General features: G+C 43.6%; 800 protein-coding genes, 17 tRNA genes, 3 rRNA genes, 3 pseudogenes and 1 other annotated feature. Of the genes and pseudogenes, 435 read left to right on the top strand and 388 right to left on the bottom strand.

Annotated elements, in window-relative coordinates; translation table 11 throughout:
* The first annotated feature begins 14 nt into the window (after positions 1 to 14).
* The gene (locus ACXAFM_RS04115) at positions 15 to 464 is read left to right on the top strand and encodes a DUF3010 family protein (RefSeq protein WP_474827163.1); all 450 of its coding nucleotides are present in this window, start codon (positions 15 to 17) and stop codon (positions 462 to 464) included.
* A gap of 124 nt (positions 465 to 588) precedes the next feature.
* Here the strand turns inward: ACXAFM_RS04115 and ACXAFM_RS04110 are convergent, their stop codons facing one another.
* The 4 genes from ACXAFM_RS04110 to ACXAFM_RS04095 form a co-directional block, all read right to left on the bottom strand.
* Positions 589 to 1,137: a hypothetical protein gene (locus tag ACXAFM_RS04110; protein WP_474827161.1), complete on the bottom strand. Its 549-nt coding sequence runs from the start codon at positions 1,135 to 1,137 to the stop codon at positions 589 to 591.
* 222 nt (positions 1,138 to 1,359) lie between these two features.
* Positions 1,360 to 4,566 (bottom strand): tetratricopeptide repeat-containing hybrid sensor histidine kinase/response regulator, encoded by a 3,207-nt coding sequence (locus ACXAFM_RS04105; protein WP_474833495.1) that lies wholly within the window; start codon positions 4,564 to 4,566, stop codon positions 1,360 to 1,362.
* A gap of 17 nt (positions 4,567 to 4,583) precedes the next feature.
* Positions 4,584 to 4,787: a hypothetical protein gene (locus tag ACXAFM_RS04100; RefSeq protein WP_179984203.1), complete on the bottom strand. Its 204-nt coding sequence runs from the start codon at positions 4,785 to 4,787 to the stop codon at positions 4,584 to 4,586.
* Between the two features lie 14 nt (positions 4,788 to 4,801).
* Positions 4,802 to 5,629 (bottom strand): SAM-dependent methyltransferase, encoded by an 828-nt coding sequence (locus ACXAFM_RS04095; protein WP_474833493.1) that lies wholly within the window; start codon positions 5,627 to 5,629, stop codon positions 4,802 to 4,804.
* A 175-nt stretch (positions 5,630 to 5,804) separates the two neighbouring features.
* Between ACXAFM_RS04095 and ACXAFM_RS04090 the strand changes: the two genes are divergently transcribed.
* Entirely contained in the window at positions 5,805 to 6,245 is a 441-nt protein-coding gene (locus tag ACXAFM_RS04090) for an SRPBCC family protein (protein WP_474833490.1), read from the top strand.
* 170 nt (positions 6,246 to 6,415) lie between these two features.
* On the opposite strand, the gene ACXAFM_RS04085 is transcribed toward ACXAFM_RS04090, so the two are convergent.
* The 3 genes from ACXAFM_RS04085 to ACXAFM_RS04075 form a co-directional block, all read right to left on the bottom strand.
* The gene (locus ACXAFM_RS04085) at positions 6,416 to 8,440 is read right to left on the bottom strand and encodes a RecQ family ATP-dependent DNA helicase (RefSeq protein WP_474833486.1); all 2,025 of its coding nucleotides are present in this window, start codon (positions 8,438 to 8,440) and stop codon (positions 6,416 to 6,418) included.
* Between the two features lie 140 nt (positions 8,441 to 8,580).
* Positions 8,581 to 9,306, bottom strand: coding sequence for a transposase (locus ACXAFM_RS04080; RefSeq protein ID WP_474833484.1), 726 nt, complete (start codon positions 9,304 to 9,306; stop codon positions 8,581 to 8,583).
* Positions 9,307 to 9,467: 161 nt separating this feature from the next.
* Positions 9,468 to 10,061 (bottom strand): hypothetical protein, encoded by a 594-nt coding sequence (locus tag ACXAFM_RS04075; RefSeq protein ID WP_474833480.1) that lies wholly within the window; start codon positions 10,059 to 10,061, stop codon positions 9,468 to 9,470.
* 356 nt (positions 10,062 to 10,417) lie between these two features.
* Between ACXAFM_RS04075 and ACXAFM_RS04070 the strand changes: the two genes are divergently transcribed.
* The 3 genes from ACXAFM_RS04070 (at position 10,418) to ACXAFM_RS04060 (ending at position 13,617) form a co-directional block, all read left to right on the top strand.
* Positions 10,418 to 11,539, top strand: coding sequence for a zinc-binding dehydrogenase (locus tag ACXAFM_RS04070; RefSeq protein ID WP_474833478.1), 1,122 nt, complete (start codon positions 10,418 to 10,420; stop codon positions 11,537 to 11,539).
* Between the two features lie 226 nt (positions 11,540 to 11,765).
* Positions 11,766 to 12,587, top strand: a complete 822-nt coding sequence (nei, locus tag ACXAFM_RS04065; RefSeq protein WP_474833475.1) for an endonuclease VIII — start codon at positions 11,766 to 11,768, stop codon at positions 12,585 to 12,587.
* A gap of 97 nt (positions 12,588 to 12,684) precedes the next feature.
* Positions 12,685 to 13,617: a bifunctional helix-turn-helix transcriptional regulator/GNAT family N-acetyltransferase gene (locus tag ACXAFM_RS04060; RefSeq protein ID WP_474833471.1), complete on the top strand. Its 933-nt coding sequence runs from the start codon at positions 12,685 to 12,687 to the stop codon at positions 13,615 to 13,617.
* A gap of 50 nt (positions 13,618 to 13,667) precedes the next feature.
* Here ACXAFM_RS04060 and ACXAFM_RS04055 read toward each other — a convergent pair whose 3' ends face one another.
* The 3 genes from ACXAFM_RS04055 to ACXAFM_RS04045 form a co-directional block, all read right to left on the bottom strand.
* Positions 13,668 to 14,840, bottom strand: a complete 1,173-nt coding sequence (locus ACXAFM_RS04055) for a sugar efflux transporter (protein WP_474827142.1) — start codon at positions 14,838 to 14,840, stop codon at positions 13,668 to 13,670.
* A 189-nt stretch (positions 14,841 to 15,029) separates the two neighbouring features.
* A complete protein-coding gene (locus ACXAFM_RS04050) occupies positions 15,030 to 15,704 on the bottom strand; it encodes a nitroreductase family protein (RefSeq protein ID WP_474827140.1) in 675 nt (224 codons plus the stop codon).
* A 192-nt stretch (positions 15,705 to 15,896) separates the two neighbouring features.
* Entirely contained in the window at positions 15,897 to 16,265 is a 369-nt protein-coding gene (locus tag ACXAFM_RS04045) for a hypothetical protein (protein ID WP_474827138.1), read from the bottom strand.
* A 329-nt stretch (positions 16,266 to 16,594) separates the two neighbouring features.
* Here ACXAFM_RS04045 and ACXAFM_RS04040 point away from each other — a divergent pair, with 329 nt between their 5' ends.
* Positions 16,595 to 17,053: a retropepsin-like aspartic protease family protein gene (locus ACXAFM_RS04040; RefSeq protein WP_474827136.1), complete on the top strand. Its 459-nt coding sequence runs from the start codon at positions 16,595 to 16,597 to the stop codon at positions 17,051 to 17,053.
* A gap of 86 nt (positions 17,054 to 17,139) precedes the next feature.
* On the opposite strand, the gene ACXAFM_RS04035 is transcribed toward ACXAFM_RS04040, so the two are convergent.
* The 4 genes from ACXAFM_RS04035 to ACXAFM_RS04020 form a co-directional block, all read right to left on the bottom strand.
* A complete protein-coding gene (locus ACXAFM_RS04035; RefSeq protein WP_474827134.1) occupies positions 17,140 to 17,550 on the bottom strand; it encodes a hypothetical protein in 411 nt (136 codons plus the stop codon).
* A 264-nt stretch (positions 17,551 to 17,814) separates the two neighbouring features.
* Entirely contained in the window at positions 17,815 to 18,123 is a 309-nt protein-coding gene (locus ACXAFM_RS04030) for a hypothetical protein (protein ID WP_474827133.1), read from the bottom strand.
* Positions 18,123 to 18,671 (bottom strand): YaeQ family protein, encoded by a 549-nt coding sequence (locus tag ACXAFM_RS04025; protein WP_474827131.1) that lies wholly within the window; start codon positions 18,669 to 18,671, stop codon positions 18,123 to 18,125. The genes ACXAFM_RS04030 and ACXAFM_RS04025 overlap by 1 nt, the downstream gene beginning before the upstream one ends.
* A 349-nt stretch (positions 18,672 to 19,020) precedes the next feature.
* A complete protein-coding gene (locus tag ACXAFM_RS04020; protein WP_474827129.1) occupies positions 19,021 to 19,917 on the bottom strand; it encodes a hypothetical protein in 897 nt (298 codons plus the stop codon).
* Positions 19,918 to 20,206: 289 nt separating this feature from the next.
* Here ACXAFM_RS04020 and add point away from each other — a divergent pair, with 289 nt between their 5' ends.
* Positions 20,207 to 21,208, top strand: a complete 1,002-nt coding sequence (add, locus tag ACXAFM_RS04015) for an adenosine deaminase (protein ID WP_474833468.1) — start codon at positions 20,207 to 20,209, stop codon at positions 21,206 to 21,208.
* 25 nt (positions 21,209 to 21,233) lie between these two features.
* Here add and ACXAFM_RS04010 read toward each other — a convergent pair whose 3' ends face one another.
* From ACXAFM_RS04010 to ACXAFM_RS03995, 4 genes are all read right to left on the bottom strand, one after another.
* Positions 21,234 to 21,797, bottom strand: coding sequence for a class GN sortase (locus tag ACXAFM_RS04010; RefSeq protein ID WP_474833465.1), 564 nt, complete (start codon positions 21,795 to 21,797; stop codon positions 21,234 to 21,236).
* On the bottom strand, positions 21,790 to 24,150 hold the full coding sequence (locus ACXAFM_RS04005; protein ID WP_474833463.1) for a marine proteobacterial sortase target protein: 2,361 nt from the start codon (positions 24,148 to 24,150) through the stop codon (positions 21,790 to 21,792). Before ACXAFM_RS04005 ends, ACXAFM_RS04010 begins: the two co-directional genes overlap by 8 nt.
* A gap of 638 nt (positions 24,151 to 24,788) precedes the next feature.
* Entirely contained in the window at positions 24,789 to 25,022 is a 234-nt protein-coding gene (locus ACXAFM_RS04000) for a hypothetical protein (RefSeq protein ID WP_474827121.1), read from the bottom strand.
* 176 nt (positions 25,023 to 25,198) lie between these two features.
* A complete protein-coding gene (locus ACXAFM_RS03995; protein WP_474827119.1) occupies positions 25,199 to 26,152 on the bottom strand; it encodes a YihY/virulence factor BrkB family protein in 954 nt (317 codons plus the stop codon).
* Positions 26,153 to 26,459: 307 nt separating this feature from the next.
* Here ACXAFM_RS03995 and ACXAFM_RS03990 point away from each other — a divergent pair, with 307 nt between their 5' ends.
* The 3 genes from ACXAFM_RS03990 to ACXAFM_RS03980 all read left to right on the top strand — a co-directional run bounded on the left by ACXAFM_RS03990 (position 26,460) and on the right by ACXAFM_RS03980 (position 28,956).
* Positions 26,460 to 27,011, top strand: a complete 552-nt coding sequence (locus ACXAFM_RS03990) for a type 1 glutamine amidotransferase domain-containing protein (RefSeq protein ID WP_474827117.1) — start codon at positions 26,460 to 26,462, stop codon at positions 27,009 to 27,011.
* Between the two features lie 92 nt (positions 27,012 to 27,103).
* On the top strand, positions 27,104 to 27,796 hold the full coding sequence (locus tag ACXAFM_RS03985) for an SDR family oxidoreductase (protein ID WP_474827116.1): 693 nt from the start codon (positions 27,104 to 27,106) through the stop codon (positions 27,794 to 27,796).
* A gap of 272 nt (positions 27,797 to 28,068) precedes the next feature.
* Positions 28,069 to 28,956 (top strand): SDR family NAD(P)-dependent oxidoreductase, encoded by an 888-nt coding sequence (locus ACXAFM_RS03980; RefSeq protein WP_474827114.1) that lies wholly within the window; start codon positions 28,069 to 28,071, stop codon positions 28,954 to 28,956.
* Between the two features lie 67 nt (positions 28,957 to 29,023).
* Here ACXAFM_RS03980 and ACXAFM_RS03975 read toward each other — a convergent pair whose 3' ends face one another.
* Genes ACXAFM_RS03975 through ACXAFM_RS03960 form a run of 4 tightly spaced genes read right to left on the bottom strand, consistent with a single transcriptional unit; the run spans position 29,024 to position 33,892 of the window.
* A complete protein-coding gene (locus ACXAFM_RS03975; RefSeq protein ID WP_474827112.1) occupies positions 29,024 to 30,439 on the bottom strand; it encodes an ABC transporter ATP-binding protein in 1,416 nt (471 codons plus the stop codon).
* On the bottom strand, positions 30,436 to 31,302 hold the full coding sequence (locus ACXAFM_RS03970) for an ABC transporter permease (protein WP_474827110.1): 867 nt from the start codon (positions 31,300 to 31,302) through the stop codon (positions 30,436 to 30,438). Before ACXAFM_RS03970 ends, ACXAFM_RS03975 begins: the two co-directional genes overlap by 4 nt.
* Positions 31,299 to 32,282, bottom strand: a complete 984-nt coding sequence (locus ACXAFM_RS03965; protein ID WP_474827108.1) for an ABC transporter permease — start codon at positions 32,280 to 32,282, stop codon at positions 31,299 to 31,301. Before ACXAFM_RS03965 ends, ACXAFM_RS03970 begins: the two co-directional genes overlap by 4 nt.
* Before the next feature lie 2 nt (positions 32,283 to 32,284).
* Positions 32,285 to 33,892, bottom strand: a complete 1,608-nt coding sequence (locus ACXAFM_RS03960; protein WP_474827106.1) for an ABC transporter substrate-binding protein — start codon at positions 33,890 to 33,892, stop codon at positions 32,285 to 32,287.
* Between the two features lie 373 nt (positions 33,893 to 34,265).
* Here ACXAFM_RS03960 and ACXAFM_RS03955 point away from each other — a divergent pair, with 373 nt between their 5' ends.
* The gene (locus tag ACXAFM_RS03955; protein ID WP_474827104.1) at positions 34,266 to 37,520 is read left to right on the top strand and encodes a WD40/YVTN/BNR-like repeat-containing protein; all 3,255 of its coding nucleotides are present in this window, start codon (positions 34,266 to 34,268) and stop codon (positions 37,518 to 37,520) included.
* 185 nt (positions 37,521 to 37,705) lie between these two features.
* The gene (locus ACXAFM_RS03950) at positions 37,706 to 39,778 is read left to right on the top strand and encodes a TonB-dependent receptor (protein ID WP_474833460.1); all 2,073 of its coding nucleotides are present in this window, start codon (positions 37,706 to 37,708) and stop codon (positions 39,776 to 39,778) included.
* On the opposite strand, the gene ACXAFM_RS03945 is transcribed toward ACXAFM_RS03950, so the two are convergent.
* Entirely contained in the window at positions 39,773 to 40,330 is a 558-nt protein-coding gene (locus ACXAFM_RS03945) for a PepSY domain-containing protein (protein ID WP_474827101.1), read from the bottom strand. The two genes, ACXAFM_RS03950 and ACXAFM_RS03945, sit on opposite strands and share 6 nt — an antisense overlap.
* A gap of 113 nt (positions 40,331 to 40,443) precedes the next feature.
* Positions 40,444 to 41,592, bottom strand: coding sequence for a hypothetical protein (locus ACXAFM_RS03940; protein WP_474827099.1), 1,149 nt, complete (start codon positions 41,590 to 41,592; stop codon positions 40,444 to 40,446).
* 4 nt (positions 41,593 to 41,596) lie between these two features.
* Between ACXAFM_RS03940 and ACXAFM_RS03935 the strand changes: the two genes are divergently transcribed.
* The 6 genes from ACXAFM_RS03935 (at position 41,597) to gloA (ending at position 48,531) form a co-directional block, all read left to right on the top strand.
* The gene (locus ACXAFM_RS03935; protein WP_474833458.1) at positions 41,597 to 43,048 is read left to right on the top strand and encodes a radical SAM protein; all 1,452 of its coding nucleotides are present in this window, start codon (positions 41,597 to 41,599) and stop codon (positions 43,046 to 43,048) included.
* A gap of 10 nt (positions 43,049 to 43,058) precedes the next feature.
* Positions 43,059 to 44,843, top strand: coding sequence for a DUF1223 domain-containing protein (locus ACXAFM_RS03930; protein WP_474827095.1), 1,785 nt, complete (start codon positions 43,059 to 43,061; stop codon positions 44,841 to 44,843).
* Between the two features lie 204 nt (positions 44,844 to 45,047).
* Positions 45,048 to 45,977, top strand: coding sequence for a dienelactone hydrolase family protein (locus tag ACXAFM_RS03925; protein WP_474827093.1), 930 nt, complete (start codon positions 45,048 to 45,050; stop codon positions 45,975 to 45,977).
* A 206-nt stretch (positions 45,978 to 46,183) separates the two neighbouring features.
* The gene (locus tag ACXAFM_RS03920; RefSeq protein ID WP_474827091.1) at positions 46,184 to 46,915 is read left to right on the top strand and encodes a YehS family protein; all 732 of its coding nucleotides are present in this window, start codon (positions 46,184 to 46,186) and stop codon (positions 46,913 to 46,915) included.
* Between the two features lie 93 nt (positions 46,916 to 47,008).
* Entirely contained in the window at positions 47,009 to 47,953 is a 945-nt protein-coding gene (locus ACXAFM_RS03915) for an alpha/beta hydrolase fold domain-containing protein (protein WP_474827089.1), read from the top strand.
* Positions 47,954 to 47,982: 29 nt separating this feature from the next.
* The gene (gene gloA, locus ACXAFM_RS03910; RefSeq protein ID WP_474827087.1) at positions 47,983 to 48,531 is read left to right on the top strand and encodes a lactoylglutathione lyase; all 549 of its coding nucleotides are present in this window, start codon (positions 47,983 to 47,985) and stop codon (positions 48,529 to 48,531) included.
* A 112-nt stretch (positions 48,532 to 48,643) separates the two neighbouring features.
* Here gloA and ACXAFM_RS03905 read toward each other — a convergent pair whose 3' ends face one another.
* The 7 genes from ACXAFM_RS03905 to ACXAFM_RS03875 all read right to left on the bottom strand — a co-directional run bounded on the left by ACXAFM_RS03905 (position 48,644) and on the right by ACXAFM_RS03875 (position 59,375).
* Positions 48,644 to 52,180, bottom strand: a complete 3,537-nt coding sequence (locus ACXAFM_RS03905; protein ID WP_474833455.1) for a DUF748 domain-containing protein — start codon at positions 52,178 to 52,180, stop codon at positions 48,644 to 48,646.
* 131 nt (positions 52,181 to 52,311) lie between these two features.
* Positions 52,312 to 52,902, bottom strand: coding sequence for a DUF2780 domain-containing protein (locus ACXAFM_RS03900; RefSeq protein WP_474827083.1), 591 nt, complete (start codon positions 52,900 to 52,902; stop codon positions 52,312 to 52,314).
* Positions 52,903 to 53,237: 335 nt separating this feature from the next.
* Entirely contained in the window at positions 53,238 to 54,479 is a 1,242-nt protein-coding gene (locus tag ACXAFM_RS03895) for a M56 family metallopeptidase (protein ID WP_474827081.1), read from the bottom strand.
* Positions 54,472 to 54,864, bottom strand: a complete 393-nt coding sequence (locus tag ACXAFM_RS03890; RefSeq protein ID WP_474827079.1) for a BlaI/MecI/CopY family transcriptional regulator — start codon at positions 54,862 to 54,864, stop codon at positions 54,472 to 54,474. Before ACXAFM_RS03890 ends, ACXAFM_RS03895 begins: the two co-directional genes overlap by 8 nt.
* A gap of 251 nt (positions 54,865 to 55,115) precedes the next feature.
* Positions 55,116 to 57,101: a class I adenylate cyclase gene (locus ACXAFM_RS03885; protein WP_474833452.1), complete on the bottom strand. Its 1,986-nt coding sequence runs from the start codon at positions 57,099 to 57,101 to the stop codon at positions 55,116 to 55,118.
* A 186-nt stretch (positions 57,102 to 57,287) separates the two neighbouring features.
* Complete coding sequence (locus ACXAFM_RS03880) at positions 57,288 to 58,649, bottom strand: sensor histidine kinase (RefSeq protein WP_474833449.1); 1,362 nt, start codon at positions 58,647 to 58,649, stop codon at positions 57,288 to 57,290.
* Positions 58,650 to 58,661: 12 nt separating this feature from the next.
* Entirely contained in the window at positions 58,662 to 59,375 is a 714-nt protein-coding gene (locus tag ACXAFM_RS03875; RefSeq protein ID WP_474827074.1) for a response regulator, read from the bottom strand.
* Between the two features lie 167 nt (positions 59,376 to 59,542).
* Between ACXAFM_RS03875 and ACXAFM_RS03870 the strand changes: the two genes are divergently transcribed.
* A complete protein-coding gene (locus ACXAFM_RS03870) occupies positions 59,543 to 59,992 on the top strand; it encodes a Spy/CpxP family protein refolding chaperone (protein ID WP_474827072.1) in 450 nt (149 codons plus the stop codon).
* 119 nt (positions 59,993 to 60,111) lie between these two features.
* Here the strand turns inward: ACXAFM_RS03870 and ACXAFM_RS03865 are convergent, their stop codons facing one another.
* Positions 60,112 to 60,708: a DUF4136 domain-containing protein gene (locus tag ACXAFM_RS03865; protein ID WP_474827070.1), complete on the bottom strand. Its 597-nt coding sequence runs from the start codon at positions 60,706 to 60,708 to the stop codon at positions 60,112 to 60,114.
* A gap of 331 nt (positions 60,709 to 61,039) precedes the next feature.
* Between ACXAFM_RS03865 and ACXAFM_RS03860 the strand changes: the two genes are divergently transcribed.
* Both ACXAFM_RS03860 and ACXAFM_RS03855 read left to right on the top strand, forming a co-directional pair.
* The gene (locus ACXAFM_RS03860; RefSeq protein ID WP_474827068.1) at positions 61,040 to 62,092 is read left to right on the top strand and encodes an L-dopachrome tautomerase-related protein; all 1,053 of its coding nucleotides are present in this window, start codon (positions 61,040 to 61,042) and stop codon (positions 62,090 to 62,092) included.
* A gap of 28 nt (positions 62,093 to 62,120) precedes the next feature.
* The gene (locus tag ACXAFM_RS03855; RefSeq protein ID WP_474827066.1) at positions 62,121 to 62,672 is read left to right on the top strand and encodes a DsrE family protein; all 552 of its coding nucleotides are present in this window, start codon (positions 62,121 to 62,123) and stop codon (positions 62,670 to 62,672) included.
* 897 nt (positions 62,673 to 63,569) lie between these two features.
* On the opposite strand, the gene ACXAFM_RS03850 is transcribed toward ACXAFM_RS03855, so the two are convergent.
* The 4 genes from ACXAFM_RS03850 to ACXAFM_RS03835 form a co-directional block, all read right to left on the bottom strand.
* The gene (locus ACXAFM_RS03850) at positions 63,570 to 64,193 is read right to left on the bottom strand and encodes a hypothetical protein (RefSeq protein WP_474827065.1); all 624 of its coding nucleotides are present in this window, start codon (positions 64,191 to 64,193) and stop codon (positions 63,570 to 63,572) included.
* 232 nt (positions 64,194 to 64,425) lie between these two features.
* On the bottom strand, positions 64,426 to 64,593 hold the full coding sequence (locus ACXAFM_RS03845) for a type II toxin-antitoxin system RelE/ParE family toxin (protein WP_474830502.1): 168 nt from the start codon (positions 64,591 to 64,593) through the stop codon (positions 64,426 to 64,428).
* Positions 64,594 to 64,718: 125 nt separating this feature from the next.
* Positions 64,719 to 64,904 carry a ribbon-helix-helix domain-containing protein gene (locus tag ACXAFM_RS03840; protein ID WP_474830500.1) on the bottom strand — a complete coding sequence of 62 codons (186 nt, stop codon included), beginning with the start codon at positions 64,902 to 64,904 and terminating at the stop codon, positions 64,719 to 64,721.
* A 321-nt stretch (positions 64,905 to 65,225) separates the two neighbouring features.
* On the bottom strand, positions 65,226 to 66,902 hold the full coding sequence (locus ACXAFM_RS03835; protein ID WP_474827063.1) for an acyl-CoA dehydrogenase family protein: 1,677 nt from the start codon (positions 66,900 to 66,902) through the stop codon (positions 65,226 to 65,228).
* Positions 66,903 to 67,128: 226 nt separating this feature from the next.
* On the opposite strand from ACXAFM_RS03835, the gene ACXAFM_RS03830 reads away from it, so the two are divergent.
* The 3 genes from ACXAFM_RS03830 to ACXAFM_RS03820 all read left to right on the top strand — a co-directional run bounded on the left by ACXAFM_RS03830 (position 67,129) and on the right by ACXAFM_RS03820 (position 69,878).
* The gene (locus ACXAFM_RS03830) at positions 67,129 to 67,929 is read left to right on the top strand and encodes a PaaX family transcriptional regulator (protein WP_474833446.1); all 801 of its coding nucleotides are present in this window, start codon (positions 67,129 to 67,131) and stop codon (positions 67,927 to 67,929) included.
* Positions 67,930 to 67,977: 48 nt separating this feature from the next.
* Positions 67,978 to 69,090, top strand: coding sequence for a hypothetical protein (locus ACXAFM_RS03825; RefSeq protein WP_474827059.1), 1,113 nt, complete (start codon positions 67,978 to 67,980; stop codon positions 69,088 to 69,090).
* Between the two features lie 320 nt (positions 69,091 to 69,410).
* The gene (locus tag ACXAFM_RS03820; RefSeq protein WP_474827057.1) at positions 69,411 to 69,878 is read left to right on the top strand and encodes a DUF3718 domain-containing protein; all 468 of its coding nucleotides are present in this window, start codon (positions 69,411 to 69,413) and stop codon (positions 69,876 to 69,878) included.
* Between the two features lie 205 nt (positions 69,879 to 70,083).
* Here ACXAFM_RS03820 and ACXAFM_RS03815 read toward each other — a convergent pair whose 3' ends face one another.
* Positions 70,084 to 71,415, bottom strand: coding sequence for a M24 family metallopeptidase (locus ACXAFM_RS03815; protein WP_474833443.1), 1,332 nt, complete (start codon positions 71,413 to 71,415; stop codon positions 70,084 to 70,086).
* 96 nt (positions 71,416 to 71,511) lie between these two features.
* On the opposite strand from ACXAFM_RS03815, the gene ACXAFM_RS03810 reads away from it, so the two are divergent.
* Complete coding sequence (locus ACXAFM_RS03810; protein WP_474827054.1) at positions 71,512 to 72,225, top strand: substrate-binding periplasmic protein; 714 nt, start codon at positions 71,512 to 71,514, stop codon at positions 72,223 to 72,225.
* Between the two features lie 31 nt (positions 72,226 to 72,256).
* Here the strand turns inward: ACXAFM_RS03810 and ACXAFM_RS03805 are convergent, their stop codons facing one another.
* Positions 72,257 to 72,637 (bottom strand): VOC family protein, encoded by a 381-nt coding sequence (locus ACXAFM_RS03805; RefSeq protein WP_474827052.1) that lies wholly within the window; start codon positions 72,635 to 72,637, stop codon positions 72,257 to 72,259.
* A gap of 105 nt (positions 72,638 to 72,742) precedes the next feature.
* Here ACXAFM_RS03805 and soxR point away from each other — a divergent pair, with 105 nt between their 5' ends.
* Together soxR and rlmF are read left to right on the top strand one after the other, a co-directional pair.
* Complete coding sequence (gene soxR / locus ACXAFM_RS03800) at positions 72,743 to 73,219, top strand: redox-sensitive transcriptional activator SoxR (protein ID WP_474827050.1); 477 nt, start codon at positions 72,743 to 72,745, stop codon at positions 73,217 to 73,219.
* Positions 73,220 to 73,225: 6 nt separating this feature from the next.
* The gene (rlmF, locus tag ACXAFM_RS03795) at positions 73,226 to 74,200 is read left to right on the top strand and encodes a 23S rRNA (adenine(1618)-N(6))-methyltransferase RlmF (protein WP_474827048.1); all 975 of its coding nucleotides are present in this window, start codon (positions 73,226 to 73,228) and stop codon (positions 74,198 to 74,200) included.
* A gap of 118 nt (positions 74,201 to 74,318) precedes the next feature.
* Here rlmF and ACXAFM_RS03790 read toward each other — a convergent pair whose 3' ends face one another.
* From ACXAFM_RS03790 to ACXAFM_RS03770, 5 genes are all read right to left on the bottom strand, one after another.
* Complete coding sequence (locus ACXAFM_RS03790) at positions 74,319 to 75,038, bottom strand: TorF family putative porin (RefSeq protein WP_474827046.1); 720 nt, start codon at positions 75,036 to 75,038, stop codon at positions 74,319 to 74,321.
* A gap of 142 nt (positions 75,039 to 75,180) precedes the next feature.
* Positions 75,181 to 76,398 (bottom strand): BCCT family transporter, encoded by a 1,218-nt coding sequence (locus ACXAFM_RS03785; protein ID WP_474827044.1) that lies wholly within the window; start codon positions 76,396 to 76,398, stop codon positions 75,181 to 75,183.
* A 161-nt stretch (positions 76,399 to 76,559) separates the two neighbouring features.
* Complete coding sequence (gene betA, locus ACXAFM_RS03780) at positions 76,560 to 78,212, bottom strand: choline dehydrogenase (protein WP_474827042.1); 1,653 nt, start codon at positions 78,210 to 78,212, stop codon at positions 76,560 to 76,562.
* Between the two features lie 18 nt (positions 78,213 to 78,230).
* Entirely contained in the window at positions 78,231 to 79,697 is a 1,467-nt protein-coding gene (gene betB, locus ACXAFM_RS03775; RefSeq protein WP_474827040.1) for a betaine-aldehyde dehydrogenase, read from the bottom strand.
* A gap of 633 nt (positions 79,698 to 80,330) precedes the next feature.
* Positions 80,331 to 81,161, bottom strand: a complete 831-nt coding sequence (locus ACXAFM_RS03770) for an META domain-containing protein (RefSeq protein ID WP_474827038.1) — start codon at positions 81,159 to 81,161, stop codon at positions 80,331 to 80,333.
* A gap of 188 nt (positions 81,162 to 81,349) precedes the next feature.
* Between ACXAFM_RS03770 and ACXAFM_RS03765 the strand changes: the two genes are divergently transcribed.
* Positions 81,350 to 81,865 (top strand): Mpo1 family 2-hydroxy fatty acid dioxygenase, encoded by a 516-nt coding sequence (locus ACXAFM_RS03765; RefSeq protein WP_474827036.1) that lies wholly within the window; start codon positions 81,350 to 81,352, stop codon positions 81,863 to 81,865.
* A gap of 57 nt (positions 81,866 to 81,922) precedes the next feature.
* Here the strand turns inward: ACXAFM_RS03765 and ACXAFM_RS03760 are convergent, their stop codons facing one another.
* The 3 genes from ACXAFM_RS03760 to ACXAFM_RS03750 all read right to left on the bottom strand — a co-directional run bounded on the left by ACXAFM_RS03760 (position 81,923) and on the right by ACXAFM_RS03750 (position 83,169).
* A complete protein-coding gene (locus ACXAFM_RS03760; protein ID WP_474827034.1) occupies positions 81,923 to 82,579 on the bottom strand; it encodes a crotonase/enoyl-CoA hydratase family protein in 657 nt (218 codons plus the stop codon).
* Between the two features lie 118 nt (positions 82,580 to 82,697).
* Positions 82,698 to 82,904, bottom strand: a complete 207-nt coding sequence (locus ACXAFM_RS03755; protein WP_474827033.1) for a hypothetical protein — start codon at positions 82,902 to 82,904, stop codon at positions 82,698 to 82,700.
* Position 82,905: 1 nt separating this feature from the next.
* A complete protein-coding gene (locus ACXAFM_RS03750) occupies positions 82,906 to 83,169 on the bottom strand; it encodes a hypothetical protein (RefSeq protein WP_474827031.1) in 264 nt (87 codons plus the stop codon).
* Between the two features lie 284 nt (positions 83,170 to 83,453).
* Here ACXAFM_RS03750 and ACXAFM_RS03745 point away from each other — a divergent pair, with 284 nt between their 5' ends.
* From ACXAFM_RS03745 to ACXAFM_RS03705, 9 genes are all read left to right on the top strand, one after another.
* Positions 83,454 to 85,481, top strand: a complete 2,028-nt coding sequence (locus tag ACXAFM_RS03745) for an aminotransferase class I/II-fold pyridoxal phosphate-dependent enzyme (protein ID WP_474833440.1) — start codon at positions 83,454 to 83,456, stop codon at positions 85,479 to 85,481.
* A 149-nt stretch (positions 85,482 to 85,630) separates the two neighbouring features.
* Positions 85,631 to 85,912 (top strand): hypothetical protein, encoded by a 282-nt coding sequence (locus tag ACXAFM_RS03740; RefSeq protein WP_474827027.1) that lies wholly within the window; start codon positions 85,631 to 85,633, stop codon positions 85,910 to 85,912.
* A gap of 4 nt (positions 85,913 to 85,916) precedes the next feature.
* The gene (locus ACXAFM_RS03735) at positions 85,917 to 86,222 is read left to right on the top strand and encodes a hypothetical protein (RefSeq protein ID WP_474833437.1); all 306 of its coding nucleotides are present in this window, start codon (positions 85,917 to 85,919) and stop codon (positions 86,220 to 86,222) included.
* Between the two features lie 176 nt (positions 86,223 to 86,398).
* On the top strand, positions 86,399 to 87,181 hold the full coding sequence (locus ACXAFM_RS03730; RefSeq protein ID WP_474833434.1) for a TrmH family RNA methyltransferase: 783 nt from the start codon (positions 86,399 to 86,401) through the stop codon (positions 87,179 to 87,181).
* A 37-nt stretch (positions 87,182 to 87,218) separates the two neighbouring features.
* Positions 87,219 to 88,220, top strand: coding sequence for a ribosome biogenesis GTPase YlqF (gene ylqF / locus ACXAFM_RS03725; RefSeq protein ID WP_474833431.1), 1,002 nt, complete (start codon positions 87,219 to 87,221; stop codon positions 88,218 to 88,220).
* Positions 88,221 to 88,299: 79 nt separating this feature from the next.
* A complete protein-coding gene (locus ACXAFM_RS03720; protein WP_474833428.1) occupies positions 88,300 to 88,809 on the top strand; it encodes a WbuC family cupin fold metalloprotein in 510 nt (169 codons plus the stop codon).
* Between the two features lie 368 nt (positions 88,810 to 89,177).
* Complete coding sequence (locus tag ACXAFM_RS03715) at positions 89,178 to 89,399, top strand: helix-turn-helix domain-containing protein (RefSeq protein WP_014950268.1); 222 nt, start codon at positions 89,178 to 89,180, stop codon at positions 89,397 to 89,399.
* Positions 89,400 to 89,605: 206 nt separating this feature from the next.
* Complete coding sequence (gene upp / locus ACXAFM_RS03710) at positions 89,606 to 90,235, top strand: uracil phosphoribosyltransferase (RefSeq protein WP_269917486.1); 630 nt, start codon at positions 89,606 to 89,608, stop codon at positions 90,233 to 90,235.
* A 186-nt stretch (positions 90,236 to 90,421) separates the two neighbouring features.
* Positions 90,422 to 91,447 (top strand): LacI family DNA-binding transcriptional regulator, encoded by a 1,026-nt coding sequence (locus ACXAFM_RS03705; protein WP_474827014.1) that lies wholly within the window; start codon positions 90,422 to 90,424, stop codon positions 91,445 to 91,447.
* A 410-nt stretch (positions 91,448 to 91,857) separates the two neighbouring features.
* Here the strand turns inward: ACXAFM_RS03705 and ACXAFM_RS03700 are convergent, their stop codons facing one another.
* Positions 91,858 to 92,445 (bottom strand): thymidine kinase, encoded by a 588-nt coding sequence (locus ACXAFM_RS03700; RefSeq protein WP_474833425.1) that lies wholly within the window; start codon positions 92,443 to 92,445, stop codon positions 91,858 to 91,860.
* 5 nt (positions 92,446 to 92,450) lie between these two features.
* Positions 92,451 to 94,469, bottom strand: coding sequence for a putative bifunctional diguanylate cyclase/phosphodiesterase (locus tag ACXAFM_RS03695; protein WP_474833422.1), 2,019 nt, complete (start codon positions 94,467 to 94,469; stop codon positions 92,451 to 92,453).
* Between the two features lie 457 nt (positions 94,470 to 94,926).
* Between ACXAFM_RS03695 and ACXAFM_RS03690 the strand changes: the two genes are divergently transcribed.
* Complete coding sequence (locus tag ACXAFM_RS03690; protein ID WP_474827003.1) at positions 94,927 to 97,437, top strand: TonB-dependent receptor; 2,511 nt, start codon at positions 94,927 to 94,929, stop codon at positions 97,435 to 97,437.
* A 119-nt stretch (positions 97,438 to 97,556) separates the two neighbouring features.
* Here the strand turns inward: ACXAFM_RS03690 and ACXAFM_RS03685 are convergent, their stop codons facing one another.
* Both ACXAFM_RS03685 and ACXAFM_RS03680 read right to left on the bottom strand, forming a co-directional pair.
* Complete coding sequence (locus ACXAFM_RS03685; protein ID WP_474833419.1) at positions 97,557 to 98,264, bottom strand: hypothetical protein; 708 nt, start codon at positions 98,262 to 98,264, stop codon at positions 97,557 to 97,559.
* Positions 98,265 to 98,418: 154 nt separating this feature from the next.
* Positions 98,419 to 100,668: an acyl-CoA dehydrogenase gene (locus ACXAFM_RS03680; protein WP_474833417.1), complete on the bottom strand. Its 2,250-nt coding sequence runs from the start codon at positions 100,666 to 100,668 to the stop codon at positions 98,419 to 98,421.
* Between the two features lie 261 nt (positions 100,669 to 100,929).
* On the opposite strand from ACXAFM_RS03680, the gene ACXAFM_RS03675 reads away from it, so the two are divergent.
* The 7 genes from ACXAFM_RS03675 (at position 100,930) to ACXAFM_RS03645 (ending at position 108,142) form a co-directional block, all read left to right on the top strand.
* The gene (locus ACXAFM_RS03675; RefSeq protein WP_474833415.1) at positions 100,930 to 103,224 is read left to right on the top strand and encodes an efflux RND transporter permease subunit; all 2,295 of its coding nucleotides are present in this window, start codon (positions 100,930 to 100,932) and stop codon (positions 103,222 to 103,224) included.
* A gap of 1 nt (position 103,225) precedes the next feature.
* Positions 103,226 to 104,020, top strand: a complete 795-nt coding sequence (locus tag ACXAFM_RS03670) for an outer membrane lipoprotein-sorting protein (protein ID WP_474833413.1) — start codon at positions 103,226 to 103,228, stop codon at positions 104,018 to 104,020.
* Positions 104,017 to 105,201, top strand: coding sequence for a hypothetical protein (locus tag ACXAFM_RS03665; RefSeq protein WP_474826983.1), 1,185 nt, complete (start codon positions 104,017 to 104,019; stop codon positions 105,199 to 105,201). Before ACXAFM_RS03670 ends, ACXAFM_RS03665 begins: the two co-directional genes overlap by 4 nt.
* A 12-nt stretch (positions 105,202 to 105,213) precedes the next feature.
* Positions 105,214 to 105,744, top strand: a complete 531-nt coding sequence (locus ACXAFM_RS03660) for a hypothetical protein (protein WP_474833411.1) — start codon at positions 105,214 to 105,216, stop codon at positions 105,742 to 105,744.
* A 69-nt stretch (positions 105,745 to 105,813) separates the two neighbouring features.
* Positions 105,814 to 106,071 carry a DUF3081 domain-containing protein gene (locus ACXAFM_RS03655; protein ID WP_474826975.1) on the top strand — a complete coding sequence of 86 codons (258 nt, stop codon included), beginning with the start codon at positions 105,814 to 105,816 and terminating at the stop codon, positions 106,069 to 106,071.
* A gap of 222 nt (positions 106,072 to 106,293) precedes the next feature.
* Positions 106,294 to 107,229: an LpxL/LpxP family Kdo(2)-lipid IV(A) lauroyl/palmitoleoyl acyltransferase gene (gene lpxL / locus ACXAFM_RS03650; protein WP_474833408.1), complete on the top strand. Its 936-nt coding sequence runs from the start codon at positions 106,294 to 106,296 to the stop codon at positions 107,227 to 107,229.
* Between the two features lie 295 nt (positions 107,230 to 107,524).
* The gene (locus tag ACXAFM_RS03645; protein ID WP_474833405.1) at positions 107,525 to 108,142 is read left to right on the top strand and encodes a TcpQ domain-containing protein; all 618 of its coding nucleotides are present in this window, start codon (positions 107,525 to 107,527) and stop codon (positions 108,140 to 108,142) included.
* A 13-nt stretch (positions 108,143 to 108,155) separates the two neighbouring features.
* Here the strand turns inward: ACXAFM_RS03645 and glnE are convergent, their stop codons facing one another.
* Positions 108,156 to 111,068, bottom strand: coding sequence for a bifunctional [glutamate--ammonia ligase]-adenylyl-L-tyrosine phosphorylase/[glutamate--ammonia-ligase] adenylyltransferase (gene glnE, locus ACXAFM_RS03640; RefSeq protein ID WP_474833403.1), 2,913 nt, complete (start codon positions 111,066 to 111,068; stop codon positions 108,156 to 108,158).
* Between the two features lie 272 nt (positions 111,069 to 111,340).
* On the opposite strand from glnE, the gene ACXAFM_RS03635 reads away from it, so the two are divergent.
* Positions 111,341 to 112,246: a DUF350 domain-containing protein gene (locus ACXAFM_RS03635; protein ID WP_474833401.1), complete on the top strand. Its 906-nt coding sequence runs from the start codon at positions 111,341 to 111,343 to the stop codon at positions 112,244 to 112,246.
* A 100-nt stretch (positions 112,247 to 112,346) separates the two neighbouring features.
* Here ACXAFM_RS03635 and ACXAFM_RS03630 read toward each other — a convergent pair whose 3' ends face one another.
* Positions 112,347 to 112,622: a GIY-YIG nuclease family protein gene (locus ACXAFM_RS03630; protein WP_474826958.1), complete on the bottom strand. Its 276-nt coding sequence runs from the start codon at positions 112,620 to 112,622 to the stop codon at positions 112,347 to 112,349.
* Between the two features lie 97 nt (positions 112,623 to 112,719).
* Here ACXAFM_RS03630 and hldE point away from each other — a divergent pair, with 97 nt between their 5' ends.
* A complete protein-coding gene (gene hldE / locus ACXAFM_RS03625) occupies positions 112,720 to 114,156 on the top strand; it encodes a bifunctional D-glycero-beta-D-manno-heptose-7-phosphate kinase/D-glycero-beta-D-manno-heptose 1-phosphate adenylyltransferase HldE (RefSeq protein ID WP_474835546.1) in 1,437 nt (478 codons plus the stop codon).
* 156 nt (positions 114,157 to 114,312) lie between these two features.
* The gene (locus tag ACXAFM_RS03620; RefSeq protein WP_474826953.1) at positions 114,313 to 115,374 is read left to right on the top strand and encodes an XrtA/PEP-CTERM system-associated ATPase; all 1,062 of its coding nucleotides are present in this window, start codon (positions 114,313 to 114,315) and stop codon (positions 115,372 to 115,374) included.
* A 64-nt stretch (positions 115,375 to 115,438) separates the two neighbouring features.
* Here the strand turns inward: ACXAFM_RS03620 and ACXAFM_RS03615 are convergent, their stop codons facing one another.
* The 4 genes from ACXAFM_RS03615 to ACXAFM_RS03600 are packed head-to-tail and all read right to left on the bottom strand — an operon-like array spanning position 115,439 to position 120,278.
* Positions 115,439 to 117,127 carry a TIGR03016 family PEP-CTERM system-associated outer membrane protein gene (locus tag ACXAFM_RS03615; protein WP_474833398.1) on the bottom strand — a complete coding sequence of 563 codons (1,689 nt, stop codon included), beginning with the start codon at positions 117,125 to 117,127 and terminating at the stop codon, positions 115,439 to 115,441.
* Positions 117,096 to 118,037 carry an XrtA-associated tyrosine autokinase gene (locus ACXAFM_RS03610; protein WP_474826946.1) on the bottom strand — a complete coding sequence of 314 codons (942 nt, stop codon included), beginning with the start codon at positions 118,035 to 118,037 and terminating at the stop codon, positions 117,096 to 117,098. The genes ACXAFM_RS03615 and ACXAFM_RS03610 overlap by 32 nt, the downstream gene beginning before the upstream one ends.
* Positions 118,037 to 119,614: an XrtA system polysaccharide chain length determinant gene (locus ACXAFM_RS03605; RefSeq protein ID WP_474833395.1), complete on the bottom strand. Its 1,578-nt coding sequence runs from the start codon at positions 119,612 to 119,614 to the stop codon at positions 118,037 to 118,039. Before ACXAFM_RS03605 ends, ACXAFM_RS03610 begins: the two co-directional genes overlap by 1 nt.
* 31 nt (positions 119,615 to 119,645) lie before the next feature.
* On the bottom strand, positions 119,646 to 120,278 hold the full coding sequence (locus ACXAFM_RS03600) for an XrtA/PEP-CTERM system exopolysaccharide export protein (protein WP_474826939.1): 633 nt from the start codon (positions 120,276 to 120,278) through the stop codon (positions 119,646 to 119,648).
* A gap of 149 nt (positions 120,279 to 120,427) precedes the next feature.
* Between ACXAFM_RS03600 and ACXAFM_RS03595 the strand changes: the two genes are divergently transcribed.
* Positions 120,428 to 121,840, top strand: a complete 1,413-nt coding sequence (locus ACXAFM_RS03595) for a TIGR03013 family XrtA/PEP-CTERM system glycosyltransferase (RefSeq protein WP_474826935.1) — start codon at positions 120,428 to 120,430, stop codon at positions 121,838 to 121,840.
* A gap of 4 nt (positions 121,841 to 121,844) precedes the next feature.
* Here the strand turns inward: ACXAFM_RS03595 and ACXAFM_RS03590 are convergent, their stop codons facing one another.
* Both ACXAFM_RS03590 and prsT (ACXAFM_RS03585) read right to left on the bottom strand, forming a co-directional pair.
* The gene (locus tag ACXAFM_RS03590; RefSeq protein ID WP_474826932.1) at positions 121,845 to 122,798 is read right to left on the bottom strand and encodes a polysaccharide deacetylase family protein; all 954 of its coding nucleotides are present in this window, start codon (positions 122,796 to 122,798) and stop codon (positions 121,845 to 121,847) included.
* A gap of 17 nt (positions 122,799 to 122,815) precedes the next feature.
* On the bottom strand, positions 122,816 to 125,584 hold the full coding sequence (gene prsT, locus ACXAFM_RS03585; protein ID WP_474833393.1) for an XrtA/PEP-CTERM system TPR-repeat protein PrsT: 2,769 nt from the start codon (positions 125,582 to 125,584) through the stop codon (positions 122,816 to 122,818).
* A 161-nt stretch (positions 125,585 to 125,745) separates the two neighbouring features.
* Here prsT (ACXAFM_RS03585) and ACXAFM_RS03580 point away from each other — a divergent pair, with 161 nt between their 5' ends.
* Complete coding sequence (locus ACXAFM_RS03580) at positions 125,746 to 126,615, top strand: XrtA system polysaccharide deacetylase (RefSeq protein ID WP_474826925.1); 870 nt, start codon at positions 125,746 to 125,748, stop codon at positions 126,613 to 126,615.
* On the opposite strand, the gene ACXAFM_RS03575 is transcribed toward ACXAFM_RS03580, so the two are convergent.
* Genes ACXAFM_RS03575 through ACXAFM_RS03560 form a run of 4 tightly spaced genes read right to left on the bottom strand, consistent with a single transcriptional unit; the run spans position 126,609 to position 131,231 of the window.
* A complete protein-coding gene (locus tag ACXAFM_RS03575) occupies positions 126,609 to 127,640 on the bottom strand; it encodes a GNAT family N-acetyltransferase (protein WP_474826922.1) in 1,032 nt (343 codons plus the stop codon). The two genes, ACXAFM_RS03580 and ACXAFM_RS03575, sit on opposite strands and share 7 nt — an antisense overlap.
* Positions 127,637 to 128,923 carry a GNAT family N-acetyltransferase gene (locus ACXAFM_RS03570; RefSeq protein ID WP_474833391.1) on the bottom strand — a complete coding sequence of 429 codons (1,287 nt, stop codon included), beginning with the start codon at positions 128,921 to 128,923 and terminating at the stop codon, positions 127,637 to 127,639. The genes ACXAFM_RS03575 and ACXAFM_RS03570 overlap by 4 nt, the downstream gene beginning before the upstream one ends.
* Positions 128,920 to 130,113 carry a DegT/DnrJ/EryC1/StrS family aminotransferase gene (locus ACXAFM_RS03565; protein WP_474826914.1) on the bottom strand — a complete coding sequence of 398 codons (1,194 nt, stop codon included), beginning with the start codon at positions 130,111 to 130,113 and terminating at the stop codon, positions 128,920 to 128,922. Before ACXAFM_RS03565 ends, ACXAFM_RS03570 begins: the two co-directional genes overlap by 4 nt.
* On the bottom strand, positions 130,092 to 131,231 hold the full coding sequence (locus ACXAFM_RS03560; RefSeq protein ID WP_474826911.1) for a glycosyltransferase family 2 protein: 1,140 nt from the start codon (positions 131,229 to 131,231) through the stop codon (positions 130,092 to 130,094). Before ACXAFM_RS03560 ends, ACXAFM_RS03565 begins: the two co-directional genes overlap by 22 nt.
* 167 nt (positions 131,232 to 131,398) lie before the next feature.
* Between ACXAFM_RS03560 and xrt the strand changes: the two genes are divergently transcribed.
* Positions 131,399 to 132,844 carry an exosortase gene (gene xrt / locus ACXAFM_RS03555; RefSeq protein WP_474826907.1) on the top strand — a complete coding sequence of 482 codons (1,446 nt, stop codon included), beginning with the start codon at positions 131,399 to 131,401 and terminating at the stop codon, positions 132,842 to 132,844.
* Positions 132,844 to 133,923, top strand: coding sequence for a glycosyltransferase (locus ACXAFM_RS03550; RefSeq protein WP_474826903.1), 1,080 nt, complete (start codon positions 132,844 to 132,846; stop codon positions 133,921 to 133,923). Before xrt ends, ACXAFM_RS03550 begins: the two co-directional genes overlap by 1 nt.
* A gap of 46 nt (positions 133,924 to 133,969) precedes the next feature.
* Here the strand turns inward: ACXAFM_RS03550 and ACXAFM_RS03545 are convergent, their stop codons facing one another.
* The 3 genes from ACXAFM_RS03545 to ACXAFM_RS03535 form a co-directional block, all read right to left on the bottom strand.
* Positions 133,970 to 135,052, bottom strand: coding sequence for an acyltransferase family protein (locus ACXAFM_RS03545; RefSeq protein ID WP_474826901.1), 1,083 nt, complete (start codon positions 135,050 to 135,052; stop codon positions 133,970 to 133,972).
* Positions 135,053 to 135,067: 15 nt separating this feature from the next.
* The gene (locus ACXAFM_RS03540) at positions 135,068 to 135,886 is read right to left on the bottom strand and encodes a polysaccharide deacetylase family protein (protein WP_474826898.1); all 819 of its coding nucleotides are present in this window, start codon (positions 135,884 to 135,886) and stop codon (positions 135,068 to 135,070) included.
* Between the two features lie 169 nt (positions 135,887 to 136,055).
* Positions 136,056 to 137,291 carry a carboxylate--amine ligase gene (locus tag ACXAFM_RS03535; protein ID WP_474833388.1) on the bottom strand — a complete coding sequence of 412 codons (1,236 nt, stop codon included), beginning with the start codon at positions 137,289 to 137,291 and terminating at the stop codon, positions 136,056 to 136,058.
* A gap of 21 nt (positions 137,292 to 137,312) precedes the next feature.
* Here ACXAFM_RS03535 and ACXAFM_RS03530 point away from each other — a divergent pair, with 21 nt between their 5' ends.
* Genes ACXAFM_RS03530 through ACXAFM_RS03480 form a run of 11 tightly spaced genes read left to right on the top strand, consistent with a single transcriptional unit; the run spans position 137,313 to position 150,591 of the window.
* Positions 137,313 to 138,431, top strand: coding sequence for a glycosyltransferase (locus ACXAFM_RS03530; protein WP_474826891.1), 1,119 nt, complete (start codon positions 137,313 to 137,315; stop codon positions 138,429 to 138,431).
* A gap of 1 nt (position 138,432) precedes the next feature.
* A complete protein-coding gene (locus ACXAFM_RS03525; RefSeq protein ID WP_474826886.1) occupies positions 138,433 to 138,978 on the top strand; it encodes an arsenate-mycothiol transferase ArsC in 546 nt (181 codons plus the stop codon).
* Complete coding sequence (locus ACXAFM_RS03520) at positions 138,971 to 140,275, top strand: O-antigen ligase family protein (protein WP_474826885.1); 1,305 nt, start codon at positions 138,971 to 138,973, stop codon at positions 140,273 to 140,275. Before ACXAFM_RS03525 ends, ACXAFM_RS03520 begins: the two co-directional genes overlap by 8 nt.
* The gene (locus ACXAFM_RS03515; RefSeq protein ID WP_474826882.1) at positions 140,259 to 142,019 is read left to right on the top strand and encodes a hypothetical protein; all 1,761 of its coding nucleotides are present in this window, start codon (positions 140,259 to 140,261) and stop codon (positions 142,017 to 142,019) included. Before ACXAFM_RS03520 ends, ACXAFM_RS03515 begins: the two co-directional genes overlap by 17 nt.
* Before the next feature lie 2 nt (positions 142,020 to 142,021).
* Positions 142,022 to 143,308 (top strand): phenylacetate--CoA ligase family protein, encoded by a 1,287-nt coding sequence (locus ACXAFM_RS03510; protein WP_474826879.1) that lies wholly within the window; start codon positions 142,022 to 142,024, stop codon positions 143,306 to 143,308.
* Positions 143,305 to 144,555 carry a glycosyltransferase family 4 protein gene (locus ACXAFM_RS03505; protein WP_474826877.1) on the top strand — a complete coding sequence of 417 codons (1,251 nt, stop codon included), beginning with the start codon at positions 143,305 to 143,307 and terminating at the stop codon, positions 144,553 to 144,555. Before ACXAFM_RS03510 ends, ACXAFM_RS03505 begins: the two co-directional genes overlap by 4 nt.
* On the top strand, positions 144,509 to 145,618 hold the full coding sequence (locus ACXAFM_RS03500) for a hypothetical protein (protein ID WP_474826875.1): 1,110 nt from the start codon (positions 144,509 to 144,511) through the stop codon (positions 145,616 to 145,618). The genes ACXAFM_RS03505 and ACXAFM_RS03500 overlap by 47 nt, the downstream gene beginning before the upstream one ends.
* Before the next feature lie 58 nt (positions 145,619 to 145,676).
* Positions 145,677 to 146,537 (top strand): sulfotransferase family protein, encoded by an 861-nt coding sequence (locus ACXAFM_RS03495; protein WP_474826871.1) that lies wholly within the window; start codon positions 145,677 to 145,679, stop codon positions 146,535 to 146,537.
* A gap of 4 nt (positions 146,538 to 146,541) precedes the next feature.
* Positions 146,542 to 147,747 (top strand): glycosyltransferase family 4 protein, encoded by a 1,206-nt coding sequence (locus ACXAFM_RS03490; protein WP_474826869.1) that lies wholly within the window; start codon positions 146,542 to 146,544, stop codon positions 147,745 to 147,747.
* 11 nt (positions 147,748 to 147,758) lie between these two features.
* Positions 147,759 to 149,726 carry an acyltransferase family protein gene (locus tag ACXAFM_RS03485; protein ID WP_474826865.1) on the top strand — a complete coding sequence of 656 codons (1,968 nt, stop codon included), beginning with the start codon at positions 147,759 to 147,761 and terminating at the stop codon, positions 149,724 to 149,726.
* Between the two features lie 28 nt (positions 149,727 to 149,754).
* Entirely contained in the window at positions 149,755 to 150,591 is an 837-nt protein-coding gene (locus ACXAFM_RS03480) for a polysaccharide pyruvyl transferase family protein (RefSeq protein WP_474826860.1), read from the top strand.
* A gap of 8 nt (positions 150,592 to 150,599) precedes the next feature.
* Here ACXAFM_RS03480 and ACXAFM_RS03475 read toward each other — a convergent pair whose 3' ends face one another.
* The 8 genes from ACXAFM_RS03475 to ACXAFM_RS03440 form a co-directional block, all read right to left on the bottom strand.
* Entirely contained in the window at positions 150,600 to 151,529 is a 930-nt protein-coding gene (locus tag ACXAFM_RS03475; protein ID WP_474826857.1) for a capsular polysaccharide synthesis protein, read from the bottom strand.
* Positions 151,530 to 151,586: 57 nt separating this feature from the next.
* Positions 151,587 to 152,534: a glycosyltransferase family 2 protein gene (locus ACXAFM_RS03470; protein ID WP_474826853.1), complete on the bottom strand. Its 948-nt coding sequence runs from the start codon at positions 152,532 to 152,534 to the stop codon at positions 151,587 to 151,589.
* The gene (locus ACXAFM_RS03465) at positions 152,512 to 154,344 is read right to left on the bottom strand and encodes an ABC transporter ATP-binding protein (protein WP_474826848.1); all 1,833 of its coding nucleotides are present in this window, start codon (positions 154,342 to 154,344) and stop codon (positions 152,512 to 152,514) included. Before ACXAFM_RS03465 ends, ACXAFM_RS03470 begins: the two co-directional genes overlap by 23 nt.
* Positions 154,345 to 154,352: 8 nt before the next feature.
* Positions 154,353 to 155,492, bottom strand: coding sequence for a glycosyltransferase family 4 protein (locus ACXAFM_RS03460; protein WP_474826845.1), 1,140 nt, complete (start codon positions 155,490 to 155,492; stop codon positions 154,353 to 154,355).
* Between the two features lie 34 nt (positions 155,493 to 155,526).
* Positions 155,527 to 156,204, bottom strand: a complete 678-nt coding sequence (locus ACXAFM_RS03455; protein ID WP_474826843.1) for a hypothetical protein — start codon at positions 156,202 to 156,204, stop codon at positions 155,527 to 155,529.
* 190 nt (positions 156,205 to 156,394) lie between these two features.
* Entirely contained in the window at positions 156,395 to 157,354 is a 960-nt protein-coding gene (locus ACXAFM_RS03450; RefSeq protein ID WP_474826841.1) for a THxN family PEP-CTERM protein, read from the bottom strand.
* A 152-nt stretch (positions 157,355 to 157,506) separates the two neighbouring features.
* Positions 157,507 to 158,364, bottom strand: coding sequence for a ThiF family adenylyltransferase (locus ACXAFM_RS03445; RefSeq protein ID WP_474826839.1), 858 nt, complete (start codon positions 158,362 to 158,364; stop codon positions 157,507 to 157,509).
* Position 158,365: 1 nt separating this feature from the next.
* Entirely contained in the window at positions 158,366 to 159,184 is an 819-nt protein-coding gene (locus ACXAFM_RS03440; RefSeq protein ID WP_474830498.1) for a PEP-CTERM/exosortase system-associated acyltransferase, read from the bottom strand.
* 217 nt (positions 159,185 to 159,401) lie between these two features.
* Between ACXAFM_RS03440 and ACXAFM_RS03435 the strand changes: the two genes are divergently transcribed.
* The 3 genes from ACXAFM_RS03435 to ACXAFM_RS03425 all read left to right on the top strand — a co-directional run bounded on the left by ACXAFM_RS03435 (position 159,402) and on the right by ACXAFM_RS03425 (position 162,576).
* On the top strand, positions 159,402 to 160,169 hold the full coding sequence (locus tag ACXAFM_RS03435) for a S1 family peptidase (RefSeq protein WP_474833385.1): 768 nt from the start codon (positions 159,402 to 159,404) through the stop codon (positions 160,167 to 160,169).
* Positions 160,170 to 160,278: 109 nt separating this feature from the next.
* Positions 160,279 to 161,550: a Vi polysaccharide biosynthesis UDP-N-acetylglucosamine C-6 dehydrogenase TviB gene (gene tviB / locus ACXAFM_RS03430; protein WP_474833383.1), complete on the top strand. Its 1,272-nt coding sequence runs from the start codon at positions 160,279 to 160,281 to the stop codon at positions 161,548 to 161,550.
* A gap of 9 nt (positions 161,551 to 161,559) precedes the next feature.
* Positions 161,560 to 162,576, top strand: a complete 1,017-nt coding sequence (locus tag ACXAFM_RS03425) for an NAD-dependent epimerase (protein ID WP_474833380.1) — start codon at positions 161,560 to 161,562, stop codon at positions 162,574 to 162,576.
* Between the two features lie 33 nt (positions 162,577 to 162,609).
* Here ACXAFM_RS03425 and ACXAFM_RS03420 read toward each other — a convergent pair whose 3' ends face one another.
* The 4 genes from ACXAFM_RS03420 to ACXAFM_RS03405 all read right to left on the bottom strand — a co-directional run bounded on the left by ACXAFM_RS03420 (position 162,610) and on the right by ACXAFM_RS03405 (position 168,982).
* Entirely contained in the window at positions 162,610 to 163,494 is an 885-nt protein-coding gene (locus ACXAFM_RS03420) for a patatin-like phospholipase family protein (protein ID WP_474833378.1), read from the bottom strand.
* A gap of 371 nt (positions 163,495 to 163,865) precedes the next feature.
* Positions 163,866 to 166,061: a malate synthase G gene (locus tag ACXAFM_RS03415; RefSeq protein WP_474833376.1), complete on the bottom strand. Its 2,196-nt coding sequence runs from the start codon at positions 166,059 to 166,061 to the stop codon at positions 163,866 to 163,868.
* 98 nt (positions 166,062 to 166,159) lie between these two features.
* Positions 166,160 to 167,104 (bottom strand): LysR family transcriptional regulator, encoded by a 945-nt coding sequence (locus ACXAFM_RS03410; protein WP_474826825.1) that lies wholly within the window; start codon positions 167,102 to 167,104, stop codon positions 166,160 to 166,162.
* A 282-nt stretch (positions 167,105 to 167,386) separates the two neighbouring features.
* Positions 167,387 to 168,982, bottom strand: a complete 1,596-nt coding sequence (locus ACXAFM_RS03405) for an isocitrate lyase (protein WP_474826822.1) — start codon at positions 168,980 to 168,982, stop codon at positions 167,387 to 167,389.
* Between the two features lie 660 nt (positions 168,983 to 169,642).
* Between ACXAFM_RS03405 and ACXAFM_RS03400 the strand changes: the two genes are divergently transcribed.
* The 3 genes from ACXAFM_RS03400 to glsB all read left to right on the top strand — a co-directional run bounded on the left by ACXAFM_RS03400 (position 169,643) and on the right by glsB (position 173,390).
* Positions 169,643 to 170,602 carry a chemotaxis protein CheV gene (locus ACXAFM_RS03400; RefSeq protein WP_474826820.1) on the top strand — a complete coding sequence of 320 codons (960 nt, stop codon included), beginning with the start codon at positions 169,643 to 169,645 and terminating at the stop codon, positions 170,600 to 170,602.
* A gap of 223 nt (positions 170,603 to 170,825) precedes the next feature.
* The gene (locus tag ACXAFM_RS03395) at positions 170,826 to 172,304 is read left to right on the top strand and encodes an alkaline phosphatase (protein WP_474833374.1); all 1,479 of its coding nucleotides are present in this window, start codon (positions 170,826 to 170,828) and stop codon (positions 172,302 to 172,304) included.
* 177 nt (positions 172,305 to 172,481) lie between these two features.
* Entirely contained in the window at positions 172,482 to 173,390 is a 909-nt protein-coding gene (glsB, locus tag ACXAFM_RS03390; RefSeq protein WP_474833371.1) for a glutaminase B, read from the top strand.
* Positions 173,391 to 173,429: 39 nt separating this feature from the next.
* Here the strand turns inward: glsB and ACXAFM_RS03385 are convergent, their stop codons facing one another.
* The 12 genes from ACXAFM_RS03385 to ACXAFM_RS03330 all read right to left on the bottom strand — a co-directional run bounded on the left by ACXAFM_RS03385 (position 173,430) and on the right by ACXAFM_RS03330 (position 185,522).
* The gene (locus ACXAFM_RS03385; protein ID WP_474833369.1) at positions 173,430 to 174,866 is read right to left on the bottom strand and encodes a lipocalin-like domain-containing protein; all 1,437 of its coding nucleotides are present in this window, start codon (positions 174,864 to 174,866) and stop codon (positions 173,430 to 173,432) included.
* Positions 174,863 to 177,865, bottom strand: a complete 3,003-nt coding sequence (locus ACXAFM_RS03380) for an FtsX-like permease family protein (RefSeq protein ID WP_474833367.1) — start codon at positions 177,863 to 177,865, stop codon at positions 174,863 to 174,865. Before ACXAFM_RS03380 ends, ACXAFM_RS03385 begins: the two co-directional genes overlap by 4 nt.
* 48 nt (positions 177,866 to 177,913) lie before the next feature.
* Positions 177,914 to 178,675, bottom strand: a complete 762-nt coding sequence (locus ACXAFM_RS03375; protein ID WP_474833364.1) for an ABC transporter ATP-binding protein — start codon at positions 178,673 to 178,675, stop codon at positions 177,914 to 177,916.
* A gap of 306 nt (positions 178,676 to 178,981) precedes the next feature.
* Entirely contained in the window at positions 178,982 to 179,683 is a 702-nt protein-coding gene (locus ACXAFM_RS03370) for a VC0807 family protein (RefSeq protein WP_179984079.1), read from the bottom strand.
* 46 nt (positions 179,684 to 179,729) lie between these two features.
* A complete protein-coding gene (locus ACXAFM_RS03365; RefSeq protein ID WP_269917431.1) occupies positions 179,730 to 180,269 on the bottom strand; it encodes a rhomboid family intramembrane serine protease in 540 nt (179 codons plus the stop codon).
* A gap of 20 nt (positions 180,270 to 180,289) precedes the next feature.
* On the bottom strand, positions 180,290 to 181,456 hold the full coding sequence (locus ACXAFM_RS03360) for a glutathionylspermidine synthase family protein (protein WP_474833361.1): 1,167 nt from the start codon (positions 181,454 to 181,456) through the stop codon (positions 180,290 to 180,292).
* 2 nt (positions 181,457 to 181,458) lie between these two features.
* On the bottom strand, positions 181,459 to 182,127 hold the full coding sequence (locus ACXAFM_RS03355) for a DUF1190 family protein (protein WP_474833358.1): 669 nt from the start codon (positions 182,125 to 182,127) through the stop codon (positions 181,459 to 181,461).
* Between the two features lie 10 nt (positions 182,128 to 182,137).
* Positions 182,138 to 182,554 carry a DUF350 domain-containing protein gene (locus ACXAFM_RS03350; RefSeq protein ID WP_474805668.1) on the bottom strand — a complete coding sequence of 139 codons (417 nt, stop codon included), beginning with the start codon at positions 182,552 to 182,554 and terminating at the stop codon, positions 182,138 to 182,140.
* A 14-nt stretch (positions 182,555 to 182,568) separates the two neighbouring features.
* A complete protein-coding gene (locus tag ACXAFM_RS03345; protein ID WP_214996261.1) occupies positions 182,569 to 183,213 on the bottom strand; it encodes a YjfK family protein in 645 nt (214 codons plus the stop codon).
* A gap of 11 nt (positions 183,214 to 183,224) precedes the next feature.
* Complete coding sequence (locus ACXAFM_RS03340) at positions 183,225 to 184,280, bottom strand: potassium channel family protein (RefSeq protein ID WP_183037593.1); 1,056 nt, start codon at positions 184,278 to 184,280, stop codon at positions 183,225 to 183,227.
* 147 nt (positions 184,281 to 184,427) lie between these two features.
* Positions 184,428 to 185,108: a PspA/IM30 family protein gene (locus ACXAFM_RS03335; RefSeq protein ID WP_334059629.1), complete on the bottom strand. Its 681-nt coding sequence runs from the start codon at positions 185,106 to 185,108 to the stop codon at positions 184,428 to 184,430.
* Between the two features lie 24 nt (positions 185,109 to 185,132).
* Positions 185,133 to 185,522 carry a DUF2170 family protein gene (locus ACXAFM_RS03330; RefSeq protein WP_118493217.1) on the bottom strand — a complete coding sequence of 130 codons (390 nt, stop codon included), beginning with the start codon at positions 185,520 to 185,522 and terminating at the stop codon, positions 185,133 to 185,135.
* Between the two features lie 291 nt (positions 185,523 to 185,813).
* Here ACXAFM_RS03330 and ACXAFM_RS03325 point away from each other — a divergent pair, with 291 nt between their 5' ends.
* The 6 genes from ACXAFM_RS03325 (at position 185,814) to secF (ending at position 191,964) form a co-directional block, all read left to right on the top strand.
* Entirely contained in the window at positions 185,814 to 186,098 is a 285-nt protein-coding gene (locus ACXAFM_RS03325; RefSeq protein WP_474833354.1) for a DUF6471 domain-containing protein, read from the top strand.
* Between the two features lie 322 nt (positions 186,099 to 186,420).
* The gene (queA, locus tag ACXAFM_RS03320) at positions 186,421 to 187,467 is read left to right on the top strand and encodes a tRNA preQ1(34) S-adenosylmethionine ribosyltransferase-isomerase QueA (protein ID WP_474833352.1); all 1,047 of its coding nucleotides are present in this window, start codon (positions 186,421 to 186,423) and stop codon (positions 187,465 to 187,467) included.
* Between the two features lie 172 nt (positions 187,468 to 187,639).
* Positions 187,640 to 188,752 carry a tRNA guanosine(34) transglycosylase Tgt gene (tgt, locus tag ACXAFM_RS03315; RefSeq protein WP_118493223.1) on the top strand — a complete coding sequence of 371 codons (1,113 nt, stop codon included), beginning with the start codon at positions 187,640 to 187,642 and terminating at the stop codon, positions 188,750 to 188,752.
* A gap of 24 nt (positions 188,753 to 188,776) precedes the next feature.
* On the top strand, positions 188,777 to 189,112 hold the full coding sequence (gene yajC / locus ACXAFM_RS03310) for a preprotein translocase subunit YajC (protein ID WP_105931624.1): 336 nt from the start codon (positions 188,777 to 188,779) through the stop codon (positions 189,110 to 189,112).
* Between the two features lie 55 nt (positions 189,113 to 189,167).
* Positions 189,168 to 191,012 (top strand): protein translocase subunit SecD, encoded by a 1,845-nt coding sequence (secD, locus tag ACXAFM_RS03305; protein ID WP_474833347.1) that lies wholly within the window; start codon positions 189,168 to 189,170, stop codon positions 191,010 to 191,012.
* A 10-nt stretch (positions 191,013 to 191,022) separates the two neighbouring features.
* Entirely contained in the window at positions 191,023 to 191,964 is a 942-nt protein-coding gene (gene secF, locus ACXAFM_RS03300) for a protein translocase subunit SecF (protein ID WP_474833345.1), read from the top strand.
* 157 nt (positions 191,965 to 192,121) lie between these two features.
* Here secF and suhB read toward each other — a convergent pair whose 3' ends face one another.
* Positions 192,122 to 192,898 (bottom strand): inositol-1-monophosphatase, encoded by a 777-nt coding sequence (gene suhB, locus ACXAFM_RS03295; RefSeq protein WP_474805685.1) that lies wholly within the window; start codon positions 192,896 to 192,898, stop codon positions 192,122 to 192,124.
* Between the two features lie 255 nt (positions 192,899 to 193,153).
* Here suhB and trmJ point away from each other — a divergent pair, with 255 nt between their 5' ends.
* From trmJ to ACXAFM_RS03270, 5 genes are all read left to right on the top strand, one after another.
* Positions 193,154 to 193,918: a tRNA (cytosine(32)/uridine(32)-2'-O)-methyltransferase TrmJ gene (gene trmJ / locus ACXAFM_RS03290; RefSeq protein WP_474833343.1), complete on the top strand. Its 765-nt coding sequence runs from the start codon at positions 193,154 to 193,156 to the stop codon at positions 193,916 to 193,918.
* A gap of 5 nt (positions 193,919 to 193,923) precedes the next feature.
* Entirely contained in the window at positions 193,924 to 194,748 is an 825-nt protein-coding gene (cysE, locus tag ACXAFM_RS03285; protein ID WP_474833340.1) for a serine O-acetyltransferase, read from the top strand.
* A 167-nt stretch (positions 194,749 to 194,915) separates the two neighbouring features.
* On the top strand, positions 194,916 to 196,370 hold the full coding sequence (locus tag ACXAFM_RS03280; protein ID WP_474833337.1) for a flavin-containing monooxygenase: 1,455 nt from the start codon (positions 194,916 to 194,918) through the stop codon (positions 196,368 to 196,370).
* 367 nt (positions 196,371 to 196,737) lie between these two features.
* Complete coding sequence (locus ACXAFM_RS03275; RefSeq protein ID WP_474833334.1) at positions 196,738 to 198,177, top strand: hypothetical protein; 1,440 nt, start codon at positions 196,738 to 196,740, stop codon at positions 198,175 to 198,177.
* A 64-nt stretch (positions 198,178 to 198,241) separates the two neighbouring features.
* The gene (locus ACXAFM_RS03270) at positions 198,242 to 198,823 is read left to right on the top strand and encodes an HdeA/HdeB family chaperone (RefSeq protein WP_474833332.1); all 582 of its coding nucleotides are present in this window, start codon (positions 198,242 to 198,244) and stop codon (positions 198,821 to 198,823) included.
* Positions 198,824 to 199,234: 411 nt separating this feature from the next.
* On the opposite strand, the gene ACXAFM_RS03265 is transcribed toward ACXAFM_RS03270, so the two are convergent.
* The 5 genes from ACXAFM_RS03265 to ACXAFM_RS03245 are packed head-to-tail and all read right to left on the bottom strand — an operon-like array spanning position 199,235 to position 204,907.
* Complete coding sequence (locus ACXAFM_RS03265; protein ID WP_474833329.1) at positions 199,235 to 199,579, bottom strand: hypothetical protein; 345 nt, start codon at positions 199,577 to 199,579, stop codon at positions 199,235 to 199,237.
* Entirely contained in the window at positions 199,560 to 201,281 is a 1,722-nt protein-coding gene (locus tag ACXAFM_RS03260) for a hypothetical protein (RefSeq protein ID WP_474833326.1), read from the bottom strand. The genes ACXAFM_RS03265 and ACXAFM_RS03260 overlap by 20 nt, the downstream gene beginning before the upstream one ends.
* Entirely contained in the window at positions 201,271 to 202,194 is a 924-nt protein-coding gene (locus ACXAFM_RS03255; RefSeq protein ID WP_474833324.1) for a TniB family NTP-binding protein, read from the bottom strand. Before ACXAFM_RS03255 ends, ACXAFM_RS03260 begins: the two co-directional genes overlap by 11 nt.
* Complete coding sequence (locus ACXAFM_RS03250; RefSeq protein ID WP_474833321.1) at positions 202,191 to 204,221, bottom strand: hypothetical protein; 2,031 nt, start codon at positions 204,219 to 204,221, stop codon at positions 202,191 to 202,193. Before ACXAFM_RS03250 ends, ACXAFM_RS03255 begins: the two co-directional genes overlap by 4 nt.
* 20 nt (positions 204,222 to 204,241) lie before the next feature.
* Positions 204,242 to 204,907 (bottom strand): Tn7 transposase TnsA N-terminal domain-containing protein, encoded by a 666-nt coding sequence (locus ACXAFM_RS03245; protein WP_474833318.1) that lies wholly within the window; start codon positions 204,905 to 204,907, stop codon positions 204,242 to 204,244.
* 622 nt (positions 204,908 to 205,529) lie between these two features.
* Here ACXAFM_RS03245 and ACXAFM_RS03240 point away from each other — a divergent pair.
* The 3 genes from ACXAFM_RS03240 (at position 205,530) to ACXAFM_RS03230 (ending at position 211,293) form a co-directional block, all read left to right on the top strand.
* Positions 205,530 to 205,673, top strand: a complete 144-nt coding sequence (locus ACXAFM_RS03240; RefSeq protein WP_474833315.1) for a hypothetical protein — start codon at positions 205,530 to 205,532, stop codon at positions 205,671 to 205,673.
* A gap of 260 nt (positions 205,674 to 205,933) precedes the next feature.
* A complete protein-coding gene (locus ACXAFM_RS03235) occupies positions 205,934 to 208,225 on the top strand; it encodes an ankyrin repeat domain-containing protein (protein WP_474833313.1) in 2,292 nt (763 codons plus the stop codon).
* Between the two features lie 524 nt (positions 208,226 to 208,749).
* Entirely contained in the window at positions 208,750 to 211,293 is a 2,544-nt protein-coding gene (locus ACXAFM_RS03230) for a KAP family P-loop NTPase fold protein (RefSeq protein ID WP_474833310.1), read from the top strand.
* Positions 211,294 to 211,588: 295 nt separating this feature from the next.
* On the opposite strand, the gene ACXAFM_RS03225 is transcribed toward ACXAFM_RS03230, so the two are convergent.
* From ACXAFM_RS03225 to ACXAFM_RS03190, 8 genes are all read right to left on the bottom strand, one after another.
* A complete protein-coding gene (locus ACXAFM_RS03225) occupies positions 211,589 to 212,329 on the bottom strand; it encodes a hypothetical protein (protein WP_474833306.1) in 741 nt (246 codons plus the stop codon).
* Between the two features lie 415 nt (positions 212,330 to 212,744).
* Positions 212,745 to 213,473 carry a hypothetical protein gene (locus ACXAFM_RS03220; RefSeq protein ID WP_474833304.1) on the bottom strand — a complete coding sequence of 243 codons (729 nt, stop codon included), beginning with the start codon at positions 213,471 to 213,473 and terminating at the stop codon, positions 212,745 to 212,747.
* 35 nt (positions 213,474 to 213,508) lie between these two features.
* Entirely contained in the window at positions 213,509 to 214,228 is a 720-nt protein-coding gene (locus ACXAFM_RS03215; RefSeq protein WP_474833301.1) for a hypothetical protein, read from the bottom strand.
* 83 nt (positions 214,229 to 214,311) lie between these two features.
* On the bottom strand, positions 214,312 to 215,379 hold the full coding sequence (locus tag ACXAFM_RS03210) for a hypothetical protein (protein ID WP_474833298.1): 1,068 nt from the start codon (positions 215,377 to 215,379) through the stop codon (positions 214,312 to 214,314).
* Position 215,380: 1 nt separating this feature from the next.
* A complete protein-coding gene (locus tag ACXAFM_RS03205) occupies positions 215,381 to 216,478 on the bottom strand; it encodes a hypothetical protein (RefSeq protein ID WP_474833296.1) in 1,098 nt (365 codons plus the stop codon).
* 40 nt (positions 216,479 to 216,518) lie between these two features.
* Positions 216,519 to 217,169 carry a hypothetical protein gene (locus ACXAFM_RS03200; RefSeq protein ID WP_474833292.1) on the bottom strand — a complete coding sequence of 217 codons (651 nt, stop codon included), beginning with the start codon at positions 217,167 to 217,169 and terminating at the stop codon, positions 216,519 to 216,521.
* Positions 217,170 to 217,181: 12 nt separating this feature from the next.
* The gene (locus tag ACXAFM_RS03195; protein WP_474833289.1) at positions 217,182 to 218,000 is read right to left on the bottom strand and encodes a DNA/RNA non-specific endonuclease; all 819 of its coding nucleotides are present in this window, start codon (positions 217,998 to 218,000) and stop codon (positions 217,182 to 217,184) included.
* A 228-nt stretch (positions 218,001 to 218,228) separates the two neighbouring features.
* Positions 218,229 to 218,399, bottom strand: coding sequence for a hypothetical protein (locus ACXAFM_RS03190; RefSeq protein ID WP_474833287.1), 171 nt, complete (start codon positions 218,397 to 218,399; stop codon positions 218,229 to 218,231).
* 497 nt (positions 218,400 to 218,896) lie between these two features.
* Here ACXAFM_RS03190 and ACXAFM_RS03185 point away from each other — a divergent pair, with 497 nt between their 5' ends.
* The 3 genes from ACXAFM_RS03185 to ACXAFM_RS03175 all read left to right on the top strand — a co-directional run bounded on the left by ACXAFM_RS03185 (position 218,897) and on the right by ACXAFM_RS03175 (position 222,208).
* Entirely contained in the window at positions 218,897 to 219,247 is a 351-nt protein-coding gene (locus ACXAFM_RS03185; RefSeq protein ID WP_474833283.1) for a hypothetical protein, read from the top strand.
* A gap of 385 nt (positions 219,248 to 219,632) precedes the next feature.
* Positions 219,633 to 220,967 (top strand): SNIPE associated domain-containing protein, encoded by a 1,335-nt coding sequence (locus tag ACXAFM_RS03180; RefSeq protein WP_474833281.1) that lies wholly within the window; start codon positions 219,633 to 219,635, stop codon positions 220,965 to 220,967.
* Positions 220,964 to 222,208, top strand: coding sequence for an SNIPE associated domain-containing protein (locus ACXAFM_RS03175; RefSeq protein ID WP_474833278.1), 1,245 nt, complete (start codon positions 220,964 to 220,966; stop codon positions 222,206 to 222,208). Before ACXAFM_RS03180 ends, ACXAFM_RS03175 begins: the two co-directional genes overlap by 4 nt.
* 298 nt (positions 222,209 to 222,506) lie before the next feature.
* Here the strand turns inward: ACXAFM_RS03175 and ACXAFM_RS03170 are convergent, their stop codons facing one another.
* Complete coding sequence (locus tag ACXAFM_RS03170; RefSeq protein ID WP_474833275.1) at positions 222,507 to 222,698, bottom strand: hypothetical protein; 192 nt, start codon at positions 222,696 to 222,698, stop codon at positions 222,507 to 222,509.
* 69 nt (positions 222,699 to 222,767) lie between these two features.
* On the opposite strand from ACXAFM_RS03170, the gene ACXAFM_RS03165 reads away from it, so the two are divergent.
* The 26 genes from ACXAFM_RS03165 (at position 222,768) to der (ending at position 249,933) form a co-directional block, all read left to right on the top strand.
* A complete protein-coding gene (locus ACXAFM_RS03165; RefSeq protein ID WP_474833272.1) occupies positions 222,768 to 223,829 on the top strand; it encodes a hypothetical protein in 1,062 nt (353 codons plus the stop codon).
* A gap of 417 nt (positions 223,830 to 224,246) precedes the next feature.
* A complete protein-coding gene (locus tag ACXAFM_RS03160) occupies positions 224,247 to 225,527 on the top strand; it encodes a hypothetical protein (protein WP_474833270.1) in 1,281 nt (426 codons plus the stop codon).
* A 595-nt stretch (positions 225,528 to 226,122) separates the two neighbouring features.
* Entirely contained in the window at positions 226,123 to 226,896 is a 774-nt protein-coding gene (locus ACXAFM_RS03155) for a hypothetical protein (protein ID WP_474833267.1), read from the top strand.
* A gap of 330 nt (positions 226,897 to 227,226) precedes the next feature.
* Entirely contained in the window at positions 227,227 to 227,751 is a 525-nt protein-coding gene (locus tag ACXAFM_RS03150; RefSeq protein ID WP_474833264.1) for a hypothetical protein, read from the top strand.
* Between the two features lie 298 nt (positions 227,752 to 228,049).
* On the top strand, positions 228,050 to 228,313 hold the full coding sequence (locus ACXAFM_RS03145) for a hypothetical protein (protein ID WP_474833261.1): 264 nt from the start codon (positions 228,050 to 228,052) through the stop codon (positions 228,311 to 228,313).
* A gap of 336 nt (positions 228,314 to 228,649) precedes the next feature.
* Positions 228,650 to 229,096, top strand: a complete 447-nt coding sequence (locus ACXAFM_RS03140) for a hypothetical protein (protein ID WP_474833258.1) — start codon at positions 228,650 to 228,652, stop codon at positions 229,094 to 229,096.
* Between the two features lie 2 nt (positions 229,097 to 229,098).
* A complete protein-coding gene (locus ACXAFM_RS03135; protein WP_474833255.1) occupies positions 229,099 to 229,470 on the top strand; it encodes a hypothetical protein in 372 nt (123 codons plus the stop codon).
* 220 nt (positions 229,471 to 229,690) lie between these two features.
* A complete protein-coding gene (locus ACXAFM_RS03130) occupies positions 229,691 to 230,800 on the top strand; it encodes a PIN domain-containing protein (protein ID WP_474833253.1) in 1,110 nt (369 codons plus the stop codon).
* A gap of 294 nt (positions 230,801 to 231,094) precedes the next feature.
* Positions 231,095 to 231,580 (top strand): Fe-S cluster assembly transcriptional regulator IscR, encoded by a 486-nt coding sequence (gene iscR, locus ACXAFM_RS03125; protein ID WP_474833250.1) that lies wholly within the window; start codon positions 231,095 to 231,097, stop codon positions 231,578 to 231,580.
* 18 nt (positions 231,581 to 231,598) lie between these two features.
* Positions 231,599 to 232,765: an IscS subfamily cysteine desulfurase gene (locus ACXAFM_RS03120; protein WP_474833247.1), complete on the top strand. Its 1,167-nt coding sequence runs from the start codon at positions 231,599 to 231,601 to the stop codon at positions 232,763 to 232,765.
* A gap of 417 nt (positions 232,766 to 233,182) precedes the next feature.
* Complete coding sequence (gene sufB, locus ACXAFM_RS03115) at positions 233,183 to 234,619, top strand: Fe-S cluster assembly protein SufB (protein ID WP_474833245.1); 1,437 nt, start codon at positions 233,183 to 233,185, stop codon at positions 234,617 to 234,619.
* Positions 234,620 to 234,622: 3 nt separating this feature from the next.
* Complete coding sequence (gene sufC, locus ACXAFM_RS03110; protein ID WP_334059640.1) at positions 234,623 to 235,384, top strand: Fe-S cluster assembly ATPase SufC; 762 nt, start codon at positions 234,623 to 234,625, stop codon at positions 235,382 to 235,384.
* Positions 235,381 to 236,637 (top strand): Fe-S cluster assembly protein SufD, encoded by a 1,257-nt coding sequence (gene sufD / locus ACXAFM_RS03105; RefSeq protein WP_474833241.1) that lies wholly within the window; start codon positions 235,381 to 235,383, stop codon positions 236,635 to 236,637. Before sufC ends, sufD begins: the two co-directional genes overlap by 4 nt.
* Complete coding sequence (locus ACXAFM_RS03100) at positions 236,634 to 237,851, top strand: aminotransferase class V-fold PLP-dependent enzyme (protein ID WP_474833239.1); 1,218 nt, start codon at positions 236,634 to 236,636, stop codon at positions 237,849 to 237,851. Before sufD ends, ACXAFM_RS03100 begins: the two co-directional genes overlap by 4 nt.
* A 9-nt stretch (positions 237,852 to 237,860) precedes the next feature.
* Positions 237,861 to 238,217: a HesB/IscA family protein gene (locus ACXAFM_RS03095; RefSeq protein ID WP_025255915.1), complete on the top strand. Its 357-nt coding sequence runs from the start codon at positions 237,861 to 237,863 to the stop codon at positions 238,215 to 238,217.
* A 51-nt stretch (positions 238,218 to 238,268) separates the two neighbouring features.
* Positions 238,269 to 238,802, top strand: a complete 534-nt coding sequence (gene sufT / locus ACXAFM_RS03090; RefSeq protein WP_474833236.1) for a putative Fe-S cluster assembly protein SufT — start codon at positions 238,269 to 238,271, stop codon at positions 238,800 to 238,802.
* Positions 238,803 to 238,856: 54 nt separating this feature from the next.
* The gene (locus ACXAFM_RS03085) at positions 238,857 to 239,267 is read left to right on the top strand and encodes a SufE family protein (protein WP_014999055.1); all 411 of its coding nucleotides are present in this window, start codon (positions 238,857 to 238,859) and stop codon (positions 239,265 to 239,267) included.
* A gap of 276 nt (positions 239,268 to 239,543) precedes the next feature.
* Complete coding sequence (gene ndk / locus ACXAFM_RS03080; protein WP_012519000.1) at positions 239,544 to 239,975, top strand: nucleoside-diphosphate kinase; 432 nt, start codon at positions 239,544 to 239,546, stop codon at positions 239,973 to 239,975.
* 314 nt (positions 239,976 to 240,289) lie between these two features.
* On the top strand, positions 240,290 to 241,408 hold the full coding sequence (rlmN, locus tag ACXAFM_RS03075; RefSeq protein WP_474826775.1) for a dual-specificity RNA methyltransferase RlmN: 1,119 nt from the start codon (positions 240,290 to 240,292) through the stop codon (positions 241,406 to 241,408).
* Between the two features lie 24 nt (positions 241,409 to 241,432).
* Positions 241,433 to 242,623: a type IV pilus biogenesis/stability protein PilW gene (pilW, locus tag ACXAFM_RS03070; protein ID WP_474833233.1), complete on the top strand. Its 1,191-nt coding sequence runs from the start codon at positions 241,433 to 241,435 to the stop codon at positions 242,621 to 242,623.
* A 6-nt stretch (positions 242,624 to 242,629) separates the two neighbouring features.
* Positions 242,630 to 243,712, top strand: a complete 1,083-nt coding sequence (locus ACXAFM_RS03065) for a RodZ domain-containing protein (protein ID WP_474833231.1) — start codon at positions 242,630 to 242,632, stop codon at positions 243,710 to 243,712.
* Positions 243,713 to 243,720: 8 nt separating this feature from the next.
* Positions 243,721 to 244,839: a flavodoxin-dependent (E)-4-hydroxy-3-methylbut-2-enyl-diphosphate synthase gene (ispG, locus tag ACXAFM_RS03060; protein ID WP_474826769.1), complete on the top strand. Its 1,119-nt coding sequence runs from the start codon at positions 243,721 to 243,723 to the stop codon at positions 244,837 to 244,839.
* An 82-nt stretch (positions 244,840 to 244,921) separates the two neighbouring features.
* Complete coding sequence (gene hisS / locus ACXAFM_RS03055) at positions 244,922 to 246,205, top strand: histidine--tRNA ligase (RefSeq protein WP_474833228.1); 1,284 nt, start codon at positions 244,922 to 244,924, stop codon at positions 246,203 to 246,205.
* A 12-nt stretch (positions 246,206 to 246,217) separates the two neighbouring features.
* A complete protein-coding gene (locus ACXAFM_RS03050) occupies positions 246,218 to 246,838 on the top strand; it encodes a YfgM family protein (protein ID WP_474833226.1) in 621 nt (206 codons plus the stop codon).
* Positions 246,839 to 246,882: 44 nt separating this feature from the next.
* Positions 246,883 to 248,142 (top strand): outer membrane protein assembly factor BamB, encoded by a 1,260-nt coding sequence (bamB, locus tag ACXAFM_RS03045; protein WP_474833223.1) that lies wholly within the window; start codon positions 246,883 to 246,885, stop codon positions 248,140 to 248,142.
* Between the two features lie 345 nt (positions 248,143 to 248,487).
* Positions 248,488 to 249,933: a ribosome biogenesis GTPase Der gene (gene der, locus ACXAFM_RS03040; protein ID WP_474833221.1), complete on the top strand. Its 1,446-nt coding sequence runs from the start codon at positions 248,488 to 248,490 to the stop codon at positions 249,931 to 249,933.
* 459 nt (positions 249,934 to 250,392) lie between these two features.
* Here der and ACXAFM_RS03035 read toward each other — a convergent pair whose 3' ends face one another.
* A complete protein-coding gene (locus ACXAFM_RS03035; RefSeq protein WP_474833218.1) occupies positions 250,393 to 251,556 on the bottom strand; it encodes a hypothetical protein in 1,164 nt (387 codons plus the stop codon).
* Between the two features lie 15 nt (positions 251,557 to 251,571).
* Positions 251,572 to 252,924: an exodeoxyribonuclease VII large subunit gene (gene xseA / locus ACXAFM_RS03030; RefSeq protein ID WP_474833216.1), complete on the bottom strand. Its 1,353-nt coding sequence runs from the start codon at positions 252,922 to 252,924 to the stop codon at positions 251,572 to 251,574.
* Between the two features lie 100 nt (positions 252,925 to 253,024).
* Here xseA and guaB point away from each other — a divergent pair, with 100 nt between their 5' ends.
* The 8 genes from guaB (at position 253,025) to ACXAFM_RS02990 (ending at position 263,455) form a co-directional block, all read left to right on the top strand.
* Entirely contained in the window at positions 253,025 to 254,494 is a 1,470-nt protein-coding gene (guaB, locus tag ACXAFM_RS03025; protein WP_474833213.1) for an IMP dehydrogenase, read from the top strand.
* A 70-nt stretch (positions 254,495 to 254,564) separates the two neighbouring features.
* Entirely contained in the window at positions 254,565 to 256,142 is a 1,578-nt protein-coding gene (gene guaA / locus ACXAFM_RS03020) for a glutamine-hydrolyzing GMP synthase (RefSeq protein ID WP_474826754.1), read from the top strand.
* 146 nt (positions 256,143 to 256,288) lie between these two features.
* The gene (locus ACXAFM_RS03015) at positions 256,289 to 256,831 is read left to right on the top strand and encodes a hypothetical protein (RefSeq protein WP_474826752.1); all 543 of its coding nucleotides are present in this window, start codon (positions 256,289 to 256,291) and stop codon (positions 256,829 to 256,831) included.
* Positions 256,832 to 257,281: 450 nt separating this feature from the next.
* Positions 257,282 to 258,814 (top strand): hypothetical protein, encoded by a 1,533-nt coding sequence (locus tag ACXAFM_RS03010; RefSeq protein ID WP_474826750.1) that lies wholly within the window; start codon positions 257,282 to 257,284, stop codon positions 258,812 to 258,814.
* The gene (locus tag ACXAFM_RS03005) at positions 258,801 to 259,751 is read left to right on the top strand and encodes a glycosyltransferase family 2 protein (protein ID WP_474826748.1); all 951 of its coding nucleotides are present in this window, start codon (positions 258,801 to 258,803) and stop codon (positions 259,749 to 259,751) included. The genes ACXAFM_RS03010 and ACXAFM_RS03005 overlap by 14 nt, the downstream gene beginning before the upstream one ends.
* The gene (locus tag ACXAFM_RS03000; RefSeq protein WP_474826746.1) at positions 259,741 to 260,145 is read left to right on the top strand and encodes a GtrA family protein; all 405 of its coding nucleotides are present in this window, start codon (positions 259,741 to 259,743) and stop codon (positions 260,143 to 260,145) included. Before ACXAFM_RS03005 ends, ACXAFM_RS03000 begins: the two co-directional genes overlap by 11 nt.
* Positions 260,146 to 260,755: 610 nt before the next feature.
* Entirely contained in the window at positions 260,756 to 262,378 is a 1,623-nt protein-coding gene (locus ACXAFM_RS02995; RefSeq protein WP_474826744.1) for a methyl-accepting chemotaxis protein, read from the top strand.
* Positions 262,379 to 262,552: 174 nt separating this feature from the next.
* Entirely contained in the window at positions 262,553 to 263,455 is a 903-nt protein-coding gene (locus tag ACXAFM_RS02990; RefSeq protein ID WP_474826741.1) for a histone deacetylase family protein, read from the top strand.
* Positions 263,456 to 263,536: 81 nt separating this feature from the next.
* Here the strand turns inward: ACXAFM_RS02990 and ACXAFM_RS02985 are convergent, their stop codons facing one another.
* The 6 genes from ACXAFM_RS02985 to folD form a co-directional block, all read right to left on the bottom strand.
* On the bottom strand, positions 263,537 to 264,553 hold the full coding sequence (locus ACXAFM_RS02985; RefSeq protein ID WP_474826739.1) for a phospholipase A: 1,017 nt from the start codon (positions 264,551 to 264,553) through the stop codon (positions 263,537 to 263,539).
* A 35-nt stretch (positions 264,554 to 264,588) separates the two neighbouring features.
* Complete coding sequence (locus ACXAFM_RS02980; protein WP_474826737.1) at positions 264,589 to 265,431, bottom strand: MBL fold metallo-hydrolase; 843 nt, start codon at positions 265,429 to 265,431, stop codon at positions 264,589 to 264,591.
* Between the two features lie 38 nt (positions 265,432 to 265,469).
* A complete protein-coding gene (locus ACXAFM_RS02975; protein WP_474833211.1) occupies positions 265,470 to 267,188 on the bottom strand; it encodes a proline--tRNA ligase in 1,719 nt (572 codons plus the stop codon).
* A 193-nt stretch (positions 267,189 to 267,381) separates the two neighbouring features.
* Positions 267,382 to 268,101 (bottom strand): tRNA (N6-threonylcarbamoyladenosine(37)-N6)-methyltransferase TrmO, encoded by a 720-nt coding sequence (gene tsaA / locus ACXAFM_RS02970; RefSeq protein WP_474826732.1) that lies wholly within the window; start codon positions 268,099 to 268,101, stop codon positions 267,382 to 267,384.
* A 250-nt stretch (positions 268,102 to 268,351) separates the two neighbouring features.
* Positions 268,352 to 268,930 (bottom strand): DUF1415 domain-containing protein, encoded by a 579-nt coding sequence (locus tag ACXAFM_RS02965; protein WP_474833208.1) that lies wholly within the window; start codon positions 268,928 to 268,930, stop codon positions 268,352 to 268,354.
* Positions 268,931 to 269,034: 104 nt separating this feature from the next.
* Positions 269,035 to 269,889 (bottom strand): bifunctional methylenetetrahydrofolate dehydrogenase/methenyltetrahydrofolate cyclohydrolase FolD, encoded by an 855-nt coding sequence (folD, locus tag ACXAFM_RS02960; protein ID WP_118493308.1) that lies wholly within the window; start codon positions 269,887 to 269,889, stop codon positions 269,035 to 269,037.
* A 357-nt stretch (positions 269,890 to 270,246) separates the two neighbouring features.
* Here folD and ACXAFM_RS02955 point away from each other — a divergent pair.
* From ACXAFM_RS02955 to dapE, 15 genes are all read left to right on the top strand, one after another.
* Positions 270,247 to 270,323 (top strand) — tRNA-Pro (locus ACXAFM_RS02955).
* Between the two features lie 24 nt (positions 270,324 to 270,347).
* Positions 270,348 to 270,424 (top strand) — tRNA-Arg (locus ACXAFM_RS02950).
* Between the two features lie 87 nt (positions 270,425 to 270,511).
* Positions 270,512 to 270,587 (top strand) — tRNA-His (locus ACXAFM_RS02945).
* A gap of 6 nt (positions 270,588 to 270,593) precedes the next feature.
* Positions 270,594 to 270,678, top strand: a tRNA-Leu gene (locus ACXAFM_RS02940).
* A gap of 42 nt (positions 270,679 to 270,720) precedes the next feature.
* Positions 270,721 to 270,797 (top strand) — tRNA-Pro (locus ACXAFM_RS02935).
* Between the two features lie 165 nt (positions 270,798 to 270,962).
* Positions 270,963 to 271,038 (top strand) — tRNA-His (locus ACXAFM_RS02930).
* Positions 271,039 to 271,045: 7 nt separating this feature from the next.
* Positions 271,046 to 271,130: transfer RNA gene (locus tag ACXAFM_RS02925), tRNA-Leu, on the top strand.
* A gap of 43 nt (positions 271,131 to 271,173) precedes the next feature.
* Positions 271,174 to 271,250 (top strand) — tRNA-Pro (locus ACXAFM_RS02920).
* Positions 271,251 to 271,607: 357 nt separating this feature from the next.
* Entirely contained in the window at positions 271,608 to 272,912 is a 1,305-nt protein-coding gene (gene tig, locus ACXAFM_RS02915) for a trigger factor (RefSeq protein ID WP_474833205.1), read from the top strand.
* 98 nt (positions 272,913 to 273,010) lie between these two features.
* Positions 273,011 to 273,640 (top strand): ATP-dependent Clp endopeptidase proteolytic subunit ClpP, encoded by a 630-nt coding sequence (clpP, locus tag ACXAFM_RS02910; protein ID WP_118493312.1) that lies wholly within the window; start codon positions 273,011 to 273,013, stop codon positions 273,638 to 273,640.
* Between the two features lie 75 nt (positions 273,641 to 273,715).
* Positions 273,716 to 274,990: an ATP-dependent protease ATP-binding subunit ClpX gene (clpX, locus tag ACXAFM_RS02905; protein WP_118493314.1), complete on the top strand. Its 1,275-nt coding sequence runs from the start codon at positions 273,716 to 273,718 to the stop codon at positions 274,988 to 274,990.
* A 342-nt stretch (positions 274,991 to 275,332) separates the two neighbouring features.
* Positions 275,333 to 277,684, top strand: a complete 2,352-nt coding sequence (gene lon / locus ACXAFM_RS02900) for an endopeptidase La (RefSeq protein ID WP_474805745.1) — start codon at positions 275,333 to 275,335, stop codon at positions 277,682 to 277,684.
* 320 nt (positions 277,685 to 278,004) lie between these two features.
* Complete coding sequence (gene hupB, locus ACXAFM_RS02895) at positions 278,005 to 278,277, top strand: nucleoid-associated protein HU-beta (protein ID WP_012518978.1); 273 nt, start codon at positions 278,005 to 278,007, stop codon at positions 278,275 to 278,277.
* A gap of 311 nt (positions 278,278 to 278,588) precedes the next feature.
* A complete protein-coding gene (locus ACXAFM_RS02890) occupies positions 278,589 to 280,481 on the top strand; it encodes a SurA N-terminal domain-containing protein (RefSeq protein WP_474833202.1) in 1,893 nt (630 codons plus the stop codon).
* A 611-nt stretch (positions 280,482 to 281,092) separates the two neighbouring features.
* Positions 281,093 to 282,268 carry a succinyl-diaminopimelate desuccinylase gene (gene dapE / locus ACXAFM_RS02885; protein WP_474826721.1) on the top strand — a complete coding sequence of 392 codons (1,176 nt, stop codon included), beginning with the start codon at positions 281,093 to 281,095 and terminating at the stop codon, positions 282,266 to 282,268.
* Positions 282,269 to 282,372: 104 nt separating this feature from the next.
* Here the strand turns inward: dapE and olsF are convergent, their stop codons facing one another.
* The 3 genes from olsF to ACXAFM_RS02870 form a co-directional block, all read right to left on the bottom strand.
* Positions 282,373 to 284,091 carry a bifunctional ornithine lipid synthase OlsF gene (gene olsF / locus ACXAFM_RS02880; protein WP_474833199.1) on the bottom strand — a complete coding sequence of 573 codons (1,719 nt, stop codon included), beginning with the start codon at positions 284,089 to 284,091 and terminating at the stop codon, positions 282,373 to 282,375.
* 193 nt (positions 284,092 to 284,284) lie between these two features.
* Entirely contained in the window at positions 284,285 to 285,082 is a 798-nt protein-coding gene (locus ACXAFM_RS02875; RefSeq protein ID WP_474826717.1) for a UDP-2,3-diacylglucosamine diphosphatase, read from the bottom strand.
* 104 nt (positions 285,083 to 285,186) lie between these two features.
* Entirely contained in the window at positions 285,187 to 286,092 is a 906-nt protein-coding gene (locus ACXAFM_RS02870) for a LysR family transcriptional regulator (protein WP_474826714.1), read from the bottom strand.
* Positions 286,093 to 286,196: 104 nt separating this feature from the next.
* Here ACXAFM_RS02870 and ACXAFM_RS02865 point away from each other — a divergent pair, with 104 nt between their 5' ends.
* The 4 genes from ACXAFM_RS02865 (at position 286,197) to ACXAFM_RS02850 (ending at position 289,992) form a co-directional block, all read left to right on the top strand.
* Positions 286,197 to 287,090: a bile acid:sodium symporter family protein gene (locus ACXAFM_RS02865; RefSeq protein ID WP_474826712.1), complete on the top strand. Its 894-nt coding sequence runs from the start codon at positions 286,197 to 286,199 to the stop codon at positions 287,088 to 287,090.
* 20 nt (positions 287,091 to 287,110) lie between these two features.
* A complete protein-coding gene (locus ACXAFM_RS02860) occupies positions 287,111 to 287,941 on the top strand; it encodes an SDR family oxidoreductase (RefSeq protein ID WP_474826711.1) in 831 nt (276 codons plus the stop codon).
* Between the two features lie 168 nt (positions 287,942 to 288,109).
* Positions 288,110 to 289,240 (top strand): phosphotransferase family protein, encoded by a 1,131-nt coding sequence (locus ACXAFM_RS02855; protein ID WP_474826709.1) that lies wholly within the window; start codon positions 288,110 to 288,112, stop codon positions 289,238 to 289,240.
* The gene (locus tag ACXAFM_RS02850; RefSeq protein ID WP_474833197.1) at positions 289,240 to 289,992 is read left to right on the top strand and encodes an SDR family oxidoreductase; all 753 of its coding nucleotides are present in this window, start codon (positions 289,240 to 289,242) and stop codon (positions 289,990 to 289,992) included. Before ACXAFM_RS02855 ends, ACXAFM_RS02850 begins: the two co-directional genes overlap by 1 nt.
* A 173-nt stretch (positions 289,993 to 290,165) precedes the next feature.
* Here the strand turns inward: ACXAFM_RS02850 and rpsT are convergent, their stop codons facing one another.
* On the bottom strand, positions 290,166 to 290,429 hold the full coding sequence (rpsT, locus tag ACXAFM_RS02845; protein ID WP_014950134.1) for a 30S ribosomal protein S20: 264 nt from the start codon (positions 290,427 to 290,429) through the stop codon (positions 290,166 to 290,168).
* 449 nt (positions 290,430 to 290,878) lie between these two features.
* Here rpsT and murJ point away from each other — a divergent pair, with 449 nt between their 5' ends.
* The 11 genes from murJ to ACXAFM_RS02790 all read left to right on the top strand — a co-directional run bounded on the left by murJ (position 290,879) and on the right by ACXAFM_RS02790 (position 305,515).
* Complete coding sequence (murJ, locus tag ACXAFM_RS02840; RefSeq protein ID WP_474833195.1) at positions 290,879 to 292,438, top strand: murein biosynthesis integral membrane protein MurJ; 1,560 nt, start codon at positions 290,879 to 290,881, stop codon at positions 292,436 to 292,438.
* 120 nt (positions 292,439 to 292,558) lie between these two features.
* On the top strand, positions 292,559 to 293,479 hold the full coding sequence (ribF, locus tag ACXAFM_RS02835) for a bifunctional riboflavin kinase/FAD synthetase (RefSeq protein WP_474833192.1): 921 nt from the start codon (positions 292,559 to 292,561) through the stop codon (positions 293,477 to 293,479).
* A gap of 269 nt (positions 293,480 to 293,748) precedes the next feature.
* Entirely contained in the window at positions 293,749 to 296,568 is a 2,820-nt protein-coding gene (gene ileS / locus ACXAFM_RS02830) for an isoleucine--tRNA ligase (protein WP_474833190.1), read from the top strand.
* On the top strand, positions 296,561 to 297,109 hold the full coding sequence (gene lspA / locus ACXAFM_RS02825) for a signal peptidase II (protein ID WP_474833188.1): 549 nt from the start codon (positions 296,561 to 296,563) through the stop codon (positions 297,107 to 297,109). The genes ileS and lspA overlap by 8 nt, the downstream gene beginning before the upstream one ends.
* A gap of 14 nt (positions 297,110 to 297,123) precedes the next feature.
* Entirely contained in the window at positions 297,124 to 297,591 is a 468-nt protein-coding gene (gene fkpB, locus ACXAFM_RS02820) for an FKBP-type peptidyl-prolyl cis-trans isomerase (RefSeq protein ID WP_014950129.1), read from the top strand.
* 2 nt (positions 297,592 to 297,593) lie between these two features.
* Entirely contained in the window at positions 297,594 to 298,538 is a 945-nt protein-coding gene (gene ispH / locus ACXAFM_RS02815) for a 4-hydroxy-3-methylbut-2-enyl diphosphate reductase (protein WP_474833186.1), read from the top strand.
* Positions 298,539 to 298,878: 340 nt separating this feature from the next.
* Complete coding sequence (pilV, locus tag ACXAFM_RS02810) at positions 298,879 to 299,502, top strand: type IV pilus modification protein PilV (protein ID WP_474835545.1); 624 nt, start codon at positions 298,879 to 298,881, stop codon at positions 299,500 to 299,502.
* Entirely contained in the window at positions 299,499 to 300,371 is an 873-nt protein-coding gene (locus ACXAFM_RS02805) for a PilW family protein (RefSeq protein ID WP_474833184.1), read from the top strand. The genes pilV and ACXAFM_RS02805 overlap by 4 nt, the downstream gene beginning before the upstream one ends.
* On the top strand, positions 300,368 to 300,931 hold the full coding sequence (locus ACXAFM_RS02800) for a pilus assembly PilX family protein (RefSeq protein WP_474833181.1): 564 nt from the start codon (positions 300,368 to 300,370) through the stop codon (positions 300,929 to 300,931). The genes ACXAFM_RS02805 and ACXAFM_RS02800 overlap by 4 nt, the downstream gene beginning before the upstream one ends.
* A 10-nt stretch (positions 300,932 to 300,941) precedes the next feature.
* Positions 300,942 to 305,048 (top strand): PilC/PilY family type IV pilus protein, encoded by a 4,107-nt coding sequence (locus tag ACXAFM_RS02795; protein ID WP_474833178.1) that lies wholly within the window; start codon positions 300,942 to 300,944, stop codon positions 305,046 to 305,048.
* 2 nt (positions 305,049 to 305,050) lie between these two features.
* Positions 305,051 to 305,515 (top strand): type IV pilin protein, encoded by a 465-nt coding sequence (locus ACXAFM_RS02790; protein WP_474833175.1) that lies wholly within the window; start codon positions 305,051 to 305,053, stop codon positions 305,513 to 305,515.
* A 7-nt stretch (positions 305,516 to 305,522) separates the two neighbouring features.
* On the opposite strand, the gene ACXAFM_RS02785 is transcribed toward ACXAFM_RS02790, so the two are convergent.
* The 4 genes from ACXAFM_RS02785 to ACXAFM_RS02770 are packed head-to-tail and all read right to left on the bottom strand — an operon-like array spanning position 305,523 to position 307,861.
* The gene (locus tag ACXAFM_RS02785; RefSeq protein ID WP_474833172.1) at positions 305,523 to 305,813 is read right to left on the bottom strand and encodes a hypothetical protein; all 291 of its coding nucleotides are present in this window, start codon (positions 305,811 to 305,813) and stop codon (positions 305,523 to 305,525) included.
* Positions 305,814 to 305,821: 8 nt separating this feature from the next.
* A complete protein-coding gene (locus ACXAFM_RS02780; RefSeq protein WP_474833169.1) occupies positions 305,822 to 306,697 on the bottom strand; it encodes a hypothetical protein in 876 nt (291 codons plus the stop codon).
* The gene (locus tag ACXAFM_RS02775; protein WP_474833166.1) at positions 306,687 to 307,319 is read right to left on the bottom strand and encodes a hypothetical protein; all 633 of its coding nucleotides are present in this window, start codon (positions 307,317 to 307,319) and stop codon (positions 306,687 to 306,689) included. The genes ACXAFM_RS02780 and ACXAFM_RS02775 overlap by 11 nt, the downstream gene beginning before the upstream one ends.
* Complete coding sequence (locus ACXAFM_RS02770; protein ID WP_474833163.1) at positions 307,313 to 307,861, bottom strand: prepilin-type N-terminal cleavage/methylation domain-containing protein; 549 nt, start codon at positions 307,859 to 307,861, stop codon at positions 307,313 to 307,315. The genes ACXAFM_RS02775 and ACXAFM_RS02770 overlap by 7 nt, the downstream gene beginning before the upstream one ends.
* Before the next feature lie 78 nt (positions 307,862 to 307,939).
* On the opposite strand from ACXAFM_RS02770, the gene ACXAFM_RS02765 reads away from it, so the two are divergent.
* Positions 307,940 to 308,335: a type IV pilin protein gene (locus tag ACXAFM_RS02765; RefSeq protein WP_474833161.1), complete on the top strand. Its 396-nt coding sequence runs from the start codon at positions 307,940 to 307,942 to the stop codon at positions 308,333 to 308,335.
* A 9-nt stretch (positions 308,336 to 308,344) separates the two neighbouring features.
* On the opposite strand, the gene ACXAFM_RS02760 is transcribed toward ACXAFM_RS02765, so the two are convergent.
* Entirely contained in the window at positions 308,345 to 308,926 is a 582-nt protein-coding gene (locus ACXAFM_RS02760) for a GspH/FimT family pseudopilin (RefSeq protein ID WP_474833159.1), read from the bottom strand.
* A 337-nt stretch (positions 308,927 to 309,263) separates the two neighbouring features.
* On the opposite strand from ACXAFM_RS02760, the gene nadE reads away from it, so the two are divergent.
* Entirely contained in the window at positions 309,264 to 310,100 is an 837-nt protein-coding gene (nadE, locus tag ACXAFM_RS02755) for an ammonia-dependent NAD(+) synthetase (protein ID WP_474826676.1), read from the top strand.
* Positions 310,101 to 310,102: 2 nt separating this feature from the next.
* Complete coding sequence (locus tag ACXAFM_RS02750) at positions 310,103 to 310,441, top strand: P-II family nitrogen regulator (protein WP_012517511.1); 339 nt, start codon at positions 310,103 to 310,105, stop codon at positions 310,439 to 310,441.
* A gap of 92 nt (positions 310,442 to 310,533) precedes the next feature.
* On the opposite strand, the gene ACXAFM_RS02745 is transcribed toward ACXAFM_RS02750, so the two are convergent.
* Both ACXAFM_RS02745 and ygfZ read right to left on the bottom strand, forming a co-directional pair.
* Positions 310,534 to 311,019 carry an FKBP-type peptidyl-prolyl cis-trans isomerase gene (locus ACXAFM_RS02745; RefSeq protein ID WP_474833156.1) on the bottom strand — a complete coding sequence of 162 codons (486 nt, stop codon included), beginning with the start codon at positions 311,017 to 311,019 and terminating at the stop codon, positions 310,534 to 310,536.
* A gap of 64 nt (positions 311,020 to 311,083) precedes the next feature.
* On the bottom strand, positions 311,084 to 312,130 hold the full coding sequence (gene ygfZ / locus ACXAFM_RS02740; protein WP_474826671.1) for a CAF17-like 4Fe-4S cluster assembly/insertion protein YgfZ: 1,047 nt from the start codon (positions 312,128 to 312,130) through the stop codon (positions 311,084 to 311,086).
* A 187-nt stretch (positions 312,131 to 312,317) separates the two neighbouring features.
* On the opposite strand from ygfZ, the gene ACXAFM_RS02735 reads away from it, so the two are divergent.
* The 3 genes from ACXAFM_RS02735 to ACXAFM_RS02725 are packed head-to-tail and all read left to right on the top strand — an operon-like array spanning position 312,318 to position 313,978.
* On the top strand, positions 312,318 to 312,569 hold the full coding sequence (locus ACXAFM_RS02735) for an FAD assembly factor SdhE (RefSeq protein ID WP_014950112.1): 252 nt from the start codon (positions 312,318 to 312,320) through the stop codon (positions 312,567 to 312,569).
* 49 nt (positions 312,570 to 312,618) lie between these two features.
* Positions 312,619 to 313,086, top strand: coding sequence for a hypothetical protein (locus ACXAFM_RS02730; RefSeq protein ID WP_474833154.1), 468 nt, complete (start codon positions 312,619 to 312,621; stop codon positions 313,084 to 313,086).
* A 13-nt stretch (positions 313,087 to 313,099) separates the two neighbouring features.
* Positions 313,100 to 313,978 (top strand): MaoC family dehydratase, encoded by an 879-nt coding sequence (locus tag ACXAFM_RS02725; protein ID WP_474833151.1) that lies wholly within the window; start codon positions 313,100 to 313,102, stop codon positions 313,976 to 313,978.
* Positions 313,979 to 314,209: 231 nt separating this feature from the next.
* Here ACXAFM_RS02725 and nadB read toward each other — a convergent pair whose 3' ends face one another.
* Positions 314,210 to 315,895: an L-aspartate oxidase gene (gene nadB / locus ACXAFM_RS02720; protein WP_474833148.1), complete on the bottom strand. Its 1,686-nt coding sequence runs from the start codon at positions 315,893 to 315,895 to the stop codon at positions 314,210 to 314,212.
* Between the two features lie 197 nt (positions 315,896 to 316,092).
* Here nadB and rpoE point away from each other — a divergent pair, with 197 nt between their 5' ends.
* From rpoE to ACXAFM_RS02670, 10 genes are all read left to right on the top strand, one after another.
* Positions 316,093 to 316,671 (top strand): RNA polymerase sigma factor RpoE, encoded by a 579-nt coding sequence (rpoE, locus tag ACXAFM_RS02715; RefSeq protein ID WP_012518957.1) that lies wholly within the window; start codon positions 316,093 to 316,095, stop codon positions 316,669 to 316,671.
* Between the two features lie 99 nt (positions 316,672 to 316,770).
* On the top strand, positions 316,771 to 317,352 hold the full coding sequence (locus ACXAFM_RS02710; RefSeq protein WP_474833146.1) for a sigma-E factor negative regulatory protein: 582 nt from the start codon (positions 316,771 to 316,773) through the stop codon (positions 317,350 to 317,352).
* 125 nt (positions 317,353 to 317,477) lie between these two features.
* Entirely contained in the window at positions 317,478 to 318,647 is a 1,170-nt protein-coding gene (locus ACXAFM_RS02705; RefSeq protein ID WP_474833142.1) for a MucB/RseB C-terminal domain-containing protein, read from the top strand.
* A 46-nt stretch (positions 318,648 to 318,693) separates the two neighbouring features.
* Positions 318,694 to 319,143 carry a SoxR reducing system RseC family protein gene (locus ACXAFM_RS02700; protein WP_474833139.1) on the top strand — a complete coding sequence of 150 codons (450 nt, stop codon included), beginning with the start codon at positions 318,694 to 318,696 and terminating at the stop codon, positions 319,141 to 319,143.
* A 291-nt stretch (positions 319,144 to 319,434) separates the two neighbouring features.
* Positions 319,435 to 321,231, top strand: a complete 1,797-nt coding sequence (gene lepA, locus ACXAFM_RS02695) for a translation elongation factor 4 (RefSeq protein WP_179984001.1) — start codon at positions 319,435 to 319,437, stop codon at positions 321,229 to 321,231.
* A complete protein-coding gene (gene lepB, locus ACXAFM_RS02690; protein WP_179984000.1) occupies positions 321,231 to 322,133 on the top strand; it encodes a signal peptidase I in 903 nt (300 codons plus the stop codon). Before lepA ends, lepB (ACXAFM_RS02690) begins: the two co-directional genes overlap by 1 nt.
* Positions 322,133 to 322,819: a ribonuclease III gene (gene rnc, locus ACXAFM_RS02685; RefSeq protein WP_474805810.1), complete on the top strand. Its 687-nt coding sequence runs from the start codon at positions 322,133 to 322,135 to the stop codon at positions 322,817 to 322,819. Before lepB (ACXAFM_RS02690) ends, rnc begins: the two co-directional genes overlap by 1 nt.
* A 28-nt stretch (positions 322,820 to 322,847) precedes the next feature.
* Positions 322,848 to 323,759: a GTPase Era gene (era, locus tag ACXAFM_RS02680; protein WP_474835544.1), complete on the top strand. Its 912-nt coding sequence runs from the start codon at positions 322,848 to 322,850 to the stop codon at positions 323,757 to 323,759.
* Between the two features lie 169 nt (positions 323,760 to 323,928).
* A complete protein-coding gene (gene pdxH / locus ACXAFM_RS02675) occupies positions 323,929 to 324,567 on the top strand; it encodes a pyridoxamine 5'-phosphate oxidase (protein ID WP_474833135.1) in 639 nt (212 codons plus the stop codon).
* A gap of 129 nt (positions 324,568 to 324,696) precedes the next feature.
* Complete coding sequence (locus ACXAFM_RS02670; protein ID WP_474833133.1) at positions 324,697 to 325,524, top strand: TatD family hydrolase; 828 nt, start codon at positions 324,697 to 324,699, stop codon at positions 325,522 to 325,524.
* 36 nt (positions 325,525 to 325,560) lie between these two features.
* Here ACXAFM_RS02670 and ACXAFM_RS02665 read toward each other — a convergent pair whose 3' ends face one another.
* Positions 325,561 to 326,142 carry a hypothetical protein gene (locus tag ACXAFM_RS02665; RefSeq protein WP_474833129.1) on the bottom strand — a complete coding sequence of 194 codons (582 nt, stop codon included), beginning with the start codon at positions 326,140 to 326,142 and terminating at the stop codon, positions 325,561 to 325,563.
* 252 nt (positions 326,143 to 326,394) lie between these two features.
* Between ACXAFM_RS02665 and serB the strand changes: the two genes are divergently transcribed.
* On the top strand, positions 326,395 to 327,378 hold the full coding sequence (gene serB, locus ACXAFM_RS02660) for a phosphoserine phosphatase SerB (RefSeq protein WP_474833125.1): 984 nt from the start codon (positions 326,395 to 326,397) through the stop codon (positions 327,376 to 327,378).
* Positions 327,379 to 327,590: 212 nt separating this feature from the next.
* Here serB and ACXAFM_RS02655 read toward each other — a convergent pair whose 3' ends face one another.
* Positions 327,591 to 330,116, bottom strand: a complete 2,526-nt coding sequence (locus tag ACXAFM_RS02655; RefSeq protein WP_474833121.1) for a PilZ domain-containing protein — start codon at positions 330,114 to 330,116, stop codon at positions 327,591 to 327,593.
* 189 nt (positions 330,117 to 330,305) lie between these two features.
* Between ACXAFM_RS02655 and radA the strand changes: the two genes are divergently transcribed.
* Positions 330,306 to 331,673: a DNA repair protein RadA gene (gene radA / locus ACXAFM_RS02650; protein ID WP_474826646.1), complete on the top strand. Its 1,368-nt coding sequence runs from the start codon at positions 330,306 to 330,308 to the stop codon at positions 331,671 to 331,673.
* A 124-nt stretch (positions 331,674 to 331,797) separates the two neighbouring features.
* Here the strand turns inward: radA and ACXAFM_RS02645 are convergent, their stop codons facing one another.
* Positions 331,798 to 332,205 (bottom strand): PilZ domain-containing protein, encoded by a 408-nt coding sequence (locus ACXAFM_RS02645; protein ID WP_474833118.1) that lies wholly within the window; start codon positions 332,203 to 332,205, stop codon positions 331,798 to 331,800.
* A 152-nt stretch (positions 332,206 to 332,357) separates the two neighbouring features.
* Positions 332,358 to 334,025 carry an energy-dependent translational throttle protein EttA gene (gene ettA, locus ACXAFM_RS02640; RefSeq protein WP_014950094.1) on the bottom strand — a complete coding sequence of 556 codons (1,668 nt, stop codon included), beginning with the start codon at positions 334,023 to 334,025 and terminating at the stop codon, positions 332,358 to 332,360.
* A 293-nt stretch (positions 334,026 to 334,318) separates the two neighbouring features.
* Between ettA and lpxD the strand changes: the two genes are divergently transcribed.
* The 10 genes from lpxD to ACXAFM_RS02590 all read left to right on the top strand — a co-directional run bounded on the left by lpxD (position 334,319) and on the right by ACXAFM_RS02590 (position 343,006).
* On the top strand, positions 334,319 to 335,347 hold the full coding sequence (gene lpxD, locus ACXAFM_RS02635; RefSeq protein ID WP_474833115.1) for a UDP-3-O-(3-hydroxymyristoyl)glucosamine N-acyltransferase: 1,029 nt from the start codon (positions 334,319 to 334,321) through the stop codon (positions 335,345 to 335,347).
* A 154-nt stretch (positions 335,348 to 335,501) separates the two neighbouring features.
* A complete protein-coding gene (gene glyA, locus ACXAFM_RS02630) occupies positions 335,502 to 336,758 on the top strand; it encodes a serine hydroxymethyltransferase (protein WP_014950092.1) in 1,257 nt (418 codons plus the stop codon).
* Positions 336,759 to 336,856: 98 nt separating this feature from the next.
* On the top strand, positions 336,857 to 337,306 hold the full coding sequence (gene nrdR / locus ACXAFM_RS02625) for a transcriptional regulator NrdR (protein ID WP_012517538.1): 450 nt from the start codon (positions 336,857 to 336,859) through the stop codon (positions 337,304 to 337,306).
* A 50-nt stretch (positions 337,307 to 337,356) separates the two neighbouring features.
* Positions 337,357 to 338,496: a bifunctional diaminohydroxyphosphoribosylaminopyrimidine deaminase/5-amino-6-(5-phosphoribosylamino)uracil reductase RibD gene (gene ribD, locus ACXAFM_RS02620; protein WP_474833112.1), complete on the top strand. Its 1,140-nt coding sequence runs from the start codon at positions 337,357 to 337,359 to the stop codon at positions 338,494 to 338,496.
* Positions 338,497 to 338,516: 20 nt separating this feature from the next.
* Complete coding sequence (locus ACXAFM_RS02615) at positions 338,517 to 339,179, top strand: riboflavin synthase (RefSeq protein WP_474833109.1); 663 nt, start codon at positions 338,517 to 338,519, stop codon at positions 339,177 to 339,179.
* Between the two features lie 20 nt (positions 339,180 to 339,199).
* Entirely contained in the window at positions 339,200 to 340,300 is a 1,101-nt protein-coding gene (gene ribBA / locus ACXAFM_RS02610) for a bifunctional 3,4-dihydroxy-2-butanone-4-phosphate synthase/GTP cyclohydrolase II (protein ID WP_474833105.1), read from the top strand.
* A 244-nt stretch (positions 340,301 to 340,544) separates the two neighbouring features.
* Entirely contained in the window at positions 340,545 to 341,018 is a 474-nt protein-coding gene (gene ribH / locus ACXAFM_RS02605; protein WP_025255832.1) for a 6,7-dimethyl-8-ribityllumazine synthase, read from the top strand.
* 12 nt (positions 341,019 to 341,030) lie between these two features.
* Positions 341,031 to 341,453, top strand: coding sequence for a transcription antitermination factor NusB (gene nusB, locus ACXAFM_RS02600; RefSeq protein ID WP_014979773.1), 423 nt, complete (start codon positions 341,031 to 341,033; stop codon positions 341,451 to 341,453).
* 48 nt (positions 341,454 to 341,501) lie between these two features.
* On the top strand, positions 341,502 to 342,467 hold the full coding sequence (gene thiL, locus ACXAFM_RS02595) for a thiamine-phosphate kinase (protein ID WP_474833103.1): 966 nt from the start codon (positions 341,502 to 341,504) through the stop codon (positions 342,465 to 342,467).
* Positions 342,468 to 342,505: 38 nt separating this feature from the next.
* A complete protein-coding gene (locus tag ACXAFM_RS02590) occupies positions 342,506 to 343,006 on the top strand; it encodes a phosphatidylglycerophosphatase A family protein (protein ID WP_474833100.1) in 501 nt (166 codons plus the stop codon).
* 203 nt (positions 343,007 to 343,209) lie between these two features.
* On the opposite strand, the gene dxs is transcribed toward ACXAFM_RS02590, so the two are convergent.
* From dxs to xseB, 3 genes are read right to left on the bottom strand one after another with little or no spacing between them, the layout of a single operon-like run.
* Positions 343,210 to 345,090, bottom strand: a complete 1,881-nt coding sequence (dxs, locus tag ACXAFM_RS02585; RefSeq protein WP_474833097.1) for a 1-deoxy-D-xylulose-5-phosphate synthase — start codon at positions 345,088 to 345,090, stop codon at positions 343,210 to 343,212.
* Positions 345,091 to 345,122: 32 nt separating this feature from the next.
* Positions 345,123 to 346,013, bottom strand: a complete 891-nt coding sequence (locus ACXAFM_RS02580; RefSeq protein ID WP_474833095.1) for a farnesyl diphosphate synthase — start codon at positions 346,011 to 346,013, stop codon at positions 345,123 to 345,125.
* A 29-nt stretch (positions 346,014 to 346,042) separates the two neighbouring features.
* Complete coding sequence (gene xseB / locus ACXAFM_RS02575) at positions 346,043 to 346,285, bottom strand: exodeoxyribonuclease VII small subunit (RefSeq protein WP_136782332.1); 243 nt, start codon at positions 346,283 to 346,285, stop codon at positions 346,043 to 346,045.
* A 401-nt stretch (positions 346,286 to 346,686) separates the two neighbouring features.
* On the opposite strand from xseB, the gene pomA reads away from it, so the two are divergent.
* Together pomA and ACXAFM_RS02565 are read left to right on the top strand one after the other, a co-directional pair.
* Positions 346,687 to 347,448, top strand: a complete 762-nt coding sequence (gene pomA / locus ACXAFM_RS02570; protein ID WP_012518934.1) for a flagellar motor protein PomA — start codon at positions 346,687 to 346,689, stop codon at positions 347,446 to 347,448.
* A complete protein-coding gene (locus ACXAFM_RS02565) occupies positions 347,448 to 348,377 on the top strand; it encodes a flagellar motor protein MotB (RefSeq protein WP_269917338.1) in 930 nt (309 codons plus the stop codon). Before pomA ends, ACXAFM_RS02565 begins: the two co-directional genes overlap by 1 nt.
* A gap of 115 nt (positions 348,378 to 348,492) precedes the next feature.
* Here ACXAFM_RS02565 and ACXAFM_RS02560 read toward each other — a convergent pair whose 3' ends face one another.
* Genes ACXAFM_RS02560 through ACXAFM_RS02540 form a run of 5 tightly spaced genes read right to left on the bottom strand, consistent with a single transcriptional unit; the run spans position 348,493 to position 352,928 of the window.
* On the bottom strand, positions 348,493 to 349,749 hold the full coding sequence (locus tag ACXAFM_RS02560) for a class I SAM-dependent methyltransferase (protein WP_474833092.1): 1,257 nt from the start codon (positions 349,747 to 349,749) through the stop codon (positions 348,493 to 348,495).
* Between the two features lie 2 nt (positions 349,750 to 349,751).
* Positions 349,752 to 350,495, bottom strand: a complete 744-nt coding sequence (locus ACXAFM_RS02555) for a DUF1365 domain-containing protein (RefSeq protein WP_474833089.1) — start codon at positions 350,493 to 350,495, stop codon at positions 349,752 to 349,754.
* A complete protein-coding gene (locus ACXAFM_RS02550) occupies positions 350,492 to 351,757 on the bottom strand; it encodes an NAD(P)/FAD-dependent oxidoreductase (protein ID WP_474833087.1) in 1,266 nt (421 codons plus the stop codon). The genes ACXAFM_RS02555 and ACXAFM_RS02550 overlap by 4 nt, the downstream gene beginning before the upstream one ends.
* Before the next feature lie 11 nt (positions 351,758 to 351,768).
* Entirely contained in the window at positions 351,769 to 352,488 is a 720-nt protein-coding gene (locus ACXAFM_RS02545; RefSeq protein ID WP_474833084.1) for an SDR family NAD(P)-dependent oxidoreductase, read from the bottom strand.
* Entirely contained in the window at positions 352,485 to 352,928 is a 444-nt protein-coding gene (locus ACXAFM_RS02540) for a nuclear transport factor 2 family protein (RefSeq protein ID WP_474833081.1), read from the bottom strand. The genes ACXAFM_RS02545 and ACXAFM_RS02540 overlap by 4 nt, the downstream gene beginning before the upstream one ends.
* A gap of 258 nt (positions 352,929 to 353,186) precedes the next feature.
* Here ACXAFM_RS02540 and ACXAFM_RS02535 point away from each other — a divergent pair, with 258 nt between their 5' ends.
* The 3 genes from ACXAFM_RS02535 to ACXAFM_RS02525 all read left to right on the top strand — a co-directional run bounded on the left by ACXAFM_RS02535 (position 353,187) and on the right by ACXAFM_RS02525 (position 355,227).
* Complete coding sequence (locus tag ACXAFM_RS02535; protein ID WP_474826611.1) at positions 353,187 to 353,762, top strand: LON peptidase substrate-binding domain-containing protein; 576 nt, start codon at positions 353,187 to 353,189, stop codon at positions 353,760 to 353,762.
* Positions 353,763 to 353,879: 117 nt separating this feature from the next.
* Positions 353,880 to 354,491 (top strand): sigma-70 family RNA polymerase sigma factor, encoded by a 612-nt coding sequence (locus ACXAFM_RS02530; RefSeq protein WP_179983974.1) that lies wholly within the window; start codon positions 353,880 to 353,882, stop codon positions 354,489 to 354,491.
* The gene (locus tag ACXAFM_RS02525; RefSeq protein WP_474833078.1) at positions 354,484 to 355,227 is read left to right on the top strand and encodes a ChrR family anti-sigma-E factor; all 744 of its coding nucleotides are present in this window, start codon (positions 354,484 to 354,486) and stop codon (positions 355,225 to 355,227) included. Before ACXAFM_RS02530 ends, ACXAFM_RS02525 begins: the two co-directional genes overlap by 8 nt.
* A gap of 127 nt (positions 355,228 to 355,354) precedes the next feature.
* Here the strand turns inward: ACXAFM_RS02525 and ACXAFM_RS02520 are convergent, their stop codons facing one another.
* Complete coding sequence (locus ACXAFM_RS02520) at positions 355,355 to 356,119, bottom strand: outer membrane protein assembly factor BamD (protein ID WP_461851800.1); 765 nt, start codon at positions 356,117 to 356,119, stop codon at positions 355,355 to 355,357.
* A 185-nt stretch (positions 356,120 to 356,304) separates the two neighbouring features.
* Between ACXAFM_RS02520 and rluD the strand changes: the two genes are divergently transcribed.
* The 4 genes from rluD to dld all read left to right on the top strand — a co-directional run bounded on the left by rluD (position 356,305) and on the right by dld (position 362,724).
* Positions 356,305 to 357,288: a 23S rRNA pseudouridine(1911/1915/1917) synthase RluD gene (rluD, locus tag ACXAFM_RS02515; RefSeq protein ID WP_474826606.1), complete on the top strand. Its 984-nt coding sequence runs from the start codon at positions 356,305 to 356,307 to the stop codon at positions 357,286 to 357,288.
* Positions 357,289 to 357,304: 16 nt separating this feature from the next.
* Complete coding sequence (pgeF, locus tag ACXAFM_RS02510; protein ID WP_474833075.1) at positions 357,305 to 358,060, top strand: peptidoglycan editing factor PgeF; 756 nt, start codon at positions 357,305 to 357,307, stop codon at positions 358,058 to 358,060.
* Between the two features lie 250 nt (positions 358,061 to 358,310).
* On the top strand, positions 358,311 to 360,887 hold the full coding sequence (gene clpB, locus ACXAFM_RS02505; protein WP_474826602.1) for an ATP-dependent chaperone ClpB: 2,577 nt from the start codon (positions 358,311 to 358,313) through the stop codon (positions 360,885 to 360,887).
* Positions 360,888 to 361,020: 133 nt separating this feature from the next.
* Complete coding sequence (gene dld / locus ACXAFM_RS02500; protein ID WP_474833073.1) at positions 361,021 to 362,724, top strand: D-lactate dehydrogenase; 1,704 nt, start codon at positions 361,021 to 361,023, stop codon at positions 362,722 to 362,724.
* A gap of 18 nt (positions 362,725 to 362,742) precedes the next feature.
* Here dld and prsT (ACXAFM_RS02495) read toward each other — a convergent pair whose 3' ends face one another.
* The 3 genes from prsT (ACXAFM_RS02495) to xdp1 (ACXAFM_RS02485) all read right to left on the bottom strand — a co-directional run bounded on the left by prsT (ACXAFM_RS02495) (position 362,743) and on the right by xdp1 (ACXAFM_RS02485) (position 367,690).
* Entirely contained in the window at positions 362,743 to 365,556 is a 2,814-nt protein-coding gene (gene prsT, locus ACXAFM_RS02495) for an XrtA/PEP-CTERM system TPR-repeat protein PrsT (RefSeq protein ID WP_474833071.1), read from the bottom strand.
* A 105-nt stretch (positions 365,557 to 365,661) separates the two neighbouring features.
* A complete protein-coding gene (gene xdp1, locus ACXAFM_RS02490; RefSeq protein ID WP_474826595.1) occupies positions 365,662 to 366,573 on the bottom strand; it encodes an exosortase-dependent surface protein XDP1 in 912 nt (303 codons plus the stop codon).
* Between the two features lie 181 nt (positions 366,574 to 366,754).
* Positions 366,755 to 367,690, bottom strand: a complete 936-nt coding sequence (gene xdp1, locus ACXAFM_RS02485; protein WP_474826593.1) for an exosortase-dependent surface protein XDP1 — start codon at positions 367,688 to 367,690, stop codon at positions 366,755 to 366,757.
* Positions 367,691 to 368,079: 389 nt separating this feature from the next.
* On the opposite strand from xdp1 (ACXAFM_RS02485), the gene pssA reads away from it, so the two are divergent.
* The 22 genes from pssA to ACXAFM_RS02375 all read left to right on the top strand — a co-directional run bounded on the left by pssA (position 368,080) and on the right by ACXAFM_RS02375 (position 394,745).
* The gene (gene pssA, locus ACXAFM_RS02480) at positions 368,080 to 368,883 is read left to right on the top strand and encodes a CDP-diacylglycerol--serine O-phosphatidyltransferase (protein ID WP_474826591.1); all 804 of its coding nucleotides are present in this window, start codon (positions 368,080 to 368,082) and stop codon (positions 368,881 to 368,883) included.
* A gap of 427 nt (positions 368,884 to 369,310) precedes the next feature.
* Positions 369,311 to 370,843 (top strand): 16S ribosomal RNA (locus tag ACXAFM_RS02475).
* A gap of 77 nt (positions 370,844 to 370,920) precedes the next feature.
* A tRNA-Ala gene (locus ACXAFM_RS02470) sits at positions 370,921 to 370,996 on the top strand.
* 39 nt (positions 370,997 to 371,035) lie between these two features.
* A tRNA-Ile gene (locus ACXAFM_RS02465) sits at positions 371,036 to 371,112 on the top strand.
* Positions 371,113 to 371,460: 348 nt separating this feature from the next.
* Positions 371,461 to 374,336: ribosomal RNA gene (locus tag ACXAFM_RS02460) — 23S ribosomal RNA — on the top strand.
* Positions 374,337 to 374,551: 215 nt separating this feature from the next.
* Positions 374,552 to 374,667: ribosomal RNA gene (gene rrf, locus ACXAFM_RS02455) — 5S ribosomal RNA — on the top strand.
* The 16S, 23S and 5S rRNA genes sit together here with 2 tRNA genes alongside, the layout of an rRNA operon.
* A 278-nt stretch (positions 374,668 to 374,945) precedes the next feature.
* Positions 374,946 to 375,686, top strand: a complete 741-nt coding sequence (locus ACXAFM_RS02450; protein WP_474826589.1) for a substrate-binding periplasmic protein — start codon at positions 374,946 to 374,948, stop codon at positions 375,684 to 375,686.
* Positions 375,687 to 375,884: 198 nt separating this feature from the next.
* Positions 375,885 to 376,316, top strand: a complete 432-nt coding sequence (locus tag ACXAFM_RS02445) for an HvfA family oxazolone/thioamide-modified RiPP metallophore (protein ID WP_474826587.1) — start codon at positions 375,885 to 375,887, stop codon at positions 376,314 to 376,316.
* Between the two features lie 146 nt (positions 376,317 to 376,462).
* On the top strand, positions 376,463 to 377,314 hold the full coding sequence (locus ACXAFM_RS02440) for an HvfB family MNIO-type RiPP peptide maturase (RefSeq protein WP_474826585.1): 852 nt from the start codon (positions 376,463 to 376,465) through the stop codon (positions 377,312 to 377,314).
* Positions 377,311 to 378,075 carry an HvfC family RiPP maturation protein gene (locus ACXAFM_RS02435; protein WP_474826583.1) on the top strand — a complete coding sequence of 255 codons (765 nt, stop codon included), beginning with the start codon at positions 377,311 to 377,313 and terminating at the stop codon, positions 378,073 to 378,075. The genes ACXAFM_RS02440 and ACXAFM_RS02435 overlap by 4 nt, the downstream gene beginning before the upstream one ends.
* Before the next feature lie 153 nt (positions 378,076 to 378,228).
* Positions 378,229 to 378,351, top strand: coding sequence for a hypothetical protein (locus tag ACXAFM_RS02430; RefSeq protein ID WP_256253717.1), 123 nt, complete (start codon positions 378,229 to 378,231; stop codon positions 378,349 to 378,351).
* Positions 378,352 to 378,373: 22 nt separating this feature from the next.
* Entirely contained in the window at positions 378,374 to 378,910 is a 537-nt protein-coding gene (gene apt, locus ACXAFM_RS02425; protein ID WP_474826581.1) for an adenine phosphoribosyltransferase, read from the top strand.
* Between the two features lie 41 nt (positions 378,911 to 378,951).
* Positions 378,952 to 382,071, top strand: coding sequence for a DNA polymerase III subunit gamma/tau (gene dnaX, locus ACXAFM_RS02420; protein WP_474833068.1), 3,120 nt, complete (start codon positions 378,952 to 378,954; stop codon positions 382,069 to 382,071).
* A gap of 38 nt (positions 382,072 to 382,109) precedes the next feature.
* The gene (locus ACXAFM_RS02415; RefSeq protein WP_014998895.1) at positions 382,110 to 382,436 is read left to right on the top strand and encodes a YbaB/EbfC family nucleoid-associated protein; all 327 of its coding nucleotides are present in this window, start codon (positions 382,110 to 382,112) and stop codon (positions 382,434 to 382,436) included.
* Between the two features lie 425 nt (positions 382,437 to 382,861).
* Positions 382,862 to 383,812 (top strand): DUF2167 domain-containing protein, encoded by a 951-nt coding sequence (locus tag ACXAFM_RS02410; protein WP_474833063.1) that lies wholly within the window; start codon positions 382,862 to 382,864, stop codon positions 383,810 to 383,812.
* Between the two features lie 428 nt (positions 383,813 to 384,240).
* A complete protein-coding gene (locus ACXAFM_RS02405; protein ID WP_474833061.1) occupies positions 384,241 to 386,802 on the top strand; it encodes an HWE histidine kinase domain-containing protein in 2,562 nt (853 codons plus the stop codon).
* Positions 386,803 to 386,806: 4 nt separating this feature from the next.
* Complete coding sequence (locus tag ACXAFM_RS02400) at positions 386,807 to 389,215, top strand: EAL domain-containing protein (RefSeq protein ID WP_474833059.1); 2,409 nt, start codon at positions 386,807 to 386,809, stop codon at positions 389,213 to 389,215.
* A gap of 286 nt (positions 389,216 to 389,501) precedes the next feature.
* Entirely contained in the window at positions 389,502 to 390,449 is a 948-nt protein-coding gene (locus ACXAFM_RS02395) for a hypothetical protein (protein WP_474833056.1), read from the top strand.
* A 5-nt stretch (positions 390,450 to 390,454) separates the two neighbouring features.
* Positions 390,455 to 391,054 carry a recombination mediator RecR gene (recR, locus tag ACXAFM_RS02390; RefSeq protein WP_370243400.1) on the top strand — a complete coding sequence of 200 codons (600 nt, stop codon included), beginning with the start codon at positions 390,455 to 390,457 and terminating at the stop codon, positions 391,052 to 391,054.
* A 229-nt stretch (positions 391,055 to 391,283) separates the two neighbouring features.
* Positions 391,284 to 393,206 (top strand): molecular chaperone HtpG, encoded by a 1,923-nt coding sequence (htpG, locus tag ACXAFM_RS02385; protein ID WP_474833053.1) that lies wholly within the window; start codon positions 391,284 to 391,286, stop codon positions 393,204 to 393,206.
* Between the two features lie 349 nt (positions 393,207 to 393,555).
* Positions 393,556 to 394,200: an adenylate kinase gene (gene adk / locus ACXAFM_RS02380; RefSeq protein WP_012519076.1), complete on the top strand. Its 645-nt coding sequence runs from the start codon at positions 393,556 to 393,558 to the stop codon at positions 394,198 to 394,200.
* A 149-nt stretch (positions 394,201 to 394,349) separates the two neighbouring features.
* Complete coding sequence (locus tag ACXAFM_RS02375) at positions 394,350 to 394,745, top strand: MAPEG family protein (protein ID WP_474833050.1); 396 nt, start codon at positions 394,350 to 394,352, stop codon at positions 394,743 to 394,745.
* Between the two features lie 736 nt (positions 394,746 to 395,481).
* Here the strand turns inward: ACXAFM_RS02375 and ACXAFM_RS02370 are convergent.
* Together ACXAFM_RS02370 and lepB (ACXAFM_RS02365) are read right to left on the bottom strand one after the other, a co-directional pair.
* Positions 395,482 to 398,076 (bottom strand): TonB-dependent receptor, encoded by a 2,595-nt coding sequence (locus ACXAFM_RS02370; RefSeq protein ID WP_474826564.1) that lies wholly within the window; start codon positions 398,074 to 398,076, stop codon positions 395,482 to 395,484.
* 448 nt (positions 398,077 to 398,524) lie between these two features.
* Positions 398,525 to 399,184, bottom strand: coding sequence for a signal peptidase I (gene lepB / locus ACXAFM_RS02365; protein WP_474833047.1), 660 nt, complete (start codon positions 399,182 to 399,184; stop codon positions 398,525 to 398,527).
* Positions 399,185 to 399,515: 331 nt separating this feature from the next.
* Between lepB (ACXAFM_RS02365) and ACXAFM_RS02360 the strand changes: the two genes are divergently transcribed.
* The gene (locus ACXAFM_RS02360; RefSeq protein WP_474826560.1) at positions 399,516 to 402,419 is read left to right on the top strand and encodes a M16 family metallopeptidase; all 2,904 of its coding nucleotides are present in this window, start codon (positions 399,516 to 399,518) and stop codon (positions 402,417 to 402,419) included.
* A 198-nt stretch (positions 402,420 to 402,617) separates the two neighbouring features.
* Here ACXAFM_RS02360 and ACXAFM_RS02355 read toward each other — a convergent pair whose 3' ends face one another.
* Entirely contained in the window at positions 402,618 to 404,753 is a 2,136-nt protein-coding gene (locus tag ACXAFM_RS02355) for a methyl-accepting chemotaxis protein (protein WP_474826558.1), read from the bottom strand.
* A 309-nt stretch (positions 404,754 to 405,062) separates the two neighbouring features.
* Here ACXAFM_RS02355 and ACXAFM_RS02350 point away from each other — a divergent pair, with 309 nt between their 5' ends.
* Both ACXAFM_RS02350 and ACXAFM_RS02345 read left to right on the top strand, forming a co-directional pair.
* A complete protein-coding gene (locus ACXAFM_RS02350; RefSeq protein ID WP_474826556.1) occupies positions 405,063 to 405,908 on the top strand; it encodes a formate/nitrite transporter family protein in 846 nt (281 codons plus the stop codon).
* Between the two features lie 162 nt (positions 405,909 to 406,070).
* On the top strand, positions 406,071 to 406,376 hold the full coding sequence (locus ACXAFM_RS02345) for an excalibur calcium-binding domain-containing protein (RefSeq protein ID WP_474826554.1): 306 nt from the start codon (positions 406,071 to 406,073) through the stop codon (positions 406,374 to 406,376).
* A gap of 96 nt (positions 406,377 to 406,472) precedes the next feature.
* Here the strand turns inward: ACXAFM_RS02345 and hisIE are convergent, their stop codons facing one another.
* The 8 genes from hisIE to hisG are packed head-to-tail and all read right to left on the bottom strand — an operon-like array spanning position 406,473 to position 413,613.
* Positions 406,473 to 407,090 (bottom strand): bifunctional phosphoribosyl-AMP cyclohydrolase/phosphoribosyl-ATP diphosphatase HisIE, encoded by a 618-nt coding sequence (gene hisIE, locus ACXAFM_RS02340; protein ID WP_474826552.1) that lies wholly within the window; start codon positions 407,088 to 407,090, stop codon positions 406,473 to 406,475.
* Positions 407,087 to 407,899 (bottom strand): imidazole glycerol phosphate synthase subunit HisF, encoded by an 813-nt coding sequence (hisF, locus tag ACXAFM_RS02335; protein ID WP_014950033.1) that lies wholly within the window; start codon positions 407,897 to 407,899, stop codon positions 407,087 to 407,089. Before hisF ends, hisIE begins: the two co-directional genes overlap by 4 nt.
* Positions 407,881 to 408,618, bottom strand: a complete 738-nt coding sequence (hisA, locus tag ACXAFM_RS02330) for a 1-(5-phosphoribosyl)-5-[(5-phosphoribosylamino)methylideneamino]imidazole-4-carboxamide isomerase (RefSeq protein WP_474826550.1) — start codon at positions 408,616 to 408,618, stop codon at positions 407,881 to 407,883. Before hisA ends, hisF begins: the two co-directional genes overlap by 19 nt.
* The gene (gene hisH, locus ACXAFM_RS02325; RefSeq protein ID WP_474826548.1) at positions 408,618 to 409,247 is read right to left on the bottom strand and encodes an imidazole glycerol phosphate synthase subunit HisH; all 630 of its coding nucleotides are present in this window, start codon (positions 409,245 to 409,247) and stop codon (positions 408,618 to 408,620) included. The genes hisA and hisH overlap by 1 nt, the downstream gene beginning before the upstream one ends.
* A complete protein-coding gene (hisB, locus tag ACXAFM_RS02320; protein WP_014950030.1) occupies positions 409,247 to 410,317 on the bottom strand; it encodes a bifunctional histidinol-phosphatase/imidazoleglycerol-phosphate dehydratase HisB in 1,071 nt (356 codons plus the stop codon). The genes hisH and hisB overlap by 1 nt, the downstream gene beginning before the upstream one ends.
* The gene (gene hisC, locus ACXAFM_RS02315) at positions 410,314 to 411,393 is read right to left on the bottom strand and encodes a histidinol-phosphate transaminase (protein WP_474826546.1); all 1,080 of its coding nucleotides are present in this window, start codon (positions 411,391 to 411,393) and stop codon (positions 410,314 to 410,316) included. The genes hisB and hisC overlap by 4 nt, the downstream gene beginning before the upstream one ends.
* The gene (hisD, locus tag ACXAFM_RS02310) at positions 411,393 to 412,697 is read right to left on the bottom strand and encodes a histidinol dehydrogenase (RefSeq protein ID WP_474826544.1); all 1,305 of its coding nucleotides are present in this window, start codon (positions 412,695 to 412,697) and stop codon (positions 411,393 to 411,395) included. The genes hisC and hisD overlap by 1 nt, the downstream gene beginning before the upstream one ends.
* A 13-nt stretch (positions 412,698 to 412,710) precedes the next feature.
* Complete coding sequence (gene hisG / locus ACXAFM_RS02305) at positions 412,711 to 413,613, bottom strand: ATP phosphoribosyltransferase (RefSeq protein WP_334059364.1); 903 nt, start codon at positions 413,611 to 413,613, stop codon at positions 412,711 to 412,713.
* 50 nt (positions 413,614 to 413,663) lie between these two features.
* Positions 413,664 to 413,781, bottom strand: a sequence feature (His leader region).
* A gap of 229 nt (positions 413,782 to 414,010) precedes the next feature.
* Between hisG and ACXAFM_RS02300 the strand changes: the two genes are divergently transcribed.
* Positions 414,011 to 414,250 (top strand): hypothetical protein, encoded by a 240-nt coding sequence (locus ACXAFM_RS02300; protein WP_474826542.1) that lies wholly within the window; start codon positions 414,011 to 414,013, stop codon positions 414,248 to 414,250.
* Positions 414,251 to 414,265: 15 nt separating this feature from the next.
* Here ACXAFM_RS02300 and ACXAFM_RS02295 read toward each other — a convergent pair whose 3' ends face one another.
* Complete coding sequence (locus tag ACXAFM_RS02295; RefSeq protein ID WP_474826540.1) at positions 414,266 to 415,039, bottom strand: ParA family protein; 774 nt, start codon at positions 415,037 to 415,039, stop codon at positions 414,266 to 414,268.
* A 207-nt stretch (positions 415,040 to 415,246) separates the two neighbouring features.
* Here ACXAFM_RS02295 and ACXAFM_RS02290 point away from each other — a divergent pair, with 207 nt between their 5' ends.
* Both ACXAFM_RS02290 and ACXAFM_RS02285 read left to right on the top strand, forming a co-directional pair.
* The gene (locus tag ACXAFM_RS02290) at positions 415,247 to 417,157 is read left to right on the top strand and encodes a TonB-dependent receptor domain-containing protein (RefSeq protein WP_474826538.1); all 1,911 of its coding nucleotides are present in this window, start codon (positions 415,247 to 415,249) and stop codon (positions 417,155 to 417,157) included.
* Positions 417,130 to 418,179, top strand: a complete 1,050-nt coding sequence (locus ACXAFM_RS02285) for an MBL fold metallo-hydrolase (protein WP_474826536.1) — start codon at positions 417,130 to 417,132, stop codon at positions 418,177 to 418,179. Before ACXAFM_RS02290 ends, ACXAFM_RS02285 begins: the two co-directional genes overlap by 28 nt.
* A 220-nt stretch (positions 418,180 to 418,399) precedes the next feature.
* Here ACXAFM_RS02285 and ACXAFM_RS02280 read toward each other — a convergent pair whose 3' ends face one another.
* The 3 genes from ACXAFM_RS02280 to ACXAFM_RS02270 all read right to left on the bottom strand — a co-directional run bounded on the left by ACXAFM_RS02280 (position 418,400) and on the right by ACXAFM_RS02270 (position 420,095).
* Positions 418,400 to 418,972: a lipid-binding SYLF domain-containing protein gene (locus tag ACXAFM_RS02280; protein WP_474826534.1), complete on the bottom strand. Its 573-nt coding sequence runs from the start codon at positions 418,970 to 418,972 to the stop codon at positions 418,400 to 418,402.
* Positions 418,973 to 419,192: 220 nt separating this feature from the next.
* Positions 419,193 to 419,438 carry a DUF6482 family protein gene (locus tag ACXAFM_RS02275; protein ID WP_474826532.1) on the bottom strand — a complete coding sequence of 82 codons (246 nt, stop codon included), beginning with the start codon at positions 419,436 to 419,438 and terminating at the stop codon, positions 419,193 to 419,195.
* A 174-nt stretch (positions 419,439 to 419,612) separates the two neighbouring features.
* The gene (locus tag ACXAFM_RS02270) at positions 419,613 to 420,095 is read right to left on the bottom strand and encodes a DUF2244 domain-containing protein (RefSeq protein WP_474826530.1); all 483 of its coding nucleotides are present in this window, start codon (positions 420,093 to 420,095) and stop codon (positions 419,613 to 419,615) included.
* 188 nt (positions 420,096 to 420,283) lie between these two features.
* On the opposite strand from ACXAFM_RS02270, the gene ACXAFM_RS02265 reads away from it, so the two are divergent.
* From ACXAFM_RS02265 to ACXAFM_RS02255, 3 genes are all read left to right on the top strand, one after another.
* Entirely contained in the window at positions 420,284 to 421,153 is an 870-nt protein-coding gene (locus tag ACXAFM_RS02265; RefSeq protein ID WP_474830487.1) for a sulfite exporter TauE/SafE family protein, read from the top strand.
* 127 nt (positions 421,154 to 421,280) lie between these two features.
* Entirely contained in the window at positions 421,281 to 422,585 is a 1,305-nt protein-coding gene (locus ACXAFM_RS02260; protein ID WP_474833044.1) for an alpha-amylase family glycosyl hydrolase, read from the top strand.
* An 85-nt stretch (positions 422,586 to 422,670) separates the two neighbouring features.
* Positions 422,671 to 422,889, top strand: coding sequence for a hypothetical protein (locus ACXAFM_RS02255; protein ID WP_474826526.1), 219 nt, complete (start codon positions 422,671 to 422,673; stop codon positions 422,887 to 422,889).
* Between the two features lie 204 nt (positions 422,890 to 423,093).
* Here ACXAFM_RS02255 and ACXAFM_RS02250 read toward each other — a convergent pair whose 3' ends face one another.
* The 7 genes from ACXAFM_RS02250 to ACXAFM_RS02220 form a co-directional block, all read right to left on the bottom strand.
* Positions 423,094 to 423,489: a GIY-YIG nuclease family protein gene (locus tag ACXAFM_RS02250; RefSeq protein WP_474826524.1), complete on the bottom strand. Its 396-nt coding sequence runs from the start codon at positions 423,487 to 423,489 to the stop codon at positions 423,094 to 423,096.
* A gap of 49 nt (positions 423,490 to 423,538) precedes the next feature.
* A complete protein-coding gene (locus ACXAFM_RS02245) occupies positions 423,539 to 424,285 on the bottom strand; it encodes a hypothetical protein (RefSeq protein ID WP_474826522.1) in 747 nt (248 codons plus the stop codon).
* Between the two features lie 216 nt (positions 424,286 to 424,501).
* Positions 424,502 to 425,263, bottom strand: coding sequence for a hypothetical protein (locus ACXAFM_RS02240; RefSeq protein ID WP_474826520.1), 762 nt, complete (start codon positions 425,261 to 425,263; stop codon positions 424,502 to 424,504).
* A gap of 246 nt (positions 425,264 to 425,509) precedes the next feature.
* A complete protein-coding gene (locus ACXAFM_RS02235) occupies positions 425,510 to 426,133 on the bottom strand; it encodes a phosphatase PAP2 family protein (protein ID WP_474826518.1) in 624 nt (207 codons plus the stop codon).
* Between the two features lie 127 nt (positions 426,134 to 426,260).
* Positions 426,261 to 426,956 (bottom strand): EF-hand domain-containing protein, encoded by a 696-nt coding sequence (locus tag ACXAFM_RS02230; RefSeq protein WP_474826516.1) that lies wholly within the window; start codon positions 426,954 to 426,956, stop codon positions 426,261 to 426,263.
* A 320-nt stretch (positions 426,957 to 427,276) separates the two neighbouring features.
* Entirely contained in the window at positions 427,277 to 427,675 is a 399-nt protein-coding gene (locus tag ACXAFM_RS02225) for a GFA family protein (RefSeq protein WP_474826514.1), read from the bottom strand.
* A 47-nt stretch (positions 427,676 to 427,722) separates the two neighbouring features.
* On the bottom strand, positions 427,723 to 428,778 hold the full coding sequence (locus ACXAFM_RS02220; RefSeq protein ID WP_474826512.1) for an aromatic ring-hydroxylating oxygenase subunit alpha: 1,056 nt from the start codon (positions 428,776 to 428,778) through the stop codon (positions 427,723 to 427,725).
* A gap of 162 nt (positions 428,779 to 428,940) precedes the next feature.
* On the opposite strand from ACXAFM_RS02220, the gene ACXAFM_RS02215 reads away from it, so the two are divergent.
* Together ACXAFM_RS02215 and ACXAFM_RS02210 are read left to right on the top strand one after the other, a co-directional pair.
* Entirely contained in the window at positions 428,941 to 429,861 is a 921-nt protein-coding gene (locus ACXAFM_RS02215) for a cation diffusion facilitator family transporter (protein ID WP_474826510.1), read from the top strand.
* Positions 429,862 to 429,964: 103 nt separating this feature from the next.
* A complete protein-coding gene (locus ACXAFM_RS02210; RefSeq protein ID WP_136782985.1) occupies positions 429,965 to 430,297 on the top strand; it encodes a hypothetical protein in 333 nt (110 codons plus the stop codon).
* Between the two features lie 196 nt (positions 430,298 to 430,493).
* Here the strand turns inward: ACXAFM_RS02210 and ACXAFM_RS02205 are convergent, their stop codons facing one another.
* Complete coding sequence (locus tag ACXAFM_RS02205) at positions 430,494 to 430,733, bottom strand: hypothetical protein (protein ID WP_474826508.1); 240 nt, start codon at positions 430,731 to 430,733, stop codon at positions 430,494 to 430,496.
* Between the two features lie 309 nt (positions 430,734 to 431,042).
* Here ACXAFM_RS02205 and ACXAFM_RS02200 point away from each other — a divergent pair, with 309 nt between their 5' ends.
* The 12 genes from ACXAFM_RS02200 (at position 431,043) to ACXAFM_RS02145 (ending at position 443,114) form a co-directional block, all read left to right on the top strand.
* The gene (locus ACXAFM_RS02200) at positions 431,043 to 432,962 is read left to right on the top strand and encodes an ATP-dependent DNA helicase (RefSeq protein ID WP_474826506.1); all 1,920 of its coding nucleotides are present in this window, start codon (positions 431,043 to 431,045) and stop codon (positions 432,960 to 432,962) included.
* Between the two features lie 78 nt (positions 432,963 to 433,040).
* The gene (gene tsaB, locus ACXAFM_RS02195) at positions 433,041 to 433,757 is read left to right on the top strand and encodes a tRNA (adenosine(37)-N6)-threonylcarbamoyltransferase complex dimerization subunit type 1 TsaB (RefSeq protein ID WP_474826504.1); all 717 of its coding nucleotides are present in this window, start codon (positions 433,041 to 433,043) and stop codon (positions 433,755 to 433,757) included.
* Between the two features lie 56 nt (positions 433,758 to 433,813).
* Positions 433,814 to 434,137 carry a hypothetical protein gene (locus ACXAFM_RS02190; protein WP_474826502.1) on the top strand — a complete coding sequence of 108 codons (324 nt, stop codon included), beginning with the start codon at positions 433,814 to 433,816 and terminating at the stop codon, positions 434,135 to 434,137.
* A gap of 349 nt (positions 434,138 to 434,486) precedes the next feature.
* Entirely contained in the window at positions 434,487 to 435,143 is a 657-nt protein-coding gene (locus ACXAFM_RS02185; protein ID WP_474826500.1) for a Slp family lipoprotein, read from the top strand.
* 96 nt (positions 435,144 to 435,239) lie between these two features.
* A complete protein-coding gene (locus tag ACXAFM_RS02180) occupies positions 435,240 to 436,079 on the top strand; it encodes an alpha/beta fold hydrolase (protein WP_474826498.1) in 840 nt (279 codons plus the stop codon).
* A 121-nt stretch (positions 436,080 to 436,200) separates the two neighbouring features.
* Positions 436,201 to 437,853 (top strand): long-chain-fatty-acid--CoA ligase FadD, encoded by a 1,653-nt coding sequence (fadD, locus tag ACXAFM_RS02175; RefSeq protein WP_474826496.1) that lies wholly within the window; start codon positions 436,201 to 436,203, stop codon positions 437,851 to 437,853.
* 62 nt (positions 437,854 to 437,915) lie between these two features.
* Complete coding sequence (gene rnd, locus ACXAFM_RS02170) at positions 437,916 to 439,073, top strand: ribonuclease D (protein ID WP_474826494.1); 1,158 nt, start codon at positions 437,916 to 437,918, stop codon at positions 439,071 to 439,073.
* Between the two features lie 77 nt (positions 439,074 to 439,150).
* Positions 439,151 to 439,447 (top strand): YcgL domain-containing protein, encoded by a 297-nt coding sequence (locus tag ACXAFM_RS02165; RefSeq protein ID WP_474826492.1) that lies wholly within the window; start codon positions 439,151 to 439,153, stop codon positions 439,445 to 439,447.
* Positions 439,448 to 439,453: 6 nt separating this feature from the next.
* Positions 439,454 to 440,536 carry a lytic murein transglycosylase gene (locus ACXAFM_RS02160; protein ID WP_474826490.1) on the top strand — a complete coding sequence of 361 codons (1,083 nt, stop codon included), beginning with the start codon at positions 439,454 to 439,456 and terminating at the stop codon, positions 440,534 to 440,536.
* Positions 440,536 to 441,204 carry a fumarylacetoacetate hydrolase family protein gene (locus ACXAFM_RS02155; protein WP_474826488.1) on the top strand — a complete coding sequence of 223 codons (669 nt, stop codon included), beginning with the start codon at positions 440,536 to 440,538 and terminating at the stop codon, positions 441,202 to 441,204. The genes ACXAFM_RS02160 and ACXAFM_RS02155 overlap by 1 nt, the downstream gene beginning before the upstream one ends.
* The gene (locus ACXAFM_RS02150) at positions 441,201 to 441,695 is read left to right on the top strand and encodes a YcgN family cysteine cluster protein (protein ID WP_474826486.1); all 495 of its coding nucleotides are present in this window, start codon (positions 441,201 to 441,203) and stop codon (positions 441,693 to 441,695) included. Before ACXAFM_RS02155 ends, ACXAFM_RS02150 begins: the two co-directional genes overlap by 4 nt.
* Before the next feature lie 135 nt (positions 441,696 to 441,830).
* Complete coding sequence (locus ACXAFM_RS02145; RefSeq protein WP_474826484.1) at positions 441,831 to 443,114, top strand: alginate export family protein; 1,284 nt, start codon at positions 441,831 to 441,833, stop codon at positions 443,112 to 443,114.
* A gap of 85 nt (positions 443,115 to 443,199) precedes the next feature.
* Here the strand turns inward: ACXAFM_RS02145 and ACXAFM_RS02140 are convergent, their stop codons facing one another.
* Genes ACXAFM_RS02140 through nhaB form a run of 3 tightly spaced genes read right to left on the bottom strand, consistent with a single transcriptional unit; the run spans position 443,200 to position 445,850 of the window.
* Positions 443,200 to 443,748, bottom strand: coding sequence for a GNAT family N-acetyltransferase (locus ACXAFM_RS02140; protein WP_474826482.1), 549 nt, complete (start codon positions 443,746 to 443,748; stop codon positions 443,200 to 443,202).
* Positions 443,745 to 444,272, bottom strand: a complete 528-nt coding sequence (dsbB, locus tag ACXAFM_RS02135) for a disulfide bond formation protein DsbB (protein ID WP_474826480.1) — start codon at positions 444,270 to 444,272, stop codon at positions 443,745 to 443,747. Before dsbB ends, ACXAFM_RS02140 begins: the two co-directional genes overlap by 4 nt.
* Positions 444,273 to 444,275: 3 nt before the next feature.
* Positions 444,276 to 445,850, bottom strand: coding sequence for a sodium/proton antiporter NhaB (gene nhaB / locus ACXAFM_RS02130; RefSeq protein ID WP_474826478.1), 1,575 nt, complete (start codon positions 445,848 to 445,850; stop codon positions 444,276 to 444,278).
* A gap of 429 nt (positions 445,851 to 446,279) precedes the next feature.
* Here nhaB and fadR point away from each other — a divergent pair, with 429 nt between their 5' ends.
* The 4 genes from fadR (at position 446,280) to ACXAFM_RS02110 (ending at position 451,001) form a co-directional block, all read left to right on the top strand.
* Entirely contained in the window at positions 446,280 to 446,990 is a 711-nt protein-coding gene (fadR, locus tag ACXAFM_RS02125) for a fatty acid metabolism transcriptional regulator FadR (protein WP_474826476.1), read from the top strand.
* A 313-nt stretch (positions 446,991 to 447,303) separates the two neighbouring features.
* Complete coding sequence (locus tag ACXAFM_RS02120; RefSeq protein ID WP_474826474.1) at positions 447,304 to 449,481, top strand: S9 family peptidase; 2,178 nt, start codon at positions 447,304 to 447,306, stop codon at positions 449,479 to 449,481.
* 170 nt (positions 449,482 to 449,651) lie between these two features.
* Positions 449,652 to 450,011, top strand: coding sequence for a phasin-related domain-containing protein (locus ACXAFM_RS02115; RefSeq protein WP_025255732.1), 360 nt, complete (start codon positions 449,652 to 449,654; stop codon positions 450,009 to 450,011).
* A 225-nt stretch (positions 450,012 to 450,236) separates the two neighbouring features.
* Entirely contained in the window at positions 450,237 to 451,001 is a 765-nt protein-coding gene (locus tag ACXAFM_RS02110) for a hypothetical protein (RefSeq protein WP_474826471.1), read from the top strand.
* 146 nt (positions 451,002 to 451,147) lie between these two features.
* Here ACXAFM_RS02110 and ACXAFM_RS02105 read toward each other — a convergent pair whose 3' ends face one another.
* Positions 451,148 to 452,581, bottom strand: a complete 1,434-nt coding sequence (locus tag ACXAFM_RS02105; protein ID WP_474826469.1) for a hypothetical protein — start codon at positions 452,579 to 452,581, stop codon at positions 451,148 to 451,150.
* 78 nt (positions 452,582 to 452,659) lie between these two features.
* Entirely contained in the window at positions 452,660 to 454,120 is a 1,461-nt protein-coding gene (locus tag ACXAFM_RS02100; protein WP_474826467.1) for a DUF3336 domain-containing protein, read from the bottom strand.
* Between the two features lie 413 nt (positions 454,121 to 454,533).
* Here ACXAFM_RS02100 and ACXAFM_RS02095 point away from each other — a divergent pair, with 413 nt between their 5' ends.
* Genes ACXAFM_RS02095 through ACXAFM_RS02085 form a run of 3 tightly spaced genes read left to right on the top strand, consistent with a single transcriptional unit; the run spans position 454,534 to position 457,923 of the window.
* Complete coding sequence (locus ACXAFM_RS02095) at positions 454,534 to 455,742, top strand: DUF445 domain-containing protein (protein WP_474826465.1); 1,209 nt, start codon at positions 454,534 to 454,536, stop codon at positions 455,740 to 455,742.
* 55 nt (positions 455,743 to 455,797) lie between these two features.
* On the top strand, positions 455,798 to 456,463 hold the full coding sequence (locus ACXAFM_RS02090; protein WP_474826463.1) for a TetR/AcrR family transcriptional regulator: 666 nt from the start codon (positions 455,798 to 455,800) through the stop codon (positions 456,461 to 456,463).
* A gap of 20 nt (positions 456,464 to 456,483) precedes the next feature.
* Positions 456,484 to 457,923, top strand: a complete 1,440-nt coding sequence (locus tag ACXAFM_RS02085) for a wax ester/triacylglycerol synthase domain-containing protein (protein WP_474826461.1) — start codon at positions 456,484 to 456,486, stop codon at positions 457,921 to 457,923.
* Between the two features lie 24 nt (positions 457,924 to 457,947).
* On the opposite strand, the gene ACXAFM_RS02080 is transcribed toward ACXAFM_RS02085, so the two are convergent.
* Complete coding sequence (locus tag ACXAFM_RS02080) at positions 457,948 to 458,673, bottom strand: DUF1439 domain-containing protein (protein ID WP_474826459.1); 726 nt, start codon at positions 458,671 to 458,673, stop codon at positions 457,948 to 457,950.
* A gap of 214 nt (positions 458,674 to 458,887) precedes the next feature.
* Here ACXAFM_RS02080 and ACXAFM_RS02075 point away from each other — a divergent pair, with 214 nt between their 5' ends.
* Complete coding sequence (locus ACXAFM_RS02075; RefSeq protein WP_474826457.1) at positions 458,888 to 460,540, top strand: GMC family oxidoreductase; 1,653 nt, start codon at positions 458,888 to 458,890, stop codon at positions 460,538 to 460,540.
* Between the two features lie 52 nt (positions 460,541 to 460,592).
* Here the strand turns inward: ACXAFM_RS02075 and ACXAFM_RS02070 are convergent, their stop codons facing one another.
* A complete protein-coding gene (locus ACXAFM_RS02070; protein ID WP_474826455.1) occupies positions 460,593 to 461,204 on the bottom strand; it encodes a TetR/AcrR family transcriptional regulator in 612 nt (203 codons plus the stop codon).
* 138 nt (positions 461,205 to 461,342) lie between these two features.
* Between ACXAFM_RS02070 and ACXAFM_RS02065 the strand changes: the two genes are divergently transcribed.
* From ACXAFM_RS02065 to ACXAFM_RS02055, 3 genes are all read left to right on the top strand, one after another.
* Positions 461,343 to 462,182 carry a crotonase/enoyl-CoA hydratase family protein gene (locus ACXAFM_RS02065; RefSeq protein WP_474826453.1) on the top strand — a complete coding sequence of 280 codons (840 nt, stop codon included), beginning with the start codon at positions 461,343 to 461,345 and terminating at the stop codon, positions 462,180 to 462,182.
* A 118-nt stretch (positions 462,183 to 462,300) separates the two neighbouring features.
* The gene (locus tag ACXAFM_RS02060; RefSeq protein WP_474826451.1) at positions 462,301 to 464,343 is read left to right on the top strand and encodes an oxidoreductase; all 2,043 of its coding nucleotides are present in this window, start codon (positions 462,301 to 462,303) and stop codon (positions 464,341 to 464,343) included.
* Positions 464,344 to 464,553: 210 nt separating this feature from the next.
* The gene (locus tag ACXAFM_RS02055) at positions 464,554 to 464,913 is read left to right on the top strand and encodes a HopJ type III effector protein (RefSeq protein WP_474826449.1); all 360 of its coding nucleotides are present in this window, start codon (positions 464,554 to 464,556) and stop codon (positions 464,911 to 464,913) included.
* A gap of 64 nt (positions 464,914 to 464,977) precedes the next feature.
* On the opposite strand, the gene ACXAFM_RS02050 is transcribed toward ACXAFM_RS02055, so the two are convergent.
* The 3 genes from ACXAFM_RS02050 to ACXAFM_RS02040 all read right to left on the bottom strand — a co-directional run bounded on the left by ACXAFM_RS02050 (position 464,978) and on the right by ACXAFM_RS02040 (position 467,458).
* Positions 464,978 to 466,195 carry a retropepsin-like aspartic protease family protein gene (locus tag ACXAFM_RS02050; RefSeq protein ID WP_474826447.1) on the bottom strand — a complete coding sequence of 406 codons (1,218 nt, stop codon included), beginning with the start codon at positions 466,193 to 466,195 and terminating at the stop codon, positions 464,978 to 464,980.
* Entirely contained in the window at positions 466,192 to 466,641 is a 450-nt protein-coding gene (locus ACXAFM_RS02045) for an acyl-CoA thioesterase (RefSeq protein WP_474826445.1), read from the bottom strand. The genes ACXAFM_RS02050 and ACXAFM_RS02045 overlap by 4 nt, the downstream gene beginning before the upstream one ends.
* A 106-nt stretch (positions 466,642 to 466,747) precedes the next feature.
* Positions 466,748 to 467,458: a DUF8198 family protein gene (locus tag ACXAFM_RS02040; RefSeq protein ID WP_474826443.1), complete on the bottom strand. Its 711-nt coding sequence runs from the start codon at positions 467,456 to 467,458 to the stop codon at positions 466,748 to 466,750.
* A 155-nt stretch (positions 467,459 to 467,613) separates the two neighbouring features.
* Between ACXAFM_RS02040 and ACXAFM_RS02035 the strand changes: the two genes are divergently transcribed.
* The 4 genes from ACXAFM_RS02035 to ACXAFM_RS02020 all read left to right on the top strand — a co-directional run bounded on the left by ACXAFM_RS02035 (position 467,614) and on the right by ACXAFM_RS02020 (position 472,724).
* Positions 467,614 to 468,222 carry an elongation factor P hydroxylase gene (locus ACXAFM_RS02035; protein ID WP_474826441.1) on the top strand — a complete coding sequence of 203 codons (609 nt, stop codon included), beginning with the start codon at positions 467,614 to 467,616 and terminating at the stop codon, positions 468,220 to 468,222.
* Positions 468,219 to 469,367, top strand: coding sequence for an ATP-NAD kinase family protein (locus tag ACXAFM_RS02030; RefSeq protein WP_474826439.1), 1,149 nt, complete (start codon positions 468,219 to 468,221; stop codon positions 469,365 to 469,367). Before ACXAFM_RS02035 ends, ACXAFM_RS02030 begins: the two co-directional genes overlap by 4 nt.
* A 120-nt stretch (positions 469,368 to 469,487) precedes the next feature.
* Complete coding sequence (locus ACXAFM_RS02025; RefSeq protein ID WP_039222728.1) at positions 469,488 to 469,781, top strand: YfcL family protein; 294 nt, start codon at positions 469,488 to 469,490, stop codon at positions 469,779 to 469,781.
* A gap of 189 nt (positions 469,782 to 469,970) precedes the next feature.
* Positions 469,971 to 472,724, top strand: coding sequence for a M16 family metallopeptidase (locus ACXAFM_RS02020; RefSeq protein ID WP_474826437.1), 2,754 nt, complete (start codon positions 469,971 to 469,973; stop codon positions 472,722 to 472,724).
* Positions 472,725 to 472,786: 62 nt separating this feature from the next.
* Here the strand turns inward: ACXAFM_RS02020 and ACXAFM_RS02015 are convergent, their stop codons facing one another.
* The gene (locus ACXAFM_RS02015) at positions 472,787 to 473,128 is read right to left on the bottom strand and encodes a carboxymuconolactone decarboxylase family protein (RefSeq protein WP_039222723.1); all 342 of its coding nucleotides are present in this window, start codon (positions 473,126 to 473,128) and stop codon (positions 472,787 to 472,789) included.
* 378 nt (positions 473,129 to 473,506) lie between these two features.
* On the opposite strand from ACXAFM_RS02015, the gene ACXAFM_RS02010 reads away from it, so the two are divergent.
* The 4 genes from ACXAFM_RS02010 (at position 473,507) to ACXAFM_RS01995 (ending at position 481,084) form a co-directional block, all read left to right on the top strand.
* Positions 473,507 to 477,640 (top strand): two-component regulator propeller domain-containing protein, encoded by a 4,134-nt coding sequence (locus tag ACXAFM_RS02010; protein ID WP_474830485.1) that lies wholly within the window; start codon positions 473,507 to 473,509, stop codon positions 477,638 to 477,640.
* A gap of 67 nt (positions 477,641 to 477,707) precedes the next feature.
* Positions 477,708 to 479,015 (top strand): short-chain fatty acid transporter, encoded by a 1,308-nt coding sequence (locus tag ACXAFM_RS02005; RefSeq protein WP_474826435.1) that lies wholly within the window; start codon positions 477,708 to 477,710, stop codon positions 479,013 to 479,015.
* A 181-nt stretch (positions 479,016 to 479,196) separates the two neighbouring features.
* Positions 479,197 to 480,399 (top strand): zinc metallochaperone GTPase ZigA, encoded by a 1,203-nt coding sequence (gene zigA / locus ACXAFM_RS02000; protein ID WP_474826433.1) that lies wholly within the window; start codon positions 479,197 to 479,199, stop codon positions 480,397 to 480,399.
* A 1-nt stretch (position 480,400) separates the two neighbouring features.
* Complete coding sequence (locus ACXAFM_RS01995) at positions 480,401 to 481,084, top strand: DUF1826 domain-containing protein (protein WP_474826431.1); 684 nt, start codon at positions 480,401 to 480,403, stop codon at positions 481,082 to 481,084.
* Between the two features lie 138 nt (positions 481,085 to 481,222).
* Here ACXAFM_RS01995 and ACXAFM_RS01990 read toward each other — a convergent pair whose 3' ends face one another.
* A complete protein-coding gene (locus ACXAFM_RS01990; protein ID WP_474826429.1) occupies positions 481,223 to 482,692 on the bottom strand; it encodes an ATP-binding cassette domain-containing protein in 1,470 nt (489 codons plus the stop codon).
* 157 nt (positions 482,693 to 482,849) lie between these two features.
* Here ACXAFM_RS01990 and ACXAFM_RS01985 point away from each other — a divergent pair, with 157 nt between their 5' ends.
* The 3 genes from ACXAFM_RS01985 (at position 482,850) to ACXAFM_RS01975 (ending at position 485,284) form a co-directional block, all read left to right on the top strand.
* Positions 482,850 to 483,338: a GNAT family N-acetyltransferase gene (locus tag ACXAFM_RS01985; RefSeq protein WP_474826427.1), complete on the top strand. Its 489-nt coding sequence runs from the start codon at positions 482,850 to 482,852 to the stop codon at positions 483,336 to 483,338.
* A 19-nt stretch (positions 483,339 to 483,357) separates the two neighbouring features.
* A complete protein-coding gene (locus ACXAFM_RS01980) occupies positions 483,358 to 483,747 on the top strand; it encodes a hypothetical protein (RefSeq protein WP_474826425.1) in 390 nt (129 codons plus the stop codon).
* A 358-nt stretch (positions 483,748 to 484,105) separates the two neighbouring features.
* Positions 484,106 to 485,284 carry an alcohol dehydrogenase family protein gene (locus ACXAFM_RS01975; protein WP_474826423.1) on the top strand — a complete coding sequence of 393 codons (1,179 nt, stop codon included), beginning with the start codon at positions 484,106 to 484,108 and terminating at the stop codon, positions 485,282 to 485,284.
* 67 nt (positions 485,285 to 485,351) lie between these two features.
* Here the strand turns inward: ACXAFM_RS01975 and ACXAFM_RS01970 are convergent, their stop codons facing one another.
* Positions 485,352 to 485,765 (bottom strand): helix-turn-helix domain-containing protein, encoded by a 414-nt coding sequence (locus tag ACXAFM_RS01970; RefSeq protein WP_474826421.1) that lies wholly within the window; start codon positions 485,763 to 485,765, stop codon positions 485,352 to 485,354.
* A gap of 91 nt (positions 485,766 to 485,856) precedes the next feature.
* On the opposite strand from ACXAFM_RS01970, the gene ACXAFM_RS01965 reads away from it, so the two are divergent.
* From ACXAFM_RS01965 to ACXAFM_RS01940, 6 genes are all read left to right on the top strand, one after another.
* Entirely contained in the window at positions 485,857 to 486,342 is a 486-nt protein-coding gene (locus ACXAFM_RS01965; RefSeq protein ID WP_474826419.1) for a DUF2938 domain-containing protein, read from the top strand.
* Between the two features lie 86 nt (positions 486,343 to 486,428).
* Entirely contained in the window at positions 486,429 to 486,866 is a 438-nt protein-coding gene (locus tag ACXAFM_RS01960) for a GNAT family N-acetyltransferase (RefSeq protein ID WP_474826417.1), read from the top strand.
* 47 nt (positions 486,867 to 486,913) lie between these two features.
* Entirely contained in the window at positions 486,914 to 487,261 is a 348-nt protein-coding gene (locus ACXAFM_RS01955) for a VOC family protein (protein WP_474826415.1), read from the top strand.
* 302 nt (positions 487,262 to 487,563) lie between these two features.
* A complete protein-coding gene (locus tag ACXAFM_RS01950; protein ID WP_474826413.1) occupies positions 487,564 to 488,229 on the top strand; it encodes a FlgO family outer membrane protein in 666 nt (221 codons plus the stop codon).
* A 4-nt stretch (positions 488,230 to 488,233) separates the two neighbouring features.
* Complete coding sequence (locus ACXAFM_RS01945) at positions 488,234 to 488,998, top strand: FlgO family outer membrane protein (protein ID WP_474826412.1); 765 nt, start codon at positions 488,234 to 488,236, stop codon at positions 488,996 to 488,998.
* 10 nt (positions 488,999 to 489,008) lie between these two features.
* On the top strand, positions 489,009 to 489,734 hold the full coding sequence (locus ACXAFM_RS01940; RefSeq protein ID WP_474826410.1) for a FlgO family outer membrane protein: 726 nt from the start codon (positions 489,009 to 489,011) through the stop codon (positions 489,732 to 489,734).
* 124 nt (positions 489,735 to 489,858) lie between these two features.
* Here the strand turns inward: ACXAFM_RS01940 and mnmC1 are convergent, their stop codons facing one another.
* Both mnmC1 and ACXAFM_RS01930 read right to left on the bottom strand, forming a co-directional pair.
* Positions 489,859 to 492,057 (bottom strand): FAD-dependent 5-carboxymethylaminomethyl-2-thiouridine(34) oxidoreductase MnmC1, encoded by a 2,199-nt coding sequence (mnmC1, locus tag ACXAFM_RS01935; protein WP_474826408.1) that lies wholly within the window; start codon positions 492,055 to 492,057, stop codon positions 489,859 to 489,861.
* A 3-nt stretch (positions 492,058 to 492,060) separates the two neighbouring features.
* Positions 492,061 to 493,335, bottom strand: coding sequence for a Kelch repeat-containing protein (locus ACXAFM_RS01930; RefSeq protein ID WP_474826406.1), 1,275 nt, complete (start codon positions 493,333 to 493,335; stop codon positions 492,061 to 492,063).
* A gap of 367 nt (positions 493,336 to 493,702) precedes the next feature.
* Here ACXAFM_RS01930 and fabB point away from each other — a divergent pair, with 367 nt between their 5' ends.
* Complete coding sequence (gene fabB, locus ACXAFM_RS01925; RefSeq protein WP_474826404.1) at positions 493,703 to 494,917, top strand: beta-ketoacyl-ACP synthase I; 1,215 nt, start codon at positions 493,703 to 493,705, stop codon at positions 494,915 to 494,917.
* A gap of 125 nt (positions 494,918 to 495,042) precedes the next feature.
* Here the strand turns inward: fabB and ACXAFM_RS01920 are convergent, their stop codons facing one another.
* Complete coding sequence (locus tag ACXAFM_RS01920; RefSeq protein WP_474833042.1) at positions 495,043 to 495,213, bottom strand: hypothetical protein; 171 nt, start codon at positions 495,211 to 495,213, stop codon at positions 495,043 to 495,045.
* Between the two features lie 170 nt (positions 495,214 to 495,383).
* Between ACXAFM_RS01920 and ACXAFM_RS01915 the strand changes: the two are divergent.
* Positions 495,384 to 495,923: pseudogene (locus ACXAFM_RS01915) on the top strand (Pr6Pr family membrane protein); the annotation flags it as partial.
* A 9-nt stretch (positions 495,924 to 495,932) separates the two neighbouring features.
* On the opposite strand, the gene ACXAFM_RS01910 reads toward ACXAFM_RS01915, so the two are convergent.
* From ACXAFM_RS01910 to ACXAFM_RS01900, 3 genes are all read right to left on the bottom strand, one after another.
* Positions 495,933 to 496,406: a (2Fe-2S)-binding protein gene (locus tag ACXAFM_RS01910; protein ID WP_039218518.1), complete on the bottom strand. Its 474-nt coding sequence runs from the start codon at positions 496,404 to 496,406 to the stop codon at positions 495,933 to 495,935.
* Positions 496,407 to 496,409: 3 nt separating this feature from the next.
* Positions 496,410 to 498,731 carry a molybdopterin cofactor-binding domain-containing protein gene (locus tag ACXAFM_RS01905; protein ID WP_474826402.1) on the bottom strand — a complete coding sequence of 774 codons (2,322 nt, stop codon included), beginning with the start codon at positions 498,729 to 498,731 and terminating at the stop codon, positions 496,410 to 496,412.
* A 403-nt stretch (positions 498,732 to 499,134) separates the two neighbouring features.
* Positions 499,135 to 499,824 carry a Crp/Fnr family transcriptional regulator gene (locus tag ACXAFM_RS01900; RefSeq protein ID WP_474826400.1) on the bottom strand — a complete coding sequence of 230 codons (690 nt, stop codon included), beginning with the start codon at positions 499,822 to 499,824 and terminating at the stop codon, positions 499,135 to 499,137.
* A gap of 176 nt (positions 499,825 to 500,000) precedes the next feature.
* On the opposite strand from ACXAFM_RS01900, the gene ACXAFM_RS01895 reads away from it, so the two are divergent.
* The 11 genes from ACXAFM_RS01895 (at position 500,001) to purF (ending at position 515,204) form a co-directional block, all read left to right on the top strand.
* Positions 500,001 to 500,756, top strand: coding sequence for a class II aldolase/adducin family protein (locus tag ACXAFM_RS01895; protein ID WP_474826398.1), 756 nt, complete (start codon positions 500,001 to 500,003; stop codon positions 500,754 to 500,756).
* A 238-nt stretch (positions 500,757 to 500,994) separates the two neighbouring features.
* Positions 500,995 to 502,203, top strand: coding sequence for a 4-phosphoerythronate dehydrogenase (locus ACXAFM_RS01890; protein WP_474833039.1), 1,209 nt, complete (start codon positions 500,995 to 500,997; stop codon positions 502,201 to 502,203).
* A gap of 29 nt (positions 502,204 to 502,232) precedes the next feature.
* On the top strand, positions 502,233 to 503,249 hold the full coding sequence (locus ACXAFM_RS01885; protein ID WP_014979671.1) for an aspartate-semialdehyde dehydrogenase: 1,017 nt from the start codon (positions 502,233 to 502,235) through the stop codon (positions 503,247 to 503,249).
* 542 nt (positions 503,250 to 503,791) lie between these two features.
* Complete coding sequence (locus tag ACXAFM_RS01880; protein WP_474833036.1) at positions 503,792 to 508,054, top strand: FimV/HubP family polar landmark protein; 4,263 nt, start codon at positions 503,792 to 503,794, stop codon at positions 508,052 to 508,054.
* A gap of 203 nt (positions 508,055 to 508,257) precedes the next feature.
* Positions 508,258 to 509,052 (top strand): tRNA pseudouridine(38-40) synthase TruA, encoded by a 795-nt coding sequence (gene truA, locus ACXAFM_RS01875; protein ID WP_474826392.1) that lies wholly within the window; start codon positions 508,258 to 508,260, stop codon positions 509,050 to 509,052.
* Between the two features lie 27 nt (positions 509,053 to 509,079).
* Positions 509,080 to 509,892, top strand: coding sequence for a hypothetical protein (locus ACXAFM_RS01870; RefSeq protein WP_474826390.1), 813 nt, complete (start codon positions 509,080 to 509,082; stop codon positions 509,890 to 509,892).
* Between the two features lie 281 nt (positions 509,893 to 510,173).
* On the top strand, positions 510,174 to 511,019 hold the full coding sequence (accD, locus tag ACXAFM_RS01865; RefSeq protein ID WP_118493756.1) for an acetyl-CoA carboxylase, carboxyltransferase subunit beta: 846 nt from the start codon (positions 510,174 to 510,176) through the stop codon (positions 511,017 to 511,019).
* Complete coding sequence (gene folC, locus ACXAFM_RS01860; RefSeq protein ID WP_474826388.1) at positions 511,019 to 512,350, top strand: bifunctional tetrahydrofolate synthase/dihydrofolate synthase; 1,332 nt, start codon at positions 511,019 to 511,021, stop codon at positions 512,348 to 512,350. The genes accD and folC overlap by 1 nt, the downstream gene beginning before the upstream one ends.
* A 45-nt stretch (positions 512,351 to 512,395) precedes the next feature.
* On the top strand, positions 512,396 to 513,019 hold the full coding sequence (locus ACXAFM_RS01855) for an SPOR domain-containing protein (protein ID WP_474826386.1): 624 nt from the start codon (positions 512,396 to 512,398) through the stop codon (positions 513,017 to 513,019).
* A gap of 158 nt (positions 513,020 to 513,177) precedes the next feature.
* Positions 513,178 to 513,666 (top strand): CvpA family protein, encoded by a 489-nt coding sequence (locus ACXAFM_RS01850; RefSeq protein ID WP_179983818.1) that lies wholly within the window; start codon positions 513,178 to 513,180, stop codon positions 513,664 to 513,666.
* 14 nt (positions 513,667 to 513,680) lie between these two features.
* The gene (gene purF / locus ACXAFM_RS01845) at positions 513,681 to 515,204 is read left to right on the top strand and encodes an amidophosphoribosyltransferase (protein ID WP_334059452.1); all 1,524 of its coding nucleotides are present in this window, start codon (positions 513,681 to 513,683) and stop codon (positions 515,202 to 515,204) included.
* 84 nt (positions 515,205 to 515,288) lie between these two features.
* On the opposite strand, the gene ACXAFM_RS01840 is transcribed toward purF, so the two are convergent.
* Positions 515,289 to 515,888, bottom strand: a complete 600-nt coding sequence (locus ACXAFM_RS01840; protein WP_474833034.1) for a Yip1 family protein — start codon at positions 515,886 to 515,888, stop codon at positions 515,289 to 515,291.
* Between the two features lie 209 nt (positions 515,889 to 516,097).
* Positions 516,098 to 516,880: a tRNA isopentenyl-2-thiomethyl-A-37 hydroxylase MiaE gene (miaE, locus tag ACXAFM_RS01835; protein WP_474833030.1), complete on the bottom strand. Its 783-nt coding sequence runs from the start codon at positions 516,878 to 516,880 to the stop codon at positions 516,098 to 516,100.
* A gap of 196 nt (positions 516,881 to 517,076) precedes the next feature.
* Between miaE and ACXAFM_RS01830 the strand changes: the two genes are divergently transcribed.
* Positions 517,077 to 517,673: an acyl carrier protein phosphodiesterase gene (locus tag ACXAFM_RS01830; protein WP_474833027.1), complete on the top strand. Its 597-nt coding sequence runs from the start codon at positions 517,077 to 517,079 to the stop codon at positions 517,671 to 517,673.
* A gap of 332 nt (positions 517,674 to 518,005) precedes the next feature.
* A complete protein-coding gene (locus tag ACXAFM_RS01825; RefSeq protein WP_474835543.1) occupies positions 518,006 to 519,514 on the top strand; it encodes a S10 family peptidase in 1,509 nt (502 codons plus the stop codon).
* Here ACXAFM_RS01825 and ACXAFM_RS01820 read toward each other — a convergent pair whose 3' ends face one another.
* Positions 519,515 to 520,435, bottom strand: a complete 921-nt coding sequence (locus ACXAFM_RS01820; protein WP_474833025.1) for a LysR family transcriptional regulator — start codon at positions 520,433 to 520,435, stop codon at positions 519,515 to 519,517. It abuts the gene before it with no gap.
* A 99-nt stretch (positions 520,436 to 520,534) separates the two neighbouring features.
* Here ACXAFM_RS01820 and ACXAFM_RS01815 point away from each other — a divergent pair, with 99 nt between their 5' ends.
* Positions 520,535 to 521,548, top strand: coding sequence for a zinc-binding alcohol dehydrogenase family protein (locus tag ACXAFM_RS01815; protein WP_474835542.1), 1,014 nt, complete (start codon positions 520,535 to 520,537; stop codon positions 521,546 to 521,548).
* Between the two features lie 235 nt (positions 521,549 to 521,783).
* A complete protein-coding gene (locus ACXAFM_RS01810; RefSeq protein WP_474833022.1) occupies positions 521,784 to 525,035 on the top strand; it encodes a hypothetical protein in 3,252 nt (1,083 codons plus the stop codon).
* 394 nt (positions 525,036 to 525,429) lie between these two features.
* Here ACXAFM_RS01810 and ACXAFM_RS01805 read toward each other — a convergent pair whose 3' ends face one another.
* The 4 genes from ACXAFM_RS01805 to ACXAFM_RS01790 all read right to left on the bottom strand — a co-directional run bounded on the left by ACXAFM_RS01805 (position 525,430) and on the right by ACXAFM_RS01790 (position 529,930).
* Positions 525,430 to 526,524, bottom strand: coding sequence for a hypothetical protein (locus ACXAFM_RS01805; protein ID WP_474833019.1), 1,095 nt, complete (start codon positions 526,522 to 526,524; stop codon positions 525,430 to 525,432).
* Between the two features lie 156 nt (positions 526,525 to 526,680).
* A complete protein-coding gene (locus tag ACXAFM_RS01800) occupies positions 526,681 to 527,823 on the bottom strand; it encodes a topoisomerase IV (protein ID WP_474833017.1) in 1,143 nt (380 codons plus the stop codon).
* Positions 527,824 to 527,833: 10 nt separating this feature from the next.
* Entirely contained in the window at positions 527,834 to 528,247 is a 414-nt protein-coding gene (locus tag ACXAFM_RS01795) for a phosphate ABC transporter substrate-binding protein (RefSeq protein WP_474826369.1), read from the bottom strand.
* Between the two features lie 687 nt (positions 528,248 to 528,934).
* Positions 528,935 to 529,930 (bottom strand): YhdH/YhfP family quinone oxidoreductase, encoded by a 996-nt coding sequence (locus ACXAFM_RS01790; protein ID WP_474833014.1) that lies wholly within the window; start codon positions 529,928 to 529,930, stop codon positions 528,935 to 528,937.
* A gap of 197 nt (positions 529,931 to 530,127) precedes the next feature.
* Here ACXAFM_RS01790 and ACXAFM_RS01785 point away from each other — a divergent pair, with 197 nt between their 5' ends.
* Positions 530,128 to 530,550: a winged helix-turn-helix transcriptional regulator gene (locus tag ACXAFM_RS01785; protein ID WP_474826366.1), complete on the top strand. Its 423-nt coding sequence runs from the start codon at positions 530,128 to 530,130 to the stop codon at positions 530,548 to 530,550.
* A gap of 138 nt (positions 530,551 to 530,688) precedes the next feature.
* On the opposite strand, the gene gtfA is transcribed toward ACXAFM_RS01785, so the two are convergent.
* The 9 genes from gtfA to ACXAFM_RS01740 all read right to left on the bottom strand — a co-directional run bounded on the left by gtfA (position 530,689) and on the right by ACXAFM_RS01740 (position 541,572).
* Complete coding sequence (gtfA, locus tag ACXAFM_RS01780; RefSeq protein ID WP_474833012.1) at positions 530,689 to 532,185, bottom strand: sucrose phosphorylase; 1,497 nt, start codon at positions 532,183 to 532,185, stop codon at positions 530,689 to 530,691.
* Positions 532,186 to 532,579: 394 nt separating this feature from the next.
* Complete coding sequence (locus ACXAFM_RS01775; protein ID WP_474833009.1) at positions 532,580 to 532,753, bottom strand: oxidoreductase-like domain-containing protein; 174 nt, start codon at positions 532,751 to 532,753, stop codon at positions 532,580 to 532,582.
* 202 nt (positions 532,754 to 532,955) lie between these two features.
* A complete protein-coding gene (locus tag ACXAFM_RS01770) occupies positions 532,956 to 534,725 on the bottom strand; it encodes a flotillin family protein (RefSeq protein WP_474833006.1) in 1,770 nt (589 codons plus the stop codon).
* An 18-nt stretch (positions 534,726 to 534,743) separates the two neighbouring features.
* Complete coding sequence (locus tag ACXAFM_RS01765) at positions 534,744 to 535,358, bottom strand: OB-fold-containig protein (RefSeq protein ID WP_474833004.1); 615 nt, start codon at positions 535,356 to 535,358, stop codon at positions 534,744 to 534,746.
* A gap of 166 nt (positions 535,359 to 535,524) precedes the next feature.
* Positions 535,525 to 536,298: a hypothetical protein gene (locus ACXAFM_RS01760; RefSeq protein ID WP_474833001.1), complete on the bottom strand. Its 774-nt coding sequence runs from the start codon at positions 536,296 to 536,298 to the stop codon at positions 535,525 to 535,527.
* Between the two features lie 81 nt (positions 536,299 to 536,379).
* Entirely contained in the window at positions 536,380 to 538,302 is a 1,923-nt protein-coding gene (locus ACXAFM_RS01755) for an alkaline phosphatase (protein ID WP_474832998.1), read from the bottom strand.
* Positions 538,303 to 538,316: 14 nt separating this feature from the next.
* Positions 538,317 to 539,900, bottom strand: a complete 1,584-nt coding sequence (locus tag ACXAFM_RS01750; RefSeq protein ID WP_474832996.1) for an alkaline phosphatase — start codon at positions 539,898 to 539,900, stop codon at positions 538,317 to 538,319.
* 320 nt (positions 539,901 to 540,220) lie between these two features.
* Positions 540,221 to 540,946 carry a UDP-2,3-diacylglucosamine diphosphatase gene (gene lpxH / locus ACXAFM_RS01745; RefSeq protein ID WP_474832993.1) on the bottom strand — a complete coding sequence of 242 codons (726 nt, stop codon included), beginning with the start codon at positions 540,944 to 540,946 and terminating at the stop codon, positions 540,221 to 540,223.
* Positions 540,947 to 541,080: 134 nt separating this feature from the next.
* Positions 541,081 to 541,572 carry a peptidylprolyl isomerase gene (locus ACXAFM_RS01740; RefSeq protein ID WP_020743833.1) on the bottom strand — a complete coding sequence of 164 codons (492 nt, stop codon included), beginning with the start codon at positions 541,570 to 541,572 and terminating at the stop codon, positions 541,081 to 541,083.
* Positions 541,573 to 541,756: 184 nt separating this feature from the next.
* Between ACXAFM_RS01740 and cysS the strand changes: the two genes are divergently transcribed.
* The gene (gene cysS / locus ACXAFM_RS01735; protein ID WP_474832991.1) at positions 541,757 to 543,139 is read left to right on the top strand and encodes a cysteine--tRNA ligase; all 1,383 of its coding nucleotides are present in this window, start codon (positions 541,757 to 541,759) and stop codon (positions 543,137 to 543,139) included.
* 71 nt (positions 543,140 to 543,210) lie between these two features.
* Here the strand turns inward: cysS and ACXAFM_RS01730 are convergent, their stop codons facing one another.
* The 3 genes from ACXAFM_RS01730 to gloB all read right to left on the bottom strand — a co-directional run bounded on the left by ACXAFM_RS01730 (position 543,211) and on the right by gloB (position 546,842).
* Positions 543,211 to 544,242: an ion transporter gene (locus ACXAFM_RS01730; protein WP_474832988.1), complete on the bottom strand. Its 1,032-nt coding sequence runs from the start codon at positions 544,240 to 544,242 to the stop codon at positions 543,211 to 543,213.
* A 79-nt stretch (positions 544,243 to 544,321) separates the two neighbouring features.
* Positions 544,322 to 545,986 carry a lytic transglycosylase gene (locus ACXAFM_RS01725; protein WP_474832985.1) on the bottom strand — a complete coding sequence of 555 codons (1,665 nt, stop codon included), beginning with the start codon at positions 545,984 to 545,986 and terminating at the stop codon, positions 544,322 to 544,324.
* A 64-nt stretch (positions 545,987 to 546,050) separates the two neighbouring features.
* Positions 546,051 to 546,842, bottom strand: coding sequence for a hydroxyacylglutathione hydrolase (gene gloB, locus ACXAFM_RS01720; RefSeq protein ID WP_474832983.1), 792 nt, complete (start codon positions 546,840 to 546,842; stop codon positions 546,051 to 546,053).
* An 84-nt stretch (positions 546,843 to 546,926) separates the two neighbouring features.
* Between gloB and ACXAFM_RS01715 the strand changes: the two genes are divergently transcribed.
* Positions 546,927 to 547,784 carry a class I SAM-dependent methyltransferase gene (locus tag ACXAFM_RS01715; protein ID WP_474832980.1) on the top strand — a complete coding sequence of 286 codons (858 nt, stop codon included), beginning with the start codon at positions 546,927 to 546,929 and terminating at the stop codon, positions 547,782 to 547,784.
* A gap of 194 nt (positions 547,785 to 547,978) precedes the next feature.
* Here the strand turns inward: ACXAFM_RS01715 and metG are convergent, their stop codons facing one another.
* A complete protein-coding gene (gene metG / locus ACXAFM_RS01710; protein ID WP_474832977.1) occupies positions 547,979 to 550,006 on the bottom strand; it encodes a methionine--tRNA ligase in 2,028 nt (675 codons plus the stop codon).
* Between the two features lie 108 nt (positions 550,007 to 550,114).
* Between metG and apbC the strand changes: the two genes are divergently transcribed.
* The 12 genes from apbC (at position 550,115) to ACXAFM_RS01650 (ending at position 561,671) form a co-directional block, all read left to right on the top strand.
* Positions 550,115 to 551,221, top strand: a complete 1,107-nt coding sequence (gene apbC, locus ACXAFM_RS01705; protein WP_474832975.1) for an iron-sulfur cluster carrier protein ApbC — start codon at positions 550,115 to 550,117, stop codon at positions 551,219 to 551,221.
* A gap of 231 nt (positions 551,222 to 551,452) precedes the next feature.
* The gene (dcd, locus tag ACXAFM_RS01700; protein ID WP_461851985.1) at positions 551,453 to 552,046 is read left to right on the top strand and encodes a dCTP deaminase; all 594 of its coding nucleotides are present in this window, start codon (positions 551,453 to 551,455) and stop codon (positions 552,044 to 552,046) included.
* A gap of 138 nt (positions 552,047 to 552,184) precedes the next feature.
* Positions 552,185 to 553,621 carry an SLC13 family permease gene (locus ACXAFM_RS01695; RefSeq protein ID WP_474832973.1) on the top strand — a complete coding sequence of 479 codons (1,437 nt, stop codon included), beginning with the start codon at positions 552,185 to 552,187 and terminating at the stop codon, positions 553,619 to 553,621.
* Positions 553,622 to 553,757: 136 nt separating this feature from the next.
* Positions 553,758 to 553,834, top strand: a tRNA-Pro gene (locus tag ACXAFM_RS01690).
* Between the two features lie 159 nt (positions 553,835 to 553,993).
* Positions 553,994 to 555,367: a tyrosine-type recombinase/integrase gene (locus tag ACXAFM_RS01685; RefSeq protein ID WP_474832972.1), complete on the top strand. Its 1,374-nt coding sequence runs from the start codon at positions 553,994 to 553,996 to the stop codon at positions 555,365 to 555,367.
* Positions 555,368 to 555,484: 117 nt separating this feature from the next.
* Positions 555,485 to 556,084 carry a hypothetical protein gene (locus ACXAFM_RS01680; RefSeq protein WP_334037609.1) on the top strand — a complete coding sequence of 200 codons (600 nt, stop codon included), beginning with the start codon at positions 555,485 to 555,487 and terminating at the stop codon, positions 556,082 to 556,084.
* 457 nt (positions 556,085 to 556,541) lie between these two features.
* Positions 556,542 to 557,105: a recombinase family protein gene (locus ACXAFM_RS01675; protein ID WP_474832968.1), complete on the top strand. Its 564-nt coding sequence runs from the start codon at positions 556,542 to 556,544 to the stop codon at positions 557,103 to 557,105.
* Positions 557,106 to 558,371: 1,266 nt separating this feature from the next.
* On the top strand, positions 558,372 to 559,133 hold the full coding sequence (locus ACXAFM_RS01670) for a hypothetical protein (RefSeq protein ID WP_474832965.1): 762 nt from the start codon (positions 558,372 to 558,374) through the stop codon (positions 559,131 to 559,133).
* A 4-nt stretch (positions 559,134 to 559,137) separates the two neighbouring features.
* Positions 559,138 to 559,875 carry a hypothetical protein gene (locus ACXAFM_RS01665; protein WP_474832962.1) on the top strand — a complete coding sequence of 246 codons (738 nt, stop codon included), beginning with the start codon at positions 559,138 to 559,140 and terminating at the stop codon, positions 559,873 to 559,875.
* A gap of 16 nt (positions 559,876 to 559,891) precedes the next feature.
* A complete protein-coding gene (locus ACXAFM_RS01660; RefSeq protein WP_474832959.1) occupies positions 559,892 to 560,356 on the top strand; it encodes a ribonuclease H family protein in 465 nt (154 codons plus the stop codon).
* 57 nt (positions 560,357 to 560,413) lie between these two features.
* A complete protein-coding gene (locus tag ACXAFM_RS01655) occupies positions 560,414 to 560,833 on the top strand; it encodes a hypothetical protein (RefSeq protein ID WP_474832957.1) in 420 nt (139 codons plus the stop codon).
* A 136-nt stretch (positions 560,834 to 560,969) separates the two neighbouring features.
* Positions 560,970 to 561,671, top strand: coding sequence for a hypothetical protein (locus tag ACXAFM_RS01650; protein ID WP_474832955.1), 702 nt, complete (start codon positions 560,970 to 560,972; stop codon positions 561,669 to 561,671).
* Between the two features lie 339 nt (positions 561,672 to 562,010).
* On the opposite strand, the gene ACXAFM_RS01645 is transcribed toward ACXAFM_RS01650, so the two are convergent.
* The 6 genes from ACXAFM_RS01645 to ACXAFM_RS01620 form a co-directional block, all read right to left on the bottom strand.
* A complete protein-coding gene (locus ACXAFM_RS01645; protein WP_474832953.1) occupies positions 562,011 to 562,463 on the bottom strand; it encodes a carboxymuconolactone decarboxylase family protein in 453 nt (150 codons plus the stop codon).
* 48 nt (positions 562,464 to 562,511) lie between these two features.
* Positions 562,512 to 563,324: a helix-turn-helix domain-containing protein gene (locus ACXAFM_RS01640; RefSeq protein ID WP_474832951.1), complete on the bottom strand. Its 813-nt coding sequence runs from the start codon at positions 563,322 to 563,324 to the stop codon at positions 562,512 to 562,514.
* A gap of 91 nt (positions 563,325 to 563,415) precedes the next feature.
* Positions 563,416 to 564,270, bottom strand: coding sequence for an alpha/beta fold hydrolase (locus tag ACXAFM_RS01635; protein ID WP_474835541.1), 855 nt, complete (start codon positions 564,268 to 564,270; stop codon positions 563,416 to 563,418).
* Positions 564,271 to 564,409: 139 nt separating this feature from the next.
* Positions 564,410 to 565,762, bottom strand: a complete 1,353-nt coding sequence (locus tag ACXAFM_RS01630) for a sensor histidine kinase (RefSeq protein WP_474832948.1) — start codon at positions 565,760 to 565,762, stop codon at positions 564,410 to 564,412.
* Positions 565,759 to 567,288: a DUF3369 domain-containing protein gene (locus tag ACXAFM_RS01625; RefSeq protein WP_474832946.1), complete on the bottom strand. Its 1,530-nt coding sequence runs from the start codon at positions 567,286 to 567,288 to the stop codon at positions 565,759 to 565,761. The genes ACXAFM_RS01630 and ACXAFM_RS01625 overlap by 4 nt, the downstream gene beginning before the upstream one ends.
* Before the next feature lie 242 nt (positions 567,289 to 567,530).
* Positions 567,531 to 569,033, bottom strand: a complete 1,503-nt coding sequence (locus ACXAFM_RS01620) for a catalase (protein WP_474832944.1) — start codon at positions 569,031 to 569,033, stop codon at positions 567,531 to 567,533.
* 234 nt (positions 569,034 to 569,267) lie between these two features.
* Here ACXAFM_RS01620 and ACXAFM_RS01615 point away from each other — a divergent pair, with 234 nt between their 5' ends.
* Positions 569,268 to 569,939: a nitroreductase gene (locus ACXAFM_RS01615; RefSeq protein ID WP_474832942.1), complete on the top strand. Its 672-nt coding sequence runs from the start codon at positions 569,268 to 569,270 to the stop codon at positions 569,937 to 569,939.
* Between the two features lie 103 nt (positions 569,940 to 570,042).
* On the opposite strand, the gene ACXAFM_RS01610 is transcribed toward ACXAFM_RS01615, so the two are convergent.
* The 4 genes from ACXAFM_RS01610 to ACXAFM_RS01595 form a co-directional block, all read right to left on the bottom strand.
* Positions 570,043 to 571,929, bottom strand: coding sequence for a putative bifunctional diguanylate cyclase/phosphodiesterase (locus ACXAFM_RS01610; protein ID WP_474832939.1), 1,887 nt, complete (start codon positions 571,927 to 571,929; stop codon positions 570,043 to 570,045).
* A 159-nt stretch (positions 571,930 to 572,088) separates the two neighbouring features.
* Positions 572,089 to 573,195 (bottom strand): NADH:flavin oxidoreductase/NADH oxidase, encoded by a 1,107-nt coding sequence (locus tag ACXAFM_RS01605; RefSeq protein ID WP_474832936.1) that lies wholly within the window; start codon positions 573,193 to 573,195, stop codon positions 572,089 to 572,091.
* Positions 573,196 to 573,294: 99 nt separating this feature from the next.
* Positions 573,295 to 574,449 carry an iron-containing alcohol dehydrogenase gene (locus tag ACXAFM_RS01600; protein ID WP_474832934.1) on the bottom strand — a complete coding sequence of 385 codons (1,155 nt, stop codon included), beginning with the start codon at positions 574,447 to 574,449 and terminating at the stop codon, positions 573,295 to 573,297.
* Between the two features lie 14 nt (positions 574,450 to 574,463).
* Positions 574,464 to 575,330 (bottom strand): type 1 glutamine amidotransferase domain-containing protein, encoded by an 867-nt coding sequence (locus tag ACXAFM_RS01595; RefSeq protein ID WP_474832932.1) that lies wholly within the window; start codon positions 575,328 to 575,330, stop codon positions 574,464 to 574,466.
* A gap of 109 nt (positions 575,331 to 575,439) precedes the next feature.
* On the opposite strand from ACXAFM_RS01595, the gene ACXAFM_RS01590 reads away from it, so the two are divergent.
* Entirely contained in the window at positions 575,440 to 576,348 is a 909-nt protein-coding gene (locus tag ACXAFM_RS01590; protein ID WP_474832930.1) for a LysR family transcriptional regulator, read from the top strand.
* Positions 576,349 to 576,420: 72 nt separating this feature from the next.
* On the opposite strand, the gene ACXAFM_RS01585 is transcribed toward ACXAFM_RS01590, so the two are convergent.
* Complete coding sequence (locus ACXAFM_RS01585; RefSeq protein WP_474826311.1) at positions 576,421 to 576,825, bottom strand: type 2 periplasmic-binding domain-containing protein; 405 nt, start codon at positions 576,823 to 576,825, stop codon at positions 576,421 to 576,423.
* A 175-nt stretch (positions 576,826 to 577,000) separates the two neighbouring features.
* Between ACXAFM_RS01585 and ACXAFM_RS01580 the strand changes: the two genes are divergently transcribed.
* The 5 genes from ACXAFM_RS01580 (at position 577,001) to ACXAFM_RS01560 (ending at position 585,425) form a co-directional block, all read left to right on the top strand.
* Positions 577,001 to 577,252 carry a hypothetical protein gene (locus ACXAFM_RS01580; RefSeq protein ID WP_474832927.1) on the top strand — a complete coding sequence of 84 codons (252 nt, stop codon included), beginning with the start codon at positions 577,001 to 577,003 and terminating at the stop codon, positions 577,250 to 577,252.
* 247 nt (positions 577,253 to 577,499) lie between these two features.
* Positions 577,500 to 579,419, top strand: coding sequence for a methyl-accepting chemotaxis protein (locus ACXAFM_RS01575; RefSeq protein WP_474832924.1), 1,920 nt, complete (start codon positions 577,500 to 577,502; stop codon positions 579,417 to 579,419).
* A gap of 418 nt (positions 579,420 to 579,837) precedes the next feature.
* Positions 579,838 to 583,836 carry an ExeM/NucH family extracellular endonuclease gene (locus ACXAFM_RS01570; protein WP_474832921.1) on the top strand — a complete coding sequence of 1,333 codons (3,999 nt, stop codon included), beginning with the start codon at positions 579,838 to 579,840 and terminating at the stop codon, positions 583,834 to 583,836.
* Positions 583,837 to 583,852: 16 nt separating this feature from the next.
* A complete protein-coding gene (locus ACXAFM_RS01565) occupies positions 583,853 to 584,422 on the top strand; it encodes a hypothetical protein (protein WP_474832919.1) in 570 nt (189 codons plus the stop codon).
* Positions 584,423 to 584,537: 115 nt separating this feature from the next.
* On the top strand, positions 584,538 to 585,425 hold the full coding sequence (locus ACXAFM_RS01560; RefSeq protein ID WP_474832916.1) for a WYL domain-containing protein: 888 nt from the start codon (positions 584,538 to 584,540) through the stop codon (positions 585,423 to 585,425).
* A gap of 64 nt (positions 585,426 to 585,489) precedes the next feature.
* Here ACXAFM_RS01560 and ACXAFM_RS01555 read toward each other — a convergent pair whose 3' ends face one another.
* The 4 genes from ACXAFM_RS01555 to ACXAFM_RS01540 form a co-directional block, all read right to left on the bottom strand.
* Positions 585,490 to 587,613 carry a response regulator gene (locus ACXAFM_RS01555; protein WP_474832914.1) on the bottom strand — a complete coding sequence of 708 codons (2,124 nt, stop codon included), beginning with the start codon at positions 587,611 to 587,613 and terminating at the stop codon, positions 585,490 to 585,492.
* Between the two features lie 89 nt (positions 587,614 to 587,702).
* Entirely contained in the window at positions 587,703 to 588,893 is a 1,191-nt protein-coding gene (locus ACXAFM_RS01550; protein ID WP_474832912.1) for a pectinesterase family protein, read from the bottom strand.
* Positions 588,894 to 588,906: 13 nt separating this feature from the next.
* Positions 588,907 to 590,373 (bottom strand): glycoside hydrolase family 28 protein, encoded by a 1,467-nt coding sequence (locus tag ACXAFM_RS01545; protein WP_474832909.1) that lies wholly within the window; start codon positions 590,371 to 590,373, stop codon positions 588,907 to 588,909.
* Positions 590,374 to 590,406: 33 nt separating this feature from the next.
* Positions 590,407 to 591,612, bottom strand: coding sequence for a glycoside hydrolase family 88/105 protein (locus ACXAFM_RS01540; RefSeq protein WP_474832905.1), 1,206 nt, complete (start codon positions 591,610 to 591,612; stop codon positions 590,407 to 590,409).
* A gap of 678 nt (positions 591,613 to 592,290) precedes the next feature.
* Here ACXAFM_RS01540 and ACXAFM_RS01535 point away from each other — a divergent pair.
* Together ACXAFM_RS01535 and ACXAFM_RS01530 are read left to right on the top strand one after the other, a co-directional pair.
* Positions 592,291 to 594,990, top strand: a complete 2,700-nt coding sequence (locus tag ACXAFM_RS01535; RefSeq protein WP_120958982.1) for a TonB-dependent receptor — start codon at positions 592,291 to 592,293, stop codon at positions 594,988 to 594,990.
* A gap of 202 nt (positions 594,991 to 595,192) precedes the next feature.
* Positions 595,193 to 596,128 carry a rhamnogalacturonan acetylesterase gene (locus tag ACXAFM_RS01530; protein WP_474826291.1) on the top strand — a complete coding sequence of 312 codons (936 nt, stop codon included), beginning with the start codon at positions 595,193 to 595,195 and terminating at the stop codon, positions 596,126 to 596,128.
* A gap of 172 nt (positions 596,129 to 596,300) precedes the next feature.
* Here the strand turns inward: ACXAFM_RS01530 and ACXAFM_RS01525 are convergent, their stop codons facing one another.
* From ACXAFM_RS01525 to ACXAFM_RS01475, 11 genes are all read right to left on the bottom strand, one after another.
* The gene (locus ACXAFM_RS01525) at positions 596,301 to 597,272 is read right to left on the bottom strand and encodes a sugar kinase (RefSeq protein ID WP_474826289.1); all 972 of its coding nucleotides are present in this window, start codon (positions 597,270 to 597,272) and stop codon (positions 596,301 to 596,303) included.
* On the bottom strand, positions 597,269 to 597,907 hold the full coding sequence (gene eda / locus ACXAFM_RS01520) for a bifunctional 4-hydroxy-2-oxoglutarate aldolase/2-dehydro-3-deoxy-phosphogluconate aldolase (protein WP_474826287.1): 639 nt from the start codon (positions 597,905 to 597,907) through the stop codon (positions 597,269 to 597,271). Before eda ends, ACXAFM_RS01525 begins: the two co-directional genes overlap by 4 nt.
* Positions 597,907 to 599,448: a mannitol dehydrogenase family protein gene (locus ACXAFM_RS01515; RefSeq protein WP_474826285.1), complete on the bottom strand. Its 1,542-nt coding sequence runs from the start codon at positions 599,446 to 599,448 to the stop codon at positions 597,907 to 597,909. The genes eda and ACXAFM_RS01515 overlap by 1 nt, the downstream gene beginning before the upstream one ends.
* A 2-nt stretch (positions 599,449 to 599,450) precedes the next feature.
* Entirely contained in the window at positions 599,451 to 600,866 is a 1,416-nt protein-coding gene (gene uxaC / locus ACXAFM_RS01510; protein WP_370243961.1) for a glucuronate isomerase, read from the bottom strand.
* An 11-nt stretch (positions 600,867 to 600,877) separates the two neighbouring features.
* Positions 600,878 to 602,368: a UxaA family hydrolase gene (locus ACXAFM_RS01505; RefSeq protein ID WP_474826282.1), complete on the bottom strand. Its 1,491-nt coding sequence runs from the start codon at positions 602,366 to 602,368 to the stop codon at positions 600,878 to 600,880.
* Between the two features lie 209 nt (positions 602,369 to 602,577).
* Complete coding sequence (locus ACXAFM_RS01500) at positions 602,578 to 603,594, bottom strand: LacI family DNA-binding transcriptional regulator (protein ID WP_474826280.1); 1,017 nt, start codon at positions 603,592 to 603,594, stop codon at positions 602,578 to 602,580.
* Positions 603,595 to 603,740: 146 nt separating this feature from the next.
* Positions 603,741 to 605,036 carry a TRAP transporter large permease gene (locus ACXAFM_RS01495; RefSeq protein ID WP_474826278.1) on the bottom strand — a complete coding sequence of 432 codons (1,296 nt, stop codon included), beginning with the start codon at positions 605,034 to 605,036 and terminating at the stop codon, positions 603,741 to 603,743.
* Entirely contained in the window at positions 605,036 to 605,518 is a 483-nt protein-coding gene (locus ACXAFM_RS01490) for a TRAP transporter small permease (RefSeq protein WP_474826276.1), read from the bottom strand. Before ACXAFM_RS01490 ends, ACXAFM_RS01495 begins: the two co-directional genes overlap by 1 nt.
* A 2-nt stretch (positions 605,519 to 605,520) precedes the next feature.
* Positions 605,521 to 606,504: a TRAP transporter substrate-binding protein gene (locus tag ACXAFM_RS01485; protein WP_474826274.1), complete on the bottom strand. Its 984-nt coding sequence runs from the start codon at positions 606,502 to 606,504 to the stop codon at positions 605,521 to 605,523.
* Positions 606,505 to 606,535: 31 nt separating this feature from the next.
* The gene (kduI, locus tag ACXAFM_RS01480) at positions 606,536 to 607,381 is read right to left on the bottom strand and encodes a 5-dehydro-4-deoxy-D-glucuronate isomerase (RefSeq protein WP_474826272.1); all 846 of its coding nucleotides are present in this window, start codon (positions 607,379 to 607,381) and stop codon (positions 606,536 to 606,538) included.
* A gap of 128 nt (positions 607,382 to 607,509) precedes the next feature.
* Positions 607,510 to 608,268, bottom strand: coding sequence for an SDR family oxidoreductase (locus ACXAFM_RS01475; RefSeq protein WP_474826270.1), 759 nt, complete (start codon positions 608,266 to 608,268; stop codon positions 607,510 to 607,512).
* A 174-nt stretch (positions 608,269 to 608,442) separates the two neighbouring features.
* On the opposite strand from ACXAFM_RS01475, the gene ACXAFM_RS01470 reads away from it, so the two are divergent.
* The 3 genes from ACXAFM_RS01470 (at position 608,443) to ACXAFM_RS01460 (ending at position 613,851) form a co-directional block, all read left to right on the top strand.
* A complete protein-coding gene (locus ACXAFM_RS01470; RefSeq protein ID WP_474826268.1) occupies positions 608,443 to 609,675 on the top strand; it encodes a DUF4861 family protein in 1,233 nt (410 codons plus the stop codon).
* A gap of 506 nt (positions 609,676 to 610,181) precedes the next feature.
* Positions 610,182 to 612,038 carry an alkaline phosphatase PhoX gene (locus ACXAFM_RS01465; RefSeq protein WP_474826266.1) on the top strand — a complete coding sequence of 619 codons (1,857 nt, stop codon included), beginning with the start codon at positions 610,182 to 610,184 and terminating at the stop codon, positions 612,036 to 612,038.
* A 64-nt stretch (positions 612,039 to 612,102) separates the two neighbouring features.
* Positions 612,103 to 613,851, top strand: a complete 1,749-nt coding sequence (locus ACXAFM_RS01460; RefSeq protein WP_474826263.1) for a hypothetical protein — start codon at positions 612,103 to 612,105, stop codon at positions 613,849 to 613,851.
* Positions 613,852 to 613,980: 129 nt separating this feature from the next.
* On the opposite strand, the gene ACXAFM_RS01455 is transcribed toward ACXAFM_RS01460, so the two are convergent.
* Complete coding sequence (locus tag ACXAFM_RS01455; RefSeq protein ID WP_474826261.1) at positions 613,981 to 614,964, bottom strand: glycosyltransferase family 2 protein; 984 nt, start codon at positions 614,962 to 614,964, stop codon at positions 613,981 to 613,983.
* Positions 614,965 to 615,524: 560 nt separating this feature from the next.
* Here ACXAFM_RS01455 and ACXAFM_RS01450 point away from each other — a divergent pair.
* Positions 615,525 to 616,067 (top strand): hypothetical protein, encoded by a 543-nt coding sequence (locus ACXAFM_RS01450; protein ID WP_474826259.1) that lies wholly within the window; start codon positions 615,525 to 615,527, stop codon positions 616,065 to 616,067.
* Between the two features lie 32 nt (positions 616,068 to 616,099).
* On the opposite strand, the gene ACXAFM_RS01445 is transcribed toward ACXAFM_RS01450, so the two are convergent.
* On the bottom strand, positions 616,100 to 617,077 hold the full coding sequence (locus ACXAFM_RS01445; protein WP_474826257.1) for an endonuclease/exonuclease/phosphatase family protein: 978 nt from the start codon (positions 617,075 to 617,077) through the stop codon (positions 616,100 to 616,102).
* A 400-nt stretch (positions 617,078 to 617,477) separates the two neighbouring features.
* Here ACXAFM_RS01445 and ACXAFM_RS01440 point away from each other — a divergent pair, with 400 nt between their 5' ends.
* Entirely contained in the window at positions 617,478 to 618,086 is a 609-nt protein-coding gene (locus ACXAFM_RS01440; RefSeq protein ID WP_474826255.1) for a BON domain-containing protein, read from the top strand.
* Positions 618,087 to 618,387: 301 nt separating this feature from the next.
* On the opposite strand, the gene ACXAFM_RS01435 is transcribed toward ACXAFM_RS01440, so the two are convergent.
* Positions 618,388 to 618,564 carry a hypothetical protein gene (locus ACXAFM_RS01435; RefSeq protein ID WP_474826253.1) on the bottom strand — a complete coding sequence of 59 codons (177 nt, stop codon included), beginning with the start codon at positions 618,562 to 618,564 and terminating at the stop codon, positions 618,388 to 618,390.
* A gap of 610 nt (positions 618,565 to 619,174) precedes the next feature.
* Here ACXAFM_RS01435 and ACXAFM_RS01430 point away from each other — a divergent pair.
* Positions 619,175 to 619,552: a hypothetical protein gene (locus ACXAFM_RS01430; protein ID WP_474826251.1), complete on the top strand. Its 378-nt coding sequence runs from the start codon at positions 619,175 to 619,177 to the stop codon at positions 619,550 to 619,552.
* A gap of 130 nt (positions 619,553 to 619,682) precedes the next feature.
* Here ACXAFM_RS01430 and pyk read toward each other — a convergent pair whose 3' ends face one another.
* Positions 619,683 to 621,119 (bottom strand): pyruvate kinase, encoded by a 1,437-nt coding sequence (pyk, locus tag ACXAFM_RS01425; RefSeq protein ID WP_474826249.1) that lies wholly within the window; start codon positions 621,117 to 621,119, stop codon positions 619,683 to 619,685.
* A 238-nt stretch (positions 621,120 to 621,357) separates the two neighbouring features.
* Entirely contained in the window at positions 621,358 to 622,209 is an 852-nt protein-coding gene (locus ACXAFM_RS01420; protein ID WP_474806210.1) for a MurR/RpiR family transcriptional regulator, read from the bottom strand.
* Between the two features lie 284 nt (positions 622,210 to 622,493).
* Here ACXAFM_RS01420 and zwf point away from each other — a divergent pair, with 284 nt between their 5' ends.
* From zwf to ACXAFM_RS01395, 5 genes are read left to right on the top strand one after another with little or no spacing between them, the layout of a single operon-like run.
* Complete coding sequence (gene zwf / locus ACXAFM_RS01415; RefSeq protein ID WP_458730979.1) at positions 622,494 to 623,987, top strand: glucose-6-phosphate dehydrogenase; 1,494 nt, start codon at positions 622,494 to 622,496, stop codon at positions 623,985 to 623,987.
* Between the two features lies 1 nt (position 623,988).
* Complete coding sequence (pgl, locus tag ACXAFM_RS01410; RefSeq protein ID WP_474826246.1) at positions 623,989 to 624,681, top strand: 6-phosphogluconolactonase; 693 nt, start codon at positions 623,989 to 623,991, stop codon at positions 624,679 to 624,681.
* 9 nt (positions 624,682 to 624,690) lie between these two features.
* The gene (edd, locus tag ACXAFM_RS01405) at positions 624,691 to 626,517 is read left to right on the top strand and encodes a phosphogluconate dehydratase (RefSeq protein ID WP_474826244.1); all 1,827 of its coding nucleotides are present in this window, start codon (positions 624,691 to 624,693) and stop codon (positions 626,515 to 626,517) included.
* Positions 626,517 to 627,470 (top strand): glucokinase, encoded by a 954-nt coding sequence (locus ACXAFM_RS01400; protein ID WP_474826242.1) that lies wholly within the window; start codon positions 626,517 to 626,519, stop codon positions 627,468 to 627,470. The genes edd and ACXAFM_RS01400 overlap by 1 nt, the downstream gene beginning before the upstream one ends.
* Positions 627,471 to 627,473: 3 nt before the next feature.
* Positions 627,474 to 628,118 (top strand): bifunctional 4-hydroxy-2-oxoglutarate aldolase/2-dehydro-3-deoxy-phosphogluconate aldolase, encoded by a 645-nt coding sequence (locus ACXAFM_RS01395; RefSeq protein ID WP_179983754.1) that lies wholly within the window; start codon positions 627,474 to 627,476, stop codon positions 628,116 to 628,118.
* A 125-nt stretch (positions 628,119 to 628,243) separates the two neighbouring features.
* Here the strand turns inward: ACXAFM_RS01395 and ACXAFM_RS01390 are convergent, their stop codons facing one another.
* Complete coding sequence (locus ACXAFM_RS01390) at positions 628,244 to 629,095, bottom strand: D-hexose-6-phosphate mutarotase (RefSeq protein ID WP_474826239.1); 852 nt, start codon at positions 629,093 to 629,095, stop codon at positions 628,244 to 628,246.
* Between the two features lie 178 nt (positions 629,096 to 629,273).
* Positions 629,274 to 630,269 carry a type I glyceraldehyde-3-phosphate dehydrogenase gene (gap, locus tag ACXAFM_RS01385; RefSeq protein WP_474826237.1) on the bottom strand — a complete coding sequence of 332 codons (996 nt, stop codon included), beginning with the start codon at positions 630,267 to 630,269 and terminating at the stop codon, positions 629,274 to 629,276.
* Between the two features lie 236 nt (positions 630,270 to 630,505).
* Here gap and malQ point away from each other — a divergent pair, with 236 nt between their 5' ends.
* From malQ to msrB, 5 genes are all read left to right on the top strand, one after another.
* Positions 630,506 to 632,704 carry a 4-alpha-glucanotransferase gene (gene malQ, locus ACXAFM_RS01380; RefSeq protein ID WP_474826235.1) on the top strand — a complete coding sequence of 733 codons (2,199 nt, stop codon included), beginning with the start codon at positions 630,506 to 630,508 and terminating at the stop codon, positions 632,702 to 632,704.
* Positions 632,705 to 632,862: 158 nt separating this feature from the next.
* Entirely contained in the window at positions 632,863 to 635,043 is a 2,181-nt protein-coding gene (glgB, locus tag ACXAFM_RS01375; protein ID WP_474826233.1) for a 1,4-alpha-glucan branching protein GlgB, read from the top strand.
* Positions 635,044 to 635,091: 48 nt separating this feature from the next.
* A complete protein-coding gene (gene glgX, locus ACXAFM_RS01370; RefSeq protein ID WP_474826231.1) occupies positions 635,092 to 637,179 on the top strand; it encodes a glycogen debranching protein GlgX in 2,088 nt (695 codons plus the stop codon).
* A 422-nt stretch (positions 637,180 to 637,601) separates the two neighbouring features.
* A complete protein-coding gene (gndA, locus tag ACXAFM_RS01365; protein ID WP_474826229.1) occupies positions 637,602 to 639,155 on the top strand; it encodes an NADP-dependent phosphogluconate dehydrogenase in 1,554 nt (517 codons plus the stop codon).
* Between the two features lie 98 nt (positions 639,156 to 639,253).
* Positions 639,254 to 639,682, top strand: coding sequence for a peptide-methionine (R)-S-oxide reductase MsrB (gene msrB / locus ACXAFM_RS01360; RefSeq protein ID WP_474826227.1), 429 nt, complete (start codon positions 639,254 to 639,256; stop codon positions 639,680 to 639,682).
* Between the two features lie 231 nt (positions 639,683 to 639,913).
* On the opposite strand, the gene ACXAFM_RS01355 is transcribed toward msrB, so the two are convergent.
* Positions 639,914 to 640,798 carry a DUF2989 domain-containing protein gene (locus ACXAFM_RS01355; protein ID WP_474826225.1) on the bottom strand — a complete coding sequence of 295 codons (885 nt, stop codon included), beginning with the start codon at positions 640,796 to 640,798 and terminating at the stop codon, positions 639,914 to 639,916.
* A gap of 192 nt (positions 640,799 to 640,990) precedes the next feature.
* Between ACXAFM_RS01355 and ACXAFM_RS01350 the strand changes: the two genes are divergently transcribed.
* The 7 genes from ACXAFM_RS01350 (at position 640,991) to ACXAFM_RS01320 (ending at position 649,562) form a co-directional block, all read left to right on the top strand.
* Positions 640,991 to 642,436, top strand: a complete 1,446-nt coding sequence (locus ACXAFM_RS01350) for a glyceraldehyde-3-phosphate dehydrogenase (RefSeq protein ID WP_474826223.1) — start codon at positions 640,991 to 640,993, stop codon at positions 642,434 to 642,436.
* A 168-nt stretch (positions 642,437 to 642,604) separates the two neighbouring features.
* On the top strand, positions 642,605 to 643,741 hold the full coding sequence (locus ACXAFM_RS01345; protein ID WP_474826221.1) for a M14 family metallopeptidase: 1,137 nt from the start codon (positions 642,605 to 642,607) through the stop codon (positions 643,739 to 643,741).
* Positions 643,742 to 643,853: 112 nt separating this feature from the next.
* Positions 643,854 to 645,512, top strand: a complete 1,659-nt coding sequence (locus ACXAFM_RS01340; RefSeq protein WP_334060558.1) for an alanine/glycine:cation symporter family protein — start codon at positions 643,854 to 643,856, stop codon at positions 645,510 to 645,512.
* Positions 645,513 to 645,778: 266 nt separating this feature from the next.
* Positions 645,779 to 646,105 (top strand): zinc ribbon domain-containing protein, encoded by a 327-nt coding sequence (locus tag ACXAFM_RS01335; RefSeq protein WP_118494035.1) that lies wholly within the window; start codon positions 645,779 to 645,781, stop codon positions 646,103 to 646,105.
* On the top strand, positions 646,106 to 646,399 hold the full coding sequence (locus ACXAFM_RS01330) for a YeaC family protein (RefSeq protein WP_474826218.1): 294 nt from the start codon (positions 646,106 to 646,108) through the stop codon (positions 646,397 to 646,399).
* Positions 646,389 to 649,331 (top strand): DUF349 domain-containing protein, encoded by a 2,943-nt coding sequence (locus tag ACXAFM_RS01325; protein ID WP_474832902.1) that lies wholly within the window; start codon positions 646,389 to 646,391, stop codon positions 649,329 to 649,331. The genes ACXAFM_RS01330 and ACXAFM_RS01325 overlap by 11 nt, the downstream gene beginning before the upstream one ends.
* A gap of 12 nt (positions 649,332 to 649,343) precedes the next feature.
* On the top strand, positions 649,344 to 649,562 hold the full coding sequence (locus ACXAFM_RS01320) for a hypothetical protein (RefSeq protein ID WP_179983741.1): 219 nt from the start codon (positions 649,344 to 649,346) through the stop codon (positions 649,560 to 649,562).
* Positions 649,563 to 649,647: 85 nt separating this feature from the next.
* Here ACXAFM_RS01320 and ACXAFM_RS01315 read toward each other — a convergent pair whose 3' ends face one another.
* From ACXAFM_RS01315 to ACXAFM_RS01260, 12 genes are all read right to left on the bottom strand, one after another.
* A complete protein-coding gene (locus ACXAFM_RS01315) occupies positions 649,648 to 649,842 on the bottom strand; it encodes a hypothetical protein (protein ID WP_474826213.1) in 195 nt (64 codons plus the stop codon).
* 29 nt (positions 649,843 to 649,871) lie between these two features.
* On the bottom strand, positions 649,872 to 650,048 hold the full coding sequence (locus ACXAFM_RS01310; protein ID WP_025255564.1) for a DUF1328 domain-containing protein: 177 nt from the start codon (positions 650,046 to 650,048) through the stop codon (positions 649,872 to 649,874).
* Between the two features lie 307 nt (positions 650,049 to 650,355).
* Positions 650,356 to 651,000 (bottom strand): phosphoribosyl-AMP cyclohydrolase, encoded by a 645-nt coding sequence (locus tag ACXAFM_RS01305; protein ID WP_474806234.1) that lies wholly within the window; start codon positions 650,998 to 651,000, stop codon positions 650,356 to 650,358.
* 550 nt (positions 651,001 to 651,550) lie between these two features.
* Complete coding sequence (locus tag ACXAFM_RS01300) at positions 651,551 to 652,129, bottom strand: CC0125/CC1285 family lipoprotein (RefSeq protein WP_474826210.1); 579 nt, start codon at positions 652,127 to 652,129, stop codon at positions 651,551 to 651,553.
* A 24-nt stretch (positions 652,130 to 652,153) separates the two neighbouring features.
* Positions 652,154 to 652,411 carry a hypothetical protein gene (locus ACXAFM_RS01295; RefSeq protein ID WP_474826208.1) on the bottom strand — a complete coding sequence of 86 codons (258 nt, stop codon included), beginning with the start codon at positions 652,409 to 652,411 and terminating at the stop codon, positions 652,154 to 652,156.
* A gap of 93 nt (positions 652,412 to 652,504) precedes the next feature.
* Positions 652,505 to 653,029: a hypothetical protein gene (locus ACXAFM_RS01290; RefSeq protein WP_474826206.1), complete on the bottom strand. Its 525-nt coding sequence runs from the start codon at positions 653,027 to 653,029 to the stop codon at positions 652,505 to 652,507.
* A gap of 4 nt (positions 653,030 to 653,033) precedes the next feature.
* Complete coding sequence (locus ACXAFM_RS01285) at positions 653,034 to 653,363, bottom strand: DUF883 domain-containing protein (protein WP_474826204.1); 330 nt, start codon at positions 653,361 to 653,363, stop codon at positions 653,034 to 653,036.
* A 178-nt stretch (positions 653,364 to 653,541) separates the two neighbouring features.
* Positions 653,542 to 655,635 carry a response regulator gene (locus ACXAFM_RS01280; RefSeq protein WP_474826202.1) on the bottom strand — a complete coding sequence of 698 codons (2,094 nt, stop codon included), beginning with the start codon at positions 655,633 to 655,635 and terminating at the stop codon, positions 653,542 to 653,544.
* Between the two features lie 12 nt (positions 655,636 to 655,647).
* Positions 655,648 to 656,100, bottom strand: coding sequence for a response regulator (locus ACXAFM_RS01275; protein WP_039216546.1), 453 nt, complete (start codon positions 656,098 to 656,100; stop codon positions 655,648 to 655,650).
* Entirely contained in the window at positions 656,090 to 657,607 is a 1,518-nt protein-coding gene (locus ACXAFM_RS01270) for a sensor histidine kinase (RefSeq protein ID WP_474826199.1), read from the bottom strand. The genes ACXAFM_RS01275 and ACXAFM_RS01270 overlap by 11 nt, the downstream gene beginning before the upstream one ends.
* Positions 657,597 to 657,836, bottom strand: a complete 240-nt coding sequence (locus ACXAFM_RS01265; RefSeq protein WP_474826197.1) for a hypothetical protein — start codon at positions 657,834 to 657,836, stop codon at positions 657,597 to 657,599. Before ACXAFM_RS01265 ends, ACXAFM_RS01270 begins: the two co-directional genes overlap by 11 nt.
* Before the next feature lie 15 nt (positions 657,837 to 657,851).
* Positions 657,852 to 659,183 carry a sigma-54-dependent transcriptional regulator gene (locus tag ACXAFM_RS01260; RefSeq protein ID WP_474826195.1) on the bottom strand — a complete coding sequence of 444 codons (1,332 nt, stop codon included), beginning with the start codon at positions 659,181 to 659,183 and terminating at the stop codon, positions 657,852 to 657,854.
* 381 nt (positions 659,184 to 659,564) lie between these two features.
* Here ACXAFM_RS01260 and ACXAFM_RS01255 point away from each other — a divergent pair, with 381 nt between their 5' ends.
* Positions 659,565 to 660,263: an exopolysaccharide biosynthesis protein gene (locus ACXAFM_RS01255; protein WP_474832899.1), complete on the top strand. Its 699-nt coding sequence runs from the start codon at positions 659,565 to 659,567 to the stop codon at positions 660,261 to 660,263.
* Between the two features lie 8 nt (positions 660,264 to 660,271).
* Here ACXAFM_RS01255 and ACXAFM_RS01250 read toward each other — a convergent pair whose 3' ends face one another.
* Together ACXAFM_RS01250 and ACXAFM_RS01245 are read right to left on the bottom strand one after the other, a co-directional pair.
* The gene (locus ACXAFM_RS01250) at positions 660,272 to 661,195 is read right to left on the bottom strand and encodes a LysR family transcriptional regulator (RefSeq protein WP_474826191.1); all 924 of its coding nucleotides are present in this window, start codon (positions 661,193 to 661,195) and stop codon (positions 660,272 to 660,274) included.
* 54 nt (positions 661,196 to 661,249) lie between these two features.
* Positions 661,250 to 661,600 (bottom strand): rhodanese-like domain-containing protein, encoded by a 351-nt coding sequence (locus ACXAFM_RS01245; protein WP_474826189.1) that lies wholly within the window; start codon positions 661,598 to 661,600, stop codon positions 661,250 to 661,252.
* A gap of 190 nt (positions 661,601 to 661,790) precedes the next feature.
* Here ACXAFM_RS01245 and ACXAFM_RS01240 point away from each other — a divergent pair, with 190 nt between their 5' ends.
* Positions 661,791 to 662,102 carry an ArsR/SmtB family transcription factor gene (locus ACXAFM_RS01240; RefSeq protein WP_474826187.1) on the top strand — a complete coding sequence of 104 codons (312 nt, stop codon included), beginning with the start codon at positions 661,791 to 661,793 and terminating at the stop codon, positions 662,100 to 662,102.
* Between the two features lie 87 nt (positions 662,103 to 662,189).
* Here the strand turns inward: ACXAFM_RS01240 and ACXAFM_RS01235 are convergent, their stop codons facing one another.
* Positions 662,190 to 662,930, bottom strand: coding sequence for a PRC-barrel domain-containing protein (locus ACXAFM_RS01235; RefSeq protein ID WP_474826185.1), 741 nt, complete (start codon positions 662,928 to 662,930; stop codon positions 662,190 to 662,192).
* A gap of 191 nt (positions 662,931 to 663,121) precedes the next feature.
* Positions 663,122 to 663,478, bottom strand: a complete 357-nt coding sequence (locus tag ACXAFM_RS01230; protein WP_474826183.1) for a MaoP family protein — start codon at positions 663,476 to 663,478, stop codon at positions 663,122 to 663,124.
* Positions 663,479 to 663,875: 397 nt separating this feature from the next.
* Between ACXAFM_RS01230 and ACXAFM_RS01225 the strand changes: the two genes are divergently transcribed.
* The 7 genes from ACXAFM_RS01225 to ACXAFM_RS01195 all read left to right on the top strand — a co-directional run bounded on the left by ACXAFM_RS01225 (position 663,876) and on the right by ACXAFM_RS01195 (position 673,577).
* Positions 663,876 to 664,043: a hypothetical protein gene (locus ACXAFM_RS01225; RefSeq protein WP_334060578.1), complete on the top strand. Its 168-nt coding sequence runs from the start codon at positions 663,876 to 663,878 to the stop codon at positions 664,041 to 664,043.
* Between the two features lie 113 nt (positions 664,044 to 664,156).
* Complete coding sequence (locus tag ACXAFM_RS01220; RefSeq protein ID WP_474826181.1) at positions 664,157 to 664,987, top strand: LysR family transcriptional regulator; 831 nt, start codon at positions 664,157 to 664,159, stop codon at positions 664,985 to 664,987.
* Between the two features lie 73 nt (positions 664,988 to 665,060).
* A complete protein-coding gene (locus ACXAFM_RS01215) occupies positions 665,061 to 665,411 on the top strand; it encodes a DUF2750 domain-containing protein (protein WP_334060580.1) in 351 nt (116 codons plus the stop codon).
* A gap of 166 nt (positions 665,412 to 665,577) precedes the next feature.
* Positions 665,578 to 665,811 carry a DUF2789 domain-containing protein gene (locus ACXAFM_RS01210; protein ID WP_014949810.1) on the top strand — a complete coding sequence of 78 codons (234 nt, stop codon included), beginning with the start codon at positions 665,578 to 665,580 and terminating at the stop codon, positions 665,809 to 665,811.
* Positions 665,812 to 665,876: 65 nt separating this feature from the next.
* Positions 665,877 to 667,274, top strand: a complete 1,398-nt coding sequence (locus ACXAFM_RS01205; RefSeq protein WP_474826178.1) for a ribonuclease J — start codon at positions 665,877 to 665,879, stop codon at positions 667,272 to 667,274.
* 233 nt (positions 667,275 to 667,507) lie between these two features.
* Positions 667,508 to 671,680 carry an EAL domain-containing protein gene (locus ACXAFM_RS01200; RefSeq protein ID WP_474826176.1) on the top strand — a complete coding sequence of 1,391 codons (4,173 nt, stop codon included), beginning with the start codon at positions 667,508 to 667,510 and terminating at the stop codon, positions 671,678 to 671,680.
* 217 nt (positions 671,681 to 671,897) lie between these two features.
* Complete coding sequence (locus ACXAFM_RS01195) at positions 671,898 to 673,577, top strand: AMP-binding protein (RefSeq protein WP_474826174.1); 1,680 nt, start codon at positions 671,898 to 671,900, stop codon at positions 673,575 to 673,577.
* 217 nt (positions 673,578 to 673,794) lie between these two features.
* Here ACXAFM_RS01195 and ACXAFM_RS01190 read toward each other — a convergent pair whose 3' ends face one another.
* Complete coding sequence (locus ACXAFM_RS01190) at positions 673,795 to 674,448, bottom strand: dUTP diphosphatase (protein ID WP_179983719.1); 654 nt, start codon at positions 674,446 to 674,448, stop codon at positions 673,795 to 673,797.
* Between the two features lie 638 nt (positions 674,449 to 675,086).
* Here ACXAFM_RS01190 and recC point away from each other — a divergent pair.
* Genes recC through recD form a run of 3 tightly spaced genes read left to right on the top strand, consistent with a single transcriptional unit; the run spans position 675,087 to position 684,788 of the window.
* On the top strand, positions 675,087 to 678,713 hold the full coding sequence (gene recC, locus ACXAFM_RS01185) for an exodeoxyribonuclease V subunit gamma (protein ID WP_474832897.1): 3,627 nt from the start codon (positions 675,087 to 675,089) through the stop codon (positions 678,711 to 678,713).
* The gene (gene recB, locus ACXAFM_RS01180; RefSeq protein ID WP_474832894.1) at positions 678,710 to 682,567 is read left to right on the top strand and encodes an exodeoxyribonuclease V subunit beta; all 3,858 of its coding nucleotides are present in this window, start codon (positions 678,710 to 678,712) and stop codon (positions 682,565 to 682,567) included. The genes recC and recB overlap by 4 nt, the downstream gene beginning before the upstream one ends.
* Before the next feature lie 31 nt (positions 682,568 to 682,598).
* Positions 682,599 to 684,788, top strand: a complete 2,190-nt coding sequence (gene recD, locus ACXAFM_RS01175; RefSeq protein WP_474832892.1) for an exodeoxyribonuclease V subunit alpha — start codon at positions 682,599 to 682,601, stop codon at positions 684,786 to 684,788.
* 54 nt (positions 684,789 to 684,842) lie between these two features.
* On the opposite strand, the gene ACXAFM_RS01170 is transcribed toward recD, so the two are convergent.
* Entirely contained in the window at positions 684,843 to 685,238 is a 396-nt protein-coding gene (locus tag ACXAFM_RS01170; RefSeq protein ID WP_474826166.1) for a hypothetical protein, read from the bottom strand.
* A gap of 294 nt (positions 685,239 to 685,532) precedes the next feature.
* Between ACXAFM_RS01170 and ACXAFM_RS01165 the strand changes: the two genes are divergently transcribed.
* Positions 685,533 to 685,913, top strand: a complete 381-nt coding sequence (locus ACXAFM_RS01165; protein ID WP_474832889.1) for a VOC family protein — start codon at positions 685,533 to 685,535, stop codon at positions 685,911 to 685,913.
* A 38-nt stretch (positions 685,914 to 685,951) separates the two neighbouring features.
* Positions 685,952 to 686,287 (top strand): hypothetical protein, encoded by a 336-nt coding sequence (locus tag ACXAFM_RS01160; RefSeq protein ID WP_474832886.1) that lies wholly within the window; start codon positions 685,952 to 685,954, stop codon positions 686,285 to 686,287.
* Between the two features lie 40 nt (positions 686,288 to 686,327).
* On the opposite strand, the gene ACXAFM_RS01155 is transcribed toward ACXAFM_RS01160, so the two are convergent.
* From ACXAFM_RS01155 to ACXAFM_RS01145, 3 genes are all read right to left on the bottom strand, one after another.
* A complete protein-coding gene (locus tag ACXAFM_RS01155; RefSeq protein WP_474832884.1) occupies positions 686,328 to 686,972 on the bottom strand; it encodes a DNA-3-methyladenine glycosylase in 645 nt (214 codons plus the stop codon).
* A gap of 25 nt (positions 686,973 to 686,997) precedes the next feature.
* Positions 686,998 to 687,216 (bottom strand): hypervirulence associated TUDOR domain-containing protein, encoded by a 219-nt coding sequence (locus ACXAFM_RS01150; RefSeq protein WP_179985215.1) that lies wholly within the window; start codon positions 687,214 to 687,216, stop codon positions 686,998 to 687,000.
* A 177-nt stretch (positions 687,217 to 687,393) separates the two neighbouring features.
* Positions 687,394 to 688,278, bottom strand: a complete 885-nt coding sequence (locus ACXAFM_RS01145; protein ID WP_474832878.1) for an EamA family transporter — start codon at positions 688,276 to 688,278, stop codon at positions 687,394 to 687,396.
* Positions 688,279 to 688,555: 277 nt separating this feature from the next.
* Here ACXAFM_RS01145 and ACXAFM_RS01140 point away from each other — a divergent pair, with 277 nt between their 5' ends.
* Positions 688,556 to 689,005: a GyrI-like domain-containing protein gene (locus ACXAFM_RS01140; protein ID WP_474832875.1), complete on the top strand. Its 450-nt coding sequence runs from the start codon at positions 688,556 to 688,558 to the stop codon at positions 689,003 to 689,005.
* A 17-nt stretch (positions 689,006 to 689,022) separates the two neighbouring features.
* On the opposite strand, the gene ACXAFM_RS01135 is transcribed toward ACXAFM_RS01140, so the two are convergent.
* Both ACXAFM_RS01135 and ACXAFM_RS01130 read right to left on the bottom strand, forming a co-directional pair.
* Complete coding sequence (locus ACXAFM_RS01135) at positions 689,023 to 689,622, bottom strand: hypothetical protein (RefSeq protein ID WP_474832872.1); 600 nt, start codon at positions 689,620 to 689,622, stop codon at positions 689,023 to 689,025.
* Positions 689,619 to 690,809: a DUF3500 domain-containing protein gene (locus tag ACXAFM_RS01130; protein ID WP_474832870.1), complete on the bottom strand. Its 1,191-nt coding sequence runs from the start codon at positions 690,807 to 690,809 to the stop codon at positions 689,619 to 689,621. Before ACXAFM_RS01130 ends, ACXAFM_RS01135 begins: the two co-directional genes overlap by 4 nt.
* Positions 690,810 to 690,900: 91 nt before the next feature.
* Between ACXAFM_RS01130 and ACXAFM_RS01125 the strand changes: the two genes are divergently transcribed.
* Together ACXAFM_RS01125 and ACXAFM_RS01120 are read left to right on the top strand one after the other, a co-directional pair.
* Positions 690,901 to 691,416, top strand: a complete 516-nt coding sequence (locus ACXAFM_RS01125; RefSeq protein ID WP_474832868.1) for a YHYH protein — start codon at positions 690,901 to 690,903, stop codon at positions 691,414 to 691,416.
* 46 nt (positions 691,417 to 691,462) lie between these two features.
* A complete protein-coding gene (locus ACXAFM_RS01120; RefSeq protein ID WP_474832865.1) occupies positions 691,463 to 692,062 on the top strand; it encodes an SCO family protein in 600 nt (199 codons plus the stop codon).
* 10 nt (positions 692,063 to 692,072) lie between these two features.
* Here ACXAFM_RS01120 and ACXAFM_RS01115 read toward each other — a convergent pair whose 3' ends face one another.
* From ACXAFM_RS01115 to ACXAFM_RS01105, 3 genes are all read right to left on the bottom strand, one after another.
* Positions 692,073 to 692,291 (bottom strand): hypothetical protein, encoded by a 219-nt coding sequence (locus tag ACXAFM_RS01115; RefSeq protein WP_474832862.1) that lies wholly within the window; start codon positions 692,289 to 692,291, stop codon positions 692,073 to 692,075.
* A gap of 82 nt (positions 692,292 to 692,373) precedes the next feature.
* The gene (locus ACXAFM_RS01110) at positions 692,374 to 693,285 is read right to left on the bottom strand and encodes a hypothetical protein (protein ID WP_474832860.1); all 912 of its coding nucleotides are present in this window, start codon (positions 693,283 to 693,285) and stop codon (positions 692,374 to 692,376) included.
* A 22-nt stretch (positions 693,286 to 693,307) separates the two neighbouring features.
* On the bottom strand, positions 693,308 to 694,255 hold the full coding sequence (locus ACXAFM_RS01105) for a hypothetical protein (protein WP_474832857.1): 948 nt from the start codon (positions 694,253 to 694,255) through the stop codon (positions 693,308 to 693,310).
* Between the two features lie 330 nt (positions 694,256 to 694,585).
* Between ACXAFM_RS01105 and ACXAFM_RS01100 the strand changes: the two genes are divergently transcribed.
* Complete coding sequence (locus ACXAFM_RS01100) at positions 694,586 to 696,160, top strand: sigma 54-interacting transcriptional regulator (protein WP_474832853.1); 1,575 nt, start codon at positions 694,586 to 694,588, stop codon at positions 696,158 to 696,160.
* A 17-nt stretch (positions 696,161 to 696,177) separates the two neighbouring features.
* On the top strand, positions 696,178 to 698,625 hold the full coding sequence (locus ACXAFM_RS01095; RefSeq protein WP_474832851.1) for a protein kinase domain-containing protein: 2,448 nt from the start codon (positions 696,178 to 696,180) through the stop codon (positions 698,623 to 698,625).
* Here the strand turns inward: ACXAFM_RS01095 and ACXAFM_RS01090 are convergent.
* The 5 genes and pseudogenes from ACXAFM_RS01090 to ACXAFM_RS01070 all read right to left on the bottom strand — a co-directional run bounded on the left by ACXAFM_RS01090 (position 698,622) and on the right by ACXAFM_RS01070 (position 705,156).
* Positions 698,622 to 699,140, bottom strand: a complete 519-nt coding sequence (locus ACXAFM_RS01090; protein ID WP_474832849.1) for a hypothetical protein — start codon at positions 699,138 to 699,140, stop codon at positions 698,622 to 698,624. The two genes, ACXAFM_RS01095 and ACXAFM_RS01090, sit on opposite strands and share 4 nt — an antisense overlap.
* 232 nt (positions 699,141 to 699,372) lie before the next feature.
* Complete coding sequence (locus tag ACXAFM_RS01085; protein WP_474832846.1) at positions 699,373 to 702,213, bottom strand: TonB-dependent receptor plug domain-containing protein; 2,841 nt, start codon at positions 702,211 to 702,213, stop codon at positions 699,373 to 699,375.
* A gap of 603 nt (positions 702,214 to 702,816) precedes the next feature.
* A pseudogene (locus ACXAFM_RS01080) lies at positions 702,817 to 702,930 on the bottom strand (diguanylate cyclase domain-containing protein); the annotation flags it as partial.
* A gap of 67 nt (positions 702,931 to 702,997) precedes the next feature.
* Positions 702,998 to 704,038, bottom strand: a complete 1,041-nt coding sequence (locus tag ACXAFM_RS01075) for a methionine synthase (protein ID WP_474826130.1) — start codon at positions 704,036 to 704,038, stop codon at positions 702,998 to 703,000.
* Positions 704,039 to 704,169: 131 nt separating this feature from the next.
* Positions 704,170 to 705,156 carry a DUF1852 domain-containing protein gene (locus ACXAFM_RS01070; RefSeq protein ID WP_474826128.1) on the bottom strand — a complete coding sequence of 329 codons (987 nt, stop codon included), beginning with the start codon at positions 705,154 to 705,156 and terminating at the stop codon, positions 704,170 to 704,172.
* Positions 705,157 to 705,409: 253 nt separating this feature from the next.
* On the opposite strand from ACXAFM_RS01070, the gene ACXAFM_RS01065 reads away from it, so the two are divergent.
* Together ACXAFM_RS01065 and ACXAFM_RS01060 are read left to right on the top strand one after the other, a co-directional pair.
* The gene (locus ACXAFM_RS01065; RefSeq protein ID WP_474832843.1) at positions 705,410 to 705,835 is read left to right on the top strand and encodes a helix-turn-helix transcriptional regulator; all 426 of its coding nucleotides are present in this window, start codon (positions 705,410 to 705,412) and stop codon (positions 705,833 to 705,835) included.
* 166 nt (positions 705,836 to 706,001) lie between these two features.
* On the top strand, positions 706,002 to 706,877 hold the full coding sequence (locus ACXAFM_RS01060; protein WP_474826126.1) for a sterol desaturase family protein: 876 nt from the start codon (positions 706,002 to 706,004) through the stop codon (positions 706,875 to 706,877).
* A 122-nt stretch (positions 706,878 to 706,999) separates the two neighbouring features.
* Here the strand turns inward: ACXAFM_RS01060 and ACXAFM_RS01055 are convergent, their stop codons facing one another.
* Positions 707,000 to 707,263 (bottom strand): DUF7218 family protein, encoded by a 264-nt coding sequence (locus ACXAFM_RS01055; protein ID WP_334048819.1) that lies wholly within the window; start codon positions 707,261 to 707,263, stop codon positions 707,000 to 707,002.
* Positions 707,264 to 707,617: 354 nt separating this feature from the next.
* On the opposite strand from ACXAFM_RS01055, the gene ACXAFM_RS01050 reads away from it, so the two are divergent.
* On the top strand, positions 707,618 to 708,799 hold the full coding sequence (locus ACXAFM_RS01050; RefSeq protein WP_474832840.1) for a pyridoxal phosphate-dependent aminotransferase: 1,182 nt from the start codon (positions 707,618 to 707,620) through the stop codon (positions 708,797 to 708,799).
* Positions 708,800 to 708,957: 158 nt separating this feature from the next.
* On the opposite strand, the gene ACXAFM_RS01045 is transcribed toward ACXAFM_RS01050, so the two are convergent.
* The 4 genes from ACXAFM_RS01045 to trhP form a co-directional block, all read right to left on the bottom strand.
* Positions 708,958 to 710,133 (bottom strand): saccharopine dehydrogenase family protein, encoded by a 1,176-nt coding sequence (locus ACXAFM_RS01045; RefSeq protein ID WP_334048821.1) that lies wholly within the window; start codon positions 710,131 to 710,133, stop codon positions 708,958 to 708,960.
* A gap of 136 nt (positions 710,134 to 710,269) precedes the next feature.
* The gene (locus tag ACXAFM_RS01040) at positions 710,270 to 711,481 is read right to left on the bottom strand and encodes an aminotransferase class I/II-fold pyridoxal phosphate-dependent enzyme (protein ID WP_474832836.1); all 1,212 of its coding nucleotides are present in this window, start codon (positions 711,479 to 711,481) and stop codon (positions 710,270 to 710,272) included.
* A 117-nt stretch (positions 711,482 to 711,598) separates the two neighbouring features.
* Positions 711,599 to 711,844, bottom strand: coding sequence for a YfhL family 4Fe-4S dicluster ferredoxin (locus tag ACXAFM_RS01035; protein WP_120959039.1), 246 nt, complete (start codon positions 711,842 to 711,844; stop codon positions 711,599 to 711,601).
* A 3-nt stretch (positions 711,845 to 711,847) separates the two neighbouring features.
* Positions 711,848 to 713,344, bottom strand: a complete 1,497-nt coding sequence (gene trhP / locus ACXAFM_RS01030; RefSeq protein WP_474832833.1) for a prephenate-dependent tRNA uridine(34) hydroxylase TrhP — start codon at positions 713,342 to 713,344, stop codon at positions 711,848 to 711,850.
* 275 nt (positions 713,345 to 713,619) lie between these two features.
* Here trhP and ACXAFM_RS01025 point away from each other — a divergent pair, with 275 nt between their 5' ends.
* Positions 713,620 to 716,067 (top strand): zinc-dependent metalloprotease, encoded by a 2,448-nt coding sequence (locus ACXAFM_RS01025; RefSeq protein WP_474832831.1) that lies wholly within the window; start codon positions 713,620 to 713,622, stop codon positions 716,065 to 716,067.
* A gap of 211 nt (positions 716,068 to 716,278) precedes the next feature.
* On the opposite strand, the gene ACXAFM_RS01020 is transcribed toward ACXAFM_RS01025, so the two are convergent.
* Positions 716,279 to 717,328: a hypothetical protein gene (locus ACXAFM_RS01020; RefSeq protein ID WP_474832830.1), complete on the bottom strand. Its 1,050-nt coding sequence runs from the start codon at positions 717,326 to 717,328 to the stop codon at positions 716,279 to 716,281.
* Positions 717,329 to 717,655: 327 nt separating this feature from the next.
* On the opposite strand from ACXAFM_RS01020, the gene zapE reads away from it, so the two are divergent.
* Positions 717,656 to 718,006 carry an AFG1/ZapE family ATPase gene (zapE, locus tag ACXAFM_RS01015; RefSeq protein ID WP_474832828.1) on the top strand — a complete coding sequence of 117 codons (351 nt, stop codon included), beginning with the start codon at positions 717,656 to 717,658 and terminating at the stop codon, positions 718,004 to 718,006.
* A 117-nt stretch (positions 718,007 to 718,123) separates the two neighbouring features.
* Here zapE and ACXAFM_RS01010 read toward each other — a convergent pair whose 3' ends face one another.
* The 3 genes from ACXAFM_RS01010 to ACXAFM_RS01000 all read right to left on the bottom strand — a co-directional run bounded on the left by ACXAFM_RS01010 (position 718,124) and on the right by ACXAFM_RS01000 (position 722,074).
* A complete protein-coding gene (locus tag ACXAFM_RS01010; protein WP_474826109.1) occupies positions 718,124 to 719,230 on the bottom strand; it encodes a methyl-accepting chemotaxis protein in 1,107 nt (368 codons plus the stop codon).
* 443 nt (positions 719,231 to 719,673) lie between these two features.
* Entirely contained in the window at positions 719,674 to 720,792 is a 1,119-nt protein-coding gene (locus tag ACXAFM_RS01005; protein WP_474832826.1) for a peptidase M14, read from the bottom strand.
* Between the two features lie 511 nt (positions 720,793 to 721,303).
* On the bottom strand, positions 721,304 to 722,074 hold the full coding sequence (locus tag ACXAFM_RS01000) for a HesA/MoeB/ThiF family protein (protein ID WP_474832823.1): 771 nt from the start codon (positions 722,072 to 722,074) through the stop codon (positions 721,304 to 721,306).
* A gap of 124 nt (positions 722,075 to 722,198) precedes the next feature.
* Here ACXAFM_RS01000 and moaB point away from each other — a divergent pair, with 124 nt between their 5' ends.
* The 7 genes from moaB to ACXAFM_RS00965 all read left to right on the top strand — a co-directional run bounded on the left by moaB (position 722,199) and on the right by ACXAFM_RS00965 (position 727,115).
* On the top strand, positions 722,199 to 722,705 hold the full coding sequence (gene moaB, locus ACXAFM_RS00995) for a molybdenum cofactor biosynthesis protein B (protein ID WP_474832820.1): 507 nt from the start codon (positions 722,199 to 722,201) through the stop codon (positions 722,703 to 722,705).
* Complete coding sequence (moaC, locus tag ACXAFM_RS00990) at positions 722,702 to 723,181, top strand: cyclic pyranopterin monophosphate synthase MoaC (protein ID WP_474832817.1); 480 nt, start codon at positions 722,702 to 722,704, stop codon at positions 723,179 to 723,181. The genes moaB and moaC overlap by 4 nt, the downstream gene beginning before the upstream one ends.
* 159 nt (positions 723,182 to 723,340) lie before the next feature.
* Positions 723,341 to 723,589, top strand: a complete 249-nt coding sequence (locus tag ACXAFM_RS00985) for a MoaD/ThiS family protein (RefSeq protein ID WP_474832814.1) — start codon at positions 723,341 to 723,343, stop codon at positions 723,587 to 723,589.
* Between the two features lie 2 nt (positions 723,590 to 723,591).
* Positions 723,592 to 724,065, top strand: a complete 474-nt coding sequence (locus ACXAFM_RS00980; RefSeq protein ID WP_474832812.1) for a molybdenum cofactor biosynthesis protein MoaE — start codon at positions 723,592 to 723,594, stop codon at positions 724,063 to 724,065.
* On the top strand, positions 724,065 to 725,204 hold the full coding sequence (modA, locus tag ACXAFM_RS00975) for a molybdate ABC transporter substrate-binding protein (RefSeq protein WP_474832810.1): 1,140 nt from the start codon (positions 724,065 to 724,067) through the stop codon (positions 725,202 to 725,204). Before ACXAFM_RS00980 ends, modA begins: the two co-directional genes overlap by 1 nt.
* A gap of 2 nt (positions 725,205 to 725,206) precedes the next feature.
* A complete protein-coding gene (modB, locus tag ACXAFM_RS00970; protein ID WP_474832807.1) occupies positions 725,207 to 725,902 on the top strand; it encodes a molybdate ABC transporter permease subunit in 696 nt (231 codons plus the stop codon).
* Between the two features lies 1 nt (position 725,903).
* Complete coding sequence (locus tag ACXAFM_RS00965) at positions 725,904 to 727,115, top strand: ATP-binding cassette domain-containing protein (RefSeq protein ID WP_474832804.1); 1,212 nt, start codon at positions 725,904 to 725,906, stop codon at positions 727,113 to 727,115.
* Here the strand turns inward: ACXAFM_RS00965 and hemN are convergent.
* Complete coding sequence (hemN, locus tag ACXAFM_RS00960; RefSeq protein ID WP_474832802.1) at positions 727,102 to 728,478, bottom strand: oxygen-independent coproporphyrinogen III oxidase; 1,377 nt, start codon at positions 728,476 to 728,478, stop codon at positions 727,102 to 727,104. The genes ACXAFM_RS00965 and hemN overlap by 14 nt on opposite strands.
* Before the next feature lie 80 nt (positions 728,479 to 728,558).
* On the opposite strand from hemN, the gene ACXAFM_RS00955 reads away from it, so the two are divergent.
* The 7 genes from ACXAFM_RS00955 to ACXAFM_RS00925 all read left to right on the top strand — a co-directional run bounded on the left by ACXAFM_RS00955 (position 728,559) and on the right by ACXAFM_RS00925 (position 735,440).
* A complete protein-coding gene (locus ACXAFM_RS00955) occupies positions 728,559 to 729,311 on the top strand; it encodes an SGNH/GDSL hydrolase family protein (protein ID WP_474832799.1) in 753 nt (250 codons plus the stop codon).
* A gap of 124 nt (positions 729,312 to 729,435) precedes the next feature.
* Complete coding sequence (locus ACXAFM_RS00950; protein ID WP_474832796.1) at positions 729,436 to 730,074, top strand: DsbA family oxidoreductase; 639 nt, start codon at positions 729,436 to 729,438, stop codon at positions 730,072 to 730,074.
* A gap of 27 nt (positions 730,075 to 730,101) precedes the next feature.
* Positions 730,102 to 731,094 (top strand): XdhC family protein, encoded by a 993-nt coding sequence (locus tag ACXAFM_RS00945; RefSeq protein ID WP_474832793.1) that lies wholly within the window; start codon positions 730,102 to 730,104, stop codon positions 731,092 to 731,094.
* Positions 731,095 to 731,390: 296 nt separating this feature from the next.
* Positions 731,391 to 732,077, top strand: coding sequence for a histidine phosphatase family protein (locus ACXAFM_RS00940; RefSeq protein ID WP_474832790.1), 687 nt, complete (start codon positions 731,391 to 731,393; stop codon positions 732,075 to 732,077).
* Between the two features lie 11 nt (positions 732,078 to 732,088).
* Positions 732,089 to 733,318 (top strand): acyl-CoA dehydrogenase family protein, encoded by a 1,230-nt coding sequence (locus ACXAFM_RS00935; protein ID WP_105930104.1) that lies wholly within the window; start codon positions 732,089 to 732,091, stop codon positions 733,316 to 733,318.
* A gap of 20 nt (positions 733,319 to 733,338) precedes the next feature.
* On the top strand, positions 733,339 to 734,391 hold the full coding sequence (locus ACXAFM_RS00930; protein ID WP_474832786.1) for a phosphotransferase family protein: 1,053 nt from the start codon (positions 733,339 to 733,341) through the stop codon (positions 734,389 to 734,391).
* Between the two features lie 74 nt (positions 734,392 to 734,465).
* Complete coding sequence (locus ACXAFM_RS00925; RefSeq protein WP_474832783.1) at positions 734,466 to 735,440, top strand: NADPH:quinone oxidoreductase family protein; 975 nt, start codon at positions 734,466 to 734,468, stop codon at positions 735,438 to 735,440.
* A gap of 138 nt (positions 735,441 to 735,578) precedes the next feature.
* Here the strand turns inward: ACXAFM_RS00925 and ACXAFM_RS00920 are convergent, their stop codons facing one another.
* The 4 genes from ACXAFM_RS00920 to ACXAFM_RS00905 all read right to left on the bottom strand — a co-directional run bounded on the left by ACXAFM_RS00920 (position 735,579) and on the right by ACXAFM_RS00905 (position 739,409).
* On the bottom strand, positions 735,579 to 736,343 hold the full coding sequence (locus ACXAFM_RS00920; protein ID WP_474832780.1) for a DUF6174 domain-containing protein: 765 nt from the start codon (positions 736,341 to 736,343) through the stop codon (positions 735,579 to 735,581).
* Between the two features lie 182 nt (positions 736,344 to 736,525).
* On the bottom strand, positions 736,526 to 737,941 hold the full coding sequence (locus tag ACXAFM_RS00915) for an alpha-amylase family protein (protein WP_474832777.1): 1,416 nt from the start codon (positions 737,939 to 737,941) through the stop codon (positions 736,526 to 736,528).
* A 175-nt stretch (positions 737,942 to 738,116) separates the two neighbouring features.
* A complete protein-coding gene (locus ACXAFM_RS00910) occupies positions 738,117 to 738,746 on the bottom strand; it encodes a YchJ family protein (protein ID WP_474832775.1) in 630 nt (209 codons plus the stop codon).
* Positions 738,747 to 738,998: 252 nt separating this feature from the next.
* Complete coding sequence (locus tag ACXAFM_RS00905; protein ID WP_474832773.1) at positions 738,999 to 739,409, bottom strand: deoxyguanosinetriphosphate triphosphohydrolase; 411 nt, start codon at positions 739,407 to 739,409, stop codon at positions 738,999 to 739,001.
* Between the two features lie 328 nt (positions 739,410 to 739,737).
* Here ACXAFM_RS00905 and ACXAFM_RS00900 point away from each other — a divergent pair, with 328 nt between their 5' ends.
* The gene (locus tag ACXAFM_RS00900; protein WP_474835540.1) at positions 739,738 to 740,136 is read left to right on the top strand and encodes a YqaA family protein; all 399 of its coding nucleotides are present in this window, start codon (positions 739,738 to 739,740) and stop codon (positions 740,134 to 740,136) included.
* 22 nt (positions 740,137 to 740,158) lie between these two features.
* Here the strand turns inward: ACXAFM_RS00900 and ACXAFM_RS00895 are convergent, their stop codons facing one another.
* The 5 genes from ACXAFM_RS00895 to ACXAFM_RS00875 form a co-directional block, all read right to left on the bottom strand.
* A complete protein-coding gene (locus ACXAFM_RS00895; RefSeq protein WP_474832771.1) occupies positions 740,159 to 740,818 on the bottom strand; it encodes a protein-methionine-sulfoxide reductase heme-binding subunit MsrQ in 660 nt (219 codons plus the stop codon).
* Positions 740,819 to 740,913: 95 nt separating this feature from the next.
* A complete protein-coding gene (gene msrP, locus ACXAFM_RS00890; RefSeq protein WP_474832769.1) occupies positions 740,914 to 741,921 on the bottom strand; it encodes a protein-methionine-sulfoxide reductase catalytic subunit MsrP in 1,008 nt (335 codons plus the stop codon).
* 153 nt (positions 741,922 to 742,074) lie between these two features.
* Positions 742,075 to 743,418, bottom strand: a complete 1,344-nt coding sequence (locus tag ACXAFM_RS00885; protein ID WP_474826064.1) for an anti-phage deoxyguanosine triphosphatase — start codon at positions 743,416 to 743,418, stop codon at positions 742,075 to 742,077.
* A gap of 77 nt (positions 743,419 to 743,495) precedes the next feature.
* A complete protein-coding gene (gene yfbR / locus ACXAFM_RS00880) occupies positions 743,496 to 744,095 on the bottom strand; it encodes a 5'-deoxynucleotidase (RefSeq protein WP_012519109.1) in 600 nt (199 codons plus the stop codon).
* 1 nt (position 744,096) lies between these two features.
* Positions 744,097 to 745,317, bottom strand: coding sequence for a pyridoxal phosphate-dependent aminotransferase (locus ACXAFM_RS00875; protein WP_474826061.1), 1,221 nt, complete (start codon positions 745,315 to 745,317; stop codon positions 744,097 to 744,099).
* A 272-nt stretch (positions 745,318 to 745,589) separates the two neighbouring features.
* On the opposite strand from ACXAFM_RS00875, the gene ACXAFM_RS00870 reads away from it, so the two are divergent.
* Together ACXAFM_RS00870 and ACXAFM_RS00865 are read left to right on the top strand one after the other, a co-directional pair.
* Positions 745,590 to 746,384 carry a DUF2189 domain-containing protein gene (locus ACXAFM_RS00870; protein WP_474832766.1) on the top strand — a complete coding sequence of 265 codons (795 nt, stop codon included), beginning with the start codon at positions 745,590 to 745,592 and terminating at the stop codon, positions 746,382 to 746,384.
* Between the two features lie 417 nt (positions 746,385 to 746,801).
* Positions 746,802 to 747,131, top strand: a complete 330-nt coding sequence (locus tag ACXAFM_RS00865) for a DUF3718 domain-containing protein (RefSeq protein ID WP_014979515.1) — start codon at positions 746,802 to 746,804, stop codon at positions 747,129 to 747,131.
* 126 nt (positions 747,132 to 747,257) lie between these two features.
* Here the strand turns inward: ACXAFM_RS00865 and ACXAFM_RS00860 are convergent, their stop codons facing one another.
* The 5 genes from ACXAFM_RS00860 to ACXAFM_RS00840 all read right to left on the bottom strand — a co-directional run bounded on the left by ACXAFM_RS00860 (position 747,258) and on the right by ACXAFM_RS00840 (position 756,559).
* Complete coding sequence (locus ACXAFM_RS00860) at positions 747,258 to 750,437, bottom strand: efflux RND transporter permease subunit (RefSeq protein WP_474832763.1); 3,180 nt, start codon at positions 750,435 to 750,437, stop codon at positions 747,258 to 747,260.
* Positions 750,434 to 753,823: an efflux RND transporter permease subunit gene (locus tag ACXAFM_RS00855; protein ID WP_474832761.1), complete on the bottom strand. Its 3,390-nt coding sequence runs from the start codon at positions 753,821 to 753,823 to the stop codon at positions 750,434 to 750,436. Before ACXAFM_RS00855 ends, ACXAFM_RS00860 begins: the two co-directional genes overlap by 4 nt.
* 25 nt (positions 753,824 to 753,848) lie before the next feature.
* The gene (locus ACXAFM_RS00850; RefSeq protein ID WP_474826053.1) at positions 753,849 to 754,982 is read right to left on the bottom strand and encodes an efflux RND transporter periplasmic adaptor subunit; all 1,134 of its coding nucleotides are present in this window, start codon (positions 754,980 to 754,982) and stop codon (positions 753,849 to 753,851) included.
* Between the two features lie 213 nt (positions 754,983 to 755,195).
* Positions 755,196 to 755,588 (bottom strand): OsmC family protein, encoded by a 393-nt coding sequence (locus ACXAFM_RS00845; RefSeq protein ID WP_474832759.1) that lies wholly within the window; start codon positions 755,586 to 755,588, stop codon positions 755,196 to 755,198.
* 86 nt (positions 755,589 to 755,674) lie between these two features.
* Entirely contained in the window at positions 755,675 to 756,559 is an 885-nt protein-coding gene (locus ACXAFM_RS00840; protein ID WP_474832757.1) for a CvfB family protein, read from the bottom strand.
* A 65-nt stretch (positions 756,560 to 756,624) separates the two neighbouring features.
* Here ACXAFM_RS00840 and ACXAFM_RS00835 point away from each other — a divergent pair, with 65 nt between their 5' ends.
* The 4 genes from ACXAFM_RS00835 (at position 756,625) to ACXAFM_RS00820 (ending at position 760,037) form a co-directional block, all read left to right on the top strand.
* Positions 756,625 to 757,362: a 5-oxoprolinase subunit PxpA gene (locus ACXAFM_RS00835; protein WP_474832754.1), complete on the top strand. Its 738-nt coding sequence runs from the start codon at positions 756,625 to 756,627 to the stop codon at positions 757,360 to 757,362.
* 127 nt (positions 757,363 to 757,489) lie between these two features.
* Complete coding sequence (locus tag ACXAFM_RS00830) at positions 757,490 to 758,230, top strand: 5-oxoprolinase subunit B family protein (protein ID WP_474832752.1); 741 nt, start codon at positions 757,490 to 757,492, stop codon at positions 758,228 to 758,230.
* The gene (locus ACXAFM_RS00825; protein ID WP_474832749.1) at positions 758,227 to 759,174 is read left to right on the top strand and encodes a 5-oxoprolinase subunit C family protein; all 948 of its coding nucleotides are present in this window, start codon (positions 758,227 to 758,229) and stop codon (positions 759,172 to 759,174) included. The genes ACXAFM_RS00830 and ACXAFM_RS00825 overlap by 4 nt, the downstream gene beginning before the upstream one ends.
* Entirely contained in the window at positions 759,171 to 760,037 is an 867-nt protein-coding gene (locus ACXAFM_RS00820) for a D-amino acid aminotransferase (protein ID WP_474832746.1), read from the top strand. The genes ACXAFM_RS00825 and ACXAFM_RS00820 overlap by 4 nt, the downstream gene beginning before the upstream one ends.
* Positions 760,038 to 760,091: 54 nt before the next feature.
* Here the strand turns inward: ACXAFM_RS00820 and fur are convergent, their stop codons facing one another.
* Entirely contained in the window at positions 760,092 to 760,520 is a 429-nt protein-coding gene (gene fur, locus ACXAFM_RS00815) for a ferric iron uptake transcriptional regulator (RefSeq protein WP_474826040.1), read from the bottom strand.
* A gap of 312 nt (positions 760,521 to 760,832) precedes the next feature.
* Between fur and ACXAFM_RS00810 the strand changes: the two genes are divergently transcribed.
* Positions 760,833 to 762,839, top strand: coding sequence for a methyl-accepting chemotaxis protein (locus tag ACXAFM_RS00810; protein ID WP_474832743.1), 2,007 nt, complete (start codon positions 760,833 to 760,835; stop codon positions 762,837 to 762,839).
* Between the two features lie 116 nt (positions 762,840 to 762,955).
* On the opposite strand, the gene fldA is transcribed toward ACXAFM_RS00810, so the two are convergent.
* The 5 genes from fldA to ACXAFM_RS00785 all read right to left on the bottom strand — a co-directional run bounded on the left by fldA (position 762,956) and on the right by ACXAFM_RS00785 (position 766,903).
* Entirely contained in the window at positions 762,956 to 763,480 is a 525-nt protein-coding gene (gene fldA, locus ACXAFM_RS00805) for a flavodoxin FldA (RefSeq protein ID WP_014949739.1), read from the bottom strand.
* A 26-nt stretch (positions 763,481 to 763,506) separates the two neighbouring features.
* Positions 763,507 to 763,725 carry a DUF2788 domain-containing protein gene (locus ACXAFM_RS00800; protein ID WP_012519093.1) on the bottom strand — a complete coding sequence of 73 codons (219 nt, stop codon included), beginning with the start codon at positions 763,723 to 763,725 and terminating at the stop codon, positions 763,507 to 763,509.
* A gap of 124 nt (positions 763,726 to 763,849) precedes the next feature.
* On the bottom strand, positions 763,850 to 764,629 hold the full coding sequence (locus ACXAFM_RS00795; RefSeq protein ID WP_474832740.1) for an alpha/beta fold hydrolase: 780 nt from the start codon (positions 764,627 to 764,629) through the stop codon (positions 763,850 to 763,852).
* 103 nt (positions 764,630 to 764,732) lie between these two features.
* Positions 764,733 to 765,131, bottom strand: a complete 399-nt coding sequence (locus ACXAFM_RS00790; RefSeq protein ID WP_474806390.1) for an H-NS histone family protein — start codon at positions 765,129 to 765,131, stop codon at positions 764,733 to 764,735.
* A gap of 122 nt (positions 765,132 to 765,253) precedes the next feature.
* A complete protein-coding gene (locus ACXAFM_RS00785) occupies positions 765,254 to 766,903 on the bottom strand; it encodes an electron transfer flavoprotein-ubiquinone oxidoreductase (RefSeq protein WP_474832738.1) in 1,650 nt (549 codons plus the stop codon).
* Positions 766,904 to 767,273: 370 nt separating this feature from the next.
* Here ACXAFM_RS00785 and ACXAFM_RS00780 point away from each other — a divergent pair, with 370 nt between their 5' ends.
* Together ACXAFM_RS00780 and ACXAFM_RS00775 are read left to right on the top strand one after the other, a co-directional pair.
* Positions 767,274 to 768,026 (top strand): electron transfer flavoprotein subunit beta/FixA family protein, encoded by a 753-nt coding sequence (locus tag ACXAFM_RS00780; protein ID WP_039216447.1) that lies wholly within the window; start codon positions 767,274 to 767,276, stop codon positions 768,024 to 768,026.
* Positions 768,023 to 768,949, top strand: a complete 927-nt coding sequence (locus tag ACXAFM_RS00775) for an electron transfer flavoprotein subunit alpha/FixB family protein (protein ID WP_474832735.1) — start codon at positions 768,023 to 768,025, stop codon at positions 768,947 to 768,949. Before ACXAFM_RS00780 ends, ACXAFM_RS00775 begins: the two co-directional genes overlap by 4 nt.
* A 114-nt stretch (positions 768,950 to 769,063) precedes the next feature.
* On the opposite strand, the gene ACXAFM_RS00770 is transcribed toward ACXAFM_RS00775, so the two are convergent.
* Entirely contained in the window at positions 769,064 to 769,372 is a 309-nt protein-coding gene (locus tag ACXAFM_RS00770; protein WP_334060050.1) for an isoamylase early set domain-containing protein, read from the bottom strand.
* 379 nt (positions 769,373 to 769,751) lie between these two features.
* Between ACXAFM_RS00770 and ACXAFM_RS00765 the strand changes: the two genes are divergently transcribed.
* From ACXAFM_RS00765 to ACXAFM_RS00750, 4 genes are all read left to right on the top strand, one after another.
* Positions 769,752 to 770,984: an efflux RND transporter periplasmic adaptor subunit gene (locus ACXAFM_RS00765; RefSeq protein ID WP_474832733.1), complete on the top strand. Its 1,233-nt coding sequence runs from the start codon at positions 769,752 to 769,754 to the stop codon at positions 770,982 to 770,984.
* The gene (locus tag ACXAFM_RS00760; protein ID WP_474832730.1) at positions 770,984 to 774,118 is read left to right on the top strand and encodes an efflux RND transporter permease subunit; all 3,135 of its coding nucleotides are present in this window, start codon (positions 770,984 to 770,986) and stop codon (positions 774,116 to 774,118) included. Before ACXAFM_RS00765 ends, ACXAFM_RS00760 begins: the two co-directional genes overlap by 1 nt.
* A gap of 48 nt (positions 774,119 to 774,166) precedes the next feature.
* Positions 774,167 to 776,329, top strand: coding sequence for a prolyl oligopeptidase family serine peptidase (locus ACXAFM_RS00755; RefSeq protein WP_474832728.1), 2,163 nt, complete (start codon positions 774,167 to 774,169; stop codon positions 776,327 to 776,329).
* Between the two features lie 153 nt (positions 776,330 to 776,482).
* The gene (locus ACXAFM_RS00750) at positions 776,483 to 776,839 is read left to right on the top strand and encodes a hypothetical protein (protein ID WP_474832725.1); all 357 of its coding nucleotides are present in this window, start codon (positions 776,483 to 776,485) and stop codon (positions 776,837 to 776,839) included.
* A gap of 91 nt (positions 776,840 to 776,930) precedes the next feature.
* Here the strand turns inward: ACXAFM_RS00750 and ACXAFM_RS00745 are convergent, their stop codons facing one another.
* Entirely contained in the window at positions 776,931 to 779,207 is a 2,277-nt protein-coding gene (locus ACXAFM_RS00745; RefSeq protein WP_474832721.1) for a TonB-dependent receptor, read from the bottom strand.
* 260 nt (positions 779,208 to 779,467) lie between these two features.
* Positions 779,468 to 780,457, bottom strand: coding sequence for a GlxA family transcriptional regulator (locus ACXAFM_RS00740; RefSeq protein ID WP_474832717.1), 990 nt, complete (start codon positions 780,455 to 780,457; stop codon positions 779,468 to 779,470).
* A gap of 142 nt (positions 780,458 to 780,599) precedes the next feature.
* Between ACXAFM_RS00740 and ACXAFM_RS00735 the strand changes: the two genes are divergently transcribed.
* The 4 genes from ACXAFM_RS00735 (at position 780,600) to ACXAFM_RS00720 (ending at position 784,645) form a co-directional block, all read left to right on the top strand.
* Positions 780,600 to 782,402 carry an acyl-CoA dehydrogenase gene (locus ACXAFM_RS00735; RefSeq protein ID WP_474832714.1) on the top strand — a complete coding sequence of 601 codons (1,803 nt, stop codon included), beginning with the start codon at positions 780,600 to 780,602 and terminating at the stop codon, positions 782,400 to 782,402.
* 78 nt (positions 782,403 to 782,480) lie between these two features.
* Positions 782,481 to 783,248 (top strand): SDR family NAD(P)-dependent oxidoreductase, encoded by a 768-nt coding sequence (locus tag ACXAFM_RS00730; RefSeq protein WP_474832711.1) that lies wholly within the window; start codon positions 782,481 to 782,483, stop codon positions 783,246 to 783,248.
* Positions 783,249 to 783,399: 151 nt separating this feature from the next.
* Positions 783,400 to 784,161, top strand: a complete 762-nt coding sequence (locus ACXAFM_RS00725; protein ID WP_474826012.1) for an SDR family oxidoreductase — start codon at positions 783,400 to 783,402, stop codon at positions 784,159 to 784,161.
* 25 nt (positions 784,162 to 784,186) lie between these two features.
* The gene (locus tag ACXAFM_RS00720) at positions 784,187 to 784,645 is read left to right on the top strand and encodes a YaiI/YqxD family protein (RefSeq protein ID WP_120959091.1); all 459 of its coding nucleotides are present in this window, start codon (positions 784,187 to 784,189) and stop codon (positions 784,643 to 784,645) included.
* A gap of 98 nt (positions 784,646 to 784,743) precedes the next feature.
* Here ACXAFM_RS00720 and ACXAFM_RS00715 read toward each other — a convergent pair whose 3' ends face one another.
* The 4 genes from ACXAFM_RS00715 to ACXAFM_RS00700 form a co-directional block, all read right to left on the bottom strand.
* Entirely contained in the window at positions 784,744 to 784,998 is a 255-nt protein-coding gene (locus ACXAFM_RS00715; protein ID WP_474826010.1) for a hypothetical protein, read from the bottom strand.
* 109 nt (positions 784,999 to 785,107) lie between these two features.
* A complete protein-coding gene (locus tag ACXAFM_RS00710) occupies positions 785,108 to 787,273 on the bottom strand; it encodes a S46 family peptidase (RefSeq protein WP_474826008.1) in 2,166 nt (721 codons plus the stop codon).
* A gap of 296 nt (positions 787,274 to 787,569) precedes the next feature.
* The gene (locus ACXAFM_RS00705) at positions 787,570 to 788,760 is read right to left on the bottom strand and encodes an amino acid aminotransferase (RefSeq protein WP_474826006.1); all 1,191 of its coding nucleotides are present in this window, start codon (positions 788,758 to 788,760) and stop codon (positions 787,570 to 787,572) included.
* 147 nt (positions 788,761 to 788,907) lie between these two features.
* Positions 788,908 to 789,690, bottom strand: coding sequence for an NRDE family protein (locus ACXAFM_RS00700; protein WP_474826004.1), 783 nt, complete (start codon positions 789,688 to 789,690; stop codon positions 788,908 to 788,910).
* Between the two features lie 307 nt (positions 789,691 to 789,997).
* Between ACXAFM_RS00700 and ACXAFM_RS00695 the strand changes: the two genes are divergently transcribed.
* On the top strand, positions 789,998 to 790,633 hold the full coding sequence (locus tag ACXAFM_RS00695) for a 1-acyl-sn-glycerol-3-phosphate acyltransferase (protein WP_474826002.1): 636 nt from the start codon (positions 789,998 to 790,000) through the stop codon (positions 790,631 to 790,633).
* Between the two features lie 96 nt (positions 790,634 to 790,729).
* Positions 790,730 to 791,971, top strand: a complete 1,242-nt coding sequence (locus ACXAFM_RS00690) for a cystathionine gamma-synthase family protein (RefSeq protein WP_474826000.1) — start codon at positions 790,730 to 790,732, stop codon at positions 791,969 to 791,971.
* Between the two features lie 107 nt (positions 791,972 to 792,078).
* Here ACXAFM_RS00690 and ACXAFM_RS00685 read toward each other — a convergent pair whose 3' ends face one another.
* Positions 792,079 to 794,547, bottom strand: coding sequence for a CHRD domain-containing protein (locus tag ACXAFM_RS00685; protein ID WP_474825998.1), 2,469 nt, complete (start codon positions 794,545 to 794,547; stop codon positions 792,079 to 792,081).
* Between the two features lie 239 nt (positions 794,548 to 794,786).
* Between ACXAFM_RS00685 and ACXAFM_RS00680 the strand changes: the two genes are divergently transcribed.
* Entirely contained in the window at positions 794,787 to 795,389 is a 603-nt protein-coding gene (locus ACXAFM_RS00680; protein WP_474825996.1) for an FMN-dependent NADH-azoreductase, read from the top strand.
* Between the two features lie 170 nt (positions 795,390 to 795,559).
* Here the strand turns inward: ACXAFM_RS00680 and ACXAFM_RS00675 are convergent, their stop codons facing one another.
* Entirely contained in the window at positions 795,560 to 796,114 is a 555-nt protein-coding gene (locus ACXAFM_RS00675; protein WP_474825994.1) for a glutathione peroxidase, read from the bottom strand.
* A 177-nt stretch (positions 796,115 to 796,291) separates the two neighbouring features.
* On the opposite strand from ACXAFM_RS00675, the gene ACXAFM_RS00670 reads away from it, so the two are divergent.
* Positions 796,292 to 798,787 carry a S9 family peptidase gene (locus ACXAFM_RS00670; RefSeq protein ID WP_474825992.1) on the top strand — a complete coding sequence of 832 codons (2,496 nt, stop codon included), beginning with the start codon at positions 796,292 to 796,294 and terminating at the stop codon, positions 798,785 to 798,787.
* 191 nt (positions 798,788 to 798,978) lie between these two features.
* Here ACXAFM_RS00670 and rrtA read toward each other — a convergent pair whose 3' ends face one another.
* Positions 798,979 to 799,563: a rhombosortase gene (rrtA, locus tag ACXAFM_RS00665; protein WP_334037388.1), complete on the bottom strand. Its 585-nt coding sequence runs from the start codon at positions 799,561 to 799,563 to the stop codon at positions 798,979 to 798,981.
* A 112-nt stretch (positions 799,564 to 799,675) separates the two neighbouring features.
* Between rrtA and ACXAFM_RS00660 the strand changes: the two genes are divergently transcribed.
* Positions 799,676 to 800,440 (top strand): enoyl-CoA hydratase, encoded by a 765-nt coding sequence (locus ACXAFM_RS00660; protein WP_474825989.1) that lies wholly within the window; start codon positions 799,676 to 799,678, stop codon positions 800,438 to 800,440.
* Positions 800,441 to 800,454: 14 nt separating this feature from the next.
* Positions 800,455 to 802,212 carry a gamma-glutamyltransferase gene (gene ggt, locus ACXAFM_RS00655; RefSeq protein ID WP_474825987.1) on the top strand — a complete coding sequence of 586 codons (1,758 nt, stop codon included), beginning with the start codon at positions 800,455 to 800,457 and terminating at the stop codon, positions 802,210 to 802,212.
* A 134-nt stretch (positions 802,213 to 802,346) separates the two neighbouring features.
* Here the strand turns inward: ggt and ACXAFM_RS00650 are convergent, their stop codons facing one another.
* The 5 genes from ACXAFM_RS00650 to ACXAFM_RS00630 all read right to left on the bottom strand — a co-directional run bounded on the left by ACXAFM_RS00650 (position 802,347) and on the right by ACXAFM_RS00630 (position 804,351).
* Positions 802,347 to 802,532 carry a DUF4177 domain-containing protein gene (locus ACXAFM_RS00650; RefSeq protein WP_474825985.1) on the bottom strand — a complete coding sequence of 62 codons (186 nt, stop codon included), beginning with the start codon at positions 802,530 to 802,532 and terminating at the stop codon, positions 802,347 to 802,349.
* A 37-nt stretch (positions 802,533 to 802,569) separates the two neighbouring features.
* A complete protein-coding gene (locus tag ACXAFM_RS00645; RefSeq protein ID WP_474825983.1) occupies positions 802,570 to 803,361 on the bottom strand; it encodes a PhzF family phenazine biosynthesis protein in 792 nt (263 codons plus the stop codon).
* Positions 803,362 to 803,384: 23 nt separating this feature from the next.
* Positions 803,385 to 803,750: an MmcQ/YjbR family DNA-binding protein gene (locus tag ACXAFM_RS00640; RefSeq protein WP_474825981.1), complete on the bottom strand. Its 366-nt coding sequence runs from the start codon at positions 803,748 to 803,750 to the stop codon at positions 803,385 to 803,387.
* A 54-nt stretch (positions 803,751 to 803,804) separates the two neighbouring features.
* Positions 803,805 to 804,050 (bottom strand): hypothetical protein, encoded by a 246-nt coding sequence (locus ACXAFM_RS00635; protein WP_474825979.1) that lies wholly within the window; start codon positions 804,048 to 804,050, stop codon positions 803,805 to 803,807.
* A gap of 139 nt (positions 804,051 to 804,189) precedes the next feature.
* The gene (locus ACXAFM_RS00630; RefSeq protein WP_474825977.1) at positions 804,190 to 804,351 is read right to left on the bottom strand and encodes a hypothetical protein; all 162 of its coding nucleotides are present in this window, start codon (positions 804,349 to 804,351) and stop codon (positions 804,190 to 804,192) included.
* A gap of 183 nt (positions 804,352 to 804,534) precedes the next feature.
* Here ACXAFM_RS00630 and ACXAFM_RS00625 point away from each other — a divergent pair, with 183 nt between their 5' ends.
* Complete coding sequence (locus tag ACXAFM_RS00625) at positions 804,535 to 804,756, top strand: TA system antitoxin ParD family protein (RefSeq protein WP_474825975.1); 222 nt, start codon at positions 804,535 to 804,537, stop codon at positions 804,754 to 804,756.
* Complete coding sequence (locus ACXAFM_RS00620; protein ID WP_018983976.1) at positions 804,749 to 805,039, top strand: type II toxin-antitoxin system RelE/ParE family toxin; 291 nt, start codon at positions 804,749 to 804,751, stop codon at positions 805,037 to 805,039. Before ACXAFM_RS00625 ends, ACXAFM_RS00620 begins: the two co-directional genes overlap by 8 nt.
* A gap of 116 nt (positions 805,040 to 805,155) precedes the next feature.
* On the opposite strand, the gene ACXAFM_RS00615 is transcribed toward ACXAFM_RS00620, so the two are convergent.
* From ACXAFM_RS00615 to ACXAFM_RS00590, 6 genes are all read right to left on the bottom strand, one after another.
* Positions 805,156 to 805,581, bottom strand: a complete 426-nt coding sequence (locus ACXAFM_RS00615; RefSeq protein ID WP_474825973.1) for a hypothetical protein — start codon at positions 805,579 to 805,581, stop codon at positions 805,156 to 805,158.
* Positions 805,582 to 805,709: 128 nt separating this feature from the next.
* Entirely contained in the window at positions 805,710 to 806,264 is a 555-nt protein-coding gene (locus ACXAFM_RS00610; RefSeq protein ID WP_474825971.1) for a CbrC family protein, read from the bottom strand.
* A gap of 124 nt (positions 806,265 to 806,388) precedes the next feature.
* Complete coding sequence (locus ACXAFM_RS00605) at positions 806,389 to 806,877, bottom strand: hypothetical protein (protein ID WP_474825969.1); 489 nt, start codon at positions 806,875 to 806,877, stop codon at positions 806,389 to 806,391.
* Between the two features lie 133 nt (positions 806,878 to 807,010).
* Positions 807,011 to 807,361, bottom strand: a complete 351-nt coding sequence (locus tag ACXAFM_RS00600) for a hypothetical protein (RefSeq protein WP_474825967.1) — start codon at positions 807,359 to 807,361, stop codon at positions 807,011 to 807,013.
* A gap of 124 nt (positions 807,362 to 807,485) precedes the next feature.
* The gene (locus tag ACXAFM_RS00595) at positions 807,486 to 807,827 is read right to left on the bottom strand and encodes a hypothetical protein (protein ID WP_474825965.1); all 342 of its coding nucleotides are present in this window, start codon (positions 807,825 to 807,827) and stop codon (positions 807,486 to 807,488) included.
* A 668-nt stretch (positions 807,828 to 808,495) separates the two neighbouring features.
* Positions 808,496 to 808,816, bottom strand: a complete 321-nt coding sequence (locus tag ACXAFM_RS00590) for a hypothetical protein (RefSeq protein ID WP_474825963.1) — start codon at positions 808,814 to 808,816, stop codon at positions 808,496 to 808,498.
* Positions 808,817 to 810,885: 2,069 nt separating this feature from the next.
* On the opposite strand from ACXAFM_RS00590, the gene ACXAFM_RS00585 reads away from it, so the two are divergent.
* Entirely contained in the window at positions 810,886 to 811,068 is a 183-nt protein-coding gene (locus ACXAFM_RS00585; protein WP_474825961.1) for a hypothetical protein, read from the top strand.
* Positions 811,069 to 811,798: 730 nt separating this feature from the next.
* Here the strand turns inward: ACXAFM_RS00585 and ACXAFM_RS00580 are convergent.
* The 32 genes and pseudogenes from ACXAFM_RS00580 to cysK all read right to left on the bottom strand — a co-directional run bounded on the left by ACXAFM_RS00580 (position 811,799) and on the right by cysK (position 834,998).
* On the bottom strand, positions 811,799 to 812,131 hold the full coding sequence (locus ACXAFM_RS00580) for a hypothetical protein (RefSeq protein WP_342325725.1): 333 nt from the start codon (positions 812,129 to 812,131) through the stop codon (positions 811,799 to 811,801).
* Between the two features lie 346 nt (positions 812,132 to 812,477).
* A complete protein-coding gene (locus ACXAFM_RS00575; protein ID WP_474825959.1) occupies positions 812,478 to 812,666 on the bottom strand; it encodes a hypothetical protein in 189 nt (62 codons plus the stop codon).
* A gap of 73 nt (positions 812,667 to 812,739) precedes the next feature.
* Entirely contained in the window at positions 812,740 to 813,111 is a 372-nt protein-coding gene (locus ACXAFM_RS00570) for a GNAT family N-acetyltransferase (RefSeq protein WP_474825957.1), read from the bottom strand.
* Between the two features lie 108 nt (positions 813,112 to 813,219).
* Positions 813,220 to 813,771, bottom strand: coding sequence for a hypothetical protein (locus ACXAFM_RS00565; protein ID WP_474825955.1), 552 nt, complete (start codon positions 813,769 to 813,771; stop codon positions 813,220 to 813,222).
* A gap of 127 nt (positions 813,772 to 813,898) precedes the next feature.
* On the bottom strand, positions 813,899 to 814,261 hold the full coding sequence (locus ACXAFM_RS00560) for a hypothetical protein (RefSeq protein ID WP_474825953.1): 363 nt from the start codon (positions 814,259 to 814,261) through the stop codon (positions 813,899 to 813,901).
* A 118-nt stretch (positions 814,262 to 814,379) separates the two neighbouring features.
* Positions 814,380 to 814,808: a hypothetical protein gene (locus tag ACXAFM_RS00555; protein WP_474825951.1), complete on the bottom strand. Its 429-nt coding sequence runs from the start codon at positions 814,806 to 814,808 to the stop codon at positions 814,380 to 814,382.
* Between the two features lie 541 nt (positions 814,809 to 815,349).
* Complete coding sequence (locus ACXAFM_RS00550) at positions 815,350 to 815,751, bottom strand: hypothetical protein (RefSeq protein ID WP_474825949.1); 402 nt, start codon at positions 815,749 to 815,751, stop codon at positions 815,350 to 815,352.
* A gap of 127 nt (positions 815,752 to 815,878) precedes the next feature.
* Positions 815,879 to 816,190: a hypothetical protein gene (locus ACXAFM_RS00545; RefSeq protein WP_474825948.1), complete on the bottom strand. Its 312-nt coding sequence runs from the start codon at positions 816,188 to 816,190 to the stop codon at positions 815,879 to 815,881.
* Between the two features lie 129 nt (positions 816,191 to 816,319).
* Positions 816,320 to 816,727: a hypothetical protein gene (locus ACXAFM_RS00540; protein ID WP_474825946.1), complete on the bottom strand. Its 408-nt coding sequence runs from the start codon at positions 816,725 to 816,727 to the stop codon at positions 816,320 to 816,322.
* Between the two features lie 128 nt (positions 816,728 to 816,855).
* Positions 816,856 to 817,305: a DUF695 domain-containing protein gene (locus ACXAFM_RS00535; protein WP_474825943.1), complete on the bottom strand. Its 450-nt coding sequence runs from the start codon at positions 817,303 to 817,305 to the stop codon at positions 816,856 to 816,858.
* 140 nt (positions 817,306 to 817,445) lie between these two features.
* A pseudogene (locus ACXAFM_RS00530) lies at positions 817,446 to 817,811 on the bottom strand (DUF7674 family protein).
* Positions 817,812 to 817,928: 117 nt separating this feature from the next.
* Positions 817,929 to 818,627, bottom strand: coding sequence for a hypothetical protein (locus ACXAFM_RS00525; RefSeq protein WP_474825941.1), 699 nt, complete (start codon positions 818,625 to 818,627; stop codon positions 817,929 to 817,931).
* A 155-nt stretch (positions 818,628 to 818,782) separates the two neighbouring features.
* Positions 818,783 to 819,142: a hypothetical protein gene (locus ACXAFM_RS00520; protein ID WP_474825939.1), complete on the bottom strand. Its 360-nt coding sequence runs from the start codon at positions 819,140 to 819,142 to the stop codon at positions 818,783 to 818,785.
* Between the two features lie 552 nt (positions 819,143 to 819,694).
* Entirely contained in the window at positions 819,695 to 820,135 is a 441-nt protein-coding gene (locus ACXAFM_RS00515) for a hypothetical protein (RefSeq protein ID WP_474825937.1), read from the bottom strand.
* A 125-nt stretch (positions 820,136 to 820,260) separates the two neighbouring features.
* Positions 820,261 to 820,641, bottom strand: a complete 381-nt coding sequence (locus ACXAFM_RS00510) for a hypothetical protein (RefSeq protein ID WP_474832707.1) — start codon at positions 820,639 to 820,641, stop codon at positions 820,261 to 820,263.
* 1,015 nt (positions 820,642 to 821,656) lie between these two features.
* On the bottom strand, positions 821,657 to 821,989 hold the full coding sequence (locus tag ACXAFM_RS00505; protein ID WP_474825932.1) for a hypothetical protein: 333 nt from the start codon (positions 821,987 to 821,989) through the stop codon (positions 821,657 to 821,659).
* 666 nt (positions 821,990 to 822,655) lie between these two features.
* Positions 822,656 to 823,000, bottom strand: coding sequence for a hypothetical protein (locus tag ACXAFM_RS00500; protein ID WP_474825930.1), 345 nt, complete (start codon positions 822,998 to 823,000; stop codon positions 822,656 to 822,658).
* Between the two features lie 207 nt (positions 823,001 to 823,207).
* Entirely contained in the window at positions 823,208 to 823,471 is a 264-nt protein-coding gene (locus ACXAFM_RS00495; RefSeq protein ID WP_474832704.1) for a hypothetical protein, read from the bottom strand.
* Between the two features lie 127 nt (positions 823,472 to 823,598).
* Positions 823,599 to 823,958 carry a hypothetical protein gene (locus tag ACXAFM_RS00490; RefSeq protein ID WP_474825926.1) on the bottom strand — a complete coding sequence of 120 codons (360 nt, stop codon included), beginning with the start codon at positions 823,956 to 823,958 and terminating at the stop codon, positions 823,599 to 823,601.
* Positions 823,959 to 824,029: 71 nt separating this feature from the next.
* On the bottom strand, positions 824,030 to 824,395 hold the full coding sequence (locus ACXAFM_RS00485) for a hypothetical protein (RefSeq protein WP_474825924.1): 366 nt from the start codon (positions 824,393 to 824,395) through the stop codon (positions 824,030 to 824,032).
* Positions 824,396 to 824,948: 553 nt separating this feature from the next.
* Positions 824,949 to 825,461 (bottom strand): hypothetical protein, encoded by a 513-nt coding sequence (locus ACXAFM_RS00480; RefSeq protein WP_474825922.1) that lies wholly within the window; start codon positions 825,459 to 825,461, stop codon positions 824,949 to 824,951.
* Positions 825,462 to 825,582: 121 nt separating this feature from the next.
* Positions 825,583 to 825,909, bottom strand: a complete 327-nt coding sequence (locus ACXAFM_RS00475; protein ID WP_218420011.1) for an antibiotic biosynthesis monooxygenase family protein — start codon at positions 825,907 to 825,909, stop codon at positions 825,583 to 825,585.
* A gap of 142 nt (positions 825,910 to 826,051) precedes the next feature.
* On the bottom strand, positions 826,052 to 826,471 hold the full coding sequence (locus tag ACXAFM_RS00470; RefSeq protein WP_474825920.1) for a DUF7674 family protein: 420 nt from the start codon (positions 826,469 to 826,471) through the stop codon (positions 826,052 to 826,054).
* A gap of 63 nt (positions 826,472 to 826,534) precedes the next feature.
* Entirely contained in the window at positions 826,535 to 827,185 is a 651-nt protein-coding gene (locus ACXAFM_RS00465; RefSeq protein ID WP_474825918.1) for a hypothetical protein, read from the bottom strand.
* A gap of 696 nt (positions 827,186 to 827,881) precedes the next feature.
* The gene (locus ACXAFM_RS00460; protein ID WP_474832701.1) at positions 827,882 to 828,724 is read right to left on the bottom strand and encodes an LPO_1073/Vpar_1526 family protein; all 843 of its coding nucleotides are present in this window, start codon (positions 828,722 to 828,724) and stop codon (positions 827,882 to 827,884) included.
* 15 nt (positions 828,725 to 828,739) lie between these two features.
* On the bottom strand, positions 828,740 to 828,961 hold the full coding sequence (locus ACXAFM_RS00455; RefSeq protein ID WP_220079068.1) for a hypothetical protein: 222 nt from the start codon (positions 828,959 to 828,961) through the stop codon (positions 828,740 to 828,742).
* Positions 828,962 to 830,771: 1,810 nt separating this feature from the next.
* Entirely contained in the window at positions 830,772 to 831,107 is a 336-nt protein-coding gene (locus ACXAFM_RS00450) for a hypothetical protein (RefSeq protein ID WP_474825913.1), read from the bottom strand.
* Positions 831,108 to 831,241: 134 nt separating this feature from the next.
* Positions 831,242 to 831,490: a hypothetical protein gene (locus ACXAFM_RS00445; RefSeq protein WP_189404137.1), complete on the bottom strand. Its 249-nt coding sequence runs from the start codon at positions 831,488 to 831,490 to the stop codon at positions 831,242 to 831,244.
* A 623-nt stretch (positions 831,491 to 832,113) separates the two neighbouring features.
* Positions 832,114 to 832,611, bottom strand: coding sequence for a hypothetical protein (locus ACXAFM_RS00440; RefSeq protein ID WP_474825911.1), 498 nt, complete (start codon positions 832,609 to 832,611; stop codon positions 832,114 to 832,116).
* 141 nt (positions 832,612 to 832,752) lie between these two features.
* A complete protein-coding gene (locus ACXAFM_RS00435; RefSeq protein WP_474825909.1) occupies positions 832,753 to 833,115 on the bottom strand; it encodes a hypothetical protein in 363 nt (120 codons plus the stop codon).
* A 228-nt stretch (positions 833,116 to 833,343) separates the two neighbouring features.
* Complete coding sequence (locus ACXAFM_RS00430; RefSeq protein ID WP_474825905.1) at positions 833,344 to 833,802, bottom strand: nuclear transport factor 2 family protein; 459 nt, start codon at positions 833,800 to 833,802, stop codon at positions 833,344 to 833,346.
* Between the two features lie 230 nt (positions 833,803 to 834,032).
* Complete coding sequence (gene cysK, locus ACXAFM_RS00425; protein WP_334060357.1) at positions 834,033 to 834,998, bottom strand: cysteine synthase A; 966 nt, start codon at positions 834,996 to 834,998, stop codon at positions 834,033 to 834,035.
* Positions 834,999 to 835,269: 271 nt separating this feature from the next.
* Here cysK and ACXAFM_RS00420 point away from each other — a divergent pair, with 271 nt between their 5' ends.
* The 3 genes from ACXAFM_RS00420 (at position 835,270) to ACXAFM_RS00410 (ending at position 838,227) form a co-directional block, all read left to right on the top strand.
* On the top strand, positions 835,270 to 836,106 hold the full coding sequence (locus ACXAFM_RS00420) for an AAA family ATPase (RefSeq protein WP_012518654.1): 837 nt from the start codon (positions 835,270 to 835,272) through the stop codon (positions 836,104 to 836,106).
* Positions 836,106 to 837,287 carry a vWA domain-containing protein gene (locus ACXAFM_RS00415; RefSeq protein WP_474832697.1) on the top strand — a complete coding sequence of 394 codons (1,182 nt, stop codon included), beginning with the start codon at positions 836,106 to 836,108 and terminating at the stop codon, positions 837,285 to 837,287. The genes ACXAFM_RS00420 and ACXAFM_RS00415 overlap by 1 nt, the downstream gene beginning before the upstream one ends.
* A gap of 139 nt (positions 837,288 to 837,426) precedes the next feature.
* Positions 837,427 to 838,227: a nucleotidyltransferase family protein gene (locus tag ACXAFM_RS00410; protein WP_474832694.1), complete on the top strand. Its 801-nt coding sequence runs from the start codon at positions 837,427 to 837,429 to the stop codon at positions 838,225 to 838,227.
* Between the two features lie 45 nt (positions 838,228 to 838,272).
* Here ACXAFM_RS00410 and ACXAFM_RS00405 read toward each other — a convergent pair whose 3' ends face one another.
* From ACXAFM_RS00405 to cmoA, 9 genes are all read right to left on the bottom strand, one after another.
* Entirely contained in the window at positions 838,273 to 839,646 is a 1,374-nt protein-coding gene (locus tag ACXAFM_RS00405; RefSeq protein ID WP_474832692.1) for an MATE family efflux transporter, read from the bottom strand.
* A gap of 150 nt (positions 839,647 to 839,796) precedes the next feature.
* Positions 839,797 to 841,011, bottom strand: coding sequence for a molybdopterin molybdotransferase MoeA (gene moeA / locus ACXAFM_RS00400; protein WP_474832689.1), 1,215 nt, complete (start codon positions 841,009 to 841,011; stop codon positions 839,797 to 839,799).
* 151 nt (positions 841,012 to 841,162) lie between these two features.
* Positions 841,163 to 841,834: a phosphoglycolate phosphatase gene (locus ACXAFM_RS00395; RefSeq protein WP_474825892.1), complete on the bottom strand. Its 672-nt coding sequence runs from the start codon at positions 841,832 to 841,834 to the stop codon at positions 841,163 to 841,165.
* A gap of 93 nt (positions 841,835 to 841,927) precedes the next feature.
* Positions 841,928 to 843,682 carry a sugar phosphorylase gene (locus ACXAFM_RS00390; protein ID WP_474832686.1) on the bottom strand — a complete coding sequence of 585 codons (1,755 nt, stop codon included), beginning with the start codon at positions 843,680 to 843,682 and terminating at the stop codon, positions 841,928 to 841,930.
* 5 nt (positions 843,683 to 843,687) lie between these two features.
* Positions 843,688 to 844,911 carry a glycosyltransferase family protein gene (locus ACXAFM_RS00385; RefSeq protein WP_474832684.1) on the bottom strand — a complete coding sequence of 408 codons (1,224 nt, stop codon included), beginning with the start codon at positions 844,909 to 844,911 and terminating at the stop codon, positions 843,688 to 843,690.
* Between the two features lie 12 nt (positions 844,912 to 844,923).
* Entirely contained in the window at positions 844,924 to 845,733 is an 810-nt protein-coding gene (locus ACXAFM_RS00380; RefSeq protein ID WP_474825887.1) for an HAD-IIB family hydrolase, read from the bottom strand.
* Positions 845,730 to 846,602, bottom strand: coding sequence for a kinase (locus tag ACXAFM_RS00375; RefSeq protein ID WP_474832681.1), 873 nt, complete (start codon positions 846,600 to 846,602; stop codon positions 845,730 to 845,732). The genes ACXAFM_RS00380 and ACXAFM_RS00375 overlap by 4 nt, the downstream gene beginning before the upstream one ends.
* A 95-nt stretch (positions 846,603 to 846,697) precedes the next feature.
* Complete coding sequence (gene cmoB, locus ACXAFM_RS00370; RefSeq protein ID WP_474832678.1) at positions 846,698 to 847,711, bottom strand: tRNA 5-methoxyuridine(34)/uridine 5-oxyacetic acid(34) synthase CmoB; 1,014 nt, start codon at positions 847,709 to 847,711, stop codon at positions 846,698 to 846,700.
* Positions 847,712 to 847,768: 57 nt separating this feature from the next.
* Positions 847,769 to 848,500 (bottom strand): carboxy-S-adenosyl-L-methionine synthase CmoA, encoded by a 732-nt coding sequence (gene cmoA / locus ACXAFM_RS00365; protein ID WP_474832675.1) that lies wholly within the window; start codon positions 848,498 to 848,500, stop codon positions 847,769 to 847,771.
* 174 nt (positions 848,501 to 848,674) lie between these two features.
* Here cmoA and ACXAFM_RS00360 point away from each other — a divergent pair, with 174 nt between their 5' ends.
* On the top strand, positions 848,675 to 849,310 hold the full coding sequence (locus ACXAFM_RS00360; protein ID WP_474832673.1) for a response regulator transcription factor: 636 nt from the start codon (positions 848,675 to 848,677) through the stop codon (positions 849,308 to 849,310).
* Positions 849,311 to 849,336: 26 nt separating this feature from the next.
* Here ACXAFM_RS00360 and ACXAFM_RS00355 read toward each other — a convergent pair whose 3' ends face one another.
* The 5 genes from ACXAFM_RS00355 to purM all read right to left on the bottom strand — a co-directional run bounded on the left by ACXAFM_RS00355 (position 849,337) and on the right by purM (position 855,301).
* Positions 849,337 to 850,044 (bottom strand): CAP domain-containing protein, encoded by a 708-nt coding sequence (locus tag ACXAFM_RS00355; RefSeq protein WP_474832670.1) that lies wholly within the window; start codon positions 850,042 to 850,044, stop codon positions 849,337 to 849,339.
* Positions 850,028 to 852,490 (bottom strand): acyl-CoA dehydrogenase FadE, encoded by a 2,463-nt coding sequence (fadE, locus tag ACXAFM_RS00350; protein WP_474832668.1) that lies wholly within the window; start codon positions 852,488 to 852,490, stop codon positions 850,028 to 850,030. The genes ACXAFM_RS00355 and fadE overlap by 17 nt, the downstream gene beginning before the upstream one ends.
* 411 nt (positions 852,491 to 852,901) lie before the next feature.
* Complete coding sequence (locus ACXAFM_RS00345) at positions 852,902 to 853,654, bottom strand: DUF3108 domain-containing protein (protein WP_474825871.1); 753 nt, start codon at positions 853,652 to 853,654, stop codon at positions 852,902 to 852,904.
* The gene (gene purN, locus ACXAFM_RS00340; protein WP_179983569.1) at positions 853,614 to 854,264 is read right to left on the bottom strand and encodes a phosphoribosylglycinamide formyltransferase; all 651 of its coding nucleotides are present in this window, start codon (positions 854,262 to 854,264) and stop codon (positions 853,614 to 853,616) included. The genes ACXAFM_RS00345 and purN overlap by 41 nt, the downstream gene beginning before the upstream one ends.
* Complete coding sequence (gene purM / locus ACXAFM_RS00335) at positions 854,261 to 855,301, bottom strand: phosphoribosylformylglycinamidine cyclo-ligase (RefSeq protein ID WP_474832665.1); 1,041 nt, start codon at positions 855,299 to 855,301, stop codon at positions 854,261 to 854,263. The genes purN and purM overlap by 4 nt, the downstream gene beginning before the upstream one ends.
* A 303-nt stretch (positions 855,302 to 855,604) precedes the next feature.
* On the opposite strand from purM, the gene ACXAFM_RS00330 reads away from it, so the two are divergent.
* A complete protein-coding gene (locus ACXAFM_RS00330) occupies positions 855,605 to 857,041 on the top strand; it encodes a DUF2066 domain-containing protein (RefSeq protein WP_474832662.1) in 1,437 nt (478 codons plus the stop codon).
* A 6-nt stretch (positions 857,042 to 857,047) separates the two neighbouring features.
* Positions 857,048 to 857,785: a DnaA regulatory inactivator Hda gene (gene hda, locus ACXAFM_RS00325; protein WP_474832660.1), complete on the top strand. Its 738-nt coding sequence runs from the start codon at positions 857,048 to 857,050 to the stop codon at positions 857,783 to 857,785.
* Positions 857,786 to 857,914: 129 nt separating this feature from the next.
* On the opposite strand, the gene ACXAFM_RS00320 is transcribed toward hda, so the two are convergent.
* The 4 genes from ACXAFM_RS00320 to arsC all read right to left on the bottom strand — a co-directional run bounded on the left by ACXAFM_RS00320 (position 857,915) and on the right by arsC (position 861,433).
* Positions 857,915 to 859,882 (bottom strand): hypothetical protein, encoded by a 1,968-nt coding sequence (locus ACXAFM_RS00320; protein ID WP_474832657.1) that lies wholly within the window; start codon positions 859,880 to 859,882, stop codon positions 857,915 to 857,917.
* 93 nt (positions 859,883 to 859,975) lie between these two features.
* Positions 859,976 to 860,398 carry a DUF2069 domain-containing protein gene (locus tag ACXAFM_RS00315; protein WP_474832654.1) on the bottom strand — a complete coding sequence of 141 codons (423 nt, stop codon included), beginning with the start codon at positions 860,396 to 860,398 and terminating at the stop codon, positions 859,976 to 859,978.
* A 73-nt stretch (positions 860,399 to 860,471) separates the two neighbouring features.
* The gene (gene wrbA, locus ACXAFM_RS00310; protein WP_474832650.1) at positions 860,472 to 861,080 is read right to left on the bottom strand and encodes an NAD(P)H:quinone oxidoreductase; all 609 of its coding nucleotides are present in this window, start codon (positions 861,078 to 861,080) and stop codon (positions 860,472 to 860,474) included.
* Entirely contained in the window at positions 861,080 to 861,433 is a 354-nt protein-coding gene (gene arsC, locus ACXAFM_RS00305) for an arsenate reductase (glutaredoxin) (protein ID WP_474832649.1), read from the bottom strand. Before arsC ends, wrbA begins: the two co-directional genes overlap by 1 nt.
* Before the next feature lie 213 nt (positions 861,434 to 861,646).
* Here arsC and ACXAFM_RS00300 point away from each other — a divergent pair, with 213 nt between their 5' ends.
* Positions 861,647 to 862,165 (top strand): TlpA family protein disulfide reductase, encoded by a 519-nt coding sequence (locus ACXAFM_RS00300; protein WP_474832647.1) that lies wholly within the window; start codon positions 861,647 to 861,649, stop codon positions 862,163 to 862,165.
* 45 nt (positions 862,166 to 862,210) lie between these two features.
* On the opposite strand, the gene bepA is transcribed toward ACXAFM_RS00300, so the two are convergent.
* Positions 862,211 to 863,674 (bottom strand): beta-barrel assembly-enhancing protease, encoded by a 1,464-nt coding sequence (gene bepA / locus ACXAFM_RS00295; protein ID WP_474832644.1) that lies wholly within the window; start codon positions 863,672 to 863,674, stop codon positions 862,211 to 862,213.
* A 384-nt stretch (positions 863,675 to 864,058) separates the two neighbouring features.
* On the opposite strand from bepA, the gene ACXAFM_RS00290 reads away from it, so the two are divergent.
* Positions 864,059 to 865,132 carry an AI-2E family transporter gene (locus ACXAFM_RS00290; protein ID WP_474825848.1) on the top strand — a complete coding sequence of 358 codons (1,074 nt, stop codon included), beginning with the start codon at positions 864,059 to 864,061 and terminating at the stop codon, positions 865,130 to 865,132.
* A gap of 67 nt (positions 865,133 to 865,199) precedes the next feature.
* Here the strand turns inward: ACXAFM_RS00290 and bcp are convergent, their stop codons facing one another.
* On the bottom strand, positions 865,200 to 865,664 hold the full coding sequence (gene bcp / locus ACXAFM_RS00285; RefSeq protein ID WP_474825846.1) for a thioredoxin-dependent thiol peroxidase: 465 nt from the start codon (positions 865,662 to 865,664) through the stop codon (positions 865,200 to 865,202).
* Positions 865,642 to 866,205, bottom strand: coding sequence for a glycine cleavage system transcriptional repressor (locus ACXAFM_RS00280; RefSeq protein ID WP_474825844.1), 564 nt, complete (start codon positions 866,203 to 866,205; stop codon positions 865,642 to 865,644). The genes bcp and ACXAFM_RS00280 overlap by 23 nt, the downstream gene beginning before the upstream one ends.
* 178 nt (positions 866,206 to 866,383) lie before the next feature.
* Here ACXAFM_RS00280 and dapA point away from each other — a divergent pair, with 178 nt between their 5' ends.
* The 5 genes from dapA (at position 866,384) to ACXAFM_RS00255 (ending at position 872,769) form a co-directional block, all read left to right on the top strand.
* Positions 866,384 to 867,268, top strand: coding sequence for a 4-hydroxy-tetrahydrodipicolinate synthase (gene dapA / locus ACXAFM_RS00275; protein ID WP_474832641.1), 885 nt, complete (start codon positions 866,384 to 866,386; stop codon positions 867,266 to 867,268).
* A 12-nt stretch (positions 867,269 to 867,280) separates the two neighbouring features.
* Entirely contained in the window at positions 867,281 to 868,384 is a 1,104-nt protein-coding gene (bamC, locus tag ACXAFM_RS00270; protein WP_474825840.1) for an outer membrane protein assembly factor BamC, read from the top strand.
* 12 nt (positions 868,385 to 868,396) lie between these two features.
* Positions 868,397 to 869,110 carry a phosphoribosylaminoimidazolesuccinocarboxamide synthase gene (purC, locus tag ACXAFM_RS00265; RefSeq protein WP_474832639.1) on the top strand — a complete coding sequence of 238 codons (714 nt, stop codon included), beginning with the start codon at positions 868,397 to 868,399 and terminating at the stop codon, positions 869,108 to 869,110.
* Positions 869,111 to 869,253: 143 nt separating this feature from the next.
* Positions 869,254 to 870,162 carry a DMT family transporter gene (locus ACXAFM_RS00260; RefSeq protein ID WP_474832636.1) on the top strand — a complete coding sequence of 303 codons (909 nt, stop codon included), beginning with the start codon at positions 869,254 to 869,256 and terminating at the stop codon, positions 870,160 to 870,162.
* 252 nt (positions 870,163 to 870,414) lie between these two features.
* The gene (locus tag ACXAFM_RS00255) at positions 870,415 to 872,769 is read left to right on the top strand and encodes a sensor domain-containing phosphodiesterase (RefSeq protein WP_474832634.1); all 2,355 of its coding nucleotides are present in this window, start codon (positions 870,415 to 870,417) and stop codon (positions 872,767 to 872,769) included.
* A gap of 22 nt (positions 872,770 to 872,791) precedes the next feature.
* On the opposite strand, the gene ACXAFM_RS00250 is transcribed toward ACXAFM_RS00255, so the two are convergent.
* Together ACXAFM_RS00250 and ACXAFM_RS00245 are read right to left on the bottom strand one after the other, a co-directional pair.
* Positions 872,792 to 873,889: an NADH:flavin oxidoreductase gene (locus ACXAFM_RS00250; RefSeq protein ID WP_474832632.1), complete on the bottom strand. Its 1,098-nt coding sequence runs from the start codon at positions 873,887 to 873,889 to the stop codon at positions 872,792 to 872,794.
* A gap of 279 nt (positions 873,890 to 874,168) precedes the next feature.
* Complete coding sequence (locus ACXAFM_RS00245; RefSeq protein WP_474832630.1) at positions 874,169 to 874,483, bottom strand: hypothetical protein; 315 nt, start codon at positions 874,481 to 874,483, stop codon at positions 874,169 to 874,171.
* Between the two features lie 450 nt (positions 874,484 to 874,933).
* Here ACXAFM_RS00245 and ACXAFM_RS00240 point away from each other — a divergent pair, with 450 nt between their 5' ends.
* Positions 874,934 to 875,176, top strand: coding sequence for a DUF2164 domain-containing protein (locus ACXAFM_RS00240; RefSeq protein WP_474832628.1), 243 nt, complete (start codon positions 874,934 to 874,936; stop codon positions 875,174 to 875,176).
* An 85-nt stretch (positions 875,177 to 875,261) separates the two neighbouring features.
* Here the strand turns inward: ACXAFM_RS00240 and ACXAFM_RS00235 are convergent, their stop codons facing one another.
* The 5 genes from ACXAFM_RS00235 to ubiG form a co-directional block, all read right to left on the bottom strand.
* Positions 875,262 to 875,999 (bottom strand): SDR family oxidoreductase, encoded by a 738-nt coding sequence (locus ACXAFM_RS00235; protein ID WP_474832625.1) that lies wholly within the window; start codon positions 875,997 to 875,999, stop codon positions 875,262 to 875,264.
* Between the two features lie 114 nt (positions 876,000 to 876,113).
* On the bottom strand, positions 876,114 to 876,386 hold the full coding sequence (yfaE, locus tag ACXAFM_RS00230) for a class I ribonucleotide reductase maintenance protein YfaE (RefSeq protein ID WP_474832622.1): 273 nt from the start codon (positions 876,384 to 876,386) through the stop codon (positions 876,114 to 876,116).
* Positions 876,387 to 876,398: 12 nt separating this feature from the next.
* Positions 876,399 to 877,529, bottom strand: coding sequence for a class Ia ribonucleoside-diphosphate reductase subunit beta (nrdB, locus tag ACXAFM_RS00225; RefSeq protein WP_269916991.1), 1,131 nt, complete (start codon positions 877,527 to 877,529; stop codon positions 876,399 to 876,401).
* 126 nt (positions 877,530 to 877,655) lie between these two features.
* Positions 877,656 to 879,977, bottom strand: coding sequence for a class 1a ribonucleoside-diphosphate reductase subunit alpha (nrdA, locus tag ACXAFM_RS00220; protein WP_474825818.1), 2,322 nt, complete (start codon positions 879,975 to 879,977; stop codon positions 877,656 to 877,658).
* Positions 879,978 to 880,524: 547 nt separating this feature from the next.
* A complete protein-coding gene (gene ubiG, locus ACXAFM_RS00215; RefSeq protein WP_474832620.1) occupies positions 880,525 to 881,229 on the bottom strand; it encodes a bifunctional 2-polyprenyl-6-hydroxyphenol methylase/3-demethylubiquinol 3-O-methyltransferase UbiG in 705 nt (234 codons plus the stop codon).
* A 302-nt stretch (positions 881,230 to 881,531) separates the two neighbouring features.
* Between ubiG and gyrA the strand changes: the two genes are divergently transcribed.
* The 10 genes from gyrA (at position 881,532) to pyrF (ending at position 894,605) form a co-directional block, all read left to right on the top strand.
* Positions 881,532 to 884,246: a DNA topoisomerase (ATP-hydrolyzing) subunit A gene (gene gyrA, locus ACXAFM_RS00210; RefSeq protein ID WP_474832617.1), complete on the top strand. Its 2,715-nt coding sequence runs from the start codon at positions 881,532 to 881,534 to the stop codon at positions 884,244 to 884,246.
* A gap of 144 nt (positions 884,247 to 884,390) precedes the next feature.
* Positions 884,391 to 885,476, top strand: a complete 1,086-nt coding sequence (serC, locus tag ACXAFM_RS00205; protein WP_474832615.1) for a 3-phosphoserine/phosphohydroxythreonine transaminase — start codon at positions 884,391 to 884,393, stop codon at positions 885,474 to 885,476.
* A 1-nt stretch (position 885,477) separates the two neighbouring features.
* Complete coding sequence (aroA, locus tag ACXAFM_RS00200) at positions 885,478 to 886,761, top strand: 3-phosphoshikimate 1-carboxyvinyltransferase (protein ID WP_474825810.1); 1,284 nt, start codon at positions 885,478 to 885,480, stop codon at positions 886,759 to 886,761.
* Between the two features lie 184 nt (positions 886,762 to 886,945).
* The gene (gene cmk, locus ACXAFM_RS00195; RefSeq protein WP_014976668.1) at positions 886,946 to 887,617 is read left to right on the top strand and encodes a (d)CMP kinase; all 672 of its coding nucleotides are present in this window, start codon (positions 886,946 to 886,948) and stop codon (positions 887,615 to 887,617) included.
* 119 nt (positions 887,618 to 887,736) lie between these two features.
* Complete coding sequence (gene rpsA / locus ACXAFM_RS00190; protein WP_474825808.1) at positions 887,737 to 889,407, top strand: 30S ribosomal protein S1; 1,671 nt, start codon at positions 887,737 to 887,739, stop codon at positions 889,405 to 889,407.
* 76 nt (positions 889,408 to 889,483) lie between these two features.
* Positions 889,484 to 889,771, top strand: a complete 288-nt coding sequence (gene ihfB / locus ACXAFM_RS00185; RefSeq protein ID WP_014949641.1) for an integration host factor subunit beta — start codon at positions 889,484 to 889,486, stop codon at positions 889,769 to 889,771.
* Between the two features lie 195 nt (positions 889,772 to 889,966).
* Positions 889,967 to 892,309, top strand: a complete 2,343-nt coding sequence (locus tag ACXAFM_RS00180) for a PilZ domain-containing protein (protein WP_474832612.1) — start codon at positions 889,967 to 889,969, stop codon at positions 892,307 to 892,309.
* 161 nt (positions 892,310 to 892,470) lie between these two features.
* Positions 892,471 to 892,731, top strand: coding sequence for a LapA family protein (locus tag ACXAFM_RS00175; protein WP_474832610.1), 261 nt, complete (start codon positions 892,471 to 892,473; stop codon positions 892,729 to 892,731).
* The gene (gene lapB / locus ACXAFM_RS00170; protein WP_474832608.1) at positions 892,731 to 893,900 is read left to right on the top strand and encodes a lipopolysaccharide assembly protein LapB; all 1,170 of its coding nucleotides are present in this window, start codon (positions 892,731 to 892,733) and stop codon (positions 893,898 to 893,900) included. Before ACXAFM_RS00175 ends, lapB begins: the two co-directional genes overlap by 1 nt.
* A gap of 6 nt (positions 893,901 to 893,906) precedes the next feature.
* Positions 893,907 to 894,605: an orotidine-5'-phosphate decarboxylase gene (pyrF, locus tag ACXAFM_RS00165; RefSeq protein WP_474832605.1), complete on the top strand. Its 699-nt coding sequence runs from the start codon at positions 893,907 to 893,909 to the stop codon at positions 894,603 to 894,605.
* Between the two features lie 123 nt (positions 894,606 to 894,728).
* Here the strand turns inward: pyrF and ald are convergent, their stop codons facing one another.
* Positions 894,729 to 895,862: an alanine dehydrogenase gene (ald, locus tag ACXAFM_RS00160; protein WP_474832602.1), complete on the bottom strand. Its 1,134-nt coding sequence runs from the start codon at positions 895,860 to 895,862 to the stop codon at positions 894,729 to 894,731.
* A gap of 185 nt (positions 895,863 to 896,047) precedes the next feature.
* Here ald and lrp point away from each other — a divergent pair, with 185 nt between their 5' ends.
* From lrp to ACXAFM_RS00125, 7 genes are all read left to right on the top strand, one after another.
* Positions 896,048 to 896,533 carry a leucine-responsive transcriptional regulator Lrp gene (lrp, locus tag ACXAFM_RS00155; RefSeq protein WP_474806603.1) on the top strand — a complete coding sequence of 162 codons (486 nt, stop codon included), beginning with the start codon at positions 896,048 to 896,050 and terminating at the stop codon, positions 896,531 to 896,533.
* A 290-nt stretch (positions 896,534 to 896,823) separates the two neighbouring features.
* Positions 896,824 to 899,610: a DNA translocase FtsK gene (locus ACXAFM_RS00150; protein WP_474832600.1), complete on the top strand. Its 2,787-nt coding sequence runs from the start codon at positions 896,824 to 896,826 to the stop codon at positions 899,608 to 899,610.
* Positions 899,611 to 899,626: 16 nt separating this feature from the next.
* Positions 899,627 to 900,388, top strand: coding sequence for an outer membrane lipoprotein periplasmic chaperone LolA (gene lolA / locus ACXAFM_RS00145; protein WP_474832597.1), 762 nt, complete (start codon positions 899,627 to 899,629; stop codon positions 900,386 to 900,388).
* Positions 900,375 to 901,682 (top strand): replication-associated recombination protein A, encoded by a 1,308-nt coding sequence (locus tag ACXAFM_RS00140; protein WP_474832594.1) that lies wholly within the window; start codon positions 900,375 to 900,377, stop codon positions 901,680 to 901,682. The genes lolA and ACXAFM_RS00140 overlap by 14 nt, the downstream gene beginning before the upstream one ends.
* 73 nt (positions 901,683 to 901,755) lie before the next feature.
* On the top strand, positions 901,756 to 902,139 hold the full coding sequence (crcB, locus tag ACXAFM_RS00135; RefSeq protein ID WP_014949631.1) for a fluoride efflux transporter CrcB: 384 nt from the start codon (positions 901,756 to 901,758) through the stop codon (positions 902,137 to 902,139).
* A 10-nt stretch (positions 902,140 to 902,149) separates the two neighbouring features.
* Positions 902,150 to 903,448 (top strand): serine--tRNA ligase, encoded by a 1,299-nt coding sequence (serS, locus tag ACXAFM_RS00130; protein ID WP_474832591.1) that lies wholly within the window; start codon positions 902,150 to 902,152, stop codon positions 903,446 to 903,448.
* A gap of 98 nt (positions 903,449 to 903,546) precedes the next feature.
* Positions 903,547 to 904,260 carry an SOS response-associated peptidase family protein gene (locus tag ACXAFM_RS00125; RefSeq protein ID WP_474832589.1) on the top strand — a complete coding sequence of 238 codons (714 nt, stop codon included), beginning with the start codon at positions 903,547 to 903,549 and terminating at the stop codon, positions 904,258 to 904,260.
* A 77-nt stretch (positions 904,261 to 904,337) separates the two neighbouring features.
* On the opposite strand, the gene ACXAFM_RS00120 is transcribed toward ACXAFM_RS00125, so the two are convergent.
* The 6 genes from ACXAFM_RS00120 to ACXAFM_RS00095 all read right to left on the bottom strand — a co-directional run bounded on the left by ACXAFM_RS00120 (position 904,338) and on the right by ACXAFM_RS00095 (position 907,296).
* Positions 904,338 to 904,775 (bottom strand): host attachment protein, encoded by a 438-nt coding sequence (locus ACXAFM_RS00120; protein ID WP_474832586.1) that lies wholly within the window; start codon positions 904,773 to 904,775, stop codon positions 904,338 to 904,340.
* Positions 904,776 to 905,140: 365 nt separating this feature from the next.
* Positions 905,141 to 905,488 (bottom strand): TusE/DsrC/DsvC family sulfur relay protein, encoded by a 348-nt coding sequence (locus tag ACXAFM_RS00115; protein ID WP_014949623.1) that lies wholly within the window; start codon positions 905,486 to 905,488, stop codon positions 905,141 to 905,143.
* Entirely contained in the window at positions 905,485 to 905,817 is a 333-nt protein-coding gene (locus ACXAFM_RS00110; RefSeq protein WP_474832582.1) for a hypothetical protein, read from the bottom strand. The genes ACXAFM_RS00115 and ACXAFM_RS00110 overlap by 4 nt, the downstream gene beginning before the upstream one ends.
* Entirely contained in the window at positions 905,817 to 906,185 is a 369-nt protein-coding gene (locus tag ACXAFM_RS00105; RefSeq protein ID WP_474832579.1) for a DsrE family protein, read from the bottom strand. Before ACXAFM_RS00105 ends, ACXAFM_RS00110 begins: the two co-directional genes overlap by 1 nt.
* Complete coding sequence (gene tusD, locus ACXAFM_RS00100) at positions 906,185 to 906,574, bottom strand: sulfurtransferase complex subunit TusD (RefSeq protein WP_474825776.1); 390 nt, start codon at positions 906,572 to 906,574, stop codon at positions 906,185 to 906,187. Before tusD ends, ACXAFM_RS00105 begins: the two co-directional genes overlap by 1 nt.
* A gap of 56 nt (positions 906,575 to 906,630) precedes the next feature.
* On the bottom strand, positions 906,631 to 907,296 hold the full coding sequence (locus tag ACXAFM_RS00095; RefSeq protein ID WP_474832577.1) for a Bax inhibitor-1/YccA family protein: 666 nt from the start codon (positions 907,294 to 907,296) through the stop codon (positions 906,631 to 906,633).
* 239 nt (positions 907,297 to 907,535) lie between these two features.
* On the opposite strand from ACXAFM_RS00095, the gene ACXAFM_RS00090 reads away from it, so the two are divergent.
* Together ACXAFM_RS00090 and ACXAFM_RS00085 are read left to right on the top strand one after the other, a co-directional pair.
* Positions 907,536 to 907,627 (top strand) — tRNA-Ser (locus ACXAFM_RS00090).
* Between the two features lie 142 nt (positions 907,628 to 907,769).
* A complete protein-coding gene (locus ACXAFM_RS00085) occupies positions 907,770 to 909,236 on the top strand; it encodes a DUF3360 family protein (RefSeq protein WP_474832574.1) in 1,467 nt (488 codons plus the stop codon).
* A 182-nt stretch (positions 909,237 to 909,418) separates the two neighbouring features.
* On the opposite strand, the gene ACXAFM_RS00080 is transcribed toward ACXAFM_RS00085, so the two are convergent.
* The gene (locus tag ACXAFM_RS00080; protein ID WP_474835539.1) at positions 909,419 to 909,796 is read right to left on the bottom strand and encodes a LysR substrate-binding domain-containing protein; all 378 of its coding nucleotides are present in this window, start codon (positions 909,794 to 909,796) and stop codon (positions 909,419 to 909,421) included.
* Entirely contained in the window at positions 909,772 to 910,158 is a 387-nt protein-coding gene (locus ACXAFM_RS00075) for a LysR family transcriptional regulator (RefSeq protein WP_474832570.1), read from the bottom strand. The genes ACXAFM_RS00080 and ACXAFM_RS00075 overlap by 25 nt, the downstream gene beginning before the upstream one ends.
* A 194-nt stretch (positions 910,159 to 910,352) precedes the next feature.
* On the opposite strand from ACXAFM_RS00075, the gene ACXAFM_RS00070 reads away from it, so the two are divergent.
* From ACXAFM_RS00070 to ACXAFM_RS00010, 13 genes are all read left to right on the top strand, one after another.
* Positions 910,353 to 910,802, top strand: a complete 450-nt coding sequence (locus tag ACXAFM_RS00070; protein ID WP_474825769.1) for a DoxX family protein — start codon at positions 910,353 to 910,355, stop codon at positions 910,800 to 910,802.
* 177 nt (positions 910,803 to 910,979) lie between these two features.
* Complete coding sequence (locus tag ACXAFM_RS00065; protein ID WP_474832567.1) at positions 910,980 to 911,870, top strand: DODA-type extradiol aromatic ring-opening family dioxygenase; 891 nt, start codon at positions 910,980 to 910,982, stop codon at positions 911,868 to 911,870.
* Between the two features lie 169 nt (positions 911,871 to 912,039).
* A tRNA-Ser gene (locus tag ACXAFM_RS00060) sits at positions 912,040 to 912,131 on the top strand.
* 399 nt (positions 912,132 to 912,530) lie between these two features.
* Positions 912,531 to 912,622 (top strand) — tRNA-Ser (locus tag ACXAFM_RS00055).
* Between the two features lie 255 nt (positions 912,623 to 912,877).
* Positions 912,878 to 914,989 (top strand): 5-histidylcysteine sulfoxide synthase, encoded by a 2,112-nt coding sequence (gene ovoA / locus ACXAFM_RS00050; protein WP_474832565.1) that lies wholly within the window; start codon positions 912,878 to 912,880, stop codon positions 914,987 to 914,989.
* 154 nt (positions 914,990 to 915,143) lie between these two features.
* The gene (locus ACXAFM_RS00045) at positions 915,144 to 916,607 is read left to right on the top strand and encodes an aminotransferase class I/II-fold pyridoxal phosphate-dependent enzyme (protein WP_474832562.1); all 1,464 of its coding nucleotides are present in this window, start codon (positions 915,144 to 915,146) and stop codon (positions 916,605 to 916,607) included.
* Positions 916,608 to 916,809: 202 nt separating this feature from the next.
* A complete protein-coding gene (locus ACXAFM_RS00040) occupies positions 916,810 to 917,538 on the top strand; it encodes a pirin family protein (protein WP_474832558.1) in 729 nt (242 codons plus the stop codon).
* Positions 917,539 to 917,718: 180 nt separating this feature from the next.
* Complete coding sequence (gene uvrY / locus ACXAFM_RS00035) at positions 917,719 to 918,363, top strand: UvrY/SirA/GacA family response regulator transcription factor (RefSeq protein WP_474825759.1); 645 nt, start codon at positions 917,719 to 917,721, stop codon at positions 918,361 to 918,363.
* A 31-nt stretch (positions 918,364 to 918,394) separates the two neighbouring features.
* A complete protein-coding gene (gene uvrC / locus ACXAFM_RS00030; protein WP_474832555.1) occupies positions 918,395 to 920,212 on the top strand; it encodes an excinuclease ABC subunit UvrC in 1,818 nt (605 codons plus the stop codon).
* 122 nt (positions 920,213 to 920,334) lie between these two features.
* Positions 920,335 to 920,907, top strand: coding sequence for a CDP-diacylglycerol--glycerol-3-phosphate 3-phosphatidyltransferase (gene pgsA / locus ACXAFM_RS00025; protein ID WP_014979382.1), 573 nt, complete (start codon positions 920,335 to 920,337; stop codon positions 920,905 to 920,907).
* Between the two features lie 169 nt (positions 920,908 to 921,076).
* Positions 921,077 to 921,152: transfer RNA gene (locus tag ACXAFM_RS00020), tRNA-Gly, on the top strand.
* A gap of 41 nt (positions 921,153 to 921,193) precedes the next feature.
* Positions 921,194 to 921,267: transfer RNA gene (locus ACXAFM_RS00015), tRNA-Cys, on the top strand.
* A 59-nt stretch (positions 921,268 to 921,326) separates the two neighbouring features.
* A tRNA-Leu gene (locus tag ACXAFM_RS00010) sits at positions 921,327 to 921,413 on the top strand.
* A 63-nt stretch (positions 921,414 to 921,476) separates the two neighbouring features.
* Here ACXAFM_RS00010 and ACXAFM_RS00005 read toward each other — a convergent pair.
* Positions 921,477 to 922,670 carry an ISL3 family transposase gene (locus ACXAFM_RS00005; protein WP_474825753.1) on the bottom strand — a complete coding sequence of 398 codons (1,194 nt, stop codon included), beginning with the start codon at positions 922,668 to 922,670 and terminating at the stop codon, positions 921,477 to 921,479.
* Positions 922,671 to 922,746: the final 76 nt, after the last annotated feature.

Below are 922,746 nucleotides of genomic sequence, written 5' to 3'. Positions count from 1 at the left end.
AATTAGGAATAAATATGAAAGTCTGTGGTATAGATTTAAAAGGTAACGAAGCAATTATTAGTTTAGTGTCGCTAGCTGACGGCTTGTTTCACTTGCCCGACTGCCGTACGCGTCGTTTAACCCTTGCTGATACCAGTGCTAAGGGTTTGAAAAGCTTTCAAAGCACCTTCGCGAAGCTTGTCGAAGACTACAAAATTGATGCGGTAATCATTCGCCAACGCCAGAGCAAAGGCAAATTTGCAGGAAGCGCAATTGGCTTTAAGCTAGAGGCCGCTATTGAGTTAATTGATGGGTTAGAAGTTATTATATTTAGCCCAACAGATATTAAAGAGTCGCTTCGCAGAAACCCACTAGCGGTTCCGTTCTCTGAAACGGGGTTAAAGCAATTTCAAGAAACAGCATTCACTACCGCTTACGCGTGGCTGATGAAAAATGAGTATGCGTCGCAAGAATCTAGTGAATAGCAAGTATTGCTCGCTTCATGAAACGTAAAAGTAGGTTAGAGATTGATTTTTACGTGCGAGTAGTGATTGGTATAAAGAAAATAGAAGATGCTTTTGAGTGAAAAAGCATCTTCTAGCTCAAGCTTTATTTAAGTAAAGCCGGAAAGTCTGGGTGAGAGAAAATCTCAGTATTTAGCTTCTGTACCGCAGGTACAAAAGAACGCTGCATTTCAGAGCAGGCTGACGTCGCTAGATAGCTCGACTCGTAATCATAACGTGATTTAATGTTTAGGTTTTTACCGTTGCTTGAGGCTAAAGATAAATCGAATTCCCAAAACGCATTACCGATTACGGTGCTGCCATAAATATCGTTAAGGTTTGCGGTTAAAACTGTTGAAGATTGGTCTTCATATAGGTCTGCAACAACCATTTCAGCTAAAATTGCATCTCTGATGTACGTTGCAAAAGTTCTACCTTCTGGTGTTCCCACTGGAGAAGACAGGCGGCACATTACCTTCGACTCGTTTTTACCTGAGTCGGTAAACTCACCAATATTGGCTTGAACGTCTTGCTTCGACAAGGCTCTTAAAGCAATTGTGTTTTCAGTAGAAGTGGCATAGGTATGTACTTTGTTTGCGCAGCCAGTGGCTAAAAGTGAAACACCAAGCAGTAGTATAGTTTTTAATTTATTCATTTTTTTTCCTTGCCCATTTGAAAAACTCTCTTTATTGGGCGTTATTGTAAAGAGAGCGGTTAAAAGCGCTTAATTGTTAAAAAAAGCTAAACAATAATACATCAAATCCTAAAATGTTGAAGGCTAAAGTTAGCCAAAAAGTCACCGATAATCAGGCATGTGGCGCGTGTTATGAAGCACCTGTTAATTGAGAGACTTTAAAGAGTATGAAGATGGATTGCGCTATGCTGTTTCGTTTAGCTGTACTCTCATCTTTTTGAGCGACTTATAAAAAAGGTCTAATTTCGCACTGAAATCTTTCGCATTTTCGTGCTCACCACGCTTTACGCTTAACTCTATCGAGCTAGCTAATTCTGCTAGTGTAAACGCACCAATATATCGAAGTGCCGTTGTGAAAATATGCGCTATGCGCGCAATGGATGGATAGTCTTGGGTATCAATAGCCTTGTGTAGCGCGTTGAATTCATCTTCTAAAGCGATAAAGTCATTAAGTAGGTTTGTATAAAGCGCCTCATCGCCGAGCAATGCGTGTAGTGCTTTGGGTTTGTCGATAAATGTAAGTGATGAACTTGTTACCGCTGTTTCATTGGTTACTTCTAAAGTAGCCGAAGACCTTCTTTTATCTAAAACCTCAACCAATACATCAAAAAAGCGATTAGGGTCGACAGGTTTATTTATATGACCATCCATGCCAGCCGCTAGGCTTTTATCAATGTCTTGTTGCATGGCATGAGCGGTTGTGGCGATGATAGGTAAAGTTAACTTCAACTCTTCTCTAATGTGTTTGGCAGCCGTTAAACCATCCATTACCGGCATCTGAATATCCATCAATACTACGTCGAATGCGCTGTCTTTACGCAGTATGCTTATTGCTTCTAAACCATTATTGGCAACTTCAATTGAGGCTTTGGTTTCAGCTAAAAGGCCAATCGTTACTTTTTGGTTGAGTGCATTGTCTTCAGCAAAAAGAATACGTGTACCTTTTAAATTAGGCACTGCTGGTTTGTCTTTAGGCAAGGCTTTAGTTTTTACGTTAAGACAAAGCTCTTGCAACTCATCTACCAGCTCACTAGTACTAAATGGTTTCTTAATAAAGTTACGTATGCCAAGTTGGTTCGCCTGTTCTCTCATTCGTAGCGATTCAAATGCATAAAGCATGACCACTTTTGGCTGCTTAATTGAAAACTCTTGGCTCATTATCGCCGCTACTTCGAGGCCATCTATATCTGGCATATTCCAATCTAAAATGAGGACATCGTAGGGTGATGATGCGGCTAATGCAGCGCGCATTTTTACAACCGCATCTTTTCCGCCAGAGGCGATATCAGCTTGAATGTTGGCCATTGAAAGGGCTTCAGAAATTGCGTCTCGCGATGCTTCAATATCGTCTGCGATAAGTACTTTCAATGCAGAAAGCTGCTTAGATGGCGAAATAATTTGTTGAGAAGCGTCCTGTTTCACTCTTACGGTAAAGTGGAAAATAGAGCCTTTTCCTAGCTGGCTCTCTACCCAAATTTCGCCGCCCATTAAAGCGGTGAGCTGTTTACAAATTGCTAGGCCTAAACCTGTGCCACCGTAGCGCCTTGAAATGGATTCGTCACCTTGATTAAAAGGTTGGAAAAGTTGGGCTTGATGGGCGCTACTTAAGCCAACGCCTGAATCTTTCACTTCAAACTCAAGTTGAATATCGTCTGCGGTTTGTGTGCATCTAACGCTTACTGAGATAAGACCATCTTCAGTGAATTTAAGCGCGTTACTTAGTAGGTTGTTAAGCACCTGCTGTATACGCAACGGGTCGCCAATTAAGTTTAGCGGCACGTCTCGAGAAATATGTTGTATAAGTTCTATGTGCTTTTCTTGTGCGCGTGTTAGGTGAAGTCTTATAGTTTGATTTACTAGGGAATCCAAATTGAATTGCGTAGACTCGATATCCAGCTTGCCAGCTTCAATTTTAGAAAAATCGAGAATGTCGTTGATTATACTGAGTAGCGTTTGCGATGCGCCTTCAATCTGAATCAAATTGGTTTGCTGATCTTTGTCTTCTGCAGCGCGTTGAGAAAGCTTGGTAAGGCCTATAATTGCGTTTAGCGGTGTTCGAATTTCATGGCTCATACGGGCCAAGAAATCTGACTTTGCTTTGGTCGCTTTGCGTAAGTCCTGCGTCAGCGTATTAAGGGCTTTTCGCTGTAGTCGGGTTCTAAGCCAAAGCCCGACTACTAAACCTAATGAAAGGATTACAAAGCCAATAAAATAAAGTTGCTGAGTGTTCTTTTTCTGTTGGATCAGGTTTCGCTGTTCTTTTAGCTGGTTATCTTTTTCCAGAAGCTTTATTGTTTCTTCTTTTTCAGACACAGCTAATCGCACACGGTGTAGCGCCATCAGCCTTGACTGTTGCTCATTAAAACTTTTCTTGAATGCTTGTTGATGTTGCTTGGAATAGCTAAGTGCGGCTTCCAGGTTGCCGTTTTCCTCGTGAAGCTCGATAAGTTGGTTTAAAAGGTCAGTAACCAATACTTTGTCATTTTTAATGATGTCTTTTTCGAGTCCAGCTTCAAGTTCGCTGATAGCAAGCTCAATTTCACCCTGTTGCTTATAGATGTCTACAAGGTGAAGAAGATGTGAGCCTTCGTTATAGCGAAACCCAACCTTACGGTCGGCTTCTGCTGCTTGATTCAGTTTCTTTAATGCTTCGCTTAAATTCCCTTGTGCAATGTGAAGCTCTACCATGGCGCTGTGTACAATGCCTATGAAAGGGTAGTTAGCTTCGCGAAGTAAATTTTCAGCTAACAATAGGCTTACTTTCGCATTTTGATATTCGCCTAACGCACGCTGTGCATACCCTTGGAAAAAGTATGCGGTTCCTTCTCCCTCTTTATTATTAAAACGTTGCGCTGCAGCCAAATATTGATGCGCAAATGTCAGCATCAGTTCATAATTTTTTAGCGACATGTAAACGTTGCCCATGGCGCTATACACCAAAAGAACGCGGTCGCTTCCTACTTCATTGTAAAAATCTAGCGCTTGGTGCATGGCTTCTAGTGCGCTGGCATGCTCGCCTGAAAAGTCTAGAATTAAGCCCTCTAAACGATACGATTCTGCAAGCGCCCGCAGATTTTCTGATGAATTCGCATACTTTCGGGCTTCAAGTAATGCTTCGTAGGCCGACGCATAATCCTGTTTTAAAACATAAAAATACGATTTAATGTTTAAGAATTGTGCATGTTCGAAAGCATCTGGCTGAGCTGCAAAAAAAGCATGCAATTCTGTAAACGTACTTTGAACGTTCGGGTCGTTCTCTTGAATTCGAGCTCTAAGCTCAGAAAGCTGATGTACGGCAGAGGATGCCTTGTCTTGCGGCGCAGCGAGAGCGCGCGCAGGCAGTGTCATTAGGGCAATGACACTAATAATGCACAAGACAAAGCGCTTCATAATTCGCTTACTATGAGTTAGTAGCTAACAACACGAATGGTTTTACTGGTGTCGTCAAAGCGCTTAGATAACTCGTCCCAGTTTTGATCGGCAATAATTTTTACTTCATCGGCAGATAAGCCGTATTTCTTTGCTGTTGCAACAGGGTCGCTTTTGTAGGCGTCCATAAGCTTACTGTTGGTATCTAGTTCAACCATGAAATCTTGAATAGATTTTGCCATTTTTATTATCCTTTTTAATTTACAGTCGGGTTTCTATAGTTAGTCACTTGTTTTTCTGTTAGCCCTAGCTTTGCTAATCGGTCCCGCCTATACGCTGGCATTCCTTTGGAAGGAACAACGAGAGTCGAGATTAAAGTGGGTTTTACGTATTCAAGTTCACGGAGCAGAACTTTTTCTATTTTTGGTTCGCAAAGTGGCAGTGTTGCTGCTTCATAAATAATAAGTTCGTGATCCGCAGGATAATGCTCCGCCAATATATCTGCCAACATGGCCAGCCCTGATTGGCTATGATTTGCGTCTAAAACGCTCAACGTGGCTTCCCCCGCCAAACCAATTTGCCAGATTATTTGCGTCATATGTGGGTCGATGCGGTAATCGCGAAACAGAAACTGGGTGGCTTCGTAAGACTGACAGCCAAAGCGTGAGGGGTCTATGCCTAAATCGGCAATTAAGCAGTCTTCTGCCGATACACCGGGTAACATTTTTGCTTCCAAGTTCATCTGTTGAACACGGCGGACAGCTTCATGAGAGGGAGTAACAAAAACACCAGGGTGACCATAAAAAGCAACGCAAACTTTATTGCCTTCTACTACAGAATCTACAATTCTATCGGCCATTTGAGAGTAGGTGAGGGCGCGGGATTTACCTTCTTCATAAAGGTCGTCTAGCGATACACTATTTGGATTAAGCTTAGTTACCACATGCTCGCCAATTTTGTTCATGATGCCCATAAACACGATGTCGGCATTTTCAATGTGGCTTCTAGCGGCAATGGTCATTTGCCCTGCAACGCTAATACCTGTGCCGACCACAACTAGCGATCCTTTTTTAGTGGTGTCCATTGCATCCTAAACCGTCTACGACACTGTTATTTAGCCACTATAAATGAGAATTAAGGTTTTTGCTATATTCACAGGTTTGCGGATTAACGATAAGTTTTATTAAGTAAAGGTTTTATAGTGTTTAGGCTATTATCGAAAAATATCGCTAATAAGAATGTATAAAAAGGATTAAAGCGTGTTCTCAATTCATGTAGAGCGAACCATAAATAAACCTATTAAAGAGGTTTTTTCCATATTAAGTGACCATGCTAATTATGCGCAGTTTAAAGCTATTGAGCAGTCGAATTTACTGGTAAAGGGTAGTAATGAACCAAATGGGCTAGGTGCAGTGCGCGAGATTATTTCTGGGGGCTCGAACCTTCACGAAGAGATAGTGGCTTACGAGCCGCCTTATAAACTAGGCTACAAAGTGGTGAAGTCGAAGCCTTTACCATACGATCATCAGTTAGGTGAAATAACACTGAAAGAAGAAGATGGAAAAACGCTCGTGACGTGGCGCTCAAAAGGGCATATCACTATTTTTCTTTTGGGAAGCCTTTACTTCGATAAACAGATTCAAAGTGTTGGTAGCCGTGCCTTCGGTAGCATTCTAAAGCAGATTGATAATATGGCATGATTCGCCGTTAATTGATAAAACAACTTGCTAAACGTTCAATAAACATAGTTCATGCAACCGGCTGATAGTAAGCCTGAACGCTAGCGTATTCTTACCTCTTTTAGTAAAAAGGCACTGGCTCAATTAAATACTGGCTAGTTATCGGCCAGCCAGTAATCAGTAACAGCGAGTCATGGGTATAAAACTGCGTTCACTTCTTCTAGAACGTCTGCATATCGGCAGTGTTCAAAACTGCCAAATCCTTTAACTTGTCTTATTTTTAAGCGGCTAAATAAAGGCATTGTCATGCCAGTTAGAAAGCGACAATAAATAGAAGGGGTGATAGTGCCTTCGAACTTATCGCTTAGATGCGCTTTTAGCGCTGTCATAGCTTCAGATATTTGTTCACTATCTGGTGTTGATATTGGTGATGAATAGCTAAGCTTCGCCACATCGCCTTTACATACACTGCAATGTCCACACGTATTCGGTGCTTGAGTATCATCAAAATATGCAGATAAATTATGGCTTAAGCAGGTGCCTTGTTCGAAAAATCTTACAAGTGCGGCGATGCGCTCAACCTCTTTACGCTCGTTTTCCGCAAAATAGTGGGCTAGTTTATTTGCTAAATCGCCGTCTTGCAGTAGTTCGTTGTTAACACGGTATACATCTGTAATTAAGCGAGATGCAAGCTCTATATGATTGTGCTCGTGCAAGTATTCTAAGGCAGCCACTACTCTAGAACGCTCTGCGCCGTAGTGCTGATAAATACTGTCAAAGTCGACTACACCCCATACTTTCTTCATGTTTGAGTGCGTGAATACAGCATCTAAAAAGCGCGCGCGCTCTTCTGAAAACAGACTTAATATAGTGGCTTTATCTGTAATGAAGCGGAATTTGTATTCTGCGAAATAGGCATATAACGGGCGTATAACGTTCGCGAGCTCAAGCTGTACCAACAGCGTTTTAAGAGGGAGCTGACGAATATTACTCGCACTTGATAAGCTGTTTATCTGTGTTTCCCATTGGTATACGCTTGCTTCATTGCTAATTGATGGGTTGATTTGGTTAACTGCACCTTGCATCGCTCCACCTTGCGTTACTGTTTTTTGCATCGCAGGGGCTTGCGACTTAATGTCGTTAATAACGCGTTCAATAGCGCTTTTATCTGGCGTGTCGCCGTAAACAAAGTTTTCTATGGTAACAAGCCCATCTAAGTTCGCGAGTACGGTACAGTTTGCTGCTTCTCCATCCCGTCCACCCCTGCCGATTTCTTGGCTGTAGTTTTCGATAGATTTGGGCAGGTCGTAATGAATTACAAAACGAATATCCGACTTATCTATGCCCATACCAAAGGCAATAGTAGCTACAACCACTTGAAGCTTATTGTGCATGAAGTCTTGCTGAATACTTTGCCTTATTTCACTGTCGAGGCCAGCGTGGTAGGCCTTCGCAGCAAACCCTTGCTGCTGCAAAAAGCGCGCTACTTCCTCTGCGCTATTTTGTAATGTAACGTAAACAATCCCAGCACCTTGTTGTTTTTGAATTTCTTCAATCAATGCTTGGTTTTTATGGGGCTCGAGAACAGGCCGCACATATAAATTTAAGTTAGGTCGATAAAACCCCGTTTGAATCATATTGTTCGGCGCAATATCAAAGCGGGCCGACATATCTTCTTTTACTTTTTTAGTGGCCGTTGCTGTAAGTAGCAATACCAGTGGGATTTTAAGCTCTTTTTGGTAGGCGGGAAGCTTAAGGTAATCAGGGCGAAAGTTATGGCCCCACTCAGAAATACAGTGCGCTTCATCGACCACCAACATACTGACCTGAACGGATTCAATAAACTGCCTAAAGCGCTCATTCTTAAAACGCTCCACTGACACCATTAAAATTTTACACTGCCCTGAACGCACGTCGTTCATCACTTGTTTGTTTTGCTCAGGTGTTAACGTGGAATCGATGCTAGCTGCCGCAATACCTTTGCTATGCAAAAATTCTAGCTGATCTTTCATCAGCGCTAGTAGTGGAGACACTACCAAGGTCAAGTGTGGCAATTGCGTAGCAACAAACTGATAGCACAATGATTTGCCCGAGCCAGTGGGAAAAATCGCTAACGTTGAATTTCCACCAAGCAGTGATTCCACTGCCTCCTTCTGTCCCTCGCGAAACGCCGAAAAACCAAACAGCTGCTGCAAAATATTGGGGTCAGAGTACATTAATAAGCTTCCAAGTCGCGATATAAAAAATGGGGTCAGAGTACATTAACTTATTTCCAAACAGTTTGTGGTTAAGTGTTCGCAGGTTTGAGCTAGTTGAGCCAACGCGACGTTTTTAAAAATAAAGGGGTCAGAGTACATTAAGCTATTTCCGAGGAATCAGCGGCTAACTGCTCACTGATTTGCGGTGGCCTACCCAACGCTTCGTGTTTTAAGCGGTGCCCAGTCAGGCTTTCAATTTGCTGTTTAAATGTATCGCTTCCCAGTACTAGTCCTCTTCGAGTACCGCTTTGAATTTTATCTATGACAGTTTCAGAAAGTTCATCATCGAACAGAGCGCGGTAAGCGGCAAGACGCTGGTTTTCTGAAGCTCCTAAATTTAGGTATACAGGATGAGGACTGTACAGTGACGAAGGTGTACCTAACGCATTTATTCTGTAGCTTGACCATTTATATTCAACCGGCTTTTCGACCATGTTCGCTCTTACAGGGTTCAGCTCGATATATCTATAAACCGTGAGAAGATATTCGTCGTTAGAGACCAGACTGGAATGAAATCTTCCTTCCCACAACGTCCCAGAGCGTTCATATTTGTGGTTAAAGTACCTCACATACATGCGGCCAAGCGCTTGCATCATCTTGCTTACGCCAAGGTTATCAAGCTTAGGAGTGCAAAGTAAATGAACATGATTGGTCATCAATACCCAAGCATGTATGCCTACATCAAATTTTGCAGAGAACTTTTTAAGCCAGCTAATATAGGCAATGTAGTCGTTTTCACACTTAAAACATATTGAGCGATTGTTACCTCTTTGGATGACGTGTTGAGGATAGCCTGCGGGAGCCAAACGAGGTTTCCTTGCCATAATTTCACCAAATTCCTTTCTATATTCTTTCTACTAAAATGAGTGAATTGAGAAAAGGCTACAACCCTGTACCTATCAAAACTGGTCTAACGGGCAAGCTGGAAGAATGAAATGAATGGCTTGTTTGGCTCTCCTAAATTAGAAAATGTACTCTGACCCCATTATTCATATCCCCAGGGGGCGCTTGGCGTTGCTATGGGATTTTCGAGATCAAAGTCTACCTGTACTTCGCGGGCAGGGCGAATTAGTCGATAGCTAAAGCGACTTGGGTAGATCATCATCTGCCAGACGTTATCCGTTGATGCTGCAATTCCCGATTCTATAAATAACGCTTTTGAATATACATCTGCAGGAAACGACTGCACTTGGGGGAACCCTTCATCTACAGTGTGCCCGCCGTACATGGTTGAAGAGTGGAAACTGCCATCTTTATTTCTGTGGTCGTGTTTTAACATAAGACCAGCGCCAGTCTTTGTTAATATCCAGGTGCGGGACGCATCTTCACCCACATGAAAAGGTATCTGAATTTCTGAGTCTGTACACTTTCGTATGTGCATAACAAGTTCTGCATCACCGAAGGTATTACCTACATTATCTTCGCTAACTTTTCCCTGAAATGCTTTACCGCAGTGGGCCTTTATCGCATTAAAAAATGCATCGTGAGTAGGAATCGAGACCAACGGTGCCTTTTTAGCAAGCGCAGCATTGCTTATTACAGCAAGCCCAAGTAAGACGTACGCACAATACTTTTTCATTTCTTAATTCATCATAGCAAGTTGATACAGGCTTAGCAGTGTAACCCATCTGAGTAATGGGGTCAGAGTATTTTATTGATAAAGGTCATGATGTGATGTGTTATTAGGATATTGGCCGTATCACTTGGTGAAGCCGTTAGGTCGCTTCGCGGAAAAGCTCGTGAAAATATACTCTGACCCCATTAATTTTGAGGGGTGTCTATCTGAGGTAGCGGGGAAATGTACTCTGACCCCTTTTTTGTGGTGTATAAACCATCGAAACGCATATGTATTCGAAATATAAATATTGCTGATAGTTTTGGCGTGTTAGCTTAACAATACATAGAGCGTTTAATTTTTAGGGCACAAGAGTCAATATGAATAAATCTAAACAACTATTTACGCTAATTACATCAGAAGGTGAGCTTCAGGTATCGCTAAAAGAGGTTGATGTTCCAGAGCCAAAGCCGCATGAGGTGATTGTGCGCATGGAAGCCTCTCCGATAAACCCTTCAGATATGTGGCCTATGTTTGGCCCGGCAAGTCTTGATAAAGCCACTTTCGATGCTGATAAGAACGCATTGGTTGCGCCGGTACACAAGCCTTTGCTAGGTCGTATTAAGTCTCGTCTTGACCAAACTTTGCCTATTGGAAACGAAGGTGCGGGGACTGTAGTTGCCGCGGGCGACAGCCCTGAAGCGCAGGCTTTAATGGGCAAGACCGTATCTATTCTTACCGGCGCAGCGTACACCGAGTTTGCGTGTGTGCCTGTGCAGGCATGTTTACCTCATATAGATAGCACTACGCCGCAACAAGCCGCGTCTTCATTTGTTAATCCGCTTACTGCACTTGGTATGGTCGAAACCATGCGTATGGAAGGGCATAAAGCCTTGGTTCACACTGCAGCGGCGTCTAACCTTGGGCAAATGCTGAACAAGATTTGTTTAGAGCAGGGAGTAGAGCTTGTAAACATTGTTCGTAGCCAGGAGCAGGTGGATTTGCTTAAAGGTATTGGCGCGAAAATTGTGCTTGATTCCAGCAGCGAGAATTTTAAAGCTGAACTTTACCAAGCCATCGACAGCACTGGCGCTACACTTGCGTTCGACGCCATTGGTGGCGGTGAGTTAGTTAGCGATATCCTTACCATGATGGAAGCATCGGGCAGTAAAGATGCAAAAGGGTTCAATACCTATGGCTCGGACAGCAATAAACAAGTGTATATCTACGGTGGCTTAGACTTCTCACCGACTATTTTGAACCGTGCTTATGGTATGACGTGGAGCATTGGTGGTTGGTTGCTAATGCGCTTCTTAGGCAAGCTTGATAAGAAGCGTGTAGGCGAACTTTATCAAAAAGTGGCTATGGAAATTAACACAACGTTTGCGTCGTCCTACAGCAAAGAGTTGAGTCTTGAAGAAGCGCTTCAGCCAGAGAATGTGGCTCTGTACAATGCGAAGAAGACCGGCACTAAATATTTGATTGTGCCAAACAAGGGTTAATCAGCCAAACGTTAAAATACGGCAAATTTAGTTTAACTTTGATTCATAAAAGGGTCTGTTGATCTTTGATGTACTAACTTCGGTTTAAAGTACATTAAAGGGCTACAGGCCTTTTTTGTATTCGTTATCATATAGCTGCAAAGATGCTGAAAATGATGCGAAGTAATCAGTAATCAGTAATCAGTAATCAGTAAACAGTAACCGAGATAAAGGTATTTAAGACAGCATGCCTGAAGGCCCAGAGATTCGTCGCGCTGCAGATAAAGTCGAAGCGGTGATAAAAGATATCCCCCTAGAAAAAGTAGAGTTTGGATTAGCTCAGCTAAAACCTTATGTTAAACAGCTAGAAGGCGAAAAAGTCTTGCGCATGGAAACCCGTGGCAAGGCGCTAATTACCCATTTTAGCAATGCGCTCTCTATGTATTCACACAATCAGCTTTATGGCGTGTGGCATACCTGTAAACGCAACGAAATGCCCGAGACTACCCGTCAGCTACGAGTAGGGCTTCATACCGCAACACACAGTGCTATTTTGTATAGCGCGTCTGATATAAGTATTTGGCCAACACAAACCATTCATGAACACCCTTTTTTACAAAGAGTTGGACCCGATGTACTCAACAATTCGGTGACAGAAGAAATGGTATTAGAACGTTTACGTTCAAAAGCTTTTTATAACCGCGCACTAAGCGGTTTATATCTGGACCAACGCTTTATGGCAGGTCTGGGCAACTACCTTCGCAGCGAAATATTGTTTGCAGCAGGTGTTCATCCTTCACTCAAACCTTCTCAGTTAGATGATGAGCAGCTGCGCAGCTTGGCACATCACACCTTGGCAATATGCAAACGCAGCTATGAAACTGGTGGCTATACCGTGTACACAGAACTACGTGAAGTGCTTGAAGCAAAAGGCGTTAACTTTGAAGGTACGCGGTTTATGGTGTTCGACAGGGAAGAGCAGCCTTGTAGAGTCTGCGCCACTCCAATAGAACGCCAAACGTACAATGGACGACGTCTTTATTGGTGTAGCCAGTGCCAGGCGAAGTGAACCACATCCCCGTTTTTTGATGATCAAATAATAATCTGTTTGACTTGTCTCCAATTACGATTAATTATATCCGTAACTGGTTACGGATTTTTGTGAAATGAAGTCATTTAATGAATTGGGGCATATTGCATTAGGTACTGCCTTACGTCAGTTAGCCGCGCAGGTGTCAAAGGATGCGGAAAATACTTATGCGAAATTTGGATTTGCGATAGAGCCAAAGTGGTTTCCAGTATTTTACGTGCTCGCGTCAAAAGGTGCTGATTCTGTCGTGAATATCGCTAAAGAGATAAATCATTCTCACGTATCGGTGAGTAAAATCGTAAAAGAAATGAAAGCACGCGACCTTATTGAAAGTTATAAATCGAGCGACGACTCGCGGGTTACGCTGGTGGCTTTAAACGATAAAGCGAAAGCGATGGTGCCCCAAATGGAAAAGCAGTGCGATGCCATAGACGCTGCCATGCGCGAGCTAAAAGATGAAACGGGTATCGATTTATGGGAAGCGGTGAGCGTAGTTGAAAGGCATCTTCGATATCGCCCCATAAGTGCAAGAGTGGACGGTGACTCGCCTGATATTAAGGTAGTCGACTATGCGCCAAAGTATCGCGAGGCATTTAAATCGCTCAATGTAGAATGGATAAGCAAATATTGGGAGCTCGAAGAGCCCGACTTCAAAGCGCTCGACGACCCTGAAGGCTACATTTTGAATCAGTCGGGTGTGATATTGATCGCGTTAGATAAGGGCGAACCCATAGGCTGCTGTGCACTTATCAAACAAACTGACGATACGTTTGAACTTGCCAAAATGGCGGTGTCTCCCAAAGCTCAAGGTAAAGGGGTAGGGCTGCTGTTAGGTAAAAGTATTGTCGAAAGAGCGAAACTGATGGGGTTAAAGCAGCTTTATTTAGAGAGCAATTCGGTACTTAAGCCCGCAATACGTTTATACGAAAAGATAGGGTTTAAGCATATTAAGGGGGCGTCATCGCCTTACGCGAGATGTGATGTGCAGATGGAGCTACGATTAAAATAGTCTGGGTGTACTAAAGCATAAAGAAAGTACGCGCAAAAAAAGGCAGGCTTCTAGCGACCTACCCGGTGCTTTACAAACATGAACACTAACATCACGTTTAAGCCGAATATGGCAATGCACAGCGACCCTATGGTGGCATCTCTAAAACTAAAGAATTGGGCCACAGTGCCCGCGCCAATGGTGCCTAACATCATACCCACACGGGTGGCATTTGAATAAAACGCTGATGTGAACCCTGTTAAATCGGGTGCTTGTTGTTGCAGTAGTGTCAGCCCAATACCGGCATATAAACCGTAGAACAGTGCGTTTAATATTTGAAGTGTTAACAGCTCCCAACTTGACTGAGAAAAGTACACGCCAACGTAAAAGCAACAGCCGAAAATAAATGCTACTGCCATGATACTCGCAGGAGGGAAGCGTCGAGCCAGCTTGGCCGCGAGTAACATAGTAGGTATTTCAAGCGCAGCCACTACGCCCATCATTAGCCCTGGCAAATTTTCCGGCAACCCCAGTTCATTCATTACGTACAAAGGCATGGATGATAAATACATGACATTGCCTGCCATTCCGGCAAGTATGGCCAACCCAACTAGCCAAAAAGGCAGCGATAGCGAGCCTTTGAGGCTTGTATTGAGTGACTGTTGGTTGGCTTTTTGAGGCGGCACAACATTCACTACGAAAAGCGTTGCAACAGCCACGCACGCGATGGCCACCGAGAAGGACGCTGCGAAGCCAAAATTGGCAACCAGCGTAAATGCTAGCGGCGGACCTACTACCCAAGCGAGAGAGATAGCAGCGCGAACTTTTGAGTTAAAGGCGGCTAAGTCGATGTCTTGGTTTTTTGCCCATAATCCCGAAACGGTCAACATCTGAGACACGGCCCCGGCACCGACGGACATAAACAATACGCCTGCTAGAAAAACGTGCCAAAACTGTTTGCTGAATATAAACGCGACCATGGCTATACCCACGCAAATCATGGTGAGCCCGTAAAGACGATTTGCGTTAAAACCTTTGTCTGCCAAGTGACCTAAGTATTGACTGATCACTAAACCTGATAACGTCACAGACACCATATATATACTGATATAAATAGGCTCAACATTGATCTCATCAATGAGAAAGTAGCTCATGAGTGGCGTAACAAACGACGATGTTAGGCCAGTTAATAGACTTAACAGTAAAAAAGGAAGTTGTGGAGAGAATGCGTGACGCGATGACATGAGGATACGAGCTCCGAGGGACTGTTAAACGTGGTTGACCGAAATTCGTAAAGAAAAGGTCGCAGCCCTTAATAACGAGGGCGCATTATAAGTGCTGCGTATCTCATGTCTATGACAAAGCTTTTATTAGTTATACCGTTTTAAATACTTAGTTTACTTCATGCGCTAGGCCCATAGCGCGTTGTAGATTTAAAGAAAGCTCGCAATTTCGCTAAGCGACTTTTTCTTCATGGCGTGTGCAGGAATTGTGGCGTTATCCGCCGGATAACCTGCAATAATAAGCATGTAAGCGCGCTCGTTATCAGGCCGCTGACAGACTTCGGTTAAAAAGTTCATTGGTTTTGGTGTGTGGGTCAAGGTTGCTAAACTTGCGTTGTGAAGCGAAGTAATAAGCATACCCACCGCGATACCCACCGATTCGTGCACATAGTAGTTTTGGCTTTTTTCACCCGTTTCTGTTTCACCAAATTTTTGACTGAATACGGCAATAAGCCAAGGCGCGGTTTCCAGATACGGTTTACATGCGTCAGTGCCTAACGGCTTAAGGTCATCTAGCCATTGTTGCCCAGCACGCCCATTATAAAAACCGCGCTCATGCGCTTCAGCCTGTTCGCGTATTTGTTGTTTTACTTCACGCGACTGTATTGCGGCAAAATGCCAAGGCTGATGATTCGCTCCACTAGGTGCAGTGCCAGCGGTCAAAATACAGTTTTCAATTACTGCTTTATCAACGGAGCGGTCGCTAAAGTGTCGAATGCTGTGGCGACGCTGCATGGTTTTCAAGAATTCTTCGCTGCGAGCAAGCATTTGCTCTTTAGGATATTCAATAAAATCGTTGAGTGGTGAATGGTCGTGAGGCTGCATTTACTTTCTCTTATTTGTTTTCTATTACTTTATCGCTTCTGACGCGTTATTAAAAATAAAACGGGCAAAACAAATGTTGTAGTGCAGAGCAAAATACCAGGTTACGTGATTATGTATGCACAATAAAAAAGCGATTCACTCAGGCAAAAGTGAATCGCTTTGGTGCAATCGGTTGGAAGTTGCAAGCAACGATTAGTTACGCTTGAACGGCGGGCGCGTGCCTCGTTTTTGTGTGTCAGCTTGCTCTTCGAGTACCTCAAGTTGAGCTACGTCGTAAACCGGCATCATTTTTGTCACTCTACGAAATGGGGGCTTGCCGCGCATAATGACGTCTTTCACTTCTACATACTCGATGGCGTCTTGTCCTACCGACTCTAGTTGTGCAACATCGTTAATCGACAAGCTTACGATTTTGCGTTTAAACGGTGGCTTACCTGAATAATCAACAACTTGCACATCAACTGTTTCATCGCTTGATGCGGACATTGCCTGTGCTGCATTTGCAGAAAAGCCAAGTGAAACAGCGGTAATTAACGAACCCAATACATAGCGTAATTTCATGTTGTGTCCTCTCATTGAATTGCTACTTTAGTCTATTGTATGACCAAAAAAGTTCTAAACAATGGCGATTGGTGATAGCCATTTACTATCACTTAACTGCTTATAGAAAATTTTAACAATCAAGAAGATCGCGAGGAATAAAGCGATAACGGTTCACGATGGACATTGGGTGATTAATCATAGTGCAGGAAAAATGAGTGAATGCACCGTTGTGGTGCCATAGCGCTACGTGGTTTTAAAGACTGCTGGCTAAATCAATCACTTACCCTTTGGTCTTTATCTTGCTGTTACCTAATACCTATTAAGAAACGGCACAAGGTACACTTGCGGTGAAGTTAAAATTTAAGGCGCCGTCTTTGGCGCTATCAGCTTTATTATTCGCTTTTGCATCGACAGTGTCGGCGATAGAACAAAGTATTCCACTTTCCCAAAGCAAAGGCGGCACGCTTTATTTAGAGGCAACCTTGGAATCGAATGTGAATGCCTCATTTTTATTGGATACGGGTTCAAGCCTGCTGACCTTAAATCAAGCCACCTTTGATGCTTTAACACGCAACCAAAAGCTGCTTGCCACGCGAACCTCGGCCGCAAGAATGGCGAACGGAAAGATCGTCAAGATATCTCAGTATCAGTTAAATTCTGTTCGCATTGGTAACACTTGTGAAGTTGGGCCGGTGGAGGTCGCTGTGCTTCCGAAAGGCAATAATATTTTAGGCATTAATACCTTATTAAGGGTTGCCCCCTTAACGATAACGTCCGATTCTGTGATTTTAGCGGGGTGTGAATAGCCTTAATTAAAAACACCTGTTTTATCAAACGCAAACAAAAAAGCGAACCCGAAGGCTCGCTCTCTATTTTTTATAGCGCGGTTAACTTAATCGTCGCACTCGCTAACGTCGCCGCCCATTTGCTCTTTCATTTTCACGCAAGCTTCATGTGCTTTCTTCGCTGCTGCATCTTTAAACTCACCTGCTTTTTCTGCAGTTGCGTCATACGCGTCAGAGGCCATATCTTTGCCGTCTTCATATGCGTCTGAAGCCATCTCTTTGCCATCTTCATAGGCATCAGAAGCCATTTTCTTACCGTCATCAAAGGCATCAGATGTTGCGTCTTTGGTTTCATCCCAAGAATCTGCCGCGCCTTTTTTCGCCTCTTCATAGGCTTCAGAAGTTGTCTCGCCTGCCTTTTCCATCTCTTTGCTTACTTCGCTTTTTGTTTCTTCGCTAGATTCTGTACAGCCCATTAAAGACAGTAGTAGTGCTAACGCCATTGCTTTAGTTTTCATTATGAAGCTCCTTTTACTGGGATAGTGGCTATTTTTATAACCGATCAACATGGTGTTCGAACATGCAGCATAAGGCTAAGTGGTACTAGCCATTTAATATCAATATTTGGCAAGCTGAATATTCAACTAATCCAGTCTAGCCTACTTATCTAGTAAAGTGTAAGTAGACTTTATGCGGAAAAATGAAAGGTTTATAACAAAATTTATGCGATTTATAGAATATGTGTGCATCGCAAGACGTGGTTTTGTGATGCACTACGCGCGTTAATCTTCTGGACCTTGCGTAGTGAATACAAGATGTCGACGCATGTCTTTCAACACTACACCTTTTTTAAGTAGCGCTGCGCTTAACCTTCGCTGCCATTTTTTTAATTCAGGCTCGGCCCGTGATAGCGTCTCTTCACTTTCGAATTGAAATCTTAGCAGTAAAGAGCCGGGGAATTGATGATATTGAACGTCGAACCAGCATTGTTGCATACCTTCAAGTTCTTCAATTCCTTGTGCTTCCAAGCTATCGGCTACACTGAAAACCAGTGCTTGTTGTTTAAGCTGAACGGCAGAGAGCTTTTTCATTACAGGTGTTTCTCGATAGCTACTTCAACGCTTTCGGTCACGTCGGCACCTTCAATGGTTAACCAAACTTGCCCGTCTTGAATGGTAACCTGTATTTGCATAGAGCGATGAACTGCTTTCGCCAACGTAGCAGCTAGCGGCTCTGGCAAAGTAAAAACTGATAGGTTTTTTCTTGTCTGTAACTTGTTTTGCTCTTTCTTCCACCAGGCATCAAAGCTATTGTCAGCGTATGAATAAATCATCATCTGTTGACTTTGATTACAGCCCTTTTTGATGCGCTGTTCTGACGGTTGACCTAACTCAATCCACAACTCGACTTCATCGCTAAAGCTCTTCTGCCACAAATCAGGCACGTCGTCATCAGAGAGCCCTTTGGTAAACTCCAAACGCTCGTGAGCATTAACAATAAAGGCGATAATGCGGAGCATCATGCGCTCGTCATTTTCAGATGGATGCCGGGCAATAGTAAGGTTGTGATCGTTGTAGTAGTTACGATCCATATCTGTAATTGATATGTCAGCTTTAAAAATGGTCGCTTTAAGAGCCATGGTGTCCCTGCTTTGTGTTTATTAAGGCTTTCGAAAAAACTCGTGTGCCATGCGAACAAACGCTACAGCAAATTTTGACGCTATATTACCAGTAAAATGCGTTGCCTGCTGTAGCTAAGAGGCCTATATCACATGTAAGTACGCGTTTATTTTTTTGCTAGATAAAAAAGGGAAGGTTTTATTTAGTTATGTGAACCCAGACTACAAAGTTCGCCCTTCGGCAGAATTGGTATTAGCGGTAGCGAAAACCCTTAAAAAAGAGATGTAATGACTTGTGCAAGCCTTATCAAGGCGCAGTCCTTGAGCCTTGATAAGCTATCGCCACCACCACTTAAAAAGTCGCCAGCACTTAAACGGCAAGTAGAGTTGCGATTTGCGATGCTAGTTTTTTAGGGGCAATGTAGGTATCGCCCTTACAGTCTTTTACTACGTTCAATAGTGCTTTAAGCAGCGGTTTATTTTTTACATTGCGCTGACAGACCGCGTGAATAGTATTGAGCGCTAGTGTACCTCCCAACGTTTTCATATCGTCAATATTCAAATTTTGTAAAACGCGATTTGCCGTATAGCGGCGCCATGACATGTGGTAGCTGTCAAAATCGCACGTTAGGTCAACGCTGAGTGCCGCTTGAAGCGCCCAACTTAACGGTCGGTAGTGCAATAGGTGTTCGGTAAGTAAAAAGATCTCTAGTGCGTGCTCGACAAATAAACAAGGCTTAGCGTGTTTACTTAATTCAACTATCGGGAACACGCCTTCAGCAGCAAACATCGACGTCACAAATTCAAAGGTGTAATAGCCATCGCCATGAATGGCAAGCAGTAACGATTCTATCTCATTTAGAAGAGCTGAATCCGAATAGTTTCCGATGTGCTGCAACGTTAAGTTATCTAAAAATAGCGCAACTATTGGGTAGCGAGCATTAAGCTCTACCCATTCGCTGTCTGTTGAACAACGTTTCGCTTTTTGGCTTTCTAGGTAACAGTCATAGCAGGCCAAATTGACAGAAGCGTGGGGCGAACTTGTCGAATAAACATATCCTGCCCATGCCATCATTGGCGATGAATTTAGGCCGAGCGCTTTTATATCTTCAATTGACGTACCTGGCGAACAAACTATTTCGACAAACCCATGGGCGGACATCACATCTAGTCCCATAAACTCGGGGTCTTCTTGCATGTGTTCGAATGAATACGCACCATTACGCCAGCCTGCTAAATAGCAGCCTTCTATACACTTTCCGCACATAACTGTGCTCCTGTTATTTAAGTTATAAGGGGAGATGACTGGTTAGTCTTAAGTTGAAAACAGTTTATGTAAAAAGCCCACATCAAAAAATGGGAGAATGTAGCTTTGAAAAACTGCAAAGAAGCATCGACAAGTATGGCGTCGACACGATAGGTGAAACTTAAAACAAATTTCGTTTCAAAAAAAGTACAGTTTTGTCCCGCTATAAAAAAGTTATTTTCGGGCAGAAAGCGAGGTTTAATGCGGTAGGTGTTATACTTGAGAGTGCTTTTATTCAAATCGTATTCCCATGATTAATAACACACTTCCGCTTCTAGATTTACACCGCCACCTAGATGGTAATGTGCGCCCGCAAACTATTCTTGAGCTTGGGCAGCAGTTTAATATTAATCTGCCCGCTAACTCGATAGAGGAGCTGCGACCACATGTTCAAGTAATGAAAATCGCGCCGGATTTGTTGTCATTTTTAAATAAGCTAACATGGGGCGTTAAGGTTTTAGGTAATCTTGATGCTTGTAGACGTGTGGCTATTGAAAACGTTGAGGATGCGGCAAAGCAGGGCATCGATTACGCAGAGCTGCGCTTTAGCCCTTACTTTATGGCAGAAAGCCACGGTTTGCCTACACAAGGTGTGGTTGAAGCGGTTATAGATGGTGTAAAAAGCGCAGTCGAAGAGTACGATGTTAAGGTTAACTTGATAGGTATATTGTCGCGCTCTTATGGCGCAAAAGCGTGTCAGCAGGAGTTAGATGCAATACTGGCATGCAAAACCCATATTACTGCTATCGATTTAGCGGGCGATGAAAAAGGCTTTCCTGGTGACTTGTTCGTAGAGCACTTTAAACAAGTGCAGCGTGAAGAGTTAGCTATCACAGTGCACGCGGGTGAGGCGGTGGGCCCTCAGAGTATATGGCAGGCTATCAATGACTTAGGTGCTATGCGAATAGGGCACGGTGTTAATGCCATTCATGATAGTAAGCTTATGGACTATTTGCGCGATAAGCGCATTGGCATAGAAAGTTGTTTAACCAGTAACATACTCACAAACACGGTAACTTCATTGCCAGAACACCCGTTAAAAACCTTTTTAGAACACGGCATATTAGCCTGCCTAAATACCGACGATCCAGCCGTTCAAGGTATAGAGCTAGATCATGAATTTGATATCGCGGCCAAGCAAGCGGGCTTGACTGCTTCTCATATTAAACAAGCGCAGAAAAACGCCTTAGAAATAGCGTTTTTAAGCGAAAGTGAGAAAGCCGCACTCGTAAAGAAAGTGGGGTCAGAGTAACGACACTGACCCCACAACTTCAGTTTTATGAAGGCTTGAGCTCGACAACTAGCCTTAAATGGTTGTCTTGGGCGATGGTATGAAATGGGTAACAGGTGACTAAATACAGTCTTTTTTGATTGAGCTGAACATTCAGCGTTTGGTTTTTTATATCAACAATGCGCTTGGCTAAAATTCGATAGGGGTGCCATATCCCATCAGACGTTTGAAGTTGTAGCGCATCACCAATATTCACCTTTTCAAGAAAGGCGAAATGGGTGTCTTTGTGGCCTCCAATAACGCTGGTTTCACTGGCCAGCTCTCCAGCATTGATATGTCTTCCTGGGCCAAAGGCCAACGCATTACCCTGGGCACCTTCTAGAATATATAAGTCGGTATCGCTTTTGGGATGTACTAACCGCCCGACGGGCCACGTGTCTGCCCATTGCCACGGCTTAACTTCAGCGCCCGTTTGTAAGGTTTCTGCCCAAGCTTTTTCAATCAGTACTTGGGCTAACTCTGCTTTTATCGATATCCACGCAACATTGCCAAACCCAAAGGTTACAGCTGCAATAAGCAACACACTTATAAGTATTTTGAGCTTAACCATTGTGCGTTACTCTTTCGTCTTTTATAAAAATACGGCATTGCCTTAAAAGAAAACCTTGAGTTTCCCTCGTGTAAAGCAGTACCAAAAAGAGGAGTGAAAACGCACCAATAGCGAGGTAAAAGTTAATTCCTGCAGAAGTTTGCGGATAGCTAACGGTACGCATTTGTGTACCCTGCGGCATTAGGTTTTTTATGTTTTGTGATTGAACGTTTGCCGATTCAGGTCTTGATACTACCTCTTCAATAGCAACAAAGCTGGTATATGCCGTAATTAGATTGTGGGCTAGGGCTACGTTAATAATGTCGTTTTTAACCTCGTTTTCTTCTCTACCAAGAGCCTTTTCATCCATTAGCGCCGCAATTTTTTTACGTGCCCATGCGGTAGCGATACCATTGCGTTGAGTTGAGTGTGATGGTTTAGCATTAGCCGAATTATCGCTTACGTTGTTATTACGCTCAGCTGCTAAATAACGAGCTTGTATACTGCGTTGCCACTGATGGGTATTGCCCTCTTTGTCGGTTAACGTACCGCTTAGTAATAGGCTGTTGTCTTCGTTGTGTTCATCCTTTTCATTACCATTATTACGCTTTTCGTGGGTATAATCGGGCACTTTTAAATTAATGAGCAGTGGCTCGCCAGCGTACAAATCAGGCAGTCGTTTTGGATAAACTTCAATGTCATCTCTATGCCGCATATTCTTAGGTAGAGTTAAAGAAAGATTGCTTAACACTGGGCTCTCTAGCTTGCTAAACAAGCGCTGCATTTCTTTTTGAATGTTATTTGGGTTGTTGATAAACACGTAACTACCCCGACCGAATTGTGCTGCGCGGGTCATAAAATAGCTGTTAGGTGCGCTGCCAATTCCTACCGTAAAAAGCCTTGCGCTACCTAGCTGTTGTTGAATCATTGAAAAGAGTGCAGCTTCATTTCCGACGGCGCCATCAGTGATAAATACAACCTGTTTAATGTAGTTTTCTTTTGGCTGTGCGCTTAGCGCTTCTAAAAGGGCGCCCGCCATTTCGGTCCCACCGTTTGCGTGTAGCTCAGAGATAAAAGATAGGGCCGTTTTTATATTATGTGGCTTAGTATTGGCAGGTTGACTGAATAGTTTTGTGTAGCTTGAATTGAATGCCACAATATTGAACCTGTCCTTTGCGCCAAGTCTTTCAATCGCTAGCTTCAACGCGGCTTTGGCATCTTTAATCGGACGTCCGCCCATCGAACCCGATGTATCTATGATAAAAGTAATGTCGCGCGGAAAGTCTTGAAGATCGTCAGGGTTAACTTGAGGTGGTGTTAGCATAACTAGCGCATAGTGATCTGAATCTATATCTTCAGCGAAATAGGCTGCTTGTGGAGTAGCGTCCTTCGATGGGCGCCACCGCAACCACACATCTTTATTCATGGTTACGTGTTTATCATCAATCCAAGCGCGGTATTGATATTTAGCGTTTTCAATAGCATGCCAGTTAAGTTGATGGCCTGTGCTATTGATAGAATCAAGCGGCACTCCCGCGTTTATTGTTGCATTAAAAGAAAGCTGATTCGTATTACTATCGGGCTGAGCTGGCGCCATAAACGGTGTTATTTTATCGGCGTCACTGACTTCATTTGTGGGTAGCGCCCAGCCTGAAACAAATGTGTTATTGCTCGTTAAACGACTGCTGCCATGATCTGTGCTTTGCGGGGCTCGCTTTCTTCTACTTTCAGCGTCGTCGCTGGACGCGTCATTGAAATTTTCTTCTTTGTGATTGTTTGCGCCAGTGTTGCCAGGGTAAGCATGTTCATTTAAATCGGCATCGCTTAAGTTTCTTGTAGGAATGCCAGGGATATAGCGAGGAGTAAGGGTGGTAGGAAGGTGGAAGCTAAACTCTCCATTATCATACGCAACCTGCTGTATGTACTGTAACTTAACTGTGATCTGTTCATGTGGAGCTATATTTGCTAAATGTTGAGTGAATAAGTTCGGGCGCTGTTGTTGCGTTAAGCTGGCTTTCTTTCCCGCTTTTTTTGCTGCATCAAACGCTTCTTTAGCTTGAGCTTTCGGCTTTATTTTCCCGACGATAACTCTATCGCCAATAAGCATTTCCATACTATTTATCGCCGCGTTTTCATTAAGCGGAAAGGTATACACACCATGTTTCCATTCATCGCTATCATTGGTAAACGTTTGAGAATAGGTGACGTGAGCAATCATGCCGTTAACTTGCAGCTCAACGTGAGTAGAGTGTAATAAGGCGGGTGACGGTTCTCCACCCTTGCTCTGCATCATGAGCTCACCTGACTCTGCGCGACTTAATGGGCTTACCGCCACACCAAGCAAGAAACACAGAAATGAAATAAGTATTAACATGGTATGGCTGCGAGACTTTGGCGCGTGTTGCCGCTCGCGAAACAAGGGCCTATGTGTGCGACTAGGGGTAATGTAGTCACGCTTGGGTGTTTTGGTAAATAGCATTGAATAAGCTCGCTTTAAGTGACGATGCTTATTATTAAACGCCCAGAATAGGGCGAATTATGAACAGTTATTATGGCGAGGTGGTGAAGAAAAATGGCGAAAGTGTGTTTCCCACTTACCGTTCAGTGCATTCGCGAAGCACAACATTTAAACACGTTAACTTCAAATGAACTGCTCTAGCGAAAAAGCTGCGAAAAATAGCAGCGAAAAACTACCCACGTTTAGAAAGCGTTAGCCAAAAAACACGTTACATACAGATGCAGTTGTTTTCAGGCTAGCGCTTAATTGTAGGGGAAGGGAAGACATTTAGCTTTTTCGCTACGATAGTACAAAGCAGTGAAATAATGAAAACAACTATTGATGTCACGACTATTTCTGTACGTCCATTGAAACTGAAATAATGTGTGGCAGTGTTAAGCGAAAAAACGGTTAAAACAATAATTGAGAGCATATAAGCAATGTATTTAACTATTTGCAGGACTGAGATATTCATTAAGAAGTTCCTTGAAGAGGAGGCAAAAAGCCTCCGTTTTTTATTCGTCAGTTTCAGTAGTGCGTTCTGACATTTTGTCGCCTATTTTGCCACCAGCGTAACCTAAACCGCTAGATAAGCCGCCCAATGCAGCGCCGCCCAAGCCAGCAGCAGCTCCACCTATGGCGCCAGCTCCTACTGAGGCCCAAAAGCCTCCCCAACTAAAATCACCCCAGCAGTGCTCTTCACAGCCGCCGGAAACATTCTCGATATCAGTAAAACTTAATTCTTGCATTGTATAATTCCTTTTATGAATTTACCCAACATTGGGTAAGAGAAAAGGTATACAAAACGCTGACTGAATTTAACTGAATAGAAGTATAGTTTTTAAGTTGCGCTGATAACGCGACTCACTTATTTTTCCGTAAAATTAGCCTTTAATCTTACCGCGCCATGCTTGATTTGTAACCGCTAATGTTTCACGTCATCTGGAGTATGGTCAGCTACAAAAGCATTCCTTTCGCCCATAGGCTTGTCTTCGCCTTTGGTACTATCGGCTGTTGTTTGAAGCTCTATTGCCGAATTGACCTCTGCACCGATAAGGATGATGTAGGCACTTATATACAGCCACATGAGTAAGATGATAATGCCGCCCACAGAGCCATAGGTTTTGTTATAACTTGCAAACTCATTCAGGTAGAAAGAAAACGCATAGGATGCTACTAGCCATAGTATGGTGGCGAACAGTGAACCTGGTGTCACCCAACGCCATTGGGCTTCACGGCGGTGTGGCGCATAGCGGTACAACGCTGACAAAGCTAGATTGAACAAGCCAAGCATGATGGGCCAGGTTATCCATGTAGCTTGCTCTACGCTAATAGACTTTGCCGTTATCCAGACTATCGCTTCTGGTAAAATGGTAATGCAGGCTAAGGCGACTATTACAGTTAAGATCATGAATATCGTGCAGGTCACACGAGCCAGTATCCCTCTTAAAAATCCTCGCCCTTCCGATTCACTGTACGTGATATTACAGGCTTTTATAAGTGCATTAGCGCCTTTGCTACTGCTCCAAAGTGAGAGCAAAAGGGTAAATAAAAAGCCCCAGCCGAGGGCCGAGCTTGATTTTTCGGTCAAATTGGTAAGCTGCTCTTCAATAATATACCGGCTATCGGCTGGCACTACGTTAACAAGTAACGACATATGGGTTTGTAATTCTTCTGGTGAAACCATAAGACCGTATAGGGCGATAGTTGCACCGAGTAAAGGGAATATCGCAAGTAAACAGTAGAAAGCAACACCCGCAGCAATAAGGGGAATATTGTCTTTTTGAAGGCTGGTGAATATACGCTTTACTATGCTCCACCAGCTTTTTAGTGAAAGCTCGAATGCAGATTTTGCGTGCGTGAATCGTCCCTTTCTCATGGTTCCTCGAATCTTTTCGATAAGTACGCGTTCGTATTCTTGTATACATCAAAATGAAGAAGACGGCTTAATAAGATCTGTAAATCATTCATGGAGCGTGCGAATAATTGATAAAGCCTTCAATAAAGCTCAATTTGAACATTAATGAAAAAAATGAATTTAAATAATGGGTTACGTGTTGTTGGAGATGGTGGTTTGTAATTTGCAGTCAACTTTTTACCAAATTGATAAGCGTAGCCCTAGATAATCGTTCTAGCGTCTGTAGGGCTTCGGAAATTCGATAGAACGTTCAAAAGGAGTAACTAGTATGAGCAACATGCAAAATCTTCAGGGTAAAAAAATTGCCATTTTGGCAACCAATGGTTTTGAGCAAAGTGAGCTGGTTCAGCCTAAAGAGATGCTTACTGAGCGTGGTGCACAGGTAGATATTTTATCCATTGAAGATCAAACCTCTATTAAAGCATGGGATGAAGACGATTGGGGTAAAAACATTAAGGTTGATTTGCAAGTTAAGTCGGCAAAACTTAGCGATTACGACGCGCTTGTACTTCCCGGCGGTCAGATAAACCCAGACGTACTTCGTACTAACGAAGATGCGGTAAACTTTATAAAGGAAGCAAACTGTACTGACAGCATCAAAGCCGTAGGCGCCATTTGTCACGGCCCGTGGCTATTAGTGGAATCGGGTTTAGCGAAAGGTGCAACACTTACTTCATTCCCTAGTATTCAAACGGATTTGAAAAACGCAGGTGCGAATTGGGTAGATAAAGAAGTGGTAACCGATGATAAGTTGGTTACAAGCCGAAATCCTGACGATATCCCAGCCTTTGTCGATCAAATTAGTAAGATGATTGCATAGTGTCTTTCCAAACTTTAGCTTCTCTTCACATTGCGAAGCTGTGAGAGAAGCAGACTTACGATAATTTCTATGAGTTAAAAATGGGAGATGATATGTCAGATTCTACACCGAGCGACAAGGTTATTGCGATTACCGGTGCTTCTAGCGGTATAGGCAAAGAAACAGCAAAGCAGCTAGTTGATAAAGGTTACAAAGTTGCGCTTATCGCGCGAAGTGAAGATAAGTTAACCGAGTTAGTTAACGAATTGGGCGAAGACAATGCACGCGCTATTAAGGCTGATGTGAGCAACTTCGACCAAGTGAACCGCGCATTTGAGCAAGCACATAAGCACTTTGGTCGTCTAGATGGCGTATTTGCCAACGCTGGGCGTGGCGCCAAAGCGGCTGGTATTGAAAAAGGTGATGTAGAAGACTGGGACGGGATGTTAGGCGCTAACGTCAACGGTCTACTTTATACCGCTAAAGCAAGTTTACCTTTTCTTCGAAAAACGAAGGGGCATTTTATTATCACTAGCTCTGTTGCCGGCAGAATAGCCCTTAAGGGTTCTGTTTACGGTGCTAGCAAGTGGTTCGCCTACGGCTTTGGTCAAAATCTTGCTGAGGAAATGCGTGAGTGGGGCGGTCGATGCACTACAATCTGCCCCGGCATGGTAAACACGCCATTTTTTGACGAGCCCAAGGAAGATAAACTTCAGCCAGCGGATATCGCAAAATCGGTATTATTTGCCCTAAGCGCAGAAGAGTCAGCCTGTGTTCGCGAGGTTTATGTTATGCCGGCGAAGTAAACGAACTGACCACGGGCAAGAGATAGTCTATTCAAGCAAAGGGCAGGGTTAGTCACTGTCCTTTTGTGTTTGCCCCTCTACTATTTTTAACCTGCCTTATTAATTTCATGAAGCTATCCAAATTAGCCAAATAAAGTATTTTCCCCCTCCTGTTACCCCTAATCTAGGTGTGTAGATAAGCGCTAATTGAGTGAGATAGGCGATTTCTAATTCCTCATTGAAATGGCTTTTCCTAAGGGCCCGCGGCGCAATAACAATAACAGGAGAGTAAGATGTCTAACGAATTTAAGGGTAAGACTGCTATTATTTCTGGCGCCGCTGGCGGCATAGGGTTAGCGCTGGCAGAGGCATTGGCAAGGCAGGGTATGAATATCGTCATGGGCGATATTGATAACGTAGCTTTGACAGAGTCGGGTAATGATTTACGAGAGAAAGGTTTTGACGTACTAACCTGTGCCCTTGATGTTACCGATTACGCACAGTGGGAAGATATCGTAGCTAATGCCAAAGAGAAGTTTGGCAGGGTTCATATGGTCATCAATAATGCTGGTGTTGGCGGTACGCCGGGGAAAGTTGAAGATTCGGAGCATGAGACCTGGCGCTGGGTTATGGACGTTAACGTTATGGGCGTACTCTATGGCGCACAAGCATGCGTGCCAGCTATTAAAGAGCACGGAGAAGGAGGCTGGGTGCTAAACGTGGCGTCGATGGCAGGAATGATGGGAATGCCGTATGCGGGGGCTTATTGCGCATCAAAGGCTGCGGTTGTCTCTATGACAGAAAGCTGGGTACCAGAACTGAAACCTTTTGAAATCCATACTTCTGTATTGTGTCCAGCATTTGTGAAAACCCGCATTCACGAGTCGTATAGAAATAGGCAACAAAAATACGCAGTAGCCGCTGAAAAACGCATTGATAAAGAGAAACTCAAAGCAGGCGCTCAAGCAGCCACTAAAGCTGTAGAGTCGGGAATCGATGCCTCTGTGCTAGCTGAGCGCGTGATAGAGGCGCTTCAGTCAGAGCAAACTTATATTTATACACACCCGAATTATCGAAAAGTTACTACGGCGCGCTTTAGCGCGATTGATAGCGCATTTGTCGATGCTGAGCAGAGTCAGTCTGTAGGTCATCTTATTGATGATGAAATCGTGACTTTTTAGTTCATTCGCGGCTACGGTTTGCGTATAAATACACGAAAGTGCCCTGAATCTTGTCTTCCAAAAGCCGTTATATAACGGCTTTTGATGTTGTGAGAGTCTGAAGGTCTATGACGCGGTCACAGGCTTTTTCTAGCTGTGTTCTGTCGTGGCTGATAAAGAGCACCGTGCAATTTTCTTCTCTGCATTGATCGACAAGTAAGTGAGTAATTGCCTTACTTGTAATGGGGTCTAGCCTAGATGTTGGCTCGTCAGCTATAAGTAGCTTGGGCCTTAGTAGCAGCGCGCGCAGCAATGCAATGCGTTGAAGCTCACCTCCACTTACTTCAGAGGCGCTGCGCTCAAACAATTGCTGGTTAAGGCCTAGTTGAGCTGAAAGCAAATCAGCACGCTTTTTAGACACATTGTGAAGCTTTATTACGTCATCAATCAATGATTTAAGCGTAGTGTGATCGGCAAATGAACTGGGGGGATCTTGATATAGCTTTAGGGTTTGATAACGGTGTAAAAGCGTATGAAACGCAATATTGCCTTGATAGGGTAGAAGCCCAAGTAGAGCATCACCTAGAGACGTTTTTCCACTGCCGCTATCACCACAAAGCCCGACAATTTCGCCTTCCCCTAAAGAAAAACTAAGGCCAGTAAATAGTGTATGGTTACCTCTCACAATTGTGAGGTCATTCACCGATACCAGCGGTGCAAACCTATGCGTTTTTTTTGTTGTAGCCGTCCAGTGTTGCGGAGCCGACGCAATAAGGGTTTTGGTATAGTTTGAAGACGGGGAGGACAGTATCTTGCGGGTATCACCTGTTTCAACCAGTTTCCCGTTTTTGAGCACCATACATTTACCACCCAGTGCCTCTGCCACTGAAACATCGTGCGTAATGGTAAGTAGCGTACCGTCGTTAGCTTTTTGCTTTAGTTGCTCAATAATATGATGTTTGCGTCCAGGATCTAGCCCTTTTGTGGGTTCATCGGCTAGAAATAAAGGTGCATTAGTCGCTGATGCACAGGCAAAAGCAACACGCTGTGCCATTCCACCGGAAAGTTGAGAAGGGACCTTATCACTGTCGTCTTTAAGAGCCAGGTTGTCTAGCTGTGTCTTCGCACTCTTTTGTGCTTCGCGAGCACCGTTACCTAATGTAAACCGAAAAACTTCGGCGACTTGCTGGCGAATTTTCATCATTGGGCTTAGAGAATGCCATGGCTCTTGCGGCAGCATAACAATGTCTCGCCCCCACAATTGTTCACATTCACGTCGGTTCGCACGAAGCATATCAACACCGTTTACCAGAACATTTCCCGTAACCTTCAGTGCAGACGGTAAGTCGCCCATAATTGCTTGCGCTAGCAGACTTTTACCTGCCCCGGTTTCACCCAATATAGTCAGTGTCTCGCCTTGTTCAAGGTTAAGTGATAGATCCTCTACAATAATGGTGTCTTGCGCGTAAATTGATAAATGTTCAATAGCAATGTATTGGCTCACAGTTTGCGCTCCAATGCATCACTCTTTGATAGTCTACTGCTGTCAAAAATGAACTTATTTAAACGAGGTGTTTTGTCACTCTTCGCAGAAAGTAAGTGAAAGCTCAGTACGAGAACGAATAGGGTGAAAATAGGTTGTGCGAGCAGCCAAGGTGCTTCGTGATAGTATGGAAAAAGCTCAACTATCATCAGCCCGAGCTCAGGGCTGGGTGGTTTTAAACCAACATAAACGAAGCCCACCGATGCCATGGCGATAATTGAGGATGAGGCACCAAAAGCAGCAAGTGATAACACGTCTAGTCGAATGGCGGGCCATATATGCTTACTAAATAAATAACGTTTTGGAAAACCCATTAGCGCAGAGTTTTCGAGTGCAGGGCCTGTCACTACTGGTAGAGTGATAGCACGTACCAGCCTGAAGTACTCGACGGCCAGTACTAAGGAAATGGCTAAATACAGCATAATGAAAGAGCCGGGTAATAGCGCCGCGAAAAGAAGAATAAGTACCAGTCCGGGGAGCGCCAATATTGTATTGGCAATGAAATTCAACGTCGTATCTACCCAACCTCTACACCACGCTGCAATTACGCCCGTTAGCACGCCAATGATTGATGAACTTAGTACACACAGTGCAGCGAGAGAAAGTGATATGCGCAGACCCTCTGAGATTCTGGCTAACATGTCGCGTCCGAACTGATCTGTACCTAACCAATGTTGCGCACTTGGGGCTTCGAGCACTTGCTTTAAATTTTGTTGATTACCGTTTGTTCCCAATAGAACAGGCTCGCCCAACGCAAGTAATAAGAGCAGCATCAAAAGTGAAAAGCCAATCACTTTTTCAACAGGTAAGGCGGGTGTCTTCATTGGCCATGTCCTCGATTTTCCCTCACCCTTGGGTCGAGTGCATACTGACTTAAATCGACAAGTGTGTTGACCAATACGAATAACATGCCCATTATCAAAGCAGTGCCTTGTAACATAGTGATGTCGCGGGCAAAGACAGCATGGGAAAGTCCGTGTCCTATGCCGGGCCAAGCAAAAAGGCTTTCAATCATAATTACGCCTTCAATCAACCCAATAAGCTGAATGCCCATGAAGGCTAGAGCAGGTATAACAATGTTTGGAAGCGCATGGCACCTAAACGCCTCTAGAGCGCTTAACCCTTTGATCTTGGCGAAATGGAAATAACCCGACTGAACCGCATTAACAGTACTGTTGCGAATTACGCGGTTTGATATAGCGGCCAGGCTTAACCCTAAGGTCATTACAGGTAATATGGTATAGACAAAGCCAGAAGAGCCCGCAACCGGTAGCCAGTTGAGCTCTAGAGCAAAAATAAAGATGAGAATTAGCCCCAAGCAAAAGACCGGTTGAGAGCGCACGAACGTGGAGAACACTAATGTTGTTTTATCAAAAAGAGAAGCACGGCTTTTAGGAGTATTTTCACTTTTTCGAGCGCTTCTGATGCCGCTATAAATTCCCAGAGGAAACGCAATTAATGCGGATACCAGAATAGCGAGTCCAGCGAGAACAAGGGTGTAAGAAAGCTGATTTTGTAGCTCAACAACAATGGGGGCACCCGTGACCAAGCTTTTGCCTAAATCCAGAGAGGCTAAATCAGTCATCCAGCTTACGTACTGTTCGAAAGCGCTTCTGTGCAGATCAAGTTCTTCTGCTACGGCGTTAGCGGCGCTTGTGCTTACCGCATCGTCACCGTAGCGGCCAGCCGCTATTTTGTAAGCCATATCTCCAGGTAGTGAACGGGTTATAATAAATGTGAGTGTGCCTACACTCCACGCCATCAGTACAGCTTGAAGCAGCCGTTGAAGTAGGATCTTTCTCATTATTATGGGGTTATTCTCATTTGAGATACACGAAAAGAGCGCTCGTAAGGGTCGAAGCTGAAGTTTCTAAGTCGCCTAGATGTAGCCGTTTGCTGTACATAGTACATAACGGGGATGAGAGGAACGTCTTTTTGGACTTCTTGCATAATTGATGATATCAACGATTTGTAAGCGTGTTCATCCGTGGTATGACTTAAGGTTTTTAAATCACTAAACACTTTTTCATTTTGCCAGTTCATTGGCCCCCAATCTCCGCCTTCTTTTGAAGAAAAGTCAGCCAGCATTATACCGAGAGGGTCTGGGATGTTAGCAAAGTTACGCGCCATAAGTGCAGTCTGCAATGTACCATCAGCATGCCCTGAAGGAATGGCACTTACATTTTCCATATGGACAGAGAGCTTCACTCCAATGCTAGCCCACTGCTCTTGAATTGCCGTGGCAATGGTAATGAGTTCTGGGCGATTGGCATAGGTAATCATATCCAGCGTTAAAGGTGAGCCATCTTTGTAGCGCACTCCATTCTCACCTACTAACCATCCTGCGTCGGTTAGCAGTTGTTCCGCTTTTTTCCTGTTAAATAATAAGTCGCCATTTTCAACACTATTATTAATTGTTGGGTTATTGTCAGCGTCACTCATTGAAATAGTATTGGTAGCAATATCTGTAGTAGAACGAATATGCCAGTCTCGAATATTTGGGCCAAATAGCTGATCAGCAGAGATATTCGATATACGCATTACGCCAGATGCAATGCCTTTTCTGTCAATCGCTAAACTCAATGCTTGCCTTACTTTTACATCTAAGAGGATAGGATGGCCGCTATTTAACTTAACTAAAGTGGTGCGAGGGATCCTGTCGCTAAACACGTTTACGTTAGAGTCAGTGCGCAACATGCTAACCGCGGCAGGGTCGAGGTTGTACACAATATCTGCTTGCCCCGTTCGTACCATAAGCGCCCGCGTTTCAGAGCGGTGTCCCGTTACGTACTCAACGTTTTCAATAACAGCGGGCTCGCCCCAATAATTGTCGAAGCGTGTGGTTGTAATATTGTGGGGTGGTTCAAAGTGCGTAATCTGATAGGGGCCTGTACCTATTAAGGTTTTAATTCGATTGAACTTGCCGAAGGTTGCAGGTGCCACGATCGCAGTTGCATAATTACTTAACAGGGAAGGGAAAGGACGGTAACTTTGGTTCAAGGTGAACTTGATAGAATATTCTGATAGCACCTCCATGTTGGCGATCATATCTTTTGAAAATGGCGTTGGTTTACCAAACGCGACCGAAAGGCTTTTGTAGACGGCGTCGGCGGTCATTAATGTGCCGTCATGAAAATACACATCAGGACGTAAATTAAATGTCCAAACAGTAAAGTCCTCATCATTTGACCATGAGCTAGCAAGTCCTGGGATAAGCTGACCTTGGTTATCCACGTCTATGAGAGTTTCCAGAATTTGCATTCGTGTAAACATGTAGCCAGTACTTGCCGGATCGTTATTGACTGGTTCAAAAGGACCACTGATCAGAATTTTGTTTGTAGATTGTGAAGGTGTGCAGGCACTAAGTAGAACGCTGGCAACGACGAGTAAAATTGTTAGATGTCTAATCCGCATATTATTTTTATGTATTCCCTTCGAGCCTTTAAGCTTTTTCGTGTCTATTTGAATCCTGTGAATCAGTATTAGTATTCTTAGGCTGACGCCCTGAATAGTAAAACAAACTTCCAGATTGGATAATATACGATTTGTTGAATAAATGTACAGGTTGAGTCGGTAGGACTAAACTACTTTTGAAAAATGCACTGGCTAATGACCAACAAAATATTAAGTAATGTTAAGTCTGTGCACAATATTTTCAACTTTTGTAATGGGCAGTTGGTCGTATGTTACATTGTAACTTTAAGCATTTGTTAGTAATGCTATAGAGTGATAGTACTACAAATTAAAAAAGGGTTTTGAGCCCTATCAAACACACTGGATAACAATAATGAAAAAGCTTCTTAAAGCGGCTGTTGCGGTGTCAATTGCACTTTCATGCTCACCCACCTACGCAGATAAAAACGACAAGAATGAAGTCTTCAGCAGTTCAACGTTTAAGGCAATGGAGCTTAGAAACATTGGACCTGCTTATATGTCGGGCCGAATAGCCGATATTGCAATTGACCAGAACGACCCATCTACTTGGTACACCGCTGTAGGTTCTGGCGGCGTGTGGAAAACTACCAACGCTGGCACAACCTGGGAGCCTATTTTTGATGACCAGCCTGTTTATTCCATTGGTGACGTGACCATTGCGCCAAGTAACTCAAATATCATTTGGGTGGGAACGGGCGAAAATAATGGTGGACGTCATATTAGCTTTGGCGACGGTGTATATAAATCGCTAGATGGCGGTCAAACCTGGAAGAATATGGGTCTGAAGAAGTCAGAGCACGTTTCTGACATTATTATTCACCCTACAAATCCAGATATTGTATGGGTATCTGCCCAAGGGCCATTGTGGAGTGGCGGCGGCGAGCGCGGCTTGTATAAAACGACCGACGGGGGAGAAACCTGGAAGCAAGTGCTTAAGCCTGCTGATAAATGGACGGGCGTAACATCTTTACTTATCGACCCGCGCAATCCAGATAAACTTTATGCAGCAACGTGGGCACGTCAGCGTTCAATTGGCGCTTACGTGGGCACAAACGAAGGTGCAGGTATTCATACTTCTAACGATGGTGGCGAAACCTGGACCGAACTTAAAACAGGTTTACCCGAAGGTAACATGGGTAAAATTGGCATGGCTATTTCGCCCATGAACCCAGATGTTATTTATGCCACCATTGAAACTGATAATCGCGGCGGGGGCTTTTATCGCTCAGCTGATCAGGGCGCTAGCTGGACTAAAATGTCTGATGAAGTAGGTGGCGGTACTGGCCCTCACTATTATCAAGAAATTTTCGCGGACCAGCATCAGTTTGACCGTGTTTATATCGCCAGCAACTACAGTAAAGTGTCAGACGACGGCGGTAAAACTTGGACGCCTATTAATACTAAGCGCAAGCACGTGGACGACCACGCCATGGCGTTCCACCCTACCGATCCGGATTTTGTTTTAATGGGGTCTGATGGCGGTATTTATATGTCTCACGACAGAATGGCGAACTGGCGCTTTATGGCTAATTTGCCGTTGACCCAGTTCTATAAAGTTGCGCCAGATGATTCAAAGCCTTTTTACAAAATTTACGCAGGTGCACAGGATAACTCTACCCAAGGTGGACCTTCACGCACTATGCGAGAAGAAGGGATTAAGAATAAAGATTGGTTCTTGACCTTAGGTGGTGACGGACACGGCCCAGCGGTAGAACCAGGCAACCCTGATATTATGTACTCTCAGTGGCAGCAGGGTAACTTGACCCGCGTTGATATGAAAACCCGTGAAGGCGTATACATTAAGCCTCAGCCACTTCCAGGCGACCCGGCAGAACGATACAACTGGGACGCGCCGATAAATGTTTCAGCTCACGACCCTGCTCGTATTTACTTTGCTTCGCAGCGAGTTTGGAGAAGTGATGATCGCGGTGACAGCTGGACACCAGTATCAGGCGATTTAACGAAAAACGGCAATCGTATGCACTCGCCATTAATGGGGCGCACGTGGTCAGTAGAGGCCGGTTGGGACTTATATGCCATGACCGAATTCCACACCATCGCCAACTTTGCTGAAAGCCCGGTAGATGAGAATATTTTGTGGGCGGGTACAGATGACGGGATTATTCAAGTTACAACCAACGGCGGCAAATCGTGGAAAAAGATTGAGTTAGACGATATCAGAGGCATTCCTGCCAATTCCTATGTGAATGATATTCGCGCTGACTTGTTCGACCCAAATACCGTATATGTGGCGCTGGATAACCACAAATATGGTGACTACAAGCCTTATCTTATTAAATCAACTAACTTGGGTAAAAGCTGGACATCACTTGCTGAAGACTTGCCTGAGAAGCACCTAGTTTGGCGTATTGTGCAAGACCATGTGAACAAAGACTTGCTCTTTATAGGTACAGAGTTTGGTGTGTTTTTCTCGGTAGATGGCGGTAAAGACTGGGTTGAGTTAGACGGTGGTATGCCGACCATTTCAACCCGCGACGTAAAAATACAGCGCAGAGAGAATGACCTTGTGGTTGGTACTTTTGGTCGGGGTATTTATATTCTTGATGACTACGCGCCGCTGCGTTCATTAACTGAAAAGTCTATGCAACAAGACGCCATTTTGTTTGGCCCTAGCCGCCCAGTTAAATGGTTCCAGCTAGATGAAAATCACACAGACTCTGACGGCGACGACCGCTTTGTTGCCGAAAACCCTGAGCATGGTGCAACCTTCACCTATTATCTGAAAGACAGCTTGCTTACGGCAAAAGAAAAACGCCAAGAAGCTGAGAAGAAGTTAATAGAGGATAAGAAGTACCCTAAATACCCTAGCTGGGAAGCTGTGGAAGCAGAGAACCAAGAAGCAGCGCCAGCAGTCTATGTTGAGGTACGCGACAGCGACGGAGACGTTATTAAGCGCGTCGAGGGTAAAGCAAAGAAAGGCTTGCATCGCATCACCTGGGATATGAAGCATACATCGACGAGTCCGCTAACGGATAAAGAAAGTAAAGATAGAGGTTTGATGGCGCTGCCAGGTACCTATACCGCTACCTTGTTAAAGCGTGTTGGTGCTACGGTAACGACACTTTCTGAGCCTGTATCGTTTGAACTTAAGCCTATTGTTCAGGGGGCGCTTGAAGGTGCTACTTATGAAGAAATTGCTGCTTATTCAGATAAGGTAAGCACAGCGCAAAAACGTGCACTTTCTTCAACGACAGTGCTGACGCAGCTTAAAGATACAATGGCTCTATTGCGCACAGCTATTGACCGCACGCCAAATGATGTGGCAAAACTTGAAGCCCAATTTGCTGCGATTCAAGACGAGTTAAACGAAGTGAACAGAGCGTTTTACGGTCTTAAATCACGCGATAAAATGGGCATTAAGCCAGCGAATATCATGAGTCGCCTGCGCTATGCTCGTTCTGCGTTAGGTTCATCTTATGGTCCTACACAGCAACACAAAGACCAGCTCGGTTATGCTCAAGATAGCCTAGATAGCGTAGTTACACGCATCAGTACTTTACAAAATACCGCTGTACCTAAGCTGCAACAAGCTGTGGTTGATGCTGGGGGACCGTGGACAACAGGTCTTCCTGTAATCGCTAAATAGCGGCCGACTAGCCTGATTTTCAGTCTAATTGTTAGTCTAGTTGGGCTTAGCACGCGGCAGTAGCATTACTGCCGCGCCTTTCTTTTCATTTTTAACCAAATTTTTCGGTCCGTACTCCTATCATTCGTACGTATCGGTTAGTGAGACCTTTATTGTTTTCTTTTTTTCCAGCTCCACGTTCTTCAATGTTTTTTGAAATTTCATCAGGTTTACCTGCATCTATGACTTCGCCTTTTATATGCTCGCCGCGTTTTTTTGCAGCGTTTTTGCTATCGCTTTTATCGACACCGAGTTTTGCTCAAAGCGAACCCTCCAATAGCGTTGAACGCTATACGGTAACGGCCACACGCCCCTATTATGACGAAGCGCTCTCACGCATATTTCCACAATATGATTTTGATAAAAGTAGTCTTGTTTCGCCTTTGCATGCCAATGATGTGCTGCTTCAATCGCCGTCAGTATCGTTAAACGGGCAGGGCGGACAGATACAAAGTATTAGTGTGCGAGGGTATTCGCGATGGCGAATTCAAACCTTGCTTGATGGCGTGCCTATTGTTAGCGATAGGCGCGCAGGTTCAAGTGTAGGCTTTATTCCGCCTGACTTTATTTCGTCAGCCACCGTATTACCGGGCGCAGCTTCCACTTATCTAGGCTCGGGCGCTATTGGCGGCGCGGTGAACTTACAGCTCGAATCACTCAAAGAGTCCTATTTGAGAGTAGGTTACAGCAGTAATCAGCAGATGAAAGCCGTGAGTTATGTCGGAACCAGTGCTGCCGATAGCAGCAAAAATGGCGCAAACGGCACAGACAATTCAGGCATTACAGATTGGAATATCTCATACAGAAGCGCGAATAACGGTGAGGATGCGAACGGAAACCCGCTGTTTGATCAATTTGAACAAACAGGGTTGTTTCTTAGGCACAGACCTGAAAATAGCATTATAAAAGAAGCCTGGACACTATATTCAAACAACAACGACATTGGTAAATCCAGCAGTGATTATCCTGAAAGCAGAATAACAACCTACCCAAATAATACCCATTGGCTTGGCAAAATAGCGTTTGAAGATAAACTATTTGCTGGGAATATTTGGTGGCATAAATCAAGCTTAGATACCTCGGTGTTGCGACCAGAAAGCAGGATAAATGACAGCGAAAACAGAGCGTTTGATTATGGTTTCAATATCAATACAGTTACGCAATTCAAAGGTTGGGATTTAAACTGGCAGTTTCAGTTATCCGGTCGTGAAGGTGTGGTGGCAGATGAGAGAGAATTCACTTTAACCCCAGTCGAAAGCGCATCGCTTAACTCTTCATTGCCCAGCTTGATAACAAACGCATTTGAATCAGAACTTGCCTATGAAGTGCGTACTCTGGACGCTAGCGAGATTAATACTGCAGCCGTTGTTGATGCTTCACATCAATGGCAACGCTGGTCCGTTGCCATGGGGGCAAGGATTGATTGGCAGCGACAGTCTGATGATTCAGGTGCCAGCCCAACCCAGCCTAATAATGCCCAGCCTAGTAGGTCGCAATCAACCACAAATTTGAGTGGCTATTTGGGCGCAAATTATCAGCTCTCTCCCTATTGGTCGGCTAGCGTGTATGTTTCTAGTGCATTTAGAAACCCATCATTAACTGAGCGTTTCTTTGCTGGGGAAACGCCTCGAGGTACGGTGCTGGGTAGTACTCAGCTTGAAACCGAACAAGCCCTTAATAAACAGCTAACCCTGGCCTATAGCGCAAGGCATATTCAGGGCTCAATTGAAGTGTTTCATCAGCAAATTGATAACTATATTGAACGTACTACAGTTGCTGAAGATGTACTTCAATACGCTAATTTAGATAGTGCAACCATAGAAGGCGCAAGCTATCAGGTTAGCTGGCAATCACAAGACAGCATCTTAGATGCTCGACTTAGTGGCATGTGGATTAGCGGTGAAGATAACTTGGGCAACACCATTGCAGATATACCGGCAAACAATCAGCGCCTGGATGTAGGTGTTAATTGGCAAGCCACGCGCTTTTTTACGGTACTAAGCTATCGGGCTAGTAAGTCAGACATTGCAGACGGCGAACGAGCCCTTAGCGACGTTTTTACCCTAGATATTGGCGCGAACTGGCAGTTAGGTGAGGATATGCAACTTCAAGCAAGCTGGAGTAACCTCACTAACCAACACTATTACACCAGCGCTGATGACAAAGCCGCGTTCGCTCAAGGGGAAAGTGTACAGCTAGCCATCACTTACCAACTATGAGTTATTAAGTGGCTGGCGGTATTTCTTTTTTCGATATTTGCTTTTCAGGGTGGTGTACAACATGACAAGGCCGGTTACCCACAGCACAAAAAGTAGAAGGGCAGCGGGTAGAAATAGCCATAGTTTGGCGCCTTCAAAAAACCAGCTGCCGTCATGAATGGCTTCGATAGTGTCTGTGCGTCGGTAGGCAACCTGAAGCACATCACCGCTTTGGGCATCAAGCTGCACTTCCCAATGGTTCTTGCCGCGTACTTTTATGATGCCTTTTCCGGGACGAACATCTAAACGGTCGATATCGTCCCACGTATTAAAGTTAACCTGAGGCACCTGTTTTACAGCATCAAGCACTCCCTCAAAGGGCAGCGTTGGCGCACTATTTTGGCCTTTTTGCACTTTTTGCGTAGGCGGTTGGATCCAGTCGAATTCTTTTTTAACCTGCAATAACAAGCCGCTAGCGATAACAATGATCACAGGGATAAAAATAACCAGCGACAGCCACAAGTGAATACTGCGACTGTACTTGCGACTGTTTTTGCGAAAGGAAGCGGACATGAAACAACACTTAAAACAAAACGTTAAATACACCGCATACTATACGGTAATCTCGACAGGCAGTAAAAACCGTCTAGCGTGAGGTTTATCTGTTTAAACGGAATTATCCAACGTCATTTGATTGCGGGGTGATTAAAGTGAAGCTTTGTATCGCAGGTAAGCGAAACAACCGACTCGGTTAATATAATTTCGCCAATTTCTTGCCAATGCGCTTTGTCTATTCCTGCATTATTAAACTCGGCGGCAAAAATATTCCAAGTCAGTGTCTTATTGGGGTAATGTTGTAACGATAACTCATCTCTGAAATCATCTTCGTCTACCAGCGGTGTATCTGACCTTAATGCAGCTCTTAGCCAGTGAGGTCCTTGTATTTCGGTTTGTGTATCAGCTTTGCTTTTTACTTCAAGCTCGCGCTTTATGTTGATTTCTTTAGAAGTAATTGGCGCTGAAATGCTCAGTTCTGACGTACTTTCTTTTGTATGCTGCGCCGGCCTTAGATGTGCATCACCAACCTTTACCGCGGCTAAATGAGAAACGGGTCTAAACCGCGCATTGGCTTTTTTACCGCTAAACGCTTTATCGGCTTTCTCAAGATCGCTTTCCAGTCGATAGGCGGTAAGCAATTGGCTAAAGGGCGGCAGCTCACCAAGCGCTGGTTCGTTAGTCATAGGCAGGTTTGCAACATGCTTTGTTTTTGTACCGCCAAGGGAGTGCATAAGAAATATGTTCTCAGTAAGTGCACTATGGGCATTGGGGAAGAGCTTAATTGCCATACCAAAAGCACGCTTATCTTGCTGTTTTGTTCCGCTTAAACTGACTGAAGCCCTAACAATAATAGGAACCTCTGTACCCGCTTGAAAAAGGCCAGAGTAAGGGCTGTTTTGATTCACCTTCCAAATACCGCCAAAGCAAATTCCGTTGGCTTGAAGTAGCTTATGTTTGGTGTCTAATTCGATAAAATTTGCGTTTGATGAAAGGGTTCTTTGAGCGTGTTTCAACAGTACATTTTCGCCGTTAACATCAAAGTGTTTACGCGACACCTCATATTGCGGAAGGTTTGAGTAAGGGTCAGAAAAAACAAGGCTTTTAACTTCTTCGAACGCACTCAATGGCGCAGCTAAACCGAGCTTTGCTTCACTAACTTCTGCATGACTTATTACACAATAAAACAATGTGGCTAGTGCAAAAAAGCGCCATGCCTTGAAAGTATTTTTAAGTGTAAAAGGTCTTTGTTGATACTGAGTAGTTTGAAAAAGACACATTGAAATGACGTGCTCCCCTGGTACCACAAGAAATCAACAACTTGCCTTTACACGAAAGCGAATGGGCGAACATTTTACTCCCAATCAACTTTTGGGGCGAACGCATACCATTGGCTGTGTTGCTGTTGAAATCACGCAAAAATGTAATCTTGATTGCACCTTATGCTATTTGTCAGAGCATTCGCAAGCAGTTCGTGATATTCCCATTCAAGAAGTGTTCAAGCGATTAGACAATGTGCTTAAACACTACGGGCCTGGAACCAGCGTGCAAATTACTGGGGGCGACCCTACGTTAAGAAAACGCAGCGAGCTTATCGATATTGTTGCCTATGCAAATCAACTTGGCCTACATACGGCGCTATTTACAAACGGTATTGCTGCCACTAGGGGCCTGCTCACTGAGCTTGCCGAAGCTGGGCTTAACGACGTTGCATTTCACGTAGACACCACCCAAGAGCGCAAAGGTTATGATGATGAGCATTCGTTAAATGCTATTCGTGAAGAGTACCTAGAGCGAGCCAAAGGCCTGGGCCTTATGGTTATCTTTAACACCACGGTACATACCGACAATTTCAAAGAACTGCCCATGCTGGTGGATTTTTTTGTACAGCACGCAGATGCGGTAAGTTTTGCCTCTTTTCAGCTACAAGCTGAAACCGGCCGAGGAGAGTGGGGCGCCCGAACGGATGTGGTCGACCCGCTTACCGTTAAAGCGGCCATTGAGAAAACAATTTCCAAAGCGTTGCCGTGGGAAAAGGTACGTATCGGCCATAGTGATTGCCACAGCTACATGCCCACTTTAGTTGCCGATAATCAAGTCTATTCTGTCGTTGATGACGCGCAATTGTTTGCGCAATTTCTTGAAGACTTTAAGCATATACAAACAACCCGGCAGCACGGCACCGCAAAGATTATATGGGATTACAGTAAAGCGCTGCTTGCTCGCCCACAGTGGGTTTGGAAGCTCGCCAAAGCAACATCGTTAAAGCTGTTAGAAATGCGCAGTAGTTTAATTAAAAGTCGCGGGCGAATGCACAAGCTGTCGTTTTTCGTTCAAAACTTTATGGATGCCAGTGCGCTGCAGCAGGACAGAATTGATGCGTGTTCATTCATGGTAATGACAGCAGACGGCCCTGTATCAATGTGTAAACACAACGCCGAGCGCGACGAACATATATTGAAACCACTTTCGTACACCAACCATCGCGGGCAGGTAAAGCAATACCAGCCATTGGGAGAGCGTTATCGAGAGGATAACGTAATCCCTATACGACTGCTTGCCGATGATAAGCCGATTCACGAACCCAACGAAAGGTCATCGAATGAATCAATCAGTAAGCCAGTTAGCGATCTAAACCAGGAGCTAACTCACAAGTCAGCTCACGGGGTGAAAAACGATCTTGGCGCTAGACCAAATAGCATTCCCTTAAATCAACAAACTTCAGAAATAGGATAAGGAAAAAGCCATGCAGTATTCTAATTCGCTAAAGTTTAACAGCGCTTTCGGTGACGCTTTACGGGCGTTTGTTTCATGGGCTTTAGCGTTTTTCTTGTTGTTTTTCGTACAAAGTGTAAGTGCAAGCGAAAAGCCAAATGAAATAAGTTCAATGACTGCTAACGTTGAAACCCAAGCGCTTTTTATGCTGAAGCAAGCTTACAAACAAGCGACTCAAGACTGGGAGTATGTATTAGCAAATTATGTTGATGAAGAAGGGCGAACTAATTTTAAAGGCTTGTCTGAGGATATTGCGCCGCTCGAAAATGTTGTAACCTTTATTGGCTTTGCTAGCCCAACCGCAACACCTGAATTATTCACTTCGCCAGAAGAAGTAATGAACTATCACATCAATAGTTACAATGCATTGGCAATGTTTGGCGTGATTGAAAAAGGTATTCCGGATAGCTTTACAAGTTTCTTCTCTCGCGCCGCTTTTTTTAAGTTTCGGGATGTGGTGATTGGCGGGAAGGTCACTAATCTATACGACTATGAAAATGATGTGATAAGGCCGCTTAACGAACCAAGAATACACTTCGCCCTTAACTGCATGGTGAAAGATTGTCCACGACTCCCTAAAACGCCATTTTACCCAGAGTCATTAAATGAAACACTAGAACAGCTTACCTATGAATTTTTCAACAAGCCAAAGCACTTCTATTTGGATGATAAACGCAAACGAGTGTATGTATCAGAAATATTAGACTTCTACACAGAGGACTTTGTTGCGTCGGGCAAAGCCAAAGATTTGCCCCAGTACATTAACCTATATATTGAGCAACCAATCCCTGCCAACTACAAGCTTCGCTTTATTGATTACGACTGGCATATTAATGTACAGCCGGAAAAATCGAAGGTTTCAACATCTATAAATAGCGACGTAGATAATGCTTCGAGCCAAACCGCAAAGAACCCCATAGTTAAAGCTTTCCGCACTCTGCATTCTAATGAGAGCAAAACTGCAGGTTTAGCAAATGCTCCAGCGTCTGAATTAGCGCCGTTATCTGCGCCGTTGCTAACAACAAACTTATCATCCAACGAAAAAACAGACGCGCCTTTCATACTTACCAGTACGCCTAATAAAACAACCGTCTTGGAGCTTTATACATCCCAAGGTTGCAGCAGCTGCCCACCGGCTGAAAAATGGATTTCAGGGTTTGTAGATAGCAAAAAATTATGGACTGAGTTGGTTCCCATTAACTTTCACGTGGACTACTGGGATTATTTGGGTTGGAAAGATCCTTTCGCTGACAGTGCTTTTAGTAAAAGGCAACGAGACTACAAGCGTGTAGGTAAAGCCAACACTATCGCCACGCCCGGTTTTGCCTTAAATGGCCGCGCTTGGAACGGTTGGTTTCGCGGGCAGCCGTTACCGAACAACACCGCCCCTTTGTCTGGCGTACTCAATGCTTCGATAGGCAACGACAACATAGACGTGACGTTCAATAAAATAAACGCCAGCAAGGATAATCCTTCGCTAACGGTTCACGTGGCATTACTTGGTTTTGGCATAGAAACATCGGTAAAGCGAGGTGAGAACGCAGGGCGTAAGCTAACTCATGATTTTGTAGTGCTAGATTACAAAAAAGCGGTGTTAAATAGCGAAACTGACAATGCTCGCGCATTTCAATATGAGACAAGCTTATCTTTGCCTAGCAATACGCATGTAGAAACCACAAAACGCGCCCTGGCTATTTGGGTTTCCTATGCTAACGACCCTTCTCCAATTCAAGTCGCCGCGTCTTGGTGGCAATAAGTTGCTAAGTTTATGTGACATGAGGGTTATTGCCTTAAAAGGGAATCGTGCCTTGCTTCTTTGGCTATCCCACGTACAGTAGATATTATCGACATTTTTCGGGGCACGGTGTTTGTGCTACCACTTAATACCACTCAGCAAAGATCCTTACCCAGTGAGGGGCAATTATCAATGCTGAGCGGTGTAAACTTAAGGTTTCAATAAATGAAGCAAAATAACACCCCAAAACCGCAAAAACTATCGCAACAAAAAGAACTTAACATCCCTCAAGAGGCGTTCGATTGGTACGATGAATACGCCCATGGAGATATAGACCGTCGCACGTTTTTAACTCGTCTTGCTTCGCTTTCTGTTGCAGGTTTGACCGTGAGCGCTATTGGTGGCGCACTGATCCCTGACTATGCAAAAGCGGAACAGGTTTCGTTTAACGACCCCGCAATTAAAGCTACCTACGAAGTTTTTTCATCGCCCAAAGGGCATGGAGAGGGCGGTGGGTACTTAGTGCAGCCCACTAGCTTACCAGAATCCGGCGTAGCGCCTTGCGTTCTAGTGGTTCACGAAAATCGCGGGTTAAACCCTTATATAAAAGACGTAGCTAGAAGACTTGCTATGCAAGGCTACGTAGCATTTGCGCCAGATGCCCTGTTTCCGCTAGGCGGTTATCCAGGAAATGATGATGACGGCCGCGCTATGCAAAAGAGTCTTGATAGAGACAAGATAGAGCAAGATATGGTAGCGGCAGCGCTATGGTTAAAAGATCATGAAAAGACAACAGGTAAGCTTGGCGTTGTAGGTTTTTGCTTTGGTGGATATATTGCTAATTTCCTAGCGGCCAGCATACCTGACGAGTTGGACGCTGCCGTTCCTTTCTACGGTACACCAGCAAAGCAGCCTCTAGTTGACCACGTAAAAGGCCCTTTATTGATTCACTTTGCCGAGAACGATAAGCGAGTGAATGCCACATGGGAAGACTACAAAGTAGTTTTGGAGACAAAAGACGCTGAGTATGAGGCTTTTACTTATGCCAAAGCACAGCACGGCTTTCACAACGATTCGACAAGTCGTTACAGCCCAAAGGACGCTGAGCTAGCGTGGAACAGAACGTTAGACTTTTTTGACAGCCATTTGAAGTAGTTAGAAGTGAAGCGGCCTCGTTAGGCCGCTTTTGTTGCTCAGTTTTTACCGGCGATTATCTTATCCATAGTGATGGGGAAGACTTGCACATAAAAGCCCGTGATAGATGCGAATGGCCAAGTAGTGTAAAATTAAAAAATGCGCGAATTGCGCTACACTTTAATCCATACCAATTATTGGCTACTCCACCTTTCAGGCCCACTTACATGATTCACAACGATGTTCTACGTCGCCTTCGTTATGCGTTAGCTATAAACGATACCGCTGCTATTAGCATTTTCAAATTGGTTAACTACGATATGGAAATTGACTATTTACATGCCGTAATGAAGCGAGAAGATGAAGCTGGCTATTTGCCGTGTCGTGATAAGATTATTGCGCTGTTTCTTGATGGATTGATCATAAAAAACCGAGGTCGACAAGAAGGGCAAGCACCCAAAGAGCTTGGGCCAAAAGAGCGATTAAGTAATAACGAAGTACTTCGCAAAATCCGTATAGCAATGAGTTACAAAGATGAAGATATGATTGAAGTACTTCAACTGGCTGGCTTTCGAATTAGCAAAAGTGAGCTTTCTGCACTTTTTAGAAAGCCAGACCACCGCAATTATAAACACGCTGGCGACCAAGTGGTTCGTAACTTGTTGCAAGGCATGGTGAAAAAATATCGACCTGATTCATCAGGTACCGGCCGCAGTGCGCAAACAGGTCTTCAAAAGCCAGCCCCTAAAGTGCCAAACGAGAATCGGCCAAACGATAGTAAACGCGTTAAAGGTAAACTGAACGGGAATAATACTCATACTAACAAGCCAGGAGTTACATCGTCGGTAACTAACAAGTCTAAGCGCTCAGTTAGCCAAAGTGCTAACAATGAAATGCAAAAGGCCAAAAAGCAACATAATGCATCTGTGTGGGGCGAGCTACCTGCTAAAAAGCGGTGAATAAAGTTCACCGCTAGATGACTTCCATTTGCCAGTGCTTGAGAGCTTGTTAGGCTTACTAACTTCAATCAACATAGGATGGAGTTTTCATTTATGCGGTTTACTTTTGGGCTTGCTACGCTTCTAGGTATAGCAATCATGCTAGTAGGGTGCGGTACGACGAAAAGCGATAAAAGGGAAACAGAGAGTGAAAAGGCCGAAACGCCATACGTTAATGTAGACGACATTATACCCCAGTCGATAGTTTACAAGACAGTGAATGGCAAAGGTTTAGCGTTGGATCTATACATGCCAACTTCCTTCGGAACTGCCCCCACACTCGTCGTATGGGTTCATGGTGGTGCCTGGATGAGGGGGAGTAAAAACGAGACCCTGTCCAAAAATGGTAATTTAGTCGCTTCTTTGCTCAATGAAGGTGTGGCGGTTGCCGCAGTAAATTATCGACTTAGCGGTGAGGCTATTTTTCCTGCAGCCCCCAATGACATAAACGATGCGATTAATTTTTTAGTTGATAATAGCGATAATCTTAAACTAAGCGCTGATCACGTGATCATGATGGGGCGCTCAGCGGGAGGGCATCTGGCCTCGCTTTTGACCACATCAAACAACGACGACGCTCCATTTCTTGATGCAAAGCCGCGCTATCGCGTTATTGGTATGGTCGACTTTTTTGGGCCTTCTGATCTTATGGCTTTGCGGGGCAACAGCGGCAAAGTGGATCACGACGCGCCTGATGCCGCAGAAGCTCAATTTTTGGGTGAATCTCCACTGGCCAACGAAGCCCTAGCGAGAGAAGCCTCGCCAACCACTTATATAGATAGTGAAACGCCGCCTTTTATTATTTTTCATGGACTTGATGATGGTGTAGTACCCGCTTCGCAAAGCGAATTATTAAGTCGCCGCCTAGACCAATTTGGCGTGCCAAATGAGTTGTTTCTTGCTGAAGGTAAGCGCCATGGCGATCCGGTATTTGATACTAACGAATTTGTCTCAAAAGTAGTTAACTTTGTAAGAGAAGTTAAAAAGGGAAATAACTAATTTCATTTTAATAGAGTAAAGGAAAAATTATGAGCAGACATTTCGATAAGGCCGAAGGCCTTTATGAAAACAAAGACGACGCGACGAAAGGCTTTGTGTTTAACCAAACCATGCTACGCATTGCAGACCCTAAGCGCTCATTAGATTTTTACACACGAGTGATGGGCATGACGCTGATTAAGCGTTTAGATTTCGAAGAAATGGAGTTTAGCCTGTACTTTTTGGCGGCCGGAGATGATTTTTCTGATATTTCCGACGATGTTGAAAAGCGTACCCAGCAGACTTTTGGTCGCCCAGCTATGCTTGAATTAACTCATAATTGGGGCGATACGCCAGAAACCGTCAGCTACCACAACGGCAATGCCGAGCCTAAGGGCTTTGGTCACATTGGTTTTCATGTACCTGATGCAGAAGCTGCCTGCGCCAGATTCGAATCTCTAGACGTTCCTTTTCAAAAAGGCCTCAATGATGGCTCTATGAAAGGCATCGCATTTATTAAAGACCCAGACGGCTATTGGATTGAGATTTTTGATGCATCAAAAGTTGCTGAAACTTGTGCGCCGCATTTGAAGAAGTAGCTTAGAGATTTTGAAGGCTCTTACGTGTTGCTCGCAGCGTTTAGCTAGCCGAAAATTTCAAAAATAGTGTTAATGGAAAGGGTAGCCCAGTTAAATCGGCTACCCTTTTTTTCTAGTTCGCTTCCAAAGTTAGCTCAACGCCGCTAACTTCAGTATGTAAGTCGTGCTGAGTATTAAGCAAAAATAAACGGTTTGCTTCAATTTTACCTTCGTTGGCTAAATAGCTTTTTACCGCTTTACTGCGCAAGTCGGCAAGTTCAATTAACGCGCTTTCTGAAATGTCGATACTATTGCGAAGCTTGTTGTAACGGGCAATCGTCAGCGCTCTTTTTACGTCCTCTTCGTTAATCGTATCAATAGTGTTATCACTACTATTTTGACCTTCATCTTCACTTGTTAACTCAGGGTATAACTTAGCCACCATCTTCTTATATTCTTGATCAAGGTCGGGCGCAAACATCTCTACATAGTGAGAAATAAGGGCGTCGGCCAATGGACCTTCCAATGGAATACGGCTGCCGGTTAATGGCTCATCTTGCGAACTTCCACTGTCGCTGAGATTTTCAATGTCATCACCTGCAGAAGTATTCCCGTTCGTACTTGAACTGCCGGAGGTAGTAGTGGAATCAACAAGCCCACTTTTTGCGAATAGCGTGGCATTTAACTGGCGTTGTGCCAGCGTACTTGAATCTGATACCGCATTTACCGATCCTTCAATGTTCACTCTAAGCCCTGGGCGTTTTTCTAACGCCTCTGCTAAGGTGTTCAGCTTTTCCTGTGCATCCGCGCCGAGTGAATGTTCTCCAAATTCAAACTCAACGCTGTCTAGCTCGTCATCGCTGCCAACCAGATTTGCTAGTAGCGAAAACGGCGCGGTCACAGCCTTGGTAATGATATTGCCAATAGCATTAAGGATTATAGAGCCAAAGCTAAAATCTGGGCTGTCTACGTCTCCAGATACATCTAAACCTAAATCTATAACGCCGTTGCTATCCTCTAGCAGCGCGATAGCGAGCCCAAGTGGCAAACTTAGCGCTTGGTCAGAATTAGATTTTTTACCTAAGGTTAGCTGGTCGATAACTACATGATTCTTACCTTCCAGCGCTTTCCCATTAAGCTTGTATTGCACGGCTAATGACAACAAGCCTTTGTCAATGTAATAGCCCATGTAGGTGCCAGAGTAGGGGTTAACTGAAGTAAGTTCAGCGCCTTTTACAGAGAAATTTAAATCTAGGTCAAGGTCACTTTTTAAAGGGTGAATGAAGCCCGCTAGTATTACCGGTGCATAGTTATCTATTTTTCCAGTGATATCCACATTGGCCGGCGTATCTGAACGCGAGTCTATGCCTGTTACTTTGCCATTTAGGCTTTCTATGGCCGACGCGAACTTCGGTGTTAATGAGTGATCAGCAAAGTAGGCTTTACCGTTCTCAATTGATATGGCATTCACAACAATAGCAAGCTCTTCAGCGTTTGAAGACGTCTTTTCACGAGTTTCAGATGTTATCGAATTTGTTGAGCTCATGCTGCTAGGTTTGCTAGCGATATCATTCTTAGCGGGCTGCTCTTCATTGTTGTTTTCTTTTGAGGAAACAACTAGCTTGCTCACATTGGTTTGCTTGGCTTCGTCAATAATGAGTCGAGCGAAGGGAGATTGTAACTGAATATTGTCTACGCTTAGCTGGTTTAAAGCGTGGTTAAAATCAATATCGTCCACTATTAAAGATTGCCATTGCAACAACGGCTCTTTGGCGTCATCTAGAACACTTAAGTCAGACACCTTCGTATTTGCCTTAACGTTTAATGTTTCAGTTCCCTTATCACCCATTGCAGCGTCAAACTCAACATTCAGATTGAAAAGGCCTTTTTCAAGGGTGACGTTAGCGTAGGGTGAAACATATTGCTGAAACTGATTAAGTGCTAGTTGCTCAATGGCTGCTTTGCCTTGCACCTCTTGTTCTGCAATAAATAGGCTTCCGCTACTTGTCAGGGTACCTTTTGATGTATTGCTAAAGGCCTGGGTGTCGGCAGAGACTTGTAGGCTTGTGGTGTAAGAAATGGGTTTAGAGAAATCAGTGGTGATTTCACCGCTTTCAATATCCAATCGACTAATTCTATAGTAGGTGCCATTACTTATGCTGCGCTCTAGCATATCAACGGTGCCGTTATTGAATGCAAACTTTTGTAGCGCTACTTTCCATGTCGTCTCTTGCTCTAGTTCCGGTGAGCCATTTTTAGTTTGGGCTGCTGTTTGCATCTCTTCGCCTGTTGATTCTGGCGAAACGGTCTCTGCATCAACGCTGTTGTCGGTTTCAGGTGATATTTCACCTTCTAGCTGAGGTGTTATTTGTTCTTTAAGCTGAAGGCTCTTGTCCTTTTCTTCGGACCCAGAAGGCGAATCTGTGTTCGCTTTGGCGCTTGCTTGAGTAGCAGCGGCGGTCAGGCTTTTAGGTGTAAACAGGCGTTGTAAATCGAGCCCCGTCTCGTCAAACAAGCCCGACACTCTGACATCGTCTAGCGCAACTTTAGCAATATTTACCTGTTGCTTTGCGCCGTTTACATTTATGTTGTGAACGGCAAATGAAGGGATGGCGAGGATCTCTTTCGAGGTACTGACACTATCTGGCGAGCTTGATGGCGCGGCTGCTGATGTGGGTGATGATGCAGTGGAATTAAACACCAAGTTGTTGACGGCAAATTCACCGCCTTCCAGTAAAAACTGAAACGCATCTTCCTCTTCAAAAGCCTGCGCCTGAAGGCTTAAGTTAACCGTACCGTCTACTAGTTTCGCTTCTACCAAATCTTTCGATAGCGACCAAAGCGGTACCAAAGCAACGTCACTTATCGCAACGTCTGTAGCAACTTTAAAGGGAGACAGTTGGAACTCACCTTTAATCGAGATTTTGCCTTTTTCGGCGGTAAGCAAATCAAACTGGTATTGATTAAACGCAGCTTGGCTATTGTCACTAACACTAATTACAGCATGCGTATCTAGGTCTTGCAGTACAACGTCCAATTCCGGGTAATCAAGCAGGGTATCGGTAACTTCGTCTTCTAAAACTATATGGCCGTTACTTAGTTTAAATTGACCTAATGTTATTCTAGGGATCTGCCCGTCAGATACCTCTTTCTCATTTGTACTGCGATTCTCAAGGTGAGCGAGAATATCGGAAAAGTTAAATGTTTGTGTGTCGTTATCGGTATTTAAACGTGCCACTTTTGCATATGGCGAATCGATAGTTAATGACTCAATTGCAGGAGTAAGAGTAAACAGCGATTGCCAAAAGCCAATGTCTAAAGAAAAATTACCGACACTAAAAAAACGCTCGTTTGACGCCTTATTCTTGGTATCGCTTTCACTGCTATTTTTACTCTGCTCGTTACTGTCACTGGTGGTTGATGGCTTAAATTCTGAATAGATGACAAAATCAGTAATGCCTGCCTTCAATAGAAAAGGGTTTATCGCAATATCTTTTACCGTGGCATTTCGACCTGTATTTTCTTTTATTAGGTTAGGTAATTTTGCCTCTAGCACCGCAGGGGTCACTACGCCTAAAAGAAGAGCATAAGTAAGATAGAAAAGGACAAGGTAGGTAGAAACTCGAAACCACTTTGGTTTCGCTGAAAACCAAGATGTTGCATTTTGCATAGGCGATTAGGCTGCGTAATTGAGTATGAAAAGATGAGCAAGGTTGCTATTAGAAAAATACAACCTTGCAAAAAAGGTTTAAAGCGTATTAGTTTTTGCCAAGCAGCACATCTCAATACGCTTTCGATAGATTACAGAGCCGCTAGCAAATTATCTAGGCCAGATTTGAAGAGTGCTTGTGTTTCTTCGTCGGCATTTACATTTAAGTATGAGCTAATTTGCGTGGCAAAGCTGGCAATCATATCAGTTGATAAGCCAAGCGCTTCAAACTGTTGTTTCAAGTCATTTACAGATTTAAGTGTAGAGCTATATTCAGAGGCTTTATTGAGCAGGCCTGATAGTGATGAGCTAGAACTTGCTGCCGTATTGCTGCTAAGTGAAGGCACATTTTCAAGTAGGCCATCAATGCCAGGAATACTGTTTGCCAGCTGCGCGTAGTCACCGCTAGATAGGTTACCTTGAACATAGTTCATAATAGAGGCAATGCCGCCTTCTGACTGCGTTTCAGATACATTGAGATTGTCAGAAACTGTACCTATCAAGCTAGATAGGTCGATACCAGACGCAGCACTTGTTGCCATTTCAGTTAGGCTACTAGTAGTAACAGTCGAGTCAGCTTTCTTATCGCCTAAAAGGCCTTTAAGCTGGTCGATATTGGCGTTTGCGTTTGTTGTAAAGACTGTAAGAGCAAGCACAGCAGGTGCTAAAGCGAAACGGTTCATAGTAAGTTTCCTTGTTGTACGCCAAAAAAGTAAAAGCCCTAATGGCGTTGAGCGATTGCAAATAATCGTAGTTATTAGCTATCGATTATCTAAACCTTCCATAAGTTAGAAGTATTAAGGTATGTGATTACTTACATTCTACCTTAGAAAAGCGGTGTTTTCTTCATGTGAAATGTAAAGGTGCTTTACACTTTTACTCAATTGAAGTGGAGCTAGGTAGTACGCAATAGTGAGATCTAGGCTAGTTTGGATCAACGAAAAATTAAGTCAATTAGACAAAACACTAAAAGGAGCGGTGTGCTCCTTTTAATATTCTGACTGATTTTTGGCCTTGCTTACTTTGTCTCTGGCGGAATGATTATACGCTCTACATCTGGGGAAGCGTTCTTTTCAGCATTCGTTGTATCGAGTTGCGAGCCAAGTTGATAGTCTAATTGGACGAGAAGCCCAGTTTGTCTGACGCCTTTGCCAGCTTGAATGCGTGGTTTATATTCCCACTGTTTTAATGCCACTTTAGCACTTTTATCAAACACGCCCGCCGGCTGAGATTTAACCACTTTTACATTATCCGTTGCGCCTGTTTCAGTGATATCGAAAGACAGAACGACAAAACCTTCAAGTTCATTTTGCTCTGCTTTTTCTGGGTAGATGGGTGGAATGCGTTTAACTGGTGATGCTTCATTAACTTTTGATTTATCCATGTTAGCTTCAGCTTTTGGCGGTGGCGGAGGCACATTAGCCAATGCGGTATTAATAGTCAGTAAAGCTGCAACAGAAAGTACGCTCGCTGCCAGTACTTTATTGCTGCGCATAGGTTGTTTTATAGCATTTAAACGTTTGATCATAGTCGTCTTTTCTCCAAAGGTTGGGTACAAAGTTATAGTGCTTGAACAATGCTCGGCACACTGCACGAGTGCTTTTGCATAGGTGAGTTTTTCCTTCTCTGTCTTGTTTTTTAGTACAGTATGATCACAAGCCAGCTCTTGGTTTATTCTGAAAGACTTAAGCGCAAGCCAAACTAGTGGGTTAAACCAAAATAGAATGGCGATAGTGAGTGCTAGCGTATTCCACAGGTGGTCATAATGTTTGCGATGAACGTTTTCATGTTCCAATACCAGCGCTTGTTGCTGTTTTGAAAACGTGCTTTTAAACGAAAAGGGAATAAGCACTTTGGGCGCGATGAAACCAAATAACATAGGGGTGGCTGCTTTGCTTGAATAATAGGCATTGGTGTGGATAGCACGTCGCTTCCCTATCGATGTCCATGTTGTAATATGATGTACTAAAACATAGGCAGTGATAATGCTTGCGCCTATGGCCCAAAGAGTAAACCAAGTTTCGAATGCAACGGTATTCACTGTAGGTTTAACACCCACTACATAGCGAGCAAAGTTATTTGACGGGATACTAACCATCGACAGCGGAAGGTTATTAACTATCAGACTGCCTGGTATCAACGCCCATAGCTTATACATTAATGAGGCACCTAACCTAGACGTGAAAAAGTGCTCGGAAACAATGAGTAAAATGAGACCGAGCGACAAAATGCCTTGTTGAGCGATAATCCAATCAATCATTATTTTCTTCCCACTCTTTTATAAGCGCTTTAAGCTCGTTGACATCTTGCTTAGATAGCGTGTTTTGATTTGCAAACCCGGCGACCATAGGCGCGACTTTCCCTTTAAACAGGCGACTAACGAAGCTCGCTGCTTCTTTTTTCGTATAGTCTTCGCGCGCAATCAGTGGGTAATAAAGGTACTGGCGCTGCTGCTTTTCAAAGCCTAATACCTCCTTTTTTACCAAGCGACCCAACAGTGTTTTTACGGTTTTTTCGTGCCAGTCTTTCTTATCATTTAACCGTGAAACCACTTCACTTGATGTAGCGGGGTGGTCGTCCCACAGTACGTCTAGTACTTCAAATTCGGCGTTCGAAATTTCGGGTTTGTCAGACATTTTGCTCATAAGGACGAAACCTACTTTTATTGATTACAGTTGTAGTCGATGTATTTAGATTACACTTGTAATTCTATAGTGCAAGCATTTTCTGTGTGTTTTTAATACAAAAAGATTCTTTATATCTTAAATGAGGAAGGGAATGGGTTAATGTATTCAACGATTAACGTCGACCCAAAGCGCAATTTAAAATTGTGAAAATGAAAGTTTGGCTCACGTTTTCTCATTTGAAAGAAACAGTAAGAGCGGCGCCGGTCCTTTTAATAAAGCACATTGAAGTTAAGGTCGGTCGATTCCAAGAACTCGCCCAAAATACGAGATTGTTGATTTCCTCTTGGTACCATGACATAGCACGCTGGCCGAGGGGGGATCTCTTGTAACTCGTACCACAAGGTATCCAGTACTTCATCACCGAATTTCAAAAATGTCTCACCCCAAGATGTTTTGTAGATGATAGCGACATCTTCAACCGTGGCTTTTTGGCGTAAGGTAGGAAAATTCACGACCGCAAAACATGCGGTTATACGCTCCGGCGCAAGTAAATCGTTACGGGGGAGCGATGAGACTTTAACCGGCGGAAAATATTTGCACAAATGCTTAAGAAGGTCGTGAAGGTCTAATTCACTTACTTCGCCATAGTTGTAATCTAGATGGATTTTACTACGGGTATCAATTATCTTACTTGAAACTAACCATACCATTAACGCAATCGCACTAGGTGCTTGAGATATTTTCTGGGCTTCATCGATAATGCCTGATTTACTTAATAAGTCACCTGCATAGGCCGACCATACCTCTGTACCGTTTTTCAGCTGGCGCATGGCAATAGTGATTTTCTCGCAATACAGACTCTCGTCGAATGCACGCCTCAGAAACTCAATTTTATCCTCTTTTTTAGCGTAATAAGTACTGAGGCGCCTACCTAACACCGTCATGTCTTTTTCATCCATTACTTGCGGGTAGTGGCTCAGTTCTTTAGAGATACGTCTATAACACTTCAATAGGAAACTGTGCACTCGGCGGCTAAGTTGTACGCGTTCGCTAAACGTCCAATCTTGTTGATTATCGAGATGATGGATGTGTTTCCGGCTCCATCCCCATTGCCTAGCGTAAGAAGCTAAGACTCTACGCTTAAAATTTGGTTTTTCTCCCTCAAAAAGAGGCTGACTTAATGGGCATGCACATTTGAAATACAAGCATTGCTGAAGGACCTCTATGTCTTCGGGCTGCCCATTTATTTTGTAGTGAGAAATGAGTTCGTCGAACATTAACGCGTAAGGGTCTATATCAGCCACATGACCTGGCGCTTCAGCGCCGCGATGAACATGTTTTTTAAGTATGTTACAAAGCGGCTGTCCATGTGAAATGTTGGCTAAGTAAACTTCCAGCTTTGCCATTTTTAAAACGGATTTGAACGGAGAATCCATGGCTTTTCCGAGCTGCCAAATAGCTGCGCCAAACAGTTCGCTGGCGTCCAGCTTTTCTAAGTTACCTAAGTCCATAAACCAATCTAAATCTGGCGAGCCGCCTTTTTTGAGATTGTTATAAATGGCTTGGTATTGCTTTTCGTTGGTCTTTTCTGGGGTAAGCCACCAAAAGGGGGCTTTGCCTGCCACTACGATATTGGTGTTATAAAACTCGGCTTTTAAAAACAATGCTTGCGCTGAGCCGGCGCTTTCACCGTCAGCAATACCGAAGTCATTCTGCCTAACTTTATCTAATTCAGACAAAAAGAAATGTACTTCAATCTCAAAAGTATTGTCCGCCCATTTTTCAATAGCTCTTAACTTTTGTTGAAGTAAGGAAATTTCTGTATCTGAAAAGCGATTACCTTCTATACATACCCAAAAATCAAAATCTGAGTCATCAGTTTGCGCGATAGTGCCCACACTACCCATTAAAAGTAGTGACTCTATAACCCTTTGCCTGGGCCAAATTTGCTTAACATCAGAAAACAAATGACTTTCAGACGGAAAGCACTTTAGTAGGGCTTTTTGAATATCAGCCCTAAAAGAATAGTTATTAATACCAAAAGGCACGACTTCGCCTGAAGGAGATGGTTCCACATAACCCGGAAGTGTTTCGTGATTAACGTGAACAAGAAATGGAAGTACGTGAAAAAGAGGCCCTTGATGTTCAGGCATAAGAGTAAGCGCGCGCTCAATACGGGCTTTGTTATATCTTAATACACGCAATAACCTGATGGTGAGGTTTTGCTGAACGGAAAGCGACGGATGCGCAGCCATTACATTAATCTGTACTTCTTCATGGCGCAAAGCATAACGCTAATTGGCATTAACTTCCTCTATTTTCGATAACGACAAAAAGTTTGTCGCGTTAGTGATTGTTTGTAGTAAGAAAATACTTTACCCAATCAGGAATACTAACCTCTCGTTATATATGCTGCATCCCTCTAAAAAAGCGTGTCGCAATTAAATAGATGCGTTTTTAGGCAACGTAATTTCAACACGAAGACCACCTTCTTCTGGGCTTTGCATTACAAGTGTTCCTGCGTGCTTTTCTACTGCTTTTAGCGCAATGGTTAAGCCTAGACCAAAGCCTTCAGTGTGCATCTGATTTCCGGCTCGGTAAAAAGGCTGCATTAACTTTTCAATCTCAGCGTTGTCTACGCCAATACCGTTATCCTTAACAACAATAACAACGCTATTAGTACTAGATGCAACGTCTATAGCAACAGGCTGGCCTTTATTTGAGTATTTGCAAGCGTTACCCACTATATTGTCTAACGCTTGATGTAGAGCTTCGGGAAAGGCGTTAATAATCGTGTTGTCTTTACGTGATTGGTCGAAGGTTAATGTGGTAGGAATACCCGGGTAGTTTACTGCCATGTCATCTAATACACGGTTACATAACGCAATAATGTCACATGGCTCAGCTTTCTGGGGCGTCTGTTCCAGTGTCGAAAAGTTTAAAATTTGTTGAATGAGCTGGTCCATTCGTTGGCAGTCATTGTGTATTTGTAGTACGTGTTTGTTTTCAGGTTGATGCTGTCCGATGATTGCGGCAGATGCTTGAAGCCGAGCTAGAGGGGCGCGCAACTCATGAGAGACATCATGTAATAACCTTTGTTGGGCACCTATCGCATCAGCAGTTTTGCTAACCATAAAGTTAATATCGGCTGCGAGGTCGCTTAACTCGTCGCCACGAGTAAGAAGTTGAGAGGGCACTGGTGTCGCAGTTTGGTCGTTGGCGTATTTTCGGCTAAAAGCCCCTAGATATTTTATGGGTTTAACGATGCTCCAACTAAGCAGAGCACTCACCAGAGCTGAGGCTAAAAATATAAAGACAAATTGTATAGTCTGAAAGCGATTAAGCACCTGTTTGTAAATTCGTGGCGTTTGCGGTTGCCTAAATTGAGCGACATAGCGGTTGTTTGATGGCCCGTATATTTCACGCGTGATCCTGTGCTCTTCAGGCACTTTGTTCAGTCGATAGTGATAAACGACTTCATTATCAGGCGTTGAAATAAGCATGGGGATTAGCTCGTTTTCTCGCCCATTTCGTCTTTTAGCCCATTCTCTAATCTCACTTTTAGCTCTACCGTTTGTGAACGCTTCGTGTTCGTATCGCCATACAATCCTTTCAGCCTGATTCGTCGCATCATCAAGAAAACGCTTGTTGTAGCTACTTGCAGTATAGTCGTTAACTAACACGTAACTGGTAGCCGCCATTACCACAAGGCTAGCTACCCAAAAAGCGACAAAAATTCGCCAGAATAAGCGCTTGAATCCCAAGTTAGTTTTTATATCTGCCCATTTAACGTTACTGGCCATTGCCTTTGTCTTCTATTCCGATTCCTGAGGAGCAGTAAGCATTTGATAGCCCACGCCGCGAACAGATTGAATGACGTTCGAAACACCGACTGCTGACAGCTTTTGACGAATTCGGCTTACGTGGACATCCATCGCTCTGTCATAAGCTTCTAATGGACGTTTTAATACTTCCTGCGTCATTTCTTGCTTCGATATAGTTTGTCCTACACGCTCCATGAGATAGCTGAGTGCATTGAATTCAGCGCCAGTTAGCGTAAGAGCTTTGCCATTAACGGTTGCTTGCCGTGCACCTAGATCTAGGTGTATTCCATGCAATTCACTTGACGAAGCTGAGGGCGTGGCCTTCAGGTATTGTGTTCTTCGAATGATAGCGCGGATACGGGCGCCAAGTTCTCTTGGGTTACAAGGCTTAGGTAAGTAATCATCAGCACCCAGCTCAAGGCCTACAATTCGGTCTATGTCATCGCCACGACCTGTCAGCATAAGAATAGGGGTTTGCTTTTCGGCCCTTACTGATTTCAACACATCAAGGCCCGACATACCGGGCATCATAATATCCAGCACTACGGTGTCGTACTGATCGGTGTTGAGTAGTGTTTTTATTGCTTCATCGCCGCTGTGAATAGCATCTACACGAAAGCCATCCCCTTCTAGAAATTCTTTAAGTAAGGCGCACAAGTCTTTGTCATCGTCGACGAGTAAAACGTTTATTTTTTCATTTTCCATGCCCCGAATATTACCCCTATTAACTACAGTGTTTTTCAACTTTACCGAACTTTACACTAGCTTAACCCTACTTATCGATTGATTCACGCATACTTAATTCCGTTGATGAAACAACATTATTTTTTAACGTCATGCATAAACATGGCAAAACAAGTAGGAAGATTAAGATGAAAAAATTAATTACCGGTGTTTTATTAAGTGCATGTATCGCAACCACTGCTTACGCAGGCGGTAAGAATTCAGATGAACGTAGAGGTGGAGATTTCTTACCTTTGCATAAAATGGAAAGAGTACTTGATCTAACTGACGAGCAAATAGTGCAGTTTGAGGCATTGAAAGAGAAGCTTAAAGCTGAGCGTCAGGCTAAAAGAGCTGAAATGGGTGAAGAAGGTAAGCGCAGAAAAATGAATGCACTAGCGGGCCTAAACCCAGACGACGCGAACTATCAAGAAAAGGTAAATGCGATTGCAGAGCAAAAAGCGGAAAAAGTAAAAGCGCGTTTTCTTAAACGTGCCGAGCTTCGCATGAAAGTAGCGGATATTTTAACCGATGAGCAACTTGAAAAGTTCGATAATATGAAAAAGAAACGCGGCAAAAAGCAGCGTCAGCACAGCTAATTCATACCACGTTTAATCAGTAAAAAGCGCCTTTATGGCGCTTTTTGCTACAACGTTATTGTGTTGTCAGCATTTTTTAAAAGAACAGCATGGTTCTCAAGCTTGATAAATGTGTTTCGCTAGTCCTTATTAATTCTTGCTGGATATTGTTCAAGTAAGCTTGTTACTAGTTCATCAAGCTTGTTTTGAATACTAATGCTGTCTTTCGATTCAAGTTCAACACTACCTGAAGCGCTATAGATAAACTTCCCATCTTTCACGATATCTATTTGAAGACCTTGTTGGAAAGAGGTTTGCTCGCCCACAGGTATGCTGAATATACTTCCGAGAGAAATGCCACCAGAGCGCCCAAAGGTGCCTGTACCCAACCCTAAATTTAACGTGGTTCCATCTTCTTTAGTTGTGGTGGAAGGAAGGTAACCTACTGACACATCGGCCTCGTTCTCTGTTGTTGGCGTTAAACCTTTTGTAACCAGGCGCTCGGTTATGGTTGAAGACAAATGGTTAGCAAGAGTTTCATTAATAGGATTCAACGGCGATTGAATGTAAAAGGTTTTAATGTCAGCAAAGTTTTGCGTGTCATCTACGCTTACTTGAGGTTTGCTAGCGCACCCAACAACTAACGCTAAACTTAAAAACGACAACAAGGCTGACTTAATACCATACTTCTGTTGCCAAAAACTTTTATGACATTCTGTTGAAGTGCTACTTCCCATAATAATTTCCCTCTAAATTGCTGCTGTTAAAAGGATGCTCTGTCAGCAGAAATGTTTAACGATTGCTAACTTTAACGACACAATACCCTGTTTTAGATCTGAATTAACAGTAAATGTGGTAACAAAAGGCCACAGCCTTTTGCTCACTGAGCATAATTCGCTGAATTGTCGTCACTCTTCGTCGAATTGTGCTCTGCCACGGTGTTTAAACCGTATGCTTAGTTATCTAAAGTTGCTTACCTACTTTCTAATACGCATGCTAAAGCGTACGCGTAGAAGTTTACGGTAGGCGAGCGGCTATGTCTTAAGAAAAGGTTTGAAGGTAAAGGGTATGCATATTAAACGCACGTTAACAGCTACTGCGATAGCGGCCGTTTTTTCTATTAATGCAGCAGCACACGAAGCATATGATTCTCAAGTTGAATTGGTCGGCGACATTAAAGGCACACAAATTACTGGCGTGACGGTAAGTAACGATGGGCGAGTATTTGTAAACGCGCCCAATTGGCGAGACGGCGTAGGGTTTTCTGTGGCTCAGGTTACCGATAACGGAGAGTTTGTTGCATATCCTAATAATGAAGCAAACGAGTGCGTAGCGCAAAGCGAGGTAAGAAAGGATTGCTTTTTGGCCGTGCAGTCAGTGGTTGCCCACAAAGATAAACTGTATGTGTTGGACACCCGCAACCCAAAATTCAACGGGGTAGTGGATGCGCCTCGTTTGTTTGTCGTGGATTTAGCTTCAAATGAAATCGAAGGAACCTTGATCCTCAGTGAAGATGCTTATCACTCTGATTCTTACATTAACGATTTACGCGTAGACGAAGACACAAATCGCATATACATGACGGATTCGGCTCATGCGGGCTTAGTGGTGTATAACCTCGATGACAATACCAGCTATCGCATTTTAGATAATCATGAAACGACAAAAGCTGAGGTAGAGTCTTTAAGTATTCAAGGTAAGCCTTTCAATATGACTGTTCAATCAGACGGCATCGCGTTAGATACGTTGAACGACACATTATATTTCCATGCTTTGTCAGGTTATTCACTGTATGCCATTAATACCTCAGATATAAAGAAAGCCTCAAATGAGGTATTGGCTAAAAAAGTGCGCAAAGTCGCAACAACCGGTGCGCCAGATGGCATGATTTATCACGAGGGCAACGTCTATTTAGCTGACTTAGAAAAGCAAGAAGTGCAGTACCTTACGCCAAGTCTCGACCTTCGCACCCTAGTAAAAGGTGATGTTGTGAACTGGGCTGATACCTTTAGTATTTATAACGGTTCGCTTTACTATACGAACAGCAAAATACAAGATGCGGGTAGTGATGTAAGCAATATAACGTTTGAAGTTTATAAAACAGCGCTACCTGCGCGTTAAAGTTAGGGTAATAGTTAAGGAACAGGACATGAGCATGATTAAAGAAACAGGTAAGGCATCATTCGGTTTGGCGGCTTTACTCTTCTTCGCAGGGCATGCCACAGCAAAATCAGATTTTGAATATGGCCCAGTGTTTAGCAACTTTGGGAAGCATGCGTCAGTCGATAGTGTAAGCTTTCCTGAAAATCAGACATTCAAGATTGCATTTGATGTTGCCAAAGCGGCAAACCCCGGTGAGGTTAACCGCAAGTTTGAGTCGCTGGCGCGGTTTATTAATATGCACGTAGCTAACGGCGTAAAACAGGAAAACCTCTCGCTCGCGCTTGTGGTGCACGGCTCTGCTACCGAAGAAATGCTTAAGACGGCAAACTTCAAACAGCGCAAAGGCCAACCTAATGGTAACGAAATGTTACTTTCTGCACTGATGGAGCAAGGCGTTGAAGTGATAGTGTGTGGCCAGTCGGCTGCAGCCCATGGCGTTGAAAAAATTGCCTTGATTGAAGGTGTTAAAATGGACCTGTCAGCCATGACCGCCCACGCGCGCTTGGCGCAAAAAGGGTATTCTGTTAATCCTTTTTAGGTTGTTTGGTATGCGTAAGGATTATGTTGTTAAGAGCATATTGGCTTATGCGGAAACATAAGGTGGTCGGCTGTTTAAGGCACACATGCGACTATCAGGTTTGCTAGCTCTTTCCCTAGTGGCAAGTTTCGTTATGTTCAAGGCATAGTTAACTCAGACCAAAAAACGCTCTAGAAGTGAGATTAATCAACATCACTTTCAATCTACGTAAATTTATTTGCTGTAGTAACTTTGCGTTTAAAAGCTCTTCCAGAAAATAGCAATACTATTGCAATAAAGAAGCAAAAAAATGTGCTTAACTTTATACCTCTTTCTAACGTTCCAAAACTCGGAAAAAAAACTGGGTAAAAAATGCGTACCTCTTTCCCAGTCCAATATTGTTTGAGGTAATCCAAAGCAAACGTTCTGTTTTTTAACCTTATCCTCGGTCCGAGTGAAACTATATCTGAAACGTACTCAACGTTATCAACGCTGTACGTGAACTCAATCATTGCTTCTTCAATGTAACCATTTCCAACCCTTACTTTAACTCTATTAGTCGAAACAATTACCCCTTTAGTTTCGTTCCAAAAGTAAGAAGTAATACTTACCAACATCCCATATGTAGATAATGGTAAAAGAAACAAATTAAGGAACAAGCACGCTGTATAGAGTTTTTTATACTTAACCATTACCTACTCAAAATGTGTGAAAAGCCTTGGATCTGCAAAGTAAAATCGACCAAATCAAAATTAGCGCTACTGAACGTGCGCTGCCAATACGGGTTTCTTTACCTAAGAATGTCATGTCAATATGTGCTTATTCCTCACGGTAGTCGATTGAGATTCACTACCTAAATAACAAGCTTCAAGATAGATGCACCATCTAGGCATGCGCTCAGCTCCCAATGTTCTAAGCCTATTGACTTGCCTGTGTTAGTTTTACTGGGATTTCCCAAGTTCTTTTAATATTTTGCATTGATTCGACGAACTCGAAACTAGCCTCCCAAAAATATTTGTTTTCTGAAATAAACGCTTTGTTTGTCGGCTGCTTACCATGCGGGATAACAAAACTGAATTCTAAGATTGTTTTACCGCCTACATAATTAATTTTTGTTGTTGTGGTTGATTCCCAAACTATATCTTTTCGGCTGTCGTCCCCTCTCATTGTGCGGTGCCAGAGAGTAATTGATACCTCTTTAACTCTATTAAAATTTGGCTTTACAATTTCAATAGAGCCTTTAAATTCCTCGCCAATTGTGCAGACTGACGGGGTCAGTGTTAACGGAGTTTTACCCAGTTTAGAAAATTTCCGCTTCTGATAAGCGCCAATCACCCATAGAAGAATTGAGAACGAAAAAAAGCCCGCAAAAAATAAGTATAGAGCAGGCGAGTTTGATTTAGTTGATGTGAAAAGAAGCGCCATTGCAGCAAAAAAACAAATTACGCCAAAAATTTGAATGGCAACACCAGTTTTACTCTCTTTGCTATGTATAACTTTATAAAGCTTACCCAAAAATTTTATTCCTTTAAAAATAGCCATGGCTGAATGTCAATCTAAAAGCTTATTACTGAGACTTCATAGTAATACTCATCTCCCAAAAAAACACGGCCAGTGTTTTTAGGGGAAATGCGATTAGACGTCCGGTTTGTGTATCTGCCTAGCGGCGAGCGTTGGCGGGCACCAATAGACAAAAAGCAGACATTTAATGATTAGTTTGTTTCTCTATTTGACTTGGCACTTTCGTAACAATACTTGGACCTTCCTGTGTGTTTCAATCAGAAAGATGCATAGCGTATTTCATTTGTTGATGAAGCACCCTAATGACGAAAATGCCGTCATAGACTTTTTTATAGAAGACCATATGCCTATGAGCTGGGAGTTGTAGGTAATTCTTTCTAATGTCCTCCGCTGAAGTACCTACATTAGGGGTTTCCGCCAGAACAACTAGAGCTTCGTGTAGGGCAACAAGTTAGGCTTCAGCTTGAGTTACGCCATGTATATTGGCTGAATAATCGTAAATCCCGGAGATATCTTCCTCTGCTTTTTTAGAGAGGGTGTAATTATTCATTTTAAGGCTTGAGATTTCTTAGCTTGAATAATATCCAAAACATTCTTTTCACTTTTCCCACTCAATTCACCTTCTATGAGAGCTAAGCTAATTGCCTCTCGCTCACTCTGATTGCGACGTACTAAATCGCGAATATAATCACTAGCATTAGCAAATTTGCCAGTTTTTACTTGTTCATCAATTCACTTACGCATTTCGTCAGGAAGTGACACATTTAAAGTTGCCATTGTCTATTTCCGAATGTTCACCATTCGCAAATCATGGCAAATATTGACTAAGTTTGCCAATTGAGTAGTGAGTGTTTGTTTTTCTGATAGCCCGGAGCACTTAGTTAAACGAGCAGTTTAGCGTCACTCGAAACACTGCGCTTAATCAAAATTCGACCTTTTGCTTTACGTAAACAGAAGACCTACGAGCCCATAGGCATCTTAAAGTAAATAGCTGCCGCTTTAGGTTCATACCCCCAATTTCACAGAGCCTTTAGCGTAACCCCTTAAAATAGACTAGTTAGTTGAAATCTGCCCAAGCGCAATAATTTTCTCAAATGGTGTGGTGTCGGGTAATGTACCAAAAGCAAAGCCACTCGCGTTGCCAAGCCTCGATTCACAGAACGTGTGGGCAATATCGATAATGGCATCATTGTTGTCGAGTGCCGTAGCAAGTAACGCACATGCTTGAAGCGCGAGCGCCATCTGTTCGGTTAAATAGCGGCTTCGCGATTCCATATTCTGCGTATTTGATAGCTCGTCAAATAACTTACTAAGGTAAATATCGTAGTATTTGTTTTGGCCTGCTTGAGTTTTGAGTTCGGCAAACAAGGCCTCTTTCACGTTGGGCTCTTTGGCGAGTGCGCGCAGTACATCCAAACATTGAACGTTTCCACTGCCTTCCCAAATAGAATTGAGCGGAGCTTGACGGTAATAACGGGGCATAGGATTTTCTTCCACGTAACCAATGCCACCTAAACACTCTTGCGCTTCGTTTACAAACATAGGTGTGCGCTTACAAATCCAGTACTTTCCAATTGCGGTGGCCAGCCTTGCCAGTGCTGCTTCATGGCTATCACTCTTTGCACTATCTACTGCCTTTGCAACGCGCATAGTAAGCGCGGTAGCAGCAGCACACTCAATGGTGAGATCTGCCAACACATTTTGCATTAGTGGCTGATTGACTAAGGTTTTCCCGAAGGCATCGCGGTGGCTTACGTGGTGTAATGCGTGAACCAGTGATTGGCGCATAAGTGCTGATGATCCAATCATGCAATCCAGTCGGGTAAGCGACACCATATCGATGATCACTGGCACGCCCCGGCCTTCTTCGCCAATCAAGTATGCCGTGGCTTCTTGGAATTCAACTTCAGATGATGCATTGCTCCAGTCGCCTAGCTTGTCTTTCAAACGCTGAATGCGCACGTTATTAAGTTCACCGTTTTCAAGCATTCTTGGTAGTAAAAAGCAGCTTAGTCCGCCTTCGGCTTGCGCAAGAATAAGATGTGCATCGCACATGGGGGCAGAGAAAAAGAACTTATGCCCTACAATGTGGTAACTGCCATCAGCCTGCTTAGTCGCTTTAGTTGTATTACGCCTAACATCTGAACCTCCTTGTTTTTCAGTCATCCCCATACCAATAGTCAGCCCGTGTTTTTGGCTAGCTGGTAGGGAACGAGGGTCGTACTCGCCGTTGATAACTTTATCTAGGTAGTAAGGTGGTAAGTTGTTTCCATACCGCATGGCGGGGATCGCTGCGTGTGTCATGGTCAGTGGGCAAGATGTACCAGACTCAGCTTGATAGTGCATATACATTAGTGCTGCGCGTATAGTGTGGGCTCCTTCTACACCTTCATACTTCCACGAATAGTTATGTACATTATGCTGCATCGCACTATCCATAAGTACGTGATAACTAGGATGAAACTCTACATTGTCTGTACGGCGGCCGTAGCGATCAAATGTATGAAGAACGGGCTTATTTTTGTTAGCGAGTTCTCCATGGTTCATAAGTGTATCACCTGCAAGTTGACCATATTTATCTAGTAACCCTTCGTCATGCTGGTGGGATGGTGGCAAATGCTGGTTTACAAATACACGCAGCAACGCATCATCACGCCATACGTTGTAGGGGGCGGCAATGGTGGGCTGGTTTTCTACAGTGTGCGTTACAAATCGATTTGATAAAGTCATGACATTTCCACTTAGTGAATACACAAAATCTATCTTTGTACTGTGTCTCTACATCAAATATTACATAAATAGTCATTAATTAACAAATAATGTAATGTTTGTGCCTTGCGTGTGTTTATATAATGATGGAAGTTACGTGGTTGGCCTCAAATGGTTTATGTAATCAACTGAATTGAGGCTTGATTAAGTATTTAGGTCCTATCTTAAACAAAGAAGTAAATAGAACTTGCTGCTAGAAAAAGAGAAAAAGCCCGTCGCACGAAAGCTACTGCTAAAGCTGCTGGGTTCCCGTGACAATATTCAAATGAATGCTAGTGCAGCCGTTCGCGTGGGGGCATTGTTTGGTATTTCTGAAAACAATATTCGAGTAACGCTAACCCGCTTGCAGTCTGCTCAGCTAATCACCTTGGTTGAACGCGGTTATTACAAACTAGGCGACGAAGGCATTCGTTTTGCTAAAGAAATACACCAGTGGCGAGAAGATGAGAATGAGCTTGTGCCTTGGCAAAACGATTGGGTTGTCGCTCAAACCAGTACTATTCCTAAAAGTGATAAAAAGCAGCAAAGAACTAACGAACGCGCACTCAGGCTTATGGGCATGAGAAAGCTGGCAAACGATATTTATCTTAGACCCAACAATTTTTCAGGCGGAGCAGGCGAAGTAAGAGACAAACTCTATTCACTTGGCCTATCGAGTAAGACGCTAGTGTTTAACGCTAAAGACTTTGACAGTAAGACACAAGGCAAGGCGATGGGGCTGTGGCGCCACTTAAACTTAGCGTCGCTATACAAAAACGGATGTAGTGCAATAGAGAAATCTCTTGCTCGATTACCGTCTTTACCCCTTGAAGAAGCAACCAAAGAATCTTATGTGATAGGAGATAGATCGTTATACCACTTGGTGTTTGACCCTTTGCTACCAACACCATTTGTAGATGTAGCAATGCGTGAGCGTTACCGTAACCTTGTAAAAAAATACGATGATATGGGCGCACAGATATGGCTTCGCTTTTTAAACCAAAGTTAGGTGAGTAAACGCTGAATTAAAACGGAAGCAGCTGAAATGGAAGTAAATATGACCGCATCAAGACCGTTGTTTAAACATATTCGTAATCATACCGCGCTTTTCAGTGAGCTTTCTCAATATAGAAACGCTGCGGTAGATAGATTAGGGTTTTCAGACTTTGAATTTCATAAAACCCCAAAGTTCGTAACCGAAGATGGAAGCAGGCTTACTATAGAGCCTGAAAGAAGCATTGTTCTTCCAAAAGTGAACGCACTGGCAGGGCTTAAAAATAAGCTAACACAAGCCATTTCAACGTTGCACATGGTTGAACATAGCGAAATAGGCTATCGCTATCCAACAGCAGCGTTAGCAGGTCTAGATGCTCCGTTTATCAAACGTATGCGCTCTGAGTATTTTCATAAAGTGGACGAAGACAGAAGCATTTGTCGTCCTGTGAATTTGTCCTATGGAATAAAAAGTCGCGGAAAAGCTGATAACCGTCAAGAATACGAAGTCTGGATGCCAGAAGAAGCGCCAGATCAAAATCCGCTGCCTTTGCTCATAAACGCGTATGGCGAAGACTTACCCGATGATGTCAGGCACTTTGTTGAACAACCTTCAAAAGTGCATGGTTGGATGGGCGTTAAGCGTGCGGCATTTGAAGCGCTTTATACAAATAAGCAACACTGCGGCGAGTTGATTATTTGTATCGCCATGAGCGTAGATGCTTATAATATCGGCGCTAAGCCAGATTTGGCCTATTCTCCAGAGGCCGAAAGTTCTATTGCGGTTAGCAACGCTGAATTTGAATGGGAAATAGAGGGTTACTATGCTCCACGAGGCTGGGCGTTTGATCACGATGAAGTTTGGGCAGCAATAAATCACACGTTAGAAGCCATCAATGAGCCACTCGATGCTCTCTATGGTAAAAAAATTATTCCAATTGCAGAAAGCAAAACGGAGCGAATTTTGTCAACGCTGCAGTCACTGGGCGTCACGCAACAAGAAGTAGATAACCTCAATCTTCAGCCATGGGAGTTCATGCTTACTGAAAGCGAGCACAGGGTGAAAGCGCACGACCCCAGTCGTTCTGTTAATTTACTGGGCAGACTCAACCGACTTTTCTACCAACCAGAACAGCAGTTACCTTCACTTAACTGGATGCACGATCTCATCCTATAGATTTAAACTTTAAAGATTACTTTGCTACTCGATTTTATTTATTGTCATTTACAAAACCAAGCGCGCTGAAAAGCAATTTCATGCGCGCTTTTTTGTGCGTCTGCGACCCTACACCTGTAACTAGAAAGACTTATATGTAAATTTTTATATAAATGATGTTATTTTTTGTAAATAACTTTCATTTTTGACGTGATCTGTATGTTTAATTCCATTTTTCTGTAATTTAATTACGAAAAGTGCTTTATTTTTCGAAAGTGTTGTTCATAATGTACACATCACTTAAGTGATATCTAATTTAGTTACAAAATAGGAATTCAAAAATGAAACTGTCTACTTTCGCTACTGCTCTAACACTATCTGTTGCTGCTACTCAATCTTTCGCAAAAGATGTAGTACTAAAGCCAATTAACGACAACATCGAAACACAAGCGTGTTTAACTGCGGCTAAAGATGGTTTTGGCCCTGCATTGCGTCTTATCCGTTCAAAAGGTTTTAATGCAGAAGAGTTCAGTGCATCTGTACGTTGTAACGGCGAATCACTTCGCACCTTTGCTTACATGTACAAAAACAACAAGGCGACTGAAAACGCGAAAACGGTAGCACTTGTTGCTAAGAACCAAGATGTAGCATCACAAGCGTGTTTAGAAGCGCTTTCAGTAGGTAAAGAAGCCGCGCTAGCCAAGTTTGGTTTGGAAGGTGAAAACATTATCTGTAACCACAAAACAATGTCTGATTTTGTTCGTGAATACAGTGCAGAGAATGTAGTTGTTCGCACTGCTGCTGAATAAGACTGCGTTTTAGGATAGCAACCTACTGCTAATATTTAGTACAGTTTCATGGCCTTTCGCTTGAAAGGGTGAAAGGCCTGACACTTTACGCTTCGCTCGATTTAATTTCACGTAAGTCTTTCCTCATCGGCTAACCTTTAGCCACACAGTTCAGTTTTTTCATTATGTAAAGGCCTCAAAATAGGGGTAATGTATCCACCTGTAGTTATTGATTTTCATCAGACTGAATCAAATGAAACTCAGCTTGCCTACCATCTAAATAGGTTACTGACTTACCGTCAAAAAATGCATCTTCTTCCAGCATAATTCTAATTTCTTTGTTCCACTCTTCAATAAAGCTGGCCGCATTGAGCTCTATAGAATAGGCCGTTTGTGCAAACATCGGGTAATCCCCTTTAATTGGTACGCCTTCTTGAGCATCCCACATTCCTATTGTTGGGCCTGCCGCGTGCCCGTGAAAACCAAGCGGGTGAGTATAAATAGCGGGCGTGATCCCTTGTTCGATAGCCTGCTGTCGCGACATACTCAAAATAGTATTGCCCGTTCTGCCTACTTTAAAATTACTGGTCAAAATGTCTTGCAGCTTATTACCCGCTTCAAGTGCTTTTTTAAGTGACGCTGGCGCGTCTTTTTCTCCAGGTTTTAATACGTAGGCATGCTGCTGTTGATCCGTGTTAAGTCGCAAGTAGGTAATGCCAAAATCAACGTGTATCAGGTCGCCCGGTCGTATGATGTTCTCTCCGGGACGTTTGCTGAAAGCACTGATTTGATCAAACACTTCATTGTCTTGTCTTTGGATGGAAACCGTAGGATGAAACCAATTGGTGAGCCCTAAGGCTCGAGTTTGATCCCGAAGCCACCAAACAACATCGTCTGTAGTGGTTACGTTAGGTGTGATGACTTCATTTGAAAATGCTGTCGCTATCAGCGAGTGACCTATTTGAGTGAGTACGGGATAATACTGCATTTCCAGGTCACTGCGCGTTTCTAACCAGCCTATAGCAAGCCTTTCACCACTCACTACTCGGCTTTTTAGTTCATTAGAAAGTACGCCTATAAATTTTTCGTGTTCCGTAGCAGTCATGCCATCTGCAAGAGCAAATGCATTTGACGTATTTATGGCTATTTTCGCGGGGTTACGGGCTCCTATGATGTGTTTCAAGGCTTTCCACTGATCAGGTTGTGCTTCCTTATCCCACGCTTTTTTAAATAGCGAGCCTACCGCGTATCTTGCTACGGTCAAACGTTCGAGTGGTTGACCATTGCCTGGGTTATAAATGACTAACATGGTGTGACGTCTTGCAGAAACCCAAGTAGAAGGCAGCATCGTTTTTAAAACCGGGTCTTCGTTGTATTCCCGTGACATCAACACCCACATGTCGATGCCTTCCCGCTCCATAATGTGGGGAAGTACATCACTGAAGCGTTGTTCAAGAATGCTATCGATTAGGGCACTTCTTTCTTTCATTGAAAGCACAGAACTGGCTTGTACACTGAAACCAAAAAGGGTGAGTAGAAGAAATATAATTTTTTTCATATGCATTCCGTTGTTTTGGTAATTATTGGCTATTCTTTATACCGTTATCACTTTAACTACGCTATGTATATATAAATCAACTGAATGGATATCTTGATGAAATCTTCTCTTTATTCTTGTTTGCTACTTTTTATGTTTATGAGCTTTCACTCGGTTGCGCAAACGTCTATTAAATGGGGCACTGACTATTGGCAAGACTACACAAACTACGACGGAAGCGGCTTTTATAACGAGCTAGTGCATAAAATTTTTCCAGAACCAGAGTACACAATAGATATTCACTATTACCCTTGGAAGCGTACAGTAAATAACGTGTTGCAAGGTAATATTGATATGACAGGGGCTATGCACAAGACCGAAAGGCTTTACCATTCTGAGCGCCCAGTGCTTATTGACACCGTAGTTATGGTAAGCCGTGCAGAAGATGCCCTAAGGCGAGACTCTCTTGATAATAAACTCGGCGCTTATCGTTCTGGTTATGAAGATATGGTGTTCTATCCCTATTTAGAAAAGGCGACGATGGGACTGGAAGTTGAAGATTCGTATAAGGGATTAACTCTGCTAGCAATGAAGAAAATCGACTTCTATGTTGGAGCAGATAGTTTGGTGCAACTTGCTTTAAATGAGCGTGACGACCGCGCTGAATATGAAATCTCTGAGTTAGGTAGTTTTAAATTGTATTGGTCTTTCGCTCTCACTGAACATGGTTTGGCACTTAAAACCGCATTTGATGAACGATTAGAAGCTTTGCGCAAGCAAGATGTGCTCGCGCAGCTGTATCAAAAATATGATCTTATTATGCCTTTCTGAATGGCCCAGAGGGGGGGATAAGCTTTATAAATTAGCAGTAAGAAACTACCTCAATTTCTATATTTTGCTGCGCCATAAAGTAAAAGCGTCTACCTGGCTCGTAATCACCGTGGCTGTAGGTTTTAAAATTTTGCGCTAAAACCTGCTGTTCTGTTTCGTCTAAATTTTGAACTACAATGCCGACATGGTTAACGTTGGCCAAGGTTTTATAATCACTCTCTATCTCATTAATAGTTTTAGGTCTGTACAGCGCTAGGTAGTCTTTATCGTTTCCCACGTGCACCGTATAGCCATCGTTTTTAGCGCCTCCGCTCCAACGTACTTTCCAACCAAATAGTGTACAAAGTAAGGTGGCTAGTTCATCTGGGTTTTCAACGGTGATATTTGTGTGCTCTAAGTATGCAGTTGTCATGTGTTTTTCCTTGTGTAGATAATCAACGAAAAACAGCTTAATATCTAAAGCTAACTTTAGATCAAGCGTTTTTTACCGCTATTTCGAAATTGGAAAAGGGGCGTTATGGCACCAGAACCTATGGTAAGCATTGGCTTTATTGCTAAACGTACTGGCAATGCTGTTTCATTAATTCGCTATTATGCCAACGAAGGGCTTATTCCTTCTGTGCGCACAAATGGCGGAAATAGAGCATTCCCTCGTTCTGTCATTCGCAGAGTTTCCTTTATTTTGATTGCGCAAAATATGGGGTATTCCCTTGCTGATATAAAGAATCTTTTGTTTACACTTCCTGACAACAGAACGCCAACACAAGCTGATTGGGCAAAATTAAGTACGGTGTTTAATCAGCATATCGAAGCAAAAATTGCGGCGCTGACCAGTTTGAAGACGTCGTTAGAAGGCTGTATTGGCTGTGGGTGTTTGTCATTAGACCGCTGTAGGCTTTACAATACCGACGATAAAGTAGCTGCCCAAGGAAGTGGCGCCCAATTGCTTGATGAAAATGTTCAGTCTCAGTTTTTAGTTTCACACAAAAAGTAGCGCTTCATGCACCCTAAAAATCTCCATATAAACGGCTATCCAATGGATGCGCTGTGCCAGTCATACCCTGCGCTTAAGCCTTTTCTCGTTAAAGCTAAAAGTGGCAATATCAGTATAGATTTCACTAATCCACAAGCGGTGAAGATACTTAATGCTGCCTTGCTTCGCCACTATTATCGACTTGAGTATTGGGATATTCCTGAAGGCTACTTATGCCCCCCTGTACCTGGAAGAGCAGATTATATCCACGGTATTGCTGACTTATTAAAATCAGCAAGGTCTAATTTAAAAAATGAGCGTGGGCGAGATATACGTGGGTTAGATATCGGCGTGGGCGCTAATGCTATCTATCCTATTATTGGTATTGCGTCCTACGACTGGTCGTTTATGGGTAGCGATGTTGATGAAGCTGCTGTAAAGAACGCTAATGTCATTGCGAGTAAAAATAGTCTGTTAGCCGATAAATTCCAAGTGCGTAAACAAACCAATAGTGCGCACATTTTTAAAGGTGTCATTGAAGAGAACGAACGGTTCACTTTTACTATGTGCAACCCGCCGTTTCATAAGTCTGCCCAAGATGCCCTGTCTGGCACGCGAAGGAAAACATCTAATTTAACTCGCAATAAGCAGAAACGAAGTGGTGCAAAGTTCACCGGTAATCGAGATCAAGGTTTAGGAGATCGTACACCCAAGCTGCAAGGTAAAAATGCCGCTTACCAAGGTAAGGACGCAAACTTGAATTTTGCGGGCCAAGCGAATGAACTTTGGTGCGAAGGGGGGGAACTTGCCTTCATTCAGCGCATGGTTCAAGAAAGTGTTTCTGTGAAAGACAATGTAGAATGGTTCACCTGCTTGGTGTCGAAGAGTGCCCATTTGAAACCAATTAAAACCAGTATTGATTATTACGGTGCTGCGCAGTGTAAAGTGGTTGATATGGGGCAGGGGAGTAAATTGAGCCGCTTTGTTGCGTGGACTTTTTAACCGACTTATAGCTAAGTTAAATTGACCGAATACAGTTGATGCAGCGTAATGCGAGCACGCATAGTACTAGCTAAGGAAAGTGGTTCTTGTTCTGAAGAACCACTTTCCAAGTCAACGTTTAGAAGCTAAAGGTTTTCGATACACCAAACACGATGCGTTCATCGGCGGTATCAAAATCGAGATTGGTGTTTTCAGCTGCAATTTCGAAATCGAACCCTTCGTAGCTTGTTTGGTAAGCCAAACGGTAGTGGTAAAAAGAGGTGTCATCACCATTCCATAGCCACTTATCGCTATCTAACGAGTTTGATACATCAAAGCTTGCACGTAAATTGTGGTTGGGTGCGAGTTCAAAGGTATGAGTAACCATCGCGATGGCGTGTTTAGCGCCTGTTCCAAAGTAATCCCACGTGTACCAGAAGTTCAGTTCTGAGCTACCGTAGTCACTAGCATAACCGAATTTGGTGTACACTTCCGGGTAATTCCCGTTACTTGAATCGTCGCCGCCGTGATAAGAGTAATAGGCGATACCGTAGTCGATACTTACCGCATCGGTTAGCATTTGATAACGACCTACGTAGAAGTCCCATTCAAGATTAGTATCACCGCCGAAATCTACGTTGGAAGCCCACGTTCCAGCGTACGTGCCATTTTCGAAGGCTTTGTCAACACCTCCCTGAAGAGCTGGGTCATTTTGTGTCTGACTAACGCCATTGAATGTATAGTCTGATACTGCGGAAATGTTGGCGCTCCAGTCAGCAAGAGATGCCGAAGCATAGAATGTCGCAATAATGGCAGCAAGTATGCGTGCAGACGGTAAAAATACGTTTGATTTTTTCATGTTAAACACCCGTTTTTATCATTGTTGTGTATATCATAGTTGTTTATTTAATCGACGCCCTTTAAATAGTGGACACTCTTTAACTTCACCGGCTCAAATTGAGCCAGTGAAGAAGAGGGGTAATAAACAAATATGAAATGTTTTAGTTAAGGTTTTCTATTTTTGTGAAGTCAATTTTGTTCTCTTTCGGGGACGTTTTGATAGCCGTCACCGATTTGAACTTCTGACTCAAAATGAACGCAAAGCAGCTAAAGAAGACGGCTATAACCAGCGCACCTACCCACTGAATTTGCAAGAAGTCTAGTTTGAATAAGAGCGTAAGCAGCGATAGTGCCACGATGTTAAGGGCAATATAATTACCTTTGCCAATGCGCTCAACGGTCATGTTAAGGTTGTCGGTATAAAGTCTGATTAGTGAATCAAGTGAGTTGATTACAAAAACAATACCTACAAATACCATTGCCATATTCGTGATCCCTTCCGTTGGAATACCGGCGCTGTGGTAGTGATACAATACCGAAAACCATGCAGCGATAGGGATAGATGGGATAACCATCATAGCCAGCATAACTTGGTAGGTTTTAAGGCCGCCCACGAAACGAGACGTAAACTGACCTATCATAATGCTCCAGCTGAACCACCAGAATAGATAAAACTCATGGTAATCATTGATGGGTAATACGAAGTTATCAATATTCGCAAAATATCCACCAATAAGTCCTAGGTTTCTAAAGTATGCCGTTATTTCACTTTCGCCAAACACAAATGCCGCAGCCCACATGCCAACAATGAGGGCGATAAATACCCATGTAGTGGTCAGGCTTAAAATGCGCACGTACTTAATACTTGTGCTTGAGTACACAGCAAAGGCAATAGCTGCGAACACAATAAGATAGAACGCTGGCACGACTGATTCACCGTCGCCTACTGACGGCAGGTACCATGGAAGGTTTGAAAGCAGTAAGAAAGCTGTAAAAGCACAGGTTCCGATGATAATAATGTTGTTTACGAACTTAACAATAGGAAGCTCGAAGAACTTTACTTTCGGTTCGATTACGCAGAAATAAAAACAAGTAAGGAAGTAGAATCCCCAAATTAAGAACCCCCAAAACCCAAACTCAATGGCGAGCGGATTGGTGAAGGCATATTCAGGACTTGCGCTTATGTCAGCATAACCAGCAAATTCAGTAAGCGGGAACATAATAAGACCCACGTCCAAACCTGAGGTAAAAAGAATAGCAATAAAGGTGAAGGTTCTTACTGGCGTTACACCGACCACTTTCATGTTGCCCCATTTAAACAAAATATAAGCTACAGAAAGTAGAGTGAAAATAATGCCTGCACTAAGCCATACTGTCATTATCACCCTCCCAGTATTGATAAAATTGAAACATGTTTTTTCCTTCTTTTCGTTATTAAACAGACCACCCAGCTACATGCATCGTCACCTTAATCGGCGGCATATAGGCACTGTGGAAGGTGCGCTTGTTGCAAAAACAAGCACACTGGTGCGAAATCGCTTTAACGTTGCTCGGTTTGCCAATTAGGGTGTATGTCTACCGCTACATTTTGTGGTGGTAGAGCGGGTTTACCCAAAATTTTGTCTGCCGCTTTTTCTGCTACCATTATGGTAGGTGCATTTAGGTTTCCATTTGGAATAGTGGGGAATATAGATGAATCCACCACACGTAGACCTTTAATGCCATGTACCTTGGTTTGAGAATCTACTACTGCCATGTCGTCTTCGCCCATTTTGCATGAACACGACGGGTGGTAAGCACTTTCAACGGCTTCGCGCACAAAAGCATCTATTTCTTCATCCGTCTGAATGTGCTCGCCAGGCTGAATTTCGCCGTCTCTGAAGTCGTCGAAAGCTGACTGTGCGATGATTTCTCTCGTTAGCCTGACGCAAGCTCTAAACCCTTCAATGTCATCTTGATGCTGCAAGTAGTTAAACAAGATTTTAGGAGGCACTGTCGGGTCGGCCGATTGAATGGTTACGCTACCTCTACTTTTAGGTTTGTTGTGACCTACGTGTACTTGAAAACCGTCACCATCGAAGGCTGACTTACCGTCATAGCGGATGGCGGCGGGCAAGAAGTGGTACTGAATATCCGGCCACTCTACATCAGCTTTCGAGCGAATAAACGCACAAGATTCAAAGTGATTCGTTGCGCCTAAACCAGAACGGTTAAGTAACCAGCGGGCGCCTATCAAGCCTTTTGAAATTAAGCCCAGTCTGCGGTTTAGCGTGATCGGTTGTTTACACTTGTACTGGAAATAGAACTCCAAGTGATCTTGCAGGTTTTGGCCCACACCCGGCAGGTGGTGTTTAACATCGATACCTGCTTTTTCAAGAATCTCTTTATCGCCAATGCCTGAAAGTTGCAGAATATGAGGCGAGCCAATAGAGCCTGCACTTAAGATAACTTCGTTAGACGTATTGGCGGTTTCGGTTTTGCCATTAACCACATACTCAACGCCTTTTGCGACTTTGTTATCAAGAACAACTTTAGTCACCAGCGCGCCAGTCACTATGGTTAAATTCTTACGCGACTTTACCGGGTCAAGATATTCACGACTTGCTGAGCTGCGCACACCGTCTTTTACGGTCATATGCATAGACCCGAAGCCTTCTTGTTGCTTACCGTTATAATCGCTTGTAATGTCGTAGCCCGCCTGTTCACCGGCTTTAATAAAGGCGGTATAAAGCGGGTTTTTCATTTCATTGCCGTTGTTAACGCCAAGTTCACCATTGCCACCACGATAAGCATCGTTACCCTTGTACCAGGTTTCTGCTTTTTGGAAATAGGGTAGGCACGCCTGATAATTCCAGCCCTCTGCGCCGTGAGCTTCCCATTCATCAAAGTCCTTAGCGTGGCCGCGTACGTATACCATTCCGTTAATAGACGACGAGCCGCCCAACACTTTACCGCGGGGACAATGCATTTCACGGTTGTTTAAATAGGGCTCTTTTTCAGTGTTGAATTGCCACGCATACTTGTCGGTATTCATAGGAATAGACAGTGCCGTTGGCATCTTGATGAAAATGCTTTTATCTGAGCCACCGGTTTCCAGTAGCAACACCTTGTGCTTTGGGTTTTCTGATAAGCGGTTCGCTAGCACACAGCCAGCAGAACCTGCTCCAACAATAATGTAATCAAATGTCTGCATATGTACTCCTACTGCGATTTAAAACGGGCTTTCAATTTGGTTCATACCTACATAAACCGACTTGGTTTGCGTGTAGCTATTAAGCGTTTCAACACCGTTTTCCCGCCCAATGCCAGATTGCTTGTAGCCGCCTACAGGCATTTCTGCTGGAGAATTTCCATATGCGTTTATCCAGCAAATACCAGCTTGTAACTGGTGGATAACGCGGTGCGCGCGCTGGATATCTTTACTAAATACGCCCGCTGCCAAACCTAGCTCGGTATCATTCGCGCGTGCGATCACTTCGTCTTCATCATCGAATACCAACACGCTCATTACTGGCCCAAAGATCTCTTCCTTAACGATAGTCATATCGTCGGTGCAATCTGTGAAAATTGTTGGTTCAACAAAATAGCCGTTAGGCGCAGACGCTGGAGAGGCTGCGTTACCACCGGTTAATAGCGTTGCGCCTTCTTCTTTTCCTTTCGCAATATAGCTAAGCACTAGCTCTTGGTGCTTTTTAGAAATAAGTGCGCCTAGGTTTACATTAGGGTCTAGCGGGTCACCCATAATGATATTTTTTTCGGTACGGGCTTTAAGTTCATCAATAAAGGCTTGATATACAGAGCGCTGAACGTAAACACGGGTACAGTTAGTGCAGATTTCACCTTGAGTGTAAAAATTGCCTAGCATAGCGGCGCTGATAGCCTGGCTAATGTCAGCATCTTCAAATACTACTAGCGGAGACTTGCCGCCAAGCTCCATCGTCACGTCTTTTAAGTTCGACGCAGCGGCGCTTTGCATCACTTTCTTACCCGTGCCCACTTCACCGGTAAACGATACTTTTTCAATGTCTGAGCTATTTGTAAGCCATTGACCAACTTGCGCTGCGCCTTGAACCACATTAAATACGCCAGCAGGTACGCCAGCTTCAGTGAAAATTTCAGCCAACTTAAGCGCACCCATAGGCGTTTCTTCTGACGGCTTAAATATAAACGCATTACCTGCGGCAAGCGCTGGGCCTGATTTCCAACAAGCAATTTGAATAGGGTAGTTCCATGCGCCAATACCAGCGCAGATACCTAACGCTTCTTTACGCGTGTAAAAGAAGTCGCCACCAACAGGTTGCTGGGTACCTAGTTGAGTAGGAGCCAGGCCTGCATAATACTCAATAACATCAGCGCCAGTTTCAATGTCTACACAATCGGCTTCTTGAATAGGCTTACCGGTATCAAGTACTTCAAATTTAGCGAGTTCATCATTACGTTCGCGAAGCAGTGCAACCGCCTTGTTAAGAATGCGAGTTCTTTCTATAGGCATCATTGCTGACCATACCGCAAATCCTTCTTTAGAACTCTTGATCGCTTCTTGTTGAATAAACTCATCAGCCACTTCTACGTGGTAAATTACCTCACCGGTTGCGGGGTTGGTGACTGCAAAGGTCTCTTTGCTTTTGTTTGCCATCGGCTTGCCGTGAATGAAATTCTGATAAGTCGGTAATGACATGCATAAACTCCTACTTTTAATAGTGCTGACAACGCTCGCCAATTAGCGCGCTCTTTGCGTGAAAAATAAATACGTACAAGCTAATACACATATTTGGTTTCAATACGATGAATAGTGTTGAAACTATTTTTCTCACTAAGCATTTGAAACGTACGAACTAATCGCTCTTCGCTTAATAAACACCACTTTAGCTTTCTTTACCTCACCTCTATCTAAGCCGCGTTTCTGCAGGCTTTATAGGAGTTAATTTAAATGCGCTTTAGTAGTGTTTTTATTTTAATTGGCTGTTCAATAAAAATAAATTGTATAGTGTTCTAACTATTGTTTCAACGTCGAAGCATATTTAACGGCAAGTGATAAGGATGTTAAGTGCGTGTGTTTACAGCTTAAATGCCTGATTTATAGTGATTAAAGGCCTAACATTAAATATATAAATAAAGCGCGAACTCTGTGTTAAAGCTTTTAGTTCGAACAGGATGGAGCATTAAAAAGTGTTTAATTGAAACTATTCGACAGAGAGTAGTGGTGGCCTCGGCACTCTATCTAAAACGCCAAAGCATGACATGAATATTACTGAAACTTTTTAAATAAATTGCGGCGGCAGTGTTACAGGTTAATACTGCCGCCTGAAATTTAATGGTTGATCGTACAATGGTAGTAGCCAGAGTTTATAGAAACGGTGGCAACATCACCTTTATTCCAATACACCACACCTTTGTTATTGGTATATTTTGCACCTGATGCAGAGCGTGATAGCTGCACGATATGATGTGCATTGTTGAGTGAGAGTGCTTTTGTATCTGGGCCAAGCGTATTAACGTGCAACTCTGTGATACTGGCGTTTGGCGTCTCACACTTGTAGGTTCTGCTATTGGCTTGCGTAGAACTGTTGGCAATATCCTGCTTTTTGTTAACTCCTGCCCCGGGTTTACCTGCATTACCGGTATTGGAACCTTGTGAAGGGGATGAGATTATTGCTTTAACTGTTTCATTGTCATTACTGTCATACAGGACTAGCCACGTGTTATCCAATATTGCATAAGTTTTCGATGAAGCTAAAGCATCAACAAAACCTTGCTCTTGTTTCATAAGCGCTGGCGCACACACCTTTCTGGTAAGTACAATTTTATCGGCAGAAAAGGGTTGAGTATTGCTGTCTTTACTGAAAGCTTTATTGGCATTAGCAACGTCGAGCGCCCCTGTATACTGATTACAGCCTGTGCTTCCGCTTATTCTGCTAATATCCCCGCTTACATTTACATTAAGCGTAACGTGGCTAAAGTCGATAATACCTGCTTGATTTATGCTTTCGACCTGCCAATGGCTACCTGAAAGCGCAAGCTTGTTCTCTTCACTATTTTGTTCTTGCTCATCAGTTGAATACATTGAAGAAACTGAACTACAAGCCGTTAAGGAGAGAAATGCAGGCACAGCTAAAGTTAAAAGGTACTTCCTTTTATTCATGAAAACTCCACTTATTATTCATCAATAGCGGTAGGAGTCGCTTTTCACAACTAAGTTCAGCAATATTACTCACTTAAAAATCGGAAATGCATAGTCGGTTTTAATATGTTTGTCGTCAAGCCGACAGTTTGTATGTGTTCGCAAAGAGTAAACTAACTACCACAATACAAATAATACGTTGGCGCAGTATGAAAAATTTAGAACAGCACTTAAGTGAGTACGCCAAGTACCACAGAGATCAAAGAAACATATACACCCATTATGTCGGTATTCCGCTAATTGTTTTCTCGGTTTTCTGTCTACTAAGTAAGCCTGCGTTTCTAGTGAACGCGCCAACCTTTGGGGATATGAACATAAGCCCAGCGCTATTTGTTTGGGCAATTGGTAATGCGTTCTACATTAAGTTAGATATAAAGCTTGGCATAGTGATGACGCTTATCACGGGGGCTATGGTCTATTTCGCTCAACCTATCGCACAGAATGAAATGGGAACATGGCTTGCTATCTCACTTGGCATTTTTATTGGTGGTTGGGTGCTACAGTTTATTGGTCATCACTATGAGGGTAAAAAGCCTGCTTTTGTCGACGACATAATGGGGCTGGCGATAGGACCACTCTTTGTGCTTGCTGAATTGAGTTTTGAATTGGGCCTTAGAAGTGCACTTAAAGAAGAGATTGAACGCCGCTCTGGACCCGTAAAGTAATTACTTTAGGCAGCGCGTTGAAACAACCAGTTTCAACGCGTTGTTATAACTTGAGAGTTAAGCTTTCATCTTCTCTATCGTTTCTTTACGCAGCTGAAGTTTAGACTCAGCAAAAGACTGTCTAGGCAACATCTTCAGCTTTTCAGCATAACCCATGGCCGTTGCTAGTACTTGCTCCTGAGGTACTGCTGCATCTAAAAAGCCTGCTTTAACGGCTTCACTGCCTTGATAGATGCGCGAGAAGAGCAAGGCTTCAGTTTGGCTTGTATTGGCAAGTCTGGCTTTGGCTAGCTCCATACCGAATGGCGGCAGCACCATGCCAATGGCGGTTTCATTAAGACCATATTTAGTGTCGGCATCTTTACCAATACGTAAGTCGGCAGCCATAAGCATAATAGCGCCCATGGCAATACTGTGACCTTCTGCAGCAACGACAACAGGTAGTGGGAAGCTATAAAGACGTACGATTAACTCAGCGCCTTTTGACACTAACTCGTGTTGTTTTGCTTTATCGTCGGCTTTCATTACTGATAAATCGAACCCGCCGCAAAACTTGCCCTCTCCGCCGTGTAATACAACCGCTTTAGCGTTTTGCTCAGCTTCATCTAAGGCGTCATTGAACTGCTGAATAAGCTCAAAGCCTACGGCGTTAACTTTACCGTCGTCAAAGGTGATTACTGCAATATCGTTATTAATAGCTAGATTAAACGCCATGGTATGTCCTGTAACTTTATGTGTAGGGATGCTGTGTAAAAATAATGTACGTCGCACTCTGATAAGGGCAACTTTCTAGTAGTGATTGTAGGTAATTGATATCTATTATGATAGTGCTTTACGCATCATCTTCGGGATATGTGCTATGAATATCGGTGATAACTCGCGGAAGCTCTGCAATAAGCTTCTTTTTGTATCGACGTTGTCTGCGTCGCGCCTTTGCGTTATTCGCCCTCCATTGCGCGCGTTTATCTTTCACAATACGCTCTAGGTCTTGGCCGTCTTGAATCAATACTGCATCATTGAGGGATGTGCGTTTTGTCATACTAAAACTCCAACTTTAGCTGCTTATTGCGCCATTGTTTCGAGCGTTGGTTGAGTTCATAAAGCGAGACACTTTCAGTGGCTATTTTCTTGGCAAGGCATAATGCTGCGCTGGCTTGTTTGTCGGTCAGGTTTTTATAGGCTGGTGAGGGAATGACCTCATACCGAGCACAGCCGACAATATTGTCTAAAATCACCCGAATAAAACAGTGGTCATGGTGTATTGGCCAGACGTTTTTCTTTGTTGAAGCAATAGAAGGGAGCACGTTTTTCGCGTAGTGTAGAAATTCCCGTAGGTTACTTTTGTGCTTTGTTGATTTTGAAAGATAAGCGTGTGGGAATTGGTTTTGAAGGGAAGGTGTGTGCATGAGTGGTTTAGCCCCGGTCCAATTCGTTTAGGCACTATTATTACGACATAGCAAGAGTTTACACGACACCAGTGAAATTCAGAGTTACACTATTTTTAGTTTTCAAGTTTGGTTGTTTAATTCTTACTTTTATGAGTTTTAGCCTAGTGCTAAATGCTCACTATTAATTACATGGTTGGTTAATGCGCCCTCATTTAAAAATTCTTGTTATAGAAGATGCTGTTGATCTGTTGGAACAAATTACGTCGAGCATAGGCAACACCATTGCTTACTTTGACCGAAGTGATTTGGAAATAAGCCTGCTAGAGGCAAACTCCGTTGCAAAGGCACTACAATTTGTTCGTGAAGACGGTGACATTCAGGCTGTGGTATTTAGCTGGGATGTGGTAGCGAAGGTTAAAGAGCTAACAGACGTAGTGCCTTTAAATGGCGTACTTAATGAAAATACGAGCCCCGCGGCCGAAAGCGCTAGTTCACAAAACGCGAACGAGAAAACCACAAGCGAAAAGTCGTCTGCACGCAACGCAGTGATTGATAATAACGCCAGAGTTATCGACGCTATTAAACGCATTCGCCCTGAACTTCCCGTGTATGTTTTAGGCGATGCAGTAAAAGGATTGGATATTGTAAACCAAGCCAATGGCATTGAATCATTCTTCTATCGTAACGACATTATTTCAGACCCAGAATCCATTTTGGGTTATATCATCAATGACTTTGATGATAGAAACGAAACGCCGTTTTGGACTGAATACAAAGACTATGTGGTAGAGTCTAATGACTCGTGGCATACGCCAGGTCACAGCGGTGGCGCAAGCTTTAGAAACTCACCCTATATTAGTGATTTTTATCGTTTCTTCGGTCGTAACGTGTTCGTCAGCGATTTGTCTGTTAGCGTTGACTCACTGGGCTCACTATCAGATGGCACTCACGCTATTGGTAAAGCGCAAGCCGCTGTTGCGAATACTTTTGAGGTTCGCCATTCCTATTTCGTCACGAACGGCTCTTCTACATCAAACAAAATTATTTTGCAGACGCTGTTGCGTGAGGGCGATAAAGTAATTGCCGACAGAAACTGCCACAAGTCAGTGCACTACGGCATTATTCAGGCGCGAGCCATGCCAGTGTATTTAGACAGTGTATTTAACCCTGAATACGGTATTTTTTCACCGCCTAGGATGGCGCAAATTAAGCAGCTTATTGAAGAAAATACTGATGCTAAACTTATCGTACTGACGGGCTGTACTTATGATGGGTTACTTACCGACCTCAAGCAGGTGGTGAATTTAGCCCATGAACATGGCATTAAAGTGTTTATTGATGAAGCGTGGTTTGCGTATTCCTTGTTCCATCCTGTATTACGCGACTACTCGGCTATCGCAGCTGGGGCAGACTATATAACTCACTCTGCGCACAAAGTGGTGTCGGCGTTCTCGCAAGCATCTTTTATTCATGTAAACGATCCCGATTTCGATAAAGACTTCTTTAAAGAAGTGTTTGCAATTCACACCAGTACCTCGCCTAAGTATCAGTTAATTGCTTCGCTTGATGTATGTCGACAACAGCTGGAGATGGAAGGCTACAAAATCCTTAATGAGCTGCTAAGCAATGTTGCCGAACTCAAATCGCAAATGGCCAAGTTCAAGCGACTTAAAATACTTTCGCCTAGTGACTTTGCGAATATGTTTTCTCATTTCGAAAGCGATAACATTGGGCATGATCCGCTTAAAATCTTAATAGACGTATCGGCGCTTGATTATTCAAACCAAGAAATACATCGTTTCTTGATGGACGAGGTTGGTTTAGAAATCGAGAAGTTTACTCATAGCACTATTCTAGTACTGCTTACGCTAGGCGGAATGCGCTCTAAAATTGTAAGGCTGTACAACGCATTGAAACGTCTTGATGACGGCGCCGTTAATCTAAGCAAGCGCAAGAGCAAAAGCCCGTTACCGGCAGACATTCCGCCAATTCATTTAGATGACCTTCCGTCAAAAGCGTTTTTCAGCCCTAGGGAAGCCATTCCATGGCAAAACAGTGTTGGACGCACTGCAGCAGGTTTAATTACACCGTATCCGCCTGGTATTCCGCTTATTGTTCCTGGACAGAAAGTGGAACAAGCGCATATTGATTACCTTCAGGCATTGGCAAGCCAGAAGCTTACCGTACAAGGTATTTACGACGGTGACATTTATGTTGTTGCTGAATAGCATTAGGAAACAAGAACCAAACCAGTTTGGTTGGTGCTTTAGCTCTTCTGTGTTTTAAAACCCGCCCATTGCACAGTTTCTATTTTTGACTTCATTTTTTACCCTGTTTTTGGCTTCGAATGGAAGCTTACTGAAACAAGGAAATGTAAATGAAAGAGTTAAATACAAGTGAACTTGAAATGGTGTCCGGCGGTTTTGATGGTTGGGAGCAACTAGGCGTTGGAATTGCCATGATTGGTTTGGGCATTGCTATTGTGGGCACAGCAGGGCTAGCAACAGTGCCCATTGCTCTCGCAGGCGCTGCAACGCTCGGTGAAATTGGAATTGGTGCAGTTGGTGTTGGTTTGGCTGGCGCAGGTGGGTTTGCTGCTGGTTCATCGCTGACGTCAACGAGTGATGATACGAAAGAAGCCACAACATTAGACGAGTAATTTAATGTTTAAAGTACAAATTCAAGGTGGAGATACCACCTCAGTTGCATCGTTAAGAGTATTACGTACTTTATGGCCGTTTTCACTTAAAGCGGTAGAAGAGTTAGCTGCAGCGTTGAAGAAGCAAAACGAGTTTGTGCTGGTGGAAGGTGTGACGGAAACATTTGCAACAGAACTTGCCCACGAGTTTGAAAGTGCAAATGTTGTATGTCAGATTTTGCCAAGTGAAAAAGAAGAAGCCTGCTTGTGTATTCCAATTGGTGAGTCACGCAAACGTTGGAACGCTCTAGGTGTCTTGGTATCTCGATAATTAAAAAGGCGTTTACAAGTTATTTGGAACGCCCTTTTTAATACTATCCTTTATCTCGTATTTCCCCACTACAATCTTTTTCTCTTACTATTTGTTTCACTATTGAGACTTGCCGCTTTGCGTTTTGGGTTTCATACCTTACACTTGCGCCGAAAGTAACGAAAAGGGCAGTGCAAATGAAACTAAGTGACGTGAAAAAGCTTCATCAAAAGAAATTTAGAACGCAGTTCGGATTCTATTTGGTGGAAGGAGAGCACTTAGTTTTAGAGTTAATTAACGTTGCTCAGCATGACAGCAGTACATTAGGTGATATCACCCTTTATGTGACAGCTGACTATGAGGCGTGGGTGAAAGAAAGACTTGATTCTTCAGCCTCTAAAATGAAAGTAGAAATGGTATCGTCGCAACAAATGCAGCAACTCAGTGATACTAAGTCACCTCAAGGTATTATTGCTCGCGTTCCACTTCCTAACTCCGCGTTGAATTCACAGCGGTCACAAACCAATATTTCTATAAACAAATGCAGTACCGAAAAGTACATTTATTTGTATGAAGTTCAAGACCCCGGCAACTTAGGCACCATACTAAGAACGCTAGCGTGGTTTGGTGATTTTACGCTATTACTAAGCCCTAACAGTGTGGACCCTTACAACTCGAAAGTTGTACGCTCAAGTATGGGGGCTATTTTCCATGTGAACATGGAATTAAATGTAGCGCTAGAAAGCCTAGGCGAGCGGTTCGAACGTTTCGCCTTCCTAGATATGAATGGTAGTAATATTACCTCTAACACCTTTGGTGATTATCAGTGTTATCTGTTTGGTAACGAAGCCCGTGGCGTGCCTGTTGACGCACTATCACGGCTAAACGCAACGGCGTATACCATTGCGGGAAGCGGTAAAATTGACTCGTTAAACTTAGCCAGCGCTGTGAATATCTGCGCTTATGAATTAACCCGTTAAGTACCTTCCCTCAACTCGATTACGATAGGAAACAACCATGGCATTACAATGGTTTCCAGGGCATATGCACAAAGCCCTGAAAGAAATTAAAGAGTCGCTTAATCAAGTAGACATTCTTATTGAGGTGCTTGACGCACGTATTCCGTATTCCAGTGAAAACCCTGAAATTGCAAAAATTCGCGGCGATAAGCCCTGTATAAAAATTCTTAATAAGTACGATTTGGCAGACCCAGAAATTACCGCGCGCTGGCAGGAGAGCTTAGAGAAAGAGCGCGGCGTAAAGACGATTACGACCTCTAGCGATAACCCAGGCAACAGCAAGCAAATTATGCAGCTGGTTAAAAGTATTTGTTCGTATAAAGAAGGCCAGCCTAAAGCGATTAAAGCCATGATCACGGGTATACCTAACGTGGGAAAATCGACGCTAATTAATATTTTGGCCGAGCGAATCATTGCGAAAACCGGTAACGAGCCTGCTGTAACGAAGAGCCAGCAACGAATTAACTTGGGCAGCGGTATTATCTTGTTTGATACACCGGGAGTACTGTGGCCTAAGCTTGAAAACCCACATTCCATTTATCGGCTGGCTTCATCAGGTGCTGTTAAAAATACTGCCATGGAATACGACGATGTCGGTTTTTTTGCGGCAGATTACCTCATTAAAGCGTATCCAGAAGTAATGAAGGAGCGCTATAAGCTAACCGAATTGCCAGATACTGAAATTGAGTTTTTGGAAGCCGCCGCTAAAACGCGCGGAGCAATTCAAGCGGGTGGTCGCGTAAATCTTCATAAAATATGCGAGATCCTGCTTAAAGAACTGCAGTCGGGTAAGTTGGGACGAATTACGCTAGAGACTCCAGAAATGCTGGAAGTCGAAAAAGAAGAAATGGCACTTGAAGCGGCGAAAAAAGCTGAAGCGAAAGCCAAGCGTAAAGCAAAATTCAAAACAGGCTCGTTGACGCCAGATAAGAAAGATAGGAAAGAAAAACGAGAAGAGAAGCGTCAAGAACAAAGCCGCAGAATGAAGAAAAATAAATGATTACTTTTGATGCTTGCGGACTCGAATGAAGAAGCGATAGGCTTTAATACAATACCCAAGCTTTAGTTAGGAAATGAGGTTGGACAATATTAAGTACTTTGATAAAGCACTGTTTAGTGAGTTAAAACATAAAGCGGCAGAGAGTCCTCGCCGACGAGCTAACTTTAACGTTCACAAATCTTATACTGATATGGTTCAGCGTCTTTTTATTGCCATGATGCCAGACTCCTACGTTCGGCCCCATCGACACGCGCAGCCTCACAAATGGGAGTTTTTCATGGTTGTGGAAGGTGAGTTGGAGATTCTTTTTTTCAACGACGACGGCGTGGTAAAAGAAAAAGTAACGTTAACGGCAGGTGGAGAAACCTCAGGCATTGAAATTCCACCTAATACCTGGCATGCAACTGTGTGCTCTAGCCCAGTGGTATTTATGGAAGTCAAGCAAGGGCCGTATGAAGTGACGGATGACAAAGGTTTTGCAAGCTGGTCTCCTGAAGAGGGGAGCGATCTTGTACCACGCTTTCTTGCTTCTCTTAAACAATCAAAGGTTGGTTCTGACGTTACTTGCTTAAGCTCGTCTGTTTCCTAAAACGGCTGCTTTCAACTTGTTTTGCAGACTTTCCTTTTTGGAAAGTCATTGCTATTGCTTATCTACATGGTATGGTTAAGGATAAGTGACACGAGGCGGCTACTGTTTTCACAGAACAACCATTAGCCCAACTATTTCACTTAGTCTCGGCAGAATGCCGTTTGTACATGTACATTGTAAAAAGAGAATTATTATGCGAAACGTTTCAACTGGTTATTTTTATAATTTTAATTACTGATTGCACCTGACCGTCGGTGTTCAGGGGCAAGTATTGGCTTCTGGGCACTGCAGGTAAAAACGTTTTGCAAAAGCCCAGAAGGTATCACCATCTGGGCTTTTTTAATGCCCGAAATTCTCGGTAAAAGACAATGAAAGAAATCACACTAGGCGACATTAGAAAACAGCACAGAGTTAAACAAGAAGTCGTAGCAATGGCGTTATCAGTGACGGCGTCAGGCGTAAGCAAGTTGGAATCAAAGCGTATCCAGGACGTGTCTCTTCAACGTGCTGCTGCTTATTTAGCTGCTGTTGGCGGGAACATGAAAATTGAAGTAACTATGCCTGATGGCGCTACTTTGCAAGTAGGGTAGGCTGGTTCATCTCATACACACCGTGAATAAATTCAAAAGCAGTCGAATAATTAGCAAAGACAGAACTCGGTTAACAAGCTAGTTTTTGTGAAATCAGCTTAGCTTGTCCTAAGTAAGCATTGAATAAATATATTTTTACGACCAATCCCTTTAACTAAGGCACGGCTGGGTTAAAATATAGTGAATTCGATTACAAGGAGTCTTACATGGCCGTTCACGAAATTACCCATCCGCTTATTGCGCATAAACTAGGGCTTATGCGAAATGCCAAAATTAGTAGCAAAGATTTTCGAGAGCTTGCCTCAGAAGTGGGAAATTTGCTGACCTATGAAGCAACGCGAACTCTGCCTACAGAACGCGCTACTATAAAAAGCTGGTCGGGTGACGAAGTAGAAGTAAGACAAATTAAAGGGAAAAAAATAACGGTAGTGCCAATCCTTCGCGCCGGATTGGGGATGTTAGAAGGCGTATTAGAGCTAATTCCAAATGCGAAAATTAGTGTGGTTGGGCTTTATCGCGACGAAGAAACCCTTCAGCCGGTAGCTTACTTTGATAAGGTAGTTAAAAATATCGATGAGCGTACTGCACTTATTGTGGACCCCATGCTTGCCACAGGCGGAACTCTAATCGCAACTATTGATCTACTCAAAAAGAAAGGCTGCCGCAGAATTATGGGGTTGTTTCTTGTTGCCGCACCTGAAGGCATCAAAGCCGTAGTTGATGCTCACCCCGATGTCGATATATTCACAGCTGCTATTGATGAAAGGTTGAATGAAAAGGGCTATATATTGCCTGGATTAGGCGACGCAGGTGATAAAATCTTCGGAACTAGATAGCGATATTAATATCTTTAGATTAAGTTGTTCAAAGGTTTGTTAAATCAGGTACTGTTTTAAACGTTAAAATTATTGAGTTAAACGTTTAAGAAGGTGTTACAATCGAGGGGTGGTCACAGTGCGTGCTGACTGCCCTTCTTTGTTTTAGCGTAGGGCACTCAGCTTCGTTAAATGAGTTAAAAATTAATGAACAAAACAAAACTAACCCTTAAAGATGTTGCTGAGCAGTTAGGCGTATCAACGGCTACCATTTCAAATGCGTTTAATCGTCCAGATCAATTATCCAAAGCGAAGCGTGAAGAAATTTTATTGCAGTGCAAAAAGATTGGATACAGCGGTCCAAACAAAGCCGCGCAAATTCTGAGGAAGGGAACTTCAAATATTGTAGCTTTAGTACTGGCAGACAGCATTTCCTATATGGTTAGTGATCCTGTAGCAAGTACCTTCATAAAAGGCGCTTCTTCTGCGTTACAGGAAAGTGGTAAACACTTGCTTCTCTATGCAGGCGACTCGAATAGTATTGCTGATGTTGTAGACTTCGTTGATGGATTTATTTGTTATGGTCAACCTCGTAATGTAAATCTTATAAGAGAACTGGCTGCCTCACTTAAACCTGTAGTTACTGTCGATTTTGATATTGATAATAAGCCCTCAATCAATATTGATAATGAAGAAGCGGCTTATCAGGTGGCTAGTCATGCTTTAAATGAAGGCGATTCAGTCGCAATTCTAGGGTTACGACTTATTGACTCTCCTGCAACGTGCCGTATTTATGATAGCCCTCTTATTGATGTTGAAACCTCTATTGCTCACCGACGCTTAGATGGCTACTTAAGGGCTGCTGAAGATAAAAATGTGGTTGTAACGAAAGAAGCCATTTGGCATCTACCAGAAAGTGATAGGCACTTCGCGCGACAAGCTGCAAAAGAAGTGCTTACAAGCTCCCCTAGACCTAACGTTGTAATTTGCATGAGTGACATCATAGCGTTGGAGCTGTTGCATATGGCACTTGAGATGGGCATAAAGGTTCCACAAGAATTAAAGATCACTGGCTTCGACGGCATCGAAGAAGCCGAGAGAGCGCGACCAAGTTTAACAACGGTATGTCAATCTAGCTCTCAAAAAGGCGTAGAAGCTGCAAAATCGCTTTTAGATCACGTTAAAACTAAAAATACGCTGCCGTTTGAAGTACGTTTAGGCGAAACGGTTTAGTAAGACGCTTTGTCTTTGAAAAATTCTGCTTTGAAAGGGCGTCTATTTTCAAATGTTTTTAGTAAACGAGGGAACAAACAGCGGGTGCAAATTTAATTAAGTATTTGTGTCGGCTAGGTTCCCCCTTTCATAGCTAATGTTTTTTCCGTTCACAACTTTGCAACTTTCACACTAGTGAATTTAGAAGTTAAAGCATCTTAATTATTTAAGATGCCTTTTAAAATTGGCTATGGCTATAACCATCCAAATATAGAGTTTCAAAAGAAATGTTAACAGTATCGGAAGAAACCTAGTGTTAGGATGTCGTTACTAAAATGGTCTATATTAAAAGTACAGATGCTATTAAATGGGCTAATAGCTAGAGCCTGATGTTTGCAGTGAATTTACTGTTCAGAATCTATTAGGCCAAGTTAAGCCTGATCATCCCAAACAAGCGCTTTAAAATGTTTTCGGCACATTGATTCATAACGGTCATTCCCGCCAATTTGTACCTGGTCTCCATTTTTAACCGCGTTTCCACTTTCATCTAGCCTAACTACGAAGTTAGCTTTTCTGCCGCAGTGGCACACTGTTTTAAGTTCGAAAAGCTTATCTGCCCATGCGAGCAGATAATGACTGCCTTCAAAGGTTTCTCCCAAAAAGTCCGTTCGTAAACCATAGGCAAGCACCGGAACGTCCAATTCGTCTACTACTTCAACCAGCTGCCGAGCCTGCGCTTTAGTAAGAAATTGGGCTTCGTCGATGAATACACAGTCAGGCTTTCGTTCTTCGCAGTCTTGGCGTATTGATAAGAATAAATCATCTTCTTTGTTGTAGAGCTTAGCGTCTGCTTGCAATCCAATTCTTGAGGTAACTTTACCCACACCATAGCGGTCATCAAGGGCCGCAGTGTAAATAATAGAGTGCATGCCTCGCTCGCGATAATTATAGGCTGATTGAAGAAGAGAGGTGGATTTTCCTGCATTCATCGCAGAATAGTAAAAATAAAGTTGAGCCATGGTGATTAATAATTTTCGTTGTACCAAGAAATAAGGTTATTAGCATCCATAGGTTTCGCATAATAAAAACCTTGCAAGTAATCTGCACCGAGCGCTGAAACATGTGCTTTTTGTTCTGCAGTTTCAATGCCTTCTGCAATAGTTTTACAGCCAAACTCTTTTGCCATTAATATGGTTGCCCTTATTATGGTATCACTCTCCTCAGTTCTATTCTGTATAAAAGAGCGGTCAATCTTGATAAAGTCGAATGGTATTGACTGGAGTCTGCTTAGTGAGGAGTAGCCGGTTCCGAAGTCATCAATAGATATTTTCACGTTTCTATCAACCAGTTCACTCACTCTCTGACCTATGAGTTTTTTATCTATCGCAAATACACTTTCAGTAATTTCTAGGTGCAGTTGCGTTGGGGCTATTTGTGTCGATTTAAGCGCTCTGTCTAAAATTTTGGAGAAACCGTCGTCTAACATTTGCGCTACTGACACGTTTACTGAAATGGATATTTCGTTACCAAACGACCAGTGAGAAAGGTCAATAAGGGCTCTGTTTAATACCCATGCTCCTATTTCAGGCATTAAGCCACTTTTTTCTGCAAGTGGGATAAACACGGAGGGGGATATATAGTCGTCTTCACACTTCCACCTTAACAGCGCTTCAACAGTGAACACGGTATTCGTATTCACATCAATAATTGGCTGATAGAAAACGCTCAATTCACCGGCTTCGATGGCTGTGCGAAGCCTTTCACATAATTTTTGCTCAATCTTTATTTCTGCATGGAGGGCTTCGTTAAACACGCTTACCGACCCACGCTGTTTGCGCTTCTGGTCGTACATGGTTAGATCGGCGTGTTGAATTAGTTCAAGAGCAGCATCACCGTGCGAAGGAAACATTGCAATCCCTATTGTGGCATCTAGGGTAATTTGGTTGTCATCCGCAAAAATAGGAATAGTGACCCCACTTCGCATAGCGTGCGCTACGGCTTTGGCCGTATCAATATTCGCGTAGGGTATGACAGCAACGAACTCATCTCCCCCCCAGCGGCCTAAGTGATTATCTTCTGTGTAGTTACGAAGTCTTTTAGCAATTTCGGCCAGTACAATATCGCCAATCTTATGTCCAAGGCTGTCATTCACTTGTTTGAAGCCGTCCAAGTCGATAAACAGAACTGCAAGGGAGTTATCAAGGGCGCGCGTTGTATCCAGAAGATTGTTTAAATGCTTTAAGAAACCATTTCTGTTGGGCAGGTCTGTAAGAGGGTCTCTGTTCGAAAGGCGATATAATTCCGCGGTTCTTCGCTCGACTTCTGCTTCCAGATTTAAATTAGAGGCATCTAGCTTTTGGTTTGAAGCGATAAGCAATTGGTTTACTTTCTCTGTTTCATTTCTCTCTATTTTCATTTGCTCCATTAGCTTATTATTTTTAGCCTTGATGTATAAGGTGTTGATAAAAAACTTGTGGTAGCGAAACGCACTAGTAAAAATACCAAACCAAAATACAAGCCCGAGCACACCTAAAACAATAAACTCGCCATTTTTATCGAAGATAGCGCACAAAGACATAGGAATAAGAAGCGCGGTCGAGTAAAAGCCAACAAGGTATTTATTGGGTGATAATACGGTTCCTGCTCCGCCGGACATAGCTGAAAGTACCACCATGGTCGCTGCAAGCTCAATTGTTGCCATGGTTGGATAAAACAAAACAGAGTACAGCCCCCAAATACTCCCTGTGGTAAACAAGCCAATTGAGAATCTTAACAAAACTGGTCTAGGGTTATAGTGAGTGCCTACAAGTTTAAAACGCCAGAAAATAGCATCTAAAAGACGCACTATCGACACGCCCATCATTACCATCCAAACCTGAAATTTCTGAACGAATATTGAAGGAGAGTCACTTTCGAAGAAAAACAATAAACCAGAAAAAGCAAACATGGTCATCAGAAAACCAATGAAACTGTTGCCAATGAGCATATCAGTTGTATCTCGCTCTATCTCAATTTGCGATATTGACTCTTGATCTATATTCAACGAGAAAAACCTTTTAACAATTTGATGCCTTAAGCGCGTCCGATGAAACCCAGACTATCAAACTATAGTGTTTCTTTCTGGGCACTTTTTTAATTTTTACACTATATTTTAATTTATCACAGAGCAATTATCACGCTATCGGTTTGTTAGATTTTGAATGAAATCATTAACCAATTTGCTTTCCATGCCGTTCAAATTGCATTCCCTTTCTTAATCGATATTTAGTTTTTTACCGTCGTATTTGTTCTCTGTGTTTAACCACAAGGAACTTAAGTATTAACACTTTTGAAAGGTCAGGTAATACTTTCGAAGTAATTTTTTTCACAGGTTGTTTACAATGTTGATTTTTTGTTATACATTCTTAATCGATTAAGTATGTTTGTGTTGCCACCAACCCTAGTAGTTAGGGTAGCGGCTACTTAGGATTTAACAACTCCAACACATTACCGGAGAAAATATGAAAAAACATCACACACTCAACGCACTAACATTAGCCGTTTGTACAGCACTTTCTGGCACGGCTTTCGCTCAAGAATCTGCGACACCAGAGACTGAAGCAAAATCTAAAGAGAAGTTCGAGCAAATCGTTGTTACTGCAGCGCCAGGTGGCGCAACAATGCAGGAAGCGAGTGTTTCAGTTAGCGCTTTTGATGAGGAAGATATTCTTAAGCTAGCGCCTCGCTCAACAGCTGAAGTATTCCGAGCTTTGCCGGGTATTCGTGCTGAATCATCAGGTGGTGGCGGTAACGCAAACATTACAATTCGTGGTATTCCGCTAGCGACAGGCGGCTCTAAGTTTCTTCAGCTTCATGAAGACGGTTTACCAGTACTAGAATATGGTGACATTAACTTTGGTAACGCAGATAACTTCCTACGTTACGATTGGTCGGTGGCGAATGTTGAAGCAGTACGTGGTGGTTCAGCATCAACGTTTGCAAGTAACTCGCCAGGCGGTGTTATCAACATGATCAGCAACACGGGTGAAGTAGGTGGTGGTGCTATTGGTACATCATTCGGTGTTGACTATGAAGAGTTCCGTTTAGATTTCCGCTACGGTGGCGAAATCACTGATGACCTATATTATCACATTGCAGGTTTTGCTCGTGGCGGCGAAGGTCCTCGTGAAACTGGTTACAATGGCGACCAAGGCGGTCAGGTTAAATTTAATATCACGAAGATGCTTGATAATGGTCACATTCGCTTCTTCTACAAGAACTTAGATGACAAAGTGTCTACGTACCTTCCTTCACCAGTACTCGTTAAAGGTGACGGCGAATACGGCCCAGTTCCAGGCTATGATGCCAGTTCACAAGCGCTGAATTCTGCGTATAACACAAACATTTCTACTTTCGACAGCTTCGGTAATCCGGAAAACCGTGACGTTCGCGACGGTATCGAGTCAAAAGTAAACTCATTTGGTGTAGAAGTTGACTTGGAAGTAGCTGAGAATTTGTTCTTATTAAACAAATTCCGTATTTCAGATATTTCTGGTGGCTTCATCGCGCCGTTCACTGACGGTTTCCCAGCAGGCCCAGGTGATGTATCTAACTTTGCATCAGCACTATGTTCTGGCGCGACAGACGGTGACGGCAATGCCCTTAACTGTGATAGCACTAGCGTAGTATTGGCCAACGGTCCTGGCGCAGGTGAAGTATATACAGGTCAAGCATTTACAAATCTTCAGTTTGATACGCGAATTAACGACCTTGGCAACATGATAAACGATTTTAGCTTGCGTAAAGAGTTTGATAACGGTATCGACCTAACAGTAGGTTACTACTACTCAAATCAAGACATCGCTACAAGCTGGTCAAGCTGGCAGACGTTTATCCAAACACTTGATGGTGACAATTCTCAGTTGCTTACTATCACAGATGCAGACGGTGTTGAGCTAGTGTCTGATGGTTTACTATCGGCAAGCTTCCTTTCTTGGGAATGGGATCTTAACTATGTGACTAAAGCACCTTACATGAACGTTGGCTTTGAGTTATCGGACAACATTCTCATTGATGCGTCGGTACGTCACGATACCACTGAAGCTTCTGGCGAGCTTATTAGCTCTTGCTGTGGTGGTAATGCTGATTTCGACCTAAACGGTAACGGTGTAATTGAGCAAATTGAAGATGCTTCTGCAACTAATAGCGGCTTTATTCGCGGTGGTGTAATCAACCTAAACCGTGCTGGTGCGGCTTCTCAAATCGTAGATTACAGTGCAAATAACACGTCTTACTCAATTGGTGGCTCATACCTATTGAGCGATAGCCAAACGTTCTTCGCTCGTTACTCTAAAGGTGGCCGTGCCATTGCTGACCGCCTACTTCAAATTGGCGGTACGTTGAACGCGGATGGTAGCCTAACAAGCACAACTTCAGGTTACGACACAACCAAACAGTTCGAAATTGGTTACAAGTACGGTACTAAAGACCTAATGGTTAACGCTACTTTGTTTGATACTGTTACTGAAGATACGCAAGCAGAAGTAACAAGCGGTCTAACTTTCATGCGTGAGTACGAAGCAACAGGTCTTGAGCTAGAAGGTCGTTGGAATGCAACTGACAACTTTGTTATGTCAGGTAACTTAACGTGGACTGATGCAGAAATTAGCGATGACGTTAATAACCCTGCATTAGAAGGCAATACGCCTCGCCGTCAAGCGGATTGGATCTGGACTATTACTCCAGAGTACGTTACCGACACATGGTCTGTTGGTGCTTCACTACAAGGCTCTACTGAGTACTTCGTACAAGACAATAATGACCTGAAACAAGATGGCTACACGCTTGTAAACTTATTTGCTACCTATTGGGTAAACGACCAGTTCTCAGTGTCACTTAACATGAACAATGCGACTGATGAGTTTATCATTACTGAATCAGAAGAAGGTTCTGCTGCAGTAGGTAGCTATGTACGTGCTCGTCCTCTGAACGGTCGTACAACAGTACTTTCACTTAAGTATATGTTTGACTAAAGCTAGGTAAATTAACGCGTAATATAAAAATATTTTGCCTAGGTAGGATATATATATCACGTTAAATTTCAAAGTCTTAAAACGCCCACTTGATACTGAAGTGGGCGTTTTTATTTGTATCATTTGTTGTTATTCTTTTTTAGTTCGAGTTGTTTGGCTATAGCGCCGGAAAGACGGTCTAATAAATGGGCGTGTTTTTTATGGATAACATGAACTAACTCGTGCTCTACAAGCGGGATATATTCTATTCCTGATTGCTCAAAAATAGCTTTTTCTGAATAGTCACTGGGTAAAATTGCGTAATCAAACCTGCCGTTTAATAATAAACTGATAACATGATTGAAGTCATCGAACTCGAAGATATTAGCGCTAAGCTCATCTGGGTTCACATGCATATTGAAGAAAAAACGCGTGGTCACGGCTATTGCTTTATCTGGGGCTTGAATCACGCTTTTATCGCACTGTGCCCCTCTAATACACAGCAAAAAAGATGCACCATGGGAGAGGGCAGGTGGGACAATAATAATATTATTATCAGGTTGTGACACCACGTCGTAGCGAATAACATCTGCATCCGTCATTCCTTCATTTAAAAGTCGAAGCCCTCGTTCACCACCAACTTTTTCAAATGTAACTTCTATACCAATATCACGATAAGCGCGTTGTATTAACGGTTTATAGAAAGCAGCCACGCGAGGGTGGTTGAGTTCTCCGACGATGAAATTTTGTCCATTATCATGCGCCAAGGTACAAAACGACAAAGATAACGATAAAACTAAAAAGAGAGAGGAAACGCTTTTATTTATTAAAACTAGCGCCTTTATCACAGCACAGATCCTTTCGTTAAGAGATGAGATTAACTAAAGGATAGAGCACGAATTAAACAATAGAAAGGAAACGAGCCTCAGATTTGAGCGCATAAAAAAGCCCTGTCACCAGAAGAGTGGCAGGGCTTTGTGTCAATATAACCGCATGGTTGTTTTACGCAGCGTTTTGACCGCCATCAATTGCTTTAAGCGTTTGTGACGCTGGAACAAGTTCCATATCGAACGTGTACTCGTCTACACGTACTGCTAGCTTGCGCTTCTCGTTGTAGTCGTGAAGCTTAGCTGCTTCATCAGCTGTAACTACGCCTTTTTCTTGAAGCTTGTTAAGCGCGTGTTCAAATGAGATGAACGGCACTACAGGCTCTTTGCGAAGTGCTTTTTGCACTTTACCAAGAAGGTGCGCAACTGCGTGTTTCGCTTTAAACGCCTGCTCGTTAATGTCGTTACCATCACCTGGGCTAACACGCACAAGATGCGTAAGCTGCTCTTTCACACTGTTGTCTTGCATAGATGCAATTGATAACTCACGTACTAGGTCGTCGCTAATACCCGCAACACTGTTGGTGTAAGTATTAGTAAGAAGACGCATTAGACCTCGTGTTGCTGTGTTCGGGAAATTGTTGATGAAATTAACAATTGCCTGATCAGCTTGCTGTAAAGACCACTGCATTGCGTACTCAAAGTACGGAAGCGCAAGCTTTCTATCTTCGATGCGCTGCTCGTAGAAACGAATTGCTGCCATCGCACCGTACAGGTAGCTCATAACGTCACCAAGACGCGCCGATAGAAGCTCAGCTTTCTTAAGGTCACCACCTAGTACTGCAAGCGAAAGGTCAGCTAGTGGCGCTAGTTTTGCAGATATGCTGTTTACACGCTTCTCGTACTTGCGAACCTCAGGTAGCGCAGACTCGCTTTCACGTAGGAACGGAAGGTAGCCTTTACCTAGGCTGCGGAACGCATTTTTAACACTAAAGCCAACAGTTTTACGAAGTACTTTGTTAAACTCTGCATCCGCCGAACTTTCGTTGCTGTGGATTAGGTCAACCATGTCCTTAAGGTAAGGGTGACAACGCATTGCACCTTGACCAAAGATCATTAGGTTACGAGTAAGAATGTTCGCGCCTTCTACCGTAATTGCGATAGGAAGTGCAGCATAACCACCCGCCAATGTATTCTGAGGACCGCGCTGAATCGCTTTACCTGCTTGGATATCCATCGCAGAGTTCATAACGTCGCGACCTAGCTCAGTCATGTGGTACTTAGCAATTGCTGTCACTACCGATGGCTTAACGCCTAGACCAAGACCTTCAGTCGTTAGAACACGCATGGCTTCAAGTAAGAATGTCTTACCCGCGATGTCAGCCATTTTCTCTTGAATACCTTCGAAGCGACCGATTGGAAGGCCAAACTGCTCACGAACGAACGAATATTCTACCGTACCTTTAAATGCAGACTGTGCAGTTGCCACGCCCATTGCCGGAAGTGAAATACCACGACCTGCGCCTAGGCAGCTAACTAGCATCTGCCAGCCACGGCCAATGTTCTTTTGACCACCAATAATGAAGTCCATAGGAATAAAAACGTCTTGACCACGAGTAGTACCGTTGTAGAAACGTACGCCCATAGGATCATGACGGTTACCTAGCTCAACACCTGGGTGCGACTTAGGAAGAAGGGCACAAGTAATGCCTAGCTCCAGCTTGTCGCCAAGTAGTTGGTCTGGGTCGAATACTTTAAATGCAAGACCAAGTACAGTCGCAATTGGCGCAAGCGTTATATAGCGCTTGTCCCAGCTTACTCGAAGACCAAGTACTTCTTCGCCATTGTATTCGCCTTTAGTAACGATAGCCGCATCGGGAATCGCACCTGCATCTGAACCTGCCTCTGGGCTTGTTAGCGCGAAACATGGAATGTCGCGACCATCCGCAAGGCGAGGTAGCCAGTAGTCTTGCTGCTCGTTTGTTCCGTAGTGCATTAGAAGCTCACCCGGGCCTAACGAGTTAGGTACCATTACAGTTACCGCAATTGCACCGCTTTTCGCAGCGATTGTTGCAACAATAGTAGAGTTTGCATAAGGACTGAATTCAAGACCACCAAATTTCTTTGGAATGATCATAGAGAAGAAACGGTTCTTACCAAGGAAGTCTAAAACTTCTTGAGGGATGTGCTTACCGTTACCAAGCTCGAAATCATCGATCATATTCAATAATTCAGCTACTGGACCATCCATGAATGCTTGCTCATCCGCGCTCAGTTTTGCCTGAGGTATATCGCGCAATGCCTGCATGTCAGGCTTACCCTGATAAATAGAAGATTCAATCCATACGTCGCCCGCGTCTAGGGCTTCTTGTTCTGTGACTGAAATTGGGGGTAATACTTTCTTTAAGCTAGTTCTGATACTCATAATTAACTCATCCGCTCATCTGACCAGTTGTTTTAGTTAATACTACACCTTATTTACAAAAGATCAAAAAAAATCACTAATCTAAACGTTAATTAGTGTTAATGTTTCATTATTTCATAGGCTTAGCAATTAAGGTTATAGACTATGTATCAAGAAAATATACGTACGCGTGATCTTTTTTGATGATTAAATTTTTGTGTGAGTTATGTTAATTGCTGTTTTCAATGTAAAATTTCGTTATACAGATCCAAGGATATTGTGATGAGTCACACATCTAGCAACGCGCCAATAGCGATAAGATTCCCTGTTATAACGCTAATATTAGTCCTAGTGGTCACAGCCATTTCTCTTATCGGAGCTCAAAACTTATATTTCCGCGGGGACTATAAGGTATTTTTCGAACCTGACGATCCACAACGATTAGCATTTGAAGAAATGCAGAACATTTTCAATAAAAGCGAAAATGTTGCCTTTATGGTGGTGCCTAGCGACGGTCAAGTATTAAAATCTTCTACGCTTACGCTAGTGAAAGAATTAACAGAAGCTGCATGGCAATTACCTTTGTCTACAAGGGTCGAATCAATATCGAATTATCAAAATACCTTCGATGACGATGGCGATTTAATTGTTGAAGATTTAATTACTGCAGAGAAGCTCTCTAAAGAAGGTATTGCGAACATCGCTCAAGTACTTTCTCGCAGCCCAGAAGTTTACGGGCGACTCATTTCAAGAACCAAAGACGTTACCATTATTGATACGACGATTCAGTTACCTGATGGCGACCAAACCCAGCAAGTAATTGAAATAGCTGAAGCAGCGAAACAAATTAAAGCTCATTTTGAGAGTAAATATCCAGACCATAAAATTTACTTAAATGGAATGGTAATAATGAATGACGCATTTGCTGTAGCAGCACAGCAAGATGCCGAAATATTAATACCCTTAATGTTTTTACTCATCTTTGTTGCGATGGCCTTAATTGTAAAATCACTTTGGGCGGCAGTTTTTACATTATTTATAGTGATTTTTTCTGTAGCAATCACTTTGGGTTTTACGGGCTGGCTTGGTGTGTATTTAAGTACGGCTACAGTGAATGCGCCAACTATGATTACAACGCTTGCAGTTGCTGATTGCATTCATATTATCGTTGGAGTGAAGTACTACCTTAACCATGGGTTAGCCAACAAAGATGCGATTAAAAAGAGTATTGAGGTAAATAAAAAACCGATACTCATTACTAGCATAACAACCGCTATAGGCTTTGTTATGTTGAACTTCTCAGCGGTACCTATACTTTCTCACTTAGGTAACATGACGGCGTTAGGCGTTATGCTGGCCTGTGTTTTTTCCCTCACAGTATTACCGTCATTTCTGACACTTCTCCCTCTTAAAGCCACCGTTGCAGTTAACAATTCATTGTTTTCTAAATGGGCCGCTTGGGTAAATCGTCGCCACAGGGTACTACTGCCTACATCGCTTATCATCATTGTGGGGGTCAGCCTGTTTGCAACCAATAATGTTTTAAACGATGTTGCGGTTAAATATTTCGATGAACGTAGTTCATTCCGACAAGCGGTAGAAGTAAACGAAGATAAGCTTGGTGGGATGTCGAATATTGACTTTGTCATTTATACGGACCAATCATACGGCGTCACTAACCCCAACTTTCTACAGCAGATAGAGAAGTTTTCTAATTGGCTACGGGCACGAAGTGAAGTCAACCACGTTTTAACTTTTACCGATACGCTTAAACGCTTGAATCGAAACATGAACGGCGATGATCCAAGTTTTAATGTTATACCTACAGACGGCGAGCTCGCATCTCAATATTTATTGCTGTATGAAATGTCTTTACCATTCGGGTTAGACCTTGGAAACCAAATTGATATAGACAAGTCAGCACTTCGTATAATCGCACTCACGGAAAACTTGGGAAGTCGCGATATAACGACATTAGAAAGGGAGGCAAAAGCCTACTTTGCGAGCTTGTCAGACGATTATCGAATTGAAGCTGCAAGCCCACCACTAATGTTTGCCCACATTGGTGAGAGAAATATGAAAAATATGGTGTGGGGAAGTGTGTTCGCACTTGTTTTAATTTCCATACTTATTCTATTTGCTTTGAGGTCGATAAAACTTGGTGGCATAAGCTTAATTACAAACCTACTGCCTGCAGCAATAGGATTCGGGGTGTGGGGAATTATCTCAGGCGAAATAAATATGGCGCTTTCTGTCGTCATCAGCATGACGATGGGAATAATAGTAGATGATACTGTTCACTTTTTGACAAAGTATCAAGCCGCTAAATCGCAGGGTTCGAGCGCAAAAGAAAGTGTTGTTTATGCTTTCGAAACGGTAGGAATGGCCTTAACGACAACGACAATTGTCCTTACGATAGGTTTCGCCGTATTAGCATCATCAAGCTTTGTCTTGAACGCACATATGGGTATGCTGACAATCATTATTATTGTGGCCGCATTAATTGTTGATTTCATCTTCCTGCCAGCGCTGCTCGCATGGCTAGAAAATACTAAAACAGCTCAGAAGGAGTCTTAATATGAATTTTTTCTTGCGAATAGTGTTGATTACAGCATTAAGTTGCACTGTTAAGTACGGTTTGGCTTCCGAAATAAAAGGTGATGAACAGGCCATCGCCATAGCTAAAGAGCGAAAGGCCAGAGATACGGGGTGGGGAGCAAACGAAGCAAAAGTTCTAATGCTCTTGAAAAACTCTCAGGGAAAAGAGGCGACGAGAAAACTTGAAGTTAAGTCATTGGAAGTAGCAGATGACGGAGATAAGGCACTTACGGTTTTTGAGTCTCCTAGGGATGTAAAGGGTACAGCATTTCTAAGCTTTTCTCATGCACTTGAGGCTGATGAACAATGGATATTTTTGCCAGCGTTGAAGCGTGTAAAACGCATATCGTCGCAAAGCAAAAGTGGCCCTTTCGTCGGTAGTGAGTTTGCCTTTGAAGATATGACCTCGTACGAGGTGGAAAAGTTTTCGTATACTTTTTTGGGAGAAGAAGAAGTAAATGGTGAGGCCTGTTTCGTTTTAAAGCAAGTCCCAGAATACGATTTCTCAGGGTATTCTTTTCAAAAAGTCTGGATAGACAAATCACATTACCGCGTTCAGAAAGTTGAGTATTATGACCGCAAAGAGTCGTTGTTAAAAACACTCTATTTATCAGAATATAAGCAATACAAAAACAAATTTTGGCGGCCTATGAAAAGTTTGATGCAAAACATGCAGACCAACAAATCGACGTCTCTGATTACTGAAGAATTGACGTTCGACACAGATTTGGATGAAAGCGATTTCAACAAAAACAGCTTAAAGAGAGCCCGATGATTAACCAGGCTGCTGCTCTTTTAGTTCTTGTCAGTTTTACTGCTTTTAGCAACGCCGTAGAGTTCACAGGCTCAGCGGGAATTGATTTACAGTATTATTTGCAAGATTCTTTGTATCCGCAGCAAGAGCGAGCATACCTCTCTACTTACATTGCGCCTGAAATTTATGCAGAATTCAATGAGGGACAAAATACGTTAATTTTTAGCCCTTTCTATCGACTAGATGAGCATGATAATGAGCGCACTCATGGCGATATTAGAGAGTTACAGTGGGCGCATTATCAAGACAATTGGGAAGCTAAAGTAGGCGTAGGTAGAGTGTTCTGGGGGCAAACTGAATCTGTGCACCTCGTGGACATCATAAATCAAACCGATGCTGTAGAGTCTGTTGATGGTGAAGCCAAATTAGGCCAACCTATGGTGAATTTTTCATATTTTACAGACTACGGAAGTTTTTCGCTTTTCGTTTTGCCGTACTTCCGCGAGCGAACCTTTCAAAGTGATAAGGGGCGTCTTCGCCCGCCTTTGGCTATTTCTAATGCTATTTATGAATCCTCTGAGGGAAAGAGTAATGTTGATTATGCAGTAAGGTGGCAGTCGTCTATCGGGGATTGGGAAGTTGGGCTATCGTACTTTTCAGGAACTACAAGAGAACCTGAGCTAGTTACTGAAATTTCAGAGTCTGGGGCATTGTCCATAAACCCTTTTTACGCGCAGATAGACCAGGTAGGTTTAGATTTGTTAAAAGTAAGTGGAGCTTGGCTGTTTAAAATGGAAAGCATTTATAGAAAAGGACAGTCAAAAAATTTTGCAGCTTTAGTGGCGGGCTTCGAGTACACTCGAGAAGGTGTATTCGGCAGCCGATACGGTTTGGGGTATTTGGCGGAATATCAATATGATGAGCGAGAAAATAATTTTTTTGCAATAGCTCAAAATGATATGATGCTTGGATTACGAGTGATAGCAAACGACATAGCAGGAAGCGAGATACTTGTTGGGTTTGTACAAGATCTAGATACAACATCTACGTACTCTGCTTATATAGAGGCAAGTAGTAGACTATCGGCAAATTGGCGATGGACATTAGATGGGTACTTTTTCTCATCTGATGATCAGGATGACCCTTTCTTTTTTTTGAGAAGGGATGATCACATTAAGTTTTCATTAGAGTACTATTTTTAAGGTGAAGAGTAGATGAATCGGTTTTTATGGACATTAGGTGTAATGGTTTTTGGATTTTCTCAAGCCCATGCAGCGCCTAAAAATTATGGATTAGCAACAGTTGGTTATAATAACTTCGATGCCTCAAGCGTAAGCGATAAAGAGTTTGCTTACAGTCTGGCCGTTGGTAGACAGGTTCACCGTCAGTGGTATGCTGAAGCAGGGTACATTAGCCTTTTTGATTATTCAGATAATGAAACTAAAGCCAATGGTGACGCGCTATATCTTGCCGTGTTAGGAAAAGCAAGTAGCAGCAAAGGTGAATTATTTTATAAACTCGGCGTTGCTAGAGTTGATGCTGATGTAACTTCAGAATGCATAGAAAATGATGTATCCATTCGTTGTGGCGTTTCGGAAAGTCTGGCAGCAGGGCTCGTAGGTATAGGGTTCGATTATTATGTTGGGTTAAGATCTATGGTTCGTATGGAGTATGTTCATATGACAGGTGAAGACAGCTTTTCTACCAACATGCTGAATGTCGGTTTTAGATATAACTTCGATTGAGATTCGTTTTTTAATCCAAAACATGGGTAAACTTGTAAACATAAGTAAATTCATTACGACGGATTTACAATGAAAAACGAATTAGACAGCAAGTTTTTACTACAGGTTTTCGATAAAATTCGCCAACATGGCGCACAAGAAAACGAGCAGTATAAGCTCAATGGGATAACAGCGTTTACAGACCACGACGGTTACACGCTGTTCATTGAAGATGTCAACGTAAAGCTTCAGTTTGGCTTTCATAACCAGTACCATTTTGATTATGATTCAAAAGAACAGTACGAGTCTTTTGAGAAAAAACTTAAGCAAATCGATAAAGACTATTGATACTTATTACTCGGCGGTTTCTTTAAAACCGGCGGGTAATAGATAGTTTTGTAGACTAGCATAACAGTCGGTTGTTCATCGTGGCCACGGCATACGGCCGTCGGCCTTACTTTCTTGCTTTTTCCTTTTTTCGTAATACTCTTGCCGATTGACTGGCTCAATTAGCCCCGCTAAAAGCGTTCTGCTACAATGCCGCCCAATTAACTTTAAAGGAAAGATACATTGGCTGCGGCAATTAAAGCTCCTAAGTTTAAATTGGCATTTATTGGCCCTAAATTCTGGCCTGTTTGGTTGGGCGTTTTTGTCCTATACACAATTACTTGGCTACCTTTACCTGTTATCCGCACCATAGGAGGCGGCGCAGGAAAGCTGATTGCGTTAGCGGTTCCTAAGCGAGCGAAAGTTGCGAAGCGAAATTTACAGCTTTGGAACCCGTCTTTGTCAGAAAGTGAAGTTGAAGCGCTGTACAAAGAAAATATACGTCGAACGGGTATGGCACTGTTCGAAACCGCCATGGGGTGGTGGTGGCCTGATTGGCGAGTTAAGCGCGCTATTAAAATCGAAGGTACTGAGCACGTAGAAGCTGCCCTTGCTCACGGTAAAGGCGTTTTTGGTATGGCGCTTCATAATATGAACTTAGAGTTTGCGTGTCGTGGCATTGGCTTTTACCATCCAAGTATTGCCTTTTACAGAAAACACAACAACCCGCTAATCGATTACCTTCAGTATCACGGGCGCAACCGCTCTAACAAATACATGATTGATAAGCGCAATGCCAAGGCACTTATCGCAGCACTTGATGATAAAGAGCTATGTTTGTACTTGCCTGACCAAGATTACGGCCCCAGACAAAGTATTTTTGTGCCATTTGGTGGCGTGAAAGAGACAGCTACAACAACGGCGACGCTAATGTTTATTAGGCGCACAAATTCGGAACCTATGCTCATAACTTCGCAATACACTAAGCGTGGCTATAAAATAAAGATATACCCACCACTTTCTGAACTTGGTGCATTGGAAGATGCAGAGGCTCTAACACTTTTAAACCAGCACGTTGATAGGGCAGTGAAAGAGCAACCAGAGAGCTACTTATGGATGCATAAGCGTTTCAAGACGCGCCCTGAGAGTAATCCAGAATCGCTTTATAAATCACTGTAAACGGTAAATTAAACGCCACTCTAACGGAAAGGGTATACAGCAGTTAACCACGATTAGAGTGACCGAGCTGCCAGCAATTCGCAGAAGATAAAACTTTCTAAACGGCAAAAAGTGGATAAAGGGAATAACCGTTGTGTATACCGTAACTGGTTACAACCAGTTTGCTCTTGTCAAAATAGATAAATAGGATAAAGGCGTATTGTAGCCGCTTCGGCTAAAATACAAATATTAGGACGAATTCGATTAGAGATAGTAACTCCGCTCGAATGCTAGCGTGATTACAGATTGGTAGATTATGGGACAGACGAGTTATTCAAGCTCTTCATTTTGGGCAAAGCAAATTGCTATCGCTGTGGTACTTGTTATCGCTGCGGGCGTTTTGATTTATATGTTACAGACACACGAAGAATCACCCACACCCGCGTCACAAAAAGAAGAAAAATCTGTTTCCAAGGGCCTTAGCGAGTTTTATCGCGACTTTCGTATGTCTTCAACGGACCCACTAGAAGGTGAGCAGAGTGATTTCGTGCTTGATATTGCCGGTGTCGATCCTAATCTAGATAGCAAGCTAGCAAAGATGTCCAGTCAAACACGTCCTGTTGAAAAAAATTGGACCGGTGAACACAAATATAGGACGTTCGCAGAAGGTAATACGCTTCGCGAGGCAATTGCACAGTATGCCCAAGCCGAAGGTATGCAGTTAATTTGGAACCTTGAACAAGACTTCGTTATCAAGCATCAATTTCAATTAGACAATACAGTTGCCGGTTCTTTAGCTAAGATTGCAAGCGCCATTGACAGTAGCTTTGAAGGCGAAGTTCAAGCTTATCTATGTGCAGAGCAGCGTACTTTAGTTGTCACGGCTCAAGAAACCGACTTCCTTAAAAGCCAATGTCGCCGTGTACGCGGGTAGCACTTTTCCAGAATTACTCACTGAGCCTGCCAAATAATGTATCCCAGTGTTGCCTCACTTGCTCACGTATAATATCCAACTCTTCAGTTTGGTCAGCGTACTTGGTATCTGCCAGCGTGAGGTGGTGATATTGCTCACGAAGCCGCAGGTACGCTTTTTGTAGTTTTTGTGCTGTTGGCGTGTCAACGATGTTCGCGCTGGCTGCAACATCGAAAATTCTAAGATTATCTGGGTACTCGGTCATTGCTTTCACAGTGCAAGCGTGTGCTAATACAAGATATTGCGCCATAAACTCAATGTCAGTAATACCGCCTTCACACTGCTTTAAATCTACTTTTTCATTATCTTTAGCCAGTAGGTGTTCACGCATTTTTATGCGCATTTTGCAGACATCTTGCGACAGTGTCTGGGGATCTCTAGATTGACTGAGAATTGAATGTCTTACCTGTGCAAAGTCATCCAAAAGCGATGCGTCGCCGCAGATAGCTCTTGCTCTCACCAGCGCTTGGTGTTCCCATGTCCAGGCTTCCTCTATTTGGTATTTCTCGAACCCGTTTATGTGACAGCACAATAGCCCAGCATTGCCAGAAGGGCGCAAACGTAAGTCGGTTTCGTATAGCTGTCCGAACAGTGTTTTCGTATTAAGCAAGTGCATAATACGTTGAGCCAATTTTATGTAAAACTGTTGAGCCTCAATCGATTTTTTGCCGTCTGTACTACTTGAACGGGGTGCATTGTGTATAAAAACCAAATCTAAATCCGATCCATACCCCAGCTCATAGCCGCCCAATTTACCGTAACCAATAACGGCAAAGCCCTTGTCATTACCCTCAAGGTGGGAAGGTACACCAAAGCGCTGTCTCATTTGCACCCATGCTGCGTTAACGACATGCTCTAAAATAACTTCTGCTAAAACAGTTAGTTTATCGCTTACATTATTAATGGGCAGGGATTCACTGATGTCGCTGGCCGCGATACGAAGCTGCTGACAAAGTTTGAACTGTCTAAGCCCATCCATCAGCATTTCAACGTCATCTTGCTCTATACGCAGCATAGTCTCGCGCAGCTCGAGCTGGTATTCCTGCTTACCGGTTTTGATGTCTGTGTTTTGCTGCCCTAAATAGAGTGGGGTAAGTAGCTCATCTAATAAGAGTGGGAATCGCCTAATTTCTTGGGCTATCCAGTCGCTTCTCTCGCAAAGCCTAACTAACTGCTTAAGCACATCTGGGTTTTCAAGTAAAAGGTCAAGATAGGTTGTGCGGCCGGTAATGGCTTCAATCACGCCTAATAATCGGCTCAACACCTGCGCTGTGTGATTAGGGTGCTGCTTAATTAATACATATAAAATTTCTGGAAGAAGTTTGTTAAGCGTATCTTCACCTCTTTGACCTATGCGGTAGTTTCTTTGTTTATCTTTAAAGGCGACGAGAATGGTGAAGATTTGATTACTCTCCTTACTGGAAAGGTGGTCGCTAAACGTTTCAGTAAACTCATCTTCTTGCAATGAAAGGCGCCATGCATCTTGGCATGCAATAAAAAGCTGATCTTCATCTGAGTGGGTATCATGGCACTCCTCAACTAATTCGTTGAAGTGACCGTGAATACGTGCCATGACTTCGTCTAAATGGGTTAAAAAGTCGCCATAAGCGGCAAAGCCCATAACATCAATCAGTGCACTTTGCTGCCACGGCTCGTCAGGCAGTGTTTGAGTTTGGCGGTCTTGGCTTTGTTGTAACGTGTGCTCTACTTTTCGCAAGAACAAATAGTCTTGCTTAAGCTGCTTTGTTACGTCGCTTTCTACAATATCCAATTCGCTCAAAACATCTAAAGTTCGAAGTAAGGACTTACTTTGTAATGCGGGCTCTCGACCGCCGTGGATTAGTTGAAAACTCTGGGCAAAAAACTCTACCTCTCGAATACCGCCAGCACCTAGCTTGATATTGTTGCTTAAGCGTCGCCTGCGAATTTCGGTAGCTATAAGCTTTTTCATGTTGCGCAGCGCATCAAGTGTGGTGAAATCTAAATAACGCCTAAACGTAAACGGGTGAAGAATGCCTTTTAGCCACGAAGCATTATCTGAATGATCATCATTAATAACTCGAGCTTTGACCATGGCAAAGCGTTCCCAGTGCCTGCCCTGGTCCTGATAGTAGTCCTCAAGGGCAGCGAAATGCATTACAAGGGGGCCGGAATCCCCAAACGGACGTAAGCGCATATCAACGCGGTATACTTGCCCATCGTTAGTAACTTTATTTAGTGCTTGTATGAGTTTTTGAGCCAGTTTGGTAAAAAACTGTTGATGCTCCAAGGCTTTCTTGCCGCCGCTAGTTTCGCCTTTTTCTGGGTAAGTGAATATCAAGTCAATGTCTGACGAAAAGTTGAGTTCTCGCCCACCCAGCTTGCCCATACCAAGAATGTACATGTGCATATCTTGCTTGTTGCTCTTTGGCGTTCCATATCGGTGAGCTAAGTGCTGGTAAATCCAATGATAAGCACTAGTTATCAGCGCATCCGCCAATGCCGAAACTTGTGCAAGCGAAGCTTCTATATCCTGTTTGTTGAGTACATCCAAGAAGGTTATACGCGCCATTTCTTGATTGCGGTATTCACGAAGTTCTTTAAGTAATTCTTCTTCGCTTTTGAGTGTATCAAGCTTTGTTTTTAATTCAGTGCTGAAGTGAGTAATGGTTGAGTCAGACATAGTTAAATCCGACACAGGCTCTACGACTCTGGAGATAAACGCAGGCTTTTGTACCAGTGTTTCAGCGAGGAAAGCGGAGCGAGCAAAAGCGCTTAAAAGGGCTTCGCGATAGTTTTCTGCAATGACTTGATCGGTTTCGGTTAAGGCGGGTGAATCTAGCAACTGCTGCCATAATTTTCCGGCTTGCTCTACGTTTGTCATGCTATTTTCGTTGTCTATTGGCATAATGCTCGCATCTTAAGAGATAACATTTGTGTAAAATAATGAATACTTACATTTTTATTGAAAGTGTTCATAGCCTGCTGGGTTTTACCTTATTGGATAATAACGATGACTTTTCAGGCCCTTATTAAAATAAATCTGAACAAGTTCGCTGTCATCCTTGTAACCATTTAGCAAGGATGGATGCTGCTGCCCCAATTGTTATTACTATGACAACAATGGTTACAGGAGGGCTATCAGCAAGGAACTTCGTATGTTCAAGGAGCAAAGATAACGTGGAAGCCTTATTAAAACTAGTACCTCTAACGCAGGAACTATTAATTTACCTTGCCATGGATGTGGCAATAGCGTTAGTGCTACTGATGATTATGAAATGGCTGACTGGCGCATTCAGAAAGTACTCAGTAACCGAAGAGTTGGGTGTTAAAGATAACTTTGCTTTTGGCATTAGCATTGCCGGTGGCATGTTGTCTTTATGTATTGTACTGAGTTCAGTAGTAGGACGGCATATAGGCATAGGTTACCAAGAAGCAGCCATTGGCATGGTGACTTTTGGTTTTGTGGGGATTATGCTAGTGAAATTTGGGCGCTTTGCTCACGATAAACTAGTACTTAACAAATTAGACACCCACACAATGATAGCCGAACGAAGCGTGAGTGTGGCGCTCGTCGATGCTGCGAGCCTAGTAGCCAGTGCAATAGTATTGCGCAATATTATGATATGGGTTGATGGCAGCGACATGAATGCGCTGATTGCCATTGTAACGGGTTTTACCGTAGTCCTGACCATGCTACTAGTGATGACGCGGATTTTAGAGTTCAGATACGCTCGGGATAATCAAAATGACTCGTTCCAGGGGGCACTAGAAAAAGGGCAGTTAGCGCTCGCTATCGAGCATAGCGGTAATCTGCTTGGCACAGCTATGATTGTTTCAGCAGCGAAGAACTTACTTATCTACAATCCATCAGGCTATGTGAGTAATGTAACGGGGTGGTTGATTGTGAGTGTAGGTTTGGCTATCGCACTTCACTTGTTGGTTCTAGTGAATAAAAAAATCATTCTTTTTGGTATGAATTTTCGACAAGAAGTGGACCATCAACACAACGTGGGTGTAGCTGCTTTGGGTTTCACGTTAAGCATTGGTAACGCTATGATCATCAATGGTGTTTTAGGTGGCTAACTAAACAACTTGGGGGCTTTTCACAAACTTAGTTCTCAAAACTTTAAACCTTTAGCGCACTAATTAAAGGGTGTTTGGCGACAAATCTGTCGCCGAATACTCATTCTTCAAACGCTGATTTTATACACAACAAATCATTGAGCTGCTTTTTTTGAATGATGCCGTTTTTTTGAGGGCGGCTCATTTGTTTAACCGCATGTTCGAGTTTTGCCGCCTGCGCTTTGTCGGCAACTTCAAAAACAGCCCTTAAGGTTAACGGAGACTTACCTTTAAGGGCCTTTGCGCCACCTTTAATTTCGCCCCTGTGCTGAGCTATTCGACGTTTAGGGTCGGTAGTAATACCCGTATAAATTTGCCCAAGTTTGTTCTCGACCATGTAGAGGTACCAAGGGGGATTTGCGTTTGATTGGTGGGTATTACCTGTGTTGGCTGTTATACTCTGTGCCAATGTACTCAATGTCTAAAAAGTTACTATTAGCATGATATTACCAGATTTTAGCAAAGCGAAAGTGCTTATTGTTGGCGACTTAATGTTAGACCGCTACTGGAGCGGTGGTACTGGCCGTATATCTCCAGAAGCGCCAGTCCCTGTTGTAAACGTTAACAGTTCTGAAGATAGAGCCGGCGGCGCGGCCAATGTTGCGGTAAATGTGGCTACGTTGGGTGCTGAGGTAACCTTGTTGGGCATGTGCGGTAAAGACGAAAACGCCAACATATTAAAAGAGCGATTAGAAACTCACGGTATTTATTGTGAGTTCTTCGAAGTTGATGGCTTCGATACTATTACAAAGCTTAGAGTAATGAGTAGAAATCAGCAGCTTCTGCGCTTAGATTTTGAGAAGAGTTTTGAGGAGGCTGACAAATCAGCATTGGAATTAGCTTTCGATAAAGCGCTAGACAATGCTGACGTTGTTATTCTAAGCGACTACGCAAAAGGTTGTTTAAGCAACCCCCAAGCACTTATAGAAAAAGCACGCAGCAAAAATAAGCGTGTGGTAGTTGATCCCAAGGGCAGTGATTTTGATAAATACGCTGGTGCTACGTTAGTTACGCCGAATATGGACGAGCTTCGGGGTATTGTCGGCAAGATAGATAGTGAACAAGTGCTGGTGGAAAAAGCGCTGTCATTAAAAGAATCGCTGAATTTAAGTGCACTTCTTGTTACGCGTTCAGAAGACGGCATGACATTGTTTGACGGTGACGACAGTGAGTTTCATTTGCCAGCAAAAGCGAAAGAGGTCTATGACGTAACCGGGGCAGGGGATACGGTTGTCTCAACGTTAGCGGTTGCTATAGCCTGCAAGCTACCGCTGCAAGCAGCTTGCGTGCTTGCCAATTTAGCCGCTAGTGTTGTAGTTGGAAAGCTGGGAACCTCCACTGTAACGAACACAGAGCTAGCATTAGCGTTAGGCGAACAGTCGGTGCATTTAGATGGCGGCGTGATGAATGAAGATCAGCTAGAAATAGCGCTTCAAGCTGCTAAAGCTCGAGGGGAGCGGATAGTAATGACCAACGGTTGTTTTGATATTCTGCACTCTGGTCATGTTGCTTATCTTGAAGAAGCTGCACAATTAGGCGACCGTCTAATAGTTGCGGTGAACACTGATGCGTCTGTGACCAAACTAAAAGGACCTGGTCGCCCAGTTAATAACGTTAGTAGGCGCATGGCGGTACTAGCAGGCTTGAGCGCAGTCGATTGGGTAGTACCTTTTGAAGAAGATACGCCTCAGCGAGTTATTGCCCGATTGCTGCCAGATGTATTAGTAAAAGGCGGCGATTACAAAATTGAAGAGATTGCAGGTGGCACGGACGTTTTGGAAAATGGCGGTGAGGTTAAAGTGCTCACCTTTGAAGATGGCGTATCTACTACCGGTATTATAGAGCGCATAACACAAAATAAGTTACGTTAAGTCGGCGGTTGTTTCTAGAAAATATAATACTTCGATAAAAGCGCGTTGTTGGTTACCATATAGGCTAACAGATTAGGAAAAACTAGCGCGCAATTTTAAAAAGACTTTGAGCGTAGGTTTAGAACACATACTTTTAATGGAATAACGGCAAATAGCATGTACGAAAGTTACTATGGACTTAACTCGAAACCGTTTCAGTTAACCCCAGATCCTAAATTTTTCTTCGCAAGCAAATGGCACAAAAGGGCTATGTCTTATTTGCAGTATGGCCTGTCTCAAGCTGAAGGGTTTATTGTGATTACCGGTGGAATAGGTACGGGTAAAACCACTGTTGCAAACAGCTTGCTTGAAGAAATTGAAGATGATATTGCGGCTGCGCAAATTGTTACGCCCAAGCTGTCTCCAGATGAACTTGTAAAAATGGTCGCAGCTAAATTCGATGTACCGACCGAAGGGCGTTCGAAAGCGGACATTCTTAAAGCCCTTGAAATTTTCCTATACGACTTGAATAAAGCGGGGCGCCGTGCCCTATTACTTGTTGATGAAGCGCAAAACCTGCCGCTAGAGACTATAGAAGAACTAAGAATGCTGAGCAATTTTCAGCTAAACGGTAAGCCACTAATTCAAAGCTTTTTGCTGGGGCAAGAAGAGCTGCAACCTATCCTAAAAGCGCCCAATATGGAGCAGTTTAGGCAGCGTATTGTAGCGTCATGCCATCTTGCTCCACTCTCGTTAGAAGAGTGCAAAGAGTATATTGAATATCGTTTACACAATGCGGGGTGGAAAGGCTCCGCGTTATTTAGCGATGACGCACTAGAATCTATTCACATGTTCTCTCGCGGTATTCCCCGAAAAATTAATACTCTAATGGATAGGGTAATGCTTTATGGCTTCTTAGAGGAACTAGAAAGTTTTGACTCCAATGCGGTGAACGAAGTAATTGAAGAAGTGAAAGCCGAGATGTTCGAGCCCGAAACGAGGGGCGAAGAAGTAGCTAAACCCCTGGATTTTGGCGCTCGCTCGGAAAACGAAGCCATTATGACGCCTAAAGGCAATGTTATTCGCGATACCAAGTACTACTTGGATATGTTAACTGAGCTAGTAGACGCTCTAGATGACGCGATCTCTCAGAAGGTGAAAATGACTCAGTATGTAGATAAACTAATGAAGAAAAAGTTTAAGACTTACGTGCGGCTTAAAAGTGATGATAATACCTAACAATGGTGTGGTCGAAGTAACTCTATAGATAATAAGAGAGCGCCTGCAAATCTGAGGCGCTTTTTTATTGGTAGGTATATGTAATTCCTAAGGTTATTTGTCTGTTGGTATAGTTGGCTCCGAAAAAGCCATTCACATTACCAACCCCACTACCGCTTATGAGATCGCCGCTTCTGTCTACGTAATTAAGGCTGGCACTTACTTCTAATGAGCGTCCAAAAGTACGATCGACACCTATTGTAGCATTCCAATTGTCGCTCTCACCATTGTTAAAGGTTTCGGAACGCTGTGCGATATTGGCATAGTTAACACTTGCGTTTAAATTGGTGTAGCTACCAATTTTGTACGCCAAAGATGATCCCAAAGAATAGGTTCGGGTAAGACGGTCTTGGTCAAGCGCGTCATCTTCAGAGTAGCGCCACGACATTGCCAAAGTAACCCTTGAAAAATCGTATCCAATTTGAAAGTTACTGCTTTTACGAACAATGATGTCGTCATTAAATTCAAGGTTTTGCGTGGTAAACTGTACAAACTGTTCATCAGCGTTCGGCACGTAACTTAAACTGTTCGGCTGGTAGCAGCTAGATATGCCAGAAGAGTTTACAGGGCAAACAAATACGCCTAAATTCTCTGGGTTTGCCAATAGCCTGCTTGTATTCGTTACGTCTTCTGAATAACCAAACGATGTTCTAAGGTACTTAGAGTTGTAAGTTATATTGGCACCAGCAGTTTCACCAAAAAAGCGTCGACCATAATTAGCTTCAACGCTTGTGCGTGGGCTCAAAGCCCACTGTAATTCCAAACCCATAAAGGTTTCGCCGTCATCGCTTTCTATATCTGAATCGGTAGTGTTAGCAGTAATAGATATGTATCTGTTAGCGCTTTGCCTATACGTTAAACCAGCGCCATAAGAATTGAATTTGCGCACTAAGCTGGCAGTGTCATTTCTGTCTGATACTTGGTTACCCTCGTGATTGCCAGTAACTCTCAGCGCCCAGTTTTCAATAAAGTGGATGTCTAAAAAGCCAGAGGCATTTCGCGATATAAAGTCGCCTTGAGACGCCGATGCTCTATCGGTGTCTTGAAAACTGCCCGATACATTCCAAATTAAGTACTTGGCTTGATCGCCGTTAAACAAACTACCAGACAGTTGGTAAGTATCATTATCCAGGGCAAAACCGTCATTCAAGGCGTTTCTTTCTGATGCAACATCAGAATAAGACGCCTGGCCAGTTCCACGTATCCAGTCTCCCTGAGCTAGTGAAGTAGATACGCCAATTCTATTTGAACGGGTTTTGACAAGCGCGTCAGCGTTGGTAAAAAAGTCTGAGACTAAAAAGTTACTCGCCTGCGCGTTCTGGTAACTAAGCGCCCCAGAGGCTTGAAAAGCTAATGCTTCGTCAAATGGAGCCCAGTTTGAAGAGTAACTGTATTCTCCATAAGTGTCTTCGCGACTAAGGTCATTGTTGTCACGCTCAAGATGGGTCAACTTTCCCTGCCATAACCCATTAAACGTGCGCGATTGGTAAGCTGCGTTGACACTAGGGGTAACCGAAAGTGTGGTAAACGAAATGGTTCCGTTTTCTTCAGATTCTACGTCTTGAAAAATGCTCTCTGCGGAGGCATTTGCTGTAATGTCCAACTTCGCATGTACTGAAGTGCCGCTTCCAAGTAGTAACGTGCCAATAACACCGCATAGCGGCTTTATGGCACAGCGATACTTAATCTTTCCGTTCTGAGTAATAGTACCCATAATATCCGCTTCCATCGGTGTCATTGTGTACAGATTTGTTCACTACAAATCCTATGGCCATTTCTGGATTCAATCGCTCCACAGACATTCTAATATCGCCCATTTTCGCTTTACCTTCTTCTACGACAACAACAGCTTGGCCCGCGAAATTAGCCAAAATCGCACTCTCATTAATACCAATAAGAGGGGGAGTATCGAAAATTATAATGCGATCAGGGTATCTATTAGCAAATTCATTTACGGTGTCATGCATCTTTTGACTTGCAAGCAACTCTGTAGATAAATGGTGCGACTTTCCAGCGGGAATTATTTTGAGCTTGTCGATGTTGGTTGGATAAAGTACATCTGAAATATTCTCAACATCACCTGTTAAATATTCCATCAACCCTTTGCGACGTTCTAATCCTAGAGTATTGAGAACATTTGGTCTTAGAACATCAGCGTCAACAAGAAGAACAGTTTTATCTTGCTCTGACGCTATACTCATCGCAAGGTTGGTTGCAGTAAACGTTTTTCCCTCCGAAGGGCGACTACTGCTTACCATTATAATATTAGGGTTATGCAGCGTTTTTGAAAGCGCACCAAAAGCGTTTGCTAAAAGCTTACGTTTAATCTCGCGGTATTCTTCATTTATTTGATTTCTCTCTCCGTTTAGCGAGATATGTCCATTCTTTTCCAAACGTGTAAAGTCTATGACGAACTCGTCGTGGGGAGATTTTTTACTAGCAATTTTATTTTCTTCAGCAACAACCCTATCAACTGAAAGCCCCTCAGATTCTGGTATTTCAGTTGAAACGTTGGACTCACTAGCAACGCTCGAAGGCTTTGCATCTTTGACCTTATCTTCAACAGTACTGTTTTGCGTTGCTTCTTTTTGTTTTTGAAGTGCCTTTTCAATAGTGTTCTTCATTAAAAGAGACCTCCAATCAAATCTAGTAAATCTACATTTATGATTTCAGCTGCGATTAAGACGCCATACATTACTAAAATAGTACCGCTTGAAAGAAGAAACACTAAAAGGCGGTTTCTATTAGTCTTGCGAATCTGTTCAATGTTTAAATGTGTTACCGTACCCCAAATAGGGTAATCTGAAACGTTAAGCAACTGATTTGGCCTTATTAAAATCGGGTTAAGTTGACTAACGAAATATGCGACAGCAATTCCTGCACCAAAACCTAATAATAAAACAGCGGTGTAAAAAATAAGCCTGTTTGGACCAGAAGGGCGCTTCGGTAAAAGCGGCGGCTCTATAATTCTGAACTGCAAGTCTTCGGCTGACACATCGGCTCTTCGTGATAAGTCTGCAGATTCACGGCGAGAAAGCAGTTCTTCGTACTTTTGCTTTGTAACCCCGTACTCTCGATTAAGCGAAGCTGATTCAGCTTCAATTTGAGGAATTAAGTCGACTTTGCTTTCTAGCTCAGAAATTTTCCGTAGTAGATCTGTTTCTTTTACCTGAAGAGACGCTATTTGACTTTCAAAACGGCTAACCTCAAGTTTAATTTCGCGGTTCAATTCAGATAGAGGTTGATTTTTTTCATCCTTTTCTGAACTAAGAAATGCCGCTATTTCTTCATCTCTAGACTCTTCCAGACTTTTTAAAAGTGCTTTAGTTTCAACAACGTCAGGGTGTAATTTCGTAAAGCGTAAGGAAAGCCTGTCGAGCTCTTCTTCTAGCGCTCGAATACGGTCGTCATAGCGAGTGCGAAGCACTGGTTCATCTTGGTTAGTCACGCCAAAACTATCACTGCGCTTAACTCCACTAATTTGCTTTTTAAGCGTTTCGACCTGTTGCTGAGTTTGCTTTATTTCAAGGCGAGTGGCGCCAAGCTCGTCATTCAGTTTTTGCAAATTTACGTAATATGAACCTGCGAGAGGCAGAATGTCATTGTACTGGCGTTTGAAGTTCGCAAGGCGCCGTTCGGCTTCCGAAAGGCGAGACTCATATTCAGCAATTTGCTCATCCAAGAAACGCCCTGCAGTATCCGTATCTTTTCTGTTACTTCCAAGCGAGCCTTCCACAAATAAGTCTAGTGTTTCTTGCACTACTTTTTGCGCAACAGAAGGCATTTCGTGAGAGAACGAAATGTTGTATATGTTGTCTTTTCCCGTCCAAGATAGTTTGATGTCTTTTGTCAGAGTAGTAACTAAAGATTCAAATTCATCTTCGGTTTTTGTTGTGATATCAAGATCACTTTCCCTTGCAATCTTCTCCACATTACTCCTACTGAGTAATGTCTTAGCCATCATTTCTATTTCTTGATTCGGATTACTTTCTATTGCAAGTCCGCGAAGTAAAGGCTGCAATACTGAACGAGTGTCAACAAATACCTGTGCTTTTGATGAATAGACGTCCGGTAGGCTCGCGACATATAAAAAGCCAATAGGGCAAATGAGCCATGATAAAATAATCACATAGCGCTTCTTAATCCAAACTCCTTTAATATGATCAAGAAGTTGAATTAGCGTTTGTTGTAAGTCCTGCATGTTATTATTTAGTCCGTTTACTACTCTACAACTAGAACCAGGCTTCTGGAATAATCACTATATCGCCCGGCAGCATATCGACATTTTTAGAGATGTCACCGTCTCTTATAAGGTCGTCTATGTCGACTTCAAAAGTCTTTTGCGCACCATCAACAACTCTCACAAGTTTAGCACTGTTTCCGTCGGCAAACTCAGTAAGCCCACCCACGGCTATCATCAAGTCAAGCAGAGTCATATGTTCAGAATAACTCACCGCGCTAGGATTTGTAGCCTCTCCTATTACGCGAACCTGTTCACTTAATGGACCAGTAAAATTGTTTACGCTAACTGTAACTCTTGGACTGTTTATATAAGTAGACAGTTGCTCTTCAATTTCTCGGGCGAGCATTGTCGGTGTGCGGCCCGCGACATCAATATCTTCGACCAATGAAGTGGTTACTTTTCCGTCAGGGCGCACAATATAGTTGCCTGAAACCTCTGGATTACGCCAGACGAAAATTGTTAAAGAATCGCCGGGACCAATAAGGTACTGGTAGTTATTTACGTCTGTTGTTAAAGATGGGCGAGTGGTTGCTTCGGGCAACGCCGATGTATTACTACAACCGTTAAGACCAACAATTAAAATAGGGGCACAGCATGTGATTAGCGTTTTGAAGCGAAACATAAGAGATCATCCTACACTCATTATGGTTAATATATGGCTTTTGTCGTTTACCCTACGGGAAATGTAACTATAATGCCAATATCAATTGTAGTCTATTGGAATAAATCCCTTTATTATGGGAAAAACGCCACAGTTTTAGGGAGCCAAGGGTGGCAGTAAACAAGCGCAATCAAAATAAACGCTCAAACATACTGGTGATAACAGAAGCGCTGCTCATTGCTTACATGGGCTATATTTCTCACTTTATACTCGTGCAAATCGGAATGTCGCCAAACGCTTCGGTTGAAAAGCTCATTATAAATGTTGGAATGCTTACAGTTTCAATATTGCTTTGCTCATTGTCTGTCGGCCTATACGAAGCCAAGTTACGAGAAACTTTTCGCGGTATTATTCGTCGCATTTTTGTGAGTGTGGGTCTTAGCTACTTTTTAGTAGAAGTTTTAAGTCGCGCTTTTTTCGATGACTTAGTCATGGACTCGTACTTCTTACCTGCTTCGGTATGTTCAATAATTATAACTTTAGTGGTGTTTCGGTACTTTACCAATCGATTAGGGTTATTAGGCTTGGGGAAGGTGCGTATATTGGTACTTGGTGCAGGTGAGCGTGCTTCAATTATCGAAAAGCGCATGCGTAGAGACGTCGATCGAATCGGGTTTGATCTCGTTGGGTTTATCCCAATTCCCGGCGACAATCGTGAAGACGGAATTAAGAAAGAAAAAGTAATTCACCTTAGAATCGATGATAATTTTCAACAGTTTATTGTTGATAATGAAATAGAAGAAATCGTTATTGCTTGTGACCAAAGACGAGGAACGCTACCTGTAGAAGTGCTTTTTGATTGTAGACTGAGAGGCATTGAAGTCACTGAGCTATTAGATTTCATGGAACGTGAAACGGGTCAAATTGTGGTTAACCTGATGTACCCTAGTTGGGTTATCTATTCCAACGGTTTCCAAAGTCAAAACTACTTAAGAGATGCTTTGGATTATACGCTTAATGCGATACTAGCATTCTTCATCTTCCTCTTCGTCTGGCCAATAATGCTCGTGACAGCATTGACCATTTATCTTGATGACGGTCGTCGAACTGGCGTTTCTGTTTTCTATAAGCAAGAGCGGGTAGGTCTTAATGGTAAGCTCTTCAAGATAATCAAGTTCAGAAGTATGCGCCCTGATGCAGAAAAAGATGGGGCAAAATGGGCGAGCAAAAACGATGATCGTGTTACTCGGATTGGTTACTTCATTAGAAAATATCGAATTGATGAATTACCTCAGCTTTTGAATGTATTTAAAGGTGAAATGGCATTTATTGGTCCAAGACCAGAAAGACCGCAGTTCGTAGAGCAACTTGTGCGTGAAGTGCCTTATTATAACCAACGACACAATGTTAAACCTGGCTTAGCAGGTTGGGCTCAGCTTAACTACCCTTACGGCGCTAGCGTAGATGATTCAATGGAAAAACTAAAATTTGATCTTTACTACGTCAAACATCAAAGTTTGCTGCTTGATATGTTAATCTTAGTGCGTACGGTGGAAGTTGTTCTATTCGGAAAAGGGCGCTAGGCCCTTACCGAATTTTTTCAAACCAAGATGTATATCTAACGCACAAAGATTCAGAGTGTGGCATTCCGATTCTTGGTAAATAAAATGGATCGGTGTTTGGTCCAACATAACCTGGGGATGCGGTTACCGCGCCAGCATAATTACACTCCTGAAGAATATTTTTAGCTGCTGGTTGAATGTCTTCAGGCAGGCCAACAGGGTAACAGAATATATCTGATGGATTTGCAAGGTGCTTCTTAAGCGTTCTAATGCTGGACTCAGCTTCGAATAGTATATCAGCTTCTGAAAGCGTTGAGAGTGGTTGATGACTCACTGAGTGGGAACCAATTCTAAGACCTCTCTTTTCTAACGCTCGTAGGCTGTCCCAATCGCTTGCTTCAAAGCCATTAGTTTTTTCAATGGCACCGAATTCTTTAACCAACTGTTCAAATTTTGAAAGGAAAGAGAGGCGTTCCGTCTTCGATAATCGTTTCGCATGAGCAGACAAGGCGTGTCGAACAGAGCGCCTATTGTTGTCGTCAACTATACCAACACCCTTTAATTTAAGCGCGTTTAAATCGGTATAATGACCTCTAAGTTGGTTTAGGCCCGAGGCTAGTCTAGCATCCCAAGGAAGTAGCTTGGAATCAATAAGGCTCGTTACTACAAACAAAGTAGGTTTTGCGCCTAACTCAAGCAATTTAGGTATCAAAAAGTCGGCTTGATCTCTATAGCCATCATCTATTGTGATGCAAACATAGTTCTTTGATGTAGAGAGTTTTTTTCGTAACTCTAATACCTCGTCTAAATAAACAAACTCGACACCAGCGCTTTTAAGCCGCTCGATAGTGCGTAGGATTAGCTCAAGATTAAAGCCGGTTAAGCCATGATCGCCTTCCAACCTGTGTAAAGTAAAAATAGTAAGCTTCGCACCACAAATTGAGCTAACGAAACGGTTTAAAATCCTATTTGAAAACATATCGTCACTCGATGTCGCTATGAGCCACTAGACACCTCGACCAACAGGTGTTGGAGTTCAGCTTGTTGCCGCTCGTTTGCTGGCTTAATATCATCTATGATTCGTTTTGCTTCTTCAAGATTACGACTCTCAATCAGTAGATTAGCATAATGTATAGCGATTTCTGGTGAATCATCTAGTGAATAGGCACGGGTCATGAGCTCTAGGGCTTCTTTACTGTTCCCTTTGCGCTCAACAATATGCGCAAGCGTATCAATAATTGCCGGGATATTAGCATCAAGAGTAAGCGCTGACCTAGCCACGTTTTCCGCTTTGCTCAAATCTCCTGCTTCGAAAAGCAGCCAAGCATAATTGTTAGCAGCAATTAAATTTGTAGGGTCATATTGTAAAACTCCCTCATACTGCGCCATAGCTAATTTGGGGTCTGAGTAGAATACAATGTTAGCCAATAGGTTGCGCGTATAAACATCTCTAGGATAATCAGTGACACGCTGCACCATAAAGGACTGTAATTCTTTTTGTCGATTTAGGTCGCGCAGGCACCTAATTACACCGTTTGAATTAAACTTATTCGGAATTATTTCATAATAATTTAGCAAAGGTTGAATCGCCTGTTTACATCGATTTTTCATAATATCAATGTGGGCCTGCAACCCCAACCCTGATATAGAGTTTCGAAAACTCTTGGGCAGTTGGTTTAGTTCAAATTGAGCACGAGATACACTTTCCAGTTCCACTAAACGCTTCACTTCCAATGCTCGAATGCTTATCTGTTCTGGGTATTTCAACAAGGCGTCTTTGAGTGTTTGCGAATACCTTTCAGTGTTGCCTAACGTGTCATAAAACCCCAAAAGAGCGAGTGTGGCAGTTTCGTTTTTGGATTCTCTCCGATGCCATTCTAACAAGGTTTTCTCTGCTTCGGTGAGCATACCTAAGCGCAGTTGAGACTCGGATAACGTTAAGTAGTAGTCAGAACGTTTGACGCTTTCATCCGTTATTTTATTTAGCAATTCTGGAACTCGTCTCAGTTGGTCAGGCATATACTTTAACAATGCCATTGCTAAGGTGATTTTCAAATCATCAATTTCTGGATTACTAGAGACAAGGGTATCCAAAAATTGTATACCATCTGCCAAGCCATCATTAGTTGCATATACAGAAAATAGTAAGGTTACGCCTTCTTGGTATTCAGGCTTTTGATTGGCGAGTGGAATTAGTAATCTTTTTGCTTCCTCACTATTTCCTTGTTGTAGCTCAAATTGAGCTTTGTACATTAACGCTGCCGCGTTCAAAGGGTCGATAGTTAGTGAAGATTCATAGCTTTCAAGCGCGGCTTTAACGTTCCCTAAACGTGACTCTGCCAATCCAATCGCATTGTAGCCTAAAACAGCGAGTTCTTTGTTACGGTCAATGAGCTTGCTTCCTAGTGAGCGTAATCCGTCGTAGTCTTGAGATACTAAATAGCTTTCGATGATTGTCATAACTTCATTGGAAGACAAATCTCTGTTTTCTATTGCTTGCTCAAGATCCTTCACTCCAGTGAGATCACCCAGCTCTATTTTTAGCATGCCAATATCGGCAAGAATTTCTGGATTTGACTGGGGTAAACTAGCAAGCTTTTGGAGAACATCTTGTGCTTTCTCCTCTTGGTTGTCTTGACTTAATAAAATCCCTAAAGAGGTTAACAGTTCGGCATCAGTATTTTTAAGTTGCGTAATATTTGCGAGGGTAGAGTGCGCTTCAACAGTGTAGCCAAGGTGCAATTGTGTCAGGATGAGTAACCTTAAAGCAGGGTGATCTGAGGGGAGCGATTTAGCGACGCTCTTCAAATTTCGGTACGACTGCTCATAAAGTCCTAATTGGTAATTGCTAATACCGAGAACTACCTGTAAAACTTCAGTTTTAAGGCCGCTCCTAACCGCTACGTCGCCGTATCGCTTTGCACTTTCATAATTACGCTCTTGAAATTCTATTACGCTTAGAAGCTGATTGAGGTAACCGTGTTGGCGAGTTATTTGTAGTAGCTTTAATACTATTGGGCGCGCCTCTGAATATTTTCCTGCTCTGATCAGTGTACTAGCCAAAAGAAGTTGAGCTTCATTTGAATCTGGAAGAGACTCAACATACTGCTTAAATACCGTTTCAGCTGTCGTAAAATCTCCCGCCGTTAATGCTAACTGTCCTTGCAATAACAGCGCTTCGGCAAAGTCAGGTTGAAGCGTTAACAACTCTTCTAGTAGCGCAATAGCTTCACTGTTGTTTTCTTGCAGAGTTTCCAGATAGGCATCACTCAATCGGGAAAATGCCAACTCATTGCCTATTTCTGTTGCCTTTGCAAAAGTGCTTTTGCTCTCTTCCATTCGATTTAGTGCACTGAACGCTATCCCTTTATAAACTAAGAATCGAGACAGTTGAGCATCACTTAACTTAGACTCATTAACGGACATTTCAAGAACTGATTCATATTCTGCTAGGCGCAAATAAACAGCCATTAAGTCAAGGGTAAGGTCTGGGGTTGTAGCCCCCAATCGAAGTGCATACTCAAGCTCTTTTTTGGCAGCAGGGAAGTTACCTGTCTTGGTAAATTGCTGTCCTAGAAGTGTTCGTGCAGTAAGGTTGTCAGGATATTCAACCAATAGATTTCTTAGCTCTATTCTTGCTTCTTCAGTTTTACCTGCATCTATTGCAGCGTTGACTTCGGCTAATGACGCTTCGATATCGAGCGGAGGTTTGCATCCTGCTAAAGAAAACAAAAAAAACAATACACCAATGGTTCGAACGTGCATAATATGTCCTTGTAATACCGTTACCTAATTTAACCTAGCCTTTGAGCTTGCGAACTAGTTTTTCCTTTTCTCTTTCAGCGAAATGATATTCAAAGAGTTAAGCGCCCATGCTACCTTGTTTTAGTAATCGTAACTCAATTGGTAATTAAAAAGTAGATGATATGGCAAAACTTAACGCGATGACAGTAGATGTGGAAGAGTACTTTCAGGTCGAAGCGTTTGCAAATGACGTGTCTATAGACACTTGGGCTTCTTATGAGTCTAGATTGCACTTCCAAATGGAGTCGTTATTGACGGTATTTGCCGAAAAAAATGTGAAGGCGACCTTCTTTACACTCGGTTGGATTGCGAAAAAACACCCCCAAATTATTGCCAAAATTGTAGAAGGAGGCCACGAGTTAGCGAGTCATGGGTTTATGCATCAGCATATTTCTAAACAAGACAAGGTGAGTTTTTCGAATGATATTGTACGCGCTAAAAAAACGTTAGAGGATATTTCAGGCGTTGCTATTAAAGGTTACAGAGCTCCGTGTTTTTCTATTTCGGCAGAGAATAATTGGGCGCATGATGTTATTGCCGAAGCTGGCTACATATACAGTTCCAGTAGTTACCCCATTAAACACGATTTGTATGGCGTACCGAAAGCTCCTAAGTCACCTTATTGGCTTGTGAATGGCCTACTTGAAATACCGGTGACAACTTGTACTTGGCGAAACAAAGTATTTCCTGCGGGGGGCGGTGGCTACTTCCGTTTATTACCATTTGTACTATTCGACATGTTATTCAAAAACTCAGACCATCAGGCTGTAGCCAACTTTTATACTCACCCGTGGGAGTTTGACCCCGAACAACCGCGAATAGCCAGTAGTCTTAAATCCAATTTTCGTCATCGCGTAAATCAATCTAGTGCTTTGCAAAAGCTGAAGAAACTTTGTGATCGGTATGAATGGACAACTATGCAGGATGCGTATTTGGGTGCAGAACATCCTCACTATGGTAAATGGGAATGCGTGGCTAACGGCGACTATTGATTGCGTTTTGCGTAAATTTTGATTAACCAAGCCGTAATAATGTTGATTTTACGAGGTAAGCATATTAACCCATTCTCGATATTTACAGTGTTTGACCAATCCTTTTTGTATTCTTCGTCACCCCGCAGGAAGTCAATATTGCTAGGGTTACTATGTACCGCAATAATTTCATTTAAAAGAATTATACCTACCGAAAACTGTCGGAAATTGTCATCGTTTGCGAGTAAATAATATTGTAACGTCGAATCGCGTAAAAAGCCTAAATGCGCCGCAGCGGGCAAACCGTCAATTGTCACTACAGAAAGGTGGAGTGATGACTGATAAGTACGTAGTAGGCGCTTTACCGAAGTGCGGTTTTTTGCTGCAGTCAGTTGGTTTGGGCCAAAACGTTTTGCGTTTTGGTCGAGTATCCAATCAATCAATTTTTCATCATATGCAGTATTAATTAAAATCTCGTAATTGGCGTGTTGCGCCAATTTTTTTCGGCGTCGTTTTGCTTCGCGCAATACTTTACTGTTTAGCGGAGCTGCATCACTCTTGTACTGCGAATGGTGCCAGTGGTTGAAGGCTATATGCTCGCGAAAATAGCGTTTAGCGGATAGGCAGCATTGCCGCAACACTGAGCTAGGATAGTTAAATATCAATGGCAAATTTGCGTATTCTGACTCGGCTAATTTGGATATGCAGCGTTGGAAGAGAGTGTATGAATCTTCTGATGGTGCGAAAGTGAAATTTTGATAATCGGTAAATGCACTGCATAAATGCTGTAGACATGGAATCTTCAGCTTACGGCTCATGTTTTGTTGCACAAGAGGTAATATGGCGACGCAGCGATCAAGATCGTAAACGCACACAACAATTACAGTCCTGCCTTTTTCCGTATGCAAATGAGCCTGATTTAAGCACCAGAAAAAACTATCGAAAGGGTGGCTGTTGGCCAATTTCTCTAACGCTATCCAATCATTTTTTAGTTCGGTAAGTGACTGTATACCAACGCTTATTTTTGTTGAAAATTGGTTGTTCATGGTAATTGTTTAGCGACAAACGGCCCTATTAAGCGTGTTACCCAAACTGGTAGACGCTGCCAAGTCGCAATAGCGAGCTTGAATTTGGGATTGTCGGGATTCAAACCACCATCTGCATTAGTATCGTCTTTTCCTATCGTATACCAATAGTGTTGAATTGGTTTCGAACCCCATTGCTTTTTAAATCGGTAGGTGCCTTCGTTATAGGTAGAGCGCCCAAAATCAAACCACGAGCAGCCCTTTGTTACAGCAAATGCCAATATCTGGTCATACATCCACATATTTATATTCATATGGTTGACCTTTTTTAACGTTGAAGCCCAAGGGATCTCCATTACGCTGTTATTTTGAATTAAAAAGCCAGTTGCAACGGGCCGTTCAGCGAGGTAAACAACACACAAATATGCGTGGGCGGGGATAGCTTCAATCAGAGACTCAAACCAAGCTTTTTCATACAAAGGCGTACCGAGGTCTCGCATATTGGTCGATAGCACATGATAAAAATCATCCAATAGCTCGCTACCACCAAAAACAACTGAAGGGGCAAACTCGTTGGCTTTATTGACCTGTGCGCGTACTTTTGCGCCGAAAGACTGACGTAACAATGCTTCTGAGTGCGGTAGTGGCAACACCATTGATACTTTTTTACAGTTGCTTGGTCGCTTTTTAACTTGAGTTAGAGTCCGTATTTCCGCATATTTGAGAGACATGTCTTTAACGACTTGCTCACCAAAGGTAAGCAGGCGTTCAAACACATTTGAGTAATCAGTCAACGGCCCGCCGTAGTTAAAATAAGGTTGTGAAATCGCAAAATGACCGAATAGCCGCGTACGCATTACGGTTATTGGTAAACCTCCAAGAATTTGCCCAGATTCGTTAAGTGCAAGCAGTAGTTTTGTTTCATTAGTAGAAGGTTGTCCGAGCCAATTAAAAATAGGTTGAGTATGATAGATGCTCGAACGCTCTTGAGTCTTTTGCCAATCCCAGAATAAAGCTAACTGCTCAGCATTAGCGATACATACGCTAATTGCGCCAGTATATGTTTTTGTTGGCGCCGTAAATTGAGGCGCCATCTTTTTTTCTTCGCTATTTTGTTCTGGTGTCTTGCTTAATGCTTTTAACTTTTCTTCTAATGACCTCACCTGACAACTGATTTCTTGCATTTTTTCAAGAAGATTATTGTGTTCAGGACTTCCTTTTATGACACACTTGAACTGTTTAGAAATAGTGCCTTTTTGTACCTTGACCTGTTTTAATTTGCGTTTGATCTCACTCGGTGTCATAGCGAAACTCGTTCTGTCAGCTTATCTTTAAATTGCGCTAGAACACGGTGCATTATAACTTTATGTTTTTCTTTAACGCCTGAGTGGGTAGGTAAGGTTACTAAGGTTTCCGCCAAGCGGTCACTAACTGGTGTTGGCATAGGTCGTTCAGATATTGCAGCAATACCTGGTATATCATAAAGTGCGCGCTTATACATAGCGGTTGCAGTTATTCCCTGATTGATACACTTGGCAACAAGCAAATCACGGCTCTTGATATTGTCGACCAAGAGCGGCAAACGCAATAAGCGTTGTGCCTGATCAGACCAAGCACACGGGCCTATTTCACTGTAACTAGTTGCGGTTGCTAACGGTGATTTTAAATAGTTTATGATGGCAGGGGTTACCAGCGAGCGTTTAAAACTCTCAATTCGTTCAATACTATCTAATTGGTGATACACAGTAGAGCCTATATCTAAACCAGGCACTCGAGTTAGCGCCCCGTATAGAAAAGGCTGCATTAGTGCATTAAAAAGGGCACTTTTTGCCCGAAAACCAAGCGGTGTTGATACTGGTACATTGGTGTCGCTAAATCCTTGCGATGTTCGTGATAACAACATACCTCCACCCATCAAGTTGACGGGCTTACCGCGCCCAAAAGAGGTCACTATAAAATCGCTGTAAGAACATTCAACTGGAAGTTGGTAATTTCCTATATTGGTGAGATTGGACTGCCGGCTGTGAGCGGTTGTCGCTTCGGGAAACCACTGCGCATCATCTTCTATAATTTTAACATGCTTAGGTAGAACGGCTTTAATTTCGCCAATTGGCATAGAAATACCAAGCAGGGCAGGGCAGATTATTGCTACTGCTTTTTCTGCGCACGCTTTCACATGAGCTAGATTGAAGCTGTATTTCTCTTGAGTGAGATCAATAATCACAGGGTTTGCACCAGCGTAAACAACTGCTGCAACTAAATCTGGGCACCCATAACCCGGAAGTATTACGTCACGCCTTGTTGGCTCTGTTTGTACTGCAATCGACATTGCGATGGCTTTAGCTAATGCAGCAGTGCCAGATTGATAATAGTCACAATGAAAACCAGGAACATGAAATACTGTTTTATCAGATATAGGTTGTTCTAATGCGTACCTGACAGGTGTTCCAACCGGAGGTAACTGACGCCAATTCATCGTGCCGAAGGCTGCCATACAGTCATGCGCTTTCCGGATAAAAATTTAATACCGGCTTCAAACAACGCAATGTTGACTTGTGTGAAAAAATAAATAATTTTGATAACGCCAATGTCCTGCAATTTTGGCAGCCAATGAGCCAGTAATGCTGTTCCATAAAATGCAATTTGTGCGACAAAGGCTAACGTATAAACGGTATGGCCTGTTTGCATACAGAAAGGCGTGATAATAAAGAGAGCTATTAGTGACCAAGGCACAGTCCAGCGTAATAGTTTGTGGCTCACTACCTGAAATGCAAACCAGCCGTATTTAAACGGATTTAATACTTCAGGATGCCTTTTTAAAGCTGTCATACCTCTTATTACCGTTCGGATTTTTCGGTTGTATTCCTTGGTGGGATCTGCCAAATCTGTGTAATAACCCAACACGTCTGGTGCAGTGACTGCCTTTAGCCCCAGAGAAGCGCTGTTCAACGCTGTATTAAAATCGCTAGGTGAGTGAATATCCCATTTCTGACATACTTCATGGCGAGCAGCAAAGAAGGATCCACTTAAACCAACTAACCCAGCCAGTTGGGATTCTTGTTTGCGCAGCCACATCTCGTATTTAACATAAGCACCTTCGCCAGCGACCTTTCCCTCTTTGCTAATGAAGCGATCTTCACTGGAAATAGCACCTATTTCGCTATCATCAAAGTAATGAGCAAGTTTGGTCAAACCGTCAGGCTCTATTTTTGTGGCTACATCAGAAAATACAATAATACCCTCACCAACGGTTTTTATTGCTTGTAGCTGTGCGTTTTCTTTACCTAGACGCTCAGTGGCTCTGACTAGCTGAACACCTCGCTCAGCAAACGAACTTACAATACTGTCTGTTTCATCAGTACTGTTGTCAGACGCTACGATAATAGTGAGCTTTTCTTGGGGATACTCGAGCAGCATTGTGTTATCAAGTTTTTCGCCAATTCTATGTGCTTCGTTGTGAGCAGTAATAATTAACGTTAACGGCGGCAATTCACTGTTTTTATCTGCAGATTTGGCAGACGGGTAAGCGAGTACTAAAGTTTTAATTATTAATGGATAAACAAAGTAACTAAACACCGAGAGAAGCGCTAGTAGCCAAAATACGAGTTCCATGCAGTTCTGCACCTGAGTTTTATGTTTTCGCTAGCACTTTACAATACCATGAATCAGCCATGCAATGAATTATCTGAAAAAGTACGTAGATCAAGGGCTATAAGTTTGATTTAATGTAGCCAAAACTGGAATTTGTTCACAAATGATATGGAAAGGAAAACAGGTTTATGCCCTTTAATCGTTGGGCCTTTGGATTGGTCGTATTTCTTTGTTTAGGTGTAGTTAGTTGGGCCTATCAGGAAACGTTTCTGTCACTACACAATATTTGGACTGAGAATAACCATACGTATTCACATGGCTACGTACTATTGGCTTTCTCGCTCTATGCGTTGTATATAGACCGACGCTGGTTAGTTCCTTCCCCATCTTTTTTGGTTTGCCTATTTGGGCTTGCTATTGGCGCGGTTTGGTTTGCCGCGGTGAGTGTTCAAGTGCGCCTAGCACAACAGATGCTTGTTCCCTTCATTCTTTTCTATTTACTGATTTCGATTGTAGGGTTTAGAAATGCGTTGAAAGCAGCAGTTCCCGTGTTTTCTTTGTTTCTTGCAATTCCTGTAGCTGATTTTTTTCTCGATCCTTTGCAAGACTTAACTACTTTCATTGTATCTATTTTCGTCCGTTTATCTGGTATCACCGCGTTTATCGATGGTTATGATATTCATTTACCTTACGGTGTAATGCGCATTGCAGATGGTTGTGCAGGCTTAAATTACATGCTGGCAGGCGTTTGTATGGGCGTTTTTTACGGATATTTAAACTTGCAAACGTGGCGCCACAAGGTATTCGCCTTGTTGTTAATCGCAGTATTTGCATTAATTGGAAATTGGATACGTGTATATCTGCTGATAATGATTGGCTACTATTCAGAAATGCAAAGTAGCCTAGTACATGAACACGGCTTCTTTGGCTGGGTTACGTTCGCTATACTCCTAGCCATATACTTCTTTCTGATGGAGTGGTTCACGCGTAAATATGCCAATAACTCACCTGAGGCTGAGACTCCTAAATTAAAGCAGTTTACCGCACGCAATTATGTTGCTCTGGCTCTGGCCGTTTTTACCTTAGTTCTTTTTCCCCTGTACAAAAGCGTCCAAGCCAATAAATCTTTAGTTGTAGAAGAATTTCAAGTTAATGTTCCCGACGGTTTTGCTGTGCAGTCAAACGACTGGTTTTCTGACAAAGGCGTTAGTTTCATTGGCAGCGACTTCAATGCCGTTTATTTAAAACCGTTGAGTCAATCAGCGGCAACGCTATTTGTGTCTAGCTATATGAACCAAGCTCAAGGCAAAGAGTTGATTTACTTTGCTAACACTGTCGGTAATGAATTAGAGAATGTAACAGTTATAAGTGGTGAGTTGGGCCCTGTTAACATTGCCCAAAAACGCAAAACTGGCGGTTATGTATTGTGGGTATTTAAAGTAGCTGAAGACACAGCTACAGGTGACTTACAAACTAAGCTGTTGCAGTTAAAACATTCGCTTAAGGGTGTGCCATCATCTGCACTCGTTCTTCATATTGACTGTAATAGACAATGCGATAAAACAGTATCTCAGGCCGAACTCGAATTCTACGCTGACATGTTGTACTCGATTTCTGTACAAGTGGGCAAATAATGCGAATTGTGCATATTGCTTCAGGGGATAAATGGGCCGGTGCAGAAGTTCAGTTGTTAACTTTAGCCTCGAATCAAGCGCTTACAGAAGATGTTCACGTGATTGTGCTCAACACTGGCGACCTTGAGCAGCGATTGAAACAGAAAGGTATCGATGTAGCTGTTTTTGACGAAACTAAATTTAGTTTTGCTGATTTATTTCGCAAAATAAGGCGTCATTTAACGCTGCTTAAACCTAATATAGTGCACACACATCGGCAAAAAGAAAATATCCTTGGTAGCCTAGCGAGCTTTTTTGTGCGGGATGCAGTCTGTGTGCGTACAGTGCACGGTGCACCGGAGTTTAAGCGCAATTGGAAACAAACTATTCAACATAAATTAGATAACTTTTGTGGTAGTAGGCTTCAATCTGCCGTTATCGCAGTATCGAGCGATCTGGCTAACAAGTTAAACCACGATTTTAAGCTTTCACACATTCACGTGATTGAAAATGGAATAGACCCTTCTGAAGTTCATCAGGCATTGAGTGTAAGTGAGTTTAAGTTAGCATCACCAAGCAAACTTAATATAGGTTTTGTTGGACGAGTTGAGCCAGTAAAACGCATAGACTTGTTTTTAGCGGTGGCAAAACAGTTAGTTGGTGAGAATAAAGGTGACTCTGCATACAGGTTTCACGTGTTTGGCGATGGTAGTGAACTTTCCACAGCGAAAAAAATGGCTGCTGAGCTAGGTATCTTAGCGAGTGTTGAGTTTTATGGTCACAGGAGTGACATTGTCGCTTGTATGGCTAAAATGGATGCTGTGTTAATGCCTTCTGATCACGAGGGGCTTCCAATGACCGCGCTCGAATGCTGTGCATTGGGTGTGCCGATAGTTGCGCATCGTACGGGGGGCTTGGTCCATCTATTAACCGCAAATTTCCCAAGTGGGCTTGTTGCAGAACACAATGCTGATGCTTACGCTGAAAGGTTGCTAGACGTGCTGCAACAAAAAACTAGACCTCTTTTTAGTATGCAGTACTCAGCAAAGAATAACGCCGTATCAATGCTGAAATTGTACAAACAACTGCTCAACAAATAATACCATTCCGTATAGGTAATTACCTGCTCAGCGAGAGCTATAATGTTCAGAATGCTTTTTGCATACTGAATTTTTTGCTCAAACGCTGACTGGGCGCCTCGATAAATTTATGTACGACGTGCGCTGAAATGATGCTAGCTACAATGCCCATAGCAAAGATCATTAGGGTCAAAAGCGGACTATTCTTAATAGGCAACAATCTCTCTAACACCGCAATAGTTTTCCATCCGAAATCAGGGTGCAATAAATATAGTGGATAACTAATTGCAGCTAGATATGCGAGTGACTTTGAATGAATAGTCTGCAGAGCATTGCAGTACCATAAAACATATAAAGCTAGCGCAAAGCCCGTACCCGCAAGGGCAAAGTATTTTACATGGATGAAGAGTAGGAACACGCATTCTATTGTCGACCACAAAATAAACATTAACTTCGCAAGTGGACGATTTAGGACGATGTTTGCAAATAAAACGCCAAAAACAAAGTAGTGCCAGAATGGCACAAACAGTCCGGGTAATAAATTGTCAATGAATTTGTAGTCGACCAGCAATGACCAAAACCCGGTGATAAGCAGCAGTAATACCATAAGTTCCGTATTGTGGGTTCTCGAGATGGCTCTACAGGCAGCCAAGCAAACAACGAAGAATAAGTAGAATTGGATTTCCAAGCACAACGTCCAATATACCACTGAGATGGAGTAGTCTATTTGAGCCAGATCTTGAATGTAAAACATGTGAAAAAGTACATCAGAAACCGACGGAAGCGCTTCATTTTCACTAGTGACCAGGTTCTTTGCGACCAAGAGTAAGATACTCAGCGCTATGCATACCCAATAAGTAAAATCTAATCGAATACTGCGCCGCAAGAAAAAGACACCTACATTACGAGATGTCATGCGGATGTTTTTAAGGCTGTAGGCAATTGCAAACCCACTTATAACGAAGAAGATAGGGACGCCAACAAAACCAAAGTCCATAAACGTGTTTAACCAGTCAAACAATAACGGGTCGAGTTGTTTTTCTAAACTTCCACTTAAGTGATAAAGAACTACCAGTAGCGCCGCAATTCCACGAAAAGAGTCTATAGATTCAAACCGGTTGGCAGCTTTAGTTTGCGTTGTGATACTCAAAATAGTGCCTTTAGTTTAAATCCATCCAGACATGCGAGCTTTAAACTTAATCTTGGTATCGCTAATGTCATTGTGTACACCAATACGCTTTAATTCGTGTGGGGTAAATTCATCTACGTGACCGCGCTTGGTTGTCACCGCTGCTTTATAGTGTTGCGCGACCAAATTCAGAGCACTGGCTGAATAGTCACCATTGGGGAAGCAAAACAGCTCTATTTCATTACCAAACCTAGCTTCAAGCCGTTTTTTGCTCATCACGACTTCATTGTGTAGGACACTATCTTCGGTAAAGTCATTAAGACGGCAATGACTTAAAGTATGACTACCTATTGCGATGTTCGCTTTGTTGAGTGACTGTTCGAACTCTTCTTCGTTCATCATTTCACGCGGTGAATCGCCTGTATCATCTATACTGGCAAGCCAAGAATAAATCTGATCATCGTTAAACTTTTTGAGTTCTTGAATCAAAGCGCTGACTGATTCGCGATTAAATTCGTTGGGAAGCCGTCCAAGCTGTTGTTGTAAGATATCGAGAAAAGCCTCATTTCTGTGGTCTGATAGCAGAAGCTTAGCTACTCTATTCGGCCAAAACTGAACGCCTTTACCGATATGTTCTTCAACTGCAAAAATAGTTGCTGGAATTCGTTTTTCCTGCAATAACGGAAACGCAAATTCAAAGTTATCGCGCCAACCGTCATCGAATGTAATAGCAACACAAGTTTGCTGTGCATAGTTGTCGCGGTTCTTTACCCAATCAGTTAAATCTACAACTTCAAGGTTACTTTGCTGCAATGTAGCTAAATGCAATGCAAATGTATCAGGAGTCACGATCATTCCTGGCTCTTCGAATCGAGTTCGATGGTCGTCAGCAGGCAGAACTCTATGATACATCAGAATAATTAAACGCCCGGGTTTATTTGTTGCAAAATGCCAGCCTACCGAGCCCGCTACCCAGACCAAACACGTTTTTATTAATTGTTTTAGAAAGTTCACGTAAACGCTATCACTTAAAATATTGTTTTAATTCGTACCAGGCTGGTCCAAGGTCACCCAAGCGGTTAACTTCATGTTTCCTATTGCTCATTCGAGGTGTCAGGAATCGTAACACGGCTTGTAGTTTTTCCGAGGTGTTTTTGTTCCTATCTTTCAATTGTAAATACAAATTATCGACATCACCTAAAAACCAGCGCAGTTGTTGCCCGGTTTTAAAGCTATTTACAGCAGACAGGTGTTCGTTAAGCTCACCCTCTAATAGCAGCATAGGAAAATTAACCCCACTATCAACGGATAGCTGTAATGAGCCCCACAAGCGGGTATTTATTTCCATTAAGTGCGGTGTGTTTTTTGCGTCAACTCGAAATTCTACCATTGCCACACCGTGCCACTTTGCATCGTCTAAGATCATAGTTGCGTAGCGTTTCATATCTTCTCTAACAGAGATGCTTTCGCTGAGCACACTTACGCCACCTGAAGGCGGTTTTTCTCTAATTCGTCGGTGAGCAAAAAATGCGATTGGATGGCCTTTATGATAGTAACAAAACAACCCAGCTCCAAAACCATCAATGAATTCTTGGAGCATAAAACTTTGTCGTTCTAAATAATCGTGTTCTAAAAAAATTTGCCTTAATTCGGCCTCATTACGTGCAACGGTTACCGTAGTATTAAGCCATTGGTCGTCAACCTTAATGCGCGACAAAGAAGGTTTTACAACTACAGGGTAAGCTATCGTCGACACATCAACATCAGCTGTCGAAGTGAAATGCTCAGAGTATGGTATCGGTACTCCTAACGCAGCAGCGCGCTTTGTCAGAGCTGACTTGTTGCTAATGTTAAGAACCGTTTTATATTGAGCAAAAGGCAAATGACAGGTCGGTAGTGCGTGTTTATTTTCTAATATAGTACGGCTTGTGATTTCAGTCACGGGCATTAAAAAATCAATATTGAATTTTTTAATTGCCTGAATCAGCCAAGCAATGAAAGGTTCAATGCTAACAGCTGGGTCAGGGTAAGTGATGTAGTCAGAACTGTACTTTGAGTGGCCTGCAAGTGCCTTATTTGAGGCGTCGGCGGTAATTACAGTGTATTGAGTGTGACAACCTATAGCACGCGTAGCTGCCAAAGCGCTGCGTTGATTTGCATCCAATACAAGTACTACTTTTGGTTCCATATTTCTGCGACTAAAATGATTTCTTGCTCCAAGCTTAATGCTTGTTATTCTATAGAACAATGTTTTAGTCATTCGCTTTCTTGTTAAACCCTAATGACCTTAAGAATTCTCCATTTAATTGATACTACTGGTCCTGGCGGAGCAGAGGATGTTTTTATCTCGCTCGCTAGTAAGTTACAGAACACTGCTGAATTTAATTTGGCCGTTTTAAAAGGAAAAGGATACGTAAACGATCAACTGCAGAAGCGCAATGTTAAAACCGAGATTATTCCTGCTGGCGGAAGTTTTAACGTCAAATTAGTATGGCAGCTAATGCGTTTAGTTCGAAAGCACAACATTACTATCATCCAGTCGCATTTACTTGGTTCTAACGTTTACGCGGCAATAGTAGGGTTGTTAACGGGCGTGCCCGTGGTTGCCACATATCATGGTATGGTTGATATTGCGCCAAATGAAAAGTTTAAGCGACTTAAGCTTTGGTTTATGCGCAAAGGTATTAGTCAATTTGTGGTGGTTAGCAATTCCTTATTTGATAAGGTGTTTACATCTGGTCTGCTTGTAAAAGAAAAAACACGTACAATTTACAACGGTATTCGCCTTGAGGATTACACCCTAAAGCGAGATAGTGATTTGCGCAGTCGATTAGGATTGTCAAAAAGTACAATAGTACTTGGCGCACTTGGAAATCTGAGACCAGCTAAACGCTACGACATTATGGTTGAAGCCTTTGGTAAGCTTCAAGCAGCGGGAGTTGATGCTGCCCTCGTTATTGGTGGAGATCCGCGACCGTCTATAAAATCTAAGCTAGATTCGTTGATAGCAGAAAATGAAATTAGAGACTGCCATTTTTTGGGGTTCATTGAGAATACGTCGAGTTACTTGTCGAGTCTAGACGGATTCTTGCTATCGTCCGACTCTGAAGGGTTTTCCATTAGCACCATTGAAGCAATGGCAAGTGGTTTACCACTATTAGCTACGCGCTGCGGCGGTCCTGAGGAAATAATTAGCGACTCACAACAGGGCGAGCTGGTTGACTGCAATACCGATGCGTTCGTTACAGGGTTAAATAGGCTAGTGACAAACATTAGAGCTGGGCATACAGTAAATACTGCAGGTAGAATACGGGTAGAAGAGAACTTTTCTGAACACGCCATGTTGACGCAATATTTGGATACTTATATGCAGCTCTTGAACTTAAAAAAAGAAGCATAACATGTTTACAGAGTGGATTGCCGATAACTACGGCTCTAAAACGGGGTTGTTGAGATACTGTCAATTCAACGCAAAAGCCTTGTTTGGCGCTTATAAAACGAACAGTCGTTCTCGCCAACCATTTAAAAGACTTATTTTCTTGTGCAGTGGTAATATCTGTCGTTCACCTTACGGAGAAGTTGTCGCTCGGTCTCTAGGTGTTGAATCTATTTCTTTTGGTTTGCATTGCCGAGGCGGTGACCCTGCAAATGAACGTGCGGTCGCTTATGCTGCAAAACGCGGGCTTGATTTATCGGGCCATCTTTCACAGCACATCAGCCTATATGAGCCTCAAACCGGTGACCTCATGCTGGTAATGGAACCTTCTCATTTACTTCAATTACAAGCACTAAATTTAGGTGTTGAAACCCAGTTTATTGGAAGTTTCGCCAAACCTTCTACGGTTTATCTTCATGACCCGTATAATACGAACGATATATTCTTTGAGCACTGCTTAGGAATAATTCACGACGCCGTTGAGAATTTAAATAGGATAAACCGTGAGTGATGTGAAAGCGCCTGCCTCGTTAGTGGAACAATTTTTTTTTGTAAAAATCAAAAACAGTTGGCAATTTTTTAAAGCTGAGTCTTTTGCATTCAAATGTGTTTGTTTGTACTTGTTTGTCGAATACTTTCGTCCGCAAGCAATATTCCCATTTTTAGATTTTATACCTTGGGCTCAAGTGTTCCTTACCGGAGCGTTCCTTGCCGCATTTTCAGATCCAAAAGCAAAATTCCGCATGGATCCAATGCATATTTATGTTTTGCTTTTCAGTTTTGCCGTGCATGCGTCTTTCTTGGTGGCGTATAGCATCGAGTGGTCGCAGCGTTACTATATTTTCTTCATACAATGGATTGTTATTTACTTCCTTATTTGTTGGATAGTAACCACCCGAGAACGTTTTTTTATCTTTTTTCTTATCCTGTTTTTCTGTGCTCTTAAAATTGCAGCTGGAACGGCGCGCATTTGGGTTATGCGTGGTTTTTCTTTCACGCAGTGGGGGCTCATGGGGCCACAAGGTTATTTTCAAAACTCTGGCGAATTAGCGGTATTGATGGTTGTGCTTTTCCCTTTAGCAATTTACCTTTATCTTGACCACAAAGACTCGTGTAAAACTTGGGAAAAGTGGATTTTAATTGCTGGATTTGTCTGTCCTATTCTAACGATTTTGGGCAGCAGTAGCCGTGGCTCCCAAGTGGCATTGGCGTTACAACTCATATTCCTATTTTGGCGCAAAATCTTTAATTTAAAAGTACTTATTTCCGTAGCTGTTTTGACCTATGGTGTGCTCACATTGTTGCCAGATGAGCAAAAAGAACGGTTTACGTCTATCGGTGAAGATAAATCATCACTTCAAAGAACGTTGTACTGGAAAAATGGTTGGGAAATGATGACGGAACACCCCATTTTGGGGGTTGGCTTTTATAATTTTATTCCATATTACAACGTACATTATCCTAACGATAGGCTCTATGGGACTGCGCAACTACCGCATAATATCTTCGTTCAGGTAGGGACAGATGCCGGCTTTACGGGGTTGTTGTTTTACATGGCTATTATTGCCCTTGCGCTTACGCGAAGGTTAAAAGTTAAATTAGATGAAACCAAACCAGATGAGTTATTGCTATTCTCAATTTGGAAAGGATTGCGTCTTGGGATATTTGGTTTTGCAATTGCCGGTCAGTTCGTCACTATTGGTTACTATCCGTTTTTGTGGATTTCCATTGCATTTCAAACGTCTTTATTTTTAATCATTAATAATCGTATAGCCGATAAGGGTAAAAGGAATGCCGTGCGTCGATAAAGGATTTTTGATCATCATCGGGGGGAAAGCAAGGTCGCCCGAGCTTTCGTCTAGTTTTCAAACGAGTAAGCGCTACAACGAAGCCGGGTTGTACTTTGACCAAGGCTCTAAAAATAGGCATTTAGAATTCACTGAGACTGCTTTCAATCTCTATCTAGGTGACCGTCATTTAGGTAGTGACGATTCTGCTTACACGTGTATACAAGAACAGTGGTCGCCAACACAGCATACGGGAACCTTGATTAGTTTTGACGCTCCGCGTGGTTTGCTGAACATACAGTCGGACTTTTTAGGCAGTGAGCCTTTGTTTTACGGTTTAAAAGGTGGGGCACTGTGGGTGTCAAATCGTATTGAGAACTTCGTGCGTTACGGCGACTTTGAGCGCGACTGGGCCGGTGTCTTCACCTTTATAAACGATGCGTACACTGTTGGGGAACGTTCTCTGCTAAAACACGTTTTCTTGCTGCGCCCTTTGCAACGAGTAACTTATTCCGCCGCCGCGGAAAGGTTAGAAAGAACGAACCTTGACTATTGGCAGAGCGATAATGAAGCGAATGTGGAATCGGCTCTAGATGCAGTAGACGAACGTTTAAACCACGTATTGTGTAATAGCCCGCATACTTCCTTAATGCTTTCCGCGGGTTGGGATTCACGTTTGTTGCTGTCTTCGAACCCAGAGCGAATAGTTCACACCTACACACATGGGCATCTCGCTAGCCGCGAAATTGCTATCGCATTTCAATTGGGTGCGCCGTTACAAAAGTCGATGTCTTTTGTACCTCTTGAAAACACCCCATTTGGTCGAAATCAAGTGCTGGAAATGCTAGCGCAGTTGGGCTGCGCGTTGTTTCCACACTGGTACTACGCCAGTAGTATGCAGGACTCAAGCTCAGAAGCTCCTCTTAGTGCAGGTTTAGTAGTCGAGCATATATCGGGCCACTACGGTTACAATAGTTTAGGTAACAACCACTCCCGCTTGGTAGCGTTTTTTAATACAATTTTGCGACCGAATGTGTATGACAAAATTGGTAACGACGAAGCGATTACACTGCTAACCCCATTGTTAAGCAAAGGGTTTGTTAAGCATCCCTGGTGTTGGATAAAAGAAATTGATTCCGCCACTTTACGGGCAGATTTTAATCGCGATGTTGAGCAAGTTTTACAGAATTACACGCAGCACAAAACGTCGGGGCTGCATGAGTTAAGTGAACGCTATCGGTTGGAACACTCAAGTCGGCAATTTTTTGCATTGCAAACTAAGACCGCCGAAAACTTTATGGGTTATCACCACCCCTATGCAGATTCACGATTGGCAGAGCTGGTCTTACAACTAAAATTCAGGCACCGAGTTAATTACAAAGTGAGTCAAAACCTTGTGAAACGACGAGCTCCGAAGCTATTGAAAGTTCCTATGGCGGCAACTTTGGTTAATGCTGAGCGGCCAATTTTAATGCAAGAGCTTTCGCGTTTCGCAAGAATTTCTTATGAGAAGGCGAGTAATACAATATCAGGAAAAGTATTGAAAGGGTTGGGGTGGAACAATTTTGATTTTCTCTTTAGTTACGACACATTCCATGAATACATAGATTTGCTGGTGGATGATATGTGGGATAAAACGGCCATGCATGCTTTTGTACAACGTGCCGCAGTAAATAATGTTGATGCTTATTCGGTGCTAGAAGTGTTAACTAAATATCTTACATTAGATTTTCGCCTAAACCCCAGCGCTTACGAGTTTAATTAGTTATGTGGTCTCCATTTGCAAAAGTAATATTTTGGTTAGGTGCTAGCAAGCGCAACCCGTCTCTGCGTAGCATACTCAAAGAACTTAAGGGCACTGAGTCACTATCTAGAGACGAATTACATGCGCTGCAGTTGAAAAAACTAAAAAAACTCATTGAATTGGCGTATCAATATAGCCCTTACTACCGGCAGCAAATGATAACGCATGGTTTACTGCCTAGCGATATACAAACCTTGGATGATCTTAAACGTTTTCCAACCATTGATAAGTCTACTCTTATTACGCACAACGCCGAGATACATACCGCTTTTCCGTTTAAGAAGCGAATGCTTGCGGAAACCTCTGGAACCAGTGGGGAATCTTTGGCGTTTTATCGAAATGAAGAGTGGGACTCGACCAACCGAGCCAACGTTATGCGCAGCTATGCTTGGTACAACGTAAATGTTTGGGATAAGAACGGTTATTTTTGGGGCTATAACATCGACCAAACCAAAGCCTTTAAAATTAAAGTATTGGATTGGTTGCAAAATCGCATGCGTATATTTCGGTACGACGATGCCTCAATAAGTCATTTCGCTAAACAATTGAACGGGGCAAAATTTTTGTCTGGCTATTCATCAATGATTTATCAGATAGCCAAGAAAGTAAATGACTTGGGCCTAAAAATTGAAGGCATAAAGATGGTAAAGGGTACGTCTGAGATGATTTTAGATGCTTATCAACCGAATATCGAGAAAGCGTTCGGTAAAAAAATGATCAGTGAGTATGGCGCAGCTGAGTCAGGCCTTATCGCTTTTGAATGCCCGCATGGCAGCCAACACATCTGTATGGAAACGGTTATCGTTGAAGTTGATGATAATAGTGAAATTTTAGTGACGAATCTGGCTTCGTTGTCTTTTCCGATTATCCGCTATCGACTGGGAGATTGCGTAAAGCTAAGCGAAGACATGTGTTCTTGTGGTCGACAGCATCTAGTTTTAGATGAAATACTGGGCCGAAAGGGTACCTCTATCAAAGGGAATGCAAAAGAATATCCTGCGCTAACCTTTTACTATGTGTTTAAAAATTTAGCGTTAGAACATCATATTTTAGTTAATTACAAAGTAGAACAGCATAAGCTTGGTCACGTCAATATTGTGCTTGAGAGTGTGCCATCGCCTGAACTTGAAAACTTAATTGGCGAAGAAATGCAGAAATACTTTGCTGATGATTTGAGCTACTCCTTAACCTACACCAGCAAATTTTCAGAACAATTAAAAAAGCGTCAGTATTTTGAGAGCTTCTTATGACAGGAAAAAATTCGAACACCAGAAAACGCGTGCTTTGGATAAATCATTTTGTTCCTTACCCAGCGAAAGGCGGACTGTTAATAAGAACCCATGGGTTACTCAGCACTGTGGTTCAAGAACATGACGTAACGCTTCTATGTGTGGTACAACCACGGTTAATAAAACCGTACTTTAAAGATTTAGAGTCGGGGCTAAAAGAGGCAAAAAGCTTTTATCAGAGCCAAGGCGTGAATATAGAATTTTTTGAAATGCCGTCTGAGAAAAGCCGCTTCTCAAGGCTCCAAGTAGCATTCACTTCTCTATTTTCGCGCAAGCCTTACTCGGTACGCTGGCTGCATTCGCCAAAACTTGCAGCGCGCTTGAAAGCACTAGGCTCTGAATCATTTGACTACGTGCATGTAGATACGATGGGGTTAATGGCAATGGTCCCTGAGGTGAAACACGGTACAAAAGTCACGGTTAATCACCATAACGCCGAACACGTTATGATGGCGCGTAGAGCAAGTAAAGAGTCTAACTGGTTAAAGCGTTTGTATTATCAGCTTGAGAGTAAAAAAATAGCGCAATTTGACAGCTACTACATGCAAGTAGTCAAATCGCATATTGTTTGTAGCCAAAAAGATGAGCATAGCTTGAAGGAACTTGAACCCAGCCTAGCAATAGAGGTTGTGCCGAACGGCGTTAGTTACTTACCAGCGCCGAAACGACAGCCAGCCGTAGGTCGCTTATTGTTTGTAGGTGGTTTAGACTGGTACCCAAATACAGATGCTATATTATTTCTGCTTGATGAGGTCTGCCCACGTTTAAACTCCCTGAGCGCAAAGGTGCACATTGATATTGTAGGCAAAAATCCTTCGGCTGAAATTGTAGAGAAAGCAAACGCTTTCAACTTTGTAGAGCTACATGGCTACGTAGACGATATCGAACTTATGTATGCCAACGCACAAGCGTTTTTATGCCCCTTGCGAGATGGGGGAGGAACAAAGTTAAAAGTTCTTGATGCGATGAATCACGGTTTACCTGTTATTGGGACCGAGATCGCATTTGAAGGGATAGCTGTTGAAGATGGTGTAAGCGGGTTCATAACTGAAACAGCTGAACAAATTTGCTCTGTTGTAGCATCAATTATCGACAACGTAAATTTCTCTGAGCGTGTTGGTAGTAAGGCACGTACACTTATAAAAAATAGGTACGACTCTAATGTTATTTCAAAAAATTATGCCAAAAAAATTACGCAAGCCAACTAGGCTAAACTATCTACTTGCTGCGACTGCACTGCTTGTTACTGCCGCATATGTTCACGGGCATGAATGTGAAACATCAACGCCTAAAACTGCATCTTCCACTCCTTTGACTGCCATTGACTTTCAAGTAAACAACTTATTTGAAGTCAATGAAGGAGTGGTTGATTGGTCAGGTAGCCACGGCGGTATAGTTCAAGTTCCCAACTCTGAATTGCAAGGCGTAAGGTTTAGGTATAAAGCTACAGATATTGATCGGGACTCAACCAGCGAATTTAGATATACCATTTACCAGCCTCTTGAGCATAGCTGGGAGTATTTAGTCTTTCGCCAACCTGTAAACTTCTACCACAGAGAATCTGTCCTCCTCATTGCGCCATACGCACTGAGCAGAAATGAGTGGCTGCCTGGTGATAAAGTTATAACAGATAAAGGGGTTCGAGGGATAGTCGCTAAACTTGATGGGGAGCGTTTATTCATTGCGGACAATGAACATCGTTATGATCAAAACTGGGGCGCTGGGCGGATAATAACAAATCAGCGCAGCGGCGTGTCGTTTGAGCCTATTGATAGCAAGGGGCAGCCATCAAACAATAAGCTATCGACTCAGTGGCAAGGGCAGTACTCCAATGCGGGTATGACATTAGAAACTAAAGCCATTCCACCAGGTTTTGGCGGTGAATTAGGCGTGTCATACTGTCGCCCAACAATCAACCGTTCTGGCTCGCATGAGGGTATCGGTTATATTAAAAATAAGATTAATGACAATCAAAAAGCCATATGTTTTGACCCCGCAGACAATGGCAAGGTTGTGGAATTTGTTGTTGAGCGAAAACGCTCGGCTCATATTCAAGATAAAACAGGTGGCTACCGAATTTGGAAACGTGTTGAGGGCGAAGAGTGGGCGTTAATTTTTAGTAATATGACGCTACTTGTATTTGATGAAGTAAACAATTCCTTTGATAAGGGCTATGTAATGGGCTGGTCAAACAGCGGCTATAACGAGCAGACCGATTTCTATTTGTTGGGCTGGCAATTGTGGGATAGTAAACCTACCTTCTTACCCTAGAGGGCAGACTGGTGTAATCGAAAAGGAAAATATAAATGTCAGAAAGGCAAACAGTATAGTGAAAAAGCCTAATCTTTTTATTATTGGTGCTATGAAGTCGGGAACTACATCGCTTCACCATTACTTAAGTACTCATCCGCAAATGTTTATGAGTGAGCCTAAAGAACCGGGTTTTTTTAAGCTGTCGAATCGCTCTGAGGACGAATGGCTGGCTTATTTAGAATTGTTTGCCGGGGCTAATGAAGCGCATTTGTATGTAGGAGAGGGCTCGACGGATTACGCTAAAATTCCTCAGTATGAAAGAGTGACTGAGCGAATTAAGGATTTTTCTCCAGAAGCCAAAATCATCTATGTACTTCGTAACCCCTGGAAACGAACTATTAGTCACTATTGGCATACAAGACGTCCTCAAGTCACCGATGGTCAAACAAAAAACTTTGACATAGCATTTGCGGAATTTGAAGGTTATAAGTCATTTTCTGATTATCCAATGCAAATCGAACCATTTATTGGTTTGTTTGGGCGTAACAATATCCATTTCACTATTTTTGAAGACTTAATTGCAGACCCCAAAGCTGAGCTAAATAAAATCTTCGCGTTTTTGAATTTAACTGCAGAGTTCGATTACTCAGTGGTTGAGAACAAACTCAACACAAGACCAGAAAAAGTGATGTCAGCGGCAGGTAATGGGTTAATGCACAAGTTGTCATATTCCGGTCTGTGGTCGGTTCTTGCTAAAGTTATACCCAAATCAGTGAAATCGAAGTTACGTGGGTTAGCTATAAAAGAAGTGGATCCTGCATCACAAGAGCAGTTTATTACTGCAACCCTGCAACAGCAACGAGAGGCCTACGAAGATATCATCAAACGAACCTCTTTAATGCTTGAGAGAGATATGTCTGATATTTGGAAGTTGTAAACTCATGCAGCCTTTGCAGATTCTGTTTATAGATATTGGCCTTTCGTTCGGTGGTTCGCTGGTGGTTGCTGCCCGTGCGTCACGCGCTCTAGAAGCTATGGGGCATACGTGTACTATTGTCACCCCCGTTAATCCAGAGCTGATTTTGCATCATTTTTCACCTACCACAGAAGTTATCCAATTACAAAAAGGGGTTACCTATAAACATAGGTTGGATTTCAATGCAAAAATTAAGTCTTTCAAAAGTAAAATAGCACGCACGCTATGGTCACGGTGCTTTTCCATTTATGAATGGATCAAAAATTCCACTTATCGGCGTAATGTTGCAAGAATCATAAAGTCTAAGAATATTGAGGTCATACACAATAATAATTGTTTAGACAGTAATGGTGTTGCCAGGCGGTTGAACGTACCTATAGTTTGGCATTTCCATGGTTGTTTTTACGACAACAGCCGCATGACTCGGTATTCATTGCAAAAATGCGCTCATTACATCTCTATTTCTAATTTCGTCTATAAAACCGTAATGGCGCACGGGTGGATAGCTGAGGATAAAATTTCAACGTTGTTAAATCCGGTACAACAAGCCGTTCAGCAATACGACGATCATGCACTAGCTGAAAAACGCAGTGAACTCGGGCTGCAAAGTTGCTATGTAATATGTGTTTTTGGACGCTTAATTAACTGGAAAGGCCAAGCTGAATGTATTGACGCAATTGAAATAGTCGCTAACGCTCTTCCTAATGTTAAACTACTGATGATTGGCGACGATTCTGAGTTTGGTGGTTATAAGGAATGCTTGGTTGATAAAGTAGTGAAAAAAAACTTAGCTGACATTGTACAGTTCATAGGTTACACGAAAGAGACTGATTTATATTACCAGTTGTGCGATCTTGTCGTGCATTGTTCTATCGAACCTGAGCCCTTTGGTTTGGTGATCACTGAAGCAATGCTTAATCGGGTTCCCATAGTAGCGTCTTGTTACGGCGCCGGCCCTGAACTGGTTAGAGATGGCGAAAATGGATTGATAGCCGACCCTCTGAACCCAAGTGATTTAGCGAGCAAAATACTTACGATAGCGCGGTCACCGGAACTTCAACAGCTATTTGTTACCAATGGCATGGCGCTAACGGGTACATTAAGTGCAGAATCCTACGCTGAAAAATTGTTTGAAATATACCAAAAAGTTACCAGCACAACCAATAAGTGAACGCGTCTAAAATGAAGTATCGCCCAGAAATCGATGGCCTCCGTGCACTAGCAGTTGTCCCTGTGATTCTTTTTCATGCTGGGTTCCAAGGCTTCTCGGGTGGATTTGTTGGCGTTGATATTTTTTTTGTCATCAGCGGCTATTTAATTACTTCGATAATTATTAAAGAACTAGATAGAGGCTCGTTCAGTTTAGTTGAGTTTTATGAGCGTAGGGCTAGAAGAATTTTGCCCGCTTTATTTTTTGTATTATCAGCTTGTTTACCATTTGCGTGGCTATGGCTTCGACAAAACGATTTGCTTGAGTTTGGTCAAAGTTTAGTTGCTGTTGCAACGTTTGCATCTAATATTTTTTTTTGGATTAATAGTAACTACTTTGCAACAGTATCTGAACTTAAACCTCTTCTACATACGTGGTCATTGGCGGTAGAAGAACAGTATTACATTGCCTTTCCACTGATCATGATGGCATTGTGGTTAACGGCGAAACGCAAAGCAATTTTAGGTTTAGTTGTTATTGCGATAACTAGTTTCATTCTTTCTGAACATCTTTCCCATTCGGCGCCATCGACAAATTTTTATCTGTTACCATCTCGCGCATGGGAACTTTTGTTAGGCTCGTTTACTGCATTTTATCTGTACCACCACAGTCACAGTGCAAACCTCTATGTTAATCAGTTCCTAAGTCTCACTGGTCTTCTATTAATTGTTGCGAGTATTGTTTTATTCAACAAGGAAACACCGTTTCCTGGGCGTTTTGCATTAGCACCAACCCTTGGTACATGTTTAATAATCTTGTACACAACGCCCGGTACTTTTATTTATAGTGTTTTGAGTAATCGCGCTTTAGTATCTATTGGGTTGGTATCATATAGTGCTTATTTGTGGCATCAGCCATTGTTTGCACTCGTGCGTCATAGGCTTTATGGCGAATTACCCGTTGTGCACGCATTAGTATTCTGTGTTGTCACTTTTTTATTGGCCTATATCAGCTGGCGTTGGGTAGAAAAACCGTTCAGAGATAAACATAAAACAAGTCGCACTCAAATTTTCATATTTTCACTAATGGGCTTGTTTGCCATTGCCGCGATTGGGTTCGCGATTCATTTCACAGACGGCTATCCACAGCGTAAAATTGCGCATATAGAGGTGCTGCAGCAGCACCTGGATAAATTGCAGTTAGAGCGCTACCAACTAGACAATAAAAAGTTACAGCAACAAAGTTGGCAAATCCTAAGAGAAATATCTTCAGATCCCGGTTATGCAGTTGTCGATAACAGGTTCGATAAACGAGCTTGGTCTGTGGGCAGCGAAGCGAATGAACACTTACTCATAGTTGGTAACTCTCATGCAAAAGATATGTTTAATGTTTTATATAATGCGAAGTCTATTGCCTCTCGTTTCGCATTAAGTCGTTACGGTATTCAGATAGAAGATATTAAAGACGCGTTCTACGCATCGCCTAATTATCAGCGGGCGAATCTAGTTTTATTCGCATCGAAGTACAGCGATAACGACTTAAAGTTACTTCCTGTGGTTCTTGAGCGCTTAATCCGTGACGGTAAACGGGTTGTATTAGTTGAGCAAATTCACAGCTTTACAGATTCTGAAACTGGCGAATATAACTTAGCGGATTTAGTGTTAATTGAGCGAGGTAAAGAACATCACAAAGCTCAAGAATTCATTTTGGCGGTAAACAAAGCCTATACTGATGATTTTAATTCTCGGCGTTATAATAGCGCTGAAGAGGCAAAAAATAATAAATTGCGTCAGCTTGCGAAGAGCCTTAACCAGGTCTCGGTGTTAGATCGCTTAAAGTATGTCTGTCCCGAAGATTTGTGCATTGCGATAAGTTCAGATGGGACTAAGCTCTTTTACGATTATGGGCATCATACAATTGCTGGTGCAGAGTTTTATGGCAATGTTATTGATAAGTATAAATTGTACAGTGAAGTGTTTTGGCCAAAACGGTTGGAGTGACTTAATAAAAATGGTTTCAGGTGAATAAGTGAAAGAGCAAATAGCTTCAAGTATTAGCGCAGCATTAAAACCACTTCGGAAACAAAATGATAGATTTCTTTTTTGGTCGGTGTATTACCCATTTAACTTTGGCGACTGGTTAGGCCCTTATATCTACAAGAAACTAGCGAATCAAGATGCTTGGTTTAAATCACCCTCATCCTTTGAATTGAGTACCGTTTTTATGGGGGCAGGCAGCATATTGTCGTTAGCAAAAGAAAATTGCATTGTTTGGGGCTCAGGTATTATTAGCAGAACTGTTGAATTTCCAAAACCCTATGAGATAACTGCTGTGCGAGGGCCTTATTCGCATGAACGTTGTACTCAGTTAGGTATTACATGCCCTGAAACCTATGGCGATCCAGGGCTTGTTTTGCCCTTGCTCTACCAGCCGACGGTTAAGAAGAAGTATCGTTTGGGGGTTATTCCTCATTTTACCGACTTCCATCGAATTACGCAGCTGTTCAGTGAGGATGGTGTGAAGGTGATCGATGTCAGGTACCCAATCGAAGAGATAATCGACACTATGCTAGAGTGTGAAATGATTTTGAGTAGTTCCCTGCACGGTTTGATTCTATCCAATGCATACGACATCCCTTCAGCGTGGGCATCGTTCGACTCTAAATTAGGAGGTGACGGAATTAAATTTAAGGATCACTACGCGTCGGTAGGTGAGTTCAACCCCGTGTGTTTGAACAATGCCCATAGGATGGGAGTCGATGATATGTGCGCTTATATCCAATCAACTAAAAACGTGTATGACACCCGAACTGTGGCGAAGCGGTTACTCGATGTTTGTCCATTTCCGCACAGATCTACCCTATAAATTTCTTTCTAAGAGGTAAGACGAGAATATAACTTGTGCATAACACCGCCAACCTCGATTGCTTGGTGTTTAGCATAGTAGTCCAATTTATAAATCGGATCCTCTTTGTTTTCAACTCTTTGCTGGATGTCAGAAGGCATCCTTGAAGACCATACTACTCGCTCAGCAACACCAAGTCGGCGCATGTAATATACTAATTTGTTCGATATTTGTTGTGCAAGATCGTTTCGCTTTTTGAATAGGCCAAGTCGCTTCAGAAATCGAGCAAGAGACTCAAAGCGCCATGGCCCAAACGCCTTACCAAATACTGGCCCCGAGTCATTAAAGAAGGGAAGTTTATTAAATTTCTCCTTAGCTACAAGACGGTGAACGAGAAGGTGAATCGTATCCGAACTGATGGATTCAACCTCGTCCCATATAGCTCTGAATCTTGTATCTTCTGAATATAGATGCTCAAAACAATAGTGAAACCAAAAGTAGTCTGTTGCGAAACTTCTATCTTGCCAATATTGATGACTCGCGTCTCGCCATTGCTTACACAAGTAATGATTAGGAGTTGCTGCTAGAAAACCGCTCGTTAACATTCGATCTGGTCCAGGTCTAGAAAATGCATAGAATCCATTTCTCATTCTGGGGAATAGCCACTGTTCGAATGGTTGAGTTAAAAAAAGGCTGGAGTCTATCCAAACGCCACCATACTTAACCAATAAATTGATCCGAATTAAATCGCTTCGGCCTTGTATAGGTTTTCTTTCCCAAAAATCAGGTAACTCTTGCTCTAATGGAATGTATTCATGCAAGTTTGACTTGTCTAATAATCGGACTTCCCAATCTGGTTGATTCATTTTCCAAGAATCGACAGATTTTAACGCGATAGGAGGCGCACTGTCCCAACCTTGCTCCCAGAAACTCCAAATAACTTTTGGTATGTTTGACATGTTGAGTATCCAATAAAGTTTTTTATAAAATAAACAAAAATGTTTATCAGATTGATTCTATGGGTTCTTGCACCATACCGAAATCAATTCTTTAGCTTTAAGTATCTTTAATAAAGCATAGCGAAGCAGGTTGCTATCGTCAGTTATTGACCCTTTGATGAAAGCCGAAACGCTTTCAAAAAAATCCTCAACTGCTACTTTTAAAGGATAAGTAGGGCGGTTAAATAACTTTTTGCCAGAAGACAATTTCGACAGATTAAAAACCGTATAGGCCGAATCGACAAACATTTTTTTAATGTTATCGAACTGAAATTCACGTTCTTTCAGTCGGTGTAAAACTCCGGCGTTAGGCGTATAGATGACTTTAGCCTTACTATTGATTAACTTTGAGTAAATAATAGTTTCTTCACCTGCAACTAATTTGTCGCCACAGCGCCCTAACCTTGGGTCGAAACCGCCAAAATCGTGGAGAAGTTGTTGTCGTATACAAAAGTTCTTACCGTAAAACTCATGTTCCCTGTCGGTAATTTGTAACTCTTCTTCTCCATAATCGATTGCGGCAAAGAAAGGGGTATAATTTGGGAGAAACCATTCAGGTTTACGCCCTTGCCAGTCGACAATGATCTTACTGAAGATGCAGTCAGGACTTAACTTATGAATCTTATCAATATAGATCGATAGCCAATTGTTGTTAATAATTGCATCGTCGTCGGTGAAAAGAATATATTCCCCCTGTGCTTTGGCTAGGCCTAGGTTCCTTGCATGTGACAACCCTTGATTGCTTTCAACATAATATCGACACGGAAACTTGAAAGTTGGCTTTAGTTCTTGTACCACCTGAGCTGTATGATCTGGTGAATTGTTGTTTATAACAATAAGTTCAACTAAGCCACTATCAACGACATTAGCTGCAATGTCCTGTAGCGTTTTATACAGCGAATCAGCATTGTTGTATGTGCAAAGAACAATTGAAATTAGCAGGTTACTGTTCGCTGGTTTGCTCATTAGACATTTCCCCAATCGCTAACTCTCTGAAGTATTCTGACTGCTCTAAAAGCTCACTATACGTGCCTGATTGGGTTATCTGCCCTGAATCCATAAGGAATATTTCATCACAATTCTCTATTGTAGACAGCCGGTGAGCAATCATAATAACCAACATATCTTCGGCTAATAAGGTTATTTCTTTTAACACAGCGCGTTCGGTGATGTTATCTAGCGCACTGGTTGCTTCATCTAGAATAAGGACTTTAGGGTTGTTGTACAATGCGCGAGCAATAGCTAGGCGCTGTCGCTGCCCTCCGCTTAGCCTGTCGCCATTTTCTCCTACTCGGAAGTCGTACCCCTCGGGCTGCGACATTATGAAGTCGTGTATATTTGCTTTCTTCGCCGCTAGTTTAGCCCGTTGGAGATCCACATTTCTATTTTTAGCGCCAAAGCAAATGTTTTTCAAAACAGTATCGTCCAGCACAAATACCGACTGCGGAACATAACCAATGTTGCGCTGCCACATTATGCGATTATCAACATTTATAGCTTGCTGATTAACAAGTACTTCACCTTCCGTTGCGGTAATTAAACCTGCAACTATATTGGCTACCGTTGTTTTACCTGCACCGCTGCCACCGACAAAAGCAACTAAAGAATTACCGTTAAGGCGCAGGTTGATATTACTTAAAACATCATTATCAGTTTCTGGGTACCGATAGTTTACATTTTTTAGAATTACTTCACGCAAAGGTTCATCAGTAAACATGGGGGGAAGTTCTGATTCATCGGAAAACGCTCGCGCATTTTTGCTTGCTTTCGCAAGCTCGTCTTCAATTTCGGGTATAACACCACCGTTGGCTTTAACCAATGTCAGTGATTTGTATATAGTTTGCGCTGCTGGTAGTAGTTTATATCCAGCCATGGCATAGAAACTCAGTGTAGTGACCACTTGCTCCTTGTTATCAGCTGTAGAAATTAAATAAATACCGAGTACTATGATGGCGGAAAAGATCACTGTTTCTACAATAAAGCGGGGTAAATCTCCAGCTAAGGCGATAAAGGCTGCCGCAGAAAGTCCGCGCTTAGTCGTTTGGTTTACTTCATTAGAATACCAAGGCTCTACTCCAAGTAGCTTTATTTCTCTAATCCCCCGAATACTCTCGTGTAAAAGTTCGAGTTTTTTGCGATTCACTTTTGTAACAATTGAACCAGAGGCTACTGTTTTCTGGCGAACTGTCGCGAAGATTAAGCCATACACAGCGGTAACTATCACTGCCGCAATGAGAGCAAGTATCGGGTTAACGACTATCAAGGCCAGAACGATTAAAATCAAAATGAGCAGTTGCGATACCAACAATAAGAACTGCTGTAAAACGTTGTAAACCATCCGAGGAATTTGCATTGTAATATTTGAGATTAAATGACTCGAATTCTCGCGCAAAAAGAAGATGTAATCATTGCGTAAGTATGAAGTGTAAAGTCGACTTTGCAATTCGCTACCCACATCAATAGAGTATTTAGTCGATAACCATAGTACAAATGACGCACTCAGATTCGCGACCAATATCACGATACAAACCAGCACAGAGTAATAAATAATAAAGTTGTAGTATCCCGGTTCACCGAGGAACTCATAGGCAAACTTAAACGCTTTATTTGAGGTCAAATAATCTTCACTAGATAGAAGTGCGATAAACGGTGCAATCGATCCAATACTACCAATTTGTAGAATTGCTGACACAAAAAATAGAATTTGCAATGTAACGAGTTTTGCTTTTTGCATGCTATCAAGCATTCTTAACAGCGATTTAAAGTTATCTAACATGCTAGTCTCTATTTACTTATTTGTATTAATTCCGCAATAGCGTTTATTTGCTTTTGCTCGGTGAATTGCTCTTGTACCAATGAACGAGCGTTATGAGCGAATTTAGACCGCAGTTCATTCGAATTTTTTAATTCTAATATTCTATTTGCCAGCTCGGTATAGTTACCGGGCGTAATGTGAAATCCGGTCACACCATGCTGGGTCGATTCTGGTAAGCCGCCAAGTTTAGAAACAATGAGTGGCAAACCCGAACTTAACATTTCAACACTTGATCGGGTAAACGAATCCCACCCTGTTGATGCAATAACACCAATATCACTATTTCGCATCAAGTGAGGTACGTCATCTCTATATCCTGCGAATATCACTCTTTGCCTTGCTTTATCATTCGTTAATTCTTGTTTATAGGTGTTGGCTTCATTACCTTTATTTCCACACAATAAAAAATGGATGCCATCAATATTGTCGCGCAGTGCTAATTCATTCGCTGCCTTTACAATGGTACGAACGCCTTTGCGTTCTTCGAAGTGACCAGAATAAAAAACAATAATGTCTGAGTCAGCTATACCAAATTCTGCTAATAATGACTTCTTGCCGTTTACAGGAAGGTAAGTATTAGTATCAACACCTAAATGAATAACTGACGTGTGTTTTTCGGGAATGCCACGACCATGGGTAGCGGTAAGCCTCATAGCCTCTGATTCGAAGATAAAATGATCGGCTGCATAGCGTTTGCGTAATATCCAATCTAACCGTTTTAAGATTAACTTCCACCAAGGTTGCAGGCCGCTTATTGATGCCCCCCAATAAGACACAATGTTACTAACGCCGCTGTTTCGCAGTGTCGCAGCTATTGGCGAGGGGAAATTCAAATCAAACGCTAATACCGTTCTAACGTTATGTTTTTTCACTAGCTGCTGTAGGTTTTCTAAGTCTGACGTTAGCTCGTAATCAATTTGATACTTGTTGCATTGATTTACCGACACATTTTTATAACTGAATAATATGTGTTCTTCTGATCTTCCCGCGTGCAAAGCCGCCTTGTGAAAAACTTGCTGTAATTTGGATATAGCAAAACCTGCGTCATCAGAACAATGAAACATGAACAAAACAGCAGATTTAGTGGAGCTATTGTGAAGCTGAGACATCATTACTTCTTATTAGTTGTCACAAGAAAGTTTATCAATAAGTCAAACTAGAGTGGCTATTATTAATTAATAACGCACGCACGTCATTAAACTTATCCTGAATTGCTAGGTCGGAAACGAACGCGTTACCTTTTGAAATACTTTGATTCGGTATAATCTTACCAGACTTTATAGCATCAGAGGTGTCACCGGCACCGCCAATACCCGTGAGTGATTGAACATTGTATTCAGAAGGGATTGGCGTTTCTAGCCCAACTACGTTGGTTATAAAGTTTAGGGTTTCTTCACTATTGTCGCGCAGCAAGTCGGCGTCGAAGTAAGCATATTTCCCTTTTAACTGCTGAGCATAGTTTGCTAAGTCATCTAACCTTCTTGATAAATAACGTGTAGCGTATTCTTCAGATTGTTCGCGCCAGTTTTCTCGTTTCGCTAATTTTACAATACTTGGAATAGTGGCATTCACGTCTCGTAACGATATGAATACTATAGCATTCCTTTGTATCATTAAATCACAGTCTATATTCACACCATTATGTAACAATTTGTCGAAAAAAAAGCGGCTATTAGGCTTTACATTATTAGCCATGGCATACTTTATTTTTTGCAACATAAAGTCACTGTTTGTGAGATAGTCTTGCTGAATTTCATAGTAGCCGTTAATTTCAGGGTGGCTGCCTATAAGATGTCCTGTCAGACTTGAGTTGGAACGCATGTGACTGAGCAAAACAATGTTTCGGTAGTTACACAGTAAACGGGGCTGTTTTACTAAAGTTGTTAGGTATTTAATGTATCTACTTTTCAAATTTGCCTTTTTCCAATCACGCACGTTTATCTGTTTGAAATCATATAAAAAAAAACCCTCACAAGAAACATCTCGAGAGGGTTTTTTAAGTTGTTTGCCTTTAAGCTTGTTTGTTTTTCTTTCTTGAAAAGCCAGCCAAACCCAAAAGACCAAGACCGAACATTGCTATAGATGTAGGCTCTGGCGCTTCAATTGCGCGGATAACAAACTGCGCGTCAAGCACGCTTACACCTGCTTCTGGTGTAAGGAAGCCCTGTTTTGTACCGTCGTCAAAAACTTCCAAGCCGCTTAAGCGAGTTATGATTTCATAATGTTCGTGGTAAAGCCCACCAGTATTCACAACGAATGATACCGCGAAGTCAATAAAATCAACAGATTGAGCAATAACGTTACCGCCTGCAAAACCAGCGATTGCAAATGCGTCTGCACAACCGTTTACGTTAACGCTTCCTGGCGTGCCCACTGGATCGTCACCGTATGTACAACTGTCGCCCGCACTGCCGTTAGGCGTTTCTGTGAAGTCAATCATAAACTCCAACTCTGGAGCTGTAAAAGATAGCCCTGGCGAGGTTGAAGTTAGCTTCAACCCGTCTACTATCTTCACAGTGTCAAGGAAGGTTCCTGTTATAGCGAAGTTTTCGTGACGAATTGCAGTACCTTGTGAAAAGAAATCAAAATAATTGGCTACACCGATGTCAACAGTCGTCGCCATGCCCTGTGGGCCAGGCATACCGTCAACTATGTCAACAAGATTTCCATCTTCATCCCACCTTTGCTCAGACATCTCAGACACAGGGCTAAAAATGCCTAAACAGCTTTGATTTGGTGAGGGAGTACCCCAACAAATGTTATTCGGTAGTGCACCTGTTGATAAAATAGAAACTCCACCATTCACACTTGGGTCGGTGGAGGTGCCAGACTCGATGATTGCCCCATCTGGTGTCGGGTCATCGAAACCAGCTTCATTAACAAACCCCCATTCTTCAATTAGAGGCAGTGCGGACGACGCGCCCGAAACGCTTAATGCGATAGATGCAACTACTAACTTTAATTTTTTCATAATGATTCCTTGGGTAAAACGTGACATCATTGTTCAGTCAAACCAGAAGTGCATTCGGTGTGCCATCTTTTTAACCTCATGAAAATAGGTTAAAAAATAAACTTTTGAAAATGGGAGAGGTAGAAGTTGTTAAAATTGCTGACAGTAAAACTTTACGTTTCTGAAACAATTTTTTTCGCCACTTTGAACATAATCCTCTGAAGTACCCCGGCGTTGCCGAACGGCCTCCAGGTTTTTACTAGCTTGTTGCGGTAAGCGTCAAAATGCAAACCGTAAGGAGCGGCCAACACCTCACCGCGCCCCAGTAAAATCTTTAGAACATAAGTTCCCGCAATACCCGCACATAAGTTAACAGCCATAACAGTTGAAGGTCCTTTTTGCTGTTTAAAACTTACACGTGTTTGGTCAGCGAGATAAGTTCGTTGTAGCATGGCTGGAGAGAGTCCAATTAGAAATTGAATAAGTTGCTCTTCTTCACTCTTTTTGGCTTCAAAGCGAAAATAGTCTTCAAACGACATTTGGTCAGGAAGAAAGCAGAGTAAGGCTGAGCCCATTCCTAATGGTGCAGCAGTGACTACAGGGATGCGAAGCTCGTAGCATCTTTGAAAAACTAATTTACGCGCATTCAGTGCAAAAAAGTCCAAGCTATCAACGTATACGTCGACATTCCTCAGAAAATCGTCAACGTTTCCTTCGTTGATACCACCATCAAACGTTGTGATAGATGCTTCTGGGTTTATATCAGCAACCATCTTTGCCATGGTTTCCATTTTACCGTGGCCAACAGTTGAAAGTGTAGCGCCAAACTGACGGTTGAAATTGTGAACTTCATAGTCATCAAAGTCAGAGATTTTAAAGTTACCAATTCCGAGCCTGGCTAAGGTTAGCATATGTAGGCTTCCAACACCGCCAGCACCGGCGATTGCCACGCACTTTTTGCGCAACTGCTCTTGTTCAGATTCTGAAACCCAGCCTATGTTGCGTGAAAAAGCGTCGTGATATTTAAACATGCTATTCTCTTTCGTTATCAAGTAAATGTTTTTGTGATTCGATTGAGGCTTGTATATCGTGTAACATTTTTTTAAATGCTGGTGTCAGACTTTCCATGAGCAACGACGGGTTTATGTAATACGGTGCTCGCATTCCGTGATAATCAACTGTTGGGCCTATTTTATGGAATTTTATGCCTAAAAAACTCATGCTGCGAGCAAGCCTTGGCTCCATCATCACATAGGTGTGTGGAATATTTTTCATTATTACTATAGACGCGGCAGACATATAAAGGCCAATTGCGATAAACGGAAAGCATCGCAATTCTTGCTCGGAATAAGATGTAGTGTTTATCGCACCGGTTGCGGCTCCGTCGAAGGAGTCCGACTTTCTTCGACGAAATCTCTCTGGAACGGCAAGCCTACTAATCTCACAGATATCATGGCGTGAAAAATTTGAAGGCCTGAGTGCTTCGTCTGTAATGCTATGCAAACAATATTTTTCGATGGGAAGTTGCTGAGACTCGTCTGTAGGGTGAACTACTCTTACCGTTCCAGCATAATTTCCTGTTTGAAGATGTTGAATCATTGCGTGGATAGAAAATTCATCAAATTCATCTCTTTCTTGCTCGTTTTGTTTTACAGGCTCAAAAGCAAGTTCCTCACAATAAACTTGGTGTCTTATATTATATACAGTTAATTTGTTTTCTTCGGAAGCGGCAACGACTGGACTCAAGTAATCGGAAAAGTGTTTAGAAATTTGTTTAGCTTCTTTTAACTTGCTATAGCCAGACATTGCCTTTTTGACTCGACTGACAACCGAATTAATAGGTTTAACCATAGAAAACGGCTTTGCTTCAGGTTTTTTTGAGTCGTCTGAATTCACTGGTTAACCTTTTTTTATAAATTATGCAACAGGCTTTAGATATTTTAATATAGCACAGGTTTTGTGACACTTTGCAATCGCTTGAGTTTAAAAATATAGTTGAAGTTCAAACTGGTCTTAAAGCGTAATTTAGTTACAATTCAGTAAAATTAAAAACTCAAGTCTTTGCCCTATGCGACGTTACTTTCTTTATTTTTTACTTTTATTTCCTTTTGTTACGATAGCTGCTTCGGAAAAAGGGTTTGTTGACGTAGTAAAAGACGTAAAGCCTTCAGTGGTCGGTGTCGGTGTGCACGCTCCGTTAGCGACAGTAAGTAATCAACTACAGGGCACAGGCTTTGTCGTTGGAAACGGCAAATACGTTGTAACTAACAAGCATGTTATAGACTCTAAACTTGAAGAGGGTATAAAGTCTCAGCGTGTTGTTTTTGTTCCACATGGGGTTTCATCGAAAGTTCTCCCAATTAAGCAGATTTTCAAAAGCAAGCATCGCGACATCGCTATTGTAGAGCTAGAAACAGCGCTTCCGGCATTAAAACTTGTGGCTACTAACGACGTTATAGATGATGGCTCAAGCGTGGCAATTACCGGCTTTCCGATAGGTGCGGTTCTAGGATTGTATCCTGCAACTCATGCTGGAATTGTTGCTGCATTCACACCAGACGTCATTCCGGCTCAACACAGCTCACAGTTATCTCAGCGCTTCTTAGCACGCGCCGAGGCCCCGGCTATGATTTATCAACTCGATTTAACAGCTTATCCGGGTAACAGCGGAAGCCCAGTGTATTTATCAAGCAATGGGGCTGTTTTTGCCATTGTTAATAAAGTCTTTGTGAAAGAAACCAAAGAAGCTGCAATCGAGAAACCAAGTGGCATAACTTATGCTATACCTGTAAGTGAAGTATATGAATTAGCTGCTAAGCATGGCATTGCGTTATAGCAAGCTTTATGCAGGTTCCTTTCCTTAAATTAGCGCTTTGTTAATAAGGCAAAATATGCCAACATCTCGTTCATTAGGACGGTACATTTAAAGGTATACAACGGGCTCCATGGATAACAATAAGAAGATAGCAATAATTGGTCTAGGCTACGTAGGGTTGCCACTAGCAGTCTCTTTCGGTAGATATTTTCAAACGATTGGTTTTGACATAAACCAATCACGAGTTGATGAATTGAAGGCCGGTGAAGACTATACGCTAGAGGTTACAAAAGAAGAGTTGACTAACGCTTCAAATCTTACTTTTACTAGCGATTCGCAAGATATTAAATCTTGCGAATTCGTTATCGTTACGGTCCCTACACCAATTGACAAAAATAAGCAGCCAGACATGACTCCGTTACAGAAGGCGAGTCGAATGATTGGTAGCGTTCTACAGCCGAACATGACGGTTATCTATGAGTCAACGGTTTACCCAGGGGCAACGGAAGAAGTCTGTATTCCCATTCTTGAAGAAGTATCGGGCCTTACTTTTAATAAAGACTTTTTTGCTGGTTACTCACCAGAGCGTATTAATCCTGGCGATAAAAAGAACCGTTTAGAAACAATTGTAAAAGTAACATCCGGAAGCACACCTGAAGTTGCCGATAAAGTTGATGCGCTTTACCGAACAATCATTACCGCGGGTACGCACAAAGCATCTTCAATTAAAGTAGCTGAAGCGGCTAAGGTTATAGAAAACGCCCAGCGAGATCTAAACATTGCATTGATAAACGAACTTGCCATGATTTTTGCTCGGGTAGGGATTGATACTGAAGAGGTTCTTGATGCGGCTGGCAGCAAGTGGAACTTTTTACCGTTTAGACCAGGTCTAGTGGGCGGCCACTGTATTGGAGTTGATCCGTATTATCTCACTCACAAAGCTGAAGCATTAGGCCATCATCCAGATGTGATTTTAGCTGGGCGCCGCGTGAATGATCGCATGGGTGAATATGTTGTATCTCGACTAGTTAAAAATATGCTAAGTCGTCAGATTATGGTCAACGGCTCAAGTATTCTGCTGTTAGGAATCACGTTCAAAGAAAATTGCCCGGACATCCGAAACACGAAAGTAGTCGATATCGCTGAAGAGCTTGGCAACTACCAAGTTGATTTGGATATTTATGACCCATGGGCAAAACCACAAGAAGTGAAACATGAATACGGTCTTTCGCTGATTGATAGGCCTGTAACAGGCAAGTACGATGCTGTTATTGCAGCAGTTGCCCATAGTGAGTTCAAGTCTTGGAGCAAGGATGAGCTTCGAGCGCTTTGTAAGCCAAATGCAGTGATTTTCGATTTAAAGTATATGTTTGATAAAAACGCAGTAGATATGCGTCTTTAAGGATTTAAGATGAAAGTATTGGTAACTGGAGCTGCAGGATTCATCGGCTCTCACGTCGCATTATCACTGTTAGAGCGTGGCGATGTCGTAGTGGGAATTGATAACCTTAACGATTATTACGATGTTTCGCTGAAAGAAGCTAGGTTGAAAGCTATAGGTTCACACAAAAACTCAGTAAACTTTAGCTTTATCAAGCTAGGTGTAGAAGATCGCGATGGTATGGCAGCGCTCTTTTCAGAGCAACAATTTGATAAAGTTGTTCATCTGGCTGCACAAGCAGGGGTGCGTTATTCGATTGAAAACCCGAATGCGTATGTAGACGCCAATATCGTGGGTTTTGTTAATGTACTAGAAGGCTGTCGGCACAACAATGTTCAACATTTAGTGTATGCATCATCAAGCTCTGTTTACGGCGCAAATGAAAAAATGCCGTTTTCAGAGAAAGATAATGTAGATCATCCTGTTTCGCTCTACGCAGCAAGTAAAAAAGCCAACGAATTGATGGCCCATACATATAGCCATTTGTACAATCTACCTACTACTGGCTTGCGTTTCTTTACTGTTTATGGGCCTTGGGGGCGACCTGATATGGCCCCAATGAAATTTACTAAGGCAATTTTGGCTGGCAAGTCAATCGATGTTTACAACTACGGAAACCACCGTCGAGATTTTACTTACATAGACGATATTGTTGAAGGCGTGGTTCGTGCGTTGGATAATGTAGCGAAATCAAACCAAGACTGGGATGGAGCGAATTCAGACCCTAGCAGTAGTCGTGCACCTTACAGAGTATATAACATTGGTGCGCAAACGCCTGTTCATTTATTAACGTTCATAGAAACCTTAGAGAGTGAGTTGGGCATAGAAGCACAGAAAAACCTGCTTCCTATGCAGCCAGGCGACGTTCCAGATACTTATGCTGATGTTTCATCGCTAGTTGCAGATACCGGTTACCAGCCATCTACCGATGTTAAAAAAGGCGTAAAAGCGTTTGTCAGCTGGTACCGCGATTTTTATAAAGTGTAAACGTTAGCGGCGTATGAGTGCTTTTAAACAAGGTTAAATTACACTGCTATTCATAAACCCCGCACACTTTTTGGGCAAAAATTCTTTCGTGGTTGCATAACCGAGTTCAAAAAGTGTGTTCTTAATTTCAGGTGTAAGCGAAAAATCTACCGCGGAAATCTCTCCGGTATTCACCACCACCGTATTGTGCCAATACTTCGCATTAACATACTCCCTGGATATTGCCGTCATAAACGTGCGAATAAGCATGCTGACGTATTGCGGCAGTTGAAGTAAGTTCTTTTTAATAGCCTTGCGTTTTTGTTCGGTGCTTTGCAGTCTGAAGCATACTGATGGCGTGCCATCGCCTCGCCAATCTTCAAACAACGCATCTTCAGACAATATAGCGCCGTCTACTAGCAAGTGCTCTTTAAAGGGCTTAAATGAGAAGATAAGCGGAATCGACATAGAATATCGCACTGCTTCTGACACCTTCATATCTGGAGAGGTTTGTTTGTTGAACAAAACTGGTCCGCCGCCGTTTACGTCGGTAGCCAGAATATGTAGGTCAAGAGGGAGGTCGGCGAACACCGCGCCCTCCAACTGTTCGTCAATCCATCGTTGGAACACGTCACCAGATGAAAGCCCGCCTTCGCGAAGCAACCTTACCAGCGAAAACTCAGTAAATTGTTTAAAATCAGTAACTAGTGCGAGCTCTCGCATTTGTTCTACTGTGTAACCTTTGGCATAAAGTGACGCGATAATAGAGCCACCTGATACACCCACTAAGGTGTCGAAGCCTACATTCATATCCTGCAGTGCTTTAATAATGCCGATATGGGCGCTCAAGCGGGTACCTCCGCCTGAAAAGATGGGTACAATTTGCGATACATCGTCTCGTAAAAGTTTATTCGGTATTGCCGATGAGGCTATCTGCATGTGCATACTCCAAACTAAGGTGGCCTCGCGCAAACTGTTTTAACTTAGGCCATAAAACGAAATGCACTACCTCACAATAAAAGCGTAGTTTACGGGTGAAGTATCAGCAAAATATGAGAGGTGAGAAGAAAGATATCTTTAGTATAAGGTGTAGCTATATCGCTACATTGAATGATGTTTTATACCCTTAACAGCAAGGTCAACTGACCCTTCACACTTTGCAATTATTTGAACAACGTGGAAAAGACCCCAAAAAAAGCTCACTTCTGAATCAACAGAGTGAGCCTAGTTAGTATGCGAATGTGTTGCTAACGCGCTTTGTGAATATGGTTATAAACCTGAGTTTCTAACCAATAAATACACATTGGGAATTAACTCTCAGCAAGCTTCGCTTTCATCTCGCGTCGGCGAGCGTGCAATAAAGGTTCAGTATAACCGCTAGGTTGCTCTTTACCTTTGAAGATAAGGTCGCTTGCGGCTAAGAAGCCGATTGAACTGTCTAAATCAGGTGCCATCGGAATGTACTCAGGGTCTCCCGCATTTTGCTCATCTACTAACACAGCCATACGAGCCAAAGACTCCTTGACTTGGTCAACACTCACGATGCCGTGCTCAAGCCAATTGGCAATATGTTGCGATGAAATTCGCAGTGTTGCGCGGTCTTCCATCAAGCCCACATTGTTGATATCGGGAACCTTCGAACAGCCTACGCCTTGGTGAACCCAGCGCACAACATAGCCTAGGATACCTTGAACGTTATTGTCGATTTCACGCTTAATACTGTCACGAGTCAAAGTAGAGGCATCTTCTAGCAATGGAATGGTGAGAATATCGCTTAACCCATCAAAGTTCTCATCAAGAGACTTCTGTATGTCAAACACGTTTACGTCGTGATAATGAAGTGCGTGAAGTGTCGCGGCAGTAGGTGAAGGCACCCACGCTGTATTAGCACCAGCTTTAGGGTGACCAATCTTCGCGGTCATCATGTTTTGCATTTCATCAGGAATTGGCCACATACCTTTACCAATTTGCGCTTTGCCAGAAAGGCCGCAACGAAGACCTACAGCCACATTTGCGGTTTCATAGGCTTTAATCCAAGCCATAGACTTAAGCGCGGCTTTTTCTGCAAAAGGCCCAGCAAGCATTGAGGTATGAATTTCATCACCGGTTCTGTCTAAGAAGCCGGTATTAATGAATACAACCCGGGAGGTAGCTTCAGCAATACAAGCCTGAAGGTTGATACTTGTGCGGCGTTCTTCATCCATTATACCCATCTTAAGGGTGTTGGCTGGAACATCGATTATTGCTTCAATCGCACCAAACAATGCGTTAGAGAATGCTACTTCTTCTGGCCCGTGCATTTTAGGTTTAACAATATAAATACTGCCCTCGCGGCTGTTTTTAAATTTACTGTTTCCTAAAAGGTCATGCTTTGCGATAAGTGAAGTCACTAACCCGTCCATGATCCCTTCTGGCACTTCTTCGCCGTCAAAGAGCATAGCATTGTTAGTCATAAGGTGGCCTACGTTTCTAACAAACATAAGACTTCGACCAGTAAGTACTAGTTTGCCGTCTTTTAGCTCGTCTTGTGACGCGTGTTTAGACGGCTGATAGCTTCTGTCATCATGCATAGCGCGAACAAGCTGCTTGCCGCCCTTTGTCATTTCAATGCTTAATGAGCCTTTCATCAAGCCTAACCAGTTGCTGTACACCAAGGTTTTATCTTCAGCGTCAACAGCAGCTACAGAATCTTCGCAGTCCATAATGGTAGTTAGTGCGGCTTCAACAAGTACGTCTTTTACGTTTGCTGCATCGCTCTCGCCAATAGGATGAGTCGGGTCTAGTTGAATTTCAAAATGCAGACCGTTGTGGGCAAAAAGCAGGCTTGAAGGTGCGCTAATGTCACCTTGATATCCTTGCCATTGCTCAGTGTTTGCAAGAGTAGTTTCATCGCCATCAGCAAGCGTAATGGCCAGTTTGCCTGATTCGATTTTGTATTCAGTGACGTCAGCGTGGCTGCCTTTTGCTAGCGGTATCATGTTATCTAAGTAGCTTTTCGCTTTGGCAACAACTTTGGCGCCACGTACGGGGTTGTAGCTCTTGCCTGGCTCGGCGCCACCTTCATTACTGATAACGTCAGTGCCATAAAGTGCGTCGTAAAGGCTTCCCCAACGGGCGTTTACCGCGTTAAGTGCATAGCGAGCGTTATTGATTGGCACTACTAGCTGAGGGCCTGCCATAGTCGCTATTTCAGCGTCTACATTTTGTGTTTGTGCACTAACTTGTGAAGGCTGCTTAACAAGGTAACCGATGCTTTTTAGGAAGTCGGTATACTCGTTTCCATATACCGGGTTGCCAGCCTTGTGATAATCGTCGATAGCCCGCTGAAGCTGTTCTCGCTTTTCTAATAGCGCGCGATTTTGAGGAATGAATTTTTCGAAGAGGGTTTCTGCACCTTGCCAAAAGATGTCTTTATCTACGCCTGTGCCAGGAAGTGCCTGTTCATTAATAAAGTTATCGAGTTGTTCGGCAACCTGTAGTCGGCCTCTAGTAATATATCCTTGCATAACTACCTCTATACATTAGTCTGTTCACCCAGTGTAGTGTGTATAGAGATAGTTTTTTAATTTATGGTTTGTATTTTTGCCATATATTTTGTGAATGTTTAACCCGCGTTCATTTCGCTGGCAACGTCGCTTATCAATCGGCGTAACCAAATGTGACCCGCGTCGTGATGAAGTAGGGCACTCCAGGCCATTTTTAACGCAATAGGTGGTATGTCAAAAGGTGGCTCTTTAATCATTACATCAGGGTCGTGTTTAAATAAACGGGCCGCTTTGCTTGGCAATGTGGCGATAAGTTTCTGCTTTTTCGCAATTTGCAGAGCCGCGTGGTAATGACGAGTAAAAACTCGAATTGCACGCTGTTTGCCGATCTTTGTTAGCTCAGCGTCCACCCAACCTAATTTTTGAACTTCATTCGGGTCAATGCCAACGCCAACACCAAAGCCGGTTTTACTCACCCAAATGTGCTGGGCACCTAAATAGCCTTCAAGGTCACATTTTTCTACCAGCGGATGGTCCGCACTCATTACGCAGCTAAAGGTGTCATACCAAATAACTTTTTGGTGAAACGACAACGGCAGTTCATCGAATCGGTTAATTGCCATATCCACTTTACCTTGCTCTACGTCGTGGAACGTCACGTCACTTGGCGTGATAAGGTCAAGTGTTATATTGGGTGCTAAATCGGCCAGTCTTCCAACGAGTTCAAGTAACAAGGTACTTTCTGCATAGTCACTGGTCATAATGCGGAAAGTTCTGTCGCTAGTTAAAGGGTCGAAATCAACTTCGGGCTGAATAGAACTTTCTAATCGACTAAGTACATCGCGAATAATAGGTTGCAGTTCAAGCGCGCGCTTAGTGGGGGTCATCCCATCGCTGGTACGAACTAAAAGCGGATCTTTGAATAGATCACGAAGACGTTTCAGGCCGTTACTCATAGCGGGCTGAGTAATGCTTAGCTGGTTTGCAGCTTTCGTTACACTTCCTTCGCGCAACAGCACATCTAAATAAACCAATAAATTCAGGTCGACCTTAGCTATATTCATTATTCTAATGCTCTTTTTAAACCTAATTAAACGTAGCTATTATAAAGCTTTTTTATTTCAATGTCAGATAAGCGTTTAGTCTTACCTTGCTCACTTTTATACCAATAAGTAATTGAAAAATAGTATGTATATAGATTTTTTATGGAATTTTAAAAAGTATGGCTTTTTTTATTTTTTGTAGAAAACATAAATGAAATGAATAGCGTGCACAAAAAAGGGCACCCGAAGGTGCCCTGTAGGAAAGGTTGGGATACTTTCCGTTTAACTTGTTGCCTGTTCGCGTTATACGTCGAACTGGTTCATGGTGTTATCTTCACCAGACGCTTTAAGTGCACCTTCACCAGAGAAGTACTCTTTGTGCGTGTCACCTAGGTCCGAACCTGCCATCGCCTGGTGCTTAACGCACGCTAGACCTTGACGAATTTCTTGACGCTGAACACCGCGTACATAAGCAAGCATACCTTCTTCACCGAAGTAACCTTTAGCAAGGTTGTCAGTAGACAGTGCTGCAGTGTGGTAAGTAGGTAGCGTGATAAGGTGGTGGAAGATGCCCGCTTCACGTGCTGCATCAGCTTGGAAGCTCTTAATCTTCTCGTCAGCCGCTGCTGCAAGTTCGCTGTCGTCATAGTCAGCAGACATAAGTTTCGCGCGGTCGTAGCCAGAAACGTCTTTGCCTTCTTCTGTCCAAGCATCAAATACTTGCTGACGGAAGTTAAGCGTCCAGTTGAACGATGGAGAGTTGTTGTAAACCAGCTTTGCGTTTGGAACCTGTTCGCGAATAGCGTTAACCATTTCAGCGATCTGACCAACGTGAGGCTTTTCAGTCTCAATCCACAGTAGGTCAGCACCGTGCTTAAGCGACGTTACACAGTCAAGTACTACACGGTCAAAACCTGTGTTGTCTTTAAAGCGGAATAAACCGTTTGGTAAACGCTCTGGCTTAACAAGTTTGCCACCTTGCTTAAGAACTAGGTCACCTTCAGTTAGGTCGTCTACGCCAGCAACTTCAGTCGTTTTAAGGAAAGCGTTGTACTGAGCCGCTAGGTCACCTTCTGATGTAGATACTGGGATCTTTTGAGTAAGGCCAGCACCTAGTGAGTCAGTACGCGCAACGATAACACCTTCATCAACACCTAATTCAAGGAATGCATAGCGTACTGCGTTGATTTTCGCCAGGAAATCTTCATGTGGCACGGTTACTTTACCGTCTTGGTGACCACATTGCTTCGCATCTGATACTTGGTTTTCGATTTGGATACAGCATGCACCCGCTTCGATCATTTGCTTTGCAAGTAGGTACGTTGCTTCTTCGTTACCAAAGCCCGCATCGATATCAGCGATGATTGGAACTACGTGAGTTTCGTAGTTGTCGATTTCAGCTTGAATCGCAGCTACATCACCACCGTTTTTCTTCGCGTCGTCTAGTTTGTGGAAAAGATCACCCAGTTCACGTGCGTCTGCTTGACGAAGGAAAGTGTAAAGCTCTTCAATAAGTGCAGATACTGACGTTTTTTCGTGCATCGATTGGTCAGGAAGAGGACCAAACTCAGAGCGAAGCGCTGCTACCATCCAACCTGAAAGGTATAGGTAGCTTTTATTCGTTGTGCCTTGATGCTTCTTAACTGAAAGCATTTTTTGTTGACCTACAAAGCCGTGCCAGCAGCCTAGAGACTGTGTGTACTGAGACGAATCTGCGTCGTATTCAGCCATGTCTTTGCGCATGATGCTTGCTGTATAGCGAGCAATGTCTAAACCTGTTTTAAAGCGGTTTTGAACCTTCATACGTGCAGCGAACTCTGGGTTGATACCTTCCCAAGCTCCGTTTTGTGCTGCCTTTAATGTGGCGAAGTTATCAATGTCTTGTTGATATTGCGACATGAGCGTCTCTCCCGACTATAATTAAAATTCTTTACGTTGTTTGTGTTCACGCTGTAGGGCGTTCCCGTTGATTCCATTCCATCCTAGTGCGAGTTTGATAATAATAAAAATATATATTTCGCATTGCCGCCATTCATCTTGTGAATGCTTTGTCGCTGCGTTGCTAATGCGCTGTGTCGACAAATTTCTAGCTAAGTTAGAAGATGTTCGCTATACGCTTAGATAATATGGGATAGCGAACTTATCCGTTTATCGTTAAACGGCATAGAGGGGATTTATAGGTTCGATAGTAATATGAATGGAGAGAGGCATGTTTAGCCTTGTTAGCCTATATTGAAACTACCTTTGCGTAATGACGATGCCTAACGTGTGTATTTTCGTTAAAGCAAAACACGCTTTAACGCATTTGAATGAGTTATCAATAGAAATGGCTAATGCTAGTGAGTAAAGTTCGCAAGGTTTGGGGCTATTGCAAAGGTTGCTTTACTGGTAAAACATTAATTATGTTGCTTTTTTCAGCTGTCCATTAGCTAAAAGGGTAATAGCTTTGTAATGACGGTCAAGCTAACTTTAACGGTAAGTTATTGTAGCTTGGCTAATTGGTATGACGGTATTAAATTGGCTTTAGGTCTTTGATTGTAAATTGAATAAGTGGGCGTTATGAGTAACAGTGTATTATCGTCGGTTGATCAGCGAACCAAACTTGTTGGCGAGAACAGGCTTGAGCTTTTGATGTTTCAGCTTGGAACTCGTCACATTTTTGCCATGAATGTCTTTAAAATCAAAGAAGTTATCAATGTACCCAAGCTTAACATTATGCCTGGTTCCCATAATAATCTTAAAGGCGTAATGAATTACCGCGGCAGCTCTATTCCAATTATTGACTTGCGTCAGGCGATCAAAATGCGCGGAGCAGCCACAGAAGCTACTGCGAAAAACGTTATTATCACCGAATACAACCGAAGCGTGCAGGGCTTTATTATTGGCGAAGTTAAAAATATCGTGAATACCTCTTGGGGGACTATACAACCGCCCCCAAGCGGAATTGGTAAATCTAATTATTTAACCGCCATAACTCAGGTGAATGTTGAGGGTAAACAAGAGCTTGTTGAGATAATAGATGTTGAAAAAGTGCTCGCGGAAATCATCGACTACGATACATCTATTTCTGAGGAAGTGTTAGATCAAGATATCGTTAATCACTTTCTCGGTAAAAAAGTGTTGATTGTTGATGATTCCAGCACGGCAAGAAGACAAATAAAAGACACTTTAGAGCAGCTAGGTATCAGTATTATTGAGCGAAAAAACGGCGCAGAAGCGTTGGCGCTACTAAAACAATGGGCTGACGAAGGGAAAAATCCTACCGACGAAATTTTGCTTATGTTTACTGACGCAGAAATGCCAGAAATGGACGGTTATCGGCTTACCTCAGAGGTGCGTAACGACCCGCGTATGAGCAATCTGTTCATTGCACTCAACACCTCATTAAGCGGTAGCTTTAACGATGCCATGGTTGAAAAAGTGGGTTGTAATAGATTTATCTCTAAATTTCAGCCCGATATGCTTGTAGACGTGGCGCAGCAGCGTATGCGTGAATACCTCGCAGCTCAAAGCAAATAGGCTTTTCTTTTCTAGAAATACTCCATTTAGACGAGATGACTAAACGGTCATCTCACCACAAGCATATTTTATCCAAAAGCTTTGAGCATCTTGCTTGCCTGTTTTACACTATTGCCTTTTATCGCTTTACTAATATCAACGTTTCATTCGCGATAATATCGATTTTGCAGTAACTGCGGCTTATAACGTCAGCAGGTATCTTTACTTACTCAGGGAAGTTTAAATGATTAAACAATTTGTTCGCACATCATTGCTAAGTTGTGCGTCTATTGCTGTTCTTGCAAGCTGTGGTATCACTGAATCTAAGACCGAATCAGCAAACGTAAACAGTAGTCAAATCAAAGGTGTGCCGAAAAATATCATTATGGTTGTTGCCGACGGTATGGGGCCTGCCTACACAACCGCTTACCGTAATTATTTAGATGATCCGTCAACACCGGAAGTAGAGACGGTTGTATTTGATGATATTTTAGTAGGCAATGCGTCAACTTACCCCGCTCGTGTATCGGGTTATGTTACCGATTCAGCCGCTGCTGCAACAGCACTTGCTACCGGCGTGAAGTCATACAATGGTGCAATAGGTGTAGATGTTGATAAGCAGCCAGTAAACTCGGTTATGTACCAAGCTAAAAGCAAAGGTATGCGAACTGGCTTGGCGGTTACATCGCAAATTGTTCACGCAACACCTGCGTCATACATAGCGCACAACGAAAGCCGCAAGAACTACAACGAAATTGCTGAGGATTTCTTTGATGTGCGCGCAAACGGCGAGTTTGTGGCAGACGTAATGTTAGGCGGTGGCACCTCTTACTTTGAACGCGAAGACAGAGATATTCTGGCGCAGTTCATTGATGCGGGCTACGAATATGCCGACACATATAATCGCCTAGCTTCTGTACCTGCAGGAAGTAATGTGCTTGGCCTGTTTGCGCCTGTGGCGCTGCCTGCAGTGCTGGATGATAAGCGTAAAAACCGTCTTGAGTACTTAACTCAACATGCTATCAAGCACTTAGAAAACGACAATGGGTTTTTCCTTTTAGTTGAAGCAAGCCAGGTAGATTGGGCGGGTCACGCAAATGATATCGCTTCTGCTATGGCTGAAATGCACGATTTGGCGTTAACCATGGAATATCTGCGCGACTATGTTAAAGCTAACCCGGACACACTGGTTGTACTAACTGCTGACCATAGCACCGGCGGTTTGACTATTGGTGCAAATGGCGACTATCGCTGGAGCCCTGAACATTTAAAATCAATGTCAGCCTCGGTAATGACGATCGCGCTTAATATGGCGAATGAAGAAAACCCTGGCGAGTATGTGGCGCAGAAGCTCGGGCTATCGTTAAGCGAAGAAGAGCTAGCTACGTTAAATAGTGTATCGAATCAAGATGATAAAACGCGCTTTATGGCAGTAAAAACCTTCCTGGATGCTAAAACAAATACAGGTTGGACTACAGGCGGTCATACTGGTGTAGATGTTGAAGTGTTTGCTTTTGGTGCGGGCCACCAGTCATTTATGGGGCAAATCGATAATACCGATATTGCGAAGACTATTTTTAGTTTTATTGATAAAAAACAGCCAATAAAAATCGATAATGACGCAAATGAAGTATCAAGAAAGGTGACCACCAATATTGAGCTTACGTCAGACGAAGATGATGACGGCTTATGCGACTTTAAAGAAGACTGGCGCTGCAACTAAGCGTCAGCTATACGGGCGGGCTAAGGCTTTTGTAGCAAGTTGCATTATTGAAGCAACACATAGCCGATAGAACTTAACTAAAATGGAAGCGCCGACGTTTTTTTAACAGGCGCTTTTCTTTTATTAGCAGAAAAAATATTAGCAAAAAAGAGGTCAAGCCAGAGAATGGAAAACGAAATGCTATCGTTACTGCAGGATATTTATGACGAAGTCGAGCCTATGCTTGGCATGGGTAAAGTTGCAGACTATATCCCAGCGTTAGCAACGGTTAATCCTCGTCAGTTTGGTATTTCTATTTGTGATATCAATGGGCACATCACGTCTATTGGTGACGCTAGCGTGCCGTTTTCAATACAAAGTATCTCAAAAGTCTTTAACCTTGTTTTAGCTATCAATCACTACGGTGAAACCATGTGGGAGCGAGTAGGGTGTGAGCCTTCTGGCCTGCCGTTTAACTCTCTTGTACAGCTGGAGTATGAAAATGGTATTCCACGTAACCCTTTTATTAATGCAGGTGCTTTGGTGGTAAGCGATATGGTGCAATCGCGCTTTGCATCACCTTTTATTGCCATGAGAGACTTTGTAAGGCGCTTAAGCTGTAATGGCAATATCGTGGTCAACAAGGTCGTGGCAGATTCTGAATACGAACATCGCTCTCGCAATGCAGCAATGGCATATTTGATGAAGGCTTACGGAAATTTTGAAAATGAAGTGGAGGATGTGCTTCGCAATTACTTTCACAATTGTGCGTTAGAAATGAGTTGTGAGGACTTAGCACGTTCAACCAGCTTTCTCGCTAACGCCGGCTTTTCAACCTGCGCCAATGAACAAGTCCTAACGCCTTACCAAACTAAACAAGTGAACGCATTACTTGCAACCAGCGGAATGTATGACGAAGCGGGCAGCTTCGCTTTTAAAGTGGGTCTGCCGGGTAAAAGCGGGGTAGGCGGCGGTATTGTTGCGGTCGTCCCTGGTCGATTTACCATTTGCGTATTTTCCCCAGCGCTTAATAGCGTGGGTAATTCTCAGCTAGGCGTAGCGGCTTTGACCTCGCTGAGCGAGCGCATTAACTGGTCTATTTATTAGGGCCTATTGCGCTTTGCTGTATATCGGTGTCAACAGGCCTTAGTAGCCCGTCAATTCCATGAAGCCGCTCCCCGAGTGGGAGCCCTCTACTTCAACTCGTCCCTCATAGTAGGGAAATAAACTGTTATTCCACTGTTTTTCTTTAAACGCGCTAACGGAGACATCGATGTTTTTTGTCGGTAACTGTATGCGCCAAGCTGTGGGAACGGAACGGACTGAGCTGCCTTGTTCACCTTCTACTTTGTTTTCTACTTGAATTGGCTCATAGCCTGCTGGCGTAATAGATAGGCTGTCTTGCTTGATGGTCTCTTTCATTCCAGCTTTACTTATGAAGCTGGCCGTTGTGAATACTTCCGCGTTTTGAGTTTTACTTTTCTCTTCGCTGTCAGTATTCGTATGCATTCGAAACGCCATAAGTTTGCTTCCGTCGTTTAAATGCAGTGAAAACCAGTCCCACCCCAACGCCTCGCTGTTGGCCAAGTGGCTCGTCCATTCGTGATCAAACCAGCCTTTACCCTTAACCTTTATGTTATTGCCCTCTATATTTATTGTTCCTCGGGCGTTTATAAAGGGCTGGCTGTAATAGTAAGAGCGAAGTCGTTCGTCTTGCGTTTTTTTGCTATAGCCATTATCGCCTTGCTTTATAAAAGGGCCCGAAGAGTCTAAGTTAAGCGCAACCTTAATGGCTTTATGCATTGGTGTTTCTTCATTGCTCAACTGTGTATCTGCAGGTGAAGCTCTATTTACAGCACCATTTTGAGCTTCATCGCTTCTAGGTAGCGCACCTTCAGGAGATTTGGAGGTTGCATTAGGCGGCTGATTTGTATCGCGCGTATGTTGTTTACCAAAAGCAAAGGTTAACGTGGAGGGAAACATAGCTTTACTTTCTACTTTGGCTGCGGCTTCCGACATTGGTTGTGCTGCCTTCCAAACCCAATCATCTATGACAGTAGTGAAGGGGCTTTGTTTTACGTATGCGTTACCTACGCCGCCACTCGCAAATCGCTCTTCAAAATAGTGATGATTTAGGGTGTGTAGTGAGGCGTGCCCCATCCATTGCTGTCCGTTAGCCCAATTTCGCACGACTGGTTTATCAGTACTCATATTGGCGGCCGTATCAGTATTGAATCGAAAAAGCGTATACTGCAAACCGAATTCCTGACCGTCTTCGCCACTTAATACAAAGGTTAGGTACCACCATTCTAATTGGAAGTCGGGGTGGCTTTTATGATCTTCAGGAAGCTCAACATACGTGTTTCTTTCTACTGAAATAAAGGCGTCGCTCGATTGCATCTCGCCAAAGAAACCACGAGGTGAAGAAGCTTTTGAGGACTCACTACTCTTGCTTTGCTCGTTTGTATTTGAACTGTCATTACAGGCAGACAAGAATGAGCAAGTGAGAAAAAGCAATAAACAGCTAAATTTGCTGAAAGCCCAAGGAGAATAGTGGCTATTGCGATTTAATCTATACCTCATAGCTGCACTTCCTGTCTTAAATCAATTTTGGGTTTGAGTTTCCCTAAAGGTAATAAAAGCACCAGTGAAACGATAAGCAGAGAAAGGCCCACACTAGAAAGAATGACGTTTACTTCAATTGAAAGAGGGTAAACCCAGTTAAAGGCGTATCGGTTGACTAAATTTATAAAGACGTAGGCTAAGTAAATGCCAAAGGGAATGGCGAGCAATGCTGAAACAAAGCAGAGCAGTAGGTATTGCATAAATAACGATGCTTTAACTTTAAGCTGGCTAACCCCAAGTGCTCTTAGCACAGACAGTTGTGGTGAACTACCTATCGTCAAAACGGTAAGAGACACCGCGAAGGCAATGCCTGCCACAAGCAAAGTCGTAATATTCAGGCCATCGGTCAACACAAAGGTGCGGTCAAACGTATCCATGGAGGTATTTAGAAGCGCCTGCCTGCTATACAGGGTTATGTCGGCTTCATCTCCAATGTGAGCTGTTAGCTGTTGTTCGAGCGTTTCTTTTGCGAAAGTAACCTCGCGACCCGCTGTTGTACCTTGGCTGTCGTTTAGCTTTGGGTATATAGCCAGTACGCCGGAAAATAAGCTATTTCTCACTGTAATGTTGTTTTGGTTGAATAGAGGGAGAGGCGCTAATATCTGCCCATTAAGGTTGCCATAATCAGGGTATATTCCAAGCACTTTCCATTCAGGTTGTGTTGAAAAAATACGTGTATTTGAAGGCCTGCTTGGCAAGTTGTTGGCAGAACTGGCTTTCGCCCCCTCAGCTTGAACGGTTGTTGGGTTTGTGGATAGGGTAACGTTCGAACTACTTCCATTTATCCCTTTTCGAAACCTAATATTAGCTACACTTAGCGTCTCGCCTAATTCAGCATTAAGCGCGAAGGCTAATTGCTGATTAATAAATACCCCTTTCCCTTCCTTGAACGCACGCCAAGCTGCACTATGGTCGTTGTTTATTACGTTATCGAGGACCAGACCCTCTTTACCATTTTTATGAACAGGGTAACTACTAATAGAAACGTAAGTTGGCGTGGGGGTTATTACTTCATCTATTTTTTCTGTGCCGAATAAACTTATTACGTCACCGTCAGCTTTTAGCAAAGGCGTCACTGCCAGCGGTGATAGTGAATTGGCTGATAGTGATTCTACATTACTGAGTGGTGCGTCTGTGTATAGGTAGAAAGGCGCGTAAAGTCTTTGTTCTAACCATTGTTCAGTCGCGCTTCTAAAGCTGTCGGTCATGGTATTCATACCGATATTAGCCGTTAACGCGATGAAAAACGCACAAACAGCAAGGCGTGTTTTACTAGACAGTAAATGCATATTAGCAATCACGTAATGAAATACTGGCCATTGCCTTGGCACAAACAAAGCGAGTAGCTTAGCTACGATTGGTAGCCACAGAAGCACGAGTACGCAGCTTGTGAGTAGTAATAATGCGACAAAGAATAGTGCAGATGCCGGAGAGGTAACATAGGCTTCAGCAATAAACAGCAAAACCAAGGCAGCTGATGATATAAGCCCTACAGCCCATTGCCGCATGATTTTCTCTTTGGCAGGGCGCACCGTTAATGCATTTGAAAGCTTAACTATAGAAGCTAAGGCGAATACGACTAATGACGTAAAAGTCGTTATTAACGTGAATCCGAAAATAAAAAGCAGGTTGACGTCAGGGGTAATGAATGCGGCGTTAAACAAAGATGTAAAGGTACCGCTTATAACCGGTGATAACCATGACGCGGCTTGAAAACCTATGAAGATGCCAATTGGTGTACTTATTAGGCAGTAAACCAGCAGTTCAGTAAAAAGCGCGCCACTTAATACACGCTTAGATATGCCAAGTTGGCGAAGCCGTATAACGTTGGGTAGCCGTGTACGGTACATTAAGTTTAGCGCGTTCAGCACTATGAAAAGTGAAACCACGCCCATAAGCGCGCTCATTGCCCACAGGTTCAATCGAAAGCTATCTGGTAACGAGCCGGTATCATTGTCATCGCCGTTACTTGTTTGTTTAACCGCTAACCCAAGTAATGCTTCTATTGACTCAAGGTCTTGTTCGGAAAGCGTCGAGAGAGCTATTAGGCCAGTAAGCGGTACAAAACTTTTTTGCTGCTTTGAAATATGGTTAGCGCCGGGCTGGGTGTTATCCTTGCTGTTGGTATTAGCTTTGCTGAAGGTATTATTATTGCTGCTAGGGCTTATCCCTCCTTTGTAAAAGTCATCAATAGAGACCAAAATCGTATCTTGCGGTACCAGATTGCTTACATAAGCATTGACCGCTGCAGGCCAATAGGGGCGTGTTGTCGTCGTACTATCATTTCCACTTAGCGTATTGTGACAAGTGAGTTTGGCATTTGTAACAGGGTGAAGCAGTCCGTTTACTGAAAATGTCTCAGGAAGTTCGGCGAGCAATATTCGAGCAGCAGAAGCCTGGTTACTTTCTTTAGTCCTTAAAAAAAGAGACGAGAGCGAGAAGTCTTCGTCACCTGTTTGAAATGTACTTCCTAAAAGAGGCTGAGTATCAACGCCAAGCAACTTGAGAGTAATTGGTGTTGCTTTCTCATTGCTGCATGAGAGGGTAATACTGCGTTCAGATATAGCTATAAGCTGGGTAAAGCCGTGCCTGCGAAGGTTGGCATAATCTTCCTTCGTGAAGCCTTCACGAGTAAAGTGTTCATGTGTGGTCTGTTCTTGTACAGAGCGCTCATGATCAGATCGCTCTTGTGAGTACTCATTTTTAACGCTGCCTTGCAAGAGACTCCCTGGTTCAGATTGTACTCCGCTGTAGACTGGTGTAATGATACTACCGGTAAAAAGACCTTTATTAGATTGGAGAAGCTCACCTTGTGTCGCGCCCTCGTTTATCAGTAAAACGGTAACAAGCCCGGCATTGGCCAATACTATTGCGACCATAATGAGCAAGGGTTCCCACGGCCTATGCCTTGCCATAGCAAGAAGACTAGAGATACTCAGCAGTAATGTGCGCAGCAAAGCAGCTTCTCACTCTTTAACGACGTGTTTGTAAAAAGATTCATATTGCTAAATATCTTCACCATTACGGTCCTTTGCGTAAAATGGTGGTGAAACTGTGCCATTTATTACATTTGCAGACTCTATGCTTCCAAGCCTGGCATCTTCTAATACACCTTTATGTAGTCGCAAAACAGAATCCGCTTTTACCGCTACGTCTTGACTATGAGTAACCACAACAAGGGAGGTATTAGCTTGCTTGCAGGTTTGAAAAAGTAAGTCAGATACGGTTTCGCTGGTGGTCTCGTCTAAATTGCCGGTGGGCTCGTCGGCTAAAATAAGCGAGGGGCGATGTACGAGCGCTCGGGCTATGGCACAGCGCTGCTGTTCGCCTCCAGATAATTGGCTTAGCGGCTTTTGCGCTAAGGGTAATATTCCAAGCTGTTCCATTAATGCTAATTGATAGTCTTTATCAAAATTACCTTTTAGCCTTGCGGTAAACGCGATGTTATCCCATACATTAAAGCAGTCAAACAGGTTAAAGCTTTGAAATACAATGCCTAAATGCTGTTTACGAAAATTATCAATGTCTCTAGCCTGAGTGTTATTGCCAGTTTTGCCAACATTAGCAATTGCTAACCCATTTACCGCAATATCTCCGCTATCTGGGGTCTCAAACCCAGCAATGAGCGATAGCAAAGTAGATTTACCACACCCAGAGGCACCTTGTATGCTCACAGATTCGCCTGGGTTTACAGTCAGGTTAAGGTTGTTTATAAGCGGGGCTCCCGCCTCTGAAAACGATTTTTTTAACTCTTTTAATGTCAGCATAGGTCGGCGTTTTGGTCTAAAGATGTTGTTTTAAGCATGGCTTAAAACAAAAGCTATGGGGACTGGTATAAAATCCAACATGCCCTGATGGAACGGGTTATTTTTATTATTGAAAGTATACGTAAGACCTGCGCATTTTGGTTAAAAAGCGATGAGGAAATTCCAAGTGCGAATGCGCTATAGAAATTTTGGGTGTCTTGCGTGTTTCCTGAGTGTGGGATATCTAAAGTCAGCGATGCTTGAATATGCTACAGGGCAGAAGTATTTCGGATTTAAAAAGGGGCGTTAAGCCCCTTCGCGAGTTCTTTACTGGTTGATGAAGTTATCGAGTTCTTCGCCAGTGATTTTCTTGATTTGTGCAAATAAATACCAGAGCGCTGCAATAAGTAAAATCATGCTCGGGATCACAATGACAGGGTAGCTAAGCGCAGTCATTCGCCCTAACTCTTCTGTGTAAGCCGTTGTACCCGGCTCACTGACCAATATCATCTTGGCCAAAATATAATTAAGCGCTGAAGAGAGGAAAAACGAGCTCGCGACAATATAAGAGCTTACCGCCACCTTCTTTTTAAACTCTGGCTGCTTTCCTTTGGCATCTAGTACCTGATTGAGGTGAGGCCAGTTGATGATCTGGTCGTTAAGAATAAGCATTTTGACCAAGGGTTTGTTCGTGTACTGGGTCACTAACACCGCTATACCGATAATGCCCGGAATGGCCGCTTCTTTAATCGCAATATACTCTGCTGGCAGTTTAAGCAAGCTAAACCCACCAGTAAGTAACACGCTGATAATGCCAAGAACAGAAAAACCGTTTACCTTTCCTGATTCTTTCAGGTCCCATAAACCATAGCCAATGGGGAAGCTAAGTGCGGCTACGATACTCCAAGCCGGCCCTAGGTAATCTTCTGAACTCGCATAACTCATTAACACCACGGGAATAACAATGTTAAACGCGAGGTTGCCGAAAAAGCCTTGATTCTTTTGTGTAGGTTCTTGTACTGCTGACATATCTTTTATTAACGTCTTATCTTAAAGCCAATTATACGGAAAGTAATTAGCGTGCCCAGTGCCATGCAGCAAATAAGCCGCCAATAAAGCCAAACAGATGATATTCAAAGGAAATAAATTTTGATGTGGGAAGCACACCAACCAGCATCCCTCCATATAGCGCTGCAACTACTAGTGAAATAAGCAAATACCGCACTTTGTTACTTCTAAAACCTGCCAGCACGAGGAAACCGAAATAACCATATACCATGCCGCTTGCGCCAATATGCGTAGCGGTTCTGCCGAACAGCCATACACCTAAGCCACCTATCAGCAATGCGCTTAAAGTAGCAATGAGGAATGTGCGTTTTCCCCATTGCATGGTAAGCCACATAAATAGCAAAAGGGGGACGAGGTTTGCCATTAAGTGCGTCGGCGTTCCGTGAAGAAAAGGTGCAGTAAAAATGTAAGGCAAACTTGATAGCGTGCGGGGCACCACACCAAACTGATTTAATGCATTACCAGTGAGTAAGTTAGCTACTTCTATGACGATTAATAGTGCACCTAACGTCAGCAATACGCGAATTTGAAATGAAAGCGGCTTCATATAAAGGCCCCTTAGATAGATTACAAAATAATATGGGGAAGGTAGCGAGAAAGGTCTTGGGTGATCGCTGAGGCATCTTCTCTAACCGAAATGCCCGCCGGCATGTCATCCACTAACCAGCTACCTATAAGCGTATGATTACCTTCAAAAACGGGCAATGGTTCAAAAGCTTGAACAATAAAACCTTCTTCACCGTAAGGCCCGTCACTCAAAACGTTCTCAACACCGCTTTCGATAATTGATACGTTGGCTCCCTCTCTGGAAAAGAGGGGCTTTTTAATCCACTTGCCGGACAGGCTATTTGCATTTATTTCATCTGAAAAATAAGCGGGAAGCAGGTTGGGGTGACCTTCAAACTTTTTCCAAAGCTGGGGAAGCAGCGCTTTATTTGAAATAATTGATTTCCACGCGGGCTCTAACCAATTAACTTGGGCGTCTTCTAACACATCGCCAAACTCTTCGCGCAGCATAAATTCCCAAGGGTAAAGCTTGAAGCAGTCTGTAATTGGCGCGTCTTGAAGGTCAGTAAAAACGCCTGTGTCTGCTAGTCCAATATCTTCGATAAACACAAAGTCAGCCATAAGCCCAGCTTCTTTAGCGCAGTCTTGAAGGTATTGCACGGTACCGCGGTCTTCAACGGTATCTTTACAGCACGTCATATGCAGTTGATTTATATTGTAGTGCAGCGCAATTTCACGAAAGCGATGGACTAATTTTTCTTGCAGGCTGTTAAACTGGTCGGCATGCAGAGCAAGTTTACCTGCATCAACATTTTGAGAAAGCCACAACCATTGCCATAAGCCGGATTCGTACAAGCTGGTTGGCGTATCTGCATTATTCTCAAGAAGTTTTGCCGGCCCTTTACCGCTGTAAACAAGGTCAAGGCGAGAGTACAAACTTGGGTCTCTTTCGTTCCAGCTATTGCGCACTAAATCCCAGTGCTGCTCGGGGATGCAAAAGCGAGTAAGTAATTCCTCACTATTCACCACATCTTCAGTCACTGCCAAGCACATTTGATGTAACTCGGCAGTAGGGTCTTCAATGTCGTTTTCAATTTGCGCTAGCGTGAATTGGTAGTAGGCACTTTCGTCCCAGTACGGTTCGCCGTACATGGTGTGAAAATGGAAACCAAACTCATTGGCCAACTGCTGCCAGCCCTTGCGAGGCTGGCAAGGCATTCTAAACATATTTATCCGCCCCAGCCGCCTTTACGGCTGCTGCTACCCCAAGACGATTTAGCGCGCACACTGCTGCCAAACCCGCCTCGTTTCATGGTGCGGTTCACCGTAGGCTTAGGTTTGTATACACTTTTATTTACACGGTAATTTCTTTTTCGAATATCGCCGTCGAACACATAGCCGTCTGCCGTTATCCAGCGTGAACGAAATGGTGAATTGTATGAATAGGAAGTATATAAGGGTTGCGAGTAGTAGCGATTTGGCGATAGCAGAGAACTCACCATGTAGCCAGCCATGAATGGCATAAAAAAGCTGCCGCTACTATTGTTCACATATTGGCACTGATTAGGGCCAAATTCATGTTCGCAGTCGTACTCAGAGCTAAAGCGCGGACTGGTGCGCATAGCCTCGTCGACCGCTGTCTGGTAGGCAGCTTCACAACGCTCTACTGCATCAGGAAAATCCTGTTTACAGTCTTCTAGCGAGGTGTAAATGGTGGCGTCCTCTTTTTCACCGCCACAACCACTAAGGATGACGCTAGCCACGCCTAACGCTAAAGGCTTTATGTTAAAACCTTTGCGCATACTGTCAAGGTTGATGTGCTTGGTGCGCTTCATAACAGGTCGCTCACTTTGCTGGTTATCAACACTTTGACGTTTTAGGTTACTTTTATCTGTCATCGCTGCCCCCTTAATAGGTCATGCAAGCGGCATTGAGTAGGCCTACGGCAATAGACATGCTGGCAAGCATAACACCCGCAGAAACTTCGTTATTGTTTATGCGCTCAGCAATTTTCGGCATAAAGCTGAAACGCAAAATGGCAAACGCTAGGGATTGGGCAATCACAGCAACAAGCGCCCAAATAGCAAAATCCACCACAGCAACAGAGTTTGAAGCTGCACTACCAAGGGCGATAGCAAAACCGATTATAGCGCCACCAAAGCCGATGGCTGCTGCAACATTCTTTTCTTCTTTTACCAGTTTCCATTCATCGTGAGGTGTAACCAAGGCGTACACCAATTTGAAGATAAACAAGAAAACAATCGATAGGCCGAAGTACAGCGCAAAGTTATCCAGGCCGGCCAAAGAGTGCATAATGGTGTCCATAGTTATTCCTTTTTTTAACCGTTTATCGTGATGTCCGCAGGCTCAACATCGAAGCCTGTAGAAATCACTAAGCATCTATCTAAATTATTACCTACTTGCTTTTCTTCACCAACAACAAGCAAGGTCTCAACTCTATCGTTACTGATAGGGCGTTCGTATAACATCATAAACTGATCTGTTTTACTGACATCACCGTCTTCTTCGTAGGTTGTTTCGGTAACCGCAACAGGTGGCGATTCGTCGCCCACAGCACCCCACACGCGGGTATAGACCTTACCCTCAAGCTCGTAGGTAGGCTGACTGATTACGCTCTTTAAACATTCATTCCACTGAGCTGTATTGCCAATGGTTTTAGTTTCATAAAAGTGCCAAAGTTTCACGTCAGTAATGTGGTTTTCTGATAGACCACCATCGGTCACCACCTGTAAAAAGCCATCATCGTCAGTGTAAAAACGAAGCAGGGTGCCGCCAGTATCCAAAGGAGCTTCACCTACCGCTTGAATTAACTGCGAACGTGCTGCGCCTTCAATGGTTAACTCGGGCTCTAGTAGGGAAAGTTTTAAGTTATCTAATTCGAAAGAACCACCTAAGTAAAGCCCCATTATTTCTGGCGACTTAGGTTTTTTAGGCTCTGATTTTTTAAATAGTTTACTAAACATGTTTACGCCTCTTAATCAGCGTCCAGTGACGACCAGTTTATTGCATTAATGCGTCGCTCAGCGATGTAAAACAAGGTGTCACCTGGGTTTAACGTAGCGTCTAACGGCGGGTTTACCACCATTTCTTTCACAAGACCATTCGGTGCATAACCAATAAAGATAGCGTCGTGTTTACGCTTTAAATTGATAAATAACTTGGCAACGGAAATCGCTTGGCAACTTTGCGGTATTTTTACTGAAAATTGGGCTTGCCCTTCATCAATACTTAGCAAATCGTGATGAAGCATACTTGACCCTGGATCAAATGCAGCTTTAACCAGCATTTCTATTGCAACACTAGGTGTGCATTCCACTTTAGGGCAGTGGTCCTGAAGCAAACTAACTAAGCTGTCATCGTCGAAATAAGCCACTTGATGAGCATCAGGGTTGCGCTTGGTACAATAAAGCGCAGTAGTCATGGTGACATCATCTTGCGGATTATCGATAACAATAGTTTTGGCAGAGCTTACACAAGCGCGGTCCATATCTTCGTCTTTGTTGAACGAATCGACTTTTACAAATTCAATGACGCCAGGCATCGGGTTGGTAATATCAGCTTTTACGCAAAGTACAATGTCAGGACGTTCAGACATTGCATCTCGTTCTTGAAGAATTAAGTCAAGCAGCATCATGGTGCGCTGCTCATTCCAACCAATCACCAAGATATGTTCATTAAGCATCAAGCTATTCATACCCAATAATCCTTTCTTCCACGTTAAAGAAACCCAAGCTGCAATTCGGCCAATCACCATGGCGAAAATACTCAAACCAAGCGGTATGACATAAAGCGCAACAACTAATTTTCCCGCTGGTGTGACGGGAGACAAATCGCCATAACCTACCGTTGAAGCAGTGACCGCTAACCAGTAGACAAAATCGGTTTTAGCAATTAAGTCGTGTTCGCCTGCAGCGAAAAGAAGCCAATAGCTTGTTACTGCGTAAAACGCGGTCGCACCGACAATGGTGTACCAGCGAGACTCTGCAAAGTATTGCAGCATGATTTTTCGCAGTTTAATCCATGGAGACATAAAACAAACAGCCCTTGTTATGCGTGCCCTTACTCTGCCTTGAAGTACTTGATTTGTCTAGATTAGGTCGATGCTATCTGGCGATTAATGCAAGGAATTATTGTAACAAGAATTAAAAATGGGAGCGCTTGGCTCCCATCCTTTAACTTACTTGCCTAGAATTCGAGCTAGCTCGTCATCGGCTGAGGTTTTACCCCCTTTAATGCCCGCTTCTGCTAGGCGTTTTTCTAAATCGCTGCTCGACTCTTCGCTAGCCAGTTCCTCGGCTGCTTGAAGTTCTGCGTTGCGCATCTTTTGCTTATCCTGAATGCGAGACAAAGACTCAGTAGCTGTCTTCATTTTGCTGTTCGCGCCCATGTGGCGTGAAGAAACCGCTACTTGTGCTTTTTGAACGCTTTCAGTGGCTTTTACCATATCCACTTGCTGCTCTAAGCGGCGCAAATTCGCTTTAGCTTGCTGGATGTTATGGGCCAACTGCTTTTCAGACTGTTTGAACTGATCAAGGTAGGTTTGTTCTTGTTCACGTTCTTCTTTCAGCTCTGACACTTTCTGTGCACAGTCAAGAGCAAGCTGACGATCGTTATCTATCGCTTTACGCGCATGCTCCTCATACTCAGCTATTGACGAGTTAAAGCTATCTACTTTTTGTTGTGAAAGTTTACATTTCGCCAAAATCTGCGTTCGTGCATGATCAGACTTACGTAGTTCTTCTTTGGCTTCTCTGATTTCTTGTTCCAAAATTCGAATCGCCTGACTGTCTGCAACAGACTGCGCAGCTTCGGTAGCACCACCTTTTACTGCAGTAATTAGTTTTTTCCACACTGACATTCGCTTCTCCTTAAGAAGTAAATTTTAGTTAAGGTGTGTTTCGTAGGCATCTAAGAAAGATGCAACATTTTGAAACAAGGTTTCCACTTCAATAACAATACTTTCGGCTTTCGACTGGGCACTTAATGCACCAAAGGCGGTGTAATATTCTTCGCCACCAATATTAGAAATACCTACCGTGGTAAGAGGAAACACCATGTGAGTAGACAGTATTTCATGGTCAAGCGCAGGCTTATCTTTTACTTCCGACGCGGCGAACAAGAGACTTTCTACCAAAATTTGCTCACCGCTAATTGCAAGCCATGCATCAATGCCGTCTTGATTAGCAATAAGTAAGCAGTTTTCCTCATGTGTTACCACAAAGTCATCGTGCTCTTTAAATAAGGCTTCGATGCTTTCCAGTTCCCAGCTCATACCTTTCTCCTTTAGTTATTAAAGCGATAATGTTGAAAACGAATGTCGTATGCGTGGTGCTTTGTAACGCATTGCTTAGCTTAAAACCGTGTTGAAACACAAAACCTAAAACCTAGCATTACCAAAAGAACAACCGCAGTTACTGTAACGACTATTTACGTCTTCGCCAATATCTTGACTTGCAGTGTAGACCTATTGTGCCATAATCGTCAACAATAAATGCATGCTATAAGTGTAAAAAAGTGTTTTTTTGTAAAATATACATCACATTTGTGTGGTTTTGGAGGCTGTGTGAACACAGGAAATACGCAAAGAGCAAAGAATGCATGGCGACAAACGGTGGCAAGAGTCGTGAAATCTGAAATGTCTGTGCGCGGCGTAAAATATCAAGCACTAAGCCAAAGGCTCGAAGAAATTGGCGTGGATCAAAGCGCTGACAATCTAAGGAATAAAGTGAATAAAGGTATTATGGGGGCCGATTTATTGCTTCAGATTTTATACGTGCTTAAAGCTCGACCTTTAGATGCCGCGCTTTTAGAAGAAATCTTAACTGATCTTAGCGTTTCGAAAGAGTAGAATAGGGCAGATAAAAAAGTACCCGGCACATGCCGGGTACGAACGATAAGGAATGTTATGGGAGAACATCATCACTATCTGGAGCAGATGTTAATCGTTTAAGTATTTGCCTGCTAGTACAAAATTCAGCTAGTGCGTATTTTGAGCGATAAGTGGGTATTAATAGCTATACTTATAGGCTGAGAGGTAGGATTTCTAAGACTTTGGTCGACATTGATTTCTGTGAAATTTCGCAACTTTAGTATAATTACCTCCTCTTGATATTGTGTTAAACCATAAAGAAAGCAACGTAAATTGCGTTTAAATTAAGAATCTATTATCTATGAAACTATCTGAATTCAGCTTTTCGCTTCCGGAAAGCCTAATTGCAAAATATCCCACCGAAAACCGTTCAGCCAGTCGCCTTTTGCAGCTGGACGGCAAATCGGGTGACGTTCGCCATAGTATGTTTGCTGATATGGTCGAGCTTTTAGATGAAGGCGACTTGCTGGTTTTTAATAATACCCGAGTTATTCCCGCACGACTTTTAGGTAAAAAAGAAACGGGCGGTCAGGTAGAAGTGCTGATTGAACGCATTACCTCAGACAATACTGCCTTGGCGCATGTTCGCGCGAGCAAGGCACCTAAGCCAGGAACTAAGCTTATTCTTGAAGAGAAAGTGAATGTGACGGTGACAGGGCGAGACGATGCGCTATTTGTTTTACAGTTTGACCACGATGAAACCGTACTAACGCTGCTGGAAGCGCATGGCCACATGCCGCTACCTCCTTATATTGACCGCCCAGACGAAAACTCGGACAAAGAGCGCTATCAAACCGTTTACAATCAAAAGCCAGGCGCTGTTGCAGCACCAACCGCAGGGCTTCACTTTGACGACGCTATCTTAGAAGCGCTTAAAGAGAAGGGTGTGAATTTGGCTTTTGTAACCTTGCACGTGGGTGCGGGTACCTTCCAACCCGTGCGTGTTGACAATATTCTTGAGCACAAAATGCACGCGGAGTTTGCAGAAGTCCCCCAAGAAGTCGTTGATGCTGTGTTGGCTACAAAAGCTAATGGAAAGCGTGTTATTGCAGTGGGTACAACCTCTGTACGCTCTCTGGAGTCAGCGGCAAAAGCAAGTGCAGAACGCGGTGACGGGGAGGTAATTGCGCCATTTAACGAAGACACAGAAATCTTTATTTATCCAGGCTTCGAGTTCAAAGTAGTAGACGCCATGTTCACTAACTTTCACCTTCCAGAATCTACGCTAATGATGCTAATTAGTGCATTTGCCGGTAAAGACAATGTGATGAATGCCTACCAAGAAGCGATAGAGAAAGAGTATCGATTCTTTAGCTACGGTGATTCAATGTTTATTGAGCGCGCCTGAGCGCTGTCGACTACGATACAAGGCGTGTAAATTGGTGTTTTGCAGGCCTTTCCAGCTTAGTTACAGATAAACATAGATACGGGGCATGATCTCAGCCAAATTACTGGTATAATCGCCGCCAATTTATTTTTATACCCAGCGCAAAAGCGCACAAAAGTGGGAATGCTTTCACATGCAATTTGAGTTGTTAAAAACCGAAGGCCGAGCACGACGCGGTCGTTTGGTGTTTGAACGCGGTGTTGTTGAAACTCCAGCGTTCATGCCAGTAGGTACTTACGGTACTGTTAAGGGAATGACCCCTGAAGAATTAAAAGACAGCGGTGCACACATCTGTCTTGGAAATACCTTTCACCTAATGTTGCGCCCTGGTACTGGCATTATTCGCCAGCACGGCGATCTGCACGACTTTATGAATTGGGACAAGCCGATCCTCACTGACTCGGGCGGCTTCCAAGTATTTAGTTTGGGTGACTTGCGTAAAATTACCGAAGAAGGCGTAACGTTCCGCTCTCCAATTAATGGCGAAAAGATTTTGCTTACGCCTGAAAAGTCGATGGAAGTTCAGCGCGATTTGGGTTCTGACATCGTAATGATTTTTGACGAGTGCACGCCGTACCCTGCTACTGAACAAGAAGCGAGGGTCTCTATGGAAATGTCGCTGCGCTGGGCTAAGCGCAGTAAAGAAGCCCACGGCGATAACCCAGCGGCACTGTTTGGTATCATTCAAGGCGGTATGTACGAAGGTCTGCGTGACGTTTCACTTGCTGGTCTTGAAGCGATTGGCTTTGACGGCTATGCCATTGGCGGCCTTTCAGTAGGCGAGCCAAAAGAAGACATGATCCGCATTATTGACCATACTGCGCCAAAAATTCCAGAAGATAAGCCTCGCTATCTAATGGGTGTGGGCAAGCCAGAAGATTTGGTAGAGTCTGTGCGTCGTGGTATCGATATGTTTGACTGTGTTATGCCTACGCGTAATGCGCGAAATGGTCACCTATTTGTGACAGAAGGCGTTATCAAAATTCGCAACGCGAAGCACAGAAATGACACTTCACCATTAGATGAGAATTGCGATTGCTACACTTGTAAAAACTATTCTCGCTCTTATCTACATCATTTGGACAAGTGTAACGAAATACTGGGTGCGCGCTTAAACACCATCCATAACCTTCGTTACTATCAGCGTGTTATGCAGGGCCTTCGCGATGCGATTGACGCAGGTACGCTTGATGAGTTTGTACAAGAATTTTATGAACAAAAAGGGTTGCCGGTTCCGGCACTATAACAACGATAATATTTGGGGAATTTTATGAGCCTATTTATCTCGAACGCTTACGCACAGTCTGCTGGTGCACCGCAAGGTGGCGGCATGGAAATGATCATCATGCTAGCTGTATTCGGTTTAATTTTTTACTTCTTGCTTTACCGTCCACAGGCTAAGCGCGTAAAAGAACATAAAAACCTAGTATCTTCACTAAGCAAAGGTGATGAAGTGTTAACACAAGGTGGTTTGGTAGGAAAGATCACTAAAGTGTCAGAAGAAAAAGACTTCATTGAAGTTGCACTTAACGAATCAAACAACATCGTTGTTCAGAAGTCTTCAGTAACTGCTGTGCTGCCTAAAGGCACGATGAAGTCACTGTAAGTAACAAAAGCCGGGGCCGGGACGCTTCCCGGTTTTGGCACGAAAGGATTATCCAGTGCTAAACAAAAACTCTATTTGGAAAGTACTGAGTGCACTCATTGTGGTTGCAGTGTGTGCACTTTATGCGCTTCCTAACATTTACGGTGAAGACCACGCCGTACAAATCTCAGCAGGCCGTGATGCCGTGGTGACAGATGCCACTGTGGAACAAGTAAAAGCCGCGCTAAGTGAAAAAAACATCTCTCCAAAGCGTGTTGAATTTGAAGGTGAACAAATTTTAGTTCGCGTTTCTGACTCAGACACCCAGCTAGTTACTCGCGAAACATTAGAAAAAGCCCTTGGCGATGATTATTACGTTGCTATGAACCTTGCTCCGGACACGCCAGAGTGGCTTGAAGGTTTAGGTGGCGCGCCAATGAAGCTAGGTCTTGACCTTCGCGGTGGTGTTCACTTCTTAATGGAAGTGGATATGACCGAAGTGATTGCTAAGTCGCTAGAAGACGCAGAGGGTGGTTTCCGTACTTCACTGCGTGAAGAGGGCATTCGTTATCGCGGTGTAAAACAGGTTGACGATCATATCGACATTACTTTCCGTGATGAAGATGCGCTAGACAAGGCTGAGTTCTTTTTGCGTAACCAAAGTCGCGACCTTACCTTTAACCAGGTGGACGACTTAACGCTTCGCGCTATTTTTGCTGAAAGTAAGCTTCAAGAAATTCGCGACAACGCAGTTAAGCAAAACATCACTATCATTCGTAACCGTGTTAACCAACTTGGTGTTGCTGAACCGCTTGTTCAAAAGCAAGGTGCTGACCGCATTGTTGTACAGCTTCCAGGTATTCAAGACACCGCTCGTGCGAAAGAAATACTAAACGCGACGGCGACCCTAGAATTCCGCATGGTGGACCAGAAGAACGACATCCGTGATGCATTGAACGGCCGCGTTCCTCCTGGCTCTCAGGTGATAGAAGATCAGCAAGGCATTCCACAGCTGCTTGAAAAGCGCATTATGCTTACTGGTAGCCACATTATTGATGCGAACAGCGGTGTTGATGAGTACGGGCTTCCGAACGTAAACATCTCGCTAGATTCTGAAGGCGGTAACAAGATGTCTCGCTCAACCCGCGGCAACATTGGTAAGCCAATGGCTACGGTCTTTATCGAGTACAAATCTACCGGTGAGCGAAATGATGACGGTAAACTTGTGTTCGAAAAGCATGAGCAAGTCATCTCAGTTGCCACCATTCGTGCGCAACTTGGCAGTAAGTTCCAAATCACAGGTCTTGATTCACCAAAAGAAGCCCGTGACCTAGCTTTGCTACTTCGTGCTGGTGCACTAATTGCGCCAATTCAAATTGTTGAAGAGCGTACGGTTGGACCTAGCTTAGGTAAAGAAAACATTGAACTGGGTATGCAGGCGATTATGTATGGTCTGGCAGCGGTACTTGTTTTCATGTTGATTTACTACAAAGCGTTTGGCGTGGTAGCCAACATCGCTCTTATTACTAACCTAGTCATGATTGTTGGCATTATGTCTATGATCCCTGGTGCGACACTTACGCTTCCGGGGATGGCAGGTATTGTACTAACGGTTGGTATGGCGGTAGATGCAAACGTGCTTATTTTCGAGCGTATTCGAGAAGAAATGCGCGACGGCCGAAGCCCACAGCAGGCTATTCACCAAGGTTACGACAGCGCGTTCTCAACCATATTGGATGCAAACATCACGACTTTCATTGCTGGTCTTATTCTGTTTGCAGTAGGTACCGGCCCAATTAAAGGCTTCTCTATTACGCTAATGATTGGTATCGCAACCTCTATGTTTACCGCTATTTTGGTTACTCGCGTTATTGTTAACGCAGTATGGGGTGGTAAACGTCTTGAGAAATTAGCGATTTAAGGAGCGTAAAATGCAGTTATTAAAATTATCCGAAACCGTTAATTTCATGCGACTTCGCATTCCTGCGATGGTGCTGTCGACTATCCTTATTATCGGCTCATTTGTTTCTTTGGGTGTAAATAGCCTTAATTGGGGGTTGGACTTCACGGGCGGGACGCTGATTGAAGTTGGCTACGAAGATTCGGCTGATCTAGAGGCGATTCGCCTACAGTTCAACGAATCAAATTTTGAAGATGCTATAGTGCAGAATTTTGGCAGCAGCCAAGATGTACTTATCCGCATTGCTCCTCGTGATGGCGTGAAAGCCGTGACTATTGGTGAGCAGGTGCTAGCAGCGCTGCGAGCTGACGGTACTGCGGTTGATATGCGTCGTATCGAATTCGTAGGCCCCAACGTAGGGGAAGAGCTTACCGAGCAGGGCGGTCTTGCGATGCTAGTCGCACTCTTGTGTATTTTGGTTTATGTCGCTATGAGATTTGAATGGCGTTTCGCTTTAGGGTCGGTTTCGGCGCTAATGCACGATGTGATCCTCACACTGGGTCTATTCTCTGTACTTCAAATTGAGTTCGACTTAACGGTACTAGCAGCGGTGCTTGCGGTAATTGGTTATTCACTTAATGATACCATTGTTGTATCTGACCGTATTCGTGAGAACTTTCGCAAAATTCGCAAAGGTGAGCCAGTTGAGATTATCAACATCTCGCTTACGCAAACCCTAAACCGTACTATCATCACCTCATTAACCACGGTGTTGGTATTGGTTGCGTTATTCTACAAGGGGGGGGCGCTTATTCACGGATTTGCCACTGCATTGTTATTTGGTGTGGTAGTAGGTACTTACTCGTCAGTTTATATTGCGAGTTCAGTAGCACTTGCATTGGGTATTAGTAAAGAAGACCTAATGCCACCACAAGTGGAAAAGGAAGGCGCAGACTTAGATCCTATGCCTTAGTCCTATCTTCGTGATACGTACAAAAAACCGCATCTATGATGCGGTTTTTTTATGCCAAATGGCTACAAAAAAGGCGCCATTAATAGCGCCTTCCTTCAATAATTTCCTTAGGGCTCTACTCAGCTATGTAAGGTGTTGAGCTTACTCAAGGTACTTCTTACTTAAGATGCTTAACTAGGCCTTGAACAACCTTCACGCTACCAGCAACAATTTCGCCTTTGTGAAGTGGGTCGTTACCGCCTTTAAAATCTGTTACCAAACCGCCAGCTTCTCGAACAATAAGCTCACCTGCTGCGATATCCCAAGATTTAATGCCGCGCTCCCAGTAACCGTCGTGGCGGCCAGCTGCAACGTAAGCAAGGTCTAGCGCTGCGCTACCTGCACGGCGAATGTCACCCACTTCGTGGAAAATCTTGTTAAGGCTTAATGCGTACTCGCCAAATTGAGATTTGTTCTTAAACGGTAAGCCAGTAGCAATAATGGTTTCAGAAAGGTCACGAGGCTTAGAAGCACGAATACGATAGCCATTTAGCTGTGCGCCTTGACCACGGCTTGCGGTAAATAATTCGCTGCGAATTGGGTCGAAAACAACCGCTTGGTCTAGACGACCTTTGTGAAGAAGTGCAATCGAAACGGCAAAGTGAGGAATGCCTTTTACAAAATTAGTGGTGCCATCTAGCGGATCGATAATCCACTGATAGTCAGTTTCTGTACCTAGAACTTCACCCGCTTCTTCACCTAGGAAGCAATGGTTCGGGTAAGACTGCTGAATTTTGGCAATAATCGCTTGTTCTGCTTCTTTATCAACTTGAGTAACGAAGTCGTTTAAACCTTTTGACTCTGTTGCTACTTCATTATGTTTTTCAAAACCACGAACAATAACTGTTCCAGCCGCACGCGCAGCGCGCACCGCAATATTCAGCATAGGATGCATAGATAAACCACCAATTGTAAAAGACCAATGAAACAAACCAGCTGTATAAAAAATAGCTAGTTGTTTACGAAAACGGGCGGAGTCTACCAGAATCTATGCGCGATGCAAATGAAATCCCAGCACAATAGCGTGAATAGCCATCTATACTGCCGCTGTGTTAAACTTCACACTATTAAAGTCTATAAGATAGTGCGCCAAGATCGCGAATTATCGAATTAAAGACGCTATCCAAATAAGTACGTAGGTATTACACGCATGCTCGAGAATATTCGCATTATTTTAGTTAACACGTCTCACACGGGAAACATCGGCTCAACAGCGCGTGCTATGAAGACCATGGGCTTGAGTAGCCTTTATCTTGTTGACCCAGTAAACGAACCCGATGGTCAAGCGAGTGCCCTAGCTGCAGGTGCGGGCGATGTGCTGGCAAATGCTAAAATAGTAGGTACATTGGAAGAAGCTGTTAAAGACTGTGGCTTAGTGGTAGGAACGTCAGCGCGTTCGCGTACTCACTCGTGGCCTATGCTTGGCCCGCGCGACTGCGGCGAGAAGCTTGTACAGGAAGTAGAAAAGTACCCAGTAGCCTTGGTTTTTGGCCGTGAGAACAGTGGTTTAACTAACGAAGAATTGCAGCAATGTCACTTCCATATGTGCATTCCAGCTAACCCTGAATATAGCTCGCTTAACCTAGCGGCTGCAGTTCAAACACTGTGTTATGAAATTCGCATGGCGTATTTAAATCGCGAAACTTATCCAAGCGTTGAAGAAGAATACCCGCTAAATGACGATTTAGAGCGTTTTTATACGCATTTGGAAACCACGCTGGAAGGCACGTCGTTCATTCGCAAAAGTCATCCAGGTGTGGTAATGACTAAGCTACGCCGCTTGTTTAACCGCGCACGTCCTGAATCTCAAGAGCTTAATATTTTGCGCGGAATATTGGCGTCTATCGACAAATCGGTGAAGAATGCTAACTCAGGCGATGCAGACCCTGCACCAACGATAGAAGAAAAAGAGTAAACACTATGTTCGCCCGTATAAAAGATGATATTCAAGGTGTTTTTCACCGCGACCCTGCGGCTAGAAATACCTTTGAAGTACTAACCAACTATCCTGGCCTTCATGCTGTGTGGCTACATCGAATTAGCCACAAATTGTGGAAGGCAGAATGGAAATGGTTGGCACGTACCTTATCAACGTTTAGTCGTTGGCTTACGGGCATTGAAATTCATCCAGGGGCAACGTTGGGACGACGGGTATTTATCGACCACGGTATGGGCGTCGTTATCGGAGAAACTGCAGAAATTGGCAATGATGTTACTCTTTACCATGGGGTGACTCTTGGTGGTACTAGCTGGAAAGCTGGCAAGCGCCATCCAACCCTTAAAAACGGCGCAGTCGTGGGAGCGGGGGCTAAAGTATTAGGGCCGATTACCATTGGTGCAAACGCCAAAGTAGGGTCTAATTCTGTAGTTGTTAAAGATATTCCAGACGGCGCTACAGCAGTTGGCATTCCCGGTCGAATTATTATTACTAAGCAAAAAGAGTCGAATGCCACGGTAAACCCCGAGCGAGATAAAATTGCCCAGAAATATGGTTTTGATGCCTATGCTGTCGCGCCAGATAACCCTGATCCTGTGGCCAATGCGATGGGCATAATGCTAGAGCATATGCACCAAATGGACATCAAAGTGGAAGAGATGTGCAAGGTCATACAGTCACTAGGTGGCGATGTATGTACCGATAATTTACACAATATTAGCGCTGAAGATTTCGCAGAAACGGGTTTCGACCTAACGGAAACCCAAGAGCGAGAGAAGGCTCATTCTTCTTTTGACCCCGCAATATAAACACTGAGACACGCTTTTTGGTGTGAAGGGCGAATATTAAACTAAGTTCTAGCGCAACATCAATGAGCCATCAAGTTGCGTTAACCTCAAATTAACAGTCTTCATTGACTACTTCCCGACCAAAACATACAGTGATGTGAAATGTTGGTTATCATTTCAGGTCGAGCATGCAAAATACAGTGCCATTTTTAGATGTATTGATTGTTGGCGCGGGAATTTCCGGAATTGGCTGTGCTTATCACATTCAAAAGAAATGTCCTGACTTGTCCTATTCGATTATTGAGGCACGAGGCGACCTCGGTGGCACTTGGGATTTATTTAAGTACCCGGGAATACGGTCAGATTCCGATTTATTTACCTTTGGTTACGACTTTAAACCGTGGAAAGAGAAAAAAGCCATTGCAGATGGACGCTCAATAAAAGCTTATATAAAAGAGACGGCGGTAGAAAGCGGAATTAAAGAGCACATACGTTTTTTAACCCGTGTGGTTGATATAAATTGGCAAACTGACAAACAGTATTGGCTGGTAACGCTTGAATCAGAACAAAGCGGGCAAGGTGAACAAGTAGCTGCAAGATGGATCTTTAATGCATCAGGCTATTATCGTTATGACAAAGGCTACACGCCAGAATTTTCAGGGCAATCCCGCTTCAAAGGTCAGATCGTTCATCCCCAGCATTGGCCCGAAGATCTGGAATACGAAAATAAACGAGTAGTTGTAATAGGAAGCGGCGCCACCGCGGTAACACTGGTGCCTGCAATTGCAAAAACAGCCTCTCACGTGACAATGCTTCAAAGAACGCCGTCTTACGTATTGCCTGTGCCTGTAGAAGATCCTATCGCAAAGCATTTACGCGCGTTGTTTAACGACGATATCGCATTTAATGCAGCCAGACGGTTCAACATTGCGAAACAGCGCTGGGTATACGCATTTTGTCAGCGCTTCCCGAAACGAGCGCGAAAAATCATACGTAGCTTAAACATCAAAATGCTGCCTGAGGGGTATCCCGTCGATAAGCACTTCAACCCGCCTTATAATCCCTGGGAGCAGAGACTTTGCGCAGTTCCTGGCGGAGACTTGTTTGAATCCATCTCTGGAGGGAAGGCCTCGGTTGCAACGGATACTATAGATACGTTTACTGAAACAGGCATTAAACTTGTTTCGGGCCAGCATATTGAAGCAGATATTGTAGTAACAGCCACTGGACTAAACCTTTTGCCTTTAGGAGGGATAGTACCAAGAATTGATGGTGAAGCTATTTCGCTACCAGAATGCGTCACTTATAAAGGTATGTTACTCAGTGGTGTGCCCAACTTTGCCATTGCGGTGGGCTATACAGCCTCATCGTGGACACTAAAAATTGGCCTTCTATGTGAACATTTCACGCGATTGCTCAATCATATGGAAAAGCATGGCTTCACGCAGTGTACCCCTGTTGCAGACCCGAATATGGAAACACAGCCGTTGCTAAACTTTGGTGCAGGATATATTCAGCGTTCATTAGATAAGTTACCTCGGCAAGGCATGCATTTTCCCTGGTCGATGTCGTTCAATTATGCAGAAGATGTGAAGATTTTTCGCAAAGGTCGTGTAGACGACCCTGCTCTCAAGTTTAGCTAGCTAGTTGGTGTCATTGGCTTCTTAAGATCTGAATACAGTTAATTAAGTGTTGCTTATCCATCGTAAGGTAATACGTGACCCTTATTGATGTCATATTTCAAGAGAAATTATTTCCTTTTCAATAACACCCACAGGGACTTTTGGCCTTGAGATATAAACTTGAGTACCTAACCCCTAAAAAAAGAAATATGTAGTTTGAGGTATCTCTATATTAGTGCTGTCAATTTTCTTTACTTTTTTTCATAGTGTCTTTAGAAAAATCAATGTTTACATGGTCTTAACATGTGGTCTGTATTATGCAGTGCAGCTTATACTTCATTTAATGAAGTCCTTACCTGTAATTTTTATATTAAAAAAGGATTAACATATGAAATTTCTCAGAGGCAGTAAAACGCTGCTGGGTATGGCTATAATCTCATCTTGTTTGAGTGCGTCTATAGCTAATGCTTCAGCTATTATAAAATACGGCGATACCTATTTAGGCGTCAATACTGAGGGCCACTTAAATGTCTATCCTTCAGACGTAGATGGCTTGTCTGATGAATTCCTTGCTGAATTTGGTGGGGAGCCTGTTGGTTTATGGCGAGATGGTTTAGGTGATGCGACGGCGCCAGGTTGTCTATGCGAAGGGTGGGGGGTAGCAGTAACCACATTTGACAATCGTGTATCTGGATGGGCGAGCGTCGACAACGGCGGTATTGGTGGCTTGACTGGAGGAACATTTGGAGCAACTGATTTCGCAATTACTTCATCGGTAGATCTAAGTGACGCAGCAGTTAGTGTGCAGCATGCATATGGCAGGTCTCTTGCTGAAGGCGTGTTTCAAGCTTCAATTACCATAACAAATAATACAGGCAGCGTACTAAACGATGTTGTTTACCGTCGCGCTATGGATTGGGATATTCCACCCACTGAATTTAACGAATATGTTACCCACGTTGGTGTTGAAGCTAATTTGGAGTCGAACGGTGGTAACGTAAGGTTTGCTAGCGATAACGGTTTCGCAGATGTGGATCCTCTAGTTGCCGCAAGCTTTATAGATTCAAGTACTATAAATGTAGATTTTGTGGACAACGGACCTGCTGATCACGGTTCTGTTTTTGATTTCGCTTTTGGTGAAATTGAGGCGGGTGGTGCACGTACATTTAACATCTTCTATGGAAGTGCGGCTGGCGAAGAGGCTGCCATTGCAGCATTAGATCTTTTAAATGCTGACGTCTATTCGTTAGGTCAGCAAGCCGGTTCTGCTGATGAAGGTTTACCTGCCACATTTTTATTTGGCTTTGGTGGCGTTGGCGGTATAGAGCCTGGTGCTAATGAAAATAATCCTGTATTGCCTTTTGTACCTGCACCAGGTGAATTTGTTTTTACTTCACCAGAGCCAGGCCGCTGGTTCGATCCACCATACGCTTATGGCTTCGAATATGAACTGGCTGGAAGCGCTGCTTTTACGAGCCTGCAAGCACCCAGTGAATCGCTGGGTTTCGGTGACATCGAACTTGTAGTAGCCGGTAGTGTTGTAGAAGTTTTAAGCCCAGGAGAGTTATTTGACTTCTCTTCGCTAGGGTTTGCTGTTTCTGAATTTAGTATAGTAGGTTTAGATCGCTTCCTCGATGTTGAAGACCCTGATTTTGCCACAGCGTTTCCTTTGTTTTTAGACTGGGACGGTGACGCAACCGAGTTGCTGATGACTGCCTTAACAGTAGACTCTCTTCCAACAACTGGAGTTGATGAACCGCAGATGTTAGCACTATTTCTAATATCTGGATTGTTCTTAGTTCGTAGAAAAGTAAAAGCGCGTAAATAAAGTTTTTATCGACTAGAGCAGCCGTCGAACTATATCGGCGGCTTATTTATAAAAGGGATTTAATATGAAGTATAGTGCATTTATTTTGTTGCTTTTCTTGTTCTCAGGTGAGTCTATCGCTATAGATAAAAACGGAAAGTTTGCGGTAAAAGGCGTGGGTAATACCTCTTGTGAAACCTTCAGAGAGGCTATTGAAAATAACGAGTCGCAGAAATATTTATTTGCAGGATGGCTGAACGGTTATATCACAGGTCAAAACCAGCATTGGCCAGAAACCTTCGATGTTTCATCGTGGGAAACGGTAGAAACACTCTCGAATTATATTTATCACTACTGCGGAAAAAACCAAAAGTTGAGCTATTTTCAAGCATCAACACAAATGCTTAATGAGCTTTTCAATAATCGTGTAAAAGAATTTGTTGGCGCAGAAGAGGTGAATGTAAACGGTGCTACTGTTAATGTTTACAAGCAAGTAGTGGTAGAAGTCCAGAAGTCCCTTCTAGAATTAGGATTGTTTAAAGGTCCTGCAGATGGAAAGTTATCAGAAGACCTGTACCAGGCAATCATGATTTTTAATAAGAACAATGATATAGACTCAAAAAGCTACTTCGACCAGAGGACGCTGCACACACTATTACGTAGATAGAGTTTTACTATTAGCCTAATCAATAATTGTCGTTTCCAGTCCAAAGCTGGAATGCGGCTTCTTGTGTTCACGGAAAGTTGAGGGCGAGTTTCTAATAGCCCTCTTCAAAAGTTTCTAGAAAAAGACTGGAACGAAGTCATTTCTCCAGAACTGAAGTGGAATGAAGATATAGCACTTAAAATCAGCTCAACCCTACGCTCACGGGATGTGAGAACAGGCGTCGCTATCCTTCAATATATATCGATGGCGGCTTGTATGCAAAGTTGATTTTTTTGAGGTGGTCAACAAAATTCAGCAATTTTTGCTGAATTGTCTCAGCGGCAGATAAGCGAACTTAAGTTCGAGTTGAACAAAATTTGATTAGTGAAATGTGGCTGTTGTTTTAAGCATCTTATTTTTAAATTGCCGATTCTATCCCGGTGAAGTTTGATGATACGGATTCACCATTACTAATTGATTGTTTTCACAGCATAAAAAATTCATTGAAACTGGATTTTTTCCATCGGCCTGTTGCATTCCTTCTATAAGCTCAATAACGTCGCTTAGGTATTTTTTAAATGCACTGGCTTGCTTTTCGTCTTCTGTGCCAGTGCTCCATGTGAATACAATGGTTAAGTAGCCCGTTGCTTTATTTTCGGCCATCATAAACCTTTCATATGCAACTTCTCCCAGCGTATTCATCCAATCCAACAGCGATTGCTGAGATTTCTGACATGCAGTTGTCGCTATAAGGTATTTAGTTGTACCGGTGCCCATTGCCATCTCCTGAAAAATTGTTGAACAGTAATCGAACGTTTTTAGATAAGTCGACCCGATTTGTTGCAAAGTGTGCGAATCTTTTTGGGACATGTTGCATGCAACAGGGCGACAGATCTGATTTTTTGAAAACGACAAAATCGGTTTTGGTAGGGTTCATATATGCAGAAAGTATGGGTTTTACATTGCAACATGATGCAATTTTCTGCGCTATGTTTCGTGAACGACTAAATGTTGCTTTCCGGTTGACCAACAGATATTCATCAACGAACTTACGAATCGAGTCGGCGTCTATCAGTTCAGGGTTACTTGGTTTTACACACAAGAAACCTTGCTTGACTAAGTCGTTCACAATTTGAATGTTTGTCCGCAGTATCTTAGCTGCTTTTGCTTTCGGACAATCTTGCAAGTCATCCCATGCCTTCTTCAGCAGCGCTTTAAGACTTTCCGAAGAAACTTGAAGACTGTTAATGTAGTGAATGGTTGAGTTGACGCGAATCTGCGATTTCACATCACCGGTCAGTGCTTTGTTGACCAGTGTTTCAGGCGTAAAGTCATAGAGCTCGTAAATGACATTTGGGATGTCATTTACATCAATATAGTCGTTGTTCTGGGGCGAGCCATCAACGTTATGCCCTGACAGTAACTGCTTTAATTCTCTAATATCGAATAATTGCTTGTCTGGTTGCTGACAAACATGAACCCCTTCTAGCGTGCCTGATTTCAAAAGTTCGGTAATTGTCTTTGGGGACACACCCAATAGTTTAGCAGCCATTACACCAGATATCAGGAAGCTAAACTCCTCAGGTTGCTGGCAATACTTATAACGTAATTGCTCAGTAATCGCCTCTTTGGGGATGGGCGACATATGATAGTTCAATAATAAAGCCTCCGGACTAGCTTTATCGCCTTCTAAATTACAACTTTGCCAGCAAAACTTTTTGATGACCGATTGCAAAGATGTCATCTCAATGTTCAAGGCAGTCTGTCCGAGCACTGCTACTTCACTGCGATGTTGCCCAATGAGATGTTGCCATAGGGCTAACAAATTAGGACTTCCGCCAAGATAGAAAGCATCTTCCAGTAGCTTGCTGACTTGCGACGGGGCAAGCTTGTTCCATCGGATAGACGTTGTGATAAAGTCAAAGGGCCTGACCATACGTTCTGCCAGCGCTTTTAACGCGGACGTGAACGCTATTTTCTCTGCATCGCTGCCAAGACTCTCGAGATAACATTCGTACTTTGGTATCGATTCTGTTATTGGCAGAGATGTACGACAGGCTTTGCATTGAATGGAGTCACTCCAACTGTCATCAGCGTACATGTGTGAGCAACTAACAGTCAGGGGAGCACAGTGTTTGATACACACCGTTGATTCCACCGCTTGCCAGCCAAAGTGGTGAAGTACCCCTTCCTTGAGACAATGTTTGCACACTTTCAATGACTGAGAGTGAGCATTTTTGTCATACACCGAAGCGTAATGCACATCTTTGAGCAGCCCACTCATCTCCATCTCGAGAGCAATGGTTTTATTGGAAAGCAATAAATCAACAGTTTCCTGCGAATACGCATACCATTTTTTAGGCGCATTGATACCTAGGTTGGAAAGCAATCGAGCCGGGGATGTAAAGCCATAAAAATCCGCAATCGCCGCGCATACGCCCCAAGGAGTCGTCTGCGAGGAGGTTTGATTAGAGCTCATAGTTCACCCCCATATCTTTTTTCAACACGCTAAGCTGGCGGCGAAAAGGGTTTACAACTTGTTTCTTTCCAGCGCTTGATGAGGGCACCCAACTGGCCTGAAAGTCATCTTTGATAAGCTTATCACGGTTGGCACGGCGGGCATGCTGGCACGCTTTCACCAGAGTACGTGTTATGCCGCGTAAATCTCCATTTGTCGCATGTTGTATGGGTAGCACTATCGACGCATGAGACAAATCAGTGCCAGCAATTTTATGAACGCTCTGTAGAGTAGTAAGGTAGCTAGCCAGTGTCGAGTAACTTTCTGGCGTACTGACCGACATTAACGATTTGTAGATAACGCGGTTGCAGCGCGACTTAAATTGTTCATTGGCATCGAGAATTTCAGTCACGCGCGGTGTTCCAGCAAATACCATGAATACATCGTAGTCATCGAGTAATTCTTTAAGATAATCAGCTTGTTGCCTAACTGATTTTTCACGTAATTTTTCGACCACTTGTTGGAATTCATCAAATACGATCAGTTTGATGTTCTTGTTTGTAATTTGCTGTGAAATACGGTGACGCATTTCATCTTCGGTTCCTCGGATTCTGCCGGGTTCGCCAAAAGCAGAAAGGATTTTACGCAGTAAATCCAAAGGTTTCATGTTCGAGGGCGAACGAACATAAACTCCTTTGTTTGGAACTTCTGAAGACTGATACATTGCATTGAACCGCTCTACGACTTTTTCAAGCAACACCGTTTTGCCTGTTCCTGAGTCCCCAGAAATAACAGCACAAGCACCGCACTGTGTAATAATCGTATCTTCCGCATCATTCAGAATGTTCGTAATGTCATCGACTAGGGTGCCTGTACTTACCGTGCGATGTGGTAATTCTTTGATGGCAGTTAGCATGGTATTAATGTTGCTCATAGTTCTTCTCCCACCCTGATTGACACCTCAGTTCGTGTGGATTCTGACACTGTGTCAGTCAAATTCTCCGTTGTCTGGGATGCCCAATTTTGAGTTGCCTTATCTAGCTGGCCCTTAGCATCGGGGGCGTCTGTATCGATGACTTGTGCATTATCAAACGTGCTAGGATTGCTCTTCGTCGATTGATCGGAATTAGTGGTATCCTCTGTGGTTGTAGATTTTTTAGATATGTTTTTAACACCTCCAGCGAATGTGTAGCGCACTTTACCTTTCCTCTCGAGATGGCTGTTTACGCCCTCACGAGCAGCATTTAACGAGGAGCGAAGCGACGTTAAAGGTTGATATGAGGTATCACGGCGTTCGGCGATAATGAATGATTTGCCGAGTGCTTTTTGATGTGCGGCCTTGGTGACCGGGATAACAACAGAAGAGGCCCCAATTCTGCTATATTGAACGGTGACCTTTCTAACACCTTTCAACCACAGACTCTTGAGCGCGTCGTCTCGATAAATCTCATTTTCAATTTTGACGTAACCCAGCTCATAGAGCGTTCGCTCAGATACCTGTATACCCCGGTAACTATCCATATCGTTACTGATATTTGGCAATGAAGGCACAAACTTATTTGCAATTTGTTCATTCCAAACATCATTTGGGCTGCGATAATTCAGACCCGCGTGCCCAGACTCGTGGTAATAATCTGTTATGAATTCTTCAAATTTTTCTCTAAATTCAGAAACGGTGAGTGTCGCGTGATTCTTAAGTGTGTCATCAGAATTAAGGTGACGTGTACTTCTAAAGATTTTTGAGCCCAGATAGCCGGGAAGTTCAGACAAAAACTCGATGCGCAAGGTAAGGAAAAAACGCTCAATAAACGGTTTTGCCCATGGTTCATGTGAGCGCACTGTTACTGGATGCGCCCCCAAATCAAATGCGGTTCTTTTAAATAAATTACTGGTGATAGAGGTGCTCGCGTCGTGCATAATCTTGGTCATAAGACCAAACATCGGCCAGTTTGGATTCTCCTTTTCGTAAACCGCATTTTTAATGCATTCAACTGCTAAATCTGCGGATTCGCTGGCTTTTTCGCCTACGTCTAAAGAGTAGCCGACTACCGCTCGCGTAAAAGTGTCGATAGCAACCATAACTACGGCGCTCCCCAGAAACGTTTTGCCATCGTCGTCAAGCAAGCCAATGGCGACATAAATAGCATCCATCTCTACCCGCTCCAGTGGATAATTGCCAACAAGCTCGCCTTTTAGCTTTCTTCGTAATCGCTTCTGTTCTTGCTTACTTAGCTGTTTCTGGGCCGCCATGAGGGGCTCTAGAGTGTCAAAACGGTTGTAGATAGTGGCTTTCGAGGGAACGACGCTGTATTTACTTGGGTCGCATGCTTTTAATTCTCTCAGGCGGGCAATAATAATATCAGCAACTTTGTTTTTTGAGTTTTCTTTCTCGTCTTTGCGAACGAGGTATTTTTCTACAATACATTCTAGAATGACGAGTTCTACGGCCTCCGGCAGTCGACTCTGGCCCTTATCACTCGCGCCACCCCAATTAACGAGAGAGCGAGGGTCTTGTTCAGAATGCACAAACGCTGATATTTTCGCTTGGCAGGTACTTCGTCCGTAGGGGCTGAAGCCATATGCATTCCAATTGAATAATTCTATTGATTCGTCTACCAAATCATCGGCTTGTAGTCTGGTTCCCTTGCACCGGTCAATATGAAAATAAATAAACTCGAGCCACATTTCTTGTTGCTGGACTTGCTTGTCCGTCAGACTCATAGTGGTATGCCGATGAAAATAAGGATCGAGCAGGCAGGCTTCCTCGCTAAAAATCATGCGTTTAAGTTCTGAAGCACTAAAAATAGGCGCGTTGCGTGTACTTTTTGGCTTCCCTGTGTCTTGGTCGTACGGCTTACAGAACAGCTCAGTATCAGTCTGACCGGGGTGTACGGCTTGAATGATGTAGTATTCATCACCCACTCTAAACGGGGTGTCAGTTTTAAATATGTTGGCTTGCATAGTCATTTCTCCTCACATTGTTAATGGATATTGCGGGTTAGTCGGGTGTAAGAGCGCAGTGGCTGATTCAGGTCGAATTGATAGAGCTGCTTGTAAAGCAGGTAGTAAAGAACACAGGGATCGATTTGCAGCGCTTTGAGGGCCGTCGTGGCTTCCCCCAAGGTCGTGCAGCTTGGTATACATGAGAGCGCATCGTCAATCAGTGGTGAATTACTGGTAATGTTTCCCACCGATTTGTAGATGATTTCTAGGTTTCTAAGAGCCTGTTCCGACTTGAGGTTTTCTTCTGTGACGACCTCAAATTCGTAGCCCAGTCTTTTAAAGACGCGACGAATTCTTTTGTATTTATTACGCGTCGTTTTATCCGCCATTGAAGAGCTGTGTTTTACCTCCTTAAACTTCGCTTTTAGCCCGTTATCAGAGCACTGTACTAACCCGATATCAGGAGTATAGAAGCGCTTTTTGCCCTTGAAATAGTAAGAGATTGATAATGGCTGGCTTTCAATTGTGACAATGCTTGAGTCGAACTCATATTGATTAAAAAAGGCGTTTTCAAGATAAGATTCAAAGAAAAGCCAATTTTCTCCAAACTTCCCTTTTCGTGTTTTAAAAAGTCCACTGATGTTGAACTTGCTGTATCTACCAAGCATACGTCGCATATGCTCTTTACGGTAAATGTCTTTCATGTTTTGCTCCAAAATTATCGATCACGAAGATCAGTTTAGATCTAATTTTCGGATCTAGATCTAACATTTTGGAATCGATTGTCTAGAAATAAAGTGATTATTTTCAGGCTTTAATGTGCAAAATAAAGATAAACTGTCAAAATATGACATTTTTGCTTAATTTGATGTATTTAAGTGGTTGAAATATATAATTTTATCTTGTTTTTCTTTACTTGGTTTTATCTTTTTTATGTGTAATTCTATTTTTGCTCTATAGAACGAAAAATAATCAGTAGTCGCGACCTTATTTGAATAAAATATAAACAGCTTGGGGTCGCTACGAATCGATTGATGGATTTATTTTTAGTTTTAGTTTGTTTTTAATCGATATTATTGAAAAGATGTTAACTAGAAAATGCTTTGAGTGATATACGTTCAGATATAAATGAAAAATAGGAGAGGTCACTAGAAATAAGTTGAAATAAACGAGTTAACTATCTTTTGTTTAAGTATATGAAAAAAAGCTATAAATTTTACAACTGTAAATTTAAAAAATTTTTCGCCAGACAGATTACCGCACTGCCATCATATTTTTATTATTGTTCGTCTACCCAATGTTGGGTACTTATACAGGAATAAAAATATGAATTTGCTAACAATGTCTAAATCATCTTCTGGAAAAGGCCGTGGTGCCTCTTCGCACCCCGGACCGGGTGGAAACTGGCCGAGTACAACGGGAGAAAAGTCCGGAGGTAACCGGGGAAATGCCACCCCAAGTAAAAAGTAGTACGTTTCTGACTAACAGAGTGCGGTAATTACCGCACTTTGTCGGAGACATAATGAGAAAATACAGTAGTGATAAGGACATTAATCTCTTGAAAGCTTCTCTATGCAAGGTCGATTGGACTTATTTAAAGCGAAAGAAGCATGTGCTAATTCATGCTCAGAACGGGATAAAACACGCTGTTCCCTCCTCCTCGAGTGATTTGCGCTCTTATAGAAACTCTTCAATGGCTTTTAACGCGGTGGCAAACAGTGGAGTGGCTCGTGATTAATTTCCCATATCCAACGTTCGTTGAGGTCATCAGAGCTTGTGCGAAAGTGCTCGGTATCAAAGGAGCGGACAAAGAATTGGATGACAAAGCGTTAGATAAAGCTATAGACCCTCGGATAATTAGAGATTTAAGAAATGCTTTGATTAAAAAGATAGGTTCCTATACTTCAGAAGCTATAAAAGAAAACTGCAAGAGTCATTTTGATTGCTTTCTTCGCAAATATGTCAGGTTGGTTGCTGTCACACCTGCTGATGGTGTGACTCGTGCTCAAATGAGTAAACTCCTTTCTGAAACCTTAGCTCGAGATGCGATCCTCGATTTAGTAATGACGTTACTTGAGAAGAACACTGAAACATATCCTTCACCAATTCTTTTTTTCAGTTCACCGGGAAAAGCTACCCCACTTCTTCTTAATTGGCTTACGAAGAATGACCAAAAGTGGGAGATATTTGTATCAAGTTTAAGCAAGGAAAATAAAGCGAAAGTAAAAGCTTGGATAAATGGAGAGCATATCCCTGATACCCTGTCTTTGTTTCGTGTTACATCATGGTCAAGAAAGAAAGCAGTTGAAGAATTAGCGCCTATAACAGCTCAAACGTTACTATTTATCAGTGCAGCGATAGACAGGTTATCAAACGAGTCAATAGGAAAGCTCATTATTGAAGAGTGCAGATTAGTATTATACGGCATGTCAGTAAGGCACTCTTTAGAAGACAGCGTTAAGAGTTTACAGGATCTCTACTGGGCTAATAAAACTGAGTTGAAGCCGCTCGTAGGGGAGCTTCAGCACAAACTCTTGCGCACAACCCCAAAAAAAGAGGGGGATAAAGTAAAGCTGGCATCGATGCTGTCTGAATTAGATTGTCACAGTCTAAAAGATTACCACATGGACTACTGGGCGAACTGGTTGAAGGCACGATATCTTGTTTTTGACGGGAGGTTGGAAGAGGCAAATCAAGTCTATAAAGACGCGCTTGCGCAGAGCCTTTATCGCGCAGGTTTCCAACAGCAAAATATTATCGAGGAAGCGATAGTTGTTGCATCGAGTTTAGCCTCTCCTGATAAGATCTTCTTAAAAAAGTTGAAATTTGCGAGTCTGACCTTCAACTACGATATTTCTTCAGTGCCGTCAGATAAAGCTTCAAATAAAGTTAGTGATGTTATTGAAAATTGGGAGGTGGACAACTGGCGTTCATCTTTTCATGTCATATTTCCTGTCTCCGGATTATTTGAGAGCAGCAAAAAACTTATAGTAGAAAAAACTATTGGCACATTGGGTCTAACACCCGAGGAGTTAGAAAAGTATCAGCCTGACTTCCGATATCCGAACCGAAGAATAAAGGTGCGTCGCGGTCGTATTAAAAAGGTATGGCCACAATTAGCTTGGTTCGTATATTTGAATAACGTCAAGGTGGTAAAAAAGTTACTGGATAAAGGTGCAAAAGTCGATAGTGTGAGTAGCTCAAATGAGTCAGCGCTTCTTATTGCTCTCTCGAAGTTGGACGTGACAGCTTTCCCAGCGCAATCGCTGGACGACAGATGTTTTCGTCTACTTGCTGAATGCGCCCATAAAGTTGAAACGGTGAACACGCTCACGTCAAAACGACGCCTCTTACCGCTAATTGAAGCAATTAAATCTGGCAGGCCAGATATAGTAGATACACTCATTAACATGGGCGCAAATGTAAACCAACGAGGTGATACGGACTTTCAAACTCCTCTTAATATCTGTATCAAAATCATTGGTATATTGAAAAACAGTGAGAAATATATTCATCAACAGGTAAACATGCCTATCACTCCAGAGGCGTTAGACTCTATTCGGCGATATAATCCCGGCATGACCGGGTTCACGTTGGCTCATCAGCAAAGATACGTGATGTCTGGTCGTTCAAACAGAAAAATTGACAAAATTTACGAGACTCTCATTCGTCATAGTAGCTATTCTACGATTAGGCACGCCTCTCTTGATAACCTGAGAGCAATCGCTCTGACACTTATCGATGCTGGAGCTGATGTCAATGCAAGTCATACATCTCCAATAATTGGTTACACCCCGTTGATGCTGGCGGTGGAACTGGATGAGGTCGAACTCGTCAAGAAAATGCTCAACCATAAGGGAGAGCTATGGAAAAGCTATTACAGTGAGAATGCTCAACAAAATGTAGATAGTTGGGCAATTGCTGAGGCTTTTGAGAGTAAACAGGTATTAAGATTATTCGAAGACATAAAACGATTTTGCTCACCACAGACAAACTATCACTCTGCTGATTGTCGGCGGTAAACATAAACTGATTACCAAAAGTAACCACAAATTGTTGTGAGTGACTTGTTTACTGGCGGTAATCATAAAGTGTTTACTAAGATAATAGGGGGCAGTGCTCTGAATTCTTTTGTAATAACGCGGTTTAATCCTGTTACTCGACAGTGGGGCTTAAAAAGTGTTGTCAGCGTAGGTAAAGTAGTTCTAAATGTCCCTTGAAATGGCGCTAAATAATAAAAGCTGAGCATCGTTCTTGTCCAGAAGAGAAGAGAACACTAGAGTCTTCAGTTACTAACGTTTAGCGTTTCTTTTATGTTTATAAAAACATAAGTTGATTAGTTTAAGTCATGGAATCCTCATCATTCGTCTACATATTGAACGGACGCAACTGCTAAGTTTGGCTTATCAACTAATTTTCAATTCGTATTGAAGCTAATATAAAGGGAAAAAAATATCTTAATTACATGCATTGCTGGACTAAAAACTAAAAATGTGGTTGTCTAAAAAATAATCTATTTGGAGGGTTAAAGTCAGGGAGTGGACGCATGTCAGATACGAGTAGCTATAGAAGGGATAAGGGGTTTGCACCTGAAGATAAATCCGAAAAAATTGAAAAAGGTCGTCTAAACCAATTCCTAATTATTTTTCAACAAGTTATTAGAGATTCTCGTGTAATAATATTCACGGCTTTCCTGTTGACGGTTGTTTTCCTGAGCAATTCTATAAAACCAATATATTTAAACGAGCAAACGCAAACATATAGCACAGAGATGAGTATTAACTGGGTGTTTCGTAATGAGAACCTTCCTCTGCTGCGTTTACCAATGCTCAAGTTGCCTGCTAAACAAAGATTAGAGGACGTTATTAGCCCAACTGAGCCCTCGTCATCTTTTATAAAGGAGGAAACACAAGATGAGCATGTTTTCTTTAGTGAACGGCTCAATGAGTTAACAAAAGACCAGCAAGTTCGTGTTGTAAACAACTTGCTAGTTAATCAAGATAACCAAATCATAGCCGTAGAAGTGAACTATGCATTAGAGTTGATAAACTCGAGTGACTTGCCAATATCGGTTTCCTTATTGGACGATAATCGGCTTTCAATACAGCGTAGACAGCAACAAGAACAACCACAAGAACAACAAGAGCAATCAAAAGCACAACAAGAAAGAACAACATCTGCGCCAGTCGGGAAGTTAGGCGCGAGCAATGATTCTCCCGAATTGAACGATTACTACTACGTCTACCCTTCACTATTGACGTTTCTGGCGCCACTTTTGTGGGCAGTGGTTATCTATTTCTATGTGATTAAGAGAATAGCTATACAGCAAGAACGATATTCGAAAAAAGACTTTTTTGCATCAGATAAACCAATTAATTCTGCTCACCAAGACCGTTTAGGCTTTAGTGAACTAGCACAATCCATTTCGAAATTCTTGCGGCATGCTTTTACAACCGCTCCTTTAACACTCTCTGTTAATGGGCCGTGGGGGAAAGGAAAAAGTAGTTTAATGAAAATGGTTTTTTCCGATCTAGAAAAAGTAGGCGCAAGACCTGTCTGGCTTAATGCATGGCATCATCAAAACGAAGAGCAGTTTCTATATGGCGTAATGTCCGTCATGCGTGGCTCCGTTATTCCTGATACGTTGACCGTGCAAGGAATTTTTTTCCGCCTAAAGCTTATGCAGATAAGATTTGGTCGACTCTCATATTGGAATCGTTTCTTTATAGCGTTTTTGTTTTTTTCTTCCTTTCCAGTTACTTACAAGCTTTTGCCATTTGGCGAAGATGGAATCGATAAAATAATTAATGGTGATTTAAATTTTGATACAGTTGGTTTCGCTTTGCTGTTACAGGCTATATCTCCTTTCGTGAGTGCAGCTATCCCCGTTTTATCTGTGTATGGCTTATCCAAACAAAAACTTTCGCGATTTTTAAAACAAGCTCAAGGAAACCTTATTGCATTAGCTAAACTGGACTTAAATTTAGACTCCAATACTGGGATTAGGCACAAATTTGCATCAGAGTTTAACGACATATGTTGTGCTCTGGGAGAAAACAAGTTAATCCTATTTATCGATGACTTGGATAGGTGTTCAGAAGACCGGATTATGGAGGTACTGGAAACAGTAAACTTCTTGGCCTCCTCTGGTGATTGCTACGTGATTATAGGTATGGCAGAAGAGCCCGTTGTTCGAGCAATAGGAAATCATTTCCATAAAAGGTTTGCAGACGATGTTTTCGCAAATGTAGAAGAGTTTAGAGATAATTTAGTGGGATTTTCCAAAGATTATTTAGAGAAAATTATAAATATTTCCATTGAAGTTCCCAGTTCTACGCCAGATGAAATTGCAGAACTAGCGGGAAGTCAGAGCCCTGACGCAGGTGAGAAGCCGACGATGGGCGTATATTTTCCGATTTTTTGCGCACTGTTATTTGTATTTATACTTTCAGTATTTGTTATTAATCCCGGTCTTTTAGAAAACGTTAATTTTGATTTATCATCGCAAGAAACTACAAAGAATTCCTCCCCGCCCGACAGAAAAGAGTTGCAAAGCTATAACACCGAGTTGCTGATAATTGATGCGCTAGACTCAAAATCAAGCGATGTAAACATACGCTTGTTTGTGCTTAGTGTTTTATTTCTATTTTTCGTTTTCATTGCAATTTATGTGTTTTACAAACGACGGTTGCAAATGCGTGAACTTGTAGTCATAGATGAGCCAGAGTTTCAAAACGAGTTGAGAGACTGTATGAATAGGCTCGTTCATTTTGAAGCTAAACCACGATCTGTAAAACAATTTATAAATCGTACGCGATTTTTTAACTTAAGAAATGAGGCAACAGCCAAGATGAAGTTTGGAACGTTGACCAAACTCAGTCTTGGCTACACTCTTCTTGGCACTGATTGGCTTTCAGGTGATGATCTTGAGTTAAAACTGCGAAAGCGATACGACTCTGCGTTAGAAAACCTCAACGAAGAAGAGAAAGAACAGATTCTAAATTCGGTGACTTTCGCGGCTTTTGATTGTTCTGCTCGAGAGCAAGAGATCTTCATGTATTGGGTTGGTGGGATAAGAATGAAAGCTTAGTGAGCTAGTTAATTTCATAGTGTGAGTATAGCTTGGATTAGCTGCAACCTAACTTTAAATGTAGTAGCTCATATCTGATCTGACAGTTTCGATGAATAGGTTTAGACTCTACCTGACAGGCAGCTATAAGCGTAAAACGGACATTGGGTATTTCTAACTCGCGAGACCGCTTCAGACAAACAACGGACATTTTTCACCTCACAGAATGTTCTCTACCACAGAGAATAAATCTAATTGAGAGGTATCTAGGAAACTAAGGGCGATTCACACGTTAGAGTGTTTTGACAGTGTTGCGTTAATCTGAATTCATACCAACAGTAGCAGTTGTTAGTACAACTTTTACAATAACTAATTCGATTGTTAATCTATAAATGATCAGAACAAACGAACCAAAAAGACTAGCGGGCTTTATAGTCTCTGATTGTAATCCCAGATCTCTGGGTATCGACAATAGTAAAGGTTGGAAAATCATATCCAGACCAACAATACTCCACGAAAAAATTGCTTGTGAATATGATAATTCTTTCAATGATTTAGGGATTTCAATGATGTTTGTAAGTTCACTTATATTTAATACTACTAAACCAAAATGCAAACTACTAAAAACTGCGCAAAACATGACGAAAATAGCCGCTTCGAAGTTCTCTACGCTATCGGATTTTATTCCCTCTCTTACATAATGTATTCCTTTCCAATCAAGAATATCTTTATTTATTGCTAGTAGCATCTTCAAGAAATAAATACTCACTAAGAAATTAACACTTAGATTTACCCAGTTGGCATTGTAGCGAATACGCTCCGCTATGTTGCATTGGTCAAAGACAAACGGTATTGCTGGAAATGAGCAGGTAAAGTCAAGCCAGCTCTTACCGTCAGTAAAGAATAGAAATGATGTTAGGAATAATATTGATTGGAAGATAATAAAAATAATTATTCCATAAAGTAAGACAAGCAATATTTTAGGGAAGTTATAGATAATCCCCAAAATGAGCATCATTGGATCAATTGGCATTTTCTCATTGCGTTTGTCTAACATGAATGATTCCTTCGCATAGTTTCTATTGAATAATCAACTGAGTTAAAACTAAACTTTGTCTTTTACGCGATTTCGTTAGGCGGCCATCATGGCGTTATTGATCAAATAACCCTTAAAGTCCATGCGGATGCTGGTCTCAACGCTCAGTCTATTGATGAGACTTCATAATAACACCCGTTTTCCATGAAAAACCATATTCTATGTTTTCATGGAAAAGGTAAAATGTCCGCTTCACGTACTTTTCTGCCGTTTAATTACAAATATTCGAACGACAGCTAATGGCACAAACTGGAAGTAACTAAACAAAAATCTGAGCGTCAGCTGCTTGTCAATATCTGCCGATGAAGTTAAACCAAAGTTTCTGGACAAAAGTGTCATAAAAGAACTGAGCAGCGGCACATAAGCCTTATCTAGCTTATAATACTTTTTTATTTAGGCTAAATTCACTTGGTTTACAAGGTTTTGCTGATTTTTCAGCTTCCTCAAAAATCCCGACTAGCGCCTTCACTAACTTTGGTTCTCGCGTAAAAAAAGCTTGCTCTGCTATATCACTGTGATTTGGAATAACGAAAATGGCTCTTAAATCATCGAAAATCCAACACATAACATTTGGGAAATCGTTGGGTTCGATTGTGTTAAACACATCACTGTGCATTTTTTGGTTTAACATATTTACCAAATCAGAATCTCGCTTGAAAAGGTGGTTCATCAAATCTTTATTCGATAAGCCTGCTGGAAGCTTACTAAATGCAATGTATTCTGATTTAAGTTCTGGATTTTTCGAGATGTAATGCGTCACTTGAGATAAATCTTTCCCAGTTTGAAATTTCGGCGAGTTAACAATTACCTTAGCCTCTATACCAGCTGTTTCATCAAGACATTTATTTGTGAGCGCGACTTTATACTTAGTAAATAGTCTTGGAGCTGAAAACGATCCATAGGCTGGTGAATCCACTACTATTTTTATAGTTTTTCTCGCCTTTTTTATTTCAGTAACAATATCTGAGATATGAGCGGGGAAGGATCCAATGTATTTTGTGCTTAAATCATTTCGAAGGTCTCGTGCTGAATTAAAAGCATACCAGATTCCGCCAATCGATATAATAACTGAGACTAGTCCTAAACCTAGTGAAAAGAGCTCCATTTGTTATCCTTTTATGAGATGTATGTGAACGCAAATCAACATTGTTGGATCCCCAATTTAGAACGTATCTCATCAATTTTTTCTTGATTAACAGTCATCAATTGTTGCTGTTGTGGCTGAGTTATGCAAAAGTCTTCTCTCTCCATAGATGTTCTCAGGCTGACCTTGTGTTCTTTGAACTCCGTGAAATTATCAAAATCAAGGTCCAAACCTTCTGGCAGGAGCGTGCAAGTTTCATAAGAGCCTTTGTGAATAATTTTGGCTGCGATCTCTCGATTGTTTTCTGAGGACTTCTTTCGCACTGACGAATATACCGAGACATCTGAAGCCCAAGGAGCTATGAAAAAGGAGAACTGATAAGGCTGTTTTTCTTTTGGTTTGATGATCGGATAGAAGGCCATCGATTGAGAACCTTCCCCGAGTAACGGAAAAACACCAAATTGAGCGGAGTCTGCAAAGTCTATGGAGCCTAATACTTCATCTGGCACTATTTCATATGAGGGTTGCAAATCCCTCACAGTAACGTAGAGCTCTGAGTCATTATCGTAGTGTTTATCTGCGTTACCCACATTCGAGATAGTTGCATAAATGCGTAAAAACGTTCTTGAGTCATCGAGCATGAACGCTTCACATTTGGTGTCTATCACGATAGAAGGCTGTGTTGTTATGATAAATTCAATGACGGCCCAAAAACCTGCAATAACAAGGGCAAATGAGACAACAATATTGTGAAACTTTTGATGGTTTTGCATCATTCGCCACATTCTTTTTATTGAGGTAAATAAGTTCAGGGAACGCAAATTCATTATCTAAATTTCCGAACAAAGTCAAAAAATAGCTACTTCACATAAGCTTTATACTTGTCTTTCTTATCGCTGAACCAGTCCATTAATTCAATACTGACGTAAATGCTGTTTTCTCCGCCTCCTCGGTTAGCAAATCCAAAGCTGAGCGTGTTATTTACATGAAACATCAATCCATGGCCTATGCTTTTTCCATCCTGTCGGTCTGCATAAACAGACGTTATAGAAATACCCCAAGGGATCTTATCATCCCACCGATTAAAGCCTAACCATTCAACGGCAAGCCCAAGCTCGTCTCGGTCCCCCCTCGATGAATCAGAGAAATGATCGACAACAACACTTGGGCGAAGTAAGAAATATTGGGCACTTGGTGGTGGTACTAATGTTTTCCCATCAGAAAGCTCATCGCGATAAATCCAAGATGTGAACATAATATCTAACGGTGTTTGAAATCGAGACTCATCACTGAACTTTGTCCAGTCATCTCGAATTTGTCTTACATTTGAGAGTGTTTCGTCCGAGTAGTGCTTCTTTATGTAGCTATTTTGAATAGTGGTGACACGGTCGATATCAGCAAAAAACGATTTGCAGTTTTCGTACCCGTAATCAGAGCATGCTTGTTCCATGTCTTGTGTTGGATTTTTAATACCAATTCGGCTTCGTTCTGGCCCATGAAAGCCGAATCTTTGACCAGACGAATATGCAGCGGTTAGCTCAAATAGTCTTGTATCCAGTTCAGAATTTTCATTGTACTCGACTAATCTGTTTTGAAAGACTTCGTTCTTAGACCAAGCTTCAATGGCCATTGTTACATCTGGGAACACATTAGGGTCAAAGGCTTTCTCGTAAAAATCGACTAAAGAATCACGCGAGCCATCTGACTTGTTCCCAGTAAGATATTCAAAGTCTGTCAGCGCTCTCAACTCATCACTTTTAAGTGATTGACATGTATCGCGAGCGAAAGAAACTACGTCCAGATAGAGTGGAATGAGTATTTCTTTAGGTCTGGTAAATTCCTCATTGCAATCTAACTTACTGGTATCAGCACTCACTGAAAACTGAATGCTGAGCATGGTTAACAGCAAAAAAATTGAACGACTCATATCATCCTTTCCCTTTTCCGTCTTTCATTATGTCGTACGCTTTTTTGATAAGCTCATACAACTCAATTATCTTAGTCACTGCCGTCAAAAGTGTTGCCGTGTTACCTGTTTGCTTGGCAAGTTCTCGCATAGCAGCTTTAACTTCGTCTAACGCATCTGAGATTGGACCGCTAACCGTCGTTTTTTTGTATTTTTTCTTAGCTTCCTGCATTTGCGAAGTGGAAAAATTGAGTGTTGAAAATTGTGATAAAAAGACTCCACCAACCTCAGGATCGGCTAGATACTCAACCAAGCTATGTGGGTTGAATGGAAAATCACCATCGCCTAGGTCTCGTATTTCGTTTGTACGAATTAAGTCTCCCCATTGTGGGTCAAGGGCGAAGCGTTTAAATACAGTGAAAGGGTCGTATTGGTTATAGACAGGGTAAAACTGGTAGCTCATTCCCTCAAATTGTGGATAGTCATCATCTCTTGCAATAGAGTGATTTGGATCTTCAAGCCTTGTCAATAACTGCGTCATACGAGAGACATTGGCTATCGTCCACAAACCAGATATGGGGTAATTCGTGAATTTTATTTTGGTACCAGTATCAGGCTCATCACGCTTGGCATATAGTTTAGTAATAGAGTCATGTAATACCGCAGTACCCAAACTATGCCCGAGTAAGATGACTTCACGAAGATTTTCAGGGTCATCTCTAGCCTCTTTTACGGTAGCCAGAATGGTCTCAATGCATCTTGATAGTATTGTTTCTCTAAGTGTCCCTAGCAAGCAGTATGTCACTACGTCAAGCCAATGGGTATAAAGAAAACTACCGTCATTCAGTTTGCTTTGAAGCGCATAAATTTTTTGAACAATTACTGGACCTGCTCCAATAAAGTCGGAAATGGCTTTCGCTTCATCACTCCACTCCTTGCGGACTTCGTCCAAATAGTCGGAATAATTGAACTCTCGAAACTCAAATTCATTATCAGCATCGAAAGAGTCTTCATCAAAAAAACTGCAACACTCTGTGAGTCCCTTTTTGATTTCATCTGTTATATTGCCGGGTTTATGAGTTCCCATACCGTGAATTGCTAAAACAATCGGCTTTTCCATATTTTATCCTAGAGTATTCGGTACTACTTTGGTTTAAAAACTACGTCTTAGACGGGTTAATACTGCTCTCAACAAATTTAGTTACGCTATTCCAGCCTTCAGATCCCCCAGCGACAATCCACGCCGAAATGACAACACATAGCCCATCAAACAACGCACGATGAAGACCTTCAGATTGAGTGCCAATAAACAAAGTGTCATCAACAAAGGGGGAGAAAGCGTTAAGACAGCCAAGCGCTGAAAGCACCCCCCCCATCAATACAGAAATCCTAAGCAATGTTGTTCGTGTTTCTTGTTTAAAATCTTGTAGCTCAGCACGTTTTGCTAGTACCTGCGAGTCCAGTGATTCTATGTCTCTAATTAAGGTTTGGTAGTCAGCGTTTGCGGTGACATTAGGTAATTGCTTTGCCAGTTCTTCTTTCTCTGTGATTTTCCGGTCTCGCTTCGCAGAGAGCTCTTCGATATGACTTATTAGCTTCTGTCGAAGTGGTTTTCTCAATGTGGAGTTGTAAGATTCAAGAACTCGCTCAATGACGATAATGACAAAAGTGATATAAATCATGTTGGCGAGAATGACGTTTTCGGAAATCTGATAGAGATTGATTTTAAATATCGATGCGCCCATCAAACTTGCTATACCACCGAACACAAACAAGGCCAGACTGATTCCCCAAAAGTTTTTCATGTTCATTGACCCATCCCTCTATCCGTTTCTTGAGTGGCATTTACGGTTAATAGACAACCGTACAGATTGAGCATTCTCGGGTAGCTCACGATTGAGAAGCTCAATTACAGGCTTGTAAGTGTCAACTTCCAAATTTAATAGTGTCAGCAAGTCCACTTTTGATAACGTATTTTCCGTTAAAGATTGATATGCACCTTCGACCGAGTTTTCGAATATCCATGCCGTATAGAAAGTTTGATTTTGTTCATCCAAAAACTTAATTAGCTTCCAAAACCTATCTGGTGTTTTGACTAATCCGTGGCTAGCGATAAAGTGGTCATTATCAGAATTGTTGCCAACAATGACACCAGAGTAGACGGTTGTTCGTCGATATTCTTCTCTATAACACTCTGTTAGCCTCTCACTTTTTCTCCATGCGCCATGTCGATTCAAAGAGGCGACTTGAGGCACAAGGTTTGTCATAAAGTTAGTTTCAAGCGCAGCTGCTTTATCATTGTCGAGATGATCGATTGCTGTTAGGTGCCCCACGTCAAATCCCGATTCGACGGGATTATAATTTTTGTCTGACGTTTGCTGACAGTTAAGTGCAGCTGCACTGGGGTCTATTTTATAATTTCGACTTGACGTATCTGCGTCACCCACGTCCTTCGTAAGTCCTACCCAAGACACCAATGGTAAATTAAAAGGACAGTAATTGATTGTCTTGTAAAACGTGTAATTGCATTGAACGAAGTCCTTGCTGCCATCACTCAGTAACTCGCAAGCTGGAACAGCAAAAGATTTAACGGAAGTTAAATTGAGTAAGAATAAGAAAAGAATGACTTTCTTAAAATTCATCGTCTGCGTCCCTGTAAGCGAGTTGGTTATTATTTGACCTGATTTTTCTGTAAGTCAAGCGTTTCATCAAAAATATTGGATGAAAAGTGAACAGGTTGTGCGCAATAGCTAAAAACTCGATGTTACCTCTATGGGTAACGAGCTAATGATTGGCTACATGCTCTTACAACAAAAACTCTTTGTTTTGAATACTGAAAACGATACAAAAAAGGTAGTGCCAAATTTTGGTCAGTAGTGCTCTTGGGCATCCCGTAGTAACTTCACAGCTGTTTGAATGGAAACGACAACATCGTCGTGAGGTATTGAAAATTCATTTTCTATTGGCTGCTGCAATGCAACCAGATTGCTCAAAAGTACTTCTGCTTGCTCTATCAAAATCTGTTTTCTACTGACTGTCATTTTTTAATCCTATTAACTCTTGTTTTCAAAAAGGATAAAAAACGTGCTCAAAGAATACTACTGTACCTGATGTTAGATTTTGCAAATCAACGTTTCTTTACACAAAAGCGGCAATGCAAAGGAAAGTTTCAAGTGCTTTAACGCGGCTCTGATTTTGCTCAATAAAATAATGCCGCACTATATCTACATAAGTCAGTTTGGTAATAGTGAAATGCATTACATGACGTGAGAATGATTATGTAATCGATGATTGTGTTGAGGCAAATATGAACACACTTTTTTCGTGGCTAGGTCGTACGGACGTAGATAAAATGAGCCAATGAGTGCCTACTCGGGAAAGCTGGTCAAGTTTTGCACCTATACATTAATCCAGAAGAGCAAGAGATTTGCTTGATGAATCAAAATGTCTTACGCGCTTTACAGGATAGATTTTGCGAAGGAATACATATTTTTCGAGCAATTTAGTCTAGCGGCTATACTTCATAAATATTGTTTTTTTGGCAGAAGACAAATTGAGCTTACAAAACAGACATCAAATCGACAGATTCATTGCTTCGCTGGGAATCAGTGAAATTGAGTTTCATGAGGCCCTCGGTGTGAGTGACTACGAGGTTAAAAGTCGAACTGAAATCTTGAGAAATAAAAAGGTAAACGCTGTCGCTGAATTACTATCAAGCGTAGAGCAGTGGTTTGATTGCCCAAATGATTTATGGAGATGGTTTGTCTCAAGTTCCATCTCTGGTTTTGGTGGAAAAGCTCCAGCCGAGATTGTCCGAGAACATAGCTCTGATGGGATTGATGCGCTTTTGTTATTTGTTAAGTCTAAACAGTTAGGTGGTTTTGAATAAAATTACCGATATGTTATTGCATTTGTCCTTCAGAGTGAACTTTTTTTGGGACTAACACGGGCAGAATTAGACAAACAGGATGAGGGGACCGTTATCGATGCCATCAAAAATTTTATAGATGCCAAAAAGGCAGGCGGCTTTGCGTAGTTTCATTTAGTCACTCATTAAAATCTAGCTACCCAATTACCAAGCATTTATGGTGCGTACCTTCTTCGTGCAAAAAGCTGCTATCCGCTCACTACCTATCAAAAGGCGCAAAAAAACAGATAGCGGTTGCTCTTCATGGTTTTCTGATATTGCAAACGAAGCCTATGTCGTGTCTGATAAGCTGGTGGTAATTCAGTCAGCATGCACAGATTTTTTGCAAGGCTAAGGAGAGCAGCGTTTGAGCGATTTAATTCCAGCTATTTTTTTCGTGAGTGGCTTTCTAGTCATTACCTTTCTTACATATGGCTTCATAAAGCGGAGAAAATACCGCACCCGTCTTGAGTACATAGAGTCGCGACGACGATTGCTAAACAACAAATCGATAGATGAAGTACTTTCCCAAAAGAAAGAGCAAATAGCTGCATTCTCTGAAAAAGTAGCCACGGGCCAACTTTTTCTATCAAAGTTGAACGCTTTGCTGAAGGAGTACAAAAGAAAAGTAAAGCGCATCAATGTAGGGCTATCACCACCCACCTTTAGCTTTGATGATAGTGAAACACTGAAAAACAACGTGAACGCAAGCCGCGAAAAGCAGTATGAATGTATCAGTGCTGGCGGGGCTACTCAGTCTCATACTAATTGGGAGTGGTTTGGCAGCCGAGCAGACGGTCAGCAAATGGTAGAGGGGTATCGATTATTACTGCTCAAAGCTTTTAACGCGGAGTTTGAAGTAATCCGCCGACAAATGCGTGCGTCAACCTTTGAAAAAGCTGGCGAGAAGTTAATTAAGTTGGCGGAACAGTTAGCTAGATTGGGCGAGACAACAGGTGTTCACATTTCCGGTGAATACATAAAACTGAAAGTGGAGGAGCTACAACATTGGAATGCTGAACTGGCTCATCGTGAGGAGCTGAAGCAGGAGCAAAAGAAACAGCGTGCTTTGCTGCGTGAACAGCAGAAACAAGCCGGTACCGATATCGAACATTTGGACGATGAAATCGCAGAGCGGGACAGTGAGCTATTTAAGGCCAGAAAGAGAGCGGAACAATTGGCTGGTGGCGAACGCGTCAAACTGGAAAAACAAATAGAAAAAATCAAAGCTGAAAAAGCACGCCTCGAAGAGAAGTTTTTTCGAGCTACCTCCCAAGCTCAAATTACCCGAGCCGGTTATATTTATGTAATTTCCAATCAAGGGAGTTTTGGTGAGAGAGTCGTGAAGATTGGTATGACTCGTCGTCTGGAACCAATGGATCGTGTCACGGAGTTAGGAGATGCGTCAGTCCCGTTCCGCTTTGATGTCCATGCGCTCGCCTTCGTTGAAGACGCACCAAAGATAGAGAGGGCCTTGCACGACAAATTTCATGAGCAACGCGTCAACACGGAAAATGTGCGAAAAGAGTTTTTCCGTGTTGACCCGGAAGCTGTCAAAGCCGCTATGGAATCGTTTGGCATAGATACCGACTGGTACATGACCGCAGAGGCTAGAGAATACAATGAGTCGTTGCTGATGCGTAAAGCATTACAACAAGCCAAAACGAAATCGGAAGAAATGGAATTACCGGAGGCGATATGATGGAGGAGATGTACCTAATTACAATTGCTGCTCTACTAGTGAGCGCTACGTTTGGTTTCGCCTTTTACTACCACAGTAAAGCGGCATCACTTCGTGCTACAGCGAATGACTTTCAAGCACAGTTCGTTGATGTCGATGCGGCAGAACAAGAAATGGAGGCAGTAAAAATGGAATATTCTTTATTACAACGACATTACAGTGCATCAAAAAAAGAATTGGAGGAGAGCAAGGCCATAATTAACCAACACGAGCTAGGGGTAGGAACAGTAGATGAAAAGCTAGTCAAAATAAGCCACTCTATTGACGATATTGAAAAGCTTGAAGGCCAGTTGTTAAAGATAAAAGAAAGTACGAAGGGCATGGTTAGAAACAAAGATGCGTGTATTTGCACAATGGGTGATGATTTTGTTGTGAATGGAAAAAGGGCTGGCGCCAAAAAGCTCTTTAATAGAGAAATCAAGCTGCGCTTAAGGTGCTTCGACAACGAAGTAAAAGCCGCCATTGCGTTAGCGGACTGGAACAATATCGACAGACTCAATGAACGTGTGAAAAAAGCGTTTTCAGATATCAATAAAAGTGGAGACTTGGTAAAAACTTTTATTACCACCGACTATCTCACTACTAAGTTACGAGAATTAAACCTGACTTTTGAAATCGCCCAGTTAAAGTCGCTAAAAAAGGAAGAGGAGCGGGAGGCGCGTCGCCTAGAGCGAGAAGCTCAAAGAGAGGAGGCCAAAATAAAAGCGGCGGCGGAGAAAGCACAAAAAGACAGGGCACGCATGGAGAGATTAGTTGCGCAGGAGCTGGCCAAGCTAGACAAGTTGACAGATGAGCAGCGTGATGAACTTAAAGCGCACCAGCAGGAGTTGGAGGCACTACGTGCTAAAGAGCAGCGGGCGATGTCCATGGCGCAGCAAACAAGAGCGGGTTTTGTTTACGTCATATCAAATGCTAATTCTTTCAGTGAAAGGATGGTCAAAGTGGGCATGACGCGTCGGGCTGAACCAAATCAACGAGTAAGAGAACTGGGGGATGCGTCTGTCCCTGATACGTTTGATGTTCATGCGTTCTTCTATTGTGAAGATGCACCACGGTTAGAGTCAGACATTCATAACCAACTAGAACAGCAGCGCGTGAATTTGGTGAATCGACGTAAAGAGTTTTTCGCTGTCGAGCCAGAGCATGTAATTGAACTGATACAAGAACATGACCTAGATACAACATTAATTGCGCAAGGTTGAATTTATGAAGAGCCAATAACTTTATAAAGTACATATCAGTCTCTCTTAAGCTATTCCGCCCTAGCGGCCCGTTTAGTGGTGTTAGCGCTTAAGGGATTGAATGGCGGCTAAGTGTCCAGACTGTGTGAAAACTCTTTTCGCCGATGTAACTAAGTGATCCTACGTGAAAAACAGAAAAACTTGGTGCGAATGCACGGTCAGATTTCAACGTAGCTCGCGTGTTTTCGTCAATTTTCAGCGAAAAGTTGTCTCTAATATAGTTTTCACACAGCCTGTGTCAACAGCTGCCGTTGGTACTTTATCTCGCGGGCGGCTGTTTCTCAGTACCATTATCATGCAAAATGCGGCGATACCGTTGAGCCACCACAAGTCCTTGGTCAGCAGCCTTTTGATACCAAGCAAAGGCTTGTCTATCATCTTTATGCGTGACCGCGCCTTCAAAATACATAGAACCAAGGCTAAATTGTGCCTCTGTATGCTGGATTTTCATGATTTCGCGATAATGTGTAGAGATTATGTTAGTTTCTGGAGGTCAAGGGAAAAGAGGGAATACGTATAAATGGATCATCGAAAAGTTAATAATGTAGGCTATAAGAAAATTTACCCTATGTCTTTTAGTGGCGACGATACCTTCTGTCAATATTGTGGCCGTTCGGCATCTGCCAATCTAGCTCTTCATTGGGATCACGTGCCTGCATTAAATGTAAAAATCCCAGAAGAGTATGGTATTGCGTTTGACGTAAAGCGGACACTAGTAAGAGCATGTTCGGAGTGTAATCTGCTTGCATCAGACATTCCTCATTTGGATTATCTAGAACGACATTTGTGGCTTAAAGCGAGATACATGAGGCGATACAAGTCGGTATTAGTGAACTCAGAAATCTCTGATCGTAATACTGACAATCATTTAAAAGAATCTTCTACCAAACCATCATTAGAAAGGCTGCTATCTATGCTTGGGTTTGGAATAAAAGACCCTGATCTAATAAAGTCCCCCATATTAAAAGTTAAAAATAAACCTTCAAAACGCATTATAGCGAATCTGCTTTTAGAACATCTGACTTTCTCTCCACACGACATAGATGATGAGACTGAGGACCAGCAAGAATTGGATATAGTCAAAACAATTGATGTTCAAGAAAATATCCCATCTTTTGACTTTTTTGTTAGCCTCGTCGCGTCAGAATTTGAAATAGGTGAACAAATATCAAACGATATTATGTTTATTTCTTGGTTGAGGAAATACCCAACGCGTGCCGCCGCAATGGACTTATTTGAAGAAGATGTTGAAAAGTATAATATTGATTGGAAAAAGCTAAAAGAAGAAGTAAGAAAGGAATTAGACAGAGAAGGTGTAGTAGGGGGGAACATTCAGTCTTATAAGGAAGCTTTAAAGATAATTGAACCTATGATTACACGCACTATGGTGTTCAATGAGACTTACATAAGTTTCCCGAACTTTATTTTATTAAGTCAGACTTTAAGCCTAGATCTTTTCTCTTATAGAAAACTTCGCTCCGCGCTGTGCAAGGACGATTTAGATGTTCATTTACCTTTCAACCCGGAGAAGGAATTTAAAAATTTCTCTTGGGATGTTTGCTGGCTCGAGAGTTATTACTGAAATAACCAATGTCCGCTCTGTGCCAAAGCTGGCTTTTATCGTCCAGTAGAGCAATGGCAGTAAAGTACGTTGAGCGGACATTGGACATAACTTTTGCGCTACTCCGCTTCAGACAAGGACGTTTAACAATCTGCTTGGAATGGTTTTTCTAGACCTCTTCACTTGTGGCGCGTGTTATAAATATACACCTTGTTATTATCGGAACTAGACACCGGAATGCTTAATAAAAGTCTAATTACAGCGCTAGTTATTGATCAAATTACCGTCTGATAAATACGTATTACCTGATTCTAGCAGGTCTATAGCTGAAGATATTATTAATTAGTACATAGGACGTTTATAATCAAAGCAAGATATGGAAGTTTCCACAAGCGAAATAAATCAGGGCAATAATATTCAAAAAACATAGGTGCGCACATGAGTCATAGGATCATCAATAATGTTGGTTATAAAAAGATCTACCCTATGTCGGAAGGCAAGGATGATACTTTTTGTCATTATTGTGGCCGGGAAGCGAGGGTAGGATTGGGTTTACAGTGGGATCATGTTCCTGCACTAAATTGCGCCATTCCGGAAGATCATCAGCACATAACTAAAACGTTGGTAAGGGCATGCTCTGAATGCAATTTACTTGCATCAGATATTCCTCATCTTGATTACTTAGAACGTCATTACTGGCTTAAATCAAAGTATTTGGACCGTTATAAAAAACTCTTACTGGATGATACTGACATTGAAAATGTCAGAAATACCGGTGATTCATTTATGGATGGATATTTAAATAATCAAAACTTTCTGTATTTCGAGTTACTAAAAGCAGTAGGTTTTGGTGTTGTTAATATCAGCCAAATTGATTCGCCAGTATTATCTTTAAAGTGTCGTTCAGGACGCACAATTGAGGAGGTACTGATTGATTACCTTTTTGGTGCACCAAATGTCATCAAGGACGAATGGAGTGATGATGAGGAAGGGAGTGTTTATCTTATCTATGAGGACTATATTGCTTACTTGTCAGAATCCATGAAAAAAGAGAGTTTAATCACTGAAGATCGAGTAAAAGAATATTCAAGAACTAACAGTGTAAATACTCCAGAAAACCCAACACGTTATTATCAAGTATCATGGGCGACCATTACCCGTGCAGTTATGGCTACCGCTAATAATGGCAATGAACCGCGTTCCAAGAGTGAAGAACCTACCAAAACAAAGCCCTATGAAGAACAGGAAATTCTTATTTCAGATGATATTGAAATAAGTCTCAATCGTTTTACTTCTGTGATGGCTGAAATGCTATATATATTAGGCAAGGAAGTTAAGTTGGATGATGGAGCTTATGCAAGCATATTAAAGAGACAAAAAAAGATGGGTGTTAAAGTTCCTCGACACCCAACCAAATATTTTGGTTCAAATTGGAAAATGCTGAATGATTATATTCAAGGTAAGTTTAATCAAAAGATGCTAGCGGATAGAAATAAGTCTTATATTCAACGCGTCATTAATGGTGAGGTAGGTTCTGCCAAAAACATTGATAAATATCATTCTGGGCAGGTGAAGACATCAGAAACACCTCCCTCAACAAAATTGAAAGCGGTAAAGACTCAAAGAAAAGCGCCGCTCAATCGAAAGGAAAATACGGATAGTATAGAGAATGTGTTAAAAAACTATAAGGCACTGCGCGAACAAGACAACAAAAATTGAGATGCACGGGTTCATATGCATACTTACAACCTCGAATATTGAGTTGAAACAAAATTAGTTACAGTCTCCGGGCGACTATTACTAATAGCTGATGAGAGCGTAAAGCGGTAATCATCTAATTACTCATGCGCAATGTTCGTATGCAACGAGCACATAACATAAGTTATTTTAATTCAAATAAAGTAGGTTGAATGATCATATTTATTACAAATGCGCCGTTTTTATACCTGCTTGTGAGCGGCAGCTTTTGGCACAACTCGGAAGTTTAAGCGTAAAAACTGAAGGTCCGCTCCTTGTCTCAAGGTACTGATGACGCTGTGGGGCTGAAACGTGCGTGTTCCGGACATAAGCTCCATGAGAAGATGGCGTCATCAATGAGCGAATATCTGCCCGTGTCGAGGTTCTCCACGCGTTCCTGCAAAAGCATTGGGGCGAGGCCACTCCAACTGATTACCACCCTACGAAGTCTCTAGTCGACTAGGGGCTTATTACCACACCTCGACAATTTAGTTGGTCCGCCGTGGCGAGAGTGATGGTTCGCAGAAAAACGCGCAAATTGCGCTGTATTAAATTGTTATGCATAAAGGATTAAGCAATGGAGTCGATTCCACCATACGAAGGAAAGCCTACTGTTTATCTTGATCAAAATGTTTTAGATTTTTTTACTAAACAAGGATTAGGCGAGTTCGGGCAAATACTTATAAATGATTATCAAGTATTGTACTCAGATGAAACGCTCAAAGAAATTCGTCGCTCTAAAGGTTTTGAAGAAAGCTTCCTTAACGTGCTTAAGGAGCTTAAAGCTAACTATTTAAAACTAATCGTTGAGCAACCTCACTTTACAATTACGGACAAGGCGACAATAAGCATACGCGATCCTTTTGATGTATATAAAGAGTATTGTGAAAATAGTGACGATGGTGTCGACATGGAACATGCAATGCAGCAATGGTTGTTCAAATTTTCTGGAGGAAGAAAAGGCGATAGTTTAAATGATATTCATAACGAACAAATCTCCGTATTCTCGGATCTAATGGATTCAATAATGGAAAACTCTGATGAGTTACCCGAAGAAGCCCGAAGACAATTACAAATCTATACTAAGAAAATGACGTCTCTGTACAAAGTAACGTTAGAAAAAACTGAAAGCATGATACTTGAGAACATTGAAGATGATAAAAATTGGGATGGTATTAAAGATTTTCGTTCACAGGTTGGAATTGGTCCCAAACAACTTAGTAATATTAAACCGCCAAATGTACTTGTCAAAATTTTTGATAAATTAAGAGCACTTCAAGCTTATAGCCGAGTAAACATGGATATAGATGACTTTTTTCAACTAAAAAAGAATCCTATTTATCCAGAGTAGTCATATTTTAAGCACCAAAAAGTGACGGGCATTTATAATATGCTAAACACTTTGGGGTATTATCCAGATTCAAAAGTACACAAAGAAAGACGGTTCATTGCAGCAACGAGTGATAATAGTCATGCATCAATAGCATCATTTTGTAATATTCTCTTATCCAACGATGAGCATTTTATTAAAAAGGTAAATGCTGCTTATGAGTACCTTGATATACCCACACTAGCGAAACATGTGGAATTCAATTATGCATAACAAGTCATTTCAGCAGGACAAAAAACAGCTGTTTTATTGCCTCTGAATGAGGCGTTATATTTTTAAAGGACTTTCGTAGTGGATTCTAGTAAGTTAAAAAGAGTGGCGATGGTAGCCAAGGAGTTTTCAAGGCAACGGTTTTGTTGGCTTGAATCGTTAAAGTACGAAGATGCAGAGGGAACTCTGCCCATTCTGATATGCAATAACTTCTTTGACATTGCGTTACTTAATTGGGCTCATTTGTTTGGCAATAAAAAGGACGATCTTCACTTTAGAAATGTTTTAAGCAATCCTGACAGCTTCAAGTCTAAGATTATGGATAGACTATATATGACTGATGCAGATTGGGATTCTCACTGGAAGTCGTTAAAGGACTTCAGAGATTTTCGCGTGGCACACATTGATCCAATTGATAGTGTTACTGTTCCAGACTTAAAGATTGCTTATGAGTGTATCGCTGAATATTACGAAATTGCTATTGCCGAGCTAAAAACGCAAGGTCAGTATTTTTTTGGTGATGATACTCTTCAAGATTTTGTTGAAAAGAATGCTGATTATTACACTAGAGATCTATCTAAGGTGTTTGATTCACTCAAAATATAGCAAGGCAATATTGTTCGGCGCTATCGCGCCCGGACTTGCTGACGCTCGCCGAAAATTGCGGCGTTGACCGTCTCCTGTTTGTCTCAAGATGCCCCCATACTGTGGGACTGAAAAGTACGTGAAGCGGAAGTTGGTTCATCTGATTTTTAATTACATAATGCTATTACTTAAAACGATGTTCGGGCCTAGTTTGCCACTATAAACGCGTAAAAGGCCTTATACTCAAGTATTAAATAAAAACTACTTATAAAAATAAATAGTTACAAACTGAGCTAAATTATTTAAAGGAATATTATCAATGAATATTGAGGAAGGTTTTAGACGTATCATTTGGGTCATATCAAGAGTAGGCCCACTCATACTAATCTTATGGTATGTCGGCTTCAGCATCGCAATGATACTGTTTAACGGCGGATGGGATAGATATGTAGATGATGTAAATAACAGCATAGACGAGGTTGCTGGATTTCTAATAGCTCCCGTACTTTTATATATAATACCTCCGTTAATGATGAAAATGTTTGTTTGGATCATTGATGGGTTTAAGCAAAAAAATGATTAATAATCTCACCTAGTAATGGTTTACTCACCAAATTTTCGGCGTCTCGGTGTCCACGCGTTCTTCGTGTTAATCTACTGTTCTTGAAGATGGAAGTTTATTGAGTGAAAGTCCATTTTACGCACAAATGCTTCATTCCTATCACTCAATCTGGCCGTCCGCATGTTGTCTATTGGTGCCTGTCAGCTTTCGTGGTTAGGCGGCTCCGTACTTAATGCGGACGCCTTATATTCTTTCCTCTAAAAACACAGATTATGGTTTTTCAGGGAAAACGAGTGTTACTATGAAGTCTCAGTAATAAGCTGTTATGTTTTTCGAGAGCACAAAGGAATCAAATAAATGCCTGATTGGCTGACAGATATAAACAAGTTGGGATCGATAAGTTCAATAGCAGGGCTTATTGTTACCGTATTCTTGTTTCTTGAGGCGAGAAAAATAAGAAATTCCTTTCTGCGCAGAGTAAGACTGCCTGAGGTAAATAAAGAACTCACAAAGGTTACTTCTGAAATCTCAGAAAGTTTAAAAAAATGGGATACAGACAAGACACCAGCGCTAGAGACATTTTCGAAGGTAAAAGCGCTGCTTGAGAATATTAGCCCCAAGCTGCCTTCTGATGAAAAGCGCAAAGTAGAGAATTATCTTATTAGACTTCAACCCAAAAAATACTTAATCATTAAAAGCTCAATATCTGAGCTAAATGAAGATTCTGCATGGGAGCTATACACCGAGTTGAGTGGACTCGTCACTTCTCTTCAGCAGTTGGCAAAAGATTCTAAGTGGGACTGACTATGAGCACTGAAAGTAAAACTGCACAATTAATCACAAAGCTTATTAGAGAAACAGCAAAGGGCAATGTCCAGTGGAAAGTCTATGATGCACCAAGAGCTTTAAATCATGATACCGAGCAATCGGTTCCGCTGTACCTTCAAACTGAATACAAAGGTAAAAACTTGGGGGTATATGACGTACGCATCAAGAGTTTCTATGATGAGCATGATTTCTATTGGTCAGAGAGCATAGGCTTTTGCATTGTTGATGGTTACGGCCGCGTTGTTTGGGAGGTAAACGAATATTCTCCCGCATTACTAGATTTATTTAACACAGCTAGAGAGCAGGCTTCTGGAATAGACGATATTTTGGATGACTTGCTTGGAGACTAAACATAACAAACAAAGGCAGCAGACAGCTAAAGCTGCGCTCTCCTTTGGGCGTTGACCGTCCGCACTTTGTCTATTGATGCCCGTCAACTATTCTTGTGGGGCGGCAACGTACAGCAGACATTTGGCCTTCCCCCTGAAAACACAAATTATGGTTTTTCAGGGGAAACGGATGTTACTATGAAGTCTCAGTAATAAGCTGTTACGTTTCAAGGAGGCATGAGTGCCAGAAGAATTAGAAACAAGATATGTGTTTGTTGATACCTCAATGTATGAGAGCAAGAACTATCAGTTTCACCAGCACGCACTCGGCAGGTTCAAAGATTTATGTAATGAGCACAAGCTCTACTTATTAATTAGCCCTGTAGTTGACGGTGAAATAATTTCCCATCTTACTGAGAAAGCCCATGAAGCTGCAAAGCATGTCAAAGAGTTTAAGAAGACAATCAAGATTCTTAGGAACCTTCCTGAACTAAAGCACCATGGAATCTTCGATGAATTAACAAAAAATGATACTGAACGGCTTCTCTTAGAAAAGTATGAAGAATTTAAAGATGAAGCTGTTTACGAGTGGGTGGATATTGACCTTGCTAAACCATCGGTCGTCACTAATCATTATTTCCAGAAAACGCCTCCATTTAGTGACAAGAAAAAAGATGAATTCCCAGATGCCTTAATGCTCATTTCCTTACTAGAGTGGGCAAAGCAAAAGCACACTCGCGTTTACATTTTGAGTAACGATGGGGACATGGTTAGCTTCTGTAATACCTCTGGAGGTTGGCTCGAGGCAGTCTCAGACCTAGACGGTTTTATTAGCTTAGTCCTTAATAATGAAGAAGAGCTCAAAGATCTAGCAAAATTCGCGACAGAAAGATTCGGTGAGTGCTTAGGTGAGATAAAAAGTAGCCTTGAAGAAAGTATTAATGATATCGAATATTCGACATCAGGCTATGATATTGACGATGAGGTTACTGATGTTAATGCATTGGATTTAGAGATAGTTGATACCAATATTATTAAGGCAGATAGAGAGTACGCAGAGTTTTCGTTAACCGTAAAGTTTACGGTCGAAGCTTGGCATAGGTTGACTGATTACGATCGCTCAATCTGGGACTCCGAAGATAAGAAATATATCTTTACGGCTCAAACGAGCAGGAAAGTTCGAGATACAGTTACTTGTAAAGCTTATGCATGGATAGACTTCGAGGATGGTTTAGCTGTCAATACAGTACTAAACGAAGTATATATTGAAGATTCTTATATAGAGCTAGACCCAGATAATGGAGACATAATTGATACGCAAGAGCATGAGCTTTTTGATGAACAAGCGTAACAAGCGCATGTTATCGGACTGGTTTTCCGCTGCGCTCCAAGTCAGCCGCAAATGCAGGCGATAAACGTCCGTTGTTTGGCTATACTAGCCGCTTTGTTAGAAAAAATACGAAGCTTAAAAAATCACCATAGTTAGATGCCACGTCCATTCTGCTTGTGCATTCCAGACTCGTTAGAAACCATTCCAGCTTTGGAATGGAAACTACAATACCTGACTAATCTACTAGGTCTTATACTTGACCATTTTAGTCGGGTATGTGAGAATTCCCGCACTACAAAACGGCGGGAGAATCCAATGAAACTCACTTCTAAAGGGCGCTATGCGGTTACCGCAATGCTTGATGTCGCTTTGCATTCAAAGCGTGGTCCAGTGCCTCTTGCCGACATTTCAGAACGACAAGAAATTTCTTTATCTTACCTTGAACAGCTGTTTTCTCGATTGCGTAAAGAACAACTGGTAGACAGTGTTCGCGGGCCCGGTGGCGGTTATTTGCTGGGCCGGGAAGCAAGTGATATTGCGATAGGCGAAGTTATTCGCGCCGTCGACGAGTCTATTGATGCGACACGCTGCCAAGGACAAGCAGACTGCCAAGGCGGTGATCGCTGTCTCACGCATAGCTTATGGCAAGACTTAAGTGACCGAATTGCTGCATTTTTAAATTCAATCACCCTAGGCGAATTAATGGCAAAACGCGATGTGCAAGAGGTGGCTGGTCGTCAGGACGGTAACACATCACTTCGTCATATCACCAAAGATATCGAAGTCAGCATCCAACTTTAAATTGGTATTGAGCAACACATGGCTTTATCAACACCCATTTACTTAGATTACGCAGCAACAACACCAGTAGACCCAAATGTGGCCGAGGCAATGGCAAAATGCCTAACAATGGATGGCAACTTTGGTAACCCGGCTTCTCGTAGCTACCGCTTCGGCTGGATGGCAGAAGAAGCGGTAGATGTTGCAAGAAATCAAATTAGCGACGCGCTGAATTGCGACCCCAGAGAGATTGTTTTTACCTCAGGCGCAACTGAGTCAAACAACCTTGCTATTAAGGGTATTGCCCAAGGTTATGCCGACAAAGGCAAGCATATTATTACAGTAAACACCGAGCACAAAGCGGTATTGGATACCTGTGAATACTTAGAAAAGCAGGGCTTTGATGTTACCTATCTTGAAGTACAGTCAAACGGGTTAATTGATTTAAACGCGCTCGAAAATGCGCTGCGCGACGACACTATCTTAGTATCGGTCATGCACGTGAACAACGAGTTAGGCGTTATCCAAGACATCGAAGCCATTGGACAACTTTGTCGCGACAAGGGCGTGTTTTTTCACGTAGATGGCGCGCAGAGTGTTGGCAAGATAGCGATTGATTTGGCAGAGCTTCCGGTAGATTTACTGTCTATATCCGCCCATAAGATTTATGGTCCGAAAGGAATGGGGGCCTTATATGTGCGTCGTCGCCCTAAAATCAATTTGGTGGCACAGATTCATGGCGGTGGACACGAGCGCGGCATGCGTTCAGGTACCTTAGCCACCCATCAAATTGTGGGAATGGGTGAAGCCATTGCAATGGCGTCGTCAAAAATGGAAGAGGACAGTGCGCGCATATTAAAGCTGCGTGAATCGCTGTGGCAGGGCCTTCAACAACTTGATGATATCTATTTAAACGGGCATGCCACTCAGCGTATTCCAGGCATTCTAAATGTGAGCTTCGCGGGTGTAGATGGCGAAAGCTTGATGATGGGGCTAAACGACATTGCTGTATCTTCAGGCTCGGCGTGTACGTCAGCGAGTTTAGAACCCTCATATGTGCTAAAAGCCATTGGCCGCAGTAATGAGCTGGCTCATGCAGGTATACGTTTTAGCGTTGGGCGTTTTACGACCCAAGAAGACGTTGATTACGTAGTAGAAAAAGTGGTTGATGTAACCATGCGACTGCGAAAAGCGGTCGTTGCTTAAACGCTGAATTTTGCGTTTGGAAATGGGGTTTAGTTTAAGCGTAAGTATTCATTTTTCTAGGACGCTGAATACGCTTTTCGTAAAAGCATTCTGTGAGTGTAGTGAGTGTGGACGAAAATTAATGAATAGTTAACGCGAAATAAGCGTTAAGTAACGTTTAAAACCCCCTAGTAGCCATAAATTAGTGGCTGAATATTTGAGTGAAATAGTCGGGTATTATATACTACGGCACCAAAAATTTTAGGCTGTCCGCATGTAACTGGCAGTTTCAACAATTTTGTGGGGGATAAACCCAACTAAATAAAGTTGTTGAAGTTGAAGATTTACTTAAATTACCAAGACCGTGGGGTAATTTATTCGCCGGTTGAGTAGAAAGAATAGTGGCAGCAAATGCAGGCAAACAAGTGAGATCCCAACATGAGTGAACAGATCGAACAGGCGTTAGAAAGAAAGTATGATGCAGGTTTCTATTCAGAAATCGAATCAGAAACGTTTGAAAGCGGCCTGGACGAGTCGGTTATCCGCCGCATATCAGCAATGAAAAACGAGCCTGAATGGATGCTTGAATGGCGTTTGAAGTCTTATCATGCATGGCTAGAAATGGAAGAGCCAGATTGGGCGCATGTCGACTATCCAAAAATCGATTATCAGGCCATTTCTTATTACTCGGCACCAAAGAGTATGAAAGACAAGCCTAAGTCGCTAGATGAAGTGGATCCTGAGCTACTTCGTACCTATGAAAAATTGGGTATTCCACTGCATGAGCAGGAGATGCTGGCAGGCGTTGCGGTAGATGCAGTATTCGATTCTGTATCGGTTGTTACGACGTTCCGCGAAAAGCTTGAAGAAGCGGGTGTTATTTTCTGCCCAATTTCTGAAGCAGTTCAGAAATATCCAGACCTTGTTAAAAAATACATTGGCTCGGTAGTGCCGCGCACAGACAACTATTTTGCTGCGCTTAATAGCGCCGTATTTACTGATGGTTCATTTGTTTATATTCCAAAAGGCACACGTTGCCCAATGGAGCTTTCTACTTATTTCCGAATAAACGAAATGAACACGGGTCAGTTCGAGCGTACCTTGATTGTTGCTGATGAAGGCAGCTACGTAAGCTACCTTGAAGGTTGTACTGCTCCGCAACGCGATGAGAACCAGCTGCACGCGGCAGTGGTAGAGCTTGTTGCGATGGACGATGCCCAAATTAAGTACTCAACGGTACAAAACTGGTATCCAGGCGACGAGAACGGTAAAGGCGGTATCTACAACTTCGTGACTAAACGTGGTGTAGCACATACCAATGCAAAAATATCTTGGACACAGGTTGAAACCGGCTCTGCGGTTACGTGGAAGTACCCAAGCTGTGTACTTAAAGGCGACAACAGTGTAGGTGAATTCTACTCAGTAGCGCTAACTCGCGGTCGTCAGCAGGCTGATACCGGTACTAAGATGATTCACGTGGGTAAAAATACTAAGTCGACCATCATCTCTAAAGGTATTTCAGCGGGTAACAGCAATAACGCCTATCGTGGTTTAGTCCAAATGGGCCCGCGTGCAGACGGTGCACGTAACTTCACCGAGTGTGACTCGTTACTTATCGGTGATAAATGTGGTGCTCACACATTCCCGTATATCGAAAGCCGTAACCCTTCCGCTATTGTTGAGCACGAAGCAACAACATCGAAGGTGAGCGACGAACAATTATTTTTGTGTCAGCAACGTGGTTTAGACACAGAGAAAGCCGTTTCTATGATCGTTAACGGTTTCTGTAAAGAAGTATTCAAAGAGCTGCCAATGGAATTTGCCGTAGAAGCCGGCAAGCTGCTCGAAATTAGTCTTGAAGGTTCAGTGGGGTAATCAATGCTTAGTATCAAGAATTTACATGCCAGCGTGGAAGAGAAAAACATCATTAAAGGTCTTAACCTTGAAGTTAAACCTGGTGAAGTACACGCTATCATGGGCCCCAACGGAGCCGGTAAAAGTACACTAGGTTACGTGCTATCTGGCCGTGACGGTTATGAAGTTAGCGAAGGCGAAGCGTCGCTAAACGGCAAAGACTTGCTTGAACTTGAAGTGGAAGAGCGTGCTCGTGAAGGTCTTTTCCTTGCGTTCCAATACCCAGTTGAAATTCCTGGTGTAAGCAATATGGAATTCATGAAAGAGTCGGTAAACGCTATGCGCGAAGAGCGTGGCGAAGAGCCACTATCGGCTGCTGAGTTCCTTAAAAAAGCTAAAGAAGCCTGTAAGCAAGTTCAGCTTCCACTAGACTTCCTAAAGCGTGGTGTGAACGAAGGTTTCTCTGGTGGTGAGAAGAAGCGTAACGAAATCATGCAAATGATTTTGTTAGAGCCAAAGCTTTGCATTCTAGATGAATCTGATTCAGGTCTTGACGTTGATGCATTGCAGGTTGTTGCTGATGGCGTTAACAGCCAACGCGACGGCGAGCGTAGTTTCATCGTGGTGACCCACTATCAGCGTCTTCTTGACTACATTAAGCCTGACTTTGTGCACATTCTTGCTGACGGCAAAATCGTGAAAAGCGGCGACGCTTCACTTGCACTAGAAGTAGAGAAGAGCGGTTATGCATTTTTAGGTAAGGCGTACGAGGAGGCTGAGGCATGAGTCAATGGCTAGAACAGGTCATTGATAGCGCACAGCGCGACGATTATCTATCGCCCGTGCGTCAACAGGCCTTAACACAGTTAAAAGCTGACGGCTGGCCAGCGCGCAGAAGCGAGAGCTGGCGTTTTACGCCGCTCACGCCTGTAGAAAAGCGTGAAGCGAAACAAGCTGTTCAAGCAGACAGCCTGCCAGTTCCAGCAATAGAAAACTTGAATGCTATCGACTTGATTTTTGTTGATGGTGTATTGGTAACGCAAGTAAACACCTTGAACGTGCCTGCTGGCATGACAATTACGTCGCTCAATACCGATGATTCGTCTACGCAGCAAGCGATCAGCAGTGTTTACGGTCAAGTTAAGCCAACCCGTCATATGTTTGGTTTGGTTAACGACGCGCTTTGCCAACACGGTATATTTATCAGTGTTGAAGCAGGCGTAAAAATCGACACGCCGGTACGCATCGTGAACATGGCTTCACAAAATGTAGACGCTCATACACGCGTGGTAGTGAAGGTGGCAGAAGGCGCAAGTGCTACTGTTATCGAGCAAGGTTTTGGCGATACGGAAAGTTTAACCACAGCGTTTGCTGAATATGACCTTGCTGATGATGCACACCTAGAGCACTATCGTTTTGCCATGTTTACTGGCAAAGCCAAGCAGTTAGGCGGCAGCCACTTTAAGCTTCATAACCGCACTACGCTTAACAGCACTATGGTGGGCTATGGCAGTGAGTTATCTCGTTTAGACGTAGATATTCACCACGCAGGTGAGTTCGCTGACGCGAAAATGAACGCTATTTATCTTCTTGCAGAAGGTGAGCTATTCGACCTTCACTCAACCATTGAGCACGCGATGCCTAATGGTACAACAGAAGAAAACGCGCGCGGGATAGTAGGCGATAAAGCACGTGCCGTGTTCAATGGTCGCATTCATATTCATCGTGACGCGCAAAAAACACTTGCTGAGCTTAACAACCGCAATCTATTGCTATCTCGCCGAGGCGTCATTAACACCAAGCCTGAACTAGAGATTTATGCTGACGACGTGAAATGTGCCCATGGTGCGACTGTGGCAGAGATTGAAGAAGAAGCGCTGTATTACATGCTTACTCGTGGTATTTCGCGTAGTAAAGCACTAGTTATGCTGAACTTCGGTTTTATCCAAGAGCTTATCAACGATGTGCCAAACGTAGCAGTACGTGAGTGGCTTGCGCCTATCTTGAGCGAGCGTTTTGCCCAGATGGAGGTGAAATGAGTTTAGACGTTGCAGCACTTCGTGCCCAGTTTCCTATTTTATCGAAAACGGTAGACGGCAAACCGCTAGTATACCTCGATAACGCGGCAACAACACAAAAACCACAGGCGGTGATTGACGCCTTGGTAGATTTTTACACGGGTACGAACGCAAACGTGCACCGCGGAGCGCATCATTTATCCGATGAAGCCACGCGCCGCTACGAAAATGCACGTACCAGCGTTGCTACGTTTATTAACGCTAACGTTCGCGAAGAAGTCATTTGGACTGCCGGTACCACTGAAGCTATTAATATTGTCGCTAATGGTTTAAGTCAGCTACTTACTGAAGGCGATGAAGTGATGGTGACCGAGTTGGAGCACCACGCTAACTTAGTGACTTGGCAGCAAGCTTGCCGCCGCTCGGGGGCAACGTTAAACGTTGTGCCTATTTTCGATAGTGGTGAGCTTGATGTTGAAGCGTTCGACAGATTGCTATCTGAAAACACTAAGCTGGTGGCTTTTCCTCATGTATCTAATGCGTTAGGCACGGTTAATCCAATTAAGACACTTACCCAAAAAGCGAAAGCAGTTGGCGCATGGGTGCTAGTCGATGGTGCTCAGGGCATTGCTCACGGCGGCGTTGACGTACAAGATATTGGTTGTGATTTTTACGCGTTTTCAGGGCACAAACTTTTCGGGCCAACGGGTATAGGCTGCTTGTGGGGCAAAAAAGAGGTGCTAGAAACCTGGCCGGTATGGCAGGTTGGCGGCGAGATGATAAAAGATGTCACGTACCATGAAGCTACATGGGGCGCGTTGCCAAATCGCTTAGAAGCCGGTACGCCAAACATTGCAGGTGCCATTGGTATGGGCGCTGCGGTAGATTGGTTTAGTGCCCTTGATGTAAAAGCATTACACGAGCACGAGCAGAAGCTACTTGCCTACGCTACCGAGCAAGCAGAAGCGCTTGACGGCATGCGTATCATCGGTACTGCTCCTAATAAAGTAGGGGTGCTGAGCTTCCTACTTGAAGGTGCGCACCCTGCGGACGTAGGCTTTATTCTGGATAGACAAGGCGTGGCAATTCGTACCGGCGATAACTGTGCACAACCGCTAATGAAACGCTTTGGTATTCCGGGTACTGCCCGTGCGTCGTTCTCAATTTATAATACGCTTGAAGAAGTGGACAGCTTATTTGCTGCGCTTAAGAAAGCAAAAATGATGTTGGCCTAAGGAGGCATTATGAGTGTTGAAACTTTCGTACCTAGTACAAAGCTCATTACGCTAACTGACAGTGCCGTTAAGCATTTCGAAAGTAAGCTTAAAGACAAGCCTGGTCAGTTAATTCGTTTATCAACAAAAGTAAGCGGCTGCACCGGTTATGCATACGTGCTTGACTTCGCTGATGGCGCACAAGCAGGGGATGAAATTGTAGAGATTTCTCCTATTGTAAATGTGGCTGTCGCAGCCGATGCAACAGACCTTTTGCGTAATACAGAAATCGATTACGTGACTGAAGGTGTGAATGGCATCATCAAGTACAACAACCCTAACGTGGTTGATGAATGTGGGTGTGGCGAGAGCTTCAACGTAGGCTAACGCTTGCGTTCATAGCCCACAACGAGTATTACCAAGAGTACAAAGTCGTTTATGAAGCAAAAAATGGTGACCACCGAGCGTGAATGTAAAGCACGTTTGGTTCCTGCAGGCAATCCCACCGTTATACCCGAAGGTGAGTTTGTTAATATCACGCAAGAGCTAGGTGGTAACTACACCGTGACTTGGCGTGGTAATATGTATCGAATTGATGGTACAGATGCTGGTGCTATTGGCCGTAAAGCCATGACGCTAAGCTTTGACGCGCCCGAAGATGGGAACATCAGTGAGCAGCAAGTGTGGGATGCTTTAGAAACTATCTATGACCCTGAAATCCCCATCAACCTTGTATCGCTCGGTCTTATCTATAAGGTGGATATTGATCAAGCATCAGGTGCCGTAAATATTGATATGACGCTTACAGCACCGGGCTGTGGTATGGGGCCAGTTTTAGTCGGTGATGTGGAGTATCGCGTAGCTATGGTGCCTCATGTTAAAACCGTGAAGGTGGAGTTGGTTTTCGACCCAGCTTGGTCACGAGATATGATGAGCGAAGAAGCACAGCTTGAAGCGGGTTTGTTCTTTTAAGCGGTTAATATACCGCCTACCTATAATTCTTTTTACACAATTACGGAAATAGCAATGCAACTACCTAGCAGTGACGAAATTATTGATGATTTAGCGTTCTTCGACGATTGGGAACAGCGTTATCAGTACATCATTGACTTAGGAAAATCTATTCCGGGTTTACCAGAAGATGCTAAGACGCCTGAGCGATTAGTAAAAGGATGTCAAAGTAGCGTGTGGTTGGTAGAGTCTTACGACGGTAATAAAATCAACTTTGATGTGGACAGTGACGCCGTTATTGTTCAAGGGTTACTAGCGTTAGTACTTGCCGCCTACAACGACAAAACGCCAAAGGATATTTTGGCGTTTGATATCGACGGCTATTTTGAAGCGTTAGATCTTGAGCGTCATATTACTCCGACCCGAGGCAATGGCTTACGCGCTATCGTGGGTAAAATTCAAGAGCTTGCAAAAGCTAACGCCTAGCACCTTATTGCTGGGTCAGTTAGCCAACTTCACGTAAACCACCGGTTGCAGCTATCGCCAGTGCAGATATTATTGCTTTAAAATATCTGCCTTCGCACAATAATGTATACACTGTCATCATATTGTCACAGCTAGCGGGTTAATCTGATGCTACATTGCAAGTAAAAACAATACGTTACGCCGGATTTAAAAAGGCGCTGGTCAAGCCGTTATTAATTGCCTATAATTCGCGGCCAAAATTTAAAGATACATACACAATTTGTTTGGAGAGAGAACATGGCTCTTGAGCGTACTTTTTCGATTATCAAGCCTGATGCGGTAGCTAAAAACGTAATCGGTGCAATTTACAACCGTTTCGAATCTGCAGGTCTTCGCATTGTGGCATCTAAGATGATCCACATGAGCAAAGAGCAAGCAGAAGGCTTCTATGCAGAACACAAAGAGCGTCCTTTCTTCGGCGCACTTGTAGACTTTATGACGTCTGGTCCTGTTATGGTTCAAGTACTAGAAGGCGAAAACGCTGTTCTAGCTAACCGTGAAATCATGGGCGCAACTAACCCAGCTGATGCAGCTGCAGGTACACTACGTTCAGACTATGCTGCGTCAATCGACGAAAACGCAGTTCACGGTTCTGACGCACCTGAGTCAGCAGCACGTGAAATTGCTTACTTCTTCTCTGAAGAAGAAATCTGCCCACGTACTCGCTAAGATTACGTAGGTAGAATTAACGGGGCTATAAGCCCCGTTTTTTGTTTCTGAACGTCTGAGCACGCTTTATGCTGCTTTGCTCGGCGCTCATTTAGGCAAGCTAAACCACGCTTCTTGCGCACTGCCAAACTTAACTTTTCTCTGCGTTAAATCGACTTTTTCTCGTATCTCATCTGTGGTAAAATCCGCGCAAATTTTAATCAGCGCAATTCTTTTTCTTAAATGTCGCTCAAGACATAATCGAATCGCTGGTTTATACACCATATTCAGCAGTTAGAGGGGCATCCCTCGAAGGTAAAAGGGTCATCTTATTCATGGCAAAAACTAACTTATTAAACTTAAATCGCGAAGGTTTGCGCAATTTCTTTAAAGAAATGGGCGAGAAACCATTTCGTGCCGACCAGGTAATGAAATGGATTTACCAGCACGGTGTTAGCGATTTCGAGGAAATGAGTAACCTCAACAAAAACCTTCGCGCGATGCTGATTGAAAATTGTGAGATTAAAGCCCCTGAAATCGCTTACTTCCAAGAAGCGAGCGACGGTACTATCAAGTTCGCACTTACCCTTGAAGGCGGTCAGGAAGTTGAATCTGTCTGGATCCCTGAAACTGATCGTGCGACTTTATGCGTATCGTCACAAGTAGGTTGTGCCTTAGAATGTACTTTCTGTTCAACAGCGCAACAGGGGTTTAACCGTAACCTAAGTGTTAGTGAAATTATTGGGCAGGTATGGCGCGTAGCTACTTTCCTTGGTCTTTCTAAAGACTCAAGCAAACGCCCAATCACCAATGTAGTAATGATGGGCATGGGTGAGCCTCTGCTTAATCTTAAAAACGTAGTGCCGGCCATGGATATCATGCTAGATGATTTTGGCTTCGGTCTATCTAAGCGCCGCGTTACGCTAAGTACATCTGGCGTTGTGCCTGCACTTGATATGCTAGGCGATCAGATTGATGTGGCACTCGCTATTTCGCTGCACGCGCCCACCGACGAACTGCGTAATGAAATTGTACCGGTTAATAAGAAATACAATATCGAAGCGTTCTTGGCAGGCGTACGTCGTTACCTGGCTAAGTCTAAAGCTAACCAGGGCCGCGTAACCGTTGAATATGTGATGCTTTCGAATATTAATGACAGCACTGAGCAGGCGCACCAGCTGGCTAAGGTATTAAAAGATACTCCTAGTAAGATAAATTTAATACCTTTTAACCCATATCCGGGCTCGCCATACACATGTTCTAGTAACTCGCGCATCGACAGATTCGCAAAAGTGCTTATGGAATATGGGTTTACAACCGTTGTGCGTAAAACCCGTGGCGATGACATTGACGCGGCATGTGGCCAATTAGTGGGCGATGTAGTAGACAGAACGAAAAGATTGTTAAAAAAACAGGTGAAGGGAGAAGCAATTTCAGTAAAAATAGCCCAATAATCATTAAGATATTAGGGTAAGACAATGATAGAGGGATTGCGTATTTCAATTAGGGTTAGTTTATTAACCGCGGTAGTGTTAGTTACTGGGTGTGTCAGTAACAGTCAGTCTGGGCAGTATGGTGGCAACTTTGATCATGAAGATGCCGCCAAGACACGTATGTCTCTTGGCCTCACCTATCTTCAAAACAATAACTACACGCAGGCTAAACAGAACCTCGACAAAGCATTAGCGTTAAACCCGCGGTCGGCCGATGTTCAGTTTGCGGTAGCTTATTACTATCAATTAGTAGGTGACATTCGCAGAGCCGAAGAGTATTACGAAACTGCCATCGACCTAGCCCCAAACAATGGTGACATTGCCAATAGCTATGGTGCGTTCAAGTGTCAAAATGGTGAATACGAAAAAGCAAAAGAGCATTTCTTCGATGCTATTAATAATCGCCTTTACTCAAATGCGGCGCAGACTTACGAAAACCTTGCATTGTGTGCGCAAAGCCAAGGTAAAATTGAAGAAGCTATAAAATATTTTCAAGACGCATTAAAGCATCAACCTGCCCGTGGCAAGAGCTTATTCCTACTTAGCGAGTTGTACGCGACTTCTGGCGAGTGGGCACAAGCTGAGTCAACTCTTCGAAAATATGAGCGTGTTGCTAAAGTTACGCCAGATTCTTTATGGTTGGCCTATGAAATAGCTAAAGGCCAAGGGGATATTGCAAAGGCATCGGGATATGGCGAAATGATGGTTTCGCTATTTCCTGAGAGTGCATTAACGAAACGCTATGTTGCTCAGCAAGAAAATACACAACGTAAGGTCGTTAAAACAGTTAAAGCTTCTTCTATGGGCGATATGAGCAGTAACCAAAAACCGGTCGAGCAACGCAGCCAAACAGCAACTCAACAGCAAATGAATTCTATGGCAAACGAGCCTAGCACTGCTGATAAAAACGATACGCAAACTCAAGGCGATACTACTGGAGGCGAGAAGCCACTTATTGAGTCTGTCACCGCTGAGGATAAAAAACAGAGTACTGAATTATCTTTAAACGGTGACAAATTCCATGTAGTAAAAGAGGGAGAAAACTTATATCGTATTTCTACATCGTACAATATCAGAATGTCGATACTGCAGAAGTGGAATAACCTAAGCGATACTGGCGCTATTATTGCTGGTCAGAAACTTTGGTTAGTACCACCAAGTATGCAGGAGGAATAAGGTTTAATGGTGTCAGAAGAAAACGCGAATCAAGAAGTTACTTCGCAACAACAAGAAAACACGCCAAGTCCAGGGGCAATGCTTAAAGCGCGCCGTGAAACGCTAGGTTTGTCTCAACAAGATATTGCCGATAAACTATTTTTAAAGGTTAAGCAAATCAATGAGTTAGAAAGTGATGTGATAGATGCTAACTCATCGGTTACTTTTACAAAAGGATATGTGAGAAATTATGCCAAACAATTGGGTATGAATTCCCATGAGGTTATTGAGGCATTTGAACGCTTTCACAATCAAACATCCGTGCCTTCATCTGAAAAGCTACAAAGTTTTTCAAAACGTGTCGCAAAACAGACACACGATGACCGTTGGATGATGGTGACTTATGCAATCTTACTTCTCATCATCGCTGGCGTTGTCGTTTGGTGGTATCAACAGCCAAGTGACGATGCAGTTTCTGAACTACCTTTAAATGAGGCTGTAAAGAGAGAGGCAGCAAACACATCAATTTCTTCAGAAAATGACACAGCAAACGGAAATTTAGACGGTGCGAACTCTTTCCAAAGCGAATCGTCCGACAAACCTCTTACGGGGGGCGCAGAGCAGGGCTCACCTAAAATAAATAATGCCTCAAATACAGGCTTCGATGACGCTGCATTAGCAGCTGCAAACAGTGATGTCAGTGACCAGAATAATGGTTTTACCCAAGGCGGTGACCTGGACGATGGGGCTATTTCTGCTCCTGACAGTGCAGTTGATGACAGTAACAACCTAACTGCTTTGTTAAATGGGTCAGGAAGCGATAATGATTCGTTAGCCGAAACAGGGCTAAACACTCCAGCTAACGCGGCGCCGATATCAATGATTTTCACCTTTGAAGATGACTGCTGGGTTAATATTAAAGACGGGGCTGGTGAAGCCATTGCTTACGGGGTAAAGCAAAAAGGACGTGTAATGGAAATTCAAGGTACACCTCCTGTTGAAGTTACGCTCGGCGCACCGGATAATGTGCGCATATCAGTTAATGGCGACGCTGTTGATATTTCTCCATATCAAAATGGCAGAACAGCTCGCTTTGTACTTCCTTTATAGGTAATTAGATGTTTGCAGAAAGCCCTATTAAGCGCAGAAAGTCTACGCGCATAAATGTAGGTAACGTTCCCATTGGTGATGGTGCGCCCATTGCTGTCCAGTCAATGACAAATACCCGCACTACAGATGTTGCGGCGACTGTTGACCAAATAAACCGTATTGTTGCAGTGGGTGGCGAAATTGTTCGTGTATCTGTTCCCACCATGGAAGCAGCTGAAGCGTTTAAAGAAATTAAAAAGCAGGTGAATGTCCCACTTGTGGCCGATATACACTTTGACTACCGCATTGCACTGAAGGTTGCTGAATACGGCGTTGATTGCCTGCGTATTAATCCTGGCAATATCGGTAATATGGAGCGTGTGCGCTCTGTGGTCGATTGCGCAAAAGATAAAAACATTCCTATCCGAATTGGTGTCAATGGCGGTTCTTTAGAAAAAGATCTACAAGAGAAGTACGGTGAGCCCACGCCAGAGGCGCTGGTTGAATCTGCAATGCGTCATGTAGACATCCTCGATAAGCTTAATTTCGACCAGTTTAAAGTAAGTGTTAAAGCATCTGACGTTTTTCTTGCTGTTGGTGCATACCGCTTGCTCGCAAAAGAAATCGACCAGCCGCTTCACCTTGGTATTACTGAAGCTGGTGGCCAACGTGCTGGAGCGGTTAAAAGTGCAGTGGGTCTTGGTATGCTTCTGGCTGAAGGTATAGGCGATACGCTTCGTGTTTCACTAGCGGCCGATCCAGTAGAAGAGATAAAAGTAGGCTTTGATATTTTGAAGTCACTGCGAATTCGTTCGCGAGGTATTAATTTTATAGCGTGCCCGAGCTGTTCTAGACAAGAGTTCGATGTTATCGGCACTGTAAATGCACTAGAGCAACGATTAGAAGATATTCTTACCCCAATGGACGTGTCTATCATTGGTTGCGTTGTTAATGGTCCAGGCGAAGCAGAAGTGTCTGATCTGGGACTTACAGGTGCGCGCAATATGAGTGGTCTCTACGAAGACGGAAAGCGCGTAAAAGAGCGCCTTCCAAACGATGATTTGGTCGATAAGCTAGAAGCTAAAATTCGCGCCAAGGCATCGCGTATGAGTGAACAAAATAAAATTCAGGTATCAGTCAAAGACTAAGGCATTTTTTGTTCATTGTTGTTTACTCCCAAAGCCCCTATAATGCGGGGCTTTTCACTATTTAGCAGTATGAGAATTTCACGTGGCTAAGACTATTCAGGCAATTCGAGGCATGAATGACTGCCTACCGGAGATTTCCGGTACATGGCAGAAGGTAGAATCTGTACTTCGTCAAACGGTGGCGAGTTACGGTTACCAAGAAATACGCACACCCATCGTTGAAAGCACCGACTTATTCAAACGTTCTATCGGAGAAGTGACCGATATCGTTGAGAAAGAAATGTATACCTTCGAAGATAGAAATGGCGACAGTTTAACGCTGCGTCCTGAAGGGACGGCCAGTTGTGTGCGTGCAGGCAATGAACACGGTTTATTGTACAACCAGCAGCAGCGCTTGTGGTACATGGGGCCCATGTTCAGACACGAACGCCCGCAAAAAGGTCGCTATCGTCAGTTCCATCAGTTTGGTGTAGAAACCTATGGCATGGATGGGCCTGACATCGATTTAGAAGTTATTCTTCTTAGCGCACGTTTTTGGAAAGCGTTCGGTATCGAACAGCATGTTAAGCTGCAAATAAATACCTTAGGTTCAAACGAGGCGCGTGCGGCCTATCGCGATACGCTGGTTGAATTTTTAAAAGAGCGCGCAGACCAACTAGACGAAGATTCATTGCGTCGACTTGAAACAAACCCACTTCGCGTACTCGACTCCAAGAACCCTAATGTTCAAGCTGCTATTGCCGGTGCGCCAGCGCTAATCGACCACCTAGATGAAGAATCTAAAGCACACTTTGATACGCTGTGTTCGCGCTTAACCCAAGCAGGCATCGAGTTCGAAATAAACCCTCGTCTAGTACGTGGGTTAGATTACTACAACCGTACAGTGTTTGAATGGGTTACCGACAGCCTAGGTGCACAAGGTACAGTATGTGCTGGCGGTCGTTACGATGGCTTAGTTGAGCAGTTAGGCGGCAAAGCCACACCTGCTGTAGGCTTTGCCATGGGTATCGAACGTTTGGTACTGTTGCTAACCACGTTAACCGAAGAAGGTCAGGACTCGAGCTTTGCGGATGTTTACGTAACGGCGATGGGTGAAGAAGCACAGTCTTACGCAATTGAGGTAGCAGAACATCTTCGAAATACGCTTCCTGATACACGCATAATGATGCACTGTGGCGGCGGCAACTTTAAAAAACAACTAAAGCGTGCAGATAAAACAGGTGCACGTCTAGCGCTGCTTTTAGGTAATGATGAAATGCAGTCTCGCGAAGTAGGTGTTAAGCCACTGCGCGATGGTCAAGAACAAGTTACAGTCAGCTTCGATACCTTATCAGATAAGGTTGCAGAGATGCTGAGCGCAAAATAAATAGAGGACATCATGGAACAGTTCGCAACAGAAGAACAACAAGTAGAAGCGATTAAGCGTTTTTGGAAAGAGCACGGTACAGCTATCATCGTCGGCGCTGCGCTAGGTTTAGGCGGCCTATGGGGCTGGAGAGCGTATTCTGAAGCGCAAATTGAAAATAAAGAAGCTGCATCGGTTGCGTATCAAAATGCGGTAGAAACATTTGGTACTGAAGGAAGTGACGCAAAAGTTAAGGCCTTCATCGAAGAAAATAAAGATAGTGGTTATGCTAGCATTGCCAGTCTTCTTGCGGCTAAGCAAGCGGTAGAAGCTGGCGATTTAGACTCTGCTGCTTCGCACCTAAATAGCGTTGTTACCTTTGCTGAAAACGATGAAATGAAGGTGCTAGCGTCGCTTCGTTTATCTCGGGTGCAAATTGAAATGAACCAGCTTGATGCGGCGTTGTCTACGCTTAGCAATGTTACTAACGACGCATTTGCAGCAGAGGTTTCTGAACTAAAAGGCGACGTGTATCAAAAACAAGGCAAGTTTGACGATGCTCGTTTAGCTTATTCAAATGCGTTAGAAAAAAATGCCAACAATCCGCTTTTACAAATGAAGTTAGATAACCTGTCGGTTTCTGCTGCACAGTAAGCGATGCCCACTGGGCTGGTGTAAATAATAAAGAGGTACGCAATTTGTTTCACAACACGTGTGGCCGTAAAGGTCGATTTGCTCGCACGATAGGTATGGCACTGGCAGTGTCTATCACAATGTCTGGCTGCTCTACGATTTCAGACTGGTTTGCAGATGAAGAAGAATTGGAAATTCGTCGTTTAAAGCCGATTGAAGCCAAATTTACTCCTGAATTAGTGTGGAACCGTGATATTGGTGATGGTGTAGACCATTACTTCTCACGTCTGCGCCCTGTATATGCTTATGACAAGCTTTTTGCTGCTGATCGTCATGGCACTGTTGTCGCGATGGAGCCTGATACAGGAAAGGTGTTGTGGGAAAAAGACTTCGCACAGTTTCGTTCTGAAGGCATGATGAGTTCAATCACTAAGCTATGGCAAAGTGGTGAAACAGCCCGTATTGGCGGTATTTCTGTTGCAGATAGACATGTATTCATCGGTACTGAAAATGGCTATGTAGCGGCAATGGACGCAGAAACAGGTGAGCTTGTGTGGGAAGCGACAGTACCTGGAGAAATTCTTGCAGCCCCTGCTGCCGATGAAGGGATCCTTGTAGTCAACACAGGCGCTGGAAGTTTGTTTGGCTTTAATACCCGAACTGGCGAGCAAATGTGGAGACACGAAGGTGATACACCTCCATTAACGCTTCGCGGTATCTCTGGCCCCATTGCTTCAAACGGCGGCGCTATCGTGGGTACCCCGACCGGTAAAATTCAAGTAAACCTTATTGAAACTGGTGTGCTCGCGTGGGAAACGGTCATTGGAACGCCTTCTGGCGCGACAGAACTTGAACGTATTGTCGATATTGATACTACCCCAGTGCTTTTCGGCGGAACTATTTATACCGTTTCTTATAACGGCACATTGGCCGCTGTAGAGCTTCGTTCAGGTCGCGTTATTTGGAAGCGTGAATATGCATCATTCCGCAACCTGAATATCGATGGCAACCGTATTTTTGTTGTAGATAACAACTCTAACGTTTATGCCCTTGATAGACGAAATGGCGTAGAGCTATGGTCTCAAGGGCTGCTTAAACAGCGTTCGCTAACTGCAGCGACCCCAGTGGGCGAGCATATTGTAGTAGGTGATAATTGGGGCTTCTTACACTGGATAGAACAAGAATCTGGTGAAGTGGTGGCTCGATTAGATGTGGGCGGCGACGACGAAGATGACGCTATTTTCGCAGCGCCGCTGAATGTTGACGGTAATATTATTGCTGTAACCAGAAATGGTGAAGTAGTCTCGGTACGCGCGCCAAACTAGTACCTCATAATTTAATACATCCTTTTAAGGGCGTTTTAGGTGTGACCTAAAACGCCCTTTTTATTTATTATTTTATTCGTAGTTTGGCATGAACATCTTTACTTTGATGTAGAACCACTATACCTGCGGTAACACGCCGCGATTACGAACATTTTAATTCTCGCTGAGTGGGCAATTATCTATGCGGATTGGTATTAGGTAGTGAACAAGGTATAATGCGCCCATTCTTAAAAGCCTCATCACAAATTCTTAATCGTTAGAGCATAAACTTCCCAAACGTTGCTTGATTACATGGTGGATGTGGCTTGTGCTTTTTTAGCTTTCATGACCCTTAGGATCTGATAAATGTTACCCGTTGTTGCTTTGGTTGGCCGCCCTAATGTTGGCAAATCAACCTTGTTTAATCGCCTTACTAATACCCGTGATGCACTTGTTGCAGACTACCCTGGGTTAACTCGCGACCGTAAATACGGCCAAGCGAAGTTTGAAAAGCGCCAGTTCATTGTTGTTGATACCGGCGGTATTACAGGTGATGAAGAAGGTATTGATGCTGAAATGGCACAGCAGTCTTTACTCGCTATTGAAGAGGCTGATGTGGTGCTTTTTTTAGTCGATGCAAGAGCAGGTATGTTACCGGCGGACCAAGGCATTGCTGATCACCTAAGACGTATAAACAAAAAAGTGTTTGTTGTAGCGAACAAAGTTGACGGTATCGACGGCGATAGTGAAAGCGCAGAATTTTACTCTTTAGGTTTAGGCGAGATAAAGCAAATTGCAGCGGCCCATGGCCGTGGCGTTAGCCAGTTACTACAGGACGCGCTGAAGCCACTGGAAGCCGATTTTCCAGACATGGAAATCGTCGACGAAGAGCCAGAGGAAGAAGAAGATGCCGAAGCTCAGCGTCAGCGTTTGCAAGACTTGCCTATTAAGCTAGCTATTGTAGGAAAGCCAAACGTAGGTAAATCAACACTAACAAACCGCATCTTAGGTGAAGAGCGAGTTGTTGTGTATGACATGCCGGGTACAACCCGTGATAGCGTTTATATCCCTATGGAAAGGGACGAGCGTGAATACATCCTTATAGACACTGCAGGCGTAAGAAAGCGCAGAAAGATTAGTGAAGCCGTAGAGAAGTTTTCTATTGTAAAAACCCTTCAAGCAATTGAAGAAGCAAACGTGGTGTTATTAGTCATCGATGCCAGAGAAGGTATTACTGATCAAGATTTAAGCTTACTGGGTTTTGTTTTGAATTCAGGGCGCTCGCTAGTTGTTGCTGTAAATAAGTGGGATGGGCTTAGCACAGACGTAAAAGACGATATAAAGCGTGAAATGGACCGCCGCTTGGGCTTTGTCGACTTTGCCCGTATTCATTTTATTTCGGCGCTTCATGGCTCGGGTGTGGGCAACCTATTCGAATCTGTGCAAGAAGCCTATATGAGTGCGACTAAGCGGATCAACACTGCGTTGCTTACTCAAATTATGGAAATGGCACAGGACGACCATCAGCCACCGTTGGTGCGCGGTCGTCGGGTGAAAATGAAGTATGCTCATGCAGGTGGCTATAACCCGCCTGTTATTGTTATTCACGGCAATCAGGTTGATGACTTGCCAAGCTCTTACAAACGTTTCTTAATGAATTATTTCAGAAGAGCGCTAGAGATTATGGGCACGCCTATCAAAATAGAGTTCAGGGAGGGGAATAATCCGTTTGAAGGTAAAAAAGCTAACCTGACATTGGCGCAGCAACGCAAACGCCGCCGTATGATGTCTTACTACAAAGACAAAAAGTAAACCTCACAAGCACCTCTAAAAATTTAGGCGCTATTTCTCGTTCAATTGAAATAGCGTCTTGATTCTCTCTTCCTCTCCCTTTAGCTAAGTCATAATTACAATTTAGTTGTAGACTTTACGCTGTCCTTTACTATTCAACGTCCCACTTCTTCTCTCATAACAACGCTTCGCCCCTTTAAAAACGAAGTTTTCTTTCGTTGGTAGGTGTTGGAGTCATTTTTGCAATGATTTGCAATTCGATTTAGGGAAAACGCACTGTAATTAATTGTATTTGGACGTCATTTTGTCAGTAGAAAAGTTATTTAAAAGCTCCGCACCACTTCAAAAAAATCAAATATACAACTGGTTTGACAGATACAAACCTCAGGAACAGCAAAAAGTCTATATCCTTAATAGTGAAATAGAAAAAAGACCAAAACGGAATTTATCGTTTACTAAACGTAACAGAGTGAAAAAAGCCTAGCGCTGACCTTCCAAAAGCAGGGTTCGAACCTTTTTCATCATTTCAGATTCTCGCGGTACTTCAACCTTAACGATGAGCTGATTGACGATAGTGTCTGAGAAATCAGGAGGGAAGGTGGTAGACACTTTAACTATCTTGTCTTGTTGTCTGAATACATAGGTAGTTGCGAAGATTGTTGGTGATGTTTCTGAATTTGCACTTAAACCCAGTCTCCAGCCAGAAAGCTTATCGTTTACTGCATAAGGAGAAGCTGGACTGACTTCAGATAGAATTAAGTGCTGTAATTCTGCTGTAGCTGATGCTTTCTTTAAGTCGCTTTCTAATTCCTGTGGCAATAGTTCGCTTTCCTCTGAAGAAAGCTGCGCCAAAAATGGGTAGACCGTCACGTCGACCAAAGCGTCTTCGAAGTTTGGGTGTATATAACGAGTAATTGCACCGCTAAATGGGTCTGAAAAAAGCTGTGTGTCTAGTTTAGTAAAGTCACCGACGGTTTCCGGAACTTGCATCGCCGAGCTATAATTACTTGCTTCAAGGGCATCAAACAAGAACTCGCTGGTAAATATTTGTTTATGCTTTACGTGTTCAAACCAGCGAGATACCAGCAAACGTGCATTATTCTCAGTATCTTGTTTCTCATTTAAATTTGTATCACTGTTTTCTACTGTGATTTCAAACGCCGAAGAATCAATTTCAATGCCCCGCCATTGTAGCGTAAATTCCGCAAATTGTTTCGCATTTTGTTTGTGCACACCCAGCGCAGCACCCACATTAGCGATAAGCAGTTCGTAGTCATTTCCCTCTGTATAGGGTAAAAGATTGTCAAACTTCCCGGATTCAATGAGTTCTTTGATGAAATTCTCTGGAGAAATAGCATCTTCTTGGCATAAAGTGCTGTCGCTTACGAAATTAGGTCTGAGGCTATTTGTTTCTCGCTGTTCATTGCAGGTTTCAAGTAAATCTTCGCTTGGGTAGGTAGAGAAAACAGCAACGCCTTGGTTGACTGAAGCTGCCCAAGCGTGATTAGAAAAATAGACTGCTATAAATAAGCAAATAGGCAGCGTAGATACTGGCTTAGCAACGCCTTGAAATAGTTTGCAAAACAACACACGAGCCCGCAGCTGAAAAGCGTAAAATGAAAAGATTTTTGCACTAACGGGCATAATATTAAAAGCCGCCTATTGCCGCTGAATGTTCGTCACTGTACTGGTTATTTCACCGTCAGTCACTCGTGTTTTTATTTCATCACCTATTTCAACTTTTTCCACGCTATTTATCGCTGCTTTTTCGGTAAGCGTAATGCTGTAACCACGGGCTAGTGTTGAAAGAGGACTTACGGATTGTAAGAGACCTACTTTATTGCCAAGTTCACTTTTCTTACCTTTAATAAGTGCATTTATACCTGTAATAAGCTTGGTATTCGCGTAGTTAAGTTTATCTTTTGCACGCGCTACCTTTGCCGACGGTGATTGATGGTTTAATCTAGACGCTAGCGTATGCAGTTGCTTTTCTGCTTTTGCTAAATCACTTTGCATTTTATGGGTCAACCGCAGCTGTAGCCGGTCTAACGTTTGCCACTGCGACTGTATACGGCTCTGTGGGTGCAAAGCGTTTAACCGCTGTTTCTTTAAAACGAGTTGCTGTTTGCTAGCTTGAAGATATTGATGTATTGCGCGTGCTAAGCGTTGTTTTTGCTGACGCAAGGTTTGATTAAGAGCTGTCGAGTCTTGGCTTAAGATCTCGGCTGCAGCAGAAGGGGTGGGGGCACGCACATCCGCTACAAAGTCACTAATGGTAAAATCTACTTCGTGCCCTACGGCGCTAACAATGGGTAGGGAACTGGCGGCAACTTCTCTTGCTAGGCTCTCATCATTAAAACACCATAAGTCTTCTAATGAACCACCGCCTCGTGTAAGTAAAAGTACATCGACTTCGGCCCGCCTGTTAGCCGTTCTCAGTGCGTTTATAAGCTGTAGTGGTGCCGTTTCACCCTGAACCATTGAAGGGTAAACAACGACTTCAGTTTGCGGGCTTCTTCGTTTTAATACACTCAATACATCGTGAAGCGCAGCGCCACTTGATGAGGTTATTACGCCGATGCGGTTAATACGTTCAGGTAGCGCACGCTTGTTAGCAGTATCGAACAAGCCGTCATTGTTGAGTTTGAACTTTAAGGCTTCGAACGCTTGCTTAAGCGCACCTTCACCATCGCTTTCCATATGCTCAACGACCAGTTGATAGTCGCCGCGTGCTTCGTAAAGGCCAACCGACGCTCGCACTAAAATTTTGTCGCCTTCTTTAGGGCGAATGCGAACATTGCGGTTTGAACCCTTGAACATGGCCGCGCGAACTTGGGCTTTGTTGTCTTTCAGCGTGAAATACCAATGCCCTGAGGCGGCTGCCACAAAGTTGGATATTTCAGCCGATAGCCAAATAAGGCCAATTTCGCCTTCCAGTACGGTTCTGGCTAAGCGATTTAGCTTGGTAACTGTTAAAATTTGTCGAGACGTAGATGGCGAATTTGTAAACATAAAAAAAATCACTGGGTTTAATACATTTAGAGTTTACCTGAAAACTAAAAAACACTACAATTGCGCCGCAATTAACCCTCAACTGAATAGGTGTTGTTGCATGCTACGTATCATCCAAGAAGCCCTGACGTTCGACGATGTGTTGCTGGTTCCCGGCCACTCGACCGTCCTCCCTCACACAGCCAACCTACAAACACGCCTTACGCGTGGAGTAACGTTAAATATTCCAATGGTGTCTGCTGCCATGGACACGGTTTCTGAAGCCCGTTTAGCCATTGCGCTAGCCCAAGAGGGTGGTATTGGTTTCATTCATAAAAACATGAAGCCCGAAGAGCAAGCCAAACACGTACGTGAAGTTAAGAAATACGAAAGTGGTGTGGTATCTGACCCGGTAACGGTTGAAGAGAATGCGACCATTGGTGAAGTTATCGCGCTTTCTAAACGCCTTGGCTACTCTGGTTTCCCTGTAACAGATAAAGACAATAATCTTATTGGTATTGTGACAGGTCGTGATCTTCGCTTCGAAAAGCGCCTAGAGCTACCTATTAGCAACGTGATGACCGGTAAGGATGATCTGGTTACTGTTAAAGAAGGTGCAAGCTCTGACGTAGTGCTAGATTTAATGCATGAACACCGCATTGAAAAAATTCTTGTTGTTGACGATGCGTTCAAGCTTACAGGCCTTATCACCGTTAAAGATTTCCAAAAAGCAGAAAACAAGCCTAATGCGTGTAAAGACTCGCTAGGTCGCCTACGTGTTGGTGCTGCGGTAAGCGTTGGCCCAGGTACTGACGAACGTATTGCACTACTTGTAGATGCAGGCGTTGACGTTCTACTTATCGATACCTCTCACGGTCACTCACAAGGCGTTATTGATCGCGTGAAAAAGGTACGTGCAGACTATCCAGATGTACAAATTATTGCGGGTAACGTAGCCACGGGCGATGGCGCGAAAGCACTTGCCGATGCCGGCGTAGATGCTGTTAAAGTGGGTATTGGCCCTGGTTCAATTTGTACTACCCGTATCGTAACCGGTTGCGGTGTGCCTCAAATTACAGCGGTATCAGATGCAGTAGAAGCATTAAAAGATACAGATATCCCAGTTATTGCTGACGGCGGTATTCGTTTTTCTGGTGACATTGCTAAGGCATTAGCTGCTGGCGCAAGCTGCGTGATGGTTGGCAGCATGCTAGCGGGTACCGAAGAAGCGCCAGGGGAAGTTGAACTTTTCCAAGGTCGTTACTACAAGTCTTATCGCGGCATGGGCTCACTAGGCGCTATGGATCAAAGCCACGGTTCATCAGACCGTTACTTCCAAGATTCTGATAACGCAGAAAAACTCGTACCGGAAGGTATTGAAGGTCGCGTAGCGTACAAAGGTCCAATTGCTAATATTATCCATCAGCAAATGGGCGGCTTGCGCTCAGCCATGGGCTTAACGGGCTGCGCCACCATTGAAGAGCTCAATACCAAGGCTCAATTTGTGCGCGTAACTTCAGCCGGAATGGGCGAGAGTCACGTGCATGATGTAAGCATTACCAAAGAAGCGCCAAACTACCGTTTAGGTTAAGGCGACCGACGACTGCGAGGCTGGTACTACACCAGCCTTTGTTCTTTTATTTAACGGGTAAAAATAAAACATGACCACAAATATCCACGACCAACGCATACTTATTTTGGATTTTGGCTCGCAATACACGCAGTTGATAGCACGTCGTGTTCGCGAAATTGGCGTTTACTGTGAGCTTTGGGCTTGGGATGTAACTGAAGAGCAAATCCGCGAGTTTAATCCACAAGGGATTATTCTGTCAGGTGGCCCAGAGTCAGTAACCGAAGAAGGCTCACCACGTGCGCCAGAGTACGTATTTGAAGCCGGCGTGCCAGTGCTAGGCGTGTGCTATGGCATGCAAACCATGGCACAACAGCTAGGTGGTGGCGTACTGGGTTCTGACAAGCGTGAATTTGGTTATGCACAAGTAGAAGTGATTAAGCCAAGCCCGCTGCTAGATAAAATTGAAGATGCTATAGGTGATAACGGTGCTGCGCTGCTTGACGTATGGATGAGCCACGGCGATAAAGTGGCTGCTATTCCTGAAGGTTTTGAAACCATCGCGCAAACTGCTTCATGCCCACATGCTGCAATGTATAACGCAGAGAAGCAATTCTATGGCGTTCAGTTTCACCCTGAAGTGACTCACACTCGCCAAGGAATGCGTTTATTAACTCACTTTGTGATGGACATCTGTAAGTGTGAAAAACTGTGGACAGCTGGCGCCATTATTGACGATGCCATTGAGCGTATAAAAGAGAAAGTGGGTGATGAAGAAGTCATCCTTGGCCTTTCAGGCGGCGTAGATTCTTCAGTAACAGCAATGCTGCTTCACCGCGCGATAGGTGACAAACTTACTTGTGTGTTTGTGGACAATGGCCTGCTTCGTTTAAATGAAGCTGATCAGGTTATGGAAATGTTTGGTGACCATTTTGGCCTAAACATTATCCGTGTCGATGCTGAAGGCCGTTTCCTTGACCGCTTGAAAGGCATTGAAGACCCTGAGCTTAAGCGTAAAGCTATCGGTAATGAATTTGTTCGTGTATTTGATGAAGAGGCGAGCAAGCTCGAGAACGCTAAATGGCTAGCTCAGGGGACTATCTACCCAGACGTGATTGAGTCAGCCGGTTCAGCAACCGGTAAGGCGCACGTAATTAAGTCGCACCATAACGTTGGCGGCCTTCCGGAAGATATGGAGCTAGGTCTTGTTGAGCCACTGCGTGAACTCTTTAAAGACGAAGTACGCAAAATCGGCCTAGAGCTAGGTTTACCGTACGACATGCTTTACCGTCATCCATTCCCTGGTCCGGGCTTAGGTGTTCGTGTACTGGGTGAAATTAAGAAAGAATATTGCGACTTACTGCGTCGTGCTGACGCTATCTTTATTGAAGAGCTATATGCAGCTGACCTATACCAAAAAGTAAGCCAAGCGTTTACCGTATTCCTTCCAGTGCGCTCAGTAGGCGTAATGGGTGATGCGCGCAAATACGACTGGGTAGTAAGCCTTCGTGCAGTTGAGACTATCGACTTTATGACGGCTCACTGGGCACATTTGCCATACGACTTCCTAGGTAAAGTGTCGAATCGCATTATCAATGAAATTGACGGCATTAGCCGCGTAGTATACGACATTTCTGGTAAGCCACCTGCTACAATTGAGTGGGAATAAATCACCAAGCATATAAGCTTTTAATTTATTAATTGTAGCTGTCAAACCTTGAAAGCCTTGTGATACAAGGCTTTGTACTTTTTACAAAACTGCATATTAACAAATTATGCTGGCTATTGCGCATCAAAAGGTACCAAAGGCAGTGCATGGCTAAATCTCGTAAATCCAATCCTATTGGTATAATTGAACGCCACGATATCCCAGATGGCGAAGCAATAGTTCTCAGAACCAAGCAAATCAAAGACGTGTGGCTGTTTTGTATTCATATACGTGGCGAAGGCTCTTATTATCGTGAAAGCTTGCGCACTAATAAGCTACAAAGTTTCATTGCTCGTGCAAAGAGCAAATGGGCTGATATAACGTCCATGGTTAATTCTGGTAAAAAAGTGTGCTCTATTATAGTTGTCGACATTGTTGAGCTTTGCTTAGAGCATATGCAACGACATCTTGAATTTGGGTTACTTAGTAAAGGCAGGCACTACCTTATAAGTCGTCACTTAAAGCATTTAAATCTGTTGCTGTGTGCTGGTAATCGCTTAAATAGTGTGGACAGACGCAGTTTGCAGGACTATACGTTCATACGTTGCAGTGAAAAAGCTGGTATCAAAAACGCTACCATTACTAACAAACAAACGACTATCAACGCTTGCTTCCGCTATTGTCATGACGAAGGCGGAGGCACATTCTAAAATAGAAGTTAAGCTTGAATCGAAATGGTAACTATGCCAATAATTGAATTTCATGGTTCTTAATCACCCTATCAGTTATTGAACATAAAGGCTTAAATTCGGTGATGGAGGTTTGAAGAAAAAGAACCAAAAACACTGAAGGATCGGAGAATAAATAATAGTGTAATGACAACCAAGTAAAACTACATACCGAAAAACAATAGGGCGTATGTATTGTTAACGATAAGGATGATAAGAACGAATGCCGTCTAAGCTCGAAGTCAAAAACTTCACAATGAAGCCGGATATATTAACGTAAACCAAATGTTCAAAACAGCATGTTTATTCTTGCAACATTGGAAGAAGTCAAGTGGGCGTTCTAATAAAATTTCAATGATCTTCTGCTTTTATGAATAGCCTAATAAAATAGCAGTTTGTAAGCTGTTTTGTACTAAAAAATTGTGGAAATCGATGAATATAGCTAAGGAACATTTCAATCAAGATATTAGTTCTTTATTAAACTTAAAGCGCACAAAGTTCATTCTTTACTTGGGAATTACACTGATTATTGCTATAGGTAGAATGAATACTTATGTTAACACTGGGCATGCGGACGCTCAGCTATTTGACTACTTCGGCGAAAGACTGCTAAATGGCGATAAAATCTATAAAGATATTTGGGACATTAAGCCTCCCGGAATTTTCTACGTAAACGCAGCTTTAAACTACATTTCGCCGCATTCTTTTGCTCCCCACGCAGTAACAGAGTTTTTCCTACTGATAATAACATCGATCTTATTATTTAAAATAGTGTTATCCGGTACAAATACAATTTGTGCATACTGCTCTGTGTATTTTTTTTCAATGCTATCTGCATTACACCAATATAATGAAGGAGGTAACCTAACCGAATTATATGTTGTTTTTTTTATGGTTTTGTCAATATTCTTATTTACAAATTTCACTGTAATAAGCTCTCGATTTTTTTCCGGTTTTTGTGTAGCAATCTCCACATTTTTCAAGTTAAACGGAGCTTCACTTATCCTTGTGATTCCGATTTATATTTTTATAGAGATTATATTTTTTAAGCGGAAAAAAGGAATAATGCTTTCTGTTTTGGTTTTTCTTGTCGGTTTTGTAAGCTTCTGGATAGCCATTTTTTTTACCCATGAAGATTTTTATGAATTAGTAAGAGTTTCTTTTTATTATCCATTTCAATATTCTGTAAATTCCATATCGAGTATCTCAGAATTTCTTGTCACATTAGAAGAAAGAGTTGAAGTTACCAAACTAATGGTTTGGTTTTTGGTCTATGGATTTACTTTCTCATTGATTCTGATGTTCAGGAGAAGTAGCAATGCTAGAGAAAACACAACGACGTTTATTCTGATTTTCGGTTGGGCACTCAGCGACGTTTTGGGAGTGGTGGCAGGAGGGAGGTTGTACGGTCATTATTTTATGCTGTCATTTGCATCTATATCTGCACTCGTAGGATATGTTATTTTTAATAAAAATTTACGTCTAATATCAGTTTTTTTTCTCTTTTCTTCAATGTATCTAATAAGTCTTCAAGCGTTAAAAGACTTCAAGTGGTCGGTTTTTCCCGCATTAATGTCTCATGAAATTCCATCAAGAGAAGTAAATACGATAGTTCAATGTATAGAATATTTATCTAGTTCCAATAGTTATATGTATGTTGTGCCATATAAGCCGCTTTATTATAACCAACTGGATTTACCCTCAGCTTCACGTTTCACGACCACGGTTAATTTAAGAGATTCAAGAGATGCTGAACATTATATCGCTAGTGTTTTGCTAAGAGATTTACACAAAAATATGCCTGACTTTATTATCAATAGTGAAAATATTTCACTCCCTGAGTTATTCAATCTTAAGTTAGCCAACTTTATTGACGAACACTATATTAGCTTTATTAAATTTAATGAAGACGTTCTTTATCTTAAAAAATCAAAAGTTACGGATGGTTTTAATGAGTGTAAATGAAAAAATTTCTCTTGTTGCTCCAATGTACAATGAGTCTGAAGTAATCGATATGTTTTTTAATGCAGTTGAGGTGTGTTTCTCTCGCATTGATTATGACTACGAGGTGATCTGTGTTAACGACGGCAGTATTGACAGTACTTACGAGTCTTTAAAAGTAATATCAGAAAAGAATTCGCGAGTTAAAATTGTAAATTTGTCGAAGAATTATGGAAAGGAAATTGCTCTTACTGCTGGCTTAGACCATGTATCGGGTGATGCAGCGATCCCTATAGATTGTGACTTACAAGATCCGATAGAAATTATTCCTCAACTAATCGAAAAATGGAAAGAAGGTTTTGATGTTGTCTTGGCAAGGCGAGTTGATAGAAGTTCAGATTCGTTTCTCAAACGTTGCACATCAAGCTTGTTCTACAAGTTAATTGATAAAGTTTCAGATGTCCATATTCCATCGAATGTTGGTGATTTTCGTTTGATGGATAAAAAGGTAGTTTTTGCACTGTCGCAATATAGAGAAAAGTCCCGTTTTATGAAGGGATTACTGGCGAGTCTGGGTTTTAAAGAGACTGTGGTAGATTATGTCCGTGCACCAAGAGCCGCTGGTGAAACAAAATGGAACTATTGGAAGTTATATAAATTAGCACTTGAAGGTATAATTTCTTTTACTTCGTTACCACTAAAAATATGGTCCTATATAGGCGCAACTGTTGCGCTTGGGGCCTTCGTTTTTGGTATATATCTTATATTTAAGACACTCATTCTAGGAATCGATACACCTGGCTATGCCTCTTTAATGGTTGTACTCCTCTTCATGAGTGGTCTAATTCTTTTATGTCTTGGCGTGATTGGTGAATATTTGGCTAGGATTTTTATTGAATCCAAAAAGAGACCAATATACTTGGTGATGGATAAGGTTGGTTTTGATTCTGATGAAAATTAGAGATGTTGGAACTCTGTCAAAATTCGCATCTGTTGGTTTAATGTCTACAGTAATCCATGCATTTGTATATGCTTTAGGTGTGTATTCTTTTAATATTGAAGCACAATTTTCGAATTTGGCGGGTTACTTGGTTGCTGTACTTTTTTCGTATTATTTTCAAATGAATTGGACGTTCACAGGTAGGGAAAATGAAGCAAGCTTTGGATCATTTACGAAATTTATAAGTTCAAGTCTAATTGGATTAGTTTTAAATGCATCATTTGTCTTTATGGTTGATGAGGTAATTTTAATAGACCCTATGTATGCATTAGTAGGAATAGTGTTTTTCACACCTGTAGTAACTTTTGTTTTGTTAAATTTTTGGGTTTTTCCAAAACGAGGTAAAATAAATTAATTGCTTTCATAATCACACCAGAATTCATATATGCTCTTCTCCTGTATTGCAAGGTTTATCATCTAGATAACAGGGACAGTGTCGCTGTCATATATTCGGCCTTTAATTATCTGTAATAGCTATGAACCTGATGTATTTCGCGAAAATCGTTCTTACGCAAATTAAGATAATAAGTGCACCACTCATGGTTAAACGGTGATGAGGCGATCAATTGCCTGTTGATTGTATTCTATGGTAGCCAAACTAATAAAAGTATTGCCATAAGTTACAAGTAGTTCATCGAAGGACAAAGATAACAAATAGAGGCCTACTTACGCGATGGTTTCAGTTATCGAGAAATTGGAAAACACCTGAAAAGAGTCAATGCTTCTGTCCACTTCCCCATTAATGAGACCGATGAAGTGCCTTGGTTATAAAACTCCTGAAGTCGTCCTTAATAAAATACGCAGAGCGGCCCAATTTAGTGAGTGGTGCACTTCGGACTTGCACTCGCGAGTGTATGTTTTTGTATATATTGGTATGTTGATTAATACCAAAGGTGTAACCTTATCGTCATAAAAATATCATCTAATGGCTACGTCCTCTTTAAATTTATACTAAAGGTTAAGCCGTGTTCAATTACACAAGCATCAGCCGTTTGGTGATGACGCCTGTTCTCGCCAGCTTTTTCATTCTTGTACTATTAAACGGTGCCTCAATTCTAAAGTCTTTCTCGTTACTTAATTCATTCGATGAGTTAGAAAACACACTAGTTCAGTCGGAGCGTGACGTTAATTCCACGCTTGGTGCATTCAAAACCCAAGTCCAAGAATGGAAAAATGTATTGCTGCGTGGCCATAAAAAAGAAGATAGAGAAAAGTACTGGGAGCGATTTAAACAGCGTGAAGCTGATATTACTCGGCAGTTCGACATGATGCTATCAAGCGATGTGGTGAGTGATAGCGTGAAGTCCGATATCAGGCAGTTTCAAAAAGCGCACGCTGTCATGGCCGAAAAATACCGAGAAGGCTACAACGCATTTGTTAACTCAGGTTTTGACCCTAAAGTTGGCGATAGCTTTGTGCGCGGTATTGATAGGGAGCCCGCTAAGCTTTTATCAAGCATTGCATCAGAAATTGCAGCAGATTCTGCAAACGCAATAGCTGAGCTTAAAGCCAATACGCGCACTATGCTTTGGATAATTCTTTTGGCAGCTATTGCATTGTCAGTACTTTCAGTTGTGTATGTTATTGCTCGCTTGCGCTCTCAAGTTATCAAGCCAACGAAGGCTGTTGCTGCGTGTATATCGAACTTAGCTAATAGCCGCTATGACTATGAATTAACTTACACAAGTGAGCACGAACTGGGTATGTTGGCTGATTCCGCACGAGCTTTGCAATATAAGTTAAAAGATTCGGTTGCACAGCTTCAACAGGCAGAGCGAGAAATGGAAAAGGCGTTTGGCACCCTTGGTAACGTCAGCCAGTCTATTATGGAGGGAGCAAATGGACAGCGCGATGCATCGCGCTCGCTTGATAGCAGCACAGATAAACTGAAAGAGATTGTACAAAATTTAGTGGCCATTACTGACCAGGTTGCTGTTGCTACGAATAACTCTGAAAAGAACGTGGCGAGTTGCTATGCCACGTTCGAAAGCGCTAATGCAGGCTTTAAGCAGCTAGCTAAAACGGTAACGGAATCAAGTAATATCGTGTCAGAACTGCAAAGCCGCAGTACCAATATTCTAAAAGTGGTGAACGTCATTAATGAAATTGCCGATCAAACCAATCTGTTAGCGTTAAATGCAGCAATTGAAGCGGCTAGGGCAGGAGAGCATGGCCGTGGTTTTGCGGTAGTGGCCGATGAAGTTCGGGCACTAGCAGCTAAAACGCAGCAGTCGACCAAAGAAATAAACGATATTTTGAGCAGCTTTGAAGCGGAAGCAAAAGGTGCAGTTGCTGCTATGTCCTCTGGCAAGCAGCTATCTGATACCAACGCGGCAGAGGCAGCTACGGCACTCGAAACCCTCAATAATGTGGTGAGAGATATTCAAGAAACCGCGAGCGTAGTTGTTGCGCTAAACGAAGCGGCGGACGAGCAAGAGGCTGTACTTCAGCAAGTAGAAACAATAATTAGCAACGTGGTGACATCATCTGAAAAATACCATCAACTTGCGCAGCGTGATGACATGTCTCGTTCAATGAAAAGTATGTCAGAAAACGTTGAAAAGGTGGTGAACAGTTTGACCCGCTAACTGTGCTTTGTCAGTATTAGTACTAGAACGCAAAGATAACAACCTACTCAGCGAGCAATTATCTATTCGGGTTGGTATAACGTGAAAACAAACAAAGGAGTGCATAAATAAATCGCGCTCCTTTTATTTTTTCTGTTACCGATTTCATGCGCCCATAAACTAGTACTGATAATAATGACTACACCACTCGTATTTCACCCTATTTATAGCCAATTAGACCTTCCCGAGCGACACCGCTTTCCTATCGAAAAATATGTGGGTATTCGAGATGAACTTGTAAAACGCGGTGTCGATAAAGCGCGTTTTATTACCCCGTCACCTATAGATTTATCCTTTCTTACGGCCTATTACGACTCGGACTATGTTAGTGCACTCACTACCGGCGCACTAGATAAAAAAGCCATGCGCCGCATAGGATTTCCGTGGTCGCAACAGTTGATTGAGCGTACCCGCACAGCTGTTGCTGGTACCTGTTTAACAGCCAAACTCGCGCTAGAGCATGGGAAAGCCTTGAATTTGACTGGCGGCTATCATCACGCCTTCGCTGACTTTGGCTCAGGGTTTTGTTTGTTCAACGACTTGTATTTGGCAGCGAAAACCATGCAGCAAGCCCCGTCAGTTGAAAATGTGCTTATTGTCGATTTAGACGTACATCAGGGGGATGGTACCGCTAAACTTGCCGAAAACAATCGGGATATATTCACCTTATCCATTCACGGCGAGAAAAACTTTCCGCACAGAAAACAGCGTTCCGATATTGATATAGGGCTCGATAAGGGCACCGAAGACGACGAGTATTTAACCACGCTAGAACAAGCGCTAACCATGGTGATGAGACAGTTTCAACCCGATGCCATCATCTATGACGCAGGCGTTGATGTACATGTAAACGACGATCTAGGCCACTTACATGTATCTACCCAAGGTGTTTATGAAAGAGACAAGGCAGTATTTGCCCTCGCTGACCGTTTAGGTGTTCCAATTGCAGCGGTCATAGGTGGTGGATATCAAAGGGATATTACCGCGCTGGTGGATGTGCATATTCAGCTTTATCGGGCGGCAGGTATAATTGATTAGCTGAGGCGAGTAGCAGTTTAAAAAAACGCGCTCAAACGGGGTGTTTGCAGCGCGCTTATTTATTAAGCATGAATATCTGTTTTACAAAAAGTGCAGCTGAAAACCAAGGCCAATGCGCTCTTGTGAGCGGTTGTAGTCAATAAGCGAGTCGCCGTAGCCATTAAAGTACTGAAGCAGCAATTCATAACGATCAGATATAGGGTAGGTGAAATCTAACTGAATACTGCCTCTGTTTTCGTCAAAATCCAGATTGTTTCTCAGTAACGCCAGTACCTTGAAAGCACCAATTTTTCTGCCGTAACCAAATTCCATTCGGCCGTAGTAATCCTGAATGTCTGGGTTATCGTCTCCTGTCGGGTCAAGCGGGTCTGCTTTTTCATCTTCAGGAATACGATACCAAGTCTTAAAGTAGTAAATATCGTCGTTGTCACTGAATACTATAGATGCGAAAAGGCGGTTCCAACTGCGAGAGCGCAAACCGCTTTGGCCGTTCGACATATGATTGAAACCGACCTGGAAAGTATTAAATTTGTAACCAAGTACCGAATAGTCAGCAGTTTCTTGCCAGAAAACTTCTGGCTCGTAATTGGTTTCACGAAAGGGCTTCGACGCTTCACTATTATAAAGCTGCCAGAAAGAAGTTACCGTAAAGCCGAAGTATAAGCCGTCGAAACCAGTATCTTCTAGGTATAGTGGTAGCTTGGCACTTACCTGAAACTTAGCTTCTTTATTATCTATGTTTTCTTCCGTTAATTCTTCATTACCGAATGTATTAGGGTTAGAAACGTAAGTAATAGGAAGTAAATAGTTTTGTCTATGTTGGGTAATAGCAAAAACGTTATCCAGTGCTTCTTTATCACCTTCTAAGCGGTTGTCTAATGCGCTCTCTGTAGTCGTATCACGTTTAATGATGTCAATAACTTCAATACCGCTTTCTTCTTGAGGCCGCTGCTCATCTGCCTTTTCAACAACGCTTTCCTGTTCGCTGTTCTCGATAGATGACGGTTGTTCGCTTACCGCTTCTTGTGATTCTTGAGCGCATACTGACGTGCAGGCAGCAAACGCTGCCAATATTATAAAAGGCTTTAAAACAGACACCTTTAATTCTCCGTTGCAAGGGGTTGTTATTATGCTTAACTGAAGTCCAGCGTTTGGCCTTCTGAAGATGCAAATACGTGTAAAGTAGACTCTGCCACTGTGACATAGTCATTACAGTGGGTTACGACATCATCTATATCGTCATCAGTACGTTCTGGATCATGACTATATAACGCTAATTGTTTTACATGACTGGCCATAGCCAGTTTTACCGCTTCCTCTGCAACGGAATGACCCCAACCATTTTTTGCCGGCATGTCAGATGACATGTACTGTGCGTCGTGAATAAGCAAGTCTGCATTATCAGCGAACTTAGCAAAATCTAGAAAATCTGTTTCTTTTTTATAAGGGGGGTAGAGCTCGTTATCGGTGATATAAGCAATTTTGGCACCGTCGGCCTCAATACAATATGCACTACCGCTACCTGGGTGATTCATAGCTAAGCGGGTAATAGTTGCACTTCCGATGGTAAATGTATTCTCTGTTACAGGAAACTCAATAAGGCTTATGGATGATTTTAACGCACTTTTCGGAACGGGGAACAATGACCCTTCCATTTGCTTCAAGATTTGATCTGGCTCGTTGAGCTGTGTAAGGCCTGGATAAATGTTTATTTCACGTGACTCTTGGTAAATGGGCGCAAAAAAGGGAAAACCTTGAATATGGTCCCAGTGGTTGTGACTTAACAAAAGGTGAATTGGCGTTGTTTTCTTAATCAGGCGATCGCCAAGCAAACGGATGCCTGTGCCTGAGTCGAGAATGATATCTGTACCATCCTCGAGCTCAATGTGAACGCATGCGGTGTTGCCACCATAACGAACGTAAGCTGCCCCTGGAGTGGGAATTGATCCTCTTACGCCATAAAATGTTAACCGCATACGCCCTCATCTACTTATCAAATGGGCAAGTTCAAGTTTTAGAGAGCGGCTACAAAGTCTTTTGCTGCGCTAAGATCTAATAACTGTTTCTCGCCAGTGTTTCTATTCTTATATTCAACCTGTTGATTATCTAGGTTTCTTTCACCAATGACAATGCTGTGAGGTATGCCAATTAATTCCATATCATTGAACATAACACCTGGGCGCTCTTTTCTATCGTCAAATAACACTTCTACGCCAAGGGCAATTAGCTCTTCGTAAAGCGCTTCTGCTGCTTCTTTTATGCGGTGAGACTTATGCATATTCATAGGTATTAATGCAATTTTAAACGGCGCAATAGGATCTGGCCACTTTATGCCGAATTTATCGTGGTTTTGTTCGATAGCGGCTGCAACAATTCGAGACACTCCAATTCCGTAACAACCCATAGTAAGGGTTTGGTGTTTACCAGTCTCGCTTAGTACACCGCAATTCATGGCTTCTGAATATTTGCTACCAAGTTGGAAGATATGACCCACTTCAATACCGCGCTTGATATCAAGTGTGCCTTTACCGTCTGGAGCCGCATCGCCAGCGACGACATTGCGAATATCTATACCAGTAATATCATCAGACCAATTTACGTTGATGTTCATTTTACCGCCAGCGCCAGCGCCTGTTGTAAAATCTGCTAGGGCTGCAGCACTAGCATCCACGTAAGTTGGGATTGGAAGGTTAGTTGCGTCTGCAAAATAGGGTACTACACCAAGCACTTCTTTCGCTTTGTCGAATGACGCTTCAACCAGCGGGGTAGCAACACCTTCAATTTTCTCTGCTTTAACATCATTTAGTTCGTGGTCAGCACGTAGTACTAATGCAACCCAGTTGTCTGCGTGTACTTCTTCGCCTTTGTCATCAGTAGCGTTCGCCGCTTTTACCACAACGACTTTCACGGCATTTGTTATATCGGCATCGATACTCTTAAGTATTTTTTCGAAATCTTTGCCTTTGGCGTCTTTAGTTTCAACGGCCGCACCAGAAGCAACCGCCTTTTCAGGTGCCACAGCAACAGCCATTTCAACGTTAGCCGCGTAGTCGCTGCCTGAAGAGAATGCAATGGCGTCTTCACCAGAGTCAGCTAGCACGTGAAACTCATGAGAATGATTCCCACCGATTGAGCCTGAATCAGCAATTACCGCCCTGAAGTCTAGGCCCATACGCGAGAATATATTGCAGTAAGCATCGTACATTTTTTGATACGTTTCTTCTAAACAGCTATCTTCTAAATGGAAGCTGTACGCATCTTTCATGGTAAATTCACGACCGCGCATAATGCCGAAACGAGGACGTACTTCGTCGCGGAATTTGGTCTGAATTTGATAAAGGTTCAGTGGTAATTGTTTGTAGCTACTAATTTCATTGCGTACAAGGGCAGTGATCACTTCTTCGTGAGTTGGGCCCAATACGAAGTCGCGCTGGTGGCGGTCTTTTACGCGAAGCAGTTCTGGGCCATATTCTTCCCAGCGTCCTGACTCTTCCCAAAGGTCAGCCGGCTGTACAACAGGCATTAGCACTTCAATAGCGCCTGCTTTGTTCATTTCTTCACGAACAATATTGGCTACTTTATTCAGTACACGAAGACCTGACGGCAGCCATGTGTAAAGACCTGAGGCAAGCTTTCTGATCATACCAGCTCTCAGCATAAGCTGGTGGCTGATAACCTCTGCATCAGCAGGTGTTTCTTTCTGCGTGGCAAGCAAATATTGACTAGTGCGCATGTAAAGCAGGTATCCTGTTTTCAATGTATTAAGACTGTTTGTGTTCTGGCCTTCTGCAATAAGTTGTACACATTATGCAATTTGTGGAATTGTTGCTAAATGCTTTAACCAAAGAATGGGCATCACACGTTTTGGCGGTATTCTAATTAACTGCGAGCCATTTCGCCACAGACTGTTGACACTAAAAGTGTAATTATCCTAAATGAACGAGCTCAGTTACCCATACCACACTGTTTGTTACTTTAAAGCCAACATCTATATCGTAAAGGGTAACGCGATAGGTTTTTTCGTCATCATCCAACTTTTGTTTATACGCTGGACGTGGGTCTTGCGCCAGTACCGCCTTAACTAAAGAGGTAAAGTCGCTGTATTTCTTGTCTATTTCAGAAAGCGTTGGCCTGAGCGTATCTAAAAATTCGACATGGCGCTGGGGAATAGGGCTAATGTCGTCAAGCTTGTCGCTTGCGTTTTGAACACTATCTGCATAACTAATGTAAGGTTTGATATCGATAAGCGGCGTACCGTCTACTAAATCCACGCCTTCTACAAGTAAATGCGTTTTGCCGTTATCGTGCACTAGTCCCTTATTTCTCACGACAGACATACCAATGCTGTTCGGCCGATGCGTGCTGCGAGTCGCTAATACACCCATAGTGGCATTGCCGCCTAGCCGAGGCGCCTTTACTGTATTTTTCCAACCGCGCTCAATATTCTGATGAAAGATAAAAAGCAGCCACAGATGACTATAACTTTCTATCCCCTTTAGCATGTGGATATCGTTAAACCCTTCTTCAAACGCAATTACCCCATGAGCTTTTGCTAAGTTAGGTTGCCTTGGGATGGCAAACTTTTGTTTGAAAGGCGTAGCGATAGTTGCGATTGTCGATACAGTAAATGAAGTTGGGGGAGTCACGGGTCTGCTTTAACCTAATTGAAAATGATTCTTGCTGTCATATTACTCTCATACTTAACTGGTAATGTAACAGTGCAAGTGAAAACTTGAACCAAATACAGCATTTTTTCGGTTCACGAATGGGATGTTTATTTGGGTTCCCTGGATTAATCCAGCATTTTGGGCCTGAACAGTTATTGCACTAGGACTTTTTCTAGCTCCAGTTTACAAAACTTGTGTGCATAGCAGAGCAAATAAAAACACTTGTGTTTTACTGCGCAGGCTTATCTTTTTTCATTGTTTCCAATGCGTTCTTAAAATAAGGGCAGCCTAGTGCCCGCACCTTATCAATGTTATGACTGAATATCTTTTCCGCGTCCTCTTCTTTCTTCATATAACGAGTAATGTCAGCTTCGCGGATTAAATGCAAGAGCGGGTAGGGGGAACGATTCGTGTAATTTTCAGCATCGTTAAAATCGCTACCGTCAAACACATAGTCAGGGTGAAAGCTCGCGAGTTGATAGGTGCCACTGTATCCCCAGTCATGCAACATATTATCGCCAATAGCTAGCACATCGAGGTACTCTTCAAAGTCAGCAAGGCTCGGGTGTGTCAGTGCAATTAGCGTGGTAGCGGTGCTCTCATTCTCTTCCAAATGGTGAAGTTCATCGTACAGAGATTGAATAACGTCCCCTGCATCCCCCGCTATTACTTTACAGCGAATTTGATTTGGCGTTCTTACATAGCGTGCAAAGGGGCAAAAATTATGCTTTATCACAATATCATCAACCCACTTAAGCGTTGCATCAATTACGTGTTGTTCGCACAACGGAGATGTTGGTTCTGCCATAGAGAAGTTATTCAATTTAGGTCTTCATTCAATGAGAGGGGAGTGTAAAGCAAAAAGGCAGAAATTTAATTTCTGCCTCTAAAATTTGATTAAGCCCTAGTGCTTTAAGAATGAAACTTAACGTACGCCTCAAGCGTGTTTTCTATCAAACTTGCCACTGTCATAGGGCCAACACCGCCAGGTACAGGTGTTATCCAGCCTGCACGCTCTTTGGCTTTTTCAAAATCAACATCGCCTATTAATGAGCCATCATTAAGACGATTAATGCCCACGTCAATCACAATCGCCCCAGGCTTAACCCAGTCGCCAGGTATAAAGTTAGGTTTACCGACAGCTACAACGAGTAAGTCTGCACGCTGAACATGGCTTTTAAGGTCTTGGGTAAACTTGTGGCAGGTAGTAACAGTACAGCCGGCCAACAATAATTCAAGACTCATAGGGCGGCCCACAATATTCGACGCACCCACAATAACCGCATCTAAACCCTTAACAGGGCGTTTAGTAGACTCAATCATGGTCATGATGCCTTTTGGCGTACAAGGGCGTAGCGCAGGAATACGCTGTGCAAGACGACCAATGTTATAGGGGTGGAAACCATCGACATCTTTATGCGGGTGAATACGCTCTAGTACTTTTTCTGCGTTGAGACCGGCCGGTAGTGGAAGTTGCACTAGAATACCGTCTATCTCTTTATCTTCGTTTAGCTCGTCCACTAAGTTAAGCAAGGTTTCTTCCGTAGTGTCGGAAGGAAGGTCGAAAGAGCGAGAAACGAATCCTACTTCTTCACAGGCTTTACGCTTATTTGAAACATAAACTTGAGAAGCGGCATCACTGCCTACGAGGACAACGGCAAGACCTGGCTGTCTTTTACCTGCCTGAGTAAGTGATTCAACATAGGATGTTACGTGTTGGCGAACTTGCTTGGCAATTAATTTGCCGTCAATAAGATGGGCGGTCATAGTCTTGTACGATTCTTATATGGTTGGGTGGTCAACAAGTGCCCTATATTGTTTCATAAAACAGGGGGAATACTCTAGCAATTATTAGATAGTAGTTATTGGTTGCCATCGAACATCAATAAGTTGAACAAATAACTTTTCTCGTAATATCAATACGACAAACTCGTTTACGGGTTGCTCAGCGTGGTTAAAAGTAGCGAAATAGAAGCGGAATTGTACAAAAAAACATGATAATGAGTGCTTTGTGAGCGGTTGGCGATTTTATTTAAAAAAGTGTTTGACGAGGTGGGGGGATGTCAGTAATATTCGCACCCCGTAACGGCACAGAGGCTTATGCGTCTTGGTCGATACGACAGTCGGTGAGTGGCGCAGCTTGGTAGCGCACTTGTTTTGGGTACAAGGGGTCGCAGGTTCAAATCCTGTCTCACCGACCACTTTTTGCAGCGAAGATTCGCCAAGCGCCCGTAGCTCAGCTGGATAGAGCAACGGCCTTCTAAGCCGTGGGTCGCAGGTTCGAATCCTGCCGGGCGCGCCATGCGAGTCAGGTAGGTCCTGATAGCAAGGCTGAATTTTTGTATCTACACTGCTAGTATAAGTTTTGTAGACTGCAACACACCCTATGGTGGGCGTAGCTCAGTTGGTAGAGCCCCGGATTGTGATTCCGGTTGTCGTGGGTTCAAGTCCCATCGTCCACCCCACTTTTAGCGGAAGTGGTGGAATTGGTAGACACGCTGGATTTAGGTTCCAGTGCTTCACGGCGTGAGAGTTCAAGTCTCTCCTTCCGCACCATATTTTCAAGCTTTTTTAAAAGCTTAAATTAAGCATTCCTATCGGTGAGTGGCGCAGCTTGGTAGCGCACTTGTTTTGGGTACAAGGGGTCGCAGGTTCAAATCCTGTCTCACCGACCATTTATGCTTATTTGACTTGGCAAAAATAAATAGCTCAGCGAGTAAATCAAAGAGTGCTGAATTAAAGTCAAACCAGACTATCGAGCAGCAAAATAGGATCCTGACAGTTCGATAGGTGTTTACGTGTTTATCAATTCACACGTAGACAAACACAGGATTACTGTGGTGGGCGTAGCTCAGTTGGTAGAGCCCCGGATTGTGATTCCGGTTGTCGTGGGTTCAAGTCCCATCGTCCACCCCACTTTTTCGCGGAAGTGGTGGAATTGGTAGACACGCTGGATTTAGGTTCCAGTGCTTCACGGCGTGAGAGTTCAAGTCTCTCCTTCCGCACCATATCCTTGAGACTCTTCAAGAGTCGATAAAGAGATATCTATATCGGTGAGTGGCGCAGCTTGGTAGCGCACTTGTTTTGGGTACAAGGGGTCGCAGGTTCAAATCCTGTCTCACCGACCATTATTTCTTATTTTTTCTTTTGTCCTCTTCAAATAGCGTCCCAAACCGCTAGTCAAAGTCGTTTTTCAATCTATTTCTCTTACTAGTTTCGCAATTTGCTTAAAATGCGTTCGATTGGTTGTTACAAACTTGTGTTTCCCTCTCGACTCTTGTGGTGTGCGGCTGTATACTACCGCGTCTTTTTTTAACCAGTACGTTTGTTTCAGGTTGGCTTTGTGGCACGATTTTGTGTCCTAACTTTGATTTTATAAACGTCGAATAACGACCTTCTACCCCGGAGTCATATGCAATTAATGCATGACGGGAGAGGGGATTGAGAACAAAACGCCTATAGAGGCGTATAGTTGAGGTAACATAATGCAAGTTTCAGTCGAGACGACCCAGGGTTTAGAACGCCGTCTTACTATCACCGTTCCATCTGACACGGTTGATTCAGCAGTTAAGTCACGCCTACAGCAGTTGGCAAAAACACAGCGCATCAACGGCTTCCGTCCAGGTAAAGTTCCTGTAAGCGTAATCAAAAAGCGTTTCGGCCAGGCAGTTCGCCAAGAAGTTGCTGGCGATGTTATGCAGCAAAACTTCTACCAAGCAGTCATTCAAGAAAAAATTCAGCCTGCTGGTATGCCAAAGTTTGAACTGACCAAAGACGAAGACGGTCAGGACCTAGAATTTGTAGCATCTTTCGAAGTTTACCCAGAAGTAGAAGTGAAAGGTGTTAGCGATATCGAAATCGAAAAGCCAGTAGTAGAAATTACTGACAAAGATCTTGATAACATGATGGAAACCCTTCAGAAGCAGCACGCATCTTGGAAAGAAGTTAAGCGTAAAGCGAAGAAAGACGACAAAGTTATCATCGACTTCGTTGGCTCTATCGACGGTGAAGAGTTCGAAGGCGGAAAAGCAGAAGATTTCGCACTAGAGCTTGGCAAAGACCGTATGATCCCTGGTTTCGAGAAGCCACTAGTTGGCGCAAAAGCAGGTGAAGAAGTAACTATCGAAGTGACTTTCCCAGAAGATTACCACGCTGAAAACCTAAAAGGTAAAGACGCTGTTTTCCAAACTACCGTTAAGAAAGTAGAAGGTCTAGACCTTCCAAAAGTTGACGAAGAGTTTGCGAAACTTTTCGGTGTTGAAGAAGGCGGCGTTGACGCACTTAAAGCTGAAGTTCGTAAGAACATGCAGCGTGAGCTAGACCAAACGCTTAAAGCACAAGTTAAAGAAGACGTAATTTCTAAACTTGTTGAAGCTAACGAGATTGATATTCCTCAAGCGCTTATCGATCAAGAAGTAAACGCGCTACGCGAGCAAGCGAAGCAACGTTTCAGCCAACAAGGCGGTGGTCAGAACCTTCCAGACCTTCCTGCGGAGCTGTTTACTGACAACGCTAAGCGTCGCGTATCTATTGGTCTACTTCTAGGTGAAGTAATCAAAGAAAACGAGCTAAAAGCAGACGAAGCTAAAGTTAACGAGATGATCGAAACGGCAGCTTCTGCGTATGAAGATCCACAAGAAGTTGTTGACTACTACAACAACAATCAAGAGCTTATGCAGCAAATGCAAAACGTTGCGCTAGAAGAACAAGCGATTGAGTGGGTTCTTGAGCAAGCAAAAGTTACTGAAGTAACTAAAGCTTTTGACGAGGTTATGAACAAACAGGCGTAATTTTTTACTGTCTGATTGACAATACTTGTCAGCAACTGCTTAAATGCTCGGAGCCTTCCGAGCATTTTTGTTTTTAACGCTAGATAATCAAGGTAGCTATGACTAATACCCCGTTTGACCCAATGAATGCACTTGTTCCTATGGTTGTTGAGCAAACCTCAAAAGGTGAGCGCTCATACGACATTTACTCTCGTCTTCTAAAAGAAAACGTAATTTTCTTAGTTGGACAAGTTGAAGATCACATGGCCAACCTCATCGTTGCTCAAATGTTGTTCTTAGAAGCTGAAAACCCAGAGAAAGATATTTTCTTATACATTAACTCTCCTGGCGGCTCTGTGACTGCTGGTATGGCAATCTATGACACGATGAGATTCATTAAGCCAGACGTGAGCACAGTGTGTATGGGCCAAGCTGCAAGCATGGGCGCATTTCTACTCTCTGCAGGAGCAAAAGGTAAGCGTTATTGTCTACCTAACTCGCGCGTTATGATTCACCAACCTCTTGGTGGTTTCCAAGGCCAGGCGTCTGATTTTGAAATACATGCGAAAGAAATTCTGTCTATTAAAGAGAAGTTGAATCGCCTAATGGCAGACCATACCGGTCAAGACTATGAAAAAGTCGCGCGCGACACAGACCGTGATAACTTTTTAAGTGCAACCGAGGCAAAAGATTACGGCCTAGTTGACCAAGTTTTAGCAAATCGATCTGACGTAGCCGGAACTAAGTAGTATAGTTATAGATGACCCGAGCCAGTGCATAGCACGAATTTGGTTTTCGGCTCGGGTAAGGCAGAGGCAAAAGTAATGAGTGATAAGCAAAGCGGTGACGGTGATAACAAGCTACTGTACTGTTCGTTTTGTGGCAAAAGCCAACACGAAGTAAGAAAGTTAATAGCAGGCCCGTCGGTATTTATTTGCGACGAGTGTGTTGAGTTATGTAACGATATCATTCGCGAAGAAATTAAGGAAATCGCGCCTAAGCAAAAGCAGGACGCTTTACCTAAACCAACTGAAATTCATGCGCATCTTGACGATTACGTTATCGGCCAAGAACATGCAAAGAAGGTGTTGTCAGTAGCGGTTTATAACCACTACAAGCGTTTGCGCAATGGCGATGTTCACGAAGGCGTAGAATTAGGCAAAAGTAACATTCTGTTAATTGGCCCTACCGGTAGTGGTAAAACTCTATTAGCAGAAACACTTGCACGTTTACTTGACGTGCCATTCACAATGGCTGACGCAACCACGCTGACGGAAGCGGGCTACGTGGGTGAAGATGTTGAGAATATTATTCAAAAACTACTTCAGAAGTGTGATTACGACGTTGAGAAAGCGCAGCGCGGTATTGTTTATATTGACGAAATCGACAAAATTTCTCGTAAGTCTGACAATCCATCAATTACCCGTGACGTATCGGGTGAAGGTGTTCAGCAAGCGCTTCTTAAGCTGATTGAAGGTACAGTTGCGTCGGTTCCTCCGCAAGGTGGGCGTAAGCATCCTCAGCAAGAGTTTTTGCAAGTTGATACTTCTAAAATACTGTTTATCTGTGGTGGTGCATTTGCGGGCCTCGATAAAGTTATCGAGCAGCGTGCTCAGAAAGACACAGGTATTGGGTTTGGTGCTACTGTTAAGTCTAAAGACAACAGTAAGCAAATTAGCGAACTGTTCAAACAGGTTGAACCTGAAGACTTAGTGAAATACGGATTAATTCCAGAATTCATCGGTCGTCTTCCTGTGGTTACCAGCCTTGAAGAGTTGAACGAAGAGGCGCTAATTCAAATTTTACGTGAACCTAAGAATGCAATCACCAAACAGTATGGTGCGTTGTTCTCTATGGAAGACGTTGAACTTGAGTTCCGTGACGATGCACTTAACGCTATTGCTAAAAAGGCAATGGATCGCAAGACAGGTGCTCGAGGCCTTCGTTCAATTGTTGAAGCTGTTTTGCTTGATACAATGTATGACCTTCCTTCAATGGAAGATGTTAGCAAAGTGGTTATCGATGAAACGGTAATTCGCGGTGAATCAAAGCCCATTTTGATTTACGACAGTAATGAAAAAAAGGCCGCATCTGAATAGATGTCAGCTTGATTCAAAAAAGGTCCTGCGGGACCTTTTTTTGTTTCTAAAGGTTGATAATTGGTCGTAAGTAACTTCTTGATAACTGACAGTAACTGATGAAGTAATATCGAAGGTGGTTGATATTTAAGCGAATAAGGGTAGTAATGCTATCCTTTCTACTAGAATTTTTAGTTTTGTATTGCCATTCGGTGCAAAATCGATAATGGTTATATTAAGGTCGACAGGCCTTAGAGCAGGGAAGGTAAGGTTAAGGAATTAACACACTTTAATAAGTTTCGATTGAACTTTGCTCTTGCATCCCCATATAAAAATGACATTGCAAACTAATTGAGAACAAGTATGACAGTTGAGCGTGAAAATCGCATTGAAATTCCTGTGCTTGCCTTGCGGGACGTGGTTGTTTACCCGCATATGGTCATACCCCTATTTGTTGGGCGTGAGAAATCAATCCGTTGCCTTGAAGCGGCAATGGATAATGACAAACAAATTTTTCTAGTAGCACAAAAAGACGCGGGCGTTGATGAGCCTGAAGCAGATGACATTTACACTGTAGGTACCATTGCTACTATCCTACAGCTTTTAAAGCTTCCTGACGGTACGGTAAAGGTACTTGTAGAGGGTAGCGTACGTGGTGCAATCGAAAGCTATAAACAATCAGAGCCTTTCTTTGTCGCTAACGTTGATAAGTTAGAAGATGAAGGCATTGATGAGAGTGAGCAAGAAGTCTTGATTCGCTCTGCAGTCTCACAGTTTGAAGGCTACGTGAAACTGAATAAGAAAATCCCGCCAGAAGTACTGACTTCACTTAATGGGATCGAAGATGCGGCGCGTCTAGCAGATACCATGGCTGCGCACATGCCTCTAAAGCTTACTGAAAAGCAAAAAGTGCTAGAAATGCAGGGTGTTAATGAGCGCCTTGAGTATTTGATGGCACTGATGGAAGGCGAAATTGATTTGCTGCAGGTGGAAAAGAAAATTCGCACCCGCGTTAAAAAGCAAATGGAAAAAAGCCAGCGCGAATATTATTTGAATGAGCAAATGAAAGCCATTCAAAAAGAATTGGGTGAGTTAGACGATGCGCCCGATGAGTTCGAGGCACTATCTAAAAAGATTGCCGACGCGAAAATGCCGAAAGAGGCAGAAGATAAGGCGAAAGCTGAACTTCAAAAGTTAAAAATGATGTCACCGATGTCAGCAGAAGCTACTGTTCTTCGAAGCTACATTGATTGGCTTACTAGTGTTCCTTGGAATAAGCGCTCGCCGGTGAAGAAAGATCTTTCACGGGCTGAAGATGTGCTTAACGAAGACCATTACGGCCTAGAAAAGGTAAAAGAACGTATTCTTGAATACCTAGCGGTTCAGCAGCGTGTTAAAAAGCTTAAAGGCCCAATTCTATGTCTTGTGGGGCCTCCTGGTGTAGGTAAAACCTCGCTTGGCCAGTCTGTCGCTAAAGCGACGGGACGTAAATATGTCCGTATGGCCTTGGGCGGCGTGCGAGACGAGGCCGAGATACGTGGTCACCGTCGTACGTACATAGGCTCACTGCCGGGTAAACTCGTTCAAAAAATGGCGAAAGTCGGGGTTAAAAACCCACTATTCTTGCTTGATGAAATAGATAAGATGTCATCAGACATGCGAGGAGACCCAGCGTCAGCCTTGCTAGAGGTGCTTGACCCTGAGCAGAACAACAGCTTTAGCGACCATTATTTAGAAGTTGATTACGATCTATCTGACGTTATGTTCGTCGCAACCTCTAACAGTATGAATATCCCTGGTCCTTTGCTTGACCGTATGGAAGTAATTCGACTGTCTGGTTATACCGAAGACGAAAAGCTTAACATTGCGAAGAACCATTTGATTGGTAAGCAAATGGAGCGCAATGGCCTTAAAGCAAAAGAGCTTGAGATTACAGATTCTGCTGTTATTGGCATGATTCGTTACTACACGCGTGAAGCGGGTGTTAGAAGCTTAGAGCGCGAAGTGTCTAAGGTATGCCGTAAAGCGGTTAAAGATATCTTACTTACGAAAAGCAAAGATAAGGTGGTTGTTACTCAAGATAATCTTAAAGACTATCTTGGTGTTCAGCGCTTTGACTATGGCAAAGCCGACAAAGACAACCAAATCGGTCAGGTTACTGGTTTAGCGTGGACACAAGTAGGTGGTGACTTACTGACCATCGAAACCACGTCTGTCCCTGGCAAAGGTAAAATGACTTCGACCGGTTCTCTAGGCGATGTTATGCAAGAGTCTATCAAGGCGGCGATGACAGTGGTAAGAAGTCGCGCTGAAAAGCTTCGCATTAATGATGACTTTTATGAGAAGCGTGATATTCATGTGCACGTTCCCGAAGGTGCAACACCAAAAGATGGCCCAAGCGCAGGTATTGCAATGTGTACCGCATTAGTATCTTCACTAACCGGTAACCCTGTGAAGTGTGATGTTGCCATGACAGGCGAGATTACTCTTCGTGGTGAAGTACTGGCTATTGGTGGTCTAAAAGAAAAGTTACTTGCAGCACACCGTGGCGGCATCAAAACCGTGGTTATCCCAAAGGATAACGAGCGTGATTTGGAAGAAATTCCAGACAATGTGAAGAAAGATTTATCAATTCACCCGGTTAAATGGATTGATGATGTTCTTGATATTGCGCTTCAGGAACCTGTTGAAAGTTTCGAAGTGGTTAAAAAGTAACTTACGCGTTTAGCTGCATACCTTTATTTTTAAAGGCGTGCGACCTTGTTTTTTCTATAAAAATGCAATAATTGACTAAATTATGCGCACATAACGAAAGAAAACCACATTTTTTTTAAAAATAGGGCTTTCATGTCGTAAAAGTTGTGTTACCTTTAAGTGGTTATCGCTTGAAGCCTTGCCACAAAAGGGATTGCAGCGGTTCATTTAAAAGTTAATTATTTGTGACTGAAGCTTGATGTTAACGATCAAGCTTGCTATAACGTTCAAGCAAAATCGTTTTGGACAACAGTATAATAACAATCGAAGGGGATCTAATTGTGAACAAGTCTCAACTTATCGACCAAATCGCTGCTGGTGCAGACATTTCTAAAGCAGCTGCTGGCCGCGCTCTTGACGCATTCACTGACTCAGTAACTGCGGCGCTTAAAGACGGCGACCAAGTTGCACTAGTAGGCTTTGGTACTTTCTCAGTTCGCGAACGCTCAGCTCGCAGTGGCCGCAACCCACAAACTGGTGAGACTATTCAGATTTCAGCGGCGAAAGTTCCTTCTTTCAAAGCTGGTAAAGCACTGAAAGACGCTTGTAACTAAGCAAAAAATTATAGAAAAAGGCGATGGCTAGTCCATCGCCTTTTTTATTTCTAAAGCAAAGTATTCAATAATGGGGTCAGAGTAACGACTCTGACCCCAATATTTCAAGAGTAAGAATTTCCCCTTTAGGCATGCCAATTTTCATTCATGTCAGTGAAACGTCTTAACTTAACGAAAGACAGCACAAATAGTGTGTTTTGGCGTTTATATTCGGCTGCATTGGGTTATAATCAGCGCGTAATTTACCTCGTCACCGCGAGCAGGTGATGGTTTAGGGTAATTGTAGTAAGCAACGGAGTTGAAGAACAATCATGCTAGAAAGAATCAGAGAAGGTTCTCAAGGCCCTTGGGCGATGGCGATTATTGCGCTTATCGTTTTAAGTTTCGTATTCGCAGGTGTAGGTAGTTACCTAACATCATCAGGTACTACAGCAGTAGCAACTGTTAACGGCGAAGAAATTTCGGCACAAGAACTAGAACGTGCATACCAAAACCAGCGTGCACAAATGGAATCACAGTACGGCGAAAGCATCGCGCAGCTTTTCTCTAGCGAACAATATCTCGCAGATTTTAGAAAAAATGTACTGGACAGACTTATTGCTGAAAAACTGATTCAGCAACAAGCTACCGATATGGGCTTGCGCGTAAGCGATGAACAAATTCGTGAAACGATAGTGCAAATGCCTGAGTTTCAGTTTGGTGGTCAGTTTGATAACGAGCGTTTCCAAGCTATTCTCCGTCAAAATGGTTTTCAAGTTGCAGACTTCCGAGATTATTTAAGAACGCAGATGACGCAGAATCAGTTGGCCGCAGCGTTAACGAATTCTTCATTTTCTCTAGATGGCGAAGTGCAGCAGGCTAATGCCCTTCAACGTCAGACTCGTGATGCGAAATACATATTAGTAAGCTCTGACGAATTTGCCGGTTCTATCGACGTTACGGACGCTGATGTAGAAGCTTTCTACAATAACAATATTGCCTCTTTCGATACTGAAGAGCAGGTGAAACTGGCTTATGTAAAACTAAGCGTTGAAGATCTAAAAGGTCGCGTTTCTGTCGATGAAGAAGCAGTACGTACTTATTACGACAATAATCTGGGAAGCTATGGAACTGAAGAGGAACGCCGAGTTTCACACATCCTTATCGAAGCAGGTGATGACCAAGACGCTGCGAAAGCAAAAGCAGAGTCATTGAAAACTGAGCTTGATAACGGTGCCGACTTTGCAGTGCTCGCTGAAGAAAACTCTGACGATACATTCTCAGCTGAGAACGGCGGTGACCTAGACTTCATTACACCTGAAATTATGGACCCAGCGTTCGATGAAGCTGCGTTTGCTTTAGAAAACGTCGGTGATGTATCTGACGTTGTTGAGACCGAGTTTGGCTTTCACATCATTAAGCTAACAGATTTAAAAGAAGCGCAAGTAAAATCATTCGATGAAGTGGCTAGCGAAATTCGCGATACCCTTCTTTACGATGCGGCAATGGAGAAGTATTTTGAGCTTCAAAATACCTTAGCTGAAATTGCGTTTGAGGTGCCAGATACGCTTGAAGATGCAGCTAATGCTGTAGATCTACCTATACAAGAGTCTGTGCTTTTCAGCCGAAATACGGCGCCTGCGGAACTAAGCTTCCCCGGCTTGCTGGATGTTGCTTTCTCATCAGAGTTAGTTGAAGAAGGCCTTAACAGCGACATCGTTGAACTTGATGACGAGACGGTAATTGTTGCACGTGTTATCGAACATCAACCACAACGCACTCAGTCGCTAGATGAAGTTCGCGAGGGAATTGAAGCATCAGTAAAAGCGGAAAAAGCGAAAGAAGCTGCAGAAGCTTGGGCCTTTGACATCGCACAAAAAGTACGCGCAGAAGAAAATGTTGAAAGCGAACTAGCAGAAAAATCTGTAGCTTGGGAAACGGCTGCAGCGGTGCCAAGATCAGGTGGTACACTGGCTCGTGCATTGGTTGACACGCTTTTCTCACTGGGTCTTGAAGGTGAAGATAAAGTTGACGTAGCAACAACAGTTAACGGCGATGTTGCAGTTGTAATGCTAGAAGGCGTAAATGCTGCTCCTGAACTTGAAAACGAGCTAGGTGAAAGCCTGAAACAGCGTCTTGCTCAAGTGCAAGGTCAACGCGTTTACCAGCAGTATATCGATGCGCTTCGCGCAAATGCTGACGTGACTATTTCAGAGTCATTGTAAGCAACTTCACCCACTCGATGGTAGGGTGGCAACAATAAGAAATAGTAAAAAGCCAGCTTCTAATAAGAGCTGGCTTTTTTTATCGCCTAACTTTTTGGCTAATGGTTATTTAATTAGTGCTGCGGCGTAATCAATGCTGCGGTAAATCTACTTGCTAATCTCTCAGGCTGTATAGGGTTAGTGCGAAGAGATAGACTTTATGGCAAAAAAGAGCTAATTCGTTAAAAACAGCATGAGTGTATAAAACGCGGCAATAACTCCGGATAGCACGAATATGTAAAGAAACCCCTGCTTGCCTTGTTCAAGAGTATATTTATTGGCTTGCAAATAACCAAACCAAAGTAATGACAAGATAAGGGGTATTAAAACAATTATTTTTAACACAGTACTGCCTTCTTATAAGTTGTGGCCTATTTATAACAATGTGTGGAGCTATAGACAAATATTAGGGAGGCCGGCCGAAACTTCCATATGCCTGCAGTATTCTCATTTGCTACCATTCACGCCTAAAAAGCCTTGGCTTTGTTGTCATGACTTTGTCGCAAATCTGTTATTAGTGTGTCACTTTAAATTTGTGTAATAGACCCATGTTTCTAAATTGGGGTACATGAATGTCAATTCAGCCTTTACCTTCTTTAGCGCCGGCGCGCAGTATTCACTTTGCCGAAGTTTTAATGGCTAGAGAGTCTATCACTCCAATAGATGCGGGTTGTCAAAGCTACCTAATCTATAAGCTTGAAAAGCTTGGTTTTTCATGTGAAAAGCATAAGATTAATGGGGTCAAGAACCTCATCGCCAGATGGGGTCAAGGGCCTGTTCACTTAGCATTTAGCGGCCATACAGATGTCGTGCCTCCTGGCCCTCTCGATAAGTGGAAATCTCCCCCTTTCAGCCCGGTTATAAGCAAAAATAAACTTTACGGACGCGGTGCTGCCGACATGAAAACGGGCATTGCAGCTATGCTAGCAGCGACAGAGCGAACTATTGCCTCTTTAGAACCTGATAAAATGTCTTTCTGGTGGCTAATCACCAGTGATGAAGAGGGGGAAGCGGAGTGGGGCTCTAAATGGATAGCCGAATATTTAGCATCTAAAAATGTACAGCTTGATATGTGCCTAGTAGGCGAACCTTCGGCATCTTCTAAAACTGGCGATACGATAAAGATTGGTCGCAGAGGCTCACTTTCAGGCACTATCCATATTGCAGGAAAGCAAGGCCATGTGGCCTACCCAAAGACAGCGGTGAACGCTATTCACAAAGCGAGTAGAGTGGTTAATGCACTAACTCAACATCCATTTGATACAGGAAGTGATGACTTTCCTGGCACCACGCTTCAAATAACACATATGGATACAGGAAGCTTCACCGATAACATAGTGCCTAGTGCTGTTCGTATAGAGTTTAATGTAAGATACTCGTGGCAGTTTGATCAAGAGCGCTTATCTGCTTTACTACGCAATATCATCAATACCGTTGATGTAGAAGCCGAAGTCAGCTTTTCAAGGCCCTGTGAAGCATACTTAAGCAAGCCTAATAGTAATGCAGAGTGTTGCCTAATAGCTTGCGTTGAGAAAGCCATTAAAGCCGCCACAGGTCGTTATCCTGTAGTTAGTACGTCCGGCGGCACGTCAGATGGGCGCTTCTTCTCAAGTGAGCACACACAGGTTGTCGAAGTCGGTGTGCCCAACACCACTATCCATCAGGTAAACGAACACATTCACTTATCGGATTTACTTACACTTGAAGATATCTATACGGATATTCTTAAAAATATTGGCGGTCGATAATTACATTTGATATTTCTAGTAAAAATGAAAAGGGAGCGTCAATTAGGCGCTCCCTTTTTAGCTTTTGCGTAGGCTTTATAAAAGACGTGTTCTTTCCTAAAACATTAGGCAGTGGCTTTAAGCTGAATGTCAGTTAAATAGCGTTTGCGTTTCTTCTCGGTAAGGCTTTGCATATCAACCACTACCAAGCCATCAATACAGTCGTTAAAATCTGGGTCGACATTGAATCCAAGGAACGCCACACCACCGTCTTTGGACAGTTCAGAGTATTGCTTATAAAGCGTAGGCACGTTAACGCCCATATTAGCCAATAAATCCTTTAGCTCGGTAAATTCGGCTTTGTAATCGTTACCTTTGAATTGATGTAGCGCATCGTTAGCCATTTGATAAGGGCGTTTACAGGTTGCTTCACCAAACTTTGCAGGAAAATACGTGGAGTAAAATTGTACCAATAGGTCTTTAGCTGGTTCTGGATAGGCATTACTAAGTGACACTGCACCAAATAGATAACGATATTTGGGATAACGACTTAAAAATGCGCCAATACCAAACCACAAGTAATCTAAACTGCGTTTGCCCCAGTAGCGAGGCTGAACAAAGCTTCGTCCTAACTCTAAGCCTTGCTTAAATAGTTTTTCATTGTTCTTACCATAGTTAAACAAGGTAGCAGAGTAGAGCCCGGTAGGGTGGTCTTCTGTGGTCAAAAGTTCTGCATCACCAAAGCGATAGGCGCCTACAATTTCCAAGTCGCTGTCGTCCCATAGCACAAGGTGATAATAATAAGAGTCGTATTGATCAATATCTCTACGTTTATTGGTGCCTTCTCCCACGGCGCGAAATGCCACTTCTCGCAAGCGGCCAATCTCTCGCATAATCGGTGAGCAGCTTTTGTGTTGGTAAAGGTAGATAGACTTTCCGTCGCCAGTTTCACCCAAATGTTCGCACTCTCGAATTGCACGAGCGAGTTCTTTCCTGTCTTCGGGCATAGCAATAGACGCCTGCGTTTCAAATACGCCTTTTTTGTTGCTGCCAATACGATACAAGTGGCGCTTAAACAGCTTTACCTGCTCTTTTAGCGGTATATTAGTTTGCTGGTATGCTTCAAAAGGAATAAGTTCGCCAATGCGCATAGGTAAGTGCTTTTTGCGCTGTTTGAACATTTCTTTAACCAGCAGTGCGGTGGCGAGTGGTTTATATACCATAGACACGCTGTAAAAAAGGGGGCTGTTTTTAGCGTCAATATAAACCGGTAATATCGGCGCTTTAGCTTGCTTTGCAATACGCAAAAAACCTGTGTGCCACCGCGTGTCGCGAACACCTTGCGGGCGTAATCTAGAGACTTCACCGGCAGGGAAAATCAATATGGCACCGTCGCTTTTGAGGTGTTTTTGGATAGCCGATAAATGCTGCTTCGGTGTACCACCCTGCATATTATTTACTGGTAGCAACATATCGTGAAGAGGCTCGATAGCCATGAGCATTTCATTGGCCACTACTTTTAAGTCGTGCCGCACTTCACTAACTAGTTTAATTAGCGCAAGGGCATCGAGAGAGCCAATAGGGTGGTTCGCGATAATTACCACTTTGCCTTCGCTTGGAATACGTTCTTTTTCCACATCACGGGTGGAGTAGCTGATATTGAAGTACTCCAACACTTGTTCAACAAAATCGATGTCTTCATAGTGCGGGTAGGTTTCACCAAACTCGGTAATTTCACGTTCGTGAAGAAGGTGTCTTAATACGAAAGACAGCGATTTAAACAGAATAGGATTGTTCGCTACTTGAGGGTAATGCTTGTTCAGTACGTCGTTTACAGTAAACATAGAACCTGTTTCTCTTTCGGTTTTGGCGAACAATAGCAGGACAATGTGACGCTTTTTACACAGTTTGATGGCAGTTATTTGACAGTGTTAAAAAGATGTTATTGATGCTGGCTCGACAAGTTTATTTCGCCTAGAAGCGTTAAACAAAAGCAGTAACAGGGGGCCTGTAAGCCCCCCTGAAAAGTAGCAGTAACTACGCAGCTTTTGACCGAGAGGTTTTGGTTGTGATTGAAGTTACCGTAGCTGATTCTAGTGAATCGAGGTAATGAATAAGAGATAAATTACCATACATGTCTTCAGCGAGAGCGCTACAGTTCTCTATCCAGTCGCCATCATTAATATAGTGAATGCCGTTTTCAAAACTACTTTCAGGGTGATGAATATGACCACACACTACACCATCAAGTCCCATTTCATCGGCGCGCTTGCAGCATGCTTCGCGATATCGAGCAATGGCTTCATTTGCTCCTTTAATGTGCTTTTTAATGTAGCCAGCCAGTGACCAGTATTCACGTTTTCGCCACGCCCTCAACCGGTTAAACTCGCGATTTAAAAAAAGCAATAGGTCGTAGCCTTTATCGCCAATCCAAGCATGGAATTTACCCATGGTTACATCGCCATCGAACTGATCGCCATGTAAGACTAAATAGCGCTTCCCTTGTGCGGTGGTGTGTACCAACTCTCGCTCTATTTCAATATCGCCAAAGGCCATACCAGAATAAGACTGGATTGGTTCGTCATGGTTTCCTGGTAAGTACACAACACGCGTGCCTTCCTGGCTCATTTGCATGAATTTATGCATGACTTGATTGTGCGCTTTTGGCCAGCGAAATTGTTTAGTCATTTGCCACATATCAACAATGTCGCCCACCAAATACAAGGTGTCTACGGTGATGCTATCCAGAAAGGAAAGTAAGTATTCAGCTTTGCAGTCGCGATTTCCCAAATGGATATCTGAAAGCCAAAGCGTACGATAGTGTGTCTTTTTCATAGCGGTTTCCCAAAGCGATGCCTTGGACCGTCACTATAGGCCCGCAAATTGACACTACCGTGACGCTTGCTTGACCATTGTGTTACAGAAACGCAAGCGCTTTTCTATAGCCCCAACTTATTCGCCACTTCTGAAAGCTTCTCTCGCATCCATATATTGACTAAATCATCATCGGCATTTTTATGCCAGTACATGTGTACGGGGAGTGGCGGTACCTCAAACGGAAGGGGCAAGATTTCAATATCGAATTTATTACTGAATTGTTGAGCAAATCGCGTTGGCATTGTCAGCAAAAGGTCGCACTGACTCACCACATTAACAGCGGCAAAGTAGTGCTCACATTGAAGGGATATTTTTCGATGTAAATTGTGTTGGGCAAGGGCGAGATCAACAGTGTCCAGCTTGGAATCTTTCAAAGACACGAGCGCATGCTGTGCCGCTGAGTAGTGCTCAATACTGGGATTGTCTAGGTAGCTATTTGTTGGTGCGCATACTACCACAAAGGTTTCCTCGCAGATAAACTGAGAACGTATCTCACTGCTGGTGGGAACAAGAGCATCAATTACGATATCAATTTCTTTGTTAGAAAGAGCAGGCGCTAGTTCGGGCCAAGTTACCTGTCTACTATTTACCGTGATATTGGGGGTGTTTAGAACAAGTTCAGGAATTAACGTCGGAAAAAATATAGATTCTAGAATATCGCGCAGCCCAAGGTTAACCGTACGTGGTTTATCACCTATGTCGAACTCCACCTTGCCTTTTAAAGTATTTTCAAGGGTTTCAATTGATGTCACGACCGATGTAATGATGCCTTGGCAGAACGGGGTAGGCACGACTTGTCGCCCATGACGAATAAATAGCGGATCATCAAATTTTTCTCGTAGCCTACTGAGCGCATGACTTACCGCAGGCTGAGTAATATGCAGCGCATTGGCTGCTCTAGTAATGCTGCCGTGCTCATAGACTGCACGTAGCACCACGAACAAATTAAAATCTATTTTTCCATGCATATTATTTATGGGTTTCCATAATAAGGCATCATTTCTATTTATTGTTGAACAGAGTACACTGTGTTAAATGTTAATAAAAGGTTTCTTTTGTAAGGGGCGTGTGCATGCAGGCATCTGTACTTACCGAGGTGTTGTTACCTCTAGCGTTGGCATTTGTGATGTTTGGCATGGGGCTAACCCTAACCCTTGCTGACTTTGCCCGATTGATTAAAGCGCCTAAGGCGGTCGTAACCGGCTTTATAGGTCAAATTATCTTGTTGCCTTTGCTAGCTTTAGGTTTATGTATTGCGTTTGGGGTGCCCGACTATATTGCTGTTGGCGTAATGGTTTTGGCTGCATGCCCTGGCGGTACTACCAGTAATTTAATCAGCCATATTGCAAAAGCCAACCTAGCCCTTTCAGTTAGCCTAACCGCTATTTCTACTATTGCTTGTGTATTTACCACGCCGTTTATTATCCAATTTGCGATTGATCACTTTGTAAAAGAAAACGCGCCAGAATTTTCTATTATCCAAACCGTTATAGGGCTCGTCGGCGTGTCGATTCTACCGGTCGTTATTGGCATGACAATTCGTCGATTTTATCTGGTGTTTGCCAAGAAAACAGAGAGCTTTTTTCGGCAGTTTTCTATGTATTTCATGTTGCTTATGATTGTCGGCGTTCTGGTTTCTGAAAGAAATAATTTAGCCGCGTCCTTTGAAAGCGCGTTTTTGATATGTTTAACGTTAAATTTATTATCGGTATTGTTAGGCCTCGGGCTTGCTAAGCTTTCAAACCTAGTATTTAAAGACTCGCTCACGCTGGCCATTGAAATAGGCGTGCAAAACGCAGCGCTTGCCATGCTGGTATGCATTACCTTTTTACAAGCGCCTGACTACGCCATCGCTCCCGGCGTGTACGGCATAGCAATGTACATCGGGCCCGCATTATTAGCTCTGTGGGCAAAACGGAATGCCAGAATAGCAGTCAAAGCTACCCCCAAAATACTCGTGAAATAATAATAAGTAGGAAATACACCATGCGCATATTGATTACCGGTGGCGCTACCGGCTTAGGTCAAGCCATTGCTCTTAAGTGGGCGGAAAAATGGATAAACAACGATAAAAATATAAATATTTGCATTGCCGATATTAATCAAGAACGGGGTGTTGAAACGGTAGATATGCTTTCTGCACAAGGTGCAAATGCGTTTTATGTTCACTGCGATATAACCTCTGACAATGACGTTAAAGCGCTAGCGCAAACTATCGAAACTCGATGGGGCAGCGTTGACTATGTGTTTAATAACGCTGGGGTCGCTACGGGGGGGAGTCTTTTAGACGAAACTATCGATCAGTGGCAGTGGGTATTCGATATTAACGTGTTAGGCATGGTAAGAGTAAGTCGTGCGCTATTACCGTTAATGCGAAAGCAAGGCAGTGGTTACTTTATTAATGTTGCTTCGCAAGCAGGGCTAACGCCTATTCCTTATATGGGAAGTTACAACGCAGTTAAAGCCGCAGTCGTGTCGTTTTCTGAAACTATGAAGTTGGAACTAGCACCAGACAATATAAACGTTAGTGTGGTTTGCCCTAGCTTCTTCAAAACAAATTTAGATGAGTCGATGCGAAGTAGTAATCCTGCCTCGCATAAGATGATCAACAAATTTTTCGCTAAGGCAGACATGACCAAAGAAGAAGTGGCAGAGTCAATATATCAACAAGTCAGTCAAAGGAAGTTCCTTATTCTCACTCACAAGTTAGGCAAACGTGCGTTCTTATTGAAAAAGCTGTTACCCACGCAGCGCTATATAAGCAATATGCTCAATCAAACTAAAACGATGAAACGAGCAATGGAAAAGCACAATTAAAGAATAAAAATAGGCTTTTTGTTAGCGCCTTATAGCCAGAAACCTTATTACCACTCGCTAGTATGAGTTAGGTGATGAGTTGCGAATGACAAAATTAGTTTCGAATAAATGCTTACCAATAACTAGGTTTGAATAAGCGTTTAGTACAAAAATAAAGAAGAACGATATATGCAACAACAGGTAGTAGATAAAGCGGATAGCGTGCGAGCAGGGGAAGAGCTAGACGTCGGCGCTGTACACAATTGGCTTAAAGAACATATTAATGTATCTAATCCAACCTTGGCAGCGGTTATACAAAGCAGCGAGGCTTTGCCTAAAGTCACCCAGTATTCTGGGGGCGCTTCTAATTGGACGTACTGCTTGGACTATCAAGGCAGTAAACAAAACCAGAGCGAACAAGCGTCATTAATTTTGCGTAGGGCACCAGCAGGTACAAAAGCCAAAGGGGCTCACGATATGGGGCGAGAGTATCGATTACAGCACGCGCTAAAGCCTGTGTACCGGTATGTGCCAGAAATGCTTGGGCTTTGTGAAGATGAAAGCGTATTAGGCACTGAGTTCTACGTAATGGAAAAGTTTACTGGTGTGATACCCCGAAAGAACTTACCCAGAGGTCTAGAGACAACAGAGCAGCAAACCAAGCAGCTTTGCACTAATGTACTCGATAGTTTAATTGAACTTCATAAAGTGGATTATAAAAAAGCGGGGCTTGAGCACTTGGGGAAAGGTGCTGGGTACATAGAGCGGCAAATTAGCGGGTGGAGTGAGCGTTATAGTAAAGCGAAAACCTGGAATGTACCCTCGGGTAAAAAAATTATGCGCTGGCTAGAGAACAACATGCCTGCGAATGAACGCATTTGTATAACGCACAACGACTTCCGGTTCGACAACGTGGTGTTAAAGCCAGATAATTATACGCAAATTATCGGTGTGTTAGATTGGGAGCTAGCCACCTTAGGTGACCCGCTTATGGACTTAGGCAATACCTTGGCGTATTGGGTGCAAGCTGATGATGACTTTTTAGCGCAATCAACGCGTCGTCAGCCAACTCACCTACCGGGAATGCTCACTCGTAAACAAGTTGTGGCGTATTACTGCAAAGAAATGGAGATAGATGTAGAAGATTTTGCTTTCTATGAGGTTTACGGACTTTTCCGTTTAGCCGGTATTGCCCAGCAAATTTACTATCGCTATCACCACAAGCAAACCAATAATCCAGCTTTTAAAAACTTTTGGATCTTCATTCATTACTTAATGTGGCGCTGCAATAAGGCCATAAAAGCATCAGGAAAACGATAATGACAACAAGACGCAATATTCTGATCACGGGCGCGAGTTCCGGCTTAGGCAAGGGAATGGCGATTGAATTTGCCAAGCAGGGGTGTAACTTAGCGCTATGTGCAAGACGCTTTGAGAACTTAGAAAAATTAAAAGAAGAGTTACTCTCAATCAACCCAAACATTGATGTGTATATTCGCTCGCTAGATGTCAATGATCACGATGCGGTTTTTGAAGTGTTCGACGCATTCAAAGCCGACATGGGGACCCTTGATAGAGTCATTGTGAACGCAGGAATGGGCAAGGGCGCGTCTATTGGTACTGGGTATTTTCACGCTAACAAGCAAACGGCGGTGACTAACTTTGTGTCGGCGCTAGCGCAATGCGAGGCGGCACTGGCCATCTTCAGGGCGCAAAATAGTGGTCATCTAGTAACGATTTCATCTATAAGTGCGGTGCGCGGCTTTAGACGTGCTATGACCGTATATGCGGCAACGAAAGCAGGGCTTACGTCTATGACCGAAGGCATTCGAATGGATGTAATGAATACGCCAATTAAGGTCACCTGCATTCACCCGGGTTTCATCCGCAGCGAAATAAACGAAAAAGTAGAGAAGGTACCTTTTATCGTTGATACCGATGTGGGCTGTCGGGCGATGGTGAACGCAATTAATAAAGAGAAGGCGAACGCCTTTGTGCCAAGCTGGCCTTGGGCCATCCTTCACTGGATCATGCGTATTGCACCGGCAAGCTCAATAAGGAAGATGAGTTGATAAGCGTATAGCTAGAGTTTGAACACACCGCAAATACTTTTCAGCTAGTTAGAGCTCGTCTAATGGCGGGCTTTATACTTGTAAGTCTAGGCTTATTCGGAAACAATAAATATACGTTGAACAGATACAAAAAAAGCGCCGAAGGGCGCTTTTTTAACTACTAATCGTAAAGATTAACCTAGTGCTTTGATTTGTGCAGCTAGACGGCTCTTATGACGAGCAGCTTTGTTCTTGTGAATCAAGCCTTTAGTAGCCATTCTGTCAAGTACTGGAGTAGCAGCAGTAAGTGCAGCTTGTGCCGCTTCTTTGTCACCGCTTGCAATTGCAGCGATAACTTTCTTGATGCTTGTACGAGTCATTGAACGACGGCTAGCGTTGTGCTGACGACGCTTTTCGGCTTGGATTGCACGCTTCTTAGCAGACTTAATGTTAGCCAAGGTGTAACTCCCAAAATAAATTCATGTCAAAAACGAGGGTGCGGATTGTGCCTACCAAACGCCCAAATGTCAAACGATTTAAAACTTAAATCGTTTCGCGTTAAAACGCGCAAGCTATTGAACACAAAGTATGCTCAACACGTTGCACATTCTTTGCGACATTTCTCTGCGACATTTTTTGAAAGAGATTCATAATGATATTCTTTCAAGACATTTAAGCGATAGACATGCATAAACAACAGCACCCCATATCGGGCGCGGATTATAGCAAGAAAGTTCATAAAGGTGCACAACTATTTTGAATAAATCGTTTCGTAGACCATGGGCTTTCGCTATTATGGCTCGCTCGCAACCTGTTGTTGCCTCTTTACGCCTTGTAGACGTCTTTAGTTACTTATAAAAAGCGTTTGCTATTCAGCCTATTCTTAATCTCTTATTGGAAGTGTGACGTGTCACGGAAGTTAATAAAATCTGGTCTTATCGTCAGTATTATGACCTTGGTCTCGCGAGTATTAGGCCTGGTGCGTGATGTTGTTGTTGCCAAGCTTATGGGCGATGGGGCAGCTGCTGACGTATTTTTCTTTGCTAACAAAATTCCTAATTTCCTTCGTCGCCTATTCGCTGAAGGTGCATTTGCGCAAGCGTTTATTCCGGTATTAACCGAAGTCCACGAGAACGACGATAGAAAGCAACTTAGAGAGTTTGTAGCAAAAGTCAGCGGTACGTTAGGCGCTATTGTTTTTGTGGTATCGATTATAGGGGTTATTGCATCTCCTGTTTTAGCGGCTTTATTTGGAACAGGGTGGTTTGTGGCGTGGCTCGAAGGCGATGAGGCGGGAGATAAGTTTGTGCTCGCCTCGACCATGTTGAAAATTACCTTTCCTTATTTAGCATTTATCTCTCTAACAGGATTGGCTGGGGCAATACTCAATACCCTCAACAAATTTGCGGTTGCAGCCTTCACTCCGGTTTTACTTAACGTGTGTATTATTGCTTGCGCAATATATTTAGCTCCTACGCTGGAGCAACCCGCATACGCCCTAGCGTGGGGCGTGTTTATCGGCGGTATTGTACAGTTTTTGTTTCAACTGCCGTTCCTGTTCAGGGCTGGGCTTCTAGTAAAGCCAAAGTGGGGCTGGCATGATGAAAACGTAGTAAAAGTGCGTACTTTAATGATCCCAGCCTTGTTCGGTGTATCAGTAGGGCAAATCAATTTGTTGTTTGATACCTTCATCGCCAGCTTTTTAGTTACTGGTTCAATAAGCTGGTTGTACTATTCTGACAGGCTGCTTGAATTTCCTTTAGGACTGTTTGGTATTGCCATTGCGACAGTAATTTTACCTACGCTGTCTAGAAATCATGTAAGCAATAACCCCAAAGCGTTTGCCGCGAATATCGATTGGGCGTTTCGTATGGTGTGTTTATTGGGCATTCCTGCGGCGGTAGGGCTTGGCGTAATGGCAAGACCTATTTTAACGGTTATTTTTCAGCGCGGCGCGTTTACCGCAGAAACCGCCATTATGGCGTCTTACTCGCTAACAGCATACTCGTTTGGCTTGCTTAGCTTTATGCTGGTAAAAATTCTCGCGCCAGGGTTTTATTCCCGTCAAGACACCAAAACACCAGTGAAATTCGGTATTTGGTGTATGGTCGCTAACATGGTATTCAACCTTATTTTAGCGGTTCCGTTTGGTTACATAGGGCTTGCTGTTGCTACTAGTATGTCAGCTACACTCAACGCGGCTTTGCTTTATATTACGCTGCATAAACAAGGTGTATTCGCGTTAAGCCGCACATCGGTTCTGTTTATAGCGCGGGTGGTAATTGCAAGTGCTGCCATGGGCGGGCTTATTTATTATCGCGATCAAGGCTTAGCCTTCTTTGATTTATCGCTTTCCGCCCAAATGATAGAAGTAGGAATAACGATTTCGCTGTCGGTCATACTGTTTATGACTACCATGGTGGTGCTGGGCATGCGACCCAGACATTTCAGAAGCGGCGGCGATTAGTATTCAATAGATGCGAAATAGAGCATGGAGCCAGAATGGCCCGTGTGCTTGGTATTGTGCTCGCGGTCGGCTATAATCGCGAGCTTTGATTTTCTAGCAGTTAAAAGGTAGTGGCTAACAGTGGAATTTATCCGCGGGCTAAACAATGTAAAACCGCACCATAAAGGGTGTGTGCTCACTATTGGCAAGTTCGACGGCGTACACCGTGGTCATCAAGCTGTGTTGGCTAACGTGCTTGAAAAAGCGAAATCGCTATCACTTCCTGCCACCGTAATGGTGTTCGAACCGCAGCCTGAAGAAGTCTTTATGCCTGATAAAGCGCCAGCGCGTATAAGCCCTCTTCGCGAAAAGTACGAATTGCTGCGCCAACAAGGTGTGGACAGACTGCTTGCTGTGCGATTTAACGCTGAGTTTGCTAAGCAAAGCGCCGATACCTTCGTCCACGATTTATTGGTGGACAAACTGGGTGTTAAATTTCTTGTTGTTGGCGACGATTTCCGTTTTGGCAATGGCCGCAAAGGGGATTTCGAAATGCTTGAGGCGGCAGGTCGCCAATACGGTTTCGAAGTAGTAAGCACCCACAGTTTTACCATGCATGCCCATCGAATAAGCTCTACCGCGGTGCGAGAAGCGTTGGCTGACAGCGACTTTGGTCTGTCTACCGAAATGCTAGGGCGCCCGTTTGCTATTCACGGTAGGGTGGTTCACGGCGAGAAAAAAGGTCGCACCATTGGTTTTCCCACCGCGAATGTCATGCTAAAACGCCAAAAAACGCCAATTCACGGCGTGTTCGCAGTTCGTGTCGACGTAGATGGAAAACACTATAACGGCGTTGCGAACATTGGTACCCGTCCTACTGTTAACGGGGTAAGAAACCAGTTAGAAGTCCATATTTTTGATTTGTCATCTGACCTTTACGGCAAGCCCATTACGGTGTTACCGATGGCAAAAATAAGAGATGAAATTAAATTTGATTCTTTTGAGGCGTTGAAAGATCAAATTCAAGCAGATGCAGCACAAGCGCGTCTGTTATTAGCATAGTTAAACGTGATAAAGTCACGAAAAGTTTTTGCGCGTATCAGTTTTATTGAACTCGATTTTTTTAACGTGGATCCTTGTTCGCGTAACGCGTTAGTAAGTCACTGTGCTAGAACATATAACGTCAGCCTTGCGCTAGTAAGAACGACACACAGTTTTACGTTGAACCTTTTACATTCAGCGTTTTAATTTGAACATCGCAAAATGAATATCGCCTTCACAATGTGTTAGTGCATTGGGTGAAAATTAAGGTAACCGGATAATACAATTTTATGAGTGATTACAAAGCCACACTGAACCTTCCAGAAACTGCGTTTCCTATGCGCGGTAACCTTGCTCAGCGCGAGCCGAAAATGCTTAAAGACTGGCAGGAAAAAGGGGTATACAGCAAAATTCGTGAAGCGAAAAAAGGCAAAAAGCCATTTATTCTTCACGATGGTCCTCCTTATGCGAATGGCGATATTCACATTGGTCACGCGGTTAACAAAATTCTTAAAGATATTATTGTAAAGTCGAAAAACCTTTCTGACTTCGATTCTCCGTACGTTCCTGGGTGGGACTGTCACGGTTTGCCGATTGAATTGATGGTAGAAAAGAAAGTAGGTAAGCCAGGTAAGAAAGTTACGGCGGCCGAATTTCGTCAAAAGTGTCGCGAATATGCGCAAAAGCAAATTGACGGCCAAATGGCTGACTTTAAACGCTTAGGTGTGTTTGGTGAATGGGATAACCCATACAAAACAATGGACTTCAAATCTGAAGCCGACATCATTCGTGCATTAAGTAAAATTGTAGACTCTGGTCACTTAGAAAAGGGCTTCAAACCTGTTCACTGGTGTACAGATTGTGGTTCGGCACTTGCTGAAGCAGAAGTTGAATATAAAGACAAAGTATCACCGGCAATCGACGTTAAGTTCCCAGTGGCTGATGTGGCGGCTATTGCAGAAGCGTTTGGCGTGTCTGAAAGCGACTTAACCACACACAAAGCGGGCGTTGTAATTTGGACCACCACTCCGTGGACACTGCCGGCCAACCGTGCAATCAGCTTACACCCTGAACTTACTTATGCAATTGTTGAAGTTCAGCCTTCAAACGAATGGCTAGTGGTAGCGCAGGACCTGCTTGAAAGCTGCATGAGCCGCTACGGCGTTGAGGATTTCCGCGAAGTGGCAACCTGTACTGGTGCTGCGCTTGATAAGCTAAAAGTTAATCACCCATTCTTAGACCTTGAAGTTCCGTTAATTCTAGGCGACCACGTTACAACTGATTCTGGTACAGGTTGTGTACACACAGCGCCAGCCCATGGTGTTGACGACTTCAACGTGGGCAAGCAATACGATATCGAAGTTTATAATCCGGTAGGTAACAATGGTGTGTACCTCGAAAACACACCGTTATTTGCAGGCAAGTTTGTATTTAAAGCCAACGATGAAATTATCGAAACGGTAAAAGAAAAGGGCAACCTTGTCCTAAACGTAAAATACGAGCACAGCTACCCGCACTGCTGGCGCCACAAAACGCCAATTATTTTCCGCGCTACGCCTCAGTGGTTTGTAAGCATGGATAAAAAAGGCCTTCGCGCTGAATCACTTGAACAAATTAAGCAAACCAAGTGGATCCCAGACTGGGGGCAAAACCGCATTGAAAAAATGGTTGAAGGTCGCCCAGACTGGTGTATCTCACGTCAACGTACGTGGGGCGTGCCTATTCCTTTGTATGTGCATAAACTTACCGGTGAAATTCACCCAGAGTCTGCGGCGTTAATGGAAAAGGTGGCACAAGAAGTTGAAGCTAAAGGCATTCAAGCGTGGTGGGATCTCGATGACGCAGCCCTGCTTGGTAGCGAATTAGACAACTATGAAAAAGTGACCGATACCCTAGACGTTTGGTTTGACTCAGGTGTAACTCACTACTTCGTCGTAGACCGTCGCGATGACATTCCGGCCTCTGCCGATTTATATCTTGAAGGTTCCGACCAGCATCGCGGTTGGTTTATGTCTTCACTTATGTCATCAACTGCCATGCACGGTCACGCGCCTTACAAAGAAGTGCTAACACACGGCTTTACGGTAGATGCCCACGGCAGAAAAATGTCGAAGTCGGTAGGTAACGTTGTCGCACCGCAGGAAGTTACTAACAAACTAGGCGCAGACATCCTTCGCCTATGGGTGGCATCTACTGATTATCGCGGTGAAATCGCGGTATCGGATGAAATTTTAAAGCGTGCTGCAGATGGCTATCGCCGCGTACGTAACACCGCACGTTTCCTGCTTGCTAACCTTAATGGCTTTGACGTTAAAGACGCCGTTGCAGAAGACGATATGGTCGCCCTTGACCGCTGGATTGTTGCTCGCGCCAAGGCACTTCAAGAAGAGCTTATCGAAGCGTATGACAACTACGACTTGCTGGTAGTGTCACAGAAGCTTACGCACTTCTGTTCAATTGAACTGGGTTCATTCTATTTAGACGTTATTAAAGACCGCCAGTACACGGCAAAATCAGATGGGCTAGCCCGTCGTTCATGCCAAACGGCCATGTATCATATCATTGAAGCATTGGTTCGCTGGATGGCGCCTATTACCAGCTTTACTGCACAGGAAATCTGGGAAACGCTACCAGGTGAACGCAGCGACTTCGTATTTACTGAAACCTGGTATGAAGGGTTTAATAACTTCACGCAAAGCGATACGTTTAACGATGCTCTATGGCATCAAGTGCTAAGCGTAAAAGACGCGGCAAACCAAGCAATGGAACAGGCGCGTAAAGATGGCGAGCTAGGTGGCTCACTAGAAGCGAGCATTTCGCTTTATGCTACAGAGTCTCTTTACAACGTACTCGCTAAACTAGAAGACGAGCTACGCTTCGTACTTATTACGTCTGGCGTTACGCTAACTAAAGTTGACAGCGCACCGTCTGATGCGAAAGCCACAGACGTTGAAGGTTTATGGTTGAGCGTTGATAAAGCAAGCGGTGAAAAGTGTGTTCGCTGCTGGCATCACCGTGAAGATGTAGGCTCGCATGACGGTCACGAAGAGCTTTGCGGCCGCTGTGTGACAAACATTGACGGTGATGGAGAAGAGCGCCACTATGCCTAAGCTTTTTCGCGAAACGGGGTTGCGTTTCTTATGGATAAGCGCGATTGCGTTTATCCTCGACCAATGGAGTAAGTACACGGTTATCGACAGTATGTCACTGTATCAGTCTATACAGGTACTGCCGTTTTTTAACTTTACTTACGTACACAATTACGGCGCCGCATTTAGCTTTCTAGAAAATGCAGGTGGTTGGCAGCGCTGGTTCTTCACCGCTATAGCGGTTTTGGTAAGTGTAGTAATTTTGTGGTGGCTGAAGCAGTCCCCCCGTTCTCAAAAAATGCTGCCCGTCGCATTCGCCTTTATTCTAGGCGGTGCACTAGGTAATGTTTACGACCGTTTAGTCCATGGTTATGTCATCGACTTTTTAGATTTTTACGTAAATAGTTATCACTGGCCAGCGTTTAACATTGCCGACAGCGCCATATTTATAGGTGCGGCTTTACTGATTATCGACATGTTTAAAAATGGCGATAGAAAAAGCGAAGGCAACGGTGCAGACGCGCAAACAAGTGCCGCAGACAGTAGCGAAACCATTAAGTAGTATTCGGAAAGGTTATGACAGACTCATTGATAATTGGTGCTGACAACGAAGTTATTCTTCACTTTGATTTAAAGCTAGAAGATGGCTCTGCCGCTGACAGTACTCGTGTAAACAACAAACCTGCCAAAATGGTGATGGGTGATGGTAGCCTTACGCCGAACTTTGAAGCGTGTCTGCTTGGGCTTAAAAAAGGTGACAAAAAGTCATTTAAATTAGGCCCTGAAGATGCATTCGGTCAGTCTGATCCGAATAATATTCACTATATGGATAGAAGCCGCTTTGGTGCAGACTTACAAGTTGAGGAAGGCATGATTTTAGCGTTTGCTCAGCCTGATGGTTCAGAGATTCCGGGTATAATCCGAAGTGCTGCTGGGGACTCTGTTACGGTAGATTTCAATCATCCGCTAGCAGGGCAAACGGTTATCTTCGATGTGGAAATTATTGATGTTAAACCTGGCGTGTCAGCACAAGGTGGAAATTAGTTATGCAAATTCATTTAGCTAACCCTCGCGGCTTCTGTGCGGGCGTAGACAGAGCTATTACCATAGTTGAGCGTGCGCTAGAAATGTTCGAACCGCCAATTTATGTGCGCCACGAAGTGGTACACAACAAGTTCGTTGTAGACGGGCTGCGCGAGCGCGGTGCGCTGTTTGTGGATGAGCTGCATGAAGTGCCAGACGACAGTATCGTAATTTTCTCGGCGCACGGTGTGTCGCAAGCGGTAAGAAAAGAAGCAGATAATCGCGGTCTTAAGGTGTTCGACGCAACCTGCCCGCTGGTTACAAAGGTGCATATGGAAGTGACCCGCGCTAGCAAAACGGGCACTGAATGCATCTTGATTGGTCACGCTGGTCACCCTGAAGTGGAGGGCACCATGGGTCAGTACAGCAATGAAGAGGGCGGTATTTATTTAGTTGAATCTGAAGCTGATGTGGCAACGCTTGAAGTTAAAGATCCGACCAACCTTTATTATTGCAGCCAAACTACGTTATCTGTTGATGACACCGCCGATGTAATCGACGCCCTTCGCGCTAAGTTCCCCAAAATAAACGGTCCGAGAAAAGACGATATTTGCTATGCCACGCAGAATCGCCAAGACGCTGTGCGCGACTTATCACAAGACTGTCAGGTTCTGTTGGTTGTTGGGGCACAGAATAGCTCAAACTCGAACCGTCTTCGAGAATTAGCTGAAAAAATTGGCGCTAAAGCCTATTTGATTGCCGACGCTAATTGTATCCAAGAAGAGTGGCTAGAAGGTGTAGAGCATATTGGCGTTACTGCAGGCGCATCTGCACCTGAAGTGTTAGTGCAAGGTGTGGTAAACAAGCTCAAAGCGTGGGGCGCGGTTTCAGCTTCTGAGCGTGCTGGGCGCGAAGAGAACGTGGAATTTGCCGTTCCTAAAGAGTTACGCGTTAAACAAGTAGTCTAGCTTTATAAAAAGTTTGCTGATATGTTAAAAGCACCGCATAATAATGCGGTGTTTTTTTATGCTTTTGTCTACTTAAATTCAAAGGCTTACGGATACATAATAATACGTAAAAAGGAAGTTCCGTTGAAATCAACAATATCGCGCACCAAGGGAACATAGGTACGCAGACTGCTTTTTCATTCAATGTCGCTTCTCATTTAAATTATACGTTTTAATAACAAGGGATACCCTAGGCTCTATGCCTTTATTGTACTATTAAATAGATAGTACAAAATTGGCGGAATTGCCAATAACTGCAAATGGGTAATCATTAAGTAATGAGGATACAAAAGTTACGATGATGCTAGTTAAGGAAAACCGCTTTCTAGAGCAGCGAGGTGCTGGACTTATTGAAGTCCTCATAACATTATTCATTCTTGCAATTGGTTTACTTGGCGTTGCGGCACTACAGTTTACTGGTTCATTCGCAAATAAAGACGCCATTAGTAGAACGCAAGCGGAAATGGTTGCTGCACAAGTTGCTGAGCGCTTGCGAGCAGCTGCGCGCCCCTCTACCACAAGCGATGGTATGGTTGTGAATAATGCCTATTTTAACGACGATACTTACAACTTTTCTACGCTCTCTGGCTGTAGTGGCAACCTTTACAAATGCTTCTGTTTGACGAGACCTGCGTCAGTTCCGAACTGTGAAGGCAATACCTGTACAGAGACTGAAATCGCAAATTATGATGGTTGGGCGTTATCTTGCGCCGCCGTTCAAACTAATCCTGAGACCAAAGTCGCTGTAAATTGTGATGACAATGACGGCGCGGATATTTACAGCTGCAGTGCTGGTTCGCGTATTGAAGTGTTACTTACTTGGCCGGTAACTTCTTCCGGTAATACAAAGTATACCTTGAACGCCCGGTGTAATGAGAGTACATCTGACAGCAATGCCTGTGTATTTAAGGATATTACGTTATGAGAAGGACTGCTCAATTTAAAAAATGTAATAAAGTTAGCGGGTTTACGCTAGTTGAGTTAATGATTACCTTGGTACTTGGTTTAGTAATATCTGGCGCTATTATCCAAGTTTTAGTGAGTAGCAGCGTAACCAATACATTTAACCAAGCGGTAGCTCAGGTTCAAGAGTCTGGTCGCTACATCATGGCTCGATTAACCGCTGAATTCTACGAGGTCGGAAGGTATGACACCGTATCCGCAACAATAGATGATTCAGTAGACATTATAAGTGAAGCAGCCTTTGTTCATAACAACCCTATTGCAGTACCTGGCGATTTTGTTAGTGAGGTAACCTTAGGCAGTGTTCAAGCAGCCTCGGGAGGTAATGATGATTTGGTGGTTAGTCTTTTGGCATTAGAAGATTGTACAGGGAACTCCCATGGTTATGCCGCTGGCGATGAATTCCACGCGGTCAATCACTATTATGTGGTGAACAACGAGTTAAAATGTACCGGATACGATGGCAGGGTATTGCGCGGTCTAAAAGCGCAAACCGTTTCACCTAACTCAGTAACGCTTCTTGACAATGTTGAGAGTTTTCAAGTGCAATTTGGCGTGGCTACAAGAACTGACACATCGAGCGGACAAGCCGTTATTTATGTTACGGCAGGTCAAGTTGAAGCGTTGAGAGACGCAAATCAACAGGTTGTTTCGTTGCGGTGGGCTGTGTTGCTTAAGAGCTACGAAAATGAGGCGCGCCTTTCAACACCTCAGGAATTCGCACTGTTAAATGAAGACTCTCGAACAATGGATACGGGTCATTACTATCAAGTATTTTCAAAAACATTAGCACTGCGAAATATGAAAAACTTTGTAAGGGGGTCAATATGAAGCAGCATGGCTTGGTTATGGTATTTGCACTGCTTGTATTGCTTTCAATTACTGTTCTTGGTGTTAGCGCTGTTACTAGCAGTCTTTCCCAATCTAAGATGGCGGTGTCAATGCAGCAAAGCGGTCTTGCGTTCGATGCTGCTGAGGCCGGTATTGCAGGCGTTTTCTTTGAATCAGAAGACGAATCACTGTTAACTGACCCTACAAAGACAGATCCGTTGTCTGAAGCAAGGCAGGGCAAGATTCTAGACCCGGAAGTAGAAACAATGAGCTGCTTTGATGAGGCTGAATGGACGGATCGTTACGTAACTAATGCGGGCCTTGGTTGGAACACTATGCATGATACCGACGGTACATATCAAACCGAAGTATCATCAAAGAGCTGGTCTAGAACAGCTTTTATTCGCGAGCAGGCCTGTCGCGGGTCTAGCAATGTAATAGGTGGAAGTAATATCAACTGTCACGTATTTCAAATACGCGGTTGTGGAAAAGTGGAAGGGAAGCCGACGGTAGTCGCCAATAGTTTGGCAGCGTCTGTGTTTGCTCCAGCAAATCAGTAGGTAAAGAAAAGTGAAAAAATTAACAAGTTACCTTGCATCAATAACGGTATTCAGCTGCATAGGATTTTCAGCTGTTGGCGATGACCTAGATATTTATTTGGGAAGTTCAAGTAGCACGGTTACCTATAAACCGAATGTTTTGTTCATCATGGATACATCAGGCAGTATGGGCAGTACGGATGGAACCGGCAAATCAAGGTTGTTAAGGGTTCAAGAAGCATTAAAAGAAGCATTAGACGGAGCCACAAACATTAACGCTGGCTTAATGCGTTTTTCTGACGATGGTGGGCCTGTGCTGTTCCCTGTTCGTGATATTGACAGCCCTATCAATGCAGCTTTGGTCGCAACTATCACAGGCGGAGATGACGATGCCTACGAAGTGGGAGGCTCGGTATCGCTAGATTCTAATACGCTATTGCTCAGCGACGGCATCGACACCGTTACCACTGGTTTACGTTTCTCTGATGTACCTATTCCGCAAGGCGCCGTAATAACCAGTGCAAAATTGCGTTTTACATCTGAAGAATTTGATATTTCATCCACTACATTAACGATATCTGCCGAAGCGGATGCTTCGTCAGCGGCCTTTACTGATAGCTCAAGCAATTTGAGCTCAAGAACAAAAACGACTGCTCAAGTTGAATGGGCCGGTGATAATACATTTCCTGAATATGGTGAGCTAGTACTTTCACCTGATATTTCATCCGTCATTCAAGAGGTTGTCGATCAGGCTGATTGGTGTGGCGGAAACAAGCTAAACATACTCATTGATGGTGTGGGGGCGAGTGCAGCTGCAAGCCGTGAAGCTTGGGCATTTGATGCAGGGTTAGGAGCCCCTCAGTTAGTCGTAGAATATGACGAGTCTACGGCAACAGGCTGCATGTTAGGCGACTATATTTATCAGGTAGCCAGCCAAGATGAAAACTATGAAGAAGACGATGATGGTGAAGGAAATACCGGTGATAGATTGGACTTTTCTTCTGATAGAAATAACTATATTGGCGTTCGGTTCAACGACGTCAAAATAGCGCAAGGCGCTGAGATAGAAGAAGCATATATTGAGTTCACGGCTCGCGGGGGGTGGTCTGGTACAGCCAGTACGCGTATTCGCGTGGTGAATGAAGACGATGCTCGTTCGCTTCACTATAGAAGTAGTCGTGAGGATAACCTAAGAGATCTTCCTAAAACAGGCTCGATAACTTGGTCTATGCCAGCATTCACGAATAAACTTTCCTATCGTACACCCGACATATCGTCGCTGGTGAAAACAATAGTAGATAAACCTGGTTGGGACGCAGGTAACAACATCGCTTTCGTATTCGACAGCTTCTCAGGACAACGTGGGGTAGAGTCATATCAAGGTTCACCTGGTGGTGCTGCAAAATTAATTGTGAAATTTCGTGGTAATGCTGTACCTGGTGCATCTTCTACCGTAAGACAGCATATAAAGAGCAAAGTAGATGAGCTGTCCGCTAATGGTTGGACGCCTATAGTTGACACCTTATATGAAGCAGCAAGTTACTACGGTGGACTACCGGTTTACTATGGGTTGCAGCGCGGAAGTAGATGGGTACCGAGCAACGTAAGACAACCTACGCGTGTCAGCCATCGCGACTCTTATGTGGGCTTAGATTCTGTACTCCCTTCTGGCTGTTCGGCCGATAATTTATCTAGCGAAGCCTGCGAAGATGAGTACATTCCAAGTGGTGCGCGGTATGTTTCACCTGTTACTGACCTTCAGTGTCAAGTAAACAACCACATTGTATTATTGTCAGACGGGGTAGCAAACAACAACCACAGTGTCGATGAAATCGAGAGTTTATTAGGTACATCTTGTGAGACCAGTGGTTTCACAGGGGGAGAGCGCTGTGGCGTAGATTTAGTTCGAAACATAAGCAGTACCGATACGTCTGTTATTGGGCCTAAGGTTATTACACATACGATTGGTTTTGCCTCAAGCAGCAGTGCAGATTCTTATTTAACAAAACTAGCTACTCAAAGTGGCGGTGGTTTTCATCCAGCAGATGATAGTACTCAACTTTTAGAGGCGTTTAAGTCAATTCTAAGTTCAGTTAAAAAGGTCAATACTACCTTTGTAGCGCCTGGTGTTGCGGTTAATCAGTTAAACCGATTGACTCACAACGATGAACTCTATTTTGCGTTGTTCAAACCAAGCGAAGGAGCCCTATGGCCAGGAAACTTGAAGCGATATAGATTGGACGGTCAGGCTATTGTTGATAAAAATGATGATGTTGCCGTTGATAGCGATACAGGTTACTTCGATGAAGGTTCACACAGTTATTGGTCAACACTAGAAGATGGTAATGATGTTGCCATGGGCGGCGCGGCGAGCAAGATGAGTGTTACTCGCAACGTTTATTTCTTTGATGGTCCAGGTGCCATTAAGACCACTGCAAACGCTATTCATGAAGACAACGTGTTGATTACGCCTGTAGATTTAGGTATAGACAGTGTTACCGATGCTGTAGCGCTTAGAGAAGCTTATCTAAAATGGGCTCGAGGAGTAGATGTCAAAGATAGCGACGGTGACGGTGATAACACAGATGTTAGACTGCAAATGGGCGACCCTATCCATTCGCAGCCTATTATCGTTGATTACGGTTCAGAGTCGGTCATTTTCATAGCAACGAACCATGGTATGCTGCACGCTTTTGACAGCGAGACGGGTGAAGAACTTTATGGCGTTATGCCTAAATCCCTGCTGTCTAATATTGGCGATTTTTATGACAACATTTCAACACGCGATCATACTTATGGACTAGATGGTGACCTAGTGTTGAGAATAGACGGCCCAAATAAGTATCTTTATGTGGGAATGCGTCGAGGTGGTCGTAATTACTACGTCTTTGATATTACTAATAAAACATCTCCTTCGCTTAAATTCATGATTGAAGGCGGTACTGCCGGTTTAGAAAAGCTTGGTCAAAGTTGGTCTCGCCCTATATTTACCAAAGTAAAAATTGGCGCTACAGATAAAAACGTCATGATTATTGGGGGAGGTTACGACGAGGATCAGGATGGCAGAGTCGTCAGAGGTTCAGACGCTGTCGGAAATGCCGTATTTATGTTTGATGCAGACACTGGTGCTCTCTTGTGGAAGGCGAGTAATACTGATGCTAATTTGAATATTGCCGATATGGAATACAGTATTCCTGCCAGAATTTCTGTTATCGATAGAGACAACGATCGTTATGCAGACCATATGTACGTGACCGACACAGGCGGGCAATTATTTAGGTTAGATATATACAACGGAGAGTCAGTGTCAAACCTAGTAAAAGGGCAGTTAATAGCCGACTTCAATGGTGATACCGCTGAAACTAACCGTCGTTTCTATTATGCTCCCGATGTAACTGAGATAGCGTTAGCTGACGAACTCTACTACGCAGTGGCTATTGGAAGTGGTTGGCGTGCTTCGCCGCTGGACACTGTAGTAAACGACAACTTCTACATGGTAAAAGATGAAGGGGTATTTAAGCGTGATAGCGACGGCAAATTTACATTTCCATTGGAAACCATTACTGAAAGTGATCTTTTCAACGCTACTAACCATGCGCTTACGAGTGATGACAGCAGTGAGCGAGAATTAGCTGCAGCAGAGTTCGCTAACAAAGACGGTTGGTTTATAAATATGTCTACCGGCGGTGAAAAAATCCTTGGTTCTCCGTTGATAATCGATTACAAGGTGTTTTTCACCAGTTATGTGCCGGCGGTCAGTAGTGAGAGTGCCTGTGCTCCGCCCACTGGTAATAGTAGGGCGTATTTAGTGAGCATGTTCAACGGCAATGCTGTTGCTGATATCAACAGAAATAATGTTGTAGACGCCAACGATAGATCGGCTGAACTTAATCAAACTGGTATTGCACCCGATGCCCGTATTCTAATTCAAGATATTACTAACCCCGTGGTTTGTCTGGGAACGGAGTGTGCATCTGCAGTTATTACTGACACTGAAGAGCCTGATCCAGACGCGCCTCCGGGCACTACGCCGCCAAGTGCATGCGTAGGGCAGTTTGCTTGTCTTGCTGAAAATATATTTGGTCGGTTCGAGCGTATTAAACGCGGAAGTTGGAATTCTAGTACGGAGCGAGAGTAATAATGCGAAGTAAACGCCACCAAGGCTTTACCCTTATAGAGCTTATGATAGCCGTTGCAGTGGTGGGTATTATAATTGCTATTGGTTACCCGTCATACAAAGGCGTTGTCGTAGATGGTTATAGAGGAACGGCGCAGGCAGACTTGCTTGCTCTTGCGTCTGCCATGGAGCGTCACAATAGCGGCACCTTTAGTTACAAAGGGGCTGCAAGTGGCGGTTCAGACACAGGAGAGCCAGCGATATTCGCCACTTACTCTCCCTCTTCTGAACCTGCGGCAAATAAACGCTATAATTTAGAAATTTCTGCAGCAACTGCTGGTGCTTACGAAATAAGAGCTGTACCTGTGAGTGGAAGCTCACAAGCTGGAGATGGTACGCTGTTTTATTTTAGTGATGGCCGTAAGGCGTGGGATAAAAACAACAGTGGTGGTGCTCCAGGCTCAGATGAGTACTGCTGGTCCTGCTAAAACTTCGTTACAACGGCGTCAATTCGCCTAGATGTTGAATATCGGCCCATACTTGCTCATATTTCATATCGAGTAAGTGGGCCTCTTCTTTAGTTAATCTTTTATTGTGGTCAGACTTACTCTCAATTATCGCCTGCCAAAGTAAAGTGCTTTGAATATAACTGTCTAGCAGAAATGTACTAGAAGTGCTTAGAATAAATAGTATGGTGAGCACTTCAAAAAAAGAACTGCCTCGTTGGCCTATACTTGCAATTTTAGCTACTCTTTGTGTTCTTTTTATTGCTTTAAGCTTTTTCATTTACACCTCTATTGTTGTATCCATGAACTCGGTACTATCATTGTCTTTGCTAAGTTCGGGTGTTGCTGCAGACTTAAAAGTATTTCTTCACTGTAAAGCAAATCGCCGTCTATTCGTTCTGTTAAAGTATCGAGAGACGCATAAGCACCGTTGAGGGTGGCCGCGTTATCAATGCGAAATTCATGTGTTTCGCCATTGTTGATAACCAGAATTAAGCCGTAAAATTTAGCATCTGAGCGCAACCTAAAATCCCCATTTTTAACAATAAGCAAAATGGGAGAGCTTGCACTCCCGTGTGAAACAGCATGTTTCTCAATAGCGCAATCACCATTTATCCAGTACACAGTTGATATAGGAAGGTCACTACAATCTGTGTGAACAGATATATCAGCAAAATAGTTTGGCGAAATTTCAAACCATTTTCTATTAAAAAGAGTTTGGCTTATGTCTGCGGAAGCTTGGTTTATTTGGTGATCGCTTAACCGCTGAAGTAATGCGGGGTAGCGTACTGTTAACACGGAAAAGTTTAGTTTACCTTTTCTTAGCGTTATATCGAATAGAGTGACTTGCTGGTTCTTTTCACCTCTTAATGCAGTCTGATTTATTGTCAAAGTCTCATCAACTGTAGAAAATCTCTTTTCTGTTTCTTCCGGACCAAGCGTGCGAAGAGATTCGACAACGTCTTTCATTTTCTTTTTTACTTCTAGTCTAAGCTCTTGCTCCCTCCTGTTAAATTTTTCAATTTGGTAAAATTGGTCAACACTTTTTGCACTACCGACAACGACAAGCGTTGAGGTTAAGAGGAGTATGCAGACTACGGCTAGCGCTATTCCTCCGTATTGAAAAGCTTCTGCGTGATGTTTATGTATTGTTTTATATTGCATTGGGTACTCCTACAGAGAAAGTACGTGTAATTTCTGTGCCAGCAAGTGTTTTTGGCGTTGCGATAATTTCTACCCGCAATAATGTTCCCCAACTTGTTGATTTAACTCTAGAGAAGGATAAATGGTTTATGCTCATGGTTTTCACGTCAGTTAAATCAAACCAGCCTGGCTCAGAACACGCTTTTGCTTCAACGCGATATTCTATGGCATTGTCTCTTAGTCGATAGCCTAGGAACTCTTTGTCTTCAGCATTAATAGTTCCGTCATGATTTTTATCGTAGCCGAACGTGATACAGCTGTTATGCATTTCTTTGGGATATGCTGAGAGATTAATCGTATCGACAGGCGGTATTGGTTTGCTAGTTAAATCAAGTGATGTAAGGGCAGTGTAGTTTGCTTTTGAAATGGATTGTGTTAGCACACTCTGAATAGCTCTCATATCATCTTCAATCATACTAGAAAGTTGTAATTGAGCATTAGTCGTATGTAGGCGAGATAAAAATGATATAGCAAGAGACACTAGCAGCATAGAAAGAGAACTCGCGACCATTAGCTCAACGAGAGTAAACCCCATAATAGTTTTTGATGTCGACAGTATTCCTTGGTTTTTACTTCTCAGCACGGTGCCACCCCGCTGATATGACTGTCAGAACATGTTCTTACGCGACCCAAAGTACTTATCACGGTTTTCCCGGTGTAATGTTTTGAAGAAATGAATAGCGTAGTAGCTCCACCGAAATCTAATGTGCCGAGGGGAGTGAATGTTGTGCTTTTTTCCTTCTTACTTGAGGTTTCTAGCGTCACTCGGCTTGAGTTCAATTTGAGTACGGTAAAGTCGGTATCGCCATCGCAGGTTGTCGTGTCATTACAACGGCAGCTTGGTAGCCTACTCACTGAAATACAATTGTTACTACCTCCCATTGCGCTAACATGAACTGGAGTTTTGTGAATAAGTGCGCTGATACGTGCACTCTTAGTGAGCTCTGCTACTTCTACTAAAGCTTGCTTAAACTGAGTTTGTTCGTGCCAGGCTTTAAAGGAAGGTGCAGCAGATAAAGAGACAATGCTCATTATGGCTATAACCAGCATGACTTCTAGAATGGTGTATCCATTGCTAAGGCCCCATGTTTGCCGGCAACTATATTTGTTATCTTTTAAAACCATGCTTTAGTCCGGTTATTAGGTAATCGGTTAGTTGGTACTGTTAATGTATCTACAAACTACTCACAGGGAAGCTGTACGATGGAAGGGATTTTAAATAAGAAAGTGTGGGGGATTAGCGCCTCAAAGGGGATTACACTGATAGAGTTACTAGTTGCACTTGCGTTGGTGGCAATATTATCGAATATAGCAACGGCGGGGTATCGTTCAATAGTTCAACTATCTTCAAAGATGAGTGCTAAAAGCTACCTACTCAAACTGCAGTCTATACAATCAAGGCAGTGGTTGCGAAAAGGGAGTTATCTTTCGCTTATTGATATGCCTGTATTGGAATTAGATGAAACAGAGGTTAAGCAAGATTACTTAACCTCTGAAGACTACAGTTTTACAGTTAACTTAATGTTTATGGAAGAGGGAAGTAAGTGCAGGGCACTTAGCATTAGCGAAGCCAAACGCTGGCCAGAGCAATGCTGGTAGCACATCAGCTTAACTACAAGAGAGCGCTGAACCTGATAGGTCTTCCTTTGTTCCATCTCCATCGCCATCAATTGCGACAGAAATTCTGCCGAAAAGGGAAAGGATGACAGCAGATGCATAAGTAGCATCATTGTCTTTAGGACAAATTGTGATAGTCGCTGCGGTGTCTATAGCGCCCTGCTCGTCAAAAGCTATGCTACCTGATATACCATATATGAGGTTGGCGCTGTTTATAGGGTCGCTGGTAAAAAGTATGGTTTCGTCACTGTCTCGGGAACCATTTATATTTCTATCTATAAATGCCATTTTGGCATTTGACCAGTCAGTTTCACAGTCTTCATAGTCAGCCGTGGGGCAAAGGATAACCTCAGTTTGCTCATCCACTGCAGTAAAGCGTGCACGTTGAGCTACAGCACTTAAACTGTTTATGTCAGCAGTGATTCTATTTTTGATGATAATACTTTGAATGCTAGGCCCAACGGCTGTCACTAAGATTGCGACTATGGCCACAGCTACAAGTAGCTCTAGAAGGGTGAAGCCTCGCTGATTATTGATATAGTTTGATTTCTTGTTAAGTCTATTTTTGCGCATTATTTGCTTAAATCTCTTTTATATGTGCGAATTCCTCATCTTTGGTGAGGCTCGTTCAGTATTCGCGTTTAACTTCCTGTCATTCTTGTAATTTACATGGTGGGCGAAGATGCATCAATGGTTATCTTTTTACGTTAAACTAAAAGATAGTTTATGATCGTATCTCATTGCGTGAATAAGCATTACTGAACATACATAACAGCTATAGCCTAAGTGCGATTTGTGCCATCAAGAATCGCGATATAGAAAAGTAATAAGGCAGGATAGTACTAACATCTGAGCTCAGATTGTCGTACTATTAACTAATTGAACTCCTCAACAATACGTGGATATTACAATGCAAAAACAAGCAGTTATTGATGAAATGAAAGTGCTGCCTGAAATCGATGTGGAATATGAAGTTGCACGTCGAGTATCGTTTATCAAAAAGCAGTTGCTTACCTCTGGTTTGAATTCACTGGTGCTGGGTATTAGTGGGGGAATTGATTCATGTACGTTGGGGCGTTTAGCTCAATTGGCTGTGAATGAGTTAAACGATGAACATCACGAAAACTACCAGTTTATAGCCGTACGCTTGCCGTATGATACGCAAGCTGATGAAGAAGATGCACAGAAATCTATCGAGTTTATTCAGCCCTCTCATTCTCTTGCAGTGAATGTTAAGCCAGGCGCAGACGCAATTCATGCCTCAACTTCACAAGCCCTCGCTAACGCCAACCTTCTTCCTGAAAGTGATGCGAAGCAGGACTTTGTGAAAGGAAATGTTAAAGCACGTACCCGTATGGTTATCCAGTACGAAATTGCTGGGATGGTTGATGGGCTTGTTTTAGGTACAGACCATTCGGCTGAAAATATTACAGGGTTTTATACCAAGTATGGTGATGGAGCGTGTGATTTAGCCCCGTTATTTGGGCTTAGTAAGCGCCAAGTCCGTGCAGTGGCAGCCCATTTAGGTGCACCGCATAATGTAATCACTAAAGCGCCAACCGCTGACTTAGAAAGCTTGTCGCCACAAAAAGCTGATGAGCAAGCGCTAGGCATGTCTTACGACCAAATCGATGACTTTTTAGAAGGCAAGCCTGTTTCTGCAGAAGTGGAAGAGAAATTGCTCTATATTTATGAGCGTACACAACATAAACGTGTACCAATTCCAACAATTTACGATGAGTTGTAGTCATGAAAAAAATTGAAGCTATCATTAAACCGTTCAAAATGGACGATGTTAGGGAAGCGCTAGCTGAAGTCGGTATCGCAGGGATGACAGTGTCAGAAGTGAAAGGGTTCGGACGCCAAAAAGGTCATACCGAGCTTTATCGCGGTGCTGAATACCAAGTTGACTTCCTACCTAAAATCAAAATTGAGCTTGTGCTAGATGATGACCGCGTTGAACAAGCGGTAGAAGCCATTCAGTCATCTGCTAAAACGGGCAAAATAGGTGACGGCAAAATTTTCGTTTATAGCGTTGAAAGTGCTGTGCGTATTCGTACCGGTGAGCAAAACGAAGACGCAATTTAACGATTTGGTTAATTACTTCACAAATGAAAAAGGAGCCGCTGGCTCCTTTTTTATACAGATTCAATATTAATTGAAAATAAAGGGGAAGTGGCTTAGTGGTCGTGACCACAACCGCCTTCGCTGTGCACATGACCGTGCTCAAGCTCTTCTTGCGTAGCTTCACGCACGTCTACAACCGTTACATCGAACGTCAACGGAATACCTGCTAGCGGGTGGTTACCGTCAACAACAACTTCTTCGTCAGTTGTTTCGATAATGATCACAGATTGCTCACCCTGCGGGGTAGTGGCACGGAAAGACATACCAACTTCAACATCCATACCGTCGAACATTGAACGAGGTACGGTTTGAACAAGTTCATCAGAACGTTCACCGTAAGCCTTCTCAGGGTTTACAGAAACGTTGAAGCTGTCATCTTTTGATTTACCAATAAGTGCATCTTCTAATCCTTCAATTAAGAAGCGACGGCCTAAAAGTACAACTAGCGGCGATTTACCTTCTGAAGAGTCTAGCGTTGTGCCGTCTTCGGTAGATACGGTGTAGTGTAGCGTTACAACGCTGTCAGAAGTAATTGTCATAACAAATCCTATCTTGGCCCTATGATAAAAAAAGGGCAATAAATTTAATGCAGCAGTAAACTGCTTATCGACGTTTTTTCACAATATTGCTTGCTTGTTGCTCAATACTGTACGGCAAGCTATTAGGGTAACAGGTAATGGCGTGGTTATCAGCCAGTCTGTGTAAATCTTCGGTGGTAGTGTCGTTATTTAACACGGCAATAAACCAGGTTTCGTTATCGAGCGACGCAACATTCAGTACTTTACCCGCTATACGCCAATTTTCGCCTAATTGCTTTTCAAGACTGTCACCAGGTTTGATATCTACTTGTTCTTCAAGATTAAAGCTGTAGGCAGCACGTTTGTTTTTACCCAAAAATCGTGTTCGCGCAACCACTTCTTGCCCCATGTAACAGCCTTTATCGAAGTCGATACCGTTAAGCGCCTGCACATTAATCATTTGTGGCACGTATTCCGCTACCGCTTCACCCTGTACTAAGGCGTGCACGCTTTCAATCTGAATGGCGTCAAACACAACGTGGGAATAACAAGCTACAGTTTTTGTCTCAATTAACGTGTTTAATTGCTTTGTGCCGGTTTCATCTAAAAGAACAACAATGCCTTTGCGAGTAGTGTTGGCGACAAATGCCACGCCATGCTCGCTTTCTATTTTCGGCAGCATAACTTTATCTGCGGTATCGCCCTCAACAAGTTGTGCGACTTCATCGCTTGAAAACAGTTGTCCTAATAGGGCGTTTACCTCATCAGACTTTGCAGCATCGAGTGAAATGAAGTAAGTGCTGTAAGCCTGCGAGTCGTCAACGATATCGACCTTAGAAAACACGCCATACTTATTTAGCTGGGCTAACGAATGGCTGCCCGCATCATCATTTGTCAGCATCAATAACTTGCTTAAGTGTCGGGTCACGTACCCCGTAGACCACGTCTTGCCTTTGTTGTCACAATGCGCAAAATGCCTGGCAGTGTTTTCGTCTAGCTTATTAATGTTGACCGTAATTTGCCCCTGAAGGTAACTGTCGGCCTGTTCTCCTTCCAAAGAAATTATCATGGTGTTCGAAAGCTTGACCATAAATTCTTGAGGAAGATTTTGTAATGCTGCGATAGATGTCATATTCACCACTGTAAAGTTCGCTGTATGTACTCAAGGTATGGTAAAACCAGCAATATTCAAGGGTAATACGCACTAATGTAAACAGATTAAGTTCTATTTAGTTTGTCTATCCGACCAAAAGAGCAGTGATCCCCAGCCGTAGGACATGGTATTATTGATGGCGAATAAAAAACGGTATAAAAGACATATGTTTGAGCCCAAAAGACTAGCCCGATTAAAGTGGGCGTGCCGCAGAGGCATGCTAGAGTTAGATGTACTATTGCTTCCTTTTGTAGAAGAAGCCTTTGACTCACTAAGTTACGAAGACCAAGAAACATTTGAACGTTTACTTACTAGTGATGACCCGGATTTGTTTGCTTGGATAATGGGGCATCAAAAGTGCGAAGACCCTGAATTAGCCGCCATGGTGGCGACTATTGTTAACCGTGTCAAAGTATAGAGTTAGCATAAAGCATAATAGATTTAGAAAAGTATTTGGGGAATTATGCGTGGCCGTTTGCCTTATGGCGGCACTATGCAGTCTTCCTCAATACCTATGGTCTTGGCTGAGTTTCACCGCAGAATTAGTGTGCATAGTTGCCGTGGCTACGTTAATGATAGTCTGGCGTCTTTATGATGCGTTTAGTAACAATATTTCTACTACTCAATATGCACTCTCTTTGACCAGCGATGGTATTATTCGCGCTATTGACGATAGTACGCTCCCTTTGGAACCAAGAAGCACGACCATGCCCAGTGTGTTAGCCGATGCTTTATCCGATGGCACATCGATGAAGATTCATCAGTCTTCCCAGTTATTTACTTGGGGAATGTGCATTAACGTGTTGCGTCATAAACGGCATTGGTTTGAAAAAGGTCATAACCATTTGACGTGGGTCTTAAAAGGTGAGTGCTGTGAGGCAGACTACCGCAGGTTGGCAAGAGCCATTATTTTCGCAAGAAAAGCGACGCCTTAAAGGAATTTAACAGATGTTTCGTGAGTATACTAAAGCGTTATTCAAACGCGTTGACGCAAGGCAACTTATGCAGTTTAAGCCGCCTACGTTGCCGCAGCGCATATACACAAAAACGCTCAATGTCGATAACGTGCACTATGCTTCTTTTTGTCAAGAAGTCGATTGGCCGGCGAATGAGCATGCTCATCCTCTTTATTTGCAGATGCTTTCGTTACCGTTACAGATGCAATGCTTGCTAGACAAACAAAGCCCATTTCCTTTACTAGGTCTTATTCATGCTGCGAACAAAGTGTTTGTGCTAGAGCATTGTGATTTAAGCGAGCCATTTGAATGTCGTGTGCGTTTTCACGACGTGAGACCCCATAGCCGCGGGTGGGAAGTGGATGTTATGTTAGAAGCACTTCAGTCGGGGAATCTGGTCTATCGGGCCATAAGTAGCTATTTGGTGAAAGTTAAAGCCGTTCATGTAGCGCCACTTGGCCCAAAAACCGACCTAAACGACGAATGTAACCTAGAAGATAGAGGGTTAATTGCTGAAATTAATGCATCGGCAAATACGGGGCGACGCTACGCTAAGCTTTCGGGCGACTACAACCCTATTCACTTGTCTGCCATATCTGCCAAAGCCTTTGGCTTCAAACAGCCCATAGCTCATGGGATGTGGACTTTATCTCGTGCAGTGTCAGCGTTTGTTACTCACCAAGAGTACAGTCAATCCATCACCGTGAAAGAAGTAAATTGTCGCTTTAAAAAGCCTGTCTTCTTGCCTAATAACATTCATATTCAACAACACTGTAAAACGGATACTAGTGCGCTGTTAGACGTAACCGATAGTGACGATAGCCTTGTACATTTATCAGCGAGCGTGGCGTTTAATCAAGAAAAACTCTAAAAGGGTGATAGCCCTGAACTGAATATCAAATCCAGGGTTAAGAAAAGGCATCAGAAAGAGTGAATGAGAGAGCATACAAATATGCTCTCTTTTTTTGGGGCGTTTTTCAATAGCACTGTTTGCATGCAAGTACTGCATTCTTGCAGCATCTATTCGCCGCTTTGGGTGGCGTTTTTAATTTAAACGTAAGCCCTAAATAACCCTACACTAGCAAGCGTGTATCGCTATATGCTAGTCGGCGCCAGAAAAGCTGTCTTGAGTAATTAATAAACCTACGTCAGAGCCCGACAATTGCTTTCTTGGAGTAAGAATCGTGGGAACCGGATTATCTAATTGTTCAGGGTGGTCCAGATTGAAATGTAGGCCTCTGCTTTCCTTTCGCTCCATTGCACATCTTACGATTAACTCAGCAACAGTTACTAAGTTTCTAAGCTCTAGTAGGTTATTACTTACTCTGAAGTGTGAGTAGTACTCAGTAATTTCTTGCTCTAAAAGTTTAATACGGCGCATTGCTCGTTCAAGGCGCTTATCAGTGCGTACAATACCTACGTAATCCCACATAAATAGTCTAAGTTCGTGCCAGTTATGCTGAATAATAACTTCTTCGTCTGAGTTTGATACTTGGCTTTCATCCCACGGCGCAATAGCCTCTTCACAGTCTGCCTTGTTAAGGTTTCTAATTATATCGTCTGCAGCGGCACTGGCGAACACTACACATTCAAGTAAAGAGTTAGACGCCATACGGTTAGCACCATGTAGACCCGTGTAAGCGACTTCCCCGATTGCATACACATTATTTAAATCGGTTTTAGCATTGAAGTCGGTCATTACCCCGCCACAGCTATAATGTGCAGCAGGTACTACTGGAATAGGTTCACGGGTAATATCGATACCAAGAGAGCGGCACTTACGATAAATATTAGGGAAGTGCTTAACGATAAAATCAGCAGGCTTGTGACTAATATCTAAATACATACAGTCAGCGCCTAATCGCTTCATTTCATAGTCAATAGCGCGGGCGACTACATCACGGGGCGCTAGGTCGCCTCGTTTATCAAATTTGTGCATAAAGCGGGTGCCATCGGCGTGGCAGAGATTTGCGCCTTCTCCGCGCAGCGCTTCAGTAATTAAGAAATTACGAGCCTGCGGGTGGAATAAGCAGGTAGGGTGGAATTGGTTAAATTCCATGTTAGCTACACGGCAGCCTGCGCGCCATGCCATGGCGATGCCGTCACCACTTGATACGTCAGGGTTAGATGTATATTGATAAACTTTGCTTCCACCGCCAGTAGCCAAGGCTACGAAAGGCGCGCGTATCACTTCCACGTGTTCTTGTTGTCTATTCCAAACGTAGGCACCTACAACACTGTTTTTTTCCTCTTTTGAAGGGATAAGATCAATGGCGTTATAACGCTCAAAAACGTGAATGTTTGGGTGAGTCGATACCGCGTCATTCAATGTAATCTGAAGTGCTTCACCTGTGGCGTCAGCGGCATGAAGAATTCGGCGGTGGCTGTGCCCACCTTCGCGGGTAAGGTGAAAGCGTTCCTCACCGGATTCACTTTTCTCTGTATCAAATGGCACACCGTAGCCGATGAGCCACTCAAGAGAAGCCTTTGCGCGTTCTGCGGTAAATCTCACAGCAGGCTCTTCGCATAGTCCTGCGCCTGCGGCAAGCGTATCTTTTACGTGTGCGTCTATAGAGTCTTGTTCATCGAATACTGCGGCAATACCGCCTTGTGCATAGCGGGTAGAACCTTCATTGCGGTCACTTTTACTAAGTACAATAACCTGACAATGGTCGGCAAGCTTAAGCGCTAAGCTCAATCCTGCTGCGCCACTCCCAATAATCAATACGTCACAACGATGTTCTATTGCATTTGATGTGGAAGTTAGTGAAGACGATACAGATTTCATGTATTTTTATATCAATTCAAACGAGCAAAGGTTTGGCAAGTCTAAAGGATGAGTAGCAAAACACAATCATTCTTGCCCCCTGACTTGAGCATTTTTTAAAATATTTAATGCTTATACAGAACTTTTGTAAAAAGAACGCGTCTATACACATGCTTGTTAGAGCTATGGTGTAGTTGAAGTAGGGAGTAATGGCTCGAATGAGCGAGCAGATAACCGACCAACAACTGGTCGAAAAAGTACAGCGTGGCGATAAAAATGCGTTCAACTTATTGGTAACTCGTTATCAACATAAAGTGATGCATCTTGTTTCTCGCTATGTGAAAAATACCGGTGACGTTGCTGATGTAACGCAAGAAGCGTTCATTAAAGCATACCGTGCCTTACCTAATTTTCGTGGCGACAGTGCATTTTATACTTGGCTTTATCGGATTGCGGTAAACAGCGCCAAGAACTATCTTGTATCTCAGGGGCGTAAGCCGCCTGCAAGCGATGTTGACGCCGACGAAGCTGACTTTTACGAAGGTAGCGATGCTTTAAAAGAGCAATCAACACCAGAGCGGAGCCTGTTATCTGAGGAAATTGAAGAAACCCTGTTTAAGGTAGTTGAAAAGCTGCCGGACGATTTACGCATGGCAATTACACTGCGTGAGATTGAGGGGTTGAGCTATGAAGAAATCGCGAATGTAATGTCGTGTCCTGTGGGTACGGTCAGATCCCGTATTTTTAGGGCCCGTGAGGCGATTGATAAAGTTATTCAACCGTTGTTAGAAAACTAAAAAGAAATAAAATCAAAAAAAGATGAACTTTCTTTTTTCCACGATGACTAACAGCTGTGTTAGGGTAGTTAACGATCACTTTGATCTGGAAATGAATATATGACGCAACAGCAAGAAAAATTGTCCGCATTCATGGATGGTGAGATAGAAGGCAATGACATCATCGATGCAATTAAGCACGATGAAGCGCTTCAGGCCAAATGGCAACGTTACCATGTGTATCGCGGTGCAATGCGAAAAGAGGCAAGCGTTGCTCCTCAGTTGGACATTACCGCAAGCGTAGCAGCTGCGCTTGAAAACGAGCCAGCCATAGTCGCACCTAAACGCTCGCGCTGGCAGTCAATACCACTCGTTGGCAGTGTCGTTCCTTTTGCGAAGCAGTCAGGTCAGTTTGCAGTGGCTGCATCTGTGGCAGTGGCAGTTATTTTTGGTGTTCAGTACACCAATAAAGAAGCACCAACCGAGCCATTTATGACAGCGCCAACAATTGCACCTCAAGGCGGATTGTCTCCAGTGAGTTTGGAGCAAACCCGAACCTTACCGCGCAACGATATGAACGAAATGCTTGAGAAAAAGCGTAAAATAAATGCGCTAATTGCTGACCATGAGCAGCAAATAAAACTTAAGCAAGCGCAGGAAGAAGAGAGTGAAAACGAGACAAGCGGATCAGAGCGTCCATAGATTATCGTTGAGCGAGTCAAAATGAGTTAAAATGTGCACTTCGTTCCCAAGTGCGATGAAGATGCATTTTATATTTTAATCATACCAGCATATACTGCTGGTATGTTTGTTTTAAGGCGGGAATAATGCGCTGTAGTTCTATCCTTGCACTTTTTTTCATTTCGGGCGGGGCTATCAATGCCACGTTTGCCCATGCAACGACACCCAGCGAGGTGGCGAATTCTTCTGTTACAAGAGTTCAAGCAAATAGTGTTAGCGATGCTAAATCAGAAGATAATCCCAATACCAGCACAAACGTTCCCCAAGGGGAGGGTGTTCAGCAGGGAGAAGGGCTTCAAAGGCAAACTGAACAAAGTCTCAACGAGGAAAACGCGTCTGCTTCACCCACGCCTCAGCTTCAGTCGGCAAGTCAGTGGCTGGCTGAACTTAAAAATATTATTACCAATGCCAATTTCCAGGTGTCTTTTGTGCAGACTGTCGCAGGAAAGGAAACGGTTCCTTATCTGTGGCGGCATGGGATAATGGGGGATGGTTCTGAACTAGAGCAATTAAACCTTCAAAATGGGCCTGGTCGCGAGCTTATTCGCGTTAATGACGTAGTGAGCGTATTTGAACCCGACGTTCAACCTTACAGCCTACGGTCAAAGCATATAAATGGTCCAATACCTAGTGCATTGCTCTACCACCCAGAGCAACTCAGTTCAGCCTATGAGTTTGTCGCTGTTGGAAGAGCGCGGGTGGCAGGGCGTTCAGCACAGCAAATTCGTATTGTCAGCCGAGATAACACACGGTTTGGCTATCAACTATGGCTCGATGAGTCCTCTGGTATGTTGCTGAAGCTTAATATGCTTGATTTGCAAGGGGCGTTATTAGAGCAAATTCAAGTTACCGCCTTTGCCATATCGCCTGAACCTGCGGAATATTTCTCGCGAATAAACTCAGCATCATTGCCAGCGCCTATGGCTTTGAGTAATACCCCAAGCCGAGCACACAAATGGGATGTCACATATTTACCTTCGGGCATGCGAGAAATAAAGCAAGATACAAGACGCCTAGCCTTAACAGGTCAAGTAGTAGAATATAAACTCTTTTCGGATGGCCTAGTGGACGTATCTGTTTATGTTCAACCAGCCGAAGATGCGCTCGGCGAAACCCTTGCGTTACGAAACGAAGTCAGCACCTTTTTAACGCTGACCGACGGGAAAGCCCAAGTGACGGTAGTAGGGGATATTCCACTACAGACTGCTAATGCTATTGCTACGTCTTTACGACCTGTTGCCAATGCAGGGCAATAGAGAGCTAGGGTTTAGCAGTGCTTTAATACGGTAATAAAGAGCGAATATGATTAAAGAAACCGCCACTGTAGTTGCCGTTGATGGTGATACGGTAACAGTTGAAGCGGCAATTAAATCCACCTGTAATGCATGCCAGGCCCAAAGTGATTGTGGTACCGGTGTCATTTCTCGTGCTATTGCACCTAAGACTCAGCAATTAACTTTACGTACGCCTATGCCAGTACGGGTCGGTCAGCAGGTGACTGTGGGCATACCCGAAGCGGGTATTTTAAGTGCGTCGGCTTTCTTATATTTGTTACCGCTAATTGCTTTCATTGGCGCGTATTCAGCTTTTATATCACTGCTTAGCTCCACAAGTTTTAACCATGAATTATGGGCGCTGGGTCCAAGCGCTTTGGCGACTTTCCTGACTTACAAGCTCATTGCTTACAAGTTACACCGAGTTGAGCGCACGAAATATCAACCCGTTTTATTAGGCCAGCAAGGCCTGAACTGAACGAAGCACCTGCTCATAAGTAGGTTTAGCTCTTTTTATTTGCTCATATACGCTGTAGAGCCCCAAATTAGCAGTGCTTTACATGCTTCAAATTTCAAGGCATGCGGGTAAAGCCACGCCAAGTTGCCACTTTTATACGCTTTGCGTGCATGGGCATTAAAATTTCCGCTATGCCAATTCGCTTTTCGCGCCAGAAATGGGTAAAATCCGCACGCGCTGCGTATAAGCCTTGAAGCAAGGCAAGCAGCATATTTTGTTTAATGAATTTTTCTGCAGGTAATTTCCAGCATTATGCAACAATCGCACATTCGTAACTTCAGTATTATCGCCCACATTGACCACGGTAAGTCTACGCTGTCAGACCGTCTAATTCAGCACTGTGGAGGGCTAACCGATCGCGAAATGGCCGAACAGGTTCTCGACTCAATGGACCTGGAAAAAGAGCGCGGTATTACTATTAAAGCGCAAAGCGTGACGCTGAACTACGAAGCACGCGACGGTGAAACCTATCAGCTTAACTTCATCGATACACCAGGACACGTTGACTTCACTTATGAAGTATCTCGTTCATTAGCAGCCTGTGAAGGTGCACTACTTGTTGTTGATGCCGGCCAGGGCGTTGAAGCACAGACGCTAGCAAACTGCTACACCGCTATCGAGATGGATATGGAAGTGGTACCTGTATTGAATAAAATTGACCTGCCGCAGGCTGAACCAGACCGTGTTGCAGAAGAAATTGAAGACATTGTCGGTATTGATGCACTTGACGCTGTTCGCTGCTCAGCGAAAACAGGTATTGGTATTGAGGATGTGCTTGAAGTTATTGTAAATAAGATCCCTCCACCAGAAGGCGATCGTGAAGCGCCACTTAAAGCATTGATTATCGATTCGTGGTTTGACAATTACCAAGGTGTTGTTTCATTGGTAAGAATCGTGGAAGGTCAGCTTAGCAAGAAAGACAAAATCCAGATAATGTCTAACGGACAAACTCACCAAGTGGATAAGATTGGTGTGTTTACACCTAAACCACTAGATACGGGTACCTTAAGAGCCGGTGAAGTTGGTTTCATCATTGCCGGTATTAAAGACATTCAAGGTGCACCAGTGGGTGATACTATTACCTTGGCTCGCGAGCCTGCTGAAGCTATGCTGCCGGGCTTTAAGAAGGTTAAACCTCAGGTTTATGCGGGTATTTTCCCGATAAGCTCAGATGACTACGAAGACTTCCGCGATGCCCTTGCTAAACTAAGTCTGAACGACGCTTCACTATTCTATGAGCCAGAAAGCTCAGCAGCGCTTGGCTTTGGGTTTCGTATTGGATTCCTTGGCATGCTGCACATGGAAATTATTCAAGAGCGTTTAGAACGCGAATATGACCTTGGTCTCATTACCACAGCACCTACGGTAATTTACGAAGTCGAAACGACCAAGGGCGAGACGCTTACCGTAGATAGCCCGGCTAAACTGCCGCCAGTAAACGATATCGCTGAAATTCGTGAGCCTATGGTTGAAGCCAACATTCTTGTACCTCAAGAATACCTAGGCAACGTTATTACGCTTTGTGTTGAGAAGCGCGGTATGCAAACCAACATGACATACCACGGTAAACAAGTGGCGGTAACGTACGAGCTGCCAATGGCTGAAGTAGTGCTTGATTTCTTTGACCGTTTGAAATCTACCAGCCGTGGCTTTGCGTCGCTTGATTACAACTTCAAGCGCTTCCAAAGCTCAGATATGGTACGCGTAGATATTCTAATTAATGGCGAGCGTGTGGATGCACTAGCGGTAATTACGCACAGAGAAAACTCTCAGGGACGTGGTCGTGAATTGGTAGAGAAGCTTCGCGAGCTTATCCCACGCCAGATGTTCGATATCGCTATTCAGGCGGCTATCGGTAACCATATTGTTGCAAGAAGTACGGTGAAGCAGCTGCGCAAAAACGTAATCGCGAAGTGTTACGGCGGTGACGTAAGTCGTAAGAAGAAACTACTTCAAAAGCAAAAAGAAGGTAAAAAGCGAATGAAGCAAGTGGGTAATGTTGAATTGCCACAAGATGCGTTCCTTGCAGTACTTAAGGTGGGCAAATAATGGCAAATTATTTCTCCTTAATTTTGGTGGCACTCACCTTAATAACAGGACTAGTCTGGCTAGTGGATAGCCTAGTGTTTGCGCCAAAGCGAAAAGCGCGTTTACAGGCTGCAGCGACTGCAGAGGGTGCGGGCTATGGAGAAGACCCTCAGCTGCCGTACTTGGTCGATACTTCACAACAGATATTCCCTGTTATAGCTTTCGTTTTGGTATTGCGCTCCTTTTTATATGAGCCGTTCCAGATTCCATCAGGTTCAATGATGCCCACGTTATTGGTGGGTGACTTCATTTTAGTTGAGAAGTTTGCGTACGGAGTAAAAGACCCTGTTTTCAGAAGTAAGTTAATTGAAACGGGTGTGCCAGAACGCGGTGATGTAGTGGTTTTCAAATACCCTGAAGAACCGTCAATAGACTACATCAAGCGCGTAATCGGTTTACCGGGCGATACCGTGGTTTATCAAAATAAGCAGGTTTACATCAAACCTAAGTGTGAATCTGGTAGCAATTGTCCAAAGTTAAAAGCAGTGCCGTTAACGTTCCAAGAGCGCGGTGAGTTTGTACAAGACATGGCGCAACTTATGCGTTACACCGAAGATTTAGGCACAGTAGAGCATGATATTCTACGCCACCCCGTTCGCGAAATTTCACCAGTTAATTTCTACACTCAACCGGGAACCCGAAGTAACGAGTGGATAGTGCCAGAAGGTCAGTATTTCGTACTGGGCGATAACCGTGATAATAGCCGCGATAGCCGTTTCTGGGGTTTTGTTCCAGATGCAAACTTGGTTGGAAAAGCCGTAGCAATTTGGATTTCTTTTGAGTTCGAGCGTAGCCCTTCAGACTTTCTTCCTACGTGGGTTCCAACAGGTATTCGATTCGAGCGTGCAGGTGGCATTCATTAATGCAGGGAATTGATAAATATCGTCGTCTTTACAAGGCGATAGGCTACACATTTACCAATGAGGCGTTATTAGAGCAAGCGCTTACTCACCGCAGTGCAGCCAAACAACACAATGAACGCTTAGAGTTTTTGGGCGATGCTATTTTAGGCATGATTGTGGGGGAAACACTGTTTAAGCGTTTTCCAACAGTACCTGAAGGCAAGCTTACCCGCATGCGCTCCACATTAGTTAAAGGCGAGACGTTAGCTGAACTCGCTAAAGAAGCCAGCGTGGGTGAATTACTCAACTTAGGGCCAGGTGAGCTTAAAAGTGGCGGTCATCGCAGAAGTTCGATTTTGGCTGATGCAGTTGAAGCTATCTTAGGTGCTATTTATCTCGATTCAGGTATGGATGAAGTGCGTGGCGTTATCGACCGTTTGTGGGAGACTCGCATAAACAAGCTCGACCCTAACGCCCACCCTAAAGACAGTAAAACACGTCTTCAGGAATTCCTGCAAGGTCGCAAGCAGCCATTGCCAACGTACGAGGTGCTGTCTATTTCCGGTAAAGACCATGCGCAAACTTTCGAAGTAAGCTGCAAAGTAGAAAGTCTACCAAAAGCAGTCGTGGCGTCTGGCAATAGCCGTCGTAAAGCAGAACAAGAAGCTGCTCGTTTAACATTGGAGAAGCTTGATGACAACGCATGATGAGTCAAAGTTGCCCGAAATGCCAGAGATGCCAGATATACAAACTCGCTGTGGCTTAGTAGCCATAGTAGGGCGCCCTAACGTGGGCAAGTCAACGCTGCTTAACCGTTTGCTGGGTCAAAAAGTAAGTATTACCTCACGTAAACCTCAGACCACCCGTCACCGTATTCTAGGTATAGATACTGACGGCGACTATCAAGCGATTTACGTCGATACACCAGGGCTTCACCAAGACGAAAAACGCGCGATTAATCGCTACATGAATCGCGCCGCGTCTAGCTCATTAGCTGAAGTTGGCCTTGTGCTGTTTGTCGTGGAAGGCGATAGATTCAACGCCGAAGATGAAATGGTATTAAGTAAGGTTAAACAAGCAAACCTTCCTTGCTACCTCATCGTAAATAAGATGGATAAGGTCGAAGATAAAGAAAACTTTATGGTTCACCTTCAAAACCTTGGCGAGAAACACCCATTTGAGCACATGATCCCTATCAGCGCTAAACAGGGCAAAATGGTAGAAGATATTAGAGACTTAGTAGCTAAGTCGTTACCTAAGAGTGAGTTTTTCTTCCCAGAAGACTATATCACTGACCGTTCAAGTCGTTTTATGGCTGCTGAAATCATCCGTGAAAAACTGATGCGTTTCACTGGCGATGAGTTGCCTTACTCTACTACGGTAGAAATTGAGCAGTTCAAAATGGCTGACAATGGTGTTTATCGTATTAGTGGCTTAATTTTGGTTGAGCGCGAAACGCAAAAACGCATGATCATCGGTAAAGGCGGTAAGCATTTGAAAACCATTGGCGAGCAAGCGCGTAAAGATATGGAAAACTTGTTCGACAATAAGGTGTTTTTGGAGCTTTGGGTTAAAGTGAAACAAGGCTGGGCAGACGATGAGCGTGCTTTACGTTCACTAGGCTACGGTGACGACAGCAACTTTTAGCCTAAATCGTTGTTAGCATTAGTACGTTGAGCCTTGTTCTAATGCTAACTAGCGCTACATTCTCAAGTGCTCTTGATAAACGTGAAGCCAGAAGCATTCGCGTAAAGGTATGCACAAACATCTATAATAAGCATTATTAATCATAGTAATCTCTTCTCAGGAGCGGTATATGGCAATTTCAGATATGCGCAGGCAGTACTCGAAAGGCAGTTTGAGTGAGGCAGATATTACTTCAAGTCCGTTTATTTTGTTCGATAAATGGCTGAAAGACGCTATTGATGCTGGTATTCCCGATCCTACGGCGATGACGGTTGCCACTGTTGACGCTAATGGGCAACCTTCTCAACGTATTGTTTTGTTAAAAGATGTCAGTGAAAAAGGCTTTGTGTTTTTTACAAATCTTGGCAGTCGAAAAGCGCAAGAACTCTCGGTTAACCCAAAAGTATCCTGTCACTTCCCATGGTTCTTTATGGAGCGCCAAGTTCGCGTATGTGGCAGCGTTGAAAAGCTTTCTGTTTCTGAAAATGCAGCTTATTTCTTCTCTCGCCCTAAAGACAGTCAATTGGCGGCCTATGCGTCTAAACAAAGCAAGCCAATTGGCAGTAGAGAGCTTTTGCTTACCCAATTTAGGCAGTTAAAAGATAAGTTTGCGAACAAAGAGCTACCTGTGCCGGACTTTTGGGGAGGCTTTCGTATTGTGCCTCATCAAATTGAATTTTGGCAAGGTGGAGAAGATAGGCTTCACGACCGTTTTGAGTATAACAAAACCGAAGATGGCGCATGGGCAACACAGCGCTTAATGCCTTAAAAGCTCATATTGAATGCATAGGGTAACTAGTCTTTTACAATGGCTAGACATTTTAAGCACTTAGTATTTGATTGAGCGTAAAGCGTAAAGCGTAAAGCGTAAAGCGTAAAGCGTAAAGCGAGCAACACCATGATTGATAGTCATTGCCACCTCGACTTACTTGCATCAAAAGTAGATCTTCATACTGCGCTGGAAAGTGCCAAAGCTGGAGGCCTCACTCGCATAATGGCACCAAGTATTAACCCATGTTCTTGGGAAGCAATTCAAGCGCTTAGTGAGCAGCACAGCAAACTTTTGCCTATTGATACCGCGCTAGGTCTTCATCCTTATTTTTTGACCGATAGCAATCAAGATAATACAGGTTCTACCACTGACGTACCTGAGCATGCAATTGATGAAAATCTCGAACAGCTTGAAGCGGCTGCTGCCACTCTGCATCCTTCGGTAAAAGCAGTGGGGGAAACCGGTATTGATGGGCACATTGATGTGCCATTGACGCTTCAAAAGAAAGTGCTACACGCCCATTTAAAACTCGCTGATAGAAAAGCGCTGCCTGTTATTTTGCATCACCGAAAAAGCCATCACTTATTACTTGAAGCCTTTAAGCAAGCTAAGTATCAAGGTATTGGGGTAGTCCATGCTTTTTCGGGTAGTGTGGAAGCGGCCAAAGCCTATATTGAGCGAGGCTTTTACTTAGGAATAGGTGGCACGATAACCTATGAAAGAGCACAAAAAACGCGAGATACCCTTAAGTACCTGCTAGAGCACCACTTCGATAAAATACTGCTAGAGACTGATGCCCCAGATATGCCCATGTACGGCAGACAGGGAGCCCCTAATCAACCACAGTATCTATCTGATGTGGTTGATGTAATACACAAACTTTTCGCTATATCGCCTAAACAAGCAATATCCATTACAACACAAAACTATTTTCGCTTGTTTAAAGCAGAATAGAATTGCGCTGTAGTGTAAAAAAGTGTGGGTACCCGCCTACGGTTCGCTTTTCTTTCTCATCGACTCGATGGCTTGTATAAACCAAGGGCGAGATTTATAAAACGCCCGCGTCAGGTAAATGCCTAACATTAAAGCCAAAAACACTAAAATACACGCAATTAACGCCAATTGATAACGCAGGGCAAGGGGACTTTCTAATATTGTCTGCGTATCCATATGAATGTTCACATAGCCTAATACATTATCATTGTTGTCGGTGATCACCCCGACATAGGTGAGCGGCGTCACACCTTGAGACTGGCTCATCGACACAACACTTTCAATTTGAGGTAAAGGCGCAATGTACCTTCCGTCTTTATCAAACACTGATAGAGCAAGAATATGTGGCTCGTTAACTAAAACGGTGGCTACACTTTCAATGTAGTTTCGTTGGGCAAGGGTACTCGATAGTGAAGAGTCAGAACCTTCTTCGCTTACTTGATTAGCTGCTTGCTCAGCTTCAAATGCGGGGCGAAGTAGTTTAGCGTACTGCCTTGCGATGCTCTCCCCAGAAAAACGAGTTTGCACCGTTAGCCAATCACTTTGGTATTGCTGCAGCAAAAGTATCAATACAATCACCAGCGCAAACACCGTACTTACAATCAGCGTGTGAAATAGTCTTTTTAACGCTGTGTAAAGTGAGTGCGAATTGCTTTTTGATTGTGAAGGGGCTTTGCTCAGCACGTTTAACAATGCGTAATTCCATAATTGCTATGATTTGCCTAACAGTAGGGGAAATCTAAATAATTTTAAAGGGGATATTTTATTAGTTAGCCTAATTGGTTAGCATTAGCGCATCATTTGCCAATTACCACAGTCTCTGTGTGCGTTATGAAAGACATATTCACCATCGAAATCAATAATGACGATATTCATTTAGCTTCATACCTGGCAAACATTGTCAGCGCTGAGCACAATACGCAAGCGTTTTCTCATACGCTAACTGTAATCGGACAAGCTATAACCCCATATTTATTAAGAGGCGTACTAGATAAACTCAAAAACGTATTTTCGCCAGTAAGTGCTGCGTTTCATCATTTGCATCAGCAAATGGGAGATGATGCTATCGAAATAAGAGGGCAGGTAATTAACGCAAAGCCTGAGCAAATAAAGTCTTTACTTGGTGATGTCAGTGATGCTTACCACCTTGATGTTGGGCTGCAAACCTCGCGACCGTCTTTGTCTGAACCTGGTCTTCTGGTTATGGATATGGACAGCACGGTTATTGCCATAGAATGTATTGATGAAATAGCAAAACTGGCTGGTGTTGGTGAACAGGTTGCCGAAGTGACCGCAAGAGCAATGCGTGGAGAAATTGCCTTTAACGATAGCTTAACGCATAGAGTGGCGTGTTTAGAGGGGGTACCCATTGACCACCTTAATCAAATACGCGACAGCATTCCTATTATGCCTGGTATTCAGACTCTGCTTAAGCATTTAAAAGCGAATAACTGGAAACTCGCTATTGCATCGGGTGGCTTTACGTTCTTTGCTGACCATTTAAAAGCAAGGCTGGGACTGGACTATGCGATATCAAACACGCTTTCGGCTAAAGACGGGCACTTAACAGGTAAAGTGGAAGGCGAAATTATTAATGCTGATGTGAAAGCTCGCACGGTGAAAGTGCTGTCTGAAAAGTGGCAAATACCATCGAGCCAAACCGTTGCTATGGGCGATGGGGCGAACGACTTGGTGATGATGGCTGAATCAGCCTTAGGCGTTGCATGTCACGGTAAACCTCTAGTGAATGAGAAAGCGGACGTAGCCGTACGCATTGGTAGTCTGCACAGCCTTCTTTATTTCTTAGATAAATAGACGCTAAAGGAATTTGAAAGGAAACAGCTATTCCTGCTTTCCCACGCTTTGCTAGGAAACTTGCCAGCGCCTTTGGAGTGGACAATTATCTGTGCGGACTTGTATACAAGCGCCAGTTGTTAAAATAATTGGCGCTTAAACAAATTTGAGATTTGTGCTTAGTTTTTTCTAAGCGCAGACCTGAATATGTACATTAAAATATTGTCTCTTACTTAAGCGTTGGTAACCATGGCTTTAGGTTGTACAGCGCTTTTTAACGTTTTATTCGCCGTAATGTCTTCCATAGTAAAGCCGTATCTTATGAGAACCTCATCAGTGACGTCGACAAGGTGGGAACAGGCGGCAATACTCCACATTTTCTTTTCTAACTCACGAGCTCTGTGCATGGCGTACATGGTGACGTAGTTAATTTCTGTTTGCAGCATGGTCAAGTCAGGCTTGCCAGTTGTGGTTAGCATAACGTGTATAGCGACAAACTGACCGCGCACCATGGCTTCTCTGATAAATGCACGGCGTTGTTCATTGCTTTCAAACTTATGTGAGTAACGAGGAATGATCGCCATTCGCGGCTCTTTTTGAGACGCATCGAAAGATATGAATAGCTCTTGTCTTAAGGGCATATTCTCAAGCTTAACTGCTTTGATACCACTTTGTACGAAAGGAGAATCTTGCTTTCTATCTCTAAATAAAAACTCCAAATTTACTTTACCGCGCTCTGCGTATTGCGTGGTAAGGGTAGTGATGCGTTCGTCTTGTTTTCCAACGATACACGCCTGCGGAGTATATCGAACACCTTCTTTACTCATCAGAAAAGATAAGGAGGTCGCGTTTCTTGCATTTATACAACGCAGAGCTTGCCCCATTCCCTCTACTTCTTCTTCATCGTTATCGACTTTAAGATTGGCCTTGTTCTTTTTGATTAATTCTTCAAAAAAGTTGCGAGCGCTTTTGCCCGCGTCGCCAGTTGCCGTCTTCAGATGAAGGATATTCTTCTCGACGTTATGATAAATAATTTCATACTGAAGGTGCATAACGTCGAAGTTGTTCGCTATTTCCTGAAGCCGAGGAAAGGCAACTTCTACTCTTCCCTCCAAACTACCTTTATAATCTTTTGCCAGCTCGACCCGAAGACCTAATCCGTGAACTGAGATATCTTCGCTGATGCCTCGGTGGACCGTCGACTCGCCATTAAACTTCGCTTCAATTTGTGTTCTTAGCTGGTAACGGCTTTCAATGCGCTGCTCTTCGTACTTAAAACGTACAATGTGAATGTTAGATGCTGCACGATTCCTTGGGTGACCGAAAATCCTTAAATGCGCAAGGTTGTCGCGATTAAACTTAAGTTCGTTGTACGTCTCTTGCCCTGTTACTGAGGTCACGTCTGTAACATGAGCGAGATAACGCAGGTTTTTAAGTTTTGACATCAAGCGAGCAGAAGGCGGTGTATTGAGCTTTTTAACTTTATTACCAACAGAGTCAGGGATAGAAAGCGGAATATGCGCTTGCTCTGGGTCCATGTCTGTCAGGGTTATTTTAAAAACTCGCCAACTCGCTTTTCTTGAGCCAAAACCCAAAAATACACGGGATAAGACCTCTTTCTGCAGTAACTCTTCATAAGAAGCTGAGTAAAAATAAACTTTATCTGTGTGCAAATGGGTAAAGCTGAAGACAAATATTTCACGAACTTCGTCAGATTTGTTTAGTAATCGAATAAGTCTTTCTTGCGATAGCAAGAAATTCAAACGACAGTTCTCTTCTTCATCTTGCCAGTATTGAACGGTTTCTCGGTTTACTTCATTTACCATTGCATAGCGTGGAACCAAGGTTTCGTTAACAACATCAATAAATATTGGAAGAGTGGGGCTACGAGGAGAGAAATACTGCTCGCAGGTCTTACTGGTTATCGCTTCGATGGTGTTCGTCATATTCACTTTGTAACGGCGTTTGTTGCCGTGGATAAAGCTTTCTAAAAACTTATCGAATGCGGGGTTTGGGTGAGTTTTATCGCGCTGTAGGGCTAAATAGTTAATGTCATTTTTGGTAATTATCTTTACTAGTTTGTAAGCAATGCCATTTTTCTTATCCATGGCAAACTCGCTTTCGAGCCCTCTGAAGTAAATAAAGAGCGTTTCATCCTTTTCGAAAAACGAGTCTTTAGACAATTTTACTTGCAGGCCTTCAAGAGAAATATCTACACTTAATCCACGCATTGATTGATTGGCACTGTTGAATATTTCTACGGCAACCGCAAAATTCATGCGCTCTGTATTACGCTGTCTATAGTCGAGAAGGTTTACAGTGGGAACTTTGAATTGTTCTAAAACTGCTGAACGTTTTTTAGCTTCGGGGTTTTCTTTATCTGCGCGCTGTTGAGCAAGCTCTTTTTCGCGCATTAGGCGGAAGTTATTCTCAGTGTTTTGAACGGCCTCGTACACACCATAAGTGTATCGACCAAACACGCGCAGTTGTTCTTCAAACTTATCAACGGCCACCTCATCCATGTAGTGGCTTCTACCTTCGTGCACATACTTTTTGCACTTTCCGTCGACATGGCCGCGCAAATCTATGGTACGCATACAAGGTTTAGCTAAACGCTTTACTTCCATTTTAATTAGAAAGCGTTTTTCTTTTGGCACGTCAGAAGCTGTTTGAAGCAATACCTGGTTAAATTCAGGCTCGTTAACCATAGGCTTTAGCTGTTCAATAATGTCAGCGTATTGCTTTAAATCTTGACTCATGAATGCGCAACTTTGTTGTTAAGTATCAATTATTTTAGTTGTTATCGGCAAATCAGCAAAACTCATTAACCCGTTAAATTTTATACTTTTGGGGCATATTTCTGAATAAAAACTGACTGTAGGTTTGTGCTTAATTCACCGTTATTAAGTGTTAGAATACTCTTTTTAAGCTATGGATAAAACTGGAATATGGCAAAACGTAAAACTGCTTATGTGTGTTCTGACTGCGGGGCCGAGTTTCCTCGATGGCAGGGACAGTGTTCGGAGTGTAAAGCGTGGAACACAATAAGTGAGTTTGTGGTTGCAAGTGCTAAAAGTGTCGCGCGCCAAACCACATCAGGTTATGCAGGGCAAACCGCTGCCAAAATCGAAACCTTAAACGCAATAGATTTGGAATCGCTTCCACGTTTTTCTTCAACGTTTAAAGAGTTGGATAGAGTGCTAGGTGGTGGGATCGTCCCTGGTGCAGCTATGCTAATCGGTGGGTCACCAGGTGCAGGTAAAAGTACGCTTTTACTTCAAGTAATGTGTCAGATGGCAAAAAGCGAAGCTGCCCTCTATGTCACTGGGGAAGAGTCGCTTCAACAGGTGGCCATGCGAGCTAAGCGTTTAAACCTACCCGACGACAAGTTGATGATGCTAGCCGAAACTAATGTGGAAACCATCTGTGATTTGGCGCTGACCAAAAAACCTAAAATTATGGTTATCGACTCTATTCAGGTTATGCATGTGTCAGATGTTCAATCTGCGCCGGGCAGTGTGTCGCAAGTACGAGAAAGTGCAGCCTATTTAACGCGCTTTGCTAAACAAAATCATATTGCCATGTTTATTGTTGGCCACGTAACGAAAGACGGTAACTTAGCGGGTCCGAAAGTTCTCGAGCACTGTATCGACAGCTCTATGATGTTGGAAGGAGAAAGTGACGGTCGCTACCGCACCCTTCGAAGTCATAAAAATCGTTTTGGTGCGGTAAATGAGCTTGGTGTATTTGCCATGACAGAAAAGGGGCTGAAAGAGGTGAGCAACCCTTCGGCCATCTTTTTAAGTCGAGGAGACAACGAAACGCCAGGGTCTAGCGTTATGGTTATATGGGAAGGTACTCGCCCACTACTTGTAGAAATACAGGCGTTGGTAGACTATTCGCAGATGTCGAACCCAAGGCGAATCGCTGTAGGGCTAGATCAGAACCGTTTGTCTATGCTGCTTGCGGTTTTGCATCGCCATGGCAATGTACAAATGAACGATCAAGACGTATTTGTGAACGTGGTTGGCGGTGTACGCGTCTCTGAAACCAGTGCAGACTTAGCTCTATTACTGGCGATGATTTCCAGCTTCCGAAACCGTTCATTACCGCGCGACTTGATTGTGTTTGGTGAAGTAGGTCTTGCAGGTGAAATTCGTCCGGTTCCCAATGGAACAGAGCGCATTATTGAAGCGGCAAAGCATGGCTTTAAACGAGCTATTGTGCCTAAAGCCAACGCGCCGAAACAAGCTATTAATGGCATGAAAGTCGTGCCCGTGGCTCGGCTTTCTGAAGCATTAGATGCTTTGGAATAAAGCGGAATGCATTAATATTAAAGCTGTCGGAAACGCGCAAGAAGACCAACGAATACGGCTTTTTGCGCAGTTAAAGGGGGCAGGCTTTTTGAAACCTTACGAAGACTTGTAGTATTTTTATGTTCTAGTTTGGCGCTTGATAAACCGCATTTACCAGCGCATTAAGATCTTTCTCTTCAATACTAGCATCATCGCTGTTTAGTAAGATTAAACGGCGAAGAGCGCTTATGCTGTCCACATCCATTTGCTCTACTTTACATCCCAACGAAACAAGCTCCTGTCTGCTGTCCGCGTGGCGATATAACTGCGATATTGAAAGGGTAATGACGGGGCTGTCTTCGTTGGCTTGGAAGGTAGCAACATAAGGCTCATGGCTGTCGAAAGGTAAGTGTGATAACGCCGTTTCGGTAGCTTGAAGTTTAATGCCTTGAAGCGATACGTCGCTGACTACCACATCAATGCTAACGTCATTGTGGGCCAGTGTGCCATTTACATTAAGTGATACTCGCTGGAATTGACGCTTATCTGTCATTACTCAAATACCTATATTCGTTCTCGCTGTCAGTATTGGCTAATTTGCGTGGGTTCGCAATGAAAAGCAAACAAATAAAAAAAGCCGCTATCGATCATAGCGGCTCTTGATGTCAGCTTAGAGCTATAACACTCTTTATCTCTGGTTTCGTATTATTTAGACATACGCTTATATTTAAGGCGGTGCGGTTCAACCACATCTTGTCCAAATTCTTGCTTCAACCAGCTTTCGTAGTCTGAGTAGTTACCTTCGAAGAAGTTGATGTTACCTTCATCGCGGTAATCCATAATGTGTGTTGCTACGCGGTCTAGGAACCAACGGTCGTGCGAGATAACCATGGCACAGCCTGGGAACTCCAACAACGCGTTTTCCAAGGCGCGAAGTGTTTCTACGTCTAGGTCGTTGGTTGGCTCATCCAGTAGCAATACGTTACCGCCTGCTTTAAGCAGTTTCGCAAGGTGAACACGGTTTCGCTCACCACCTGACAGGTCTTTGATGAACTTCTGCTGGTCGGTGCCTTTAAAGTTAAAACGGCTGCAGTAGGCGCGGCTGTTAATTTCAAAGTTACCAATGCGAATAATGTCTTGTTCGTCAGAAATTTCTTTCCACACCGTGTTGTTTTCGTTCATGTGGTCGCGGAACTGTTCTACCGCAGCAATTTGAACGGTTTCACCTAAATCGATGGTGCCTGAGTCAGGTTGCTCAGCACCGGTAAGCATTCTGAACAAGGTTGATTTACCCGCACCGTTAGGGCCAACAATGCCTACAATGGCACCCTTTGGTACTTTAAACGTTAAGTCGTCGATAAGTACACGATCACCATAGGACTTTTTAAGGTTGCTAACTTCGATAACCTTGTCACCTAAGCGCTCACCTGGTGGAATGAAAAGCTCGTTTGTTTCGTTACGCTTTTGATAATCGCTTGTAGATAGTTCTTCAAAACGTGCCATACGGGCTTTACTTTTAGCATGACGACCTTTTGGATTCGAGCGTACCCACTCAAGCTCCTGTTTCATGCTCTTCATACGCGCCGTTTCGGTACGCTCTTCTTGCTCTAGACGGTTTTCTTTTTGCTCCAACCACGAAGAGTAGTTTCCTTCCCATGGAATACCTTCACCTCGGTCAAGCTCTAAAATCCAACCCGCAACGTTATCAAGGAAATATCTATCGTGGGTAATAGCGACCACTGTACCTTCATAATCGTGAAGGAAGCGCTCTAGCCATGCGACTGATTCCGCGTCCAAGTGGTTAGTCGGCTCGTCAAGAAGCAACATTTCAGGCTTTTCTAAAAGTAAGCGGCAAAGCGCAACACGGCGACGCTCACCACCAGATAGTTTGCTTACGTCCGCATCCCACGCTGGCAGGCGAAGGGCATCTGCAGCACGCTCTAGGGCATTTTCTAAATTGTGGCCATCTTTCGCTTGAATGATAGCTTCTAGCTCACCTTGCTCTTTAGCAAGCGCGTCGAAATCAGCGTCTGCTTCAGCGTAAGCGGCATACACTTCATCAAGGCGAGTCAGCGCATGCTTAACATCGGCTACGGCTTCTTCGATATTGCCACGAACATCTTTGGTTTCATCAAGCTGAGGTTCCTGTGGAAGATAGCCCACCTTTAAACCTGGTTGAGGACGTGCTTCACCTTCAATATCGGTATCTACGCCAGCCATAATGCGAAGTAAGGTAGATTTACCTGCACCGTTTAGACCTAGCACACCAATTTTGGCGCCTGGGAAAAAGCTAAGTGAGATATTTTTTAGAATGTGTCTATTAGGTGGGACGATTTTGCCCACGCGATGCATACTGTAAACGTATTGCGCCATGCTCTATCCTCGCTGAAAAAGCGGTGAAAAATAAAAAAGTCGTTGTGCTGTATTCTACTCGTAACAGGGTAGTTTGTGCCAGTTACTTACGCTCGGTATATTTACGCTTGACGATATTTTAATCACTCATACCAAAAAGATCGATTTATGCATCGGTTGGCGAGTTGATTTAAGGTAAACTTGCTTTTTATAAGCATGAGTAAAAATGGCCTTTAGGGTGAGCAAGCAAGCAGCAACAAATAACCCAAAGCGATAGACTCAATACTATTCATATTTCTGAACAGGCAATTAAGATGACCGCTATGAATAAACGCATATATAGTCTGGATGAGCTCGCCAAGCATGTAGGTGGGGAAGTGCAGGGTGATGGCAATATCACTATTTCTGCGGTTGGCACACTCTCTGGTGCAGCATCGCATCAAATTTCGTTTCTGACCAACCCTAAATATAAACCGCAGTTGAAAGATACAAATGCTGGTGCAGTTATTCTGCACGAGAGCCTTAAAGGTGACAGCCCAGTGCCTGCTTTAGTTGTGGCAAACCCTCATGCAGCCTTTGCGCTTATCGCTCAATTATTCGATACCACGCCAGCGGTTGCTACAGGCATTGCTGAGTCAGCGGTTATTGCGCCGTCTGCACGTATCGGCAGTGGTGTGTCGCTAGGACACAACGTTATTATTGAAGATAATGTGGTGCTGGGCGATAGAGTCACGGTTGGCGCTAATACCGTTATCCGTAGAGGTACCCATATTGGTGAAGGCTGTACTATTCACCCGAACGTGACTATCTATCATGACGTTGTGATTGGTAAGCGCGTGACCATTCACAGTCAAACGGTGATTGGTGCAGCAGGCTTTGGTTACGCAAACGATAAAGGCGTATGGATTCCTATTCCACAAACCGGGTCAGTTCGCATTGGTGACGACAGTCAAATTGGAGCGAGCAGCAGCATCGACCGCGGCGCTATGGAAGATACGATTTTAGGCACCAACGTTATTATTGATAACCAAGTACAAATTGGCCACAACTGTATTATCGGTGATCATTCATGTATTTGCGGCGCTACAGGTATCGCCGGCAGTTGTCATATTGGCAAACACGTTATTATCGGTGGTGGAGTTGGTATCAACGGTCACATTAGCATTTGTGATAATGTTCAGGTGACTGGTTATACCATGATTGTACAAGATATCACTGAACCAGGCGTTTATTCTTCAGGCCAGCCAGCACAAACAAACCGTGATTGGCGCAAAAATACGGTTCGACTTGCCAAAATTGGTAGTTTATTTGACCGTGTTAAAGCGCTTGAAAAACAGGTCTGATCTCGCGCTGGCGCAGGTATTACGTTAAACCTGCGCCATTTATATTAATTTGGTCATAAAGCGGTATACAAGTAACCGAAAATGACTAGAATATGGCTCGAATTTGAGCAATCAGTGCGTAACGCCATATAAAAACCGCAGTTAAGGAGCCCCCATGTTTTCTCGCGAAATGAATATAGCCGACTTCGATCCTGAATTAGCCGATGCAATGTCTAAAGAGGTTGAGCGTCAAGAACATCACATTGAGCTTATTGCCTCTGAGAACTACTGTAGCCCACGTGTAATGGAAGCACAGGGGTCGCAGCTTACTAACAAATACGCTGAAGGCTATCCAGGCAAGCGTTACTACGGTGGTTGTGAGCACGTAGACGTTGTTGAGCAACTAGCTATCGACCGTGCAAAAGCGCTATTTGGTGCAGACTACGCAAACGTTCAGCCACACGCTGGTTCGCAAGCAAACTCTGCTGTTTTCATGGCATTACTTGACGCAGGCGATACGGTATTAGGTATGAGCCTTTCTGAAGGTGGTCACCTGACTCACGGCTCGCACGTAAACTTCTCTGGTAAAACTTACAACGCTGTGCAGTACGGTTTGAACAAAGAAACCGGTGAAATCGATTACGCTCAGGTTGAGGCACTTGCGAAAGAGCACAAGCCTAAAATGATTATCGGTGGCTTCTCTGCGTATTCTGGCATTGTTGATTGGGCGAAATTCCGTGAAATCGCTGACAGCGTTGGCGCGTACTTGCTCGTAGATATGGCCCACGTAGCAGGTCTTGTAGCAGCGGGCGTTTATCCAAACCCACTGCCTCACGCACACGTGGTAACGACGACCACCCATAAAACGCTAGCGGGTCCACGTAGTGGCCTTATCCTATCTTCATGTGGCGACGAAGCGATTTACAAAAAGCTTAACAGCTCAGTATTCCCAGGTAACCAAGGTGGCCCTCTTTGCCACGTGATTGCAGCTAAAGCGGTTGCTTTCAAAGAGGCACTACAGCCAGAATTTAAAGTCTATCAGCAGCAGGTTGTTGCAAATGCGAAGGCGATGGTTTCTGTAATGCAAGAGCGCGGTTATAACATCGTTTCTGGCGGTACTGACAACCACTTGTTCCTCCTTGACCTTATCGACAAGGACATTACCGGTAAAGATGCAGACGCAGCATTGGGTGCAGCAAACATCACCGTTAACAAAAACTCGGTTCCAAATGACCCTCGTTCACCGTTTGTAACCAGCGGCCTTCGTATCGGTAGCCCAGCGATCACTCGCCGAGGTTTCAAAGAAGAACAAGCTAAGCAAGTTGCTACTTGGATTTGCGACATTCTAGATAACATGGGCGATGAGTCTGTTATCAAACGCGTTCAAGACGAAGTGGTTGCACTTTGCGCACAATTCCCTGTTTATAAATAAATAGGTTTGTGTTTTATTGCGTACTTTGGTACTAATGCTGGACTAACTAGTCTAGGTTCAATTTAGATACCTAAGTGCGCAATATTTAAGGATTATTCATGTTTTGCCCGTTTTGTTCAGAACAAGAAACAAAAGTTATTGATTCTCGTTTGGTTGCAGAAGGGCAACAGGTGCGTAGACGCCGTGAATGTATGGTGTGTCACGAGCGATTCACTACCTTTGAAAGTGCTGAGCTAGTGATGCCCCGCGTTATTAAACGCGATGGTTCACGTGAACCGTTCAATGAAGATAAACTTCGTGCAGGCTTGCAACGCGCACTTGAAAAGCGCCCTGTTAGCACTGAAAAAGTTGAACAGTGCATCCTTTCACTGAAGTCACAGTTGCGTGCAACGGGGGAACGTGAGGTGAGTAGCGAATTGCTCGGCAACCTCATAATGAAAGCCCTAAAAGAACTCGACAAAGTTGCCTATGTCAGGTTCGCCTCTGTTTATCGTTCCTTCGAAGACATTCGTGAATTTGGAGAAGAAATAGCGCGATTAGGGGACTAGGTCGGGCACACCCAAAACCTCAGGCACTTAGGGCTACAACAGGAATCCAAGTGAACCACGATACGGTTAAAAACGATTATCATTGGATGGCAAAAGCCATTCAACTTGCCCAACAAGGGCGCTATACCACTTCTCCTAATCCTCGCGTTGGTTGCGTAATTGTTGACGAAAACAATCAGCTAATAGGTCAGGGATATCATATCCAAGCTGGCACTCCTCACGCCGAAGTACACGCATTAAGACAAGCATCTAACGCACGAGCGCAAGGCGCAAAAGGCGCGACAGCTTACGTTACCCTTGAGCCATGCAGTCATTTTGGCCGCACACCGCCTTGTGCGGTGGCTTTAGTCGAAGCGAAGGTGGTGCGTGTTGTTATTGCTATGACCGACCCTAATCCAAACGTCTGTGGTAACGGTATTAGTATCCTGCAAGAAGCGGGTATTGAAGTGGTTAGCGACGTGATGGCTGCGGAGGCCGCAGCATTAAACCCCGGGTTTATTAAGCGTATGCTTACCGGTAAGCCCTTTGTTCGCGTGAAGTTAGGCATTAGCCTAGACGGAAAGATAGCCCTTCAAAATGGCGTAAGCCAGTGGATTACTGGTGCAGAGGCTAGACGGGATGTGCAGCGCTATCGCGCGCAAAGTTGCGTGGTACTTACAGGCTCGGGTACGGTAAAAGCTGATAACCCTAGTCTGTTGGTTAGAGAACAAGAGGCACAGTTCACTGATTATCCTCTAGAACACATTCGACAGCCTGCTCGAGTTGTCGTTGATGGCAAAAGCAAGCTCAGTCGAGACTACGTGTTGTTTAACGACGGCAATATTACCTTAACGGCTACTTCGCAGTCCCATCCAGATACAGCAACGCAGCACTATCTTTCGGTAGATGAAAAAGACGGTAAGCTTAACTTACATTCATTAATGTCGGCGTTAGGCGATAAGCAGTATAATGAAGTATGGGTGGAAGCGGGTCCAGGTCTTGCTGGTGCGTTATTGCAAGAAGGGCTGGTGGATGAGCTAATTTGCTACCAAGCCCCTAAGCTTTTAGGTGAAAAGGGAATAAGTATGGTTAATTTGCCAGCGTTTACGTCATTAGATGAATGTATTTCGCTTTCGCTTATTGAAAATCGTCAGGTAGGTAACGATATTAAGCTTATCTTTCGCCCTGATGTTAGCAACACTCGTGGTTAACGCGATTAAAGAGGAACTTTATGTTTACTGGAATTATTCAAGCGCTAGGTACTATTAAAAAGCTTGATAACCGTGGCAATGATATTCGCCTGACCGTTGCGTCACCTACGCTTGATATGTCTGATGTCGCACTTGGTGACAGTATCGCGACCAATGGTGTTTGCTTAACAGTGACTGATATGGGCGCCGATTATTACTGCGCGGATGTATCGGCCGAAACCATCAAATTGACTGGGTTTGCACATTATAGTGCAGGCTCAACCGTTAACCTTGAAAAAGCTATGCGTCCTAGCGACCGTTTAGGCGGTCATATTGTGTCAGGTCACGTGGACGGCGTGGGCGAGGTTACGCAAATTATCAAGCACTCAGACTATGTAGAGTTCTGGGTAAAAGCACCTGAAGCACTAGCGAAATACATTGCGCACAAAGGCAGTATCACCGTTGATGGCATCAGCTTAACCGTTAACGAAGTCAACGGCGCGGAATTCATGCTTTGGATCATTCCTCATACGTTGCAAGAAACGATTATGGGAAGCTATAAAGTGGGCACAGCGGTAAACCTAGAGGTTGATGTTATTGCGCGCTATTTAGAGCGATTAATGCTAGGCGATAAAGCCGCCGAGCCTACAAGCAAAGGCATCGACATGGCATTTCTTGCCGAGAACGGATTTTTAAGAAAATAACCCTACAAGAAGCACACAACATGGCATTTAACACTACACAAGAAATAATTGAAGACATTCGCCAAGGTAAAATGGTTATCTTGATGGATGATGAAGATAGGGAAAACGAAGGTGATTTAATCATGGCGGCTGAGCATGTCACGCCTGAAGCCATAAACTTTATGGTTACTCACGCTCGCGGCTTGGTGTGCTTACCTATGACTCAAGAGCGCTGCCGCACGCTTAATCTTCCTTTAATGGTTGATAAAAACGAAGCGCAGTTTTCTACCAACTTCACGGTTTCTATTGAAGCAGCAACTGGCGTGACAACCGGTATCTCAGCGGCCGACCGTGCGACGACAATCAAGGCTGCTGTAGCGAAAGACGCGAAAGCGACAGATATTGTGCAGCCAGGTCATATTTTTCCTTTAATTGCGAAAGACGGCGGCGTACTGAATCGCGCAGGTCATACTGAAGCGGGTGTCGATTTACCGCGTTTGGCTGGTTTAGAGCCAGCTGGGGTTATTGTAGAAATTCTCAATGAAGACGGCACTATGGCTCGCCGCCCTGAGCTAGAAAAGTTTGCGGCAAAACACAACCTTAAAATCGGCACCATTGCTGATTTAATTGAATATCGCAATCTCAATGAAACCACCATACAGAAGGTTGCTCAGTGCAATATGCCAACCGAGTATGGTGACTTTGAGCTTCACACGTTTAAAGACAGCATCGACAACCAACTTCATTTCGCACTTAAAAAAGGCGAAATTAAAGAAGATGAGCCGACACTCGTACGTGTACACCTTCACAATACGTTTAGTGATCTTCTTGGCTCGACGCGCGGTATTCATCGCTCGATGACGCTTGCAGATGGCATGCGCAAAATTTCAGAAGACGGTGGCGTATTGGTGCTATTAGGTAAAGAAGAGCATATTGAAAGTCAGGTACGCCGCTTTGCCGCAGAAGACAGAGGCGAACGCCCAGCTGGCGCCGACTGGCAGGGGTCGTCACGCACTATCGGTGTAGGTAGTCAAATTCTTGCATCAATGGGCGTTCACAAAATGCGTCTTCTTAGTAAGCCAATTAAATATCACGCACTTTCAGGTTACGGCCTTGAAGTTGTAGAGTACGTGCACGACTAGCACTTGGGTTTAGGCCACAGTGAAAGTGGAAAGGGGATGCTGGTCGCAAACACGCGGTGAATACATCCCTGTACGCTCCGCCACCGCATCCATGCGGTGGAGGGTTTGCGACCAGCATTCCCTCCCCACATTTGGCTAAGCATAAAATGGCTGTTTACGAATAGTTGAAGTTAAAGAAACAATCGATTTAGTTTAGGCGCAGTTGTGGTATACTTCGCGCCGTTTTTTCTCGAGGAATGAATCCATGCAGGTAATTGAAGGTAATATCAGAGCAACCGGTAAGAAGTTTGCTATCGTTGTATCACGCTTTAATAGCTTTGTTGTTGAAAGCTTACTAGAAGGTGCGTTAGACACACTAGAGCGTCACGGTGAAGTAAGCGATGACGATATCACGGTAGTACGTGTACCTGGTGCTTACGAGTTACCTGTTATTGCTAAGAAATTAGCTGAGAAGAAGTCATTTGACGCCATCATCGCTCTTGGTGCAGTTATTCGTGGCGGCACGCCACACTTTGATTTCGTAGCAGGCGAGAGCAACAAAGGTCTTGCGCAAGTATCTCTTGAATACGGCGTACCTGTATCATTTGGCGTAATTACAACAGATTCAATTGAACAAGCTATCGAGCGTTCTGGAACCAAAGCGGGCAACAAGGGTGCAGAAGCAGCACTAGGCGCGCTAGAAATGGTTAACGTTATCGATGCTGTTGAAAAGCTTTAAGGTAAACATTAAGTGAAAGTTTCAGCTCGTCGTAAAGCCCGTGAACTCGCCCTTCAAGGTGTGTATTCATGGCAAATGAGTCACAACGATATTCAGCAGGTTGAACTGGCGCTAGCCACCAGTAACGACATGCAAAAGGTAGACATGGCGTATTTCCAAGCCTTGCTTCGCGGCGTTGCACACAACGCAAGCAACCTTGATGCAACCATTAAACCTTACCTTGGCCGTTTGCCAGAAGAGTTAGACGCTATCGAAAAAGCCATCTTGCGCATTGCGACGCTGGAACTCACTGAACGCATCGACGTACCTTACCGCGTAATTATTAATGAAGCGATTGAGCTAGCTAAGGCATTTGGTGCTGAAGAAAGCCATAAGTTCATTAATGGTGCACTGGATAAAGCAGTGCGCACGTTGCGCAAAGACGAGCGCGACTAACCTTACCGTGGCGGCATGGATTGCCGCTAAAAGGGTTTAAAAATTACCGTGAAAGAATTTGATCTTATCGGCCGCTATTTTTCAAACAGTGGCCACAAACGCAAAGACGTTGTTATTGGTATTGGTGATGACTGTGCTGTAACAACGGTTCCTGAAAACCAACAACTTGCCGTTACTACAGATACCCTTGTCGCAGGCGTGCACTTTTTAAAAGATGCACCGGCCAAGTCTGTAGCCTACAAAACCGTTGCTGTTAACTTAAGTGACCTTGCCGCTATGGGGGCTGAGCCCGCATGGGTCAGCTTGTCTTTGTCACTGCCTGAAGTAGATGAAGCCTGGTTAGATGACTTTGTATCTGGATTGTACGAGCTTACTCAGTACTATTCAGTCCAGCTTATCGGTGGCGATACAGTAAAAGGCCCTATGGCGTTTACTATTACTGCACAAGGTTTTATTCCGCCGGGTTCCGAACTAACGCGCAGCGGCGCGAAGCCGGGCGATTGGCTTTACGTTACTGGAACACTAGGTGATGCAGGAGCGGGCTTAGATATTCTGCAAAAAAATCTCAGCGTAAGTGGTGAAGCGAAAGACGTTTTGGTTAATCGCCATTACTTCCCAACGCCTCGTGTTGCGGTGGGGACGGCGATACGTCGTATTGCAACGTCGTGCATTGATATCTCTGATGGCTTAATTTCAGATTTAGGGCACATTTTAAAAGCGTCTAATTGCGGTGCGAATGTTCACGTAGATCGACTACCACTATCACGAGCACTAACTAGTGCAGTCACACCTGAGCAAGCCATTGAATATGCGTTATCTGCTGGTGATGACTACGAACTTATTTTTACTGTAAGTGAAGAGCAGCGCGGAAGCCTTGAAACTTCGTTGGCAAGTACGAATGTAAAAGCCACGTGTATTGGCCAATTAACCGGGCATAGCGGTTCACTTTCGTTGCTAAAAGATAACGAAAAGTATACGCCAGCTAATGCTTCTGGCTATGAGCACGCCTTTTAGGCAATCAACATCTTACAATAGTAAATAAAGGAAGAAGCATGCAGGCGGAATATCGCGCTAGAGTGAGTATGAAAAATCCAGTTCATTTTCTCGCACTCGGTTTTGGTAGCGGGCTTGTTCCTTTTATGCCAGGTACATTTGGCTCTCTTGCTGCACTACCGCTGCTTGTAGCGTGCAGCCAGATCTCGGTGGTTTCCTTCATCGCACTTACTCTGATATTTTCAGTGGTAGGTATCTATCTGTGTGGCAAGACTGCAGACGATATGCAGGTACACGATCACGGTTCTATTGTGTGGGATGAAATAGCGGGCATGTTTATCACCTTTCTATTTGTACCTATCTCAGCGTCATCTTTACTCGTGGGCTTTGTTCTTTTCAGACTTTTCGACATCTTAAAGCCTTGGCCAATAGGTATTATCGACAAGCGCTTACACGGCGGTACAGGCATTATGCTGGATGATACTCTTGCTGGTGCTATGGCATGCGGCTGTTTACATTTATTAATGGTGTTTTGGCCAGCAGCCCTGGCGTTGTTCTAGCTAAAAGTGAAGATTCAAGGCCGTTCTCATAGATTGGCTACTGAGAGAAGTTAGGCAATGAAAAAATAGGAAATAAAGAGCTAGGCAATAAAAAGACAGATAATAGCGAAATGCATCACGAAAAAGCCCGCAGTTTGCGGGCTTTTTAATCTCTAACTTAAACGAAAAGTATAATAGTCGCTCTTACAAAGCTAGCTTTATAGCTAATTGGCTATAAAACTATTTGCTGCAGCAATAATTCCTTCAGCATCTAAGCCATGCTCTTTATACATTTCCTGTTGTGTACCTTGCAGGATAAAGCTATCAGGCAGACCTAACATTTTGACTGCCTTTAGTACGCCGTTTTGCTGCAAGTGTTCTAGTACAGCACTACCAGCACCGCCCATAATACAGCCGTCTTCTAGCGTAATAAGTGCGTTATGTTCACTGGCTGCTTTTAAAACGGCATCGCCGTCTAACGGCTTAATGAAGCGCATGTCGATGACGGTGGCATCAATGGCTTCTGCAGCTTCAAGCGCAAAGGGCAGTAAGCAGCCGAAATTCAAAATAGCAACGCTTTCAGTCTTACCTTTCGAGGTTTCTCGACAGGTACGTGATTTACCTATTTCAAGTTCCGTCATCGCCTCATCTGGCGTAATCCCCATGCCTGCACCACGAGGGTAGCGAACTGCCGCTGGTTTTTGCAGTTTATGGCCAGTGTAGAGCATTTGGCGACATTCATTTTCGTCTGAAGGAGCCATAACCACCATATTCGGAATACAGCGAAGGAAAGCGATATCAAACGCCCCTTGGTGAGTAGGGCCGTCGGCGCCCACAATACCCGCTCTGTCTATAGCAAATAATACCGGCAGGTCTTGAATTGCCACATCGTGGATAAGCTGATCGTAAGCGCGCTGAAGAAACGATGAATAAATTGCAACAACCGCATTCATCCCGTCTTTGGCAAGCCCCGCGCCAAACGTCACTGCATGCTGCTCGGCAATCGCAACATCGAAATACTGCTCAGGAAAGCGTTGAGAAAACTCAACCATGCCTGAACCTTCGCGCATGGCTGGCGTTACCGCCATTAGCTTAGGGTCTTGTGCGGCCATATCACACAGCCATTTTCCAAAAATTGCCGAGTAGGTAGGGGCTGAAGGCTTAGACTTGGGTAAGGCGTTATCTGCCGGGTTAAATTTAGGTACCGCGTGAAACTTGATTGGGTCTTCTTCTGCAACCGCATAGCCTTTACCTTTCTTGGTGACTACGTGCAGTAGCTGTGGTCCATCAAACTTGCGCATATTGCGTAGCGTATCGACAACACCATTAACGTCGTGGCCGTCGATAGGGCCAATGTAGTTAAAGCCAAGCTCTTCAAATATGGTGCCCGGGACAACCATGCCTTTAATGTGCTCTTCTGCACGGCTGGCAAACTCTTTAATTGGAGGCACATTGCTTAACAGCTTTTTACCACCGTCGCGTATAGAGTTGAAAAAATTACCGGTGAGCAAACGGGCTAGGTGGCTGTTCAACGCACCCACGTTTTCAGAAATAGACATTTCGTTGTCGTTAAGTACGACAACCATATCTTTTTTGATGTCACCAGCATGGTTAAGGGCTTCAAACGCCATACCTGCGGTCATTGCGCCGTCGCCAATGACGGCCACTACTTTACGGTCTTTACCTTCTTTTTCTGCCGCTACGGCCATTCCCAGTGCAGCACTTATCGACGTGGATGAGTGCCCAACAGCAAAGGTGTCGTAGTCGCTCTCAGGCGGCCATGGGAAAGGGTGCAGACCATTCTTTTGGCGAATGGTGCTCATGCGCTCTGCGCGACCGGTAAGGATTTTATGAGGATAGGCTTGATGGCCTACGTCCCACAGCAAACGGTCGAACGGCGTGTTGTACACATAGTGCAGTGCCACAGTTAACTCTACCGTGCCTAAACCCGAGGCAAAGTGGCCACTGGTTTGGCTTACGCTATTAAGTAAGTACTCACGTAATTCATCGGCAAGCTCGCGTAATTTTTCTTGAGGCAGCTGCCTCAATTTTTCAGGTGTTTGCGCAAGCGCAAGCGTTGGGTAATGTTGGAGATCTAAACTCATGTACTTATTATCTTTTTCAACATGGCGCGTGGCTAATGGTCGCGTTTTACCAAAAGCTCGCTAAACGCAATTAAACTGTCTGTATTGTAGGGTAAACGCGCCAATGCTTGAAGTGCATTATCGTGAAGCATTTCTAATTCTTGCTTAGCGCCAGCTATACCAAGCTTGGCGGGAAAGGTGTTTTTCCCCAATGCTTCGTCAGACCCTGCGGGTTTTCCTAACTTCTCGCTGCTACCCTCAACGTCTAAGATATCGTCTTGAACTTGGAAAGCCAGTCCAATATCTGCGGCATAGGCCATCAAGTCAGTTTTAGTTTCTGGCAGTAAGCCTTCACTGACAATAGCAACCATTTCAACACAGGCCTTAAGCAAAGCTCCGGTTTTGAGTCTATGGAGCTGCTTTAATTCTTCTAATGAGATGGTTTCACCCGTACTGGCTAAGTCGATAGCCTGACCACCACACATGCCTACGTAGCCGGCACTTTTAGCCAGTACAGACAAAAGCTGCCCGCGTTTGGTTTCGGCAAATACGCTTAAAGGAGCATCAGCTAGTACAGTAAATGCAAGAGACTGCAGGGCATCTCCCGCTAAAATAGCCGTAGCTTCATCAAAGGCAATATGACACGTTGGCATTCCGCGACGTAAATCATCATCGTCCATGGCTGGTAAATCATCATGAACTAACGAGTAGGCGTGCACGCACTCAATAGCCATGCTTATAGCCATCTGATCTTTTTTGGGCACGTCTAACGTGTTTCCTACAACCTGCACTAGTAGAGGGCGCATGCGCTTGCCACCTGCAAGCAATGCGTGACGCATTGCATCTTTAAGGCGCGGTGCGTAATCGGGTAAATCATCAATTAAGGTAAGAAGGGATGCATCAGTTTGCTGTTTCACTTGCTGATGCAAAGCAGAAAAATTCATAGGTCGCCTGTAAGTTAAAAATGAACGTTTTACGGCTGTTCACTTTCAGGAAGAGTCTGAAGCGTTTCTTCGCCTTGTTCACTAAGCAATATTTTTACTTTTTGCTCGGCGTTTTCAAGCGATTGCTGGCCTTGACGAGATAACGCTATGCCTCGTTCAAATTTTTCCAGTGCTTTATTAAGAGGCAGATCACCGTTTTCCATTTCGTTAACGATAGCTTCTAGTTCTGATAAAGTTTCTTCAAAAGACGCTGATGCTTTTTCTGTCGTCATAAAAACACTCAATACATTGGCCAAAATACGTGTACCGCGCACATTAACCGAGGGCCGCACAAGGGTCAAATGGTTTGTCCGTATATCGCCTATATCACAGCAATATAGCTTTTTTTTCATGCAGTTGACCACGTTGAATATGAAGATATTGTGCTATATTCGAAATAAGTGGCTACATTACTTTAAATAAAAGAATGCATGCGTGTTCTGATAGGTAGGCGAACGCTATAAGCATGGTCGATATATAGAAGACCTTTGAACAACGTTTTTTTAAAGTCACACTTAATAAAAAACAAATAAATATGATATTTTTCAATAATGTCGTTTTAGTATTTTTATCCGTTGCCGATAGAATATTTGTACATTAACAGCACTGACTGCGCATAAATGGGGAAGAGTGAGTGGATTTAGCAACCGTCATAGGTATGTTGGGCGCCATTGGTTTCATAGTTATGGCTATGATTCTAGGCGGCAGCTTAGGCATGTTCATCGACGTCCAATCGATATTGATCGTGTTTGGTGGGACTTTGTTTGTTGTCTTGTCTCAATTTACTTTAGGTCAGTTCTTCGGTGCGGGTAAGATTGCTGGTAAAGCCTTCATGTTTAAGATTGAATCGCCAGAAGAGCTTATTGAGAAGATCGTAGAGATGGCGGATGCGGCGCGAAAAGGCGGCTTTTTGGCTTTAGAGGAAGCGGAAATCTCGAACGAATTTATGCAGAAAGGCGTCGACATGTTGGTTGATGGCCACGATATTGAAGTGGTCAGAGAGACACTTGCTAAAGATATTTCTATGACGTCAGAACGACATGATTTTGGCGCCTCGTTTTTTAAAGGTATGGGCGATATTGCACCCGCCATGGGTATGATCGGTACCTTGATTGGTTTGGTTGCCATGCTGTCAAACATGGATGACCCGAAAGCTATCGGTCCGGCAATGGCGGTAGCACTACTTACCACTCTTTATGGCGCTTTTTTCGCCAATGTTATCTGTTTGCCTATAGCATTCAAACTTTCTGTGCGAGCAGGGGAAGAAAAGCTCAATCAAAGCCTTGTTCTTGACGGTATTGTCGGTATCGCTGACGGTCAAAACCCTCGAGTTATTGAAGGCGTACTGAAAAACTACCTTGCTGCAAGTAAGCGTGGAAGCGCAGAGGAAGAGTAATGGCCGAAGAAGAATGCCCAAAATGCCCCCCCGAGGGGCTTCCAGCTTGGATGGGAACCTTCGCAGACTTAATGTCACTGCTTATGTGCTTTTTTGTACTTCTGCTTTCATTCTCCGAAATGGACGTACTGAAATTTAAGCAAATAGCGGGCTCAATGAAGTTTGCATTCGGTGTGCAAAACAAAATTGAAGTAAAAGATATTCCTAAAGGGACCAGTGTTATTGCTATGGAGTTTCGACCTGGCAAGCCTGATCCCACGCCAATTGAATCTATTCAGCAGCAAACCAACGAAATGACTCAGCAAATGCTAGAATTTCAAGCGGGAAATGAGGACTCCGCCGGCGGCAGGCAAAAACAGCGTGGCGAACAACGGGGCGGTCAGTCTCAACAAACAGCTACTGAGTCATCTTCATCCGCTGAGCAAAGCACTGACCAATCTCAAATGGCTGAGTTGATGAAAAAAGTGGCCCAACAATTAGAAAAGCAAATTTTAGATGGGTCTGTAGAAATGGAGTCGCTGGGACAGCAGCTTACCATTCGAATTAGAGAAAATGGCTCGTTTTCCGCTGGGTCTGCTTTCTTGCAGCCACAATTTCAGCCCGTATTAAGAAAAATTGGTTCATTGTTAGCGGATGTGCCTGGAGAAATCGAGATTTCGGGCCATAGTGATGGACAGCATATTGCCAATGAGCTCTATCGTTCTAACTGGGATTTGTCGTCACAACGTGCCGTTGCGGTGGCCGAAGCCATGCGCTCAGCGCCTGGGTTTGATGAAAGTCGCATGTCTGTGGTTGGCAAAGCTGATACTAATCCTATCGTTGAGAATGCCACGACCGCGAGTGATAGAGCTAAGAATCGCCGAGTAGAAATCAATATTAACCAAGGTAAACCAATGATATCCAAACCCATATCAGTGGTAGATGATTAAGCGTCAACATTTTCTAAACTAAGTACGCATAAAAAAGCGGTGCCTTCAAATAATGAGCACCGCTTTTTAGTTTTAAAACGCCAACTTGTATTTGTTTACAAACAAAAAACGTTTATCAAATTCTGGCTAATTCCTCTCTGTACTGAGGTTTTGATATAACAAGTTGTACAGTGCTAATGGTTCTTTCTAAAAAACCACCTTCGCAATATTTGAGGTAATAGGTCCACATACGCATAAAGCGCTCGTCGTAACCATCACTCAATAATTCATCTTTAGCCGAAATAAACGCTTCATACCAATGGTTTAGCGTTTTTGCATAGTCCACACCAATGTCGTGTAAGTCACGGATCATCATATTCGTGTACTTTTTAAGGTGTGCATTTAGCTGGTATTGCGATGGTAAAAAACCACCCGGGAAAATGTATTTTTGTATGAAGTCTACGCTGTTTGAGTAGCTGTCATAACGTCTATCGTCAATGGTTATTGACTGAAGTAACATAAGACCGTCGTCTTTTAAAAGAGAAGCACATTTTTCGAAAAAGTTACCTAAATACTCTTTGCCAACCGCCTCAATCATTTCGATGGAAACCAGCTTGTCGTATTTACCCTCAAGCAAGCGATAATCTTTTTTAAGTAAGGTAATTTTACTTTCTAGTCCTTCCCGTTCAATCCAATCTTTCGCCCATGCGTGCTGCTCTTCTGAAATAGTAGTGGTGGTGACACTGCAGCCATAATGTTTCGCAGCATAAACCGCAAGGCCGCCCCAGCCAGTGCCTATTTCTAAAAGGTGGTCTACTTCAGACAGTTGTAATTTGTCACAAATAGCTTTTAGTTTGTAATTCTGCGCGTCGTTTAGTGTTGCGTTTGCATCTGGGTATATAGCTGATGAATACATCATTGTTGGGTCGAGAAAGCGTGTATAAAGCTTATTGCCCAAATCATAATGCGCTTCAATGTTCTTTTTAGCTTGGTCTTTTGTATTTCGACGCGCAAAATGCTGAATCTTATTGATGGGCATGGTTAGCCACTTAAACTTATTTTCCCACTCATCAAGGGTGGGCAAGTTCCGTGCGAAAATCCTTACTACGGCTGTTACATCGTCACTGTCCCACAACCCATCCATGTACGCCTCGCCAGCGCCCACACTGCCGCCAAGTAACAACTGTCGGTAGGCTTGCACATTTTTGATATTTACCGTAGCGCGCAAGTCACTTTCGTCTGTGCCGAAACGCGCAACGACATCGCCGTTTTCTTGAATAGTTAAGCGACCAAATGGAAGCTGATTTAAACACTTCAAAAATAGTGTTCTACAAGTTTTATCTACAAAAGAGACCTCTGAGGTGGTCAGTAGTACAGATTCACCGAAAGACATTGTTATTGTTCCTGACTCTTTTCTGGGTGTGTATATAGTGGCGTTCGTTTCAGCAATAGCTTAAGCGCGTGCCAATAAATTCCGGCCACGGTTTTTATCGTCATACTGGGTATACGTTTAAGTGCGGCAGATAGATTCGCATTATCTAAAGTAAATTTACTCAAATTAATCCCAGCGCTAAATTCTTTGTCTTCTCTTACGCAATCCATGGCTAAAGAAAGTCTAGATGAAGGCTGAGAAATCGACCATTTATAGGTCATATCCATAGGATTAAAAGGCGACACGTGAAAAGCCTTTGCTGTATCGGCTTGGATGTCTAGATTTACCAGATAGTGGTGGCGCTCATTCCAAGGAGTATTGCTAACCTCAGCAAGCATATGAGTATATTTACCCTCAGCGTTGCGAAGGTAATAAAAGTTAACTGGGCTGAAATACAGACCCCACATGCGTAACTGACCTAGCATAAAAACGTCGCCGCTTAGCGCTTTACCATCATTTAATTCGGTCATTCTTTGCAGCACGGCTTGTTTCAAAGAAATAGAAGGGTCACCTAGATAGTCTTCTCGCTTGAATCGAACTCGTGCTTTAGTGTGCGCGCTAAAATACTTCAGCGTATCCGATAGCACGTTCAGTTCCTCACTTTCGAGTTTTAACCAAAACAGATAAATGTCGTAGTCAAACTTGTGTTGGGTAGGCTTGAAACGTTGATGGTATACCTTGCCTTTATATATCGCGCTTTCTGTCACAGTGTTTCACCAAAACGAGCACAAACGTCTAGTGCACTGGTAACGCCATCTTCATGAAAACCGTTGTACCAGTAGGCCCCACAAAAGTGTAAATTATCTACGCCGCAAATCTCACTTCTACGTGACTGCGCTTTCACCATGCTGGCACTGTACTGAGGGTGCGCATATTTATAGCTTCGCAAAATACTCTTTTCATTAATTTCAGGCGTATTATTGAGCGTTACACAATACGTATTCTCCGCTTCTAATCGCTGGAGAATGTTCATATTGTAGGTGACAGAGGCGGGGCGGGCTTCCTCGCTTGCATCCTCCTTTAAGCTATAGTTCCAACTTGCCCACGCCAACTTCCTTTTAGGTAATTGGCTTATGTCTTTGTGCATGACTACATCATTTTCCGCATAAGGAATATTGCCAAGAACATCTTTGTGCAGCGACGTAGGGGAATGAATCATTTTTAACGCTTGGTCGCTGTGACATGCAAATACGACATGATCAAACGTCGCAACTGCACCAGTTGAATCGGTAACTTTCCACTTGTCATCGCTTTTGGCCACAGAAACTACAGCTGTAGATAATTTAATTTTAGACTCAAATGGCGCAACAAGTGGTGGAATATATTGGCTAGATCCACCTTTAATCGTGTACCACTGTGGCCGGTCAGTAATATTGAGCAGGCCGTGATTATTGAAGAATTGAAGGAAGAAAGTTAATGGAAATTTTCTCGTTTGTTCTAGGCTACTAGACCAAATAGCGGCGCACATAGGCAGTATATAGTAGCGCGCGAAGTCATCGCTTAGCCCTAGTTCTTTAATAATATCTTCCAGCGTCAATGAAGACGTGTCGCGCTTTTCAGCCACCATGGCTTTACACGCTTTGTTAAATGTCAGAATGTCTTTAACGATGCGCCAAAATTTAGGCCGAAGAATATTGCGTCTCTGGGCGAATAAACTGTTTAAGTTATTGCCATTGTACTCAAGGTTCGCTTTTTTGCTCATCACAGAGAAGCTCATCTCGGTTGGTTGGTAATCAACGTTTAGCTGAGTAATAAGCTTGATAAAGTTAGGGTAGGTCCAGTCATTGAAAACGATAAAGCCGGTATCAATGTGATGAGTCTGGCCATTATCGTCTATTTTCTTTGTTGCCGTATGACCACCAATGTAGTCATTCGCTTCGTATACTGTGATGTTGTTCTGTCGATTTAAAAGGTGTGCGCAGGTTAACCCTGAAATACCTGTGCCTATGATGGCAATCTTGTTATTCATTTTTACTTCTCTTATTGTTTTTCTCTCATGGCCAAGGATAAACGCTTCTGAATTGGTGTAGGCAATATGTGCATAAAGCGCAGGATAAACCCAAAGAAACGAGGGAAGAAAACGGTCTGCTTGTTGCTTTCTATCCCTTTAAGCATAGCCTCGGCAGCTTCTTCTGCACTAATTTTCATTGGCATTTCGAAGTCGTTTTTGTCAGTCAAAGGTGTTTCAACGAACCCTGGTGATACTGCCTGTACTTTCACGCCTTTATGGTGAAGATCGACTTCTAAGGACTTCGTGAAGTAGTGAAGGGCAGCTTTACTAGGGCCGTAGGCCTGAGTGCGTGTGAAAGGTAATAGACGAGCCATACTGTCGACTATGACCAACTTGTCGCCATCTTTTAGTCGTGGAAGAAGCGCGTTAACACAGTGAACTACGCCAAAGAAGTTAGGCTCGAAAACGCGGCGGAACATGTCTGGCTCGAAATCCTCAAGGTCTACATATTCACAAGTACCAGCATTGAGTACAGCAATATCGAACTTAACACTTGCTAATGCTCGCTTTGTATCTTCTAGGTCTGACACATCAAACTGACAACCGCTAATATTGCTATATTTGCTAAGTTCATCAAGGGCTTCTTTGTTTCTTCCACAAGCAATGACACTATACCCCCTATCGGCACACTTGATTGCTAATGCCTTACCTATTCCAGATGTTGCGCCAGTAATTAAGATACTCTTCATTTTGCCAGCTTCCCTTTTATCTTTTTGATTATAAAACCTAAGATAGGTACGTGTTCGTAAACCATTTCGCCCAAATCATAATAATCTTTGTGGTAGATGATGATGTCACCGTCAACACCAAGTTGTGTTGTACCGTCTAGCGTGATCTTTTTGGCATTGTTTTTTAGTACGAGGGTCATCGTCCAATTTACAACGTGAGTCACCTTGGATTGACTATGGGCAACTTGTTGCGAACAGTAGAGAATGTCTGCTATATCAAACTTGCACGTTTCGGCTTGTGTAAGCAGGTTAGAAAAATAACTTTTAACTTCGTCTATCCCGCTATGCATAGTGATGGGGTCTATAAATTTAATATTACTGGCATAGATGTCTTCCAAGTCATCTGGGGATATCTGACATATATCTGTGTAAATTTTACAAAAGCGCTCGATGACATCCATACAACTTCCTTTACTTTAAAATATTGAGTACAGGCTAATCATTCAATTATGATTTTCTCTAAAACTTGCAAAAATTTTTATAATTATTGACTACAAGTCTCTGATCTCAAATTCGTTAGTATTTTTATACAAAAACTAAATTACATTAATTGCCGAGCTTAAGATCATGTTTCTTCGTTTATCCGTGAAAAATTTTCCCATTCGATCCTATTTGTACTCAGTCGCGTAAATATTTTCGTGTTTTCGGAAGTGTCGAGTATGAGAGTAGAACGTTTTCCCTTATTTCCTCTATCTGCGCACCTTTTGCCTGAAGGCAGAATGGCATTGCGTATTTTTGAACCTAGATATGTGCGTATGGTTAAGCAGGCATGCGCCGAAAATAAAGGCTTTGTGATGTGTATGCTAAACGCGAATGGAGACAAAGGCTCAAACGAACACATCCATAAAATAGGGACATACGCACAGGTTGTCGACTTTGATATGCTCGACGATGGTTTGCTTGGCATAAAGGTTGCTGGTTCTCATTTAGTTGAGGTAAGTAGCATTGAAGTTGAAAAAGATGGTCTTCGCACTGGAAGTTGTAAGGTGTTAGAACCTTGGAAATGCGATTTGGCCCCTCAACAAATAGCGCCTATGGACGAGCGGCTTAAAGAAATATTTGGAAATTACGAAGAACTGGCGTCGTTGTATGAATCACCGAAGTTTAATTGTCCCAACTGGGTATTAAATCGATGGTTAGAGTTATTGCCAGTCGATGGCTCGCAAAAGCAGCATTTTTTAGCGCAAAGAGAATGTACTAGTTTGCTAAATTATCTCTCTGCACTAATCGCTTAATATTGAGAGTTAAATTGACATTACAAATTCGTAATCCAACATTTGCATTTTTCGCAAACGTTTTAAGTCAGAACGTCGTAGAATGATACAACCAAAACGGAAAAGCGGACGAATCTTATGTTAGTTGGAATTCCTTTGGAACAAAGTAACAGCACAATCAAACCTAAAGAATGTGCTACTGAAATGTCTGATTACCTTGTGGCGGTTGCTGACGCCAGATGCAAACGATCCTTTGCTAGAGTATTTAACTATTTCGCACCTCGCTTGCGCTCATATGCTTTGAAACAAATGGGAAATGAGGCGTTAGCGATGGAGCTTGTTCAAGACACCATGTCAAACGTTTGGCAAAAAGCACATCTTTTTAATGCCGAGAAAGGGTCTCCATCGACATGGATTTTTACAATTGCGCGTAACATACGTTTTGACATGTTGCGTAAGCTGCAGAACCGAAAAGAAGACGTATGCTCTGATGACTTGTGGCCAGTGCTTTGTGAGCAAACTGCGGATGCTAATGAAGCGCCGCTTGACGAACAAGTTACTTTAGAGCAAATTGGTCACTTATTTGAATCACTGCCGGTAAAACAAAAAGCGGTAGTTGAAGCTATCTACATTGATGGCAAGTCTCAACAAGAAGTTGCCGACGAACTTTCTATTCCGTTAGGTACGGTAAAGTCCCGTACGCGTTTGGCGCTTCAACGATTAAAGGTCATGTTAAACGATAATGATTAGGTTTCATCCCAGTGCCCAGCAACTTAAATATTTCGTTGAGGGCACGCTGTCACCTGCTATATCTTTAATGGTTTCAGCACATTGTGATATGTGTCCGAAATGCCAACGATTTGTAGAGATAGAGACTGAAAGCTTAGCCGCACAAATGGTGTCATCTGTGAGCGAAAATGCTTTCGCCAGTTCTGATGCTTCGCTCCAGTTTGGCGATATGTTTTCACAAATTACACAACTCCCTCAAACCCCTGACGGCAGTTTTAAGGCTGCTAGTGTTTCTGAATATCGAGAAACTTTGAACAAGCCCCGTGTACCATCCAAATCAGAAAAATTAAGTACTATTGAGTTGGATGGGAGAGCGTTTGCTTTGCCTAGAACCCTTCACCGATATATCGACAAGACTGGAAACTGGTCAAGTTTAGTCGGTAAGCTATGGCAAGCCCCGGTTGATTTAGGTAATCAGGGCGTAGCCAATTTTATATTTATGGGTAGTGGCGGGAGTGTGCCAGAGCATACTCATAGAGGAACCGAATACACCCTAGTTATCGATGGCGAGTTCAGTGACGGGCTCAGCCGTTACGATACCGGCGACTTTATTTTCATGGATGGTGAGAAGACCCATACGCCCAAGGCTGAAGGAAAAGACGGTTGCTTAGTATTTAGCATTGTAGATCAGCCACTACACTTTACTTCAGGCTTAGCGAGACTATTAAATCCATTTAGCCATCTTTTCTTCCGCTAAAGTTTAAAACGATTGCTTATCAGCTACTGTGCTTACAATCGCTAAATAACAAAAAACGCACTTAAGTGCGTTTTTTCGTTTTAACTATTAATGTTCTATAGTCGTTCGCGTTTCAAACTCTCTTCGACTAGCTAATAAACTCGCTGTCCGGATAGTTAAGTCTAAGTGTCTTCATTGCATTATCACGAAGCTCTGTAAGACCAAGCTGTTCGTAGCTTGAAACCATAATTTCTAGGGCTTGCTGTACCTGCGTAGTATTCGGGAAGTGCTCTATAACATAGCGGCCACGGTTGGCAGCAGCAACATACGCCTCCCGTCTCATGTAGAAGCGTGCAATAGCAATTTCATAACGCGCCAAGCGGTCTTTAATATGAACCATACGCTGCTTCGCGTCAGCCGCATACTTGCTGTCTGGATACTGCTGGATAAGCCTGCGAAAGTCTTCAAACGCTGCGCGGGATTTTGATGGGTCTCTATCCGTACGATCGATGTTCATTAACTCTTGGAATAGGTTGCTGTCTGATTCCATGTTAGTTAAGCCACGCATGTAATACGCGTAGTCAACATCAGAGTGATTAGGATTAAGACGGATAAATCTGTCGATAGTGGCAAGTGTTTCTTCGTTCTTACCCGACTTATAGTAGCTGTAAATAAGATCTAGCTGTACTTGGTGAGAAAGTGGACCAAACGGGTAACGGGAATCTAGCGCACTTAACGTTTGAGCAGCAGCGCTAAAGTTACCAACTTCCATGCTTTGCTTTGCTCTGTCATACAGTTGCTGTGCACCCATGTTAGCTAAAACGGCTTTCTCTTCTTTATCTGAAGAACTACATCCTGCGACAGATACCATAGCACCCAATAAAACGGGAGCCAGTAGACGAAATGATTTCATAATAATTCTATTTTCCTGCTAAACAGTTTAATACTTCGCTGTCTAAGCTCATGTGTTAAACAACAACACTTTAATTGCATTCTAACGTACTAACGACGAGAAAAACCATACAAAAACGTAAACAAGGCAGTGTACAGCGTGAATACTTGTTATAATACCCTTTTTTAGACGTAATCAATGGTGTTATGACACAGTCGCCGAACACAATACAACTAGAAGCTTCAACGGAAGCTGCGCATTTTGGTTTACGCTTAGATCAGGTTTTGGCTGATTTGTTCCCTGAATATTCTCGTTCTAAGTTAAAAACTTGGATTCAGGACGGAAATGTTGCGGTAAATGGTGAAGTAATCACTGTCCCTCGACACAAAATGCAAATGGATGAACTCATTACTGTACAAGCCGAAATGGATGTGCAGGTAACAAGTGTTGCGCAAGATATTGCGCTAGATATTGTTTACGAAGATGAGCACATCTTGGTAATAAATAAACCTGCTGATTTAGTCGTGCATCCTGGCGCGGGAAACCCGAGCGGTACAGTGCTTAATGCATTGCTAAATCACTATCCCGAAATTGACAAAGTTCCACGTGCAGGCATTGTCCACCGTCTCGACAAAGACACTACGGGCCTGATGGTAGTGGCAAAAACAATACCTGCGCAAACGCACCTTGTTGATCAGCTACAGCGCCGCGAGATGAGCCGTGAATATGAAGCCATCGCTTTAGGTACTATGGTTGCGGGTGGGATTGTAGATGAGCCTATTGGCAGGCATGCCACAAAGCGCACGCATATGGCAGTTCGCGAAATGGGTAAACCTGCAGTAACGCATTATCGCGTTATTGAAAAGTTCCGTGCTTATACTCACTTGCGTTTGAAGCTTGAAACTGGTCGTACGCACCAAATTCGCGTGCACATGGCGCATATAAAACATCCACTGTTGGGCGATCAGGTTTATGGCGGGCGTCCGCGTTTGCCTAAAGGTGCGTCTGAGGAGTTTATTACAGCGCTTCGAGGGTTCCAGCGTCAGGCATTGCACGCAGCTCAGCTTTCACTATTTCACCCCGAAACTGAAGAGTGGATGACTTGGAAAGCGCCGCTTCCTCAAGATATGCAGGACTTGCTTAAAGCAGTCAAAAAAGACACAACGGACAATCCGCAAGATATGCTCTAACTAGGGAGTAGGTATTATGACATTGTCAGATGCAAATTCACCTATTTCATCTACGCTGGATTTGATTACTCCAGCGTGGTCATGCCCCTCTAATATTGTCGCTTATACAACGACAAGAAAAGGAGGCACGAGCCTAGGTGATTTCGCAGGCTTGAACGTTGGGGCTCACGTGGGGGATGACCTTTTATTAGTTAAAGCCAATAGAAGCCTGATCCCACACAGCGAAAAGATAACGTGGCTAGAGCAAATACACAGCAATCGCGTGGTGTCACTGCCAAGCGTGGATACTACTGCGGATGCAGCGTACTCTTCTTCCAAGTCACACTTTTGTGCAGTAATGACTGCTGACTGTGTGCCCATCCTATTATGTGATGAGAGTGGGCAAGAGGTGGCAGCAGTTCATGCGGGGTGGAAAGGGCTTGAGACTAATATTATTAGAAATGCGGTTGGGCAATTTAACTGCGATGCAAACAAAATCATGGCTTGGATAGGCCCTGCAATTAGCGGCGCTTGCTATGAAGTGGATGCTCAACTGGCGAGTAAATTTCGCCATGTAGCCGGCGCCGTTGCCAATAGTAGTAATGAGGGTAAATACCTTTTAGATTTACCTTTAGTTGCACAGATGCAATTGCAGCAAGCTGGCGTTGGAGATATTACGCAAAGTAACCTGTGTACTTACACTGACGAGGGACGCTTCTATTCGCATCGGAGAGCCACTCATCAAAACAAACGCACAACTGGGCGCATGGTCAGCGTAATAGGTATGCTTTAGATATCTAATCCTATGGGCATTAGTTCTTAGCCCCTTCATTTATTTGCGCTAAATCAAAGTTTCTACAGTATTTGTTATCTTTTTGGCTAACTTTTCAATCTCATACTTGAATCGCAATTGCGCAGCCTACATAACTAGAACATAAGCAATACCAGTCCGCATAGATCATTACCCACTCAGCGAGAGTTAAAATGTTCGTAATCGCGGTGTGTTACCGCAGGTATAGTTGTTCACTTATTAGGTTGAGATTATGAGACTAGATAGATTTACCAGTAAATTTCAGCTCGCAATATCCGATGCTCAATCACTCGCATTGGGGCGAGATCATCAATATATTGAACCTGTCCACTTAATGACTGCCATGCTAAACCAGCAGGGTGGTTCAGTACGCCCGCTACTTGACCAAGCAAACATTAATGTTAATGCGCTTCGTTCTGCTTTGAGTCAGGCTATTGAACGTTTACCTAGAATTGAAGGTATTGGTGGTGATGTTCAATTAAGCAAAGACAGTGGCATTTTACTTAACCTTTGCGACAAGATTGCTCAGCAACGAAAAGACGAATATATAACGTCGGAGATCTTCGTGTTAGCAGCCCTTGAAGATAAAGGGCGATTGGGTGAGATCCTTAAAAGTTTGAATATCACCAAAGACACCATTGAAGGCGCTATCGATGATATGCGTGGCGGACAGAAGGTGACAGACCCTAACGCTGAAGATGTGCGCCAGGCCCTTGAAAAGTACACTACAGACTTAACCGAGCGAGCGGAACAAGGCAAGCTTGACCCAGTGATTGGGCGTGATGACGAAATTCGTCGTACCGTTCAAGTTCTGCAGCGCAGAACCAAAAACAACCCCGTACTTATTGGTGAGCCTGGTGTGGGTAAAACCGCCATCGTTGAGGGATTAGCGCAGCGCATCATTAACGGCGAAGTACCTGAAGGCTTAAAGAACAAGCGCGTTCTTGCCCTAGATATGGGCGCGTTAGTGGCCGGGGCTAAATACCGCGGTGAGTTTGAAGAACGTTTAAAGGCCGTTCTTAACGAATTGGCTAAAGAAGAAGGCCGCGTCATTCTATTCGTTGACGAACTGCACACCATGGTAGGTGCAGGGAAGGGCGATGGCGCCATGGATGCTGGGAATATGCTTAAACCGGCGCTGGCACGCGGTGAACTTCACTGTGTGGGGGCAACCACGCTAGATGAATATCGTCAGTATATTGAAAAAGACGCTGCGCTAGAGCGTCGTTTTCAGAAAGTATTGGTTGAAGAGCCAAGCGTAGAGGACACTATTGCTATTCTTCGAGGCTTAAAAGAGCGTTATGAGCTTCACCACTCGGTAGACATCACGGATCCTGCCATCGTTGCAGCGGCGAGTTTGTCACATCGTTATATTAGTGACCGTCAATTGCCGGATAAAGCCATCGATCTTATTGATGAAGCGGCCTCTAGCATACGTCTGCAAATAGACTCAAAGCCAGAAGATATGGACCGTTTAGAGCGCAGAATTATCCAGCTTAAGTTGGAAGAGCAAGCCCTTGCTAAAGAAACCGATGATGCTAGCCATAAACGCCTTGAAATGATTGAACTAGAGCGCGAGCAGGCTGAAACCAAGTATGCAGAGCTAGAAAAAGTATGGCTAGATGAAAAAGATGCCATGCAGGGTACCCAAACCATCAAAGGGGAGCTTGAACAAGCAAAGCTAGATTTAGAAATTGCCCGTCGCGCATCTGATTTGAATCGTATGTCGGAACTTCAGTACGGCCGTATTCCAGAGCTTGAAGCCAAGCTCGAACAGGCGGCTGAAAATGAAACCCGTGAGACCACGCTTCTTAAAAATAAAGTAACGGATATTGAAATTGCAGATGTGCTCTCGCGATGGACAGGTATTCCTGTAGCGAGAATGCTTGAAGGCGAGCGCGAGAAGCTGTTGCGTATGGAAGATGTCCTTCATAAACGTGTAGTAGGGCAAGAAGAAGCCGTTGAAGCAGTATCAAATGCTATTCGCCGTTCACGTGCGGGGCTTGCCGATCCAAACCGTCCAATTGGCTCATTCCTATTTTTAGGGCCAACTGGCGTGGGTAAAACTGAGCTGTGCAAAGCTTTGGCCGGCTTCATGTTCGACACTGAAGACGCCATGGTGCGTATCGATATGTCTGAGTTTATGGAAAAACACTCGGTAGCACGCTTAGTGGGCGCACCTCCTGGCTATGTTGGCTATGAGGAAGGTGGCTACTTAACCGAAGCGGTGCGTCGCAAGCCTTACTCGGTCATTTTATTGGACGAGGTTGAAAAGGCACATCCTGATGTATTCAACATTTTACTTCAGGTGCTGGATGACGGCAGACTGACTGATGGACAAGGGCGCACCGTAGATTTCAAAAATACGGTTGTGATCATGACATCTAATTTGGGTTCGGACATCATTCAAGATAAGCACAACGAAAGTCAGTATGACGATATGAAAGCATCGGTAATGAGCGTAGTAGGGCAGCACTTCAGGCCCGAGTTCATCAACCGTGTGGATGATATTGTGGTATTCCATCCGTTGGGTAAAGAGCAAATTAAGTCTATTGCTAAAATTCAGCTTGCTTCCTTAAGAGCACGATTGGCGGAAAAAGGTTACAAACTTACTTTGTCTGCCGCAGCTATGGACAAGTTAGCCGATGCAGGTTTCGACCCCGTGTTTGGCGCACGTCCGCTTAAGCGAGCGATACAAGTGCAGGTTGAAAATCCACTCGCACAGCAACTGCTAGCGGGTGAACTAATACCCGAGTCCACTATTCGCATTGATGCTGACGAAAGCGGTCTATTTGTAGTAAGCGGTTAATCAGCAAACCAAATCTTTAATTCAAAGGCACTAGAAACAGTGCCTTTTTTATTGCTTTATTATTGCCTTGGCACTGTGTTTTCCTTTAGTTTACCTGCTAGAGAAATTTCAGCGTGAGTGTTAGGAGTCATACATGGAAACAGCCCCAATTGTTAACGCATTTAAACGCGTACTCGGGGAAAGCAACCTTGCCGTTGGAAAACGTCAAACTGAGCACTACCGAAAAGGGTGGCGCTCGGGTGAAGGTGAGGCATTGGCCGTACTGTTTCCAAATACGCTAATGCAATATTGGGAAGTGCTTAAGGTTTGCGTTGAATACAACTGCATCATCATTATGCAGGCTGCAAAAACCGGTTTGACCGAAGGTTCTACCCCGAACGGTGATGATTATGATAGGCCGGTGGTGGTAATTAACACCTTAGCCATGGATGATATCGTTTTAATAAACGACGGTAACCAAGTGTTGAGTTTTCCTGGGGCAACCTTGTTTAAGCTTGAAAAAATGTTAAAGCCCCTTGGCCGCGCGCCACATTCGGTGATTGGATCGTCGTGTTTGGGGGCGTCTATTGTGGGTGGTGTAGCTAATAATTCTGGCGGCGCATTGGTTAAACGAGGCCCCGCTTATACGGAGTTGTCGTTATTCGCTCAAATAGGTTCTAACGGTGAACTAAAGTTGGTTAATCATTTAGGGATAGACTTGGGTGAAACACCTGAAGAAATTATCGGTAATCTCGCTTCAGGCAACTTTCCAAAATCTCCACCTGAAACCAGTATGAAAGCGTCAGCCAGTGATTACGAGCGTATAGTTCGAGATGTCAGTGCTGATACCCCCAGTCGCTTCAATGCCGACCCTACAAGGCTATATGAAGCCAGCGGTTGCGCGGGTAAAATCGCCGTTTTTGCCGTACGCTTAGACACGTTCGAAGTACCTAAAAAAGAGCAAACGTTTTATATCGGTTCAAACGATGCTGGTGTACTTACCCGTATTCGCAAAGATGTTTTGTCGACGTTTGAAAACGTTCCCGAAGTAGGTGAATACCTGCATAGAGAAATGTTTGATATTGCAGATGTGTATGGCAAAGATACCATATTAAGTATTGAACGTTTGGGTACAGATTCACTACCTAAAATGTTTGCATTTAAAGGGCGAGTGGATGCTGTGCTTAACAAGCTGCCTTTTATGCCTCGCTATTTAAGCGACAGAGTTATGCAGTTTGGGAGTAAGTTTTTCTCTGACCAAATTCCTACAAGTTTGAGAACCTACCGCGACAAATACGAACATCATCTTATTCTTAAGATGAGTGATGGCGGTATTGAAGAGGCAAAAACACTTTTAGCTAAACTGTTTACTGAAGAGAAGCTAGATGGTGACTACCTTACCTGTAATGAAGAGGAAGCATCTAAAGCCTTTTTACTACGTTTCGCCGCTGCGGGAGCTGCGGTGCGCTATCAAATTATGCATGACAAACAAGTCGGAGATATTTTAGCGTTAGATATTGCGTTGCGCCGCAATGACGAGTTTTGGGTAGAGGAGTTGCCTGAGCACATAGCCAAACATGTAGAAAAGCCGCTTTATTACGGCCATTTCTTTTGCCATGTCTTTCATCAAGACTACATACTTAAAAAGGGCAGTGATGCCAAAAAAGTAAAAGCAGACATGTTGGCACTATTAGACAGCCGTGGCGCTAAATATCCTGCCGAGCATAACGTTGGTCATTTGTATACAGCGGAGAGTACTCTACAGCAGTTTTACAGAAAGCTAGACCCTACCAATACTTTTAACCCAGGCATTGGTAAGATGGAAAAGCACAAACGCAACTGTTCGTGCTGTCTTTGAATCTATGCGTAGAGAGCCTTACAGGCTCTCTAATAATGCTCTAGCCTGCGGACGTCTAAAGAAAGGTCGCTCTACATTTACTGCATACTCTAGCTCTTTTTTCGCTTCCTCAATTCTATTGAGTTTTGCAAGCGTGTAGCCAAGGTGATAGCGAATGTTAGGGTCATTCGCGTCCCTTGCGAAAGCGTCTCTAAGCATTTTAAGACTACCCTCATAATCTCCCTGTAGCGCTTTGATGTGCCCAAATGTGTCTAGTATTTTCGAAGAATTAGGCTGCAGTTCGTAAGCTTGTCGCGCATAGTTTTTCGCGGTAATTAGCGATTTTTCAATATGCATGATAGCTAAGCGGTTGAAGGCCTCAGCAGGGTTCAATAAGTTTGGCTCTTCAATAAGCTCTTTATAGAGTACTGTTGATTCGTCGAATTCTTGAATAAAAAATAAATATTGTGCTAATAGATTTTTCGCCAGCAAATTGTTTTCATTTTCGTTCACCAATTTGCGGGCAGTATTTAAAAATACATCAACAAACTGCTCGTTTAATGCGTAGTTGTAGATCGCAATAAATGCCTGTGCAAAGGAAGCGTCGACTTCTAGCGCTTTTTGGAAAGCGTTAATCGCGCTTTCGTTATTACCTTTATTCGCAGCTAATCTTCCCTTCAGAAAGTGGTAGACCGGGTTTTGTTGCTGGTTTGCAGGAATCGTCGCTAACAGCGACAGTGCTTTATCGTTTTTCTGCAAATCTAACAATAAGCTGGTATAGCGCAAAGTAACAAACGTACTTGTATTGGCTATCTCGTGCGCGCGAGCCATAGCATCTAGGGCGCTTTCGTTGTTTCCTAGATTGCGAGCTTGGTCAGCATAAGCGATAAGCTTTCCAGCATCGTCGTTAATAAAGTTTCTTACAATGCTTAGCGTTTTTTCGGCATCTGCACGCTGATTATTTGATAGCTGAAGCGCAGCTTTACGAAGAAGGTAGTCAGCATTGTCGAAATCATCTTTTATAAGCAAATCTAAATGATACAGTGCGTTCTTAATGTCGCCTTGTTGCTGGTATAAAGATGAAATGCGCTCTCTAGCACCGATATTCGAAGGATTGAGCGTTAGTATATCAAGATAAATTTGCTTCGCGTCTTCTACGTTGCCCGCTTTGGTTAAATTAAACGCCTTAAGCATTAATGTTTCGTTATGCTGAGGGGACAAGTCAAGTAGCTCTTCTACAAGTTGGTTAGATTTTTCTACATTTCCTAAACGACTCTCTGTAGCTGCTAAATTGAATTTTGCTGGAAAGAGGGTAGGGTTTTGCGCTAACGCTTTCTCGATGTTGTCTTTAGCTTCCGCCAATTGACCTTGCCTAATCAGAATGCCGGCTTTTAGGTTGTAGACTTCAGCTTCATCAGGAAAAAGCTTACTTAGTAAATTTGCACCCTTCAGCGCGTTATCGAATTGCTGCGCTTGTAAATTCATAAGTGAATAAGTGAATAGAAAACCCGCGTTATCTTTGTAGGTCGGCAGATTCTTTTCAAGAATCGATAGCGCTTCGTCCTGTTTCCCCCTCGCTGCCATCAGTTTAATTTTAAAAAGCTGAAGCTTATTTTCATTCGGGTACTTATATTCGAGGTTTTGCAATAAGCGTTCAGCTTTAAACGCTTTGTTTTGGCGAATAAATAAGTCACCTAGAAGAAGTGCCGAGTCAGGGTCTTCCATCAACGCATCTTGATGGCGTTCAAGCAGAGCAAGCGCTTGTTTATCTTGCTGTGTCGCCATATAGACCTGGCTTAGCATCAATACAGCCTGTAAGTCATCAGGCTCCTGTTGCAAATAGCCATTAAAGTCTTTTGCGGCCGTTTCCATGTTGTTATTAAAGAAGTTTGTTAAACCGCTTATGTAGAGCAACATAGGTTGTGAAGTTATGAGCTCAGGGTCAAGCTGTGCCATAAAATCATTAAGCTCTTTTAGCTTCTCGTTATCAATAGCTTGTTGGTTGTCTCTGCTTTGCAACCAACTATTAAGTAAAATGGCCAAAGGATCATTAGGTGTGTCTTCAATGATCTCATCTACGAATAGCTTTGCTGTATCGTAGTCTTTCGCTTCTAAATACAAATCTACAAGATTACGCAGGGCAATAGGGTCGTCTCGGTTAAACGTCAGGGCTTTTTGTAAATGTGCAGTTGCCGCATCAGTATCTCCTTGTCGATATGCGAGCTGTCCTTTCAAACGCCATGTGATAGCGTTTTCTGGTTCTAACGACATGGCTTTGTTGATAAGAGACGTTGCTTTGGCTAAATCTTCATTTTGAAGGGCAATAGAGGCGAGACCATTAATGGCAGGCACGAAGTCTGGCGTACGGGAAACGATAGTGTTGTAGTCGCTTAAGGCGCATTGCTCGTCTTCCAATCTGATACAAGCTGTTGCACGGATCATCAACCACTCGCGCTCTGCATCACCCGATAGCTTGTTCAAATCACCAAAGTCTACAATCTCTTGATATCTGTTTAGAAAAAGCCATGTGTTGCCAAGAGGTTCAGCTAAAAGGTTGATATCAGCACCCATCTCCAGAGCTTCAACAAACTCCATCTCAGCCGCAGTAAGGTAGCCATTAATAAGTAGTATCTCGCCCATCAAAATTTTGGCTGCGAGGTTCTGTGGGTCTTTCTGTAAGCTATTTTTAAGGTGAATATAGGCTTCGTCGTATTCGTTTTGATTAAACGCAGTAAGTGCTTTTTCATAGTCCTCTGACGTAGTAGCAAAACTGTTGAAAGCGATTAATGAAGAGGCAACTGCAGAGACAATAGTGCGTTTTACAACACGCTTTTTATTATTAAAAAAATCCATATTAACCTTCAATACATAGCCAAGCTGCTGGCTTAAAAATAGCATAAAAAAAGGTGGCCTAAGCCACCTTATAAAGATACGTGTTTTCTAAGCGTTTTTAAACTATTAAACGCGACGTTTACGTCTGTAAAGTACAAGCCCCAAACCCAAACTCATTAGTGCAAGGGCACCTGGCTCGCTTACTTGGGTAGGAGGTGTATCAGGACCATTGTCGATCGAAAATCCAAGTGCTGACAATTTGAAGCCAAAGTCACTGTCTTGAGACGCATTGTTATCGAAAATGGTATTGTATGCACCCACTAACCAGTATTGGGCGGCACTCAAGCCTGTAAATTCAGATTGATAATAGTTGCCCACTTGACTTCCAACAGAATAGTGACGCGTTGCAGCTTCTATAGCGCTAGTAGAAGCAATATCACTCCATGTAAAGTTTCCGCCACTTTCAAATTTTTCAATATCGTCCAGACCTACCACAGTTACTTCTTTAGAAGATCGTCCTCTATAACGGTAGATCGAAGAAAATGAACCAGACGTTAAAGTAACTTTTTCACTGAAGGACAGCAAAACCATGTCGAAGTCTTGTTTTCCTCTATCGCCTGTTCTTTTATTGTCTATTGTATGAGCATCTCCGTAGTCACTAGAAGTTTCATAGTTACTCTGGTTCGTAGAATCTTTATTTATAAGTCCATAACCTACCGCGTTGTTGCTCGAGTTTATCCAGCCATCGAGATTGCCCTGATTTCTAACCAAGTCATCGTTTTCATCAAGGTAACGCGAAGAGGTATATGAATCATACCGACTGTCGTAATAACCTGTATCAGACCAAGCAGTAAGCCCAACATAAACTGTTTTTCCGTCAACCGTAGTAACGGCGGTTCCGTTTGCAGAATCACCGATCAGTGAATATGAAATGCCGTTATTCACCAACGAGTAAGTTCCTTCATCTAAACTGCTGTCACTTCCTAATACGTTTCCAGAAAATACAAGAAAAACTGTCGCTAAACCTAAAAACTTCATATGGATTACTACCGAACCTGAATTTGCTTCATAAAATTACCGAGTACCTAGCGATTTTTGTGCCACATTTTATGTAGTTGATTTTTATTCGTTTTTTTTTAAATGCAATACATATGAGTTAGTCTTAGTAAAAAAAACTGACAGGTTGTACCACCTACCAGTGATCTAAAGTCTAATTGTCTTAAATGGCTTTTTTACGGCGCCATATGGCGAATAGAGAGCAAGCCATTAATAAGCCGATAGTACCAGGCTCAGACACTTCTGTAGTATCCGGTGTTCCTGTCGTTTCGGTAATTGAGAAACCAACATTAGCAAGTTTGAAAGCATCGTTGCCAATGTATCCACCAATATTGCCAAATACTGTGTTGTATGCCCCTACGAGCCAATATTGCGCAGATTCAGTGAATGCAAAATCTGCACGGTGTTCTAGGTAGTCACAGTTCTCGATATCGTAAGATGCCGAAGTAAGCGCATCTGCAACAATATCACTCCATGTATTTACACCAGAGGTCAAAGTAGAGGTGTCATTTAAGGCAGCTACTGAAACTTGACTATCGTTACTACTATATAGCCATGAAAAGCTCGCGCCAGTTAGTGTTACTGCAGAGTCAAATGAAAGCAGTACGAAGTCATAATCACGCTCAACATTGGTCACTCCGCTTTTATAAGCAGCCTTACTACCTTCATAATAATAGTTTAGGTTGTCGATAGCATGGTCAGAACTACCGTTGTAGTAAGCTTCGTCATTATTGGTAACTCCATAAGCCCAAGTATTTGAGATTTTTTGTAGGCTAGCGGCAACCACTGTTTCGCCAGTCACATTATTAGTATCTGAAAATGCAGACAAAGAAATGTTTACGCCATCAATCTCCACAGGAGAGTTATCAGGGTTAACACTATTGTAAACACCATCGTCGACTAGATCATAGGTATACTCACCAAGCGGAGAGTTACACTGCTTACTCTGGGTGTTGCTGCCACCCGATAAGCCGCAGTAGGAGTAATCATGCTTTTTATAATTGGTGGCAAATGCTGAATTGGCGCTCAGCGTCGATACCAGCGCCATCGAAAGTAATAGCAAGGTCTTGGAAGAAAAGGTTTTGTCTAGTAATCGCATAATTACTTTCCTATATAAAAAGCGCATAGCGCTTCAAGTACAAACCTTCCAAGCGTTGTACTATCTATATGCACACACTTTTTGGGGAAGTACTTAATTACAACATGGGGTTGTATGATATATGAACGGTGACCTGTTTAAGGTATGTGGCCGTATACCTAGTTATTACTGATTGGTGAGGTACTTAAGGAAGCAGGTTCTAAATTGTTAACCTTTGTGCGTTGTCCTCATTTGATAAAGTGGACTCATCTAAATGTATTGCATAGCTTTTTGAATGTGATATCGCAGAAATTAATGTGTGGAAGCTGGCTGTATTTTTACTTTGCTATGCGTTCACGCATATCTATGAAATAATTACCACAATTGTATATGTAGAAGTACGAGGACATATGTCTGAACAAAAACGTAAAGGGATATACTTACTTCCCAATTTATTAACAACAGCAGGTTTGTTTTCTGGTTTCTTTGCTGTTGTATCATCAATGAACGGCCGCTTTGAAGCAGCCGCTGTCGCAATTTTTGTGGCAATGATATTTGATGGTTTGGATGGGCGCGTAGCACGAATGACAAATACGCAGAGTGACTTCGGCGCTGAATATGATTCAATGGCCGATATGGTTTCATTTGGTATGGCACCTGCACTTGTTGCTTATAATTGGGGCTTAACCGAACTAGGCAAGTTGGGCTGGTTAGCGGCATTTGTCTATGTTGCCGGTGCTGCATTGCGACTAGCTCGCTTCAATACGCAGGTTGGGATCGCTGATAAGCGCTTCTTCCAAGGTCTTGCTAGTCCAGCAGCAGCGGCCGTTGTATCCGGTCTCGTTTGGGTTGGCGTCGAGTATGATGCAGTAGGGACTGACTACGGATTAATTGTGGCCGCGGTAACTGGTTTAGCTGGCTTACTTATGGTGAGTAACTTTAAGTATAATTCTTTTAAAGAAGTTAACTGGCATGGCAAGGTTCCATTCGTTGGCCTTCTATTAGTGCTTTTAATATTCGTTGTTGTTGCAACAGAGCCAGCGCTTGTACTGTTTTTAGTATTTGCTTTGTATGCACTGGCAGGGCCTATCAATACATTCCGCACGGTAGAGAAAGTGACTTTAGATGACGTGGTAGGCGATCACGAAGAAGACGCGGACTTCAACGTTGATAAAAAGAAAAGCAACGAAAGTGTAGACAATAAGCAGGAATAATTACGTAGTAGTAATTAGATGTCTTCGTTCAATAGTATAAAGGAAATGCCTTTTTGAACTGATAGACGAAGGATATTCAGGCTTAAACGCATACTAAATGCACGAATAGGTTAAAAAGCGACCGAACGGTCGCTTTTTTTTATATTTATTTAAAAAAGGGTGTTGACGATGTGTCAGGAATGCGTAGAATGCGCGCCTCCTCAACAGGGAACAGCAAAACGCTAACAACTGATGAGGATGTCAAAAACCAAGTTTAAAAATAAATAAACAAAAGTTGTTGACAAAAAAAAGATGCGCTGTAAGATACGCATCCGCTTCGGGAGAGGCAGCTAGAAAAACTAGCAACGTTCTTTAAAAATTTAGACAAGACAATCTGTGTGGGCACTCGTTAAGAGTGTCACAACGACGATTCATATTTCGATATATTTAATTGAAGAGTTTGATCATGGCTCAGATTGAACGCTGGCGGCAGGCCTAACACATGCAAGTCGAACGGTAACATTTCTAGCTTGCTAGAAGATGACGAGTGGCGGACGGGTGAGTAATGCTTGGGAACTTGCCTTTGCGAGGGGGATAACAGTTGGAAACGACTGCTAATACCGCATAATGTCTACGGACCAAACGGGGCTTCGGCTCCGGCGCAAAGAGAGGCCCAAGTGAGATTAGCTAGTTGGTAAGGTAAAGGCTTACCAAGGCGACGATCTCTAGCTGTTCTGAGAGGAAGATCAGCCACACTGGGACTGAGACACGGCCCAGACTCCTACGGGAGGCAGCAGTGGGGAATATTGCACAATGGGGGAAACCCTGATGCAGCCATGCCGCGTGTGTGAAGAAGGCCTTCGGGTTGTAAAGCACTTTCAGTTGTGAGGAAAAGTTAGTAGTTAATACCTGCTAGCCGTGACGTTAACAACAGAAGAAGCACCGGCTAACTCCGTGCCAGCAGCCGCGGTAATACGGAGGGTGCGAGCGTTAATCGGAATTACTGGGCGTAAAGCGCACGCAGGCGGTTTGTTAAGCTAGATGTGAAAGCCCCGGGCTCAACCTGGGATGGTCATTTAGAACTGGCAGACTAGAGTCTTGGAGAGGGGAGTGGAATTCCAGGTGTAGCGGTGAAATGCGTAGATATCTGGAGGAACATCAGTGGCGAAGGCGACTCCCTGGCCAAAGACTGACGCTCATGTGCGAAAGTGTGGGTAGCGAACAGGATTAGATACCCTGGTAGTCCACACCGTAAACGCTGTCTACTAGCTGTTTGTGACTTTAAGTCGTGAGTAGCGAAGCTAACGCGCTAAGTAGACCGCCTGGGGAGTACGGCCGCAAGGTTAAAACTCAAATGAATTGACGGGGGCCCGCACAAGCGGTGGAGCATGTGGTTTAATTCGATGCAACGCGAAGAACCTTACCTACACTTGACATGCAGAGAACTTTCTAGAGATAGATTGGTGCCTTCGGGAACTCTGACACAGGTGCTGCATGGCTGTCGTCAGCTCGTGTCGTGAGATGTTGGGTTAAGTCCCGCAACGAGCGCAACCCTTGTCCTTAGTTGCCAGCATTAAGTTGGGCACTCTAAGGAGACTGCCGGTGACAAACCGGAGGAAGGTGGGGACGACGTCAAGTCATCATGGCCCTTACGTGTAGGGCTACACACGTGCTACAATGGCATTTACAGAGGGAAGCGAGACAGTGATGTGGAGCGGACCCCTTAAAGAATGTCGTAGTCCGGATTGGAGTCTGCAACTCGACTCCATGAAGTCGGAATCGCTAGTAATCGCAGGTCAGAATACTGCGGTGAATACGTTCCCGGGCCTTGTACACACCGCCCGTCACACCATGGGAGTGGGATGCAAAAGAAGTAGTTAGTCTAACCTTCGGGAGGACGATTACCACTTTGTGTTTCATGACTGGGGTGAAGTCGTAACAAGGTAACCCTAGGGGAACCTGGGGTTGGATCACCTCCTTACCATTACGTCGAAAGACGCCTTGATGCAGTGCCTACACAGATAGTCTTGTTTAAAATGAAGAACGACACAAGTTTATGGGGCTATAGCTCAGCTGGGAGAGCGCCTGATTTGCATTCAGGAGGTCAGCAGTTCGATCCTGCTTAGCTCCACCATCTACTTGACACTGAGCTTGCATAAGCGAAGTTTACTGAAGGCTTGTAGCTCAGCTGGTTAGAGCGCACCCCTGATAAGGGTGAGGTCGGCAGTTCAAGTCTGCCCAAGCCTACCATTTCCTTACTTTAATAAAGGAAGGTGAAAAGATAGAAACGTGTCACGTTGGACCCGAAATCCTAATGAATATTTACTGTTTCAGTAAGCATTGATTAGGGTTTTTTACTCTAAAGATGAAAGTACTGCTTTTGCAGGAAATATCGAATGTTCTTTAACAATTTGGAAAGCTGATATTAATAGTAATCAATCAAAATTGAGTAACTGAGAAATCGAAAGATGAACTTTTTACTCTACTTGACTGAATTGCTTGTTATCAATTTATTGATAGCAAGGCAATTCTTCCGATTAGCTTGTCATGCATACGACATAACTTAGACAGAAGTCAAAAGGCTGTTTGGGGTTGTATGGTTAAGTGACGAAGCGTATACGGTGGATGCCTTGGCAGTTAGAGGCGATGAAGGACGTGTAAGTCTGCGAAAAGCTGTGGTGAGCCGACAAAATGCATTTGAGCCACAGATGTCCGAATGGGGAAACCCACCTGTTTACAGGTATCGTTACATGAATACATAGTGTAACGAGGCGAACGAGGGGAACTGAAACATCTAAGTACCCTTAGGAAAAGAAATCAATTGAGATTCCCCTAGTAGCGGCGAGCGAACGGGGAACAGCCCTTAAGCTGTATTGAATGTAGTGGAATCCTTTGGGAAGAGGAGCGATACAAGGTGATAGCCCTGTACACGACGCAATCTTTACAGTGAAATCGAGTAGGTCGGGACACGTGTTATCTTGACTGAATATGGGGGGACCATCCTCCAAGGCTAAATACTCCTAACTGACCGATAGTGAACCAGTACCGTGAGGGAAAGGCGAAAAGAACCCCTGTGAGGGGAGTGAAATAGAACCTGAAACCGTATACGTACAAGCAGTGGGAGCCCTTCGGGGTGACTGCGTACCTTTTGTATAATGGGTCAGCGACTTATATTTAGTAGCAAGGTTAAGCGAATAGCGGAGCCGTAGCGAAAGCGAGTGTTAACTGCGCGTTTAGTTGCTAGGTATAGACCCGAAACCCGGTGATCTAGCCATGAGCAGGTTGAAGGTTGAGTAACATCAACTGGAGGACCGAACCCACTAACGTTGAAAAGTTAGGGGATGACTTGTGGCTGGGGGTGAAAGGCCAATCAAACCGGGAGATAGCTGGTTCTCCCCGAAATCTATTTAGGTAGAGCCTCGGACGAATTCCATTGGGGGTAGAGCACTGTTAAGGCTAGGGGGTCATCCCGACTTACCAACCCTTTGCAAACTCCGAATACCAATGAGAACTATCCGGGAGACACACGGCGGGTGCTAACGTCCGTCGTGGAGAGGGAAACAACCCAGACCGCCAGCTAAGGTCCCAAAATATTGCTAAGTGGGAAACGATGTGGGAAGGCATAGACAGCTAGGAGGTTGGCTTAGAAGCAGCCACCCTTTAAAGAAAGCGTAATAGCTCACTAGTCGAGTCGGCCTGCGCGGAAGATGTAACGGGGCTAAGCAATATACCGAAGCTGCGGCAGCATGTTTACATGCTGGGTAGGGGAGCGTTGTGTAAGTGGATGAAGGTGAGTTGTAAAGCTTGCTGGACATATCACAAGTGCGAATGCTGACATGAGTAACGATAATGGGAGTGAAAAACTCCCACGCCGGAAGACCAAGGTTTCCTGTCCCATGCTAATCAGGGCAGGGTAAGTCGGCCCCTAAGGCGAGGCAGAAATGCGTAGTCGATGGGAAACGGGTTAATATTCCCGTACTTATATAATCAGTGATGGAGGGACGGAGAAGGCTAGGCAAGCTTGGCGTTGGTTGTCCAAGTGAAAGTGCGTAGGCTGAAAACTTAGGTAAATCCGGGTTTTCAAGGCCGAGACACGAGACGAGCTCCCAAGGGAGTGAAGTTGTTGATGCCCTGCTTCCAGGAAAAGCTTCTAAACTTATGATTATATGAACCGTACCCCAAACCGACACAGGTGGTCAGGTAGAGAATACTAAGGCGCTTGAGAGAACTCGGGTGAAGGAACTCGGCAAAATTGTACCGTAACTTCGGGAGAAGGTACGCCTCTGTTTGTGAACACTTCGCGTGGTAAGCAAATGGAGGCCGCAGTGACCAGGTGGCTGGGACTGTTTATTAAAAACACAGCACTCTGCAAACTCGTAAGAGGACGTATAGGGTGTGACACCTGCCCGGTGCCGGAAGGTTAATTGATGGGGTTAGTTTTCGGACGAAGCTCTTGATCGAAGCCCCGGTAAACGGCGGCCGTAACTATAACGGTCCTAAGGTAGCGAAATTCCTTGTCGGGTAAGTTCCGACCTGCACGAATGGTGTAACCATGGCCACGCTGTCTCCACCCGAGACTCAGTGAAATTGAAATCGCAGTGAAGATGCTGTGTACCCGCACCTAGACGGAAAGACCCCGTGAACCTTTACTACAGCTTGGCACTGAACATTGAACCTACATGTGTAGGATAGGTGGGAGGCTTTGAAGCACAGTCGCTAGATTGTGTGGAGCCGTCCTTGAAATACCACCCTTGTATGTTTGATGTTCTAACATTGGTCCCTTATCGGGATTGTGGACAGTGTCTGGTGGGTAGTTTGACTGGGGCGGTCTCCTCCCAAATAGTAACGGAGGAGCACGAAGGTTAGCTAATCACGGTCGGACATCGTGAGGTTAGTGCAATGGCATAAGCTAGCTTAACTGCGAGACAGACACGTCGAGCAGGTACGAAAGTAGGTCATAGTGATCCGGTGGTTCTGTATGGAAGGGCCATCGCTCAACGGATAAAAGGTACTCCGGGGATAACAGGCTGATACCGCCCAAGAGTTCATATCGACGGCGGTGTTTGGCACCTCGATGTCGGCTCATCACATCCTGGGGCTGAAGTCGGTCCCAAGGGTATGGCTGTTCGCCATTTAAAGTGGTACGCGAGCTGGGTTTAGAACGTCGTGAGACAGTTCGGTCCCTATCTGGTGTGGGCGTTGGATGATTGATGGGAGCTGCTCCTAGTACGAGAGGACCGGAGTGGACGAACCGCTGGTGTTCGGGTTGTGATGCCAATCGCATTGCCCGGTAGCTATGTTCGGAACGGATAACCGCTGAAAGCATCTAAGCGGGAAGCCGGCCCAAAGATGAGTCATCCCTGAACTTTAAGTTCTGGAAGGGTTGTTATAGACGATGACGTTGATAGGCAGGGTGTGGAAGCGTTGTAAGGCGTTAAGCTAACCTGTACTAATTGCCCGAGAGGCTTAACCATACAACGCCCAAGAAGCTTTAGGCTTTTGAGTGTTGTAGACAAGCTAAAGTAAGTAGAGTGAAAAGTAGTTACTCACTGATTGAATTAATATCAAACTTTCCGATTTGTTAGTTATTAAGCAACGATGATTAAACATACTCCTGAGAGTACTGTTAGTCCTCCTTGCGCAGAAGTCATGACAAAAAAAACGTCATGATTCTGCACTAAAAGTTTTTCCTGGCAGCCATAGCGATACGGTACCACCTGACTCCATTCCGAACTCAGAAGTGAAACGTATTAGCGCCGATGGTAGTGTGGGGTTTCCCCATGTGAGAGTAGGACACTGCCAGGTCCCATTAAGAAAAACCCGCCTAATGGCGGGTTTTTTGCGTTTGGAAGAAAGAAAAAATGGGGTCAGAGTACATTAAAGCGTTATTTTTTTAAAAGTACTCTGACCCCAACCTTTGAAATGTACTCTGACCCCACTATTTAGAGTTCGAAACTGAACCGTAAAGTATTTGATACCTGCTAGCGTGCATGGGTTTTTTGCTCTCCTATCTTTTATTCACTAGTTTTTATATAAAGAGTTTCACGATAGAAAAGACTTCAACTTTTAAATAGTGTCTTTCAATGTACTTAAAAATTAGTTTTGCTGTTGTCTTATTGTTTCTGGCTAGTGTTGTAAATGGGCAAGAAGTAAGCAAGCCGTTAGTTAAAGATAATACCATCATACTCGGGGTGGTTGAGTTTCCTCCCTTGGTTATCAAAGATAATGAAGGGTTTGGCTGTCACGGTGATGCTGTAACTATTACTAGGACAATACTTGAGTTAGTAGGGTATAAAGTGGTTGTAGAGTGCCCGCCTCCTGCTCGCCTTTTTAAGCGAATTCGACAAGGTAAAGTAGACATAACTCTTAACGTTAAAAGTACCAAAGCGTTAGAAAACCATGTAACTTTTGTGGAAAAGCCGTTTAGCTACCTATCCCTAGTATTATTGACAAATACACGCCTAGAGAGCAACAAGACTGTCGCTGCAATAAGAGGTTACGATTATGTAGGTTTAAGACAGGAACTTGCAGAAGCCAACTTTATATTCTTTGATATGCCTAATAGTACTGACGCTATTCAACTGTTTCAATTCGGTCGCACAACGCACTTGGTAACTTACGAAGCACCTTACCTCTATCACATAGAACGTGTAACCGATAATATCAGTGGCTTAACTGTATCAATGCGTCGTGACATTCCAACTTTCTTTGCTGTATCTAACAAGAGTAAAAAGAAAGCTGAGTTATTGGAAAAACTAACAGGTCTATTTAAGCTTTCAAAAAGTAGTACGGTGATAGAACAAATTCAAACTATGAATAAGTAAGAGGGAAGTTACTTTGTAAGTGACGAGTACTAGTGAGCGCTTTTGTGAACCGTAATAAATTCAAACAAAATCATTGATATAGAGGTTACTTGAAAAAAAGTTAATTTTTTATGAAATTTCGTTGCTGGTAGGAAGGTCTTGTTAAATACACGTGCTTACTGTACGTCAAACATGAATAATATTATTGAGGGTACATCAATGAAACAAATCAAAAAATCATCAGTAGCGACAGCGTTGGGTGCTGTTGTAATTGGCTCTTTGGCGTCAACGGTTGCAGTAGCAGATGTAAATCCATTTGGTATGCAAGTACTAGAATCCGGTTACAGCCAATTCGCTGCAGAAGGCAAGTGCGGCGAAGGTAAATGTGGCGGTGACAAAGCAGAGAAAGAAGGCAAGTGCGGCGAAGGCAAATGTGGCGGCGATAAGAAAGCTCACAAAGAAGGCAAATGCGGCGAAGGCAAATGTGGCGGCGATAAGAAAGCTTCTAAAGAAGGCAAGTGTGGCGAAGGTAAGTGCGGCGGCGACAAGAAAGCTTCTAAAGAAGGCAAGTGTGGCGAAGGTAAATGCGGCGGCGACAAGAAAGCTGCAAAAGAAGGCAAGTGCGGCGAAGGCAAATGCGGTAGCATGTAACCGCCATTCAAAAAACATCGTGTAGCTTGAAACATAAGAACGCTACACGAGTTACGCTTAGCAATAAATGGCTGTCGAATGATGGCCATTTTTGTCTGACAATATACGTTGCTATTGTGCAATCCCATGCGGTAAAAGGGGAAGATATGAATAACATCTGTGGCGCAGGACTTGGTTTTCGTCGGGAAATGCTTAAAGAGCTTTTACCTACATTGCCATCTGAGGTCGATTTTTGGGAAGTAGCCCCTGAAAATTGGATCCCACTTGGTGGAAAGTACCAAGAGCAATTTCAGCGAGCGTCTTCACAAGCTCCTTTTACAACTCATGGCTTATCTTTGTCTATCGGAAGTAGCGACAAACTAGATGTCGAGTTTGTGAAAACCGTTAAACGATTCTTGGATGCAAATAATATTGCATTGTACAGCGAGCACTTGAGCTTTTGTTCCGGCAATGGACATATGTACGATCTGATGCCTATTCCTTTTACTGAAGACGCAATTAAGCACGTAGTATCTCGAATTGTTCAAGTTCAAGATATCATCGAACGACCGCTGGTCTTAGAAAATGTCTCTTATTACATTGCGCCAGGCCAAGAGATGGATGAGCTTGAATTTACCAAGAGCATATTAAAAGAATCGGGTTGCAAAATGCTTCTCGACGTAAACAATGTTTACGTGAATAGTATAAACCATAAATACGATGCGAAAGCGTTCATTAACGGCTTGCCCTCAGACAAAATTGTGTATGGCCATATTGCAGGTCATTATGATGAAGCAGAGGATTTGAAAGTTGATACTCACGGGGCTGATGTGATTGAGCCAGTTTGGGCGCTGTTGGAGCACGCTTACCTTACTCACGGCGTATTTCCGACTTTGCTAGAGCGTGATTTTAATATTCCCCCGCTAAGCGAATTATTAGCGGAAGTGAAGAAAATTAAGCAAATTCAAGCAAAATGCGAAGCTGCAATAGCGTCAAGGATTAAAGGAAGTGTCGCGTGACTCAGTCGTTTCAAACCACTCAAAAAACGTTCGTTGATGCGATCAAAGATCCACAGACATTTCGTGATACCGACGCTGATCACATTCGCCGGATGAAAATCTATCAATCCCTGTTTTTTAACAACATCGATAATTTCGTTAGTACCGGTTTTCCAGTTTTAAAATCTATTGTGGTAAAACAGTATGGTGAAAAAGGGTGGGAAAGTATTGTGCGTCAATTTTTTATTGAGCACGAATGCCGCTCTCCTTATTTTGCTGAAATAAGTAAAGAGTTCGTTGAGTACCTTTCAACAGAGCCAATCTTCGATATTACTCTGCCCGACTTTGCTGCGGAACTTGCTCACTATGAGTGGCTTGAGCTTGACGTCAGTATCAGAAAAAACGAAGACGACATTGAATTTTATCAACAAGGAAACAATGTTACCGCTATCAGGGTGTCACCGTATGCCTCGTTGGCGGCATATCAGTTTGAAGTCCATTTAATTGGAGAGGATTATATCCCAGAGCAACCTGCCCAAGAACAGCAGTTCTACGTTGTTTACAGAGACCGTGAGTTTGACGTTCAATTTACTCATGTTAATCCGGTTACGGCTATTTTAGTCAACACGCTGGAACAAAATGAACTGGGGATGGAAATAGAACAATTAGCTGAGTCGTTGTGCCAACAACTTCCTCAAATTCCTTCAAACGTGCTTGTAAATGGTATGAACCAGACACTCACTGACATGTTACAAAAAGGAATACTGCTTCCAGTATCCTAAGTAACCATTACTATTTACCTGCTTTATATTAAACTTTCGCCAGGATCTGGTCTGAAAGTGAGCGATCGATCATATTAGCGCTGTCAATCGGGCTTGCTTTCGATTAACATTTAGCACCATTTTTTTGTTCACAAAATTGTTTAGGTAGTGCAAATGGCTGACAATTCAGATTTCAAAGAAGTCTATAACAAGTGGTACTTTCTAGCATCGCTAGTAACTCTAATCGCGTTCCCGTTGATGCATATCATCGCCGGCTGGTTCACCTTCTGGTTATAACGCAGACATTCAAGGCATAATTGTGACTGCAGAATATATTAAATCAGTAGTGAAAACCGTACCTGACTATCCAAAGCCAGGTATTTTATTTAGAGATGTGACCAGCGTTTTAGAAGATCACAAAGCATTTAGTAGCTGTATCTCGTTACTTGTAGAAAAGTATCAAGGTATGGGATTTACCAAGATAGCAGGTACTGAAGCACGCGGGTTCCTTTTTGGTGCGCCATTGGCCATCGAAATGGGCATTGGTTTTGTTCCGGTGAGAAAACCCAACAAACTTCCTCGCGAAGTCGTTAGCGAGAGCTACGAGCTTGAATATGGCATGGATACATTGGAAATCCATAAAGATGCCATTGAGCCAGGTGATAAAGTCCTTCTTATTGATGATTTACTTGCAACTGGTGGAACGATAGCCGCTTCTGCAAAACTAATTCGTTCATTGGGCGGTGAAATAAATCACGCAGGTTTTGTGATTAATTTACCAGACCTAGGTGGCGAGAAGAAATTGAGTGCGCTTGATATCGAAAGCTACTCTATTTGTGAGTTTGAAGGCGATTAATCGCTATAAAGCATAACTAGCACAAGGCAAAATACGTAATAATGAGTTATCAGGTACTAGCAAGGAAGTGGCGACCAGGCAAGTTCAGCGAGCTTGTGGGTCAAGAACATGTAGTCTCTGCCATTTCAAATGCTTTGGATAACGATCGTCTACACCACGCTTATCTGTTTACAGGCACACGAGGTGTAGGTAAAACCACTATTGCACGTATTTTTTCGAAAAGCCTTAACTGCGAAGAAGGGCAAGGGGCCAACCCTTGCGGTCAATGTAATACCTGTAAAGAAATAGAGCAGGGCAACTACGTTGATTTGTTAGAGATTGACGCTGCATCAAGAACTAAGGTCGAGGATACTCGCGAACTTCTTGATAACGTGCAATACAAGCCAACTCGCGGACGCTATAAAGTGTACCTTATCGATGAGGTACACATGCTTTCAAAACACAGCTTTAATGCGCTGTTAAAAACGCTGGAAGAGCCACCTCCACACGTTAAGTTCTTACTGGCGACCACCGATCCTCAAAAGCTTCCGATAACCATCTTATCCCGTTGCTTGCAGTTTAACTTGAAAGCTATGTCTCGGGAGCAGATTGTTGGACAGCTGCAGCATATTTTAGAGCATGAACAGCTGCCTTTTGAGCCACAAGCGCTAGCGCTTTTGGCAAGAGCCGCCCAAGGCAGTATGCGTGATGCGCTGAGTTTAACTGACCAAGCGATTGCACAGGGTGGAAATCAAGTGCTGGCATCGGTGGTAACCGATATGCTGGGGCTGATGGACAAAAACCAGTTGCTTAAAGTGGTTCATGCTGTGGTAAGTAAAAGTCCTGTTGATGTATTGCAGTTGGTCAATGACATCGCAGAGCAAGCCCCCGATTATGACAACGTACACAGCGAATTGGCTAGCCTGCTGCACCAAATAGCGTTAACGCAATGGGTGCCTGAAGCATGTAAGCTAGAAACCACATCGGCTAAAGCGATATTTCAATTAGCGAAAACTATTCCAGCGGAGCAAGTGCAGCTGCTTTATCAGGTTGCACTGCAAGGAAGAAAAGACTTACCGTTTGCGGCTGATGGAAAAAGTGCGTTTGAAATGACATTGATGCGAATGATGTCGTTTGCTCCAAACCCCCCCATCGACGACACGGCAAGTGAAATTGAAAACGGGAGGAGTGAGCATAGTTTACCTGTAGATCATGCTTCTTCCAGTGGTGGCCCGGGAAACGTCGGTAAGCAGGAGGAAGCGCCGTTAAGCGAAACTTCTGCAACCAATGTGCAGGAGGAGACGCCTTCACATCTATCGGTTGAATCTACCTCTGAACCGTCGTTAGAAAGTGCGCCATCTACCCCTGATGCACTCGCTCCATCAATAATCGAAAAAGAGCAGCAAGAACAATCGACGTCTCCATTTGAATCACAGCAAGAGCAGGAAAATGCAGCCGCTGATGAAAGCGAGTTGAGTGGAAGTGATACTCTGTCGGCGCTTTCTCATGCAGAGTCAGGTGCAACGACAACTCAAACAACAGCACTTGAGCGTGATGCTTCACATGACGATGAACCCGTAAAGTTAGCACCAACTTCGTCTAATGAAGAACTACCCGTAGAAAACACCGTGGTACAAACAGAAAGCGTTGCTGCAGAGCTTGAACCAACGCCAAGTGAAGTCAGTGCGCTCCCTAGCGAAGCAGAGCAGCATTTCGATGGACCTCCGTTAGATGTGTACATGGACGATATGCCACCTCCGTCAGAAGATGATGGGTCGTTAGGTTTTGATGGATTTCATACCGCTGAAGGTTTTCATGACGCTGAGGGCTTTCATGACGCTGAGGGCTTTCATGACGCTGAGGGCTCTCATAACGCTAAGGGCTTTTATGACGCTAAAGGCTCTGATAAAAACAGCGAGCCGTTGGTGCACGAGAACGAAGCGTCCTCATTAACCGCCGAAGAGCAGCTTACTTCTACGGCTGATATGTTGGCACTTCGTCAAAAGTTAAAGCAAAGAAAAGCACAAGACGCAGAGGCAAAAAGTACCAGCGCAGCAAATGCTAAGACCGAAAGTGCAAGTGATATTCAAGCGCGCTTTACCAGAAGTAAAGCCGAGGCTTTGAGTACTGAACAAACTGCACATGGAGTTAACAAGGGTAACGATAACAGTTCAGGGCAGGCTAGTGCTGATAACGAAATCAAGAGTGGTGATTTAAACCCCGTTGGGCATGACGATAGCCTTGAGTTGCAAGATCATACCCCAGAGCTTAAAGGTCATAACCCTGAACTTGAAGATAACAGCCCTGAGCCTATAGATAGCAGCTCAGAATATAAAGACAATAGCATTGCACGTGATGACAATCCTCAACTGGATAGTACAAATTCAGGCTCGTCTTTCGGCATTACTCACTCGCACTCTACTGACACTATGCAAACTAGCGAGTCAGAAAGTAATCATTCCAGCTCAAACAACACGGGCGATTTCTCGCTTGATGAATTTGAAGAGGATATGCCTTTTTCAAATGACGAACCTGAGGCGCAGTCAAACTCGGAAACACCTGTTGAGGATATGCCTCCTTGGTCTACTGATTATGATAATCAACCGCCTCAACACATTGAAGGTGCTGACTATGTTGAAGCGCCCTCTGATAGAAGCCCGAATTACGACAGTGCCCCAGAGCAGATGGGAAGTGCGGGCGAACGATCGTTTGCTCGGGATGCACTAGATTTTGATACGCCGCTGAGCAGTACCTATGACGGGCCGTTAAAACCTTATTTAAATGATGGAAACAAACTAACTCACGCCAGTCAAATTGACGAGTGGAGCAACTTGGTTGAGCAAATGCCGGTTGCTGGTTTACTTAAACAATTAGTACTGCACGCATCATTTTCTCGAGATGGCAATCAAGTGTCCCTTGAAATTGACCACAGTCAGACGCATTTATTAAATGACAGTGCGAAAAAGCAATTAGTTGATGCAATCCATCATGGGTTGGGTGAAAACGTTGAAGTAAATATCACGTTAGGTGAACCAGCATCTACACCTTTTGCGTTACAACAAGAGATTCATGCCATGCGCCATGCGCATGCACACTCGGTAATTAAAACCGACGATACAATTCAAGCATTGCTATCGACTTTCGATGCGTCAGTGCTAACCGATTCGGTTAAAGCGCGATAGCAGAATTATTAACACCAAAACGAAGCGAGACAAAAATTATGTTTAAAGGTGGAATGGGCAATATCATGAAGCAGGCGCAGCAAATGCAAGAGCGCATGCAAAAAGTACAAGACGACCTAGCTAAACTAGAAGTAACCGGTGAAGCGGGTGCAGGCATGGTCAAAGTGACCATGACGTGTAACCACAACGTACGCCGTGTGGACATTGATGAGTCATTAATGGACGATGACAAAGATATGGTTGAAGACTTGGTTGCTGCAGCATTTAACGACGCGGTACGTCGCGTTCAAGAAACTAGCAAAGAGAAGATGGGTGATGTAACTGGCGGAATGCCACTACCTCCTGGCTTCAAAATGCCGTTTTAAGCAAAAAGCCCCGTATTCATTGGTCTCTGGCTTTGTGAAAAGCTAGGGCGGGAAATAGGGAAAAACTCAAGATTAAAGCTCGGTATTTGTCCGAGCTTTTTTATTTGAAACCTTCGATGATTCTTCTTTTAAACAAGGCAAATACTTGCTACTGCTTAATCTGTTTCTTTTTCGCATTGACAATCCGTAAGAGAAGACAGCTATGCTTTCCTAATTAGCTGCAGCGTGTTGTCTGCATACTAACTAGCATGCCTGCTTTTAAAAGAGCCTAAGACTTGTTAGTTGCTATCAGCAGTCAATTTGTTAAGAATAGCTTGAGAAATAATGACTATAACCAGCCAAGAAGTTAAGCTGGTATGCAGATAGTAAATAGCGTTAAATCTACTTATACTCCAAATTCATATGTAAATTAACAGGGATGTTCAATGAAAAAGTCTTTCCTCGCATTCGGGCTTGGCCAAATGCTCTTTTTTTCCGCTGCTTTATATGGGCAAGTTTTAGAAACTGAGTCGTCTAATGATGTTGTAGGGTCGGTATCCGATGCACTATCTGAAGATGAAATTAAACAGCAGGAATACCTTAAGTGGGCGGAAGAGTTTGAGGCCTCACTTACTTATAAAACCGGAAAAATTACGCTGCCAGGTGGTAAAGCAACACTTAATGTGCCCGAAGATTACTATTATCTCTCTCCTCAAGACACTAAGCGAGTACTAGAAGAAGCATGGGGTAACCCCGAAGGAGAACCCATGCTAGGAATGCTATTCCCTCAAGAGTATCGCGTACTTGACGCTGCCTCGTGGGGCGTAACCATAGAGTATGCAGAAGATGGTTATGTTTCTGATGAAGATGCGGTAGATATAAATTACGACGAGCTCTTAAAAGAAATGAAAAGAGATACAGCTGAAGAGTCTGAAAGACGCTCGGAACAAGGCTACCCCAGCATTGAGTTAGTTGGCTGGGCTGAGCAGCCATACTATGATGCGAATACACATAAGTTGTATTGGGCTAAAGAGCTTATTTTCGGCGAAAATGAAATGCATACCTTGAACTACAATGTTCGAGCCTTGGGACGACAAGGCTATTTGGTAATGAATTTCATTGCCGACATGGGGCAACTAGAAGAAGTTAACTCAGCACGTGACGAAGTACTCGCAATGGTCAGTTTTAATGATGGTCACAAATATAGCGAATTCGACCCTGATATAGACAAAGTTGCAGCCTATGGCATAGGAGGGCTTATAGCAGGTAAGGTACTAGCCAAAACAGGCTTTTTAGCACTGGCTCTAGTATTTCTTAAAAAGTTCTGGTTTGTAATATTACTGCCGTTGTACTGGTTGAAAAATAAAATATTCAGCAAAAAAAGTGCGGGCGAGTAGAGCGGGGGTCGCTTTCAAACCAAATAGAATGTAAGTGGCTTTGAGTCACTTACATTTTCCTAGATATTAATCAGTTGGACCTATTTCACTTCTAACACAGTCAGTATGGTGTACCGGAGCGCTGACACACATTCTGCAATCGGATAGCTTAATGAATTTAAGTGGCCTCTTACAAAGTTTATTGCGCATCAGCAGTTAGCCGAAACCGACTTCACTCGACAGCCTTGGTTTAAAATCTCAAAAACATGCGTTTGATGGTATCTAAGTAAATATAAATAAATGCGCATAAAAGGTTTGGATTAACCAGTTACTAGTCTATATTTTATCAAAAGCATCTTTTTAAGATTTTCTTTAAGGCGTTTTCATAAACTAGATGGCCTTTAGCCCTTAGTAACAGTCATCCAAAGAAAGTGGTTGGAACAAGAATAATGCACGACCAAACTAGCGAACTTTCATCATTAGTCACTCAATGCGATAAAGAACCGATTCATCTTCTAGGTCGGATACAAAGCCATGGATTCATGATTATCGTCGATAAAGCGGGGGGGGTTACCCATTTTTCCGAAAATCTAGATAGTTTTGCTGATGTATCCGGCGATAAACTTCTCGGTTATACATTGTGGGATTTACTTGATCGCAAACTTGTGCACGCTATACGTGGCGCGCAAAGCCAGGCAGTGATCCTTGGCAAAGCAGCCTACCTTCATTCTGTATCAATACCGCATAGTAAAGACACATTCGACCTGTGCATTCATCAAAGTGCCGAACACCTTATCCTTGAATTTGAAAAATTAGAGAGTTCGGGAAAGTACGAAGGGGTTATCACAGCATTAATGGCTCAGATATCGATGTTCCCTGAGCTTGAAGATCTTTATCAAGGTTTAGTTGAAAGCGTAAGAACGGCGACGGGCCATGACAGGGTAATGCTATACCAGTTTCTAGCAGACGGCTCAGGTGAGGTGGTTGCAGAGTCAACATCTAGCGACATGGATCCATTTTTGGGGTTGCGCTACCCAGCGTCTGATATCCCCCGACAAGCAAGGCAACTCTATAAAAAGAACCTTGTTAGAACCATCACTGACGTTAACGGTGAAACACACCGTATTATTGGAAAAGATAGTGAGGATACATCCCTCATAGACCTTTCACTCTCACGCCTAAGGGCTGTGTCTGAAGTACATATTCAATACCTTAAAAATATGAAAGTCGGCGCTTCTATGTCGATATCGCTCATTGTTGATGGTGAACTATGGGGTTTGATCGCATGCCATCATAATACCAAAAAAACCATCCCGAGTCGGTTAGTTTCTCAGCTAGAACTTTTTTCGGAGATGTTTTCACTGGAATTGTCAAAACGGCTAGTGAACGAGCGTATAAGGGTAAGCGAAAAAGCGAACTCAACATTTGCGCGCGTGCTTAGTAATTTATCACTGGGTAGCTCATTAAATAATGCCATAGTAGAACAGCTTCCATTATTGAAAAGCCTTATTGATATAGATGGAATAGGTTGTATTTTTAGTAGTGAATATTCAAAGGCGGGCTCTGCGTTTAGCTCACGAAAAATTAAACGGTTTAAAGAGATACTCGCTGAATTACCTGATGAAGAAATCCATCAGTTTGACAATCTAGCTACGATTGATGATGACTTGGCTGATGAAAATGTGGCTGGCGTTTTGGCGTTAAAAATTTCTAGTCAGCCAATGGACTATATTTTTCTTTTCAGAAATTCAGTGGTTAAGGAAGTGTCTTGGGCGGGTAATCCTGCAAAGCGCGTTGAGTTGAAAGAAGGTAAAGAGATACTTACACCAAGGGCAAGCTTTGATAAATGGATAGAAACCAACGAATCGACTGCAACTCCGTGGACTACATTGGATATTGAACGCGCTAAATCCATCAGACTTGGAGTAATGGAATTGACCATTCGCCACCTGCACGAGAAAGAGCAACTACAGCGTGAGGCGAAAAAAAGACTCGAGTTACTGATTGGTGAACTAAACCACCGTGTTCGCAATATTTTAAATTTAGTGAGCGCAATTATCGGGCAGACATCACAGAACAAGAAAGATATCGATGAATTTGTGGTCTCTTTATCGTCAAGAATATCTGCACTTGCTCTGGGCCATGACCAACTTACGCATGCCTCATACAACAGCGTGAGATTCAAGGATCTTCTTCATAACGAGCTTAAAGCTTATATGATCAAAGAGTCGTCTTTTAAAATAGAGGGGCCTGACATATATCTTGTGCCCTATGCCGTTACGCCAATTGTACTAGTTTTTCACGAGATGATTACCAATGCAGCGAAATATGGAGCCTTAAGCGCTACAAGTAATGATGGCAGGGTGGCGATAACTTGGGGCTTAGATGAAAAAGGCTTCACTATTAAATGGGAAGAGCTAGGAGGCCCCCCCTTACATGGCTTAGGCGAGGAAGGGTTTGGTATGACGGTTATAAAATCAGTTATTCCTCATGAACTCAAAGGAAAGGCGTCATTGAGCACTAAAATTACCGGACTCAATGCAGAGTTTCTCATTCCTCGTAAATATGTAGAGTTTGGTACTAGCCAAACAAGCTCTCAGCATTCAACTCATGGCGAAAAGCCTCAAGCGGCCACTACAACTAAAACTGAGAAAGTCCTCACAAGCGCCTTCATTGTGGAAGATAATCTACTTATTTCACTAGACCTCAAAAAACACCTTAAACAATTGGGCATTGATAAGGTTGATATCTTTGGTGATATCAGCTCAGCAAGGGCGGCATTGGCCAAAGTTAAACCTTCGATGATGTTTTTAGACGTTCATCTGGGGAATGAAAATACTTTTCAGTTAGGTATCGAAATACAGAAATTATCAATACCTTTTCTTTTTATTACGGGTTACGGAGCGGCAATAGAGTTGCCAGACGAACTCTCTGATGTGGATATACTAACCAAACCTGTCGACACAACATTATTAAAGCGCTCTATCGAAGCTTTTGGTTTTAAGGTGTAAACCCGTGATTACCAATACTAACCCTGTGATACTTGTTGTTGAAGACAATTTAGTTGAAGCGATGAACGTTAAAAATGCGCTGACCGAAGCAGATATGCAGGTGTTAGGCATAGCAAAGACGGAAAGTGAATTGTATGCGTTAATTGATAAGCGTGTTCCAGATCTCATTTTGATGGACATCGATTTGGGTGGTTCAGATTCTGGTATTGGAATTGCGAAAAGCATTACAGAAAGGTTTGAAGTGCCAGTTGTGTTTAGTACCTCTTACTGTGATGACTCGACAATTTCTAATGCGCTCGCAGTTTCCCCGTATGGATATTTAGTAAAGCCGTACGGTCTGCTTTCGCTCACTACTACTATTCAAGTTGCGCTTGAAAGAAAAAAAACGGAAAAAGCGCTAGCCTCGTCTAATAGGCGTTTCGCAATGGCATCAGAGATTGCGAAGCTAGCCGTGTTAGAAGTCGACACCTCTACGCAGTCTGTGGTCATTGAAAGCGTCGAGAACCTTTTTGATTTTCCACGCAAAATGCCAATATCCAAATTCCTTTCGTTGTTTCCCGAAGAAAAGGAAATTGAGTTAAAAAAGGCGATCCATTTAAAGTCGAATTACCTCACAACTTTGCAGCTGAAAATTGAAGGTCAAGCCGCTAAATGGTTTCAGGTTGTCCTTTCCGATGTAGGGTGGGGCGAAGACTATATTCAAATTGGCGCCATACAAGATATAACAATCCTACAGAGCACTCAGTCAAACCTGAGTGTTGCAGATAAGATTGTAAGTGAAATTAAAGAAGGCGTATTAGTATGTGATGCGGATGGGTTAATAATAAAGGCTAACCAATCCTTATGTGAGATGCTAGGTACCCAAGCCGAGCATTTAATATCTACTCACATTAACAATGTATTTCCTAAAGCGCGAAAACACGATCCTCGCCCAGACTATCTGATAGACGGTTTAAGGACAGAGCTCACTATTGTAAGTGAAGGACGAAGGTTTCATCTAACCATGTCGGTAACGTCATTTAATATAGATATTGGTGAAACTCACTTTGTTGCCATTCTCACAGATGTTTCAGAACTAAAGTCGTCTGAAAGTCAACTTAAGTACCTGGCATTTACAGACGCGCTAACAGGCGCGGGAAATCGAAACCTACTAAACAACATTGTTGAGACTTATAGTGAATCATGTGAGCCCTGCTCAATTATTTTTATAGATATCGACGAATTTAAGCTTATAAATGATACCCATGGGCATGAGGTGGGTGACGAAATATTAAGAGCATGCGCAAGCCGGTTTAAGGCTGCGCTAAGAGACGGTGATACCGTTATTAGGTTTGGCGGTGACGAGTTCGTTGTTGTAACGAGCACTACCTGTCATAAGCTTTTAAGTAAAATGACATCGCGGTTATCTACATCTTTGAAAAAAGTTTTTAATACAACATCAGGTGACTTTCAAATTACCGCAAGTATTGGCCTTGCTTCATCTACCGAAAGTATGTCGCCAACAGAGCTACTAAAAAATGCCGATATTGCAATGTTTTCAGCAAAACAAGGCGGTAAAAATAGTATTGTCACATTCAGCGATGATCTTTCGAAGAATATCGAGTATAGGCTTTTCATTCAACAAGGTCTCAAAAGCGCAATTCAAAGCAAACAAATCTCAGCTTTCTTTCAACCTATAGTTGGTGAAAAAGGTGAAATTTTAGCAGTAGAGGCCTTAGCGCGCTGGCACATTCCCAGCCATGGGCCAATAAGCCCCGACAAGTTTATACCTATAGCAGAGCGTACCAAGCACATTCACGATATCGGGTTACTGATGCTTGATGAAGTCTGTTTCGCTCTCAAAGCACTAAGCGGATGGGGTTTTTCAAAGGTAAAATTCAATTTAAATATGTCAGCGGTGCAGTTACAGAATGATGGTGTCATAGAACTGTTTGCTGAACGTTTTGCCTTTCATAACATTGACCCTGGACGAATAGTTATAGAAATCACTGAATCTACGCTGCAAAGTTCAAAGGCAAGAGAGGTGCTTGCCAAAATTAAAGCGCTTGGCGTCAGCGTTTCCATCGATGACTTTGGGACAGGCTTTTCTTGCATATCAGAGTTGGCGGATGAAACGTATGATGCGATAAAAATTGACCGCTCGCTACTACCCGCTTTTCCACTGCAAAGTAACCAAGAAAAACGCAGGGCGTTGATTATCGAAAATGTGGTGTCGATGTGCGTGAAACTAGGTATGCCATGCACATTAGAAGGGTTAGAGACCGTTGAACAGGTATCCTTTGCCAAAAAGATTGGCGCCAAAGCGATGCAAGGGTATTACTTCACTAAGCCTTTGAGCTTGGTTGGCCTAATGGAGTATCTGCAAGCAGCACATGCTTCGCCGTATGTTGAAATTAGCGCTTCCGCCGAATAGGAATGATAAAAGCGTTTAGTTGAGCAAGTACAGCTATTTTTGTTTCTCTTCTGTAACATTCTACGTTTCTTTGATATTTGTTAACGCTAAAGGTGTTTCAAGCACTATTTTACGTCGACAGAAGTGTATCTATCGCACTAAAATATTCATTCGCTTAGAAGTGGTCCTTAATCTGACCTGGTTCGTTATATTATTGATTCTTATTCCCTGCAGCGTTCAGACAGGCTTCATCCTAAAAAATGTGCAGGGATGACGGAAAACCAATCACCCCAAATAGAGGTTTGTAGTGCTAAGGAAAGGCTTAGTTATCACCACGGTTCTTTTGCTTCCTATCGCAGCCGTGCTGTTTTTTATGAGTGTTCACGAACTGTTTAAAATGAAAACGGTCACGGTAGATCCAAAACTCAAGGAAATTTCCGGAATAGAGTTCGACAAGTACAAAAGGCTATGGGCTATCAACGATAGTGGCGACGGTCCGATCCTATACATGCTGAACAAAGATGGCAGCATCGAAAGAGAGGTGACGGTTTCAAACGCGAAAAACGTTGATTGGGAAGACATGACGCAAAATAGTTTTGGTCATTTTTTTCTAGGAGACTTTGGCAACAACGACAATAAACGCCGCTGGCTCACTATCTATAAAATCGAAAACCCCATTGACATTGAAGGTGATACCACTGAAGCAGAGATTATAAAGTTCACCTATCCAGAAATGGGTAAAGGCAAAGTGAAGCCCAAAGACAAAAACTACGATCTCGAAGCCTTTGTAGAGTACAAACGTAATTTGTATTTATTCACTAAAAATAGAACTAAGCCTTTTGATGGCATTACGAAGCTTTACAAAGTGGGCGATCATGCTGCCAACTTCGATGCACAGCTAGTAGGTGAGTTCAAAACCTGCACTACCCTAGAGAAGCTATGCTGGATCACCTCTGCTGCAATCAGTCCTGATAGAACAAAGCTTGTATTGTTAGATTCAACAAGCTTGTGGCTTTTTGAAAACTTTGAAGGCGATAACTTTTTTAGTGGCGATGTATCTCGTATCGATCTCGGTGTGGTAACACAAAAAGAGGCGGTCACTTTCTATGATGACAACACCCTCGTGTTCACTGACGAAGAATACAAAGGCCTATTCGGCGGCAATGTATACGAAGTTAAACTCGACCAAGTGAAGCGTAACGTGATTAAATATCGCGAAAGCCCGAAACAAACCGAACAAGTACCTAAGCAGTAAATATTATGAAGTTCAGCCCGCTACTCTCAGAACTAATACAGGCATTAACCTGCCTTCCCGGTGTTGGAAACAAAAGCGCTCAGCGAATGGCATTTCACCTATTAGAGCGAAATCGCACAGGCGCTATCGATTTAAGCAACGTATTGCACAATGCCATGGAGCACATTCACCATTGTAAACGCTGCAGAACATTCACCGAAGATGAACTATGCGATATTTGCCGTCACCCAGAAAGAGAAGCTAGCGGGCTGTTGTGTATCGTAGAAAGCCCTCAAGACGTTTTAGCAATAGAGCAAACGCTCAGTTACAAAGGCCAGTATTTTGTATTAATGGGGCATTTGTCGCCTATTGATGGCGTAGGCCCCGAGGAAATTGGTTTAACCGAGCTTGAAACACGCTTAGCTGCTGGTGGGATAAATGAAGTTATTTTAGCTACAAACCCCACCGTAGAAGGTGAAGCTACGGCGCACTACATTGCTCAGCTATGTACAAGTCACAATGTCGACGCCTCTCGTATTGCCCATGGTGTACCGGTTGGTGGAGAACTTGAATACATTGACGGTAATACACTTACCCACGCTTTTTCGGGTCGCCGCAAGCTGTGAGTAACATATCGAGCGTTTTGAGCACACAAAACGCTCTTTTTCTTAAAATCGCTCATCCATTTCCAATTTAATTCCTGCCAATTCGCTCGTTAAATAAGCGGTGTATACCTTTTCTCGAAAAAGTTTGCGAATAGAAAATAAATTTTCGTTCTAAATGTTGAAAAGTGCGTTGAGTGACCTTACCTGTTTAACATCAAACGTGATCCATTCAACGAGGAGATATTGGATTATGGCTGAAGCAGCCCACAAAGAAACCCACGGTTTTCAAACAGAAGTAAAACAGCTTCTTCAACTGATGATTCACTCTTTGTATTCAAACAAAGAAATTTTTCTACGCGAGCTTGTCTCTAACGCAGCAGACGCCGCGGACAAATTGCGCTTTCGCGCATTAGAAAATGACAGCCTTTATGAAAACGATGGTGAATTAAACGTCAAACTTAGCGTTGATAAAGAAGCGAACACAGTTACGATTACCGATAACGGTATTGGTATGACTCGTGATGAAGTCATTGCCAACTTAGGTACCATTGCAAAATCTGGTACTAAAGATTTCTTTAGCAAGCTTTCTGGCGATAGCGCGAAAGACTCCCAGCTTATTGGTCAGTTCGGCGTAGGTTTCTACTCAGCATTTATTGTTGCAGACAAAGTTACTGTTCGCACTCGTGCGGCTGGTGCCGATGCATCTACTGGTGTTGAATGGGTTTCAGACGGTGAAGGTGAGTTCACTATCGCCGAAATCAACAAGCCTACTCGCGGTACAGAAATTACGCTTCACCTTCGCGAAGACGAAAAAGAATTTGCCGATACATGGCGTCTACGCTCAATTGTAAGCAAATACTCAGACCACATCAGCATTCCTGTACAAATGTGGAAAGATGAAGTGCCTGAGAGTGAAGGTCCGGATGGCGAGAAAATCGAAGCTCAGCCTGGTGAGTGGGAAGTGGTTAACAAAGCTACCGCGCTGTGGACTCGTGAAAAGTCTGATATTAGTGATGAAGAATACAACGAGTTTTACAAGCACATTTCTCACGACTTTGCAGATCCGCTAGCTTGGGCGCACAACAAAGTAGAAGGTAAAACTGAATATACCAGCTTACTTTACATTCCTTCTAAAGCGCCCTTCGACATGTGGAATCGCGACCAAAACCACGGTCTTAAACTTTACGTTCAACGCGTTTTCATTATGGATGACGCAGAGCAGTTTATGCCGACCTACCTGCGTTTTGTTAAAGGTTTGCTTGATAGCAACGACCTTCCGCTAAACGTGTCTCGTGAAATTCTCCAAGACAACAAGATTACCCAAGCACTACGTCAAGGTTGTACCAAGCGCGTTCTACAAATGCTTGAGAAAATGGCGAAGAATGACAGTGAAAAGTATCAGTCGTTCTGGAATGAGTTTGGTAATGTACTAAAAGAAGGTCCAGCGGAAGACTTCAGTAACCGTGAGAAGATCGCTGGTCTATTGCGCTTTGCATCTACCCACGGAGAATCTGACGCACAAACAGTTTCATTAGCTGATTATATTGAGCGAATGAAAGAACGTCAGGATAAGATTTACTACGTGACCGCAGACAGCCTTCAAGCGGCGAAGTCTAGCCCGCATCTTGAAATTTTCCGCAAGAAGGGAATCGAAGTATTGCTAATGGGCGAGCGCATTGACGAGTGGTTAATGTCTCACCTAACTGAGTTTAACGAGAAACAATTTGTTTCTATCGCGAAAGGAAACTTAGACTTAGGCGATTTAGAAGACGAAGAGTCTAAAAAAGCACAAGAAGAAGCAGAAAAAGAAGTAGAAGGCGTACTAGAGCGAGCGAAAACAGCACTAGGTGACAAAGTTGTAGACGTTAAGTTTACGCACCGTCTTACTGACTCTCCTGCTGTTATTGTTGCCGACGACAATGGCATGACTACACAGATGATGAAGTTGATGCAGGCGGCTGGCCAGACCGTGCCAGACGTGAAGTATCACTTTGAACTGAACCCAGAACATAGCTTAGTTAAACTGCTTGCCGACACGCAAGATGAAGAGCTATTCAATCAATGGGTTGGTGTATTGTTCGACCAAGCTGCATTGTCAGAGCAGGGCAGTTTGAAAGACCCATCTACGTTTGTTCAGAACTTGAACACATTGCTAATGAAATTGGCAAAATAAGCAGGTAGACAGCGGGTTTATACTTAAAAACGGGCGTATCGCCCGTTTTTTTGTTACTACCCATAACAAAAGTAAGTTTGTCCACTTTAATGTGCTATATTTTGGCAGTTTAAGTTTTCAAGTTAATCACTTAAGACTCTTAGAATTCACATTCTTAAAAAGACGAATCGCGGGGCATCTGGCCAACAGACATAGGCTGGAATTTATAAAAGTGCCTATAAGCTGAACATATATTCGCCATTAGTCTTAAGATTAACTTTACGGTACTCCTTACACTTGTCACTACAGTGTTGAATGTGTAAAGTGCCCGAAGTAAAAAGTTCAAAAATCATAAGCGGAGAACGCACTCATGCGAATCATTCTTCTCGGCGCTCCTGGCGCGGGTAAGGGCACACAAGCTCAGTTCTTGATGGGCAAATACGGCATTCCACAAATTTCAACAGGCGATATGCTTCGTGCTGCGATTAAAGCAGGTACAGAGCTAGGTCTAGAAGCTAAGCGTGTAATGGATGAAGGTAAACTAGTGTCTGATGAGATTATCATCGGCCTTGTAAAAGAGCGTATAGCACAAGATGACTGCAAAGACGGTTTCTTGCTAGACGGTTTCCCTCGTACTATTCCGCAAGCCGATGCAATGAAAGAAGCAGGTGTTTCTGTTGATCACTGTATTGAGTTTGACGTCCCTGATGACGTAATTGTTGAGCGTATGGGCGGTCGTCGCGTACACCCAGCATCAGGCCGCGTTTATCACGTCGTTTACAATCCGCCTAAGGTGGAAGGTAAAGACAATGAAACAGGTGATGATCTAATTGTTCGTGACGACGACAAAGAAGAAACTGTTCGCAAACGCCTTGCAATTTACCATGAGCAAACCAAGCCGCTTGTGAACTACTACAGCGCTGAAGCGGAAGCTGGAAACTGTGAGTACCACAAGCTTGACGGTACACGCCCAGTTGAAGAAGTGAGTGCTGAACTTGCTGAACGTTTAGGTTAATTGCCAACTACGTCAACAAAAGGTCGCTTAGGCGGCCTTTTTTGTTGCTTGTAACTTAATAGCGGATAACGTTTAATAGCTTCTAATGAACGTACGATGTAATAACTGATTAAAATTACGCGCTATAACTATAACATGTGGAGTAGACCATGGTTTTACCAATCACGGCGTTTTATGCCAGCCTATTGGGTATTTGTTACCTGTATCTGTCGTTTTTAGTTATTGGTGCGAGACGTCGTCACCAAGTGAGTATCGGCGATGGTGGTCACGAAGATCTTGGTCGTTTAGCGAGAGCCCACGGTAATTTCAGTGAGTACGTACCTATTACGCTTATCATGATTGCTTGCTTTGAAGCCAATACGGGCCAGATATGGGCTGTTCATGCTTTAGGAAGTGCTTTACTATTTGGTCGCGTTTTACATGCTTACGGCCTGGGCCGCCACTCTGGCGTAAGTTGGCAGCGCTTCGCGGGTATGATACTGACTTTCCTTTCTATGCTATGTGCAGCTATTGGTAACCTAGTGCTTATTCACTTTGGTATGTAAGTTCAATATCTGCCGCAGATTCGTTTATACAAATGCCAGCTAAAAGCTGGCATTTTTTATGGAAAATATTAAGTAGACTGAGGTTGGAGTTTTTAATACAAACGCATAGTCAAAAAATGTCTGATAATCAGGTATAGAGAACAGGTCTTTTTTCTAATGTTTATAGATATAGTGTTTTAGTCAACGCATTTGCATTTCAAGAGAATGGTTGTGTTGGTAGAGCTTTAACATAACAACTGCAAGGAAAAATCACGGAAAGAGACATTAATTTAAATGATTACGAGCTTTCACAAGACGAGCTAGAACAGGCCAGCGGATCATGGATTGCTAATCTTATAGGTGCTTTCGCAGGAGCCGTTGGAGGCGTTTATGGCGCGGCTATAGCCGGCGGTGGTGCGATAGGCAACGCTGTTGATTCTCAGTACGAAGAAACTACTGACGAGTAATCCTAATAGGAAAACAGAGGTTCACAATGACCGATGCTTTCTAGGCAAGGACAGAGCTAGAGAGTGGGGGTAAATAATAATGTTAAAAGCTAAGATTCAACGTAAAGATGATGGATGCTTGGCAAGCCGAAACATTAGGCTCCGAGATACTGGTATACGTGATGATCGCTTTGCCTGTTATTCTTGCGTGGCTTACTACGGCTCTCTGTGGGTTTCTGTTTTACTGAGCAGCAGATAAAAAAGCGCTCGTGGCAAAAAATGCAGCGAGCGCCTTATCTTTTAAACTACTTTTAGAAGCGGTAAGTTAACTTCGAGTAAACAAAGCGACCACGCGGGTTATGTACGCTACCTACGTAACCGTAAAGATCGCTATCACCATCACCAATAGCAAATGGTGGCTCTTCATCTAGCAGGTTATTTGAACCAATAACTAAGCGAAGATTGTCGCTGTAATTATAACCAAATTGCAAATCAACCAGCATTTGAGAATCTACTGTTCTAGACGTATTTTCTTCAAAATCTAGTACACCGTCGAAATTGATGTCCGGCGTATCTTCAAACTCACCAATAAAGCTGATGTTTAGGTTCGCATCAAACGCGCCTTTTGACCATGTTGTACCGAACAACCAACGATGCTCTGGATAACCGTACTCGCCTGTGTATTCTAGGCCGTCTTTTTCAAACTCGTTCATGTAAGACCAATCTAGGTTAAAGCGCACGTTACCGTACTCTTGAAGCTCCATGCTGTAGTTTGCACTGAAGTCTACACCCGACGCCTCTTGTGACGATACGTTCTGATAAGTATTAAAAATTTTCTGAATAACACCTAGCGACTCACCTTGCTGTGGATCTAAACGAACACATATCGTGCTGTCTTGGTTATTACATTCTGCATCGTAAACAAGACCGAACTGCTGTTCGTCAATTTTGTTGTCTTGGGTGATGCTCCAAACGTCAATACTCAAACCGAGCTCTTGAATAGGTGCGTAGATAACACCCACGTTCCACGATTCTGACTCTTCGGCATCTAGGTTAGGGTTACCCGCAAACTCGATATTGTAGTCTAGCGATTCACAATCTTGGCCAGTTGCTTCACAGCGATATTGGTCTACAAAGAATACACTTTTCTGCGATGGACCAAGACCAACTTGTGCAAGAGAAGGGGCTCTAAACCCTTGTGCCCATGAACCGCGTACTGTTACTTCATCGCTTGGCGCCCAACGCAGCGCAATTTTAGGATTGGTGGTGCTGCCAAAGTCACTGTAGTGGTCATAGCGGCCAGCTAATTGAAGTTCTAGCTCGTCAGCCAAAGGAATAGAAAGCTCCAAATATGCCGCGTACTGGTCGCGTTCTGCTGAAGCTGATACTGACTCCGTCCCAAAAATTAAGCCGCGTTGGAACTGTACATCAGGAACGTCAGATACCTGCTCTTCGCGATATTCAACGCCTGCCGCCATCATGACTACGTCGTCACCAAAATCAAAGGCTTCGCCCGTAATGTGTGCATCTACACTCGTCATGCGAGATTCACCACGACGCACTAGGCTGGTGGTAATTTCATCAATAACGCTTTGCGGATTGGTTACACCGCCAAACGGATTGTAGTTACCAAGATCGATTTGTTCTTGTAACCAATCAACGCGAACCCAGCCCTGTGATTGGTCACCACTTTGCTCTGAACGGCTACGGCCTTTTTGTACCGATGCTTCCCAATCATAGTCATTGAATGTACCGCGAAGGCCTGCTACCAAACGAAGGGTGTCAGACTCGATATCCCAACGGCGAGCGCCAGCGTCAACAGGGCGGTAGCGACCAATTTCAATGTCTTGTCCAAACGGGTTATCTGGGTGAGTACCTGGAACGGTTAGGCCTGCGTCTTCGTCAAGAGGCGTTGCCGCACCGCCTGCCTCAGAGGTGTTGTGCTGCATAGCCACTTCCATAAACGCGGTGGTTTCATCGCCAATTTTGTAATCAAACTGGCCGATAAAGCCTACACGCTCAGAAGCGGGGATAGTAAGACCGAAAGGTCCATAGTCAAACAAGCAGCTGCCAGATGCGGTTGCGCTATCTTCTGGGCAGTCTGGATCGATTGTTTTAACACCGTCTACATAAAAGTATCCTGGATAGCCTCGTGATGAACGAAAATCCATTCCGCCATACGGTGACTGATTAGCCGTACCGAAACGACCCATTTCGTCAGCACCAAGCGTGCTGTTGTTAAAGTAGTCGATGATTACTGTGGCACTACTTTTTTCGCTTTGAGAACCCCATAGGATGCTCGCTGTGGTCTCATCATAGCTTGGGCCTGTGGTGCCGCCATAGCCCGCGTTGATTTCAAGACCTTCATAGTCTTTTTTAAGCACAACGTTAACTACACCTGCTACCGCATCAGAGCCATAAATAGCCGATGCACCATCCTTTAGGATATCGATACGTTCGATAGCAGATACTGGGATAGAGTTAATATCAACAAATGAATTAGTGATACTTTCTGCGAACGCGCTGATTGCCACCCGGCGACCGTTAATTAGCACCAGTGTCGCGTCAGGGCCCATGCCGCGAAGCGAAACTGCTGCCGCACCATTTGCGGTTGAGTCTTGGCTATTGTTACGCGTTGAAAAGGTTCCTGCGCCGGTAGCGGGCATGCGCTCCAGTAGTTGCTGTAGGTTTTCATAACCCATGCCTTCAATCATAGTTGCATCAATTGATTGAATAGGTGAGGGGCCTTCCATATCTGTGCGCTTGATACGAGAACCGGTAACTGCAATTCGTTCAAGGTTGGCTGCTTCTTCGTCAGCTTGCTGTGCATACGCAGGAGAAAGAGAGGTTATTCCTGAAAGTGCTAATCCCACTGCAATTGCACTTACTTTACGACCTTGTTTCATTGTTATTTCCTTATTGTCCATTTTACTTGCTGTGTGTTTTTGCAACATAACATGTTGCAATTTTATGAATAGCACTCCTAATACTAAAGTTGCAATAGGGGAAGTTGCGAAAGATGTGACACTTAGTTACAAAGTGTGTAAAGGAAGACTTACTTTTTGCGTTAATTTTGTGCAATTTCAGATGAGGGAAGTGAAGGTGAAATAGCACCTAAACTTTGAATTATAAGCTTTTTGGCCTTGCATAAGGCTTTTCTTAATTGCAGAGGAATACGCCAACACAGGCTTATGATTTGTAATAATTTAAAGGTTATCCAATAAGTCTACATTTATCTTTATATGCGCGAACTTAGTTGTATTTACAGATCTGACCAGCTTGTTGGTGATGCTAAATTGAACGCAAGTAAAGGTCGTCAGATAATAAAAATTAGGATAGATGCACCCAACCGGCCTATTTCAGCGCAGTAAAAAACCTATCTTTTCTGGGTAAATACATGTTGTTTTTATCTACAGAAAACGCCACAGACGTCGCTTTACCTTGAATCTCTTTAATTGGAATAAAACCGTAGTAGCGAGAATCTACGCTGTTGTTTCTGTTGTCACCCATAGCAAGAACATGCGCTTTCGGCACAGTAACTACATTAAAACTTTTTGCAGCGCTCGGTATTGGATTAAGCGCAATAGTGCGGTTGTGCCCAAGGATGTACTCGGAATAAATCTGGCCCTTTGTCAGGGTTAATTCTGCTTTTTCATCATTTATAAAAAGGAGGTTATTTTTTAGTTCAACCTTATCACCCTCAACAGCAATGACTCGCTTAATGAGCCTTGTACTAGCTGCATTGCTGTCGATAATAACGATATCGCCGCGTTTGATATCGCCAGTTTGCGCAATTACAACATCGGTAAAAGGAAGTTCTAGTGTGTATGCCGATTTATCGACAACCACTCGGTCCCCAACCTTTATAGTTGGCTCCATAGAGCCGCTGGGAACATGATACCAGTCGGCTACGCTGCTTCTAAAAGAAAAAAGCAAAACGATAAATAAAATAAAAGGCAGATTGTTTTTCACGCTTTGTTTAATGTGTTTCAAAATCGGGCTCTCGCTGTTCATAACTCGCAGATTTATTCAAAGGCTTTTTAAGTGTTACTTTTCTTTTTGTGTAGAGGGCATTCAAGCCCGTTTGTTCCACTTCACGATTTGGAAAATGTAACTAACTGTGTCTTTGAATGGTTAAACTGAGATCAATTTCTATATTTTTTATTCAATGTTCTAAATAAATATTTCATTAAATCATGTGCTTAATTAGTTTTCATGAGTGTTCTATAAAAGCGTCGCGGTTACGATTTACCTTGTTATCGCGTTCGGGCTTATCCTAATCTCGTGCACTGCCAGCGCACTTATGCTATTTCTTACACTTTTGGTTAGTGAAGAAATAAGAACGATGCGTTCAAGAATAAAAAATAGAAAACGAATATATGCTGCAGTTGCTGTGAGTGCACTAAGTGCAATGTCGATAGGATGTACCTACACCGCTCGCAACTTAGATAAAAATCAGCCAGTTTCCGTTGAAGCAACTAATGCTGAATCTCAGAGCGCTTCTTCATTCAACGTCGACTATGAACGATTTACATTAGATAACGGACTTACCGTATTGCTTCACGTCGATAAGTCAGACCCCGTGGTGGCTGTCGCATTGACTGCCCATGTTGGCTCTGCTCGAGAAATACAAGGCCGAACAGGTTTTGCCCATCTATTTGAACACCTGCTTTTTCTTGAATCAGAGAACTTGGGGAAAGGCGGGTTAGATAAATTGAGCGCCAGAATTGGGGGCTCAGGTGCAAATGGTTCTACTAGTCGCGACAGCACCAATTATTACCAAACAGTACCTGCAGATGCATTAGAGAAAATGATTTGGGCAGAGGCTGACAAACTGGGCTTCTTCATTAACACAGTAACCGAGCCCGTACTTGCTAAAGAAAAGCAGGTTGTAAAAAACGAAAAACGCCAGGGGGTTGATAATCGCCCCTACGGGCACAACCAATATGTTATTGATAAGAACCTTTACCCTGAAGGGCACCCCTATAGTTGGCAAGTTATCGGTTCACTTGAAGACTTACAGAGTGCAACGCTTGCCGATGTAAAAGCGTTTTTTAACACGTGGTACGTGCCTAATAATGTGGTCCTAACTATCGCTGGCGACATTGATGTTACTCAAACAAAGACATGGGTCAAAAAGTACTTTGATGAAATACCCGCAGGTCAGCGGATCGATAAACTACCGCCGCAACCCGCAAAGCTTACAGACACGATAAAACGGTTTCATGTTGATAACTTTGCACAGGCACCACTGCTCACCATGGTGTGGCCTACCGTACCCGAATATCATAATGACTATTACGCCTTACAAGTCCTTTCTCAATACCTAAGCGAGGGCAAGAATGCGCCGCTGAACAGAGTACTTATTGATGAAAAGAAACTTACCAGTAATGTTTATCTTTACGGGTATGACGCGGAGATAGCGGGCCAATTGCAACTGCAAGTTATGGCGTTTGACGGCGTGAATTTAGATGATGTTGCACAGAGCATAAGCGAAGCGTTTGCAGTATTTGAAAAAGAGGGTATTTCTTTAGATGATTTAGCGCGAATAAAAGCTGGGCAGGAAACGGGATTTTATCAGGGACTCTCAAGCGTATTAGGTAAAGGCTTTCAGTTAGCACAATACGAAATTTTTGCAGGTGGTGCAGAGTTTATAAGCCAAGACGTTCAAAAAATATTAGGGGTTACGCAGCAAGACGTAATGCGTGTGTATAACGCCTACATTAAAGATAAACCTTTTGTTGCGACAAGCTTTGTACCTCAAGGTGAGCAGGATTTAGTGTTGAGCGGTTCGACAAAAGCCAACGTTGTTGAAGAGCAGATTGTGGCGGGCGCAGAAGAGAACTTCGATGCTTCTATTGCCGCTGAATTTGAACGGACACCCTCAACTTTTGATCGCACGCAGGAACCTAACTATGGTGATAGCATAGATGTTACTCCACCAAGAGTTTGGCAAAGCGAGTTATCCTCGGGAATTGAGATTACAGGTATCTCTAATAGCGAAGTGCCTCTCGTATCTTTCGAATTGAAGCTGGAAGGTGGAATGCTGCTTGACCCGGAAAATAAAACGGGGACAGCAAACTTAGTAGCCGAAACGCTACTTAAAGGTACTGCAAACAAAACAGCTCAACAGCTTGAACAGGAAATCGAACTATTAGGCGCGACTTTGGAGGCCAGCGCTTCTGAAACTGATATTACAATTAGAGGAACCGTACTTTCTAAACACTACGGTAAGCTAATGGAGTTGGTTTCTGAAGTGTTGCTTTCCCCTCGTTTTGACGAAGAAGAGTTTTATCTTGCGAAAGACGATGTGATAAACCAGATTGCACAAATCAAAGCAAACCCCAACGCAATAGCTTCAGTTGAGTTTAAAGCACTGCTCTACGGAAAAGACCACCCATTTGCTCAAACCACACTCGGCGACATTGAGTCGGTTAATAATATTGTGCTCGACGACGTGAAAGTGTTTTATCGCAAAAACGTGTCTCCGTCTGTTGCGAAACTGCGGGTTGCAGGAGACATTCAACAGCAAGACGTTATCGCTGCACTATCAAAGCTCAACAATAGTTGGGAACGTAAAAAAGTAGTGTTACCCGCGGTTTCTGAGCCAGATCTACCTAAAAAAGCGCAACTGTTTTTCTACGACGTTCCTAATGCTAAACAGTCTGTGCTGTATTTTGGCCATTCAGCTCCCAGCGTTAACCATCAAGATGCCTACAAGGTCAGCGTCATGAACTATCGTTTGGGCGGGGGAGGCTTTGCCTCTCAAATGATGCAAGAACTTCGCGAAAATAAAGGGTATACCTATGGTATTCGTTCGTCCTTCTCTAGTGATCAGTATTCAGGTGAATTTACTATCAGAAGCTCAGTACGTTCAAATGTGACTCTTGAAGCGACACAAGCGGTTATGGATATATTGAGGTCGTTCGACAAAGGTTATTCTAGTGAAGATCTAGCTGTTACAAAGGGGTTTACTCTCAAATCAGCTGCCCGTGCGTTTGAAACACTTGGAGCCAAACTAGACATGGTGGGTGAAATCAGTGACTTTGGCTTTGCTAGTGATTATGTATTAAAGCAAGAAGCAGAGGTGAAGGCGCTGACAGTTGATGAGATAAAACGCTTATATCGTGATTATGTGCATCCAGATAAGATGATTTATTTAATTGTTGGGGATAAAGCTACGCAGTTTGAACGTCTGGAGGCTCTTGGACTCGGGAAGCCGATACTGCTAAATGCTGAGCAGGAATAAAGGGCGATCGGAATAAAAGGGTAAGCGGAACAGAGGCTGTTCACCTTGCCTCAACTAACCTACTAAATAGAATGCAAAAGAAAGGGCCCGCACCAAACAGTGCTAGCCCTTTATGCATATTTTTTAAAGCTGTACTTGCTACAGCTCAACGCAGAAACCAACACTCATCAAGGCTAGTTGTTCTATCAACGCTGGGTACTACTGTGTTTTCAGTTTAGCCAAAAGCTGCTCCAAAGTGCTAACGGCGGTAAAGATGGCCTTCGAACTCTCTGCCGATGCCTGTGAGTTGCTGGATACTTCAGATGTAGCGTTGCCTATTACTACCATGTTTCTGTTGAGCTCCTCACTTACTTGGCTCTGTTCTTCAGCGGCTGCCGCCATTTGCGTCATGCGCTCGCTGATTTCTCCTATTTGAAGTACCGTGGTTTGCATTTTTTCAAGGGCTGACTGGGAAAGCTGTGCTGCACCTTCGGCTTTCTGACTGCCAGTGTGTATGGTTGTTACCGTGTGATCAACTTCGCTTTGTAATGCTGTAATCACCCTACCAATTTCACCTACCGATTCTGCTGTCTTAGAAGCAAGAGAGCGCACCTCGTCAGCAACGACACTGAATCCTCTTCCATTTTCTCCTGCACGTGCTGCTTCAATAGCTGCGTTTAGTGCCAAGAGGTTGGTCTGGTCAGCTATCGCGCCAATGACGTCAAGGATCTTTTTGATGTCAGCGCTTCGTTGAGAGACTGCTTGTACAGCGTCCGATGCGTTTTGCATTTCACTCGACAGTTCTATTACTGAATGTGTTGATTGAGAAATTTCACTTTCCGTTTGTTTTACAGAATTTGTCGCGTTATCCGCATTATTTGCGGCGTCGGCGGCGGTTCGCGCTACCTCTTGAGCAGTTTGCGACATTTCAGTAATAGCGGTGACAACGCTATCAATTTCAGCTTGTTGTACTTGAATTAAAGAATTCGTGCTCTGTGTGTGGCTTTGTGTTTGTTCGCTTTGCGCTATAACTTGAGCGCACGACTGTTTTGCTTGCTCAAGCAACTCACGTACTCTTTCTTTAAATAAGTTGAACGCTTCGCTTAACTGAATAAGTTCAGCATGAGAGTCCACGTGAATGTCTTGGGTCAGATCACCACCTTGACCAGCAAGCTCTTCCATTCTTTGAGCGACCTGTCGCACTGGCTGAATAATGCTTTTTGTGAACACGAAAACCAGAGCAAGAGCAATTGCGGTACATATTATCGCTACAATTAGTTGGGTGGTTAATAATGAGGTTACTGACGAAGATATCATCGCCTCTAGTGAAGTGATTGGCGCCAGCGCACTCGTTTTATTAACGCCAACGATCATTTTCCATTTCACCTTTGCCACATTAAGCGATATGTCTTGTGAAACATATAGCATACCGTCACTTTCATAGAGCCCTGATTGTTGGTCGGCATTGAGTAGGCGACTTGATTTCGCTTCATCGCTAAATACTTCAGAAAATGGACGAGCTAACTTACTCTTTGCGCTCGTTGCTGCAACCACTAATCCATTTTGGCTTACAACGTAAACTTCAGCATTACCGTTGTACAGCGATGCCTTTAGACTTTCAGCTCGTTTTTGGATAATAGGGAGGTTTAAGTCAGTGCCTACCACTCCACGAAAACGATTATTAGCAACGACGGGAACCGTAAGGCTTGTCATTAGTTCGCTGTAGCCTTCACGGATTTCGTATTTATAAGGGTTAGATACACACGGTGTGAGCGTCTCCTTATTACACAAGTACCACTCTGCAGCCCTGAAGCCAAATTCATCTAAGGTAGTGTCATGTTTAAGCGTTGGGTCGGTAATCAAAACCTGTTCGGGTTTATTGTTAGCGCCGCGAATGAAATAGACTTCAAAGCTTCCCATGCCGGGAGTCGAATGGGTCTTTCCGCTGCTGTTTTCTGCTGCCTTGCCATCAAACAAATTAGCCTCGAACTGAGCGTACATACTTGATGTCACATTCGTTGTTAGCACACTTTTAACCAGTCTCTCTGCCTGCTCTCTACTTAACGATAATTCGTCGCTTGCTTCAATACTCGAGGTTAACTGGGTTGCAAGCGCAGTTGGCAAGTAGTGGGCACTGTTGAGCAGGGCCTCTGTTTGTGCCGCAAACTGTGCCGCCTTTGCTGATACTGTCCTCTCTATTTGTTCGACAACTTCTGAATTAACATGTTGATCAATCTTACGCTCTGTACTTTTAAGTAACGCATAGCTTACGCCAATAAAAACCGTAGCAAGCAAGATAAAGAGTATGCCTACGACAGACATGAGTTTAGACGACAAGGAGTAGCTTTTTTTCATGAATAATAACTTAGCTAAAATATGTGCAGCCCGCATATGGCGGAACGTTTATGTGAACGCTTTAGCGGATTCGTTTTCCATAGAATTCTATAAAGCGTAATGATCTTAAGTGTAGGATGTTTTGATAATTATGCTCACTTATTATACGTAAAACCTTATGTAAAGAATGCAATGACGCGTTTTTTCATAAATACACAGGTATTTTATCTTATACCTTTTTGGTGTGAATGTGACCGGAAGCACCGGTGAATTTCGTAGTTATTGGTAGAAATAATATGTGTAAGCAATTTAAAGGGCGGGACAAATCTGATGCCGGATAAAAAGAGTGAAGCAGGTGATCGACGTAAAGACGTGGCGCTTAGTCATACCGAAGAGAAAGACGTAAGAGATAATCAGAGTTTAAACTCAGTTTCTTTGTATGCGATTGTCCACAGGGAAGGGTTAGAAGAACTTCAGCGTCCTATGATGTCATTGTGGTGGTCTGGTGTTGCAGCAGGTATTGGTATTTCGCTTTCTATTTTAGCTGAGGGCATTCTGCATCAGCTTTTTGTAAACACCCCCAATCAGTTTGTTATTGAGAATTTGGGCTATACGGTTGGTTTCGTGCTGGTGATTGTTGGTCGCTTACAGTTATTTACTGAAAATACGCTTTCGGTCATTCTTCCGTTGTTAAGCAAGCCGTCTTTACACATGGGCTCCTGCATTGCGCGTTTGTGGCTTATTGTTTTCGCCGCCAATATGTTCGGCACCTTTTTGGCTGCGTTTTTCAGCTATAGCTTGCAAGCAGTTCCACCCAACCTCGTTGAAGGAATGACTGCCATATCTGAGCACTACGCTAAATTATCACCGTCAGACGCTTTCTCATACGGCATTACGTCTGGTTTTATCATTGCCGCTATTGTGTGGATGAAGCCTTCGGTTAAGCATTCTCAAATATTGATGATCGTTATTTTCACCTATTTAATTGCGATTGGAAATTTCACGCACGTGATAGCGGGCTCGACTGAACTATTTCTATTGGCTCTGCAAGGGCAAATCAGTATTGCCGAAACGGCTGCGTTAATAGGCGCAACTCTGATGGGTAATATCGTTGGCGGAACAGGACTGTTCGCACTATTAGCTTATGGGCAGGTAGTACGAGAGATAGAAGATTGAGTTTCACTATTGGCTATTGGATTTCAAAGCTGTAGACTTAAGCGTTTTGCACAATTTTAGTAAATGCCTAGTTAATAATAGCGGTCATTAGTGCATGAAAGTGTTCACGCTTTTTAGAACAAAATAAGTAGGCAAGCGAATCATTCAGGGACGAAAAACACTATGTTGAATAAACTATTACTTATCTTAGTCGTTGCTTTTGGCGCGAAACTTTATTTCGAAAACAACAGCCACCAATACTTAGATAATCAGCAGGACCTAAATCAACTTTCAACTCAAGAGCTACTTACTCAAGAGCATTTTGCTCAAACTGAGCGCAATTCTTTTAAGTGCGACGGACGACAATATTGCAGTCAAATGACGTCGTATGAAGAAGCAAAATACTTTCTAAAAAATTGCCCTAATACGAAAATGGATGGTGATGACGATGGTATTCCATGTGAGCGTCAATTTAACAGGTTTGACTAATTATTAGGTGTTTTACTGAGAAGAAAGCGACCCTCGATAATTCAACATTTAAATATTGAGGGTCAGAGTATTTTAATATATTAGTACGTGCGTTGATTACTTATGACGCTCGCGAAGTACATCTAGCGCATCGTTTAGCGACATATCGCTTGCCTGAAGAAGAACCGTTAGGTGATACAACAAATCAGCGGCTTCGTTTTTAAGCTCTTCTTTGTCGTGCACAGTAGCTGCTAGCGCGGTTTCTACTCCTTCTTCACCTACCTTTTGGGCTATGCGTTTAATGCCTTTATTGTAAAGGCTGGCGGTATAGCTGCTTTTGGGGTCGGCATCTTTGCGGGCCGCCAATACTCGCTCTAAGTCTGCAAGAAAGGTAAACGCTGGCGTGTTGCCATCAAACCAACAGCTTTCAACACCAGTGTGACATGTTGGGCCGTTAGGGTTGGCAAGTACTAACAGTGAATCTTGGTCGCAATCGCAGGCAACGCTCACTAAATCTAGCGTGTTACCAGACGTTTCACCCTTGGTCCAAAGACGTTGTTTTGAACGGCTGAAAAAGGTCACTTTACCCGTTTCAAGGGTTTTCGCTAGGGCATCTTGGTCCATATAACCCTGCATTAATACCTTGCCTGATAGTGCATCTTGCACAATGGCAGGTAGTAGGTTATCCATTTTGTCCCAAGCCAGTATATTGCTGTTTTCGTTAGTAATGATCACGGGTTTACTCCTTCTGCTTGCGCCGTTAATCCGTGACGCTTACGCATGGCAACGCCATTGCTGGTTAACTCTGCTTTTAACTCATCAATATTGATGATGCCCTTGTGAAATACTGATGCTGCAAGCGCGCCATCTACGTCAGCCTGTTGAAACACATCCGTAAAGTGGGCAATTTCACCTGCACCACCCGATGCAATTAGCGGCACTTCACAGACATCGCGCACGGCCTTTAATTGCTTCACATCATAGCCTTTGCGCACGCCGTCTTGGTTCATACAGTTCAGTACAATTTCACCTGCACCACGTGACTGTACTTCTTTAATCCAGTCGATGGTTTGCCACTGGCTTTTTTGCGTACGCGCTTCATCGCCGGTGAATTTATACACTTCGTATTGGTCGGTTGCTTCGTTATAGAAACTGTCGATACCAATCACGACGCACTGTTGTCCATAAACGTCGTGCAACTGGTTAATAAGGTCTGGATTATTAAGGGCAGGGGAGTTAATCGAAATCTTATCTGCACCCATTTCCAAAATGCGCCCAGCATCTTCAATACTCTTAATGCCGCCAGCAACACAAAAAGGGATATCAATAACCTGTGCAATACGGCTAACCCAGCTTTTATCTACTACGCGGGCATCAGAGCTGGCGGTAATATCATAGAATACTAGTTCGTCGGCACCTGCTTTCGCATATTGCTCAGCAAGAGGTACAATATCACCAATAATTTCGTGGTTTCTAAACTGAACGCCCTTAACAACTTTGCCGTCGCGTACGTCTAGGCACGGTATTATGCGTTTTGCCAGCATGCGATAGCCTCCTTCACCGTAAACTTACCTTCAAGTAGTGCGCGCCCTAAAATAACGCCGCCAACGTTTGTGGGTTTTAGCGCTTCGATATCAGCGATGCTGCCAATACCGCCAGACGCTTGCCAGCTAACGTGTGGGAAACGGGCTGCCATTTCTTGATACAGCTCAGTGTTCGCACCTTGTAGCGTGCCGTCGCGGCTAATGTCGGTACACAGCACATGCTTTGCGCCTACTGTAGCGAAGTCTTCAAGCAAGCCTTCAAGGGCTACGCCTGAGTTCTCTTGCCAGCCGTGTGTGGCAATAAGCTTTTCACCGCTCTCGCTAATATTAATATCAAGGGCCAGTACAATGTGCTCTGGGCCGTATTTTTCTACCCAAGACTTTACAAGCTCGGGTTGTTTTACAGCCAAAGAACCAATTACTACACGGCTTACGCCAGTTTCAAGTAACTGTGCCACTTCTTCTTCGCTACGAATGCCGCCGCCCGCTTGAAACTTCATGCGCTTTGTGTCGACCATAGACTTGATAAGCGAAAGCTGACGCTTACTGGTGTCTTTCGCGCCGGTAAGGTCAACAATGTGCAGCCAGGTTGCGCCTTGGTCAGCATAGTCGTGAACCACGTCAACAGGGTCCAGTTCGTATTGGGTTTTTTGCTCGTAGTCACCTTGATATAAGCGGACTACATGTCCTTCAATAAGATCAATCGCTGGAATAATCATTATAGGTTCACAAAGTTAGTCAGTAGTTGTGCTCCGGCCTCGCCAGAACGTTCTGGGTGAAATTGCACCCCGTAAAAATTGTCATTATTAATGGCGGCTGAAAATGCATTGCCATAAGTACAGCTGGCAAGCGTATGCTCGTATTCAGGCACGGCAAAACTGTGCACAAAGTAAAAGTAGGTATCTTGTGGAATGCCTTTGAACAGACTTTCGCTGTTGTGTGAGACAGTGTTCCAACCCATATGAGGTAAGCGCACGCCTTTAGATTCCATCCGCGCCACGTGACCTGGCATAAGGTTTAAACAGTCGATGTTACCTGTGCCTTGAAAACCACCTTCAGCGCTAGTTTCAACCATAAGCTGCATGCCCAAACATACACCAAGCACAGGTTGGGTAAGCGACTTTAGGGTTTCCACTAACGCTTTTTGCTTAACGCTTGTCATAGCCGCTGCTGCTGTACCTACGCCGGGTAAAAACACTTTGTGAGCGCTTTTAATCACGTTTACATCGTCAGATACTTCCACTTCAACGCCCAAGCGTTCAAGGGCAAAGCGTACCGATGAGATGTTGGCGCAGCCGGTATTCACTATTACTATTTTTTGTCGCTGGCTAGTGTTTACCACTGACATTACAGTGCTCCTTTACTGCTTGGCAATGCATCACCCTGGCGCGTAATGGCTTGGCGAAGGGCACGACCAAATACTTTAAACAGGCTTTCTACCTGGTGGTGAGCGTTACCTTCGCTGGTGGAAAGGTGCAGCGATAGTCCCATGCTTTGTGCAAGCGAATAGAAGAAGTGCGGCACCATTTCTGTTGCCATTTCACCTACCTGGTCGCGGCTAAATTCAGCGTCAAACTTAAGGTGTGGGCGGTTAGAAATGTCCATAATACATTCAGCACGGCACTCATCCATTGGCAAGGCAAAACCAAAACGACCAATACCGCGTTTGTCGCCAAGTGCTTTTTTAAGTGCCTCTCCTAATGCAAGCGCGGTGTCTTCTACACTGTGGTGATCGTCAATGTGCAAATCGCCATCTGTAGTCAGGTTTAATTCAAAACCGCCGTGTGTAGCAATCTGGTCAAGCATGTGGTCAAAAAAGCCCATGCCGGTCTGGATAGTCGACTTGGCCTGAGAATCAAGATCAACGCGAACACGAATATCTGTTTCAGAGGTGGTACGTACCACTTCTGCAATGCGTGAAGATGCCAGTAAGCTTTTCTGAATATCATTCCAGTTTAAGCTTTCGCGATTGTACTGAAAGCTACGAATACCCATGTTTTCAGCAAGCTGTACGTCAGTAATTCTGTCACCAATTACAAATGAACGGGTAAAGTCTACTTTCCCTTGCTGCAAGTATTCTTGCACTAGACCAAGCTTTGGTTTGCGACATGTGCAGTTATCAGCATCGAAGTGCGGGCAAATAAGCACGTCGTCAAACACTACACCCTGGCTTTCAAAAATGGCCATCATGGCATTGTGTGGCTTGTCGAAGTCTTCTTGCGGGAAACTGTCTGTACCCAAGCCGTCTTGGTTACTTACCATCACGAGCTTAAACCCAGCTGCCTTTAGTTTAAGTAGCACAGGAATTACGTTTGGCTCGAAAACCAGCTTCTCTAGACTATCTAATTGCTTATCTACTGGCGGCTCTTCAACAAGTGTACCGTCGCGGTCGATAAATAAAATGGCTTGCTGACTCATGCCGCATCCTCACTATTTTTAAATTCGTTAATCAACTGCATTAAACGCTGATTTTGTTCTTCAGTGCCTATGCTTACGCGTAAACAGTTTTGTAAGTTAAGCTGTTTTGATTGATCGCGAATAAGCATGCCTTGGCTTACCAAGTACTGCATTAGGGCTTGCGCTTTTGCGTAGCGGAATAAGATAAAGTTTGCTCGTCTATCACCCACTAATTCAAAGTCTTCAACCGCTTCTAATGCTTCAGCTAATGCTTCTTTTTCGCGGTTAATGGTAGCCACCTGAAGCTCAAGTAACGTTAGCGACTCAGCCGACAATGCTTGTGCAGCAATCTGCGCTACTGGCTCTGGAATGGGGTAGGGCGCTATCACTTTAAGCAGAGCTTGAATTACAGGTGCTTGAGCAAGGGTAAAACCACAGCGAAGACCGGCAAGTGCAAACGCTTTAGACAGCGTACGAAGTACCACTAAGTTCGGGTAGTTGTTTATTTCATTTGCCCATGTATTGTCGGCATCAAACTCAATATACGCTTCATCTACAACAACCAGTGCTTTATCGGCAAAGTGATTAAGCACGGCTTTGATATCTTCGCGAGCAACCGGGGTACCGGTTGGATTATTTGGCGCGCAGATGAAAATCACGTTAACGTCTTCTTCTGCGCAAACTGCATTCACATTAAGGCTAAAGTCGTCGTTAAGCGGCACTTTCTTAATGCCCACATCACAGGTTTCAGCACTGATGGCATACATACCGTAAGTAGGTGGGCATATTAGAATGCTGTCTTTACCCGGCGTGCAGAAGGTACGGATAAGCAGTTCAATGCCCTCATCTGCACCGCGAGTAACGATAAGCTGCGACTTATCAAGCCCTGCGTAGTTTGCGTAGCCACTCACTACCGCTTCAGGCTGGCACGATGGATAGCGGTTAAAGTTACCGCTATCTACATTATATTCGTTGGCATAAGGTGACTCGTTAGCGTTAAGCCAATCTTGACCGCCTGAAAACAAACGGCGCGCCGACTCGTAAGGCTTTAACGGCACTAGGTTTTCGTTAATTAGGTTATCGATAAGTGCCGACATTAGGCGTCTCCCTGCTTAAGTGCCTGCATACGAAGTGCAACAGCCTGTTCGTGGGCGTCTAAGCCCTCGGCGGCTGCTAATGCCATAATCGCAGGGCCTAAATTACGCATACCATCTTCGCTTAACTCTTGAATTGTGTAGCGGCGCATAAAGTCTAACAGGCCAAGACTAGAATAATTCTTAGCATAGCCGTATGTGGGCAGTACATGGTTAGTGCCGGACGCATAGTCACCGGCAGATTCAGGTGACCAGGGACCTAAGAAAATGGAGCCTGCATATTTAATCTTTGGTAAATAATCGCGGGCATTCTCAATCTGCACAATTAAGTGTTCAGCCGCGTAGGCATTGCTTGCCTCTATGGCTTGTTCAATTGAATCGGCCAAGATATAACGTGCATTTTCCATAGCAGGGCGTGCAATTTCAGCGCGAGACAGCGTAGCTAATTGACGTTCAACCGCGGCTTTTGCCTCTTCAATAAGCGTGGCGCTGTTGGATACCAAAATGGCCTGTGAATCTGGGCCGTGTTCGGCTTGGGAAAGTAAGTCTGCAGCCACAAATTCAGGGTTTGCAAATTCATCAGCAAGTACCAATACTTCTGATGGACCCGCCGGCATATCAATAGCAGCACCATCAGCACGTTGGCTAACTTGCTGTTTAGCTTCGGTAACAAAGCTATTGCCAGGGCCGAAGATTTTATCGACCTGAGGAATCGTTTCAGTACCCAATGCCATGGCTGCAACCGCTTGAGCGCCCCCACACAAGAAGATTTTATCAATGCCGCATTTTCTTGCCGCATAGGCAATTTCAGGCGCAATAAGTTGTTCTTTATTTGGCGGTGTGCACAGGAGTTTATTTTCACAACCTGCCACTAGCGCGGGTACACCAAGCATTAGCACAGTTGAGGGAAGTGGAGCACTGCCCCCTGGAATATACAGACCTACTGCGTCAAGGGCAGTGAAGCGGAGCTCACATTTGACGCCAGGCGTTGTGGTCAGCGCAATATCACTGGGCATTTGCGCTTCGTGAAAGGTCTTTATATTGTTAAACGCTGTGTCGATAGCGTTTGCGACTTCAGGTGTTACCTTAGCTGCAAGGGCATCGATATTCTCTTGCGAAAGCACAAGGCTTTTTAGATCCGGGCAGTCAAATTTCCGTGTGTAATCAAGTACTGCCGGATCACCATCTGCTTCAACGCGGGCGATTATCTCGCCCACGGTTTGCTTTAACTGTTGGCTATTGGCCATAGCCGGGCGGGCTAGCGCCTGTTTTTTCTCATTTGCCGAGAGAGATGACCAAGTAATCATAATTGTCTGCCTTTTAGCCCATCATTTTTTCGATTGGCATTACAAGAATAGAACTACAACCAAGGGCTTTTAGCTTTTCCATGGTTTCCCAGAATAAGGTTTCTGTAGAAACAACGTGAATAGCAACTTGCTCTTCATTTCCAGCTAATGGAAGTACCGTTGGATTTTCAGCACCTGGAAGTAGGCTCTTAACCTGTTCTAGATACGCTTTAGGCGCGTGTAGCATGATGTATTTGCTTTCCTTTGCCAGTAATACACCATCGACACGAGGCATGAGACGGTTAACCAGTGTTACTTTTTCGTCACTAAGTTCGCTGTCAGTACGCTTTATAAGTACTGCTTTACTGCGGAAGATGACATCTTTTTCTACAAGGCCATTTGCTTCAAGGGTTGCGCCTGTAGATACCAGGTCACAAATTGCGTCAGCGACACCAGCACGCGGCGCAACTTCTACTGAGCCCTGTAGCATTACGGCTTTCGCGTTAATACCCTGGTCTTTGAAGTAGCGCTCAAGAAGGTAAGGGTAAGTGGTTGCTACTTTTTTGCCTTCTAAAGACTTAATACCGTCGTAATCCATCTCATTAGGTACGGCAATTGATAAGCGACAGCCGCCGTAGTCTAGACGACGCAATACTTCATACTCAAACGGCTTGCCTGCCGCTTTGCGTTCAAGCATTTTTTCTTCAAGCTCATTTTCGCCAATGAAACCAAGGTCGCAAACGCCGTCCATAACAAGACCTGGAATATCGTCGTCACGTACGCGAAGTAAATCAATTGGCTCGTTTGTTGAGTGCGCAATCAGCAGGCGATCACGAATGTTCAATTTAATGCCGATAGCTTTAAGAAGTGAGATGCTGTCATCACTTAAGCGACCTGATTTTTGTACGGCAATTCGAAGTCTGTTGCTGTTACTCATTGAAACGTTCCTTACACGTTGTGTTTTAACTTTTGATTGCGCCTAAAACGAAAAACCCCCGGAAGTTTCCTTCCGAGGGTCGAGAATTTTTCTATCTGCGCCGTTGGAAGGAAATATAGACCTTCCAGCACGAACCTGAAAGGTTATGCTTTGTGGTGATGGTGATGTTTCGCCGCGCAGTTAATCATTTTGGTGAATCTAATTCCTAATTTCGAACGGCTGAAACATTAGCGGTTTGAGCTTCGATTTGCAAGGCAAAAGTGAACTCTTTTATTACATTAACTCTAAATTAATATACATATAATAAAACTATTTGTTATGAATTAGTTGTGAACCGTAATTTTGAGCGCTTTTCTGCCGATAAATTATAAAACAGATACACATTTTAGGAGGGCGTATGAGCAACGATTTACTGTTTCCCATTTTGCCTCGTAACACCAAAGTGCCGATTGAACCTGATGAGCGGGTGAAAAAAGTGCAGAAGACAAAGAAGTCTGAGCATCTTAGTGAAGACGATCGCGACAACTATCAAGACATAAAACGCACCGAAGTGGTTGATGCGTCAGTAGAGAACACGAAAGACAAAGAGCGAAGCAATAGCGGCGGTGGGCTTAAGCACATTGATATTGATGTTTAAGATGTCTTTTTAGCACTAGGTTTTATTTGCAAAAAGCTCTTCAAATAACCCTTCGATTTGCTTTGTGACTTTGTGCTTTGGCAAATAGAACGGCAGTGGCTTCCGTTTAGAATGAGACTCTTTCACCTTCACCGTAGCACCTATGTAGCTTTCTAGCACGGGTAAACCTTTTTGCTTGAGCGATTGTACCAGTTCTGAAGGCAGTTTAGCCTGACTATTATATTGATTGACTACAATACCCAATAGCTTAAGTTTTGGGTTATGGTCCTCTTTGAGCTCTTCTGCATTGTAGAGCAAGTGCTCTATAGCTTGTGCTGAGAAATCATCGCAATCAAAGGGAACACAAAAGCCATCTGCTGCAATAAGAGCCGCTTTTGAATAGAAATTAAAATTTGGTGGCGTATCAATAAAAATATGGTCGAATTCGCCTTTCAACTCCTTTAGTGCATCTTTAAGCTTAAAAATCTTGTACCGAGATTCGAGTTCTCGCTCTACATCAGCTAAGGCTGGTGAAGACGGCATGACGTAAAGGTTTTCAAAAGGGGTTGAATGAACAAACTCAGCAGGTTTTTTAGCCGTTCTGAATATTCCCACCACTTGTTTGAACATATCAGCAACAGAAAGGCTTTTCTCGTTGGGGTTATACCCCGCGTAGTAAGTACTGTTACCTTGAGCATCCAGATCCACTAATAACGTTTTGTGACCCAATTTCGCGCTTTGGGCGGCTAAATTGGTACTAATCGTTGATTTACCCACCCCACCTTTTTGATTAAATACCACGACAATCATACGCAATCCCTATGTTGAAACGGTTATTGAACACATCAATTGACTAAAATATGCCCAAACACGATTGTGGATGCAAAGTATTGTTTTTATTTTGATCGTTTGCTCTTTGTAAAAATACCTAAGCGTGACGATAAAAATGAAATTCAACTTTACATATTAATGATAATGATTATCATTGGAGTATTATTTTATATTAATCGATTAAGTATGCGTTTTACTCCCACTTTACTGGCAATTTCACTGTATTCACTGTTCACTCAGAATGTTCTTGCTCAATCTAACGAGCAAGATGATATGGAGAGCATTACTGTTACAGCCTCTGGCTTTGAACAGCTTTTGTCTCAAGCACCCGCGTCAGTGAGCATCATCGATAGAAAACAATTGGCGCAGCGAGCGTACAAAGACATCACAGACGCACTTCGAGACGTGCCGGGGGTTACTGTAACGGGGGGCGGGTACCGCCAAGATATCAGCGTTCGAGGCCTACCTGCACAATATACATCTATACTTGTTGATGGTAAAAAACAAACAGGTAGAGAGTCCCAGCCAAATGGCAGCGGCGGGTATGAACAAGATTGGTTGCCGCCTTTGGACAGCATAGAACGTATTGAAATTGTGCGCGGGCCTATGTCTACCTTATATGGTTCTGACGCAATGGGTGGGGTGATCAATATCATTACGCGAAAAAACTTCAGAAAATGGAGTGGTAACCTTCGCGCAGAAACAAAAATTCAAGAAAATTCAGACAGTGGCTCAGATAGTCAAGTTCAGCTGGCGTTTTCTGGGCCGTTAATCGAGAATTTGTTGAGCATTACAGCCAGCGGCCTTTATCAAAAGCGAGAAGAGGACGATATTGAACGTGGCTACGCAGAAAAAGATCTAAGCAACATTCGTACAGCGTTTCACTTAACACCAAATACTACAGATACACTCACGTTTGAGTACATCTTCCAAGATCAGACACGTATATCCACACCCGGCAAGTCTTTGCCAGAAAGAAATTCCTTATCAGAGACTGAAAGCGAGAGACATTCATATGCGCTGACTCACGAAGGGAAGTATGATGATGTGACTGCTCGAAGTTACATTCAGCAAGAGTCGGTTGAAAACGTAGGGCGAGATATCACTATTGATAATCTGGTCTTTAATTCTCAATGGTCTTGGGCTGCAAGCGATAGCCACATGCTTACGGTTGGCACAGAGTTTCTTGAAGAGTCACTGGATGATTTTGATACAAACGGCGGCGAGGCGACCAATATTGAAAACAGTCAATGGTCTTTATATGGCGAAGATGAATGGCGTGTTAACGATAGGTTGGCCTTCACGCTAGGTATTCGTCTTGATGACAATGAACAGTTTAGTTCCCAAGTTAGCCCTCGTGCGTATGCGGTGTACAACCTCAATGATAATTGGGTAGTGAAAGGAGGTGTCTCTACCGGCTATCGTACACCTGAGCTTCGAGAAATGGCTGATGGTTGGATTCAAGAAAGCCGAGGGGGAGATGTTTACGGTAATCCGGACTTGTCGCCCGAAACTACATTAAACAAAGAACTCGCGCTTTACTATTCCGGTGATGCCGGCTTGGAGTACAGTATTACCGTCTTCCATAATGATTTCGATGATAAAATTGCCATTGCATCATGTGAATTATCAGTCTGTTTGGATGAAACGGACCGCTACAATATCAATATCGATGAAGCTGAATCTTACGGTGCAGAATTCGCTGCAAAGTATAACGTTGGAAACTGGTCATTTAACGGTGCATACAGCTACACGCGTTCAGAACAAAAAACCGGTTCAAATGAAGGCCTACCTTTGGTTCAACAGCCTAAACATTTGTTCACGCTAAACACCACATATCGCCTATCTCAAGAAAGCGAAATCTGGTCTAGGTGGACAGTAAGAGGGGAAGAAACGGCGTTAACGTCAGTATCTTCACGTTCTATTCTGTCCCCAGGGGTTGGTTTGTTTGACATAGGTTACAACACCAAGCTTACGCGTAATGTTAAATTGCAAACGGGGCTCTACAATGCATTAGATAAAACAATGCGATACGAAGAGTTTGGGTATGTTGAAGACGGAAGAAGATTGTGGCTAGGCTTAAATTGGACGTTCTAAAAATAGCGGTTATTGCATGGGCTGTTTGTCTGTGCGCTAGCTGCACTGCTAGCTCATCGCTAACTGCTCAGGATTACGCTCGGAAGGGCCTAGAGAGCGCTGACCATTTTCCTGGTTTGGCAAACCTATGTGATATTAGTGCTCCACCTAGAAATATGTTCAAACTCGATGAAAAACGACGAGAACGACCTAAGCGTGCCGAAAATGGAAGCAAGCCCGACCGCAAAGGCAATGGGCGGCGTCAAATACCGCCCCAGCAGGTCTTTGATAACCTTTATTATGTAGGGGCAGGCAACGTTGCAAGTTGGGCAATAGATACTGGCGAAAGCATTGTTCTGGTGGATGCGTTGAATAATGACGAGCAAGCTCAACAGTACATAATTGATGGTCTTTCTGCGCTCGGGTTAGGCAACAAGCCCATATCTCACCTCATTATTTCTCATGGCCATGGCGATCACTACGGTGGGTTTGAAGTTATCAAGTCAACATATAATCCTCGCATAGTTATGAGTAATGTAGAGTGGGATTACCTCGAAAACGATAAATTCGCCAGTTATCGTTGGGGTAAAAAGCCAAGCCGAGATGTGGCGGTAGCCGATGGTGAAAAATTGAGTGTGAACGGTACTGAGTTAACGCTTTATGTTACGCCGGGCCATACGCCAGGAACGTTAACGGTCGTTTTTCCCGTAATTGACGGAAGCGAAAAACATCGGGCTGTGTTATGGGGCGGTACTGGGCTCAATTACGGACCTGATGTCTCGCGTATTCAGTCTTATACCGACTCAGCCATGACGATGAAACGATTAATAAAAGATCAAAATATTGATGTTTTTTTATCGAACCATCCTGGGCGTGCCGGAACAAGAGAAAAGCTTGAAGCCTTAAGTAACCGGGAAAGTAATGAAAAACATGCCTTTGTCCAAGGTCAAGATGTCGTTGTTGAAGCGTTTGAACTGCTTGAAAACTGCACGCGCGCGCAGTGGATGAGAATTGAGGAAAAACAACAGGAGCAACGTAAATAGCTTGGCTGAATCAAGGCAAGAAGAAGAGGGCGCTTTATGGTAACCTCATTCCTCTTGCCAGTTCGTTACCTGATGCTATTTGCAAAGAGTACGGTGTTTGTTAAACCTTCTCGCACTCAGTAAAGCCCACTGCGAGAATGCAAAGGCCTCTTGCATTCAAGAGACCTTCGGTGAGTTGGAGCGCTAATCGCTAATTTGATTAGGAATAGTTAGGGCTGAGTTAGTTTAGTTCTTTATCTACCCAAAATTTCGTGCCTTTTACAGTGGCCTGCAATGTAAGGCCGCTTTCAGTCATGGTGTAAACCGTAACATTACCAAGATAACCTTCGCCTTCTGCAGACGCGCCTTTATTGCCTGCTTTCGCTGCCACATCTGCGTTACCACCGACGGTCCAACCATTTTCAATGAAATGATTAATCGCTTTTTGAGTATGGAAGACCATAACAATGCGATAATCTTTAGCGCCTAATCCTAAACCAACACCGCCTTCAGCCATATTCATATATGTTTTTGCGCCGGTAACGTTATTGTTTACCACACCGTAGCCGGTGCCTGCGGCCACGAAAAACACGTTAATGTTGGCGTTAGTGAATACGGCATAGCCTGCTGCGTCCCTTATTTGCGAGCGCGTGTCTGGCTTCTCTGTATAAAGGCGCGTAAGCGCATTTTCTTGCATATCTAAAATCGCCTGTTGCTTTTCAGCAACAGTACCATCGCCCATAGAGGCGCAAGCTGTTAAAGCCAAAACAGCAGAAAAAAATACAGACTTAATCACTAACTTACTAATCTTCATGCAATTCTCCTTAGCATGTAGGTATTTTATTACTTGCGATAAAAGACATTTTCTAACGCGTTTAATTCAACAAAATACCGTTTTTATTTACGTTACATGAGTTGTACGCAAAAAATGTGCTAAGTGGAGCATGCATATATAAAATAGTAGGCGCCTATGGTGGATCGGTGGCTTCGTGCTATTAATTTTAGCCCAAGTTGGGTTCGCTAACAGTCAGCATTCACCATTCTATTTCAAGCTCTAGCGCACCGGGATGATCAGTTTGACCTACCATCTCCTCATAGGGGGTGCTTTGGCGAAGCCATACGTGTTCAAATGCTTGCGAATCGAAATGTTCTCTAATTTCATTCAGGCAGTGAAATGTTTTAGGTTGCGACTTTTTGTCTCTAACTAAATTGCGTGATGCACCCATTCCCGTAGCAGCAAGGTAGTTACCACCTTCTAATGATTCAATATATAAATTCATAAAATAGCCCTCGTTAGGTCGCAGCTAACTTTGGCTGCGCCTTATATCTAATTAGTCGAAAACGGCCACAATGATCATTAATTTTGTGTCATAAAGGTTCTCACCATCAATCATCAGTACCTAGAAAAAGGGAACAGAAGAGAGTTTGTCAGAAGCAAAATAAGACAACGAGCTTTACCACCATTTATTAGTGCATACCATGATCCCGGCCTTGTGCAAATTATCGTGTACTAGCTTTTTATCTTCCGAGTTTAAAAAAGCGCCTAACTCAAACTGCTGCAATGAGGATTGTAGAATTAGTCGTGACATCCGCTTTAGGCTTGTGTCTTTATGATAGAGCAAGGACGTGTCTGGACGAGGAAAGCATAAGCTAGTGCCGTTCGAGCAGGATATAAGGATGCGGTCAGCCGAAATTAAAATGGTTTCCCATCGATAGGTGGCTTTAGACACCAAGTACATAACTAGCGCGAGCAACCCCACTTCTAATCCCGCAAAAGGGAGAATGACCCAGGCCCCCGCTATTGACCACGCGATAGCGATCAGACCAATAAACAAAGCAAACGCCATGATTAAGTATTTAGTCTGGCGCCATGTTGCTGAGCGGTTTGGCGAAAGATGCAGTTGCACCTGTCGCTCAAATGTAGATACTTCAACCATATTTTACAAAGTGCTGTATATGATAATTGTGTAAGTAAAACCTTATACGTTTTGAGCTAACAATAGTTTGAAAAATGTACTAATGCTAATGATTAACGTATCAAGCGAATTTATTTTCTAACAATTATCATTGTTTTGTCGTAAGGACGTATGTGATCTCTTATTTAAAGCGCCAAACTGGCAAATCAATTATTGTTTTATTTCCCCTTATCTGGTGCAGTCTTTTGTTAGCGCAGCCCGCACCTATTGATCTTGTTAAGGAATTTGGACTTTTCACCGGATTAGGTGTGATAGGCGCTATATTTGCAAACGCTACAGGCGCCGGTGGTGGCGTGGTATTTGTCCCATTTTTTAACTATCTATCGTTTTCTCCTCAAAGCGTAGTGGCAACCAGCTTTGCTATTCAATGCTGCGGCATGACTGCGGGGGCATTGACTTGGGCAGCGTATTATAAAAAACAGCACAAACATGATGACTACTGGAATGCATTGCCGAGCGCTCTCATGCTAACCGTTCCTTCATCTATTTGTGGCATAGGGTTCGCGCAATATTCGTCGCAAAGCCAATTGTTGTTAGCGCAATTATGGGGTGGTGCCAATAACCTTCACATTGCCTTCGGCGGGTTTTCTATTTTATTAGCCATTGCCATTTTTGCGTCTGTTCCATTAATGAAACGCACTCATTTTGATAAGGATTTACAAACAAAGGATTTAGTGTTTTTACCTTTCATTGGTTTTGTCGGGGGCGTTATTACAGCTTGGCTTTCGGTGGGAGTGGGTGAGTTAGTGGCGGTTTACCTCATTATTCGTGGGTTTAATGTCACCATGTCTATCGCGGTAGCGGTTATTTTATCTGCGTTTACCGTGTGGTCTGCGTTGCCATACCATGCTTTTATTGGCGAATCAGTGGTGTGGCAGGTCGTTTTGTTTGCTGGCGCGGGCGCTATAATAGGTGGAGTGATTGCCAAATATGTAGTTTTGGCATTTTCTGTTCAGCGTCTAAAACTTTTTTTCGGTATCTGGGTACTAATTTTAGGAGTTACAAGTTTACCTATTTAAGTCATGAACTTGCCATAGTTAGCAGTCCAGCTTGCTGCAATTTAAAGCCTAAAAGTAACATAGTGCATGGTAACGCTCACTATTAAGGTCCTTCTTCTAAACGCTTATCTCGATAAGGAAAGATAATATGGATATCAATCCTGTTCCCCAGAAACGCTATAACGTGCTTCAGCCTAAATGGTCATCTCATGCGGTTATTTATCAGGTCAACACCCGACAATTTTCAGAAGAAGGAACTTTTGAAGGAGTAAGGAAGGGTCTTGCGCATATTAAATCCCTAGGCGCGGATATTGTTTGGCTTATGCCGGTACATCCTATTGGTGAAAAAAACAGAAAAGGCGAGCTTGGCAGCCCCTATGCCATTAAAGACTATTTGGCCATTAATCCAGAATTTGGTAGCGAAGAAGACTTTAAGGCGCTGGTGGAAGAAGCCCACCGACTTTCGCTGAAAGTCATTATAGACTGGGTGCCAAATCACAGCGCATGGGATAATCCACTGGTTGAACAACATCCCGAATGGTACGCCAAAGATTACAAGGGCGATTTTCGTCCCTCGCCGTGGTGGGATTGGAGCGATATTATTGAATTCGATTATGAGCAAATTGGTCTACGCAAATACATGATTAACGCATTGTGTTACTGGGTGGAAAAGTTTGATATCGATGGCTTTCGCTGTGACGTAGCTGGGTATGTCCCCAACGATTTTTGGCAGCAAGCAGTGCAAACGCTAAGCGCAATCAGGCCTGTCTTCATGTTGGCTGAGTGGGAGAATCGCGACCTTCACGAAAATGCGTTCAATATGACTTACGCATGGAGCTGGAATGAAACACTTCATGAGCTCGCTCACGGAAAGTGTTCACTAGATAGGTTGCGTAAATATTATTCGTGGAACGAACGAAGCTGGCCTCACTGTGCTTACAGAATGACCTTCGTTAGTAATCACGACAAAAATGCCTGGGATGGCACCCAGCGCGAACAATTTGGTGATGCGCTTGAAGCCTGCATTGCTTTATCGGTAATAGGTGAAGGCATGCCCCTAATTCACAACGGGCAAGAAGCTGGGGAAACCAAGCGTTTAGCGTTTTTTGAGCGCGACCCTATACACTGGCAAGAACATGAAATAGGCAACTTGTATCGCAAGCTAATTGCTCTTAAAAAATCCAAAGCCGTGCTAGGAAATGGAGAATACGGGTCAAGAATGATTCAGGTCCCGAACTCGAAAATGGACAAGGTTTTTAGCTTTGTACGTCATAACGAGCGGGAAAAAGTGTTTGTTTTTATTAACTTTTCAAATGAGCAGCTTGATGTAACGTTTGAAGAACCATTGTTTGAAGGTGAGTATACGCACTGGAAGCGTGACGAAAATAAAACTTTTGGCGCTGATTCCATGTGTAAACTCGCACCTTGGCAGTTCGAGATATGGGTGGCATAACGCTGTGATCGTTTAGTGTCATTTTTAACTACAAAAGGTAAAAAGCACTAATGTTTTTTTACTAAGTGAAAATTAAGGATGAACGATGACTGCGAATGATTCAGCTGAAAAAACAGAAGACCGCTCGTTAAATAATCATGCAGCGCTTAAAACTTCTATTGCCAATGGTGATGTTGAAGAGGTAAAAGCGCGTCTTAAAGGCCACGCATTAGATAAGCTAGAAAAAGGTTATCTTATCGATCTCGCCCGCTTGAGTGGTAACAGTGAAATAGCGCAAGTGATTAATTCTACACCGGAAATTTGAATCTATGCCTCATAGACCTAATGTGTAACACATTAGGTCTATTGGTGTGATTACTAAGAGATACTGACGTGTACTAGGCTATTCTGACATAATCTGCCAGTCAGCTATAGACAAGGAGCGGACCTTCAACGTCCCAACAATCGGCGTGTAGTTTTTCTCGCTCACGGCGTCATGGGCGCGTAAATTAATAAGCTTGTTATACACTCAGGCCCGGTTCCACTCAGGCTGGTACAGCCAAATCAAGAGCCGCTCTAAATCGCTTATTCTTTTTTTATCGGCTACTTCTACCCAGCTTACTTTTATTTTTTCCCGAATGTACTTGTTACGTTCAGGTTTCTCTGGAATTTTAGCAAGAAGTGCTCTTTGCGCAGCATGTGAACTATCACCAGAAATATGTTTTCCGAAACGATCTTTTAAACCAGCTCTCCCGGCCGCTTGCCCCACGTATACAACATTATCTGTCTCGTCATACAGCATATAAACACCATGCACATTTGTCGCTGATGCTTGCCCTAGTGGGACCCGCTCTCCACCAACTATAGACCTAACCTCTGGTAGGAAGTCCTTTAGACGCTCCTTTATCAGATCATACAATTCCATGTAAATTTCCTTGTCTCCCGGTGAGCTTGCGAACGATCTAATGCATTTGTCAGCCACTTTCTAGCCCCAACATCCTTGAAATCGAGTTGCCTGATGCATCATCTATATTTTTCGCGGTAGTAACAGTTTTGTTAATACCATCTAAAAAAGGTACGTATCTTGAAAAAAATCCTTTCTTCGCAGGGTCCCTTTCAACTGCACTTTTAACCATGTCACGCTTTAAAGCAAGGGAACCGAAACTAGCCTCTAACTCTGCCTCAATTCCTTCTATGCCTCTTATTCTGTAGCCAATTATTGCTTGTCTTAGTCCTTCTAAATTCCTAATGAGCAATGCTTTTAACTTCGGCTCAAAGTCCAAACTTAATACGGACTCTGTTAATTCAGAAAGTACTTTCTGAATTCGCTGTATCTCTTCGTGATTAATAGTTGAAACGGTAACTTCTCTGCTTAACCGATCTGAACAAAACTGTAGGCCATAAATCGTTGGTTCATCCAACAGTCGTCTTCCTGTTTGCCATGGGCCTTCTAAGTTTATTTGCGAGAATAGTTTCTCAATATTTTTGAATGGTTTTAGAAATAGATCATGGTCAATATTTTCTAGGTCTTTGATTCTATCCTGTGTTTTATAAGACACTTGAATCATATCTGACAACATTCGAAGGATTGCTCCGGTATCAGACTCATCCACTTTAAAGACAGTTGACCATACTGTTCTGACCTTAGAATTTTCATTCTTTTTACGTGCTTCTTGCAGCAAATCACATAATCTGCCGGCAGGATCGGATTTTACTTCCAATGTATAAACCTCTGTTTGGTAGCTAACAGCTTATTACTTATGAACTTATAGTAACACTCATTTCCCACAAAAAAACCACGACCCGTGTTTTCAGAGGAAAGACAATTGGAAGTCCGCTATACGTACTTGGCCGACCTACAAGCTTTGTCGACAGGCATCAAGAGACAAACACTGGACATACTCGCACAAGCGATAGCTAAAGACCGATTGCGTTTGTCACGGTGCAAAACTACTAATCAATGCAGCCCAATCGTTTTCAAGCTCACTAAAAGACTTACCAGTAACTGCTTGGATATTCTCTCCAGCATAAATTTTCAAATATTGGTCTAAACCATAATTTTCGATCAGGAACTGCGTAAAGGCACCTTCTTGTAAATACGCCAAACGCCTACCTGTTCCCGTTTTTGCTGAGTGTCTTACATTTTCTGTTTCAGTCAAAGGTATTAATCCGCCGTAGCTAACCGACGTTTCTGCTACTGCTCTATACAAATCTTGACTAAAATCAGGGTATTCAGGAGATTCACCAAATCTGTGTTGTAAGAACACGGCAAGACCATCATCAAAGAAACGATCTTCATAGCCGTTTTTCTTCTTTTTACGAAAGTCACTGACAGCATACACGTGCGTTAATTCGTGGATGACAGCCATACCGCTGTTTTCTGACTCTGCTGACGAGAAGGCCGAAAGAACTCTTTTCTCTGGAATGTGAATCGTGTTCCAATCTTGGTAAGGAGTACGACGCTTTTTGGAAATAAATACTACCAAGTCTTCTTGAATTGGAGTTCCATTATATTCTTCAGATTGGCTTAAATAAGCTTTTACAACTTTTTTGTTTTCGCTGACTCTTGATGCGAGTTGCTCAACTACTGTAATAGGGACGTCGGCATCATATTCGATGATAAAGTCATCAGCTTTGAAAGTGTTTGCAAACGTTGATGTAGAAAGCAGCAGGCTGATTAATAAATACTTATTGTTCATATCACTTCCTTGTGGGTGCACATAAATTTATGTTTAACGTAACACTCATTTTAATCACAAATCTATGTTTTTTGAGTTTCTGGAAAAACTATGTGTCCGCTTTACGTACACTGGACACTATCAGAACTCATTCAGCTCTGTAGTTGCTCGTTTCAGATAAAATGATGAACAATAAACTTATGCAAGTGTGTTCCCTCACTAAAAAAGTGAGGAAGCATGCCTTAACTCGTATTTCCGTGATTAGTATTATTTAAAACGATTCTGCAGGTGAGAGCTTTGCTTCAGGTTTTCAACTTCATTTTCAACGGGCTTTTCAATTTTAGACACTGCGTAGGCAACGCCAAAGCCTAAACAGCTTCCCACCAAAACATCTGATAAATGATGTGCATCGCGCTTAGTCCTCGACTTTCCAATAACTGCTGTAGCAGCTAAGCCTGCCGCTGATGCTAATAGTAAAGGTCCGGAAGTGCGAGGTATTGAGCCTGCCACTGCCGCTACTGCTGCCGCATGTCCTGATGGCATAGAATTAAATTTATCTTTTAATGCTGGGCCTTTTATTTCAGGGCCAACCTCAGCTCTAGGACGCTTTCGTCCAATCAATCTCTTAAGGCCCGCATTAAGTAGACCAGCCACTGAGGCTGATAACGTCGATTTTAGAAGGAAGCGTTGTATGTTCGGAGCGTCGGTCATCTTTGATACGGCATAGGCTGAACCTGTTATTGCGACGACTGATGGTGGCGTCGTTGCATTACTTAACTTGCTAGAAGTAATAAGGCTATCCTTACTGTGCGCTCCATCTGCACCGGGCTCATTCATTTTTCGCAGTGCTCGGTACGCGAGTAAACTTTTAATTCCTGTGGAAGCTAACATAAAAAATCCTTTATTCGATGAAGTGGTGTGGAAGGAGATCGATACGTGCAGGCTCGATAGCACGTCTACTAAAAAGTATCTGAGCAATAAAAAGAGCCGCACGAGCGGCCCTTGTCTTGCTAAGGCATTACTCTTCCGTATTACGGTCTAAATTTCCTTCAGATGAGCGCTGATAACGCTTAAATTCGGTGCGTGTAATCAATTCATCATCATTTAAATCGATTTTGTCGAAATTGCGTGTTACGCCACTTCGCGAGGCTTCAGCTTTAGTAAGCTTACCGTCGCTGTTAGCGTCCATCATCTCAAATTTACTGCGCGCAATGACCGCTTCATCTGCGATAACCGTATTATCGTGAACAACAGTATCTTTGGCTACTTTATCGACTTTTGTCTTTTCTAGGTTTCCATTAGCTTTAAGCTCAGTTTCAGCTCTTAACTCGTGAGTGAGCCTTTTATCTTTTGTCGCGGCAACCACTTCATCTACATCGGTATCAACGTTAACCTTCGTTTCCATTGTACCTTTTGCCCCCATGCTTTCTTTCATCGATTGTACCGTTGCAAGCACGTCGTCATCGAAATGTTGAGGGTGCTTCGTTACATGAGCATTGAACTCTTTAATTGAAAGCTGCATGTCTGAATTGGTATCAATTTTGGAAAAGTGCGCATAAATCTCATCGTCGTCAGCTTCTTCTCGTGAAATATAGCCGTTGTCATCGTTATCCAAATCGGCAAATGTGGTGTCTATTTTTTCGATACCATTGCCAGCAAACGTGGCAGTAGAAAGTGCGGCGCTGATTAGTGTAGCAATTGTTAATTTTTTCATATCTAACTCCTTGGTTTTTCGGCCTCCATACTGCTTAAAAACGGAGGAGAGTATTCACATGGAGTTATTCACAGCATATGCCATTTCAATAAAAGGTTTTTAGATCATTGGTTTATGCTTTTTGAAAGGTTGGGAGACAACAGGCGGAATTGTGAGAACTATAGAATTTTCTGAAAAAGTTACTCGCTATTTTTGACAAAAACGGAACACGTTAAGCGGAGAATGTTGTGAATGCGAGCAACAATCGACCTGCCGTTATTCAAGCAGCGAATTTTGTTTAGTATAATGCCATTAGGTTTCTAATGAGTATTCAATGTTTGTTACGGTAAACGTTCAAATTTTGTAATGGCTTCTAAGTTTTCTTCCCACGCAGCTTTGCTTACGCCGAAGATATGTGCAGTAGGTTTAATCAGTAGTTTTGTATCCAGACACCCAGCGGGTACCGCTAGAATGTCACCGAGTTGAGTACACGGAAGGGCTGAACCACAGATTTTACAGAAACTTTTGCTATGACGCGTGTTCTCGAGCGTGAAGTTGACTATAGCGTCAACACCCGATGCCCAAGTTAATATAGCCGAATTTGAAAACAGGTTGGCTGCGAAGGCCGAACCTGTATCCTTTTGACAGTGTTTGCAGTGGCACAGATAAAAACTGTCAAAATCACCCTCAATTTTAAAAGTTACCGACCCGCACAAACAAGACCCTTTGTAATTTTTCATCAAAACTCCTTTTTTGTGAAATAACACTATTTAAAGCACCAAGATAGCTACCGTCTAGCAAGCCAGTCGTAAAAATGCGCCACGCCCGCTTCTAAAAACGGTTCAATGGGGCCGTGTTCTTCTTCGCCTGATAAATAAAGTGCCCTTCGGCCTTTTTCTAACGATAGGCAGGCTTCTTCATCTTCTACCGCTGTTTCCATATAGGCCGCTTTTTCTGCTGCAAAGTAGTCTGGCATATCTTTATATAGCGCTTCGGGATAATAAAATTCTACGTGGTTTATACACGCGTTCGCACCCTTGGGATAAATCGTGCTTACAACGATAATGTCTGGGTACCACTCAATCATAATATTAGGGTACAAAAAGCACCATATTGCGCCAAAACGAGGAAGTGTTTGCCCAAATCGTGCCAATAATGCGTCTTGGAACTCTCTGTAACGTGGTGTTGTGCGCTTGGTAAGCTGGTCGCCTAGCCCAACTTTTTGAACTGAAAAATCATCGCCAAAGGACCACTCTAAATCATCGGGCTTAACAAACTGACGAAGCCCAGGGTGCATGGAGTACACGTGATAGTTCTCTAGATAGATCTCGATAAATGTCTTCCAGTTAAATTGATATCCCGTGGTTTCAGAACCGGCGTAAAAGTAATCGGTAAAGTCGAGATAGTCCTCAAGCCCAAGGGCAGATAAGTCCATATTAGGAGATCGCCCTCGAAATAGAAGACCGTTCCACACTGATAGCGATTCCTTTTTCAACTGACCATTAGGTACACCCTTAAAGTGGGGGGTACCTTTGAGCAGGCCTGTGTTGTCATAGCCCCAGCAGTGGAGTTTACAAACAATGCTGCGTGCTCGACCTTGCCCTTCAAGAAGTTGAGCTTGTCGATGTAAGCAAACATTGGATATAAGTTCATAATTCTCGTCCTGATTAAACAACGCATAACGGTCGTTAAAGTGAGGAAGCACTTGATAACTAAACTTCTCTGGCACCATTAGGGAATGGCCCGCATAAGCAAGCCCTCGAGAGAATGCCTGCTCGACTTCTTGCCGGCTTTCATCAGCATCAAAGTAACTTTTTATAGAAGGGTGGGTAACGGTTTTCATAGTTTAAAATGAGTGCTAAAAACGCATTGCGTTAAGTAGAAATAATATAAGCGCTATGTATCACTGAATTGATTAAAAAAATAGCAATATTTTTGTTCAAAGCACTATTTTTTTTAAAATAACGGAGTAGAATCCGCGCACCTTAATTTCGATGTGACTCTCATGGACATTGGCTTCCATCACCTTGAAGAAAAGCGTTTATTAACGCTTTCTTTTTATATTGCCGGCGCATTTGTCTTTATTGCGCTTGGTTTTGCCATTTTAACAAGTTCTGGCGCTATTTTATTTGATGCCGCTTACTCGTTAATTGCTTTTGTTATGTCAATGCTAACGTTAAAAGTGGCTAACTTGGTTCAACGTCCTGATGATGACCGGTTCCACTTTGGTTACACGGCAATTGAGCCTACGCTAAACATGTTTAAATCGCTTATTATCATTGCCACTTGTGTATATGCCGTCGCGAGCTCTGTTCAGAGTTTATTAGCAGGTGGTCACGCAGCTGAATATGGTATTGGTATGGTCTACGGTGTTGTGGCAACAGTTGGCTGTTTTAGTATCTCTCTCTACATGCGTGTAAAAGGTAAGCATTTACTGTCCGACTTAGTAAAAGTGGATTCTCACACTTGGATGATAGACGGTGTGCTAAGTGCATCCATTTTGTTCGCTTTTATTTTGGCCTACGCGCTGGAGTTGACGGAATATAGAAGGCTGTCGCCGTACGTTGACCCCGTTTTATTGATTATTCTTGGCACGGCAATGTTGCCGGTGCCTTTTAAGATTTTGCGTGAAAGTCTTAACGAGGTCATTAATAAGGCGCCTCCTGAAGCAATATCCGCAGTAATTGAAAAAAAGTTCAAAAAGACATTGGCCGACGTACCATACGAACATGTAGAAGTACGAATTAGTAAGCGGGGTAGGGATGTTTATCTTTTAGTCCACATCATTGTGGATGATGCATTCTCAATTGCTACGATCAGTGAATTAGACGAAATTCGACTGAAATGTGAAGCAGAGATGCGCGAGTGGGATCCTGCAATCATCATGGATATTTTGTTCATAAAAGATCCTGAACTAGCAGAGTAATGATAAAGGGTGGAAATGAGATTTCTCGTATTCACCCTCTTCGTGGCTGGCAAAATTCTCCAAATTTTCCGATAATCAAGTCTTTAAACTAATTGAAGATGTGATGGAAACGCGACTTCCGCTATACAAAAAACTGCTGGTAATGTACCGCATAGAACCGGGGTGTCTTGGGCCGCAAGGTGCTGACTACGTCGAGGAGTTTTGTGTATTTGCCAAAAAAAAGCTAAAAGACAACCATGGTCATTGTTTGCGATGGACCATTAAGCCCCGCTACGACAAGACACTGCCCGAGCTTGAATTCCAGATAAAAAATGCCGTACTTTCCCGTGACAATGCGGCTAAATATATGGATAGCTTTGGCATTGATATCGACACTTTTGAAGAAGAGTTAGAAGAATCACTCGCCGATTTGGTTGATGCGTTTTTTGAGCGCTAACTTTTATATTGAGCAGCTATGGTATACGTCGCCGTCAAAAACACTGAACAGCGAAAAATTTTTCTAAGACCAGAGCCCGAAACCACGTCTCAAAAAAGGAAAAGACAAAAAAGAAAAGTACAAAAAAGCCCCGCCATTTCTGGCGAGGCACGCTTATTCATTTTGTTAACGTGAAGCAGCAAACTAGCTTGTTAGACTAGTTTAAAGATTTCAGCTTTTGGTAACCTTCAGCTTCTAGCTCATCATTTACGCACTCCAATACAAATGCGGCTTCTGACTTGCCTTTTGTGCCTTCTTCTTCAGCGATTTCTTTACAGAACTGAGTTAGTTCAGCTACTAGTTCCGCAGGTGCTTCTTCTGATGCAGCTGCAATTACAGAGAACGCCATTGCGCTTAAACCTACTAAGCCTAAACCTATAAAGCGTAAACCTTTCATAATTACCTCGTTAAATAGTTGTGTAAATATTTACGAGCTGGATATTGCGCCTAAGTTTTACTATTAAAAAGCTAATTTTTTTGTTCTAGAAGACAAATTCTTTTCATCAAAAATTTAGCAATTTTTTTGACTCTTAAAGTGTCAGGAAGCGAATAGTTAAGGTGGGAAGTTTTTTTGATATCTGGGTAGTTCAGGATTTAAGTGAATGGGCTAGGCTCACGCTAAAGTGTAAACCTTTGATGGGCATTTTAAAGGCTTTTTGGCATAATGCGCGGCCTAAAGTAGAAAAGTAATGACAGCGCTGAAACCATGCCCACAATAAATAACGTATTCTCTTCAGATGGCCTCCTTGCGGGTGCTATCAAGGGGTTTGTACCTCGCGAAGCTCAAACTGAAATGGCAAAGGCGGTTAAGCGTGCTATTGATACTACGGGTAGTTTGATTGTTGAAGCGGGAACGGGAACAGGAAAAACTTTCGCCTATCTTGCGCCAGCATTGTTGAGCGACGGAAAAGCCATTGTTTCTACAGGGACTAAAAACTTACAAGAGCAGCTATTTCACCGCGACTTACCACTGGTAAAAAAGGCCTTGGGCAGCAAGCGAAAAACGGCACTGTTAAAAGGCCGTTCAAACTATCTTTGTCTTCACCGGGTCGCGCAGCACAGCGGCAACTCTACGCTGGTTGAAAAAGAGGTATTGGGTCAGCTTTCAGAAGTGAAACGTTGGTCTAGTACGACGAAAACAGGTGATATGGGGGAGCTTAAAACCCTTCCCGAAGATGCCCGTGTTTTACCGCTGGTTACCTCTACTGTGGATAATTGCTTGGGCCGCGATTGCCCAGATTATGAAGATTGCTACTTGGTAAAAGCGCGCAGAAAGGCGCTGGAAGCAGATATTATCGTAGTTAATCACCACCTTTTCTTTGCAGACATGGCACTTAAAGACACAGGGTTTGGCGAGCTCATCCCTGAAGCTGATGCGATTATTTTTGATGAAGCCCATCAAATTCCTGATATTGCGAGTGATTACTTTGGTGAGTCACTTTCGACAAGACAAATTCACGACATTGCGAAAGATATCACGCTGTTGTTCAGAACAGTGCTAAAAGATGCTGGGCAGCTAGATAAAGCGGCTGACAAATGCAGAATGATTGCCTCTGATTTACGGTTATTGTTCCCAGATACTGCGGAGCGGGGTAACTGGGCTGAGGCGCTAGATCGTGACGACGTGCGCATGCAGGTGGGCAAGCTGGCCGAAGCGCTAGGTGTACTGCATGAGGTGTGCAAGTTACATATTGGCCGCGATAAAGATTTAGACAACATGTACGAACGCGTTGTGGCTGCAAGAGAGCAGTTAGATGCGTTAAGCGATAACAAGCAAGAAAATGTGAGCTTGTGGTATGAAACGACTCAGCGTCACCTCATTATGCATTTAACGCCATTATCGATTGCGGCTAAATTTAGGCGTTTTGTATCATCGCCGCCGCGAGGATGGATTTTTACCTCGGCAACCTTAATGGTAAACGGCGGTTTTGATCACTTTCAGCGCCGCATGGGCTTAGAAGATGCTGAAACGTTGGGTTTGGATAGCCCGTTTAATTATCCTGAACAGGCCATGCTATGCGTACCCCGTTATTTACCCGAGCCCAATAGTTACGCTATGCGCGAAACCTTGTTAGAAACAGCTAAGCGGCTAATCAAAGCAAGTCGAGGTAGATGTTTCTTACTGTTTACCAGTCATGCCATGCTTAGGGAAATTGCGCAGAAGCTAGAAGATGAGATAGACAATCCGCTACTGGTGCAAGGGACTACCACCAAGCAAGCATTGTTAGATGCCTACCTTGCAGATGAAAAAGCCGTACTAATGGGCACAGGCGCATTTTGGGAAGGGGTCGACGTACGCGGCAACGACTTGGTTTGCGTGATGATTGATAAGCTGCCGTTTGCGTCACCCGATGACCCGCTGCTTCAAGCGCGCATGGAAGATGTAAAGAAACGAGGCGCAAATCCATTTGGCGTTATCCAAATTCCCCAAGCTGTTATTACGTTAAAGCAGGGGGCTGGGCGACTCATTCGAGATCCATCAGATAAGGGCGTACTGGTAATTTGTGATAATCGATTAGTGACAAAACCTTACGCCAAAACCTTCGTTGGTAGCTTACCGGATATGAAGCGTACAAGAAGCTTGGACGAAGTAGAAAAATTTTTAGCCGGCATTGATGAAGCCTAAGTTAAAGCACTGAAAAAAGCGGTTAGCGTGTATTACACCATTACCCCATTTTCAGCTTATATGAAATAAGAGATAAACATGAACATTTTAGCTATAGATACCGCAACCGAAGCCTGTTCGGTTGCGCTTCAGTTCAACGACACAGTGATTACGCGTTTCGAAATATGCCCTCAGCAGCATAGTCAGCGTCTTCTACCCATGGTGGATGAGGTGTTAAAAGAAGCAAAAGTTTCGCTGGGCGACCTAGATTTATTGGCTTTTGGCCGAGGTCCAGGCAGCTTTACTGGAGTTCGTATAGCTACGGGTATGATCCAAGGACTTGCGCTAGGAACGGGGTTAAAAGTCGCCGGCGTAAGTACCCTTGAGGCGATGGCGTTTGAAGTGGCGAATAAAGCTGAAAACCGAGAGGCGATGATAGCTGTTGCGTCAGATGCGCGTATGGGTGAAGTGTATTTTGCTGTTTATAGGCAGACAGAAGAAGGTGTTTCTCTCACTATAGAAGAGCGAGTTTGTCCGCCCGAAGTGGCTATTGACCAACTAAACATGCTAAGGGAAGAAAATAGCGCGGCTGTGATTGCTGTTGGCACAGGCTGGTCTGCTTATGATGAGCTTACTCAATGGAAGTCTGAAGTCATTGGTGAAACAACGTGCGATGTTACACTTCCAAACGCGCAATTCATGCTAAAGCTTGCACACGATGCTTATGACTTAGGTGAAGTGTCTGAAGCCGTGAATGTACAGCCTGTTTATTTACGCGATAAAGTAACGTGGAAAAAGTTACCGGGAAGAGAGTAGAAGCACTAAAAAACGTACCGTATTAAAGCGAACGCAACACGACGGTTTTCTCTTGTATGGTACGTTTTTTGCCTCAGCAATCTCGTATGATTATCAATAATAATTTCGCATTACCGTCTTCCGAACCTTCGCAAGGCCGTGTCGCTAAAATTAACAAAGACCCCGAACAGCAAAGTAAAGGGCAAAGTGAGTCGTCTTTCAGGGCGATCGTTGTTGCGCCCGACGAACAGGGAACGGATAACGCCAAAGCGTACCAACAATTTATCCGTGAAGATGGCAACACCTATTCTCAAAATGCGATAGCCTCTTACACCAGTTTTGAAAAACAACAGCAACGTGAATCTATCCAATCAATGTTTGGCGTAGATATCTACGCATAACTCTCCACAGGCCATTGCTTTTTACTTACAAACTAATTCTAGCGAATTGTTAAATTTCACAAACAGTGTTGAACAAACTCCTATTATATCTGCTCTAATCTATGTGTTGTATTTACACGCTTTCTTGTTTATGAAACAGATAAGTTGAACGACAGTGGTTGTCGTTTCGTAATAATGCTAATGTTTAAGTGCTGGAGTGCGGTTTTTCTTTGTAACTGAAAGAGATACGTAAAAGTATATTAGAGTTTTTAGATGTAGTGCCGCATGTGGATTTCATTTGGAACACTTGGCGTTTTATTTGTAATCCATACAAGCGCAAAATTTTTCTAGGGTTCACAGGAGCGCTTTAATGTCTCGTTATTTAGTTTTACTTACGGTCATGTTGTTTACTGGCTGTACCATAGTTCCAGAAAGTATCGATGTACCAGAGGGTACCCAGTTAGTCAGCTACTCTAAAGCGGTCACTTCGGGTGCTAATGAGCAAGGTCAAAAGGCGCGTTGGGGAGGGATGATTGTTGGTGTTGAAAATAAACCTAATAAGACTCTTATCGAACTTGCTCACTTCCCCTTGAACCACTACGGTAAACCTTCTACGAACGGCGAAACGTCGGGTCGATTCAAAGTTCAAATAGACGGTTTTGTTGACCCTATTGTTTTTGAAGAAGGACGTTCCGCTACATTTCTAGGCACACTTACCACGCCAACTGCTGGCATGGTGGGGGAGCAACCTTATATTTATCCGACGATCATCGCTGAAGACTATCATATGTGGAGAAAACAAGAGGTTTACGATGTAAACACTTATTTCTTCAATTACCATACAGGTTGGTACTCACCATTTTATCGCTTCAATGGCCCTTGGATGTACCCGCACTTTAATCGAACTCGAGTTATCCGTTATCAAAACGCGCCTAGCAAAGCTAAGTTACCATCGCGCAATTCAGGAGCGAGTAACTCCAGAACAAAGTCGACAGCGCAGCCTTTGCGCGCTGATAAACAAAAATAGTATCAAGAAACGGAGCGGCATCTAATTGCCGCTTTTTTATTTTCGGCGGAAGATGGGTGTAAAGGAGGCGGCAACTATTTGCCTGTATGGAGTTTTATGATTGAAACAGAGTTCAATATTGGATCATTACGCCTAGCTGCGTTAGACAACCAAGGTGCTGGCAAAGTTGTTATCGGTTTGCACGGGTACTTAGATAACGCAGAAAGCTTAAGGCTGCTATCGCCTTACCTACAAACCCACCGCTTTGTTGCAATTGACTTAGCAGGGCATGGGCGTTCATCTCATCGAGTTCATGGCGCGCATTACAACCAAGCAGATTACCTGCAAGACTTGTACGCCTTAATTGAGTCCCAAAATTGGGAAGAGGTTATTCTACTAGGGCACTCACTTGGGGGAATCCTTGCTAGCTTATTCGCAGCTCTCTTCCCAGATAAAGTCTCTGCCGTTATTAGTATTGACGCATGCGGCCCGCTTACAGAAAGTGAAGAGACTACCGCATCGCAAATGCGAGAGTCTATTATCAGCCGTCATGCCAAATCCCGTAATAAGTTGCGGATCGTTGATTTAGAAGATGCCGTAAAAGCGAGATGCAAAATTTCAGACATTTCAGAAGATCACGCGCGTTCAATATTGTCTCGAAACTTAACCCAAGATGCAGGAGGGCATTGTTTCTGGGCGAGCGACCCAAAACTTCGTACAAAATCATCACTAAGGCTTACAGAAAAGCAGGCAGAATCTCTTATGCGTGCTATTGTATGTCCTGTACTTTTTATCGGTGCATCTAATAGCTTTAAAAATCTAGAGTTAGTCTTTCCAAAGAGGAAGGGGTGGTTTTTAAATGCACAATACGAACAATTAGTAGGCGGTCATCATATTCACATGGAAAATACTGATGATGTAGGGCTATTAATTCGCAATTTTGTTGAGCAATTGTAAATTGCGCCGTTTATTTTTTTTTACACTTCCTATACTATTCGCAAGTTATCAGACCAGTTACATGGGCACGTCTTCTAAAGTGCTCATTAAATAGTATAAGAATAAAGTAGAGGAGGTTTTGGTGGAAAAAACCTGGCTTAAGCATTACGACCCTCGCGTTTCCGCAGAAATCGATGCCGATCGTTACGCATCTGTAGTAGACATTTTCGAGCAGTCGGTTAAGAAGTTTAAAAACAAAGAAGCCTTCATTAACATGGGGCACTCAATTTCGTTTGAGGAGCTAGATACCTTATCAGCGCAGTTTGCTGCATACTTACAGTCTAGCGGCTTAAAACGCGGTGATGCTGTGGCAATTATGATGCCTAACCTCCTTCAGTATCCTGTGGCTATGTTTGGGATATTGCGTGCAGGTATGGTTGTGGTTAACGTTAACCCGCTGTACACCGCCCGCGAATTGAAACATCAGTTAAACGATGCCAACGCTAAAGCTATCGTCATTGTCGAGAACTTTGCTTGCACTCTTGAAGAGGTTATCGGAGATACTAACCTACAAGAAGTCTTTTTAACGGCATTGGGTGATATGTTGCCTGCTCCTAAGCGTTGGGTGGTGAACGCGGTTGTGAAGTACGTTAAAAAGATGGTTCCTTCATTCAACCTGCCTGAAACGACTTCATTTATGTCGGCGGTTAAAAAAGGTCAGTCTCTCAAGTACACGCGCCCGGACATCGACAGTGGCGATTTAGCCTTCCTTCAATACACAGGTGGAACGACCGGTGTTTCTAAAGGGGCTATGCTAACTCACCGCAACATGGTGGCCAACCTAGAGCAAGTGTCAGGTATTCTTGAAACCGTGATTGAAGAAGGCGAAGACTTTGTTGTTACTGCGCTTCCGCTCTATCACATCTTTGCGCTTCTGGCGAACTGCTTGATGTTCGTTAAATACGGTTGCCGGAACTTACTTATTACCAATCCACGCGACATGCCGGCTTTTGTAAACGAGCTTAGCAAATACCCGTTTACCATTTTGCCTGGCGTGAACACCTTATTTAATGGCCTGTTAAATACGCCGGGGTTCAGCGAGCTTGATTTTAGCAAGTTTAAGTTTGGTCTAGGCGGCGGCATGGCAGTTCAGCGCCCCGTTGCCGAAAAATGGGAAAAGGTTACTGGTACCGTTCTTCTTGAAGGTTACGGCCTGACAGAGTGTTCACCTGTTGTTGCGGTAAACCCTCCACAGATTGAAGCCTATAAGGGCGCAATCGGAATGCCGGTTCCTTCAACAGACATCAAGCTTCTCGATGACGATGGTAATCCAGTTGAGAAAGGCGAGCCTGGTGAAATGTGGGTGAAAGGCCCTCAGGTGATGAAAGGGTATTTGAATCGTCCAGAAGCAACAGAAGAAATTCTGAAAGACGGTTGGTTAGCCACAGGTGACATTGCTACGGTAGATGATGAAGGTTACTTCTATATTGTTGACCGTAAAAAGGATATGATCCTAGTCTCAGGCTTTAATGTGTTCCCTAACGAAATTGAAGAAGTAGCTGCAATGCATGACAACATTGTTGAGGCTGCGGCAGTTGGGGTTCCTCACGAGGTCAGCGGTGAAGTGGTGAAATTATTCGTAGTACGAAACGACGACTCACTCACTGAAAAAGACGTTATCGCGCACTGTCGTAATCACCTAACGGGTTACAAAGTGCCTAAGCAAGTTGTTTTCAAAGACGACTTACCAAAAACCAATGTAGGTAAAATACTGCGTCGGGAGCTTCGAGACTAATTTCATAGAAATAGTTTTGTAAAAGCCGGCGTAAGCCGGCTTTTTTATTACTGTGCAAAAATATGCAATATCAATTAATTACAACATCTGAACAACTTGAAAAAGTGTGCACTGCAGCACAGCGTCAAGAGGCGGTAGCCTTAGACACCGAATTTGTAAGGACCCGTACCCTTACGCCTCACTTAGGCCTGATTCAGCTTTACGACGGCCATCAACTGGTTCTTATCGACCCGCTTGCCATCGACAACATGGGCCCGTTTATCGAGCTTATGGAAAATACTGAAGTAGTAAAAGTACTGCATTCGTGTTCAGAAGATATAGAGGCATTTCTCACAGCCTTCGACACGGTACCAACACCCGTTTTCGATACACAGTTGGCGGGTAGTATTTTGGATATGGGGCCGTCACTTGGTTACGCAAAATTAGTGGAGCTGCTATGTGATATAACGCTAGATAAAGGAGAGTCGCGAACAGACTGGATAGCGAGACCCCTTCGCGAATCGCAACTGAGTTATGCCGCAAACGATGTATTGTACTTATTGCCATGTTACCAACAGCTAGCCAGTAAAGTGCAAGAAGCGGGCAAAGTGCATTGGATTTACCAAGAAATAGCGTTGCTAGTAGATAAAAAGCGTGCCCAAATGCCTGAAGATTTTGCTTATCTAAGCATTAAGAACAACTGGCGATTAAACAGCGAGCAGCTCACAGTATTACAAGCGCTGGCCGCATGGCGTTTAAATACGGCACGCAAGAAAGACTTGGCGCTAAACTTTGTTTTCAAAGAAGGCCATTTATTTGAAGCGGCGCAGCGTCTGATTGATAGTAAATCTGGCCTTTCGCGCATTAACGGCGTGAATCACCAATCGGTACGTCGCTATGGCGATACTATTATTACACTAATTGAAGAAGCAAGAGCGAAGTATGCGCAAACGCCAGAGAAGCTACGGTTACCTGTTGTGCTGCGGCTCATCGATATTGCTAAATACAAGAAAACCCTTGCTGAACTTAAAGTAATTAGTGATCAAATTGCAAAAGATAACAACGTTAATAGCGACGTTGTCGCCTCTAAAAAACAGTTAAATCAATTGTTAAAATGGTATTGGTTTCCGGTAGATGAGACCCGTGTACAAGGGTTAACGCCTGATGTGCTATCTACTTGGCGTGAGCCATTGTTTCGACCTCACGTAACCCGACTGTTAGGCGACGCGCCTTCCCAGTAACCTTCTACAAAACAATGTGGGCGTGCAAAAGTGAAAAATTTCACGGCCGCACTCATTACTAAGCGAGTAAATCATTTATGTTATGCGCAGTTTATAAAACGCGAAAAAAAGAAGGCATGTATTTATATGTGCCCAAAAAAGATCATTTTGAAGATGTACCCGAAGCGCTGATGGAAACCTTTGGTCGCCCGGAGTTAGTGACCATAATCGCTTTAGAAAAACGAGAAAAACTAGGTATGGTCGATAAGCAAAAGCTCATTAATGAGCTTACTGAAAAAGGTTTTTACCTGCAGATGCCACCTAAGGAAGACAACCTGTTAGAGCAGCATCGCGAATCTCTTGGACTTTCAAAAACTCCGGATAAAAAGTTTTAAATATTCATGTTAGTAAAAATGATAAACCGCTTAGTCGCTCGACTGACGGTTCACACTAAGCGTAGTAGCTACAGGTTGCTGCCCAAGCCGCTCAACGTGGCCGTGCTTATATCGAGTATCTCCTTAAGCCTTTCGGTTTCGGCTTACGCTGAAAACAAGCCGAGTAGTGACAATGGGCTTAGTGAAGAAGGCTTTAAACGCTATATCGCTCAGCTTAAAAACGAAGCAGCTGCAAAAGGTATAGATAAAGCTAAGCTAGAGCAGGCGTTCGCTGATATCACTTTTAGACCTACCGTTGTTAAATCTGATAAAAGTCAGCCAGAGAAAAAAATCACTTTAGATGACTATTTGGCAACGCGAGTGCCAGATTGGAAAGTAAAGCAAGCGGTTGGACAGTACAACGAACACAAAGAGCTGCTTGAAGAAATTGCCCAAAAATATGGGGTTCAGGCTCGGTTTATTGTCGCATTGTGGGGTAATGAGTCTAATTTTGGAAAAATTCAGGGCAATTTTAGCGTGTTGTCTGCGTTAGCATCTTTAGCCTATGAAGGGCGAAGAGAAAAGCTGTTTAAAGATAATTTTTTTGCCGCACTTCGCATACTTGATGAAGGGCATATCGATGTAAAGGCCTTTAAAGGTTCTTGGGCCGGCGCGATGGGACAAACACAGTTTATGCCTATATCCTTTTTAAACTACGCGGTAGATTACGACGGCGACGGCAGAAAAGATATTTGGGGCACCAAGGCTGATGTGTTTGCATCAATTGCCAACTACTTATCCTCTGAAGGATGGGATAGTGAGGGGACGTGGGGACGTCAAGTAACATTGACCAAACAGGTGCCGTTTTCAGGGTTAGCTAAATCGAATATGAAACCACTGACGTTTTGGCAAGAAAATGGTGTTAAACGCTATAACGGCAGCGAGCTTCCCAAAGCTAATGTTGATGCGTCACTGATTATGCCGGATGGTGAAAAAGGCCGAATCTACTTGGTGTATAACAATTTCCACACGCTGATGAAATGGAACCGCTCATCATACTTTGGTGTGTCGGTGGGGTATTTATCAGAGCGGATAAAGCGAGGTTACTAATGACTTATCGTCACATCGATTTTCAAGGTAATGAAATAGCGTTACCTACAAGTAAAGTGGTTTGTATAGGTCGCAACTACCTTGATCACATTCAAGAAATGAACTCTACGGTGTCTGAAGCACCGCTGCTGTTTATGAAACCTAAGGCTGCGTTGTGCCATATGCATGAGTCCATTGCTATTCCCACTGACAAAGGCGAGTGTCACAACGAGCTTGAAGTGTCAGTACTGCTAAAGTCACCGCTTAAAAATGCCAATGAGAATGACGTCACAAACGCCATTTGGGGAATTGGTTTGGGACTTGATTTAACCCTTCGCGAAGTGCAGGCCGAGCTGAAGAAGCAGGGGCAGCCATGGGAAAGGGCCAAGTCTTTTGATAACAGTGCACCGCTTTCAGGGTTTGTGCCGTACAGTGAAGTAGGTAACCTCGATGACTTGCGCTTTACCTTAACCATAAATGAAGAGTTAAGACAGCAGGGGCGTACACAGCTGATGTTACACAAAATCATTCCGCTAATTGCCCATATGTCATCTATATTTACGTTGGATAGTGGCGATGTGATCCTTACGGGCACGCCTAAAGGCGTAGGTAAACTCAGCCCTGCAGATAGGGTAGAGGCATCGTTAGAAGGCCTTTTATCGGTGTGCACAAAGGTAATAGCTGAATGACAGTAGCATTTTGGGAAACTAAATCTTTAGAAGACATGACCCAACAGGAATGGGAGTCTCTCTGTGATGGTTGTGGTAAATGTTGTCTGCAAAAGTTTATTGATGATGACGCGGTAGAAGAATACGAAGTTACCGATCATATTAATGATAATGAAAAGATTCACTATACCAATATTGTTTGCACGTATTTGAATACGAAAAAGTGTGAATGTACTCAATATGCAAGACGCACCGAGCTCGTACCAGATTGCGTGAAGCTGACTAAAGAAAACCTCAAAGATATTTTCTTTATGCCCAATAGCTGCACTTATCGACGCCTTTATGAAGGGCGGGGTTTACCCTCATGGCACCCCTTGTTGAACAAGGGTAAGAAAAATGTAATGCACGCAAAGGGTATGTCGGTACGGAACAAAACGGTGTTTGAAAGTGATGTGGATCTCAACAATTTTGAAGATTATATCGCCATTTGGCCGTTAGAAGATTTAGATTAAACCCTGCGAGTTGTGACTATACAAGTTCAACACCTCACCGTTGTTAATTTTGATTTTAGACTAAAGAGCGCAAGTGAAATGCGATTGACTCGCTTATACTTACGCTTTTCTTACCCGATATTCAAAGGCTTAAAGATGAGTAAATTGAGGGCTAGTGCTTCGATATTATTGGTAGCCACAACTTGTATAGGCACATCATTAAAAGCAGAAAGCCTAGATATTAATTACAGCGGTTCGGTTAGAGTACGTTTTGAAACGCTTAATAATCCAATCTTTCCTACAGACGAAAACATTCGGGCTAAAACGAATCAACGCCTTTCAACCCGAATTAGGTTAAAAGGCGAAGCCAACTATGGAAATTGGGGTGCTGTCGCTGAGATAGAGGACTCCAGGGCTTATCTCGATGAGAATGATCCCACTCTCAAATCTTCGCAGGTGAATACGCTTGAGCCAGTACAGTTGTACATCACTTACAAGGGTATTAGCGAGGCTATAAATAGCTTAACTCTTGGACGCGTAACACTAGATCACGGCAGTCGCCGACTGATGGGGCGCACACGATTTAGGAACGCTACGAATAGCTTTGAAGGTGCATTAGTTGATGCAACTTGGTCTGGATGGCATGTTCGTGGTTTCTATTTGCTGCCACTTACTCGCTTTCCATTAGATTCGGCCTCAATCGATAGTAATAAACGCGCTTTTGATAAAAGTTATAGTAATCAAAAATTTTATGGCGTTTATGCTGAATCAGAAGATAACACCTGGAAAGTGCACAGTTACTGGCTGAAAGAATCTGACTCAAAAGAGCTAGCGACAAAAAATCGTGACCTGTTTACCTTGTCGGTGGATTATTCGAAAACCTTTTCAAAAGATTGGAAATACAACATAGAAGCGATAGGGCAAACTGGTCAGGCAAGGCAGTCTACATCAACATCAGACATAGATGATAAAGACGTTACCGCTTGGATGGTACATAGTCACATCGGCAAACAAATCAGTGCTTCTACTTTTATTAGAGCAGAAATTGATGCAGCAAGTGGTGACAATGATAGTACTGACGACACCATAAAAGCCTTTGACTCTCTTTATGGTTTACGGCGGTTTGATTTCGGCCCAACGGACGTATACCAAACATTTCCTCGTAGCAATATATTGGCACCGGGGCTAAGAGGCGTTACAAAGCTAAATGACGATAACACGCTGATGCTGGGGTACAAAGGACTGTGGCTTCAAAAGGTGGCTGAAGGTGAAGAGGACTTTTTAGGGCACCAAATAGAGTTTCGCTTACGATATCAAGCATCTGCACCATTAAGATTCGAACTAGGCGGTGCATACCTTGCTAAAGGTGATGCGTTAGAAACTGGCGCATACCCCGACGATTCCATGTACGCCTATACGGGGGTAATGTACTCTTTCTAAGAGTATTTACAGATTATAGAAAAGCATTGCCACATAAACAGGAAATATTGGGGCTGTTGGTGGCTAGATTGCACATTTAAGCAGGTTAGATAGTGAGTGCATAAAGAAGCGCGTCTCTTCCAAATACGCGCTTTCTACACAGTCCTTCTTTCACACCGCCAATTCGCTCGGCAACACGCATGCTCGCTTTATTGTTTGGTTCAACAAAGCACTCTAGTCGGTGCAGATTCATTTGCGAGAATGCGAGCTTTTTAAGCGCTTCACAAAGCGCCGTCGCTAAGCCTCTACCGCAAGCGTCGGGTCTTAACCAGTAGCCGAGGTTTGCGGTTAAATGGGTGTGATGAATATGATTGATAATACCCATGCCCAAACACTTTTCGTCATGCATTAACAAATAGGTAAGACCGTAACCCGTCTGACGGGCTTTCTCCATATTATTAATACATAGCTTTGACAATGCTGGCGTGACAGGGCACACCGCAGAGCCGAACCAAGGCTTTACATGGTGAATAGATTGTTGGCCCGCATCACACAGCGCATTGCAGTGTTTCTCTGCGATACGCTGAATGCTAATTGGGCCTTGCTCCGACTGAATAGGAGGCAGGCGAGAGGGTAAAATGGATAAGTCGATCAAAAGGGTTTCTTATCCAGTAAGCGGCAGGTAAATACAACGGCAAATACAGCGAAGTAAGCAGCAAAGATGATTTGCATCCACTCTGCCATTCCCATAGACAAAAATTGCCACGTGTCTTCTAAACAGTCACCCTCAGCAGCAAACACTGCGGGCAGCCACTCATGAAGCTGTAACCATGAAGGAAAGTTAGGCACTATTTCACAGCTGGCAAAAAACGGGTTGGCAGCGTTTAGAATGCCTACATGCTCTTTGGCAATTAAATAGCCCCAGCCTGAAGAGACCGCCCAACCAGCAAAGCCAAGCATTCGGGTGAATCCGTTGTTTTTTAAAACCACTATAAGTGCCGACAACACAATGCCGTACATAGCAGTTCGCTGATAAATACACATAATGCAGGGTTTCAAGCCCATGCCATATTGGAAGTACAGGGCGGCAACTTCCAATGCTAGTGATGTAGCAAAAAGCACAAGCCACGAAGACTTGTGCTCTGCCCACTGGCTTATGCCGTGAATGATACCGCGCATAGATTAATGGCCTACCGCTTGTGCGCCTGCTTCAGCTGCAGTGTGGTGCTCAATAAGGTGCATGTCGTATAGCCATTGAGTAGCATCTGCAAGCCCAATATAGGTCGCTACCAGACCAACAATAGTAAGTACTATCGTATATGGCAACGCCATCATAACCATGCGGCCGTATGACAAACGAAGTAGAGGTGCGATGGCTGAGGTTAGCAAGAATAGGAATGCCGCTTGACCATTTGGCGTTGCAACACTTGGCAAGTTGGTACCCGTATTAATTGCTACAGCAAGCATGTCGTACTGGTCGCGAGTAATTTGACCTGCTTGCAGCGCAGCCGTTACCTCAGTGATATACACCGAGCCTACGAATACATTGTCACTCACCATCGAAAGCACGCCATTGGCAAGATAGAACATGACCATTTGCGTTTCGCCTTCAAACGACAGTACCCAATGGATAACTGGCTGGAATAGGCCTTGGTCAATAATAACCGCAACTACACCAAAGAAAACACAAAGTAGAGCTGCGAAGGGCAGTGCTTCTTCGAATGCTTTTCCTAACGCGTGCTCTTCGATTACGCCACTCATCGAAGTCGCAAGAACAATAACAGACAGACCGATAAGACCCACTGACGCCATGTGTGTAGCTAAGCCGATTATTAACCAAACACCAATTAGTGCTTGTACTACTAATTTGGCGGTTTCACGCTTGCTGCGGCCTTTGTCCATATGGTCGTTGTAGTCGACCAAAATTTGTCTTACCGCTGCAGGTAATTTTGCACCGTAAGAAAACATTCCGGTTTTTTCTAACACGACGGTAGTTAACAAGCCAAATACAAACACTGGCAGTGTGACAGGCGCCATGCGGATAAAGAACTCAACGAAGTCCCAGCCGGCCTTGTCTGCAATAATCAGGTTTTGTGGTTCACCTACCATGGTCATAACACCACCAAGGGCTGTACCTACCGCTGAGTGCATCATAAGGTTGCGTAAAAACGCTCTGAAGTCTTCTAGGTCGTGACTTCCTAATTCGTCATCACTGGTGTGGTCGTGATCTGAGTGAAACTCTTTGCCCGACGCCACTTTGTGATAAATAGAGTAAAAGCCCAAGCCGACACTGATGATTACCGCCACTACCGTTAGCGCATCTAGGAAAGCCGATAGAAATGCAGAGGCAAAAATAAATGAAAGCGACAGTATTAGCTTATTACGTACCTTGATAACCAATTTGGTGAATAGGTACATAAGTAAATCTTTCATGAAGTAGATGCCAGCCACCATAAATACAAGCAGTAGCAGAACCTCTAAGTTCACTTCAATCTCATGCATCATATGACCGGGTGTCGTCATGCCGATAAACATGGCTTCAATAAGAAGCAGCCCACCTGGCTGAAGCGGGTAACATTTAAGCGCCATTGCTAGCGTGAAAATAAACTGAATGACAAGCGTCCAGCCAGCAATATATGGGTCCACCATGAAGATGAAGGGATTAACAATGAGAAAGGCAATAATGGTTTTTTTATACCAGTCGGGCGCATGTCCCAGGAAATTCTTATAGATCGCCGCGATCATTGAGGTTTGCATGAGTTCCTGTTCCTTTTACAACAAAGCACGCATTTTGCGCATCTTTATACTATGTAGTTCCGGTTATTGCATACTTAAACTGCTGGTGCTGTACGAATTAATTCGTCTAACCGCCGTTTCGCAGCTGTCATTATAGTCGGAAATTAAGCGTACATGATATTACCGCCTTGAGAAAGCAATTCACAGACCCCACCTTGTGAAAGTCACTGAATAATTATCACTTTTTTGATGATAATTATCATTAAGATAGAAAATGCTGACTATTTCGAACATAAAGTAAACAATCAATGCTTAAATGGCTCTGAAATAACACTTAGATTTTAACAAGTTGTTAAAAGCTTTTGTGGACTAAGCATAATTCATTGTGATAATAAAAGAGCATCTGGTACAATCAGTTGCAGAATAACAAGAACGTGCAGGCGATTAGTTATGATTTATAAGGCACAGAGTCCAGCCGGATTCGCCGAAGAATATATTGTTGAGTCTATCTGGAGTGGAAGATTTCCACCTGGCACCATTTTGCCTGCGGAGAGAGAGCTTTCAGAGTTAATTGGTGTAACGCGAACCACTTTACGGGAAGTATTGCAGCGTTTGGCACGTGATGGTTGGTTGACCATTCAGCACGGCAAGCCGACCAAAGTGAATAACTTCTGGGAAACCTGCGGTCTCAACATTCTCGAGACACTTGCTCGCTTGGACCAAGAAGGCATTCCGGAATTGGTCGATAATCTGCTTGCTGCGCGTACAAATTTAAGTGCAGTTTTCATTCGAGGTGCTATCCGTAACAATCCTCAAGCGTCTGCAGATATCATCGCTAGATACAAAGATGTCGAGCAAGAAGGCTTAGCGTTTGCTCAATTCGATTATCAAATGACTCACGATTTAGCGCTTGCCTCTAATAACAACGTTTTCGTTTTGATGATGAACGGGTTTCGCGGGCTTTACTCGCGCATCGGCGGTTACTTTTTCTCGCACAAGCAAGCACGGGACGTTGCAAACAAGTACTACGCAGACTTGCTTGAAGTGGCAGAAAAGGGCGAATACGAAAAAGTACCAGTAGTGGTAAGAAACTACGGTATTGAGAGTGGTAAAGTCTGGCTTGCTATTCGTGACGAAATGCCAAACGACTTAGTAGATTAAAGGTTCTGAACTCTCATTCTGTTCATCAAATCTGCGCCTTGTAGTCGACCTGTAGTCGTTAAGAGAGCTAGATTTAAAACACCGCATGTTCTAAAGAACCTGCGGTGTTTTTGTATGTGAGCTAGATGGATTCAACTTTTAGTAGAGCTAGAATATTTCGTAACATTTAATTTTAAACTCGCTATCATTCACGCTAGAACCCCAATCTCATTTATATATACTCAAATAAAAGAACACGGCTTAGTGTTTCGTTGCGCATTTTTGAATGCTGGTAAATACAAAGCGTTAGCAAAGCCTCTAAAAGGAAGAATTGATGAAATATTTATGGATAGTGCTTGCTGCAGGCGGACTGATGTCAGGCTGTAGCCTTGAGAATAAAACGGAAAGCGTTCAACGAGAATTAGACAAGACGGCTCCATTAGTTATGTTAAATAAAAATGTAAATGCACCAGTAGCGAAAAAGGTGCCTTACGAAATGTCGGCGCATGGGGTTACCAGAAACGATAATTATTATTGGATGCGCGACGATTCACGCACCGATAAAGAGATATTGGCGCACTTAGAGCAGGAGAACAGCTACGTAGAAACAGTACTAGCTCCGCTTAAAGAGACCCGAGAGGCACTTTATGAAGAGCTGGTTTCTCGTATAGAGAAAGACGACTCGACAGTACCTGTGTTTGATAACGGCTACTGGTACTACACCCGCTATTCAGGAGAGAACGAGTATCCTGTTTATCTAAGAAAATCTTCTCTTGATGCTGAACCGCAAGTGTTGCTTGATGCGAATGTTATGTCTGAAGGGCATGATTATTTCAGCATTGGTAGTTACGCGGTTAGCAGTAATAATACGCTAATGGCGTACTCAGAAGACACGCTTAGTCGTCGAATTTATACCGTATACGTAAAAAACCTGGATAGCGGCGAACAGCTAAATGATGTACTAGAGGGTACATCAGGCAGTGCGATATGGGCAAACGACAATGAACATTTATTCTATGTGAAAAAAGACCCACAAACCCTTTTAGGCTATCAAGTGTATCGCCATAAGTTGGGTACGTCACAGGAAGATGATGTATTAGTTTACGAAGAAAGCGACCCAACGTTTTATACTTACATAAGTAAAAGCAAAGACGACAGCGTCATTTATATTCACCACTCTAACACAGACAAAACTGGCGTGACCTTGATTGATGCAGATAACCCCACGTCTGATTCAGAAGTTTTCTTACCTATTAAAGACGGTCAGGAATATAGCGTAGCAAAAGCAAGTGACGGTTATTACGTTCTTACCAACATTGATGCAAAAAACTTCAAAGTAATGAAGGCACCATTAGATGCAACAAGTGAGGTGTCGAAATGGAAAGAAGTAGTCCCACATCGTCCAGAGGTATTTCTTCAAAGTATTGAAGTGATGAAAAATCACCTAGTAGTAAAAGAGAAAGAAAACGGTATGCTGCGCATGGTTGTGCATAACCTTGTTTCAAATGAAGAAAAGGTTATACCAACTCAAGACCCTATTTATGGAGCGTACTTTAATGCTAACCCTGAAATGGACACTAACAAGCTTAGAATTTATTACAGCTCGTTGACTACGCCAGGCTCTATCATAGACATCAACCTTGATACGCTTGAAACTGAAGTGATGAAGCAAACCCGTGTATCTGAGACCTTCGACTCATCCGCTTACGCATCAGAGCGAGTGATGATTGAAGCGAGAGATGGTGCACAAGTTCCGGTTTCTTTAGTTTATCGCAAAGATAAATTTAAGAAAGACGGCACTAATCCCCTATATCAATATGCTTATGGTTCGTATGGCGCAACTATTGACCCGACGTTTAGAAGCAGTTGGCTTTCACTCATAGACAGAGGTTTTGTTGTTGCTATTGCACACATTCGCGGGGGCCAAATGCTAGGGCGTGAATGGTATGAGAGCGGCAAAATGCACCAGAAAATGAATACATTTACTGATTTTATCGATGTATCAAAAGGCTTGGTTGCTGAGCAGTACGCTGATGAAGATCGCGTATTCGCGATGGGTGGCAGCGCAGGTGGCTTGCTTATGGGCGCAGTTGTAAATATGGCTCCAGAACTTTACGAGGGGGTAAGTGCTCACGTGCCGTTTGTTGATGTGGTGACCACTATGAGTGATGAGACTATTCCATTGACCACAGGTGAATATACCGAATGGGGTAACCCAGCAAATAAAGATGAGTTTGACTATATGTTGTCTTACTCGCCTTACGATCAAATAGAAGCTAAAGATTATCCGCACATGCTAGTGACCACAGGGTTGCATGATTCGCAAGTGCAATACTTTGAGCCTATGAAGTGGGTAGCGAAACTTAGAGAGTATAAAACAGATGATAACTTGCTTTTATTTAAAACCGACATGGAAGCAGGGCACGGTGGCGCGTCAGGACGCTTTAAGCGTTTTGAATCAACGGCCCTAGAATATGCCTTTGTTTTGCATCTTGCAGGTGTACCACTTTAATTCGATGCTAAGATTTTGAATTTAGCCTTTGATTATAAGCCCGAAAAAGTTGCCACTTTTCGGGCTTTTTAAATTTTTTGTGTTTTTAGTATGCGGATTCTAATTGTTAAGCGTACAGTTTAAGTATGGTGTTGAAACACACTCAAATTGAGCATTCATAGGAGCTGAACATGACTACTACTGACACAATTAAAGGCAAAATTAACGAAGCCGAAGAAATGGCACGTAAAATTTGGTTAGCAGGCCTAGGCGCTTATGGTAAGAGCGTTGAAGAGGCGCAAGGGCGTTACGAGAAACTAAGCGAAGAAGCGAACAAAATGTTCGACGAACTAGTTACTAAAGGCGAAACGCTAGAAGACGATGCTAAGAGCAAATTTAAGTCGACCACTAACGATGTAGAAAATCGCGTGGCTGACGTTCGCAAAAAGCTGGGTCTTGATTCTGAGCCTGCAGATCAACGTATCGAAGAGCTTTCAGCTAAAATCGATGCCCTAACTGAAGCTGTTGCTAAACTGGCGGCAAGCAAATAAAGCGATAGTCTTTATCGGGTGCCGCTTGCGGTACCCAATACACAGTTTTTGATGACTCCTTCGCTTGAGAAGGGGCATACAGAAATTGAAATTGAGTGGCAATGAAAGCCGGACGTTCAATCTTAAATTAAGCTCTTATACAAAGCTTTGAAAATAAGTTCTGACACTAAGCTTTGAATAGCTCTTACATTGCCATGCTTACTAAATCTCCATATCGGAGGCGTTATGAGCAACAAAAATATTCCTAACCCGGAAGCTGTGCCTGTTGTCGAAACAGACTCAACCTCGTTAAACGGCACCACTGTTTCACCTCTTAAATCGTCACCCTTGTTTGGATGGCTTTTCGCGGGTTCAGACTTATTATCTGCAAAGTTGGACCAAGCTGCGGGTGTGGTTAGCCAGAGAATCGACGATACTCACGAAACTATTAATGCCATGCAAGTTAAAGGGCTTGAAGTGGAAAGTGAACTTAGGCGTACACTTAATCCATTTGCTTTCGTCGATACTGCACAAAAATTGGTGACATCAACGCCACTATTTTCAGCATTATCAGGTGGTCAAAAACGTCAAAAGAAAGAACAGCAGCTTGAAATGTTGAGTGCAAAAGTAGATTTGCTCGTCGAGCAAGTAGCCCTTTTAGCTGCAAAAGAAGCGGCTAAAAAAGCCGAAGCGACAAGTACTGCAAGCAAGGCTACTGCCACTAAAAGAGCAGCATCTAAAAGTGCCTCAGCTGAGTCGACCACGACTTCATCAACTACTACGGGCACTCGCAAATCGAGTACAGCAAAAACAGCCACTACAACAGTTACTTCATTGTCTAGTTCGACTAAAAAGGCCGCTACTGGAACAGCTAACAAGCGAACTGGGGCAAAGTCGACGACAGCTAAGAGTGCCGCGCGTAAGACAACAGCTAGTACTAAAGCGACACCGGCCAAAAACACGGCTAAAAGTACATCTAGTTCGTCTGAAAGCACTAAGAACGACGACTAAAAACGTTCAATAAAGATAGTTATTGGTAGTTGCGCCAAATAAATACGCGTATATTTGGCGCTGCTTCGTATAGGCACACTTCAGGTTATCTTTCTGTCTGAGCTCAAAGATAATTATTGAACGAAACTAGAGCTTACTATTACCCGCTAAATATTCTTCGCCCACAAATTCTGGTGTTTTTTAAAGCCGAAAAAGTCATAGGGTTCCCAGAAGCTCGGCACTAAATCGTCAAGGGCATCGGGCGTAAAGTTGTTCGACAGCTGGCTCATGATCTCGCCCAATCTGTCTTGACCCACCCGCATTAACTTTTTCCTGTTCGCAGGGAAGTACAGGTTTCTGCCTTTGGGAATAATTTCTTGCGCACCGCTGGTGATGTATTTTTGGCTCCTTGTTACTACTTTGCATAAAGGCTCTGCGGGGTTCGCGGGGTTCAGCCCAATCACTATGGCGCATTCATATTGGTCTTTCTCTTGGCCCTTTTCATTCACAGGAATATAAGTAACACCAAAACCTTGCGGGAAGTAGCCAACCAGCTCAACAAAGTCCTGTGCTAATTGTTTATTTAGGCCACCTTTCTTCGCAAGTTGTTCAATGAGCATATACCCCTTGGGTAAGCTCATTCGTGAGTAGTCTGACTTGGTTGAAAGCACAATGGAAACGTAAATTTGAGGGATCTTTACAATCTCGCCCAAACCGGTTTTTGACACAAAGGCGTCTTTAACCAAACTCAGCAAAAATTCATTAGCGTCTTTGTGAGTTTGATTGAAACGGTCTCTTTCTTCTTTGTTGTTACCTACGTAGTTGGGCTGCCCTAAACCATCAGATAAGTAACGTAACGTGAAGTGATAGTTTAGCTTCAGCAGGTCTTTTCGCTGCGATTCGTCTAATAAACGAAACTCATCTAAGTCGCCGTTTTCACCTTTTAATATGGTTTGCGCAGCAGGACTTTGTAAACCAATATCTTGCAGAAGGGCGGCGGTGATAAGAGGGCGACCTAACTCAGTTTTCCATTTGTCTCGCCAATAGCGGTTTCCGCGAAAGCGAGAGGCGGCTTCGCGATACTTTGATAAATATCTGTGGGCAATAGTATCGTGCTCTAACAATCTATCGACTAAACGCAACGTTAAAACAGCCTTGTAGAGAGGTTTGAAGCGCATGTGTACCTTGGCAAAGTTGCCTTCAGGCCCTCGGGTGAGCAACATTAGTGTTCCAAGCAACTTGGCGCTTAGCTGTTGTGTTTCCTGCCAGTTGTCGCCTTCACAGAGTTCAATTATTTTAGTGCTTACTGCGTCCAAACGCTCTAATCTCGCTAAGCGCTCTTCTTCAAGTTTTTCTGAGCTATTGTGTATTTGTTGGGCAAGCTGTTCAGCTAATAGTTCTTTCTTTTTACTACCTTCAATTCGTTTAAGCTGTGCTTTTAATTCTTCAATATGCTGCTCAAGAGAAGGAGTGAGGGAAAAGTAATGACTGGCATCCTCAAAAACCGAACCGTAGCCCGAGTCTTTAGGATAAATCATGTTGATAAGCTGCTTTACTTGCTGCGTGTAAATACTGTCGGGGTTTTGGCTTTGTGCGCTCACCGTCGTCCTTTCAAATGATGCTGCGAATTACCTATGTATTGTGTCGGGTAATCCAGGTCAGGTCAGCGCTGCACTAGGTTACTTAACCTCATGTCCGAGCTCTACTGCCTCACGTTTTCTCAATTGACCTAAATGATACCGTAAATTTTCACTGATTTTGGTATTTCTTTTAATAACATGTAGTTGCGGCCATGATGCCCGTTCCCCGCTCACAATTAATTGGCTAATGCTTTCGCGGGTTGGATTAGACAATACTTGGGATAAATTCCTTATTTGGCGCTTGGGTAAAATATTGATATTGCCAACGTACTGCTGATCAATAATAGAACGAACTTTGTGAATTGCTAGCTTGGCGCTCTTATTTCCTGTCAAACGTTCAATGATATCAATAGCGAAAATACTATTGGTTTTCGCAAGTTGTCCAATGTGACGGGCCGACATATCCCATAGCGAGTTAGGATCGATGCGGTTTGATGAAATGAACGGCACCGCCAAAGGGTTTGTTTGGCTTACAATACTATGGTTCACGCCATATAACCGAGCCAAGCGCTCGAAGGGGAGATCTGCCATTATCGAACCGTCGGCAAAACGTCGGTTAGGTATGTAGGGGACAATCTCTCCAGCTGGGGTTTTCGCTCTTAGCTGCACTGGGCTAAAAATAACAGGTACAGCACATGATGCACGTACCGCTTGGGTAATAATTGCATTGGGCGATGTTTTGGCATTTAAAAGTCGAGAATGCTGATGCAAGTCAGCGGGGGACACGGTGACAGTTATGTGGCGCCCTGTTTTTTTAAAAGCCTCTTCGAAGGTAGTAAGATCGAATAGTTCAATCAGCGCGTTTTCAAGCACTGAGCTATCAAATAGTCCTTTCTTTCCAAGACCGGCAAAGCTCCGCCAATGTTTAAAAGTCTCATAAATAAAGTCGGCGCTGAGTGCTTCTAATAATTGATCGTGTGTTCGCGTGCCCAACATGGCTGCGATGATTGACCCTGCACTCGAGCCAGACACTACTGTAGGCAGTAAGTTTTTTTCGTTTAACGACTTAACCACGCCCGCGTGGAAAAAGCCTAAGCCAGCGCCGCCTGAAAGCATGAGGCAACTACGGCCGAAGGCATGGGCGGTTTCATCAAAAAACGATAGCTTTTCATAGAAGTCTACGTCTTGTTCATCGGCGTTATAGATCTGTTCTAGCGCCAATATCACTTCATCAATAAATTGTTCAATAAGGTATTTAGTGCCAATTTTGCACTGGCTAAGCAGTATAGGGTTGGCGATATTACCTAAATTGCCGTGCAGTCCCTCGTGCAGTATGGACATCAGCGCGTGTAAATCGCCTCTGCTTCTAGCAAGCTGTAGGCGTTGAACACGCTTTCGGATAAGCTTGTAGTCATAGTCATCGCTGGCATCTTCTGCTTTCCACTCGTCAGCGCCAGACAGCGCATCGTGTGCTAGGCATGCGGCCTCATATTCATCGTAACTGCTTGCATGCTCTATCTCATGTTCAAGCTTTTTTAACCGCAAATCGAATACTGCCATAACGATAACCTATTTAAGTTGATGAGCGCTGCTGCCTTTCTTGTATGACAAGCGAACAAGCGCGGGTAACACCAGCAAAAGGATAAATACGTATTTTGGACGCTGTTTACTAAGTGGCGAATTTCTCGACATTTGCTGGAAAGCATGTGGTAAGCCTCTGCGCAATAACAGCTGTCTATACGCTAACCTGAGTTTATTGTGTAAATTTAGAATCCACTACCTAAACCCTTCTACTAAATCAACCGCTTGGTGCTTTTAGCGTGTTACTCAAGGCGGTATCTTTTAATTGTTAGGCTTTCAGAAGGTTGTTTTCAATCAACAATTAGCAGTAATTTTGTTTTTTACATTGACCATTTCATAAGCACTCAGTAGCCTGAGAGAGAAAATAATAATGTGGATCTCTTTTTTGTAGTATGGAATGGAATTTTCAAACGCTAAGCCTGCTATCAATCCCTTTAATTAGTGCCATTGTCGGGTGGCTGACTAACTATTTGGCGGTAAAAATGATGTTTTACCCCATAGAGTTCGTTGGCATTAAACCTTTCTTTGGGTGGCAGGGGCTTATTCCCGCGAAGCGCCGCCAAATGGCAGAGATTGAGGTTGAACTAGTTTTAGGTAAATTACTGAGTGTTGAAGAATTAGCCCAGCGCTTAGATGCAGATGAATTAACGAAGGCTATTGAGCGCCGCTTAGGGCAAGTTATACGCAAAGTTGTCAATGACGTAATGGCCGAATCAGCGCCTCAACTTTGGGCAGCTTTGCCTGTGCAAGGTAAAAATTTAGTTTACCAACGCATTGAAAACGACATCCCTAATGTGGTCCACAAAATGGTGGACGACTTCCAGCACAATGTTTCAGAAATTCTAGATATAAAAGAGCTGGTGGTAGAGCAGCTGGTTAATGCACCTGAGCTCGTTAATGAAATTTTTTTAACGGCAGGCAGCAAGGAGTTTCCGTTCATAGTGCGCTCTGGCTTTTACTTCGGTTTCCTATTCGGCTTACCGACCATGTTGCTTTGGTATTTCTACCAAGCATGGTGGATTCTACCGTTAGGTGGACTGCTTGTGGGCTATGCCACCAACTGGATTGCCATCAAGATAATTTTCGAACCCAAACGCCCGAGAAAACTGGGGCCTATTACTATTCAAGGTATGTTTTTAAAACGCCAAAAAGAAGTGTCTGAAGTCTATTCAAACATTATTGAAGAAAAACTTATAACACCTAAAAACATCACCCATATAATCTTGCATGGTTCAGGCTCAGCCCAGCTTTTGGAGCTCATTGAGCTTCATGTCAACGATGCTATTGAACGCTATGTGGCTATCGCGCAACCTTATTTCGCGTTAGGTGTTGGGTCAGAAAATTATCATAAAATGAAGGCACTAGCGGTACGTCAAATCTTTGATAATTCAGATAAATACTTACTTTATGCCTTTGATTATGCCAACAATGCGATGCAGATAGGGCACGATTTGAGTGAACGCATGCAGGCGCTGAGTGTTGAAGAATTCGAAGGGGTGTTGCGCCCAGCTTATCAGCAGGATGAGTGGAAACTCATCGTAACAGGCGCTATTTTGGGTATGGTAGCTGGTGTTGCCCAACTTTATCTGGTGTTTATGTAAGGTGTTCCATAAGTAAAAACTAACGCACAGGGTTGGTAAGGGGTCGGATTAAATTATGAAAACCGCGCAGAAAATACTACTCACCGCGCTAACATTATTTAATGAGCACGGCGAAAACACGGTAACCAGTGTGGATATCGCCGTCGAGATGGATATTAGTCCGGGAAACCTTTATTACCACTTTAAAGGTAAAGACAGCCTCGTTAGTGCGCTGATGAAAATGCATGAACAACAAATGCAGAAGATACTCAATCGAGAAAAACTCGATACACTTCATCCTGAAGAAATTATGTATTATCTGTATTTGCTTATAGATAGTATTCATGTATTTCGCTTTTTCTACCGTAGCCCAGCCGACCTAGCAGAAAAGTATCCCAGTATAGTGCGCCCTAGACAGCACATATTATCTAGCTTAAATAAACAATTAGCGTTTCTTTTTGAATCATTATCAAAGCGCGACATTCTTATTGCCTCAAAGGCAGACAGGGCACTTATGGTGGATTTAATGTCTTTGATCATCACACAGTCTTGTCAATTTGATGAATTAAACAGTCATATGGATAGTACGATGCAGCGTTATCATGCTTTGTCACTAATGATGGTAAGCGTTTTGCCAAGGTTGGCGCTTTCCGATGAACAAAAGCACCAGCTAGAACAGATGCTCTTCTCTCATGACTTTGTGAGAAATGCCTCAACCCCGTCACCACTCGACTTCGCGTAAAGCAACATAAAGGAATAGTAATGGCAAAAACGCTCAGTTTCTTAGATAAGTCATTTTGGATAACCGAGTCAGACGAGAATCCAAAACATGTAGCTTGTTTGCAGCTACTTGCCATACCTAAAGGGGCGAATAGTACCGAATACGTGCCCCAGTTATTCCAAGAAATAAGAAGCTATGCCCGTGCTACTTCTCCGTTCAACTGTGCGGTAAAAACGGTATTGGGTTACCCGGTGGGGTTTGCGCCGGTGAAAAAGCTCAACATGGATTACCACGTTCAAATTCATCGCGTAGCTGACGTTACAAACCGCGAAGCGCTAGATGCATTTGTAGCAAGACTACATGCTTCGCGGTTAGATCCCGACAAGCCCCTTTGGCAATATCATTTTATTTTTGATGATAACAGCGAGACATTCGCCATTTATGCTCGTGTCCATCATATGTATGGTGATGGTGCGACACTGGTACGCTGGTTTCAGGCTGGGTACGTTTCCAACTCTCACGAAACAGAGTTTACGCCAGTATGGGCAGTGAAACGGCTTCGTCATAAGGGCAGAGAGCCCGTGAGTTTTTACAAACGTTTGGTGGGCGTGGGTTACGCGCTTAAAACCGCGCTCGATTTGCTTATTATCTTTATTCGCATATTCATGAAAGCGCTGCGAGTAAACCCACACTATATGCCTATTCCTTTCACTGGTACGAAAACAGTGCTGACTGGTCAAGTAAAAGCAGGTAGGGCTGTGGCCACTATGGACTTAGACTTTAAGCGGGTGAAAGCGCTAGCAAGGCGCACGCGTTCTACCGCAAATGAGGTGTTGTTATGCGCCTTTGATATCGGTGTGCATAAGTTACTACAAGACCATGGCCAGGTATTTAAAAAAGCCTTATTCACCAATATGCCGATTAATTTGCGCAAACCCGGTGAGAAAACCACTGGTAATAAAATAGCTATTGTGCCGGTGGAGTTAGCACATGGCGAAAACGACCCCTATCTTAGGTTGCGCCAGATTGTGGTGAACCATCGTATTGTTAAAAATGCAGCGCAGCATGCGCGCCCTGCGGCATTTAGTGGCTATACCATTGCAATTCAATCTCTTGCACTGGTCTTCGAATGGTTAAAGCTATCTAGCGTAGTTAAACCCATTGCAAATATTCTTATTTCAAACGTACCTGGCCCCAAAGATACAAGGTATCTAAAAGACGCGGAGTTATTGGCCTGCTACCCCATTTCTACCATGACGCCTGGGGGCGGAGTAAATATTACGCTTATGACCTACGCGGGCACTGCAAATGTGGGCTTGGTGTGCTGCAATAAGAACATTGAATCGTTACAACCGTTAGCGCGCTACGTCAAAGAAGCGTTCGATATGCTAGAAGCGAGCGTGGACGATCCAAGGCTAAACATCGACGATATTGGAGAGCAGGTGGATACCGTGCCTGTCTCTATTGTGTCAGATCACTAGCATGCGTAACTTGCAGACTAAGTGCTATTCGATGAGATAGAAGCGCAGTACGTTGTCTTCTACACGTACGTTTTGACCTAGTTTCGAGAAGAGCACTTCGCGCCAGTGGTCACCACGCATAGTATGGCTTAGGTCTTCTTGGTTAATTTGTTTTTTAATAGCGTCGTTAATATGGGGAATGTGGTATTCCAATACTGCTTGTTTCGAGCCCGTTAAATAGACCTGTAAATAGTCTGCTGCAATATCAGATGTCCCGGCGCTAAAAATCGATAGTGCCGACTTCAATGAGCCGCCAAGCAGAGTGTTTACACTTTTAGGAAAGAATCGCGAAACCAAAAACTGTGTGTCTTTAATCAACGCGTAATCATCGTTAACTAAACTGACACTATCAGTGGAAAGGCCGGTTAAGTAAAGCGTGCTCATATTTTTGTCGTAGTGAGGCGATGCTGACACAGTAAACACCACGTGAGCACGGTAAATGGTGGTAGAAGCTACCACAATATTAAGTGCCGTAAGGCACTGAAGAACAATACGGTTGTTTGCATTATCTAATGCAATGTTGCCTTCAAGCACGGTCACAGTGCCACTTCCCATAGGGATGTTGAAGGTGAAGGTGTAAGGAAAGCTATCGTTGATAAGGTCTTGGAGCTCAGCTTTGGTAAAGTCGTCGTGCGTTAGCTTTCCCCATTTCACAAGCCATTGTGCCAGGTACACTTTGCATTTGTCTTTCAAGGATAAGTTATTGGTCAAGGTGTATTCTTAGCCTAATTTTGCTAGGCAGTGGCTTGTTGCTAGATTGTCTAACGTAATGCATATACAGATACAACAGTTAAGTTATCAGGATTATTAGATTTTTTAAATCTTACAATTTAATTCTTTTATTGATGAAACATTGTTTGCTAATCTGGTCGTACCACAACGTTTTATTAACATTTAAAAGTCTTGCCCTCAAGGAGTTGGCGAAATGAGCGAAGTACTTAGCAAATACGATTACATTATTGTAGGCGGCGGTTCTGCGGGCGCGGTGCTTGCCACCCGTTTATCAGAAAACCCCGCATTAGATATTTTGCTATTGGAAGCTGGCTCAAAGGATACCAACCCACTTATCCATATTCCTTTTGGTTTATCTTTGCTCAGCAGGTTTGAGGGTATCGGCTGGGGTTATCACACAGCACCTCAAAAAGAAATGTATGACAGAGAGCTGTTCTGGCCTCGCGGTAAAACCTTGGGCGGCAGCAGTTCAGTCAACGCCATGTGCTATATTCGAGGGCAAAAAGAAGACTATGACCGCTGGGCTAATGAAGAAGGGGCCGAGGGCTGGTCATTTGAAGATGTACTGCCTTATTTCAAACGCTCTGAGAACTTTGAAGAAGGGGCTGATGAATACCACGGCACAGGTGGCCCGCTAAATGTTAGCAAGCTTAGGCATACAAGCGTACTGTCCGATGCTTTTGTGAACTCTGCGTCGATTGCCGGCTATCAACAGCTCGACGACTTTAACCGAGACGATAGGGAAGGGCTTGGTTACTACCATGTTACACAAGTCAACGGCCAGCGCTGCTCAACAGCAAAAGGGTACTTAACGCAGGCAAAGCACCGCAACAACTTAACTGTTCTTACGAGAGTCGCTGCTGAAAAGGTGTTATTAAAAGAAGGGCGTGCTATAGGGGTTCAAGTACGTGAAAAAGGGGTAGTAAACCGCTATTTCGCTAAAAGCGAAGTGATTCTTTGCGGCGGCGCAATTAATTCACCTCAACTTCTAATGCTTTCGGGTATTGGACCCAGAGCAGAACTAGAAGAAAAGGGGATTTTTGTACAGCAAGACTTGCCAGGTGTGGGCCAAAACCTACAAGATCACCTAGATGCCATCGTGCAATATACCTGTAAAGCCAGAGAAGGTTATGCCGTGGCATTCGGAGCGCTGCCTTCTTACGTTAAAGCCACCGCAGACTACGCGTTTAAGCGCAAAGGTATTCTTTCTTCAAATATCGCTGAAGCCGGTGGTTTTGTTAGTTCAAGCTTAGCGACACAGGGCCCTGATATTCAATTCCACTTTTTACCTGCAATTTTAAACGATCACGGAAGACAGCTGGCCTTTGGTTACGGTTATGGCCTGCACGTATGTTGTCTATATCCTAAAAGCCGCGGCACTATTTCGCTTCAAAGTAACCATCCTGCCGATCAAGCGCTTATTGACCCGAATTACTTATCCGCAGAGGAAGACCAGCAAGTCATGATTGAAGGCGTGCGCATTGCCCGTAAGCTGCTATCTGCACCAGACTTCGACAAGTTCCAAGGCAGTGAACTATATCCTGGGGAAGAAGCACAAACAGATGAAGAAATACTAGAGTTTTTACGTGAGCGCGCTGAAACCATCTATCACCCGATTGGTACCTGCAAAATGGGCAGTGATGACGATGAGATGGCAGTGGTTGATACTCAGTTGCGGGTAAGAGGCATAGCAGGTCTTAGAGTGGTAGATGCTTCGGTGATGCCAAGCTTAATCGGTGGCAATACCAATGCGCCCACCGTTATGATTGCCGAACGTGCTGCTGAGTTTATTAAAGCGACGCACGAAGGTCAGCCAGTATCTTTGGCTAAAGCAGAATCGGCATAATTAAAAAGGTGCTAAGAGCGAGCCCTCGTCTCGCTCTGGCAATTCATCCGCTCTAAGTATTCATCTGCTTTTGCATAAATAAATCCGCTGCACAATCACACATTTCGTCGATATGACTGCTGTCAGCGTATATTCCGTCAATAAGTAAACGCGCAATACCGTGTAACGTACCCCATGTCACCTGTGCTAGTCTCAGCGCATCCTGATTGTTCGGAAGTAGCCCTTTATCCTGCCAATAACGCGTCATCGTCACTTGAAACTGAAAGCAAGGAAATGCAACATCTTTCAAATCGTTAGTCGCCGCTTGATTTTGCCAAATAGTGCGACCAAACATCAATTCATACATCTCGGGGTTGTCGGCCGCGTAGCCAATGTATTCGTGCACAAACTCACGAAAGCGCGCTTTTGGCGTTTTGTCTTCTTGTTCGAAGATTCGTTTTGCTGCGCTATGCCAGTCGCTAAAGCCTTTCGCCGCGATAGCACTTAACAAAGCACTTTTATCTTTAAAGTGATGATACGGCGCAGTACGTGAAACCCCGGCATCTTCTGCCAGCTTTCTCAGCGAAAGACTATCAACGCCATGCTCCGACAAACGCGCTGTTGCTGCCTCTATAAGGGCACTGCGTAAATCGCCGTGATGGTAGCTTTGTACTGCATTAGCCATAAATCCAATGTTTCCATTTTCAAAATTGAGACGAATAGATAACGTTTTATCTTGACAGTGTCAACATAGCCTTTTATCTTGACGCTGTCTAGTTTGCAAATTTGTTAACAGGAACAGCCCAAGGAGACAGCGCAAACCATGAAGTACTCTACATTAGAAGTAAAACAAGAGGGCCATATCGCCCACGTAGTACTTAATCGCCCTGAAGCGATGAACAGCATGATCCCAGAGTTCTGGACCGAGCTACCGGCAGCCATTCGTGAAATAGATGATGAAGCCAAAGCACGGGTAATCGTTATTTCATCTACAGGTAAGCATTTCTCTGCCGGTATGGATTTATCGGTGTTCCTGAATATGAAAGAAGACTTTAAGGGCGACCCATCGCGGAGAGCTGAGCGTATGCGCCGTATGGTGATGTTGCTTCAAGATAGCTTTACTGCCATAGAGCAGGCACGTATGCCGGTTATTGGTGCCGTGCAAGGCGGGGCAATTGGTGGTGCAGTAGATTTACTTAGTGCATGTGACATGCGCTATTGCACACAAGATGCTTTTTTCACTATCAAAGAAACCCAATTAGGCATGACGGCGGACGTCGGCACGCTTCAGCGCCTGCCAAAGCTTATTCCCATTGGCATAGTGAAAGAGTTGGCGTATACCGGTCGCAATTTTGGTGCTGCAGAAGCGCAGCAACTTGGTTTTGTGAATCAGGTATTTGACGACCAGGAATTAATGCTAGAAGCGGTGATGAAAATAGCGCAGCAGATTGCAATGAATTCGCCGCTAGCGGTTTCAGGCACTAAGACTATGATTAATTACTCGGTAGAACACACGGTGGCAGAAAGCTTGACCTATATGGCCACATGGCAAGCGGGCATGTTCCAAATGGAAGATGTGTTTAAAGCCATGGAAGCACAAAAATCCAAAACGCTGCCGGAATACCCGCCTTTACACCCAGCGATTAAAAAAATGAATTCGTAAGTTAATGTAATTAATTGAATTGTAAAGCGCCTTCATAGAAAGGGCGTATTAGACAAGATTATTTGAACAGGCTTTTTAACGGCTTTTACCAAGCCAAAACCATTTTCAGGAATGTATCATGAATCAGACCGTTACCGATCATCCCGTTTACCCTCATTTATTTCGTCCGTTAGATTTAGGTTTTACTACTCTTAAAAACCGTGTCCTTATGGGCTCTATGCACACGGGCTTAGAAGAATTGCCTGACGGCCACAAACGCATGGCAGCATTTTATGGCGAACGTGCCAGAGGTGGCGTAGGGCTTATCGTTACTGGTGGTATTGGGCCGAATGAAGAAGGCGCTACTCACCCGTCAACGTTTCGTTTAGATACAGACGAAGCAGTGAAAAACCACAAAGAAGTGACTGACGCAGTGCACATTGCTGGCGGTAAAATTTGCATGCAAATTCTGCATACAGGCCGCTATGCGTATAGTCCTAAGCTTGTTGCACCTTCTGCGGTACAAGCGCCAATTAACCCGTTTAAGCCAAAAGCGCTAGAAGCTGACGAGATTGAAAAGCAAATTAAAGATTTCATCACTGCCGCAACTCAAGCTCAGCGCGCTGGCTACGATGGCGTTGAAATCATGGGTTCTGAAGGCTATTTCCTTAACCAGTTTATTGCTAAACGCACTAACCACCGTGACGATGAATGGGGCGGTGAATACGAAAACCGAATCCGTCTGCCGATAGAAGTAGTGCGCCGCGTGCGCGAGGCAGTAGGTAAGAACTTTATCATTATCTATCGTTTGTCCATGCTTGACCTTGTTGAAGGCGGCTCTACTTATGAAGAAGTCGTACAGCTTGGCAAAGAAATCGAAAAAGCGGGTGCCACTATCATAAACACCGGTATAGGTTGGCACGAAGCGCGTATTCCAACCATTGCCACTAAAGTACCGCGAGCGGCATTTACGTGGGTTACCGCTAAATTCCGTGAAGCACTTTCGATTCCGGTAATCACATCGAACCGTATCAACACCCCTGAAGTCGCTGAAGAAGTGCTGTCTCGCGGTGATGCAGACATGGTATCAATGGCTCGCCCATTCTTGGCCGACCCTGACTTTGTGCGCAAGGCACAGCAAAATAAGGCCGATGAAATCAATACCTGTATTGGCTGTAACCAAGCCTGTCTTGATCACGTATTTAACGGCAAAATGACCAGCTGTTTGGTAAATCCTCGTGCGTGTCACGAGCTTGAAATTAACGTTAAGCCAGCAGAGACTAAAAAGCGTGTAGCGGTTGTAGGCGCAGGTCCAGCGGGATTAGCAGCAGCAGTGACCTCGGCCGAGCGTGGTCACGACGTTGTGATTTATGACGCATCTAGCGAAATTGGTGGGCAGTTTAATATTGCTAAACAAATCCCTGGCAAAGAAGAATTCTATGAAACGCTGCGTTATTTCAAGCGCCAAATTGAGCTTCATAAAAATATTACCCTCAAATTGAATACTTATGTTGATGCGGCTGCGCTAAACGATGAAGGTTTCGATGAAGTTATGATTGCGACGGGTATTAAGCCACGCACGCCAGCGATTGAAGGCATTGAGCACGAGAAAGTGCTGACCTATATCGAAGTATTGAAAGAAAAGAAACCCGTTGGCAATAAAGTGGCCATCATCGGTGCTGGCGGTATTGGTTTTGATACCGCTGAGTATTTGTCTCATGGCAAAGAAACGCCAAGCCAAGACATTCCTGCATTTATGAAAGAGTGGGGCATTGATATGACCTTTTCGGCTCGCGCGGGTATTGAGGGCGTTAAGCCGCAGCCAGAGCCATCGCCAAGAGAGATTTTCCTATTACAGCGCAAGACCACAAAAGTTGGCGCGGGTTTAGGCAAAACAACGGGGTGGGCGCACAGAGTAGGCCTGCTGGCCAAAGGCGTGACCATGATCCCTGGCGTAAGCTACGATAAAATTGATGATGAAGGGCTACACATTACGGTAGAAGGCAATAGCCAAGTATTGCCGGTAGATAACATCATCATCTGTGCAGGCCAAGAGCCGATGCGTGATATTGTTGAAGGCTTAAACATGCCTTATCACTTAATTGGTGGTGCATACGAAGCATTAGAGCTAGATGCAAAACGTGCCATCGACCAGGGTACGCGCGTGTGCGCTGCGGTTTAATCACCTAGCGCAAAAAAACAGTTAGAAATATAAGTGCCTCAATAGGAGGTACTTAAGATTGATAATAAACCCCTCTTTTTTCAGAGGGGTTTATTTTTTCCAGCCGCCGAAAGCTGTAGTTTTTATGAAAATACCGAAACCACACCTGTTTTAACCTGTTGAAGTTACCTAGACCTGCTATTATCGATTCCTTTTTTCAATGAGATAAACATGACGTTCAACAACACTCAAGACTTAGTTCAAGCCGTTAATAATTCACCAGAGACTATTGAGTTTAACGATGTTATCGCGCTCGCTGATAGCGCGTTTACTTTCACGCCAACCGCGTTCACCAATGGTGATGTAACAAACGAAGCTAACCAGAATAATGGCTCATGCAAGCTGCTTGCACTGGGTCAGTATTTAAACCTAAACCAAGCACAAACACTGGCTTTGTTTGGGCGCTTTTATCGTGAAGACGTACTCAATAACCCCGATGGTAACGACCACGCCAATATCCGCAACTTTATGAAAACAGGGCATGAAGGCGTGGCGTTTGAGACGTTTCCTTTAATTGAGCTGCAAAATTAATGCACCGCGCTATAGGGGCGTGAAAGGCGAGAGGCGTAAAGCTCTTGCCATTGCGCAATCAACATTAATCACGCTCTGTCAAAATCAATTCACTAGACTGAGGCATTATCGCAAAGTCAAATTGACCTAAAATATTCATTCCCAACAATCCATCAGCATCGGGTAATGCCTCTTCGGGGAGAACGATGGCAGAAACATCGTTAAACTCGTAGCCAGCAAAGTAAAATCGCGGTATTTGTACTAGTGGTGCTTCAATAGTTCCTGAGGCGGTTCTCACGTTGAAGTTACCTATAAACGTGAGGTTTCGCATACGACCCAAGCGAGCAAATAATCGCGATGATATCGCGGTAGTACTGGCGCCGGTATCTAAAATCATATTGGCTTTTTGGTTAAGCGCTTTTGCTTCAAGACGATATTGATCACCAATACGCTGCAAAGCTATTCGAGTTTGATACCGAGCAGCGTCCGAGCTTGTGGGTTTGGGGTCGCTGTGGCTTGGCGCGGTGTCCGCGCTGGCCATATCGCGCATGTCATAGGCTTTATCGCGAATGATATTGGCGTCTCTATCGTTTAACGGCAGAGCAGCGAGTACATCTTCCATTAGCGTAAGCTTTTGCTGGTAAGCATAAGCTTCAGCCAAATTTAGTGTGTAGTGTTTTGCGTCAGGTATGCGTTGATACAGTGGCTCATTTAATCTAGCCACCAGTTCCCATTGTTCGTCTTGACTTAACTGCGTTTGCGCTTGTTGATACAAAGTGGCAATTTTAGTGTCGATAAACGAGAGCGTTTCAGGTGAAAGAGGCAGCTCAGCTATATCATAATAGTGGACAAGCGCCGTGGGAAGCGGCTTTGTTAACTCTATCAGTTCGCCCTCTAGCAACAGTAGCGATTCGTTGAGCGGATCATTTTTTAGGTAGTTCGTTAGTTCTGTGGAGAGTAACGCATACTGTCCGTCATTGAGTAGAGTAGTTAAGGCTGCTATATCATTTTGGTCAATTTGTCGTGAAGATAAGCGCAGATCTTCACGCTCATTCGACGGTATGTTAGCCCTGTCAGCGTTCGAAAAAGAGGTGGATTCACGTTCTTTGTTGAAGGGCTCTATACTGCCCTTTGCCTGAGTCTCACTTTCTAGCGCTGCTTCATGTTGTAAGTGATGCTCATAGTCTGTTTCTAACTTATAAGCACCGTTATTATGCTGCTTTAAGCTAATCCATAGGTAAACATTGGTGCCCAACGACACACATAGAAACAGGGTAAGCAGAACAGCAAGCCATGTTTTCATTGTTTCAAACACGCCTTTCCATAGACGTCCACAAATTGCTTAGGCATTCGTTTAGGGGCGCCAGTATCAAGGCTAACGCACACGAATGTGGTTATAGCATCAAATACGGTTTTGTTTCGCTTTGGGCAGATAAATTGAAACTGGCGTTTCAAGGTTAGCTTTTTATCGCAGTGTACTATCCAAGTGGCGCATTCTAACGTATCTCCAAGATGAGTTGGCAGATGATAGTTAAGTTCGTGACGCTTTATCACCATACCTCTGTTTAGCGCCTGATAATCGGCAAACTGCAAGCCAAGGGCGTTTGAATGGGCCCAAGCTAAGCTTTCGAGCTGCGACAGGTACGCTACATTATTCACATGCTGATAGTGGTCGATGTGTGTTGCATCAATATGCCATTGTTGCACGTAGGGGTTGTCTAACATCCAATTAAGCGCCGGGTTGCTCAAACCTTTTCCTTATTCATATATCTTGTTTATACCCTAGCTGCTGCTTTAGCGTCGGTGTAGCGCCGTTGCTAACGAAGGCCTTTTTTTGCATTTCTTTCTTTGCAACTTATACCACAGGCAAAGGATTATCTTCAGGTAACGTCAAATCGTCACTTAATAACATCTGCATTATCGACTTTTCACGTACCAGCACCGGCTGAATAAAGCTTTGAACATCCCCTAGCGCTTTAAATGCATTAAAACCACGCTCTAAAAATTCGTGTAGAGCAAGCAAGCCTGCGAGTTTTGCGGGTCGCCTCGATAGAGAAATCAACATACCAATACCACGAATCTTTATCACATCAGAGAGTTGATCGCCCAAATGGGAAATTATGTCGATTTGATGCGCTCTGTCTTCCATCCTGCCCACATTTCGATAAGCCAAGGCGTAGTTATCTCGGTTGATGGGTTCCCCAGGAAAATGACTTTGTAAGTACTGGGCCATTGCCATATCTAAATCGAACGATAATGCATTTAACGATAAAGCGTCGTCCATAGCGTTCATGGCTTTGTCGGGCAATACTTTTGCAAGCTTAGGAATAACGCGAACTAAGTCAGCGTCGCGCTGGCTAAAATCTTTTGGCCCGTACAATTCATCTACGAAAAACGCCATGGCTTTTTGATAACGTTTTTGCTGCGCCAAATCGTTGTGCGTGACCAGTAAGCGTTCGCATTGCCAATGCTGTAGCTGATGAATGATAGGCATTACACCCAACTGAGTGGCCAAATCACGAAGGGCATTTACCCGGTGAATATGTTTAATTATCTGTTGCGCCAAATGACGAACTCCCTGTTGAGCTAGTGTAGCTTATCCGCTGTTGTAAACCTAGATTGACCTAAGCAAGCGTGCCTTTCAAGTGAGAAGGCGAAGTTTTACTGGTATACTCTGCTGCCATTAGTTTAGCCCGCTTATTTAGATTTTTAATAAACTTAATGAACAGTCAAAGTAGTCAGTCATCATTGAACAATGTCCTTAACAACGAGACCGCTAGTGAGCAGTACCCGGGCTTAGAAAAAGACAGCGATGTACCCACGTTAATATCACTATTTAATAGCACGTTTAAAGATTTCAATACGCGCTTGGTTTTGGGGGATGATGAGCCTATTTACATCCCAGCGGGTAACGAAAAACCTTATCATCAAATCGTCTTTGCTCATGGGTTCTTTTCAAGTGCCTTACATGAAATTGCGCACTGGTGCATTGCAGGCGAAAAGCGCAGACTTTTAGAAGATTACGGTTACTGGTATTGCCCTGATGGCCGCAATGCAGAGCAGCAAGCAGACTTTGAAAAAGTAGAAATTAAGCCACAAGCCATCGAATGGGCGTTCACCGAAGCCGCAGGCAGAAAGTTTCAGGTGAGTACGGATAATTTAAATGGTGCGGAACCCGACAGAGACGGTTTTACTAAAAATGTTGCTGCACAGCTAGCACTTTATAAAGCCCATGGCTTTCCGCCTAGAGCAGAACGTTTTATCAACGCTTTAGCAACCACTTTTTGCAAAAAGAAGCATGATGATGCCACTGGAGCAGATGCAGCATGAGAAATGATGATTTTGACCGCCCAGCCCTTTTTAAGCTTGGAGTTCTTATAAACCCTTTTGCTGGTATAGGCGGTGCGCTTGCACTTAAAGGCAGTGATGGTGCTGAAATTCGAGAAAAAGCATTGGCCATGGGCGCAGAGAAGAAAGCCAATGAAAAAATGGCAAAAGCGCTCAGTATTCTTGAAGCATTGTCTGGGAAATTTACCGTAGTGACAGCGTCGGGCGATATGGGCGAAACAGTCTGTGAATCTCTAGGTATTCCTTATGAAGTCATCTACACAGCTGATGCGGCACAAACCGAGGGCGAAGATTCAGAGCGCGCAGCGAAAGCAATGGTTGAGGCAAACGTCGACTTGCTGCTGTTTGCAGGCGGCGACGGCACAGCCCGCAATATCTGTAGCGTAGTCGGCACACAAGTCCCCGTGTTAGGTGTGCCCGCCGGCTGTAAAATTCACTCTGGCGTTTACTGCGTGTCGCCGTCAGCGGCAGGACAGGTAGTAAGTCAGATGATCGCAGGCGAACTTGTGAGTGAAATGGACGCCGAAGTACGTGATATTGACGAGAATGCATTTCGCGATGGGAAGGTGATTGCTAAGCATTATGGTGAAATGCGCGTACCCGCTGAACTCACTTACGTTCAAGCTGTAAAAATGGGCGGCAAAGAAGACGAGGCCTTGGTGCTTGACGATATTGCTGCTTATGTCAGCGAAATCATGGACGATGAGCCTGACACTTATTTTGTTATGGGCTCTGGCTCGACCGTAGGTGCGGTTATGGAGTTCCTTGGCTTAGACAATACTTTGCTAGGTGTTGACGTGGTTAAACAAGGCGAGTTAATCGCAAGTGACGTGACTGCCAGTGAACTAATTGCGCTGACAAAAGACAAACCCACCAAAGTGATTTTGACGGTTATTGGTGGTCAAGGGCACATCTTAGGGCGTGGAAATCAGCAGTTAAGCCCAGCGTTTATTCGTCAAATTGGCAAACAAAATATGCTTGTTGTTGCCACTAAGCAAAAACTACAGGCGTTAAACGGCAAACCGCTTCGCTTAGATTCAAGCGATGCCGCGCTAGACGCTGAATTAGCAGGCGCGTTCACAGTAATTACGGGCTACAAAGACAAAGTGCTTTGCCAAAGTGTTTAAATACTCAGTCCAATATAACCAGGCTGATTGATTGCTTTTAAAACCAAATTTAATTATCTCGAACTGAGAATAGAAATTTAGAAATAAAGAACAGAAATTAGAAACAGGAAGGAGTAAGACGTGTTACCACCTGCTGCAGCACCCGAAAGTGTCGTTAAAGCTATCGCAAATATTGAGGCATCGCTTGATGACGTGGTCAATCACGGTAGTGATGATGAATTATTTATTGCCAGCTACTTGCAAGGCCATTTTGCCGTTGAGGCTCGCCAACTAGAGATGCAAGAAGGCGCTACCGTTGCGATGCTTAATGACAAAATGCTCGAAAGCCTTAATAGTGCTTTCGCTAACAATGAATTAGAAAATGAAGATGCTAAGCAGGTAAAAGCTCTTTGGGCACGGTTAGTCGCAATGTAATTGCGACTTTCTTCTCTCCTATCTACAACAACTATATCCCTATTCTTCGTTTATCCTTGTTCACAATCCGTTACAGTTTTATTTGCGAAATCCTTTATTAACCGCCAGATTGGTTTATGTTTAATGTTAGCGGAAAGCCGCTTTGTGGTGCCTGGCATATTTAGGTATAAAAAGATTAAGGATGACGACATGACTGTACTTAAGGATCTCACCGAGCGCTTGAAGGTAAGCGTAGGTGTGTTGGCTGTAAGCAGTACGCTGATAAGCTCAGCGTTTGCCAAGAACGATATCAATATCGATTACGAAAAGTTTACAACCGATAACGGGTTAACTGTAATTGTTCACGAAGACCGCAAAGCACCAGTGGTTGCTGTGGCGGTGTGGTATAAAGTGGGTTCAAAAGATGAGCCAGAGGGTAAATCTGGGTTTGCGCATTTATTTGAACACCTCATGTTCAATGGCACAGAGAACTATGATGATGAATGGTTCGGGCCGCTTCAAGAAGCCGGGGCCACAGGCCTAAACGGTACCACCAACTTTGACCGTACAAACTATTTTCAAACCGTCCCAACACCGGCTCTAGACCGTATTCTGTGGATGGAGTCTGACCGTATGGGGCACCTGTTAGGTGCGGTAACACAAGACAAGTTAGACGAACAGCGTGGCGTTGTTCAAAATGAAAAGCGCCAAGGCGAAGATCAGCCTTACGGAAGCGTATTCACGCATATTTTTGAAGGCTTATTTCCCATAGGTCATCCCTATCATCATACGGTAATAGGCTCTATGGAAGATCTCAACTCAGCGTCGTTAGACGACGTTAAGGGGTGGTTTAATCAATATTATGGCCCCAATAACGCGATATTGGTGCTGAGCGGGGATATTAACGCAGAAGAAGCCAAACCTTTGGTTAATAAATACTTTGGCGATATTGAACCGGGCCCTGCATTGTCTAAATGGCAAGCATGGGTGCCGAAGCGTAGCGCAAATACCCGTGAAATTATTCAAGATAAAGTACCTCAATCACGTATTTATCGCCTTTGGGTGTCACCTGAGAATACATCTTCGACCGCAACCGACCTGTTTATCGCTGCAAGTGTTATGGGCGATGGCAAAAATTCACGTCTTTACAAAGAATTGGTGTACGACCAGCAAATTGCCACTAATGCCTCGGTATTTAATTACGAGCTACAAATGGCGTCTATCTTTGGAGTTACGGTTGACGTAAAAGACGGCGTTGACGTAGCAAAAGTAGAAAAAGAGATTGATAAGGTCATTAGCGAATTCTTGCGTAAAGGCCCTAGCAAAGACGAAGTTAAGCTTGTGTCGACGAAACAACGCGCTTCAATTATTCGAGGGCTCGAAGAAGTAGGGGGCTTTGGCGGCAAAGCCGACACCCTTGCTAGTGGTGAGTTTATTGCTGGTGACCCTAACTATTTCAAAACTGAATTAGAGGAGCTAGGTGAGGCGACGCCCAAAGGTGTTAAAGCGGCTGCGAATAAATGGTTAAAAGAAGGCTGGCATCAAATCACGGTTGTGCCGTTTATTGAACATACAGCATCAACTGAAAGCGTTGATCGCAGTTCAGGTTTGCCGTCAATTGATGCAGAGACACAGCTAAGCTTTCCAGAGGTTACGCAAACCACATTATCTAACGGTATGAATGTGGTGTTTGCACAACGTGCTACGGTTCCATTGGTGAATGTGGCGGTACAGTTTGACGCAGGGTACGCTGCTGATGCGGGGGGGAAACTTGGGCTCGCCAGTTTCACTACGCAAATGCTTGACGAAGGGGCGGGGAAATACGATGCCTTGGAACTAGCGGCAGAGCTTGAGCAATTGGGAACAAATTTAAATGCTGGCTCAAATCTAGATACCACCACGGTTAGCATGTCGATGTTGACAGAAAACATGAAGCCTTCTTTGGCACTTTTGGGGGATATCTTGAAGTCACCCACGTTTAAAGAAGAAGAGATTGAACGTCAACGTGCCCTTATTTTAAGCAATATTGCACAGCAAAAAACACGCCCTGTAAGTATTGCGCTAACCTTACTTCCACCGCTTATTTATGGTGAAGACCATGCTTATGGCATTCCGTTTACCGGTACCGGAACTGAGCAAGACGTGAAAGCAGTGACGCGAAGCGATCTAGTTAGCTTTAAAGATACTTGGCTACGCCCTGATAATGCGACAATTTTTGTCGTTGGTGACACTACGTTAGACGTCATAAAACCTATGCTTGAAAAAGAGTTTGGTAAATGGAAAGTAGAAGGCAATAAAGGAACGAAACAAATAGCTGAAGCGTCCATGCCTGAGCAAGGCCAAGCGATTATTATTGATCGCCCAGGTGCGCAACAGTCGCTAATTCTGGCCGCGCATTTAGCGCCACCAACAGGTGCAGACAACAATATAGCCATCAATGCTATGAACCAAACACTAGGTGGCGCTTTCACTGCTCGCGTGAATATGAATTTACGCGAAGATAAAAGCTGGTCTTATGGCGCGTATACCTTTCTTCAAGACGCAAGAGGTCAACGCCCATTTATGGTGTATGCACCAGTGCAAACCGATAAAACAGGGCCGTCTCTACTTGAACTCAAAAAAGAGCTCAATGCATATATAGGGGATAAGCCGCCGATGGCGAATGAATTGGAAAGAGTGCGATTGGATGAAGTCCGCTCGTTGCCTGGTCAATTCGAAACGGCCAATGCGGTAATGTATAGCCTCGTATCAAGTAAGAGGTTCAATAGAGAATATAATTATCCAGAGTCTTTGGTCGAAAAGTACAATGGCTTATCTTTAGACGATTTAAGTAGTGCGGCGAAAGAGGTGCTGCATCCGGATAAATTGACTTGGATAATCATTGGTGATGCCGAAAAAATCAAAGCAGATGTTGAAGCAGCGGAACTTGGACCTGTCAGTGTACAGAGTATGAACTCATTGTAATCGGCGACACTGCAAAGCAAGCGAAAGGGCCGAGAAATTTCTCGGCCCTTTTTTATTTAGAATTATTCACTAAACTCATCAAATGCACGCAAAGCATCTGCAGCGTACATAAACGATGGGCCTCCGCCCATGTAAACAGACATACCGCACACTTCTTCGATTTCTTCACGGGTAGCACCTAAATGCACTAACGCTTTAGCATGAAAGCCTATGCAGCCATCGCATCGCGTTGCAATACCAATCGCAAGAGCAATAAGTTCTTTCGTTTTTTTATCCAACGCACCGTCTGCGGTCGCAGCCTTAGCCATATCAGAAAACCCTTTCATGACTTCTGGCACGCCTTTTTTAACCTCGGCTAGATACGGATTTAAGCTATCGGTAATTTCTTTATATGACTTTGTCATTGTGTTCTCCTGACGCAAATAAAATCGGGCTTTAATGTCTCTTTTTATTTCAGCATAAAATCTTTTAAAAAGAGACTATCTACTGGCCTTGTTGGTTAATGTCATCGTTAATCATATACCTATAGCTTTTGTACGTCATGATTCAGGTCAAGAAGCGTTTATTTGTTGGTGACAAATGCGCCTTTTGTAGAATGGCTAGCGCCGATAATATGCACTAAAGTTACACAAGTTTAACTTAGTAACTCGACCCTTTATTTGAAGAATACCTCTCTGGTGAACACAACAAAATTTATACTCTCACCCTTCCGCGTGTTTGCAATCGCTCTTCTAAATATAATGTTTATTACTGCTGCGCTCGCATCTGGTTCGAACAAGTTAATGAACGAATATGCGGTCGAGCTGTTAACTGCTGAAGATGGCTTTGTGTCATCAGAAATCTATTCCATAGTTCAAGACCGCCAAGGCTTTCTTTGGTTTGGCACAGCAGAAAATGGCGTCATGCGCTTTGACGGTCGCAAAGTTAAGCTCTTTGAGTCGAATAGCGAAGACGACCAAAGTCTTTCTCATAACGATGCGGGCAACTTAATGTTGGATGTAGAGGGCAACATTTGGGTTGGAACGTGGGGCGGTGGTGTCAACAAATACGAGCCTACATCTGGTCGATATACACGCTACTCAAACGTGCCTAACGATGCAAATTCTTTGTCATCAAACCGAATTCAGTCACTTTTTCAAGATAACGCAGGTGATATCTGGCTAGGCTCTTACGACAAAGGGCTTAATCGCTATTTAGGCAATGGGCGATTTCAGCGAGTACAAAAAATACCAGGAGATAAAAACAGTCTCTCCCATAATCGCATTTGGGACATTATTGATAATGATGCCGATAGTCTCTGGGTAGCAACTAGCTATGGGATAAATTTGCTCGATAAAAAGACGCTAAACGTCAAGCATTTTTTGCCCGAACCAAAAAACAAAACGGCTACGGGCGCAAATGAAATACGCAGCTTACTTCGTACATCTTCTCATCAGCTATTTGTCGCTACGCAAAACGGGCCCTTCTTATTCTTTCCAAGCTCCGGTGTTTTTCTACCTCAAACGACACGAGAAGGTGAGCCACTAAGCCAAGTAAACTCAATGATTGAGGACCATGATGGTCAAATATGGTTCGTCACTACCGAGGGATTGTATCGTCATACCGGAGAGGGGAACTATGTTGAAAAGGTCGACTTTGGTTATGAAAACGGCCTTCGCATAATTTTTGAAGACCATACCAAAACCAAGTGGATTACCAGTGAGGTTCATGGAATTTTTAAATTTTCTCCTCGCGGAAAAATTAAACAAATTAATAGTGAATTACTAACCGCACCAAGTGGTATTGCACTTGATATAGCACTTGATGACAGCGATAAAAATGGTGATGTGCTCATTGTTACGGCAAACGCCGACGTGTTCAAATGGAAAGTTAAAGAAGAGCTTTTGCAAAAAGAATACGACTCAGTATTTAAAGAGCTTAAAGGTTATAAAGAGCGTGGTGTAATAGAAAGACCCATTATAGTGCCTGATCAAGAAGGGTTTTTGTGGGTAGCACAAGACGATTTTGTGGCCAGAGTTGACCGACGTACTAAAGCAATAAGCCGCATTGAATACCCTAAGACTGACAGTAATTATCGCCAGTTTCGAGAGTTTAGAGCGCTTGAATTAGACAATAATGGCAACGTTTGGATTGGTACCTACAAGCACGGTATCTACATTTACAACAAGCTTTCCGGGGATTTGAAGCACCTCACAACTAAAGACGGCTTAACACACCCAGAAATTCACAGCCTATACAAAGACACCAGCGGCAATATGTGGGTAGGTACGGGCGGAGGTGTGAATTTGTGGTCAGTCGATAGTGAAAGTTTCACGTTCTTTAGTGGCGCAAAGGACCAGCAGGGGAGTTTGGTTGACAGCATTGTGGAAGATATCCACCAAACGAATGATGGAGAAATATGGGTAGCGACGCAAACGGGGTTGTACCAATACTTAGCAGAGTCTAAAGCCTTTAAGCATTTTAGTGAGAAGAATGGGCTGCCCACCACCTTAATCAGAGCTATCGCTGATGGTGAGGACGGCAGACTGTGGCTTACCACCAACAAAGGTGTTTTTCTTTATAATCCCGACACACAAAATGTTATTAGCTACAACAGTAATACAGATTTGGCAGGCAAAAACTTTTACTCTGATAGCTTAATTAAAGCGGGTGAGAATACCTATTTTACGAGTAGTCAGCGGGGGATAGAGTACTTCAAATATAATCAAGAGCAAACCGATGCTGTTAGCGCAAATATAGTTCTTACCGGTTTTAACAAAATGGGGGAGTCAGTAGAGCTTAATAAGCCACTGTCCTATGTTACTGATATCAACCTTTCTTATGAAGATTACTTTTTTTCGTTAGATTTTGCGATTTTAGATTTTTCAGATCCTAAGCGTGCCCGCTTTGCTTACAAATTAGAAGGGTACGATGAGCAGTGGATTGATATTGGAAATCATGCTTCGGTGTCGTTTACCAACTTAAATGGTGGCGACTACAGGTTGCTCGTAAAAGCCATGAAACCCAATGGTGAGTGGGGTGATAATACCCTATCATTGAATTTACATGTGGCAGTAGCACCATGGAAAAGCTGGTGGGCATATACTATCTACGGTTTACTTTTGATAGGTATGGTTGTTTTGGTGATTTATCTGCGCACCCGCCTACAGCAAACCGAAATCACTAAACAAAAGCGCTTTGTTCAAACATTAGAGCAGCAGGTATCTGAAAAGACTGCGTCGCTAAAAGCGCAGGCGAACGATTTAAAACAAGCGCTCGAACGTGCTGAAGAGGCCACGAAGTTGAAGTCTGAATTTCTCGCCAATATGAGCCATGAAATTAGGACACCGATGAATGGTGTTATAGGTATGCTTGGCCTGTTGAAAAAAAGTGATCTAACAGCAGAACAAAGCCAGCGCGTGAGTATTGCTAAAACCAGTGCCAACTCACTGCTTGTGCTTATCAATGACATTCTAGACTTTTCAAAGATAGAGGCAGGCAAGCTTGAGCTAGAGTCGGTGGATTTTGACTTAAGGGAGTTAGTGGAAAGTGTTGCACTATCAGTAGCGCACTCAGCACAAGAAAAAGACCTAGAACTAATCGTTGATGTCTCTGAAATCAGCGAAACAAAGATATATTCAGATCCAAACCGAATTCAACAAATTCTGACTAACCTCTTAAGCAATGCCGTTAAATTCACTGAACAGGGTGAGATATACATTGCTGCAAAGTTGCTTCCATGTGATGTTGAAAATGAAGCTATGCTTCATTTAACCGTGAAAGACACGGGTATAGGTATTCCGGAATCCAAACTTCCTCATTTGTTCGACGTCTTCACCCAAGTAGACGCGTCTACAACGAGGCGCTTCGGCGGCACTGGACTTGGTTTAAGTATAACTAAGAATTTGTGTCATTTATTGGGTGGTGACATAAGTGTTACTTCAGAGCTTGGCAAAGGAAGCTGCTTCAACGTTGTATGCAAAGTTACGGGCTCGAAGGAAAGCACGAAACTGCAACCTGAACTTGTTAAAGAAAACACGCGTTGCTTAATAGTGGATAACAATGCATCAACAAGGCACACCTTGCAAAATCAGCTTGGGCAGTGGGGTGTGAATGCATTAACTGCATCTTCACTAGAAGAGGCTGCAGCGCTTTACTTAGCTGATGAGATTAGTGAACAAAATCCTTTAAGTATTGATATTTTGTTTTTGGAAATAGTGGTTGATGAAAACGAGCAAAACAATCAATTACTGAACCTTAAGAATATGGCTAAATTGAAACACTGTCGTACTATTCTTATGACCAAATTAAGCGATGTCGATAGCTATAGCGAGTTTAGAGAGCTGCCCATTGATGAGTGTCTGCCTAAGCCCATAACGACTTCAGACTTGCTAAGAATAATAGAAAGCACAAGAGGTAAGCCCAGCACACGAAACGATGTGCATTCACGTCAGTTGAGTATGGATACTGCAGATTTTGTAGAGCAACATCTAGATGAAGACCTAGCAGAGCAGGAACCTAAGAGACGCTTACTTGATATCGAAGCAACGCGGATTTTGTTAGTTGAAGACAATGCGATAAATCAACTGGTTGCTACTAATGCGCTCGAAAGTGAAGGCTATCAGGTAGATGTAGCTGATAATGGACTAGTAGCGTTAGATATGTTGAAGAACTGCAAGCTTGAAGCACAATACAGCGCAATTATTATGGATTGCCAAATGCCAGAAATGGATGGGTTTGAAGCAACGAAGTGCATCCGTGAAGGCGCGGCAGGAGATATCTATAAAAGTACGCCTATTATAGCGATGACGGCCAATGCCATGCAGAGCGATAAAGATATGTGTATGGCAGCAGGTATGGATGACTTTCTAACAAAGCCTATCGATCACCAAAAAGTAACGTCGACCTTACAGAAGTGGCTTAGCAAAATTCACTAGCCTATCGCCAACGAGGAAGTAAACGCGTTAATATGCAACAAGTTTTTAACAAGTTGTGAGAGCGTTAATGCTAAATCGTGCATCAAAACCCTTCGTAAAACTCGTCGAAAGATATCTTCCCGACCCCTATCTTTTCGTTTTGTTGTTAACGCTCATAACGCTTGTCTTTGCGGTGGTCATTCAAGGCCAATCGCCACTTACCACAATTCAACAGTGGGGCGACGGCTTCTGGGGACTGTTAACCTTTTCAATGCAAATGCTCTTGGTTTTAGTAACCGGGTTTATGCTGGCATGCACGCCGCTAGTTAAGACATTGCTAGAAAGTCTCGCCGGTCTAGCTAAAAGCTCAGGAAGCGCTATTGTACTGGTTACTTTAGTGTCGCTTACAGCCAGTTGGATAAACTGGGGCTTCGGGCTAGTGGTAGGTGCGTTGTTCGCCAAAGCACTTGCAAGAAAAGTGTCGGTAGATTATCGGCTATTGGTGGCGAGCGCATATTCAGGTTTTGTCGTATGGCATGGCGGCTTGGCGGGCTCTGTACCGTTAACCATTGCAACACCGGGGCACTTTTCAGAGGCACAAATAGGCGTAATTGGTACCAGCGAGACTATTTTTAGCGGCTTCAACTTACTGTTGTTGGCAATAATGTTTGTAGTTGTTCCCCTTGTGAATCGCTTAATGCTACCTCCTAAATCTGAAAGCGTAATTGTGGATAGCGCAAAGCTACAAGACGATGCTTTACCTTCAGCAGAAAACGAAAGACCCGCTGATAAACTTGAAAACAGCAAAGCACTTGGTTTACTTGTCGGTTTCGCTGGGCTTGCTTATCTTACAAATTATTTTATTTCTGGCGGCGGGCTAAACCTAAACATCGTTAATACGTTATTTCTTTTCCTTGCTATTGTCCTTCACGGCACGCCACGCAATGTATTGCATAGCTTGCAGCAAGCGGTTCAGGGCGGCAGCGGAATTGTAATACAGTTTCCGTTTTATGCTGGTATCATGGCGGTTATGGTGCAATCTGGATTAGCGCAGACTATGTCAGAATGGCTAATTAGTTTTGCATCTGCAGAGTCGTTGCCCGTATGGAGTTTTATTAGCGCAGGCGTGGTTAACATTTTTGTGCCTTCGGGAGGAGGGCAGTGGGCAGTGCAAGCTCCGGTAATCTTACCTGCTGCTGCAGAACTGGGTGCGGAAGTTAATAGGGTAGCAATGGCAGTGGCGTGGGGCGACGCTTGGACGAACTTAATTCAGCCGTTTTGGGCATTACCCGTACTTGCCATAGCTGGCCTAAAAGCCAAAGATATAATGGGGTTTTGCTTAGTTCAGCTTATCGTAACAGGTGTTATTATTTCCTTGGTTTTGCGATTTGTATAAGTGCAGTGCACTTCAGACCTGAAAGGAAATGGCTCTTTCTTCGATAGCATTATTGTCAACTCGTTCTCGCTCAGTATTACTAGCGTTTGCAATAAATTAGTCATATCGATATTTCTATTTTAAGTGTTATGTTATAACATTTGTTTCATTCGAGATGTAAAATGAAACTTAGAGAGTCGTTATGTCTATTCAAACTCAGCTTCCCGTTACCGTACTATCGGGCTTTCTAGGCGCCGGTAAGACCACGGTTCTAAACCATATTCTAAATAATCGTGATGGATTGAAAGTGGCGGTTATAGTTAACGATATGAGTGAAATCAACATTGATGCCGCTACTGTCAAAAATGAGGTTAGTTTTAATCGAGCTGAAGAAAAGCTGGTTGAAATGAGCAACGGTTGTATTTGTTGTACGTTGCGAGAAGATTTACTTGAAGAAATAGAGCGTTTAGCGCACGAAGGGAAGTACGATTATTTGGTCATTGAGTCTACGGGCATATCGGAGCCGCTACCAGTGGCCGAGACTTTTACTTTTGCCGATGAAGACGGTAAAAGCTTATCGGAAATATCACGCCTCGATACCATGGTCACGGTGGTTGATGCATTGAATTTTCTTAAAGACTATGACGAAGCTAAGTTTCTTAACGAAGTGGGTGAGAGCTTGGGTGAGGAAGACGAGCGAAGCGTTGCTGATCTATTGGTCGAGCAGGTGGAATTTGCTGACATTTTGCTAATAAGCAAAACTGATTTGGTTTCTGAAGAAGATTTGGCCCGCCTTAAAAGTATCCTTCAAACTTTAAATACCGAGGCTATTCAAGTTCCTATTGAGCATGGGAAAGTACCTCTAGATAAGGTATTAAACACAGGTCGGTTTAGCTTTGAACGTGCTCAGCAATCGCCGGGTTGGTTGAAAGAAATGCGTGGCGAACACGTGCCAGAAACCGAAGAGTTTGGTATCAGCAGCTTTTCGTACGAAGCAAGACGTCCGTTCGACCCGCAGAAGTTTTATGATTTTATTCATAGTAAAGACATTGCAGGTAAGTTAATTCGTTCAAAAGGCTTCTTCTGGCTGGCAACACGCCCACAGCTTGCAGGCAGTTGGAGCCAGGCTGGCGGTATGGCGAGATACGGAGCCGCTGGATTGTTTTGGAAAGCCGTACCCAAAGAGCAGTGGCCTGAAGACCCTGACTATCTTAAAGCGATTGAAGAGCAATGGATGGAGCCTTTCGGTGATATGCGTCAAGAGCTAGTATTTATTGGGCAAGGGCTTAATAAAGAGGACATAATCAGGCGCTTAGACAGTTGCTTGTTAACAGACGAACAGCTTATTCAAGGTCATCATGTTTGGGCTGAAATGCCTGACCCATTTCCTGCGTGGGAGCACTAGTATGCAGGCGTTACAAGACCACATTACTTCCTTTGAACATAGCAACTCTTGGCGTTCAAGCGCCGACGCTATGGTTCTGGGCGATATTTTTGAAGAAGGAGTTAGCGTTACGGTATGGAATAGACCCGAGGCGCCGCTCATCTCCCAATATTATGACGAGGTTTTTAAATCATTAGGAATGGGTATTCGTGGTGTGTTTTCTGTTGCTTCTCTAAGGAAGGAAATTGCCACGCTTCTACCAGGCGAAGAAACCAGTATTGGAAAACAAGCCGCCATTGATGATATTTATCTGCTTTCTGACATGCTTACCACACTATTTGATTGTGACAGTGTAGGGGTAAGACTAGTGCCCTTATCTTCGGCAATGTGCCCCAGCTTTCACGTAGACAATATTCCTGTTCGATTGGTAAATACTTATTTAGGCGAAGGTACTGAGTGGCTACCTAAAGAAAGTGTGGTAACTAGCCCGATGATTGGCCTTAACGACGCGAATACGCAAGGGCTTACGAAGAATAGGCTAGGGCAGCGCTACCAAGAAAGCAGCATTAAACAAATGAGTGCTTTTGATGTGGGGTTACTCAAAGGAAAGTCTTGGCAAGGTCATGAAGAGTTTGCCGCCGTACATCGGTCTTGCAAAGTGCAACCAAATACTCAACGTGTGCTGCTTACTTTAGACCCAATGTGAATTTCAGAAATGCAATGCAATGATTAAGAGCCAGATATAGCATTTAAGCGCTCATTAAACTTCTCTACCGTTTCTTTGGCGCTATCACTTATTTTCCATGAGTTTTCCCTTGTGATAGCGCTTTTTTCTTCTCAGGTTTTAGTTGGCAACATTGTAGTCTTTCATATTCAGGGTGTTGCGAATGCTGGGAATGCATTCCTCTGGGTTGTGATTAACATACAGCAGCGTGCTGGTGCCAGCCTTTGCCAATATATCAATAAGCTTAAGTGCCTTTTGGCGGTTGAAGTCGTCTAAACCGTTACAGGGTTCATCTAATATAAGCAGTGCAGGGTGTTTTACCATAGACCTCGCTATAAGCACTAATCGCTGATCGCCAAACGATAGCGACTGAAACGGTGTATTCTTCTTCGGTTGTAAGCCCAGTACAGCAAGCCATTGTTCTGCTACGTTTCGCTCAGCCAACGTTGGGCGGGTGTATAGACCAATGCTGTCGTGAAAGCCAGAAATAATTACATGTTCAACACTTGCGTTTACTTTGTATTGAATGTGCAGCGCATTTGACATAATTCCAATGTGCTTCTTAATATCCCATATGCTCTCGCCAGTCCCTCGTTTTATTCCAAACATTGTTAAGTCGTTGGTATAACAATGGGAATTATCACCAGTAAACATTTGCAGCAAACAAGTTTTACCTGACCCGTTCGGGCCCGTTATCTGCCAATGCTCATTTTTATTAAGCGTAAAGTTAAGCTTTTCAAATACAGTACGTTCATCGAAACGCACAAAGCCGTCATTCAGCTGGATTAAAGTATGGGGTAGTGAATCAAGTTCACTGTTCTGCTTATTATGATTTTGGTCGTTAGCGCTAAGCGCTGCGGGTACATCGATATCATCAGACTCTAGCGCAAACCAAGTGCTTAACTCTGAGCGCAAGTCATCATAGTTAAGTGTGCCGTCAGATTTCCACGTAATAGCTAGATCATCCATAACAATGAGTTGTGCATGAAGGTCCTCAGGAATGTCTGCAAGCTTGTTGGCGGTCAACGCCAGTGCGGCTTGCTGTTGAGTAACAAGAAAGCGACTAAATGCATCAATCGCTTCAACATCTAAGCCTTCGAAAGGTTCATCAAGCAAAATAATTGAAGCATCGCTCAACCATGCCAGCATGATAATTACCTTGCGAGTTTCTCCCGTCGACAGCGAAAGAAACGCACTATCAAGTATATGTTCAATTCTCAGCGCAGAAGTAAGTTCGCTGTAATAAGCATGATTTTGATAGTCCTCATTTGTACGCAAGAACAACTCGTGAACTTTTGTTGGTTCGGCTATTACATCTAAAATATCCGCACTGTCTTTTTGCTTTTCTTCTTCAATTAACGCCTGTTGTTTAAATACTGATACTTCCGCTACAAGAGAACTACTCTCGCGAACACCGCTTTCTACTTTACCGTTACCCGCTAGTGATGAAATTAAGAGCGACTTCCCGCTACTATTCCTACCTGCAATAAGGTAATGCGAGGGTGGTTTTTCATCGTTTAGCGTTAACGAAAACGCAGGGGTAATATATTGATTAGAAAGCTTTGTTTGAAATTCTGAAAGATACAGCATTATGATTGCGAGTGGATAAGAAGTAGAACTATTGTGAAGTTTTCTGTTTACCTGTCAATGGTGAATAAGACTTTCTGAAGACGGAGTCAGCTGGTAAGTTAGCATTTTAAAGTTAGCGCCACGTTCAATGGCCAATTAAGGGAATCAAATTGTGCGCATGGCAACACTCAGAGATTTTAAAATGAGCGATGTAGGTAGACTGGTAGATATTTTGAATCAACCGTCGGTCACGCAGTTTCTGTCGACAAAAATTCCCAGCCCTTATACAAAAGAAGATGCTACGTGGTGGGTTCAAGAGGGAAGCAAAGAAAGTTTTATAAGAGCGGTAGAGTATGAGGGCGAGTTAGTAGGGTGTATTGGTGTTAACCACGGTCATTTTGAATACGAAAGGTCTGGAGAAGTTGGATATTGGCTTTGTTCATCACATTGGCGAAAAGGGATTATGCGCGATGCGCTGCGCCAAATTATTGCGCTTACTTTTTCAAGCACAAATATAGAACGCATTTTCGCCTGCGTATTTTCATCTAATTTTGCTTCGCAAAAGCTGCTTTTAGATGCAGGGTTTAAACAGGAAGCAATATTAAAACGCGCCATTTTTAAAAATGGACATTTTTACGATAGCCATATCTTTGCCACATTGAAATAGGTTAAGCGTTGCAGCACAGATGAAAGCTTTTTTAGGTAAATACATACTTCACATTGATGGTATCGCAGGAACGAGTGTTGGCCTATTGCTTCTGCTTTTCCAAGATATAGCGAGCGACTTCTACCAACTGCCGAAAGGGCTCATTCTATTCTTAGCGGGTGCTAATGTATGCTATGGTATATACGCATTAAGGCTTGCCTTTATACGCAATAGATCACTTAACGAAGTAGCAGCTTTAGCTATCGCCAACTTTCTTTGGGCGATTACATGCGTGGGGATTCTTCTCACTTATTACGAACAAGCGAGCGTGTTCGCACTACTATTTATTAGTGCAGAGTGCATATTTGTAGCGATACTTGGTTTGTGTGAATGGCGCTATAGATTTTTATTAGTTGCTAGTGGTGAATGATTTTCGCTTAGAGCAAACACGATATGGAAGCGTACAAATTCTATTTAACACCTCTTTCAAATATATCTACTTTTTAAAAGTTACGGCGATTTTCTAATTTCTTGCAAATATAGGCAAAGCAAATGAAAAGTGCCTATGCTTCTGTTCCTCTAGAGTTCAGCAAGGTAACAGGGAAGCCTTAAATGAAGACTTGCTTCTAAAGCATGGCGCGTTGGCGAAAGCCCTAACTGCGGTAAACTTTAAGCACTATGCAACCGTTTAAATGTTAACCGTAATAACGTAGCTGCTTTGCATGAGCATCAGGCATACGTTATTTTGGGCGTATAAACTGTTATTAATTCTAAACGTAAGAGAGATTATGAGTATTACTAGCTTGCTTGGCGATAAGCAAAGATTCGATGTAAATCCTGACGATACGACTATGAAGGCTGTGGTAACCATGGCGAACGGTGGTTATGAGCAGCTAAATTACACCGATGTACCCATGCCAAAACCACTCGCTGGTGAGGTGCTAGTTCAGGTTTTAGCAGCAGGTGTCAATAATACAGAAATTAATACTCGATTAGGTTGGTATTCTTCTAAAGTCACGCAAGGCACTGACGCGTTAGACGAGAACGATGAAGAGAAATCGAGCGCAGCAGAAGAGTTAGACGGTGGTTGGAATGAACAAACTCCTTTTCCGTTTATTCAAGGGACTGACTGTTGTGGTCGAATCGTAGCCGTTGGAGAAGGCGTAGACCCTACACGTATCGGAGAGCGAATTTTAATACGTTCTTGCATCCGAAAAGATTCCTGGGACTCATTAGAGAATATTTGGATGGCGTCAGACTTCGATGGCGCTTTTGCACAGTATGTAAAAATAACCGCTAGTGAAGTGTTCGCTGTCGAGTGTGATTGGTCGGATGCCGAACTCGGAGCCATACCATGCGCTTATGGCACTGCTGAAAATATGGTCCATCGAGCCGGTGTTTCTAAAGGGGAGCATGTTTTGGTGACTGGGGCTTCAGGTGGCGTAGGTTCTGCTGTTGTGCAGTTAGCTAAACGCCGTGGTGCCACGGTAACCGCCGTTGTTGGTAAAAATAAAATGGACGTGCTTAAGGAAATAGGTGCAGACCGCGTTATCGAGCGTAACAGTGACTTAATTGATGTTTTAGGAGAAAAGTCGGTAGATGTAGTTATCGATAACGTTGCAGGTGACGGATTCACTCAAATGTCCGTGGTTATGAAACGCGGTGGTCGCTACGCTTCTTCCGGCGCCATCGCAGGGCCAATAGTCACGCTTGATATGCGCAACTTTTACTTAAAAGATCTTACCTTTATTGGTTGTACTGCGTGGGACGAGCCGGTTTTCTCAAACCTAGTTTCGTATATTGAGCGAGGTGAAATAAAACCTATGTTAGCTAAAACCTATCCGCTAGAAGATATCGTAACAGCGCAAAAAGATTTCTCTGAGAAAAAGCACGTGGGTAAAATTGTGTTGCTGCCTCCTAAGCAGACGTCACCGCAACAGGATTTTATCGATAGTCTGAACCAATAAGTGCTATGTTTCGACTACGGTTACATTGTTTTAGATTACAACAAAATGCCCGCTCAATGCGGGCATTTTACTTTTTACTCGATGCTAAGCCTTTTATTGCCCCCGCACCGGCAAGGTTCATCAAACGACGAAATCTCGGGCATTCTAAGTGGCTTGGTGCTGTGCAGGCTGCCGCATGTTGCAGACCATCACGCATGGCGGTGAGCTTCTTTATTGTTCCGTCTAGTTCATTGGCCTTTCGCAGTAGTAGCTCACGATCAATTTCAGGCTTTGCCTCGTTCCCCAATATGCCCGCAATCTCTTCTAAAGAAAAACCTGCAGCGCGACCTAATGCTATTAACTCAAGACGCTCTAGTACATTCGGGCTAAACACGCGACGTATACCTTGCCTACCAATAGAAGTGATAAGACCTTTCTCTTCATAAAACCGCAGCGTGGATGCTGAAACTCCGGATTTTTTGGCAACTTGAGATATTTCCATACACTTTTCCAAAGGAATGCTTGACTTAAAGTTAACTTGAAGTTGTAGGCTATCATCTCCAATTAATTGTAACTAGCTGTTGAGTGTGAATATGCAGAATATTGTTTTAATCGTGCTAATTGGTATTGGGGCTACCCTAGTGATGGATTTATGGGCGCTGCTAAGGCAACAATTATTTGGTATTGCTCCAACAAATTGGGGAATGGTAGGGCGTTGGATAGGGCATATGAGAAAAGGGCGGTTCTCCCATACTTCTATTGCAAACTCCGATGCTGTGAGTGGTGAGAAGATCATAGGGTGGACAGCGCATTACGTGATCGGTATTGGCTATGCTGTGTTACTTTTTCTTTTATTTGGAGAGGCTTGGTTGCTTCAACCATCGGCAGGGCCAGCTTTAGCACTAGGCATAGCCACTGTAGTTGCACCATTTTTCGTATTGCAGCCTGGAATGGGCGCAGGAATTGCTGCGTCGAAAACGCCTGATGCTAACGCTGTTCGCCTACACAGCGTTTTGAATCATGGTGTATTTGGCTTAGGGTTGTACCTTTCGGCATTGGTTCTAAGGCCCGTACTTTAGACGTGGCTATAATCGCTTGTTGATTAATTGAATAAAGTTCGGCGTATCATGCGTATTGAAATAAAACGAGCGTAAAAGAAAACAGGATGAAAATTTCACTGGAAGAAATAAACAAATCTAACTATGGGCAGGTTTGTGACTTGGATGTAGCGGATGATCAGCAAGCGTTTGTAGCGTGCAATATGTGGTCGCTGGTTGAGTCTTTTTATAATGATAACCATACCTGCAAGGCCATTTATTGCAACGACCAGCCCGTAGGATTCTTGATGTGGGTTCAGGAAACGCCAACTAAGGTGTCCATTTGGCGCTTTATGATTGATGAGAGCCGTCAAAATAAAGGAATTGGCAGAGTTGCTTTATCTCAAGCTATCACGCTTATAAAGCAAACTTCTGAGCTTAAATTTATTGAGATATGCTATAACCCTAAGAATCCTGTCGCCAAAACCTTCTATTCAAGTTTTGGTTTCGCAGAGGTGGGATTAGATGAAGATGGCGAAGACATGCTTGCTGTTATTGCCATTTAGCCACGGTTAAAAATAATAAAACAGAGAAGCTTAAGGGATCTTAAGATATGGACGTCATAGATATTAAGACTTTTATTCCGAGCAAAAACTACGACATTTCTAAAGCATTTTATTCTGAGATTGGATTTAATGCAGAATACGTAAATGAAGATCTAACACTGTTTGAAAATGGTGATTGTCTATTCTTTCTTCAGCGCTTCTATAATCCTGAATTGGCGAATAACTTTATGCTACAAATCTGTGTGACAGACATTCAGGACGCTTTTGAATTGTGTTCGCGCTCTTTACATAAAACGAAAATTTCATCAATTGAGCAACAACATTGGGGAAGTGTTTTCTATCTATGGGGCCCGTCGGGCGAACTACTTCACATTACCGAATTAGGTAATTCCTAAAACAACGGCAGCTTTCTGTCCTGAGGCGGCAAGTCACCTCCGCTTTTTATGAATTGTATGGCGTTGAATATTAAATTCCTTCAGCACTGAAAAACTATATCCCCCTGAAAGTACCTGCCTTATGTAACACGCTTAAAAGTAGCGTTCTCAATGCGACTTGTAGTCTCTCTTTGGTGTGAATTTTGCAAAAGCCTGTTTAAAGACACTGAAAATGTCGGTTTGCGTAGTAGCTGATCACTGTTTTTCGATGAGTTTTTGCTTCTTTCCGATAGAAATTTGACGTTTTTCACTGGACACGTGTAATGAAAAGTATGACAAAACCTGTCTCTCACGCTTTGCCGACAGAAAATGGTCGCTTAGTCGCGAAAGCCTTGGCATATACCGCGCTTCTCTTGGGCTTACTCTCTGGTTGCTCTTCATCTGACGAGCCTAAAAGCCAATTCGCGCAAACCGATGCCAGCGACGTATCGGCATTGGGGAATGTGGAATACCATACCTATATGTTGGCAAACGAACTTTTTGCTGATGTGGGTCCAGCACGTCAGTCTCGCTATGCGGTAGTCGGCTTTGTACCTGCCGATACTATGAAATACAGTGCTGACCATCAACACCCGTTAATGTTGTTGGGCCATCAACTTGAACAGGGAATGATTACTGAGGCCACGAAAAGAGGCTTTTCTACTCAAGAATTTAAGCTTTCGAACGATATAATTGTTAGTAACGAAAGCGACAGAGTATTAACCCGCGATATCGACCAGCTTTCCAACATTGAGCGCGTCGATTTTTATATAACCGGCACTATGGTGTATCAAGAGTCTGGCGCGGTGGTTAACGCTCGAATTATCAACGCTAGAAATAAAAACATTGTCGCTGCAGCAACACGCTTTTTCCCTGCCGAACTGTTTTGGCGCGAAGAACAAGTAACAACCAGAAACGGCAAGTTATACAGAACTGAAGGTACGAGGTAACCCCATGAAAAGACGAAATCAATACGCGGCGCTTTCGCTTTGTGCTTCACTGCTAAGCGTTAGCGGGTGCTCTATGATGATGGGGGAAGAAGAGGTAGCCGAACAAGCGCCCCAGCGCCCAGCCATGAATGTAATTGATATTACTGCCGCCGACCGCGCTCCTACGAAGCCAGTTGAAAATACCAGTGATACCCAGTCTCAGGGTATGGACGCATACGGCGCTATCGGTCAACCTCCTTTGTATTCGAGCGTACAGGGCGCTTATAAAGGTCGACCTCTAACCAAGCACATTGGCGACTATGTGAAGAACATGGCGCAAGACTTAATTGCCAATATGGAATATGTGAATAACAAAACACCTATTGGTGTCACCCATTTCGCACTGCTAGATACTGACTTGCAGAAAACAGATTTGCTTGGTCGTCAGATGGCGGAGTCTTTTGTTCACGAACTGCATAAATTCCGCGTGCCGGTTATCGACTTCAAAGCCACCGAGTATATTCGCATTACTGACGATGGTGATTTTGTATTAAGCCGAGACTATTTAGAATTGAGCAGCAGCCTTCCTATTGAATACGTATTAACCGGAACGATGACCAAGCACCAAGGTGGCGTGTTAGTTAACGCCCGTATTTTAGGCATGGAGTCGCGCGCAGTGGTGGCAACTGCGCAAATGTTAGTGCCTTTCTACGTGGTAGATGCACTTATTCCAAGTGACGGTAGCCAGCAAAACGGCATGCGCGATGGCGTTAAGCTAAGTCGCGGCTAGGAGTTTCAGTATGGTGTTTACAAAGAAGCTAGTGCCAAGCAGTTGGATAGCCGTTGGCGTAATGCTAAGTGTATGTATGACAGGGTGCACTAGCACAGAGTCTATTGGCTCGTTTTGGTTAGGTGAAGACGGTGAAATTACTCATCACGCCGAGCCAGTACCTGTACCAAGCCGTTCAGGACTGGAGTACACACCAGATTCTCGCGATAGACAATATCAACAGCACGTGGAAGTCGAACCCGGCTATAAAGACCCACTACACCATGGCTATTCACCTTCACAAACGCATAAGCGCTTAAATGATTACGCCTCGCAGCTTGCGATGGAATTAATGGACAATGCAACTCGTCTTACGCAGCAAGATATGGTGGGTGTGGCGAGTTTTGTTAGGCTTAATCAGTCTTTGAGCGACAGCACCGTGTTAGGTAATCAGCTTTCAGAATATTTAATAGCCGAGCTGCAAGACTTTGGGTTAGCGGTTGTCGACTTTAAGCTTGCAGGTGGCATTACCGTAACGCCAGTCGGCGATTTCGTACTTACTCGAGATGGTACTGCACTCGCTAAACAGGTTGAAATGGACCATGTTGTAACTGGCACCATCATTGAAGATGACAGAGGCGTCCGCGTAAACGCCCGTATCGTGTCGCTGGAAAATAAACAAGTGGTGGCAAGCGCCAACGTATACATTCCTGCGTTTATCGTGATGGATTTAAATAAAGTGGCTAGCGTAAACTAGCCATTTACTTCCTTTGCACTCTGTTTTCGAAAGCGAACTCATTGCATATTCGCTTTAAAATCTCTAAACATCTTATCTTTTGTGTCTAGGCACAGGAGAATTTTCACAAAGACCTCTCCGTTTATTAACCCTGACTTCTAATTGCCTCGCGAGTCATAAAGCGGCTTGTGTTCACGGCATTAAGCAAGTCGTTGCTTAAAGGTAGCGGCTCCTTACATAGACTGCTCACCAAGACCTCTGCCATTAAAGGCGCTGTGGTTAACCCTCGTGACCCTAAGCAAGTAAGGGTGGAAACTACGCTGTTTGGCAACACTGGCGCGCTAGTCAACGGCTTGCCCACGCCAAGCATATCGTAGTGTTTTTTAAGCGCATTAAAATCATGCAGTGCACCGACAACAGGCTGGTGGTCGGGTGAACCTAAACGCGTAGCCGCTCTGGCTTTACCGTCGTGTTGTAATGCCTGAACTATACTGGTGTTTGCCAGCGCCTGTTCGTGTGTGGCGAGGTTCGTTTCGGTTTCATCGCTTCGCACATCGGTGCTTAAGTCATTTTTCACATAGGTTGAGCCAAGTGCGTGTCTATCGTCGAGCGCAGGCGTCATATAGCCTTTGTGACACAATACCGTTTTGAGCTGTTCAATTGGCATTTGGGTGGGAATGGCTTCAACCTGACCTCGAACAGGGCGAAGAGAAAGGCTGTCAAAATCGCTAGCGTTTACCGCACCTGCGCCAAGGGCAAGAATAAGGTGATCGGCAATAACGTTTTCTTGCGGTAAGTCGCTATCGAAAGTGTTGCTATCAAGATCACCCTTAGCACATTTCTCAGGCTCACCAAGGTTAAAACAAATTTGCACTTTCTGTGTTGCTGACCCGTTTACGCTGCCACCTTTAGCTATATCCACATCATCCGCATCAAGAGCACCGGTTGAAACGCCCCTATCTTCATTGTGTGGCGCTCCCTCAATCACTTTATGGGATACATAGGTATGATTGGATTTCAGTTCGAGTTTGCCACTTTGAAGTGCTTCTTCAATCATGGCAGTAACTAGTTGCGGAGGAGAAATCCATCCGCCGAGGCCGATGTATAAGCCAGAGTAGGGAAGAGCTAGGTTAGCGATATCGCTCACTTCTTTGCTGTCCACGGGCTTAATCAAAGCTTCAGGCCATACGTCGGCAGCAGCCAATTTATTTTGGCGTTCTGCTACCTTGTCGTTAAAGCTTAGTTGAATAACGCCACAGAAATCATGGGCAACGTTGGCTAGGCCACAGGCTTTTGCATGATCAATAGTGTGATCGTAGGCCTGTCTAGCATACAAAAAACTGTGCGCCTGAATGCGGCTGGCAATACTTGCTTCGCTATGAAGCTGCGGATAAAAACCGCCTTGCGGGTTTCCGGACGCGCCGCTTGCAAGAGTGTCACCATCAAAATATAAAGTAGTGCTAATGCCGCGTTTTACTAAAGCCAGGCATGCCGTAGATGCTGCAAGGCCGGAGCCTACTACTGCGACTTTACTTGTTGTATCTAAACTGTCGTTAGCGTACCTGTAATAGGGGCCAGCAGGCAGGCGAAGTTTATGCTGCACATTTTCGTTGTCTTGGTTAAAAACGCCGGTCAGCATGTCGCGCTTACGGCCAAAACCATTGCGTTTTTTTATGGTAAAACCCACGCCGGCAAGCCCACGTTTTACGATGCCCGCGGCGGTAAAGGTTCCAAAGGTAGTGCCGGTTTTTGACAAGCGAGCCATTTGGCTAAATAGCGCATCGGTCCACATATCAGGGTTTTTGCTTGGTGCGAAACCATCTAAAAACCAGGCATCGATTAGTCCATTTACAGGGGAATGCCATTGAGGTAAAAGCTCGTGAACATCACCAATCCACAGGTCGAGCGTGGTTGAGTGCTTATCGAAATGTAAGCGATGACAACCTTCAAGTCCCATAGGGTAAAGTGCTGCGAGTGCTTGCGCTTCGTCTTTAAGGGCAGGGAAAGCTTCTAGTGCGCGCTTCATATCCTGTTGAGGCAGTGGAAACTTTTCCGTGGTAATAAAATATAGGCGCTTTAACGGATGATCAGGGTTCGCTGCTCTAAATTCGTTAAAGGCACGCATGGCGACCAAAAAGTTCAGCCCAGTACCAAAACCTGTTTCGGCGATGACAAAAGTAGGATTGCGCCACTGTTGCCAGCGCTCAGCAAGGTCGTTGCCTGCTACAAAAACGTGTTGGGTTTCATCTATTCCGCTGTCGTTTGAAAAATAAACGTCGTCAAAATGGTCGGCGACAGGTGTACCGCTCTCATTAAAATGAACCTGTGCATGCTTAGATTTCACTGTTTATTTTTCTCCGTTGATGTTGTTTTTTTGTTGGCACTTTGAATTGGAAGCAGTTTTCACTACTTCAATAGCTGGCCCATCCAATGCTTGTTTTGAAACATCAGAAATAGCTTGGCTTTTAGATAAACAAGACACCTCTGCGGGTGTTGAAAAATGCGTGGTGACTTTACTGGTCACGCGCTGCGCCCCAAGCATACCGCCAATGGTGCTCCAAGAACCGTTAACGTTAATTAATCCGCGATGATCCATGGTAGGCGCTTCAGCTTCTGTTTTCGATATACCCCAAGTTTCTTGTGCAATATCAAAGGTCCATATAGCGTCATCCGCAGTTGAAGGCTCGCCGTTATAGCCAATGCCATTGTAGTTGTACGGGTTAGTCGAGCCGCCTACAAAATAGATTTTACTGGTGGCCTCATCGCCCGCTGCGGCCATGCGATAGCGCGCAGTACCTGTTGGATGGTTAAGTGTACGCCAATCAATCTTTAAAGGGTTTTGCTTATCAATTACGCCTTTGAAACAGGCGGTTTCTGCAGCAAAGCTACGGCGTTTATCACTGTGCGGTGTTACTGATACGCCGTCACAAATTACCATGGTGTTATTAACGATGCCGCCAGCTTGCCCGAATACCGGTTTGCCAAGAAAAGGGCTCGCCTGTTGCCATTGCTCGGTTTGCGTATCGTAAACTTGCACAAGATTTACGTTGCCATCGTTGTGCCAGCCTGAAACCAAGTAAACGTAGCGGTCTTGGTAAACCAGTGCAGTTGCATCATCAACAGGTACAGGCATAGGCGCCAATAGCGTATATTCCTCTGTTGTGGGCGAGTATTTATAAACATCTGGCGTACTAATTTCATTATGATCTTCATCCACCGTGTAGCCACCAAAAATGTAAACGGCATCGTTAACACCTACCGCCACGGAAGCCAAGCGACCTTTTAGTGCAAGGCTGGATGGAACTGGGGGAAGAGCCTGCCACCGTAAAGGTTTATCTTTGTTATTGATAACAAGCTGCCAAGCACGGTTGTGCACATCTTTATGGGTTTTTCCTTTGTCCAGCCCCATAAAACTAATTACATATTGCGTGTCGTTTATGGTGACAGAAGCTACGGCATTGTTTGAAACTGGCTCTGGTAGCGCGGGGAGGACGATAGACGCAGCTGTTGCAGAGACAGTCGCTGCAACAGCAATGAGAAAGGCCGCCACCACGAAAGAAAGTCGGGGTACCGCACGTTGGAAAGTGCGTAGAGCAATGGTTCTTGGTTTTTTTAATAACACAGCAATCTTCAGTTTTATCGAAATTTCGAACGTTTGACCGCGTATTCTACCTGTCGCCTTTTTGTTTTTCCGCAAAAGTTTATGTTCAAGCTATTTTGAACATTTTGTGAAGGTATAAATTAACGCTGGTCATGACCCTGTGCATTCGTGCTACATTGGAAACATTCAGAAAAGAAAAGCTTAGACGAAGACGGCAAAAACGAAAAAGAAGGGATGTGGAAACTACCTGTTTATACACATAAGCCCAGAATTGAAATAGGTACTGCAACGCTGAAGTTTAGCTAATTAGAGTGGCGCAGATGGCAAAGCAGACCACTTTACCATTCAAAATCGTTACCATAAGCCGCAACAACGCAAAGGGTAAACTATGAGAAGAGCAGTTATCACCGGTCTTGGTATCGTATCAAGTATCGGCGTAAATAAAGAAGACGTACTTGCTTCACTAAAAGCGGGTAAGTCTGGAATTACATTTTCAGAACAGTTCGCCGAAATGGGCCTTCGCAGCCAAGTTTGGGGCGACATCGATATCGACTTAAAAGAGCACATCGACCGTAAAGCAATGCGTTTTATGGGTGATGCAGCAGGCTACGCGTACGTGGCAATGCAGCAAGCCATTGCAGACTCTGGTCTAGAAGAAAGCGACATTTCAAACGAGCGAACAGGTATTATCGCAGGCTCAGGTGGCGCATCTTCTGAAAACCAAGTGCTTTCTGCAGATATTCTTCGCGAAAAAGGTGTTAAGCGTGTTGGGCCCTACATGGTTCCTCGTTGTATGGCATCTACGGTATCAGCTTGCTTAGCGACACCGTTTAAAATTCGCGGCGTGAACTATTCAATTGCCTCTGCATGTGCAACCAGTGCCCACTGTATAGGTAACGCACTAGAGCTTATTCAACTTGGTAAGCAAGACGTAGTATTCGCCGGTGGCGGTGAAGAACTACATTGGTCACTATCAAGCCAATTCGACGCTATGGGCGCACTAAGCTCTAAATACAACGACAATCCTGCGGTGGCATCACGTACTTATGACGCAGCACGCGACGGCTTTGTAAGTTCTGGCGGCGGCGGTATGGTTGTTGTTGAAGAACTTGAGCACGCACTAGCGCGCGGCGCAAAAATCTACGGCGAAGTTGTAGGTTACGGCGCTACATCAGACGGTTTCGACATGGTTGCACCGTCGGGTGAAGGCGCAATTCGCTGTATGAAGATGGCAATGCAAAATATCGATGCTCCAATCGACTACTTAAATACTCACGGTACGTCTACGCCTGTAGGTGATGTTAAAGAACTTGCGGCGATTCAAGAAGTGTTCGGCCAAGCGGGCGTACCTATTAGTGCAACAAAGTCACTGACAGGTCACGCACTAGGTGCAGCGGGTGTAAACGAAGCTATCTATAGCTTGTTGATGATGGAAAATAACTTTATCGCGCCATCAATTAACATCGACACCCTGGACGATGCAGCACAAGGCTTAGATATTGTTACCGAAGCACGTGAAGCAACGCTAAACACAGTGATGTCTAACAGCTTTGGCTTTGGCGGCACTAACGCAACGCTTGTAATGCAGCGTTTCAACGGTTAAACAAAACCGCTAGAACCAGTAAACTCTTTAGCTTTATTTAAGAAGCTTTAAACTAAAAAGGGCGTAAACTGAGCACCGTGGGTGTTTGTGTTTACGCCCTTTTTTATTTTTTTTATTGTTCTCGTCTATAGCTTTCTAAAGTAAAGATTCCGAACACGACCGTTAGATATCCTAAAGCCATATACTTCACCGTGAACATCGCGCTCGAATAGGATATCGCCAACGTGTGAGCTAAAAAAGTCACCTTTGACTGTCGCAATATAATGGTCGCTTAGACGGTGATGAGAAATTTTCATTTTGACTCGGTTGCTATTTCCTATCATTTGCAAACTATACTGACTTTATGACGAAGCAATTTAGTATCAGTTGGTCTAAAAAAGCAGTTTTTCTTTTTTTAGAGGTCGATTAGTTTAATACTTGAGCCCTATTTATTTGTTAGAACCTTCATTCTTCGAAAGGACTTTAAATGGATTTTACTCTTTTTTTAATTACAGCATTGGCTCTAATAATTAGCCTTATAAGAGAAATTAGGAAACGAGGCAGCGACAGCATAGGCGTTGTCGTCTGGAAATATTTTAGCTATTACACAACACTTTCGAACCTCCTTGTCCTGATTTGGTTCGCTGCTTTGACTTTATGGCCTGAGTATTCAATTGCTCAGTTTGCAAAGAACCCTAATGTAACTACTGCAATTACTTTTTATATAGTTACAGTTGGTATTGCTAACTACCTTATCTATGGATGGCTCAAACTTTCATTTTTTGAACGTATTTCAGATTTATTAGTCCATGCCGTTACACCCGTAATCACACTTTCCTACTGGTTTTTCTTTGTGGAAAAAACGCAGCTTCAATACTCTAACTTAGGCTATTGGCTCATTTTTCCGCTGACTTATGCCGCGTACACAATGTCTCATGGGAAATGGACAGAATTTTACCCTTACGAATTTACAAATGTTCAAGCGCTAGGCCTTAATAGAGTTTTATTAAATGGATTAGTATTATCTATTAGCCTCTTATGTCGTCTGCTGAATCAAAGCTGCAGCATGTTTAATGGCTTTTCGTATTCTATGATAGGTACCACAGCGGCAGATATTGTCACTCATAGCTTCATCAATGTCACGATCGTTGGGATTGGGATTAGACTCCAATAGTTTGACGGCGGTTAAAATTTGTCCCGCCTGACAAAACCCACACTGAGCGACATCTTCGTTTATCCATGCTTCTTGCACCGGATGCAGAATGTCATCGACCGCAAGCCCTTCAATAGTGGTTAGCGATGCACCCTCCACTTCTTCCATCGGAACAATGCATGGGCGAACTAGCTCCCCGTCTTTAAAGATAGTGCAAGCGCCACACACGCCAACGCCGCAACCATATTTTGGGCCAGTAATACCAAGTCGATCACGCAAGAGATACAGAAGCTCGTCATCGTTTTCAGCGTCGATAGAAACCGGGTTATTGTTAACATTAAATGTAATTTGTGGCATGAATTAACCCTCTGGATAGAAGTCACGAAGAGGAAAACGACGTGGTGCAATACCCGTCGCCCTGGCAAATGCGTTGGCTATCGCCGCTGCCGCCGCAGGAACTACTAACTCGCCTGCACCTCCCGGTGTTTCTCCGTTAGGCGGCATAAAATACACTTCGATCTTTGGTGGCGTGTTGCGCATTCGAGCAATTTCAAAATCGCCGTAACTGCTCTCGCGTATTGCGCCATTGTCGAGGTGTAAACTGGTGCGAATCATGTAGGTAATGGCGTCGGTTGCCGCACCGATAACTTGCGCCTCAAGGCCGGTGGGATTTAATACTCGGTTCACATCCAGCGCAACAACAATCTTAGTGACTTTACTTTCTTTCTCCGGATTTTTGAACGTTTGTAATTCAACAAGCACGGCAGCTCGAGACTTATACTCTTTATGTAACCCGAGGCCCTGGGCACGTCCTTTTTTCATTCTCCTTCCCCACTTGCCCTCTCGAGAAACTTTCCGCAGAACAGCTTTGGAACGCTCATCATCAAGCATTTGTAATCTGAACTGGCATTCGTCCATGTTCATTGCGCGTGCCAATTCGTCAACAACTATCTCGTTTGCGACGGCAGCTGTGCCGGAGTAGATGCCGCGCCAAGAGGATGTTGGCACAACGAATTTTTTTTCGTTTAGCAGCAAGGAAGTTACACCAAACTTATATTGCACTAGTTGCGTTGAGTGCCAGACTGTCTGGCTGAAAGCAGCGGGCGCTAATTCCCCTCCCAATGCAGTAATACCGTCGCCAAAGCCATGTTCGAGATCCAATTCAGCGGTCGCAGCTCGATGGTCAAACGACAACACTTTTTTGCCGAATAAAAAACCTCTAGTGTAAGTCGCTTTTACATTATGCAAGCTGAGCGGTCGTGCGCGGCCAAACTTTGTGTCGTCCTGTCGGGTAAACATAAGTTTGATGGGGCGGTTTACAATTTGTGAAATACGCGCGCCTTCAACTGCTGCATCAAAAAATAAGCGACGGCCAAATGAGCCGCCGCTCTGAATGACATTCACCTCGACGTCAGTGGGTAAGACTCCAAGTTCGCGCGCAATTTTGGCTTGTGCTGCAAGTGGCGTCTTGGCGCCAGTCCATACCCTGATCTTTGAGCCGGTTGCATCGGCAACTGCTGTCATGGTTTCCATAGGGGCATGCGCCAAATAAGGAAAGATGAACTCGCCGCCAACCGAATCGGTAGCCAGAGGGATTTTAGGTAAGGTTGGCAGGTTTATCGCACGTAACTGCTCTATGACCTCCGCGTCAGATAGATGTTCGGCAGCACCCGCACTCCATGTAATATTAAGTGCATCACGCGCCCGAAAAGCTTCGCCAAAGGAACGCGCAACAACGGCCACGCCAGAGGAATTTGCATCAACATCCAACGGAACTTCTTTGATGGCAAGGACACCGGGCAGGCCTATTGCCTCAGAATCGTCAAACGTGATCACGCAACCACCTAAGCTGGGTGGCCTAGCGACCACGGTGGGCATCGCGTCTGGTATATCGAGATCCATCGCGAAATCTAGTTTGCCGGTAACAATATCGCGCGCGTCAGCCCGCTTTTGCGGCGTACCGATAATTTTGTATTGAGACGGGTCTTTAGGCTTTGCCAGTCGAGCTGCATCGTTGCGTCCCTCAACACCTGCGGTGAGCTCAGAGTAAGCAATGCGGCTGCCATCGTTATCAATTGCAAAGCCATTTTTTGTGCTAATTTCGTTCACAGAAACCCCGAAATGCACTGCGGCTGACAATTTTATTTTATGTAACAGCGCTGCCGCGACCTTGCGCAACGGATCCCAAAGAGAGGTTACGGCGTGAGAGCCTCCTGTAATTTGACCAGTCGCTCGTCTGATTTCTGCCGGAGATAAAGTCGCATCAATGGAGGACATTTCAACGTCCAGCTCTTCGGCAAGAATCATCATTGCAGCGGTTAATATACCTTGCCCCACTTCCATTCGTGGAAGCTCAAAACGGACGCGGTTATCACTCGTTATCTTAATTAAATAATCGTAGTAGAAAGGGTCACCGGAGATAAGCAACAGATCTGTTAAATCCAGTTCATCTGCAAGCTCAGGTATTCCTAACAACTGGGCGTTGGCACCCTGAGGGCGAAGAGCACCGCCGGTTATATGTAACGCAACGGCAAAACTCGAGCCCTTGAGCATGTAACCAATAAATTTTCTTCGTCCGACGTTTTCTGCCTCGACAATGTGTTCTTCATCACTATCGGATTGATCATGTATCTGTGAGGAGGTAATCGTGTCTACTTGTTCTGCATGGTTGCTTTTTGTCATAAATTCTCCGTTACAGTTCAAGACCTTCGATAGCTAAACTTAACCTTAAGGAAAGTCGTTTATTTAATTCAGGTAATTGCAGCTTGCTAAATACCTGTTAACGAAACGTTATCATAAAGTATAATTTATTAAACATTAATAATAAGTAATACTAAATAGGGGTTTTCCCTTATGTATGGAGCATGTTTTTTGTGAGTTGGATAGTTGAAGAGAATTCGTTTGAGGCATCTCATCAATCTGATCTTCATGGGCTGAGTCTACCAACACCAAAGCGTCTATATATTCGGGATAGGTGAGGGCGTAGCGTTGCATGTTTACCCGCCAAATGAATGGCCTACAAGGATAATTGGTCCGGTAATATCTTTTTTTCTAGAACCGAGTGAAGTTCAGCGACAAATTTCGGTCAAATAAACTGGTAACGACTAAACAAAGTATCTGGCTCGGGAATGGTGATTTTCCCGTAATGTCGTTTCAGTAAACCTTCACTTTCAAGCTCACCTAAAAGCTGATTAACCGTTTGCCTACTACTATTTATCATTTGCGCCAAAGACTCTTGCGAAAGCGTTAGCGTAATCGTGTTGTGTTTAGGCAAATGCTGACCATAGCTGGTGGTAAGCATCAATAGCCTTTTTACCAGCTGGTGCTTAAGGCTAAGCCCTGCACTTGAGTCAATAAACTGAAATGCACTGCGTACTCGCGTGCATAAAAGACGAGTAAAATGCGGATACAGTTCTGGATACTGTTCAAGTAATGCCTTAAACGCGTTTTTTTGAATTATAGCAACGACGGAGTTTGTCTCACAGAAGTTGTCGTGAGTACGGGGGAGGTCGTCAAACATTGATATTTCACCAAACCAGGTGCCGGGCCCAAGTAACGCGAATAGCATTTCGCGGCCATCTACACCTACCGTAACAACTCTTAAACGGCCTTCGCACACACCATAAAAACCTACACCGTCTTCACCTTTGGCATGCAGTTGTTGCCCTGCTTTTAAATGCTTAAGACGCATCTTTTCGAACATGGCTTCCTGTAAATAGGGCGGCATCTCGCTAAACCACGTAGAGCTAGTCAGAACAGGTTTAAATTTTTCCATTTAACAAATGTCTTACAATGTCGTATATCCGACAGTGTATAGCAATTACTGCGCGTAATGTAGGCGGTAAGAGAAAGTAAATGGAAGTTTCATTGAGGCGCTCGTGGTATCGAGCCTTTCAATTAAGGCTCACCCGGCTCAAATGAAATTAATTTGTACGTTAAAAGAGTAAAGCTATGACAGATTCAGTAAAGTCGAAAGTTAGCAGTGAAGAATGGCAAACCCGTGTTGACCTTGCCGCGTGTTACCGCGCAGTTGCTATGTATGGTTGGGACGACCTTATTTTCACTCACATTTCTGCCCGTGTTCCTGGGCCTGAACATCATTTTTTAATTAACCCATACGGTTTAATGTTTGATGAAGTTACGGCATCCAGCCTAGTAAAAGTTGACCTTAACGGCAATAAGGTGATGGAAAGCGAATACGACATTAACCCTGCGGGTTTTACTATTCACAGCGCTGTTCATGAAGCACGTGACGATGCCAAATGCGTGTTGCATTTGCATACAGCAGAAGGCGTGGCGGTATCTATTTTAGAAGAAGGGTTGCAGCCTTACTCGCAGCAGTCCCTTTTTCCACTAGCGTCCCTTTCTTATCATGCCTATGAAGGGGTGGCGTTAAATCCAGAAGAAAAAGCGCGGCTGGTTCGCGACCTAGGCGATACCCAATTTATGATTTTGCGCAATCACGGGCTTTTAACCTGTGCAGACAATATTCCCGATGCCTTTTTGTTTATGTTTATCATGCAGCGTGCCTGTGAAATTCAGTTAAAAGCGCAGGCCACAGGCAAACCGCTTATTCCAATTCACTCTGCAATTCTAGATGGCATTCGTACACAAGCCGATCAAGTTACCCGGCAGGCTGGTGGTTCGTTAGCATGGCCGGGTATTAAACGACGCGTTGAACGCCGTTTCCCTGGATACGATAAGTAACTATTTAAAGTTAACGTTATCCAATACCACGATCGCAAAGGGTGAGGTGGACAAAAAACGCGAGCTAAAGCGCTTTCGCTTTAAGCGTTCCCGGTTTAAAAGATTGTATAAACTTCGGCCGCCTCTTTGATATGGCGGCTAAACGTGCATCATAATGACGTAAATTAAACGAATCACCGACAAGATAAATCGGGGGCGCTGGGTTACTAAAAGCCTAACTTGAGGTACACTTAGCGCCATGAAAATACTTCTTGAAGATACCATTCCGTTTGGCACCGATTACCTTAATAGCGTAGGTGAGGTTGAAACCTATGCATGGCAATCTCTTGTGCCTGAAATGCTGCGCGATGTAGATATTCTTGCGCTGCGTTCTACTACCAAGGTTACCCCTGAACTGCTGACTAGTGCTAACAAGCTTAAGTTTGTTGCTACGGCAACAGCGGGAACCAATCATCTAGATAAAACGCATTTAGATAGCGTGGGTATTATGCATAGCAGTGCAGCAGGCTGTAATGCGGTTGCGGTTGCCGAGTACGTGTTAAGTGTTTTATTACATGCGCAAAAAGCCCAAAAGCTCGATTTATATAATGCGACAGTGGGAATAGTAGGTGCTGGTAATGTGGGAACTGCATTATCAAGAATTTTAACGGTAATTGGCGTTAACCACTGTCTGTATGACCCACCGCTACAGCAAGCGCTAGCAAAATCTGGTAAGAAGGAGCATAACGGTCAGTCATTTGTAGACCTAACGCAAATAGCAAAGTGCGATGTTATCTCGCTTCACGTGCCTTTTATTAAAGGCGGCGAATATCCTACATATCAGATGATAGACGAAGCGTTTCTGGAAGGATTAATGTCAAACCAGCTGCTTATAAATGCATGCCGGGGCGAAGTTATAGATGAAGAGGCACTACTTAACCTGCTTCAACAAGAACAGGCGCCAACGGTGGTTCTCGATGTGTTCGATAATGAACCTGCCATAAATACAGCATTATTTGACTATGTTTGGTTCGTTACACCACATATCGCGGGGCATTCTGTAGAAGGCAAAGTGCGCGGTACGCAAATGATTTACGAGCAGATTTGTGAGGTAGCGGGCACAGCTCTAGATAAAGAACTCAGCGATTTTCTAGATAAGACCAACCCAATAAACGCTGAGTTAGCATCGCCAGAAGCATCTCGGTTATCGGTTGAAGATCTTACTGCGGTATTTCACAAGGTGTACGATGTTGCTATTGATGACGAAATAACGCGAAACGCTTTTCCATCAACATCAAAAAATAACGAAAAGGCGAAATCTGACTTAGCAAATACGTTTTCTGCACTGCGCAAGCAATACAGAGTACGTCGCGAGTGCAGCGCCTATACGTTACACTTGTCAAAGAACACCAGTAAACAAATTCAAAACACTTTCACCAAGCTAGGCTTTTTCGTTAGTCTGGTTTAGTTATTTTCTTATTAGGAGCATAAAGCATTATGTCGCAAGCGTTTGACGTAGCGGTACTTGGCGCAACTGGTTTAGTGGGCCAAACCATGATTGAACTATTAGAAGAGCGAGACTTTCCGGTAAATCGTTTGTATCCTCTTGCCAGTAAACGTTCAGCTGGTAGTACTGTATCGTTTAAAGGCGAAGACATTGAAGTATTAGATGCTGATGATTTCGACTGGTCATTAGTGCAATTTGGCTTTTTCTCAGCCGGTGGAAGTATCTCAGCAAAATTTGCTCCGCTAGCCGCAGAGGAAGGCTGTATTGTTATCGACAATACTTCAGAGTTTCGTTATGAGCCAGATATCCCACTTGTGGTGCCAGAAGTTAACGCTCATGCACTGGCAGAGTTTCGCAATAGAAACATTATTGCAAACCCAAATTGCTCAACCATTCAAATGTTGGTTGCGCTTAAACCTATTCAAGACGCCGTTGGTATTGACCGTATTAACGTGTGCACGTACCAGTCGGTCTCTGGTGCAGGTAAAGAGGCTATGGAAGAGCTGGCTAAACAAACCGCAGGTTTGCTAAACGCACGTGAAGTAAAGCCAGAATCGTTTAGTCGCCAAATTGCCTTTAACGTTATCCCTCAAATCGACGTATTCCAAGACAACGATTACACCAAAGAAGAAATGAAAATGCTGTGGGAAACCCAAAAAATTATGGGCGATCAAAGTATTTTGGTAAATGCGACGGCTGTGCGTGTACCTGTCTTCTATGGTCATGCTGAAGCTATTCACCTTGAAACGCGTTCGCCAATAGATGCGCAGCATGTTAAAGAGCTTCTAGCCGATGCACCAGGAGTTACCGTGTACGACGGAAATGAGCAGTTCCCAACTCAGGTTAGCAGCGCAAGCGGTAACGACATTGTGCACGTGGGTAGAATTAGAAACGACATTACTCACCCTTGTGGCTTAAATTTATGGGTGGTTTCAGACAACATCCGCAAAGGTGCAGCGACAAACAGCATCCAAATTGCTGAGACGCTAATTCGCGATTACTTGTAAAGGCTTTAGCAGAGGCTCTTCCTCTGATTGAATGGATAAGCACAGGAAAAGGTAAACATTTTTCTGTGCTTGCCGATACGCAAACTAAGCAGGGTGTTTGTTGCGATGAAAAGAATGCGTCTGTTGCATTGTAAAAGAGAAAACGTATAGCGAATTTGGCTTGCTTAACGCGATGAGAAGATAAATCTCAGGTCAATAAATATGCAGCATTTAGCAAAACTTCAAGCATTAGATTAGACCAATACTACTGTCTAACTAGATCACCCTTAATAACTGGTTTATAGTTTGTAAGGTTAGGAACAGAACAAACTTAAAAACAATAGTCAGTCAGGCACTTAGGCGAACAGTAATAACTATAAAAAGCGCAAACAAATCTTATTGCTAAGTTCATAATGACTGTAAAACGCTAGCTTGATGATTAATGGCTTCAAGGTGGCTTAAGAATAAAAATAAAAGCCAATATATTCTTTTGTGGTGATTGGCTAAAAAATCCGCCCACACGAACCGGGTGGTAAAGACGCTTGAGGGCATATAGGACTGCTATGAAATTGCATTTGACGGGCTTACTTTTACTCACATTATGTTTGTCTGGCCCTGTAATCACTGTTGATGCACAAGAACGCGCTACCTTCTTAAAAGGTCCGAAAGACGCAACTGATCTATATTCTGGTCTAGAGTATGGACCTATTGATGCTAACGATACCCTCTGGCGTATTGCCGAGCGCTATCGTCAAAACAATAACCTGAGTGTCTATCAGGTTATGGCTGCTATTTATGAACTCAACCCCAATGCATTTGAAAATGGCAACTTAAACTTATTAGTAGATGGCGCAGTTTTGAAGCTGCCGTCCGAGCGTTATATTGCCAGAATCGACAAACAAAAAGCGCAAATGCGAGCAGAGCAAGACGATAGGGCATTTGCTGAAGCGCTTAATAAGCCCGGTAGTAGCGTAAAAAATATCAAGCCTGTATCACCGTTAGTCAACCAGCAAGACCTCACTCAAACACAAACTGACATTGAGCAAAAGATCAACCGCTTAGATCAGGAACAGACTCGTCAATTCGATGAATTACGTATGCAATTTGCCGCTTCGCTAGAAAACGTTGAGGCAATATTGAATGAAAATAAACGTTTATATGAACGCGTTGAAGCCGTAAACGGTGAGCTAGAAACCTTGCGTAGCCAGGTTGAAGGCGATGTTAAGAGCCAGCTCGATATGCAAGTGGCACTTCAGCAAGAACTGCTCGAAATGATTAAAGCCGAGCAGGCTCAGCGCGAAGCAGAAAAACAGTCTTCGTTTTTAAGCGCACTTACCAGTCCGTTAGGCTTGATCATTGGCTCTGCAATTCTGTCGCTATTGTTGGTAGGTGGCCTAATCATGTGGCTGCTTAAACGCAACAGTAAGCCTGAGGAAGCGCCCTCGACTGGGCCCACTATCACAGCTGATAACGACGAAGTTCCGGTGCCAGATACTGACATTGACGATCTTTCAAGTGCCTTAGCTCCAGATTTAGATGACAAAGCGGAGTTATCAGATGATGACTTGTTCAATGATGACGACTTGCTTGACGACGTCCTTACCTCTGATTTGGAAGAAAGCTTAGATGATGAATTAGAAACATTTGCCGATCTTGAAGACGACATGTTGGTGCCAGGCGATGACAACGATGATTTGTTTGAAGCGGGAGCCGATGAACTCGATCAGAGCGAATTAGATAGCTTGTTTGACGATGATGATTTGTCAGACAAGGTATTAAATGAAAAAGAAGCAGATGATCTTGAAGGCTTTGACCTTTCAGGTGATGACGACATCTTTGATGAAGATGCTGTTGAAGATGGCGAGCAAGAGGCAGCGGCCACGGAGGAAGTTGCGACAGATGATGACGACGATTTCGATATTGATGACTTGCTTGACGATGTGCAAAGCCAAGACGTTGATAAGTCGGAAAGTGTTGAGTCTGATGAATCCGATGAAGTAGACCCTGATGATGTATTGGCTGAGGTTAATGGGGCAGCCGATTCTGAAAACGTTGATGAAGACGATATAGACGCCTTGCTTGCAAGCTCGGTAGATCCGGCGCCTGACTCGGAAGAAGAGGAAGAAAGTGCTGCATCTCTGCCAAGCGTAGAAGATGAGGACGACAAGCCAGAAATAAGCATTGACGATTTGCTTGAAGAGCATGGTGTTGATGCAGATCTAACCGATGAGTTAGACAGCAACGACGACCTTATCAATGAAGACATGCTGAGTAAGCTCGACGACGAGATAAATCAGCAAAACAAAGAAATAGATAAAATCACCGACGACTTGCTTAACGAAATAGAGCAAATTGAAATGATGGGTGGTTTAGGCGAAGAAGATGATGAAGACAAAGATGACCTGGAAGGTGAGATAACTACAGCGGCACCGTCACCTCAGTCAATTCAAAGCCTTGATCCCATTACTGATGATTTAGATGAAATCGCCACCGACGAAATAGAAACTGATGCTGATTTAAGTGACCCTCTATCCGACGACCTTATTGCTGAGCTCCAAGCGGAAGATGAATATTTGGAAGAGCCTTCAGATGGTGAGGAGCCTTCAGCGGAGAAAGAACTTTCAGCAGATCAAGAATCGCAAGAGGTAAGTGATTCAGTATTAGATGAGTTCGAAGAACGTGATGAAGACACTTCAAATGAATTACCTTCTCAAGCAGAAGACGATGGCGACTTTGATGACCCATTTACCGACGAGTTGCTCGCTGAGCTTGAAGCCGAGCTGGAGGGGGAACCAGAAGTTAGTCCAAGCGCTGACCCTGAAGCTTACGATGAAGATGCAGACTTTACGGTTTCTGATAACGAAGAAGGCGAAGACGATTTAAGCGACCCTCTAACTGATGAGCTTCTCGCTGAACTAGAAGCTGAGGAATCTAAAACCAGCGAAGATGTAGACCAGTTGACAGACGAATTACTTTCTGAACTTGAATCTGAAATAGAGTCTGAAGGTGATACAGACGCAGTATTTGATGCTACTAGCGAAATCATTGCACAACCTGAAGAATTAGAGCCAGCGCTAGAAGAACAACCAGAGTTAGGCACAGAAGTAGAGCCCGAACAAGATGCCGACATAGGTTCAGAACTAGAGCCTGTATTAGAAGCAGAGCTGGAATCTCAGCCTGAGCCTGAATCAGAACTAGACTTTAATACGGAATCAGAAGAAGGAGAGTTAGCACCTGAAGATAAGGTTGAGGTGGAAGCTGACGCTGATGACGATAATGCAGAGCCAGAGCCAGAGCCAGAGCCAGAGCCAGAGCCAGAGCCAGAGCCAGAGCCAGAGCCAGAGCCAGAGCCAGAGCCAGAGCCAGAGCCAGATGCGCAACCGGAGTTGGGTGCTGAAGTAGAGCCTGACCAAGATACCGATATAGAGTCAGAACTAGAGCCTGAATTAGAGGCAGAGTTAGAGTTTCAGCCTGAGACCGAATCAGAGCTGGAATTCGAAGAAGAACAAGAAGCTGAGGTCGAGCCGGAATTTGATCCCGAAAGTGGCGAGGGCGATTCTGACGACCCATTAGACGACGCCATTGAAGCGTTCGAGAAACAAATGATGGACGACATTCCTTCTTTCGGTGATACGGAGCCATCAGCGGAAGAGAAGCCATCAGCGGAAGAGAAGCCATTTGCGGACGAAAAGCCGTCAATTGACGATGTCTCTAGCGACGAATCAGAGCCATCAGTAGAAGAAGACGGCGACGAGTACGACGACAGTCTGTTAGATGCAGCATTCGATGAAATAGATAGTTTTGAGCTTGAGCAAGAAGTCGACGGTGTTGATGAAAGTAACCAGCAACCCGAAGAGCCAGACTTAAACGAGAGTGACTCAGATAATAGTAAAGAACAAGAATTCAATGAACTTGATGACGTGCCAGGCCTCGGCGATTGGTTGTCTAGCTCCGATGACGATGATGCTGTCGACGACAATGAGATACTCGATGACCTAGACAGTGCTGAGTTTGATGAACTTCTCCAGAGCCTTGAGTCAGGCGATGCCGCAGATCCAAGCGACATCGAAAATGAAGATACACAAGAATCAGTCGCAGAGAGCGATGAAGATACATTCGAACCTGAACAGGAAGCTGATGACGAAGCTACGTTTGAGTTGGAAGAGAATGTCGATGACAATCTTAAATCAACGGAAAACGATGATACCTTCGAGATAGATGAAAACGACGAAACTCTTGAGTTAGATGATGGCGACGACCTAGAATCAGCGCAGGATGATAATGAAGAAGAAACTTTCGCCCTTGAAGACGATGACTCTGAACTAGCGTTAGACGACCTCGACATTCCAGATGATGTGGACTTAGATATCGCCACGCCTACGGAAATTGAAGAGGACCAGCAGGATGTAGAAAAAGCAGAGCCTGAAAAGGAACAAGAGGAAGAGCTGAAGCTTGATAATCCTGACTTAGATTTGGCTGCTTTACTTAGCGACGTCGATGCTGATAGTGACTCTCCAACATCTTCCGAAGATTTCCTTGACGTAGAAGCGCTGATGGACGATGGCGACGATTCAGATGCCACTGATCCAGATAGCCAAGCGCTAGACCTGGATGTGAGTTTATCTGACTTTACTGGTGTATCTGACGATGACACGGTAATTGATATTGATAAAGATGCGGGGCAAAACGCGAATTTAGATTTGGCTCGTGCATATATTGAAATGGAAGATGCAGATGCTGCGAAAGAGTTGCTTGAAGAAGTAATGAAAGAAGGCAGCGAAGAACAAAAGCAGGAAGCGGCCTCAATTCTACAAAAGATTACCTAATTCGCTTGTAGGAGTAGGCGTAAACCTGCATTGATTGTCGTATTTAGCGGCCTGTATATTGATAGGATATACAGGCCGCTTTTGATTTCATCAACTTGCATTTATTTGCCATGCAGTGGCTGGGCTTTGATTATAAGCAGCATTGCATGTTGTAAGCGAGATGACTACACTTAGCGCCTTTTAAGAGACGGGGTAAAACTGATATGGGGCGAATTGCCTTAGGGATTGAATACGACGGTGCTGCAGTTTACGGTTGGCAACGCCAGCGCGAAGTACCGAGTGTTCAAGAGCATCTTGAAAAGGCACTATCGACAGTAGCCAACCAACCTATTGAAGTGCAATGCGCTGGACGTACCGACGCAGGTGTGCACGCGACTGGACAAGTGGTTCACTTCAGTTGTGATGCTCCACGGTCAGAGCGCGCATGGACGCTTGGGGTTAACGCAAATCTTCCAAACTCTGTTGCTGTTACCTGGGCGAAAAACGTAAGCGATGATTTTCATGCTCGTTTTTCTGCTACCCATCGCCGCTATCGCTACGTTATCCATAATGCAAAAATGCGCCCAGCAATTTTGAACTCGGGTGTTACCCACATTCACCGTGAATTAGACGAGAAGAAAATGGACCTTGCCGCCCAAGCGCTATTGGGTGAACAGGACTTTACGTCGTTTCGCGCAGCATTGTGCCAAAGTAAAACCCCGTTTCGCAATGTGACCGATGTAAGTGTGTATCGCCAAGGTCGCTATGTGATTATTGATATTCGTGCCAATGCGTTCTTGCATCACATGGTTCGCAATATCACTGGCGCGCTGGTCGAAATTGGGGCGGGGGAGCAAGATGTAAATTGGGTTGCTCATCTGCTAAGTTTAAAAGATAGAAGCAAATCGGCAGCCACGGCGAAGCCAAATGGTTTGTACCTGGTAGACGTAACTTATCCTGAAGAGCATAACCTGCCTAAAGGGCCCTTGGGACCACTGTTTCTGCCAGATTGCACATAACACTGTCGATGTGTACAAGGAAGTATTGTGACCACGTTTCAATTTTTATCAAAAACTTTTGGTTTGTTATTGTGTTTAACGGCATTAGAGTGCGGTGCTGATATAAAAGATAAAAAACCTAGCATACGTTTCGCGGTTAACACACCAGGTGCTGCCCCATATTTATATTATGATGAGAACTCAAAACGCTATGAAGGCATAGTCGTCGATTTTTTTAACTCGGATGAGCTATCGAATCAGTTTCGTATCGTTTATTTGGACTCGAATCGTGCTAGAAGCGAAGATTTATTAAAATCGTCATCGATAGATTTGTTTTTATCTTCTGAAAGTTGGATAAGTAAACCGAACGACTTTCTGTTTAGCGAAGAGTTGATAAAGCATGACAGCTATATCTACTCAACTTCAAATTTTGAAGGGCCATTTGTACCTGAGGAAAACTTATCCTCTAGTATCTGTACTAGATACGGCTTTACTTATCCCGTTTTACAGCAGTTCTTTGGGACAAAAGAAGACAGCATTCAGAGGGTTGACTCAAGTAGCCAACTTACAATGGCTATGATGATGTCGAAAGGGCGTTGTGACTTCACGATAATGAATGAACACAACGCGCGTGCTGTTATGTTTAACAAGGTGTTTTGTTCTTCAGAATTCTATCAGTCTCCTAACATTGTTAGCCGGGTTCGTTTAGTGTTTGTTATTCGTTCTGATTTAAACTCTCTCAAAAATAAAATAGATAGTGCGCTGAAGCACTTTGTCGAAAGTGGACAACGGCAACTTTCGCTAGAACGTCACTCAGGTGTTAATCGGTTTCCAAAACTTACATGTCACGGTGCTCGGTGAAACCAGCATTCTATGAATTTTGCCAGTGATAATTTAAGTAAAAGCTAACAGCGGTGAGCATTACTGATATCGACTGCCAACTTCTAAGACCAGTTTTGTTTTTTCCATTTCGTTGTATTGTGGTCTAATAGCGCGCTATATTAGGTAGCTGTTCTATTGTGTTACGTATTTTCTCTTTGTAATACAGTATGAAACTTAAAAATTTAATGCGTTGTTGACCACAAGTATGAATAAACATTAATCGTCATGGTCGGCAAACAAAAACAAAGGATTCAATTTCCATGAGCTGGATTCAAAAAATTCTTCCTCGCACGCAAACTTCACACAAAGGTAATGTGCCAGAAGGTATCTGGACAAAGTGTGGTTCATGCCAAGCCGTGCTGTATAAGAGCGAACTGGAAAAACTTCAGGAAGTTTGCCCTAAGTGCGACCACCACATGCGCATTACTGCACGCCGTCGCATCGATGCGTTCTTAGACGATGGCGATCGCGTTGAGTTAGGTGCAGAACACGAGCCTCAAGACGTACTTAAGTTTAAAGATTCTAAACGCTACAAAGACCGTATTGTTGCAGCGCAAAAGTCGACTAATGAAAAAGATGCTCTAGTGGTAATGCAGGGCAAGTTAAAAGGTATGCCTGTAGTCGTTGCATGTTTTGAATTTGCGTTTATGGGCGGCTCAATGGCGTCAGTAGTAGGTGCACGTTTCGTTGCCGCTGTTAATGCATGCTTAGAAAATGATATGCCACTAATTTGCTTCAGTGCAAGTGGTGGTGCGCGTATGCAAGAAGCGCTTATGTCATTAATGCAAATGGCTAAAACATCGGCTGCCCTTGCTAAGATGAGCAAAAAAGGCCTGCCTTATATTAGTGTGCTGACCGACCCTACAATGGGTGGTGTATCTGCAAGCTTGGCAATGCTTGGTGACGTAAACGTAGCCGAGCCAAAAGCGCTTATTGGTTTCGCGGGCCCTCGCGTAATCGAGCAAACAGTAAGAGAAAAGCTGCCTGAAGGTTTCCAGCGCAGTGAATTCCTTGTTGAGAAAGGTGCAATTGATATGATTGTTGACCGCAGAGATATGCGTGATAGATTACACAGCCTGTTGGTTAAGTTGCATTATAAGAATTAGTGAATAACGAAAACAATTTAAAACCTGGCTCAGTGCCAAATAAAGAAGGCGCAAAGGCGCCTTCTGCTTCAAAAAAAAGCCTGAGCCAATGGTTGTCCTACCTAGAATCTATTCATCCTAGCGCCATCGATATGGGGCTAGACAGAGTGAAAGAAGTGGCCAATGCCATGGCACTTTCACTTAGCCAGTCTTTGGTTATTACTGTTGCAGGCACAAACGGTAAGGGCACAACGTGCCGCTTACTCGAGCAGGCCATACTATCGCAAGGTAAAAGTGTTGCGGTATACAGCTCGCCTCATTTGACCGATTACCGTGAACGAGTGCGTTATAACGGCGAATTACCGCCTGCCAGTGAATTTGTCGATGCTTTTGAGTTTGTTGAAAGCGCGCGAAAGAGCACGGGTGGCGAACCCATTACCCTGACTTACTTTGAGTTCGGTACACTGGCTGCAATGAAAATGATGCAGTCATGGGCGATCGATGTAGTTATTCTTGAAGTGGGGCTCGGCGGGCGTTTAGACGCTACGAATATTATAAACCCTGACCTTTCCGTTATAACCACCATCGATCTCGACCATCAGGATTGGCTTGGCAATACAAGAGAAAAAATCGCTCGGGAAAAAGCGGGCATTATGCGCAAAAACGGTAATGCAGTGGTAGGTGAGCTGTTTCCTCCATCATCGCTTTACGATGTGGCAAACGAACTACAAGCTAACGTACGTTGGGCTACACAGGACTTCGTCACAGTCGTAGCAGGTGATTACAGCGAGTGGAGCTGGAAAGGAAAGAGTAACAGCTACGCGTCGCTACCTTACCCTAAAGTTCCACTTCAAAATGCGAGTACAGCGTTGGCCGCGCTGGAGCTACTAGATTTGCTGCCCGAAGAAAGTGTGGTTAGGGACATTATCGAAAATACCACTATGCCGGGTCGCCAACAAACTATTAGTGAATCGCCTCTTGTTGTCGTAGATGTTGCTCACAATCCACAAGCTACTTCTGCCATGCAAGAATGGCTAAACCGTTACGATGTTAGCCAAATGCGTGTTGTTGTGGGTATGCTTAAAGATAAGTCTATTGCTGAAACCTTGGCACCACTTTCCGGTCTTAACGCCAAGTGGTACTTAGCTTCAACAAGTGGACCGCGGGGTTGCAATGCAGAAGTACTTGAAAATGCACTTGTTAATGCCGGCACAACCATAGAGAATATAGATACGTTTCAAGACGTGACTTCAGCATATCAACGTGCGCTTGCAGATTATCAAACTGGTGAACTTATTCTCGTTTTTGGTTCTTTTGTTACCGTTGCAGACGTGCTTGCTGAGCAAAACTAACGCGCGCATTGTAGGTAAAACCGTGTATTCAAGCAGGAGAGCACAGTGACATCGGCATTAAAGAATAGACTGGTGGGGACAATTATTGTTGTCGCCCTAGCGGTTATCTTTTTACCAGACTTTCTTGATGGCAAAAAGCAAACGAACAGAGAGCCTTTTGTCTCTGTTCCTGCAAACCCGCCTAAAAAGCCCATCGTAGAGCCTGAATCTTTTCCATCAGAGCGGGTAGCGAAAGCTGCGGTTCCGGCTGTGGAGATTGAAGATGAAACAGCGTTAGATGAAGAGCTGGTTGCTTCAAGTACAGGTAACAGCACGAATACTGACGAAGCTACAGCCGCTAAAGCGCCAGTGCCAAAAGCCTTTGAAGAAGAGGACAAGTTAGCGAGCCAAACGGTTGTTGATACGAAAAGTGCCACTGCCGATGATGACGCAGGCTGGGTTATTCAGCTTGGCAGCTTTCGTCATGAAAAAAACGTAAAAGCTCTGCTAGCCAAACTTGAGAAGGCTGGGTATAGAGCTTTTAGCCGCAAAATTCAAACCAGCTCTGGCCCGCTCAATAAAGTCTTTGTTGGCCCAGATTTAGATAAGAAGAAGCTGGAATCGGCACTACCGCATTTGAAAGAGCTCACCAAACTTAAAGGGAAAGTCACCACGTTCAAAGTTGAGTAGGGCGTATTCTTTCTTTGTTGAACCACGCTTACTGAAAGGAAGTGTCACGGATTGCATTACAGACTAGTAATATTTCTATCTTCTGTTAGAATGCGCGCCATCTCGCCAAAGGCTCGTTGCTTCGTCACAAAAAGCAACATCAACGCAATAAAGAGACGATGAACTGGGTAGACTTTTCCATACTGGGTATCATTGCGGTATCTACCTTAATAAGCCTTATTAGAGGGTTTGTTAAAGAAGCCATCTCGTTAGTGGTGTGGTTTGCTGCACTCTTTATTTCAAGTAATTTCTACGCTGACCTTGCCGTTTACTTCACAGCCATTGACGACCCTTATCTAAAAAACGGCGCTGCAATCGCCGCGCTATTTATTACAACGCTCATTCTGGGCGGCATGATTAATTACGTCATAAGCCAATTGGTACAAGCAACGGGGTTGTCTGGCACAGACAGGGCCCTTGGTATAGTTTTTGGTGCTCTGCGTGGCGTGCTAATCGTTAGCGCATTGCTCTTTTTTATGGATACCTTCACCGGCGCCGCTTCCTCTAATTGGTGGCAAGCATCGGTGCTCATTCCAGAGTTTGGTGTCATCATTGAGTGGTTTTTCAGTTATGTGAAAGACTCCTCCAGTTTCTTAAATCCCGCTTGAAATAGGTAACGCACATGTGTGGTATAGTCGGAATAGTTGGTAAAACGCCCGTAGCTCAGTCACTGTACGACGGTCTAACGGTTATTCAACACCGTGGACAGGATGCCGCAGGCATTATGACTATCGACCAAAATATGTTTAATTTGCGTAAGGCAAATGGCTTGGTTCGAGATGTTTTCCATACGCGTCATATGAAAAGGTTATCGGGCAACATGGGTATTGGTCATGTTCGCTATCCAACCGCGGGTACGTCAAGCTCTGCAGAAGCACAGCCGTTTTACGTAAACTCGCCATTTGGTATTGCCTTTGCTCACAACGGCAACCTTACCAACGCCCATGAGCTACAGGAAGAGGTGTTCCGCATTGCACGCCGCCACATCAACACCACCTCAGATTCAGAATTATTACTTAATATTCTTGCTCACGAACTGCAGCAGGTAGCGGGTTTAAGCGTAAGCGCCGAACACATTTTTGAAGTGGTAACGAAAGTTCATAAGAAAATTCGTGGTGCCTACGCAGTCGTTGCGGCCATCATCGGCCAAGGTATTGTAGCGTTTCGAGATCCCCACGGTATTCGTCCGCTTGCGCTTGGTAAGCGTATGAGCGAACTGGGTGAAGAGTGGATGGTAGCCTCTGAAAGCGTTGCACTTGATGCAGTTGGCTTCCAATTTGTTCGCGATGTAATGCCAGGTGAAGCGGTATTTATTACGGAAGAAGGGCAATTGCATACTAGACAGTGCGCCGAAAACCCAGTCACCTCTCCGTGTATCTTTGAATTTGTTTACTTTGCTCGACCAGACAGCTTTATTGATGGTATTTCAGTTTATGCATCACGTGTAAACATGGGCCGCAAGCTAGGCGAAAAAATTAAGCGTGAATGGGCAGATCTTGATATCGACGTAGTTATTCCTATTCCTGAAACGTCGATGGATGTAGCGCTGCAAATTGCGAACACACTTGAACTGCCTTATCGTCAGGGATTTGTTAAAAATCGCTATATTGGCAGAACCTTTATTATGCCTGGCCAAACCATGCGTAAAAAGTCAGTGCGTCGTAAACTAAACGCCATCTCATCTGAGTTTAAAGGCAAGAGTGTATTACTTGTTGACGATTCTATTGTGCGCGGTACTACATCGGGTCAGATCATTGAAATGGCCCGAGAGTCTGGTGCAAAGAAAGTGTACTTTGCGTCAGCGGCTCCGGAAATTCGCTTCCCGAATGTATACGGTATCGATATGCCTTCGGCAAATGAGTTAATTGCATACGGACGAGAAATCGATCAAATTGCAGAGCTTATTCAAGCAGACGGTCTTATTTTCCAAGATATTTCTGACCTGGTTGAAGCCGTTCGCGAAGAGAATGATACGATTCAGCGTTTTGAAACATCAGTATTTGACGGTAACTATATCACTGCCGATATCAACCAAGAGTATCTTGAGCGCATTGATATGTCACGGGGTGAGGCAGCAAGAAAAGCACCTGTGGTGCAAGCTGAATTGAGTAACCTTGATGTACATAACATTGATGCTGCTGATTAGCATCTTTGGAATACGCTGATAGTTAGCCAGAAAAGCCGCTTTAAAGCGGCTTTCCTTTATCCATCTTGTATCGAACTGGAAGCGCTAGTGCACGAACACTGGCCCGCCAGTTAATCCCCACACTAATACCGAGCCTGTCATTAGAATAACCAGTAAAACTAGCCCGCATGTGACTACCGAGCTTGAGTAAATAAAGCCTTTGTCTTCTGGCATATGCATCAAAATAGGTACGCCGGAATAGAGTAGGTAAACTGAGTAGCTAATACCCACTAGCAGTGCCGTCATCACTACCCAAAGTTCAGGATAAAGACCGGCAAAGCCAACCATGAACAATGGTGTTGCCGTATAGGCCGCAAGTTCTAGTGACTGGGTATACGTGGGTGTTGCATCAAACGCTTTAGCCAACTCATGAATTAACACTGCCAGCGCTACAACACCGGCAATTAAGCCAAAATACATACCGATACCCATCATAATGGCGGTATTCTCACTTAGTCGTATTATGTCTCCAGCACCAATACTCCACCCAGTATGCGCACTAGAATAATAGGCTACGAGGGAAGGAATAAGTGCAATAAAAGCAATGTGGGTAAGCGCGTAAAAATAGGTTTCGTGTTTGGTATCAATGGTTTGCCACTCTTCTTTAGGGTGAGTGTAAATACCAATTAAATGGTTCAAAATCATAAAGTCCTGCCTTGTTCACCAACGTTATTATTTTAAAAAATATTGTTGTGGGGCAGGGTAAATACACGGACAAACCGTAAAACCAAGAAAACACGAACACGACGCAAGGCGTCAAACACTGCCGTTAACAATATATTTACAATCTGAGTGTGCAGCAGAAAAGCAAAGCCGTCAATAAGAATTGATTAATTTATAAACGGCTATAGGTGCTAGTTGGATTGTGGAACGCCGGAGTGAAAACGCAGTTCCTTATCGTCACTTTCAATAAGTGATTTTTCAACGCTTCCAAAATGAGCGACGCGCTCTGAAATATCGGTTTTGGCGATTTGCTCGGCAAGGGTAAGATAATCTTCAAAGTGTCTAGCCTCAGAGCGCAACAGCGACACATAGAACTTGCCTAAATCTTCGGAAACATACGGCGCAAGTTTGGCAAAACGTTCACAGGAGCGCGCTTCAATGTAGGCACCACAAATGAGCTTGTCGACAAGCTTTTCAGGTTCGTAAGTGCGTACGTGACGTAGCAATCCATTGGCGTAACGGCTTGATGTCACCGATTTATATTCAAAGCCCAACTCGTGCATAATTTCGAGTACTTGATAAAAATGATGAAGCTCTTCTTTAATAAGCATAACCATCTTATCTAACATGTCTTTTTTAAACGGATCTAAACCTTCAACATTAAACACGCTTTTAGACAGGTGCTTAGTATTTAGTGATTGCCAATCGCCCTCATGGCGGTAGGTGAAGTCTTCATAGGGCTTCAGCCAGCCAAGCAATACTTTACTCGTTTCCTCATCAGCCACATAGCGACGAAGCAGGTACATAGCCGATTGTGCTGCTTTAAGCTCGCAAATTAAGTGATCGGTAAGAATAACCCGAAGGTTTTCTTCTTTCTGCGCTTCGTCTATCCATGACTGTGGTGTCTCGCAATGTAAAAAATCATTGACGGGTGACAGGAGAGACGTGACTTCAGAGGAAGATATTACAGACATGTTGAAACTCGGTTTTAAGTGCTACGAATTTTCAGTTACATTTGAATTTGTCATACTTTCAACGGTAGTGTCGGCAAGGCAGCTGTCTGCGCTGTAGACTGAGGCTATCCAAATTCGATGCTTCTGAACTGAGCGTCAATTTTACTTGATACCCGCAAGCCGTTACAACTTAAAATCGAGGCCATTAAATTACAAAATGAATTACCTTGCCCATCTTTTTTTAGCACGCCCTACTGCCGACTCCCATTTTGGTAATTTACTTGGCGATTTCAGGCGTGGCGTTGATATAAGCACATATGGAAAAGCAGTACAGCTAGGTCTTAAAAACCACTACGAAGTGGATAAGTTTACGGATAGTCACGACAGTGTTTTGGCTGCAAAAGAACTGTTTGATAAAAGCCGCCGGCGATTTGCGCCTGTGGCGCTAGATATCTACTTCGATCACTTGCTGATAAAGCATTGGTCGACGTTCACGTCGCAAAGCTTTAACGAATTTCGAGAGCAAAGCTTTTCCTTGCTAGAGCAGAGACTGCCCACTATGCCAAGGGCAATGCAGCATAGCGTAGGGCACATGATAACCCACGATTGGTTTGAAGATTATGCTAAAGAAGAGGGGATTGCGAGGGCCATTTCAGTCGTTGCTAAACGAATTCGGTTTGCGAACTCTTTTCATCACGTGGTAGACGATATAAGTGCGAATAAAACGGAAATAGAAGCGAGATTTTTAACATTTTTCCCAGACCTCATCGCTCATATTAAGGACAGGGGGCCTGAAAATATCAATAAGGGTTAGTCGCCATAACAGAAACGTATCGAAGAAATTGGTAGTTCTATCGTTGATTGCTAAGCTCACTTATTAACAGCGATATAGTCTTGATTGATAGAGTCTCAAGTATAGTGCAATGATGGTCTGTATGAAAAACAGGTTAGCTTGCGCTCAACAAATAAAAAACCAAAAACTAACGACACACAAAAGACGAAAAAATGAAAAATCAACTCGCATCAAATAGAAATACTAGAGGCCTGCTATGTAGTCAGGTTAACTCAAAACACAAATTACAGTTTCACCATTTACTAACACTTACTAAAACACCCCTCCGCCCGTTAGCATGGCTTACGGCGGTGATGATTACTTTTGTCAGTTTGACAGCTAGTGCTTTAGCCCAAGAAGAGAGCTCGGCTTCCCACGCTCGTGCGATAAAAATTGATAGTAGTGTAGTAACAGAGCATGAAACCAAGATTCTTGGCAAGCGTGTAAAATACAGCGCTACCACAGGTACTCAACCGGTTTGGAACAGTAAAGACGAAGCGGTTGCCACGTTGTTTTACACTTACTATCAGCGCACTGACGTAAAAGAGAATACCGAGCGCCCGCTTATAATTTCTTTTAATGGTGGCCCAGGCTCTGCGTCAGTATGGATGCATGTAGCTTACACAGGCCCTCGCATTCTTAATATTGACGATGAGGGCTACCCGGTTCAGCCCTATGGTGTTCAAACTAATCCATACTCTATTTTGGATGTGGCTGACATAGTGTTTGTTAACCCAGTAAACACGGGGTACAGCCGTGTGTTACCAAAAGCTGATGGCAGCATGCCGTCGCAGGATGAACAAAAGAAGATGTTCTTTGGCGTTAACGCGGATATTAGCTATTTGGCCGACTGGGTGAATACCTTTGTAACACGAAATAATCGCTGGCGTTCGCCGAAGTATCTTATTGGTGAAAGTTACGGTACAACACGAGTTTCAGGCCTAGCATTAGAACTTCAAAACCGCCAGTGGATGTATTTAAACGGCGTCGTTTTGGTGTCACCAACAGATATTGGCATTGAGCGCAACGGGCCAGTAAAAGCCGCTAATAGACTTCCTTATTTTGCCGCCGCAGCTTGGTATCACAATAAGCTTGAACCAGAACTACAAAAAAAAGACTTAACTGAATTGTTACCCGAAGTCGAAGATTTCACTATCAACACGCTTATTCCGGCACTCGCTAAAGGTGGCTTCATTGGAGAGACTGAAAAGCGTGATGTGCTAAAACAAGTGGCGCGTTATTCTGGTTTAAGCGAAGCGTCTATTGCACAGAATAACTTAGATGTAAGCACAGCTTTCTTCTGGAAAGACTTATTGCGAGACGAAGGGAAGACCTTAGGCCGTTTGGATAGTCGCTATTTGGGCATAGACGCCAAGCAAAGTGGCGATCGCCCTGACTATTGGGCGGAGCTTACTTCGTGGCTGCATTCGTTCACGCCTGCTATTAATTACTATTTGCGTGAAGAGTTAAATTACAAAACCGATATTAAGTACAACATGTTCGGAAATGTGCACCCTTGGGATAGAAGTAACAATCAAACGGGGCAGAACTTGCGATTAGCCATGGCGCAAAATCCATATTTAAATGTGATGATTCAAGCGGGCTATTACGACGGTGCCACGAATTACTTCGATGCTAAATATACCATGTGGCAGCTAGATCAAAGTGGCACGCTAAAAGGCCGTTTAAGCTTTAAGGGCTATCGCAGCGGGCACATGATGTACCTGCGTCGCGATGACTTGAAGCAGTCTAACCAAGACCTACGTGAATTCATTAAAACAAGCACACCTAGTAAAGGTGCGCCTGCGATGTATAAAAGATAGTCAGAGGTATACGCCTGCTTTTTTGAGCTTTGCTAAACACTCGGCACAGCGCACTTTTAGCATATCTCTTAATAGCCTAACCGCTGGTGTAATAGACTGGCGGCTTGGGCAGATGAGCCACAGTTGTGTGGGTTTCGGTTGGTAGTCTGGCAACAAGGTAACAAGCCGACCATTTAATATGTCGTCGCAGGTATCTAGACTAGATTTAACAGCGACTCCTTTCCCTGCTACAGCCCATCTTCTGACCATTTCACCGTCATTAGCTGTCCGGTTGCCCTGCATTTTTACCTTTATCGGGTTATCGTTATGTACGAATTCCCATTCGTTATACACTTTATCGTGCAGCTGATAAAAAAGGCCGTTGTGACTTTGAAGGTCTTCGAAGTTTTTAGGTGTACCATGAGTGCTGATATAAGACGGAGAGGCAACAAGTAAGCGTGGCACATCACATATTTTAAACCCGTAAACGCTCGCATCGTCAGGCGAACCGTAACGTAGAGCTAAGTCGATTGGGTCGCGATAGAAGTCGATATTACTGTCATTTAAATTAAGCTTAACGCTTATTTTCTCATGCTCTTCCATAAAATCGTCAAGCCAAGGGGCAATCACATTGCGCCCCAGATCAGACGATAACCCAAGCCTTAGTTCACCTTCAATAACGCCGGCATCACCCTTTAAGTTCTGTTTAGCAGTAGTTAGCATCGACATGGCTTGTTCGCACGTCGGAAGAAAACGTTCACCTGCAGAAGAAAGCCTAAGCGAACGGGTTGTGCGAACAAACAATTCAGCGCCAAGCGCTTGCTCTACGCGTTTTACCGCCGCACTTGCCGTTGCGGTTCGCATATTTAAATGAGTGGCTGCAGCGGTAATGTTTCTAAATTCGGCTACTTTTATTACAACAGTTAAGTCATCGAGCAACATGATTTTCAAAAACCATTTGATAATGTTTCTAATATTGTGCTGTTTATACAAATTTAATCAAGGGTATGATGGAAATATTACTTAAAGGAGAAACGAATGATGAAAGCTATTGGCTATACCCGCTCGCTCGATATAAATGAACCTGATGTATTAATGGACTTAGAAGTCGATAAACCTAGTGCTTCAGGTAGAGATTTGCTTGTAAAAATTAGTGCGATAGCGGTTAATCCCGTTGATTATAAAATTAGGCAGCGAGTAAACCCAGAGGGCGGAGAACCCAAGATACTAGGCTGGGACGCAGTAGGTGAAGTAGTTGATATTGGCGCTGATGTTACCGAATTTACGGTAGGCGACAGGGTTTACTATGCTGGCGATCTAACTCGAGCTGGTTCAAACGCAGAATTTCAACTGGTCGACGAACGCATTGCCGGTAAAGCGCCTAAGTCTCTGTCAGACAGCGATGCTGCGGCACTTCCGCTTACTACCATTACTGCTTACGAGCTGTTATTCGATCATCTCGAATTAAAACAGCAAAGTGAAAAAAGCGACGAAGTGGTACTTGTTGTAGGCGCAGCAGGAGGTGTGGGCTCCATAATGTTACAGCTTCTTAAAACGCTAACGGGAGCCACGGTTATTGCTACTGCATCGCGTGAAAGCTCTAAACAGTGGGTGCAGGAATTAGGCGCCGATTACGTGGTCGACCACAGTAAACCCATGGCTGAGCAAATTAAAGGGCTAAACATTGGTGAAGTGACACACGTGGCCAGTTTAAATAATACTCACCAATACATTGATACCTACGTGGAAGTTATGAAGCCAAAAGGAAAATTAGCGCTAATAGATGATCCGGAAAGTTTAGATGTAGCAAAACTTAAACAAAAGAGCCTATCACTTCATTGGGAGTTTATGTTTACTCGCTCAATGTTTGAAACTGACGATATGGCTGGGCAAAGCCGTCTGCTTTCTCACGTAGCGTCGCTTATTGACGAGAGCAAAATTAAGACAACAGTTGGTAAACATCTAGGAAGGATCTGTGCAGAAAATCTTATTCAAGCACATAAGATATTGGAGGAAGGGCAGGCAATAGGAAAATTAGTCCTAGAAGGTTTCTAATTTCTAACACAATAAACTACGCTTACATCGACGTCTAAAGTTCATAGACGTCTTTTTTACCTATTTTTTAGCTTTACTAATGGGTTTTTATTCCTCTGTATCTAAGACTGTACCCGTTGTAACGTTGGAATACTTTACGGTGTGCGAATATCTCGATATATTAGAGGCTTATCTTGGAGCTGATATCGCTATCGGCATCATACTTTTAGTACATTTATTGTGTAGGGCTTAATAAATGGATTTACGCTTAAAAGCGTCGCGATTACTTCGTGCAGCGAGTATTTTTAGTTTTTTGTTTTTTTATTCCGCTGGCGCATTCGCTTTCAGTGACTTTGTAAAAGGTAATCCAAATAATGCAGCAGCATTAATTTACCTGTTACTGTTTATTGTTATTGTACTTCTTATTGTACCTCTCTATCAGTTCTATCTGAGTGCGGTTGAGTCATTAAAGCTTGAGCAAGAAAGAAAAGCGCACAATAGCATATTGGACTCTTTCGATACCGGAGCGCTCTATGTAGATGCTAATGGGAAGGTTATATCGTCTAACCAAACAGCCCTTACGCTATTTAATACTACTGAAGACCAGCTTTTAAGTAAGGACTTCACCTCTCTTTTCGCAAGTGCAGACAGACCCGCGCTTCAAGAAGCTAACAAAAGCGACCACGCCGTTGTAGATGCGAAACTTCAAAGTTCACGTGAAAAGCTATCTGTAAGCTTTGGTGAATCGATTGTTCAAGCGAAGTCGTCACTTCGAATCGTTACATTACACTCGGCAGAACACGAAATCGGCAGTGACTCTGGAAGAAACGTAAAACTACTGAATGAACTCTCTCAGACTAAGAAAGCGCTAACGGCCTCGTCATCAGAACTCGAAGCTTTGAGAATATCACTTGAACAGAAAGAAACAGAACTTTCAGGAAAAGAGAAGGAGCTAGAGTCCTTAAGCAAAGCGCATAAAAACGTTGAAAAGAACTCATCTGAACTACAAAAATCTTTAGATAAAAAATCAAAATCGCTCGACGAATCAAAAGCGCAGTTAGAAAAATATAATAGCGACATCAAAGAGAAAGAGAAGTTAATAAAATCCCTAGAAAGCGAAAAAGCGGATAAAGCCAATGAGGCTGTAAAACTATCTTCTGAGCTTGAATCATTGAAAGCAAATGTAACGGATAAAGAAGCGAGCTTATCAAAGTCTGAAAGTGAATTAGCAGAGTTAAAGGTTGCGTTTGAAAATACCGAAAAGTTGGTAGCCGAATACAAAGATTCGTTGGAGCAACAAGAAAAAGCAGCAGACGAAACTCAGCGAAATAAATTAGACGCTGCAGAAAAAGCACATGCAGAAGCTATTTCAACTTTGGATGCCAAGATCAAAACGCTTGAGTCTCAGTCTGATTCTGAAAAATCTGAGTTGCAGCAAGAACAGGCTTTACTTAAGAGTAATCTGGAAGAAGCAAACGGAAAGCTTGAAGCACTTCAAAAAGAACTGAATGAAGCGACCGAAAGGGCTGAAAGTAAAGCGACAGAAAACGAGAAGAGTAGCCAATTCATAGCAGAGCTTGAAGCTAAGATCACGTCCCTGGAGGATGAAAAAGCGAGACAAGCTAAGCAAATAGAAGAAAGCGAGAATAAATTTAAATCTACTCAGTCGGATGTGGACGGTAAACTCACTGATTTAAATAATGAGTTAGCTGAGTTACGCGATGAAAACAAAACCTTACAAGAAAAGCTTGAACAAAAAAATGTAGCGATTGACGATGCAGGGTCAAGAGCAAAAGAGATAGACGACAAAAACGCCAAACTCCAAGAAGAGTTTGAAGCATCACAAGCTGCATTGTTTGCTCTTCAACAAAGTGTTGAAGATAAAGAGGGCGAGCGTACCAAGTTCATTGAACAGGTTGAAGCGTTAAATAACGAAATAGAATCGTTAAAAGCGAATGCCGAAAAGCAGCAGACCGACTTAAGTAACAATGAAGCCAGGTTAATAGCTGACGTTGATGCAGCGAACGCCAAAGTTGCAGACTTGGATAAGCAACTGCAGCAACTTCAAAGTGAGAATACATCGTTGCAGTCTCGCCTTGAAGGCGATTCTGATGCAATTGCTCATGCTGACGAAAAAGTTAAGCAGCTCGAAGTTGTTAAAGCCGAGCTTGAGCAAGCGTTGGCAGATGAAAAAGCCACTGTCGCTATGCTAAAACAAAGCGAAGAAGAAAAGCAGTCGCAAGGCGAAGAGCAGTTAAAGCAACTTGAATTGGCTAAAGCCGAGCTTGAACAAGCGTTGGCAGATGAAAAAGCCACTGTCGCTATGCTAAAACAAAGCGAAGAAGAAAAGCAGTCGCAAGGCGAAGAGCAGTTAAAGCAGCTTGAATTGGCTAAAGCCGAGCTTGAACAAGCGTTGGCAGATGAAAAAGCCACTGTCGCTATGCTAAAACAAAGCGAAGAAGAAAAGCAGTCGCAAGACGAAGAGCAGTTAAAGCAGCTTGAATTGGCTAAAGCGGAGCTTGAACAAGCGTTGGCAGATGAAAAAGCCGCTGTCGCTATGCTAAAACAAGGCCAGGAAGAGAAACAGTCGCAAGACGAAGAGAAGTTAAAGCAGCTTGAATTGGCTAAAGCCGAGCTTGAACAAGCGTTGGCAGATGAGAAGTCTAATGTTGTTCAGCTTCGACAACTAGAAAAAGATAAACAACATCATGTTGATGAAGTTGAGGTTGCACTTAAGGCTGCAAAAGACGAAATTACGGCGTTAGAAGAAAAGGTTAAAGGTTCTTCAGAAAGCGCGGCTCAACACTCTGATAAGCTTCAAAAGTTAGAAGCATCTAAGACTGAGCTTCAAAAAGCGTTGATAGAGGCACAGGAAACTATTAGCAGTCTTAAGCAGGCAGAGTTAGCTAATAAATCTGTACAGAATGAGCTTCAAGAGCAGCAGCAAAGAGCTCAGAATGCAGAAGCAAACTTCGAAAAGCAGAAAGAAAGAGCGCAGCAGTTTGAGCAAGAGCTAGACTTGCTCAAGCAAGAACAGCAGAGGCTTAAAGATGAGCTTGAAGTTGCTGAAAAACAAGCTTCAACCGAGAGTGTCCAGCCTGCTGCCGCCTCAACTGTTGGCTATCCGGTTAGAGTTGATATCGAAGAATTGCCAAAACCTGAAAACGCTACCGCATTTTTTGATCTTAACTACTATTGGTCAGCTCAAGGGGAAGACGCAACATTATCTTCTTCATTGCATGAGTTGTTAACTGAGTTAGAGTCGCTTATTGATAGAGGTGATAAGGCTGTAGAGTCTGAGAAGTTACCTGCACTTGTTGCAACGTCTCAGTCACTGATGAAGCTTGCGCGTTCAATAAATTCAGACGCTTTGGTTGATTTGGCGCAAAGCTTAGAGAATGACTGCCGTCAAGGTTTGCTAGATAATGCCTTGATTAGATGGTACCCGACTAAGACAGGGCTGCAAAAGAGTTTGCGAGTGGTTTACGATCAATTACAGCGCATTTGACAATAATGTATATATACAAGAAAGCGGAGTCATGACTCCGCTTTTTTATTTCTAATGCCCAGCCGTGGGGAAACATCGACATAAAGTAAGGCTTTTTATGTAGACATCAAAGGTAGTACTAGGCCTAGTATCTATGCTGATTGGTATAAAGCACTTGTCCACTCTCCCACTAATAGAACATAGCTGCATTTTACGGATAGCCATGAGTGCAGCTAGTCCCTCAGCTTAAAGTCTAAGAGAATGAAATGTGTGAAATCACGATACTCATCATTTCTATTCGAAATTTAAGCGTACCTGTAGCGCTTATTATGATGAAGGATAGTCATGAGTAGGATTGAAAAAACGCCACCAAAAGTTTTAACCTGGTGACGTTTTTTGATATAGGTAGTAAAAATTACAGCGAATCAATCGTAAAGGTTTCACTAACCTTTAATGGGTTGAGTACATCGTTGCTAGAAAGTTCAACTGAGTATACCCCCGGCACTGTGCGTTCATCTGAGTCGAATTCAATGGTGAATTTGGTCTCAGTACGGCCAGCAATAGATTGACGATCAATGGTACTGCCATCAGGGTCTGATGCCTTCATCGCGATAAATCCACCAGGCCTAAAGTTAAATGTCGCAACCACGTCGACCGAGGCCACGCAGCGAGAACCGTCTGGGTAGGTAATACGACAATAGTTTGGCTTAGATTCGAACTTAACAAGCTGTAACTCGCTCGACAGCCCTGTACCTTCTTCTTCAGGTTCGCCTTGTAAGTTGGTAAGCAAGTTCTGTAATCGCGCGTTTTCGGCGTTAGCTTTTGCTAGCTGGGACTCAAGATCTGACTCACTGTTATTTTGTTTAAGATTAGCAATATCAGATTGAAGTACTTCGAGTTGAGCATTCAACTCGTCATTACGTGCTTTTGCATCCTCTAATGCTTTAGATGTGCCTTCATTATCGCTCACCTGCGTTATCAAACGCTCATTTTCTTCACGTAATTGGGAAAGTTCATCTCTTAACGCACGTGTAGCTGCTGCAATATCTTCTGATGAGTTATTGGAATCACGCAATTCTCTAACGGAACTCTTGAGAGAACGAATTTCATCATCGCGTTCGCCCAGCGAAATACTACAAGATTGCTGTCTTTCACGCGATTTCTCTAATTTGTTTTTAATCGAAACTAATTCGTCTGAAGGAGGAAGGGATGAACATTTTGCTATGAGATCATCACCTCCATTTTGCTGTTGAATTTGCTCGATGGTAGACACTTTATTGCTAAGATCTTCTTCAAGCTCAGCAACCTGTTTTGAAAATGCAGAAAGCTTAGATTCTAGCTCAGCTGACTTTGAGACGAGTGTTTGATTCTCTTCTACAATTTCATCTATATAAGATTGGTCTGCTGAAAGAGACTGATTCATTTTGAAAAAGAAATACAGTGCTAATATCACCAAGAATCCAATCACAGCGCCTAAATACTTTGCTGCATGTTGAACCACTCTTTCCATAAAATTGACAATTCCTCGTTAATATAGGCCTAAGATAATACAAAAGAAAAGGGCCATAAATAAGCTGTTATTTATAATCTTATTTTTTCTAACAACTCTAGAAGACTTAAAGATAAAAAAGCCCACTAAAGAGTGGGCTCTCTATTGTTTTCAAATTTAGAAAACGTAATTGATAGCGATGCGTCCTAGTGTTGCATCTCTATCTTCGTTTAAGTCGTCTGAGTAACGACTAATTTCAGCTTTTAAGGCAATGTTAGCGTCGTAATCGTAACGAATAGTTGCAGCTGAAACCGTATATTTTTGAGCGAATATCGAGTTCACTTCCAACAGGCTTGGTGTAATAGCAGTTTGGAAAGGTTCGCCCAATGCCGCTACTTGGTCAAGACCCTTAACTTCATCACCTTCAAATGACTGGAATGTTACAGAAGGAGTCCACTTACCAGCGCGGAAGCCCGCTGTTACATACCAAGCAATGTCTTCCGGTGTGTAAGATTCTTCGATATCAATGACAGTGTACTCACCACCAATAAACCAATCAAACGTGTCTACCTGAACACCAATACCCAAGAATTCAGCTGTATCGTCTTCCATAAGAAGGAAGTCTGCTAGCGACGGCGCAACGCCGCGAAGTTCGCTTTCAATTCGTTCATTTAGCTCAGGCTGGTCGAACGTAGCGTTTGTTGAACCGTATACTGCACGAAGGTTTAGCCATTCGTTAGCAATCTCTGCACTAAAGATGTAGCTAGTGTCACCTTCGATGGTACCTGCTGAAATTTCGTTTTCAAATGTACCGAAAGCTGCACCTAGTTTGTATTCCCAATCCCCAGCGAAGTCAGAGTAGTCTAAACGGAAACCATCTAAGTCGTTAAATGGTACGTCATAAACCGCCTGAGGAGCAGAAATCCAGTGGTGAGAATAGCCTACGTCCAACGAGTCTGAAATTCTGAAAAGCGGGTTACGGAAGCGCCCAGCAGAGATAGCTAAGTTGTTCGTTACACGATAGGTTAGGTACGCCCACTCGAAGTCAACGTCAAAATCGTTTTCACCGCGAGCAAGTACCTGTACAGTCGCTGACATGCGGTCGTTTACATCACCACTTGCCTGAAGTGCAAACAAACTCTCTTCACGAAAGCTAATCTTATCGTCATAGCCGTAAAGAGGGTCTTGCGTTGGAGATATAACTCTGTCTTCACTGGCAGTACCGCCAACGAAGTTAGCGAACCCGTTTATTCTTATGTTAGCTTGGGCTGTATTGACAAGGGCGACACTTAGTGCCGTTGCTAATAGTGCTTTTTTCATGACAAAATCCTTAGTCTAAGTTTACGACACTAACGTCGCCAGTTACTGAGGCTGAATCGATGTAACCAATAGCATTTTCGTCGCTTTGGATAAACTCGATTACTTTCGCATCTGAATCAAATTCTTGAGGTGCGATACCACGTCCAGTAAATACCAATTTAGCCCACATGGCTGAAACTTGAGCAGAACTTCGCCCTAAAACATCGCTGTCAAATTCCGAACGTTGTTGGTTGGTTGCTGGTTGTTGTACTATCGTTGCCGCTTTACCGTTAGGAAATGCGGTTTCTTTGCCTAGAAAAAGGCGTTTTACCGTCTGCTTAGTTATTGTCGCCTGATTATCAGGGTGAACTACAACAACGACTTCAGCAACGGCTTGCAGGCTGAGTAAGGCACCAAATAAGGTTGCGCCAATTGTGCGTTTCATTATGATCGTTTCCTTGAATCGTTATGATCGAATACAGGTCTACGTCGGGTCACATGATTGTGAGCCGAAGTGAATGTCTAGTTAGAAATATCAAATATTCGATTTATTCTTATTTTTAGTCGGCATATTGCCCAAAAAAAGCCAAGCGCACTCAGGTACATTCCGCCTTTCGCAAAGGCCTCCCAAAAATCTCTGAAAGAGTGTCGTTTCACGGTGTAAATGTCAAGACGAAATAGACAGTTAGCGTATTAAATTTGTCTCTAATGTATAAAAATTTGTATATTTTCAAGAATTATTTGCCTGAATAAGTGCGGTAGTTGGTTCGAAATTTAGGATTAATTACATGGTAAAATGCGGCATTTTAATCGTTTAAATGAATAATTATTCATTTATTTGAATAAACGGGTATGTAGATAATACTAACATAGCAGTGATAAGGCTGTGTTTTCGTAAAGCAAACTAACTCAATTGCAGTAACCTTTTTTGGATGATAAGTCGGCAAGCTTCTAGGTGACATTCATAATGAGAGCCTAGGTAGATACTTTTTTGTCTTATGAAAAATGGCGTATAACTTGTTGTATAGTCTCTGAAGGTTTCGATTTCATCGTCTTTGCTTGCAGGCAGCGCAACTATGCTACCTGCGGGTGTTAATCATCTTTTGTTCTGCGATAGAAAACGACGAAAAACTTAGCTTTGTATATTCACCAAAGTGCGCCCAGAAACCTGCCCCTTCAATATTGCGTCTATTTTTCCATTAACCTCGGTAAGGGTGACTTCTTTTGTCAGGTCGTCAAGACGCTCCAGTTTCCATTCGCTAGCTAATTTATCCCAAAGTCTCAATCTAGGCGGCATTGGACATTGTACTGAATCGATACCTAGCAAAGACACGCCGCGTAAGATAAAAGGAAATACACTTACATTAAGATTGGCAGAAGCAGTCAGTCCGCAACAAGTTACCGAACCACCATATTCGGTGGCTTTAATAGCCTGCGCTAAGTATTCGCCGCCTACAGTATCGACAGCGCCCGCGTATTGCTCTTTCAACATAGGGCGCTCTTTACTTTCTAACAGCTCGTCACGAGTTATTACTTTATTTGCGCCGAGGGTTTTCAAAAACGACTCATGTTCTTTTTTGCCGGTACATGCGACTACAGAAAAGCCAGCTTTGGCAAGAAGGGCAACTGCCACTGAGCCCACACCACCTGTAGCACCTGTTACCAAGATGTCACCCTTATCAGGCGTTATGCCGTGTTCTACTAACCCTTGTACTGATAGCCCAGCAGTGAAGCCAGCAGTGCCAATAACCATTGACTCCCTTAGCGTAAGGCCATCTGGCTTAGGTACCGCCCATTCACTGGGTATACGAATGTACTCGCCAAAGCCCCCGGAGGTATTCATGCCAAGGTCATAACCTGTGATAATAACCTCATCTCCTTCTTTAAACCGGCCGTCAGCACATGACACCACAGTGCCTGCTGCATCTATGCCAGGGGTATGGGGAAAATTTCTACTAACACCAGGGTTACCCGTCGCAGACAAGGCATCTTTATAGTTGAGTGATGAATACTCAACCTTGATGAGTAGTGAGCCGTTTGGCAAATCATCCAGTGAGCGCTCTGTGATGCCACGAGTGAATGATTTGTCTTCCTGTTTTTCTACAAGCAATGCCTTAAACGATGTCATACCTGTCTCCGTTGGTCGAAAATTTACGCTACCCATTGTGATGATATATAAACTTTGCGCAAGTATGCACTTTTTAGTAGGGTAGTACCCTAAAAGATACTATTGGAGTTATATTGGGCTTTTGGCTTTGTGTTTTTTGCAAAAGGCGAGCTGATCTCTAGGCAGTATCTTTTGCTTGATTAAGCTAAGAGGGCGAAATGGCAACAAATTTGAAAAGTGTAAAAACAGAGCCGTGCGATACGATTACTAAAGTCGAAGGGAAAGCAGCGAATTCAAAACAGTGCTCTAGTGAAAGCTCAAATGACCCTAAGCAATACATTTGTGGTGTTGCGGTATCCCTTGAGATTATCGGTGGTAAATGGAAGGGCGTTATTTTGTGGCACCTCTGTCATAAAACACTACGTTTCAGTCAATTGCGAAGGCGTTTGCAAGGCGTTACTCAAAAAATGCTTACTCAGCAGTTAAGAGAGTTAGAGCGTGATGGTTTGGTCAATCGGAAGGTGTACGCTGAAGTACCACCTCGTGTGGAGTACTCACTTACTGAGTTAGGTCGCACGTTGGAACCCACTCTACGACAGCTATGTGATTGGGGTAGGGCATACAATGACGACTACAGATAATGCGACTTAGGCTGCCTAATAAACGTGTTTTAGCTGAAAATATGGAAACATTAAACAATGAATTAGGTAAGGACAGCTAAGAACGGCGAGTACTGAGCAGATAGCAGTACTCGCCTTAGTAGTCGTGTATTTTATGATTTAAGCGATTAACGAACCAATAGACAATACGCTTTCTTCACCATCTGCAACTGTCTTAATAGTCGCATCCATTACGCTGAAGTCTACGCTCAGTGACGCTGCATTGCTGCCATTTTTCCAAGACAGTACTAAAACATTACCGCTGTAATTTACATCAAACGTTCCATTAAAGGCATCGCTTTCGTTTCTTAGCGTTATTAACTGCATCAAGCCTTTAACTACCGGCTTTTTAACCGCCTCTTCGACCATAGCAGAGGACAAATAAGGGCGGTTAATATCACGGCCAACATTAGTCCGAGCAAGCAATTCCATATCATTGTGTGCAGCAAGCATACCGCCGTAGTAGACTTGGGGAATACCAGGGCTAAAGAACTGAATAGCACGAGCAACCAAGTAGGCGAAATCATCCTTACCCAATGCATCGTAATATGTACAGTTAACTTGATACAGGTCTACATTGTTTGCCGCGGCTCCTGTAGCTTTTTTAGATTCACCGTTAGAGTTCACATGAATTTGTTCAACTAGCGCGTTGATGGCGTCTGCATTAAGAAGACCAGGCTTGTCACCACTTGCGCCCACATCAACAATACCAATGCCATCATGGGTATCTAATACGGTAAAACAGTTACGAGGCGAGATAGAAAGCCAGTATGCCAGTGCTTCTGCGTTTTTAGTAAATAATGTATGTAGTACAAGCGGCGGTAAAGCAAAATCATAAACACTGTCGCAACGCGCAGCAATATCGATCTGTGTTTGATAGTGACTATGTATCTCTACTAGACACTGCATGCCCATACCACGCGAGCGATTAGAAAGCTCTTCAATAAACTCAAAGGTTTCTTCAAGCATGAAGCAGTTTGAGCCTGCGCGTTTAATGGCATAGCCTGCCGCGTCTAAGCGAATAAGATCAACGTTGCTTTCCGTAAACGACGTAAGAATGGAAGAAAGGTATTCTTGGCCTAACTGCGACTCAACATCAATATCAATCTGATTAGAGGTAAAGGTAGTCCAGAACGGCACAGTTTCTGGTTTATCAGTTGCAGTACCTACTTCATATTCGCTGAAAAATGGCGTCGGACGAGGGCGGAAGACTCGTGCTATTTGTTCGTCGATTTGCGCTTGGTCATTACCTTTAAAAATATCTTCCTTGGTTAAAAACAGTGGCCAATAGGTAGACTCACGTCCATTTTTCAGTACGTCTTTGAAGGCCTCGCTTTGTCCAGACATGTGGTTAACAATGAGGTCGGCCATAATATCTACAGACTCACCAAGCTTTTTAACGCTGTTCCAATCGCCCAAGCGCTCATCAACTGATGTGTGGTCAATGGGGTCGAAACCCGCATCTTCGCCATCGTATGGATAGTAAAAGGGTAAAACGTGAACGCCAGTGAACAGTCCGTTCAATGGACCTTCGAGTATTGCTGTCATGCTCTCGATGTTGCCATCGCCCAGTCGATCTGCATAGGTAATGAGTTGAACGCCATTGCGTATAGACATGATAATTCTCCAAAATTCAGCATGTGCTGGCTCGTACTGCTGTTCGTTTCGCGAGCACACATTACTACGAATTAAGCACTACCAGTCTGATAGGTTCATAGTTAACTATGTAACAGGTTTAGCTTAATTCTTAATCTTTTACCGTAGACTCATAAAGTTTGATTAAGAATCACGATAAACTGATAACTTAATCGATTAAGTTAAGATAGCAGCAGACACGTGATTTGTAAATGAGAAGTTTCAAAAATGAGACAGGAAAAGCTTATCTTAAAGGGGAGTTGACGTCGATTTTGCATTTGAGCTACTTATCGATGGCTAGCTTTTTAAAAATTAAAGTGCGGTCTATGCTGGTTGTGAACATTGTGAGTTTTGAAGAACAGCTTTGGCACAAGTGTTAAGCGCTACTATTTGATGTGTTGCTGTTGTTAACTTCCTCTAACTCTCGTTTTGCCTCTTTCCATTTAGCAAGCTTTTCATAGTATACATCCCAAATACAAGGGCAGCACGAACCCCCGCCGCAACAGTCGTCTCTTAATGGTTTTTCCGGCTCTTCCGGTAACGAATCCATGAAATTTATCCTTACCTTTTTTCTAAGAATATGCAGCGCGCTAAGTATATTGGCAATAATTAACGATACCTAGAAGCGATTAGAATTGAAACTGCCAAACCAGATCTTACTCGCAAAAACGAGGCAAAACAAAAAGCCCTGTTGAATAACAGGGCTTGAGGTATCTATATATCCTAGTTTACTAACAGGCCCTTGTAATTAATTACTCAGCAGGGTGCTCTTCTTGCACTTTTTGACCATTTAGGTTTTCTGGTGCAGCTACAACGGGCTTAGGCTTAACTGCACCGGCTTTAGCCAGTATATCGCTGTTGCCGGTAACCAAGTCGGCTAAAGAGCCTTTGTCGGCATCAACTAAACCTACTTCCCGCAGCATAGAGTCTACCAGAGGGGCGTTAGCACGATAATTTAGCGCTGCCTGTGTTACTTGCTCAGCCAAGCCGTTGCCCGAGGTTGCAAGGGTATGTTCACCATTAGTGCCGCTACCTTGACCGTATCCTTGAAGAATTTTAATACCTTCAATGTTTTCCAGAGGCTTAACCGCTTGCTCAACAAGTTCAGGTAGAATCTTAAGCATCGCAAGGGCTTTTTGTAGCTCAATTTGTTCGGTCTTAAGCGTATTCTCAGCTTCGTAAAGGGCTTGTTTACCCTGCGCTTCAACGGCAAGCACTTTCTCGTCAGCGTCGGCTTGCAGCATTTTAGCATCGGCTGCAGCTTTGGCTTCCGTAAGAATAGCGGCAGCAGAGTTTTCAGCCGCTTCTTTCTTAGCCTGTGCTTCAACGGTTATGCCCACTGCCTCACGTTCAGCCTCTTTGCGCGCATCAATAACTTCAATTTGCTTCTTACGTTCAGCTTCTGCTACCGATTTAGCGGTAAGCACTGCTTCTTCTTTTTCCACTTTTTGCTTTTCAGCTTCCGCGGCTTTAGCGCGTGCTGCAGACTCTTCTTCCGACTTAGTAGCAACAGCAATTTGTTTAACTTGCTCTGAAACCTCAACTTCTTGCTGCTGGCGAATACGTGCTTGTTCTAACGCCTGGCGCTTGGCGATTTCTTGAGTTTCTATTTCACGAGATTTCTCAATTTCAGCTGCTTCAATAGCGCGGTTTTTAGCAATTTCCGCTTCACGCTCTTCTCGTTCTTTCATTTCGCGCTGTTTAGCAATTTCAGCTTTTTGCTCTTGGCGTTTAAAAGCAAGTACCTGCTCTTGCGCAAGGCGGGCCTCTTCTTCATCGCGCTTTACGTCTAAAGATTGTTTTTCGGCGGCTAGATTACGCTGCTCAATGAAAATACGGTTTTCTTGTTGGATGTCGTTAGTTTCTTTGCGTTTTTCTTCAATGATTTTGGTCAGGCGAGCGCGACCTTCGGCGTCAAATGCATTGTTTTCGTTAAAGAACTGCAGATCTGTTTGGTCGAACCCAGTTAAGCTGACCGATTCAAGTTCTAAACCGTTCTTCTCAAGGTCGTTAGCCACACTTTGCTGAACTTTTTGTACGAAATCAGCGCGCTGTTCGTGCATTTCCGTCATGCTCATTTCAGCAGCAACAGCACGCAGTACGTCTACAAACTTCGACTCCATTAATTTTTTAACTTCTTCAGCGCGAGTGGTGCGAGTACCTAGCGTTTGCGCAGCCATTGAGATGCCGTTGGCATTCGGCGCTACACGTAAGTAGAAGTCGGCTTTTACGTCCACACGCATGCGATCTTTGGTGATTAGCGCGTCTTTTTGAATTTTCTCTACTTCTATACGAAGGGTATTCATGTTCACCGGAATAATTTCGTGAACAACAGGAAGAACCAAAGCGCCGCCGTCCTTAATGACTTTCTCGCCACCTAGACCGGTTCTTACGAACGCCGTTTCTTTAGTAGCGCGTGTGTAGAGTTTAGCGAATATAAGGCCAATAACGATAAGCCCTACAACAATAGCACCGGCAATAAAGAGTATTGACGGCAAGCTAGATGGTTGGAATGTATCCATACTTTTATCTCTTTTAGGTTATAAGTAGCGGGTTGCTAACCAGCAGTGTTGGTTTTTTTGAACTAAAATGACGCGCTCTCCCTGTGCGAACAATTCTTCATCTTCGAATGGTTCAACTAACACAAAATGAGGCTGAGAATAATGGTCGGTAAACTTAGCTTCTGCCGGATTGCCTCGGCTTGCTTTTCCAATGGTGATTTCGGCTACTGAGCCTATAAAATCCTCGCTGTTCACCGCACTAGACTCTACACTAGGCAATACGCCTGCAATAATCTTTACAGTTTTTGCTGTAAACAGTAGCCCAATAAAAAAGGCGAGGGGAACAGACATGAGCGCAGGTAGCGTAAAGCTAAATACACTTGCTGTTATGCCATTTATGATTAGGCCAACAAGCCCGAATATTGTAAGCAATACAATCAAGTAAATTAAAAAGGGAACCTTATTGATATTTAGCCAGTTAGCAAACGAGGTATTGAGAAATCCATCGCCATCTAGCTCTGCAAAGTCATCGCCAATCCCTAAAAGGCTTGCGCCAAAGATTGTACTTACAAGCTCTAAGATAAAGACGAAAAATACGGCTATAAGCGCAATGCTAAACCAGAAATTTGCAGGGGAAAGAAGAACATCTGTCATTTACACCGTCCATGATGACTAACTTGCTTTTATTCTTTATACCACAGAACAAAAATTAAGCCAGTGCCCAACACATGTACTTTGGGCTAGTTTGTAACAAAACCTTTTCACGGTGCCTAAATGGCCGAGCCGCAGGCACAGCCATTTAGACAACGGTGTTAAACATTTAGTGTGTGTGGCCCTCACCGATACTGTGACCATGCTCATCGTAGTAGCCACTAGCCCCTGCTTCAATAAAGCCTTGGGTTACCATTTTAGTTAAAAAAGGGTCTGTGTGGTCATCGCCAATATCAGCATAATCTGTAGTTTGATAGTTTTGTCTTTTTGAAAAGAAGTCTTTCGTATTCTTATTGAAATCGACGGTTTTGAGTTTCCACTCTCTTACATACCCACTTTTATCCACGCTAAAAGATTCTATTAATTTTAGATGGGGAAGCCATGCCAATTTAAAGTGGCCCTGACTGTTATCTAGTGAATAGTATTCAACTGTATTACAACCTTTACCATCTCTTGTATCTAGGGTCATGGCATCAATAAGTTTGTCACTAATGAGTTGGTAGCGGTACGAAAAGTCGGTCTCTTTTTTTCCGTGAATGGTTTCGCCAGGCTGGTATTCAATAGCGCGCTGATGAGCATCGAAAAAGCGAGTAGGTTTTATAAATTTGTTTCTAACAAGCGTCCATGACTCAGTCATATTGGTTGCAGGGTATTCATGTGCAACCTTGTTGCCATTTCGCCACAAATGAAGGGATGTAGTTCGTGAGGTTTTTGATGGGCTTGTCGCGCTTATTTCATAATTAGCGAATAGGCTGCCACTGTCTTTCTTACACGTCTGCTCACTAGATACGTTAACTACTGACGAAGACTCAGCGACTTGAGCTAAGCTACACGTACTTGCACTTGTAAAAAGAATAAGCGCAAATGCATTGAATAATTTCATTCATTTATCCTACTGAGAATGATGTTATTAACTGAAACGCAAAGGCGACCAGAGGCCGCCTTTGCAATACTTTTTTAAAATTTATTCCATTGCATTTTCTGCTTGAGAGACAAAGTCTCCCGCAAAATCCATTACGTGGAATATAACGCTTTGCTCGTTAGTGCCGTTGACAAGGAAAGCGCCAGGGCCTTTGGCATAGATGCCTACATCTTCACCTGAGTGTGTTTCCGACCCCATTGGGATTAAAGCTTCTTGGTGATAGCCTGGTGTTGTGGTGTCGACATCAGTGATGTCTTTACGACCTGTATCAGGTCCTTCTAAATAAGATGCATCCGAGTTAGTAACGTCTCCCAGGTTTCTAAAGCCTAAACCATTGGTATAGCCAAGCGTGGTGTATGGGGTACCGTCAGCGGCTGTAGCAGCTTCATCTGAACCCACGTTTACCACTTTGCCCAAAATGGGGTTACCGCGCTTAGGATAGCCAGCAATGGTAAAGACGTGACCGTGGTCGGCGGTTACTATAATGAGAGTATCTTCGTCATCAGTAAGCTTGTCAGCAGCATCAATAGCTTCAGCAAAAGCGATAGTGTCGTGAAGAGCACCGTAAGCATTACCTGCGTGGTGAGCATGGTCGATACGACCGGACTCAACCATAAGGAAGAAACCTTCTTCATTGTTATCTAGCACTTTAATGGCTGCACTAGTCATTTCAGCGATAGATGGTTCACCGGCGATGTCGTTGCCGCGGTCGGCTTCGTATTGCATGTGTGATTCGTTAAAAAGTGCGAAGACTCTTTCAGTGGTTTCAGTATCTAGTCCGTCGAAACCAGACTGATCATAGATGTAAACGCCGTTTTCGTACATGGCTTGCCACTCAGCAGTTAGGTCACGCCCATCTGTACGATCACCTTCAACACTGCTTGCTGCGTCTGGGCTGTTAAATGCTTCGTCACGCGGTAAGAAGTGGCGACGTCCGCCCCCCATTACTACTTCAATGCCATCAACGTCTAGGCCTTCAAAGTTTGCTTCTAAGTTAGCTTCGAAATTAACTAACTGGTCGGCAATGTCAGAACAGCCCGCTGTAACCGCTGCTTCTGGCATATCCGAAATGTCTTCCCAATTGCGGTCAGCAGATTTAGCGTAAGTTGCAGCAGGTGTTGCGTGCGTAATACGGGCAGTCGAAATAATGCCGGTAGACTTACCTGCAATTTCTGCAAGCTCAAGCGCCGTAACTAACTCGTTACCTGCAACGGTAGAACAGTCACCGCGTTCAATATCTTCGTCTACGCCGATAACACCAACGTCAGTTTTTATGCCGCTCATCATTGCGGTCATAGTACCTGCAGAATCTGGTGTTTGGGCATCAACGTTATACGTTTTTGAAAGCCCGGAGAATGGGAATTTGTCAAAGCTAAGCTGGTTTTCTTCGCCCGCTAGGCCGTTCATCTGACCATCTAGAATACGCGCCGCTGTAACGGTAGAAACCCCCATGCCGTCACCGACAAACAAGATAACGTTTTTCGCTTTACCGCGCAGGTTCGCTACCATGGCTTTCAATTCTTCTTGCGAGCTTACAGTGGCAGTAAAAGACGCGTTCGATGACGCTGCACTTTCTCCCGATGTTGCGTTCATCCAAACCGCTTTATTACTTTCCACTTCGTTTTGAGCAGCGACAAACCACTCATTATTGAGGCTAGTGAGTAGTTCGCTATTGCTCACGCTGTTTACGCCAGGAACACAAACATAGCTTGTCGAAGTAATTTCAGAATCACCAAGCGTGCCGTCAGCATCAGCATCTAAGCCTGAGTCGATGCGAACACCCGAATTAGGGCAGTTAGCATCGCCAACCGCTAATTCCGTTTGCACGGTAAGGCTTGTTAAACCGTTTTGACCGTCAGCGCCATCAGCACCAGGTGCGCCATCGTTACCATCGTCGCCTTCCAAGCTACACGCTGAAAGACCTGCTACTGCTACTGCAATTATGCTTAATTTAAAAAAGTTCATATTTTTATCTCTACTTACTCGTTTACAAGGCCAAGCGCTTGATTAATCAAGTGGAAAACAACGTTCTGCTCTATTACGCCTTGCGCAAGTTGGCTTCCAGGCCCTGTTGCATGTAGCGCAATGTCTTCGCCAGAGTGTGTTTCTGAACTCAATGGAATAAGTGCTTCTTGGTGATAACCAGGCGTTGTTGTATCGATATTGGTAATATCAACGCGGCCTGCTGCGTTTTCCAGTGCGTACGTGGCATCAGAATTTGTCTCATCACCTAGGTTGCGGAAACCTAGACCGTTGGTATAACCGAGTGTGGTGTATGGCGTGCCATCAGACGCTGTTGCAGGTTCGTCTGACCCCACGTTAACCACTTTGCCTAGAATGGGGTTACCGCGCTTCGGGTAGCCTGCAATAGTGAACACGTGTCCGTGGTCAGCAGTAACGAGGATTAATGTTTCAGAAGGATCGGTATTTTCAACCGCAGTCATTACTGCTTCTTCAAATGCTAGAGTGTCGGTAAGTGCACCCGCCGCGTTGCCCGCATGGTGAGCGTGGTCAATACGGCCCGATTCAACCATTAAGAAAAAGCCGTTCTCGTTGTTATCAAGAATACTGATTGCCGTTTCTGTCATCTCTGCAACTGATGGTTCGCCCGCGATGTCATTTCCGCGGTCTGCTTCGTATTGCATATGCGACTCATTGAAAAGGCCGAATACACGTTCAACGCTTTCAGTGTCTATTGCGTCAAACCCTGCTTGGTCATAAACGTATACACCATTTTCATACATCGTCTGCCATTCAGCCGTAAGGTCGCGACCGTCGGTTCTATCGCCCTCAACGTCACTAACTGCATCTGGGCTATTGAATGCGGCGTCTTTTGGCAAGAAATGACGGCGACCACCGCCCATAGCGACATCAATGCCGTCAACATCAACACCGGTGTAGCGTGCTTCTAGATAATTTTCAAAATTGACGAGCTGGTCAGCAATGTCACTACAGCCAGCAGTCACAGCGGCTTCCGGCATATCAGAAACATCTTCCCAGTTACGGTCAGCAGACTTGGCGTAAGTTGCCGCAGGAGTCGCATGCGTGATGCGAGCAGTAGAAATAATACCTGTAGACAAGCCTTTTATTTCAGCAAGCTCAAGTGCGGTAATAACTTCGTTGCCTGCAACCGTTGAGCAATCACCGCGCTCAATATCTTCGTCAACACCAATCACACCCACGTCAGTTTTAAGGCCCGACATCATTGCGGTCATGGTGCCTGCTGAATCCGGGGTTTGCGCATCTACATTGTAGGTTTTAACCAAGGCCGTATGAGGAAAGCTTTCGAAACTTAAATAACCTTCTTCACCAGGGTTACCTGCTAGTTGGCCTTTGTGAATTCTTGCCGAGGTGAGCGTTGAAATACCCATACCATCGCCCACAAACAAAATAACATTCTTTGCTTTAAACTGATTGTTGGTTTGTAGCTTTGCAGTTAGTTTGGTTTGGGCATCAGTAAACCAAGCGCTGTTAGTTTGGTGTTCGGGTAACACAGCCGCTTGAAGACTAGCAGAAACCGCTAGAGCAACTGCGGTGCATGCCACTTTCCAGTTACGATTCATGATTTTTTCCTAAACGTTCTGTTTATGTTGGTTGTGGTATTGTCTAGATGTTTGATCGCTACCCATTGTCATTTCTTGTTGGGTGTCGATGCATTTAAATCACAAAGAGCGTATGGGGATAAGGTGACACTTCTTTGACACTAATATTGCCAGATTGTCACAATTGTCATAAAGCTGTATTTGTTTACGGCAAGAAGGAAGGTCCAAATTCAAGGTATATGCAATGTTTATAAGGGGGAGGTGTAACAAGCGAAGTTTAGTTAAAATTTTCTTAACAGTAATAAAAAAGTGGTATGACCATATGTAAGTGTCAGATTTGCTTACTTAAAATTGTGATGTTGTAACATAACCTCTGAAGGTGTGACCTTTAAAACGCTACCTTGCTCGTACCAATCACCCAGTACAATCCGAGTCGCAGGTTTGCCATTAGCTCCAAGGCTGTGGACGTTTGGTCTGTGTGTATGGCCGTGGATCATGCGCTGCACGCCCCATTTTTCCATTACTTTCACCACTTCTTCAGGGGTAACATCCATAATGTCTGGTTTGAGGTTTTGTTGCTTAGCTTTGCTTTCTGCGCGGCCATTGTCCGCAACACGCTGGCGATACCATAACGGTAGGGCAAGCATTAATCGAGGCCACCACCATCCACGGGATTTCTTGCGAAACTTTTGATAAGCAACGTCACGTGTACAAAGCTCGTCACCATGGGTCAGCAGGGTAGGCGTGCCGTAAAGATCTATAACCTCTTGTTCGTTTAATAGCGTCATCCCAGCTTTTGATAGCCATTTTTCCCGTATAGCGAAATCACGATTACCGTGAATAAAGTAAATGGGGCAGTGCTGACTCACTTCTTTAAAGGCTGCCGCTATAGCTGTGTTAAACGGGGTGACGTTGTCGTCACCAATCCAAACTTCAAACAAATCACCAAGAACATAGAGCGCATCAGAATTAATAGCGTCTTCTTTTAAGAAGCGCATTAAGCATTCTGTAATATCAGGGCGGTCGGCACTTAGGTGTAAATCAGCAATGAAGTAGGTGAACGACATAAATCTTCTTAAGTGTGGTTTAAAAAGCCGCGTTAACGATCACGCGGCTTTTATATAACTAAAGGCTTGTTTTGAACAGCATGCCAGCCAAGCCAATATTTAGTTAGTTATTTGACAGTTATCTAAGCAGTTATTTACGCTACAACTGCTTTTTCAATGATCACTGGCTCAACAGGTACATCCTGGTGGTAGCCATTGTTACCGGTTTTAACCGCTTTGATCTTCTCTACCACGTCCATACCTTCAACCACTTTACCGAAAGCACAGTAACCCCAACCGTTTACAGACTTACTAGTGTGGTTAAGGAAGTCGTTGTTGTTCACGTTAATGAAAAACTGTGCAGTAGCTGAGTGTGGGTCTTGAGTACGCGCCATCGCGATGGTACCTACTTCATTTGCAACACCGTTGTCTGCTTCGTTTTCGATAGGCTCTTTAGTATCTTTTTGTTCCATATCAGGTGTAAAACCGCCACCTTGGACCATAAAGTTGTTAATTACACGGTGAAAGATAGTGTTGTCAAAAAAGCCGTCTTCTACGTAAGAAAGGAAGTTAGCTACTGTTTTAGGTGCTTTATCTTCGAAAAGCTCTAGGGTGATGTCACCGAAATTTGTTTTTAACGTAACCATTGTGGTTTGTCCTGTGTGTTAGCGTATATGTAAAGTGGGGGCATTTTAGCGCAAAACGAGTCGATAGCGCAAAGTGACGGTTATGGCAAATGACGGCAATATCGCTGCAAATGGCTTGTACCATTTAAATCGTGACAGTGCTAAACTTTGCGCCCCAAAATTATGACAAATAGGAAATATAGACATGCTACATCTTTACAATACCCGAACCCGTGAAAAAGCGAAGTTTGTTCCGCTTCAAGAAGGGAAAGTGGGTTTGTATGTGTGTGGTATTACCGTTTATGACCTTAGTCACATGGGACATGCCCGTACCTACCTAAGTTTCGACGTTTTGGTACGTTACATGCGACACCTTGGTTTAGATGTGAAGTACGTACGTAACATCACGGATATCGACGATAAAATTATTGCTCGCGCTAATGAAAATGGCGAAAGCTTTGAAGCGCTGACTGCACGCACTATTGCCATGATGCATGAAGACTTTGCGGCGATTAACTTACTAGAGCCTGACGTTGAGCCGACAGTAAGTGGGCATATGGATGAGATCATTGAAATCATCCAGCGCCTGATGGACAAAGGTTATGCTTATCAAGCGGCAAGCGGTGATGTGCTATTTGACGTAAGCAAGTATGAAGATTACGGCAAGTTGAGCAAGCAAGACCTAGATCAACTTAAAGCAGGTGCCCGAGTTGAAGTAGCGGCAGGTAAAGACGACCCGCTAGATTTTGTATTATGGAAAACCACTAAGCCAGGTGAGCCTGCATGGCAATCGCCATGGGGCGATGGTCGTCCGGGCTGGCACATTGAGTGTTCTGCAATGAACCACAAGCACCTTGGCGCCCACTTTGACATTCATGGCGGTGGCTCAGATTTAACCTTCCCACACCACGAAAATGAAGTAGCTCAATCGTGCTGCGCGTATGACACACCTTATGTAAACGTGTGGATGCACGCAGGTATGGTACAGGTTAATGATGAAAAGATGTCTAAGTCGTTAGGTAACTTCTTTACCTTGCGCGATGTGCTGAAAGAGCATGACTCAGAAACGCTACGTTTCTTCTTAATGTCGGCGCATTATCGTAGCCAATTAAGCTACTCGCAAGACAACATCACTCAAGCAAAAGCGGCCCTAGAGCGTTTGTATACTGCGCTGCGTGGTGTTGAAGTAGATGCAAGTACTGATATTAGCTACGGTGGTTATTTAGCGCGTTTCGAAGCGGCAATGAATGACGACTTAAACGTACCTGAAGCCTTTTCTGTGTTGTTCGACGTGGCACGTGAACTTAACCGCCAAAAAGACAACGCTGAAGAAGCGGGTAAACTGGCTGCGGTGCTAAAAGGTTTAGGCGCAATTTTGGGTATGCTTCAAAGCGATCCAGACACTTACCTTAAAGGTGGTGAGGGCAATGACGACGAAGCGGCTGAAATTGAAGCGTTAATTAAACAGCGCAACGATGCTCGTGCCGCGAAAGACTGGGCAGCCGCAGATGCTGCACGTGATGCAATAAATGCAAAAGGTGTAGTGTTAGAAGATGGCCCAAGCGGCACGACCTGGCGAAAAGCCTAATTAGCAGCCTGTGCTATTTGATGTAAGAAAGCCCGCAATTTGCGGGCTTTCTTATTTGGCACAGCCATCTCTTAAATTTCGGGCTTGCCAGTGGGTATTGCCGATTCTTTTTCGGTTAAATGTGACTTCCACCGCTGCTGTGCAACGTGTGCCTTCACTAATTCTAAGCATTCATTTACAACGTTAAGTACTTCTTTATCCAGTGCATCGGCTGTAGGGGTATAGTCATGCATACCTACTGAAATGAAATGGTCGATGCGCTCTGCGTCTAAGTCGCTTAACAGGTTTACCAGCGATGTGGTAACGATATCGGTGACTGACTCTTCTAATGTATTTTCAATGGTTTTGCCGATAACAGGAAGGTAATGCAGCGAGGATACTTGTGCATTGCTTCTCACCGCTTTCCCCACGCTTTTCCGTACATGCTCACGAATCACCTCACCATGTTCTTCGCTTTGAATTGACTGCCCCAAATGGTTGATAACGCCAGCCATCCATTGCGTTATGACGGGTCGACGAGGCGCTAGTACCTGTGCATTGATATCGTCTAATAAAGGCGAACCTGCTGAGATGTCTTTTTGCGCATCGCTTAGCACTTTAACAACAATTCGGTCGCTAAGTTCTTCAACAAACACGTCGTAATAAAAGGCAAAAAAGCGAAAGACGGCGGTTTGGTTTAAGTCGATGATTTCGAATTTGTGCAAGCGGTGTAGTATGGAGAATATTCGCAAGAAGCGAAACAGACGAGTAGGGCCAGTTGGTATTAAGCCAATAATGTCGTACCAGTGTAAAAACGGGAAGAAGTACCAACGTAAGTGTTCTTTACGCACAATGGCTACAGCCCAACGAAAACAGAACTCGGTAAAGAATATGGCAATAAAAACTAAATCGACCAACAAAAAGTTGGCGTGAATTGGGTCGTAAGCGTTAAGAAAGGCGGGGAAGTATGTACCTAAAAGACCGTATACAAAGTCTGTAGCATAAAGCGCATCGAAAATAAGCCACGCTAGATTTACAAACAGTATACCTAGCATGACTAAGTCTAAAATTAACCAAGGCGTTTCATGACTGTTTCGCAGATTTTCTCGGTTAATTCTTAGCATTTCCATATCCTTTTCGTGATTTAACGCATGATAAAACGGCTGTTAGGGAAACGCGTTAATGCTAATTTACGTTGAGTCACTAGCTCGATGCGTTCAGTCTTGTCACGTCTACATACAGTTTAAGTCTTTGACCGGGTTGCAGGTAGCGCTTAGTGTTTAGCGAGTTCCACTTACTGATGTCACTAACCTTAACATTGAACTTGCTGGCGATTCGAGATAACGAGTCACCGTTTCTTACCGTGTAGGTTAGTTTTTTGGTGACTCCGGCTTGCGTTTTGCCTTTCTGCCAAATAATCAAAGCTTTTCCTGGGCGAAGCGTATCACCCGGCGCCATGCCGTTCCATTTAGCTAACTGCTTAGTACTTACTTTGTACTTACGCGCAATATCCCAAAGCGTATCACCGGATTTAACGGTGTGATGCACTTTTTGCTGAGACGAGTTGCTATTTTGTAAACTGGCTAAGCGTTGCTCTTGCGATAACGTATAGCTGTCTAATTCTTGAAGTGCTACTGGTACCATTATTGCCTGGCCTATTCGAATCATTGATGAGTCTAACTCATTTATTCGTTTCAGCACTTTCACTGTGGTGTGGTACTGCTTTGCAATCTTACCTAAGCTGTCACCGGACTTAACTGTGTGGCGTACCCAGTTAAGACGCTCTTTTTGATCAATTTTAGCAAGGGCTTGCGAAAACGCAGCAGCTTTATCAAGGGGAAGTACTAAGCGGTGCGGGCCATCGGGAGATGTGGCCCAGCGGTTGAACCCAGGGTTTAAACCGTGAAGTTCTTTTAAAGACATACCGGCAAGCTCGGCGGCAAACGCTAAATCAACTTGAGAGCCAATATCGACCACTTCGATAACGGCTACGTTTTCTACTTCTGGCCATGAGTACGCATATTCATCTTTATTCTTAAGAATATCGGCAAGCGCTAATAACTTAGGCACGTACGCACGGGTTTCTTTAGGTAAATTCAAGTTCCAAAAATCAGTTGGCTTTCCTGCACGTTTATTAGCTTTAATCGCTCGTTGTACACGACCTTCGCCACTGTTGTAAGCCGCAAGTGCATGAAGCCAATTTCCGTCGAACATTTCATTTAGGTAAGTAAGGTAGTCAAGTGCTCCTTGAGTCGACGCTACAATATCGCGACGCCCGTCGTACCACCAATTTTGATCCATACCAAATCGCTTTCCGGTGCCAGGAATAAATTGCCACATGCCGGCTGCACGGCCGTGAGAATAAGCGAAAGGGTCGAATGCGCTTTCTACGATGGGCAAGAGGATTAACTCCATCGGCATGTTACGCTTTTCAATCTCTTCGGCAATGTAATAAAGAAACGGCTTAGCACGCTTCACCACGCGAGCCATGTATTCAGGGTGTTTTAAATACCACTTTCGTTGCGCATTAAGGCGCTTATTGTCGGGTATTGGTAAAGCGAAATTAGCACTGGCACGTTGCCATACGTCAGTAACGACGGCCTGCGTATGCATATCCGGTGTATCGGTAAGCTCAGCGCCTTCTTCTAGCGTATCGTCATTTGGGTGAACAACATCAATAACGCCGTCTCTTGCAAGTTCGCAATCTGAAATGGCTTCTTCGTTGCTGTAAATTTCACTGCACGTTTCTATTGAAGCAGTTTCGTTACTTTCTAGTTGTACATTGTTACTACTATTTTCGGTTATCTGACAACCTGTTAAACCTATCGCCAACAACAAGGGCGATAGAGGAAAAAACTTCAACTGCATATATGAAGAAACCTCTTGGAACACTGCAAACCTGGAATATTACGATAATTGGCTTACAAATGCATCAAAACTCATCTTTCCAGCGGCGAACTGCAGCAAACACCGCTACATCGTCAGCCAGGTTATTTTCGCAATAGGTTTCGGCAGCAGTTTTCACTGAAAGTTCATGGGCACGTAAAAATGGGTTTATGTTTTTTTGCTCTTTGAGGGTACTTGGTAAAGTAGGTTGATTCTGTTCTCGCTTCTCTTTTACCCACGCAGCATAGTCGTTAAGTGCTTTGTTATCGGGCTCAACAGCTAATGCAAATGCAACATTAGCCTGTGTATATTCGTGAGTACAGTACACCTTGGTGGTGTCGGGAAGTCGCTTTAATTTATTTAAAGAATGATGCATTTGCTCTGGCGAGCCTTCAAATAAACGCCCGCAGCCCGCTGAAAACAATGTATCACCGCAAAATAGTACACCATGACCAAAAAATGCAATGTGATCAAGTGTATGTCCCGGTACCTCCATAACTTGCAGCGCCATTTTAAACACGGGAAGGGAAACCGAATCGCCCTGAGCCACCGATTTGGTAATGCCTCTTATGTGGTTGCCTCTTGGGCCTATCACCGGTAAATCCGGTACGATAGATACTAGCTTGGCAATGCCACCAGTATGATCTCTATGATGATGGGTAATAAGAACCGCACTAAGCATTAATTTATTGGCTTTAAGAAAAGCCAATACTGGTTCAGCATCGCCCGGATCGACGACTATGGCGCTGTTACCATTGTGAATGCACCAAATGTAGTTGTCAGTAAAAGCGGGGATAGGATAAATTGTTACATCTGAAGGAAGCGTTTCTGCCGTCATAAGAGTACCTGCTTGTGTAGGTAGAATTATGCGTTACTATAGGGACTTGTGAACAGCAGAGCAACCTAAGAGCGCGCAGTGTTAATGAGATCGGCCTTTAGAGTCAAACCGCCTCGCTACCCCACAAGCTGGGATGATTTCCCCGCAGGCGAGCATATCCGCAATGCCGTGAATACAGTGTGTAGCGATTATGCTGAGCGCATATTTGGGTACCACTTCGCTAAGCTAGGCTCTTTAAGTGCCGAGATTACTCTAAACACTAGCCCTATTAGGCACCATATCAACCAAGTGCCAATTGATAATCAATTTGGCTGCCAGTTAGACGATAACACAGTATTTAACTATACCTCAGACAAGCATGTTGCATCTTCACAATTGCAGGATGAAAGCCGCGAATCAACTATTAGCAGAGAAAATACCGTTGTAGGGCAGTCGCATTCCTTACCTTTCTCCGAAAATAGTATTGACGGCTTTCTATTGGCTAACGAGCTAGATTTTGCTCAAGATCCTCACGAGATTTTGAGAGAAGTAGACCGTGCTATTACGCAAAATGGTTACGTCATTGTTAGTGGCTTTAACCCGTTAAGTCTTGCCGGTATCGCCAAGTTCTTGCCCGTGAAGCGCGGAAATATTTTGCATGATGCACGCTTTTTTACGTCGTATCGCATTAAAGATTGGCTTCAGTTGTTGGGTTTTGAAATTGTTGAACAGCGCCAAGTTTTGTTTTCAACACTCTTTTTCCAACAAAAGTGGAAAGGGGCGGTTAAGCTTCAAGACTATTTAGCCTCGTACTTGCCGTGGTGCAGCGCGGTCTATGTAATACTTGCGAAAAAGCGGGTAATCCCTATGACAGCCATAAAACCTAAACGCAATTTAAAGCCCCGTTTTTCAGCGGTAGGGGCTAGTGTAAGAACGTCTGCGGTAAATCGTTCAGGCCGCTAATTTTCAAGCTAGTCATTTTTTAATGTACGAGCTAGTGAAAGAAAGCCGCGAAACCACGCTTCAAAACCGGTTTACAATTCGCGACATGAAAAAGAAGCACACAAAAAAGCCACGATAGGTTGAGTCCCACCATGGCTTTGTTGTTAAGAAGGACCGAAGACCAGTCCTAAACCTTAGTTCGTATTTTTAGTGGCTTACTTAACTCGCATGCCCGGCTTTGCACCTTCGTGCGGCTCAAGAATGTATAGCTCGTCACCGCCAGGTCCTGCGGCTAACACCATGCCTTCACTCATGCCAAAACGCATTTTACGAGGGGCGAGGTTCGCAACCATTACCGTATGCTTACCGATAAGAGCTTCCGGCGAGTAGGCCGACTTGATTCCAGCAAAAACTTGCTTAGTTTCGCCGCCTAAATCTAGTTCTAAACGTAAAAGCTTGTCTGCTTTTTCTACATGTTCTGCGTTAGCGATACGTGCAATACGTAAATCAACCTTGGCGAAATCATCAAACGAAATAGTGTCGCTGATAGGGTCTTTAGCTAGCGGGCTGTCTGGGTCGATAGCCGGTGCAGCTGGCGCTAGGCTTTCTTTTGAATCATCAACCATGGCGTCGATTTTCTCCATTTCTACACGCTGCATCATCGGCTTAAATTTGTTGATGGCGTGGCCTTTTAATAAGGTTTGCAGTGAATTCCAGTCGAACTTGTCGTTTAGGAATTCTTCTGCTTTTTCTGCAAGTACAGGTAGCACAGGCTTCAAGTAAATAACCAACAGACGGAACATGTTAATACCTAGCGAGCACACATCGTGTGTGAGCTGCTGCTTCGTCTCGTCTTTAATGGTTACCCAAGGTGCATTGTTGTCGATGAACTGGTTTGCCTTATCAGCAAGGGCCATGATTTCACGCACGGCTTGATGGTACTTGCGCTTCTCGAATAATGCAGCAATAGTCTCTGACGCATTTTGGAATTCAGCAATAAGTTCTGGCTCAATCACGTTGTCAGATAGTTTGCCGTCGAAACGCTTGGTGATAAAGCTTGCACAGCGGCTTGCAATGTTAACCACTTTACCTACCAGGTCTGAATTCACTTTTTGTGCGAAGTCAGTAAAGTTAAGGTCGATGTCGGTAACACCGTCGCCTAACTTAGACGCAAAGTAGTAACGCAAATATTCTGGGTTCAGGTGGTCAAGGTAAGTGCGGCCTTTAATAAAGGTACCGCGCGACTTAGACATCTTCGCACCGTTCACCGTTACAAAACCATGAATGTTTACGCCAGAAGGCTTACGGTATCCCGCGCCCTCTAGCATGGCAGGCCAGAATAGGCAGTGGAAATAAGTAATGTCTTTACCAATAAAGTGGTACAGCTCAGCGTCAGAATCGGCTTTCCAGAAGTCGTCAAACTCTAGGTTATTCTGGTCGCAGAAGTTTTTGAAACTAGCCATGTAGCCAACAGGCGCATCTACCCACACGTAGAAGAACTTGTTCGGCGCACCTGGAATTTCAAAGCCGAAGTAAGGCGCATCACGGCTGATGTCCCACTGTTGAAGACCTTCAGTAAACCATTCTTGCAGCTTGTTAGCCATTTCTTCTTGAAGGGCACCCGAACGGATCCACTCTTTTAACATGCCTTCAAATTTTGGCAGATCAAAGAAGAAGTGCTCAGACTCACGTAGTACTGGTGTAGCACCCGATACCACGCTACGCGGGTTTTTAACTTCAGTTGGGCTATACGTTGCGCCACATACGTCACAGCTATCGCCGTTTTGGTCTTCTGCGCCACAGCTTGGGCAGGTACCCTTAACGAAACGGTCTGGTAAGAACATTTCTTTTTCAGGGTCGAACAGCTGATTAATGGTGCGTTTGCTGATGTACCCTGCGTTATCTAAACGGGTGTAAATTTCTTCACACAGCGCCTTGTTTTCTGGCGAATGGGTTACATAGTAGTTGTCGTAATCAACGTGAAAATCAACAAGGTCCTGGTGATGTTCAGCACGGGTTCTAGCCACCATTTCTTCTGGTGTAATGCCTAGCTCTTGGGCTTTAAGCATAACCGGCGTACCGTGTGCATCGTCTGCGCAAACACTGTAACATTCGTTTCCGCGAAGGCGCTGAAAACGAGTCCAGATGTCGGTTTGAATGTGTTCTAACAAGTGGCCTAAATGAATAGAGCCATTTGCGTATGGCAACGCACTGGTTACCAGAATTCGGCGTTTTTCTGACATAATGACGTTATTGATTCTTTGCGTTTCAAAATGGCTGCAAATACTAGCGGAAAACCGCGTTTTTTGCATTACGTAATTCATACAATTCTACTACTAGTAAGGCATTTTATGTTCTTTTCTCGCAAAGCAGAGCCGCTAACTAAAAAAGTTGCTGTAATTTTGGCCAAGTATTTCTCGTTAGATGTTGAAGATACCTTGCCATGGTGTGCTTTTAACCAGCCAGAAAATGAAGATGCAGGCGTTACAATTACTTTGCCATTTTGCATTGCTACACAGTTAGATACGCTTAAACAAGAAATGCTTAACCAGCTAAAAGGGAAACTAGATGCCGATAAGCTTACTTTTAAACAAAACGTAGCCAGTGGCGAAACTGAAATTGCCCCTGTTACTAATATCAAAAATATTATTGCGGTAGCCTCGGGCAAAGGTGGTGTGGGCAAGTCTACAACCAGTATCAACCTTGCGTTTGCGCTTATGCAGGAAGGCGCGAAAGTAGGTATTTTAGATGCCGACATTTACGGGCCGTCTATTCCTATTATGTTGGGGAACCCTGACGCACACCCTGAAAGTGAAGACAATAAGCACATGCAGCCCCTTATGGCACATGGGCTGGTAGCAAACTCTATCGGTTATTTAGTACCGCAAGAAGACGCGGCAGTATGGCGCGGCCCTATGGCAAGCCGAGCGCTCAAGCAGTTATTAGATGAAACGCTGTGGCCTGTACTCGATTACTTGATTGTAGATATGCCGCCAGGTACCGGCGATATTCAACTTACGATGGCGCAACAAGTTCCGCTAACTGCATCTGTGGTAGTTACTACGCCGCAGGACTTAGCGCTAGCCGACGCCCAAAAAGGTATAAGCATGTTTGAAAAAGTCAATGTGCCAGTGCTTGGACTTATCGAAAACATGAGCTATTACCAATGCAGAGCCTGCGGCACCAAAGACTATGTATTTGCAAAAGACGGTGGGGAGGCGCTTGCCGAACGCCATGGGCTTCCGCTTTTAGGTCAGCTACCCCTTGATATTCATATCCGCGAGCATGGTGATGCCGGCACTCCGTTGTTACTGGCCTCGCCTGACAGTACTTTAAGCGAAAGCTACCGCGAGGCAGCTAGAGCACTGTCTATGCAATTGGCCCTTACTGTTGCGCCACGAAAAGGGGCAGTTACACACATTAAAGGCAACCCAATTGGCATTATTGGCAAAGATTGAAAGGTGGGAAAGAGTAGAGTTAGGTAATAACAGGTGACGCATAATAGTGATGTACGTTCAGTTTAAAGATGCTGACCCAAGGTAAAATAGAGGCAAGTTTTGGCGCGTAAATTCAAATTCGTCATAAACTTTATAAAAATTGTGCAAAAGCAGATAAAACAAGCCTTTGAGCAGTTGAATGCATGCGGTGACATACGCATAATAGCGGCCTAACGAAATGAGGAATACACCATGCGCTTGTGCGACCGCGATATCTACCAACATCTGCAAGATGGAAAAATCAAAATTGAGCCTACACCTAACTATGATCAGATTAGCGGTGTAACAGTAGATATTCGCCTTGGTAACAAATTTCGCGTATTTGAAGACCATCAAGCGCCGTTTATCGATTTAAGTGGGCCGAAAGCGCAAGTACAAGAAGCGCTGGACCACGTAATGAGCGACGAAATTGAACTAGAAGAAGGTAAAGCGTTCTTCTTGCACCCGGGCGAGTTGGCACTAGCTATAACCTACGAATCAGTAACGCTGCCAGACAATATCGTTGGTTGGTTAGATGGGCGTTCTTCACTTGCGCGTTTAGGCTTAATGGTGCACGTGACGGCGCATAGAATCGACCCAGGTTGGTCGGGCAACATTGTTCTTGAGTTTTACAACAGCGGTAAATTACCCCTAGCGCTTCGCCCTAAAATGAAAATAGGGGCACTAAGCTTTGAAGTACTATCAGCGCCAGCTGAAAAACCTTATAACGCCAGAGTTGATGCGAAATATAAAGATCAAGCCGGTGCAGTAGCCAGCCGAATTTCGTCAGACGACGAAAGTAAGTAAAACAACCTAAAATCAACTTTTTTGGAAAAGCCTCGTGCGTTTCCCGCTAATTACTGATAGAAAATATAAGAGCAATAATTAGGGCCTAAAGCGAAGGCCCTAGCACTTATAATAAAGCGATTAGTAACGGGAAGCGCAATGCACACAAACCCTGAACCTTCTTCAGATACCCTACAACGACAGCCAACACGTAAGAACAGCATTATTCTTTTCGCGTTTATCGCCTCTGTTCTTAGCGGTATGGGCTTGTGGGCTGTGAATCAGCCCAGCGAAATTATATTTACCGCCTCGATTACACTTTTCGTAGCAATACTTTGGGTAACCGAAGCGCTCCCCATTCCCGCTACCTCGCTTTTACCCTTCGCGCTATTCCCGCTATTTGGTGTGTTGTCTCACAGCGAAGCCGCCTCTGCTCTCGGAAGCCACGTTATTATTCTATTAATGGCTGCTTTTATGCTTTCAAAGGGGTTGGAACGCGCCAATTTACACAAGCGGTTTGCTATTTATATGCTGCGTGTAACGGGCAGCGGCAGCCCGCTTAAACTGATACTGGGCTTTATGCTCACCACCGCCGTCCTTAGTATGTGGATTAGTAACACCGCCACGGTGTTAATGATGTTGCCAATGGCCATTGCCATTATTAATGCTGTCGATAACCCCCGATTTGGCGTGGCCCTTATTCTTGGTATTGCTTACTCAGCAAGTTTAGGCGGGGTAGGGACGCCAATTGGCACTCCGCCTAATATTATCTTTATGAGCGTGTATGAAGAGACTCAAGGTATTGAATACAGCTTTATCGAATGGATGAAAACTGGCGTGCCGATAGTCATTTTAGGTGTGCCTATTATGGCCTTGTGGTTGGCACGCGGAATTAAAGAAGTGGGCCACATAGATTTGCCTGTACCTAGTGCATGGACGAAGGCCGAAAAGCGAGTACTTGCCATTTTCGGTACGGTAGCAATGGCGTGGATCTTCAGACCTTTTTGGACCGCTTGGATAGGCGTGACCACTATTAGTGATAGCACCATAGCCGTTGCTGGTGTTGCCGCTATGTTTTTCACCAATAGCGGCAATGATAACGGCAAAGTAGATGCAAAAGGCAACCGCGACAAGTTGCTTGATTGGCAAACGGCAAACGATATTCCTTGGGGAATGCTGCTGCTGTTTGCTGGTGGGATTTGTATTGCGAAAGCGTTTATGTCGTCGGGTTTAAGCGTGCTGATGGGGTCGTGGTTAACAGGGCTTGCAACCTTACCTGTTTTACTACTTGTACTAGGCATTTGCTTATTCGTAACTTTTCTAACAGAAATTACTTCTAATACCGCAACCTCTACATTGCTAATGCCGATATTGGCGGCAGCGGGGTTGGCAGTGGGCGTTGACCCTAAGTTACTAATGATTCCTGCGGCAATTAGCGCAAGTTGTGCTTTTATGTTGCCTGTAGCAACCGCACCCAATGCCATCGCCTATTCAACGGAAAAGTTCGATATAAAAACAATGGCAAGAGAAGGAATAATGCTGAACGTACTAGTGGCGTTAGTGGTAACTGCGGTGTGCTACGTTACCTTGGCGTGATGTTAATTAGCGTGCAACTAGGTGTTTTAATGCAGAAATTTGCATAGATGGTTAGCAATTGAGCGCTTAAACAGGCTTATTGCTAATTCTCGTTGCATTGTGAACAAATATGAGTAGTATTACTCGCTCTTTCGGTCGGTGTGTAGCGCAGCCTGGTAGCGCACTGTCATGGGGTGTCAGGGGTCGGAGGTTCAAATCCTCTCACACCGACCAACTTCTCTCTCACCCTTGAGTGGCTTGACTTACAAGCGTTTCATCTCTAAAAATATCCACGAATTAACGAACTAAGTAACCTAACTGGGTCACCAACAGGGTCACCTTTCGGGTCACTTTTAGTTTCTGTTGTTGTTTATTTGAGCAATGGTTTAAGCGATGGATAAAAAGTATCTCAAAAGACAGGATTCAGGCTTGTGGTTGTATCGTCGAAAGACTCCTGTACTACTCAAAGACAAGTACAAGTCGAGCTACATACAACACTCTCTCAACACGCACAGCTATCACGAAGCAATCTTAAAGCGTAACGCGATTAACGCTGAGATTGATATGCAACTAGCACACGTCAAACGAGGTGACTCAGACAAGGCTAAGTTCTTTCACTACTACACACCGTGGAGAAAGGAACGCGTAGAGCGTGAAGGTGAAAAAGTTGAAGGTGCAGACCATCACCCGATGGAAGAAGCTGACCTTGAAGTTGTCATTGAGAATCCAGAGGACAAAGCTAATCCAGCAGTTCAGGCCGCTTGGAAGGCTGCTATGTCTGGAGATATTCCTTCAGAGTTTCAACCGACAATCAAAGAGGTTGCAGAAGAATGGTCTCAGTGGGCAGAGGACAAGAAGAACGCTAAGTATGTCTCAGCTATGGCTACATACGTTAAGGCTCTTGTAGTGTTCCTAGGTCGTGACGAGTTACCAGCCAATGTAAGCTCTGGTCAGGCTCAAATGTTCATTGATGGATTACTTAGTTCAGGTAAATCAGCTAACACGGTTACACACTACAAGTCTAAGCTACAAGAACTCTGGCGATGGGCTTTGAGTCGTGAGAAGGCTCAAGGAGGTAACCCTTGGCTTAACTGTAAGGTTGAGGCAAGCAAGAAGAAAAGTAAGCCTGAACACTACCGTAACTTTACTGATGAAGAACTGACTCATATTCTCGCTGAGACTGACTTCAAGAAGCTTAATACATCGACTTGGGCTTATCCGTATGCCTTACACATGCTACCTCGTTTATTACCTTTCCTTGGTACACGACTAAGTGAACTAGCACTAGCTCAGAAGGAACAGTTCGTTGATGTAGATGGACGCTTGTTCTTTGAGGTGCGAGAAGGTAAGACAGTCAATGCTCAACGTATTGTGCCTGTATCCCCAGCTATTAAGCCTCTTGTGCTTCAGGTCTTAGACAGGGCAGGAGATAGCCCTTGGTTGTTCCCTGAAATCGGTGAAGCTGTAATAGGTGCTGAAGGTGCAGCTAACAGTATCTCGTCGAAGTTCGGTAAGATAACTAAAGGGTTCGCTAAGGTGGAAGGCTACAAGACAGGCTTACACTCGTTTAGAGGTCACTTTGCGACAGCGCTAGAGCAGGTGGGTTGTCCTGAAGACATCGCTACGAAACTAGCAGGGCACAAGCAGTTGTCCTTGACGTATAACTTGTATAGTAAGTATAAGAACAAGGACGAACTGTGGCAATATGTCGAGAGGATTCACGAGGCTGACTGCTTGAAGTCGTTACAGTATCAACCAACTGAATAACCCAATTTTCTGTGTAGTCAGTTAGATTCTTGTATTTGAGTGTAAAACAGTTAACTCCAGAGACGTGTTAACATTGCTTATAGCTAGCCACTAAACAAGAAAATGAAGGAGATAGATGTGGTACTAAAGGAAATAGCCAGTAATGCAAAAGATGTGTTTGTATTTATAGGCGCAGCGGCAGGGCTTATAGCTTTCCTCAAGCCAATGATTGAGCCGAAATACAATAAGGATATTGAACGGCTCCAAAATTTACTAAAGCGACTTGATACACAAGAATTCACCATTAATGAAATGGTATATCATGCCAGCGCAAGAAGAATACCTCATGCACTAGTATTATATTTGGGCAGTATTGAGCATGATGTTGAAGAAAATACTTCTGACGTTAGGTTTACTGGCCCAATGAAGAGCATAATCATGACGGAGCTTAAATCTTTTATTCGTTTGAATAAGAAGCTTAGAGAATTTGTGCACGTACCTCAGTGGCAAACAGACCAGCATAGGGATAACTATGAGTTTCAGAAAGATTGGTTCGATGATAATGACAAAGACTATGTTCAGCACATTAATGGAGTGGAGCTGGTGTCTGAACAGTTGGTAGACCAATATAGACGACTAGAGCTTTTAACCGAGATTCCAGCATTAGAAGCAATGTTGTCGCCTGATATGTTAATTAATAGGAAGCTCAATCGTTACCACCCTATAAGTTCAAATTAGTTTTGCCACAAAAATCTGTGAGGCCAAATCGATAATGATGAAGCCTCAACTCCCCCCCATAGGGTGCCTCTACGCACCACAGGAACACCGCTAAGACAATCTTCAAGCCAGTCGCAACGTTCATCTTGACCAAACACGAAGACAACGCACAGGTTCTGCTGGTGGCTCAATATTCTCACTCTGAAAATTTCAAGAGTGGTTGTTCTCGAAGGCATAGCGCAATCTTGTTCTTTGATTGATTTGTGTTCGTTATGGATATTTCCACATCACCCTAAAGATACAGGTCTCTGATTCATGTACTGCAATTTTGCATTTCTATACGAGACTGGATATTTGCAGGTTCGTAATCGTCCACCAAAGTAAAAGATAATAAACTTAGCTATTGACCGTTCAAATACCGTTCATTAATATGTCGTTCATATAACCTTTAGACTTTATTGAACAGGATGGATTTATCATGACAGGTCAACTTATCGGTTACGCACGAGTATCAACCACAGGCCAGAAGCTAGACGTACAGTTAGACGCACTGAAGGCGAAAGGCTGCACAAAGATTTACCAAGAGAAGCGCTCAGGTAAGACAGCAGACCGTCCAGAACTAGAGAAGATGCTTGATTACGTGCGTGAAGGTGAAGCTATTGTTGTGACCAAGTTAGACCGTTTGGGTCGTTCTGTGGCTGACCTAGCGAATATCTCGAAGTTACTCGATGATAAAGGCGTAGGTCTCATTGTGATTGACCAAGGTATCGACACGACAACACCACACGGTAAGCTAATGTTCCACATGATTGCTGCTGTAGCTGAGTTCGAGTTGTCTCTACGCTACGAAAGACAGATGGAAGGTATTGCTAAGGCGCAAGAGAAAGGCGTTAAGTTTGGACGTAAGAAGTCTGTAGACCGTGAGAAAGTCCACCAGCTACGAGAAGAAGGCTTGAGCATGGCTAAGATTGCTGAAGAATTAAGCTGTAGTAAGGGAGCGGTGCATAAGATTATCAGTGAGTTCATAAACCAGAGTAATTAACCTAGCTAATTCGATCACTGAAACTTATAGTTCGTGTGGTCTGCTACTCCTCTACAAGACATCTTCAGCACTATCATAACGGAGTCTCACGCTTAACTGTTCGAGGCTCTGTGCAGCTCTCTCAGATCGATTTATCCCACCTAATGCAATCGTATTAGTTGTACCTAGAAAAGCCCGTAAAGAGCCGCTGTCGATCTGTAATGAAGCTTTGTATCCTGACTTCTCGCTTGTCCTTTGGTTAGACCTAATGACCATTAAATTCCTTTAGATTTATTAGTGTTATCTAATGTTGAGTCAGGCCAATAAAAACAAGGCTTAGACGACTCCCTGACCTATGAAAGAAAAAGTTCAGTTAATGACTCCCTGACATATGGAAGAAAAAAACTGAACAGCTGACTCCCTGACGTAAGAGAAAAGGAAGCGTGCCTAACGGCATAACTCCCTGAGTTACGAACAGAGATAATTCCAAAGGACATCGTGAAGACAAACACTCGGTCACTAACTTCACGGTGGTGAGCTACGGCTCAGGGGCAAGTGACCAGTCATTCAAACTCAAGACCAACGCTAGGACTAGCTGATACTGGTTCACAGATGATTGTTTCCACCCTTATCTACCTACATAACGTGGGGGGTAAGGGGGGCAACTCTAAGTCATCAAATCTAAGACCAACACCAGTATCTCTTAGTTAGTCTTAAAGACAGTCCGTTACTGGATATATCAATGATTAACCCAATTAGTTAATGGACTAGAGGCAAGTCTTTAAGACTCTCTTAGTCATCCCTTACTCATGTGGATTGATTCATGTGTGTATGGTCTAACTTGATTTGTTTACTCATATCCTTCTAAGCCTATGGACTTGTGCTCTACCTCCAGCACTTGTCCTAGGCCCCCTTTCGCTCACTGAATACAACCACAAGAGGGTTCTCTGTAGGTAAGCCCTAAGATACCTACATGCAGCCTGAGAGCCTTCTTGTCTTTGTATTCATTTATTTTCACAAAACTTCAACTTTAGGAGAAACACTATGACTGACATTAACCACTTACTATCACGTACTGTAGTTGCTGGAGGCTAACGATGAATGCACTAGGTAAACCACACAAAGTTGTGTCGCAGCCTTGCATCAACGTGTACTTAACCAGCAAGAACTTCGAGACCGTCCAGAAGTACCAAGCACGACTTCAAGACACTAGAGGCGTGAAAGTAAGCGCTAGCAGTATCGTGAATGAATGTATCCATAATTACTTAACTGACAAGGTTTAACGCTATGACAACTTCCACATGCAAGGTGTGGGGTTGTTCTCGTCCTATCGATAACGCTAAGTACGGCAAGTACTGTAAGCGACACCGTGAAGCTAATCTGCACAACGGTCATCCAACGTTTAAGCCACCAGCACTATCTAAGCGCTATGCTTCATACAACCAAGAGCTAACTAAAGCGTTTCACGGTGGTAAGCAATGGTACTCAGAGGCTGACTTAACTCACTATGAGAAAGCCTTTGGTCGTCTGCTAGATGAAGCAGAGAAGCTTAAAGCACTATCACCTTATAGACGACTAGGTGATTTACCAGTTCGCTCTCAGTTGCTGTATCTGCTCAAGGCATCAGTTGAAGCAGTGGGTAGGCATGTGACCATGAAACAGTGGTTGTGTATCTACCTCGCAGCTTGGTTCAAGAAAGACCTGTTCCCTAACAGGAAGACCTTAGCAATCTTTGTATGCCGTAAGAGCCTTGTGAGGATGATTAACATGCCTCAGCACATCACAAGGACAGGCAAAAAGAGGCGTTATCGACTGAACGCTAACAGAGCCTTGAAGATGCTAGACATCCTTGAGCCTATCTTCGAGTTATCGCATGTGCCAATCAATAACCTCGGCCTTTGGATTAGGCATTACACATACAAGCTGAACCTATCCAACATCCAGAAGCGAGTTATGAGTGAGAAGCACGAGAAGAACCCTTTCCACGCCAAACAACTTAACCGAATTAAAACCATTAAATCCCTTGAACGAAAATACTTAGGAGGATAAATCCATGAGCAAACAAGCTGACATCATTAGAGAACTACAAGACCGTCTTAACGCTGCTGAGGCTATCTGCCAAGACTTACTGAGTCACTTGTACAACAGCGAAGCACAAGGTCGCATTAAGTTCGATGACTACCGCATTAAATACACACAAGAGGCTATTGAACGTCGAGAAGCTGAAGCCAAAGCGAAACAACATCGAGACAACTTCAGCACGGCTAAGGCTGACTTCAGAGATATGGCTGAGGCTAACTTCTGGACTCTTGTGTTCCTGAACGACAAGGAACGTCAAGAGAAACTAGACGACATCTGGAGCACTATCACAAGTGGCCTAGTCTTGCCTGAAAACGCTGAACGTCCTCAACACATTGTGCCTGAACTGACTGTAGACCAGCTTATTAATCGTCGTGCTGAGTTACTGGATTCAATTAACAGAACTAACGCTACTCAGTACAACGACACCATTGAGCACTGCAACCAGTCTAAAGCTGATTTCGCTTTAAGCATGGAGCGAGAGCGAGACAAGCAGATTATTGAGATAAATCGCAAGGATGGACTAAATGAGTCTGAACGACAACGGCAAGTTAGTGAGACACAAGCTTACTTCAAGCGTGAGATTCAGAAGCACTTGCTCGAAATGAACAGACAAATCAGTTCAGCAGAGGTTGGCCTTAAACGTCTTGACGACCACAAAGCAGAACTAGCCAAGGTTCAACAAGCCCTAGCTAAACAGTTAACCCATTAATCGGAGGAATATACATATGAGTAAACAAACACCACGACTTATCTTTACTGACGGTGCAGCGCCTAACAACCAGAACGGATGTAAACACGGTGGCTTAGGCGTTGTCGTGTTGAATGACCAAGAGGAGGTCTTGGAGACCTACAAGGCACGAGTAGAGCCAGAATCAGGCGAAACTAGAACAACGAACAACCGCTGTGAAATGCTGGCAGTCATCAAGGCTCTCGAACTGGCAGAGCCTAAAGACATCATCCACACAGACAACGAAATGATTGCTAAGGGCTACAACGAATGGCTCAAAGGGTGGAAGCTGAAAGGCTGGAAGACTGCCAGTAAGAAGCCTGTAGCCAATCAAGACCTATGGCAACGTATCGACAAGCTGAAGCAAGAGAAGCCTATGGTTGTCGTTAAGTGGGTTCGAGGTCATAGCGGTATCTATGGCAATGAACTTGCGGATAACTTAGCGACTGAAGCTGCTGCTTAACACTTTTCTTAACCACTCCCTGACTTACACAGAAACAATTATTGGAGGAAACGTTTTATGACTGACACAACTATCAACCCTTTACTGCAAAACGACAACGCAATTGAAATGATGATGACGGCGTATAAAGCATCAAAGTCTGTAAGCCCGATAGCACACCTATTTGATATTGAGAGTGGTGTTGACGCTGAAGTTGCAAACTTCATGAAATATGAAATGGGACTCAGTGCATACGAGATGTTAAACGTTCAGGTAGATTTCTTGTCTACCCTTACAGAACTGCTTGATGAATACGCTGTGACTAAAGGTGTGCAGCCTACCAATTCAAACACGCTCTCAGAGTGGCTCTCAACCCGAGCGTTTCATGATGATGAAATGAATGAAATTCTCGATAACGCTTTGTTAGGCATTCTGCATGGTAACTACCAGTCTGTTGATAAAGTAGTTAACCTGTACTCTGCTAGTTTAAGCCACTAAATAACGATCTGTACGATCTCCTGAGGAGACTTCTGGCCTGACCTAAGGCAATCCTATTACCCACTAAAACACGATCTTATATCGCCTCTCAGGAGGTCGTTTACTTTTACCAATTCAACCGATTAATGGAGGACTTATGACCATTGATTACTCAGAACTATGTCCAGAGACTCAGCAACAAGTAGCACAACTGATGGAACAAGAAAACCATATTGAGTCTTCTGGAGACAACGCTGTGACTGATATTCGGTCTGGCTCAGGAATGAAAATTCATGTCTCAGAAATACAACCGGACTCAATCATTGAAGTTAATGGAATTACCGGACAAGTACAGCACTTGATTGAGGCTGGTCTTGTCGATGAATCCATTCTAAACGGCTCATATAGTGATATTGAGACAAGCGCACAGGCTGGCTCAGACAAGTCCGAGGATGTCTCATATTCACAAGCGGATGTCCTAGAGACTGCTAACCAGATCGAAGAAGTCATTGGTGCTGCTGATACCTTTGAGTCAGTAACCGCTGTGTTAGCTGGTGAAGAACTTAGCCCTGATGTACTGCAAGAACTGAGTGAGACTTACGTAGTGTCACTAGAACGAGCAGCAAGAGAAGTGCAGCAACTAACTGAGCAACTCTATGATGACTTTGCGGTATACGCAGAGGAAGAACTTGGTGTGTCTGATGTTGACCACTTCTCTGATTGGGTAGCGTATGCGGTGAACCAAGACACCAAGGTAAAGCAGTTGTACCAGCAGGCTGTAACAGGTGCGCTTAGCGGTGACTTTGAGTTATCACAGGACTTGGTTCAGGAGTACCGGAAGTACTATCAAATGTATTAAGTGTTGTTGAATATTTGTTCAGTCAGTCCAGTTGATGAAAAAAATATTTGAGCAGGATTAAGTCTGAAGTCTGGGTCACCTTGCGGGTCACTTTTTGGGTCATGAAATGCTGATAATCCCATGAAGTAAGGGTTGTAGGGTGGTGTTAATGGCACTGTCATGGGGTGTCAGGGGTCGGAGGTTCAAATCCTCTCACACCGACCAACTTATTCCACCCCATTCAATAGCTTACGCTACTTTTTAATACTTTCCTATTTTCAAGTGTACCCTTTCCGTACCCTTATACAGTGCAACGTTAATCAAGCCTTTGCCCCAATAATATTAGAATATATAAAACCATTAACAGATAGTCGGTTGAAATTGCAGGCTTACTGAAATACGGTTCCAACTGTTTATTTGAAGTATGACTGACGTCAATTCTATCAATCCTTGTTTCCCAAACACATTTTCTACAGTGCTATAAAGCTCCTCAGTGATGGGCGAGGAGTGAATGAGCGTTAATGCCTCTGTCCACGCAAGGGCAACGCGCTCTTTGTTATTAAAACAATCCAGTTCTTTCCACGCTGAGAGCACATCGAGCCTTGCCTGATCTTCATTAGATTTTCTCGCTTCGTCGGCATGCATATGTTGGCAGAAGCCGCATTGATTAATTTGTGACGCGCGCAGCCTGACTAAGTGTAATAGTTTATGGCTTAGAGCGCTTTCGGCGGAAGGTTTAACCAAACCTTGTAGATGTTCAAGAATGTGAGGGTAGTCAGAGTAAAATTCAGATTGTTTTATGCGAGTATTCATAGTGCTCTCCTTTAAATTTCGAAGAACTATAAACGTTTGGAGTTTTATCTAATTGTAAATTTGCGACAACTTTCGCGTTCTATATTGATGAGGTGTTTCTAATGCGAAGGTGCGAAAGGCATGTGTAAAGTGAGCTTGATCGAAATAACCACATGCTAAAGCAATTTCGCTTAGTTGGCTGGTGCCAATACCGAGCATAGTTCGAGCCCGGCGTATTTGTGCAAACTGGTATAGTTTGTTTGGCGAAAAACCAAAGTTCGCACTAAATTGGCGTTCAATCGTTCTTCTACTTACACCGTATTGGTTGGCAAGACTCTGCGAGGGTACTAGTAAGTCTATTGACTGATAAAGCATACGCTCCCATTTCTGCAAGCGAGTATCACTGTTTTCAATGATATGTGCTAGCCAGTTTTGTATGGCTGAACACTGGTTATCTATAGTTTCTCCTACTAGATATTCTTGTAAGCTTAAATAAGATTCGAGCTCTTTTGCTAAAACTTCAGCGAACTCGATTTGCAAGTTTTTACTATCGTCGAGTTTAAATCCGAACAGACGTTTTAACGCGCCGGGTTTAAACCTTATGCTGATTTGCCTGCCGGACAGTTTCCAAGGCATGGCACAAACTTCGGTGTGGTAAAACAGTTTTGCTTCACAGCTAGTTTGGTCGATATAGAAAGTCAGGCTAGCACCCGCATCGGGGTAAAATTTTTCATTCAGAATAGAGGGCGAGCCTTTGGGAAGATCGACAATCCAGATGCATTGCACAAACCTGGTAATGGCGTTTATTGGCGTTACGAATGCGATATCAATCTGCTTAAAACTTGCAGCAGGGATGATATTTTTCATGGTAGAAGCGTTCATAAAGGCCTTAAAATAGCACCGGTCACTTTGCATTGCTTACCATCTTACCGGTGTTTAATTTTACATTAAACTAAAAAGCATTAGCATAACATTACTTTCTCAAAAACTCCCAAACAGACTCTGAAACCAATTCTGCACATTCAATCTGCGGGTAATGCCCTATATCAACAAGTTCAACTACGTCAGCATTGGGTATAAGTTCCCTATATCTTTCTACCATATGCGCACCAGAAATTGGGTCTGCCATGCCTGCGGTTAGTCGAACCGGCACGTCGGCATTTTGAAGTGCGCCTACCCAACGCTCTCTGTATTGCTTGCGCTGTTTCATATAGTCCAAAAGCAAGTGCATGTATTTGTGGCCATTGTTTTCAGTTATAAGGGACCAAAAATCATTAATGTCTTGGTCTGAAGGGGGGGTATTTGGGCCAAAGATATTGTGCATGCTTTTTCGAATGGCGTTTTTGTTTAAAAAAGGAATAAGCAGCCCGCCAATAGAGGAAAGTAATAGCTTTTGAATAAGCAATGCTTGATGGGTTTCAGGAAAAAGGCCGCCATTTAGCAAATGCAGCGACTCCATACGAAACACGAGGTTGCCCTCTAACTGACGGGCCATTAACTCCTGCGCAACGGTATCACCGTAATCGTGAGATAGAACGTGAGCATGCGTAATTTGAAGATGTTTCATTACTGCTTCTATCACCGCTGCTTGTTCTTTTACTTTGTATTTTTTTGGGGCTTTGGTGCTAAAACCAAACCCCAACATATCGAGTGTTACGCAGTGAAATTTCTTTGTAAGTGCAGGCCATAACTTAACCCAGTCGAAACTCGCAGTAGGGTACCCATGAATTAACAACAGCACAGGCCCTTTGCCTTGGGTAGTGTAGAAAATTTGCTGATCATTTACGTTTAGAAATTGGCCTGAGCTACGCCATTGTGAAAGTTGCATCACGAAAAGCCTTATTTAATTTTTTTACTCAGCTTGCCCATTGTGAAGCTTTAGGTCTGTCGTAAGCGCGACATTTAAACTATGTCGCGCTTGTCAGTAAGTGAAGGTGAAAATTGGTGGGAGAAAGGTTAGCGCAGTACTAACTCTCAATGGGTATACACACTCTTACCGTGGTTCCTTCACCAGGCGACGATACCAAATCAATCTCACCATTAAATTTCTGTCGAACAAGATTGTATAAAATATTTAGGCCTAAACCCGTGCCACCTTTATCGCGGGCCGTTGTATAAAAAGGTTCAAACACTTTTTTATGAAGTTCTGCAGGAATGCCTTTACCGTTGTCTTGAACGCTTATTACAATACCTTTTTCATTTTTGCCGCAGGTTACGGCAACTTTATTCACTTCATTATTTACTGATGGGCCAAAGGCGTGACGCTGAGCGTTCGATATTAAATTCGTTAATAGTTGAGCAATAATGCCCGGACATGTCGTGATAACTAAATCAGAGGGCACATCAATGCTAAGCTCGATTTGCTCTTTGCGAAGCATAGGCTTCAATGGATTACAAACCCTAGGGATATATTCATCTAGCGTGATTTCTTCAATTTCTAGTGAGGTTTGGTCCGCAGAGGTTCGCTTAAAATCTTGTACTAAGTTTGCGGCCCGCATTAAGCTGGCTTCCGCTAGTGATAAACCCTCAGAACATATCTCTTCAAAGTCTTTAAAACCCTCTTCTGTTAACTCGCCATTCTCGAAATCTTGATAAATACTTTTGAGCTCTTCCTTGCAGTTACTTACCGAGGTCAGTGCAATGCCCAATGGCGTATTAACTTCGTGAGCAATACCTGCTACCAAGTTGCCTAAGGCTGCCATTTTTTCTGATTCAACAAGCTTTTCTTGGGCAGCCTCAAGTTCGGCAGTGCGATCTATGACTTTTTGTTCAAGATTCTGGTTTGCTTCTATAAGCTGTTGCTCATAATCAGCACGCTCGTTAGCACTTACCGCACGCCCGTAAAGATCGGCAAGCGATGCAGCAAAAACCATTTCATCGTCAAGCCATTGTCGAGCCTTGCCCTGGTGCTCACAACATATTATCCCAATCATCTTTCCGCGGTGGCGAATAGGCACATCCAGCATAGAGCTTATACCCAGAGGCGTTAAATACACTTCAGCAAACTCAAAAGTTGCAACATCGGTTATCGCATCGTGGGCAGCAATTGTTCTACCTGAGTCGAGCGCTTCAAAATAGTGGGGAAAATCCTTTCGGGTTAGCACTAAGCTCTCGTTATCGAGATCGTTTCCTTTGTCTATAAGTAGTGTGCATTGCACTAGCGTTTGGTTTTCGTCATATAACCAAATGCCTGCCCGAGTAATTTCCAAGCCTTCGCACATAGAGTTGATAATAAGTCTTGAAGCAACATCCAGTTCGCCTTTATCAATGTCAGGGCTTTGGCTAACGCGCAGTAAAATTAACTCTAACTTCTCTTTCATTCATCTTCGTCCGGTTCTGTTGCACGGATTTCTAATATTCTGTCGAAGTGCTCTAGCATTACATGGGTAATTAACGGGTCGAATTGTTTACCTGCATTCTCCTGAAGATAAGCTTTAACCTCATCAACGCTCCATGCAGGTTTGTAGCATCGTTTGGATAGAAGGGCGTCGACAACGTCAACAATCGCCATAATACGGCCTTCCACTGGTATATTGTCGCCAGCCAAGCCGTCAGGGTAGCCTTTACCGTCCCAGCGTTCGTGGTGCGTTTTGGCAATAATTGCGCCCATTTTGGCGACAATCCGGTCAGAATCTGCAAGTAGTTCGTAACCTTTTTGAGCGTGGGTTTTCATAATTTCCCACTCATCGGGGTCGAGTTTCCCAGGTTTATGCAATATGGTTTCGGGTATGCTAATTTTACCTACATCATGAAGGGCTGCAGAGTAGCGGATGGTTTCAATAAACTCTTTGCTCATATGCAGCTTTTCAGCAAGAAACTCTGTCATTAGGATAACGCGTCTTACGTGCCCCCCGGTTTCTTTACTGCGCATTTCAATGGCATCGCTAAGCACCATGATCAGTTCTTTCTGCGTTTTTTGTATATCTTCTTTTTGTGTAAGGTTTTGGAAAATTACCGCCACGTTAGATGCAAACATTTCTAATGTCTTTCGTTGCATTTCATCTAGAGGCTGGTCGAGTTTAACGTATAAAATATTATGGCTGTTTTCACCAGTGGGGTAATAACCAATAAATACGTTGTCGCTTTGGAAGTGCGCTTTTTTGGCCAGAACGCTTTTAACTTGTTCTTCAATCGATTCGGGAATACGGGTGGAAATACCAGGTTCACACAGTCCAACAAGGTCTCCGCTTGCACCCAAAACTGTCATGCTGGTGTCGCCATATAAATCGGTGTGCTGTGTTGAAAGGTAAAGCACTGAGTTGTTTAAATTAAGAAGGGTGAGCGTTTGTTTCAGAACAGCGGTACCAAATTGCGCTAGTGACTGACTTGCTAAAACAGAGGAGGATGATTTCAGTACATCTTCCATACCCCGTTTGCCTTTTTCGATAGTTTGTATATCGCGATAAGAGCGAATCGCCGTATAAACGCATGATTTTAACTTTAGCGAGGAGAGTTCTGTCTTGGCTTTATAGTCATTAATGTCATAACGTCTGATAACATCCTCTTCAGGGGCTTGCCCTGGCTGGCCTGTTCGCAATATTAATCGAGTGACGTGATTTTTGAGATCGTTGCGAATAGCATCTACTAGCTTTAAGCCGGCATCGTCGGTTTCCATTACTACATCAACAAACGCAAGTGCGATATCAGGATTAGCTTTCAAAAGCGCTAAGCCTTCTTCTCCACTGTGAGCTGATAAAAACTCTACACCACGCTTTTCAAAACTAAACTTGCGAAGCGTTAATTTGGTAACTTCGTGGACGCCTTCTTCATCATCGATAATGGCTATTTTCCATGGGGCTAAACGAGGGGTGTTTTGTTCAATTTTTGACTTTTTGAATAACGACATACACAGCGCTAAAAACAATTGTATGGTTTAAACGTAAGCCACAAAATACAATATCGCAAATTTTCGAGATAAGATTTGTTCTAAAGTTGAATGGTGTGGATTTGTTGACAAAACTCTGCTGTTGGATTAGCGAGATAGGGTTGAACCAATAAAGGTTTGTTGACATTGCCCGGCTGCGAACCAAGTTGATACCCGCAATAGATACCAACTTGGAGATATAGTTTAAATCACTAGAAGCAGGTTTAGTTGTCTTCAATAGGTGTATTTTCGGTAATAGGTACCGTGTTTACATCAGTGTCCAAGCTTTCTACTGCACTTTGTACGCCTGCAGCGTAGTCTGGATGAACTTTTTCTAACACAGCGTACCAGCGTTTTTTAACGCTATCAGAGCATGGGCCCATAGCTGCAGCATAGTTTTTATAAAGCCGTTCTTTTTGTTTATCAGAAAACATCTCGTACAGCTTACGCGGCTGCACATAATCGACATCAACATCATCTTGATGATATCTGTCGGCATCACCATCAATACGAAGTGGTGGCTCTTTTACGGAAAAGTCTGCGACTGGGCCTTCATGTTGGTTTGGCTCATAATAAGCGTCTGGGTTACCGAAATCATTGGTAAAGAAGCGCATAGCGCCGTCTTTATGATAGTGGTTTACTTTGCTATTTTTGGGCGCATTAGCAGGTAGTGCTTCATAGTGCGTGCCCAAGCGGTAGCGGTGTGCGTCGGCATACGAAAAAATACGTGCTTGAAGCATTTTGTCGGGACTAAAGCCAATGCCCGGCACAACATTCGAAGGGCTGAATGCCGCGTTCTCAATCATCTGGAAATAGTTTTCCGGGTTTTTGTTCATTTCTAACTCGCCGACTTCTATCAGCGGATAATCGTCGTGCGGCCAAACCTTGGTTAGGTCAAAAGGGTTATAGCTTTGCTGTCCGGCTTCCTCTTCTGGCATAGCCTGAATGTACATCTTCCATTTAGGAAAGTTACCTTCTTCTATGGCGTTGTACAGCTCTTCCTGATATTTCTCACGGGTACTACCAATGATCTTTTCAGAGGTCTCATTGGTGTAATTTTTAATGCCTTGTTGAGTTTTAAAATGAAATTTCACCCAGTGACGTTTGCCTTCTTTATTCCACATGCTAAAGGTGTGGCTGCCATAGCCATTCATGTGCATTGGCGACACTGGAATGCCGCGATCAGACATTAAAATAGTGACTTGATGAACGCTTTCTGGCTGTGCGGCCCAAAAGTCGAACATAGCTTCCGGCGAGCGTAGATTTGTTTTCGGGTGACGTTTTTGCGTGCGGATAAAGTCAGGGAATTTGTATCCATCGCGAATGAAGAAGATAGGGGTGTTGTTACCTACCATGTCCCAGTTGCCTTGCTCAGTGTAAAACTTCAGGCTAAAGCCGCGTACATCACGTTCGGTATCAGCTGCACCAGACTCGCCCGCTACCGTAGACCAGCGGCTAAGTACTTCTGTTTGCTTACCAACTTCTGAAAATAAATCGGCGCAAGTGTAATCGGTAATGTCGTGAGTGACCGTAAATGTGCCTTGTGCTCCCCAGCCTTTGGCGTGTACCACGCGCTCTGGAATTCGTTCACGATTCTGGTGGGCTAACTTTTCAATGAGTTGATAATCTTGTAAGAGTGCGGGGCCGCGCTCTCCTGCGGTTTTTGTGGTCTCATTACTTACTACAGGGGCACCTGCCGAGGTGGTTAACTGCGGTTTCTTAGCCATTTTAAAACTCCTTTCACATGCTTCTTTTAAAAGCCAAACTTCCATAAACACCATGCGCGTCTGACTCATGACTTGCAGTTGCTACGGGTTGCTGACCGAAAGGGTTTATAAACTTCTATATATATCTATAAAAACAAACAATCCTAATTCGTTGATAAGTCTATTGAAGCGAGCACTACTCCTGTTTACTCTATTTTAACATTTCGAGAGCTATTTAATGTGTTAAGGAAGTTCATGAATTTTGCAGAGTTTGCAGCATCAAGAAAAAGCGTTCGCGGGTTTACAAAGCAACCAGTTACCAAAGAAACGGTAGATAAAATAATTAATGCGGCCAAATGGGCGCCTTCTTCATATAACACGCAAACATGGAAAATACACGCAGTAACAGGCGACGTGTTAGACAAGATTCGCGAGGGCAACACCAAAAACACATTGGAGGGTAAGCCTCACGTTCGAGACTTTCCTTATAAAGAGGACTACGAGGGTATTCATCGTCAGCGTCAAATTGATGTAGCTATACAATTATTCGATGTAATGGGCATAGCCCGTGAAGACAAAGAAAAGCGTATGGATTGGATGATGCGAGGCTTTAGGCAATTTGATGCGCCGGTATCTCTTGTGCTTACTTACGACAAGTCTTTAGAGCCTGCGGGCATAACACAGTTTGGCTTGGGTTCTTTGGCCTACGGTATTGTTCTCGCAGCGTGGGATTTAGGGCTTGGTTGCGTAATAAATGGGCAGGGCATAATGCAGTCAGAAGTGGTACATAAGTACGCTAACATCCCTGATGATGAAGCCATTATGATTTGTATAGCACTAGGCTATCCAGACCCTGATTTTCCAGCAAACGACGTTCGATCGACCCGCGCCGATAACGAAGAGTTTGTGACGTATCACGGGTTTTAAACAATGAATTTTTCAAATTGATGGTTTTTCAAACGGCTTTTTATTTTTAATGTAAGTCGCTAAAGCGCAAAGAACAGTGATTGAAGCAAAGTGTGGCAAAGCCTTATAAAGCGTAAGATTGCGATGCGATAAGTGCTTCAATCTGTTTTTCGGGAACAGGTTTACTCCAATAGAAACCTTGCCCAACGTCACATCCCATTTCCTCTAACTTTCTGAGCGCTGCTTCATGTTCAATTCCTTCTGCAACAGTCACCATTCCCAAACTTTCCGCGATATTGATGATTGCTGAAACCAATGGAACATCGTCCTCGTCAAGACCTAATGTGTTAATAAAAATTCGGTCTATTTTAAGCTTGTGCGCATTGAATTTACGAAGGTAATTTAAATTGGAATAACCCGTGCCAAAGTCGTCGATAGCAAATTGAACACCAAGATTTTTTATTTTCTCAAGCTGCTCAGGAATACTTCCGTTTTCGTCAGCGAGAATTGATTCAGTAAGCTCAAGTTCTAAAAATTCGGGATTAAGTTGTGTTAAATCTAGTGCGCGCTTTACAATGCTGGGAAGGGTTCCGTCTTTAAACTGTGCGAATGACAAGTTAACGGCAACCGATATTTCACTGTGTCCATTGCGATGCAGTTTAGCGCAGAAAAGGCATGCTTGAATTAGCACCCATTCACCTAATGGGTTGATGAGCCCGCTACTTTCTGCCAATGGAATAAACTTATCGGGAAACACTAGTGACCCATCTTCTTGTGGCCAGCGCACTAATGCTTCAATCGAACAAATCTGGCCAGACTTTAAATCAATCAGGGGCTGGTAATACACTTCAAATTGGTTGGCAAGAACAGCAGGTCGTAGCCGCTGAATCAGCGAAAACTTTTCATCGCTTTCTTCGTCAAACTTCACATCGTAAAATTCAAAGCGGTTTCTACCATTTCGCTTGGCCTCATACATGGCTACATCTGCTTTTCTACATAGCTGTTTGAACTTGGCTCCGTCCTTTGGTGCTACTGCTACGCCAATTGAGGCTGAAACCACTATGTTAGTTTGAAATACTTCAAACTCAGAAGAGCACCACTCAATTAAACGCTCGCACAAGGTTTCTATGTGCTTGCGGTCAGTAATGTTTGCGGCAAGCACAATAAACTCGTCACCACCGAATCGAATAAGACATTCATCGTCAGAAAGCTTCTCATTTATTAATTGAGAAATATGCTGTAAGAAACGGTCTCCAGCGGAGTGACCTAGCGCATCATTTACAGGTTTGAAATTATCTAAGTCGATAAAAGCTAGCGCCAAATGCAATCCATTAGCTTCGCTTTGCGTTAGTTTTTCGTTAAATAAGCGTTCTCCCAAGAGCCTATTGGGTAAGTTTGTCAGTGGGTCATGGTGAGCTAAGTACTGGATATGCTCTCTATTTTTCTTAACCTTTGTGTATTCAAGTTGCAGTGATGTCATAAGCCGACGAATATCCTGCACAAGTATGAACACACAGAACCCTGTGATCACAAAAATGATCATAATAAAAGTTAAATGAGACCACGTTAATTTAGGCGTATTGGGCGTAATGACGCCTTTCATAACGAACCATGTAAGAATAATACATTGCACTAATACGAGAGATAACACCGTGCCAAAGAGCCCAATGCCGCCGAGTAGAGCCGCAAAAATGATAATGGCTGGATAGCCAAGCATAGCGATATCGAAAGTGCCTGCACCTGTTGCTGATAGGGCAAACAGCATAGACGACAGTGCGACTAAAAGTAGGTAACTGCTGGCGACAACAAAATGTTTGTAAGCGAGTATTGCCGCAGTAAACATTGCTGCTAACGCTACGAGCATTATATCGAAGGTGATGTCTCTAGCAGCGAATAATGAGATAAACAGCCCAAAGCATGTCACTGTACTTATTTGAGTAACGCGATGCCTTCTAATTGTTATCAGGTCATCTGTGTCTAAAGATGGGGAAAGTATTTTGCCAGCCTTCATTCGCTAAGTTTTTGAAGTAAGTGAATGTCAACTTTAAACTTAACCTTATAAAAAGCAAGTGTATATAAGTCTATGTATTACGATGTAAATTAGAGCGAATAATGTATGGAGTTAAAGAAAGACAGTAAAACGCTCTGTTTTACTGTCTAAATCGGGGGGCTACCTCTCGTCAGACGGCGCGTAGCGCTCCAACCAGTGTGCGTATGGCGCGGGCATTACCCAAGACGGTTTCTCAACGCCAAGCTGTTTTGCAGCAAAGTAAGTCCAATGTGGGTTGGTAAGGTGCATTCTGCCTACCATTACTACATCGAGCTGTTCATTTTTAACGGTATCGTTTGCAAGTTCCGGTGTATCTACACCCCAAGCGGTAGCTACGGGAATACCAGCTTCATCGCGAACGCGTTCAGCAATAGGTGCTAGGAAAGCGGGTCCCCATGGGATGTTCGCATCGGGCGTATTGAAACCTACGCTAACACTTACAAAGTCAGCGCCAATTTCTTTGAACTGCTTTATAAGCTCAATAGATTCGTTAAGCGTCTGTTCGTCGTTACCATCGTACTCAATAACGCCAAAGCGAATAGTAAGCGGGAGATTTTCAGGCCACACTGCTCGCACTGCATTGAGTGTTTCTAACAAAAAGCGACCGCGGCCTTGGGCGTCGCCACCGTATTCGTCGGTGCGCTTGTTGGCGTGTCTCGAGAAAAAGCTTTGAGCTAGATAACCGTGAGCAAAGTGAAGTTCAAGCCATTCATAGCCAGCTTCAAGGGCTCGCTCTGCGCCTTTAACGAAGTCAGCTTTAACACGTTCAATATCGGCTTTAGACATTTCCGTTGGGGTAACAGGTAAATGTGCACCAAATGCTTCAGCAGAAGGGCCTATAGGCTGCCAGCCGTTTTCTTCGGTAGGCTGGATATGATCATCGCCTTCCCAAGGGCGGTTAGCACTGGCTTTGCGACCGGCATGAGCTATTTGAATACCTGCTACAGCGCCTTGGCTTTTTATGCGATCAGCGATGTTTTTCAATCCGTCTACGTGTTCGTCTTTCCAAATGCCAAGGCAGTTTGGCGTAATTCGACCCTCTGGTGAAACGGCAGTGGCTTCAACAATGACAAGTCCTGCACCACCTCGTGCAAATGATTGGTAGTTAGCTTCATGCCACTGATTAGTAAAACCGTCTTCGGCCGAGTACTGACACATAGGGGGCACGGCAATACGATTGCGAAGGGTCACGTCTTTCAAAGAAAATTGTTCAAATAAAGCAGTCATATTTCTCTCTTTCAACATTGAGAATAGCTAGCACCCAACCTAACATTGGGTGCTATTATTTTTAGGCATGTGCGCTTCTGGTCACATGAGGGATTGGGCTTATGCCGCTAACGTAAGAATCTCGCGCGCCTTAGCAAGGTCGATGTCGCCATGCTCACCCAATGCGGTAAGGCCATTTCTCTCTAGGTTGGCGATAAGCCCATCAATTGCAGACTTTTCTATGTCATAGTCTGATAGTCGGGTTTTCACCTGCATGGTTTCAAAAAAGTCCTGCACGGCTTTAATGGTCAAGTCGATAGCCTTTTCTTTGTCATCTTCTTGAATACCGAAGACGCGCTCGCCTAGCTGCAGTATTTTTTCCTGCTTCTTGTCGCGCTGCACGAACATCAACGATGGCAAAACAATGGCTAAAGTTGCAGCGTGATCTAAGCCATGTAGTGCTGTTAGTTCGTGACCAATCATGTGAGTACCCCAGTCTTGTGGTACACCTTTACCGATTAAACCGTTAAGCGCCATAGTTGCTGACCACATTACATTTGCACGAACGTCGTAGTCTTCAGGTGTTGCGAGGGCTTTAGGTCCTTCTTGAATTAGGGTTTGCAAAATACCTTCTGCAAAACGGTCTTGAAGCGGCGCATTTACTGGGTAAGTTAGGTACTGCTCAATGACATGTACGAATGCATCGACCACACCATTAGAAACCTGACGAGGCGGTAGTGAATACGTGAACTCAGGGTCGAGCACAGCAAATACAGGCTGTACTGTTTCCGATGAAAACGCGCGTTTCTGTGACGTCTCTTTTCTGTTTACTACCGAGTTGCCGTTACTCTCAGAGCCTGTTGCTGGCAATGTAAGCACTGCGCCAATAGGTAGCGGGTTTTCAAACGCGGCGCCTTTAACAAGTATGTCCCACGGATCGCCTTCAAAGTTAGCGGCTGCAGCAACAAACTTAGCGCCGTCGATAACACTTCCGCCGCCCACAGCAAGAATAAAGTTCACACTGTTTTCGCGAGCTACACTCACCGCTTTCATAAGCGTTTCAAATTCTGGGTTGGGTTCAACGCCCTGAAACTCAATAACTTCTGCGCCTTCTAGCGCGGTATTTACTTTGTCGTAAATACCATTTTTCTTAATTGAACCGCCGCCGTATAGAAAGAGGACTTTTGCTTGTTCTGGCAAACGTGAAGACACTTCACTTAGTTGACCTTTGCCGAATAAGATTTCGGTTTGATTTTTAAATGTAAAATTAAGCATTTCGTTGCCTGTCCTTAATTAGATTGTGAGTTTAGCTGCTGTAAAAGTTTTTCAGCCAGCAGTTCATCGGAAAATGGGTTTTGGCCTGTAATCAGTTCACGGTCTACTACTACATTAGGCGCCCACATCTCTTTGTATTCCAAGTTTCCACCCGCTTGCGCCATTGCGTCAGCTGGGTAGTACAATAAAGCTGCATCATCTAAGGTGCTTTCAAAATATTCTTCTTCCGGTGTCGAGAAGATTGTCATTTTGTAGCCTTCATAAATCCAACTGTCAGATGTGGCTTGCTCACCGGATTTCAATGCCAGTTCGAATGCCTTTGGGTTAGATTGCCCAGAAAGTAGGGCGATTGGTCCATGGCAGATTGCAGCAGTGGGTTTTCCTTCATTATGAAAGTGGTACAAAATCTCGCCTACTTGAGGGTTGTTTGCTAAGTCGATAAGTGGCGCGTGCCCACCTGGAATGAATACACCCTCAAATTCATCAAGCCCTTGTGCAATAACTTCGCTTAGTGACAATGTGTCGTTAATACCATCTATCGACGCAACAAACGTTTGAATATCTCGCATTTGTGATTCGCTGCCATCAAAATATTGTGGAATAACAGACTTTTTATCTACTGCAGGCGCATTACCTTTTGGTGTGGCCAATACTAGCTTGTAGCCGGCATCTACCAATGCCTTTGCCGGCACGCCAAACTCGTTAAGGTAGTAACCTGTAGGCTCTGTTTTGCCCTTTGCCAACTGCATTACATTTTCGCTTGAAAGTAAAACAAGCACTTCGCCTTTACTTGCTTTTGATGAAAGAGCGTCTGCGGCATAAGCCGACTGTGATAACCCAGCGATAATGGCAAGTGATAGAATTGATGATGATTTTTTCATGTGCTTTTCCTGTCGCATTTGAAAGTGTATGCATCTTAGAGTTGTTGGTTTAAAAGCAGAAGTCAGATAAATTATGGTGAGTCATCATAAATCTGATGGGTGGAGAATTATGTCTTACCTAACACAGCTAAAAACCTTTGTAGAAGTTTATCGAAGCGGCAACATAACACGTGCAGCAGCGCGGCTTCATATGTCTCAGCCAGCAGTAACCTCACATATTCAGGCAATGGAACATATTGTCGGTAAAGAATTGTTTGTGCGAAAAGCGAGAGGCGTAGAGCCAACGGCGATTGCTGATGATTTAGCGCTACAGGTAGCTAGCCACATAGATACATTGGAACAAAAAGTAGCGTCTATCCGAAGCCGAGCATCAACGGATCACGGCACCTTACACCTAGCAGGGCCTGCGGAATATTTGAGTTTTGTTGCGGGCCCTGCGCTCGCAAACTTACTACAAGCTGACAAGGTAAATTTGGTTATTCATACGGGAAATAAAAATAACACCTATCAATTGTTGGAAGATGATATCGCTGAACTTGCCATCACCGCATCTGAGCCAACAGACGCTATGTATGAATATCAGATGTTAGATAAAGAGCGTTTGATATTGGTGATGAACCGAGTCCAAGGTAAATTACTTGCTGATAAAGAGATAACGGCGTCATTATTGAATCAGCACAAAGTTGTGAGCTATGACGAGCAACTACCGCTTATTCGCCGGTATTTCTCAGAAGTGTTCAATGCACCATGCGAGTCACCTGTAGCTGCAATATGTCCAGATATTCGTGCGATTAGCAGCATTATCAAAGCAGGGATAGGCTATTCGGTATTACCTGATTACCTTTGCAAAGAAGCGATTGCTAAAGGTGAGCTCGTCTCACTTGGAAAAAGTGGGCCTGAAAACGAGATTTACTTGGTATGGAAGAAAGGTGCGCTGCGACACCCTAGAGTAGACTTTGCAAAAGACGTTATAATGGCATTCGCAAATATTAACTATCTATCTGGCTATCCCGACTAGCTATTTTGTTCAGTGCGCCAGACAAAAAGTCATGTCGCACTGAACTAAAAAAAGCTCATGGGGATGTTGAAATTAAAATGTACCAACAACCTTAACTTGGCCGTCGACTTTGCTCTCATCGATAAAGCCAATTGTATTTGGATTAGTCGCAACTAACTTTAACATTTCGTCTTCTGTTGCAATCATTTCAGGTGGGGTGCCACGGCCGGTAAACACAAGCTTCGACCAAAATGCAGAGTATTGAGATTCTGATTTTCCTAACACACTGTTGTTAAAAGCGTCTCTAACAGTATTGCCTTGCTCAAATGTCAGTGGGATTGCACGAGTGCCGTCGGGGAACGATTTTGCTTTTCCTAAGTAAATCTTTTTTACTGTGTCGATATCTATACCTGTGTTGTTGCTGGCATTAACGATTACGGCGGTACCCGCATAAAGTGGTGCCGATAGAATAAAAAACAGAGCTGCAATTATCTTCATTGAATATTACCTTCAATCGTCACTCTGCAAACTGAGTTTACCTGCTTATTTATAGTCCAGTGCAGAGTCGTGGTTACCATAGGGCACATCACCCTCCCTAAATTATAACCAAGATTTGTAATTTGTCGCACTTCAACAAAAGATGAATTTTACAATAAGGAGCACACATACACTTATGGCTAAACCCAATGCAAAAGGACCAGTTAGAACCGTTCAGATATTTTGTGCCAAATGTCGGGAGCAACTGCTTAAATACCGAAAAGGTGGAAAGGGCGCGTTGGTGAAATGCTTCAAAGAACGCATTGTTGAAGACTACACAAATGAAGAAGGGATTTGCCCCTCCTGTAATGCACAGTTTGCTAGGAGTGCAATGATACGTGGCGCTCCCGCGCTTAAAATAGTGGGCGGTAAAGTGCATATGAAGTGAGATTGTGACAAGGTTTCAAAAAAGGTGTCGTAACGTACAAGTAAGTTACTATTTTTGTTTTTCGGAAATTTTTCAAAAATTAATCGTTTGGGCAATTTGCACTGCCACAAAAATTGCCTAAATTTAAAAATTGCCTAAATTTATAAAGTAGCGCGTGAGCCCGTTAGAACGAAAAGGCTAGCGTGTAGGGTATGGACCAAAAGTCAAAGGAGTGAGTTATTACCTAACTGTTAACCTGAGAAGCTGCATGTCCATTCAAAGAAAATTTCTGTTCTCGGTGTCTGCAGTCATTGCGTTGTTCGCACTGATTGTGGCAATTATCACTGTGGTCACTACGTCGTCGTCCATTTCTGAGCTTGTTAAAGAGCAGAAGAAAAACACTGCCGACCGCTTAGTCAACATTCTAACCGTGACCGACGCCATTATGCTTGAGCGAGTGAAAAGCAGTATGGCGCTTCTGAAGCAGCGAGGAGAAGCCTTGGGGATCCCCAATCAAGGCGACTATATCACTGTAAAAGCAACACAGGCACTAGAGTTAAGTCTGGGGAATGTTCCGCAAGCGAACGATTTTGAATTAGTTGACGGACTGACCAAACTAATGGGAGGTACAGCAACGCTTTTCAGCAAAACCGGTGATGATTATATTCGGGTAAGCACAAACGTCATTAAAAATGGTGAGCGAGCAATTGGCACTAAATTAGCGCCGTCGGGAAAGGCGATTCAGAAAATAAATCAACAGCAAGCTTACTACGGTGCAGTGGATATTCTAGGTAGCCCCTATCTGACAGGTTATGAGCCTATGTTCGACGCAAGCGGACAAGTGATAGGTATATGGTATGTGGGATATTCAGCAGACCTTAACGTTCTAGAGCAAGCGATAAAACAAAGCCATGTTTTAGAGAATGGATTCGTAGCGTTACGAGATGCTAAGGGTAACATTCGTATGCACTCATCGCATGTTAACGATGCACAAGTCACAGAAGCGTTAAATCAAAACGAAGATTGGATTGTGGAAGTGGTGCCTTTTTCTAAATGGGGCTATGACATCATATTAGCTGCGTCAGCTTCCGAGAAAGCAGCGATGGTGAGCAATTCAGTGATATCCTTAGTGCTTAAAATTGTGTTGGCCAGCGCGGGTATTTTGCTCACTGTTTGGTTATTGGTGAAATATATCGTTGGAATACCACTTGATGAGTTTATTGGTGTAGTCAACAACCTTTCAACGGGGGAGGGCGATCTTACTTTTCGCTTCGAGGCAAACCGTAGTGACGAGTTTGGTACCATGGCTAACGCTTTTAATGGTTTACTTACTCAACTACAACAAACACTTCAAAGCGTGGATGAAGCCACTGATAATATGTTGGCAAAATCAGAAGCGCTAAATACTACAGCAATGAGTTCTAAGGAGAGCGTTTCGAAGCTTAGTCAAGAAACCGAATCTATAGACAACGCGATCACGTTGATGCAGCAAAATGCGCAAAGTGTCTCTACTACTATAAGAAGCTCGAGTGACGCAGCTAGTGCTGCTGATACAGATACAAGAAATAGCGTAAGCGTTTTGTCTGACACTATCAAAGATATCCAATCGCAAGCAAATGACGTCGACGCATCCGTACAAGTAATAACCGAATTGGCACAGGCCAGCGAGGAAATTAGTGGCGTTATGGAAGTTATTAGAAACATTGCAGAACAAACCAATTTACTTGCGCTAAATGCGGCAATTGAAGCGGCCAGAGCAGGCGAACAGGGTCGGGGCTTCGCTGTGGTTGCCGATGAGGTGCGTTCACTAGCTAGTCGTACGCAGGCTTCAACGGAAGAAATTCGCATTATGATAGAAAGGCTACAGCAAGGAAGCCGTATTGCTTCTGAAAAAATGCAGCTGAACAAGGAAACCGCGTTTAAGACGGTGGAAACCACTAAGCACGCAGGTGAGTCGTTAAACCAAGCGCTAGAAGCTGTCGCTAGAATCACCGCGCTAAATGAAGACGCCGCTAATCTGGCAGAAGGACAAACTACAGTTGCTGCCGATGTAAATAGAGGGGTAAGCAGTATTCAGCAGGTAGGCCGGGCCAATACCAACTACGCTAAAGAGGTCGTTGATAATTGTGAAGCGTTAGTGCAGCAAATAAAAACCATGCAAATGCAATTGCGCCTCTATCGGTTCTAAATTTCCTTTCGAAGGAAAAACCATTAATCGTAGAAAACGCTGTAAAAATTGTTTTCCTTTAAACTGGTAAGCAACAAAGAGGCATTATTAGTCAAAGTAAAGTCAGAGTGTCAAATGTCCATTACATAACTAAAGGGTGCTTAATAAGCGCTCTTTTTTTGTGCATTTAAATTGTAACATGCACAAAGTCACAGCATGAAAATGTTTCAAAACTGAAACATTTTAGTAATGTTACAAATCAGCTTACCCTGTACAGAAGTTCAGTCGAATTAATGAATAAATAAACTTATTTTCAGGCTGTAAGTTATTGAAATATATGTTGTGTGATGTTTTTATTATTATTTTTGTTAAGTGCTTGCTGCGCATACGTATGTATAAGAATTTATACCTTCCTTATACAAAAAAGCGGAAAGCAAAAATGGTTAATGAGGGTAACACACAAAAGTATAAGCTGAGTAAATCAGCTAAAGTTGTAAACGCACTGTTGGCAGGGGCATTGTCACTGGGTGCGGTATCAGTAAACGCTTTGGCAGAAACGCTATGGCTAGAAGACTTTGAAGCAGCCGAGCTACAAGACAAAGGCGCAACAGGTACTAATCCCGGCGGAGCAGTTCTAGATCTTGAAGGCGTTGAACGTTGGTCAATTGATGTTTCCGCAGGAGCATTAACTGCAACCTCAGATTGGTTTCGCGTTGAAAACGGCGCTATGCAAGCGCGTGATGTCGATGGCGAAGTGGTTTGGTTGAGTGAATCCATTGATATAGCTAGTGCAGGTGATGTCACTATCAACGCAGTACTTACTCAAAGCGGAACATTTGAATCGTCAGACTACATTGATGTGTTTTATTCAATTGATGGAGGTGCTTTTGAGCTTATAACAATTACCGAAGGCGCATCAAATACTGTACAAGATGACTTCGGTAATGCCACGGTAAATGAAACAATTGGTAGCGGAAGCACGTTAGTATTGAAAGTCGCCATGGCTAATAATGCAGGCACAGAATACTTAAATTTAGATAGTATTTCGGTGACGGGTAGCGGTGCCTCTGATGGCACAGGCAATGGCGGTGATAACCCTGATAACGGGGGCGAGCCTTCTAACGAACTCCTTTTCTTAAGCGGTACTTGCTTTAACTGCCCAGATTTAGAAGCAATCAATTTAGCGAGTGATTTTGTAGCATCGGACTACTATGCCGCTTTAGATGCAGCTATTGCTAGCGGTGATAGTGCACAATCACTGAGAGAAACAACACACAACATCATTGAAAACGGTCATCGCACATTATCATACTCTGAGGTGTGGACTGCGCTTACCTACACCGATGAAGACCCTGCAGATACTGACAATGTTATCTTATTTTACAAAGGGATATCACAAGGTAAGTTCACCAATGGAAGCGGTAGCCAAAGCTCTAATCAAGAAAATTGGAACCGCGAACACGTATGGGCAAAAAGCCATGGCTTTTCAAGTTCAAGCTTAACGGCATACACAGATATCCTTCACCTGCGCCCAACAGACATATCAGTAAATAGCTCTCGCGGTAATTTAGACTTTGACTTCAGCGATAGCGCACTTGCCGAAGCACCCGAAAACCGTGTTGATAGCGATTCTTTCGAGCCGCGCGATGCAGTAAAAGGCGACGTTGCACGCTCTATGCTTTATATGGATGTACGTTACGACGGTAACACCGTAGGTGATACCGAAGAAGATTTAGTATTACTAAATCGCCTAACGTCTACTGATGAAGCAGCATTTGGTAAGCTTTGTGTGCTGCTTCAGTGGCATGAAAGCGACCCAGTAGATGAATTTGAGCGTCGCCGTAACGAGCGTGTGTTTGAATTCCAAGGGAACCGTAACCCGTTTATTGATAAGCCTGAACTTGCTTCGCTTATCTTTAATGAAAGCTGTGATGGCTCGGGTGGTGACACAGGCGGTGATACTGGAGGTGACACAGGCGTCGATACCGGCGGAGACACCGATGGTGATAATGGGCCGTCAACCAATAGTGTTTACATCTCAGAGTATATCGAGGGTGGTGGCTTTAACAAAGCGATAGAGCTTTTTAATAGCTCGACTCAGCCTGTGAGCTTGTCTGGTTATGAATTAGTTTTACTTTCAAACGGTGATACTGCCGACGCCGACCGTAAAGTACTAGCGCTTGAAGGCGAAATTCCTGCCGGTGGTGTGGCAACGTTTGCACACGGGAGTGCTGATGCATTGCTTACAGCTGGCTCTACAATCAGCAGTTTCGTAATGAACTTCAATGGTGACGATTACGTTGAGTTGGTATACAACGGCCAGGTTGTTGATGCATTGGGTACTTATGGGGTTGATACTGACTGGGGTAAAGATGTTACGCTAGTGCGTAAGAGTTCAGTAACAAACGGAAACCCAAACCGCAACCCTGCGTTTACTACTGACGAGTGGGATAGCTTTCCAAAAGATACGCTTAGTAATTTTGGCGGCCACAACGGTTCTGTGAGTGAACCAACGGATCCTACCGACCCCACTGACCCAACAGATCCTACTGACCCCATCGCTGAAGTAGTGCTTATTAGTGCAATTCAAGGCAGCGGTGAAGAATCAGCGCTTGTCGGCACGGATGTGATTGTTGAAGCAGTAGTAACCAAAGTTGTGCCTGCTATGAGTGGTTTCTTCGTTCAGGAAGAAGCGAATGATTCAGACGGTAATACGGCAACATCTGAAGGTGTATTTGTTTACGCAGGTTCATTTAGCCTTCCTGAAGCAAGCGATACGGTGCGTATAGCAGGTACAGTAGGCGAGCGCTTTGGTGTAACCCAATTATCCATGTTTGCTGATGTAGAGGTTACGGGTACTGGTAGCAGTGTGCTTTACACACCAATCGCTATGCCGTTTAGCCTTGATACTGATTTAGAAGCACTAGAGGGCATGCATATTAGTTTTGAGCAAACCCTTAAAGTCTCTGATATTTACAATCTTGGGCGCTATGGGCAGTTTAACGTGTCGTCAGAACGCTTATTCATTCCTACTAATCAGTTTGTAGCGGGTTCACAAGAAGCGCTGGCGTTAGCGGAAACTAATGCGCGAAACACTTTATTGGTTGAGGATGGAGCTACCTCACAGAATTTGGATGGAATCCCTTTCCCTGTTGGTGGCTTATCGCATAATAATCCGCTGCGTTTGGGTGACAGTGTAGAAGCCCTTGAAGGTGTATTACATTATGCCTTTGGTGCTTACAACCTTATCCCTGTTGGTGATATCCAAACTGTACGTACTAATCCGCGGATTGCTGCACCACAGCTAAACGCAATTGGTGATGTAAGAGTTGCTAGCTTCAACGTGCTTAACTATTTCAACGGTCCAGACTTTCCAACTTCTCGCGGCGCAGATTCAGTTGCTGAATTTGAACGTCAGAAAGCGAAAACAGTATCTGCCATTGTGGCAATGAATGCAGACGTACTTGGCCTCGTTGAAATTGAAAACGATGGTTATAGCAGCGATTCTGCAATTGCGACATTAGTAGACAGCGTGAACGCTGAACTAGGCAGTGATGAGTACAACTACGTTGCATTAGAGTCTCTGTTAGGCGGTGATGAAATTGCTGTAGGTATTATCTATAAGCCTGCGGTAGTTTCGCTACAGGGTAACCCTGTGACTTCATCTGACGCACCATTTGACTATGGCAACCGTCAACCTTTACTACAAAGCTTTAGCGTGAACAATAATGGCGAAGACTTTACCCTAGCAATAAACCACTTTAAGTCGAAAGGAAGCTGTGGCAGTGCTACAGGCAACAATGCTGATTTAGGTGATGGTCAAGGCTGCTGGAACGAACTACGTACCCAGGCAGCACAAGGCCTAATTTCTCTTGTTGAACAAAACAGTGACGTCTTGTCTGACCGCGTTATCGTAATGGGGGATTTGAATGCCTATGCGAAAGAAGAGCCTATACTAGCTCTTGAAGAGGCTGGCTACAGCAACTTGGTTAACTTCTTCGATGGCGATAGTGCATATTCGTATAGCTTCGGCGGCGAAATAGGTTATCTAGATCATGCCTTATCAAGCCCTTCATTAACTGAATATGTGGTAGACGCAACGGTATGGCACATTAATGCAGATGAACCCCGCGTATTCGACTATAACGTTGAATTTAAGACTGAAACTCAGCTTTTTAGTTACTACGGCGCTGATGCTTATCGCTCGTCAGATCACGACCCAGTAGTGGTAGTGCTTAATTTCCCAGAAGAAGTCACAGTTGGAGATTTTGATGGTGATAACGATGTGGATTACAACGATATCATGGCCTTTTATCAACTGTTTTTACAAGGGCAAGCCAAGGGTGAAAACTACGATTTCAACGGCGACGGCCAAATTAGCTTCTTCGATATTCAGGCATTAATGGCGATGTGTACACGCGCTAACTGTGCAATTTAATTTAAGGAAAATAACAATGAAAAAATTCTTTTTACTATTAATGGCTACAGTAGCTTTCAATGCAAATGCAGCGCTGATTTCGATTAAAACAGATAAAGATACTTACAATGTTGGCGAGACGATTACAGCAACGGTGAGAGCTTCAGAGTTGTCAGAAAGTGGCGCTCAGACATATTTCTTCGGGTATGATATAGCTGTTTTTTTTGATTCGCTGTTTGTTAGTTTTGACCCAACTACGGTTACGGATCTAGGTGCTATTGGGGTGCCACTTTTTGGTCCCTCAAATGATAGTTCATCTAATTCAGCGTCATTAAGTAGCGCTACTTTTGGCCCTGTGGAGCTTTTTCAAGCTGGCAAAACTGAGGTAGACATTTTCTCCTTTGTTTTAGTGGCGTTAAGTAGCGGAACGGTAGACCTTTCATTTGCTAAGGCTGAATTATCAAATAACATTGGGTTTAACCTTCTCCTCGAGGCCCCCAGAGGCACTAGCTTCGAAATCGCCCAAGTACCTGCACCAGGTACATTCGCGCTATCGCTTCTGGCTTTAGGTGGTATATTTTTCGCTCGTAAGCGTGCGAATTCATAGACCTTAAATGCCAAAAGTTTGAGCCCAGCCAAGTGCTGGGCTTTTTTATGTCTTTTGCTATTTACATGCGGCTTTAAATGAACCACACTGAATAAAAATACAATAAGTGCGTACCATGTTAGAAACCATTTCTTTTTCTCAACGCCAGCGACTGGCTTATATCGATTTCTGCCTTTTGTTTAAAGGAGCTATTCATCGGCAGGATTTAATAAATCGTTTTGAGGTAGGGCTATCGGCAGGCTCTCGCGACTTTACGCTATACAAAGAATTAGCGCCGGATAACTTAATTTATGATCCAAGGGAAAAGCGTTATTTCCAAACGGAAAGTTTTATCCCAGTTTTCGAGCACGATGCTAAACGCACGCTCGTAAAGCTTGCCAACGACATATCAGACGGTTTCGATGCTATTGGCGATGTACATTTCCCGGTAGAAAGTGCATCTTCCCTGAACGTGCCTGATATTTTTGTGGTAGCGAAAGTAGTACAAGCCATAGTCAACAAAAAGGCGATGAGCGTTATTTACACGTCGCTGTCTAGTGGCAGTGGCGCACGTGAACTCGTGCCGCATAGTATTGTTGACAACGGCCAGCGCTGGCATGTGCGCGCCTTCGATAGAAAATCACAAAGCTTTCGCGATTTTGTGCTTACAAGAATTAGTAAGGTTACAGTTAAAACTGAGCCTGAAACCCACGAATGCATTGAACACGATGAAGAGTGGGGAAGACTTATCTCACTTGAAATAGTGCCTCACCCGAAGAATATCAAATATTCTACGGCAATAGAGCTTGATTACGCTATGGAAGAAGGAGTACTCAAATTAGAGGTACGCGCGGCTATGGCAGGGTATTTACTCCGCCGCTGGAATGTTGACTGCACAAAACATGCGAGTTTGCGCACTGGCGAATACCAGCTTTGGCTTAGAAATCAGCAGAGTTTGGCAGACACTGATAACCTTGCCATTGCCCCAGGCTATGTAGGCGAGAAAGAGCCTTATACAGCTTAGAGACCGTTTACATGCGTTAATATTGATGTTCGGCAAACCTAGCCCACAAGTACAAGCGTCTTTATTAACTGATGTATCTTTTAATCGTGGTAATTAGGGTGTCTTTGTCTAAGGGCTTGGAGAGGAAATCGTCCATGCCCGCAGCTAAGCACTCTTCTTTATCTTCCGCAAATGCATTTGCAGTTAGTGCGATTATAGGAGTGTTAGTTTCCAGTGTTTTTCTTAAAATTATTGAAGCTTCGATACCGCCCATAACTGGCATATTGCAGTCCATAAGTATCAGGTCGAACTTGTGTCGTTTGCTTACTTCAACGGCATCGCGACCATTTTTAACATGCAAAAATTTATAGCCTTCTGTTTGCAATATAGCTTTAACAATCTCGGCATTAATTTCGTTGTCTTCGGCCAATAGTATCCGTTTCTTTTTGTTGATTTCTTGAATCTCTTGGCGACTAACAGGTTTTGCTTCAATTAACTTACTTAAATCGTTTTCCAGTTCACGTCTGTTGATTGGCTTAGCATGAGTCTTCCAAATACTTTCAAGTATTTCGTGTTCGTCTTCCAGTCTTTCTAGCTCAGCCGAAATTAATATTACTTTAGGAAATTTAGGCGGTTTTAAACTTTGAAGCTTATTAAGTAAATCTACGCCGCTCATTTCTGGCATAGAGAGGTCAAGAATTATGACATCAAAACTAAACGGTTTGTCATCTAAAAATGCATTTGCACTCTCATAGCTGCAGGGCTCAATCGACATAGACGCAACGATGTGCTCAAAGTATTCGCGACTGGTTTGAAGGTCGTCAATGATTGCACAACGCAAGTTAACGCTAGGCACAATATTGATTTCTGGCAGCTGTGCTTCTCTTGTCAGCATTGTGAAGGTAAATGTACTGCCTTGACCTGAGAATGAGGCCACATTTATATCGCCACCCATTAAGTTAGCTAGCTGTTTTGCGATGCTAAGCCCTAGCCCTGTGCCACCAAATTCTCGTGTTGTAGATTGGTCAGCTTGTTCAAATTTTTTAAAAATGTTTTCTAGCTTAGAAGAGGGTATGCCAATGCCTGTATCGATAACATCAAAGATAAGGCGATTGCCATTTTCATTTTTAGCGTGTGTCACTTTTAGCGTTACCGAGCCTTCAGCCGTAAACTTAATCGCGTTGCTTAGCAGGTTGTGTAAGATTTGCGCTATTCGCGTTATATCTCCTTCGATAACATGGGGAAGATCAGCGTCTTTTAAATAGTGAAATTCGAGCCCTTTGCGTTGGCAATAAACCCGTTGTAACGACACCACATCGTCTAGTACTTGTAGTAAATCAACAGGGGCTTGCTCTATTTTTATTTTGCCCGCTTCAATCTTTGATATGTCGAGAATGTCATTAATCAAAACTAACAGCTGCCGGCCGGCTGTTTTTGCCTTTTTTAAGTACAAGTTACTTTTTTCGGGGTTATCTATTGCCAGCTCAATCATGCCAAATAAACCATTCATAGGCGTACGTAACTCATGGCTCATGCTTGAGAGGAATTCTGATTTTGCTTTACTGGCTTTCTCGGCTTTTTCTGCGGCATTTTGTGCTAATTCTTTCGAGTGCTCTAGCGCGTTAATAGAGCGTTTAACCTGACGCTCCATAGGAAAGAAAATAAGCGCGGCTTCTATACTCAGTAGAGCAAGTGCTGCAAGCCACAGGTACATTTCAATACTAAGAACTGTATCTACACGTGATATTGCGTCTTGTTCTAATTGGCTTACAACATTGTCTAGCTGCTGTAGAAGCGAGGTAAGCTCTTCAACCGGCATAAGGGGAGACGTTTCGCAACGTGCATTTGTTAACAAGGTCTCAGCTCTATCGACAAAGTTTTTGACTTTTGAATCAAGCTGTCCTTGTTGAAAATAAGTGTTAAACGTTTGAGTAGGCAGGTGTTCCAACGAAACAAGATACTTATGATTTTGTTTGAATTTAGTAAGATCTTGCTTTAAATAGCCTAATTCTTGGCTGTTTCCACACAATGTCGATGAAGCTGCCAGCATCGCTATGCGTTGCGACAGCATACGCTGCTGGCCTGCAATATTAATAATTTCTCCATCCTGCTTTTGTTCTTTAATTAACCCTGAAAGAATTAAAAAAGACAAGGTAATTAGCGATGCTGTTAGCGCTAAAGCAACGATATATCGAAAACGTATGGACATAAGGTAAAGAAATGCACAGTGGTAACTAAAAGATAATAGATGCCAAGTGGTTACGCAATGTGCTGAGCAAATTACTTTTTTAAGTGACCCTATTCATTATCGCTTGGAAAATGGTTTGGCTCCCAGCCACGCAATACCGCTTCTTTAGTGTAAAACTCTGCTTCTTTATCGTTTAGAAAATGGGAGTCAATTGCAGGTGATGCGGCTGTTTTAGGTGCACCATCTCCAAAAGATTGGTATTCGGAAAACCGTGCTTCTGTGTGGGGACTAAATGGTCTCTTTATACCTGATAGCGTAGTTCCACCCATAGTAGTCCATCGCTTTTGGATGATATGACCTGCCATATAGGTGTTTATAAACGTGGTTTTACCTACAGCGTAAGGGTTTGCATATCGGCCATCTGAAAAGGTGGTTGTTGGATGCCACGGTCTACCCAGTACCACGCTTTCATCTGGAACGCCGTTTTCTCTTTCAAGCCTACAGTTGTTGAAAGTAAGTCCATATGGGCGCTGTAAATGGGTGCTTGGGGCGGTTATGTAGCCCGTTAGTCCTTCGCTGTCACCACCTGAATGACGTGCTCGGGAGATAATAGAAACGCTTTCAAAAAATGCGGTGCCCTCACCAAAAATGAAGTCAATATGTCCCGCTATTGTTCCGCCTTCAATCAAAGCGCGGTCACCTTTTAAATAGAGGGTGTCTTGATAACCCCAAAGTGCGACATTTTTAAGGTAAGTGCGATCTGAGTTCACGTCGGTTTTAAGCGCTACTGCTTGCGTGCCTGATAATCGAGTAGGGTCATCTTTTGCTTTGACCTCGTTACCGGGATAATCGAAATCATTGGTGATAGTAATATTTTCGACAGTGATGTTATCACCTAAAATCTCTACCGTGGCAGTGCGACGAGTTCCCCATTTTTCATCAGAGTTCTCTGCGACGTCTTGACCTGCATATCGATTGAAAACGACAGTCGTGGTTTCTTGCGACTGGCCTATCAAGTGGATATTATCAGCGTTAATGACGACACGCTCTCGATAAATGCCTTCGTTAATAAAGACGGTCCATACTTTATCTTTTTGTGGCTCGTGAGACTCGATATAAGCAACAGCTTGGGACACAGAGTTAAAATGAGGTAAAGCTTCCTTACTTACGTCACTGTCATGTGATTTAGCTACCACTACATCCGTCGTTGCTGGCATTGCCGCGCTTAATCCACTGAAAAGTATACCTGCCAGCAACACAAAGGCTAAACTAAGACTGACACGTGCTTTATTAAATTCCATAGTATTTATTCTTCTACAGCCCGTGCTTGTTAAATGGTTGGCTATTAATAAACACATTGTTTATTGAAAGATGCGCTACGTTTTCGATAACGGCATCTTTAAGCGCACGTTTTATCGTTATGTTATTCAACGTCAACCCAGAAATAGGCGTATGATCATACCCGCGAAGCACAAAGGCCCGGTTAGCTGACGCAACGTTTAAGTTCTCTATAGTGATATCTTCCAGTAGAGGAGGGAATTTACCGGCATCACCTTCTTCGTAGAAGAAATTCACGACAACAGCGTCTTTCACCGTCCCAATATCGATATTGCGATAGTTTAGATTTTTTAGGTGTCCACCCCGAATACTGTTGGTTTTAATTCTAATGCCGCGGTCTAAATCAGGGCTACTCATGGTGCAATACTGAGCATAGAGATTCTCTACACCACCGGATATCTCACTGCCTATTACAACACCGCCATGCCCCGCCTTCATCTCGCAATGTTCTATGACAATATTGCTGCAGGGAACATTGACCCTTCTGCCGTCTGCATTGCGTCCAGATTTAATGGCGATGCAATCGTCCCCTGTATCAAATGTACAGTTAGAGATAAGAACGTTCGTGCAGCTTTCAGGGTCGCACCCGTCCGAATTTGGGCCGAAACTTTTACAGTACACGTCGTTAACGGTGACGTTCTTGCAAAGCACAGGGTTAACCAGCCAAAATGGAGAGCGCAGAATGGTTACACCCTCAATAAGTACATTTTCACAGCCGTAAGGTTGTATAAACGGAGGGCGCAGGTAATTATTTTCAAAAACGCGGTCACTAACGGGTGTCCCTTTTTCTACCATTTCTTGCAGCGTGTCTCTGGTATATTTTTGGTTCTCAACCGGGTCGTCACCCCATGTTGAAGCCTTCCACTTACCTTTCCATGGCCACCAGTTGTCTTTCGCCGCGCTACCGTCAAGCGTACCTTTGCCGGTAATTGCGATATTAGTTTGCTCAAACGCATAAATAAGAGGGGAGTAACCCATCAACTCCATACCTTCCCAGCGAGTAAAAACGTATGGTTTGTAATCATCTGTATGGGTAGAAAATCGAATGGTTGCGCCTGCCTCAATATGCAAGTTTATATTCGACTGTAGGTGAATAGGGCCTTTGCATAGCCAGTCGCCTTTTGGCACAACCACTTTGCCACCACCTTGGCGTGCGACTTGGTCGATAGCTGCATGTAACGCTTGCTTAAAGTCACTACCATTTTCTTTTAAATAGTCGGTAACATTAGCTTCGCGCTTTGCAAAGGTGGGGCGCTTTATCATCCCTTTAATAAGGTTTGCCTCAGCGTCCCACTGGCGTTGCGTCCTTCCCATTTCGGTCACATTTGCACATCCAGATAGGAATGCTGGAACACCTAAAGCCACCCCAGAAGCTGCAACAGTGGTGGCGAGGCCAGACTTTAAAAAGTGACGTCTGGCATTCGGTGAGTTAGGTCGGACCATCATATACCCCTTATATTTACGATTTAGCGCTTTTTACTTATTCAAATAATGTGCAGCCAGAATGAATGGACCTACACCTTTCGCGTCGTTTGCTCTGATTGGCTCACTCATGTAGTAGTCGAATGAACCATCTCTATATGGATTTCCACCAAGACCAGCAACAGCGCAAACTTGTTCAAGGCTGATAACGTTAGTTTCTGGATTAACCGAAATCATTTGATCAAGAAGTCCAGCAAACCCTTTTTCTGCGTAAGTTTTGTATTTTTCAGGAAGAAATTTAAGGCTTGAACCTTTAGCCATAGCGTAGGTCAGCATTGCCGTACCTGATGCTTCAAGGTAGTTTCCTTCTCGACTGCCCAAGTCAGTAACCTGATACCAAGTGCCCGAATTATGTTGATAGGTAAGCGTAGCGTCGATAAACGCTTTAAAGCGCGCTTTTAGCCACGGTGTTTTTGGGTGTTCGGCAGGAACAACTTCTAGCACATCCACCATTGCCATAGCATACCAACCTAGCGAACGTGACCAGTGATGTTGAGAAAGACCTGTTTCTTTATCAGCCCACTTTTGCTTTTTAGATGCGTCCCAGCCATGCAAGGGGAGGCCTGTTTTTTCGTCGTAAAGGTGCTCTTCAATGAGTTCAAATTGCAAAAATACGTCGTCTAGCTCTTTCATATCGCCGTACTTAACAATGTACTCGGCATAAAAAGGTGCTCCCATGTACAGGCCATCAAGCCACATTTGGTCTGGATAACGTTTCTTATGCCAAAAGCCGCCTTGTTTGGTACGTGGGTGAGTAGTAAGCTGCGTTCTAAGTAGGTCAGCGGCTTTTTTGTACTTAGGGTTGCCAGTTTCTTCATAAAGAAAAAATAACACCTTACCCGGGTTAACCATATCAATATTGAACTTGTTGATATCATAGGTTTTGATACTTCCGTCATCTTGAACCAACATGTCGTAGTAACCTTTTACATAAGACAGGAGACGGGGATCTTTAGTATCTTGATAGACTTCCGTTATGGCAAGGAGATTGAGACCGTGAACGTAATCCCACTGGGGCTTCTCGTCCCAGTCGATTTGCCAAGCTTCTGGGAAACGCACCATCTCAGACTCTATCATTCTCATAGACCATGATTGTGTGTTGTCGAGAGGCATTTGTACCCAATCATTTGCATTAGCAGCGGAAGAAACAAACGCCGTGCAAGCTACAACGGAAGCTGCGCGTAGAATACCTTTTAGCATAACAAACCCTTATTTTTATAACATTGTAAATACACTCTGTGCTACCGGTAGCATAATGATTTTTATTTGCTTGTATGTCAACGAAATTATTTATATTTTTTAACTTTTATTTTACTTCAAGTAAAAGCTGCAAGTTTTAACTAAGCATATGTATATAAAAGATTAAATCTAATTTTCTCTCTTCATTTGGCTGAAGTCTAGATTGCCTTTTACGATCAATATTATCTTCTGAACTTATACATATAATAAATTTTTTCAATAAAATAGTTGCCACCGGTAGCATAACTAATTAGGATGTAAATCAAATGTAAAGCTTGAGTGTTTTTTTCGGGGTTTACATTATTGCCGAAGGGAAGTTTTGCGTTGATAAAAAATAGAGCTGTACCCTGCAATGCTTCTTATTCATGGTTTTGGTGGTTACAAAACCACTGTAGAGAATTAAATAGAATTGGCGCGTCTTCACTTTCTTAACAGCCAAAGCGTGCCATTGGTTAATATAGATTATTGGCGGCAATGACCTCCAAAATGTTATCCGGTGGCATAAAGGGAAGTGAAATGGTTAAATACGGTAAATGTTGAATTTGTGTTAATTTGAAAGGTTCACAAACTTTTCAGAAGCATCTTCACTTTTTCTCAGTATGTGCGTCGCTTATAAATATAAAAACCGGAGAAACAACAATGTTACCAAAGAAAAAGCAACTCGCTGTTCTTGTCACGTTAGCGTTGTCAGGCGCACATATTCATGCGCAAGAAGCCACAGACGAACAAACTAGTGAAACCGAAGCGCAAAATATGGAGGTCATAGAGGTATCTGGCTTTCGTGGGTCGCTCAATAAATCACTGATGGAAAAGCGAACGTCCGTTAACAGTAAAGAATCTATCGTTGCCCAAGACATTGGTAAATTCCCGGACTTAAATATTGCAGAGTCTATTCAGCGCGTTCCAGGCGTAGCGATTTCTCGTGAGGGTGGAGAAGGCCGTCAAATTACCTTGCGCGGTTTAAGCCCATCATTTACCCGTACAACACTTAATGGCATGGAAGTACCAGCAAGTACAGATGGAACAGATTCAGGCGGTGGCGTAAACGGTGGACGTGGCTTTGATTTTAATATTTTCGCTTCTGAACTGTTTAATCGTGTAGATATTCAGAAGTCGCCTACAGCTTCAATGGAAGAAGGCGGTATTGCAGGTACCGTTGATTTGTACTCCGCAAAACCGTTCGATTATGACGGCTTTAAATTCGTATCGTCCCTTCAAGGTGGCTATAACAGCATTACTGAAGAGACCGATCCTCGCGCAGCTTTCATGATCAGTAACCGTTTCGCTGACGACAAGGTGGGCGTGCTTTTCTCGGCCGCTTTCTCAGAGCGCACAGTAAGGCAAGAAGGCTTCGGTACCGTTCGTTGGACAACACCGGTTCGTGATGGCGGCGGTATTTTTGCAGATACGTCTGATACTGTGGTGAACGGCACGCCAGACGTGGGCAATTGCGAGTTTCAAGGCGAATCTGTTGATCCCATCAACTGCTTGTGGACGCCACGCCTTCCACGACCTGATTACTTTGGTAATGACCAAGAGCGTACCGGTTTTACGGGTTCTATCCAGTGGGCTGCCACTGATAATTTCACTTTAACCTTAGACGGTTTGGTATCTAAACTAGATAACACCCGTACTATGTACAATTTCTTCCATATGTTTAGAAGTACGTTTTCAGAGATTACACCCACTTCTATTACAGTACATCCTAATGGCAAGCAGGTTCTAGCCGGAAGTTACGACGGTATCAAGTCACGTATAGAGAGTCGTTTGCAGGAATCAACCACTGACTTTAGTCAATTTGTGATTTCTGGCGAGTGGTTTATTGGTGAAAATATTAAATTAGATATGATGGCCGGCACTGCAGAATCTGATGCTCGTTCAGAGCAGTATCGTTACAACATGACGCTGTTAGAAGAAACTAGCTACGGTTTTGATTTTAGTAATAACATTAACGCTCCTCAGCTCACTTACGGTTATGACGTCAACGACGCAAGTAACTATAATCTTTCAGATGGTCGTTTACGTGCTACTGATGTATTGCGCGAAAACGATACGGTTAAGTTTGATGCCACTTACCTTGGCGACGAAGTCACTATTAAGGCCGGCTTTGCTTATAACGATCGCGTAGTAACCTACAGTGAAGAGCAAATTAATGGCTTCCCAGATCAAGATTCGGCGGTCGGCTTTGCTGAAATGATGCCGGTAGACGATTTTGGTAGTGGCTTTGATGGTCCTCTAGACCCATTTCTTGTTGCTGACTTTGACGCAATAAATAGTCAGCTTCTAGACGTAGTCTGGACACCGCGCTCTGCACAAAGCTGGCAAGTAGGCGAAGAAACTTCTGCTGCTTATATTGAGATGGACACGAGTTATGAGATTGGCGATATGCTGCTTCGCGCTAACTACGGTGTACGCTATGTGAAAACAACCACCACCTCTGAAGGCTTTATTCAAGGCGAAACGGTACAAATTGAAAATGACTACAATAACTTTTTGCCGGCAGTTAACTTAGCACTTGAGGCCACTGATGACGTTGTTGTACGCCTTGGTCTAACCCAGTCAATGACGCGCCCAAGCTTGAACTCATTAAACCCTGGTAACCCTAGCTTTGATTATATTAACGGCTCGGTAAGCGTGGGTAACCCGTTCCTTGACCCGTTCACTTCAGACAACGTGGATTTTGGTGTTGAATGGTACTTCGACGACGAAGCGCTACTAGCAGCAACAGTGTTCTACAAAGACATTGATAACTGGATTGTTCGCGCATCTGAAGAGCGTCTAGTTGATAGTGCCTACTACGACTTTATCGATAACGATGCACAGTTTGACCCTGTAATTGCGCTAGACCCTCGTACTATTCCATACGAGCATAGTAGCCCAATTAACGCTGAGGACAGAAGTGTAAGCGGTTATGAGCTTATTTATCAGCAGCCGTTAAGTTTCTTACCAGGCCTGTTCGAAAACATGGGTATTGTGTCGAACTACACTCACGTTAACGCAGACGACATCGAAGGTATGAGTGAAACATCGTACAACTTTACGGTGTATTACGAAACAGACCAATACGGCGCGCGTGTGTCAGTTAACAAACGTGACGATTACCTGACAGACTTTACTGGCAGCAATGGTAACGTTGCACACGGCACGACAGGGCCAACGCAGGTAGATTTCTCGTCATTTTATAACGTAAACGACGAACTCACGTTAACCTTTGAAGTCATTAACCTAACTGACGAGTACGAGCGTTTGTTTACCACGGGTGATGGCTCATTGGATTTGGTACGTGAGTACAACCATACGGGTCGTCAGTTCTTCTTGGGCGCTCGTTATACTATGTAAAATAACAGACTGACCAAGCATATTGGTGAGCCTAAGATAATAATTAAATGTTGTGTTCCGTGAAGACGGGTGTGTTTGGCCATCGTAATGATGGCCTTTTTTATGTGCATTAAAGGCGGCTTAGGCCGGTTTCGACACTCTTCTGCAGGGCTTTTGATGCAACTTGCATTGCAACAGTGGGCATCTTTAAAAGGAGAAGTATGTGAGAAATCCAAGTAACTCCACCACAGGAAAAATATTCAACGCGCTGTACTACAGTCTTGCTAGCGTTATTGCCGTAACGAGTACTTTTGCAGTGGCGGACCGACAAGGTTCGAGTTCGCTTCACATTAGTTCCGCGGCCCAATCGAGCGCTTATGCACTTACCGGTTCGGGTTCCCATAGTGCTTCAATCCAAAGCGCTACTAATAAAGGCAGTGAAGAGGCTGTAAAAGCTCCACCCCACAAAAAGCCAGTTACCCTACATCTGGTCGGCGACTCAACCATGTCAGACAAGCCTATGTTGTCATATCCAGAGCGTGGGTGGGGGCAATTACTTCCTGAATTCATGCTGCCAAATCTAAATATCAAAAACCACGCGGCTAACGGCAGGAGCACGAAGCGATTTGTTGACGAAGGGCGTTGGCAGCTTCTGTTATCCGAACTCTCTGAAGGTGACTTTGTGGTAATTCAGTTTGGTCATAACGATCAAAAGCTGTCGGACCCCGCTCGCTATGCCGACCCGGAAAATGCTTACCCAGCTTACTTGAATCAGTTTGTTCAGGATGTTGAAGCAAAAGGGGCATCAGTGATTATCGCAAGTAGTATTTGCAGGCGTCATTTCACTGAGGAAGGTGTTTTGAAACGCACGTTGTTGGCGTATTCCGATGCTGCGAAGAAAGTGGCAGCACAAAATAACGTGCCATTTATCCCTATGAACGCTTTAACCTGTGATTTTCTTGCTCAGGTAGGCGAGCCTAACAGCAACCATTACTTCATTAAGGTGCCCGCCGACCTATATGCGCGCTATCCTGAAGGTAAGAACGACGACACTCACTTGAACGTAGTTGGTGCTGCAAAAATGGCGCAGATATTCGTTCGAGAGTTAAAAGCAACAGCGCATCCGCTGGCAAAATACGTTTATCGAGACACTCTATAAATCAAACTAAACAAAGCGGTGCGCCAATATGTGGTGTGCCTCGCCTATTTAAACTAACGCACTGCAACCTATCTTAGCTAACTTGCTGACGCATCGTTATCAATTTTGTATGTGATGAGTGATTAGTGAGGAGGAGGGAAGACAAAAGAGAAAAGGGAGGGTCACATACCGACTATAGCGACGGTATGTGATTATTAAAGGCATCACTTGATATTATGGCACCTGGGTAGGTTATTACGGTGGCTGCCACTTTTGCTCCATAGCTCGCGCTTTCAACAGGCTTTCTACCTGCAAGTCGAGCTGCCATATAACCGCCATTGAATGCATCGCCAGCAGCTGTTGTATCAACCACTTGCTCAACACGCTCAACAGGTACAATACATTGTTCTTTGTGGCAGAGTATATGAACGCCGACTGCCCCGTTTTTCATAACGATTTCTTCAATCTGTTTGTCGGCTAAATAGCTAAATATTTCATCAGCATTAGTGTGGCCAAACAGCATTAAATGGTCGTCAGCACCTGGGAACGCTAAATCTGCTTCAGCATAAGCCTTACCTGTCCAGTACTTGGCATCTTCTTGAGATGACCAAAGGCGAGCTCGATAATTAGGATCAAAGGCAATCTTACTTCCTTTGGCCTTGAGGGACGAAATCAGTTCGAAAAGTGTAGCGCGCTGTTCGTCATCTAAAATGGCAATAGAGATACCGCTCAAATAAAACCAATCACAAGCAAATTCAGCGCCCTCCATAATGTTGAGCGTCTGTGTTGCTGCAGATTGGTTACGCCAATATGCAAAGGTTCTTTCACCTTCGTTGTCGTTGCGGATCATATACAGGCCAAGGTTGCGCGACGACGAGCGAAATACTAAATCAGTGTTAATTTCGTGCTCACCCATTTTAAACAGCAGCTCATCGCTTAAAAAGTCTGCGCCGATCGCCGTAAAGTAACTAATGGAAGATGAAGGCAAGCAGCGTTTTAAATAAACCGCAGTGTTGTACGTGTCGCCAGCAAAGCTTTTCGCCATCAGATTATTATCTGCGTTTTCATCGCGCGTACTAACTGATGACTCACGCTGAGTGCTTCGAAGCTCTACCATGCACTCGCCAAAAATAACCATTCTTTGGTTGGTATCAACTATGCTCATGCCGCAGCCTCATCAAACAATGTTAGGCTTTGTTGACATGCCAAAGTTATAGCTTGCCAATTTTTTGCTTCAATGGCTGCCTTCGGCATCATCCATGTACCGCCTACTGCTCGAACATTGCCAAGCGAGAGATACTCATTCGCGTTGTCGCCATTAATGCCGCCGGTAGGGCAGAAGCAAACATCGCTAAATACACTTGAAATCGCTTTAAGAAAAGGGGGGCCGCCGCTAAGACTCGCAGGAAAGAACTTCATCTCGCGAATGCCTTTTTGGTGCGCCAAAAGAATGTCGGCAGGCGTAGCGACGCCCGGCAAAAAGGGGGCATTAGACGCAATCAGAGTATCGAGCAATGTCTCTGAGCTTGTGGGCGTTATCAAAAATTGCGCGCCTGCATCCAACGCTTCAAATACGTGGTTGCGATTTAACAATGTGCCCATACCCACAACGAGTTCAGGAAACTGTTTTCTAATCGCTGACAGGGCTTCAAATGCTGCGTCGCTGCGTTTCACTACTTCTATGTTGCACAGGCCGCTATTTGCAATTGCTTCTGCTAGGTGAAGCCCCTCGTCAACAGATTTAGGCTGAATAATAGGAAGCAATGGGGCGCCTTTAAGCATGGAAAAGGTACTTTTCATCACGCGGTTCCTTTTAGTGAATCTAGCGAACTTTCTGTTAACGTAGTGGGAGCAGAACCTTGCTGACTTTCGTTGCTGTTTTCGTGCGATAAAATGTTAAGCAGCTGATCAACTTTTTCGAGCACTTTTTCTTTGAACGTAGTGTTTACCGACAGTTCGGCGAACATGGTTTCAAGAGAGAGCAATTTTTTTGCAAGATCTATTGCCTGAAAGTCTACCGATTTTGCTGTAGCCCTTAACATACTATCTAGCGGGTCGGTGATAGTTTCGTTTAAACGTGCCTTGTTGTTTACAAATAGGCACCAGGCCGCAACGGCACTGCAGAGCAAATCAATATTTCGTTTTGTTTTTAGGTTATCGCGTACTGTGTCGAGAATTCGAAATGGGATTTTCTGTGACCCATCCCAAGCAATTTGCGACAACAGGTGGCGAATATGCTTATTCTCATAGCGCTTAACAATGTCTTGTGCGTAAGCGTTCAGGTCGAAGTCTTGTGTTCCGTTATCGGCATTCTCGTTATCACTGGATAGAGACGGAACAATTTCTTCTTTCAACATGGTTTGAATCAGTTGCTTTATGGCTGGGGTACGCATCGCGTCGAATACGGTTTCCTTGCCAAGCAATAACCCTATGTAGGCCAGTGTTGAATGTGTGCCGTTTAGAATGCGAAGCTTAGCTTTTTCAAAGAAGCTCACATCATGAGTAAAAGTAACGCCAACTTTATCCCAAGCAGGTCGTGGGCCAGAAAAATTATCTTCAACCACCCATTGAGTAAATGCCTCTCGCTGAATAGGCCAGTTATCAGTTAAACCCAGCTCAGCGGCAACGTTGGCTTTAAAGCTGTCTTCAGTCGCTGGCGTAATACTGTCAACCATAGTGCAGGGGAAGGCGATGCTCTCGCTTATCCACTGGCCGAGTGATTCATCCGTTTTATTGGCGAACTCGGTCACCGCTTTTTGCAGCTTTTTACCGTTGTCTGACACGTTGTCACAGCTGATAATGGTAATATCTGCATAGCCTGCCTGCTTACGTTGTGCTAGTGCTTGCACAATTAGACCAACTGCACTTACCGGTGTTTCTGGCGTGACTAAATCAGCTTTAATATCTGGATGATCAGTATCTAGATGACCTTGTGCATTAAGGCAATAGCCCTTCTCTGTCACGGTAAGCGTCACAATTTTAGTTTGCTTGTCTACCAGCGCAGCAACAATGTCTTCACGATCATGTGCTAATGTTGAAAGGGTTTTAATTGCGCCGATAATGTGGGTTTCAGGCTCGTTATCAACAATACACAACGCATAGAGATTGTCTTGTGTACTCAACGCTTCTTTAAGTGATGCGCTGCGCATTGACACACCGTGAATGCGCCAGTCACCGCCATAAGCCAGCGCCTTTTCGGTATAATACGCTTGGTGCGCACGGTGAAAGGCGCCTGGACCAATGTGCACAATGCCACAACCGGTTGCTTCCAGGTCGTAATTTGGTTTACTTACGCTGTCACTTAAAAGAGGTAGCGTTGAAATTGATAACGGCTTTGTCATGATTACCCCAGTTTGTACGCTTGTTTAGCAAAATCATAAGTGAGTTTTCTTGCAATGCTGGCGGCTTCTGTTTCGCTGATGCGGTGCTCCACAACTAGCTGTGCAAGGAAGCGACAGTCAATGCGTCTGGCAACATCATGACGTGCAGGAATAGACAAGAACGCGCGCGTATCGTCGTTAAAACCAACAGTATTGAAGAAACCTGCGGTTTCTGTCACTTGATGTCTAAAGCGCAACATGCCTTCAGGGCTATCGTGGAACCACCAAGAAGGGCCAAGTTTCAGGCAAGGGTAGTGGCCTGCAAGTGGTGCTAATTCACGGCTGTACGTGGTTTCATCTAATGTAAATAGAATAATGTCGAGGTTAGGCTCGTTACCGTATTTACCGAGTAACGGGCGAAGCGCTTTAACAAAATCTGTTTGCATTGGAATGTCGTGGCCTTTATCGCGACCAAACTGTGCAAAGAGCTGACTGTTGTGGTTTCTAAACGAACCAGGGTGAATTTGCATCACCATGCCGTCTTCTACACTCATTCCCGCTAATTCGGTAAGCATTTGCGCTCTAAATAGCTCTTGCTCTTCAGCGTTACTGTTTCCACTTCTTACTTTATCGAATAAAGCAATGCACTCAGCTTCACTTAAATCAGCTGTGTTCGCAGTTGGGTGTCCGTGATCGGTTGCTGTCGCCCCGTGCTCTCTAAAGACGGCACGTCGTGCACGAATTGCGTTCAGGTAGCCCTGCCAGGTTGCAGTGTCTTCACCGGTGAGCTCACCAAGCTTCTCAATGTTTGAAACAATATCTTCGCGTGAAGCATCGACTACATCATCAGGTCTAAAGGTGGTAATAACCCGCTTTGCCCAAGGTGTATCTTTAATCGCTGCGTGATGGGGAAGGGCATCAAGCGCACCTTCGGTGGTAGCAATCACTTCAATATTGAAGCGGTCCATCAAGGCGCGAGGCTTAAAGTCATCCCCTTGAAGCTGCGCGGTGATGTGGTCGTAATAATGCGTTGCGTTGTCGCTACACAACATCTCTCGCAAACCAAATACATCATGAAATACAGTGTCTAACCACAAACGCGATGGTGTGGCAGCAAATAGATGATAGTTATCTGCCAGAAGTTTCCAGATTTTACGTGGATCCTTTTCCGTTTCGCCGCCGTCCCATCGTGGCACACCAATATCGGTTAATTTGATACCTTGGCTATACAGCATTCTGAACACATAGTGATCAGGGGTGATAAATAGCTCGGTTGCATTGGTGAAATTATTGTTTTGTGCAAACCAACGTGGGTCAGTATGGCCATGCGGACTTATGATAGGGAGATCTCGAATTTCCTTATACAGCGCCTTTGCAACACTTCGGGTTGCTTCATCGGCAGGAAAAAGTCTATCTTCATGTAATAATATCGATTCCATAACGCTCTCTTTTAGAGGGTGACGCCACGTTTCCAAATAGCAATCTCATGGCTGCCATTCTTCTCGTTGCAGGTTTGTTGACCAGATGCCACTGCCAAGCAATGTTGGAGTAGCGCTTCGGCACACTTATCGATAGAGACGCCTTCTAGAACTTGTCCAGCGTTAAAATCTATCCAATGTGGCTTCTTATTAGCGATATCTGAATTTGACGATATCTTGACTGTGGGTACAGGAAAACCAAGGGGCGTGCCTCGGCCTGTGGTGAATAAAACGATATGTGCCCCCGATGCTGCCAACGCCGTTGAACTAACGGCATCGTTACCAGGTGCTTGTAATAAACTTAAGCCTTTATCTTGCTTGGGTTCGCCATACTGCAAGATGGACTGAATAGTAGACGTTCCACCTTTTTGAACCGCGCCGAGAGATTTTTCCTCTAGCGTGGTTAAACCGCCTGCCTTATTGCCTGGAGACGGGTTTTCGTAAATAGGTTGGTTGTGGGCGATAAAGTAGTTCTTAAACTCGTCAATCAGCGAATTAAACGCCTCAAATACGTTTCTGTTTTTAGCACGATTCATTAACAGCTGTTCGGCGCCAAACATTTCAGGCGTTTCGGTTAAAATAACCGAGCCACCTAGATTACACATTAAATCAGTAACACGCCCTACTGTTGGGTTGGCAGTGATACCGCTAAAAGCGTCGCTACCCCCACACTTCATGCCTAAGGTTAATTCGCTAGCGTTGATGGGCTCACGTTTGTCATTAGCCATTACTTTTAACAAGTCATAAACCGCATTGACGCCTTCTTCTAATTCATCTACCACTTCTTGTGCGTTATAGAAGCGAACCCGATTTGCCGGTTTATCAACGTGAGGCAGTAAACTCTTAAGCTGATTGTTTTCGCAACCCAAGCCTACAATTAACACCGCACCAGCGTTCGGGTGAGATGCGAGAGAGGCTAAGATAGTGCGCGTGTCATCTAAATCATCGCCCAGCTGAGAACAGCCAAAAGGGTGGGTAAATGCGCGGAACCCGTCGCACTCGCTAGCGAAACGACGATTACATTCGTTGGCAATACGGTCTGCTGTTCTATTTACGCAGCCTACGGTATTGATGATCCATACTTCATTGCGAATACCCACTTTTCCATTTTCTCTCCTGTAGCCCATGAACTGTAACCCAGAAGTAAGATGGCTTTGTTTAGAAGCGGTATTTGATGGGGCGTAAACGTATTTTTCAGTGCCTTTTAACTTAGTTTTTGCGTTATGGCTGTGAACATGTTCACCAGCATTAATTTGACGTGTTGCAGCACCAATGCTGAAACCATATTTTACGATGTCGCCACCGTCTGACATGGTAACTAAGGCAACTTTATGGCCAGCAGGAATGTCTTGGCTAATTGTAATGTCATATTCAGCGATGAAAGTGCCAGCCACGATAGGGCAGGTTGCAACCGCAACGTTATCGTTAGTATGCACTTTAACTAGTTGTGTTTTAACGTCCATTACAAGTCCTGCTTTATCTTTACGGCTTACTTAACTGCTAAACGTTGTTAAATGAGTACCGAGTCTTTAAAAAGAGCGATAGATTGGAAAACGTTGCTTTTTACGCTCTGTTTACAAATTGTTTGTTTTTAACATTCTGTTCTACTGTTGTGCCACCGGTGGCATATTAGGATGAAATAGAAGTGTAAGCAACACTTCTTTATAAAAAATCACACTTTTTTGATGGAATCGCGAATAATTAGGTGGGGCTTAACTAAATAGGTTTCGGATTCACTGACTTCATTGCCTTCGATATGAGCAATGATTTTACGTGCTGCGATAGCTGCCATATCGCCAACAGGACGTTGAACAGTGGTAAGGGCAGGGATCACGCGAGCGGCGAGCAAGTTGTCGTCGAACCCTGCGACGGAAAGCTCGTCTGGCACGGTAATGCCCATTTCGTGGGCCACTTTTAACACACCTGCCGCCATTTCATCGTTGTTCGCAAAAATAGCTTTAACTCGTGGCGACTGAATAAGTAATTGACGTGCGCATTCTATACCGCTTTCGAAGCTGTTTTTACCTTCAATCACTCTGTTTTTAGGAACATCGACTCCCAAACCGTTAAGCGTTTCAACAAAACCTTCCAAACGCTCTTTTGAGGAATAGTACTGTTGTGGACCACTTATAATACCGATGTCTTTATGGCCCAGTGATACCATATAACGGGCTAAGTCGCTGAGCGCAGCTCTGTCGTCACTCACTACGATATTTTGGTGGTCATCTAAATCTATTGACGCCATTCGCACATAGTTAATGCTTTTTTGCTGCAGTGCGTCTGCTAAAAGCTTAGACTCGGATACCGGTGGCAGTATGATAACACCATCAATGTTTGAACGACGTACAAAATTGACGCAGTCTTCTACGAAGCCTTCTGCATTATAGCGGCAAGGGTGGACGACTAATTCGTAGCCCTTTTGAGAACATATGCTTAGCACGCCTCTTTGAACTTGGTCGATATACAAGGCATCTGGGTTGTCATAAATCAAGCCTATCAAATAAGAGCGGCTAGTACTTAAACCACGCGCTTGCTTGTCGGGGGCAAAGCCCGTTTCTTGAATGACAGCTTCAATGCGCTCACGTGTTGCTTTACCAACATTGGTCGCGCCGTTAATAACACGCGACACGGTACGCTTTGATACCCCTGCCAAGGCTGCAACATCATTGATAGTCGGGCGCTTGTTCATAATTCTCTGTTTTTCCGCGCTATTATGTCATTGTTTGTGATACTACCACACAAACTAGGGCAGTATGCTGTTGTTACTCAAAAGTAAAAGCTTGTGTGGTCAAACTACGACTGACCACACCTTTCAGTCTCCATAATTCTACCTTATTAAAATCCAAGTGCACGTGGTAGCGCTTCACTGAACCAAGCAACATATGTGACTAACATGAGAACCACGAACATAGCCACATACAAAGGAATGAGCGGTCGAATGATGTTCTCAAGTTTGGTTTTAGCAATAGCACAGGTAATAAAAAGTACCGCACCTACGGGGGGGGAGCATAATCCAATAGATAGGTTGAGTACTAGCATGATGCCAAACTGCAACTCGCTCATACCAAGCTCTAGCGCCACTGGTAAAAATATGGGCGTAAAAATAAGTACGGCAGGTGTCATATCCAAGAATGCACCAACCACAATGAGTAACAAGTTGATAAGAAGAAGGATGAGTAATGGGTTATCGCTTATCGATAACAGTGCATTACTTAAAGTTTGCGGGATATTTTCAAACGATAAAAGCCATGACATCGCGGTTGAAGCCGCGATAAGCAGCATTACAATTGCTGTTGTTTCTGCCGCTTTCAAGAATATGTCGGGTAAGGTTTTCACTTCTACTTCTTTATAAAACACCACGGCTAATAGCAAAGAGTAAACCACCGCAATGGCTCCCGCTTCAGTCGCGGTAAAAATCCCGCCGACAATACCGCCAATCACTAAAAATATAAGAAATAGAGAGGGAAGTGCGGCAACAGTTTTTTCGACAACCACTTTTAAAGGAAGTCGTGGCGACAGCGGGTATCCCTTCATTTTTGCGTAGACAAAGCACACCAGCATTAGCGATAGACCCACCATGATGCCTGGAATATAGCCAGCCATAAAAAGGGCTGCGATGGATACGCCTCCACTGGCGATAGCGTATACAATTAGGATATTGCTTGGCGGAATTAACATACCTGTAGTTGATGCAGCGGCAGTGACTGCGGCACTAAAATTCGGTTCGTAGCCCGCTTTTTTCATTTCAGGTAACATGAAGCTGCCAATAGCTGATGTGGTCGCTACAGCAGACCCTGAGATTGCACCAAACAGCATGCAGGAAACCACGTTAACCAAAGCTAAACCACCGGGAAGGGCACCAATAAGCGCCATTGCGCACTCAATTAACCGCTTGGCTATTCCGCCGCGTCCCATGATAAGTCCAGATAAAACAAAAAACGGGATAGCCAATAGTGCAAAGCTATTCAGGCCACCAGCCATACGCTGCGCAATGGTGATAGTAGCAGGAGCAATATCCATACTCATTAGCATAGCAAGTAACGTGGCGACTCCAATACTGATTGAAATTGGCACATTTAAAAGAAGGAGTACGAAAAAAGCGACGACTAAGATAATACCTGTCAGTTCCATTACGCTGATTCCTTATTGTTTCGCCAAAGCGTTGTAATGTTTACCAGTGCGTAGGCAATTATCAGACCACCAGACAGGGGAAGCACGCTATAAATAAGGCCCATTTTAATGCCAAGTGCCGCCGAGATTTGTTCCAATTCTAAGGTGAGAGATACAAGCTCGGAGCCGCCGTATACCATCACTAAAACACAAAAAATAATGACGATAATTTCGACGCAGGTGAGCAAAAGGCATTTCACTTTACGTGACTGACGCTCAACAATCAGGTTGAAGCCTAAATGTGCGTTTTGACGATACGCATAAGCCGCACCTAAAATACCAATCCAAATAAGTATGAACCTAGACAATTCTTCGGTGATTGAAGCGGGGTCTTTAAGTACGTAACGTGAGACCACTTGCCAAATCACGGTAAGTAAAATACTTACCATGGCAACTATAAGTGTGCCGGCTAAGGCTTTATCTATAAGGCGTATAATTGTCATTGTTACATCGCCTTTATTTGCGTGATTAAATCGCCAATAGGCGTGCCTTCAAAGCTTTTGTGAAAAGGCTTAACCGCTTCAACGAAAGGCCCTTTGTCAGGCGTAATAACTGTGACGCCTTCGGCTTTTACCTTTTCTAAAGATGCTTGGGTAGATGTTTTCCAAAGCTCGCGTTGGTATTCAACCGAGTCTTCCATAGCCTTGGTTAACCACGTTTGTTGCTGTTCATTCAAACCTTCCCACACCGGTAGGGATGCCAACATGACATCTGGCACGCTCGTATGCTCATCAAGACTGTAATACCGCGCAATTTCATAATGACGAGAGAGGTAGTAGCTAGGTGGGTTATTCTCAGCACCATCCACAACTCCTTGCTGAAGCGCAGTGTACAGCTCTCCCCAGGAAACGGGCGTCGCTGCTCCACCCAGTGCGCGAACCGTAGCTACCGCAGTGGGACTATTTAGCACGCGAATTTTTAGCCCGTTCAGATCGCTTGGTGTCTCTATAGGTTTGTCGTTGGTATAAAAGCTACGGCTTCCCGCATCGTAATAGCCGAGACCTTTTAGTCGAAAATCTTCAATACCAGATAGCAATTGGTCGCCCAAGTCACTGTTTAATACTCGCCAAAAATGATCATTATCGCGAAAAATGTAAGGAACACTGAATATCTTCATTTCAGGAGCAAACCCTTCTAGGGGGCTTGCCGACACCTTCGTCATAGCGAGTGAGCCAATCTGCAACAGTTCTACCATTTCTCGCTCGGTTCCCAGCTGACTGCTCGGATAAATAACCACACTCATTGTACCGTCAGAATAGTAATCGAGTCGCTCTCCAAGGTATTCCATTGCCTTATGCACAGAGTGTTGCGTGTCCAACGTATGCCCCAAACGCAATACGGTTACCTCGCCTTGCAATTCATTTTGCGAACACGCCCCTGTTAGCAATAGCGCAGTAGCAGACAGTGTGAGTTTTATATACCGCAACATAATTATTACACCTAATTTAGAGCAGGGCTGCTTAACGCAACTGTGAAGGCGGAAACTTATCCATATCATCGTAATCCAGGTTTTCACCTGCCATTCCCCAGATAAACGCATAGCTTCCTGTACCCACACCACAGTGAATTGACCAAGGTGGCGATACCACAGCTTCTTCATTCGCAATGAAAATGTGGCGGGTCTCCTGTGGTTCACCCATGAAGTGACATACTCTGCTTTCGCTGTCCATATCGAAGTAAAAGTACACTTCATTGCGTCTGTCATGTTGATGGGCTGGCATAGTGTTCCAGACAGAACCGGTATGCAGTCGCGTCAGTCCCATCTGAAGCTGACAGGTATCAACAACAGTATTGATAAGCAATTGTTTAATATCGCGCTGATTTGACGTTTCTTGGCTACCTAAATGGAGAACATTTGCGTCTGCACTACCTATTTTTTTGCATGGATAGGCGTGATGAGCCGGCGCTGAATTCAAATAGTATTTGGCGGGATTAGAGGCGTTGTCTGACTCAAATATCACTTCTTCATTGCCTTGGCCGATATATAGGGCTTCTTCGTTATCTAAATGGTAAGTCGTGCCTGAAACGGTAATGGTGCCCGGACCGCCGATGTTTATTACACCTACTTCGCGACGAGCGGTAAAGAAGGGCATTTTTAACTGATCTTCAATGGTTTCTAGCGTCAATGGACTCGTTGTAGGCACGGCGCTTCCAAGCATAAAGCGTTCGTAATGGGTGTATATCCATACGACTTTGCCCTCTGTCATTAGGGTGTCGACCAAAAAAGCGTCGCGCAGTTCTTGCGTATTGTAAGCGTTGGCCTCTTTACGGCCGATGGCGTATCGTGTGTCTATTTTTTCGTTCATGACTTTTTCCCATTCATCATTGTTTTGCTGCTCAAGGCTATTTGTTTGCTCAGGGCTGTTTTATCGCTCGGGGCTATTTGTTTGCTCAAGGCTGTTTTATCGCTCAGGGCTGTGACCCTTGTTAGTCACTAGCGTGCTAAAAAGCCGCCGTCGACCGCAAGGATATGGCCGTTAACATAATTACTTGCTGCGCTCGCAAGAAATACTGCTGCCCCTGCTAAATCGTCGCTTTCTCCCCAGCGGTTAGCTGGAATGCGTGCACAAATTTCAGCACTGCGTTTTTCATTATCTTGCAGCGCTTGGGTGTTATCGGTTTTGATATAACCTGGGGCAATAGCGTTTACCTGGACATTGTGCTGTCCCCATTCATTCGCCAGCGCTTTTGTTAATCCGGCAATGGCATGTTTGCTCGCAGTGTAGGCAGGAACAGTAATACCGCCCGTGTAACTCAACATTGAGGCAATGTTGATGATCTTGCCTTGCTCGCGCTCTACCATCTTCTTACCAATAGCTTGGCTAAGTAGGAAAGCTGAATCGATGTTGACCGCAAGTACGTTTCTCCATTCGTCAAAAGGATAGTCGGTGGCGGGCGCTCTGAAGATAGTGCCACCGTTATTGAGCAGGATGTCGATATGACCTTTAACGCTCAACGCATCTTCGGCAAGTTTAAGCACAGTGTTGGCGTCGGCTAGGTCACCATCTAGTGCCATTGCTTGCCCGCCTTCACGTTGAATTTTATGCAGTGTTTCGTCACAGCCACCAGCTCGAGAGCTAGCGCAGATGACGAATGCGCCAGAAGTGGCGAGTGCTAAGGCAAGCGCTTGACCTATACCTCTGCTCGCGCCTGTCACTAATGCTGTCTTACCTTCTAGGCTGAAATTGACCATGTAATTCACCTCTACCATCTGCGTTATCAAATGCCTGACTTTCATCGACATACTAATTTGAAATATCTCGTTAACAAAATTTAAAATAATTGCCACCGGTGGCATTTGTCAATATATTGTTTACAAATATCGTAAATTAGTTCAGCGCGTTAACAACCAATGGAGAGCATAAAAGTGATTAAATTTAGTAAGATAGGTCTAATTTTGGTGCCATTATTGGCAAGTTGCTCACAAGGGGATATAAATTCGGCTTTGTCTGTTAAGGTGAAAAATTCGGCAGACGGTGGTAGCGGCGATCAAATTTTTGAAGTATCTCTGCCCCCGCAATATTCGGGGTGGAAGTTAAAGCAATATCCGTCAGAATGGATTGAGAATAGCGAAGGGCAAGCGGTGTTACTAGGTGCAGCATCTATTGCGCCAGGAAGTAGTGTGTCATTGGAACTTATGCCACCTGAGCAAGCTACGAATGTTAACCTCCAAGACCGGGCGCACGCTGAACTTTCCGTAAGAACAGGAGGAGAGTGGCAAGACGCAGTATATAGCGCTCAGGGTTTTTCTTTTGAAGAAGTTACCTCATTCACATCGCCTCCGCAATTGACCGATCATTCTTACTTTTTACGTTACGAAGGACCAGGCTGGGAGTCTGATCAAATGGGCTATCGCCTTTATCTAGATTGGCGCAACGCAATAGATGTCTTCGTGAAAACTGATGACAGTGTAGTGTTACCCGAAGTTGGGCAAGACGGCTATGATAGCTATCACACTTTATCTTCGTGGGGCGGAGACGCGCTTAAAGTTGGCAAATCGTTGGGAGTGGGTGCACTAGGTCGATTATTAGAACAAGAAACCCAAGACTCCTCAACGCAGACAGTCATGCATTTTCAGCATGTAGAGACTACGCAATACCAATTGGTATCGAATTCTCAGTTGCGGGCTGAGTTCGAGGTTAGCTACAAAGGGTGGACATCGTCTTATGCGAAAGAGGACAGCATCGACGTTACCACGCACTATCGAATTGATGCGTTCGACCCAACGACCCATATCAGTGTTTCTGTATCAGAGCCTTCGGATAATATTGTCGCAGGTTTAGTGGCACATGATGGAATGCAGGTGATTAAAGCCGAGCACGGCGATTGGGGCGTGATAGCTACTTGGGGAGCTCAAAGTATCTTGGCAGATAATGACGACTTAGGATTGGCCCTTGTTTACCGGCTAGATCAGGCCGAAAAGGTACTTGAGGGTGAACATGACCACCTTGTGTTGTTTAAACCTTCAACCGCTTTTGACTATAAAATTCTTGCGGTTTGGCCCAAGCGAAGCACCGATATACAAACTGCCAAGCAATTCGAAGATTATTTGGTTAATAAATTAAAAATGTATAGTCATCCGCTTACCATTTTAAATTAAGCGGCATTGCTCAATTTGGCGAGTAGAATATTGTTTTATGCTGTGGCCTGATGATCTTTGATGCAGGGCAAAGATCAACAGGCTCTAGGTCCGTTTAATCGTTATGGTGTATTTTTGTGTTTTTGCCTTCTTCGTACATTTCTTTTTAATATCTTCCGTAACGTTCTTTAACTATCTCGACATTGATTTTTCAAGTATTGAGTCGAGTTAAACCTCTTAGATAGCCCCATGAAACAAATAATTCATAAACTGACTAAGTGGACCACTCTTTCTTAATTGAACATTCAATAACCCTAAGCACTGCGCCGCCTTCGTGTACGTTTACTCTCCTTTCCCTCTTACTTTCAGGTTGTTGTGTCAAAAATCTTTCATGTTGGAGTCAATAACTTGTCACCCAAGTGTAATAAATCTTATCCACACTCTTTGTCCGCTAAGACCATTTAACGAGGTAAGCCATCTGCTCTCCTCATCTCTAATTATAAAACAAGTATAAGCAAGGAACCGTAATGAAAAGCGAAACTCTTCGTGGAATTAAGTATTCAGCGATTGCACTAGCAGTAACACTTGGCATGTCTGCCTGCTCACTAGAGGGTGATGATGGTGAAGACGGCGTTCAGGGTCCAGTGGGTGAACAAGGCCCAACAGGCGAACAGGGACCTGTGGGTGAGCAGGGCCCAGAAGGTACTACAGCAGGCACGCTTACTCGTATTGCGACTGTTCCTCTTGGCGCAGAAGTAACGGGTATTTTCCTCACTGATGAAGGCGACCTGTTTTTCAACGTACAGCATCCATCTGGTACGAATGCAGCAACGACAAGTGTTAACGACATGCCTATCAATACAGGTACTGTGGGTGTGCTAGCAGGCGCTAACTTCAATAATCTGCCGGTTACGCTACCAAATTCTCCAGTACCAAGCTCTGACGAAGAAAAAGAGCTAGTGGTGTCTGCTATCGGTCAATACCAAGTACTAGGTCAAACCGGTGATACTTTCGGTACTGATCTTCCTGAAGGTTTGGGCCACATCTACACACTCGATGGCGAAGAGTTAGTTCTTGAAAACGATATGCCTGACTTTAACGGCTTTATTTCAACTGCCGAAGGCGAAGGGTATCTTTTCTCTAACTGGGAAGAACTACCTGGCGGTATGAGCCGCATGAAAGTAGAAAAAGACGAATTTGGCATGTGGGAAGTAACAGAAGCCATGATGCTCGACTTCTCACCAGTGTGGGGCACGGCAGCAAACTGTTTCGGCTCAATGTCACCTTGGGGTACGCCGCTTACCTCTGAAGAGTGGGTGGTTGATTCTGCAGTAGACACCACAACGTCACCTAACTGGAATAACCCAGAAGCAGTATCTACAGATTCACGCTTGGGTCGCATGTGGCAAATGACGGCACCTGATGCGCCAAACCCTTATAACTATGGTTATATTGCAGAAGTAACAGAGCCGTTGGCTGATGAGCCAGTGATTGTTAAGCACTTCACGATGGGCCGTTATGAGCATGAAAATTCAACAGTAATGCCTGATGGAAAAACGGTTTATCTTTCTCAAGATGACACCGGCGGCGTGCTATTTAAGTTTGTTGCAGACACGGCAGAAGACTTATCTGCAGGTACGCTTTACGGCGCTAAACTAACTCAAGATGCAGGGCAAAATGACCCAGCAACAACAGGGTTTGCTGTTGAGTGGGTTGAGCTAGCCAGTGGCGATAATATGACTATTCGCGCATGGATTGACGAGTACAACGGTATTGGTACTGACGATTACGTAGATGGTCAAAGCTCTTACATCACAATGGCAGACGTTCAAGCGTGGGCAGATGGTGATGCAACTTACCCAACGGTTGAAGAGGGCGGTTCAAGCGTTACAGCCGGTGAGCCAATGGATGACCGCGTTGCATTCCTAGAAAGTCGTGCGGCTGCCCGTCTTAAAGGCGCAACGGCAGAGTGGAGAAAGCTAGAAGGTATCTCTATTAACCAAAAACGCGCGCAAGAAGCCGTAGAAGGCGTTGATACCATTGAAGGTGAAGTTGTCGAAAATGCATACCTTTACATTGGCATTGCAGATATCGACAACACAATGATTGATGATGAAGGCGATATGCAGCTTTCTGCCCGCGTTAAAGATTGTGGTGGTGTTTATCGCGCCAAGCTGGAAGAAGGCTACAACATTTCTCGCATCGAACCTGTAGTGATGGGCGGTACGTATCGTTCAAGCTTAACCGGCGCAGAGCGTTGTGACGTTGAGCAGCTTTCTCAACCAGATAACGTTGTAGTTATGAACGACGGCCGTATTCTTATCGGTGAAGACGGTTTCCAAGAGAACAACACGCTGTGGATGTATGAACCAGCAGATAAGTAAGTTTTCTCTTTAATTTAAAATACGCCGGGTGTTTACACACCCGGCTTTTTCCGTTGTGACCATTATGAAAATACTAAAAATAACTTCAGGTGTAGGCATTCTGCTTTCACTATTTATCAGTGCAGGGTGCACTGAAAGCACAAATGCTGATTTAAACAATCAATCAAATACCGGCATAAGCACAAGTACTCACTCTGTGAATGGGAAAGGGCCTTCATCAGAGCTGACAAACGTCGACAATGTGCACTCTTACCCTTATCAAGAAGGGGACGATATTCCTGCTCTGGCATACATTGAACACAATGAAGTATATAACCCAGAATCGGTGATCCCTCCCCAGTGCTATACCAAAACAGAAGGCGTAAATAACCCTTGTTACGCATGTCACCAAAGTTACGATTCGATAGAAAAGCGCCCTAACCAAATGGGTGATGGTACATTGCAAGGTAACTATGAATTTTCCGATGTGGGGCTAACAAACAGCTGGAAGAATCTGTTTATTGACCGTACATCGCTTATAGCGGGTATTGACGATGCCACAATTAAAAAATACGTAGAACAAGACAACTACACCGCTTCGCTTAGAAAAGACGCCATGCCAGAGTACATGCGTATTGAAAACTTGAGCGCCGCTGACAAAGCCTTTGATGACGACGGTTTTGCTAAAGATGGCAGCGGATGGGTGTCATATAACTACAAACCTTTCCCAAGTACTTTCTGGCCGACCAACGGGTCAACCGGTGATGCCATGATCAGGCTTCCTGAAAGCTTTCAAACACTGAATGGTGAATACAATCAGGCCGTTTATACATTGAACTTAAGCCTAGTTGAAATGGCGGTCAAAGAGCTAGACACATTAACAGTAGCACCAGTCGATGAATTAGCGCTGAACCTTGATGTGAACAACGACGGTAAACTTACAAAATTAGCGACTGAAATGGCGCGTTCGTCGCATTATGTTGGCGATGCGAGTGCAGTTCCGCTTGCCCATATGCTTTACCCCGAAGGTACCGAATTCTTGCACACTGTGCGTTACATTGGCGTGGATGAAAACGGAAATATTTACAATGCGCCGCGGATGAAAGAAGTGCGCTACATGAAAAAGCATATGTTCAGAAGCCGCGAAAGCTTAGCTTCTGCCTATTATGCCGAGGCAAAAGATAAGCATTTTGAGAAGTTGCCCCAAACCCGCTATTTGGGTGAAAAAGGAATAGACAACGGCTTTGGCTGGACAATTAACGGCTTCATCGAAGATGAGCAGGGCGAGCTTCGCGCACAGCACGACCAAGAGCTAGCGTTTTGTAACGGCTGTCATAAAACGGTAGGGTCAACGTTTGACCAAACATTTTCATTTGCCCGTAAAGTGCCTGGCGATGCAGGGTGGGGGTATATTGATTTGCGTGCCATCGAAGATGTACCAAATATCAACGAGGAAAAAGGCGAATTCGTCACCTACATGGAGCGTGTAGGTGGTGGCGATGAGTTTCGTCAAAACGGAGAAATGCTGGCCAAATGGTTTGATGAAAAAGGCATGGTCAAGGTGGAAGAAGTGCAACGTGCCAAGTCAGTGTATGACATCATTACTCCTTCACCAGAGCGCGCTTATGCGCTAAATAAAGCTTACTTGACCATAGTGAAAGAACAAAGTTATCTGTTTGGTCGCGATGCGACACTGACTGAAGCGACTAACGTGTTAAGCACTATTGATGTTGAACAGCCACCACTTAAACCTGAACATAGGTTTAAGTGGGATATGCGACTTAACTGGCAACAAGAAAAGCCAAGCGCCATAGCAGAAGCGCGTCAACACTAACCATTAGTAAATGCTTACAGGCGTAAAGTTTGATATCGACCAGTTGCTGCGCTCGCGAGCTCTGTATTGTTCGCGAGCATCTAATTCGAGTGCTTTGCTGCTAATGAAAGTTATCAGAAGAAGTATCGCTTAAGCTGAAGTGCTTAGAAGGCCAGATTCTTTCTCTGGGGAATGAAAGGATGTGAACGCGATATTGTTATGAGCGTTCGTTACCATTCGCTTCTCGGCCGGAGCCCCTGATTTGTATTCACCTTCCTGCTGGGGGAGGTGCTTGACCTTAATGCCGTTTTGCTTGAAATCAGCATTAATAAAGCCTTGGTCTGCATACGCGTTCAATACATTGATACATGGGTAAAAGCCCCATTTCGAGTGAAAACGCTGAGCATTATGAACAAAGTCTAAAAGGTGATTCACTGGACATTGATAATTAGGGCGGTGTGGTGCAAAGGTTCGCGTGGGTAATTGCTCTAACGAGAACCCTAATACTCTACAGTTAGTGAAGAAATCTTCGTCGTTTAGTCCGAAACCCGCGTAGCCTTCATCGAAGCCGCCGGTTTTCTGAAAGTCTGCCTTACGAATAAAAAACACTGTAGAACAAATACTATCGTCACTAAACTTTCCATGATTAATTTCCTGATCTCTTGAAGGTATTTCGTTATTGTCATTTTCGGGTAACGTGTCGTCATTGCTTGCTAAATAACCGATTTCTTTCTCATCTTTTGAAATTTTTCGGTAGGGCTTACTACAGCGCTCGTTGGGCAGAAATACCACTGATGTGAACACTACGGTGTTGTCACGAAGTGCAAGCAAGCCATCCTTAAAAAGCGATGGGGCAATAACTGCATCTACGTTTAAATAAACTAAATTCGCGTGCTTGGCCGCTGACATACCCTTGTTGCGCGCTTTCGCTATCGGAAGCGCATCTTGATTTACAAATTTGTGAACAATGTCGAATTTCTCACTCTGTATAAGTGACAAATCAGAAGGAGGTGCCATCCAAACAATGACTAGTTCATCTGGCGTTGGAGAGCATTGCTCTAACTGAGTAATCAAATTAGTCAGCTTCTCAGTCCTGCTTTTAACAATAGTTACTGCACTTATTGGTGAACGCATACTCTTCCTCCCTTTCTAATTTGTTGAACTTGTAATAACGAGAACACGATACGTTTAACGTTATACTTTCGTATAAGCAAAGAGTATTCCTGTTTTTTTAAGTTGTTGTTTATAAAATATAACTTTTATTTCAGGAGTTTGTTTTTGAGAATTTCTAGCAATGGTTGGGCATCAAGGTAAGCAAGAGGTGCAAAGGGAGAGAAAAATTTACAAACGAATGTATTCAGGCAAATAGCGTTTTTTATTTTAATTATTTTGGTGGTAGGTATGTTCTGATTTTCAGATTAACATCATTCTTTGTTTCATAACTCTCTTTTACTGAGCATCTAGCGCGTAATAGCTTTGCCGCTCCTCCATATTTTGGTATGCTTGAGTTGTAGGATAAACATTACAATTCAATAGTTTAAATATTCCTACAAATTTTGCTTAACACGTTTTCTTTAGAGTGGGTGAAATATCATATTATTGGTTATTACGCACTCAGAGTGCAGGTAAATCTTCAGCCTTACTTATAACGTATTAATTTCTGAACTTCGTATTTTTTCTGGTGGACAAAGGCTGTGGAATCACAATCGTCTGTATTCATTCGACATTATGACAAGCAATCATTAAAGCTTGTTGATGTCATATCTGGTATCTCACCGAATGCTATGCGTAGAGTATTTGGTGGCTGGATATTTTTCGCTGCTGTTGTTGGCGTTATTGTAAGTGTAGCACCAGATTTGAGCGCTCAATTTATCGGTTTAACGCTTTTCGTTCTTGTTGCTTTTACACTCGTAATGTTTGGTCAGAGCAGAATAACGGAAGGCTGGCCAGCTATAATTTGTGACGATGAGTATATTGGTGTGGTACGCGACCCTGTAAAGCGAGAGTATATTTGTGTACGTTCTGCTTTAGTTAAAGACGCTAAACCTACATTAATAAAGCCCAATAAAAAAGCGGTTGAGATTGTGTTAGACAGCGAACAACTATCGGCAGAAGATCAAGAGGTGCTAAACCAAGCAGTTTGGCCTCGAGACAACAAGCTAATAGGGCTAGCACATTTTAAAAAGCGTGAAGAAGCGTGTGACAGCCTTATGTGGTGTGTCAAACACCGTAGTTAGCACTCTTTAGATTTACAGCCTTGAGATTAGTGTTAATCCGTGACTAGCGCTAGCTCGGTAAATAGCGGGTAGTGATCTGAGCCTATGCTTTCAAGCTTCTCTATATTGACCAATGCAAAGTGTTTCGAGTGAAATACGTGGTCTAATGGCCATTTCACTAAAGGATATTTCGCGTGAAATGTATTAAAAAAACCGCGCCCCTCTCGTGGGTCTAAAAGTCCGCTTATTTTCTTGAATTTTCTGGTAGTAGGTGACCAAGCCACATCGTTAAGATCGCCAGCGACGACAATAGGACCCTCTGTTTCAGCTATTTCTTCCCCCACAACCGTAAGTTCTACGTCTCTGGGCTTCGCATACGTGTTTTCTGTTGGGCTTGGTGGTTTTGGATGAAGAAAATATAGCGTGACATCTTGTCCGTGGTGATTGATTTTCACTTTCATAGACGGCACATCTTCTTCTATTAGAAATCGCAATGAGACCTCTTCAAAGGGAAGCTTACTATAAAGATGCATACCGTAGAGGTTTTCGAGTGGGCAAAATTTACGATATGGGTATTCAGACTCAATTTCACTGATGCCTTTCTGCCACTTCTCATTAGATTCCAACGTTACGAGAAAATCAGGTTGCTTATTACGTACATGTTCAATGAGCTTGCGAAAATCGTCATTGGGCATATACACATTGCTTGATAAAACACTTAGCTTTTGGCTCGCGTTCTCAACCTCGACGTGCCTAACTTCTCTTTTATACAGAGGGGTATAAGGAATGATCCAGATAATCTGATAAATAAGGCTTACTGTTAATCCAGCTACAATAATTATTGCTAGGCTATCAATCTTTGCGTAATAGCCTAACTCAAAAATATGCCCGGCAATTAACAGAGCAATTATCGCTGCTATTTGTAGTCGCGGAAATTCCCACACTCTTATTAACCAATGAGAAGAAGGAAGCAAAGGGGCCCAGCTTACGGCTATAAATAAGACTGAAACAGCAGTAAGTGCAGTATCCATGTCTGGTTGGTCCTTTAGTTTAATAAACGAAGAACGCTTCACCTACTAACTCGGCCTGCAAAATTAAATTGATGATTATAGCCAGTGAAGCGATACGAATCGTTATAGCTACGGCTGCTTTGTGAAAATAGTTTAACCTAGGCATCACTGCAACTAGGCAGCGGCCTACGGCGAAAAGTTATCTCCTAGTACAATCGATAGGAGCTTTTCTGACGTGAAGTTGACGAGTTTTGGGCATGAACAAAATTAAGTAAAAAGTTCTCAAACAAAGGCAAAGTTTGCAAAACAAAACTTACTTTATTAGTCCTAAATTTTAATATTTATCATTAAAAACAGTGTTTTATTTTGTTGGCAAGGAATTGGCATGACTATCTTCGAGTTTCGACAAAGGAGAAATGTTATGAAACGTTCACTTATTTCTATTATTGTTGCTACAACTTTGACCACAGCTGCATATGCAGGTGACATGGGCACTGACAGCACAGAAAATAAATGGGAAAAAGGCGCCAAAGATGCATGGATTGATGGCAAAGCAGAAGCAACGCTGTTGTTCAATGGTAACCTTGATTCATTCGACATTAACACTGACGTTAAAAACGGAAATGTTGTTCTTACTGGTAAAGTTGAGAACTCTGTTGATAAAAAGCTAGCGGAAGAGCTAGTGGCGAATATTGACGGTGTAACGTCTGTAGATAACAAGCTAACTGTTGTCTCTGACGAAGATATGGATGGCGATATGTCAGATGACATGGAAGACACGGTTGACGAAGGTACAAGCGAGTTGACTGACGCTAAAATCGCCACAGTAATCAAAACACGTCTTCTTATGGATACTGACATTTCAGGTTTTGACATTGATGTTGACGTAGAAAACGGTGTAGTAATGCTGACTGGTGAAGTTGATTCTGATGCAGAGCGTGACTTGGCAGTAGAAATTGCTAAAAATGCTTCTGATGTCAAAGATGTAGAGAGCAACTTGCGTGTAGTAACTGAAACCGCAATGAACTAAAGGTTCTTTTCATCATTTTCATAAAAAAAGGGGCGCTCGCCCCTTTTTCTTATCAAATATTAACCAAGCATATAATAGTCGAAGTCAATGCTTCTATTCTTCGTTAAGAGTACTACTTGGCCAATTTCAGATTGGAGCTCTTTGCGACATTCAGTGCAACAATCAAAAACAAATTAGAATTCATAGATAGTAATATCAGTTCCATTTTGCTTACTACAATGCGCTTTATGTTCACGTACTTGTTCTGATCCCAAATAAGCATATGCACCGCAGACGTCAAAACTACAATGTTCAAATCACGTTAAATTTCAACAATTTTCCATTCGTTTAAATCAAAAATTTCATCTGAAATTACTCCAATATTAGCAAGACCCGAAGCGAGAATTAATGTAAGAGACATTAAAACGGGCTTCATCCATGGGATAATTGAAACGTCAAATAACCACAAGGCAGTAGGCATTGTCTTTGTTTTAGACATTTAAACCTTTTGGCAGACAAACGCTTACCGATACACCTCATACTTAAGTCAATATTACTGGTAAGTCCTGTTAAGGGGGAAATATTGCATTTTGTAATGCCAATTTAACTATCTTACAAACCAATTGACAAAAGTAATGAAGTCTCTGAGTAGATTGCCTTCGAGAGGGAGGAGGATTTGTATTATTGCTGTTTTTATTACTGATTTCATTGTCTTCTAATACTTATGTCTATTTCCACGGCAATATTTAGCGCGAAAAATGAACTTTTTGGTAATACCAAATATGCGCTGAACACTTTATTCTTCATCCACTGGCGATTTTGAAGTCGTTTTTACAAATTTTTTTTGGATAGGCTGCTTTGATTGAACCCGAAGGAAAGACACGGAAAATTTCTCTTAAAGTGTGTAGAAAATTCTTTCAATACATTTTGCAGTAGTGGTCTTGTTTCATATCTTCCTGAAATACAAAGAAAAAAGTTGTGGTATAGAAGCTGCAATTACAAACTACACAGTAATTAAAATTAGCGCATTGTTTGGCTTACCTTAACTTTTTAGCGCTAAGTTTTTTAATTAGATTATGAGCAGTTCACAGTTGGTCAAGGAGTGAGGCATGAACATTTTAAAGTGGGTTTATTCAGCTATTGTTGTTTCAGTTGTCATAGCACTAATCGGCATGTTTGGGCAGGGTAAGCTTTCCATTAGCCAAGCAACGGCCGATGACGCTGAACGCTCTGTTCACGCCGATATTGTTAAAGTTGAAAAGACATTATCACTTGTTGAGTTTGATTTATCCAAAAAGGCGCATTTGCTTAGAAAAACACGCTTAGACTTTTATGTAAAGCAGGCAAAACAAGCTGACTTAAGAGGATGGAAGTTTAAACGAGACGAGTTTGTTGAACGCGCTGAAAACATCCTTAGTCACCACCTTAAGCAATATACGAACGATATAGCTCAAGAGACAGAGACCTACACTGCACAGGCAATCTAGCCTAAACAGTATTAACAAAAACGCCCCTTACATCATAAAGGTATAAGGGGCGTTTTTAGTTTCCAAATCTATTCAAATTTCAGGCAAAAAAAAGCGAAGCTCAAGCTTCGCTTTCAATATTCGTTTCAGGCTATTCAACTTCTACAATTTTCAAAGTGTTAGTTGCGCCTACTTTTTCCATTTCATCGCCATAGGTAAGGATGATGCTGTCACCGCTTTTCACTAAGCCTTTGTCTTTTAGCGAAGCAATAACATCGTACTTTAATTTGCCTGGTTCGCTGTTAGATGAGTCAAAGTAAACTGGCTTCACACCACGACACAATGCCATAGTGTTAAGCGTGGATTCGTGACGAGACATGGCAATTATTGGTAGTGACGTAGTAATACGAGACATCAATGTTGGCGTAGTACCACTTTCAGTTAAACCTACAATGGCTTTAACGCTTGGCAGGTGGTTCGCTGCATACACAGCTGAAAGTGCAATTGATTCGCTCGTTGATGAAAACTTCTGATCCATGCGGTGCTTAGAAATTTTAACGCTTGGATGAGTTTCTGCGCCTTCACAAACACGGGCCATTGCTGCAACCGTCTCGATAGGGAAGTTACCCGCAGCGGTTTCAGCTGAAAGCATAACCGCGTCAGTGCCATCTAATACGGCGTTTGCAACGTCCATTACTTCTGCACGTGTCGGCATTGGGCTATCAATCATCGACTCCATCATTTGAGTCGCTGTGATAACAACTTTGTTCAGTTGACGAGAGCGGGCAATTAACTTCTTCTGAACGCCAACAAGTTCTGCGTCGCCAATTTCTACACCCAAATCACCACGAGCTACCATTACAGCATCAGAGGCTACGATAATATCGTCCATAGCTTCGTCAGAAGCGACGGTTTCAGCACGTTCAACCTTTGCACAAATTTTCGCGTAGCAGCCTGCTGCTTCAGCAAGTTCTCGCGCGTAGTTTAAATCTGCGCCGCTTCGTGGGAATGACACTGCAAGGTAATCGACACCGATTTTTGCTGCAGTTTTAATGTCTTCTTTGTCTTTGTCAGTAAGTGCATCTGCTGAAAGGCCACCGCCTTGACGATTAATGCCTTTGTTGTTTGAAAGTTTACCACCAACGGTGACTTCAGTAACAACTTTGCGTCCTTCAACACCCGTTACACGAAGCTGAATGCGACCATCGTCAAGAAGAAGGATATCGCCAGCAGATACGTCGTCAGGAAGCGCTTTGTAATCAATGCCTACTTGGTTGATATCGCCTTCGTCACGACCTAACTCAGCGTCTAAGACGAACTTAGCACCGATATCTAGATGAACAGCACCCTCGGCGAAACGGGCAACACGAATTTTAGGACCTTGAAGATCGCCTAAGATAGCTACGTATTTACCTAAGTTCTTTGCAGCCTGACGCACGCGTTTGGCACGCTCGATATGATCTTCAGCCTGCCCGTGAGAAAAGTTCATACGCACTGTATTCGCGCCTGCCGCTATTAGCGCCTGGATTTTTTCGAGTGAGTCTGTTGCAGGTCCTAGGGTGGCAAGAATTTTCGTTCTTCTGGTCATGTGATTCCGTCGCTGTTTCTAAGTTAGAAAAGACAAAGAGTGATAGGTATTCCACAATGGGATAATACCTGTAATCGCTTTACGTAATTTTATTACAGAATAATAGTTGAATTTGACAATAATGTGAATGAAATAAACAAAAACGCCTAACTGGCTCGACCAGTTAGGCGTTCTTCTCGGTACATTAGCCGCTAATTGCTACGACAATAAATGCGACCACGATCAAAATAATGACGATTTAATCGCCGCGTTTTTCGTATCGTGAACCCCGAAGTGTGTCTTTAACACGCTTGAGGTTTTCTCTGAACTTATTACCACGGCGCAATGTAAACCCTGTTGCCAACACGTCAATAAGGGTCAATTGCGCTATACGTGAAGCCATCGGCATATACATGTCGGTATCTTCTGGCACTTCCAATGACAACACATAGGTACACTCTTGAGCGAGAGGGCTTTCTGCCGATGTAATACCAACAACTGTTGCATCGTTCATTCGAGCGATTTGAGCGATTTCAACTAAGCTTTTAGTGCGACCAGTATGGCTTATCAAAACCACGACATCACCGGCCGAACAATTCATACAGCTCATACGCTGCATTAGGATATCTTCAAAGTACACAACAGGCACATTGAATCGGAAGAACTTGTTAAGTGCATCGTGAGCCACAGATGCCGACGCACCTAAACCGAAAAATGAAATTTTCTGAGCCTGGGTGAGTAGATCAACTACGCGATTTACCACATTGACGTTAACCGACTGACGGGCAACTTCAAGCGATGCCATAGTAGACTCAAATATCTTGTTCGTATATTCGTCAGGGCTGTCATTTTCATCGACGTGACGATTAACATATGGCGTGCCGTTAGCTAAGCTTTGCGCCAAATGAAGTTTAAAATCTGGAAAGCCTTTCGTGTCCAGTCTTCGACAGAATCGGTTAACAGTGGGCTCACTAACATCCGACATTTTAGCGAGGGTTGCTATACTCGAATGAATGGCTGTTTGTGGGTTAGCTAAAATAACTTCAGCTACCTTTTTTTCAGATTTACTGAATGCCGCTTGGTTTTGTGTGATTTTTTCTAAAATGTTCATACAGATATAGCAATTGGTTAGCACAAATTATTGTAAGGTACATCTGTAATAGTACCCAATGTGACGTCTGTGACAAGAAAAATGTAATTTTTTGACAAAATTTGTTGTTTCAAACAGGTTAAATCAGGGTAAACTGAGGGAAATAGTAAAGATTCAGATCCTATAGTTGGTTCAAGTTGTAATTTTACTACATTTGGTGTTAACTATACGGTAAAAATAGTCGTTAGTGTTGTAAATAACTGTACAATACGCCGCGCACACATACATTTAAAAGGTCGACGAATATGGTATTGGATAATTCCTACGAGCCCTGTGATTTTGTACTTTTTGGTACGCTGGGAGATCTTTCACGACGCAAGTTATTGCCTTCTTTATATCAGTTAGAAAAAGCTAACTTGATGCACCCAGACACTACGATTGTTGGTGTGGCGCGTCAGGAAATGGAGCTTGAAGCATATATTGAAGAAGTTCACGCTAACCTTATTAAGTTTGGTGAAAAGAACTTATGTGAAGAAACTTGGGAGCGCATGAAAGCGCGTTTGCATTACGCATGCGTAGACATGAAAGATGTGGAAAGTTACTGCGTTTTAGACGACCACGTTGACCCAACTCGCACCATGGTGTGTTACTTAGCTACACCGCCTGCTATTTATGGCGATATTTGTCGCGGCCTTCATAGCTGCAAAATCATCGATTCAAGCGTTCGTGTAGTGCTTGAAAAGCCAATCGGTCACGATTTGGAATCGTCGAAAGTTATCAACGAACAAGTCGCTGAATACTTTGACGAAAAACAAATATATCGTATTGACCATTACCTAGGTAAAGAAACCGTTCTTAACTTAGTGTCGCTTCGTTTTGCCAACTCTATTTTTGCCACAAACTGGGATCACAACTGTATTGACCATGTTCAAATTTCAGTTGCTGAGTCAGTAGGTATTGAGGGGCGCTGGGGTTATTTCGACGATGCGGGACAAATGCGTGACATGGTGCAAAATCACTTGTTACAAATCCTAAGCTTGGTTGCAATGGAGCCGCCTACAACGTTAGATGCAGACAGCATTCGTGATGAAAAGCTTAAAGTACTTAAAGCGCTTCGCCCTATCAATTCGTTTAACATTAACGAAAGCACGGTACGCGGTCAGTACACGTCTGGATTTGTTAAAGGCGAAGAAGTACCTGGTTACCTTGAAGAAGAAGGTGCCAATACACAGAGTAAAACTGAAACCTTTATTGCAATAAAAGCTGAAATTGACAACTGGCGTTGGGCCGGCGTGCCATTTTATCTGCGCACAGGTAAGCGTATGCCGACTAAGGTGAGTGAAGTTGTTATTTACTTCAAGCGCCAACCGCACAACCTATTTGGTGATAGCTTTAAGAATCTTCCACCTAACAAGTTGGTTATTCGTCTACAGCCTGATGAAGGTGTAGAAATCACCGTAATGAATAAAGTTCCAGGTTTAACTAGCTCAGGCTCGATGGATCTTCAAAAATCTAAGCTTAACCTCAGTTTCTCCGAAGCCTTTGCTGACGAGCGCATTCCAGATGCTTACGAAAAGCTTCTGCTTGAAGTGATGCTAGGTAACCAGGCGCTATTTGTTCGTCGTGACGAAATTGAACAAGCCTGGACATGGGTAGATTCAATTCTTGAAGCGTGGAAGCAATCAAGCGAGCCACCTGAGCCGTATCAAGCTGGTACATGGGGTCCGGTAGACTCTATTGGTCTTCTGGCCCGCGAAAATCGCAGCTGGTACGAAAGCAAGACAGGGAAGAAAAAGTAATATGGCGTTAACAACTCTATCATTTGAAACACCTGACGCGCTTACCGATGCATTTGCACAAGATTTGGTAAGTATTCTTAAAACAGGTATTAAAACTCGCGGTCGTGCGTCGCTTGTGGTGAGTGGTGGACGTACACCGCTAGCGCTTTTCAAGCAGTTAAGCGAGACCGACCTTGAGTGGGATAAGGTTGATATTACCCTTGCTGACGAACGCTGGGTTGAAGAGGGCCATGAAGCCAGCAATACTAGCCTAGTTAAAAATAATCTAATTCAAAATAAAGCCGCAGCAGCTCGTTTTATCGAACTGAAAAGCGATGTTGACGATGCAAACGAAGGGGTAAGTGCAGCTGAGTCTAATCTGGCCAGCATGTCACAGCCTTTTGACGCATTAATCCTTGGTATGGGGGAAGACGGGCACACAGCATCGCTTTTCCCTTGTTCTGAGCAAGTACTTGACGGCTTAGATATGAGCAGCGGCAGAACCTGCATTGCTGTTCAACCTACAACAGCACCTCATCAACGTATTTCATTAACGCTACCTGCGTTACTCAATAGCCGAAACATCTTTTTACACCTAACGGGTGAAAAGAAAAAGCAAGTGCTTTTAGACGCTATTGAAAATGCTACCGAAGCGCAAAAGCCCATCACTGCCGTTGTAAATAGAGCACCGGTCACTCTGATGTGGGCGCCATAGGAGACAAGAATGAATCCAAAAATTGCTGAAGTTACGCAACGAATTATCGAGCGTAGTAAAGAAACGCGTAAAGCGTATTTAGAGAAGATTGAAGACGCACGCCGTCAAGGTCCACACCGCGGTGTACTATCGTGCGGAAACCTGGCCCACGGCTTTGCTGCATGTGGTACAAGTGAAAAGGCTGACCTTCGTTCGATGACCAAAGCCAATGTGGCTATTGTGTCTGCGTACAATGACATGCTTTCTGCCCACCAGCCATATGAAACTTACCCTGCGCTTATTCGCGAAGCGGTAAAAGAAGTGGGCAGTGTAGCGCAGTTTGCCGGTGGTGTACCTGCAATGTGTGATGGTGTGACGCAAGGCCAGTCTGGTATGGACTTAAGCCTTATGAGCCGCGACAACATTGCTCAGGGCGCAGCTATTGCGCTTTCACATAACATGTTTGATAGCACCTTGATGCTGGGTATTTGCGATAAAATCGTACCTGGACTGCTAATGGGCGCACTTACGTTTGGTCACCTGCCAACGGTGTTCGTTCCAGCCGGTCCTATGCCATCAGGCTTGCCAAATAAAGAAAAAGCACGCGTTCGACAAGAATTTGCTGAAGGCAAGGTTGGTCGCGACGCACTACTTGAAGCTGAGTCTCAGTCTTATCATTCTGCTGGTACGTGTACTTTCTACGGTACAGCAAACTCAAACCAGCTTGTGGTTGAGATGATGGGTTTACACTTACCGGGCTCTTCGTTTGTAAACCCAGGTACGCCACTGCGTGATGCGTTAACAAAAGCAGCTGCGGTTCAAGCGACTCGTCTAACTGACCTTGGTGACAACTACACGCCAATTGGCCACATTGTAGATGCTAAAGCCATTGTAAATGGTCTTGTAGGTCTACTTGCAACGGGTGGTTCGACTAACCACACCATGCACCTTATCGCTGTTGCGCGCGCTGCTGGCTACATTGTTAACTGGGACGATTTCTCAGATATTTCAAATGCGGTTCCACTACTTACCCGTATTTACCCTAACGGTTCAGCAGACATTAACCACTTTGTTGCCGCTGGCGGTATGTCGTTGCTTATCAAGCAACTGCTTGACGCAGGATTACTGCACAACGATGTGAAAACTATCGTTGGCGATGGCTTGGAGCTATACACCAAAGAGCCTGTGCTAAAAGACGGCGAGCTAGAGTGGCGCGACGGCCCAACAGAATCTCTGGATAAAGAGGTATTAGCAACGGTTGATGCACCATTTAAACCTGATGGTGGTTTGAGCGTGCTTGACGGGAACTTAGGCCGCGGCGTAATCAAAACATCTGCGCTTCGTACTCCGCATTGCACTATTAAAGCGCCAGCGGTTGTGTTTGAAGATCAGTTTGAACTGGATGACGCGTTTAAATCTGGCAAGCTAGATAAAGACTGTATCGTGGTTGTTCGCTTCCAAGGGCCATCGGCCATTGGTATGCCAGAGCTTCACCGCCTAACGCCGCCGCTTGGTGTAATTCAAGACCGTGGCTTTAAAGTAGCCCTTGTTACTGACGGTCGTATGTCGGGTGCATCAGGTAAAGTACCTGCTGCTATCCACGTGACTCCAGAAGCGTATAAAGGTGGACTACTTGCTAAAGTGCAAGAAGGCGACATCATCGAGCTTAATACCGAAACAGGTGCATTAACATTACACGTTGATGATGAAACATTAGCTGCACGTGAAGCTGCGCCAGCGAGCTTGGCGAAGCATCATGTGGGTATGGGACGCGAAATGTTTGCGGGTATGCGTGCCATCCTTACTGGTGCAGAAGAAGGAGCGTGTTCACTGTTTTACACGCAGGAGCAAGCGTAATGAGCCAAAAGTTTGTGGCTGATGTTGGCGGTACCAATATTCGCGTTGCGAGAGTAACCGAGTCGGGCGTCACTGACATTAAAAAATACATGTGTAATGACTTTGCTAGCATCGATTTAGCTATTTCACAGTATTTTGAAGACACGCCAGAGCACAACTTTACCCAAGGTTGTATTGCAATTGCCTGCCCAGTGCTAGGTGACCAAGTTGTAATGACTAACCACAGCTGGGCTTTTTCTCAAAACGCTTTGCGTTCGCAGCTTAAGCTAGACGCGCTGTTTGTCATTAACGACTTCACTGCAGTGGCACATTCATTACCTGTGCTAAGCGAAGACCAAGTTGTTCAAATTGGAGAGGGCACACCAAAAGAGAACGGCAATATTGCTGTTTTTGGCCCAGGTACTGGCCTTGGCGTTGAGCATATCACTATGACTTCGACAGGTTGGCAAACATTAGACGGTGAGGGTGGTCATGTTGACTTCGCTCCTGTTGATGAAACCGATGTTGTGGTTTGGCGTCATTTGCAATCGACATTGGGGCGTGCTTCTGCTGAAGAAGTGATGTCCGGACGTGGCTTGCACAATATCTACACTGCGTTAGCTAACGATGCGTCTGCCCCTGTAGCCTTTACTGAGCCAGCGCAAATTACTGAAGCGGCGTTAAACGGAACTTGTGAGTTAGCTGAAGCAACACTGACTCAGTTTTGTCGAATCATGGGAAGCTTCGCGGGTAATATAGCGCTGAATATGGCGACTACTGGCGGTATCTTTATTGGTGGAGGTATTGCAAATCGTTTCCCTGAGTTTATTCAAAACAGCGACTTCAGAGCGCGTTTTGAAGCGAAAGGGCAAATGAAGCATTACGTTAAAGACATTCCCACCTATCTTATTGCAGAACCTGATCACGGTTTATTGGGTGCGGCTGCATATCTGAATCAAAATACAGCGAGCTAAATTATGACATCGAAATGGAAAACCTCTCCAGAGGAAATTTTTGCGGCCGGTCCAGTTGTACCTGTGTTGGTTATCAATGATGTAGAAAAAGCCGTTCCTCTAGCAAAAGCGCTAATGGAAGGTGGAATTAAAGTTTTAGAAGTAACTTTACGTACACCTGCAGCAATTGACGTAATTAAGCGCATTGCAGAAGAAGTACCTGATTCTTTGATCGGGGCGGGCACGGTAACCAACGCGCAACAGCTAAAAGCCGTTGTTGAAGCAGGCGCTAAGTTCGCTATTAGCCCAGGCATGACGGCTGACTTGCTTAAAGCGGGTATGGATGCTGATATTCCACTTATCCCAGGTATTTCTTCAACGTCAGATCTTATGAAGGGTAAAGATGCGGGCTACACCCACATGAAATTCTTCCCCGCAGAAGCGTCAGGTGGCGTTAAAGCTATCAAGTCTATCAGCGGTCCTTTCCCTGATGTAACCTTCTGTCCAACAGGCGGTATTGGTCCAAATAACTACAACGACTACTTAGCGCTTAAGAACGTTAAGTGCGTAGGTGGTTCGTGGTTAGCACCAGATGACGCGATTGAGTCAGGTGATTGGGCGCGCATCACGCAGCTGGCTAAAGAAGCCGTTGCAGGTGCTAAGCAGTAAAAGTCGCTAAGCTCTACGTTTTAAAAAACCTGCCAATTGGCAGGTTTTTTTATAAGATACTTTTGCTACTCGATATTGCTAGCAAGCACGACTCATCGCGAAAGACCATCGATATAGCCACACGTTTACTTGGGAGCAATAGTCTGTCTAAGAGTGTGACTTTCACCAGGTGCTAATGTTGTGCCTTGTGTTAACGACGTCTCCACGCATAGCATGTGCTTATAGCCAAATGGGTCCATATCTGAAATGGACGCAGCACCTTGCCACGGGTTCCACACAACAAGTGAATCATTGCCCTGTGAGACAACTTCCGTAAATGAATTGCCACCTACTTCAATATCAACGTTTTTAATGGGCGCAAGATGGATTCGGTCGGTTTCTCCGGTAATAGTGTAAGGCGTTGGCGTAGGCTTTATCGCCCAATCGTCAAGCTTGTCTTTATATTCGCCCTTAATTCCTTTTATAACTGCTTGCTGAATATCATCAACATGAAAATAAGAGTGCAGAGCACAGTTAAAGTCGAATGCTACCACCCCTGTGTTTTCAGTGACCAAAGATACGTCCATAGTTTCACCGATAGCGACAACCATGGTTACAGTGCAGTCATTTTCAAACCCCTCAGCCCGAGTAAAGCTTGGTGAAAGGGTTATAGTGGTGCAGTTTGCTGTTTCTTCTGAGTTAACCAGCTTCCACACCTGGGTTCTTAAAAAGCCGTGAGAGGGAAGGGCACCTTTTTCGCGACCATGGTCATCACTAAACCATGGCCAACACACTGGAATCCCCCCGCGAATAGGACGCTCGCCGTTTAGATAGGCATGTGGACTTACCCAAAGCCGCTCTTTGTTATCGCCCTTTGGGACAAAAGATAAAATATGGCCGCCAAATAAGCTTATGCGCGCTGTGGCGAAAGCGTTATCCACGTCTAAAAAGGTAAGACCATTAGACTCGCTAACGGTAACTGAATTCACAGATGGCATACGTCCCCCTTGGACTGAATACTTAACTTACAAAGTAGGCGACGTGAAAATGTGTGTCGCTGAAAAACCGTCTTTATTTTTGAGATAACAAAAAAAGGTGCAAACATAATGTTTGCACCTTTAGATTAACTCAACTTTAGAACAAATAGTTTAACTATTTGTTCTATATTTTTGTTTATTACTTAGAAATATGAGCTACTAAGTCAAGAACCTTGTTTGAGTAACCCCATTCGTTGTCGTACCAAGATACAAGCTTAACGAATGTGTCAGTAAGCGCGATACCTGCAGTAGCGTCAAATACTGAAGTGCGTGCGTCGCCTAAGAAATCGTTTGATACAACTGCATCTTCAGTGTAACCCATAATACCTTTTAGCTCGCCTTCTGAAGCTTCTTTCATTGCAGCACAGATTTCGTCGTAGCTAGCAGCCTTCGCTAGGTTAACCGTAAGGTCAACAACTGAAACGTTAGGGGTAGGTACACGGAAAGCCATACCTGTTAGTTTACCGTTAAGCTCAGGAATTACTTTACCTACTGCTTTGGCAGCACCCGTTGATGATGGGATGATGTTTTGACCCGCGCCGCGGCCGCCACGCCAGTCTTTCATTGAAGGACCATCTACAGTTTTCTGTGTAGCAGTTGTAGCGTGAACTGTTGTCATTAGACCGTCTACAATACCAAACTTGTCGTTAAGCACTTTTGCAAGTGGAGCAAGACAGTTAGTGGTGCAAGACGCATTTGAAACGATAGTTTCGCCAGCATAGCTTTCTTGGTTAACGCCCATTACGAACATTGGCGTGTCGTCTTTAGACGGCGCAGACATAACCACTTTTTTCGCGCCAGCTTCAATGTGTTTCGCTGCGGTTTCTTTAGTTAGGAATAGACCTGTTGATTCAACAACAACGTCTACATCTACTTCATCCCACTTAAGCGCAGCTGGATCTCTTTCTGAAGTAATACGGATGGTTTTGCCGTTTACCACTAGACTATTGTTATCTACTGTAACTTCACCGTCGAATAGACCATGTGTAGAATCGTATTTCAAAAGATAAGCAATGTAGTCTGTGTCTAGCAAGTCGTTAATAGCCACAACTTCAATGTCGTTGCGTTCTGCAGCTGCACGCATTACTAGGCGACCAATACGGCCAAAACCATTGATACCGATGCGAATTGTCATAACGTACCCCGATTGTTCAAATAAAATGAAAATAAATTACGTAAAGTATGGATCAAAATGCCATAATTAGCAAAATAAAAAGCTAAAGTGTTGCAAAATTACGAACAAGTGCTATTGCAATCGTATTCACATATCGCGAAGCCCTTGTTTCTAGAATAATGTTAAAAATTTGTTTGCAGACGCACTTTGCACCTTTGGCCTATGCGTCTTTCACCGAATAACAGGAATGACACACGATGACACAACAACTTCTGCAACAACTGGTTGAAATGCGGGGAATTGAAACCCAATACGTCGACGCATGGGGAAAACCAGCAACCATCGCAGAATCAAGCAAAGCGAAACTGCTAAACACGCTAGGCTATGACACCAGTAGTGATGAGAAAATTCAGTCACAAATTAACCAAGATATTACATCGGTATGGTTGTCGCCTTTAAATCCTGTTCAAGTTGTACGAAACACCCAAGAAATAAATTTAGCCGTTCGCTTACCCATCGAGTTGGTCAACGACGACCATACACTTACTGTTACGTGTGAAAATGGTGACGTACAGACCCATCAATTTACGCCTGTTGATCAAGAAATGACGACAATGGCGCACATTGATGATGTTGAATTTCATGAATACGTAGTAACCCTACCTTTAGATTTACCACTTGGATATCACGATGTAGCATTAAGTGCAGATGATGATGAATTCGCACGCTCTCGCTTAATTGTGGCACCAGAGGCATGCTATACACCGAAAGAGATTAAAGAAGGCAAAAAAATCTGGGGCCTAAGTGTTCAGCTTTACTGCGTTCGCAGCGAAAAGAACTGGGGCATTGGTGACTTCTCAGACCTTGCACTACTTATCGAAAAAGCCGCGGGCGTTGGCGCAGATTTTATCGGGCTTAACCCAATTCACGCGCTTTACCCAGCTAACCCTAATGCGTGCTCTCCTTATGGGCCGAGCTCACGTCGCTGGTTAAACTATTTATATATCGATGTAACTGCTATTGACGGTTACGACGATGCATCAGTGCAAACGGTAGTTAACAGTGATGAGTTTAGAGCTACGCTAGAACATGCCCGTAATGTTGAGCATGTAGACTATGAAGCAGTAGCCCATGTGAAGTTAGCAGCGCTTAAAGCGGTGTTTGATGTTTACGATGCTAAATACCTTCGTAAAAGCACCAAACAAAATAAGGCGTTTAATGCTTTTGTGGAAGCGGGTGGTGAAAGCTTAGATATGTTGGCAGTGTACGATGCCCTGCAATCACACCTAAAAGCTAAAGGTAAAGAAAGTTGGGGTTGGCCGGTATTCCCACAAGAATATAAAGACTATCACAATCCAGCAGTGGCTAAGTTTAAAAATGCTAACAAGCAAGAAGTTAAGTTTTACCTGTTCCTTCAATGGATTGCTGCCCAGCAACTTGAAGTGGCAAGTAATAAAGCAACCGATGCCGGCATGACCATTGGTCTTTATCGCGACCTAGCGGTGGGTGTTAGCGAAGGCAGTGCAGAAATTTGGGGTAATAAAGATCTGTATTGCACGGGTGCAAGTGTTGGCGCGCCGCCGGATATTTTGGGCCCACTAGGACAAAACTGGGGCTTGCCGCCAATGGACCCTCGTAAGCTATATGAACAGGGCTATCAACCTATTATCGACCTGTTTGCGTCTAATATGGCGTCGTCAGGTTCACTGCGTATAGACCATGTCATGGCGTTGCTGCGTTTGTGGTGGGTTGTGAAAGGCGACCACGCAAAAGAAGGTGGTTATGTTTACTATCCAGTTGATGATTTGCTTGGTATCTTAGCGCTGGAAAGCCACCGTAACCAAAGCCTTGTCATAGGTGAAGACTTAGGCACCGTGCCAGAAGAAATCCGCAGTAAGCTTGCTGACAACGGCGTGTACTCTTATCGCGTATTTTTCTTCGAACAAGCAGAAGACGGTGGTTTCTTCTCGCCTAGTCATTATCCAGTTCAGTCCATGTCAACCTTGACCACCCACGATATGCCAACGCTTATCGGCTACTGGCACTGTTTAGATTTAGAGTTGGGTAAAGAAATAGGGCTATATCCAACAGATGAGATTCTTCAAACGCTTTATGCAGATCGTCATGAAAACAAACAAGCGATCCTTGATACGCTGCATGGACATGGTTCAATTGGCGACAATGTGGGTCGCGATGTGAATCACACGGGTATGAATCGCGATCTAAATAACGGTATGCAGGTGCACATGGCTGGTGGTTCAAGTGCGCTGTTAAGCCTTCAGTTAGAAGACTGGTTAGAAATGGATAAGCCGGTGAACATTCCTGGTACATTCGATGAATACCCAAATTGGCGCAGAAAGCTAACTGAGAATATTGAGTCGATGTTTGATAGACATGATATAAATGAGTTAGCGTCTAAACTTACTCATGCTAGAAAACAAGCAAGCCAAGGTTAATTGTCATTATCAAAGAATTGATAACAGACAGTTGCCTAGGCAACTTAAACGAGTAAGATAAAGTACCACGACGGTACTAGACAGAGCTTAAAATTGAACGGTACATTTAAGCTCTCAATTCAACCCGCTGCTATGCGGGTTTTTACTAGGAGTAGCGAATGCAATTAGCGCAGCAGTTCGAACAGGTATTATGTTCTCAGCCGTTTTCCCATTTAGGTGTAGTTGCAAATGAGCAAAGTTCTATACTTCGCCTTTGGAATCCTAATGCGAGTGAAATAACGATCAAATGGGGCAATCCTGCGCTAAAGGACACAGCCGTTACTTCAAGCAATGGTTTGTTCGAAACACCACTGCCAGAAAACTATCAGGGCGAAATTTATCGGGTTCTCGTTAAAGGCAAAGGCGACAAAGGTTATATCGACCCTTATCAGTTTTCCGAACAGGCTTATCACGCAGTACATTACATTGATAGCACGCCTGCGAACCTATATGAGCAAGGTGGCGCGCAACTTATTACCTTGGCTTCACCAAATGGTGAAGCTGTAAAAGGGGTAAGGTTTTGCGTGTTTGCCCCGAATGCAAGTTCGGTTTCACTTATTGGCGATTTCAACCAGTGGGATGGTCGTTTACATCCTATGGAAAAGACTTCTATGGGTTACTGGGTATTATTTGTGCCAGAACTCAGTGAAGGAGAGCGCTACAAGTACCAAATTAAAGATGCGCACGGCCATGACCTGCCGCACAAAGCTGACCCCCTAGGTTTCAGCGCAGAGCAATACCCATCGCACGCGTCGAAAATTTATGACCACAACTTCTACAAGTGGAATGATAGCGCTTGGATGGAAAAGCGAAAGGGCAATAAATACAGCAGCCCGATGAGCATTTATGAAGTACATCTAGGGTCTTGGAAGCGCCCGGGCATTGAAACAGAGGCGCGCTATTTAACCTACAAAGCGCTGGCTGATGATTTGATAAGCTATGTCAGCGATATGGGTTACACTCATGTTGAGTTGTTGCCTATTTCAGAGTTCCCTTTTGATGGTTCATGGGGTTACCAGCCAGTGGGCATGTTTGCTCCAACGAGCAGATTCGGAAACCCAGATGAATTCAAATACTTTGTTGATAAGGCCCACCAAGCGGGTATCGGCGTAATTATTGATTGGGTACCAGCGCATTTCCCTGAAGACGGTCACGGCTTAGCAAGATTCGATGGCTCATGTGTCTATGAATATGAAGACCCAAGAAAGGGTTGGCATCCAGATTGGAATTCTTGCATTTACGATTTTGGCAAAGATACAGTACGTCAGTTCTTAGTAGCAAATGCACTGTTTTGGTTAGATAAATTCCACGTGGATGGATTGCGTGTTGATGCTGTTGCATCCATGCTTTATCTCGATTATTCACGTAACGACGGTGAGTGGATCCCAAACGTTGATGGCGGCAACGAAAATTATGAAGCCATTAGCTTACTCAAATGGATGAATGAAGAGGTGTATAAACACTTCCCTGACGCCATGACCATTGCTGAAGAGTCAACTTCATTTCCGAAGGTTTCTCGACCTGTTTTTGACGGTGGCTTAGGCTTCGGTTTTAAGTGGAATATGGGGTGGATGCACGACTCTTTGCACTACATCGCTAAAGACCCTGCGTACCGCAACTATCATCATGGTGACATCACATTTAGTATGGTCTACGCGTTCGACGAAAACTTCGTATTGCCTATTTCACACGATGAAGTTGTGCATGGCAAAGGCAGTATGCTGCACAAAATGCCAGGCGATGAATGGCAGCAAGCCGCAAACTTGCGTTGTTACGCGGGCTTTATGTACGGTCACCCTGGCAAGAAACTTAACTTTATGGGTAATGAACTTGCACAGGCCCGTGAGTGGAACCATGACAGCAGCCTAGACTGGCATCTGCTCGATTATGATAAACACAAGGGTGTTCAAGCGCTTTATAAAGCGCTCAATCACCTATATACGTCGACGCCAGCGCTATACGAGCAAGACCATGACCCTAGCGGCTTTGCTTGGTTAGATCACAGTAACGCTGGTCAAAGCCTAGTTTCATTTGTGCGTACGTCAAAAGATGCAAAGCAGAAAGTGTATGTGGTGTCTAATTTTACACCTGTACCACGTGAGAAATTTAGAATAGGCGTGGATGATGCGTGCACGCTATCGCTGTTGCTGAACACTGATGATGGTGCGTACTGGGGTAGCAACTATGATGTTGTCTCTAATGTAAATACGCAACCTCAGCCTTGGAATGAGCGTCCTTATTCTGCTGAGATTACCTTACCGCCGCTTGCCACGGTATTTTATGTTGCCAACGTAGATTAACCCTTCTAGGGCGCGTAAGCCTTAGCGAATAAATAAATTGAGAACGTAGTGAACGAAACTTTAGACACCGCGCTAATAGTAGGAAGTGGAATGGGCGAAGCCCAACCACTTGGCGCCACACTGACTCACGATGGATGTAATTTTGCTGTTTACGCACCCGATGCGAAGGCAGTCGTGTTGTGTTTTTTCAACAGCGACACAGAGGAGGCCATTAGCGAGCACCCTTTGCCCGAGAAAACCGGCGATGTTTGGCACGGTCATTTTAGCGGTGTAAATGCGGGTCAATACTATGGGTACCGTGTCGAACGCGGAGAAAACGGTTTACATGCTGTCCCCACCGAAAAATTGCTAATTGACCCGTACGCGAAAAAAATCAGCCGTGCAATAAAGTGGGACGCAAGGCAATACAAGCACGACTCTCAGTTTATGATCCCAAAGTGCATAGTCATAGATCATAATGACTATGCAACCAATCATGTTAGTTCGCCCAATATACCTAAACACAAGCGCGTGGTGTATGAAGCTCACGTAAAAGGGTTAACAAAACTTCACCCTGATGTGCCAAAAGAACACAGAGGGAAGTTTATTGGTGCAGCTCACCCCAGCGTGATTAATCACATTAAGGCTTTAGGAGCAACAACGGTGCAATTCATGCCTTTGTGTTCATTTATGCCAGAGCCTTTTATCACCGATAAGGGTTTAACAAACTATTGGGGATACAACCCGGTCAACTTCTTTGCCCCTGAACCCCGCTATGGTGTTTCTGATGCGCTCGCTGAACTTAAGTCTATGGTTGACGCTTATCACAGTGCAGGCCTAGAAGTGATCGTTGATGTGGTATTTAACCATACAGCAGAGGCAGGTGTTGGCGGTCCAATTCTATCCTACAAGGGCTTTTGTCCTTACCAAGCTTATTTGATAGAACAAACGAAAAACGGAGAGTTAGTTTATTCCAACCACTCTGGCTGTGGTAACACAGTGAATACTGCCCAGCCATTTATGATGGGACTTATCTTGGATGCCATGCGTCATTGGGTATCCGTTATTGGCGTTGACGGTTTTCGCTTCGATTTGGCAGTTTGTTTAGGAAGAGAGCCGCAGGAATATAATAACAAATCAGGGTTACTGAGAGCCATCAGTAGCGATCCGGTTTTAAAAGACAAGGTGCTGCTCGCTGAGCCTTGGGACATTGGTCCGAATGGGTACCAAGTCGGCAACTTCCCGTCACCATGGTTAGAGGTAAACGACAAATACCGTGACACGGTGCGTGCGTTCTGGCGTGGTGACGATGGCGTTACTGCAGATTTTGCTACCCGCTTAATGGGCTCGCGCGATATTTTTCACAAAGGTCGACGACATATCAGCACATCGGTAAATAATGTGACTTATCACGATGGCTTCACGCTGCACGATATGGTGACCTACGCTGAGCGCCACAATCTTGATAACTTAGAAGAAAATCGAGATGGTCATGGACACAACCTGTCTGCCAATTATGGTGTTGAGGGGGAAACGAATGACGAGCGAGTTCTTTCTATGCGAGAGCGTCAAAAACGCAATCTGTTCGCAACCCTTATTTTTTCCCAAGGTACGCCCCATATACTCGGCGGTGATGAGTTAAGTCGTACCCAAAACGGCAATAATAATGCCTACTGCCAGGATAACCCCATTAGCTGGATGAATTGGGAACTGAACAAGCGTAAACAGGACTTTTTAAGCTTTTGCCAGTACGTAGTGCGCTTGCGTCAATCGTCGTCACTGTTAAGTGAATTAAAGCTTCATGACGATACTTTTACACTATCGAGAAACGTTAAAGAGATTAATTGGTACAAGCCAGACGGGTCGGACAAAGCGTCTGAAGATTGGAATGCGCACCACAACAAAGCGTTTGGTGTTGAAATAAAGGGCTGTGCTATTGGCGACCAAAAGCCCGAGCATTGGTTCTTGTGTGTGAACGCTAGCGATAGCGACGTGCGTTTTCACCTGCCAACTGTGATGCCGAAAGGCGGGTGGACCATGCATTTAGACACGCGCTACAGCTCACTAGATGAACAACCTTCGATTTGTATTCAAAAGGTATTTTTACAAGCCAGTAAATCTCTCACGTTGTTCAGTTTTTCCCAATTTTCGGAATAGTAGTTGAACGCTCAAAATGACTTAAAACCGCAATGCTGCATGTTGGATCTTAATTGTCTTCCAAGTGCCGCTTATTTTAACAAAGCTCACGGCGTTAATAGCGAACGCAAACCTTATTAATTTCTATCTAGCGAAGTAAACTTAGCTAGATAAGCCCAGACGCTTGTATCTAGCGAGCGACGCGCACAGCTAGAAAACACTACAGTGTCTTTACAGTTGTATAAATTTTGCTCGGCGTGTTGATGTGTATATTACCTGACGCTAAATAAATACAAATTTCTGATTCAAACTGGCCTAAAAAACCTGTTAATGTTTACCGCTGGTGATATTTACACCAGCGCGCGCTAAATTGTGAGCTTAAGCTGTTCTTTATTCTTTCTGGTGGTATCATGCGCAGCCATCTGAAATGTGAGGGTGTTCCTATGCAAAAGAAAGGTGGTAATTCGCACGAAGACAAGTCGTGTGATATTGGTTTTATTGGTTTAGGGGTGATGGGTAGTAACCTTACCATGAACCTAGTGGACCATGGCTATCGTGTAGCGTGTTTTGATTTAGACCAAAATAAGGTTGAGTCTATTCTTGCCAAAGACGCAAGCGAAAGAGCCGAAAATACTGAGCCTCGTGTTGAAGGCTGCAGTTCCTACACCGAGCTTTTAAGCAAGTTAAAAGCCCCGCATCTTATTATTATCTCTGTGCCAGCAGGCGACCCCGTTGACCATGTTTGTAATCACCTTATCGATGCGGGTATTCACGCTGACGACATAGTGGTTGATACTGGAAACAGCTTGTGGACAGACTCTGTGGCACGTGAAGAGCAGTACAAAGGTAAATTTATTTTCTTCTCTACCGCCGTGTCAGGTGGTGAAGTAGGCGCTCGTTTCGGGCCATCTCTTATGCCTTCAGGCAACCCTTATGCATGGACACGCATTGAGCCTGTTCTTAAAGCTATTGCTGCAAAGGTTGACCCAGAAACAGGTAAACCATTAGAAAGCCATACGCCAGGTCAGCCTGTGTTAGAAGGCGAAGCATGTGCGACTTATATTGGCCCCGTTGGGGCAGGGCACTATGTAAAAATGGTGCATAACGGCATTGAATACGCAGACATGCAGCTTATCTGCGAAACTTACCATGTTATGCGTGAAGCGCTGCATATGGCGCCTGCTGAAATTGCGGAAGTATTTAGAAAGTGGAACGAAGGCAAGCTCAATAGCTACTTGATGGAAATCAGTGCAGAAGTCCTTGAGCAAATGGACCCTGAAACGCAGCAGCCGTTGGTTGATGTCATCTTAGACAGAGCAGGTCAAAAAGGCACTGGCCTTTGGACTGCAGTAAGCGCGTTACAAGTAGGTAGTCCGGCACAGACCATCACTTCAGCGGTATTCGCACGTAGTATTTCGAGTTTGAAAGACGAGCGTGTTGCTGCTAGTAAAGTACTCTCTGGACCTGATGCACCAACGTTCAGCGATGAAGAAAAAACGTCTATCATCAATAAGCTAGAGCAAGCGCTTTACTGCTCGAAAATCTGTGCTTATGCCCAAGGATTCCAGTTGATGGCAATGGCAGGCAAAGAACACGGCTGGACACTTGAATTTGGTGAAATCGCAAAGATTTGGCGTGCAGGCTGTATTATTCGCGCGGTATTCTTACAATCGATTTCTAAGGCTTACGAGAACAACGAAGACTTAGCAAACTTGCTTATGGATCCGTTCTTTGCAGAGCAAATTACGCAGTATCAAGCTGACTGGCGGGAGTCTATCGCTCAGGCAACGCTTGCTGGGGTTCCGTGCCCAGCAATGATGTCTGCGCTTAGCTACTACGACTCATATCGCACTGCAGTACTGCCAGCTAACTTGTTACAAGGCCAGCGCGATTACTTTGGCGCGCATACCTACCAGCGAGTAGATAAGCCAGCGGGCAAGAAGTATCACATTGAGTGGAGTGATCCCGCGCGTCCACAAACTGCTATCAAGAGATAGTGTTAAATAAATAGTGGTACAAACGTTCATATTTGAGCGTAAACTATGAAAAGGTGTATTTGTTCTCAAATACACCTTTTTTGTTTAAGAGGTAATTTATGTCGACAGGTAAGAACCCAAACGCATCACCGACTGAAAAAGACTGGAAAACTGAGCTTAGCGATGAGGAATATTATGTTTGTCGGGAAGCCGGCACTGAACGGCCTTTTACCGGTGTGTTGCTAGACGAACAGCGGGATGGTTTGTACGTCTGCAAGTGCTGCGAAGCGCCACTTTTCCCCTCAGATACTAAATTTGATGCCGGTTGTGGATGGCCTTCATTCTACAAGCAGCTTGATGACGGGAATGTAGATTATAGAGAAGACTTGAGTCACGGTATGCGTAGAGTTGAGATTTTTTGTAAGCAGTGTGGCTCGCACTTGGGCCACGTATTTCCAGATGGTCCTGCGCCAACGGGTCAACGGTACTGCGTAAATTCGCTATCTATGACCTTTAAAGGTGAAGACGATACAGAAATTAAAGGTTAAATGGCCAAGTCAGATGGGTCATTACTTCAATTGAGCGCTAGGCAATATTAGTCTGCATTGATAATGGCCTCCTCAGTGGGTAATTATCAATGCGGACTGGTATAAGGTAAACATCTGGTTAAAATTTAACCTTGCATTAAGCGCCTTGAAATCAATATCAAAAAAACCGCCCATAAAAGGCGGTTTTTTTAATTATTTACTAATGAAATTGTGTAATTGAATTTCAAAAAATTAAAGATTATCGAGTTTTAACGAATCTGCGTTGAAGGTTGCACTATTCAGACTACTGACGATTTCATCGACAATATTGTCCAATATCTCAACAGGCAGGGCGTACTTCTTACCGAGCTGCATGCGTTGTGTCTCGTTAAGTCGTTCGTCATAGTTTTCAGCGACTCCATACCACACATAAGCAAGGCGATAGTTCTCTCTGTCCATTCCCATTGAAGCGAGAGAGTAAAAGATACTGACATCAATATTATCACTATCCATATACAAACTCAGTGCGCGATAGAGAGTATTGATGGTGCGCTTCTGGTCTGTTTTTATTTGCACAGAAGCGAGTTCGACTAATAATTTTGGATCGGTGACCTGATTGCTGGCCGCAAAGCGCTCGAAGCGATGAAAAGCATCTTTGTCGTTGTATCGTGTCCAGTGATAGTAAGAAAGATAAGGATCAAGGGAGTCTTTCGTCTCGCGGCTTAGGCGTTTAATTTCACGCCGGGCAGTAATAACGCCTTTTAGCCGTGTCGCTTCCTTGCCTTTGCGTTTAACGTGTTCGATATGCTGCACTTCTTCAACGCAGGTGAGATACTCTTCGAAGTTCAGAAGGAGCGGGTACTTGTAAGCGTCGTCTTTTGAATCTTGATTGTAGTAACGTAAGCGAATAATCTCAGCTCGCTCGCCGCGACAACGGGCATCCAAACTCAAATCTAAGCAAATCTCGCTGTGAGATTCACAAATTTCACTAATAGTAGGTTCAAAAAGATCGCCGCAACCGGTGAGTGTTGTCGCTGCTGCCAGCCACACTGTCGCTAGATGCTTTTTTGTTGGAAACTTACTAAATAAATTCGTTGTTGTACGAGTTTTCATAGAGGTTTTGAAACTTATCAACAATTTGGTCTTCCTTGCTTGTTTATTTAAGATACTGCTCGTCACCGTCAGGCGAAAACTCACCTAGTGTACCCTAAAAATAAGAAAAAGCTGACGCGTAATTAGGATTAGTTAGAAGCGTTTGGGCCAATAATAAATTGGTTGCGCAGACAACAATGACAACACCGTTAATTTAATATCGATGAAGGCAGAAGCATGAATCAACAGTTTGAGCAGGAATTACAAAGCAGCTGGCAAGAGCGTCAGGAATACGCAGAAATGATGTTGCCCCTTATTGGTAAACTGTACCGCAATAAGGCAGTTGAAATTTCAGTTTATGGACGCTCGCTACTGAACGCCAGTGCTATTGATGTTATTAAAGCGCACCGCAAAGTGCGTCTGCACGAAGGTATCAAGCTACGCCTACGCGAAAGCTACCCTATTTTAGAAGCTTTGAGCACCATGAAGCTTGCTCCTGCACAAATTGATATTGGTAAATTGGCTTTTGATTTTCACTACGGTTCTGCGGTCGACAACAACGACCTTACGGCCTACCTTAACGAAAAACTAAACGACGTTGCCGACAAAGAGGACGATCAGAAACCTCAGGACGTTGTACTATATGGTTTTGGCCGTATAGGTCGTTTACTTGCTCGCTTGCTTATTGAGCGTCAGGGTAAAAACAACAAGCTTCGCCTACGTGCCATTGTGGTTCGAGGCGGACGCGATGGCGACCTAGAAAAACGCGCAAGCTTGCTGCGCCGCGATTCTGTCCATGGTCCGTTTAACGGCAGCATCACAGTTGACCATGAACGTAATGCGCTAAAAGCGAACGGGTCATACATTCAAGTCATTTATGCCAACAGTCCAGAAGAAGTGGATTACACCCAATATGGTATAGACAACGCTATCATCGTAGATAACACAGGGATTTGGCGTGACCGCGATGGCCTTGGTCTTCACCTTAAAGCGAAAGGCGCAGCGAAAGCTATCCTTACAGCGCCGGGTAAAGGAGACATTAAAAATATCGTGCACGGTGTAAATGACGAAGAAGTCACACCGGAAGATACAATTGTATCTGCTGCAAGCTGTACGACTAACGCGATAACGCCAGTGCTTAAAGCACTAGACGAAGAGTATGGTATTGAAAACGGTCACGTTGAAACGGTTCACTCTTACACTAACGATCAAAACCTTATCGACAACTACCACAAGGGCGACCGTCGCGGGCGTAGCGCGCCACTTAACATGGTTATTACCGAAACAGGCGCAGCAAAAGCCGTCGCAAAAGCCTACCCGAAGTTGGCAGGTAAGCTTACCGGTAACGCTATACGTGTACCTACGCCAAACGTATCGCTAGCGATTTTAAACCTAAATCTTAAGACGCCGGTGGATCGCATTGCCGTTAACGAATTTTTGCGCGATACCGCACTGTTTTCAAAGCTTCAACACCAAATTGATTACACAGCTAGTAAAGAGATTGTATCTACAGACTTAGTCGGCTCTCGCGCTGCATCTGTGGTTGACTCTCAGGCAACTATCGCCGCCGATAACCGCCTGACGCTATATGTATGGTACGACAATGAATTTGGTTACAGCTGTCAGGTACTGCGCGTAGTTCGTGACATGGCAGGACTAAGCTTTCCTACGTTGCCGCTGTAAGTAACACGCATTACAAGAAACTGTACAAAAAACCGACCTAAGTGGTCGGTTTTTTAATGGTGTAAACATTTTGTATACTCTCGACAGTACAAAACCCGCTGTGTGCGTGGAATTTGTGTTTACGTCTATGCTAAATTAGCGCTCAAATAATGAGGAAAACGACAGTCTATGCATATTTCCAGTCAATTCGACAGCGGTAACATTGAAGTTGTTAGCGCACAATCACCAGACGATATCCGTCTAACCATTCCTAACGACAACCAATCTGAATTTGCTCAGTGGTTCCATTTTCGTTTAGTGGGCGAAACTTTTGTAACTCACACAATGACTATTGGTAATCTGGCTAAGTCAGCGTATCCAGAAGGTTGGAAAGGATATAACGTTCTAGCGTCTTACGACCGTCAAACTTGGTTTAGAATTCCTAGCGAATTTGACGGCGATAACCTTACGTTCTCACTAACGCTAGAACAGCCCAGCGTTTACTTTGCGTATTTCATTCCGTATAGCTACGAACGCCACCTTGATCTTGTGCACGACGCGCAAATGTCATTATTGTGCGAGCATAAGTTTTTAGGCCTTACCCTAGATGGCCGCGATATGTCTATGCTGGTTATCGGTGAAGAAACACCAGAAAAGAAAAAAGTCTGGATCACGGCACGTCAGCACCCTGGCGAAACCATGGCCGAGTGGTGTGCCGAAGGTATTATCTACCGTCTGCTCGACGAGCAAGATGGTTTGGCGCGACAGTTGCTTGATAGTGCTGTTTTCTACATTGTGCCAAATATGAACCCAGACGGCAGCGCACGCGGTCATTTGCGTACTAACGCTGTAGGAACCAATCTAAACCGCGAGTGGGCGACGCCTTCGCAAGAAAAAAGCCCAGAAGTACTTTACGTACTGGATGCAATGAGCGAAATTGGTGTAGACATGTATCTTGATTTGCACGGTGATGAGGCATTGCCGTACAACTTTGTAGCAGGAAGCGAAGGTAACCCTAGCTACAATGACACTATAAAGATGCTAGAAAACACCTTTAAAGATGCGCTTTTAAATGCGACACCAGAGTTTCAAGACGAGTTTGGCTACGATAAAGACGAACCAGGCAAGGCTAATTTAACCGTAGCGTCAAATGCAGTGGGCGAGAAATTCAAATGTATGGCGTACACGGTAGAAATGCCATTTAAAGACAACGCTGATGTACCAGACGACATATACGGTTGGTCGGTGCAGCGTAGCCGTCAGTTAGGTGAAGATTTGCTTATTGGTGTGAATGCAGTTGTTAAAAAGCTAAAAGCATCAGAGTAATAAAATAAGAATAAGGAAGCGAAAGCTTCTGTAAAAAAGGCCTCGACAAAAAGAGGCCTTTTAATTATCAAAATAAAACAACAATTAAACATAATAAAAAAGGGGAATAACGTTGGAAGGGTTATATGGTTTTCTAACTATGCTCGATGGATTCTTAGGGGGCGCGTTCTGGTTTCCTTATGTTCTATTAGGCGTAGGTCTTTTCTTTACGGTTTATCTTAAGTTTCCGCAAATTCGTTTCTTTAAACACGCTTGGCAGGTTGTGACTGGTAAGTTTGATAAAGAGAGCGATCCAGGTGACACCACGCACTTTCGTGCACTAACTACTGCATTGTCTGGTACCGTAGGTACAGGTAACATTTCAGGTGTTGCTTTCGCTATTTTCCTTGGTGGCCCCGCAGCACTATTTTGGATGTGGGTAACCGCTTTTTTGGGTATGACAACCAAATTTGTAGAAGTAACCCTATCGCATAAATATCGCGTAAAGACAGAAGACGGCACCATGGCGGGTGGCCCCATGTATTATATGGACCGCCGCTTGAACATGAAGTGGCTTGCGGTAGCCTTTGCAATTGCCACAGTAGTCAGTTCATTTGGTACAGGTAATCTTCCACAAAGCAACGGTATTGCACAAAGTATTGAAGCTACCTTTGGCTTCGAACCCTGGGTAGTGGGAAGCGTACTGGGTATTCTTCTTGCTTTGGTTATTCTTGGTGGTATCCAACGCATTGCCGCGTTTACAGCGCGTGTTGTTCCCGTTATGGCTGTTATTTATCTTATTGGTGCCCTTGCCGTTATTTTCGCTAATCTAGAAAATATCGGTCCATCATTTGCCGCAGTTATTGGCGATGCGTTTACCGGTTCAGCAGCTGCAGGTGGCTTTTTAGGGGCTTCTTTAGCTTATGCGTTTAACCGTGGCGTTAACCGCGGCTTGTTTTCGAACGAAGCGGGTCAAGGCTCTGCACCTATCGCTCACGCAGCAGCAAAAACAAAAGAGCCTGCGTCAGAGGGTATGGTTTCACTACTTGAACCTTTCATCGACACCATTCTAATTTGTACCGTTACTGGTTTAGTTATTCTGTCGTCAGGGGTTTGGAAAGAAAAACACGAAAACGTATTCGACCGTTCAGACATGTACTTCGTAGCAGGCCAATACGACGATACAAATCAAGCAGACGTAAACAAGCTTTATGGTTATTTGAACGAAATTGAAGGAAACAGTGTTGAACCTTACACCGGTTCAATTACAGTTGTTAACGGCACTGCCGTAAGCGACGGGTTTACCCTACTTAATGCACGTTCTATAGCAGAAGACGTGAAGTACGCAGTAGGTAGTGAAGATTTATTTACCGGCACATTAAAGATTGTCGACGGAAAACCGGTCAAAGATAATCTTGAAGTAAGCGGCAAGTCGCTAGTTCACTCAGCAGCGCTAACCACTATTGCCTTTACTCGTGGTTTCTTTGGAGACGCAGGGCAGTACATTGTATCCATCGGCCTTATGTTGTTCGCTTTCTCGACCGCTATCGCATGGTCTTATTATGGCGATCGCGCTATGACCTACTTGCTTGGTCCACGCTCGGTGATGCCGTATCGCGTTATCTACGTGGCAGGCTTTGTTTGGGCGGCATTCTCTGATACTACACTTGTTTGGGCGCTTTCTGCCGTAGCAATTGTAGTAATGACCTTGCCAAACCTATTCGGCATCATGCTGCTATGTAAGGAAATGAAAGAAACAGTGAATGACTACTGGTCTCGACACAAAAAATAACACTAAAACTATCTTTGGTACTGCCTCTGCTTAAGTCTTTAGGCGAATAAGCGAACCGAAAAGGCAGCAGGTAAAAATGCGCAGTGGTGAACTTTGTACAAAAGTTAACACCCTGCGCATTTTTGTTTTGTAACGAGGAGGCTAATCCACAGAATCGACTTCATTGTTGTGATGAACTTCAGTATGATACCCGTCCGCGTAAAATGCTGGCGTACTTAGATGCGTTTAAGCATTTCTAATTCGCATCAAGTAAACAGGAGCAACATATGGCATTAGTTGACTGTCCTTCATGTAATAAAAAAACGTCTGATAAAGCGAAGACGTGCCCTCACTGCGATTTTAAAATCGGAGACGCTACCTCAGAGGATATAGAGCGCAAACAAAGCTTACAAAGATTTAAAAAGTTAGCCAGTATCCAGAACCAGTCGCTTATTGCTATGCTGATATTTGTTGCGAGTTTTGGTTTTATGTATTGGGGTGGGACACGCCCGGGTGATTTGCAACATAATTTAGCTATTTTGGGCGCCGTGGTTGGCTTTGTATGGTACTTAGTAAACCGCGCGCGAATTGTTTATATAAAGCGTTTTTCCTAAATGAATATAGAAGCACTTGTAGCCAGCATGACACCGGAGATTTACGAGCGTCTGCGTCAGGCTGTTGAAACCGGTAAGTGGCCAGATGGCACACCTCTAAATGACGAGCAGAAAGCAAGCAGCATGCAGGCTGTTATGCTGTATCAAGCAAAAATAGAAAAGTCCTCTGAGCATATGACAGTGGGTGAAAGCGGCGAAATCGTACATAAAAGTAAAGCCGACTTTAAACGCTCGTTACGCGATGAGCAGGATGATAATAATACAATAGCGCGGTTTAAACAGGATGATATTTAGTCGTATATTTGCGCCTTCACACCAAAGCCCAAAGCCTGAAAAACGGATGCAGGCAATAGAGAATCTTTCTCCCGAAAAGGCACAGGAAAAAACAATTCTTCACGAACTGGCATTTAATGACGAGGATGCAAATGTCAGCCTCGCGGCACTTGAAAAGCTGAATAGCTTTGTGTTGTGGCTTAAAATGTCGCAAATTGCCAAGCAGTCTCGCGTTAAAAAAGCAGCTGAGAGAAAGGTAAATGCCGCTTTGATGGGCGAGGGTGATGTCACACTTTCCCGCCAAGAGATATTTTCTTTTTTAACTGAGACAGCTAACGCTGATTTAGTCGTGCAGTTAGTACCGCAAATGTTGGAGAAAGAGCCTAAGCTTTTGCAAGATGATGCATTAGCTAACGCGCTAATCGAAAAGGTGGCGAAGCCTTCGTTCACCCAGTTTGTCTTTTTAGAAGGTGCAAGTCCGCAACTGCAGAGTCAATTGATCAACGCACATTCAGACGTGGCAGATTTGCAAAAGCTTGCGAAGAAAGTGTCAAGTGATGCGCTTACAGAACAAATTAATAAGCGCATTTACGCTATTAAAAAGGCTGCAAAGCGCCCATTGGAGCTCAAAAAGCAGCTGACTTTAGTGCTGTCTAAATACCAAGCTTTACTCGATAAGTCAGACGTTGAAACTATCGAAGAGAAGCGCAGCGAGTTAGAAAGCGAGCTAACGGGATTATTCGCACAAATAGATTTGCTTGTTGAGGAAGAGCGTGTTGATTATGAAGAAAAGCGCGCTCGTATAACCGAACAAGTAGAGCGATATTTAAGCCGTATCCGCCCAGCATGGGAAGAGAAACAACAAGCGTCGCAACGTGCCAATACCAAAGCATTGTGCGAACAGCAGCTTACTTATGCCAAGGAGCAGGTAGCTTGGTTGCACAATAACAGGCTTTGTGAAGCTACGCTTGCTGATGTTGCAACAGTTAATGAAAGTGTACGCGGTGTCGAAGCCACCCTTGAGCAGCTAGCCCGTTTAGATGATGAATCAGCCACTGAGAAACGAATTACACAGATTAAGCGCTCTGTCGACGAACTAAACGAGCAACTTGATCGCTTCTCTATCCAGCAGCAATACAGCCAAAAGCTACTGATAAAACTTCAGTCGCTCGAAGATATTGCCGCTAAGATCGTTTCAGCGGCTGATAACGGGTCAGATAAAGATATTCGTGATGTAAGCACTGAAGAAGCTAGCGCATCACCTGAAGATTTGAGTCAAGTAAACGGTGGCGACGCAGTACAAAGCAGTAGTGTAGTGGCTCTCAAAGCGGAGTTTGACGAAGCACGTCAAGCGTATAAAGCGCTTAGCCGCGAAATCGATGCCATTCCTAAGGCGTTGTCTAAACGTTTTAACGCAGCCACAAACAGTGTAAATGCCAAAGAGCGTGCTCAAAAATCCAAAGAAAATGAGCAAGTAAAACACGTTAGAAAGCACATTAGCGTTATCGACAACTTAATTGAACAGGGCAAGTTTCGCGTTGCCATTTCAAAGTTTGCAAAGCTTCAAGAAAGTTATGCTGCGCTTCCTGATTCAGCTAAGAAATATGTAGAGAAGCGTTTTGAAAAAACGGCTGGCGAAGTGTCACGCTTAGAAGGGTGGCAGGATTATCTTGCGGCGCCGCGCAAACCCGCTCTTTTAGAAGAAGCAAAAGCATTAGCCAGTGCTGATGCAGAAAATATTAAGCAAAGAAGCGAAGCTATTAAGTATCTGCGCAAGCAATGGTTATCATTAACGCCTTCATCGTCTAGTAACGAAGAAAGCAGCGAAGACGCGTTATTACAGCAGCAATTCGATGATGCACTTGAAAAGGCCTTCGAGCCTTGTAGAGCGCATTACGCGAAGTTAGATGCGCAGCGGGCTGCTGCCCGTGAACAGCGCATGTCGATTATCGCTACCGTTAAGGCAATGGACATTAACACGCCAGAAGCCGAGTTAGTGAAGGTTTTTGATAAAGCGTCTAAACAGTGGCATGCTGCAGGTCAGGTTGAACGTGAAATTTATGAACAGCTGAAGCAAGAATGGAAGGCGGTATCATCGCCCATCCAGGCTAAAGTGACTCAGTGGCAAAGCGATAATCAAGCTCAAAAGCGTGCGTTAGTCACTCAAGCTTGTCAACTTGCTACGGAAGAAGATGTCGCTGGCGCTGCCGACAAAGCTCAGCAATTGCAAAGCCAGTGGAAGCAAGTAGGCCATGCAGGTAAACGTGAAGAGAGTAAGTTGTGGGCAGAATTTAAAGCTGCCAATGACACCGTATTTGAACGTTTAAAAGCCGAGCGGAAAGTACAAAATAATGCATTTAACGCGTTAGTAGATTCGCTACTCACGCAAGTGGAAGCTGTTGACATCAACAGCGATGATGTCACGTTTAGTCAATCAATGAGCGACGTTCGCGCTCAGTTAACCGACTTGCCTAAAGCGCAACGTACGAAAGTAGATAAAAAGATTGATTCACTTGAAAGTAAGCGTGCGGCGCAAGCGAAAAATGCACAATCTCAAGCCCGATTGGCGCGAGCTCAGGCTCTGATTTCTTTACTACAGCTAAATGTAGGTGAGGGAAGTGGTGACGAGCAGGCTCTAGCGGAAACGTTAGGGAAGCGTTGGGCGAACGTATTATGTCAGTCTACTGGAAATGAAACAACTCAGCACGACAGACAATGGTTAACGGTAGCATTAGAAGTTGCAACTGGTATGCCAAGCCCGGATGCAGATGCATCTATACGCTCTAGTGTACAGCTACAAATGATGACGTCTAAGTTGGAACAAGGAGAGGTGGCGACCGCCCCCGACATTCTTGCCGACTGGTTATCCTACGACTCTATAGATAAAGCGGACAATAATCTGCTTCAACGTGTTGTGGCAGTAATTCATGCTCACCCAGAAATTGTGGCTTAATCGGGAAAATAAATGGAAAACAGTGTTGAGTTTCAATTTGAAACCGAAATGTCTGCATATCGTTTTTTAAATACCGTAAAGCATATTGATGCTGAAGGTTTGAGAGTTAAATTCGGACGTACCGATCATCACGTGAGTGTACAGTACCGTTACGGGATAGGGGAGTTTGATTCTACGCTATCTACACTGGATGACCTTGCCCGAGAGTTAGGTGGTGAAGAAGTGTCTTAACTAGCCAGTGATGTAAAACCACGTCGACTGCTAAATACAAAAAGGGCCAGACAATTGTCTGGCCCTTTTTTTGATAAAAATGTGATTAACAGTCTTTATCTTCAGCGTCCACGCCTTCTTTCACATCTTCGCAAGCGTCTTCAACGGCGTTACCTGCATCGGTAACCATCTCGTCTAGCTCTTCGCCTGCGTCTTCTGCCTCACCGTCACCGCACGCTGCTAGTGATAGTGCAAATGCTGATGCTACTAGTACTTTTGTTAAATTTTTAAATGAAAACATATCCTTACTCCTTTTCCTATTAAATATTCTTAGGCCCTTGGTGCTTTTCCACGTAACGCATTAGCGATAAGTGAAATTACCAACAACGCGATAAACACAAAGAAAAGAAACTGTGCGATACCTGTTGCTGCACCTGCGATGCCTCCAAAACCAAAAACTGCTGCAATAATGGCGATGATAAAAAATGTGATTGCCCAACCTAACATAACTAGATCCTCGTATTGCTTCCGTTACTTTCACAATAACTAATGCTATCTTTATGCCTGTTTTTTAAGTGCATGAATTATATAGATTAAGTTTGTTTCAGATTGAAATTTTGAAACGTAATTTTCAGTGGCAGGAGTCACGATTACACAAGCGAATGCATTTTTTACATGATAGAGCAGAAGCCCTTTTCTCATCATTTAATTCAAGATGAAAAAAGAGGCAAAGCGAAAGGGAAAAACGCTTTGCCTATAAAAGGGAGGAGGTGACGCCCCACATAATCTGAGAAGATTGGGGGCTGAGCGTTACCTAGTTACCATTTGGGTTGTAAGGTAACGAAGATTGGTGAGCGACAATACGCAGGTCGCCATCACTGTCTTTCACATAGGCAAAGGTGTACTCTACTTTTGTTTCTCCGCCCTTAGTGTCAGTAAAGAAGTAGTTACCCATCGCCACCGCCATCCGACAACTGTTATTAATAATTCCTACATTGTCGAATTTCACGTTTGTATAAGGCTTAATCGCAAAACCCTTATCTTCCTGATAAGCGTCATTTCCACCGACAAAGTAAGAAAGCGCTGCATCAAAGCTTGAACGGAACTGATCATTTGCTGCAAGGGTTGGTTTAAACAGTACACTACTTAAATCATATCCGTACATGTCCTGGATAAAATCAGCCGCCTCGCCAGAGTAGTCACCGTCGTTACTAAACACTGCGCCAATACGTACAATGCCTTCACCCCACATCTTTTGTGCTGCTACAACTTCACGCTCTGTAATACATTCATCCGAATACAGTAATGCATTGTCTAGCGCCTTAGCCTTCAATACACCAACGTTTGAAGTGGCGGTCTCATTCATTTGCGGTTTGGCCACTGCACTGCAGCCTGTTACTAGCATAATCGAAGCTGCAAGAAGCGTTGTTTTTGTCATTAACGAGTTTAGCTTTTTCATCGCGTGACTCCTCAGTCATTTGCAAAATAAATACGTGTTATTACCTAATTAAATTGCTGGGAGCAGAAGTTGTATAACGTTGTAAAAAGCGGTCTACAAATCTGCTCTGCAGTTCATAGGTTTAATGATAGCTAGATTGGGTGACGGAGACTTTTGTACAACATTAATAGAAGATTAATGGGTCATTAAGAATAAAGATGTTTAGACATGTATCGGTTCTGAACGAATGAATGTCTCATCTATCATGTTGATTAGTGTGTCTTAATGTCGCTTTACTTCATCGATATTACGTAATTTATACGCAGGCTTATTCGTTTACTTATATACGAAGGACTGGATTTACTCGATTTTGCAGGCCCTTAGTCTGCTTTATAGGATGCATTTCAGGGAATGGGTGGTAGCTATGAATTTAAGGTAGTGGGCTTTAGGGCGTTCCACAGACTTGCTCGTGCAATTAAGTTATGCTTTTCAGTAACACTGATTGCGTACCGAAAAGCATTTTGTCAGAACACTGATGATGTAGTGTATAGATGTACAGAATGACGTTCAGCTAATTTGTATTCTTTGGCTCTAGAGGCTGTGACAGCACTTCTAAGACAGTAAAGGCGTTTTTACCTAAACGACTTTTATCATTCGCCATTTTTACATCAATAGTAAAGTAGATGTCGTTAATCTGAGTATTTACAACATCGTTTGAGCTCGGGGCGGCCATCGGTTGAGCAACTTCCTCACAGCCTGACATAGTGCATTGCCTATCTGTTTGAAATATTGCTGGCTCATTTTTGCCAGCCGTTACTTCCCGCGCTATGACAGGCTTTTTATCAATATTTGTATTAATCACCTCTAGATAAGTAAAGCCTTGCTCTTGTGCGACTTCTGCGGCGCGATATAGAGCGTACTGCTGTACTTTGTCGGCCGGAGTTTTATCAGTCGCTTTAAAAAGGACCTGATACTGATTTGCAGATACTTTTTCGCTCGAATAACCATATGAGGCTTTAGAGTTCGCTGATTTGTATGGGGTAGGGGCAGCTACTGGTGTCGATGAACACCCTGCTATCACAAAGCTTAGTGCCGCACCTGCGGTGGCAAGAAGTACGCGGCCACTTTTAATTTTACTTTTGATGTTCATCTCACAAATTCCTTAATACTGTGATCACTGAAACAATGAAAACAACGCTGTTCTGCCTATCGCTGTTAACGCTTGATTGCGTTTTGCCTTAGGTTTAGCGTCTACTGCACCTTTATATGCGCCAACAGAAGCTATGCCAAGTAAGGTCTCTGGCTTACCCATCATTAACGAACATTGCCTTTTTGCTTGTGTAAGTGCAACATCTGCGTGATGTTTTTGAGAAAAATAGGCATGTTCCTTTTGCGCAATATCTTTTATATTCGCTTTCAAAAAGATGTTCATAGTACTCACCTCATTATTGTTGACAGGGCACTGTCCATGGATTTGATCAAATGAACTTAACCAAAAGGGTTAATGCGCCTTTAAATCTATGCCTTACCCAAAGACCCTACGCCATGTTTGAATTAATCTGCTTAAACTTAGATAGTTGAACGCATTCTGGGCAAGCTTAAAGAAACCGAACGCCGCAAGACTATTAAGTGCTAATAACACAAGTGGTACCACAACGTAGTGCACGCCAACATTGTGAAGTATAGCGCCTATAGCAATATTTAAAATAAGCCAACAAACTGTACCAACCGCAAATGCTGCGAGGCATGCAAAAACAGTAACGAAAAAACTCTTTTTGACAAGCATGAGTTCACTATTAGTAAGCTCAAGAAATGCAAAGCCTTGTTCTTTTCTCTGAGAGAATGCTTCTTTAAATGCGTTGAATACATCGGAGAAAGACGGATCGGGGTATTGTTGCTGGGTTGACTGCTCGTCAGGTGGCGTTTCTTTGGGTGTACTTTCTCCTGTAGCGTTTTCATGAAACTTCGCCTGCGCCGAAGGCGGCGTCAGGCGAAATGGATTTTCATGGCACGATGTATAACGTGCTTTTTGAAAATCTGGCACTTTCATAATTTTACTTCTTACGTAGAAGCGATGTTACTAGCATGCCTGCTGCAAAAGCGATACCTGCAGTTTGAATAGGATTCTCAATTGCGTACTTACGTACTTTTGATGCCTGCCATTTCTGCTCTGCTAAACGCTTTCTTTCTGACATGTTTTCTGCAGACGATGAGGCTGTGCGACGAATGTTTTCTTCCGCAACGCCAGCACTATCCGCTAATTTGTCAACTGATGCGTGAAGAGTGTCTTTTAGTTGATCCGTTACTGGGTGACTTGGTTCAGCCACACCGTTAGTGCTGTTAGTTTTAACGGTTTGTGATTTAGCTGAAGCTTGTGTAGCCATAATACTCTCCTTAATATTTTGGGTTCACAATAACAGTTGCAACGTGTGTACCAATTAAAAAACCTTTTATTTACAGTTGGATAGCGTTTCTTGCTATTTTGGGGGTGAAAGGTTTGCAAGAGAAACGCGTTATCCTTGCAAACCCCTGTAATATTTTCAAAGTTGTTAAAACAAAAGCCTAGCTTCCATCCACAACAGATGCGAGGTCATCTTTTGAAACGGGTTTAAGTAAAGCACTATCTATTCCAATCGATTCCATCATGTCTTCATCCGCTTCATGCCCGCTAACGATGGTAAGCGTTGCATCTGGCAATTTATCTTTGAGTTCACCAGCTAGGTCATAACCACTGTAATCGGGTAGCGTTAAATCCATTAATATGTGATCAAAGTTGCCGCCTTGTGCGGTGCTAAGTGCATCTAAGCCGCAATGCTCTGTGGTAACTTCATGGCCTAGGTGCACCAAAAATAGCTGCAATAGTTCTGCAGCATCTTCATCGTCTTCAATCACTAAAATACGCTTGCAAGTAGAGGTACTGTCTTCTTTTTTCTGAGACGTGTTTTCTGTTGCTAACTCTGTATTCGTATAGGGTTCAACTCCGTCGCTTGAAGGCATGTTTTCTTCTGGCGCGTAAGGTTTTCGTAAGGGCATGTCAGCAACTTGTGCTTCTACATTGGTAAAAGTGACGTGATCGCCAGGAGGAAGATATTGTGAGAGAAGTTGAGCTAGTGCAAAGCGGTCTATTGGTTTACCTATAACGTCATTAAAACCTTCGCGTATTAGCGACTCTCTTAATCCTTTACGACTGGCTGCGGTGACCGCAATAACGGGAATATCTTTACCATGGCGACGAATAGCGTGTAACGCTTCAATGCCATTCATCACAGGCATGTGAATATCCATGAGAACGAGGTCAAATGGTTGATTGTGTTCATCGGCCTGTAATACAGCTTCCAGTGCCTTAACACCGTTTTCCGCGTAACTAATATCTGCCTGAGACTGACTTACAAGGTGGCCGGTAAGGCGCCGAATTTCTCTTAAGTCATCGACAATCAGCACTCTGCCGGTAACATTTAAATCGATACTGCTAGATTCGACAGGTTGAATCTGGCCAAGCGTTAAATCGACGTTAGGTTGGGAAGAAATGTCACCTGGATTAATATCAAATGTAAACGTGCTGCCTTCCCCCAGTCGAGATGTCACATTAATATCACCACCAAGCTTAGTGACCAGTTCTTTACAGATTGCCAAGCCTAGACCCGCGCCTCCGTGGTTGGCGCGCATGACATCTTCAATTTGTTCAAAAGGTTGAAAAATATTGTGTAACTTGTTGGGCGGCATGCCGATGCCAGTATCGTCTACGGAAAATCTAAGTCGCTGGTTTTTTTCGCAATCTGTCGAAATTTCGTTAAGAGCTATAGTGAGTGTAATACTGCCCTTGTCGGTGAACTTAACCGCGTTAGAAATAAGGTTAAGCAGAACCTGACGAAGTCGGGTGGGATCTGTCTGAATAAATTCAGGAATTTTGGTTTTAGAAACCACATTTAAACTCAGCCCCTTATCCTTGGCGTTTAAGCGCATTAATGAGTGAATATCTGTAAGAAAAGCGGACAAGTTAACACTCTTAATGTTCAACTCTAACTTCTCAGCCATTATCCTGGACATGTCGAGTAAATCGTTAAGCAAGCTCAATAAATGTTTGCCGTTTGAATGAATTATCGATAGCTCTTGTTGGAATGGGCTGTTTCTTGCGTCATCAATGAGAAGTTCTGTATAGCCCAGAATAGAGGTGAGTGGGGTGCGCAGTTCATGACCGAGATGAGCGAGGAATTTGTCTTTAGCTTTGTTTTTTTGCTCAACCTTATTGCGTTCAATGCGCTCGTTTTCTATGTCCCGACGAACCATGGCGTACCGTATAGTGCGCATGAAGCGCGGTGTCTCGATCTCGGACTTCTGTAGATAATCGGCGGCGCCCGCGCGCATCACCATCTCATCGACTGTAACGTCTGACTGACCTGTTAAAATAACCACAGGCAGGCTAAATTGGTTCGACTTCAGAACACCCAGAACATCTATGGCATTCTCTGCGCCCAACAAGTAGTCAAGCAAGCATAAATCAAAGTCTTCCGTCTTAAGCGCTTCTATGGCGTCAAGACTGTTTGTCACCCACGTTAACTCAAACTTAGGTGACTCACACTGTTCTAGATAGTCAGAAGTTAAGAAGTAATCATCTTCATCATCTTCAACCAATAGAATTTTAATAACCTCTGACATCTAGTACCTCTTTTACTCGTGTGGTAACTCTACGAACTCGATCCAATAACGGCCTAAAGCACGCATTAGTTCAACCAGTCCTTCAAAGTTAACTGGTTTGGTAATATAAGAAGCGCAACCGAGATCGTAGCCGCGAAGCATGTCTTCCTCTTCTTTGGATGTTGTTAGGATTACAACCGGAATACTTCGCAGTTTTGGGTCGTTCTTAAGTTCCTGGAGTGCTTCGCGACCATCTTTTCTTGGCATGTTTAAGTCAAGCAATATAAGGCTAGGGCGAGGCGCCGATGCTGGATCAGAATATTTCCCCTCGTGACGAAGAAACTCTAACAATTCCACACCGTCTTCAACGCAAAACAGATTGTTGAGGACACGACTTTCTTGCAGCGCGTCAACGGTTAATAGGCGATCATCCTCATCATCATCGGCCATCAAGATATTTATTGGCTGGGTTTGTTTACGCGTCATTGTGTGTTTCTCCATTATTGTTGTTAGTACCAAACGGTTCACTATCCACCGGCATTACTATTGAAAACGTAGCTCCGTGTCCTGGTGCACTCATAGCAGTAATTTGACCATTATGTCTTTCTACTATTCTTCTACATACCGCAAGGCCTATGCCTGTACCTTTATACTCGCTTCTACCATGAAGGCGTTGGAACGGAGCGAATATTTTCTCTGCGAATGACTGGTCAAAACCAATACCATTGTCGGTAATTGCAATTTTTATCCAGTTATACTCTTCGGACATAAGTATATCCTGAGTATCTTCTTTGCTGGCTTCTTGTAAATTGACTTTGACAACCGGCGTTACACCTTCAGTTTGAAATTTAAGCGCATTGGAGATTAAGTTTAAAAACAACTGCTCGAGTTGTGTTTTATCACCTCGAAGAATAGGCATCTTTTCGCATACATCTATCTGCGCTGATTTTTCATCTATTGCGATTTCTAAATCGCTTAATACGCTTTGTATAACTTTATTTAAGTCTACATCATCAAAGTCTTTTCCCCGGGTTGATACACGAGAAAAAGCAAGAAGGTCAGAAATAAGCATCGACATGCGCTCTGCTGCGTTTAGCATCCGCGCTAAATAATCTTTGCCTCTCTCATCAATAACATCCTTGTATCCTGACTCTAGTCGGTTTCCGAATGCCCGAATTTTGCGAAGGGGTTCTTGTAAATCGTGTGAAGCGACAAATGCAAAATCTTCCAACTCTCGATTACTTCGTGCTAATTCATCGGAGTAAATACTAAGCTCTTGTGTCCGCTCTTCTATGCGATTTTCTAAGTCCTCATTGACAGATTCAAGATCGGCCTGATATTTCTCGTGCTCGCGCGAGTTTATTTTCAATAGTAAAAAAACAGCAATAACCAGTAACAGGGTAGTAGCTGATGAGATGATTAACGTATTTACTGAGTCTCTTCTCAAGCTCATCAAATTTGCTAAATGCGTACCTTGCATGCCGCGTTCAGACTCATCAATTTCGCGAAATAGCTCTTCGAAGCGTCTGTAAAGATCAATGCCTTTATCACTTTCAACTAAGTTGACGGCTTCTTTCTGCTTCCCTTCCTTAATGAGTTCAACGACTTTGATAACCTCGTTAATTTTTGCCCTGGTTAGATTAAGCAATTCCTCAATTCTTACAGATTGCTCATCGATATCAGACGAAAAAGAACTCACTTCTACCTCGTCCATCAACTCTCCAATAACGCCAAGCGTCTGAGTATAGTCTGAGAGATATTCCTCATCATCGGTGAGCATGAAGCCTCGCTGACCGGACTCCACTCGGAGCACCGCTACATGAAGCCTATTCACTGCATTGATTACACGATTAGTTGTAAATAGTCGCGCCTCAAGTGCTGAGAGGTCGTTAAGAGTACTTACTACATAAAAAGAGTTTGCAGTCATAACGACAATGATGACAACAACCAAAATTATCCAGCTGTAAATTGAAGACAGAACTTTAGAGATCATTTACATGTTCCGGGTCATTTTCGCCCAATTCTGATGTCATTTCAGATAGGGTCTCACTGCAGTCTTTTGCACTGCTTATTATTTTATCCAACGCCGCCAGTGCTTTTTCAGGAGCAACGTCCCCGTTTAGTGCCATTTTTACTAGCTCTGCCTGCATAGATATTCTATTTAACGGTTTCCGAGCATCATGTACAAAAACACTCAGTCGTGAAAACTCTTCGCTAGTCATATTGAATACCTCTTACTATTCGTCTTTGCTTAGGTCGCCGTAAGCATGAAGACGGTTGTATAGGGTTTTAGTACTTATACCTAACATTTCTGCTGCGGTTGTTTTGTTGCCGCTTACTTTTTCTAAAGTGGCGTAGATAAGCTCTTTTTCTACATCCTCAATGGTTCTTCCAGCTTGAAGGGCAGGTGTCGTACTCTGCTTCTGTGCAAAAGGAGACTCGATAGTTTTAGGTAACTCAATCTCACTTTTCTCTGGGTCACTCATGATAGCCGCACGGTGTACAAAGTGTCTTAACTCACGAACGTTTCCTGGCCAATCGTATGCTTGAAGCGTCTCTAGCTGATTATCTTCCCATTTAAAATTAGAACCGTTATCTTTGTTAAATTCTGCAATGAAAGTTTTTGCTAAAAGAGGAATGTCTTCTTTTCTTTCACGCAAAGGAGGAATGGTAATTGGGAAAACAGCAAGCCTGAAATAAATATCTTCACGCAACACTTTGCTCTGAGCGATTTCTTCCATTGTTCTGTTTGTTGCAGATACAACACGACAGTTTACAGGTATAGATTTCGTACCACCCACACGAAGCACTACTTTGTTTTCGAGTACGCGCAAAAGGTTGGGTTGCATGTCAATGGGCATTTCTGTGATTTCATCTAAGAAAAGGGTGCCACCTTCTGCCTGTTCAAAAACGCCTTCTTTACGACCTACCGCACCGGTGAAGGCACCTTTTTCATGACCGAACAGTTCACTACCAATCAATTCTTTAGAAAATGCACCACAGTTTGTAGCAATATAAGGGCCTTCACTTTCTGAGGCTCTGTGAATTGCAGCTGCAACCACTTCCTTACCAACACCACTTTCACCTAATAGCATGACGTTAGCACTGGTTTTGCTGACTCTTGAAATAAGTTTGTATAACTCTTTCATCACGGGTGACTCGCCAATAAGCAAGTCGAAGTGTTTCTCGATTTTTTCTTCTGCTGGCTCTTTTGCTTTTGTTTTCTTACTTAGTACTGCCTCAATTTCTTCACGTTGTATTGGCTTTACGAGGTAGTCTACGGTGGGGCCACACAAGCCTTTAATAACGCTTTTTACCGATGGATGGCCCGTAATTAGAGTTACACGGGGCCGCTTAGGCAGCGCATCAAGTTCGTTAAACAGGTGAGCACCGCTTCCATCGGGAAGCATAAAATCTAACAGTACATGGTCGAATGTTTCTTTCTCAAGCCAGTCTCGTGCTTCTGCTAACGTAGCAGCGGTCAAGACGTCATGACCTAAAAACTCAATAATAGTACAAGCTACTTCTGTAAACTCGGCGTCGTCATCAACTAAAAGTACGGTTAGCACGCATTGTCCCTCTCTATTACGTTCCATCGAAAATATGGAATAAAATCAATATTATAGTTCTACCACAATAAGCGAAAAAAGTAACTGGATATCCATTTGTAGTCACACATTTCCAAATATTGCGTTTTCTGTTCATGGTAACACCACACACAATTTAAGCGCGTTGACCGTAAAGACACATTCATTTGAATTCATTGTTACAATTTCACTATCGCAATTCGCACTAAAATTTTGATTTGTTAAATTAACAATGAGTGTTACCTATTTACATGCTGTTGCAAAAAGTATTCCCAATAATTGATAGGTACCACCGTGGAAAGGCTCTGGCACATTTTTCGCACAAATCTCAATGCGACTAACTTACTGTAGGCAAGGGTATGAATGATATTTGGCGAATACTTACGCGCCTCTTGTCCGCATCTCGCCCCCTTAAATAAGTGGAATACAACGTGTTTTGTATCAAAGGAACTGAATATGTGGGTAAAAACAGCCGAAAGATCAATGACCTTGACAGAACTGCTGGCAAAGATGCAGCCGCGGTCAAGTCAAAATATATTTTACTTCGAAGACTTTTGGGAAGTTATGGAAAAGCGCGGTTTTGGTCCCATGTTAGCATTCCCTTCTTTTATTGCTTGCACACCTGTCGGCGCTATTCCTGGAATTCCATCTTTAACGGGTGTAACAATTTTACTCATTGCATTGCAAATTTTACTCGGTAGTAGGCACCCATGGTTGCCTCGAAAAGTAATGGATATACAGTGTGATGCGGATCAACTGCGCAATATAGTTCAAAAAGTAAAACCCTATGCAGCTCGCGTCGATCGATTTCTTGTTCCACGTTGCTTTTTTATGAGACAGCCCGTGTTTCGCTCTTTAATTGCATTGAATTGTGTTGGCTGCGGCTTGGTAATGGTCCCGTTAGAGCTTATTCCCTTTATGGGTTTAATTCCAGCATTAGCAGTATTTATAATGTCTGTTGGAATGGCCACAGACGACGGTGCAGTGGCTTTGGTAGGTGTGTCAATATCGCTGTTTGGCTTCGTACTGGGCTTTCAACATTTGCCGGCAGCGATTAGCTAACGCGCAAGTTAATCAGTACAGGAATCAAACATGAATTCCGAGTTAGGCAGATTCATTGTTTGGTACCTAAGCTCCCCCATAAATGCTCGAGCTGCTGGGCCCAATGTATCTCCATCTTTAAAAGAAAGATAAAGAAGTGCTTTTCTTAACGCAGCGTTGTTATCTAGAGGAAGTGGAACCAAAGTCCCATTTTCTAATTCGTCTTTTATGATTGCAATAGGTAGCCATGCAAAGCCTAAGCCCTGAGCAATGATATCTAACGATGTTCTCACATGACTTACCGTCCAGCGTTGCTCAGCTCCTAGCCAACCAACATCTGCTTTGCGCTCTGCGGAAGAGTCGCGCACGACAATCTGGCGATGACTTTTAAGGTCTTCTAAGGTGAGGGTTCTATTTAATTGATGTAGGGGATGTTCTGCATGAGCAACAGCGGCGAACTCAATTTCACATAAATCTTCACTAAACCCGTTTGGAATGACAAAGGGAGAGATGCCCAAGTCTACCTTTCCGCTAGTTAACAATGCATTTGCACCGCTAAGTACGGTCTCTTCTATTTCTATACGCAATAGGGGAAACTCAGCAGAGACTTTAGCAAGCACGTTATAGAGCAATTCAGAAGGAAAAATAATATCCACAGCTATGCGCAGCGTTGTTTCGGTCCCCACTTTTAAACTACTAGCTACTGCTTCAAGTTTATGGGCTTCGTTAAGCAAAAACGAAGCGCGACGGTACATAAGTTCACCTTGTGGAGAAAGCTTAACTTTACGGCCAATATTTTCAAACAGTGTTACACCGATAGCACTTTCTAGTTTTTGAACCGCGTGATGCACACTAGATTGACTTTTATGTACTTCTGCAGCTGCTTGATTGAAGCCACCTGCATCAACCACGGCTTTAAACATTCGCCATTGTTCTAATGTGGATTTAAGCATACACGCCCTCTACTTATATGTTGGGAGAGTTATAGCATAGTCCTATAGTACAAGTCATTTTTCGAGTGCTTGGGTGATGGTAGGTACCGGACAGGTTACAACTGATACCTCGTCGTATCCCATACGTATTAGTTGCTCTGCTGCCAATTTCGCACGAACACCAGATGCACAATGTATGTAAAGTGGTACAGAAGCGTCTTTAAATTGCTCTAACGCTTTCATTTCTAACACGCCTCTAGGAATATTGATAGCAGAAGGTACCGGTTGGCTTGCTGCTTCTGTGCTCTCCCTAACATCAATGAGAGCTCCATTATTGCAAGATAACTCATCAAGGGCTTGTTCAGCAGTTACGCAACGAATGTCGAAATCAATATTTTCAATTCGAGTTTTAATATCTATTAGCATGGCACTTCCATTAGTAACGGCGTTTTTGTGTAAGAAATAAGGTAAATCTAATGTATTGATCAAAAAACAATAAAACAACAAATACGGCCGAAATTCATCGCATATAATGGCAAGTCGGCAGAATAGTTTATACTTTAGTATAATAAACAGCTAAATTGTTGTCAGAAAACTTTATAGATAGGGAGTGCTTATGTCTGAAGATATGGTAATAGGTTCAGATGACATTATGGAACATGCAGCGGAAGCTGAGATCTTCCTCAAGCAATTTGCGAATAAAACACGTCTTATGGTGCTTTGTTCATTACTGAAAGAGGAAAAGTCGGTTACCGAACTACTAGAAATAATCGATGTTTCTCAGCCTGTGATTTCTCAGCATCTTGCATTGCTGCGAGAATCAAAAATGGTAGCGACTAGAAGGGAAGGCCAAACAATTTACTATCGCATTGTTGATGAACGCGTAAAACGCCTTATAGCGCTGATGTACGAATTTTTCTGCGAATAGCCTATTCGTGTTGGCAGTTTAAACTACAATGTCCGCGGAATGACGGACATTGTATGATTTAGCGCGTCTTTAGCGTTTCATCTAAGCTTATCTATCAAGCTGTTTGCACAACATATCAATGTAATCGTCTTCTGAAATTCTATCGCTATCAACCTCTGGTCTATTAACTAACTCGTCACGACTGAGTTTCACTTCAACACTGTGCGCAGCCCAATCGATATTTTTAATATCATTTGGCAACAACGCTAGATGTTTGCCACCGGGAAGCCAGTTATTGGTATCGACAACCAGCATTACAATTTTCCAACTTTGGGTGTCTATTATAAAGTTGCTAATGTGCCCAACGTTATCGGTGGTAGTAGCAACTTCATAGCCTCCCACTTCTCCAACAGCCCTTAAATGATTACTGGTTTTTTTGGGGTGAAGTGTTTCAGACTCTTCCGCGTGCTGCAACTCAACAAGCTCATTAGGGTGTGCAAACTCTCCCCATGCTCCAGGGCCAATCCAGTAGTAGCCGTAGCCGAAATATTTAAAGAGATTCTCCTCGTACTCACGAGAGACAGGTTTATGCTCGTCGATTGATGGGCTGTTCTTTAACTTTTCAACGGTCATACTTACATGGACAGTGTCATCGTCGTAAACAAGTTCTGTCACGGCGATGGGAGAGATTACCACTTTTCTGCTAAGCGGAAGCCACGTATTTGTATCTGCAACCAAATAACGTACTGTAAACGTCTCATCGTCAAAAAGAATATCGCGTACCCCTCCGACTTTGTCATCTACGGCATGAATGGAAAAGTGGGTAAGCTGTTTTGAACTGATGTTCATCGCGCGCCTCCTTTGCTAGGGCTCTTTGTACAGAGCAACAGTTATCATTGGTTAACGTCACTCTTTATTACTCTAAGTGTAGACAGTCCTTAACCTTTCTTCATTTTCTTCTTGCTTAATGTTGATTGAGATCATTTATCTGCAAAAACAAAAAAGCTCGCCAGAGCGAGCTTTTAACGTTCATATAAAAATTAGGCTACATCAAATTCTTCATCAGAGTAATCATCGTCGTAATCTGATTGGTTGCTAGCACTGCTGTGGAGGGTATAGAAATGCTTTTTTCCTCTCGCTAACTTGACATACTTTGCCCACGCTTTTTCAAGATTGTTTTCTGCATCGACTTTGCCACTAATGAACTTCACGAAGTGTTGCTCGTCTTCGCTTTGTGGCGAGAGATCACCACTTTCAAGGCCTAATAAAGTCTTGCCGTAGTTAGTTAAAATGTCGGCTTCAGTAATACTGAAGTCGCCTGATTTACGAAATCCATAGGGAAACTTTTGACGGTCAATAAACGGTTTTGCAGATAGTCGAATAGCTAAACTTTTCATGTTGTACCCAACGTAATGTTTTGTTCAGCGCACTTTTAAGTTAAATAAAAGCAAAGATAAAACAAAAGATTTTTTTCTTATCAATAAAAAATTTTCAACGGAGTTAAAAAATGGAACGTGAGGAAATTTTTATTTAATCTGCGCTTAGTTGAACAAGGTGAAACACATCTTTGATGATTCATAAATTTTTGAAATATATGCGTATTTTTGAAATCCTTATCTACTTTCCTCTGAAGGCGCATTGTCACAAAAATGACACACATGCTTGCCAAATACGTCTGTGAAACTACAGTGAAAATGCCATCAAAAATTCTTGTCGCTACGATGATTAAAATTCGTTTTCTATTTCGCCGCTTGGGATAATAATTGAGGGGTTGTTAATAACCCTGAGAAGTCGATGAGTAAAGACTATCGTTACCAGCGTGATGAATGGGACTCGGTAGAAGAGGAAGATCTTCACGCTAAAAAACCAAACTCTAAACGTCAAAGTGCCGTGAAGGTAAAACAGAAGCGAGACTTGCAACGACGCGAAAAGCAGCGACGTTTGCATCAAGAAGAGTATTAATTGGATTTTTAGTTAAGCGCACCGTTTTAAACGGTGTGCTCTGTGCATTTGTATTTACTTGCCGTATCATCTGTGTCAGTTTAGACCCACATTAATTCGGTTATACATCTAGCATGGATATACGCTTTCTTACCACCTTTATAGAGGTGGCGAAAACCCGCCATTTCGGCAAAGCCGCTGAAAACCTTTATCTTACTCAATCTGCCGTTAGCGCGAGAATAAAACTCCTTGAGGAGTATTTCCATACCACGCTATTTATAAGACAGCGAAACAGTATCCAGCTCACCCAGTCGGGCGAGAATCTGCTACCCTACGCCAAGCAATTATGCGCCACGCTCAACGAAGCAAAGCAAGAATTGCAGATTCAGTCATCTGAGTATGTGGTTTGTGGAGCAACACAGCTTGCCAGCGAACTTCAGCTGCCCACAATGCTAAGTCACCTTCACAACTCATTCCCAGATTGGTCTGTAAAGGCAGAAGTCTTGACGCTCGACTCGCTGTCACGTCAACTACACGAGAGGGTGACAGACCTTGCTTTTTCAACTGAGCCGCTAAAGTCTGAAGAGGTGAATAGCGAGGTATTAATGGAACATGAACTCGCACTATATCGTGTAGGTGAGATTTCTGATGTTGTTAATGCAGCTGATTTCGTGGCAATTGATTGGGGTGCCAAGGCAAGAGACTGGCTTCTCACTGTTTATCCCCAGCTACGAGATGCAAAGTTAAGGACAAACTCGCTGAGTCTTGCCTTGAATAACTTACTCAGTGAAGGGGGAGTAGCCGTGTTGCCCACCAATATCGAAAAGCAAATACCGGCCAACGTTAACGTAACTAAAATAAGAACCCTTGAAAACGTACCATTGAAATTATACATACATAGTATGAAGCAAATACGACGCGTTGGCCTTTCACAGATAATAGACAGTGTGTCTACAGTAAGTTAAATGCAAACAATGGTCTTTGCATGAGTGCCGTCATATATGGCAACTAATTGACAGAATTGAAAAGAGAGCCCTAATGTCTCAAATACACCCTTTATTAGAAAAAAATGCCTTTCAACGCTTAGAAGCAAGTCTGGCGACGATTAAAGCCGATCAGAAATTGTTTATCCTCAAAGACGAACATGGATGCGTAATGCTAACCACCGATGAAGAAGATGGAGTACCAGTTTGGCCTGACGCTGAGCTCGCGCTCTTGTGGGCTACAGAAGATTGGGCACACTGTGAAGCAATGGAACTTACAACTGAAGAGTTTTTAGCTAAGTGGGTTCCCGGTATGACGCAAGACGAGCTTATGGTTATTGTTTGTCCTGTCCCAGCTGAAGAAGGTGAGGTAATTTCACCACAAGACTTTGCTGAGTATCTTTAATCAGCTATCAGGCGGACTTTTGTTTTGAGGGTGCTGGGTGATCTTAAGCATATATAGCAGGGTAACTATTCAGTAAGTAGATATAGTAAGTTCAAGTACTTATCTACTAGATACGTAGAAGGTTTATATGTATCCCTCTCATTACCCTAAAACTCAAGGAGGCGTTATGTTTACTGAACAGCCAACAATGAACAGCTTATTTAGTCAACTCGGCCTAGGAAGTTCTGACGAAGAAATCGCTGAATTTTTTGAAACACATCGAGGGCTGAATAAAAGCCAGCATTTACATGAAGCCCCTTATTGGAATGAGAGTCAGTCCGCATTTTTAAAAGATGCTATTGTTGAAGATGCTGCGTGGGCTGAAGTTATCGACCAGCTTAACGCAGAATTACACGAATAACTTTTCAGCGTTTATCTTCAGTTTTCGTTGATTGAATATAACTTTTTAAGAAGGCAGTAAACACCTTGTTGTCCCCAAACATTGATGACTTGTGGTTTGTCCCCCTAGGCGGAACAGGCGAAATTGGTATGAATTTGAATTTATACGGACACAATGGTCAATGGTTGATGGTGGATTGTGGAGTGTCATTCGATGAGCCCCTCGTTCCGAGGTACAAAAGTGGTGGTGATGGCGAAGTAGAAGGAGGAAGTGCTTTGAAAAAGGGCACCACGCACCGGGTAGTGGCGCCCGATCCGTCTTTTATCGCTAAGCAAAAAGATGCGTTAGCGGGGATTGTGATCACTCACGCTCATGAGGATCATGTTGGGGCTATTCCTTACCTTTGGGAGCGATTTCAAGCGCCCATTTATACTACATCATTTACTGCCGAAGTCCTACGACGCAAGCTAGCTCGGAGCAAGCTTGCGAATCGTATCCCCATTGTTGAAGTCGATGCTGGCGACACTCGGCACATTGGCTCTTTCAGCGTGAGCTGGTTGGCTATTACTCACTCCTTGCCTGAGCCCTTTGCCCTTAAAATTGCAACTCTCGCAGGTACTGTTTTACACACTGCTGACTGGAAAATTGACGCCAATCCCATTACGGGTTCGCCTTTTGATGTAAACCTCTACAAGCAGCTGGGTAATGAAAACATTCTTGCGTTAGTCGGTGATTCTACTAATGCTCCTAAGCCTGGATTTTCGATTTCGGAAAGAAACTGTTATGACGGTTTACTCAGTACTATTTCCCCGCTTAAAGGTAGGGTGATTGTGGGGTGCTTCGGCAGTAATATTGCAAGGCTTGTTTCATTGGCTAGAGTTGCTAAAAAAACGAAGCGATACATGGCGCTATACGGACGTTCCTTGTTAAACATGTACGGCATTGCAAAGCAACAAGGAATTTGGCCCGATGATTTATCGATAACCGATCCTCAGCACCTGGGTTATTTACCCCCACACGAAGTTTTAGCGGTGGCTACCGGAAGTCAAGGCGAGAAAAATACAGCGTTAGCCCGGCTGGCTCGGGACAATCATCCACACTTAAGTTTGGACAAAGGTGATACTGTTATATTTTCATCCATCGTTATTCCAGGCAACGAAGAGAGTGTTGGGCGTCTAAGTAAAGCGTTATCGGCGAAAGGCGTAGCGGTGATTCATAGTGAGGACAGTGCCTTACCTATACATGCCAGTGGTCATCCTTGCGCAGAAGAGTTAAAACTCATGTATAACTGGGTAAAACCTAAAATTGCTATACCAGTGCATGGTGAGCATCAGCATTTACAGGCACATGCAGATATTGCTAAGGCGTGCGGGGTAAAGAAACACTACGTAGGACAAAATGGCGATTTGTATCGGTTATCTCCGCAACCCAGCATTCGCCGTCAAGTTGTTCCAGTGGGGCGGGTGCCAGTTCAACAAGACTAAACTTTTCTAAAATGTAGGGTAGAAAGAAAAAGTATTGGCATTCTTTAATCCTTTCAATCCTTACTTTTTGCGTTATTAAAATTCTTGTCGCTAGTGTAATTAGTTTATTAATATCAATGCGATACCTGTATCTTAAGGAAGTGTAAAAACCTTCTTTTGAAACTGCCCATGTTTCGAACATTCTGGTACACTAAATTACATAATAAAAATTTAAATTATGCGAACAACTTTCGATGAAGTTTTTATCCTACCTGATGCTTTTGGCTTTTACTGTTTGTAATAATGCAGAGGCTTCTCCACGACTTACCAACCCAGTTTTCCAATCGCTTTCGACAAAAAACGGTCTTCCTCAGGATGTCGTAAACGACATTGTGATAAGTGACGATGGGTTCGTCTGGATTGCCACCGACGGTGGTTTAGTTCGCTGGGACGGCGTAAGAACTAAACGAATAAAGGATTCGACTAATACCCTGCTTGATTCGTCAGTATACAGATTAGCGCTGCAAGGTTCTAAAGCGCTTTGGTTTAGCATTTATGGTCAAGGCAACTATTATCTTGATTTTTCCACGCAAAAAGTCGTTCAAATAGAGCCTACGAGTTATCACGAATTTGAAGAGCATGTTCAACATGCCGAGACATTTCATTGGTACACCCCAAATGAATTGGTCCTTGCGCTCAACGAAGAAGTGCAGCTATTTGATACTGAAAAAAACAAACTAACTAGCATCGCTAAGCTACCTTCAGAGCTTTTAGAGAATAATCATATTATTCGTGCTGCTATTACTATTGACGATACCTTGCTGGTAGCGACATCCAAAGGCGTTTATGTAAAAAATATACAGGACACAGAGCAGCCGCTGGTTAGCTTAAATTACTTAGGCGACATACCACAAAATATTGACAATATTAATGCAAAATTTCTGCTGTTGGATGAGCAGAACAGAGTATGGATTTCAACGGTACTTGGGGTATTCGTCGCACAAAAAGAAGATTTTTTAGCGCAAGTAAACGGGGTTAAAGAAGGTGTGTTTGAGCAAGTTGTCACTGACAGAAATGTGTGGACTATGGTTCAGCACAAAGACAATTCGTTCTGGATGGGCACTAATAAAGGCCTGTATCAACTGGTTGAAACATCGAGCGGCTGGAAGAATGAACATATTTTAGAGCCCAATAACGGCTTTACAGAAATCTCTAATAAAAAAATTACAGCAATAGCGAAAGACGAGGCTGATAATTTGTGGATGAGCTCGGTCTATGCAGGCGCGCTATACTTTGGAGTCAAAAGTGCTGACATTTTTGCTATTCAGAACGAACGAGCGGCAGTAAAGAGCGCACTGACCAGTCATGTGGTGTGGACTTTCGCGGAAACAGAACCCAATAAAATTTGGATAGGTACTGAAAATGGACTCAACCACTACAACTTCACAACAAACACATCTGAAAAGTTTCTTTATTTCGACGACAAAGTATATGGTAAGGGGACGGTAGATAAAATAATTCCGTTGCAGGACGGAAAGTTGTTAGTCAGTACTTACGAAGGTATACGACTATTCGACCCGAAAACAGAAGAGATATCTCGTCCTGAAGTAACAAATAGGGGAGATAACACTGTCTTCGACACCTATATCCCCGGCATGATCTTATCTAATGAAGGCATTTTATACTTTATTGGATATGAGGGCTTTTTTAAGTATGACGTTGATAAAAAAACCGTTACTCCACTAGAGTTAGACCCACGAGTCTTCGACATCAATTTCTCTTACGGCTTTATCGGCCAGTCTACATATCACAATAATAGGTTGTTCTTGGCTACCAAGGGGGGATTGTGGTTAGTCGATCCCGCAACGTCGCAACATGAACTGGTTTATCGTTTTCCAGAGGCACAGCGCGGAAACGAGCGCTCAATATCATCATGGGTTGTTGACGACATGGGCGTACTTTGGCTTGCCTATAGTGGAGTCGGTCTAATTGGCGTCGATGTCGACACGTTCGAACCGCTATACAATTTAAACGACACCAATATTTTGTTATCAAACATAGTGTATGGGCTTCAAAAAGATGAGTTTGGGAACATTTGGTTTAGCTCCCATAAAGGTCTTCACAGATACGATCCCTCCACGGCACAAATTAAAAATTTCATATACGGTCGAGAGTTAAGTGTTTCTGAATTTAATCAGGGGGCTTCACTGAAGCTTAATGATGGACGGCTAGCTTATGGTTCAACAAGCGGTGCCGTTGTATTTTCGGCCTCACAGATTGAAAGCTTGGATACAGACAGAAGTTTGCTCAGCAAAAAGACGGCGATCACAGAAGTGGCGGTAGACAATCGTGTGCTTAGCCAACCCCTCAAAAACTTAAGCGGCCATCACTTTAATTTAAACTATGAAGACTATGGATTAACGATCCACTTTTCTTCGCTCACTATGTCTGGAACAGGCAGAGTAAAATATTACTATAAGCTTCTTAATGGTGATCGCGTGGTTACTGAAGGCGTTACCGACGATGCGAAGATAACCTTTACCAATATTGAGCCAGGCGATTATGTTTTCACCGTGGCACCTACGCCAGGTAGCTTCGACTTTAGTGTGCTGCCAGCGGAAATCACGCTATCTATGCCTCATGCTCCGCTTCGTTCACCTCTCGCGTACTCTATATATGCCACTCTTGTTGCCGGTCTTTTAGTGGCTTATTTACTGTCTAGACAGCGTCAGCTATTTAGGCTTCAGAAGGCACAGCAACAGGTTACTTTATTTAGCGATGCGTTTAGACAAACCCGAGACTGGGTATTAATTTTTGATAAAGATAAGCAGTTGGTTGCCGCTAATCCTGCCTTTGAGCAAGTATTTGGATTTAACAACAGAGAGCCACTGCCTAAACAGTTGGCTCGCCTTTACCTGCGTTATCCCAACCTCAACCGGCATCTTTCAGGCAAGTTGCCTGAAATGCAAGGCGGTGACTTTTGGAAAGACGAGACTGCCATTGATGGTGCTGACGGTAAGCGTTACGACGTTTTGATAGATATCACAGCGGTAAGTGGGGAAACTAATGACCCTGAACACTACCTGATTGTAATATCCGACATTACCGAGCAAAAAAATGCAGAGCGTAAGCTGCTTAAAATCGCCACATACGATAGTTTGACTGGCTTAGTAAACAGAACACTATTGCTAGACCGACTTGAGCACGCCATAGGGCTCGCTCGTCATCACGCTCATCGCGTGGCGGTGATGTTTGTAGATCTAGACAGATTCAAAGGCATCAATGATTCTCTAGGTCACGATTATGGCGACAAACTTCTGCGTATCGTCGCTAATAGAATGCGAAACCTAGTGGCAGAGTCGGGAACCGTTGCACGTCTTGGTGGCGATGAATTTGTAATTGTCATTGAAGAGGTAGGGGCCGACGATGATTTAAGCTCATTTGTAGCACAAATAATTGAATCGGTAGAAACTCCTATTTCATTGGCTGATGAGGTGCTTCGTGTTTCTTGCAGTATTGGCGTTGCATTTTACCCTGAAGATGCGTCTGAACCTGCCGAGCTTATTAAGCAAGCTGATGTTGCTATGTACAGCGCTAAAAAAGATGCGTTGAGTGGATTCACTTACTTTACAAGTGATATGAATGAGCGCGCAAAAACGCGGCTGCAGATAGAAAACAAGGTAAAGCGCGCATATTCAGATGACTGTTTCTTCAATCATTACCAGCCGATCGTAGATGCAAGAACTAATAAAACGGTTGGAGTAGAGTTGCTGCTTAGGGGGAGGTTAGACGACGAACCGCTGTTCCCAGATCAGTTTATTCCAGTTTTAGAAGAGCTTAAATACATCATTGAAGTGACAAGGCAAGCCATGCGCCGCGCGGCTGAAGATTTGTCTTTGTGGTATGAAAAAGGCTTTGACGGTTATGTGTCAATAAACCTATCAGCCCTTCACTTTAAAACTGAGTTTGACTTAAGAGGGGTATTAAGCCTGTTGAGCGAGTTTGGTTTACCAAAAGAGGCCTTTAGGTTTGAGATCACTGAAGGTGTACTGATGGATGATAGTGATAATGCGCTAAGACAAATTGAGCGGTTCGTCAAAGAAGGCTTCGTTTTAGCGTTAGATGACTTCGGAACGGGATATTCATCGCTAAGCTATTTAAAACGCTACCCGTTATCGGTACTAAAAATTGATAAAAGCTTCGTTAATGAAATGGCACCGGGCAATGCAAACGAAGCCCTAGTAACCACTACCATAGCGCTCGCTACTAACTTAAAGATGAATTGTGTTGCAGAAGGCGTTGAAACACAGGCACAGGTTGACGAGCTTATCGAAAAGGCCTGCTATTTCCATCAAGGGTATTTTTACGCAAAGCCATGCTCGGCAAATGAAATAGTTCCCATTCTGTTTAAAAATTGGGCTGAGTGACCGTGTCTAGTTACGGCTTTTAACGATAATCAACCATAAAGAGTGAAAAGCCGCATGTATAAAAAAACTAAATTTAGCGCTCAAATTGTTGTTATTCATCGCAAATAATGTAAACGCTTGTTTAAAAAGCTTGTTTTTCAATAAAAAATAAGGCTTATTAGAAGTCTGTGAAATCATTGTAAAAATGAGCTACATTATAACAACATATGAGTGACTTATGCCGCTAGACATGACAGTAAACGCAAATACCACGGAAGTAATTACATCGCCATTAAGTATGTTGTACCACTGGGAAAAAAACCGTGGCAACGACGTATTTCTTACGCAGCCAATTAACGGTGAATATCACGACTACACTTGGAAACAAGTTGCGGAGCAAGCCCGAAAGGTGGCGGCACGTTTGCGTGAACTAGATTTCCCACAGGGCAGCCGTATTGGTATCTTTTCCAAAAACTGCGCAGAGTGGTTTATTGTCGACCTAGGCATAATGATGGCAGGTCACGTATCGGTGCCTATTTTCTCTACAGCCGGCCCTGATACGGTTCAGTATGTGTTGAAACACGCTGATGTTCAGTTGCTGTTTGTAGGAAAGCTTGATAATACTGCCGAACAGGTAGCTTCAATTCCTTCAGAGTATCTTACTGTTGCCTTCCCTTATCCAAACATTGCTACCAAACAGCAGTGGAAAGAGTTCATGGATATAGCGCCAATTTCTGATTTACCTGTGCCTGATATGGACGACATGATGACAATTATCTACACGTCTGGAAGTACGGGGCAGCCTAAAGGGGTGGTGCACAGTTACAATACGGCTTGTTGGGCAGCGCGTCGCTCACTCGACCAGTTAGGTATTAACGAAAACGATCGCACTATGAGCTACTTGCCCCTTGCTCATATTACAGAGCGCGTGCTTGTTGAACTTTCAAGCTACTATAGCGGTGGAAAAATTCATTTTGTGGAAGACTTAGCGACCTTCCAACGAGATGTAGGTCATTGCCAGCCTACGCTGTTTATTTCTGTGCCTCGTCTATGGACGAAGTTCCAAATGGGCGTATTAGCGAAAATGCCACAGAAAAAACTAGATACTCTACTTAAAATACCCTTCCTAAACAAAATCGTTGCCAAGAAAATCCGAAATGGCTTGGGCATTAATAATGCGCGCTTATGGGCGAGCGGTTCTGCACCATTGGCGCCAGCTGTTATTGAGTGGTTTGCGAAAATCGGTATCTATATTTCTGAAGGGTGGGGGATGACTGAAAACAGTGCCTACGGTACTGGTAGTGTACCTTTCAGGCACGACAAAATTGGTTGTATCGGTAAGCCTTATGACGGTGTTGATATTCGCACATCAGAGGAAGGCGAAATTCAGGTTAAGTCGCCATGCAACATGCTGGAATATTATCTAGAGCCCGATAAAACCGCTGAAGTTTTCACCGAAGATGGCTACTTGCGTACAGGTGACAAAGGCGTCATAGATAGCGATGGCTACGTAAAAATTACTGGTCGTTTGAAGGACATCTTTAAAACGGCGAAGGGTAAATACGTAACGCCTGCACCCATTGAAGCTAAATTTATGGAAAACCCTGTTGTTGAACAGGTGTGTGTAACGGGTACGAACTTACCTCAACCTGTGGCGCTTTTGGTGTTGAGCGAGGAAGCGCAGAAGAAAGATAAAGCCAGCATTGAAGCTAGCCTTAAGAAAACCTTTGAAGCTATCAACGCTAAATTAGAAAGCCACCAGGTAATGGACCGCGTGGTAGTAATGAAAAACGAATGGAGTATCGAGAACGATTTGTTAACGCCTACACTTAAGGTTAAGCGTCATGTGCTGGAAGACCGCTTCGTTGACATTATCCAAGGTAGCTACAGCGACAAACTGGTGTGGGTTGACGCATAAATCGCCTGTTTAGCTATATTTTTCTGACTAGATTAAAAAAGCTCTGTCCTTGGACAGAGCTTTTTTGTAGTAGCCTTATGAAAACAGCTAGGCGTTGAACAGGTTATTCGTTTCGCCCCTCAAATCTTCACACAGCACTGTCTACTATGCGCACCCAACCTCAAAATATAAGCTAAATACGCTATTAGAATGAAGCTTTATCGGGCCTTAGGGAAGTTTAAGAAGGGTAGCGTGCGCGTAAACCTTCGTACACCAAATCGCTAAACTCGGGCTTAGTCAAATCAAGTGCGTCCATGACTTCAACTAAGTGCTCATTGTCTTCGCGGCCTTCCCATACTTTAACGTATGTTCCTTCTTTGTAACCGTTATCTTGACGGAAGAAATTAAGAACATTTTTGCCAACATATTGCCGATACAACTCGTCAGCCGACATTTCGCATTGGCTAACGATAAACATAAATAGTGGAACGCTAAAACGCTTAGCGGCGCATAGGCCTGTCATTAATTCTAAATTATCAAGAAGAGACTGATTAGATGCGTCGTAGTCTTTACCATCGAAGGTCACTTGAGTGTTGCCACTTGCCAGCTCAGCCGCAATACTTTTGGCAGACTCACTGATATCACCTTTATATTCAATAATGCAGGCACTCAACGCAAAATGCCAAATGTCCACGAGCTCCATTTGAAGCTGAGGCAAGTCTTTTTTCTGTGCTTTCCACCATTTCCAGCCGTGATGCTCAATGGCTTCAACAGACTCAACCATAGCTGCACGCAAGTATCCATATCCTGCATTTAGCCAGTCTGGGTTTACCTTGGCGTTCATTTTATCTTGAAGAGAAAGCATGGTGGCGAGTTGTTGGGCGGTTAACATTGTTGCTCCTGACCGTGAATGTGTAATGCATTTTTTAAAGGCGAAATTGTACTTGAATGACGATGAAGGAGAAACTGCTAAATTTTAGCCAATAACAGTGAAGCATCTTCTTTACTAAGTGCTTGCTTGTGGTGCACTTGCACCAGAGTATAACCATGGCTGATTAGTCATATTTTTAAAATTTCTTTAAGCATCTGAATTATAAGCATTAAAAAGTTGGCATTCTACCTGCAAAACCTAAAGCGTTAACAGTGCTGCCCAGTAGCGCTAACGTGAATGAGTGCCAGGCAACGCTTATTCACGTTGTTACTGAGTAGCCCGTAAACCTTACCCATACAGATTTTTCGTGTCCTGAGGTCTGTATGGGTTTTTTTTGTCTAAAAAACGATACCCTTACTCTTCTTGTACATCCCATGCCTAGCTTTCTCCTATTACTTGTCATCGAGTTGATTGGATACGGTTGTTTATATCAATGTCTTAGTCTTTATTTTTATCTTCATAAGGCATTTTCCTATCTATTTTAATGAGAAATAACTTAACTACTTGGCCTAATGCGATACACTTAATTCATAAGTTCGACGATGCGTGCATAGTCTTTGTACAGAACCTAATGGCACGTTTTACAAAGGATTTTTCGATTGCTTGCGTTATATCCCTCTAATAAATTAGAACACTTGAGTTTTCTTCTTACCACGCTTTTACGTCAGCAACCCTTAGGGGTATTTACGCCAGAAACCATTCTGGTTGAAAGCCCAGGTATGCAGCATTGGGTTAGTATGCAATTAGCCACTGAACATGGCGTGGCGATGAATATTGACTACCCGCTGCCTGTACGCTTTATGTGGAATACGGCACGCGCTGTATTAGGCCAGGATAAAGTACCCAAGCAATCCCCTTATCGTCGCGAAGTACTAACTTGGCGCATTGACAATATCCTTCAAGATGACTCACTGATGAACAGTGAGGCTTTTGAGCAAGTAAATAGATATTGGAAAAATGCCGGTAGTGAGCAAGAGCAGGGCCTGCAGCGTCTTCAGCTTGCTACTGCGTTAGCTGACGTGTACGAACAGTACCTCTTATATCGCCCCGACTGGTTGTTTAAATGGGAAGCTAATGAACGGGCTGTATTCGATGATATGGAATTATGGCAAAGCGAAATTTGGCGTATTCTTGCCAAAGAGGAGCCGTTGCATCCTGCCCGTTTGCATCAAATGACTATAGAAGCGTTAGACGCGTTAGAGGCAGGTGACATACCAAATGATCCCGTCAGTCATTTACCCAAGCGCGTTATTGTTTTTGCCATTAACACCATGGCACCGCAACTAATAGCATTTTTTGACGCCCTCGCACAGCATATTGATATTCATATATTCCACCTAAACCCCAGCGTAAATTATTGGGGGGAAGCGAAAAGTAGTAGCGAACAAGCCAAGCTATTACGCCTGGAAGGGCTTAAAAAATGGATGGAAGAAGACCAGTCCAATCCATTACTTGGCAACTTAGGTAAGCAGGGCAGAGAGCTATTTAATCTTCTTACCGAATTGGACACGTTTGAAATAAGCGCTTTTGATTCGCCCGATTTTGACGAAGTAGTCGAAAACGGTGATACAGTGCCTACTCGCGGTCTGCTGGATTATATCCACAACGATATTTTACAAGCCGCTCAACCTGAGTCATTCAGTAGCGAACTAAAACAAAATGATGATAGCGTTACCATCATGTGCACCCATTCCGCGCTTCGCGAGGTGCAAGTGTTGCACGACCACCTGCTCCATTGGTTATCCCAAGATAAAACGCGTACCCCGTCAGATATTCTTGTGATGTGCCCGGCGATTGAAAACTATGCGCCATTTGTGGATGCCGTATTTCACAGGGTTGGTACTAAAACCTTAGCTGGCACCGGGCAAGTTAGACTTCCCTGTACCATTGCCGATAGAAGCCCTATGGACGCAGAGCCGCTTATCGCGGCGTTTATGGCGCTTTTGCAGCTACCTGATAGCCGCTTTGGCGTATCGGATATTATGGATTACCTGCAGCTGGATTCTGTACAAAAACGATTTTCAGTGTCCCAAGACGACATAGAACAAATGGTGGTGTGGCTAAAACAAGCCCATATCCATTGGGGACTTAATAGCGCACACAAAACCGCCGTATCAGAGGGAGTAAAACTAGATGAAACATACAGCTGGTGGTGGGGCATTCGTAGGCTGCTAATGGGCATGTTGGCGCAAGACGCCGAAGTGGTTGTGAGTGACCTACTTACTATTCCGGACGTTGAAGGGCAAAGTGCGCTAACCCTGGGTAAGCTTATTGATATTGTGGCGATGCTTGGAGAATTCGCACAAGAGTTAACCGCTCCAAGAACACCTGAGCAGTGGTCTAAAGCGTTAATCGACCTTCGCGATGCGTGCTTTATGCCTATAAAAGAGCAGCAGCAAAGCTGGGATCTTATTGCTAACGTTGCAGCCGATCTTGCAGCACGATGCGAAGAAGCAGATTACCAGCATGAATTATCCTTGCGCCAAGTCCGCGACCTTTTACTGAATCGATTCTCATCACCAGACGCAGGTAACCACTTCATGACCGGTCAGGTCACTGTATGTTCAATGTTGCCAATGCGAAGTATACCGTTTAAAAAAGTGTGTATTCTTGGCCTAAACGACAGTGAGTTCCCAAGAAAATCAAGCCCGTTAGGCCTAGACTTAATGGCAGGTGCGAACCGTAGGGTTGGTGATCGTTCAAGGCGTTTAGAAGACAGATATTTATTCCTTGAAGCCATTATTTCAACGCGGGAGAGTCTGTACTTAAGCTACCAAGGCAACGATGTTACCAATAACAGTGAGCGCCAGCCTAGTCTGGTACTGGCTGAGTTTATGGACATGCTGGAAAATAGCTATGCACTGGCCTTGTCTAGATACCGAGTACATGCGCCGCTTCACCCCTTTAGTGAAGAGGGTTTTACTGGACAACTGCCAAGCTACGAAACCGGTTGGCTTAGACTGGCCGATGCACTACTGCATACAAAGTCACAGTCTGATAAGACAAGTGTTGATAACAAAGACTCTAATCATTTAGCGATGCCTGAAGAGTCATCCAATACGCTTTCAACACAGGTACTTCGACTATCAAATAGCCAAATTGCAAGGGCCTTTAAAGACCCTCTTGAGCACTTTTCTATACAAAGGCTAGGTGTAAATTTATCACAGTCATTTACGCTGCTGGAAAACAGCGAACCATTTGAAACCAATGCATTACTGCGCTATCAGGTGCTTGATGCCATCTTCTCATCGCCTGAACGAAAGTTGTCACAAGAGCACGACTCAATGTCATACGGTGAACAGGTGATCACTTTTGCGTCACTTAGGGGCGACATTCCTAATAACCCCGTCGCCAGAGATGAAGTTGAAATGTGGAAAGGGGGGGCGTTAGCATTAAGTCAGGCTATGGGGCCTCACGATGCTGAACCTTTAAAGGCGCAGTTCCAGGGTAAATACATCACCTTTACCACATCTGCCCTCGTTGGTAGTGACGCGTTAGTTGAGCTTTGTGCCGGTAAAATAGATTCCCACCGCGCGCTGAGCTTTTTTATCTCTCAATTGATATTTTCATGCAGCGATGAAGCAACAAAATACAGCAACTATCCATTGGATATCTATTCGTGTTCATGGGAAAAGGGCGAAACGGTATTGAAAAAGCAGCGTTTCCCTTCTTATGGCCGAGAAACTGCGGTGCGGTTACTCTTGTTTATAGAACAGCTTTACATGGCTGTTTATACGGCGCCAACGCCAGTGCATTTAAGCTTGTTTGGCACCTTTATGCCCGGCACAAGAAACTCAGAGACTAAGCCCGTAGTTGAAAGCATAAAACCGGATATGTTTGACGATATTCTGCATGCACTGCTGCGTAGTACCGATATTACAAGTGAAACAGACAAAGCCATTCTTGAGCAAATTCAACAGGTAATTGACGAAGTCTGCCCGTTTGCTGAGAAAGATAGCGACACTACTAGCGAAATAGTAAATGACAGAAACGAAAAAGCGAAACAGATCCTTGGTCAATCTGCCGCACTTTTTGACACCATTGAATTACAGCGTGCGCTAACCGATTGGCAGCAAAGTAACGGGCAGTACAGTGCGGATATGGCAAGCAATCCTTACCTCAACTGGCTATTCCCGCAAGGTGTAAGCTGGAACGATGTCCCGCACTTGTGTGCCTTCGTACTTTTTTCCATGGTCAATAATGCGTCTCAGGAGGAGAAGTTATGAGTCAGAATTCTGTATCCTCTGAAAGTCACAATAACGAGCGACCCCATGCCGAGGCGCAATTACTTGACGTGGTGGCTATGCCGCTAAAAGGGCGACACCTGATCGAAGCAAGCGCAGGGACAGGTAAAACCTTTAACATTACGCGTTTGTACCTACGCTTGCTGTTAGAAAAAAAGCTTAGCGTTAAAGAAATATTGGTGATGACCTTCACCAAAGCCGCTACCGAAGAGATTAAGGGTCGGATTGCAGCCACGCTAAGAGAGGCATTGCTTATTTGGCAGCAAGCCAAAGATAACGGCAACGAGATAGACGCTAGCTGCGACCCGGTTTATCAGAGCTTGTTTAACAGCTGCGATCCAGACGAGAGTTTAGCCCTATTAAAAGCAGCGCAGCTGGAGCTCGATGAGGCGTCGGTGTTCACTATCCACGGTTTTTGTCAGCACGTTATTACTCAGCTGGCGTTCAACAGTGGCTTTGCTATGTCGCTCAACTTAGGTAGCGATACTAGTGACTTATATCTTCAAGCTGCCGAAGATTTCATTCGAAAAATAAGTAAAAGCGAGGACGATTTCAGGCTGTTGGCGGAGTCTGGCTGGCACACACCTGAAAACTTGCTGCGTGAATTCAACGTAAGTATTAAAAGTACTCTGACCCCATTAATGCTGACTGAGGATGACATTGAAGCGGCTTTTAAGAAGCAGCTGAATGACGCGCCAAACACGTCTTTGGCCTATGTGAAATCTTTACTGCAAAGCGTGGAAGAAAATGAAGGGTTAATCGTTGAGCAACTTATTAAAACGCCGGCGCATAAAAAAGAAAGGCCCCAAGAATTGGCTGCGCTTAAAGCGTGGTTAAGTTCTTGCGCAAGTGAGCAGCAGTATTACCCCGCACCGCCAGAAGCAGAGGCTTTTGTTAAGGGGAATCGATATGCTCGGAATTCTTCAGGCGTAAAGGAAATTTTAACGCCAATTAAGGAATTTGCTGGCGCGCTTAAAAAAGCCTTTGTCGAGAAAGATAAAGCACTCGGTAAAGTACCTGTTTTCAAGTTGGTTATCGAAGCTATTGCCTTTATTAAAGAGCGAGTTGAAAAGCAGAAAAAGCAGCTGGGTGTTATCGACTTTGATGACCTTATTCGCATGTTAGCTGATGAGGTTATAAAGCCAAACAATACCCTTGTGCCAGAGCTTCGCAAGAAGTTTCCCGTCGCGCTAATCGATGAGTTTCAGGACACCGATGCTAAGCAATACGCTATTCTAGATTCGGTATATCCTAATTTAGCTGAAGCTGATGAAAGTGCGCTGCTAATGATAGGCGACCCGAAACAGGCTATTTATCGCTTTCGGGGAGGCGACATTTTTACCTATTTAAAAGCAGGTAGGCAGGCGGATTACCGCTGGGTGATGAACACCAACTGGCGTTCAGTGGAAGGTATGGTGAGGGCCTACAATCGACTATTCTACGGTGCGCCGGTGGCATCAGGCGCGCCCACTGATGTATTTGGCTTTGGCATTAACTACAACCCTGTTGAATTTACCCCTAAAGCAGCTGCGGCTAAGACGCCCTTGGTAGACCCTGCTGAAGAGCATAGTGTACCGAAACGCAGTGCAATGAATTACGTGAGCATGTGTTTAGAGGAGAAAGAAAACACTAACATTATGCGGCGTAAAATGGCGCAGTGGATTGCGCAAGAAATTTATCGCTTGTTGAATGAAGCGCATTTTAAAGCGGCGGACGGTCAAACTACGCCAGTAAAACCTCAAGATATCGCCATTCTGGTCAAAGACAGAACCGAAGCAGGCGCCATCAAAAATGTATTACAGCAAAAAGGGCTGGCCTGTGTTTATTTAAGCGATCGCAGTAATCTATTTGCCAGTGCTGAGGCGAAAGACGTGCTTAGGCTGCTTAATGGCATTTGGCATGCAAATGACACCAGTAAAGTAGCGTCTAGTTTAGCGTCTCCGCTTTGGGGCTATAGCGCAAATACCCTTATCGAACTGCTTTATCACGAAGATGATGCCCAGTGGGATGCTGCTATTGATAAAGTACTGTCCCTGCGCGAGATGTGGCTTCAAAAAGGCTGTATGAGCGTACTGCTGCACTTAATGCAAGACAGCTATCAGCCCCATGCCGACAGTGTGGAACGGGCGTTAACTAACTATCAGCATTTAGCGGAAGTACTGGAAAAAGCCAGCACTACACATCAGCGCCCTGAGCAACTACTCGATTGGTTGAATAAGCAAATCCACAAGCCAGAAAGCGACGAAGAGCTAACGCTTCGCCTTGAGAGTGATAGTCAGCTTATCCGTCTTATTACTCAGCATGGCTCAAAAGGCCTTGAGTATCCAATAGTTTTTGTACCCTATGCCACGGGCTATAAAGACGCGTCAAAAAATGGAAAGGCGACATCGCAAATCTTTACCTATTACGACGAAGAGAAGCAAGACTTGCAGATGCAGTTGGGGCAAACGCCACAAGCGATAGCTCGGGTTCAACGTGAAAGCGAAGCGGAAGATATGCGCTTGGCCTATGTGGCAGTAACCCGTGCAGCGCACCGCTGCTACATGGGGGTTGTACCGCTTGCCAACAATGAAAAAAGCGCTTTGGCACGAGCATTAGGCGTAAGTGGGGACAGCGGCGACAACGATTGGCCAAGTGTGTTAAGCAGGGTCGCCGCAGAAGATGCGTCACATGCGAGTCACATCGACGGCGACGAGTTCGAAGAAGTGTATTCAGGCTTTGAGCAAGAAGACGAGCTGCCACAGCTTAGCGCGTTGCAATTTACCGGCACAGCGAGTGAAGAATGGCGGCTGTATTCATTTTCAGCGCTGAGCCGTTTAACTACGGTGAGTACGAGCGTAAACACAACACTAGTAGAAGCTTCAGGTCAAGTACTTCCAAGTGTGCCCGTACTTCAAACCATTCGTGACGAAGAGGTGTACGCGACGGATTCACTTGTAGGGGGAGAAGAGCTGTTGGGCTCAAGTAATGCAGATCCTTCTTTAAGCACTATAACTACAATCAGTAAAAGTGACTTGCGTTTTACGTTGGAAAAAGGTGCAAGCGCAGGTAACTTGCTTCACGATATTCTTGAGAACAGTGATTTTAGTGCACCCGAATGGGAAGAAACTGGCAAAGAGCTTGTTAAGCGTTTTGGCCTAGATGAAAAGCGTACGCTACTACTTTACGAGTGGCTGAAAGAAACGTTACAGACGCCTTTGTATCCTAAAATGCAACTGAGCATGAGTGACTTACCGTTAGCGCAAACCCTGCGCGAAGCAGAGTTCTACTTTCCCATGAACGATACGCAATGGGCTCAGCTTCGTGATGTTCTTGCTCGCCACCGCCATTTGGTAGCTGACGCCATTGGCGGTAAGGCTGAAGCAGCGCCTCAGCTAATTACAACGAAATTACAGGGAATGATGCACGGTTTCATCGACTTGATTTTTGAATATGATGGTCAGTTTTTTGTGGCGGATTATAAATCAACCTGGCTGGGAGATACTTTAGATAGCTATTTGCCCGCTGCGCTGTTTCACAATAATCAGCGCCACCTTTACGATCTTCAATACTTAATTTACTGCTTGGCGTTACATCGCTATTTAAAAAATACCCTGCCTGAATACGACCCTGAAATTCATTTCGGCGGTGTGTATTACCTATACTTACGCGGCATGCACCCAGAGAATGAACGGGGTGAAGGGGTATTCTATACCGATATTTCTTCGTCGTTGCTCACGCAAATAGATTCGATATTTGAAAGCGGTGCCAATAGTCAGCAAAGCGACAATTTGAAAAGTGCGGGCACTACTCAACAGCCCGCAGAACAGCAGCAATTTAGTTTCGATGACGAATAGTGGCATCAAGGACAATATAGTTAGGAAAATAATGAACAACAATCAACATTCTGTATCGTCGTTTTTCGATAACTTGTTTGGCATAGAAGCTATCGACAAATTTGTTGCAAAAGAATTTGGCTTTATTGATGAACTCGCACAAGAAGAGAGGTTTATCTGGGCTGGAGTACTGGCGTATTTGTCATATATGCAGCGTAATGGGCATAGCTGTATCTATCTTAAAGAAGTAGCTGGAACAACCCTGTTTAAGGAAGATGACACCGGGCAAACCGTTGGTTCGATGACCGAAGTGCAAGAACGCGAAAGTGCATCATCTATTCACAATTCCCAAGCGGTCATATATCAACAAGAGCCAGAAAAACAAGAGCCAGAACAAGCCCTTAAGACAGGTTTGGAGCTACCTCAGCTTACGCCTTTACTAAAAATTGTAAAAAGCGCTTTGGAGAACGAACAAGTTGCTCAGCTTTTTGTTTATGCAAACGGTAGGCTTTATAGCCGTCGTTTTTATGAGTTTGAACAAGAAGTAGCGCGAGACATAGTGAAGCGGGCGGCGCTTACGCCGTTAACAGAAGATGCGAATGAAAAAGTAAAGCAACTTTGGCCCGCTATATTTCCAACCGAAACTACAGATCAGCAAGATTGGCAGCAAATTGCTGTTGCTAAAAGCTTGATGCAGGGGTTTTGTGTCATAAACGGTGGGCCTGGAACGGGTAAAACCTATACCGTGTTACGTCTATTACTGGCGCTACAGGCGTGTGACAAAGATCTAAATATTGTATTGGCTGCCCCCACCGGTAAAGCGCAGCAACGTATGACCGAGTCTATCGTTAACAGCATTGAAGGGCTTCGCGGCAAGGTGGAAGATGCTGCGCTTGATAACGTGCCTACTGATGCTGTAACGCTGCATAGATTGTTAGGTTTGCGGGAATACGGTGTATCGACCAAGTACAACCAGCACAACCAATTAGCCGCCGATGTGCTCATCGTCGATGAGGCAAGTATGGTCGACCTAGCGTTAATGACGCGCATTGTCCGCGCATTGCCAGACCATGCACGACTGTATTTTATCGGTGATGCCGACCAGCTTCCAGCTGTTGAACTTGGCAATGTGTTAGAGCAGCTAGTTAGTAACACAACACGCTTTGACGTAGAAGAGAATGCATCGCCGAGCGACGAAAGTAGCTTACACATTGATAGCGACCCACTTTCATTGGGGGGCGTACCCTCGTTAATGCGCCAGAATATCGCCACGCTGTGCCCTCATCTTCCTATTTTACCTGTTAATGAGCAAGCCAAAAGCTACGTGGCAACACTGCAGGCACCGCAGCGTTTCAAAGGCCAAGTAGCAAAAGTAGCAACGGCAATCCAGAAAGGGGATGCTGGTGGAGCGATCGCTGCCATCGCCGAAGAAAGCGATGAAAGTAGTAAAACCGCAAACCTAGCGGCTTATACAAAAACACGTTTTAAAGAAGGCGTGCATTTATGGTCAGAAGATAAAGTCGGCAGTCGTGATTTACATGAGTTGGCTAAAGAAAGTTTCTTTCCCATATTTGATGCCGATAGTGCTGAAGAAGCGCTTAACCGCCTAAACTATGTCAGGTGGCTCACACCGGTTCGCAAGGGTGCAATGGGAGTAGAGGGCCTAAATAGCTTAGTGTTCGATGCCATCAAGCACAAAATCAAAAAGCGAGAAGGGCACTTCTATCAAGGTCAGCCCATAATGATTGTAAAGAATCATCATCCACAGCGGCTATCTAACGGTGAAGTAGGCGTAATCTGGCCTGATAGCACGGGTAAGCTGTATGCATGGTTTTATCAAGACGCCAAAGGTGCAGACCAACAAACCTCGTCAGGTACGGTCGAGAATGCTACTGGCGTTCAAAACCAAATGCAAAAACAAGCGCTACGCAGCATATCGTTATCTAGAGTGCCGCAGTTTGAAACCGTATATGCCATGACCATTCACAAGTCCCAGGGCTCTGAATTTAACCACGTTGTACTTATACTGCCCAGGCCCGATAGCGACAAGGCCGCCAACCTATTTCATCGAGGGCTGGTGTATACCGGCTTAACCCGAGCCAAAGATGGTTGTTTGATCATTTCAGACAATACGACATTTAGCCACATGGTTCAGCGAGTAGATAAGCGCTATTCAGGGTTGTCAGAAGCAATCAGCCTGCACTTAAAGAGCACATCACACGTCACCCCAGAATTCGAGTAGAAGAAAATGTACTCTGACCCCAAAATTTTGGGGTCAGAGTACATTTCTGCGTTGTTATTTTACAGGCGTAAACAGACACAGGCCGTGTTTGTTGATTTCAATAGGGGTTTTGCTGATTAGATAAATACGGGTGGGGGCGGTTACGCGCAAAATGCCGCCTTCAGCGTTTAAAAACTGTGAAGGCAAAAGCACAGAAATGTCGTCATTTTCTAGGCGATTAGTTTCGGCTTTTATGGAGAAGTGCGACAAGCCGAAATGATCTAGCCAGCCCAATATATTATTGGGTGTCGCAACAAAGTGATCGTGCTTTAATAAACTGCTGTGTAACGTAATGTTCGCACCGAAAACAGGTTTGTTTTCTATCGCCATCTGCGTATTCGGCTTTATATGCAGCCGATATAGCCCATGTGACTCCGGCACAATATCATCATTTGCATCTGTATCATTCACTAGCGTTAGCATACAAAGTTTCACGAGGTAATTCTGATGACTTTATTGTGGTGGAGTTACGTTTGTCCTGCGTTGATGTGGATCAAGCAGAAGCAAAGCTAGTCTAAAGCGTTCAAATCTATGCCCGCATTAAAGTGTGAATAAGTCATTATTCAAATAGATAGCAGACTCAATGAGGCTTACTGAGGTATTATTGGTTTTATTGGCTTTAGTTTGTAAAGGCTAAGGTTAGCCTTCGGGTAATAACGAGCAAGCTAGCGCGGTTTAGATATCTTATATAAGGAGCAAGTGATCATGGAATTGAATCAAGTTACACTGCCTGTTACCAATATGACTGAAGCGGTTGAGTTTTATCTTACACTTGGGTTCACCCAAATTGTTGATACACCACATTACGCAAGGTTTACTTGCCCTAAAGGCAGCTCTACGTTTTCACTCTCTTTAGAAAGCGAAAGCGTACAAAATCACAGCGTGATTTATTTTGAGCATGAAGCGATAGACGAGCTATATGCATCGCTTGTAGAAAAGGGTATTCATTTTGAGCAACCGCCAACCGAACAACGCTACCTTTGGAAAGAAGCTATTTTAAACGACCCATCTGGCAATAAAATAAAGCTTTATTGGGCAGGAGAGAACAGACTAAACCCGCCTTGGAAAGTAGAAATAAAGCGGTAACCTCTAGATAAACTTCGAGATAAAAGCTGAGATTTACAGTGACAGAACCCCAAATTAGCGTGCACTTTCGCTTAGCAAAGTTAGATGCCATGCAGGCGTATACGCTAAAACGAGAAATTGAAGGCGCTTATTTTATTAAACGCGATGGGCATGTTGATGATCAAAAGGCTGATGTTTTTGTCGGTATGGTGCCGTTAAAGGAAACCCTGTTTGACCAACTCAATGACTATGTTATCCGCCAGCAAATTCAGTACGATGACTGTGATATTTTTGTAGAAGCCAAAAATGCTAATGGGGATATCGCCGTACCAAGGGTAGTAAACAAACTGCTGAAGTATATAGACTGTAAGCTTACATATGCCCTAACTAACTAGGCTTGAGTAAAGATAGTGCGAAGTAAGGCATTAAGCTTGTTCATACACCCGATTTCAGTGTGAAGCGCCAAGGTAGGCTTGTATCATCCCGTGTGGCATGCGCTTCGCTTTTATCGTACTTTCTTTCTTCTTTTCTATCTTCGTTTTTATCTTCTCTGGCGTAATCTATGCCTATGCGGGGGGCGCTGGTAATACTTTTGGCGGCGTTAAATTCGGCGTTGCTCTCAAACCAGATAGTATTGTTGTTTACCACGGGGTTGCCGTTTAGCGCAGGTGTTAACGCTAAAGCTTGTGAAAGCTTCGCCGGGCCAGAGCATAAGTTACGCAACGCAATGTTTGTCCCTCGTCGTTTTTGCATTATATCTAAGCCCACGGTAGGACTGATTGCTCGGATAAGCACAGAATCAGTATAGCCCACCTCGTTAGTGACAATATTGAACATGCTGTGGTAACCGTAAACCTTATAGATGTAGGCTATGCCGCCCTTCTTCTTAAGCGCTGTTACAGACGAGGGCCGGCGCAATAGGTGTTTTTGCATGGCTAGATCCCGTTCACCGCAATAAGCTTCAGTTTCTGTGATCATTCCTCCGGTAAGTGAACCACCGACACGACTAAAAAGAAAATTGCCAACAAGTGACCTCGCTACGTTAACTACATCACTGTCAGTGAAAAAAGAAGGCTGCATTTTTCAAAATGGATTTAAAGGCAAGTTACGACGATTTTTTAATTTCGCTGTGAGATTTTAAAACCTTACTGCCATCGTCTTGTTCAATAAGGTAGGCGGGGTCACTGTCGCTGGCTTCACGCTTTACCGATGAGCCCTTAATAGTGCGCGTAACATCGCTGGTAAATTTCTCTCTTATATTGCCTGTGGCACTGCCATTACCCCATTCCCATTCAACTTCTGTATTTACCGCGTAGTGCTTCATATCATTCCCGTTAGCGCTAGTTTTACTATGTGCACAGTGTTAAACGGTGAAAATAGCTGCTTAGTTCATAAAGCAATACAGTGGAAAGGCGAAAGGTAAAGGCAAAGCCAGGTAAGATACAGGGAACTAAGGTATGGTGACTAAGGTAAAAAGAGCTAATTAACAAAGCTTGAAACACTAAGAAAGCGTTTCAAGCTGCTTTTGTTTGGGCACTTGTTTTTGAGTAGCAGAACTTCCAGCGGTAGCTATGACCACTAAAGCTACTGCAAGCCACTGAGTCAGTGTAAGGGTTTCATCAATAATGACAAACGCTGCTACAGCTGCAACAGCCGGCTCTACACTCATCATTATGCTAAAAGTTTGCTTGGGCATATTGCGCATTGCACTCATTTCTAAGGTGTAGGGTATAGCGGATGAAAAAATCCCTACGGCGCAGCCTATAAGGACCGCCTCTGAAGATAATAAAGCACTGCCTTGACTCACTATACCAATGGGTACCACACAAATGGCGGCTACTAGCATACCTAAGGTAACCGTAACGCCGCCTGAGCCTTCATTGCCTGTTTTGTTACCAAATACAATATAGCCTGCCCAAAAAGCTCCCGCGGTTAGCGCAAGCATTACGCCGATAGGATCTAGGCTTTCTGCTGAAGCACCGAAAATATCCGGAAGCAGTAAACAAACGCCAGCAACGGCTAAAATGGCCCACGCAAAATCACGTTTTTTTCTTGCGCTAAAAAAGGCCACCGCCAATGGGCCTGTGAATTCAAGCGCAACGCCTATACCTAATGGAATCCGCGCAATGGCAAGGTAGAAGATGATATTCATTGCCCCCAAACAGGCGCCATAAATAATGACGTTTCGCCATCCTCTTGCACTTAAGCTTGCTTTCCAAGGTTTGAAAATTACGGTTAACACTAGGGCCGCGAAGAATGCGCGCAGGGCGCTTGTACCTTCAGGCCCCACGATAGGAAAGAGTTGTTTGGCAAATGATGCTCCCGATTGGATAGTTATCATGGCCAAAAGCACTGCGAGTATGGCAAGTAAAAAACGTCGATTCACAATGTATTGCAGTTTCAAAGAGTTAAAACAGGATTATATTTGTTCTGAAGTCGAAATGCTCGTTGATAAGCGGGAATATTCGAAAAACTAGGTTTTATAACAGCTTAAACTACAGCTTTACCAAGGCGTTTATATCTTCTTGAAAAACAAATTATTTCACTTTCCGCGTGATAAACGAGTTGTTTATTTTCGACAAAGCAAAGTAGTGGCGTAATATACGTTTATTATGCAAGTAACATCATTGTATTACCTAAGCAAATTATCAAGGAATATTGATATGGAAATAAGACACCTTTCTGCTCCATTATACATAAGCGGTTTTTCGGTGGTAACGAATAACGAAGCTGAGTTTTCTCAAGACGGAAAAATTCCCGCACTATGGAAACGCTTTGACAACACCATACCTGTGGATTATGTGGGCGGTGAGCGCGTGTATGGGGTGTACTTTAACTATGAAAGTGATCATGCTGGCAATTTTTCAGTGTTAGCAGGCTATGATGGTGAGAAAGAGCCAGAAAATATAGAAGTCGAAAACATCACTATTCCACCGGGGAAGTATCTTGTTTTCACGAAGCAAGGAGAAATGCCGCAAATCGCTATTGATGCATGGACCGATGTTTGGAAATACTTTACCCAAGAAAACGCGAAGTATGAAAGGACGTTCACGGTAGATTTCGAGCACTATGTAAACGGCAATCACATTGATGTATACATAGCGATAAAGTAACCACTAAGTGCTTTCGTTCAACTAGGCGGGGAGAGGACATGCACGGTAGGATTACCATTAACTTCGCTGTAAACATAGTCTGTAAGTTTCGTTTTACCGCTTTGCGCACTCTCAAAAAATACCGCCACCCTGTGGCTTCTTATCTCATGCATAATCGCGTCATAGCGCAGGGCTAGCGGGAACAAATCACGCTGTAGTGTGCTTATATCTAATGAAAATTGCACATTAACCTGTTTATAGTTTCCTACATGCTCATTAAATGCTTCAGTAACTGTAAGGGAGTGCAATGAGGGCGATAAGAATGCGTGTTTTGACTGAACATTGACGGGTTTAAGCTGAATATGCTGGCTGAAATACTGATTTAACTGTGACTTCTCGACTTTTGTTAAGTCGTCATTATTTGAAGCACGCTCTATGAAGTCTAGTTCTGGCGCTGCAATTATAAACTCTTCTAAAGGAAAGCTTAAAGATAATGCCGCTTTCGGATCTCTATCCTTGAATACCAATTCACTACCCGGTAATGAATGGGCATTTACGGAGCATGTGAGTGCGGTTAAACAGCATAATAAAGCGCGCAAAAATAAATGAAAGCCCTGCAATGTATTTGAGGTTATCACTGGTCTTGCCCACCATAATCGGTTTGTCTGTCACGCCAAACAGAGTGAGGGTGGTTACCTGGTTTATTTGTAGACTTATTAGATTGCATTGAGAACTCTATCCAAAGAGAAGGACCGTGAACGCGCACATAATCATCCTCAGAGTTCAGCGCTGTCGTACCAGAGAATCCAATAACCGTACTATCAAACTCATTTGCATATTTCTCCATGTACTCACTAGCTTCGGTTTCATTGATATCACCGACATAGGTATAAATGGCTTCTTTTAGTAAAGAGATTTGTTCCTTAGATAAAGAGGACACCGCTAAGCCTTCTTGGATACTGGGTATGGCATCATCGAACTGCGGGCCTGCAATAATGTCTCTGTAAGTCCCTTTTAAGGTGGCTTGTTCTTGCTGTTTGCTGGTGAGTGAGGTGAGCAATTTTGCAAACGCATCGCGTTCTTGCAAAAGCGGTTTATTTTCACGCCCGTTCATTTCGAAAGAAGGGAAGGGCTCAATTCCCCGAAAGGATGGCGTAGCGCCGATAAGCTTTCCGTTGTTATAAGTATTTGAAAAGGCGAAATGGTGACCGCCGTAATATAGTTCCCAAAGTCCGTCTACTGTGGGATCACCTAAAAAAGCGAGTTTACCGTTGTAGGACGAATACGCCGCCTTATAGTCGGTGCTAATGGTGCCAATGTAGTCATCGGCATTAAGTGTTTGCACCATCTCGTCAAAACCTTCATCCATGGTTTCACTAGCGGCCTCTTTCAAAATTGCTTTAACAATGCCCCTTTGCTCAATGGAAAGTTCACCCAGAAAGATACCGGGGCGCTCAGGAAAAGCACCGGCTGGTAAATTACTCCAGTTTTTCGCCTCTTCCACAGAATATTCGGTTTGTATGTGTGATAACGCGTCTTCAGATAAGGTTGATTTTAGCAGTGAGGTTAGACATATCAGCGACGTAATATGATCATCATTCTCGCATTCGTCTGTTGAAACAGGAACACTAATATCACCCATAAGCGTACTTGTATCGCCCATTCGAGCTTTTATGGCTAAGGTCTCAGGCGTGTCGGGGCGCGGAGGCGGTGGTCCATCCGGGTGCGTGCCTTTTGGGTGATCTTGAGAAAATGCAAAAGGTGATAACGCGAGGGCGATAGCAAGAATACTGGTAGAGACTTTGAATCGATTAGATACGTTCATGGGCAAGTGTTCCTGCTTTATTAGGGCTACTTAGTGACTTTAATACTTCATTAAAGTAATTCAATCTCTTTACTATTTCATTGAGAACAATATGGATCAACAGCGCTCACCCGGAGATATCGAGGATTATGTTAATTTGTTTCAACTTACGGTACCGGTAACCCCTGAGTTGGCTGACTCTTCTTCTGCAACTCCGTTAGGTGCAATAGGTATTGCCACCAGTGGTGCGCCTATTTTTAATGACTCTGAAGGTAACGGCGATGTTTCACTGGGCGTAATACAAGGTTTTGATAGAAACGGTGCACATACCGGCCGACAAACCTATCATTATCACCTTGAACCTAAAGCGATTACTTATGACGACGATAGCTTGGTAGGTATTATGTCAGACGGCTTCTTTATTTACGGTAGACGTTGTTATTCAAGCGCCGACTATCCCACCGATCTCGATGCATCAAATGGCCATGTGGGTATCACTCAATTCACCGACCCATCAAATGAGGCAGGCGAGTACCATTACCATGTCTCAACTGAACAATACCTAAACGGCGATTATTACCTTATTTTTCCAGGTGATTTTCAGGGTACGCCAAACGGAGTGAATTAAGCTGCGCTTTTTATGAAGTATTTAATCACTTTAAAAGCCCGAAGTATTGACCGAAAAGACCAACAGCGCCAATGTTGAGGAGTTGCCATACTACCAAGATGCCTCGTTTTCGCCTTATTGGTTGTCAGAGGGTGAAGTAGACTTAACCTCTTTTCACAAAATACCAGCCTTTAACTTTACTGACCAAAGCGGCAACACAATTAGTGACAAGGATCTCGACAATAAAATTTACGTTGCGGGATTTTTCTTCAGTACTTGTCCAGTTATTTGTCCTACAGTGCGTTCGAAACTTATACGAGTACAAGAAACGTTCGAAGGTATTGATGAAGTAAAAATAGTTCAGCACTCAATAAGACCTTCAACAGATACTATCGAAGTACTGCAAGCCTATGCCATTAAAAACAAGATCAATAACGAGCAATGGTACCTACTAACCGGCGATAAAGAAGAGATTTATACTATTGCCAAACAAGCGTATTTCGCTAGTGAAGACCTAGGTAATGTTCAAAAGAACAAAGATTTTCTGCATACAGAAAGCCTGTTACTTATTGACAAAAACAAGCATATTCGAGGAATTTATAATGGCTTAAACGCCGCATCAGTTCAGTACTTGATAAAGGACATCAAGACGCTACGGCAAAAATAGTTTTTGCACATTACTGAGCGTTTGGTGTACCAACGTATTCCAGCTCCACATCGGGATCGCGAAAAACGCTTGGGAGTTTATCTTTGTTAATATTCTCACTTAATAACACTCTGATACACGGTGAGCCTGAATCACTGATACCTTCAGCGATACCTACCACGCCTGGCGTTTCCATGGCAATGGCTTCAAGAGTTTGACGTTTACTCGACAGCGCGTCTTGACTAGTCATGACTTAATTCCTTAGATTTTTTAGTATGAAGCGCTTACAAACTTCGCAAGCGCTTCGTTGAAATAGCTGTGTGTTTGATACGTTATCTTACAATCACGTGAGGAACAGCTAATTTATTCGCACCCGTTGAAAAGTCGTTCTTAGCGTATGAGCCACCACCTTGAGCCCGAACATACAGGCGAACTCGACAGACGACAGCCGCCCAGTCATCTTTACCAAGTAAAGCAGAGTAATTCGTATAGCGGACATCGTCTAAACGCTTATTAATATTGATGTTTCCAGAGCTGATATTTATAAGGTTTACACCATCGCTATGTTTCCAGTTATATTGGTATGCCTGCGTTTCAGCGGTAATTCTGACCTTTGCATTTTTACAGTTGTACCATTTGTCGTTTGCTTTAGCGATATAATAGCCATTAAAGACAAAACGAGGGTTGATTGTATAGAATCGACTTTGAGTTGGGCGGAACCAGAACACCCACGTAGCAGTTTGTGTATTCTGCCCAACGCCGCCAACACACCCCATTCCAGCGCCGCTAGCCCAGTTCCAATAGTTCTTTTCGACACCGCCACCAAGTACAGGTTGTGCAGACACGTCCGCCGCTTTTGCCATGCTATTGTCTTCTAGAGTATCAGAAAATCCACTATGCCAACTTGGCGTGATAATTTGTGCACCTTCGGGGACAATGCCAGGTTCGATAGCTGATGATTGGACACTTCCAATTTCACTATAAGACTCTTCTGACATCATTGTTTCAATGGCGTCATAGTCCTGTTTGTCTTTTTCATTTACTTTTTCTTCAAGCTCTGCCACCGCTTTTGCGTCAACACCAGCAAGCTTTAAGCTATCTTCACAGCAATTACCCTCTAACTGCGATTGTAGACCCTGTCGATGCATTTCGTGTTGACTGTGCGCAATCTCGTTTTGCTCTTGTGCTTGAATTTCAGAAATAAGTGCTTGATTCATCTCATGTAGATCGTTTGACATAGACATAATACTTTTTCCTTGTATAGGTTTACGCTGTTATTGGCGTAACATTTAACGCCATCATTACGTTGTGAATGTTATTGAAAATGGTAACGCGACTTGATCCTGCAAAAAGAAGCCCCACGATTTTCTTACTGTTTCGAGACAGAACGACAGAGCCCGAGTCTCCACCGTCTGACATGTCAGCAGTCATAAACTGGTTTTTGAAATAGGCGGTCCCGGCTGAACCAAAATTGACTGCCACAGTTGCATTTACTGCTGTAACGGTTCCGTTAGTTGTTTCTGTTGTGCGACCAGTCTTGGTGACAGGCATTCCCAGTGTTGCTTCTTCTATCCCCTTCGGAATACCTTGATTTTTAATTGAGGCGAAGACATTTCTCATGTCTGTCGGTTGCGCGATGGCGGCATCAACCAAATTGTGATTTTGCAAACTGCCAAATCGTATAGGAATGAAACGAGATAATGTGGCAATACGATCAGCAGGGTTTTGACCGCCGTCAACTCTGCCCGGTTGTAAGATCGTATCGCCTACTTTTGCTGCGTTTGAGTTAGCTAAAACATGATTGTTACTTAAAATGTAATGACGACCAGGGTAAGTTGTGTCTCTGACCATGCAACCAAATGTTCCAGCGGTAATGCGGTAATGACCGATACTAAAACCAGGTTGGGCAGGGCGGAGACGCGCTGTATACGCCAGAGCCTCTACTTTCCCTATCTCGATAACGTCTGTTTTTACGCCATTAACAGTTTTCGGGACGAGATCTGCTTTATCTAACTCTGATGTTTTAAGCTTTTTTTCAACGAAGACTTTAATACACAGTTCGTCGGTGGGTTTATCTTTAGTATCTTTAAAGCCTGCACCCACGGCATTTACGTTTGCTAAGCCAAGTAATTCTCTTTCGTTTTCTTCTTGAGCCAGAATCACCTTACTCAGTTGTTCTTCGTAGGCTTGATTTTCATCTTGTGAAGACGTCATTTTTAGTTCCTCTAAAATTTGTTCATACAGTGCTTAATCTCAATGATTAAAGCGGAACCAACGTGGAATTTACTGCTCCTTTTCCTCGCTGCAATCATCTATTTAGAAAAAGTGTGCCAAATTAAAAGTTGTTTAATTACAATGATGTAGGATTTTGATGGTAGGGGTTCTGATGTCATTTTCATGTTTATGACATGTCAGAAAAGTAATAAAAAATTTTCGTAGAAAAAATAGCTGTCAGGAGGTATTATTGATTATTATTTGAACAGACATGCTGTTTGAACTGAAAAGGGTCTTCAGTGAAGGTCTAACAGCGAACATGGAACGATTATGTTTAGTCCTACGCTCAAACAAGTGCCTTTTCAGTTAACTGCTCGTCATGCCAAACAGCGTCTAACACTCACTATTATTTTTCATCCCGACTTAAGTCGCATTGGTCAACAGTGTCAACCTGAAACGAGTAGCATCGAAATTTCTCGTCTTTTTCCACTTTTTGGAAACGGCATTGATGATCCAAACCCTCGGCCTCTTTCCGATCCGTTTTTAAGCAGAACACCACTACAACTTATTAAGAAGCAAAAAGATTGGCTGTGGTCGAGCGGTCAGAGTCCAATACAATTATCAACGACAAACAATGCATCTGTTAATGAACTAGCTATGACAGCCAAAGATTTGCAGCAAGGGGTCACCGTAATTTTGGCTAGTAGAATAGTGCTTCTTTGTCATTTTACTACTCACACCAACGTCGAATTTGAAGATAACCTTGGTTTGATTGGTGTAAGTGACAACCTAAAGCGAGTTCGCAATCTAATTTGTAAAGTGTCTTCGCTGAAAACGCCGGTACTAATACGGGGTGATTCAGGTACTGGGAAAGAATTGATTGCACAGGCAATACACAACACGGGCGCTAGAAAGGTAGGTAAGCTAGTTAGTGTAAATATTGCCGCTGTTCCAAAGGAGTTGGTCGCATCTGAACTTTTTGGAAGTGTAAAGGGAGCATTTACAGGCGCGACGAATCGTAAAGGGTGTTTCTTAGAAGCAAATGATGGCAGTTTGTTTTTAGATGAAATAGGAGAGGCATCTAGCGAGGTTCAGGTAACGCTGCTTCGTGCACTAGAAACCGGTGTCGTTCAACCAGTAGGAAGCGACCAAGAACTCGAGCTCAACACAAGAATTATCGCTGCAACAGATGCAGATCTTGAGTCACTTATAGGGCAAGAATCATTCAAGATGCCGCTTCTTCAACGCCTTAGCGGCCTCGTCATAGATGTTGCTCCACTTAACGAGCGAAAAGCGGATATTGGTTGTTTACTTGCACATTTTCTAATGGATGCGTTAGTAAAAACTGGTCAAGTAGAAAAAATTGTGAGCCCTGAACCTCAGCATTTTAATTTCTGGGCTTGGTTTTTTGCGCAGTGCAGCAACATGCCGTGGCCCGGTAACGTAAGGCAACTGAAAAACATTGCTACTCAACTCAGTGTTCAGCTGATGAGTTGTAATACTTTAGATGCCTTTGACTGGCTAGAATTCTGCGCGGATTTACATGCTCAACATGCCTTAGCCATGCAGTCGAATAGTGCTAAAAATTTGAAATCCGACGGTCGGGTTGAAAAATTACCGCGAAGAAAGCCAAGAGACGTCAGTGATGAAGAAATACTCTGCGCGTTAGAAACGCATAAGTGGCAAATAAAACTCGCAGCGTCAGCGTTAAATATATCTAGGGCTGCATTGTATCAGCGAATTGATTCAAATCCTTCTATTAGAAGGGCTGGAAAGATCTCTACCGATGAACTGCAAAGTAGTTACTTAGATTGTAACGGCAATGTCGATAAAATGGTAAACAAGCTTCATGTTTCTAAACAGGCACTTAAAAGGCGGTTGATTGAGATAGGGCTTGCAGGCTAGCGCTGTAGTTACTGAATGTGAAAATAGGGCATTACGACGTTCATTCAAAGATTGGAGAAGGCAGCAGCAGTACTGTCTATAAGGCATTTGACCAAAGGGTTAGTCGCTGGGTTGCTATTAAAGTACTTCACTATCAAGACCATGACGACATTGTTCGCGAGGCAAGACTGCTCGCATCTATTCACCATCCTCATGTAGTAACATTATTAGACGTCGAGTCTTTTGACTGTCAAACCGCTTTGGTGATGGAATATTTGGATGGTAAAACTTTAGCTGAGCGAATAACTAAAGCGCCACTTACTAGGCATCAAATATTAGAATATGCACTTGAAATTGCCAAAGGACTTCATGCAATACATAAAGCTGGGCTGGTGCATCAAGATCTTAAAGCAGAGAACATATACTTCGATTCAGAAAACCGTCTAAAAATTGGTGATTTAGGCATTGCTAAAGCGATCACTGAACAATCGCCGACGCTTACGGCTGGTAGTGTATTAGCATTAAGCCCAGAGCAGATACTACAAGGTCATGTGGGTGTTAGCAGTGACCTATTTTCTTTAGGCGTTTTGATGTATTGCATGGTGATGCAAGCACATCCCTTCGGTAACGACCGCAGTGCAACTAAAAACATCGTGGAAAATATCGTTAGCAAAACGCCTCAACCGCTCAATTCAGGGTGCCGTGAATTGGATGAGCTTATTCTCAAATTGCTAAATAAAGCTCCTGATGGCAGACCTCAATCTGCCATGGTTGTTATCTCACAATTAAAACAAATTTTAGCCAAAGGTCAATTCAATCAAACGTTGTCTTTCGATAAAAGTACGTTTGAATCGACAAGCTATAAGGGTACAAACAGAACAGTAAAACATCGTATTTTTTGGTTGTTTATGGGAATAGCCATTACTGTTCTTTGCACAGTAGGCTGGCTTAAATGGTACACGCTTCCAGATGAACCACATTATGTTGCCGTTTTAAGACCAGATGTTTACTCAAACTCGGAAATTGTTGATTTACCACTGATTCAGGCTTCGGTCTATCAAGCATCTTTGCAAGTATTTAACGACTTAGACACAGTCAAAATGGTTGCAGCCGATGAAGTGGATGGGTTTTCCCAAACACCCGAGAACATCAGAGAGATTAAAAACGTAACAGCCTCTGATGAGGTGTTTTATACACAAATGGATTGCCAAAAAAGCCAGTGCGCTATTATTTTCAGTCGCTGGCAGGGCGATCCTATCGTCCTCACCGACCAGCAGCATATGCAAATTCCTACTGATCGCCTTTTATTTATAAACGATTCTGTGCAACGGTTTTTGCAAAATTGGTTAGGTAATAAGTTGGAAACAGAGATTATAAGTAGTTTTCAAAGCGAAAGTGTTATGCGGCAAATTATAACAACTCGCATAGCCTATCAAACAAAGCAAATCACTTTATCTGAGTACGTGAATACACTAGAGAGTATCCCCAATAACAAGTGTAGTGTGGGAGAGATTTGTTCTTTTTTATTACAAGCTTATCGCGCCAAGTACTCCTTAAAGAAGGAGTCAATATGGTTAGAAAAAGCTTCTGAGTTAGTTGCGAATACATCAGAACCCTCTAATCAACTTATTTACTATTTGGCAGAATTCTACTTATCTGCGCAGCAGTTCGATGATGCTGACAGGCTATTGAAGCAGTTAGAAAAGAATCACAGTGTTGATGAACTAATAAAGTCGCTTCGCGCAAGGTGGTTTTTTTCACAAGGATTGACGGTAAAAGGCAAGGCACTATTGTCTGAATTGGTAGAAGAGCGACCCGGTGCAAAGCACCTTTTCAACTACGCACTAATGCTATTTAAAACAGGTGAAATGGATAGCTCCCATGATGTACTCGATACGTTGTTTCAACGCGTGCCAAATCACATTAAGGGTTTAGAACTAAATGGCATTTTAGAGTACTACAATGGTAATTGGGAAAAGGTAATTGCAACTTATGAGACTTTGATAAGTTTAAATAGAGGTGACACTCCAATAACACAGTCTAATATAGGCTTCGCATATATGATGAGAAGTGAAGGTCAACTGGCACTGATGCATTTAAGGAGGGCATATGAACTATCTCCAGACAACCCGCAGGTATTGATCAATCTCGCAGACGCAGAAAAACTATACGGCGATGAAACGCGAGCGAACCAATATTATCAACAAGTGATTTCAAACGTTTCGATGATAGAAAAACGGGCAAAAATTGACTCACTCGTGCTAGCCCAAGCTTATGCTCACACAAACCAACGAAAGCTTGCGGAGGATGTTCTATGGGACATTGAGCGGCAAGCGATTCAGGACCCATCTACGTTCTATTATTTAAGCTTGGTATACAGCTTATTGGGTGAAGATTCGGCGGCACGCTCTTATCAAATAAAGGCAGTAGATAACGGCGTGCCAGCCGAATGGTTCGATATGGTCTGGTTTAAATTAAGTGACTAACCAATCTCCCAGTCAGGCACGATAATAACCGGATCGTGGGAGTAAAATACGTTACCCTTTTCATCTTGAAGCACGAAGCGGAAGCCAATTTTACTCCCTGCTTGTCCCGACCTATTCTTCGACCCCGGACTACGCCAAAACTTATTAGGTAGTACGCTCAAGCATAATTTATTCCCTTCACTTTCTACTGTAATAGCTTTATTTTTTTGAAGTTCTTCATTACCCACAGCAAATAGAACTCCTTGAAAAACCTGGCAGTATGTTGTGGTACCTGCTTTCGCAAATGTCAAAGGCTCGTCGCTAATAATGTGAAAATAAATACTTGCTGGTTGGTCAGACTTGATTGGATTTATGTAGGTGACAAAGTCATCAACCTTATTTTCGGAGAATGTCATATACCAAGTGTCGGGGTCTGATTTATCGACTACAGTGAGCTCAACACGAGCATTATCTGCCGACTTACTGGCATCTAAATTTAAATGATGTCTTGTATGAGTAGAAACGTACGTTTTCATTGTTTATTCCTTAAAAACGTCAAAAAACCAATGGTTGATTGAAATACGGCACAATCCAGTTTGCCCTAATGAATACTGTCTTATTAGAAAGCGCAGAAAGTATAGTAAATGTTTATTATTTGAACAATGATGTTGTTTTTTCTTTGAAAACATTCAACGTAGGCTTAGAAAATTACCTATAAAAAAACCGGCGAAAAACGCCGGTTTTTGAGTTTACTTGTTTAAACGTAAGTTACATCTTGTACGCTACGGTTACATAGCCAAAGCGACCTATGTTGTCATAGGCAGCATCGGTTGAGCCAGTACCGGTTGTACCCGTAGGTAGTGCACGGTTAAACAGGTTATCAATACCCACGGTTAGGCTTACACCATTTTTAAAGTTGTAACCCGCAGTTACATCAGTTACTGCGTATGAAGGTAGTTCCATACGATCACTTGGGTTAGGATTTAGCGCTAGGTCTTGATTGTCGTAAATGCTAGCGCGCTCGATATAGCGCGTTTTCCAGCTTGCTTCCCAATCGCCACGGCTGTAGTTCACCGTGAATACGCCTTGCCAGTCAGACTCACCAGCAGTGCCAGCGTTTTGATAAAATAGCTCTGGGTTGTCTTGGAATGGAAACTCTTTACGATCTTTTAGGTAAGTCGCAATTAGGCTTGTACGGAACGCACCTTCAAGTGCATCAAAGTCATAGCCTAATTCGAAATCTACACCTTTGGCTTCTTGACCCGCAATGTTTAGTGCGTAGCTGCGAATTTGTGTAATTTCGCCTGATTCTGAATCACGGTCGATAAGACCACAGTACGGATTATCGATGCCTGTTTCAGAGTCTACACAACGGTCTAGAATAGTTTGACCATCAATGTTGGTGATGGCGTCTGTAAGTTCAATTTCCCAGTAATCGACTGTCGCAGTAAAGCCTTCAAACCAAGCTGGAGTATAAACTAAACCTAGGGTTTTAGAGATAGACTGTTCTGCTTGAAGGTCGATGTTACCACCGTTTACGCCTTCCAACGTTGCCGCATCATAGTCAGAGTTGAAGTCTGCCGGAACGCCAAGTGCTGCGCAGTTAGCAATACGTTGGTCGGCATTCGCTAGGTTTTCTAGGTTATCTGTACGGCATGGATCGTCAACATTGAAGAACGTCTGGCTGGCTTCACCGTAAAGCTCGCTAATGTTAGGTGCACGAAGGGCAGATGACTTAGTCGCTCTAACACGTAAGTCTTCGAAAACCTGCCAATCTAAACCAAGCTTCCAGCTTTTTGCATTGCCGATAGATGAATAGTTTGCAATACGCGCTGCAGTGTCTAACGTAAGCATATCAACACCTGGAAGACCTTCAAGAAGTGGGATAGTAACTTCAGTGAATACTTCAGAAACGTCGTATTCACCCTTGTCTTCACCTAGCGCATTAAAGAAGGTACCTGCAGCGTTTTCAGGCTCATCAATTTCACTTTTCTCTTTGCGGTATTCCACACCTGCTGCGAAACCTACATAGCCCGCTGGCAACTCGTAGATACCCGAGTTGGCGATTGTTGCGCCTGCGTTGTACTGTTCAATTTTGCTCGTACCTACAGACGTGGTATTCACATAGTCGATAGCTTCTTGTGAAGCTTGACCGTAACCCATAATGTTAAGAGGAACACAGCCATCTTCGCTTCCTGATGCACAAACAATGTTACCATTGTCATCTTCCACTGCATCTATTGCGTTGTAGAAGTTTTGCAAAATCAGATTGTTGCGATTTTCACGCTCGAGCTCTGTTTTACCGTAGTTTACAAACGCTTCGTAGTTCCATTCATCATTGATATAGCCTTCTACACCTAACACGTAGCGATAGGTTTCACGCTCGTCAGCTTCCGTACGAACACCTAAATCGGTCATCATGCGGTTAAGCTCAATACTATCAAGACCGTTTGCGTCCATGTACTCAGCAACGCTGTCATCTAAGAATGCGTTGTTGCGCGTTATAGTTGTTTCATCGCTATAGAAAAAGAACGCTGGTTGCGCCATAGAAATAGCACGAGTGCGTGCGTATTTAGCTTGCGCATAAACCGTAGTGTCGTCATTAAGCTCGTAGTTACCCTTAACGTTTAGATTAGTGCGGTCGAATTCTGGCTGTAGCTGTGTGAACTGGCGAAGGTTGAAAGAATCACAGTTTGCGCAGAAAACACCATCTACTTGGTCACCAATATAGATGTCTTTAATTGAACCGTCGGCGTTGAAGGTTTTCGTTCCATCGCCGAATACACCCGCATTGTTGATTACGTAGTAACCCGCGTTAGCAGTGTAAATATCATCTGGGTAGGCGGTTGAATCTAATTGATCTTCACTGCGCTCGTAACCCATGATGCTTTCAAAGCTCATGTTGCGATAGGGTGTAGCAGTCCAAGGGTTGTCTAAAGCATCTAGTGACTCTTGAGAGCTGTATTCAGCAGCAAAAGCGATATTGCCGCGGTCGTTGTCAAAGTTAAAACCATAAGACGCTTGGTACTTATCGTTTTTATAGCCATTTTCCTGCGCAAAGCCTTGCGTTGCGCTAACATCAAACCCTTCAATATTCTTTTTAAGAATGAAGTTAACCACACCGGTCACAGCGTCGGCACCGTATACGGCAGATGCACCGCCTGTTACGATTTCTACGCGCTCAATCCATGACGTTGGAATAGTGTTGGTATCGACAGCAGCAGTACCCGCTGATGAAGAGACATGACGCTTACCGTCAACCAAAACAAGCGTGCGGTCGGTGCCCATACCGCGAAGGTCTAGAATGTTTAAACCCGCAGTACCGATGAATTGACTTGAGTTACCTAGCGAGAACGTATTCGCCAATGAAGGCAGTTCGTTAAGCACCTCTCCAATGTTCATCGCGCCAGAGTTAAGTAGTGACTCGCCAGAAATAGCGGTAACAGGCGAAGGTGCGATTGCGCCCTGACGAGAAATTCGTGAACCTGTAACTTGAATTTTTTCAACATCAGCGCTTTCTGTAGTTGAATCTTGCGCTATTACGTTGCCAGATGTCAGAGCGACACTACCAGCCAATGCTAACCGAACAGCAGTTGCAATGTTTTTCATGGATTGTTCCTAATGAATTAGAATTTATATGCTTGTTGTTAAATAAGGCCCAAAATTGTAGGCAAGCCTTACCATGTCGATTTATATTCGGATTTATACTTATGTCTAAGAGGGCGCGCATTCTAATGAGCAGGAACAAGCGAAATCAATTTTTTTCGATGAAACAACGCACTCCTTTTAGGTGGTTAACATTTAATTTATTTCTGATTAAATAGTAGGGTTTCGCTATGTATTGCGGGCGTTGTTTTAAACGTGAGCAGATCTAGTTTCTTTCATAACCAATTGTTCAAATTGTGGTGTGAATGAGCGCTTATTGACCTAATTTCACCTTGAGCTCATTCCAATAAAAATAAAGATATTGCAACCGAAATTTTGGGGATCTGGTTTGGCAGGTCAACTATTGGTCATATGAAAATTAGTTTTGCATTTCAGCGTAATAATTTGTGCTTTTATCGACGCGCTGAGAGTGTTAATTAAATTGTTGCGAATAGGTTAATCATAGGCGGCTTTTTCTTATTTTTAATCACTTACTACCACCCTAATTACACGTGTGAGAAATGTGTTGCTCATTGCCGGGTTATTAATCGAGGATAAACAATCAAACTAAATATTAACTCGGTTTTTGCCCGAGTTTTTCGATTGGTAAAGTGCTTTGTCTGCGTTTTCAAACAAAGCTTCAAAGTGGTAGGCGACTTTCGGAGCGCTAGCTACGCCGAAGCTTGCTGCAAGTTTGCCTTATTGCAAACTTGCTTTAAAGATATGAAGGAAATTGATAAAACTAGCGTTAAGCAGAGCGCTTAAGGGTTAATTCTCGTCTTACTATCGCAGCACCAGCGCTAAGTGCTTCAAGTTTACCTCTTGCAACATCTCGTGAAAGGGGAGCCATACCACAATTAGTACAAGGGTAGAGCTTATCTGCGTCTACGTACTTCAATGCTTCGCGCAAAGTAGCGGCGACTTCTTCTGGGGTTTCTATAGTGTCGGTGGCAACATCAATGGCACCTACCATCACCTTTTTGCCTTTAAGAAGCGAAATCAGCTCAATAGGAACATGGGAGTTGTGGCATTCTAACGACACCATATCGATGTTCGACTTCGCTAGCTTAGGGAAGCTTTCTTCATATTGACGCCATTCTGAGCCTAGCGTTTTCTTCCAGTCGGTATTTGCTTTAATGCCGTAACCGTAGCAAATATGAACAGCGGTTTCACATTTTAAGCCTTCAATAGCACGCTCTAATGCGGCGATACCCCATTCATTAACTTCATCGAAAAACACGTTAAAAGATGGCTCGTCAAACTGGATTATATCTACACCCGCAGCCTCTAGTTCTTTCGCCTCTTGGTTTAAAATTTTTGCAAATTCCCATGCAAGCTTTTCGCGGCTTTTATAGTGGTCGTCATACAAGGTATCGACCATAGTCATTGGTCCAGGAAGTGCCCATTTAATAGGCTGATCAGTCTGGCTTCTTAAAAACTTGGCATCTTCAACAAATACCGATTTTGGTCGCGTAACCGCTTGGGTTACAACAGGTACGCTAGCATCGTAACGATTGCGAATACGCACGGTTTTACGGTTTTCAAAATCTACGCCATCAAGATGTTCTATGAATGTGGTCACAAAGTGCTGACGGGTTTGTTCTCCATCGCAAACAATGTCGATGCCAGAAGCGGTCTGCTCCTGAAGTGTAACGCGCAGCGCATCTTTTTTACCTTCTTCCAGCGCTTCATTTTCTAACTTCCAAGGCGACCATAGCGTTTCGGGTTCTGCCAGCCATGATGGTTTTGGAAGACTGCCTGCAATAGAGGTGGGGAGTAGTTTTTTCATGTAGTTTGGTTTCTTTTAATCAATAATTCGGATAGGTGAATACAGGGCAGGGCGTACTGCCCTTTTCATCGATATTTCGAATTCAATTAGCCCTGTTCGAACGTTATGAGCCGCGCTATAAAAAGGTATTATTAGGCATAGCTTGCCGCAAATTGCTGTAGCTTGTGTTGATAAGGCTTCAGAAAATTATCTTCTACAAACTTGCCTTGCTCAACAGCGAGCTGGCTGCGCTCTTCACGGTCATACACGATGCGTGTTACAGAATGGTCGCTATTTTTTAAATTTGGCTTGTAGCTTAGACCTGCTTGTGCGTTTGCGTTGTAAATTTCTGGGCGATAGATTTTCTGGAACGTCTCCATGGTCGCAATCGTGCTAATAAGCTCTAAATTGGTGTAGTCGTTTAGCAAATCGCCGAAGAAATAAAAAGCAAAAGGCGCGGCGCTGTTGTGCGGCATGAAATAGCGCACGTTTAAGCCCATCTTTTTAAAATATTGCTCAGTTAGCGACGTTTCATTAGGCTGATATTCCACACCTAATACAGGGTGCTGGTTCTCTGTTCTGCGGTAGGTTTTGTTGTCAGAAACACTCAAGCAAATTACTGGCAGCTTTGAAAAGTGTGTTTTATAGGCTTCTGAATTAACAAAGTATTTAAACAGTTTGCCGTGGAGGTCGCCAAAGTCGTTGGGTACACTGAAAGACGACTGTCCACGGTTATGATTCGATAGACGAACGCTAAAATCATAATCGCGCACATAAGACGAGAAGTTGTTACCCACGATACCTTGGGTGCGTTTACCGGTTTGCTTATCGATGATATTGGTTTGCAATATCTCGATAGTGGGGAAGGTGTTGCCGTTTCCTTCTATATCAATATCTACCGATACTATTTCTAGTTCAACGGCATAGCGGTCACCACGTTTATTGTCCCAGCTAGCTAACGCGTTAAACCGATTGTTAATCATACTTAACGCATCGCGTAAATTCTCTTTTCGGCGCTCACCTCGCGCCAAATTAGCAAAATTAGTAGTAATGCGCGTATTGTCTGACGGGTGATAATCTTCATCAAACTTGACGCTGTTAATAGTAAAAGAGAAATTTGTGTCCACGTTACTGTTCATGAAAATGCGCTTCTATCCAAAAGATTAAACCGAGTGTTGTAACTGCTGTAAAAGCTATAGGTACGTTATACGGGGTTTTAATTATGAGTAAAAATGACTTAATTTCATTTTTTAATGAATTTTATTCATTCGTGAGCTTTAATTTAGGCAGAGTTAGTACTTGGCGGTAGTTTGTCGTATCAATGTCGTAGCAATTTCGTGAGCAATTAAGCAAAATCCTCAGTGGTTTTGTTTTTAGTGAAAGGGATTTTTAATGAAAGAAACTATTAACAGTGAGGCATTGAAGTGTTTTAGACGGGAAAAATCCTGGTCTCAGGAAAAATTGGCTAATGCGGCGGGATTAAGTTTACGCACAATCCAACGGGTAGAAAATACGGGGATAGCCTCGCTAGAAACCAAGCTCGCACTTTCATCAACACTCAATGTGAGCATTGAACAGCTCTCAAGTTCTGCATTTACCTCTTCATTTTTCAACCCTCGTAAGTATCAAGCGAGATACGGTTATTTCGGGGCTGGGCTAGGTCTTCTTTTCGCTTATAGCGGCATTGTGTCAGGTGTATTTTTGAGTAACGTCAGTTATGGCGATGCTGGCGTATGGTTGGGTGCAGTGGGCGCGTTCATAGGGTTAAGTTTTGGCTTTATTGGGGTTTTAGCTAAAAGAGCAAAGTCGAATACTTGAACGGAAAATACTAACAAACTAAGCCCCAAGTCAATTCGACTGACAGTATTTGTTACAAACGGACATAAATCGCTGGTGAAGTTAAGGCTACACTATGGATAGTATAGAAGCCTTTGGGCGCTCTCTGAATTAAAGGTAGATCACAGCTGATAAACAAGGATGAGTTATGAGAAAGCAGACACATGCTAAAAGCGAATCGCTTTTTAACAGTATTTTGCGCATAGGGGTATTTTGGACACTACAACCTGCTTTTATTGCAATTTCTTTGTACTTGGCGCATTCAGGCGCCTCAATTGATGCGCATACTTTATATATTGCTGCTGCATTTTGCATTATTACTTTACTTGAAGTCGTCATTCCAGCGCGGTCTAGCTGGCGAAAAAACATAGGAGAAAACGCAGCGCTTCTTGGGTTTGTGTTTGTAGCAGCAATCGCCTATGTCGCGGTAGAGACACTTTATGAAGCTTCGCTTTTTCGATGGATGGAAAATTTTAACCAGGCATGGCAACTGGATGTTTGGCCAACACAATGGCCCGTTATTGTGCAAGTCCTAATAATTTTCGCAGCATTCGAATTTGTCAACTATTGGTATCATAGGGCGTCTCACCGTTGGGGATGGCTTTGGAGGTTGTCAGGACACGGTGCTCACCATGCGTTTAAAAAACTAAGCAGCTTGAATTCTTTGGCAAATCATCCAATAGAGGCGTTTTTCCTTATCCTCCCGAGGGCTATTGTGGGTTTTCTTCTGGGTGGAGAAGCAGTTGGTGCTGCATTTGTTTCACTAACGGCAGTAACGGCATTACTTGCACACAGTAATTTGCGCCTAAACTCGGCGATAGTAGGCTGGTTCTTTACCACCAATCGCTATCATGTTCACCATCACTCTCAAATTATCAGTGAAAGTAACACTAACTTTGGCTGCGTGTGTATTCTTTGGGATCGGTTATTTGGAACGTTTCAGGACGCTGATACTGAAGATACTGGTATTAGTGAGGAACAGCCCAGTTACAGAGCACTTTTTGCGATGCCGTTTAAAAAATAGGGTTTTGCTTTACAACTAACATTGATAGCAAGAAACGCTTTGTACCTACCTAAAATCATGAAGAGCCATGAACTGTTTAACTCTCTATAAGACCAGTTCTATGAGTGATGGTGTGCCCGCCATTAGTGGTTGCGCAACGCGTCGATCAGCTCGTCTTTGTTCATGTTTGAGCGGCCTTCAATACCTACCTCTTTTGCTTTTTGGTAAAGCTCATCTTTAGTGCGGTCCTCGTACTTCTTGCCTTTTCCGCCATCTTTAGAAGGCGTTTGTTCGCTGTTTGCCTGTGCATTGGCAATACGTGCTGACTTTTCTTTGCTATAGCCTTCATCGCGAAGCGCTTCGTAAGTATCGTCGTTTTTAATTTGAGTACCGTGATCCTTAGCCATTTTGAAACTCCTGTTTTGCAATGTATTTAAAATTATAGATTTAACTATGTTACATACTCTGTATTCACCAAGATGGTTTAGCTTCGCATGAATGACAATCGGTGCTTTCTGAAAAATTGTTAGATAGAAGCGTCATAAAAAATGTCATTCATCGCAAACGCTCAAATGCTCAAAATACCACTGCACCGCAATGTAACGGCTTAAGGCGTTAAAACTTCTTGTATTGTCAATTTTAGTGCGTTTCATGCACGCAAAAAGTGCATTTGAGTCAATGGTTTACGTTTTTTATCCTATTGCACGTTCAAAATTAAGTCTTTAGTCTGAAGATATTGTAGATGGAAGGCAGAGCGAAATATGAATAATAATGTACAACAAACCACGGTGAATTCGTCACGTCGCAACTGGTTAAAGTCAGTAGGTTTAGGCGCTGGTGCAGTGGCATTGACTACTAGTGTCGACGGTATCATGGGTGAACTCTATGCAGCAGGAATGCCCACCGAACACTTTCCATCAGCTACCCCTAATGTGAACGACGGTCTTATTCGCTTATCGTCAAATGAAAATGCTTTTGGCCCATCAAAGAAAGCTGCAAAAGCGATGCAAAGCGAGCTTTTAAATTTAGCACGTTACACTGATGCTACCGTTGAAGTATTAGCGCAAAAAATTGCAGAGCAAGAGGGCGTATCTGCCGACCAAATTGTTATTACAAACGGCTCATCACCTATTCTTTTTGGCTACGCTGACTGGATCACGAAAAATGGCAACAAACTAGTTACCTCTATGGCAACCTATGAAGGGGTGCCGCGAGGCGCTGAGTTTATGGGGGCAGATGTCACTTATGTCCCCCTTGCGGCAGACATGACATTTGACCTTGATGCGATTGAGGCAGCTGTAACCGAAGATACTACCGCCGTGTATGTATGCAATCCAAATAACCCCACGGGGAGCATGGTCGATGCAGCCAAACTGACTGCTTTTGCAAAGCGCGTGTCAAAGAAAGCACAGGTGTTTATCGATGAGGCCTACATTGAAATGTCTGATGCTTATCCAGCTAATGTGCAATCTAAGCTAGTAGCAGAAGGCCACAACGTGGTGATATGCCGCACCTTTTCTAAGATTCACGCAATGGCAGGCCAGCGTTTAGGCTACGCCATTATGCCCACCGAACAGGCTAAAACTATGGGAGGCATGCTACGCATGGGTGGTGTGAACTACTTGGCACTCGTGGCGGGAATGGCAAGTATGGACGACCATGCGAACTTAAACACAATGCGTTCACGCATTAAAACCGAGCGTGAAAAACTAGTGAAAGTGGCTAAGGAGTTGAACCAGCCGTATGCACCAAATCCGCAAGGGAATTTTATCTATATGGATACGGGTATGCCGCACGATGAATTCGCGGAAAAAATGAAAGCTCAGGGTGTAAAGGTGGTAGGGCGCACATGGCCAGGTTACGACTCGTGGTCACGGATCAGTGTCGGCACGCCTTCAGAAACAGATGCGTGCGTTAAAGCATTAAAAGCAGTACTTGCTTAGAAAAAACAATAATAACACCTAGCGCAGAAAGAAAAGGCTGAACACTAATTGTGTTCAGCCTTTTTAATAGTAGTTGTGCGAAAATGCACGCTATTTTTTATAGGATAAACTAAGTTTAAACTTTACTTTAATCCTTCCTTAAGTCTCTATTCTAGCCCTTATTTTTCGATAGCAAACGTTAAGCCTGCTTTTTCTTCTAGGCGACTAATTAACTTATCGCCTAAGGCTGCTGCTGGTGTGAAAAAGCCGCCAGATAGGTTAACGTCTTTACACAAGCAAAGCGCCGATTCTGAAATCATCTTGCTGGTAGAACCATAGCCAGGGTCTTTATCGCCTTTAACCGAAACGGCTAGCATATCGCCATTGGTGGCTGTACCTACAAACATCACATCGTAAAAACCGTTCTCACGCTCTTCTTTACTTGGGCCTTCACCAGGCTTAGGGCCATCATCGCTAGCCAGCGACTTATCTTTAGCGACGTGGTTTGCCATGGCTTCACCTTTCTCGCCAGGCCCCGTCATCATCATTTCATCGTACTGGAAGTTTTTACCATAGGCATAGCCACCTAAATAGTTCGTGCGGTGAACGTTTTTCGTATTGATTGCCGCCATAATGAAGGGGGCAACCCATGTACCTAATTGCTCGTCGAAATAAGGTTTGTTGCCGTCGGGCTGAGGCTGGTTTGATGCGCCATCGGTTAACGAATGCGGGTTGATAAGCGCGGCCATTACCGATTTGTCTTTGTGAGCAGCAGCCATGGTTGCTTTAAGGCTAGCAGCCGTGCCACCAGAGAAGGTTCCCTGCATCTTGCGAACGCGACCTTTAACGTATTCAATCACGTCGCCAGTTTGCTTTTTAGCATGCGCTTGTAAGTAGTGAACACCTAAGTCAAATGGTACTGAGTCAAAGCCGCAAGAAAATACAATGTTTGCGCCAGTTTCTTTGGCCTTCGCTTCATACTTATTGATCATTTGGTGCATCCATGCCGGCTCACCGCATAAATCTGTATATCCCGTACCATTATCAACACACGCAGAGAGTAACTTTTCACCGTAAATTTGATAAGGGCCCACTGTGGTGAGTACAACCGCAGTTCGTTTAGTCATAGCGTCTAGCGCGTCGGCATCATCACCGTCGGCTACAATGCTGGCAACACTATCACTAATACCCAGTTCCTGTTTTACATCGGTAAGTTTGGCTTCATTGCGACCTGCAACTGCCCATTTCACACTGCTGTCATTACCATACTGCGCCTGAAAGTACTCAGCTACTAGCTTGCCCGTAAAACCTGTAGCACCGAAGATAACTACATCAAATTCCCGTTCGTTACTCATTGTTTTGTCCTGTCTTATTTCGTTTTGACACGTGTCATCAATATACGATACCCAATATACGCACAAGCGAGGTTATCTATCATTTTTTTCGGTAATATTTGTCTATTCACGAAATTAAACGGTAGGCGATAAAGCGTTAGTTTAATGACTTAACAAACTTAGCCAGACGCGTTAATCCTTCGTTTAAGCGGTCCATACCCGTAGCGAAAGACAGCCTTACATAGTGGTCGGCATTGTGCTCGCCAAAATCATTGCCAGGCGTAAGTGCCACATGATGTTGTGAGAGCAGGGCGTCACAAAACTCAATAGCACTTAGCCCTGTGTGTTTAATATTGATGAAAGCGTAAAAAGCACCGTCTGGCTGGGCATCTAAACTAAGGCCGATTTTTTCAAGTGCATTAAAAACGAAAGAGGCCCGCTTTGTCAGGTTGATACGATTTTGTTCGCATTGCGCCAATGCCTCAGAAGTAAAACACGCAAGGGCGGCTTTTTGCGAAAGGGTGGAGGGGCAAATGAACAAGTTCTGTGCGAGCTTTTCAACGATGGGGGTCATCGCTTCAGGCACAACACACCAGCCGAGACGCCAGCCGGTCATGCCAAAATATTTAGAGAAGCTATTAATTACTACTACAGTGTCTTCCAGCTTATCATTAGCAAGTACGGTTCGAAGTAAGGCGTTCTTGTTGCTGGTTGACTGGTTAGCATCGTTATCAATAGAAAGCGAAAGATCCAAGTAAATCTCATCAACAATCAAGAAACCGCCGTTGGCTTTGCAGTATTCGCCAATTTTAATCAACTCGTCTATATCAATTGCTGTACCTGTCGGATTGGCCGGTGTGGCTATAAGCACGCCTTTTGTGTTTTGCTTCCAATTATCGGCAACACTTTCAGCGGTTAATTGAAAGTTATCCTCGCTACGTGTTGGCACCAGCGTTACCTCTGCGCCAAATGCGTTTAAAAAGCGTCGGTTACAGGGGTAAGACGGATCGCCCAATATCACGTTATCGCCGGGTTCAACCAAGGCAGCACTTGCCAAAAGTAAAGCACCAGACGCGCCGGCGGTTACGACCACGCGTGAAGGACTTACCTTTACGCCGTGTTTAGTTTCATAAAAGCGGGCTATGGCTTCTCGGAGCTCAGGCATACCTAGCGCAGACGTATAAGGATAATCTGGAATATTCAAGCTTTCTTTCATTGCCGTAAGTACAGGCTCGGGAGCGCCAAAATCAGGCTCACCAAGATTAAGACGAATAACATCTTTACCTTGCTTTTCTAGAGCCGTGGCCTTTTCACCATAGGCCATGGCAAGAAACGGAGAGATAGCGGTAGCACGAGAGGCAAACTTCAAAACAAAACCCTTATTAGTTGTGCCAGTTCAAACAGTACTGCAATTAGGGATCACTCTTGAGTAGGATTCAAGAAAATTCTTTGAATAGTATGTTTAACCTGTTGGCTTACATCGTTGCTAAGTAGTTAAACGTATAAATTTCTCAGCTAACTCATCTAACGTTTCTTTCTTGTTCGGGTCTGGTTTAACGACATCTATAGGGCACACTGCCACGCAGGTAGGGGCATCGTAATGCCCCACGCATTCGGTACAACGATTAGCATCTATTTCGTACACGTTATTTCCCATGCTAATTGCTGAATTAGGGCACTCAGGTTCGCACATATCGCAATTAATGCAGCTATCTAGAATAAGCAGTGCCATGAATTATACCTCGCTCATGCTCTGTTTTTTTACGGCACTATCCGGTTTGCGAAATGGGTTACGAGTATCAACGCCTTCATCCAGATTTCGTAGCAGTAGAGCAAAATCTAGGTCTACATCGCAAGGTAGAGGTATTCTAACTTGGTGCCCTGAACCTTTGGCATCGCTAATATAAAGATTTTTCTTATCCAGCATTTCATTAAGCGCAAAGGTAATGTTTCTGCTTGGTGTCATCAGTTCTAGCGAGTCCCCTACACAGAATTTGTTCTTAACATCTATAATCGCAAAACCAGTTTCGTCGCAGCGGCCTAGCACTTCACCAACAAATTGCTGTTTATCGCTGACAGAATGCCCGTATTCGTAGTTCTGATACGTTTGGTGTGAGTGACGACGCAGGAAACCTTCCGTATAACCTCGATGAGCCAAGGTTTCCAAGCTTCCCATTAACGAGTTGTCGAAGGGTTTACCTGCTACTGCGTCGTCAATGGCTTTGCGATAAACTTGCGCTGTTCGAGCGCAGTAGTAGTGTGATTTTGTGCGGCCTTCTATTTTTAAGCTATGCACGCCCATTTTGGTTAGACGGTCGACATGCTGAACGGCACGCAAGTCTTTTGAATTCATAATATAAGTGCCATGTTCGTCTTCAAAGGCAGGCATCAATTCGCCGGGCTTTTCTTTTTCCTCTAACATAAATGCATGAGTAGTTGGCGCGCCTTCACCAAGGGTGGGAATGACCGTTTGAGGTGCCGAAACGGCTTTATCAATTTCGGTGGCTTGAACGATATCACCGATTTCGTTTTCGCTTCCCGCCTTAACATCATAAGACCAACGACAAGCATTGGTACAAGTGCCTTGGTTAGGATCTCGTTTATTCATGTAGCCAGACAATAAACAGCGCCCGGAGTACGCCATGCAAAGCGCGCCATGAACAAACACTTCTAATTCCATGTCTGGCACTTGCTCGCGGATTGTTTCAATTTCCTCAAGTGAAAGTTCTCTCGATAAAATAACGCGCTCAATGCCTTGTTTCTGCCAAAACTTCACCGTGGCGTAGTTCACAGCATTGGCCTGAACACTTAAATGAATTGGCATGTGAGGGAATGCATCGCGCACCATCATAATTAGTCCGGGATCTGACATAATTAGCGCGTCAGGTTTCATAGCAATTACCGGCGCAATATCATTAAGGTAAGTGCCAAGCTTGCTGTTGTGAGGGGCAATATTACTCACCACGTAGAATTTCTTGCCTAGGGCATGCGCTTCTTCTATACCTATCGCTAAGTTTTCGAGGCTAAATTCGTTATTTCTCACGCGTAGCGAGTAGCGGGGTTGACCAGCATAAACAGCGTCTGCTCCATAGGCAAAAGCGTAACGCATATTGCGCAAGCTACCTGCCGGAGCAAGTAATTCTGGTGCGTTAAACGTTTGGTCGGAAAGTTTTAACGCTGAATCTTCACATTGAATTGAAGAACTGTTACGAGAAGAAGTGTTTGAAGTCATATATAAAAACCGCTACTAGACGCCTTTAACAAGGCGGCGGATTCTATAAGTACACCGTGAGGCCCTCAAGGCAAATCAGGCAAGGGGTTGATGGAGATCAAATTATTTCTGCATATTAGACTGAGCAGCAAGGCAATTGCACTAAGACAAATGTAGTGAGAACTTATAGCAAAATAATCAATCACCTTAATTGACGCACTAAAACGACGAATCACCATGGGCAAAAGCCGCCAGGTAGGGTAGGCTAGAAATTCACAATAATAAGGACTAACTGCATGCTGCAATTGAACATTTTTCATAAAGCGGCGCGACAAATAAAAGCCTCCGGCAAATCGGTTATTGCGATTACGGTATTGTTTGTTGTGTCTACGTCTTCAGCTTGGGCCGCGCTGCCAAGCATTGGTGAATTCACTAGCGATATGACCAAAAAAGACGGTCTAATTCCTGTTTACTATGACGATGAAAGTGACAAAGTGTATTTAGCGGTGCCAACAGGTAACGCCGAATATTTGTTTCAAAGCAGCTTGCCCTACGGTGTAGGCTCGAACGACATTGGCCTCGATCGCGGACAGCTTGGCGAAACCCGTTTGGTAAGCTTCGTAAAGTTTGGTAACAAGGTTTTATTAAAGCAGCATAACACCAAATATCGAGCGGCCCACGGCAGCGACGCTGAAAAGCAAAGCATTGATGAAGCGTTTGCTGATTCGGTTATTGCAGGTTTTATGCTGGTAGCGAAAAGCGATAACGCCAGCCTTATCGATTACACGCCTTTTTTATTAAGTGATATTCACGGTATCGGTAACCGCATGGCGCGCACCAATCAAGGTAGCTTTAGCGTAGATAAAATGCGAAGCGGGGTATACTTACCTAAAACCAAAGCCTTTGAAAAGAACACTGAGCTAGAAGCGTTAGTTACTTTTGCTGGCAAAAAGCCGGGTGAATACGTTCAGCAAGTTACCCCCGACCCAGAAAGCGTGTCGGTGCACTTACATCATTCCTTTGTGGCACTGCCTGACGACAACTATACGCCTAGGGAGTACCACCCATATTCAGGCTATTGGAAATTTAGCTATTTCGATTACTCAACACCTATTAGTGAACCTACTGAGCAGCGTTTTATTACCCGCCATCGCTTAAACAAGAAAACGCCCCATGCAGCAATGAGCGAAGCAGTGGAGCCAATTGTGTATTACCTAGATCCAGGTATCCCAGAGCCGGTGATGACCGCGCTTAAAGAGGGAGCAAGCTGGTGGAACCAAGCCTATGAAGCTGCAGGCTACAAAGACGCGTTTCAGGTAAAAGTATTGCCTGAAGGTGCCGACCCTATGGACGTGCGCTACAACGTTATTAACTGGGTACATCGCGCAACGCGGGGCTGGTCGTACGGTTCGTCGGTTGTCGACCCGCGTACGGGGGAAATTATCAAAGGTCACGTTACTTTAGGTTCGCTGCGTGTAAGGCAAGATTATTTAATTGCCCTTGGCCTAACCAGCCCATTTAAAGACGGCAACACCGACACCACTTTGCAGCAAGAAATGGCGCTGGATCGCATTAGGCAGCTTTCTGCTCACGAAGTAGGGCACACACTAGGCATAGCGCACAACTTTGCGGCAAGTGAAAATAACCGTGCGTCGGTAATGGATTATCCTCACCCTAAAATAAGCATTAAAAACGGCAAAATTAGCCTTGAAGGCGCGTATGACAAAGGCATAGGCGCATGGGATATTCACGCCGTAGCGTATGGCTATCAAGACTTTGCCAGCGACGTAGAAGAAGCCGAAGCTTTGGCAAAAATTATCGTTAAAGGTCGTAATGAAGGGTTAAGCTTTAAATCAGACCCAGATACCCGCAGTAGCCGTCATGCGTCAGCAAATGGTCATATGTGGGAAAACGGTAGTAACCCGCTAGATGCCTTCGATGAAATTTCACAAGTGCGCGAACTGGCGTTAGCCAATTTGGGTTTAGATACGTTGAGCCCAAACAGCAGCTTGTCATCGCTCGAAAATGCTTTAGTGCCCATTTACTTGTTACATCGCTATCAGCTAGAAGCCGTAGCAAAGCAAGTAGGCGGCTTAGTTTACGAATATGAACGCAAAGGCGATTACACCCAAACGCAAGGGCAGCAATTTGTCGCCCCCGCAGTGCAGCAGCGCGCTATGCAGCAGTTAATCACTGCTACTACGGCGGATTACCTTACTATACCTGAATCGGTACTCGCGCTTATTCCACCTACAGCCTACGGTGACGACATTACCCGCGAGCACTTTAAGGGTAAAATGGGATTAATGTTAGACCCAGTTTCTGCGGCCGCTTCGGCGTCAAATTTTGCGTTTGAGTTGTTATTGCACCCAGAGCGCTTGAATCGCCTAGAGTGGCAAGTAAAAAGCAGTAAAGATAGACGCAAAAAAGTGGGCGTTTCAATGCTGGTGAAGCAAATACTTAGCGTACACTGGTATAAAAATAAGTCGCAAAGTCCACTAGCAAAGCGCTTACAGTCAGTTTCATTAAATGCCGTGATGAAAGCGGTCACTAACGACAAGCTGGCGCCAGAAGTAAGAATGGAAGCTGAACTTGCTTTACTTGAATTTAGCGAGTGGCTAGATGATGAAGCTGACGACAATCAGTATGAGATACTAAAAGAGCAGTTCGATACTTACTGGTCCAGTAAAACGTGGCCAGGTAGCTTCGAAGTAGAACCACTACCGCCAGGTTCGCCTATTTAAGAGTAAGTAAAGGGGCAGTGTAGTGCAATCTTGATGAGTAGCTAGTGCCGCAGAGTAATACTGCGGCACGGCGTATTGTTATATCTATTGGGCTAGCTTTGCTACTGGCCCCTATGCCAACACGCAAATAATAGCGGACAAAATTGAGCAAGACATTAATCTTTCAAAAGTGATACTCATATTACGTCTATTTAGACCAAGTAATGAATCGTTACTTACTCGTACCAAAGAGCAGATAATCTGACACTACTTCATCATGCACGTAACCTGTATGAGCTTGCAGATAATTAACTACACCGTATTTGTATACACCAGGGACTGGAACTTTGTAGGTTTTTTGGGCAACTGAGATGGCAACATTGGCGTACTGGCCTTTTAATTCGCCAACACTGCTCTCATCTATTGGGTAAGACAAAAGATCATTAGGATCGCTAAACGCAATTACTCTCTTTTTTGGGTTAGCGTTTCTAGCATCAATAGTACCGTCATCTAAGATTGAGTGTAGTACGTCATAATCGCTAGCCATTTTCTCAGACAACGTTTTCGGAGCTTTGTTTACCAAATCTCCGGTATTTAATAGAGCGATTTGATTTGCCATCATATAAATCATATCGACTCTATTATCTAGAACATGACCACCATCCGCCTTCAGTTCACTGAGAACATCAATAAGGATCTTAGAGCCTAGACTAAAGGTGACAACAATGAGCTTTTCATTCTCATCAATCTGCTTTTTCAAATCTAAAACTTGGTTTCTAACCCTTTTTATTATCTGTTTTTTTGAGCTGCCCGTATACATGACTACGTCAACAATTCCATCATTAAGCAGCCTATCTTTCGCGAGTTTCGTCGTCTCGGTTCTATTTGAATTTAATACAGGGTCGTCATCAATATTCCTTAGTTTGATTTTGGCTTGAGACGTGATGTCCAACCACCACAATACATTGAATCTTAGAGTTTGACCCTTGTAGCTAAAGCTATCGAGAGAGTCATCAATGTAGGGACTTTTTATTTTAAGTGCTGAACGTAAATCTTTGATAACGCGCGAGTAGTCACTGATACCCCCGGTGGAAGAATATCCCCCCATTCCATGTATAAAAACTATTCGAATATCTTTGTTCGTCCCCTCAATTACGTCGACAATTCCATCAAATTCAATGTTTCCGCTGGGGCCAGCGTAAACTTCATTCACTTTATTTGTTTTAACGATACAGCCGGAGAGGGCGGAGACTGTGAGCAGTAAGATAATATAGTTTTTCATATTAGAGTCCTTTTGATTTGTTATCACAAAGAACTCTTTATTCAGTGGCACTGAAAATCGGCAAAAAGACGTCATCCTTGTATATTCGAAAATAGAACAGAAAATGTTCAATTACAACACTAGTAGCTAACCGAGACTGCTTTTACAAAAAATTCAATCTAGAGAATAACGCCATTTACATATTTACCGTAGACCCAGCCTCTGTGGGAAAAGCCTACTATGACTTCTAACCTAAAATGTCCGCTTTCTTTAAAACACTATGAACTAAAATTGATTAAAAAAATTGGGTATGGGACCTAGAGCTTTAAACTTCTGAGGATGGTTTTGATGTATTCAATCATCATGGAACACGTCCCTCAACTGGACGCCAATCATCTCAACGAAGCACGACGATTTGTGACTCTTGTCGACGCGTGTTATGAATCCCGTACCCCCTTGGTGCTGGCGGCACAAGTCCCGCTCGACGAATTGATCGTCAATGGCAAGGGAGGAAACTCGAGTTCCTTTGCGACTACTATGATCCGCACCAAAGAAGGGAAATATTATGAGTGGTCGGCGACGGGGCGAGTTGGCGTGTCACTGGCACAATTTTCGTCTGCCAATGATCTTGCTTTTTCCTTTCGACGAGCCGCGTCTCGGTTGGTAGAAATGGGAGGAAAGGGATGGAGACGGCAATAACCTCTTACGATAAGGTGCTCCACCAACTAAAAAGTACCTCTTATTAGTTACAGAGCCAAGAGTTGCGCTTGCAGTGCTGTTTTTGTCCATTGGTTTACAAGCTTTTCGAAAGTATTTTTAATGCCCCATCTCGTTTTTCACTTTGTTTTCTAATTTATTTAAGAAGTCAAAAACTCGAGCGCTGGCTTCTTCCATTTTGTTTAGGTGTGTGATTAACGTTGCTCCATCCCCGTTTTCATGTGCATTTAGAGCCGCAATGCCTGACTGATGGACTAATGCATGGGGCCCCTCTAAATGTGAATACTCCGCGTAATGACTGTAATGTTTCTTACCATCTCCTTCATAATACCACTTACCCAATCGACACTGGTGATGGTCTGCAAAATCATCTTTTGTCTTTTCACTTTCTCCCCGGATAGTTCGATACACTTCAACCTTCCAAACCAAATGATCTAATTTAACGGTCTGGATAAAAGTACTGACGCTAGAAAGAGAAATAACATTAGCCATGTCTTCAGCAATATGGGCAACGTTGTCAAGGGATGCGCTTATTTGCGATGCAGAACTAGCTACTTGCAAGGTTTGTTGTGTACTTTCCTTGATTTGATGATAAGTACTGTCTGTCCTTTCAGAAGCCTTTACCGTCAAATCTGAAATTTTAGACGATGCTTCAGACGAACGACTAGCAAGCGTTCTAACTTCATCCGCGACTACAGCAAAACCTCGCCCTTGCTCCCCAGCTCTAGCTGCCTCAATGGCTGCGTTTAACGCTAGAAGGTTTGTTTGTTCTGAGATACTTTGTATTTGCCCAATAAATGACTCAATATCTTTACTGGATTGTGCAAGCGACTCAATTGAACTATTGATAGCGTCTGAATTTCCCGTCATTGCATTCAGCACTTCAACACAGTTTGAAAGGGCTGTACTAGTGCCACTAATATCTTCAAGCACATTGTCTAAACGAATTTTTTCTGCGTGCAGTTGAGTCGCAGAATGAGCCACGTCATGCCTCACTAAATCCAATGAATCAAGCGAGTGAAAAAAGTTTTTTACAATGGTTCGTTCGACATTAACTTTTCTGGCGAGTTCTTCAGCTTCTTCATAAGACTGGTGTAAACGAGACTCCATTTGCAAGAGCTGCCCTTGCAGCCTTTCGTTTTCCTTTTTGAGATTCTCCATCTCAGTGTTTGAATTCGTCGCTACAGGCTGTTTATTAAACCACATTAGTTTGCGTCCTTGGCATCGTTTAGGATTCTGTGCAATGTTGTTTAGCTTAGACTAATTAATTTAAAACAGTCAAAAATGATTAAAGTGTTAGTCGCTAATTAGAAATATCCTTTATTGGATGAAAGTATTCAACGCGAGCTAAATATCGCTTCGCCTACCTCGCCTGCAAATATATTTGCAAAAAATTCATTTTGGAATGCTTTCAACAGTTCGGCGCTGTTTTTTACTTACTAACACCACCAACTAAGATGATCAGTTTTGTTCTGATGAGACAGTCTGTCAGGTTTATAATCGAAGGCTGGTGTTTTTGTATTTTGGCGTTCGTCGCCTCTAAAATTATTTCTTCGAAACGCGTGTGTGATCTCAACGCGAACTATCAGGTTTTTGTTACCTTTCTAGTTATATGCGTTGAGTAAACGTTTTTACTGGCACATAAAAACCTACAACTCCTGATAATTCGTAAACACCTTGTAAAGCTGCGTTCCACTTAATACAGAAGCAGAAGGGAAGTGCAGGATGGGAATTAAATCGCAAGGGGCTTCTAGGGTCCTGCTGCCGTTGTCGGTATCTAGATCGTCGATATTTAAAATCTGCGCTAGCGGTTCGCCTTTTTTCACGGTTTGGCCGGGTTTTGCCATGTATTCCACCATGCCGCCCCAGTTAGTAAATAGGGTTTTGTAGTCTTTTAAATATACACCTAAACGCTGCATTGCTTTCGGTTTAATATCGCATTCGTGCAGCACGCCTTTGGCGTTTAGGTAGCTAAGAATGCTAGTGGCATCTATGTTACCTTCGTTAAAGTCGATAACTTCTTGGCTACCCATTTCAAGTGTGAAAGCCTCAACATTAAAGCTAATCTCGCGCTCTAAATTGCTTTTTATACTTTCTTGCAGTGTCCACCACGGGCAAAATGTCGCTTCGTCTAGTGCACCTGCAAATACGTTAGGTATAAAAATACAGTGGGGAATGTTAAACAGCCTGGCGCTGTCTTTGGCGTATTCAGGTATATAAACGTGTCGGGTAGACACAGGACCATTGTGGAGATCCAATACAAAATCGGCGTTTACAGCCATTTGCTGTAGCTTCAGGTTTAGCTGCTGTGCTAGTCCTAAGCCCCACGGTTCAGCCAGTTTGTTGTCGATAGCGTTAGATAAGTGAGCACGAAAACGTTGTTTTATGCCTTCAATAGACTCTTCGCGGGTGACGGTTTTGGCGAAATGTTCAACTGCATCTTTATCGAAGAAATAACCGCGGTTCCAGTTTGTGCCGTTCACAGGGTCGAACCGGCCTAATGTGTACTCACCAGCTTTAATGTTAGTACCAATGGGATTACAGTTGGGCACTAGGATAATTTCGCCGCAAATATCCATGTTTTTCAAGCGCTGAATAAGATGATAGATAACTACATTACCTTGCACTTCAGCACCGTGAATAGAGCTTTGAATATACACGGTGGGGCCAGGGCGCGCGCCCTTCATTCGATAAATTGGCACGTTCATATTACGTCCAGACGCGTTTTGCGCCACTACCATGTGTTTTTTTACTACTTGGGTTGTCATTTAAATCAACCTATTTTCTGTCTATTTTTCTAACGAAAACGCGGCAATCATATTGATAGGAGTATTTGTAACGACCCAAGCTTTTTCAGATGATTGCTCAAAATACATAAATCGTAACATTTTGATGATTGTTCAGTGAAACTATTTCCAAATAGCGCCGTCTCAAAAACTATCTATTTTCAGAATGAAACTGTAATGAAACTAACAAAAATAATTCCTTTAACTATACTGCTGGTTTTGGCTTCTGGGTGTACGTCGAAGCAGTTGTATAACGCAGCGCAACAAAACCGGTTACAAAACTGCAGCGAATTGCAGGGAGCGCAACGAGATGAGTGCGAAGCACGGTATCAAAAAGATTATGAAACGTACGAACGTGAACGCCAAGAAGTCTTAAACGATAAAAAGTGATTTTGCGAATGTTAAAGGGCAGGTCTCTATACCGTAATGGATAGCAACGATTACGTTTAATAGTTACCTGCCATCTTAAATTTTATGGTTTCTTTAATTGCGTTCAGCAAGCACATAGCTCGCAGTCTACGCCTTTAGGTAGCTTCCAATTTCGCCACTCGTGCGACAGTGCATCAAACGTCATTAACGAGTTTTTAGGGATGTTATCGAAATCCATCAATACTTGCATAGCTAGCATGGCTTGGTAAGTACCAACAATGTTTACTACAGGCGAAAATATACCTGCCTCAACACAGCTTAAATCAGGCGATTCAAAAAGCGTCCGCAAGCATGCATAGCAACGGCTCTCACCGGGTATAGCTACGAAAAGTTGGCCTTCAAAGCGAATGGCCGCGCCCGACACCAGTGGAGTATTTAATTTAAAACACAATACGTTGATTAAATCCCGCGAATCGATGTTGTCAGTGCAATCAAGCACAACGTCTGCACGCTCTATGGCCTGTTTTAACGCTGGTGACAGCTGGCTAATGCCGGGCGATGAAAACTGTTGTGCGATAACGGTAATGTCGCAGTCGCTGTTTATTGCAGTAAGCCGCGCTTTAGCCGCTTCTACTTTACTTATTCCTACATCTTGCTCGCTAAACAAGGTTTGCCTTGGAAGGTTAGTGGCCTCGACTGTGTCGTGGTCGATAAGTGTAAGAGAGCCCACGCCACTGGCGCAAAGGTTAGTGGCGGCCGCGGTGCCAAGCCCGCCAATACCAATGATACAAATATTGGCGTTTAGCAGCGCTTCTTGACCGTCTAGGTCCACTTTGGGAAGCACAATGTGGCGGTTATAACGCATAGCCTGCTGATTAGTTAGGCTTTTAGACATAGTTTATGCCAACTTAGTTGTTGAATTCATGACATGCACCCTTATAAAGTGATTACCAAATAGTATTTTGGCTGGTACTTTATCAAAAACCGCCAAAATGTCGCATATCAAATTAGGATTTCATATGTCAGTTGTCAGCCAACCCCTTAATATTGCCGTTCTTACTATTTCAGATACGCGCACCCTCGAAAACGACAAGTCGGGAGATTACCTGAAAGAGGCGCTTACCTCGGTTGGCCATAACCTTTACGATCGCGATTTGGTGAAAGACGATATTTATCAGCAGCGTGCCGTGGTGTCGAAGTGGATTGCTGATAGAAACATTCACGCGGTATTAATTACCGGTGGTACAGGTTTTACCCACCGTGACACAACGCCAGAGGCCATTAGCGTATTGTTCGACAAAGAAGTGGACGGCTTTGGCGAGCTATTCCGTCAAATTAGCTATGAAGAGATTGGTACGTCAACTATTCAGTCTCGCGCAATAGCGGGCTTCGCCAATAATACGGTTATTTTCTGCCTGCCAGGCTCAACAGGCGCGTGTCGAACAGCGTGGGAAAAAATTATTTCTAGCCAGCTTGATGCCGACTTCAGACCGTGTAACTTCGTAAAGCATTTGGTGGAAGCATGAGTACGTTTAGCCATCTAAATGCTGGCGGCGAAGCCAATATGGTAGATGTTAGCAACAAAGATGTTACCAAGCGAGAAGCCACAGCAGAAGGCTTCTTGTACGTAAGCGAAGACGTCATTCGCCAAATTTCTGAAGCAAAAATTGCAAAAGGGGATGTCTTCGCCGTTGCCCGAGTAGCGGGTATCCAAGGGGCGAAACGCTGCGCCGATCTTATTCCTCTTTGTCACCCATTGGCACTGTCAAAGGTTGATATTAATTTTGACATTCAGGCCGACCAAAACCGAATTAAAGCCACTTGCTATTGCAAGCTAAGCGGTAAAACCGGCGTTGAAATGGAAGCGCTCACTGGTGTAAATGTGGCGCTGTTAACCTTGTTTGATATGTGCAAAGCCATCGACCCTGGCATGCATATGGAAGAGGTACGGGTACTGGAGAAAAAAGGCGGTAAGACTGGCCATTGGCAGTCTGCTAACTAGTGGGCAAGAAGAAAGGTGCACTTTAAAAATAACGAGCATAACGTGTTCGCGCGCTCATTAGACAAGGTGTTTTAGAATTAACGTCGTTCAGAAAATTAAGATAAACCAGTCAGCACACGCGAACAATGCGTCGTTAAGAATTTATAAAAAAGGCAGAACATGCATATAACGCTTAAAACATTTGCACAAACCCGAGAGATTACGGGCGAAGACAATATTACGCTTAATTTAAGCGACAACAGCACCATTGAAGCCGTGTTATCGCAGCTTAAAGCTCGTAGCGACAAATGGGCGTTAGCATTAGAGGGCAGTGTGCTGACTGCCCGAAACCAAGAACTTTGTGATACTGAAACTGTACTTAGCGACGGTGACGAACTTGCGCTCTTTCCTCCTGTGACTGGGGGATAGCTATGTTCGCGCTAGTTCAAGTTGAAGACTTCGACCAAGGTGAGCTGTACGAAAGGCTAAAACAGTCGGCAGACGAGAAGGCCTGCGGTAACACCGGCGCTATTGTTACTTTTACTGGACTGGTGAGAGATTTTAATAACGCTGGCGACATAGACGGCATCGAATTAGAGCACTACCCGGGCATGACTGAAAAAGCATTAATGCTGCTGGTTGAACAAGCTATTGATCGTTTTTCACTTAACAGTGCTGGCGCGCTGCACAGAGTAGGGCGTATATATAATAATGATCAAATTGTATGGGTAGGTGCTGCGGCCCCCCATCGCCAAGCGGCGTTTGATGCTGCAAGCTATTTAATGGATATGCTTAAACAGTCTGTGCCCCTATGGAAGAAAGAGTTCAAGGGCGATAGATCTGAATGGGTTGCGGCAAAAGCATCTGACGATAAAGCTGCACTCAAGTGGATGCATAAAAAGTAATGGCTCTTTCTTTCGCAACGGGACATGCAAGCTTTTACAAGTCTTTTATGTTCCTTTTGACTAGCCTTAGTTTGTTTACAGGAGCCATGGCTTTTACGAGCTTTGCAGCGCAAGCGGACAGTCTTGAAGCAACGCATGCGCCTGTAAGTGAAAGCAGCGGTATTAATTCCGGTGAACAGAGCTATCCTGACGCGTTTGAGCGGGATGAAAAGATAAACGTGGCTGTAGCTGCAAACTTTGCAAAACCGCTTAGAAACATCGCAAAGCAGTTCACCCTGCTCACAGGCATAGATGTAGCGGTAACCGTGTCTTCTAGCGGTACCTTGTATGCGCAAATTCAACATGGTGCGACGTTCGATGTGTTTTTATCGGCAGATCGCGCTAGGCCACAAGCCTTGGCGGAGAATAACCTAGTACACAAAAGCAATGTGATGGATTATGCGAAAGGCAAGCTGGCGTTTGTTTATTCTGGCGACTTGTCTGATGCACAAAGCTGCGAGCATGTTGCTGGAGAGACAAAAGAACAAAGAAATGTTCAGCGTGCTGACTGTTTGTCTAAGCAGCTTATTAAATTAATCGGAAATCCACAAAACAAGTTGGCTATTGCTAATCCAAAACTTGCGCCCTATGGCACTGCTGCACAGCAAACGTTGCAGAATTTATCCCTATGGCAATCATTTTTGCCACACAGAGTAATGGGCAAAAACGTCCTACAAACCCTTCAGTTTTATATCACAGGTAGTGTTAAAGGAGCCTTTGTCGCGTATTCGCTCGCTCTCGATTTACCTTCTAATTTTGCGAGTACCGTTGATGTAAATAATGTCGCCCCCACGACGGTCATTAGTCCTGTGCCAGAAATCTTGTACCAACCCATCATTCAGACGTTAGTGGTTAACAGCAAAACAGCAGCAGTCCTCACGCCGAATCTGTTCGATGTGATAGCGATTGGTGAACCACATGTTTTAGAAGAGCCTGGCGAGGAAAATAAACATCAAGCTTCTAAGCAGTTCAATTTAAGCGACGCTAATGGCGTTTCATCTGCTAGCCTGTTTGTGCAATATTTGATGTCGCAAGGGGTTCAGCACAGCTTAATTGAATGGGGATATGAGCCAGTGAATACACTTGGTGTTGGTCAATAGATATGCTTAATGAAATCTTTGGAGCGTCGACTCTTGAAGCCATATTACTTACTTTAAAACTGGCGTTTATCACCAGCGGTTTGCTGTTGTTCATTGCATTGCCGCTAGCGTGGTTTTTAGCGAATTGGCGGAGCAAAGCCAAGCCTTTTGTTATGTCGATACTCGCGCTGCCGTTGGTGCTACCCCCAACAGTACTTGGGTTTTATCTGCTTATTGCTTTTTCACCGCAAAGTGCGTTGGGGCAGGGATGGCAAAGCCTAACCGGGAATAATTTAGCATTTAGCTTCGAAGGTTTGGTGCTGGGTTCGGTAATCTACTCGCTTCCTTTTGCTTTACAGCCTTTGTACAGCGGCTTTTCACAATTAGATAATCGTTATTTAGATGTGGCAAAAACCCTGGGGTTTTCGCCCATCGAGGCTTTCATGAAAATAGTGCTACCTTTAAGCAAAGCGCCTATTGTCGTGGCGCTAGGTTTAAGCTTTGCCCATACCATTGGTGAGTTTGGCGTGGTGCTAATGATAGGCGGTAACATTCCAGGGGAAACCCAAGTACTGTCTATAGCGCTCTATGAACAGGTAGAGGCGTTGGAATACGACAGCGCTCATAACCTCTCTATTGCCCTTTTGGTATTTTCATTCCTAATGCTCGCGGCACTGTATCGCTTTAATGGCGTTACTCGTAGTGAAGAAGGCCGCTAACATGAGAATATCAGCGCGTTTACCAAATCGCATTGATGCACAAATCTCACTGCAACCAGAAAGCCGTTTTATCGGAGTTACCGGTCCATCAGGTGCGGGCAAAAGCAGCTTGTTTCGGGCGCTTGCTGGCGTGGAAAAAAGCGCAAAGGTCGAAACACCATGGCCGTCTCAAAAAGTCGGTATCGTGTTTCAGCAGCCTATGTTGTTTCCTCATACCGATGTTCGGGGTAATTTAGCCTTAGCGCAGCGTCACGCTAGCCCTAATGCAATGCCTATCGATGCGTGTTTGCGCGGTTGCTATTGTGAACATTTAATCGATAAGCCGATTCATGCACTATCTGGTGGTGAAGCGCAGAGAGTCGCGATTGCGCGAGCGCTGGTCAATGGGCCAGATGTGCTATTACTCGATGAATCGTTAAGCGCCATTGATGTCTTTACCCGTCGTAAAATTTATCAGTTTTTGAAAAATTTGTGTGTGTCGGGCCAGCTTACCTGCTTTGTGATTTCTCACGACTTAGATGATCTTGCCTTGTTCAGCGATGAGTTGATTTACATCGAGCGCGGCCGCGCTGAGCTCTGTGGCCCAACGCGGGATGTGCTGGCTCGAGTGTTCGAACGAGAGAGCTTTACAACACCCTCTAGCGTGCTTGAGGGAGAGGCGGTAGCCACGCCACACAAAAGAGACAGTAATAACCAGAACCAAAATGCCGGTAACAATCTCAACCCCTACAGCGACAGGCAAGAAGGTCAATACGGCTCAGCAATTTTGACCCATGACAATAGTCAAGCTGTCAACGGAATAGTGCTGATATTAGTAGCGGGGCACGAGATTTATGCAAGTGAGGAATCTGTATCGTATTTCCCCCAACATGGCAGTGAACAGCTATCTGCCCGTTTCGCGGTTAAGGCCTGTGATGTCAGTATCGACACCAACATTACTGATTTTGGTAATGCCAGCACAATTAGCATTTTAAATGCGCTGCCTTGCGTTATATCCAGCATTAACCCTGTATCTACAACGCTAACCACTACCAAAAGCGAACCTCAAATCGTCCAAACGCAGCAAGGCAAAACTCACAGCGCTAAGGTGCTGCTAAAGCTTAACGTTATAAACACCAACCAAACGCTTTATGCCAGTATTAGCCATCTTTCTTTAACGCGCCTTCACCTTGAAACGGGGATGCAGATAATAGCCAGATTTAAATTGCCTTAGAGTAGTTGACGAGTGTTTCACCCACGTTGAGATAGGCATCGAATCGAGCGCAAATAGCACGTATATAAATACGCGCTGATTCGGGAACACTAATGCACTTAGGCGTAATTTCAACAAGGCCATCTTCATGTAGCCCTGCTAAGTCTTCCAATGACTGTGAAAAATACTCATCAAAGATGATGTGATGCTCATCTGAAATCTGCTGTTTGTCTAGGAACAAGTTGCACATCAAGCTTGATATCACGTCTCGGCGAATAAGGTCGTCTTGCGTTAGTGAGAGCCCAACCTTGGCTGAAGGCAAATGGTTGTCTAATCGCTGATAGTACTCTTTTAAATCTTTCGCATTTTGTGCAAAGGCATTACCAATTGTACTGATAGCCGATACGCCGACCCCAATTAAGTCAGTATCGCCTCGTAGTGTATAGCCTTGAAAATTTCGGTGAAGCTCGCCTTTATTTTTGGCAATGGCCAACGCGTCATTGCTTAAGGCAAAATGATCAAGGCCAATCATCTCATATCCCACGCCAGTAAAGCTATTTACCGCAAGGGTATAAAGCGCCGCTTTTTCTTCACTGCTGGGCAGTGTTTCTTCTGCAAACTTTCGCTGCGCCGCAAATCGTTCAGGTAAATGAGCGTAACTAAAAAGTGAGATACGATCGGGCATCATGGCTTTCGTTGCACCTATAGTCGATTTAAACGTTTCTAGGGTTTGGTTCGGCAGTCCATAAATGAGATCTAAGTTTACTGAATCGAAGCCTAGCGTGCGTGCTTCAAACACCAAATTAGCAATATGTGACGTGCTTTGTACTCTGTTAATTATTTTCTGCACATTGTAGTCGGTGTCTTGAAGGCCAAAGCTTATGCGGGTGTAGCCTAAGCTTCTAAGGCACTTTAAATAGGCACTGTCCACGTTTCTAGGGTCTAGTTCAATAGACAGCTCCGCACCTAGTTCAAACGTGAAATGCTTCTTTAAAAGATAAATCAAAAATGTGTGCTGTATTTCGCTCAGAAAACTGGGTGAGCCACCCCCTAAGTGCAGCGAAACCACGCGCTTGCCCTCGGCTAAATAACGCTTAGACAAAATTTCTTTCTCTAGGTAGTCTAAGTAGTCGTCGGCTTTTTCATTGTGGCGAGTGACTAATTTGTTGCACCCGCAGTAATAACAAAGCGTTTTGCAAAAAGGGATATGTACGTACAAACTTACGGCTGGCGCTTTGGAAACAGCTAGTGCTTGTGGGTATATATCTTCTTCTAACGGTTCGAATTTAAGTGCCGTAGGGTACGATGTATAGCGCGGGGCGTGTTGGGCATATTTTTTTACAATAGATGTGTCGTGGCTTTGCTTTACAGCATTGGTGTTCATTTTTTATATACCCTATTGAGGTGGCCTAGCGCCTATTAAGCGAAACATGTTGAGCATATCGTATTGGCTAAGGGAAGAAATTGATCTATTTCAAAGTTTTATTGTTAAACGCCGCAATTGCTCTTTTGCTTCCAATCATTTTCTTACAAGCGTTATGGGTACGAAGAAAAACTACCGTGTTGCCAGAGCCTAGCGGAGACAGGGTGCTTTGTTCAATAAATGAAAAAGAAGCACCGAAAATCAACGTACTAGTCATTGGGGACTCGGCTGCAGCAGGTGTAGGGGCGGCAACGCAAGAAGGGGCGTTAAGTGGGCTGATTTACTCAAACCTTTCACAACACGGTCCAACCCGTGTTTTGTTGCACGCTAAAACAGGCTATAAGAGTGAAGACGTACTTAACCTTTTACAACAATTACCAAAGCAACACTTTTCAACAACGCTCATTTCCATTGGGGTTAATGATGTTACCAAATTTGTTTCGTTAAAACGCTGGCGATACAACATCTCGGCAATCGACTCTCTTTTAAGCCAAAAGTTTGGCTGCCAAAATATTTTGTTTACCGCATTGCCTCCTATACATGCGTTTCCGGCTTTGCCCCAACCTCTGAGAGGTCTACTCGGCTTTAGAGCGCTTTTGCTAAATAAAGTGATGGAAGAACGTATTGCCAACTGCCCGAACTCTGAAGTGCTTCATATTAGTGCACTAAAGCTAGGCGGAAGCGCAAAAGAGGTAAAACAAAGCGGCTTGATGGCAGAGGATGGCTTCCATCCATCTTCCAAAGGCTATGATATTTGGGCGCGGTCAGCGCTAACGCGATTTCGATCATCTTAGCTTTCCGATACGTATATTAATCTTACACAGGGTTGAAGTTTCTTTTTGTAACCTTATCTACAGTGGCTTAAGTCAGTGAACACAAAGAGAACACGGCTAAATGGGTTCTAAAAGGGGAGTTTTTATGCAAAAAGTAACAGTAAATATGGTATCCGACGTAGTGTGTCCATGGTGCATTGTTGGGTATCAGCGATTACAAGAAGCAATAAAAACTCTCGATAATATTGAGGTGGATATCAAGTTTCACCCATTCGAGCTGAACCCTAATATGCCAGAACAAGGGCAAAATCTGCGCGAGCATATAATGGAAAAGTATGGCATTAGCGAACAGCAAAGCGCTGATAACCGAGCTCGCCTTGTTGAAGCGGGCGAGGCGTTGGGGTTTGCGTTCAACTTTACTGACGATTCGCGTATGCAAAACACGTTCAAAGCCCATCAACTTATTCATTTAGCGGCAAAAACGGGCCTTGAAGAAGAGATGAAACTGAGCTTGTTTAAAGCGTATTTCACTGATGGAAAAGATGTAAATGATCAAAAAGTGTTGGTCGAGATTGCTGACGCAATAGGTCTTGATGGGGGAGAAGTTGAAGAGGTACTTCAAAACGGTATATACGCACAAGCAGTGCGCGAAGAGGAAGCGACTTGGATGCAGCGGGGTATTCAAAGCGTACCCACGTTCGTAATAGGCAACCAAGGAATAGCCGGTGCCCAAGAGCCAGCAACTCTTGCCGCATTTATCACCCAAGCAGCAAGACAGCAGTAAACAGGTTTAACGGGGTTTGAGGTAGTTATGAGTAATCATGTGAACCACTTGCTAGCGCAATGGCTTCCGCTAAAAGACAAGCACAAGTGGGTGCTGGGTTTCATTTTTAAAACCGAAGGCTCTTGCTATCGCAAAGCGGGAGCCATGATGTTGTTCAGTGATGCTGGACATCAACTAGGTATTCTAAGCGGAGGTTGCTTAGAAAGTGATATTGTAAAAAAAGCCCAGCGCGTAATGACAGACGGTGTTAGCCGCACTGCTGTTTACGATGATGAAGATGAGGAAGATATCGCTTTTAAGTTGGGCGTAGGCTGCGGAGGCGTTGTGCATTTGGCGCTTGTACCAGTCAACAAAGGCAATAACTACCTGTATCTGGATGAAGTAAGCCAGACTCTATCGAAGGGCCTCGTATGTGAGTGGAATGTTGCGGTAGATGGGTCAGAAGGTGCGTGTAAGGTATTGGAAGACAATGCGGGTTCTCCCAGAAAAGCTGTGTTGGACACCTTCGGCGGAAAGCGCAGCTTATCTGTTTTGATGATGCCGCCCATTCACATACTTGTTGTTGGTGGTGGTTACGATGCTACTTTTATGACGAAGCTTGCCAGTTCGCAAGGTTATTTGGTCAGTCTTTGGGACCCGCGGCCTGCCCAAGCGAGAGTTGAACACTTCCCCGAGGTTAATTATTTAATCGACGACCCGACCACTGAGGGGGTGCGTTTACACCTTAACGAACACAATATTCAAGCGGCGGTGCTCATGTCTCATCACCGCGAGATTGACGCCAAAGCACTTCAGTTGCTCAGTACGCAGTCGCTAATTTATACGGCAATGCTTGGGCCGCTTCATCGCAAGCAAGAAATTATGGATTTAGCTGGGCTTAGCGATACTAACTTTACGCAATACTTTGCCAGCCCCGCTGGATTTGATATTGGTGGAGAACTTCCTGAGCACATTGCTCTGTCTGTGATAGCGCAATGCCACGCAGTATTTCATACGAAGCCTACGCACCTGAAACGTTAAGCACACCCTTTTAATGTTGCATCAATGTTCTTGATGCAACTGTTCCTCAATAGCTCGGCCTTATTTCTCTCCGATAAAGTTGAACGCAACCTAATCTCTCGTTATAGGTTCAACAAAATAACCTTCCTCCCAACGTTTAACAAGGTGGGGCGTTTAAGCGATGCACCGTGATATAAAATCAAGTTACATAGTTTCACATGATGCATACTCATTCAAAATATCAATTAAACTTATAACGTTGTTTTCCTTAGTATGTGATTTGACAAGTTAACATATTAATAACATCAGGCAGCGGTATGACAGACATCTATCTAGTACGCCATGGCCAAGCGTCTTTTGGTAAAGCGAACTATGACAAACTGAGCGAATTGGGTGGGCAGCAAGCCATTTGGCTTGGAGATTATTTTAAACATCGCAATATTCAGTTCGATGCGGTTTTCTCTGGTGATATGGTGCGGCATCATGAAACCAAAGATGGCATTGCCGAAGGTATTTCTACAAACGGATATTCTCTTCCTGAAGTCACAGTTAACAGCGCCTTGAACGAATTCAATTTTCAAGCCGTAGCGAAAGCGTATTTATCACGCAACCCAGACGCGAAAGTGCCAGAGGGCGCATCACCTGCCGAGTATTATCGACTGCTTAAAAAGGCCATGCTAGCGTGGTCGCAAGACGAATTAGCGCATGATCTTCTCGATGAAACATGGAGCGAGTTTGAAGAGCGCGTTTATTCAATGCTTACTCACCTTCAAAACATTGATGCTAAACGGGTACTGGTGGTTAGTTCTGGAGGTGCTATCGCGATGATGCTTAAACACATTCTTGGCTATGATGCCGCCACGGTTATCAATATGAACTTGCAAATACGCAACGCCAGTTTTTCACAATGCTTCGCTAATTCGCGGGGCGTTCACTTAAACAACTTCAACAGCGTACCTCACCTGGATGTGATTGACAGGTTGCACGCCATTACCTACAGCTAAATGGGGCAATTATGAACTTTGAATATAATGAAAAGACCCAAGCACTTTTAGAAAAGCTAAAAGCGTTTATGAAAGAAGAAGTATATCCAATTGAAAAGGAATATATTCACGCCGTAGAAGGTGGTTCTGCGAACAACGGTGAAGGTCGTTGGAAAACGCCAGAAATGATGCAAACGCTTAAGCAACGAGCCAAAGATGCGGGCCTTTGGAACCTGTTTTTGCCAGAAGAGTATAAGCCCTATGGTGCAGGCCTGACAAATGCCGAGTATGCGCCGCTGTGCGAAGAAATGGGCCGAGTGTTGTTTAGTGCTGAGATTTTTAATTGTAGTGCGCCTGATACCGGCAATATGGAAGTGCTCGCTAAATATGGCAATGAAGCGCATAAAAAGCAGTGGCTAGAGCCGTTACTTAACGGTGAAATTCGCTCGGCGTTCGCAATGACTGAGCCTGCGGTAGCTTCGAGTGATGCGACTAACATTGAAACCTCAATTAAGCGCGATGGTGACGAGTACGTTATTAATGGTCGTAAGTGGTATACCAGCGGTGCCATGAACGAAAACTGCAAAATCATGGTGGTGATGGGTAAAACGGATTTCGATGCACCTCGTCACCAGCAACAGTCGCAAATCTTGGTCCCAATGGATACTAAAGGTGTCACTATTGTTCGCCCCATGGCGGCGATGGGTTATTACGATGAGCCGGTGGGTCACGCGGAGGTCTTGTTCGAAGATGTACGTGTTCCAGCTGAGAACTTATTACTAGGTGAAGGTCGTGGTTTCGAAATTGCGCAAGGGCGTTTAGGACCGGGTCGAATTCACCATTGCATGCGCCTTATTGGATGTGCGCAGCGCGCGCTAGATATGGCATGTGAGCGAGTTGAACAGCGCGTAGCATTCGGAAAGCCTTTGTCGAAACAGCAGTCGATTAGGGAAAACATTGCCCAGATGCACTGTGATATTGAGCAAGCTCGCTTACTTACGTTGAAAGCTGCTGACAAGATGGATCGCTATGGCAATAAGATTTCTCGTGATCTTATTGCTGCTATCAAAATTGTAGCGCCAAGTATGGCATGCAAAGTTATCGACCAAGCCATTCAGATGCATGGCGCAGCTGGCACCAGTCAAGACTTCGTGCTATCTGCTATGTACGCCTATGCACGCACAATTAAGTTAGCTGATGGCCCTGATGAAGTTCACATGATGCAGTTAGGCCGTAATTTGATTGCCGAAAAAAACGCATAAAAAGTGCATAAGGAGTGAGTGTGTCAAAAGATAATGCCCCACATGCAATTGATTTAGTGGCGCTAAACAACTATCTATCTACAGCGTGCTCCAGTATTGGGCACGTTGAAAGCGCAGATAAGTTCGCGGGAGGACAGTCGAACCCCACGTTTAAGCTCACCACAGATAACGGCGTGTATGTCTTGCGCCGCCAACCTCCAGGTAAATTACTAAAGTCTGCTCATGCGGTAGACAGAGAGTTTCGCGTTATCAACGCACTACAAGACTCTCAGGTGCCTGTGCCTAAAGCTCATCATTTGTGTGAAGATACCAGTGTTATCGGCAGCATGTTTTACATCATGGCGTTAGTTGAGGGCGAAATATATTGGAATAGCGCATTACCTGAAATAGCGTCTTCTGATACCCGCGGTGCCATGTATGACGAGATGAATCGTGTGTTGGCTGCACTTCACAGTGTTGATATTGAAAGCGCTGGGTTAAGTGATTATGGCAAGCCTGGTAGTTACTTTGAACGTCAGTTAAGCCGTTGGACAAAGCAGTATCGGGCATCTGAACTTGAGCATATTGAAGAAATTGAAAGTCTTATCCACTACCTCGAAGCAAACCTGCCAGAGGATGACGGACAAGTGTCGTTGGTTCATGGTGATTTTCGATTAGACAACATGATGTTTGATATGTCTGATACCGACAAACCGCAAGTGGTAGCTGTATTAGACTGGGAGCTCTCGACCTTGGGACATCCTTATGCCGACCTAGCCTATCAGTGCATGCAGCTACGCCTTCCTTCTGATATTGCACATGCAGCGGGATTAGGCGGGCTTGATAGAAAGCAGTTGGGAATTCCGAGCGAACAAGAATATATCAAGGCTTATTGCGAGCGAAGAGGCATTGATGCCATAAACAACTGGACGTTCTACCTCGCATTTAGTTTTTTCCGTTTAGCCGCTATTTTACAAGGTGTTGTAAAGCGCGCCCACGATGGCAACGCGTCAAGCGAGAAGGCCATGCAATTAGGCGCGATGGTGCGTCCTTTGGCGCAAATTGCAAACCAAACTATACACCAAAGCGAATAAACGCCATATAACGTATTTAATGACCTGCCATGCTATATGAAGTATGCACGTCGAACAAAGCAACTGGAGACAGTATGAAAGCAATTGTATGCGAATCTTTTGGACCACTTGAAGAACTTCAATTTAAAGACGTTGCAGACCCGCAAGTAAAAAAAGGGCATGTAGTCGTAAATGTTGAAGCCGCAGGGGTGAACTTTCCAGACGGACTATTGGTGCAAGGTCTGTATCAAATGCAGCCAGACTTCCCGTTTATTCCTGGCAATGAAGTGGCAGGCACCATATCTGAAGTAGGTGAGGGCGTAAGCCATTTAAAAGAAGGGCAGCGAGTTATCGCGTTGTCTAACTTAGGTGGTTACGCAGAAAAAGCGCTGATCCCTGCCACTCATGTTATGCCGTTACCTGATCCCATCCATGTTAATGAGGGGGCTGCTCTTGTAACTGCGCATGCGACAGCCCATCACGCATTAAAACAACGGGCGAAGCTGCAAGCAGGTGAAACGCTGGTTGTTACTGGTGCGGCAGGCGGTACAGGCCTGGCTGCAGTGCAAATAGGCAAGATTATGGGCGCCAAAGTTATTGCGGTATGCTCAACAGAGGAAAAGTTAGCGCTCGCTAAAGAGTATGGTGCTGATGTTCTAATTAATTACAAAGAGAAAGATTTAAAGGAAACACTTAAAGAAGTGACGGGTGGCAAAGGCGTAGACGTTGTTTACGAATGTGTTGGCGGCGATACCTTCCACGCATGCAGTCGAAGTATGGCTTGGGAAGGGCGTTTGCTTGTAGTTGGCTTTGCAGGCGGTGAGATACCGAAATTCCCAGTTAATTTAGCGCTGGTAAAAGGCTACTCGGTAATGGGCGTATTTTGGGGCTCATTTACTCAGCACGATCCGAAAGGCTTTGCTGAAAACATGCAAGAGCTTTTAACTTGGTATGTGCAAGGTAAGGTTAAAGTGGTCGTAGATGAAGCATTACCCTTAGAACAAGCAACGAAAGCCATGGCCAAAGTAATGAACCGGGAAGTGAAAGGTAAGATGGTGCTTGTGCCCTGATCCTACAGGTCTGGGAAGAAAGTAAGTTAACGAAAAAGCCTGAGCCTTCTGAAGTGTCCCCAGTAATGGAATAGTACAACTACTGGGTGTCACGTCATTCTATGGTTCAGGCTTTTTTTGTGAGTCATTGAATAATGGTTATTCTGGTACTAATTCTACGTTGAATTCTCTGGTCAACACATGACATAAGTCTTTACCAATGCCTATGTTATCTACCTGATAGTCTTGATAACCCTGTTTTTGTACTGTGAGGGTGTAAAAGCCAGGACGTTCTTCTAGCATTGCAATCAAATCGTCTTCTGCGCAATCCGTTTCATCAACTATAACAGTTTGAGAAAACGCTTCTTCTATTGCAGTAGCAGTAACTCCACATGCGCTTGGCATTTGTGTTGTTTGATCGGTTACTGAAAGCAAGAGGCCATCTTCTACCGTAGCTGTACAGGCCACATCATCTGCGGTAATAAGGTTGCTAATTGTTAGGGTATATTCGTCGTCAGCCGTTTGCTCGTTGATATCGACCTTGATTTCGGTTGGGTAGCCGAGTTCTGGGTCATATTTAACCGATAGCGACTCCGCACGGCTTTCTTCTAATGAGATAAGTTGATACAAGCTATCAATGCTTTGTGTATATGCATCATCTAGCGGTAGGGCTATATTGCCTTCAATAATAGTTTGAGAGGTAACCTGACTTCCTTCTACCAGTACTAAGCGAGGAAGTACGGTTTCTTCGGTGCAAAAACATGAAATTTGATATTCAAAATGATAATTGTCGATATTCGCGCTTTCCCACTTTGCGCGGTTGGCGTTAAGGTCGTCGAGTACATCGTTTGAATCGCTACCACCGCAGCCTAACAATAGCGTAGTAGCAGAAATCGTCGCAGCGATACGTAAAATAGTAGTCATAACATTCCTTGTTTTTTATTTTTCATGATTAGCTACGATAATAGAGCTCGCAGCAATTTTGTGACAATTAGAAATAAAAAAGTGGCTTTGCACTTCACGTAATACAAAACCACTCTACAGTTTATCCTAATACAATTGTTGTTAAAGTAAACAGTGTTACTTGGGAACGTTTTGGCGCTGAGTTACTCCATAAGCCACATTCGTGCACTTCTTCCTGGTACATAGAACTTGTGCCACTGAGTTGTAATATATTGAACATCGTTACTTAACGTATCGCGGTAATTTCTATACCACCATAAATTGTCCGTAGATGTATCTACCCATATATCTTGGCCGTCCGCGCATTTATTAATACCCACGACACCTTGGTGGTCACGCTTGAAGAAAATAACGCAGTCATTATGACTTACCACTTGCATGCCACTGCCCTGAACTCCGTTATGGAATTTAACCATACCCTTGATGTCATTACGCTTATACAAATCTACCCAGCGATTATCACCACTTTCATTGTTATCTGAGTACAGTAGTGGAACACCACCGTCACGCCCTAGTACATAGGCATTTGCCAAATGTTCGTCGGTTGGGTCAAGTAACTGGTAGCGGAAGCCGTCGTTGAGCGGAATGTCGTGGGTAATACTAAATGTAATAGCCTTGTCGCCTGATAAAGCCTGACCATACGCGCCTGGGTCAACTAAGGCATTCATCGAACCACCGAAGCTAAACACACTTCGTATTTGCGCGAAAAGCGGGAAATCGTAGGCCGAGTGACCTGTTGCTGATAAATAAGGTGCAAGGAAGTTATCATACTCACTAGAGCCTGCACCGCCCGTGGTAATTATTTCTCCGAAAACATGCACGCCGTTTTTGATATTGCTGTCGAACACCGCGTTGATATGATAGTTGGTCATGTGCTTTGCAGCATCAACGCGAAAACCGGTTACACCCATGTCTTTTAACGCCTGAAGATACGCTTTTTGCTGGGCTACTACCCAATTATTGGGGTCTAGGTCGGGCAAACCAGGATCTGGCGCGGCGCCGCATAATCTATTGTACTGAACATCGCCTACGTCGCTGTAGTTACTAATGCACTTAGGGCCACCTTGATCATACGTACCGTGGAAGTCACCACCGCAAAAAAGGCCGCTACTTACATCACCAAATAAAGTGATGCCATTGTAGTATCCCTGATTTGAAGAGTACTGCTGTAGTATTTCACTTCCGGGGTAGTTTAAGTCTGAACGTTTCCATGCTTCGTTCGCCATATGATTAAAGACAATATCCGCATAGGTCTCTACACCTTTGGCATTTAATGCATTAACCATCGCTTGAAAGTCAGCAGTGTCACCAAGTGGGTTATCAATAACTCGATAGTCCTGTGGTTGATATCGCGCCCACCACTGATCACCTGTCGATTTATAAGCAGGCGAAACAAGTACTTTGGTGTAACCAAGATCCGCAATTTCCTGGGCTTTTGCGGCTACGTCGTCGTAGGTCCAGTTAAATGCGTGTAGTATAACGTCGGCATAGCTTTGATAACTTAATGTACTCAGTGCTGCGCCTATTAGAACGCCTGCCGCATGTTTCTTCATCTTCATAGTGTGTCCTATTTTATGTGGGAGCGAGATAAAAGATGAAAGTAATGCTTACATTTTGTTTACAAATAATAAACATTATGCATACGTATTCAATTCACCTTTAATTTTAAATTAAAGGAAAGGTGAACAATCAAGATGCGCAGGGAAGGGAGTACAGTTAGTTATTGCAATTGGGTTAGCGGCTCTTAGTTGCGCAGCACTGTTTGAATTTTTTGTTGCTACCGCATACACAAGGTAGGTTTCTCCCGTATTTAATTTTGCCGCAGTCGTCGTGTAATACGCCGTCGTGATAACGCCACTTACCGTCTTCAACACTAAAATTCGACGTTTCGTGAAGCTGATACATGCTTTTATTTTCAAAATAGTAAGCAGTGAATTCAACAATGGCGTTATTGGGTTTGGTGATGGGTTTGGAGATGGGCTTTAAATTAGGCTTAGAGATTGCCTCGGCGTTGGTTTGCGCTTCGACTTTAGCGTCAGCATGTACAGTACTGTCTATCGAACTATCTTCAGTACTACTGACCGAGTTACCTACCAAGCTATCTACGGAGCTAGCCGCTAGAGTGGGGTGTACTTTAAGTGCGAACCATGTCGCACCTTGTGCGCTTTGCGCCAAATCCTCTACAGAAAGACCCTGCTGCTTTTCTTTGGTGTAGGTTTCAAGAATATATTGATAATGCGCTATAGCGTAGGCTGAAAAACGGGAGCGCATAAGTTGCTCTGCAGAACCAGGGTGTTTATCACCCTTAATAAAAGGCTCGCAGCATTCGTCGAAGGATTTTGATGAGCAACAGTAGCAGCGCATAAGACAACTCGCAGTTTAAGAGTAAAACAAAGCGCCACAGTATAAGTATAAGTTGCGTGAGCCCCAACTTTTTTAGACGTAAATATTGCCGATATTCAAAGATTCCTTGGCGGGCCATGCCAAAGGGTACATGTCAGAGATTCCACGGCAAAGAGCTGTATGAAATAAATATTTAGGTTTTGATTACGCATCGCTACTCAGGCAAACGTAAGATGGGGCAAACGCAAGATGTAAGCATAAACAGGCTTTGTATTACCAAGGGCCTAATGCTACGTTTTGTTCGTCATTAAGGCTGTTAACACGTACATTCACCAGGCTGACAGAGTAAAGCTCACATAGCTTTCTGATCATCTCACTATCTGTTGGCTGCAAATCCAAATCAATGTTTTCTACATACAGTGTTTTACATTGGCCACCTGTAATCAGCTTACTGATCCATTCGGGCATTTTTTCTTTTTCGGGTTTTTGAATACGGATAGCGTGATCTACAGATTTAGAAAACGACACCGTATTTGAAAGCAGATAATTCCAACCTTTGTCGTTACTTCCTTTTCCATTACCTTGTTTTTCGCCTGGAAACCCTTCTATCGGCAAAGGTAGTTGAACAACATTTGAAACCGAAGCGCGCAAAGCATTGAATCGTGAAACTGGAGATGTGTTCATTGTAAAACCCCTTGTGTATTTGCCCTCAAGCTTATGAAGAAGACTTAAGAAATACCGTTGTTTATAAATGCTGTTCGCATATACAGTGTGTATGTGTATACAGTATTAATAAAAGAGCGTTTTGGCAAGTATTTAGTTGTATTTTTTTCACACAAATTGGTGGTTTTTCAGTAACTATCTAAAAGATAATGTTTTTTTCGTTGTGCCATACTCTTAAGGAAGTATTCAGACGCGTGTTGAGGTAACATGCGCGCGAATATTACATAGAAAACTACTGTATAGAATTGGAGGAGAATTGAGCGCATTAATACATTTAGGCTACTTGGGGATGTTCTTATCGGCATTTTTGGCTGCCACTATATTGCCTTTTAGTTCTGAAATTGTGCTTAGTGCTTTATACAGTAGTGGGTTGAACTGGGTGTTGTTGCTTGTTGTTGCTTCGTTAGGAAATGTACTCGGCTCGGTGGTTAATTATATATTGGGCTTCAAGTTCGGAAAAGAAATTGCGACCGATAAGTTAAAAGTGAGCGAAGCGGCGTTTAACCGTGCAAGCTACACCTTTACAAAGTGGGGGAAGTGGAGCTTGTTTTTATGCTGGGTACCTATTATTGGCGACCCTATTACTTTAGTAGCAGGTGTACTTAGAAGCCCGTTTTGGTTTTTTATTATCGCGGTAACGCTTAGTAAAACAGCGCGTTATGCTGCGCTGCTTTACGTGCTTGTTTAAAAGGTTTTCGACTTTAGTTTTCTCACACCACTGCGTTTTTGTCTCTCGACTTCTTTTGACTTTTCTTTTGGTGCTTCACATACCACTGCTTCATTCTTGGGCTCATTAATATCAGTCCAATCATCCAATACCAAACGGGCTCTTGCCAAAACGTCTTCTGCGACCAGCTGAAATGAAGTAGTGCAAGGGGCAGGATCAGGTAAATGCTGTTATGAAGCTTCTGCCACTTTTTTCCCATGTTGCGCTGGATACGCTTAAACGAGGTAGCAGTGAGAGCAAAAAGAAGAAGTAACGCTGCCATGCCAACAATGATATAAGGCCTGCTTACTATCTCGCTAGCCACTAGTGCAATATCAAGCTGGAGTTCAAACACAATGTAAGTGAACAGGTGTGCAAAGGCGTACACAAAGGTGTATACGCCAATCATACGTCTGAATTGCATCGGTTCTGGGCTTGGTAGCCATTTAGCAAGTGGGCTAAGAGTAAGCGTTAGTAAAAGAAAGTGAATTGCCCAGGTTCCAGTCTCGTTGATGAGCGTGTTTACAGGGTCTGGACCAAGCTGATCTGTTACCCCTGCAAAAAACAACCAGACGATATAGCCCAATGCGAAAAGGTGAATAAGACCTTTTAGGCTGCGGCGCTGCCATACAGAGAGTCGAAATGTTTTTTTTCTTAACGGCATTAAATGAACAACTTAATAATAATGTTTAAAAACTCTAGTTAAGTGATATTGATATGAATGACTAGCTATTTGGTTGTGGCCTCATAAAGTTACAACTAGTAATAACGGGATAAGTCCATATCTTTGTATAGCGGCGCGACTTCGCTGTAACCGTTGAACATTTGGGTGTCGATGCGATTTCTGGCGAGTAGCCCACCTGTGGTTATTCTACGCTCGCTGGCTTGACTCCACCTTGGGTGCGACACGTTTGGATTCACATTGGCGTAAAAGCCATACTCGTTGGCGGCCAGTCGATTCCATGTGGTAGGCGGCTTCTTGTCGGTAAGGCGAATTTTCACAATAGACTTAATGCTCTTGAAACCATACTTCCACGGTACAACAAGCCTGATAGGCGCACCGTTTTGAGGTGGCAAGGTCTTCCCGTAAAGACCAACCGACATGAGCGTTAACGGGTGCATGGCTTCATCAAGACGCAACCCCTCTACGTAAGGGTAATCAATACCACCACCGGTAAAGCGGCTTCGTTGACCGGGCATTTGCTCAGGATCGTATAGGGTTTCAAACGCCACATACTTGGCTGACATTAATGGCTCGGCTTGTTTTAACAACGCCCCCAACTCAAACCCAATCCAAGGTACCACCATCGACCATGCTTCAACGCAGCGCAAACGGTAAATGCGCTCCTCTAATGGAAAGCGTTTTGTTAAGGCATCGTGATCAAGCTCAATGGGGTTTTTCACCATGCCATCAATTTTTAACGTCCACGGTTTGGTTTGAAATTCAGTCGCATTTTGGGCAGGTGCGTCTTTAGAGGTACCAAACTCGTAAAAATTATTGTAGCTGGTTACTTTATCTTCAGGCGTACGGGTTTCCGCTATTTGAAATTTAGGTGGTTGGCTAAACTCAAGCGCTTTCCCTTTAAACGCAGCTTTTTCTTCCTCATCTTCCCAAAACCAACCGGCAGCCCCCGCTGACTTTGCTAACAGTGTGGACGCGCCCACAAAGCCCATAGATTTGAGCAATGAACGGCGACTTTTGTAAACGTCTTCATTGGTTACGTCGTTATCAGTTAATTTTACTGAGGGTTTAAATGGTTTTGGCATAACGTTACCTAAATTATGATAAGACTATGAGAAATGGTCGTCACTTCACCCAGTACATTTAGCTACGTTAATGTAACGAGTAAGTTCAACATAATAAAAAAGACCGAGAGTACGGTCTTTTCATTTCAATTAATTTTGGGCAAATTAAACAATCTACATGTGCAAACTATCTTGAATGCCGCCTTGTTTTGGTGAAAAGATATTGCTGTATAAGCGAGAGGCGAATTCGTCTGTCATGCCAGATATATAGTCCGCGAGGACGCGCATACCATTGTCTTTCTCACAGGCCTTACGCCAGCGCTCTTGGGTGTTTTCAGGTAGAAGGCGGTCGGGATCCGATGCAAAAGCTTCAAAAAGTTCCATAACTACCAGCTGTCCCTTGTATTCTAATAGCTGCACATCGGGACGGCGTATTACTTTGTTAAACACGAAACGTTTAAATAGCTCCAAGGCTTCTGCAAATTTTTCCGGCATCATGGCGTTGAACGCCAGTAACGGATGAGCAAAACCCTCAACGCCTTTTATTTCAATAGCTGTGATAAAGCTATTAACCAGCGCACCTATGGCATTTTTCCTTTCGTGATGTGCAGCGCTAAATAGTTTGTTGGTTAACACTTCTATATTATCTGACAGCCAGGGTACATCCAGCGCTTTAAGCGGGGTGGTTACATCCTCGACAAAATGATGCTTGTCGACCATATCCATCACAATGGCATCTTCTAAGTCGTGAATGCCATAGGCGATATCGTCAGACAGCTCCATAATTGAACAGTCGAACGATTTAAATTGCGTTTTGCTGTGGGTATTCGGTTTTGCAGCAAACTGCATAAACGCATCTTTATCTTCATTGCTAAATGGCGCAAGTAGCCAGTCGAATAGGGGCTCGTCGCAGCGAAACAGACCTTTTGGTGGATGCCAGTCGTGGGCCTTAACCTGACGAAGTGAAGCCGGGCGTTCGGGCGTAGGTCCTTTACTATGAAGGGCATCGATAAAGTTCGGATATTTAACCAAGCCTAACACGCTTCTTCTGCATAAATTCATGCCGTGTTCGGCGGTATAGGGCTCTAGCTGAGTGATGATCCTAAAGGTTTGTCCGTTTCCTTCAAACCCGCCGTATTGGTGCATCATGTAATTAAGCGCAATTTCACCACCATGGCCAAAAGGTGGATGACCAATATCGTGAGCCAAGCAGAGGGTTTCGATTAACGTAGGATCAAGAGCCAAAGTAGTGGCGATATCTGGAAATTTCACCCACAGCTGGGCGGTAATACCGGTGCCAATTTGGGCGGCTTCTAGAGAGTGGGTAAGTCGAGTGCGATAGAAGTCGCTCAGCCCCACACCCAGCACTTGGGTTTTTGCCTGCAATCTGCGAAACGCGGCGCTGTGAAGAACGCGCGCTTTATCACGTTGATACGGATTGCGATGATCGCCGTCTCTTGTTTCGCTACGGGGTAAACGACGCTCGTGTAATGCTAATTCCCAATCGCTTGTTGCCAAAAAAAACCTCGCTGCCTTGCTGTGTATGCTACTTCTATTCGTCAGTGTAGTAATTTAAGCGCTGTTAATCGCCTTGCTCACATATCGTCTTGCGTAATTTCATCAAGACTTAAAGAAAAGCTTGGTACGTAACGCGTTAAGAAGTAGTCCACCTCTTCAGAATGATACTCTTTAAGGGTTTTATCTAATCGTTTCTTAGCCAGCTTAAACTCTTGGTTACCAGCAGCTAATTCTTCAAGCGTTTTTAGATAAGCGCAAAGTACGTCTGCTGCTTTCACAATAAAAGCTTCTTCTTCACTATGGTAGTGATGATCAATAAGCGCCGCATAGTCTTCTCGAAATGCTTCAGGCGCCATTTCAATTAGCTTGTTCTCTGCAATTTTTTCGATCTTTTTATATTCTTCTTTAATCGCAGGGTTAAAGTATTTCACTGGGGTAGGGAGGTCTCCGGTCAGTACCTCCGACACGTCGTGAAATATTGCCATGGTAGCAATACGATCAGGGTTTAGTGTGCCGCCAAAAAACTTATTTTTTATTAAGGCTAGCGCGTGGGCGACCATGGCCACCTGCAAACTATGCTCCTGCACATTTTCTGTGCGCACGTTGTGCATGAGCGGCCAGCGATTAATAAGCTTTAAGCGCGCCAGGTGCGCAAAAAAGTGACTTTTATCAGACACATTACGCCCCTTGCTTATACGTTCTAAAAAAGTTGCCAATACGATGCAGCGCAGGCACCAATACATCGCTGTGCGGTAAAAATACTAATCGAAAGTACGTGCCTTCATTAAGGTTAAACGCGCGACCGTGTACCAGCAGAATTTTTTCAGAGCTTAATAAGTCCAGCACCATTTGTTCATCGTTTTGAATGTTGAATTTCTTCTCATCTACTTTGGCGAAACAATACATGGCGCCTTTAGGCTTAACGCAAGAGATACCGTCGATGCCGTTCAACATATCTGTAGTTACGTCACGCTGAATGCGCAAGCGCCCGTTCTCCTTTACCAAGTCGTCAATACTCTGATAGCCGCCTAATGCAGTTTGTATGGCGCTTTGACAAGGTACGTTTGCGCACATACGCATAGAAGACAATATATTGAGTCCATCGATATAATCGGTAGCAAGACGTTTATTCCCACTGACAACTAACCAACCAGAGCGAAAGCCCGCCACGCGATAGTTTTTGCTTAAACCACCAAAAGTAACAAAAAATACGTCATCAGCGAGTGACGCAATACTGGTGTGCTGGGCTTCATCGTATAAAATTTTGTCGTAAATCTCGTCGCTAAATACGACTAAGCCGTGCTCGCGGGCGATTTCAACCACGTCTTGCAGGAGGGCTTTGTCGTACACCGCACCTGTAGGGTTATTAGGGTTAATCAATACAATTGCGCGAGTTTTGCTGGTGATTTTACTTTTTATATCGTCAATATCGGGGAACCAGCCCGCTTGCTCGTCGCAGCGATAGTGAACAGGTGAGCCTGACGACAGACTTACGGCTGCTGTCCAAAGCGGATAGTCAGGGCTTGGAATAAGCACTTCATCGCCATGATTAAGCAACGCTTGCATCGCCATCATAATTAACTCAGATACGCCATTACCAATATAAACGTCGTCTACACGGATGTCTTTAATGTTGCGCTGCTGGTAGTACTGCATCACGGCCACGCGGGCAGCATAAATTCCTGTCGAGTCTGAATATCCTTGAGACGTAGGCAGGTTATGAATAACGTCTTTTACGATATCGTCAGGGGCTTCAAATCCAAATGGGGCGGGGTTACCGATATTCAGCTTTAATATGCGGTGTCCTTCGTCTTCCATTTTTCGAGCTTGCGCAGCGATTGGGCCTCTAATGTCGTAACAAACGTTATCTAATTTATGTGAGCGAGATACAGTTTTCATGGTCTATCTGGTTGATTTACATACCCTGAGATTATCGCAATACAAAGTCATATGCGATGGCCTTTTTGCAGTATTTCTGCTTTAAGTACGACTTTTTTCACTAAGTGACTATTTATTGACCATATAACGAGATGAATGATCCGCTTGTCACTTAAGTATAAAATTTATGTTAATAGCTTGTGAACTTTTCATTCAGCGCCTATCGTAGTAGTAAGGCGTGTATAAAAAACGCGTTAGTAACAAACAGGCTAACAAGCAGAGGTGATAAGAATATGTCCCACCATTTCAAAGAAACACCAGAGAATGCAATCACGCAAAGTGGTATAGCACGCGTTATTCCCTGTAAAGAATTAGACGTCGGCGATCCTATAAAATGGATGTCACTGGCGTTAAGAGACGCTATGCGCGCCCCAGGACTCACCCTATTTTACGGTGTGTTGTTTGCGGTTATTCCCTGGTTCATTATGTACCTTGTTGAAATGACCGGTTGGCACTTGGTTATTTTACCTGCCATTGTTTGCTTTATGTTAGTTGGTCCTTTTTTAGCAGCAGGTCTTTATGACATTAGTTGGGAAATGGAAAAAGGTCACAAACCAACACTTCGTCATTCTTTACGCGCTATGCGCAGAAACGCATTTAACGAATGGGGCTTTGCGATACTGCTAATGGTCATGATGATCTTTTGGTTACGCGTTGCGTCGCTTATCCACGCGCTTTATCCACCTTATATAGAGAACGATTTGGAAAGCCTATTGCCTTTCTTAATGTTGGGAACGTTGGTGGGTGCAGGCTTTACCCTTGCAATGCTTTTTATAACCGCTTTTACTCAGCCCATTCTTATGGAACGCAAAGTTGATCTTGCCACTGCAGTTTTGACCAGTGTAAATGCAGTTTGGCTTAACAAGGTTCCCATGCTTATTTGGGGGGCTATAATTTTCACCACAGTAGCAATTGGCTACGTGACCGGGTTTATTGGTTTTATCGTGTTAATGCCTATTATCGGCTACGCGTCATGGCATGCTTATATTGATGCCATTGAAACTAAGCGCGAACGCAAATATGAGTAATCGCCCACGCTTTCTGTAATTTAATTACGGAAATAGTGAGGCTTTCTGTACATTATATGCGCTTTATCATTATATATTTTGTTAAAATTACAGTTTTAAGGCCCCAAAAGGGGCCTTTTTATACTTAAGTCTTATATTTCTTTCTTCCTATAAATATACTGGCTAGATATATTAGTAATATACAATTTATATTATTCTAAGTAATTCAAGGGGTTAGTGCCGTAACAACAGCGTAACAACTTGATTTACCAAGCATTTACCCAGGTTACACAATCATTCAACAGAAAAGTTTTTATTCTTGATGCATAAATAAAGGGCGTTGAGCGAATTGTTGTTTCATTCAACTTTGTTCAACTCAACTTAAGAGTTTGCCACAAACTTGCATAGCACCTTTAACCACACATTGAGGATTTTAAAATGAAATTATCTAACTTACTTAAAGTTTTTGCAGCTACTGCTACTGTCGCTTTTAGTATCAACGCAAATGCAGCCGCAGAGTCTAAAGACATACGCTTCGTAGGTGAAACCCAGTTTGCAGGGTTTTGTAAAGCGATAATCAACGATGATGTAAGAGTTCTTCGTTCAAGCCTTTCACGTAACGTGGGTCGTATTGGTGCTAGTCAGCGTGAAGTATTGCGCATGGTAACGTCTGAAGAAGGCCTAACATGTAATGGAAGTAGCCTTATTAAGTTTTCTGAAGAGCGTCACGCAGATGCGGTACATGAATACTTAACGTCGCGTAGCTAAGGCTTTGGTTGTTGTAACGATAAACTCAGAAAAAGCGGGCTAGCTTGCACTCATCGTCTATCACGTTGACGTAAATGGTGAAAACTAGCCCCGCTTTTTGTCTTACTTTTTGCTCTAAAATGCGCCTTAATTAGCGATTTTAATATACGTGGCTACACGCGCTTTACTGGTTTTAAACAATCGCTGCGTTTTAAACCTAAGCTTTAGTAGCAACACGTAAGCAAGTGGTACTAAGAACAAGCTGGTTAGTGTTGAGAACACCAGCCCACCAATGATTGTAATGGCCATTGGCGAGTAGGGAGGGCCGTCGCCGCCAATTCGAGTACTCCCCATCGCAAGTGGAATAAGCCCTAGAACTGTAGTGGCTACTGTCATCAGAATAGGCCTGATACGTGTCATACACCCTTCAATTACTGCGTCATACAGCGACAAGCCTTCATTAATTAGCTGATTAATTCTGTCTACCAATACGATGCCATTGTTAACCACAATACCCATCAGAATCAGCATGCCAATCATCCCCATGATAGACATAGATGTGCCTGTAACCATGAATGCCCAAAAAACACCTGTGAAGGAAAACAGTAGTGACGTAATTACAGATGTTGGAAGAATTAGCGATTCAAACAGCGCGGCCATCACAACGTATATCATGCAAAGCGCTAATAGCATATTCATTTGCATTACGGCATTGGCTTCATCCTGGCGAGAGAAGCTGCCGTCTAGCGTCCACTTGTAGCCTGTCGGCAATTCGATATTAGCTAATGCTTTTTCTATGCGTTCACGAGCTTGTTCGGTGGTGGTTTCACCCTCTAGATTTGCACCAATAGCAAGCGCTGTTTGACGATAGTTGCGGTTAATTTGCGAAAGCTGTGGCACCACAGAGAAATCTGCAATCATGTTCAGCGTTACCGATTGACCCTGCGTAAACCCGATATTGATGTTCTTAAGTTCGCTTAGCGAGGCTTGAATATCGCTGCCAAACTTAAGCTGCACCGCCACTTCTCCAGCGTCACCATAACGGAATGTACGTAAATTACTGCCTCTTAAAGCCGTAGAGATGAGCTTTGCTACATCATTCACTTGAATACCGAAGCGGTTTGCTTTCTCTCTGTCTATGCGTATTTGAACCTCATCGCGGGTAGATCCCGTGTCGGCTTTTACGTCTTCCAACCCATCTATGGTGGAAAGAATAGGAATGATCTGCTCTGAAATAGTGAGCAAGGTTTCTGAAGACTCGCCCAACAGCGTTACTCTTACGCCACCACCGTTGCCGCTATCCCATTGGAAAGAGGGGCGAGCACGCACGAATAAAGGCATGTTTTCGCGAATATCCTCCTTAATTTTACCCACACTGACCGGTAATTCGTCATTAAGCGTGATACCACTTACTGCATGACCGGCAGTAAAATAGGTGTAAACCTGTTTGATGTGAAAACGTTCTTGGTTTTCATAAAGATAAGCTTCCATTTTATCTACGGTTTTTTCTACCTCTTCTAGGGTAAAGTTTTGGGTTACGTGATAATTAAGCCAAATACGCTCTTGGTTGTTATTACCTTCATCGTCTGATGTCACTGCCTGCATGGGCACGAAAGTCGACGCCAGAATGAGTAACGCAATGACGCAAGTTGTTCCTTGGTGTTTCAACATCCAATTAAGTGCTCGGCCATAGCCTTTTATGTAGGAAGGCGTTTTAGGTGTTTTTACTACTGGAATTTTTACTTTTGTTGTTAGTAATGGAATAAGTGTTTTAGCAATAAAAAGCGACGCAAACAGAGATATGCAGATAGCTACGGCTACGTGCTCTAAGAAAATAGTCACGTCTATTTTTACTCCAATAATATTGGGTAAAAACACAATCGCGGTGGTTGCAGTACCAGCAATGACCGCAAGACTCACTTTGTTTACACCAATTTGGGTGGCCCGTTTGATATCACCTTCTTGTTGGCGCTCTTGAAAGACGCTTTCGGTTATTACAACGGCATTATCAACCAGCATGCCTACGGCAAGCATAAGGCCCATCAGTGACAAAATGTTAAGGGTATAGCCTAAAAGATACATTACACCTAAGGTGATACATATTGAGAAGGGTACCGAAAGTACCACAATCAAGGTCGTGGTAAGCTGGCGCAAGAACAAGTAAAGCACAATAACTGAAAGTAGCGCCCCTAAAAGGCCAGCGTTTAGCAAATCGCTTAGCGATGAGGTTACGCTTTTCGCGGTGTCGTCCATGACGAATAAACTAATTCCTGTAAACTCAGGGTCTTCTTTGGCTTTTTCGATAACCTTCATCACAGCATCAGAAACTTCAACTAGGTTGCTGCCAGACTCGCGAAATACATTGAAGCCTACCGCAAAGGTGCGATCTAAGTGACGCCCTTCGTTGCGCTGAGGAAGCTCGTAAGTGACGCTCGCGATGTCAGACAAGCGCACGTTGCGAGTAACCCACATGTCTTTAAAGTCATTTACATCGGTGAATTCGCCAGTTGGGTTAACCAGAATTTTTTCACCGTTGTTGTACATGTAGCCCGCGGTTAGCGAGAAGTTTGCGCTTTGAAGCTGCTGCTCTAAACGTGTACCGTCTATTTGATATGCCGCCATTTTCTTAGGATCTAAGCGAATGGTGATTTGGCGCTTCATGGTGCCGTATAGCTCAACTTTCGATACACCCGGAACACGCTCTAACGGGCGCTTGAGGTTGCGCTCTAGCAAGTCATAGGCGTTCGATAAGTCGCGGTCGCTCGATACGCGCAGCTGGAATATAGGCATATCGTTGGTGTTAAATTTATACACCATGATCCGCTCTATATCGTCAGGAAGCTCGTGGCGAATAGCGTCAATCTTTTCCCGTGCTTCAATGCTTTTGGCTTTAAGGTTTTCATCCCAGTCGAACTCAACAATGACCTCAGCCATATTGTCGTACGAACGTGCCCTCAAGCGCTTTATCCCCGACATGGTAGCAACGGCCTCTTCAACCGGGCGGGTGATCATGGTTTCAATCTCAACTGGCGTTGCATCAGGGTAGGGGATCTGCACTACCATTTCTGGAATATCAATCCCCGGGAACTTTTCCAAGGGTAATAAGCGGCCAGATACAATGCCGAACAGCAACATAGACAAAAATAGCATTCCGATGGTAACGGGCTTATTTAACGCAAAGCGTGCAAGCGAGGCGCCTATACCTGCAATTTTTGAAAGGTGCGGCTGTGAAGCTATGTCTGTCTCACGTTGATTCGGCTCACGTGTTTGGTCCTTTTCAGTATTGGTTTCAGAACTGATATTAGCGTTGTGAGAAGGTGTACTCATAGTACACCTCCTTTTGGCATTGCTTCTTCGTCATCAAAGCGCGCGTTCGTCTTTGCGTTAACAGGCGTTTTTTGCTCATAGTATTTCTTAACGTCGAAGAAGCTGTAAAGCACAGGCAGTAGGATTAGGGTAAGCAAGCTTGCAAACAAAAGACCGTAAATTACCGTAATGGCCATTGGCGTACGAATTTCAGCGCCTTCGCCAAAACCAAACGCCATAGGCAATAGACCCAAAACCGTAGTAAGTGTGGTCATCACAATAGGGCGCAGGCGGGTCTTTGCAGCATCTAGAACAGCGGTGTCTTTATCTACTCCTTGGCGGCGTAACTGATTTATACGGTCAACTAATACAATAGCGTTATTCACTACAATACCGCACAGCATAATCAAACCAATAAATACCACCACGTTAAGCGGCGTATTGGTAAGCCACAACCCGTACACAGAACCTGCACCGGCTAGCGGCACGGCGAACAAAATAAGCAGAGGGTGCAGCAGCGACTCAAACTGAGACGCCATAACCAAATACACCATGAATACCGCAAGTGCCAGAGCAAACTGTAGCGAACGGAAGCTGCTTTGCATGTCTTCGCTTTGTCCAGTTACTGTTGCACTTAAAGATAGAGGAAGTTGGGTTTCATCAATGACTTTATTAGCAACGGCAACTGCTTCATCAAGCTTACCCTTGGCCAAGTTTGCTGATACCAGCGCTACACGTTGCTGTCCAACGCGGGTGATCTCGCTAGGACCTACACTCATGTACACGTCTGCCACGGCACTTAATGGAATAGGTTGCGCAGAGCCTGGATTAACAACAATGGCACGCACGCTGGTCATGTCATCTCGCTGGTTTTCTTGGGTTCTTACCAGCACATCTACCTTTCTGTCTTCAACACTATACTGTGTAGCGACACGGCCACCTACTTTGGCCGCAATAAGCTGAGAAACGGTTGATGCGTCAAGCTCAAGGCGAGCAAGTTTGGCGTGATGGAAAGCTATTTTAAGCTCTGGGTTCCCGTCGCGAATGCTGGTCGTTACGTCTGCAAAATTATTAAAACTGGCTAGTTTGGTCGCAATAGCGTCGCCATACTGTTGTAGTTGATTAAGGTCGTAACCCGCAATTTCAATTTGAATAGGCGAGGCAAAGCTAAATAGCTCTGGCTCTGAAAACGTTGCCTGAACCTGAGGTTTAAAGGCTAAATGAGCGCGAAGGGCACGCTTTACCGCGTCCATATCGTCAGTCGTCGCCGTAGGCTGCATGACAATGTTTAAGCGGCCCCAATGATCGCCTCCTTGATTAGGCGCAGCGCTTATAAGGCTACCCGTACCGGACATGGCATACGTGCGGAGCACCTTAGTATCACTGCTACCATTGTTATTTACCGCAACCGCAGCAAGCTCGCTGATAATAGCGTCGGTACGCGCTAGTGGCGAGCCCGCAGGGAGGGTCACTTCTACCGAAAATTCACCTTGTGACAGAGTTGGAATAAGTTCCATACCTAGTTTTGGTACAAGCATTATCGCGCCAGCAGCAAGAATAAAGGCAGTAGCTAACACCTGCGCTTTGGCTTTAAGGCTTACGCGCAGCAGTTTTTCATAAGCATAAGCAAGAAGGTCAAACCCTTTATTAAATACCCAAATAAGTGGTTTGAAGGCAACGCTTAGTAATTTGCTAACGATATGCCATGCGCCAATCACCAAAGTTACTAAGGCTGCAGGTAAAAAAACAAAGATAAGTCTGAATACCCAACGAATTGGCAGGGTAAGGTAGTACATAACTTTGCCTAACGTTGACGTAGGAGGGGTAGGCGCTGGTGTAGTGAACACATCTTCGTGATCGAGCTGTTGCTTTTTCTTCTTATGTGCCATTGCAGGGATAAGTGTGAGCGCAACAACAAGCGATGCTGCTAAAGCGAACGACACGGTTAACGCTTGGTCTTTAAACAGTTGACCTGCAATACCTTCTACAAATATCAGCGGCACAAACACGGCCATAGTGGTAAGTGTCGAAGCCACAATTGCGCCAGAGACTTCTTTTGTTCCTTCGCTAGCGGCAGATGCTTCAGTGTCTGTGGCTTCTGCCGTCGTTTTTTCATTAGCTGTAGCGTTATCACCCCCAGCCACTTTTAATTTTTTATGGCGATCGATATTTTCAAGCACAACAATGCTGTTATCTACTAATAATCCAACAGCCAGCGCGATACCACCTAAGCTCATCATATTTAGGCTTATGTCGTTGGCATACATCAAATTAAAAGTTGCAATGACCGACACTGGAATAGACACCGAGATGATGACGGTAGCCCAGAAATCTTTTAGGAAGAGGTAAAGCACCAGCATGGCTAAAATGCCCCCCATGACTGCTGCTGACTTCACATTGTCTATGGCTTGCTTAATAAACACGCTTTGGTCGTAAATTTCGCTTAGCGTGTAATTTTCAGGAAGGTTATTGTTTATTTCGCTTAATCGGCTAGCCACTTTTTGCGCGACATTTACCGCGTTAGCGTCACCTTCTTTATAAATGGCAACTTCAATACCTTCGCTTCCGTTGAAGCGAGTTACCACGTCACGGTCTTTATAAGCACTCTCAACCGTTGCCACGTCTTTAAGTTGAATGTTTCTGCCTTCAAAACGCCCAATGAAGAGGTTTTCGATATCGTTAAGTGTTTCAAACTGATTCAGGGTTCTGACCAAAAACGCCTGGGCTGCGTTATCAATTCTACCGCCAGCTGCGTTAATGTTTTCGGCACTGACCCGGTCAATAATTCGGGTAATGGGAATAGACAGCTGACTGGCTTTCTGCTGGTCGATGAGAATGTGTATTTCGTTTTCTAAACCACCGCCAACGCGCACGGCTGCCACACCCTCTACTGACTCTAGCGCTCGTTTTACTTGCTGTTCGGCATATAAACGTAATCGCTTCATTTGCGCTACGCTTAAACTTGACGTATCGCTTTGTGCCGTCAGCCCCAGTTTAATTACTGGGTCTAAACTTGGGTTAAAACGAAGGAGCCTTGGCTTTTCTATATCAAGGGGAAGCTGTAATACATCAAGTTTCTCGCGCACTTCTAAGCTCGCGAAATCCATGTCAGTACCCCATGCAAATGAAAGCACTACGTCAGACTGGCCTGCACGCGATGTGGACGTGACTTTACGTACGCCTTTTACTACGCCGATGGCTTCTTCAATGGGTTTTGAAACCAGTTGTTCGACTTCGCCAGGCGCTGCACCGTCGTAGTCGGTGCGAATGGTGAGAGCAGGGTAAGATAAGTCAGGCAGTAGGTTAACCGACAGTCTGCCTAACGACACCATACCAAATAGCAATACCGCAAACGTGAACATACTAACGGCAACAGGGCGCTTTACAGCAATATCTACAATACGCATTGTGTGAGTTCCTTGTTAGGCCGAATTAGCTGTTAACTACTTCAACAGGGGCGCTGTCTTTCAAGTTTTGGTGGCCTGCAGTAACCACTTCTTCATTACCGTTTAAACCATTAATAACTTCAACGACTTCGTTATTTTCAAAACCAGTAGAAATATCAACTTTCTTGACTTTGCCGTTATCGACAACGAATACGCTATGGCTGTTATCAATGGTGACCAGCGCTCTTCGAGGTAGCAACGTAGCGTTAGCATGAGTAGCGTATTCAAGTGATACATCGGTAAACATGCCGGCTTTAAGGTGGTTGTCTTCGTTCGGTACTTTTAAGGTAACTTTGAACGTGCCGGTGGTTGCATCAATAACTGGGCTTATACGTTCTACGTTTGCCGTGATAGTTCTATCGCCTAACGCGGCAACAGTAAGTACTGCCCCTTGACCAACCACTACGTTAGGAAGTTCGTTTTCTGGCAAGTAAACAATGCCCTGAAGATTACGCTGTTGAACAATATGAAACATTCTTTCACGTTGAAAAGACTCGGTTAAGTTACCGACTTTGGCGTTTCTCTCTGCAATATACCCGTCAATAGGCGCCGTAATCGTTGCCTCTTTTAAATCAAGCTCAGCCAATCGGACAGACGCTTTTGCTGATTCAAATTGCGAGGTAAGTTTGTCGTAGGTATCGTCGCTTATGAGCTTTTTGGAATAAACTTTATTGACCTTATCAAGTTCGCTTTCTATGCCGGCTAAATCTGCCAGTGCTTTAGATAAGTTCAGCTCGTAGCGACGCTTATCAAGTTGCGCTAGCACTTGGCCCTTTTGCACATAGTCACCTTCTTCAACGAAGATCTCTTCAATGATCCCCGAGGCGCGAGCAACGACAAACGCTTCTTCTCGCGCTTCCAGGATGGCGGTAGTGTCATAGGTGGATGTTATGTCGCCAGTAATGATGGTTTGAGTTTCAACAGGAATAGCAAATGCCGTTTCCTCTGCTGACTCCGACTGGGCGTTGGCGTCGATAGCATCGGCATTAGAACATGCAGTCATCGAAAGCGAAAAAGCAACAATACCGCTTCCAAGAAGAAGCTTTAGCGATGTTGGTGAAAATGAAAGTAAGGAATGTAATGGTGAAAAAGAGATGTGGCTTTGCGTTGATGTTTCCATGGTCAATAACCCTAACGTGTGTGTCGTTATCTAGTAATGACCGGATACAGCAGCTAATATGCCAAAGATGTTAAATAATGCTAATTCCCAATTAATTCAATAGTTTATATGTGTAACAAGTAGTTTCAATAAGAAGGCCAACATTTGCAGTTGGCCTTTTGTACTAATGCTTAGCGAAAAATGCTAATAACCGGTTATTTCCACTATAGTCTATTAAACCAAAGTATAGCTTGTGGTGATATCAACGTTGCCCGTAAGCATAAGCATAACGGAACAGTATTTTTCTGCAGAAAGCTGCACAGCGCGAGCAAGGGCCTTTTCGCTAATACCTTCACCTGACACCGTGTAATGTGCATGAATTTTAGTAAAAAACCGCGGCGGCTCTTCGGCTCGCTCTGCTTCTAATTCACAATTACAGGCTTCAATATTAAAACGGCCTTTTTTCAGAATATCGACCACATCAACACTTGAGCAGGCACCAACGGCTATAAGTACCGACTCCATTGGAGACACTGCGTTGCCGCTACCATCCATCACAGTTTTATAACCGCTGTCTGTAGTGCCAGTAAAAGTAAGATCTTTGTCCCAAGAAACTCGTGCTTTCATTGTTTGTCCTAATATCATAAAGCTATCGAAAGAGGCTGCAAGCCACTGTTGTCACTAACGTATGGAACAGCAGCGAAGTGTTATTCTTATTTGTTCAGACGAATGGCGTCTGGGCTAAGCGTGATTTTCTTTTGCTTGTACAATGCGCCCAACGCTTTTTTATAAGCAGCTTTACTCACATTAAAATGAGAATAAATAGCCTCCGGCGCACTTTTATCTGTTAACGTAGAAATACCACCATGGGCTTCCAAGTCATCTAGAATTGCCTGTTGAAGAGCGTCACGGCCGCCTTTATCAACGCGCTGAAGGGCAACATCAACCTTTCCGTCCTCGCGGATAGTTTTGATAACACCCTCTGTCGCTTGACCGATTTTAAGCGGTTTAAAAGCATCGCTGTGGAAAATGAGCCCTAAATTTTTCTCGTTGATGACCACTTTAAAGCCTAAATCGGTCTTAGCATAAACCAAACAATCGACCGTATCGCCTTCGTTGAGATAGGCGCTGCTTTCCTTCAAGAAGTAATGAAGCTTGGTAGCCCCTAAAATACGCTGGGTTTTATCATCAAAAAAGGTGTGAACCACGTAATACATACCTGGATTAACAGGTTGAGCTTGGTAATCGTTGGGCATCAAAAGGTCGTTGTCTAGGCCCCAGGCGAAGAATGCACCAAAATTCGTAGCAGACACCGCTTTAAGTACCTTGGTTTCGCCTACTTGAATAAGTGGTTTTTTCATGGTGGCATAAAGATCGCCGCGCTGATCCGTGGCTACAAATACTTCAACCTGTTGCCCTTCAGTTAACGGCGTCTCTACTTCGTCAATCGCAAGTGTAACGGTTTGCTGCTCATCAGCATTATCTATTTCTATTACGCTGTCGTTCTCGTCATCGTTTTCGACAAGTGGCGCTAAAGCGTAGCCAAAAGGGTATTGGGCTACCACGCGTAATGTATTAATTTTTCCAATATTTATCATCAGCACTGACTTTTTAAAAAGAACAGGTAACATGATACTGGAATGAAGGTAAGAGCTAAACCATTATGAAGTTAAATTGCGATTTAGGTGAAAGTTTTGGCGCGTGGTCAATGCCAGTGGAATCGGCCATAATGGCGGAAATCGATCAGGCGAATATTGCGTGCGGTTTTCACGCTGGCGATCCATTAGTCATGAATCAGGCTATTTTGTTAGCCAAAAAGCATGATGTAGCCATTGGTGCCCATCCTGCTTACCCCGATCTACAAGGCTTTGGCCGCAGAAGTATGGCGATTGCCGCTGACGAACTTAAGGCTATGATTCAATATCAGGTCAGTGCCTTAAGCGGTATGGCGAAGATTTGTGGCGCTAAAGTCAGCTATGTGAAGCCCCATGGTGCGTTGTACAACGACATGATGAAAGATACTGCTATCATGCGAACAGTAATGCAAAGCATAAGTGAAATAAACGAACAGTCTTCACACGCTCCCCTAGCGTTAATGGTGCAGGCTACGTCGCAAAATGCGGCGCTTAAAGAAGCAGCGCAAAATTGGGGCCTGCCTTTGTATTTTGAAGCGTTTTCTGACAGACGGTATACCGATGAAGGCTTACTGCAATCTCGAATTATAGAAGGTGCCGTGTTGAACGAAAGCGACGCTTTGCTTCAAGCTAAACAGCTTATTTCATCGGGAACGGTAACTACGTCATCGGGAAATACACTTGCAGTAGAAGCTGACTCTTTATGTGTACATGGCGATACTAAAGGGGCGGTAAGTATTGCGAGTAAAATCAGAACATTTCTATAAACCTGCCATATAAAAAACACAATTTAAAAGAACAATACACAAGGCTATTAACCTTTGTTGTGCCGAGAGTCGAATACATAATGCACATCACAACTCGTTATGGCCAGTAAGACAACAAGGACAGTAGATGCAAGCTTTCGGTCGTATTAAACGAATAGTTACAGCAAGTGCAGACGCCATCATCTTGTATTTTGACGGCGCAAGTTTGGATGACGCGAATAATGCCTGCCACAACATGCTGGCAGCTATTGATAGTAACAAGAGTAGAAATTCGTGGTGTTGGTTACGCGAATGCGTGCCTTCTTACGACAGTTTGTTAATCGTTTTTGATATGGCGTTAATTGACAGCCACGGTGTATACCGTGCCTTACGCAATTTAGAGGGTGAAGACATAAACCAGCAATCGGAATCTATACAATTTAATAGAAACAATAGTAGCGCAGTGATTGAAATCCCTGCGTGGTATGGCGCGCCAAATGCCAGCGATTTAAGCATCGTAAGCAAGAAAACGTCACTGTCTATTGAAGAGATTATCGCGCTGCACACAAGTACAACTTATAAAGTATACGCAGTGGGCTTTTCCCCCGGGTTTGCCTACATGGGCGATATTCCAGAAGCGTTGAAATGTGCCCGTTTAGGCACACCGCGCAAGCGGGTTCCCAAAGGAGCAGTTGCGATAGCGGACAGACAAACTGCCGTCTACCCAAACGAGTCACCCGGTGGATGGAACCTTTTAGGGCTCACTGCGTTTGATATGCTTCTGCACAAAGATCAGCACAGTGAGTCACGATTGAGAGCGGGAGACGTGGTTAAGTTTGTTTCGATTACTGAGCAAGAATACAGAGCAGGGTTGCAGGTTGAACTATGAGAATTAATGTACTCAGCAAGGGACTGTTTAGCCTCATTATCGACAAGGGCAGAGTAGGAAAACAGAGGGATGGTTTTTGCGAGTCAGGCCCCATGGACAGTAATGCCTATGATTGGGCCAATTTTCTTGCCTTCAATCTAGATGGCACACCGTGTATTGAAGCGATTGGCGAGATGCAGATACGCGTTGATGAAGATTGTGTTATTGCGGTTACTGGAAGAGAACCCTCGCTTGAAATAGATGGGATCGCTAAAGCGGTATATCAGAGCCAAAAAGTATCAGCAGGCGCATCGATAACCTTCAAAAGTGCGCTTTTAGGTAGCAAAGCATACTTGGCAATATGTGGTAACTGGCAAGTGCCAAAAGCAGTGGGCAGTGCCTGTACGGTGGTTCGCGAACAGCTTGGTGGATTGGACGGTAAGGGATGCGTGTTAAAAGATGGCGATTGCATCGAGGTTTTTGCTAACACAAGAGTGAAACACAACGCTAAAATGCGAACGCTAGCGCAGCAGCACATAGATGACTATAGCTTTGTAGAATCAATCCGGGTTATTCCAGGTTATCAGTTTACAAGCTTTAGTACTGTTGCCGTACGTACATTTGAAACCACCACTTATACGGTTTCATCATCAATCGACCGTATGGGCTTCAGACTGACAGGTGAGTCAGTGGCTTCCGATATAGAGAATATGCGCTCAGAAGCCATCCATCTAGGCGCCATTCAAGTTCCTGGCGACGGCCAGCCTATTGTGATGATGCGCGACAGGCAAACGTTGGGGGGCTATCCGAAATTAGGCTGTGTGAGCCCCTGTGATATAAGTCGCTTGGCACAAGCCGTGCCCGGTGAAAAAGTAAATTTTGTTTTTCAAAACGAAGAAGAGGCAAGGGCCGACTGGCTGCTTATGACAAGTAGACGCCGCCGTTTGCAAGGAGAAATATTGTGACAATTGCGTTTTTAAACGGTGAATATATGCCTCTTTCTGAAGCGAAAATTTCTCCAATGGATAGAGGCTTTCTATTTGGTGACGGTATTTATGAAGTCATACCAACTTACGCTGGTAATCCTGTCGGGTTCAAGGGACACACCACGCGCATGGCTCAAGGTTTAGAAGCAATCGAAATCACCAATCCGTATACCGCAAAACAATGGCACGATATTCTGTCAAATCTGGTTTCAAAGAATCAAACATTCATTGAAAGCGGAAACATTGGCGTTTATTTTCACGTAAGCCGAGGTACCGATACTAAGCGGTTCCATGCTTATCCTAAGCATATAGCACCAACGGTGTTTGGCTTTGCGTTTGAAATCGCGCCACCTCAACCTACGTCTAAGACTGATGTTAAGCCCTTTAAAGTGGCACTCCAGCAAGATAAAAGATGGCAGCGATGCCACATTAAATCAACGTCGCTGTTAGGTAACGTTATGCATTATCAGGCGGGTGTAGACGCGGGTGTTAACGAAACTATATTGTACAACGGCGACGGTATGATAACCGAAGCAAGCTCATGTAATGTGTTTATGGTTAAAGACGGTGCTATATCGACGCCGCCGCTCAATCACGAACTTCTTCCTGGCATTACTCGCGCTATAGCCATTGAAGCGTTTCAGCAAGCTGGGTTAGTCGTCACCGAAACGTGGTTTAGTAAAGAAGATCTTTTGAATGCTGATGAAGTATGGCTTACCTCATCGAGTAAAGAAGTAGCACCTGTGGTAGAGGTTGACGGGCACGTCATTGGAAATGGTGAAGTGGGGGATGTGTGGGAGAAAGCTATTGCTGCCTACCACTCCTACAAATTTAAAGCGTAAAAACAAAAGAGGCCCGCATAAAAGCGGGCCTCTTCTTGAATAAATACAAATAATTTAGTCTGGTACGTTATCGCAGTTACCGTCGGTGCATTCGCCGTACAGGTAAAGACTGTGATGAGTAAGCTTCATTTTATGCTGCTTAGCAATCATCTCTTGACGTTCTTCGATAATCTCATCTTCAAACTCGATCACTTTGCCACACTTAAGGCACACAAGGTGGTCGTGGTGATCTTTATGGCTAATTTCAAATACCGACTTCCCACCTTCAAAGTGGTGGCGGTTCAAAATACCTGCATCATCGAATTGGTTTAACACTCGGTAAACTGTAGCAAGGCCAATTTCTTCACCTTGTTCAATTAGGATCTTATATACGTCTTCAGCGCTGATATGTTGGTTTTCTGGCTCTTGCAGAATTTGTAAAATTTTAAGGCGAGGCAGAGTGACTTTAAGCCCTGCTTTTTTCAATTCTTTATTTTGATCCATTACAGCCTACTAAGAACGAGTGAATAAGTGTTTGGTGGTTATTATAGGTAAGTTGAAACAATTTAAAAGCAAAACCGTGGAATCTTTGTCTTCTCGTTGAAAATTTGCCCAAGACGCTAATTGCAAAAAATATTGTACTTAAGTGGGGGCCTTGCACCATGTGGCCTGACCAGAATGTAAGTACTCGATTTATCGAACAAATAAGTAAAATAAATAAAACTTTTGATGTATTGAATTAACATCCTGTTAAACTAAACTTAAAGAGTTTAATTCTTTTCGTAGTTTTTAGCATGTATTTAAGTGGAAGTACCCATGCGGTTGACAATAATAAATAAAATCACTTTAGGCTTCGGCTTATTTGGCTGCTTACTATTACTCACAAGTATCCTCTCTTATTTTGGTTTAAGCGGTATTAAGGACTCTGCACAAGATGTTGTAGAGCAAAAAATGCCAGTACAGACCAGTATGGTAAAAGTTAAAACCGAAATTTTGTCTTTATCGGTAATTACCGCAAATGGCTACCACGTAGGAAGTCGAAACGATTTAGAAAATAACAAGCAAACATTCGATACATTGTCATCTACTTTTTCTAACGATTTGTCGCGACTAAAGTCTCTCATGCCTAACAACGCAATAGCTAAGAATGCTGTTGAGGTAAGTTCGAGCTATGTGAGCGACAGTAATGAAATGTACATTGCAATTAACAAGAGAATGGATATAGAGAACGCGCTTGCCACGCAACTTGAAAAAGTACTTATGACGGCAGACGAAGCTAGCGCGTTGATGCTAGATCTTTCTTATCTCGATAGCAGTGATCCGAGTCTTGATACGCTAATTGGCGCAGGTACAGCCATTGATAATAAGCTACTAACAATGAACGACTCATTTATCGAGTTGGCCGAATCTAGCGACGCCACGCAAAGCGCCAGTATTATTGAAGATCTCGAATATCAATTAAGTAATCTGCAGGTAGATAAGGATTATGTGAACCGTTTGGCTACAGGGGTAGATGACGGCGGTACTATCGAGGCGTTTAACGAGCAATACGACTTATTGCTGGAATCGGTAAATGGTTCAAATGGTCTGATCGCGTTACAGCGACAGAAACTCGCTGAAGTTGAAAATGCAGCGCAAGCACAAAAACGGGCAAATCAGGCATTAGACACCGCCATTGCCGATATAAATAAGTTATTTGATACCGTTCAAAATCAGTCCCTTGAAGGCCAGAATGCGATACTTGAGTCGGTGCAAGAAAACTTGGTTCGCAATATTATAGTTGCTGCGATAGGGCTTATCGCTGCTATCTTTCTAGCGGTGATTGTAACGCGCAGTATTTCAAAGCCGCTCGCGCATATAAACAAAGGGTTAAGCCAGTTAAGCCAAGGGGATTTGAGTACTAAATTACCCGAAGAGGGCAACGATGAGTTTTCTGCTCTTTCAGCAAAAGTTAACAGCTTAACGGACAGCCTTAGAGAACTGGTGGGTAATATCTTAGAGCAGGAAAAACGTTTAATTGAAATAACAAAAGCAAGTGTTGAGCTTGGTAATAAGAGCTTATCTGAAGTGGACAAACAGCGAGAGCAAGTCACGGTTACCTCCACCAACACTAAGAATGTTCAAGACAAAAGTCGAAGTAACCTTGAGCAAATTAATCAAGCAATGGATGCATTGCACACTATAACCAGACAAAGTACTGACATTGGCCAACTGGTACAAAAAAGTAGTGAGCAAGTTAGCAACCAAGCGAGGCAGGCAGAGTCTTCAGCCCAGGTTATTGCTCGCTTAGATGATAACTCTAGAAGTATTGGCAGTATTTTGGACGTTATCAAAACTATAGCAGAGCAAACTAATTTGTTAGCGCTAAACGCCGCTATTGAGGCTGCGAGAGCTGGTGAACAGGGCAGGGGCTTTGCAGTTGTTGCAGATGAAGTGCGAACACTAGCAAATCGAACGCACGATTCTACAGAAGAAATCGAGCAAATGATTGGTAACTTGCAAAAAGATGCAGCGCAAGCTGTGAAAGCCATTAATGCAGGTCGTGAGCAAGCACAAGAAGGGGTAGAGATAACCCAGCAGGTTTCTCAGCAAGTCGAAAGCATCAGAGAAATCATTGAACGGTTGAGTGACATTAACGAACATATTGTTGAAGATACAGAGCAACAAGATGTGTTACTTGGTGACGTAGCAACAAGCTTAAACCGCATTGTAGCCCTTGCTGATTCAAGTGCACAGAGCACTAGACAGTCTAACGAATCAACCATGATGCTGGATGCGCAGACAGAAAGCTTAAGGAAGGCGGTAGAGCGATTTCGGCTTTAGTTAGTTCAATCGGCTAAACTAATAATTCAAAGAGTGCTTAGATATAACAAAAAACCGCTCAATTAGAGCGGTTTTTTCAATTGATAGCGGCTTGTTCGTAGCCAACAAGGCAGTGTTTACGCAAGCTCCGCCAAGCAAAGCTCGTCATGAATTTGCTTACACCAGGCTTTAACGCGAGAGTCTGTTAGCTCTGGTTGACGGTCTTCGTCAATACCAAGACCCACAAAGTGGTTGTCGTCTGCCATGCCTTTAGATGCTTCAAAGTCATAGCCTTCCGTAGACCATTGACCTACTAAAATAGCGCCTTTGGCTTCTACGATGTCGCGTACCATGCCCATCGCGTCTAGGAAGTATTCCGCATAGTCTTCCTGGTCGCCACAACCAAAAATAGCAACTAGCTTGTCGTTAAAGTCTATCTGCTCTAATTCAGGAAAGAAGTCATCCCAGTCACACTGTGCTTCACCGTAGTACCACGTAGGGATACCGAAGATAAGCAAATCAAACTCAGCGATGTCTTCTTTACTGCTCTTGGCAATATCTTTTACATCAATTAGCTGTTTACCCAATTCCTTCTGGATCATTTTCGCAACATGTTCGGTATTACCCGTGTCACTTCCGAAAAATAGGCCAACGCTTGCCATATCTAACCTCTATTAATCGTTACTAATTAAACGCCTGTGCTTAGCCAAAACCATTCAATAATGCCTTTCGCAAGAAAACCCAATGCGCCTAAACCTAGCACACCGTACGTTACCACTCTTCCAATAAGAGGAACATCGTTCTTACGTAATACATCGTGTACAGCAAAACCCATCAATCCAAAAAGAATAGACAAGCCGCCATACAGCATAATGGACTCAATGAGTTCGTAATTTTCTGCAAGCATAGTGTTGTTACTTAAAAATTTCTGGCGCAACTATATCACAGTATGTACGCCTGTAAGAGCCTAAAACGTTCAAAAATATGTAATAATAGTCATTCTCATCCTGTTGAATGAGAAATATTCCACTTTATGACGATTTGTTGAGCGTTCTCTCTACAATTCCGTTAAACGCAGCTGGCTTTTCAGCGTGTAACCAATGCCCCGTACCTTCAATAATATGCGCTTTCGCATTTGGAAAGTAGCGAGCTATCGCATCGCGATAGGCCGGTGTAATGTAGTCGGACTCGCTGCCCTTAATAAATAAGGTTACGCCATCGAACGTTTGATTTGTTTGTTCCCAATCAATAATGTGCGAGTAACTTTTGATTAGTCCGCTCACGTTGAAGCGCCACTTCCATGCTCCGTTTTCATCTTGATACAGGCTTTTTAATAGAAACTGTCTGACGCCCATTTCTTTAACGTGGGCAGCCATTTGTTTTTCAGCGTCCTTTCTACTTTCAATGGTATCCAAAGAAACAGAATTCAACCCATCAAATACCGCTTGGTGGCTGTGTTCATAACTCACTGGGGCAATATCAGCTACGATTAAATGTGTGATTTTTTCGTTGTGATTTAATGCCAGCTTCATTGCAACCTTTCCGCCAAGGGAATGACCCAGTACAGCGCTTTTTTCAATATTTAAAGATTGCATAATGTCGTAAATTGCATCTGCGGCAGCTGACATAGAAAAACTATCAGTCCACGGAGACTCACCGTGATCCGGAAGGTCTACACTTATAATATTAAAAGCTGATTCAAAATGTCGTTTAACAACGGCTAAATTATCTGCGTTGCCGAAAAGCCCATGGATTAAAATTAACCATGGTGATGATGCATCTCGCTTTGAAAGTTTATAATTTAACTTCACAACTTATGTACCCATGAATAATTGTCTGATAGACATAGCTTGAGTCTTAAAAACAAAATAAGGCCTGTAAAAACAGACCTTATTAGCAGGTTAAATAGTGATATTAATTAATAGCGTAATCGTTGAGAGATTTGCCGCTATCTAGTGCATCTTTGTAAACGCGAGGCATACGACCAATGCCCGTCCACAAGTGCTCTTCGCCATCGCTATCGACAAGTTTGTATTTAACGGGGCGCTTCTTACCTACATTTTTATTTGTGCCGGTATCCAAAGCTTGTAAATCTTCTACGTTTAGACCTGCTTCTTCCATTTGCTGTTTAATAGCAGCCAGTTTTTCTAATTTTTCTTTTTTTAGTTGTTCTTGTTCTAATAATTTTTCTTTTCTTTTTTCTATTATACCGTTAAGTTTTTCCTGAACTTGTTCAAGTTCTTCTATGCTTAATTCCTTAACAGCACCTTGTAAACGTCTTCCATGGGTTAAAATATCTAAAAATTCGCTCATTAATTAACCTTAATACGTTGTACTAAATTCCTGTAAGATAATAATTAAAAGTAGCACAAAAAAAAAGCGAGCTAAGCTCGCTTTTAAAAAATATCAGTTAAATAACCAAATATTGCATTTAATTACATATTTGGATAATTCGGACCGCCTGCACCTTCAGGTACAACCCACTTAATATTCTGGCTAGGATCTTTAATATCGCATGTTTTACAATGAACACAGTTTTGCGCATTAATTTGAAAGCGTTTTTCACCTTCCTCTTCAATAACCTCATAAACGCCAGCAGGGCAATAGCGCTGTGCGGGTTCTGCAAATTTTGGTAGGTTAACCTGTAAAGGAATAGACGGGTCTTTTAATTTTAAGTGACAAGGCTGATCTTCCTCGTGATTCGTATTCGACAAAAATACAGAAGATAATTTATCAAAGCTAAGTACACCGTCAGGCTTTGGATAAGAAATTTCTTTCGCGTCTTTCGCTTCCTTAAGCTGTGCGTAATCTTTGTGTTCGTCTTTCATGGTAAAGAATAAATTACCGTTAAAGATATTTTGCTCTAACGTATTAAATGCACCGCCCCAGAAATTGCCGAGTTTATGAATAGCAGGGCCGAAATTGCGAGAGCGGAATAATTCATCGTATAACCACGACGATTTGAATTTTTCCGTAAAGCTGGTTAATTCTTTTGTTGGTGCTTCCGCATTTTCTGATAAAGCCTCGAAAATGCTTTCGGCTGCGAGCATGCCCGACTTCATGGCTGTGTGGTTACCTTTAATTTTGGCAAAATTTAGGGTACCTGCTTCACAGCCTACCAGTAAGCCGCCTGGGAAAGTCATCTTAGGTAAAGAGTTAAACCCACCTTTGGCAATTGCACGTGCGCCATAAGATACACGTTTACCACCTTCAAGGTATTGTTTGAAAACAGGGTGATGTTTCAAGCGTTGAAACTCGTCAAACGGGCTCAAATAAGGGTTGTCGTAGTTAAGGTCGACAATTAAGCCTACAAACACCTGATTATCTTCGGCGTGATATAAATAGCTACCGCCCGTGGCGTCATCAAGTGGCCATCCTGCACTGTGTACTACTAAACCCGGCTGGTGCTTCGCTGGGTCTATATCCCAAATCTCTTTAAAGCCAATGGCGTAATGTTGCGGTGAGCTGTTTTCATCTAGCTTAAAATGAGAAATTAGCTCTTTGCCTAGGTGACCACGACAGCCTTCTGCAAACACGGTGTATTTAGCACGTAGTTCCATGCCCGGCATGTAACCGTCTTTTGGCTCACCGTCTTCACCTACGCCCATGTCGCCGGTAAGCACGCCGCCAACGCTACCGTCTTCGTTATAAATAACTTCAGAAGCTGCAAAGCCGGGGAATACTTCAACGCCTAGCTGTTCGGCCTGTTCTGCAAGCCAACGGCTAACATTGCCCATAGACACGATATAGTTACCATCATTGTGCATAGTTTTGGGCGTAATGGCGTTTGGTAACTTTTTCGCTGACGTTTCATCATTAAGTAAATAAATGTGGTCTTCGGTTACCGGGGTGTTAAGTGGCGCACCTTTTTCTTTCCAATCGGGAAATAGTTCGTTTAGCGAACGGGGCTCAAATACCGCGCCTGAGAGAATATGTGCACCTACCTCGGAGCCCTTTTCGACCACACAAACCATAAGTTCTTGGTCTTTTTCATTCGCAAGCTGCATAAGCTTACAAGCAGTTGATAATCCAGCTGGGCCGGCACCGACGATGACTACGTCAAACTCCATCGATTCTCGTTCCACGGGAGGCTCCTTATGTTTGTATTTTTATAGTGCACTATTGATGAAACAAATAATGCTTTGTGTCAAAAACATGTAAATTAATTGTCGTTTTGCAAGGTAATGCAGGTTGACGTTTACGTCAACAGTAAGTACATTGCAAAGCAGTTTACGTTAACGTTAACTGGCAGCGCATTATACCTGCTCGTAAACGTGGTGTTAACGTCGTTTTAAGGCTAGCCTTTAAAAAACGTACGTTCCACAGTTTCTTTTTTAACGTATAAGCATTGTTAAAGTTTCAAAAAGCGTGGTGAAGTAATACGTTTTTAATTATTAATAGTTAATTATTAATGAAACGTAATTAGCACTGACGAACTCAACAATTGAGGTAAATATGAAAATACTCGTACCGGTCAAACGCGCGATCGACTACAACGTTAAGGTAAGAGTGAAGGCTGATGAATCAGGCGTAGATCTTACAAACGCGAAAATGGCCATTAACCCTTTTTGTGAAATTGCTGTTGAAGAAGCCGTTCGATTAAAAGAAAAAGGCGTGGCAACGGAAATCGTTGTTGTTTCAATAGGTGATAAAAGCTGCCAAGAACAAATACGCACAGCACTTGCCCTAGGTGCTGATCGTGGTATCCAAATTGATACAGACCAAAATCTTGATTCACTTCAAGTGGCAAAACTTTTAGCGAAAGTGGTTGAAGAAGAACAGCCTCAACTAGTTATTCTTGGAAAGCAGAGCATTGACTCTGACAACAACCAAACTGGCCAAATGCTGGCAGCGCTAACGGGTATGCCTCAAGGTACTTTCGCTTCAGAAGTGGTTGTAGATGGCGAAAAAGTAAACGTAACACGTGAAATTGACGGTGGTCTTCAAACGGTAGCGCTTTCGCTTCCAGCTGTTGTAACGACAGATCTTCGTTTGAATGAACCGCGTTATGCATCGCTTCCAAATATTATGAAAGCAAAGCGTAAGCCTCTTGATGTTAAAGCTGCGGCAGATTTCGGTGTTGCGCTTGAATCAAACGTTAAGGTACTGAAAGTTACGCCACCGCCTCAGCGTGAGGGTGGCATTAAAGTAGCAGACGTTGCCGAGTTGGTAGACAAGTTAAAGAATGAAGCAAAGGTGATCTCATGAGCGTACTCGTATATGCAGAACACGACAATGCAAGCTTAAAGACGGAAACGCATAAGCTTGTTAACGCCGCACAAAAGATGGGTGGCGATATCCATGTATTAGTAGCGGGTGAAGGTTGCCAAGCAGTTGCTGAAGCTGCGGCGCAAATTGACGGCGTTGCAAAAGTACTTGTTGCCGACAATGCGGCCTACAAGCACCAACTTGCAGAGAATACAGCTGATCTAGTAGTAGAGCTTGCTGGCGACTACAGCCATGTTGTTGCCGCTGCAACCACTACAGGTAAAAACTTTATACCTCGTGTAGCTGCACTGCTAGACGTAGCGCAAATTTCAGACATCATTGGTGTAGAGAGCGAAGATACCTTTGTTCGTCCAATTTATGCAGGTAACGCGATTGCTACCGTTCAATCATCTGATGCGAAGAAGGTGATTACGGTTCGTGCCGCATCATTCGATGCAGCTGCAACAGGTGGTAGTGCTGAAGTAACCGCAATTGATGTGGTTAAAGGCAGTGAGAAGTCTGATTTCGTATCGGCAGAGCTTACTGAGTCTGAGCGCCCTGAACTAACGGCGGCTGAAGTAGTTATTTCTGGTGGTCGCGGTATGCAAAATGGTGATAACTTCAAGCTTCTTGAGGGTATTGCTGACAAACTTGGTGCCGCTATTGGTGCATCGCGTGCAGCGGTAGATGCTGGGTTTGTTCCAAATGATATGCAGGTGGGTCAAACAGGTAAGATTGTTGCACCTCAACTTTACATTGCAGTAGGCATCTCGGGCGCTATTCAGCACCTTGCAGGTATGAAAGATTCAAAAGTTATTGTTGCTATCAACAAAGACGAAGAAGCGCCAATCTTCCAGGTTGCTGACTACGGCTTGGTAGGCGACTTGTTTGAGGTACTTCCAGAGTTGGAAGGAACGCTTTAATTCGAGCTCTTAGGCTAAATAAGACAAAGGCTGCATTTATGCAGCCTTTTTTGTAGGGGTATTGTTCTATGTACCTATGGCGAATCAAGATTTGTTTTGAAGCTGATTTACCACTCAAACACGCACAACTGAATTATCTTCTAGGCTAACAGGAGAGGGTGTATAAGCGTCGGCTGCCCAGTCGTTTTCCCATTTTTCACCATCGATAAGATAGCGAAACTGATATTCGTGATCTTTTTCCAAATCCACTGTTAATGTGAAATCGCCACTTTTAAGCTTTTTCATCGTCAGTGGCTGCGTTTTCCAATCAGTGAAATCTCCACATAGTGCAGCTTCTTTCGCATCTTTTGCTGCTTCCGCATTCAGTCGAAATGTCACTTTGCACAAAGGTTTTGATTTAAGGTATTGTTTCTTAAGACTCATAATGTGTTTTCCCTTCAACGTAGCGAAATCATTCCCGAGGCTATTTCTCATTAGAAAGTTAGCTTGAACAACAGCCGTCGGTTAACTCATAACCAATGAGTGCTCAAATAATCAACGAAAACCTGATAATTATCAATCTTACTTTGTATTCTTTTGATAATTTTTTATATTAGGTGTGCTGATTTTTGAATGTGTATAAAAACAACAATTAGAAACAAAATTTAACAATCTTAATTGAGCATAATAACCAAAAATCAGTACACTAGTTGTGAAACAATAATAATAGAATCTAGCGGGTTATCAGGTGATAAGTGAATAGGGTGGTAGTCTATAGCCTAAATGTCACTAGCACAGGTGCCTTCTTTCTCAGGGATAGTAAATGAAAAACTCCATGTTAATGAAAAGTGGTATTCCATTATTCATAGTGCTGATCGCATTTATCGCCGCGACGGTTATGATCAAATCACGTAAGCCTCCAGAGCAAGTGCCCGTAGAAATTCCCGCTTTTCTCGTTGACGCAAAAGAAGTTTACTCAGAAGCAGTAAACTTTGTTGTCAAATCCCAGGGTAACGTAGTTCCGCAGAATAAAACGTCATTGAGTGCACAGGTCAGTGGTCAAGTTATAAGCTTGTCGAAAGTTTTTGTTGCTGGTGGAACTTTTAAAAAAGGCGATGTACTTGCCACGTTAGAACAAGATGATTATCGCACTGATCTTAAGCTAGCCGAAGCTGAATTGGCCCAAGCTAAAGCAGCCCTTCAAGAAGAAATAGCTCGCGGAAAAGTAGCCGAACAAGAATGGCGTTCAGTCAGAAACGTAGCGCCGCCTGAGCTAGGCTTAAGAAAGCCTCAATTGGCAAAAGAACAGGCAAACGTGAAAGCGGCAGAAGCTAAGTTGGAGCGCGCTAAGCGCAACTTGGCTAGAACCCAAATTACCGCTCCTTACAACGGTATTGTGGTGGAGCGTAATATAGATCTCGGACAGTTTGTCGCCATGGGCTCTGTACTTGGCACTATTTACTCTACTGATACCGCGGAAGTTAGGTTACCTATTACCGACAGCGACTTAATGTTTATTAATATTGCTGGGCAGTCTAGCGAAGGGGCCCCTGTTTCATTAACTGCGACTGTTGGTGGTGTTAAACGCGTTTGGGAAGGTCAACTGGTTCGTTCAGAAGGTATTTTGGATACAGGAAGCAGAGTGGTGTATGCCATTGTTGAGGTGCAAGACCCTTACAATTTGCAGACTTCACACCAGTCACCTTTGCGTTTTGGACAGTTCGTTGAAGCAGAAATTACCTCACGTCAAAACGAAGAGCTTGTCGTGTTACCTCGCAGCATTTTGCGTTTAGACAATACCGTGCTTACTGTGAACGATAATCGCGAAATTGAAATTAAGCCTGTAGAAGTAGCCCGCACCACAGCGAAAGATGTCTTTATTCGCTCAGGTATTGCGGAAGGAAGTTTGGTGGTAACCAGTGCGGTTCCAAATCCATACGACGGCATGAAAGTGCGCCTGCCGGGTGACGAGTCCGTACTTGCTGATACTGCAGAAGCGGACTCTTCTGATAGTACTGATAGTGTGGAAAGCGAATCGTCGGAAGGTGACAACTAATGAGTCGCATCGATACCAACAAAGGTTTAATTGCTTGGTTTGCGCGTAACAATGTGGCGGCCAACCTGCTGATGATTTTGCTTATTGTGGGCGGCTTGTTCAGCGCTTTCAGTATTCAAAAACAAGTATTTCCGAGCTTTGAAATTGACGTCATTAGCGTTCGTGTACCTTATTTGGGCGCAGCCCCTCAGGAAGTTGAAGAAGGGGTGCTGCTTAAAATTGAAGAGTCTATAAAGGACTTGGAGGGAATAAAGCAGCTTAACTCTACCGCCGTAGAAGGCATGGGAACAGTAAGTATACAGGTAGAAGAAGACTATGATGTTCAGTCTCTACTTGATGAAGTAAAGGTTCAAGTTGATGCCATTCCAAGTTTTCCCGCGGATACTGAAAAGCCCGTTATTTATCGTCAAAAAATTCAACAGGACGTGATATGGCTATCAGTTTATGGGGATGCTTCTGAAAGAGAGTTGAAAGAGTTTGCTAAAGACTTAAGGGATGACATTGCTAACCTGCCAGGTATATCAAGTGTTCAGGTTGTAGGCTCAAGAGATTATGAAATTTCTGTAGAACTATCTGAAGTCGATTTGCAAAAGTATAACCTTACGTTTGCTGATGTGGTCGCTCGTTTGAGTCAAACCAGTGTAGACTTACCAGGTGGTTCAATTCGCACGGAAAACGGCGACATACTGCTAAGAACAAAAGGGCAGGCCTACACAGGTTGGGACTTCTCTCAAATCGTACTCGTCACAAACGCAAACGGTACCCGCGTTACGTTGGGCGATGTTGCCTATATCAACGATGGATTCATTGAAAACAATCAATATGCGCTGTTTGATGATAAACCAGCAGTTAGCTTGCGTGTGCAAGCTGTGGGCGATCAAAACGCCTTAGAAATCTCTGAGCAGGTTAACAATTACATTGATAGTCAAAAGTCTGAGTTTCCTGCGCACATTACTGCAGATACGTGGGGCGATAGTTCATTCTATCTAGCTGACCGACTTAACATGATGCTTGAGAACATGTTCTTCGGTGCATTGCTTGTATTCTTAGTTCTTTCGTTGTTTTTGAAAATTAAGCTCGCGTTTTGGGTCATCGTGGGCTTGCCAGTCTGCTTCCTTGGCACTTTGCTTGTAATGCCGTTAGATATGGTTGGCGTGTCGATTAACATGCTTAGTCTTTTTGCCTTTATTCTTGTATTGGGGATTGTGGTAGATGACGCAATTATCATGGGTGAATCTGCTTACTCTGAAATTGATAAAAAAGGGCACAGTGCTGATAACGTTATTGCGGGCGTTAAAAAAGTTGCTATGCCTGCAACTTTTGGTGTTTTAACCACTATTGCTGCGTTTTCACCCATGCTTATGGTATCCGGTCCATTCGGCATTATTTGGAAAACCATCGGCATGGTGGTGATTGTTTGTCTTATCTTCTCGCTTATTGAATCGAAGTTAATCCTGCCGGCGCACTTAGTGCACATGAAACTCAAGCCTTATGATCCGGAAAAAGCCAACGCGTTCCAAAAGTTCCGAGACTTCTTCAGTGAAGGAATAAAGATATTTATTAATAATAAGTACGCGCCGTTTTTAGCAAAAGCAATACGCAATCGCTATACAACAGTGGCCGTATTTTTGGCGATGCTGATCCTTACCGTGGGGCTATTCGGTGGCGGCATCGTGCGTTTTGTATTCTTCCCGAATATTCCTAGTGATTTTATGATGGCCAGCTTTGAGTTAGAGCCCGGCTCGTCACTAGAACAGCGAGATAAGGTACTAACTACACTTCGCGAAGCTATGCATCGTATGGATGACAAAGTTGCAGAAGAGACGGGCGAAAACGTCATTAAGCACGCGATAGCCTTTGACAATGGTAACTTAGGTGGTGAAATCTTTGCTGAGCTTACAAAAGGTGAAACCCGCACGCTTACTGACTTTGAAATTCAGGATATGTGGCGTCAAGAGGTTCCTGAAATTCCGGGAGTGAAGTCATTTAATATTAGCTCACCGGGTGGTCCAGGCGGCGGCGCTGACCTTAGCTTTGAATTTAGCTCCAGTGATATTAAAGCCTTGCGAGCTATTAGTGACGACATTAAGAAGGCCTTGGATAAATACGAAGGCGTTACCGATATCAACGATACCTTCTCTGGCGGTAGCGAAGAAATTCAGTTAGCGCTGAAACCTCAGGCCGATGCGTTGGGCATTTCACTGCGCGATCTAGGTCAGCAAGTTCGCTTTGGTTTTTACGGTGCAGAAGTGCAGCGTATTCAGCGTGATGATGAAGAAATAAAAGTTATGGTGCGCTACCCGAAAGCGGAGCGCAGTTCCATAGAGCACCTTGAAAATATGCGTATTCGTGCGCCAAACGGTCAAGAGATCCCGTTCGAGCAGGTGGCCACATTCACCGTGGGGCAAGGGTTCGATTCAATCATTCGTGTAGATGGTAAACGTTCAGTCACCGTAACGGGTGTAGTTGATAAAGCGTTACTTGACCCTTCAGAAGTGACTAACGATGTCATTGATAACTTAATGCCTGACCTACTAGCCCGCTATCCAAGTGTTGAGTTCCAGCTTCAAGGAAATTCAAAGGAGCAGGCTGATGCTATGGTTAGTCTGATGCAGGGGCTATTGTTTGCGTTATTTGCTATTTATGCCTTACTTGCGATACCGCTTAAATCATACAGCCAACCCTTGATTATCATGTCGGTGATCCCTTTTGGTATCGTTGGCGCCATAGTCGGTCATTTGGTATTGGGCATGGCGGTGAGCGTTTTGTCTGTCTGCGGCATCATAGCTTTGTCGGGTGTTGTGGTGAACGATAGCTTGATTATGGTGGACTTTGTGAATCGCGCGCGTAAAGAAGGCATGTCGCTTATGGATGCGGCTATTAGCGCTGGTACGCAGCGTTTTAGAGCAATCATCTTGACGTCATTAACAACCTTTATGGGCCTTATGCCGATAGTATTTGAACGCAGTTTACAGGCTCAGGTTGTTATTCCAATGGCGGTTTCTCTGGCCTTCGGTATTTTATTTGCCACGGTAATCACCTTGCTGCTTGTTCCTGCACTGTACTTAATTCTCAACGACCTTAAAAATGTGTTTAGAGGAAGAAGATACCAACAAGTTACGACAGAAAGCTAAATAGACAATGCCGGGTAAAACCGGCATTTTCTTTTAAGGAATGAAAAAATGAAAAAAAATCTGATTTATGCAGCTGTAGTAGCAGCGTCAGCATGCTTAACCTTTGCTTGCACTAGTTCAAATACCGCTGATACTAATTTGGTTGAAAATGAAACCGAAAGCCTTGCTATGCCGAAAGTACCTGGATACCCGGCAAGCAAAACCGTTGCGCAGCAAGATAACTATCACGGCACTATGGTAAGCGATCCATATCGTTGGTTAGAAGACGAAAAGAGTGAAGAAGTTAAAGCTTGGGTCGATTCGCAAAACACTTTGGCTCGTCCTTATCTGGCTGAACTACCTTCTAGAGAGCTTTACAAAGAACGCTTAACCGCGCTATGGGATTACGAGAAGTATTCAACGCCCTATATGGTTAATGGCAAGCTGTTTTATTCGTATAACGACGGCTTACAAAACCAATACGTACTTTACATGTCCGGTGGTGTAAACGGAGAACCCGAAGTACTTATCGATCCGAATACATTGAGTGACGACGGCACAGTATCTATGGCGTCGACTGAACTTAGTCCGAAAGCTTCTTATCTTGCCTACATGCTGTCTGACGGCGGTACCGACTGGAAAACTATCCACGTTCGTGACACCAGCAGCAAAATAGACTTAACCGATACCATTGAAGGCATTAAGTTTTCAAATATTGCATGGCTTCCCGATGAAAGTGGTTTTTTCTATTCTCGTTATCCAAAAAATGAGGTGGGTAAATACGATGATAGCCAAACTGTATCTATCTATTTTCACGCGATAGGTACAGAACAAAGTGCAGATAAAAAGATCTTTGCATTTGAAAATAAACCCACTTGGAACCCGTACCCTTCAGTTGTGCAAGACGGAAATACTTTGCTTATATCCGTTTTCGAGGGGTACCAGGCTAACGGTGTCTACGCTAAATCTCTTGAAAAAGAAAACAGTGAGCTTGTTGCAGTTTTCGACCAATGGGATGGGCGATACGATCTAATTGGCGAACACAAAGATGCGCTATTTTTTAAGTCTACTGCAGGCGCGCCAACAGGTAAGGTTATTAAGGTTGATTTCGATGGTGGCGTTAAAGCAACGGAAACCGTAATTGAAAGTACACCTGATACCTTGTCCAGCGTGTCACTTTTAGGAGAAAAGCTTTTTGCTCAGTATCTAAAAGACGTAAAAGGGCAAGTGAGTGTCTTTGATTTAAGCGGCAAAAAAGTCGATGAAATTGCGTTTTCCGATATCGGTAGCGTGAGCGGATTTTATGGAAGCAAAAATGCAGATATAACATTCTATAAACTTACCGGGTTTACTAACCCGGGTCAGGTCTATGCCTATAACGTTGAAAGTGGTGAGTCATCACTATTTAAAACTATCAACACGGGTATTAACTACGACGACTATGAAACCAAGCAGGTGTTTTATACCAGTAAAGATGGCACTAAAGTTCCCATGTTTATTGTGCACAAGAAAGGCTTGAAGCTAGACGGAAACAATAAAACCTTATTGTACGGTTACGGTGGTTTTAATATTTCATTGCTTCCACGGTATTCAGTGTCGCGCATGGTTTGGGTAGAGCAGGGCAACGTGCTGGCTATCGCAAACTTACGAGGTGGTGGCGAATATGGCCAGCAGTGGCATAAGGCCGGTACAAAGTTAGATAAGCAAAACGTATTTGATGATTTTATCGCAGCAGGCGAGTATTTAGTTGAAAGCGGCTACACCACGCCAGAAAAAATGGGTATTCAGGGGGGCTCGAATGGCGGCTTACTTGTTGGCGCTACTTTAACGCAGCGCCCAGACCTTTTCTCTGCCGCCTTACCTGCAGTGGGCGTGTTAGATATGCTTCGCTACCACACGCCAAGTGCAAATGCGCGAGCATGGTCTTCCGATTACGGCCTAAGTGAAAACAAAGACGAGTTTGATGCGCTTTATGCTTATTCGCCACTTCACAACACTAAACCCGGCACTTGCTATCCGGCCACATTGGTAACAACAGGTGATCACGATGACAGAGTAGTACCGTGGCATAGCTATAAGTTCGCGGCGCAATTACAGGCAGATCAAGGATGTGATAATCCAGTACTACTTCGTGTAGAAACCCGTGCGGGTCACGGCGCAGGCACGCCAACGTGGATGAGAATTGAGGGGTATGCAGACCAGTGGGCGTTTTTAGAATCCGCTCTTAATTAACTTCTCACAATTTTCAAAGAAAACAAGCCGCTGTATAAAGCGGCTTTTTTGTTTGCATTTTAAACAAATGACCATATACTGTATAAATATCAGTATGGTTTATTTTGAGTCTCATTTGGTTGGGCGACTTTGCACAACCTTTAGGAGAAAATTATGCAAACAGGCATTAAAGCGGTTGATCAACTTATTTCAAAACACGGCATTATGGCTGATTTAGGTGCAGACACGTTTCAACGCCGTACTCGCCTAACCGGTGGCGATGAGCGCGCAAACGCACTGCCATTTTGTATGTATCAAAAAGTGGCACATGCCCCATTATCAAAGCAGTTTACCGTGCACCATTTTTATATGCCGAGTAACAAAGGGAAGTTAGCAAGCTTTCTGTTTGATGAAAAAGGGCAATTGATAGAGCAAGTCTATTATCAAAAAGTCGCGCGCTGGGTGCAGGTGTGTAGAAAGCTACAGCAATTAGTGCAAATGCCTACGTCTGATGTTCATATGGCGGCGTAAAAGACATAAAAAAAGCGGTGCCGTTTTTCAACGCCACCGCTTTTCATAATCCAAATAGCTACAATAAATGAAAGTAGCTACTTATCTTTGCTTAATAGTAAGTGTACTTGAACTCAACACCCCAAACGCGCGGCTCATTTACGATACCTGTAAGGTTGTTGAAGTCGATTGCACCTTTAACATTGTCTTCGTCAGTAATGTTACGACCAAATAGCGCTACAGTGTAATTGTGCGCGAAGTTTTCGTAACCAATACGTAGACCGCCTTCAAAGTTGTCGTCAGTAGTGAACTCAACCGCTTCGTATAGGAAGATGTTTGTTTCACCTTGGAACGCCCAATCAGTAAATACAAAGAACTCGCCATCATCACCCATAGGGATGGTGTAACGTGCTGTGAAGTTAAAGATAGACTCTGGCGCCTGAGGGAATGGGTTGCCGTCGATAGAGGCTACAAAACCGTCTGGACGAGGGTCTGTTACTGTACAGTTACCGGTAAATCCATCAGCAGCACTTGTTCCACATGGTGAAACAGTCAAAGTATCATCTTTGATTTCAGTGTGGTTGTAGCTATAACCTGCGGTAAACGTAAGCTCATCAGTCGCTAGCCACTGTGCGTCTACTTCAAAACCGTACGCTTCGCCTTTGTCAGCGTTTACAAGCGCGGTAAAGTTGTTGCCACCACCGATTGCTGAGAACTGCATGTCATCTACTGTGTAGTAGAATGCTGCAGCGTTTAGACGTAGTGAGTCATCAAACAAGTCCGACTTAATACCAAGTTCAAATGAGTTGATCGTTTCTGCATCTGCAACTGAAGGCGAGCCTTCGAATGCAACGTCGCGGCCTTGAATTGTTTGAGCACGGAAGCCATTAGCGTAGCGAGCAAAAACAGACATATCATCAGTAACGCGATAGTTTGCGCTTAATTCAAAGCTCGCTTGACCGTCATCTACGTCAATGTCTTCATAGTCTTGAACTTGAGCTGCGCCAATTACTAGGGCAAAACCGTCAACGTTTTGGTCGCCAACTACTAAACTTTTAGAGTCGTGGGTGTAACGAATACCGCCCGTAACGTTTAGTTTTTCGTTAACTTGATAAGACGTCTGACCGAATACTGCCCACGTTTGGTTTTCGTGGAATACAGTTGTTGCACCAAAGAATCCGTCGATGCTGGTAACGTTAAACGATGCGTCATAGTAGAACGCACCTAGCTGCCAGTTCAAAGCATCGCGCGTGTTGCTTGAAAATCTAAATTCTTGGGTGTATTGCTCTAGGTCGTCAAGGTTATCTTGCGTTACCGCAGAGAAAGGAATAAACCCAGGGCCTGAAGTGCCGTCAGCACGATTAAAGCCACCATCAACGTCACCTAGGCTAGAGCCTTCAGCTGTTTCAATGGCTGAGATCGACGTGAATGTAACTTCGTCCATGTCGTACTCTAATTTAAGTGAAGCACCAAAACCGTCGTATTCTTGTGGGTTGTTATCAATGCCGTCGCCTTGAAGGTCGCCATCATAGAAAACAGTTTCGCGATCGTAGTTTTCGTTAAGTTCGTTGCTGCCTTTAGTAAACACGTTAGCGCGGAAAATAGACGCTGTGCCTTCAAGCTCACGGCCGTGTACGTTTAACAAAGCAGAAAAGTCGGCAGACGGCTCCCAAAGAAGCTGTAGACGGTAGGCTTTTTCGTCGTAGCCACCGATTGCATCGTTTTCGCCGGTGAAGGCATTATCGATGTAATCGTCGCGTTCTTGCGAAAGTAGCGATAAACGTGCAGAAAGCTCGTCAGTAAGACCGCCGCTAATGGCGCCTTCAAAGTTCATAGTTCCGTATGAACCGAAACCTGCTTTCGCATAACCTTCAACATCTTGTGTAGGCTTAACGGTGTCAAATTTGATTATGCCGGCTGTAGTGTTACGACCGAATAATGTACCTTGTGGACCGCGAAGTACCTCAACTTGTTGTACGTCGAAAAGCGGGAAGCTTTTCAGTACTACATTTTCCATTACCACTTCATCCATGATAATAGATACAGGCTGTGATGCAGCTAAGTCGAAATCGGTGTTACCTAAACCACGAATGTAAAAGCGTGGTGCGACACGTCCGTTTGAAGACTCGGCATAAAGGCCTGGAACGCGAACCGCTAAAGCAAGGATATCTTCACCGCCTGAGAAAAGGCTTTCGAATTTTTCACCGCTTAATGTCGCAACAGAAATAGGTACTTCCTGTATTGATTGAGTACGCTTTTGCGCAGTTACGGTAATCTGTTCAAGTGAGGCTTCTTTTTTTTCTGTCGATGCGGCCTCTTGTGCAAGAACTGAAGAGCTGAACGCAGCACTAACGGCTAACGCTAGCGTGGCGATTTTGTGTGTTCTCATGTTTCCACCAAGATGATTTATAAATTATACTTTTGTAGTGTTTTTAGCACAAAAATTAACAATCTATGCTTGGCGTTGCATTTTACACAAACTTTTAATTAAAAACTTCATATTTGTGCAAAAAAGGTGTGAGTTAGTCGAAAGTGCACTACATTAGGTAATGCTAATGTGTCTTAAAAGGTATGGTGCACGGTCTTAGAGCATTGATTAGGAACAATGATTCTTTTTTGGTGCTTGCCTGTGATCGGATTCAAGCGACCTCATCCGCGTTTAAACTTTGTTCGATATTGAGAAGGAGATAGACCCGTATACTTTTTGAATAGTCGGGTGAAAGAACTCAGGTCTTCATAGCCTACCGCGTTGATCAATAGCTCAAGCGGCATGCTGGATGTCTCGAGTAGTTTTCTTGCGTGTTCAATTCGCAGCGATTGTAAATACTGGCCGGGCGTGGTGTCGCAAGCGTTTTTGAAACGTCGTATCAATGTACGTTCTGTCATATTGTGCCGCATTGCTAAATCATGAAGCGAACATTTGCTTTGTAAGTTTCGTTCCAGAAAAGATTGGACCGCTTTAATAACTTTGTCGTTGTGAAACCGTCGTTGACGACTACTTGCATATACCGTTTGGCTGGTTCTGGACACATCCAACACATGAGACTTTGCAGTATCGCTGGCAATTTGGTGACCACAGTAACGCTCTATTAAGAGGATCGACAGGTCAATCCATGCCATACCGCCTCCCGCGCAATAGACGGTGTCGTCCTCTGTCACCATTTTCTCTGGCTGCAGGTTTACACTTGGAAACATGGTTTCGAATTTATCTGCGTAACCCCAGTGAGTCGTTGCGGTTTTATTGTTGAGTAAACCTGTCTGCGCTAATAAAAAATTACCCGTGCAATTAGCTGCTATATCCGCCCCCATTTTTTGAAGGCGCTTTATATGAACCAGTAGCGGCCGTGTATCATTCAGTACCTCATCAATATCACCACCGATAGTTGGAATAAGCAAAACATCGGTGTGAGATACATCTTCAATAGCAATATTCGGCTGCAGCACAACTTGATTAGAGCAGAGAATAGACTGTCCGTGATGACTCGCCAGCTGAACTTTAAATTGAGGTGCAGTAGGCAGATTGTGAATTCGCTGCCAACTAATACCAGCAAATGCAAACACATCAAGTGCGCCTGTAATGGCAGATGCCAAGGCTTGGTCAAAACCGAGAACGGTAACAGTGAATTTAGCGCTATTCATAAAAATAATTAAATTTATAAAAGAACATAAAGTTTAGTGATTGTTGGCGGTATAGGCCATTATTGTGTCATAAATGACAATAATGGCACGATAATGAATATGACACAATGCGTTAACAATTATTCGTAGGGGACAGAACACCATGGCCGACCAACTTATACCACGCCGTGAAATGCAATTTCAGCTGTACGAAGTATTAAATACTGCAGCACTGTGCGAAAAAGCACGCTTTGAAGAGCACAACGTTGAGACCTTCAATGCCGTTATTGACATGGCCGAAAAAATGGCAGAAGAGCTGTTTCTTCCCCATAACGCAGTAGCTGACAAAAATGAGCCTACGTTTGATGGCACCAAAGTATCTATGATCGACGAAGTAAAAGTCGCTTTCGATACCTACAGAGAGTCGGGCTTTATTGCGGGTCATTTCGACTTTGAAGATGGTGGCATGCAGCTTCCCGTCACCGTAATGAACGCATGTGCGGGCTATTTCTTAGCGGCAAATCCGTCGTCTACTGCATATCCTTTTTTAACTGCGGCTGCCGCCAACGTAATTAAACACTTTGCCTCAGACGATATCAAAAGCGCGTTTCTACCTAAAATGCTAGCGGGTGATTTTACCGGAACGATGGCGCTTACTGAGCCTCATGCGGGTTCGTCCCTTGCTGACATTCGCACCTCTGCGAAGCTGCAAGACGATGGTACGTACCGCATTAAAGGTAGCAAAATTTATATCTCAGGCGGTGAACATGAGCTTTCCGATAATATAGTTCATTTGGTACTAGCAAAAATTCCTGGCGGTCCTGCAGGTGTTAAAGGCATTTCACTATTTGCCGTACCTAAGTACCGACTAGATGCAGACGGCAACCCAAATGTACGCAATGATGTCACACTTGCCGGCCTTATTCATAAAATGGGTTATCGAGGCACCACTTCAACTGCATTGACCTTTGGTGAAAATGGCGATTGCCACGGCTACCTAATCGGTGAAGCTCATCAAGGTTTGCGCTATATGTTCATGATGATGAACGAAGCGCGCATTGGTGTGGGCTACGGTGCGGCTATGATTGGGTATCGCGGTTATCGCTATTCACTAGAATATGCTAAAGACCGCACACAAGGGCGCGCAGCGCCAAATTTAGCACCTGAAGACGAACCAACGCCTATTATTAATCACGGTGATGTTCGCCGCATGCTGCTAGCGCAGAAAGCGTATTGTGAAGGCGGTATGTCCCTTTGCTTATACGGCAGCATGTTGATTGATGAAATGGAAACCGAAGTAGACAGTGAAAAGCGTACTGAGCTTTCTCAGCTTCTTGACCTTTTAACCCCTGTATTTAAGGCGTGGCCTTCAGAGTTTGGCCCTAAAGCTAACGATTTGGCGATTCAGATTTTAGGCGGCGCTGGCTACACCCGTGAATACCCGGTTGAGCAATGCTGGCGCGATAACCGCCTAAACCCAATTCACGAAGGCACCAATGGTATTCAGGCGTTAGACCTGCTAGGAAGAAAATTGTGGCAGCACGATGGTAAAGGTTTGCAAGTGCTACTTTCTCGTGTCACGCGCGATATGAAGCGAGCAGAAACCCCAAGAGCACAGGCGCTGGCAGCAAAACTAAAACCTTATTTAGACCAACTTGGTGCACTTATACAACAAGCTGCTGCAGATTTGCGTTCTGACAAACAGTCTGTGTTGTTAACCAATGCTAGCTGCTTCTTAAATATCTTTTCAAGCTGTGTAGTGAGCTGGATTTGGCTGCGCCAAGCTAACGTTGCCGAGCAAGCGTTAAGCAAGGGTGCTGGCGAACAGGATGTTGACTTCTACGAAGGAAAGCTTGCCGCAGCAGAGTATTTTTTAAATTGGGAACTACCGCTAGTAAGCCGCGATATAGAAGTACTGACGTCACGAGAAGCATCTTGCAACAACGTTAAGGCAAGCTATTTCTAAATTTATATCATTACTATGTGCGCTTAAGACATTGCAGAAGAAGATGCAGCGCACGTAAATTAAACTGGAGTACAGCTAATGAATGTAGCTGCAAATGTTGAAGGTAAACATATTCTTATTACTGGTGGTGGCTCGGGGATCGGTGCCGCGTCAGCTCGCGTTTTAAGTGCACGTGGTGCAATAGTAGGTATTGCTGATCTCAATGAAGAGAACGCCAAAACACTGGCTGAAGAAATTATTGCATCAGGTGGTAAAGCGTATGCAGTGGCGGTTGATGTTACCGAACCTGCTCAGGTTAAGGCGATGTTCGAAGCGGCCCTTTCTCATCTTGAAAAGATTGACGTGATCATAAACAACGCGGGCATCGATCATTTTCCTGCGCCACTTACCGAAGTCGACGACGCGATGTTTATGAAAAACATTCAGGTCAACTTAGCAGGCGTGTGGTACTGCATGAAAAACGCACTGAAGCACATGACAGCAACAGGTGGCGGTCACATTATTAATATCGCCTCCGTAGCGGGTTTGCGCTCAGCGCCAATGATAAGTGCTTATAGTGCGTCTAAACACGGAGTAATAGGGCTGACTAAATCGGCGGCGGTGGAGTACGCGCGAGCGAACATTCGTATCAACGCGGTATGTCCTAGTTTTGTCGATACGCCTATGGTTCAAGGTGTGTTATCAAAGTTGGATGAACGAGGCCAAAAGGGGCTTATTGGCGCAAATCCAATGAAACGATTAGGTAAGCCTGAAGAAATCGCAAATGCTATAGCATGGCTATGTAGTGATGAATCGTCATTTATGACGGGGCAGTCTGTGGTACTTGACGGTGGTATGCTGGCATAAGCGCCAAGTGTGATGAAGATAAATCGATAAGCTTTTAAATAATCATATTTTTAAAGCCTATAAGAAACTTATTACAAGACAAATGCAGCTATCGTAGATAGGACACTGTGCTACGTAGTTTGCGTAAAAACAGCAAGAGAAGGAATGTTTAATGAACAACCTATTTGATTTAACAGGAAAAGTTGCACTAGTAACTGGTGCTAGCCGCGGTATCGGCGAATCTATTGCTCGGTTGCTGGCTCAGTATGGTGCTCACGTTATTGTATCAAGCCGCAAAATTGACGGCTGTGAAGCGGTTGCATCTTCAATTCGCGACGCAGGTGGAAAAGCAACGGCGCTGGCGTGCCACGTAGGTGAAATGGAGCAAATTACCGAAACCTTCAATGTCATCAAACGTGATTTCGGTAAGCTGGATATTCTTGTAAATAACGCGGCGGCCAATCCCTACTTTGGACACATTTTAGATACTGACCTTGGTGCCTACAACAAAACGGTAGACGTAAATATTCGTGGTTATTTCTTCATGTCGATTGAAGCTGGCAAAATGATGAAAGAGCAGGGCGGTGGCGTCATACTCAATACCGCTTCAGTAAATGGCGTAACGCCGGGCGATATGCAGGGTATTTACTCTATTACTAAAGCAGCCGTTATTAGCATGACTAAATCGTTTGCAAAAGAGTGCGGTAGCTTAAACATTCGCGTAAACGCATTACTGCCAGGTTTGACCGACACTAAATTTGCTTCAGCGTTAACGACCAACGAGCAAATCTTGAAGCACGCGCTGAAAGTTATTCCGCTAGGCCGCGTAGCCGACCCAGACGAAATGGCCGGCACAGTATTGTACTTAGTATCAGATGCATCAAGCTACACCACAGGCACGACAGTGGTTGTAGATGGTGGTATGCTAGCGTAAATAGTTTCAAATACGAGATACGACCATGCATATATGGGTTGACGCAGACGCGTGCCCTGCAGTTATCAAAGACATTCTTTTTAAGGCAGCTAGACGTACCAAGCTGCCTTTGTCTTTGGTGGCTAACCACTCTATGTCTGTACCACCAGACAAGCATATAACCTTAACGCAAGTGCCTTCTGGATTCGATGCTGCTGACGATTACATTGTAGAGAAGTGCGAAGCCGGTGATTTAGTGATTACCAACGACATTCCATTGGCCGCTGATGTACTGGCAAAAAACGCACTTGCGTTAAATAACCGTGGTGAAGAATACGACAAGTCGTCTATCAAGCAGATACTGGGTATGCGAGACTTCATGGATACCATGCGCTCAAGCGGTGAACACACCGGCGGGCCCAAAGCATTTTCACAGCGCGACAAACAAAACTTTGCCAACGCACTAGACCGCCTTTTAACCCAAGGCCTCCGCAACCTCAAATAAAATATTGGGGTCAGAGTACATTTCTACAGCATGTAACACCCAAAAATATGGGGTCAGGGTACTTTATATCCTGAAAAAATACTCTGACCCCATTAACTTTAGCAGTCGCCACCGCCGCCAGAATCACTGCTGCAAGATGAGCTTGAACTTATATTTGGCGTGTAAATGGCTGCACTGCTGTCTCCGTGGGAACCAGACTTACTGCCGCCTGTCTTTGTGGCAAACGACACTAAGAACACCAATGTACACAGAGCAATAATAGCGATAGGTGCTTTCCAGTCACCTGTTGTAGTGCCCGCGTAGCATGCGTACGCAGCCACGGCTAAACTCACAAGCCTTATTAGTAACCTCATAACGTCCTCCTTGTCACTGAAACGTATCAGGGTCAAAGTAAAGACTCTGAACCCATTTTGCCACTTTAAGATGGGGGCAGAAATGTACTCTGACCCCATTATTTGGTGGTTATTTAACTATGGTCATTTCTTCGATAAGGTTTGTTGCACCGTCAACGTATTCCATTACCCATAGCATGTAGCGGCTATCTACATGGATGGTACGGGTTGTTTTCGGATCGAAGTCCCAATCTGAATTAACGCTTTCAAACGTGCCGTCAAACAACAAGCCAATTAGTTCTGCTTTTGCGTTAAGCGTTGCTGAACCCGAATTACCGCCTGTAGAATCTAAATCCGTTAGGAAGTTAACCGGTACACTATTGATGTCTTCAAGTTTGTACGGACCGTACTGCTTGTCTTTAATAAGCTCAAGCTGCTTTTTCGGTGAATCAAACGGTGTTTCGCCTGTATCCTTTTCAGTAATGCCTTCAAGACGGGTAAAGGGTTCGTAAATGAGACCATCTTTTGGCGAGCCACCCATTACGTTACCGTAAGTCACACGAAGCGTGCTGTTGGCATCTGGATAAGCAAGGCTTCCCAAAGATTTTTGCCACTCGATAATGGCACTCATGTATTTAGGGCGAAGTGCAGCTGCTTTACCGCTAAGCGTTTTGCTTTTATCTTCAATGGCCATTTCGGTATCAAATAGCGCAACGGCAAGTTTTATGAACGGGTCGTTGCTGTTTTCAAAATCAGAACGGCTTGCAGTTAACCACTTCAAGCGATCTTCAGTGTTGTTCAGTGACGTGTTGTCATAAAACGCTTTCAACTTTTTATGAAGTGTTTTGCTGTCAGTATTACCATCAATGCCTACTGCTTTATCGAAAGCCGCAACGCGGTTTTCTTCAGGCTGGTCAAGGTACATGCTGATCATTTTTTGCCACACAGCTTGATCAACAACCGCATCAAAACGGCGTTCTATACGCTCTGCGCTTTCTTTAAGGCGAATTTGGTCGCGCTCTTGATATCCACGTTCGCGCTCTGTATCTGGCTTTTCTCTTTCAATTGCATTGCGATAAAGGGTCTGAGCAGAAGATAAAAGCTGTGCGCGACTTAGGTTGTTATACCAGAAGTTTTGCTTGTTCATCTGCATTTGTTCAGCGCTAACCGCATCAAGATCGGCAAGTGCTTGCTTCATTTCACCCTTACCGTTTTCATCGAGCCATGCTGCCAGCTGCTCTTCACGCTCGGCGCGGCGAGGAACAAGCCCAACACGCTTAGCACCAGAAAGCTGTCCTAAGGTATTTTTGTGAAAGTTATTCAGGCCAGCAAGTGTTGCTTCATATTTAATGCGCGCATCGCTACCTTCTTCAGACGAGCTTTCAATGGTCTTGATCCATTCGTCTACCAGTTCAAGGTAAGTAGGGTATAGCCAGTCAAACATGTACGAAACTTGCGACAACCGAGCATAGCGGTTTGTAGAACCAGGGTAGCCCGCTGCCATAACAAAATCACCGTCTTCAAGGCCAGCAGCCGATACTTTAAGGAAATGATCAGGTTTAAACGGCACATTGTCTTCACTGAAATCGGCTGGTTTTCCATCTTTACCAACGTAGGCGCGATAGAAAGAAAAATCACCAGTGTGACGAGGCCACATCCAGTTATCTACATCTCCGCCGTATTTTCCTATAGAGTCAGCAGGCGCATAGGCAATACGCACGTCACGGATTTCCATTTGCTTGATAAGCTTATACTCAAGGCCTTGGAAAAACGAAGGAACAGAGCAGCGGAAGCCTGCTTCAGACTCACATTCTGCAATGAGTGCTTTACGATTAGCTTCGATAAGGTCGTAGCGCTCACGCCCTTGAACATCATCACCGATACCGCCAACGACTTTGTCGGTTACGTCAGAAAAATCGACAGTAACGAACATGCGAGTACCCGGTGCGGCGGGCAGTTCATCACCAATTTCTTTTGCTAGAAAACCGTCTTTTAAGTAATTGTTTTCTGGAGTGCTGTTATATTGCACTGAACCGCGTGCGCAGTGGTGATTGGTTACTGCTAATCCTTTGTCAGACACAAACGATGCTGAACATCCACCAAGAGAAACAATAGCGCCCATAGGGAACGCGGTTAAATCATTAATACTACTAGCAGGAATTGCCAAACCGGTTTCTTTTAAATCGTCTGCAATTGAAGGGAGCTGTTCTGGCGTGAACATACCTTCCTTAGCGTTAACCTGCATTGCCGCGCCAATCAACGCAGCCGAAATACAAAATACACTTACTTTAGACATCGGTGATCCTTGTTCTTGTCGTCTATCTCATTGTTATAAATCAAACTTAATACATACCAAGTTAACGTTTACGTCAACATTGTTACAGTGTAACTAGAATACTCTGTGTGCCCTATAAAAAAGCGTATAGCGCACAGCGCAAATTTGTTAGGAAGTGTGACAAACTGCCAATGAAGGCAGAGAAAGGCGCTTTCATCGCAGAATTAGGAAAGACGAAAGGCAAATAATTCGAACGAAAACAAAAAAGGCAGAGTATCAAACTCTGCCTTTAGAATTAGAAGATCGGTAGTTAGCGATTAAAGTACTGACACCAATGCTTTCGCTAGTGTTTCCACGTTTTCTTGATTGATGCCCGCAATGTTTACGCGACTAGAATCTACAAAGTAAACGCTATGCTTTTCACGTACTTCGCGCACTTGCTCAGGTGTGATACACAAGAATGAGAACATACCTTTTTGGTCGTTCACGAAGCTAAAGTCTTTTGGTGAGCCATTATCGTGAAGGTTTTGAACAAGCATGGCACGTAGAGACTTCATGCGGTCGCGCATTTCGTTCACTTCAGATACCCACTCGTTATTAAGTGCTTCGTCAGAAAGAATGATGTCTACTAGTGCACCACCGTAGCTTGGCGGCATCGAGTAGATGCCACGTGCGATTGACTGAATTTGACCCTGCGCAATTTTACGAGTTGCTGAATCTTCAGTGATGATAGCTGCAAGACCAACGCGCTCGCGATAAAGGCCGAAGTTTTTAGAGCAAGACGCCGCTACAATTACTTCTGGAAGATTTTCAACCAACAAACGCATGCCGTAAGCATCTTCGTCTAAACCTTCACCGAAACCAAGGTAAGCCACATCGACGAAAGGTAAGAATTCACGCTCTTTCGCTACTTCGAGTACTTCATCCCATTGTGCATTAGTAAGGTCAGCACCTGTTGGGTTGTGACAGCATCCGTGAAGAAGAACGATATCGCCTTTTTCAGTCTTGCGAAGGGTTTCCATCATAGCGTCAAAACGAATGCTCGCTGACGCTTTATCGAAGTACGGATAGGTTTCAATTTTAAGGCCCGCAGAGCCGATAAGTGGAATATGGTTAGCCCATGTTGGGTCGCTTACCCATACTTTGCCATTTTCATTACAACGCACTAGCAACTCTGAAAGAATACGCAGCGCGCCACAACCACCTGGAGCTTGAACCGCTGCAACGCGGTCAGCAAGAAGTACAGGGCTATTCTTACCTAAAAGCAAAGACAACATACCGTCGATAAAACCTTGGTTGCCCTGAGGCGTGATGTAGGTTTTGCTGGTTTCTTTGTCTAAAAGCACTTTTTGCGCTTTTGCGACACTTGAAAGAATAGGGGTATTACCTTGCTCATCTTTATATACGCCAACACCTAAATCGATTTTATTTGGGTTGGTGTCTTCACGAAAAGCAGCTGACAGGCCAAGAATTGGATCTGGGGCGAGATGGGGTAATACTTCAAACACGATATGTCCTCACGTTACGTTGGTGTGCAATAATTAGCAGGCAGGCATTATGCCACCGATGGTAGAAAAAACGACCCCTAAAGGTTGAAAATATTTCAATTAATCTGCTTTATAAAGCGTAAACGAAAGTTTCATTTCAAAAATACGCTAAATTGAAAAAGAAAAGGCGCGGGTTTTCAGTGCAGCTCCCTTGTCCGAGAACCGACGTTCCTTCCAAGTAAGCGTATTGTTTTTATCAACCAACAACAAGGTAGACGTACGCGTGCCGTATTTTTCGGTTTGAATGAAAATGGAAGATAATGCCTTCTCCCATTCATAACCTATACCCGTGTCGGGTAGCTGGGCATCCTCTGCCTTATTTTCGTGACGTAAAATATCAAATAAATCGTCATCATTGATTGTGCTTTGCTGCTGCACATAGTCATTTAACGCAGTAACCCCTTGAGTGACTTTTGGCCATGGTGTTGCAATATCAGCATTTGACAACCCATACACACCGGTATCAATTGAATGGGTCGAATTGTTTACGTTGTTGTAAACGCGAAGTGCATTTACATCACCATATAGTAAGTTATATCCGTTGTACTGGTGACGAGTTTTTTCAAGCGTAGCTAAATATGCTGACTGCTCGGCAGAATCTTTTTGGGCCGGGTTTTGTTTAAGCCAATTAGCAACCAATTCCCCGCGGGATACTGCGTTTTTATTGATGTTGTGTGGGTCTCTCACATTGGTAAGCGCTGCAATTTTTCCGTTACGCGTAACACCCATCCAGGTGCCGTCAGCTTCTAAATCCTGCCCAGCAAGCATGTGCGGGTGGCTTTCCCAAAATGTTGAAGGTGCAGTCGGTCTTGCGTAAAACTCGTCTCGATTTGCTGCGATGATAAGAGGGTAGTCATCTCGCATCTTGTTTGCGATAAATAAAATACACATAGCGTACCTAGTGTCCTTTTCTTAACTTGTTCACCGCACATCGTCCAATCGCTTCTGTTAACAATTGCGTTACATTGTTGTTTTGATTACTCTTCATCAATATACGTGCAGTATGCCGTGTTACGTAGTAAAAGAATATGCGGGTACAAAATAGAAAAAGAAAGCACGAAGGCCTATGAAGTATTGAAAGCAACCTGCCAATAATGTCACGCCGATGTAGCTCATCAGTATTTAAAGCTATAAACCAAACCTTAAATAAAAACCTAAATAAAACCCAATATAGAACAAAAAGCAGAGCACAATAATAATGACAAAACCCTCGCATCCAAATCACCATTCTCAATTAGTCAGTAACGTCATCGTAGGGAGCAGTATTCCTCGTAAGTGGCCACAGTGGCTTTCGTCGTTTGCCGCGTGGGTGCTCACGAAAAGAGGGTGGCAAGTAGAAGGCGAACTCATTAATCAGAAAAAAGCCATCTTAGCGGTAGCGCCGCATACATCAAACTGGGACTTTTTTATCGGCTTATTCGTGGTTTTTTCATTCAAGCTAAACATTAATTTTTTTGGCAAACACACCATCTTTAAGCCACCACTAGGTGCCATTGTGAGAAGGCTAGGGGGCATTCCCATTGAAAGAAGTAAAGCCCACGGCGTGGTCATCTCTATTGCAAATAAAATTAAAGAGGCTGATCAGCTTATTCTTGCCTTAGCGCCAGAAGGTACTCGTAGCCCCATTTATCCATGGAAAATGGGGTTTATGCATATTGCACAACAAGCTGAAATTCCTGTTCAAGTCATAGGTTTGGACTACGCTAGAAAAAGAATTGTACTGGGGCCAATTATTCAGAAAGTAACTAATATAGATGAACAAATGCAAACTATTTATACGTTTTATGATAATGTTTGCGCAAAATATCCTAAAAACTGCATTATAAAGCCATAACCATTTTTGTAAGTGGTATATACGCATCTGTCATAAATAGACTAATCCGGTGCGTATTTGGCTAGGTCGCAAACATCTATTTTCGGAGCTTCACCCGTGACAAAATTGGGATTCACAACCCGTCAGGTACATTCTGATCGCATGCTAAACACCCCAGAACATGGTGGTGTACACAGCAGCACATCTAATTCGGTTCTTTTTGAGTTTAAAGATGCGCAAGGCATTATAGATGCGTTTCAAGGCAAGCGCGCAGCTCACGTTTACTCACGTTCTTCTTCGCCTTCGGTGGCTGCATTACAAAATATGCTGAATGACTTAGAAGGCGGTGTAGGTACGTTATGCTACTCAACCGGTATGGCGGCTATAAGCAGTTCTTTATTTGCCTTGTTAAAGGCGGGCGATCATTTAATCGTAAGCCAATACCTTTTCGGCAACACAAGAAGCTTTTTCGAAACGATTAAAGACTTTGGTGTGCAGGTTACGTACACAGATGTGACCGACATTCAACAAGTTAAAGAAGCTTATCAGCCAAACACGAAAGGTGTTTACACAGAAACCGTGGCAAACCCTGTAACACAGGTTGCTGATCTTCACGCCATTGGTCAATTCTGTGAAGAAAAGCACATGCTGTTTATGGTTGATAACACCATGACACCGCCGCCTGTTTTCTACGCAAAAGATGTTAAGGCTTCGCTAGTGTTTTGCTCATTAACCAAATATATAGCAGGTCACGGTAATGTATTAGGCGGCGCAGTAGTCGACACTGGCAACTTTGACTGGACAAAGTTTGACAACCTCAAGCCTGCTTATCAGGTTGCTGATACAGCACAGTGGGGCATTACTCAAATCAAAAAGAAAGGCCTTCGTGATTTAGGCGCTACATTGGCACCTCAATCAGCCACGGCTATCGCTTTAGGCATGGAAACCTTAGATCTGCGTTTAACTCGAAGCCAACACAATGCTATGCAGCTAGCAACCTTTCTAGATAATCACCCGAAAGTCTCTAAAGTGTTTTATCCAGGTCTTGCCGACCATCCACAGCATTTTATGGCAAGGGAATACCTTAACGGTGGCTACGGTGCAATTTTGAGTTTTGATCTTATTGACGGTGCAGATCCTGTGGCGTTTTTGAACGAAATGGAGCTGGTTATTTGTGCAACTCACTTAGGTGATAATCGCACTCTAGCACTACCTGTAGCCCCTACTATTTATTTCGAGAACACAGCAGAAGAACGTGAGTTAATGGGTATTTCCGATACCATGTTACGTATTTCGGTAGGTATTGAAGACACTCAGGATCTTATTGCGGATTTTGAAGCAGCGCTAAACACGATCTAGGCAATGTTTTGCTGGGGCAAAGTACAGAAAAAGGGGCTTTCGCCCCTTTTTTATTTTGTAATAATTGCGCTCAATATGATTGAAGCAATAAGTTTTACTGGCATCTGTTAGTCAAAACCTAACGTGATTTGACCGCGAATTTCACCACTTGGGAATGCATCTGAGTGGAAGTTAGTGTAAAGACCCCCGTCTGCCATTACGCCCATTTGTTCAGCGGTTAATGTAGTATTAGCTGGTACAGACCACATTCCATCGGTACCATCGGTGAGCCCCAATAACACACCACCATTTACACCCGCTTCACCTTCGTGAATGTGCGCCATGTTGGCAGTCATACCAGTTATAGTTACGCTACCAGATAATGCGCCTGTGGATGTGTTAAGCGTAAATGCGCCCGCACCGCTTGCCGTTGTTGTTACTGCAGGCACTTCCTGTAAACCATCAGCAACAATGCCGTACACTTCAATGTTATCAGGCGTAATTTGGCCGCGAATTTCACCACCAGTGAATGCCGCTGTATGCACATTCACATAGTGACCACCTGAAAGTAATTGCGTAGCAGTGGCTTCATCTAGCATTACGCTACCGTCTGTCATCCACACACCCGCCGTTTCTTCGCTCTCGACCAACGCTTCTAGCACAGGCCCATTTACACCAGCAAATCCAGTGTGAATATGTGCCATAGTCGCGTTATCGATTGTGGTTACCGCCACAAGAGAAACGTTGTTGTTAGTGGTATCGAAAAGAGCATAGCCAGAGCCCATTGCCATAGTATCTACTGCTGGTACTTCTTGACTGCCACTTAGCGAGAATGTCACTACCGCTGTTGTATCAGGAACAATTTGACCACGGACCTCACCACTAGGGTTAGCCGTGGTGTGAACATTTAGATACCATTCACCGTTAGTCAGTGCATCTAAGTTGCTAGGTGAAATATTAGTTTCAGCGAGAACATAAGTACCATTACCAGCATCTGTCAGTGGGAAAGCAACCGGGCCGTTCATGCCGATGCCGCCATCGTGTACGTGTACACCCGTAACGTCGGTTAGGCCTGAAACGTCAACGCTTACGCTAAATGCAGGCAAGTCTTCGTCTATCTCAACTACTGCTGTTGCAGTAGACATGGTATCGACTGCAGGCACCTCTTGTGAACCACTCAGATTAACGTTGTAAGTCATGTCAGCGTTAAAAGCAGGTGGAGGTGGTGCTAGGCCATCAAGTAATGCTAATTGAGGTAAATCACCTTCCATTGCGCCGTCTAGTGCAATTGCCGTGTAAATCTCGCCATTTTCTAATGATAAGACGTCTGTTTCAATTGCCGCTGTCTTGGTACCAGTAGGCGTAACCGTCACTACGTAGTCACCTTCCGCAAGGCTTACATATCCTGTTTCAACAAGCTCGCCAGTCTCATAGGCAATATCGGCAAATGCCGGGTCAACCGCATCAATTTCGCCATCTGCGGTTACGTAAATATCGACGTTACCCGCTGAAGGTGAAGCATGTACAATACGCACTTTCGCTTCAGTCGCTACGGAGCGGGGCATATCAACAAGCACATCAAGCTCTGGCGCCGCTAAAACGTTGTTTGCGATAGCGGTATAAGACATACCTACTTCTAGTGTCAATTCTGCATCGTCAATTGCCACAACACTGTTGTCGCTATCGGCTACAACATCAATTAAGTAATCACCCGCAGCAACAGACAGGTAATCGGTGGTGCGTGGGAACTGAATGCCGTCTACTAGCACAATCTCGTTATTGGCAATAACATCCACCGCTGGCGCGTCGCTAATACCGTGCACTACGCGAATTTCGGCACCTGCCTCTGAATCCCAAATTTTGAAACTGCTGTCACCGTCTGCAGCCAGTAATGTTACTGGTGAGTCGCCTGTACCTACGTTATTAGTGGCAGCAATAAGCAAATCGGCACCGTCTGCAAGGTTTACCGTACCAGAGTCGTATACAACCGTTGTCTCACCGGCCGGTGTAATACGAATTTGGTAATCGCCTGCTGGTACTTGAATCAAGTCAGTAGAATCTGTGAATTCAGCGGTAACAAGTGGTTGCTCTGCTGTGATATCTGCTTCTGGTGCTGTAACGTAAATATCAACCGTTGGCGCCATAGACGCTGCATGTACAATTTGTACTTGAGCGTTACCAGCATCAACTGCGGTTTCCATGCTGGTTACAGTTAAAAGCGATAATGTTTCATCGCCAACATTACCCACGGCAAAAATATCGTAGTTCACGTCAGCTTCTAAAGTAACGTCAGCTTGCAGCACTTCAGCGTTTTCACCTGGGAGAATACCTGTTACCCCAATATCGTATGTACCCGTTTCAACTTCAAACCGCGATGAAGCGACCTGGTAATCTACATTTTCCAACCCGTTCAGAATTGCGTCGTTAGCGGTGACATTGACCATAGGAGCGTCAGATGCTGCGTGAACAACGCGAACGTTGGAATACTCAATAACGGGGGCGGGGACCTCAACGACTTCATCATCGTCATCATCAGAGCAGCCGATTAAAAATAGTGGTAATATTGAACATGCAAGGAGCGCTTTAGTCCTTTTCATATTTTGTATCCTCTTAATTGTGTTGTGGCAAACTCGGTTACGCTGAGCAAATAAGAGAAGATCAACCTCCTTGCAACATTAACGTAATGTAATGTTTTCAATAATTTCACATTTGTTCTTTTCCTTGGTAGTTTGTTCTACAAAATAGAACGAAGCCTTCATGTTTTTGATATTTTCATCCAACCCGATTGCCGTAATATAACCATATATTATCGAAACAACGAATATTGGAGTTCGGCATGAAAAAAGTACTGGCTATATTTTCCAGCCTAAATGGCAACCAAGGTAATTCTTCAAAGCTTGCAAACGAGTACCTTTCAAAAATCGAGAATGACGGTTCTGTACACATTAACCGCGTGGATGTTGCCTCTCTGGCACTGCCTCATTTAACAGGTGAAGAAATGCAGGCCTGGATGACTGAGGCGCCTGAGCGAAATGAATCACAACAGGCATTGGCAAAATTCTCTGATGACATTGTTGAAGCAGTAAAAGCGGCTGACGAAATTGTGCTAGCCGTGCCAATGTACAACTTTGGCATCCCATCGAGCTTAAAAGCTTACTTCGACCGTATTGCAAGAGCTGGTATAACATTTAAATATACCGAGACAGGTCCTGTCGGATTGCTAGAAAATAAATCAGCCACGGTTTTTGCTGCTCGCGGTGGTGTGTATGCAGGTTCAGACTTTGATACGCAAACGCCGTATTTAAAACACTTTTTAAATTTTGTTGGTATCAGTGACGTAAAATTCGTTTACGCTGAAGGACTTAACATGGGCGAAGAGCAAGCAAACAAGGCTTTTTCTGAGGCGAGCGAAAAAATTATTGAACTAACCAACAACTAAACACACTAAATTAATGCAGTTAGCTAAAACGTAGGAAGTATGTTTTCAGCTAAAAGTGTGTTCCAAGTTGAGTGTGCTTGATTGCCCCGCGTGTTACGCGGGGCTTTTTTATGCGCGGCTTTTAGATTCTCGTTTGGTGTGACCTATAGGCAGCGTTGATATTTGCGGTTTTATTCGCTTTTGAGGAGTGCCTCTATGTCAGCGATAAAAGCCGGATCAGTGGGCTTTGTTGAACTAGGGTAGTGGGTTATTTGCTTACCGGAGCTGTCAATAAGGTACTTATTAAAGTTCCATGATGGCGCTTTGCCGGTGGCGGTTTTTAGCATTCTATAGATAGGATCGGCGTCTTCACCTTTTACCGATATCGGTTCAAACATCGGAAACTTTACGCCATAAGTCAATTCACACAGTTCTGCCGTTTTGCCTTCATCATTATCTTCTTGGTTAAAATCGTGCGAGGGGAAGCCAAGTACTACAAAATCTTTGTCTTTGTAGTCACTATAAAGGGCTTCTAAACCTTCAAATTGTGGCGTGTAGCCGCAATAGCTGGCTGTGTTCACCACTAAAAGGGTCTTTCCGGCATATTCGTTACACAAATTCACCGTTTCTTGTGAGTTGAGCTTACGCTTCATGAACTTTAGTACGCTGGGGCACTCGCTCGCAAAGCTAGGAGTAGTGAAAAAGCTGAGCGCAAGCAACGCAGGTACAAAACCTTTCGCTTTCATAGTGTTTTACCTCATCAGTGAATTTTTGTTATTTTGTTCAGGCCGACAGACCAGTTTCACAACCATAAACGCAGATGGTTTACGTTTGGTTCACTATCTCAATCGATGAACGTTAGCGCATTAGTAACTGCTCTGCGTATAATGTTAACGTTTTTTACATAACAACGACTTAAAATAATGAAAAAATACTCTTCTTTACTCATCGCGGCTAGCGTTACTTTTGCGTTGGGCGGATGTGCAAGCACTACTAACGAACCATCTAGCCAAACAGCGTCTACATCGCTTCCTGCTGCCACTGTCCAGCAAACCGTTACACCCGATGTCGCGCCTCAGAACAGCGCGAAAAATGGTGAAATTACTTTAAAGCAAATAATGTCAGACCCTCAATGGATGGGCGCGCTACCCGAAGGTATGGGGTGGTCGGTCAATGGCGATAAAATTGTTTTTGAAAAAGAAAGACAGAATAGCGCGTTAACAGATGTTTATGTTGCTGAACTCTCAAACCCTGCAAATGCCGTAAAAGCACCGTTGTCAGATTTGCACAAGTATCGTTTTGACGAACGTGTAGTAAGAAATGATGGTGTAATTGCTTATTCATTTGAAGACAGTGTTTATGTGCAATTTACCAACGGTGAAACCGTGCGTATCGCGCGTGGCGGGAGTGCGCTGTCAACGCTTTCATTTATGACTGATGGCCGCTTAATGGCGTTAAGCGGTAACAAATTTATTGCTATAGACCTATCTAACGGCACCCGCGAAGAATTATTGAGCTGGGAGTTTAGCGACGAACCCAAAGCGGTTGAGCCGCCTAAAGATTATATTGCCGAGCAGCAACAGTCGCTGGTGGAATACATCAAACTACAGCGCAAAAACAGACAAGAAAAAGACGACGCTCAAAAAGCGTTGGCCAAAGAAAACAGCAGTGTAGCACCTACGCCGTTTTACTTTGATAAGTCGCATCGACTAGCGGGTATTAGCGTATCGCCTGCGGGTAACTTTGCAGTAGTCGCCACCACGGAAAGTAAGCCGACTCGTGATGACAGCGACATCATGCCGCATTATATCCAAGAAGACAGCCGCATTGCCGCGAAGCCGGTACGCCAACGTGTTGCAGATGCAGAATCGGTAAATCATGAACTGTGGCTGCTTAATTTGAAAACTGGCGAGAAGAGTGAACTTAAATACTTTAATTTGCCTGGGTACAATGACGACGTACTTGCAGATGTAAAAGAAGAAAACGCGAAAGCAAAAGGCGAGACCTATGAAGTTAATCGTTTGCCGCGCGACATTACCTTACTGCAAAGCTGGTATTGGACTAAGCCTTCGATTCGCTGGCACAAAAACGGTAACGCTGTTGCCGTCATGCTAGAAGCGTGGGACAACAAAGACCGCTGGATTGCAACGGTCGACTTAGCGAATAAAACGCTAGAAAACCAACATAGGCTTCATGACGATGCGTGGGTAAACTACCGTTTCAACGCATTTGATTGGCTAAATGACAGCGAAACACTTTACTATCAGTCTGAGCATACTGGTTACTCTCACTTATACGTTCAAAAGCCTGGCGAGGAGCCTTTCGCGCTAACCAGCGGCCGTTTTATTGTTGACGATTTAACGCTTTCTAGCGATGACAATTATATCTACTTTAAAGCTAATATGGAGCACCCGGGGCTTTACGAAGTTTATCGTGCAGATTTAAGTGACAATACCATCGATACCATGACTGATTTGAATGGTATGACAGACTATTCACTTAGCCCTGATGGTAAAAATTTGCTGCTAAGCCATAGCAAGGTGAATCAACCACAAGAGCTTTACATTAAGCCAGCAAACGAAACAACAGCGGCAAAGCAAATCACGCAAAGCACCAGTGCTGATTTTAATGCACTTCCATGGGCGGTGCCTAGCATCGTTGCTATTGAATCGTCGCATACCGATGCACCTATTTACGCACGAGTATATTTACCGGAAAATTACGACAAGACGGCACCAAATAAAGCGGTAGTGTTTAATCACGGTGCAGGCTACTTGCAAAACGCCCACATGGGGTGGTCTGGTTACTTCCGAGAATACATGTTCCACAGCATGCTCGTGCAGCAAGGCTATGTCGTACTAGATATGGACTATCGCGCTAGTGCTGGCTACGGACGTGATTGGCGAACCGCTATTTATCGTCAAATGGGTACGCCTGAAGTGCAAGATTTGCGTGATGGTGTTAACTGGCTTGTTGAAAATGCAAATGTAGATCGTGAGCGTATTGGCACATACGGCGGTTCATACGGCGGCTTCTTAACCTTTATGTCTATGTTTACCGCGCCAGATCTGTTTGCGGCAGGTGCAGCACTTCGCCCGGTAACCGATTGGGCCCATTACAACACGCCATATACGGCTAATATTCTGAATACGCCTGATATCGATCCCATTGCGTTTGAGCGTAGCTCGCCAATTTATTTTGCCGATGGACTAGAAAAGCCTTTGCTTATCAATGCGCCTATGGTTGATGACAATGTGTTTTTCCACGACACCGTGCGATTGGTACAGCGTCTTATCGAGCTTGAGAAAGAAGATTTTGAAACGGCCATTTATCCGGTAGAGCCACATGGCTTTGTGCAGCCAAGCTCGTGGCTAGATGAGTACCGCCGTATCTATAAGTTATTTGAAGAAAACTTATAAGCAAAGCCTTTATTTGAATCGCCCAACGTCTAAGAAGCGCTGGGTTGTTCATAAAGTAATAGGCATACAGCAAAAGGCCCAAATTCAATGAATTAGGGCCTTTTTTTAATCTTCATTTTTTGCTTCAGCACATTAATCTGCTTTAACAAATCAAAATGCGCAAAAAGAGTGACACTATATCGCTCGAGTTTCTATTTTCTTTTCGCCGTAATGAACATAAGTAAAAAGATTGCGATACCCGTTAGCGCACCAAATAAATGCGCGTCTACGGCAACCTTTGCGTCAATCAGGTTGGCAACTTGTTCGCTACTACCGTCAATTTGTTCGTATCCCACCTTGATGGCTAGACCTATAAGCAATAACCAACCCGACTTCATTTTCTCTTTTATATCAACACAGGCGCCCCATGCGAAGATACCGTGTAATGCGCCAGACAAACCCGCGTACCATATTAGATCTGGAGAGAAGAAATAAAGCCCGACACTGGTCCCTAAGCAGCACCATACAAAAACTTTTAAGTACAAACCAATGCGATAATGTTCACCGTGTAGGGCCCACAATAGCGCCAGACCTGCTAAATTTAAAAGTAGGTGGTAGCCATTGGTATGCACGATATTGCCGCTGACTATTCGCCAAGTTTCTAGACCTTGAATGGCGTACCTGTCGTAAGCCAAAAAATTGCCAGACATAGGCTCAAAGAAAAACGCGACAACGGAGCATAGCGCAATAAATAAAGGACCAGCGCTATACTTAAGCGAAAACGGCAGTGACATCATCAGTGTTAGTTATTTTTGAATTCAGAATTTGCTGGCTATGATACAGAAATTGCCTACTGGGTGAAAACTGGAGTACGCCCGAAATAAAAAAGACGACAGTAAAGGAGTAATTATGTCTTACATTATTACCGAAACAAATCAACAATGCTTAACCATTACACTTAACCGAACCGATAAGAAAAATGCATTAACACGCGACATGTACCAAGAAATGGCGAATGCCATATTAGGTGTTAAGAACGATGGCTCAACCAAAGTGGTGGTTATCAAAGGCGCTGGCGATTGTTTTACTGCCGGTAACGATATTGGCGACTTTGCGCAGCAACAAGATCACGCTCAAGTGCCAGAAACAGCTGCCTTTATGCGAGCTTTGGCTGCATGTAATTTACCGGTTATTGCACAAGTTCATGGCTTGGCGGTGGGGATAGGCACAACGCTTTTACTTCATTGCGATTTTGTTTACGCCACTCCAGATACCCGATTTGTTCTACCGTTCATCAACTTAGGGCTTGTTCCCGAGTATGCATCAAGTTATCTTTTGCCTAAGGTTGCAGGTCATATCAAAGCGGCAGAGTGGTTAATGCTAGGCGAACCTTTTACCTCCGCCGATGCTTATCAATTTGGTATTCTGACAAAAATTGTTGACGCACACGAAATGGATCAAACCGTTCAAACTACGGTAGACAAACTTGTCGCCAAGCCTTCGTTCTCGCTTAGACAGACTAAAGCGCTATTAAAAGGTGACGGGGAGCGAACAAATCAACAAATGAACGAAGAGTTTGATATATTTTTGGAAGCGTTGGGCACAACCGCAGCCCAAGAAGCGTTTGATGCGTTTCTTAAAAAACGCCCAATTAACCCCGAAAAATTTAAATAAGAGGAAGTATTATTTTGAGACGCAGTGCTTTGTTCAGAGCTTCAGTGGTAACCCTTGCATTATCTAGCTGTTTTGTTTTTGGTGTGAACGCGAAACAAACGCGTGAAGTCGGAGAGCCAGAAGCAGCAACAGGCTACATAGAGAAAAAGGCATTTGAAGCCGAAGATTATATGGTTGTAGCGGCAAACCCTTATGCGTCTTGGGCGGGGAAGAATATTCTAGAAAAAGGCGGCAGCGCGATAGATGCTGCAGTGGCTGTTCAATCAATGCTTTCTCTGGTTGAACCGCAATCATCAGGCATTGGTGGTGGTGCCTTTATCCTTTATTGGGATAATAAGAACAAAGTACTTCACACCTTCGACGGACGTGAAACCGCGCCCAAAGCTGTCAATTCTCATTGGTTCATTGAAGGTAACAAGCCAATGCGCTGGTTAGATGCCGTAGTTGGCGGTAAGTCAGTAGGCGTGCCTGGTGCGGTAAAAGCATTAGAAATGGCTCAAAGTGAGTTCGGCAAGCTGCCTTGGAATACGCTGTTCGACGATACAATCAAAACAGCTGAAGATGGTTTTAAAGTATCCCCGCGTTTAGCTAAGCTGGTGGCGTTGGACTATCACCCAGGTCTTAAAACTTTTCCTGCAAGCTCTACTTACTTCTTTCCAGCAGGCCTCCCTTTAAAAGAAGGCACGGTTAAGAAAAACAAAAAGCTCGCCAAAACCTTAAGAGGTATTGCTGAAAAAGGCAGCGACTATTTATTGAAAGGCGAGGTCGCTGAAAAAATAGTAAAAGCGGTAAATAGCGCTGAAATCAACCCAGGCCAGATGACGTTAGAAGATTTAGCAAGCTACGAGCCTGTAAAACGCGAACCTGTTTGTGGGCTATATCACGAAAAGCGTATCTGCGGTATGGCACCACCTAGCTCTGGTGGTGTGAACGTTTATCAGATTCTAAAAATGCTAGAGGGTTTTAACCTTAGTCAATATGCGCCAGATTCAGTAGAGTTTGCGAACTTGTACACGCAAGCAAGTGCGCTTTCATATGCGGATCGCGAGAAGTTTATAGCAGATAGCGATTTTACTAACCTGCCGTTTGCGGCCATGATCAACACGGCTTATCTTGAGCGCCGAGCTGAAAATATTGCTGTTGATAAAGAGTGGCGTCGCAAGCGCGCGGGTAATCCGTACGCCGATGCGAATGTAGCGCTTGGTACGTCAATGGAGCTACCTAACACCTCACACGTCTCTATCGTAGACAAAGAGGGTAATGCAGTATCAATGACTACCAGCATTGAATTTATGTTTGGTTCTGGGATTATGGTAGAAGGCTTCTTGCTTAATAACCAGCTTACCGACTTTTCATTTTCGCCGACTAAAAACCGCTTTCCTGTACCAAATCGTGTAGAGCCTGGTAAACGCCCTAGAAGCGCGATGAGCCCTACAATGGTCTTCGACAAAGAAGGGAACCTAGAGGTTGTTGTCGGCTCGCCGGGCGGCTCTAGAATTGTAAGCTATGTAGCCCAAACCCTTATTGGTGTTTTAGACTTTGGCTTGGATATTCAACAGGCTATCAACTTGCCTAAAATAACCAATAGAAATGACTACACGGCGTTAGAGAAGGGCACGCCAATAGCTGAGCTTGAAGAGCCGTTAAAGGCACTCGGCCATAACGTCAAAGTAGTGGATCTAAACAGCGGTCTTCATGGCATTCAGTTTAAATCAGGTAAATTAATTGGCGGCGCAGATCCTCGCAGGGAGGGCATTGCAGTAGGGCGCTAACGCTGAGCTTGCGTAGATAGAAAAAGATACAGCAGTATGTTGTTGAGTGAGTGAAAGCGGAAGATTAAATATCTTCCGCTTTTTTTGTGCTAGGAAATGTAAATGGAATGGTCGGCGCTTTCTAGTTTTTACTTTCAACTATTCGATTTTTCAAGAAGGAGCAATACTGACCGAATATGTGCGGAGAACGACGCCGCAGGTGTTACTTGAATAACACGCCAGCCCTGATTGTTGTACTTTTTAATTTCTTCGTTAAGGGTGTCTAAATTGAGTTGGCTAGACCAAAAGTTACGAGTTTTAAATTCAACGACTTTTTGCATTTATATAGTTCCTTCTACAGCTTTATTCTTTAAATTATTAAATAGTAATATAACCTTCAAGGTAAGACACTGCTTGGCCAGAAATAAGCACGCGATCACCTGCTACTTCACACTTCACTGTACCACCTCGTTTAGATGCTTGATAAGCGATAAGTTTTGACCGTCCAAACACTTTTGCCCAATAGGGCGCCAGCCCAGTGTGGATTGAACCGGTAACCGGGTCTTCATCACCGCCGTTCGCAGGCCAGAAATAACGGGATACAAAGTCAAATTGAGTACCCGGTGCCGTCACTACCACATCATAGGGCGCAAGTGTTTTTAGTTGTTCGCTGTCTTGAATTACACTTAAAACGTCATCTTCGTCAGAATAAACAGCAAAATAAGCTTGGTCATTTTTGAAAATGCTTTTTGGTTTTATTGAAAGCCCTCGTAGTAATGCTTCAGGCACGTCATCTACAGGGGGAGGCATTCTATTGGGAAAGTCCATTTGAATGAATCCGTCGTCTTTCTTAACGACTTTCATCATACCCACCGATTTGGCGAATAGAAAAATGTGCGGTAGTTGGTAATTTTCGCTAAAGATTACGAACGCGGATGCCAGCGTTGCGTGACCACAAAAGTCGATTTCCGTTATGGGGGAGAACCAGCGTATGGCAAATACACCGTTGTCGTCTTCTACCAAAAATGCGGTTTCTGAAAGGTTATTTTCAGCAGCGATTTCTTGCATTTTTTCATCGCTAAGCCATTTTCCCGTTATAACTACGGCAGCAGGATTGCCTTTAAACCTTACATTGGTAAATGCATCGACAACGTTAATTTTAATTTTCACTAGAACGCGTGCTCACTATGTTTTTAAGCTTGATTTAAACCAAGCTCTTTCTGCATTTTCTTGGTTAACCCTAACGATACTAGTTTATAAGAAGCGCTTAAATAGTATTCTAACGCTTCATCTTCATCGTTCTCACAATTGTACTGTTGTATCCACTTCATTCCACGACTAGCAAGATAGGGCGCAGGCCTATAGCCGGGCTTTTCTTCCAGAAAATAATAATTTTGCTCTGACGTTTTAAAGGTAAAAGCAGGGTGCCCGTCCTTGCCAATGCTCCCTATAGCGAAGACTTTACCACCAACTTTCCACACTTCTGAATTTCCCCACTGAACGACATGAGTAGTGTGGGGTAGTGCTTCGCAAAAGTGATTAAATTCGTCAAGAGTCATAGGCATTCGCTTAACTAGTTGTCAAAGCATGAGTCATCGATCCTTATCATAAAACTATATGTCGCTGTCACTACGGTGCTTTCTAATTGACTCTGAAATAGCATTTGTTTTTGCCTGCGAGCGACTTTTACATTTTTTTCTATCATCATAATGTCCCGAAGAACACTCTGATTTGTTTTCGTTACCTTTAATCACAGCTGACGTGGTATTGTAGATAGCATCCAAGCCGTCATGAGGAGTATTAATTGTGCCGCAGCCAATAAGAAGTAGAGAGAAAAGTGGGAATGCAACATTCTTCATTTAGTTAAAACCTTTCTTGAAAATAAGACGTAATTGCGCCTAATTAGCGCTACCTTAAACACTTGAAATTACAACAACTACACAAAGACTACAAAACTAGACTGCAGACTAAATTAACCATATCAGGTGATTTTTCATCTTACTCTTCTTGCTTTAGCCAAAAAGAATTAGCAAGGATGAGAGTGGGCCCCCCCAGGTCAATGAACCTTCTAGCTGACCAAAAAAAGCGACCTAGCCTTTCTTCTATATCGAATTGTCCTTCTTTCGCTAATTTAATCAGATCACCTTTGACTGTTTTCACAATGGTTCCTTGTCTCCTAACTTTTAAATAAGGGGCGATAACGCGTAGGACACAATAGCGAAGCGGCCCTGCGTGTTAGCGTCCCAGCGAGATTGCGAGCGATTTACTGCGTTTGTAATACGCAGTTTGCCACACCTGTAGCGCATTGCTACAATGTAATGACGAACCATTAGGAGACATGTTATGGCAACCGCGAGCGTAAGACTAGACCAAGATCTAGTTGAGAGAGCTACGATTATGGGCAAAGCACTAAACCGAACTATGCCAAAACAGATTGAGCATTGGGCAAAGATAGGTGAAATGATGGAAGATAACCCTGACTTGCCTTACGAATTCGTGAAACAGGCAATTATTTCTAAAGCTGAAAAAGAGGCTGGAAAATTGGAGCCTTACGATTTTGGCTAAGATTACCAGTGTTTTACAGACAGCTAATTTTAAGAGAGCAGTAAAGAAGTTACATCAGAATCAGAAAAAAGACTTGGATAAAGCGGTTAAGGAACTCATGGCCGATCCTCTTCTAGGTGAGCAGAAAAAAGGCGACCTAGCCTTTCTTCGCGTGTACAAATTCAAGATGGTCAAGCAGTTAACTTTACTTGGTTACAGCTACGAGGATGGCACTGTAATACTTGAGTTGATTGCACTTGGCTCTCATGAAAACTTTTATCGCGATGTTAAAAAGTTATTCTGACCAATCGCGTATAACATTAAGCTAAGCGGTGCAGTTGCGTGGGGCATAATGGCGCAGCCGCCCCACGTGTATGCGTCCCAGCGAACGAAGTGAGTGTGTTGATTGAGTTGTTATGTTCACTTTGCTGAAAATTCCTCAAGAATTTGCATAGTGGGTGTAGGCTTTGAGACCCATTCTCCATTTTCCATAACTTGCATTGTTTCATTGAAGCCACCTTGAGAATTAAAGTAATCAGCAACTTCTGCATAAAAGTCTTGGATAACTTGATCTTCCCGTTCACTCGTAGGTGGTAGTCTAAAGGCGTCAGTAATTAAAACTTTGTTAGATACATGGCCTCTTAAAGCTAATCTGGCCTTTTCAATTTCTCCACTCTCAATATGCCTTAATGCGTAAAGCATAAACCTGCCGTTATCTACGTGTTCTTTGGTGTAGCTAGTAGAGTCTAGAGAAGTGGTTAAATAGAATGAAGATAAAAAGCCAAGGCTAAACACAACCATGGTGAAAAGACCGCCAAAAACTCCAATTAAAACTTTAGATTTCATAATCCATCCTTGTGAACATAACGCTAAGCTTTGGGACGCTAGCACGTGGGCTAAAATCCGAACGAAGTGAGTCAGCCAACGTGTTAGCGACCGGAGGGAGTGCCAACATTTGTTTGTTAGCCATCACGTTAATCAAAGTCAATGTAACCACCATGTTTACCGCAATGAATACATTTGAATATATAAGCTGTTGGTGATCCATCAGCATCGAGGGACTGAAAGAAGCTTTCCCATTGCCCTTCTTTAAGGCCGTACGTGACAGTTGCCTCTGACTTCAGTGAATCTTCTAAATCCTTTCCGTAGTCTTTTATTTCTCTGAAGCCTGCGCAACCAAGATAATTTGCACCATCACTACAGTGCGTCCACCACCTTTCTTGCTGCCAACCAGTAAATCCCGGTGTTCGATAGGTTATTTCTTCTTTAATTGATAAAGCTACATCCTCCCAATCACCATACCCACCTATACCGTCAAAATCTGTAAATTCCGCATCAAATTTCTTATGGGCCGCACCATTTGCGATGCACCAAGGGCATATTGAGTCCTCTAACTCTACTTCAGAATAGGGTAGCCCACCGTATATATATCCAGTGGCTTTACCGCAGCATAAACAAACTGCGTCTGATTCTATTATTGAACCAGACTTTAACGGGTCAGAATGATATTTAAACTTGGGAAGTTCCATGTTCCTCCTTGATGGCTAACGGCCCGCATAACGGGCAAAAATACGTAGGCTATAATACCGAGCGAAGCGAAGGGAGCCTACGTGTTTTTGTCCCAGCGAGCCCGCGAGCGAGTTTATGCGATTGTTAGGTTTCACTGTGATTCAACGAAGAAAGAACTGATTTCAATTGCGGAATTGCAGATTGAACAGAGCCCATACCTTCTAGGGAAACCATTAATACGCCTTTATTAGTACCGAGACACGCAGCAACTAAATGCCCTTCTTCATTTGGACCTGAATAAGCAACTAATTCCCAAGGAGCACTTGTTTGAATATCTAAAGGGGCAAGTTGAGAATGTAATTCCATTTTAGGAAGTTGTTCATTGAGGTTTGATAAGTAGCTTTTCATTTCAGCTAATATCTCAGCACCCTTTTCTACGGATGGCACAATGTAGACTGAAAGAATGATTACCTGTTCTGATTCTTTATTTGCTGCAACAGTCGTAGTTTTGTTTGTATTTACAACTGACCAGCCCTTTCCGAGCGCTAAAGAAAAGCCATTGGATTGGATTTCTTGAGACACAGAACTAAACGCTGTAACTAGTAAAATCAGACCGAAAAACATCACTTTCATTGAATCAGTTCCTTTGAAACCTAACTTTTAAATAAGGGGCGATAACACGTGGGGCATAATAGCGAAGCGGCCCTGCGTGTTAGCGTCCCAACGAGCGACAGCGAGTGACTTTATTTTTTTGTTATATGGCATTCTAACCCCAGCGCGCGATTATTTGTTTGAGAACCTTTAAGACCTTTTGTTTTCTTACACCTTTATTAATTCCTTTTGGCAATTTGCAATACCATGGTTGCCAGTAATGCTCATGGGGAGGGTGTTGAGAAATGGTGCTCGGATGAGTTTTGCTTTCAAAATACGCTATGCACTGTCTAACTTGTTGAATGCTGGCAAACTGAAAAGTGAAATTGTACACCTCTGCTAGGTATACCCATTTTGGTACTAAATTACTCCGACTTTTTGATACAGGTATACCGCCTTCAATCGACGATGACATGAAATCGGAGTGCTTTTTGGGATCTGCTAGTTCTCTACGAATCTTTGCCATTACACCTGCCATATAACTTTTAAATAAGGGGCGCAGGCATGTGGGGCATAATGGCGAAGCCGCCCCACGTGTATGCGTCCCAGCGAACGCAGTGAGTGACTTAATTTTTTTGTTATATGCCATTCTATAAACAACGCCCCGTATTGGAGATTGAATGTTTAATGACAGCATTGTCTTGAATTTCTGTTGTAGCCACTAAAACCCAATCTTTGCAGAGGATACCATTGCCTTCTGTGTTTTCTAATTTAGAAGAAATATTTCCCGATAACAAATTTACAAATGCCTCTGAATCTATTTCTTTTAGTTTATTTAAAGCTTCTTCTTGCGGAGTACCAACAGGAATAATTTTATATAGTTCACTTTTCCAAAACACCACTCGTTCTTCTACGCCCGTTTCCTTTGCGCAAGATGCCAAAGCCAGCAAACTAATTAAAAACAGCTGAAACTTAAAATTTTTCACTGGCATATAACACCCAACTTTGGGGCAAAAGTACGTAGGCTAAAATAAGGAGCGAAGCGACGGGAGCCTACGTATTTTTGTCCCAGCGAACGCAGTGAGTGGCAACAGTTGTTTGTTAGACACGTACTTAAAGCGATCTCGAAATTTGTTTGCATATAGATACGTCATTAGCCCTAGCACTACTATATTTTTTTCCGTTTTTTCTGAAAACTAGCCTACAGCTTCGGCTTCTGCTATCCGGATCGAAAGTTGATTTTGGATTATCCAATACTATGTGCTTATTTGCAGGGTATACATAGCGTAATTCGATAGTCCCACTCCCTTTGTTATAAAGGGCGTAAAAAACGTCAAGATATTGTTTGTAACCATAGTATGTACACAATATTGGTACCACAGGAGAAAACAAAATGATTTTATATAAACTCAAAGCTGTATTGTATTTAACCTTATAAATTAGGCCAACAACAATACTTAAAAATGCCGCTGCAATGGAGACATTTTTGATGACCTCAAAATGAAAGAGAGGTATAGCGGGATCTGTTAATGTGATATCCATGACAAGTGTCTAACACCCGCATAACGGGCAAAAACACGTAGGCTACAATACCAAGCAAAGCGCAGGGAGCCTACGTGTTTTTGTCCCTAGCGAGCGCAGCGAGTGGTTAATGCGTTTGTTAAATGCCAATCACCAACTTCATCGATTCTGCCGCAGATATAAAACCCAATAAAAAGAATAATATACGTGTAAAAGTATTAACTGCAAAACGCAATGCATCAGGTTCAAACCATGGTTTTTTATCAAAATCATATTCTGTACGAAGTTGTCGCTGACACTCTCCAATAATTTGCTTACCAATAACCAGCAAAAAAATTAAGGTGAAAAAGGTAAAAGCGAAAACTCCACCTGGAAGAGAATAAAACTCAATAACAGTGTCGCTGAGTACTAGTAATACTCCAGCCAAAAATGATGTTGTTTTTGTAGCTTCCATTGGCATTTAACGCTAAGCTTTGGGGCGCTAGCACGTGGGCTAAAATCCGAGCGGAGCGAGTCAGCCCACGTGTTAGCGTCCCAGCGACCGGAGGGAGTGCCAACAGCGTTTTGTTAGGCGTACAAAGGAACGTACGCAGCTTTGCTGCCACCACAAGCCAAATAGGCCGCGTATTTAAATTGTTGAATTTAAGATAAAACAACCCTGTGCGAAATGCCAGATGTTAACGGTATTACTGGATAAAAGAGCGAGTTTAGAAAACTTGTAGTGTTGAATGTTGGCGTTGCGGTGTTGATGAAAAGCACGTTGCTAAAGCCGTTGAAACTACCGAAAAAGCAAGCCGTAAAGACAACCTAGCGAAACAACCTTGATGCTGTAATGTCACGTCCGAACGTACTTTTTCATGCTGTAAGTAAATGACGCCTAACGCTAAGCTTTGGGGCGCTAACACGTGGGCTAAAATCCGAACGAAGTGAGTCAGCCCACGTGTTAGCGTCCCAGCGACCGAAGGGAGTGCCAACAGCGTTTTGTTAGGCGTACAACTGAAAGTACGCAGCTTTGCTGCCACCACTAGCCAAATAGACCGCGTGTTTAAATAATTGAATTTAAGATAAAACAACCCTGTGCGAAATGCCAGATGTTAACGGTAATGCTGGATAAAAGAGCGAGTTTAGAAGACTGGTGATGTTGAATGTTGGCGTTTCTGTGTTTATGAAAAGCGCGTTGCTAAAGCCGTTGAAACTACCTAGAAAGCAAGCCGCAAAGACAACCTAGCGAAACAACCTTAAAGCTGGAATGTCACGCCTGAACCCATATTTTAATGCTGTAAGTAAATGACGCCTAACTTTTAAATAAGGGGCGCAGGCATGTGGGGCATAATGGCGAAGCCGCCCCGCATGTATGCGTCCCAGCGAACGTAGTGAGTGACTTAATTTTTTTGTTATGTTTCATCTGTCTACAGGGGGCCATGGTCTTATTTGAAACTTGATTTGGTTTTCAATTTTCCAATTGGCAGGTTTTAATTCAGGTTCAAACCACTCACATCCGCTGTCCAACCACTCTTGATAATGAATTAGATTGTCGTCCAAACCAAATTCGCAGCCACAACATTCGCAGATATCATAGCTCCATCTTAACTCCTGTACTGAACAATATGGTTCTTTGTAAGGACTCCATCCACAAACTGGGCAGTTGTATATTTTCATAATGGAACATAACGCTAAGCTTTGGGGCGCTAGCACGTGGGCTAAAATCCGAGCGAAGCGAGCCAGCCCACGTGTTAGCGTCCCAGCGACCGGAGGGAGTGCCAACAGCGTTTTGTTAGGCGTACAAAGAAACGTACGCAGCTTTGCTGCCACCACTAGCCGATACGGCCACTTATTTAAATTATTGAATTTAAGATAAAACAACCCTGTGCGAAAAGCCAGATGTTAACGACATTGCGCGATAAAAGAGCGAGTTTAGAAGACTGGTGATGTTGAATGTTGGTGTTGCGGTGTTGATGAAAAGCGCGTTGCTAAAGCCGTTGAAACTACCGAAACAGCAAGCTGTAAGGACAACCTAGTGAAACAACCTTGATGCTTAAATGTCACGTTTAAACCCACTTCTTTATGCTGTAAGTAAATGACGCCTAACGCTAAGCTTTGGGGCGCTAGCACGTGGGCTAAAATCCGAACGAAGTGAGTCAGCCCACGTGTTAGCGTCCCAGCGACCGGAGGGAGTGCCAACAGCGTTTTGTTAGGCGTACAAAGAAACGTACGCAGCTTTGCTGCCACCACTAGCCGATACGGCCACTTATTTAAATTATTGAATTTAAGATAAAACAACCCTGTGCGAAATGCCAGATGTTAACGACATTGCTGGATAAAAGAGCGAATTTAGACAACTTGTAGTGTTGAATGTTGGTGTTGCGGTGTTGATGAAAAGCACGTTGCCAAAGCCGTTGAAACTACCGAAAAAGTAAGCTGTAAAGCCAACCTAGCGAAACAACCTTGATGCTGGAATGTCACGGCTTAACCTACCTTTTAATGCTGTAAGTAAATGACGCCTAACGCTAAGCTAAGGGGCGGTTGCACGTGGGGCATAATAACGAAGTGGCCCCGCGTGTAAGCGTCCCAGTGACCGAAGGGAACGACTTAAGCGCTTTGTTAGAAGCAGAGCGTGTTCCGTTGGCCTTTTTAAAAACTATTGAAGCCAGCATACGATTGATTGTTAACGCAAACAAGAAAAACTACAGCGCAGAGATGTTTTTGATTTAACTGAAGCAAGCCGCCATTTGAACTGACAAACGCATTGGCGCTTGCTGACGTTGAATAAGTGCTTGGCGACAAAGCGCCTAATGCGCAACCTTTGAAGTTAATGCGGCGATATTAAAACTACCAAATGCTAAAGCGATGCTGGTAAAAACAGGTGAGGGTAGTTGGACTGAGATTTTTACAAAGCCAAACGTAGTTTAGGCTGACGCCTTCTAACATTAAGCTAAGCGGCGCAGTTGCGTGGGGCATAATGGCGAAGCCGCCCCGCGTAAATGCGTCCGAGCGACCGAAGGGAGTGGTCTTAAGCGCCTTGTTATAAGCAGAGCCAGTTCCTTTGGTCTTTTTAAAAACTGTTGAAGCCAGCATACGATTGATTGTTAACACAGACAAGAAAAACGACTGTGCAGTGAAGGTTTTGATTTGACAGAAGCTAGCCGCCAGTTGGGCCTTTGAGTGTAATGGCGCTTGCGAGGTTCAACTAATATCTTGGCGATAAAGCGCCTATTACACCACCTTTGAGTTGAGAGCGGCGGATTCAAACCTACCACAAGCCAGAGCGATGCAAATGAAAACAGGTGAGGGCAGTTACACTGGGGTTTTTATAAAGCCAAACGCAGTTTAGGCTGACGCCTTATAACTTTCCAATAACGGGCGTAGGCACGTGGGGCATAATGGCGAAGCCGCCCCGCGTGTATGCGTCCCAGCGAACGTAGTGAGTGAGTTTATTGGGTTGTTATATGCCTTGTTTATTAAACCTGATGACATCTTTGTGTAATCCATAAGACATGCTCAATCCAAGCGTATCGTTAAAATAGAACTGAATATATCCATTATTGAGCCTAGCTTCCCAGTTACTGATATTGTCGTAGCGAGAAAGGTATAGATTCACTTTTTTCTGTCTCCCAAGGTTCCAAGACCTTCCAATGGGGTCGTCGTACCAAGCACTTGAAACAATGCCATTCGTTTCATAAATAGCTACATTGTAAGCTGAATTTGAAACCTTATATTGCCTTTCCCCTTCGGACTCAAAAAAGACGGGGCTTCCAATCTTTTTTAAAATAGCCAATCCATCTTCTATTGGAATGCCTAGAGGTACGTGAGGGCTTTTGAGTTTTTTAAACCAGATAATGTCCGTATTCCTTTGGCATATAACGCTAAGCTTTGGGGCGCTAGCACGTGGGCTAAAATCCGAGCGAAGCGAGCCAGCCCACGTGTTAGCGTCCCAGCGACCGAAGGGAGTGCCAACAGCGTTTTGTTAGGCGTACAAAGGAACGTACGCAGCTTTGCTGCCACCACTAGCCAATTGGCCAGCTTGTTTAAATTATTGAATTTAAGATAAAACAACCCTGTGCGAAATGCCAGATGTTAAGGACATTGCAGGATAAAAGAGCGAGTTTAGAAGACTGATGATGTTAAATGTTGGCGTTGCGGTGTTGATAAAAGCGCGTTGCTAAAGCCGTTGAAACTACCGAAAAAGCAAGCTGTAAAGACAACCTAGCGAAACAACCTTGATGCCTGAATGTCACTATTGAAACCACTTTTTGAATCGGTAAGTAAATGACGCCTAACTTTTCAATAACGGGCGCAGGCACGTAGGGCATAATGGCGAAGCCGCCCTGCGTGTATGTGTCCCAGCGAACGAAGTGAGTGAGTTTATTGAGTTGTTAGGTGCGTTCACGATAAGACCTTTATAATTTGACCATTTACGACAGAAAAACCATTTTTGAAGTACCATTGCTCTAATCGATTTGTTTCTCCAACAATCTTTCCTGTCAGTTTGTTTAGGCCAATTCGTTTACAGTGTGCAATAACTGATTTCAGCAATAAAGTGCCGTAGCCTTTATTCCTGTGGGAAACAATTGTCTTCTTAGATGAAAAAAAAGAGTAATTATAGTGTGTTCTCTCTATAACTATGATGTCCGAAAGAACACCATCATTACCCTTAATACTGACGTGAGCCTTGCCCACTAATTCGTTTTCTACTTTACAGAGGAGTGAAAAACCAAAGGGCAACCTATCCTGAAACTCCATTTCTATTATATCCATGAGAGCACCTAACTTTTAAATAAGGGGCGCAGGCATGTAGGGCATAATGGCGAAGCCGCCCTGCATGTATGCGTCCCAGCGAACGAAGTGAGTGACTTGATTTTTTTGTTAGATGGCATTAGCCGCAAGTGTTCGAAGCTCACTTTCGTATCCTTGCAAGTTGAAATTCGTTGAGCATTTATTCATAAAACCATGAAAATAAGGCACCTGCCTAATTTTGGTTCTTTCTGTGTTGCGCAATTCCGAGATTAATTCTGGTACCGAAAAGTGTTTTTCTGTTTTTGGGAAAACAAGAGTAACTGGAAATAATGGAACAACTTTTCGGTTGTTTCTTATTTGAGACCCGTAAAAGCATATGGCTTTTTTTATGCGTGAAGATGCAAAACTTTCTGAGAGATTCCAAATGGCAGCAGCACCGATACTGAATCCGACGAGATTTACAGAAGAATCCAAGTTGGTTAGCGTGTTAATCAAATGCTTGCTGTAATTTCCCAAGCCGATATTAGAGGAGAAATACTCATATGCATCGCTTTCAGTTTGGAACATTTTATATTGACCGTCATACGGGTCGACGATTAGATGGTTCTTACAAATGATATTTGCCAACTCTTCAAGAGCTGGTGTTTTACCAAAAATATCTGCAACGATTACAGTAGTCACCTAAATCTCCGTGCCATCTAACTTTCCAATAACGGGCGCAGACATGTGGGGCATAATGGCGAAGCCACCCCGCGTGTATGCGTCCCAGCGAACGAAGTGAGTGAGTTGATTGGGTTGTTAGGTGCGCTCACGCCAAGACCCCATTTAGCAGCATACTAGGCATAAAAAAGTAAAAAGCCAATAAACCTGAACTTGTAAATAGAAGTGCGACGGCGCAAAAAGATGCTTGAACGAAAAAGACGGAAGGTTTAGCAGATGCACTATGCCTAAAAGCTACTACTGAGGTTTTTAAACATTCTTTAATTGCTTGGTATTTAGTTGAGAACCAAGAAATGAGTGGAGCAAGGCTTGCGAAAACGAGAGCAAATGCGATTTCCACACCGCCTAATTGGACTAAGAAGGCTATCTCTGGCAAAACTGCCGCTGCTACAGCCATTGCGATACCGATAACTGCGCGTTGTAGATTAGTTAATTCATTCCATGATTTCATAATTTTTCCTTTTAGCACCTAACTTTCCAATAACGGGCGCAGACATGTGGGGCATAATGGCGCAGCCGCCCCGCGTGTATGCGTCCCAGCGAACGCAGTGAGTGTGTTGATTGGGTTGTTATGCATCAAAAACCCCAAACAACCTAGTGTAGTTTTTTACATATGTATTAGTTGTTACCAACGGCCACAAAAACAATCCATTGGCGAAAACAGGAAAAGCGATAATGACCGAGAAATCTGCGCTAGCCTCAAAAACGCATGAAATACCAAATAACACTCCTAATAAGAAAGTAACAATACTGTATTTCCTATACCAGCCCAGCTTTTTGTAAAGGGTTTTAAACTCAAAGTCGTTAGTAATACCATTGATGCATAAAAAAAGAACGACACTAGATGGAATAAGCAACACTATGCTAATGGGGCTGGCTTTGCTGATAGCTAAGCAAATTAGATAAACGAAACCAGTAGCCAGTGACCAATGAAACACTACACCCTTATAAATATATTGCCTATTAAATGGGTCAGAAGGAATAGGGTTACGGTTCATAATTTCACTTTGATGCATAACGCTAAGCTTTGGGGCGCTAGCACGTGGGCTAAAATCCGAGCGAAGCGAGCCAGCCCACGTGTTAGCGTCCCAGCGACCGGAGGGAGTGCCAACAGCGTTTTGTTAGGCGTACAAAGAAACGTACGCAGCTTTGCTGCCACCACTAGCCGATACGGCCACTTATTTAAATTATTGAATTTAAGATAAAACAACCCTGTGCGAAAAGCCAGATGTTAACGACATTGCGCGATAAAAGAGCGAGTTTAGAAGACTGGTGATGTTGAATGTTGGTGTTGCGGTGTTGATGAAAAGCGCGTTGCTAAAGCCGTTGAAACTACCGAAACAGCAAGCTGTAAGGACAACCTAGTGAAACAACCTTGATGCTTAAATGTCACGTTTAAACCCACTTCTTTATGCTGTAAGTAAATGACGCCTAACACCCAAATAAGGGGCGGAAACACGTGGGCTAAAATCCCGAGCGTAGCGAGTCAGCCCACGTGTTTGCGTCCCAGCGAGCGGAGCGAGTGACTTAATTTGTTTGTTAGTTGCCACTTCCAAAAGTTGCTTTGTAGTGCTTTTCCGCTGCCGAAAGTAAAAACAAACTCCACACATATAAGGGCAACCAAATTACATAGATCCCTATGTGGGGTAAGATAGCCTTAGTCGCTTCTAGATATACACCGACGAAAGACAGTAAAAAGATAAAAATTGCACCAGCCCCAGTTTTAATAATTTTCAATGCTGATTCAGTACTTTTTATAGGCGCAGCAAGAATTTTTTTGGAAGTATCGTAGACGACATTACATCCAAAAATAACACAAACGAAGACAAAGTAGTCATCTGTTGCCACAGAATTCAATATGTAAAACAGAATCGATGTAGGAAAAATCCAAAGAACAAGTATTACTGCCTTAAGAAATTTTTCATCAAATTTGCTGAGCATAATAATCCCTATGGCAATTAACACCTAAATATGGGGCACAAACAGGCAGGCTACAATGGCGAAGCCGCCTGCCTGTTTGTGTCCCAGCCCGCCTGCGGGCGACATGATTTTTTTGTTATAAGACATGTTACTTAAAACCTTGAATAGTGCCATTGGTACCAACAATAAGGCATACGCCACCATAATATAAACAATCATCTTTTATGAATGGTGAAGAGCCATAAATATCCAGTGGAACAATATTATTAACTTCGTTGATGCTTTTACCTATTAGCTGCGCGTTTGTTAGAACGAACAGTTGCTCCGATATTTTAGTTTGGGTTTCCAGGCTTGCTTCCATGTAAGTTAAAGAGACACCGTTATCCAAACTCTGATACAACCAAAACAAGTTGGTTAGCAGGAGTAATATTGAAAGGATACTGATAACAACCTTGTTCACTGAATTCCCTTTGTCTTATAACTTTTCAATAACGGGCGCAGGCACGTAGGGCATAATGGCGAAGCGGCCCTGCGTGTATGCGTCCCAGCGAACGAAGTGAGTGAGTTTATTGAGTTGTTATATTTCGGTTCAAAGTTCGACAAAACGAGAATTATCTACCAATAAACTCAACTTTTTAAAGTAACACTCTTTGCCTTGACCAACAGCTATAACCGCATAGTTTTTATTAGCAGATGCATCAAGGTTAAAAGTGCTCGTTTTAGAAAAGCTACCTACAGTGCATTTAGTTGTAAAACTATACTTACCGGCAAGAATAGAAATGTCTGAATTTGTGATGATATCTTTGTCGTTGAGTTTTAATGATGTAATTTGAAGAGCGGAGGGGGAAAGCTCTTCATTAAGCTTAGATGCGTCCGTCCATAAACTTATAGTCGCAGTCTCGTTGCTTGATTTTGACGGCCCATCATAGAATTGAATCGCGGTCGAACCGCAAGCACTTAAACCTACAATTGCTAGAAAAATAAACAAGCTCTTCATCTTAAAACATCCTTTTAGAAATATAACACCCACATAAGGGGCAGTAACACGTGGGCTAAAATCCGAGCGAAGCGACAGAGCCCACGTGTTACTGTCCCAGCGAGCCCGCGAGCGGCTTAATGTGATTGTTATGCGCGTTCTTGCATACAGTACGCATATACCTTATTTAACTTCTCCCATGACGGGTCGTCAACAACTTGCAGCTCGATGGGCAGCTCAGAAAATGAAGATAGTGCCTCATTTATTCTTGAACCAACTACTTCGATGTTAGAAACATAGAAATGCCATTCACGCGTACCAGAATGTGTATAACTGAAAACGAAAATTGCTAAACGATCATAATCGAGAATATTCACAACAGTATCTTCGAAATCTCGCATACTATCCATTTGGCTCGAACTTGGAAGCCCGCTTGAGTCTCGTTGGGTGTAATCCCAGAAAATGGTCAATCGCTTAGTATATTTCTCGTTACCAAATAAGTAATCCAGATCTGGCCTGTAGCGAATTAGAATTGGTTGTTCATTTCGTTGTCCCTCAGCTATGTTCCATGAAGCTGAGTCAGCCGATTCTATTTGCATAAATATCCTTCTAGCGCATAACTTTTAAATAAGGGGCGCAGACATGTGGGCTAAAATCCGAACGAAGTGAGCAGCCCACATGTTTGCGTCCCAGCCCGCGCAGCGGGCGAACTTGATTTTTTTGTTAGGTGCGTGCATTTTTAAACCACTACCCTAGGTGGTTTGCCATGAAAGTCCAAGTACAAATTTCTGAGATTATCTGGTACGAGAGGCTAGCCACGTTCAATACCTTCTTTGGTACCTTTCCAGAATAAGTGCTCTGTATAATATACATCTATGTACTCGAATTCCGCCTTGCTTGCAGTATCTAGTTTCTCGCTCATGTACTGCAAATGTTCTAGTGCTTCTTCTAAGTCGCCTTGATTTAACAAAATAGTTGTCAAATTTGCGAACTCTTCCATTAGAAATGTCAGCGCCCAACTCTCATGTTTTTCCATAAGAGGAACAACGTCAGGAAACTTAGTGCGGATCTCTTTTAAGAATCGTCTTATTTCTGATTTAGCCATTGATTTCCCAGAAGCACCTAACTTTCCAATAACGGGCGCAGACAGGTGGGGCATAATGGCGCAGCCGCCCCGCGTGTATGCGTCCCAGCGAACGAAGTGAGTGAGTTTATTGGGTTGTTATGTGCCTATGGGCTTAATTTCTTTTTGGTCGTATTCTTTCAGTTTTTGTTCAATTTCTTCTTTTTCTTTTAACATTTTCTGGTTATCCAATTTTTCTCTCCACATGAAGTAAAGTGCTTTAATTGGTTTTGCATCTTCATCCGACGCGTTACAGATGGGAAAAAGCTTAAACATTTCCTCTGACATATTCACAAATGTCTTTCCATTAGTATGAAACGCTATTTTTTCGTCAGCGACTCCGCTGAGAAAAAATAAAGCAAAAGCTTCCATGCCGTTTATATACCTATTTAAAAGAGGTTCCGCTTCAGCTAACTTTTCCACGTCACTACTCTTAATATCTTTGGTGTGAAGCCTAAACCCCTCATTTGTCCGTTCGAAAACTACGTCCTCGAAATAGGTTAGTTCGTGCGTCTTACAAAAAGAATCAAGCTCTAAGGATACTTGAACTATTTCATCCGAGTACCTCCTGCACTCAACAACAGCGGCCTCTACAGCTGCTCTATGACTTTGCGTCTTAAAAATTTTTACGTTCGAATGTATGTCTTTTTTCGCTAATTCGAGCTGGTCTTTAGTGAGTTTCAATTGCCACAGGCCAAAGCCGGCAATGAAAACTAAAATAACTCCGCTGATAAAATAAAGTAGTTCAGCCCAATCCCGAACCTGTGTGAAGACTATGCTAGTTTGCTCTATATCCATCTAACTTCCTTATCTTGCGATTTCCTACTAATTTTTAGGCTCATAACTTTTAAATAAGGGGCGCAGGCACGTAGGGCATAATGGCGAAGCCGCCCTGCGTGTTTGCGTCCCAGCCCGCGTAGCGGGCGAGCTTGATTTTTTTGTTATACACAAGGCTACTCCTTGATAAGTTTAAGCACTTCACTGTTTTCGGAGTCGAAGACAGATAGCGATGTGCCATTTAACTTGATTGTAACGAATACATATTTCTCTTTGTAGCCATTGTACATTTCCCCAAACCACTCAGTTTCTGTTGATTGAACAATATTTTTGATGATTGTGAGGCCAGAGTTTTGTTTATGAATTTGGTGCTCTTTGACACTTGCTACACCAGTTTTTAAATTGAATTCGATTAGAGCTGGTTTTGTTGCATGTTTCCAAACGCCTTCTATTGTTGATGAAGCAAATGCACTTATCGTTACGAAACAAGTTCCTATGAAAGCAGAAAATAGAAGAGACGTTTTGGTTTTATTCACTTTAATCTTCCTGATTTTGCGCATTGTGTATAACACTAAGCTTTGGGGCGCTAGCACGTGGGCTAAAATCCGAACGAAGTGAGTCAGCCCACGTGTTAGCGTCCCAGCGACCGAAGGGAGTGCCAACAGCGTTTTGTTAGGCGTACAACTGAAAGTACGCAGCTTTGCTGCCACCACTAGTCAATTAGACCGCGTGTTTAAATTATTGAATTTAAGATAAAACAACCCTGTGCGAAAAGCCAGATGTTAACGACATTGCTAGATAAAAGAGCGAGTTTAAAAGACTGGTGATGTTGAATGTTGGCGTTTCAGTGTTGATAAAAAGCGCGTTGCTAGGGCAGTTGAAACTACCGAGAAAGCAAGCCGTAAAGACAACCTAGCGAAACAACCTTGATGTTGAAATGTCACGGCTGAACCTACTTTTTAATGCTGTAAGTAAATGACGCCTAACACCCACATAAGGGGCAGTAACGCGTGGGCTAAAATCCGAGCGAAGCGACAGAGCCCACGTGTTACTGTCCCAGCGAGCCTGCGAGCGGCTTAATGTGATTGTTATGTTCGACCGTAAAACTTCCTGAGTACTACTTCAGTTTTGTTTAATTCTGAAGTGACCGACTTGAACCCGCCTTCAAGAAAGAAGGAGAGGTTTTGAGTGATAAAGTCTATATCAAGAGCAAGGATCTTCTGGTAACCAGATGTTCTATGTGCATCTCGTTCTCGCAACTTTTCCAAGCCATCCAAATAACAAATGGCTTGCTCTATTGTAAATGGCTCATTTAACTTTGTTGCACCAAATGTTGTTAGAAGACCAAAGCCCCAATGTATGCCCTCAAATCCAAAAAAAATATCTGGATTCTTAAACTTAACTTTAAACGCGTTGATATAAGTGCCGCCACAAACGATACACTCTTTAAGAGCATACTCTTGGGCTACAGCGTCAAAAGACGACCGACAACGACTTTTAAACAAATCAACTTGAGCTTGGTTATTCATACTAGAACATAACTTTTAAATAAGGGGCGCAGATATGTGGGCTAAAATCCGAGCGGAGCGAGTCAGCCCACATATCTGCGTCCCAGCCCGCGAAGCGGGCGACTTAATTTTTTTGTTAGGTGCGCTCACGCCAAGACCCCATTTAGCAGCATACTAGGCATAAAAAAGTAAAAAGCCAATAAACCTGAACTTGTAAATAGAAGTGCGACGGCGCAAAAAGATGCTTGAACGAAAAAGACGGAAGGTTTAGCAGATGCACTATGCCTAAAAGCTACTACTGAGGTTTTTAAACATTCTTTAATTGCTTGGTATTTAGTTGAGAACCAAGAAATGAGTGGAGCAAGGCTTGCGAAAACAAGAGCAAATGCGATTTCCATACCGCCTAGTTGAACTAAGAAGGCTATCTCTGGTAAAAATGCCGCCGCAGCAACCATTGCGATACCGATAACTGCGCGTTGTAAATTAGTTAATTCATTCCATGATTTCATAATTTTTCCTTTTAGCACCTAACTTTCCAATAACGGGCGCAGACATGTGGGGCATAATGGCGCAGCCGCCCCGCGTGTATGCGTCCCAGCGAACGCAGTGAGTGTGTTGATTGGCTTGTTAGCTGACATTGTTAATCGAAGAGAGTGTCGCCTTTTAAAGTCCACTTTAATCATAAGTCCTTTTCTCTAGGTTTATCAGCTTCTGGGTTTGCGAATAGGTAAAAGATAAAAACCAACCACATTGCTCCAAACACACCAACAGTTGTTACAACTAAGCGGAGAAATACTTCCATGACTGAGCCAGTAACATCTCTGGTTAGTATTGCATAAAAAACCAAAAGCATAATTATCGAAGAAGATATTACGGCGTACTTTAAAGCCCTTCTTGGCAAAGACTTTTGAGTCATGGTCTACCTACTGACAGCTAACTTTTAAATAAGGGGCGATAACGCGTAGGGCATAATAGCGAAGCGGCCCTGCGTGTTAGCGTCCCAGTGGGCTTTAGCCCACGACTTAATTTTTTTGTTAGATTTACTTACGTGACTACGCATAAAAAAACATAGCTTTTGATAAAATTGCAAACATAGAGACGCCAATAATTTGGGTGGCCCAAAGCATTTTAGATAGCTTTATAAACTTAACCTTGTCAGTAAAAACAAGTATTAAGCTTGGAATGATGCCCGAAAAAACGAAAACTAGTGTAGTCGTAGTGATATATCGGTGGTCTAAGTAACTTAAAATATATTCCTTTATGTTTGGAGAGATCCCATCGTCTTTTAGGGCAAAATAAGTCATCACTGCCCAAGAAACTGACCAAATACTAAAACACAGAAAGCTTAAACCCCACAGCTTCAACAAGCTCTGTTTACTTACTTTAGAAAATCCTTTTCGTAACCTATTCATAGCACCATTGTTTCTTGTAAATCTAACTTCCCACTAAGGGGCGATAACACATGGGCTAAAATTAGGAACGAAGTGACGCAGCCCATGTGTTAGCGTCCCAGCGAGCGAAGCGAGAGCCTTGAGTGGTTTGTTATGTGCGTGGCTCTCCAATACTTACAAGCTTATCATTTTTAAAGTAAAAACTTATGTTTTGATAGCTAATTACATCCTCGCCGTCCACGATAAATGCGTCAGGATTTGCTTGACGTAAAAGGAAAATAACATCTTTTTTAGACTTGGGCTCTATTCCAGCAACGATGAGCTTTCCTAGCTCAGTTACAGCTTCCTCCTGAGAGTAGAGTTCCATTGATGTATATTTATTAGTTACTGCTTGGTCAACCACAACCAAGAACCAATACCCATTTGAAAAAAGTAAAAGAACAAAGCAAAACCAAAATCCTGTTTTCCAGCTTTTAAAACTCATAGTGCGAGAGTCCTTTTAGCACATAACTTTTAAATAAGGGGCGCAGACGTGTGGGCTAAAATCCGAACGAAGTGAGCAGCCCACATGTTTGCGTCCCAGCCCGCGCAGCGGGCGAACTTAATTTTTTTGTTAGGTACGTGCTAATTATTCCTCGATGCTTGTCCACGATACCTATTAATTTTGGGGCTGAGATAATTGATATTTAGGATACAGCCATAGTCCCGCTTAGTGTATAACCAATCCTCGATCATTATATATTCAATATCAACTATTCTATTCGTTTGAACTTCACCCCTGATATCCAAGCATGGGCCAAACATAAACTCAGATCGAAAAATCACCCCAGACACATTAAATGAGGTGTAGCTACTTGGACCAAATATATCAGTTATTGGTCCGCTAACGTTATATCGCTCGTGACTATTGAAAGCTTGTTCAAAGTAATAAATTTTATAAAGCCCAGCTACTATAAACATGAGAAAGCAGAAAGCGAAAATTCCAACAAAAATCAGTCTGAAATTTTTGATTTCTGTTTCACTCAAGAATTGAAATTTATTCATGAGTACCTAACTTTAAGCTAAGGGGCGCTGGCACGTGGGGCATAATGGCGAAGCCGCCCCGCGTGTAAGCGTCCCAGTGACCGTAGGGAACGGCTTGAGCGTTTTGTTAGCTTTCATCTTTTACCATTTTACCGCACTGTTGATAAGCGTCTTCTGTGATGCTGAAATAAAGGGAAGTATTCTTGATTTGCAGGGCCCGCCTTTTAGCTATCCATTCTCTAAAGTTGTGTTTTTCTTCAATTCTGGACCAACTTATAAAAATTGGTTTACGCCAAAAAAGGAAAAATGATCGTTTGACCAGCAAACCTTCTTTGAAGCAGTGTATAGCCATAGAATTCCAATAATCTTTCTCCGTCGAATACTTATAAGAAGCGCTATTTTTCCAAAAAAAGACCATTTCTATTGAGTTGGGCTTACCGTGTGGTTTGGGTATATTTTCACTTACAGCCACATACTCACTCCATAGTGGGTGAGTATTTTCTCTATAGCTTAAATAGCTAAACAATAGTAACAGCGTTGAAGTAATTAAGATGGCAAACATGATGAAAGCTAACGCTAAGCTAACGGGCAGTGACGTAGCGGCATAATCGCGAAGCGCCGCTGCGTTACTGTCCCAGTGAACGAAGGGAACGTGTTTAGCGCTTTGTTATGTGCGTTCTTATTCATTTTGATATTCGCATTGCTCTGGGTGGTGTTTAAGTTGGTAGCTATTACAGGAAACTTTGATCCCAAGCTCTTCGGCCAATTGCATAGCAATCAAAAACAGCGATACAAAAACAATGACGCCCCAAATTGTATTATTTAAGTTTCGAATCCTGTTGGCAAACTTTGATTTTTTAAATTGGAATTGCACAAAGTTTTTGAGCGTGAACAAAAATACCGCGCCTAAAACAATGAACAATAATACTCCCCAGATGCTCATGTTTCTCCTAGCACATAACTTTTAAATAAGGGGCGATAACGCGTAGGGCATAATAGCGAAGCGGCCCTGCGTGTTAGCGTCCCAACGAGCGACAGCGAGTGACTTTATTTTTTTGTTATACGCCGTACTAACTTTCCATATCAATGTCTTCCAACTCTCCACTATCGTCATACTTGACGGAAATAACATAATCAGTAACTTCGTCTGGGAGCGTAAAATCGTAAACTTCTTCGTCGTCCCATTTATTCCTTAAAATTAATAAATCGATAATCTGGTGTATTTCTGGGACTTCAACTCCGGTTTTGGCTTTCCAATAACTTGAAGGGAGTTCATCTAAATGATGACTGATAAATTCGTCGACGCTGTATTCACCAACTTCAGTTCCAACAGCATTCCTTATGTCTTGTAATGCTTTTTGTTCATTACTCATATACTTAATCCTTAAGGCGTATAACTTTTCAATAACGGGCGCAGACATGTGGGGCATAATGGCGCAGCCGCCCCGCATGTCTGCGTCCCAGCGAACGCAGTGAGCGAGTTAATTGAGTTGTTATGTTTCTAATACTCCTCACCCTCATCCCCTACAAGTCTGGCTCCAAGTAATTTAGCTAACTTTTTCGCTTTCCCTATTTGGGCCTTGTCACTACCTAAAGTAATGCTGCCATTTGAGAATGTGAAATAATATTTTCTGCGTAAAATTGGACTAGTCCAAACGCAACCATTTGGAGTTTCGATTTCAATGGTTTCACCCGTTTCCGGATTCATTGCTTTAGCAACATGCTGCACAGTTAATGACGAATCGCTTTCGCAAATCGCCAACCATTCACTTACAGAAATCTGGTTATCACGCTCAATATGCAAACTATAAGAAGCCATAATATTCCAGCTTATTAATAATAAAATCCCAACTAAAATTTTACGCATAGTTTTCGAGAAACATAACGCTAAGCTTTGGGGCGCTAGCATGTGGGCTAAAATCCGAACGAAGTGAGTCAGCCCACTTGTTAGCGTCCCAGCGACCGAAGGGAGTGCCAACAGCGTTTTGTTAGGCGTACAAAGAAAAGTACGCAGCTTTGCTGCCACCACTAGCCAATTAGGCCACGTGTTTAAATTGTTGAATTTAAGATAAAACAACCCTGTGCGAAATGCCAGGTGTTAACGGTAATGCTGGATAAAAGAACGAGTTTAGAAGACTGGTGATGTTAAATGTTGGCGTTGCGGTGTTTATGAAAAGCACATTGCTAAAGCCGTTTAAGCAACTGAGAAAGCTTGCCGCGAATACAACCTAGCGAAACAGCCTTGATGCTGGAATGTCATGGTTTAACCTACTTTTTAATGCTGTAAGTAAACGACGCCTAACTTCCCACTAAGGGGCGATAACATATGGGCTAAAATTAGGAACGAAGTGACGCAGCCCATGTGTTAGCGTCCCAGCGAGCGAAGCGAGAGCCTTGAGTGGTTTGTTATAAGCCACTGTTTAAATAGCCTTACGCATTTTATCTATTAACTCAAGACATGCCTGATAAAGCAAGATTTCCATGTCCTCATTATGATAAAGAGGTCCCCAGCGGAATAGCCCTCTGAGACTAAATTGCTTTGCAATGAATTCACGCCATGTCACAGATTTAGACACACTGAATGTTTTAACGGTCTTGCCGTGATTAATGTTGTATAGACGCGAAACCAACTTAATTTTTGGACGCCAAAATATAGGTATACCAGACGTTCCGAGATTAACGGTAAAAGCTTCGCCACCGTGCAGTGTGACTATAATGACATCCAAGCCAATGTCAGATTTCTTCGGTTCCTTAATGGAAGAAATACTGTGGAGGCAAAAAATCTCCTCGAGTTTTTCGCGCATATGATCTTGTAGTGAATTTCCTGTTATAGAAAAGAACGACTCTATTTTAGATATGTTGCTGTCATTAACTACAGCTAATGAACCTAAGTATACATTTGGCTTTTCAGAGTTGAACCAATCGAAGAGCAAATTCAAATTCCTTTTGGCTTATAACTTTTAAATAAGGGGCGCAGGCACGTAGGGCATAATGGCGAAGCCGCCCTGCGTGTTTGCGTCCCAGCCCGCGCAGCGGGCGAGCTTAATTTTTTTGTTATACATCAAAGCGTCTACGGTGTAAGTAATCGATCTCCACCTCCATTTCATGGATCGTTCTGGTGGATTCTAAATTAAGACTTTCATGCATCAACTGTCGTTGTTTTTCGTAGTTTTCACTCATTTTTATATTTGATGCTTTACGGTACGTTTCTTCGTTAGGCCACTGTGCATAGGCAATGAAAGCACCATTTTTGTCGCGATGTAGCCGTGAACCCAGGCTACCTTTGAAAAGGTAAATGCCCTGTGTGACTTTTGGCCAAGCGGCTAGAAATTGGTCTTTACAGCCATCCTTGACTACAAATTCAAACATTACGATAAACATAAAGTGTCCTCCTTGATGTATAACTTTTAAATAAGGGGCGCAGGCATGTGGGCTAAAATCCGAACGAAGTGAGCAGCCCACATGTTTGCGTCCCAGCCCGCGGAGCGGGCGAACTTGATTTTTTTGTTAGGTGCGTGCATTTTTAAACCACTACCCTAGGTGGTTTACCATGAAAGTCCAAGTACAATTTTCTGAGATTATTCGGCACGAGAGGCCAGCCACGTTCAATACCTTCTTTGGTACCTTTCCAGAATAAGTGCTCTGTATAATATACATCTATGTACTCGAATTCCGCCTTGGTTGCAGTATCTAGTTTCTCGCTCATGTACTGCAACTGTTCTAGTGCTTCTTCTAAGTCGCCTTGGTTTAACAAAATAGTTGTCAAATTTGCGAACTCTTCCATTAGAAATGTAAGCGCCCAACTCTCATGTTTTTCCATAAGAGGAACAACGTCAGGAAATTTAGTGCGGATTTCTTTTGAGAATCGTCTTATTTCTGATTTAGCCATTGATTTCCCAGAAGCACCTAACTTTCCAATAACGGGCGCATACATGTGGGGCATAATGGCGAAGCCGCCACGCGTGTATGCGTCCCAGCGAACGCAGTGAGAGTGTTGATTGGGTTGTTAGCTATGCCTTAAAACTTCAACCCCAAGTACATATGATACATATAACAGACCGAACCACCCTAGAATATGTCCAAAGTCCTCGCCGAAATAATCTAGTGAAGAGAAGCCTTCTATGATTTCACTGGCAGGTTTGGAGAATACGATGAGGCTTATACTTAAACCCGGTTCCCAAAGCAAATACCAATAAGTTGATAGTCTCCAGCTTGTACCTTCAGTAGTAACTATGAAAAAAGTCAACACAGTGAAGACTACAATGCCAATTATTTTGGAATTTCTCCACCTTTTAAAACTGTCCGCTAATGAATGCTGATATTCATATTTAGAGTATAGGAATACAAAGGCAATTGGTGACAAATAGAGTAAAAAAATAGCGATTGAAAATAGCATGTTCACCAAAATAGCTAACATTAAGCTAAGCGGCGCAGTTGCGTGGGGCATAATGGCGAAGCCGCCCCGCGTAAATGCGTCCGAGCGACCGAAGGGAGTGGTCTTAAGCGCCTTGTTATAAGCAAAGCCAGTTCCTTTGGTCTGTTTAAAAACTGTTAAAGCCAGCATACGATTGATTGTTAACACAGACAAGTAGAACGACTGAGCAGCAATGGTTTTGACCTGACTGAAGCTAGCCGCCATTTGAACTGTCGAACGCATTGGCGCTTGTTGACGTTGAATAATAAATTGGCGATAAAGCGCCTAATGCGCAACCTTTGAATTGTAAGCGGCGGATTTAAACCTACCACAAGTCAGAGCGATGCAAATGAAAACAGATGAGGGCAGTTGCACTGGGATTTGTATTAAGCCAAACGCAGTTTAGGCTGATGCCTTATAAAACTTTCCAATAACGGGCGCAGGCACGTGGGGCATAATGGCGAAGCCGCCCCGCGTGTATGCGTCCCAGCGAACGTAGTGAGTGAGTTTATTGAGTTGTTAGGTGACATCTCAAACATCCTTGAGCAAAACTACCAATAAAAACGAAGAAAGCGCAGAGAAAGCCATAGCTAAATAGTATTTTCTTGCCAAATTATGAGCGCACACAAAACTCGAATCACTTTGACGACCTTTCATATACGAGCGACTTATCAACGTAGCAGTCAGCTTGGGAGTTGCAAGTAAAATTAACTTTGTTGGTTCTACCGTTATACCAAAAACCTTAAAATTGTCTTGCGACTTCAACTCTTTGCAAACTAGGTCGAGTGCATTGACGTATTTATATAAAAAATACAAATAAGAGAAAGCGCCACATAAAAAAAGAGTTGTTCTTAGACTCTCCACTTGTCACCTAACGCGCGGCTTTGCGGCGAGCTAGAGCGTAGCGTAGGCGAGTCCGACAACAGCCGCTTGTTATGTTCAATTTATCCATATCTTAAGATCGATGTTGCCGAAAATACGGTTCAAATTTGTAAGCGCAATAACTTGACCAAAGCTATTTAGGTTGGCTGATGAGAATTTTTCCTTCTCATATAGTTCTAATAGCTTGTTTAAACTAGGCGCTTGAATCTTAACCTTTTCTTTAAATTCCTGAGTATTTTCTGCGAGTGAAGGATACCCTTTGAACTGGGCATCATATGCATCATGGCCAAACATTGGATTGAAATCTAAAACCCCAACTCCCGCTAGATACCGAATGTTGGGCACAGACAGTACACAGTTTCTACTAAAGGCCGCTAGGACGGGAGCCGCAAATTGTTCTAGATGGATAAAAGCAACATTCGGAACTTGAATTGTCATACTCGAAACAAAATGCTTAACACTAAGAAAGTTGATATGGTCTCTAGTAAGCTTCGGCGTGAGTCTGATTGCCTCTTCAATAGTGATATCTAATAAATCACTATTACCCCTATCAATTCTTGATGCGACCAGATTAGCCAATAAATTCAAGTCAGTCTTTTTGCCTTTCTTGGCAGCTCCCTGAACCGCTTCATTTAAGGCTGCTTGAACATCGGGTTGCGCTAGCTTCTCAGGGTTAATAACGGCTTGCTTCTTGGCAATTTCACTTTTCAGCTCACCAGCTAAAGCCATAACATTTTCGTTTACTTGCTTCATAGCTTCTTCTTGAAGCTTAGGGAAGTTGTCATGTATCAAATCAAGACAAAGTTGTTTGACGTTGTTATAGTCCATTCCTTGATGGGTAATATTGATGTCCCGCTTAGCTTGGTAGGCTTCTGAGTTTTCACCTGTTTCTTGCTTCATATCCCCAATCACTCTCTATTCCTTAATATTGATATCTCTGCCTGACTGATAGGCTTTAGAATTGTCGCCTACCTGTTGAGTCATCTTGGAACTATTCCCAAAGAAGAAAGTTGCCGAAAAGGCTGCAAGAAAAGAAATAAATGCGACTATTCCTTCAAAACTATAGTCATTCAGGTATGAGTAAAAACCTGATATTAAAATACCTGCAATTGTTACCAGTTGACTAAATAATTTCATTTATCCTCCGTAGCTTGCGGGAACATAACGCTAAGCTTTGGGGCGCTAGCACGTGGGCTAAAATCCGAACGAAGTGAGTCAGCCCACGTGTTAGCGTCCCAGCGACCGGAGGGAGTGCCAACAGCGTTTTGTTAGGCGCACAAAGGAATGTACGCAGCCTTGCTGCCACCACTAGCCAATTAGGCCGCGTGTTTAAATTATTAAATTTAAGATAAAACAACCCTGTGCGAAATGCCAGATGTTAACGGCAATGCTGGATAAAAGAGCGAGTATAAAAAACTAGTGACGTGGAATGTTGGCGTTGCGATGTTGATGAAAAGCGCGTTGCTAAAGCCGTTGAGACTACCGAAAAAGTAAGCTGCAAAGACAACCTAGCGAAACAACCTTGATGCTTTAATGTCACGCTTAAACCCACTTTTTTATGCTGTGAGTAAATGACGCCTAACGCTAAGCTTTGGGGCGCTAGCACGTGGGCTAAAATCCGAGCGAAGCGAGCCAGCCCACGTGTTAGCGTCCCAGCGACCGGAGGGAGTGCCAACAGCGTTTTGTTAGGCGTACAAAGGAACGTGCGCAGCTTTGCTGCCACCACTAGCCAAATAGACCGCGTATTTAAATTATTGAATTTAAGATAAAACAACCCTGTGCGAAAAGCCAGATGTTAACGGCATTGCTGGATAAAAGAGCGAGTTAAGAATGCTGATGATGCAGAATGTTGGCATTGCGATGCTGATGAAAAGCGCGTTGCTAAAGTCGTTGAAACTACCAACAAAGCTAACCGCGAAGGCAACCTAGCGAAACAGCCTTGATGCTGTAATGTCACAGCTGAACCAACTTTTTAATGCGGTAAGTAAATGACGCCTAACGCTAAGCTTTGGGGCGCTAGCACGTGGGCTAAAATCCGAGCGAAGCGAGCCAGCCCACGTGTTAGCGTCCCAGCGACCGAAGGGAGTGCCAACAGCGTTTTGTTAGGCGTACAAAGAAACGTACGCAGCTTTGCTGCCACCACTAGCCAAATAGACCGCGTGTTTAAATTATTGAATTTAAGATAAAACAACCCTGTGCGAAAAGCCAGATGTTAACGGTAATGCTGGATAAAAGAGCGAGTTTAGAAAGTTGGTGATGCAGAACGTTGGCGTTACGGTGTTTATGAAAAGCACATTGCTAAAGCCGTTAAAACAACTGAGAAAGCTTGCCGCGAATACAACCTAGCGAAACAGCCTTGATGCTGGAATGTCACGGTTAAACCCACATTTTAATGCTGTGAGTAAATGACGCCTAACGCTAAGCTTTGGGGCGCTAGCACGTGGGCTAAAATCCGAGCGAAGCGAGCCAGCCCACGTGTTAGCGTCCCAGCGACCGGAGGGAGTGCCAACAGCGTTTTGTTAGGCGTACAAAGGAAAGTACGCAGCTTTGCTGCCACCACTAGCCGATACGGCCACTTATTTAAATTATTGAATTTAAGATAAAACAACCCTGTGCGAAATGCCAGATGTTAAGGACATTGCTGGATAAAAGAGCGAGTTTAGAAGACTGATGATGTTAAATGTTGGCGTTGCGGTATTGATAACAAGCGCGTTGCTAAAGCCGCCGAAACTACCGAAAAAGCCAGCGGTAAAGACAACCTAGCGAAACAACCTTGATGCTGGAATGTCACGGCTGAACCCACATTTTAATGCTGTGAGTAAATGACGCCTAACGGCCCGCATAACGGGCAAAAACATATAGGCTATAATACTGAGCGAAGCGAGGGGAGCCTACGTGTTTTTGTCCCAGCGAGCCCGCGAGCGAGTTTATGCGATTGTTAGGTAAACTACTCAAAAAGAGCACCTTGCAGCAAGAGCCTCTTTACATTGTGGTGTATGATTAAAAGCCCTATGGCGCAAATTGTAAGGAACACAATTGTTGCCAAAAAATACTCTACCCAAGCTAACCACTTAATTCTATTTTTATGCTCGAGAATTATCTCTTTTCTGTAAGCGGTGGATAGTAGAAACGGCCAAGCAAGATATACGAAACGAGGTCCGCTGACTAACTCTGCAAAGAAATCTAAAGCATTGCCTAAAACGGGAACTTTAGATAGCGCTACAGCTACAGCGAGGAATATCCCGAAAACAAGCAAGCTAATTACAGCAACCAAAATTTCCATATACAGGTTTACCTAACTTCCCACTAAGGGGCGATAACACATGGGCTAAAATTAGGAACGAAGTGACGCAGCCCATGTGTTAGCGTCCCAGCGAGCGAAGCGAGAGCCTTGAGTGGTTTGTTATATTTCATTGTTTAAACATCCTTGAAAACATCATAAATAACAACCCCAACGTTAATGACCGTTAAGATCATAATGAAAATTGTCATATTGCGCATTTGAGAAGTCATTGATTTGATTTTTGAGTTGAACTCTTCATTTTCGCGGCGAGCAATTTCTTCCCTATAGAAGCTAAGTCCAAGACTTGTCGATTTAGCGATTTGATCATAGCTTCTTTTTAAAGACTCAATATCTCTATTTTTTAATTCATCAAATGAACTCATTTCTTTTCCCTGAAATATAACGCCTTACTAATGGGCGCAAAATGCTTGGATAAAATTAGCGACGAAGGAGCGCAAGCCAAGCGTTTTGCGTCCTTTTAAGTAACTTGTTAGCTTTACAACAAGCCGATTTTAATAAAATTATACCCAAACTCTTCAAGTTTATAGTGACCAATAGTAACTATTGTGTCGTCTGTGGGGCTTTTAAATCCGAGCAATAAGTTACATCCGAATTGACCTTATGCCAGTTTACTATTTATTTCAAATTCAGGGTCTACCCATATGTCTTCATCCATATAACCTTTTATGTATCTAACATTAGTCAGGAAAGAAAACGACTCAAGCTTGGGAGCTAATTCGTCAAAAGTTATTCCGTTTGAGTTTTCAACGCAAAACTTATTTATTGAAACCAAGTGATAATAAGCAGTACCCAAATAAGAGAACAGAAACAAAAGTATTGATATGGATATTCGTTTGATGATTGCTCGATACTCCATGTAAAGCTAACGCCCCACTTAGGGGCAAATACACGTAGGCTAAAATTGGAGCGAAGCGACTGAGCCTACGTGTATTTGTCCCAGCCCGCTTGCGGGCGACTACAGTGGTTTGTTAGCAGCCAATGCCACTCAAACCTTGTCGATTTTTAAAATTCCGTTCCCGTATTTAGACAGGTAAACAATAGTCACGCACTGTCCGTTTTGAATGAACGTTTCGTGCTCTCGATTGGCAAAAAAATACTGTTTAGTAGCGTAATCGTTGTATTTGAATTTTATACCTGAAACGAAGAAAGTTTCTTCTCTACTATTACTTTTTACTGTTTTGTGGTCAGTTATACAACCAGATATGACCTGAGCCTCATTCGCCCAAATAGCATTTTGGACTTGATACGCCCCCCAACTGTTAAGAACTACTGTGGTAAAAGCAATTATCCATATGCTCACAACAATAACTCCGATGTGTTTAGGTTTTAATTTGATTAGTGCTGACAGCGACTGTAGCAAAGGTGTGAATTTAAAAATCGCAAAAAGGACTCCGAATGCGATTATTAAACCAATTAAATTGAAACCAAGGTTGAGGGATTCCACATTACTTACGAAGTAGGTGCTGTTTGAAGGTTCTAACATCGTATTAATCTTAAATTCCTAGACTTGGCTGCTAACTTTCCAATAACGGGCGCAGACATGTGGGGCATAATGGCGCAGCCGCCCCGCGTGTATGCGTCCCAGCGAACGTAGTGAGTGTGTTGATTGAGTTGTTAGGTGCGCTCATGCCAAGACCCCATTTAGCAGCATACTAGGCATAAAAAAGTAAAAAGCCAATAAGCCCGAACCTGTAAATAGAAGTGCGACGGCACAAAAAGAAGCTTGTACGAAGAAAACGGAAGGTTTAGCAGATGCACTATGCCTAAAAGCCACTATTGAGGTTTGTAAACATTCTTTAATTGCTTGGTATTTTGTTGAGAACCAAGAAATGATTGGAGCAAGGCTAGCAAAAACGAGAGCAAATGCGATTTCCACACCGCCTAATTGAACTAAGAAGGCTATTTCTGGCAAAACTGCGGCCGCAACAACCATTACGATGCCGATAACTGCGCGTTGTAGATTAGTTAATTCATTCCATGATTTCATAATTTTTCCTTTTAGCACCTAACAATTTAGTGTACGGAAAAAATCCTTTATGCAGGGTGGAATAAATCCGTATATCAGTTTTGTGTTGTTTTAAGTTACCACCCTAAAACAACACATTAAACAAAAAATAAGTGTAACCTAGTTTAAAAACCGGAAAGCATCCTTTTTATTTTCACTTATCATAAAATTGGCAAAAGCTGTGTATAAAAACAGTGCTTTTTTTACTTGTTATAAATAGGCGTCGGGATGAATTTTGTTTACCTTCCATTCGCCATCTTCTTTTATCAAATCTAAGCTTCGAAGGTCTTCTACTTTGTCGCCATTATAGTTTCCGCTCAAAAATACGGTAATAGTGGATTTCTCAGAAAATTCGTTTCTGCCTATTTTACCTGCACTTTGCGGAGTTACGGTTACGGTGTCGTACTTTAAGTTAAGCAGATGTCTTTGAACGTTACTATTGGTGTGGTATCGCGTCAGTATGCGCGACATTTTTTCACTGGATAGGCGTATTGCTGTGTCAAGATTGTCGTCTTCGTAAACACTTTTTAGGAACATAACTGTGGTGTATTCAGGTGTGCTTTCGTCAAGCATGCCATACCGCCCAATTCCTTCTTTTTTCTCACCACAAGCCGATAAAATCAAAACTGTAAAAAGCCCGAATAGGGCGTACCACATACGCGTTTTCATTTGGGTTACCTTAATATAAAGAGGTCCGTTTCTTATTGATAGTTTCATATCTTAACTAAGTCAATGTAACGACTGCCAAGAAGTTTGCTAGGCGGATTATTCACAAAAACCTGTATAAAAGCAAAGCGACGATAGGATTTTACAAATTGTTGTGATAGAGGGTTTTATTAGAAGCATTAAAAAACGAGGCGCTAGGCCTCGTTTTTAGAGTTGTTGAAATTAGAAGGCAATTATTGCACTTCTTCTTGCTCGTCAAACGCACCAGCAAATAGTGGGCTACTTAGGTAACGTTCTGTACCACTTGCTAGCAGTACCACAACCACTTTGTCTTTGTTTTCTGGACGTTCAGCAAAACGCTTAGCGGCAACAACGGCAGCACCAGAAGAAATACCCGCTAGAATACCTTCGTCGGTCATAAGTTTGCGCGCCATGTCCATACATTCGTCGTTGGTTACTTGTTCAACTTCGTCGATTAGGTCTAAATCCAAGTTGCCAGGAATGAAACCTGCGCCAATACCCTGAATTTTGTGTGGGCCAGGGGTTAGTTCTTCACCCGCAAGCGCTTGTGTAATTACTGGTGAGTCTGTTGGCTCAACGGCAATAGACGTAATTGCTTTACCTTTTGTGTTCTTAAGGTAGCGGCTTACACCCGTGATAGTACCGCCTGTACCCACACCTGCTACGAAGGCATCAACTTTACCGTCGGTATCTTCCCAAATCTCTGGGCCCGTCGTTTTTTCGTGAATAGCTGGGTTAGCAGGGTTGTCGAATTGTTGAAGCAATACGTATTTGTCTGGATCTGATGCCACAATTTCTTGCGCGGCGGCAACGGCACCTTTCATACCCTTAGGCGCTTCGGTAAGTACAAGGTTTGCGCCCAATGCTTTTAGAAGCTTACGGCGCTCTAGGCTCATGCTGCTAGGCATGGTTAGCGTTAGCTTGTAACCACGAGAGGCAGCAACAAACGCTAAAGCGATACCTGTGTTACCACTGGTGGGCTCTACAATTTCTTTACCTTCGGTAAGGACACCGCGCTTTTCAGCATCCCAAATCATGTTTGCGCCAATGCGGCACTTAACGCTGAAGCTTGGGTTACGCGATTCAATTTTTGCGTATACATTACCTGATGTTACGCGATTTAGCTTAACTAGTGGCGTGCGGCCAATAGATAGGGAATTGTCGTCAAATACGTTCATTATAAATCCTTACCTCGTTCCTTATTTTATAGGAAACCCCGTCTGTCGTGATCTGTACGACCTTTTTAGTAGTTAATAATTCAACGCGTGTGATAGTTAATAATTCACAGCCTGAATTAGGGGATTTCGTCATACCCCTATATCATTGGTCCCAATCAGTAAAATGCAAAGTGCTTTTTAGCTATATGTTATATCTATGGGCAATCATGAGAAGGCCTTGATATTATAGTTAAAATTGCAAAGACGAAAAATTATACGGAGTACAACAATAATGGCTTTTAGTGGCACGTCTAATTATATCGCAACCAAAGACTTACAGCTGGCGGTTAATGCTGCCATCACGCTAGAGCGTCCGCTTCTAATTAAGGGCGAGCCAGGCACGGGTAAAACCATGCTAGCTGAAGAGTTGGCAGAGAGTTTAGGCACCGAATTAATTCAGTGGCACATTAAATCTACCACCAAAGCGCAACAGGGTTTGTACGAATATGATGCAGTATCACGGCTTCGCGACTCGCAACTTGGCGACGATCGCGTTCACGATATAAGCAACTACATAGTAAAAGGTAAGTTGTGGGAAGCATTTAGCGCAGAAAAACGGCCAGTGCTGTTGATTGACGAAATCGACAAAGCAGACATTGAGTTCCCCAACGACCTACTGCTAGAACTTGATAAGATGGAGTTCTTCGTATACGAAACACAAGAACGCGTAGTAGCAAAGCAGCGTCCTATTGTCATTATTACCTCTAACAACGAAAAAGAACTACCTGATGCTTTCTTGCGCCGGTGCTTCTTCCACTACATTCAGTTTCCGAACCCAGATGAAATGCAAGAAATCGTCAATGTGCATTTCCCTGACCTAAAGAAAAAGCTGCTTGATGAAGCGCTAAAAGCATTCTTTGAAATTCGCGATGTTCCAGGGCTGAAGAAAAAGCCTTCTACGTCTGAACTTATCGACTGGCTTAAGCTTTTAGTTGCTGAAGATATTCCACCTGAGGCGCTGCATTCAAAAGACGGTAAAGCAGCGATACCGCCGTTATACGGCGCATTGCTTAAAAATGAGCAAGACATTCATTTGTTTGAAAAACTGGTCTTTATGGCGCGTCGCTAATGCTTATTCAGTTTTTTTATACGCTGCGAAAATATCAGGTTAAAACCACGCTGCGAGAGTTGCTTGATTTACTTAAAGCGTTAGAGCATCACGTGGTGTACGCCGACATCGAAGCTTTCTACAGCTTGTCTCGTACCATTATGGTGAAAGACGAAACCCAGTACGATAAGTTCGATAGGGCGTTTGCTGAGTATTTCGAAGGGGTAGAGTCTATCGACTTGTTCGGTAAAGACATTCCTGAAGAATGGCTTCGCAAGGAAATCGAGAAGAATTTAAGCCCTGAAGAGCGCGAAGCACTGCGTAAAGCGGGCGGCCTCGAAGAACTGATGGAAACCTTGAAGAAGCGCTTAGAAGAACAAGAAAAGCGCCACCAGGGTGGAAACAAATGGGTTGGCACGGGCGGCACCTCGCCCTTTGGCGCGTATGGCGACAACCCAGAAGGCGTGCGAATAGGGCAGAAAGGGAATAGAAAGTTCTCGGCGGCTAAAGTGTGGGATAAGCGTGAGTTCAAAAACTTAAGCTCGGATGTCGAACTGGGTACGCGTAACATAAAAGTGGCCCTTAGGAAGCTACGCAAGTTTGCTCGCACCGGCGCAAGTGAGCAGCTAGATGTGCCAACAACCATAGGTGAGACAGCTAAAAAAGGCGGTTTACTCGATATCCATATGGCGCCGGAGCGTCATAATGCGGTTAAAGTATTAATGTTTTTTGATGTGGGTGGCTCTATGGACCCTCACGTTAAGAGCACCCAAGAGCTTTTTTCAGCAGTGCAGACCGAGTTTAAGTACTTAGAGTACTTTTACTTTCACAACTGCGTGTATGAAGAAGTGTGGAAAGATAACCTTCGCCGCAATAAAGAGCGCATTCCTATTTGGGATATCATTCACCGCTACGGAAAAGACTATAAAGTTATTTTTGTAGGTGATGCAACCATGGGGCCGTATGAAATTACCTACCCAGGGGGCAGTGTAGAGCATTGGAATGAAGAGCCAGGTAGTGTATGGATGCAGCGTTTGCTGAACCACTTTAACAATGCTGTGTGGCTTAATCCGCAAGCTGAGAATTACTGGCCGTATTATTCGTCTATTAAAATTATCCGTGACATTATGGAAGACAGAATGTATGGACTGACCCTTGAAGGGTTAACGGAAGCGATTAAAGGGCTTAGTAGAAGCCGTTGAGTCATTTAAGGGAAAAAGGCTTTTATGCTCACGCGATTACTGCGCTGGCTCTTGCTTTGCTAACTACAAACGGGTCAGATTGCGACGTTAATGATTTTGCGTTTGTCTTGATAAAGCGCGCTGACTAAAAGGTGTTACATTGAGTTCGGATGTTTATCGATTAGCTTTCGTTTTACTTGCTGGCGGGCAAAGTTCCCGCTATAACGGCAACAAACTCTTATCAGAGCATCCGATTACAACATTACCGCTTGTTCAGCACAGTGCTAACGAAGTTATTCACGCTCGCGATAAAATAGTGTCAATTAGCAAACATCCAGTTACGGTTGTGACGGGCAAATGGCACGACAGTGTAAGTTCGCAGTTAGCAGAGGCTTTTTGTGGTCTAACTGAGACTCCTTTTGAGGTGATACATAATAAGCAGTGGGAAGAGGGAATAGCATCAAGTATTCGCAGCGGGCTTTCACATTTACTAAGACTGGCATTACAACCTAGAACGTCGCTTCCACCAGCTTCGCTTCCAAAACCGCCTCTACAAACATTGTCGTTACCTGAAGGAGCATCTTCTAGCACCAATCCTTCACATGTGCTTTTTACTCTCGCTGACTTGCCAAGCCTTAACACACAGGATCTTATCCGCCTTATTGATGCCTCTAAAGCTTACCCAAACCACATAGTGTGTAGCGAGTGGCAGAAGCATCGGGAGAAGGACGGGCAGAGGGATGGGCAGAAATACGGGGAGCCTAGTAGTCGGTTAACAGTGCCTGCCATTTTCCCAGAGGCAATGTTTAGCGAATTATTAGCGCTACAGGGCGATACTGGCGCTAAGCCAATTATTAAAAAGTATGCGAAGTTAGGGAAAGTAAAGGCTGTGTCTATACCCAATGCACAATTTGATATAGACACCCCGCAAGATTGGGAAAATGTCAAAAAGCCAGACTAGTCCTTTTTCCAGTGCGTTTTAGGCAGCCGTCGCTAACAATTCTGTTTAAGCACTCGCTAAGCGATGGGCTGCACTTGGCCTTTGAATGTAAAGGAGACGGGCTCCAAGCATCACGGCTGCTGCACTTAAGCCTACGATGAATCCTATCCAGAACCCCGCTGCAGCCATCGGCTCAGCCGTGACCCAGTCTGTTCTTCCCAAAACTACACCAGTAGGAAGACCTATTAGCCAGTACGACACAAAGGTAATAATAAACATCGCCGTAGTGTCTTTATAACCGCGTAGCGCATTGGCAGAGATAACCTGAACGGCGTCTGACAGCTGAAACAGTGCAGCGTATATAAGCAGCGCATTGGCTAGCGTGTAAACAGCATCGTCGCTAGTATATAGCCCTATAATGAAACCCTTTGCTAACAGGGTGAAGCTAGCAGTGCAAGCAGAGGTAAAAAAGCCAATCAGGATAGCGGTACGGGCTGCAATTTTCGCCTGACGCTGATTTCTTTGCCCAATGCGATACCCAATACGGATCGCGGCAGCCATCCCAATACTCATAGGAAACATAAACATAAGCGCCGAGAAATTCAGGGCTACTTGGTGGGCCGCTACCGTGGTAGCGCCAAATGGTGCTAATAACAATGCAACTAGTGAAAACAGCGTTACTTCGAACAAAATCGTCATGGCGATGGGTAAACCCATCTTAAAGGTTCGGCTTATGGTTACCATGTTTGGCTTGTACAGCTGGCTGAACAAATCGTATTTTTGCAGGGCAGGGGCAAAGCGCACATAAACTAAGGTTGCAATCAGCATAGTGTAAATAACGATGCCGGTAGCAATACCACAACCTGCGCCGCCCATAGCAGGTAGCGGGCCAACACCATAAATAAATAGGTAGTTTCCAACAATGTTTGCCATTAGGCCAATTACTGTAATGATCATAGTTGGCTTGGTTTTACCTAAGCCTTCACAATAGTTTCTGAGCCATTGGTACAGAGCAAAACCCGGCATGGCAAATAGCACGTAAAGCACATAGTCTACCGTTATGCTGTGCAGTTCAGGCGCCATAGGAAAAAGCGCTACCATATTTTCAGTGAAGGGAATTAACCCTGCTATTACCAGTCCCACGAAGAAGATCAGGTAGCCGGCTTGCTGACTGGCATCAGCAATGCTGCTAATACTTTTGTTGCCTTGTAACCGCGAAATAATAGGGGGAAGCGCAAGGGCTATACCTTGTATAAAGCACAGAAGCGGTACGGTTATGCTAAATCCAAGGGCCACTGCTGCCATGTCGGTAGCGCTGTAACGCCCTGCCATAATGGTATCGCTAACGCCCATTAGCATTTGTGTAATCTGCGCAACTAGCAATGGCCAGGCTAGTTTTAAAATATCTCTTCCTTCTACAAGAAAGCGTTTCTTATTCACGGTAATGTGTCTCTATATAAGTCGCCAAAGGCAACGAGAAAAATGACTAATTGTCTCGCGTAATGCTGCGTTCATACCCTTAATTAGGTGAAGCAGCAAAAACTACATTGAAAAAAATGTTGTAGTGCAAAGCGCTTAAAAACAGTAGTTCTAAAAATGCAGTGGCATAACGGGAACCGTTTCGCCAATGTTTAACTCACTAATATCTTCATGAACAACCATAAGGCAGTTGGCAGAGGTGATTGACGTCATCACACCAGAACTTTGTGATTTAAACGGCGTGACTTCCCATTCTCCTTGGTTGTTTCTCACCATAGTTGCACGTTGGAAATCTCGTCGACCCGCACGGCGCTTAAGCGATGTGGTAATGGTCGCGTTCACAAAAAACGGCTCGTGGCTTTGTGCTTGGCCTTGCATTTTCTTGATAACGGGCACAACCAATAACTTGGCGGTGACAAATGAAGATACGGGGTTGCCTGGTAAACCACAAAACAAGGTGTTATTAATTTTGCCTAAAGCGAAAGGTTTGCCCGGTTTAACCGCGACTTTCCAAAAATCGATAGTGCCTAGTTCAGCGATGATATCTTTTACGTAGTCTGCGTCACCAACTGAAACACCACCGCTACTTACCATCACGTCAACACGCTCGCTGGCTTCAATAAATAGCGTACGCAAAGAAGCTTCGTCATCTTCCACAATACCGAAATCTACAAGTTCTACGTTTTCATTGCGTAATATACTGCTCACGCCAACGCGGTTCGACTCGAAAATTTGTGTTGGTTTAAGGGCGTCACCAGGAGCGGCAAGTTCAGAGCCGGTTGCTACCACACCAACGCGAAGCTTTCGGTAAACGGCTACGGTGCTTTTTCCTTGAGAGGAAAGCAACATAAGATGCTCGGCGTGAAGCCGGGTGCCTTTACTAATTAGCGTATCGCCACACGCAATGTCATTGGCTTTCTTGCGAATATTCTCTTTGGCAGAAGGAAGTTTGTTTATGACTACAGCCTTGTCGCGGGTTTCAGTATTTTCTACCATCACGACGGCATTGGCATTATCCGGAATGGGCGCGCCGGTCATGATTTTAAACGCTTTACCATTTTCAAGCGGCTCGTCAGCGCTCATACCTGCGGTAATAACACCTTGCACTTCAAGCTCAGCGTTATCAGAAAGATCTTCAACGTTAACGGCGTAGCCGTCCATCGCAGAGTTGTCCCACGGTGGAACATTGATATGAGCGATAACATCTTCTGCTAAGATGCGGTTGTTGGCGTCAAAAATACTCACATGCTCAATGTCGCTTATCGTTTCTGCAGCGTTAAGCGCCTTTGTAAGGGCTTCTTCGAGTGAAAGCCATTTAGATGACATACCAACAACTCCAATTAATTATTTAACAGGCGGATATTACAGAAAAAACATCCTTATACCAAAGGTTAAAGCGTGAAATAAAAGAAAGTAGCTAGCAATGCGTGTAAAGCGCAGTCACGGATTCTACCCAAGTGACATCTATAGAATTTTATCAATAACGCAGTGTCAGGATTTCACTAAAGCTGTCGAACACCCAGTCAGGTTGATAGGTCGCAATACTTTCGCCGTAATTGTAGCCATAGGTAAGGCCAATACTTTTTATGTTGGCGGCCTTTGCAGCAAGAATATCATTTTTGGAATCGCCTACCATTACACACTGTGAAGGTGAAACCTTAAACTGTTCGCAGGCGTACGAGAGGGGCAGGGCAGACGGCTTTTTCTCCGCTAAACTGTCGCCGCCAATAGTAAGTGAAAACAGAGACGACAACGAGAATGAAGACAAGATAGGCTCAATAAACTCTGAAGGCTTGTTAGTTATCAATACTAGCGTATAACCACGCTGTTTTAACGCATGTAGCGTGTCAAAAACACCATCGTAAAGCACAGTACTTTTAGTTTCTAACGTTCGATAATAGAAAAGAAATTTATCTAACGCAGTATCAACCTCTAATTGCTTACGGTTGTGGTTTATTTTCGTATCTCCACTTAACCCGCGTTCCACTAAAACCCGGGCACCATTTCCCACCCAGTGTCGTATAACGTGCTCGCCATAAGTTGGCAGTTGATAATCACTTAGCATCTTATTAAGGGCAGTAGCCAAATCTGGCACAGAGTCGACCAACGTTCCGTCTAAGTCGAAAAAAAAGGTATTAATTTCTTGCATTACAAACTTGATTAACTAACGAATGTGATAATCATAACACCGCAGTATCCGTACCGCGGTAGATTTTATAGCCACCTAAATCTCGTAAACTGTTTACTCAAAATCTTGGTTGCTGATCCAAAGTACTTGATAAGGCTTCATTTGTAAGAAACCGCTGGATAGTGCTATTTCATCACGGGTGATAAGGTCAATCCAGTTATCGGTACCAATAAGATTAATGTCAGACAGCAGAATAGTTTGTTCTTCATCTGAAATATTACTAATACAGAAAATACTTTGTTTTCTGTCCAAGCTTTGGCGCCAGTAGCCAAATAATTGGTCACCAAGCTGCAAAGTAAACTGCGTAGCATTGGGGTGGAATGCAGGCTGTGCTTTACGTATGCGTATCAGCTGCGAGATTCGCGTTAGTACTTTATGATGTTGAGAAAAAGGCGAGTCTAACTGAGCCTCTAGTTCACTGAAGTCCCAACGTTTCCTATTGATTGAGCGATTTTGGCCGGTATTAGCAACCTTCTCATAATCGTTAGATGTGCCTAGTAAACTGTGGATGTAAATACCTGGAATACCCTCCATACCTAACATAATGGCATGGGCACAGATAAAACGGTCAACCTGAAATTTGTCTGGGCCCTTTATAGTGCCTTGCAGAGCGTCGAATAGCGTAATATTGATCTCATAAGGTTTTTGCTGTCCGTGATCAGATGCACGCCACGACACTTTTCCACCAAAGTGCTGCATGGCATGCACTAAGTCAGATATTTCTTCTTCAGAAAGCAAGCCTTCTGCTGGGCGAAGTCCAATACCATCGTGGGATGCAATAAAGTTGAAATAAGCCGTGCCGTTTTGCGCCGGCGGCATACTCATCATCCAACTTTTCAAGTACGAGCAATCACCAGTCACCAAGGTGTTAACAAGTAACGGGGGAAGTGAAAAGTTGTAAATAGCGTGAGCTTCGTTTGCATTACCAAAATACGTCAAATTTTCCCTGTTAGGAATATTGGTCTCGGTAATGATTATGATGGATGGGTCTACATGCTCAATAAGGGTTCTTATTAAGCGAATAACCTCGTGGGTTTGGAATAAGTTGATACAGTTTGTACCTACAATTTTCCAAAGAAACGCAACGGCATCCAAACGGAAAATCTTTGCGCCTTTGTCGATGTAAAGCTTAATAATATTAATAAAGGACAGCAGTACTTTAGGGTTTCTAAAGTCAAAGTCGACTTGGTCGTGACTAAAAGTACACCATACGTGTTTAGTACCGTTCGCGGTTTCTGTTTCGCGAAGTAATGGCGACACGCGAGGGCGCGTCACCATAGATAAGTCATCGCTTGGGTCGGCTGTGAAGAAAAAGTCAGATCCCGGCCCTTCGCCTTTAATAAAGTTATCGAACCACACGCTTCTTGCAGAGCAATGGTTGATCACTAAATCTGTCATCAGTCCGTAATCAGCGGCTATGGCTTCAATATCCTCCCATGAGCCTAAAGATTCGTTCACGGTGGAATAATCAATAACCGAGAATCCATCGTCTGAACTGTACGGAAAAAATGGCAAGATATGCACGTTGTTCACCGTATTCTTACAGTAGCGATGCAGAAACTTGTTTAATGTAACCAGCGGGCGCTCACCGTCGTCAATAACGCTATCACCATAGGTAATCATGATGATGTCGTCCTCATCCCAATAATTGTGGTGTGACTTAGGTGACGCAATGTCCGTTTGCTGCTGAATGCCTATTGTATTCATTAAATCCGTCGCTAGCGTCTCATAAGAGACGTCTAGCGCTACATCAGCATAAATGCTTTCTAAATGGTGTTTTACTTTGTCATGGAGTTGGTCCCATGCCATATTACTTACTCCATATATTCTGCAGTATCGGCTTCAACCGCTTCTAATAATCGTTCTAAAATATCTGGCACCGCACTGGTTACGCGGTTCCAGCTTGGTATAAACGGTGTTTCCATCGGGTTTTCTAAGAAATTCTGCCCTGCTTTCATTATATTGCTGGCGAACATCTCTACCGCTTTCTCTTCACTGTGAATGTCTAAGTTCAGTCCATTCATTACCGCGTCATTGTGATAAGTTTCTATAAAGTCTAGCGCAATTCTGAAATAGGTCGCTTTAATTGAACGGAACATTTCATTGCTAAACGTGTAGCCTTGCGTAGCGAGCTTTCTGAAAATTGCCTTTGTAATGTCGATAGACATTTTAGACAGGCCGCCTTGGTCATTATTAAGCGAAAGGTCTTGGTGTTTATGGTCATAAATATCGCATATATCTGCTTGGCACAGACGATTGTGTGAATAGTTGCGGTGCATCTCCGACAACACGCCAATCTCTAAGCCCCAGTCGCTTGGTATGCGAATATCGTTCAATACATCTCTTCTAAACGAAAATTCACCTGCAAGTGGGTAGCGGAAGCTGTCCATAAACTCTAAGTACTCGTTATCGCCCATAATGCGTTTTAGTGCACGAAGTAGGGGAGTGACCAGAAGACGTGAAACACGACCATTAATTTTTCCGTTGGCTACGCGGGCATAGTACCCCTTACAAAATTCATAGTTGAACATGGGGTTGGCGACAGGGTAGATAAGCTTAGCTAACAAGTCTTTGTTGTAGGTAACAATATCACAGTCGTGTAGTGCAACAGATTCAGCGCGATTAGACGCCAACACATAGCCCATGCAGTACCATACGTTTCGGCCTTTACCTAATTCTTTAGGCGCTAAACCTTGAGCCTGAAGTTCTTCGTCAAGGGCCTTAAGACGTGGGCCGTCGTTCCAAAGGACTCTGTGATGCTGAGGAAGTTTTCCAAAGAATTTTAGCGCGTGCTTGTACTGTTCTTCATTGGCTCGGTCTAAGCCAATAACAATTTCTGATAAATAGGGAACGCCAGTGAGTTCGTTAACAATATGCGGAAGTGCATCACCTTCTAGTTCAGAAAACAGCGACGGAAGAATAAGTGCCATAGGACGCTTTTGTGAAAACTGTAATAGCTCTGTTTCTAACTCTTCGGTAGGACGACGAGCCAAGTTATGTAACGTAGTAACCACACCATTTTGATAAAAATCAGCCATGTGTCCTCCTGATCATAGGGATAATAATTGAGTAAGCATTTCGTTCCAGCCTTCAGGGCCGGTTAGGGTGCTGGTATAGACCTCTTCTTTTTTTACAGCTGGTGGAGGATTTACCGGTGATAAAATGCGAATTGGGACGTGCGCTGCTTCAAGCATTGCTACGTCGTTTTTACCATCGCCAAGAGCGATGGTGTTAACTTTGGTGGTATGTTGCTTTTGGTATTCATTGGCCAGCCACTTAAGCGCTTGGCCTTTATCGCAATTACCTGAAATATGAATAAAACGGCCACCCTCTAATGGAAAGGCGCCGCGATCTTTTACAACCTTTAAAAATCGCTGCTTTTCTTCGTCGCTGCCTAACCATAATACAGGTTCGCCAAACTGACGCTTTGCCGCTAGAGACGCTGAACGTTCATCAAGACCTGTACATTCCTGAATTTCGGATATCGACATTTTTGAAAATTGCTTATATTTACCTTCAAACTCGCTGCCGATTTTTTCTAATAATTTAATCCAGTAATTTTTATTGGATATAAAAGCTTTACACCAATAACCGTCCACCCAAACCGTACCACTAGGCTTTTGTTTGAAAAAGCCGTGAGGGATGAAGATAGCGGCGCCGTTCTCGATAATGAACGGCCCGTCTAAGCCAATTCGTTCACGTAATGGCTGTAATTCAGCAAAGGTTTTACTGGTAGTGGGAATAACGGGAATGTCTTGTGCTTCTAATGCCGTTAAAGCCGGTTTCGCCGCCTCGAAAGAGTAGGTATGGTGGTCTAACAGCGTGCCGTCCATATCGGTGAAAACAAGCGTTTTCGTCATCGTTTTACGTCCTGTTTAGTTATTGTTCTTGTTTCATCAAGATAGAATACGGTATCGCACATTTCAGGCATATGCGCTAATGCGTGTTCAGTAATACGCTGATAGTGTTGCACAAAGTTTGCCACTTCTTCATCAGACATGATGCCGTCACTATCTTTAAAGGCTTTTTGGGCAAGTTTATGCTCTTGTTCTAAGCGCCATTGGTATATACAGTCAAAACTGGGTGCTTTAAGCATGATGCGATAGTCAATTTTGTCGAAAAGTGTTTGGTAATCACCCGCTAATTCAGTATTAACGAACGAACGCCAAATGCTTAGTGGATCTTCAACTTCTTCAAGATTATTCACGGGGCGTTTTAATTCACCAGAAGCCTGAGGCGGCGCACCTACACACCATCCTTCTAGTATGATGAAATCAGGTGAAGATTCTATGACAGGCCACTGCTCTTGCGGGAATGGGTTATCCGTTGCCTTGTTAAAACGAGGTAGAGATGTTCGCGTTCCCTTGGCTAAACTACGAAGCGTATTTAAAGCTAAAGTTACGTCATGTGTACCCGGTACACCGCGTGTTGCGAGTAGCGGATGCACTTTAATTGCTAGCGCGTTTCGCTGAGATTGGTCGTAGTAAAAGTCATCAATAGAGAGTGAAACAACTTGTTTATTATGTACTGATGAGAGGAAAGATTCGATAAAACTGGTCAGAGTAGATTTACCTGAGCCCTGACTACCGTTTATACCAACGATAAAAGGTTTTTTTGCACCCTCTTGGTGCTTTAGCAGCTGCTTACATAATGGCTTGAACCATTTTTGTGCAGTTTCTGCATAGCTACTTGGCAATTGGTGCGTCGTTAAAAAGCTATGTATATCCATGTTGTCACCTTAATCAATGCAGAATTCGCACGTTCTTCTTGATTAAGATAACAACATTTGTGCCAATCGGTTAACTGGCGGGTTTCCCCTAAGAGCTACTTCTTGTTCGCTACGATTACGGCCCGTTGTGGTGCAGGGTAGCCTTCAATGGTGCGAGTAATATCTTCTGGATCGAGAAAATCTTTCAAAGATTGCGATTCCATCCATGACGTTGCACGTTGTTCGTCTAGGGTAGTGTGGTTAACATCTACCACGCGAATATTTTCAAATCCTAGGCGACCTAGCCATACAGAGAGTGCGGCGGTACTCGGCAAAAACCAAACGTTTCGCATTTGAGCATAACGCTCACCGGCCATTAGCACAGTGTTTTCGTCACCATCAACGACAAGTGTCTCAAGTACTAACTCCCCACCTTTTCTTAGCTGATCTTTAAGCTGCTGTAGAAAGGCCATAGGATCTTTGCGGTGATAAAGCACACCCATCGAAAATACAGTGTCAAAGGCTTTCAATGGCTGCATCTCTTCAATGCCTAATGGCAAAAAGTGAATGTTGTCGCAGGGCGAGTTGGAATAAAGCGTAGTGGAATTTCTGATAAATTGCTTAATTGCGTGAAACTGAATAAGAAACAATTGAGTAGGATCTATACCCACTACTTTCTCGGCCCCTTCACCAAGCATACGCCACATGTGATAGCCACTACCACAACCTACGTCTAAAACGTTACGGCCTTTTAAAGAGGCAATGTGAGGAGCTACACGGTCCCATTTCCAGTCTGAACGCCATTCTGTATCTATGTGAATGCCATGCAAGTGAAAAGGCCCTTTACGCCATGGCATAAATTGTTTCAGTAAACCTTCTATTTGCTTTTGCGTATATTCGTTAACATCGTCTTTTGTGCCTATCGAAACGCTCGATGAAAGATCAACATGGCTTGGAGAGGTCGAAGGAAGTTTTCCAAGCATGCGACACCATTTATCAAATTCGCCGTGCTTAGCATTTCGCTGCCAGTCGTCCATTTGGGCAGGAAGGGTTTGCAGCCAATGTGAAAGAGGGCTGTCTATCAACGATTTGTAGCAATCGTTAAACCAAGTCTGTTCTAGTTTACTCATAGTCTTCTTTATATGTATTGAAATCGAAATAACGCGAAGTTTGAAAGACGCTAGTGCCTAACTTTTTATGGCTACCATGGACGTAAAGTTATAGCACTTGTACCACATCACTACATCAGCAAACCCTACTTGTTTCAGGCGCGTTTCATGTTCATTGAAGGTGTCGGTTAACATGACCTTCTCTAGCGCTGCGCGTTTTTGACTTACTTCTAGCTCGCTGTACCCATTGTCGCGTTTAAATTGGTGGTGTAAGTCTACAAGCAATTCGTTTCCGTTGAGGGTAGGGTGACGAATTTTTTCTGACAATACTAAAATACCGCCTGGGTTTAACCCATCGTAAATGCGTTTTAATAGTGCCTCGCGGTCAGCAGGTGGAATAAACTGTAAAGTAAAGTTCATTACAACCATAGACGCGTTACTTATCTCAATATCTTGTGCAAAGCCATGCTGTATGGAAATAGGGTTTGGAAGTGAAAACGTTTGAACAACACGCTTACAGCGTTCAACCATTGCTTCAGATGCATCCACACCTATAATTTTACATGTTTCGCTAGGCAGCGCCCTAGCTACAGATAGACTCGCAGCACCTAAACTACAGCCAAGGTCATAAACTACTGAATTTGAAGTGACTGCAGTTTTAGCCAATTCGCCTATGGTGTGAACAATGGTTTCGTACCCAGGGACTGAACGCTGAATCATATCAGGAAACACATCAACGACAGACTCATCAAATTTAAAGTCATCTACTTTACTGAGTGCCTTTGCATAAATATTGTCGTGTTTCTTCACTGTGAATCTTCTATTAGCCAATTTGGGGCGCAATTTTACCGTCTGATACGTAAATGCCAATGGAAAACACTAAATTTGTTAGTTTTTTACACGTAATTTCGGTTTTAGGTCTTTTAGTTACTATTCTAAAGTATTAATCTATACAGATAATACAAAAAGGAAGCAGTAACGCTAATGACGAGAATTCTAGTTGCAGACGATCACCCATTGTTTCGCGAAGCATTGAGCGGCGCGTTGGAACCTTACTTTGATAATGCACAGATAATTCAAGCTGGAAGCTTGGACGACGCATTGGCAAAGCTTAACGAATTTGAAGGCGTGGAGCTTGTTCTTCTTGACCTCAACATGCCTGGCGGTGAGTATTTCAACGGCCTTATCACGCTACGCGAACAGTATCCAAATATCCCTATCGGTGTAGTTTCAGGTAGTGATACGGTTGAGGTGGTAGCGCAAGTAATGAGCTTAGGTGCACAGGGCTTCATTCCTAAAGTTTCTGAGACACGAGAAATGGCTCAAGCTATCGTAGACATCATTGCTGGCAAAAAGTGGCTTCCGCAAGGCATGGAAGAAGAGCTTGAGAAAGTTGATGATGAATTGAAAGTACTACTTCAGCGCTTCCGTGAACTAACGCCAAAACAAATTCAGGTGCTTTCTTATTTAAGAGCTGGCTTGATGAATAAGCAAATTGCTCATGAAATGAACGTTACTGAAGCAACAATCAAAGCGCACATCAGTGCTATATTGCGTAAGCTTGAAATTAATACACGTACACAGGCTGTGTTGCTGATGGATAAGCTTCAGCTTAGCTAAATGCATCATGTATTAAAAAAGCCGGATTATTCATCCGGTTTTTTTGTCTTTAAAATAATCTCACCGCCCTCGGTTACGATGCCCAAACCTTTATCAGGTACATGCTCAAATTTCTTTTTGCGTTTCAACAACAGCGTCTCCCCCGAGGTACTGCCCTGTGATGAAGTCAAAGCATCAGCTAACTTAGTAAGATAGACCGCCCAGTATTCAACATGGGGTGTTGAATAGTCTTTATAAAAGGCGATGCCAATTTGGTCTTGTTCTTCATAAAAAGGAAGCTCGCCTAATAAATGCTGCCGATGTGTCGTTGATGTTTTTAAGGCATGCCAAACACTGTCAGCGGTAATATATCCTCCAGCTAGCGCCTCAACTTGGTTACTCATAGCATCGCCATAGTATTCAGGTAGAGTGAGCCCTGCATTTCGGATGCGAGTATTTGGGCTTGCGCCCGAAAAGTGCGAAACCAAGCCTCTTTCGGCCATGTCTTTTGCTTTAATTTCAGCTAATTCAACAAGGGCTGGGTTACACCGCAAGAGTTTTCGCTTTTGCCCTTTATCGTTAGCAATGAGTAAAGATAAGGCTTTGGCTTGCTCCGTATTACCGCAGGTTACAGGGTTGGCAAAGCTATTACTTTGTGCAGCTAGAGTAATCAGTGTAGCTATAATGAGATTTTGACAAAAAAGGCCGCTTTCGCGGCCTTTTGCTCTGGGGGTTGAATTAAGCAGCTTTACCACCTCGTTTCTTAGCAGTTGAAGTTGAATTAACTTTCGCTACTAATTCTTCGTGATCGAAATCATCAACGTTGATGGTGCGAAGTCGTCCTGCTTCCGTCTTGCGTAGCAAGTTCGCTTCTTCTTCGTTAATAACTTCTTCAGCGAGTGCTTCGTCAGCCAATACATCCAATCGCGTGAACGGTAGCTTGGCTTTCTTGTGCTTACAAATGCGCTCGAAGATAGGTTCACTTGCTAATACATCATCAAGAGTCTGCTCAAGGTCGCCAAATAAGCTTCCTTCCTCACGGGTGAGGTACTGGCCATAGCCTAAACGGCTACGTGCAGTAGAAGGCGTTTGAAGCATTTGCGCAATAGCATGTTCTGTTTTATCAGAAGGCTTACCAATACGACGACCAAATGGAATAACCATAACGCGAAGTGCTGCCGCAATTGCGCGGTTAGGGAAGTTCGCTAAGAAGTCATCAATTGCAGTTTCAATGTCGTGCAATGTGGTTTGCATCGCCCAATGAAGAAGCGGAAGATCTTCTTTCAAACGACCTTCTTCGTCAAAGCGTTTCAAAGTAGTGCTACCCATGTAAAGGCCACTTAAAATATCACCTAAACGCGCAGACAAGCGCTCGCGACGCTTAAGGTCACCGCCAAGTACGCCCATAGAAACATCAGTAAGAAGTGCTAGGTTAGCGCTATAGCCTTGAAGCAGTTTATAGTAACGCGCTGTTTCATCAGTAAATGGTGCACTGCTAAACGCACCATTGGTTAATGAAAACCAAATACTGCGAACCGTGTTAGCTACCGCAAAGCCGATATGACCGAATACTGCCTTATCAAACGCTTGAAGGGCCTCTTTCTTGTCTTCAATAGATGCAGCTTCAATTTCCTTAAGCACGTATGGGTGACAACGCATCGCGCCTTGACCAAATATCATCATGTTACGAGTAAGGATATTTGCACCTTCAACCGTAATTGATACAGGTACGCCTTGATAGCCGCGGCCCAAGTAGTTGTTTGGCCCAAGCATTACGCCTTTACCACCGTGAACATCCATCGAGTCGTTGATGACTTGACGCATTTTCTCAGTTAAATGGTACTTACAGATTGCCGAGATAACAGAAGGTTTCTCGCCTAGGTCAACACCCACTGTTGAAAAGCGCGTTACGCCATCCATTAAGTAAGCATTACCACCAATACGCGCAAGCATTTCTTCAACACCTTCCATATGACCTACCGGCATACGGAACTGACGACGAATACGTGCATATGCACCGGTTGCAAGTGAAACAGATTTTGCGCCACCAGCAGCAGAAGAAGGCAGGGTAATACAACGTCCTACTGATAAACATTCTACAAGCATGCGCCATCCGCGACCCGCCATCGCTGGACCACCGATAATGTAATCGATAGGTACAAAGATTTCTTCACCCTTGATAGGGCCATTTTGGAATGGCGTATTAAGAGGGAAATGACGACGGCCAATTTCTAGACCTTTAGTGTCGCGAGGGATAAGCGCACAGGTAATACCCGGCTCTTTATTATCGCCAAGAAGGCCTTCAGGATCTTGAAGTTTGAAAGCAAGGCCGATTACTGTAGCCACAGGTGCAAGAGTGATATAGCGCTTGTTAAAAGTAAGGCGCATACCCAGTACTTCTTCACCGTTCCATTCGCCTCTACAAACAACACCAACATCTGGAATTGCGCCAGCATCTGAACCTGCTTCAGGACCAGTTAACGCGAAACAAGGGATTTCTTCACCCTCTGCAAGGCGAGGTAAATAGTGATCTTGCTGCTCTTTAGTCCCATAGTGCTGCAGTAGTTCACCCGGGCCTAGTGAATTTGGTACACCGACTGTGCTTGATAGCACCGCGCTTACACCTGCTAGCTTTTGCAGAACACGTGATTGCGCGTAGGCTGAAAATTCAAGACCACCGTATTCTTTCTTGATGATCATGGCGAAGAATTTGTGTTCTTTTAAGAACTGCCAGATTTCAGGAGGTAGGTCTGCATCTTTGTGGTTTATTTGCCATTCATCGACCATAGAGCAAACTTTGTCACAAGGGCCATCTAGGAACGCTTGCTCTTCTGCGGTTAAGCGGCCTTTAGGAATGCGATGAAGCTTGTCCCAGTCTGGCTTACCGCTAAAGATATCGCCGTCCCACCAAACGGTACCCGCATCAATAGCTTCTTGTTCTGTGCTCGACATTTCCGGCATAACCTTGCGATAGAAGGCTAGCAACTTTTTAGAGATGTGCTGTTGTCTGATATTAGCAAGTGTGAACGGCAGTGTTAAAGCAAGGAACACTACCCAGCCTAGCAGGCCGATATCACCGAAAAGGGTGCCTAAAATCATAACACCTGCGCCCATGGCAACAGCCGTTACCAAGCTGGTACGCTGATAGCTAGCAATCGCTAGCGTCAGAACGACCAGTAAAAACCATATAAAATCTGCCATACTTCACTCCTGAAAGGCGTTAATCGTTACGCTTGCCATACGCTCTGACCTGCAAAACGCTTCGATAGAAAAACGTCAATGATCGAGGTCTGACCAGCATGCTGTAAACCTATTATTTAATAGGGCAAAGATCAAGATTTTTACATGAATATTCTATTAACAACGATATAAATAATAGGGTAGTGGGCTTCACTAGTGTTGAGTATAGACGTTACTTATATAGGGTGATTAAAAATATGAAGTGCGACTGTAAATATCAATTATCTAGGTGGATTGCTGTGATGGGAATGCACTAAAGCTAAATTTCATCGAAATTTGCTTGTAAAAAAGCACGCCTAAATTTTAAACAGAGCGTGCTTTATCAATATTTAGATAAGTTTTTTAAAAAATATTGGGTCTTCTTGGCATATTTTACAGCATCTCAAACGACTTAAGCTTAATATCGCCTTGCTCATCACCTTCTTTAAACTGCTGAAGTCTGACTAGCGTATAGTTAAGCGAAGGTGCGAACCATGCAAAGGTTTCACGTTTCTTAGAGTCGCGAATAAGCTTTACTTTAATTGCTTCAACTTTTCCAAAAGGCAATGACAATACTTCTTCATCTAACACTTGAACGCCATAGTGACGTAGCTGACCTCGATAGTTAACAAAGTTATAGTCTAGCGACGTTTTACCTTCGGCTAGCTGCTTAGCTAAATCGATGCGATAAATTTGATTATCAAACTCACCGTTCCAATCAAAGGTTTCGCCATTTTCGACTTCAATCTTGCCTTGACCTTGCTGGCTAAACGTTACTTTAAGCGCTTTATCCGGCCCAGTTCCCGAGCGGTTGTAGTAATACTCAGAGGGTACAACCGTCTCCTCGTTTACCGCGAAGATTGAGTGCTCGCTTCGCTTGTCTGACAAGAAAAACTTTGAGACCTTCGATGTGTAGATTAAGGAATATTGCTTGTCGCCTAACTTTGAAAGCTCAATATTCGCTTCTCCTACATCATCTCCCCACTTATAAGCCGTATAAGTAGCCTTGTAAGGCTGAAGCGGTAGCTCAGCTTTCTCTGCACTGGACATTGTTTGCGCGTTCCCGGAGAGGGATATCGCAAACAGTGCACCAACAGCAAAAGGCTTAATCGCTCGCATAACCAGATTCTGGTAGTTCTTGCTCATCTAAAACTGCCTTATTGTTTCGCATCGATAATCGACCAGCACTAAACCATGACAGTACTAGCGGATAGATGCGGCGTTCTTGTTCCTGAACACGCTCAGCCAAGTCGCTAGCTGTGTCTTCATCAAATACAGGCACACGACTTTGAATGATAACCGGGCCACCATCAAGCTCTGGTGTAACAAAGTGCACACTTACACCGTGCTCTTTATCTCCATTGTCGATGGCTCGCTGATGCGTATTCAAACCTTTATACTTCGGCAACAAAGATGGATGAATGTTCACTAATTTTCCAGCAAAGCTATCGACGAACTCTGGAGTTAAGATGCGCATAAAGCCAGCAAGCACAACACAGTCAGCGCCAAAAGCATCAATTTGTGCTTTAAGTGCTTCGTCATAAGACTCGCGAGTATCAAAATTAGTGTGGTCAAGGCACACGGCTTCGATCCCTGCTTCTTTTGCGCGCTCAAGACCATAAGCGTTAGGACGATTGCTAATTACGCCGCTGATTTTAGCGTTAAGACGGCCGCCTTTTATTTCATCAATAATGGCCTGCAAATTACTGCCATTACCAGAAATAAGTACGCATATTTTAGTTACACTACTACTCACGCGTTGATCTCTACTTGCTCTTCGCCGTCTTTTGCAGCGATGTTACCAATAACCCACGCATTTTCACCATGTTGCTTAAGGATGTTTAGCGCTACATCGGTATCGCTTTCATCAACAACAATAACTAAGCCAACACCACAGTTGAAGGTGCGGTACATTTCATGGCGCGTTACGTTACCGTTTTCTTGTAGCCAAGAGAAGATAGCAGGCCATTCCCACGAACTTTCATCAATTACCACTTTCGCATCTTCAGGAAGTACGCGAGGGATGTTTTCCCAGAAGCCGCCACCTGTAATGTGTGAAATTGCGCTAACTTCAACCTCTTCAAGCAACGCCAATACCGACTTAACGTAAATGCGAGTAGGCTCAAGCAGCTGGTCAATGATTGGCTTACCATTTAGGTCAGCATTTACATCAGCGCCGCTTACTTCGATAATTTTTCTTACTAATGAATAACCGTTTGAGTGGGGGCCTGACGAACCTAAAGCAATGAGCTTCTGGCCAGGTTTAACCTTCGTGCCGTCAATAACGTTATCAGCCTCAACTACACCAACGCAGAAGCCCGCAATGTCATAATCGCCATCGTGATACATACCGGGCATTTCAGCGGTTTCACCGCCAATAAGTGCACATCCCGCCTGTTCACACCCAGCACCAATGCCAGTAACAACTGACGCCGCAACGTCAACATCAAGCTTACCTGTTGCGTAATAGTCTAGGAAAAATAGCGGTTCAGCACCTTGCACTATTAGGTCGTTTACACACATTGCTACAAGGTCAATGCCTACACCGTCGTGACGATTCGCATCCATTGCCACTCTTAGTTTAGTACCTACGCCGTCAGTACCTGAAACAAGTAGCGGCTTTTTGTATTTTGTAGGTAGTTCGCAAAGTGCACCAAAACCACCCAAATTACCTTTTACTTCTGGTCTGTGGGTTTTCTTGGTAACTGATTTGATGCGTTCAACAAGTTGATTGCCTGCATCGATATCTACGCCTGCATCTTTGTAACTTAAAGAGGTTTTATTTTCGCTCACGGTTGGGCCCTGAAACTAAGAGGTAGAAAACCGCGGATTCTACCAGCAAGTCGGCACAAGTCCAATTTGTGACGGCTATTTTATGCCCTTTTTGATCTTTTTTATTTTAAGGATGAAATTAAACCGAATATAAAAGACAATAGAGCGCTACCTTTTGGTGAACATCTTGCTTAATAATTTGGTTTGCTCTGATATTCGGAGTAAATAACCTGAACGTTGTGCAGCTTTCAAGCTTTATTTGAAATGTGTATGGCTCATAATTGGGTGGGTAAGGAATTGAATTTTAGAGAGTATGGAGTGTCAATGTTGACGGCAGTAATGCGTAACACCGATAAGACAAACAAGCAGAGAATAAGTTTGAAACGAATACTGAGTGTCTCCCTTATTGCAATACTTAACTACAGTGCAGTCACGCACGCCGCTCAGCGCGTTGTTGTTAATGAAGCGCAAATTCAAGTTGAAGATCAAACACAGCGTACTCAACAAACAGCACTCAAAAAAGCGCTAAAGCAAGTATTCATCAAAATGTCGGGCAGCACGAGTGTTCTCGATAATGCGGGTGTGAGAGCGGCATTAACATCGCCTCAATCGCTATTACGCTCATATCGCTTTGCGTTTGATAACAACAGAACCTATTACATTGCTGAATTCGACCAAGCGAAACTCAATGAAATTTTGCAGCGAGAACTGCTTCCGTTATGGGGTGATAGACGTCCCGAGACCATAGTGTGGCTGGCTCTTGAAGACGAAAGCGAGACTCATACTATCCTTGATGAGTCACTTGATACGGGGCTACAGAATGCCTTGAAGCAAACAGCCAAAGAGCGTGGGTTACCTCTCAGCTTACCGTTGATGGATTTAACCGATAACGTCAATATTTCTACCTATGACGTGTGGGGACGATTTGTAGAGCCGCTAAGAAAAGCTTCCAAGCGTTATAGCGTCGACAACATTATCGGTGCCAGAGTTTATCGCAATGACCCGAGTGCCATTCCTGAGTTGCCTGCAAACGTGATACCGTCTGGTACAGTTGAGTCATTGGATAATGTGCTTAATGGTGAGGCGCAGATTAGTCGTCAAAATGATCAGCAGGGTGTTTACGATCACCGCAATGCAGATTCGTTGCCCGATGAACAAATCAACGATTCAGCGAACGCAGAACGCCTCTCCGTGATTGGTAACGAGGAAAGTTATGATGAAGTCTCAGGTACTCAGCTTGAAGGAAATACTGGTCAAGCTCAGCCTGTGGGACAAGTAGAAACTATGACAATGCCATTTACCATGGACGAATTTACCAATTACGCGAAGCGAGCAGATGAAGGTAACTTCGCGCTGGATTGGGTATTCATCGGCGGTGGTAAAGTAAGTTACGGCAGCATTTATGGTGATTCACCGGAAGCTTTGGGTAATCAACTGATTGACGCATACTCAAATTACTTGTCATCGCTTTATGCGGTTGTGGGGATTGAGGAGTCTGAGCGCGAGGTGATCGAGGTCTCAATCGCTAACATTGGCTCAATTTCAAGCTATGCCAGCGCCACAGACTACTTAAACAGTTTAAGCGTTATTGAGAGCGCGACACTTATTGAACAGTCAGGCACAGTGGCAACCTACTCGTTAACTTTAGTGGGTACCGTTGATGATTTACTTAATAGCGTTAAACTAGAAAATAAGTTACGCCCTGTAACCGACGCCTACGGACAAACCGTTAACGGCAACAGCTTTTATTGGAGTAATTAAACTAGCATGCAGCTGCCTTTGCCTGTTACGTTACCTGTCGATGAAAACTTTGATAGTTTCGTTTCCACAGGTAATGAAGAAGTGGTTTCAGTGCTTGAGCAGATCTCACAAGCGCAGCCACTTTGGCGAGACGCCTCGAAGTTGAGCGCGTTAGCGTCGCTGCAACTTCCTTTACTCACCTTATTAGGTAGCAGTGCCGTTGGTAAAAGCCATTTACTGTTTGCTACATGCCACCAGTTGGCAGGCAGGTCGGTTAATCACCTGTATTTAAATCTTAATGACTTTAAAGCGTGGTCATTAGATATCTTCGAGGGGCTGGAAAATCTATCGCTTATCGCATTAGATAATATACACGCTATAGCAGGTGATAAACGCTGGGAAGAAGCGCTATTTGATTTATTCAATCGCGTTATGGAAGCCAAGCAAGCCATGGTTATTTGTACCAGCCATCTAGGCCCGTCAAACCCGGCATTTTCACTACCCGACTTGCGTTCCCGTTTGGCATGGGGCGTTATCTATCACGTGAATCAGCTGGATGATAGTGGCCGTGAAGAGGCTGTACGGCTGCGTGCCGAAGAACGGGGCCTAAAGCTTTCAAACCAAGCATTACAGTTTCTTTTACACCACAGTAAACGCGATTTAAAAAGTCTCATGTCTTTACTAGCCCGTTTAGACACACGCTCACTCCAAGAACAAAAACGCTTGTCGGTGGGCATGGTTAAGCGTGAGCTTAACCTAAATTAGTTAAAGCGGGCGCTTGATCTGAATTATTAAATGCGCGCATTTGCAAGCCACACTCACGTGTAAGCGATAAATAGTAACAGTTAAGTTACATTACTGATGATTCGAATCTCAACTTAAACCATACATCAACTAATGCTTTGCTTTCTTGCTGCTATGCCTAGAGGTAGCAGCAAACTCTTCAGCCAATGTCATCGAATTGTGACTAGAAGTTATTGTTTGCTCCTTATTGCTTTGTATAAGCACATCATTAACATCCGATTGCTCATTCGGATTGGCACTAGATGCAGACTCACGCCATGTCACATCATTAGGAAGAAGGTAGGGTGCAGGTAACGAAGCTTGTATAACAGGCACATTGAGTTCAGGTAAGATCCTACTCACTACATAATCTACGCGCTGAGTAACGTTATCATCACTCACGCGATTTCGCTGTGCCCAGGTGGGTATAAATGTACCATCTTCCAGTGTCTCACGTGTGAATACACCAACATCAGCCTCCGCCTCAAGGCGATAAAGCATCATGAATCGTTCAAACAAGGTGGCAAGGTCTTCTCGCTCTGTAAAGTAAGCGTAGAAGGTTACCGCAGCGTCTTCTTCAAACCAATTAGCAACCTGCAACGCTGTGTAATTTCGCTGCGCACTCGATGCCGTTGTTCCGCCATACATCACTTCTGCAAGTGCATGTAGCTGCGAAGATCTTAAGGGTAAAGAAGATGTTAGCCCGGTCGAAATAGGTGAAGTATCGTCATAAGAAGAAAGAGGACTCGCGTTGCCACTTAGCTGCAGCCATTCTGTATGATCAAAAAAATCGTTGGCGTGAGCCAGTTCGTGATATAGCAAATAGCTCAGCGCGGCTTCAATATCTAGCGTGCTTCGTGATTGTCGCTCTGCGACATTTGAAGTGCTGATAATAGGAAAATAGTAGGCGCCATCTTTTACATACCTCCACGACGTTGTGAAATCCAAATCACTACCAAAGCCGCTTCTGTAGTCAGGCCGAGTGTTCAACGTATCCCGCTCTTGCGGCGTACGCCAGAAATTGTTGGCGTCTAAATATATAGCACCTGTGGCAACCCAATAAAAAGAAGGGCGAATGTCGTAGGATATAACAATAGCATTTGTTGCCCGCAGCAGTTGTAACATGTCGTCACGAGTGGCCGATGTCTCTAAGAATGCTTTAAATGCATCACCCATCCAAGGGTGTGACACATATGCTCTATCTAAAATATCGTCAATAGTCGGGTTTTCTGTCACTTGACCAATCAAAGGTAGTTTGGAGAAGCTACAACTGCTTGATACCTGGTTGTTGTATACGCAATCGTTCAGCGCAGAAGCATAAGGGCTATTCACACGATAGGGCTGCATATGCGCACTGACGGTTTCTGGAATGCTCGTTTCATCATCAACGAAATAGCCATTACGATTAACGTCAATGTTTTTGACCAACACTTGGGCAACGTCAGTGACTACGTCGCCGTTTGAAAGCGTAACGATACTTTCAATTTCTATGACAGCGTCGCTATTGACACTGGGGGCTTGAAAGTAGATAGAATGAGAGTAATCGCCCTCATCGTAATTGAAACTATTGACCGTGGCACCTGAGCGCTGGCGCCACTCTATACCAGCAATATTTAAGCCTTGCGCATTAACCGTGTCGACGCGCAGAGAAACTCTTCCACCCTCTGAGGCTTCATGACCTAACCGTAACGCAGCCAATGGTGCCGTGTTTTCATTGACTTGCAGTGTTAAAGTATCAGACAGTGTTGCGCCGTTTTCCAGACTCACATTCACAGAAATATCGAAACTGCCAGAAGAAGTAGCATCAAAACCAATAGCTTGGGTATGGGCATTGAGCGGCTGCGTTTCCATGCCTGAAACTTGCCAGTTTATATCGGTGACTATCATGCCATTTGGGGCGGTAACAACGAAGTCAACGGCATCGCCAACAACCGCAGTGGTAGAACCTGAAATCCTGATTGTTGGCGTTGGGGCGGGCAAAGCAGGTGCTGAACTGTCGTTTGACCCTGAACCTCCGCACGCTGCAAGTAAAATTACAGAAATAAATATTGATAAGAACTCTGTTAAACGGCGTGCCATCTCAACCCCTTAATAATTATTTTTTAATGCGCTTTGCTTTGTATTTTACACGCTGGCATTTTTTAACTTACCGGTAGGGTTGAAGACTATAAGCTATTGCTTGCTTTGTTCGAAACGCGCTTTTTCTTCCTGCATTTCTTCTTTTAGCTTTTTAAGACCTAACCCTAATTCGCGACCACGTTTTCGGGCGAATGCACTACAGCCAACAAACATTCCGGTGCACAAGATTATTTCTACTACCGCATACCAGCGTTCATCAGGTACTGCATATGCGACAGTACAGCCGTGAATTAGGTAGAATAAAACAACAAAGTTTGCCCAAGCGTGAGTATAAGGCTTGCCTTTTAAAACACCCCAATAGGGTAACAATAAAGGTAAAATATAAAATAAGGCAATAAATAAGGGGGAGTATGTATGCGCTTTAGTAAATGTAAATTGCCAAAGGGTAATCCATACTATCAACCCAGTATGGCTTATTAATGCTAGATAGCGAAAAAAACGCGTATCTGGTCCCATGTTTATTCTCCGAAAAAATCAGGTTTTAATGTTTATCTTAAATTAAGTCAAAGCGCGCCTGTTGTGCCGCGATTCAATCGCCATTTTCTAGCTTTTTCGCAAACGTAGCCAAGCGCTTACCTTGCGCAATGCACAGCGCTTTCTCTTCTTCGCTTAGCTGTTCTGGCGCACTCAAACTGTGGTGTGCTACGTGGGTAACACCGTACGGACTACCACCCATGGTTGTGTTGTGCAATTCAGGCTCACTGTACGGTAATCCGCAAATTATCATCCCGTGATGAATAAGTGGCACCATCATTGAAAGTAACGTTGACTCTTGCCCACCATGCATCGATGAAGATGATGTAAATACGCAGGCAGGTTTATCGATCAATGCTCCTTTTAGCCATTGACTGCTAGTTGAGTCTAAAAAGTGTTTAACAGGCGCGGCCATATTGCCAAAGCGAGTAGGGCTACCAAGGGCCAGTGCGCTACATTGCTCAAGTTCTTGAAGTGTAACCTCAGGGACTGTATTAGAAGCATCAATTGAGACATCTTCAGAAGTGCTGCTCGATTCGTTAATACTTTTAACTGTGCGTACTATAACCGGCACATTTTGTGATGATATTCCCTGTGCAATAGCATCAGCTAAACGTTTGGTGCTGCCATGTCGGCTGTAATAAAGTACAAGAACGGGCCGCACTACAAAATGTCCAATATCGATTCAGGCGGTCGACCGATACGTGCTTTCTCGCCTTTGATAACAATCGGGCGTTCGATTAGCTTAGGCGTCTGAGCCATGGCATCAAAAAGTGCTTCATCAGACAATGCATCGTCCCCTAAATTAGCGTCTTTGTACTCTGTCTCTTTTATACGCATCATATCCCTAACCGATTCAAGGTTAAGTTTTTTAAATATTGCTTTAAGCGCTTGTGCATCTAGGGGGTGTTTTAAATACTCAACAACAACTGGCGCTTCGCCTTTTTCTTCAAGTAGCGCAAGCGTTTGTCTGCTTTTGGAGCAGCGTGGATTGTGAATAATTGTTATGTTTGACATACGAGCCCTTCTTAAGGTTATAACTTTTGCGCGAACTATTGCGTTTTTGCTTCCTAATATCAAGCAGTTTACACCTAGTTGTTACTAAAGTGAGCAATATATTATACGCCGCAACAATCCGTTAAACGCGTAATAGTGACGCTTGAAATACTATTAGAGAAGGGGAATAGAATCTGGCACTATGTTCAAAATAAAAAGTAATTAGAGGGTTGCATGTCGTTCTCACCATTAAATCGCAATGTGGGTAAAGCTAAAGCGCTTCTTCTTATTATCCTTTTTACTACCGCTGCCCTAGCTGGGGTATTTACCTTTAAAAGTCTTCAGAGTGATTTTGAAACCTTGAAAGGTAAAACTTATAGTTGGAGTGAACTTGAGGGGCAATGGATTGTTGTGAACTACTTCGCGCCTTGGTGTGCGCCATGTCTTCGAGAGATGCCTGAATTAGCGTCATTTAATCAATCCTTGCCTGATGATACCCAACTATTTGCAGTGAACTATGACCCCAAAACAAAGGCTGAGCTGATAGAGATGACAAAAAAGTACGGTATTGCGCTGCCAGTAATTGTTAGCACTTCTGATACCAAACTTCCTATGTCCAAGCCCCCATATTTACCTGCTACTTTTATCGTGGGCCCAGATGGCAATGTAAAAGATACGATGATGGGGGAAGTGACGGCATCAAGTTTACATCAACGCCTCAGAGAGTTAAAAGGTACTGGCAACACTGACTAATGAAACCCAAATTTGAGGCTTATGTCAGTGCTTCACGCTTTCTCATTACAGCCTTTCTAAGCGTTCCTCTTGCTCGCGAAACTGCTTTATGCGCGCCCTAATCCGCTGTTTCGCAAGGTGATTGTCACCAGCAAAATTGTATGCGTACTGAAGCTCATCCACTGCGCGATTGTAGGCGCCATAAAGGGCATAGACTTCAGCTTTGCTTTGATGCATCTGCGAAAACTGCTTAGCTTTTTGATACGCTTCACTCATCAATTGGTGGGCTATTTGATAATCCTTCCTAACCAGTAGAAAATCTTTAAGTAACGAAATAGCGTCGTCATACTTCTGTGCACTGATGTAGGCATTCGCCTGATTTAGCGCTAGAACCTGATTTCTCGGATTGTGCTTAACATGAGGCGTTAGCATTTCTATGGCTTTCAAAGGTTGTCCCAAAGAGATGTAAATATCTGTCATAGCATCAAGATAGAAAAGGTTATCGCTATCGCCGGCAATAAGCTTATCCATCACTTTTTTTGCTTTATCAATTTTTTCGTTTCGCATGTAGGCAAGTGCTAAACCGTATAGGGATGCTTCTTTACTCCGCTGAACATCTTGTTCTACCGCTGCTTCAAAGTACTCGACAGCGTAATCAGCCTTAAACGAATAGCGTGCTTTTATTCTTGCTTTCGCTAATTCAAATTGTTTGTTAATCGGTAGGAAGCGTTTGGGGTAATCAGCAGCTCGGCTTCTCGCGTCTGCTATACGGGTTTCGGTTAAGGGGTGGGTTAGAAGACGCGCAGGCGGCTTAGAAACCATACGATACTCTTCTGCCATAGTAGAGAAGAAAGAGGCTGCAGCAGTTGGGTCATAACCAGCTCTTGCCAGCATTGCAATACCAATTCGGTCTGCCTCTTGTTCATTTGTTCGCGTGTAATCAATTTGTAACTGGGCCGATGCCGCTGAGCCTGCTTGCATGGCAGCGATCCCAGCTTCTGGGTTAGCCATGGCGATAAGAACACCACCAATCAGCGAAGCCAATGCTAAAGGCGACGAGCGCTTTTGTGCCTGCATACGTCGCGCAATGTGTCGCTGGGTAACGTGAGAGATTTCGTGCGCCAGCACCGAAGCCAATTCGCTTTCATTTTTAGCCCTACGCATTAACCCTGAATGAACACCGATATGACCGCCGAAAAACGCGAATGCATTTATGGCATCGTTGTTAACCCAGAAAAACTCAAAGGGAAATTTTGCGTTGTCGGCATGCACCACTAAACGATTGCCAATATCTTGCAAATACTCATCTAATACAGGGTCTGAAATAATGGGACTTTGTCCGCGCATTTGGCGCATTACGGCATCGCCTACGATCATCTCTTTATCAAGTGATATGGCATCTGAGGCAACCACGCCTATTTCGGGCAGCGTATTTTTATTGTTGTAATTGGCATCTTGTGCAACGGCCGTTAAGCTCAATGTGAGCACGAAAGAAAGGGCGACTAAAGACGCTGAAAAATGTTTTCTCATGAACCTACAATAATTGTATATGGTTAATACTGCATAACACTTAGAGCACTAAGTTGCTAAACAGTTTCAAATTTTATTTTTTCTTTTAACCACTTTTTGAGTGGACAAGATTTTCCAAACTAGTGTTGAATACTCGTGTTAAACAACTGCTTAGCAGAATTTTCAGCTAATGAGTGTCCTAGCCATCCGCTTACCACATATTACGACAAGCTAGCGCGCTTTATTTAACATTTGTCGATACTATTACTCTACACAGTAATAGCTATACTGTAAAAACATCATACCAGTTTGATTTTGAAAGATTCTTAACTACTACTTATTGCTAATTGCTAGTGCTATCAACTATGATGCGTGTCCTATTCTTGGTTATTTCTAGGCATTTCTATGATTAGCGTTTTTGGTCGATGGTACCGACGCAAATTTTCCGACCCTGACGCGGCAATGCTGCTCATTTTGATTCTTTTAACCACAACAGTATTGCTGTTGTGGGGCGAGCTAATTATGCCTGTACTGGTTGCAGCGGTTATAGCTTATTTGCTTGACTGGCCGGTAAGTCGTTTGGTGAGTGCTGGCGTTAGCCGAACTCTGGCATGCGGCGTGGTTATGCTCGGATTTATCACTATCACTATTTTAACCCTGATTGGATTGGTTCCAATTATCTCAAAGCAGAGCGTGAATCTTATTCAAGAAACGCCGTTAATTTGGCAAAAGGCCCAAGAATGGATCTTAACGCTACCTGATAAATACCCAGATTACGTACAGGTTTATCAAATCCATCAGATGATGGAAGGGTTAAATGAAAAGCTGGTAGAAGTAGGAGAAACCCTGATTTCCGCTTCGTTCAGTAATATCGCCAATTTAGCCGCACTGCTAGTTTATATGGTGCTGGTGCCCTTGATGGTATTTTTCATGTTGAAAGACAAGCTTTTCTTTCTAGATAGCATTTCTCGTTTATTGCCAAAAGAACGTCGCTTAATTACCCAAGTGGGACACGAAATGAATTCTCAAATCGCTAATTATATACGAGGGAAAGTGATTGAGATTATTATAGTGGGTGTAGCGAGTTGTGTGACTTTTGTTCTTATGGATTTGCGTTATGCCATTTTGCTAGGCGTTTTAGTGGGCTTTTCTGTACTCATTCCATATATCGGTGCTGCAGTGGTCACAATACCTGTCGCGGTTGTTGCAATGTTTCAGTGGGGAATATCGCCAGAGTTTTGGTACCTAATGATTGCCTACGGCATTATTCAGGCATTAGATGGTAATTTATTGGTTCCGCTATTATTCTCTGAAGCGGTAAGTCTTCACCCACTTTATATTATTGTTGCTGTTTTAGTCTTTGGTGGCCTTTGGGGTTTTTGGGGGGTGTTTTTCGCCATACCACTTGCTACGCTGGTAAAAGCTGTGGTTACTGCATGGTCAAGCAATCCTGTTGCAGTTCCCGAAGAGGCAAAGTAGCAAACGCTAAGTGTAAAAAAGCCCCGATAGCTTTACGTTATTGGGGCTTTTTTTCTAAGTAAGAAATTTAGCTGTTCAGGTAATCAAGAACAACCGTGTGGTGTTCTTTTGTTTTGAACTTATTGAAAACATGCTCAATTACACCGTTCTCGTCTATCAAGAAAGTTTGACGGTGAATACCATCATATTCCTTACCCATGAACTTTTTAGGTCCCCACACACCAAATGCGTCGGCAACGGCATGGTCTTCATCAGATAGCAGGGTGAAATTAAGGTTTTCTTTTTCTATAAACTTAGGCAGTCGCTTAACCGCATCTGGGCTTATGCCCAACACAACCACGTTCTTCGCGGTCAGTTCGTCTTTAACATCACGTAAACCCTGTGCCTGCACCGTACAGCCTGGCGTCATTGCCTTAGGGTAAAAATACACAAGCACTTTTTTACCTGCGTAGTCAGCTAAAGATACGGCTTCGTCATTTTGGTTCTGCAATGAGAATAGTGGAGCTTTATCACCAGCTTGTAACGTTTTCATTGGGATCCTTTTTGTGTTTGTCTACTACTTTGCCTGTCACGTTTAACGATTCGAACAGGGACATTAGATCAGATTCTAAAAGATCAATACTTTCATCTGACGGAAGCGAAACAACAAATTTGCATCGCATGTTATCTTTTCCAGTGACTTTATCGTTGTAGGTACGCTGCCTAAACGCACTAATCATGGCATTTCGCTGTGCGAAAAAGCCGGTAACAGCCTTGATAAGGCCCGCCGCATCTTCACCACTAAATTCAACATTAAAGAGATGCGCGAGATTCTGTTTCTCATGATGGCTTGTTCGCTTCATCATAGATAGTAAATCAAGGCGCTGAAACAATGCAGGAAGTATACACTCTGCCTTTGTAATGGCAGTCTGTGTTCCCTCGATTATCATAGTCAACGAGAACTCTTTGCCATAAATAGCTTGTCTGCTATCTAAAATATTGCACTGAGCTTCTGATACCGTTGTTGCAATTTCGCTGAGGATGCCAGTGTTGTCTGTACCTAGAATGGTAACGATAAGTTGGTGTTTCGACATCTTCTTCACTTCAATGGTAATAATGTCGGGATGTTAGCACAGAGTTTTTTCGTAAGTCAGTGCCTTTTTCTTGCGTTTGAATAAGATATTGTCAAATTCTTGTCATTTTACATGCGCTATTACTTGTGTTTAAGCACCGAGATAATTACCATGTGCGCTCACATTTTGCGGAGAGATTATGTTTACTGGTAGTTACGTAGCACTCGTCACGCCGATGCTCGAAAACGGCGACATTGATTACAAGTCTTTAGAGAAACTTGTGAAGTTTCATGTAGAGCAGGGCACTCATGGTATTGTGTCCGTTGGAACTACGGGTGAGTCAGCAACGCTACCGTTCGATGAACATATCAACGTGGTCAAAGAAACAGTGGCAATGGCGTCAGGCGCTATTCCAGTTATAGCGGGTAGTGGTGCAAACTCAACTGCCGAAGCAATTTTTCTTACCGAGCAATTAGGTGCTACAGGTATCGATGGTTTCCTAAGCGTAGTACCTTATTACAACAAGCCGCAACAGGCCGGTATGATTGCTCATTTTAACGCTATTGCCGATGCGAGTGATTTGCCTGTAATTCTTTACAATGTTCCGGGCCGCACCGTCGCAGATATGCTTCCTGAAACCGTTGCTGAATTATCTTCCCACAAAAACATTGTCGGCCTTAAAGATGCGACCGGTGACATTGCTCGATTAAAAGAAACCCAGCCACTTGTGCCTAATGATTTTGTTATTCTTAGTGGCGACGATGGTACAAGTGCTGAATTCATGTGCGAGGGCGGGCATGGTGTTATTTCTGTCACCGCTAATATCGTACCAAGAGCTATTTCACATATGTGCGAGGCAGCCCTTAATAATGATTTCGATAAATGCCGAGCGATCGATGAATCAATCAAGCTATTGCACAACGACCTTTTCATAGAGCCAAATCCTGTAATGCCGAAGTGGGCGTTATACAAAATGGGCATGATGGAAAGCGCTGTTATGCGATTACCTATGGTTTTACCGGAACTATCAAGCCAAAAACGTATCGAAGAACTACTAAAAAAATACGCATTGATTTCTGGTTAATAAGGAACACAGATGAAAAGAACGCTGGCTATAGCAAGTTCAGTAGCGATGGTTGCACTTGCAGGTTGTTCAAGCCAAATTGATAGAAAGACCGCGTCGGGTAGCTACGAGTACTTAAAAACTAAAGAACAAAAAACGTTAGAAGTGCCTTCTGGTTTAGACGTACCTACTTTTTCAAGAGACTTTGCCATCCCTGAGGTGGGTAAAGAGGCAGACCCGTCGTTGGTGGGTAAAGATTTAATGGTCCGTTCTCCAGCGCTGGTACTACCTTTAGTTACTGGTTCTCACGTGGAGGAAGGTAAGAGTTCAGCAACGATTTGGTTCGACCAAGTTGACGATAGCCAGCCGCTGAGCCAAGCAATCTGGAACTCACTATTGAGCTTCTTAGATGAGCAGGGGATTGGTGTTGATAGCTTCAGCCCGGAAGATAAAGTCTTGATCACAGATTGGATGGTCATGACTAAAGAAATTGACGGCCCTTGGTATAGTTTTGTCGATGAAGAAAGTGAAATAGGTCGTCGCTTCGAATTCAGCCTAGACGTAAAACCTCACGGCCGCAGTGCCGCATTGACGGTTGATTTAAAAGATTACATGCAAACCATTGGTAACGATGTTGTTGCTGAAGTATCTTCGATGGAAGAACGCCGCGAAGAGGTCGAAGTATTGAACCAGGTTGTTGGTCATTACGAATTTCAAATTCAGCTTGCCGAAACGCGAAGAATAGCGAAAATTCGTCAAGGCATTAACACGGAAATGGGCTTCAATGATGACGGTGAAGCAGCGTACATCGTGGAGGCGCAATATGATGTTGCATGGCCAAGAATGCTTCTCGTTCTGCGCAAGCTTGGCTTTGACGTAAAAGATTTAGATAAATCAAATGGCCTGCTATTCGTCACTTACAATGGCGATCAAGGTAGTTGGTGGGATGGTTTATTCTCAAGCGATGTCGAATTACTTGAAAAGGGTGATTATCGCTTGAAAGTTGCGAAAGCGGGTGCGGATCGCACATCAGTTACTTTCATGAATAATGAAAGTGTACCGTTTGAAGCAAATCAGGTTTCCGACCTTTACAGTGCATTCGCTGAGGTCATGTCAGAAGATAACCTTGATATATAACTGAGACTGAGAATGGAAAAACGCGACGAGCTTTACCGAGGTAAAGCAAAAACTGTTTATTACACTGATGATAGCGATAAACTAATTCTTCACTTTCGAAATGACACTTCAGCGTTCGATGGCGAAAAAATAGAGCAGCTTGATCGCAAGGGTGAAGTAAACAATAAGTTTAACCACTTTATAATGACTAAGCTTGAAGAAGCGGGCATTGCAACACAAGTTGAAGCTTTGGTTTCTGATACTGAGTCTTTGGTTAAAAAGCTCGACATGATCCCTGTCGAGTGTGTGGTGAGAAACTTGTCTGCTGGCTCTTTAGTGCGCAGACTAGGTGTGGAAGAAGGTAATGAGCTTAACCCACCTATTTTCGAGTTTTTCCTTAAAAACGATGCGCTTCACGACCCAATGGTAAATGACTATCACATTCTATCATTCGGTTGGGCAACCGAAGCTCAGATTGCTGAAATGAAGGCGCTTACCTTCAAAGTAAACAGTGTACTGAAAGCGTTATTCGATGAGGCCGGCATGCTTCTAGTTGACTACAAACTTGAGTTTGGTGTCGATAAAGACGGCAACATCGTGTTAGGCGATGAATTTACGCCTGATGGTTGTCGCTTATGGGATAAAGAAACCCGTAAGAAAATGGACAAGGACCGCTTTAGACAAGGGCTTGGCTCAGTTGTAGAGACTTACATAGAAGTTGCAGAGCGTTTGGGTTTGTCTTTATAGTCATTGACCTGCTTACAGTTTGAATAATAGAGGACCTTCTGGTCCTCTTTTTCGTTTAGTGCATTAAAAATACCGTTCTTGTAGTAACTTATTTAAATGAAACATTCTTCAGTAGTTATTTTAAGTTTAGATTATTTAAAAGAATGATTGTCCAAGGATTAAAAATCAGCGCAAAGGAGCGGACATTGTTTAGAACACTTTCTTTAGTCACGGTGGCAATGGTTGCGTTTGCCGCAAATTCGCTGCTGTGCAGAATGGCGCTAGCGAATACAGACATTGACCCCGTTAGCTTTACCGCGTTGCGCTTAATAAGCGGTGCATTAGCACTTACGTTTTTGTCGCTCTTTTCTTTGCGAAGAGCACCAGGGGACTCAGGCCTTTGGGTGAATCTTAAAAGTAATGCTACTTTCCTCGGTGGTGCATCACTGTTTTTGTACGCATTGTGCTTTTCATACGCTTATATTTCCATGGCTACCGGCACAGGCGCATTGTTACTATTTGGTGCAGTACAGCTAACTATGATTACTTTTGGTTTGGTGAAAGGAGAACTTTTTAAGCCATTTCAGTGGCTAGGCTTTCTTTTAGCATTTGCCGGTCTAGTAATTTTGTTGCTACCGAGTGCATCGGCGCCACCGCTTTTAGCTGGCATAATCATGGTCACCGCAGGTATTGCGTGGGGCGTATATTCTCTATTAGGAAAAAAAAGTAAGTCCGCATTGTTTGCTACATCAGGCAACTTTATATACGCATCAATCTTATGTATCCCATTAGTTGGTTTTTTACTATCACTGAATAGTACTGAGTTGGTATTTGACAGTACTGGGGCCTTATTAGCACTGGTTTCTGGCGTTGTGGCGTCAGGATGTGGTTATGCAATATGGTACAGCGTGCTGCCACTTATTAAATCAACTACTGCTGCCACAGTTCAATTGAGCGTTCCAGTAATCGCAACTTTGATGGGATGGGCTATACTTGGAGAGCAGCTTAATATTCAGATTGTTATCGCTTCTATCATGACGCTGGGTGGCATCTATTTGGTTATAAAAGGGTAGTTTGCCACGCGGACGATAGGGCATTTCCCTTTTAAGTACCTCAAATTTTATTGTGGGTCTTTTCTACAGGTTGTTCATGCTCAGATGTTTGTGGTAAGACCTATCGAGAGGTTCATATCTTTTTAGACTAAAGCAAAATGTTATATTGCTTTCTGTAATGCTAAAGTTCAATTATTAACAATGGGTATGTCGTTGTTCCTGAGTGGCAAAATAAAAGGCGGCTAAAGGCGATTAAATTTATTGGAGCAAAGAGTGGAAATTCCTGAAGCATTAACTAACGAAGTCGAGAGAGTATCTGTCCTCAAAAGGTTAGCGCTTTTAGATACACCTAACGAAGAACGTTTTGACCGGATAACCAAATTAGCGAGTAGTGTACTTAATTGCCGATTCGCAACTATTACTCTTGTCGATACGAACAGACAGTGGTTTAAATCTTCGGTCAATCTTGATCTTAAAGAGTCCGCTCGCGATATTGCCTTTTGCAGCCACACTATTTGTGAAACAGACCCATTAATTATCCCTGACACCAAAAAAGATCCTCGCTTTACAGATAATCCATTTGTTTTGGGCGAGCCCCATATTCGCTGCTACGCGGGAATAAAGCTTGTTGTAGATGGTTGCGCTGTGGGTACTCTATGTGTACTTGACACACAGCCACATGACTTTAATGAAAGCCAGCTTTTTCAGCTAGAAAAGCTAGCTGAGCTCGCAAACGCAGAGATTTGTAGGAAAGAAGATACTGAGCTATCAAAGCAAATTACTGAGTACCAAAATCAACTCGAGCAAACTCAAAAACTTACGCGGGTCAGAAGTACTATTCTCGAAAAAGTAGTAAATGCGGAATCTCTTCACAGTGTACTTTTCGATATAGTTGATGCCATTGAAGGGGAGTATCCGAATAAACTCTGTAGTATTCTGCTGCTGCAAGAGGGCAAGCTAAGAAAAGGTGCAGCACCATCCTTACCTGATTTTTATAATGATGCTATAGACGGCCTTGAAATTGGGCATGGCGTAGGCTCTTGTGGCAATGCAGCAGCCACTAACAGTCCTACAGTCGTGGAAGATATTAGTACACACCCTTTTTGGGATGGCTACCAAGAATTGGCTGCACAGGCGGGGGTAGCGTCCTGCTGGTCTCAACCTATTAGAGGTGCAAACGGGAACGTAATTGGCACCTTCGCAATCTATCATAGTTATAAAGCGGTACCCACGCCCGAAGAAATTATTCTCATAGAGCAGTTTGCACATATCGCGAGTATAGCGATAGAGAGAGAATTGGCTAACGACCTTATTTGGAAACAAGCCAACTTTGATACGCTTACTGGTCTACCGAATAGGAACCTTATGCTGGATCACCTCGACTTAGCGATTAAGACAGCTAAAAGAGAAAATGACAAGGTTGCTGTTCTTTTTCTCGATCTCGACAACTTTAAAGATATAAACGATACCCTCGGACACGATGTAGGCGATGAGCTTTTAAAAAAGTGTGCTAAGCGATTTACGCAAAACGTACGCGCTAATGATACCGTTTGTAGGCTGGGTGGTGATGAATTTGTTATCATTTTAAATAGCATCAATAGCTTAAGTTCAGTAGACGCCATAATACAGAAGCTGCTCGAAGTGATTGCAGAGCCTTTTGTTATCGATATTGAGCGCGTACATACAAGTGGTAGTGTGGGGGTAACTCTATATCCAGACGATGCTAGTAATACGAAAGACTTGTTGAAGTACGCAGACCAAGCCATGTACCAAGCGAAAGCGTCGGGGAAAAATAGTTACAAATTTTATACCTTAGACTTGCATGAAGCTGCGGTAAAGCGACTGTCTCTTTTAAATGACCTCCGCTATGCCGTTAAAAACAATGAACTTTTCGTTGAATATCAGCCTATAACGACACTTAGTAATGGTCAGATTTTAAAGGCGGAAGCTTTGCTTCGATGGCAGCATCCTCAAAAAGGGCGAATTCCGCCGGATGAATTTATTCCTTTAGCAGAAGAGTCTGGTTTAATTATCGAAATTAGCGAATGGGTTTTTGATGAAGTGTGTAGGAATGTAAAGCATTGGCAGTCACATTATCGCCGTGATCTTCAAATAAGTATAAATACATCACCTTGCCAATATTTTCATCAAGAGTCGAATATTACGAACTGGCTTAACAAATTGCTCGAGATAAATGTTTCAGCGAAATCCATTTTACTTGAGGTCACAGAAAACCTTTTAATGAAGGCCGACGAAGAGGTTTCTAAAAAGTTGTTTCAGTTTAGGCAAGCTGGTGTTGGTATAGCTCTCGATGATTTCGGTACGGGGTATTCTTCCATTTCGTATCTGAAAAAGTTTCCTACCGATTTTATAAAAATCGACAAAAGCTTTGTTAAAACGATGACAGACGTCAGTAACGATAAAGTGCTGTGTGAAGCTATTATCATTATGGCTAAAAAGCTTGGAATAAAAGTGGTTGCAGAGGGTATTGAAACTCGAGAGCAGTTTGAAATTCTCAAAGCAATGGGTTGCGATTATGGTCAAGGGTATTACATAGCAAGGCCTATGAGTAAGGTTAACTTCGAATCCCTTCTAAGAGCAACTAGCACCGTATGCAGTGCTAGTTGAAATGCTCAATTAGCTCATCGAATTAGGACAAGGTAGCTAGGGCCTTTCCAGAGTACTGTTCTAGTTCACCTGTTCGGTTTTCTTTAATTTTATTAGCCCAGTTGGGGTCTTGTAATAAAGCTCTTCCAACCGCGACTAAATCAAACTCACCGGCATCAAGGCGCTCGAGTAAATCGTCAACAGCACGCGTGCTTGAATCTTGGCCTTTGAAGGCACCGAAGAAGTCATCATTAAGGCCTACTGAACCAACGGTAATGGTAGGTTTTCCAGTAATCTTTTTAGTCCAGCCAGCAAGGTTTAACTCACTTTCTTCAAATTCACTCTCCCAGTAGCGGCGCTGTGAACAATGAAAAATATCTACGCCAGCATTACTGAGTGGAAGCAAGAACTTCTCTAGCTCCTGTGGCGTGTGTGCTAAACGAGCGGTGTAGTCTTGCTGTTTCCATTGTGAGTAGCGCAGCACAATAGGAAAATCGGGACCAGTTGCTGCGCGAATAGCTTTGATTATTTCTACCGCAAAGCGACCACGATTCTCCATACTACCGCCCCAGCTATCAGTACGCTGATTAGTGCCTTCCCAGAAGAACTGGTCGATTAGATATCCATGTGCACCGTGAATTTCTATCCCATCCATGCCGATAGCTTTGGCATCAGCTGCAGCTTGGGAAAATGCGGATATAACAGATTCAATGTGCTCGACTGTCATTGGTTCAGCACCCTGTTTACCAGGCTTAAATAAACCCGAAGGCCCTGCACTTGGCAGCTCGGGGTAGGGGGCTTTTTCTGCAACCCGTGCCATACCCACGTGCCACAGTTGTGGCATGATTTTCCCGCCTACGCTATGAACGTCATCAACCACATTTTTCCAACCGGCGAAGGCTTCGTCTCCGTGAAATTGAGGGATGTTTGCATCCATAGTAGCGACTTTGTCGTTAACCGTAGTACCTTCGGTGATGATTAAACCAGTACCACCTTGAGCGCGGCGTTTATAGTAACCGGCCACATCGCTGGTAGGTATGCCGTTAGGTGAGAACTGGCGAGTCATGGGCGCCATAACGATTCGGTTGGTCAACGATAGGTTGCCTTGTGAATAAGGTTTAAACAGTGCGTTAGCTGCCATCTTTTGTTCCTGATTTTATTTTTGCGTTTGGTATGTTTATTAAATAACTGAGACACCGTTATTATTTTAGAGGTCTTAAATAAGGAGTTTAATTAGTGATTATCTAAGACCCGGCCCCGCGGGGCTTCATCAATTACTGCCACGTTATAGCAATTGTGGTTGATACCAGATACTACTAGTGAGGTAGGTTAAGTCAATTTTCAAATGTTGATAGTAGGGCATAAGTAAGAATGAACTGAGAGCTCTTTTAAAAGAGCCCTTATCAAGCTAAGGGTATGGCTAGTCTAAAATCTCTATAATTTCCCTTGTCGCTTGTACAAGACGTATCACCTTGTTCTCTATACGAACCGTTACTACCCCGTTTTGTCCTAACGGTACAATTACGCGGGAATGGTCGTAAATATCACGGTCCAATCGCTCACCAACGGCTAACTTTTTTTCCCAACCTGGCGGTAATTCCCCCGTCCGTTCATATTTTTTCTCTATGCCCGGTGGCAAGGATTTACCCTTGTGGGGGTTATTGGGGGTGGCGCTAGCAGGTAGGCTGTAGATCGCAATCGCAACCGATACACCGATAACGGGTAAAATTTTCATTATTAACCTCACAAATTTCATAAAAGCGCTAAACCATTTTGAAATTGTTATACGAGATATCCTAGTATAATTGTTCGTTAGCGCCTCTAGCTTAAAGGGCTATCAGGCCCTTCTTTTAAAATACGAATTACTGTACACCCAGTAACGAAAAAACTTTCTAGTTGAAGTAAGCGAAAACTGTACCAGGCTATAGCTTACTGCCATGAAACTATAGAAAGTTTAGTTATTAAGGCTGCTTAAACTTAACCACAGTAATATTAGTTTACGCACTAGGCAGGAAGGCTGTTCCGCGATTAAAGGCGTTGATTAAACGTAAAAGTGGTGGGCCAAAGGTAAACAAGCCGTTGGTGTGATAATGTTGAACTGTCTTCATAGCTGAGGGTATGGAAAGCTATCCTTTGGCATAAGCAAAGAGCCTAATACTTTGAACATTACAAAAGAAGGATGATAATGAGCGAAATTGCATTTACGCGTGAAGAGAAAGACGTGTTAGTTGCTAAACTGCAACGATATTTTGATGACGAGTTAAATGTGGAACTTGGTCAATTTGACGGAGAATTTCTTCTCGATTTTATCAGTAAGGAAATAGGCGCATCGTTTTATAACAAAGGCATAAGTGATGCTAGAGCCGTTGTGGCATCACGTTTACAGGTCATTGATGAAGAACTGTATGCCATCGAAAAAGTCCTTTGAGCACATGAAGTTTTTTAAAGCCTGCATCTAGCAGGCTTTTTTAGTAAATGGCTGTCCCATTCTTATACGCAAAAAATAATCAGCACTAGAGGTCCTGATTGGTAGGTCTGATGATCATTTCGTTGATATCTACATCGCCAGGTTGTTCAATGGCAAAAGTTACAGCACGGGCAATTGCATCTGCGTCGATAGCATCATTGTACATATCCTCTGCCATTTGCTTCGAGTCTTTGTGAGATATGTGGTCAGTAAGCTCTGTCGCCACTGCACCTGGTGAAATATTCGTTGAGCGAATTTGACCGTTTGACTCTTTGCGAATACCTTCGCTTATTGCCTTAACTGCAAATTTAGTGGCGCAATAAACCGTAGCTCCTGGGAAAACCACATGACCCGCCACAGAGGAAAGGTTGATGATATGCCCACTTTGTTGTTCACGCATGTGTCCTAGAACCGCTGCTACGCCGTACATAACGCCTTTAATATTCACATCTATCATCTGATCCCACTCATCAACCTTCATCTCATCGAGCGGGGCTAGGGGCATTAGGCCAGCATTATTGACTAGCACGTCAATGCGGTCGTAGGTATCTATTGCAGCTTTTGCAAGTGCCTCAACCTCTTCCCTTTTCGTGACATCGACCGTTTTATAGGTTGCGTGTCCACCTGAAGATTCAATTTCATCAACAAGTTTTTTAAGACGGTCTTCACGGCGAGCGCCCAACACTAATTTAGCGCCTTTTTCCGCAAGCATTTTCGCTGTCGCTTCTCCAAGCCCGCTACTCGCGCCAGTAATGATCACTACTTTTCCAGAAACTTCATTCATAACATTATCCTTACGTTTGATTAGTTGTAAGTTGCTACGTCTAAGTATTGAAGTGGATTACATTAATTCGTATAAATGCTGTGAGAATGCTGATGAGAGCGGTGAATGAAGAGGTTACAGGGGGACTTTTATTTTTAGCGGGCATTTAGCCACACAGCAACAAGGAAGAATTTCGTCATCGTCAATAAAGGCGAGGGGATCGGTAGTGTATTCAACTTCGCCTTCAATAAGCTTAGTTCGACACGCACCGCAAAAGCCTTCACGGCAGTGGTAGTGAATATTGACGCCTGCTGATTCGAGGGCGCTTAAGATGGTGGTATCAGAGGGGGAATTAATCGCCCCCACATCGACAACGTCGATGCGGAGTGATTTATCGTTACTGCTCATTAAGCTGTAGGTTTACAGCTCAAAATCAGCAAAGTCGTCTTCGCTTACTGCAGAATCTATTTGTCCAACTAGGTAAGAGCTGATTTCAGATTCTTGTGGGGCTACTTGTACATTGTCTGAATTTAGATAGTTATTCATCCAAGGTAGCGGGTTGCTGCTAATCTCAAATGGTGTATCTAGACCTATGGCAGACATACGTTGATTCGCAATGTACTCAACGTACTGGCAAAGAATTTCTTTGTTAAGGCCAATCATAGACCCGTTTTGGAACAGATAGTCAGCCCATTGCTTTTCTTGCTCAACGGCGTTCATGAAGATAGCGCGGGCTTCTTCTTTACACTCTTCTGCTATTTGCGCCATTTCAGGATCATCTTTACCCTTGGCCCACAAGTTTAGAATGTGCTGGGTTGAAGATAAGTGAAGGTTCTCATCACGGGCAATCAATCGAATGATTTTAGAATTACCTTCCATCAACTTACGCTCAGCAAAGGCGAACGTACAGGCAAAAGAAACATAGAAGCGGATTGCTTCAAGCGCATTTACCGAGTTCATACACAGATAAAGCTTCTTTTTAAGCTCGTACATATTAATTGTGTACGCAGTACCATTAACGGTATGAACGCCTTCACCTTGTGTTTGCCAAAGTTGAGTGGCAAAAATAAGGTCGTCATAATACTTCGAAATGTCAGCCGCACGGCGCTTAATTTCATCGTTTACAACGATATCTTCAAATATTTCACTTGGGTCTGAGAACAAGTTACGCAAGATATGGGTATATGAACGCGAGTGAATAGTCTCGAAGAAAGACCATGTCTCAACCCATGTTTCTAACTCGGGTAGCGAGATAATAGGCAAAAACGCAATATTTGGGCTACGACCTTGTACCGAATCTAAAAGGGTTTGGTACTTAAGGTTTGATATGAAGATATGTTTTTCTGGGTCGGTCAATTTTTGAAAATCGACACGATCGCGAGAAACGTCTACTTCTTCAGGGCGCCAAAAAAAGCTAATTTGTTTCTCAATAAGCTTTTCGAAAATGGCATGCTTTTGCTGATCATAGCGTGCAACGTTTACGGGATTACCGAAAAACATCGGCTCGATCAATGGATTAGTACTTTGCTGATTAAACGTAGTGTATTTCATGATGGCCTAACTAAAAACTTAATGATTAACGCGTATTATTGTTTGTGTTCTTGCTGCGAAACGTTAATGGCAGGCGTTACCGTAAAATCCTTTTACGAACCTGCCATTTTTGCAAAAGGGCGTGTTTTAGATTTTACACGCACCGCCTGCACAATCATCATCTTCCTCTACCACGACTTCTTCTTGACGTGGCATAGGCTCGTTTGCTTTAGCGTCTAACGCCGAGGTGTCTGAAGCACCGTCACGAGTGTTATGATAATAAAGTGTCTTAACACCAAGCTTGTAAGTAGTAAGAAGGTCTTTAAGCAGAAGCTTCATTGGTACCTTGTTACCTTCATAACGGCTTGGGTCATAGTTTGTGTTTGCTGAGATAGTTTGGTCGATAAACTTCTGCATGATACCCACAAGTTGCAGGTAACCATCGTTTGAAGGAATATCCCAAAGTAGCTCGTATTGGTCCCTTAGCGTTTCGTACTCAGGTACAACTTGCTTAAGAACACCATCTTTACTCGACTTAATGCTGATGAAACCACGTGGCGGTTCAATACCGTTGGTCGCGTTAGAGATCTGTGAAGATGTTTCTGATGGCATTAATGCTGAAAGGGTAGAGTTACGCAAACCGTGAGTTTTGATTTCTTCACGAAGTGCATCCCAATCGTAATGAAGTGGTTCGTTACATACGCTATCAAGGTCTTTCTTGTAGCTGTCAATTGGCATGATGCCTTGCGAATAAGTCGTTTCGTTAAACTTGGGGCACGCGCCTTTCTCTTTAGCCAAATTGTTCGACGCTTTCAGTAGGTAATACTGCATTGCTTCAAACGTGCGGTGGACTAAACCGTTAGCGCTATGATCTGAATATTTAACACCGTTCTTAGCAAGGTAGTAAGCGAAGTTGATAACACCCACACCTAGAGTACGACGGCCCATAGTTGCGTTGTACGCAGCAGGGACAGGGTAGTCTTGGTAATCAAGTAGATTATCAAGAGCGCGTACTGCTAGATCGGCTAGTTCTTCAAACTCATCAACTGACTCAATCGCACCTAAGTTAAATGCAGATAGCGTGCAAAGGGCAATTTCACCATTTTCGTCGTTTACATGCTGTAGCGGCTTGGTCGGTAGCGCAATTTCAAGACACAAGTTGCTTTGACGAACTGGCGCAACTTCTGGATTGAACGGGCTATGCGTATTGCAGTGGTCAACATTTTGAAGGTATATACGACCTGTGCTTGCACGCTCTTGCATGAACAAGCTAAACAGTTCCATCGCTTTGATTTGCTTCTTACGGATGCTGTCGTCGTTCTCGTATTTAACGTATAGCTCTTCGAACTTGTCTTGATCAGCGAAGAACGCATCATAAAGACCTGGAACGTCAGATGGACTAAATAATGAAATGTAGCCATCTTTCATCATGCGCTGATACATGAGTTTGTTGAACTGAACACCGTAGTCTAAGTGACGTACACGGTTTTCTTCTACACCACGGTTATTCTTAAGCACTAGTAGCGATTCTACTTCCATATGCCAGATAGGATAGAACAACGTAGCCGCACCACCACGAACGCCACCTTGTGAGCAGCTTTTCACTGCAGTCTGGAAGTATTTGTAGAATGGAATACAGCCAGTGTGGAATGCTTCACCACCACGAATAGGGCTGCCTAGTGCACGAATGCGACCTGCATTCACACCAATGCCTGCACGCTGGCTAACGTATTTAACTATCGCGCTTGCCGTGGCGTTAATTGAATCTAAGCTGTCGCCTGTTTCAATAAGTACACATGAGCTGAACTGACGCGTAGGTGTTCGTACGCCTGCCATAATTGGGGTAGGTAACGATAGCTTAAACGTTGATGCAGCATCGTAGAAACGACGAATGTAATCCATACGCGTGGCTTTGTCATAGTTCGCGAAAAGACATGCCGCTACAAGAATATAAAGGAACTGTGCACTTTCGTAAATTTCACCAGTAACACGGTTTTGAACTAAATATTTGCCTTCAAGTTGCTTAACCGCAGCATAGCTGAAGTTCATGTCGCGCCAATGGTCGATATAGGTTTCCATTTCTGCGAATTCTTCAGGCGTGTAGTCTTCAAGTAGATGCTTATCGTACTTTCCTAAATCTACCATTTTTCCAACGTGTTCAAGTAACGCTGGCGGCTCAAATTGTCCGTACGCTTTTTTACGAAGATGGAAAATAGCCAGGCGCGCGGCCAAGTATTGGTAGTCTGGCGCATCAGTAGAGATCAGGTCAGCCGCTGACTTAATCAGTGTTTCGTGGATTTCGCTTGTATTAATGCCGTCATAGAACTGAATTTGCGCTTTTATTTCAACTTGTGAAACAGAAACGTTGTTTAATCCTTTGGCTGCCCATGTAACGACTTTGTGGATTTTTTCTAAGTCGATGGACTCTTTTTCACCGTTTCGTTTGGTGACGAATAAGTTGTTGTTCATGTTACTGGCCGTTTGTCTGTTAGCGCTTGATGCGTGGGCTATCTGTTGCCCATTTTCGTTTTAATTTTAAATGCGTATGTTGTTAACGTTGTTGGCTCACGCCAGTTAAAAACACACACAAAAAGCGGCCTAAACTAATACCAAGAAGTATTGTAGTAGAGACTGCTCGTTAAATTCTTTACTGCTTTTTTGTTTTCAGCGAGATTATTGTTTCAAACTATAAGTGGTGTCCCAGAGACAGTTTGTCATTAGTTGAGATCCCGAAAAATTATCGGTGGGATCCCGTGCTGAATTAAACACAAGATAGTGAGGTTTTGTCTTGATTGCAACCCAATATCTGGTGGTATTTCAAGCACTCAATCTGGCATGAAATTTATGTTAGTAACAACTAACTTTTTAGCGTTCTACAAGCGTAAAATATCTGGAATGCAAGCGTTTTAAACAAAATATTAAGTATAAAAATTAATTTATTCTTAGAATTCAATTTTTATACAGACACGATATATGGTGTTTAAAATATCGCCGCAGCCCAACATATAGTGTTAAATTAACTTTGCGCTACTGTATATAGTAGGTAGTTTACGTCTACATTATTAGACGAAAGATAAAAGCCTTGAGAGATCGGGTCCATGTGCAAACCTGTCATATCGCGAGGAACCAAACCTGCTTGGTCCGTCATCGCCATAAGTTCAGAAGGCTTGATAAACTTACCGTGATCGTGCGTACCTTTAGGTACTAATTTCAGAATGTATTCTGCGCCAAGGATCCCCATCAGATATGACTTCAGGTTTCTGTTCAGTGTAGAGAAGAAAACATGGCCGCCAGGTTTTACTAACTTCGCGCAAGCCATGACAACAGAAGCAGGGTCGGGCACATGTTCTAACATTTCCATACAGGTGACTACATCGAACTGACCTGCGTTTGCTTCAGCAAATTCTTCCGCGGTAGAGCAGACGTAATCAACTTTAACCCCAGATTCTAAACCGTGAAGCTTGGCCACTTCTAACGAAGCCTCTGCCATATCTAGCCCTGTAACTATTGCTCCAGCACGAGCCATAGATTCAGCGAGAATGCCGCCGCCACAACCGATGTCCACGACTTTCTTGTCAAATAAACCTTCACTGTGTTGATTTATAAAGTCTAAACGGAGTGGGTTAATAAGGTGTAATGGCTTGAATTCGCCTTCTGGATCCCACCAGCGAGACGCAAGTTCAGAGAATTTATTGATTTCTTGTTGATCGACGTTCGTCATTAGTAAAACAATCCTTAACCTATCTCTTTTTAAGATATCGTAAATTCATGTTGTTTTTCACTGTTTTTAAACAGAAATAGCTAAATTATACGAAGGGATGAACGAAAAATAATCGCTTGCATTTTAGTTGATTAATAAGCGCAATTAAGCGCTACATAATTCTCTCATCAAGTGGTACACTCGAAGCACGATTATGACCCACATAATAACAACAGTGCGCTCCCATGCCTTGCTTTCACAATGATGTGAAGTAAAGTACTGGATAACGCAGAACAAACCAAAATAAAGGGATTAAGCAGTTTATGTCTGATAACGCTAAAGAAATCCTCCCCGTTAATATTGAGGAAGAGTTAAAGAACTCCTACCTTGATTACGCGATGAGCGTTATTGTCGGGCGAGCCTTGCCTGACGTAAGAGATGGCTTGAAGCCAGTGCACCGTCGTGTGCTGTTCGCAATGAACGAACTGAAAAACGACTTTAACAAGCCATACAAAAAATCTGCCCGTGTGGTAGGTGACGTAATTGGTAAATATCACCCTCACGGTGACTCTGCGGTTTACGACACTATTGTTCGTATGGCCCAACCGTTTTCACTGCGCTACATGCTGGTTGACGGTCAAGGTAACTTTGGTTCTGTAGACGGCGACTCTGCCGCTGCGATGCGTTATACCGAAGTACGCATGGCGAAAATTGCGCACGAATTACTTGCCGATTTAGATAAAGAAACCGTTGATTTTGTACCTAACTACGACGGTACTGAATTTATCCCTGAAGTATTACCCACTAAGGTTCCAAACCTATTAGTTAACGGTTCGTCAGGTATCGCAGTTGGTATGGCGACAAACATACCGCCGCATAACCTTACCGAAGTCATCAACGGCTGTGTTGCTTTAATTCAAGACCCATCAATTACTATTGATGATTTGATGACCCATATTCCTGGCCCGGATTTTCCAACGGCAGCGATGATCAGCGGTCGTAAAGGTATTGAAGATGCATACCGCACTGGTCGCGGTAAAATTTATCTTCGTGCTAAAGCCGAAATCGAGACAGACAACAATGGAAAAGAAACCATTGTTGTTAACGAAATTCCTTACCAAGTTAATAAAGCACGTCTTATTGAAAAGATCGCTGAACTGGTAAAAGAGAAGCGTATTGAAGGCGTTTCGGCACTGCGTGATGAGTCTGATAAAGACGGTATGCGCATTGTAATTGAAGTTAAACGTAACGAATCTGCCGAAGTTCTGCTTAACCATTTATATGCCAATACCCAGCTTCAAACGGTATTCGGTATCAATATGGTTGCGCTAGACAATGGTCAGCCTAAGGTATTTAACCTTAAAGAAACGCTTGAAGCCTTTATTCTTCACCGCCGTGAAGTGGTAACACGCCGTACTGTGTTTGAATTACGCAAAGCCCGTGATCGTGCCCACATCCTTGAAGGTTTGGCAATCGCGCTTGCGAATATCGACCCAATTATTGAGTTGATTAAAGCGTCGCAAAGCCCAGCAGATGCGAAAAAATCGCTTGTAGCACAAGGTTGGGACTTAGGTGACGTAGCGCAAATGCTTGAGCGCGCAGGCGATGATGCTGCACGCCCTGACTGGTTAATGCCTGAGTTTGGTATTCGCGACGGCAAGTACTACTTAACGGAACAGCAAGCGCAAGCTATTCTTGACCTTCGCTTACACAAGCTAACGGGCCTTGAGCACGAGAAGATCCTTGAAGAATACAAGCAACTTCTAGAGTTAATCGCAGAACTTCTTCACATCCTTAATAGCCCAGAGCGCTTGATGGAAGTGATTCAAGAAGAACTTGAAAAAGTCCGCGATGAGTTCGGTGATGAGCGTCGCACTGAAATTACCGCTGCAAGTCACGATATTGATATTGAAGATCTAATCGAGCAAGAAGACGTCGTTGTAACGCTTTCTCGCGAAGGTTATGTGAAGTACCAGAAACTTACAGATTACGAAGCACAACGTCGTGGCGGTCGTGGTAAATCTGCAACTAAGATGAAAGATGAAGACTTCATTGAAAAGCTTCTTGTTGCGAATACCCACGATCACATACTGTGCTTCTCAACCCGAGGTCGCTTGTACTGGTTGAAAGTGTATCAATTGCCGTTCGCTAGCCGAAATGCACGCGGACGCCCAATTGTTAACATTTTACCGCTAGAAGATAATGAACGTATTACTGCTATTCTTCCTATTAAAGAATTCGAAGAAGGCAAGTTTGTACTGATGGCAACGGCAAACGGTACAGTGAAAAAGACTGACCTAAGCCTATATTCTCGCCCTCGTTCAAGCGGTATTATTGCTGTTAACCTAAATGAAGGTGATGAGCTAATTGGTGTTGATATTACCCACGGTGATGACGACATCATGTTGTTCTCTGACGCGGGTAAAGTAGTTCGCTTTAATGAGAAGCTTCGCGACAGCGAAACCGGTGAAGTGAAGCGTGACCCGGAGACGGGTGAAGAGCTTCTTGCACTTCGTCCAATGGGACGTACTGCAACAGGGGTTCGCGGTATTCGTCTGCAAGATGGTCAAAAAGTGGTGTCACTTATTGTTCCTAAAGGCGACGGCCCAATCCTGACAGCAACAGAGAATGGTTTCGGTAAGCGTACTCCGCTTGAAGATTACCCGGCGAAGAGCCGTGCGACACAAGGTGTTGTATCAATTAAGGTGTCTGAGCGTAACGGTAAAGTGGTTGGCGCGGTTCAAGTAGACGAAACCAATGAAATTATGCTTATTAGTGACCAAGGCACACTGGTTCGTACCCGTGTAGGCGAAGTGTCAGTAGTAGGCCGTAACACGCAGGGCGTTCGCTTAATACGTACAGTAGAAGGTGAGCACGTTGTAGGGTTACAGCGTATTGAAGAAGTGGAAGAGTTACAGGAATTCGATGAAGACGGTAACCCAATCATTTCGGACGATGCGCCAGAACAAGCAGAAACTGCTGTTCAAGAGCAAGAAAACACTGCAGAAGACGGTGATAGCTCAACGACAGAAGAGTAGGGATAGCGCGCAGGCTTAGGCCATGCGCATTATCAGTGTTCTTTCAAACAAGCGGCTTTTGCCGCTTGTTTACCTAATAAGCTCGCAAAATGTCTATGATAAAGCGGGTTGAACGGTACTTATCTACAGGTGTTGAAAAACGCAATGAAAGAGGTTTTTAACTTTAGTGCTGGGCCGGCCATGCTTCCCAAAGAAGTGATGGAAAAGGCACAATCAGAATTTACAAATTGGCGCGATTTAGGCTGTTCTGTTATGGAAGTCAGTCATCGTGGTAAAGACTTCATTGAGATAGCCGCAAAAGCAGAGCAGGATTTGCGTGACTTGCTATCCGTGCCATCTAACTACCATGTGCTTTTCACACACGGTGGTGGACGCGGTCAATTTGCCGCTGTTCCCCTCAATTTGTCATCCGCCGGTGATACCAGCCTTCATTTAGTGAGCGGCTCTTGGTCAAAAGGCGCGGTGAGTGAAGCGAATAAATACAATAATGCGGTAGTTGTGGGCGACGTTACAGAAAAGGACGGGCTTCACTACATCGCTAAGCCTGCTCTGAGTGATATCGATCAGTCTGCGGCCTATTACCATTTTTGCCCGAACGAAACGGTAGACGGTATTGCTTACGATTGGTTACCGGAGTCAGGAAAGGTTCCGCTGGTTTCTGATATGTCCTCGACCATATTGTCACAACCGCTAGACGTGGCAAAACACGGTGTTATTTACGCCGGCGCACAAAAGAATATCGGCCCAAGCGGTTTGTCTGTGGTTATCGTTCGCGAAGACTTAGTTGGCAAAGCACGTAAAGAAACACCGTCAATTTTTGATTATGCATTAGCGGCAAAGTCTGACTCTATGTACAACACACCGCCAACGTTTTCATGGTACTTAGCGGGGCTTGTATTTGAGTGGCTTAAAGACATGGGCGGCGTTGACGCTATGGCTAAACGCAATGCTGAAAAGGCGGCGTTATTGTATTCAGCTATCGACAGTTCTGACTTCTATTCAAGTAAAGTTCACCCTGATAACCGTTCAAAAATGAATGTGCCGTTTCATTTAGCCAATGCTGAACTTGACGGGTTGTTCCTTAAAAAGTCACAAGAAGCAGGGTTACTTGCTCTTAAAGGGCATCGTTCGGTAGGGGGCATGCGTGCCAGTATTTATAATGCAATGCCAGTAGAGGGCATTGTTGCGCTAGTTGAATTTATGCGCGAATTTGAAAGAGTGAATGGATAAAATGGAGCAGTTAACATTAGACCCGATTGCAAAAGTATCGGGAGAGGTCAATGTACCTGGCTCAAAAAGTCTGTCTAATCGCGCACTATTGCTTGCCGCGTTGGCTGAAGGTGAAACTGAATTAACCAACTTGCTCGATAGCGAAGATATCGAGCATATGCTTAATGCACTTACGAAGTTAGGTGTTAGCTATCGCTTAAGCGAAGACAAAACTCAATGTGTTGTTCAAGGTAACGGTGGGGCCTTTAACGTAGCTGAACCACTTGAGCTTTTCTTAGGTAATGCCGGTACCGCAATGCGTCCTTTATGTGCAGCACTTGCTGCAAGTAACGTTGATACCGTACTTACTGGTGAGCCGCGTATGGAAGAGCGCCCAATTGGCGATTTAGTTGATGCGCTACGCGAAGCAGATGCTGACGTGTCTTACCTTAAAAATGAAGGCTACCCTCCGCTTCAAATTAAAGGCAAGACGTTAAACGGTGGCGAAATGTCGGTTGATGGCAGCGTGTCTAGCCAATTTCTAACGGCGCTTTTAATGGCAGCACCCCTGTTTTCAGGAGATGTGACTATTCGTATTAAAGGCGAATTAGTGTCTAAGCCTTATATCGATATCACGCTAGACACCATGGCTAAATTTGGTGTTACTGTTGAGAATGACAACTACCAGACGTTTACGGTTTCTGGCAACGCTAAGTACGTTGCGCCAGGTAAATTTATGGTAGAAGGCGATGCTTCTTCTGCATCTTACTTCCTTGCAGCCGGCGCCATTAAAGGTGGAACGGTACGCGTAACCGGAATTGGGCAGAAAAGCATTCAAGGTGATATCCGCTTTGCTGACGTGCTCGAAGCCATGGGTGCAAAGGTAGTGTGGAACGATGAATATGTTGAAATAACCGGTGCGCCACTTAAAGGTGTGAACATGGATATGAACCATATTCCGGATGCCGCCATGACCATTGCCACTACAGCGCTGTTTGCTGAAGGCCCTACGACCATGACTAACATCTATAACTGGCGTGTTAAAGAAACAGACCGACTTGCGGCTATGGCAACCGAACTTCAAAAGCTAGGTGCGAAAGTAGAAGAAGGGCACGACTATATAAAAGTATGGCCGACTGATTCGCTAAAACATGCTGAAATAGATACGTATAACGACCACCGTATTGCAATGTGCTTTTCACTAGTTGCATTAAGCGATACGCCGGTCACAATAAACGACCCAGGTTGTACACGCAAAACCTTCCCAGACTATTTTACCCGCTTTAAAACTTTATATAGCGCGTAAAAGCCTTGTAAAAATGAGTCAGAGGTTAATGAAGGGCAATGTAGGTTAACCCTTTAGTTGCTTCGTTGATCTGAATCAGATTTATCCTAATGTACAATGCCGACTCTAAGAGGCGGCATTGCTTATCTCTCACTAAAGCGTATAATTGCGCGCGATTTTTAGTAATTTAAACGATGGAGCAGGTATGCATTCCACACCCGTAGTCACGGTTGACGGTCCTAGTGGTGCAGGCAAAGGTACGTTAAGTAGCTTGCTAGCAAAAAAATTAGGGTGGCACTTTCTAGATAGCGGCGCAATTTACCGCGTATTAGCAGTTGCTGCACTACACCACGACCTTCCGTGTGATGATGAAGAATGTGTTGTTCCTCTAGCAACCGGTCTTGATGTTAGTTTCGAGACGAATGGCGATACCACTCGCATTATTTTGGAAGGCGAAGACGTTACAGACGATATTCGCACCGAAGAAGTTGGCGCCGTGGCGTCAAAAGTTGCAGCATTACCTCGTGTTCGCGAAGCGCTACTTCGCAGACAGCGTGCTTTCCAACAAGATCCAGGTCTTGTTGCTGATGGCCGCGACATGGGGACCGTGGTATTTCCTGATGCGCCTGTAAAGATTTTCCTTACAGCAAGCGCAGAGGCCCGTGCTGAACGGCGCTATAGCCAGTTGAAAGCAAAGGGCATGGATGTTAATATTGCGCGCCTTTTAACCGATATCAAGGCAAGAGACGAGCGCGATACACAACGTGCGGTGGCTCCTTTGGTACCGGCACAAGATGCAGTAATTATAGATTCAACGGACTTGGATATTGACCAAGTCTTTGAAAAAGCGATGGATATTATTTCCTCACGCCTTTAATGACGAGAGCTGATCGCATCCAAAGCAGTGTTGCTACAGGAAGTGGCGACTAATTTTAATAACCCCGCGTTATCCGGATAAGAAGCGTGGATATCAACTTAAAAGTTTATTTGAGACTTATGACTGAAAATTTTGCACAACTTTTTGAAGAAAGCTTACAAGAACTAGAAACACGTCCTGGTTCAATTGTAAAAGGTACTGTTGTTTCTATCGACAAAGACATCGTTCTTGTTGATGCAGGCTTGAAATCAGAAAGTGCTATCCCAGCTGACCAATTTAAAAATGCTGAAGGCGAACTAGAAATCGCTATCGGTGACCAAGTAGACGTTGCACTAGATGCAGTTGAAGATGGTTTCGGTGAAACTATCCTTTCTCGTGAAAAAGCGAAGCGTCACGAAGCTTGGGTTGAGCTGGAAAAAGCTTACGAAGATAAAGCTACAATTAAAGGCGTTATCAACGGTAAAGTTAAAGGCGGTTTCACTGTTGAAGTTAACAGTGTACGCGCGTTCCTTCCTGGTTCTCTTGTTGACGTACGTCCAGTACGTGACACTACGCACCTTGAAGGCAAAGAGCTTGAGTTTAAAGTTATCAAGCTAGACGCTAAGCGTAACAACGTTGTTGTTTCTCGTCGTGCAGTTATCGAAGCAGAAAGCAGCGCAGAGCGCGAAACGCTTCTTGCTAACCTTGAAGAAGGTCACGAAATCAAGGGTATCGTTAAGAACCTTACCGATTACGGTGCGTTCGTTGACCTTGGTGGCGTAGACGGTCTTCTACACATCACTGATATGGCTTGGAAGCGCGTTAAGCACCCAAGTGAAATCGTGAATGTTGGTGACGAAATCAACGTTAAAGTACTTAAGTTCGACAAAGAGAAGCAGCGCGTTTCTCTTGGTATGAAGCAAATGGGCAACGATCCATGGCAAGAAATTGCGTCTCGTTACCCAGAAGGTACTAAGATCAACGGTCAGGTTACTAACCTTACTGATTACGGCTGCTTCGTTGAAATCGAAGACGGCGTTGAAGGTCTTGTACACGTTTCTGAAATGGACTGGACTAACAAGAACATCCACCCATCTAAAGTTGTTAACCTAGGTGACACTGTAGATGTAATGGTTCTTGAAATTGACGAAGAGCGTCGTCGTATTTCTCTAGGTCTTAAGCAGTGCATTGCTAACCCTTGGGAAACATTTGCTGAGTCACACGAAAAAGGTGACAAAGTGTCTGGTAAGATCAAGTCAATCACTGACTTCGGTATCTTCATCGGTCTTGACGGCGGCATCGACGGTCTAGTTCACCTTTCTGACATCAGCTGGAACAAGTCTGGTGAAGACGCGGTTCGCGACTACAAGAAAGGCGATGAAATCTCTGCAGTTGTACTACAAGTCGACCCAGAGCGTGAGCGTATCTCTCTTGGCGTTAAGCAAATCGAAGAAGATCCTTTCAACAAGTATCTGACAGATAACAAGAAAGGTGCTATCGTTACTGGTACAGTAACAGCAGTTGATGCGAAAGGCGTTACTGTAAACCTAGCTGAAGAAGTTGACGGCTACATCCGCGTTGCAGATCTTGCTGTAGAGCGTGTTGAAGACGCAACTGAAGTAGCAAGCGTTGGTGATAGCATCGAAGCGAAGTTCATGGGCGTTGACCGTAAGAACCGCACTGTTAACCTATCTGTTAGAGCGAAAGATCAGGCTGACGAAAAAGAAGCTATCGATAAAGTTAACCAGCAAGAAGATGTTGGTTTCGCTAACGCGATGGCAGAAGCATTTAAAGCTGCTAAAGGCGAATAATGCTTTTGTGGGTGTGCATCTGCACACCCAATTCGCGATAGCTGTTTAAACAATAATATTGACAATGAGGTTAAGCATGACCAAGTCTGAATTAATTGAACGGCTCGCGGATCAAGCGCGTCATATTCCGGCGAAAGAACTCGAACTGGCTATTAAAGAACTTCTAGAGCAAATGGCGCAGACCCTTCAAAAGGGCGAGCGTATTGAAATTAGAGGCTTCGGCAGTTTCTCTCTTCACTATCGCGCTCCACGCGTAGGTAGAAACCCAAAAACGGGTGAAACAGTGAAACTGGACGGTAAATATGTACCGCACTTTAAGCCCGGTAAAGAGCTTCGTGAAAGAGTAGATGCCTCAATCGCATAATGCATTTTAAAAGCCGCTGTAAAGCGGCTTTTTTGTGTCTGATGATAAAAATCATCATATTTGGTATAACTTACTGTCAAGCTTAAATTCACGAATACCCCGATATACTTTTGTTTAATTTTTAATGCCTATTGACCCCGACTTAAATAGGGTTATATATTATTCTGATAATAATAAACGGTATACATAGATGTAATGTCAGCCGGCGACGAACAAGCAATAATAAAGCAGTACCAGCCGCTCATTCGCGCGTTAATTCCTTATGAACAACAAAATAGGTTGTTAGAGGGAATTAACAAGTTTTCGAAGCGTTTGCCCAGTAGTGTCCGAAAAGTCGTGAAAGAAGAGGTTGTTCGATTAACATCGTTAACCGACGCACCTGCTGATAATTCTGCCTTTGCCCAATTCCCTGTAATGAAATTCAAGCACTTCGGTGTTCAGATGCGCCTTGATAAAGTTGGCGCGCAGATCCTCAAAAACGAGACATCGCTTTATCAAGACAGGTACACCGTAGGTGTGTTTGAGTCAGTAATGAACTCAGACTTCTACCAAAACCAGATAAAAAAAGAACAGTTTAAAAAAATCGTTGATGCGTTCAATGTTGAGAGTCAATCATTTACTGATATCGACTTCGGTGATGACATTGCCATCCGCCCAAACTTTACTCTGTCTTCTCCTGACTTTGAGAAAGGTCGACATTGCTCCATAAGCTCTATGTCGCATAGAGGTATTGCACTGGAAACAAAAAGGCCCCCCAATGCATCAACTGGCGATATTATCACTTTCACTATCCCAGAAGTTAAAGGCCTAACCAAAGAACCTACTGAAATTACCCTTGAACTAGAGTCTGTAAAATACAATAAACATTTAGGGAAATACGAAACGTCATTTAATTTTTTAGATGACGTCGATAAGGGGTTTTTAGCAACGCTCAAACGTTATGTTTCGGTAACTGCCTATAAGCAACCACTGCAGCGAGATTTAGAAATAGAGCGTGCTATGCAAGAACTAGAGCGCGACCGAATACTTGAAAATAGCCCATGGATGCCGGTATTTCTCGCGCCAGAAGGAAAGTCGCTCAAACCTATCATTGCACTTTTTACCAAAGCTAATGTTGAACACAATGATGCAGGTAAGCTACTGGCAAGCTTGCAAGATAAGCCTATATTCGAAACGTTAGTTGATGAGTTGCGAAAGTACAACGAAGCTTATGTATTTCACGGCAACATTAAAACCAAAAATGGTAACGTACAGATAACCGCAACGCATAGGCAACTCCTTGCGCTTAAACAACTTAATGCGCTTGTGTATCTGCTTGCTAAAGGTGGTGACTTCATTTGTACGCACTGTCGACTCGATAGTGTAACCCGTGAAGATAAACAAAAAGCCTTTGCTATTCACGATATTGCGAGTAAAGAATTTGAGCAGCTTGCCCAGATCTCCCATGTTTTATACTGCAAAGATGTTTCAGCCTACCTCACAAACTTAACGCTTTCTGCTAAATGCGATTTCAAGCCTTTGTCTAAAACGTTGAAAGCTAGCGGTGACAACTGGCGCATAGATTATGTCATGGAAGAAGATTTAGATAGACGGAGTGAAACTCGCTACGTTATCGATAAACCCGCTTCCATTAAAGTAGGCTTGCTTACCTCTCTTGACGCGCGAGTAGCCGATTTAAGCGCCAGCGGTATGAAATTGACAGTTGCGCCGCACAGCGATCTGCAAAAAGAGATACGAGTTTCTGTGCCGGAACTAAAAATTAAAGGTGAAAAATATAAGGTTGTGCATTACCAAGCTGAAACTGGCGTGGTCAGGCTATGCCTCGTAGAAGACACACGCAAAGCTAAAGTGAGCTCTAACGTCGATCACATGGTTGAAGAGAATACGGCTTATTTTAAAGTGAGAGATATTGCTCGTATTCAGCGATCAACACATCGTTACATTTGGGAGCTTGCCGTAAGGCATATGCCGTCGCTATCGGTACTTTGCGTAATGAATAGGTTTACACTCGACAGGCTAAAAACCGTCTATCAAAGCGATGCCTCCGACGATCTTTATCCTTTTTCACGTACACAAAATATCATCCCGCTTCATGGTTTCTTTGCAGACAAAGGTCAGGCAAAGCCTAAATCCCAAATATTAGAAGCCATGTTTAAAGAAACCTCTGAAAAAGCTTTAGTTGTGCATTGCGTTAGAAAAAGCGACAGCCGTCTCGTATACATAAAAGAACGCGATTTTTTGTTCTCTAAGCTACGTATGCAAATCAAAACTCAGTTAGATGAAGAAAAAATCCAGTTAAGTGCTACTGATGTTACCGCAATACGCTGCCACGGGGCTATAACACCGTTGACCAAAAAGCGGCTAGCTCAGCTTTCGAAGTTAGATAAAGCTATGTATGACAAGCTTGAAACTATGCAAGCAGGTTATACTCACTGTATTTTCATTACGAATATGTCTGCGCTTCACCATGATTTAGTGGTAGATAATCTCATAGCAAAACCTCAGCGCCATGAACTTGATGGTGAAGGGGCAGCTTAATATCATTTTTGCATTCCCACGTTTTGCTAGGGTACTTGTCGCACCTTCTGAGTGGAAAATCATCTATGTGTATTGGTATAACATCATTTCCAACACGCTTTTAGTGTTATCTCTTTTCGCATTTTGCTATTCTTGTAAATAAATCAACAAAAAAGGGTTGAGTGTTGAAAGGGATCCTAGCGTTTCTCATTATCTTAGTGCTACTTGCCATTGCATTTGTGATTGGCTCTCAAAATGAAGCACAAGTAACAGTTAATTATCTAATTGCTCAGGCGAATCTTCGCTTATCAACATTGATTGCGATTACACTTTCAATAGGCGTGGGTATCGGCATTTTAATCATGTTAATGAGTTGGCTGAAGTTACGTGTTCAGTTGATGTCTGCGCAATCGAAAATACAGAGTTTGGAACAAGACCACTAATGCTCGAACTGCTGTTTCTCCTTTTACCTGTTGCGGCAGGGTACGGTTGGATAATGGGCCGAAACAGTGTCCGTCAAGCGCAGCGAAAACAGTCAAGTATCCTATCTAAGCATTACTATAAAGGGCTAAACTTTTTACTTTCAGACCAACCTGATAAAGCTGTTGATACGCTAATTAAAATGATTAACGTAAATAGCGATACGGTGGAAACTCATATTGCAATGGGCAGTTTTTTCCGTCATCGCGGAGAAATAGATCGCGCCATTAAAGTCCATCAAAACTTGGTTAGTCGCGACGAACTCCAGCCCGCCCAACGAGAAAATGCACTTCGAGAACTCGGTCACGATTATACGCTAGCCGGCTTTTTAGAGCGCGCGGAAAACGCATTTCTTCAGCTTTTAAACAGTGAAAAACATTATTTGGTTGCCCAGCAACAGCTGTTTAGCATCTATCAAACCACGAAAGAGTGGGAAAGAGCGATAGAGTTAGCGGAGCGTATGGTGCAATGTCATGGTGATAATGATGACCTGTGCGAACGCTTAGCCCATTTTTATTGTGAACAGGCATCGGTTGAATTGAAGAACGATAGCCAAGGGGCGGCATTGACCTTATTACAAAAAGCGGTAAACGCCGACGAACATGCGGTTAGGCCGTGGCTTATGTTAGGTGATATAGCGCTTGATCAGAAACGCTTTACTGATGCCAACGCGTATTTTACCCAAGTAGCCGAACGCGATATTAATTGGTTCAGCGAAGCCGTGCCTAGCTTAGAAAAAATTGCCGAAGAGACGGACGACTGGGATAGTTTTCAGAAAAACTTAGAAGCGCATTGGCAAGAGTGTGCAACGTCTTATTTAGCCATGGTTGATGTGCTAATGAAGCGCGGTGAAACAGCCCAAGCCGCAGAATATTTATTAGAACAGCTTCGTAAACGCCCGACCATGCGCGGTTTTAAAACCCTCATGGGGCTTTATATAGATCAGCTTTCAGATAAAACTACGGCTGATAGTTTACGCTTACTTAAAGAATTGGTTGAAAAGCAAATGTTGCAGCGCCCTAAATATCGCTGTGGCAGCTGTGGCTTTTCCGGCCGAAAATTATATTGGTTATGCCCTAGCTGTAAAAAGTGGGGTGTAGTCAAACCTATTAAAGGGCTAGACGGAGAATAAAAGAACATGCATGACCCACGCGTTATTGTTGCATTAGACTATGACAATAAAGACACTGCATTAGCGTTTGTTGATAAATTAGATTCAAGCTTATGCAAGCTAAAAGTGGGCAAGGAGATGTTCACCTTATTCGGGCCGGAATTCGTAAAAGCGCTAATTGCTAAAGGCTTTGACGTTTTCTTGGATCTAAAATTCCACGACATTCCAAATACAGTAGCGAAAGCGTGTAAAGCAGCGGCGGAGCTAGGTGTATGGATGGTAAACGTACATGCATCCGGCGGCCTACCTATGATGCAAGCGGCTAAAGAGGCGATTGCAACAAGCAGTAATCCTCAAACTAAGCTTATTGCGGTTACCGTACTTACCAGCATGGACGAGGCGCAGCTGGCTGATGTAGTAAGCGGCGTAACGCCAGAGCAACAAGTACTGCGCTTGGCAGCACTAACAGAAAAAGCAGGTTTAGACGGCATCGTCTGCTCAGCACAGGAAGCCAGCGCGTTGCGCGAAAAACACAGCGATGACTTTCTATTAGTTACGCCAGGTATTCGCCCTGTAGGCGCTGACGCTGGCGACCAGAAACGTGTTATGACGCCACCTGATGCAATGAAAGCAGGCGTGAGTTATTTGGTAATGGGACGGCCTATTACCAAAGCAGATGACCCTATTGCAGTATTGAAGTCCGTAAACGAATCAATAAACGGTTAGACTTAATGCAAATACAAAAAAGCTCGGATGCCGTGTTCACATACCGAGCTTTTTTCTTTAAGCCATTTTTAAGGCTCTTTATTCACGAGAGTGCTCAAGAGCCATTAAAATAATCGAAAAACCTTATTCGCCTTTAAGCGCTACTTCAGCTGGCGTATAGGTTAAACCTAGTTCTTCACCTAGTGCATCAACTACCGCTTTATAGGTTACTTTACCTTCGTGAACGTTCAAGCCGTTTAGCAAGTGCTTGTCTTCTAACATAGCTTTCGCTGGGCCTTTGTTTGCCAGAGCCAAACCAAATGGCAAGGTCGCATTGTTAAGCGCCATAGTAGAAGTGCGCGCAACGCCGCCAGGCATGTTTGCAACACAGTAGTGAACAACGTCATCAACAATATAAACTGGGTCTTGGTGCGTAGTGGCTTTAGATGTTTCAAAGCATCCGCCTTGGTCAATAGCAACATCTACAAGTACAGAGCCTGGCTTCATCGCTTTAATTTGTTCACGAGTAAGTAGTTTAGGTGCTGCTGCGCCAGGAATAAGGACTGCGCCAACAACAAGGTCGGCTTTAGAAGAGTAATGCTCGATAGCATCAACCGTAGAGTAAACCGTCTTAACTTGACCGTTAAAGATATCGTCAAGCTGGCGAAGACGCGGAAGCGAACGGTCTAGGATGGTGACGTCTGCGCCAAGGCCTAGTGCCATTTTCGCAGCGTTAGTTCCTACAACGCCACCACCAATTACCAATACTTTGCCTGGCGCTACACCTGGTACACCACCAAGAAGGGTACCGCTGCCGCCGTGCGCTTTTTCAAGGTAGTGCGCGCCAGCTTGAACAGACATGCGGCCCGCTACTTCACTCATTGGTGCAAGCAATGGAAGACCACCGCGGTCGTCAGTTACTGTTTCATAAGCAATACAGGTAGCGCCTGACTCAACTAACAACTTAGTTTGCGTAGGATCTGGGGCTAAGTGAAGGTATGTATAAAGTGTTTGGCCCTTACGAAGCATTTTACATTCGTTTGGTTGAGGCTCTTTCACTTTTACAATCATTTCCGCTTCAGCAAACACTTGCTCAGCAGTAGGTGCAATGGCTGCGCCTGCTTCGACATACATTTCGTCAGTGAAACCGATAGCATCACCGGCATTAGTTTCAACAAGAACACTATGACCGTGAGTAACAAATTCTTTTACTGCTGCTGGCGTCAAGCCAACACGATATTCGTGGTTCTTAATTTCTTTTGGTACACCAACTAACATGTATCGTCCTCAATTTTATAACGAGCTTCTATGCGGCTCTGGTTGAACTTTGTTTCGTAGCAATCGGTCTTGAAAGCCCGTAAACCTATTTGGCGAGTATACGTCATAAAAAAACGAACTATCTGCTGAATAATGAAGTTATGTAGCATATAATCCTTTAAAAGATAGCTTGTAAGGTATTTTATATGCTGGTAAAGACGCCTAAACACCTTGACCGGATAGACAGGAATATACTGGTACAACTGCAGAAAAACGGGCGTATATCTAATGTCGAACTTGCTAAAGAGGTGGGCTTAAGTCCAAGCCCTTGCTTAGAGAGAGTCAAGAGATTAGAGACTCAGGGCTATATAAAGGGCTACCACGCGTTAGTTGACCCAGAAAAGCTTGGCGCTGCTATGCTCGTGTTCGTTGAGATTACATTAACCAAAACATCGGTAGATATCTTTGCAGAATTTTCTGCTGCGGTAAAACTGCATGACGATATTCAAGAGTGTCACTTGGTATCTGGTGATTTCGACTTCTTATTAAAAGCCCGTGTTGCGGATATGGGCAGTTATAGAAAACTGTTGGGTGATACCTTATTGCGTTTACCGGGTGTAAGTGAGTCTCGGACCTATGTTGTGATGGAAGAAGTAAAAAGCACATCATCACTGCGCATTAATTTGAAGTAATGAAAGCATGGCTCAATAGCGTGTTTTTATGGTAGGCTGTGCAAAAATACAGTGTTTGTGTGCAACGAAAGGATTGTTGCGGTTCACATACAATAGGGTAGGGGAGCATCCCAATAGCTTTCTTAATAGGCTCAGCTACTTACCAACATTACTCAAATAATAATTATTTAGGGATTGCAAAGAGTTCGCTAAGCTCTTTGTAGCGTTTAACGCAAAGATAGTACGTATAGGCTAAGACCATTAGTCGATATAAAACTACATGCGATAGAAATTGAAGGTTCTTTAGGGTTATGGCGCGATTAACAGGGGTTCAGCGAGTGTGGGAAGCAGGCATGATTATCGCCTGTGTTTTCGCCTTCTTCTTATTGCTGGCACTAGTATCTTTTCATCCAGGTGATCCAGGTTGGAGTCAGGCTGGTTTACAATTAGACATACACAATTGGGTAGGGGCAACAGGTGCGTGGGTTGCAGATTTACTGTTGTTTTCATTTGGCTTTCTCGCCTATCTACTTCCGTTCGGTTCTGCCTTCTTAGGCTGGTTCTTATTTCAACACATCAAAGAACTTGATGAGTTCGATTACCTCACTATTGGATTAAGAATTATCGGTGGGCTGTTAATGGCGCTTGGTGCAACGGGCATCGCCAGTATAAATTTTGACGACATTTACAACTTTTCAGCGGGCGGTTTTGTTGGGGACGTTATTAGTTCGGCACTTATACCTTATTTTAATACCGCTGGAACGATCCTCTTGTTGCTTTGCTTTTTTTGTACCGGGTTTACTCTATTAACAGGTATAAGCTGGCTTACCATTATTGATAGATTAGGGGAAGGGACGCTATGGTTGGGTCGCAAGAGCCTGTCTGCACCTCAAAGTTTGCTGGCACTTGAAATGCCACGTTTGGCGTTAGCCAATAAGTCTTCCAACCAAGAAAGTGCTGACACCGCAGAGCTGGATATTACCAGTATGCGGGCAGAACCCTTGGCGTCTTCAGTAAAAGCTCAGGAACAGCCACAGCAACCGCAAACGCCTACGCAGAGAGCTACTCCGACTCGCAATGAACCCTCTTTCAGTATTGATGAGCTTGATGATGAGCCACCGTTTTATACTTATGATGGCAGCGATAAGGCGCAAGCTGAAGGTAAGTCGACGCAAGATAGCGAAAACTTACGAAGCGATGAAGCGCTTTCAAATGCGAGCGAAAGTGAACCTGAGACGAAGAAGTCAGCATTTTCATTATCAAGTATGCGCAATGCGGTAACGGGTAGCTTTAAAGATAAATCAGGCTTGGATAAATCTAACCAAGATGAGCCACTGTCGCCGGAAAGTGAAAGTATTCAAAGTGAGCCTCAGGTCCAGCAAAGCCCGCATATTAATTTTGATGAGCTAGAAGAATTTGACGAAGACTTACCCTATGAAACAGGAAGTAAGCCCGCGCCTTCGGTAAGTGTTAGCGAAACACCTGCGCCAGCACCTGCAGAACAGGCACAAACAGCGAGTCAAGAAAGCAATCAAGCATTCACGCCTGCAGCACTTGGTGCTAAGCCGGTTAAAGCGAAATCGAATGAAATTGACCCTGATTTGCCACCTATGCCGTCGTTCGATTTGCTTGAACGTGCTGACAAACACGAAAATCCGCTGACGCCGGAAGAGATTGAAGGTATTTCTCGCCTTGTTGAAGAAAAGCTGGCTGATTTCAATATTGAAGCCACTGTAGTGGGTGTGTACCCAGGGCCAGTAATTACGCGTTTTGAGCTTGATTTAGCGCCTGGCGTTAAAGTGAGCAAAATTACAGGGTTATCAAAAGACTTAGCCCGTGCAATGTCAGCTATTTCAGTTCGTGTAGTAGAGGTTATTCCAGGTAAGTCGGTTATTGGGTTAGAACTTCCCAACAAAAAACGTGAGATGGTGCGTTTGAGTGAAGTAATTAGCTGCGATACCTTCCAGTCTAACAAATCGCCATTAACCATGGTTTTAGGTGCAGATATCTCTGGTCAGCCGGTAGTGGTTGATTTAGCTAAAATGCCTCACCTTCTTGTTGCCGGTACTACAGGTTCAGGTAAATCTGTGGGTGTGAACGTGATGATCTTGAGTTTGCTTTATAAAAGCACGCCTGAAGACGTTCGCATGATCATGATTGACCCGAAAATGCTTGAGCTTTCGGTTTACGAAGGTATACCGCATTTGCTTGCTGAAGTGGTTACTGACATGAAAGAAGCCGCCAATGCCCTTCGCTGGTGTGTAGGTGAAATGGAACGTCGTTATCGCCTAATGAGCGCTCTTGGCGTACGTAACCTAAAAGGCTATAACGCCAAGGTAGAAGAAGCTATTGCGAACGGCACACCAATTAAAGATCCGCTTTGGAAGAATGAAGAAAGTATGGATGCCGAAGCGCCAGATTTAGCAAAACTTCCAGCTATTGTTGTGGTAGTGGACGAATTCGCCGACATGATGATGATTGTGGGCAAAAAAGTTGAAGAGCTTATTGCACGGATCGCACAGAAAGCACGTGCTGCGGGTATACACCTTATTCTCGCTACACAGCGTCCGTCTGTAGATGTAATTACAGGCTTGATTAAAGCGAATATTCCAACCCGTTGTGCATTCCAGGTATCAAGCAAAATAGATTCAAGAACCATTCTCGACCAACAAGGCGCAGAAACCTTGTTAGGTATGGGGGACATGCTTTACCTACCACCGGGAAGCCCAGTACCTACCCGAGTGCATGGTGCGTTTGTAGACGATCACGAAGTGCATGCGGTAGTGGCCGATTGGCAAAAACGCGGTGAGCCAGAATACATAGACGAGATCCTGAATGGCGAGGCAACGGCGGAAGTCTTACTGCCAGGTGAGCAGCCTGAGGGTGAAGACCAAGAATTCGATGCATTCTACGACGAAGCCGTAGCGTTTGTTACCGAAACTCGTCGTGCGAGTGTCTCAAGCGTGCAGCGTAAATTTAGAATCGGTTACAACCGCGCAGCGCGCTTGGTTGAACAAATGGAAATGAGTGGTGTCGTAAGTGCACAGGGGCATAACGGAAACCGTGAGGTGCTTGCACCGCCGCCCCACAAAGAATAACGAATGGATTGAATAAATGAATAAAGCAGTTTCGGTTTATTTTATAAGCGCACTAGCCGCCGGCGGACTAACGATAAATGCCACCAACGCATCGGCGGAATTAGCTTCTACAGAGTTAGTTACTAAAGGCAGCATAGACACCACAGGTATGGCGCACCAAAAAAGTAACAATGACTCAGTGAGTTCATCGCTGCAGGCGCGATTGAGCAACATGAAACAGTTCCGTGCAGGCTTCGACCAAACAGTGGTAGACGCCCAGCAAAATGTGGTGCACGAGGCCCAGGGTAAGCTAACCATGACCCGTCCCAATAAGCTTCGCTGGGAAACCACGTTTCCTGATGAAACTTTGCTGGTAGCTGATGGTGAAGCGGTGTGGAATGTAGATACTTTCGTAGAGCAGGTGACGGTGCTTTCTCAAGATAATGCGATTAAGGATAACCCTATCGTTTTGCTTACATCGACAGATGAAGCAACCTGGTCGAAGTTTTCTATCAGCCAAATGAACAGTGGTGTATCTGCTGGTAATTCGGCCAATGACGTCAAAAGTGATAATGCCTTGCGAAGTTATCAAATCACTCCAAAAGAAGAAGGCGGTCAAATCCTAACGCTAACTTTAACCTTCAATCAAGATAACGAGCTCACTTCACTTAATATGCTTGATGCACAACAGCAAATCAGCACGTTAGTGTTCAATAATATTGAGACTCGCTTTCCAGTACCCGCCGATACATTCTCAGTTGATATTCCAGATAGCTTCATAGTTGATGACCAACGTTAATCAAGAGTTTGCGCCGCTGGCGGCGCGAATGCGCCCGGTTTCCATAGGCGAGTACAGCGGCCAAGACCATTTACTTGGTGAAGGCAAGCCACTTCGTAAAATGTTAGAGGCAGGTCACTGTCATTCTATGATTTTGTGGGGGCCGCCGGGTACCGGAAAAACTACTCTTGCGGAGCTAATCGCTCAGTACACTAATGCGTCTGTATTGCGTATTTCAGCCGTTACATCCGGAGTGAAAGACATTAGGGCCGCTATGGATACGGCAGAAGAAAACGCCCGATACAATCAGCGAACGTTGCTTTTTGTAGATGAAGTTCACAGGTTTAATAAGAGCCAGCAAGATGCGTTTTTGCCATTTGTTGAATCGGGTGTGGTCACCTTTATTGGTGCAACGACAGAAAACCCCTCATTTGAATTAAATAAAGCGCTTTTGTCCCGAGTCCGTGTTTACGTGCTAAAAACACTTGAACAACACGCGTTATCTGAATTAATCGATAGAGCGCTGAGTGATAGCGAAAAAGGCCTCGGCGACCGAGCCCTTGGTATTGAAGAAACAGCAAGAAACGCCCTTATAGACTTGAGCGGTGGCGATGCTCGCCGTCTTCTTACGTATTTGGAGCTAGCCGCAGACTTCACTAGCGCTAGCGACATTACCGTCAGCGATGTTGAACACGCGGTGGGCGAAAAAGTAGCCAGCTATGATAATAAAGGTGATACCTTCTACGACCTAATCTCCGCGTTTCATAAATCTGTTAGAGGCTCAGATCCAGACGCAGCCCTTTACTGGTACGCAAGAATTCTTGATGGCGGGGGAGACGCGCTGTATGTAGGAAGACGTCTACTTGCTATCGCGTCTGAAGACATTGGTAATGCAGACCCAAGAGCAATGCAACTTTGTATTAATGCCTGGGACACGTTTCACCGAGTAGGGCCTGCAGAGGGCGAGCGTGCCATCGCACAAGCCGCCGTTTACTGTGCCTTAGCTGCAAAAAGTAATGCGGTATATATGGCATTCAACGAAGCAAAAGCATTGGCACGTAAAACATCCGACGCTCCGGTTCCCATGCATTTACGCAATGCGCCTACGTCGCTAATGAAAGAGCTAGGCCACGGCGATGGTTACCGCTATGCGCACAACGAGCCGAACGCGTTTGCCGCGGGTGAGTCTTACTTGCCAGAAAGCCTTACCGGAACTCGCTTGTATAACCCTAATGAACGCGGTTTAGAGAAAGCTTTGAAAGCCAAGCGTGAATTTCTCGATTCACTTAATGCGAGAAGTAACAATAAAAGGTAAAGTTGCAGACAAGTAACTCAACTAGTTCAGATTATATGAATTAGTTAATAAAAAAATGCGCTAGGGAGTTTTCGTGCCTCAAGGGTTAGCTTTGTATTGTTTTATTGCCGCTGGCGGTGCGACCGGCGCCTGTTTACGCTATTTTGTTACCACAAGTGTTGATTCCTTATTTGGAAAACACATGCCGTTTGGTACACTAACGGTGAATGTGGTCGGGTCGTTTGCACTCGCATTACTGTACGGTTTTATCGAACGTCATGATTTAAGCGACTCTCCTTACCGAGCGCTTATCGGTGTAGGGTTATTAGGTGCCTTTACCACATTCTCAACATTTTCCGTTGAAACCTTAACTTTATTAGAAAACGGGTTGTGGCTTAAAGCCGCAGCAAATGTATTTCTTAACGTTGGCGCTTGCCTAATAGCAGGTTGGCTAGCCATTCAATTAATGAAAGGATAATTAGAAACACATGTTAGATCCAAAGTGTTTGCGAAGCGATATAGAACAAACAGCTAAGCGATTGGCTGCCCGTGGTTTTAACCTCGATGTAGCAGCTTTCAGTTCGCTTGAAGAAAAAAGAAAAACACTTCAGTCCAGAACACAGGATCTGCAAAACGAGCGAAACGTACGAAGTAAATCCATTGGTAAAGCAAAAGCGCAAGGTGAAGATATTGCGCCGCTTCTCGCAGAAGTGGGTAAGCTTGGTGACGAGCTTGATGCCGCTAAAGCAGAGCTTAGCGAACTGCTAGATGAAATTAATACCTTTACCCAAGGCATTCCTAATTTACCACATGAATCGGTGCCGGAAGGTGAAAACGAAAACGACAACGTGGAAATTTCTCGTTGGGGCGAGCCGCGTACGTTTGATTTTGAAGTTAAAGATCACGTAGATGTTGCTGAAGGCTTAAACAACGGCTTAGATTTCGCCACCGCAAGTAAGCTTACGGGAAGCCGCTTTGTAGTGATGCGCGGCGATATTGCTCGCCTAAATCGTGCAATTGCTCAGTTCATGCTAGATACCCATACCCAAGAGCATGGCTATCAAGAAATGTACGTGCCATATTTGGTTAATGCTGACAGCTTATACGGTACAGGCCAGTTGCCTAAATTTGGTGAAGATCTTTTCCACACCAAGCCAGCAACAGAAGAGGGGCAGGGGCTAAGCCTTATACCAACGGCAGAAGTACCGCTGACAAACATTGCCCGTGATGAAATATTAGATGCGAAAACACTGCCAGTGAAAATGACGGCTCACACGCCTTGCTTCCGCTCTGAAGCTGGTTCGTACGGTCGAGATACCCGTGGCCTTATTCGTCAGCATCAGTTCGATAAGGTAGAACTTGTACAGTTAGTCAAGCCGGAAGATAGCTTTGACGCGCTAGAAGCACTTACAGGACACGCAGAAGTTATTCTTCAAAAGCTAGAATTACCGTACCGCAAAGTGTTGCTTTGTACTGGTGATATGGGCTTTGGTGCATGTAAAACCTACGATCTTGAAGTATGGCTACCTGCGCAAAATACCTATCGTGAAATTTCTTCATGTTCAAACATGTTGGACTTCCAAGCACGACGCATGCAGGCTAGATTCCGTAACCCAGAAACGAATAAACCTGAACTTCTTCACACATTGAATGGTTCTGGTTTAGCGGTAGGGCGCACGCTTGTTGCTATTTTAGAGAATAATCAGCAAGCAGACGGAAGCGTTACGATTCCAAAAGCGCTAGTGCCTTATATGGCAGGGCAGGAAGTGATTAAGGCAAGCAATTAACCCACTTTGAAGTGGCGAATCATTTCTGCCAGTAATAATATGAAATCCGATATGAGTATTCGTATCGGATTTTTTTATATTATTGATGGATATTCTTTATGTGCGGATTTATACAGCGTATTACTGACTCACCTGACGTTATTGCGCTACTTGAAGAAGTCGGGCTAACACAAACCATTCCGCTTTTTGTCAACGAATCTTCCACAAGCAATGTCATTAACTTTTATCCCGCATTTGGAAAAGCAGCTGAACGGCAAATAACCAATATAATCGTATCTAGTGATAGCACAATAGATGCGACATGGTGGTTTGATGCTAAGCCCGTTGGCAACACGCTAGAGGTTGGGAACAGAACAACATTTAACGCCCGAAACTTAGATAGCCCTTATTGGGGAAAGTTTATTCGTGAACGGCGGGCTATAGTTGTAGCAACGGCAGTAGGTGAGTCTAACCCGGTTGGAAAAGGAAAATCACATTATTTAATGAAGCCCACAAGCGGCGCCTTACTTATTGGCGCGGTATACCGGCGGTTTAGTAATGGGTTGTTTTCCTGTGCGGTGGTGACACGTCCGCCCATAGATGGCTTTAGTCAGTATCATGAAAAATCTATTCCATGCTTTCTTCCTCACGATAGTCACGCTATTAATGCGTGGCTAACCGCTGACAAACATAGCTCGTTAAATGATGAGGTAGAGTATATTTTGAATAACCCTTGCATTTATACCGACCTTGAAGTAACGCGAGTAAAAACGTTTAAAAGCGCTCAGGCAATGGGGGAAGTCAATATATTAAAGGCTGACGAAAACTATTGATTTAAACTAGCAAGAGAACAAAATAAAGGCGGCAATAACAACAGCCGCCTGTGATAACCTCTGTGCTAAATAACGCTTTATTTAAGGTAAGAAAGCAAGGTTTCCTCGTCCGCACCTAAAACATTCTTTTTCACTTCTTTATCGACCACATCTGAACATTGAGATGACATTCCGTTTCTCAATTTGCCAAGAAACCCTGGCCCGCTAATAATATCTATTGAGCCTAGCGCACCTCGTTTACGCTCGCCATCCAGCCAGTCAGCAATGTCACTGGCAAATCGTTCATCTTCGAGTTCAGCGGCATCTTTTCGGTTCATGCTATCAACGCCCTGTACCTGCGAAGCGGGAGCCGATTGCCTGCCGGGTTTATCTGTATAAATGTCTTGGTCACTCGCGCCACTAAACTCATTGTGCCATTTCTTTATTTCAACAAGCGCACTTCCGTGGTTGGTATAGGTGTAAGCTGTGGCGTTGTCGTGGTTGGCCACAATTACGTAGTGTTTCTGAACTGTCATACAGCCTCCTATGTCCATTTATGTAAAACATTCACGTTTATGGTGTTTGGTGAAAGACAAGTATGAAAAATGTGCCTAAAACCTCAGTTAAAACGCTAATGTAAAAGAGGTGTTGCAATATCAACACCAAAGCCAAGAAAGATAACAATAGGGTGGCGCTTCTTATAGCTACTTCGAATTAAGCTTCAACCCGAGCAGCAACTTAACGAGTGCTTTTAGTAGAAGGCTAGTAGGAGGGGTTAAGCCTTGTCGATACACAACTATCGATACTGCGATATGACGAGCAAGTAATCTCAAGGAATGTGCGAAAGGGAAAAATGCTAGCAGAGGGGCGCTAGCGCTTTAAATACAATGCGTAATCGCCTTTACAAGCACTTAGCCGGTTTGGGCAACCCAGCCAGCTTAGTGGCTTGCTTAGCCGGGCCTTTCTTAAAGAGTCGCTGCAGGTAGCGGCTATTACCTTTTTCTGGCCCAAACTTATTGGCCATGGCTTTCACCAAAGCACGAATCGCTGGGCTGGTTTCGTATTCTTCATAGAATGCGCGTACGAAGCGCACCACTTCCCAGTGGGCTTCTGTTAATTCAATGTTCTCTTCTTGCGCCAGCAACTCAACCATATCTTCTTCCCAAAGGGTATAGTCAAGTAAATACCCGGCTTTATCAGTAGGGATCGCTTGCCCCTTATAATTGAAGCTATAGGTTTCTTGTGTCATGAAAGGGGTATCCAGTGCTGATTTTTTGCTGATATTGCAGCAAGTTCTTTGTGGGAAATTGGGTTAATATGTTCAGGCAGATTTGCGCCCCTAGTAGCCGCATCTGTACTCAAGAACGACAGGTTAAGCGTTGACTTGTCTTTTGCCGTGCTTGTTACTGTGCTTTTTACCGTATTGACCAGTTCCTCAAAAAACGCGGTGTTTAACGTAGGGGCATAAACGCCATCACCAACGAATACTACATATGCAGAGGTCGCTTGCTGAAAGGTGGCTTCAATAAGCTGTTTGTATTCAGTGCTCAAATTTGGCGTTGAAATAGTAATAAGCATTAGAATGTCACCACATGATCTACGCTTTGGATAAGCGTGACCTTTTCTTTTGGGGTTATCCACTCACAGTCTAACTCATCAACTAAATTGTTATTGGAAAGAACCTGCTCAATGTCGTAGGTATCTGCACTTGCTTTACACACAAAGCATTCTTCGATATCGAAAAACGGCATGCTAGCTAAACGTTTGGTGTGATTTTTTAGTCCTTTGGTAGACGCTGCCTTAACAAGTTGCAGTACACCTTGGTTTTCAAAAAGCACTTTAACATCGTGCCCATAGTTTGTTGCAGCAAGCGCAAAATCTAAACCGTCTTGGCTTTTAGCATTGGAAAAGGGGCTTTGCGTAAACCTAATAAGTAGTTGCGCCATTAGAATTGTACCAGCCTGTTGCAATCATGGAGCGCAGTGAAGAATTCGCCCAAGCCTGCTTGCTCGAAAGGCGCGGTTAAGTTGGCCTGAGACAACCCATTCTCTTTCGCCTCTAACTCACTAACAATACCTCGCTTAACGGCGGCGGTAATGCATACAAGTAGTTTCACGTTGTGTTCAGTCGCTAGAGTCTTCCAGCTTTCAAGTACGAACAGCTCGTCACCCGTCTTTAGCATTAAGTTATTGGTGTGGTGTACACCTTCGCTATAAAAGAAAACGTTATTTATTACATCACCATTATCGATTACACCTTGTGCAAAGGCGAGGGCACGTAACGCGGTATCGCCTTGAAACGGTGATGATGTGATAAGTACTGAATATTCTGCCATACAAATAAAAACACCCCGGTTAAGGGGTGTTTCTCTTTTCAACCTTTAACGCTGTTTTAATCGTCGCCACCAAACGCACCTAGAAGTTGAAGGATAGACGTGAACAAGTTGTATATGTTCAAGTATAGCGAAACTGTTGCGCGAATGTAGTTTGTTTCACCACCGTGGATGATACGACTTGTATCAAACAAGATGAAACCTGACATAATAAATACAATCGCTGCACTGATTGCTAAGCTTACCGCTGGAACTGCAAAAAAGATATTCGCGATAGCAGCTACAAGCACTACAACTAGACCTACAACTAAAAAGCCGCCCATAAACGAGAAGTCTTTCTTAGTGGTTAACGCGTAGCCAGATAGCGCGAAGAACACAAGCGCTGTTGCACCTAGCGCTTCCATGATTAAGCCTGGACCCGCAACGCCTAAATAGAAATTAAGCGTGTAACCTAGTGATGCACCCATTAAACCTGTGAATGCAAACACCCAGTAGATACCAGATGCTGAATCAGCTTTTTTCTGAACTACAAATAACGTAATAAAAGCGCCGATAGTCATAACAAGAGACATCATAGGAGAAATGCCTACCGCCATTGCTATACCAGCACAAACCGCACTAAACGCTAGTGTCATCGCAAGCAGCATATAGGTGTTGCGTAGAACCTTGTTCGTCTGCAATACCGATGGTTGAGATGCACTTGAATACATCGAACGTTGATCCATTGTTTCCTCCAACAGGACTTATGATATGACCAAAATGGTACACAATTATTTAGTGTATGTTGTATGGGTTTTAGTTCCCATTTTCAAGTAGTTTCAGATGAAAATGGTGTCAGGTGAATATAAAAACATCTTTTATACGTGCTAAACAGCGTATTTGGTTGAAATCTGGGCACTTAACCAAATTTTTTAATTTTTCGCTTTACAGTCATAAAAATATCATTAAGATACGCAGCACTTCAGGAGAGTTGGCAGAGCCCGGTTTAATGCACCTGACTTGAAATCAGACGTGGGGTCAAACCCACCGGGGGTTCGAATCCCTCACTCTCCGCCATATTAGGAAAACCCGCACATTGTTGCGGGTTTTTTTATGCTTGTTTACTACGTTAAACTTTCGTATAAGACCACAGTCGCATTGTTACATTCCATTCACATGTTTAGGCTTGCGTTTTCTTCGCGCAATCTAAAGGTGTTATGTGTCACAAGAAAGTTCTTCTTATCAAAATCTTCACAAACCAAGTAGTAGCTTTGAGTCACGAGACGACTATTTAAATCACGAATTACAAATACTTTCTCCTAAACGCTGGCGGTTAAACCTGCCCGGTAAAGACTACCGCGTTGAATGGGAAGACTTTGTACCCGGGATGGCTGCAACTATAGGTAAAATAGTTATGGTTGCCGCCGTAGTAGGTGCATTCGCAGCACCGCTAGGGCTATCTCCGGAGTTTGTTATTGAAAACGTGCGCTTTGAATTACTCATTGCAGCAGTCTTGTTCGTTGTACTGATTTCCGGTTTTCTGAACCCGTCAGCTAATTTAGCAGGTACACACGGCCCCTTACTGCCCTTGGTACCCCTTATTGTTGCATCTGGTGGCCACCCCATGGCGCTCGGTCTGCTCATTGGACTCTTTGGTTTTATTTTAGGAATAACGAAGGGCGGCAGTGTGCTTGCTAGGCTAACCAGTAACGGTGTATGCGGTGGATTGCTGTTGTACTTAGGGTTTATTGGCATTACAGGCCAGGTAAAGAAACTCTTTGCGTGGGCAGAAAGCTTCGATATGGCTTACTTAGCCTTCGTGGTGATCATTGCCACTATTTTAATGTATGCATGGCTAGAGCATATTCAAAAGCGCTGGTTAGCCATTCCGCTTGGTGCGGTAATGGCAGCAGCAATAGCTTTTGCTTTTGGTGCGCCGTTTGAGTTCACTACATCGCCTGGCATGCCTAATCTCAATCCTGCGTATTGGTGGGGCGAAGATACAGGCTGGAAACTAGGCCTGCCAGACTGGTCGCATTTTATTGCAGTGCTGCCTTTTGCTGTGCTGGCTGTGTCTATGTGGTCGCCGGATTTCTTAGGCCATCAAGTCTTCCAAAAGCTTAGTTACCCGAAGAAAAGTGAACGAGCGCACATGAATATAGATGACACCATGATTGCTGCATCTAGTCGTCAGGCAGTTGGAAGCCTCCTGGGAGGAGGGAATATCTCATCTTCGTGGGGGACCTACATTATTCCGGCTTCAATCGCGCGCAGACCCATACCCGGTGGTGCTTTGGTTACTGGCTTTTTATGCGTTGTAGCGGCACTTTGGGGTTACCCCATGGATTTAGCAATTTGGCCGCCAGTGCTTTGCGTAGCGCTTATTGTTGGGGTCTTTCTGCCGCTAATGGAAGCCGGTATGCAGATGACGCGTGAAGGTAAAACGACCCAGTCTGCCGCATTGGTAGTGATCTCATCTGTATTAGTTAATCCGGTATTCGGATGGTCTTTTACCATGCTTTTGGATAATTTGGGGCTCGTTGGGTGCAAAGATAGGGCTGGAGAGCTCGGCAAAGCAGGGCGTTGGCTAATTCCAGGAGTTACGTTTTTGGTGTTATGTACCGTTATGGCTCTAATTGGTATGTTCCCGGGTGTGCCCGCGATTATGGAAACCTTCAGAATGTGATGAGGGCTTTAGGGTAAGTTTACTCTTTTAAAGTTTAAGTTACTGAAACCAGATATGTTATTACGCGAACGGCGTCGGAGGTGTTTCTCCACGCCGTTTTTATTTAATTTATTAAGCTGATATCTCTCATCCACTGAAGTTATGTTTCTACTATATAAATTAAGCGTTACGCGTACCGCGATTTACTTGTCCCAGTAGGGCGTACTTTCAAAATAGCTTGATAAAAAGTCAATGAAAACTCTTAGCTTATTAGAAATGAGCTTACGATGAGGATAGACCGCATACAAAGAGATGGCTTGCGGTACGAAATCGTCCAGTATGGACACGAGTTCCCCGTTTTTGAGCGCTTCACCGGCAATGAAGGTAGGTTGAAGTACATAACCTTCACCCTGCTTTGCTACATTGGTTAGGACTTCTCCATTATTGGCGGTTAGCTTAGGCGTCACAGTCTGGGCATTTGCTTTAAGCGCCGCAATAAGCGCTGATTTATCGTTATCGTAGTTGACGTAGGAGTACTCAAGATAGTGTTCAGGTTTTAATTCAGCTGCAAGTTTATCGATACGTGAGGGTGTGCTTGTTGAAACGCACTGAGTGCACTCGCTAAATGTAATGTTGAGAAAGAGACAGGGGCACTTACGTGCAGAACTCCCTTTGCTTCTGTATTGAGCAACCCAAGCTGACTTTCCATATCGGTTACGCTTTCAAGAATATGATTTGCATGTTGCAAACACTGCTGACCAGCCTCGGTTAGGTGAATTTTTCTTGTAGTGCGATTGAATAAACGCGTATCAAGTTGCTTCTCTAATTCGGCAACATACTTGCTTACGAGTTGGTTTGAAGTGTCTAGCTTTTCTGCAGCTTTTGTAAAACTGCCTTCATTCGCAACAACGCAGAAGGTTTTCAGTAGCGATAGTTTATCCATCGTTCAGCCATTCGTCTCAATAAACAACAAATTGTTGGTAATCATTCAATATTTAACCGCTTTATTCAATAGGTGTTGGTAACTATTCTATATGCATCAGGTTAGCGCTGTGCCAACTCAATGAAGTCCGGCGGAGCGTTCAACACTTTTTAAATATGACACTTTCAATTACGAGAGACTTTGAGGATTCAACAATGAACAAGCAATTTCTGAAAAACATTTTTACTTCTAACAACAGTATTTCTAGTTTGGTTTTACGTGTGCCTGTGGGCATTATTCTTACCGCACACGGCGCACAAAAGCTTTTTGCGTGGTTTGGTGGTTATGGATTAGAAGGCACAGGCCAGTGGATGGAAAGCATTGGTTTAGCGCCAGGCTTTTTAATGGCATTGCTGGCCGGCAGCGCTGAGTTTTTTGGCGGGCTAGCGCTTATTATAGGTTTTCTAACACGCCCAGCCGCTTTAGTAAGTGCATTCACAATGGTGATTGCGATTTTTAGTGTACATGCAGCAAACGGTTTATTTATGACTAACAACGGTTACGAGTTTGCACTAACGCTACTTGCTGCAACAGGTGCCCTAGCTATTCAAGGCGGCGGTAAATTTTCAATCGACTCTCTTATTAGTCACAAGCTTGATAAATAGCGGTTGTGAGATTTCTACGACTAACGAAACCGGCCCAAATGCGCCGGTTTCAATGGCTATAGAGCCCTTATATCAATCCGCATAGATAATTGCCCACTCAGAAGACGCTGGCAAGTTTCCTAACGAAGCGTGGGAATGCAGGAATGGTATTCTCTACATCTAACAAGGTATGGTTTTATGCAACAGCGAACGCAAACTCGCCCGTCTGTGCGAATTAACACCGCTTATATCTCTCATGGTGGAGGGCCGCTTCCACTTCTTGAAATGCAGTCAGTAGGAGAGGCGAGAACGCCTGCCTATCACATTGAAATGATTGAAGCGCTCAAAGCATTATCAACAGATTTACCCAAACCTGATGCAGTCATAGTGATTAGTGCCCATTGGGAAGACACTGAAGTCTGTATAACTACTCACCCAGAACCTTCTTTGATTTATGACTATTATGGCTTCCCTAAAGAGGCGTATTCCCTTGAATATCCGGCCAAAGGTGAAGTAGCACTTGCAACTTTATTACTAAAGCGTTTAGCAGGACAAGGCATCGCTGTACGGGAGGATAGGGCACGTGGTTTCGATCATGGAATGTTCATTCCCCTAAGTATTATGTATCCCAGTGCTGATGTACCCTGTATTCAACTATCCATTACGTCTGATTTGGATTCAAAAAAGCATGTGCTATTGGGGGAAGCAATTAGGAAAGCTGTTGAACTCGGGGTAGAGCCTGTAAATAGTGAAGCAAAGAACGAAGTGAATATTTTAGTTTTGGGCTCGGGTTCTTCTTTTCACAATATGCAGGGCTTTTTTGATAGTTCCGATGAGGCAATACGAAAAGCAACGCGCTTTAATAACTGGCTTCAGACAACTATGCAGACCAGTGCCTACAGCGAGAATGAACGCAAAGCTCGTCTTGTTGATTGGTACAGCGCGCCGGATGCGCGATACGCCCATCCTAGAGAAGAGCACCTTCTTCCACTCCATGTTTGTTATGGCGTTAATAACAGAGCAGCTGATAAAGCGATGTCTTTAAAGCTATTAACTAAACCTGCAAGCATGTTTGTGTGGAGTGATTGACCAGTGCTTAACATTGCCGCGTCAGTGCAACACCTGATTGGATAACGGTTGCGTTAAACGAGAGCAATTAAATTTTGAACAGTTTGATTAGCAATTGGTCGTTTGAGTAAAAATGTTAAAATTAGTGCTTTACAGTCCCACATAAATCATTAAGATACGCAGCACTTCAGGAGAGTTGGCAGAGCCCGGTTTAATGCACCTGACTTGAAATCAGACGTGGGGTCAAACCCACCGGGGGTTCGAATCCCTCACTCTCCGCCAAATACGAAAAACCCGCACATTGTTGCGGGTTTTTTTATGGGATAAATTTACTCGCTTTAATATACGGCTATAGCCAAGTATTTAATCTGCACATAATCACATCGATCAAATTCAAACGTGCATAGTCATTTTTGGCATCATCATCTGTCGATGTGAATCGAGACCTAGTGCGAATTCTTAAGCAAGAACATCAATGGCTTTAAAAAACTGTGTTGCATTTTCTACGCTCATTTATATTAGGTTAACGCTGGAAGCGTTTTAAAATAATGAGAACAAGAGCATTCTATACAAAGATGGTTATTATTCTTGCAAAAAGATGAATATTTCACCAGTTGATTGATTTAATTGAAATTAGTGCTTTACAGCGTGCCGTAAATCATTAAGATGAGCGTCACTTCAGGAGAGTTGGCAGAGCCCGGTTTAATGCACCTGACTTGAAATCAGACGTGGGGTCAAACCCACCGGGGGTTCGAATCCCTCACTCTCCGCCATATACAAGAAACCCGCACATTGTTGCGGGTTTTTTTATGGGTGAAATATTTTCTGATCTCATCCTGTCTGTATCTTGTAATTACAAAACATTTCATAAAAACCAAGTTATGTCGCGCTTTATTCACAAAAGCTTGATATATATAAAAAGGTTTACAATCAACTGAAATCTTTACGGCATATAAAAGCGGTGTACGTGTACGTATATCGCTGGTCCTACGCAGTTGATAGTAATAACAAGAATTCAAGAGGACATTATGCAGGCAATGCCCACACTTAATCTTCGGGAAGGCACGGTTGAACAAAAAAGACGGGAAATAAAGGCGTATTTCCTCGACTCATTCAACACATATGAATCACTTTTCTCTTGCCTAGCGAATGACGAGGTCTTTTACGAACGACCTGAGAAACTGCGTCACCCGTTAATTTTTTATTTCGGCCATACCGCCACGTTTTTTATCAATAAGCTCGTGCTCTCAAAGGCTATTAACGAGCGAATTAACCCTAAATTTGAATCGCTTTTTGCTATTGGTGTCGATGAAATGAGTTGGGATGATCTTAACGATGAAAATTACGATTGGCCGAAGGTGGAAGAGGTGCGTCAATATCGCAATCAAGTGCGCACCTTGGTATGTGACCTTATAGATACCATGACTTTCACCATGCCTATCGACTGGGACAGCCCAATGTGGCCTGTAGTGATGGGAATAGAACACGAACGCATTCATTTAGAAACCTCATCTGTTCTAATCAGACAGCTACCCATTGCATCGGTACGCCCCAGCCCAGAATGGCCTGCATGTAGCACTATGCAAACTAATGCTGAAGCGTTAGAGGCTAATGTTTTAATCACCGTTCCGGCACAGAAAGTTATAAATGACAAAGCGTGGGACAGTGCTTATTACGGCTGGGACAATGAATATGGTTCTCAGCAAGAATCCGTTAGCGAGTTTAGTGCGTCTAAATTTCTTGTAAGTAATGGTGAGTATTTATCGTTTGTGCAAGACGGCGGCTATAACAACGCAAAATACTGGGAGGCTGAAGGCAATAAGTGGCGTGAATATACGAAGGCTCAGTATCCTGTATTTTGGATTAAAAAGGGTGATGATTATTTATATCGCAGCATGCTTGAAGAGCATCCACTACCTTTAGATTGGCCTGTGGATGTGAATTATCATGAAGCGAAAGCGTTTTGTAACTACTTGAGTGAAAAAAGCGGTGAGCTTATCCGTCTGCCGACTGAAAATGAATGGCAAGCGTTACGACAGCAGGCTGGTGTAACACAAACCGTATACAGCGAAGGATTCAACATAGCGCTGCAAAAGTATGCGTCGAGTGAACCTGTTAATGTTAATAAGTCCGGCGAATTTTATGATGTTGTTGGCAACGTATGGCAATGGACAGAAACACCCATCTATCCGTTTGAGGGCTTTAACGTTCACCCTTTATATGACGACTTTACAACACCAACATTCGACAATAAGCATAACCTCATTAAAGGCGGTAGTTGGGTATCTACAGGTAACGAAGCAATGAAAGATAGTCGTTACGCTTTTAGGCGCCACTTCTTTCAGCACGCGGGGTTTAGGTATGTTCAAGGAAAGCGAGTTATAGCAGTGAACGATTTTGATTATGAAAGTGATACACAGGTTTCGCAATACAGTGAATTCCATTACGGCGACGAGTATTACGGCGTTCCTAATTTTGCTAAAGCCAGTGCGCAGTTTTGTATTGACGCTATGAAAGGGCGTCAACACGCTAAAGCGTTAGACTTGGGGTGTGCTGTTGGTCGGTCTACCTTTGAACTTGCAAAATACTTCGATCATGTCGATGGCATCGATTTTTCTGCACGCTTTATAAAAACAGCGTTTGAGATGCAAGAACGTGGTGAAATACGCTATAACCTTATAGAAGAAGGTGAACTTACGTCGTTTAAGGCGCGCAAGCTTTCTGCGCTCGGTTTAGATGACAGTGTAGACAACGTTGCTTTCGCACAAGGTGATGCGTGTAATTTGAAGCCGCAATTCACAGGCTACGACTTGATCTTCTTAGGCAACCTTATTGATAGAGTGTATAGTCCAAGAAAGGTATTAACGGACATGGCTACGCGGCTAAATAAAGGTGGATTGCTCGTTGTCGCCAGCCCCTTTACATGGTTGGAAGAGTATACCGAAAGAAGTGAATGGTTGGGCGGCTACAAAGATGAAAATGGTGAAACGCTTAGCTCTACTCAGGCGCTTGAAGATGCATTAGGTCATAGCTTTAAACGAATTGCTGAACCTAAAGACATTCCATTTGTCATCCGAGAAACAAAGCGGAAATACCAACATACGCTTTCTGAATTTAACGTGTTTGAAAAGATAGAATAATGCGGTGTCTGTTGAAGCGCTGTGTCTTTTAAAGCGTGTGTGCAGTATAAAGTGAGCGCGGTACGCGTGTAACGTGCTTATAAGTATAATAGATTTCAGAAGGCCTTTAGCCAATAGTAAATGCGTAAGGCTATATAGATAGGATAATGTGAAGGTGAGCAACGCGCTAAGCCATCTCCCCGTGTTCAACGCTATGCAAAGCGAGTTTATGCCTTACAAGGATGTATGGCAGGCACCTTCTCACCTGAAACTCGATCAAACTCGTCTTAAATATTCAGCGATATTTCGCCGCTTTCAGGGCGCGTCTTCATCTCAAGCGAACGTTGTCGCGTCTCAGCAAGACCCTATTCCAATGTGGATAGCGGATATGGACATCCCGCCTTGTGATGAAATTCTCAGCGCGATTACACAAAACCTTCGCTCTACTTATGGATATCAGTCCCTTGATATCGGTGACGCGATAGCAAAACGTTTTGAGCGTACCACGCAAAAAAGTAGTCGCTTTAACGTAGAAAGTGGCGATGTTGTGGATGTTGCGAGCGTAATAGGAGCAATAGACGTTGCGCTTCACACTTTTTGCCAACCTGGTCAAAAAGTCATGGTTTTAACACCAACCTATTCCCCTTTAACAGAGGCTATTAATAATAACGGCTTAACGCCAGTATCCATTCCAGTCATTCAAAACGCGCGTCAAATTCAGACTAGGCTTTCTGAAGTTTCCGCGACAAAGGGTAGCGACAAGAGTCGTCAGGAAGACGTCGAAGGTTCTTACTCAACTATAGATACTTCAGCCTTCGATAGTGCTGCGGCTGCATTCGTGATTTGCCATCCTAATAACCCTACAGGTACAGTGTTAAGTGCAGAAGAGCAGCGTGTTATTATGAGCTTCTGCGCCAAGAACGATATTTTAATGATCACTGATGAGGTACACAGCGAGTTTGCATTTAACTCGTCAAATGAACCAACGCTAATCCCCATGTTTGGTGCAGAGATAAGCAATAAGAGCGAGAGGCGCCAAGAAAGTCAAAACGGTGGTAACATCCATACTCATCAACTGCCACGCATTATCCACATCAATAGCGTATCTAAGGCGTTTAACCTAGCGAGTATTCCAGGTGCATCGTATGCGGTCATTAAGGATAAAACGATCAGAGAGACGTTTGCCCAAGCTATTAATAGCAGGCACCTTAACGCAAGTAACTTAGGAAAAGTTGCGTTGATTGCCGCCTATGAGAAGGGAAGTACTTGGTTAGACAGCGTAAAAAGTGCGTTGAGCTTCAACCGAAAGCTTGTTGTGCGCTTCTTTGAGCACTATGGTTTATCTGTTAATTATACAATGGGCAGCGCTGGTTATTTCTTGTGGCTAGACCTTTCAACATTCCCTTCGCATTTTACACAGCCGAATAGTATCGCTTCTGTGGATGAAGCTCCTTTAGGTGACGCTTCTCGTCAACCTCTCAAATATTCACCCGTTACCACTGTGGAAGGATGTATTGAGCGCGGCGTGATAGGTAACGACGGCGCGACCTTTGGTTCTCCACACCATATTAGGCTAAATTTAGCCTGTCACCCTGCGGTTGTAGAAACCGCGCTGCAAAGACTGTGCTTTATTTCTTAGCTTAAGCCGCATCGGTTGAGCGATAGTTACTTTAATTCTAAATATTAGAATAATAAACTCAAATATATGACATTTTATTTCTATTAAAGAGGATTAAAATGACCTTATTAAATAATTAGCCCTTAACACATGTTCTATCGCCCAGCGTTACTCCTGTTGGGTAGAAGAGTCAGTGGCGGCTTACGGTTATAAGGAATGCAAGATGATGTATTTGAGAAAAGCGAATGAAAGAGGAAAAGTGAACTTTGGCTGGCTAAAAAGCCAACATAGCTTTTCGTTTGGACACTATTATGACGCAAAACATATGGGGTTTTCAGCGCTAAGGGTTATCAATGACGATGTTGTTCAGGCCGGTAGAGGTTTTGAAACCCATGGTCACAGAGATATGGAGATAATTTCATATGTTGTGAGCGGTGCTTTAAAGCACAAAGATAATACCGGTAATGAGTACGTAGTGCCTGCGGGTGACGTGCAAGTAATGAGTGCAGGTAAGGGTATCATGCATTCGGAGTTTAACCCTTCTACTGAAGAGCCTGTTAACTTTCTGCAAATTTGGATTGTGCCCAATGAAAAAGGCGGTACGCCCAGCTATGCGCAAAAAACCTTTGGCACACAGGCGGGTGGAAATAACCATGATTCAAAGCTTGAATTATTAGTAAGTGATAACGGTAGGGAAGGGTCATTACGCATTAAGCAAAATGCGGCAATCAGCCGTTTAACTTTGAAAGCTGGCGAAACATGGGAGCATGGCACTGAAGACCAAAAGGGTTACCTTCATATGATTAGCGGTAATGTACAGGCTATGGTAGACAGTGAAACGAATGCAGTTGAAATAGGGGCAGGTGATGCTTTGGGTATTTACGAGCAAGACATCATTCGCCTGAAAGCCTCAGAGGAAAGTGTGGCCTTGTGGTTTGAATTACCTAAATAGCTGCCTAAAAGTAATCTAGATCAATAATTTAGTTTCAAATTGTGTATCTCTACTTCACGAATTCTTATCTCGTGGTATGATGACTCGGATAAGGTTAAAGGCTGGTAATACTTCTCATTAATGAGCATTACCAGTCTTTATTCCAGTTGTATGTAAAACCGAAGTCAGTGAGATACTAGAGTGATAAAAATAATCCTAGCAGATGACCATGATTTGGTCAGAACAGGGATACGCCGGATTCTGGAAGACGTAGACGATTTTACTATCCTCGCAGAAGCGAAGAACGGTGAAGATGCGGTACTATTGTGCCGAAAAAACGCGCCAGATGTGGTACTCATGGACGTGAATATGCCCGGTATTGGTGGACTGGAAGCGACAAAAAAAATTGTTCGTATGTCTGAAAATACGCGTGTTATTTGTGTTTCAATGCACAAGGAAAGTCCTATTCCAATGCAAGTTATGGACGCAGGCGCATACGGTTTTCTGTCAAAAGATGCTGAGCCAGACGAAGTAATACGCGCTATCCATAAAGTTGCAGCAGGACAAAAGTATGTTGATCAAGAAGTGGCCAATAGCATAGCCATCGGTAAGTTATTGCCTAGTTCGGATAATCCGTTTGACGAGCTATCGAGTAGAGAACTTACAATAGCAATGCGATTAACCGAAGGTCACAAAGTGCCGGATATAGCCCGAGAACTCAGTATTAACTCAAAAACGGTTAATACTTACCGTTACAGAATGTTTCAAAAGTTAGGTGTAAATTCTGATGTAGAGCTAACGCACTTGGCCTATCGTCATAAGCTTATCAATCCTAACACCTTTTAAGCGTCACTAGACGCGCAACGTCAAAGTGATTATGTCTGCATTTGATTCAGCAGCATTTCTTAAGAATCTAACCTCTCAACCTGGTGTGTACCGCATGTACAATAATCAGGAAGAGGTTATTTACGTAGGAAAAGCCAAAAACCTCAAAAAGCGTGTATCAAGCTACTTTCGTAGTAACCTTGATAACGCCAAAACCCGTTCGTTAGTCAGCCAGATTGCGAATATGGATGTCACGGTTGTAAACAGCGAAACCGAAGCGTTCTTGCTTGAGAACAACTTCATCAAGAAATACAAACCGCGTTACAACGTAGTAATGCGTGACGACAAATCTTACCCTTTTATCTTTTTATCAGATCACGAGCATCCTCGGCTTTCTTTCCATCGCGGCCCTCAAAAGAAAAAGGGCGAATATTTCGGGCCATACCCTAGTGCATGGTCGGTTCGAGAAAGCTTACGCTCTATGCAGCGTATTTTTCCTGTACGTCAATGCGAAGACAGCTATTACCGTGCGCGCAGCAGACCTTGCCTTCAGTATCAGATGCAGCGCTGCAGTGCGCCTTGCGTTGAAGGCTATGTGAGCGATGAAGAATATAAAGAGCAGGTCAATTTTGCTCGCTTATTTTTAAAAGGTAAAAACCAGCCAGTCATTGGCGGGCTGGTGGACAAAATGGAAAAAGCCAGCGAAGCATTAAACTTTGAGGCCGCCGCGCGCTATCGCGATCAGATAAACGCCTTAAGGAAAGTACAAGAGCGACAATGGGTTGCGGGTACCCAGGACGAAATGGATGTGTTTGGGTTCGCGTTCAAAGGCAACATGGCCTGTATTCAAGTTATGTTTATTCGCGAAGGGCAGTTGCTAGGCAGCAAAGCATATTTCCCTAAAGTGCCTAATACGGCAGACGAGCAAGAAGTTTTCGAATCCTTCTTTCTGCAATTTTATTTAGCGGGCAACAAAGTCATTCCTAAACAAATTGTGTTAAGTAACACACTCAGCGACGAAGATGCTATTGCAGATGTACTCGCCAGTGAAGCAGGGCATAAGGTGCATTTCTTTAAGGGGGCGAGGGAAGAGAAGCGCAAGTATCTACAGCTGGCCCAATCAAATGCACAAACCGCATTAGATGCCCAATATAGCCAACAAAAGTCTGTGTTTGCACGCTATCTAGACCTAGAAGCGGCACTGGAAGTTGATACGCCTATTCAGCGCATGGAATGCTTTGATATTTCTCACACCTCTGGTCAACAAACAGTAGCGTCCTGCGTGGTATTTAATCGAGAAGGGCCACATAAAAGTGACTACCGTCGCTACAATATCGAAGGCATTACGCCTGGAGATGACTATGCGGCTATGGCGCAAGCATTAAAGCGTCGCTATAAGTCTGTTAAAGAAGTACAGAAAATTCCGGATCTTCTATTAATTGATGGTGGTAAAGGTCAGCTTGCCCAAGCTGAGGCGTTTTTTGAAGACTGGCCGCATGATAAAAAGCCTATGCTTTTAGGTGTAGCAAAGGGCACTACCCGTAAGCCGGGTTTAGAAACTTTGATTCTGGCGGGTAGTCATCAAGTGCTTCCCATGGATAGCCATTCGCCTGGACTTCATCTTATTCAGCATATTCGCGATGAATCACACCGATTTGCTATCACTGGGCACCGCAACCGTCGTCAGAAAGTAAAAACGACCTCGAGCCTTGAAAGCATTCCTGGTATTGGCGCTAAGCGCAGACAAACGTTGCTGAAGTTTATGGGAGGCTTACAAGGTCTTAAAAAGGCCAGTAAAGATGAAATAGCAAGTGTACCAGGCATTAGCCCAGAACTGGCGGATACTATTTACGATCACCTTCATCAATAAATGACTGAGTAACAAGCAATGCATTGCAAATTAAGGTAATGTGTTGTGGAAATGAAAGAAGCTTAGCTAAAAGCTACTGCGCTAAAACGCCCATAGAGGCATAACACCGAGACGTACTTTTTATGTGGACTGTTCCAAACTGTATTACTTTATTTAGAGTAATCCTAATACCTGTTTTTGTGGTTGTTTATTTTCTTGATTGGCGCTGGGCGCACGAAGCAGGGGCCTTTATCTTTTGGCTGGCGGCCATCACAGACTGGTTTGACGGGTATTTAGCAAGAAAACTTCAGCAATCTACGCCCTTTGGTGCCTTCTTAGACCCGGTGGCAGATAAACTTATCGTAGGTGCCGCGCTTCTTATGATCACACATAGTTATGCAAACCTTTGGATCACTTTGCCATCTATTGCTCTTTTAGTGCGTGAAATTTATGTATCGGCACTACGAGAATGGATGGGTTCGAATGGCGTAAGAGACGCTGTTAAAGTGTCTTTTATAGGTAAAGCTAAAACAACTGCACAAATGTTAGCCTTAATTGGGTTACTTTCAGGGTTAGAAACTTTTATGGGCGTAACAATTTATTGGGTTTCTTTAGGTTATATCCTTTTATATTTCTCTGCAGTGCTGTCAATTTGGTCAATGTTTGTTTATACAAAAGCGGCGTGGCCACACCTTCGAAGTGGCGCAGTAAAGTAGAATTGATCGCGGTTTAATCAAAGTGAATAAAAAAATAGCAAACGATCATAAAAAACCGCATTTATCTCAATTTAAACGCTTTTTTGTGTTGACAGTTTTGAATGGGTAGGTAGAATGCACCCCACATTTCGAGAGGACATCAACCAAACGAAATGGTCGATTAAGACATGCGGGAATAGCTCAGTTGGTAGAGCACGACCTTGCCAAGGTCGGGGTCGCGAGTTCGAATCTCGTTTCCCGCTCCAATCTCTTAGAGATAAGTTTTAATCACGCGCCAGACGCATCTGGCGGAATGGCAGAATGGCTATGCAGCGGATTGCAAATCCGTCTATCTCGGTTCGACTCCGGGTTCCGCCTCCAAACGCTGCAACGCAGCATCAGGTTCTACGCCTGACACCTTTGCTGAAAAGCAACCCGATGCCCGGGTGGTGAAATTGGTAGACACAAGGGATTTAAAATCCCTCGCTGGTAACAGCGTGCCGGTTCAAGTCCGGCCCCGGGCACCATTTACTTCCACATTTTTATTCAATACAAAACTTGGCTCTACCCCATAAACGGGGGATCAGCATTCACCTTACACGATTGATAACACCATCCCATCCGCAATGGGTCATCACTCTTATTCGATAATTTTCAAAGTTTCTAAAACCATACGCTCTTCTCGATATCATTTCCATTTTGTTGTGGAAGCCTTCAGTGATCCCGTTGTTTCGTGTAAAGCGCCACATGGCGATGATAGGTTGCAACCACGAAGTTAAGGTTTTGGCCAGTGTACGAAGTGGACTGTGATGTAACTGTTCAAGCAAGTCTAAGAACCTCGGTAATGTCTGCTCCATTCGTTTTTCATTCATAGTCTTTAACAGCATATACCTGATGAGCTTCTGTTTGACCTCATACAGTGTTTTTAACACCGGATAGTCAGCTAAGTAGCGTTGTAGGTTGTTGTTATTCTCCTCGCTTAAATGCCATTGATGTCGTCGCATCAAACTAAGTAAACCCCGATTCTTACGTCCTTCAGGGTGGTGTTGCTGCCACGCTTTTAAGAAGTGATGGTTTATCAAGCGCACCACATGAAAACGGTCAGCGACTATCGTAGCATTAGGGAAATAGCGTTTGGCAATACCACGATAGGTTTCCGATAAGTCCATCGCGATGAGCTTAACGTTCTCTTTATTGGGAAGGTGGCGTAAGTACGAGCGTAAACTTAATTCAGAACGTCCCAGTTTTACATCAAACACACTACGATGTCGTAAATCTACAAACGTCGTCGCATAACCCTTCTTACGGGTAAAAAAGTGTTCATCTATCCCCAGCATCTCTGGGCAGGGGCGACTGATAATCTCTTTATATTTTTGGCTGATGTGTGATTGGTACCAACGCTCTACCGTAGTGGGACTAATGCGATGTGTGCGTGAGATACCACGCTGCGTAACACCACCGTGGTGCGCTTCAAAGACTTCTAAGCGAAAGCACTCCGACGCCCGATAGCGTGGCCGGATCCCAACAAAAGGGTGCCTGAAATAACGACCACAGCATCGACAGTGATACTTAGGTACCTTTAAATGTAGTGTTAGCACCTGATTACCTTGGCGCGTGTGCTTCACAGTACGCTTATGTGTGGCTTTTATGCGTAAATGTCGACTCTCACAATGTTTGCATAGCGGCTTTTTAGTGGGCTTTGCCCACACTTCAATAAAATCATGTCGATGAACACGTTCTATTTCTAACTCACTTATGCCTAAAATAGTACCTGCGTGGGACATCTGTACTCTCCATTAAATGATTCTTCGCAAAATCAGTTTAATGAATGCGGATGTCCCCCGTTAATGATGAAGAGCC

This window comes from Alteromonas sp. ABD4_190, from assembly GCF_056160105.1.
This window is presented reverse-complemented; position numbering and strand designations above follow the sequence as displayed.

Excerpts from the sequence above, each read along its gene's own strand:
- ACXAFM_RS04115 (WP_474827163.1), top strand. The coding sequence starts at position 15 with ATGAAAGTCTGTGGTATAGATTTAAAAGGTAACGAAGCAATTATTAGT.
- ACXAFM_RS04110 (WP_474827161.1), bottom strand. The coding sequence starts at position 1,137 with ATGAATAAATTAAAAACTATACTACTGCTTGGTGTTTCACTTTTAGCC.
- ACXAFM_RS04105 (WP_474833495.1), bottom strand. The coding sequence starts at position 4,566 with ATGAAGCGCTTTGTCTTGTGCATTATTAGTGTCATTGCCCTAATGACA.
- ACXAFM_RS04100 (WP_179984203.1), bottom strand. The coding sequence starts at position 4,787 with ATGGCAAAATCTATTCAAGATTTCATGGTTGAACTAGATACCAACAGT.
- ACXAFM_RS04095 (WP_474833493.1), bottom strand. The coding sequence starts at position 5,629 with ATGGACACCACTAAAAAAGGATCGCTAGTTGTGGTCGGCACAGGTATT.
- ACXAFM_RS04085 (WP_474833486.1), bottom strand. The coding sequence starts at position 8,440 with ATGTACTCTGACCCCAATATTTTGCAGCAGCTGTTTGGTTTTTCGGCG.
- ACXAFM_RS04080 (WP_474833484.1), bottom strand. The coding sequence starts at position 9,306 with ATGGCAAGGAAACCTCGTTTGGCTCCCGCAGGCTATCCTCAACACGTC.
- ACXAFM_RS04075 (WP_474833480.1), bottom strand. The coding sequence starts at position 10,061 with ATGAAAAAGTATTGTGCGTACGTCTTACTTGGGCTTGCTGTAATAAGC.
- ACXAFM_RS04070 (WP_474833478.1), top strand. The coding sequence starts at position 10,418 with ATGAATAAATCTAAACAACTATTTACGCTAATTACATCAGAAGGTGAG.
- nei (WP_474833475.1), top strand. The coding sequence starts at position 11,766 with ATGCCTGAAGGCCCAGAGATTCGTCGCGCTGCAGATAAAGTCGAAGCG.
- ACXAFM_RS04060 (WP_474833471.1), top strand. The coding sequence starts at position 12,685 with ATGAAGTCATTTAATGAATTGGGGCATATTGCATTAGGTACTGCCTTA.
- ACXAFM_RS04055 (WP_474827142.1), bottom strand. The coding sequence starts at position 14,840 with ATGTCATCGCGTCACGCATTCTCTCCACAACTTCCTTTTTTACTGTTA.
- ACXAFM_RS04050 (WP_474827140.1), bottom strand. The coding sequence starts at position 15,704 with ATGCAGCCTCACGACCATTCACCACTCAACGATTTTATTGAATATCCT.
- ACXAFM_RS04045 (WP_474827138.1), bottom strand. The coding sequence starts at position 16,265 with ATGAAATTACGCTATGTATTGGGTTCGTTAATTACCGCTGTTTCACTT.
- ACXAFM_RS04035 (WP_474827134.1), bottom strand. The coding sequence starts at position 17,550 with ATGAAAACTAAAGCAATGGCGTTAGCACTACTACTGTCTTTAATGGGC.
- ACXAFM_RS04030 (WP_474827133.1), bottom strand. The coding sequence starts at position 18,123 with ATGAAAAAGCTCTCTGCCGTTCAGCTTAAACAACAAGCACTGGTTTTC.
- ACXAFM_RS04025 (WP_474827131.1), bottom strand. The coding sequence starts at position 18,671 with ATGGCTCTTAAAGCGACCATTTTTAAAGCTGACATATCAATTACAGAT.
- ACXAFM_RS04020 (WP_474827129.1), bottom strand. The coding sequence starts at position 19,917 with ATGTGCGGAAAGTGTATAGAAGGCTGCTATTTAGCAGGCTGGCGTAAT.
- add (WP_474833468.1), top strand. The coding sequence starts at position 20,207 with ATGATTAATAACACACTTCCGCTTCTAGATTTACACCGCCACCTAGAT.
- ACXAFM_RS04010 (WP_474833465.1), bottom strand. The coding sequence starts at position 21,797 with ATGGTTAAGCTCAAAATACTTATAAGTGTGTTGCTTATTGCAGCTGTA.
- ACXAFM_RS04005 (WP_474833463.1), bottom strand. The coding sequence starts at position 24,150 with ATGTTAATACTTATTTCATTTCTGTGTTTCTTGCTTGGTGTGGCGGTA.
- ACXAFM_RS04000 (WP_474827121.1), bottom strand. The coding sequence starts at position 25,022 with ATGCAAGAATTAAGTTTTACTGATATCGAGAATGTTTCCGGCGGCTGT.
- ACXAFM_RS03995 (WP_474827119.1), bottom strand. The coding sequence starts at position 26,152 with ATGAGAAAGGGACGATTCACGCACGCAAAATCTGCATTCGAGCTTTCA.
- ACXAFM_RS03990 (WP_474827117.1), top strand. The coding sequence starts at position 26,460 with ATGAGCAACATGCAAAATCTTCAGGGTAAAAAAATTGCCATTTTGGCA.
- ACXAFM_RS03985 (WP_474827116.1), top strand. The coding sequence starts at position 27,104 with ATGTCAGATTCTACACCGAGCGACAAGGTTATTGCGATTACCGGTGCT.
- ACXAFM_RS03980 (WP_474827114.1), top strand. The coding sequence starts at position 28,069 with ATGTCTAACGAATTTAAGGGTAAGACTGCTATTATTTCTGGCGCCGCT.
- ACXAFM_RS03970 (WP_474827110.1), bottom strand. The coding sequence starts at position 31,302 with ATGAAGACACCCGCCTTACCTGTTGAAAAAGTGATTGGCTTTTCACTT.
- ACXAFM_RS03965 (WP_474827108.1), bottom strand. The coding sequence starts at position 32,282 with ATGAGAAAGATCCTACTTCAACGGCTGCTTCAAGCTGTACTGATGGCG.
- ACXAFM_RS03960 (WP_474827106.1), bottom strand. The coding sequence starts at position 33,892 with ATGCGGATTAGACATCTAACAATTTTACTCGTCGTTGCCAGCGTTCTA.
- ACXAFM_RS03955 (WP_474827104.1), top strand. The coding sequence starts at position 34,266 with ATGAAAAAGCTTCTTAAAGCGGCTGTTGCGGTGTCAATTGCACTTTCA.
- ACXAFM_RS03950 (WP_474833460.1), top strand. The coding sequence starts at position 37,706 with ATGTTTTTTGAAATTTCATCAGGTTTACCTGCATCTATGACTTCGCCT.
- ACXAFM_RS03945 (WP_474827101.1), bottom strand. The coding sequence starts at position 40,330 with ATGTCCGCTTCCTTTCGCAAAAACAGTCGCAAGTACAGTCGCAGTATT.
- ACXAFM_RS03940 (WP_474827099.1), bottom strand. The coding sequence starts at position 41,592 with ATGTGTCTTTTTCAAACTACTCAGTATCAACAAAGACCTTTTACACTT.
- ACXAFM_RS03935 (WP_474833458.1), top strand. The coding sequence starts at position 41,597 with ATGACGTGCTCCCCTGGTACCACAAGAAATCAACAACTTGCCTTTACA.
- ACXAFM_RS03930 (WP_474827095.1), top strand. The coding sequence starts at position 43,059 with ATGCAGTATTCTAATTCGCTAAAGTTTAACAGCGCTTTCGGTGACGCT.
- ACXAFM_RS03925 (WP_474827093.1), top strand. The coding sequence starts at position 45,048 with ATGAAGCAAAATAACACCCCAAAACCGCAAAAACTATCGCAACAAAAA.
- ACXAFM_RS03920 (WP_474827091.1), top strand. The coding sequence starts at position 46,184 with ATGATTCACAACGATGTTCTACGTCGCCTTCGTTATGCGTTAGCTATA.
- ACXAFM_RS03915 (WP_474827089.1), top strand. The coding sequence starts at position 47,009 with ATGCGGTTTACTTTTGGGCTTGCTACGCTTCTAGGTATAGCAATCATG.
- gloA (WP_474827087.1), top strand. The coding sequence starts at position 47,983 with ATGAGCAGACATTTCGATAAGGCCGAAGGCCTTTATGAAAACAAAGAC.
- ACXAFM_RS03905 (WP_474833455.1), bottom strand. The coding sequence starts at position 52,180 with ATGCAAAATGCAACATCTTGGTTTTCAGCGAAACCAAAGTGGTTTCGA.
- ACXAFM_RS03900 (WP_474827083.1), bottom strand. The coding sequence starts at position 52,902 with ATGAACCGTTTCGCTTTAGCACCTGCTGTGCTTGCTCTTACAGTCTTT.
- ACXAFM_RS03895 (WP_474827081.1), bottom strand. The coding sequence starts at position 54,479 with ATGATTGATTGGATTATCGCTCAACAAGGCATTTTGTCGCTCGGTCTC.
- ACXAFM_RS03890 (WP_474827079.1), bottom strand. The coding sequence starts at position 54,864 with ATGAGCAAAATGTCTGACAAACCCGAAATTTCGAACGCCGAATTTGAA.
- ACXAFM_RS03885 (WP_474833452.1), bottom strand. The coding sequence starts at position 57,101 with ATGGCTGCGCATCCGTCGCTTTCCGTTCAGCAAAACCTCACCATCAGG.
- ACXAFM_RS03880 (WP_474833449.1), bottom strand. The coding sequence starts at position 58,649 with ATGGCCAGTAACGTTAAATGGGCAGATATAAAAACTAACTTGGGATTC.
- ACXAFM_RS03875 (WP_474827074.1), bottom strand. The coding sequence starts at position 59,375 with ATGGAAAATGAAAAAATAAACGTTTTACTCGTCGACGATGACAAAGAC.
- ACXAFM_RS03870 (WP_474827072.1), top strand. The coding sequence starts at position 59,543 with ATGAAAAAATTAATTACCGGTGTTTTATTAAGTGCATGTATCGCAACC.
- ACXAFM_RS03865 (WP_474827070.1), bottom strand. The coding sequence starts at position 60,708 with ATGGGAAGTAGCACTTCAACAGAATGTCATAAAAGTTTTTGGCAACAG.
- ACXAFM_RS03860 (WP_474827068.1), top strand. The coding sequence starts at position 61,040 with ATGCATATTAAACGCACGTTAACAGCTACTGCGATAGCGGCCGTTTTT.
- ACXAFM_RS03855 (WP_474827066.1), top strand. The coding sequence starts at position 62,121 with ATGAGCATGATTAAAGAAACAGGTAAGGCATCATTCGGTTTGGCGGCT.
- ACXAFM_RS03850 (WP_474827065.1), bottom strand. The coding sequence starts at position 64,193 with ATGGCTATTTTTAAAGGAATAAAATTTTTGGGTAAGCTTTATAAAGTT.
- ACXAFM_RS03835 (WP_474827063.1), bottom strand. The coding sequence starts at position 66,902 with ATGACTTTATCAAATCGATTTGTAACGCACACTGTAGAAAACCAGCCC.
- ACXAFM_RS03825 (WP_474827059.1), top strand. The coding sequence starts at position 67,978 with ATGACCGCATCAAGACCGTTGTTTAAACATATTCGTAATCATACCGCG.
- ACXAFM_RS03820 (WP_474827057.1), top strand. The coding sequence starts at position 69,411 with ATGAAACTGTCTACTTTCGCTACTGCTCTAACACTATCTGTTGCTGCT.
- ACXAFM_RS03815 (WP_474833443.1), bottom strand. The coding sequence starts at position 71,415 with ATGAAAAAAATTATATTTCTTCTACTCACCCTTTTTGGTTTCAGTGTA.
- ACXAFM_RS03810 (WP_474827054.1), top strand. The coding sequence starts at position 71,512 with ATGAAATCTTCTCTTTATTCTTGTTTGCTACTTTTTATGTTTATGAGC.
- ACXAFM_RS03805 (WP_474827052.1), bottom strand. The coding sequence starts at position 72,637 with ATGACAACTGCATACTTAGAGCACACAAATATCACCGTTGAAAACCCA.
- soxR (WP_474827050.1), top strand. The coding sequence starts at position 72,743 with ATGGCACCAGAACCTATGGTAAGCATTGGCTTTATTGCTAAACGTACT.
- rlmF (WP_474827048.1), top strand. The coding sequence starts at position 73,226 with ATGCACCCTAAAAATCTCCATATAAACGGCTATCCAATGGATGCGCTG.
- ACXAFM_RS03790 (WP_474827046.1), bottom strand. The coding sequence starts at position 75,038 with ATGAAAAAATCAAACGTATTTTTACCGTCTGCACGCATACTTGCTGCC.
- ACXAFM_RS03785 (WP_474827044.1), bottom strand. The coding sequence starts at position 76,398 with ATGACAGTATGGCTTAGTGCAGGCATTATTTTCACTCTACTTTCTGTA.
- betA (WP_474827042.1), bottom strand. The coding sequence starts at position 78,212 with ATGCAGACATTTGATTACATTATTGTTGGAGCAGGTTCTGCTGGCTGT.
- betB (WP_474827040.1), bottom strand. The coding sequence starts at position 79,697 with ATGTCATTACCGACTTATCAGAATTTCATTCACGGCAAGCCGATGGCA.
- ACXAFM_RS03770 (WP_474827038.1), bottom strand. The coding sequence starts at position 81,161 with ATGAATAAAAGGAAGTACCTTTTAACTTTAGCTGTGCCTGCATTTCTC.
- ACXAFM_RS03765 (WP_474827036.1), top strand. The coding sequence starts at position 81,350 with ATGAAAAATTTAGAACAGCACTTAAGTGAGTACGCCAAGTACCACAGA.
- ACXAFM_RS03760 (WP_474827034.1), bottom strand. The coding sequence starts at position 82,579 with ATGGCGTTTAATCTAGCTATTAATAACGATATTGCAGTAATCACCTTT.
- ACXAFM_RS03755 (WP_474827033.1), bottom strand. The coding sequence starts at position 82,904 with ATGACAAAACGCACATCCCTCAATGATGCAGTATTGATTCAAGACGGC.
- ACXAFM_RS03745 (WP_474833440.1), top strand. The coding sequence starts at position 83,454 with ATGCGCCCTCATTTAAAAATTCTTGTTATAGAAGATGCTGTTGATCTG.
- ACXAFM_RS03740 (WP_474827027.1), top strand. The coding sequence starts at position 85,631 with ATGAAAGAGTTAAATACAAGTGAACTTGAAATGGTGTCCGGCGGTTTT.
- ACXAFM_RS03735 (WP_474833437.1), top strand. The coding sequence starts at position 85,917 with ATGTTTAAAGTACAAATTCAAGGTGGAGATACCACCTCAGTTGCATCG.
- ACXAFM_RS03730 (WP_474833434.1), top strand. The coding sequence starts at position 86,399 with ATGAAACTAAGTGACGTGAAAAAGCTTCATCAAAAGAAATTTAGAACG.
- ylqF (WP_474833431.1), top strand. The coding sequence starts at position 87,219 with ATGGCATTACAATGGTTTCCAGGGCATATGCACAAAGCCCTGAAAGAA.
- ACXAFM_RS03715 (WP_014950268.1), top strand. The coding sequence starts at position 89,178 with ATGAAAGAAATCACACTAGGCGACATTAGAAAACAGCACAGAGTTAAA.
- upp (WP_269917486.1), top strand. The coding sequence starts at position 89,606 with ATGGCCGTTCACGAAATTACCCATCCGCTTATTGCGCATAAACTAGGG.
- ACXAFM_RS03705 (WP_474827014.1), top strand. The coding sequence starts at position 90,422 with ATGAACAAAACAAAACTAACCCTTAAAGATGTTGCTGAGCAGTTAGGC.
- ACXAFM_RS03700 (WP_474833425.1), bottom strand. The coding sequence starts at position 92,445 with ATGGCTCAACTTTATTTTTACTATTCTGCGATGAATGCAGGAAAATCC.
- ACXAFM_RS03690 (WP_474827003.1), top strand. The coding sequence starts at position 94,927 with ATGAAAAAACATCACACACTCAACGCACTAACATTAGCCGTTTGTACA.
- ACXAFM_RS03680 (WP_474833417.1), bottom strand. The coding sequence starts at position 100,668 with ATGAGTATCAGAACTAGCTTAAAGAAAGTATTACCCCCAATTTCAGTC.
- ACXAFM_RS03675 (WP_474833415.1), top strand. The coding sequence starts at position 100,930 with ATGAGTCACACATCTAGCAACGCGCCAATAGCGATAAGATTCCCTGTT.
- ACXAFM_RS03670 (WP_474833413.1), top strand. The coding sequence starts at position 103,226 with ATGAATTTTTTCTTGCGAATAGTGTTGATTACAGCATTAAGTTGCACT.
- ACXAFM_RS03665 (WP_474826983.1), top strand. The coding sequence starts at position 104,017 with ATGATTAACCAGGCTGCTGCTCTTTTAGTTCTTGTCAGTTTTACTGCT.
- ACXAFM_RS03660 (WP_474833411.1), top strand. The coding sequence starts at position 105,214 with ATGAATCGGTTTTTATGGACATTAGGTGTAATGGTTTTTGGATTTTCT.
- ACXAFM_RS03655 (WP_474826975.1), top strand. The coding sequence starts at position 105,814 with ATGAAAAACGAATTAGACAGCAAGTTTTTACTACAGGTTTTCGATAAA.
- ACXAFM_RS03645 (WP_474833405.1), top strand. The coding sequence starts at position 107,525 with ATGGGACAGACGAGTTATTCAAGCTCTTCATTTTGGGCAAAGCAAATT.
- glnE (WP_474833403.1), bottom strand. The coding sequence starts at position 111,068 with ATGCCAATAGACAACGAAAATAGCATGACAAACGTAGAGCAAGCCGGA.
- ACXAFM_RS03630 (WP_474826958.1), bottom strand. The coding sequence starts at position 112,622 with ATGGTCGAGAACAAACTTGGGCAAATTTATACGGGTATTACTACCGAC.
- ACXAFM_RS03620 (WP_474826953.1), top strand. The coding sequence starts at position 114,313 with ATGTACGAAAGTTACTATGGACTTAACTCGAAACCGTTTCAGTTAACC.
- ACXAFM_RS03615 (WP_474833398.1), bottom strand. The coding sequence starts at position 117,127 with ATGGGTACTATTACTCAGAACGGAAAGATTAAGTATCGCTGTGCCATA.
- ACXAFM_RS03610 (WP_474826946.1), bottom strand. The coding sequence starts at position 118,037 with ATGAAGAACACTATTGAAAAGGCACTTCAAAAACAAAAAGAAGCAACG.
- ACXAFM_RS03605 (WP_474833395.1), bottom strand. The coding sequence starts at position 119,614 with ATGCAGGACTTACAACAAACGCTAATTCAACTTCTTGATCATATTAAA.
- ACXAFM_RS03600 (WP_474826939.1), bottom strand. The coding sequence starts at position 120,278 with ATGTTTCGCTTCAAAACGCTAATCACATGCTGTGCCCCTATTTTAATT.
- ACXAFM_RS03590 (WP_474826932.1), bottom strand. The coding sequence starts at position 122,798 with ATGTTTTCAAATAGGATTTTAAACCGTTTCGTTAGCTCAATTTGTGGT.
- prsT (WP_474833393.1), bottom strand. The coding sequence starts at position 125,584 with ATGCACGTTCGAACCATTGGTGTATTGTTTTTTTTGTTTTCTTTAGCA.
- ACXAFM_RS03580 (WP_474826925.1), top strand. The coding sequence starts at position 125,746 with ATGGCAAAACTTAACGCGATGACAGTAGATGTGGAAGAGTACTTTCAG.
- ACXAFM_RS03575 (WP_474826922.1), bottom strand. The coding sequence starts at position 127,640 with ATGAACAACCAATTTTCAACAAAAATAAGCGTTGGTATACAGTCACTT.
- ACXAFM_RS03570 (WP_474833391.1), bottom strand. The coding sequence starts at position 128,923 with ATGACACCGAGTGAGATCAAACGCAAATTAAAACAGGTCAAGGTACAA.
- ACXAFM_RS03565 (WP_474826914.1), bottom strand. The coding sequence starts at position 130,113 with ATGGCAGCCTTCGGCACGATGAATTGGCGTCAGTTACCTCCGGTTGGA.
- ACXAFM_RS03560 (WP_474826911.1), bottom strand. The coding sequence starts at position 131,231 with ATGGAACTCGTATTTTGGCTACTAGCGCTTCTCTCGGTGTTTAGTTAC.
- xrt (WP_474826907.1), top strand. The coding sequence starts at position 131,399 with ATGCCCTTTAATCGTTGGGCCTTTGGATTGGTCGTATTTCTTTGTTTA.
- ACXAFM_RS03550 (WP_474826903.1), top strand. The coding sequence starts at position 132,844 with ATGCGAATTGTGCATATTGCTTCAGGGGATAAATGGGCCGGTGCAGAA.
- ACXAFM_RS03540 (WP_474826898.1), bottom strand. The coding sequence starts at position 135,886 with ATGATCGTGACTCCTGATACATTTGCATTGCATTTAGCTACATTGCAG.
- ACXAFM_RS03535 (WP_474833388.1), bottom strand. The coding sequence starts at position 137,291 with ATGACTAAAACATTGTTCTATAGAATAACAAGCATTAAGCTTGGAGCA.
- ACXAFM_RS03530 (WP_474826891.1), top strand. The coding sequence starts at position 137,313 with ATGACCTTAAGAATTCTCCATTTAATTGATACTACTGGTCCTGGCGGA.
- ACXAFM_RS03525 (WP_474826886.1), top strand. The coding sequence starts at position 138,433 with ATGTTTACAGAGTGGATTGCCGATAACTACGGCTCTAAAACGGGGTTG.
- ACXAFM_RS03515 (WP_474826882.1), top strand. The coding sequence starts at position 140,259 with ATGCCGTGCGTCGATAAAGGATTTTTGATCATCATCGGGGGGAAAGCA.
- ACXAFM_RS03510 (WP_474826879.1), top strand. The coding sequence starts at position 142,022 with ATGTGGTCTCCATTTGCAAAAGTAATATTTTGGTTAGGTGCTAGCAAG.
- ACXAFM_RS03505 (WP_474826877.1), top strand. The coding sequence starts at position 143,305 with ATGACAGGAAAAAATTCGAACACCAGAAAACGCGTGCTTTGGATAAAT.
- ACXAFM_RS03500 (WP_474826875.1), top strand. The coding sequence starts at position 144,509 with ATGTTATTTCAAAAAATTATGCCAAAAAAATTACGCAAGCCAACTAGG.
- ACXAFM_RS03490 (WP_474826869.1), top strand. The coding sequence starts at position 146,542 with ATGCAGCCTTTGCAGATTCTGTTTATAGATATTGGCCTTTCGTTCGGT.
- ACXAFM_RS03485 (WP_474826865.1), top strand. The coding sequence starts at position 147,759 with ATGAAGTATCGCCCAGAAATCGATGGCCTCCGTGCACTAGCAGTTGTC.
- ACXAFM_RS03475 (WP_474826857.1), bottom strand. The coding sequence starts at position 151,529 with ATGTCAAACATACCAAAAGTTATTTGGAGTTTCTGGGAGCAAGGTTGG.
- ACXAFM_RS03470 (WP_474826853.1), bottom strand. The coding sequence starts at position 152,534 with ATGAGCAAACCAGCGAACAGTAACCTGCTAATTTCAATTGTTCTTTGC.
- ACXAFM_RS03465 (WP_474826848.1), bottom strand. The coding sequence starts at position 154,344 with ATGTTAGATAACTTTAAATCGCTGTTAAGAATGCTTGATAGCATGCAA.
- ACXAFM_RS03460 (WP_474826845.1), bottom strand. The coding sequence starts at position 155,492 with ATGTCTCAGCTTCACAATAGCTCCACTAAATCTGCTGTTTTGTTCATG.
- ACXAFM_RS03455 (WP_474826843.1), bottom strand. The coding sequence starts at position 156,204 with ATGCGTTCCAACTCAAGTCTGACAGGACATCTTATAGGCAGCCACCCT.
- ACXAFM_RS03450 (WP_474826841.1), bottom strand. The coding sequence starts at position 157,354 with ATGAAAAAATTAAAGTTAGTAGTTGCATCTATCGCATTAAGCGTTTCG.
- ACXAFM_RS03445 (WP_474826839.1), bottom strand. The coding sequence starts at position 158,364 with ATGTTTAAATATCACGACGCTTTTTCACGCAACATAGGCTGGGTTTCA.
- ACXAFM_RS03440 (WP_474830498.1), bottom strand. The coding sequence starts at position 159,184 with ATGGTTAAACCTATTAATTCGGTTGTCAGTCGAGTCAAAAAGGCAATG.
- ACXAFM_RS03435 (WP_474833385.1), top strand. The coding sequence starts at position 159,402 with ATGCGACGTTACTTTCTTTATTTTTTACTTTTATTTCCTTTTGTTACG.
- tviB (WP_474833383.1), top strand. The coding sequence starts at position 160,279 with ATGGATAACAATAAGAAGATAGCAATAATTGGTCTAGGCTACGTAGGG.
- ACXAFM_RS03425 (WP_474833380.1), top strand. The coding sequence starts at position 161,560 with ATGAAAGTATTGGTAACTGGAGCTGCAGGATTCATCGGCTCTCACGTC.
- ACXAFM_RS03420 (WP_474833378.1), bottom strand. The coding sequence starts at position 163,494 with ATGCAGATAGCCTCATCGGCAATACCGAATAAACTTTTACGAGACGAT.
- ACXAFM_RS03415 (WP_474833376.1), bottom strand. The coding sequence starts at position 166,061 with ATGCAAGGATATATTACTAGAGGCCGACTACAGGTTGCCGAACAACTC.
- ACXAFM_RS03410 (WP_474826825.1), bottom strand. The coding sequence starts at position 167,104 with ATGAATATAGCTAAGGTCGACCTGAATTTATTGGTTTATTTAGATGTG.
- ACXAFM_RS03405 (WP_474826822.1), bottom strand. The coding sequence starts at position 168,982 with ATGTCGCAATATCAACAAGACATTGATAACTTCGCCACATTAAAGGCA.
- ACXAFM_RS03400 (WP_474826820.1), top strand. The coding sequence starts at position 169,643 with ATGAGTAACAGTGTATTATCGTCGGTTGATCAGCGAACCAAACTTGTT.
- ACXAFM_RS03395 (WP_474833374.1), top strand. The coding sequence starts at position 170,826 with ATGATTAAACAATTTGTTCGCACATCATTGCTAAGTTGTGCGTCTATT.
- glsB (WP_474833371.1), top strand. The coding sequence starts at position 172,482 with ATGCTATCGTTACTGCAGGATATTTATGACGAAGTCGAGCCTATGCTT.
- ACXAFM_RS03385 (WP_474833369.1), bottom strand. The coding sequence starts at position 174,866 with ATGAGGTATAGATTAAATCGCAATAGCCACTATTCTCCTTGGGCTTTC.
- ACXAFM_RS03375 (WP_474833364.1), bottom strand. The coding sequence starts at position 178,675 with ATGCTGACATTAAAAGAGTTAAAAAAATCGTTTTCAGAGGCGGGAGCC.
- ACXAFM_RS03370 (WP_179984079.1), bottom strand. The coding sequence starts at position 179,683 with ATGTCAGCAGTACAAGAACCTACACAAAAGAATCAAGGCTTTTTCGGC.
- ACXAFM_RS03365 (WP_269917431.1), bottom strand. The coding sequence starts at position 180,269 with ATGAAGCCGCTTTCATTTCAAATTCGCGTATTGCTGACGTTAGGTGCA.
- ACXAFM_RS03360 (WP_474833361.1), bottom strand. The coding sequence starts at position 181,456 with ATGTTTAGAATGCCTTGCCAGCCTCGCAAGGGCTGGCAGCAGTTGGCC.
- ACXAFM_RS03355 (WP_474833358.1), bottom strand. The coding sequence starts at position 182,127 with ATGACAGATAAAAGTAACCTAAAACGTCAAAGTGTTGATAACCAGCAA.
- ACXAFM_RS03350 (WP_474805668.1), bottom strand. The coding sequence starts at position 182,554 with ATGGACACCATTATGCACTCTTTGGCCGGCCTGGATAACTTTGCGCTG.
- ACXAFM_RS03345 (WP_214996261.1), bottom strand. The coding sequence starts at position 183,213 with ATGTTTAGTAAACTATTTAAAAAATCAGAGCCTAAAAAACCTAAGTCG.
- ACXAFM_RS03340 (WP_183037593.1), bottom strand. The coding sequence starts at position 184,280 with ATGTCTCCATGGATTAAACTGCGAAAAATCATGCTGCAATACTTTGCA.
- ACXAFM_RS03335 (WP_334059629.1), bottom strand. The coding sequence starts at position 185,108 with ATGTCAGTGTGGAAAAAACTAATTACTGCAGTAAAAGGTGGTGCTACC.
- ACXAFM_RS03330 (WP_118493217.1), bottom strand. The coding sequence starts at position 185,522 with ATGAGCTGGGAACTGGAAAGCATCGAAGCCTTATTTAAAGAGCACGAT.
- queA (WP_474833352.1), top strand. The coding sequence starts at position 186,421 with ATGAAACTATCTGAATTCAGCTTTTCGCTTCCGGAAAGCCTAATTGCA.
- tgt (WP_118493223.1), top strand. The coding sequence starts at position 187,640 with ATGCAATTTGAGTTGTTAAAAACCGAAGGCCGAGCACGACGCGGTCGT.
- yajC (WP_105931624.1), top strand. The coding sequence starts at position 188,777 with ATGAGCCTATTTATCTCGAACGCTTACGCACAGTCTGCTGGTGCACCG.
- secF (WP_474833345.1), top strand. The coding sequence starts at position 191,023 with ATGCAGTTATTAAAATTATCCGAAACCGTTAATTTCATGCGACTTCGC.
- suhB (WP_474805685.1), bottom strand. The coding sequence starts at position 192,898 with ATGCATCCTATGCTGAATATTGCGGTGCGCGCTGCGCGTGCGGCTGGA.
- trmJ (WP_474833343.1), top strand. The coding sequence starts at position 193,154 with ATGCTCGAGAATATTCGCATTATTTTAGTTAACACGTCTCACACGGGA.
- cysE (WP_474833340.1), top strand. The coding sequence starts at position 193,924 with ATGTTCGCCCGTATAAAAGATGATATTCAAGGTGTTTTTCACCGCGAC.
- ACXAFM_RS03280 (WP_474833337.1), top strand. The coding sequence starts at position 194,916 with ATGCAAAATACAGTGCCATTTTTAGATGTATTGATTGTTGGCGCGGGA.
- ACXAFM_RS03275 (WP_474833334.1), top strand. The coding sequence starts at position 196,738 with ATGAAATTTCTCAGAGGCAGTAAAACGCTGCTGGGTATGGCTATAATC.
- ACXAFM_RS03270 (WP_474833332.1), top strand. The coding sequence starts at position 198,242 with ATGAAGTATAGTGCATTTATTTTGTTGCTTTTCTTGTTCTCAGGTGAG.
- ACXAFM_RS03265 (WP_474833329.1), bottom strand. The coding sequence starts at position 199,579 with ATGGGCACCGGTACAACTAAATACCTTATAGCGACAACTGCATGTCAG.
- ACXAFM_RS03260 (WP_474833326.1), bottom strand. The coding sequence starts at position 201,281 with ATGAGCTCTAATCAAACCTCCTCGCAGACGACTCCTTGGGGCGTATGC.
- ACXAFM_RS03255 (WP_474833324.1), bottom strand. The coding sequence starts at position 202,194 with ATGAGCAACATTAATACCATGCTAACTGCCATCAAAGAATTACCACAT.
- ACXAFM_RS03250 (WP_474833321.1), bottom strand. The coding sequence starts at position 204,221 with ATGCAAGCCAACATATTTAAAACTGACACCCCGTTTAGAGTGGGTGAT.
- ACXAFM_RS03245 (WP_474833318.1), bottom strand. The coding sequence starts at position 204,907 with ATGAAAGACATTTACCGTAAAGAGCATATGCGACGTATGCTTGGTAGA.
- ACXAFM_RS03240 (WP_474833315.1), top strand. The coding sequence starts at position 205,530 with ATGAATTTGCTAACAATGTCTAAATCATCTTCTGGAAAAGGCCGTGGT.
- ACXAFM_RS03230 (WP_474833310.1), top strand. The coding sequence starts at position 208,750 with ATGTCAGATACGAGTAGCTATAGAAGGGATAAGGGGTTTGCACCTGAA.
- ACXAFM_RS03225 (WP_474833306.1), bottom strand. The coding sequence starts at position 212,329 with ATGTTAGACAAACGCAATGAGAAAATGCCAATTGATCCAATGATGCTC.
- ACXAFM_RS03220 (WP_474833304.1), bottom strand. The coding sequence starts at position 213,473 with ATGGAGCTCTTTTCACTAGGTTTAGGACTAGTCTCAGTTATTATATCG.
- ACXAFM_RS03215 (WP_474833301.1), bottom strand. The coding sequence starts at position 214,228 with ATGATGCAAAACCATCAAAAGTTTCACAATATTGTTGTCTCATTTGCC.
- ACXAFM_RS03210 (WP_474833298.1), bottom strand. The coding sequence starts at position 215,379 with ATGAGTCGTTCAATTTTTTTGCTGTTAACCATGCTCAGCATTCAGTTT.
- ACXAFM_RS03205 (WP_474833296.1), bottom strand. The coding sequence starts at position 216,478 with ATGGAAAAGCCGATTGTTTTAGCAATTCACGGTATGGGAACTCATAAA.
- ACXAFM_RS03200 (WP_474833292.1), bottom strand. The coding sequence starts at position 217,169 with ATGAACATGAAAAACTTTTGGGGAATCAGTCTGGCCTTGTTTGTGTTC.
- ACXAFM_RS03195 (WP_474833289.1), bottom strand. The coding sequence starts at position 218,000 with ATGAATTTTAAGAAAGTCATTCTTTTCTTATTCTTACTCAATTTAACT.
- ACXAFM_RS03190 (WP_474833287.1), bottom strand. The coding sequence starts at position 218,399 with ATGACAGTCAGTAGAAAACAGATTTTGATAGAGCAAGCAGAAGTACTT.
- ACXAFM_RS03175 (WP_474833278.1), top strand. The coding sequence starts at position 220,964 with ATGATGGAGGAGATGTACCTAATTACAATTGCTGCTCTACTAGTGAGC.
- ACXAFM_RS03170 (WP_474833275.1), bottom strand. The coding sequence starts at position 222,698 with ATGAAAATCCAGCATACAGAGGCACAATTTAGCCTTGGTTCTATGTAT.
- ACXAFM_RS03165 (WP_474833272.1), top strand. The coding sequence starts at position 222,768 with ATGGATCATCGAAAAGTTAATAATGTAGGCTATAAGAAAATTTACCCT.
- ACXAFM_RS03160 (WP_474833270.1), top strand. The coding sequence starts at position 224,247 with ATGAGTCATAGGATCATCAATAATGTTGGTTATAAAAAGATCTACCCT.
- ACXAFM_RS03155 (WP_474833267.1), top strand. The coding sequence starts at position 226,123 with ATGGAGTCGATTCCACCATACGAAGGAAAGCCTACTGTTTATCTTGAT.
- ACXAFM_RS03145 (WP_474833261.1), top strand. The coding sequence starts at position 228,050 with ATGAATATTGAGGAAGGTTTTAGACGTATCATTTGGGTCATATCAAGA.
- ACXAFM_RS03140 (WP_474833258.1), top strand. The coding sequence starts at position 228,650 with ATGCCTGATTGGCTGACAGATATAAACAAGTTGGGATCGATAAGTTCA.
- ACXAFM_RS03135 (WP_474833255.1), top strand. The coding sequence starts at position 229,099 with ATGAGCACTGAAAGTAAAACTGCACAATTAATCACAAAGCTTATTAGA.
- iscR (WP_474833250.1), top strand. The coding sequence starts at position 231,095 with ATGAAACTCACTTCTAAAGGGCGCTATGCGGTTACCGCAATGCTTGAT.
- ACXAFM_RS03120 (WP_474833247.1), top strand. The coding sequence starts at position 231,599 with ATGGCTTTATCAACACCCATTTACTTAGATTACGCAGCAACAACACCA.
- sufB (WP_474833245.1), top strand. The coding sequence starts at position 233,183 with ATGAGTGAACAGATCGAACAGGCGTTAGAAAGAAAGTATGATGCAGGT.
- sufC (WP_334059640.1), top strand. The coding sequence starts at position 234,623 with ATGCTTAGTATCAAGAATTTACATGCCAGCGTGGAAGAGAAAAACATC.
- sufD (WP_474833241.1), top strand. The coding sequence starts at position 235,381 with ATGAGTCAATGGCTAGAACAGGTCATTGATAGCGCACAGCGCGACGAT.
- ACXAFM_RS03100 (WP_474833239.1), top strand. The coding sequence starts at position 236,634 with ATGAGTTTAGACGTTGCAGCACTTCGTGCCCAGTTTCCTATTTTATCG.
- ACXAFM_RS03095 (WP_025255915.1), top strand. The coding sequence starts at position 237,861 with ATGAGTGTTGAAACTTTCGTACCTAGTACAAAGCTCATTACGCTAACT.
- sufT (WP_474833236.1), top strand. The coding sequence starts at position 238,269 with ATGAAGCAAAAAATGGTGACCACCGAGCGTGAATGTAAAGCACGTTTG.
- ACXAFM_RS03085 (WP_014999055.1), top strand. The coding sequence starts at position 238,857 with ATGCAACTACCTAGCAGTGACGAAATTATTGATGATTTAGCGTTCTTC.
- ndk (WP_012519000.1), top strand. The coding sequence starts at position 239,544 with ATGGCTCTTGAGCGTACTTTTTCGATTATCAAGCCTGATGCGGTAGCT.
- rlmN (WP_474826775.1), top strand. The coding sequence starts at position 240,290 with ATGGCAAAAACTAACTTATTAAACTTAAATCGCGAAGGTTTGCGCAAT.
- pilW (WP_474833233.1), top strand. The coding sequence starts at position 241,433 with ATGATAGAGGGATTGCGTATTTCAATTAGGGTTAGTTTATTAACCGCG.
- ACXAFM_RS03065 (WP_474833231.1), top strand. The coding sequence starts at position 242,630 with ATGGTGTCAGAAGAAAACGCGAATCAAGAAGTTACTTCGCAACAACAA.
- ispG (WP_474826769.1), top strand. The coding sequence starts at position 243,721 with ATGTTTGCAGAAAGCCCTATTAAGCGCAGAAAGTCTACGCGCATAAAT.
- ACXAFM_RS03050 (WP_474833226.1), top strand. The coding sequence starts at position 246,218 with ATGGAACAGTTCGCAACAGAAGAACAACAAGTAGAAGCGATTAAGCGT.
- der (WP_474833221.1), top strand. The coding sequence starts at position 248,488 with ATGTTACCCGTTGTTGCTTTGGTTGGCCGCCCTAATGTTGGCAAATCA.
- ACXAFM_RS03035 (WP_474833218.1), bottom strand. The coding sequence starts at position 251,556 with ATGCCCGTTAGTGCAAAAATCTTTTCATTTTACGCTTTTCAGCTGCGG.
- xseA (WP_474833216.1), bottom strand. The coding sequence starts at position 252,924 with ATGTTTACAAATTCGCCATCTACGTCTCGACAAATTTTAACAGTTACC.
- guaB (WP_474833213.1), top strand. The coding sequence starts at position 253,025 with ATGCTACGTATCATCCAAGAAGCCCTGACGTTCGACGATGTGTTGCTG.
- guaA (WP_474826754.1), top strand. The coding sequence starts at position 254,565 with ATGACCACAAATATCCACGACCAACGCATACTTATTTTGGATTTTGGC.
- ACXAFM_RS03015 (WP_474826752.1), top strand. The coding sequence starts at position 256,289 with ATGGCTAAATCTCGTAAATCCAATCCTATTGGTATAATTGAACGCCAC.
- ACXAFM_RS03010 (WP_474826750.1), top strand. The coding sequence starts at position 257,282 with ATGAATATAGCTAAGGAACATTTCAATCAAGATATTAGTTCTTTATTA.
- ACXAFM_RS03005 (WP_474826748.1), top strand. The coding sequence starts at position 258,801 with ATGAGTGTAAATGAAAAAATTTCTCTTGTTGCTCCAATGTACAATGAG.
- ACXAFM_RS03000 (WP_474826746.1), top strand. The coding sequence starts at position 259,741 with ATGAAAATTAGAGATGTTGGAACTCTGTCAAAATTCGCATCTGTTGGT.
- ACXAFM_RS02990 (WP_474826741.1), top strand. The coding sequence starts at position 262,553 with ATGACTACACCACTCGTATTTCACCCTATTTATAGCCAATTAGACCTT.
- ACXAFM_RS02980 (WP_474826737.1), bottom strand. The coding sequence starts at position 265,431 with ATGCGGTTAACATTTTATGGCGTAAGAGGATCAATTCCCACTCCAGGG.
- ACXAFM_RS02975 (WP_474833211.1), bottom strand. The coding sequence starts at position 267,188 with ATGCGCACTAGTCAATATTTGCTTGCCACGCAGAAAGAAACACCTGCT.
- ACXAFM_RS02965 (WP_474833208.1), bottom strand. The coding sequence starts at position 268,930 with ATGGCAGAACCAACATCTCCGTTGTGCGAACAACACGTAATTGATGCA.
- folD (WP_118493308.1), bottom strand. The coding sequence starts at position 269,889 with ATGACCGCCCATCTTATTGACGGCAAATTAATTGCCAAGCAAGTTCGC.
- tig (WP_474833205.1), top strand. The coding sequence starts at position 271,608 with ATGCAAGTTTCAGTCGAGACGACCCAGGGTTTAGAACGCCGTCTTACT.
- clpP (WP_118493312.1), top strand. The coding sequence starts at position 273,011 with ATGACTAATACCCCGTTTGACCCAATGAATGCACTTGTTCCTATGGTT.
- clpX (WP_118493314.1), top strand. The coding sequence starts at position 273,716 with ATGAGTGATAAGCAAAGCGGTGACGGTGATAACAAGCTACTGTACTGT.
- lon (WP_474805745.1), top strand. The coding sequence starts at position 275,333 with ATGACAGTTGAGCGTGAAAATCGCATTGAAATTCCTGTGCTTGCCTTG.
- ACXAFM_RS02890 (WP_474833202.1), top strand. The coding sequence starts at position 278,589 with ATGCTAGAAAGAATCAGAGAAGGTTCTCAAGGCCCTTGGGCGATGGCG.
- dapE (WP_474826721.1), top strand. The coding sequence starts at position 281,093 with ATGTCAATTCAGCCTTTACCTTCTTTAGCGCCGGCGCGCAGTATTCAC.
- olsF (WP_474833199.1), bottom strand. The coding sequence starts at position 284,091 with ATGTTTACTGTAAACGACGTACTGAACAAGCATTACCCTCAAGTAGCG.
- ACXAFM_RS02875 (WP_474826717.1), bottom strand. The coding sequence starts at position 285,082 with ATGAAAAAGACACACTATCGTACGCTTTGGCTTTCAGATATCCATTTG.
- ACXAFM_RS02870 (WP_474826714.1), bottom strand. The coding sequence starts at position 286,092 with ATGCATGGAAAAATAGATTTTAATTTGTTCGTGGTGCTACGTGCAGTC.
- ACXAFM_RS02865 (WP_474826712.1), top strand. The coding sequence starts at position 286,197 with ATGCAGGCATCTGTACTTACCGAGGTGTTGTTACCTCTAGCGTTGGCA.
- ACXAFM_RS02860 (WP_474826711.1), top strand. The coding sequence starts at position 287,111 with ATGCGCATATTGATTACCGGTGGCGCTACCGGCTTAGGTCAAGCCATT.
- ACXAFM_RS02855 (WP_474826709.1), top strand. The coding sequence starts at position 288,110 with ATGCAACAACAGGTAGTAGATAAAGCGGATAGCGTGCGAGCAGGGGAA.
- ACXAFM_RS02850 (WP_474833197.1), top strand. The coding sequence starts at position 289,240 with ATGACAACAAGACGCAATATTCTGATCACGGGCGCGAGTTCCGGCTTA.
- ileS (WP_474833190.1), top strand. The coding sequence starts at position 293,749 with ATGAGTGATTACAAAGCCACACTGAACCTTCCAGAAACTGCGTTTCCT.
- lspA (WP_474833188.1), top strand. The coding sequence starts at position 296,561 with ATGCCTAAGCTTTTTCGCGAAACGGGGTTGCGTTTCTTATGGATAAGC.
- fkpB (WP_014950129.1), top strand. The coding sequence starts at position 297,124 with ATGACAGACTCATTGATAATTGGTGCTGACAACGAAGTTATTCTTCAC.
- ispH (WP_474833186.1), top strand. The coding sequence starts at position 297,594 with ATGCAAATTCATTTAGCTAACCCTCGCGGCTTCTGTGCGGGCGTAGAC.
- pilV (WP_474835545.1), top strand. The coding sequence starts at position 298,879 with ATGCTAGTTAAGGAAAACCGCTTTCTAGAGCAGCGAGGTGCTGGACTT.
- ACXAFM_RS02805 (WP_474833184.1), top strand. The coding sequence starts at position 299,499 with ATGAGAAGGACTGCTCAATTTAAAAAATGTAATAAAGTTAGCGGGTTT.
- ACXAFM_RS02800 (WP_474833181.1), top strand. The coding sequence starts at position 300,368 with ATGAAGCAGCATGGCTTGGTTATGGTATTTGCACTGCTTGTATTGCTT.
- ACXAFM_RS02790 (WP_474833175.1), top strand. The coding sequence starts at position 305,051 with ATGCGAAGTAAACGCCACCAAGGCTTTACCCTTATAGAGCTTATGATA.
- ACXAFM_RS02785 (WP_474833172.1), bottom strand. The coding sequence starts at position 305,813 with ATGAAAAAGCTTAAAGCAATAAAAAGAACACAAAGAGTAGCTAAAATT.
- ACXAFM_RS02780 (WP_474833169.1), bottom strand. The coding sequence starts at position 306,697 with ATGCAATATAAAACAATACATAAACATCACGCAGAAGCTTTTCAATAC.
- ACXAFM_RS02770 (WP_474833163.1), bottom strand. The coding sequence starts at position 307,861 with ATGGTTTTAAAAGATAACAAATATAGTTGCCGGCAAACATGGGGCCTT.
- ACXAFM_RS02765 (WP_474833161.1), top strand. The coding sequence starts at position 307,940 with ATGGAAGGGATTTTAAATAAGAAAGTGTGGGGGATTAGCGCCTCAAAG.
- ACXAFM_RS02760 (WP_474833159.1), bottom strand. The coding sequence starts at position 308,926 with ATGCGCAAAAATAGACTTAACAAGAAATCAAACTATATCAATAATCAG.
- nadE (WP_474826676.1), top strand. The coding sequence starts at position 309,264 with ATGCAAAAACAAGCAGTTATTGATGAAATGAAAGTGCTGCCTGAAATC.
- ACXAFM_RS02750 (WP_012517511.1), top strand. The coding sequence starts at position 310,103 with ATGAAAAAAATTGAAGCTATCATTAAACCGTTCAAAATGGACGATGTT.
- ACXAFM_RS02745 (WP_474833156.1), bottom strand. The coding sequence starts at position 311,019 with ATGACAATTACTTCTGACAGCGTTGTAACGCTACACTACACCGTATCT.
- ygfZ (WP_474826671.1), bottom strand. The coding sequence starts at position 312,130 with ATGACATCTATCGCAGCATTACAAAATCTTCCTCAAGAATTTATGGTC.
- ACXAFM_RS02735 (WP_014950112.1), top strand. The coding sequence starts at position 312,318 with ATGTTTGAGCCCAAAAGACTAGCCCGATTAAAGTGGGCGTGCCGCAGA.
- ACXAFM_RS02725 (WP_474833151.1), top strand. The coding sequence starts at position 313,100 with ATGTTTCGTGAGTATACTAAAGCGTTATTCAAACGCGTTGACGCAAGG.
- nadB (WP_474833148.1), bottom strand. The coding sequence starts at position 315,895 with ATGAAATCTGTATCGTCTTCACTAACTTCCACATCAAATGCAATAGAA.
- rpoE (WP_012518957.1), top strand. The coding sequence starts at position 316,093 with ATGAGCGAGCAGATAACCGACCAACAACTGGTCGAAAAAGTACAGCGT.
- ACXAFM_RS02710 (WP_474833146.1), top strand. The coding sequence starts at position 316,771 with ATGACGCAACAGCAAGAAAAATTGTCCGCATTCATGGATGGTGAGATA.
- ACXAFM_RS02705 (WP_474833142.1), top strand. The coding sequence starts at position 317,478 with ATGCGCTGTAGTTCTATCCTTGCACTTTTTTTCATTTCGGGCGGGGCT.
- ACXAFM_RS02700 (WP_474833139.1), top strand. The coding sequence starts at position 318,694 with ATGATTAAAGAAACCGCCACTGTAGTTGCCGTTGATGGTGATACGGTA.
- lepA (WP_179984001.1), top strand. The coding sequence starts at position 319,435 with ATGCAACAATCGCACATTCGTAACTTCAGTATTATCGCCCACATTGAC.
- lepB (WP_179984000.1), top strand. The coding sequence starts at position 321,231 with ATGGCAAATTATTTCTCCTTAATTTTGGTGGCACTCACCTTAATAACA.
- rnc (WP_474805810.1), top strand. The coding sequence starts at position 322,133 with ATGCAGGGAATTGATAAATATCGTCGTCTTTACAAGGCGATAGGCTAC.
- era (WP_474835544.1), top strand. The coding sequence starts at position 322,848 with ATGCCAGATATACAAACTCGCTGTGGCTTAGTAGCCATAGTAGGGCGC.
- pdxH (WP_474833135.1), top strand. The coding sequence starts at position 323,929 with ATGGCAATTTCAGATATGCGCAGGCAGTACTCGAAAGGCAGTTTGAGT.
- ACXAFM_RS02670 (WP_474833133.1), top strand. The coding sequence starts at position 324,697 with ATGATTGATAGTCATTGCCACCTCGACTTACTTGCATCAAAAGTAGAT.
- serB (WP_474833125.1), top strand. The coding sequence starts at position 326,395 with ATGAAAGACATATTCACCATCGAAATCAATAATGACGATATTCATTTA.
- ACXAFM_RS02655 (WP_474833121.1), bottom strand. The coding sequence starts at position 330,116 with ATGAGTCAAGATTTAAAGCAATACGCTGACATTATTGAACAGCTAAAG.
- radA (WP_474826646.1), top strand. The coding sequence starts at position 330,306 with ATGGCAAAACGTAAAACTGCTTATGTGTGTTCTGACTGCGGGGCCGAG.
- ACXAFM_RS02645 (WP_474833118.1), bottom strand. The coding sequence starts at position 332,205 with ATGACAGATAAGCGTCAATTCCAGCGAGTATCACTTAATGTAAATGGC.
- ettA (WP_014950094.1), bottom strand. The coding sequence starts at position 334,025 with ATGGCGCAATACGTTTACAGTATGCATCGCGTGGGCAAAATCGTCCCA.
- lpxD (WP_474833115.1), top strand. The coding sequence starts at position 334,319 with ATGACCGCTATGAATAAACGCATATATAGTCTGGATGAGCTCGCCAAG.
- glyA (WP_014950092.1), top strand. The coding sequence starts at position 335,502 with ATGTTTTCTCGCGAAATGAATATAGCCGACTTCGATCCTGAATTAGCC.
- nrdR (WP_012517538.1), top strand. The coding sequence starts at position 336,857 with ATGTTTTGCCCGTTTTGTTCAGAACAAGAAACAAAAGTTATTGATTCT.
- ACXAFM_RS02615 (WP_474833109.1), top strand. The coding sequence starts at position 338,517 with ATGTTTACTGGAATTATTCAAGCGCTAGGTACTATTAAAAAGCTTGAT.
- ribBA (WP_474833105.1), top strand. The coding sequence starts at position 339,200 with ATGGCATTTAACACTACACAAGAAATAATTGAAGACATTCGCCAAGGT.
- ribH (WP_025255832.1), top strand. The coding sequence starts at position 340,545 with ATGCAGGTAATTGAAGGTAATATCAGAGCAACCGGTAAGAAGTTTGCT.
- ACXAFM_RS02590 (WP_474833100.1), top strand. The coding sequence starts at position 342,506 with ATGCAGGCGGAATATCGCGCTAGAGTGAGTATGAAAAATCCAGTTCAT.
- dxs (WP_474833097.1), bottom strand. The coding sequence starts at position 345,090 with ATGAGTTTAGATCTCCAACATTACCCAACGCTTGCGCTTGCGCAAACA.
- ACXAFM_RS02580 (WP_474833095.1), bottom strand. The coding sequence starts at position 346,013 with ATGAATTTTTCTGCTTTGCATCAGCAAGTGAAACAGCAAACTGATGCA.
- xseB (WP_136782332.1), bottom strand. The coding sequence starts at position 346,285 with ATGACGACAGAAAAAGCATCAGCGTCTTTTGAAGAAACTTTATCAGAA.
- ACXAFM_RS02565 (WP_269917338.1), top strand. The coding sequence starts at position 347,448 with ATGGCCGAAGAAGAATGCCCAAAATGCCCCCCCGAGGGGCTTCCAGCT.
- ACXAFM_RS02560 (WP_474833092.1), bottom strand. The coding sequence starts at position 349,749 with ATGTCTTTCGGTGAATCTGTACTACTGACCACCTCAGAGGTCTCTTTT.
- ACXAFM_RS02550 (WP_474833087.1), bottom strand. The coding sequence starts at position 351,757 with ATGAATAACAAGATTGCCATCATAGGCACAGGTATTTCAGGGTTAACC.
- ACXAFM_RS02545 (WP_474833084.1), bottom strand. The coding sequence starts at position 352,488 with ATGAAGAGTATCTTAATTACTGGCGCAACATCTGGAATAGGTAAGGCA.
- ACXAFM_RS02540 (WP_474833081.1), bottom strand. The coding sequence starts at position 352,928 with ATGGATGTCATCGAGCGCTTTTGTAAAATTTACACAGATATATGTCAG.
- ACXAFM_RS02535 (WP_474826611.1), top strand. The coding sequence starts at position 353,187 with ATGAGAGTAGAACGTTTTCCCTTATTTCCTCTATCTGCGCACCTTTTG.
- ACXAFM_RS02530 (WP_179983974.1), top strand. The coding sequence starts at position 353,880 with ATGTTAGTTGGAATTCCTTTGGAACAAAGTAACAGCACAATCAAACCT.
- ACXAFM_RS02525 (WP_474833078.1), top strand. The coding sequence starts at position 354,484 with ATGATTAGGTTTCATCCCAGTGCCCAGCAACTTAAATATTTCGTTGAG.
- ACXAFM_RS02520 (WP_461851800.1), bottom strand. The coding sequence starts at position 356,119 with ATGAAATCATTTCGTCTACTGGCTCCCGTTTTATTGGGTGCTATGGTA.
- rluD (WP_474826606.1), top strand. The coding sequence starts at position 356,305 with ATGACACAGTCGCCGAACACAATACAACTAGAAGCTTCAACGGAAGCT.
- pgeF (WP_474833075.1), top strand. The coding sequence starts at position 357,305 with ATGACATTGTCAGATGCAAATTCACCTATTTCATCTACGCTGGATTTG.
- clpB (WP_474826602.1), top strand. The coding sequence starts at position 358,311 with ATGAGACTAGATAGATTTACCAGTAAATTTCAGCTCGCAATATCCGAT.
- dld (WP_474833073.1), top strand. The coding sequence starts at position 361,021 with ATGGAAACAGCCCCAATTGTTAACGCATTTAAACGCGTACTCGGGGAA.
- prsT (WP_474833071.1), bottom strand. The coding sequence starts at position 365,556 with ATGGATTTTTTTAATAATAAAAAGCGTGTTGTAAAACGCACTATTGTC.
- xdp1 (WP_474826595.1), bottom strand. The coding sequence starts at position 366,573 with ATGAAGTTTTTAGGTTTAGCGACAGTTTTTCTTGTATTTTCTGGAAAC.
- xdp1 (WP_474826593.1), bottom strand. The coding sequence starts at position 367,690 with ATGCGATTACTAGACAAAACCTTTTCTTCCAAGACCTTGCTATTACTT.
- pssA (WP_474826591.1), top strand. The coding sequence starts at position 368,080 with ATGTCTGAACAAAAACGTAAAGGGATATACTTACTTCCCAATTTATTA.
- ACXAFM_RS02450 (WP_474826589.1), top strand. The coding sequence starts at position 374,946 with ATGTACTTAAAAATTAGTTTTGCTGTTGTCTTATTGTTTCTGGCTAGT.
- ACXAFM_RS02445 (WP_474826587.1), top strand. The coding sequence starts at position 375,885 with ATGAAACAAATCAAAAAATCATCAGTAGCGACAGCGTTGGGTGCTGTT.
- ACXAFM_RS02440 (WP_474826585.1), top strand. The coding sequence starts at position 376,463 with ATGAATAACATCTGTGGCGCAGGACTTGGTTTTCGTCGGGAAATGCTT.
- ACXAFM_RS02430 (WP_256253717.1), top strand. The coding sequence starts at position 378,229 with ATGGCTGACAATTCAGATTTCAAAGAAGTCTATAACAAGTGGTACTTT.
- dnaX (WP_474833068.1), top strand. The coding sequence starts at position 378,952 with ATGAGTTATCAGGTACTAGCAAGGAAGTGGCGACCAGGCAAGTTCAGC.
- ACXAFM_RS02415 (WP_014998895.1), top strand. The coding sequence starts at position 382,110 with ATGTTTAAAGGTGGAATGGGCAATATCATGAAGCAGGCGCAGCAAATG.
- ACXAFM_RS02410 (WP_474833063.1), top strand. The coding sequence starts at position 382,862 with ATGAAAAAGTCTTTCCTCGCATTCGGGCTTGGCCAAATGCTCTTTTTT.
- ACXAFM_RS02405 (WP_474833061.1), top strand. The coding sequence starts at position 384,241 with ATGCACGACCAAACTAGCGAACTTTCATCATTAGTCACTCAATGCGAT.
- recR (WP_370243400.1), top strand. The coding sequence starts at position 390,455 with ATGAAGTTCAGCCCGCTACTCTCAGAACTAATACAGGCATTAACCTGC.
- htpG (WP_474833053.1), top strand. The coding sequence starts at position 391,284 with ATGGCTGAAGCAGCCCACAAAGAAACCCACGGTTTTCAAACAGAAGTA.
- adk (WP_012519076.1), top strand. The coding sequence starts at position 393,556 with ATGCGAATCATTCTTCTCGGCGCTCCTGGCGCGGGTAAGGGCACACAA.
- ACXAFM_RS02375 (WP_474833050.1), top strand. The coding sequence starts at position 394,350 with ATGGTTTTACCAATCACGGCGTTTTATGCCAGCCTATTGGGTATTTGT.
- ACXAFM_RS02370 (WP_474826564.1), bottom strand. The coding sequence starts at position 398,076 with ATGAAACAAGGTCGTAAAGTAAGTGCAATTGCAGTGGGATTAGCACTT.
- lepB (WP_474833047.1), bottom strand. The coding sequence starts at position 399,184 with ATGAACAGCGAGAGCCCGATTTTGAAACACATTAAACAAAGCGTGAAA.
- ACXAFM_RS02360 (WP_474826560.1), top strand. The coding sequence starts at position 399,516 with ATGCGTTCAAGAATAAAAAATAGAAAACGAATATATGCTGCAGTTGCT.
- ACXAFM_RS02355 (WP_474826558.1), bottom strand. The coding sequence starts at position 404,753 with ATGAAAAAAAGCTACTCCTTGTCGTCTAAACTCATGTCTGTCGTAGGC.
- ACXAFM_RS02350 (WP_474826556.1), top strand. The coding sequence starts at position 405,063 with ATGCCGGATAAAAAGAGTGAAGCAGGTGATCGACGTAAAGACGTGGCG.
- ACXAFM_RS02345 (WP_474826554.1), top strand. The coding sequence starts at position 406,071 with ATGTTGAATAAACTATTACTTATCTTAGTCGTTGCTTTTGGCGCGAAA.
- hisF (WP_014950033.1), bottom strand. The coding sequence starts at position 407,899 with ATGCTGGCAAAACGCATAATACCGTGCCTAGACGTACGCGACGGCAAA.
- hisA (WP_474826550.1), bottom strand. The coding sequence starts at position 408,618 with ATGATTATTCCAGCGATTGATCTTATTGAAGGACATGTAGTCCGCTTA.
- hisH (WP_474826548.1), bottom strand. The coding sequence starts at position 409,247 with ATGTCAGTGGTAAACACTAGCCAGCGACAAAAAATAGTAATAGTGAAT.
- hisB (WP_014950030.1), bottom strand. The coding sequence starts at position 410,317 with ATGAGTCAGCAAGCCATTTTATTTATCGACCGCGACGGTACACTTGTT.
- hisC (WP_474826546.1), bottom strand. The coding sequence starts at position 411,393 with ATGTCGGCACTTATCGATAACCTAATTAACGAAAACCTAGTGCCGTTA.
- hisD (WP_474826544.1), bottom strand. The coding sequence starts at position 412,697 with ATGATTACTTGGTCATCTCTCTCGGCAAATGAGAAAAAACAGGCGCTA.
- hisG (WP_334059364.1), bottom strand. The coding sequence starts at position 413,613 with ATGAGTAACAGCAACAGACTTCGAATTGCCGTACAAAAATCAGGTCGC.
- ACXAFM_RS02300 (WP_474826542.1), top strand. The coding sequence starts at position 414,011 with ATGAGCAACGATTTACTGTTTCCCATTTTGCCTCGTAACACCAAAGTG.
- ACXAFM_RS02295 (WP_474826540.1), bottom strand. The coding sequence starts at position 415,039 with ATGATTGTCGTGGTATTTAATCAAAAAGGTGGGGTGGGTAAATCAACG.
- ACXAFM_RS02290 (WP_474826538.1), top strand. The coding sequence starts at position 415,247 with ATGCGTTTTACTCCCACTTTACTGGCAATTTCACTGTATTCACTGTTC.
- ACXAFM_RS02280 (WP_474826534.1), bottom strand. The coding sequence starts at position 418,972 with ATGAAGATTAGTAAGTTAGTGATTAAGTCTGTATTTTTTTCTGCTGTT.
- ACXAFM_RS02275 (WP_474826532.1), bottom strand. The coding sequence starts at position 419,438 with ATGAATTTATATATTGAATCATTAGAAGGTGGTAACTACCTTGCTGCT.
- ACXAFM_RS02270 (WP_474826530.1), bottom strand. The coding sequence starts at position 420,095 with ATGGTTGAAGTATCTACATTTGAGCGACAGGTGCAACTGCATCTTTCG.
- ACXAFM_RS02260 (WP_474833044.1), top strand. The coding sequence starts at position 421,281 with ATGGATATCAATCCTGTTCCCCAGAAACGCTATAACGTGCTTCAGCCT.
- ACXAFM_RS02255 (WP_474826526.1), top strand. The coding sequence starts at position 422,671 with ATGACTGCGAATGATTCAGCTGAAAAAACAGAAGACCGCTCGTTAAAT.
- ACXAFM_RS02250 (WP_474826524.1), bottom strand. The coding sequence starts at position 423,489 with ATGGAATTGTATGATCTGATAAAGGAGCGTCTAAAGGACTTCCTACCA.
- ACXAFM_RS02240 (WP_474826520.1), bottom strand. The coding sequence starts at position 425,263 with ATGAACAATAAGTATTTATTAATCAGCCTGCTGCTTTCTACATCAACG.
- ACXAFM_RS02235 (WP_474826518.1), bottom strand. The coding sequence starts at position 426,133 with ATGTTAGCTTCCACAGGAATTAAAAGTTTACTCGCGTACCGAGCACTG.
- ACXAFM_RS02230 (WP_474826516.1), bottom strand. The coding sequence starts at position 426,956 with ATGAAAAAATTAACAATTGCTACACTAATCAGCGCCGCACTTTCTACT.
- ACXAFM_RS02225 (WP_474826514.1), bottom strand. The coding sequence starts at position 427,675 with ATGAAAAATTACAAAGGGTCTTGTTTGTGCGGGTCGGTAACTTTTAAA.
- ACXAFM_RS02220 (WP_474826512.1), bottom strand. The coding sequence starts at position 428,778 with ATGAAAACCGTTACCCACCCTTCTATAAAAAGTTACTTTGATGCTGAT.
- ACXAFM_RS02215 (WP_474826510.1), top strand. The coding sequence starts at position 428,941 with ATGGACATTGGCTTCCATCACCTTGAAGAAAAGCGTTTATTAACGCTT.
- ACXAFM_RS02210 (WP_136782985.1), top strand. The coding sequence starts at position 429,965 with ATGGAAACGCGACTTCCGCTATACAAAAAACTGCTGGTAATGTACCGC.
- ACXAFM_RS02205 (WP_474826508.1), bottom strand. The coding sequence starts at position 430,733 with ATGAAAGGTTTACGCTTTATAGGTTTAGGCTTAGTAGGTTTAAGCGCA.
- ACXAFM_RS02200 (WP_474826506.1), top strand. The coding sequence starts at position 431,043 with ATGCCCACAATAAATAACGTATTCTCTTCAGATGGCCTCCTTGCGGGT.
- tsaB (WP_474826504.1), top strand. The coding sequence starts at position 433,041 with ATGAACATTTTAGCTATAGATACCGCAACCGAAGCCTGTTCGGTTGCG.
- ACXAFM_RS02190 (WP_474826502.1), top strand. The coding sequence starts at position 433,814 with ATGGTACGTTTTTTGCCTCAGCAATCTCGTATGATTATCAATAATAAT.
- ACXAFM_RS02185 (WP_474826500.1), top strand. The coding sequence starts at position 434,487 with ATGTCTCGTTATTTAGTTTTACTTACGGTCATGTTGTTTACTGGCTGT.
- ACXAFM_RS02180 (WP_474826498.1), top strand. The coding sequence starts at position 435,240 with ATGATTGAAACAGAGTTCAATATTGGATCATTACGCCTAGCTGCGTTA.
- rnd (WP_474826494.1), top strand. The coding sequence starts at position 437,916 with ATGCAATATCAATTAATTACAACATCTGAACAACTTGAAAAAGTGTGC.
- ACXAFM_RS02165 (WP_474826492.1), top strand. The coding sequence starts at position 439,151 with ATGTTATGCGCAGTTTATAAAACGCGAAAAAAAGAAGGCATGTATTTA.
- ACXAFM_RS02160 (WP_474826490.1), top strand. The coding sequence starts at position 439,454 with ATGTTAGTAAAAATGATAAACCGCTTAGTCGCTCGACTGACGGTTCAC.
- ACXAFM_RS02155 (WP_474826488.1), top strand. The coding sequence starts at position 440,536 with ATGACTTATCGTCACATCGATTTTCAAGGTAATGAAATAGCGTTACCT.
- ACXAFM_RS02150 (WP_474826486.1), top strand. The coding sequence starts at position 441,201 with ATGACAGTAGCATTTTGGGAAACTAAATCTTTAGAAGACATGACCCAA.
- ACXAFM_RS02145 (WP_474826484.1), top strand. The coding sequence starts at position 441,831 with ATGAGTAAATTGAGGGCTAGTGCTTCGATATTATTGGTAGCCACAACT.
- dsbB (WP_474826480.1), bottom strand. The coding sequence starts at position 444,272 with ATGCGCGGTATCATTCACGGCATAAGCCAGTGGGCAGAGCACAAGTCT.
- nhaB (WP_474826478.1), bottom strand. The coding sequence starts at position 445,850 with ATGCAAACCTCAATGATCGCGGCGATCTATAAGAATTTCCTGGGACAT.
- fadR (WP_474826476.1), top strand. The coding sequence starts at position 446,280 with ATGATTTATAAGGCACAGAGTCCAGCCGGATTCGCCGAAGAATATATT.
- ACXAFM_RS02120 (WP_474826474.1), top strand. The coding sequence starts at position 447,304 with ATGAAATATTTATGGATAGTGCTTGCTGCAGGCGGACTGATGTCAGGC.
- ACXAFM_RS02115 (WP_025255732.1), top strand. The coding sequence starts at position 449,652 with ATGACTACTACTGACACAATTAAAGGCAAAATTAACGAAGCCGAAGAA.
- ACXAFM_RS02110 (WP_474826471.1), top strand. The coding sequence starts at position 450,237 with ATGAGCAACAAAAATATTCCTAACCCGGAAGCTGTGCCTGTTGTCGAA.
- ACXAFM_RS02100 (WP_474826467.1), bottom strand. The coding sequence starts at position 454,120 with ATGGCAGTATTCGATTTGCGGTTAAAAAAGCTTGAACATGAGATAGAG.
- ACXAFM_RS02095 (WP_474826465.1), top strand. The coding sequence starts at position 454,534 with ATGGAATGGAATTTTCAAACGCTAAGCCTGCTATCAATCCCTTTAATT.
- ACXAFM_RS02090 (WP_474826463.1), top strand. The coding sequence starts at position 455,798 with ATGAAAACCGCGCAGAAAATACTACTCACCGCGCTAACATTATTTAAT.
- ACXAFM_RS02085 (WP_474826461.1), top strand. The coding sequence starts at position 456,484 with ATGGCAAAAACGCTCAGTTTCTTAGATAAGTCATTTTGGATAACCGAG.
- ACXAFM_RS02075 (WP_474826457.1), top strand. The coding sequence starts at position 458,888 with ATGAGCGAAGTACTTAGCAAATACGATTACATTATTGTAGGCGGCGGT.
- ACXAFM_RS02070 (WP_474826455.1), bottom strand. The coding sequence starts at position 461,204 with ATGGCTAATGCAGTACAAAGCTACCATCACGGCGATTTACGCAGTGCC.
- ACXAFM_RS02065 (WP_474826453.1), top strand. The coding sequence starts at position 461,343 with ATGAAGTACTCTACATTAGAAGTAAAACAAGAGGGCCATATCGCCCAC.
- ACXAFM_RS02060 (WP_474826451.1), top strand. The coding sequence starts at position 462,301 with ATGAATCAGACCGTTACCGATCATCCCGTTTACCCTCATTTATTTCGT.
- ACXAFM_RS02055 (WP_474826449.1), top strand. The coding sequence starts at position 464,554 with ATGACGTTCAACAACACTCAAGACTTAGTTCAAGCCGTTAATAATTCA.
- ACXAFM_RS02050 (WP_474826447.1), bottom strand. The coding sequence starts at position 466,195 with ATGAAAACATGGCTTGCTGTTCTGCTTACCCTGTTTCTATGTGTGTCG.
- ACXAFM_RS02035 (WP_474826441.1), top strand. The coding sequence starts at position 467,614 with ATGAACAGTCAAAGTAGTCAGTCATCATTGAACAATGTCCTTAACAAC.
- ACXAFM_RS02030 (WP_474826439.1), top strand. The coding sequence starts at position 468,219 with ATGAGAAATGATGATTTTGACCGCCCAGCCCTTTTTAAGCTTGGAGTT.
- ACXAFM_RS02020 (WP_474826437.1), top strand. The coding sequence starts at position 469,971 with ATGACTGTACTTAAGGATCTCACCGAGCGCTTGAAGGTAAGCGTAGGT.
- ACXAFM_RS02015 (WP_039222723.1), bottom strand. The coding sequence starts at position 473,128 with ATGACAAAGTCATATAAAGAAATTACCGATAGCTTAAATCCGTATCTA.
- ACXAFM_RS02010 (WP_474830485.1), top strand. The coding sequence starts at position 473,507 with ATGAACGAATATGCGGTCGAGCTGTTAACTGCTGAAGATGGCTTTGTG.
- ACXAFM_RS02005 (WP_474826435.1), top strand. The coding sequence starts at position 477,708 with ATGCTAAATCGTGCATCAAAACCCTTCGTAAAACTCGTCGAAAGATAT.
- zigA (WP_474826433.1), top strand. The coding sequence starts at position 479,197 with ATGTCTATTCAAACTCAGCTTCCCGTTACCGTACTATCGGGCTTTCTA.
- ACXAFM_RS01995 (WP_474826431.1), top strand. The coding sequence starts at position 480,401 with ATGCAGGCGTTACAAGACCACATTACTTCCTTTGAACATAGCAACTCT.
- ACXAFM_RS01990 (WP_474826429.1), bottom strand. The coding sequence starts at position 482,692 with ATGCTGTATCTTTCAGAATTTCAAACAAAGCTTTCTAATCAATATATT.
- ACXAFM_RS01985 (WP_474826427.1), top strand. The coding sequence starts at position 482,850 with ATGGCAACACTCAGAGATTTTAAAATGAGCGATGTAGGTAGACTGGTA.
- ACXAFM_RS01980 (WP_474826425.1), top strand. The coding sequence starts at position 483,358 with ATGAAAGCTTTTTTAGGTAAATACATACTTCACATTGATGGTATCGCA.
- ACXAFM_RS01975 (WP_474826423.1), top strand. The coding sequence starts at position 484,106 with ATGAGTATTACTAGCTTGCTTGGCGATAAGCAAAGATTCGATGTAAAT.
- ACXAFM_RS01970 (WP_474826421.1), bottom strand. The coding sequence starts at position 485,765 with ATGGAAATATCTCAAGTTGCCAAAAAATCCGGAGTTTCAGCATCCACG.
- ACXAFM_RS01965 (WP_474826419.1), top strand. The coding sequence starts at position 485,857 with ATGCAGAATATTGTTTTAATCGTGCTAATTGGTATTGGGGCTACCCTA.
- ACXAFM_RS01960 (WP_474826417.1), top strand. The coding sequence starts at position 486,429 with ATGAAAATTTCACTGGAAGAAATAAACAAATCTAACTATGGGCAGGTT.
- ACXAFM_RS01955 (WP_474826415.1), top strand. The coding sequence starts at position 486,914 with ATGGACGTCATAGATATTAAGACTTTTATTCCGAGCAAAAACTACGAC.
- ACXAFM_RS01950 (WP_474826413.1), top strand. The coding sequence starts at position 487,564 with ATGAAAAGTATGACAAAACCTGTCTCTCACGCTTTGCCGACAGAAAAT.
- ACXAFM_RS01945 (WP_474826412.1), top strand. The coding sequence starts at position 488,234 with ATGAAAAGACGAAATCAATACGCGGCGCTTTCGCTTTGTGCTTCACTG.
- ACXAFM_RS01940 (WP_474826410.1), top strand. The coding sequence starts at position 489,009 with ATGGTGTTTACAAAGAAGCTAGTGCCAAGCAGTTGGATAGCCGTTGGC.
- fabB (WP_474826404.1), top strand. The coding sequence starts at position 493,703 with ATGAGAAGAGCAGTTATCACCGGTCTTGGTATCGTATCAAGTATCGGC.
- ACXAFM_RS01920 (WP_474833042.1), bottom strand. The coding sequence starts at position 495,213 with ATGAAAATTTCTCATCACCGTCTAAGCGACCATTATATTGCGACAGTC.
- ACXAFM_RS01910 (WP_039218518.1), bottom strand. The coding sequence starts at position 496,406 with ATGCCACAAATTACATTTAATGTTAACAATAACCCGGTTTCTATCGAC.
- ACXAFM_RS01905 (WP_474826402.1), bottom strand. The coding sequence starts at position 498,731 with ATGACAAAAAGCAACCATGCAGAACAAGTAGACACGATTACCTCCTCA.
- ACXAFM_RS01900 (WP_474826400.1), bottom strand. The coding sequence starts at position 499,824 with ATGGAAAAATTTAAACCTGTTCTGACTAGCTCTACGTGGTTTAGCGAG.
- ACXAFM_RS01895 (WP_474826398.1), top strand. The coding sequence starts at position 500,001 with ATGACAGATTCAGTAAAGTCGAAAGTTAGCAGTGAAGAATGGCAAACC.
- ACXAFM_RS01890 (WP_474833039.1), top strand. The coding sequence starts at position 500,995 with ATGAAAATACTTCTTGAAGATACCATTCCGTTTGGCACCGATTACCTT.
- ACXAFM_RS01885 (WP_014979671.1), top strand. The coding sequence starts at position 502,233 with ATGTCGCAAGCGTTTGACGTAGCGGTACTTGGCGCAACTGGTTTAGTG.
- ACXAFM_RS01880 (WP_474833036.1), top strand. The coding sequence starts at position 503,792 with ATGAAATTGCATTTGACGGGCTTACTTTTACTCACATTATGTTTGTCT.
- truA (WP_474826392.1), top strand. The coding sequence starts at position 508,258 with ATGGGGCGAATTGCCTTAGGGATTGAATACGACGGTGCTGCAGTTTAC.
- accD (WP_118493756.1), top strand. The coding sequence starts at position 510,174 with ATGAGCTGGATTCAAAAAATTCTTCCTCGCACGCAAACTTCACACAAA.
- ACXAFM_RS01850 (WP_179983818.1), top strand. The coding sequence starts at position 513,178 with ATGAACTGGGTAGACTTTTCCATACTGGGTATCATTGCGGTATCTACC.
- purF (WP_334059452.1), top strand. The coding sequence starts at position 513,681 with ATGTGTGGTATAGTCGGAATAGTTGGTAAAACGCCCGTAGCTCAGTCA.
- ACXAFM_RS01840 (WP_474833034.1), bottom strand. The coding sequence starts at position 515,888 with ATGATTTTGAACCATTTAATTGGTATTTACACTCACCCTAAAGAAGAG.
- miaE (WP_474833030.1), bottom strand. The coding sequence starts at position 516,880 with ATGTCTGTAATATCTTCCTCTGAAGTCACGTCTCTCCTGTCACCCGTC.
- ACXAFM_RS01830 (WP_474833027.1), top strand. The coding sequence starts at position 517,077 with ATGAATTACCTTGCCCATCTTTTTTTAGCACGCCCTACTGCCGACTCC.
- ACXAFM_RS01825 (WP_474835543.1), top strand. The coding sequence starts at position 518,006 with ATGATTACTTTTGTCAGTTTGACAGCTAGTGCTTTAGCCCAAGAAGAG.
- ACXAFM_RS01820 (WP_474833025.1), bottom strand. The coding sequence starts at position 520,435 with ATGTTGCTCGATGACTTAACTGTTGTAATAAAAGTAGCCGAATTTAGA.
- ACXAFM_RS01815 (WP_474835542.1), top strand. The coding sequence starts at position 520,535 with ATGAAAGCTATTGGCTATACCCGCTCGCTCGATATAAATGAACCTGAT.
- ACXAFM_RS01810 (WP_474833022.1), top strand. The coding sequence starts at position 521,784 with ATGGATTTACGCTTAAAAGCGTCGCGATTACTTCGTGCAGCGAGTATT.
- ACXAFM_RS01805 (WP_474833019.1), bottom strand. The coding sequence starts at position 526,524 with ATGGAAAGAGTGGTTCAACATGCAGCAAAGTATTTAGGCGCTGTGATT.
- ACXAFM_RS01800 (WP_474833017.1), bottom strand. The coding sequence starts at position 527,823 with ATGAAAAAAGCACTATTAGCAACGGCACTAAGTGTCGCCCTTGTCAAT.
- ACXAFM_RS01795 (WP_474826369.1), bottom strand. The coding sequence starts at position 528,247 with ATGAAACGCACAATTGGCGCAACCTTATTTGGTGCCTTACTCAGCCTG.
- ACXAFM_RS01790 (WP_474833014.1), bottom strand. The coding sequence starts at position 529,930 with ATGACATCGTTTAAGGCATTGCTTGTAGAAAAACAGGAAGACAAATCA.
- ACXAFM_RS01785 (WP_474826366.1), top strand. The coding sequence starts at position 530,128 with ATGGCAACAAATTTGAAAAGTGTAAAAACAGAGCCGTGCGATACGATT.
- gtfA (WP_474833012.1), bottom strand. The coding sequence starts at position 532,185 with ATGTCTATACGCAATGGCGTTCAACTCATTACCTATGCAGATCGACTG.
- ACXAFM_RS01775 (WP_474833009.1), bottom strand. The coding sequence starts at position 532,753 with ATGGATTCGTTACCGGAAGAGCCGGAAAAACCATTAAGAGACGACTGT.
- ACXAFM_RS01770 (WP_474833006.1), bottom strand. The coding sequence starts at position 534,725 with ATGGATACATTCCAACCATCTAGCTTGCCGTCAATACTCTTTATTGCC.
- ACXAFM_RS01765 (WP_474833004.1), bottom strand. The coding sequence starts at position 535,358 with ATGACAGATGTTCTTCTTTCCCCTGCAAATTTCTGGTTTAGCATTGCG.
- ACXAFM_RS01760 (WP_474833001.1), bottom strand. The coding sequence starts at position 536,298 with ATGAAATTATTCAATGCATTTGCGCTTATTCTTTTTACAAGTGCAAGT.
- ACXAFM_RS01755 (WP_474832998.1), bottom strand. The coding sequence starts at position 538,302 with ATGAACTTTTTTAAATTAAGCATAATTGCAGTAGCAGTAGCAGGTCTT.
- ACXAFM_RS01750 (WP_474832996.1), bottom strand. The coding sequence starts at position 539,900 with ATGAATCGTAACTGGAAAGTGGCATGCACCGCAGTTGCTCTAGCGGTT.
- lpxH (WP_474832993.1), bottom strand. The coding sequence starts at position 540,946 with ATGTCGTTCACCTACTTCATTGCTGATTTACACCTAAGTGCCGACCGC.
- ACXAFM_RS01740 (WP_020743833.1), bottom strand. The coding sequence starts at position 541,572 with ATGGTTACGTTAAAAACAAATTTCGGTGACATCACCCTAGAGCTTTTC.
- cysS (WP_474832991.1), top strand. The coding sequence starts at position 541,757 with ATGCTACATCTTTACAATACCCGAACCCGTGAAAAAGCGAAGTTTGTT.
- ACXAFM_RS01730 (WP_474832988.1), bottom strand. The coding sequence starts at position 544,242 with ATGCTAAGAATTAACCGAGAAAATCTGCGAAACAGTCATGAAACGCCT.
- ACXAFM_RS01725 (WP_474832985.1), bottom strand. The coding sequence starts at position 545,986 with ATGCAGTTGAAGTTTTTTCCTCTATCGCCCTTGTTGTTGGCGATAGGT.
- gloB (WP_474832983.1), bottom strand. The coding sequence starts at position 546,842 with ATGACGGCAGAAACGCTTCCTTCAGATGTAACAATTTATCCTATCCCC.
- ACXAFM_RS01715 (WP_474832980.1), top strand. The coding sequence starts at position 546,927 with ATGAGATCGGCCTTTAGAGTCAAACCGCCTCGCTACCCCACAAGCTGG.
- metG (WP_474832977.1), bottom strand. The coding sequence starts at position 550,006 with ATGTCAGAAAAACGCCGAATTCTGGTAACCAGTGCGTTGCCATACGCA.
- apbC (WP_474832975.1), top strand. The coding sequence starts at position 550,115 with ATGTTCTTTTCTCGCAAAGCAGAGCCGCTAACTAAAAAAGTTGCTGTA.
- dcd (WP_461851985.1), top strand. The coding sequence starts at position 551,453 with ATGCGCTTGTGCGACCGCGATATCTACCAACATCTGCAAGATGGAAAA.
- ACXAFM_RS01695 (WP_474832973.1), top strand. The coding sequence starts at position 552,185 with ATGCACACAAACCCTGAACCTTCTTCAGATACCCTACAACGACAGCCA.
- ACXAFM_RS01685 (WP_474832972.1), top strand. The coding sequence starts at position 553,994 with ATGGATAAAAAGTATCTCAAAAGACAGGATTCAGGCTTGTGGTTGTAT.
- ACXAFM_RS01675 (WP_474832968.1), top strand. The coding sequence starts at position 556,542 with ATGACAGGTCAACTTATCGGTTACGCACGAGTATCAACCACAGGCCAG.
- ACXAFM_RS01670 (WP_474832965.1), top strand. The coding sequence starts at position 558,372 with ATGACAACTTCCACATGCAAGGTGTGGGGTTGTTCTCGTCCTATCGAT.
- ACXAFM_RS01665 (WP_474832962.1), top strand. The coding sequence starts at position 559,138 with ATGAGCAAACAAGCTGACATCATTAGAGAACTACAAGACCGTCTTAAC.
- ACXAFM_RS01660 (WP_474832959.1), top strand. The coding sequence starts at position 559,892 with ATGAGTAAACAAACACCACGACTTATCTTTACTGACGGTGCAGCGCCT.
- ACXAFM_RS01655 (WP_474832957.1), top strand. The coding sequence starts at position 560,414 with ATGACTGACACAACTATCAACCCTTTACTGCAAAACGACAACGCAATT.
- ACXAFM_RS01650 (WP_474832955.1), top strand. The coding sequence starts at position 560,970 with ATGACCATTGATTACTCAGAACTATGTCCAGAGACTCAGCAACAAGTA.
- ACXAFM_RS01645 (WP_474832953.1), bottom strand. The coding sequence starts at position 562,463 with ATGAATACTCGCATAAAACAATCTGAATTTTACTCTGACTACCCTCAC.
- ACXAFM_RS01640 (WP_474832951.1), bottom strand. The coding sequence starts at position 563,324 with ATGAACGCTTCTACCATGAAAAATATCATCCCTGCTGCAAGTTTTAAG.
- ACXAFM_RS01635 (WP_474835541.1), bottom strand. The coding sequence starts at position 564,270 with ATGCAACTTTCACAATGGCGTAGCTCAGGCCAATTTCTAAACGTAAAT.
- ACXAFM_RS01630 (WP_474832948.1), bottom strand. The coding sequence starts at position 565,762 with ATGAAAGAGAAGTTAGAGTTAATTTTACTGCGCGTTAGCCAAAGCCCT.
- ACXAFM_RS01625 (WP_474832946.1), bottom strand. The coding sequence starts at position 567,288 with ATGTCGTTATTCAAAAAGTCAAAAATTGAACAAAACACCCCTCGTTTA.
- ACXAFM_RS01620 (WP_474832944.1), bottom strand. The coding sequence starts at position 569,033 with ATGGCTAAGAAACCGCAGTTAACCACCTCGGCAGGTGCCCCTGTAGTA.
- ACXAFM_RS01615 (WP_474832942.1), top strand. The coding sequence starts at position 569,268 with ATGAATTTTGCAGAGTTTGCAGCATCAAGAAAAAGCGTTCGCGGGTTT.
- ACXAFM_RS01610 (WP_474832939.1), bottom strand. The coding sequence starts at position 571,929 with ATGAAGGCTGGCAAAATACTTTCCCCATCTTTAGACACAGATGACCTG.
- ACXAFM_RS01605 (WP_474832936.1), bottom strand. The coding sequence starts at position 573,195 with ATGACTGCTTTATTTGAACAATTTTCTTTGAAAGACGTGACCCTTCGC.
- ACXAFM_RS01600 (WP_474832934.1), bottom strand. The coding sequence starts at position 574,449 with ATGCTTAATTTTACATTTAAAAATCAAACCGAAATCTTATTCGGCAAA.
- ACXAFM_RS01595 (WP_474832932.1), bottom strand. The coding sequence starts at position 575,330 with ATGAAAAAATCATCATCAATTCTATCACTTGCCATTATCGCTGGGTTA.
- ACXAFM_RS01590 (WP_474832930.1), top strand. The coding sequence starts at position 575,440 with ATGTCTTACCTAACACAGCTAAAAACCTTTGTAGAAGTTTATCGAAGC.
- ACXAFM_RS01585 (WP_474826311.1), bottom strand. The coding sequence starts at position 576,825 with ATGAAGATAATTGCAGCTCTGTTTTTTATTCTATCGGCACCACTTTAT.
- ACXAFM_RS01580 (WP_474832927.1), top strand. The coding sequence starts at position 577,001 with ATGGCTAAACCCAATGCAAAAGGACCAGTTAGAACCGTTCAGATATTT.
- ACXAFM_RS01575 (WP_474832924.1), top strand. The coding sequence starts at position 577,500 with ATGTCCATTCAAAGAAAATTTCTGTTCTCGGTGTCTGCAGTCATTGCG.
- ACXAFM_RS01570 (WP_474832921.1), top strand. The coding sequence starts at position 579,838 with ATGGTTAATGAGGGTAACACACAAAAGTATAAGCTGAGTAAATCAGCT.
- ACXAFM_RS01565 (WP_474832919.1), top strand. The coding sequence starts at position 583,853 with ATGAAAAAATTCTTTTTACTATTAATGGCTACAGTAGCTTTCAATGCA.
- ACXAFM_RS01560 (WP_474832916.1), top strand. The coding sequence starts at position 584,538 with ATGTTAGAAACCATTTCTTTTTCTCAACGCCAGCGACTGGCTTATATC.
- ACXAFM_RS01555 (WP_474832914.1), bottom strand. The coding sequence starts at position 587,613 with ATGTCCATACGTTTTCGATATATCGTTGCTTTAGCGCTAACAGCATCG.
- ACXAFM_RS01550 (WP_474832912.1), bottom strand. The coding sequence starts at position 588,893 with ATGGAATTTAATAAAGCACGTGTCAGTCTTAGTTTAGCCTTTGTGTTG.
- ACXAFM_RS01545 (WP_474832909.1), bottom strand. The coding sequence starts at position 590,373 with ATGGTCCGACCTAACTCACCGAATGCCAGACGTCACTTTTTAAAGTCT.
- ACXAFM_RS01540 (WP_474832905.1), bottom strand. The coding sequence starts at position 591,612 with ATGCTAAAAGGTATTCTACGCGCAGCTTCCGTTGTAGCTTGCACGGCG.
- ACXAFM_RS01535 (WP_120958982.1), top strand. The coding sequence starts at position 592,291 with ATGTTACCAAAGAAAAAGCAACTCGCTGTTCTTGTCACGTTAGCGTTG.
- ACXAFM_RS01525 (WP_474826289.1), bottom strand. The coding sequence starts at position 597,272 with ATGAGCATAGTTGATACCAACCAAAGAATGGTTATTTTTGGCGAGTGC.
- eda (WP_474826287.1), bottom strand. The coding sequence starts at position 597,907 with ATGAAAAGTACCTTTTCCATGCTTAAAGGCGCCCCATTGCTTCCTATT.
- ACXAFM_RS01515 (WP_474826285.1), bottom strand. The coding sequence starts at position 599,448 with ATGACAAAGCCGTTATCAATTTCAACGCTACCTCTTTTAAGTGACAGC.
- uxaC (WP_370243961.1), bottom strand. The coding sequence starts at position 600,866 with ATGGAATCGATATTATTACATGAAGATAGACTTTTTCCTGCCGATGAA.
- ACXAFM_RS01505 (WP_474826282.1), bottom strand. The coding sequence starts at position 602,368 with ATGGACGTTAAAACACAACTAGTTAAAGTGCATACTAACGATAACGTT.
- ACXAFM_RS01500 (WP_474826280.1), bottom strand. The coding sequence starts at position 603,594 with ATGAACAAGCGCCCGACTATCAATGATGTTGCAGCCTTGGCAGGGGTA.
- ACXAFM_RS01495 (WP_474826278.1), bottom strand. The coding sequence starts at position 605,036 with ATGGAACTGACAGGTATTATCTTAGTCGTCGCTTTTTTCGTACTCCTT.
- ACXAFM_RS01490 (WP_474826276.1), bottom strand. The coding sequence starts at position 605,518 with ATGACAATTATACGCCTTATAGATAAAGCCTTAGCCGGCACACTTATA.
- ACXAFM_RS01485 (WP_474826274.1), bottom strand. The coding sequence starts at position 606,504 with ATGTTGCGGTATATAAAACTCACACTGTCTGCTACTGCGCTATTGCTA.
- kduI (WP_474826272.1), bottom strand. The coding sequence starts at position 607,381 with ATGAACGAAAAAATAGACACACGATACGCCATCGGCCGTAAAGAGGCC.
- ACXAFM_RS01475 (WP_474826270.1), bottom strand. The coding sequence starts at position 608,268 with ATGGTCAATTTCAGCCTAGAAGGTAAGACAGCATTAGTGACAGGCGCG.
- ACXAFM_RS01465 (WP_474826266.1), top strand. The coding sequence starts at position 610,182 with ATGAAAAGCGAAACTCTTCGTGGAATTAAGTATTCAGCGATTGCACTA.
- ACXAFM_RS01460 (WP_474826263.1), top strand. The coding sequence starts at position 612,103 with ATGAAAATACTAAAAATAACTTCAGGTGTAGGCATTCTGCTTTCACTA.
- ACXAFM_RS01455 (WP_474826261.1), bottom strand. The coding sequence starts at position 614,964 with ATGCGTTCACCAATAAGTGCAGTAACTATTGTTAAAAGCAGGACTGAG.
- ACXAFM_RS01445 (WP_474826257.1), bottom strand. The coding sequence starts at position 617,077 with ATGGATACTGCACTTACTGCTGTTTCAGTCTTATTTATAGCCGTAAGC.
- ACXAFM_RS01440 (WP_474826255.1), top strand. The coding sequence starts at position 617,478 with ATGAAACGTTCACTTATTTCTATTATTGTTGCTACAACTTTGACCACA.
- ACXAFM_RS01435 (WP_474826253.1), bottom strand. The coding sequence starts at position 618,564 with ATGTCTAAAACAAAGACAATGCCTACTGCCTTGTGGTTATTTGACGTT.
- ACXAFM_RS01430 (WP_474826251.1), top strand. The coding sequence starts at position 619,175 with ATGAACATTTTAAAGTGGGTTTATTCAGCTATTGTTGTTTCAGTTGTC.
- pyk (WP_474826249.1), bottom strand. The coding sequence starts at position 621,119 with ATGACCAGAAGAACGAAAATTCTTGCCACCCTAGGACCTGCAACAGAC.
- ACXAFM_RS01420 (WP_474806210.1), bottom strand. The coding sequence starts at position 622,209 with ATGAACATTTTAGAAAAAATCACACAAAACCAAGCGGCATTCAGTAAA.
- zwf (WP_458730979.1), top strand. The coding sequence starts at position 622,494 with ATGGTATTGGATAATTCCTACGAGCCCTGTGATTTTGTACTTTTTGGT.
- pgl (WP_474826246.1), top strand. The coding sequence starts at position 623,989 with ATGGCGTTAACAACTCTATCATTTGAAACACCTGACGCGCTTACCGAT.
- edd (WP_474826244.1), top strand. The coding sequence starts at position 624,691 with ATGAATCCAAAAATTGCTGAAGTTACGCAACGAATTATCGAGCGTAGT.
- ACXAFM_RS01400 (WP_474826242.1), top strand. The coding sequence starts at position 626,517 with ATGAGCCAAAAGTTTGTGGCTGATGTTGGCGGTACCAATATTCGCGTT.
- ACXAFM_RS01395 (WP_179983754.1), top strand. The coding sequence starts at position 627,474 with ATGACATCGAAATGGAAAACCTCTCCAGAGGAAATTTTTGCGGCCGGT.
- ACXAFM_RS01390 (WP_474826239.1), bottom strand. The coding sequence starts at position 629,095 with ATGCCATCTGTGAATTCAGTTACCGTTAGCGAGTCTAATGGTCTTACC.
- gap (WP_474826237.1), bottom strand. The coding sequence starts at position 630,269 with ATGACAATTCGCATCGGTATCAATGGTTTTGGCCGTATTGGTCGCCTA.
- malQ (WP_474826235.1), top strand. The coding sequence starts at position 630,506 with ATGACACAACAACTTCTGCAACAACTGGTTGAAATGCGGGGAATTGAA.
- glgB (WP_474826233.1), top strand. The coding sequence starts at position 632,863 with ATGCAATTAGCGCAGCAGTTCGAACAGGTATTATGTTCTCAGCCGTTT.
- gndA (WP_474826229.1), top strand. The coding sequence starts at position 637,602 with ATGCAAAAGAAAGGTGGTAATTCGCACGAAGACAAGTCGTGTGATATT.
- msrB (WP_474826227.1), top strand. The coding sequence starts at position 639,254 with ATGTCGACAGGTAAGAACCCAAACGCATCACCGACTGAAAAAGACTGG.
- ACXAFM_RS01350 (WP_474826223.1), top strand. The coding sequence starts at position 640,991 with ATGAATCAACAGTTTGAGCAGGAATTACAAAGCAGCTGGCAAGAGCGT.
- ACXAFM_RS01345 (WP_474826221.1), top strand. The coding sequence starts at position 642,605 with ATGCATATTTCCAGTCAATTCGACAGCGGTAACATTGAAGTTGTTAGC.
- ACXAFM_RS01335 (WP_118494035.1), top strand. The coding sequence starts at position 645,779 with ATGGCATTAGTTGACTGTCCTTCATGTAATAAAAAAACGTCTGATAAA.
- ACXAFM_RS01330 (WP_474826218.1), top strand. The coding sequence starts at position 646,106 with ATGAATATAGAAGCACTTGTAGCCAGCATGACACCGGAGATTTACGAG.
- ACXAFM_RS01325 (WP_474832902.1), top strand. The coding sequence starts at position 646,389 with ATGATATTTAGTCGTATATTTGCGCCTTCACACCAAAGCCCAAAGCCT.
- ACXAFM_RS01320 (WP_179983741.1), top strand. The coding sequence starts at position 649,344 with ATGGAAAACAGTGTTGAGTTTCAATTTGAAACCGAAATGTCTGCATAT.
- ACXAFM_RS01315 (WP_474826213.1), bottom strand. The coding sequence starts at position 649,842 with ATGTTTTCATTTAAAAATTTAACAAAAGTACTAGTAGCATCAGCATTT.
- ACXAFM_RS01310 (WP_025255564.1), bottom strand. The coding sequence starts at position 650,048 with ATGTTAGGTTGGGCAATCACATTTTTTATCATCGCCATTATTGCAGCA.
- ACXAFM_RS01305 (WP_474806234.1), bottom strand. The coding sequence starts at position 651,000 with ATGAAAAAGCTAAACTCGTTAATGACAAAAACAACGCTTCTTGCAGCT.
- ACXAFM_RS01300 (WP_474826210.1), bottom strand. The coding sequence starts at position 652,129 with ATGAACATCAAAAGTAAAATTAAAAGTGGCCGCGTACTTCTTGCCACC.
- ACXAFM_RS01295 (WP_474826208.1), bottom strand. The coding sequence starts at position 652,411 with ATGAACATCTTTTTGAAAGCGAATATAAAAGATATTGCGCAAAAGGAA.
- ACXAFM_RS01290 (WP_474826206.1), bottom strand. The coding sequence starts at position 653,029 with ATGAAAGTGCCAGATTTTCAAAAAGCACGTTATACATCGTGCCATGAA.
- ACXAFM_RS01285 (WP_474826204.1), bottom strand. The coding sequence starts at position 653,363 with ATGGCTACACAAGCTTCAGCTAAATCACAAACCGTTAAAACTAACAGC.
- ACXAFM_RS01280 (WP_474826202.1), bottom strand. The coding sequence starts at position 655,635 with ATGTCAGAGGTTATTAAAATTCTATTGGTTGAAGATGATGAAGATGAT.
- ACXAFM_RS01275 (WP_039216546.1), bottom strand. The coding sequence starts at position 656,100 with ATGACGCGTAAACAAACCCAGCCAATAAATATCTTGATGGCCGATGAT.
- ACXAFM_RS01270 (WP_474826199.1), bottom strand. The coding sequence starts at position 657,607 with ATGATCTCTAAAGTTCTGTCTTCAATTTACAGCTGGATAATTTTGGTT.
- ACXAFM_RS01265 (WP_474826197.1), bottom strand. The coding sequence starts at position 657,836 with ATGACTAGCGAAGAGTTTTCACGACTGAGTGTTTTTGTACATGATGCT.
- ACXAFM_RS01255 (WP_474832899.1), top strand. The coding sequence starts at position 659,565 with ATGATATTTGGCGAATACTTACGCGCCTCTTGTCCGCATCTCGCCCCC.
- ACXAFM_RS01250 (WP_474826191.1), bottom strand. The coding sequence starts at position 661,195 with ATGCTTAAATCCACATTAGAACAATGGCGAATGTTTAAAGCCGTGGTT.
- ACXAFM_RS01245 (WP_474826189.1), bottom strand. The coding sequence starts at position 661,600 with ATGCTAATAGATATTAAAACTCGAATTGAAAATATTGATTTCGACATT.
- ACXAFM_RS01240 (WP_474826187.1), top strand. The coding sequence starts at position 661,791 with ATGTCTGAAGATATGGTAATAGGTTCAGATGACATTATGGAACATGCA.
- ACXAFM_RS01235 (WP_474826185.1), bottom strand. The coding sequence starts at position 662,930 with ATGAACATCAGTTCAAAACAGCTTACCCACTTTTCCATTCATGCCGTA.
- ACXAFM_RS01230 (WP_474826183.1), bottom strand. The coding sequence starts at position 663,478 with ATGAAAAGTTTAGCTATTCGACTATCTGCAAAACCGTTTATTGACCGT.
- ACXAFM_RS01225 (WP_334060578.1), top strand. The coding sequence starts at position 663,876 with ATGAGTAAAGACTATCGTTACCAGCGTGATGAATGGGACTCGGTAGAA.
- ACXAFM_RS01220 (WP_474826181.1), top strand. The coding sequence starts at position 664,157 with ATGGATATACGCTTTCTTACCACCTTTATAGAGGTGGCGAAAACCCGC.
- ACXAFM_RS01215 (WP_334060580.1), top strand. The coding sequence starts at position 665,061 with ATGTCTCAAATACACCCTTTATTAGAAAAAAATGCCTTTCAACGCTTA.
- ACXAFM_RS01210 (WP_014949810.1), top strand. The coding sequence starts at position 665,578 with ATGTTTACTGAACAGCCAACAATGAACAGCTTATTTAGTCAACTCGGC.
- ACXAFM_RS01200 (WP_474826176.1), top strand. The coding sequence starts at position 667,508 with ATGAAGTTTTTATCCTACCTGATGCTTTTGGCTTTTACTGTTTGTAAT.
- ACXAFM_RS01195 (WP_474826174.1), top strand. The coding sequence starts at position 671,898 with ATGCCGCTAGACATGACAGTAAACGCAAATACCACGGAAGTAATTACA.
- ACXAFM_RS01190 (WP_179983719.1), bottom strand. The coding sequence starts at position 674,448 with ATGTTAACCGCCCAACAACTCGCCACCATGCTTTCTCTTCAAGATAAA.
- recB (WP_474832894.1), top strand. The coding sequence starts at position 678,710 with ATGAGTCAGAATTCTGTATCCTCTGAAAGTCACAATAACGAGCGACCC.
- recD (WP_474832892.1), top strand. The coding sequence starts at position 682,599 with ATGAACAACAATCAACATTCTGTATCGTCGTTTTTCGATAACTTGTTT.
- ACXAFM_RS01165 (WP_474832889.1), top strand. The coding sequence starts at position 685,533 with ATGGAATTGAATCAAGTTACACTGCCTGTTACCAATATGACTGAAGCG.
- ACXAFM_RS01155 (WP_474832884.1), bottom strand. The coding sequence starts at position 686,972 with ATGCAGCCTTCTTTTTTCACTGACAGTGATGTAGTTAACGTAGCGAGG.
- ACXAFM_RS01150 (WP_179985215.1), bottom strand. The coding sequence starts at position 687,216 with ATGAAGCACTACGCGGTAAATACAGAAGTTGAATGGGAATGGGGTAAT.
- ACXAFM_RS01140 (WP_474832875.1), top strand. The coding sequence starts at position 688,556 with ATGGAAATAAGACACCTTTCTGCTCCATTATACATAAGCGGTTTTTCG.
- ACXAFM_RS01130 (WP_474832870.1), bottom strand. The coding sequence starts at position 690,809 with ATGAACGTATCTAATCGATTCAAAGTCTCTACCAGTATTCTTGCTATC.
- ACXAFM_RS01125 (WP_474832868.1), top strand. The coding sequence starts at position 690,901 with ATGGATCAACAGCGCTCACCCGGAGATATCGAGGATTATGTTAATTTG.
- ACXAFM_RS01115 (WP_474832862.1), bottom strand. The coding sequence starts at position 692,291 with ATGACTAGTCAAGACGCGCTGTCGAGTAAACGTCAAACTCTTGAAGCC.
- ACXAFM_RS01110 (WP_474832860.1), bottom strand. The coding sequence starts at position 693,285 with ATGTCTATGTCAAACGATCTACATGAGATGAATCAAGCACTTATTTCT.
- ACXAFM_RS01105 (WP_474832857.1), bottom strand. The coding sequence starts at position 694,255 with ATGACGTCTTCACAAGATGAAAATCAAGCCTACGAAGAACAACTGAGT.
- ACXAFM_RS01100 (WP_474832853.1), top strand. The coding sequence starts at position 694,586 with ATGTTTAGTCCTACGCTCAAACAAGTGCCTTTTCAGTTAACTGCTCGT.
- ACXAFM_RS01090 (WP_474832849.1), bottom strand. The coding sequence starts at position 699,140 with ATGAAAACGTACGTTTCTACTCATACAAGACATCATTTAAATTTAGAT.
- ACXAFM_RS01085 (WP_474832846.1), bottom strand. The coding sequence starts at position 702,213 with ATGAAAAACATTGCAACTGCTGTTCGGTTAGCATTGGCTGGTAGTGTC.
- ACXAFM_RS01075 (WP_474826130.1), bottom strand. The coding sequence starts at position 704,038 with ATGAAAAAACTACTCCCCACCTCTATTGCAGGCAGTCTTCCAAAACCA.
- ACXAFM_RS01070 (WP_474826128.1), bottom strand. The coding sequence starts at position 705,156 with ATGAACAGTAACGTGGACACAAATTTCTCTTTTACTATTAACAGCGTC.
- ACXAFM_RS01065 (WP_474832843.1), top strand. The coding sequence starts at position 705,410 with ATGAAAGAAACTATTAACAGTGAGGCATTGAAGTGTTTTAGACGGGAA.
- ACXAFM_RS01060 (WP_474826126.1), top strand. The coding sequence starts at position 706,002 with ATGAGAAAGCAGACACATGCTAAAAGCGAATCGCTTTTTAACAGTATT.
- ACXAFM_RS01055 (WP_334048819.1), bottom strand. The coding sequence starts at position 707,263 with ATGGCTAAGGATCACGGTACTCAAATTAAAAACGACGATACTTACGAA.
- ACXAFM_RS01050 (WP_474832840.1), top strand. The coding sequence starts at position 707,618 with ATGAATAATAATGTACAACAAACCACGGTGAATTCGTCACGTCGCAAC.
- ACXAFM_RS01045 (WP_334048821.1), bottom strand. The coding sequence starts at position 710,133 with ATGAGTAACGAACGGGAATTTGATGTAGTTATCTTCGGTGCTACAGGT.
- ACXAFM_RS01035 (WP_120959039.1), bottom strand. The coding sequence starts at position 711,844 with ATGGCACTGCTTATTCTAGATAGCTGCATTAATTGCGATATGTGCGAA.
- trhP (WP_474832833.1), bottom strand. The coding sequence starts at position 713,344 with ATGACTTCAAACACTTCTTCTCGTAACAGTTCTTCAATTCAATGTGAA.
- ACXAFM_RS01025 (WP_474832831.1), top strand. The coding sequence starts at position 713,620 with ATGCTGCAATTGAACATTTTTCATAAAGCGGCGCGACAAATAAAAGCC.
- ACXAFM_RS01020 (WP_474832830.1), bottom strand. The coding sequence starts at position 717,328 with ATGAAAAACTATATTATCTTACTGCTCACAGTCTCCGCCCTCTCCGGC.
- zapE (WP_474832828.1), top strand. The coding sequence starts at position 717,656 with ATGTATTCAATCATCATGGAACACGTCCCTCAACTGGACGCCAATCAT.
- ACXAFM_RS01010 (WP_474826109.1), bottom strand. The coding sequence starts at position 719,230 with ATGTGGTTTAATAAACAGCCTGTAGCGACGAATTCAAACACTGAGATG.
- ACXAFM_RS01005 (WP_474832826.1), bottom strand. The coding sequence starts at position 720,792 with ATGACAACCCAAGTAGTAAAAAAACACATGGTAGTGGCGCAAAACGCG.
- ACXAFM_RS01000 (WP_474832823.1), bottom strand. The coding sequence starts at position 722,074 with ATGTCTAAAAGCCTAACTAATCAGCAGGCTATGCGTTATAACCGCCAC.
- moaB (WP_474832820.1), top strand. The coding sequence starts at position 722,199 with ATGTCAGTTGTCAGCCAACCCCTTAATATTGCCGTTCTTACTATTTCA.
- moaC (WP_474832817.1), top strand. The coding sequence starts at position 722,702 with ATGAGTACGTTTAGCCATCTAAATGCTGGCGGCGAAGCCAATATGGTA.
- ACXAFM_RS00985 (WP_474832814.1), top strand. The coding sequence starts at position 723,341 with ATGCATATAACGCTTAAAACATTTGCACAAACCCGAGAGATTACGGGC.
- ACXAFM_RS00980 (WP_474832812.1), top strand. The coding sequence starts at position 723,592 with ATGTTCGCGCTAGTTCAAGTTGAAGACTTCGACCAAGGTGAGCTGTAC.
- modA (WP_474832810.1), top strand. The coding sequence starts at position 724,065 with ATGGCTCTTTCTTTCGCAACGGGACATGCAAGCTTTTACAAGTCTTTT.
- modB (WP_474832807.1), top strand. The coding sequence starts at position 725,207 with ATGCTTAATGAAATCTTTGGAGCGTCGACTCTTGAAGCCATATTACTT.
- ACXAFM_RS00965 (WP_474832804.1), top strand. The coding sequence starts at position 725,904 with ATGAGAATATCAGCGCGTTTACCAAATCGCATTGATGCACAAATCTCA.
- hemN (WP_474832802.1), bottom strand. The coding sequence starts at position 728,478 with ATGAACACCAATGCTGTAAAGCAAAGCCACGACACATCTATTGTAAAA.
- ACXAFM_RS00950 (WP_474832796.1), top strand. The coding sequence starts at position 729,436 with ATGCAAAAAGTAACAGTAAATATGGTATCCGACGTAGTGTGTCCATGG.
- ACXAFM_RS00945 (WP_474832793.1), top strand. The coding sequence starts at position 730,102 with ATGAGTAATCATGTGAACCACTTGCTAGCGCAATGGCTTCCGCTAAAA.
- ACXAFM_RS00940 (WP_474832790.1), top strand. The coding sequence starts at position 731,391 with ATGACAGACATCTATCTAGTACGCCATGGCCAAGCGTCTTTTGGTAAA.
- ACXAFM_RS00935 (WP_105930104.1), top strand. The coding sequence starts at position 732,089 with ATGAACTTTGAATATAATGAAAAGACCCAAGCACTTTTAGAAAAGCTA.
- ACXAFM_RS00925 (WP_474832783.1), top strand. The coding sequence starts at position 734,466 with ATGAAAGCAATTGTATGCGAATCTTTTGGACCACTTGAAGAACTTCAA.
- ACXAFM_RS00920 (WP_474832780.1), bottom strand. The coding sequence starts at position 736,343 with ATGACTACTATTTTACGTATCGCTGCGACGATTTCTGCTACTACGCTA.
- ACXAFM_RS00915 (WP_474832777.1), bottom strand. The coding sequence starts at position 737,941 with ATGAAGATGAAGAAACATGCGGCAGGCGTTCTAATAGGCGCAGCACTG.
- ACXAFM_RS00910 (WP_474832775.1), bottom strand. The coding sequence starts at position 738,746 with ATGCGCTGCTACTGTTGCTCATCAAAATCCTTCGACGAATGCTGCGAG.
- ACXAFM_RS00905 (WP_474832773.1), bottom strand. The coding sequence starts at position 739,409 with ATGAACACATCTCCAGTTTCACGATTCAATGCTTTGCGCGCTTCGGTT.
- ACXAFM_RS00900 (WP_474835540.1), top strand. The coding sequence starts at position 739,738 with ATGTTCTTATCGGCATTTTTGGCTGCCACTATATTGCCTTTTAGTTCT.
- ACXAFM_RS00895 (WP_474832771.1), bottom strand. The coding sequence starts at position 740,818 with ATGCCGTTAAGAAAAAAAACATTTCGACTCTCTGTATGGCAGCGCCGC.
- msrP (WP_474832769.1), bottom strand. The coding sequence starts at position 741,921 with ATGCCAAAACCATTTAAACCCTCAGTAAAATTAACTGATAACGACGTA.
- ACXAFM_RS00875 (WP_474826061.1), bottom strand. The coding sequence starts at position 745,317 with ATGAAAACTGTATCTCGCTCACATAAATTAGATAACGTTTGTTACGAC.
- ACXAFM_RS00870 (WP_474832766.1), top strand. The coding sequence starts at position 745,590 with ATGTCCCACCATTTCAAAGAAACACCAGAGAATGCAATCACGCAAAGT.
- ACXAFM_RS00865 (WP_014979515.1), top strand. The coding sequence starts at position 746,802 with ATGAAATTATCTAACTTACTTAAAGTTTTTGCAGCTACTGCTACTGTC.
- ACXAFM_RS00860 (WP_474832763.1), bottom strand. The coding sequence starts at position 750,437 with ATGAGTACACCTTCTCACAACGCTAATATCAGTTCTGAAACCAATACT.
- ACXAFM_RS00855 (WP_474832761.1), bottom strand. The coding sequence starts at position 753,823 with ATGCGTATTGTAGATATTGCTGTAAAGCGCCCTGTTGCCGTTAGTATG.
- ACXAFM_RS00850 (WP_474826053.1), bottom strand. The coding sequence starts at position 754,982 with ATGGAAACATCAACGCAAAGCCACATCTCTTTTTCACCATTACATTCC.
- ACXAFM_RS00845 (WP_474832759.1), bottom strand. The coding sequence starts at position 755,588 with ATGAAAGCACGAGTTTCTTGGGACAAAGATCTTACTTTTACTGGCACT.
- ACXAFM_RS00840 (WP_474832757.1), bottom strand. The coding sequence starts at position 756,559 with ATGATAAATATTGGAAAAATTAATACATTACGCGTGGTAGCCCAATAC.
- ACXAFM_RS00835 (WP_474832754.1), top strand. The coding sequence starts at position 756,625 with ATGAAGTTAAATTGCGATTTAGGTGAAAGTTTTGGCGCGTGGTCAATG.
- ACXAFM_RS00830 (WP_474832752.1), top strand. The coding sequence starts at position 757,490 with ATGCAAGCTTTCGGTCGTATTAAACGAATAGTTACAGCAAGTGCAGAC.
- ACXAFM_RS00825 (WP_474832749.1), top strand. The coding sequence starts at position 758,227 with ATGAGAATTAATGTACTCAGCAAGGGACTGTTTAGCCTCATTATCGAC.
- fur (WP_474826040.1), bottom strand. The coding sequence starts at position 760,520 with ATGGATCAAAATAAAGAATTGAAAAAAGCAGGGCTTAAAGTCACTCTG.
- ACXAFM_RS00810 (WP_474832743.1), top strand. The coding sequence starts at position 760,833 with ATGCGGTTGACAATAATAAATAAAATCACTTTAGGCTTCGGCTTATTT.
- fldA (WP_014949739.1), bottom strand. The coding sequence starts at position 763,480 with ATGGCAAGCGTTGGCCTATTTTTCGGAAGTGACACGGGTAATACCGAA.
- ACXAFM_RS00800 (WP_012519093.1), bottom strand. The coding sequence starts at position 763,725 with ATGCTTGCAGAAAATTACGAACTCATTGAGTCCATTATGCTGTATGGC.
- ACXAFM_RS00790 (WP_474806390.1), bottom strand. The coding sequence starts at position 765,131 with ATGAGCGAATTTTTAGATATTTTAACCCATGGAAGACGTTTACAAGGT.
- ACXAFM_RS00780 (WP_039216447.1), top strand. The coding sequence starts at position 767,274 with ATGAAAATACTCGTACCGGTCAAACGCGCGATCGACTACAACGTTAAG.
- ACXAFM_RS00775 (WP_474832735.1), top strand. The coding sequence starts at position 768,023 with ATGAGCGTACTCGTATATGCAGAACACGACAATGCAAGCTTAAAGACG.
- ACXAFM_RS00770 (WP_334060050.1), bottom strand. The coding sequence starts at position 769,372 with ATGAGTCTTAAGAAACAATACCTTAAATCAAAACCTTTGTGCAAAGTG.
- ACXAFM_RS00765 (WP_474832733.1), top strand. The coding sequence starts at position 769,752 with ATGAAAAACTCCATGTTAATGAAAAGTGGTATTCCATTATTCATAGTG.
- ACXAFM_RS00760 (WP_474832730.1), top strand. The coding sequence starts at position 770,984 with ATGAGTCGCATCGATACCAACAAAGGTTTAATTGCTTGGTTTGCGCGT.
- ACXAFM_RS00755 (WP_474832728.1), top strand. The coding sequence starts at position 774,167 with ATGAAAAAAAATCTGATTTATGCAGCTGTAGTAGCAGCGTCAGCATGC.
- ACXAFM_RS00750 (WP_474832725.1), top strand. The coding sequence starts at position 776,483 with ATGCAAACAGGCATTAAAGCGGTTGATCAACTTATTTCAAAACACGGC.
- ACXAFM_RS00745 (WP_474832721.1), bottom strand. The coding sequence starts at position 779,207 with ATGAGAACACACAAAATCGCCACGCTAGCGTTAGCCGTTAGTGCTGCG.
- ACXAFM_RS00740 (WP_474832717.1), bottom strand. The coding sequence starts at position 780,457 with ATGAATAGCGCTAAATTCACTGTTACCGTTCTCGGTTTTGACCAAGCC.
- ACXAFM_RS00735 (WP_474832714.1), top strand. The coding sequence starts at position 780,600 with ATGGCCGACCAACTTATACCACGCCGTGAAATGCAATTTCAGCTGTAC.
- ACXAFM_RS00730 (WP_474832711.1), top strand. The coding sequence starts at position 782,481 with ATGAATGTAGCTGCAAATGTTGAAGGTAAACATATTCTTATTACTGGT.
- ACXAFM_RS00725 (WP_474826012.1), top strand. The coding sequence starts at position 783,400 with ATGAACAACCTATTTGATTTAACAGGAAAAGTTGCACTAGTAACTGGT.
- ACXAFM_RS00720 (WP_120959091.1), top strand. The coding sequence starts at position 784,187 with ATGCATATATGGGTTGACGCAGACGCGTGCCCTGCAGTTATCAAAGAC.
- ACXAFM_RS00715 (WP_474826010.1), bottom strand. The coding sequence starts at position 784,998 with ATGAGGTTACTAATAAGGCTTGTGAGTTTAGCCGTGGCTGCGTACGCA.
- ACXAFM_RS00710 (WP_474826008.1), bottom strand. The coding sequence starts at position 787,273 with ATGTCTAAAGTAAGTGTATTTTGTATTTCGGCTGCGTTGATTGGCGCG.
- ACXAFM_RS00700 (WP_474826004.1), bottom strand. The coding sequence starts at position 789,690 with ATGTGTATTTTATTTATCGCAAACAAGATGCGAGATGACTACCCTCTT.
- ACXAFM_RS00695 (WP_474826002.1), top strand. The coding sequence starts at position 789,998 with ATGACAAAACCCTCGCATCCAAATCACCATTCTCAATTAGTCAGTAAC.
- ACXAFM_RS00685 (WP_474825998.1), bottom strand. The coding sequence starts at position 794,547 with ATGAAAAGGACTAAAGCGCTCCTTGCATGTTCAATATTACCACTATTT.
- ACXAFM_RS00680 (WP_474825996.1), top strand. The coding sequence starts at position 794,787 with ATGAAAAAAGTACTGGCTATATTTTCCAGCCTAAATGGCAACCAAGGT.
- ACXAFM_RS00675 (WP_474825994.1), bottom strand. The coding sequence starts at position 796,114 with ATGAAAGCGAAAGGTTTTGTACCTGCGTTGCTTGCGCTCAGCTTTTTC.
- ACXAFM_RS00670 (WP_474825992.1), top strand. The coding sequence starts at position 796,292 with ATGAAAAAATACTCTTCTTTACTCATCGCGGCTAGCGTTACTTTTGCG.
- rrtA (WP_334037388.1), bottom strand. The coding sequence starts at position 799,563 with ATGATGTCACTGCCGTTTTCGCTTAAGTATAGCGCTGGTCCTTTATTT.
- ACXAFM_RS00660 (WP_474825989.1), top strand. The coding sequence starts at position 799,676 with ATGTCTTACATTATTACCGAAACAAATCAACAATGCTTAACCATTACA.
- ACXAFM_RS00650 (WP_474825985.1), bottom strand. The coding sequence starts at position 802,532 with ATGCAAAAAGTCGTTGAATTTAAAACTCGTAACTTTTGGTCTAGCCAA.
- ACXAFM_RS00640 (WP_474825981.1), bottom strand. The coding sequence starts at position 803,750 with ATGACTCTTGACGAATTTAATCACTTTTGCGAAGCACTACCCCACACT.
- ACXAFM_RS00635 (WP_474825979.1), bottom strand. The coding sequence starts at position 804,050 with ATGAAGAATGTTGCATTCCCACTTTTCTCTCTACTTCTTATTGGCTGC.
- ACXAFM_RS00625 (WP_474825975.1), top strand. The coding sequence starts at position 804,535 with ATGGCAACCGCGAGCGTAAGACTAGACCAAGATCTAGTTGAGAGAGCT.
- ACXAFM_RS00615 (WP_474825973.1), bottom strand. The coding sequence starts at position 805,581 with ATGAAATCTAAAGTTTTAATTGGAGTTTTTGGCGGTCTTTTCACCATG.
- ACXAFM_RS00610 (WP_474825971.1), bottom strand. The coding sequence starts at position 806,264 with ATGGAACTTCCCAAGTTTAAATATCATTCTGACCCGTTAAAGTCTGGT.
- ACXAFM_RS00605 (WP_474825969.1), bottom strand. The coding sequence starts at position 806,877 with ATGAAAGTGATGTTTTTCGGTCTGATTTTACTAGTTACAGCGTTTAGT.
- ACXAFM_RS00600 (WP_474825967.1), bottom strand. The coding sequence starts at position 807,361 with ATGGCAAAGATTCGTAGAGAACTAGCAGATCCCAAAAAGCACTCCGAT.
- ACXAFM_RS00595 (WP_474825965.1), bottom strand. The coding sequence starts at position 807,827 with ATGCCAGTGAAAAATTTTAAGTTTCAGCTGTTTTTAATTAGTTTGCTG.
- ACXAFM_RS00590 (WP_474825963.1), bottom strand. The coding sequence starts at position 808,816 with ATGCCAATGGAAGCTACAAAAACAACATCATTTTTGGCTGGAGTATTA.
- ACXAFM_RS00575 (WP_474825959.1), bottom strand. The coding sequence starts at position 812,666 with ATGCCCTACGTGCCTGCGCCCGTTATTGAAAAGTTAGGCGTCATTTAC.
- ACXAFM_RS00570 (WP_474825957.1), bottom strand. The coding sequence starts at position 813,111 with ATGGATATAATAGAAATGGAGTTTCAGGATAGGTTGCCCTTTGGTTTT.
- ACXAFM_RS00560 (WP_474825953.1), bottom strand. The coding sequence starts at position 814,261 with ATGAAATCATGGAATGAATTAACTAATCTACAACGCGCAGTTATCGGT.
- ACXAFM_RS00555 (WP_474825951.1), bottom strand. The coding sequence starts at position 814,808 with ATGAACCGTAACCCTATTCCTTCTGACCCATTTAATAGGCAATATATT.
- ACXAFM_RS00550 (WP_474825949.1), bottom strand. The coding sequence starts at position 815,751 with ATGCTCAGCAAATTTGATGAAAAATTTCTTAAGGCAGTAATACTTGTT.
- ACXAFM_RS00540 (WP_474825946.1), bottom strand. The coding sequence starts at position 816,727 with ATGAAGAGCTTGTTTATTTTTCTAGCAATTGTAGGTTTAAGTGCTTGC.
- ACXAFM_RS00535 (WP_474825943.1), bottom strand. The coding sequence starts at position 817,305 with ATGCAAATAGAATCGGCTGACTCAGCTTCATGGAACATAGCTGAGGGA.
- ACXAFM_RS00525 (WP_474825941.1), bottom strand. The coding sequence starts at position 818,627 with ATGGATATAGAGCAAACTAGCATAGTCTTCACACAGGTTCGGGATTGG.
- ACXAFM_RS00515 (WP_474825937.1), bottom strand. The coding sequence starts at position 820,135 with ATGAATAACCAAGCTCAAGTTGATTTGTTTAAAAGTCGTTGTCGGTCG.
- ACXAFM_RS00505 (WP_474825932.1), bottom strand. The coding sequence starts at position 821,989 with ATGAGTTTTAAAAGCTGGAAAACAGGATTTTGGTTTTGCTTTGTTCTT.
- ACXAFM_RS00495 (WP_474832704.1), bottom strand. The coding sequence starts at position 823,471 with ATGAGCATCTGGGGAGTATTATTGTTCATTGTTTTAGGCGCGGTATTT.
- ACXAFM_RS00490 (WP_474825926.1), bottom strand. The coding sequence starts at position 823,958 with ATGCCCCACATGTCTGCGCCCGTTATTGAAAAGTTATACGCCTTAAGG.
- ACXAFM_RS00485 (WP_474825924.1), bottom strand. The coding sequence starts at position 824,395 with ATGCGTAAAATTTTAGTTGGGATTTTATTATTAATAAGCTGGAATATT.
- ACXAFM_RS00475 (WP_218420011.1), bottom strand. The coding sequence starts at position 825,909 with ATGTTTATCGTAATGTTTGAATTTGTAGTCAAGGATGGCTGTAAAGAC.
- ACXAFM_RS00470 (WP_474825920.1), bottom strand. The coding sequence starts at position 826,471 with ATGCCCCACATGTATGCGCCCGTTATTGGAAAGTTAGGTGCTTCTGGG.
- ACXAFM_RS00465 (WP_474825918.1), bottom strand. The coding sequence starts at position 827,185 with ATGCGTTCGACAGTTCAAATGGCGGCTAGCTTCAGTCAGGTCAAAACC.
- ACXAFM_RS00460 (WP_474832701.1), bottom strand. The coding sequence starts at position 828,724 with ATGAAGCAAGAAACAGGTGAAAACTCAGAAGCCTACCAAGCTAAGCGG.
- ACXAFM_RS00455 (WP_220079068.1), bottom strand. The coding sequence starts at position 828,961 with ATGAAATTATTTAGTCAACTGGTAACAATTGCAGGTATTTTAATATCA.
- ACXAFM_RS00450 (WP_474825913.1), bottom strand. The coding sequence starts at position 831,107 with ATGGAAATTTTGGTTGCTGTAATTAGCTTGCTTGTTTTCGGGATATTC.
- ACXAFM_RS00445 (WP_189404137.1), bottom strand. The coding sequence starts at position 831,490 with ATGAGTTCATTTGATGAATTAAAAAATAGAGATATTGAGTCTTTAAAA.
- ACXAFM_RS00440 (WP_474825911.1), bottom strand. The coding sequence starts at position 832,611 with ATGTTAGAACCTTCAAACAGCACCTACTTCGTAAGTAATGTGGAATCC.
- ACXAFM_RS00435 (WP_474825909.1), bottom strand. The coding sequence starts at position 833,115 with ATGAAATCATGGAATGAATTAACTAATCTACAACGCGCAGTTATCGGC.
- ACXAFM_RS00430 (WP_474825905.1), bottom strand. The coding sequence starts at position 833,802 with ATGAAAACGCGTATGTGGTACGCCCTATTCGGGCTTTTTACAGTTTTG.
- cysK (WP_334060357.1), bottom strand. The coding sequence starts at position 834,998 with ATGAACGTATTTGACGACAATTCCCTATCTATTGGCCGCACGCCACTA.
- ACXAFM_RS00420 (WP_012518654.1), top strand. The coding sequence starts at position 835,270 with ATGGCTTTTAGTGGCACGTCTAATTATATCGCAACCAAAGACTTACAG.
- ACXAFM_RS00415 (WP_474832697.1), top strand. The coding sequence starts at position 836,106 with ATGCTTATTCAGTTTTTTTATACGCTGCGAAAATATCAGGTTAAAACC.
- moeA (WP_474832689.1), bottom strand. The coding sequence starts at position 841,011 with ATGTCATCTAAATGGCTTTCACTCGAAGAAGCCCTTACAAAGGCGCTT.
- ACXAFM_RS00395 (WP_474825892.1), bottom strand. The coding sequence starts at position 841,834 with ATGCAAGAAATTAATACCTTTTTTTTCGACTTAGACGGAACGTTGGTC.
- ACXAFM_RS00390 (WP_474832686.1), bottom strand. The coding sequence starts at position 843,682 with ATGGCATGGGACCAACTCCATGACAAAGTAAAACACCATTTAGAAAGC.
- ACXAFM_RS00385 (WP_474832684.1), bottom strand. The coding sequence starts at position 844,911 with ATGGCTGATTTTTATCAAAATGGTGTGGTTACTACGTTACATAACTTG.
- ACXAFM_RS00380 (WP_474825887.1), bottom strand. The coding sequence starts at position 845,733 with ATGACGAAAACGCTTGTTTTCACCGATATGGACGGCACGCTGTTAGAC.
- ACXAFM_RS00375 (WP_474832681.1), bottom strand. The coding sequence starts at position 846,602 with ATGGATATACATAGCTTTTTAACGACGCACCAATTGCCAAGTAGCTAT.
- cmoB (WP_474832678.1), bottom strand. The coding sequence starts at position 847,711 with ATGAGTAAACTAGAACAGACTTGGTTTAACGATTGCTACAAATCGTTG.
- ACXAFM_RS00360 (WP_474832673.1), top strand. The coding sequence starts at position 848,675 with ATGACGAGAATTCTAGTTGCAGACGATCACCCATTGTTTCGCGAAGCA.
- fadE (WP_474832668.1), bottom strand. The coding sequence starts at position 852,490 with ATGGCAGATTTTATATGGTTTTTACTGGTCGTTCTGACGCTAGCGATT.
- ACXAFM_RS00345 (WP_474825871.1), bottom strand. The coding sequence starts at position 853,654 with ATGAGCAAGAACTACCAGAATCTGGTTATGCGAGCGATTAAGCCTTTT.
- ACXAFM_RS00330 (WP_474832662.1), top strand. The coding sequence starts at position 855,605 with ATGTTGACGGCAGTAATGCGTAACACCGATAAGACAAACAAGCAGAGA.
- hda (WP_474832660.1), top strand. The coding sequence starts at position 857,048 with ATGCAGCTGCCTTTGCCTGTTACGTTACCTGTCGATGAAAACTTTGAT.
- ACXAFM_RS00320 (WP_474832657.1), bottom strand. The coding sequence starts at position 859,882 with ATGGCACGCCGTTTAACAGAGTTCTTATCAATATTTATTTCTGTAATT.
- ACXAFM_RS00315 (WP_474832654.1), bottom strand. The coding sequence starts at position 860,398 with ATGGGACCAGATACGCGTTTTTTTCGCTATCTAGCATTAATAAGCCAT.
- arsC (WP_474832649.1), bottom strand. The coding sequence starts at position 861,433 with ATGTCAAACATAACAATTATTCACAATCCACGCTGCTCCAAAAGCAGA.
- ACXAFM_RS00300 (WP_474832647.1), top strand. The coding sequence starts at position 861,647 with ATGTCGTTCTCACCATTAAATCGCAATGTGGGTAAAGCTAAAGCGCTT.
- bepA (WP_474832644.1), bottom strand. The coding sequence starts at position 863,674 with ATGAGAAAACATTTTTCAGCGTCTTTAGTCGCCCTTTCTTTCGTGCTC.
- ACXAFM_RS00290 (WP_474825848.1), top strand. The coding sequence starts at position 864,059 with ATGATTAGCGTTTTTGGTCGATGGTACCGACGCAAATTTTCCGACCCT.
- bcp (WP_474825846.1), bottom strand. The coding sequence starts at position 865,664 with ATGAAAACGTTACAAGCTGGTGATAAAGCTCCACTATTCTCATTGCAG.
- ACXAFM_RS00280 (WP_474825844.1), bottom strand. The coding sequence starts at position 866,205 with ATGTCGAAACACCAACTTATCGTTACCATTCTAGGTACAGACAACACT.
- dapA (WP_474832641.1), top strand. The coding sequence starts at position 866,384 with ATGTTTACTGGTAGTTACGTAGCACTCGTCACGCCGATGCTCGAAAAC.
- bamC (WP_474825840.1), top strand. The coding sequence starts at position 867,281 with ATGAAAAGAACGCTGGCTATAGCAAGTTCAGTAGCGATGGTTGCACTT.
- purC (WP_474832639.1), top strand. The coding sequence starts at position 868,397 with ATGGAAAAACGCGACGAGCTTTACCGAGGTAAAGCAAAAACTGTTTAT.
- ACXAFM_RS00260 (WP_474832636.1), top strand. The coding sequence starts at position 869,254 with ATGATTGTCCAAGGATTAAAAATCAGCGCAAAGGAGCGGACATTGTTT.
- ACXAFM_RS00250 (WP_474832632.1), bottom strand. The coding sequence starts at position 873,889 with ATGGCAGCTAACGCACTGTTTAAACCTTATTCACAAGGCAACCTATCG.
- ACXAFM_RS00245 (WP_474832630.1), bottom strand. The coding sequence starts at position 874,483 with ATGAAAATTTTACCCGTTATCGGTGTATCGGTTGCGATTGCGATCTAC.
- ACXAFM_RS00240 (WP_474832628.1), top strand. The coding sequence starts at position 874,934 with ATGAGCGAAATTGCATTTACGCGTGAAGAGAAAGACGTGTTAGTTGCT.
- ACXAFM_RS00235 (WP_474832625.1), bottom strand. The coding sequence starts at position 875,999 with ATGAATGAAGTTTCTGGAAAAGTAGTGATCATTACTGGCGCGAGTAGC.
- yfaE (WP_474832622.1), bottom strand. The coding sequence starts at position 876,386 with ATGAGCAGTAACGATAAATCACTCCGCATCGACGTTGTCGATGTGGGG.
- nrdB (WP_269916991.1), bottom strand. The coding sequence starts at position 877,529 with ATGAAATACACTACGTTTAATCAGCAAAGTACTAATCCATTGATCGAG.
- nrdA (WP_474825818.1), bottom strand. The coding sequence starts at position 879,977 with ATGAACAACAACTTATTCGTCACCAAACGAAACGGTGAAAAAGAGTCC.
- ubiG (WP_474832620.1), bottom strand. The coding sequence starts at position 881,229 with ATGACGAACGTCGATCAACAAGAAATCAATAAATTCTCTGAACTTGCG.
- gyrA (WP_474832617.1), top strand. The coding sequence starts at position 881,532 with ATGTCTGATAACGCTAAAGAAATCCTCCCCGTTAATATTGAGGAAGAG.
- serC (WP_474832615.1), top strand. The coding sequence starts at position 884,391 with ATGAAAGAGGTTTTTAACTTTAGTGCTGGGCCGGCCATGCTTCCCAAA.
- aroA (WP_474825810.1), top strand. The coding sequence starts at position 885,478 with ATGGAGCAGTTAACATTAGACCCGATTGCAAAAGTATCGGGAGAGGTC.
- cmk (WP_014976668.1), top strand. The coding sequence starts at position 886,946 with ATGCATTCCACACCCGTAGTCACGGTTGACGGTCCTAGTGGTGCAGGC.
- rpsA (WP_474825808.1), top strand. The coding sequence starts at position 887,737 with ATGACTGAAAATTTTGCACAACTTTTTGAAGAAAGCTTACAAGAACTA.
- ihfB (WP_014949641.1), top strand. The coding sequence starts at position 889,484 with ATGACCAAGTCTGAATTAATTGAACGGCTCGCGGATCAAGCGCGTCAT.
- ACXAFM_RS00180 (WP_474832612.1), top strand. The coding sequence starts at position 889,967 with ATGTCAGCCGGCGACGAACAAGCAATAATAAAGCAGTACCAGCCGCTC.
- lapB (WP_474832608.1), top strand. The coding sequence starts at position 892,731 with ATGCTCGAACTGCTGTTTCTCCTTTTACCTGTTGCGGCAGGGTACGGT.
- pyrF (WP_474832605.1), top strand. The coding sequence starts at position 893,907 with ATGCATGACCCACGCGTTATTGTTGCATTAGACTATGACAATAAAGAC.
- ald (WP_474832602.1), bottom strand. The coding sequence starts at position 895,862 with ATGTTAGTTGGTGTACCAAAAGAAATTAAGAACCACGAATATCGTGTT.
- lrp (WP_474806603.1), top strand. The coding sequence starts at position 896,048 with ATGCTGGTAAAGACGCCTAAACACCTTGACCGGATAGACAGGAATATA.
- ACXAFM_RS00150 (WP_474832600.1), top strand. The coding sequence starts at position 896,824 with ATGGCGCGATTAACAGGGGTTCAGCGAGTGTGGGAAGCAGGCATGATT.
- lolA (WP_474832597.1), top strand. The coding sequence starts at position 899,627 with ATGAATAAAGCAGTTTCGGTTTATTTTATAAGCGCACTAGCCGCCGGC.
- ACXAFM_RS00140 (WP_474832594.1), top strand. The coding sequence starts at position 900,375 with ATGACCAACGTTAATCAAGAGTTTGCGCCGCTGGCGGCGCGAATGCGC.
- serS (WP_474832591.1), top strand. The coding sequence starts at position 902,150 with ATGTTAGATCCAAAGTGTTTGCGAAGCGATATAGAACAAACAGCTAAG.
- ACXAFM_RS00125 (WP_474832589.1), top strand. The coding sequence starts at position 903,547 with ATGTGCGGATTTATACAGCGTATTACTGACTCACCTGACGTTATTGCG.
- ACXAFM_RS00120 (WP_474832586.1), bottom strand. The coding sequence starts at position 904,775 with ATGACAGTTCAGAAACACTACGTAATTGTGGCCAACCACGACAACGCC.
- ACXAFM_RS00115 (WP_014949623.1), bottom strand. The coding sequence starts at position 905,488 with ATGACACAAGAAACCTATAGCTTCAATTATAAGGGGCAAGCGATCCCT.
- ACXAFM_RS00110 (WP_474832582.1), bottom strand. The coding sequence starts at position 905,817 with ATGCTTATTACTATTTCAACGCCAAATTTGAGCACTGAATACAAACAG.
- ACXAFM_RS00105 (WP_474832579.1), bottom strand. The coding sequence starts at position 906,185 with ATGGCGCAACTACTTATTAGGTTTACGCAAAGCCCCTTTTCCAATGCT.
- tusD (WP_474825776.1), bottom strand. The coding sequence starts at position 906,574 with ATGGCAGAATATTCAGTACTTATCACATCATCACCGTTTCAAGGCGAT.
- ACXAFM_RS00095 (WP_474832577.1), bottom strand. The coding sequence starts at position 907,296 with ATGGATCAACGTTCGATGTATTCAAGTGCATCTCAACCATCGGTATTG.
- ACXAFM_RS00075 (WP_474832570.1), bottom strand. The coding sequence starts at position 910,158 with ATGGATAAACTATCGCTACTGAAAACCTTCTGCGTTGTTGCGAATGAA.
- ACXAFM_RS00070 (WP_474825769.1), top strand. The coding sequence starts at position 910,353 with ATGAACAAGCAATTTCTGAAAAACATTTTTACTTCTAACAACAGTATT.
- ACXAFM_RS00065 (WP_474832567.1), top strand. The coding sequence starts at position 910,980 with ATGCAACAGCGAACGCAAACTCGCCCGTCTGTGCGAATTAACACCGCT.
- ovoA (WP_474832565.1), top strand. The coding sequence starts at position 912,878 with ATGCAGGCAATGCCCACACTTAATCTTCGGGAAGGCACGGTTGAACAA.
- ACXAFM_RS00040 (WP_474832558.1), top strand. The coding sequence starts at position 916,810 with ATGATGTATTTGAGAAAAGCGAATGAAAGAGGAAAAGTGAACTTTGGC.
- uvrC (WP_474832555.1), top strand. The coding sequence starts at position 918,395 with ATGTCTGCATTTGATTCAGCAGCATTTCTTAAGAATCTAACCTCTCAA.
- pgsA (WP_014979382.1), top strand. The coding sequence starts at position 920,335 with ATGTGGACTGTTCCAAACTGTATTACTTTATTTAGAGTAATCCTAATA.
- ACXAFM_RS00005 (WP_474825753.1), bottom strand. The coding sequence starts at position 922,670 with ATGTCCCACGCAGGTACTATTTTAGGCATAAGTGAGTTAGAAATAGAA.